The sequence below is a fragment of the uncultured Parasphingorhabdus sp. genome (assembly GCF_963677535.2).
Lineage (GTDB): Bacteria > Pseudomonadota > Alphaproteobacteria > Sphingomonadales > Sphingomonadaceae > Parasphingorhabdus.
On the sequence record NZ_CAXXUT010000003.1, the window covers coordinates 626455 to 1522018 of the forward strand.

Annotated in this window: 878 protein-coding genes, 8 tRNA genes, 8 pseudogenes and 1 riboswitch (2 of these 895 running past the window's edge); of the genes and pseudogenes, 445 read left to right on the plus strand and 449 right to left on the minus strand. The window is 58.0% G+C overall.

The genetic code is table 11. From position 1 onward, the window contains the following. From ACHZCJ_RS09940 to ACHZCJ_RS10010, 15 genes are all read right to left on the minus strand, one after another. Window positions 1-1035, minus strand: the 5' portion of a protein-coding gene (locus tag ACHZCJ_RS09940; protein WP_321326024.1) for an ABC transporter permease. The gene continues 33 nt to the left of window position 1, outside the view; only the first 1035 of its 1068 coding nucleotides appear in the window; it begins with the start codon at window positions 1033-1035; its stop codon lies off the left edge, out of view. A 28-nt stretch (window positions 1036-1063) separates the two neighbouring features. Continuing rightward, complete coding sequence (locus ACHZCJ_RS09945; RefSeq protein ID WP_321326026.1) at window positions 1064-2476, minus strand: CmpA/NrtA family ABC transporter substrate-binding protein; 1413 nt, start codon at window positions 2474-2476, stop codon at window positions 1064-1066. 253 nt (window positions 2477-2729) lie between these two features. Then, window positions 2730-3947, minus strand: coding sequence for a CmpA/NrtA family ABC transporter substrate-binding protein (locus ACHZCJ_RS09950; protein WP_159646285.1), 1218 nt, complete (start codon window positions 3945-3947; stop codon window positions 2730-2732). Then, on the minus strand, window positions 3944-4525 hold the full coding sequence (locus ACHZCJ_RS09955) for an ANTAR domain-containing protein (protein ID WP_321327777.1): 582 nt from the start codon (window positions 4523-4525) through the stop codon (window positions 3944-3946). The genes ACHZCJ_RS09950 and ACHZCJ_RS09955 overlap by 4 nt, the downstream gene beginning before the upstream one ends. A gap of 362 nt (window positions 4526-4887) precedes the next feature. Next, window positions 4888-5241 (minus strand): hypothetical protein, encoded by a 354-nt coding sequence (locus tag ACHZCJ_RS09960; protein ID WP_394700093.1) that lies wholly within the window; start codon window positions 5239-5241, stop codon window positions 4888-4890. A gap of 255 nt (window positions 5242-5496) precedes the next feature. After that, the gene (locus ACHZCJ_RS09965; protein ID WP_321326034.1) at window positions 5497-6171 is read right to left on the minus strand and encodes a hypothetical protein; all 675 of its coding nucleotides are present in this window, start codon (window positions 6169-6171) and stop codon (window positions 5497-5499) included. Window positions 6172-6286: 115 nt separating this feature from the next. After that, a complete protein-coding gene (locus ACHZCJ_RS09970; protein ID WP_321326036.1) occupies window positions 6287-7279 on the minus strand; it encodes a sterol desaturase family protein in 993 nt (330 codons plus the stop codon). Between the two features lie 208 nt (window positions 7280-7487). Beyond that, window positions 7488-9254 (minus strand): allophanate hydrolase, encoded by a 1767-nt coding sequence (atzF, locus tag ACHZCJ_RS09975; protein ID WP_321326038.1) that lies wholly within the window; start codon window positions 9252-9254, stop codon window positions 7488-7490. After that, window positions 9254-12850: an urea carboxylase gene (gene uca, locus ACHZCJ_RS09980; RefSeq protein WP_321326041.1), complete on the minus strand. Its 3597-nt coding sequence runs from the start codon at window positions 12848-12850 to the stop codon at window positions 9254-9256. Before uca ends, atzF begins: the two co-directional genes overlap by 1 nt. Next, window positions 12847-13482: an urea amidolyase associated protein UAAP2 gene (locus tag ACHZCJ_RS09985; RefSeq protein ID WP_321326044.1), complete on the minus strand. Its 636-nt coding sequence runs from the start codon at window positions 13480-13482 to the stop codon at window positions 12847-12849. The genes uca and ACHZCJ_RS09985 overlap by 4 nt, the downstream gene beginning before the upstream one ends. A 20-nt stretch (window positions 13483-13502) precedes the next feature. Continuing rightward, window positions 13503-14327 carry an urea amidolyase associated protein UAAP1 gene (locus ACHZCJ_RS09990; RefSeq protein ID WP_321326046.1) on the minus strand — a complete coding sequence of 275 codons (825 nt, stop codon included), beginning with the start codon at window positions 14325-14327 and terminating at the stop codon, window positions 13503-13505. Continuing rightward, window positions 14324-14776 carry a CopG family ribbon-helix-helix protein gene (locus tag ACHZCJ_RS09995; RefSeq protein ID WP_394700094.1) on the minus strand — a complete coding sequence of 151 codons (453 nt, stop codon included), beginning with the start codon at window positions 14774-14776 and terminating at the stop codon, window positions 14324-14326. Before ACHZCJ_RS09995 ends, ACHZCJ_RS09990 begins: the two co-directional genes overlap by 4 nt. A gap of 49 nt (window positions 14777-14825) precedes the next feature. Beyond that, window positions 14826-15644 carry an ABC transporter ATP-binding protein gene (locus ACHZCJ_RS10000; RefSeq protein WP_321326047.1) on the minus strand — a complete coding sequence of 273 codons (819 nt, stop codon included), beginning with the start codon at window positions 15642-15644 and terminating at the stop codon, window positions 14826-14828. After that, entirely contained in the window at window positions 15641-16456 is an 816-nt protein-coding gene (locus tag ACHZCJ_RS10005) for an ABC transporter permease (protein WP_159646315.1), read from the minus strand. The genes ACHZCJ_RS10000 and ACHZCJ_RS10005 overlap by 4 nt, the downstream gene beginning before the upstream one ends. Before the next feature lie 42 nt (window positions 16457-16498). Next, entirely contained in the window at window positions 16499-17584 is a 1086-nt protein-coding gene (locus ACHZCJ_RS10010; protein ID WP_321326050.1) for a putative urea ABC transporter substrate-binding protein, read from the minus strand. Between the two features lie 212 nt (window positions 17585-17796). Between ACHZCJ_RS10010 and ACHZCJ_RS10015 the strand changes: the two genes are divergently transcribed. From ACHZCJ_RS10015 to ACHZCJ_RS10035, 5 genes are all read left to right on the plus strand, one after another. After that, window positions 17797-18858, plus strand: a complete 1062-nt coding sequence (locus ACHZCJ_RS10015) for an MBL fold metallo-hydrolase (protein ID WP_321326051.1) — start codon at window positions 17797-17799, stop codon at window positions 18856-18858. Between the two features lie 17 nt (window positions 18859-18875). After that, on the plus strand, window positions 18876-19883 hold the full coding sequence (locus ACHZCJ_RS10020; RefSeq protein ID WP_321326052.1) for an MBL fold metallo-hydrolase: 1008 nt from the start codon (window positions 18876-18878) through the stop codon (window positions 19881-19883). A 34-nt stretch (window positions 19884-19917) separates the two neighbouring features. After that, complete coding sequence (locus ACHZCJ_RS10025; RefSeq protein ID WP_159646328.1) at window positions 19918-20880, plus strand: YncE family protein; 963 nt, start codon at window positions 19918-19920, stop codon at window positions 20878-20880. A 298-nt stretch (window positions 20881-21178) separates the two neighbouring features. Next, window positions 21179-22192 (plus strand): sterol desaturase family protein, encoded by a 1014-nt coding sequence (locus ACHZCJ_RS10030; RefSeq protein ID WP_321326053.1) that lies wholly within the window; start codon window positions 21179-21181, stop codon window positions 22190-22192. A 167-nt stretch (window positions 22193-22359) separates the two neighbouring features. After that, a complete protein-coding gene (locus ACHZCJ_RS10035) occupies window positions 22360-24774 on the plus strand; it encodes a TonB-dependent receptor (protein ID WP_321326054.1) in 2415 nt (804 codons plus the stop codon). 107 nt (window positions 24775-24881) lie between these two features. On the opposite strand, the gene ACHZCJ_RS10040 is transcribed toward ACHZCJ_RS10035, so the two are convergent. Then, window positions 24882-26465, minus strand: coding sequence for a sulfotransferase (locus tag ACHZCJ_RS10040; RefSeq protein WP_321326057.1), 1584 nt, complete (start codon window positions 26463-26465; stop codon window positions 24882-24884). 245 nt (window positions 26466-26710) lie between these two features. Between ACHZCJ_RS10040 and ACHZCJ_RS10045 the strand changes: the two genes are divergently transcribed. Both ACHZCJ_RS10045 and ACHZCJ_RS10050 read left to right on the plus strand, forming a co-directional pair. Beyond that, on the plus strand, window positions 26711-29092 hold the full coding sequence (locus ACHZCJ_RS10045; RefSeq protein ID WP_321326059.1) for a molybdopterin cofactor-binding domain-containing protein: 2382 nt from the start codon (window positions 26711-26713) through the stop codon (window positions 29090-29092). Window positions 29093-29106: 14 nt separating this feature from the next. Next, entirely contained in the window at window positions 29107-29562 is a 456-nt protein-coding gene (locus ACHZCJ_RS10050) for a (2Fe-2S)-binding protein (protein ID WP_321326061.1), read from the plus strand. A gap of 141 nt (window positions 29563-29703) precedes the next feature. On the opposite strand, the gene ACHZCJ_RS10055 is transcribed toward ACHZCJ_RS10050, so the two are convergent. Both ACHZCJ_RS10055 and ACHZCJ_RS10060 read right to left on the minus strand, forming a co-directional pair. Next, complete coding sequence (locus tag ACHZCJ_RS10055; RefSeq protein WP_321326063.1) at window positions 29704-30546, minus strand: hypothetical protein; 843 nt, start codon at window positions 30544-30546, stop codon at window positions 29704-29706. A 124-nt stretch (window positions 30547-30670) separates the two neighbouring features. Further along, entirely contained in the window at window positions 30671-33460 is a 2790-nt protein-coding gene (locus tag ACHZCJ_RS10060; protein ID WP_321326068.1) for a TonB-dependent receptor, read from the minus strand. Window positions 33461-33625: 165 nt separating this feature from the next. Between ACHZCJ_RS10060 and ACHZCJ_RS10065 the strand changes: the two genes are divergently transcribed. The 5 genes from ACHZCJ_RS10065 (at window position 33626) to ACHZCJ_RS10085 (ending at window position 41520) form a co-directional block, all read left to right on the plus strand. Then, entirely contained in the window at window positions 33626-35296 is a 1671-nt protein-coding gene (locus ACHZCJ_RS10065) for an alkaline phosphatase D family protein (protein WP_321326069.1), read from the plus strand. Between the two features lie 142 nt (window positions 35297-35438). After that, window positions 35439-36365 (plus strand): hydroxymethylglutaryl-CoA lyase, encoded by a 927-nt coding sequence (locus ACHZCJ_RS10070; RefSeq protein WP_321326071.1) that lies wholly within the window; start codon window positions 35439-35441, stop codon window positions 36363-36365. A 13-nt stretch (window positions 36366-36378) separates the two neighbouring features. Then, complete coding sequence (locus ACHZCJ_RS10075; RefSeq protein WP_321326073.1) at window positions 36379-38436, plus strand: hydantoinase/oxoprolinase family protein; 2058 nt, start codon at window positions 36379-36381, stop codon at window positions 38434-38436. Between the two features lies 1 nt (window position 38437). Next, window positions 38438-40312: a hydantoinase B/oxoprolinase family protein gene (locus tag ACHZCJ_RS10080; RefSeq protein ID WP_159646358.1), complete on the plus strand. Its 1875-nt coding sequence runs from the start codon at window positions 38438-38440 to the stop codon at window positions 40310-40312. Next, window positions 40309-41520 (plus strand): CoA transferase, encoded by a 1212-nt coding sequence (locus tag ACHZCJ_RS10085; protein ID WP_321326077.1) that lies wholly within the window; start codon window positions 40309-40311, stop codon window positions 41518-41520. The genes ACHZCJ_RS10080 and ACHZCJ_RS10085 overlap by 4 nt, the downstream gene beginning before the upstream one ends. A 225-nt stretch (window positions 41521-41745) precedes the next feature. Here ACHZCJ_RS10085 and ACHZCJ_RS10090 read toward each other — a convergent pair whose 3' ends face one another. The 3 genes from ACHZCJ_RS10090 to ACHZCJ_RS10100 all read right to left on the minus strand — a co-directional run bounded on the left by ACHZCJ_RS10090 (window position 41746) and on the right by ACHZCJ_RS10100 (window position 45631). Next, complete coding sequence (locus ACHZCJ_RS10090; RefSeq protein WP_321326079.1) at window positions 41746-43260, minus strand: aldehyde dehydrogenase family protein; 1515 nt, start codon at window positions 43258-43260, stop codon at window positions 41746-41748. Then, window positions 43260-44192, minus strand: a complete 933-nt coding sequence (locus tag ACHZCJ_RS10095) for a polysaccharide deacetylase family protein (RefSeq protein ID WP_321326081.1) — start codon at window positions 44190-44192, stop codon at window positions 43260-43262. The genes ACHZCJ_RS10090 and ACHZCJ_RS10095 overlap by 1 nt, the downstream gene beginning before the upstream one ends. Window positions 44193-44437: 245 nt before the next feature. Beyond that, entirely contained in the window at window positions 44438-45631 is a 1194-nt protein-coding gene (locus ACHZCJ_RS10100) for an FAD-dependent oxidoreductase (RefSeq protein WP_321326083.1), read from the minus strand. 421 nt (window positions 45632-46052) lie between these two features. Here ACHZCJ_RS10100 and ACHZCJ_RS10105 point away from each other — a divergent pair, with 421 nt between their 5' ends. The 3 genes from ACHZCJ_RS10105 (at window position 46053) to ACHZCJ_RS10115 (ending at window position 48303) form a co-directional block, all read left to right on the plus strand. Continuing rightward, window positions 46053-46733 carry an isochorismatase family protein gene (locus ACHZCJ_RS10105; RefSeq protein WP_321326084.1) on the plus strand — a complete coding sequence of 227 codons (681 nt, stop codon included), beginning with the start codon at window positions 46053-46055 and terminating at the stop codon, window positions 46731-46733. A 54-nt stretch (window positions 46734-46787) separates the two neighbouring features. Further along, entirely contained in the window at window positions 46788-47555 is a 768-nt protein-coding gene (locus ACHZCJ_RS10110; RefSeq protein WP_321326086.1) for an arylmalonate decarboxylase, read from the plus strand. A gap of 124 nt (window positions 47556-47679) precedes the next feature. Then, window positions 47680-48303 (plus strand): isochorismatase family protein, encoded by a 624-nt coding sequence (locus ACHZCJ_RS10115; protein ID WP_321326088.1) that lies wholly within the window; start codon window positions 47680-47682, stop codon window positions 48301-48303. On the opposite strand, the gene ACHZCJ_RS10120 is transcribed toward ACHZCJ_RS10115, so the two are convergent. Then, window positions 48285-49091 (minus strand): IclR family transcriptional regulator C-terminal domain-containing protein, encoded by an 807-nt coding sequence (locus ACHZCJ_RS10120; RefSeq protein ID WP_321326090.1) that lies wholly within the window; start codon window positions 49089-49091, stop codon window positions 48285-48287. The genes ACHZCJ_RS10115 and ACHZCJ_RS10120 overlap by 19 nt on opposite strands. 298 nt (window positions 49092-49389) lie before the next feature. Between ACHZCJ_RS10120 and ACHZCJ_RS10125 the strand changes: the two genes are divergently transcribed. Further along, entirely contained in the window at window positions 49390-50187 is a 798-nt protein-coding gene (locus ACHZCJ_RS10125) for a crotonase/enoyl-CoA hydratase family protein (protein WP_321326092.1), read from the plus strand. Window positions 50188-50360: 173 nt separating this feature from the next. Beyond that, a complete protein-coding gene (locus tag ACHZCJ_RS10130) occupies window positions 50361-52010 on the plus strand; it encodes a GMC family oxidoreductase N-terminal domain-containing protein (protein ID WP_321326093.1) in 1650 nt (549 codons plus the stop codon). A gap of 39 nt (window positions 52011-52049) precedes the next feature. Here ACHZCJ_RS10130 and ACHZCJ_RS10135 read toward each other — a convergent pair whose 3' ends face one another. Continuing rightward, window positions 52050-52991, minus strand: coding sequence for an alpha/beta hydrolase (locus ACHZCJ_RS10135; protein ID WP_321326095.1), 942 nt, complete (start codon window positions 52989-52991; stop codon window positions 52050-52052). A gap of 338 nt (window positions 52992-53329) precedes the next feature. Here ACHZCJ_RS10135 and ACHZCJ_RS10140 point away from each other — a divergent pair, with 338 nt between their 5' ends. Both ACHZCJ_RS10140 and ACHZCJ_RS10145 read left to right on the plus strand, forming a co-directional pair. Continuing rightward, on the plus strand, window positions 53330-54460 hold the full coding sequence (locus ACHZCJ_RS10140) for a class I SAM-dependent methyltransferase (RefSeq protein WP_321326097.1): 1131 nt from the start codon (window positions 53330-53332) through the stop codon (window positions 54458-54460). Between the two features lie 146 nt (window positions 54461-54606). Then, window positions 54607-55806: a DUF1330 domain-containing protein gene (locus ACHZCJ_RS10145; protein ID WP_321326099.1), complete on the plus strand. Its 1200-nt coding sequence runs from the start codon at window positions 54607-54609 to the stop codon at window positions 55804-55806. A 212-nt stretch (window positions 55807-56018) separates the two neighbouring features. Here ACHZCJ_RS10145 and ACHZCJ_RS10150 read toward each other — a convergent pair whose 3' ends face one another. Continuing rightward, entirely contained in the window at window positions 56019-57173 is a 1155-nt protein-coding gene (locus tag ACHZCJ_RS10150; RefSeq protein WP_321326101.1) for a class I SAM-dependent methyltransferase, read from the minus strand. 243 nt (window positions 57174-57416) lie between these two features. Here ACHZCJ_RS10150 and ACHZCJ_RS10155 point away from each other — a divergent pair, with 243 nt between their 5' ends. Then, a complete protein-coding gene (locus ACHZCJ_RS10155) occupies window positions 57417-59027 on the plus strand; it encodes a GMC family oxidoreductase N-terminal domain-containing protein (RefSeq protein WP_321326103.1) in 1611 nt (536 codons plus the stop codon). A 109-nt stretch (window positions 59028-59136) separates the two neighbouring features. Here the strand turns inward: ACHZCJ_RS10155 and ACHZCJ_RS10160 are convergent, their stop codons facing one another. The 3 genes from ACHZCJ_RS10160 to ACHZCJ_RS10170 form a co-directional block, all read right to left on the minus strand. Then, window positions 59137-59985: a hypothetical protein gene (locus ACHZCJ_RS10160; RefSeq protein ID WP_321326105.1), complete on the minus strand. Its 849-nt coding sequence runs from the start codon at window positions 59983-59985 to the stop codon at window positions 59137-59139. A 39-nt stretch (window positions 59986-60024) separates the two neighbouring features. Beyond that, window positions 60025-61494 carry an NAD(P)/FAD-dependent oxidoreductase gene (locus tag ACHZCJ_RS10165; RefSeq protein WP_159646407.1) on the minus strand — a complete coding sequence of 490 codons (1470 nt, stop codon included), beginning with the start codon at window positions 61492-61494 and terminating at the stop codon, window positions 60025-60027. A gap of 93 nt (window positions 61495-61587) precedes the next feature. Further along, window positions 61588-64059 (minus strand): TonB-dependent receptor domain-containing protein, encoded by a 2472-nt coding sequence (locus ACHZCJ_RS10170; protein WP_321326108.1) that lies wholly within the window; start codon window positions 64057-64059, stop codon window positions 61588-61590. Between the two features lie 365 nt (window positions 64060-64424). On the opposite strand from ACHZCJ_RS10170, the gene ACHZCJ_RS10175 reads away from it, so the two are divergent. Next, window positions 64425-64850 (plus strand): cytochrome c family protein, encoded by a 426-nt coding sequence (locus ACHZCJ_RS10175; RefSeq protein ID WP_321326110.1) that lies wholly within the window; start codon window positions 64425-64427, stop codon window positions 64848-64850. 237 nt (window positions 64851-65087) lie between these two features. Here ACHZCJ_RS10175 and ACHZCJ_RS10180 read toward each other — a convergent pair whose 3' ends face one another. From ACHZCJ_RS10180 to ACHZCJ_RS10195, 4 genes are all read right to left on the minus strand, one after another. Then, window positions 65088-66536 carry a flavin monoamine oxidase family protein gene (locus tag ACHZCJ_RS10180; RefSeq protein ID WP_394700095.1) on the minus strand — a complete coding sequence of 483 codons (1449 nt, stop codon included), beginning with the start codon at window positions 66534-66536 and terminating at the stop codon, window positions 65088-65090. Between the two features lie 81 nt (window positions 66537-66617). Further along, the gene (locus ACHZCJ_RS10185) at window positions 66618-67658 is read right to left on the minus strand and encodes an alpha/beta hydrolase (RefSeq protein ID WP_321326114.1); all 1041 of its coding nucleotides are present in this window, start codon (window positions 67656-67658) and stop codon (window positions 66618-66620) included. A 31-nt stretch (window positions 67659-67689) separates the two neighbouring features. Next, window positions 67690-68256: a hypothetical protein gene (locus tag ACHZCJ_RS10190; RefSeq protein WP_321326117.1), complete on the minus strand. Its 567-nt coding sequence runs from the start codon at window positions 68254-68256 to the stop codon at window positions 67690-67692. Window positions 68257-68344: 88 nt separating this feature from the next. Continuing rightward, window positions 68345-69544, minus strand: coding sequence for a CaiB/BaiF CoA-transferase family protein (locus ACHZCJ_RS10195; RefSeq protein ID WP_321326119.1), 1200 nt, complete (start codon window positions 69542-69544; stop codon window positions 68345-68347). Window positions 69545-69771: 227 nt separating this feature from the next. Here ACHZCJ_RS10195 and ACHZCJ_RS10200 point away from each other — a divergent pair, with 227 nt between their 5' ends. The 5 genes from ACHZCJ_RS10200 to ACHZCJ_RS10220 are packed head-to-tail and all read left to right on the plus strand — an operon-like array spanning window position 69772 to window position 74249. After that, complete coding sequence (locus tag ACHZCJ_RS10200; RefSeq protein ID WP_159646429.1) at window positions 69772-71052, plus strand: 3-isopropylmalate dehydratase large subunit; 1281 nt, start codon at window positions 69772-69774, stop codon at window positions 71050-71052. After that, on the plus strand, window positions 71049-71537 hold the full coding sequence (locus ACHZCJ_RS10205) for a 3-isopropylmalate dehydratase (protein ID WP_321326121.1): 489 nt from the start codon (window positions 71049-71051) through the stop codon (window positions 71535-71537). Before ACHZCJ_RS10200 ends, ACHZCJ_RS10205 begins: the two co-directional genes overlap by 4 nt. Beyond that, window positions 71538-72428, plus strand: coding sequence for an isocitrate lyase/PEP mutase family protein (locus ACHZCJ_RS10210; RefSeq protein ID WP_321326123.1), 891 nt, complete (start codon window positions 71538-71540; stop codon window positions 72426-72428). It abuts the gene before it with no gap. Beyond that, entirely contained in the window at window positions 72425-73345 is a 921-nt protein-coding gene (locus ACHZCJ_RS10215) for a polysaccharide deacetylase family protein (protein WP_321326125.1), read from the plus strand. Before ACHZCJ_RS10210 ends, ACHZCJ_RS10215 begins: the two co-directional genes overlap by 4 nt. Then, window positions 73335-74249: a polysaccharide deacetylase family protein gene (locus ACHZCJ_RS10220; protein ID WP_321326127.1), complete on the plus strand. Its 915-nt coding sequence runs from the start codon at window positions 73335-73337 to the stop codon at window positions 74247-74249. Before ACHZCJ_RS10215 ends, ACHZCJ_RS10220 begins: the two co-directional genes overlap by 11 nt. 174 nt (window positions 74250-74423) lie before the next feature. Here the strand turns inward: ACHZCJ_RS10220 and ACHZCJ_RS10225 are convergent, their stop codons facing one another. From ACHZCJ_RS10225 to ACHZCJ_RS10265, 9 genes are all read right to left on the minus strand, one after another. After that, a complete protein-coding gene (locus ACHZCJ_RS10225) occupies window positions 74424-75917 on the minus strand; it encodes an aldehyde dehydrogenase (RefSeq protein ID WP_321326130.1) in 1494 nt (497 codons plus the stop codon). Between the two features lie 213 nt (window positions 75918-76130). Then, window positions 76131-76919, minus strand: a complete 789-nt coding sequence (locus tag ACHZCJ_RS10230) for a GntR family transcriptional regulator (RefSeq protein WP_159646444.1) — start codon at window positions 76917-76919, stop codon at window positions 76131-76133. A gap of 114 nt (window positions 76920-77033) precedes the next feature. Next, window positions 77034-78461 carry an MFS transporter gene (locus tag ACHZCJ_RS10235; RefSeq protein WP_321327778.1) on the minus strand — a complete coding sequence of 476 codons (1428 nt, stop codon included), beginning with the start codon at window positions 78459-78461 and terminating at the stop codon, window positions 77034-77036. A 121-nt stretch (window positions 78462-78582) separates the two neighbouring features. After that, on the minus strand, window positions 78583-79782 hold the full coding sequence (locus ACHZCJ_RS10240; RefSeq protein ID WP_321326133.1) for a methyltransferase domain-containing protein: 1200 nt from the start codon (window positions 79780-79782) through the stop codon (window positions 78583-78585). A 3-nt stretch (window positions 79783-79785) separates the two neighbouring features. Then, on the minus strand, window positions 79786-80142 hold the full coding sequence (locus tag ACHZCJ_RS10245) for a hypothetical protein (RefSeq protein ID WP_321326135.1): 357 nt from the start codon (window positions 80140-80142) through the stop codon (window positions 79786-79788). A 198-nt stretch (window positions 80143-80340) separates the two neighbouring features. Beyond that, the gene (locus ACHZCJ_RS10250) at window positions 80341-81282 is read right to left on the minus strand and encodes a LysR family transcriptional regulator (protein ID WP_159646451.1); all 942 of its coding nucleotides are present in this window, start codon (window positions 81280-81282) and stop codon (window positions 80341-80343) included. A 246-nt stretch (window positions 81283-81528) separates the two neighbouring features. Continuing rightward, window positions 81529-81852 (minus strand): hypothetical protein, encoded by a 324-nt coding sequence (locus ACHZCJ_RS10255; RefSeq protein WP_201295672.1) that lies wholly within the window; start codon window positions 81850-81852, stop codon window positions 81529-81531. A 270-nt stretch (window positions 81853-82122) separates the two neighbouring features. After that, complete coding sequence (locus tag ACHZCJ_RS10260) at window positions 82123-82983, minus strand: oxaloacetate decarboxylase (protein ID WP_159646453.1); 861 nt, start codon at window positions 82981-82983, stop codon at window positions 82123-82125. Further along, window positions 82980-84902: an AMP-binding protein gene (locus ACHZCJ_RS10265; RefSeq protein ID WP_321326140.1), complete on the minus strand. Its 1923-nt coding sequence runs from the start codon at window positions 84900-84902 to the stop codon at window positions 82980-82982. Before ACHZCJ_RS10265 ends, ACHZCJ_RS10260 begins: the two co-directional genes overlap by 4 nt. A gap of 128 nt (window positions 84903-85030) precedes the next feature. Here ACHZCJ_RS10265 and ACHZCJ_RS10270 point away from each other — a divergent pair, with 128 nt between their 5' ends. Genes ACHZCJ_RS10270 through ACHZCJ_RS10280 form a run of 3 tightly spaced genes read left to right on the plus strand, consistent with a single transcriptional unit; the run spans window position 85031 to window position 87330 of the window. Then, window positions 85031-85837, plus strand: a complete 807-nt coding sequence (locus ACHZCJ_RS10270; protein ID WP_321326141.1) for an alpha/beta fold hydrolase — start codon at window positions 85031-85033, stop codon at window positions 85835-85837. A 9-nt stretch (window positions 85838-85846) separates the two neighbouring features. After that, window positions 85847-86347: a cupin domain-containing protein gene (locus ACHZCJ_RS10275; RefSeq protein ID WP_321326142.1), complete on the plus strand. Its 501-nt coding sequence runs from the start codon at window positions 85847-85849 to the stop codon at window positions 86345-86347. After that, window positions 86347-87330, plus strand: coding sequence for an ornithine cyclodeaminase family protein (locus ACHZCJ_RS10280; RefSeq protein WP_321326144.1), 984 nt, complete (start codon window positions 86347-86349; stop codon window positions 87328-87330). The genes ACHZCJ_RS10275 and ACHZCJ_RS10280 overlap by 1 nt, the downstream gene beginning before the upstream one ends. Before the next feature lie 126 nt (window positions 87331-87456). Here the strand turns inward: ACHZCJ_RS10280 and ACHZCJ_RS10285 are convergent, their stop codons facing one another. From ACHZCJ_RS10285 to ACHZCJ_RS10305, 5 genes are all read right to left on the minus strand, one after another. Then, entirely contained in the window at window positions 87457-88143 is a 687-nt protein-coding gene (locus tag ACHZCJ_RS10285) for a glutathione S-transferase N-terminal domain-containing protein (protein ID WP_321326146.1), read from the minus strand. Next, window positions 88140-88877 carry a glutathione S-transferase family protein gene (locus ACHZCJ_RS10290; RefSeq protein ID WP_321326148.1) on the minus strand — a complete coding sequence of 246 codons (738 nt, stop codon included), beginning with the start codon at window positions 88875-88877 and terminating at the stop codon, window positions 88140-88142. Before ACHZCJ_RS10290 ends, ACHZCJ_RS10285 begins: the two co-directional genes overlap by 4 nt. Before the next feature lie 21 nt (window positions 88878-88898). Continuing rightward, window positions 88899-89723 carry an isocitrate lyase/PEP mutase family protein gene (locus tag ACHZCJ_RS10295; RefSeq protein ID WP_321326150.1) on the minus strand — a complete coding sequence of 275 codons (825 nt, stop codon included), beginning with the start codon at window positions 89721-89723 and terminating at the stop codon, window positions 88899-88901. 232 nt (window positions 89724-89955) lie between these two features. Continuing rightward, window positions 89956-91245 carry a dihydrolipoamide acetyltransferase family protein gene (locus ACHZCJ_RS10300; RefSeq protein ID WP_321326152.1) on the minus strand — a complete coding sequence of 430 codons (1290 nt, stop codon included), beginning with the start codon at window positions 91243-91245 and terminating at the stop codon, window positions 89956-89958. Between the two features lies 1 nt (window position 91246). Then, window positions 91247-93595 carry a transketolase gene (locus ACHZCJ_RS10305; RefSeq protein WP_321326154.1) on the minus strand — a complete coding sequence of 783 codons (2349 nt, stop codon included), beginning with the start codon at window positions 93593-93595 and terminating at the stop codon, window positions 91247-91249. 126 nt (window positions 93596-93721) lie between these two features. Here ACHZCJ_RS10305 and ACHZCJ_RS10310 point away from each other — a divergent pair, with 126 nt between their 5' ends. Beyond that, window positions 93722-94195, plus strand: a complete 474-nt coding sequence (locus ACHZCJ_RS10310) for an Lrp/AsnC family transcriptional regulator (RefSeq protein ID WP_321326156.1) — start codon at window positions 93722-93724, stop codon at window positions 94193-94195. A 68-nt stretch (window positions 94196-94263) separates the two neighbouring features. On the opposite strand, the gene ACHZCJ_RS10315 is transcribed toward ACHZCJ_RS10310, so the two are convergent. Next, window positions 94264-94536: a hypothetical protein gene (locus ACHZCJ_RS10315; protein ID WP_321326158.1), complete on the minus strand. Its 273-nt coding sequence runs from the start codon at window positions 94534-94536 to the stop codon at window positions 94264-94266. Between the two features lie 367 nt (window positions 94537-94903). Between ACHZCJ_RS10315 and ACHZCJ_RS10320 the strand changes: the two genes are divergently transcribed. Continuing rightward, complete coding sequence (locus ACHZCJ_RS10320; protein WP_321326160.1) at window positions 94904-96013, plus strand: glycosyltransferase family 4 protein; 1110 nt, start codon at window positions 94904-94906, stop codon at window positions 96011-96013. 84 nt (window positions 96014-96097) lie between these two features. On the opposite strand, the gene ACHZCJ_RS10325 is transcribed toward ACHZCJ_RS10320, so the two are convergent. Genes ACHZCJ_RS10325 through ACHZCJ_RS10340 form a run of 4 tightly spaced genes read right to left on the minus strand, consistent with a single transcriptional unit; the run spans window position 96098 to window position 100308 of the window. After that, entirely contained in the window at window positions 96098-98623 is a 2526-nt protein-coding gene (locus ACHZCJ_RS10325; RefSeq protein ID WP_159646475.1) for a TonB-dependent receptor, read from the minus strand. Between the two features lie 55 nt (window positions 98624-98678). After that, complete coding sequence (locus tag ACHZCJ_RS10330) at window positions 98679-99077, minus strand: nuclear transport factor 2 family protein (RefSeq protein ID WP_321326163.1); 399 nt, start codon at window positions 99075-99077, stop codon at window positions 98679-98681. Beyond that, entirely contained in the window at window positions 99077-99508 is a 432-nt protein-coding gene (locus tag ACHZCJ_RS10335; protein ID WP_159646479.1) for a nuclear transport factor 2 family protein, read from the minus strand. Before ACHZCJ_RS10335 ends, ACHZCJ_RS10330 begins: the two co-directional genes overlap by 1 nt. After that, on the minus strand, window positions 99508-100308 hold the full coding sequence (locus tag ACHZCJ_RS10340) for an aspartate/glutamate racemase family protein (RefSeq protein ID WP_394700096.1): 801 nt from the start codon (window positions 100306-100308) through the stop codon (window positions 99508-99510). The genes ACHZCJ_RS10335 and ACHZCJ_RS10340 overlap by 1 nt, the downstream gene beginning before the upstream one ends. Window positions 100309-100374: 66 nt before the next feature. On the opposite strand from ACHZCJ_RS10340, the gene ACHZCJ_RS10345 reads away from it, so the two are divergent. Further along, window positions 100375-101028 (plus strand): GntR family transcriptional regulator, encoded by a 654-nt coding sequence (locus ACHZCJ_RS10345; RefSeq protein WP_321326168.1) that lies wholly within the window; start codon window positions 100375-100377, stop codon window positions 101026-101028. 13 nt (window positions 101029-101041) lie between these two features. On the opposite strand, the gene ACHZCJ_RS10350 is transcribed toward ACHZCJ_RS10345, so the two are convergent. Beyond that, on the minus strand, window positions 101042-102223 hold the full coding sequence (locus ACHZCJ_RS10350; protein WP_159646483.1) for a CaiB/BaiF CoA-transferase family protein: 1182 nt from the start codon (window positions 102221-102223) through the stop codon (window positions 101042-101044). Window positions 102224-102287: 64 nt separating this feature from the next. Here ACHZCJ_RS10350 and ACHZCJ_RS10355 point away from each other — a divergent pair, with 64 nt between their 5' ends. The 5 genes from ACHZCJ_RS10355 to ACHZCJ_RS10375 all read left to right on the plus strand — a co-directional run bounded on the left by ACHZCJ_RS10355 (window position 102288) and on the right by ACHZCJ_RS10375 (window position 109670). Continuing rightward, the gene (locus ACHZCJ_RS10355; RefSeq protein WP_321326170.1) at window positions 102288-103208 is read left to right on the plus strand and encodes a hydroxymethylglutaryl-CoA lyase; all 921 of its coding nucleotides are present in this window, start codon (window positions 102288-102290) and stop codon (window positions 103206-103208) included. Window positions 103209-103238: 30 nt separating this feature from the next. Continuing rightward, entirely contained in the window at window positions 103239-105293 is a 2055-nt protein-coding gene (locus ACHZCJ_RS10360; RefSeq protein WP_321326172.1) for a hydantoinase/oxoprolinase family protein, read from the plus strand. Window position 105294: 1 nt separating this feature from the next. Beyond that, window positions 105295-107160 (plus strand): hydantoinase B/oxoprolinase family protein, encoded by a 1866-nt coding sequence (locus ACHZCJ_RS10365; protein ID WP_321326174.1) that lies wholly within the window; start codon window positions 105295-105297, stop codon window positions 107158-107160. Between the two features lie 109 nt (window positions 107161-107269). Further along, entirely contained in the window at window positions 107270-108871 is a 1602-nt protein-coding gene (locus ACHZCJ_RS10370; protein ID WP_321327779.1) for an FAD-dependent oxidoreductase, read from the plus strand. A 25-nt stretch (window positions 108872-108896) separates the two neighbouring features. Beyond that, the gene (locus tag ACHZCJ_RS10375; RefSeq protein WP_159646491.1) at window positions 108897-109670 is read left to right on the plus strand and encodes an SDR family NAD(P)-dependent oxidoreductase; all 774 of its coding nucleotides are present in this window, start codon (window positions 108897-108899) and stop codon (window positions 109668-109670) included. 4 nt (window positions 109671-109674) lie between these two features. On the opposite strand, the gene ACHZCJ_RS10380 is transcribed toward ACHZCJ_RS10375, so the two are convergent. Together ACHZCJ_RS10380 and ACHZCJ_RS10385 are read right to left on the minus strand one after the other, a co-directional pair. Then, window positions 109675-110991 carry an MFS transporter gene (locus tag ACHZCJ_RS10380; protein WP_321326177.1) on the minus strand — a complete coding sequence of 439 codons (1317 nt, stop codon included), beginning with the start codon at window positions 110989-110991 and terminating at the stop codon, window positions 109675-109677. 69 nt (window positions 110992-111060) lie between these two features. Then, entirely contained in the window at window positions 111061-111831 is a 771-nt protein-coding gene (locus tag ACHZCJ_RS10385; protein WP_321326179.1) for an SDR family NAD(P)-dependent oxidoreductase, read from the minus strand. An 87-nt stretch (window positions 111832-111918) separates the two neighbouring features. Here ACHZCJ_RS10385 and ACHZCJ_RS10390 point away from each other — a divergent pair, with 87 nt between their 5' ends. Then, entirely contained in the window at window positions 111919-112659 is a 741-nt protein-coding gene (locus ACHZCJ_RS10390; RefSeq protein ID WP_321326181.1) for an SDR family oxidoreductase, read from the plus strand. Here ACHZCJ_RS10390 and ACHZCJ_RS10395 read toward each other — a convergent pair. From ACHZCJ_RS10395 to ACHZCJ_RS10435, 9 genes are all read right to left on the minus strand, one after another. Continuing rightward, entirely contained in the window at window positions 112648-113949 is a 1302-nt protein-coding gene (locus tag ACHZCJ_RS10395; RefSeq protein ID WP_321326184.1) for an MFS transporter, read from the minus strand. The genes ACHZCJ_RS10390 and ACHZCJ_RS10395 overlap by 12 nt on opposite strands. 149 nt (window positions 113950-114098) lie before the next feature. After that, window positions 114099-115232: an acyl-CoA dehydrogenase gene (locus ACHZCJ_RS10400; protein WP_321326186.1), complete on the minus strand. Its 1134-nt coding sequence runs from the start codon at window positions 115230-115232 to the stop codon at window positions 114099-114101. Between the two features lie 24 nt (window positions 115233-115256). Next, complete coding sequence (locus ACHZCJ_RS10405) at window positions 115257-116453, minus strand: acyl-CoA dehydrogenase family protein (protein ID WP_159646503.1); 1197 nt, start codon at window positions 116451-116453, stop codon at window positions 115257-115259. Window positions 116454-116538: 85 nt separating this feature from the next. Then, window positions 116539-117510 (minus strand): RDD family protein, encoded by a 972-nt coding sequence (locus tag ACHZCJ_RS10410; protein ID WP_321326189.1) that lies wholly within the window; start codon window positions 117508-117510, stop codon window positions 116539-116541. Then, window positions 117507-118529 carry a stage II sporulation protein M gene (locus tag ACHZCJ_RS10415; protein ID WP_321326191.1) on the minus strand — a complete coding sequence of 341 codons (1023 nt, stop codon included), beginning with the start codon at window positions 118527-118529 and terminating at the stop codon, window positions 117507-117509. Before ACHZCJ_RS10415 ends, ACHZCJ_RS10410 begins: the two co-directional genes overlap by 4 nt. After that, window positions 118526-119848 (minus strand): DUF58 domain-containing protein, encoded by a 1323-nt coding sequence (locus ACHZCJ_RS10420; protein WP_321326193.1) that lies wholly within the window; start codon window positions 119846-119848, stop codon window positions 118526-118528. The genes ACHZCJ_RS10415 and ACHZCJ_RS10420 overlap by 4 nt, the downstream gene beginning before the upstream one ends. Continuing rightward, on the minus strand, window positions 119845-120801 hold the full coding sequence (locus ACHZCJ_RS10425) for a MoxR family ATPase (protein WP_321326195.1): 957 nt from the start codon (window positions 120799-120801) through the stop codon (window positions 119845-119847). The genes ACHZCJ_RS10420 and ACHZCJ_RS10425 overlap by 4 nt, the downstream gene beginning before the upstream one ends. After that, window positions 120798-122078 (minus strand): DUF4350 domain-containing protein, encoded by a 1281-nt coding sequence (locus ACHZCJ_RS10430; protein ID WP_321326197.1) that lies wholly within the window; start codon window positions 122076-122078, stop codon window positions 120798-120800. The genes ACHZCJ_RS10425 and ACHZCJ_RS10430 overlap by 4 nt, the downstream gene beginning before the upstream one ends. Continuing rightward, window positions 122075-122710, minus strand: a complete 636-nt coding sequence (locus ACHZCJ_RS10435; RefSeq protein WP_321326199.1) for a hypothetical protein — start codon at window positions 122708-122710, stop codon at window positions 122075-122077. Before ACHZCJ_RS10435 ends, ACHZCJ_RS10430 begins: the two co-directional genes overlap by 4 nt. 187 nt (window positions 122711-122897) lie before the next feature. On the opposite strand from ACHZCJ_RS10435, the gene ACHZCJ_RS10440 reads away from it, so the two are divergent. The 5 genes from ACHZCJ_RS10440 to ACHZCJ_RS10460 all read left to right on the plus strand — a co-directional run bounded on the left by ACHZCJ_RS10440 (window position 122898) and on the right by ACHZCJ_RS10460 (window position 127517). Further along, window positions 122898-123638 (plus strand): hypothetical protein, encoded by a 741-nt coding sequence (locus ACHZCJ_RS10440; protein ID WP_159646514.1) that lies wholly within the window; start codon window positions 122898-122900, stop codon window positions 123636-123638. Window positions 123639-123758: 120 nt separating this feature from the next. After that, window positions 123759-124238 carry a (2Fe-2S)-binding protein gene (locus ACHZCJ_RS10445; RefSeq protein WP_321326203.1) on the plus strand — a complete coding sequence of 160 codons (480 nt, stop codon included), beginning with the start codon at window positions 123759-123761 and terminating at the stop codon, window positions 124236-124238. Window positions 124239-124241: 3 nt separating this feature from the next. Then, window positions 124242-126449, plus strand: coding sequence for a molybdopterin cofactor-binding domain-containing protein (locus ACHZCJ_RS10450; RefSeq protein WP_321326205.1), 2208 nt, complete (start codon window positions 124242-124244; stop codon window positions 126447-126449). A gap of 13 nt (window positions 126450-126462) precedes the next feature. Then, window positions 126463-126918, plus strand: coding sequence for a c-type cytochrome (locus ACHZCJ_RS10455; protein ID WP_321326207.1), 456 nt, complete (start codon window positions 126463-126465; stop codon window positions 126916-126918). Then, on the plus strand, window positions 126915-127517 hold the full coding sequence (locus ACHZCJ_RS10460; RefSeq protein ID WP_321326209.1) for a nucleotidyltransferase family protein: 603 nt from the start codon (window positions 126915-126917) through the stop codon (window positions 127515-127517). The genes ACHZCJ_RS10455 and ACHZCJ_RS10460 overlap by 4 nt, the downstream gene beginning before the upstream one ends. Window positions 127518-127535: 18 nt before the next feature. Here the strand turns inward: ACHZCJ_RS10460 and ACHZCJ_RS10465 are convergent, their stop codons facing one another. Continuing rightward, on the minus strand, window positions 127536-128177 hold the full coding sequence (locus ACHZCJ_RS10465; protein ID WP_159646522.1) for a queuosine precursor transporter: 642 nt from the start codon (window positions 128175-128177) through the stop codon (window positions 127536-127538). A 126-nt stretch (window positions 128178-128303) separates the two neighbouring features. Here ACHZCJ_RS10465 and ACHZCJ_RS10470 point away from each other — a divergent pair, with 126 nt between their 5' ends. The 4 genes from ACHZCJ_RS10470 to udk are packed head-to-tail and all read left to right on the plus strand — an operon-like array spanning window position 128304 to window position 131752. Then, window positions 128304-128873: a TIGR00730 family Rossman fold protein gene (locus ACHZCJ_RS10470; protein WP_321326213.1), complete on the plus strand. Its 570-nt coding sequence runs from the start codon at window positions 128304-128306 to the stop codon at window positions 128871-128873. A gap of 40 nt (window positions 128874-128913) precedes the next feature. After that, a complete protein-coding gene (locus tag ACHZCJ_RS10475; protein WP_321327780.1) occupies window positions 128914-130146 on the plus strand; it encodes a NupC/NupG family nucleoside CNT transporter in 1233 nt (410 codons plus the stop codon). Between the two features lie 44 nt (window positions 130147-130190). Further along, window positions 130191-131135, plus strand: coding sequence for a 2-oxoglutarate and iron-dependent oxygenase domain-containing protein (locus ACHZCJ_RS10480; RefSeq protein WP_321326215.1), 945 nt, complete (start codon window positions 130191-130193; stop codon window positions 131133-131135). Beyond that, the gene (gene udk / locus ACHZCJ_RS10485; RefSeq protein ID WP_159646528.1) at window positions 131132-131752 is read left to right on the plus strand and encodes a uridine kinase; all 621 of its coding nucleotides are present in this window, start codon (window positions 131132-131134) and stop codon (window positions 131750-131752) included. Before ACHZCJ_RS10480 ends, udk begins: the two co-directional genes overlap by 4 nt. On the opposite strand, the gene ACHZCJ_RS10490 is transcribed toward udk, so the two are convergent. Then, complete coding sequence (locus ACHZCJ_RS10490) at window positions 131746-131970, minus strand: hypothetical protein (protein ID WP_321326218.1); 225 nt, start codon at window positions 131968-131970, stop codon at window positions 131746-131748. The genes udk and ACHZCJ_RS10490 overlap by 7 nt on opposite strands. Window positions 131971-131988: 18 nt before the next feature. On the opposite strand from ACHZCJ_RS10490, the gene ACHZCJ_RS10495 reads away from it, so the two are divergent. Continuing rightward, window positions 131989-134505: a TonB-dependent receptor gene (locus tag ACHZCJ_RS10495; RefSeq protein ID WP_159646532.1), complete on the plus strand. Its 2517-nt coding sequence runs from the start codon at window positions 131989-131991 to the stop codon at window positions 134503-134505. 232 nt (window positions 134506-134737) lie between these two features. Here the strand turns inward: ACHZCJ_RS10495 and ACHZCJ_RS10500 are convergent, their stop codons facing one another. Then, window positions 134738-135304: an NAD(P)H-dependent oxidoreductase gene (locus ACHZCJ_RS10500; RefSeq protein WP_321326221.1), complete on the minus strand. Its 567-nt coding sequence runs from the start codon at window positions 135302-135304 to the stop codon at window positions 134738-134740. 151 nt (window positions 135305-135455) lie between these two features. On the opposite strand from ACHZCJ_RS10500, the gene ACHZCJ_RS10505 reads away from it, so the two are divergent. The 3 genes from ACHZCJ_RS10505 (at window position 135456) to ACHZCJ_RS10515 (ending at window position 140273) form a co-directional block, all read left to right on the plus strand. Further along, window positions 135456-136616 (plus strand): acyl-CoA dehydrogenase family protein, encoded by a 1161-nt coding sequence (locus ACHZCJ_RS10505; RefSeq protein WP_321326223.1) that lies wholly within the window; start codon window positions 135456-135458, stop codon window positions 136614-136616. A 139-nt stretch (window positions 136617-136755) separates the two neighbouring features. Continuing rightward, window positions 136756-137970 carry an acetyl-CoA C-acetyltransferase gene (locus tag ACHZCJ_RS10510; protein WP_159646538.1) on the plus strand — a complete coding sequence of 405 codons (1215 nt, stop codon included), beginning with the start codon at window positions 136756-136758 and terminating at the stop codon, window positions 137968-137970. Window positions 137971-138083: 113 nt separating this feature from the next. Beyond that, window positions 138084-140273 carry a 3-hydroxyacyl-CoA dehydrogenase NAD-binding domain-containing protein gene (locus ACHZCJ_RS10515; RefSeq protein ID WP_321326227.1) on the plus strand — a complete coding sequence of 730 codons (2190 nt, stop codon included), beginning with the start codon at window positions 138084-138086 and terminating at the stop codon, window positions 140271-140273. A gap of 55 nt (window positions 140274-140328) precedes the next feature. Here ACHZCJ_RS10515 and ACHZCJ_RS10520 read toward each other — a convergent pair whose 3' ends face one another. Next, the gene (locus ACHZCJ_RS10520) at window positions 140329-141057 is read right to left on the minus strand and encodes a TetR/AcrR family transcriptional regulator (protein WP_321326230.1); all 729 of its coding nucleotides are present in this window, start codon (window positions 141055-141057) and stop codon (window positions 140329-140331) included. Window positions 141058-141178: 121 nt separating this feature from the next. Here ACHZCJ_RS10520 and ACHZCJ_RS10525 point away from each other — a divergent pair, with 121 nt between their 5' ends. The 7 genes from ACHZCJ_RS10525 (at window position 141179) to ACHZCJ_RS10555 (ending at window position 151040) form a co-directional block, all read left to right on the plus strand. Further along, window positions 141179-142801 carry a carboxyl transferase domain-containing protein gene (locus ACHZCJ_RS10525; RefSeq protein ID WP_321326231.1) on the plus strand — a complete coding sequence of 541 codons (1623 nt, stop codon included), beginning with the start codon at window positions 141179-141181 and terminating at the stop codon, window positions 142799-142801. Between the two features lie 115 nt (window positions 142802-142916). Continuing rightward, window positions 142917-143726: an enoyl-CoA hydratase-related protein gene (locus ACHZCJ_RS10530; protein WP_321326233.1), complete on the plus strand. Its 810-nt coding sequence runs from the start codon at window positions 142917-142919 to the stop codon at window positions 143724-143726. Between the two features lie 109 nt (window positions 143727-143835). Continuing rightward, window positions 143836-145830, plus strand: coding sequence for an acetyl-CoA carboxylase biotin carboxylase subunit (locus tag ACHZCJ_RS10535; protein WP_321326235.1), 1995 nt, complete (start codon window positions 143836-143838; stop codon window positions 145828-145830). Between the two features lie 87 nt (window positions 145831-145917). Next, window positions 145918-147072 (plus strand): nitronate monooxygenase family protein, encoded by a 1155-nt coding sequence (locus tag ACHZCJ_RS10540; protein WP_321326237.1) that lies wholly within the window; start codon window positions 145918-145920, stop codon window positions 147070-147072. A gap of 92 nt (window positions 147073-147164) precedes the next feature. Next, a complete protein-coding gene (locus tag ACHZCJ_RS10545; RefSeq protein ID WP_321326239.1) occupies window positions 147165-148322 on the plus strand; it encodes a CoA transferase in 1158 nt (385 codons plus the stop codon). An 88-nt stretch (window positions 148323-148410) separates the two neighbouring features. Continuing rightward, on the plus strand, window positions 148411-150051 hold the full coding sequence (locus tag ACHZCJ_RS10550) for an acyl-CoA synthetase (RefSeq protein WP_321326241.1): 1641 nt from the start codon (window positions 148411-148413) through the stop codon (window positions 150049-150051). An 80-nt stretch (window positions 150052-150131) separates the two neighbouring features. Continuing rightward, entirely contained in the window at window positions 150132-151040 is a 909-nt protein-coding gene (locus ACHZCJ_RS10555) for a diacylglycerol kinase family protein (RefSeq protein ID WP_159646556.1), read from the plus strand. Window positions 151041-151050: 10 nt separating this feature from the next. Here the strand turns inward: ACHZCJ_RS10555 and ACHZCJ_RS10560 are convergent, their stop codons facing one another. From ACHZCJ_RS10560 to ACHZCJ_RS10605, 10 genes are all read right to left on the minus strand, one after another. Beyond that, window positions 151051-151941: an alpha/beta hydrolase gene (locus ACHZCJ_RS10560; protein ID WP_321326244.1), complete on the minus strand. Its 891-nt coding sequence runs from the start codon at window positions 151939-151941 to the stop codon at window positions 151051-151053. Window positions 151942-152018: 77 nt separating this feature from the next. Continuing rightward, on the minus strand, window positions 152019-154748 hold the full coding sequence (locus ACHZCJ_RS10565; RefSeq protein ID WP_321326246.1) for a carboxypeptidase-like regulatory domain-containing protein: 2730 nt from the start codon (window positions 154746-154748) through the stop codon (window positions 152019-152021). Between the two features lie 59 nt (window positions 154749-154807). Then, a complete protein-coding gene (locus tag ACHZCJ_RS10570; protein ID WP_394700097.1) occupies window positions 154808-155674 on the minus strand; it encodes a molecular chaperone in 867 nt (288 codons plus the stop codon). Between the two features lie 203 nt (window positions 155675-155877). Continuing rightward, window positions 155878-156315, minus strand: a complete 438-nt coding sequence (locus ACHZCJ_RS10575) for a DUF4402 domain-containing protein (protein ID WP_321326250.1) — start codon at window positions 156313-156315, stop codon at window positions 155878-155880. Between the two features lie 321 nt (window positions 156316-156636). Further along, entirely contained in the window at window positions 156637-157581 is a 945-nt protein-coding gene (locus ACHZCJ_RS10580; protein ID WP_321326252.1) for a ParB/RepB/Spo0J family partition protein, read from the minus strand. Beyond that, the gene (locus ACHZCJ_RS10585; protein ID WP_159646565.1) at window positions 157581-158363 is read right to left on the minus strand and encodes a ParA family protein; all 783 of its coding nucleotides are present in this window, start codon (window positions 158361-158363) and stop codon (window positions 157581-157583) included. Before ACHZCJ_RS10585 ends, ACHZCJ_RS10580 begins: the two co-directional genes overlap by 1 nt. A gap of 28 nt (window positions 158364-158391) precedes the next feature. Beyond that, on the minus strand, window positions 158392-159009 hold the full coding sequence (rsmG, locus tag ACHZCJ_RS10590) for a 16S rRNA (guanine(527)-N(7))-methyltransferase RsmG (RefSeq protein WP_321326255.1): 618 nt from the start codon (window positions 159007-159009) through the stop codon (window positions 158392-158394). Further along, a complete protein-coding gene (gene mnmG, locus ACHZCJ_RS10595) occupies window positions 159006-160871 on the minus strand; it encodes a tRNA uridine-5-carboxymethylaminomethyl(34) synthesis enzyme MnmG (protein ID WP_321326257.1) in 1866 nt (621 codons plus the stop codon). The genes rsmG and mnmG overlap by 4 nt, the downstream gene beginning before the upstream one ends. Before the next feature lie 74 nt (window positions 160872-160945). After that, a complete protein-coding gene (mnmE, locus tag ACHZCJ_RS10600; RefSeq protein ID WP_321326259.1) occupies window positions 160946-162241 on the minus strand; it encodes a tRNA uridine-5-carboxymethylaminomethyl(34) synthesis GTPase MnmE in 1296 nt (431 codons plus the stop codon). An 18-nt stretch (window positions 162242-162259) separates the two neighbouring features. Next, complete coding sequence (locus ACHZCJ_RS10605) at window positions 162260-162535, minus strand: DUF6489 family protein (RefSeq protein ID WP_159646573.1); 276 nt, start codon at window positions 162533-162535, stop codon at window positions 162260-162262. Window positions 162536-162667: 132 nt separating this feature from the next. On the opposite strand from ACHZCJ_RS10605, the gene ACHZCJ_RS10610 reads away from it, so the two are divergent. Together ACHZCJ_RS10610 and ACHZCJ_RS10615 are read left to right on the plus strand one after the other, a co-directional pair. Continuing rightward, entirely contained in the window at window positions 162668-163366 is a 699-nt protein-coding gene (locus ACHZCJ_RS10610; RefSeq protein WP_321326262.1) for a dienelactone hydrolase family protein, read from the plus strand. Beyond that, window positions 163363-163764: a nuclear transport factor 2 family protein gene (locus ACHZCJ_RS10615; protein WP_321326264.1), complete on the plus strand. Its 402-nt coding sequence runs from the start codon at window positions 163363-163365 to the stop codon at window positions 163762-163764. Before ACHZCJ_RS10610 ends, ACHZCJ_RS10615 begins: the two co-directional genes overlap by 4 nt. A gap of 470 nt (window positions 163765-164234) precedes the next feature. Here the strand turns inward: ACHZCJ_RS10615 and ACHZCJ_RS10620 are convergent, their stop codons facing one another. From ACHZCJ_RS10620 to hemE, 5 genes are all read right to left on the minus strand, one after another. Continuing rightward, window positions 164235-164963 (minus strand): YjbE family putative metal transport protein, encoded by a 729-nt coding sequence (locus tag ACHZCJ_RS10620; protein ID WP_321326267.1) that lies wholly within the window; start codon window positions 164961-164963, stop codon window positions 164235-164237. Continuing rightward, window positions 164956-165255 carry an antibiotic biosynthesis monooxygenase family protein gene (locus ACHZCJ_RS10625; protein WP_321326269.1) on the minus strand — a complete coding sequence of 100 codons (300 nt, stop codon included), beginning with the start codon at window positions 165253-165255 and terminating at the stop codon, window positions 164956-164958. The genes ACHZCJ_RS10620 and ACHZCJ_RS10625 overlap by 8 nt, the downstream gene beginning before the upstream one ends. An 18-nt stretch (window positions 165256-165273) precedes the next feature. After that, window positions 165274-166530 carry a transcription termination factor Rho gene (rho, locus tag ACHZCJ_RS10630; RefSeq protein WP_159646583.1) on the minus strand — a complete coding sequence of 419 codons (1257 nt, stop codon included), beginning with the start codon at window positions 166528-166530 and terminating at the stop codon, window positions 165274-165276. A 147-nt stretch (window positions 166531-166677) separates the two neighbouring features. Next, entirely contained in the window at window positions 166678-167121 is a 444-nt protein-coding gene (locus ACHZCJ_RS10635) for a CopD family protein (RefSeq protein WP_321326271.1), read from the minus strand. Next, window positions 167118-168152 carry a uroporphyrinogen decarboxylase gene (hemE, locus tag ACHZCJ_RS10640; protein ID WP_268893905.1) on the minus strand — a complete coding sequence of 345 codons (1035 nt, stop codon included), beginning with the start codon at window positions 168150-168152 and terminating at the stop codon, window positions 167118-167120. Before hemE ends, ACHZCJ_RS10635 begins: the two co-directional genes overlap by 4 nt. 300 nt (window positions 168153-168452) lie before the next feature. On the opposite strand from hemE, the gene ACHZCJ_RS10645 reads away from it, so the two are divergent. The 11 genes from ACHZCJ_RS10645 to ACHZCJ_RS10695 all read left to right on the plus strand — a co-directional run bounded on the left by ACHZCJ_RS10645 (window position 168453) and on the right by ACHZCJ_RS10695 (window position 175586). Beyond that, complete coding sequence (locus ACHZCJ_RS10645) at window positions 168453-169298, plus strand: pyruvate, water dikinase regulatory protein (RefSeq protein WP_321326275.1); 846 nt, start codon at window positions 168453-168455, stop codon at window positions 169296-169298. Further along, the gene (locus ACHZCJ_RS10650; RefSeq protein WP_321326277.1) at window positions 169291-169896 is read left to right on the plus strand and encodes a nucleoside triphosphate pyrophosphatase; all 606 of its coding nucleotides are present in this window, start codon (window positions 169291-169293) and stop codon (window positions 169894-169896) included. Before ACHZCJ_RS10645 ends, ACHZCJ_RS10650 begins: the two co-directional genes overlap by 8 nt. Then, window positions 169893-170711: a shikimate dehydrogenase gene (gene aroE / locus ACHZCJ_RS10655; RefSeq protein ID WP_321326279.1), complete on the plus strand. Its 819-nt coding sequence runs from the start codon at window positions 169893-169895 to the stop codon at window positions 170709-170711. Before ACHZCJ_RS10650 ends, aroE begins: the two co-directional genes overlap by 4 nt. Continuing rightward, window positions 170708-171316 carry a dephospho-CoA kinase gene (gene coaE, locus ACHZCJ_RS10660; protein WP_159646595.1) on the plus strand — a complete coding sequence of 203 codons (609 nt, stop codon included), beginning with the start codon at window positions 170708-170710 and terminating at the stop codon, window positions 171314-171316. Before aroE ends, coaE begins: the two co-directional genes overlap by 4 nt. A gap of 27 nt (window positions 171317-171343) precedes the next feature. Next, window positions 171344-172042 carry a DNA polymerase III subunit epsilon gene (dnaQ, locus tag ACHZCJ_RS10665; RefSeq protein WP_321326281.1) on the plus strand — a complete coding sequence of 233 codons (699 nt, stop codon included), beginning with the start codon at window positions 171344-171346 and terminating at the stop codon, window positions 172040-172042. Between the two features lie 46 nt (window positions 172043-172088). Beyond that, window positions 172089-172661: a ribosome hibernation-promoting factor, HPF/YfiA family gene (gene hpf / locus ACHZCJ_RS10670; RefSeq protein ID WP_159646599.1), complete on the plus strand. Its 573-nt coding sequence runs from the start codon at window positions 172089-172091 to the stop codon at window positions 172659-172661. Window positions 172662-172790: 129 nt separating this feature from the next. Continuing rightward, window positions 172791-173258, plus strand: a complete 468-nt coding sequence (locus ACHZCJ_RS10675; RefSeq protein WP_321326284.1) for a PTS sugar transporter subunit IIA — start codon at window positions 172791-172793, stop codon at window positions 173256-173258. A gap of 3 nt (window positions 173259-173261) precedes the next feature. Beyond that, window positions 173262-173744: a PaaI family thioesterase gene (locus ACHZCJ_RS10680; protein WP_321326285.1), complete on the plus strand. Its 483-nt coding sequence runs from the start codon at window positions 173262-173264 to the stop codon at window positions 173742-173744. Window positions 173745-173763: 19 nt separating this feature from the next. Beyond that, window positions 173764-174075 (plus strand): DUF1491 family protein, encoded by a 312-nt coding sequence (locus ACHZCJ_RS10685; protein ID WP_321326287.1) that lies wholly within the window; start codon window positions 173764-173766, stop codon window positions 174073-174075. A gap of 270 nt (window positions 174076-174345) precedes the next feature. Next, complete coding sequence (locus tag ACHZCJ_RS10690; protein WP_394700098.1) at window positions 174346-174987, plus strand: cell wall hydrolase; 642 nt, start codon at window positions 174346-174348, stop codon at window positions 174985-174987. Window positions 174988-175076: 89 nt separating this feature from the next. Next, window positions 175077-175586, plus strand: coding sequence for an MmcB family DNA repair protein (locus tag ACHZCJ_RS10695; protein WP_321326291.1), 510 nt, complete (start codon window positions 175077-175079; stop codon window positions 175584-175586). Between the two features lie 7 nt (window positions 175587-175593). Here ACHZCJ_RS10695 and ACHZCJ_RS10700 read toward each other — a convergent pair whose 3' ends face one another. Further along, window positions 175594-176247 carry an ankyrin repeat domain-containing protein gene (locus tag ACHZCJ_RS10700; protein ID WP_159646611.1) on the minus strand — a complete coding sequence of 218 codons (654 nt, stop codon included), beginning with the start codon at window positions 176245-176247 and terminating at the stop codon, window positions 175594-175596. Between the two features lie 95 nt (window positions 176248-176342). On the opposite strand from ACHZCJ_RS10700, the gene ACHZCJ_RS10705 reads away from it, so the two are divergent. From ACHZCJ_RS10705 to ACHZCJ_RS10715, 3 genes are read left to right on the plus strand one after another with little or no spacing between them, the layout of a single operon-like run. Further along, entirely contained in the window at window positions 176343-176975 is a 633-nt protein-coding gene (locus tag ACHZCJ_RS10705; protein ID WP_159646612.1) for an SCO family protein, read from the plus strand. Next, window positions 176963-177409 (plus strand): YcgN family cysteine cluster protein, encoded by a 447-nt coding sequence (locus tag ACHZCJ_RS10710; RefSeq protein WP_159646614.1) that lies wholly within the window; start codon window positions 176963-176965, stop codon window positions 177407-177409. The genes ACHZCJ_RS10705 and ACHZCJ_RS10710 overlap by 13 nt, the downstream gene beginning before the upstream one ends. Beyond that, the gene (locus tag ACHZCJ_RS10715; protein ID WP_321326294.1) at window positions 177396-178142 is read left to right on the plus strand and encodes a SprT family zinc-dependent metalloprotease; all 747 of its coding nucleotides are present in this window, start codon (window positions 177396-177398) and stop codon (window positions 178140-178142) included. The genes ACHZCJ_RS10710 and ACHZCJ_RS10715 overlap by 14 nt, the downstream gene beginning before the upstream one ends. A gap of 9 nt (window positions 178143-178151) precedes the next feature. On the opposite strand, the gene ACHZCJ_RS10720 is transcribed toward ACHZCJ_RS10715, so the two are convergent. After that, window positions 178152-180266, minus strand: coding sequence for a PBP1A family penicillin-binding protein (locus ACHZCJ_RS10720; RefSeq protein WP_321326296.1), 2115 nt, complete (start codon window positions 180264-180266; stop codon window positions 178152-178154). An 87-nt stretch (window positions 180267-180353) separates the two neighbouring features. Continuing rightward, entirely contained in the window at window positions 180354-180752 is a 399-nt protein-coding gene (gene msrB, locus ACHZCJ_RS10725) for a peptide-methionine (R)-S-oxide reductase MsrB (RefSeq protein ID WP_321326297.1), read from the minus strand. Between the two features lie 113 nt (window positions 180753-180865). On the opposite strand from msrB, the gene ACHZCJ_RS10730 reads away from it, so the two are divergent. Continuing rightward, on the plus strand, window positions 180866-181411 hold the full coding sequence (locus tag ACHZCJ_RS10730; protein WP_321326298.1) for a DUF4402 domain-containing protein: 546 nt from the start codon (window positions 180866-180868) through the stop codon (window positions 181409-181411). A gap of 15 nt (window positions 181412-181426) precedes the next feature. Here ACHZCJ_RS10730 and holA read toward each other — a convergent pair whose 3' ends face one another. The 4 genes from holA to ACHZCJ_RS10750 are packed head-to-tail and all read right to left on the minus strand — an operon-like array spanning window position 181427 to window position 185912. Then, window positions 181427-182455, minus strand: a complete 1029-nt coding sequence (gene holA, locus ACHZCJ_RS10735) for a DNA polymerase III subunit delta (protein WP_159646623.1) — start codon at window positions 182453-182455, stop codon at window positions 181427-181429. Beyond that, entirely contained in the window at window positions 182452-182973 is a 522-nt protein-coding gene (gene lptE, locus ACHZCJ_RS10740; protein WP_321326300.1) for an LPS assembly lipoprotein LptE, read from the minus strand. Before lptE ends, holA begins: the two co-directional genes overlap by 4 nt. Continuing rightward, on the minus strand, window positions 182970-185498 hold the full coding sequence (leuS, locus tag ACHZCJ_RS10745; protein ID WP_321326301.1) for a leucine--tRNA ligase: 2529 nt from the start codon (window positions 185496-185498) through the stop codon (window positions 182970-182972). Before leuS ends, lptE begins: the two co-directional genes overlap by 4 nt. Before the next feature lie 27 nt (window positions 185499-185525). Continuing rightward, window positions 185526-185912 (minus strand): DUF3576 domain-containing protein, encoded by a 387-nt coding sequence (locus tag ACHZCJ_RS10750; protein WP_236554190.1) that lies wholly within the window; start codon window positions 185910-185912, stop codon window positions 185526-185528. Window positions 185913-186324: 412 nt separating this feature from the next. Between ACHZCJ_RS10750 and ACHZCJ_RS10755 the strand changes: the two genes are divergently transcribed. Further along, complete coding sequence (locus ACHZCJ_RS10755) at window positions 186325-187062, plus strand: hypothetical protein (RefSeq protein ID WP_321326302.1); 738 nt, start codon at window positions 186325-186327, stop codon at window positions 187060-187062. Window positions 187063-187084: 22 nt separating this feature from the next. On the opposite strand, the gene ACHZCJ_RS10760 is transcribed toward ACHZCJ_RS10755, so the two are convergent. Further along, a complete protein-coding gene (locus tag ACHZCJ_RS10760) occupies window positions 187085-187660 on the minus strand; it encodes a thiamine phosphate synthase (protein WP_159646630.1) in 576 nt (191 codons plus the stop codon). A gap of 55 nt (window positions 187661-187715) precedes the next feature. Between ACHZCJ_RS10760 and ACHZCJ_RS10765 the strand changes: the two genes are divergently transcribed. Continuing rightward, window positions 187716-188384 carry a YggS family pyridoxal phosphate-dependent enzyme gene (locus ACHZCJ_RS10765; protein ID WP_321326305.1) on the plus strand — a complete coding sequence of 223 codons (669 nt, stop codon included), beginning with the start codon at window positions 187716-187718 and terminating at the stop codon, window positions 188382-188384. Here ACHZCJ_RS10765 and ACHZCJ_RS10770 read toward each other — a convergent pair whose 3' ends face one another. The 5 genes from ACHZCJ_RS10770 to pdeM are packed head-to-tail and all read right to left on the minus strand — an operon-like array spanning window position 188385 to window position 194081. Then, window positions 188385-190247: a sodium:proton antiporter gene (locus ACHZCJ_RS10770; RefSeq protein WP_201295677.1), complete on the minus strand. Its 1863-nt coding sequence runs from the start codon at window positions 190245-190247 to the stop codon at window positions 188385-188387. Window positions 190248-190304: 57 nt separating this feature from the next. Then, entirely contained in the window at window positions 190305-191570 is a 1266-nt protein-coding gene (locus tag ACHZCJ_RS10775; protein ID WP_321326307.1) for an adenosylmethionine--8-amino-7-oxononanoate transaminase, read from the minus strand. Further along, entirely contained in the window at window positions 191567-192196 is a 630-nt protein-coding gene (gene bioD / locus ACHZCJ_RS10780) for a dethiobiotin synthase (RefSeq protein ID WP_321326309.1), read from the minus strand. Before bioD ends, ACHZCJ_RS10775 begins: the two co-directional genes overlap by 4 nt. Further along, the gene (locus ACHZCJ_RS10785) at window positions 192193-193335 is read right to left on the minus strand and encodes an 8-amino-7-oxononanoate synthase (protein ID WP_321326311.1); all 1143 of its coding nucleotides are present in this window, start codon (window positions 193333-193335) and stop codon (window positions 192193-192195) included. Before ACHZCJ_RS10785 ends, bioD begins: the two co-directional genes overlap by 4 nt. Before the next feature lie 17 nt (window positions 193336-193352). Beyond that, window positions 193353-194081 (minus strand): ligase-associated DNA damage response endonuclease PdeM, encoded by a 729-nt coding sequence (gene pdeM / locus ACHZCJ_RS10790; protein WP_321326312.1) that lies wholly within the window; start codon window positions 194079-194081, stop codon window positions 193353-193355. Window positions 194082-194162: 81 nt separating this feature from the next. Between pdeM and ACHZCJ_RS10795 the strand changes: the two genes are divergently transcribed. Next, window positions 194163-195101: a rhodanese-related sulfurtransferase gene (locus ACHZCJ_RS10795; RefSeq protein ID WP_321326313.1), complete on the plus strand. Its 939-nt coding sequence runs from the start codon at window positions 194163-194165 to the stop codon at window positions 195099-195101. Continuing rightward, the gene (locus ACHZCJ_RS10800; protein WP_321326315.1) at window positions 195098-195748 is read left to right on the plus strand and encodes a glutathione S-transferase; all 651 of its coding nucleotides are present in this window, start codon (window positions 195098-195100) and stop codon (window positions 195746-195748) included. The genes ACHZCJ_RS10795 and ACHZCJ_RS10800 overlap by 4 nt, the downstream gene beginning before the upstream one ends. Window positions 195749-195797: 49 nt before the next feature. Here ACHZCJ_RS10800 and ACHZCJ_RS10805 read toward each other — a convergent pair whose 3' ends face one another. From ACHZCJ_RS10805 to ACHZCJ_RS10825, 5 genes are all read right to left on the minus strand, one after another. After that, window positions 195798-196622 carry a hypothetical protein gene (locus ACHZCJ_RS10805; protein WP_321326317.1) on the minus strand — a complete coding sequence of 275 codons (825 nt, stop codon included), beginning with the start codon at window positions 196620-196622 and terminating at the stop codon, window positions 195798-195800. A 164-nt stretch (window positions 196623-196786) separates the two neighbouring features. Further along, a complete protein-coding gene (locus tag ACHZCJ_RS10810) occupies window positions 196787-197761 on the minus strand; it encodes a retropepsin-like aspartic protease (RefSeq protein WP_321326319.1) in 975 nt (324 codons plus the stop codon). A gap of 104 nt (window positions 197762-197865) precedes the next feature. Next, window positions 197866-198816, minus strand: a complete 951-nt coding sequence (locus tag ACHZCJ_RS10815) for a retroviral-like aspartic protease family protein (protein ID WP_159646670.1) — start codon at window positions 198814-198816, stop codon at window positions 197866-197868. Window positions 198817-198875: 59 nt separating this feature from the next. Then, the gene (locus tag ACHZCJ_RS10820; RefSeq protein ID WP_321327781.1) at window positions 198876-201386 is read right to left on the minus strand and encodes a ligase-associated DNA damage response DEXH box helicase; all 2511 of its coding nucleotides are present in this window, start codon (window positions 201384-201386) and stop codon (window positions 198876-198878) included. A 17-nt stretch (window positions 201387-201403) separates the two neighbouring features. Further along, entirely contained in the window at window positions 201404-202513 is a 1110-nt protein-coding gene (locus ACHZCJ_RS10825; protein ID WP_236554009.1) for an MBL fold metallo-hydrolase, read from the minus strand. Between the two features lie 37 nt (window positions 202514-202550). Here ACHZCJ_RS10825 and ACHZCJ_RS10830 point away from each other — a divergent pair, with 37 nt between their 5' ends. After that, window positions 202551-203642: an AI-2E family transporter gene (locus tag ACHZCJ_RS10830; RefSeq protein ID WP_321326322.1), complete on the plus strand. Its 1092-nt coding sequence runs from the start codon at window positions 202551-202553 to the stop codon at window positions 203640-203642. Here ACHZCJ_RS10830 and ACHZCJ_RS10835 read toward each other — a convergent pair. From ACHZCJ_RS10835 to ACHZCJ_RS10850, 4 genes are read right to left on the minus strand one after another with little or no spacing between them, the layout of a single operon-like run. Further along, window positions 203632-204546, minus strand: coding sequence for a histone deacetylase (locus ACHZCJ_RS10835; RefSeq protein WP_321326326.1), 915 nt, complete (start codon window positions 204544-204546; stop codon window positions 203632-203634). The two genes, ACHZCJ_RS10830 and ACHZCJ_RS10835, sit on opposite strands and share 11 nt — an antisense overlap. Window positions 204547-204553: 7 nt before the next feature. Further along, window positions 204554-204967, minus strand: a complete 414-nt coding sequence (locus ACHZCJ_RS10840; protein WP_321326328.1) for a DUF1801 domain-containing protein — start codon at window positions 204965-204967, stop codon at window positions 204554-204556. Between the two features lie 32 nt (window positions 204968-204999). Continuing rightward, window positions 205000-206706 carry an amidohydrolase family protein gene (locus ACHZCJ_RS10845; protein WP_321326330.1) on the minus strand — a complete coding sequence of 569 codons (1707 nt, stop codon included), beginning with the start codon at window positions 206704-206706 and terminating at the stop codon, window positions 205000-205002. An 8-nt stretch (window positions 206707-206714) separates the two neighbouring features. Beyond that, on the minus strand, window positions 206715-207113 hold the full coding sequence (locus tag ACHZCJ_RS10850) for an MAPEG family protein (protein WP_321326332.1): 399 nt from the start codon (window positions 207111-207113) through the stop codon (window positions 206715-206717). Between the two features lie 357 nt (window positions 207114-207470). Between ACHZCJ_RS10850 and ACHZCJ_RS10855 the strand changes: the two genes are divergently transcribed. After that, window positions 207471-207593, plus strand: a complete 123-nt coding sequence (locus tag ACHZCJ_RS10855; RefSeq protein ID WP_268893906.1) for a hypothetical protein — start codon at window positions 207471-207473, stop codon at window positions 207591-207593. Between the two features lie 26 nt (window positions 207594-207619). After that, window positions 207620-207742: a hypothetical protein gene (locus ACHZCJ_RS10860; RefSeq protein ID WP_268893907.1), complete on the plus strand. Its 123-nt coding sequence runs from the start codon at window positions 207620-207622 to the stop codon at window positions 207740-207742. A 43-nt stretch (window positions 207743-207785) separates the two neighbouring features. Here the strand turns inward: ACHZCJ_RS10860 and pgmG are convergent, their stop codons facing one another. The 3 genes from pgmG to ACHZCJ_RS10875 form a co-directional block, all read right to left on the minus strand. Beyond that, entirely contained in the window at window positions 207786-209195 is a 1410-nt protein-coding gene (pgmG, locus tag ACHZCJ_RS10865) for a phosphoglucomutase/phosphomannomutase PgmG (protein WP_321326337.1), read from the minus strand. A 90-nt stretch (window positions 209196-209285) separates the two neighbouring features. Continuing rightward, a complete protein-coding gene (locus ACHZCJ_RS10870; protein WP_321326339.1) occupies window positions 209286-209720 on the minus strand; it encodes a hypothetical protein in 435 nt (144 codons plus the stop codon). A gap of 3 nt (window positions 209721-209723) precedes the next feature. After that, window positions 209724-210560, minus strand: coding sequence for a division plane positioning ATPase MipZ (locus ACHZCJ_RS10875; protein WP_394700099.1), 837 nt, complete (start codon window positions 210558-210560; stop codon window positions 209724-209726). A gap of 90 nt (window positions 210561-210650) precedes the next feature. Here ACHZCJ_RS10875 and panC point away from each other — a divergent pair, with 90 nt between their 5' ends. Both panC and ACHZCJ_RS10885 read left to right on the plus strand, forming a co-directional pair. Then, the gene (gene panC / locus ACHZCJ_RS10880) at window positions 210651-211490 is read left to right on the plus strand and encodes a pantoate--beta-alanine ligase (RefSeq protein WP_321326343.1); all 840 of its coding nucleotides are present in this window, start codon (window positions 210651-210653) and stop codon (window positions 211488-211490) included. A gap of 173 nt (window positions 211491-211663) precedes the next feature. Then, the gene (locus tag ACHZCJ_RS10885) at window positions 211664-211960 is read left to right on the plus strand and encodes an SEL1-like repeat protein (protein ID WP_159646690.1); all 297 of its coding nucleotides are present in this window, start codon (window positions 211664-211666) and stop codon (window positions 211958-211960) included. A gap of 2 nt (window positions 211961-211962) precedes the next feature. On the opposite strand, the gene ACHZCJ_RS10890 is transcribed toward ACHZCJ_RS10885, so the two are convergent. From ACHZCJ_RS10890 to ACHZCJ_RS10910, 5 genes are read right to left on the minus strand one after another with little or no spacing between them, the layout of a single operon-like run. Further along, the gene (locus tag ACHZCJ_RS10890; RefSeq protein ID WP_321326346.1) at window positions 211963-213117 is read right to left on the minus strand and encodes a GNAT family N-acetyltransferase; all 1155 of its coding nucleotides are present in this window, start codon (window positions 213115-213117) and stop codon (window positions 211963-211965) included. Between the two features lie 5 nt (window positions 213118-213122). Next, the gene (locus tag ACHZCJ_RS10895; protein WP_321326349.1) at window positions 213123-213881 is read right to left on the minus strand and encodes a glycerophosphodiester phosphodiesterase family protein; all 759 of its coding nucleotides are present in this window, start codon (window positions 213879-213881) and stop codon (window positions 213123-213125) included. Beyond that, the gene (locus tag ACHZCJ_RS10900) at window positions 213878-214345 is read right to left on the minus strand and encodes a RidA family protein (RefSeq protein WP_321326351.1); all 468 of its coding nucleotides are present in this window, start codon (window positions 214343-214345) and stop codon (window positions 213878-213880) included. The genes ACHZCJ_RS10895 and ACHZCJ_RS10900 overlap by 4 nt, the downstream gene beginning before the upstream one ends. A 12-nt stretch (window positions 214346-214357) precedes the next feature. Then, window positions 214358-215035, minus strand: coding sequence for an HAD family hydrolase (locus tag ACHZCJ_RS10905; RefSeq protein ID WP_321326352.1), 678 nt, complete (start codon window positions 215033-215035; stop codon window positions 214358-214360). Then, window positions 215028-215318 carry a DUF3572 domain-containing protein gene (locus tag ACHZCJ_RS10910; RefSeq protein ID WP_321326354.1) on the minus strand — a complete coding sequence of 97 codons (291 nt, stop codon included), beginning with the start codon at window positions 215316-215318 and terminating at the stop codon, window positions 215028-215030. The genes ACHZCJ_RS10905 and ACHZCJ_RS10910 overlap by 8 nt, the downstream gene beginning before the upstream one ends. A gap of 52 nt (window positions 215319-215370) precedes the next feature. Between ACHZCJ_RS10910 and ACHZCJ_RS10915 the strand changes: the two genes are divergently transcribed. After that, window positions 215371-215739 carry a response regulator gene (locus ACHZCJ_RS10915; RefSeq protein ID WP_089133587.1) on the plus strand — a complete coding sequence of 123 codons (369 nt, stop codon included), beginning with the start codon at window positions 215371-215373 and terminating at the stop codon, window positions 215737-215739. 18 nt (window positions 215740-215757) lie between these two features. Here ACHZCJ_RS10915 and rpmG read toward each other — a convergent pair whose 3' ends face one another. Next, window positions 215758-215925 carry a 50S ribosomal protein L33 gene (gene rpmG, locus ACHZCJ_RS10920; RefSeq protein WP_108811670.1) on the minus strand — a complete coding sequence of 56 codons (168 nt, stop codon included), beginning with the start codon at window positions 215923-215925 and terminating at the stop codon, window positions 215758-215760. Window positions 215926-216120: 195 nt separating this feature from the next. Here rpmG and ACHZCJ_RS10925 point away from each other — a divergent pair, with 195 nt between their 5' ends. The 4 genes from ACHZCJ_RS10925 to ACHZCJ_RS10940 all read left to right on the plus strand — a co-directional run bounded on the left by ACHZCJ_RS10925 (window position 216121) and on the right by ACHZCJ_RS10940 (window position 221471). Continuing rightward, window positions 216121-216456, plus strand: coding sequence for a hypothetical protein (locus ACHZCJ_RS10925; protein ID WP_159646701.1), 336 nt, complete (start codon window positions 216121-216123; stop codon window positions 216454-216456). A 10-nt stretch (window positions 216457-216466) separates the two neighbouring features. Further along, window positions 216467-217033: a TMEM165/GDT1 family protein gene (locus ACHZCJ_RS10930; RefSeq protein WP_394700101.1), complete on the plus strand. Its 567-nt coding sequence runs from the start codon at window positions 216467-216469 to the stop codon at window positions 217031-217033. A 115-nt stretch (window positions 217034-217148) separates the two neighbouring features. Next, complete coding sequence (locus ACHZCJ_RS10935) at window positions 217149-217613, plus strand: DNA starvation/stationary phase protection protein (RefSeq protein ID WP_321326363.1); 465 nt, start codon at window positions 217149-217151, stop codon at window positions 217611-217613. 342 nt (window positions 217614-217955) lie between these two features. After that, a complete protein-coding gene (locus tag ACHZCJ_RS10940) occupies window positions 217956-221471 on the plus strand; it encodes an autotransporter domain-containing protein (RefSeq protein ID WP_321326365.1) in 3516 nt (1171 codons plus the stop codon). Window positions 221472-221620: 149 nt separating this feature from the next. On the opposite strand, the gene ACHZCJ_RS10945 is transcribed toward ACHZCJ_RS10940, so the two are convergent. Both ACHZCJ_RS10945 and ACHZCJ_RS10950 read right to left on the minus strand, forming a co-directional pair. Beyond that, window positions 221621-222289 (minus strand): cold-shock protein, encoded by a 669-nt coding sequence (locus tag ACHZCJ_RS10945; RefSeq protein ID WP_159646708.1) that lies wholly within the window; start codon window positions 222287-222289, stop codon window positions 221621-221623. A gap of 188 nt (window positions 222290-222477) precedes the next feature. Continuing rightward, window positions 222478-222840: a DUF4870 domain-containing protein gene (locus ACHZCJ_RS10950; RefSeq protein WP_321326367.1), complete on the minus strand. Its 363-nt coding sequence runs from the start codon at window positions 222838-222840 to the stop codon at window positions 222478-222480. A gap of 229 nt (window positions 222841-223069) precedes the next feature. On the opposite strand from ACHZCJ_RS10950, the gene ACHZCJ_RS10955 reads away from it, so the two are divergent. The 5 genes from ACHZCJ_RS10955 to rpoN all read left to right on the plus strand — a co-directional run bounded on the left by ACHZCJ_RS10955 (window position 223070) and on the right by rpoN (window position 227440). Continuing rightward, complete coding sequence (locus ACHZCJ_RS10955) at window positions 223070-223687, plus strand: ribonuclease H-like domain-containing protein (protein ID WP_321326369.1); 618 nt, start codon at window positions 223070-223072, stop codon at window positions 223685-223687. A gap of 57 nt (window positions 223688-223744) precedes the next feature. Beyond that, window positions 223745-224389, plus strand: coding sequence for an LPS export ABC transporter periplasmic protein LptC (gene lptC / locus ACHZCJ_RS10960; protein ID WP_159646714.1), 645 nt, complete (start codon window positions 223745-223747; stop codon window positions 224387-224389). Further along, window positions 224390-224938: an LptA/OstA family protein gene (locus tag ACHZCJ_RS10965; RefSeq protein WP_321326372.1), complete on the plus strand. Its 549-nt coding sequence runs from the start codon at window positions 224390-224392 to the stop codon at window positions 224936-224938. It begins immediately after the preceding gene. Window positions 224939-225170: 232 nt separating this feature from the next. Continuing rightward, window positions 225171-225932 (plus strand): LPS export ABC transporter ATP-binding protein, encoded by a 762-nt coding sequence (gene lptB / locus ACHZCJ_RS10970; protein WP_159648037.1) that lies wholly within the window; start codon window positions 225171-225173, stop codon window positions 225930-225932. Window positions 225933-225934: 2 nt separating this feature from the next. Further along, entirely contained in the window at window positions 225935-227440 is a 1506-nt protein-coding gene (gene rpoN, locus ACHZCJ_RS10975) for an RNA polymerase factor sigma-54 (protein ID WP_321326375.1), read from the plus strand. Here rpoN and ACHZCJ_RS10980 read toward each other — a convergent pair. The 7 genes from ACHZCJ_RS10980 to ACHZCJ_RS11010 form a co-directional block, all read right to left on the minus strand. Next, window positions 227437-227955 (minus strand): GNAT family N-acetyltransferase, encoded by a 519-nt coding sequence (locus tag ACHZCJ_RS10980; RefSeq protein ID WP_321326377.1) that lies wholly within the window; start codon window positions 227953-227955, stop codon window positions 227437-227439. The genes rpoN and ACHZCJ_RS10980 overlap by 4 nt on opposite strands. Beyond that, on the minus strand, window positions 227952-228161 hold the full coding sequence (locus tag ACHZCJ_RS10985; RefSeq protein ID WP_321326379.1) for a DUF5818 domain-containing protein: 210 nt from the start codon (window positions 228159-228161) through the stop codon (window positions 227952-227954). Before ACHZCJ_RS10985 ends, ACHZCJ_RS10980 begins: the two co-directional genes overlap by 4 nt. Beyond that, window positions 228158-228517 (minus strand): hypothetical protein, encoded by a 360-nt coding sequence (locus tag ACHZCJ_RS10990; RefSeq protein ID WP_321326381.1) that lies wholly within the window; start codon window positions 228515-228517, stop codon window positions 228158-228160. Before ACHZCJ_RS10990 ends, ACHZCJ_RS10985 begins: the two co-directional genes overlap by 4 nt. A gap of 8 nt (window positions 228518-228525) precedes the next feature. Further along, entirely contained in the window at window positions 228526-229128 is a 603-nt protein-coding gene (locus tag ACHZCJ_RS10995) for an SDR family NAD(P)-dependent oxidoreductase (RefSeq protein ID WP_321326384.1), read from the minus strand. A 129-nt stretch (window positions 229129-229257) separates the two neighbouring features. Further along, window positions 229258-230379 (minus strand): alanine dehydrogenase, encoded by a 1122-nt coding sequence (ald, locus tag ACHZCJ_RS11000; protein WP_321326386.1) that lies wholly within the window; start codon window positions 230377-230379, stop codon window positions 229258-229260. Window positions 230380-230465: 86 nt separating this feature from the next. Next, on the minus strand, window positions 230466-231455 hold the full coding sequence (locus ACHZCJ_RS11005; protein WP_321326388.1) for a peptidylprolyl isomerase: 990 nt from the start codon (window positions 231453-231455) through the stop codon (window positions 230466-230468). 493 nt (window positions 231456-231948) lie between these two features. Further along, window positions 231949-232911 (minus strand): peptidylprolyl isomerase, encoded by a 963-nt coding sequence (locus tag ACHZCJ_RS11010; RefSeq protein ID WP_321326390.1) that lies wholly within the window; start codon window positions 232909-232911, stop codon window positions 231949-231951. Between the two features lie 207 nt (window positions 232912-233118). On the opposite strand from ACHZCJ_RS11010, the gene ACHZCJ_RS11015 reads away from it, so the two are divergent. The 6 genes from ACHZCJ_RS11015 (at window position 233119) to ACHZCJ_RS11040 (ending at window position 238704) form a co-directional block, all read left to right on the plus strand. After that, window positions 233119-233206 (plus strand) — tRNA-Ser (locus tag ACHZCJ_RS11015). A 204-nt stretch (window positions 233207-233410) separates the two neighbouring features. Then, the gene (locus ACHZCJ_RS11020; protein ID WP_159646739.1) at window positions 233411-233854 is read left to right on the plus strand and encodes a hypothetical protein; all 444 of its coding nucleotides are present in this window, start codon (window positions 233411-233413) and stop codon (window positions 233852-233854) included. 159 nt (window positions 233855-234013) lie between these two features. Beyond that, window positions 234014-234745: a molecular chaperone gene (locus tag ACHZCJ_RS11025; RefSeq protein WP_159646741.1), complete on the plus strand. Its 732-nt coding sequence runs from the start codon at window positions 234014-234016 to the stop codon at window positions 234743-234745. Between the two features lie 215 nt (window positions 234746-234960). Then, entirely contained in the window at window positions 234961-235557 is a 597-nt protein-coding gene (locus tag ACHZCJ_RS11030) for a hypothetical protein (protein WP_159646743.1), read from the plus strand. Between the two features lie 73 nt (window positions 235558-235630). After that, the gene (locus tag ACHZCJ_RS11035) at window positions 235631-236101 is read left to right on the plus strand and encodes a hypothetical protein (protein ID WP_159646745.1); all 471 of its coding nucleotides are present in this window, start codon (window positions 235631-235633) and stop codon (window positions 236099-236101) included. Window positions 236102-236121: 20 nt separating this feature from the next. Then, on the plus strand, window positions 236122-238704 hold the full coding sequence (locus tag ACHZCJ_RS11040) for a TcfC E-set like domain-containing protein (RefSeq protein ID WP_321326394.1): 2583 nt from the start codon (window positions 236122-236124) through the stop codon (window positions 238702-238704). A gap of 36 nt (window positions 238705-238740) precedes the next feature. On the opposite strand, the gene ACHZCJ_RS11045 is transcribed toward ACHZCJ_RS11040, so the two are convergent. Next, window positions 238741-239865 carry a M14-type cytosolic carboxypeptidase gene (locus ACHZCJ_RS11045; protein WP_321326395.1) on the minus strand — a complete coding sequence of 375 codons (1125 nt, stop codon included), beginning with the start codon at window positions 239863-239865 and terminating at the stop codon, window positions 238741-238743. Further along, a complete protein-coding gene (locus tag ACHZCJ_RS11050; RefSeq protein ID WP_321326397.1) occupies window positions 239862-240464 on the minus strand; it encodes a DUF4136 domain-containing protein in 603 nt (200 codons plus the stop codon). The genes ACHZCJ_RS11045 and ACHZCJ_RS11050 overlap by 4 nt, the downstream gene beginning before the upstream one ends. Window positions 240465-240616: 152 nt before the next feature. On the opposite strand from ACHZCJ_RS11050, the gene galE reads away from it, so the two are divergent. The 3 genes from galE (at window position 240617) to ACHZCJ_RS11065 (ending at window position 242484) form a co-directional block, all read left to right on the plus strand. Further along, entirely contained in the window at window positions 240617-241621 is a 1005-nt protein-coding gene (galE, locus tag ACHZCJ_RS11055) for a UDP-glucose 4-epimerase GalE (protein ID WP_321326399.1), read from the plus strand. A gap of 101 nt (window positions 241622-241722) precedes the next feature. Next, window positions 241723-241848: a type B 50S ribosomal protein L36 gene (gene ykgO / locus ACHZCJ_RS11060; RefSeq protein ID WP_011415100.1), complete on the plus strand. Its 126-nt coding sequence runs from the start codon at window positions 241723-241725 to the stop codon at window positions 241846-241848. A gap of 48 nt (window positions 241849-241896) precedes the next feature. Further along, window positions 241897-242484, plus strand: a complete 588-nt coding sequence (locus ACHZCJ_RS11065) for an HAD family phosphatase (protein WP_324292269.1) — start codon at window positions 241897-241899, stop codon at window positions 242482-242484. Here the strand turns inward: ACHZCJ_RS11065 and pyk are convergent. After that, entirely contained in the window at window positions 242481-243932 is a 1452-nt protein-coding gene (gene pyk, locus ACHZCJ_RS11070) for a pyruvate kinase (RefSeq protein ID WP_321326412.1), read from the minus strand. The genes ACHZCJ_RS11065 and pyk overlap by 4 nt on opposite strands. 86 nt (window positions 243933-244018) lie before the next feature. Between pyk and ACHZCJ_RS11075 the strand changes: the two genes are divergently transcribed. The 7 genes from ACHZCJ_RS11075 to ruvA all read left to right on the plus strand — a co-directional run bounded on the left by ACHZCJ_RS11075 (window position 244019) and on the right by ruvA (window position 247377). Further along, complete coding sequence (locus tag ACHZCJ_RS11075) at window positions 244019-244327, plus strand: DUF1244 domain-containing protein (RefSeq protein WP_159646757.1); 309 nt, start codon at window positions 244019-244021, stop codon at window positions 244325-244327. Window positions 244328-244370: 43 nt separating this feature from the next. Continuing rightward, on the plus strand, window positions 244371-244613 hold the full coding sequence (locus ACHZCJ_RS11080; protein WP_100093000.1) for a DUF2312 domain-containing protein: 243 nt from the start codon (window positions 244371-244373) through the stop codon (window positions 244611-244613). 42 nt (window positions 244614-244655) lie between these two features. Next, window positions 244656-244976, plus strand: coding sequence for a heavy metal-binding domain-containing protein (locus tag ACHZCJ_RS11085; protein ID WP_159646759.1), 321 nt, complete (start codon window positions 244656-244658; stop codon window positions 244974-244976). 22 nt (window positions 244977-244998) lie between these two features. Next, window positions 244999-245748, plus strand: coding sequence for a YebC/PmpR family DNA-binding transcriptional regulator (locus ACHZCJ_RS11090; RefSeq protein ID WP_159646761.1), 750 nt, complete (start codon window positions 244999-245001; stop codon window positions 245746-245748). Next, the gene (locus tag ACHZCJ_RS11095; protein WP_321326418.1) at window positions 245748-246098 is read left to right on the plus strand and encodes a DUF3147 family protein; all 351 of its coding nucleotides are present in this window, start codon (window positions 245748-245750) and stop codon (window positions 246096-246098) included. Before ACHZCJ_RS11090 ends, ACHZCJ_RS11095 begins: the two co-directional genes overlap by 1 nt. Window position 246099: 1 nt before the next feature. After that, entirely contained in the window at window positions 246100-246570 is a 471-nt protein-coding gene (gene ruvC, locus ACHZCJ_RS11100; RefSeq protein WP_100092996.1) for a crossover junction endodeoxyribonuclease RuvC, read from the plus strand. 204 nt (window positions 246571-246774) lie between these two features. Then, window positions 246775-247377, plus strand: a complete 603-nt coding sequence (gene ruvA, locus ACHZCJ_RS11105) for a Holliday junction branch migration protein RuvA (protein WP_321326421.1) — start codon at window positions 246775-246777, stop codon at window positions 247375-247377. A 143-nt stretch (window positions 247378-247520) separates the two neighbouring features. Here ruvA and ACHZCJ_RS11110 read toward each other — a convergent pair whose 3' ends face one another. Further along, the gene (locus ACHZCJ_RS11110) at window positions 247521-247835 is read right to left on the minus strand and encodes a GIY-YIG nuclease family protein (RefSeq protein WP_321326424.1); all 315 of its coding nucleotides are present in this window, start codon (window positions 247833-247835) and stop codon (window positions 247521-247523) included. A gap of 61 nt (window positions 247836-247896) precedes the next feature. On the opposite strand from ACHZCJ_RS11110, the gene ruvB reads away from it, so the two are divergent. Continuing rightward, window positions 247897-248928: a Holliday junction branch migration DNA helicase RuvB gene (gene ruvB / locus ACHZCJ_RS11115; protein WP_321326426.1), complete on the plus strand. Its 1032-nt coding sequence runs from the start codon at window positions 247897-247899 to the stop codon at window positions 248926-248928. Window positions 248929-249009: 81 nt separating this feature from the next. On the opposite strand, the gene ACHZCJ_RS11120 is transcribed toward ruvB, so the two are convergent. From ACHZCJ_RS11120 to ACHZCJ_RS11145, 6 genes are all read right to left on the minus strand, one after another. Next, a complete protein-coding gene (locus ACHZCJ_RS11120) occupies window positions 249010-250470 on the minus strand; it encodes a carotenoid oxygenase family protein (protein WP_321326428.1) in 1461 nt (486 codons plus the stop codon). Next, a complete protein-coding gene (dapD, locus tag ACHZCJ_RS11125) occupies window positions 250470-251306 on the minus strand; it encodes a 2,3,4,5-tetrahydropyridine-2,6-dicarboxylate N-succinyltransferase (protein ID WP_159646775.1) in 837 nt (278 codons plus the stop codon). Before dapD ends, ACHZCJ_RS11120 begins: the two co-directional genes overlap by 1 nt. Continuing rightward, complete coding sequence (locus ACHZCJ_RS11130; RefSeq protein ID WP_159646777.1) at window positions 251303-251986, minus strand: pyrimidine 5'-nucleotidase; 684 nt, start codon at window positions 251984-251986, stop codon at window positions 251303-251305. Before ACHZCJ_RS11130 ends, dapD begins: the two co-directional genes overlap by 4 nt. Window positions 251987-252035: 49 nt before the next feature. Then, a complete protein-coding gene (gene dxs / locus ACHZCJ_RS11135) occupies window positions 252036-253964 on the minus strand; it encodes a 1-deoxy-D-xylulose-5-phosphate synthase (protein ID WP_159646779.1) in 1929 nt (642 codons plus the stop codon). A 97-nt stretch (window positions 253965-254061) separates the two neighbouring features. Continuing rightward, window positions 254062-254520, minus strand: coding sequence for a Fur family transcriptional regulator (locus ACHZCJ_RS11140; RefSeq protein ID WP_159646781.1), 459 nt, complete (start codon window positions 254518-254520; stop codon window positions 254062-254064). A 46-nt stretch (window positions 254521-254566) separates the two neighbouring features. Continuing rightward, window positions 254567-254974 carry a MerC domain-containing protein gene (locus tag ACHZCJ_RS11145; RefSeq protein ID WP_394700102.1) on the minus strand — a complete coding sequence of 136 codons (408 nt, stop codon included), beginning with the start codon at window positions 254972-254974 and terminating at the stop codon, window positions 254567-254569. Window positions 254975-255124: 150 nt separating this feature from the next. Between ACHZCJ_RS11145 and ACHZCJ_RS11150 the strand changes: the two genes are divergently transcribed. The 3 genes from ACHZCJ_RS11150 to rpsI all read left to right on the plus strand — a co-directional run bounded on the left by ACHZCJ_RS11150 (window position 255125) and on the right by rpsI (window position 257352). Beyond that, entirely contained in the window at window positions 255125-256174 is a 1050-nt protein-coding gene (locus ACHZCJ_RS11150; RefSeq protein WP_321326433.1) for a COX15/CtaA family protein, read from the plus strand. A gap of 159 nt (window positions 256175-256333) precedes the next feature. After that, a complete protein-coding gene (gene rplM, locus ACHZCJ_RS11155; RefSeq protein WP_321326435.1) occupies window positions 256334-256813 on the plus strand; it encodes a 50S ribosomal protein L13 in 480 nt (159 codons plus the stop codon). After that, window positions 256813-257352, plus strand: coding sequence for a 30S ribosomal protein S9 (gene rpsI / locus ACHZCJ_RS11160; RefSeq protein ID WP_100092983.1), 540 nt, complete (start codon window positions 256813-256815; stop codon window positions 257350-257352). Before rplM ends, rpsI begins: the two co-directional genes overlap by 1 nt. 48 nt (window positions 257353-257400) lie before the next feature. On the opposite strand, the gene ACHZCJ_RS11165 is transcribed toward rpsI, so the two are convergent. After that, entirely contained in the window at window positions 257401-258750 is a 1350-nt protein-coding gene (locus ACHZCJ_RS11165) for a lipopolysaccharide biosynthesis protein (protein ID WP_321326438.1), read from the minus strand. Window positions 258751-258879: 129 nt separating this feature from the next. On the opposite strand from ACHZCJ_RS11165, the gene ACHZCJ_RS11170 reads away from it, so the two are divergent. Further along, complete coding sequence (locus tag ACHZCJ_RS11170; protein WP_159646789.1) at window positions 258880-259683, plus strand: NTP transferase domain-containing protein; 804 nt, start codon at window positions 258880-258882, stop codon at window positions 259681-259683. A 5-nt stretch (window positions 259684-259688) separates the two neighbouring features. Here ACHZCJ_RS11170 and ACHZCJ_RS11175 read toward each other — a convergent pair whose 3' ends face one another. Then, the gene (locus ACHZCJ_RS11175) at window positions 259689-261119 is read right to left on the minus strand and encodes a hypothetical protein (protein ID WP_394700103.1); all 1431 of its coding nucleotides are present in this window, start codon (window positions 261117-261119) and stop codon (window positions 259689-259691) included. 194 nt (window positions 261120-261313) lie between these two features. On the opposite strand from ACHZCJ_RS11175, the gene ACHZCJ_RS11180 reads away from it, so the two are divergent. The 5 genes from ACHZCJ_RS11180 (at window position 261314) to zapE (ending at window position 265851) form a co-directional block, all read left to right on the plus strand. After that, entirely contained in the window at window positions 261314-262321 is a 1008-nt protein-coding gene (locus tag ACHZCJ_RS11180; protein WP_236554019.1) for a phosphoribosylglycinamide synthetase, read from the plus strand. Window positions 262322-262451: 130 nt separating this feature from the next. Continuing rightward, window positions 262452-263336, plus strand: coding sequence for an alpha/beta hydrolase (locus ACHZCJ_RS11185; RefSeq protein ID WP_321326445.1), 885 nt, complete (start codon window positions 262452-262454; stop codon window positions 263334-263336). A gap of 104 nt (window positions 263337-263440) precedes the next feature. After that, entirely contained in the window at window positions 263441-264223 is a 783-nt protein-coding gene (locus ACHZCJ_RS11190) for a succinate dehydrogenase iron-sulfur subunit (RefSeq protein WP_159646797.1), read from the plus strand. Between the two features lie 21 nt (window positions 264224-264244). Further along, the gene (locus ACHZCJ_RS11195) at window positions 264245-264739 is read left to right on the plus strand and encodes a PaaI family thioesterase (protein WP_321326449.1); all 495 of its coding nucleotides are present in this window, start codon (window positions 264245-264247) and stop codon (window positions 264737-264739) included. Next, window positions 264736-265851, plus strand: coding sequence for a cell division protein ZapE (gene zapE, locus ACHZCJ_RS11200; protein ID WP_321326451.1), 1116 nt, complete (start codon window positions 264736-264738; stop codon window positions 265849-265851). Before ACHZCJ_RS11195 ends, zapE begins: the two co-directional genes overlap by 4 nt. On the opposite strand, the gene ACHZCJ_RS11205 is transcribed toward zapE, so the two are convergent. Next, on the minus strand, window positions 265848-266888 hold the full coding sequence (locus ACHZCJ_RS11205) for a phosphotransferase (protein WP_321326453.1): 1041 nt from the start codon (window positions 266886-266888) through the stop codon (window positions 265848-265850). The genes zapE and ACHZCJ_RS11205 overlap by 4 nt on opposite strands. Then, window positions 266885-267979, minus strand: coding sequence for a hypothetical protein (locus tag ACHZCJ_RS11210; RefSeq protein ID WP_321326455.1), 1095 nt, complete (start codon window positions 267977-267979; stop codon window positions 266885-266887). Before ACHZCJ_RS11210 ends, ACHZCJ_RS11205 begins: the two co-directional genes overlap by 4 nt. Window positions 267980-268290: 311 nt before the next feature. Between ACHZCJ_RS11210 and mdh the strand changes: the two genes are divergently transcribed. From mdh to ACHZCJ_RS11260, 10 genes are all read left to right on the plus strand, one after another. Next, window positions 268291-269253, plus strand: coding sequence for a malate dehydrogenase (gene mdh, locus ACHZCJ_RS11215; protein ID WP_159646806.1), 963 nt, complete (start codon window positions 268291-268293; stop codon window positions 269251-269253). A 5-nt stretch (window positions 269254-269258) separates the two neighbouring features. Then, on the plus strand, window positions 269259-269822 hold the full coding sequence (locus tag ACHZCJ_RS11220; RefSeq protein ID WP_159646808.1) for a hypothetical protein: 564 nt from the start codon (window positions 269259-269261) through the stop codon (window positions 269820-269822). Window positions 269823-269865: 43 nt separating this feature from the next. Then, on the plus strand, window positions 269866-270756 hold the full coding sequence (sucD, locus tag ACHZCJ_RS11225) for a succinate--CoA ligase subunit alpha (RefSeq protein ID WP_100092973.1): 891 nt from the start codon (window positions 269866-269868) through the stop codon (window positions 270754-270756). A 117-nt stretch (window positions 270757-270873) separates the two neighbouring features. Further along, window positions 270874-271167 carry a GIY-YIG nuclease family protein gene (locus ACHZCJ_RS11230; RefSeq protein WP_321326459.1) on the plus strand — a complete coding sequence of 98 codons (294 nt, stop codon included), beginning with the start codon at window positions 270874-270876 and terminating at the stop codon, window positions 271165-271167. Between the two features lie 230 nt (window positions 271168-271397). Next, on the plus strand, window positions 271398-274184 hold the full coding sequence (locus ACHZCJ_RS11235; RefSeq protein WP_321326460.1) for a 2-oxoglutarate dehydrogenase E1 component: 2787 nt from the start codon (window positions 271398-271400) through the stop codon (window positions 274182-274184). A gap of 102 nt (window positions 274185-274286) precedes the next feature. Further along, window positions 274287-275507 (plus strand): 2-oxoglutarate dehydrogenase complex dihydrolipoyllysine-residue succinyltransferase, encoded by a 1221-nt coding sequence (gene odhB, locus ACHZCJ_RS11240; protein ID WP_321326462.1) that lies wholly within the window; start codon window positions 274287-274289, stop codon window positions 275505-275507. A 62-nt stretch (window positions 275508-275569) separates the two neighbouring features. Further along, a complete protein-coding gene (gene lpdA, locus ACHZCJ_RS11245; RefSeq protein WP_321326464.1) occupies window positions 275570-276976 on the plus strand; it encodes a dihydrolipoyl dehydrogenase in 1407 nt (468 codons plus the stop codon). A 96-nt stretch (window positions 276977-277072) separates the two neighbouring features. Beyond that, window positions 277073-278398 (plus strand): amidase family protein, encoded by a 1326-nt coding sequence (locus ACHZCJ_RS11250; RefSeq protein WP_321326470.1) that lies wholly within the window; start codon window positions 277073-277075, stop codon window positions 278396-278398. Between the two features lie 30 nt (window positions 278399-278428). Next, window positions 278429-279103, plus strand: coding sequence for a PepSY domain-containing protein (locus tag ACHZCJ_RS11255; RefSeq protein ID WP_321326473.1), 675 nt, complete (start codon window positions 278429-278431; stop codon window positions 279101-279103). Beyond that, a complete protein-coding gene (locus ACHZCJ_RS11260; protein WP_159646822.1) occupies window positions 279100-279732 on the plus strand; it encodes a trimeric intracellular cation channel family protein in 633 nt (210 codons plus the stop codon). The genes ACHZCJ_RS11255 and ACHZCJ_RS11260 overlap by 4 nt, the downstream gene beginning before the upstream one ends. On the opposite strand, the gene sppA is transcribed toward ACHZCJ_RS11260, so the two are convergent. The 7 genes from sppA to ACHZCJ_RS11295 are packed head-to-tail and all read right to left on the minus strand — an operon-like array spanning window position 279705 to window position 285216. After that, complete coding sequence (gene sppA, locus ACHZCJ_RS11265; protein ID WP_321326475.1) at window positions 279705-281591, minus strand: signal peptide peptidase SppA; 1887 nt, start codon at window positions 281589-281591, stop codon at window positions 279705-279707. The two genes, ACHZCJ_RS11260 and sppA, sit on opposite strands and share 28 nt — an antisense overlap. Window positions 281592-281648: 57 nt before the next feature. Then, window positions 281649-282275: an NrsF family protein gene (locus tag ACHZCJ_RS11270; RefSeq protein WP_159646826.1), complete on the minus strand. Its 627-nt coding sequence runs from the start codon at window positions 282273-282275 to the stop codon at window positions 281649-281651. A 28-nt stretch (window positions 282276-282303) separates the two neighbouring features. Next, on the minus strand, window positions 282304-282828 hold the full coding sequence (locus ACHZCJ_RS11275) for a sigma-70 family RNA polymerase sigma factor (protein WP_321326480.1): 525 nt from the start codon (window positions 282826-282828) through the stop codon (window positions 282304-282306). Window positions 282829-282832: 4 nt separating this feature from the next. Then, complete coding sequence (locus ACHZCJ_RS11280; RefSeq protein WP_321326482.1) at window positions 282833-283273, minus strand: DoxX family protein; 441 nt, start codon at window positions 283271-283273, stop codon at window positions 282833-282835. Window position 283274: 1 nt separating this feature from the next. Beyond that, window positions 283275-284006, minus strand: a complete 732-nt coding sequence (locus ACHZCJ_RS11285) for a DNA-binding domain-containing protein (RefSeq protein ID WP_321326484.1) — start codon at window positions 284004-284006, stop codon at window positions 283275-283277. Next, on the minus strand, window positions 283990-284862 hold the full coding sequence (locus ACHZCJ_RS11290) for a DUF692 family multinuclear iron-containing protein (RefSeq protein ID WP_394700104.1): 873 nt from the start codon (window positions 284860-284862) through the stop codon (window positions 283990-283992). The genes ACHZCJ_RS11285 and ACHZCJ_RS11290 overlap by 17 nt, the downstream gene beginning before the upstream one ends. Before the next feature lie 60 nt (window positions 284863-284922). Further along, the gene (locus tag ACHZCJ_RS11295; protein WP_159646836.1) at window positions 284923-285216 is read right to left on the minus strand and encodes a DUF2282 domain-containing protein; all 294 of its coding nucleotides are present in this window, start codon (window positions 285214-285216) and stop codon (window positions 284923-284925) included. A gap of 325 nt (window positions 285217-285541) precedes the next feature. On the opposite strand from ACHZCJ_RS11295, the gene groES reads away from it, so the two are divergent. The 5 genes from groES to ACHZCJ_RS11320 all read left to right on the plus strand — a co-directional run bounded on the left by groES (window position 285542) and on the right by ACHZCJ_RS11320 (window position 291334). Continuing rightward, the gene (gene groES / locus ACHZCJ_RS11300; RefSeq protein ID WP_089133529.1) at window positions 285542-285832 is read left to right on the plus strand and encodes a co-chaperone GroES; all 291 of its coding nucleotides are present in this window, start codon (window positions 285542-285544) and stop codon (window positions 285830-285832) included. A 47-nt stretch (window positions 285833-285879) separates the two neighbouring features. Continuing rightward, window positions 285880-287532 carry a chaperonin GroEL gene (gene groL, locus ACHZCJ_RS11305; RefSeq protein ID WP_159646838.1) on the plus strand — a complete coding sequence of 551 codons (1653 nt, stop codon included), beginning with the start codon at window positions 285880-285882 and terminating at the stop codon, window positions 287530-287532. A 221-nt stretch (window positions 287533-287753) separates the two neighbouring features. Further along, window positions 287754-289130 (plus strand): L-serine ammonia-lyase, encoded by a 1377-nt coding sequence (locus ACHZCJ_RS11310; RefSeq protein ID WP_321326490.1) that lies wholly within the window; start codon window positions 287754-287756, stop codon window positions 289128-289130. A 20-nt stretch (window positions 289131-289150) separates the two neighbouring features. After that, window positions 289151-290224 (plus strand): MBL fold metallo-hydrolase, encoded by a 1074-nt coding sequence (locus tag ACHZCJ_RS11315; RefSeq protein ID WP_321326491.1) that lies wholly within the window; start codon window positions 289151-289153, stop codon window positions 290222-290224. A gap of 105 nt (window positions 290225-290329) precedes the next feature. Then, entirely contained in the window at window positions 290330-291334 is a 1005-nt protein-coding gene (locus tag ACHZCJ_RS11320) for an NADP-dependent oxidoreductase (protein WP_159646844.1), read from the plus strand. Here the strand turns inward: ACHZCJ_RS11320 and ACHZCJ_RS11325 are convergent. Both ACHZCJ_RS11325 and ACHZCJ_RS11330 read right to left on the minus strand, forming a co-directional pair. After that, entirely contained in the window at window positions 291331-292545 is a 1215-nt protein-coding gene (locus ACHZCJ_RS11325; RefSeq protein ID WP_321326493.1) for an MFS transporter, read from the minus strand. The two genes, ACHZCJ_RS11320 and ACHZCJ_RS11325, sit on opposite strands and share 4 nt — an antisense overlap. A gap of 52 nt (window positions 292546-292597) precedes the next feature. Then, window positions 292598-293281 (minus strand): DJ-1/PfpI family protein, encoded by a 684-nt coding sequence (locus tag ACHZCJ_RS11330; RefSeq protein ID WP_321326495.1) that lies wholly within the window; start codon window positions 293279-293281, stop codon window positions 292598-292600. 18 nt (window positions 293282-293299) lie between these two features. Continuing rightward, window positions 293300-293385: riboswitch (ZMP/ZTP riboswitch) on the minus strand. A gap of 84 nt (window positions 293386-293469) precedes the next feature. Here ACHZCJ_RS11330 and ACHZCJ_RS11335 point away from each other — a divergent pair. After that, window positions 293470-294189: a TonB family protein gene (locus tag ACHZCJ_RS11335; protein ID WP_321326497.1), complete on the plus strand. Its 720-nt coding sequence runs from the start codon at window positions 293470-293472 to the stop codon at window positions 294187-294189. A gap of 27 nt (window positions 294190-294216) precedes the next feature. Here ACHZCJ_RS11335 and ACHZCJ_RS11340 read toward each other — a convergent pair whose 3' ends face one another. Continuing rightward, complete coding sequence (locus ACHZCJ_RS11340; protein ID WP_159646852.1) at window positions 294217-294633, minus strand: MAPEG family protein; 417 nt, start codon at window positions 294631-294633, stop codon at window positions 294217-294219. 334 nt (window positions 294634-294967) lie between these two features. On the opposite strand from ACHZCJ_RS11340, the gene ACHZCJ_RS11345 reads away from it, so the two are divergent. Continuing rightward, the gene (locus ACHZCJ_RS11345) at window positions 294968-295804 is read left to right on the plus strand and encodes a GGDEF domain-containing protein (RefSeq protein ID WP_321326499.1); all 837 of its coding nucleotides are present in this window, start codon (window positions 294968-294970) and stop codon (window positions 295802-295804) included. A gap of 50 nt (window positions 295805-295854) precedes the next feature. Continuing rightward, entirely contained in the window at window positions 295855-298659 is a 2805-nt protein-coding gene (gene polA, locus ACHZCJ_RS11350) for a DNA polymerase I (RefSeq protein ID WP_321326501.1), read from the plus strand. Between the two features lie 26 nt (window positions 298660-298685). On the opposite strand, the gene ACHZCJ_RS11355 is transcribed toward polA, so the two are convergent. From ACHZCJ_RS11355 to ACHZCJ_RS11390, 8 genes are read right to left on the minus strand one after another with little or no spacing between them, the layout of a single operon-like run. Beyond that, window positions 298686-298835 (minus strand): DUF2474 family protein, encoded by a 150-nt coding sequence (locus ACHZCJ_RS11355; protein WP_321326503.1) that lies wholly within the window; start codon window positions 298833-298835, stop codon window positions 298686-298688. Continuing rightward, window positions 298835-299839, minus strand: a complete 1005-nt coding sequence (cydB, locus tag ACHZCJ_RS11360) for a cytochrome d ubiquinol oxidase subunit II (protein ID WP_321326506.1) — start codon at window positions 299837-299839, stop codon at window positions 298835-298837. The genes ACHZCJ_RS11355 and cydB overlap by 1 nt, the downstream gene beginning before the upstream one ends. Next, window positions 299836-301257 carry a cytochrome ubiquinol oxidase subunit I gene (locus ACHZCJ_RS11365; RefSeq protein WP_321326508.1) on the minus strand — a complete coding sequence of 474 codons (1422 nt, stop codon included), beginning with the start codon at window positions 301255-301257 and terminating at the stop codon, window positions 299836-299838. The genes cydB and ACHZCJ_RS11365 overlap by 4 nt, the downstream gene beginning before the upstream one ends. Then, complete coding sequence (locus tag ACHZCJ_RS11370) at window positions 301254-303023, minus strand: sulfate permease (RefSeq protein WP_321326510.1); 1770 nt, start codon at window positions 303021-303023, stop codon at window positions 301254-301256. The genes ACHZCJ_RS11365 and ACHZCJ_RS11370 overlap by 4 nt, the downstream gene beginning before the upstream one ends. Window positions 303024-303032: 9 nt before the next feature. Continuing rightward, window positions 303033-304628: a TIGR01244 family sulfur transferase gene (locus tag ACHZCJ_RS11375; RefSeq protein ID WP_321326512.1), complete on the minus strand. Its 1596-nt coding sequence runs from the start codon at window positions 304626-304628 to the stop codon at window positions 303033-303035. Between the two features lie 28 nt (window positions 304629-304656). Then, on the minus strand, window positions 304657-305064 hold the full coding sequence (locus tag ACHZCJ_RS11380; RefSeq protein ID WP_321326514.1) for a DUF6691 family protein: 408 nt from the start codon (window positions 305062-305064) through the stop codon (window positions 304657-304659). Beyond that, complete coding sequence (locus ACHZCJ_RS11385; RefSeq protein ID WP_321326516.1) at window positions 305061-305501, minus strand: YeeE/YedE thiosulfate transporter family protein; 441 nt, start codon at window positions 305499-305501, stop codon at window positions 305061-305063. The genes ACHZCJ_RS11380 and ACHZCJ_RS11385 overlap by 4 nt, the downstream gene beginning before the upstream one ends. Continuing rightward, the gene (locus ACHZCJ_RS11390) at window positions 305501-306418 is read right to left on the minus strand and encodes an MBL fold metallo-hydrolase (RefSeq protein WP_321326518.1); all 918 of its coding nucleotides are present in this window, start codon (window positions 306416-306418) and stop codon (window positions 305501-305503) included. The genes ACHZCJ_RS11385 and ACHZCJ_RS11390 overlap by 1 nt, the downstream gene beginning before the upstream one ends. A gap of 99 nt (window positions 306419-306517) precedes the next feature. Here ACHZCJ_RS11390 and ACHZCJ_RS11395 point away from each other — a divergent pair, with 99 nt between their 5' ends. The 3 genes from ACHZCJ_RS11395 to ACHZCJ_RS11405 are packed head-to-tail and all read left to right on the plus strand — an operon-like array spanning window position 306518 to window position 308438. Continuing rightward, window positions 306518-307150: a peroxiredoxin gene (locus ACHZCJ_RS11395; RefSeq protein WP_159646873.1), complete on the plus strand. Its 633-nt coding sequence runs from the start codon at window positions 306518-306520 to the stop codon at window positions 307148-307150. Beyond that, window positions 307147-307545 (plus strand): metalloregulator ArsR/SmtB family transcription factor, encoded by a 399-nt coding sequence (locus ACHZCJ_RS11400; RefSeq protein WP_321326520.1) that lies wholly within the window; start codon window positions 307147-307149, stop codon window positions 307543-307545. Before ACHZCJ_RS11395 ends, ACHZCJ_RS11400 begins: the two co-directional genes overlap by 4 nt. A 17-nt stretch (window positions 307546-307562) precedes the next feature. Further along, window positions 307563-308438 carry a methyltransferase domain-containing protein gene (locus tag ACHZCJ_RS11405; RefSeq protein ID WP_321326522.1) on the plus strand — a complete coding sequence of 292 codons (876 nt, stop codon included), beginning with the start codon at window positions 307563-307565 and terminating at the stop codon, window positions 308436-308438. Between the two features lie 61 nt (window positions 308439-308499). Here ACHZCJ_RS11405 and ACHZCJ_RS11410 read toward each other — a convergent pair whose 3' ends face one another. From ACHZCJ_RS11410 to ACHZCJ_RS11420, 3 genes are all read right to left on the minus strand, one after another. Continuing rightward, window positions 308500-309402 (minus strand): hypothetical protein, encoded by a 903-nt coding sequence (locus tag ACHZCJ_RS11410; protein ID WP_321326524.1) that lies wholly within the window; start codon window positions 309400-309402, stop codon window positions 308500-308502. Window positions 309403-309655: 253 nt separating this feature from the next. Next, window positions 309656-310450: an SDR family NAD(P)-dependent oxidoreductase gene (locus tag ACHZCJ_RS11415; protein ID WP_321326526.1), complete on the minus strand. Its 795-nt coding sequence runs from the start codon at window positions 310448-310450 to the stop codon at window positions 309656-309658. Window positions 310451-310452: 2 nt separating this feature from the next. After that, on the minus strand, window positions 310453-310758 hold the full coding sequence (locus ACHZCJ_RS11420; RefSeq protein WP_321326528.1) for an REDY-like protein HapK: 306 nt from the start codon (window positions 310756-310758) through the stop codon (window positions 310453-310455). 231 nt (window positions 310759-310989) lie between these two features. Here ACHZCJ_RS11420 and ACHZCJ_RS11425 point away from each other — a divergent pair, with 231 nt between their 5' ends. Then, the gene (locus ACHZCJ_RS11425) at window positions 310990-311352 is read left to right on the plus strand and encodes a hypothetical protein (protein ID WP_159646883.1); all 363 of its coding nucleotides are present in this window, start codon (window positions 310990-310992) and stop codon (window positions 311350-311352) included. Window positions 311353-311515: 163 nt separating this feature from the next. Here the strand turns inward: ACHZCJ_RS11425 and ACHZCJ_RS11430 are convergent, their stop codons facing one another. The 6 genes from ACHZCJ_RS11430 to ACHZCJ_RS11455 all read right to left on the minus strand — a co-directional run bounded on the left by ACHZCJ_RS11430 (window position 311516) and on the right by ACHZCJ_RS11455 (window position 316805). Then, entirely contained in the window at window positions 311516-312040 is a 525-nt protein-coding gene (locus ACHZCJ_RS11430) for a DUF3598 domain-containing protein (protein ID WP_159646885.1), read from the minus strand. A gap of 24 nt (window positions 312041-312064) precedes the next feature. Further along, window positions 312065-312475 (minus strand): nuclear transport factor 2 family protein, encoded by a 411-nt coding sequence (locus tag ACHZCJ_RS11435; RefSeq protein ID WP_159646887.1) that lies wholly within the window; start codon window positions 312473-312475, stop codon window positions 312065-312067. Between the two features lie 12 nt (window positions 312476-312487). Next, window positions 312488-313924 (minus strand): MmgE/PrpD family protein, encoded by a 1437-nt coding sequence (locus ACHZCJ_RS11440; protein ID WP_321326531.1) that lies wholly within the window; start codon window positions 313922-313924, stop codon window positions 312488-312490. Window positions 313925-313990: 66 nt separating this feature from the next. Beyond that, the gene (locus ACHZCJ_RS11445; RefSeq protein WP_394700106.1) at window positions 313991-315073 is read right to left on the minus strand and encodes a serine hydrolase domain-containing protein; all 1083 of its coding nucleotides are present in this window, start codon (window positions 315071-315073) and stop codon (window positions 313991-313993) included. Window positions 315074-315234: 161 nt separating this feature from the next. After that, complete coding sequence (locus tag ACHZCJ_RS11450; RefSeq protein ID WP_159646893.1) at window positions 315235-315609, minus strand: hypothetical protein; 375 nt, start codon at window positions 315607-315609, stop codon at window positions 315235-315237. After that, window positions 315606-316805: a class I SAM-dependent methyltransferase gene (locus ACHZCJ_RS11455; RefSeq protein ID WP_321326535.1), complete on the minus strand. Its 1200-nt coding sequence runs from the start codon at window positions 316803-316805 to the stop codon at window positions 315606-315608. Before ACHZCJ_RS11455 ends, ACHZCJ_RS11450 begins: the two co-directional genes overlap by 4 nt. A 248-nt stretch (window positions 316806-317053) precedes the next feature. Here ACHZCJ_RS11455 and ACHZCJ_RS11460 point away from each other — a divergent pair, with 248 nt between their 5' ends. The 6 genes from ACHZCJ_RS11460 (at window position 317054) to ACHZCJ_RS11485 (ending at window position 325450) form a co-directional block, all read left to right on the plus strand. Further along, on the plus strand, window positions 317054-318346 hold the full coding sequence (locus ACHZCJ_RS11460; RefSeq protein ID WP_321326537.1) for a hypothetical protein: 1293 nt from the start codon (window positions 317054-317056) through the stop codon (window positions 318344-318346). After that, the gene (locus ACHZCJ_RS11465) at window positions 318343-319572 is read left to right on the plus strand and encodes an MFS transporter (protein ID WP_321326539.1); all 1230 of its coding nucleotides are present in this window, start codon (window positions 318343-318345) and stop codon (window positions 319570-319572) included. The genes ACHZCJ_RS11460 and ACHZCJ_RS11465 overlap by 4 nt, the downstream gene beginning before the upstream one ends. A gap of 1 nt (window position 319573) precedes the next feature. After that, window positions 319574-320782: a class I SAM-dependent methyltransferase gene (locus ACHZCJ_RS11470; RefSeq protein ID WP_321326541.1), complete on the plus strand. Its 1209-nt coding sequence runs from the start codon at window positions 319574-319576 to the stop codon at window positions 320780-320782. A 135-nt stretch (window positions 320783-320917) separates the two neighbouring features. After that, window positions 320918-321793 carry a hypothetical protein gene (locus ACHZCJ_RS11475; protein ID WP_321327784.1) on the plus strand — a complete coding sequence of 292 codons (876 nt, stop codon included), beginning with the start codon at window positions 320918-320920 and terminating at the stop codon, window positions 321791-321793. Between the two features lie 245 nt (window positions 321794-322038). Next, window positions 322039-324381, plus strand: a complete 2343-nt coding sequence (locus ACHZCJ_RS11480; protein WP_321326542.1) for a TonB-dependent receptor domain-containing protein — start codon at window positions 322039-322041, stop codon at window positions 324379-324381. A gap of 25 nt (window positions 324382-324406) precedes the next feature. Then, window positions 324407-325450 (plus strand): DUF1838 family protein, encoded by a 1044-nt coding sequence (locus tag ACHZCJ_RS11485; RefSeq protein ID WP_321326543.1) that lies wholly within the window; start codon window positions 324407-324409, stop codon window positions 325448-325450. A 147-nt stretch (window positions 325451-325597) separates the two neighbouring features. Here ACHZCJ_RS11485 and ACHZCJ_RS11490 read toward each other — a convergent pair whose 3' ends face one another. Together ACHZCJ_RS11490 and trpS (ACHZCJ_RS11495) are read right to left on the minus strand one after the other, a co-directional pair. Continuing rightward, window positions 325598-326821, minus strand: a complete 1224-nt coding sequence (locus ACHZCJ_RS11490; protein ID WP_321326544.1) for a serine hydrolase — start codon at window positions 326819-326821, stop codon at window positions 325598-325600. A 334-nt stretch (window positions 326822-327155) separates the two neighbouring features. Beyond that, window positions 327156-328157 (minus strand): tryptophan--tRNA ligase, encoded by a 1002-nt coding sequence (trpS, locus tag ACHZCJ_RS11495; protein WP_321326546.1) that lies wholly within the window; start codon window positions 328155-328157, stop codon window positions 327156-327158. A 215-nt stretch (window positions 328158-328372) separates the two neighbouring features. Between trpS (ACHZCJ_RS11495) and ACHZCJ_RS11500 the strand changes: the two genes are divergently transcribed. The 3 genes from ACHZCJ_RS11500 to ACHZCJ_RS11510 all read left to right on the plus strand — a co-directional run bounded on the left by ACHZCJ_RS11500 (window position 328373) and on the right by ACHZCJ_RS11510 (window position 330860). Beyond that, entirely contained in the window at window positions 328373-328717 is a 345-nt protein-coding gene (locus ACHZCJ_RS11500; protein ID WP_321326547.1) for a hypothetical protein, read from the plus strand. A gap of 176 nt (window positions 328718-328893) precedes the next feature. After that, a complete protein-coding gene (locus ACHZCJ_RS11505; RefSeq protein WP_394700107.1) occupies window positions 328894-329862 on the plus strand; it encodes an RICIN domain-containing protein in 969 nt (322 codons plus the stop codon). Continuing rightward, window positions 329862-330860 carry an SH3 domain-containing protein gene (locus ACHZCJ_RS11510; RefSeq protein ID WP_321326549.1) on the plus strand — a complete coding sequence of 333 codons (999 nt, stop codon included), beginning with the start codon at window positions 329862-329864 and terminating at the stop codon, window positions 330858-330860. Before ACHZCJ_RS11505 ends, ACHZCJ_RS11510 begins: the two co-directional genes overlap by 1 nt. A 34-nt stretch (window positions 330861-330894) precedes the next feature. Here ACHZCJ_RS11510 and ACHZCJ_RS11515 read toward each other — a convergent pair whose 3' ends face one another. Then, entirely contained in the window at window positions 330895-331665 is a 771-nt protein-coding gene (locus tag ACHZCJ_RS11515) for a response regulator transcription factor (protein ID WP_321326551.1), read from the minus strand. Window positions 331666-331733: 68 nt separating this feature from the next. On the opposite strand from ACHZCJ_RS11515, the gene ACHZCJ_RS11520 reads away from it, so the two are divergent. The 3 genes from ACHZCJ_RS11520 to ACHZCJ_RS11530 all read left to right on the plus strand — a co-directional run bounded on the left by ACHZCJ_RS11520 (window position 331734) and on the right by ACHZCJ_RS11530 (window position 335805). Beyond that, complete coding sequence (locus ACHZCJ_RS11520; protein ID WP_321326553.1) at window positions 331734-333581, plus strand: HAMP domain-containing sensor histidine kinase; 1848 nt, start codon at window positions 331734-331736, stop codon at window positions 333579-333581. 135 nt (window positions 333582-333716) lie between these two features. Next, entirely contained in the window at window positions 333717-335621 is a 1905-nt protein-coding gene (locus ACHZCJ_RS11525; RefSeq protein ID WP_321326555.1) for a hypothetical protein, read from the plus strand. 7 nt (window positions 335622-335628) lie between these two features. Beyond that, entirely contained in the window at window positions 335629-335805 is a 177-nt protein-coding gene (locus ACHZCJ_RS11530) for a hypothetical protein (protein ID WP_321326557.1), read from the plus strand. Between the two features lie 170 nt (window positions 335806-335975). Here the strand turns inward: ACHZCJ_RS11530 and ACHZCJ_RS11535 are convergent. Then, window positions 335976-336309, minus strand: a pseudogene (locus ACHZCJ_RS11535) (integrase core domain-containing protein); the annotation flags it as partial. Between the two features lie 574 nt (window positions 336310-336883). Here ACHZCJ_RS11535 and ACHZCJ_RS11540 point away from each other — a divergent pair. The 3 genes from ACHZCJ_RS11540 to ACHZCJ_RS11550 are packed head-to-tail and all read left to right on the plus strand — an operon-like array spanning window position 336884 to window position 339236. Beyond that, window positions 336884-338188, plus strand: coding sequence for a DNA methyltransferase (locus ACHZCJ_RS11540; RefSeq protein WP_159646925.1), 1305 nt, complete (start codon window positions 336884-336886; stop codon window positions 338186-338188). Next, the gene (locus ACHZCJ_RS11545; protein ID WP_159646927.1) at window positions 338185-338700 is read left to right on the plus strand and encodes a DUF5681 domain-containing protein; all 516 of its coding nucleotides are present in this window, start codon (window positions 338185-338187) and stop codon (window positions 338698-338700) included. Before ACHZCJ_RS11540 ends, ACHZCJ_RS11545 begins: the two co-directional genes overlap by 4 nt. Continuing rightward, window positions 338697-339236, plus strand: coding sequence for a DUF5681 domain-containing protein (locus ACHZCJ_RS11550; RefSeq protein WP_201295680.1), 540 nt, complete (start codon window positions 338697-338699; stop codon window positions 339234-339236). Before ACHZCJ_RS11545 ends, ACHZCJ_RS11550 begins: the two co-directional genes overlap by 4 nt. 699 nt (window positions 339237-339935) lie before the next feature. On the opposite strand, the gene ACHZCJ_RS11555 is transcribed toward ACHZCJ_RS11550, so the two are convergent. Continuing rightward, entirely contained in the window at window positions 339936-341423 is a 1488-nt protein-coding gene (locus ACHZCJ_RS11555; RefSeq protein WP_236554021.1) for an RHS repeat-associated core domain-containing protein, read from the minus strand. An 88-nt stretch (window positions 341424-341511) separates the two neighbouring features. On the opposite strand from ACHZCJ_RS11555, the gene ACHZCJ_RS11560 reads away from it, so the two are divergent. After that, window positions 341512-342863, plus strand: a protein-coding gene (locus tag ACHZCJ_RS11560; RefSeq protein ID WP_159646928.1) for an IS3 family transposase whose coding sequence is annotated in 2 segments (ribosomal slippage) — window positions 341512-341848 and window positions 341848-342863 — 1353 coding nt in all. Because the reading frame shifts where the segments join, the coding sequence is not laid out codon by codon here. A 775-nt stretch (window positions 342864-343638) separates the two neighbouring features. Here the strand turns inward: ACHZCJ_RS11560 and ACHZCJ_RS11565 are convergent. The 7 genes and pseudogenes from ACHZCJ_RS11565 to ACHZCJ_RS11595 all read right to left on the minus strand — a co-directional run bounded on the left by ACHZCJ_RS11565 (window position 343639) and on the right by ACHZCJ_RS11595 (window position 349270). Then, window positions 343639-345023 (minus strand): annotated as a pseudogene (locus ACHZCJ_RS11565) (IS3 family transposase). A 176-nt stretch (window positions 345024-345199) separates the two neighbouring features. Beyond that, entirely contained in the window at window positions 345200-345580 is a 381-nt protein-coding gene (locus ACHZCJ_RS11570) for a hypothetical protein (protein ID WP_159646930.1), read from the minus strand. Then, on the minus strand, window positions 345564-346010 hold the full coding sequence (locus tag ACHZCJ_RS11575) for a hypothetical protein (protein WP_321326562.1): 447 nt from the start codon (window positions 346008-346010) through the stop codon (window positions 345564-345566). Before ACHZCJ_RS11575 ends, ACHZCJ_RS11570 begins: the two co-directional genes overlap by 17 nt. 35 nt (window positions 346011-346045) lie before the next feature. Next, complete coding sequence (locus ACHZCJ_RS11580) at window positions 346046-346399, minus strand: hypothetical protein (RefSeq protein ID WP_159646934.1); 354 nt, start codon at window positions 346397-346399, stop codon at window positions 346046-346048. Window positions 346400-346408: 9 nt separating this feature from the next. Further along, on the minus strand, window positions 346409-347296 hold the full coding sequence (locus ACHZCJ_RS11585; protein ID WP_236554022.1) for an RHS repeat-associated core domain-containing protein: 888 nt from the start codon (window positions 347294-347296) through the stop codon (window positions 346409-346411). 105 nt (window positions 347297-347401) lie between these two features. Beyond that, a pseudogene (locus tag ACHZCJ_RS11590) lies at window positions 347402-348786 on the minus strand (IS3 family transposase). A gap of 115 nt (window positions 348787-348901) precedes the next feature. Beyond that, entirely contained in the window at window positions 348902-349270 is a 369-nt protein-coding gene (locus ACHZCJ_RS11595; RefSeq protein WP_268893908.1) for a DDE-type integrase/transposase/recombinase, read from the minus strand. A gap of 957 nt (window positions 349271-350227) precedes the next feature. Between ACHZCJ_RS11595 and ACHZCJ_RS11600 the strand changes: the two genes are divergently transcribed. From ACHZCJ_RS11600 to ACHZCJ_RS11615, 4 genes are all read left to right on the plus strand, one after another. Beyond that, complete coding sequence (locus ACHZCJ_RS11600) at window positions 350228-350989, plus strand: hypothetical protein (protein WP_159646938.1); 762 nt, start codon at window positions 350228-350230, stop codon at window positions 350987-350989. 438 nt (window positions 350990-351427) lie between these two features. After that, window positions 351428-351736: a DUF3489 domain-containing protein gene (locus ACHZCJ_RS11605; RefSeq protein ID WP_236554023.1), complete on the plus strand. Its 309-nt coding sequence runs from the start codon at window positions 351428-351430 to the stop codon at window positions 351734-351736. Next, window positions 351736-352173 carry a DUF2924 domain-containing protein gene (locus ACHZCJ_RS11610; RefSeq protein WP_159646942.1) on the plus strand — a complete coding sequence of 146 codons (438 nt, stop codon included), beginning with the start codon at window positions 351736-351738 and terminating at the stop codon, window positions 352171-352173. Before ACHZCJ_RS11605 ends, ACHZCJ_RS11610 begins: the two co-directional genes overlap by 1 nt. Beyond that, entirely contained in the window at window positions 352170-353831 is a 1662-nt protein-coding gene (locus ACHZCJ_RS11615) for a recombinase family protein (protein ID WP_159646944.1), read from the plus strand. Before ACHZCJ_RS11610 ends, ACHZCJ_RS11615 begins: the two co-directional genes overlap by 4 nt. A 412-nt stretch (window positions 353832-354243) precedes the next feature. Here ACHZCJ_RS11615 and ACHZCJ_RS11620 read toward each other — a convergent pair. Beyond that, window positions 354244-354332: transfer RNA gene (locus ACHZCJ_RS11620), tRNA-Leu, on the minus strand. Between the two features lie 188 nt (window positions 354333-354520). Here ACHZCJ_RS11620 and ACHZCJ_RS11625 point away from each other — a divergent pair. Continuing rightward, window positions 354521-354838, plus strand: a complete 318-nt coding sequence (locus ACHZCJ_RS11625) for a hypothetical protein (RefSeq protein WP_321326573.1) — start codon at window positions 354521-354523, stop codon at window positions 354836-354838. A gap of 18 nt (window positions 354839-354856) precedes the next feature. Here the strand turns inward: ACHZCJ_RS11625 and ACHZCJ_RS11630 are convergent, their stop codons facing one another. Beyond that, the gene (locus tag ACHZCJ_RS11630; RefSeq protein WP_321326575.1) at window positions 354857-355630 is read right to left on the minus strand and encodes an MJ0042-type zinc finger domain-containing protein; all 774 of its coding nucleotides are present in this window, start codon (window positions 355628-355630) and stop codon (window positions 354857-354859) included. Between the two features lie 197 nt (window positions 355631-355827). On the opposite strand from ACHZCJ_RS11630, the gene ftsE reads away from it, so the two are divergent. The 5 genes from ftsE to ACHZCJ_RS11655 all read left to right on the plus strand — a co-directional run bounded on the left by ftsE (window position 355828) and on the right by ACHZCJ_RS11655 (window position 359831). Next, window positions 355828-356538, plus strand: coding sequence for a cell division ATP-binding protein FtsE (gene ftsE, locus ACHZCJ_RS11635; RefSeq protein WP_159648045.1), 711 nt, complete (start codon window positions 355828-355830; stop codon window positions 356536-356538). A 15-nt stretch (window positions 356539-356553) separates the two neighbouring features. Then, window positions 356554-357450: an ABC transporter permease gene (locus tag ACHZCJ_RS11640; protein WP_159646950.1), complete on the plus strand. Its 897-nt coding sequence runs from the start codon at window positions 356554-356556 to the stop codon at window positions 357448-357450. An 8-nt stretch (window positions 357451-357458) separates the two neighbouring features. After that, window positions 357459-357992: a YdcF family protein gene (locus ACHZCJ_RS11645; protein ID WP_159646952.1), complete on the plus strand. Its 534-nt coding sequence runs from the start codon at window positions 357459-357461 to the stop codon at window positions 357990-357992. Between the two features lies 1 nt (window position 357993). Continuing rightward, the gene (locus ACHZCJ_RS11650; RefSeq protein ID WP_159646954.1) at window positions 357994-358683 is read left to right on the plus strand and encodes a 1-acyl-sn-glycerol-3-phosphate acyltransferase; all 690 of its coding nucleotides are present in this window, start codon (window positions 357994-357996) and stop codon (window positions 358681-358683) included. Window positions 358684-358859: 176 nt separating this feature from the next. Then, window positions 358860-359831: a hypothetical protein gene (locus ACHZCJ_RS11655; protein WP_321326579.1), complete on the plus strand. Its 972-nt coding sequence runs from the start codon at window positions 358860-358862 to the stop codon at window positions 359829-359831. A 199-nt stretch (window positions 359832-360030) separates the two neighbouring features. On the opposite strand, the gene ACHZCJ_RS11660 is transcribed toward ACHZCJ_RS11655, so the two are convergent. Both ACHZCJ_RS11660 and ACHZCJ_RS11665 read right to left on the minus strand, forming a co-directional pair. Then, the gene (locus ACHZCJ_RS11660) at window positions 360031-360630 is read right to left on the minus strand and encodes a hypothetical protein (protein ID WP_321326581.1); all 600 of its coding nucleotides are present in this window, start codon (window positions 360628-360630) and stop codon (window positions 360031-360033) included. Between the two features lie 80 nt (window positions 360631-360710). Beyond that, a complete protein-coding gene (locus tag ACHZCJ_RS11665) occupies window positions 360711-361304 on the minus strand; it encodes an HdeD family acid-resistance protein (RefSeq protein ID WP_321326583.1) in 594 nt (197 codons plus the stop codon). Between the two features lie 349 nt (window positions 361305-361653). On the opposite strand from ACHZCJ_RS11665, the gene ACHZCJ_RS11670 reads away from it, so the two are divergent. Continuing rightward, window positions 361654-362259, plus strand: coding sequence for a hypothetical protein (locus ACHZCJ_RS11670; RefSeq protein WP_159646960.1), 606 nt, complete (start codon window positions 361654-361656; stop codon window positions 362257-362259). Window positions 362260-362304: 45 nt separating this feature from the next. Continuing rightward, window positions 362305-362700, plus strand: coding sequence for a cupin domain-containing protein (locus ACHZCJ_RS11675; RefSeq protein ID WP_159646962.1), 396 nt, complete (start codon window positions 362305-362307; stop codon window positions 362698-362700). 89 nt (window positions 362701-362789) lie between these two features. On the opposite strand, the gene ACHZCJ_RS11680 is transcribed toward ACHZCJ_RS11675, so the two are convergent. From ACHZCJ_RS11680 to hisC, 3 genes are all read right to left on the minus strand, one after another. After that, complete coding sequence (locus tag ACHZCJ_RS11680) at window positions 362790-364286, minus strand: MFS transporter (RefSeq protein ID WP_201295682.1); 1497 nt, start codon at window positions 364284-364286, stop codon at window positions 362790-362792. Window positions 364287-364818: 532 nt separating this feature from the next. Further along, complete coding sequence (locus tag ACHZCJ_RS11685) at window positions 364819-365727, minus strand: prephenate/arogenate dehydrogenase family protein (RefSeq protein WP_321326588.1); 909 nt, start codon at window positions 365725-365727, stop codon at window positions 364819-364821. Further along, a complete protein-coding gene (gene hisC / locus ACHZCJ_RS11690) occupies window positions 365727-366827 on the minus strand; it encodes a histidinol-phosphate transaminase (protein ID WP_321326590.1) in 1101 nt (366 codons plus the stop codon). The genes ACHZCJ_RS11685 and hisC overlap by 1 nt, the downstream gene beginning before the upstream one ends. A 115-nt stretch (window positions 366828-366942) precedes the next feature. On the opposite strand from hisC, the gene ACHZCJ_RS11695 reads away from it, so the two are divergent. Next, entirely contained in the window at window positions 366943-368067 is a 1125-nt protein-coding gene (locus ACHZCJ_RS11695; RefSeq protein ID WP_321326592.1) for a homoserine O-acetyltransferase, read from the plus strand. A gap of 124 nt (window positions 368068-368191) precedes the next feature. Then, the gene (gene metW / locus ACHZCJ_RS11700; RefSeq protein ID WP_321326596.1) at window positions 368192-368782 is read left to right on the plus strand and encodes a methionine biosynthesis protein MetW; all 591 of its coding nucleotides are present in this window, start codon (window positions 368192-368194) and stop codon (window positions 368780-368782) included. A gap of 310 nt (window positions 368783-369092) precedes the next feature. On the opposite strand, the gene ACHZCJ_RS11705 is transcribed toward metW, so the two are convergent. The 12 genes from ACHZCJ_RS11705 to ACHZCJ_RS11760 form a co-directional block, all read right to left on the minus strand. Then, window positions 369093-370394: an MFS transporter gene (locus ACHZCJ_RS11705; protein ID WP_321326598.1), complete on the minus strand. Its 1302-nt coding sequence runs from the start codon at window positions 370392-370394 to the stop codon at window positions 369093-369095. A gap of 17 nt (window positions 370395-370411) precedes the next feature. Next, window positions 370412-371980: a peptide chain release factor 3 gene (locus ACHZCJ_RS11710; protein WP_321326600.1), complete on the minus strand. Its 1569-nt coding sequence runs from the start codon at window positions 371978-371980 to the stop codon at window positions 370412-370414. 117 nt (window positions 371981-372097) lie between these two features. Then, complete coding sequence (gene pheT / locus ACHZCJ_RS11715) at window positions 372098-374542, minus strand: phenylalanine--tRNA ligase subunit beta (protein WP_321326602.1); 2445 nt, start codon at window positions 374540-374542, stop codon at window positions 372098-372100. Beyond that, complete coding sequence (gene pheS / locus ACHZCJ_RS11720; RefSeq protein WP_321326604.1) at window positions 374539-375654, minus strand: phenylalanine--tRNA ligase subunit alpha; 1116 nt, start codon at window positions 375652-375654, stop codon at window positions 374539-374541. The genes pheT and pheS overlap by 4 nt, the downstream gene beginning before the upstream one ends. A 109-nt stretch (window positions 375655-375763) precedes the next feature. After that, the gene (rplT, locus tag ACHZCJ_RS11725; protein ID WP_089133726.1) at window positions 375764-376126 is read right to left on the minus strand and encodes a 50S ribosomal protein L20; all 363 of its coding nucleotides are present in this window, start codon (window positions 376124-376126) and stop codon (window positions 375764-375766) included. 39 nt (window positions 376127-376165) lie between these two features. Continuing rightward, complete coding sequence (rpmI, locus tag ACHZCJ_RS11730) at window positions 376166-376369, minus strand: 50S ribosomal protein L35 (protein WP_159646979.1); 204 nt, start codon at window positions 376367-376369, stop codon at window positions 376166-376168. Between the two features lie 129 nt (window positions 376370-376498). Then, window positions 376499-377278, minus strand: a complete 780-nt coding sequence (gene hisN / locus ACHZCJ_RS11735; protein ID WP_321326608.1) for a histidinol-phosphatase — start codon at window positions 377276-377278, stop codon at window positions 376499-376501. A 15-nt stretch (window positions 377279-377293) separates the two neighbouring features. Continuing rightward, window positions 377294-377767: a DUF2269 domain-containing protein gene (locus ACHZCJ_RS11740; protein WP_321326611.1), complete on the minus strand. Its 474-nt coding sequence runs from the start codon at window positions 377765-377767 to the stop codon at window positions 377294-377296. Then, a complete protein-coding gene (locus ACHZCJ_RS11745) occupies window positions 377764-379077 on the minus strand; it encodes an SDR family oxidoreductase (RefSeq protein WP_321326612.1) in 1314 nt (437 codons plus the stop codon). The genes ACHZCJ_RS11740 and ACHZCJ_RS11745 overlap by 4 nt, the downstream gene beginning before the upstream one ends. A 75-nt stretch (window positions 379078-379152) precedes the next feature. Further along, on the minus strand, window positions 379153-379560 hold the full coding sequence (locus ACHZCJ_RS11750) for a hypothetical protein (protein WP_321326614.1): 408 nt from the start codon (window positions 379558-379560) through the stop codon (window positions 379153-379155). Window positions 379561-379595: 35 nt separating this feature from the next. Next, the gene (locus tag ACHZCJ_RS11755; protein ID WP_159646989.1) at window positions 379596-380531 is read right to left on the minus strand and encodes a ribose-phosphate pyrophosphokinase; all 936 of its coding nucleotides are present in this window, start codon (window positions 380529-380531) and stop codon (window positions 379596-379598) included. A gap of 103 nt (window positions 380532-380634) precedes the next feature. Next, window positions 380635-381399, minus strand: a complete 765-nt coding sequence (locus ACHZCJ_RS11760) for a LytTR family DNA-binding domain-containing protein (protein ID WP_321326617.1) — start codon at window positions 381397-381399, stop codon at window positions 380635-380637. A gap of 164 nt (window positions 381400-381563) precedes the next feature. Between ACHZCJ_RS11760 and ACHZCJ_RS11765 the strand changes: the two genes are divergently transcribed. The 7 genes and pseudogenes from ACHZCJ_RS11765 to ACHZCJ_RS11795 all read left to right on the plus strand — a co-directional run bounded on the left by ACHZCJ_RS11765 (window position 381564) and on the right by ACHZCJ_RS11795 (window position 388062). Further along, entirely contained in the window at window positions 381564-382094 is a 531-nt protein-coding gene (locus ACHZCJ_RS11765; RefSeq protein ID WP_321326618.1) for a DUF2306 domain-containing protein, read from the plus strand. A gap of 40 nt (window positions 382095-382134) precedes the next feature. Next, on the plus strand, window positions 382135-383790 hold the full coding sequence (locus ACHZCJ_RS11770; RefSeq protein WP_321326620.1) for an NAD+ synthase: 1656 nt from the start codon (window positions 382135-382137) through the stop codon (window positions 383788-383790). Next, a complete protein-coding gene (gene gltX, locus ACHZCJ_RS11775; RefSeq protein ID WP_321326622.1) occupies window positions 383787-385124 on the plus strand; it encodes a glutamate--tRNA ligase in 1338 nt (445 codons plus the stop codon). The genes ACHZCJ_RS11770 and gltX overlap by 4 nt, the downstream gene beginning before the upstream one ends. Window positions 385125-385276: 152 nt before the next feature. Continuing rightward, on the plus strand, window positions 385277-385930 hold the full coding sequence (locus ACHZCJ_RS11780; protein ID WP_321326624.1) for a TonB family protein: 654 nt from the start codon (window positions 385277-385279) through the stop codon (window positions 385928-385930). A 96-nt stretch (window positions 385931-386026) separates the two neighbouring features. Next, window positions 386027-386434 carry a hypothetical protein gene (locus ACHZCJ_RS11785; protein ID WP_159646998.1) on the plus strand — a complete coding sequence of 136 codons (408 nt, stop codon included), beginning with the start codon at window positions 386027-386029 and terminating at the stop codon, window positions 386432-386434. 23 nt (window positions 386435-386457) lie between these two features. After that, a pseudogene (gene ribD / locus ACHZCJ_RS11790) lies at window positions 386458-387407 on the plus strand (bifunctional diaminohydroxyphosphoribosylaminopyrimidine deaminase/5-amino-6-(5-phosphoribosylamino)uracil reductase RibD). A gap of 46 nt (window positions 387408-387453) precedes the next feature. After that, window positions 387454-388062 (plus strand): riboflavin synthase, encoded by a 609-nt coding sequence (locus ACHZCJ_RS11795; protein WP_321326628.1) that lies wholly within the window; start codon window positions 387454-387456, stop codon window positions 388060-388062. Between the two features lie 92 nt (window positions 388063-388154). On the opposite strand, the gene ACHZCJ_RS11800 is transcribed toward ACHZCJ_RS11795, so the two are convergent. After that, window positions 388155-388937, minus strand: a complete 783-nt coding sequence (locus ACHZCJ_RS11800; protein ID WP_159647004.1) for a DUF1134 domain-containing protein — start codon at window positions 388935-388937, stop codon at window positions 388155-388157. A gap of 224 nt (window positions 388938-389161) precedes the next feature. Between ACHZCJ_RS11800 and ACHZCJ_RS11805 the strand changes: the two genes are divergently transcribed. Next, window positions 389162-389251 (plus strand) — tRNA-Ser (locus ACHZCJ_RS11805). Window positions 389252-389655: 404 nt separating this feature from the next. Here the strand turns inward: ACHZCJ_RS11805 and ACHZCJ_RS11810 are convergent. Further along, window positions 389656-389808, minus strand: coding sequence for a hypothetical protein (locus ACHZCJ_RS11810; RefSeq protein ID WP_321326630.1), 153 nt, complete (start codon window positions 389806-389808; stop codon window positions 389656-389658). A gap of 340 nt (window positions 389809-390148) precedes the next feature. On the opposite strand from ACHZCJ_RS11810, the gene ACHZCJ_RS11815 reads away from it, so the two are divergent. The 5 genes from ACHZCJ_RS11815 to ACHZCJ_RS11835 all read left to right on the plus strand — a co-directional run bounded on the left by ACHZCJ_RS11815 (window position 390149) and on the right by ACHZCJ_RS11835 (window position 396994). Next, a complete protein-coding gene (locus ACHZCJ_RS11815; RefSeq protein ID WP_159648049.1) occupies window positions 390149-390991 on the plus strand; it encodes a hypothetical protein in 843 nt (280 codons plus the stop codon). 351 nt (window positions 390992-391342) lie between these two features. After that, the gene (locus ACHZCJ_RS11820) at window positions 391343-392782 is read left to right on the plus strand and encodes an O-antigen ligase family protein (RefSeq protein ID WP_394700111.1); all 1440 of its coding nucleotides are present in this window, start codon (window positions 391343-391345) and stop codon (window positions 392780-392782) included. A 163-nt stretch (window positions 392783-392945) separates the two neighbouring features. After that, on the plus strand, window positions 392946-393650 hold the full coding sequence (locus ACHZCJ_RS11825; protein ID WP_321326634.1) for a polysaccharide biosynthesis/export family protein: 705 nt from the start codon (window positions 392946-392948) through the stop codon (window positions 393648-393650). A 15-nt stretch (window positions 393651-393665) separates the two neighbouring features. Continuing rightward, window positions 393666-395807: a polysaccharide biosynthesis tyrosine autokinase gene (locus tag ACHZCJ_RS11830; RefSeq protein ID WP_159647012.1), complete on the plus strand. Its 2142-nt coding sequence runs from the start codon at window positions 393666-393668 to the stop codon at window positions 395805-395807. 38 nt (window positions 395808-395845) lie between these two features. Then, window positions 395846-396994: a hypothetical protein gene (locus ACHZCJ_RS11835; RefSeq protein WP_321326637.1), complete on the plus strand. Its 1149-nt coding sequence runs from the start codon at window positions 395846-395848 to the stop codon at window positions 396992-396994. A gap of 77 nt (window positions 396995-397071) precedes the next feature. On the opposite strand, the gene ACHZCJ_RS11840 is transcribed toward ACHZCJ_RS11835, so the two are convergent. The 29 genes from ACHZCJ_RS11840 to ACHZCJ_RS11980 form a co-directional block, all read right to left on the minus strand. After that, window positions 397072-398205 (minus strand): aminotransferase class I/II-fold pyridoxal phosphate-dependent enzyme, encoded by a 1134-nt coding sequence (locus ACHZCJ_RS11840; protein ID WP_321326639.1) that lies wholly within the window; start codon window positions 398203-398205, stop codon window positions 397072-397074. A 2-nt stretch (window positions 398206-398207) separates the two neighbouring features. Beyond that, window positions 398208-398834, minus strand: coding sequence for an acetyltransferase (locus ACHZCJ_RS11845; RefSeq protein ID WP_159647016.1), 627 nt, complete (start codon window positions 398832-398834; stop codon window positions 398208-398210). Beyond that, window positions 398831-399415 carry a sugar transferase gene (locus ACHZCJ_RS11850; RefSeq protein ID WP_321326641.1) on the minus strand — a complete coding sequence of 195 codons (585 nt, stop codon included), beginning with the start codon at window positions 399413-399415 and terminating at the stop codon, window positions 398831-398833. Before ACHZCJ_RS11850 ends, ACHZCJ_RS11845 begins: the two co-directional genes overlap by 4 nt. 186 nt (window positions 399416-399601) lie before the next feature. Further along, the gene (locus ACHZCJ_RS11855; RefSeq protein WP_321326643.1) at window positions 399602-400744 is read right to left on the minus strand and encodes a glycosyltransferase family 4 protein; all 1143 of its coding nucleotides are present in this window, start codon (window positions 400742-400744) and stop codon (window positions 399602-399604) included. 69 nt (window positions 400745-400813) lie between these two features. Continuing rightward, complete coding sequence (gene wecB / locus ACHZCJ_RS11860) at window positions 400814-401947, minus strand: non-hydrolyzing UDP-N-acetylglucosamine 2-epimerase (RefSeq protein WP_321326645.1); 1134 nt, start codon at window positions 401945-401947, stop codon at window positions 400814-400816. Continuing rightward, a complete protein-coding gene (locus tag ACHZCJ_RS11865; RefSeq protein WP_321326647.1) occupies window positions 401944-402633 on the minus strand; it encodes a hypothetical protein in 690 nt (229 codons plus the stop codon). Before ACHZCJ_RS11865 ends, wecB begins: the two co-directional genes overlap by 4 nt. A gap of 22 nt (window positions 402634-402655) precedes the next feature. Continuing rightward, complete coding sequence (locus tag ACHZCJ_RS11870) at window positions 402656-403765, minus strand: NAD-dependent epimerase/dehydratase family protein (RefSeq protein ID WP_321326649.1); 1110 nt, start codon at window positions 403763-403765, stop codon at window positions 402656-402658. 1 nt (window position 403766) lies between these two features. After that, the gene (locus ACHZCJ_RS11875; RefSeq protein ID WP_321326651.1) at window positions 403767-404801 is read right to left on the minus strand and encodes a polysaccharide biosynthesis protein; all 1035 of its coding nucleotides are present in this window, start codon (window positions 404799-404801) and stop codon (window positions 403767-403769) included. After that, window positions 404791-406029: a glycosyltransferase gene (locus ACHZCJ_RS11880; RefSeq protein WP_321326653.1), complete on the minus strand. Its 1239-nt coding sequence runs from the start codon at window positions 406027-406029 to the stop codon at window positions 404791-404793. The genes ACHZCJ_RS11875 and ACHZCJ_RS11880 overlap by 11 nt, the downstream gene beginning before the upstream one ends. Beyond that, the gene (locus tag ACHZCJ_RS11885) at window positions 406026-407912 is read right to left on the minus strand and encodes an acyltransferase family protein (RefSeq protein WP_321327787.1); all 1887 of its coding nucleotides are present in this window, start codon (window positions 407910-407912) and stop codon (window positions 406026-406028) included. Before ACHZCJ_RS11885 ends, ACHZCJ_RS11880 begins: the two co-directional genes overlap by 4 nt. 123 nt (window positions 407913-408035) lie before the next feature. Further along, window positions 408036-408938, minus strand: a complete 903-nt coding sequence (locus tag ACHZCJ_RS11890; protein ID WP_159647032.1) for a sulfotransferase domain-containing protein — start codon at window positions 408936-408938, stop codon at window positions 408036-408038. Beyond that, entirely contained in the window at window positions 408935-410050 is a 1116-nt protein-coding gene (locus ACHZCJ_RS11895; RefSeq protein WP_321326656.1) for a glycosyltransferase, read from the minus strand. Before ACHZCJ_RS11895 ends, ACHZCJ_RS11890 begins: the two co-directional genes overlap by 4 nt. Window positions 410051-410056: 6 nt before the next feature. Next, on the minus strand, window positions 410057-410737 hold the full coding sequence (locus ACHZCJ_RS11900; protein ID WP_321326658.1) for a class I SAM-dependent methyltransferase: 681 nt from the start codon (window positions 410735-410737) through the stop codon (window positions 410057-410059). Further along, entirely contained in the window at window positions 410727-411686 is a 960-nt protein-coding gene (locus tag ACHZCJ_RS11905; RefSeq protein ID WP_321326661.1) for a glycosyltransferase, read from the minus strand. The genes ACHZCJ_RS11900 and ACHZCJ_RS11905 overlap by 11 nt, the downstream gene beginning before the upstream one ends. Then, window positions 411683-412957: a glycosyltransferase family 4 protein gene (locus ACHZCJ_RS11910; RefSeq protein WP_321326662.1), complete on the minus strand. Its 1275-nt coding sequence runs from the start codon at window positions 412955-412957 to the stop codon at window positions 411683-411685. Before ACHZCJ_RS11910 ends, ACHZCJ_RS11905 begins: the two co-directional genes overlap by 4 nt. Then, window positions 412954-414237: a hypothetical protein gene (locus tag ACHZCJ_RS11915; RefSeq protein ID WP_321326664.1), complete on the minus strand. Its 1284-nt coding sequence runs from the start codon at window positions 414235-414237 to the stop codon at window positions 412954-412956. Before ACHZCJ_RS11915 ends, ACHZCJ_RS11910 begins: the two co-directional genes overlap by 4 nt. A 37-nt stretch (window positions 414238-414274) precedes the next feature. After that, window positions 414275-416143: an ABC transporter ATP-binding protein gene (locus tag ACHZCJ_RS11920; RefSeq protein ID WP_321326667.1), complete on the minus strand. Its 1869-nt coding sequence runs from the start codon at window positions 416141-416143 to the stop codon at window positions 414275-414277. Then, complete coding sequence (locus tag ACHZCJ_RS11925; RefSeq protein ID WP_321326669.1) at window positions 416140-417138, minus strand: hypothetical protein; 999 nt, start codon at window positions 417136-417138, stop codon at window positions 416140-416142. The genes ACHZCJ_RS11920 and ACHZCJ_RS11925 overlap by 4 nt, the downstream gene beginning before the upstream one ends. A gap of 49 nt (window positions 417139-417187) precedes the next feature. Then, window positions 417188-418291, minus strand: coding sequence for a hypothetical protein (locus tag ACHZCJ_RS11930; RefSeq protein WP_321326670.1), 1104 nt, complete (start codon window positions 418289-418291; stop codon window positions 417188-417190). After that, on the minus strand, window positions 418282-419046 hold the full coding sequence (locus ACHZCJ_RS11935; protein ID WP_321326673.1) for a glycosyltransferase family 2 protein: 765 nt from the start codon (window positions 419044-419046) through the stop codon (window positions 418282-418284). Before ACHZCJ_RS11935 ends, ACHZCJ_RS11930 begins: the two co-directional genes overlap by 10 nt. 64 nt (window positions 419047-419110) lie before the next feature. After that, window positions 419111-419875 carry a sulfotransferase family 2 domain-containing protein gene (locus ACHZCJ_RS11940; RefSeq protein WP_321326675.1) on the minus strand — a complete coding sequence of 255 codons (765 nt, stop codon included), beginning with the start codon at window positions 419873-419875 and terminating at the stop codon, window positions 419111-419113. An 85-nt stretch (window positions 419876-419960) separates the two neighbouring features. Next, entirely contained in the window at window positions 419961-420671 is a 711-nt protein-coding gene (locus ACHZCJ_RS11945) for a sulfotransferase (RefSeq protein WP_321326677.1), read from the minus strand. Window positions 420672-420673: 2 nt separating this feature from the next. Next, entirely contained in the window at window positions 420674-421678 is a 1005-nt protein-coding gene (locus ACHZCJ_RS11950; protein ID WP_321326679.1) for an SDR family NAD(P)-dependent oxidoreductase, read from the minus strand. After that, window positions 421675-422979, minus strand: a complete 1305-nt coding sequence (locus ACHZCJ_RS11955; protein ID WP_321326681.1) for a UDP-glucose/GDP-mannose dehydrogenase family protein — start codon at window positions 422977-422979, stop codon at window positions 421675-421677. The genes ACHZCJ_RS11950 and ACHZCJ_RS11955 overlap by 4 nt, the downstream gene beginning before the upstream one ends. A 181-nt stretch (window positions 422980-423160) precedes the next feature. Next, on the minus strand, window positions 423161-423538 hold the full coding sequence (locus ACHZCJ_RS11960; protein ID WP_159647060.1) for a MarR family EPS-associated transcriptional regulator: 378 nt from the start codon (window positions 423536-423538) through the stop codon (window positions 423161-423163). Window positions 423539-423827: 289 nt separating this feature from the next. Next, window positions 423828-424001: a hypothetical protein gene (locus ACHZCJ_RS11965; protein ID WP_321326684.1), complete on the minus strand. Its 174-nt coding sequence runs from the start codon at window positions 423999-424001 to the stop codon at window positions 423828-423830. 12 nt (window positions 424002-424013) lie between these two features. Further along, entirely contained in the window at window positions 424014-424829 is an 816-nt protein-coding gene (locus ACHZCJ_RS11970) for a TIGR03084 family metal-binding protein (RefSeq protein WP_321326686.1), read from the minus strand. Between the two features lie 14 nt (window positions 424830-424843). Then, the gene (locus tag ACHZCJ_RS11975; RefSeq protein WP_321326688.1) at window positions 424844-426652 is read right to left on the minus strand and encodes an acyclic terpene utilization AtuA family protein; all 1809 of its coding nucleotides are present in this window, start codon (window positions 426650-426652) and stop codon (window positions 424844-424846) included. Between the two features lie 5 nt (window positions 426653-426657). Next, window positions 426658-427038 carry a VOC family protein gene (locus tag ACHZCJ_RS11980; protein WP_321326690.1) on the minus strand — a complete coding sequence of 127 codons (381 nt, stop codon included), beginning with the start codon at window positions 427036-427038 and terminating at the stop codon, window positions 426658-426660. Window positions 427039-427164: 126 nt separating this feature from the next. On the opposite strand from ACHZCJ_RS11980, the gene ACHZCJ_RS11985 reads away from it, so the two are divergent. Together ACHZCJ_RS11985 and ACHZCJ_RS11990 are read left to right on the plus strand one after the other, a co-directional pair. Then, entirely contained in the window at window positions 427165-427938 is a 774-nt protein-coding gene (locus ACHZCJ_RS11985; RefSeq protein WP_321326692.1) for an SDR family oxidoreductase, read from the plus strand. A gap of 106 nt (window positions 427939-428044) precedes the next feature. Continuing rightward, window positions 428045-428977 (plus strand): SDR family oxidoreductase, encoded by a 933-nt coding sequence (locus tag ACHZCJ_RS11990; RefSeq protein ID WP_159647068.1) that lies wholly within the window; start codon window positions 428045-428047, stop codon window positions 428975-428977. A 102-nt stretch (window positions 428978-429079) separates the two neighbouring features. Here the strand turns inward: ACHZCJ_RS11990 and ACHZCJ_RS11995 are convergent, their stop codons facing one another. The 4 genes from ACHZCJ_RS11995 to ACHZCJ_RS12010 all read right to left on the minus strand — a co-directional run bounded on the left by ACHZCJ_RS11995 (window position 429080) and on the right by ACHZCJ_RS12010 (window position 434557). Further along, complete coding sequence (locus ACHZCJ_RS11995) at window positions 429080-430069, minus strand: HupE/UreJ family protein (protein WP_321326695.1); 990 nt, start codon at window positions 430067-430069, stop codon at window positions 429080-429082. Continuing rightward, window positions 430066-430881, minus strand: a complete 816-nt coding sequence (locus ACHZCJ_RS12000; protein ID WP_321326697.1) for a peptidylprolyl isomerase — start codon at window positions 430879-430881, stop codon at window positions 430066-430068. Before ACHZCJ_RS12000 ends, ACHZCJ_RS11995 begins: the two co-directional genes overlap by 4 nt. Window positions 430882-430971: 90 nt before the next feature. Then, window positions 430972-432861 (minus strand): DUF3604 domain-containing protein, encoded by a 1890-nt coding sequence (locus ACHZCJ_RS12005; protein WP_321326699.1) that lies wholly within the window; start codon window positions 432859-432861, stop codon window positions 430972-430974. Window positions 432862-432949: 88 nt separating this feature from the next. Then, complete coding sequence (locus tag ACHZCJ_RS12010; protein WP_321326701.1) at window positions 432950-434557, minus strand: NAD(P)/FAD-dependent oxidoreductase; 1608 nt, start codon at window positions 434555-434557, stop codon at window positions 432950-432952. Between the two features lie 157 nt (window positions 434558-434714). On the opposite strand from ACHZCJ_RS12010, the gene ACHZCJ_RS12015 reads away from it, so the two are divergent. From ACHZCJ_RS12015 to ACHZCJ_RS12075, 13 genes are all read left to right on the plus strand, one after another. Beyond that, window positions 434715-436532 carry a DUF885 domain-containing protein gene (locus tag ACHZCJ_RS12015; protein WP_321326703.1) on the plus strand — a complete coding sequence of 606 codons (1818 nt, stop codon included), beginning with the start codon at window positions 434715-434717 and terminating at the stop codon, window positions 436530-436532. 275 nt (window positions 436533-436807) lie between these two features. Then, the gene (locus tag ACHZCJ_RS12020; RefSeq protein ID WP_159647080.1) at window positions 436808-437650 is read left to right on the plus strand and encodes a DUF6597 domain-containing transcriptional factor; all 843 of its coding nucleotides are present in this window, start codon (window positions 436808-436810) and stop codon (window positions 437648-437650) included. Window positions 437651-437777: 127 nt separating this feature from the next. Then, the gene (locus ACHZCJ_RS12025; RefSeq protein ID WP_159647082.1) at window positions 437778-438233 is read left to right on the plus strand and encodes an SUF system Fe-S cluster assembly regulator; all 456 of its coding nucleotides are present in this window, start codon (window positions 437778-437780) and stop codon (window positions 438231-438233) included. 47 nt (window positions 438234-438280) lie between these two features. Continuing rightward, a complete protein-coding gene (gene sufB, locus ACHZCJ_RS12030) occupies window positions 438281-439741 on the plus strand; it encodes a Fe-S cluster assembly protein SufB (protein ID WP_321327789.1) in 1461 nt (486 codons plus the stop codon). Further along, window positions 439738-440106: a hypothetical protein gene (locus tag ACHZCJ_RS12035; protein ID WP_321326707.1), complete on the plus strand. Its 369-nt coding sequence runs from the start codon at window positions 439738-439740 to the stop codon at window positions 440104-440106. The genes sufB and ACHZCJ_RS12035 overlap by 4 nt, the downstream gene beginning before the upstream one ends. Further along, the gene (gene sufC / locus ACHZCJ_RS12040; protein ID WP_321326709.1) at window positions 440093-440929 is read left to right on the plus strand and encodes a Fe-S cluster assembly ATPase SufC; all 837 of its coding nucleotides are present in this window, start codon (window positions 440093-440095) and stop codon (window positions 440927-440929) included. Before ACHZCJ_RS12035 ends, sufC begins: the two co-directional genes overlap by 14 nt. 133 nt (window positions 440930-441062) lie before the next feature. Beyond that, entirely contained in the window at window positions 441063-441815 is a 753-nt protein-coding gene (locus ACHZCJ_RS12045) for a SufD family Fe-S cluster assembly protein (RefSeq protein ID WP_321326711.1), read from the plus strand. A 118-nt stretch (window positions 441816-441933) separates the two neighbouring features. Further along, window positions 441934-443145, plus strand: a complete 1212-nt coding sequence (locus tag ACHZCJ_RS12050; protein ID WP_321326713.1) for a SufS family cysteine desulfurase — start codon at window positions 441934-441936, stop codon at window positions 443143-443145. Between the two features lie 9 nt (window positions 443146-443154). Then, the gene (locus ACHZCJ_RS12055) at window positions 443155-443685 is read left to right on the plus strand and encodes an SUF system Fe-S cluster assembly protein (RefSeq protein WP_321326715.1); all 531 of its coding nucleotides are present in this window, start codon (window positions 443155-443157) and stop codon (window positions 443683-443685) included. 115 nt (window positions 443686-443800) lie between these two features. Next, complete coding sequence (locus ACHZCJ_RS12060; protein ID WP_173207749.1) at window positions 443801-444163, plus strand: iron-sulfur cluster assembly accessory protein; 363 nt, start codon at window positions 443801-443803, stop codon at window positions 444161-444163. Between the two features lie 249 nt (window positions 444164-444412). After that, on the plus strand, window positions 444413-444640 hold the full coding sequence (locus tag ACHZCJ_RS12065; RefSeq protein WP_321326720.1) for a colicin E3/pyocin S6 family cytotoxin: 228 nt from the start codon (window positions 444413-444415) through the stop codon (window positions 444638-444640). Between the two features lie 31 nt (window positions 444641-444671). Further along, window positions 444672-444950, plus strand: coding sequence for a hypothetical protein (locus ACHZCJ_RS12070; RefSeq protein ID WP_321326722.1), 279 nt, complete (start codon window positions 444672-444674; stop codon window positions 444948-444950). Continuing rightward, complete coding sequence (locus ACHZCJ_RS12075) at window positions 444937-445911, plus strand: ImmA/IrrE family metallo-endopeptidase (protein WP_321326723.1); 975 nt, start codon at window positions 444937-444939, stop codon at window positions 445909-445911. Before ACHZCJ_RS12070 ends, ACHZCJ_RS12075 begins: the two co-directional genes overlap by 14 nt. Before the next feature lie 72 nt (window positions 445912-445983). Here the strand turns inward: ACHZCJ_RS12075 and ACHZCJ_RS12080 are convergent, their stop codons facing one another. The 7 genes from ACHZCJ_RS12080 to ACHZCJ_RS12110 form a co-directional block, all read right to left on the minus strand. After that, window positions 445984-446913: an electron transfer flavoprotein subunit alpha/FixB family protein gene (locus tag ACHZCJ_RS12080; RefSeq protein ID WP_321326724.1), complete on the minus strand. Its 930-nt coding sequence runs from the start codon at window positions 446911-446913 to the stop codon at window positions 445984-445986. Further along, window positions 446913-447659: an electron transfer flavoprotein subunit beta/FixA family protein gene (locus ACHZCJ_RS12085; RefSeq protein ID WP_321326725.1), complete on the minus strand. Its 747-nt coding sequence runs from the start codon at window positions 447657-447659 to the stop codon at window positions 446913-446915. Before ACHZCJ_RS12085 ends, ACHZCJ_RS12080 begins: the two co-directional genes overlap by 1 nt. A 261-nt stretch (window positions 447660-447920) precedes the next feature. Next, window positions 447921-449120, minus strand: coding sequence for an ADP-forming succinate--CoA ligase subunit beta (gene sucC / locus ACHZCJ_RS12090; protein WP_159647103.1), 1200 nt, complete (start codon window positions 449118-449120; stop codon window positions 447921-447923). Between the two features lie 159 nt (window positions 449121-449279). Continuing rightward, complete coding sequence (locus ACHZCJ_RS12095) at window positions 449280-449795, minus strand: GNAT family N-acetyltransferase (RefSeq protein ID WP_321326727.1); 516 nt, start codon at window positions 449793-449795, stop codon at window positions 449280-449282. A 13-nt stretch (window positions 449796-449808) separates the two neighbouring features. Then, complete coding sequence (locus tag ACHZCJ_RS12100) at window positions 449809-450123, minus strand: hypothetical protein (RefSeq protein WP_321326729.1); 315 nt, start codon at window positions 450121-450123, stop codon at window positions 449809-449811. Beyond that, entirely contained in the window at window positions 450120-450653 is a 534-nt protein-coding gene (gene ppa, locus ACHZCJ_RS12105) for an inorganic diphosphatase (protein ID WP_159647109.1), read from the minus strand. Before ppa ends, ACHZCJ_RS12100 begins: the two co-directional genes overlap by 4 nt. Before the next feature lie 14 nt (window positions 450654-450667). After that, on the minus strand, window positions 450668-452608 hold the full coding sequence (locus ACHZCJ_RS12110; RefSeq protein WP_321326732.1) for a peptidase M61: 1941 nt from the start codon (window positions 452606-452608) through the stop codon (window positions 450668-450670). Between the two features lie 119 nt (window positions 452609-452727). Between ACHZCJ_RS12110 and hisS the strand changes: the two genes are divergently transcribed. From hisS to ACHZCJ_RS12130, 4 genes are all read left to right on the plus strand, one after another. Then, entirely contained in the window at window positions 452728-454059 is a 1332-nt protein-coding gene (hisS, locus tag ACHZCJ_RS12115) for a histidine--tRNA ligase (protein ID WP_321326734.1), read from the plus strand. After that, entirely contained in the window at window positions 454056-455132 is a 1077-nt protein-coding gene (gene prfA / locus ACHZCJ_RS12120) for a peptide chain release factor 1 (RefSeq protein ID WP_321326736.1), read from the plus strand. Before hisS ends, prfA begins: the two co-directional genes overlap by 4 nt. Further along, window positions 455125-455961: a peptide chain release factor N(5)-glutamine methyltransferase gene (gene prmC / locus ACHZCJ_RS12125; RefSeq protein ID WP_321326738.1), complete on the plus strand. Its 837-nt coding sequence runs from the start codon at window positions 455125-455127 to the stop codon at window positions 455959-455961. Before prfA ends, prmC begins: the two co-directional genes overlap by 8 nt. A gap of 237 nt (window positions 455962-456198) precedes the next feature. Continuing rightward, on the plus strand, window positions 456199-456873 hold the full coding sequence (locus ACHZCJ_RS12130; protein ID WP_321326740.1) for a DUF4167 domain-containing protein: 675 nt from the start codon (window positions 456199-456201) through the stop codon (window positions 456871-456873). Window positions 456874-456938: 65 nt separating this feature from the next. Here ACHZCJ_RS12130 and ACHZCJ_RS12135 read toward each other — a convergent pair whose 3' ends face one another. Continuing rightward, window positions 456939-457673, minus strand: a complete 735-nt coding sequence (locus ACHZCJ_RS12135) for a folate-binding protein (RefSeq protein WP_321326742.1) — start codon at window positions 457671-457673, stop codon at window positions 456939-456941. A gap of 53 nt (window positions 457674-457726) precedes the next feature. On the opposite strand from ACHZCJ_RS12135, the gene pyrC reads away from it, so the two are divergent. Continuing rightward, window positions 457727-458761, plus strand: coding sequence for a dihydroorotase (gene pyrC, locus ACHZCJ_RS12140; RefSeq protein WP_321326744.1), 1035 nt, complete (start codon window positions 457727-457729; stop codon window positions 458759-458761). Between the two features lie 19 nt (window positions 458762-458780). Here the strand turns inward: pyrC and rarD are convergent, their stop codons facing one another. Both rarD and ACHZCJ_RS12150 read right to left on the minus strand, forming a co-directional pair. Next, a complete protein-coding gene (gene rarD, locus ACHZCJ_RS12145; protein WP_321326746.1) occupies window positions 458781-459701 on the minus strand; it encodes an EamA family transporter RarD in 921 nt (306 codons plus the stop codon). A 74-nt stretch (window positions 459702-459775) separates the two neighbouring features. Continuing rightward, window positions 459776-459997, minus strand: coding sequence for a hypothetical protein (locus tag ACHZCJ_RS12150; protein WP_321326748.1), 222 nt, complete (start codon window positions 459995-459997; stop codon window positions 459776-459778). A gap of 91 nt (window positions 459998-460088) precedes the next feature. On the opposite strand from ACHZCJ_RS12150, the gene ACHZCJ_RS12155 reads away from it, so the two are divergent. The 3 genes from ACHZCJ_RS12155 (at window position 460089) to ACHZCJ_RS12165 (ending at window position 461933) form a co-directional block, all read left to right on the plus strand. Further along, on the plus strand, window positions 460089-460640 hold the full coding sequence (locus ACHZCJ_RS12155; RefSeq protein ID WP_321326751.1) for a GNAT family N-acetyltransferase: 552 nt from the start codon (window positions 460089-460091) through the stop codon (window positions 460638-460640). Window positions 460641-460650: 10 nt separating this feature from the next. Further along, complete coding sequence (locus ACHZCJ_RS12160; RefSeq protein WP_159647131.1) at window positions 460651-461088, plus strand: DUF1330 domain-containing protein; 438 nt, start codon at window positions 460651-460653, stop codon at window positions 461086-461088. Between the two features lie 113 nt (window positions 461089-461201). Continuing rightward, a complete protein-coding gene (locus tag ACHZCJ_RS12165; protein WP_321326754.1) occupies window positions 461202-461933 on the plus strand; it encodes a hypothetical protein in 732 nt (243 codons plus the stop codon). A 91-nt stretch (window positions 461934-462024) separates the two neighbouring features. On the opposite strand, the gene ACHZCJ_RS12170 is transcribed toward ACHZCJ_RS12165, so the two are convergent. From ACHZCJ_RS12170 to secB, 8 genes are all read right to left on the minus strand, one after another. Next, window positions 462025-462789 (minus strand): SDR family oxidoreductase, encoded by a 765-nt coding sequence (locus ACHZCJ_RS12170; RefSeq protein WP_236554029.1) that lies wholly within the window; start codon window positions 462787-462789, stop codon window positions 462025-462027. Between the two features lie 41 nt (window positions 462790-462830). Continuing rightward, complete coding sequence (locus tag ACHZCJ_RS12175; RefSeq protein ID WP_321326757.1) at window positions 462831-464078, minus strand: cytochrome P450; 1248 nt, start codon at window positions 464076-464078, stop codon at window positions 462831-462833. A gap of 18 nt (window positions 464079-464096) precedes the next feature. Next, complete coding sequence (locus ACHZCJ_RS12180; RefSeq protein WP_321326759.1) at window positions 464097-464438, minus strand: putative quinol monooxygenase; 342 nt, start codon at window positions 464436-464438, stop codon at window positions 464097-464099. Between the two features lie 12 nt (window positions 464439-464450). After that, window positions 464451-464834 (minus strand): nuclear transport factor 2 family protein, encoded by a 384-nt coding sequence (locus ACHZCJ_RS12185; protein WP_321326761.1) that lies wholly within the window; start codon window positions 464832-464834, stop codon window positions 464451-464453. 111 nt (window positions 464835-464945) lie between these two features. Further along, window positions 464946-466229, minus strand: a complete 1284-nt coding sequence (gene murA, locus ACHZCJ_RS12190) for a UDP-N-acetylglucosamine 1-carboxyvinyltransferase (protein ID WP_321326763.1) — start codon at window positions 466227-466229, stop codon at window positions 464946-464948. Window positions 466230-466306: 77 nt separating this feature from the next. Then, window positions 466307-467302 (minus strand): tryptophan--tRNA ligase, encoded by a 996-nt coding sequence (gene trpS / locus ACHZCJ_RS12195; RefSeq protein ID WP_321326765.1) that lies wholly within the window; start codon window positions 467300-467302, stop codon window positions 466307-466309. A gap of 4 nt (window positions 467303-467306) precedes the next feature. Then, on the minus strand, window positions 467307-468896 hold the full coding sequence (gene murJ / locus ACHZCJ_RS12200; RefSeq protein WP_321326767.1) for a murein biosynthesis integral membrane protein MurJ: 1590 nt from the start codon (window positions 468894-468896) through the stop codon (window positions 467307-467309). A gap of 23 nt (window positions 468897-468919) precedes the next feature. Further along, complete coding sequence (gene secB / locus ACHZCJ_RS12205; RefSeq protein WP_236554196.1) at window positions 468920-469429, minus strand: protein-export chaperone SecB; 510 nt, start codon at window positions 469427-469429, stop codon at window positions 468920-468922. Window positions 469430-469739: 310 nt separating this feature from the next. Between secB and ACHZCJ_RS12210 the strand changes: the two genes are divergently transcribed. The 3 genes from ACHZCJ_RS12210 to ACHZCJ_RS12220 are packed head-to-tail and all read left to right on the plus strand — an operon-like array spanning window position 469740 to window position 472302. After that, window positions 469740-470411: a Tim44/TimA family putative adaptor protein gene (locus ACHZCJ_RS12210; protein WP_159647147.1), complete on the plus strand. Its 672-nt coding sequence runs from the start codon at window positions 469740-469742 to the stop codon at window positions 470409-470411. Window positions 470412-470436: 25 nt separating this feature from the next. Next, window positions 470437-471738: a murein transglycosylase A gene (locus ACHZCJ_RS12215; RefSeq protein ID WP_321326769.1), complete on the plus strand. Its 1302-nt coding sequence runs from the start codon at window positions 470437-470439 to the stop codon at window positions 471736-471738. A gap of 3 nt (window positions 471739-471741) precedes the next feature. After that, window positions 471742-472302 (plus strand): Smr/MutS family protein, encoded by a 561-nt coding sequence (locus ACHZCJ_RS12220; RefSeq protein WP_321326771.1) that lies wholly within the window; start codon window positions 471742-471744, stop codon window positions 472300-472302. A 31-nt stretch (window positions 472303-472333) separates the two neighbouring features. On the opposite strand, the gene dapE is transcribed toward ACHZCJ_RS12220, so the two are convergent. The 9 genes from dapE to ACHZCJ_RS12265 form a co-directional block, all read right to left on the minus strand. After that, a complete protein-coding gene (gene dapE / locus ACHZCJ_RS12225) occupies window positions 472334-473461 on the minus strand; it encodes a succinyl-diaminopimelate desuccinylase (protein ID WP_394700112.1) in 1128 nt (375 codons plus the stop codon). Between the two features lie 10 nt (window positions 473462-473471). Further along, window positions 473472-474143, minus strand: a complete 672-nt coding sequence (locus ACHZCJ_RS12230) for a glutathione S-transferase family protein (protein WP_159647153.1) — start codon at window positions 474141-474143, stop codon at window positions 473472-473474. Between the two features lie 62 nt (window positions 474144-474205). Then, window positions 474206-474826 carry a ribosome biogenesis GTP-binding protein YihA/YsxC gene (gene yihA / locus ACHZCJ_RS12235; RefSeq protein WP_159647155.1) on the minus strand — a complete coding sequence of 207 codons (621 nt, stop codon included), beginning with the start codon at window positions 474824-474826 and terminating at the stop codon, window positions 474206-474208. Further along, on the minus strand, window positions 474823-476670 hold the full coding sequence (gene yidC, locus ACHZCJ_RS12240; RefSeq protein WP_321326776.1) for a membrane protein insertase YidC: 1848 nt from the start codon (window positions 476668-476670) through the stop codon (window positions 474823-474825). The genes yihA and yidC overlap by 4 nt, the downstream gene beginning before the upstream one ends. 53 nt (window positions 476671-476723) lie before the next feature. Next, the gene (yidD, locus tag ACHZCJ_RS12245) at window positions 476724-476933 is read right to left on the minus strand and encodes a membrane protein insertion efficiency factor YidD (protein WP_321326778.1); all 210 of its coding nucleotides are present in this window, start codon (window positions 476931-476933) and stop codon (window positions 476724-476726) included. Further along, entirely contained in the window at window positions 476930-477388 is a 459-nt protein-coding gene (gene rnpA, locus ACHZCJ_RS12250; protein WP_321326780.1) for a ribonuclease P protein component, read from the minus strand. Before rnpA ends, yidD begins: the two co-directional genes overlap by 4 nt. 6 nt (window positions 477389-477394) lie before the next feature. Then, window positions 477395-477529: a 50S ribosomal protein L34 gene (gene rpmH / locus ACHZCJ_RS12255; RefSeq protein WP_082788408.1), complete on the minus strand. Its 135-nt coding sequence runs from the start codon at window positions 477527-477529 to the stop codon at window positions 477395-477397. A 107-nt stretch (window positions 477530-477636) separates the two neighbouring features. Then, window positions 477637-477972 (minus strand): PGPGW domain-containing protein, encoded by a 336-nt coding sequence (locus ACHZCJ_RS12260; protein ID WP_321326784.1) that lies wholly within the window; start codon window positions 477970-477972, stop codon window positions 477637-477639. 158 nt (window positions 477973-478130) lie between these two features. Further along, entirely contained in the window at window positions 478131-478862 is a 732-nt protein-coding gene (locus ACHZCJ_RS12265; protein WP_321326786.1) for a hypothetical protein, read from the minus strand. A gap of 174 nt (window positions 478863-479036) precedes the next feature. Here ACHZCJ_RS12265 and ACHZCJ_RS12270 point away from each other — a divergent pair. Continuing rightward, a pseudogene (locus ACHZCJ_RS12270) lies at window positions 479037-479681 on the plus strand (magnesium chelatase domain-containing protein); the annotation flags it as partial. Between the two features lie 12 nt (window positions 479682-479693). On the opposite strand, the gene ACHZCJ_RS12275 reads toward ACHZCJ_RS12270, so the two are convergent. The 4 genes from ACHZCJ_RS12275 to ACHZCJ_RS12290 form a co-directional block, all read right to left on the minus strand. Then, the gene (locus tag ACHZCJ_RS12275) at window positions 479694-480491 is read right to left on the minus strand and encodes a hypothetical protein (protein ID WP_321326788.1); all 798 of its coding nucleotides are present in this window, start codon (window positions 480489-480491) and stop codon (window positions 479694-479696) included. Window positions 480492-480530: 39 nt separating this feature from the next. After that, complete coding sequence (locus tag ACHZCJ_RS12280) at window positions 480531-481112, minus strand: site-specific integrase (protein WP_321326790.1); 582 nt, start codon at window positions 481110-481112, stop codon at window positions 480531-480533. 381 nt (window positions 481113-481493) lie between these two features. Beyond that, window positions 481494-482129 (minus strand): TrkA family potassium uptake protein, encoded by a 636-nt coding sequence (locus ACHZCJ_RS12285; RefSeq protein ID WP_321327792.1) that lies wholly within the window; start codon window positions 482127-482129, stop codon window positions 481494-481496. 13 nt (window positions 482130-482142) lie between these two features. Continuing rightward, window positions 482143-483468 carry a potassium transporter TrkG gene (locus ACHZCJ_RS12290; protein ID WP_321326792.1) on the minus strand — a complete coding sequence of 442 codons (1326 nt, stop codon included), beginning with the start codon at window positions 483466-483468 and terminating at the stop codon, window positions 482143-482145. Between the two features lie 927 nt (window positions 483469-484395). Here ACHZCJ_RS12290 and ACHZCJ_RS12295 point away from each other — a divergent pair. Continuing rightward, window positions 484396-485295, plus strand: coding sequence for a hypothetical protein (locus ACHZCJ_RS12295; protein ID WP_321326793.1), 900 nt, complete (start codon window positions 484396-484398; stop codon window positions 485293-485295). A gap of 1466 nt (window positions 485296-486761) precedes the next feature. Here ACHZCJ_RS12295 and ACHZCJ_RS12300 read toward each other — a convergent pair. The 4 genes from ACHZCJ_RS12300 to ACHZCJ_RS12315 form a co-directional block, all read right to left on the minus strand. Beyond that, on the minus strand, window positions 486762-487931 hold the full coding sequence (locus ACHZCJ_RS12300; RefSeq protein ID WP_321326794.1) for a patatin-like phospholipase family protein: 1170 nt from the start codon (window positions 487929-487931) through the stop codon (window positions 486762-486764). Then, the gene (locus tag ACHZCJ_RS12305; RefSeq protein WP_321326795.1) at window positions 487924-490212 is read right to left on the minus strand and encodes a ThiF family adenylyltransferase; all 2289 of its coding nucleotides are present in this window, start codon (window positions 490210-490212) and stop codon (window positions 487924-487926) included. The genes ACHZCJ_RS12300 and ACHZCJ_RS12305 overlap by 8 nt, the downstream gene beginning before the upstream one ends. Further along, window positions 490212-491384, minus strand: a complete 1173-nt coding sequence (locus ACHZCJ_RS12310; protein ID WP_321326797.1) for a hypothetical protein — start codon at window positions 491382-491384, stop codon at window positions 490212-490214. Before ACHZCJ_RS12310 ends, ACHZCJ_RS12305 begins: the two co-directional genes overlap by 1 nt. A 246-nt stretch (window positions 491385-491630) precedes the next feature. Next, the gene (locus tag ACHZCJ_RS12315) at window positions 491631-493355 is read right to left on the minus strand and encodes a recombinase family protein (RefSeq protein ID WP_321326799.1); all 1725 of its coding nucleotides are present in this window, start codon (window positions 493353-493355) and stop codon (window positions 491631-491633) included. A 30-nt stretch (window positions 493356-493385) separates the two neighbouring features. On the opposite strand from ACHZCJ_RS12315, the pseudogene ACHZCJ_RS12320 reads away from it, so the two are divergent. Continuing rightward, a pseudogene (locus ACHZCJ_RS12320) lies at window positions 493386-494267 on the plus strand (YifB family Mg chelatase-like AAA ATPase); the annotation flags it as partial. Between the two features lie 54 nt (window positions 494268-494321). Here the strand turns inward: ACHZCJ_RS12320 and ACHZCJ_RS12325 are convergent. Further along, on the minus strand, window positions 494322-494744 hold the full coding sequence (locus tag ACHZCJ_RS12325) for a polymer-forming cytoskeletal protein (protein ID WP_236554039.1): 423 nt from the start codon (window positions 494742-494744) through the stop codon (window positions 494322-494324). Continuing rightward, on the minus strand, window positions 494737-495930 hold the full coding sequence (locus ACHZCJ_RS12330) for a peptidoglycan DD-metalloendopeptidase family protein (RefSeq protein WP_321326802.1): 1194 nt from the start codon (window positions 495928-495930) through the stop codon (window positions 494737-494739). The genes ACHZCJ_RS12325 and ACHZCJ_RS12330 overlap by 8 nt, the downstream gene beginning before the upstream one ends. A 247-nt stretch (window positions 495931-496177) precedes the next feature. Between ACHZCJ_RS12330 and ACHZCJ_RS12335 the strand changes: the two genes are divergently transcribed. The 9 genes from ACHZCJ_RS12335 (at window position 496178) to ACHZCJ_RS12375 (ending at window position 503332) form a co-directional block, all read left to right on the plus strand. Then, entirely contained in the window at window positions 496178-497431 is a 1254-nt protein-coding gene (locus ACHZCJ_RS12335) for a glutamate-5-semialdehyde dehydrogenase (protein WP_159647169.1), read from the plus strand. Between the two features lie 10 nt (window positions 497432-497441). After that, on the plus strand, window positions 497442-498083 hold the full coding sequence (locus tag ACHZCJ_RS12340) for a nicotinate-nucleotide adenylyltransferase (protein WP_159647171.1): 642 nt from the start codon (window positions 497442-497444) through the stop codon (window positions 498081-498083). 92 nt (window positions 498084-498175) lie between these two features. Then, on the plus strand, window positions 498176-498499 hold the full coding sequence (gene rsfS / locus ACHZCJ_RS12345) for a ribosome silencing factor (RefSeq protein ID WP_159648058.1): 324 nt from the start codon (window positions 498176-498178) through the stop codon (window positions 498497-498499). Window positions 498500-498511: 12 nt separating this feature from the next. After that, the gene (locus ACHZCJ_RS12350; protein WP_159647173.1) at window positions 498512-498934 is read left to right on the plus strand and encodes a 23S rRNA (pseudouridine(1915)-N(3))-methyltransferase RlmH; all 423 of its coding nucleotides are present in this window, start codon (window positions 498512-498514) and stop codon (window positions 498932-498934) included. A gap of 5 nt (window positions 498935-498939) precedes the next feature. Further along, complete coding sequence (locus ACHZCJ_RS12355; protein WP_321326806.1) at window positions 498940-500136, plus strand: peptidoglycan DD-metalloendopeptidase family protein; 1197 nt, start codon at window positions 498940-498942, stop codon at window positions 500134-500136. A 127-nt stretch (window positions 500137-500263) separates the two neighbouring features. After that, entirely contained in the window at window positions 500264-501628 is a 1365-nt protein-coding gene (locus tag ACHZCJ_RS12360; protein WP_159647177.1) for a S41 family peptidase, read from the plus strand. A 9-nt stretch (window positions 501629-501637) separates the two neighbouring features. Continuing rightward, window positions 501638-502123, plus strand: a complete 486-nt coding sequence (locus ACHZCJ_RS12365) for a disulfide bond formation protein B (protein WP_321326808.1) — start codon at window positions 501638-501640, stop codon at window positions 502121-502123. Beyond that, window positions 502116-502655, plus strand: coding sequence for a demethoxyubiquinone hydroxylase family protein (locus ACHZCJ_RS12370; protein ID WP_321326810.1), 540 nt, complete (start codon window positions 502116-502118; stop codon window positions 502653-502655). Before ACHZCJ_RS12365 ends, ACHZCJ_RS12370 begins: the two co-directional genes overlap by 8 nt. Window positions 502656-502708: 53 nt before the next feature. Next, window positions 502709-503332, plus strand: a complete 624-nt coding sequence (locus tag ACHZCJ_RS12375) for a hypothetical protein (RefSeq protein WP_394700113.1) — start codon at window positions 502709-502711, stop codon at window positions 503330-503332. Here ACHZCJ_RS12375 and ACHZCJ_RS12380 read toward each other — a convergent pair whose 3' ends face one another. The 5 genes from ACHZCJ_RS12380 to ACHZCJ_RS12400 form a co-directional block, all read right to left on the minus strand. Beyond that, window positions 503333-505105, minus strand: coding sequence for a DUF885 domain-containing protein (locus ACHZCJ_RS12380; protein WP_394700114.1), 1773 nt, complete (start codon window positions 505103-505105; stop codon window positions 503333-503335). It abuts the gene before it with no gap. Window positions 505106-505415: 310 nt separating this feature from the next. Continuing rightward, complete coding sequence (locus ACHZCJ_RS12385) at window positions 505416-506942, minus strand: PH domain-containing protein (RefSeq protein WP_321326816.1); 1527 nt, start codon at window positions 506940-506942, stop codon at window positions 505416-505418. After that, a complete protein-coding gene (locus ACHZCJ_RS12390) occupies window positions 506939-507484 on the minus strand; it encodes a PH domain-containing protein (RefSeq protein ID WP_321326819.1) in 546 nt (181 codons plus the stop codon). The genes ACHZCJ_RS12385 and ACHZCJ_RS12390 overlap by 4 nt, the downstream gene beginning before the upstream one ends. A gap of 68 nt (window positions 507485-507552) precedes the next feature. Then, window positions 507553-508530: a nitronate monooxygenase gene (locus tag ACHZCJ_RS12395; RefSeq protein ID WP_321327795.1), complete on the minus strand. Its 978-nt coding sequence runs from the start codon at window positions 508528-508530 to the stop codon at window positions 507553-507555. Between the two features lie 90 nt (window positions 508531-508620). Beyond that, window positions 508621-509889 (minus strand): aspartate kinase, encoded by a 1269-nt coding sequence (locus ACHZCJ_RS12400; RefSeq protein ID WP_100093282.1) that lies wholly within the window; start codon window positions 509887-509889, stop codon window positions 508621-508623. A gap of 68 nt (window positions 509890-509957) precedes the next feature. On the opposite strand from ACHZCJ_RS12400, the gene ubiG reads away from it, so the two are divergent. Together ubiG and ACHZCJ_RS12410 are read left to right on the plus strand one after the other, a co-directional pair. After that, a complete protein-coding gene (ubiG, locus tag ACHZCJ_RS12405; protein ID WP_321326822.1) occupies window positions 509958-510686 on the plus strand; it encodes a bifunctional 2-polyprenyl-6-hydroxyphenol methylase/3-demethylubiquinol 3-O-methyltransferase UbiG in 729 nt (242 codons plus the stop codon). Then, entirely contained in the window at window positions 510686-511126 is a 441-nt protein-coding gene (locus ACHZCJ_RS12410) for a GNAT family N-acetyltransferase (RefSeq protein ID WP_321326824.1), read from the plus strand. Before ubiG ends, ACHZCJ_RS12410 begins: the two co-directional genes overlap by 1 nt. 71 nt (window positions 511127-511197) lie before the next feature. Here the strand turns inward: ACHZCJ_RS12410 and ACHZCJ_RS12415 are convergent, their stop codons facing one another. The 5 genes from ACHZCJ_RS12415 to ACHZCJ_RS12435 form a co-directional block, all read right to left on the minus strand. Next, window positions 511198-511869: a glutathione S-transferase family protein gene (locus ACHZCJ_RS12415; RefSeq protein ID WP_321326826.1), complete on the minus strand. Its 672-nt coding sequence runs from the start codon at window positions 511867-511869 to the stop codon at window positions 511198-511200. Window positions 511870-512205: 336 nt separating this feature from the next. Beyond that, the gene (gene gltB / locus ACHZCJ_RS12420; protein ID WP_321326828.1) at window positions 512206-516732 is read right to left on the minus strand and encodes a glutamate synthase large subunit; all 4527 of its coding nucleotides are present in this window, start codon (window positions 516730-516732) and stop codon (window positions 512206-512208) included. After that, the gene (locus tag ACHZCJ_RS12425) at window positions 516729-517427 is read right to left on the minus strand and encodes a DUF2059 domain-containing protein (protein ID WP_321326830.1); all 699 of its coding nucleotides are present in this window, start codon (window positions 517425-517427) and stop codon (window positions 516729-516731) included. Before ACHZCJ_RS12425 ends, gltB begins: the two co-directional genes overlap by 4 nt. A gap of 1 nt (window position 517428) precedes the next feature. Beyond that, window positions 517429-517992, minus strand: a complete 564-nt coding sequence (locus ACHZCJ_RS12430) for a DUF2059 domain-containing protein (RefSeq protein WP_159647195.1) — start codon at window positions 517990-517992, stop codon at window positions 517429-517431. Beyond that, window positions 517989-519443, minus strand: coding sequence for an NAD(P)-dependent oxidoreductase (locus tag ACHZCJ_RS12435; protein WP_321326834.1), 1455 nt, complete (start codon window positions 519441-519443; stop codon window positions 517989-517991). Before ACHZCJ_RS12435 ends, ACHZCJ_RS12430 begins: the two co-directional genes overlap by 4 nt. Before the next feature lie 268 nt (window positions 519444-519711). Here ACHZCJ_RS12435 and ACHZCJ_RS12440 point away from each other — a divergent pair, with 268 nt between their 5' ends. Further along, entirely contained in the window at window positions 519712-520506 is a 795-nt protein-coding gene (locus ACHZCJ_RS12440; RefSeq protein WP_159647199.1) for an undecaprenyl-diphosphate phosphatase, read from the plus strand. A gap of 22 nt (window positions 520507-520528) precedes the next feature. Here ACHZCJ_RS12440 and ACHZCJ_RS12445 read toward each other — a convergent pair whose 3' ends face one another. Continuing rightward, window positions 520529-521470: a complex I NDUFA9 subunit family protein gene (locus ACHZCJ_RS12445; RefSeq protein WP_394700116.1), complete on the minus strand. Its 942-nt coding sequence runs from the start codon at window positions 521468-521470 to the stop codon at window positions 520529-520531. Between the two features lie 250 nt (window positions 521471-521720). Between ACHZCJ_RS12445 and ACHZCJ_RS12450 the strand changes: the two genes are divergently transcribed. Next, window positions 521721-521807: transfer RNA gene (locus ACHZCJ_RS12450), tRNA-Leu, on the plus strand. A gap of 169 nt (window positions 521808-521976) precedes the next feature. On the opposite strand, the gene ACHZCJ_RS12455 is transcribed toward ACHZCJ_RS12450, so the two are convergent. Together ACHZCJ_RS12455 and ACHZCJ_RS12460 are read right to left on the minus strand one after the other, a co-directional pair. Beyond that, entirely contained in the window at window positions 521977-523164 is a 1188-nt protein-coding gene (locus tag ACHZCJ_RS12455; RefSeq protein WP_321326837.1) for an integrase arm-type DNA-binding domain-containing protein, read from the minus strand. A 13-nt stretch (window positions 523165-523177) separates the two neighbouring features. Continuing rightward, entirely contained in the window at window positions 523178-523348 is a 171-nt protein-coding gene (locus ACHZCJ_RS12460; protein ID WP_321326839.1) for a helix-turn-helix domain-containing protein, read from the minus strand. A 146-nt stretch (window positions 523349-523494) separates the two neighbouring features. Here ACHZCJ_RS12460 and ACHZCJ_RS12465 point away from each other — a divergent pair, with 146 nt between their 5' ends. Together ACHZCJ_RS12465 and ACHZCJ_RS12470 are read left to right on the plus strand one after the other, a co-directional pair. Continuing rightward, window positions 523495-524037, plus strand: a complete 543-nt coding sequence (locus tag ACHZCJ_RS12465; RefSeq protein WP_321326841.1) for a hypothetical protein — start codon at window positions 523495-523497, stop codon at window positions 524035-524037. A 1144-nt stretch (window positions 524038-525181) separates the two neighbouring features. Then, window positions 525182-525712: a hypothetical protein gene (locus tag ACHZCJ_RS12470; RefSeq protein WP_321326843.1), complete on the plus strand. Its 531-nt coding sequence runs from the start codon at window positions 525182-525184 to the stop codon at window positions 525710-525712. 135 nt (window positions 525713-525847) lie between these two features. Here ACHZCJ_RS12470 and ACHZCJ_RS12475 read toward each other — a convergent pair whose 3' ends face one another. The 5 genes from ACHZCJ_RS12475 to ACHZCJ_RS12495 form a co-directional block, all read right to left on the minus strand. Then, window positions 525848-528979, minus strand: coding sequence for a DEAD/DEAH box helicase family protein (locus ACHZCJ_RS12475; protein ID WP_321326845.1), 3132 nt, complete (start codon window positions 528977-528979; stop codon window positions 525848-525850). 4 nt (window positions 528980-528983) lie between these two features. Beyond that, window positions 528984-531047 (minus strand): site-specific DNA-methyltransferase, encoded by a 2064-nt coding sequence (locus tag ACHZCJ_RS12480; protein WP_321326847.1) that lies wholly within the window; start codon window positions 531045-531047, stop codon window positions 528984-528986. Window positions 531048-531086: 39 nt separating this feature from the next. Beyond that, a complete protein-coding gene (locus ACHZCJ_RS12485; RefSeq protein ID WP_321326849.1) occupies window positions 531087-531761 on the minus strand; it encodes a DUF4391 domain-containing protein in 675 nt (224 codons plus the stop codon). Next, entirely contained in the window at window positions 531758-534994 is a 3237-nt protein-coding gene (locus ACHZCJ_RS12490) for a helicase-related protein (RefSeq protein WP_321326851.1), read from the minus strand. Before ACHZCJ_RS12490 ends, ACHZCJ_RS12485 begins: the two co-directional genes overlap by 4 nt. 400 nt (window positions 534995-535394) lie before the next feature. Beyond that, window positions 535395-536000, minus strand: coding sequence for a TetR/AcrR family transcriptional regulator (locus ACHZCJ_RS12495; RefSeq protein ID WP_321326853.1), 606 nt, complete (start codon window positions 535998-536000; stop codon window positions 535395-535397). 263 nt (window positions 536001-536263) lie between these two features. Here ACHZCJ_RS12495 and ACHZCJ_RS12500 point away from each other — a divergent pair, with 263 nt between their 5' ends. From ACHZCJ_RS12500 to ACHZCJ_RS12545, 10 genes are all read left to right on the plus strand, one after another. After that, window positions 536264-538405, plus strand: a complete 2142-nt coding sequence (locus tag ACHZCJ_RS12500) for a TonB-dependent receptor (RefSeq protein ID WP_321326855.1) — start codon at window positions 536264-536266, stop codon at window positions 538403-538405. Window positions 538406-538425: 20 nt separating this feature from the next. Continuing rightward, on the plus strand, window positions 538426-539793 hold the full coding sequence (locus tag ACHZCJ_RS12505) for an aromatic ring-hydroxylating dioxygenase subunit alpha (protein ID WP_321326857.1): 1368 nt from the start codon (window positions 538426-538428) through the stop codon (window positions 539791-539793). Between the two features lie 7 nt (window positions 539794-539800). After that, window positions 539801-540598, plus strand: coding sequence for a ThuA domain-containing protein (locus ACHZCJ_RS12510; protein WP_321326859.1), 798 nt, complete (start codon window positions 539801-539803; stop codon window positions 540596-540598). Window positions 540599-540638: 40 nt separating this feature from the next. Beyond that, the gene (locus ACHZCJ_RS12515) at window positions 540639-541160 is read left to right on the plus strand and encodes a VOC family protein (RefSeq protein WP_321326860.1); all 522 of its coding nucleotides are present in this window, start codon (window positions 540639-540641) and stop codon (window positions 541158-541160) included. Continuing rightward, on the plus strand, window positions 541160-541915 hold the full coding sequence (locus ACHZCJ_RS12520; protein WP_321326862.1) for an SDR family oxidoreductase: 756 nt from the start codon (window positions 541160-541162) through the stop codon (window positions 541913-541915). The genes ACHZCJ_RS12515 and ACHZCJ_RS12520 overlap by 1 nt, the downstream gene beginning before the upstream one ends. Then, the gene (locus ACHZCJ_RS12525; protein WP_321326864.1) at window positions 541912-542703 is read left to right on the plus strand and encodes an SDR family oxidoreductase; all 792 of its coding nucleotides are present in this window, start codon (window positions 541912-541914) and stop codon (window positions 542701-542703) included. The genes ACHZCJ_RS12520 and ACHZCJ_RS12525 overlap by 4 nt, the downstream gene beginning before the upstream one ends. A gap of 15 nt (window positions 542704-542718) precedes the next feature. Further along, a complete protein-coding gene (locus ACHZCJ_RS12530) occupies window positions 542719-543387 on the plus strand; it encodes a glutathione S-transferase family protein (RefSeq protein ID WP_321326866.1) in 669 nt (222 codons plus the stop codon). A gap of 49 nt (window positions 543388-543436) precedes the next feature. Then, the gene (locus ACHZCJ_RS12535) at window positions 543437-544399 is read left to right on the plus strand and encodes a zinc-binding alcohol dehydrogenase family protein (RefSeq protein WP_321326868.1); all 963 of its coding nucleotides are present in this window, start codon (window positions 543437-543439) and stop codon (window positions 544397-544399) included. 72 nt (window positions 544400-544471) lie between these two features. Further along, complete coding sequence (locus tag ACHZCJ_RS12540; RefSeq protein ID WP_321326870.1) at window positions 544472-544822, plus strand: Rieske (2Fe-2S) protein; 351 nt, start codon at window positions 544472-544474, stop codon at window positions 544820-544822. 613 nt (window positions 544823-545435) lie between these two features. Next, entirely contained in the window at window positions 545436-545942 is a 507-nt protein-coding gene (locus ACHZCJ_RS12545) for a DUF3299 domain-containing protein (protein ID WP_321326872.1), read from the plus strand. 230 nt (window positions 545943-546172) lie between these two features. Here the strand turns inward: ACHZCJ_RS12545 and ACHZCJ_RS12550 are convergent, their stop codons facing one another. Genes ACHZCJ_RS12550 through ACHZCJ_RS12560 form a run of 3 tightly spaced genes read right to left on the minus strand, consistent with a single transcriptional unit; the run spans window position 546173 to window position 549099 of the window. Continuing rightward, window positions 546173-546988, minus strand: coding sequence for a class I SAM-dependent methyltransferase (locus ACHZCJ_RS12550; protein WP_321326874.1), 816 nt, complete (start codon window positions 546986-546988; stop codon window positions 546173-546175). A gap of 3 nt (window positions 546989-546991) precedes the next feature. Further along, window positions 546992-548302, minus strand: coding sequence for an FAD-dependent oxidoreductase (locus tag ACHZCJ_RS12555; RefSeq protein ID WP_321326875.1), 1311 nt, complete (start codon window positions 548300-548302; stop codon window positions 546992-546994). After that, window positions 548302-549099: a thioesterase family protein gene (locus tag ACHZCJ_RS12560; protein WP_321326878.1), complete on the minus strand. Its 798-nt coding sequence runs from the start codon at window positions 549097-549099 to the stop codon at window positions 548302-548304. The genes ACHZCJ_RS12555 and ACHZCJ_RS12560 overlap by 1 nt, the downstream gene beginning before the upstream one ends. Before the next feature lie 123 nt (window positions 549100-549222). Between ACHZCJ_RS12560 and ACHZCJ_RS12565 the strand changes: the two genes are divergently transcribed. Both ACHZCJ_RS12565 and ACHZCJ_RS12570 read left to right on the plus strand, forming a co-directional pair. Next, on the plus strand, window positions 549223-549522 hold the full coding sequence (locus tag ACHZCJ_RS12565; RefSeq protein WP_159647221.1) for an integration host factor subunit alpha: 300 nt from the start codon (window positions 549223-549225) through the stop codon (window positions 549520-549522). 29 nt (window positions 549523-549551) lie between these two features. Beyond that, a complete protein-coding gene (locus tag ACHZCJ_RS12570; protein ID WP_321326881.1) occupies window positions 549552-549938 on the plus strand; it encodes a MerR family transcriptional regulator in 387 nt (128 codons plus the stop codon). A gap of 25 nt (window positions 549939-549963) precedes the next feature. Here ACHZCJ_RS12570 and ACHZCJ_RS12575 read toward each other — a convergent pair whose 3' ends face one another. The 3 genes from ACHZCJ_RS12575 to ACHZCJ_RS12585 are packed head-to-tail and all read right to left on the minus strand — an operon-like array spanning window position 549964 to window position 553808. Next, on the minus strand, window positions 549964-550506 hold the full coding sequence (locus tag ACHZCJ_RS12575; protein WP_159647225.1) for a histidine phosphatase family protein: 543 nt from the start codon (window positions 550504-550506) through the stop codon (window positions 549964-549966). After that, window positions 550503-553238 (minus strand): ATP-dependent DNA helicase, encoded by a 2736-nt coding sequence (locus tag ACHZCJ_RS12580; RefSeq protein ID WP_321326883.1) that lies wholly within the window; start codon window positions 553236-553238, stop codon window positions 550503-550505. The genes ACHZCJ_RS12575 and ACHZCJ_RS12580 overlap by 4 nt, the downstream gene beginning before the upstream one ends. Continuing rightward, on the minus strand, window positions 553239-553808 hold the full coding sequence (locus tag ACHZCJ_RS12585; protein WP_321326886.1) for an NnrU family protein: 570 nt from the start codon (window positions 553806-553808) through the stop codon (window positions 553239-553241). An 86-nt stretch (window positions 553809-553894) separates the two neighbouring features. Between ACHZCJ_RS12585 and ACHZCJ_RS12590 the strand changes: the two genes are divergently transcribed. From ACHZCJ_RS12590 to ACHZCJ_RS12600, 3 genes are read left to right on the plus strand one after another with little or no spacing between them, the layout of a single operon-like run. Further along, window positions 553895-555481 (plus strand): lysine--tRNA ligase, encoded by a 1587-nt coding sequence (locus ACHZCJ_RS12590; protein ID WP_321326888.1) that lies wholly within the window; start codon window positions 553895-553897, stop codon window positions 555479-555481. Beyond that, the gene (locus ACHZCJ_RS12595) at window positions 555478-555957 is read left to right on the plus strand and encodes an asparaginase domain-containing protein (protein ID WP_321326890.1); all 480 of its coding nucleotides are present in this window, start codon (window positions 555478-555480) and stop codon (window positions 555955-555957) included. The genes ACHZCJ_RS12590 and ACHZCJ_RS12595 overlap by 4 nt, the downstream gene beginning before the upstream one ends. 41 nt (window positions 555958-555998) lie before the next feature. Then, entirely contained in the window at window positions 555999-556538 is a 540-nt protein-coding gene (locus ACHZCJ_RS12600; protein ID WP_159647235.1) for a DUF1003 domain-containing protein, read from the plus strand. On the opposite strand, the gene ACHZCJ_RS12605 is transcribed toward ACHZCJ_RS12600, so the two are convergent. From ACHZCJ_RS12605 to aroQ, 11 genes are all read right to left on the minus strand, one after another. Next, window positions 556535-557596, minus strand: a complete 1062-nt coding sequence (locus ACHZCJ_RS12605) for a fatty acid desaturase family protein (RefSeq protein ID WP_321326893.1) — start codon at window positions 557594-557596, stop codon at window positions 556535-556537. The genes ACHZCJ_RS12600 and ACHZCJ_RS12605 overlap by 4 nt on opposite strands. 178 nt (window positions 557597-557774) lie before the next feature. After that, window positions 557775-558932 (minus strand): acetylornithine deacetylase, encoded by a 1158-nt coding sequence (argE, locus tag ACHZCJ_RS12610; RefSeq protein WP_321326895.1) that lies wholly within the window; start codon window positions 558930-558932, stop codon window positions 557775-557777. Between the two features lie 286 nt (window positions 558933-559218). Further along, the gene (locus ACHZCJ_RS12615; protein WP_321326897.1) at window positions 559219-559740 is read right to left on the minus strand and encodes a rhodanese-like domain-containing protein; all 522 of its coding nucleotides are present in this window, start codon (window positions 559738-559740) and stop codon (window positions 559219-559221) included. Window positions 559741-559819: 79 nt separating this feature from the next. Further along, window positions 559820-560785: a hypothetical protein gene (locus ACHZCJ_RS12620; RefSeq protein ID WP_321326900.1), complete on the minus strand. Its 966-nt coding sequence runs from the start codon at window positions 560783-560785 to the stop codon at window positions 559820-559822. Between the two features lie 144 nt (window positions 560786-560929). Next, entirely contained in the window at window positions 560930-562762 is a 1833-nt protein-coding gene (locus tag ACHZCJ_RS12625; protein ID WP_321326902.1) for a DUF885 domain-containing protein, read from the minus strand. Window positions 562763-562895: 133 nt separating this feature from the next. Then, window positions 562896-563588, minus strand: a complete 693-nt coding sequence (locus tag ACHZCJ_RS12630; RefSeq protein WP_321326904.1) for a 2OG-Fe(II) oxygenase — start codon at window positions 563586-563588, stop codon at window positions 562896-562898. A 9-nt stretch (window positions 563589-563597) separates the two neighbouring features. After that, window positions 563598-564878: an amidohydrolase family protein gene (locus ACHZCJ_RS12635; protein ID WP_321326905.1), complete on the minus strand. Its 1281-nt coding sequence runs from the start codon at window positions 564876-564878 to the stop codon at window positions 563598-563600. A 110-nt stretch (window positions 564879-564988) separates the two neighbouring features. Further along, window positions 564989-565936 carry an RcnB family protein gene (locus tag ACHZCJ_RS12640; protein ID WP_321326906.1) on the minus strand — a complete coding sequence of 316 codons (948 nt, stop codon included), beginning with the start codon at window positions 565934-565936 and terminating at the stop codon, window positions 564989-564991. A gap of 298 nt (window positions 565937-566234) precedes the next feature. Further along, a complete protein-coding gene (accC, locus tag ACHZCJ_RS12645; RefSeq protein ID WP_159647249.1) occupies window positions 566235-567590 on the minus strand; it encodes an acetyl-CoA carboxylase biotin carboxylase subunit in 1356 nt (451 codons plus the stop codon). A gap of 10 nt (window positions 567591-567600) precedes the next feature. Then, entirely contained in the window at window positions 567601-568080 is a 480-nt protein-coding gene (gene accB / locus ACHZCJ_RS12650; protein WP_321326907.1) for an acetyl-CoA carboxylase biotin carboxyl carrier protein, read from the minus strand. 21 nt (window positions 568081-568101) lie between these two features. Then, window positions 568102-568539 carry a type II 3-dehydroquinate dehydratase gene (gene aroQ, locus ACHZCJ_RS12655; protein WP_159647251.1) on the minus strand — a complete coding sequence of 146 codons (438 nt, stop codon included), beginning with the start codon at window positions 568537-568539 and terminating at the stop codon, window positions 568102-568104. Window positions 568540-568623: 84 nt separating this feature from the next. Here aroQ and thiS point away from each other — a divergent pair, with 84 nt between their 5' ends. The 7 genes from thiS (at window position 568624) to ACHZCJ_RS12690 (ending at window position 575313) form a co-directional block, all read left to right on the plus strand. Beyond that, the gene (thiS, locus tag ACHZCJ_RS12660) at window positions 568624-569619 is read left to right on the plus strand and encodes a sulfur carrier protein ThiS (RefSeq protein ID WP_321326908.1); all 996 of its coding nucleotides are present in this window, start codon (window positions 568624-568626) and stop codon (window positions 569617-569619) included. Between the two features lie 325 nt (window positions 569620-569944). After that, window positions 569945-570298: a UrcA family protein gene (locus tag ACHZCJ_RS12665; RefSeq protein ID WP_159647255.1), complete on the plus strand. Its 354-nt coding sequence runs from the start codon at window positions 569945-569947 to the stop codon at window positions 570296-570298. A 368-nt stretch (window positions 570299-570666) separates the two neighbouring features. Then, window positions 570667-571017, plus strand: a complete 351-nt coding sequence (locus ACHZCJ_RS12670) for a DUF1153 domain-containing protein (RefSeq protein ID WP_159647256.1) — start codon at window positions 570667-570669, stop codon at window positions 571015-571017. Between the two features lie 16 nt (window positions 571018-571033). Next, on the plus strand, window positions 571034-572164 hold the full coding sequence (locus ACHZCJ_RS12675; RefSeq protein ID WP_321326909.1) for an EAL domain-containing protein: 1131 nt from the start codon (window positions 571034-571036) through the stop codon (window positions 572162-572164). Between the two features lie 133 nt (window positions 572165-572297). After that, window positions 572298-573839 carry a wax ester/triacylglycerol synthase family O-acyltransferase gene (locus tag ACHZCJ_RS12680; protein WP_236554048.1) on the plus strand — a complete coding sequence of 514 codons (1542 nt, stop codon included), beginning with the start codon at window positions 572298-572300 and terminating at the stop codon, window positions 573837-573839. 75 nt (window positions 573840-573914) lie between these two features. Continuing rightward, window positions 573915-574829, plus strand: a complete 915-nt coding sequence (locus ACHZCJ_RS12685; RefSeq protein WP_100093505.1) for an SDR family NAD(P)-dependent oxidoreductase — start codon at window positions 573915-573917, stop codon at window positions 574827-574829. A gap of 25 nt (window positions 574830-574854) precedes the next feature. Beyond that, complete coding sequence (locus tag ACHZCJ_RS12690) at window positions 574855-575313, plus strand: MaoC family dehydratase (protein WP_159647260.1); 459 nt, start codon at window positions 574855-574857, stop codon at window positions 575311-575313. A gap of 82 nt (window positions 575314-575395) precedes the next feature. On the opposite strand, the gene ACHZCJ_RS12695 is transcribed toward ACHZCJ_RS12690, so the two are convergent. Then, window positions 575396-576430 carry a rod shape-determining protein gene (locus ACHZCJ_RS12695; protein WP_159647262.1) on the minus strand — a complete coding sequence of 345 codons (1035 nt, stop codon included), beginning with the start codon at window positions 576428-576430 and terminating at the stop codon, window positions 575396-575398. Here ACHZCJ_RS12695 and ACHZCJ_RS12700 point away from each other — a divergent pair. After that, window positions 576414-576743, plus strand: coding sequence for a hypothetical protein (locus ACHZCJ_RS12700; protein WP_321326910.1), 330 nt, complete (start codon window positions 576414-576416; stop codon window positions 576741-576743). The two genes, ACHZCJ_RS12695 and ACHZCJ_RS12700, sit on opposite strands and share 17 nt — an antisense overlap. A gap of 27 nt (window positions 576744-576770) precedes the next feature. Further along, window positions 576771-577589: a universal stress protein gene (locus tag ACHZCJ_RS12705; protein WP_321326911.1), complete on the plus strand. Its 819-nt coding sequence runs from the start codon at window positions 576771-576773 to the stop codon at window positions 577587-577589. A 9-nt stretch (window positions 577590-577598) separates the two neighbouring features. Here ACHZCJ_RS12705 and ACHZCJ_RS12710 read toward each other — a convergent pair whose 3' ends face one another. The 3 genes from ACHZCJ_RS12710 to ACHZCJ_RS12720 all read right to left on the minus strand — a co-directional run bounded on the left by ACHZCJ_RS12710 (window position 577599) and on the right by ACHZCJ_RS12720 (window position 581634). Then, complete coding sequence (locus tag ACHZCJ_RS12710) at window positions 577599-578414, minus strand: DUF2189 domain-containing protein (RefSeq protein ID WP_321326912.1); 816 nt, start codon at window positions 578412-578414, stop codon at window positions 577599-577601. Between the two features lie 110 nt (window positions 578415-578524). Beyond that, a complete protein-coding gene (locus tag ACHZCJ_RS12715; protein ID WP_159647268.1) occupies window positions 578525-579289 on the minus strand; it encodes an SDR family NAD(P)-dependent oxidoreductase in 765 nt (254 codons plus the stop codon). Window positions 579290-579399: 110 nt separating this feature from the next. Further along, complete coding sequence (locus ACHZCJ_RS12720) at window positions 579400-581634, minus strand: molybdopterin-dependent oxidoreductase (protein ID WP_321326913.1); 2235 nt, start codon at window positions 581632-581634, stop codon at window positions 579400-579402. 146 nt (window positions 581635-581780) lie between these two features. Between ACHZCJ_RS12720 and ACHZCJ_RS12725 the strand changes: the two genes are divergently transcribed. From ACHZCJ_RS12725 to ACHZCJ_RS12745, 5 genes are all read left to right on the plus strand, one after another. After that, entirely contained in the window at window positions 581781-582995 is a 1215-nt protein-coding gene (locus ACHZCJ_RS12725; protein ID WP_321326914.1) for an acyl-CoA dehydrogenase family protein, read from the plus strand. A gap of 15 nt (window positions 582996-583010) precedes the next feature. Continuing rightward, window positions 583011-584135, plus strand: a complete 1125-nt coding sequence (locus ACHZCJ_RS12730; protein ID WP_321326915.1) for an acyl-CoA dehydrogenase family protein — start codon at window positions 583011-583013, stop codon at window positions 584133-584135. Window positions 584136-584263: 128 nt separating this feature from the next. Next, window positions 584264-585022 (plus strand): crotonase/enoyl-CoA hydratase family protein, encoded by a 759-nt coding sequence (locus tag ACHZCJ_RS12735; RefSeq protein WP_321326916.1) that lies wholly within the window; start codon window positions 584264-584266, stop codon window positions 585020-585022. 9 nt (window positions 585023-585031) lie between these two features. Next, the gene (locus tag ACHZCJ_RS12740) at window positions 585032-585991 is read left to right on the plus strand and encodes an alpha/beta hydrolase (protein WP_321326917.1); all 960 of its coding nucleotides are present in this window, start codon (window positions 585032-585034) and stop codon (window positions 585989-585991) included. A 151-nt stretch (window positions 585992-586142) separates the two neighbouring features. Beyond that, window positions 586143-586577: an RcnB family protein gene (locus tag ACHZCJ_RS12745; RefSeq protein WP_321326918.1), complete on the plus strand. Its 435-nt coding sequence runs from the start codon at window positions 586143-586145 to the stop codon at window positions 586575-586577. 123 nt (window positions 586578-586700) lie between these two features. Here ACHZCJ_RS12745 and ACHZCJ_RS12750 read toward each other — a convergent pair whose 3' ends face one another. The 6 genes from ACHZCJ_RS12750 to ACHZCJ_RS12775 form a co-directional block, all read right to left on the minus strand. Further along, window positions 586701-587381, minus strand: a complete 681-nt coding sequence (locus tag ACHZCJ_RS12750) for a PspA/IM30 family protein (protein ID WP_321326919.1) — start codon at window positions 587379-587381, stop codon at window positions 586701-586703. Window positions 587382-587461: 80 nt separating this feature from the next. After that, on the minus strand, window positions 587462-588439 hold the full coding sequence (locus ACHZCJ_RS12755) for a nitronate monooxygenase family protein (RefSeq protein ID WP_321326920.1): 978 nt from the start codon (window positions 588437-588439) through the stop codon (window positions 587462-587464). Between the two features lie 70 nt (window positions 588440-588509). After that, on the minus strand, window positions 588510-589553 hold the full coding sequence (locus ACHZCJ_RS12760) for an acyl-CoA dehydrogenase family protein (RefSeq protein ID WP_321326921.1): 1044 nt from the start codon (window positions 589551-589553) through the stop codon (window positions 588510-588512). A 109-nt stretch (window positions 589554-589662) separates the two neighbouring features. Further along, on the minus strand, window positions 589663-590817 hold the full coding sequence (locus ACHZCJ_RS12765) for an acyl-CoA dehydrogenase family protein (protein WP_321326922.1): 1155 nt from the start codon (window positions 590815-590817) through the stop codon (window positions 589663-589665). 45 nt (window positions 590818-590862) lie between these two features. Next, on the minus strand, window positions 590863-592824 hold the full coding sequence (locus tag ACHZCJ_RS12770) for an alkyl sulfatase dimerization domain-containing protein (protein ID WP_321326923.1): 1962 nt from the start codon (window positions 592822-592824) through the stop codon (window positions 590863-590865). A 90-nt stretch (window positions 592825-592914) separates the two neighbouring features. Next, a complete protein-coding gene (locus ACHZCJ_RS12775) occupies window positions 592915-593712 on the minus strand; it encodes an enoyl-CoA hydratase-related protein (protein WP_159647290.1) in 798 nt (265 codons plus the stop codon). A 124-nt stretch (window positions 593713-593836) separates the two neighbouring features. Between ACHZCJ_RS12775 and gspH the strand changes: the two genes are divergently transcribed. From gspH to ACHZCJ_RS12830, 11 genes are all read left to right on the plus strand, one after another. Further along, window positions 593837-594295, plus strand: a complete 459-nt coding sequence (gene gspH, locus ACHZCJ_RS12780) for a type II secretion system minor pseudopilin GspH (protein ID WP_321326924.1) — start codon at window positions 593837-593839, stop codon at window positions 594293-594295. Further along, window positions 594292-594696 (plus strand): type II secretion system minor pseudopilin GspI, encoded by a 405-nt coding sequence (gspI, locus tag ACHZCJ_RS12785; protein WP_321326925.1) that lies wholly within the window; start codon window positions 594292-594294, stop codon window positions 594694-594696. The genes gspH and gspI overlap by 4 nt, the downstream gene beginning before the upstream one ends. A 90-nt stretch (window positions 594697-594786) precedes the next feature. Beyond that, entirely contained in the window at window positions 594787-595536 is a 750-nt protein-coding gene (locus ACHZCJ_RS12790; protein WP_321326926.1) for a 6-phosphogluconolactonase, read from the plus strand. A gap of 126 nt (window positions 595537-595662) precedes the next feature. Then, entirely contained in the window at window positions 595663-597198 is a 1536-nt protein-coding gene (locus ACHZCJ_RS12795; protein ID WP_321326927.1) for an acyl-CoA synthetase, read from the plus strand. Window positions 597199-597210: 12 nt separating this feature from the next. Continuing rightward, window positions 597211-598509, plus strand: coding sequence for a cytochrome P450 (locus ACHZCJ_RS12800; protein WP_321326928.1), 1299 nt, complete (start codon window positions 597211-597213; stop codon window positions 598507-598509). A 74-nt stretch (window positions 598510-598583) separates the two neighbouring features. Beyond that, a complete protein-coding gene (locus tag ACHZCJ_RS12805; protein WP_321326929.1) occupies window positions 598584-600014 on the plus strand; it encodes an aldehyde dehydrogenase family protein in 1431 nt (476 codons plus the stop codon). Between the two features lie 134 nt (window positions 600015-600148). Then, a complete protein-coding gene (locus ACHZCJ_RS12810) occupies window positions 600149-601321 on the plus strand; it encodes an acetyl-CoA C-acetyltransferase (protein WP_321326930.1) in 1173 nt (390 codons plus the stop codon). 62 nt (window positions 601322-601383) lie between these two features. Next, entirely contained in the window at window positions 601384-602166 is a 783-nt protein-coding gene (locus ACHZCJ_RS12815; RefSeq protein WP_159647304.1) for an SDR family NAD(P)-dependent oxidoreductase, read from the plus strand. Between the two features lie 63 nt (window positions 602167-602229). Beyond that, window positions 602230-603102, plus strand: coding sequence for a crotonase/enoyl-CoA hydratase family protein (locus tag ACHZCJ_RS12820; protein ID WP_321326931.1), 873 nt, complete (start codon window positions 602230-602232; stop codon window positions 603100-603102). Window positions 603103-603138: 36 nt separating this feature from the next. Continuing rightward, window positions 603139-603771, plus strand: coding sequence for a TetR family transcriptional regulator (locus tag ACHZCJ_RS12825; RefSeq protein ID WP_159647308.1), 633 nt, complete (start codon window positions 603139-603141; stop codon window positions 603769-603771). Window positions 603772-603792: 21 nt separating this feature from the next. Then, entirely contained in the window at window positions 603793-604773 is a 981-nt protein-coding gene (locus ACHZCJ_RS12830; RefSeq protein WP_321326932.1) for an MBL fold metallo-hydrolase, read from the plus strand. 3 nt (window positions 604774-604776) lie between these two features. Here ACHZCJ_RS12830 and yghU read toward each other — a convergent pair whose 3' ends face one another. From yghU to ACHZCJ_RS12855, 5 genes are all read right to left on the minus strand, one after another. Continuing rightward, window positions 604777-605667, minus strand: a complete 891-nt coding sequence (gene yghU / locus ACHZCJ_RS12835; RefSeq protein WP_321326933.1) for a glutathione-dependent disulfide-bond oxidoreductase — start codon at window positions 605665-605667, stop codon at window positions 604777-604779. A 114-nt stretch (window positions 605668-605781) separates the two neighbouring features. Beyond that, a complete protein-coding gene (locus tag ACHZCJ_RS12840; RefSeq protein ID WP_321326934.1) occupies window positions 605782-606096 on the minus strand; it encodes a DUF1330 domain-containing protein in 315 nt (104 codons plus the stop codon). 10 nt (window positions 606097-606106) lie between these two features. Then, window positions 606107-607303: an acyl-CoA dehydrogenase family protein gene (locus tag ACHZCJ_RS12845; protein WP_321326935.1), complete on the minus strand. Its 1197-nt coding sequence runs from the start codon at window positions 607301-607303 to the stop codon at window positions 606107-606109. 12 nt (window positions 607304-607315) lie between these two features. Beyond that, complete coding sequence (locus tag ACHZCJ_RS12850; RefSeq protein WP_321326936.1) at window positions 607316-608428, minus strand: acyl-CoA dehydrogenase family protein; 1113 nt, start codon at window positions 608426-608428, stop codon at window positions 607316-607318. A gap of 35 nt (window positions 608429-608463) precedes the next feature. After that, complete coding sequence (locus tag ACHZCJ_RS12855) at window positions 608464-609675, minus strand: CaiB/BaiF CoA-transferase family protein (protein ID WP_159647322.1); 1212 nt, start codon at window positions 609673-609675, stop codon at window positions 608464-608466. 91 nt (window positions 609676-609766) lie between these two features. Between ACHZCJ_RS12855 and ACHZCJ_RS12860 the strand changes: the two genes are divergently transcribed. After that, window positions 609767-611290 carry a hypothetical protein gene (locus ACHZCJ_RS12860; protein WP_321326937.1) on the plus strand — a complete coding sequence of 508 codons (1524 nt, stop codon included), beginning with the start codon at window positions 609767-609769 and terminating at the stop codon, window positions 611288-611290. Here ACHZCJ_RS12860 and ACHZCJ_RS12865 read toward each other — a convergent pair. Continuing rightward, window positions 611280-612314 carry a PLP-dependent cysteine synthase family protein gene (locus tag ACHZCJ_RS12865; protein WP_321326938.1) on the minus strand — a complete coding sequence of 345 codons (1035 nt, stop codon included), beginning with the start codon at window positions 612312-612314 and terminating at the stop codon, window positions 611280-611282. The two genes, ACHZCJ_RS12860 and ACHZCJ_RS12865, sit on opposite strands and share 11 nt — an antisense overlap. A gap of 106 nt (window positions 612315-612420) precedes the next feature. On the opposite strand from ACHZCJ_RS12865, the gene ACHZCJ_RS12870 reads away from it, so the two are divergent. The 5 genes from ACHZCJ_RS12870 to ACHZCJ_RS12890 all read left to right on the plus strand — a co-directional run bounded on the left by ACHZCJ_RS12870 (window position 612421) and on the right by ACHZCJ_RS12890 (window position 615844). Further along, window positions 612421-612891: an Lrp/AsnC family transcriptional regulator gene (locus ACHZCJ_RS12870; protein ID WP_321326939.1), complete on the plus strand. Its 471-nt coding sequence runs from the start codon at window positions 612421-612423 to the stop codon at window positions 612889-612891. A gap of 155 nt (window positions 612892-613046) precedes the next feature. Continuing rightward, window positions 613047-613709 (plus strand): glutathione S-transferase family protein, encoded by a 663-nt coding sequence (locus ACHZCJ_RS12875; protein WP_321327796.1) that lies wholly within the window; start codon window positions 613047-613049, stop codon window positions 613707-613709. A gap of 151 nt (window positions 613710-613860) precedes the next feature. Beyond that, window positions 613861-615153 (plus strand): amino acid permease, encoded by a 1293-nt coding sequence (locus ACHZCJ_RS12880; RefSeq protein WP_321326940.1) that lies wholly within the window; start codon window positions 613861-613863, stop codon window positions 615151-615153. Further along, window positions 615154-615312 (plus strand): Lrp/AsnC ligand binding domain-containing protein, encoded by a 159-nt coding sequence (locus ACHZCJ_RS12885; RefSeq protein ID WP_321326941.1) that lies wholly within the window; start codon window positions 615154-615156, stop codon window positions 615310-615312. 73 nt (window positions 615313-615385) lie between these two features. Next, on the plus strand, window positions 615386-615844 hold the full coding sequence (locus ACHZCJ_RS12890) for a hypothetical protein (protein WP_321326942.1): 459 nt from the start codon (window positions 615386-615388) through the stop codon (window positions 615842-615844). 52 nt (window positions 615845-615896) lie between these two features. Here ACHZCJ_RS12890 and ACHZCJ_RS12895 read toward each other — a convergent pair whose 3' ends face one another. The 3 genes from ACHZCJ_RS12895 to hppD form a co-directional block, all read right to left on the minus strand. After that, window positions 615897-616907, minus strand: coding sequence for a fumarylacetoacetate hydrolase family protein (locus tag ACHZCJ_RS12895; protein ID WP_321326943.1), 1011 nt, complete (start codon window positions 616905-616907; stop codon window positions 615897-615899). 130 nt (window positions 616908-617037) lie between these two features. After that, window positions 617038-617586 carry a VOC family protein gene (locus ACHZCJ_RS12900; protein WP_321326944.1) on the minus strand — a complete coding sequence of 183 codons (549 nt, stop codon included), beginning with the start codon at window positions 617584-617586 and terminating at the stop codon, window positions 617038-617040. Then, complete coding sequence (gene hppD, locus ACHZCJ_RS12905; protein ID WP_321326945.1) at window positions 617586-618686, minus strand: 4-hydroxyphenylpyruvate dioxygenase; 1101 nt, start codon at window positions 618684-618686, stop codon at window positions 617586-617588. The genes ACHZCJ_RS12900 and hppD overlap by 1 nt, the downstream gene beginning before the upstream one ends. A 304-nt stretch (window positions 618687-618990) precedes the next feature. Between hppD and ACHZCJ_RS12910 the strand changes: the two genes are divergently transcribed. Next, a complete protein-coding gene (locus ACHZCJ_RS12910; protein ID WP_321326946.1) occupies window positions 618991-620907 on the plus strand; it encodes an EAL domain-containing protein in 1917 nt (638 codons plus the stop codon). Window positions 620908-620941: 34 nt separating this feature from the next. Here ACHZCJ_RS12910 and ACHZCJ_RS12915 read toward each other — a convergent pair whose 3' ends face one another. From ACHZCJ_RS12915 to ACHZCJ_RS12935, 5 genes are all read right to left on the minus strand, one after another. After that, on the minus strand, window positions 620942-624628 hold the full coding sequence (locus ACHZCJ_RS12915) for an error-prone DNA polymerase (RefSeq protein ID WP_321326947.1): 3687 nt from the start codon (window positions 624626-624628) through the stop codon (window positions 620942-620944). A gap of 129 nt (window positions 624629-624757) precedes the next feature. Continuing rightward, entirely contained in the window at window positions 624758-626314 is a 1557-nt protein-coding gene (locus ACHZCJ_RS12920; RefSeq protein ID WP_321326948.1) for a DNA polymerase Y family protein, read from the minus strand. Next, complete coding sequence (locus tag ACHZCJ_RS12925) at window positions 626202-627116, minus strand: hypothetical protein (RefSeq protein WP_321326949.1); 915 nt, start codon at window positions 627114-627116, stop codon at window positions 626202-626204. Before ACHZCJ_RS12925 ends, ACHZCJ_RS12920 begins: the two co-directional genes overlap by 113 nt. A 203-nt stretch (window positions 627117-627319) precedes the next feature. Next, entirely contained in the window at window positions 627320-627442 is a 123-nt protein-coding gene (locus tag ACHZCJ_RS12930; protein ID WP_268893912.1) for a hypothetical protein, read from the minus strand. A 36-nt stretch (window positions 627443-627478) separates the two neighbouring features. Continuing rightward, window positions 627479-627973, minus strand: a complete 495-nt coding sequence (locus tag ACHZCJ_RS12935) for a Dps family protein (protein WP_159647344.1) — start codon at window positions 627971-627973, stop codon at window positions 627479-627481. Between the two features lie 186 nt (window positions 627974-628159). Between ACHZCJ_RS12935 and ACHZCJ_RS12940 the strand changes: the two genes are divergently transcribed. Together ACHZCJ_RS12940 and ACHZCJ_RS12945 are read left to right on the plus strand one after the other, a co-directional pair. Next, the gene (locus ACHZCJ_RS12940; RefSeq protein WP_321326950.1) at window positions 628160-628726 is read left to right on the plus strand and encodes a type 1 glutamine amidotransferase domain-containing protein; all 567 of its coding nucleotides are present in this window, start codon (window positions 628160-628162) and stop codon (window positions 628724-628726) included. Between the two features lie 188 nt (window positions 628727-628914). Continuing rightward, window positions 628915-629433 carry a hypothetical protein gene (locus ACHZCJ_RS12945; RefSeq protein WP_159647348.1) on the plus strand — a complete coding sequence of 173 codons (519 nt, stop codon included), beginning with the start codon at window positions 628915-628917 and terminating at the stop codon, window positions 629431-629433. Window positions 629434-629475: 42 nt separating this feature from the next. Here the strand turns inward: ACHZCJ_RS12945 and ribH are convergent, their stop codons facing one another. Together ribH and ribB are read right to left on the minus strand one after the other, a co-directional pair. Then, window positions 629476-629898, minus strand: coding sequence for a 6,7-dimethyl-8-ribityllumazine synthase (ribH, locus tag ACHZCJ_RS12950; RefSeq protein ID WP_321326951.1), 423 nt, complete (start codon window positions 629896-629898; stop codon window positions 629476-629478). 116 nt (window positions 629899-630014) lie between these two features. Further along, the gene (gene ribB, locus ACHZCJ_RS12955) at window positions 630015-631310 is read right to left on the minus strand and encodes a 3,4-dihydroxy-2-butanone-4-phosphate synthase (protein WP_159647352.1); all 1296 of its coding nucleotides are present in this window, start codon (window positions 631308-631310) and stop codon (window positions 630015-630017) included. A 176-nt stretch (window positions 631311-631486) separates the two neighbouring features. Here ribB and ACHZCJ_RS12960 point away from each other — a divergent pair, with 176 nt between their 5' ends. Then, complete coding sequence (locus ACHZCJ_RS12960) at window positions 631487-632488, plus strand: ligase-associated DNA damage response exonuclease (RefSeq protein ID WP_321326952.1); 1002 nt, start codon at window positions 631487-631489, stop codon at window positions 632486-632488. Further along, complete coding sequence (locus ACHZCJ_RS12965; protein WP_321326953.1) at window positions 632488-634059, plus strand: cisplatin damage response ATP-dependent DNA ligase; 1572 nt, start codon at window positions 632488-632490, stop codon at window positions 634057-634059. The genes ACHZCJ_RS12960 and ACHZCJ_RS12965 overlap by 1 nt, the downstream gene beginning before the upstream one ends. Window positions 634060-634090: 31 nt before the next feature. Here the strand turns inward: ACHZCJ_RS12965 and ACHZCJ_RS12970 are convergent, their stop codons facing one another. Both ACHZCJ_RS12970 and ACHZCJ_RS12975 read right to left on the minus strand, forming a co-directional pair. After that, on the minus strand, window positions 634091-634639 hold the full coding sequence (locus ACHZCJ_RS12970) for a cytochrome b (RefSeq protein ID WP_321326954.1): 549 nt from the start codon (window positions 634637-634639) through the stop codon (window positions 634091-634093). A gap of 282 nt (window positions 634640-634921) precedes the next feature. Then, window positions 634922-635794 carry an alpha/beta hydrolase gene (locus ACHZCJ_RS12975; RefSeq protein ID WP_321326955.1) on the minus strand — a complete coding sequence of 291 codons (873 nt, stop codon included), beginning with the start codon at window positions 635792-635794 and terminating at the stop codon, window positions 634922-634924. A 140-nt stretch (window positions 635795-635934) separates the two neighbouring features. Here ACHZCJ_RS12975 and ACHZCJ_RS12980 point away from each other — a divergent pair, with 140 nt between their 5' ends. Genes ACHZCJ_RS12980 through arsB form a run of 4 tightly spaced genes read left to right on the plus strand, consistent with a single transcriptional unit; the run spans window position 635935 to window position 638293 of the window. After that, window positions 635935-636264, plus strand: a complete 330-nt coding sequence (locus ACHZCJ_RS12980; protein WP_100095481.1) for a helix-turn-helix transcriptional regulator — start codon at window positions 635935-635937, stop codon at window positions 636262-636264. Then, complete coding sequence (locus tag ACHZCJ_RS12985) at window positions 636261-636716, plus strand: ArsI/CadI family heavy metal resistance metalloenzyme (protein ID WP_321326956.1); 456 nt, start codon at window positions 636261-636263, stop codon at window positions 636714-636716. The genes ACHZCJ_RS12980 and ACHZCJ_RS12985 overlap by 4 nt, the downstream gene beginning before the upstream one ends. Continuing rightward, window positions 636713-637219 (plus strand): arsenate reductase ArsC, encoded by a 507-nt coding sequence (locus tag ACHZCJ_RS12990; RefSeq protein WP_321326957.1) that lies wholly within the window; start codon window positions 636713-636715, stop codon window positions 637217-637219. The genes ACHZCJ_RS12985 and ACHZCJ_RS12990 overlap by 4 nt, the downstream gene beginning before the upstream one ends. 3 nt (window positions 637220-637222) lie before the next feature. Then, window positions 637223-638293, plus strand: coding sequence for an ACR3 family arsenite efflux transporter (gene arsB, locus ACHZCJ_RS12995; RefSeq protein ID WP_321326958.1), 1071 nt, complete (start codon window positions 637223-637225; stop codon window positions 638291-638293). Window positions 638294-638316: 23 nt separating this feature from the next. Here arsB and ACHZCJ_RS13000 read toward each other — a convergent pair whose 3' ends face one another. From ACHZCJ_RS13000 to ACHZCJ_RS13010, 3 genes are read right to left on the minus strand one after another with little or no spacing between them, the layout of a single operon-like run. Continuing rightward, complete coding sequence (locus ACHZCJ_RS13000) at window positions 638317-639198, minus strand: metal-dependent hydrolase (RefSeq protein WP_159647370.1); 882 nt, start codon at window positions 639196-639198, stop codon at window positions 638317-638319. Beyond that, window positions 639195-639695, minus strand: a complete 501-nt coding sequence (locus tag ACHZCJ_RS13005; RefSeq protein WP_321326959.1) for a hypothetical protein — start codon at window positions 639693-639695, stop codon at window positions 639195-639197. The genes ACHZCJ_RS13000 and ACHZCJ_RS13005 overlap by 4 nt, the downstream gene beginning before the upstream one ends. Next, window positions 639682-640284, minus strand: a complete 603-nt coding sequence (locus ACHZCJ_RS13010) for a PadR family transcriptional regulator (RefSeq protein WP_321326960.1) — start codon at window positions 640282-640284, stop codon at window positions 639682-639684. Before ACHZCJ_RS13010 ends, ACHZCJ_RS13005 begins: the two co-directional genes overlap by 14 nt. A gap of 244 nt (window positions 640285-640528) precedes the next feature. Between ACHZCJ_RS13010 and ACHZCJ_RS13015 the strand changes: the two genes are divergently transcribed. Genes ACHZCJ_RS13015 through ACHZCJ_RS13030 form a run of 4 tightly spaced genes read left to right on the plus strand, consistent with a single transcriptional unit; the run spans window position 640529 to window position 644811 of the window. Further along, entirely contained in the window at window positions 640529-642778 is a 2250-nt protein-coding gene (locus tag ACHZCJ_RS13015) for a TonB-dependent hemoglobin/transferrin/lactoferrin family receptor (protein ID WP_321326961.1), read from the plus strand. A gap of 19 nt (window positions 642779-642797) precedes the next feature. Then, window positions 642798-643829 carry a DUF6607 family protein gene (locus tag ACHZCJ_RS13020; protein ID WP_321326962.1) on the plus strand — a complete coding sequence of 344 codons (1032 nt, stop codon included), beginning with the start codon at window positions 642798-642800 and terminating at the stop codon, window positions 643827-643829. Further along, window positions 643829-644245: a hypothetical protein gene (locus ACHZCJ_RS13025; protein WP_321326963.1), complete on the plus strand. Its 417-nt coding sequence runs from the start codon at window positions 643829-643831 to the stop codon at window positions 644243-644245. The genes ACHZCJ_RS13020 and ACHZCJ_RS13025 overlap by 1 nt, the downstream gene beginning before the upstream one ends. A gap of 11 nt (window positions 644246-644256) precedes the next feature. Further along, window positions 644257-644811: a hypothetical protein gene (locus ACHZCJ_RS13030; RefSeq protein ID WP_159647382.1), complete on the plus strand. Its 555-nt coding sequence runs from the start codon at window positions 644257-644259 to the stop codon at window positions 644809-644811. Window positions 644812-644826: 15 nt separating this feature from the next. Here ACHZCJ_RS13030 and ACHZCJ_RS13035 read toward each other — a convergent pair whose 3' ends face one another. Beyond that, window positions 644827-645651: a TauD/TfdA family dioxygenase gene (locus ACHZCJ_RS13035; RefSeq protein ID WP_321326964.1), complete on the minus strand. Its 825-nt coding sequence runs from the start codon at window positions 645649-645651 to the stop codon at window positions 644827-644829. A gap of 81 nt (window positions 645652-645732) precedes the next feature. Between ACHZCJ_RS13035 and ACHZCJ_RS13040 the strand changes: the two genes are divergently transcribed. Next, entirely contained in the window at window positions 645733-646740 is a 1008-nt protein-coding gene (locus ACHZCJ_RS13040; protein WP_321326965.1) for an SDR family oxidoreductase, read from the plus strand. 105 nt (window positions 646741-646845) lie between these two features. On the opposite strand, the gene ACHZCJ_RS13045 is transcribed toward ACHZCJ_RS13040, so the two are convergent. Continuing rightward, a complete protein-coding gene (locus tag ACHZCJ_RS13045; protein WP_321326966.1) occupies window positions 646846-647268 on the minus strand; it encodes a hypothetical protein in 423 nt (140 codons plus the stop codon). Window positions 647269-647402: 134 nt separating this feature from the next. On the opposite strand from ACHZCJ_RS13045, the gene ACHZCJ_RS13050 reads away from it, so the two are divergent. The 3 genes from ACHZCJ_RS13050 to ACHZCJ_RS13060 are packed head-to-tail and all read left to right on the plus strand — an operon-like array spanning window position 647403 to window position 649549. Beyond that, the gene (locus tag ACHZCJ_RS13050; RefSeq protein WP_321326967.1) at window positions 647403-648164 is read left to right on the plus strand and encodes a helix-turn-helix domain-containing protein; all 762 of its coding nucleotides are present in this window, start codon (window positions 647403-647405) and stop codon (window positions 648162-648164) included. 52 nt (window positions 648165-648216) lie between these two features. After that, a complete protein-coding gene (bla, locus tag ACHZCJ_RS13055) occupies window positions 648217-649191 on the plus strand; it encodes a subclass B3 metallo-beta-lactamase (RefSeq protein ID WP_321326968.1) in 975 nt (324 codons plus the stop codon). Window positions 649192-649201: 10 nt separating this feature from the next. Further along, entirely contained in the window at window positions 649202-649549 is a 348-nt protein-coding gene (locus ACHZCJ_RS13060; RefSeq protein WP_321326969.1) for a nuclear transport factor 2 family protein, read from the plus strand. Here ACHZCJ_RS13060 and ACHZCJ_RS13065 read toward each other — a convergent pair whose 3' ends face one another. Genes ACHZCJ_RS13065 through ACHZCJ_RS13075 form a run of 3 tightly spaced genes read right to left on the minus strand, consistent with a single transcriptional unit; the run spans window position 649550 to window position 654054 of the window. Then, window positions 649550-650806, minus strand: coding sequence for an MFS transporter (locus ACHZCJ_RS13065; protein WP_159647392.1), 1257 nt, complete (start codon window positions 650804-650806; stop codon window positions 649550-649552). An 18-nt stretch (window positions 650807-650824) separates the two neighbouring features. Continuing rightward, window positions 650825-651685 carry an alpha/beta hydrolase gene (locus tag ACHZCJ_RS13070; RefSeq protein WP_321326970.1) on the minus strand — a complete coding sequence of 287 codons (861 nt, stop codon included), beginning with the start codon at window positions 651683-651685 and terminating at the stop codon, window positions 650825-650827. A gap of 20 nt (window positions 651686-651705) precedes the next feature. Then, window positions 651706-654054 (minus strand): TonB-dependent receptor, encoded by a 2349-nt coding sequence (locus ACHZCJ_RS13075; RefSeq protein ID WP_394700118.1) that lies wholly within the window; start codon window positions 654052-654054, stop codon window positions 651706-651708. Window positions 654055-654178: 124 nt separating this feature from the next. Here ACHZCJ_RS13075 and ACHZCJ_RS13080 point away from each other — a divergent pair, with 124 nt between their 5' ends. Continuing rightward, window positions 654179-654802: a TetR/AcrR family transcriptional regulator gene (locus tag ACHZCJ_RS13080; RefSeq protein ID WP_321326971.1), complete on the plus strand. Its 624-nt coding sequence runs from the start codon at window positions 654179-654181 to the stop codon at window positions 654800-654802. A gap of 69 nt (window positions 654803-654871) precedes the next feature. On the opposite strand, the gene ACHZCJ_RS13085 is transcribed toward ACHZCJ_RS13080, so the two are convergent. From ACHZCJ_RS13085 to ACHZCJ_RS13110, 6 genes are all read right to left on the minus strand, one after another. Beyond that, window positions 654872-656221 carry an aromatic ring-hydroxylating dioxygenase subunit alpha gene (locus ACHZCJ_RS13085; RefSeq protein ID WP_159647400.1) on the minus strand — a complete coding sequence of 450 codons (1350 nt, stop codon included), beginning with the start codon at window positions 656219-656221 and terminating at the stop codon, window positions 654872-654874. A gap of 52 nt (window positions 656222-656273) precedes the next feature. Then, a complete protein-coding gene (locus ACHZCJ_RS13090; RefSeq protein ID WP_321326972.1) occupies window positions 656274-656819 on the minus strand; it encodes a nuclear transport factor 2 family protein in 546 nt (181 codons plus the stop codon). Window positions 656820-656886: 67 nt separating this feature from the next. Continuing rightward, the gene (locus ACHZCJ_RS13095) at window positions 656887-659433 is read right to left on the minus strand and encodes a TonB-dependent receptor domain-containing protein (protein ID WP_321326973.1); all 2547 of its coding nucleotides are present in this window, start codon (window positions 659431-659433) and stop codon (window positions 656887-656889) included. A 340-nt stretch (window positions 659434-659773) separates the two neighbouring features. Further along, window positions 659774-660682, minus strand: coding sequence for a glutathione S-transferase family protein (locus ACHZCJ_RS13100; RefSeq protein ID WP_321326974.1), 909 nt, complete (start codon window positions 660680-660682; stop codon window positions 659774-659776). Window positions 660683-660899: 217 nt separating this feature from the next. Next, window positions 660900-661511: a TetR/AcrR family transcriptional regulator gene (locus ACHZCJ_RS13105; RefSeq protein ID WP_159647408.1), complete on the minus strand. Its 612-nt coding sequence runs from the start codon at window positions 661509-661511 to the stop codon at window positions 660900-660902. Window positions 661512-661586: 75 nt separating this feature from the next. Then, a complete protein-coding gene (locus ACHZCJ_RS13110) occupies window positions 661587-663344 on the minus strand; it encodes an amidohydrolase family protein (RefSeq protein WP_321326975.1) in 1758 nt (585 codons plus the stop codon). Between the two features lie 229 nt (window positions 663345-663573). Between ACHZCJ_RS13110 and ACHZCJ_RS13115 the strand changes: the two genes are divergently transcribed. From ACHZCJ_RS13115 to ACHZCJ_RS13140, 6 genes are all read left to right on the plus strand, one after another. Next, window positions 663574-665784, plus strand: coding sequence for a TonB-dependent receptor (locus tag ACHZCJ_RS13115; protein ID WP_321326976.1), 2211 nt, complete (start codon window positions 663574-663576; stop codon window positions 665782-665784). Between the two features lie 136 nt (window positions 665785-665920). Next, window positions 665921-666898: an alpha/beta hydrolase gene (locus tag ACHZCJ_RS13120; RefSeq protein WP_321326977.1), complete on the plus strand. Its 978-nt coding sequence runs from the start codon at window positions 665921-665923 to the stop codon at window positions 666896-666898. Window positions 666899-667560: 662 nt separating this feature from the next. Continuing rightward, window positions 667561-668904: an integrase arm-type DNA-binding domain-containing protein gene (locus ACHZCJ_RS13125; RefSeq protein ID WP_321326978.1), complete on the plus strand. Its 1344-nt coding sequence runs from the start codon at window positions 667561-667563 to the stop codon at window positions 668902-668904. Next, complete coding sequence (locus ACHZCJ_RS13130) at window positions 668895-669443, plus strand: hypothetical protein (protein ID WP_321326979.1); 549 nt, start codon at window positions 668895-668897, stop codon at window positions 669441-669443. The genes ACHZCJ_RS13125 and ACHZCJ_RS13130 overlap by 10 nt, the downstream gene beginning before the upstream one ends. 69 nt (window positions 669444-669512) lie before the next feature. Further along, on the plus strand, window positions 669513-669728 hold the full coding sequence (locus tag ACHZCJ_RS13135; protein WP_321326980.1) for an AlpA family phage regulatory protein: 216 nt from the start codon (window positions 669513-669515) through the stop codon (window positions 669726-669728). Between the two features lie 149 nt (window positions 669729-669877). After that, window positions 669878-672457: a hypothetical protein gene (locus tag ACHZCJ_RS13140; protein ID WP_321326981.1), complete on the plus strand. Its 2580-nt coding sequence runs from the start codon at window positions 669878-669880 to the stop codon at window positions 672455-672457. A gap of 321 nt (window positions 672458-672778) precedes the next feature. Here the strand turns inward: ACHZCJ_RS13140 and ACHZCJ_RS13145 are convergent, their stop codons facing one another. Both ACHZCJ_RS13145 and ACHZCJ_RS13150 read right to left on the minus strand, forming a co-directional pair. Continuing rightward, window positions 672779-673810: a hypothetical protein gene (locus ACHZCJ_RS13145; protein ID WP_321326982.1), complete on the minus strand. Its 1032-nt coding sequence runs from the start codon at window positions 673808-673810 to the stop codon at window positions 672779-672781. Window positions 673811-673864: 54 nt separating this feature from the next. Further along, window positions 673865-674080: a hypothetical protein gene (locus tag ACHZCJ_RS13150; RefSeq protein WP_321326983.1), complete on the minus strand. Its 216-nt coding sequence runs from the start codon at window positions 674078-674080 to the stop codon at window positions 673865-673867. A 132-nt stretch (window positions 674081-674212) separates the two neighbouring features. On the opposite strand from ACHZCJ_RS13150, the gene ACHZCJ_RS13155 reads away from it, so the two are divergent. From ACHZCJ_RS13155 to ACHZCJ_RS13185, 7 genes are all read left to right on the plus strand, one after another. Then, window positions 674213-674536 carry a helix-turn-helix transcriptional regulator gene (locus tag ACHZCJ_RS13155; RefSeq protein WP_321326984.1) on the plus strand — a complete coding sequence of 108 codons (324 nt, stop codon included), beginning with the start codon at window positions 674213-674215 and terminating at the stop codon, window positions 674534-674536. Next, entirely contained in the window at window positions 674523-675371 is an 849-nt protein-coding gene (locus ACHZCJ_RS13160; protein WP_321326985.1) for an ImmA/IrrE family metallo-endopeptidase, read from the plus strand. The genes ACHZCJ_RS13155 and ACHZCJ_RS13160 overlap by 14 nt, the downstream gene beginning before the upstream one ends. Before the next feature lie 71 nt (window positions 675372-675442). Beyond that, window positions 675443-675946, plus strand: a complete 504-nt coding sequence (locus ACHZCJ_RS13165; protein ID WP_321326986.1) for a hypothetical protein — start codon at window positions 675443-675445, stop codon at window positions 675944-675946. Then, on the plus strand, window positions 675933-676343 hold the full coding sequence (locus ACHZCJ_RS13170; protein ID WP_321326987.1) for a hypothetical protein: 411 nt from the start codon (window positions 675933-675935) through the stop codon (window positions 676341-676343). Before ACHZCJ_RS13165 ends, ACHZCJ_RS13170 begins: the two co-directional genes overlap by 14 nt. Further along, a complete protein-coding gene (locus ACHZCJ_RS13175; protein WP_321326988.1) occupies window positions 676315-676698 on the plus strand; it encodes a hypothetical protein in 384 nt (127 codons plus the stop codon). The genes ACHZCJ_RS13170 and ACHZCJ_RS13175 overlap by 29 nt, the downstream gene beginning before the upstream one ends. Beyond that, window positions 676695-677045, plus strand: a complete 351-nt coding sequence (locus tag ACHZCJ_RS13180) for a hypothetical protein (protein WP_321326989.1) — start codon at window positions 676695-676697, stop codon at window positions 677043-677045. The genes ACHZCJ_RS13175 and ACHZCJ_RS13180 overlap by 4 nt, the downstream gene beginning before the upstream one ends. Continuing rightward, window positions 677042-677368: a hypothetical protein gene (locus ACHZCJ_RS13185; protein WP_321326990.1), complete on the plus strand. Its 327-nt coding sequence runs from the start codon at window positions 677042-677044 to the stop codon at window positions 677366-677368. Before ACHZCJ_RS13180 ends, ACHZCJ_RS13185 begins: the two co-directional genes overlap by 4 nt. Before the next feature lie 169 nt (window positions 677369-677537). On the opposite strand, the gene ACHZCJ_RS13190 is transcribed toward ACHZCJ_RS13185, so the two are convergent. Together ACHZCJ_RS13190 and ACHZCJ_RS13195 are read right to left on the minus strand one after the other, a co-directional pair. Further along, window positions 677538-678341, minus strand: coding sequence for a hypothetical protein (locus ACHZCJ_RS13190; protein WP_321326991.1), 804 nt, complete (start codon window positions 678339-678341; stop codon window positions 677538-677540). Beyond that, window positions 678338-678661 (minus strand): hypothetical protein, encoded by a 324-nt coding sequence (locus ACHZCJ_RS13195; protein ID WP_394700119.1) that lies wholly within the window; start codon window positions 678659-678661, stop codon window positions 678338-678340. The genes ACHZCJ_RS13190 and ACHZCJ_RS13195 overlap by 4 nt, the downstream gene beginning before the upstream one ends. A gap of 467 nt (window positions 678662-679128) precedes the next feature. On the opposite strand from ACHZCJ_RS13195, the gene ACHZCJ_RS13200 reads away from it, so the two are divergent. From ACHZCJ_RS13200 to ACHZCJ_RS13240, 9 genes are all read left to right on the plus strand, one after another. Continuing rightward, on the plus strand, window positions 679129-680289 hold the full coding sequence (locus ACHZCJ_RS13200) for a tyrosine-type recombinase/integrase (protein ID WP_321326993.1): 1161 nt from the start codon (window positions 679129-679131) through the stop codon (window positions 680287-680289). Next, on the plus strand, window positions 680286-680966 hold the full coding sequence (locus tag ACHZCJ_RS13205; RefSeq protein ID WP_321326994.1) for a hypothetical protein: 681 nt from the start codon (window positions 680286-680288) through the stop codon (window positions 680964-680966). The genes ACHZCJ_RS13200 and ACHZCJ_RS13205 overlap by 4 nt, the downstream gene beginning before the upstream one ends. A gap of 106 nt (window positions 680967-681072) precedes the next feature. Next, a complete protein-coding gene (locus ACHZCJ_RS13210; protein ID WP_321326995.1) occupies window positions 681073-681261 on the plus strand; it encodes a helix-turn-helix domain-containing protein in 189 nt (62 codons plus the stop codon). Next, window positions 681258-681452: a hypothetical protein gene (locus ACHZCJ_RS13215; RefSeq protein ID WP_321326996.1), complete on the plus strand. Its 195-nt coding sequence runs from the start codon at window positions 681258-681260 to the stop codon at window positions 681450-681452. The genes ACHZCJ_RS13210 and ACHZCJ_RS13215 overlap by 4 nt, the downstream gene beginning before the upstream one ends. Continuing rightward, window positions 681449-681649: a hypothetical protein gene (locus tag ACHZCJ_RS13220; RefSeq protein ID WP_321326997.1), complete on the plus strand. Its 201-nt coding sequence runs from the start codon at window positions 681449-681451 to the stop codon at window positions 681647-681649. Before ACHZCJ_RS13215 ends, ACHZCJ_RS13220 begins: the two co-directional genes overlap by 4 nt. Continuing rightward, window positions 681646-681936: a hypothetical protein gene (locus ACHZCJ_RS13225; RefSeq protein ID WP_321326998.1), complete on the plus strand. Its 291-nt coding sequence runs from the start codon at window positions 681646-681648 to the stop codon at window positions 681934-681936. Before ACHZCJ_RS13220 ends, ACHZCJ_RS13225 begins: the two co-directional genes overlap by 4 nt. Next, complete coding sequence (locus ACHZCJ_RS13230) at window positions 681933-682751, plus strand: hypothetical protein (protein ID WP_321326999.1); 819 nt, start codon at window positions 681933-681935, stop codon at window positions 682749-682751. The genes ACHZCJ_RS13225 and ACHZCJ_RS13230 overlap by 4 nt, the downstream gene beginning before the upstream one ends. A 2-nt stretch (window positions 682752-682753) precedes the next feature. Further along, window positions 682754-683260, plus strand: a complete 507-nt coding sequence (locus ACHZCJ_RS13235) for a hypothetical protein (protein ID WP_321327000.1) — start codon at window positions 682754-682756, stop codon at window positions 683258-683260. A 56-nt stretch (window positions 683261-683316) separates the two neighbouring features. Further along, a complete protein-coding gene (locus tag ACHZCJ_RS13240) occupies window positions 683317-683505 on the plus strand; it encodes an HGGxSTG domain-containing protein (protein WP_394700168.1) in 189 nt (62 codons plus the stop codon). On the opposite strand, the gene ACHZCJ_RS13245 is transcribed toward ACHZCJ_RS13240, so the two are convergent. From ACHZCJ_RS13245 to ACHZCJ_RS13255, 3 genes are all read right to left on the minus strand, one after another. Then, window positions 683491-684084: a hypothetical protein gene (locus tag ACHZCJ_RS13245; RefSeq protein ID WP_321327001.1), complete on the minus strand. Its 594-nt coding sequence runs from the start codon at window positions 684082-684084 to the stop codon at window positions 683491-683493. The two genes, ACHZCJ_RS13240 and ACHZCJ_RS13245, sit on opposite strands and share 15 nt — an antisense overlap. Further along, on the minus strand, window positions 684084-685133 hold the full coding sequence (locus tag ACHZCJ_RS13250) for a M48 family metalloprotease (RefSeq protein ID WP_321327002.1): 1050 nt from the start codon (window positions 685131-685133) through the stop codon (window positions 684084-684086). The genes ACHZCJ_RS13245 and ACHZCJ_RS13250 overlap by 1 nt, the downstream gene beginning before the upstream one ends. Before the next feature lie 137 nt (window positions 685134-685270). After that, the gene (locus ACHZCJ_RS13255; protein WP_321327003.1) at window positions 685271-686080 is read right to left on the minus strand and encodes a hypothetical protein; all 810 of its coding nucleotides are present in this window, start codon (window positions 686078-686080) and stop codon (window positions 685271-685273) included. A 199-nt stretch (window positions 686081-686279) separates the two neighbouring features. On the opposite strand from ACHZCJ_RS13255, the gene ACHZCJ_RS13260 reads away from it, so the two are divergent. Further along, window positions 686280-686702 carry a hypothetical protein gene (locus ACHZCJ_RS13260; RefSeq protein ID WP_321327799.1) on the plus strand — a complete coding sequence of 141 codons (423 nt, stop codon included), beginning with the start codon at window positions 686280-686282 and terminating at the stop codon, window positions 686700-686702. A 126-nt stretch (window positions 686703-686828) separates the two neighbouring features. After that, on the plus strand, window positions 686829-687062 hold the full coding sequence (locus ACHZCJ_RS13265; RefSeq protein ID WP_321327801.1) for an excalibur calcium-binding domain-containing protein: 234 nt from the start codon (window positions 686829-686831) through the stop codon (window positions 687060-687062). Between the two features lie 126 nt (window positions 687063-687188). On the opposite strand, the gene ACHZCJ_RS13270 is transcribed toward ACHZCJ_RS13265, so the two are convergent. The 6 genes from ACHZCJ_RS13270 to ACHZCJ_RS13295 all read right to left on the minus strand — a co-directional run bounded on the left by ACHZCJ_RS13270 (window position 687189) and on the right by ACHZCJ_RS13295 (window position 690320). Next, window positions 687189-687265: transfer RNA gene (locus ACHZCJ_RS13270), tRNA-Arg, on the minus strand. A 94-nt stretch (window positions 687266-687359) separates the two neighbouring features. Continuing rightward, complete coding sequence (locus tag ACHZCJ_RS13275; protein WP_321327004.1) at window positions 687360-687767, minus strand: hypothetical protein; 408 nt, start codon at window positions 687765-687767, stop codon at window positions 687360-687362. Between the two features lie 83 nt (window positions 687768-687850). Then, window positions 687851-688510, minus strand: coding sequence for an endonuclease III (nth, locus tag ACHZCJ_RS13280; protein ID WP_321327005.1), 660 nt, complete (start codon window positions 688508-688510; stop codon window positions 687851-687853). Window positions 688511-688612: 102 nt separating this feature from the next. Then, window positions 688613-689014 (minus strand): hypothetical protein, encoded by a 402-nt coding sequence (locus tag ACHZCJ_RS13285; RefSeq protein WP_159647417.1) that lies wholly within the window; start codon window positions 689012-689014, stop codon window positions 688613-688615. A 149-nt stretch (window positions 689015-689163) separates the two neighbouring features. Beyond that, window positions 689164-689940 carry a glucose 1-dehydrogenase gene (locus tag ACHZCJ_RS13290; protein ID WP_321327006.1) on the minus strand — a complete coding sequence of 259 codons (777 nt, stop codon included), beginning with the start codon at window positions 689938-689940 and terminating at the stop codon, window positions 689164-689166. A 119-nt stretch (window positions 689941-690059) separates the two neighbouring features. Next, window positions 690060-690320 (minus strand): hypothetical protein, encoded by a 261-nt coding sequence (locus tag ACHZCJ_RS13295; protein WP_321327007.1) that lies wholly within the window; start codon window positions 690318-690320, stop codon window positions 690060-690062. A 141-nt stretch (window positions 690321-690461) separates the two neighbouring features. On the opposite strand from ACHZCJ_RS13295, the gene ACHZCJ_RS13300 reads away from it, so the two are divergent. Continuing rightward, entirely contained in the window at window positions 690462-690944 is a 483-nt protein-coding gene (locus ACHZCJ_RS13300; protein WP_321327008.1) for a hypothetical protein, read from the plus strand. Window positions 690945-690982: 38 nt separating this feature from the next. Here the strand turns inward: ACHZCJ_RS13300 and dapB are convergent, their stop codons facing one another. Beyond that, window positions 690983-691711 (minus strand): 4-hydroxy-tetrahydrodipicolinate reductase, encoded by a 729-nt coding sequence (dapB, locus tag ACHZCJ_RS13305; RefSeq protein ID WP_321327009.1) that lies wholly within the window; start codon window positions 691709-691711, stop codon window positions 690983-690985. A 147-nt stretch (window positions 691712-691858) separates the two neighbouring features. Between dapB and ACHZCJ_RS13310 the strand changes: the two genes are divergently transcribed. The 4 genes from ACHZCJ_RS13310 to ACHZCJ_RS13325 all read left to right on the plus strand — a co-directional run bounded on the left by ACHZCJ_RS13310 (window position 691859) and on the right by ACHZCJ_RS13325 (window position 694475). Further along, on the plus strand, window positions 691859-692575 hold the full coding sequence (locus ACHZCJ_RS13310; RefSeq protein WP_159647427.1) for an NAD-dependent deacylase: 717 nt from the start codon (window positions 691859-691861) through the stop codon (window positions 692573-692575). A gap of 1 nt (window position 692576) precedes the next feature. After that, window positions 692577-692924 (plus strand): GFA family protein, encoded by a 348-nt coding sequence (locus tag ACHZCJ_RS13315; RefSeq protein ID WP_159647429.1) that lies wholly within the window; start codon window positions 692577-692579, stop codon window positions 692922-692924. A gap of 124 nt (window positions 692925-693048) precedes the next feature. Then, window positions 693049-693207, plus strand: a complete 159-nt coding sequence (locus ACHZCJ_RS13320; RefSeq protein ID WP_321327010.1) for a hypothetical protein — start codon at window positions 693049-693051, stop codon at window positions 693205-693207. Between the two features lie 44 nt (window positions 693208-693251). After that, window positions 693252-694475 (plus strand): hypothetical protein, encoded by a 1224-nt coding sequence (locus ACHZCJ_RS13325; RefSeq protein ID WP_394700121.1) that lies wholly within the window; start codon window positions 693252-693254, stop codon window positions 694473-694475. A 59-nt stretch (window positions 694476-694534) separates the two neighbouring features. Here the strand turns inward: ACHZCJ_RS13325 and ACHZCJ_RS13330 are convergent, their stop codons facing one another. Then, window positions 694535-695467: an NmrA family NAD(P)-binding protein gene (locus ACHZCJ_RS13330; protein ID WP_321327012.1), complete on the minus strand. Its 933-nt coding sequence runs from the start codon at window positions 695465-695467 to the stop codon at window positions 694535-694537. Window positions 695468-695577: 110 nt separating this feature from the next. After that, window positions 695578-695982 carry an MAPEG family protein gene (locus tag ACHZCJ_RS13335; protein ID WP_321327013.1) on the minus strand — a complete coding sequence of 135 codons (405 nt, stop codon included), beginning with the start codon at window positions 695980-695982 and terminating at the stop codon, window positions 695578-695580. A 193-nt stretch (window positions 695983-696175) separates the two neighbouring features. Between ACHZCJ_RS13335 and ACHZCJ_RS13340 the strand changes: the two genes are divergently transcribed. The 3 genes from ACHZCJ_RS13340 (at window position 696176) to ACHZCJ_RS13350 (ending at window position 698939) form a co-directional block, all read left to right on the plus strand. Beyond that, a complete protein-coding gene (locus ACHZCJ_RS13340; RefSeq protein WP_321327014.1) occupies window positions 696176-697192 on the plus strand; it encodes an NADP-dependent oxidoreductase in 1017 nt (338 codons plus the stop codon). A gap of 26 nt (window positions 697193-697218) precedes the next feature. Then, a complete protein-coding gene (locus ACHZCJ_RS13345) occupies window positions 697219-697962 on the plus strand; it encodes a hypothetical protein (RefSeq protein ID WP_321327015.1) in 744 nt (247 codons plus the stop codon). Between the two features lie 158 nt (window positions 697963-698120). Continuing rightward, a complete protein-coding gene (locus tag ACHZCJ_RS13350; protein WP_321327016.1) occupies window positions 698121-698939 on the plus strand; it encodes a hypothetical protein in 819 nt (272 codons plus the stop codon). A gap of 197 nt (window positions 698940-699136) precedes the next feature. On the opposite strand, the gene ACHZCJ_RS13355 is transcribed toward ACHZCJ_RS13350, so the two are convergent. Genes ACHZCJ_RS13355 through ACHZCJ_RS13370 form a run of 4 tightly spaced genes read right to left on the minus strand, consistent with a single transcriptional unit; the run spans window position 699137 to window position 702025 of the window. Then, window positions 699137-699916 carry a HesA/MoeB/ThiF family protein gene (locus ACHZCJ_RS13355; RefSeq protein WP_321327017.1) on the minus strand — a complete coding sequence of 260 codons (780 nt, stop codon included), beginning with the start codon at window positions 699914-699916 and terminating at the stop codon, window positions 699137-699139. Between the two features lie 4 nt (window positions 699917-699920). Continuing rightward, a complete protein-coding gene (locus ACHZCJ_RS13360) occupies window positions 699921-700319 on the minus strand; it encodes a hypothetical protein (protein ID WP_321327018.1) in 399 nt (132 codons plus the stop codon). Between the two features lie 3 nt (window positions 700320-700322). Further along, window positions 700323-700769 (minus strand): dUTP diphosphatase, encoded by a 447-nt coding sequence (gene dut / locus ACHZCJ_RS13365; RefSeq protein ID WP_159647465.1) that lies wholly within the window; start codon window positions 700767-700769, stop codon window positions 700323-700325. Next, a complete protein-coding gene (locus ACHZCJ_RS13370; RefSeq protein WP_321327019.1) occupies window positions 700769-702025 on the minus strand; it encodes a bifunctional phosphopantothenoylcysteine decarboxylase/phosphopantothenate synthase in 1257 nt (418 codons plus the stop codon). The genes dut and ACHZCJ_RS13370 overlap by 1 nt, the downstream gene beginning before the upstream one ends. A 124-nt stretch (window positions 702026-702149) precedes the next feature. On the opposite strand from ACHZCJ_RS13370, the gene ACHZCJ_RS13375 reads away from it, so the two are divergent. Further along, on the plus strand, window positions 702150-703136 hold the full coding sequence (locus ACHZCJ_RS13375; RefSeq protein ID WP_321327020.1) for a hypothetical protein: 987 nt from the start codon (window positions 702150-702152) through the stop codon (window positions 703134-703136). A gap of 2 nt (window positions 703137-703138) precedes the next feature. Here the strand turns inward: ACHZCJ_RS13375 and ubiB are convergent, their stop codons facing one another. Both ubiB and ACHZCJ_RS13385 read right to left on the minus strand, forming a co-directional pair. Further along, window positions 703139-704698, minus strand: a complete 1560-nt coding sequence (gene ubiB / locus ACHZCJ_RS13380) for a 2-polyprenylphenol 6-hydroxylase (protein WP_159647471.1) — start codon at window positions 704696-704698, stop codon at window positions 703139-703141. 13 nt (window positions 704699-704711) lie between these two features. Continuing rightward, window positions 704712-705452: a class I SAM-dependent methyltransferase gene (locus ACHZCJ_RS13385; protein WP_321327021.1), complete on the minus strand. Its 741-nt coding sequence runs from the start codon at window positions 705450-705452 to the stop codon at window positions 704712-704714. Window positions 705453-705557: 105 nt separating this feature from the next. Here ACHZCJ_RS13385 and mutM point away from each other — a divergent pair, with 105 nt between their 5' ends. From mutM to ACHZCJ_RS13400, 3 genes are all read left to right on the plus strand, one after another. Beyond that, window positions 705558-706370 carry a bifunctional DNA-formamidopyrimidine glycosylase/DNA-(apurinic or apyrimidinic site) lyase gene (gene mutM / locus ACHZCJ_RS13390; RefSeq protein WP_321327022.1) on the plus strand — a complete coding sequence of 271 codons (813 nt, stop codon included), beginning with the start codon at window positions 705558-705560 and terminating at the stop codon, window positions 706368-706370. Window positions 706371-706482: 112 nt separating this feature from the next. Next, on the plus strand, window positions 706483-706743 hold the full coding sequence (gene rpsT / locus ACHZCJ_RS13395; protein ID WP_159647477.1) for a 30S ribosomal protein S20: 261 nt from the start codon (window positions 706483-706485) through the stop codon (window positions 706741-706743). 253 nt (window positions 706744-706996) lie between these two features. Beyond that, entirely contained in the window at window positions 706997-707656 is a 660-nt protein-coding gene (locus ACHZCJ_RS13400; RefSeq protein ID WP_321327023.1) for a DUF4136 domain-containing protein, read from the plus strand. 28 nt (window positions 707657-707684) lie between these two features. Here the strand turns inward: ACHZCJ_RS13400 and dnaA are convergent, their stop codons facing one another. Together dnaA and ACHZCJ_RS13410 are read right to left on the minus strand one after the other, a co-directional pair. Further along, window positions 707685-709121, minus strand: a complete 1437-nt coding sequence (gene dnaA, locus ACHZCJ_RS13405) for a chromosomal replication initiator protein DnaA (RefSeq protein ID WP_394700122.1) — start codon at window positions 709119-709121, stop codon at window positions 707685-707687. Window positions 709122-709185: 64 nt separating this feature from the next. Continuing rightward, window positions 709186-709308, minus strand: coding sequence for a hypothetical protein (locus ACHZCJ_RS13410; RefSeq protein ID WP_268893913.1), 123 nt, complete (start codon window positions 709306-709308; stop codon window positions 709186-709188). A 347-nt stretch (window positions 709309-709655) separates the two neighbouring features. On the opposite strand from ACHZCJ_RS13410, the gene ACHZCJ_RS13415 reads away from it, so the two are divergent. After that, window positions 709656-709731 (plus strand) — tRNA-Val (locus tag ACHZCJ_RS13415). 47 nt (window positions 709732-709778) lie between these two features. Here ACHZCJ_RS13415 and ACHZCJ_RS13420 read toward each other — a convergent pair. The 3 genes from ACHZCJ_RS13420 to ACHZCJ_RS13430 all read right to left on the minus strand — a co-directional run bounded on the left by ACHZCJ_RS13420 (window position 709779) and on the right by ACHZCJ_RS13430 (window position 711519). Further along, on the minus strand, window positions 709779-710438 hold the full coding sequence (locus tag ACHZCJ_RS13420; protein ID WP_394700123.1) for a cytochrome b/b6 domain-containing protein: 660 nt from the start codon (window positions 710436-710438) through the stop codon (window positions 709779-709781). A gap of 18 nt (window positions 710439-710456) precedes the next feature. Next, on the minus strand, window positions 710457-710972 hold the full coding sequence (locus ACHZCJ_RS13425) for a cytochrome c (protein ID WP_321327025.1): 516 nt from the start codon (window positions 710970-710972) through the stop codon (window positions 710457-710459). 130 nt (window positions 710973-711102) lie between these two features. Continuing rightward, window positions 711103-711519: a TlpA disulfide reductase family protein gene (locus ACHZCJ_RS13430; protein ID WP_236554059.1), complete on the minus strand. Its 417-nt coding sequence runs from the start codon at window positions 711517-711519 to the stop codon at window positions 711103-711105. A gap of 199 nt (window positions 711520-711718) precedes the next feature. On the opposite strand from ACHZCJ_RS13430, the gene argH reads away from it, so the two are divergent. Genes argH through ACHZCJ_RS13455 form a run of 5 tightly spaced genes read left to right on the plus strand, consistent with a single transcriptional unit; the run spans window position 711719 to window position 715931 of the window. Beyond that, the gene (argH, locus tag ACHZCJ_RS13435; protein WP_159648073.1) at window positions 711719-713095 is read left to right on the plus strand and encodes an argininosuccinate lyase; all 1377 of its coding nucleotides are present in this window, start codon (window positions 711719-711721) and stop codon (window positions 713093-713095) included. 1 nt (window position 713096) lies between these two features. Next, window positions 713097-713348 (plus strand): lipoprotein, encoded by a 252-nt coding sequence (locus tag ACHZCJ_RS13440; protein WP_159647489.1) that lies wholly within the window; start codon window positions 713097-713099, stop codon window positions 713346-713348. A gap of 31 nt (window positions 713349-713379) precedes the next feature. Then, on the plus strand, window positions 713380-714639 hold the full coding sequence (gene lysA / locus ACHZCJ_RS13445; protein ID WP_321327027.1) for a diaminopimelate decarboxylase: 1260 nt from the start codon (window positions 713380-713382) through the stop codon (window positions 714637-714639). Window positions 714640-714684: 45 nt separating this feature from the next. Further along, the gene (locus ACHZCJ_RS13450) at window positions 714685-715461 is read left to right on the plus strand and encodes an NAD(P)-dependent oxidoreductase (protein WP_321327028.1); all 777 of its coding nucleotides are present in this window, start codon (window positions 714685-714687) and stop codon (window positions 715459-715461) included. Beyond that, the gene (locus ACHZCJ_RS13455; protein WP_321327029.1) at window positions 715458-715931 is read left to right on the plus strand and encodes a DUF2721 domain-containing protein; all 474 of its coding nucleotides are present in this window, start codon (window positions 715458-715460) and stop codon (window positions 715929-715931) included. The genes ACHZCJ_RS13450 and ACHZCJ_RS13455 overlap by 4 nt, the downstream gene beginning before the upstream one ends. Window positions 715932-716235: 304 nt before the next feature. On the opposite strand, the gene ACHZCJ_RS13460 is transcribed toward ACHZCJ_RS13455, so the two are convergent. Further along, entirely contained in the window at window positions 716236-716682 is a 447-nt protein-coding gene (locus ACHZCJ_RS13460) for a hypothetical protein (protein ID WP_394700124.1), read from the minus strand. Between the two features lie 149 nt (window positions 716683-716831). Here ACHZCJ_RS13460 and ACHZCJ_RS13465 point away from each other — a divergent pair, with 149 nt between their 5' ends. The 4 genes from ACHZCJ_RS13465 (at window position 716832) to ACHZCJ_RS13480 (ending at window position 720472) form a co-directional block, all read left to right on the plus strand. After that, the gene (locus tag ACHZCJ_RS13465) at window positions 716832-717584 is read left to right on the plus strand and encodes a TlyA family RNA methyltransferase (RefSeq protein WP_321327031.1); all 753 of its coding nucleotides are present in this window, start codon (window positions 716832-716834) and stop codon (window positions 717582-717584) included. A gap of 76 nt (window positions 717585-717660) precedes the next feature. Next, window positions 717661-718827 carry a mechanosensitive ion channel domain-containing protein gene (locus tag ACHZCJ_RS13470; protein WP_321327032.1) on the plus strand — a complete coding sequence of 389 codons (1167 nt, stop codon included), beginning with the start codon at window positions 717661-717663 and terminating at the stop codon, window positions 718825-718827. Between the two features lie 110 nt (window positions 718828-718937). Continuing rightward, window positions 718938-720116 carry an acetyl-CoA C-acyltransferase gene (locus ACHZCJ_RS13475; RefSeq protein WP_159647503.1) on the plus strand — a complete coding sequence of 393 codons (1179 nt, stop codon included), beginning with the start codon at window positions 718938-718940 and terminating at the stop codon, window positions 720114-720116. 62 nt (window positions 720117-720178) lie between these two features. Next, the gene (locus ACHZCJ_RS13480; protein ID WP_159647505.1) at window positions 720179-720472 is read left to right on the plus strand and encodes a putative quinol monooxygenase; all 294 of its coding nucleotides are present in this window, start codon (window positions 720179-720181) and stop codon (window positions 720470-720472) included. Here ACHZCJ_RS13480 and dgcA read toward each other — a convergent pair. Genes dgcA through ACHZCJ_RS13495 form a run of 3 tightly spaced genes read right to left on the minus strand, consistent with a single transcriptional unit; the run spans window position 720469 to window position 723056 of the window. Further along, a complete protein-coding gene (dgcA, locus tag ACHZCJ_RS13485; protein ID WP_321327033.1) occupies window positions 720469-721446 on the minus strand; it encodes an N-acetyl-D-Glu racemase DgcA in 978 nt (325 codons plus the stop codon). The two genes, ACHZCJ_RS13480 and dgcA, sit on opposite strands and share 4 nt — an antisense overlap. Before the next feature lie 55 nt (window positions 721447-721501). After that, the gene (locus ACHZCJ_RS13490) at window positions 721502-722896 is read right to left on the minus strand and encodes a putative O-glycosylation ligase, exosortase A system-associated (RefSeq protein WP_321327034.1); all 1395 of its coding nucleotides are present in this window, start codon (window positions 722894-722896) and stop codon (window positions 721502-721504) included. Further along, complete coding sequence (locus tag ACHZCJ_RS13495) at window positions 722889-723056, minus strand: hypothetical protein (protein ID WP_321327035.1); 168 nt, start codon at window positions 723054-723056, stop codon at window positions 722889-722891. The genes ACHZCJ_RS13490 and ACHZCJ_RS13495 overlap by 8 nt, the downstream gene beginning before the upstream one ends. Window positions 723057-723164: 108 nt before the next feature. Between ACHZCJ_RS13495 and ACHZCJ_RS13500 the strand changes: the two genes are divergently transcribed. Both ACHZCJ_RS13500 and ACHZCJ_RS13505 read left to right on the plus strand, forming a co-directional pair. After that, window positions 723165-724397, plus strand: coding sequence for a TIGR04063 family PEP-CTERM/XrtA system glycosyltransferase (locus tag ACHZCJ_RS13500; protein WP_321327036.1), 1233 nt, complete (start codon window positions 723165-723167; stop codon window positions 724395-724397). A gap of 61 nt (window positions 724398-724458) precedes the next feature. After that, the gene (locus ACHZCJ_RS13505; RefSeq protein ID WP_394700125.1) at window positions 724459-725448 is read left to right on the plus strand and encodes a hypothetical protein; all 990 of its coding nucleotides are present in this window, start codon (window positions 724459-724461) and stop codon (window positions 725446-725448) included. Between the two features lie 6 nt (window positions 725449-725454). Here the strand turns inward: ACHZCJ_RS13505 and ACHZCJ_RS13510 are convergent, their stop codons facing one another. Both ACHZCJ_RS13510 and ACHZCJ_RS13515 read right to left on the minus strand, forming a co-directional pair. Then, window positions 725455-725790, minus strand: coding sequence for a hypothetical protein (locus ACHZCJ_RS13510; protein WP_321327038.1), 336 nt, complete (start codon window positions 725788-725790; stop codon window positions 725455-725457). Then, complete coding sequence (locus tag ACHZCJ_RS13515) at window positions 725780-726013, minus strand: hypothetical protein (protein WP_321327039.1); 234 nt, start codon at window positions 726011-726013, stop codon at window positions 725780-725782. Before ACHZCJ_RS13515 ends, ACHZCJ_RS13510 begins: the two co-directional genes overlap by 11 nt. A 38-nt stretch (window positions 726014-726051) precedes the next feature. Between ACHZCJ_RS13515 and ACHZCJ_RS13520 the strand changes: the two genes are divergently transcribed. Then, window positions 726052-726762, plus strand: coding sequence for a helix-turn-helix transcriptional regulator (locus tag ACHZCJ_RS13520; RefSeq protein ID WP_394700126.1), 711 nt, complete (start codon window positions 726052-726054; stop codon window positions 726760-726762). A 56-nt stretch (window positions 726763-726818) separates the two neighbouring features. Then, window positions 726819-727481 (plus strand): MBL fold metallo-hydrolase, encoded by a 663-nt coding sequence (locus tag ACHZCJ_RS13525; protein ID WP_159647516.1) that lies wholly within the window; start codon window positions 726819-726821, stop codon window positions 727479-727481. Here ACHZCJ_RS13525 and ACHZCJ_RS13530 read toward each other — a convergent pair. Together ACHZCJ_RS13530 and ACHZCJ_RS13535 are read right to left on the minus strand one after the other, a co-directional pair. Beyond that, window positions 727478-728296 (minus strand): hypothetical protein, encoded by an 819-nt coding sequence (locus ACHZCJ_RS13530; protein WP_321327040.1) that lies wholly within the window; start codon window positions 728294-728296, stop codon window positions 727478-727480. The genes ACHZCJ_RS13525 and ACHZCJ_RS13530 overlap by 4 nt on opposite strands. 18 nt (window positions 728297-728314) lie before the next feature. Continuing rightward, the gene (locus tag ACHZCJ_RS13535; RefSeq protein WP_159647520.1) at window positions 728315-728710 is read right to left on the minus strand and encodes an MAPEG family protein; all 396 of its coding nucleotides are present in this window, start codon (window positions 728708-728710) and stop codon (window positions 728315-728317) included. Window positions 728711-728922: 212 nt separating this feature from the next. On the opposite strand from ACHZCJ_RS13535, the gene rpmF reads away from it, so the two are divergent. From rpmF to ACHZCJ_RS13555, 4 genes are all read left to right on the plus strand, one after another. Beyond that, entirely contained in the window at window positions 728923-729102 is a 180-nt protein-coding gene (gene rpmF / locus ACHZCJ_RS13540) for a 50S ribosomal protein L32 (protein ID WP_082896673.1), read from the plus strand. Window positions 729103-729154: 52 nt separating this feature from the next. Next, window positions 729155-730198, plus strand: coding sequence for a phosphate acyltransferase PlsX (gene plsX / locus ACHZCJ_RS13545; RefSeq protein ID WP_321327807.1), 1044 nt, complete (start codon window positions 729155-729157; stop codon window positions 730196-730198). After that, window positions 730195-731163, plus strand: coding sequence for a beta-ketoacyl-ACP synthase III (locus ACHZCJ_RS13550; RefSeq protein ID WP_321327041.1), 969 nt, complete (start codon window positions 730195-730197; stop codon window positions 731161-731163). The genes plsX and ACHZCJ_RS13550 overlap by 4 nt, the downstream gene beginning before the upstream one ends. Before the next feature lie 111 nt (window positions 731164-731274). Next, window positions 731275-732315, plus strand: a complete 1041-nt coding sequence (locus tag ACHZCJ_RS13555; RefSeq protein ID WP_321327042.1) for a helix-turn-helix transcriptional regulator — start codon at window positions 731275-731277, stop codon at window positions 732313-732315. 13 nt (window positions 732316-732328) lie between these two features. Here ACHZCJ_RS13555 and ACHZCJ_RS13560 read toward each other — a convergent pair. Together ACHZCJ_RS13560 and ACHZCJ_RS13565 are read right to left on the minus strand one after the other, a co-directional pair. After that, a tRNA-Val gene (locus tag ACHZCJ_RS13560) sits at window positions 732329-732403 on the minus strand. A gap of 43 nt (window positions 732404-732446) precedes the next feature. Continuing rightward, window positions 732447-732824 carry a response regulator gene (locus ACHZCJ_RS13565; RefSeq protein WP_159647528.1) on the minus strand — a complete coding sequence of 126 codons (378 nt, stop codon included), beginning with the start codon at window positions 732822-732824 and terminating at the stop codon, window positions 732447-732449. Window positions 732825-732962: 138 nt separating this feature from the next. Between ACHZCJ_RS13565 and ACHZCJ_RS13570 the strand changes: the two genes are divergently transcribed. Further along, complete coding sequence (locus tag ACHZCJ_RS13570; protein ID WP_321327043.1) at window positions 732963-733850, plus strand: N-formylglutamate amidohydrolase; 888 nt, start codon at window positions 732963-732965, stop codon at window positions 733848-733850. A 224-nt stretch (window positions 733851-734074) separates the two neighbouring features. On the opposite strand, the gene ACHZCJ_RS13575 is transcribed toward ACHZCJ_RS13570, so the two are convergent. Beyond that, window positions 734075-734860 carry a SapC family protein gene (locus ACHZCJ_RS13575; RefSeq protein ID WP_321327044.1) on the minus strand — a complete coding sequence of 262 codons (786 nt, stop codon included), beginning with the start codon at window positions 734858-734860 and terminating at the stop codon, window positions 734075-734077. A 50-nt stretch (window positions 734861-734910) separates the two neighbouring features. Next, window positions 734911-736359 (minus strand): FAD-binding oxidoreductase, encoded by a 1449-nt coding sequence (locus ACHZCJ_RS13580; RefSeq protein ID WP_321327045.1) that lies wholly within the window; start codon window positions 736357-736359, stop codon window positions 734911-734913. Window positions 736360-736512: 153 nt separating this feature from the next. On the opposite strand from ACHZCJ_RS13580, the gene ACHZCJ_RS13585 reads away from it, so the two are divergent. Both ACHZCJ_RS13585 and ACHZCJ_RS13590 read left to right on the plus strand, forming a co-directional pair. Continuing rightward, on the plus strand, window positions 736513-737013 hold the full coding sequence (locus ACHZCJ_RS13585) for a hypothetical protein (protein WP_321327046.1): 501 nt from the start codon (window positions 736513-736515) through the stop codon (window positions 737011-737013). Window positions 737014-737121: 108 nt separating this feature from the next. Next, window positions 737122-738486: a DEAD/DEAH box helicase gene (locus ACHZCJ_RS13590; protein ID WP_321327047.1), complete on the plus strand. Its 1365-nt coding sequence runs from the start codon at window positions 737122-737124 to the stop codon at window positions 738484-738486. Window positions 738487-738519: 33 nt separating this feature from the next. Here ACHZCJ_RS13590 and ACHZCJ_RS13595 read toward each other — a convergent pair whose 3' ends face one another. Together ACHZCJ_RS13595 and ACHZCJ_RS13600 are read right to left on the minus strand one after the other, a co-directional pair. Continuing rightward, entirely contained in the window at window positions 738520-739116 is a 597-nt protein-coding gene (locus ACHZCJ_RS13595) for a hypothetical protein (RefSeq protein ID WP_321327048.1), read from the minus strand. Between the two features lie 136 nt (window positions 739117-739252). After that, entirely contained in the window at window positions 739253-740680 is a 1428-nt protein-coding gene (locus ACHZCJ_RS13600) for a sigma-54 dependent transcriptional regulator (protein WP_159647534.1), read from the minus strand. Between the two features lie 167 nt (window positions 740681-740847). Here ACHZCJ_RS13600 and ACHZCJ_RS13605 point away from each other — a divergent pair, with 167 nt between their 5' ends. The 7 genes from ACHZCJ_RS13605 to ACHZCJ_RS13635 all read left to right on the plus strand — a co-directional run bounded on the left by ACHZCJ_RS13605 (window position 740848) and on the right by ACHZCJ_RS13635 (window position 746925). Beyond that, window positions 740848-740970: an aa3-type cytochrome c oxidase subunit IV gene (locus ACHZCJ_RS13605; RefSeq protein ID WP_159647535.1), complete on the plus strand. Its 123-nt coding sequence runs from the start codon at window positions 740848-740850 to the stop codon at window positions 740968-740970. A gap of 16 nt (window positions 740971-740986) precedes the next feature. Beyond that, entirely contained in the window at window positions 740987-742117 is a 1131-nt protein-coding gene (locus ACHZCJ_RS13610) for a Re/Si-specific NAD(P)(+) transhydrogenase subunit alpha (RefSeq protein ID WP_159647536.1), read from the plus strand. Window positions 742118-742127: 10 nt separating this feature from the next. Then, entirely contained in the window at window positions 742128-742424 is a 297-nt protein-coding gene (locus ACHZCJ_RS13615) for an NAD(P) transhydrogenase subunit alpha (protein ID WP_066743604.1), read from the plus strand. After that, window positions 742424-743896: an NAD(P)(+) transhydrogenase (Re/Si-specific) subunit beta gene (locus tag ACHZCJ_RS13620; protein ID WP_159647537.1), complete on the plus strand. Its 1473-nt coding sequence runs from the start codon at window positions 742424-742426 to the stop codon at window positions 743894-743896. The genes ACHZCJ_RS13615 and ACHZCJ_RS13620 overlap by 1 nt, the downstream gene beginning before the upstream one ends. 36 nt (window positions 743897-743932) lie before the next feature. Next, on the plus strand, window positions 743933-744628 hold the full coding sequence (locus ACHZCJ_RS13625) for an aspartate/glutamate racemase family protein (protein WP_159647538.1): 696 nt from the start codon (window positions 743933-743935) through the stop codon (window positions 744626-744628). Window positions 744629-744721: 93 nt separating this feature from the next. Then, entirely contained in the window at window positions 744722-745915 is a 1194-nt protein-coding gene (locus tag ACHZCJ_RS13630; RefSeq protein WP_321327049.1) for a parallel beta-helix domain-containing protein, read from the plus strand. Continuing rightward, window positions 745915-746925 (plus strand): SO2930 family diheme c-type cytochrome, encoded by a 1011-nt coding sequence (locus ACHZCJ_RS13635; protein WP_321327050.1) that lies wholly within the window; start codon window positions 745915-745917, stop codon window positions 746923-746925. Before ACHZCJ_RS13630 ends, ACHZCJ_RS13635 begins: the two co-directional genes overlap by 1 nt. Before the next feature lie 31 nt (window positions 746926-746956). On the opposite strand, the gene ACHZCJ_RS13640 is transcribed toward ACHZCJ_RS13635, so the two are convergent. Further along, window positions 746957-747391: a DUF2147 domain-containing protein gene (locus tag ACHZCJ_RS13640; RefSeq protein ID WP_321327051.1), complete on the minus strand. Its 435-nt coding sequence runs from the start codon at window positions 747389-747391 to the stop codon at window positions 746957-746959. Window positions 747392-747425: 34 nt separating this feature from the next. Beyond that, window positions 747426-748628, minus strand: a complete 1203-nt coding sequence (locus ACHZCJ_RS13645) for a multidrug effflux MFS transporter (protein ID WP_159647542.1) — start codon at window positions 748626-748628, stop codon at window positions 747426-747428. 337 nt (window positions 748629-748965) lie between these two features. Here ACHZCJ_RS13645 and ACHZCJ_RS13650 point away from each other — a divergent pair, with 337 nt between their 5' ends. Then, the gene (locus tag ACHZCJ_RS13650; protein WP_321327053.1) at window positions 748966-750339 is read left to right on the plus strand and encodes a pentapeptide repeat-containing protein; all 1374 of its coding nucleotides are present in this window, start codon (window positions 748966-748968) and stop codon (window positions 750337-750339) included. A 39-nt stretch (window positions 750340-750378) separates the two neighbouring features. Next, the gene (gene dinB, locus ACHZCJ_RS13655; protein ID WP_321327054.1) at window positions 750379-751488 is read left to right on the plus strand and encodes a DNA polymerase IV; all 1110 of its coding nucleotides are present in this window, start codon (window positions 750379-750381) and stop codon (window positions 751486-751488) included. Between the two features lie 150 nt (window positions 751489-751638). Here dinB and ACHZCJ_RS13660 read toward each other — a convergent pair whose 3' ends face one another. The 3 genes from ACHZCJ_RS13660 to ACHZCJ_RS13670 form a co-directional block, all read right to left on the minus strand. After that, a complete protein-coding gene (locus ACHZCJ_RS13660; protein WP_321327055.1) occupies window positions 751639-753012 on the minus strand; it encodes a glutamate--cysteine ligase in 1374 nt (457 codons plus the stop codon). Between the two features lie 75 nt (window positions 753013-753087). Beyond that, complete coding sequence (locus ACHZCJ_RS13665) at window positions 753088-753669, minus strand: YqaA family protein (RefSeq protein ID WP_321327056.1); 582 nt, start codon at window positions 753667-753669, stop codon at window positions 753088-753090. Window positions 753670-753850: 181 nt separating this feature from the next. Continuing rightward, complete coding sequence (locus ACHZCJ_RS13670) at window positions 753851-755407, minus strand: alanine/glycine:cation symporter family protein (RefSeq protein ID WP_321327057.1); 1557 nt, start codon at window positions 755405-755407, stop codon at window positions 753851-753853. Window positions 755408-755555: 148 nt separating this feature from the next. Between ACHZCJ_RS13670 and ACHZCJ_RS13675 the strand changes: the two genes are divergently transcribed. The 22 genes and pseudogenes from ACHZCJ_RS13675 (at window position 755556) to ACHZCJ_RS13780 (ending at window position 775120) form a co-directional block, all read left to right on the plus strand. Continuing rightward, window positions 755556-756623 carry a DUF2855 family protein gene (locus ACHZCJ_RS13675; RefSeq protein ID WP_321327058.1) on the plus strand — a complete coding sequence of 356 codons (1068 nt, stop codon included), beginning with the start codon at window positions 755556-755558 and terminating at the stop codon, window positions 756621-756623. Between the two features lie 77 nt (window positions 756624-756700). After that, entirely contained in the window at window positions 756701-758494 is a 1794-nt protein-coding gene (locus tag ACHZCJ_RS13680) for a cyclic nucleotide-binding and patatin-like phospholipase domain-containing protein (protein ID WP_321327059.1), read from the plus strand. 172 nt (window positions 758495-758666) lie between these two features. Continuing rightward, window positions 758667-759155, plus strand: coding sequence for a hypothetical protein (locus ACHZCJ_RS13685; protein WP_321327060.1), 489 nt, complete (start codon window positions 758667-758669; stop codon window positions 759153-759155). Continuing rightward, window positions 759148-760575, plus strand: a pseudogene (locus ACHZCJ_RS13690) (DNA-packaging protein). Before ACHZCJ_RS13685 ends, ACHZCJ_RS13690 begins: the two are co-directional and overlap by 8 nt. A gap of 160 nt (window positions 760576-760735) precedes the next feature. Further along, entirely contained in the window at window positions 760736-761872 is a 1137-nt protein-coding gene (locus tag ACHZCJ_RS13695) for a phage portal protein (RefSeq protein WP_321327061.1), read from the plus strand. 271 nt (window positions 761873-762143) lie between these two features. Then, on the plus strand, window positions 762144-762452 hold the full coding sequence (locus ACHZCJ_RS13700) for a DUF6127 family protein (protein WP_100093673.1): 309 nt from the start codon (window positions 762144-762146) through the stop codon (window positions 762450-762452). Then, window positions 762449-762892 (plus strand): HK97 family phage prohead protease, encoded by a 444-nt coding sequence (locus ACHZCJ_RS13705; protein ID WP_321327062.1) that lies wholly within the window; start codon window positions 762449-762451, stop codon window positions 762890-762892. The genes ACHZCJ_RS13700 and ACHZCJ_RS13705 overlap by 4 nt, the downstream gene beginning before the upstream one ends. A 113-nt stretch (window positions 762893-763005) precedes the next feature. Further along, a complete protein-coding gene (locus ACHZCJ_RS13710) occupies window positions 763006-764184 on the plus strand; it encodes a phage major capsid protein (protein WP_321327063.1) in 1179 nt (392 codons plus the stop codon). A 117-nt stretch (window positions 764185-764301) separates the two neighbouring features. After that, window positions 764302-764847, plus strand: a complete 546-nt coding sequence (locus ACHZCJ_RS13715) for a hypothetical protein (RefSeq protein WP_321327064.1) — start codon at window positions 764302-764304, stop codon at window positions 764845-764847. Further along, on the plus strand, window positions 764844-765173 hold the full coding sequence (locus tag ACHZCJ_RS13720) for a head-tail adaptor protein (protein WP_394700127.1): 330 nt from the start codon (window positions 764844-764846) through the stop codon (window positions 765171-765173). The genes ACHZCJ_RS13715 and ACHZCJ_RS13720 overlap by 4 nt, the downstream gene beginning before the upstream one ends. Further along, a complete protein-coding gene (locus ACHZCJ_RS13725) occupies window positions 765170-765391 on the plus strand; it encodes a hypothetical protein (RefSeq protein ID WP_394700128.1) in 222 nt (73 codons plus the stop codon). Before ACHZCJ_RS13720 ends, ACHZCJ_RS13725 begins: the two co-directional genes overlap by 4 nt. Continuing rightward, window positions 765388-765786 (plus strand): DUF3168 domain-containing protein, encoded by a 399-nt coding sequence (locus ACHZCJ_RS13730; RefSeq protein WP_321327067.1) that lies wholly within the window; start codon window positions 765388-765390, stop codon window positions 765784-765786. The genes ACHZCJ_RS13725 and ACHZCJ_RS13730 overlap by 4 nt, the downstream gene beginning before the upstream one ends. A gap of 135 nt (window positions 765787-765921) precedes the next feature. After that, window positions 765922-766329 (plus strand): phage tail protein, encoded by a 408-nt coding sequence (locus ACHZCJ_RS13735; RefSeq protein WP_321327068.1) that lies wholly within the window; start codon window positions 765922-765924, stop codon window positions 766327-766329. Continuing rightward, window positions 766322-766642, plus strand: coding sequence for a gene transfer agent family protein (locus ACHZCJ_RS13740; RefSeq protein ID WP_321327069.1), 321 nt, complete (start codon window positions 766322-766324; stop codon window positions 766640-766642). Before ACHZCJ_RS13735 ends, ACHZCJ_RS13740 begins: the two co-directional genes overlap by 8 nt. Beyond that, window positions 766635-766931: a phage tail assembly chaperone gene (locus ACHZCJ_RS13745; protein WP_321327070.1), complete on the plus strand. Its 297-nt coding sequence runs from the start codon at window positions 766635-766637 to the stop codon at window positions 766929-766931. The genes ACHZCJ_RS13740 and ACHZCJ_RS13745 overlap by 8 nt, the downstream gene beginning before the upstream one ends. Next, window positions 766924-767502 carry a tail tape measure protein gene (locus tag ACHZCJ_RS13750; RefSeq protein ID WP_321327071.1) on the plus strand — a complete coding sequence of 193 codons (579 nt, stop codon included), beginning with the start codon at window positions 766924-766926 and terminating at the stop codon, window positions 767500-767502. Before ACHZCJ_RS13745 ends, ACHZCJ_RS13750 begins: the two co-directional genes overlap by 8 nt. 1 nt (window position 767503) lies before the next feature. After that, the gene (locus ACHZCJ_RS13755; protein ID WP_321327072.1) at window positions 767504-769852 is read left to right on the plus strand and encodes a DUF2460 domain-containing protein; all 2349 of its coding nucleotides are present in this window, start codon (window positions 767504-767506) and stop codon (window positions 769850-769852) included. Beyond that, the gene (locus tag ACHZCJ_RS13760; RefSeq protein ID WP_321327073.1) at window positions 769849-770667 is read left to right on the plus strand and encodes a DUF2163 domain-containing protein; all 819 of its coding nucleotides are present in this window, start codon (window positions 769849-769851) and stop codon (window positions 770665-770667) included. The genes ACHZCJ_RS13755 and ACHZCJ_RS13760 overlap by 4 nt, the downstream gene beginning before the upstream one ends. A 26-nt stretch (window positions 770668-770693) precedes the next feature. After that, window positions 770694-771086: a peptidoglycan endopeptidase gene (locus ACHZCJ_RS13765; RefSeq protein ID WP_321327074.1), complete on the plus strand. Its 393-nt coding sequence runs from the start codon at window positions 770694-770696 to the stop codon at window positions 771084-771086. Next, a complete protein-coding gene (locus tag ACHZCJ_RS13770; protein ID WP_321327075.1) occupies window positions 771087-773312 on the plus strand; it encodes a phage tail protein in 2226 nt (741 codons plus the stop codon). It abuts the gene before it with no gap. Between the two features lie 46 nt (window positions 773313-773358). Next, complete coding sequence (locus ACHZCJ_RS13775) at window positions 773359-773808, plus strand: DUF2793 domain-containing protein (protein ID WP_321327076.1); 450 nt, start codon at window positions 773359-773361, stop codon at window positions 773806-773808. Between the two features lie 190 nt (window positions 773809-773998). Beyond that, window positions 773999-775120 carry an OmpA family protein gene (locus ACHZCJ_RS13780; protein ID WP_321327077.1) on the plus strand — a complete coding sequence of 374 codons (1122 nt, stop codon included), beginning with the start codon at window positions 773999-774001 and terminating at the stop codon, window positions 775118-775120. Between the two features lie 311 nt (window positions 775121-775431). Here ACHZCJ_RS13780 and purQ read toward each other — a convergent pair whose 3' ends face one another. From purQ to ACHZCJ_RS13810, 6 genes are all read right to left on the minus strand, one after another. Then, complete coding sequence (purQ, locus tag ACHZCJ_RS13785; protein ID WP_321327078.1) at window positions 775432-776088, minus strand: phosphoribosylformylglycinamidine synthase subunit PurQ; 657 nt, start codon at window positions 776086-776088, stop codon at window positions 775432-775434. Further along, window positions 776088-776342, minus strand: coding sequence for a phosphoribosylformylglycinamidine synthase subunit PurS (gene purS, locus ACHZCJ_RS13790; RefSeq protein ID WP_321327079.1), 255 nt, complete (start codon window positions 776340-776342; stop codon window positions 776088-776090). The genes purQ and purS overlap by 1 nt, the downstream gene beginning before the upstream one ends. Window positions 776343-776460: 118 nt before the next feature. Further along, window positions 776461-777879 carry a surface lipoprotein assembly modifier gene (locus ACHZCJ_RS13795; RefSeq protein ID WP_321327080.1) on the minus strand — a complete coding sequence of 473 codons (1419 nt, stop codon included), beginning with the start codon at window positions 777877-777879 and terminating at the stop codon, window positions 776461-776463. 8 nt (window positions 777880-777887) lie between these two features. Next, window positions 777888-779141, minus strand: coding sequence for a transferrin-binding protein-like solute binding protein (locus ACHZCJ_RS13800; protein WP_321327081.1), 1254 nt, complete (start codon window positions 779139-779141; stop codon window positions 777888-777890). 143 nt (window positions 779142-779284) lie between these two features. Continuing rightward, window positions 779285-780061: a phosphoribosylaminoimidazolesuccinocarboxamide synthase gene (gene purC / locus ACHZCJ_RS13805; protein ID WP_159645923.1), complete on the minus strand. Its 777-nt coding sequence runs from the start codon at window positions 780059-780061 to the stop codon at window positions 779285-779287. A gap of 121 nt (window positions 780062-780182) precedes the next feature. Further along, entirely contained in the window at window positions 780183-781187 is a 1005-nt protein-coding gene (locus tag ACHZCJ_RS13810) for a DUF4349 domain-containing protein (protein WP_321327082.1), read from the minus strand. 221 nt (window positions 781188-781408) lie between these two features. Between ACHZCJ_RS13810 and ACHZCJ_RS13815 the strand changes: the two genes are divergently transcribed. The 5 genes from ACHZCJ_RS13815 (at window position 781409) to ACHZCJ_RS13835 (ending at window position 785530) form a co-directional block, all read left to right on the plus strand. Further along, window positions 781409-781645, plus strand: coding sequence for a hypothetical protein (locus ACHZCJ_RS13815; protein WP_321327083.1), 237 nt, complete (start codon window positions 781409-781411; stop codon window positions 781643-781645). A 51-nt stretch (window positions 781646-781696) separates the two neighbouring features. After that, window positions 781697-781825: a hypothetical protein gene (locus ACHZCJ_RS13820; RefSeq protein ID WP_321327084.1), complete on the plus strand. Its 129-nt coding sequence runs from the start codon at window positions 781697-781699 to the stop codon at window positions 781823-781825. Further along, entirely contained in the window at window positions 781822-782604 is a 783-nt protein-coding gene (locus tag ACHZCJ_RS13825) for a ceramidase domain-containing protein (RefSeq protein ID WP_321327085.1), read from the plus strand. Before ACHZCJ_RS13820 ends, ACHZCJ_RS13825 begins: the two co-directional genes overlap by 4 nt. A 223-nt stretch (window positions 782605-782827) precedes the next feature. Then, entirely contained in the window at window positions 782828-785101 is a 2274-nt protein-coding gene (parC, locus tag ACHZCJ_RS13830; protein ID WP_321327086.1) for a DNA topoisomerase IV subunit A, read from the plus strand. A gap of 255 nt (window positions 785102-785356) precedes the next feature. After that, window positions 785357-785530 (plus strand): hypothetical protein, encoded by a 174-nt coding sequence (locus tag ACHZCJ_RS13835; protein ID WP_159645913.1) that lies wholly within the window; start codon window positions 785357-785359, stop codon window positions 785528-785530. A 19-nt stretch (window positions 785531-785549) separates the two neighbouring features. On the opposite strand, the gene ACHZCJ_RS13840 is transcribed toward ACHZCJ_RS13835, so the two are convergent. Continuing rightward, entirely contained in the window at window positions 785550-786017 is a 468-nt protein-coding gene (locus ACHZCJ_RS13840; protein WP_321327087.1) for a helix-turn-helix domain-containing protein, read from the minus strand. 164 nt (window positions 786018-786181) lie between these two features. Here ACHZCJ_RS13840 and ACHZCJ_RS13845 point away from each other — a divergent pair, with 164 nt between their 5' ends. The 4 genes from ACHZCJ_RS13845 (at window position 786182) to ACHZCJ_RS13860 (ending at window position 789596) form a co-directional block, all read left to right on the plus strand. Continuing rightward, window positions 786182-786769 (plus strand): TetR/AcrR family transcriptional regulator, encoded by a 588-nt coding sequence (locus tag ACHZCJ_RS13845; protein WP_321327088.1) that lies wholly within the window; start codon window positions 786182-786184, stop codon window positions 786767-786769. A gap of 111 nt (window positions 786770-786880) precedes the next feature. Beyond that, window positions 786881-787174 (plus strand): DUF4212 domain-containing protein, encoded by a 294-nt coding sequence (locus ACHZCJ_RS13850; protein WP_159645904.1) that lies wholly within the window; start codon window positions 786881-786883, stop codon window positions 787172-787174. Between the two features lie 9 nt (window positions 787175-787183). Then, a complete protein-coding gene (locus ACHZCJ_RS13855) occupies window positions 787184-788938 on the plus strand; it encodes a sodium:solute symporter family protein (protein WP_321327089.1) in 1755 nt (584 codons plus the stop codon). A gap of 139 nt (window positions 788939-789077) precedes the next feature. Then, on the plus strand, window positions 789078-789596 hold the full coding sequence (locus ACHZCJ_RS13860) for a zinc ribbon domain-containing protein (RefSeq protein ID WP_394700129.1): 519 nt from the start codon (window positions 789078-789080) through the stop codon (window positions 789594-789596). Window positions 789597-789680: 84 nt separating this feature from the next. Here ACHZCJ_RS13860 and ACHZCJ_RS13865 read toward each other — a convergent pair whose 3' ends face one another. Next, window positions 789681-789860, minus strand: coding sequence for a hypothetical protein (locus tag ACHZCJ_RS13865; RefSeq protein ID WP_089134097.1), 180 nt, complete (start codon window positions 789858-789860; stop codon window positions 789681-789683). 145 nt (window positions 789861-790005) lie between these two features. On the opposite strand from ACHZCJ_RS13865, the gene ACHZCJ_RS13870 reads away from it, so the two are divergent. After that, entirely contained in the window at window positions 790006-790683 is a 678-nt protein-coding gene (locus ACHZCJ_RS13870) for a nitroreductase (protein ID WP_159645892.1), read from the plus strand. Between the two features lie 178 nt (window positions 790684-790861). Here ACHZCJ_RS13870 and acs read toward each other — a convergent pair whose 3' ends face one another. The 5 genes from acs to ACHZCJ_RS13895 all read right to left on the minus strand — a co-directional run bounded on the left by acs (window position 790862) and on the right by ACHZCJ_RS13895 (window position 795834). Next, window positions 790862-792817: an acetate--CoA ligase gene (acs, locus tag ACHZCJ_RS13875; RefSeq protein WP_321327091.1), complete on the minus strand. Its 1956-nt coding sequence runs from the start codon at window positions 792815-792817 to the stop codon at window positions 790862-790864. Window positions 792818-792900: 83 nt separating this feature from the next. Beyond that, complete coding sequence (locus ACHZCJ_RS13880) at window positions 792901-794127, minus strand: CCA tRNA nucleotidyltransferase (protein WP_321327092.1); 1227 nt, start codon at window positions 794125-794127, stop codon at window positions 792901-792903. Then, the gene (locus ACHZCJ_RS13885; protein WP_159645884.1) at window positions 794124-794717 is read right to left on the minus strand and encodes a CoA pyrophosphatase; all 594 of its coding nucleotides are present in this window, start codon (window positions 794715-794717) and stop codon (window positions 794124-794126) included. The genes ACHZCJ_RS13880 and ACHZCJ_RS13885 overlap by 4 nt, the downstream gene beginning before the upstream one ends. Beyond that, window positions 794714-795274 (minus strand): DUF1285 domain-containing protein, encoded by a 561-nt coding sequence (locus ACHZCJ_RS13890; protein WP_321327093.1) that lies wholly within the window; start codon window positions 795272-795274, stop codon window positions 794714-794716. The genes ACHZCJ_RS13885 and ACHZCJ_RS13890 overlap by 4 nt, the downstream gene beginning before the upstream one ends. A 47-nt stretch (window positions 795275-795321) precedes the next feature. Continuing rightward, entirely contained in the window at window positions 795322-795834 is a 513-nt protein-coding gene (locus tag ACHZCJ_RS13895) for a GNAT family N-acetyltransferase (protein WP_159645878.1), read from the minus strand. 130 nt (window positions 795835-795964) lie between these two features. On the opposite strand from ACHZCJ_RS13895, the gene ACHZCJ_RS13900 reads away from it, so the two are divergent. Beyond that, window positions 795965-796831 carry a DUF1499 domain-containing protein gene (locus tag ACHZCJ_RS13900; protein WP_321327094.1) on the plus strand — a complete coding sequence of 289 codons (867 nt, stop codon included), beginning with the start codon at window positions 795965-795967 and terminating at the stop codon, window positions 796829-796831. Window positions 796832-796848: 17 nt separating this feature from the next. Here ACHZCJ_RS13900 and ACHZCJ_RS13905 read toward each other — a convergent pair whose 3' ends face one another. Further along, window positions 796849-798015, minus strand: coding sequence for a PQQ-dependent sugar dehydrogenase (locus ACHZCJ_RS13905; protein ID WP_321327095.1), 1167 nt, complete (start codon window positions 798013-798015; stop codon window positions 796849-796851). A 154-nt stretch (window positions 798016-798169) separates the two neighbouring features. Here ACHZCJ_RS13905 and ACHZCJ_RS13910 point away from each other — a divergent pair, with 154 nt between their 5' ends. Together ACHZCJ_RS13910 and ACHZCJ_RS13915 are read left to right on the plus strand one after the other, a co-directional pair. Continuing rightward, entirely contained in the window at window positions 798170-799495 is a 1326-nt protein-coding gene (locus ACHZCJ_RS13910; protein ID WP_321327096.1) for an isoprenylcysteine carboxylmethyltransferase family protein, read from the plus strand. Between the two features lie 57 nt (window positions 799496-799552). Continuing rightward, entirely contained in the window at window positions 799553-800125 is a 573-nt protein-coding gene (locus tag ACHZCJ_RS13915; protein WP_321327097.1) for a DNA-3-methyladenine glycosylase I, read from the plus strand. Here the strand turns inward: ACHZCJ_RS13915 and ACHZCJ_RS13920 are convergent, their stop codons facing one another. Next, a complete protein-coding gene (locus tag ACHZCJ_RS13920; protein WP_321327098.1) occupies window positions 800126-800617 on the minus strand; it encodes a c-type cytochrome in 492 nt (163 codons plus the stop codon). Window positions 800618-800901: 284 nt separating this feature from the next. On the opposite strand from ACHZCJ_RS13920, the gene ACHZCJ_RS13925 reads away from it, so the two are divergent. After that, complete coding sequence (locus tag ACHZCJ_RS13925) at window positions 800902-802161, plus strand: DUF2254 domain-containing protein (RefSeq protein ID WP_321327099.1); 1260 nt, start codon at window positions 800902-800904, stop codon at window positions 802159-802161. 210 nt (window positions 802162-802371) lie between these two features. On the opposite strand, the gene ACHZCJ_RS13930 is transcribed toward ACHZCJ_RS13925, so the two are convergent. Continuing rightward, window positions 802372-802986 (minus strand): GNAT family N-acetyltransferase, encoded by a 615-nt coding sequence (locus ACHZCJ_RS13930; RefSeq protein WP_321327100.1) that lies wholly within the window; start codon window positions 802984-802986, stop codon window positions 802372-802374. 80 nt (window positions 802987-803066) lie between these two features. After that, complete coding sequence (locus ACHZCJ_RS13935) at window positions 803067-803951, minus strand: mechanosensitive ion channel (protein WP_321327101.1); 885 nt, start codon at window positions 803949-803951, stop codon at window positions 803067-803069. A gap of 94 nt (window positions 803952-804045) precedes the next feature. Between ACHZCJ_RS13935 and ACHZCJ_RS13940 the strand changes: the two genes are divergently transcribed. Continuing rightward, window positions 804046-805458 carry a phospholipase D-like domain-containing protein gene (locus ACHZCJ_RS13940; protein WP_321327102.1) on the plus strand — a complete coding sequence of 471 codons (1413 nt, stop codon included), beginning with the start codon at window positions 804046-804048 and terminating at the stop codon, window positions 805456-805458. 223 nt (window positions 805459-805681) lie between these two features. Here ACHZCJ_RS13940 and ACHZCJ_RS13945 read toward each other — a convergent pair whose 3' ends face one another. From ACHZCJ_RS13945 to ACHZCJ_RS13955, 3 genes are all read right to left on the minus strand, one after another. After that, entirely contained in the window at window positions 805682-806086 is a 405-nt protein-coding gene (locus tag ACHZCJ_RS13945) for a YidH family protein (protein WP_159645848.1), read from the minus strand. Between the two features lie 130 nt (window positions 806087-806216). Beyond that, a complete protein-coding gene (locus ACHZCJ_RS13950; protein ID WP_159645845.1) occupies window positions 806217-806402 on the minus strand; it encodes a PLDc N-terminal domain-containing protein in 186 nt (61 codons plus the stop codon). Between the two features lie 52 nt (window positions 806403-806454). After that, on the minus strand, window positions 806455-806898 hold the full coding sequence (locus ACHZCJ_RS13955; protein WP_321327103.1) for a PA2169 family four-helix-bundle protein: 444 nt from the start codon (window positions 806896-806898) through the stop codon (window positions 806455-806457). A gap of 131 nt (window positions 806899-807029) precedes the next feature. Here ACHZCJ_RS13955 and ACHZCJ_RS13960 point away from each other — a divergent pair, with 131 nt between their 5' ends. The 4 genes from ACHZCJ_RS13960 to ACHZCJ_RS13975 all read left to right on the plus strand — a co-directional run bounded on the left by ACHZCJ_RS13960 (window position 807030) and on the right by ACHZCJ_RS13975 (window position 810024). After that, complete coding sequence (locus ACHZCJ_RS13960; RefSeq protein ID WP_321327104.1) at window positions 807030-808418, plus strand: mechanosensitive ion channel domain-containing protein; 1389 nt, start codon at window positions 807030-807032, stop codon at window positions 808416-808418. 107 nt (window positions 808419-808525) lie between these two features. Then, on the plus strand, window positions 808526-808951 hold the full coding sequence (locus ACHZCJ_RS13965) for a BLUF domain-containing protein (protein ID WP_159645836.1): 426 nt from the start codon (window positions 808526-808528) through the stop codon (window positions 808949-808951). Between the two features lie 178 nt (window positions 808952-809129). Next, window positions 809130-809441, plus strand: coding sequence for a NepR family anti-sigma factor (locus tag ACHZCJ_RS13970; RefSeq protein ID WP_321327106.1), 312 nt, complete (start codon window positions 809130-809132; stop codon window positions 809439-809441). Continuing rightward, window positions 809434-810024 carry a sigma-70 family RNA polymerase sigma factor gene (locus tag ACHZCJ_RS13975; RefSeq protein WP_159645830.1) on the plus strand — a complete coding sequence of 197 codons (591 nt, stop codon included), beginning with the start codon at window positions 809434-809436 and terminating at the stop codon, window positions 810022-810024. The genes ACHZCJ_RS13970 and ACHZCJ_RS13975 overlap by 8 nt, the downstream gene beginning before the upstream one ends. 162 nt (window positions 810025-810186) lie before the next feature. On the opposite strand, the gene ACHZCJ_RS13980 is transcribed toward ACHZCJ_RS13975, so the two are convergent. Further along, complete coding sequence (locus ACHZCJ_RS13980) at window positions 810187-810966, minus strand: response regulator (protein WP_159645827.1); 780 nt, start codon at window positions 810964-810966, stop codon at window positions 810187-810189. A 174-nt stretch (window positions 810967-811140) separates the two neighbouring features. Here ACHZCJ_RS13980 and ACHZCJ_RS13985 point away from each other — a divergent pair, with 174 nt between their 5' ends. The 6 genes from ACHZCJ_RS13985 to ACHZCJ_RS14010 all read left to right on the plus strand — a co-directional run bounded on the left by ACHZCJ_RS13985 (window position 811141) and on the right by ACHZCJ_RS14010 (window position 815852). Further along, window positions 811141-811431, plus strand: coding sequence for a YqjD family protein (locus ACHZCJ_RS13985; RefSeq protein ID WP_159645824.1), 291 nt, complete (start codon window positions 811141-811143; stop codon window positions 811429-811431). 366 nt (window positions 811432-811797) lie between these two features. Beyond that, window positions 811798-813309 carry a PAS domain-containing protein gene (locus tag ACHZCJ_RS13990; RefSeq protein WP_321327108.1) on the plus strand — a complete coding sequence of 504 codons (1512 nt, stop codon included), beginning with the start codon at window positions 811798-811800 and terminating at the stop codon, window positions 813307-813309. Then, window positions 813309-814046 carry a Crp/Fnr family transcriptional regulator gene (locus ACHZCJ_RS13995; RefSeq protein ID WP_159645818.1) on the plus strand — a complete coding sequence of 246 codons (738 nt, stop codon included), beginning with the start codon at window positions 813309-813311 and terminating at the stop codon, window positions 814044-814046. The genes ACHZCJ_RS13990 and ACHZCJ_RS13995 overlap by 1 nt, the downstream gene beginning before the upstream one ends. A 70-nt stretch (window positions 814047-814116) precedes the next feature. Next, entirely contained in the window at window positions 814117-814344 is a 228-nt protein-coding gene (locus tag ACHZCJ_RS14000; protein WP_321327109.1) for a hypothetical protein, read from the plus strand. A 472-nt stretch (window positions 814345-814816) separates the two neighbouring features. Next, entirely contained in the window at window positions 814817-815266 is a 450-nt protein-coding gene (locus ACHZCJ_RS14005) for a hemerythrin domain-containing protein (RefSeq protein ID WP_321327111.1), read from the plus strand. A gap of 28 nt (window positions 815267-815294) precedes the next feature. Next, a complete protein-coding gene (locus tag ACHZCJ_RS14010; RefSeq protein ID WP_159648009.1) occupies window positions 815295-815852 on the plus strand; it encodes a YetF domain-containing protein in 558 nt (185 codons plus the stop codon). Window positions 815853-815920: 68 nt separating this feature from the next. Here ACHZCJ_RS14010 and ACHZCJ_RS14015 read toward each other — a convergent pair whose 3' ends face one another. Continuing rightward, a complete protein-coding gene (locus tag ACHZCJ_RS14015) occupies window positions 815921-816682 on the minus strand; it encodes an NRDE family protein (protein WP_159645809.1) in 762 nt (253 codons plus the stop codon). Window positions 816683-816925: 243 nt separating this feature from the next. Between ACHZCJ_RS14015 and ACHZCJ_RS14020 the strand changes: the two genes are divergently transcribed. Then, window positions 816926-818116 (plus strand): acyl-CoA dehydrogenase family protein, encoded by a 1191-nt coding sequence (locus ACHZCJ_RS14020; RefSeq protein ID WP_321327113.1) that lies wholly within the window; start codon window positions 816926-816928, stop codon window positions 818114-818116. 16 nt (window positions 818117-818132) lie between these two features. Here the strand turns inward: ACHZCJ_RS14020 and eda are convergent, their stop codons facing one another. The 11 genes and pseudogenes from eda to ACHZCJ_RS14075 form a co-directional block, all read right to left on the minus strand. Then, window positions 818133-818702, minus strand: coding sequence for a bifunctional 4-hydroxy-2-oxoglutarate aldolase/2-dehydro-3-deoxy-phosphogluconate aldolase (gene eda, locus ACHZCJ_RS14025; protein WP_201295659.1), 570 nt, complete (start codon window positions 818700-818702; stop codon window positions 818133-818135). Further along, window positions 818699-819670, minus strand: a pseudogene (gene glk, locus ACHZCJ_RS14030) (glucokinase). Before glk ends, eda begins: the two are co-directional and overlap by 4 nt. A 2-nt stretch (window positions 819671-819672) precedes the next feature. After that, window positions 819673-821493 (minus strand): phosphogluconate dehydratase, encoded by a 1821-nt coding sequence (edd, locus tag ACHZCJ_RS14035; RefSeq protein WP_321327116.1) that lies wholly within the window; start codon window positions 821491-821493, stop codon window positions 819673-819675. Then, complete coding sequence (locus tag ACHZCJ_RS14040; protein ID WP_321327118.1) at window positions 821490-822125, minus strand: 6-phosphogluconolactonase; 636 nt, start codon at window positions 822123-822125, stop codon at window positions 821490-821492. Before ACHZCJ_RS14040 ends, edd begins: the two co-directional genes overlap by 4 nt. Beyond that, the gene (gene zwf / locus ACHZCJ_RS14045) at window positions 822118-823581 is read right to left on the minus strand and encodes a glucose-6-phosphate dehydrogenase (protein ID WP_321327120.1); all 1464 of its coding nucleotides are present in this window, start codon (window positions 823579-823581) and stop codon (window positions 822118-822120) included. Before zwf ends, ACHZCJ_RS14040 begins: the two co-directional genes overlap by 8 nt. A gap of 306 nt (window positions 823582-823887) precedes the next feature. Continuing rightward, on the minus strand, window positions 823888-824916 hold the full coding sequence (locus ACHZCJ_RS14050; RefSeq protein ID WP_321327122.1) for a LacI family DNA-binding transcriptional regulator: 1029 nt from the start codon (window positions 824914-824916) through the stop codon (window positions 823888-823890). A gap of 402 nt (window positions 824917-825318) precedes the next feature. Then, a complete protein-coding gene (locus tag ACHZCJ_RS14055; protein WP_321327123.1) occupies window positions 825319-826494 on the minus strand; it encodes a CaiB/BaiF CoA-transferase family protein in 1176 nt (391 codons plus the stop codon). After that, on the minus strand, window positions 826491-827423 hold the full coding sequence (locus ACHZCJ_RS14060) for a hydroxymethylglutaryl-CoA lyase (protein ID WP_321327126.1): 933 nt from the start codon (window positions 827421-827423) through the stop codon (window positions 826491-826493). Before ACHZCJ_RS14060 ends, ACHZCJ_RS14055 begins: the two co-directional genes overlap by 4 nt. Continuing rightward, a complete protein-coding gene (leuD, locus tag ACHZCJ_RS14065) occupies window positions 827420-828037 on the minus strand; it encodes a 3-isopropylmalate dehydratase small subunit (RefSeq protein ID WP_321327128.1) in 618 nt (205 codons plus the stop codon). Before leuD ends, ACHZCJ_RS14060 begins: the two co-directional genes overlap by 4 nt. Further along, complete coding sequence (locus ACHZCJ_RS14070; protein WP_321327130.1) at window positions 828037-829416, minus strand: 3-isopropylmalate dehydratase large subunit; 1380 nt, start codon at window positions 829414-829416, stop codon at window positions 828037-828039. The genes leuD and ACHZCJ_RS14070 overlap by 1 nt, the downstream gene beginning before the upstream one ends. Continuing rightward, entirely contained in the window at window positions 829413-830786 is a 1374-nt protein-coding gene (locus ACHZCJ_RS14075; RefSeq protein ID WP_321327131.1) for an alpha/beta fold hydrolase, read from the minus strand. The genes ACHZCJ_RS14070 and ACHZCJ_RS14075 overlap by 4 nt, the downstream gene beginning before the upstream one ends. Window positions 830787-830872: 86 nt before the next feature. Between ACHZCJ_RS14075 and ACHZCJ_RS14080 the strand changes: the two genes are divergently transcribed. From ACHZCJ_RS14080 to ACHZCJ_RS14100, 5 genes are read left to right on the plus strand one after another with little or no spacing between them, the layout of a single operon-like run. Next, the gene (locus ACHZCJ_RS14080; protein ID WP_321327132.1) at window positions 830873-831553 is read left to right on the plus strand and encodes an isochorismatase family protein; all 681 of its coding nucleotides are present in this window, start codon (window positions 830873-830875) and stop codon (window positions 831551-831553) included. Further along, a complete protein-coding gene (locus ACHZCJ_RS14085; protein WP_321327133.1) occupies window positions 831550-832434 on the plus strand; it encodes a polysaccharide deacetylase family protein in 885 nt (294 codons plus the stop codon). Before ACHZCJ_RS14080 ends, ACHZCJ_RS14085 begins: the two co-directional genes overlap by 4 nt. Then, a complete protein-coding gene (locus tag ACHZCJ_RS14090; protein ID WP_159645770.1) occupies window positions 832431-833354 on the plus strand; it encodes a polysaccharide deacetylase family protein in 924 nt (307 codons plus the stop codon). The genes ACHZCJ_RS14085 and ACHZCJ_RS14090 overlap by 4 nt, the downstream gene beginning before the upstream one ends. Then, window positions 833351-834793, plus strand: a complete 1443-nt coding sequence (locus tag ACHZCJ_RS14095; protein WP_321327134.1) for an aldehyde dehydrogenase family protein — start codon at window positions 833351-833353, stop codon at window positions 834791-834793. Before ACHZCJ_RS14090 ends, ACHZCJ_RS14095 begins: the two co-directional genes overlap by 4 nt. A gap of 3 nt (window positions 834794-834796) precedes the next feature. After that, entirely contained in the window at window positions 834797-835819 is a 1023-nt protein-coding gene (locus ACHZCJ_RS14100) for an NAD(P)-dependent alcohol dehydrogenase (protein WP_321327136.1), read from the plus strand. Window positions 835820-835916: 97 nt separating this feature from the next. Here ACHZCJ_RS14100 and ACHZCJ_RS14105 read toward each other — a convergent pair whose 3' ends face one another. Continuing rightward, window positions 835917-836645, minus strand: a complete 729-nt coding sequence (locus tag ACHZCJ_RS14105) for a hypothetical protein (protein ID WP_321327137.1) — start codon at window positions 836643-836645, stop codon at window positions 835917-835919. 109 nt (window positions 836646-836754) lie between these two features. On the opposite strand from ACHZCJ_RS14105, the gene ACHZCJ_RS14110 reads away from it, so the two are divergent. Next, complete coding sequence (locus tag ACHZCJ_RS14110) at window positions 836755-837447, plus strand: hypothetical protein (protein WP_321327139.1); 693 nt, start codon at window positions 836755-836757, stop codon at window positions 837445-837447. 15 nt (window positions 837448-837462) lie between these two features. On the opposite strand, the gene ACHZCJ_RS14115 is transcribed toward ACHZCJ_RS14110, so the two are convergent. The 5 genes from ACHZCJ_RS14115 to ACHZCJ_RS14135 all read right to left on the minus strand — a co-directional run bounded on the left by ACHZCJ_RS14115 (window position 837463) and on the right by ACHZCJ_RS14135 (window position 843047). Next, window positions 837463-837825 (minus strand): hypothetical protein, encoded by a 363-nt coding sequence (locus ACHZCJ_RS14115; RefSeq protein WP_321327140.1) that lies wholly within the window; start codon window positions 837823-837825, stop codon window positions 837463-837465. Next, window positions 837822-839054, minus strand: coding sequence for a class I SAM-dependent methyltransferase (locus ACHZCJ_RS14120; RefSeq protein ID WP_321327142.1), 1233 nt, complete (start codon window positions 839052-839054; stop codon window positions 837822-837824). The genes ACHZCJ_RS14115 and ACHZCJ_RS14120 overlap by 4 nt, the downstream gene beginning before the upstream one ends. Continuing rightward, a complete protein-coding gene (locus tag ACHZCJ_RS14125; protein WP_321327144.1) occupies window positions 839051-840106 on the minus strand; it encodes a nitrilase-related carbon-nitrogen hydrolase in 1056 nt (351 codons plus the stop codon). The genes ACHZCJ_RS14120 and ACHZCJ_RS14125 overlap by 4 nt, the downstream gene beginning before the upstream one ends. A gap of 104 nt (window positions 840107-840210) precedes the next feature. Continuing rightward, window positions 840211-841761 carry an FAD-binding oxidoreductase gene (locus tag ACHZCJ_RS14130; protein ID WP_321327146.1) on the minus strand — a complete coding sequence of 517 codons (1551 nt, stop codon included), beginning with the start codon at window positions 841759-841761 and terminating at the stop codon, window positions 840211-840213. Next, complete coding sequence (locus ACHZCJ_RS14135; RefSeq protein WP_321327148.1) at window positions 841761-843047, minus strand: MFS transporter; 1287 nt, start codon at window positions 843045-843047, stop codon at window positions 841761-841763. Before ACHZCJ_RS14135 ends, ACHZCJ_RS14130 begins: the two co-directional genes overlap by 1 nt. Window positions 843048-843294: 247 nt before the next feature. On the opposite strand from ACHZCJ_RS14135, the gene ACHZCJ_RS14140 reads away from it, so the two are divergent. Next, window positions 843295-843978, plus strand: a complete 684-nt coding sequence (locus ACHZCJ_RS14140; RefSeq protein WP_321327149.1) for a hypothetical protein — start codon at window positions 843295-843297, stop codon at window positions 843976-843978. Between the two features lie 70 nt (window positions 843979-844048). On the opposite strand, the gene ACHZCJ_RS14145 is transcribed toward ACHZCJ_RS14140, so the two are convergent. Then, a complete protein-coding gene (locus ACHZCJ_RS14145; RefSeq protein WP_321327150.1) occupies window positions 844049-844957 on the minus strand; it encodes a DUF1838 family protein in 909 nt (302 codons plus the stop codon). A gap of 109 nt (window positions 844958-845066) precedes the next feature. On the opposite strand from ACHZCJ_RS14145, the gene ACHZCJ_RS14150 reads away from it, so the two are divergent. The 5 genes from ACHZCJ_RS14150 to ACHZCJ_RS14170 all read left to right on the plus strand — a co-directional run bounded on the left by ACHZCJ_RS14150 (window position 845067) and on the right by ACHZCJ_RS14170 (window position 849990). Next, entirely contained in the window at window positions 845067-845909 is an 843-nt protein-coding gene (locus tag ACHZCJ_RS14150; protein WP_321327152.1) for a CoA ester lyase, read from the plus strand. Between the two features lie 2 nt (window positions 845910-845911). Then, a complete protein-coding gene (locus ACHZCJ_RS14155; RefSeq protein ID WP_159645734.1) occupies window positions 845912-846421 on the plus strand; it encodes a MaoC family dehydratase in 510 nt (169 codons plus the stop codon). Between the two features lie 24 nt (window positions 846422-846445). Then, window positions 846446-847627 (plus strand): acyl-CoA dehydrogenase family protein, encoded by a 1182-nt coding sequence (locus tag ACHZCJ_RS14160; protein WP_321327154.1) that lies wholly within the window; start codon window positions 846446-846448, stop codon window positions 847625-847627. 82 nt (window positions 847628-847709) lie between these two features. After that, window positions 847710-848903 (plus strand): CoA transferase, encoded by a 1194-nt coding sequence (locus tag ACHZCJ_RS14165; RefSeq protein WP_321327155.1) that lies wholly within the window; start codon window positions 847710-847712, stop codon window positions 848901-848903. A 4-nt stretch (window positions 848904-848907) separates the two neighbouring features. Next, window positions 848908-849990, plus strand: a complete 1083-nt coding sequence (locus ACHZCJ_RS14170) for a CoA transferase (RefSeq protein ID WP_321327157.1) — start codon at window positions 848908-848910, stop codon at window positions 849988-849990. Window positions 849991-849995: 5 nt separating this feature from the next. Here ACHZCJ_RS14170 and ACHZCJ_RS14175 read toward each other — a convergent pair whose 3' ends face one another. Then, window positions 849996-850748: a GntR family transcriptional regulator gene (locus ACHZCJ_RS14175; RefSeq protein WP_159645722.1), complete on the minus strand. Its 753-nt coding sequence runs from the start codon at window positions 850746-850748 to the stop codon at window positions 849996-849998. Between the two features lie 26 nt (window positions 850749-850774). Here ACHZCJ_RS14175 and ACHZCJ_RS14180 point away from each other — a divergent pair, with 26 nt between their 5' ends. The 9 genes from ACHZCJ_RS14180 to ACHZCJ_RS14220 are packed head-to-tail and all read left to right on the plus strand — an operon-like array spanning window position 850775 to window position 859561. After that, window positions 850775-852046, plus strand: a complete 1272-nt coding sequence (locus tag ACHZCJ_RS14180) for an MmgE/PrpD family protein (protein ID WP_321327158.1) — start codon at window positions 850775-850777, stop codon at window positions 852044-852046. Next, window positions 852043-853350 (plus strand): MmgE/PrpD family protein, encoded by a 1308-nt coding sequence (locus ACHZCJ_RS14185; protein ID WP_321327159.1) that lies wholly within the window; start codon window positions 852043-852045, stop codon window positions 853348-853350. The genes ACHZCJ_RS14180 and ACHZCJ_RS14185 overlap by 4 nt, the downstream gene beginning before the upstream one ends. Beyond that, window positions 853347-854708: a phenylacetate--CoA ligase family protein gene (locus tag ACHZCJ_RS14190; RefSeq protein ID WP_159645713.1), complete on the plus strand. Its 1362-nt coding sequence runs from the start codon at window positions 853347-853349 to the stop codon at window positions 854706-854708. Before ACHZCJ_RS14185 ends, ACHZCJ_RS14190 begins: the two co-directional genes overlap by 4 nt. After that, window positions 854705-855913 (plus strand): amidase, encoded by a 1209-nt coding sequence (locus tag ACHZCJ_RS14195; RefSeq protein ID WP_321327160.1) that lies wholly within the window; start codon window positions 854705-854707, stop codon window positions 855911-855913. Before ACHZCJ_RS14190 ends, ACHZCJ_RS14195 begins: the two co-directional genes overlap by 4 nt. A gap of 11 nt (window positions 855914-855924) precedes the next feature. Further along, on the plus strand, window positions 855925-856230 hold the full coding sequence (locus ACHZCJ_RS14200; protein WP_321327161.1) for an REDY-like protein HapK: 306 nt from the start codon (window positions 855925-855927) through the stop codon (window positions 856228-856230). Window positions 856231-856232: 2 nt separating this feature from the next. Beyond that, complete coding sequence (locus tag ACHZCJ_RS14205) at window positions 856233-857030, plus strand: SDR family NAD(P)-dependent oxidoreductase (protein WP_321327162.1); 798 nt, start codon at window positions 856233-856235, stop codon at window positions 857028-857030. Further along, on the plus strand, window positions 857030-857896 hold the full coding sequence (locus ACHZCJ_RS14210; RefSeq protein ID WP_321327164.1) for a polysaccharide deacetylase family protein: 867 nt from the start codon (window positions 857030-857032) through the stop codon (window positions 857894-857896). The genes ACHZCJ_RS14205 and ACHZCJ_RS14210 overlap by 1 nt, the downstream gene beginning before the upstream one ends. Then, a complete protein-coding gene (locus ACHZCJ_RS14215; protein WP_321327166.1) occupies window positions 857893-858657 on the plus strand; it encodes an enoyl-CoA hydratase-related protein in 765 nt (254 codons plus the stop codon). Before ACHZCJ_RS14210 ends, ACHZCJ_RS14215 begins: the two co-directional genes overlap by 4 nt. A 1-nt stretch (window position 858658) precedes the next feature. Further along, a complete protein-coding gene (locus ACHZCJ_RS14220; protein WP_321327167.1) occupies window positions 858659-859561 on the plus strand; it encodes a VOC family protein in 903 nt (300 codons plus the stop codon). 5 nt (window positions 859562-859566) lie between these two features. On the opposite strand, the gene ACHZCJ_RS14225 is transcribed toward ACHZCJ_RS14220, so the two are convergent. The 9 genes from ACHZCJ_RS14225 to ACHZCJ_RS14265 all read right to left on the minus strand — a co-directional run bounded on the left by ACHZCJ_RS14225 (window position 859567) and on the right by ACHZCJ_RS14265 (window position 865985). Continuing rightward, complete coding sequence (locus ACHZCJ_RS14225; RefSeq protein ID WP_321327169.1) at window positions 859567-860166, minus strand: carboxymuconolactone decarboxylase family protein; 600 nt, start codon at window positions 860164-860166, stop codon at window positions 859567-859569. 31 nt (window positions 860167-860197) lie between these two features. After that, the gene (locus ACHZCJ_RS14230) at window positions 860198-860500 is read right to left on the minus strand and encodes a YciI family protein (protein WP_159645689.1); all 303 of its coding nucleotides are present in this window, start codon (window positions 860498-860500) and stop codon (window positions 860198-860200) included. Beyond that, a complete protein-coding gene (locus ACHZCJ_RS14235; protein WP_321327170.1) occupies window positions 860497-861303 on the minus strand; it encodes an alpha/beta hydrolase in 807 nt (268 codons plus the stop codon). Before ACHZCJ_RS14235 ends, ACHZCJ_RS14230 begins: the two co-directional genes overlap by 4 nt. Next, window positions 861300-862652: an MFS transporter gene (locus ACHZCJ_RS14240; RefSeq protein WP_321327171.1), complete on the minus strand. Its 1353-nt coding sequence runs from the start codon at window positions 862650-862652 to the stop codon at window positions 861300-861302. The genes ACHZCJ_RS14235 and ACHZCJ_RS14240 overlap by 4 nt, the downstream gene beginning before the upstream one ends. Further along, window positions 862649-863104 (minus strand): VOC family protein, encoded by a 456-nt coding sequence (locus ACHZCJ_RS14245; RefSeq protein WP_159645680.1) that lies wholly within the window; start codon window positions 863102-863104, stop codon window positions 862649-862651. The genes ACHZCJ_RS14240 and ACHZCJ_RS14245 overlap by 4 nt, the downstream gene beginning before the upstream one ends. A 10-nt stretch (window positions 863105-863114) precedes the next feature. Then, complete coding sequence (locus ACHZCJ_RS14250) at window positions 863115-864203, minus strand: NADP-dependent oxidoreductase (protein WP_321327174.1); 1089 nt, start codon at window positions 864201-864203, stop codon at window positions 863115-863117. Further along, on the minus strand, window positions 864204-864677 hold the full coding sequence (locus tag ACHZCJ_RS14255) for a VOC family protein (RefSeq protein WP_321327176.1): 474 nt from the start codon (window positions 864675-864677) through the stop codon (window positions 864204-864206). Next, on the minus strand, window positions 864670-864975 hold the full coding sequence (locus ACHZCJ_RS14260; protein ID WP_159645671.1) for a DUF1330 domain-containing protein: 306 nt from the start codon (window positions 864973-864975) through the stop codon (window positions 864670-864672). Before ACHZCJ_RS14260 ends, ACHZCJ_RS14255 begins: the two co-directional genes overlap by 8 nt. Window positions 864976-865049: 74 nt before the next feature. Next, window positions 865050-865985, minus strand: coding sequence for an alpha/beta hydrolase (locus ACHZCJ_RS14265; RefSeq protein WP_321327178.1), 936 nt, complete (start codon window positions 865983-865985; stop codon window positions 865050-865052). Between the two features lie 161 nt (window positions 865986-866146). On the opposite strand from ACHZCJ_RS14265, the gene ACHZCJ_RS14270 reads away from it, so the two are divergent. The 3 genes from ACHZCJ_RS14270 to ACHZCJ_RS14280 all read left to right on the plus strand — a co-directional run bounded on the left by ACHZCJ_RS14270 (window position 866147) and on the right by ACHZCJ_RS14280 (window position 872400). After that, window positions 866147-868648: a TonB-dependent receptor domain-containing protein gene (locus ACHZCJ_RS14270; RefSeq protein ID WP_321327180.1), complete on the plus strand. Its 2502-nt coding sequence runs from the start codon at window positions 866147-866149 to the stop codon at window positions 868646-868648. Window positions 868649-868709: 61 nt separating this feature from the next. Beyond that, complete coding sequence (locus tag ACHZCJ_RS14275) at window positions 868710-871154, plus strand: TonB-dependent receptor (RefSeq protein WP_321327182.1); 2445 nt, start codon at window positions 868710-868712, stop codon at window positions 871152-871154. Between the two features lie 139 nt (window positions 871155-871293). Next, entirely contained in the window at window positions 871294-872400 is a 1107-nt protein-coding gene (locus tag ACHZCJ_RS14280) for a nitrilase-related carbon-nitrogen hydrolase (protein WP_394700131.1), read from the plus strand. Window positions 872401-872422: 22 nt separating this feature from the next. Here ACHZCJ_RS14280 and ACHZCJ_RS14285 read toward each other — a convergent pair whose 3' ends face one another. After that, on the minus strand, window positions 872423-873856 hold the full coding sequence (locus ACHZCJ_RS14285; RefSeq protein ID WP_321327186.1) for an FAD-dependent oxidoreductase: 1434 nt from the start codon (window positions 873854-873856) through the stop codon (window positions 872423-872425). A gap of 55 nt (window positions 873857-873911) precedes the next feature. On the opposite strand from ACHZCJ_RS14285, the gene ACHZCJ_RS14290 reads away from it, so the two are divergent. Next, window positions 873912-874667 carry a hypothetical protein gene (locus ACHZCJ_RS14290; protein WP_321327187.1) on the plus strand — a complete coding sequence of 252 codons (756 nt, stop codon included), beginning with the start codon at window positions 873912-873914 and terminating at the stop codon, window positions 874665-874667. A gap of 254 nt (window positions 874668-874921) precedes the next feature. Further along, window positions 874922-875959 carry a pyridoxal-phosphate dependent enzyme gene (locus tag ACHZCJ_RS14295; protein WP_321327188.1) on the plus strand — a complete coding sequence of 346 codons (1038 nt, stop codon included), beginning with the start codon at window positions 874922-874924 and terminating at the stop codon, window positions 875957-875959. A gap of 85 nt (window positions 875960-876044) precedes the next feature. Here the strand turns inward: ACHZCJ_RS14295 and ACHZCJ_RS14300 are convergent, their stop codons facing one another. Beyond that, window positions 876045-877256, minus strand: coding sequence for a PLP-dependent aminotransferase family protein (locus ACHZCJ_RS14300; protein WP_321327189.1), 1212 nt, complete (start codon window positions 877254-877256; stop codon window positions 876045-876047). A gap of 212 nt (window positions 877257-877468) precedes the next feature. Here ACHZCJ_RS14300 and ACHZCJ_RS14305 point away from each other — a divergent pair, with 212 nt between their 5' ends. Continuing rightward, window positions 877469-878293, plus strand: a complete 825-nt coding sequence (locus tag ACHZCJ_RS14305; RefSeq protein ID WP_321327191.1) for a hypothetical protein — start codon at window positions 877469-877471, stop codon at window positions 878291-878293. Window positions 878294-878415: 122 nt separating this feature from the next. Here ACHZCJ_RS14305 and ACHZCJ_RS14310 read toward each other — a convergent pair whose 3' ends face one another. Next, complete coding sequence (locus ACHZCJ_RS14310) at window positions 878416-878907, minus strand: DUF3598 domain-containing protein (RefSeq protein WP_321327193.1); 492 nt, start codon at window positions 878905-878907, stop codon at window positions 878416-878418. A gap of 283 nt (window positions 878908-879190) precedes the next feature. On the opposite strand from ACHZCJ_RS14310, the gene ACHZCJ_RS14315 reads away from it, so the two are divergent. After that, window positions 879191-880606 carry an FAD-binding oxidoreductase gene (locus ACHZCJ_RS14315; RefSeq protein WP_321327195.1) on the plus strand — a complete coding sequence of 472 codons (1416 nt, stop codon included), beginning with the start codon at window positions 879191-879193 and terminating at the stop codon, window positions 880604-880606. A 479-nt stretch (window positions 880607-881085) separates the two neighbouring features. After that, window positions 881086-881286, plus strand: a complete 201-nt coding sequence (locus ACHZCJ_RS14320) for a PqqD family protein (RefSeq protein WP_394700132.1) — start codon at window positions 881086-881088, stop codon at window positions 881284-881286. Here the strand turns inward: ACHZCJ_RS14320 and ACHZCJ_RS14325 are convergent. Next, window positions 881281-881355: transfer RNA gene (locus ACHZCJ_RS14325), tRNA-Glu, on the minus strand. The genes ACHZCJ_RS14320 and ACHZCJ_RS14325 overlap by 6 nt on opposite strands. 180 nt (window positions 881356-881535) lie before the next feature. After that, entirely contained in the window at window positions 881536-883302 is a 1767-nt protein-coding gene (recJ, locus tag ACHZCJ_RS14330) for a single-stranded-DNA-specific exonuclease RecJ (protein WP_321327197.1), read from the minus strand. A 65-nt stretch (window positions 883303-883367) separates the two neighbouring features. Between recJ and ACHZCJ_RS14335 the strand changes: the two genes are divergently transcribed. Further along, window positions 883368-883859 carry an NAD(P)H-dependent oxidoreductase gene (locus ACHZCJ_RS14335; RefSeq protein WP_321327199.1) on the plus strand — a complete coding sequence of 164 codons (492 nt, stop codon included), beginning with the start codon at window positions 883368-883370 and terminating at the stop codon, window positions 883857-883859. Here ACHZCJ_RS14335 and ACHZCJ_RS14340 read toward each other — a convergent pair. The 5 genes from ACHZCJ_RS14340 to ACHZCJ_RS14360 all read right to left on the minus strand — a co-directional run bounded on the left by ACHZCJ_RS14340 (window position 883856) and on the right by ACHZCJ_RS14360 (window position 889044). Further along, window positions 883856-884446: a uracil-DNA glycosylase family protein gene (locus tag ACHZCJ_RS14340; protein WP_321327200.1), complete on the minus strand. Its 591-nt coding sequence runs from the start codon at window positions 884444-884446 to the stop codon at window positions 883856-883858. The two genes, ACHZCJ_RS14335 and ACHZCJ_RS14340, sit on opposite strands and share 4 nt — an antisense overlap. After that, complete coding sequence (locus tag ACHZCJ_RS14345) at window positions 884443-885684, minus strand: alpha/beta hydrolase (RefSeq protein WP_159645633.1); 1242 nt, start codon at window positions 885682-885684, stop codon at window positions 884443-884445. The genes ACHZCJ_RS14340 and ACHZCJ_RS14345 overlap by 4 nt, the downstream gene beginning before the upstream one ends. A 2-nt stretch (window positions 885685-885686) precedes the next feature. Beyond that, on the minus strand, window positions 885687-886661 hold the full coding sequence (gene glpX / locus ACHZCJ_RS14350) for a class II fructose-bisphosphatase (RefSeq protein ID WP_159645630.1): 975 nt from the start codon (window positions 886659-886661) through the stop codon (window positions 885687-885689). Between the two features lie 130 nt (window positions 886662-886791). After that, a complete protein-coding gene (locus tag ACHZCJ_RS14355) occupies window positions 886792-888090 on the minus strand; it encodes a homoserine dehydrogenase (RefSeq protein WP_159645628.1) in 1299 nt (432 codons plus the stop codon). Between the two features lie 117 nt (window positions 888091-888207). After that, window positions 888208-889044, minus strand: a complete 837-nt coding sequence (locus ACHZCJ_RS14360; protein ID WP_321327202.1) for a hypothetical protein — start codon at window positions 889042-889044, stop codon at window positions 888208-888210. Between the two features lie 270 nt (window positions 889045-889314). Here ACHZCJ_RS14360 and ACHZCJ_RS14365 point away from each other — a divergent pair, with 270 nt between their 5' ends. From ACHZCJ_RS14365 to ACHZCJ_RS14385, 5 genes are all read left to right on the plus strand, one after another. Further along, on the plus strand, window positions 889315-889971 hold the full coding sequence (locus tag ACHZCJ_RS14365) for an energy transducer TonB (RefSeq protein WP_159645625.1): 657 nt from the start codon (window positions 889315-889317) through the stop codon (window positions 889969-889971). Between the two features lie 81 nt (window positions 889972-890052). Beyond that, a complete protein-coding gene (locus ACHZCJ_RS14370; protein ID WP_159645622.1) occupies window positions 890053-890811 on the plus strand; it encodes a MotA/TolQ/ExbB proton channel family protein in 759 nt (252 codons plus the stop codon). 106 nt (window positions 890812-890917) lie between these two features. Next, complete coding sequence (locus ACHZCJ_RS14375; protein WP_159645619.1) at window positions 890918-891439, plus strand: biopolymer transporter ExbD; 522 nt, start codon at window positions 890918-890920, stop codon at window positions 891437-891439. A gap of 44 nt (window positions 891440-891483) precedes the next feature. Continuing rightward, the gene (locus ACHZCJ_RS14380) at window positions 891484-891936 is read left to right on the plus strand and encodes a biopolymer transporter ExbD (RefSeq protein ID WP_159645616.1); all 453 of its coding nucleotides are present in this window, start codon (window positions 891484-891486) and stop codon (window positions 891934-891936) included. A 178-nt stretch (window positions 891937-892114) separates the two neighbouring features. Next, entirely contained in the window at window positions 892115-892636 is a 522-nt protein-coding gene (locus tag ACHZCJ_RS14385; protein ID WP_321327206.1) for a hypothetical protein, read from the plus strand. A 123-nt stretch (window positions 892637-892759) separates the two neighbouring features. On the opposite strand, the gene ACHZCJ_RS14390 is transcribed toward ACHZCJ_RS14385, so the two are convergent. After that, on the minus strand, window positions 892760-894574 hold the full coding sequence (locus ACHZCJ_RS14390) for an ABC transporter transmembrane domain-containing protein (RefSeq protein WP_321327208.1): 1815 nt from the start codon (window positions 894572-894574) through the stop codon (window positions 892760-892762). Here ACHZCJ_RS14390 and ACHZCJ_RS14395 point away from each other — a divergent pair. The 3 genes in view from ACHZCJ_RS14395 to ACHZCJ_RS14405 are tightly spaced (at most 47 nt apart) and all read left to right on the plus strand, a layout consistent with a single transcriptional unit that may run on beyond the window. Then, window positions 894483-894806 (plus strand): hypothetical protein, encoded by a 324-nt coding sequence (locus tag ACHZCJ_RS14395; protein WP_321327835.1) that lies wholly within the window; start codon window positions 894483-894485, stop codon window positions 894804-894806. The genes ACHZCJ_RS14390 and ACHZCJ_RS14395 overlap by 92 nt on opposite strands. A 26-nt stretch (window positions 894807-894832) precedes the next feature. After that, window positions 894833-895381 carry a TspO/MBR family protein gene (locus ACHZCJ_RS14400; RefSeq protein ID WP_159648002.1) on the plus strand — a complete coding sequence of 183 codons (549 nt, stop codon included), beginning with the start codon at window positions 894833-894835 and terminating at the stop codon, window positions 895379-895381. Window positions 895382-895428: 47 nt separating this feature from the next. Then, on the plus strand, window positions 895429-895564 hold the start of the coding sequence (locus tag ACHZCJ_RS14405; protein WP_321327211.1) for an accessory factor UbiK family protein. Its footprint extends 224 nt past the window's final position; only the first 136 of its 360 coding nucleotides appear in the window; its start codon is at window positions 895429-895431; its stop codon lies off the right edge, out of view.

The window sequence follows — 895564 nt, forward strand, 5'->3', positions numbered from 1 at the left end:
CAGAAGCATCATGATCCGGTCGAGCAGGAAGCCGATCAGGCCGATCACGATGACAGCGAACATGATGCGGGCGAGCGACTGGCTGGATCCGTTCTGGAATTCGTCCCAGACAAATTTGCCAAGTCCGGGGTTTTGCGCGAGCATTTCCGCGGCGATCAGAACCATCCAGCCCACGCCAAGCGACAGGCGCATGCCGGTAAAAATATAGGGGAGCGCAGAGGGCAGAACCAGACGAGTGAGTTTGGCAAACCAGCCAAGCCGAAGCACTTTGCCGACGTTGAGTAAGTCCTTGTCGATCGATGCGGCGCCGATCGCGGTGTTGATAAGCGTCGACCAGAGCGAACAAAGCATCACGACGATCGCAGAAATTACAAAGCTTTTTGGTAAGGTCGGATCCGGATCGGTCATCGTTGCCGAAATCACCATGGTGACAATCGGAAGCCAAGCCAGCGGACTGACTGGTTTCATGATCTGTACGATCGGGTTGATCGCGGCGTTGAATGTTTTGGACAGTCCGCAGACCAGGCCGAGCGGCACGGCGATTATCGTGGCCAGAGCGAAGCCCAGGGCCACCGTCGCCAGGGACGTCCAGATCTGGTCCAGAAAAGTGGGCGGACCACTAAATTCAAAATTCCGTGTTTCGCCACCATTGGCAACTGCAGCTGCATTTCTGGCGTCCTGAGCAGCATAAAATTCCGCTTTCTGTTCCTGGATAGCGGTCCATTCATCAAAAAGCGCTACGCCCTGAGCCGAAACTTCGACCGGTCCCGGCAGACTGCCGAGCGAAGTGTCTACCTGCGGCGCAAGAACCGCCCACAGTGCCAGAAAAGCCAGAATTCCAACGATCGGTGCGGCGAGGCTTTTCGTCCAGGCAACCAACATTTGAGGATCGAGGAAGCTCCGGTTCGGCGCATTGGAACTCGTAGCAACCCGTGTAGCGGGATCGGCCGCGGCAGCGCCATTGAGTTGCCTTGGCTTCACCGTATCTTCAAGACCGGTATCGGGCTCTATTGGGTTCGCAGCGACGGTTGCCATGTCTTTGGTTCCTTTATTCATCAGAAGCTTAGTTGACGCCGGAATTGGTCACTTTCTGACCAGCCTTCAGACCGATGGGGAATTTCGCGAGATAGGCATTGGGAGCCCTGCCATCATAAATGATGCCATCGATAAAGCCCGATTGCTCACCCTTGAAGCCGTCCGACTCCGGAATACTGTCGGCGGGTATGACCCCTTCGTCCGCCAGTTTTTTCGCGGCGGTCAGATAGAGATCAGGCCGGTAGACCGCCTTTGCTGTATCGAAATACCATTGATCGGTCTGGTCTTCGGCAATCTGTCCCCAACGCCGCATCTGGGTGAGATACCAGATTGCATCCGAGTAAAAGGGATAGCCGGCATAATCATTGAAGAAGATGTTGAAATCGGGCGCCGGCCGCGTGTCGCCGGACTGGAAAGTGAACTGGCCGGTCATCGAGGCACCGATCACCGCTTCGTCCGCGCCGACATAATTGGATCGTGCCAGAATTTTCACTGCTTCAGCACGATTCTTGCCGCCATCAACGTCCAACCATTGCTGTGCCTTGATAATCGCGCGGAGCATGGCGGCCGTAGTCGCGGGATATTTCTCGGCAAAATCCTTGCGCAGGCCGAGGACTTTTTCCGGGTTCTTTTTCCAGATTTCGTCATCGGTAATCACCGGAACACCGATTTTCTTTTGCACGGCCGCCTGATTCCAGGGTTCACCCACGCAATAGCCGTCAATCGTGCCGGCTTCCATCGTTGCGGGCATCTGCGGCGGTGGGGTAACCGAAAGCGCTGCTTCGGCACCAACCGTCCCGCCAACATCGCCAGGGGTGTAATATCCGGGGTCAACACCGCCCGCTGCCAGCCAGTAACGCAGCTCGTAATTGTGGGTGGAAACCGGAAAGACCATGCCCATCTTGAATTGCTTGCCCTGCGATTTGTAATTCGCAATCACCGGTTTTAGGACTGAAGCGCTGATCGGGTGTACGGGCTTTCCATCCGAATTTTTTTTAAGACCCGGCTCGATCTGGGCCCAGACCTTGTTCGACAGTGTGATCGCATTGCCGTTGAGGTCGAGCGAAAGCGGAGCGATGAGATCCGCCTTGGTCCCATAGCCGATTGTCGCGGCGAGCGGCTGCCCGGCCAGCATATGTGCGCCATCGAGTTGGCCGCCGATGACACCATCGAGCAACACTTTCCAGTTCGCCTGCGGTTCGAGGGTAACGTTCAAACCTTCTTCCGCGAAAAATCCCTTTTCCTTGGCAATGGCAAGCGGCGCCATATCGGTGAGCTTGATGAACCCAAGTTTCAAAACTGGTTTTTCGATCGCGCCATCCATGGTGGCGGGCTTAACCGTCTCGCCGCTATTGGAAGAACTGTCGCCACCGCTTCCGCATGCAGACAAAGCCACTGCACAGGCAGCCATGAGAAGAAAATTGCGGCGGTTCGATTTCATTGCTCAATCCCTTTTTCATTGCCGGGAAACGCCAGGGTGGAACGAAAAAACACGCAAAAAAACCGCCTCAAGCAGCAGTCTTGCGGACTGGCTTGGGCGGCGACATTGCCTATTCGATTATATTTCGTTCTACCATGCGTTTGCCCGCCATTGGACAAACCGGTAAATATTGTGTCGGGAGTTTTCCCGTCCCGAATCAAATAACATTAGCGGGAAAGAAAAGGCAAGAAAAAATACTGCATCGCAACAAAGATCAGGATTTAGGCAAGGAATCCAAATAGTTCTGTACCGCCATCGGATCAAAAACCCGACCATCGAAAAACGGATTTGCGCCTAGGGTCAATCGCCCCTGAGTCGAACCGACCGGCAGGCTATCGCTCACGCTGCCTTCCAGTTTGGCATTGGCTCCGGGCATCGGTGTATCGAGTCCCTTCAATGCGGTACGATAAACATTGGGCTGAAAGACCTGTTCGGCGCGCAGTTGGTCATTCGCATTATAGGCAAGGTGATCCCAGCGCAACAATTGCGAATAGAGCCACGCCGCCTGACTTTTCCAGGGGAAGTTTGCTGCTTCTCGATATTGGAACATAAAATCTGGCGCATCCAGAGGCGGAGCACCGGCCGTCAACATGATCCGGTCCGATATTGCCCGATTGATCAGCCTCGCCGAGCCGTCGAGATACTCTTTCCGCGCCAGTATCGCGGCATTGGCATCCCAATTTACCGGATCGACAAAATGCTTGGCGGCAAAATGTAGCGCTCGAACCAAGCGTTCAAACTTGTCCCGATTATCATCTAGCTTATCAGCCGGCATGGCCAGCACCTTTTCGACACCGCGCCGCCAGATTTGTGCCGTGACCAGAACGATCCGACCTACGCCGCGCTCGACGGCAACGCTATTCCATGGCTCACCAACACATATTCCGTCTACCTCGTCATTCGCCAGCGCATCAGCAGCGAACGGTGGGGCAATGGTTACGATATCAACATCGGTGTCCGGCGCGATACCGCATTGTGCTAGCCAATAGCGCAACTTGTAATTGTGACCGGAATAGCGGTGAACAACACCAAATCGAACGCGACTTCCGCTCCGTGCACGTTCGGCGATTTCGGCCTTCAATTTTTCGCCAACGGCGACCGGATCACCGAGCCTTCCGACAGGGGCCACTTTGTCCGCCAGGATGTGGGACATGGTAATGGCGTTGCCGTTCAACCCCAGGACAAACGGGACGGACAGGGGCTTGGCCGGTCGCCCGCGACCGAGCGTCGTGGCGATCGCAAGCGGTGCGAGCAAATGCGCAGCGTCGGTATGACCATATAGCAGCCTGTCCAATACCGATGCCCAGCTCACGTCCCGAATGAAGTTTAGATGCAGCCCCTGTTCTTCGGCAAAGCCGTGTTCTTGGGCCAGGATCGGCAAAGCCGCGTCGACCAGCGGCAAAAAACCGATATTGATTTGATCGATGCTCACAACCCGCCTCCCAATAGTTTCTCAGCCGTGACGATGGCCTCTGCGATCTCCGCCATGCGTTTATTGCTGTTCATGGCGTGATCGCGCAGCAGCTTGTGGGCTTCCGGTTCGCTCATGTTCCGTTTCCCGATCAATATTTTCTTGGCACTGTCAATTATCGTGCGATCAGACAGCGCATCACGCGCTTCTTTCAGCTCCGCTTGCAAGCGGGAAAAGGCCTGAAACCGTCTTACGGCCAAATCGAGTATGGGCTTCATTCGGCGCTGCGAAAGCCCATCAACAATATAGGCAGAAACCCCAGCATCAATGGCTGCCGCAATCGTATCTTCATCGGATTGCTCGACAAACATGGCAATCGGGCGGGAAACCGCACGGCTAACGGCAAAATATTCTTCCAGCATATCGCGGGAGGGATTGCCAAGGTCGATCAGGATGACCTCGGGGTCTATCGTTTCAATAGCCCGCGCCATTCCCGAACGCTCCGAAATCACAAAAACATCGCGCTCACCCACTTCGGCGAGCCCGTCTTCAATTATAGCCGCGCGAACGGGGTTTTCATCGATAACAGCGATACGCAATTGCGACTCCGTTTGCGGAAGTGACTGTGGGCAGTCTAACGCCTTTTTGTTCGCAGGTGCAATATGAAGGATCAATCTATCATTGAGCCACCAATCGCAGCGGCCGCTTTTCCTCTTTGCTGCAAGAACCGGACAGACCGCCTCTTACCAAGTCGTCACCATCTGAATGTCGGTAAATTCTGCGCCCTAAAGGGCGGCTTGCAGAATCTGTCATTGACCGTGGCAATGACGAGAATTGGGGCGCAAAACAGACAAGATCATTGCCCGATGGGAGCGACCGCGATTGAGACATTTGCTGAACGACGGCATTAACGTCCCATCTCATAAGTTCGACTGACCGCAAGTCGGGCGAACAAAGCAATTCACCCTTTGACTTCCCCCAGTCGGGCCAATTCACTTTGCCGGGCGTGCGCACCCCGCTCCATATCTTCTGCTGTTCCTGAATAGTAAGCCGTCCCGAACACAAGAAATTGGATCCCGCGGAAGCCGACAATATCACCGACCGAAGCGGTGACCTCATGCATGTGACGCCAGTCGATGCATATGAAATGGACTGTTCCGCTGCTTGATACTGTAACGCAAGCACCCAAAGTTTCAGCAAGGAACATCCTGAACTCGGCTTCGTTCATTTCACCAGGTGCAACGTCGATCTCGCCAGAACTGAAGCCCGTCAGGCCCAGGTCAATGTCTACTTCTGGCAGGAAACGATCGGTCAAATCGGCCTGTTCTGGGCCCAAAATGACTAATTTTCCCTGTTGGTTCCCCGATAACAGGGGAATTCACGATGAGACCCGTACACGACTGTGTGCGTCGCGCACCATTATAGTCCAGGCTATCCCTATATTTATTTGTTCATTCATCGGCCTGAGCGGCCAAAGCGAGCTCCGGACTTGGCTTCGCGCGATCTCGGATTTATCGATCTGCGAACTGACGATGATATGACAGCTATTGATGGTAAGGCAGTTTGACGATCATTCGCGGCTAAGTCGTTCGGCGGGATCCGTGTCATCAATCGGCGGTGTGTCGTACAGTTTCTTGCGGAAGATGGATCGGAGCAACCACGGCTCGAGAATCCGCCCTACCAGATAAAGCGTAGCGAAAATTGCCGCGAGGATATAGGCCGTCTTGGGCGAGTATTTTTCATATTTGTCTTTTTCTTTGTCTTTCTCGTCGGGCTTTTCGGGTGCCGGTGCCCCCATGGCTACGTCCAGCCAGTGCAACTTCACATCCTTGTCCGCTTCGTCATCCTTTTTCGATTCATCGTCGGCTTTTCCGGCCTGTTCCGCCGCTTCGGCTTTGGATTTTTCATACTCGCCAATCGCAACATTAACCTGGCCCAGGGCCACAAAGAGTAACGGCGCGAGAAAGCAGGCCAGCAGGGCCGGGCTGGTGACATTATAGGCAAGGACCGAACGTCCTTCCCGCTCGCCCACCGTCAGCGTGCCACGGGTAAAGGTCGCCAGCCTGTCCTGGGCGGCAGGATTATGCTTCCTGAATGTCAGCGTATCGCCGTCTATCTCGTAGCTTGTACCATTGGTCTGGAACAGCGGATCAAGCCTGTCGAATGCCGTTGCTGGCGACATTGGCGTTTCAAGGGGCAACAAGCCCTTCACACGCCAGATCCGGTCAATGAAAGGCAATTTCACTTACAATTCCTCTGGAATTTTTCAGGAGACGGAATGCCCACCGCATAGCGATGCTCATTTGCAAAGATGACCCATTCTGAAAGAAAGTCGTTTCAGGCAGGGGCAAAATGGCCAACTATTCGGCCGGTATCGCGGTCGGTGGCTCCCGGCGATCCTTGATCCGGGACTTGATCGACTTATAGCCTTCCGTAAACGGGAAGGTCATCGTCTCGTTGATCGGCATGCGGCGCCCGCCTTCCATCCCGAGCAATTCCGCCTCGCCGTCCACACAGGTTCCGAAAAGACGGTCGAATATGATCCAGCTGGCCCCATAATTGCTGCGCGTCGCTTCATAATCTTGCGAGTGGTGCACACTGTGGTGCTCGGTGGTGTTGAACAGGAACCGCCACCAGCGGGGACTATTGAAACGAACGTTGATGTGCTGGTAAACGCCAACCGTGAGGCCGATCGCGCCAGCGAGCAGAAAGGCCCGCGGGATGAAATCGAAGAAGCCGCCGATGCCAAGCCCGATCAGGAACAATTCGATCGGATTGCCAACAGCCCCCTTGTTGATGTTCAACTGGGTGATGTAGTGATGCGGCGCATGGGTCAGCCAGAGCGGATACCAGTTGTGCATTCCGCGGTGCATCCAATATTGGCCGAATTCAAAAATCAGCGAGATCAAAAGCGCCTGGACCAGCAGCGGCAATCCGGTGAACCAAGCAAATTTGTCCCAGTCAAAAGAATTCTGGATGGCTTCGATCATCACACCGTCGCCGATATAATTGTCAACCATGCGAAGAAGCGTGTAACCGAGACCGACATAGAACAGATCGGTAGCAAATTCCTTCCAGGTGAGCCGCCAGCTGTCATAACGCGGATTGACCCATTCGAGCCCCAGCAGGAACAGCTTGAAAGCGATCCCGATCATGATGGCCGTGGATGCTACAGCAATGGAATTGGGCGCATAATACCAGAAGGCGAGCACGGCAAAGAGCACGGTCGGCTGGAAATATGTGAAGAAGATCTGTTTCGCCGGACCGCCTTCAACCCTGCCGATATTTTCCCATCCGACAGTGACTGGCGCGTCAGCTCCGATGATCCTTTTTCCTACCCGAACTCCGTTCATAGCGAGACCTCCTTGGTGAGGCCCCAAGGCCCCAGAATCGCTGCCTACCCGCCGTGCAACCGGCCCGGTAATGCAGTTTCTCTCCTGTGAACGATTCTTATTTTTTGATATAACGGCTATCGTATTGATATTATCAAATACGTCAAGCGTAATATTTTCGTGCGTCGCCGTAGCTCAATTTACCTCCGCTGAACGCGTAATAGACATGCTATTTCGCCGCAATAAAGGCTCGCCAGCCGCCAAATTCGGTAATATCCTGTGCGCCTGTCGTTGCGCGAGACTCAGCGACAAAACCCTTGACGCTGCTGCCGTCGGCCAGAGTGACGGTTCCGATTGCAAGCGGGGCCGGAACTTCTGCTACAAAGCTGCCAAAGGCTGCGACGTCGAGTTCATAAACCTCCACTTTGATGGCAGCTCCATCCTCGCTGTGCACCAGCGCGGGTTTGGGCGGCACGCTGTCGGCGATCGCGTAAAGACGATAGGTGGGAGCCGTTTCGAAAGCACCGACGAACGCGGCATCGCGTGAGGTCAGCTGCCAGTGTAGCGGCATGTCTTTCAAATGGGCTCCGACGACGGCCAGTTTTACGCTTTCCATTTTTCCCTCCAGATCGAGTGCTGGCGGAGCAGGAAAATCTGCTGCCGCGAAATAGGTTTCCGCTGCATCGAGCAGGGCATGATCACTATCGGCGGGTCCGATCAAGGTGATACCGAAACCGGTCCCGTTCGCACGGGTGCCAGCGGGCACAGCGACAGCCGCCATGTCGAGAAGATTCACGAAATTGGTGTAGGCGCCCAGATTGCTGTTCAACACTATTGGCGCCACCAATAGCTCCGCAACGCGATAGGTCGTGCCGGTGGTGGGAAAGGCCAGCATGTCGACCTCGTTCCACAGTCCGTCCGCCTGGCGTTTGAGTTCGGCAAGCCGGTATATCCCCTTGAATACATCCACTGCATTCTTGCTCAAGCCGGCCTCGGTGATCTGGCGGACCGTTTGGTGGATCGCATCCGGATTGCTGGCCAACAGATCGTGCATGGCTGCTGTTCGTTCGGCAACCCATGGCCCATTATACAGAAGACTGGCCGCTTCATTGAGAGGCGATATGTCGAGTTCGACGATCTCAGCATCGCTTCCCAAACGGGCGATCGCCTGATCGTAAAGATATTCGGACTGGCTGTCACCGAACCAGACGCGCTGGTCGCGGCGGGGTACGCCGATCCGCCGGGGTTGCATCGTGCAATCGACCAGCGGCTTCGAATAGGGGTCCTCCGCGTCAAAGCCGGCGAGTACATCGTCTACCAGCCGTGCATCAGACAAATTGTCGGTAAACACCGTGATACAGTCGATCGTCCGGCAGGCTGGCACGAGACCTTTTGTACTCCAGCGTCCCTTGGTCGGTTTGAGACCGACAAGATGGTTGAACGCTGCGGGCACCCGGCCCGAACCGGCGGTATCGGTGCCCAGTGCGAAGGCAACAAGGCCCGCAGCAACCGCCACTGCCGACCCCGAGCTCGACCCCCCGCTGACATAAGCAAGATTATAGGCATTGCGGGGGATGCCATAAGGACTGCGCGTGCCGACCAGACCGGTGGCGAATTGATCGAGATTGGTTTTCCCGACGCATATGGCTCCCGCCTCGAGCAGCTTTGCGGCCACGGTTGCAGAAGCAGCGGGGGAATAGGCGTAGGCAGGACAGCCAGCCGTGGTTTCAAAACCGGCGACATCGATATTGTCCTTTACCGCAAAGGGCACGCCGGCCAGCGGCAGCTTTTCCCCTGCCGCGATGCGACCATCAACTGCGCGAGCTGCGACAAGCATATCGTCGGACGCAGCGCGACTGATCCATATTTGCGGCTGAACCGCATCATAGGCATCAAGACGGGCGAGCGTTTCCTGCGCTACGGCGAGCGCGCTAGTTTTTCCGCCATTTACGGCTGCCGCGATCGCCGCAGGGCTTTGCCGGTCGAGCTTCGTCATTAGTGCTTCCTCAACGCCAGCATCGGCGCGCCTGGTTCGAGCGACTGGCGCTCGTTGATATAGAGAGCTGCAATTGTGCCATTATCCGGGCTTTCGAGCGGGCTTTCCATTTTCATCGCTTCGATAACGGCGATAACATCGCCGGCCTTTACCGTGTCGCCTTCCGCAACCATCAGCTTCCACACGCTTCCGCCAAAGGGCGCCTCGATCAGATCGGTGCCTTCTGGCAGTTCAATCGCCGGGTCAGCGGCGGCCCCAAGAGCGGGGTCTTCTGTCAGTTGTGTCACGCGATCAAATTCGCCATCCTGCTGCCATTGGGCGCGTTCCGCCTCGAAAGCGGACTGACGCGTTGCCTCAAAAGCTTCAATCGACTCCGCATTGTCAGCCAGAAAGGCGCGATGGTCAGCGAGACGAAATTCCGATTCCTCGATCCGGATTGACCGGCGCCCATTGGGAAAATCCCTTCTCCATTCAACCAGTTCCTCAGGGCTCACACTGAAAAAGCGGATCTGGTCGAAGAAGCGCAGCAACCACGGCTTGCCATCAACGAAGGCATCGGTTTGCCGATAGGTATTCCACACCTGGATAGTACGGCCAAAAAGCTGATAGCCTCCGGGCCCTTCCATACCGTATATGCACATATAGGCACCGCCGATTCCGACCACATTGGGCGGTGTCCATGTGCGGGCCGGATTATATTTGGTGGTTACCAGCCGGTGCCGGGGATCGACCGGTGTTGCCACCGGCGCGCCAAGATAGACGTCGCCCAGCCCCATCACGAGATAGCTGGCATCGAAAATGATATCCTCGACAGCATCCGCATCAGGCTGGCCATTGATCCGCCGGATGAACTCGATATTGTCCGGGCACCACGGCGCGTCGTCACGAACTGCGGCCATATATTTCTCGATCGTTTCCAGTGTGGCCGGATCCCGCCAGCTGAGCGGCAGATGCACGATCCGCGAAGGAACCGTGAAATCCTCGAGATCGCCCAGTTGATTGTCGGCTTCCATAAGGGCAGCCAGCGCGCCCGTCTGATCAAGAATATTGTCATCGAAATGGAGTTGCAGCGAACGGATGCCGGGGACGATATCGATCACGCCTGGCAAGGCTTTTTCCTCGAGCAGCGTCATCAGGGCATGAACGCGGATACGCAATTCAATGTCGAGGACGATCTCTCCATATTCGACCAGTATATTGCGGTCACCCTGTTGCCGGTACACCGTCCGGGGGCGTAGTCCCTGAGCCTCTGTGTCAGCGAGGATCGGTGAAAGATCAGCGATCTCGCGCTGCGGGCCGGGGCGTAAGGGATTTGCCGCAAGTTCCATCGGAGCACGGTCGGCAGCCCTGGCATCATCAAGCGTGACCGGCACAAACCGCAGGCGGTCTCCGGGCGCAAGCTGCCCGATTTTCCAGCGATCGGCGGCGATCACCACGAACGGACAGACGAATCCGCCGAGCGATGGGCCATCGGGGCCAAGAATGATCGGCATATCGCCGGTAAAATCGACGGCACCGATCGCGTAAGGATTGTCGTGGATATTGGAGGGGTGCAAGCCCGCCTCCCCGCCATCGGCCCTTGCCCATTGCGGCTTTGGTCCAATCAGACGCACGCCGGTGCGGTTGCTGTTATAGTGGACGCGCCAATCGGCATCGAGGGTTGCACGGATATCGTCCTCGGTGAAAAAATCGGGCGCGCCGTGGGGACCGTATAAAACGCGCAAAGTCCAGTGATTCCCGAAATCCGAAACGTCGGAAACCGGAGCGGGTGCGCTGACCTCGGCTTCTGCCAGATGCAACATATCGCCTGCCACCAGCTTTCGAGCGGCATGGCCACCGAATTGGCCCAGTTCGAAGGTGCTGCGGCTGCCGAGATAGGCGGGAATGTCGAGGCCACCCGCGATCAAAATGTAACCGCGCATGCCGCCGCCACTCACCCGGCCGAGCGCGAGCGTCTGGCCCGCAGTGATGTCGAGCGGAACGCCCCGTTCAACAGGCTCATCGTCGAGCCGGGCACCGAAATCGGCTCCGGTGATGCAAATGCGCGCGGGTGCGTTGAAATAGAGGGTTGGACCGGTAAACGTAATCTCCAGCCCGGCTGTGCCTTCCGGATTGCCAAGCCGCTGGTTGCCGATACGGAAGGAATGATCATCCATCGGCCCCGAGGGCGGCACTCCGACTGACCAGAGACCGATGCGGCCCGGCCAGTCCTGAACCGTGGTTGCGGTGCCACCGGAAACCACCCGGATGCTGCGCGGATTATAGACGATCGTATCCAGCAATCTCGTCGCAACCTGTCCGGACATGAAACGATCATCGCGGACGACGGCGCGCAGCCAGCGAAGGTTGGACTCAAGGCCGTCCACCCGGCTTTCGTCGAGCGCGGCCTGCATTGCGGCAATGGCTTCCTCTCTTGTATCGGCGTGAACAATAAGTTTTGCGATCATCGGATCATACCAGGCGCTGATCGCGCTGCCGGCCGTACACCATGTTTCGGCACGAAGAGATTCAGGAAAATCGATGGCGGTGATGGTGCCGCTGGTCGGCCGATAATCCAGTGCAGGATCTTCGGCATATAGACGGACTTGTATAGAATGGCCCGTTGCCACCGGTGGCTCGCGATCCAGAAATGAAAAGTCTCCTGCCGCCCCGCGGATCATCCACTCGACAAGATCAATGCCCATCACCTCTTCGGTGACGCCGTGTTCGACCTGTAGCCGAGTATTCATTTCCAGGAAGAAGAATTCCTGGCGATCGGCATCAAAGAGGAACTCGACCGTACCGGCGGAGAGATAGCGCGCAGCCGCACCCAGGCGCACCGCTGCGGCGATGAGTTCGCGGCGCACCTCATCGTCAAGATCCGGTGCCGGCGACTCTTCGACAACCTTCTGGTTCCGCCTTTGCAACGAACAGTCCCGTTCGCCGAGCGGCATCACCCGCCCGGTGCCGTCGCCAAATATCTGCACCTCAATATGCCGGGCGCGAGCGATATAGCGCTCCAGAAACACGCCGGCGTCGCCGAAATTGCCGGCCCCGAGACGAGCGACGCTGTCCCAGTTCTTGCGTACGGCCGACTCATCCTCGCAAATCTGCATGCCGATGCCGCCGCCGCCCGCCGTGGCTTTCAGAATGACCGGATAGCCAATTTCGTTGGCTGCGCGTGCGGCGTCATCCTCGTTGTCGAGAAGCCCGGTGCCGGGCGCAAGCGGCAAGCCATGTTCTTCCGCCAGCGCACGGGCGCTGTGCTTCAAGCCGAAGGTTCGCATATCGTCCGGCGTGGGGCCGATAAAGACAATGTCGGCAGCGGCACATGCTTCTGCAAATTCGGCATTCTCGGCCAGGAAGCCGTAGCCGGGATGGATGAAGCGCGCGCCGGTTTCCCGCGCGGCCTCGATGATCGCGGCAATATCGAGATAGCTCTCGGTGGCCGGCGCTGGCCCTATGCATATAGCCATATCCGCCTGCGATACATGCAGGGAGTCGGCATCGGCGTCGGAATAGACCGCAACCGATCGCAAACCCATGCGGCGTATCGTTCGAATAATTCTGGTAGCAATTGCTCCGCGGTTGGCAATAAGAACCGTATCAACGCTCATGCGGTAACGATCATTCGCACCGGAGTGGGATTGAACCCGTTGCAAGGATTGTTGATCTGCGGGCAGTTCGACACAACCACGATCAGGTCCATTTCAGCGCGCAGGTCAACGGTCAGCCCCGGGGCGGAAATACCATCGACAATGCCCAGCGTCCCGTCTTCTTCTACCGGCACGTTCATGAAAAAGTTGATATTGGAAACGATATCGCGCTTGCCGCGCCCTTCGGTCAGATTGGCCGCGAGGAAATTCTCGACACAGGCATGCTGACTCTTGGTGTGATGCCCGTAACGCAGCGTGTTGGACTCGCAGGAACAGGCGCCGCCGATGGTGTCGTGATACTCCACCGACGTCGCCAGGATAGTCATCATCGGGCGCCCCTCGTTCGACCGCAGGACAGTACCAGCGCGAAGGAACAGATTGCCCTGCGCTGCGACGGTATCCTGTGCGCTATAGCGTTCGGAATCATCGGCAGCTGAATAGAGCAGAAAATCAACCGCCTGATTTCCTTCCGTGTCGACGATATGGAGGGTTTGACCGGCGGCGAGATGATGGAGCCAGGGGGCCCTGGCAGGCACGATTTCATCATGAACAACGGCACCGTCAAATTCGGGCATTTCTGGGGGAGTTGTCATTTTGGAGATATTATCCCTTCCTAGCGACGGAAATAATCTTCGACATTCTGAAAGGCCCGCAAGCCCTCCGGCGTGGCATTGCGAATATCGTCATCGTCCGGCGTCACCGCCCCGCGCCAAGCCGAAACACGCAGCGGGGTCACTGTCCATTTCTCGCGCGGGTCGAGAATATGGGGACAATTGGCGATAACGACAATCACATCCATTTCGGCGCGCAGAACCAGTTCCCGCCCTGCATCAAAAGGACCGACAATTGGAGTGATGGTCCCGTCCGCCTCGATCTTCGTTCCTTTGAAAAAATTGACGCAGGGGTGAACATCGGGTCTTTGCAAACCATATTTGGCCGAGCCCAGCAAAAGACGGTCGCGGCCGTTGGGAACGACACTGCTATTATGGCCTTCACCATATTTGGCAGTGTTCGTCGCAGCGTTGGATGTCCCGCAGAATGCATCATGCGTACCCGCATCATCCCGCAAGATGCTCATCATAACCCGGCCCATGTCGGACAACAGCAACTTGCCGGCACCGAGATAGGCATTCCACTGCACCTTTACCGTGTCCGCGACATTGAGTCGCTCGGTCGGCATTTCAGCGTTGAAGATCAACACCGAGGCACAGGCGTCGCCTTCAAGGTCTATGAGGCGCAGGCGCGAACCTCGTGCCAGCTTGCGGGTGGCATAGCCGCCAGCGGCGACTGTCTCTTCCCACAGCAAATCGTCAGCGGCCACACCGGCGGGCAGATCGGCGGCGACCGGAGGCAGGACAGGCATGGCATCGACCTTCGTACCAGCCATCGCACGTGCATGATCGCGTGCCGCCATGGGATCCGCCAATGGCTTGGTCATGCCGCGGCGCTCCTGCTTTTCCCTTTCTTGTCGGTCACCTCGTCCTGTTCATGCAGCTGCGGCAGCAAGGCGGTGGTGGTGACGAGCCGCAGCTGATGTACACCACGAATGCGCCGCAAGGCATCGCACAGCCCCTCCAGCCGCACCGCTGGCCCCTGTACCAGCAACACTTCCAGAGACTGGTCGTCTTCGAGGAAGACATGTTGCGAGGAGATGACTTCTTTCAGATAATGCAGCTGGGTGGTGGCGAGCTGTTGACGCACACCCGCGTGATCTCCGCGATAAACCAGCGTGATGGTCCCTGCGAGCATTTCTTCGGGCCGGGTCAGCGCTTCATGCTCTGCCAGCGCATGACGGATCAGCTCTGACATCAGCTGGGACCGCGACGGCAATCCACGCTCCTCGACCATATTGTCGAGGTGAAGCAACAGGTCTGCAGGTAGGCTCATGCTGAGCCGGGCTAATTTGGTGGGTTCGGATATCATGTCCTTGCTCCTCTCAATTATTATTAGTCTTGTCAACAGTAATACTGGCCATAATTTCGACACTGCAATCGCTCTTCACGCCAAGGTCGATATCTTCCGGCAGAACGTTCTTTTTCTCGATCGGAATATCGTATGCCACTGAGGCACCATAGCGGTGCGGGGCGTGTGGATCGTGGCGCAATTTGTCCAGCGCCAACACCCTGGTCCCCAGCGTGAAAGCTTCGCGGATATCATGGGTAACCATGATTATAGTCAGCGAATATTCCCTCCACAACCGCGTTATCAGCGCGTGCATATCCGACCGGATTCCGGGATCAAGTGCGCCGAAAGGTTCGTCAAGCAACAGGATACGGGGCCGTTTTATGAGCGCCTGTGCGATCGCCAGCCGCTGTTGCATGCCACCTGACATCTGCGCCGGGAAAAGGTGCAGGCTATCGCTCAAACCGACCGCTGCCAGCATCTCTTCCGCTTCCGCAACCGCAGCTTTCCGTTGCGCCCCGAAGAGCCGCGCCGCAAGTGGCGCCTGCACACATTCAAGGCCGAACAACACATTGCCGAGGACCGTCAGATGAGGAAATACCGAGTAGCGCTGGAACACGACTCCCCGGTCTGGTCCGCATTCGGGATTCAGCGGTTTACCGTCAAGCAGGATGGTCCCGGTGGTGGGCGCTTCCTGCCCAAGAACGACCCGGAGCAGGCTGCTCTTGCCGGCCCCCGAAGGCCCGATTATCGAAACAAAAGAACCTTCCTCAATCTCGAGATTGATGCGCTCCAGAACCACCTTGTCGCCATATTCGACCCACAGGTTTTGCAAACTCAGTGCGGCGCTCAATGGCTTGCTCCATGCGCCCAGGGAAAAAGACTGCGACTGGAGCGGGCGAGCAGAAAGTCAATTGCTACAGCGATCAAAGCGATCCAGGCAACATAAGGCAGAATGACATCCATTGCGAGATAGCGGCGGACGAGGAAAATCCGGTATCCGAGGCCGATATCCGACGCGATTGCCTCTGCAGAGATCAGGAACACCCAGGCCGGTCCGAGCGACAATCGCACCGCCTGGATCAACCTTGGCATAGCCTGCGGCAGAGCGACCCGCAAAATCAGTTGCCAGGTGCTTGCCCCCAGAGTCTGGGCCTTGATGATCTGCTCCCGTGGCAAACTTCCGATATGGGCAGCAATGTCACGGATCATGAAGGGCGCGACGCCGATGACGATCAGCGCCACTTTGGCCGCCTCCCCGAGACCGAAGGCGATGAACAAAATCGGCAGCAATGCAATGGGCGGGATCACTGCTATCCCTGTCACCAGCATGCCGAATGTGGCCCGCACTGGCGGTAATATACCGAGCAATAATCCGACCAGTAGCGCCGACAGGGTCGATATACCCAGCCCTAGTCCGAGCCGCTGCAGGCTGGCGAACGTGTCGGCCCAGAAGAGAAGCCGGCCGGTGAGCTGGTCGGGTTCAAACAGCAGCCCCCACATGGCCTGAACCATAGCGCCGGGTAGCGGAAGCAGCTTGTCGCTGGGATTGATCGAGTGACGCTCGGCAGCTGCCAAGAGATAGATTATTACCAGTATCAGGATCGGAATGGAGCCCAAGAGCAGATTATTGCCCCGACTAATGCGACGATTTACCCAGCGCATATTGCTCCTATCCCGATCTTGCCGTTTCCTTGTATCAGCAGACTACAGCGCCCCATCGACGGCCATTTGCATATATGTCTCGTCGAAGCGCAAGGTAATATTGTTCGAATCCCCGAGCGTTTTGCCTCCCGGGAAAGCCATGCCCACAACATCCGCCGACTTTGCGCCTTGACCAAATAGCCCCTGCGAGAAGCTGAAGTCGCGCACCCGGGTCATTGTTTCGATCAAAGCCTCGTCCGACGTGGCCGCAACAGCAGATTGAGGATCCGCATAGAGAAAGGTGGTTGCAAGCTGATCATCGAACATTTCGGGCGTCGTTCCCGCGAGCTCGGCCATTGCCGCCCGCGCCGCCTTGCCTTCGTCATCCTGCTTCTGCATCAATGCGGTCGTCTCGTACCAAATTCCGGCAAGCGCCTTGCCGAGATTGGGATTCGCCTTCAGCGTTGCGGTATCGACGACCAGGAGGTCGAGAATTTCGCCTGGAATATTGGCAGAACTGAACACCATTTTTGCACCCGGCGCCTGCTGCATCGTCGACAGCTGTGGGTTCCAGGCCACCGCGGCAGTCACGTCCTGCGACAGGAAGGCGCCGGCTATGTCCGCGTCCGAAGTATTGACCGTGCTGACGTCGGTCATCGACAGGCCGACCGCATCCAGCGCGCGTGCCAGCAGATAATGTGAAACCGAAAGTTCCACGAGATTGATTTTCTGTCCCTTGATCGCGTGAAGATCGCCGGTACCTTTCAAAAGCACGCCGTCATTGCCGTTCGAATAGTCGCCTACGATGATTGCGCTGGTGTCCTTGCCGCCTGCAGCGGGGATGGTGAGCGCGTCCATATTGGCGACGGTGACGCCGTCAAGTTGACCAGCGGTATACTGGTTCACGGATTCCACATAATCATTTACCTGAACGATATTGATCTTGATGCCGTATTTGTCTTCCCATTTCTTAACGATGCCGGCCTGTTCGGCATATGGCCAAGGCATCCAGCCGGCGTAGATAGACCAGCCGATATTGAATTCAGTGCGTGGCGCTGCCGTTTCCTCGGCCGTTGGCGAACACGATGTTATAATGAATGCACATGCCAGCATTGCCAATGCCCCCGCGCGACGTATCCCTTTGATCATGATTCGATTTCCTTTCGCAGTTGCAGCATTGCGCTAAAACGACTCGTTGTCCATCTAAATTTATTACCATTGATATATTTAGTAATATCCGTATGTTTCCCAGATACACATGCCGAATCAACCGGAAACCGGGAAAAAGGCTGTGCCTCGGGGGAGTATGCATCGAAAGCAGCCGGTTAACGCCGCGCTGGAACCTTGGTCAGGAGTATTCGATGCCGCAAACGTCCGCACCAGCCCTTAATCCCACCGCCTCCGGCAATGGCAATGCCGCGTTGGGGTATAATCCGCCCGGGGTCCGCAATACTGATTCAGCGGTGCCGCTACATCCCTCGGAACCAGTGGTCCATGATTATAACAGCGACGGTCCGGCACCCGGCAGACTTGCCTTTCGCTGGACCTACGGCTCCAATGTCGCTGCCAAGAACCGCGATCCGCGTGTGCAGGTCGTTCAATATAATGAGGACAGTTTTGTCCTGCGGCAAAATGTCTGTGTCCATTGGGAAGCCCCCTTCACCTATCTGCTGTTTGGCAACCAGGGCGCTTTGCTGATCGACAGCGGCGCGACTGCCAACGCAAAACATTATCCGCTGCGCGAGACAGTCGATGCGATTATCACGCGTTGGGGTCAGGCAAGAGGGCGAAGCAAGGTACCACTGACCATTGCTTTGACTTCAGGAGAAGATATCGCGCAAAATCAGGGTCTGGTGCAATTCGCCGGACGGCCCGATACGAATATCGTGCCCACGCCGCTTGATGTGATGAAGCAACATTATGGGTTCCGGAGCAGCTGGCCCTCCGGCACCGGCGCAATCGATCTTGGCGACCGCGTGATCGAGGTCATCCCGACGCCCGGAACCCATAAGGATGGCGTCGCATTTTATGATCCCTATTGCCAGATTCTGTTCACCGGAGACTTTCTGTATCCCGGCAAGATCAATATCAGCAATGACCGCGACTTCGTGACATCGCTCGAACGACTGAAGGCTTTCGCAGCGGACCGTTCGCCAAAATGGATTCTTGGTGGCCATATCGAGATGATGTTCGTTCCCGGCAGATATTACCCCCGCTTCGCCACCTACAAGCCTTACGAGCGGATCCTGCAACTGGCACCGGACGTGATCGATGAAGTGTTGCAATATGCACGCGAAATCCAGGGCAAGGACATGTTGCTCATTCGTCCGGATTTTGTCCTTTTCAACGGAGTCAGCCCGGACCAGCGGACACCGGTTTGGCCCGAGGGCGTGCCCCAGATCAACCCGCCCCGGCCGTTCTAGAATCAGAGAGAATTTTCATGGATCGTCGTACGTTCATTTCCTACAATGCCGCCGCCACCGTTGCGCTCACTGGCAATGCGCTGACTACATTCGGTAACTCGGCAGTGGCTGCCACGCGCCCGGCGCCAATCGATTTCAAAAGCAATCTACCCGCGCCGGGCGGTTTTCCCAAACGCTGGATATGCGGTTCGTCTTCCTGCATGGACAACACCGACCCACCGGTGCAAGTCCACTGGTATAATGCGCACACTGCAATTCTGCGCCAGAACAAGGCCTACAGTTTCGAGGCACCGTTCACGCCGCTGTATTTTGGCAATGATCGGGTTTTGCTGCTTGACGAAGGCTTCACCACGCTACGCAATGACTGGGATCTGCGCGGCGTAATCGACGAGTGTATCGCGGACTGGTGTTCGCGGAACGGTCGCGACCCGGCGAGTCTGGAACTGCTGGTTGCCTTCAGTCATCTTCACTCGGACCATTATGCTGCAGTCAACCAGTTCGCCGACCGACCGAACACCCGCTACATGGGCCTGACTCATGAAGAAATGCTCGGTTTCTGGGGCATGACCAATTATCCGGAAGAAAGCGTGACGCTCGATCTGGGCGGACGCGAGATCGAGATCTGGGGCTCGCCCGGCCACGTGGTGTCAGAATTTGCCTATTATGACAATTACACCCAGATTCTCTACACCGGCGATATGTTCTATCGCGGGCGGTGCTACATCACCTACTGGGAGCCCTGGTTCGCCAGCATGAAGCGGCTGATCGACTTTGTTGACACGCACCCCGTAACCCACGTCATGGGTTGCCATGTCGAGATCAGCAAGGATGGTACGGACTATCCCTATGGGCTGACCCACCAGCCAGACGAAGCCCCGGTGCAGATGACGGTACAGCAACTTCGCGAGACATTCGCTTTTGCAAAAACGATCACCGAGCCCGGGATCTATTTCACCGGCACAGTTTTCCTCTGCAACCAGACGCGCAGCACGACCACCATCGATTCCAATCCTTATCGTTACTGACATGCCGTTACCGGCACTTCGCAGGAGTATTTACATGAAACGTTCGATCGCCCTGATACTATTTGTTACCGCGGCCTGCTCTCCGGCAGATCAGGAGCCAGCTGACTCTCCAAGCCTGATGCAAGCGGTGGATCTGAAAGAACAGATGATCGAAGTGCCTGACTTCGCGGATTTTCTGGCGGTCGATGGTGCCACAGTGTGGGCCACCAATCGAGGCCGGGTCGAACAATGGTCGACCGAAGGCATGCTGGCGTCAGTCGAGATTCCCCGCCCATGCGGCACGATGGCCATATTCGCTGATTCGTTATGGGTAGCCAATTGCGAAGATGCCAACCTCTATCGAATCAACCTCGAAACCGGGGAAGTGGAAGCGATGATCGCCACCGGCATCGCCAACCCGAAAGGCGAAACGAATGTCGTCGCCGGAGCAGGATCGATCTGGGTACCAAGTGATGCGGCAGGCAAAGTCTCTCGCATCGATCCAGAAACCAATGAAGTGGTCGCTACCGTCGATGTCGCGCCGCAGACATTTTTCCTTGCTTATGGTCTGGACGCCTTGTGGGCGGTCTCCAGCGATGAACGGTCCATTCAGCGGATCGACCCGTTGACCAACAAAGTGACCGGTGAAACCGAACTCGGCAAACAACCCGGTTTTCTGGCCGCCGGAGAAGGAAGCGTCTGGGTACAGGAACAGGGTGACGGCACGGTTGCGCGGATCGATCCCGACACCGTCACGGTTACTGGCCGGACCAAAGTCGGCGATAGCTTGCTTTATGGTGATATTGACACCGGTGGCGGCATAGTCTGGCTGCGGACAACCGACGACCAGACCTTCGTTGCCATTGATGCGGCAACTCTGGAGATTCTCGCCCGGCCGGGTGCTGCCGCAGGTAGCGGCGCCATACGCTATACGCCCGATGGCATCTGGACGAGCGCGCATGACGTACACTCAATTTCCTGGTGGAGCAGCGCCGGGGTAGAAGCCGAACAAGAATAACATCCGGCTGTGGCCGCCTGTCCTGATTCGCCATCGTCTTTGCAGCTTCGTGAAAGCCGAAACCAACACAGCCACGAGACATGCCTTGCGTGTCCGAGGGGTCTGTCGAACACCAAAAAAGCAGAGTTTTCGGATGTTTGGCAAATTTATTGTGCACTTGCTAACAAGCCATTGTTATTACTCTTGACGCATTAGGTAATATCTTTATCGTAGGCAGCGTCGCGTTTGAGAACGGCTTTCGTTGGGAGAAGAAAACCTGAGGCATTAGGCCGATTTCCGGTCTGGTAGGAGGTTTTCTATGGGTCGAACATCAGCTCGCGAAACTGCTGCAGAGGCGAAGCCGGTCGGCGTCGCAACTGTTCGCTCCTGCAAAATATCCAGATCTGAACCAACCGAAAGCCCGGTCAGGCAGACACTGATCAATCTCGTTCCTCCTGCAACCTTGGTCGCCGTCGTGCTGTTCTGGATGTTTGCGCCAACGCCGGTCACCGAGAATCCATGGTCGATCGTCGTAGCCGGCCTCGCCGTGAGCTTTTTTGTTCTGGGTCTGGAACAGATTCTCGAACGCCACGAGGGTTGGCGCCTGACTCGCAAGGAGTTCGCCACCGATCTTTTCTATCTGGCACTCCAATATACCGCGATCGGATGGGCAACAGAGACGCTGGCGGACCAACCATTGGCCTCGCTCAAGGAATCGGTCGGAATCAGCACGGAATGGGCCATGCAGATCCCGTTCCTGCTGCAGGTCGCTCTGGTGATCTTTCTATATGAATTCGGCCAATACTGGATGCACAGGCTGATGCATGACTGGTACCCCGCCTGGCTCACCCACGCGCCGCACCATCACATTACGCAGCTCAATGCCATGAAAGGATCTGTCGGCAATCCGATCGAACTGTTCCTGATCAGCCTCAGCGTGATCGCGATCTTTGATCTCGACACGGCTGCGCTGTTCTGCGGCTTCAACGTGCTCACCGTGGTGTCCACCTTCGCCCATGCCAATGTGCGTTCGAACCCGCCCCTCTTCTATTCCTATTTCTTCACCACCATCCGCCATCACAGTCTCCACCACACCGCGTTAAGCTATGAAGATACGCGCTGCAACTATGGGAATTCCTTGATCCTGCTCGACCGGATTTTCGGCACTTTTCGCGAAGGAGAATCCGAAGAGGTAGGACAGGATGACCGCAAACGCCTGTCGATTTACGAGCAGTTTGTCTTCCCGTTTCAACCCTTAATCAACAAATTCGGTACCACGCGCGCCGACGTATCGGCAGCCACCACTCAAGGAGGAGAGCACTTGGAAAAATAAGTTCGGGAACGCAAAAATTGGGCGGAATCATAACCGCAATTTCAGAAGCGCCAGCTTGAAAGCCGAAAAACGGTAAGCCGGCGAACTGAAAAATCCTCAAGACAAAGTCGCAGGATGAACGACGAACGTCTGGCCCACGGGGGCATTTAAAATGAGGGATAAGAAAAATGATAAAGGACGCAAGATTCAAGCTAGGCCTGCTTTCAGCGACAATATTGTCCGGCACTATGGTCGCCACACCTGTTCTGGCTCAAGACATGTCGGAAGACATTGCGGCTGAAGAAGCCGGCAGCGACAATATGATCGTTGTTACCGCAACGCGGCGGGCCACGACACTTATGGAGACGCCAGTCAACATCTCGGTTGCCAGCGCCGAAGACATTGAACGGAACCGCATCGACGACGTGCGCGATCTCGCCGATTTCACGCCAGGACTAACGATTTCGGATACGGGCCCGGGCTCTACCGGTACGATCGTTCTGCGGGGCCTCAATGCCTCGGGAGTAGGTGATGCCGGTGCAACCTATGACGACGCGCTGGGCGTCTATCTCGGAGAGGTTCCCCTTTATTACGATTTCAAACTGATCGATATTGAACGTGTCGAGACCCTGCTCGGGCCACAAGGGACGCTTTATGGCCTCGGTACATTGGCCGGCGCGATCCGCTATATCCCCAACCGGCCCAAAGTGAACGAAGTCGAAGGAGAGGCACACGGCCGCGTCTACGCCAAGTCTCACAGCGACTCCTTCGGTGTCCAGGTCGACGGAATGATCAACATTCCGATCGTAGAGGATCACGTCGCATTCCGTTCTGCCACCGGCTATTATTTTGATCCCGGCTTCATCGATTATACGACATTGGTACAAGAGCCCGGCGTGTCCCTTCCGCAACCGGACGGTCCCGACAGCATTTCTGCCGACGGCTATGCCGAAAATCTCACCAGAGAGAAAGATCTCAACTACGAGCGGACCTTCACCACACGCAACCAGCTGCTGTTGCAGACCAGCGAAGATCTCAAGCTGACTTTGACTTATGCCTATCAGCAGACCAAGACCGGCGGCGCACAATCGAACAGCGCCGGTGTCCTCGGTACGGGCCGTTACGAAAATGCAAGCCGCTTCACGGAACCGGTCAAACGCCATGCTCATCTTGTTAGCGCCGAAGTCAATGCCAATGTCGCGGATATCTTCGATATCGTTGCGACCGGCGCCTATACCGAGGTCAAATATCGGGGCGAGAGCGACGTTACCGACCTGCTGCTCGATCTGGATTATGATTATGAACTCTTCCCCGCTTTCGCAGCCTGGAATGAATCGGATACCACCCGCAAACAGAAAAACGCCGAGATTCGTTTGGTATCACGGCACGGTGGTCCGTTTAGCTGGGTCGTGGGCGGCTTCTACAACGAGATTAAATATCAGAGCGATTATGCGGAGCATATACCGAACCACCCTTGGGTAGATGCGGTGACCAATCCGGAAGCGCTTGAATATGTAAGCTATATCAGTTCGAAGGTAACCGAGAAGGCAATCTTCGGCGAAGGTACATTCGAGATCACGCCTGAATGGCAAGTCACTGCTGGTGCGCGATATTTCGATTATAGCTCCACTATCGCTGGTGCCGCTGCGCTGCCGGTACTTGGCGACCCGCTCAGTCCATACGATCTTCCTGTCAATGGCGGTGATGCGGGAGAGGACGGCTGGGTGTGGAAGTTGAACACTTCCTATAATTTCACCCCCAACCTGATGGCCTATTTTACCTACAGCAAGGGCTATCGTATTGGCGGTCCAAACCGTGTTGCGCCCTGCCCGGACAATATTACACCCGGCCAGCAGATAATCTGTGCCCTGCCTGACGAACTGCAATATGGGCCGGACACGACCAAGAATCTCGAACTTGGTATGCGTGCGCAATTGTTTGAGAATATGTTGTCGTTCAACTTCAATGTCTTCCAGGTCAAATGGAACGGTATTCAGGTCAATTCCTCTACGCTTTATGGTGCGACCGGAATTACCGTAAACGGTGGCTCAGCGGAATCGAAAGGGTTCGAAACCTCGTTCCAGTTCAAGCCGACGCCGGAATTGACGCTACAGGGAACATATTCCTATACGGATGCCAAACTGACAGAGGATGTGCCGGGGATTATCACCATTCGCGAGACACCTGGAGACTATTCCAACCGGTTCGTACAACTCGATGCATTGGCCGGCGATCGCCTTCCGGGTTCGGCCAAGAACACCGCCAGCCTGGGTGTCACTTTTGTCAAGCCGGTCATGGATGGCGATCTGATCGCAAACTGGACCGCGACCTATCGCGGCAATGTCGTGTCGCGGATTGGTTGGGATCGCGCCTATGGCGATAAGATCCCAAGCTATATCCTGAACCGGGCATCCGTCTCCTACAACACCGAACGGTTCACGGTTGGCCTGTTTGTCGACAATATTTTCGACAAATATGCAGTGGTGTCGGTCGCCAATGATCGCTCGCGAATTGGCGTCAATGATGGTGTCACCGTACGCTATTATCGCCAGGCCGTTGTCAACCCGCGGACCGTCGGCATAGAAGGGCGGATCAAGTTCTGATGCTCTAAATTGACGATCGAGGAAGAAGGGGGCATCGGCTGGAGACAGCAGGTGCCCCTGGCCTATTCTCGACATGTTTCCTTGTGGCCGCGCCAGCGCAACATGCCCTATCTGATCGGAATAGCCTGTTTCTCGAAAAAAGCCCGTGCAGGCTGTAGTGCCGCTTCGTGCGTGCGCCATTTGCCCACCGCGTCGGCATTGAGGGGGCGGCGAACCTGCGCGGCGCTCGGTGTTGCCACGGCTGCACTATTTTCGTGAAAAGTCAGGCAGGCTTCGTCCCAGTCAAGAGCGCAATGTTCCAGCAGACGCCGGGTCTGCACTTCCTGGTCCGCGACCAGTTGTTCGTAAGATAGCTGCAGCACCTGACCGGGGTACAGTTTCTCCCACATTGCCATCAACTTATCGAAGCGCGCATAATAGCGCGCCGTGTCCAGCAAATCGTAAGAATAAGCATAATAGGCAGACTGGCTGGCGAAGAGATTTTTATAGTTGCTCCAGACCGTATCCATCGGATTGCGGCGCAGGCAGATGATTTTTGCCTGAGGCAGAGCGCGCGCGATATGGCCTATATAGAGAAAATTGGCTGGTAACTTGTCGGTAAACCGGGCGGCGCCCTCATGCCTATGGTGTTCGGCCTGAGCGAGATAGGCGTCACCGATCCTCGCCGGATCAATATTGCCGCTCGCCAAGATTGTCTCCGGGTCGATGACGGTACGGGACGATGTCTCCGCCAGTCGCTTGACCGCAAGCGGCATCGCCTGCAGTTCCCCCGCCGAGACCACATCGGGGTGGGAAGAAAGAATGCGATCAACCAGCGTGGTCCCCGTGCGGGGCATGCCGACCACGAATATCGGTGATTTGTCGGATCGTCCTGATCCTGCGTGAAGGCTTTGGCTGCGCTCGGAAAACAAAGCTTCGATCGCGTCGAATATAGCCGCGTCCTGCGCGAAATCATATCGAAGGGAACGCTTGTGCTCATCATTGGCCGTCGAAAGATGGCGGAATGATTCCGGGTCGCCAATATCTTCCAGTTCCTTCGCCAGCGCATAACGGATACGCAACCCGTCGCCAGGCTTTTGTGCGGTTGCAAGGGCCGCTTTCAGTCTCGGCACATGGTTGGATTCTGGTGTCTGGCGGGCGGCTATGGCAAGGGCGTAGTGAGCGCGCGCATTGCCCGGGTCTGCAGCGATGATGGCTTCATAATGGGTCAGGGCATCCTCGACCCGGCCGGTGAAGCCGCTCGCCGCCGCGAGATTGTAGCGATAGTCGATATTATCCGGTTCGGCCGCGACCGCCGATTGAAAAGGTTCGACCGCCCCCTCATGATCACCAAGCCGGGTGAAAACGCATCCGATCGTATCGAACGTGCGCGCGTCGCTCGGTGCCAGCGCCATCGCTTCTCGCGCGGCCTCCGCTGCATCGCCATCGCGGCGCAGCAGGATAAGCAGCTTCGCCAGCTGTGCCAGATGTTCCGCTTCGGGCCCGCGCGCGACTGCAGCCTCGACCAGGGGCACGGCTTTACCGATCTGGCCGGCTTCCGCTGCAGCAATACCGAGCAGAAAATATCCTGCAGGCAGGTTCTCGTCTGCCGATATCAGGGATCTGGCGGCAGCCGCCGCGGCCGGTATGTCGCCGCGCTTCAACGCTTCCCTCGCTTGTGCTTCCAGCGTCAAAACGGAATCGCGATCCACCGGATGTCGGCAATCAGCACTGACTCTGAATATCTCGATCGGGAATGCGCTGCGGAATGGTCCATTGGCTTATCTTATTAACCGCTAATCGGGCGCTGTCAAAGCGAACGGGCCGGTCAATCATCAAATCAAAGGTCCATCGTAATATATTTCCTTCTTTTCGTAATAAATTGTGTTAGATTGATTCTGCGTGCCGCACGGATCGTGAAGCACCGGTTTTATTGCCACGATTGAAGAGGTTTGAGATGTTCTTGGAAGATATTGGAATCATTCCCTCTCGTAAGAAAGATCCGGTACCGGCCGATCGGCCCGCTTCCATTGTCAATCTCACGCGTCGCGGATTTGTTGCCGGAACCGGTCTTTTCGTTGTCGCCGTAACGCTCGCAGGATGTTCCAACACGGAACCGACGATCGATGCTTCGACTATGAAGATTCCCAAAGCAGGTCCCAGCCCGCTGACCAAAGTGGAGGGCGGGGATGCGACACCGTCATTGTGGATTGCGATCGAAAAAGACGGGACGGTCAAGATTACCTGCCATCGCTCGGAAATGGGTCAGCAAGTCTGGACCTCTATGGCGCAGATAATTGCCGATGAACTGGAAGCTGACTGGGAAAACGTCGAAATCGTTCAGGCTGAGGGTCATGAGCGTTACGGCGACCAGAACACGGATGGATCGCGTTCGGTTCGCTACAATTTTCACCGGCTGCGCCTTGCTGGCGCGGCGATGCGGCAGATGCTTGTGGCTGCTGCTGCCCTTTATTGGAAAATGGATCCGTCCCGATGTAGCGCCGAGATGGGAAAGGTCTCGAACAGCGAGAATGGCGATACCCTGTCTTACGGCAATCTGGCCGAGCTTGCCGCCAAGCTGCAGGTTCCAGCAGAATCCGAGATTGTTTTGAAGCAGCCAGAGGACTGGCGCTTCATAAACAAGGAAATTCCTTCGCTCACTGTTCCGAAAATCACCAGAGGAGAGGGCACTTACGGCATCGACGTCAATGTGCCCGACATGGTCTATGCCGTCATTGCCCGGCCGCCCCAAGTCTTCGGGCGAACCGGCGCGGTTACCGATGCCAAGGCACTGGCTGTTCCCGGAGTCATGCGAACTGTTAAACTTCCGGATGCAAAACCGCCTGCCCTGTTTCAGCCGCTCGGTGGAGTAGCGGTGGTAGGAGTTGATACCTGGGCTGCGATCCAGGGGCGCAATGCGCTCGAGGTTGAATGGCTTGACGGCCCCAATGCAGGTTATGACTCGGACAATTTTCGCAAGGCAATGGAAGCGAAGGCGAAACAGCCGGGCACTGTTCGCCGCAGCCGCGGCAATGTCGGTACCGCGCTGGCATCTGCTGACAAAACCGTCACTGCCGAATATTATACGCCGCATCTCTCGCAATCGCCGATGGAGCCTCCTGCGGCGACCGCTCGCTGGACCGGTGACCAGCTTGAATGCTGGGCCTGTGTTCAGGACCCGCAGGCAACCCGGCAAACGCTGTCCGACCTGCTCGACGTCGACAAGGAGAATATCACCGTCCACGCTACCTGGCTAGGCGGTGCGTTCGGGCGAAAGTCCAAACCGGATTTCGTTGTCGAGGCGGCTCTTGTGGCACGAGAGGTGGGCAAGCCGGTCAAGGTGACATGGACCAGAGAGGATGAGATACGGCACGGTTTCTATCATTCCACGAGCGCACAGCGGCTCGAAGCGGGGCTGGACAGTGAAGGCAAATGTACCGCTTACCGTCATCGTTCCGTTTTCCCGCCTATCGGCTCGACTTTCAACGCCGCCACGGACGCGCCATCCGACGGTGAAATGGGCATGGGCGCAACCGATGTGCCCTTTGCCATCCCCAATTTGCAGGTGGAATCAGGTACGGCCAAGGGCCATTTGCGTATTGGCTGGCTGCGGTCCGTTGCCAATATCTACCACGCTTTTGCCGTCCAGAGCTTTGCTGCGGAATTAGCGAATGCCGCTGGCCGTGACCAAAAGGACTATCTGCTCGAACTGATCGGCGAACCGAGACTGGTCGACCCCAATGCAGAGCAGGCAAGCTATGGGAATTATGGTGGTTCGGCCGAAGACTATCCAGTCGATACCGCTCGGCTTGCGAATGTGGCCAGGCGAGCAGCCGAAATGGCCGAATGGGGGAGAGAGCTTCCCGATGGCCATGGCCTCGGCATTGCGGTTCACCGTTCATTTTTGACCTATGTAGCGACCGTGATCGAAGTGAAGGTTGCCGCGGATGGAGCTCTGACTATCCCGGGCATATGGCTCGCGGCGGATGCCGGTACGGTGATCAACCCGCGTCATACAAAAGCACAAATGGAAGGCGGGACAATCTTTGGCCTGTCAAACGCCCTTTATGGCGAGATAAGCGCCAGAGACGGTGCAGTCGTGCAGGATAATTTTCCGAGCTGGCGAGTCATGCGGATGAATGAGGCCCCGAAGATTTTCGAAGTAGAAATCATTGCATCGAATAGCCCGCCTGCAGGCGTTGGCGAGCCGCCCACACCGCCTGCAGCGCCAGCACTGGCCAATGCAATTTTCAATGCTACCGGAAAGCGCTTCAGGACTTTGCCGCTGATGGGGGCCAATCGTGACACGCTGGATATACCAGCAATCTCGACACGTTGATTGAGGAGCATTTCATGGCGACGACACTGAACATAAATGGCAAAGACGAAACAGTCGAGGCGGCAGCGGGGACGCCCCTGCTCTGGGTGCTTCGTGACCATCTGAAAATGACCGGCACCAAATTCGGATGCGGTATCGCGCAATGCGGCGCTTGCACCGTGCATGTGGATGGCACGCCAACCCGTGCCTGTATCACGCCTCACGACAGCCTCGACAAGGCCAAGATCACGACGATCGAGGGATTGTCGGGAGCCGCCGCCGATGTGATCCGTGATACATGGGTAGAGAATGATGTGCCCCAATGCGGCTATTGCCAGTCCGGCCAGATACTCGCCGCCACCGCTTTGCTTAGCGAAAACCCCAGTCCCACCGACGGGGATATTGATGCGGCAATGAGCGGCAATATCTGTCGTTGCGCAACCTACATGAGCATCAGGCGTGCGATCAAGCAAGCGGCAGGGAAGCTCTGATCGGGCTACTTTTTGCCGGGCGTATCTTCAAGGCAGCGCCGCATATTTCCACATTTCCTCAATATTCATTCGTTCAGAGCTTGTGACCTCGCGCAGGCTAACGAATGGCGGGCGCCGCCTTGAATTGTTAAATCCACAACATCATGGAATTTTTGGCAGCGCTATGGCTTTCACCAGACCCAGTTTGCGATCAACCGCATAGATTGTCCGGCTATTGTCCGGCGCAAAGGAAAAGGCCTGCCCCTCTATTTCGAGCGAGATGGTCGCAATATGCGCCAGATATGGCCCGCGGGCGGGTGCTTCCAGCACATAGATTTCGGGCCGGTCGTGGCCGGATATATATAGTCTGCCATCGGGACCGATGGCGCCACCGGATGCGGCATAGGGTGCCATGCGACCGGTTACCGCTTCAGGAAACAGCCAGCCGCCCGTGCGCCGCCACTGCTTGTCGAAGGTCACAACGCTGGAGTAGCGATGGTCCTTATAGGGGACTCCACGCCGGTCATAGTGGGCAAAGGACGCTAGAAAGCCGGTTTCGGTCGCTGCAAACCAGGTCAGCGAACCTTCCTCCATCATGCCGAGACTGCGGGTAGTGCGGTGCTCCATGGTTTTGGTATCAAAAATTTCGATGGACGAGCCCATCGGGACGGCGGGATAGTTGGAATTGGCACACCAGAGAAGCGCCGCATCGACATAGCAACTGTTGAGATGTTCGATGGCGGGCGTAGGCAGATCGCTCCACCGGGCGACAGCCGCCCCATCGGCCAACCGATATTTGCCGATCGTGCTGTTGTCGATGGCGTAAAAATGCTCCGCATCTGCAGCCGCCCCCTGGTCGGCTTCAGGGGCTTCATAGACCGCCAGCGTCTTCGCATCGAGCATCAGCGGGACGGGAACAGTGTCACCCTGATGCTGGCGCAGCACCGGCTCGCTGGCCATGGGCGGAGTAGCATCGACGGGAGCAGACAATAAGACAAACAGCATTGAGAATTGCCAGGCCTTGATCACACCATCATCCTTTGCTTAGAGAAACGGAGTTGTCCTCCGGGAAAAGGCAAGCGATCATTTTTGACCGCTCGCCCTGCATATCATGCATGGTCCCGAAGGATCAGAAACTGGCGCTGAAACCGAAATCGACATTGATGCCATAGGCTTCCCGTGCCGATATCTGACTGCTTACCGCCTGATAGGCGATCGAAGGTTCCTCGGTGATATTGGAAACAGAGCCGAAAAGCTCCACGCCCTTCATGAGACGGTAAGAGAGACGCGCATCCAGCACGGTCCGCCCGGCCGAATAGCCATCGCTCGCGCTCGTGGAACCGACAGAAGTGAGATAAGCATCGCGGTAGCTCAAGGCCACCCGCGCCTCGATCGGCCCCTTCTCGTAGAAGAGCGCGCCACCGGCAATCCATTTTGACTGCCGGAAGAAAGGCAGATCATCGGCTCGGCCCGGTACATTCACATTGCTGTCGACAAAGGTCACGTTGGCCGAGATGCCGAGACCGTCGAGCGGCGCGGGCAGGAATGTCAACCTTCTCACCGCGTTGGCTTCTATGCCGAACAATTCTCCATCGCTGGCATTTTGCGGCTGTGAAAGGCCGAGCAGGTCGATCCCCGCAAAGCTCGTGTCAACCAGACGCTGCGTGTAAACCGGATTCTTGATGTTTTTGTAGAACATGGCGAGCGAGAATATGCTCTCGGCATCCGGATAATATTCGGCCGAAACATCAAGTCCCATGGAGGTATAGGGTTCCAGACCCGGATTCCCTGCCTCGCCTTCACCATCCTCTTCCTCGAATGTCGGTACGACATCGCTATAATTGGGACGGCCTATGGTATTGGTCCACGCTGCCCGGATCGCTACATCTGGCCGCGGGCGGTAGTTGAGCGCCAGGCTTGGCAGGACATGGGTATAGTTCTGGTCGAAACTCAATGGTGCGATATCCGAGACCGTTATCGAGCCGTCGCCGTCGGTATCGCGGATGGCAAAGGCATCATAGGTGCCTTCGGTCCGCTCGATCCGCACGCCGCCAATGGCGGTCAGATCGCCCAGCTCCAGACTGGCCATGACATAGCCGGCATATATTTTTTCGCTGACGCGATAGTCGGAGGCGCTGTCATTGAAGCCGGTTGTTTCCTCGTCGAGGACGAGCAATCCCGGGTTCTGGCCGAAAAAATAATCGAGCGTGGCGGCATAATCCATCGCCGGTCCGAAGCGGTAATCGCCGTCATAAAAATTGGCGATTTCTGCAAGCGCTGTTCCGCTATCGGCAAAGGTAACGTCGGTGACCGGTTCCCAAAGCTCCTGATAATTGTCGCGGTCCTTGGTCCGGTCGGTATATTTCGCGCCAAATTTGACGAAACTGTCGCTAACGTCGGCAAAGCTGATTTTTACGTCGGCCTTGATCGCATGAAGATCCTCATCAATCGTCTCCCGCCGCAGACGAATGCGGCGCAGCGGAAAGGATGCCGGATCGAACAGGGCTTCATCGACGTCAACGAACGTGGGCATTTCGCCTTCAACAAGAATGGTCGAGACCGCGACGCTGCCCGAGCGATATTCGATATCGTCACGTACCGGCGTATGCTCCTGCGCATGCGCATAAGTATAGTTCAGCGCGAGTTCGACATTGCCGAAGCTGAAATCCCCACCGGGCGAGATATTGTAGAGCTTCTGGGTCTGTTCGTTCTGACGGAATTCGCGCGACGCCCGGCCGGATGAGTAGGTCACCTGATTGGGGGCCGGGAACGTGATGTCGCCGCGAGCCATGTCATAATCAAACTGGTCGCGCCCCTCTACGTCGGTAAATTCATTGTAGATATTGCGAACATAGAGGTGGACATTATCGCTGGGCCGCCAGTCCAGGTTCAGGATAGCGCCAATGCGTTCCCGCATGATCGAATAATCAAAATAGCGCATGCCGGTAGGGGCAAAAAATCCGTCCGCAACTTCGGTCCAGCCTAGCGGATCGACCAGCTGGCTGTCGATGAACCGTTTGGAATAGCTGATGCCGGCGACGATGCCGAAGCTCTCGTCCGGTCCGATCCTTTGGCCGTGCATCGCGCTACCGGCGAAGCCCAGCTTGTCCGAAGCCCCGTTATAGATACCGCGGCCGGAAATATAAGTGAACGGCTTGTTCTGGTCGAATGCTGTCGGCGTGACGATATTGATCGAACCGCCGATGGCATTGGCGTCATAATCGGGGGTTACGGTTTTCACGACCTCGATGGCGGCGACAAGGTCCGAAGGGATGGTATCAAGAGCCACGCGCCGGCCTTCGGCCTCCGGAATGCCGACAATATTGCCGTCTATGGTCACCTGATTGAGATTGGGGTCGACACCGCGAATGACAACATAGCGCGGTTCGCCCTGATCGATCTCGACCGAGATACCCGGCAGCCGCTGCAGGGCTTCCGCAGTATTATAGTCGGGCAGCTTGCCGATGCCGTCGGATGAGACGATGTCGGAAATGACCGGCAGCGAACGCTTGCGTTCGATCGCCAGCAGACGCGACGTGCGGGCACCGGTTACAACGATCGCACCGTCCGCGGCATTGCCCGCTAGTTCGATGCTGGCATCCGCGGTTACCGAACCTTGCTGCGGCACCGTGACTTCCATCCTCTGCTCCGTGTAGCCCGGCTGCAGAATGACCAGCGTATAGGAGCCAGCCTCGAGGCCGAGCATCGCATAGCGGCCATTTTGATCGGTGCCGACCGACTGGCCGGTTTCCTCAACCATCACGGTCACTCCGCGCGCTGGTCGATCCAGCGATGCGCTACTGATCGTCCCGACAACATCGCCGGCAATTGCCGTACCGGGCATGACCACAGAAGCCAGAATGGCGGCACGAAGCCAGCGCGTGCGGCTCCCTTTACGGTTAAGAAATTCACGACCCATTTTATTATCCCCAATTTTGAGTGAACCATTTACGGGGCGTCAGCTAGCGGTCGTGCATGACGGCCTGATTGCTGCAACATGTAGTAAATGTGAAAGTTATTGGTCGGTTTTTAATAGTTCGGGTCGTTTAATTATTGTGTCACGACAAGACGTTAGCCCGCCACCATGACCGAGAAAAAATGCGCGCCGCCATCCCCGACATTTCCACCGCTGTCACGGCGTTCGCTCCTCCGGGCCTCTGCTATCGGCCCCGCCCTGTTGATGTCCGGTTCGCTAGATGCAGCCCCCCGGGCGGCATTTACCCACTCGGTCGCCAGTGGCGATCCGGAACAGCGAAGTGTTACCTTGTGGACCCGCTATGTATCGCCTGATGCTGCAGCGGTCTGGCTGCAAGTCGAGGTCGCTGAAGACGAGCAGTTCGAACGGATTGTTTTCCGCTCGTCCGCCCTGTCATCGCCGGACCGGGATTTTTGCGTTCATACCCGGCCGGAGAAGCTGAAGCCTGGGACATATTATTACTACCGGTTCCGGGCCGCCAATGGCGACTTGTCACCCACGGGCCGCACCCGCACCTTGCCGGAAGGTCCACTGGAGCGGTTCCGGATCGGTGTCTTTTCCTGCGCCAACGCAACATCGGGCTGGTTCAACGCCTATGCCCATGCTGCGGCCCGCGATGATATCGACCTGCTGGTACACCTCGGCGACTATATCTATGAATCCAAGCTCAGCCGTTCCGATGCGCTCGAGGGGATGGCTGAGCTGCGCGGAATCGAGCCCGCGCACGAGGTGGTTAGCCTTTCCGATTACCGCAAGCGCTATGCCAGCTATCGTGCCGACCCAGCTTTGCAGGAGTTGCACCGGCGTTTTCCGGCTATTGTCATGTGGGACGACCATGAAACCGTGAATAACAGCTGGACAAACGGAGCGGCCAATCATGATCCCGCCAGCGAAGGGCGCTGGACGGACAGGATGGCAGCGGGTGTGCAGGCCTTCTACGAGTGGCTGCCAATGCGGGAAAAGCCATATTCCGAATATCAGCTAGGCGATCTGGCGACGCTCTTTCGCCTGGAAACCCGGCTAACCGGACGCACGGAGCAGCTGGATTTGAAAGAGGCCATCAATGACCATGGTGAAGATATCGCTGCCGCGGCAATGAGTTTCCGCGATGGGCCGCTCAACGATCCGACTCGCTCCATGATGGGGGCGGGACAGGAACAGTGGCTCGCCGAATCGCTCGCTACCTCCACTGCATCGGGGACAAAATGGCAAATACTGGCCCAGCAGGTAATCATGGGACGATCCCGGATGCCGGAAGATTTTGAAGCCTTCTTTGGCCCCGGGGACAGGCCGAGCAACCGGAAGCTTGCAGAGATGGAGCGGGCGGCGCGCCTCGCGGCCATCGGGGTACCGATCCATATGGATCGTTGGGAAGGCTATCCCGCGGCTCGGCGCCGCTTGCTGCAAGCATCACAAAATGCCGAAGCCGATCTCGTCGTACTGAGCGGCGACAGCCATAATGCCTGGGCGTTTAACCTCGACCATGACGATCGGCCGGTCGGTGTCGAACTGGCGGTACAGGGTGTATCATCGCTTGGCATGGACAAGCGCTATCATGGCGATCCGGCTACCATAGCCAAGCGCTTTGTCGACGCCAATCCTGATCTTGTCTGGTGTGATACCAGCCAGCGGGGCTATATGGTGCTGGACATAGAGGCGGACAGGATTGTCAATGAATGGCTCTTCATCCCCTCGCGCTTTGCCCGCACGGCAGAGGTCAGCGCCACCCATCGCATGCAGGTTACCCGGGGAAGCCGCAGGCTTTCGTTTAGCGAATGATTCAATTCGAAACCGAGGCCGCCCCCGGCGGAGGGACGGCGCAATAGAAACCCCAGATATGATTGCCCGGCCACTGTCCGCACAGTGAGCAGATTGACTCAATAGCGTTCTTGGATCAGTCAAGATGTTTCAGTCGTTGGCCATGAGTACAAACATCTCTCCAAATCACCATGCCGTCGAGATCGTTGAAGTCGGACCGCGCGATGGTCTGCAGAATGAGCAGGTTATCGTCAGTACTGCGGACAAGGTTCGGCTGATTGAAAAATCGATCGATGCCGGCAGTCGGCGCATCGAGGTGGCAAGCTTTGTCAATCCCAGACGCGTACCGCAAATGGCTGACGCAGACGAGGTATGCGCCGCTCTGCCCGACCGGGATGATGTCACCTATATCGGTCTGGTCATGAATTTGCGCGGTGCCGAACGGGCCGCGGAGACCGGACGCAATCTGCAACTGGGCGCGGTTGCCGTCTCCACCGACCAATTTGCGATGGCCAACCAGGGACAGACCAGCGACGGTTCGGTCGAATCGGCCAAGGCCATAATCACCTATGCACAATCCCGGGGGCTGAGCGCCCAGTGCACCATTGGTGCCTCGTTCGGCTGTCCGTTTGAAGGCGAAATTGAACAGGATCGTGTCGTGGCGATGGCCAAATCTATTGCCGCAGCCGGACCGGTAGAAATTGCACTGGCGGACACCATCGGCGTTGCCAATCCGGCCCATGTCGAGCAATTGGTCAAGCGGGTGCGCGACGCGATAGACCCGCTTCCGGTGCGAGTGCATTTCCATAATACGCGCGGTACCGGCCTCGCCAATGTCTGGGCGGCAGTCCGGGCGGGCGCACAAACAGTGGACACTGCGCTGGGTGGCCTTGGCGGCTGCCCCTTTGCGAAGGGATCAGCGGGCAATGTTTCCAGCGAAGACGTCATCTACATGCTGGAGCGTGCCGGAATTTCAACAGGAATGAACCTCGACGCGTTAATCGCTGCGAACAGCTGGTTATCCGGGGTCATGAACAAGAAACTGCCTGGGTTGGTGGCAATCGCACCCGCCTTTCCACAGCAAGCATAATAAAGGATAGTATATGGGTTATCGTTTGGGCGTTGATGTAGGCGGAACATTTACCGATCTATTGTTGTTTGATGTCGAAAGTGGCGCGTTCTGGCGACATAAAACGCCGTCCACTCCGCACGACAGTTCCGAAGGTATTCTGACCGGCGTGACCGCGATATGTGCAAAGGCGGAAGTCGATGCCCGGGAAATTGAATATTTCCTGCATGGCACCACGGTCGCCACCAATGCCGTTCTTGAAGGCAAGGGCGCGAAAGTCGGGCTGATCACCTCAGAGGGCTATCGCGACATCATGCAAATTGCCCGCAGTCTGGTGCCGGGCGGCCTGGCCGCATGGATCGTGTGGCCCAAGCCGCAACCGCTGGCCGCACTCGAAAACACGGTCACGGTCGATGGCCGCATGGACGCTCGCGGTCAGGAGCTGCGGCCGCTCAGCGAGACAAGCATCACAAGCGCGATCACGACGCTCAAGCAACAAGGCGTCGAAGCGGTTACGGTGTCGCTGGTCAATGCCTATACCAATGGCTCGCACGAAAAGCGGATCGGAGAAATGGTGCAGGATTTCCTGCCCGGCATTCCGGTGTCGCTCAGCCACGAAGTCCTGCCTGAAATGCAGGAATATGAACGCACCTTGACGACCGTTGCCAACGCGGCGGTACGGCCTGTGGTCAGCCGCTATATCTCGAGTTTGCGTACCAAGCTCGCAGACCAAGGTCTGGACGGAAATCTGTCCTTGTTGCGATCCGACGGTGGCTTGATGTCATCCCAGAAGGCCGAGGAACATCCCGTCGACATTCTGATGTCCGGACCCGCAGGCGGCGTCACCGGAGCGATCTGGGTGGGCCGCAATGCCGGGCTGCAGAATATTCTGACGCTTGATGTCGGAGGCACATCAACCGACGTCGCGCTGATCGAGAATCTCGAACCGCGGCGGGTGCGAACCACCGATGTCGGCCATTTGTCCGTACGGGCATCCTCCCTCGATGTAAAAACCGTCGGGGCCGGCGGTGGCTCCATTGCCTATGTGCCGGAACTGACCAAGGCGCTCCGGGTCGGGCCACAGTCGGCCGGAGCGGTACCTGGCCCCGTGGCTTACGGCAAAGGCGGTGAAGAACCGACCGTGACGGATGCCAATGTGGTATTGGGATATCTTCCGGAAAATCTGCTCGGCGGTAGCTTCAAGCTTGATCGCGAAGGCGCGACCAAATCGGTACAGAAAATTGCCGATGCTCTGGGCATCGGGTTGATGGAAGCGGCCCGCGGCATCATCGATATCGTGAATGAAAATATGTTCGGCGCGTTGCGCATGATCTCGGTCCAGCAAGGATATGATCCACGGCATTTCGCGCTCATGGGCTTTGGCGGCGCAGGACCATTGCACGTCAATGCCGTTGCAAAGCTGACTGGCAGCTGGCCCGCAGTGTCTCCGATGTCGCCCGGCGTGTTGTGCGCCCTCGGCGATGCCACGACCCGGATGCGGACGGAAACCGCGCGATCATTTTCAAAATTTGCGTCTGAAACCGAAACCAGCGAACTCATTGACCTGCTGTCGGAAATGGCGACGCAAACCCGCGCCGAACTGCTCAGTGACGGAGTGGACGACGCCGATATCAGCAGCGAATTCGAGATTGATGTCCGCTATGCCGGACAAGCGTTCGAAGTATCCTTGACCATAACGCCCGAAATGCTCGAACAGGGTGGGATACAGGGCATATTGGATCGCTTTGACGAGGAGCATAACCGCCTTTTCACGTTCAACATGGATTCGCCGCACGAAATTGTGAATTTGCGTGCCGTTGCGCTTGGCCGGTCACTCGACCTGCCTTCCTCCACGCTACCAAAAGGCAATGGCGACCCGTCGGCGGCGAAAATACGCGATCACAAATTGTGGATGGATGGCAAGGAGCAGGATGGTGTGATCTACGACCGCTCCAAACTGGCGCAGGGAGATATAATTCCCGGCCCTGCCATTGTCGTCGAAATGGACTCCACGACGCTCATCGAATCCGATTGCGTAGCAACGGTCGACGCCGTCGGGAATATTCTGATTAATCTGGCGGAAGGGGAATAAAATGCCTGCAACGATCATTGAAACAAACAATACCCCATTTGCCAAAAAAGATATCGATCCGGTCACCCTCGATATCATCGAGAATGCCCTGCGCAACGCCCGTATCGAGATGGACGCAACACTGGTGCGCACGGCAATGTCACCGGGGATACGGGAACAGGGCGATGCGTTCCCGCTGATCGCAGACCATAACGGCAAGATGATCGTCGGCCAGTTCGGCAGCTTTATCGACGGTTTCCTGCGGCAGTTTGATGGCACGCTGGAAGACGGCGACATGGTTCTGCTTTCAGACCCCTATAGTTGTGAAGGCGCGGTCAGCCATAATAATGACTGGCTGGTGCTGCTTCCTGTTTTCAAGGAAGGTCGCCTGATCGCCTATACCGCGATGTTCGGACATCAATCCGATATCGGCGGCAAGGTCGTCGGCTCCATGCCGATCAACGCCAAGTCTGTTTTTGAAGAAGGCGTCCGTATCCCACCCGTCAAAATCTGGCGGAAAGGCGAGTATAATGATGATCTGATGAAACTGGTCATGCACCAGACTCGCATGCCCGATTGGTGCCAGGCGGATCTGAACGCCATCGTGGCCTCTTGCCGCGTGGCAGCCCGGCGCGTCATCGAGATGACGGAACGTTTCGGCGACGATATTTACATCAGCGCCACCCAAGAACTGCTGGCCCGCAATCATCGCGCGATGAAACAGTTGATCGGAATGGCGATTGGCGAGGAGAAGGTCAGCTTCGAAGATTATATCTGCGATGACGGCATGGGCTACGGTCCCTACAAGATCAAATGCACGATGTGGCGCGACGGCGAAAAGGTGATCCTCGATTTCGATGGTACAGACCCGCAAAGCCAGGCCTCGATAAACTTCTTGCTCAATGAAAATATGTTCAAGATGTTCTTCGGCATCTACATGATCATGGTCTTTGATCCGCAAATCCTGTTCAATGACGGATTCTACGACCTGATTGAAGTCCGCATCCCCGAAGGTTCATTGCTGAAACCGAAATTCCCCGCGGCCCTCTCCGGGCGCACGCATGCTCTGGGACGTATTTTTGACATATTGGGTGGTCTCCTGGGCCAGAAGACGCCGGAGTTCCTGAACGGAGCGGGATTCAGCTCTTCTCCCCATCTCTTTTATTCCGGCTATGACAAGGAAGGAGAATGGTTCCAGCTCTTCCAGATCGGCTTTGGCGGCATACCCGGCAGACCGCTGGGCGACGGCCCCGATGGCCACTCCCTCTGGCCCGGATTTACCAACGTTCCGAACGAGTTTCTCGAACGCTATTTCCCGCTTGTGATCGAACGCTATGAAACGGCGGCCGATAGCGGCGGCGCGGGCTTGCACCGTGGCGGCAACGGTATCCACATGACCTACCGTTTCCTGAGTGAGGGAACGATATCGATCCATGACGATCGCTGGTTCGTACCGCCATGGGGTGTCAATGGCGGCCGTCCGGGCAAACGCGCCCGCAAGATATTGGAAAAGGCCGACGGCACCCGGGAAATTGTCGGCAACAAGGTCGAGGAGTTCCACGTAGACGAAAACGACCAGCTGCACTTCATCACCTGGGGCGGAGGCGGCTGGGGCGACCCCCTCGAACGCGATCCGGAACTGATCGGCAAGGAGATTGTTCAGGGGCTGGTGACCGTCAGCGGCGCGCTTGAATATGGTGTGGTCGTCGACGAGCAGGGTATCGTCGATGTAGATGCAACCGAGAAACTCCGCGCATCGATCAGGGCGGAACGTCCGGATCTTCCGACCTTCGATTTCGGACCGGATATCGAAACACTCCGGGCAAATTGTGAAGAGGAAACCGGACTGCCGGCACCGATCCAGCCAGTCTGGCAGACTATGAAAGAAGCGAAATGACTGAGGAAAACACAGGCGCATTGAAAGATATCCGCGTTATCGAAATGGGGCAACTGATCGCCGGACCGTTTTGCGGCCAGCTGTTGGGCGATATGGGTGCGGAAGTCATCAAGGTCGAACCACCCGTGGTTGACGGCAAGGGCGGCGGTGATCCCATGCGCAACTGGGGTCGCGGTGACGACAAGCTCTGGTGGGAAGTAGTCTCACGAAACAAAAAGGCGGTGTCAGCCAATCTTCGCGTTCCGGAAGGACAGGAACTCGTTCGCAAGCTTGCCGCCACCGCTGACATCCTGATCGAAAATTTCAAACCGGGCACCATGGAGAAATGGGGCCTGGGTCCGGATGTCCTGCACGAAATTAACCCGCGCCTGATCATTGTAAGGGTTTCCGGATATGGGCAGACAGGGCCCTATTCCTCCCGCGCAGGCTTTGGCGGAATCGGCGAAGCTATGGGCGGATGGCGCTATATCGTCGGCGATCCGGATCGTGCGCCGAGCCGGATGGGCATCTCCATCGGTGATACGATGGCCGCCAGCTACGGCTGCATGGGCGCGCTTGCAGCGCTGCATTCGCGCGAAACCACCGGCAAGGGCCAGGTCGTGGATAGCGCCCTTTACGAGGCCGTACTGCAGGTCATGGAAAGCGTCGTGCCCGAATACGACTATTCCGGCTATATCCGTGAACGCTCCGGTTCGGTATTGCCCGGCATAGCCCCGTCAAACGTCTATAAATGCGCGGATGGGGAATATCTGATCGGCGCTAATCAGGACGCGGTATTTGCCAGGTTCTGCAAGGCCATGGAACGGCCCGAGCTGGCGTCGGATCCACGATATGTCAACCATGTGGCGCGTGGCACCAACCAGATCGAGCTGGACGAACTCATCGAAGCATGGACCCGAACGCTCACAGTTGACGAACTGGAAGCCCTGATGATCGAACATTCCATTCCCGCGGGGAAAATGTATCGCGCACCGGAAATGATGGACGACCCCCATTTCGCCGCACGGGAAGCGATTATCGAACTGGAAACGCCTCGCTGGGGCCCACTGAAAATGCAGAATGCCTTTCCCAAATTATCAGGCACCCCAAGCGCGGTACGCACCCCGGCTCCCGATCGCATCGGGCAGCATAATACGGAAATCTACGGCCAGTTGCCGGACATCGACGAGCAGGAACTGGACCGGTTGGCGGCGCAAGGCGTAATCTAGCGACGGACAACAACCAAGGGGCGGGTAAATGTCGCGCAGGCGCGCATTACCCGCCAGCTTCAAAAAGCCATGATCCGGGGCGCTTTCGCTTTAACTCGAATGCAATTGATGAGTTCGCAGTCCGCCAGCCAATCCGGATAGCCAGACTGACCCGACGGTGAATTACCTACGAGCCGACATGGTTCTGTTCTGGACTATTTCTAACCACGTCCCGGCGCTATCTGGTCATACCACCGCGCAAACGGTTTTCAGTTCGAGATAATTTGCGAGCGCCGCCTGGCCGCTATCACGGCCGAAACCGGATTGTTTGGTACCGCCGATAGGCAGCGCAGCATCGAACATCAAATGGCTGTTGATCCAGACAGTACCGGCCTGCAGGCGATTGGCGAGCCGCGTCGCATTGGACAAGCCCTCGGTCCAGATGCCGGCAGCCAGCCCGAAGCTGCTGTCATTGGCAGCGGCCAGCACTTCATCGACGTCGTCAAAAGGCGACGCGACCAGAACCGGACCGAATATTTCCTCGCACACCACATTCATGTCGGCCTTGACATCGGTAAGAACCGTTGGCTGCACAAAGCTTTGATTCGGGCCCAGAGTTTCGCCGCCGCATAATCTGGTCGCTCCAGCCTTGATGCCATCTTCGATATAGCCGGCCACGGTCGCCGCATGTTTTCTCGACACCAAGGGGCCTAGCTGTGTGGCCGGATTGAGGCCATGTCCCATCGCCATTTTGCCGGCAGTATCGACAATGCCCTCGATGACCTTGTCAAAAACCGACCTGTGCGCATAAAGGCGCGACCCGGCAACACAGACCTGTCCGCCATTGAAAAAGATCGCATTGGCAGAGCCGGCAGCCGCCGCTGCAATATCTGCGTCCGCCATAACAATGACCGGAGATTTTCCCCCCAGTTCCAAGGTAACCCGTTTGAGATTGCCTTTCGAGGCTTCCAATATGGCCCGCCCGGTGTTTGTCGAACCGGTAAATGCGATTTTGTTAACTTGTGGATGCTCGGCCAAGCGGGCACCTGCTTCACTACCCAGCCCGGTCACCAGATTGATCACACCGTCCGGCAATCCCGCTTCCGCTATCAATTCGCACAATCGGACAGCGGTCAGGGACGTGTCTTCTGCCGGCTTCAGCACGATTGTGCAGCCTGCCGCCAAGGCCGGCGCCAGTTTCATCACCGTCAATACTAGTGGACTGTTCCAGGGGACAATTGCGCCGACCACGCCCACAGGTTCCTTCAAGGTATAAGCAAATATCTCTTTGCCTTCAGGCTGATAATTGATCGAAGTCGGAATGGTCCTTCCTTCAATCGCCAGCGCAAGACCGGCAAAATATCTGAATTGCGCAATGGCACCGGGAATTTCGGCCCAGCGCCCGACATATAATGGTTTTCCCTGGTCGAGGGTCTCCAGTTCCGCCAGCTCGTCTATATTGGATTCCATAAGATCCGCGATCTTGTTCAAGATCCCGGATCGCTCCATTGGCGTCATTGTCCGCCAGGGACCGCTGTCAAAAGCCCTTCGCGCTGCGGAAACGGCCAGGTCGACATCTTCGGCCGCCGCCCGGGCGATCTGACCGATCACCGCACCGGTAGCCGGATCACGAGTATCGAATGTTCCGGACGATTGCGCATCAACCCATTGTCCATCGATGAAAAGCTGATATTTTCCACGATCAACAAAGGCCTGCGCAGCTGAGGATAGCGCGGGAGCGCCAATATCTATCTCGGCCATTATTTCAATCCTCCGCCGGTCAATTGACCCGGGATATGATCCCCCTGATGTTCGGCATAATAGTCAGCGATTTCTTCGCGTGTTGCCCACCAGATGCCATCGAGCCCCTTGGCGAATTCGATAAACTCCCGCACGGCACGAATCGTATGGGCACGACCGGTAACATGGGGATGGAAGCCGACATTCATGATCCGGGCCTGCTGTTCCCCTTCCCGATGCAAGACGGACAGTTCCTCGATCAGGAGGTCGCGATATTCGTCGGTGGTCCGCATGTTCCGCGTCAATATGGTAAAGTCGTTGATCACATTGGAATAAGGGGTGGCAACAATCGGTCCCTGGTCGGTCCGTATCATATAAGGTTGATCGTCGTTCATAATGTCGCAGTAGAATTTGAACCCCTCTTCCGCGAGAATCGACGGCGTGTTCAGCGTCCCGCGCAGAGAGGATGACAACCAGCCGACCGGTCGCTTGCCAACATGTTTCTCGTAAATCTCGATGGAGCGCTGGATAATCTCGCGCTCGGCGGCGGGGTCGTCGTGAAAGTCGGTCAGCAACTCGCCCTGCTCATAATTATGTGCGATCAATTCCCAGCCACGTTCCAGACATGCATCGGTCATCGCCTTGCGTCGTTCGAACGTCACAGCGTTGGTGGTGCAGCTTGCCTTGACGCCCAGCTCATCAAACAGGTCGAACATACGCCAGATGCCCACCCGCTGACCATATTCGCGCCAGCTATAGTTCGGATAGTCGGGGATGCGACCTGCCAGGGCATTGGGTAGCAACGCCGGACCACCGGCATAATATGGGAGATCCGTGTCTTTCGTCAGATCCCAAGTTTCCAGATTGAACGTCAGGATCAATGCGACCTTTGCACCATTGGGCCACTTCAGTTGGCCGCGCTGCGGCATCGGCACATAATCATATTCAAACATCGGGTTGTGCTCCTTGATATTGACGTTCCCAGCTTAGTGCCACCAACGCCAGATCGAATAAACCGTTTGTGGACGTGAACGCGGATCGAGCGTACCCAAGAACCGGCTGCTAATCGACAGGCGAATAACGACGCTGTCGACAGCACCCGGTTGAATGATCCAGCCTCTACCGGGCCTGATCTGCGGCCAGCTTGAGCCCGGGGCGCCGCCTGCTGGCGCATCTCGTCCGTCGGCTGGCTATAGCGCTAGGCTGGTAGCGAGGTACGATCGCTTGGCAACATCGATTGGCGGATCATATAGCTGCGGCGCTTGACCGGATCATCGACCAGTTTGCGCATTGCGTCCTTGCGTAGTCGATGCTGCTCGCTGTCACCCTCTTTCATGAATTCCATATTCTGGATGGTTTGCGCCTGAACCAGTTCTATGGTCGCGCTCAACCGTTCATCATTAAATTGATTCAATAGCGCGTCCGCATCTCCCCGGCCGTGCAGAATTTCGATCATTTTGGGGCACAGGTTGAACGCATCATGGATGCCGCTATTCATCCCCAGCCCGCCAAGCGGATTGTTCAGATGTGCTGCATCGCCGATGATCATCACGCGATTGTCACGCAAATTCTTTGCAACTCGCTGATGCACCCGATAAATTGTCCGGTGCTCGGTCGTCACATCGGGCTTGCCGATCAATCCCGAGAATACCTTTTCTTTTTTGGCATCGGAAACAAGATAGCTGTCCGCCTCGCTCTCGGTCGCCGGAACGAGCACTCGCCACAGCGAGGGAACCCGCAGCAACACAAGCCATTCCATGGGGTCCGACACATAATTCACATAATCAAGGCCGGGGATATGATCTTCCAGCGGTTCGGCACTGGTCAGGCAGAGAAATTTTTCGGGATAGGTAAAGCCTTCAAACTCGGCTCCCATAAGCTTGCGAACAACACTGTTCGCTCCGTCCGCACCAATCACATATTGCGCCTCGATATTCAGAATATCATACGGCGTTTCTATGCTGACTTCGACGCTATTCTCGTTCTGGCGATAACCGAGCATCCGGTGATTGAAAAGCACGGTTGCTTTCGGCTCTGCCTCGATCCGTTCGGCCAGCATGCGCGCCAGATGATATTGCTCGCATTGTATGCGGAACGGGAATCGGGTGATGTCCGCGAGTTCGGATAAATCGAAACGGAAGGCTTCACCACCGCTGCGCTCGCGCCACTGGAAAACAGGGGCTTTCAAACCCATCTCGATCAGTTCGTCTGCGATACCAAGCGTATCCAGCATCTCGAGCGTTGACGGATGGAAAGTCGAAGCTCGCAGATCCTGGGTCCCGGCGTCTCCGGCATCAATCACGGTGACCTCAACACCCCTCCGCGCCAAATAGTAGCCCGCCACACAACCCACAGGTCCAGCGCCAACTATAACGACATCTGTTTTCTTCATTTATCATGTCCGTTTTTCATTGCTTGAACGGCGGTCATGCGCGAGCAGAGAAAAGAGCGCGAGATGTTCCCGATATTTAACCGCCTGTCGGTACAATTAGTGAGTTGGCACGGTCAGTGGCGGGACAACATGGCCCCGCAGGAGGGATCCGCAACGGGAAATCCGCTGCCCGGAAAACCGGGCCGCTCAATCTGTCCATGATTTGCTTGACGGAGGGGACCAAGCTGCTTCCCAGTCGAAGCAACCGCAGCCAGAAACCGCGCGCTACCCGCTCTGCGATTATGTTGGCAGCTTCACTTGCCGCTTTTACCGCTATTGCAGAAACAGTGTTCCATTCCGTTTCATGGCATCTGACGGCAGCCCCGTTGCAGCCCGCAATGAAAACACCAATCCCGCGCAGGGAACAAACAAGGATTTGGCGATGACACTGATTGGCACAAAAATGGTTGAGGACGGCCGGACGGCTCGTGAAATTTTCGAACAGCTTATCAGTAATCCGGCACGTAACAAATTTGGATTCGGCGACAAGCTGGCCATCGTCAACGTAGATGTACAACAGGCCTATACCCGCACCGACATGTTCAAGACCGCTTATGAAACGGATCCGCGTCAAATCGACTATATCAATCGCATATCTTCCCTCGCCCGGTCGCACGAAATGCCGGTAATCTGGAGCCGCGTAGCCTATAAGGAAGATGCTGCTGATGCCGGTGTCTGGGGGACCCGGACCGATACGGAAGATTCCCTTCAGAACATAAAATATGACAGCGAGCGGCATAAACTGGACCCCCGCTGCGAGGTCGCGCCGAATGACCTCCAATATACAAAACGCATGCCCAGCGCCTTCTTCGAAACCTCTTTGGCAAGTTATCTGACCTGGCACAAAGTCGATACAGTCGTGGTCACCGGCGGCTCCACGTCCGGCTGTGTACGCGCGACGGCGGTTGATGCATTAAGCCATGGCTACCGCACCATCGTCCCGATCGAAACCTGCGCTGACAAGCACGAGAGTTATCATTTTGCCAATCTGACGGATCTGCAGATCAAATATGCCGATGTCGAACCGGTGCAGACCGTAATCGACTGGCTGGAAGCGCAATAGATAGTTCTGGGTACTGTAAAGTCCGCTCCCCAGCGATACCAATTGGAGGATATTATGTCTTTGAAACCGCGCCCAAACCCCGACGCCCTCGGCCACAGAAAACTGTTCGGCGTGCTCGGCCCCTCGACCAATACCGTGGTGCAGCCTGACTTCGACGATATGCGCGTATATGGCGTCACCAACCATTATAGCAGGATCGTGGTCGAGGACGCGCAAGCGATCTCCGACGAAACCTTCATGGCAGGGACACTTGAGATATCGAACAACACGCTCGACGCCGTACGCGGCGTTCTGACCTGCAACCCCGACTATCTGGTGATGGGCATGTCCGCCGTCACATTCTATGGTGGTGCAAGGGGCGCGGAACAATGGCGTGAAAATATCGAAGCCGAGGCCGGTCTTCAACTGTGCACGGGTTCGCAGTCGTTGATCGAAGCATTTAACGCCTATGGCGGCGTGAAAAAAATTGCTGTGATTTCACCCTATTATCCGTCGGCCAACCGACAGGTTGCAAATTTCATGTCGGATTACGGTATTGAAACCGTTCGTGATATTTGTCTGCGTTGCCCGAGCTGGACCGCCATTGCCCAGGTTTCGACAGAAATATTGCGCGAAAAGCTAAAGGAACTCGACGGCGATGATGTCGATGCCTTGGTGCAGGTTGGCACCAATCTGTCGATGACCCGGCTTGCCGCGGCTGCAGAGACCTATCTTGGCAAGCCGGTTATCGCTATCAACACCGCCACCTACTGGAACGCCTTGCGGCAGAATGGAATTGATGATCGGGTGGTCGGGTTCGGCAGATTGCTCGAGGAATTTTAGCAGCAGGAAACAAAAGGCCCAGAGGTCTGACATTTTGATCATGTCGGCATATCTGCAAAAAAATGGATGCACGCTGGATGCATCGGGTGCAGATAAGGCCGGGCGCGATTTTCAGGAGGCTTGAATGAGTGAATTGGAAGACAATTATCAAACGGCAGGCTTTTGCGGCAAGCTGGAACTTGGCAACCGTCCGGCCCTGGTGCTGATCGATCTGGCCCGCGCCTACATCGACTCCGCATCACCGCTTTATCTGGGTGACGAAAGCGCGTTTCTTGCCAATATTGAACTGACCAAGGCCGCCCGCGACGCTGGCATTCCTGTTATTTTCACCCGTGTGGAATATATGCCCGGCGGCGGCGATGGCGGTCTGTTCTACAAGAAAGTCGCGGCGCTGTCCCTGTTCCAGAAAGGTGAACCGATGGCAGAATTTGATCCGCGGCTGCAACCCGAAGCAGGGGATGTCATTGTCACCAAGCAATATCCCAGCGCCTTTTTCGGGACATCTCTGGCCGCCACATTGACCGCCATGGGTGTGGACAGTTGCATCGTTTCCGGCTTCTCGACCTCAGGCTGTGTCCGCGCCAGCGCACTGGATGCATTGCAGAATGGCTTCGTTCCGATAGTCGTCAGCGAAGCTTGCGGAGACCGCGATCCTGCTGTTCAAAAAGCCAATCTGTTCGATCTCGGCGCAAAATATGCCGAGATCCTGTCTCTTGATGACGCAAAAGGCTATTTGTCCTCAATCTGAGCGAGATCCCGGGCGATATTGACGGCCGTGGCCTGAAGATCGCTCAGGAACAACTCGGCCGCTTTGCTGGCATTCATCGCGGAGGCAAAATAGATCAGGCCGATTGAACCGGCAATTGTCCCGTTTTCCTGCATGATCGGAACGGCAATAGAGGATGTCTTCCCATCATCGGCCGTATAGGTGTTGCGATTATGGATGGCATAGCCGTTCTGGCGAATCTCGCCGAGAATGGAATCATCGCGAACCAGCAAAAGACCCACTTTGGACGTGTCATTGTCGGTCATTTTCCACCCCTCGATGATCGCGTCCCGCTCCTCGTCATCGCAGTGAGCAATATAGGCCTTGCCCGTCGCGCATTCGGATATCGGCAGCGTATATCCAGGATAATAGTTGGTAAATGTCAGCGAGGTCAGCCCATGGGTCGAATCGCGCACCATCATGCTGGTACCGACGCGCGTCGCTAGCGAAATCGGCCAGTTCAACTTATCCGTCAGCGCGACAATATGTTTGCGGGCCACCGTGACCAGTTCATCTTCCGATTGGAAGCCCGTGGACAGGGTTTGCACGAGCCCCGTCACCCGGTACCGCTTGCGCGCGGGTTCTCGCTCGATAAAGCCTTCGTGGATCAGGGTCTGCACGATCCGGCAGGCCGTCGGATAAGGGATATTCGCGGCTCGCGAAATTTCCATCATAGAAATCGGACCGATGCGGTTCGTGGCCTGAATAACGGCGAGCCCCCTGCTGATCGCCCTAATCGGCACGCCGCGATCAAAAGTCTGTTTTGCCATATCTGCTGTTCCTGTTCTGAATCCATATCTAGCCAAATGCCTGCCAAAAGCAATCCGCTGTGCGGATAGATGAGAGACACTGGGCTTTTCCGGCACGATAGCGCGTGAATAGAGACGCAAGTCCGGAGAACGGAGCCATGACCTTATTAGCCTGAATACAGAACCTCTCAAATCCGGTTTGGCGGCGCTTGTGCGCCATCATCGGCAGGACAGTTGAGGATCGAGAAGAGGTGCACCTCGACGTGAGAACAAGACGTCGCGAGAGCGCGACATTGCTCAACATATGAAGGAAGTTGAAATGCCATTATTGAAAATCGAACGCCGTGACCATATCGCCATTCTCACACTCGATCGAGCTGCGACGATGAATGCTCTCGGCGTGGACGGCGATGGTACCGCGTTCCGCGAAGCCTGCGATTCCATCAATATGGACCAATCGATCCGTTGCGTCATTCTGACCGGCGGGGGAAAGGCGTTTTCCGCGGGTGGCGATGTGAAGGCGATGCTTGCCCGCGAGGGCAATTTTGCCGGCGATGGTACCCAGATCCGACAAGGTTATCGCGGCAATATTCATTTGATCCTGCGGGCGCTCGAAACGCTGGATGTTCCGATCATTGCAGCAGTCAATGGCCCGGCCATCGGTCTGGGCTGCGATCTTGCCTGCCTTGCCGACATCCGGATTGCATCGGAAAAGGCAAAATTCGGCGTCACCTTCCTCAAGATAGGCATCATCCCCGGCGATGGCGGCGCGTGGCTATTGCCCCGCATCATCGGTATGAGCCGTGCCGCCGAGCTTTTCTATACCGGCGATGTCATCGATGCCGGGACGGCGCTGGATTGGGGGCTGGTCAGCCGCATCACGCCGGATGAGGAATTGCTCGATAGCGCGATCGCTCTGGGCCAGAAAATTGCCAGCCAGCCTCCCCATGCGCTGCGCATGACGAGAATGCTGCTTCGACAAGGGTGCAAGGTCGACTATGATACGATGCTGGAAATGAGCGCCGCAACCCAGGCCCTGTCCCACCTGACCGACGATCATATCGAAGGAGTCTCGGCGCTTATCGAAAAGCGGACCGCCAAATTTGCCGGAGCTTAGCCGCTGGAGCACCCGTCGATATTTTCGCGCGTTTCCGGATTGATCGCCAGTCGAAGAGTTGATGGCCTGCGCTTTGCGGACGGTGTCAACCGAATCTAGCCTGACACCGACGAAGACTCTGCGCCATATCCTGCAAGATTCTATCTGTGTGCCCAGCAACGATCGGACTCAATATGCCAACCCACCATAATCGTCGAAACATCCTGCGCGGCATTGCTGTTGGCGGAGGTGTCACTGCGCTGGGCACGTCTCCAAGCTATGCCATGCACACGGACACCGACATATCAGAAAACTGGGACTATATCGTCATCGGTGCCGGCTCGGCAGGATGTGTGCTCGCCAACCGCCTGTCCGCCAATCCGGAGCACCGTGTCCTGCTGCTGGAAGCCGGTCAGAGAGTTTCGGACGCAGAAGTCTCCTTTCCTCCAGCCTGGCCGGGATTGGCCGGCGGAGCTTATGATTGGGATTATCAGTCTACCACCCAGTCCGGCCTGAACGGCCGGTCGGTAGCCCAGCCTCGCGGCAAGGGCCTGGGCGGTTCGACATTGATCAATGCCATGGGATTTCAGCGGGGCCCCGCCCAGGCGTATGATCAATGGGCACAGCAGACAGGCGATCCGCGCTGGGCCTTCGCATCGATGCTCAAATATTTCCGGAAACTGGAAACTGCATCGAGCGGAGCAAGCGAATATCGCGGCGGCGACGGGCCTCTCAGCGTACTCGAACTGGGCCGCGTTGAAAACACAACAGCGCTGGCACAGGCCATTTTTGCGGCCGGGGTTGCAGCCGGACATCCTGCCAATCCCGACTGGAACGGCGCGCGGGCCGACGGAAGCATCTGGTCGCAACTGAGCATCAAGGATGGGATGCGGCACACCGCGTCATCCGCCTATCTCGACCCGGTGTCGGATCGCAGGAACCTCACGGTGGTTACCGGCGCGATGGTGAACAAGCTGCAGGTGGTCAAGGGTTGCTGCGAGGCCGTGGCGGTTACCATTTCCGGCCAGCACAAGATTTTGACGGCAAGGCGGGAAACGATCCTCAGCGCAGGAGCCTTTGATTCACCACGGCTGCTATTGCTCTCTGGCATCGGCGACAAGGGCCAGCTTGCAGAAACCGGCGTTCCGGTCGTCCATCATCTGCCCGGAGTGGGCCAGAATCTTGCGGACCATCTGCTTGCGCCGGGCTTGCTGTTTCAGTCGGACAGGCCACTTCCAGCATCTGCCCACAACCACTGCGAGTCGATGGTGGTCGCACAGAGCCGGCAATCTCCGGGCTGGTCCGATCTGATGATCATGGGCCTCAGCATCCCCTTTGTCAGTCCGGATTTTGGCCCCCCGCCACCCGATAGCTTCGCCTTCGTGCCGGCCATGACCCATCCGAAAAGCAGGGGCAGTATATCCATTACCAGCGCGAACACGAGGGACCCGGCCAGGATTGACCCGGGCTATTTGACCCACGAAGCCGATGTCGAAGCGCTGGTTGACGGATTTGAAATCGCGCGTGAAATCGCTGCTGCAAAGCCATTGTACGGCTGGATTTCGAAAGAATTATACCCCGGCCCCGAGGTTACGGATCGCAAGGGCCTTGCAGCTCATGTCCGCAGGGTTGCGTCTCCATTTTTTCACCCGGTTTCCACTTGTGCGATGGGGCGGGCCAGCGATGAAATGGCGGTGCTTGACAGCGCTTGCAGGGTACATGGTATCGATCGCCTACGGGTGGTCGACGCTTCCGCTTTCCCGTCCATACCGCAGGCAATGACAAATGCTGCCGTGATGGCTCTCGCCGAATGCGCCTCGGATATCATAATGGAGAAAATCTGACCTTTCGCGATTTCTTCGTCTGCCGATCTATTGCCAAGCTTATTGTGCCTGCGCGCTCCAATAGGCGAGGACAAATTTTGCCAGCTCATCATTGAAGGCGTCGGGCTGTTCCGCGAACGGGGAATGACCGGCATTTTTGAAAGCGCGGGACTTTACGGTCGGAGCGATTTGCAAAAGCGCCGCAAGCGCGGCAGGAGAGACGGACGGATCCTCACTGCCGTGCAGTATCAGTGCCGGCATTTCCCCGAGCAGCGGAACGAGGTCGATATTGTCGGATGGATGTTTGCGAAGCGCCCCTTGCGCATAAGCCGGCACCATCATGCCCAGAATTCGGGCTTCTTCAATCCAGTCTGCTGGCGGCTCGTTCGCCGTCAACATCGGCATGAACAGCTCAACTGCGGCAAGCTGGTCTTCGAAGGCATCGCTTTTCCGCAGCTCCTGTAATTTCATCAATTGGGCGAGAAGCTCGGGATCGGGACCACCAGCGGGTGGCGTAAACGGAATGAATCCGCCCAATGCTCCTATCATTACCAGACCCGAGATATTTCCACGCCCATATTCGCGCAGATAGTCGGCAGCGACCAAGGTCCCGTAAGACCATCCCACTATTACGGGTCTGTGAAGCTTCGTGGCTTTGATCACTTTCTCGATATCCGCAGCCCATATCTTGGGATCGGTATAAGCTTCGGCCTGCCACGGTTTACCCGACATACCATGACCACGAAGATCGAAAGCGACCATTCGAAAACGCTCGGCAAGACTGGACTCAAACTGGGGTGTAAAGCTCGCGGTTCCCATGCCAAGCCCGTGCAGGAAAATTATGGCGGGTCCATCCTCCGGCCCTGTGACCGTAACCGCCAGCGGCACGCCCCCTTCGCCCTCAACATAGAGCGTTTCGGCAGATGCGGCCGCGAGCGGAATTTGTATGATAGCGAGCGTACAGGCCATCGCAATAATTCTGAATAGATTTACCAGCTTCATTTCGATCGCTCCTGTCTGCAGGGCCTGTAAACATCAGGCTATATGTCTGTCCACCAGCCTGAAATAGCCGTCGTTCGTGCCTTTATCGGGACCAGAGCCGATGAAAGGGCAAGCACAAGGGACAATCCATAAGTTTCTTTCTATCCGCTGATAGCTATTTTGGATTTGAGCCGGCAGCCCATCCCGTATCTTTATGATCAACGTAATCATGATAATTGTTCTGCCTGCGCCGAACCTATCGTGAAAGTCATCGTCATCGATCAGTCTTGTCTGATCTCCAAATATTGTGGACCCTTATTATGTCAGAAAATACTTTACTGTGCGGCCAGCATGAAATGATGCCTCAGACGACACATGACGAGGCCTCGGCGCTGGGTTACGTTCGCAGCCTGCGGCGGTTGATCACATCGCAACTGACACCGGGCCACAAGCTGGTTTACGATGCGCGGATTTCCAGAGAGATTGAAAAAGATCTCGGACGCCCGGCGGAACATCGCAACGAAGTGAAACCCTATCTGGAAAAGGACGGCTATCACCAGATGTGGTCGGCGATGCTGCGCACGACCCAGGAGTTGATGTGGAACGCCGTATACCGCTGCGTCGATCGTCAGGCAGAGGAACTGAACAGCAAGTTCCAGCAGTTCAGAAAGACCCAGGGACCCGGTTCCCTGGCCATCGATCCCGACTTTGAAATTCCGCCCTATAGCGACCGGGTGGACAATCACACCCAGCCTGGCGGCTATCACACGGAAATAGTCGAGGATGATGTAACGGCCGGTGCTGCCTACGAGCAGAGTATCCATGTCTACATGATGGGCGGTATGGGCCGCTACAATGACGATGTCGGCAAGATGCTCGGCCATTATGTCGAATGGAAATATCCCGATTTCAAACCGCTCAGAATCCTCGATATCGGCTGCTCGGTCGGGCACAGCACATTGCCCTATACTGAACTTTTCCCCGATGCGGAAATCCACGCTATTGACCTTAGTGCTCCGCTGGTCCGCTATGGGCACGCCCGCGCAAAATCCATGGGCAAGGCCGTCCATTTCGCGCAGCAAAATGCCGAACGCACCAATTTTGAAGACGAAAGCTTCGACCTGATTGTTTCCCATATCATGATACACGAAACGTCGACCAAGGCGCTCACCAATATCATGACGGAATGCCGGCGGTTGCTGAAGCCGGGCGGCCTGACCGTCCATCTCGAGATGTTGCCATTTTCGAAGAAAACCCCGCTGCAGCAATATCTGACCGACTGGGACAGCGTGAACAATCACGAACCGTTCATCGGCAAGATGAACGATCTGGACATGAACGAGGTGCTGCGCGACGCCGGCTTCAGCGAAGCGGAACGGTTCGTCGAATTTGTGCCGATCGGATTTGACAAGCCGGAAACCGGCTCGCTCGATTACACCCATCTGATCGGTACTGAGCGCCATATCTTCGGTGCTAAGAAAGCGAGCTAGGCCGGTGAACGGCAGACTCTGTGATTAATCCGGCAAAGCACTGCACGCCCAGGATCGCGACCGCGCACAGATTCCCGCACGATTTTGCGGGAATGTGTGGGACGAACCGCGAAGCATCGGGGCAATTATAGCCAAGGGACAGAAACATGGCCGCTTATTTCATTGCTACCATCGACGTAGAAGATTCAAAGACTTTCGATCTTTACCGGTCGCTCAACCCTTCACTGGTGGAGGCGGCAGGCGGGAAATATTTAGTCAAAGGGCTGCCTCTCACGGCATTGGAAGGCGACGACCTGCGCAGCCGGTTCGTCATGATCGAATTTGCCAGTGAAGCGGCTTTGGAGCGTTTCTACAACTCCCCGGAATATGCAGCCCTGAAACCGCTCAGGCAACGCAGCGCAAAATCATCGATCGGCTATGTAAACACCGACAGCGCGACCAGCCATCGGACAGGCTACCAAATTCCCCGCTTCGGGGACGATGTCGTGCTGGAACCCGTAACTTCGGCGATGCCGGAGCTCGGGCCAGATGATCTGCGAATCCAGCCTACGCTGATTTCGCTTAACCCGGTCGACTGGAAAATCCAGGCTGGCATATTGGCTGCACTTCCTTTCGCCTTCCCCTACACACCCGGTGCCGAAGGCGTTGGTATCATTGAAGCGGTGGGCACTGATGTTGTGGGGTTTCGCCCCGGCCAGCGCGTGATGGCATTTTCCAGTCTGGTACGGGGTGGCTGGTTCGCGAACAAGGTGGATGTTTCTGCCAGCCAATGCGCTCTGGTACCCGATTCAATACCGGACGAGCAGGCTGCAGCGTTCAATGTACCGCTGCTCACCGCCCATCAGGCTATCAAGCTTCATCCTGGCGCTGTTAAACGGGCATTGGTGATCGGCGCCTCCGGTAGCGTCGGATCGATCGCCACCAAGCTTCTGGGCCATATCGCAGAGAGCGTTGATGCCATTTGCTCGCCCGGCAACGCGGATCATGTCGCCGCCTTGGGCGGGAATGTAGTTACTCCGCAAGAGGCAGCAGAAGGCCGGTATGACTTTGTGCTGGATGCGGCCGGCGGCCCGATAATCGAGACCGCTTATCGCAGTCTCGCCAAAGGAGCGACGCTGGTTTCGATCGTCCAGCCAGTTGATGAAGAGCGGGCTAGATCGGCTTCAGCGCAAGCCATTCGCTATTCCGCGCAACCCGATGGCGGTCAGCTATCGGATCTGATGGCTCGACATCCGGATTTACCAGCGCCGCGCGTGGCCGCCACGCTGCCGTTAGCGGAAGTGAACACTGCCTTGCATCTGTTGAAATATGGGCGCGTCCGCGGCAAAATTTTCCTCAAACCCTGAATAGATAGCGCCAGACTCCGTCACAATTGTCGGCGCCGCCTTGCGGCTGCGGGCTACTGCGTCCGTTCACTGACGGGATAATTGTGCATGCCGCCGGCTATCAGATTTCTTGCATCGATCATTCTGCGTCTAGCCAGCGCACCGAAAAACGGCCCGGACATTTCTACCCGGGCCGCTTTTCCAGTCAATGGCCGGATCGTAAAAAGCAGAGTCTATTTCTGTGTGCCGACGATAGTGTAGTAACCGATACCGATAACCACACCCTTGGCTTTTTTGGCCTTCATGATTTCCGGCATCGTCTTGGGCAAGTGAACGCTTTCGATCTGCTCCATGAAGAAATTCTGTTCGGGAAAACCGGCGTCGGCATAAAGCCCGGCCAAATTTTCATCCTGCAGGCCGCCCATATAGGGTTCATTGTTATAATGCGCATTCCATTCGCACAGATACTGGCCGAACGGGTCGGTTGCGCCAACCACATCCATATGGATCATCACACCACCCGGCTTGAGAAGGCGATGGCATTCATCGACAATATTCTTGAGAGCCTTGTGGGATGTCTCGTGCATCAGGATATGCGATACAACGAGATCGAAGGATGCGTCCGGGAAATTGGTCTTTTCCGCATTTTGCTGGGTAAAATGGACCGGCTTTCCGAGCGATTTCGCACGATAATGACCATATTCGAGACAAGGCGCTGCAACATCCAGCGCGTGCATTTCAGCATCGGGAAAAATATCAAGATACGGCACAGAACTGTGGCCGATGGTACAGCCCATATCCAGTATCGATTTGGGATCCAGGTCGGGGAAATTGTCTTTGATCCATGTCGCTAGGGAAAGCCCCATATCATCGGCAAGCGGACCGGTTTTGCCGTGAAAATAGACATTGACGGTCCGATCGAACTCCGCGCCGGCCAGGAAATCGCCGTCTTCCGTCTTTGTATGATAGCCACCGGGCTTGCAGTGAATGTCTGCATGCGTGTGATAATCAGGAATTTCCAGATCCGGATCCAGCGTCAGCGAACCAACCGCATTGTCGAGCCTGGCAGCTTTTTCCTTTAGCGCCGGCATTTGCCGCTCGATGCTTGGCCGGACCGTGTGATACATCATTTCCTGACTGGTCCGCATCAGCGAACTCCACATCTGGTTGAACGGCTGCTCGTTCAGTGCTTCGCGGACTTCCTTACGGGTTTCCGGCGGTCTGCCGAGCTCTTTTTCAAACTGTGGAACGATCTTCTCATGATAAAGAATGTCATTGCCCGGCATCACTTTCTCGTAAAGATGTACCATGAAGCTGCGCAAGAAGGCTTGCTGCGATAGTTCATCATGATTGGCTTCGGGATACATGTCATGCACTGGCTTGTTCATTTCTCACCTTCCGGTTCTGGTATCGCTAATGATCACTCTTACCGTCCAATCTGAACCCGCAGATTCCCGACGAGTAAGCCACACAGCAAATCTGCGTTCTAGTATATTTTATACGTCAGGATAAGGCGCTGGCCTATATGCAAATTACTATTGAGCAATTGAAGGGTTCGATTGGACAATACAGGGTCCCGATCCATAGCCTCGCTTATCTTGCAACCTATCTCGAAACGAGCGGAAGACGTCATGAAAGCAACCGACGAATTTGACTACATCATAGTTGGTGCCGGCTCTGCCGGGTGTGTGCTCGCGGACAGGCTTTCACATAATGGCCGTTATACGGTGGCTGTAGTCGAAGCCGGTGGCCCTGACTCCTCTTTGATCGTGAAAATTCCGGCGGGCGCCATGAAAGCATCCGGCAATCCGGATTTCGACTGGTGCTACATGTCCGAGCCCGATCCGACCCGCGACCAACGCACTGATGCCTGGCCTCGCGGAAAAGTGGTCGGCGGCAGCAGCTCCACCAATGGCCAGCTGTGGGTCAGAGGGCAAGCGGAAGACTATGACGCCTGGGCGGCGCAGGGAAATGCCGGATGGTCTTATAACGACGTGCTGCCCTATTTCCGGGAACTTGAAAGTTACACCGGCGTTTCAGACGATGGTTTGCGGGGCGCGGACGGGCCGTTACACGTAGAAGAGCTGCGCAAGCCGCATATACTGAGCTCCGCTTTTGTTGCCGCTGCTTCCGAAACAGGTATTCCAGCCATAGCGGACTATAATGGCGCGAACCAGGAAGGGGCGTCGATAGTACAGGTCACCCAGAAGCGGGGCTGGCGGCAAAGCGCGTCCAAAGCATTTCTGCGTCGAGCCCTGAAGCGAAAAAATGTCCACCTGATCGTCAATGCGCTGGTCCGCAAGATCGATATCGAAGACAAGATCGCGCGCGGTATAACCTATTCCAGCAACGGGGCTACCAAGTCGCTGCGGGCACGGCAGGAAGTGATCCTGAGTGCGGGAGCGATTGGATCGCCACAGTTGCTGATGTTATCGGGTCTCGGTCCGGGCGACCATCTCCGGGAACGCGGCATCGATGTCGTCGAAAATCTTCCCGGTGTCGGCCAGAACCTGCAGGAGCATTCCGGAATCTGGGTCGTTCAGGAGGTCGTCGACACCGTACGCACCGTGAACCAGGACTATAATCTAATGGGAATCGTCCGGAACGGTCTGAGATTTCTGATCGACGGCACGGGTGCAGCGGCCAGCCCGCCGGCCCAGGCCACGGCGTTCATCCGGTCCGGGCCGCAGGAAGCCACGCCGGATGTGCAGGTGCTGTTTACACCGCTCGGCTATTCCATCGAGGGGCAGGAGGTCGTGCCGATGGCCTCGCCGGCCATGATGTGTGTGCCGACGGTCTGCCATCCGGACAGTCGCGGGGAAATCAGACTGAAAAGCGCTTCAGCCACAGACGCACCTCTGATTTTCCCCAGGCTTTTGAGCGACGACCGGGATTCGGCACGTTTGCAAGCTGCATGCGAATGGGTACGGAAGCTATTCGAGGCACCCTCGATGAAGCCATATGCAAAGGCGGAGCAGTTCCCCGGGCCACAAGTCGATAGCGATGCCGACTGGCGCGCGCTTTTCCGCGCAGCGGCCGGCCCGGTCTTTCACGTAACCAGCACGTGCGCGATGGGTTCCGGACCGGACAGCGTCGTGGACGCTGACCTGCGGGTTCGGGGAGTTGGCCGGCTCCGTGTGGCGGACGCTTCGATCATGCCGCGCATCACCAGTGGTAACACCAACGCACCAGCCATGATGATCGGGGCAAAAGCGGCTGATCTTATCTTGCGGAATGGCTGACATAGTGCCCCGGCATGCCCCGGACGGGATATATTCCAGGCAGAACGTACCTGGATTGCCGGACAAATGCCGGAAATCCATCCCCGGATTTCCGATAGTATAGCGATTGTTATTTTGCTTCGGGTTTCGCTGTCTGAGTCGGGCCAAACGGCGTCACGTTCAACTCTGTCAGCTCATATCTGAGTGCCGGACCGGGACCGAAGCGGACATCGGCGCGGACCACGATCCGGCTGCCTTTGGTTAGCCAGACTTCCGAACCGCTTGCCATCCGGAAATGGTCCGTGGGAATCTCATAGCCCTGCGGCATTGCAATCGATTCCTCGCCGACCAGCGTGTAGGTCGTCGGCCGGAAACTTCCGGCCATGGTGCCGCCGAACGAGCCCCCCATCCAGAAGACTTCACGCGCTTGATCGCCCGCCGCGGCGATGTCATAATTAAGAAAATGAGAGCCATCCGCGACAACCGGCCCTGTGCCGATCGACCGCTCTTTCTGGCTCTTGTCGGAAGACACAGAAGATAGTTCGATACCGTCCGTGGGGGTTTTCAGGGCCTCGGTTGCGTGAACGGCCTGATCCACACCCGCATCGGTCTGCACTACATAGGCAGACCCCAGCGCCCCGCTCATAGACCGATTGTGCATGAAGGCCTCACGGGCAATTCCATCCGCTTCGATGACGATCGTCGCATGCCGAACTTCGCCGGCTCTAGCTGTCTCAGATGCGACCTGAAGGACTCGCGACCCGTCTTTTTGAACGAAAAGATTCCAGTAATCTGTGCCGCAATTCTTGCCGTCAGGCGCGGTACAGACGGTTGTGCCACGGTAAAGCCGCTGCAGATTTGCGCCCGAATCGGTCGCCTCATGCGTCTCTGCGGCCGCAGCAATGCCGCCGCCGAGAGCGGCAAGCAATGCTAGCGGAACATATCGGGTTGTGGCTTTCATGGTCAAAGATTTATGCATATCCTGCTGTCCTTTCAAACGGAAACCGGCCAACCGGTGCTAGCTGCGGTCAAAAATTTCGAGGGCAGCGCGCTCGCCCGATTCCATGGCCGATTCCATGCCTACTTCAAGCCGCTTCGTATGCTCGCCGGCAAAATGAAGCCGGTCATGGGGTTTGACCAGGGCCTGCGCGTATCGCAGCGTATTGCCAGCCGGAAGCGCTCCGCTGCAACCGGCGTTAAAGGGCTGCTCGGCCCAGGAGTGGATACCGCTGACTTCAAGCGCACCGACCGTCGAAGGGCGCAACCGCTCGATTTCGCGGATGACAAACTCGCCACGTTCTTTGTGCGGAAGCTGATCGAGCCGGTTTGCTTTCAGACCGGTCGACAAGGCGACCAGCCTGTCCCGGGTGCCGTCATAGTCGAACGCTTGCCGGACCAGATTGATCGGTCCGTCGGTCCACAAAGAGGCGTCCATGCCGTCATCTTCCCAGAACGGCCGGTTCACGTTCATGTAGATGAATGTGGTGTTGGCATAAGGAGTCATCATCACCGCTTCCCGCTGATCACCAGCGAGATGCGGATAGATCGAGATCCGGCGCAATACAGTCAGAGGGACAGCCGAAACAACAAAGCTCGACTCATAGCGCGTTCCGTCGAGACAGGTGACCTCGGCTTTCGTGCCGTTCATTTCGATCCGCGCGACCGCCTTGTTGCGTTGAACGGAATCGCCAAGATACGCAGCCATGGCTTCTGGCAAACGCTGTGTGCCGCCGACCACGCGGGAGCTGACGACGGCTGCCTGCTCATGGGAGTCGCCCTTTACGCTATCGCTGGTCTGCGCCTTAAATTCTGTAAAGTTGCGGGGAATGCCCTGCAACTGATCGAGTGCGGAGGCGCTCCACAGATCGGGTGCGATCAGTCCTTCACTGATCAACCGGATCGCCGCCGGGGAAGCACCGAAGCGCTGCAACCATTGTCCGAGGGAAATATCGTGAGCGCGGGCAGCCTGTTCCAGCCACTCGCTGCTATTGTGAAACGGATCGTTTTTGACGAGAAAACTGCTCATGAGCTGCGTCGGCAGCAATTCGCGTTCCGCCCCTACCGTCTTGTTCAGTTCGGATTGGGCCCAATCCTGGTTACGGACAAGTTTACCGCCGATGGAAAATGTGAATGGCGCATTCAAGTTCGCGCCATGGCTGAGTTCAACGCCCAAGCGTCGGGCCATATCCCGCACACGGGCATATTGCGGGCCAATCTGATTGGCACCAAGCTCGGGACGGCCTTCGATATGATCGCCGGTAAAGGCACGGCCGCCGATTCTGTCAGAAGCCTCCAGAACAGTGACATTATAGCCCGCATCTTTCAGCATTATAGCGGCGTTGAGACCGGAATAGCCGGCACCGATGACTACGACGTCGGCTTTTTCAGCAACCGATGCCATCGCGCTTTTGGGCAATGATGCAGCCTGTACAGTTGCAGCGGCGACAAATGCGGAGTTGGAAACAAATTGGCGACGGTTCAGTTTCATGGCTTGTTCTCGCTTCTTTCGCTGCCCGCAAGGCAGGCTATGGCAAAAGGACAGGCGGCCAGAAGAACGGGCCGCCTGCCTCTTGGGTCAGGTTTAGAAGTTGGCCATCAGCCTGAATCCAACTTCCCGCTTTTCGGGCAGGGTCGCAAAGGCCTTGCGGCCGGTATTTGCCGCCCCGAAAGCGATGCCGGTGTTGCCGGCCGCGGACAGGGTTTTGTCCTGAAAGAGATTTTCCACAAATGCTTCCACCCGGAAATTTTCCGTTACATCCGCACCGGCGCGCAGGTTCACTCTCCAGCTATCGTCAATCTTGTTATAGGCAAAATTGTCCTGATAGCGTTCTCCAAGGTAGAGGGCATCAGCACGAACGTAGAGATCACCAGTCGGGATCGGGAAAGCATATGAAGCACTGACGGCACCAGTCCATTCCGAGACATTTGCCGGTTGGTTACCGCCACCCGAAATCGAAGAAGTCGTTGCGAAAGCCGTACAGATCGGTCCGTTTGTCAGAGCAGACGTACCAGGGCAGAGCACTTGCGTTGTTACACTGCCAGCGGCACCCAGTTCCTTCAGTTCGGCATCGACCCAGCCAACGCTACCCATGAGCTGGAACCCGTCGAACGGCTTCAGTGTGATTTCGAAATCAATACCCTTATATTCCGAATTGCCATCCAGATTCAGCGTTGTGGCGCTGGTCGTGCTTAGCACAAACGAATTGGCGAAGGGCTGGTTGTCCCATTCCATATAATATGCGGCGATACTGTAGCTGAGCCAGTCAGCGAGACGTTGCTTGACGCCGAATTCATAGCTTGTGAGCCGCTGGATACCGGTGAAATCGCCAATGACAGATGGATCCGGCAGAAGGTCAAGACCGGCATCCTGAGTAATTCTCGAGAAGTCGGTGGCGTTGGTTGCAACCGAATTCAGGGAACTTTCCGACCAGCTGGCATAGATATTGAGATCGGAATGTGGGGAATAAGACAAAATCACCCTGGGCATGAAGTCATTATATGCCTTCTGCGCGTCAATCGTAGCCAGCGCGTTCGGATTGCCGGCTGCGACACCAGGTGCACCGACATAAACCAGAGTCTGTTTGTCATCCACCCAGCGCCCTTCGGCCGAAATTGTCAGTTCCTCGGTTATGTCGAAATCGACAGTACCGAAAATTCCGATGGCTTCATTGTCCTGAAAGTTGGTGCTGAAGGCATTGCCGTTGCGATATTTCTGCTCGTAATAGCTGACACCCAGCTCGTAACGGAGCCTTTTTGCCCGATCAGAGGCAACGCGCGCTTCGAAGAATGTATCCTGCGTCCAGTTGCCGAGAGCCGAGGGGAAAATGAAAGTGGATTCCGCGGTTGGATCACCGGTTTCCCCGTAGAAGAAATCTTGGACGCCAACCAGTTCCGCTTCACCGCGCGACGCGAGGCCTTTGACAATATGGCCCGAGCCCAGTTCCCAGTCAAAGCTCAGATTGGCGCGCCAGGCGCCATATTCGTTGCCGAGACCGTCGGGCATCAGGCTGGTAAAGCCCGCCATATCCGGATTGAGTGAAACATCGCCGGTTTGGCCCGTCGCAGAAGCTTCGAACACGGACGCGTCAGGAATGCTTCCGCAGAAGATCGTTTGCGTACTCTGGCTCAGGTCCGTGGTGAAGGGGGTCAGTTCGCCGGTGAGCCCGTTGATGGAACTGCCGCTGTAAATCAGGTTACAATCACCGGGAGCAACCGTCGCGTTGACGCTCTGTGCGTTGGACGTATCTTCGGAATCGACATAATAGCCTGTGGCTTTCACCCGGAATGTCGGTGTGACTTCGAATACGGCAGTGCCGAAGATGGCAAAATTATTCTCTTCGCCGTTCGGATCGCCGTTCACATACTGATAATCGGCGCCTTTCCGCTCATAGGTGGTGGCCACACGCAAGCCGATCGTATCGGTAACCGGACCGCCAATAGCCGCGACGCCACGATAGCTGACCTGTTCGCCCCTGCCAGTGCCGATACCGATTTCAAGCTCGGTGTTCACTTCCAGTTCGTCGCCCGGTTCCTTTGGCACAAAGTTCACAGCGCCGGAAAAGGTGTTACGCGCAAAATAAGCATTTTGCGGTCCCTTGATGACCTCGACGCGTTCCAGATCAATCATCGGAATGAAGCCGATGCCCTGAGAAACATAGGAGCCGTCATAGAAGACAGCACCGGTTCGGGAAGCGGCGCTATCTACCTGCTGCGAAATACCGCGAAACTGCAGCGCTGAACTCGAACGACCGCCGGCCTGACCGTCAGAATTCTGGAATTTGAAACCTGGCGTATAATCCGACATGTTCTGGATATCGCTCACACCTGCAGCATCCAGCTGATCTTGCGACAGAACCGATATGGCAACCGGCACCTCGATCACGCTTTCTTCTCGACCGCGCGCGGTAACAACGATGACATCGTTAGCGTCCTGAGCTTCCACAGCTGTTTGCGCGAATGCGGGAACAATCGAAGTCACCGCAACCGCGGGGGTCAGCAATGTGATCAATGCAACGCTGTTGAGAAGACTGGAACTCTTGGCTTGTTTTGGCATGTATAATTCCCCGTATTGTCCACACCGAAATTTTTTGCGGTATGGTTATTCCCTGGAGCGTTTTGACTGCCAAAGATGCCAGATTGTGGCAATTCCATTACATCAATGGGTTGATAGGGATTGCCTATTTGCAGTTATTGGCGATTTTTATAACCGTGACCGAAGCATCTATCTGCAGAACACCGGCACCAACCCATCCAGACGGAGAAAGCTGAGCCGACATCATTTACGCGCATTTTCAGCCTGGAAGTTAAAACGTAGGTTTTTCCATACTTTATGGCAGAAAATGCCTGCATTGCGAGGCTGATACCAGCGGACGGATTAAAACCGTGAACGCACATATAGAGCCATAGGAGTTATTACCCATGAAATTGACAAACCGGAAAACAAGGACAGTTGTCCGAGGAACATTGGTCGCCAGCATGGCAATTGCCCTGATCAGTTTTGGCGGTTTGGCCGCAGAGCGGTCAAATGCGGCTGCTCCAAAACTGAGCCAGGGTGACCGGCTCTGGTTTCAATGCCGAGCCTGCCACACGCTGAAAAAAAATGAGCCGCACAAGCTAGGACCAAATCTGCACGGATTCATAAATGCCAAGGCTGCCACCCGCCCGGGATTCAAATATTCAAAAGCCCTGACAACGTCAGGCATTGTCTGGAATGATGCCGAACTGGATCAATGGATCAAAAAACCGAATGACCTGCTCAAGGGGCACCGGATGAACTATGCCGGAATGACAGACGCCAGCAAGCGCGCGCTTCTGATCAAATATCTGAAAGAGAAAACCCGCTAGCTGCCTGTCTGGCATTAGCGCGATCACTAGACACCTGCGATTTTAGATAAAACCCGGACTTTGCTCCTGCCGCTTTTGCCGGATGATCGGAGCGCAATCCATGATATGAAATGAATGAAGGCGGCGCTCCTCCGAGCGCCGCCTTTATCTTGATCACATTCCAGATTCCGCTTGCAACCATTTAGCAACGGTACCGGTCGGGACCGGCCACCGCCAAAAGGCCGCTAGCACCCGCAGCTAGGCGAACAGATCCAGATAGGCCATAGCTTCGCGCAGCCCCGATGTGGCAGCAGCTTCCAGTCCCGCTTCATAATCGCGTGTATGCTCGCCGGCAAAACGCAGACGGTCCATATAGGGTTCGGCCAGCCACGGATACATATCCCGCGCGTCGCCGGGCCGCATGATATATTTATTGCCTTTGACAAATTTGTTCTGGCCCCAGCTATAGGCGCCAACAGGCATGATCGCACCTTTCATCGATGGACGCATCTTTTCCAGACGTGCCTGGGCAAAGGCCATCATTTCCTGTTCGGTCATACTATCCATCGTGGCCGCCGCAGTACCATTCATCCAGACGTCCAGCCAGCTGACCTTGCCGTTTTCGTCATGGTTCGCCATGACCCGTTCGATCACATCATCGCTAACCAGTCCGGCCGGATGGCCATCATCTTCCCAATAGGGCTTGGTTGGAATGAAAAAGACATGGGTCGTGAGCGTATAAAGTGCATTATCGATCGCGGCTTTTTTGGGACCGGTCGGTGCTGGCGTAATCGCAATCGAGCGCAGGACCGAATAAGGCACCGTACAGATGATGCTCTTGGCTCTCATTTTTGTGCCACTGGCCATGGTCACCGTTGCACCGTCTTTCTCGACATCGATAGCAACCACCGGATCACCGAGCATCGGCTGCGTTTTCAATAGGGTAGCGATCCGCTCGATCATGGTGAGCATCCCGCCTTTGACATTATAGAAGCCGGCCGGACCGTTTGCCGCGTCATATACTTCCCGCACCTTGTCTCCCTTTTTGGGCGTGTCAATGCCGGCAAATTCACGCATCTGGAAAAGCGCGGATGTCTGCCCGAGGCCCATGGTGTTGGAAGTGAGATCGATAAGCCGCAGCGCTTCGTCAGACACGCCATTTTCCTTGAGATAGCGGTCCAGCGCGATATCGTAGTTCAGCATCTCTTCCGAGTTCCAGTTGGTCACGTTCTGGATCTTGTTGTTCTTCATCACGACCGGAAACTCGAGCTGTTCAGGCAATATGCCGCGTTCACTGCCGACAAGACGGTTGGCAGTCGATGTCTCCCAGGCATCGGGATGAACAAACTCGCCGTTGATATGGTAGCTGAATTTTTCTTTTCCCGGCGGCGCGATGAAGGGCACATCGGCTTCATGGGCGTAAGACAGGATATTGCCATAGTTCGGCCCGACGGTTGATGCACCGCAGTCAAACGTGCCGTCAGCGGTCCGCAGGGTGAAGCACCGGCCGCCAAGCTGTTTGTCCGCTTCGATCAGCTGGACATTTACACCTTCTGCCTCCAGCCGTAGCGCAGCCGAGATGCCGGCGATACCGCCGCCGATAACCAGGACATCCGTCTCCGTTACCGACCGGGCGTTTCGTGGTGCACAGCCTGCAATCAAGGCTGCTGACAGGCCGCCGATGATTACCTGGCGACGGTTTGTCATGAATGGGGGCTTTGACATTGTCTTGGCTCTTTCGTTTGTGTGATTGGTATAAATGGCAGAATATATAGGGTTTTAGCGAGGTTACGGCGCGACTTTGACTCGCTGGGTCTGGCGCAATTCGTCATCAAGCTTACCATCAAGGAAAGCGAGGATATCGCTCATCACCACATCTTCATTCTCGATATAGGGATAGTGCCCGAGCCCTTCATATTTGCGGATGGTCGTAGGTGCGCCCGTCATCCAGTGTTCAATGACATCAGCCTCGAGGTGCATGACGGTAGGATTGGACTGGCCCCAGAGGATGAGGGTGGGTGCGGTGATAGCGGCAAATATCGGCCGGGGATCGCCGGTTTTGAAATTATAGGCTCCCGGATCAGCATTCTCGGCCCTGCGATTGACATCATAGGCGAGGGTCACAAGCCATTCGGGTGGCATATCGGGCGCGAAGAAATTTCGCGACAGCAGATTGGCCCAGAATTCGGGCGGCTTGATTTTCATTTTCGACCACTTTCGTTCTTCCGGTCGATCACGGTTGGGGTCGCTTTGCACGGTTCGCGGCAAGCCTGCAGAGTTGATCAGAACCAATCGGCTGACGCGGTCGGGAAAATAGGAAGCGTAACGCGATCCCGCGATCGCCCCGCTGGAAGTGGCTACGACATTCACCTTGTCGAGTTGCAGCTTTTCCAGCAATTTCGCGACCACTTCTGCGTTGCGGTTGAAGAAGTCTACACGCCCGCCGTTTAGGCTCTTTCCGTCGATACCGCTCAGCCCCAGGCTGGGAAAATCCGGCCGGATAACGCGATAATTATTCCTGACAAGCTCCGCAGCGACACCATCCCATGCCCGGAAATTCAAAAAAGAAGCATGCAACAGCACAACCGGTTCACCCTGCCCTTCGTCGGCATAATGTAGCGGAACGCCATCGACATCGAGATATCGCGAGGCGCTCGTTTCATATTTGGCCCGCAGATCGGCAAGACTGATCGATCCGGGCTCTGGTTTCGGCAAGGCGTAGGTGGCGGATGACACTAATATCATCATCGCGAAAGCCAGCAACCGGAGTGCGTGCGGCAGCGACCGGGAACAGGGATTGTTTGCAGTCTTCAGTTTCGGGCCTGTCATTTGTCGCTCCTTGGTATTGACGGGAGATGGCTCAAGGTTGCCACTGCATTATAAGCTTGGCCGAGAGCGTCCATTTTGTGGAACTGTGTTGCGGTTTAACCTCCCTGATCATCGTCAGTTCGTTACCGTCACGTATATGGGTATAGCGTGATACAGGTGGGTTTTGGTCCAATCCGTGCGATGTATGCACCGCTTCACGGGCAGCGGTCCAATGCCGGTCATCCACAAATTCCAGACGCGTGGATTTGAAGAAATAGACTTTTTCCATTCCTCCGTAAAAATAGGACATCTGCATCTCGGCGGTCTGGCTGGCCGGGAAGATGACTTTCAGCGTTGAGAAGGCCGTGCCGTCATCCTGAACGAAAAGATTCGTTTCCATGAGAACATCATCATCGGGCTGACACTGAAAGCCCGCGTCGAACCGCGACGAGCGGAGAAGTCCGGTCTCGTTATATTGTTCGAACCGGCCAGTCCAATGGCCGGCCAGTGTACACATAGCGTCGATATATTCGGGTGCAGACTCCCCGGTATCGGCCGCGGAAAGCGGTGCGGCGGTCAGGGCTAGAGCGACAGACAATATGGCTTTCAAAGATTTCATATTTCATTCCCGAAATCGCGAACTGCTCGGCCAGACCGGTCAAACCGGCCTCGGCCTGCTGTGCCAATGGCCGAAATTGCTATTCTGTTCATCCTATCACACCCTGCCTACGCAACGCCCTGACATCCGCTTCACCGTAGCCGAGATATTGCTTCAGGACAGTGTCGGTATGCGCGCCCAGCGAAGGTGGCGGCTCGACAGGTTGTCCGGCAAAGGGCACCGGTTGTCCGACCGTGCGAAGCCCGTGACCATGATCGATGAGCTGCGATCGCGCCTGCGTCTGGGTCGATTGCAGAGCATCACCGACCGAACGAATGGGACTATGGGGGATGCCCGCGCCATCGAACCTGTCTTCCCACTCTTCTGTCGACCGGGTCTTGAGGACCGGAATAATCTCTGCGAGCAGATTGTCGCGATCTTCAACCCGCCCCCGGTTGGTCCGCCACCGAACGGTCTGGCAAAGGTCAGGACGGCCCAGAGCCTGGCAGAAAGAATGAAACTGCTGATCATTGCCTACGGCAACAACGATATGACCGTTTGCCGTGTCAAAAACCTGATAGGGTACGATGCTGGGATGCGCGTTGCCCAACCGTTTTGGGGAGTCACCGGTGGCAATAAAATTCATCGCCTGATTGGCTAGTGTTGCCAGCTGACAGTCATGAAGAGCCACGTCCAGATGGGAACCGCTGCCAGTAGCTTCCGCTTTGCGCAACGCCGCCAGGGTTGCGGTCGCGGCGTAGAGGCCGGTAAAAAGATCGGATACCGCCACCCCTACCTTCATAGGTTCATCGCCGGGACTGCCAGCTGGCTGACCGGTGATCGACATCAGGCCAGTCATCGCCTGTATAAGATAGTCATAGCCGGGCCGGTGACTATTCGGTCCAGTCTGCCCAAAACCGGTGATCGAACAGTAGATTATCCGGGGATGCTCGGCGGAAACCGTCTCGTAGTCCAGTCCATATTTCGCGAGCCCGCCGACCTTGTAATTCTCGACCACGATATCGCACTGGCCAAGCAGCTTGCGGATCAGGCCGGCGCCCTCGGGTGAGGCGATATTTATGGCGACGGATTTCTTGTTGCGATTTGCCGTATGGAAATATGCGGCCTCGCCATCAGCCGCGTATGGCGGCCCCCAGGAACGGGTATCGTCGCCCGAACCTGGCCGCTCCACCTTGATAACGTCTGCGCCATAATCAGCGAGCAATTGTGTCGACCACGGACCCGCGAGAATCCTGGTCAGGTCCAGAACCTTCACACCGGCCAGAGGAAGTGACGCCGAATCATTCATGCGCCTGGTCATCTCTGAAAGTAAAATTCATCACTGATTCAAACCTTACCGAACCCACCATCAATCGCTGACGGCATTGAAATATGTGTGCATTCTCCCCGCAACGCGGATGCAAGGATGTTGCAATCACCTAACATATGGTATATTAGTATACCATTATATTTTATATGGCCAGAAAAAATCGCGAGAGGTTTTGTCGGCCCGGAAATTTCTTTGTGAGGACATTAATGGCACAAACGCTGACACAGAAAATCATCGCCCGCGCATGTGGCCGCCCTTCGGTCAGCCCGGGCGAAATCGTGACGGTGAAAGTTGACCTGCTAATGGGGCAAGACGCATCCGGTCCCCGGCGCTGGCGACCGCGGCTGGAGGAGCTTGGTGCCAAACTCTGGGATCCTTCAAAAGTGGTCGTGGTCTCAGACCATTATGTTCCGGCGGTCGATGCCCAATCGGCCGAAATACTCAGTATTTCCCGGCGCTTTGCACGGGACTATGGCGTGCAGAACTTCTTCGATATGCAGGGCATCTCACACGCCATCATGCCCGAGCGCGGACTGCTGCGCCCTGGCATGTTCGTCGCGGGTGGTGACAGTCATACGCCCACCGCCGGTGCTTACGGCTGCTATGCCGCCGGCTTCGGAGCAACCGACACAACAGCGATCGCGATAACCGGAGAAACCTGGACCACGGTACCCGAAACCATCAAGGTGCAGATAGACGGGGAGCTGGGCCCCGATATCACAGCCAAGGACGTCATGCTGTGGCTTTGCCGTGAAATGGGTATGGAAAACAGCTTCAAGTCGGTCGAATTCACAGGCTCGACGGTACGTGCAATGTCCATGTCGGAGCGGCTTGTCATGTCCAACATGGCTGCGGAGCTGGGTGCAGAAGCAGGTATTATCGCCGTTGACGACATAACCATAGACGCTTTGAAATCGACCGGCGGAGATTATGAAGGTGCGGAAGCCTGGGTTGCAGATCCTGATGCCCGATATTGCGAGACCGTAACACTGGACGCGAGCAGGCTTGGCCCACAGGTAGCAGCTCCCCATGCACCGGAGAACACGGATGACGTCGGAAAATTCGGCACGGTCAAAGTCGATCAATGCTATATCGGAGCCTGTGTCGGCGCCAAACTGGAGGACCTTCAGATGGCTGCCTCGATCTTGCGCGGTCAACGGGTGGCCCCCGATACGCGCCTGCTGGTCGCTCCTGCAACCGTCCGCGTGACGGAAAAAGCGGCGGCAGACGGGACGCTGGCGACGCTGACCGCCGCCGGCGCCATTTTACTACCATCGGGCTGCGGAGCCTGTGCTGGCATGGGGGCCGGAATCATTTCTGAAGGGGAAGTCTGCCTCTCCACCACCAATCGCAATTTCCAGGGGCGGATGGGCCACAAGGATGCCTCGGTATATCTCGCTTCGCCTTATACCGTCGCGGCATCGGCGGTGACCGGGCAGATAACCGATCCACGCGAATTACGCGCCAGCACAAGGAGCGCAGCATGATCATCGCAGGGCGCGCCTGGGTTTTCGGCGACAAGATCGACACGGATGTACTGGCACCTGGCTATGCCATGAAATTGCCCCCCGAGGGACTGGCCCAGCACTGTCTCGAAGCCGTTGATCCCGATTTCGCGAAATCGGTACAGCCGGGAGACATCGTCGTAGCCGGTGCCAATTTCGGCCTCGGATCCAGCCGCGAACAAGCGGCTATTTCACTTGCAACCTTGGGCGTTGGCGCCGTGCTGGCAAAATCCTTTGCGCGGATATTTTACCGCAATGCGATCAATATCGGCCTGCCGGTTGTAACCATCGACCTGACGCAGGAAATTGCTGCGGGAGATCTGCTGAAACTTAACCTGGCGGCGGGCTCCATGACCCGCCTGAAAGATGGCTATCATCGAGATTTACAACCGATGCCACCGCATATCATCGATATTCTCGAAGCTGGCGGCCTGATGGCGCAACTGAAACGGAAGAGAGGCCTCTAGATGGCTCTGATGCAGGCACTGCAAGGACCGGACGGGGTAATCGCCCCGGGTGTCTATGACGCGCTGACGGCGCTTCTGGCCGAGCAGGCCGGGTTCAGCGCCGCTTATATATCGGGTGCGTCAGTGTCCTACACGCTCCTCGGACGACCGGATCTCGGCTTTGTCTCTCTCTCGCAGCTGGCCGAAGCCGTCGAGCGCATGCGCCAGCGGGTCACAATCGACCTGATCGTCGATGCGGACACCGGTTTTGGCAACGCGCTGAATGTCATCCATACAACCCGGATGCTAGAGCGGGCCGGGGCCAGTGCCATCCAGCTCGAAGATCAGAAAATGCCGAAACGATGCGGTCATCTAGGTGGCAAACAGCTGGTGACCGCAGCTGAAATGGTCGGCAAGGTGAAAGCCGCAACGGATGCCCGGACCAGCGAAGACACGCTGATAATCGCCCGCACCGATGGCATCGCTGTCGAGGGACTAAATGCCGCACTGGATCGGGCCATGGCTTACAAGGAGGCTGGCGCGGACATATTGTTTGTCGAGGCCCCGCAATCCGCCGAGGATATGACCCTGATCGTGAATACTTTTGATGGCACCATCCCGCTACTGGCAAATATGGTCGATGGCGGCGACCCCGCCGTGCATAACGCGTCGGCTTTGCACAAGGCAGGTTATTCTCTGGTCATCACGGCCGGCAGCCTGACCCGGGCGATGGCCTTTGCCGCCGACCAGCTGTTACATCAACTACGCAAAGCCGGAACCACCGCTGCCTGCAGCGAGAAGATGTTCAGCTTCGCCGGTCTCAACCAACGCATCGGCCTTCCCGAAATGCTCGCACGCAGCGTATCTTACGCGTCGGACGCAGTCGAAATTCAGGATCAGGAGAACAAATGAAAGACCCTCAAATATACGGCTACTGGCCCTATCGCGATCGCCCCAGAATAAAATGGCCCGGCGATAAAAAATTGGCATTCTGGGTTGCGCCCAATATCGAATATTACGAGCTGCACCCGCCAAAAAATCCGCACCGCAGTCCCTGGGCCAGACCGAACCCGGACATCGTCAACTATGCCTATCGGGATCATGGCAATCGGGTAGGAAACTGGCGTCTGATCGAGGCGATGGAAAAATATAGCATCCCCGGTACGGTGAGCCTGTCGGTGGCGATGTGCGATCATTTCCCCGAAATGATTGATACGGTAAATAACTTGGGATGGGAGTTCTTTTCCCACGGCGTTTACAATACCCGATACGCCTATGGCATGGATCGGGCGCAGGAACGCCAGATGCTCCAGTATACCGTCGACCGGATCAAGGCACAGACCGGCCAGCAGACGCGCGGCTATCTCGCGCCAGCGCTCACGCATACGGTTCACACGATCGAACTGTTGGCGGAACTGGGTTTCACCTATTCCTGCGACCTGTTCCAGGATGACCAGCCACAACCGCTGAATGTACCGGGCAACCCGCTTGTCTCGATGCCCTATTCGCTGGAAGTGAACGACCATTATGCCTTCAACGTATTCGGCCTGTCGCCACAACAATATACCGATGTGCTGAAACGACAGTTTGACACGTTGCTGGAAGAAGGCGGCACGTCTGGCACGGTAATGTGCATCCCGATCCACGCCTATCTGGTTGGCCGGTCACACCGCATCAGCCCGTTTGAAGAAATCCTCCGCTACGCTGACGAACATAAGGATGACATCTGGATAACAAGGGCCGGTGATATCGCCGACCATTATCTGGCCAATCATTATGATGACGCCCGCACCCATATTGCCCAGTTTGGAGGTTCAGATGCCACTTGATCCCGATTTCCTGCGTTACCCCATGCTTCGCAAAGGGATGGACCATGACCTCTATCCGGCAGCCAATATGTTCGAGCAGCCCGGAATCGCATGGCCCGACAGCAAACCGATAGCGCTCATGGTCACCGTAGCTGTCGAATTCTTTCCGCTGACCCCCAATGACGGTCCGTTCAGAGCGGCCGGGCATATGGCGACGCCTTTTCCTGATTTGCGGACGTTCACCGCGCGCGACTACGGTAACCGGGTCGCGATATACCGGATAATGGATGCTCTGGCGGCCGCCGATATCGCCGCGACAGCGTTCGTCAGCAGCGCGCTGATCGACCGCACGCCGCAGCTTGTCCAGGATATCCGGACAGCTGGCTGGGAAATCGCGGCGCATGGCAAAGACATGAACTCCATACATTATGGTGACATGCCGCTGGATCTCGAACAGCACCAGATTGAGTCCTGTCTGGCGGCCTGGTCCGACCATGGTGTCACTCCGAAAGGCTGGATGTCTCCGGGCCGGGGACAGAGCGAAGACACGCTCGGCCTGCTCAAACGTGCCGGCGTTGAATGGACCGCAGACTGGGGCAATGACGATATGCCCTATGCGATGAACGATGGTCCGGTTGCCATGCCCTATACCGATGAGATGGAAGACCGGAAATGCATCACCATACTCGGCCAGAATGAAGATGTGTGGTCCCGGCAGGTTGTGGGAGCGGCTGATCTTCTAGCAAAAGAAGCCCAGTCCTACGGCGGCCGTATTTTGCATCTGGCTCTGACACCCTATATAATCGGACAGCCGTTCCGGATCAAATTCTTGCGGGATCTACTAGCTGAATTGGCTGGGCGTGACGACATCTGGTCGGCGACCGGATCGGAAATCCATGGGTGCTGGCGGGGCCAGACTGCCTGACACGCAAGCATGTTGAGTCGTCTGGTCATTGACGGGAAACCGGCACAGCAGCATAGTGGATTCCCGGGCTGAGAACCACGGCCCGTCGATGGCTTCGAGATAATCGGAAAAACCGGCGGGCCGTCTCCTGGCTATTACCAGCGCTCGGGGCTGCCAGCTCTGGGCAATCGGGGCTCAGCCCACTCGGAGCCCTTCGGGTACGCCATCGAGTAGAACCGTTTTGGGCTCGAGGAAGGCCTTCAGACCCGCAACACCGCCTTCGCGACCGAGGCCTGATTTCTTGAATCCGCCAAAGCCGATGGTGAAGTCGTTTCTGGGGCCATTTTGCCCCATGGTGCCGGTCCGTACACTGCGGGCAACATGATAGGCTTTTTCAAGATCGTTGGTGAAAACGGCACCGGAAAGACCAAAATCGGAATCATTGGCGATCGCGATCGCCTCATCCAGATCATCATAAGGGATCACGCAGATGACCGGGCCAAAAATCTCTTCCTGCGCGATGCGCATGTCATTGCTGACATTGGCAAAGATTGTCGGTTCCATAAAATAGCCCTTGTCGAGATGCGCTGGCCGCTTGCCCCCGCTCACGAGATTTGCTCCTTCGGCCACCCCGGCAGCGATCAGACCTTCGATACGTTCAAGCTGGCGCTTCATAGCGACCGGGCCGATAACCGTATCTTCGTCAAAGGCGTGGCCTATTTTTACCGCTTCGGCGATATCCTTCATCTTGCCGACAAGTTCGTCATGCCGCTTCCGACTGACCAGTACGCGGGACAATAATGCACAATTCTGCCCCGCGATCGAACAGATACCGTCGATCAACATCTTGGCCACCATATCAAGATCATAATCGTCAAGGACAATCGCCGGTGACTTGCCGCCAAGTTCCAGCGAGCATCTTGCGATGCGTTCGCCGCAGACCGAAGCAATCCGCTGCCCTGCGGCAACGCTGCCGGTAAAACTGACCTTGTCGACATCGGACCGGCGGACCAGATAATCGGAAATCTCGCGATGTGCGCAGACCAGATTCAGCACACCGGCCGGCAGCCCGATCTCGTCAGCGCATTGGGCTATGATATAGGCTTCAAGCGGCGTTTCGGGGGCGGGCTTCATGATGACGCTACATCCAGCCACCAACGCGGGACCGACCTTGTTGAGCATGGTGTTTATCGGCACATTCCATGGCGCGATCGCGGCGACCACACCAACGGGTTCATAGACGAGGAAGCCAGTACCTTCGCCCGCGATTTCGCGCTGTTCGACGAAATCCATATTCTCGGCAATTTCGATATACTGATCCATCGCATTGGTCAGAAAGGGGGCGAATATCCTGGCGACATTATAAGGCATGCCAATCTGATAGGTCCAGCAGAGACCCAGTTCTTCGGTCCGCGCAACGATGGCAGCCGAAAGCTTGCGCACCCATTCATTGCGTTCCTCGACGGCCATCTTCGGCCAGGGGCCCTTGTCGAAAGCCTCGCGCGCCGCCGCAACAGCTTTGTCAATATCATATTCAGCAGCTTCGGCGACTTGGGCAATCACTTTTTCGCTATCGGGTGAAATGACGGAGATCATATTGTTCTGGCTAGGGTCGACCCATCTGCCGCCGATATAGAATTTGCCGATGGGAAGCGTTGCGAGATCGAGTTCTGGATGCTGATCACTCATGAATTTATCCTTCTGGAATCTGATCGGTGGGATCGGCGACAAGCGCAGATGAAGCAGGGTTTTCTGCGGGTCAGACCGGTTTTCAGCCTGTCCCAATCACGATATTTCTGAAGACTGGCCGGCGAAGACACAAGCACCATTGACCGCTATTTTCACTCTATCCGCTCGACGGACAGATGGGCCAGAATATCCCGGTACGCGGATCCGGAATGCCTAGTCGTTAGCCTCTGAAGCCGGCAGAACCAGCGTATATTCATAGCGGTCAGGTCTGAAATACATGGTTGTATGCTGCACTGGCAGCAATTCTGCTGTCTTGAACACACGCACCGCTCTCAATACCGGCTGACCTGGCTCAAGGCCGAGATTCGCAGCCACGATCTCATCAGCCGATGCGGCGTTCATTCTCTGATACGCTTCGAGCGGTGGGAAGCCGGCATTGGTCAGGAGCTGCAGCAGCGACGTTTTTTCCGCACCCCTGTCCGGGAACCGTTCTGCCACTTTGGTAGGGATATAGGAGACTGAATAGACATAAGGCTCGCCATCAACCAATCTTCGGCGCAAGATTTGCAGTGCCGGTACGTCCGGTTCCAGATCGAGGTCATCCGCCACCTTTGACGGCGGTACCGCTTCTTCTTCCGACAGCAATTCGACATCGGTCGTGTTCTCGACGTCGTGCAAATTTTTCATCATTTCACCAAAATCGGCGCGCATGATGCCTTTCGATTTCTGGGCTTTCACGATGGTGCCCCGTCCGCGATGGCGGGCAATCAGCCCCTCCGCCGCGAGTTCGGACAATGCCCGCTTGATTGTGATCCGCGAGACGCCCAATTTTTCGCACAAGGCTGTTTCGGTCGGAAACTGGTCACCATGTACGAACTCGCCCGACGCAATCCAGCTTCGCATCACCGTATAGGCCTGATGATACAGCGGGACCGGCAAAGCGGCGTCCAGCTTCTGGTCGCTTTGATTTGCCTTGCCATTCTGGCTGGCGATTGACGACATTCGCGATGACCTCGGGGATCGTGAAACAATGTGGCAGAGCTATAGCTGCTGATGCCGGCAAGTGCTATCGCAAAACCGGATTCTGCTGATGAGCAGGCAACGGTGTCGGGCCCTTTATATCTGCTGGGCCTTGTCTGGAGTCTGGGCAATTTTCTGCTCATTCAGATCATAGAATAATAGTCCTACAAACATCGCCAGACTGCACAATCCGGGAATCCACGCCATACCGAGCGTGATAGCGAACAATGCCGATTCGGGCTGGGCCGCGTCCCTCGGAAGGCTGTTGTCAAATCCATAGACAGATAGCAGGCCACCGATCAGCAGCGGTCCGGCGGCGTACATTGTTTTTTCCAGAAAGCTGAATGCGGCAGAGGCCACGCCTTCCCGGTTCATACCGCTCAATCTCCGGTCATATTCAATCACGTCCAGGACCATGGATTGCCCGCAGATCACGATACCGCTGATCGTTCCGCCAAGGGCTGCCGCGCGCAGATACAGCAAACAGTCGGGTTCAGCGGGTGTCGCCAGCGCCCAGCTTAGAAAGGCCAGGGACTGCAACACAAGTCCAAACATGAAGATTTCTTTTTTGCCAAAGCGATTGATCAACATCACCCATGGCCGGATGCTCAGGAGAGAGGCCGACATATAGGCGATACCGAACGGGAACAGCGCTTGTTCTCCCTTCTGCAGAACCTGCACGAAGAAGAAAAATGTAGAGGTTCCGCCGGCTGCAAGCTGCAGGAATTGGACGATTTTCACGCCACCCAGAACCATGAAGGGTTTGTTGACCAGAAAGAAGCGGACCTGATCTTTCAACGGCACTTTGACCGCTTTCAGATTGTTGACGAAACGCGCCTTGCGGGTCCCGACCACGCAGGTCATCATGGCAAAAAATGCGATGGCCGCCAGAAACCAGCCAACCGTTGAATAGGCAGCTTCATCGCCGCCGAGCCGCCCCGCGATCAGTCCGGCGATAGCCGTTCCGGTAAAAGTTCCGAGAACCAGAAACAGGGCGCGATAGGACATGATCGTAGACCGCTCGGAATAGCTGTCGGTCATTTCCGCCGGCATCGCGAGATAAGGGACGTTGAACGTCGTCAGTGCCAGCGCGAAAAAGAGCAGCAGAAACTCCACATATGCGGCCTGGGCGAAACTGCTTTCAAACGACGGCAGATTGAACAGCATCACCATCGAGGCCGCGCACAGGAAGCTTGATCCGAATAGATAGGGTCGACGGCGTCCCCAGCGGGTATTGGTGCGGTCACTAATCCAGCCCATGACCGGGTCGGAAACAACGTCAAAGATTTTGGACGCAAAGATCAGCGCCCCGGCAAGCGCCGGTGCCATACCGATGATGCCGACGAGAAAAAACAGATACAGGCTGGTGAGACTGTTGATCATCATAACCGTGCCCAATGTGCCGAAGCCCCAGGACAGATGGATCGTATTGGGCAGAAACTTTTTGATCGGGGGTCTCCTTGATATGCCACCAGCTGGTGTTCGACAGCAGAGCTTGGTCAGGACAGCGGGTCGACATGCAATTCTGTGGTGGCATAGTGCAGTGCCGGATCATTCAGAACAAATGATCCGGCATTGTTTCAACATTCTCTCTATCCTTAACTCTTTCGGCCGGGACGCCTGGAGCAATCCTGTCCTGAAAAGGTCAGGCGGGTTTCATGGCCTTGATCGATCCCGTGCCCCAAACCGCTGGAGGAAGGGATTCGTCAACAACAAAGCCGGCCTTGCGGATCAGGTCACCAAAATCGCGGGACTCGAAGTCAGCGCGCCAGACTTCATTGTTGATCGCCCGATCATTGAACGCCCAGAATTTTGTGCTGACGGTTTTCTTGGGTGCCTGTTTCCCGGTCGGGTGATCAATCGGATAGAAAATACCGCCGGGCCGCAAGATGCGGAATGCTTCCTTGATAATCTCGTCGGTGGCTGCAGCATCCACTTCGTGATGCAGAATGTTGGAGGCAATCACGTCGAAATGATTGTCCGGGAACCCCGTTGCTTCGGCGGACCGCTGCGCAAAGAAGCAATCAATTCCCAGATCGACAGCCCGCTTGTGCGAGAAACGCACCATCGGGCCGGCAATGTCAATGCCGGAAACCTTGGCCTCGGGGAAACGGTTTTTCAGACCATAAGCGAGGCGACCGGTGCCACAACCCATATCCAGCGCCCGCTCGACTTTACCGTCATCCGGAAGCGGCACGGCTGCTGCCATCAGGGCTATCCGTTCATCCTGAATGTTACTGCCAAACAAGGCTTCATAGAGAATATTACCATAATGGTAGTTTACATAGCCGGCCAGGGGATTGCCGACGTAACCACCTTTCTGAAGATGAATCTCGTGCTTGGCATATTCAGGCATGTGCATATCGGGGTTGAGTTCGATACGGTTGGGATATTTGGCTTCCGCCGCTTCCATTTCGGCGAAATATTGTTCGGATGCCCGGCCCAGCGATTCCTCAAGCCCCCCCAGCATCAACTCCTGATTGCTGAGCCACGTGCGCATGCGCAAGGCCATCAGGGGGTCGGAGCGAATGTCATCCAGAAGCGGAATCAGATCCACATTCGTATTGGGGTCAATACCTTTCTCGGCGAGAATGGCGTGCAAACGCTTGGTCGACTGTTTTTCGAAATCGTTGAGCGACCAGGCGAGAAAACCGGCGTGAAAGTCCATCTGTCCCGCAACATCGGCGTTTGGCAGCAATTCATCATAGTCCAGCGGCGGTTTGCCTGTCTTGGCCTCTGCAGCGGGCTTTGCCGAAGCGGAAGCAACAGCCCTGCTGCCACCGAAAAGCCATGCAAAAGTAGAGCTGAATGCAGCTCCTGCGAATAAAGTCCGGCGATCAATCATGATTCAGCCTCCCTGCCGCAGGCTGTCCATACCCGCACCATATTGTGTCCTTGCCTCGCCGGTCTTCTCAAGCGATCCGTAAACGCGCTTGATGAACTGGTCGCGCTGCACCCGCCAGGCTTTCTCTTCTTCAGCCGTCGGCTGATATTGATTCACCTTCTCAAGCGAGATACCCTGACTGGTAAGAACGGATTCCAGCACTTTTATCCGCCGCTGCGCACTCCAGACCTCAGAGCCCATGGCGACAATGGATGACACCAGCGCATCGATCGCAGGATGGTCAAAAAATGCCGCCTTTTCGACGTCATAGGACAAAAAGTCCGTTGTATATGTCTCGTGCTTGCCGTTCTTCGATACCATGATGCTGCTCCATTAGACGAAAATAATTCATAAGATCAGTTGCACACACGCTATTCAACGCAGTGCTGCAGTGTCCAATATTTCATGCCTATCAAACCATCGACAAAACCGCTTGCGTGCCGTGGTCGGGCACCGCCAGACGATCATGGATCCATCACAAGGTCCATCGCTTTGACCGGAAAAGATAATCTGCTCCGCCTATGGCATGCCTTCAAAAGCTGTAGATTCCAGCTCGAAATACTCCCTGAACTCGGCGAGGGCGGCGATAACTTTTGCCAGTGCGGGTTCTTCGATAAACGCCTGATCCTCTTCCATCACCGGTCCAGCGAGAATGGCCAGCTCAAGCGGGTCAGCCGGCGCTGGGAGGGGGAAAACTGTCGTACCTGTGGGTATTGCCAAAATGCCGACGACGTGGCTGGGTGCAATACCTATCAGCCCGTTTCTGCGGACAGCCTGAAGCATGGTCAGCCAGCAGTCGGTTTCGAGGGCAACATCATAATCCTTGCAATGCTCTTCGAGACAGGCATCGATAATCGGACGGCTGGGTACATTTTTTGTCGGCAGGCACAATTGTCCCGAAGAAAGCTCCGACCAGGACAGGCGCGACGGCAGCACCGTGTCGCTTTCACCATATTTGAAAGCCACATAGGTTTCGGGGGCCAGGGGGAAGGTACGGATATCCAGATCATCGACAGTCGACAGATAGGTAATGCCCAGATTCAGATTGGCATGGGAAACACCGCGCGCCACTTCGGTGGCGGACAACGTCTGGATTTCAGCCGAAACCGGTACATCCTTGAGGCGCAAGAACGACAATAGCAGAGACGCCAGGGGCGAAGCCGATGGCACGATGCCGACCGAAATAGAACCCTCGCCGGCCTGCCTGATTCTGGAAAAGTCACGCTTCAGGGCATCACAATCTTCCAGCACGCTGGTCGCCCATTCCTCGACCCGGTCGCCAAAGCGCGTCAGCCCGCGAAAGCGATGGTCGCGGACCACCAGCGGCACGCCAAATTCATCTTCAAGTTGCCGGATTCGAGCGGAAAGCGTCGGTTGCGTTACAAAGCAGATGTCCGCCGCGCGGGCAAAATGATGCTCTTTCGCTAAGGTAACGAAATATTTCAGTTGACGCAGATCCAATATGGCTCTCCCGGAATATCAGCAGACACTATCTTTCCTATCAGGATATGCGCCGTTATGCCAGACGATCGCCGGAATATCTCCATCGGAATCGCGCGAACGATCCTGCCCGCGCAGGCCGCGAGCCTATAGCCCTTCGCCCTGCGTGGAATACGGGACGAACGTTGATTGACTGGCAATATGATCACCCGGGTTCAGATCGGTCGAATGGTCGAGATGCATATCCGTCACGGCAGGAGAGACGAGCTAACTGTCAGTCGAGGTGTCGCGCTTCAGACGCTCCAGCTCTTCCGTTACAATTCTCATCACACGGCCGAGATATTCTCCCCGCCGCTGGTCGCGCTCTTGCTCGACCTCTTCGGTAATCTCGAAAGATTCGACATTCTCGGGAGTTGGCCAGATTTTCGCCTTGGCCAGTTTTTCATGGGTATCGAGACGGTCGGACAGAACGGAGACCTCTCCGGTCAGGGCCATCACCATCGCCAAGACTTTATCGACGCTCGGGTCATCAAAGAAATATGGTCGACGCCCCTTGGCAACCTTCGGCCGTTCCATGGATTCTACAGACATTTGTTTATCTCCTTGATAGGCCCAAATCGTAAGCAGGCCGCAACTTGCAATATGGCTATAGTTCTACTTGTATCCCCTGAGTGTAACAACCCGAACATTGCTAGATTGATTCTATGGGTTGATTAGCTATCTCTATCGAACAGCGAAATAATCGGCAGAATATAGGGATTTTCCACAAGACAACGCGTCGCTTGCCACCAGCAGAGCTATCCCTCGACCGACGCGCTTGTCTGACCATCTTTGCAAACCGATGCTGTAACGTGCCTGCACCTAGACACCGCCATGCCTGTCTTGCAGCGCAACAACATCTTCCATTCCGAGTTGCCGGGACATGTCTCCGAAATCATAATGACCGCTTCCTTCGCTATTGGCATTACCAGCTTTCAAATCTGCGTAGAATTTGCGCGCCGCCTGCGCCGCAGCAAGCGGAGCGCCGGCGGGATAAATCACGAACTTGGCACCCAGCTTCTGATATTCTGCCGGCGCCAATATCGGGGTGAAGCCGCCATGCGCAGCGTTGACCAACAAGGGTTTGCTGAGCCTGGCCGCCGCCTCGGCGATTTCCTCAACGCCTTGCGGTGCTTCCAGAAACAGGATGTCCGCCCCGTTTTCTGCATATTGGTTCAATCTGGCAATTGCCGAGTCCAGACCTTCTGTGCGCCGCGCATCGGTACGGGCTATCAACAGAATATCACCTTCGCCCCGGGCTTCCACTGCTACGTGCAAGCGGCGGATCATGTCACCCGCCGGCACCGAGACAGCCTGCCCGACATGCCCGCAGATTTTCGGAAACCCCTGATCTTCTATTTGCATGGCAGCAATGCCGACCCGTTCATAGCCTTTGACGGCGTGGGCAAGATTGGCGAGGCTGCCAAAACCGGTGTCCGCATCCGCTATGACCGGAGCATTGCTCTTTAAGACAAAGCCACTGAATGTCCGAAGAAAATCGCTATAGCCTGCAATCCCGACATCAGGCTCGCCCATGGCTGACGCGGTACCCCAGTAACCGGAAGCATAATGCGCATCAAAGCCAATATCATTGGCCATCAGCAAACTCATATGATCATAAATGCCAGGAGCCGCGATAATGTTATTGCCCGACATTTTTGCCCGGAGTTGCTTTGCACTCATGCGTCTTTTGCCTTTTGTTCAAATAGGTATAGCAGTTCATCCAGCGCCGACCGGTCCTCGATGGTTGCCGGAACGGTCGGCGCCTCCCCATCTGCAATCTGGCGGATATTGCGTCTCAAAATCTTGCCGGACCGGGTTTTCGGCAGTCGACTAACGGCATGAACCCGCTTGAAACTCGCCACCGGGCCGATTTCCCGCCGCACATCCGCTACCAGCCGCTCGGCCAGTTCCGCAGCATCGATTGCCGAGCCGGCCTTCAGTACGACGAAGCCCGCCGGAATCTGGCCTTTCAAGGCATCATGAACGCCGACTACCGCGCACTCCGCCACCGCGGGGTTTGCCGCCAGCACTTCCTCAATCGCGGACGACGACAAACGATGACCCGCCACGTTGATGACATCGTCAATCCGCGTCATCACGAAAACAAAACCATCCTCGTCGACAAACCCTGCGTCACCCGAAAGATAATAGCCCTCGTACCGCTCGAGATAGGCCTCGACATATCGCTGTTCGGCGTTCCACAACGTCGGCGCCGCTCCGGGCGGGAGCGGGAGCTTCGCAACGATGGAACCCGTTTCATTCGGCCCAACGGGAACACCTTCTTCATCCAGACAGCAGATTTGCCAGCCCGGCATGGGAACGCTGGTCGATCCTGCCTTAATCGGCAGTTCTTCAATCCCGAGGGGGTTCCCGCAAATAGCCCAGCCCGTTTCCGTCTGCCACCAATGGTCAACGACCGGCTTGTCCAGCAATTTCTCGATCCAGAATAATGTGCTCGGGTCGGTCCGCTCCCCGGCTAGATAGACAGCCCGCAATTGCGACATATCATGCCCTGCGGCCAGCGCCCCCTCCGGATCGACTTGCTTGATTGCCCGGATCGCCGTCGGAGCGGTAAAAAAGCTGCGCACAGCGTACTTTGCGATGATCTCCCAGAAAATGCCGGCGTCCGGGGTGCCGACCGGCTTGCCTTCAAATATTACCGTCGCGCTGCGGTTCATCAGCGGGCCGTAGACAATATAGCTATGTCCGACCACCCAACCGACGTCGCTGGCAGCCCAGTAGGTTTCGCCCGGTCGGCAATTATACAGACCCTCCATCGTCCATGACAGCGCCACAAGATATCCACCTGTATCGCGCACAACGCCTTTGGGCTGGCCGGTGGTACCCGATGTGTACAGAATATAGAGGGGATCCGTCGCCGCGACCGGCACGCAATCCGCCCATTCGGCCGCCGCCAGTTCCTCGTGCCAATCCAGATCATCGCGGGCAGTAACATCGGCAAGCTGCTGCTCGCGTTGCCAGTATATCGTTGCATCTATTTCATGGTCGGCAAGATCGTAAGCCTCTTCCAGAATCGGCTGATAGGGCAATATCTTGGCACCCTCGATTCCGCAGGAAGCCGCCAGAACCAATTTGGGCGTCGCGTCATCGATCCGCACTGCCAGTTCCTTGGCGGCAAATCCGCCAAAAACAACCGAATGGATCGCGCCGATCCTGGCGCAAGCGAGCATGGCAATCGCCGCCTCGGGCGAATTGGGCATGTAGATCAGGACGCGATTCCCTTTGCCAACGCCGTGCTTTTGCATCGCTCCGCCCAGTCGCGCTGTAGCATCCTGCAGATCCCGAAAGCTCAATTCGCGGGACGTCCGGGTTACCGGACTTTCATAATAGATCGCGGTCTGGTCACCGAAGCCCGCCAGAACATGACGATCGACACAATTATAGCAGGCATTGAGCCGACCGCCGCTAAACCAGCGCGGAATCGGGCCTTCGCCATCGGCGACAACAGAATCCCATTTGGCATCCCAGTCCAGATTCTCGGCTATATTGCCCCAGAATTGTTCCGGGTTCTCAGCCGAGAACCGGCGCAGTTCTGCATAAGTATCAAATTCAAAGATCATCGGTTCCCAATCGCTCAATTCCTCCATCAATCTAACGCAATTATGATTCCTAACCAATGTGCGATCAAATTCATGCTGCAGGTTGATGCTCCAGCCGTCACCGGTCATGAAATTTGGAGAATTATCAAGGCAGCCAATACAGCATTATGTCCATTCCAACCGAACAGCGACGGATCAGTGTCGACGATGCCGAAATCCATGTCGAGATCACCGGTAGCGGGCCAGACCTTTTGCTGGGAGCGGGGCTTGGTGGCCGCGGAATATTCTGGGCCAGGCAAATACAGCAATTTGCCAAATATTTCCGCGTAATTACCCATGATCATCGCGGTTGCGGCAAAAGTACGCCTGGGAAAACCGTCAGCGGGGTCAGTCAGATGGCCGATGATCTGATCGCAGTCATGGATGCCCTGCATATCGACACGGCGCATATGGTCGGCCACTCGACAGGCGGGGCAATTTTCCAGCATATCGCCCTCGAACATCCTGGCCGAATGCACAAGCTGGTGCTTAGCTGCAGCTGGGCCGGACCCGATGAATATTTTGTGCAGCTCTTTGCAATGCGCCGGGAAATTCTGGTCAAATGCGGTCCCGCTGCATATTTTGCTTCCGGCACCTTTCTCGCGATGCCGAGCAGCCATTTACAGCCCCAGATGCAAGATTCGCGAGCTTTTATGGAAGAGCGGATGGCGGCTTTCCCGGGTCTGGAAGTCGAACTGTCCCGTCTCGACGCGGTGGTTGGCCACGACCTGCGCAACGAACTGCATAAAATCCAGCACGAAACATTGTGTATCGGCGCGCGCGACGACCAGATCACGCCACCGGGGTTTACGGAAGAACTTGGCCGGAAAATTCCCGGCGCCACGACCCATCTGCTGGACGAGGGCGGGCATTTTTGTCCCATCGCATCGGCCGAAGCCTATTCGGCCCGCTTACTGCAGTTCCTCGCACCATAGGAGACCAAGATGAGCAATGATATCACCAAAGGCCACTCGGTCATCATCGGCCCGGATGAAGGCCGCTCGCTTTGGCAGCCCCTGCCGTCTCGCGGCTATGTTGACGTCAATCTGACGCCTGACAATATGGTCTACGAGACATTCTCGAGCGGCATCCAGGTCATGCCGCCCGGCTGCACGGTGGGAGAACATGGCCACAAGCAAAACCATGAACTGATTTTCGTTTACGAGGGCACGGGCCAGGTGAAAATCGACGGCAAGCTATCGGAATTCGGTCCCGGTACTACAATATTGTTCGGCCGAAATTGCACCCACTGGATCAAAAACACCGGTGAAACCGATCTGAAAATGTTCTGGGTCTTTCTTCCGCCCGGACTGGAACAGCTGTTCTATGCGATCGGCAAGGAGCGGAAACCCGGCGACCCCATGCCGGAACCCTTTGAACGGCCCGACCATGTCGAGGAGATCAAAGAAAAGTTACACTTCATGTCCCCAGGGAATACAGACTGATGCGTATCATCACCCGATCTGACGTCGAGCGATTGTTGCCGGTCGCTGAATGCGTCGATGTCATGCGAAGCGCCATGCAGGAAACCTCGCGCGGCAACGCAACCCTTCCGATCCGGCAATTCATAACGATTCCCTATGCGCCCGGAAAGCTGGCAGTCATGCCGGGAACACTCGGCGCGCCCGCTTGTTTCGGGATCAAGCTGGTTTGCAAATATGACCGGCCGCATGGCGATCCGCTGGGCACGCATGTCGGCATGGTAATGCTGTTCGACAGCGACAAGGGTATCCCGCTGGCGATGATCGAAGGAAGCTCGCTCACCGCAATCCGTACCTCGGCTGCCAGCGCGCTGGCTACCGATGTTCTGGCGCGGGAAGATGCGTGTCGCGTAGCGATTATCGGCAATGGTGAACAGGCCATGCGCCACAGCCATGCGATGCGCGCGGTCCGCAAGATCGAGCATTTCACCGTCTGGGGTAGGGATGCCGCTCGGACGGAAGCTTTCGCTGCCAGAGTATACCGGGAAACCGGGGTTGAGACTGCAGCCGCCGCTACTGTCGAAGCCGCTGTCGCCGAAGCGGATATCATCTGCACGGCCACATCCGCCAAACAGCCGATCCTGTTTGGCAAGCATCTCAAATCCGGCCAGCATATCAACCTGGTCGGCGCAGCGATTCCGAGCGCTGCAGAAGCCGATGACGAGGCAGTGGCCCGGTCACGCTTCTATGTCGACTATCAGGATGCTGCCATGGCTGCTGCCGGGGAATTGCTGGGTGCGATCAGCCGCGGAGCGGTCCAGGATAACCATATCGTCGGCGAGATCGGCAATGTCATAGATGGGACCGCACCTGGCCGCAGCAACGGTGACGAGATTACGATCTACAAATCACTGGGTGTCGCGTCGCAGGATCTGGCCGCAGCCCACGCAATTTGGACCATGGCGGAAACCGAGAATAGCGGCGCATCCATCGATCTGCTCGATTAGGTTTCCGCCCGGGATCTGGTGCACGTGATTTCGGCTTAGCGACATCGGCCTGCCCGACAGGCCCGACGGATGACGGGGGTTGATAGTTATCAGCACCCCGTTACTTCGTTTTGCTAACTGGAACAATCAGTTGCGACCGAAAAATGCTTCGCGGGCTTCCTCGGTCGGATTGCCAATTTTAAGATCCTTCGCCATTACCTGCAGGCCCCGTTGCGCGCCGGGACGACTGTTGATCGCCGCCAGCCAGCGCTGGACATTGGGAAATTCAGTGACGTCAATGCCGTGAAATTTCTGTTGCTTCTCTATCATCCAGGGAAAGGTCGCCATATCTGCCAGCGAATATTTTTCACCGGCCAGATATTCATGTTCACCCAGCCGCCGGTCGATCAGACCATAGAGCCGCTTTGTTTCGCCGCAGTAGCGGTTGATGCCATGTTCGATCCGTTCCGCAGCATAGCCGTTAAAATAGCCGCACTGGCCGAACATCGGCCCGACATTGGCGCATTGAAAGAACAGCCACTGCGTGACGAGAGACTGCTCCACCGGATCGGCAGGCCAGAACTTGCCGTATTTTTGCGCCAGATAGAGCAGAATCGCACCCGATTCAAAAACTGCATGGGGGTTTCCGTCGGGACCATCATGATCGACAATGGCGGGAACCCGGTTATTGGGGCTGATTGCAATAAATTCGGGCGCGTGCTGCTCCCCGGTCAAAATATTGATCGGCTTGACGGCATATTCCAGCTCCATTTCTTCCAGAGCGATCGAAATCTTGTGCCCGTTGGGCGTCGGCCAGTAATAGAAATCGATCATCCTGCATGTTCCTTCTGTAGGGCGAGTACCTCCTGAATCGCCTGCTGGCAGCGTTCTGCGCTGGTATCACCCTGATAATCCACGTTGTAATGGGCTTTTACCGAGGGTCTTTCGATTGACTCGTCATACCAGTCGGACAAAGCTGGCCGGTTCTCGCGCCAATTGAAATCTGGGTGGATCGGGTCTTTGGCGTCATAAAATTCTACGCGAAATCCGAGGTAGCTGATCGCGTGCAGCATCGATGCATGACCAACGTCAAATGTAGACCAGCCTGCTTTTGCATCCTGTTCCAGCTTATCTAGCGCCGCGATATATTTCGGCCATAGGCGCTCGAACACGCTCATGTTCCACTGCTCTTCCGGCTGCCATTGTTCAGCCACCATCTGTACCGTCGTTTCAAATATCGTATCTCCCGTTGCCAGCCGGGTAATGGCGTCCCACCGGTCGGGGCCGGGTTCGGGATACATGCGCCGGGCAACCGAAGTAGAGTCGAGATATTCGCAGATGGCCTGACTGCCATAAATGACCTGCCCCGTTTCGGTTGCCAGTGTCGGCACCTTGCTGAGGGGATTGATCGGAGTCAGATCATAGGCATCGCCCTGATCTTCTCCGTCCAGATTCTTGAACGGAAACGTAGCGATGAAATCGATATTGTCCCAATGACCACATTCATGCGCGGTCACCAGCACCTTGTGAATGAATGTGTGAAACGGTGAGTAGAATAGCCTGATCATCAGTGCGTTCCTGTTCCTTAGTTACTTCAGATATTCGGCGGCACCGATCCGGTCGGCTTTCAGACCGCTCTCGTTCAGGCGGGGCTTCGTCTTCAGCGCGCCCAGACTGTCGTCCAGAGCCTGACCAACCGCAGACAGCGTCACCGCCGGGAACAAGGCGACAGAATAGCCTATTTCCTCGACCATAGTCGCATCAGTGACTTCGTCATCGCAGCGCAGCAGGTTATGCAGCAAGGGAACATCTCCGCCCAATTGCCGGACCAGTTCCTCCATCTGTTCGCGTCTGGTGAGCGACTCTACGAAAATCATATCTGCTCCCGCTTCCGCATAAGCATGGGCGCGATCCATTGCCGCACCGAAGCCTTCGCTGCTCATCGCGTCGCTTCGCGCGCTGATGATGATATCCTGATCGACAAGGGCATCGCGTGCAGCCTTGATTTTCCCGACCATGGTTTCGGTGCCAACCAGCGGCCGGGACAAAGGTGCATCCGCAGCCTTTACTTCCAGCTGGTCTTCCATCTGCAACGCCGCCACGCCGGCCCGTTCAAACAGCCTCACCGTGCGCGCCACGGTATAGTCATTGCCGAAACCCTGATCGACATCGACCAGCAGCGGGATCGAGATCCGTTCTGTTATCCGGCCGACAATTTCACTGGTCTCGGTTAGCGACAACAGACCGATGTCGGGTCGCGCGAGATGTGTCGCCGCCAGTGAGGAGCCGGACGCGAATACCGCTTCAAATCCGGCCGCTTCGGTTCTGTAGGCGCTCAACGCATCGTAGATACCGGGAACCACGATGATTTCCCGCTGTTGCATCCGCGTCCGCAATTTTCTGGCCAGACTCATCGCCGCCTCAAATCAAAATTGCCTGGTCAGCGCGGCGGCGCCAACCGAAGAAAAATCTGCTGCCTGCATGGCAATCCCTCAAATGGCGTCCATCCCAGGAGGCCCCCCGGCGGGGAAGGGAGAGACAATGAAACCCGTCAATAGAACGCACGTGAAATTTCGTCGCCACCACTCCGGCTTTTGTTCAACTGGCGGTCAGTTGATCGCCAGTTTGGGTTCATGCCGGCGTGTCCTAGCCCATGATCAGCAACGGACTCTCGACCAGCAGTTTGAAAGCCGCCATGAATCTGGCCGCAACCGCTCCATCGATGGCACGATGATCGAAGCTGGCGGTGGCGGACATGATTGTGGCGAGCGCTAATTCTCCGTCCACTTTCCAAGGCTGTTCTATCCCTGCACCGATGCCGAGGATGAGCGCTTGTGGCGGATTGATGACCGGAAACATCTCGTCGATACCAAACATGCCTAAATTGGATATGGATGCTGTCCCGCCCTCATAATCACCGGGCCCCAGCTTGCCTTCGCGCGCCTTTGCGGCCAGCGCCTGGCTCTGCTCTGCAATGGCGGACAGCGAAAGCGACGCGGCGTCCCGGATAACCGGCGTAACCAGACCACCTTCAATGGCGACGGCCATGGCGATATCGGACCGGCTGAACCGATGCAGCATATCCCCGCCAAACTGCACATTCGCGTCCGGCACTTCGGCCAGCGCTCCGGCGAGAGCCTTGATCATGAAATCATTGACCGAAAGCTTTACTCCCCGCGCCGCCAGACTGGCGTTAAGCTCGCGACGCAACGTGAGGAGCGGATCGAGATTGCAACGCACGGTCAGGTAGAAGTGGGGAACCGTCCGCTTGGATTCACCCAGCCGGCGGGCAATGGTCTTGCGCATTGTCGAGAGCTTGACGCTCTCGACCGGCACGCCTGCAGGCGGATCATAGACAAGCGGAGGCCGGGGTTCCGTTATTTGCGCCGCCGCAGTCTGCGGGGGCGACAGCAATGAGGGCAGGCCGAGGTCGGCCTTGACGATTTTGCCGCGCGAACCCGACCCCTTGAGACTGCCAAGCGCAAGCCCTTTCATACTGGCAATACGCCGCGCGAGTGGGGTCGCATTATACGCCTTTCCGTCAGCGCGCCCGTCGGTCGCCGGTATCGGGTCGGCAACCGGAGCCGGCGCCGGTTCCGGAGCGGCTGGCGCTGCCGATCGCTGTGTTTCCACCAAAGCTTCAGCAGCAGCCGGCTGGCGGGTTTCCGGTGCCGGGGCGGCTACTATGTCTTCCCCCTGTTCGGCCATAGTAGCGATCGCCGTACCGACAGGGACATCATCGGTCCCCTCCGCAACCAGAAGCGAGGCTATCCGTCCCTCGTCAACCGCTTCCAATTCCATTGTCGCCTTGTCGGTTTCAATCTCGGCAATCACATCGCCCGATTTGACTTCATCGCCAACGGCGACGAGCCATTTTGCCAATGTCCCTTTTTCCATCGTCGGGGACAATGCCGGCATTTCGACGTCAATCGCCATCTTAATTCTCCAGAAACAGTTCAGCGACAGCGTCAACGATAGCCTCGGCATCGAGGCGATACTCGCGGTAAAGGTCAGGCAAATCGCCGGTCTGACCAAAGCGGTCGGTGCCCAGAGGGCTGACTCGCATGCCTTTCACACCGCCAAGCCAGGATAGCGCTCCCGGCGAACCGTCCAATATTGTCACCAGCCCGGCACCGGGTGCCAGAGCGGACAGCAAATGTTCGGCATGCGAGGGTGGAATATCCGCTCGTCCGTTGGTCCACCGGCCGGCGCGGCACGCTGACCAGCCCCGGTGCAGCAGATCGGGTGACGTCACATTGAGAAGCCCCAGCCCCGGCATGTCTTCCGACAGGCTTTCCCATGCTTCCAGTGCTTCAGGCGCAACAGCACCGGTGAAAATAATCGCAGCTTCGGCCCCGGGACCCGGCGGACGCAGCCAGTAGCCGCCTTTCAAGGCGTCTGCCTCCCAGCTGTCATCACTGCGTTCGATCTGCGGCACCGAGCGTGTACTCAACCGCAAATAGACCGAACTGCCATCCGGCTTCTGCATATGTTCAAAGGCATGGCGCATCATCAGCGCCAATTCGTCGGCCCACGCCGGTTCGAAATAGTCGAGATTGGGCTGGCCCATGCCGATGAGCGGCGTGTTGATCGACTGATGCGCTCCACCTTCGCCGGCAAGCGTCAGACCCGACGGCGTTCCAACCAGCAAAAAGCGGGCGTCCTGATAACAGCCATAGTTGAGCGCATCGAGACCGCGCGCGATGAACGGATCATAGACCGTGCCAACCGGCAGCAGCCGCGTGCCGAAATGCGGCGCAGAAAGGCCCAGCGAGGTCAGCATCAGAAAGAAATTATTCTCAGCAATGCCGAGTTCGATATGCTGGCCTGCCGCATGAGCCGCCCATTTTTGCGCTGACGGAATTTTCGCTTGCCGGAACACATCGGCCACTTCCTGACGGCGAAACAGGCCACGCTGGTTCACGAAAGCACCAAGATTAGTCGTCTGCGTCACATCCGGTGCAGTCGACACGATCCGGTTGCCGATTTCTCCGTCGGACTTGGCGAGATCAAACAATATTTTGCCGAAGACCGCTTGCGTCGACAGTTCATCGCCGTCAGGGACCGCGAAACGAGCAGGAACCGCTATCGCTTCGGCGTCCTGCTCTGGTGGCGTCTTGGCGAAGGCACTGTTTTCCATGAAGGCTTTGAGCTCGGCGGCGATATTATCGCCCAGCCCCGCAAAGGGTTCCCATTCATCCCCTTCGGCAATGCCGAGCCGATCGCGCAGACCGTGAATCTGCGGCGGGTTCATCATACCCGAGTGATTATCCTTATGGCCGGCCAGTGGGAGGCCGAATCCCTTCACCGTATAAGCAATGAACATGGTTGGCAATTCGTCGTCCGCCGCATCGAACGCTTCGGTCAGACTGGCCATGCAATGACCGCCCAGATTGGTCATCAACGCAGCCAGCTGCTCGTCATCATAGCCGGCAAGGAGCTCTCTGACATTTGTCTTGTCACCGATATCGGCAAGCAACCGCTCACGCCACGCTTCTCCGCCCTTGTAGGTCAGAACGGCGAAATCGGCATTCGGGCAATTGTCGATCCATTCCTCCAGCGCCTTGCCGCCCGGTTTCTTGAACGCCGCCTGCTGGAGCTTGCCATATTTCAACGTGACCACTCGCCAGCCACATGTTTCGAATATATCGTCGAAGCGCCGGAACATCCGGTCGGCCGTGGTGCTGTCGAGCGACTGCCTATTATAATCGACGATCCACCAGCAATTGCGGATATTATGCTTATATCCCTCGATCAGGCACTCGTAAATATTGCCTTCGTCCAGCTCGGCATCACCCATCAGCGCGATCATTCTGCCCGCGTGTTCGTTTTTTACCTGACCGTGCGCGATCAGATAGTCCTGCACCAGGCTCGAGAAAGCCGTGACTGCCACGCCGAGACCGACCGAGCCGGTTGAAAAATCGACGGGGATGCTATCCTTGGTGCGCGAAGGGTAGCTCTGAACCCCGCCAAGGCCGCGAAAATTGATCAGATTGTCCCGCGACTGCTGGCCGAGCATATAATGAATCGCGTGGAGCACCGGCCCGGCATGAGGCTTGACCGCCACCTTGTCCTGTGGCCGCAACGCGTGGAAATAGAGCGCCGCCATGATTGCGGTCATCGACGAGCAACTCGCCTGGTGCCCGCCGACCTTCAGGCCGTCGCGCTTTGGCCGGATATGATTGGCATTGTGCACCGTCCAGGACGAAAGCCAGCGCAAGCGCGCTTCCAGCGTTTCCAGCATATTTATGGTTTCCGCATTAGAGCGCTGCACCGTCTTCACCATGTTTGAATCTCCGGATCTATACGTTTGCTTATAAATGTTTCCGGCCAACATGTCCTTGCTATTGGTTGCGCCATATCTTAGTAAATTGGCATAATTTATCGATTTATTGATTCTACAAGGCAGATTATGTCAAATATTGGGATAGATGCCTATGACCGGCGGATATTGGATGCGCTTCAGACCGATGGCCGCATGACCAACAGCGATCTTGCGGAAAAAATCGGACTATCCCCCAGCCCGTGCCTCCGCAGGGTTCGCCAGCTCGAATCCAGAGGCATGATCTCCGGCTATGTCGCTCTGGTCGACCCGCAGGCCATTGGCCTTTCCGTTTCTGCTTTCGTGCGCGTTCGCCTCGATCAGCAGGATGACCAGCACCTGCGCGCCTTCGAAACGGTCATTGCCGATTTCCCGGAAGTGATGGAATGTTATTTGATGAGCGGAGATTCTGATTACCAGTTGCGGGTGATGGTGGAATCGCTGAATGCGTTCGAGGATTTTCTGCGTAACAAGCTCACCATGATAGGTGGCGTTGCTCAGGTCACCACAAGCTTCGCCTTGCGTCCGATCATCTACAAGACTGCATTGCCGCTTGGACAATGAACGGGCACGCCCGCACGCTGGAAGACCTGCCGATTGACCGCTTCATTCCGGTGCGTTGAGGTCTGCGATCAGACGGAATCTGTTGCAGTCACTCCGTCACCACACTCCCGCAGCCATTTCAGGGAACCGGGATTCATGCCCTTGAACTTCGGCGCATCGGATAGCGGCGCCAACAGCAGCGGACTGTCTGGATCGAGCTGCCATTTGATCCGGTGATAGAGCGGGGAGCGGTTCAATTCGCTGCTGATGAGAAACAGGTTATCATCGACCCTGTAGCCATCGCCGTACAGATCAAGCGGTTGCTCCGTGGTTTGCGGACAATATAACAGATAGAGAGCCATGATCGATCGCCACCTTTTTCCAGCCATGGTTTGCGCCAATGTTCCGGAACAGCGATGCGGATTTCCGGATGCCGCTTCGGATGATCAACGATATTGGCCTGTCCATGGTTCCCAATTAAATTCGGAACCGTCTGCTCGACTGGAAGGCCTGACGATCATATCTTACTATGCCGCGTTGCCACTTGCCGGGGTATAGGCCGGAATCCACCGACAGGTGCCGGCCCGTTTTCAAGAAACGATCAATAAAACCGGACTATGATGTCGATCATTTGTCTTAACCGGCCAATGAACCCGATCGCGCTTGAATTTGTTAACCTGCCTGATGCGATATGGCCTACTATTCTGGCTCCAGCAGGGAATGCAGATAGTGAAATCTATATTGGTCGTCGGCGCCCACGGCATCCCGGATGTCGAAGGCGGCGCTGAGAAAAATGCTGAGCGGCTATTTCCTCTGGTTGCAAGCCGGGGCTGGACGGTGTGCCTGGCCGGGATGAAGCCGCATATCCACAGTGACCATTATCGCGGAGTTTCCCTCAGGTCCTCCCCGTCGCTGGGCGTCCCCGCAATAGACCGGATGCTCTATACCATCGCGACGCTGTTCCATGCTGTCCGGATGCGGCCGGACATTGTCCATTTCACCTGCCTGAGGGCAGCGTTGCTGCTATGGGCCTATAAAATGGTCGGCTGCAAGACTGTCGTTAGCTATGGTGCCAATTGTCACTCCAGACCGGCGAGCGGCCCCGCGAAATTGGTCATGGGCTGGGCAAGATATCAGCTGCGCCTGGCCGATGAAATAATCTCCGTCACCCCCGCTCTGGCCAGAAAGATCGACGGCCCCGGCAAGAAGGGTAATATCCATGTGATCGGCAACGCGCTTGACCGGTCCGAACATTATCCGGAAGGTCTGCCCGCGCCGGTCAGCGGCGACTATATGTTGTTCGTCGGCAAGATATCGCGGAAAAAGAATATCCACAGCCTGATTTCCGCTTTTCGCATCTTCGCCGAGGACCATCCGCAGATGCAGCTGGTGATCGTCGGAGACTGGGGGAAACAGAGCGGTCGCAAGCAGATCGAGGATCTGGAAGATGAACGGATCATATTGCTCGGCAGCCTGCCGCGATCAAAATTGGCATCCCTGTACCGCGGCGCACGCTTTTTTGTAAACCCGTCGATCCGGGAGGGCCATTCCAACACCTTGCTCGAAGCGATCAGCCTCGGCTGTCCACTGCTATTGAGTGATCTGCCGGAGAACCGGGATCTGAGGCTCAACGCGAAACATTATTTCAGCCCGGGCAATATCCGCAGCATGGTCAGCGCGCTGATCCGGGCCAATGCCAATCCGGATGCATTTCGCGTCGACCCGGCCCGTTTTCCACATTGGGAAAAGGTCGCCGACCAGACAATCAGCCTTTACGAGTCAATGCTCTCCGATGATGGCGTCCGTCAGCCATCCGGAGCCGAGACTTCACGAGCATAGACGAGAACAGTCGGCGGGCGCTCGATCCGCCAGCGGGCGGTTAAAAAACCCGGCGTCCAGAAGACGCCGGGTGCTGTAACGGGTTCAGAATGTATATCCGACTTCCACACCAAAGCGACGAAGGCTTCCGGGTGACACGAACGAGCCGCCGAATTCGACCGCAGTGATCACCTCGTTGAGATAGCGCTTGTCGAGCAGATTGTCCGCAAAAGCGGTGATGTTCCAGTTGTCCCCTTCCAGTCCGAAACGCAGATCGAGCACGCCAAAGGCATCGCGCTCGGTGATCGACATGTCCGCGTCACCGACAAAGGCGGGCAAAGCCAGAGTAGAGCCGGGCAACAGACCGCTGAAGAGGGTCGGGCCGACATCTTCCTGAACCGTGTGAAACCAGGTGGGACCGGTAATCCGGTAGTCGGCGCGCATCACCAGATCGAAACTGTCGGCAATCGGAGCAACCATCTGGGTGCCCAGATTGATCGTATAGTCCGCAGTGTGCGGCGACTTGTTGCCCACCGTATAGGGACGGGAGGCATTGGCCTTGATCTCGCTTTCGGTAACATTGACCGAACCGAACACATCCCAGCCCTCGACGATTTCTGCATTGGCGTTGAATTCCAGTCCGTAGATATCGACCTTGTCGATATTCGAAACCACCCGCAGCAACCCGAAGGAACCGACAAAAAATTCGAAGAACTGCATGTCATCGACTTTGGTATAATAGCCGGCGAGATCGAAGGTTATCGCGCCATTGACAGCCGAGCCCTTGAAACCGGCCTCGAACGCGCTCGACGTTTCCTTGCGATAGATATCATTGATCAGGATATCGGTACCGAGGAACTGGTTGAAATTCTGGTCGACAATGGCGGCCGATCCCTGGTTGTTGAAACCGCCCGATTTGAAACCGATACCCCAGTTGGCATAAAAGTTCAGATTGTCGGTCAAACCGTAGCGCAGCGAAAGTTTTGGCTGCAACTCCTTGAAGGTTTCCTTCTGGTCCGGAATCGGGCCGAAAGCCTGACCGGGGTTGATCGGACCACCGGTGATCGGATCGGTTACCAGCGGCACCCGGCTGGAGACTTCCCGCTGCTCGATATCGTAGCGCAGGGCGAGGCTGACATCGAAATTGTCGGCGACCTGATAGTCGAGCGAGCCGAAAGCGGCATAGACATTGGTGTTAAAATTGTCGGAAAACAGCTGCGAGGTCGGGTTGCTGCTATCCGCATCATTGTACAATTGGCGGATGATGCCCTGCCCGAGATCGGCACCAAGGCTGATTCCGACATCGCGATCGATGTTCAGATAATAGGCTCCAATCTGCCAGCCCAACGGCCCGTCGCCATTGGACGCCAGCCGCACCTCCGCACTGATGTCGGTCTGTTCGCGAATCTGATATTGAGTGCCGTCGCAGGTCGTCGGGCTATAGGCGCCCAGCGTTGATCCATTGACCGGATCGAAAATGAACGGGATCGGATTATTGCCGATAAACGTCGGCGCGTTGAGCGGAAAGCCCGTCAGTTGCGCCGTGCTGGTGAAACAGGCGTTCGACGCCGCCACCGATGCGGGCGTTGCGCCGGGGAAGGTATAGCGCGCGAAATCTGCCGAGGTGCCGTCTGCCGTCAACGCCTGGTCGACGTCGCTGTAGAGCGCCCATGCGGTCAGCGTCATCGTGTCAAATTCATGGGTCAGCTTGACCGATGTCTCGAACGTGGTCTGGTCGTTGGTCGGACGGATATTGGAATAATAGCCGAATTCGTGATCGTTCACATCTTCGAAAAAGGCCGGATCCACACCCGCAAAATTGGGGAGGTGGAAGGCGGTGTTGAAATTGATCGATGCCCCCGAAAGATCGGCATAGCGCGCCTTGACATCGATTTCGGTTGAATCGCCCAGTTCGGCGATGAACCGGCCGTCAACCGACCAGGTTTCCTGGTCATCGACCACTTTGCGGTTGTCGAGGAAGCTGTTGCGATAAAAGCCGTCGCTGGTGTTGTAGGAAGCCGACAGCACCAGACCGGCGCTGTCACCAATCGGTGTCGAGATATAGCCCGAGGCTTTATATGTATTGTCTTCTGCAGCGCTGAGCTTGACGCCGCCTTCCAGAATGTCACCCGGCTTTAGCGTCTGGATGACAATCGCTCCGGCCGCAGCATTGCGCCCATAGAGCGCGCCTTGCGGGCCTTTCAATATCTCGATCTGGCGGAGCGTGCCCTGGTCCTGGTTGAGCTGCGCGGTGTTGGTCTTGAGAATGCCGTCGACGACAAGAGCGACCGAGCTTTCCGCGTCACGAGCGCCGTTAACGCCGCGAATGTTGATCTGGGTGTCACCCGCTTCTGCGGTACCGCTGACAATCGTCACGCCGGCGGTCAGCTGAACAAATTCGTCTGCCTGCTGGACGCCGGTCCGGTCTAGCATATCGGCGGTGAACACCGTCACCGATGCCGGCACCTCGGCCAGCAATTCGTCCTGGCGACGGGCCGTCACGATGATGACATTGCCATCCTGGGCTTCGCTCGCCGTCTGCTCGCCGCCGCTCTGCGCGAAGGCTGGGTTAACGGCAACAAGCGCGGCGAAGCCGGCCGATAGTGAAAGAGCTCTTCTGATAGGACGCATTTTTCTTCCTTCCCTGAATGGAAAAATTTGCGGGCTTTTTGACCCGTCAAATAAGTTAGACGAGCACATTGGCTCCGCTCATGTAAACATAGACTTCCTGAAACTTGCCGTCGCGAACGCGCCAGAAATTGGTGTTGTTGAGCAATGTGACGTTGCCATCGGCATCGGTCAGTTCGGCCACGAAAGAAGCTGCGATGCGGCCATTGGCTTCATCAACGGTGCAGTTGAAATCGCGATGGATGATGGTTTCATAGGCAGAGAAGAAATCCTCGAACATGCGCCCGATTTCTTCCTTGCCGCTGTGCCGGGTGAAATCGGTCTGGATGCAGAAGAGGGCGCCGTCATGGAAACTGTCGAGCGTGGCTTCCATATTCTTGGCGTCAACATTGCCGAAATAGGTTTTGGTGGCGAGCTCGATCAACTCATCGCGGGACAGTCCGGGTTCATATTGCATCAGACGTCTCCCTCTTTCAGCAGATTGTCGCCGCTCATATAAACGGTAACGTCCTGGAACAGGCGGTCCTTGCAATAGAAGCGGTTGCAATTTTCATAGCGCAGCTGCTCGCCGCCATTGGGCGTGATGAGCACCGTGAACTGCGAACAGATCGCGTTGGATGCCGGGTCGGCGGTGTGGACAAAATTGCCGTGCCAGATCTGCTCGAAATCCGCGAACAGCTTTTCGAACATTGCGCGGATCGCGTCGCGGCCCTTGTGGGTGGTGTCCGAGGTTGCCTCGTAAAGCACTGCGTCGGGCGCGAAACAGTTGAGCACCTGGGTCATATTCTTGTTATCGACGCCGTCGAAATAGCGCTTGGTCACGATGTCTATGTAGAAGGGGTAAGGCAAGGGCACCTGGCCTGCCATCCCGGGTGTCCAGTCCGTCATCAATACCATCCCTTTCGAATATCCTCGTCTTTCGGCACTTCGGGCGCCGGAAAGGCTTTCTTGCTGTGAGTCAGGCCCAGTTCAATCAGCGTTTCCAGAAATTTATAGGCAACCTGCCCGGGGTTGAGCACCGGGATCGGCAGGTTATCGTCGAGAAATTTGGCCGACTGGTGCATGGTGGTCGATCCCAGCACGATAACATCCGCGCCGTCCTCTTCCATCGCAAGCGTCGCTTCTTCCAGGAGCTTGTCGAATATCACCTCTTCCTTGCCAGCCAGCAATTCGGTGACATCGGGCCGGGTTTCGATCGAGCGTAGCGAGGCCACCCGTTCCCACCAGCCATATTCGGTTAGCGTCTTCTCATAGAGCGGGAACCATTCGGGCCACATCGTCAGCACGGTGAATTTCTTGCCCAGCATCATGGCCGCGGCAAAGGCCGCTTCGCCGGGACCGACCACCGGAATATTGAGACGCGAGCGGAGCGCCCGCATGCCGCTGTCGCTGACCGTGTCGATCAGGACGCCGGCATAGCCTGCTTCCTCGGCCTTGATCCCGGCCTGGAAAACGGTCCAGTCCATCAACAGCGTGTCGTGATAACTGTCTCCGAGCGCAGCCCCCCAGGGTACAGCGACAAATTCGGGCTGGAAACCGCTGCGGACAAAGTCGGCGGGCAATTGCTCGGCTCTGGCCGCTACTCCCTCTGCATCCATAGGGATCGGCACGATAACCTTGATCCGTTTCATAGCGATTGCAGCATATTCATAACCTTCATCCCCCTGAACACTTTCTATTGTATACAATTGCGTTCCGTCAAGAGGAAAGGTGAAGGCTTGCCCATCGCCCCTATTTCGGCCAATAGCCGGTCCATGACCCGTGCTTCCGATCGTGCCTATCGAAAAATTCGGAGCTTCATCCTTTCGGATGATGTGCACCCGGGCATGCAATTGACCGAAGAGCGACTCGCCGAGATTTCTGGCGTTTCACGGACGCCGGTGCGCGATGCGGTGCAGAGGCTGGAAAACGAGATGCTGCTGGTTCGCAGCGCCTCGAAGCGGCTTTCGGTGGCGGATTGGTCGCATGATGAAATTGACGAGATTTTCTCTCTCAGGGCGATGCTCGAGTCCCACGCGGCGGAACGGGCCGCACAGCGGATGGATGACGAAAATCTGGCCAGGCTGCGCGCCATCAATGTGACCCTGACCGAAGCAGTCAACCGACCGGAGGCCGATATTGCGACTTTTCTCGAAGCAAACCGGCAGTTTCATGGCCTGATTCTCGATCGCGCCCGGTCCCCGCGCCTGAGCCAATTGCTCCCGTCCCTGGTCGAACAGCCGGTCGTTCGCCGCACCGCCGCCCAATATTCGCGCGACGACCTGATCCAGTCGGGCATTGATCACGAAGAGCTGATCGCCGCTTTTGCAGCCGGGGATTCAAAGTGGGCGCGCGCGGTCATGACCAGTCATATCCGCCGCGCCTTTCACAGCTTCAGCAGCGCAACCTCGAGAATTGCGAAAGACTGAACGCAGGCCTGCCTCAGATAATTCCGCGCTCCTGCAAGTCTTTCATTTTTGCGCTGTCCATACCCAGTAGCTCGCCATAGACAGCTTCGTTATGCGCGCCCAGATCCGGCCCCACGCTATCGATATGGCCGGGAGTCTTGGACAATTTCGGCGCGACATTCTGCATGACGAAATGCTCGTGATGGGGGTGGTCCATCTCGACCAGCGCCTCGCGTGCCTTGAAATGCGGATCTGCCAGCATTTCGGGAGCGCGATAGACATTGCCCGCCGGGACGCCATGCTCTTCGCACATATCGAGCAAATCCTGGCTTTTTATGGTCTTGGTCCATTCCATGATCAGTTCGTCCAGTTCGGTCTGGTTTTCACCGCGCGCAACATGAGTCGCATAGCGGGGATCTTCGGCCAGCTCCGGCCGCCCCATCATCGCCGCCATGCGCTTCCAGACGCTGTCCTGATTGCCGCCGATCAATATGCTGCCATCGCTGGTCGGATAGACATTGGAAGGGGCAATTTTCGGCAGAATCGACCCCGTCCGCTCCCGGATATGGCCCGCCACCGTATATTCGGCGACAGTCGATTCCATATTCGCCAGCACCGCTTCGTAAATAGCCGAATCGACAACCTGCCCTTCGCCGGTCTTGTGCCGGTGCTCCAGCGCCATAAGCCCGCCAAGACAGGCGTAGGTGGCGGCAAGCGAATCGCCTATCGACAAGCCAGCGCGGCTGGGCGGACGGTCCGGTTCACCAATGATATAGCGCATCCCGCCCATTGCCTCGCCTATGCCTCCATAGCCGGCGCGGTGCGAATAGGGACCAGTCTGACCATAGCCCGAGACGCGGATCATGATCAGCCCCTTGTTGATCGCGCTCAGCGTCTCGTAATCCAGACCCCATTTTTCCATCGTGCCGGCGCGGAAATTCTCGAGCAGAAAGTCGGATTTCTCGACCAGCTGCTTGACGATCGCCTGACCTTCCTTTTCCCGTAAATTCAGTGTGATCGACTTTTTGTTGCGGCCGACAACGGAAAACCAGAGCGGAATGCCCTGGCCCCAGCTGCGCATCGCGTCACCAACCTTTGGCGGCTCGATCTTGATTACTTCTGCGCCATGGTCGCCCATCAGCTGGCCACAGAACGGCCCCGCGATCAGCTGACCCATTTCGATCAGCCGCAACCCGGTCAATGCACCTTGCGTCATGAAAAATACTCCCGCATCATCCTTTCTTCTATACAAAGCAGTTACAGGATTGTATACAATTTATATGAGCACAGATAGTCGCACCGCGATCACCATTTTGGAAGTCGGCCCGCGGGACGGGCTGCAAAACGAAGCCGAAGTCATTTCTACGGCGGACAAGCTGGGCCTGATCACCCGCATGCTGGATGCCGGGGCAAAGCGCATGGAAGTGGCCAGTTTTGTCCATCCGGGCCGGGTTCCGCAAATGGCGGATGCGGAAGCGGTTATTGCCGGCCTGCCCGACCGCGATGACGTTTCCTATATCGGCCTTTGCCTGAACAAGCGCGGCGTGCTGCGCGGGCTGGCAACGCGCGAAGGCAACAAGCGCGGGATTGACGAAGCCGGCTGCGTGGTCGTGGCCAGCGATACATTCGGCCAGAAGAACCAGGGCCAGACCATCGAGCAGGGGATCAGAGAGAATCGCGAGATGATCCGCTTCGCCGAAGCCGAGGGACTGAAGGCGCAGGTTACCATATCGGCCGCCTTTGGCTGTCCATTCGAGGGCGCGGTGTCTCCCGAGACGGTTCTCCATATCGCCGAAGAAATGGCCGCCGAAGACCCCACGGAAATCGCACTGGCCGACACGATCGGCGTCGGCGTTCCGGCGCAAGTTACCGACTTGTTCGGACGTCTCCGGGAATTGCTTCCCGGCCATATTAAGATGCGGGCCCATTTCCATGACACGCGCAACACCGGTATAGCCAATGCATGGGCCGCCGTGCAGGCCGGTGTGGAAACGCTGGATTCCAGCCTCGGCGGGCTGGGCGGATGTCCGTTCGCGCCCAATGCCACGGGCAATATCGCGACGGAAGATCTGGTCAACCTGCTCAACCGCTCCGGGATTGATCATGATCTAGATCTGCAGAAAGCCATCGCCACCAATCAGTGGTTCGAAACGATTCTCGGCCGGCCGCTGCCGTCTCTGGTTGCGAGAGCCGAATCCTGAATGACAAGATAATAAGAGAGAGATTGAAATATGGGGTATCGATTGGGTGTCGACGTCGGCGGAACTTTTACCGACCTGCTGCTGATTGACGAGGCTACCGGCCAGACGTTCCGGGACAAGGTCCCGTCGACCCCGAGCGACCCCTCTCAGGCGGTGATCAATGGCGCAAGGGGGTTGTGCGAGCGACAGGATATCGCGCCCGACCAGATCGATCTGTTCCTGCACGGCACCACCGTCGCGACCAACGCGGTGCTGGAGAAGAAAATTGCAAAGGTCGGACTGGTGGTCACCGACGGCTATCGCCACTTGATGCAGATTGCCCGCAGTCTGGTGCCTGGTGGGCTGGCAGCTTGGATCATCTGGCCAAAACCTGAACCCATGGCAGCCCTCGAACGCACGATCGAAGCACCGGAACGAATGGATGCCGAAGGCAATACTGTCCGCGAACTGGACGAGGGAGAAATGCGCGCCCGACTAGAAAAGCTCAAGGCATCGGAAGACATCGAGGCGCTGACCATCTGCCTGATGAACAGCTATGTCGATGGTCGTCACGAAAAGGCCGTCGCGGCCATTTGTGCCGAGGTCTTTCCGGATATTCCGATTTCCATCTCCTCCGACATCCTGCCGGAAATGCAGGAATATGAACGCGCCCTCACGACCATCGCCAATAGCGCGGTGCGCCCGGCTGTCGCCCGCTATGTCGGCAATCTGGAACGGGAACTGGAGGATTGGGGTAGCAAGGCAAAGCTCAACCTGCTGCGCTCCGATGGCGGATTGATGTCGGCGGAAAAAAGCGCCGAGGCGCCGGTCAATCTGCTGATGTCCGGGCCGGCCGGTGGTGTTGCCGGTGCCGTCTGGGTAGCGAAAAGCGCGGGCGTAAAAAATATTCTCACGCTTGATATGGGCGGCACGTCGACCGATGTGGCGCTGATTGAAAATGGCGCGGCGCGGCTGCAGCGGGAAACCTCGGTCGGGGACCTCAATGTCCGTGCGTCGTCGATCGACGTCAAAACCGTGGGCGCCGGCGGCGGCTCGATCGCCTTTGTGCCCGAACTGACCAAGGCGCTGCGGGTCGGCCCGGAGAGCGCCGGCGCGGTCCCCGGCCCGGTGGCTTATGGCAAGGGCGGGGAATTGCCGACCGTGACCGACGCCAATGTCGTGCTCGGCTATTTGCCGGAATCGCTGCTCGGCGGCAGCTTTACTCTCGATCGCGAGGGTGCGAAGAAATCGGTGCAGACGATCGCCGACGCGCTGGGTATCGACCTGATGGATGCCGCTGCTGGGATCATCGATATCGTCAATGAAAATATGTTCGGCGCGCTGCGGCTGGTCTCGGTGCAGCAGGGCTATGATCCGCGCGACTTCGCCCTGATGGGCTTTGGCGGCGCCGGACCGCTGCACGCCAATGCGATGGGCAAGCTGATGAACAGCTGGCCGGTGATCATTCCGCCCTCGCCGGGCGTCCTCTGCGCCTATGGCGATGCAACAACGCGACAACGCGTCGAAACGCAGCGCAGCTTCAATAAGATGGTGCAGAATACCAGCGACGAGGAGCTTACCGCCTATCTCGACAATCTCGGCGCACAGGTCAAACAGGAGCTGGAGGCCGAAGATGTCGCGCCCGGCGATATCGAATTGCTTTATGAAATCGATATCCGCTACGCTGGCCAAGCCTTCGAAATTCCCCTGTCGGTGGAACCCGAAGGCCTTTCGATTGCCAGCCTGATCGCCCGCTTCGATACCGAGCACGAACGATTGTTCACCTTCAATCTCGACGAGACACCGCACGAAATCGTCAACGTCCGCGCCGTGGCGCTCGGTAAATCCGCCGATGTTGCGCCGCCATCGATCAGCAAGGGCGACGCCGACCCGGGCGCCGCAAAAACCCGCGATCATCAACTCTACATGGACGGCAAGATGCAGGACGCGGCAATCTATGACCGCGCCCTGCTGAAAGCTGGCAATCGCGTCCAGGGACCTGCCATCGTCACCGAAATGGACAGCACGACATTGGTGCACAGCGGCTGTGAAGCGCTGGTGGACGACCATGGCAATCTGATCATCAACCTGGTGGAAGGAGCCTGATATGCCCGCACAGATTATTGAAACCAACCAAGCTCCCTTCAACAAGGTCGAGGTTGATCCAGTCACCCTCGACATCATGGAAAACGCCCTGCGCAACGCTCGGATCGAGATGGACGCCACTTTGGTGCGCACCGCCATGTCGCCCGGTATCCGCGAACAAGGCGACGCCTTTCCGCTGATCGCCGACCGCGACGGCAAGATGGTGGTCGGCCAGTTCGGCAGCTTCATCGACGGCTTCCTGCGCTCCTATCCCGGCACGATCGAGGAAGGCGACATGATCTTCCTCAGCGACCCTTACAGCTGCGACGGCGCCGTCAGTCATAATAATGACTGGCTGGTTCTGCTGCCGGTCTATCGCGGCGGCAGGCTGGTCGCCTGGACCGCGATGTTCGGCCACCAGTCCGACATTGGCGGCAAGGTGGCCGGTTCGATTCCGATCGACAGCAAGAGCGTGTTCGAAGAAGGCGTCCGGATACCGCCGGTCAAAATCTACCAGAAGGGCGTCTATAACGAGGAGATGGTCAAGGTCGTCCTGCACCAGAGCCGCAAACCGGACTGGTGCGCCGCCGATCTCAACGCGCTGATCGCTTCCTGCCGGGTGGCGGCCCGCCGGGTCGATGAAATATGTGCGCGCTTTGGCGAGGATGAATTTGCCGGTGCCACCGATCTGCTGCTCGAACGCAATCACCGCGCGATGAAACATCTGATCGAAACCAGCATCGGCGAGGAACCGGTCAGCTTCAGCGACTATATCTGCGACGACGGCGTCGGTTTCGGCCCCTACAAGATCAGCTGCAAAATGTGGCGCGAGGGCGGCAAGGTCATCCTCGATTTCGAAGGCACCGACCCGCAGGCGCCAAGCTCGATCAACTTCTTCCTCAACGAAAATATGTTCAAGATGTTCTTCGGCATCTATATGATCATGGTCTTCGACCCGCAGATCCTGTTCAACGACGGCTTCTACGATCTGGTCGATGTCCGCATTCCGGAAGGGTCGCTGCTCAAGCCGAAATATCCCGCCGCACTAGCCGGCCGGACCCATGCGCTGGGCCGGATTTTCGATATATTGGGCGGCCTGCTCGGCCAGCGCCAGCCAGAATTCCTCAACGGTGCCGGTTTCTCGTCCAGTCCACATCTGATGTATTCGGGCTTCGACAAGGGCGGTGAATGGTTCCAGCTGTTCCAGATCGGCTTTGGCGGTATTCCCGGGCGGCCCTTCGGCGACGGTCCGGACGGCCATTCGCTGTGGCCCGGCTTCACCAATGTGCCGAACGAATTTCTCGAGAAATATTTCCCTCTGCGAATCGAGCGCTACGAGGCCAAGCCCGATAGCGGTGGCGCCGGCAGCTTCCGCGGCGGCAACGGCATCCACATGACTTACCGTTTTCTGGAGCCCGGAACGGTGGCAATCCACGATGACCGCTGGTTCACCTATCCGTGGGGCGTCAATGGCGGCCAGCCCGGTGACCGGGCGACCAAGATACTGGAACGGGCGGACGGATCGAAAGAGGTGGTCGGCAACAAGCAGGACGGTATCGAGGTGCGCGAAGGCGATCTGCTGCACTTCATTACCTGGGGTGGTGGCGGCTGGGGCAACCCGCTCGAGCGCGACCCCGAACTGGTCGCTCTGGAAATCCGCCAGGGACTGGTGACCGTCAAAGGCGCGCGCGATTATGGCGTGGTTATCGCCGATGACGGCAGCGTCGATGGTCCGGCCACCGAAAGCCTGCGCGCGGAAATGGCGGCCGATGTGGTCGAGAGCGACAGTCCTTTCAACTTTGGCCCCGATATCGAGACCTTGCGGGCCAATTGTCTGGAAGAAACCGGACTGCCGGCACCAGTGCAGCCGGGAACGGTCGCCGCCTAGCAATTTGTCGCTATCCAAAGTGCGGTTTGTCGCACCTTGTCCAAGCCCCTAGACTGGTCGCCAATCCGGTTACGGGAGAGGTGCGATAGTCGATAGCGAGACAGATGTTCTGATCATCGGTGCGGGGGCAGCGGGGCTGACCGCCGCATTGGCCGCGCATGAATCCGGCGCCTCGGTCCGGCTGATCGAAAAGCAGAAGCGGCTGGGCGGAACCGCCGCGATCTCCGGCGGCGTGGTCTGGCTCCCCGATCATGACCAGATGGCCGCGCAGGGCATAGAGGATAGCAGCGCCGATGCATTGGCCTATTTTCTCTCCCTCGACCATGGCGAGATGGATGAAGCCGTGCTGTCTGCCTTTGTCACCGAAGCCGGACCGATGCTCTCCTTTCTGACCGGCTTGGATGCGATCAGGTTGACGATGATGCCCGATTATCCGGACTATTATGAGGACCGCCCCGGCGCGAAAACGGGTGGCCGCTCGCTCGACAACGAGCTGTTTGACTTCAAGACGCTCGGCCAGTGGAAAGACTGGGTATTCGCACATGGCCCGGCACCCAGAATGATGTTGCGCGAAACGCCGCTCGGCGGCGGCAGCGGTTTGGTTGATCCAGCAGAAATGCAGCGCCGCGAAACCGAAGATCTGCGCGGCTGGGGCCAGGCGCTGGTCGGGCGGTTGCTTAAGGCCTGTCTCGATCGCGGCATCGAGCCGGTGCTGGGATGCGGCGGCTATCGTCTGCTGGTCGAGAATGGCCGGGTGACCGGCGCGATTGTCGAACGCAATGAGAGGCGGGAAACCATCATGGCGCGCAATGGCGTGATTCTCGCCACTGGCGGATTCGAATGGAATGACGCGCTGAAACATGCCTTTTTGCGCGGACCACTGGAAGCGCCGGCCTCGCCGCCCAGCAATCGCGGCGATGGTCTGAAAATGGCGATTTCCGCGGGGGCGGGTCTTGGCAACATGACCAGCGCCTGGTGGGTGCCCACGCTCGCGATACCCGAAGCACAATGGCAAAGCGGCGAGACCCGCAACATGCCGGTGCTGATCGAAAGGACGCTGCCGCACGGCATCATGGTCAACCGCGAGGGCAAGAGATTCTGCAACGAAGCGGCCAATTATTCCGCGCTCGCGGGGGCCTTTCATGCCTTCGATCCGGCAAGCTATGCCTATCCCAATCTCCCCGCCTATCTGATCTTCGACTCGCACTATCGGGAGCGCTATCCGCTTTCTTCGATCATGCCCGGCACGCCATTGCCGGAATGGGTGGCACAAGCCGGTTCGCTCGAAGAGCTGGCGGCCCAAATCGGCGTCGATGCGAAGAATCTCCCCGCCACCGTCAACCGGTTCAACGAGCTGGCCGAGCAACTGGATGATCAGGATTTCGGCCGCGGCAAGACCGGCTATGACCGCTTTTACGGCGACCGCTCCCGCGACGGTGCTGCAGCCACATTGGGCGGTGTCACCAAGGCCCCCTTTTATGCGGTGGAAATCCGGATGGGGGCGCTTGGTACCAATGGCGGCGCGAAAACCAACGCACAGGCGCAGATCGTCGACGTCGATGGGGAACCGATTGCCGGGCTGTTTGGCGCCGGCAATGTGATCGGCGCGCCCACCGGCAGTGTCTATGCCGGAGCGGGCGGCACATTGGGACCGGCCCTGACATTTGGTTATATCGCCGGTCGCGCAGCGGCCAAACGGGTCAACCAGTGACCAGCAGGATCAAGGGAGCGTAATAATGGGTATTTTGGATCAGTATAAACTCGACGGCGAAGTCGCGGTCGTAACCGGAGCCGGCAAGGGGATCGGGCGGGCGATCGCGCTCGGCCTGGCCGAAGCGGGCGCTGATGTCGCCATCGCCGCGCGCTCCGCCGATGATCTGGAAAAGGTGGCCGGAGAAATCCGCGCACTGGGCCGCCGCGCCATCGCGGTTCCGACCGATGTGACCAGCCGCGCCGCTCTCGAAAATCTCGCCAACCGCGCGGTCGAGGAACTGGGCCGGCTGACGATCTGGGTCAGCAATGCGGGCGGATTGCCCGATGGCACGCCCCGCTATCTGACCCGCACGCCGGAAGACAGCTGGGACGCGCAGATTGAGCTCAATCTGAAGAGCGTCTGGATGGGTGCGGTCGCCGCTGCCAGCCATATGGGCGAAAACGGCGGTGCGATTATCAACATCTCTTCCCGCGCGGCAATCGGCGGGCAAGTGAAAAACGCGCCTTATGGCGCCTCCAAGGCGGCGGTGAACAGCCTGACCGCAAGCCTGTCGCTTGAACTCGCGCCGAAAATTCGCGTCAACGCAGTGGCGCCCGGCCCGATCCCGACAGAGAATTTCGACGAGTCGATGGGCATTGATTCGGAAGAAAAACGCGCAGCGCTGCTCAAGCAGTTCCAGATTCCGCTGGCGCGTTTCGGCCGGGAAGAGGATATTGCCGCCGCCGTGGTTTATATGGCGTCGCCTGCCTCCAGCTGGGTCACGGGCCAATGTCTCTATGTTACTGGCGGCAAGTGATTTTTCAGGCGCGTTGGCGCTTCATCCACGTCCAGACACGCCAATAATGGAAACCCGCCCATAGGTTGAAGAGCGCCAGCACCGCGAGCGCTTGCTGCAAGGCGCTTGCCTCCAGCGCGCGATCACCCCCGGCAAAATAGTCGGATAGGCCACCGACAAAGACCGGACCGATGCCCAATCCGACGAGGCCTGCGATCATCAGATAGATTGCCACCGCCATCGCCCGCGTCCGGTCACTCGCCAGAGTCTGGACGGCGGCGAAACTGGGTCCGAAATAGAAGGTCGCGGCAAAGGTCGGGATACCGAGCAGGGCGATCGCGATATTGGCATTGTCGGCATAGATGGCGGCAATCATGCCGGGCGCGGCGAGCGCCAGCACCAGCCCGCTTGTCAGCAAGGGCAAGGCCGGATCCCGCTTGCCGATCAGATCGCCGGTCTTGCCGCCGAACCAGGCGCCGAATCCGCCAGTCAAACCGACCATCACGCCCAGTTTCCAGCCAAGCTCGCCATAGTTCATGCCGTGCACCCGGACAAACAGGCCGCCGTAGAAACTGGCCAGACCATAAGAAATAAATTGCACCAAAACGCCTGCGGCCACGAGATGCCAGTAGGCGGGTTTGCGCGACAGTTCGAGCAGGGCGGCGCGCAAGGTCATTTCGCCCGCCACCGGTTGAAAGGCCTTGGCCAGACTGACCTTGCCACGCGGATCGGGCACGGTGAACCAGATCACCAGAGCGATTATGATGCCCGGCAGGCCGGCCAGCAGAAACGCCGCCCGCCAGCTGAACATTTCCGTAATATAGCCGCCACCGGCATAGGCAATGAAAGCACCAAGCGGCACCGCCGCCCCCATGATACCGAGCGCGCCGGCCCGGCGCTCCGGTGGGAACAGATCGGCGATCAGACTGTGCGACGCCGGCGCCGATCCCGCTTCACCAATGCCGACACCGACCCGCGCCAGAAACAGCTGCACGAAATTGCCCGCCATGCCGCATAGCACCGTCATCAGCGACCAGATGGCAATGGCAATGGCGATGATTCGGCTACGGTTCCAGCGATCCGCCAGCGCCGCCAGCGGGATCGCCAGCGTGGTATAGAAAATTGCGAAGGACAGGCCGGTCATCAGGCCAAGTTGCGTGTCCGACAGGCCAAGATCGCGCTTGATCGGTTCCGCGACGATCGAGATCACCTGCCGGTCAAGAAAGTTGAGCATCGTGACGATGAACAGGATCGCGAGCGCGTAATTGGCGCGCCGGCGCGAGGCAGACCCATTGTCTGCCGAAATCTCGAAGCCCTCGTTGGGGCGATTGTCCTCTACCATCCGCCAGCTATGACAGGATTATTTTCTTCCCGGCACCCTTTGTTTAGCTAGGGCTGCCCATTCTTCAGATCAGAGCGACTGGCCGTCATCGATGACAATATCCGACCCTGTCACCATCCTCGACGCGTCTGAGGAAAAATAGAGCATCATCGGATCGAGTGATTCGATATCCTGCAAGCGGCGGCGGTGGAAGCCGGCAATCTGCGCTTCGCCGCCTGCGGTCTGGTACCAGTCACCCTGAATCTCGGTTGGGATATAGCCCGGGTGGATCGTATTCACATTCACACCCATCCGCACCCATTCGCGCGCTAGATTACGGCCGAGATGGGTCACGCCGGCCTTGCTCGCGGCATAGGCGCTGTCGCCTTCCCCGGTCAGCCGCGAGGTGATCGATCCGATGATCACGATCCGGCCGTTTTCCTTCTCCCGGCTGCCGCTGGCGATCAGTCGCTTGGCCCCTTCGCGGGCGACCAGATAGACGCCCTTGAAATTGGTATCGAGCAGCATCTGCAACCGGTCGGCGGGCACTTCGGTTGATCGCCCGCTCGCGGCGACACCGGCATTGGCGACAATCGTATCGACCGTTCCAAATTTTGCTTCAGCAGCATCATAAGCAGCGATGATCGACGCTTCGTCGGTAACATCCAGTGGCACCGCCAGCGCCTGACCGCCTTCAGCGATGATTTCCTTCGCCAAGGCGTCGGTCCGGTCCGTCCGCCGCGCACCAAGCACGACATTTGCGCCGGCCGCTGCAAACAGACTGGCAAAGCGCGCGCCAAAACCTGATGATGCACCGGCGATCAGCGCGGTGCGGCCTGCAAGCGAAAAGGGGATGTCCATGGTGTCTCTGCTCCGGGATAGAATGTTCAACAACCCCTAGACGATCCCGAAATAGTCAGCCAATAGTCAATTGCATAGGAGAGAATAATGATAGACATGTCCATCGATTTTACTGGGCAGACCGTTTGCATAATTGGCGGCTCAAGTGGCATTGGCAATGCCAGCGCTCAGGCCTTTCGCGCCGGGGGTGCCGAGGTCCATGTCACCGGCACACGGAGCAGCGAAGCTGACTATCGCCCCGCGGAAGGCTCAGACCTGACCGGTCTGGTCTATCACCAGCTCGATGCCGGTGACGATGCCGCGATCATTGCATTGCGCCAGAAATTCACCAGGCTAGACATATTGGTCTGCGCGCAAGGCATGGTCTTATACAAACGCGCCGAATTCGAACCGGAAAATTTCGCCAAAGTCATGCAGGTCAATCTCAACAGCCTGATGACCTGTGCGGGCCAGTTTTACGACCTGCTGAAAGAAGCAAAGGGCTCGCTGATCATCATCAGTTCAACGGCTGCCTTTCACGCCACCGTCGGTAATCCCGGCTATAATGCTTCCAAGGCCGGTGCGGCCGGACTGACCCGCACATTGGGCAAGGCCTGGGCGCCGGATGGTATCCGGGTCAACGGTGTCGCCCCCGGTCTGATCGCGACCAAGATGACCAAGGTGACGACCGAAAACCCCAAGCGGCGCGAGGCGACCATCCGATCAATCCCGCTTGGTCGTATCGGCGACCCCGATGATATGGCGGGACTGGTGCTGTTCCTCGCCTCGCCCCTGGCCGGCTATATCGTCGGCCAGACGATCATCGCGGACGGGGGACTATTGCTCTAGCGCCAGCCCCGACGGCGTATCGGCCATCGCCCTGCTGGTCCACCAGAACAGGCAGACCGATACCGTCAGGCTGACCACTGCGGTCACCATGACCGCATAGCTTAGTGACATCGCACCATATTGATCCGCCCAGCCGTCGCTCATCACGCCGATCAGCGCCGGCCCAATCGCATAGCCGAGCAGATTGGCCAGCAGGCTGCCGATGGCAGAGGCCGTGCCGCGCTCGGTCGGCTTCACGGCGGACTGTATCATCGAATAGGCCGCACCCTGGGTGGACACGAGCAATATATAGCCGGCAATATAAAGACCCAGCGTCCATTGAAGGCTGTCGGCAAGCAGACAGGAGGCCCAGAAAGGCAGAGTCAGGCCCAGCGCCAGGGCGCAATACCACGGACGCCATTTCGGGGTTCTCTTTGCCAGATGGTCGGCCAGAAATCCGCCGAATATCATGCCGGGGACGCCGCCAATGAACAGAACCGCGCCGAGATAGAGGCCGGCTTCTCCCTGAGTGATCTCAAATTTGCGTATCAGGATCGGCGCCAGCCAGATGGCGAAGGCGAAGGCCGGAACATTGGCGAAGGCATTGGCCGTGATCACACGAGCGAGGACGGAGTTGCGCCATAGTGAGAGCATCGCTGTCCTGAACGGCTCCTGCTTCGCGACACCGGCCGCGCTCGCATCGGCCGGGAAAAAGCGGCCACGCACCGGTTCCTTGACGGTCAGATAAAGTATGATACCCAGCAGTACGCCGGGCAGGCCCAGCAGGATGAAGGCCCAGCGCCAGCCATATTCGGACGCCAGATAACCGCCCGCCGAATAGCCGAGAACCGGACCGAGCACAGCACCGGCGGTAAAGATACCCATGGCACGCGACAGTTCGTGCGGCGCAAAATAGTCGGTGATGATCGATACCGACGGCGGCGCACCACCGGCTTCCCCGACACCGACGCCGAGTCGCGCCAGAAACAGCGTCCAGAAACCGGTGGCCGCGCCGCATAATGCAGCCATGATGCTCCACAGCGAGACCGCCATCGCCACCATCGTCCGGCGATTGGTCCGATCCGCCAGCCGGCCGGCAGGAATGCCGAGCAGCAGATAGAATATGGTGAAAGCGGTACCGGCGAGCAGTCCGATCTGCGTATCGCTCAGCAGGAATTCGGCCTTGATGTCCTCGATCAGGATCGACATCACCAGACGGTCGGTGATGTTGAACGTGAAGGTCAGCATCAACATGATCAGAACATAATATCGATAGACCCCGCCGGAAGTCTGGTCAGATAACTTACTCATAAACATCCTCTCCAACGGATGCCTGTGATCTAGCGCGAAAAAAGGGATAGAACCAGCGTGGCTCTATCCCCTTATTTGATAGGAGCAATATTCATGCAGACCCGCACCGTTCGTCCCGCGCCTGTCGCAGCACGAACGGATATGCCCGCCTAACCTGCGGTTAGTGCAATGTGTCGCCGCATATGATGGTCAACGCTGCCGAATTCGCCCTCGATGATAGACAGGCGCTTGAAATAACTGCCCACCGCGAGTTCGTCGGTCATGCCCATGCCACCATGGGTCTGGATCGCCGACTGGCCGATGAAGCGCGCGGCCTGGCCGATACGGACCTTGGCTGCAGAGATATTCTTCTTGCGCGTTGCGTCATCCTCGTCGAGCTTGATCGTCGCCAGATAGCACATTGACACCGACTGTTCATATTCCATCAGCATGTCGGCCATGCGGTGCTGCAAGACCTGAAAGGAACCGATCGGGGTGCCGAACTGCTTGCGCTGGCGAGAATATTCGACCGTGGTTTCGTTGGTGACCTTCATCGCACCGATCGCTTCGGCGCAGACCGCTGCGGTCGCTTCGTCAACGACCTTCTCGATCAGCGGCAGGCCATTGTCCGCCTCACCGATCAGGGCGTCGCCGGAGACTTTGACATTCTCGAAATAGACTTCCGAAGCGCGGCGGCCATCGACCGTTGCATAGTCGCGGGTGCTGACGCCTTGTGCATCTTTGGCGACGATGAAGAGGGAAACACCATCCTTGTCGCTCTGTCCGCCGGATGTGCGCGCGGTAACGACCAGATGCGTCGCCCAGGGCGCGCCTATGACAACCGCCTTGTGGCCGTTGAGAATATAATCGCTGCCGTCGGCCTTGGCCGTCGTTTCCAGATTGGCCAGGTCATAGCGCCCGCGCGGTTCGGCATAAGCAAAGGCAAAGACCATCTCGCCGGAAATGATACCACCGATATATTCTTCGCGTTGCGTCGCATTTCCACCATGTTTCAAGGCCCCGCCAGCGCAGACCACGGATGGGATAAACGGCTCGACCGCCAGGCCCTTGCCGAATTCTTCCATGATGATCATCGCTTCGGTGGCGCCGCCAAAGCCACCATCTTCTTCCGAAAACGGGGCCGCCAGCATGCCCAGCTCGGCGAGCTGCGCCCAAAGCTCCGGCCGCCAGCCGGATTCGCTTTCGATCACGCCGCGGCGCGTATCGAAATCATATTCCTCGCGGATCAGGCGCGAAATGCCGTCGCGCACCATATTCTGTTCGTCGGTAAAATCGAAATCCATGTTAATTCCCCTCTGTCGGTCCGGTTAAAGGCCGAGGATCATTTTGGTGATGATGTTGCGCTGGATCTCGTTGGACCCGCCGTAGATCGACGTCTTGCGCATGTTGAAATAGGTCGGTGCCGCGTGATGGGCATAATCCGGACCAATCGGAAAGTCGTTCGACCCGTCATCTGGGAAGCTGCGGAAATCGGGCGTGCCATAATGGCCAACCGCTTCCAGGGTCAGCTCGGTGAGCCGCTGCTGGATTTCCGTACCCTTGACCTTCAGCAAAGAGCTTTCCGGTCCCGGCCCCTTGCCCGCCTGTTCGCCGGCCAGCGTCCGCAGTTCAGTGATTTCCAGCGCCGAGAGATCGATTTCCAGCTGGCTGATTTTCTGGGCAAAGCCCATGTCCTCGATCAGCGGCTTGCCGTCGAGCAATTCGGCAGCAGCAATTTCCTTGAGCTGTTCGACGCCGCGCTTCGATCGCGCCACGCCGGCAATGCCGGAGCGTTCATGCGCGAGCAGGAACTTGGCATAGGTCCAGCCCTTATTCTCTTCGCCGATCAGATTGGTTGCCGGTACGCGGACATCGGTCAGCCACACTTCGTTAACCTCGTAGCCACCGTCGATCAGTTTGATCGGGCGCACTTCGATACCCGGCGTATTCATGTCGACGAGGATGAAGCTGATGCCCATTTGCGGCTTCGGTGCATCGGAGTCGGTCCGGCACAGGAAGAAACCCCAGTCGGCATGCTGCGCCAGCGTCGTCCATGTTTTCTGGCCGTTGATGATATAATCATCGCCATCGCGTACCGCAGTGGTTTTCAGCGAAGCCAGATCGGAACCGGCACCAGGCTCCGAATAGCCCTGACACCACCAGACATCACCCGAACGGATCCCGGGCAGATGTTCGGCTTTCTGCTCTTCATTGCCGAATGTGTAGATCACCGGTCCGACCATCGATACGCCGAAAGGCAGCGGCATGACCGTGTTCTTGCGGGCATTTTCCTCACCCCAGATATAGCGCTGCGTCGGGGTCCAGCCGGTGCCGCCATATTCGGTTGGCCAGGCCGGAACCGACCAGCCTTTCTTGCCGAGAATCTTATGCCAGGCGAGCATATCCTCGCGGCTCATTTCATCCTGAACACCACGCGTTCCGATATCTTTCGGATAATTATTGTCAATAAAGTCACGCACTTCGGCGCGAAAGGCCTTTTCTTCTTCTGTGAATTCCAGATTCATGGGAGTGCTCCTTGGTCAGAATTTGCCCGGACTATAGGCTGAAAACCGCGCAAAACAAGCAATTAACCGAGCAATTAAGCTGACGCTACGGCAAGCGTGGATCGCCGCCAGTCCCCGCCTGATGCTCGGTCGAAAACTTGTCCTTGCGGCGCCGGCCGAATCTCATGCTGCGTTCCAGCCGGGCACGCAGCGCGGTATAATAAGCCTCGAGAAAAATACGCTCGTCTCCGCTGCCGGGTTCCCATCCGATTTTCTGACAAATCGAAGCCGCTACTCTTTCCAGCGCATCATCTTGGCCACTACGCAGGACATTTTCCAGCGTCTGCAGCTCATATTCGCCATAGACCGACAGGTCTTCGTCAGAAAATTGATATTGTGCGGTCGGCGCTGCTTCGTCGGATGATGCTGCTGCAGGGGCGACAATATCCCCGAGATCCTTTTTCACATTCTCGATCACCCAGGTCCCTGCAATCACATCGCCGCCGCGCAGCCGGTCCTTGTTGAACAAAGGAAAGAGCAGGAACATCAATACCCAGAGAAAACCGGCCCAGGCGGTCATATCCGTCAGCGAACCACTGGCTTCCCCTGAGGTCAGGAATACCAGCGGCAGAAACAGTTCGATATCCCGGACAATATTGCGGGCAATTACCGCTTCCGCAGTTAAACGGCCACCATTTCTGGCCGCCACCCGGATACCGACCGCCCGCTTTCCCCAAGTCGCAGCACGATCACCCAGTTCGAAATAGAGAAAATAGGCGTTGCGGAACAGAAAAACCGAAATGAGCCAGAGGACCGCCAGCAGTTGCACAGGACCGCTGGCATTTTCCAGACTGTCGGCAGAAGCCAGCCCGAAACCCCAGAACAGCAGCATCCCGCCTATTGTCACTAAAACGATGAGCCCGAGTATGATGATGATATCCAGCGCGAGCGCGCCGGCCCTTGCTCCGGCTGCGGCCACCGTGACATTCAGCGACACGCCTTCGGGCGTCACCATGACCCGGTCGAGCTTGGGATTGGCCGATCGCCGGATCCACGGCTCGGCGGCTTTGCTGCTCATGCCCCCGGCCTCCCCGTTTGACGTCCGAAGCGGAAGAAATAGAGCAGCCAGAACAACAGCATCCCGCCACCAACGGCAAAACGTCCGATACTATTGTTAATCAACTGACGCGCATAGCCTTCGAGCAGACCGGCGCAAATCAGCATGAGAATGACTCCGACCATCACCAGCGCCGCCCGTTTTCCCGCGTCACTCGCGGCATTGAGGTGCGATTTGGCTCCCGGAAAGGCTATCGATCGGCCGACATGAATTCCAGCGGCCCCCGCCAGCAGGATCGCGAACAGTTCGGTCGTCCCGTGAATCGAAAGCCAGCCGATAAAATCAACCGTCAGCCCCCGCTGCGCAAAGACCCAGAGCATGGCCCCGAGCAACGCCATATTGTGAATCAGCAGCAATATACTGGGGATGGCAAAGGCGAAACCCAGAGCAAAAGCGAGCAGCGCAACCTGCGCATTGTTGCTGAACAGAAAAGCCGCAAAAACCGCGAGACCGTCTCCGTCGTGCGCCCCGAACAGTGTTTCACGCAGGGCTTGTTCGCTCGCCCCCGGCACCCGGGCATCGGCGAAATTTCCCGGTACCAGTGCGTAGAACCAGTCGCTGTTGCCGGCGACCAGAATATAGCCGATCACCGCGCCGGCCATCATCACCAGCAGGGCAATCCAGATATCTGGTTGGATCGCCCGTACCGCCCGGCTCCACCCCCCGCCGAAAAAGCTCCCGAGCCAGCGACCGAAACTGGTCTGTGTGCCGTAGACCATGAAATAGGAGCGCAGTGCCAACCCCTCAAGATAGTCTATCAGGCCGGCGTCGAGCGAATTTTCCCGGGCGATCGACAGGCTGGACAGCAGCGTCCGGTAAAGTGTCGGTAGCGCCAGGACATCCTCGTCGGACAGTTGGCGGGCCTTGCCCTTTTCCATTTTGCTTATGATCGATTCCAGCCGGATCCAGTCGGTCTCCCGTTCCAGGCGAAAGCGGTCGCTGCGCAGCACCGCGGCGTTAAGGGCCTGTTCGCTGCTCACAGGCTGCCCCGTCGTTTGATTTTGAGATAGGTATTGATCAGCCTTGTCCCGATGTCCTGATACGCCCCCTCGATCACGTCAATGCCCATATGCCGGAGCTTGGTCAGCACCAGATTTTTCTGCTCAAGCAGATTCTGCGCTGTCACAGCCCGGGCGACATCCTCGGCGCTTTCGGGAGCCTTGTTGATGATTCCGGCCAGCTCCCGGTCCTGCAATATCACGAACAGCACCAGATGCCGGTCAATCAGCCGCGCCGCTGCCTCGAGCATCAGATCAGCCGCGGTGGGATCGGTAAAGTCGGTGAAAATGACGATGAGCGAGCGGCGCTGGAGCCGGCTTTGCAAGGTCGAGAGCGCCAAGGTGTAATTGCTCTCCTGATGCCGGTAATCGATGGTTGCTGCATCCTGCTGCAGGCGGAAGAAATTGCGGCTGCCCGAGAGAAAGGGTGTCGACAATTCCGGTTTCGCTGCAAAACTGAACAGGCTGGTCCGGTCGCCTGCCTTCAACGTGATATAGGCGGTCAGCAATGCAGCCGACACGGCCCGGTCGATGCGCGGCAGTCCATCTATCGGTTCGCACATCGCCGCACCGCAATCCAGCGCAAAGACGATCTGGTTGTTTCGCTCGGTATCATATTCCTTGGCCAGCAATTTGCTGTGCCGCGCCGATCCTTTCCAGTCGATGCTGCGCCGGTCCATACCCGGCTGATATTCGGCAAGAGCTTCGAACTCGCTGCCTTCTCCCCTGAACTTGCGGGCCAGCAACCCGAATATGGAATCGCGCAGGAACATCTGGATCGTCGGACTGCGAATGGCTGATATATTCGGCAGCACGGCCACGTTCTGCTTGCTCTGTTTCTGGATCTGCCGCCAGGCCAGACCCAGCGGCCCGCTCCATCTCAGCCAGAGCCTGCCGATCCGGCCGGTGCCGCGACGGACAGGAACGATGGTGCTTTGGCCCGAGAAGATACCGTTGGCCGCGCCGTTGCCTTCCAGCTCGAAAGTAACCGTTCCCTTCTCAGCCAGGCGTTCGTCCAGCCCGAGATTGCCCGACAGGCTGCGCGGGGCAATCCTGCCGGAGAATTCCGCCGCCAGCGCCAGTTGCAGCGGAACACCAATTTCACCACTGGGGGGCACCGCCAGCCGAACATCTTCGGACTTTGCCGCAACCAGTCCATCGAATAGCAGCAGCAGCAGCAACATCACCGCCCAAGCGGCACCGACGGCCCATAGCGCCGGGGTAATCGCCGCCAGAATCGCGGAAATTGGCGCGCCGAGAGCGATGAGCCAGACGGCTCGCCGGGTCGGATAGAAATTCAACGCGGCGCTTCCGTCCGTTCAACCAGATCGTTGATAATAGTGTCAACCTGCCGGCCCTCGATCTCGGCGGCGGGCGACAATATCGACCGGTGGCGCAAGACGGATGGCGCCAGCGCCTTCACATCATCGGGGATAACATAGTCCCGGCCGGAGATTGCCGCGCGGGCGCGGGCGGCGTGGGCCAGCATGATCGCGGCGCGCGGGCTGGCGCCGTTCTCCAGATCGGCGGTTTCGCGCGTCGCCCGGATCAGCCGCACGACATAATCGACGACATCCTCGACCAGTTTCACCGACTGCACCGCTCCGGTTACCGCAGCCAGGGTTGCACTGTCGACCTGCTGTTCGATCTCAAAATCCTTCGCTGCCGGCGCGCCGATCCGCTCGCCATAACGGCTGACGATTTTCTTTTCTTCCTCGGCATCGGGATATGCAATCAACAGCTTGAACAGGAACCGGTCAAGCTGCGCCTCGGGCAGCGGATAGACACCCTGCTGCTCGATCGGATTCTGGGTGGCAACCACCATGAAGCGCGAGCCGAGCGCATGGGTCTCGCCATCAATGGTGACAGAGCGTTCCTGCATCGCTTCCAGCATCGCCGCCTGGGTTTTCGGCGGGGTACGGTTGATTTCATCAGCGAGCAGCAGATCGCAGAAGATCGGACCGCGAGTCAGCGTGAAACTGCTGGTCTGGAAATTGAACAGATTGGAGCCGATAATGTCCCCGGGCATCAGATCGGGGGTAAACTGGATCCGGCCGAAGTCGAGGCCCAAGGTGGCCGAGAAACATTGCGCCAGAAAAGTCTTAGCCGTGCCCGGCGGCCCTTCGAGCAGGACATGGCCGGACGAAAAGAGCGCGATCAGCAAATGATCGACAATCTCTTCCTGCCCGACTATCGCCTTGGCCACCTGACCGCGGATATTGTCCGCCAGCGTTTTCAGTTCGTCGATCTTCATCCGATAATTTCCTTTTTCCAGGCGTGTAGGGCCGCAGCCCCTTCGGCAATATCTTGTGGCTTGCGGGCACGAACAAGCTGGTGAAACAAGGCCGAGAAACGGTTGCCTTCGCTCTCGCCCAGTTCATCCAGCCGCTCGAGAATTTCCTTGTCATCGGCCTGCGGGCTGATGCCGACCGCTTCGGCCGCTTGCGCACGGATCATCTCGGCATAGGGGTCGGTTACCAGATATCCGCGCTGCATCCGGTTGATGAACGCGCCGCTGTTGTTGACCAGCGCGGTCTTGCCGAAGTCCAGGCTGCGTTGCTCACGAACCGGCGGACCGAACCGGTTGAAGGCCATCCAGGCTGCGGCCAGCGCAGCGGTAATGAGACAGATGGTCGCCGAAAGAAATGGTGGCGTGAACGCCAGCGTGAGCAGATTTTCCGCGCCTCCAAGACCGTTAAAGGTCAGATCGAAGGTTACGCCACCATCGGCCGCGGTGGATACTGCCTTGACCAGCGCAAGCGCGTGGCGGGCCGTCGGCTTGTCGGCCATGCCCGCATTATTGAGCAAGTCGGCGTCGCCGACGATCACCACCGGAAAGAGGGAGGCATCGATCTCCTCTTTCTCGGTGATGTGCGATTCATCAAGCCGGTCGAGCTGCGCATAGACACCGCCATCATCAAGATAGGCAACCAGCGCGCTGCCAGGCGATGGCCCGCGGACCACCGTGCGGAGCAATTCTCCCTTGATGCTGACCGGATGTTCCGGCGTTTTCACGCCCGCGCCGACCGCCGAGACCAGGGATTGGCCGGAGCCGGCCTTGCCATCGACGCTGATGCTGACCTTGGCCACGTCCTGTAACAGTGCCTCGCCCACAGTCCCGTCCCACGGGTCGTTGCGCACCACCCAGCCTTTTTTCAGCCTATCGCTTCTTGCGACCTGCCATTTCGGCAGGATCACCATCGTTGGCCCGATATAGGAGCGCTGCTGGATCACCGCATCAATATCTTCGGGCGGTACAAATGGTCCGGGTGTCAATATCATCAACCCCTCATTGACCATACCCGCAGGTGAGCGCGAATATTGCACCGGCACACCGGTCTTTTCGAGCAGACTGGCCAGCGCCCGGTAGCCGACAATGCTGTTGGACGCGCCATGCGCATCGCCATTCTTGCCCGAAGCCAGACGGTCGCCCATGCCAAGCCCGTAAAGCAAGGCGATGAACGCGGCAAAGCTGACCGCGAACATGATGATGATCGTCGTCCGCTGAAAGGGATTGGCCTGTACGCTCATCCCGCAACTTCCGCCCGCCGGCCCTTGCCGAGGGCAAAGCCGGCATAAGCCTCGCGCGATTCCAGCCAGCCTTGCTCGTCAACCGGCAAGGCCGCAAACAGGCCGCGCTCGACCTGGCCGGCAATTACCGCAAACATCGCGCGCGAGGCATCGGGCAGGCTGTCAAAGCGCCCGATCTCGCGCGACGTGCTTGACGGTCGCAACAGATTCGGACGATGTTTCTCGATATCGGCAATACTGCGATAGAGCAGCAGGTGGACGGCCTCTTCAAACCGCCCTTTTGCAGCCAGTGCCTCCGCCTCGGCCAGCAATTCGCGTGCGTCCTCCGGGGCGGGTTGCCAGACTGTTTCGGCCACGGGCGTGCGGCTGCGCCACTGTTCGACATAGGGTGCCAATATTATCCAGAGCAAGGTCAGCACACCGGCCGCCAGCAACAGCAGCAGCAATATGCGCAATATCGGCCAGGCCGATCCTATGGCTTCAAACAGGGGTGAGAGGAAGGCACCAAGCCAGTCCAGAAAGTCCAGCCACCATTGCGGAAGCTCCGTCGGCGCGGGACTGGCAGCGGGGGTGAACTGGATATCGGAATCGGCACGCATGCCGTTCCACGCATCGTCAAAAGAAGCGCTCACTTCATTCCCCTTGCCTTGCGCTACTTTTACCACCGCTCCGGTGTTGCAGAATCCAAATGATGGGGCAAGAGCGAAGATAAGATTGGCAGTTCAACTTTACCCGCGATAAAAAATATGCCAGCCTGTCGGTCAAGCGACAGTAGGGAGCAAATAATCTGTCGGTTGCTTGATATAGGGGGAAAGAAAAATGGCCGAACCAACAGGTAAAATCGATATCAGCCGGGTGCTGAACAATACATTTGGCGTGATCATGCGCCATCCCCTGATCTATCTTGGCCTTTCATTCCTGATCATCGGCATCCCCAATGCGTTGCTGCAAACCGCACAGGGCAGCTTCACCACCGGCGCAGACGGCTTTGCTGTCGCATCCAGCTATTCGGCACAAGGGGTCGGGTTCATCGTCCTGATGCTGCTTTCCATCCTGTTGCAGGCGACCCTGATCGTGGCCACGCTGAACGACCTCGGCGGCAAGCCGCTCAGCCTGGCCGATTGTTTTGCAAAGGCCCTGAAAAAACTGCTGCCCCTGATCGGTCTCGGCATCGTTGTCGCTCTGGGCGTCGGATTGGGCATGATGCTGCTCGTCGTTCCCGGTGTCATTCTCTACCTGATGTGGATTGTAGCGACTCCGGTGATGATGGCCGAAGACCGCGGAGTAATCGACTCTCTTAAGCGCAGCGCCGAATTGACCTCGGGATCGAAAGGGATGATTTTCGTGCTGCTGATCATCTTCTTTGTGCTGGCGGTTGTCTTCGGGCTGTTTGTTGCCTTCATTGGATCGCTCAGCACTATATTACTGGCGATCATCACATTGGTCAGCAACACTGTTACCGGCGCGATCCAGGGAGCCGGCGTCGCATCGATCTACGTTGATTTGCGCACCGCGAAAGAGGGCACCGATACCAGTACGCTCGCCGAAATTTTTGCCTGATCCGGACCATCGGGCCGGCTTGGCGCGGGATCCGGGCTATAGCCCAAAGACCGCTTGGCTTGAGGCAGACCCTGGGCTATAAGTTGCAAATTGCTATTTAATAGTCCGGGTGAAAATTCCATGATCAAGCTGAATGTCAACGGTCAGCCCCGGGAGGTCGACGCCGACCCGGCGACGCCCTTATTGTGGATTATACGAGAGAATCTGAAGATGCCCGGCACCAAATTCGGTTGCGGCATCGCCCAGTGTGGCGCCTGTACGGTGCATCTCGACGGCAAGCCGGTGCGCAGCTGTTCGACGCCCCTTTCTGCCGCCGAAGGCAAGACGATCGCCACGATCGAAGGCCTCGCCAGCGAAGACGGCACCTTGCACAAGGTGCAGCAGGCGTGGATCGAGGCGCAGGTCCCGCAATGCGGCTATTGCCAGTCCGGCCAGATCATGTCGGCTGTCGCGCTGCTGGAAAAAAATCCCCGGCCGACCGACGCGCAGATCGACGAAGCCATGGCCGGCAATGTCTGCCGTTGCGGCATGTATGGCCGGATACGCAAAGCGATCAAGGCCGCCGCCGATATCGATCAACCCGCACAAGTGGAGGCGTAGATCATGGGCAAATGGTCAAGACGCGCGTTCATCGGAGCCGGCGTCGCAGCCGGTGGTGCTCTGATTGTCGGCGTTGCCGTCCGTCAGGGCAACCCGATCGACGAACTGGGTCCGCTGCTCACAAACGGCGAGAATGAACAGCTGCTCAACGCCTGGGTGAAGGTGGATACCGACAATGTCGTCACCGCTGTCATCCCGCATGTCGAAATGGGGCAGGGCGTCCATACGGCGCTCGCCCAGATGCTGGCGGACGAGATGGATGCCGACTGGAACAAGGTGCAGATTCTCGAAGCGCCCGCTGACATGCAATATGTATCCGATTCGATCGGCCGCGATTTTCTGTTTCCCAATCTGCAGGTGCCAGCGCTGCTGGAACCGACGGTCGCGGGCGGCATATTGGAACTGGCGCAGGCCATGGGTCTGCAGTTCACCGGCGGCAGCTATTCGGTGCGCGCCACCGGCCAGCGCGCGATGCGCACCGCCGGTGCCGCAGCCCGCGAAATGCTGGTGGCGGCAGCGGCGAGCGAATGGCAGGTTCCGGAAAGCGAGATCACCACGGCAGACAGCATGGTCATCCATGCCAAGAGCGGCAAGTCCGAACCCTTTGCCGCATTTGCCCGCGCCGCCGCAGAGCAAAGCCTCCCCGCCAAGCCTAAGCTCAAATCGCCGGACAATTACAAGATCATGGGCCAGCCAATGGCCCGCCACGATATTCCGGCGAAAGTCGATGGCAGCGCGATATTCGGCATTGATGCCGATGTCCCGGAAATGAAATATGCAGCGGTCAAGGCCCCACCGGTCATCGGTGCCACGGTTGAATCGATGGATGCAAGCACCGCCAAAACCATGCCGGGCGTGCTGCAGATCCTCAACATGGGCGATTTTGTCGCCGTGGTGGCCGACGGCTATTGGCTGGCGCAGCAGGCGCTGAACAGTATCGACACCCGCTACAGCAAAACCGAAGGCGATGGCCTTGATCAAGACGCGATCTTTGCCCGCTACGCCGCCGCTCTCGATGAAGCCGGTGAAGACGGCGGCGATATGCAGACCGAAGCGGGCGATGCAGTCCAAAGCTTTGCCGAGGCCGCAACCAAGGTGGAAGCCGAATATACAGTGCCCTTCCTCGCCCATGCGACGATGGAGCCGATGAACTGCACCGCCTGGGTGCGCGATGGCAAATGCGACGTCTGGTCGGGCCATCAGGCGCCGGTCAATGCACGCCAGGCAGCCGCCGATGCCGCCGGTCTGCCATTCGAGGATGTGACCTATCATAACGGCTATCTCGGCGGCGGTTTCGGACGCCGGTCCGACAATGATGCGATCATCATGGCAACGCGGATCGCCAAGGCCACCGGCTATCCGGTGAAGATGATCTGGTCGCGGGAAGAAGACACGGCGCAGGACCATTATCGCCCGTCGGCGACCAGTCGCTTCAAGGGCGGGCTCGACAAGGATGGCAAATTGATCAGCTGGGACAATATCCACACCCATCTCTTTGATCCCGCAGACGCGCCAACCGTGCCTTATTACAACATCGCCAGTCACAAGATCCGCAAGGTCGATGTGCCGATGCATCTGCGCTTTGGCCCCTGGCGCTCCGTCGATCACAGCCAGCACGGCTTCTTCATCGAATCCTTTGTCGATGAAATGGCCCATGCCGCCGGCAAGGACGGCTATGCCTTTCGCAGGGACCTTCTCGCAGAATCGCCGCGCCATCTGAAGGTGCTCGACACCGCCGCGAAAATGTCGGGCTGGGGCGGCGCGTTGCCAGAAAGACATGGCCGGGGGATCGCCTTTGTGCCGTCCTTCGGGTCGATTGTCGCACAGGTTGCCGAAGTCGACATGAGCGGGCCCAAGCCGAAGGTGACGAAAGTCTATGTCGCCGCCGATCCCGGCTTTGTCGTCAATCCCGACGGCTTTACCGCGCAGATGGAAAGCGGGATTGTCTACGGCCTGACCGCTGCGCTTTATGGCGACATCACGCTCAAGGACGGCGCGGTCCAGCAGAGCAATTTCCACGATTATCCGATGCTCCGGATCGACGAGATGCCGGAGGTGGAAGTGGCGCTGATCAACGGCGATCACGAACGTCTGGGCGGCGGTGGAGAGCCGGGCCTTCCACCCATTGCGCCGGCCGTTACCAACGCCATTTTCGCGGCCACCGGTAAACGGATTCGCGCACTGCCTATTGCCAAGCATGATTTTGCCTGACCGGAGACCTGAAATGCTGCTATTGATCCGCGCCGCCGCTCTGTCTTCGCTGCTTGTGCTGACCGCTTGTGGTGCTGATCCCGCACCGGGAGCGGTCGAGCAAATCATCGTCCGCGAACCGGGCGCGGCCGCGGCTCCCGCCGAAGCGCCAGCCGATGCATTGCTGGCCGAAGGAAAAGCGGCTTTTGCCAATTGCGCTACCTGCCATTCACTCGAGGAAGGTGCGCCCAATGGCGTCGGTCCCAATCTCTTCGGGATTGTCGGGGCCGGGGCCGGCGAGGTTGCCGGTTTTGCCTATTCGGACGCTCTGAAAGGCTCGGGCATCACCTGGACCGCCGCAGAACTGGACAGCTTTATCGCCGATCCCGCAGCCAAAATTCCGGGTACGACCATGGTGGCCGGTGCGATTGCGGACGCGGCAAAAAGACAGGCGGTCATCGCCTATATCGATAGCGTAACCGCCAATTGAACGAGAAGTCCGGCATGATGCTGGCGCTGCTGGCGGCCGGGCAGTCGCGCCGGTTCGGCGATCAGGACAAGCTGGGCGCGCTGCTCGGCGACCGGATGCTCGGCCTGCACGCAGCCGCGACCGCCGCGGAAACGGGCTTTGTCGGCAAGCTGGTGATCGGCACCCGGGACCATGTCTGCGCCGCAGGCTGGCGCGACATGGGTTACGAAGTCATGGACAATGGCAAGGCCGCGCAGGGTCAGGCGACCTCTGTCCGGCTGGCCACCGCCCGCGCCATCGACGCCGGAGCGAGCAGTCTTTGCATGATGCTGGCCGACATGCCCTTCGTGACGCGCGACCATATCGAGAAACTGGTCGCGGCCTTCGACCAGACAGGCGGAACCCGGACCGTCGCATCCGCGCGCGACGGTCAGCCGATGCCGCCGGCGATTTTCCCGGCCGACGCGCTGGCCGAACTAATGGAACTGAAAGGCGATACCGGCGCTCGAAAACTGCTGGCTAATGCGGTTCTAGTGTCGGGGAGCGACCGGCTTCTTGCGGATATCGACACGCCGGACGATCTGGCGGAAGCCAACCAATACTTCCGGCAAATCAGGTAACGATGTGCTGCAGCGCGATCAGTCGCGGTCCAGTCTCTGTCCCAGTTTCACGAAAAAGACGATCAGGAAAGGCACCAGCAGGAAGGACAGGACGACCTTCGCCGAACCCTGACCCAGCAGCAATTGCCCGATCGGACGCTCGCCGTAAAAGGCGATGGTGATGAAGATGACCGTATCGACAAGCTGCGACAGGGCGCTGGCAATCGCCGCGCGCAGAGCCAGCATCCGGCCTTTCATCGCCGCCAGCCGGGAGAAGATATAGACGTTGAGAAACTGCGACACGCCATAAGCGATAATCCCGGCGAACATCAGACGTGCGCCCTGCTCCAATATGATCGGAAAGGCTTCTTTCGCCGGTTCGTACATGCCCGGATCGGTCGGCAACGCCAGCACGATCTGGATCAGGACGATCGCGGTGATCAGCGGCACGAAGCCCAGACGCACCAGACGGTTCGCGACATCCCGGCCGTGCAGTTCGGCCACCGAACTGGACAGGACTACCAGCAACAGGAACGGGAAAATACCCGCTTCCACCGCCAGCGGGCCAATTGCGACCTGCTTCGCGCCCAATATTCCGGCGATACAGGTCATGCCGCCATAGAGCACGGCAAAGACAAAAAGGGATCGCGGGATGAGGTTGGTTTTCGATATCTCGGTCATCGCAAATGCCTAGCGCGATCGGCCACGAAAAAAAAGAAATAGTCACAACTGTGATTTTTTCTATAGGGGAAAGAATATCGGAAGCAGCAGATCGCGGCCCCTCGGCTCGCGTCATCGGGGGATGTTTTGCAGAGACTGGCAGTATATTGTGGCGCCAATGCCGGACAGGACCCGGCCTATGCCGAATCGACGGTTCTGCTTGGCCGGGCCATGGCGAAGCGTGATGTCGAACTGGTCTATGGCGGCGGCAGGCTTGGCCTGATGGGCATTATCGCCGATACCGTGCTGGCCGAGGGCGGCCGCGTCCACGGCGTTATTCCCGAAATGCTGAAGGATCTCGAAGTCGCCCATACCGGCGTCACGGAGCTACACATCGTCAAGAATATGCACGAGCGCAAAGCCAGGATGACCGATTTGACCGACGCCTTTGTCGCCTTGCCAGGCGGCGTCGGCACGATGGACGAACTGTTCGAGGCCTGGAGTTGGAACGCGCTCGGCTATCACAACAAGCCCTTCGCCATCCTGAATATCGGCGGCTACTGGGATTCGCTGATCGATTTTCTCGATACGATGTCGCAGCAGGGATTCGTCTCGGCCGAGCGGCGCAAGCATCTGATCATCTCCGACAATATCGACGACTGCCTCGACCGGCTCGCCGCCGCCTGCAACAATGAAACCGGCAGCTTTACCTGGTGAGCCCGATCCGACCTGAAACAGCGACTGGAAGATTCCGATGATCCCGATCCTGACAAGCATCGCCGGCATGGCGCTGATCCTGCTGATTGCCTTTGCCCTGTCAACCGGCCGGAAGAATATCCGATTCCGCGTGGTCGGCGCCGCCTTTGCGCTGCAGGCCGGGATCGCCGTGATTGTACTCTATATTCCGGCCGGCAAGCGAGTGATCGAAGCGATGGCCTTCGGCGTCTCCAATCTGCTGGGCTATGCCTCCGCCGGCACCAATTTCATCTTCGGCCCGCTCGCCGACCCGTCGATTGGCGGCAACAGCTTCGCGATCGCGGCGCTGCCGGTGATCATCTTCTTCTCGGCGCTGATCTCGATCCTCTATTATCTCGGCATCATGCAATTCATCATCAAATGGGTCGGCGGCGGCATCCAGAAGATCACCGGCATCTCCAAAGTCGAATCGCTTTGCGCCGCGGCCAATATCTTCGTCGGCCAGTCCGAATCGCCTTTGGTCATCCGCCCCTATCTCGCCAGCCTGACCCAGTCGCAGCTGTTCACCGTGATGAGCGTCGGCATGGCTGGTGTCGCCGGCACCATTCTGGCGGCTTATGCGGCCATGGGCATCCGGATCGACTATCTGCTCGCCGCCGCCTTCATGTCGGCGCCGGGTGGCATAATGATGGCCAAGATCATCATGCCGGACAATCCGGAGGATCCGGCCCCGGAAGAGCTGGTTGTCGCGGTTGAATATGAAGAGGAAAAGCCGGCCAATATCATCATGGCTGCGGGAATGGGCGCCCAAACCGGCGTCAAGCTGGCGGTTGCCGTGGGCGCAATGGTGCTTGCCTTTGTCGCGCTGGTGGCGCTGGCCAATGGCCTGCTCGGCGGCATCGGCGGCTGGTTCGGCTATCCGGAACTCAGCTTCCAGCAAGTGATCGGCTATGTTTTCGCCCCGATCATGTATCTCATCGGCGTGCCCTGGGAAGAGGCGCTAAACGCCGGCGGCCTGTTCGGCACCAAGGTCGTGCTCAACGAATTTGTCGCCTTCATCGAGCTGGGCAAGATGCAGGCGGGCATTTCCCCGCTGACCAATGCGATCGTCATTTTCGCTTTGTGCGGCTTTGCCAATTTCAGCAGCATCGCCATCCAGCTTGCGGTCACTGGCGGCCTGGCTCCCAACCAGCGTCCGGTGATTGCCCGCCTTGGCCTACGCGCCTTGGCAGCCGGATCGCTCGCCAATCTGATGAGCGCAGCGCTGGCCGGCATATTGCTGTCGCTGGCCTGATTCATCCCGATTGACAAAGAAGCACGAGAGCGCATTTTAAGAGCATGACCCAGAACCCGGATACATTGGCCGCCGTTTCGCTCGCCATGGCGGACGACAACAGCGACGCATTTGCCGAACAGATTGGCCGCAGCTTTTCCGACTGGGGCTTCGCGGTGGTCGCCGATCACGGTATATCGGAGGACCTGATCGAACGCGCCGAAGCCATGTCACGCGCCTTTTTCGCTCTGCCCGAAGCGGTGAAACGCTCCTATCACATCGAGGGCGGCGGTGGCGCCCGCGGTTACACGCCTTTCGGTACCGAAAGCGCCAAGGACAGCAATATCAGCGATCTCAAGGAATTCTGGCATATCGGTCGCGACCTGCCGGCCGGCCACGCGTTCGAACCCTATATGCCGCCCAATATCTGGCCGAAGGAACTCGACGGGTTCCGCGAAACCTATTGCGAAATGTTCGCTGCCTTCGACAAGGCCGGCGCCCGCATTCTCGAGGCGATCGCCCGTTTTCTCGGACTGGCGCCGGATTTCTTCGTCGACACGGTGCGCGACGGCAATTCGGTGATGCGGCTGATCCACTATCCTCCGGTACCCGAAGATTCGCCAGCCGTCCGCGCGGGAGCGCATGAGGATATCAACACGATTACGCTGCTGATCGGTGCCGAAGAAGCCGGCCTGGAACTGCTCGACCGGAATGGCCAGTGGCGGTCGGTAACCCCGAAGCCCGGCGAGCTGGCGGTGAATATCGGCGACATGCTGCAGCGGCTGACCAACAACCGCCTGCCCTCGACCACCCATCGGGTGGTCAACCCGGCACCGGAGCGGCGAGGCTTTTCGCGCTACTCGATGCCTTTCTTTCTTCACTTTCGCCCGGATTATTCGATCGAGACATTGCCGAGCTGCGTCGATGATACCCATCCGGACCTCTATCCGGAACCGATCACCGCGCACGATTATCTAATGCAGCGGCTGCGCGAAATCGGACTGGCATGACCGTTAAAGTGGTCGGCATCAGCGGCGGCAGCTGTTCCGGGAAATCGACCCTGACGCAACTGCTGTTCGAAGCCCTTGGCCCCGATCAATGCGTCATCCTGCCGCAGGACGATTATTTCTTCGGCCTTGGCGATGCCCCGCAGGGCAAGGGCGGGCCCAATTTCGATCATCCCAATGCGGTCGATTTTGACAAGCTGTGCACGCAGCTGACGCAACTGAGAGCCGGACAGGCGATCGACCGGCCGCTCTATGATTTCCCGACGCATATGCCCAAAACGGAAACCCGGCGAACCGAGCCGCGCCCGGTCATTCTGCTCGATGGCATATTGATACTGCAACACGCACCATTGCGAGATCTGATGGATCTCAGCATTTTTGTAGAATGCGATTCAGAAACCCGTTTTGCCCGCAGACTCGAGCGCGACATCCGCGAAAGAGGCCGCAGCGCCCAATCCGTAGAGGATCAATTTGTCAATCAGGTAGGCCCGATGCACGATCTGCATGTCGAACCTTCCAAAATTCATGCGGATATCGTGATAAATTCGCAACAGTCGGAATTGCACTATAAACAGCCAATCCGCCGGATCATGGCGGAAATATTCCCTCAAAATCAGTGACCTAATGAGAGCGGACCGATCGGGTTCGACTGGATTTTCACCCATTTTTTCCCACAGAATCGCATTGTTACAAAAGTAAAATGCTGCACTGCGGCATTTGCCGTTTCAATTGAGACAAAACTGTCATTATTGGCACCTAGAGCAGCTCCTGCTTTGGTCTGGCAGCGCAAAAATTCGCCAGCATTCACCTTAAGTCCGTTTCTCTTAACGCCGTTCATGAACAGGGATTGATTATCATGAAAACAAAATATCTTTTGGCTGTCAGCGTTGTCAGCCTTTCCACCGCAGGCCTCTTGGCCACACCGGCATCGGCACAGTCCACCGGTACGCGCGATTTCGAAAATGATGTCATCATCGTCACCGGCGGCCGGTCCAGTGATGTGGGCGGAGTAGAAATTCCCAACACGCCGAAGGCGAAACAGGTTCTCGAGGAAGAAATCATCCGGCGCCAGCGGCCCGGCCAGACGGTCAATGATATCGTCAACCTTGTTCCCGGCGTCAGCTTCCAGAACAATGATCCCTGGGGTTCTTCCGGCGGTTCGTTCACCATCCGCGGCTTCAGCGACGACCGCATCTCGCAGACGCTTGACGGCCTGCCGCTCAACGATTCGGGCAACTATGCGCTGTACACCAACCAGCAGGTCGATTCGGAAATCATCGAGCAGGTCAACGTCAACCTGGGCGTGACCGACGTCGACAGCCCGACTGCTTCGGCCGTCGGTGGCACGATCAACCTTCGCACCCGCGAGCCGAGCGACGAATTCAAGCTCACCGGCACGCTTTCGACTGGCAGCACCTTTGCAAAAGGCGATAACGGCAACCGCGACCGTCTTTATGTTCGTGGTTTTGGCATGATTGATACCGGTGACATTACCGGTTTCGGTACCAAGGCATTCGTTTCGGCAAGCTACACGCGCTACAACAATCCGTTCAACAATTACGGCATTGTCGAGAAGCAGCAGTATAATGGCCGTATCTGGCAGGATATCGGAAGCAACGGCGACTTCATCGCTGTGGCCGGTCACTATAATGAAAACCGGAACAACTTCTTCGGTTCCTTCTCGCTGGACAGCTTCCCGCAGACGCGTGCGGATCGCTTCTATGACATCAACTATCCTTGTACGGTAGAATTGCCGCAAGCCGGAACCGCCCAGAGCGACAACAATTGCGGCGCCGAATTTGACCGTCGTTACAACCCGTCGAACACCGGCAATATCCGCGGTGCGTCGCGCTTCACTCTGACCGACGGCCTGGTTCTTTCGGTCGATCCAAGCTTCCAATATGTAAAAGCCAATGGCGGCGGTGACGAAGAACTGCTCGAGCAGACGCGCAACGTTGGCGGCGTTGAAATGACCGGTTTCATTAGCGGACGTTACTATTTCGGTCGCGATCTCAACGGTGACGGCGATACGCTTGACGAAGTAACCGGTCACGATCCAAGCCAGACCCGCACCCGGCGTTTTGGTGTTATCTCCAACCTCTCCTACGAGCTTAACCCGGACCACCGTTTCCGTCTTGCCTATACTTATGACGATGCCAACCACCGTCAGACGGGCCAGACCTCAGTCGCTCTGTTCAACGGCGAAATCGCCGATGTTTTCCCGGTCAACGATGGTCTGGTGACGGTTGACGGCTTCGAGCTCAACAAGCGCGACCGTCAGTCTTATGCAACCCTGCACCAGATTTCCGGTGAATATCGCGGTACATTCGGTGATCTCACCGCGGTACTCGGTCTGCGGGCACCATTTTTCAAGCGCGAACTGAACCAGAATTGCTACACCACTTCGGCAAGCGGTTTCCTCGATTGCGTGGGCGGCGTCAGCGCGGCCTACGAAGCAGCCAACCCATATAATTATGATGCAGCAACCAACACTGTCACCGGTTCGGCAGTGCCGCAGTCACGCACATATAAATATGACGATATTTTGCCGAACATTGGTCTGACCTACGCTTTCGGCAGCGCATCGGTGTTTGCAAACTATGCCAAGGGGCTTTCGGTCCCGGCTACCGATCCGCTCTATGACTCGCTCTATTTCCCGGAAGATGCTCCGGGCGTACAGCCGGTACCTGAAACAACCGACAGCCTCGATTTGGGTCTCCGGTATCAGAGCGGAAACATCCAGGCACAATTTGCTGGCTGGTACACGCGCTATAACAACCGACTGGCATCTTCCTATGATCCGATTCTCGATGAATCGGTATTCCGGAACCTCGGCCGTGTCGACAAATATGGTCTCGACGCCTCGGTTGCCTGGTCTCCGACACCGGCAACGATGGTCTATGTCTTCGGCTCGATCAACGAATCGGAAATCAAGGACAATGTACAGACCGACGTCTGCTCAGCGACCGACATAACCAATGGCGTTGCCCAGTGCACCGCGGTTGGCGATCCGATCTTTGCCCTCACGGCCGGCAAGAATGAAAGCGGAGCCCCGCTCTGGACCGTTGGTGCACGCGTGCAGCAGCAATTTGGTGACTTCGAACTGGGTGCCCAGGTCAAGCACACCGGCAAGCGCTGGGTGAATGACACCAATGAACGCTCTGTCGGTGGTTACACGCTGGTCGACCTCGACCTGCGCTGGACGATCACGCAGAACCCGTTCGGTGACGATGTTGCGCTGCAGCTGAACGTGACCAATCTGTTCGACGAACTCTATGTCGGCGGCTTTGGCGGCGACCTCGATGGCAATTCGCCATTCGTTCAGATCGGCGCACCACGCGCGGCGAGCATCTCGCTGATCTTCGGTTACTAAGCCAAGAAACCAATCCACCCGGTGCGTAGCAGTTTCGCACCGGGGATTTGGAAAGCAGGAATTCGGCGGTGCTGCAGAGTGCCGCCGTTTTTCGTTGGGGGTTCGCGCTTCGCAAGACGCAACGTTATTTTACGCAACAGTTGCAGGCCGATCCGCCGGCCAATACTCAAAATGGCTGTGATAGGAGGCCCGGCCCGAGAAAACGGGGGACGACGGCTGACTGCCGGAAAAGTTAGTGCGCTTCGCTGCGCAGCATCACCTGCTGGGCAACCAGTTTCAGCTGTTGATTGACGCTTTCATCGGTGCATATGCCCTCGCTGAACATGCCGCCCGATGCATTGATGCCGACGCCCAGCGGCGTCGGCCAGCCGCGCAGCGAGTGGACGATCGAGCGCAGCGCCGCCAGGGTGCTGCCTACCGCTTGCCAGCCGTAGGCGGTGACGATCAGGCCGACCGGTATCCCGTCGAGATAGACCCGCGCGTCGGTCGATGTCTCTTCGATATAGTCGATCGCATTCTTGACCAGGCCGGAAACGGTACCGTGATAGCCGGGGCTGGAAATCACAATGCCGTCGGCGCGCCGCACCAGTTCGACCAGATCCTTGCCAGTCTGGTTCAGGCCGGCCGGATCCGAACGGTAATGCGGCAGCGCCATCAGCCGGTCGGATCCGAACAATTCGGTTTCGGCGCCGGCATCTTCGGCGGCTTGCAAAGCAATTCCGAGCGCGACTTCGGTCGAGGAAGTCGGGCTGGTCGTACCGCCAAGCCCGAGGATGAAAGGTTTTTCTGTCTGTTGCACAGGATTGCCATAACGAGGGTTGGTGGGCAATTGCAACGGCCTTGTGCCCTGGCTTTGTTTCTTAATTGACCGATTAAATTTGCGGCATTATGACCGTAGCCAACGGGCGGGCTGCGCGCGCTTCTCTTTTCTCAGACCAAAGGAATCTCCCATGCGTAAATTTACCGAAGAACAGCATATGTTCCGCGATGCCTATCGCCGCTTCCTCGCCGACGAGGTTGCTCCGCGGATGGACGAATTCCGCGAAGCCGGCATTGTCGATCGCGAGATATTCAAAAAGGCCGGTGACCAGGGTTTTCTGATGATCTGGCCGGACGAGAAATATGGCGGCATGGGTGACAAGGATTTCCGCTATGAGCAGATCATCATCGAGGAAACCGTGCGGGCGGGTTGTGGCGAATGGTATAATACCCTGCACAGCCGGCTGGTCGGACCCTATTTGCAGAATTTCGGCAATGAAGAACAGCGCGAGCGCTTTTTGCCGAAATGCGTCAGCGGCGAAACGATCCTTGCTGTTGCAATGACCGAACCGGGTGCCGGTAGTGATCTTTCGGGCATGAAGTCCATGGCAAAGGACATGGGCGATCATTGGCTGCTCAACGGATCGAAAACCTATATCTCCAACGGCATCAATGCAGACCTGGTCGTCGTCGCGGCCAAGATCGACGGGGTTGATGACAAGCATGCGATGGTGCTGCTGATCGTCGAGCGCGGCATGGAAGGCTTCGAGCGCGGCCAGAATCTGGAGAAAATCGGGCTGCACGCCCAAGATACAGCCGAGCTGTTTTTCAATAATGTCAAAATCCCCAAGGAAAATACGCTGGGGACGCCGGGCAAGGGCTTCATCCATCTGATGGAAGGGCTGGCCGAGGAACGGCTGATCGGGATGGTCGGCTATGCCGCAACGGCGCGCCGCGCTTTTGACGTGACGCGCGAATTTGTCATGGAACGGGATGTTTTTGGCAAAAAATTGTCGGATATGCAGAATACCCAGTTCAAAATGGCCGAAATGGACGCAAAAATCGACATGTTCCAGGTCTATGTCGACCATTGTATCGACATCCACAACCAGGGCGGGCTGACCGCCAATATCGCCGCCAAGGGCAAGATGCTCGGCAGCGAGATCGAGTGGGAAATGGCCGATCTCGGGCTGCAGCTGCACGGCGGCGCCGGCTATATGAAGGAATATGAAATCAGCCGGATCTTCACCGATGCCCGGATGAGCCGCATCTACGCCGGGTCGAGCGAGATCATGCGCTACATCATCGGCCGTGACGTTTTCAGCCAGAAATATCAATCTATCCTCGAATAGTTTATAGCGGAATAGCGCCGGTCAGGGGGCGAGTCGCCCTCTGACCAGGTTGACGTTTACGTAAACTGCTTGACTGTGTTGCACTGCACCATTAGCATTGCGCAACACTTTTCCAATTCTTCCAGCGAGAGGAACCCAAATGACCGAAGCCTTTATCTATGACGCAGTGCGATCCCCGCGCGGCAAGGGCCGCAATGATGGCGCCCTGCATGAAATCACCGCTCTCGATCTGTCGGCCCAGGTGCTGGCATCGATCAATGACCGCAACGAGCTTGAAGGCCATGAAGTCGAGGATATCGCCTTTGGCTGCGTCTCTCCCGTGGGCGAGCAAGGCGCGGTCATCAGCCGCATGGCGGCGCTGAAAGCCGGCTATGCCGACACCACCTCGGCAATCCAGGTCAACCGCTTCTGCGGGTCCGGTCTGGAAGCGGTGAATATCGCGGCCGGCAAGGTCTGCTCCGGCGAAACCGATCTGGCCGTCGGCGGCGGCATCGAATCCATGTCCCGCATCCCGATGGGCAGTGACGGTCTCGGCGGCATGGCCGATCCCTCTCTCGTCTTTCAGGAATATTTCGTGCCGCAGGGCATTTCCGCCGATCTGATCGCCACCAAATATGGCTATAGCCGCGATGATGTCGACGCCTATGCCGTCGAAAGCCAGAAACGCGCTGCCAAGGCCTGGGACGAGAAGCGCTTTGCCAAATCGATCCTGCCGATCCGTGATGTCATCGGTGAAGTCGTGCTCGACCATGACGAACTGATGCGCCCCGAAACCGACATGCAATCGCTCGGCGCGCTCGGCCCCGCATTCCAGATGATGGGCGAACAGATGCCCGGCTTTGACGATGTCGCGATTCTCAAGCATCCCGAGGTCGAGAAGATCAACCATGTCCATCATGCCGGCAATAGCTCCGGTATCGTCGACGGTTCGGCCGCCGTCCTCATCGGCAATGAAAAAGCCGCCGAAAAATACAGTCTCAAACCGCGCGCCCGGATCATTTCGATGGCTTCCATCGGTTCGGAACCGACAATCATGCTGACCGGACCCGAATTCGCAGCGAAAAAGGCGCTCGAACGCGCCGGCATGACCGCGAAGGACATTGATCTGTGGGAACTGAACGAAGCCTTTGCTGCCGTCGTCCTGCGCTTCATGGACGCAATGAATGTCGACCATAGCGACATCAACGTCAACGGCGGCGCGATCGCCATGGGCCATCCGCTCGGCGCGACCGGCGCGATGATCCTCGGCACCGCGCTCGACGAGCTCGAACGCTCCGGCAAGTCCACCGCTCTTTCGACGCTGTGCATCGGCGGCGGCATGGGTATCGCTACGATTATCGAGCGCGTGAACTAGGAACACAGATTGCAGTGCCCCTGCGCAGGCAGGGGCCCATCTCCCGTTCGTGCCAGGCACAACAATCCGGAGATGGACTCCTGCCTTCGCAGGAGAACAGGAAAGGAAAAAACATGAGCTACGAAACACTGACAGTCGACATCGACAGCGACGGCATCGCCCTCGTCACCATCGACCTGCCCGGCCAGTCGATGAACGTCTGGAACCAGGCGCTGATCGCCGATTTCAAGGGATTCACCGAAGAGCTGATCAGCGATGACGCGATCAAGGGCGCGGTAATCACTTCGGGCAAGAAATCCGGCTTCCTCGCCGGTGCCGATCTCAACATGCTCGGAGCATCCAAGGCCGACAGCATGGCCGAAGCGTTTGAAAGCGCATGGGAACTGAACGGCATGTTGCGCCGCATGGAAACCGGCGGCCATACGGCGAAGGAACTGCTCAAGGGCACCGCCCACGCCAAGCCGGTGGCCTGTGCGCTGAACGGCCTCGCCCTCGGCGGTGGTCTGGAACTGGCACTCGCCTGCCATTATCGTGTGTGCGCCGACTATCCGAAAATCCAGCTCGGCCTGCCCGAAGTGCAGGTTGGCCTGCTGCCAGGCGGCGGCGGCACCCAGCGCCTGCCACGTCTCGCAGGCCTGCAGGCCGCCGGCATGGCGATCATGACCGGTCAGCCGATGAACCCGCAGGCTGCGCTCGCGCAGAAGATCGTGGATGAAGTCGTCCCGGCGGACGAAGTCGTTGCCAAGGCCAAAGCATGGGTCAAGGCCAATCCCAAAGCGTCCGCGCCATGGGACAAAAAGGGCTATAAATTCCCCGGTGGCGCAGGATCGATGGATCCCCGCGCTGTGCCACTTTACCTCGGTTCCTCGGCCATCGCGCTGAAGCAGAGCAAGGGCAATTTCGAAGCGGTCAAGGCGATCCTGTCCTGCCTCTATGAAGGTTCGATGTTGCCGATCGACACCGCCCTCCGCGTCGAGAGCAAATATTTCACCAAGCTGCTTGCCGGCCCGCAAGCCAAAAATATGATCCGCACCCTGTTCATCAACAAGCAGGCAGCGGAAAAAGGCGCGGCCCGTCCAAAGGGCGTTCCACCGTCCGACATCAAGACCGTCGGCGTTCTCGGCGCCGGCCTGATGGGCTCAGGCATCACCCATGTCACGGCCAAGGGCGGGATGAATGTCATCGTCCTCGACCGCAATATGGAGGAAGCGCAAAAGGCCATCGATTACAGCCAGAAGATCGTCGACAAGGGCGTGAAGCGCGGCAAGATGACCCAGGAAAAGGCTGATGCCTTCATGGCCCGGATCACCCCGACCGACAATTATGACGATCTGAAAGATGTCGACCTGATCATCGAGGCAGTGTTCGAACGCCCCGATGTCAAAGCCGATGTTATCAAGAAAACCGAAGCGGTCATCGGCAAGGATGTAGTCTTTGCGTCCAACACCTCGACCCTGCCGATCACCGGCCTCGCCAAGAATAGCGAACGGCCCGACCAGTTTATCGGGATGCACTTCTTCTCGCCGGTCGAGAAAATGCCGTTGCTGGAGATCATCCCTGGCGCCGAAACCGGTGACAAGGCTCTGGCCGTCGCGCTCGACTATAATGCGAAAATCCGCAAGGTTCCGATTGTCGTCAAGGACGTCCGCGGCTTCTACACCAACCGCGTCTTCCCGCCTTATGCCAATGAAGCGATGCTGATGGTTGCCGAAGGCGTGAAGCCGGCGCTGATTGAAAATGCCGCCATCGCCATGGGCATGCCGATCGGTCCGCTCGCCGTGGTCGATGAAACGACACTGCAGCTCGGCTATGACATCATGACCTCGACCAAGGAAGAAATGGGCGACGCCTATGTTCCGAGCGGTACCGAGGATCTGATGGAAATCATGGTCAACAAGATCGACCGGCGTGGCCGACGCTTTGGCGGTGGTTTCTACGAATATGCCGAAGACGGTTCGAAGAAATTGTGGCCCGGCCTTGCCGACCATTTCCCGCTGGCCGAAGAACAGCCGGCTGTCGAAGAGGTCAAGCAGCGTTTGATGTTCATTCAGCTGATCGCCACAGCGCAATGTTTCGACGAAGGCGTCGTCTCCGATCCGCAATCGGCCGATCTCGGCGCGATCTTCGGCTGGGGCTTCGCCCCATGGACCGGTGGTCCGATGAGCCATATCGACACGATGGGCGTCGATAATTTTGTCCGCATCGCTGACAATCTCGCGCAGAAACATGGCGAACGGTTCAAACCACCGATGAGCTTCCGCGAGAAAGCCGATAAGGGCGAGAGCTTCTACAAAGCGGCTTAAAGTCTGATCAGAATAATATAGGAAAGAGCTCCTTCGGGGGCTCTTTTTTTGCCTCTCAGGACAGGCGCTCGGATAGCGCGTCGAATTTGTCGGAAAGCTGGTCGAGCTTTTGCGCCAGCTGGTCGATTGTCGCATTCTCCGCGCCGCCGTTGCCCTCAATAGAGCCGTAATGCGACCGGAACAGCGCCACCATCTGCTCCACGACCGGCGCCTGCTCGCGGACCTTGTGGTCTGAGTCCAGGGTCATTTCGATGGACCGCCCGCTATATTCCAGACTGCCGTAAAATATATCGCGCGCCTGCCAAAGCACGGCATCCTGCCGCAATTCCCCGCGATCCTGCCCGCGCAGGAACAGCCGGTCGAAGACCGCGACATAATGCCGCAGATGATCGCGCGATACGCTGACCTCGCTGTTGTTGCGCCGGAGCGCGAAGCTGAGATTGATGAAGTCGGCGTTCAGGATCAGGATGTTCAGATGATATTGCGCCAGCGCCCGCAGCCGGTCGAAAAAGCCGTCCGCGGTGACTGACGCCATGACCGCCTCGGCTTCCCGGGTCAGCCCGTCCCAGAATTGTTGCAACACCGCGAGCATCAGCTCGGCCTTCGATTCATAATAGCTGTAGATCGTGCCTTCGCCGATCTGCGCCCGGCGCGCTATTTCGGATACCCGCGCCCCGTCGAAGCCATGCTCGACAAAAACGGCGCGGGCGGCATCGAGAATCGCCCGCTCCTTGCGCTCCAGCTTGCTCCGCCGGGTTTCCGGATTGACCGCCTTGGTTGCCAAATTCTGTCCTCTATTGAGCTTGACTCGGATATACCGAGTGCTATTCAATTAGCCTTTGCGGACTCGCCGTGTCAAATAGTCAATGGTCCGCTCGGTAAAATCGGAAAGAGGCGCTGCACCAATGCCCCAGTTCAAATCCAAGATTGTCACCGGTTCGGAGAGCTTTGCCCAGAATCGCAAGGACATGCTGGCACTGATCGATCATTTGCGGTCGCTGGAAAAGCGTGCGGTAGAAGCATCGGAAAAACGGCGGCCGACTTTCGAAAAACGCGGCCAGCTGACCCCGCACGAACGGCTGAAACGCCTGCTCGATCCCGGCATGCCGTGGCTGCAGCTTTACAATATGGCCAATTATCTGGTCGAGGACAGCAATCCTGACACCAGCATTCCAGGCGGCAGCGTGATATTGGGAATCGGTTTTGTCAAAGGCGTGCGCTGCATGATCTGGGTCGATGACAGCGGCATTCGGGCTGGTGCGGCGACGACCGGTGGCTGGGACGCCAGCAAGGGCGCGCAGAAAATTGCGCAAGACCTGAAACTGCCATTCATCCATCTGGTCGAAAGCGCTGGCGCGAACCTGATGGAATATAAAGTCGAGCTATGGGCGCACGGCGGCATGCTGTTCCGCAATCTCGCCTGGCTGAGCGCAGCGGGTATCCCGACGATGGTGGTGCTGCACGGTCCTTCGACCGCGGGCGGCGCTTATATGCCGGGCATGTCCGACTATGTCATCGGCGTCCGTGACAATGGCATGGCGGCGCTGGGCGGTGCGGCGCTGGTCCATGCGGCAACCGGTGAAGTTGCCGATGACCGCGAACTCGGTGGTACCGAAATGCACGCTTCGACCACGGGCAGCGTGGAATATCTCGCCGATAACGATGCCCACGGCATTGCTATCGCGCGCGAGACCATGGCCCGCCTCGACTGGAACAAGAATACCAGGCCGATCCGACGCAATGGTTATGAAGAACCGGTCTATGATATAGACGAGATCGCCGGTATAGTGCCAGTCGACTATACCATTCCCTATGACGTCCGCGAGGTAGCCGCGCGGATCGTCGACGGATCGGATTTCGAGGAATTCAAGCCGCGCTATGGCCCCGGCACCGTCTGCATGCAGGCGAGCATCATGGGCCATGCAGTCGGCCTGATTGGCAACAACGGCCCGTTCGATCCCGAAGCAGCGGCCAAAGCGACGCATTTTTTCCAGCTATGCGACCAGTCCGAACTGCCGATCATCTTCCTCAACAACACCACCGGCTATATTGTCGGTACCGAGTCAGAGCATAAGGGCATGATCAAACTGGGCAGCAAGATGATCCAGGCCGTATCCAATGTCCGGGTCCCGAAACTGGCCCTTTATATTGGCGCCAGCTTTGGTGCCGGCAATTACGGAATGAGCGGCACTGCCTTCGAACCCGACTTTCTGTTCAGCTGGCCCAATGCGAAAACTGGCGTCATGGCGGGTGCTTCGGCGGCCAATACGATGAGCCATGTCGCCCGGGTGCAGGCCAAGCGCAAAGGCATCGAACCCGACGAAGAAGCGATCGCCAAGCAGGAACAGCGTATCAAGGATATTTTCGAAGCGCAGGAAAGCGCCTTCTTTACCTCCGGCCGGATACTCGACAATGGCGTGATCGATCCGCGCGATACGCGCAAGGTGCTGGGCTTTGCGCTGGAGACGATTTTCGAGGCGCAGAACCGGACGCTTCATCCCAATGCTTTCGGGGTGGCGCGGATATGAGAATCGTGGCGACATTCACGCTGTGCTCCGCACTTGATGCGGAGCTCTTGCGGCGCAGCGCTGCCGACGCCAGGGCTCCGGCTCGGGGGCCGGAGCACAGAACGGAATACAGGATATGACCGACCTTCCACAAACCGAGACGCTCGAACTTGAGCTGCGCCAAGGCTGGCTCACCATCTGGTTCAACCAGCCGGAAAATCGCAATGCGTTGAGCGACGCATTGGTAGCGGAACTGGCCGGCGTGTTGAAAAGCGTTCGCGACGATCGCACGGTACGCGGGATCACCTTGCGGGGACGCGGCGGCGTATTTTGCGCCGGAGCGGACCTGAAGAATTTCAAAGAGAATTTCCAGAAAAGCGGCAACCGCGCGGCGATCATCAAGATGTCGAGCGGCGCGGCAGAGATTTTCGATCTGGTGAACACCGCTCCACAGGTTGTGATCGTGCTGATCGAGGGCGCAGCGATGGCGGGCGGCTTTGGTCTGTCCTGCTGCGCGGATGTGGTGATCTGCGAAAGCGGCGCACGCTTTGCAATGACCGAGACCGCCATAGGCGTTTCACCAGCCCAGATTTCGCCCTTCGTGATCCAGAAGCTCGGCTATGCCACCGGCCGCCGCTTGATGCTGACCGCTGCGCGTTTTGATGGGGCGGAAGCCCACAAGCTAGGTTTTGCAGATTTCATTGCCGATGATGCAGATGGCCTCGAGGCGATCGAAATGCAGCTGCGTAAACAGGTGTTGGGCGCTGCGCCCGGCGCTGTCGCTGCCACCAAGGAACTGCTCGGACAGATTGCCGGAAAGCCGCGCGACGAAGTGATCCGCCTGGCGGCCGAGAATTTTGCCGATCGCATGGTCAGCGACGAAGCCAAGGAAGGCGTCGCCAGCTTCTTCGAGAAGCGCAAGCCCAATTGGGTGGTGAAGCCTTAATGAGAAATCAGCGCCTCAGCATAATCGTCATCCTGAACTTGTTTCAGGACCTTTCCCGTTCATCATCTCACGAGATGCTGAAACCAGTTCAGCATGACGAGGTTTACACATGACCCGAATCAACACTCTCCTGGTCGCCAACCGCGGCGAAATCGCCTGCCGGGTGATGCGCACGGCCAAGACGCAGGGCATGCGCACCGTCGCGGTCTATTCCGACGCGGACGCTAATGCACCCCATGTCAAAATGGCGGATGACGCCGTGCGTATCGGCCCGGCTCCGGTCAATGAATCCTATCTGCAGATCGACAGGATCATCCAGGCGGCCAAGGACACCGGCGCGGATGCGATCCATCCGGGCTATGGTTTCCTCTCGGAAAACGCCGCCTTTTCCAAAGCCTGCGCCGACGCGAATATCATCTTCGTCGGCCCGCCGGAAAAGGCGATCGATGTCATGGGCGACAAGGCGCGCTCGAAGCGGGCGATGATCGCTGCCGGCGTGCCCTGCGTGCCCGGCTATCAGGATGACGACCAGTCGGACGAGCGGCTGGTTGCCGAAGCAAAGACGATCGGGGTGCCCTTGATGGTCAAGGCGGCCGCTGGCGGTGGCGGGCGCGGCATGCGGCTGGTCCATGATCTGAAAGACGTGCCCAATGCGATCAAGCTGGCGCGGTCCGAAGCGGAGAATGCCTTCGGCAATGGCGAACTGATTCTCGAGAAAGCGATCATCAAGCCGCGCCATGTCGAGATCCAGGTCTTCGCCGACAGCCACGGCAACACCATCCATCTCGGCGAGCGCGACTGTTCGGTTCAACGTCGCCACCAGAAGGTGATCGAGGAAGCCCCTTGTCCTGTCATGACGCCAGAGCTGCGCGCGAAAATGGGCGCGGCTGCGGTGGAGGCGGCAAAAGCGGTCGATTATGTCGGCGCCGGCACAGTGGAGTTTCTGCTCGACCAGGCGGGTAGTTTCTATTTTCTCGAAATGAACACCCGCCTGCAGGTCGAGCATCCGGTGACCGAGGAGATCACCGGTTTCGATCTGGTGGCGCTGCAGCTCAAAGTTGCGTCAGGCGACTTGCTTGGTCTTGAACAAAATGACATCACGCTCACCGGCCATGCCATGGAAGTGCGGCTCTATGCCGAGGACCCGGCGGATGATTTCCTGCCGAGCACCGGCCCGGTCCATCTGTGGAAACCCTCGACCCTGTCGCGGGTCGACAGCGGCATCGAAAGCGGCGGCGAAGTCTCGCCCTTTTACGATTCGATGGTCGCCAAGATCATCACCCATGGCGCTACCCGCGATGAAGCCCGTCGCCGGATGATCAGGGCGCTCTCGGAAACCACCCTGTTCGGTCCGAAAACCAATCGCGATTTCCTGATCGATGCACTGGACCGGCCCGACTTCGTGAAGGGCGAGGCCACGACCGCCTTTATCGCCGAAAATTACGGCGAAGATGGAGTCGCTCTCGGCGCGCATGATTTTTCGTCTTATGCGATCGCTGCAGTCATCCATCACAAGCTGCGGCAGCAGGCGGCGCACAAGCTCGCGCTCAACGTCAATCCGGAAATGCTCGACTGGTCGAATACGGGCACGCTGGAGACAGTCGCCCAATATACCGATGGCGAGGATGCCCAGACCATCCATGTCCATGTCAAGAAGCCCGGCCATTACCGGGTAAGCTCCGGCGAGGAAACGGCCGCGATCGAGTTGATCAGCCTGACCGCAGACCGTGCGAAATTGCGGGTTGAGGGGCGCACCGTCGAGACGATCTATTATGATGACCATCGCACTCTCTATCTGGCGCTGCCGAGACGCTCGCTGACCGTAACCGACCTGACCGGCCTCAGCGCCATGGAAGATGCCGGCGGCGGCGGCACCGTGGTCGCACCGATGCACGGGCTGTTGCTCGAGATATTGGTGGAAGCCGGCGCGCGGGTGGCCAAGGGCGACAAGCTAGCGGTGCTCGAGGCAATGAAGATGCAGCACGAGATACTCGCCGAGATTGACGGCACGGTGGAAAGCATCGCGGCGACGGCGGGCGTGCAGATTGCCGCCGATGATCTGATTCTCGAGATTGTCGCGGATGAAGAAAACGACGAGGCATGATAGCGACCGTTCGCCCTGAGCCTGTCGAAGGGCAGCCCGCGCGCACTCATGCTTCGACAAGCTCAGCACGAACGGAGAGACCCACCAGTGAACAATAAAATCTGCGACATGCTCGGCATCGAGTTTCCGCTGGTCGCTTTCTCCCATTGCCGCGATGTTGTCGCGGCGGTTTCGAGAGCCGGTGGCATGGGCTTGTTCGGCGGCGTCAATTGTTCCCCGGAGACGCTTGAGGAGGAGCTCAGCTGGATCGATGATCACGTCGATGGCAAGCCTTATGGTTTGGATATCATCGTCCCGAACAAGGTCGAGGGCAAGGGCGAACAGCCGGACCCGGAAGCCGTTCTCGCGTCGATTCCCGACCGGCACAAGCAGTTCACCGATGATATCATGCAGCGTCATGGCGTCGACCCGCAGCGTAGCGCCGAGGATATCGAAGCGGTGCGCCGCGAACAGGTCGCCTTTACCGACAATCTCCGCGGCGGCACCGCAGAAGCGATACTGGAAGTCGCCTTCCGCCATCCAATCAAACTGATTGCCAATGCTCTGGGCATTCCGCCGCAGGTGATGCTGGAAATGGGGCAAAGGCACAATGTTCCGGTCGCCGCTCTGGTCGGGACACGCGACCATGCGATGAGTCAGGTCGCTGCCGGTGTCGATATCATCATTGCCGTTGGCGGCGAAGCGGGCGGCCATACCGGCGATATCTCGACCATGGTGCTGATCCCCGAGGTCTGCAACGCGCTGGCTGGGATCGGCGATGACACGCCGGTGCTGGCCGCCGGCGGCATTGCCACCGGCGCGCAGATGGCCGCCGCCATGGCGATGGGCGCGAGCGGCGTCTGGTGCGGCTCGGTCTGGCTGACCACGGTCGAGGCGGAAACCAATCCGGTAGTGAAAGAAAAAATGCTCGCTGCCACGTCACGCGACACGGTCCGGGCGCGCTCGCGCACCGGCAAACCGTCGCGGCAATTGCGCTCACCCTGGACCGACGCATGGCAAGCGGAAGGCGCGCCCTCGCCACTGCCGATGCCGTTGCAATCGCTGGTCGCCGAACCGCCGCTGCGGGTGCTCGACAAGCTGAGCCAGGGCGACAATCAGGGCGCCAAGGATCTTGCCACCTATTGGGTCGGGCAAGGCGTCGGCCTGATGAACGAACAGATGACCGCGGGTCAGGTGGTGCAGGGCTTCAAGGAAGATTTTCTCACCGCTTACGAGAGGCTTTCCGCCAACCTGGGCGAATGACAATCCCCTATCCATCCTGAGCTTGTCGAAGACCCGGTTGCACCATATGGTCGGGCGCGCTCTGCAGAGACAGGGTGGGGATTGAGGATCGCATGACAGAAGCAACACAGCCCCTGGCCGGGATCAAGGTCGTCGAGTTTTCCACCATGATCACCGCCTCGCTGGCAACGATGATGTTCGCCCAGCAGGGCGCCGATGTGATCAAGGTCGAGCCACCGGGTATTGGCGATCCGATGCGCTGGCTCGGCAGCCAGAAGGGTGGCATCTCCGGTCTGTTCCACAATTGCAATCAGGCCAAGCGCTCGATCACCCTCGATCTGAAATCAGCAGAAGACATCGCCCACGCACGCCAGCTTTGTCTGGAGGCGGATGTGGTGATCCACAATTACCGGCCCGGCGTGATGGACCGGCTCGGTCTGGGAAGCAAGGCGCTGCGCCAGGAGAAGCCGGAGCTCGTCTATTGCGCGATCACCGGCTTTGGCCATGAAGGTCCCCTCTCCGGCCGCCCGGCCTATGACCATGTGATGCAGGCGATGGCCGGCTTCATGACCCTGCAGGGCCATCCCGAAGGCTTTGCCTATGTCAAAACCCTGATCTGCGACAAGATCACCGCCTATACTGCCGCGCAGGCGATCACCGCCGCCCTGTTCGCCCGCGAACGCGGTGCCGGCGGCCAGCATATCGATCTGTCGATGCTGGAAAGCTGCGTCGCTTTTCTCTGGCCGGACGGCGGGATGCATCTGACGCTGCAAGCCGACGACGTGACCCACGGCGCCCCCTTCGCCGACTATTACCAGCTTCCGCTCCGATCCACGGACGGAGCCATCGCCTATGCCGCGATGACCGACGATCACTGGGCGGCGATATTCGATATCGTCGGTCGCCCGGATCTGAAGACGGAAGAAAAATACCAGGGGATGGCCAACCGCAGCGTCCATATGGCGGAGCTTGCCTCGATCATCGCCGCGCAAAAGCCCGACCTGACCAGCGCCGAAATGGTCGCCGCTCTCGCTGAACATGACGTGCCGGCCGCCCCCTGCCTTGCGCTCGAAGACCTGCCCGCCCACCAGCAGGCCGTCGCGATCGGCATATTCGAACAAACAGAACATCCGCTGCTTGGCGCGGTTCAGCATGTTAGTGCACCGGCCCGTTTTGGTGGTACCAAGCTCGCGCCCTGCGGCCCCAGCCCGGCACTGGGCGAGCACAGCGACGCGATTCGCGCCGAGCTTGCCACACACCGGCAACCATAGACCGCTTCAATCGGATCCTGTCGCCGTGATCTGGTTGCACATGGCTGCAATCTGGCTATTCTCTCCCAAAAAATAAGGAGAGAATCGCATGACCTGGCAGATGGCCGATATCTGGGAGAATATTGCTGCGGCAATTCCCGACAAGCCCGCAATCGTCGATGGCGACAAACGCTATAGCTGGTCCGAATATGAAGAACGGGCGGCCCGGGTCGCGCAAATCCTGACCGACCACGGGCTCAGGCCCGGTGCCAAACTCTCGATCTATTCCTATAATGCGGCGGAATATATGGAAACCCAGTTCGGCGCCTTCAAAGCCCGCGTCACACCGGTCAATGTCAACTATCGCTATCTCGAGGCGGAACTGACCCATGTGATCAACAACAGCGACAGCGAGGCGCTGGTTTTCCAGGCCCAGTTCGCACCAAGGATCGCGGCGATCCGTGACCAGCTCGAACGGGTCAGGCTTTTCCTCGAAATCGACGACGGCTCGGGCGAGCATCTTGATGGTGCTCTTGACTATGAAGAGACCTTGCAAAGCACGCAGCCGATGCCGTCGATAGAGCGCTCCAACGATGATATTTACATGCTCTACACCGGCGGCACCACCGGCATGCCCAAAGGGGTGATGTATGATCACAAGAGCTTCGGCACAGCTTTGCTCGCCAAGGGTTTTGAAATGCGCGAAATGGAACCGCCCACCGATGCTTCCGGCTTCGGCCCACTGGTCCAGCAACTCCATGAGGCCGGAGCGACGGGACGTTCGATCCCGGCCTGCCCGCTGATGCACGGCACCGGTATGTGGATCGGTGCGATGGTCCCGCACAGCCTCGGCGGCTGTGTCATATTGTGCAACAACAGCCATTTTGATCCGGCGGCGCTCTGGCAACTGGCGCAGGACGAGAAAGTGACCGATATCACCATCGTCGGTGATGTCTTTGCCAAGCCAATGTTGGCGGCGCTGGAAGCGGCCAAGGCGGCAGGGCAAGCCTTTGATTTATCGTCCCTTCAGTTGATGGGCAGTTCCGGCGTAATGTGGTCAACCGAGGTGAAACGCGGCCTGCTGGGCCATTTGCCGCACATGGCGATCGTCGACAGCATGGGCTCGACCGAAGGCAGCATGGGAACGTCGATCACGACGGTGGAGAATATCGACAGCGACCAGACCGCGAAGTTCGAGATGAACCCGACCACTAGAGTGCTGACCGAAGATGGCAAGCCGGTGGTCCCCGGGTCCGGTGAAATGGGGCTTATCTGCAACGGTGGAATGGTGCCGCTCGGCTATTATAAGGATGAAGCGAAAAGCGCCGCGACCTTCAAGACCTTCGATGGCGTGCGTTACTCGATCCCCGGTGACTTTGCGACGGTCGAGCCCGATGGCTCGATCACCCTGCTCGGTCGCGGGTCCGCCTGCATCAACAGCGGCGGCGAGAAAATCTTTCCCGAAGAAGTCGAAGAAGCGCTCAAGACACATGACAGTGTCTACGACTGCCTCGTTGTCGGCGTGCCGGATGACCGCTTCGGACAGATGGTGACGGCGGTCCTTTCGATAGCGGAAGACGCAAGCTTCGACGAAGCAGAACTGAATGAGCATGTCCGCTCCAAACTTGCGGCTTACAAGGCACCGCGTGCCATAATCCTGGTTGACGAGGTGCCACGCGCGGCCAATGGCAAGGCGGGATACAAAGCGGCCAGGGAAATTGCCCTCGATCGGTTGCAGGTGCCGGCCTAGGCCCGCAGAATCGGTGACCAAATGGTTTGCCGACACCTCAGCCATTGACGGACGACGTATGATCGCCGCAAGGAAGACCCGTGATTGTCGAACTCATCCACAACCCGGCTTCCGGCACTTTTAACGAATTGCGGCTGGACGTTTTGTCGCACGCTTTTCAGGCTTGCGGGGCGCAGGTGCGGCTGGGCCGGACCGAAAAAGACGGGCGGTTCGAAATCTTCCCCGAATGCGATCTTGTCTGCGTATCGGGCGGCGACGGCGCCTTGCGGCTGGTGGTCGCATCGATGGTAAGGACCGGTCTCTCAAAACCGCTTTGCGTTTTCCCCGCCGGTACCGTCAATCTGGTTGCCAGGGAACTGGGCTATTCCGACGATCCCGAAATATTCGCTCGCGAAATCATGGCGGGTTATCTGGATAAGCAAGTGGCGCGGCTGGAAGCCCCTCTGATCACCGCGGATGACCAGCCCTTTGTCGCCTGCATCAGCGCAGGCCCGGACGGACAGGCGGTCGCACGGCACAGTCCGGCACTGAAGAAACGGATCGGCGGAGCCGCCTATGCCTGGTCTCTGGTCAAGCTGTTCGGGGACTGGCCCCAACTGCGTTTCACCCTCACGGTGGAAGCGCCCGACGGATCGGAATCACGACTGACGACCGCTGCTTTTTACCTGCTCAAGGCACATCATTATGCCGGCAGCTGGACGCTGGCGCCGTCTGCCGAATTGGCCGCCGATATTTTCCATGTCGTCGCACTGACGCGCGCTCGCCGTCGCGATTTTTTTCGCTTTTTGCTGGCAGCAGCATTGGGCCGCGATCCGGCGCGGCTGGAATTTATCCAGTCGCTGCCTGCGCGCCACGTCTCGATAACGGCCATAGACGAACCGTCCCGACAGGCAGCTTTCCAAGTGGATGGCGATCTGCTTTCCGGGCAAGCCGGAGAGATCAGGATGACCGGGCAGAATATTATTTATTGCCTGCCGCTTCCGACATAAGAGCGCCGGTCTAGGCGGCGCGGCAATGGTCCGCAATCAGATTGACCATCGCCGGCAATTTGCTCGGCGGTAGGTCATGGCCCATGCCTGCTACCAACTCGAACCGCGCATTTTTGACATGGGCGGCGATATCCTCGCCACATGCGAATGGAATGAGCGGGTCGTCTGCGCCGTGGATAACCATTGTCGGTGCGGTGATCCGTTGCGCCACGGGTCGCAGATTGCCGGTGTCGATAATTGCCGCCATCTGGCGTTTCGGGCCGGGCGGGTAGAATCCGCGCTCTTGTGCCAGCTTCATCATTTCGCGCCGTTCGTCTTTCCGGTTACGGCCTTCTTCTGATGCGATGAGTGACGAAAAGGCTAGCCCCAGTTCCAGAGCCTCGTCCGGTGTCCGCGCTTTCGCCCGCGCGGTCTGCAGCAACACCCTGCGGACTTCGGCATCGGCACCGGGCAGGCCGGGACCATTTGTCGATGACATCACCGGCGTGAAGGACAAGACCCGGTCGGCATGGTCCGCAGCGATCAACTGGCCGATCATCCCGCCCATCGAGGCACCGACAATATGGGCCTTGTCGATTTTCAGCGCGTCGAGCACGCCGATTGCGTCTTTCGCCATGTCACTCAGATCATAAGGCGCCATCCGTCGTTTGGGGAAAAAGCGCTTGGCGATCATCTGCCGGATCGGATGTGGTGGCCGCACACCATCAAACTTATAGGAAAGACCGACATCCCGATTGTCGAATCTGACGACCCGAAAACCCTCAGCCACCAGTCCGTTGACGAAATCCATCGGCCAGTAGATCAGCTGTGCGGTATAGCCCATGACCAGCAATATGGCCGGATCCTCGGGGTTGCCGTGATCTTCCACTTCAATATTGATGCCGTTGGCCAAGACTTGCATGTAAATTTCCCGAGCTGCGCAAAAGCCGATTCAGTAACAGAAAGCGCAGAGGTTACAAGAACGGGAGCGCTGTCCCGTTAGGGCGTACTGATCCGGCCTGACATGCTCTTGCCCGTGTTCGCCAAATGAGCACTCGATCCGACCGTGACGGCACCCAGTCTCGCGATCTGATTGTCATCATCGACCAGCGCGCGCGCAGCCAGTAGCACCGGCACCCGGATTGCCTGTGCCGAGAGTTTGGCGATGCGCACCGTATAGGCACCATAGGGAACGCCGTCGAACAGGAAAAAGCCGTCAAATTCGGTCTGGGTTTCGCGCACCACCCGCCCTTCGCTGTCGACCAGTTCCAGTCCGACACCGGCAATGGCGCCGCCGCCCCGCCGCACCAGCGTGCCCTCGACTTCGCCGGCGCTGACCAGCGGCAGTTCGACCGTGGTCGCGATTCCGGGCCGTGGCGTGATCACCACGCCGGGCAGGGCCGGCTGCACATAGGGGCTGGACAGGCTGCTGCTGTCGATCCCGATCAGCACTGGCCGAAAAGGCTGCAGATTGTCGATCACCGCTCGACCCTGACCGTCGGTCGCCGTCAAGGCGGCCGAATGTCCCGCGGTCAGTTCGACATTTTCGGCCAGCGGTTCGCCGGGCTGGCGCTTGCCATCCCCGTTTTCGTCATGGAAGACGATCGCCAGTGCCTGGCCGTTATTGGCCAGCTTGTTGCTCGAGAATCGGAATTTTCCGGTCCGCGGATCCGGACCCAGGCTGAAAGCCAGATTAAGGCCGGCCGCCAGCGAGCCGTCAGTAGCGACTTCGGCGGTTGCGGTTAGCGAAAAGCGTTCGAAGCGCCGGACAATTCCGATTCCCGCACGTCCGCGATCCAGGCCGGCATCATAGCCCAGTTCCGCGCGCCAGTCGGAACGCTCGCTAGCGCGCCATTCGCCGGTGAAATTGACTTGTTCAAAGCGTTTTTCCGGGGCCACACGATAGATCGCCTCACCACGGAGCCGGACCTTTCCGATCCTGCCATTGGCAAGCAATCGGGCGCTGATACGGTCGGCGCCAGCTGGACCATAATCGCTGAATTGCTGTTCCCAGGCGAGTTCGCCGGTAAGCGACAGACGATTGAGATTGAACGACATGCGCCCGGTTATATCCAGGCTGTCACGACCATCGGAGCGCGTTTCATATTGCGCGTCAACATGCACCGGTATGATCCTGCTGCCCAGCCTGAAACTGTGATCAACCGCCAGACTGTGCCGTGACAGGGCGTTTTTCTCTATCTGGTCGGAGATGAACCCGCCTCGCGCCCAGATCGATTCAGCGGTGATATAGCTGTCACCAAGCTGGCCGAGGAGCTGGCCGCGCAGCGCGACACCCCCGTCGAGATTGGAGGCGGCCGAAAGCTCGACCAGGGTAGGCCCCACGGCCCGGCGCACCGACCCTTCGAGATAGTCATGGCGCTTGCCGTCAATTTGCAGGCTGAACAGGGAGGCGGCGACCGAGGTTTTGGCGTTCAGTCCGCGTTCAAGCCCGATCCCGCCGCGCCAACCCGCCTGCCGCGTCGGCAAGAAATCGCCAAGCCGGATCAGATCCTCGCCCGCTTCGTTTATGCCGGCCCAATAATAGGTTTGTTTCGGCGGAATTGAGTCGATACCCACCGGAATAACCTTCACATCACGCCTGACTTGCCCCTGGGGGCCGTATAACACCACCTCGAAGCGGTTCTGGCCATAAAGGAGCGGCACATCGATAAATTCATAGCGGCCGTCGGAACGGGTTTCGGCAAAGGCCAGCAACTGGCCGTTACGATAGAGTTCCGCATCCCAACCATTAGGCAGTTCGCCGCGAAAACTGGTTCGGTCGAAGCTGTCGGGTCGTTCGACCGGCCGATTGGTTACAAGTGCCCCGCGTCCCGCAACAGACTGCGAAACCAGCGGCGTGGAAAAGGTCGAGACATCGCCGAGGGCAAAATGGGTGGCCTGCAGCGGACCGAGCAGTTCGCCCTCGGGATCGGTCCGATATGCCCTGACCCTAAGGCTTTCCGGCACGCCTTCCATGTCGGAGGAGAGCCGGGCGTCAAAACTTGCCTTGCCCAGTTCTCCGGATGCATAAAGCTCATATTGCAGGTCGTATTTCTGGCCCGATTGCTTGTCCCGCAGCCCACCGGCCGACACCACCGCATCAACCGACGGTGTTCGCCAGAATTTATAGGATTCTGACGACTGGGGCAGCGCCGAAAGATCGAAACTCTTGCGCGGACGGATTTTCGCAGCCTGTTCCTTGCGCTCCAGCGCCCGCTCGAACGGCAATTTGCTGTCGGATTCGACGGTCAGTAACGCATTCGACAGGTCGGGAACAAATTTGACATCAAACCAGTCAGACAGGCTTTTCACATCGACACACCAGCCCTCGGGCACATCGTAAATCTGGCCCGGGCTTATTTTCTGTCGTTCGTTCACCTTTTGTACCGATGCGCTGTCGCGATCGATGGTCAATGTCTGGCTCTCCGAAAAAATCCAGCCAGTTGCGCGGCGCGACTTCTTGTCGAGGCGGAGCGGAACATCCATCGCCATGATCATATCGGCAAGATCAACGCATATGCCCTTGTCGGTCTGATAGCCCCGGACCCCGTCACCAAGGCGAAAATTACCGGCACGCAGGTCAAATAGCAGGGCATCATCGTCACTGGCCGACCAGATGCTGGCCGACGCCGCCGCCGGAAACAGCGAAGCCGCGGAGATCGCAAGGATCCCCGCAGCCTTGACCAGTGCTTTGAAGCCCCGGCCGATTATATCAGATCGCTGTATCATGGCCTACATCATGACTTTGTGACCGCTTGGAGCCACATTAAATCACTGATATAAATATCTTATCGTAGCACCATATCGGTTTTGGCAATCAGGCCTCCGCCAGCATTGGCGGTCTCGTGATATTCCACCGTGATCGGTCCGGTAAGCTGGGCAGCTATTTCCGGCGGCACCGGAAGGGTCACCGTCCGCTTGGCTACTTCCGGATAGACAGCGATGCCGCGGGCGACCATGACCGGCTCATCCAGTCCTGGCTTGGTGACACGGATTTCGCCATAGGTCGAACGATCACCGGTACGGCTCAGATCAAAGGCAAAGGATTGCCCGTCGGAATTCTCGACCATGCGACCGTTGGCGATGGCGGCAGTGGCCTGCAAATTGCCGTAACGGACTATGATCGGGATGGTTACGCCGTAGATCGGCGTGAGCGCGATCGTCATGCCGCCCTCCGACACCGCTTGCTCGGTCACCGAGCGCGCTTTCGGGATCGCCCGAAAAAGCAGATGGACCCGATATTCGCCGTCAGCCAGACCATCGGGTGCCCTGACGCCAAGACGTATGGCTTGAGGCTGGTTCGGTGGTAAAGTTACCCGGCGCGGTGCATAGCGAATCATCGCCTTTGCCGCCGCCTCCATCTCGTTTACCTGCTCGTCCGACACATCTTCCAGACGGCCTTCGGCATTCATGCGTCGCAGCTCGAGGGAAATACGGTAGGTTGCGGTTTCGGAGCCGATATTGTTCAGGATCACTTCGGTGCCGCGCTGCCCGTCCAGCACAACACGCGTGGGAGCGACCAAAAGATCGCCCGCGGCATGGGCCGGTGCAGATGATAATGAAATAACGGACGCCATCGCGCCCATGATGATGCTAAATTTTCGAAACGTTCTGAAACCCTGAATGGTCATGATATTCTCCGCCTTGCTGGTCATACGGACAGGCCGGCTATTACAGGCCGGTTCCCACATGCTCCTTATGCGCAAAGAGGGTTACCAAAGCGCTAACCATGATCGATATTGCCGGCCGCGCGCGGCAGGCGACAGCAGAAGAACGAAAGGCCCGCCTGCAACCTGGGCTGCAGACGGGCCTTTTGCGTCGTAAACTGCGAGCGGGTCTGGGCCCGCTCGATCAGTTTTTACTGATAGTCAACGGATACACTGAAAGTACCGGAATAGGCACCATCGGCCTGGTTTGCCGCAACGCTCAACGTGCCACCGACAGCGAAACTGTCTGTTCCGTCGAGAACGAGCGTGGAATCGCTCGATGTCAGGGAGGCGGTCATGGTGCCGCTAGGGCCGGTCAGGGTTACAGACGGATCGACTGAAATGTCGACGGTCTCGCCGGACGTGCCGTTGATGGTAAAGCCGGCAGCGGTTGTCGTTCCCGAGCAAACCAGTCCGGTACCGCAGGTCGACACACCACCGGTGCTGACGACGACGGTTGAGGCAGTCGCGCCGGTGATGATCGTACCGAAGTTGAGGTCGACATCGTTGGAATCGACGGTTACCTGTTTGAGAATATTTGCCCGTGCATCGGCAGAGGCAGTGGCAGCTTCAGCTGCATTAGCACCCACGACAGACGCCAAGAGCACGGAAGAAGCCAAAGCGGCTTTCATAAATTTCGACATAGTTACTGGTCCCTATAGTTCGTTTCATTGTTGAAAGGACACATGCGGTGTAGTCAGACCAAACCCACTGGACTGCTATCGCCTGTGTCAACATTCAGATGCTCTTATCCTAGGGAAAGAATAAGGCTTTGCTGTAAGACATGGTTAATTTTTCCCTAACCACATAAATCATTGTAAAATATGGATTAATTGGGGTTAACGCAGTCGTTACCCTGTGGTCTGCACAGCGAATCTGGCGACAATTTTACGCGAAAGCGGGAAATTGGCCTAGATATGTTCGCCGGTAAGGCGCTGACAAATCAGATCGAGCTGATCAAGATTGGCATAGTCGATGGCCATCACACCGCCCTGCCCGTCCGGCTGGATCTTGACGTTCAAGCCGAGCAGATCAGCAAGATGCGCTTCCAGCGCCTGGATATCAGCATCGGCCTCCGACATGTTTGCCGATTTCTTTTCCGATTTCGGCTTCTTGACCGCCATGGATTTGCGAACCAGACGTTCGACATCCCGGACAGACATCCCCTGCTTGGCAATCTGCGGCGCCAATTCTTCAGCATTGGGAGCGTTGATCAGCGCCCGCGCATGCCCCATGGTCAGCTTTTCATCGACGACCAGTGTTTTGACGCTAGCCGGTAGTTCCAGCAAGCGCATAAGATTGGCGATATGGCTGCGGGATTTCCCGACGATTTCGGCCAACCTGGTCTGGCTATGGCCATAATCCGAGCTCAGTCTCGCATAGGCCTCCGCCTCTTCAATGACATTCAGATCCTTGCGCTGGACATTCTCGACGATTGCTATTTCATATGTTTCTTCGTCATTGAGACTGCGAACAACTGCGGGAATCTGGTGCAGACGGGCGCGCTGCGCGGCTCTCCACCGGCGCTCACCGGCAACAATCTGGAATGTCTTGCCGTGTGGCCGGACGACAATCGGCTGGATTACACCGCGTTGCCGCATGCTGTTCGCCAGCTCGTCCAGCGCTTCGGTATCGAAATTCTGGCGGGGCTGGTCCGGATTGGGCCGAATATCGGAAACCGCAATAGAGCGCAGGCCATCGGTGACCTCTGTCTGGTCATTGTCGCTAGGCCCGCCGGCTTCGATCGGTTCCTCGCGCTGGATTTCTCCAAACAGACTGTTCAGTCCCCTGCCCAGTCCGGTAGCGCGTTTTGGTATTTTCTTGTTCTTTTCGCTCAGAGCCTGGTCGTCATCCATCAGGCAGCCACCTTCCGGTCGGGCAGACGTGCAATCAACTCGCGGGCAAGGTCGATATAGGCAACCGATCCGCTGCACCGATGATCGTAGATCAATGCGGGAAGACCATGGCTGGGCGCTTCGGAAAGCCTGACATTACGCGGAATCACGGTTTCAAACACGACGTCCCCCAGACAGGCCCTGACATCTTCGGACACCTGTTCGGTCAATTTGTTGCGCCGGTCATACATGGTTAGAACCACACCCATGACCGACAGCTGCCGGTTGAATCGGGCGCGAATGCGCTCCACCGTTTGCAGTAGCTGGCTCAACCCCTCAAGCGCAAAAAACTCGCATTGAAGCGGTACGAGCAAAGATTCCACGGCCACCATAGCGTTGAGCGTCAACAGGCCGAGCGACGGCGGACAGTCAACGAGGATGATATCCCAGCGTCCATTGTCGGCCGCATCCAGAGCTTTTTTCAGACGGTGTGTCCGCTCTTCAAATTCCACCAGCTCAACTTCGGCGCCGGAAAGGTCGACGGTCGCGGGAACAATCTCCAGCCCGGGCACTCTGGTTTCGTTGATGCAGTCGGCCAGATTCACGTCATTGACCAGCAGATCATAGCTGCTGTTGACCCGGTCCCCCTGCGACAGGCCGAGCCCGGTCGAGGCATTGCCCTGCGGGTCAAGATCTATCAGCAGGACCTTCCAGCCGCTGGCGGCAAGGGCCGTAGCCATGTTGATTGCTGTAGTGGTCTTGCCCACTCCGCCTTTTTGATTGGCTATTGCGATACGAACCATTTGCAGTTCTGCCCCGGATAATAGGTTTCTAGCCCTTTCCCACCAATATACCGGCGTCCGGATCGGTCAAACTATGTTCCACGTGAAACATTTTTTGCCGTTTTGGCGACAGGCCCTTCAACTCCCTTACCGCATTTTTGCCCTTAGGTAAGAGCCAAACCGTATTTTTTGTGGAAAAACGGTGTGAAAGTGCGATGAGTCGTTCCAAAGGTGCAAAAGCACGCGCACTTATGACATCGACCGGGAATGTTTCGACATTCTCTAGCCGATCACCGATCACCGTAGCATGATCCGAGATATCGGTTTTAACGATAACCTTGTTCAGAAATTCAACCCGCCGCTTGCGCGATTCCACCATGTGCACCTGATAGGGTGACAGGATTGCAATCACGATACCGGGAAAACCGGCACCCGTGCCCAGATCCAGCCAGACTTTGCCGGCTTTCGACACCGGGGCATAGCGTAACAATTGCGCGCTATCGACAATATGGCGAGACCAGAGACTGTCTGCGCTCGTTTTGGAAATCAGGTTCTGGCGCTGCATTTCTTCGCGCAGCGTTGCAATGAATATTTCAAGCTTTTGCCATGTTTCACGTGAAACATCATATTCACTGCGCAGCCAGGCCTGCGCTTCTTCTTCCGTCATGCCGCGATATTCCGGCCATCCCGGCGTCTCGCATGAACCAAAATCGCCGCGAGCGCCGCCGGGGTAATACCGCGTATACGGGATGCTGCGGCCAGGGTTTCGGGTTTGGCCGTGGTCAACCGCTCGACCATTTCATTGGACAGACCGGCGATAGCTGCATAGTCGAGATCGTCCCCCAAATGGATCTGCTCATTGGCTCGAAGATCACGCAGTTCCGATTCCTGTCGTTCAAGATAGGGCGCATAGCGTGCATCCTCTTCAATCTCGAGCATCAGCGCAGGATCACAACCTGTCAAACATGCTTCCAATTCTTCCAATCCTACAATGCTGATATTGGGGAAACGGAGCCACTGGAAGAGACTTTGACGGGTTCCGTCACGACGGACCTCAACACCCGTTTTCACCAGATCCTCGCTTGAATATATGTTTGACAGCGCGTTCATGATGGTATTGCGCACCTGCTGGCGTTTTCCAAACCAGTCCGAACGCTGGCTGGCAACACAGCCTGCTTCCATTGCGATCGGTGTCAACCGAGTCGATGCATTATCGGCGCGCAACCGCAACCGGTATTCCGCACGCGCAGTCAGCATCCGATAGGGTTCGGTAACGCCTTGCAGCACCAGATCGTCGATCATTACCGCCATATAGCTCGTGCCACGATCCAATACAGGAACATCCTTCCCCAGCACTGCGCATGCTGCGCCCAGTCCTGCGATCAACCCCTGGGCGGCCGCTTCTTCATAGCCGGTGGTGCCATTGATCTGTCCGGCACAATATAGACCGTCGAGGCTACGGACTTTCAGCGAGCGATCGAGCGCCCGCGGATCGACATGATCATATTCAACAGCATAGCCCGGTACCAATATGTCAGCCTTCTCCAGACCCTCCATCGTCCGCACAAACGCCAGCTGGACATCGGCCGGAAGCGAAGTGCTGATGCCATTGGGATAGACGAGATTGCTGTCCAGGCCTTCCGGCTCCAGAAAAACCTGATGCGAATCCCGGTCGGCAAAACGGTGAATCTTGTCCTCAATCGAGGGGCAATAGCGCGGACCCTGCGCATCGATCGCGCCGCTGAACAGGGGCGAACGATCGAGCGACCCGCGAATAATTTCGTGTGTTTCGGCTGTGGTGCGGCTGACGGCGCAAAATGTCTGGGGAACCGTTCGCCCATTCGACAGCGGCGACATGGTCCACTGGTCGTCATCAGACGGCTGTTCCGGCAGGGCAGCCCAGTTGATCGTCCGGCCATCAAGCCGTGGCGGCGTTCCGGTTTTCAGCCGGGCGATTGGCAGACCGGCATCGCGGATTTGCTGTCCGAGAGAAACCGATGCGGCCTCCCCTGTCCGTCCGCCTTCGAGCGTTTCTTCGCCGCGGAACAATTTGCCGTTGAGGAAGGTTCCGGTTGCCAGGATGACGGCTTGAGCGTTGATCGTAGAACCGTCAGCCATGCGGATGCCCGTCACCTGCGATTCCGACATGAGCAGACTGGCGACCTCGCCCTCGATAATCGTCAGATGGTCTTGCGCACCGAGCATGCGGTGAATTGCGGCCTTGTAAAGTTTCCGGTCCGCCTGGATTCTTGGCCCCTGCACCGCCGTGCCCTTGGACAGGTTGAGCATGCGGTAATGGATCGCGGCGGCATCGGCGGCGCGGCCGATCAGCCCGTCAAAGGCATCGACTTCGCGCACAAGATGGCCCTTGCCCAGGCCACCAATCGCCGGATTGCAGGACATGGCGCCAATGCTGTCTCTGGTAAAGCTCACCAGCGCCGTCGATACACCCATGCGCGCGGCCACCGCGGCTGCTTCGCAACCGGCATGGCCACCGCCCACAACAATGATGTCAAATGTCTGCGTCATAGCGCGGCCCATAGCGGAAGCGGGATTGCAGGTCAAAACCTACCGTTCACGCCCTGCTGTTCCACGTGGAACAATCACTTGCCGATACAGAATTTTCCGAACAGTCCGTCGAGCATATGCTCGGTGCTTGCCTTGCCGGTGATTTCGTCGAGCGCCTTGCGAGCCACGCGCAGATGCTCGGCAACAATCAGATAATCCTGTTCGCCTTCCATTGCAGCCAGACTCCGGCAAGCCGCAGACAGGCGATCCGCCTGGCGCGCATTGACACTGACCTGATCGGCATCCGGTAATATATGCCGGGCCCTGTCTACGAGATGGTCGACGAGCAGGTCCATTCCCTGACCGCTGACCGGCGACAGGGTAAATGCCGCAGCAGCCTTCGGCGTATAATCGGGATGATCGCAGCGTGAGCTGATCTCGATCAGATTGTCGCGATCCGGTCCCTCCCCCTCTTCTCCCAGCCACAAGATGATATCCGCCTCGGCAAACTGTTGCCGGGCCCGGTCGATGCCAATCTGCTCGATGGACTCCGCACCGGTTTCGCGAACACCGGCGGTATCAATGAAGAGAAAGGGAATCCCGCCGAGCGCAATCGGCACCTCGATCACATCGCGCGTAGTGCCGGCAATATCCGAAACGATCGCAGCATCCCGCTCAACCAGCGCATTCAGCAAAGTCGACTTACCGCTGTTGGGCGGACCGCCGAGCACGACCCTTATGCCGTCGCGCAATTTCTCGGCCCGCGGACGTTGCAGAAGGATCTGCATCTCCTCGACCAGCAAGCGGGCAGCGTTTTGAATTTGCGCCATTTGCGCCGGAGCAACGTCATCCTCGTCGGAAAAATCCAGCTCGGCTTCGACCCGGGCCGAGAGTTGCAATATCATCTGCTGCCAGCCATCAACCTTTCGCGACAAGGCGCCCCCGGCGCTGCGCACCGCGGCCTTGCGCTGCAATTCGGTTTCGGCGAACAGCAGATCGGACAGACCCTCGGCTTCTGCCAGATCCATTTTTCCCGACGTGAAGGCCCGGCGGGTAAACTCTCCCGGCTCGGCCCGGCGCAGACCGTCCATCTGTTCCAATGCCTGTTCAATCGCCCGAATAACCGCCCGTCCACCATGGCAGTGAATCTCGGCCAGATTCTCGCCGGTTGCGCTATTCGGGCCGGGAAACCAGAGACACAGAGCTGAATCCAGCAGCTCTCCACCAACCGGATCGGTTATATTTGAAAGAAAAGCGACACGCGGTTCTGGTAAAAAGCCGGTCAGCGATTCGAGCGCCTGCCCGGCCTTGGAACCACTGATGCGCAGGATTCCGATCGCCGCCGGCGGTTGTCCGCTGGACAAGGCGAAAATAGTATCGTCAGCAGTCATTATGACGGAAAATCGCGGCTAATCAGACTTTTTCTTGGTCGATGAGGATGACTTTCCACCGCCAGACGAAGCCCCCATCGCGCCGGTCAGGAAAGAGGAAAACATCTTCAGGCCCGCCTCGCCCATTGGCGCAATGATTTTGGTGAAATTCTGCAATTGCTCGACAGAATTGGCGCCTTGGAGAAATTTCGACATTTCCTGGACATAGCTTTCGTTCAGTTTCGCCACATCCGGCAGACCGATCAGGCGACGTGCCTCTTCCGGCGTGCAGTCCAGTTCAACGGTAACTTTCATTATGACTTCCTCTGTTTGACCGTCGCAGCGAGTTCCCCCCTCACTCCACAGGTTGATGTTCCACCTTGTCTGAAGCTGATATGGGGATAATGTAGTCAAAGAATCAAGTGATGATGCAAAGGAGTTGTAACGATGGGCGCGATGGAACAAATCAAGACACTGAGCGGAGACGCTGAATTTCCATGCTATATGGCGCGACCTCAGGGCGAGATCAGCGCTGCAATCATCGTCATTCAGGAAATTTTCGGCGTCAACAAGGGGATCAGGGCGAAATGCGATGACTGGGCCAGCAAAGGCTATCTCGCCATTGCCCCCGATCTGTTCTGGCGGGTCAACAAAGATACCGATCTCGACGCCGATGTACCGGAACAATTCCAGACGGCACTAGATCTGATGAACAAATTTGATCAGGATCAAGGGATACGCGACATCGAAGCGGTAATCCATTTCGCCCAGAACAGCATTGGCAGCCACAAGGTCGGCTGTGTCGGCTATTGCCTCGGCGGCCGCCTCGCCTTCATGACCGCCTGCCGGACCGATATCAGGGCCTCTGTCGGCTATTATGGTGTGGGTATCGACGGTCTGCTTGGCGAAAAGCATGCGATGGCCCATGAAGTCATGCTGCATATTCCCACCGCAGACGGCTTTGTCCCCGCCGATGCGCAGGCCGCGATGCACGCCGGGCTGGATGACCATCCGAAAGTGACGTTGCACGATTATGAAGGCCTTGATCACGGCTTTGCCGCCGAGTTCGGCGCTCGCCGCGACGAAGCAGCCGCCAAATTGGCCGATAGCCGGACCGAAGCCTTTTTCGCCGAGCATCTGGCATGAGCGCACGCGCCAATCTGAAAGTCTGGCACGACCATTTCGAGAAGAAAAACGGTACCGGACTGCGCGACCAGATTGCCGATGATGCAGTGTTCCATTCTCCGGTTGTCCATACGCCGCAAGCGGGCAAACCGTTGGTGGTTGCCTATCTCAGCGCTGCCAATGTAGTGCTGGCCAATGACAGCTTCCGCTACGTCCGCGAAATTGTCGATGATTCGCAGAATATGGCGATGCTGGAATTCGAACTCGAGCTGGACGGGATCCAGGTCAACGGCGTCGATATCATCAGCTGGAATGACGACGGCAAGATTCAGGATTTCAAGGTGATGGTCCGGCCATTGAAAGCGATCAACAAGGTCTGGGAAGAAATGGGCAAGATGCTGGAGAAAATGAAGGGTTAGGATTCTGCAGTCTTGGCCAGAAAATATTCACTGCAGTCTTGCAGATTCACCGGAACACCGAGAACAGAAAGCGGGATGGATCCAAGGCTTGGACTCCAGAATTGCGGATCGAAAATCATTCCGGGAATAACCGGCAAAGCGATGATAGCGATCCACAGCAACAAGAACTTGGCCACCGCACGTCGCAAACCATAGCTGAAACTGAACTCGTCAAATCCGGGAGTAATCGAGAATGACTGCACTGGCCTGAGCATGTTGAAACGCTGGCACCGTCAACCGGAACCCACCCAGCGCGAGCGGACAAATCGACACCGATGCATGATGATATACGCCGATGTGAACCAATATCCCGGCTTAATCCAGCAGCGATGCAATAACCATGGTTTCGCTGCGGGAGTTGATAATGGCGATCGGGATCATCTGGTCTGACACCGATCGATCCTAAGAAAATTTTCCGGCTCGCTCAACAATCACCCGAACAACGTCAAAACACCAATCGTCTGCTCGTCACCGACCAAGCCGGAATAGATCATCTTGCCGGCGACATAGACGATCACCGCCAGTCCCAGATAGGCAATCCATTTGTAGCGTTCGATATATTTGGCGATGACATTGGCCGCGAGACCCATCAGCGCAACGGACAAAATCAGACCGATGACCAGAATTCCGGGATGGTCGCGGGCAGCGCCAGCAACGCCCAGCACATTGTCGAGGCTCATCGAAACGTCGGCGGCCATGACCGCCCAGGCGGCCGCCCAGAAGGTCTTGGTTGATTTGACCCCGCTATGCTCGTCGCCCTCGATTTCCGGCGAACCGGCGGATTCTCCCTCGTGGAAAATCTCGCGGTAAAAATTCCATGCGACCCATAGCAAAAGCAAGCCGCCAGCCAGCACCAGACCAACAATCTGCAGCAACTGCACCACGATCAGCGCGAACAAGATACGCAGCACAAGCGCCGCACCGATACCGATCAAAATGACCTTGCGACGCTGGTCCGCTGGCAGACCGCCAGCCAGAGCGCCCACGACAATCGCGTTGTCGGCTGCAAAAACCAGATCGATCAGGATCACCTGGCCAAATGCTGCCAACGCTTCGGGCGTGCCGATCTTCGAAAAATCGGTGAGAATCGCCTGCCAGATATCTGCCGGCGAACCGAGACCCGAGGTGGCCGCGGAAAAGATGGAAATCAGGTCAATCATCGAAAATACTGGCTCCGTAATAAGCTATTTCGGGCATCGGGCTATAAAAGGCGTGCAGCAGGCCGCGCCACAGCTGATAATCTTCGGACCGGCGAAATCCGTCGCGATGCGATTCTATCCGGTCCCATTTCACCAACAACAAATATCGATCCGGGTTCCCTTGTTCCGGTCGAACCTCGACCGATTGGCACCCCGGCTGGCGCGCGATGATCGGTCTCGCTTTCGCCATCGCACCTTCGAAAGCATCCGATTGCCCGGGGCGAACCTGCAACAGGGCATGTTCCAGAATCACCAGGCGAACCGTTCGCTGCTACTGGTTCATGCTGTCGAAGAAATCGTCGTTCGACTTGCTGTCCTTCATCTTGTCGAGCAGGAATTCCATCGCGTCGATCGTGCCCATCTGCATGAGAATACGGCGCAACACCCACATTTTCTTGAGCTTCTCGTCCTCGACCAGCAGCTCTTCCTTACGCGTACCGGACTTGCCGACATCGAGCGCCGGGAAGATACGCTTGTCTGCCACCTTGCGGTCGAGCACGATTTCCGAGTTGCCGGTGCCCTTGAATTCCTCGAAGATGACTTCGTCCATCCGGCTGCCGGTATCGATCAAAGCGGTCGCGATGATCGACAGCGAACCGCCTTCCTCGATATTCCGCGCCGCACCAAAAAAGCGCTTCGGGCGCTGCAGGGCATTGGCGTCGACACCACCGGTCAGCACCTTGCCGGAACTCGGAACAACGGTGTTATAGGCGCGGCCCAGACGGGTAATGGAGTCGAGCAGGATGACAACATCATGCTTGTGTTCGACCAGGCGCTTGGCTTTCTCGATCACCATTTCGGCCACCTGTACGTGCCGGGTCGCGGGTTCGTCAAAGGTCGAGCTGATCACTTCGCCCTTTACCGAACGCTGCATGTCGGTGACTTCTTCCGGCCGTTCGTCGATCAGCAAAACCAGCAGATAGACTTCCGGATGATTATCGGTGATCGCCTTGGCGATATTCTGAAGCAGCACGGTTTTACCGGTCCGCGGCGGCGCCACGATCAAGGCGCGCTGGCCCTTGCCCTGCGGCGAAATGATATCGATCACCCGGGCGGACTTGTCCTTCTCGGTCGGATCGAGACTGTCGAGCTTGAGCTTCTCGTCCGGATAGAGCGGCGTCAGATTATCGAAATTGACCCGGTGGCGGACGGCGTCGGGATCATCGAAATTGATTGCGGTCAATTTGGTCAGCGCAAAATAGCGTTCGCCATCGCGCGGTGCCCGAATTTCTCCCTCGACGGTATCGCCGGTGCGCAGGCCGAATTTGCGGACCTGATTGGGAGAAACATAAATGTCATCGGGACCGGCCAGATAATTGGCATCCGGCGAACGCAGGAAGCCAAATCCGTCGGTCAATACCTCAATCGTGCCGACACCCATGATCTGTTCGTCATTGTCCGCCAGTTCCTTGAGGATCGCGAACATCAGATCCTGTTTGCGCAGGGTAGAGGCCCCCTCGACGCCCAGCTCCTCAGCCATCGAGACGAGGTCAGCGGGCGATTTTTCTTTTAGTTCTTTTAAATGCATGGAGGTTTATCCAGATATGTCAGGAGGTAATTTCTCAATTCCGCATGTGCGCAGCTGCTTGCTGTCTTCAGATTCACATGAAAATTCGCCCGGACGGGCTTTGGCGTCTAAATACGCCTTTGTCATTTGAGTGTCAACAAGCGCTGGTCAGAAGGGTTTGACAATTACCAATATCACGATGATGGCTGCGGTAATGCCCGGCACTTCGTTGACCAGCCGCAGCGCCTTGTCGCTCATTGTCCGCTCGCCTCTGGCCAGCTTTTTCAGATAGGCCATCATCCAGCCATGATAGCCGGTCAGCGCCAGCACCACGAGCAATTTGGCGTGGAACCAGCCCTGGCTGAACGCGCCGATATTAAAGGCAAGCGCCAGTCCGACCGCCCAGACAATGATCAAAGACGGATTGAGAATGATCTTGCGCAGCTTGCTCTCGCGTTCGATCCATTTGGCATCCTCGTCCGAGCCAACGGCGGATTCCTGATGATAGACGAAAAAACGCGGCATCATGAACAGCCCCGCCATCCAGAATATCACGAAGATAAGATGGGCCGATTTCAACCAGAGATAGAGCATGGACAGAATTTCATTCATTGCCTCACAAGTGTAAGCAGCTTTTCAACATGTTCAATGGGCGTATCCGGTAAAATCCCGTGGCCGAGATTGAAAATATGCGGCCTGTCCTCGAAAACCTGCAGGATATGGCGGACAGAATTTTCCAGCGCTTCGCCACCGGCAATCAGCGCCAACGGATCCAGATTGCCCTGCAGCGGCAGCGACGCAGGCAAATTTTCATGCGCCCAGACGGGGTCCACGGTTTCATCGAGACCAATCGCATCGGCGCCGGTTTCGCGGGCATAAGCGAGCAATTTGGCGCCCGCGCCTTTCGGAAAGCCGATGATCGGCACACCGGGATGCACCGCTTTCAGCCGTGCTATGATTTCGGCATTGGGTGCGATCACCCATTTTTCAAATTGCGCCGGCGACAGGGATCCGGCCCAGCTGTCGAACAATTGCACCGCATCAACGCCGGCCTCGATCTGGCCGAGCAGATAAGTCACCGTATTGTCGACAATGGCGGCGATCAACTCGCCGAAGGCCGCTTCGTCCCGATAGGCAAAACGGCGCGTGGCTGCCTGGTCCTTGCTCCCTTGGCCATTAACCATATAGGTCGCGATCGTCCACGGACTTCCGGCAAAACCCATGAAGGTTGTTTTACCGTCGAGTTGCGATGCGACGGACCGGACGGTGGCATAGATAGCCTCAAAATGCTCCGGAGCAGCCTCCAGAGAGCCCAAAGCAGCATCCAGCAGCTTGGGGGCCAGCCGGGGTCCTTCCCCCGTCTCAAACCAGAGCTTCTGGCCCATCGCATGGGGTACGATCAAAATGTCGGAAAACAGGATCGCTCCGTCAAAACCAAAGCGCCTGATCGGCTGCAAGGTGACCTCGGCTGCAGCCTCGGCATCATAGCACAGTTCGAGAAATCCGCCCTTTTTGGCTCGCAACTCCCGGTATTCCGGCAGATAACGGCCCGCCTGGCGCATCAGCCAGACCGGCGTTTGATCACTTTTCCTGCCGAGCAATGTCTGCAGGAGAATTTTCTGTGATTCATTTCCATTCGGCATAGCGAGACGGTTATCCATTATATTATCTTATATATTATATTAGATTGTTGTTGATGATAGAGCGTGGAAAAGGCGGTAACCCGCGAGCGCCGCAATTACAAACAGATTGACAGGCGCGGGTTAATGAAAATTTGACCGATTCCGAAATCTCATCCCCGTTATCCACAGACTGTTGATTGAATCGATCGATGTTGATCCGCTGTGGATGAAATTGCGGACGTCGGGGAAGAATATTGTGCGACCGGTTATCCACATTTTCATCCCTTGCTTTATCCCCCGTGAAATCACAAAGCTTAGGTCATGAATCGTCTCCATCTCCATCTGTTGTCGGATTCCACCGGCGAAACCCTGGAAAATATCGCCAAAGCGGCGCTGGCCCAGTTTGATGGTGTCGAGATTATCAAGCATTTCTGGCCTATGGTCCGCTCCGAGAAGCATCTCAACCGGATATTGGCCGAGGTTGCCGATAATCCGGGACTTGTGATTTTCACCATCGTCAACCGTGATATCCGCGCCAAGCTGGAACGGGAATGCCGCCATCTGGGTCTGCCCTCGGTGCCCGCGCTTGATGCCGTCACCGATGCCCTGTCCAATATGCTGGGCCAGGAAGCCAAGGCGCGGCCGGGACGGCAGCATATTCTCGATGCCGCCTATTTTGCCCGGGTGGAAGCGATACAGTTCACCATTGCCCATGATGACGGTGTCGGCTGGGAAAATTGGGAAGAGGCCGATATCGTGCTCGCAGGGGTATCGCGGACATCAAAAACCCCGACATCAATCTATCTCGCCAATCGCGGCTACAAGACCGCCAATATTCCGATCGTGCCGGAATCGCCACCGCCCGATTCCCTGTTCCATCTGAAAAACCCGCTGGTCGTGGGCCTGATCACCGGTGCATCGCGGCTGGTGCAGGTCCGCCGCAACCGCCTGCTATCACTGAACCAGGCGCCGGAAACCGATTATGTCAATGAAGAAAAGGTCAAGGCGGAGACCCAATATGCGCGCCGGATGTTTGCCGACAACGGCTGGCCAATGATTGATGTGACGCGTCGTTCCATCGAGGAATCGGCTGCGGCGATCATCAATCTCTACAACGAGCGTCACGTTGCCGCCGGAGAAGATCAGAAGGCCGGTCCGGATGAATGATTTACCGCTGATACTGGCGTCCCGCAGCCAAGCGAGACAAGCCATGCTGGCTGCCGCCGGTGTCACGGTCGAGGCCATTGCGCCGAATGTCGACGAGGAATCGCTCAAGGACGGACTGAAGAGCGAGGGTGTAACTGCACGCAATCTGGCGGACGCGCTGGCCGAGGCCAAAGCGGTCCGGCTGTCACAGCGGATCGGTACGGGTCTGGTGTTGGGCGGCGATCAGGTGCTGGCACTCGACGACGGCAGCATGCTCGACAAGGCTGTCGATCAGGCTGACGCAATAGCCCATCTTCAATTGCTGTCCGGTAGAAAGCACAAGCTTTTCAGCGCCGCCGTGATCGCCGAACAGGGCAAGCCGGTCTGGCGGCATGTCGATATCGCGACGCTAACCGTTCGCCCGTTGAGCGATGCATTCATTGCGCAATATGTGGAAACGGAGTGGGGCAAAATCCGCCATTGTGTCGGCTGCTATGAAATCGAGGGCAGGGGCGCCCAGCTGTTCTCCGCCATCAACGGAAGCCAGTTCACGATCATGGGCCTGCCGCTTCTGCATCTGCTGGACTATCTTCGCATCCGGGGTATCTTACCGTCATGACTAAAGAAATGCCTTATGCCGAGGTGATCGGGGACCCGATCGCCCAGAGCAAGTCGCCGCTTATCCACAAATTCTGGCTCGACCGGCTGGATATCAAGGCGGATTATCGGGCCTGCCATGTCACGGCCGACCAACTGCCCGGCTATATCGAACAGCGTCGCGCCGATCCGGCCTGGCGGGGATGCAATGTGACCTTGCCGCACAAGATCGCCATGCTCGATCTGGTTGCCGATCCGGGTGGTGTGCGGGACAAGATAGGCGCGATGAACACCATAGTCCGGCAGGATGACGGCAGTCTGATGGGGACCAATACCGACGCGGCAGGATTTTTGGCGCCGATTGCCGACACTGACTGGTCGGGCAAACATGCCGTGGTCATCGGTGCCGGCGGTGCGGCGCGGGCCGTGTTGTTCGCGCTGAAACAGGCCGGCATCGGTGAAATAACCATTGTGGCGCGCAACGGTCTGAAAGCCACCGGCTTGCTGATGCAGGCCTCGGCCAAGGGCGGGGTGATACCGATGGACGCGCAATTGCCTGCAGCCGATCTGCTGATCAACGCAAGCCCGCTCGGTATGACCGGCAAGCCGCCGCTCGAACTGGATCTCGGTCCGCTGCCGGCCGATGCGCTGGTCTATGATCTGGTCTACGCGCCGCTGAACACCGGTCTGCTGCGCGCGGCCAGGAAGCGGGACCTGGCGGTGGTCGATGGCCTCGATATGCTGATCGGCCAGGCCGCGCTCGCCTTCGAACTGTTCTTCGGCGCGACGCCGCCAATGGAAGATGACGAAGAATTAAGAAAGCGGCTGATCGCATGACCAACCGGACCCGGCCTTTCATTATCGGACTCACCGGCTCAATCGGCATGGGCAAATCCACGGTGGCTAAAATGTTCGTCGAAGAGGGCGTGCCATTGTTCGACGCCGATGCTGCCGTGCACGAACTGCAAGGCCCGGATGGCGCGCTGGTCGAAGAGATCGAAGCGCTGTTTCCCGGCACCACGAACAGCCAAGGCGTCGACCGGCAGAAACTGGGCGCGGCGGTGCTCGGCGATCCGGGCGCCATGCAAAAGCTAGAAAAGCTGATTCATCCGGCCGTGGGCGAGATGCGTATCGCCTTCCTTGAGGAGAACCGGCACCGGCCGCTGATCCTGTTTGATATTCCGTTGCTGTTTGAGAAATCGGGCGCAGAGGGTGTCGATCATATCGTCGTCGTTTCCGCCGGCGAAGAGCATCAGCGCGATCGCGTTCTGGCCCGGCCCGGCATGACGGAAGAGCGGTTTGCCCATATCAAGGCATTGCAATTGCCGGACGCGGAAAAGCGGGAAAAGGCCGATTCCGTTATCGATACATCGCTGCCGCTGGCAGAAACCCGTGAGCAGGTTGGTAAACTTGTTCAAAAACTGAAAGCGGCTCTTGCGTAACCCGAAGTTCGGTCCGATATTGGCCTTATGCGAGAGATAATTTTCGACACCGAAACTACTGGCTTTGATCCTCAAAATGGTGACCGGATGGTAGAAATCGGTTGTATCGAAATGATCAACCGGGTCGAAACTGGGCAAAGCTTTCATTGCTATTACAATCCCCAGCGACCGATGCCGAAAGCCGCCGAGGAAGTGCACGGGCTTTCGGATATCTTCCTGTCCGACAAGAAGCTGTTCTCCGAAGGCGCCGCGGAATTGCTGGATTTCCTGCAGGATTCGAATCTGGTGGCGCATAATGCGCAGTTCGATTTCAAATTTCTCAACGCCGAGCTGGTCCTGTGCGGCTACAAGCCGATTTCCCAGTTCCGCATGATCGACACATTGGCGATCGCCAAATCCAAGCATCCCGGTGCCAAATTGTCGCTCGATGCCCTGTGTTCGCGCTACGGCATCGATCGAAGCCACCGGGTGAAACACGGCGCCCTGCTCGATGCGGAATTGCTCACCCAGCTCTATATCGAGCTGACCGGCGGGCGGCAGATCGGCCTGGGTCTGGCCGAAGAAGAGAAAAAGCATGATTCCGTACGGGATATGCGACCCGCGTCACAGCGGGGAGAGCGCAAACAGTTCATGGTCGCACGCGAACATCACGCCAGCGATGAAGAACTGGCGCGGCACAAGGTTTTTGTCGAGGGTCTGGAAAACCCTCTTTGGTTAGAGGTCTAGCTGTACCGCTATTGCATAGCGGTTCGGAAGCAAAAGGAGAGTGAATATGGAAGTTCGTGTTTCAGGACATCAGGTCGACACCGGCGATGCGTTGCAAACCCATGGCGAGGACCGGATGAACGCGATTGCCGACAAATATTTCCCCAAGGCCATTTCCGCGAATGTTACTGTAAGCAAAGCCCCCCATTCCCATTTCAAATGCGATATCGTGACTCATGTGATGCAGGGCCTGACCCTGAAGTCGGACGCCGAGGCCGGCGATGCTCACCAGGCATTCGATCAGGCCGCCGACAAGATCGAAAAACAGTTGCGTCGCTATATGCGCCGGCTGAATGATCATCATGTTCAGGCCCAATATGCGGCAAAGCAGGAAGAAGCGGCCTATCGCGTGTTTGAATCGTTCGAGGATGAGGAAGAAAGCGAAGTGAATGGCGAATCGCCCGCGATCATCGCCGAAACCAGCACCGATATTCCGGAAGCCAGCGTATCCAACGCGGTTATGATGATGGATTTGCGCAATACCAGCGCGCTTTTGTTCAAAAACTCTGGCACTGGCGCCCATAATATGGTTTATCGCCGCTCCGATGGCACAATCGGTTGGGTGGAACCACATAGCTGAACGAGCCGAATCGCCTCTGGCCGGCTGAGAGCTGGTCTGTGAGGCGACCGGTCCAGCGCACACCGACCTCGCGATTCATGCGAAGTCTGCCAAATTGGCTGCGTGTTGCCGGGACAGAAGGAAAGATTCATGACTGATTTGCCCGTTAGACTGGAGCTCGCCGCTGTGCGGGATTGTCAGGATATTGGCGACAAGAATGATATCCTCCGCACCATCGCCCGTGTCGGACAGGAATGCTATCGGCTTGATGCGGATGCTATCCTGACCGGTCTGGAGGCGCGCGAGGCCCTCGGATCGACCGGATTCGGTCGGTCGGTCGCGATACCGCATGCGAAATTGCACGGTCTCGATCATTGCATCGGCATTTTTCTCAGACTCGCTGAACCGACGCCGTTCGACGCGCATGATGGCAAGCCGGTCGATCTGGTCTTCGCGCTGCTGTCGCCGGAAAAAAGCGGTGCCGAGCATCTCAAGGCGCTGGCCGCCGCATCCCGTTTTCTCCGCGATGACAATATGGTGGCAAAGCTGCGCGGCGCATCGGGACAGGACGCGCTTTATGCGCTTTTGAGCAAACAGCGCGAGCAGCGGGCGGCCTGATCCTTGGCGAGTAACGATACCCCCGCAGACGACCCACAAGGCGGTGCACAGGAACATTTCCGGGCTCTGGAACGCCTTTATGCGCAAGCGCCGATCAACCAGTTGTTCCAATCCCGTCTGGAAATCCCGGAAGCCGGTACAGCGCGCATATTGTTTGCGGTGGATGAACGCTATTATCATGCGGCCGGGGCGGTCCACGGTACATCCTATTTCAAAATGCTCGATGATGCTGCCTTTTATGCGGCCAACAGCCTTGTGTCCGACCGGTTCATCCTGACGACCGCCTTCAACCTGCTGTTTACCAAGCCGCTCAAGAGCGGCCCTGTTACGGCTGAGGGCCGTTGGGTCAGCGGCAAGCGGCGGGTGTTCGTCGCGGATGCGCGGCTGATCGACAGCGAAGGCGACGAAATTGCCCGCGGTACCGGTACCTTCATGCGCTCGCACATCCCGCTGGCATCTCTGCCCGGGTACAAGAAGGATGATTGAACCGCGGCTTTCCGCGGAAATGAAGGTCCAGACGCTTCTCAGGCTGGCCAGCCAGCAAGGCGGTTTCGGTGCGGTGCTGAAAAAAGGGGACCGGATTTCCGGCGCCATCCTGATTCAATGCGTGGAAAAGGGCGAAAACCCTAGGCTGCTGGAGAACATGCCAAGCCTGGATGGTGCACCGAATTGGCAGCGCATATGGCCGCAAGGTACTGATAATAATAAGGAATTATCGGAATATATTGCACAGAGATTCCGCTTTGATCCCGATATGTGGTTAATTGAACTGGATATCCCGGATGGGGAACGGCTCATCGTCCAACTGGGGCAGTAAACTTGACTTTATCTCTCAAAACCATATTTGGCGCTCAACTTTGATGCGCAGGTTGCCGCTCGTTTGTCGAAATGACAGGCGGTAAACACGCAGACGGGGAGAACAGAAATGGACCGTGGTTTAATGTTTTTGGGTCCATTTTCGGCAGTCCGGACGGGTTTTGTCCTGATTGGCTCTGGTCTCACCGCATAACAAAACAGGTTTATGAAAAAAATTTTTCGTGCCACGAGCGTGTTATCGCTCGCACTTACTGTTGTCGTGGCATTGTCCGTGACAGATGCGTCTTTTGCTCTGGAAGCAAATGACGAAATTCCTGAATCCGAAATATTCGTTGATCCGGCCCTGCTGGAAGAAGATGAATCCGATCAGGCTATTATCTTTGGTGAACAGCAGGAAATTGTCGCCGAAATTCCCCAGGATGTCATAGAGTCGGACAAGATTGCCAATGGCGAAGTGGAAGCTGGTTTTCAGGCGACCAGCGAATTCGTCAATGACGGCGCACAGACGTTGCGCCAGCTCGTCCGCCAGCAATCGGTGGCCGGCACGCTGGATGAGGAAATGCACTGCCTTGCCGGTACCGTCTATTTCGAATCCAAAAGCGAATCGCTGAAAGGACAGCTGGCCGTAGCCCGTGTTGTCTTGGCACGTGTCGCTTCGCCCCGCTTCCCGGATACGATCTGTGGTGTGGTTTATCAGCGCAGCCAGTTTTCCTTTGTTCGCGGTGGCAAGATGCCCCGTATCAACAAGGGACATCGTCAATGGCGCAACGCTGTGGCAATCGCCAAAATCGCTATGAACGACGGCTGGGAGAGCTCGGTCGAAGGCGCTTTGTTCTTTCACGCCCGATATGTTTCGCCGGGTTGGCGCCTCAAGCGGCTGGCCACGATAGATAATCATATTTTCTATCAATAGACATTCTGGCAGACTGCGAATTCATAAAGGCTCCCGCACGGGGCCTTTATTTTGTTCTTTTTATGTTCTAACCAGATCCGATGACGTCCATGGATGATTCTTCCGGCTTGCTGGTGCCGAGTGACCCGTTGACCGGCGCGCAGGCGGTTGCCCGCGGCGTCGCCCGGATGTTCCTGCGGCATGATATCATGGTGCTGCCGGAAGTCAGTCTGCGAAACCGGCGCCGTGCGGACCTGATGGGTATTGATGCCAAGGGACAGATTGTCATTGTCGAGATCAAGGTGGCGAGGAGCGATCTTCTGGGTGATAGCAAATGGACCGAATATCTGGATTATTGTGACCGGTTCTACTGGGCCTTGCCGGCCGGTTTTGATGCCACGCCGGTCGAGGGGCCCGATTTTCTGCCCGACCGCACGGGGTTGATCATTGCCGATGCCTATGATGCGGAAATGGTGCGGCCAGCGGCGACCAAGGCTCTGGCACCGGCGCGCCGCAAGACCGAAACGATGCGGTTGGCCCGCCGCGCGATGCAGCGCTCAGCGGTCGCCGATGGCTGGATCAGTCCGGTCCGCGGTCAGCACGAACCGGGCGGCTATTGAGCGCCGGCTAGCCTTCCGGTCCGAAGAACCGGCCTTCTGTTTCCGGTTTCCTGTTCGCATCCGCTTTTTCAATTTCGGCCAATATGGCGGCGCTGCGGCGATCCTGGCTGGCATAATCGCGAGCCGATTTTCCCGCGAGCGAATCGGTGTGGTCCGGGTCGGCCCCATTGGCGAGCAGTAGACGAACCAGTTCACTATCACGAAGCTGGACCGCCCGGATAAGCGCAGTTTCTCCTTGCCGGTTCGGCTCATCCACTTTCGCCCTCTTGGCCAGCAGGGTCCGGACCCCGTCGACGAAGCGCAACTGGGTGGCCAGCATCAGCGGCGTGACCCCCTCTTTGTCGGCAATATTGGGATTGGCGCCTTTCTGCAGCAGGAAACCCACCCAGACATTGTCGCGACGGGCCACAACGATGTGCAGAGCCGTTTCTCCGGATGAGCGATCGCGGGTATTGACGATAACGGATCCCGGCTGGCTAAGAAATTTTGTCGCTTCCTCGCCATCCCTGTCTTTCACTGCTTTGAGAAAATTATAGCTGTCCGAAAACTGGGCGGCGGCCGGAGCGGCAATCGAGAATGCGGCCACGGTCATCAGTGCCAGTTGCGCAATTCTGACCAAAGCGGCGCACGAGCGAGTGACCAATGATATTTTTCTGAACATGATAAGCCCCGTTTTACTGACCGACGCCTGTTGGTACCGGTCCACTGCAATTGCTGTCGATCAATTATCTGTTGAAATTGCGTCCCTAGCAGACCATGTCTGGCCCCGTAATGAACAATATCAACAATGTCGCAAAAATGATCCTCGCCACAGGATTACTGACACTTCTGGCCGCCTGCAACCCTGCGTCTGACGGAGGCGGGCGCGAGGGCGCAGAGCCGCCGCTTGCCGGAGCCGATATTGGCGGGTCCTTCACGCTGACCAACCAGGACGGCGGTATAACGTCGGAAGAGGAGTTCAAGGGCCAGTATCGGATCATCTATTTCGGCTATAGCTATTGCCCTGACGTCTGCCCGGTCGATCTTGCCAATATCATGCTGGGATTGAAACAGGCCGAAAAGAAGGATCCGGCGCTGGCCGAGAAAATCCAGCCTATTTTCATCTCCGTCGACCCCGGCCGCGATACGCCGGCCGTTCTCAAACAATATGTATCCGCATTTCATCCCCGGCTCATTGGTCTCACCGGCACCCCCGAGGATATTGCGACAGTGGCGAAAAAATATCTGATTCTTTATGATATCCGCGATGACGAGAGTTCCAGTGAATATCTCGTCGATCACAGCCGCCAGGCCTATCTGTTCGGTCCCGATGGAGAGCCGCTGGCGCTGCTGCCCTTTGACGGTACGCCGCAGCAGGTTGCGGACGAAATAGCCCGATGGGTGCGCTAGGCGCCGATCGGCCGTTCTGGGAAGCGCCGCTCGAAAAGCTGGATCGCGGCCAGTGGGAGGCCCTGTGTGACGGCTGCGGCAAATGTTGTTTGCTGAAGGCCGAGGATGAGGATGACGGCCAGATATATATGACCAATATCGCCTGCAAGCTGCTCGATCTCCAGAGCGCCCAGTGCAGCGATTATCGCCATCGCAAGTTTCACGTACCCGATTGTGTCCGGCTGACCCGCAACAAACTGGAAGAATTTGACTGGTTGCCCGACAGCTGTGCCTATAAATTGCGGGCCAAAGGGCTCCCTTTGCCGCAATGGCATTATCTGGTCTCCGGTGATCGAGAAACGATTCACGCGGCGGGACAGTCGATCCGGGGCAAGGTCATCCCCGAGAGCAAGGCCGGGCCGCTCGAGCAACATATTCTCGATGCGCCTTTTTAATCCATCGCCGCCCGAATCGCTCGTCATCAACCTCGGAGGGGTCAGCTATCCGCTCCAGCTGCGGCGGTCAAAGCAGGCCCGGTCGATTATCGTATCGGCCGATACGGTCAAGGGTGTTGTCCGCCTGACCCTGCCGCCCGGTGCATCGGAACGGCTGGCGATTCGCTTTGCACGGTCAAAATCCGACTGGCTCAGCGCCTGCTTTGCTGAAGCCATTCCCGCAGTTCCGGTCGAGAACGGTAGCCAGATCGCGTTTCTGGGCGAACCCCATGTCATCAGATGGTCACCGGATTTTCCCCGGGCTCCGCAGATCGTCGACGCTGAAATCCGGCTGGGCGGACCGGCGGAACATGTCGAGGCCCGAATTTTGCGCTGGCTCAAGGCCCAGGCCCGCATGATATATGCCGACGATCTGCAATTCTATTGTGACCGGGCCGGAACCGAATTGCCGCAACTGGCCGTCGGTGACGCGCGCCGCCGCTGGGGCAGCTGCTCGGCGCGCAAGTCGATTCGCTTGAGCTGGCGGCTGGTCATGGCACCCCCGCATGTCCGCCGGTCGGTGGTGGCGCATGAAGTGGCCCATCTCGTCCATATGGATCACAGCAAGCGATTCTATGCCCTGCTCGACCGGATATTCGAATCAGATCGCCGCAGCGCCGATCGTTGGCTCAAGAACCATGGCCGTGGCCTGCACATGGTGGGCGCGGAAAGGCAGTCCCCGCCGGTCGGCTGAAGCGGATCGCTATTGCTGTTCCTGACGCGCGGCTTCGGGAAGCAGGGATTCGGGCGGATTCTGTGGTGGTTGCGGCTTCGGTTTCCTGACCGGTGCGGGGTCCAGTTTGCGGGGTCCCGGATCCTCGCCGCGACCCAGCACCGAGTCGATCCAGTCCTGGTCCAGACGCGGACTGTCAGCCGCTTCGCCATCTTCCAGATCATATTCGAAGCCGCTGCCGGTCTCGATCGGCATGCCGTTTTCATCGACATAAATGCCATCTTCCGGTGCGCCGAACAATTCATCCTCGTCCGGTTCCAGCTGCCATTCCGGCAGCACCAGTTCGGTATCGAATTTCTCGACCTTGCGGTTGGCGACCGCCATTTTCATGAATTGCGCGAAGACGCTGGCCGGCGCCCGGCCGCCTTGCAATCCGCCTACCGGTTTTGCATCGTCTCGTCCCATCCAGACGCCGGTGGTCAGCCCGCTGGAGAAGCCGAGGAACCAGCCATCCTTGTTGCTGCTGGTGGTTCCGGTCTTGCCGGCAACCGGCCGGCCGATCTGGGCTGCCCGGCCGGTGCCGGTGGCTACCGCGGTCTGCATCAGGTCGGTGATGCCGGCGGCGACCCAGGGGTCGACCAGCACGCGGCTGCCGTCGAATTTGCTCTGGTAGAGAATGTCGCCCTTCATCGTCTGCACCTTGGTGATCCCGAAGGGCGTGATGGCAATGCCCTTGCCGCTGATCGAGGCAAAGGCGCGGGTCATGTCGAGCAGCCGCACATCCGACGTACCGAGCACCATCGACGGGTTGGTGTTGATCGGGGTGGTGATGCCGAAACGCCGTGCCATATTGGCGATCGACGAAGTGCCGATATCATTGCCGATCGCCGCCGCGACGGTATTCTTGGAAAAGGCAAACGCGGTGCGGACATCAATGTCCCCGGCATAGCGGTCACCGCTGTTGCGCGGCGTCCAGTTGCCGATGGTGATCGGCTCGTCGGTCACCGTGTCATTGGGCGTATAGCCCGCTTCCAGCGCCGCCATATAGACGAACACTTTCCAGGCCGAACCGGGCTGGCGAACAGCCTGGGTGGCGCGGTTGTAATTGGAGGTCACATAGTCGGTCCCGCCGACCATCGCGCGCACCGCGCCATCGCGGTCAATCGCCACCAGCGCGCCCTGGGCACCGGCCGGCACACCGGACTGGATGGCCGCGGTGGCGACGCGCTGCATATCAAGATCCAGCGTTGTCCAGACCTCGATCGGCTCCACGCTCTCGTCGATCAGCAGGTCCAGCTGCGGCAACGCCCAGTCGGTGAAATAGCGGACGCTGTTCTGGCGTGGTTCGGGGGCCAGCTTGACCGACGCCGGATTGGTTTGCGCGGCTTCCGATGCGCTAATCGCGCCGGCGTCCTGCATCACCTCCAGCACCACGGTGGCGCGGCTGATCGCCGCCTTGGCATCGGCGGTGGGCGAGTAGCGGGACGGCGCCTTGACCAGACCGGCGATAATCGCCGCTTCGGCCAGGTTGAGCTCTCTGGCGCTATGCGCGAAAAAGCGTCGCGACGCCGCGTCGATGCCATAAGCACCGCCGCCGTAATAGACTTTGTTCAGATAGAGTTCGAGAATCTGTTCCTTGGAAAATTTCCGTTCCATCGCCAGCGCGAGCAATATTTCCCGCCCTTTCCGGCCAAAAGTCCGGTTGTTGTTCAGAAATACATTGCGGGCCAGCTGCTGGGTGATGGTCGAGCCACCCTGCGCCCAATGGCCGCGCTGCATCCTGACCTGCACCGAGCGGGCGATACCGATCGGATCAACGCCGGGGTGATTTTCGTAGCGCCGGTCCTCAACCGCGACCATGGCGGATTTCATGACTTCCGGGATGTCCGCATATTTCAGCCATTCGCCATAGCTCGGACCCATGGAAAAAAGCTCTTTGCCATTCACGTCGAGCACCCGGATCATCTGGCCGTTGGGAGAGGATTTGAGATCCTCGAAGCCGGGGAGCGAGGAACGGACCACCAGCACCGCAACCACAAGGGCAATCGCGGCGAGCAGCCCGACGACCAGACCAGCCTTGGTCAGCCGCCAGAACCATTTGCTTATGGGGCCCTGTTTCTTGCTGCGTTTTTTGGCCCGCGCCATATTGATCCACCCATTTTATACCAAACCAGAATTTTTCTAGCGTTCCGGTGCCTTACCGTAGGCTGAACAGGGAAGCACAGAAAAAAGTCAGTCGTCTTTGGGTTCGAACGCCATGGCCGCGCTATTCATGCAGTAGCGAAGTCCGGTTTCGGTCGGCCCGTCGGGAAAGACATGGCCGAGATGTCCGTCGCAACTGGAACAGCGTATTTCGATCCGCCGCATGCCATGGCTATTGTCCTCGATCTCGGTCACCGCTTCGGCATCGGCCGGCGCGGAAAAGCTGGGCCAGCCGCAACCGCTGTCGAATTTGCTGTCCGATTCAAACAATTTGCTGCCACAGCCGGCGCAGAAAAACTCGCCATCCCGATATTCGGTGTTCAATGCGCCGGTAAAGGGTCGCTCGGTGCCCGCTTCGCGCAACACGTGATATTGCTCCGGAGAAAGCCGTTGCCGCCACTGCTCGTCGCTCATTATTGTTTTTTCCATTGGCGTTAAATGGGCATTTAACCGCAGCCGGTCAAGGGACTGGCGGGGGAAGCCGGCTCGCCCGGTTTCATGCTTAACAGGATGTTAGGCATATTGGGACAGAATGCGGGGTTATGAAGATTGTGGTGAAATTCCTGCTGAGCATGGCATTGTTCTGCGTAACTCTGGCGGTTCCGCCAGCGCAGTTGCAGGCGCAATGCCGTCTCTGCGCCACCAGTGCCGGAACTGACAGCGTCTCTGATACGGCATCGGGGAAGACGGAAATACCCTTGCAGATCGAAATTACCGCCAATCTCGATTTTTCCCGCATGGCCCTGCTGAGCCGGAGCGGCGGCGTGGTCAGTATCGATCCGACGTCTGGTGACAAACATATACAGGGCAGTATCGCCAATCTGGGCGGTATGGCGTTGCACGGCGAAGGGCGTCTGACCGGCGAACCGGGCCGGAGCGTGCGGATATTTTTGCCAGAGCGGATACAGCTGAGCGCGCCCAATGGTTCAACGGCCGAACTGGAGCAACTGGAAACCGATTTGCCGGCGTTGGCGCGGCTCGATCCTTCCGGACGGCTGACCTTCGCCTTTGGCGGGCAGCTGCGGGTCCGCGGTGATGCCAGTGGCCGGTTTCGCGGCCGCATCGCGATTACCGCCGACTATGAGTGAAGCCGCGTTTTTGTCCTAGCGACCGCTGGCCGCTTTCCGGGCGATCAGCAGCAGTTCTTCCTCCAGAAGTACCTGATCGGGCTGGCCGCTGCTTTTCATCGCGATCTCGAGTTGCAATATCCGCTCGATCAACCGCGCGATATGGGCCGAGGACCAGATGCGCAGCTGCCGCTTGAAATGTTTCTGTTCCTTGAAAAAGACGCTGGGATGACCGGCGACGGAATCGACATTGCCGCCCTTGTCCACCTTGCTGCGCAGCTCGGCAAGCTTGGCAAGATGACGGAGCATGATCCGGATCAGGCCGATCTCGCTAATGCCCTGCGCCCGGCTCGCGGCAATTTCCTGCGCCAGTCGGGCCGCATCGCCATTGAGCGCCGCGTGGATCAGCAGGCTGATATCCTCCTCGTCATTCTCGGCGCCCAACAGCAGCAGTATATCCTCGTCCGGCGCAAGCGGATTGTCCGGTGTCGCATCGAGATAAAGCGCAATCTTCTCGACTTCCATTCGCGCCAGGACCAGATCATTGCTGGTCAGGGCAGCAATTTCCTGCGCCATGTCCCGGCCCAGTTTGAGTCCTTCTCTCTGAGCCATGGTCTGGATGGTCGCCGCTGCCTGTTGCGGTGTCGTTTCGTAACAGGTCGCGATCAACGCATCGGGTGCGGCGATGATGGTCTTGGCCAGTGCAGTCTTGTCACCCATGCCGGGGGCGATGACAAATACCGGATCGCCGACGGTATCGCTAGCCAGAAGATTGTCGATTGCCGCTGTCGCGCGGACCGCTTCGCCGCTGTTGAGCCGCAAGACGAGAAAGCGCTTGTCGCCAAACAGCGATGCGGAATTGGCTTCGTCATTGAGACGGGCGGGCCCGTCGGCAATATCGCTGATCGTCAGATCGACCCGCTCCGCGCTTTCTACCAGCGGCTTGACCAGTTCCTCGACGAGCGCCTGACAGCGGGTAACGTTGGGGCCGCACAGCAGGACCAGTCTGAATTGATCGGGAGCGGCATGAAAACGCCTGACAATCTCTTCCGGCTTTGCCTTCATGGCTGCGGCAACGCGCTGGCCTCTTTCCGGGCAAACAGGGACAGCCGGGTGACTATCTGGCTGGCCACACGGGTCGCCAGATTTTCCAGTGCCGTATCTTCTGCGGCTACGGTCGCATATTCCGACGAGACCACATCGATGCCCGCATCGGAACCGGCCGTGGCATCGAGAACAATTACGGAATCGGAGAGGCGAACCAGCTGATAGCGGGCGCGCAGGGTTCTGCGCTCGCGGGTGATCCGGTCATCGCTGCGCACACCAAAACCGGCAATTTTGTCTTCCAGCGCGACGGTCAGCCGATATTTGGTCTGCTGCCCCTCGAACGCGCCGAGCTGGTCCTTCAGTGCGTTGCGGGTCAGCCATCCGGCCTTGCCGGCAATCGGTTCAATCTCGACATTGCCCAGTTCCTGCGCAACGACGCCGTTCGTGCCGCCAGCATAAAGCGGCCGCAGGTTGCAGCCGGCGAGCATCGCCGACAAGGCCACGACCAAGGTGATCCGGGCGATCACGGAACTCATATGACGATATTGACCAGTCGGTCGGGCACGACAATCACCTTCTTTATTTCCGCTCCGTCCAGGCTACGCTGCACCTTCTCGGATGCGAGAGCAAGCTCTTCGAGCTGATCCTTGCTGCTGCCCTTGGCCACGGTGATCGTATCGCGCAATTTCCCGCGTACCTGAATGGCTATCGTGACCTCGTCATCGACCAGCAGGCTTTCGTCCACCTCGGGCCACGGCGCGTCGGCGATCAGGCCGCTTTCGCCGAACAACGCCCAGGCTTCCTCCGCAATGTGCGGGACCATCGGCGCAACGATCCGCGCAAGGGAACGGATGGCCGTGGTCCGGTCTGCGGACGGCTGTGATTTTTCGATCAGATTGACCAGTTCGAATATTTTCGCGACCGCCTTGTTGAAGGAAAGGGCCTCGACGTCGCCAGCGACACCGGCGACGGTCTGGTGGAGCTTGCGGCGGAGTGCCTTGTCTTCGCCTGTATCGACATTGTCGGGCACCGCGATGAACAGACGCCACAGCCGCTGGACAAAGCGCCAGCTGCCTTCGATACCCGCTTCGGACCAGGGCAGGTCGCGCTCGGGCGGGCTGTCGGAGAGCATGAAGAAACGCACCGCGTCGGCGCCATATTGTTCGATGATCGGATCGGGGTCGACGACATTTTTCTTCGACTTCGACATTTTCTCGACCCGGCCGGTGGTGACCGGCGACCCGTCGGCGATCACCGCCCAGTCGCTACCGTTTTTCTCGACCTCGTCAGGCGACAGCCAGCTGCCATCACCATGTTTGTAGGTTTCGTGGGTCACCATGCCCTGGGTGAACAGGCTCTCGAACGGCTCGGCAAAATCCAGCTTGCCGATGCTCGCCAGAGCGCGGGTCCAGAAGCGGGCATAAAGCAGATGCAGGATCGCATGTTCGACGCCGCCGATATATTGCGTCACCGGCAGCCATTTGCTGACCACTTCGGGATCAAAGGGCCGGTCGTCGGGCTGGCTGGCAAAGCGCAGGAAATACCAGCTGCTGTCGACAAAAGTGTCGAGCGTGTCGGTCTCGCGCCGCGCCGCCTTGCCGCATTTCGGGCAGTCGACATGTTTCCACGTCGCGTGGCGTTCCAGCGGATTGCCCGGCGTTTCGAAATCAATATCTTCGGGCAGCACGATCGGCAGCTGGTCCTTGGGCACCGGGACCGGACCGCAAGCATCGCAATGAATGATCGGGATTGGCGTGCCCCAATAGCGCTGGCGCGAAACGCCCCAGTCGCGCAGCCGCCATGTGGTCTGGGCCTTGCCCCAGCCTTCGGACCCCGCGTGATCGATAATCGCCTGCTGCGCCGATTCCACGGTCATGCCGTCGAGGAACGCGCTGTTCACGATCTTGCCGGGACCGGTATAGGCCTCGTCCCCGATATATTCCGCAGCGGTTTCATCGCCGTCCGAGACAACGCGCTTGACCGGCAGGTCATATTTGCGGGCAAAGTCGAGATCGCGCTGATCATGCGCCGGCACGCCGAATACCGCGCCGGTGCCATAATCCATCAGCACAAAATTGGCGACATAGACCGGCAGCTGCCAGTCAGGATCGAGCGGATGGGTGACGGTCAGGCCGGTATCGAAGCCCTTCTTCTCCATCGTCTCGAGCTCGGCAGCGGTCGTGCCGCCAGCCTTGCATTCTTCGGCAAAAGCCGCGAGCGCGGCATTCTGGCCGGCAAGTTTCTGGGTCAGCGGATGGTCGGCCGACAGCGCGACAAAGCTGGCCCCGAAAATCGTGTCGGGCCGGGTCGAGAACACCTCCACGCTGGCGATATCGTCTCGCGCTTCGGCGAGCTGAAAATGGAATTGCAGTCCCTGCGACTTGCCGATCCAGTTCTCCTGCATCAGCCGCACTTTTTCGGGCCAGCCTTTGAGGTCGCCCAGTCCGGTGAGCAGATCTTCAGCAAAATCGGTGATTCTGAGAAACCACTGGCTGAGCTTGCGCTTCTCGACCGGCGCGCCGGACCGCCAGCCCTTGCCATCGATAACCTGCTCGTTGGCGAGCACGGTCATGTCGACCGGATCCCAGTTGACCGCCGATTCCTTGCGATAGACCAGGCCGCCCTCGAACAGATCGATGAAAAGCGCCTGTTCCTGGCCATAATATTCCGGCTCGCAGGTCGCCAGTTCGCGGCTCCAGTCAAAGGCGAAACCCAAAGTCTTCAGCTGGCTGCGCATCGAGGCGATATTGGCCCGGGTCCATTCGCCGGGATGGACTTTCTTTTCCATCGCTGCATTTTCCGCCGGCATGCCGAAGGCGTCCCAGCCCATCGGATGGAGCACTTCAAAGCCCTGCATGCGCCGGAAACGGGCGAGCACGTCGCCCATCGTATAGTTGCGGACATGGCCCATGTGAATGCGCCCCGAGGGATAGGGAAACATCTCGAGCACATAGCTGCGCGGCTTGCTGCTGGCGTCGTCCGCTTCGAAAGTGCCGGCATTCGCCCAGCGCTCTTGCCAGCGTTTGTCCGCCGCCAGTGGATTGAATCGCTGATCGGTCATTGCGGCCCCATGATGTGGCAGGAAGGTTTAGTTGGTGATCGCACCGCGCCGCAAATCGCGGGCCTTGGTGAGGATGATCTGTTCGAGCTTTTGCGTGGTCGCGGCCTTGACCGGGGCGTCTACCCAGGTGCCGTTCTGCGCGACCTGGCGTGACGCTGCAACGCGCAGGGCGTCGGCGCGCAAATCCTGGTCGAGGATCGAGACGTTGATCTTCATCCGCTCACCGGGATTTTGCGGGTTTACATACCAGTCGGTCAGGATCACGCCGCCATTGCTGTCGGTCTGGGTCAGCGGCATGAAGGACAGGGCGTCGAGCGATGCGCGCCACAAATAGCTGTTCACGCCAATGGTGGTGACCTGAGACGCCGCCAGATCGGCCTGGGGCCGTTCCTTGCCGCCGCAAGCGGAGAGCATGGTCAAAGTCAGCAGGCTGGCGGTTGCAGACCGCAGGACTAGGGATGATTTGAGGCGGGACATGAAGCGCTCCTGGTTGCATTTAGCGCCGGCACGAAATCTTTTCGCAGGATTTGTTCCGGACATGATATCATTTCAGCGCTCTCTATAAATGCTTTGCCGCGAGGGGCAAGCATAAGCGCATGATTCGCTCTTGTGCGGCGCGGACTGAACCGCGGTTGAATGGCAGGAATATCATCTCCGGTTCCTGTTTTTCCTGCTAGGCAGTGCGACAATGTCCGGACAAAAGCGTAACCGAACTGCAACAGAAACATGCTAGTTTGGGAAAATCGGACAAAAACAAGACGTTGACTCGTGCAGTCCAGCAGAATTTGTTATACCAAAAGCCATAAGTAAGGGAAGCGGCTTCATCATGACGAAAAAGGTCAGTCATTTCGGTTGGTTAGCGACGGGACTCGCAATCTCTGGCCTTGCCATGACTCCTGCTCTGGCGAAGGTTATTTCCGGTGGCAGCGATATCGTATCGCTGAAAACCCTCGGTTCGATCGGTTCCTTTACCGTCGCCGGTGCCGACCCTGATCTCGTTGCGAAATATAATCTGAACGCCTTGCGCGGCAACGCTAGTTTCAAATTCACTCCCTCCGGCGGTACCCGTGACGGCGAACGTTCGGTTACCGTGGTCGTCCGCCAGAAGTCGGACGCTGTTTCGATTCGTGAAAATATTCTCGCTGCGGCACCCGGATCGGGCGTTGCAAGCGCAGCAAAAATCGCGCCCGTTTCCTATAGTCTCGGCGCTGCAAAGGGCCTGAAGAGCTTCGCGATTCCGGTCAAGAAGCTGAACGGCAATATGCCGGATCTCTCGGAAATCGGTGCTGGCAGAATGCTGGGCGAGGAAGAGGATGGCAAGAAGAGCCGTTTCAACCCGCGCATGTCGATTGATGCTTCGGCCCCGATCAACGCCGCGCCGCGCGCTCTGGATGACAGCCAGAAAGATTATACGCTGGATGTCGGCGGAAGCTATTCGCTGACCCGCAATTTGCAAGTCACCGCCGGTGTCCGGATCAATAACGAGCGTGACCGGATGGCGCCGCTGACCGACAGCCGTCAGGACAGCCAGGCCGTCTATGTCGGAACCCAGTTCCGCTTCTAGACCGAAGAATCCCGCTTAGAGCCTAACGCAAAGCGTCAATTGCAGCCCATCCGTGGGTGAGCCGGCTTTTGTGCGTTCGATAGCGATTCCGGTTCATCCCGCCCAGATAGACCACCGGGCCTAGGCACAATGCGGATAGACGCAACGCCTGCAACGGATTCAGGGGACGCTGGCCGGGGTGCGAGCGGGTCGCGAATATCGGCGACAGGAAATACAGGTCTGCGCCGACCTGATTCGCTTGCGCAATCTCGCGGGCATCATGCACCGGAGCGCTGTGCAGCAGCCCTTGCGGCAGCATCCGCCGCTTGCTGCGGCGATGCACGCCGTCGGCGCCCCACGATCGCGCCAGCGACGGTGATCCGGCTAGAAACAGTATATGACCATGCCGCCGGGCGAGCTTTTTCACGGTATTGAAGCGGACCCGCCGCGCCGCTGTTTCCAGATGATAATGGCGAAAGACGATCCCGCTCCCGCGCGGCAGCCTTCTTACGGCCTGTTCGAGAATTGCGTCATTGCGTTTGTCGGTGAACAGCCACAGCGGCGGCAGGGTCCTACCCGTCTGGTGGGGCAAATGGGCGCGGGGCTGGTCTCGCAACATAAGCAGGCCTATAGACGCTCATCTGGCGAAAGAGAATGATTGAGAGAGATTACCCTTGGCAAACTCCCCCCTTGAAGCGATCCGCAGCAACATCGACAAAGCGGCCGGAATAGCAGACCGCAAGCCGTCGGAAATCGCGCTGATCGCAGTGTCGAAAACCCGCGGCAGCGAAGAGATACGGCCGTTGCTGGAATCCGGCCATCGCCTGTTCGGGGAAAACCGGGTGCAGGAAGCGATGGAGAAATGGCCGGCGCTGAAAGCCGACTTTCCGGATATTGAACTGCATATGATCGGCCAGTTGCAATCGAACAAGGCAGCCGAAGCGGTGGCTCTTTTTGACTATATCCATTCGCTCGACCGGCCTTCGCTGATCAAGGCACTGGCGAAGGAAATGAAGCGGCAGGAGCGTCAGATTCCCTGTTTCCTGCAGGTCAATATTGGTGAGGAACCGCAAAAGGGCGGTTGCGATATCAAGGCCGTCCCCGAATTGCTCGCCCAGGCGACATCGGCCGGAATAGAGATTGTCGGCCTGATGGCTGTTCCGCCCGACCATGAGAATCCGGTCCCCTATTTCGCGCTGCTGGCGAAACTGGCCCGCGAAGCCGGACTCGTCGGGTTGAGCATGGGCATGTCGGGAGATTTCGAACAGGCGGTCAAGCTCGGCTCGACCCATGTCCGGGTCGGCACCGCCCTGTTCGGTCCGCGGCCAACGCCAGCCGGATAATCAGCTCTCGCTGCTCTTGTCCTTGCTCTTTTCGCCGTTTTTCTCGCTGTCTTTCGCAGCCCGGTCAGCCTTGCGCTCCTCTGGCGTGTCTGGCGCGACATAGCTGATCACCACATCGCCATCCTCGATCACCGGCCGGGCGTCGGTGGCGAAGAACAGCAGTCGCCGGTCCGGCTTGAAGACCGCAAGCGGCTCCTCGTCCTTTTCCAGATTCTTACGATAATCCTCGGCGGTAAATTTCTCGGTAATATTGGTCTTGCTGAACCGCCAGCCTGCCAGATCCCGGTCGAGCAACGTACCGAAATCCGCTCCGGATTCGAACAATAAGCGGCCGCGGCCGACCCGGCTCTTGCTGTGGCTGTCATTGGCCAGGCGGCTGATCTGTTCATAACCCATTTCGGGGCCCAGATCGGCGGTGATCAGCTGGTTCTGGCTGTCATTGTCGGTAGCGGCAATGAGATGCTGATATTCGCCCATGTCGATATTGTCATTATGCGCTTCGTCGAGCACATCGCCATGGTGAATCTCCAGACCCTCGCTGCGGGCCCGGCGCAGCGCGAACCGGCTGTCGTCGGTGATCAGGACATGGATATCCAGGGATTTGAGCATTTTGCCCAGCGCGATCGACCAGCGATTGGCACCGGCTATCAATATGCCTTCACCCTTGCCTTCTGAAATCCCCAGACGTTCGGCAACCCATGAGGCAGAGAATCCATGGGCAAAGATTGTCGCAATGACGACGGCGAAGCTGAGCGGGACCAGCGCTTCCGCTCCGGGCATGCCATAATCGACCAGACGGATTGCAAACAGGCCGGTGATAGCGACGGCCACGATCCCGCGGGGCGCGATCCAGGCAATGAACAATCGCTCGCGCCATGGCACCGAACTGAACAGCAGCGCGACCAGCACCGAGACCGGGCGCACGATAAACAGCAGCAATATCAGGAAGATGACAAATTGTGGCCGGAACTGCTGCACCGTTTCCCAGTCCAGCGTTGCCGAGAGAATGATGAAGACGCCGGAGATCAGCAGCACCGCCAGATCTTCCTTGAACCGGTAGAGCGCCTGGCTCGAGTAGATTTGCCGGTTGCCCATCACGATGCCCATGACCGTGACGGTGATCAGACCGGTTTCGTGCTTGATCAGATCGGCGATGACAAAACCAGCGATGACCGTGACCAGCAGAAAGGGCGCTTTCAGATATTCGGGAACCAACCCTCGTGGAAACAGCCATGTCAGCGCAAAGCCGAGACCTGCGCCAATCAGCGCGGCGATGAAACTGGCGGCCAGCACATCCATGCTGATGACCGCGATATTGGCATTGGCGCCCTCATAGGTGATATAGGCATAGATACCGACAGCCAGCAGCGCGCCGATCGGATCGTTCACTATACCTTCCCATTTCAGAATATTGCGAACCCGGGACGGTACCCGCAAGGTCCGGAGCATCGGGCCGATTACGGTAGGACCGGTGACTATCATGATCCCACCGAGCAAGGCGGAAATTTCCCAGGACAGGCCGGCACCATAATGTGCGGCTCCGGTGCCCAGCGCCCAAGCTATCGGACCGGCGACAAGCACCATTGCGGTCACTGCGCCGCCCGCCTGGCGCAATTCGCGGAAGTTCAGGCTGAGACCGCCCTCAAACAGGATGACGGCAACCGCCAGTTTGATGATCGGTTCCTGCAGCGCGCCGAAATCGCGTTCGGGGTCGATAATGCCGAGCACCGGCCCGGCGATAATACCGACAATCAGCATCAGCGCGATGGCGGGACGGCCGGTCCGCCAGGCGATCCACTGTGCGCCGATACCGAGCAGGCCGATCAGCGCAATCTTGACCATCAGTGAATCTATTATTTCCATGAACTATCCTTGGCGGGTTTTTCGCCCATATGCAAAAAACTTTCCGGGACCCGGGGATCAGGTGCTGCCGAAATGGCCAATCGCTTGTTCAATAACGCCATAGACGGAATCCAGTTCCTCGCGGCCGATAGAATAAGGAGGCATGATGTAAACCGTATTGCCCAATGGCCGAAGTAAAATGTTGCGATCCCGGAAATAGCCGAGCAGCTGCGGCCCAAGGCTGGACATATAATCACCCGCCCCATCGTCGATCTCGAACGCCAATATCGTGCCGCTCTGGCGCAGGCCGCTGACGTTGGATTTCTGCGCCAGCCGCTCTGCAAAGGCGCGATGCGAGGCGATAATGCCGTCGATCCGTTCCTGCACCGGCTCGTCACGCCAGATCGCCAGATTGGCATTGGCCGCCGCGCAGGCAATCGGATTGGCGGTGAAGCTGCTCGAATGGAAGAACATCTGCGCCCGGTCTTCGGAATAATGCGCCTGGAAAATGGGATCCCTGGCAGCGGTAACCGCGAGCGGGATGACACCTCCGGTCAGGCCCTTGGCCATGCACAAGATATCCGGCTCGACGCCCGCCTGTTCGCAGGCAAAAACCGTGCCGGTGCGGCCCCAGCCGGTCATCACTTCGTCGGCAATGAACAGCACATCATGCTCGCGGCAGATCGCCGCCATCCGCGCCAATATTGCCGGGCCGTACATCTTCATGCCGCCTGCGCCGAGGACCAGCGGTTCGACGATCAGCGCCGCCGGCGCATTGTCGCTGTCCGTGCACAAGGCTTCCAGTTGGTCGAGTGTCTGCTGTTCGGCTCCGGCTTCCGGGAACGCTATCGTGCCGACATCAAACAGCAAAGGCGCATAGGCCTGGTTGAACACGCCGCGCGCGCCGACCGACATCGCACCAATCGTATCGCCATGATAGCTATGCTCCATGACCAGGATTTTCTGGCGCGCTTCGCCACGATTGTGCCAGTAGCCGAGCGCCATTTTGAGCGCCACCTCGACCGCGGTCGAACCGCTGTCCGAGAAGAAAATATGCTCCAGTGATTCCGGCAGGAAATCGGCGAGACCTTCGGCCAGTTCCCGCGCCGGACCATGCGTCCATCCGGCAAAGATCATCTGGTCGAGCCGGGCGCTCTGCTTCTGGATCGCGCTGACGATGGTCGGATGGCAATGGCCGTGGGTCTGCACCCACCAGCTCGATATCGCGTCAATGATCCGGGTGCCGTCGCTCTTGTACAGGCAGGCGCCTTCCGCCCGGGCGATTTCCGGGATCGGTTCGCGGAGCCCGTGCTGGGTGAAGGGATGCCAGATATTGATGCTCATGATCCGAAGGCCGCCAGATTGAAATGGGTGTTGAACGCGTCTCGCAACATGTCTGGCGTGAGCGAATCAAGCATGGGCAGGCGGCCGAGATGCGACACGGCGCCAATCCGGCAGATGGTCTGCTCGCTGTCGACATTTTCATCGCCGATAAAGGCAATGCCATGGATCGGCACGTTGCGGGCACGCAGGGCCTCGATCGTCAGCAGGCTGTGATTGATGGTGCCGAGACGGGTCGATGCGACGATGATCACCGGCTGGCCCCAATGGGCAAAGACATCGGCGAACAGCAGTTCCGGATTGACCGGTACCAGCGCGCCGCCCGCTCCCTCGATCACCAGCGGCCCGTCGACCGGCGGGATGTCCAGATCGCCCAGACCAATAGTGATGCCTTCCTGCGCCGCTGAATAATGGGGCGATGCCGGAATTTTCAGCCGGTAGCGTTCGGGTAATATCAGGGCGGGATCAACGCCGCCGATCCTGGCGACCGTCTCGCTGTCGGTGCCGTCTTCAAGTCCCGCCTGCACCGGTTTCCAGTAATGCGCGCCCATCGCCGCGGTCAGCGCCGCGGCAAAAATGCTCTTGCCGATATCGGTATCGGTACCGGTGATCACATATTTCCGGCTCATGCCGCCTCTGCTTGTGCCAGCGCCTCGTGCAAAGCGGCTGCGAGATTTCTAATGTCTTCCTGCGTCACGTTGAGGGTCAGCGAGATGCGCAGGCGGGCGCTTCCGGCCGGAACCGTCGGCGGGCGAATGGCGCGGACGTCATATCCCTGGTCCTGCAACCGGGTGGCGACGCTGACAGCGAGCCGGTCGTCGCCGAGAATGACCGGAAATATCTGGCTGTCCTGATGCTCGCCGAGCGACAGGCCGGCAAAGCAGCTCTGGGCGAGCGCGATATGGTCCGCCAGAGCGGTCTGCAGCGCAGGATTGTCTGCAACATGGACGATCGCCTGCTGCGCCAGATGCGCGGTTAGAGGGCTGGGCGCGGTGGAAAAGATGAAGGGCCGGGCGCGGTTGATGAAAAATTCGCGCAGGATCTTCGGCATGGTCAAAATCCCGCCTTCGCCGCCGAGCGCCTTGCCGCAGGTGCGCAACAGGATCGCATTCTCCTGCCGGCCTATGGGGCCGGCCAGACCGCTGCCGCCTTCACCGAAAACGCCCACCGCATGGGCTTCGTCGATCACCAGCATCGCATCATGGGTATTGGCGATCTGTGCGAGATCACTGAGCGGTGCCCGGTCGCCGTCCATGCTGTAGAGGCTCTCCACCGCGATCCACACGGTTCCCGGGCCACCGGATTGGCGCCAGCTCCGGATAGCCTGTTCGAGCGCATTGCAGTCACTATGGGCAAAGGGCTGAAACGCGGCGCGGCCCAGCTTCATCCCGTCATGGACGCTGGCGTGGACCAGCGCGTCGTACAGCACCAGGTCGCCGGTCTGTGGCAGGGTCGCGAACAGTGCGGTATTGGCGGCAAAGCCCGATCCGAAGAACAGGCTGGCCTCCGCACCATAATGGCTGGCGGCAAAGGCTTCGAGCGCTTCATGTTCGGGATGATTGCCGCCGAGCAACCGCGATCCGCCCGATCCGTGCGCCATGCCACCAGCAATCGCCGCCTGCGCCACCTCCTTCAGATAGGGGCTGCGCGACAGGCCGAGATAATCATTGGAAGAAAAGTCCTTGCCGGCGGGAATCAGAAGCCGCCGTTTGCGACCCGCCTTGTCGAGAGCGTCCAGTTGATCGCGATAGGGTTTGAATCGATCCATGAATGCGCCGTTAGCAGTCAGCGACCCGTGGTGGCCAGAGGCAATGCAAGCTGGCTGCCATCGACTGTCTCTATTGTCCTGTCGCGGAACGGTAGCGGGAAGCAGACCGGCTTGTCCTTCAGGCCGATAATCGCTTCCGCCGGTCCGCCGACGCAGGCCTCGATCACCGGATCCTGCGCCGCCATGCCGCCGGTCAGCGCCCCGAACGCGGGCATGATCAGATGCTGGCGCCCCCTGACAAAACAGCGCCGCGACAGATGGCGGCCGCGCGTGGCGATCCGGATTTTCGGGTGATAATGGCCGGATATTTCAGGCAACAGGCTTTCCGGCGTGGCCTCGTGGCGCAGGGCCAGCCCCTCGCCGGTCCATTCGTCGACCACTGTGCCACCCCATAGCCCGGAAACATCGCGGTCATGATTGCCGGTGATCCAGATCCAGTCGAGCGCGGCGGTCATCGCCGAGAGCTGCCGCGCCGCCTCCGGTTCCAGCCGCGCCTCGCCCTCGCCATCATGATAATTGTCACCCAGGCAGAAGACCCGCGTCGCGCCGGTTTTGCTCACCAGAGCGGCCAGTTCGGCCAGCGTCGCCTGGCTGTCATAGGGCGGCAGCATCTGGCCCTGCCGCGCAAAGAAACTCGCCTTTTCCAGATGGAGGTCTGCTACCAGCAGCGCGTTCCGGGCTGGCCAGTATAGCGCGGCCGGCGCCACGATATCAAAGCGGTGTTGGGCGAACAGAAGGGGAACCATGGAGCCGCTATGCGATGAACATGGGCGCTATGCAAGCCACCGGGTTGGAATTTCTGGCTCGACCGCACTATATGCGCCCTCATGACCGAATCTCAAACGCCCGTAAAAGTCGCCGCACTCTATCATTTTGCCGTGGTCGATGATCCTTCAGCTCTGCGTCTGCAAGTGCTGCCGCTGTGCGAGCAGCATGGCCTCAAGGGCACGATCCTGTTGGCGCATGAGGGCATCAACGGCACGATTGCCGGTGCGCCCGAGGCGATTGACGCGGTAATAGAGGGCCTGCGCCAGTTGCCCCGTTTCGCCGATCTCGAGGTCAAATATTCCGAGGCCAGCGCGATGCCTTTCCTGCGGATGAAGGTCCGGCTGAAAAAGGAAATCGTCTCGATGGGGGTCGAGGGCGTCGATGCCGCGACCGAGAAAGGCGCCTATGTCGACCCGGCTGACTGGAACGACCTGATCGCCGACCCCGACACGATCGTGATTGACACGCGCAACGCCTATGAAGTGGCGATCGGCAGCTTTGACGGGGCGATCAACCCGAACACGGAAAGCTTCCGCGACTTCCCGGCCTGGTTCGACGATTTTTCCGAAAAGCTGCGGCAGGATCCGGACAAGGCACCGAGGATCGCGATGTTCTGCACCGGCGGCATCCGCTGCGAAAAGGCGACGGCCTATGTCAAGGCGCAGGGCTTTGACGATGTCCAGCATCTCAAGGGCGGCATATTGAAATATCTCGAACATGTGCCCGAAACCGAAAGCATGTGGCAGGGCGACTGTTTCCTGTTCGACCAGCGTGTCGCCGTCGGCCACGGATTGCAAGAAGCCGATTATGGCCAGTGCTATGCCTGCCGGATGCCGCTGAACGCCGCCGACCGCGCTTCGCCCGACTATATTCCCGGTGAAGCCTGCCCCCATTGCATCGACCAGCGGACCGACGAACAGCGCGCCCGCTATCGCGAACGCCAGCGCCAGGTCGAAAAAGCCGCGGCCGAGGGCCGGCAGCATCTCGGCACCGAATGACCGACCTGCCCGTCCTCTACAGTTTTCGGCGCTGCCCCTATGCGATGCGCGCAAGAATGGCGCTGCTGGTCAGCGAAACTCCGGTCCGCCTGCGCGAAGTGGTGCTGCGTGACAAACCGGAAGAAATGATCGCCGCCTCGCCCAAGGCGACGGTGCCGGTGCTGGTGCTGCCCGACGGACAGGTCATCGACGAAAGCCTGGCGATCATGCGCTGGGCGCTGGACCGCAACGACCCGCAAGACTGGTTGCAGCGCACCGCTGCCGGAACCGAGCTGATTGCGGAAGCCGACGGCCCGTTCAAACACCATCTTGACCGCTACAAATATCCCACCCGCTACGAAAATGTCGACCCGCTCGACCATCGCGCGGGCGGTCTGGTCTTTCTTGAAAAGCTCGATGGTCTGATTCAACCGTCAGGGCAGCTGATGGGCGCTGAGCCCACGCTGGCCGACCACGCGATCTTTCCGTTCGTCCGCCAGTTCGCCAACAACGACCGCGGCTGGTTCGACGCGCTGCCCCTGTCCGCCCTGCAGAAATGGCTCGGCGACCATCTCGCTTCGCCCTTATTTGCCACCACGATGCAGAAATATCCGCAGTGGAAGAGCGGGGACGAGGAACCGGTTTTTGCTTTGGATGTGACGGTTTAAAGCGGCTTGCGAGGCTCGCACAAAAATCCGGAGACGCAATGCGCCCCGATCAGATTCCGACGCGCAACTTGAGGCCGACCCTTGTATCCGGCGCAGCGTCTGACAGGCCGACGGCGCCGTCGACACCGATCCGGACCGAGCGGCTCAAACTGGTTCCGAATCCCATGTTGAGGCTCTGGCTGTCGCCGATGCTGGTGGAGGCGGACTGCTCATAGGAATAGGAAGCGGTCAGGGCGCTGCTCTTGCCGAGCAGCACATGACTCCCCGCCGTGCCCGATAGCCGGTTGCGGGTTTCGAAATCATCCGGCTCGCCGACAATCGTATAGCCAGCACCGACAAATGGCACGACCGCGCCCATTTTTCTGGAGAGCTGGCCGGACACTCCATAGTCGACCTTGCCGGTGCCAAGCCCTTTCTCCCGCGATGCGGTGGGCAGTTTGACCGAAGCGCCGACCGTGGCGTTCACGCCTGAGACGGGCAGTTTATAGGCCGCATTGAGGGACAGGTCGCCGATGCCTTCCCGCTTTACCTGCCCTGTCTGCGAGCCGTCTGACGCCAGTAGCGGCGTGCCGAACAGCCCGCCCTGGTTGACGATAACCTCCTGCGGAGCTGTGGAGGAGATATAGGGTAGCGACGCGGACGCGCTGAACCGGCCTGTGGTCATTGCGATACCGGTGGTGGCGAATGTGGTCTTGTAATCCAGTCCTTGCCCGGCATCGCCCTCGATATGATCCACATCAGCGAGCAGATAGAATCGGGCGTCGTCTCCGGCGCTTCGATTCTCCTGAGCGCTGGCGACCGGAAGATCGGAAGTCTGCGCCGGAGCAGGGCTGGCGGCGGCAAGAAAAATCGGCAGGGTGAGAAAAATACGCATATCGGGTTCGCTCCTTGAAGACGTGGCAAGCCGGGCGGGCGCTTGCCTGTGCAAGGGGAACGAACCGCAGCGGCGGTTTAATCCAAATTATTTTTCGACCATTTCTCTAACCCCGAATTCGCCGCCACGGGACACTGTCGTTCGTGTCCCGGAGAGCCTGTCGGTCAGAAGTGGATCTTGCTGTTCAGCGGCTGATCGACAAATTCTCTCGTACTTCTGGGTGTCAGAAAGTGGATTTTCCGTCTGGGAAAGTCGATTGCGACCTGGTCAAATTTGCGTAGCACATCCATTCCGATCAGCACCGCCGGCTTTTCAGCGAGGCCCAAGCGTTCGAACGGTGGCGAATCCGCGAAGGCCACGGACAGGCGCGGGAAGCGGGCGCGGCCGATGCGAAAATCGCGAACCATGCCAAATTCCGCACCCAGCGTGGCGCCGGTGACCGATATCAGAAGGTCAGCATCGTCGAGTTCCTTGGCGCGTCGCTGCAACCGTTGCCGCAAGGCCAGATTGCCGATCGACATCTGCGCTCCGGTATCGACGATCACGTTGACCTCGATTCCGGCGATCTTGGCATCGGTGAAAATCAGCTGGCCGGAACGGCGCTTGGCGGTCACCACGATTTCCCGGGATCTTGCGCGGCCGCGGGCTTCATCCGCGTCTTCGACAATGATCTGATCGGCGACAAAATCGAACAAAATCCGCTGGTCCTGCAAGCCGTCCAGCCCCAATATGCCATCGGCCCCAATATGCTGGGCCGCCAGAACGGGAGAAATCAGGCCATCATAGTTTTTACGACCCATGGTCAGGCGGGGCACATAGACCATATCAACCGTTGTCGTGCCGGCAATACTCATCAGCTCGGCCGGTTTTTCCCCCTCGAGCGCAAGGCTGTCGGCAATTTTGCGGGAGATCACACTTCGTTCGGCACCGGTGTCGATGACGAAAGAAAAAGGTCCCTTGCCTTCGATACTGACCGGAACGGTCATCCGCTCGGCCCGATCCTGTTCGATATCGACAATTTCGCCTTCCGGACTGCCCAGGCTGCCCGGCTTCACCGACTGACCGAGCGGAAGGGGATAGGCCATCGTCAGCGCCGAAGCCAGAATCGCGGGGGTCATGCTGGTAAATAGGGCTGGCATCGTCTCTCCAATCTGTGTGTGCCGGGCAGTGACAGCTTAGTGCCTGATGACCCGATTGGGGCGGTTATAGCATAATCTATGTTTTGCTTCGACAAAGAAGATTCTCAGCCATCTTTCGGGATCAGGAAATAGATTTTCCGGTTGGCGAAATCGATTGCCACCCGGTCGAATTTGCGCAGCGCGTCCATGCCGAGGAAGAGCGCTGGCTTCTTTTCCAGTTTCAGCGCCTTGAACGGGGCAATATCGGCAAAGGCAATCGGGATGATACCGAAACGCGCGCGCCCGATCAGCAATTCCTCGGCAATGCCGTAATCGGCTTCGATCGAGCGGCCGGTGACATCAACCAGACTGGTTTTGACGAGCGCGGAAGATGGGATGCGCAACCGCCGCTGCAGCGCCTTGTTGCCGATCGAAAGCTCGCCGCCCGTGTCGATGATCACGCTGGTTTTGACCCCGGCTATCGTGGCATTGGTAAAAATCAGCTGGCCGGACCGCCGCCGTGCCGTGACCACGATTTCGCGGAGGGAGCGGCTTTTCAGCTTCTTTGTTGTATCTTCGACCGAAATATTCTTGCCGAGAAAGTCGAATAAGATCCGTTGTCCCTGCAGACTGTCGAGTCCGAGCACACCATCGGCGCCGATATTGGCCTTCCGGAATGTCGGCGAAACCAGACTGTCATAGCTGCGTTTTCCCAGAGTCAGGCTGGGCACATAAACGGTCTCGACGATGGTGGTTCCGGCCAGAGCGATTATCCGGACCTGGTCTTCCACATCGAGGGCCAGCGCGCCGGCGATTTCCTTCGACAATATGGTGCGCTGCGAAGCCGTATCGATGATGAACCGATAGGGGCCGCTGTCAGCGATGCGCACCGCAACCGTCATCCGGTCGAGCCGGTCGCTGGCGATCGCTATCTGTTCCGGATCGGACTGGAGAAATTCCTCCGGCAGCGTGTCGGCGATGCGGGCTTCGGTTTGCGGTTCGCCCTGAAGCGGCACAAGCGGCTGAGCCGCGAGAAGCGACGCACAGACGGGCAACAGCATCGTCGGACAAGCCATTTCGCCACTTTAGGACAAAAACGGCCAAGCGCCAAATCCCGGCCAGTGGCCAGCCCGTTCTAGTCCAGCGTCATCGCCTCGCTGATCAGCGATTCCGCCTCGATCAGCAACGCGTCGTCGGTTGCCCCCTGCGCAACATGTTCGCGCCCGATCATAACCAGCACCGGCACCGCCAGCGGACTGACCCGCTCCAGTTCGACATGGATGATCGACTCCGCCGCCCGGTCGAGCAGGTCGCCCAGTCTCCCGACATCGGTCATCCGCGCCCTCGCGTCTGCCCAGGCCGCCTGCATCAAAAGATGATCCGGCTCATATTTGCGGAGCACGTCGAAAATCAGGTCGGTCGAGAAGGTGACCTGCTTGCCGGTCTTGCGCTTGCCGGGATGCTGACGCTCGACCAGTCCGCTGATCACCGCGACCTCGCGAAAGGCGCGCTTCAGCAGATGCGAATTCTCGACCCAGTCGAAAAATTCCCCTTCCAATATGTCGGCGCTGAAAAGGGGACGGGGATCGGTCACCGGTTCGACGCTATAACAGGCCAGTGCGTAATCATTGGCGACAAAGCCGACCGGCTTGAGGCCGCGATCCTCCATCCGCCGGGTCAGCAGCATGCCGAGTGACTGGTGCGCATTCCAGCCCTCGAAACTGTAGCAGACCATATAATGCAGCTTCTTGTGCGGAAAGGTCTCGACCAGCAATTGCCCCGGCTCGGGCATTACCGAGCGATGGTCCTGCATCTCCAGCCATTCGCGCACATCATCGGGGAAGCGGGCCCAGCCGGCGCGGTCGGTCAGAAAGCCCCGAACCCGGTCGGACAAATGGGTGGTCAGCGGCAGCCGCGCGCCGCCATAGCTGGGGATCATTGCGGCTTTTTTGGCCGCGCGGACAATGACATCGCTGGCATCCATATTGATCAGCTCGAGGCTCAGTCCGGCGAAGAAGAACGTGTCGCCGACCGACAGCATAGCGGCAAAGCCTTCCTCGACCTTGCCGAGATTGCGACCGTTCTTGAAGCGGACATTCATCATCGCCGCGTCGACGATGATCCCCGCATTCAGCCGGTGCTGGGCGGCGAATTTCGGATGGGTAAGGCTCCATACACCTTTTGCGTCACGCCGCAGCCGCTTGAATCTGTCATAGGCCTTGAGCGCATAGCCGCCGTCGCGGGTGAAGTTCAGCACCCGCTCGAACTGTTCTTTCGACAGGGCGCTATAAGGCAATGCGCTTTGCACCTCGTCGAGCAGATCATCCTCCTGAAACGGACCGGCGCAGGCGCAGCTCATAACGTGCTGGGCGAGCACGTCGAGACCGCCGGCGCGAAACGGCTCGCCGTCGCGGCGGCCTTCATTGACGGCATCGAGCGCCGCCTGCGCCTCGAGATATTCAAAGCGGTTGCCCGGTACGAGCAGGGCCTTGGATGAGACATCCAGACGGTGGTTGGCGCGGCCGATCCGCTGCAGCAGGCGCGAGGAGCCCTTGGGCGCGCCCATCTGGATCACGCAATCAATATCGCCCCAGTCGACCCCGAGGTCGAGCGAGGCGGTGCAGACCAGCGCTCGCATCTTCCCTGACGCCATGGCGTTTTCGACCTTGCGCCGGGCTTCCTTCGACAGGCTGCCGTGATGGACGCCGATGGCGAGCGTCTCGTCATTGATGTTCCACAGCTGCTGGAACGTGAACTCGGCGAGAAACCGCGTGTTGCAGAAGATCAGGGTCATTCGGTTCTTGCGTATCTGCTCCATAACCTGCGGTATCGCATAAGTCCCGGCATGACCGGCCCAGGGCACCCGCACCGGATCGCCCTCGGGTGTCTCGGGCAGCATGATCGATACGTCGGCCGGCGCGCCCTCCGCGCCCAGCACATGGGTGACGGTATCGATATCGCCATAAGGCGCGAGCCAGGCGCGGAAATCATCCGGCTCGGCCACCGTCGCGGACAGGGCGACCCGCTGCATCTCCGGGGCGATTTTTTGCAGCCGCGCCAGCGAGAGCGCGAGCAGGTCACCGCGCTTGCCGGTGGCAAAGGCGTGCACCTCGTCGATTACAACACGCCGGAGACCCGCGAACAGGGCAAAGCTTTCCGGCTGGCTGAGCAGCAGGTTGAGCGATTCCGGTGTGGTCAGCAAAATGTGCGGCGGCTTCACCCGTTGCCGCGCCTTGCGATTGGCCGGCGTATCGCCACTGCGCGTCTCGACCGTGATCGGCAGGCCCATTTCCGCGATCGGCGTCAGCAGGTTGCGCTGCACATCGACGGCGAGCGCCTTGAGCGGGGAGATATAGAGCGTGTGGAGGTCGTGCCGTTCGTGTTGAGCCTGTCGAAGCACCGGGCCGGGCGCAATCGATCCTGCGACGGGCTCGGGGCGAATGGATGTCGCTGTCTCGCCTTCAACCAGCTCCACCAGTGTCGGCAAGAAACCCGCCAGAGTCTTGCCCGCACCCGTCGGCGCCGTCAGCAGGGCATGACGTCCCGCCCGGGCCGCCTGGAGCATTGCCAGCTGGTGCGGCCGCACGCGCCAGCCGCGCGTGGCGAACCAGTCGCTCAGGATCGAGGGAATGTTGTCACGGGCCATTGCATCTGAATGGCGCTTCATTCCTGTTGTTTCAACTCCGCCATCAGTCCGAACAGCTGGACGACGTCCGGCGGGGTCATATCGCCGCTATATTCCCGGTAGAGCGTCGCGACATTGACCGCGATCCGCTCGCTGTCTCCCCAACTGGAAAAGTCGCCTAGCCGAATATCATGCGCCGCGTCGCGGACCGACAGGCCGGCGTCAAACCGCTTGCGCGCTTCCTGATCGATATAGCGCAAATAGTCCTGCACCCGCCGCACGCCATGGACATCGGTGATCGGACCGTGGCCGGGCACAATGGTCTCGGCCTTGAGATCGATGATCGTGTCGCAGGCGGCGATCCAGTTGGATACCGGTCCCGCCCACATGATCGGTGTGCCCTCGATGAACAATATATCGCCGGTGAAGACGGTCCTGTCGTCCGGAACATGGACCAATATGTCACCGGCGGTATGCGCCGGGCCGACTTCGATCAGATCGACCGGCTTGTCGCCGACCTTCAGGCTGTGCCGACCGGTGAATGTCTGCGTCGGTGCTTTTTCCGCCACATCGGAGAAATCGAAACGGCCGAAAATATCGACCAGATACTGCCCGGCCGGCCCCATGGCGCGCGCTTGTTCCATGATCGCGGCCAGCGCGCTGGCCGGCAATTCCGCCATTTCGCGTGCGCTGGCTTCCGACGCGATCACTTCGGCTCGGGCGCAGCAGCCATTGCCGTGGGTATGGTCGCCATTGGCATGGGTGTTGACGATCACGCCGATATCGTCGGCGCCAACCCCGGCGGCATCAGCCATGACGCCCAGCATTTCGCGGGTCAGGCTGGCATCGAACAGCGTATCGACGAGCAGGGATTCGCCGCCGTCGCTGATCAGTCCGGCATTGGACCAGCCCCAGCCGCCATCGGGCTGCAGATAAGCGTAAATCCCGTTGCCGGTCTCGACCAGTCCTTTTTGAAAGGGAATTGACGTCATCGTTTCTCCACCCTCTGCACAATCCGGACGTCCACTGTTGCAGCTTTCAGGGGCTTTGAACAGATGTCCGTTTCTGCCGGAGAATATTGCCGGGATCGCGCCCGATCCTTGCCCGGTCTGCAATATTGCCGTATCTGCCGGTTGGAAAAATTTCAACGCGGTCGCCACGCCAGACCCAACAAGAGCGCCTAAGATGGATAACCGGACAATATCGAACAATCGCGTCGAATGGGGTTTCATGATCACGCTGCTGGTCATCATCTCGCTGGCCTTCGCGGTGTTGATCGAGCCTTTTTTCGGCGCTGTCGTCTGGGGCGTGGTCGTCGCGGTCCTGTTCCGGCCGGTCTACGAACGGCTGCTGGGCTACCTGCCCGACCGGACCAATCTGGTTGCCGCGATCACGCTGATTCTGATTCTCCTGCTGGTCATCGTCCCTACTATTCTGCTCGGCATGGCGCTGGCGCAGGAAGCGGCCACCATCTATCTGCGGATCCAGGAAGGGGAAATCGATTTCGGCGCTGTTTTTGCGGCCTTTGAAAATAGTCTGCCGCAATGGGTGCAGAACCAGCTCGCCGCTTATGGCTATGGCGATTTCGCGAGCATCAGGGCGGAAATCGAACAGTCGATATCCGCCATTCTCGAATTTCTGGTGACCCAGCTGCTCAGCGTCGGCCAGGGCGCCTTCCAGTTCATGCTCGCCCTTGGCGTCATGCTCTATCTGACCTTCTTCCTGCTGCGCGACGGCCGCGCGCTGAGCGACCGGATCGAACAGATGGTGCCGCTCGGAGAGGAAAAGCGGCGCATTCTGATGGAAAAATTCCTCGTGGTCATCCGCGCGACGATCAAGGGCAGCCTGATCATCGCGATCATCCAGGGCAGCCTCGGCGGCCTCGTCTTCTGGGCGCTCGATATCCGCGGCGCCTTGTTATGGGCGGTATTGATGGGGATATTCTCGCTGATTCCGGCCATCGGCACGGGCTTTGTCTGGGTCCCGGTCGCCCTTTATCTGTTCATCACCGGTGATGTCTGGCAGGCCGTCGTTCTGGTGCTTTGCGGCGTGTTCGTGATCAGCATGGTCGACAATCTCGTCCGCCCGATCCTTGTCGGCCGCGACACGCGGATGCCCGACTATGTCGTGTTGATCTCGACGCTTGGCGGTCTGCAGCTGTTCGGGATCAACGGCATTGTCATCGGCCCCTTGGTAGCCGCTCTGTTCATCGCGATCTGGAGCATCTTCTCCGACATGCAGCAGGGTCAGGTGGAGCCGGAAAAAGCTAGCGAATAGTCGCGCGGCGCGCCGCTTCGTCCGCCATCGTCATCATCGACCGCGCATGGCGCAGCGCCACCGCATGATGGTCATGGCCATAGCCGCCCCCTAGCGCGCTGGCGACGGCAATGCCGCGGTCACGGGCCTTGCGAATGACCATCCGGTCGCGCTGTTCGAGTCCGGAATCGGTGAGCGCCAGCCGGCCGAGCCGGTCATCGGCATGCGGGTCGACCCCGGCCTGATAGAGCAGCATATCCGGGTTAAAGCACCCGAGAATGTCATCGAGCGCGCCATCCAGTATCGCCAGATAGGCCTCGTCTTCCACCGCATCGGGCAGCGCAATATCGCGGCTGGAGCGGGCCTTTCTGGCCGGGAAATTGCGTTCATTATGGATCGACAGGGTGAACACATCCTCGCGCCCGGCCAGCAATACGGCGGTGCCGTCGCCCTGGTGCACATCAAGATCGACAATCAATATCCGGCGCGCGTCGCCTTCCGCCAGCAGCCGGTTGGCGGCGATCGCCAGATCGTTGAACACGCAATAGCCGGCGCCGGTGTCGGCCAGCGCATGATGGCTGCCCCCGGCGCTGTTCGCTGCATAGCCATGGTGGAGGGCCAGCCGCGCGGCCAGCCAGGTGCCGCCCGACGTATATTGCACACGGCTGGCAATCTCCGCGGACACCGGAAATCCGATCCGCCGTTCTATTTCACGTGGAACAGTCGCGCTCAGCACCTGCTCGACATAGTCCGGATCATGCACTGCCTCGATCCACTTGCGCTCCATCAGCACGGGCTGATGAGCCTGGTGCAGCGGCGCATGCGTCCGGATCGCCTCCATCACCAGCCGATATTTGTCGAAGACAAAGCTGCCGCTTGCCGGGCGCGGTGCGACATAATCGGGATGGTGGACAATGTGGAGCATGGATGAGCTAGCTACGCTTCTGCAGATGGTAGGTCAGCGCCATGGCGATACAATGTTTGACGGCCTCGACGGGCGGTTCTTCTTTGCTGTCAAACAGCACAGCGCGATTGCCGTCAAAAGTCAGTTCCTCGCCATATAGCTGCCGGTAGCGTTCGACCAGATCGGTCTGGCAATGCACATAGAGCGCATATGTGTCCGGCGATTTCTTGTGCCGATGCAGCCGCACGGTGGTGCCCGACCCGCTCGCCGCCGTCAGAAATGCCGGCTCTCCCCATTTGACCGTCTCTTCCAGCGGACCGATAGCCGGATTCTCGCGCGCAACCTCCAGCACCAACTGGCGGAGCTGCACCAGCCTCCCGGCCATTTGCTCCGGCAGGCCTTGCCAGGCGGAGCGCGTGGGTTCGGGAATTGGGTCTGTCATTCCCCACCATTATCAGTCGGCGGGGCTTCTTGTCACGCGCCCCGTATCAACCGCCCCGGCCGCGCGCCTGTCGACTGGTCGAAGCGCCGGATGATCTCGCCGGAGACGATGGTTGCATCATAGCCGGTGGCGCGCTGGTGCAGGCGTTGCCCGCCGGCCGGCAGATCGCGGACGATTTCCGGCAGATGCAATTGCAGCTTGTCGAGGTCGATCACATTGATATCCGCCTTTGCGCCAAGCTTGAGCAGGCCGCGCTCGTCGAGGCCGACCGCTTTGGCGGCCTTGTGCGACAGCATATGGATTGCTTCCGCCAGTTCAAAGCTCTCGGCTCCCGGATTGCGGACATATTGGGTCAGCAAATAGGTCGAGTAGCTGGCGTCGCAAATCGCGCCATAATGGGCGCCGCCATCGCCGAGGCCGGGAATGCAATGCGGGTGGCTGAGCATCTCGTGCGCGCTGGCCAGCGTGCCATTCTCGTAATTGCCCAAAGCGGCGAGGAACAGGCCCTTGCCGTCGGTATCGAGCAGCCGGTCATAGGCGATCTCCTGCGGCGTGCAGCCCCTGGCCGCCGCCTGCCCGGCCATGCTCATCTCTTTTGGCGGCGCATAATCCGGTGGATTGTCGAGCGGGAACAGCCAGTTCCAGTCGCGGGCCAGCGCGTTGAACGGATGGCCGGGCTCGAATTCTTCGCTCAGCAGCGCCTCTCGCAAGTCCGGATCGCGCATCGCGGCAACCTGCTCCTCTATGGGCAGGTCGGCAATCTTCGCCCAGCTCGGGCAGAGAATGAACGGGTGGACGGTCAGTTCCAGCCCGGCGATCAGGCCGATCGGACGCGGCATGATCTGGGCGGTCGCTTTGCCGCCATTCGCGTTGGTGGTATCGATCATATCGAGGACCTTGCGCCAGCGCGGCGGGCCGTCATTGCCCGAGGCGAGCGTGAACGTCGCCGGCCGGCCGGAGCTTTCCACCACCCGCTCGATCACCTGATATTCCTTGTCCCAGCCGACAAAGGCGTCGAGCACGACCTGAAAGGTTCCCGTCCCGGCATCCTTCATGCCGCCGCAGATCGCTTCCAGTTCGGCCACATCCGCTTCAAATGTCGGGATCGACCCGCCGTCGGCGGTCTTGTGAATCGACAGCCGCGACGTCGCGAAGCCGATCGCTCCGGCTTCCATCGCTTCCCGCGCCAATTTGCGCATCATGGCCAGATCATCATCATTCGCCGGTTCGCGGGACGCACCGCGCGCGCCCATGGCGTAAACGCGCAGGGGGGAATGGGGCAGATAGGCCGCAATATCGATATCGCGCTTGCCCTTCTCGACCACGTCGAGATATTCGGGGAACGTCTCCCAGTTCCACGGCAGGCCGTCGGCCATGACCACGCCGGGAATATCCTCGACGCCCTCCATCACATTGATCAGCATGTCGTGATCGTCCTTGCGGCACGGCGCGAAACCGACGCCGCAATTGCCCATGATCGCCGTGGTTACGCCGTGTGAAGACGACGGGCTGAGTTCTTCCGCCCAGATGCACTGGCCGTCATAATGGGTGTGGACATCGATAAAGCCGGGGGTGACGATTTTGCCCGTCGCGTCGATTTCTTCGCGACCGGTTCCGGGCACCTGCCCGATTGCCGCGATCCTGCCGTCGCTGACCGCGATATCGCCGTTAAAGAGATCACCGCCGCTGCCGTCGGCGATGGTGCCGCCGCGAATTACCAGATCATATATTTTGGTCATGTTTAAATTCACCCTCTCACAAGCTGAACGATGCCACCGATCAAGGTGCCAAGTACGAATATATAGATGGGCGGCATGCTGGCGTAGAGCCACAGCAACCGTTTTTCCGGCGCCCTGTGATAGCCCAGCGCATAGCCGACCCGCATGAACGGCCAGATCAATCCGATAGCCGCCGCCCAATAGGGGCTGACGACATAAGCGAACAGCCACAGGCCGGGCAGAAACAGCACCAGATGCTCCAATGTGTTTTGATGTGCGCGGACATGGCGCTCATATTCGGGGGGGCCGCTATGCGATGGCGGCACGATCTGGAAACGGCCGCGCGCCAGGCCGGCCATCAGCAAAGTGAAATAATAAGCGAGCAAAGCCAAGGCGCTGACAGTCGCCACATAAATATACGGGTCCATGATGCCCTAATCCCCATCCCTTTTTCAGACTGTCCTGAACGATCGGGTCGAGCCTGGCCATAGTGCATTTCGATAAGAAACGGCTGCCGGGGAGAGTTCGCGAACCACCTTCTTGCGGCACAGTCTCGTCTGTGGCGGTTGGTGAGCTTGATTCCGGTCGATTGGGCAGCAATGCCAAACCAAATATTGGGAATATTCCCCACTACTCGGTATCTATCAAGTTTTCCTTTCGAGATTCATTGATATAAGATCTTGAAATATTTCAATATTTTGAAACTGGCACGCCCCGTGCAAAGCTGTTGGCATCTTCGCTAACAACCCGTTTCGAAGGCCTGAATTTAAGAAAAGGAATGAAAAATGTTGAACGTAAATATCCAGAACCACGTCGTCGCCGCCGTTGCCGCTCTTTTCTCCGCTGCTGTCCTGGTTTCCGCCAGCGTTGGTCCTGCGGTTCAGAGTAGCGCTGCCCTGATCGCATAAATCCCGCCCACCGGAAGGAACAAAACATGCCCCGCTTCACATTTCGTCAGGAAATCGCCGTCGGTTTCGCCGCTCTTGTCTGTTCGGCCATATCCGTGATCAGTTCCATTGGTCCCGCGACAAATGGCAGCCTTTCGACTTTCATCTGATAGCCGCTGGCCGGTGACAATCACGCGAGGGAGCAAGCGGAAGTCAGTGTCCGACGCTTTCCCCGCGCTCCAGCCCCGACAAGGCCAGCTGTTCGTCAATCTGTGCCATCAACCGGTCGAGCCCGTCCTGTGATTTGGCTTCGGCCCGGGCGACCAGCACATCCTGGGTATTGCTTGCCCGCAGCAGCCACCAGCCGTCCTCGGTATTGACCCGCGCGCCGTCGGTGTCGTTGACATCGGCGCCGCTGGCCGAAAGCCGCTCCAAAATTTCGTCGATCACCGCGAACTTGCGACTCTCGTCGACCTGAAAGCGCATTTCCGGCGTGTTGATCATATCCACCATATCGCTGCGCAGTTGCGTCACGCTCTTGCCGATATTGGTTGCCGCCTGAATCAGCCGGATCGCGGCATAAGGCGCGTCGTCGAAACCGTAATAATCATGCTTGAAAAAAACATGGCCGCTCATTTCGCCGGCTAGAGGCGAACCGGTTTCCTTCATCTTCGACTTGATCAGGCTGTGGCCGGTTTTCCACATCAATGGCTTGCCACCGCATTCCGAGATCCGGTCATAGAGCGCCTGCGAGGCCTTGACGTCCGCAATGATCGTCGCGCCGGGTTCGCTCTTCAGCACATCCTCGGCATAGATTTGCAGCAACTGGTCGCCCCAGATCACCCGACCCTCGCCGTCGATCGCGCCAATGCGGTCGCCGTCGCCGTCAAAGGCCACGCCAAAGTCGAGGCCTTTCTCTGCAACCAGTGCCTTCAGGTCGGCGAGATTCTTTTCCTCGGTCGGATCGGGATGATGGTTGGGGAAGGTCCCGTCGACATCGGTGAAGAGCAGATGATGCTCGCCGGCGCCGCGATCGCTGAGCAGCTTCGTCAGCTTCTCGATCACCGGTCCGGCCGCGCCGTTACCGCAATCCCATCCGACCTTGAACGCACCGCCGGTGAAATTCTTCAGCAGGCGCTCGACATATTCATCCTCGATATCGATCCGCTCCAACGTACCCGTTCCGCTGTCCCAGTCTCCGCTGGCTGCCATCGTGCCCAGTCCCAGAATGTCGGCGCCGAAAAAGGGGCGGCCCTGAAAAACCATTTTGAAGCCGTTATAATTGGCCGGATTGTGACTTCCGGTAATCATTATGCCACCTTGGATCGTTTTCAGTATAGATTCGGCATAATAAAGCATCGGAGTGGGGCCCATTCCGACAGAAATGGCATTGATTCCGGCATCATTGAGGCCGCGGACAAGAGCCTCTTCCAACATCGGCGAACTGTCGCGACCATCAAATCCGGTTGCCACCGCCGTCCCGCCATCGCGCGCGATCAGGGTTCCGAAACCCCGGCCTATCGCATAGGCATCCTCCGCTCCCAGCGTCTCGCCGATAATGCCGCGAATATCATATTCGCGCAGGGAGGTGGGATGGAACTGATGGGAGGTCGGAGCGGTCATGGTCATCGCCTTGCATTATTGGACTGGCCTTTGTTTCTAAGGCGCAGTTTCCTGAAAATCCAGCGATAGTGACAAAATGTGACGGCTGGGCTACCGGCGCGAAGATGCTTCCAATTCTTCCAATAATATGTCGCGCGCCCGGTTGATCATCTTGGCCAGCTGCTCGTCCCCGCCATTGTCGGGATGATGTTCGGCCAGCCGTTCTTTCCAGGCTGCATTGATCTCGACAAAGCCCGCCTCATCGCTGACGCCTAGTAGAGACCGCGCCCGGTCCAGCTCGAAATTGCGCGGCTTGCGCTTGGGCTCTTCCGCATCACGTGCCGGGATCAAGATCCGCCAGCCGCTCAGAAACGCCGCTCCGGCGAGCATCGCGCCGCCCATGATCCAGCTGCCGCCGCGCAGGAAATTCGCGGCCAGTAACGCGACCACGAGCGCCAGCCATTGGTTGGCGGTCATCGTCTTGGCTTTGCCCGAAAGCACCAGCCAGGCCAGAATCGCGCCGCCAAAGATCAGCAACGGCGTCATCCGTCAGGCCACCAGCTTGGGTTTCGAACGGGTTGCCGCTGTGTCGGCGGCGATCTGATCCGCGGTCTGCGGCAGTGCCAGATGCTTGATGAGTTCGCGCAATTCTTGGCGCGCGGCCAGATGACTGGTGGCAAGCCGGCCGAGATATTTCTTGTCGAGCATGGTCAGGCCGGCCGGAAAAAGCTCGCGGTAGATTACCCGCTCGCTGAGGCCGGGAATGATGCGAAAGCCGACTCTCTGCGATAATTCGCCGAGTGCTGCGACGATTCTTTTCATATTATGCGCTTCGACATATTGCGTCCGGTTGCGCAGCAATACCCAGTCGATTGTCGTGCCGTCCGCCTTGGCCCGCGCCTTGCGTGCATCCCAGATCAGTTCCGCATAAAAGCTGAGCTTGCGGACCTTGTAGGTTTCCGGATCGACCTGTCCGATCAGGTCAAAATCGACAAAGCTGTCGTTGATCGGGGTGACCAGCGTATTGGCTCTTGTCGCTACGAAACGGGCGAATTTGTCATCGCGACCCGGCGTGTCGAACAGCAGAAAATCGACATTTTCCGCCATTTGCGCCATCATCTGCTCGAGGCGGGCCAGATTGTCCTCCTCGAACACCTCATAAAAGGGGTGCGGGATATCGATGTTCAGGCGCTGCATCGTCGCGTCCCGATTTTCCAGATAGCGATAGGATGTTCGCTGACGCGGATCGAGATCGATGATCCCGACCTTATGTCCCTGATAGGCCAGGGCAACGGCGACATGGACTGCGGTGGTCGACTTCCCGGTCCCGCCCTTTTCGTTGGCGAAGACAATATGATACGCACTGCTGGTCACGGTCTGATCCATACCCCCTGTTGTTGGCCCTTGCGAACGATGAATTACCGTCCCATAGCCTACACGAGCCTGACTGAAAAATCTAAACGCAAAGAAATTTCCATGCAAATTGTTCGACAGCTTGACCTGCTGCGGGACGCTTTGGCGGCGTTTCGCAAAACCGGAACCAGGATCGGGCTGGTCCCGACCATGGGCGCTCTGCACGCCGGGCATATGCGGCTGGTGGAAACGGCGATGGAGCAATGCGATACGGTGGTCGCGTCAATCTTCGTCAATCCGACCCAGTTCGGCGAGGGCGAAGATCTGGACGCCTATCCGCGTCAGGAAGCCGCCGATGCGGCTCTGCTGGAGGCTGCGGGGGTAAAGCTGCTGTGGGCGCCCACGGCCGATCAGGTCTATCCGGACGGTTATGCCACCCATGTCAGTGTCGGCGGCATCAGCGACGGCTTATGCGGTGCAGCGCGTCCGGGCCATTTTGACGGTGTCGCCACTGTGGTGGCAAAACTGTTCAACCAGGTCCGCCCCGATGCCGCTTATTTCGGAGAGAAAGACTATCAACAGCTTGCCGTGATCCGCCGGATGGCGCGCGATCTGGATTTCACCCATGATATTGTCGGCGTGCCGACCGTCCGTGATCCCGACGGGCTGGCCCTGTCCTCGCGCAACGCCTATCTGACTGAAGAGCAGAGAGCCAATGCGGTGGCCCTGCCCGATGCTATGCGGGAAGCGGCCAATGCGATCGCGGCGGGCGGCAATATCGCCGATATACTCGAGGGTGCGAAGGCCAGAATACGCGCTTCCGGCTTTCACAAAATAGATTATTTCGAGCTTCGCGATGCCAATCGGCTGACAATTCTCGATATTTTTAGCAAACCCGCCCGTCTTTTCGCCGCCGCCCATATCGGCAGAACGCGGTTGATCGACAATATCCCTGTTTCCTAGGCTTGCAGCGCCGTCCGGTTAACCAAATAAACCGGTAAAACTCGCTGATTTCGCGGGCTTTTGACGCAGTAAAACCGGATTGTTGCGATTCGCGTTAACCATTTCTTTAGGACATTGCGGTGAAAGTCGGCCTGTCGCCAGGAAATGCGGCAACAGGAACAGGGACTGACGATATGGGCAACAGCATGAAAAGCGCGGCCTTTCTGATAGAAAGCCGCCTCGCCGAGGCATCGCATGGTAGCAGCAACGCATATTTTGATCTGGGGGTGATCTATTCCACCGGTTCGGATGGCGTCGAGGTCGATTTGATCGAAGCGCACAAATGGTTCAACCTGGCGGCATTGTCCGGCCATGACGAGAGCAAGATCTGTCGCGCAGAAATCTCGCTTGATATGACAGCGCGGGAAATTGCCGAAGCGCAGCGGGAAGCGCGCAGCTGGCTGCAGGAATGCTCGCGCCGCGCAGCCTGACGCTAGCCGGTTTTCTTGAATGGCCCCATTTCGGCCAGAAATTCGATATCGGCAGCAACCGCCTGCCGCTCGCGTTCGAGATATTCTGCAATTGCCGAACGAAATCCCGGATCGACGATATAATGAGCTGACCAGGTCGGCACCGGCTGATAGCCCCGCGCCAGCTTGTGGCTGCCCTGCGCTCCAGCCTCGACCGTTTTCAGTCCGCGTGCGATCGCCGCATCGATTGCCTGATAATAGCAAATCTCGAAATGCAGGAACGGGATGTTGCGCGTGCAGCCCCAATAGCGTCCGTATAGTGTGTCTTCACCAATGACATTGAGAGCCCCCGCCACCGGAACGCCCTCCTGCATTGCAAATATCAGCAGCAGCTTCTCACCCATCTTCTGCTGCAGCAGGTCAAAGGCTTCGCGGGTCAGATAGGGCTGCCCCCATTTGCGCATCCCGGTATCCTGATAAAATTCCCAGAAATAGTCCCAGTGATGCGGCTGGATTTCGTCTCCTGACAGATGGGCTATGTCCACTTCATCCTGGGCCTTGGCCCGTTCCCGGCGGATCGCCTTGCGTTTCCGGGAAGACAATGCGTCTAGAAAGTTATCGAAGCTCTGATAGCCGTCATTGCGCCAGTGGAACTGGCTGTCGGTCCGGATCATCCACCCGGCTTCGCGAAAATAGCCGAGCTGGTCCTCGCTGACAAAAGTCGCATGAACCGAAGAAATTCCGTTATTTTCTGCCAGCTGCTCGGCCGCCCGCAACAGCGGCACCGCGAGGGATTGGTCACGCAACAGCAGGCGCGGGCCTGGCACCGGCGAAAAAGGCGCGGCGATCTGGATCTTGGGATAATATTGGCCGCCGGCATTTTCATAGGCATGGGCCCATTGCTGGTCGAAAATATACTCGCCCTGACTGTGCGACTTGAGATAGCCGGGCAGGCAGGCGGCGATTTCTCCTGCAGCATCCTCGATGACGATGGGCAGCGGTTTCCAGCCGGTACCCGGGCCGACGCTTCCCGATTCTTCCATTGCGGACAGAAATGCGTGCGAGACAAAAGGATTGGCGGATCCTGCGCAGGCATCCCACTGGTCAGCCGGCAGGCTGGCGATATCGCCGGCAGCACGTGCGACAATTTCGCTGGCGGTGGGTGGCGTGACGGGCATGCTGTTCAGGTCTCCGGGATCTCGTATACCGGTTCGTCTGCATAGAGGGCGGCGGTTTGTTCCTGCTGGGCGGATCGCACCGTCCAGCTGACGATGGGCAGGCCCCGCGCCCGCTGGGCCGCGGCAAAATGGGACGGCAGATCGCGAATATCATAAGCCAGAAAATCGGGCTTTGCGGTCCAGAGATTGCGGTGGCGCGCGATCCGGCCCCGCCAGTTTCTGCTACCCTCTTCGGTAACCACCAGACCGCGGACGATATGACCGGCATTTTTGCGAAACCAGACACCGACCAGCGGGTTGAAAGACATGATCGCTGCTTGACCGCCATAGCCTTCCAGCGCCCGGCGTACCGAAAGACATAGTGGTCCGACCCGCCTGTTTCGTGACTTGATTTCTATAAGGACCGGGACCCGTCCGCCGATTTGGGCAAGGGTTTCGCGCAGACGCGGAATCTTGCCATGGCCGTCATTGAGCTGGATCCGGTCAATATCGTCGGCCCGCAAGTTGCCTATCCGGCCGCTCTGGCCCGTCAGCCGGTCCAGTTCATAGTCATGGAAGACAAAGGCGCGGCCATCTTCGGCGGCCTGGACGTCGCATTCAATTCCGTGACCCAACTGGATCGCGGCCTCGAAGGCGGCGGGACTGTTTTCCAGTACGCCCCTTCCGTGCAGACCCCGATGCGCGTAGGGCTGGCCTTTGAGAAATGCCACCCGTCCGGCCGCCGGAGCCGGCGCGAGCATATTGTCTAGCAGCGCCCCGATCACTCGGGTTTCAGAGCAATGATGGCATCAACCTCGACCGCGACACCGAGCGGCAGCGAAGCCACACCCACAGCGCTTCTGGCATGCTGTCCGGCGGCTCCGAAAATTACTTCCATCATATCCGAACAACCGTTGGCGACCTTGGGATGGTCGGTATAGTCCGCGGTGCTGTTGACGAAGACCCCGAGCTTGACGATCCGGTCCACCCGGTCGAGTGATCCGGCCGCTCGCTTGATTTGCGCCGCGATCATCAGCGCGCAGGCCTTGGCGGCCTGTTGCCCGTCTTCGAGCGACATATCGTCACCCAGCCGCCCGGTGATCAGCTTGCCGTCGTGCATCGAGACCTGTCCGCTAATATGGAGCATGCCATTCACTTCGATGGCGGGAACATAAGAGGCAACCGGGGCTGCCGGTGTCGGCAATTCAATGCCCTTGGCGATCAGGGCTTTTTCAATATTGTCAGTCATAAGGCAAAACTCTCACGCATGGTTGGCAGGGTCAAGCTCTTGCGATGGCAAGTCCATCGCTGGAGCCGGTACAGCATTGTCAAATATGTCAGAAATCCAGGCCGTAGCCTCGGCCCACCGATCAATCCGGGCGTGGGCGGCCGGGTTGGTGGTGACATGTCTGGCCATGATCGGTTCACCGACCATTTGCAGGCGCCATACGTCGGGTGCATGTTTGGCGACGCTGCCGTGCTGGTGACCCAGATCATCGACAAAAACAGTCACGCTGGGCTCATATTCCGCGAGAATGCCGGCCAGCAGTTCACCCTTGCCGCCCTGGTTGGTATAGACGGGAAAATCGATGCCGACGGCCTTGAGCTGCTCGGCGCGGGCTTCGCGGCGGTCATCGAGCAGATTGGTCAGGATCACGACATCGGCGATTTCACCGAGCCTGTTGATCGATTCAACCGCGCCCTCGATCGCGCCCTGCCGGTGCATTTCATTGTCGAAAAACTCTTTCAGCATCGGCCAGATCTGTTCCGGCAATACCTGGGTCCCATCATGTTTATGGCGCAGGGCATTGGCGAAATTATTGCCGTTTTCCAGGTCGAAATGGATATGCTTGTCACTGTCCAGCCATTGCTGGAACGGGACCACCATGTGCAGCAGGACTTCGTCGCAATCGCTGATCAGAAGCGGCTTGTTACTCATAAAAGTCTCCGGAAGAGTTTAAATGCTGCGCTGCTGCAGCGAGTTTTGCGGGGGCGACCCCGATAGCGTCGGCGCAGGCGACAAGATCGGGTTCGTGATTGGCGAGAAAACCGAGCAGTGATGACAGCATCGTCGGGTCTTCGAGTCCCGACCGCAGTTCGCGGGGATCGAGGCCGGTCAGGGCGAGCAGTCGCTCGGCGCGATCCTGATCCTGCAGCACCCATCCGAGCGCCTGCAAGGCGATGATTTCGCTGTCCGGCCCGAGATTGGGATTTGTTTCCATTGCCGCTTTCGCCTAATGGTTTGCCAGCAAGTTTGAAAGGGCAAATCCGGCTGTGGCAAAAAGAGTATTGGTGGTTGAGGATAATGAATTGAACCTCAAGCTATTCTGTGATCTGCTACGGGCCCACGGTTTTGTTGTCGAGCCGGTCAGCGATGGCCGTGAAGTGCTCGAAAAGGCGCGAAGCTTCGTGCCGAACCTGATCGTCATGGATATCCAGTTGCCGCATGTCAGCGGTCTGGAGCTGATCGAGCAGATCAAGAAAGACGGGCAGCTCAAGATCATACCGATCATGGCCGTCACCGCTTATGCCGGCAAGGGGGACGAGGACCGGATTTTGAGTGCCGGGGCAGAGGCTTATGTCTCAAAGCCGATATCGGTCGCGAAATTCATCGAATCGGTGCAGAAAGTTCTGCACCGCTAAAGACTGGCCAAAGCCGGATTATTTGATTTTGGCTTCTTTGAATTCGACATGCTTCCGGACGATCGGATCATATTTGCGCTGCACCATCTTTTCGGTAAGATTCCGCGGGTTCTTGCGGGTTACGTAGAAAAAGCCTGTGTCCGCCGTGCTGACGAGTTTGATCTTTACATTGGCTGGTTTCGCCATGGTGCATTCCTTAAGGCAGAAGCTGAAATAAAAACAGCGACGCTATCGAGCGCCGCATTCGTTCCCGCGCTAATGGTGAAAAGCCCGATGAATGTCAAGAAAAAGCCTTCGGGGTTGCGATAGTAGCAAACTCTGCTCCGTTTACGACTATTTAACCATGTTTTTGCATGGTTGGATGCAATCAGGGACAGTGCCATGAATCATGATCAAAACCCATTTGTACAGACGGAAATGCTGAATTTGCTTGATGACTTGCGGCCAGAGCTGGCCATTCGTCATCCAATGCAATTTCTCATGCATCTTGATCATGTGCGGCAGAAAGCGACAGAGCACGAACTGTTGGCGCTTCGCGATCTCAGCTGTGCGCTGGAGAGCGCATTGCAGCCGGCCATCGCAAATGGCGGCGCCGGAACCATCGTTCGTTCCTATCTCGAAGCGATGCGCGCGACACTCGATATGGGCGAGATAAACCCGGCGATGACCGAAGCGCTGCTGGCCAATGTTGCGCTGCGTCTTGGCGGTCAGGCCTGACGCCGGCAAAGTGGATGCGTTTCTAACTTCGCTTTTTGCGCTGGCCGTCGCCGAATTCGGCGACCGGCCACAGATATTATGCGCCGCACTGGCGATACGATACGGCCGGCTTTCGCCGGTCATCTGGGGGCTCGGTCTTGCCACGCTCTGCAATTGCGTGATTTCCGCCATCGCCGGATCGGCGGTTCATCGCTGGATCAGCGAAGACGCCCTGCAGCTCTTCTATGCTCTGTCGCTGCTATTGGCGGGTGTCGGCATGGTGGCCTGGCGGCGGCCGGTCGACTTGTTGGAAGCGTGGCGCTTCGGTCCCTTCTGGACGTCTTTTCTGGGATTGTTCATTCTGCAACTGGGCGACAAGGGCCAATTTGTACTGATGGCCACTGCCGCGCGGACCGACATGGCGGCATTCGCTGCAGTTGGCGGCTGGATCGGGGTGATGATTGCCTGCCTGCCCGCCATATTATTCCACCGGCAGCTTGCAGAGCATGTCCCGATGGTGCCGATCCGATATGCCGGTGGCGTCGGCTTTCTGGTCGTCGGTGCGATTCTGGCGCTCGGTGCGTGGGGCATAATCTGATGTCGCCAAATCGATATTGTCAATCTTAGATAGTAATTCTTCCCGTTTTATCGATCGGTCAATCAGTCGTAAGAGTCATTTCATAACGTGGTGATTCCGACAAAGGAGATTGAAGATGACGACAGGTGACAATGCAAAAAAAGCCGTAGCCGAGGCACTGAATGGAATATTGGCTGACAGCTTTGCCCTTTATCTCAAGACCAAAAACTTTCACTGGCATGTTTCGGGGCCCCATTTCCGCGACTATCATCTGATGTTCGACAAACATGCGGCGCAGATACTCGCTACTACTGATCTAATCGCGGAACGGGTCCGCAAGAACGGGCACCGGACCCTCACCTCGATTGGCGATATCGCCCGGCGCCAAAGTCTTTCCGACAATGATGATACGAAGGTGACAGCACCGGATATGCTCGAAGAGTTGCGCGCCGATAATCTGAAGCTGGTCGAAACGCTGCGCGAAGCAAAGGAACTGGCAGGAGAAGCGGGTGATAATGCTACCGATGGCATGCTCGACGACTGGACCGATCAGGCCGAAGAGCGGGCTTGGTTCCTGTTCGAGATCGCACAGAAAGATTAGGCAGGGCGAATCGCTCGGCGACGGACCGGATTGAACGCGCCCGTCTGACAATATTTTCGCCGCTCGTTTGCTTCGGTAGGCGGGCGGCGCAGTTTTTCTGGCCCGAATCCAGACATTTCTGTTGCCAAATCATCACATATGTAACCAAAATTTCCATGTTTGCCTCCGGAAAGGCCCGTAAATCCGTCGATTTCGTAATCAAAGTTCACGATTTAGTAAATTTCGCTTTGATTCACATCGCAAAAGCAAGCACAGTAACAACAGGGGTCTATTCTAATCTAATATTTCAAGGGGCATTCTTCGATGAACAAGAATTTCGGACATTCCAAAAGATCGGTACTTTTGCGTACAGCCGCGGCTGGAGCAATTGCGACGCTCGCACTGGCAACCCCGGCACAGGCCATTGTGCCGAATGACAATTATACGCCGGAAGATATCAGCGATCCGGAAGATAGCGTAAACGGTATCGGCCAGTTTTTCCGGGATGACGGCTTTGTTTGTACGGGTACCCTGATCAATCCGCGTGCCGTCCTGTTTGCAGCACACTGCGTCAACGACCGCCCGGAAACGGATTATGAAACCAATGGCGTAATCTCGTCCGCATTCTCGTTCAGCGGTAATTCGCTTCCGGGTTTCATCGACTGGATCAATAACGGATTTGCATCCAACCCGGACCTTTTTGTCTATAATATCAGCCAGATCGCTTACAATCCCGATTCCCTTGTTGATCCCAATGCGTTTGGATTTCTTGAGGGCGACATCGCAGTGGCAACACTGTCTGATCCGGCAGCCAATATTCCGACCTGGGCACTGCTGTTTTCCCCGCTTCCCGACCCGGGCGAAATTGATGATGTCGATGGCACCGGCTATCACGTAAAAATTTCCGGTTACGGCCGTAGCGGCAGTGGCACGACAGGTGCTACCGTTGGCATTGACTGGCGTCGGAAATCAGCCGAAAATATGCTCGGTGCGCTAACCACATTTGATGCTAGAAACAACTTCTTGTTCGGTAGTCCTTTCGGGGATCTGCCACAGGTGTTGTACCGGCTTGATTTTGACGATCCGGACAAAACCAATGAATTTGATTTCAACCTTTACAAAGACGAGCCCCTCGAACTCGAAGGCACAACCGCCGGAGGTGACTCCGGTGGCCCGCTGATCCTTGATGCGGCGAACAACAGCCTGTCGACAGAAGATTTGCAGATCGGTGTTCTTTCGGGAGGATCGCGCTTTTTTGGAGCGCAGGTTTTCAGTTCTTACGGTACGGAAAGCTTTTACCAACCGCTGTTCCTGTTTGCTGATTATATCGCGGCTGTGAACCCCTATCGCTATGTCAGCGCAAAAGCGGGTGACGGCGACTGGGAAGATGCCACCCACTGGCAAACCGATCTTGATCCGGCCTATCGCATCATTGATGAAAACGGCAATGTCGTAAACGGTTTCCCTGACACCCAATCCGGTGGCGTCGATCAGTCAACGCCGCAATTTGGTGAAGTCTGTTTCGATCCTGAGGGTGATAATCTCGGAGATGAATGCCTTGATTTGGCGACCGGTACCGGAACACCGCCGGTACGCAATACGCCTACCCCGACGCCATCGCCTACGGCAACGCCAGGCTCTTCCATCGGTGTAGCCCAGATACCGAACGCGCAAGCCGTTTCGCCGACCGGTGAAGCGCAGGCTTCTGCAACCACCGTGCAAGCGGCAGGCTCGCCTCAGTTCCTTGCCAGTGCCGCCATTCGCGGCGAAGGCATGATCGTTGAAAATATTGCTATCAGCAGTGGCGCAACGATCGTCGAGGATATTGCAATCAGTGGCGGCGCGACTCCGGTCGGCGAGATTGCCATTAACGGCGGTGCGACTCCGGTTGCTATTACCGCCAATGGCGGACCGGAGGGTGCGGAAGAAACCCCTCAGGCCGAAGGCGATCCGCTTCCGGATCCGACGCTCGACAACGGACTTGCCGGAGCAACCGATTTTGTACCGGATAATATAGATGCCGACGTCGCAAATGGCGTTAATGCTCGCTATTTCGAAGTGACGCTCAGTCAGACGGGTACCACGTCGTTGAACAGCGATGTCACGATTGACCGACTGAATGTTGGCGGCACCGCTGGACTGATGATCAATAGCGGCGCAAGTCTTTCCGCACTGATCGACGTCAACCAGACCGCCGGTCGTATTGCAGTCGACGGGACGCTGAACAGTGTGGGTGACTATTCGCTGTTCTCCGGTCTGCTTTCAGGGTCCGGCACGATCAATGCGCCGTTCCTGACCAATATTGCGGGTGGCATTGCCCCCGGTACGGTTGGCACGATCGGAACCTTGACGGTGAATGGAAACGCAATCCTGTCATCCGGTTCGACCCTGGTGATCGACATTGGCGCATCCGGGGATTCTGATCTTCTGGCAGTAAGCGAAGAAGCCAATATCGGTGGCACGGTTGTGTTTTCACCGATTGATGGTTTCCAGACGGTAACCCCCAGCACTTACCGCATTGTAACAGCGGCTGGCGGCGTTACCGATGAGTTTGATGGTGCGGCACAGATTTCGGCGATTCTGCTTTCGGAATTCAGCTATAGTGCGAACGCTGTCGACGTGACTATCAGTGCCCAGAGCTATCAGAATGTCGTCGATGCGGGTAATCCGGTTCAGACCAGCTTTGCCGATCTGATGGACAACAACCGCGGCAATGCGGCCGTTGCTGATCTGTTCACCTTCCTCGACTTTACCGATGCCGGTACCATCCAGGCGACCTTTGACAGCTGGGCTCCAACCACGGAGTCTACGGTTCAAGCCATGGGACAGGCTTTTCTCGGCAATGTTTCCGATTTCTACCAGAACAGAATCAGTCTTGCCGACCGTTCCTCGAACGGCGGCACGATCGCTGTAATCGGTCGTCCGATGCAACTGGCGGCCACTTCGCTGGGCGGCCTCGCGGTGAATGGAGCCAGCGCTCTGAGCGACGCTGCTGCCAATGCGGATGACACCGAAATCCGTTCCGGTGATGTCAACGAGAACATGGCGGTCTATCTCGCCGGTGGTTTTGTGAATGGTGATGGCGGTTCCATGCCACTCACCAATCCTGCACAGGGCTCTGACGGCGAAGACGAATTCGACGGCTTCTTCATCTCGGGTGGTCTCGAATATTATTTCGACGAAGCATCGTTCCTCGGTATCTCGGCTTATTATTCGGATGTCGATGCAACGGTTGCTCTAGGCAATTCCGCGCAATCCAAGGCGATCATGGGTTCGATCTATGGCCGGAAGGCAATGTCCGGCGGCCTGGTTCTCGATGGTCGGGCGACGCTGGGTACCTATAATGCGGAAACGTTGCGTACCGTGTCGCTAGGCACCCAATCGTTCAGCCTGACAACCGACGACGACAGCATGGTATATGCAGCCGAGCTTGGATTGTCGAAAGAGATGGAACTGAACGATGTGATCGCGGCACCAGGCATTCGGGCTCGCGCGGCCAAGATCAACTTCAGCAACGTGAGCGAACAGGGCGGCGGACCGGCTTTGACGATCATCCGTCCCGACTATAGCAGCATTCAGGGACTGGCCGGTATCGAGTTCAAGTCCAAGCCGGGTCGCAAGCTGCAGATGCGCGCATCCATGAATTATGTCCATGAATTCGAGAATAATCCGAACAGCTTCGGAGCGAATTTCGTTGGTGGAAATGGTGCTGTGGCTCCGTTTGCGCTGGCCGGACGCGACAAGGACTGGGGCGAGGTCGGCATCGGCTTGCGCTACAATATGGGCAATGTCTCGTTTGATCTTTCCGCCGATTCTACCGTCGGTCGGTCGGATGTTTCCAGCCAGGTCTATTCGGGTGCAATCAGCTTCCGCTTCTAACGGTTTAACATTTAGAAAAGCCCGCCGGAGAAATCCGGCGGGCTTTTCTGTGTTCGGCTGCTTTTGCGGATCCGGTACGGCCTCTCCGGTGCAAAAAAAATGGCGGGACAATGCCCGCCATTTCTGAACTATGGATGTGGTGAAAAGCCTTATCTGGCTACCAGATTGACCGCTGCTGTCTTGCCGCGTTGATCGACTTCCAGTTCGAATTCCAGCTTGTCGCCTTCTTCCAGCCCGCGCATGCCGGCGCGCTCTACAGCTGAAATATGGACAAATGCATCGGGTTGGCCGTCGTCGCGCTGGATGAAGCCAAAGCCTTTGGTGCCATTGAAAAATTTCACGGTACCCGAAGCCTTCTCACCGGTCAGTTCCCTGCGGGGAGGGCCGCCACGATCATCGCGGGAAGAACCTCCGCCAGACGGAACCTCGATAAGGTCGCCTTCAATCTGGATGTCGGAAGCGGAAACCTTGCCGCCACGATCGACCAAGGAAAAGCGCAAGGTCTGACCTTCCGCCAGGCCTTTCAGTCCGGCGCGTTCGACCTGACTGATATGTACAAAAACATCTTCGCCGCCACCGTCTTGCACGATGAAGCCGAATCCCTTTTGCGCATTAAAGAATTTTACGGTGCCGGTGCTTTCGCCGACGACCTGGTCCGGCATTCCACCGCCCCGTCTGCCGCCGCTGAAATCACTGTCCGGCCGCGTATATCGTTCTACGGGTGGACCGCTGTCGCCTTGATATCCATCGAAGTTCTCGTCGCCGAAGCCGTCGCGCTTGTCCCGGCCTCTGCCTCGCCGGTTTCTGTCAAAACCCATTCTTAAAACGTCACTTTCAATTCGCCCTATCTAGTAAATTCAATGACACAGCGGACGAGCTCCGGACCATTGTTTCGCGCGAATCCTATTACCGCACGGTATAACTATATAGGAAAACCGAGGGATAAGCGAATGAATTCGGTGTTTTGTAAACAGACCGGGCAGATTCGATATTCGGGCAATGCCGTTTAGAAAAGCCAGGTTTTCGGATCGGCGAAGGGTTCGTGCTTTTGCGCTTTCAGCAGCGCCACGACCGAACGGACCAATATCCAGACCGCCAGGGCCAGCAGAATCGGTATGCCGATCAATATGATGGTGAGAAGCGTGCCGATAATCCCGACCACCAGCCCGATCACGAAAGTCATGATATGAAATTGCAAATGGCTCTCTTCCCAGGTTCCGGTGACCTCGTCTTTCCATATCAGCGCAAGAACGAAACCCACCAGCCCTGTTATTCCGACAACAAATCCGGCGATATAGAGCAGCGAGATTATGCTTGCCTTGTTCAGATCGAAACCGGGACCGGCTGGTTCGGGTAATTTCTCGGCCATCTTGTCAAACCCCTATCATAGGTTATTCCTATGCTTGGCAAAGCTCAAACTAAACTTGCTGTTTGAACCGGCCTGCGGCACATAGCATATTCAATGACGCGCTGCTGTCAATTTTTGCAGCCGATGATCTGGCCAGGGAACAAACCCCTAAGCCGGACAGGGTGTCTTTGCGACATCTCGGCCACGAAAAGGAAAGTGGCCGAAAGACTAGATAGACAGGCAAATATAGATGGCAGTTTTTTTTCACGAAGAGGATATCCCGGCAGGTCTCCTGGCTAGCGGTCCGGTTGCTGTGGACACGGAAACCATGGGCCTCCAGACCCCGCGGGATCGACTCTGCCTGCTCCAGATATCCGATGGCGGCGATGACGAGCATCTCGTTCGCTTCGGCCCTGACAGTGATTATTCCGCTCCCAACCTCCGGGCGATCCTGTCCGATCCCGACCGGGTGAAGCTTTACCATTTTGCCCGCTTTGATCTGGCTGCGATCGAACATTATATGGGTGTAATGGCGGAGCCGGTCTTCTGTACGAAAATCGCTTCGCGGCTGATCCGGACCTATACCGATCGCCACGGCCTCAAGGAACTGGTGCGCGAACTTCTCGGCCAGGATATTTCAAAGCAGCAGCAATCGAGCGACTGGGGCAATCCCGTGCTGAGCGATGCCCAGCAGGAATATGCCGCATCGGACGTCCGCTTTTTGCACCGGTTGAAAACCGAGCTTGAAATCCGGCTCGAGCGGGAAGGCCGGACAGCTCTTGCCCAGGCTTGTTTCGACTTTTTGCCGGACCGGGCCCGGCTGGACCTTGCCGGCTGGCCGGAAACCGATATTTTTGCCCATGCCTGACGCCGCGACAATCCTGTCTGTTCGTTTCGGTCATAACCTTGGGATCGGGGCCTAGCTATGTCCGCTACCGTCAATCCTCCCCGAACCAAGCGTCAGCAATTTGCCGCTCCCAACAGCGCGCATGACAGAAATATCAAATTGCTGCGCTTCATTCTACCCGTGGGGGTAGGCCTGTTGGGCGCGATGCTCGCTCTGGCGCCCTTCACAACCAGCGGGGAACTGAGTTTCGTGCTGGACAAGAATAGCGTGGACGTTGCCAAGGAACGGATGCGCGTGACCGAGGCGCTGTACCGCGGTGAAGACAGTCAGGGCCGGCCATTCTCCCTGAAGGCCGGTTCCGCCGTGCAGAAAAGCTCCAGCGAAGCAATAGTCGAACTGCAGGATCTTTCTGCCCGGATATTGCTGAAAGAAGGACCGGCGCAGATCCGCGCGAGCGAAGGCCGCTATGATATGGACCAGGAAAATGTCCGGGTACCGGGACCGGTGCAGGTCGAAGCTGCCGGCGGCTATCGCCTCTCGACCAGCAATGTCTCCGTCGACCTCAAACAGCGGACGCTGCAAAGCGCCGGCGCGGTGGAGGGGCGGACCAATATCGGAACATTTGGTGCGGACCGGCTCAAAGCGGATCTGGCCGAGCGCACTGTCAGTCTGGATGGCAATGCGCGTTTGCGGATCGAACAAAACGGACTAAGAAGACCCTAGATGAAAACATATTCTTTTCTTTCCCTGTCGGCTGGTAGCTTCGTCCTTGCGTCCGCTTTTCTGTTGTTCGCTGGTGCGGCTCCGGCGCAGGTGTTCGGAAGCCACGACAGCAATGCACCGGTGAACTTCAACGCTGGACGGATCGAAGTGCAGGATCGGGCCGACCGGGTTGTCCTTTCTGGTGCGGTGCGGGTCGAGCAGGCCGGACTGACGCTCAACGCGGCGCGCATGACGGTGGCCTATCGCAGCACCGGAGGTATCGAAATCGACCGCATCGACGCGTCCGGAGGCGTGACGATTCGCAAGGCCGGCGACACTGCTTCGGGCAATGTCGCCATTTATGATCTCAACCGGCGGCTGATCACCCTGATCGGCAATGTTACGCTCACGCAGGGCACGAATCGCCTGTCCGGCGGACGTGTCATCATCGACCTCGAATCGGGCCGGTCGACGATTGACGGACGCTCCACCGGCGGTGCTTCGGTCGGCTCGCAAGACTCCAGCGGCCGGGTGTCCGGTACCTTCACGGTTCCCCAGCGGAAAGACTGAACTCGCGACCAGTTATCCGGTCATTCCAGTGCAATCGTGACAGTGGGTGAGCCCTGTCGGTCTTGTACTATCGGGCGGTGGATTTCCGACTGTTATGACTGCAATTCAATCTTCCATGCACAAAGCTTGCCAATTCCGTTTAAAATGGGGCATGTTATTTGCCGAGAAACAAGGCAGCCAATGCTGATAAGGACCAGTGATGAATGATATAGCCGCGACCGAAGCGACAACGATGGCCGATCCTGGTGCCGCCATGGCCAGTGATGCAATGGAGCACGGTCTTGCGGTGGTTTCGATTGCCAAAAGCTATGACAAACGCTCGGTTCTGTCAGATGTATCGCTATCGGTTGGCCGCGGCGAGGTTGTCGGATTGCTGGGGCCGAACGGGGCCGGCAAAACCACCTGTTTCTATTCGGTCATGGGTCTTGTCCGTCCGGACGCCGGACGGATCATGCTCGACGGCGAGGATATTACCCCGCTACCCATGTATCGCCGGGCGATTTTGGGAATCGGCTACCTTCCCCAGGAAACCTCGATCTTCCGCGGCATGACCGTCGAACAGAACATTCTGGCTGTGCTCGAGATGGTGGAGTCCGATGCCAGCGTGAGAGCCGAGACGCTCGACCGGTTGTTGGATGAATTCGGACTGATGAATTTGCGCAGTTCCCCGGCGATGGCACTGTCTGGCGGTGAAAGGCGGCGTTGCGAGATTGCCCGCGCCCTCGCGGCCAGCCCGTCGATCGTGTTGCTCGACGAGCCCTTTGCCGGTATTGATCCGCTATCGATCGCGGATATTCGCGATCTGGTCTGCCAGTTACGTGAGCGCGGTATCGGTGTGTTGATCACCGACCATAATGTCCGCGAGACGCTGGATATCGTCGACCGGGCCTGCATCATCTACGACGGACAGGTCCTGTTCGCCGGCAGCCCCGAAGATCTTGTTGCCGATGCCAATGTCCGCAGGCTCTATCTCGGTGAGGGCTTCGCGCTCTAGCCATGGCACTCGCGCCTCGCCTCGATTTGCGGCAGAGCCAGTCGCTGGTGATGACACCGCAGCTGCAGCAGGCGATCAAGCTGCTCACATTGTCGAATCTCGAGCTGGAGACTTTCATCTCCGACGAGATTGAGAAGAACCCGTTGCTCGATACCGGCGAGATTGCGACCGAGAGCGGCGATAGCTCCGATGGCAATGTTGAAAGCGAACCGGCGGCGCAGGGAAGCGACGAGATATTGACGTCGGGACCTTCGGAAGCCGAATCGCCGCTGGATTTGCAGGGCGAGACAGACAGTTTTACCAATAACAGCCTTTCCGAAAGCGATGGGGCGCTGGACGGGCAATTGGGTTTGAACGGGACCAGCACCGGCGCGGCGGCGGGAGGCGAAGCATCCGATTTCGAAAATATGCTGGTTGCGGAAATTACGCTGACCGAACATCTGATGGATCAGGCGGGAGCCGTTTTGTCCGGCATGGACCTGTTCATTGCGCAGCATATTATCGACCAGATTGACGAGTGCGGCTATCTGCAGGCCGAACTGCTGGAACTGGCCCAGCGGCTGAACGTCGGACTGGCAGACGTGAAGCGGATACTGACGATGGTTCAGACGCTTGACCCGGTCGGGGTTGGCGCTCGGAATCTGGCCGAATGTCTGGCGCTGCAAGCGAAGGACGCCGACCGCTATGATCCCGCCATGGCGCGGCTGATCGACAATCTCGATCTGCTGGCCAAAGGGGCACTGCCGCAGCTCAAGCGGATATGCGGTGTCGATGATGAAGACCTGAGGGACATGATCAGCGAGTTGCGCAATTATGATCCGAAGCCTGGCTGCAAGATTGGCGGCGGTTCGGTGCAGGCGGTCGTGCCCGATGTCTTCATCGCCGAGCGGACGAACCGGTGGATCATCGAAGTGAACAGCGCTACCTTGCCGAAAGTGCTGGTCAACCGCAGCTATTATTCCGAACTGAAGGACGGCGCGCAGGACAAGCAGTCGAAGGAATGGCTGAACGAGTGCCTCGCCGACGCCAACTGGCTGGTCAAGGCACTGGACCAGCGGCAGCGGACGATTGTCAAGGTCGCAACCGAAATCGTCAAGCAGCAGGAAGAGTTTTTCCGCAAGGGTGTCGCGCATCTCCGGCCGTTGACGCTCAAGAATGTCGCCGAGCAGATCGAGATGCACGAGTCGACGGTCAGCCGGGTAACATCCAACAAATATCTCTCCTGCTCGCGCGGGACGTTCGAGCTCAAATATTTCTTCACCAGCGGGATTCAGTCCTCGACCGGTGGCGAGGCGGCTTCGGCGGAGGCGGTGAAGAGTCATATCAAGTCCCTGATCGATAACGAGGACCCCAAGAAGATCCTGTCCGATGACAAGCTGGTCGCCCTGCTCAAGGAGCGGGGCTTCGATATTGCCCGGCGCACGGTGGCCAAATATCGCGAGGCGCTCGGTCTGGGCAGCTCGATCCAGCGCCGCCGGCAGAAGGCGCTCGAGGGCAAGGCCGCCTAGACCGGCTTGCGCAGCACCGCGAATTCCAGTTCCTTGGTCTTTGGAAGGCCGAAGCGCCGATCACCATGCGGGAAGGGACGCAGCTCGCCGGTCCGCGCATAACCGCGGCGTTCGTAATAGGCGATCAGATCCTCGCGCTGGCGGATGACGGTCATCTCGATTGCATCGGCCTGCCATTGATCCCGGACATATCGCTCTGATTTCGACAGCAATTGCCTGCCCAGACCGCCTGCCTGCAAGGCGGGATCGACGGTCAGCAGTCCCAGATAGGCAAGCCCTTCACCAACCCGGGAGAGCTGCACGCAACCGGCGATAGCAGCGCTTGTCTTCGCGAGCAGGATCACCTGATTGTCCGCGGCGATAATCTCGCGCAATGCCCTGGCATCGGTGCGCTGGCCGTCGAGCAGATCCGCTTCATGGGTCCAGCCGCGCCGCGCGCTCTCTCCGCGATAGGCGCTTTCGACGAGCGCGCGGAGCGCCGGGATATCGCCATTTTGTGCCGCTACGAAATTCATGCCAGCCTTATCCCGTCCGCTTCCAGGAGCGTGCTGTCGATGACCCGGCCGGTCACCACCACCCGCTTCTCGACCTCGTCAATCGGCGTGCGCAGCAGTTCGAGCCGGTAGCGATGGCCATCATCGCATTGCAACAGAAAGCCGCTCGCATCGCGCTGTAGCAGCCCGCTATATTCACCCGCACCCTGGTTTTCCGTCTGCATCATGCGGCGGCGAGCAATTTCTCGCTGATCTCCCAGAGCCGTTCGGCGTCTGCATCCACCGTGATATGCGGCGCGCAATGCTGATAGGGCAGGCTATCCTCGCCCGTCAGCTGCGCAACGTCGCAATCCTCGCAATAGACGCCGGGCATGTCATTCAGCAGCGGTGAGGTGGCGGCCCACAGGCTGGTGGTGCAGCCCTGTGCCGGCGTCTTGAAGATTGCGGCAACCGCCGGGGGCACGCTGCCGTCCTTGTTCAGCCAGCCCAGTTCGACCTGCTCGTCGACCGGCAGATGACGCTGCAATGGCGTGAAAATCCCGCCCGGATGGACCGAGAAAGCGCGGCCACCAAAGGCCTGCATGCGGCGGCTCAGCGCATTGGCGAACAGGGCGTTGGCGCTCTTTGCCTGGGCATAGGCGACCCATTTCTGATATTCGCTATTCTCGAACTGGATATCGTCCCAGAGGATGCCATTGCGCTTGTGGCGATCGATGACAGCGCGACGACGCGGGGCGCGTTTGCTTTTTCGAGCAAGGGCAAGAGCGCCTTGGTCAGCGCGAAATGACCCATATGATTGACGCCAAACTGGCTTTCCCAGCCCGGACCGACGCGTTCCAGCGGACAGGCCATGATACCGGCATTGTTGATCAGCAAGTCGAGCGCATCGATAGTGTCATAGGCTGAAGAGGCAAAGCCGCGCACCGAATCGAGATCGGCGAGATCCATTTTTGCCGAGGAGACATCGCCCTCGATCGAGGAAAGATTCTCCTCCGCCTTGGCCGGATCGCGAACCGGGATGATCACCGTGGCACCGGCATTCGCCAGCGCCCGGGTGGTTTCCAGACCGATTCCCGAATAGCCGCCGGTGACGATCGCGGTCTTGCCGGTCAGATCGATGCCGGCGAGTATCTCGTGCGGTTCGCTCTTCGCGTGAAAGCCCGATCCGAGGGGATTCTGGTCTGCTGCTGCCATCTGTTGTTCCTTCATTCAGTGGCCGACAAAGGCCGGGGTCCATCTCCAACTATTGCGTCCGGCTCAACCGTCTGGAGATGGGCACCTGCCTGCGCAGGTGCACAATATGGCGATCGCCTTCAACCCGATTTAAGCCTTCAATCCCACAACCTCCGACACCGGCATATAGTCATAGCCCAGATCTTCGGCGACCGCCTTGTAGGTCACATGACCATTCCACACGTTCAGCCCCTCGGCCAGATGCCGGTCATCGCGCAATGCGCTTTCCCATCCCTTGTTGGCAATCGCCAGCGTGTGCGGCAGGGTCACATTGTTGAGCGCATAGGTCGAGGTGCGCGAGACCGCGCCCGGCATATTGGCGACGCAATAATGCACGATATCGTCGACCACGTAGGTCGGGTCCTCGTGGGTGGTCGGCTTCGAGGTTTCGAAACAGCCACCCTGGTCGATCGCCACGTCGCACAATACCGAGCCGGGGCGCATGGTTTTGAGCATTTCGCGGGTGACCAATTTGGGTGCTTCCGCTCCGGGGATCAGCACCGCGCCGATCACCAGATCCGCTTCGGCCACACATTCGGCCAGATTGGCCTTGTTCGAGAAACGCGTCTTGGCGCGCGATTCGAAATGGGTGCCGACCGATTCCAGCACGTCCGGATCGCGGTCGAGGATGGTCACATCCGCGCCGAGACCAGCCGCCATTTGCGCGGCGTTGAAACCGACGACACCGCCGCCGATGATCGTGACCTTGCCGGGAGCCACGCCGGGGACGCCGCCGAGCAAGATGCCGCGGCCGCCATGGGCTTTTTCCAGCGCGGTCGCGCCGGCCTGGATCGACATGCGTCCGGCGACCTGACTCATCGGCTTGAGCAGGGGGAGCCCGCCGGTGCCGGTTACCGTTTCATAGGCAATGCAGGTTGCTCCGGATTTGACCAGATCGGCGGTCTGTTCCGGATCGGGCGCGAGGTGGAGATAGGTGAACAATATCTGGCCTTCGCGCAGCATCGCGCGTTCGATGGCCTGCGGTTCCTTGACCTTGACCACCATCTCGCATTTCTCGAAGACTTCGGCAGCGGTCGCAGCAATGGTTGCACCGGCGGCGACATATTCGGAATCTTCGGCGCCGATGCCAAGGCCGGCACCGGTCTCTACCAGCACATCATGGCCATTGGCGGTCAGTTCACGGACCGATTCAGGGGTCAGGCCGACCCGATATTCGTGATTCTTGATTTCTCTGGGGGTACCAACGCGCATGGAGGAGCTCCTGTTCTGTCGAGTCTAACCCTATTGCATTACCAGCAAATGACGGTCTGCGCGAGATGCTTTGTAATATTATTACCCTATTGTGAAACTTTCCGAATGGGCACCGGGACGGTGCAGATATTGCCATAGCCGCCATGGGCCTCGATAAACTGCAGCAGCGCCGGGCTGTAGCTGGCGAGATATTCATAAGAAGGCTGTTCTGCCAGCGGCAGCTCGCTGGCCAGCCGGATCGACTGTATCCGGATATATTCCGACTTGTCGGCATAGAAGCCTCCCGGATCGGTGCCGAGCGGCAGATTCTGCAAATGCGCCAGTCCGTCGATCACTCGTCCGACCATCCCGAATGTGGTGTCGAGGCTGCGCGCCGCTTCGCCGGTGATCACCGACATTTCCGCGCCGCTGCCGGTGTCCGGCGGGTCATAATGGGCAGGGGACAGCGACCCGCGACAGGTCAGCGGATAATATTTCGTCTCGCCGTCGATGGTCTGGCTGCCGATCGGCCAGCCGCCGCCAAAGCCGACCGTCTGCGCACCCATATTCTCGTAAATCATGGTCATCAGCGGTTCGATTTCCGTGCCCTGATAGTGATTGCTATAATCCACCGCTGCCTTCAGCGCCGCCATATCGGTGTCGCGTTTCGCCCCGAGCGCCTGGTTGAAATATTCGCTTTCCGGCACGGTCTCGAGGCTCTTGGGCGGCGTCTTGGCATCGGGATTGCCGCCGAACTGGGTGACGAAATCTCTGGCGACGCGGTAGATTTTCGTGCCATCCCACCACCGCGTGCGGGCCAAAGTCCGGACATTGCGGACATGGCCGCCGGAGAGATTGGCGGGGAGTAACTGGATCACCGCCTGTCGTTTCGTTCCGTCGGGGGCGTCTGGTAGGGTCAGGATCATCAGGTCGGTGAGGGGGATGGGCAGCCAGTGTTCGGCCGGGGCAGCGGCGAGGATTTCTGCTGGGGTGGCTTGCGGCGATTCTTCTTGCGCGAGCGCGGGAGACACGAGTGAAAAACAGGCTGCCGCAAGCGAACAAAAGGCGATATGCGCGGATCGAAAATAGTTTGTCATGCGGCTCTTTCCTTGCTGAACTTTACAAACTTTACAAACTTTACACTGTTAAGAAAAAGAAAGCTTTCTTCCCCTGTAAAGGCGGTTTCCGTGCCCCGCCCTGCGGCGGGGAACATTCTTTGGGTCACACCCCCTATTCCGGAAGATGATCGCCGCACGGAAATTGCTGGAAACCGAAGGTGGAACGACGAGGCAAGGGGTCGCAACATGGGGCCAGATTAATCCAAATTACCGGATGTAGGAAAGGCAAAATTGTGCCCCGCCGCAGGGCGGGGTCCAGTCGAGTCCTGTCGTTGCGGTTTAACAGGCGAAGGCGGGACTGTTCTGGACCCCGGCCTTCGCCGGGGAACCATTCGTGAATCACATATCATGATGTCGGAAAGCGGAAAGGCGACAATTGTGTCCCCGCGAAGGCGGGGATCCATCTCTCGGGCCAGCGGCTAGACGCCATGACAAGAGATGGGCACCTGCCTCCGCAGATGCACTGCATTCCTCACTCTCCCGTCACCCGTCTCACCGGCACCGGAATATTGCAGATATCCGCGCCGCCAGCCGGCTTGATAAAAAACGGATCGCGGCGATTGGCCCGGGCGTCGGCATATTTCGCGAAAATGGCGCTGTTGGTATCGAGATATTCAAAGGCAGGCGGCGCGTCTTCGGCCAGTGCATCACCCAGCCGTAGGGAGGTGATCGGCACGCGCTTGCTCGCGTCCTCGTAAAATCCCAGCTGCCCCTTGCCGCGCGGCAGGCTGGAGAGATGTTCGATCCCTTCGACGATCCGCCCGACCACCGCAATATTGCGGTCGAGATGGCGCGGCGCATGGCCGATCACGGTGTAGAGTTCCGCGCCGCTGCCGGTATCGGGGGAATAATTGCGGCCCACGCCGACCGCGCCGTAGCAGTGGATGGGCCAAAGACTGTTATTGCCTGAGCCAAGTGGCCAGCCTAGCCCGAATAATGACTTTCCATAAAGATCGTCCCTGTAAGCCTCTGTCGCGTCGGACACTGGATCAGAATTGTATATGTTTGAGCTCTCGCTATCAATCGGCGTCAGTTTCGATAAGTATTCACTCTCCGGCACCGTCTCCAACCCCTCCGGCAAGGCTTTCTTCTCGCTCGCATCGCCCCATTGCACGACATAATTGTCCTGCACCCGGTTGATGCTGGTGCCGTCCCACCAGCGCGCGGCGGCCAGCTTGCGGATATTGCGGATCCAGCCTTGCGAGAAAGGCTCGGGCATCAGCTGGATGATCACACGGCGGGGATTGCCTTGTGCATCGGGCGCAAGGTCCATGACCAGCAGGTCGCTCGGCGCAATTGTCACCCAGTCGCTGGGCGGGGCGGCTTCGACAATCGCATTGGGGCTCGGATATTCGGCTGTTTGGGTGTCCTGCGCGATTGCGGGGGTCGCCATCAACAGGGCGAATGTTGAACTGACGGCGCTGATCTTTCTCATAAACATATCCCCAAAATTCCGTTCGTCCTGAGCCTGTCGAAGGACCGGGTGCGTCTGCTACTGCGTTTCGGCAAGCGCAGCGCGAACGGGTTTAATTGCTTAGCACCACCCTAACTCCACACTATCGCTTGCGAAAGCGCGAATCCCGCATTAGGGAAGCGGCGCTGTCTGACATTCGACCGGATTCACGGGTCAGGCGGTATTTGCGGAGCCGTGGCAGAGTGGTCGATCGCGCACGCTTGGAAAGCGTGTATAGGGCAACCTATCGAGGGTTCGAATCCCTCCGGCTCCGCCACTATATTCCTCCGGCAATTCCTGTCTCCGCCTTCAAGTGAAAAATTTGACCCGGTTCCCGGGCTGCTGCCGGATGCCGGTGGCGATTGCATTCGCGCGCAATCCCGCACCCGCTTTGCGGGAATCACAAGCTCCCGCAGGTTAACCGCATTTTAGTGAAACGGCGATAGAGGGGAATGAACCAGAAGTTTGAGGACGCGATCAGATGAAGTATTATATACTTGCCGCCGCAGCTCTTGCCAGCGCAGCATATTCGACCGGTGCCGCTGCCGAAGCGCCGGGTTTTGAGAATGCCGCTACCATGAATATCACGGTCGTCATTCCGCCGCTTCGTGCGGCGGTGAATGCGCAGGAAGAAGGTGCAACCGGCCTGTGGGCAATCGTGAACGGCAACAGCGGCCTGATGATCAACACGCCAGACCTGGTTTCTGACAGCGGAGTGACCGAATTCAGTATTTTCGGTCAGAATATCTCGGCGATCCAGGTGTCGTCGGCAACGGGCAGTTATTCGGTAGTCCAGAAACCCGATGACGGGGAGGCCGGAGCCCTGCCAAAGGCCACCTATCAGCTTATGGCGAATCGCGCTGCGAGTCGGGTTGCTGCCGTTGGAGGCGATCGCTCCCGGCAGGTTGTTATCGGAATAAAGTAAATTTTTCGTAAATATCGCTGACGGGAAAAGCGCCGAAATACGGCGAGTCGCACAAACGTCATCAGCGTTAACTATTTCATTATCCACCAAAAAATCTTGACTCTAGAGACAAGAAAGCTAATTCCCTCCTCGGGTCGCATCAAATGGGAGGAAATTTGATTGCGAACAATATCGACAGTATTGCTATTTTTCATACTGGTCTGGTCGTCCGGCCCTGCGCTTGCGAATCTCTCGATAAACAAGCTTTGGGTCGATTTTGCCGAAGGGCAGAACGAGCGCGGCGATCTGGTTATCCGCAATGACAGCGAGGACCGCTATTATGTGTCTGTTTCTGTCACGGAAATCGCCAATCCGGGGACTCCGGAAGAAGAAAAGATAACGCAGATCGATCCCGAGAAATCGGGATTGCTGGTGACGCCAAACCGAATGGTCCTGGAACCGGGCGCCATTCGTTCCATTCGTCTCGTGTCGCTCAATGAAAATTTGACCGAGGACCGCATCTATCGGGTGCTTGTTGCGCCACAAGTTGGCAGGATCAAGGCCGAGCAGAGCGGTGAAGACGCGCGTGGAATCGCATTAAAGCTGCTGGCGGCCTATGACGTACTGGTGGTCGTGCGACCGAGCGAGAATAATGCCAGGATTGAGGCGGTTCGCAGCGCTGAACGGGTGACACTGAAAAATACCGGAAATTCCAACATCCTGCTGACCGAGGGTTTTATCTGTCCGCCCGATGCAGTGGAGGATCCGTCCACCGAGCGGTGCAAAACCTTCGAATCCCAGCGCCTCTATGCCGGCAATATATTCGAGATCGATCTTCCGTCGCCGACCGACATGGTGGTTCTGAAAACCAGGGATGGTCCGGCGGGCGAGTTCATCGAGCAAAAGTACTGACATAGAGCAGCACTAATACAGTCGCAAAAAACTGATTGAAAATCGGCATATATTGATATGTCGTGCGACTAACTGCGCCTATCTCATTGTATTAACTAGTTAATCATTTCATTTTTTAAATATAAAATTTGACATGATTTTTCAGAATCGTTAAAAGTTTATTAAGAATTGGTAATATCGCCGATTCGATACTTGAATAAAATGGGGATTTTATTATGAAAAAATCAGTTCTTTTCGCAGCTGCAGCATTGGCTGCTATGGCATCAGGTACAGCTAATGCTGCGCCGACTGATGGCGTACTTTCCGACACCGCGAGCACCGGCACATTGGATGTGAATGTTACCGTTGTACCGATGGTCAGCATTCGTGGTCTGGACGATGTCTCCCTGACAATCGACGCCGCTACGATCGCTTCCAACTTCGGTTCCACCAGCGGAATTTCCCAATTCTGCGTTTTCTCGAATGCCGATGCGGCTGGTTCTTACAAAGTAACGGTCAACGGCAACGCCGGTGACGGACTGGGCAATCCTTATGGCCTGAACGGTGCTGCAACCGGCACCCAGCTGAACCATACGGTTGGCTATTATGATGCCGCAGCCTACAATTCGATTGCTGCAGATTTCATGCGCCCAGGCCTTCAGTTTTCCATGGAAAACACCCGTGACGGTCAGGCACGTGCGACCGACCTCGACTGCACCAACGCTGGCGGCCAGAACAGCTCGCTGCGCGTAACCGTGCGCAACAGCGAAGCCCTTGCGGCGCTGGCCGACACCTACACCGGAACGTTGTCCGTTGTGGTTGCTGTGCCTTAAGCACTGGATATTGCGAGGGCGGGGACAATCCCCGCCCTCCCTATATGGTTTCTTAAAATCGGGGGAAAGCGAGATGCCGAACATCAGACTTATCGGAACAGGGCTGCTGTCATGCGCTCTTCTGAGCATAGCATCGCCCCTGTTTGCCACGCCCAGCGTCGTGCCTGACGCGAGTGTAAAAATTGTCAATGGCGCCAAGGCGCCGCTCCGCTGGATCGGGGTAGGTGACCTGCATTCGACGACCCAATTGTGCGTCGCAAGCAATACCGGTCGCTACCGTCTGCAGCTGGCTCTGGTGCAGGATGCAGCCGATGCCCATGCGCCTGCTTATGAAATCGAGTTTCGCACCGCTGCGGGCGACAGCGAATTCCGTCGGTCCGGAACCGGCAATATCTATGTTTTTGATGGCCGGACGTCCGAGACGGAGGACTGCAACGGCACAACAAACGCTTCACTGAAAATCCGCTTCTCCCGCGATAACCTGACAGCAGCGGTCGCTGGTGAATATGCCGAGCAATTCCAGATTTCCGTCATACCGAATTAAAAGCGGCAGTTGCGTTAGCCATGTCTGTTCATCCGAAAACCCAGGCGGCGTGCATCGGCGTCAGCGCGATAGCCATCATATTCTCTCAGGCCGCATATGCCCAGATCAGTGGCGCCGATCCCCTCCCGATCGATGAAGCCGCAAGCAGCACGATCGTGAACGGTCAAACGCTGGAAACCGAGGCGCCGCCAGGTTTCGAATCTCTTACTGCTCCGCTTGAGACATTTTTCGACATTTTCTATCTTGGCCGCCGGCTGGGCTCATTCCGTGCTGTTCTCAAGGACGGGACGTTCCGCTTGATAAATCCCGAGCAAGTCGTTGCGGCGCTCGAGGGGCAAGTTAGCGAAGAAGCGGCGACAAAACTGCTTTCCGCGCCGCTATCGCTTAACGAGGAATATCGGTGTGTAACGGGACAAACATCGAACTGCGGAATCCTGCCCCGGGGCCAGGAAGGGGTGATCGTCAATCCGGAACGATTCTCTGCCGAACTGTTTTTCTCGCCGGCAAATGTGATTGTCAATCAGGTCGATAATTTTACCCTGGGCCCGGCGGAAACCGGACCATCGCTCATTCAGACCGTGAATTTTGCCGCGGCCAAAACAGATGGTCCCAATTCTTCTATTCGCTTCGGGGCGACCTTCGACACGGCGGCCAGCATTGGCCAGACCGCATTGCTGGCGCGCACGATTGTCGACGATGAGCAGGGTGCGCAACTGCTGGAAGGTACGGTCCAGCATGTATGGAACAACCGGATCGGTCGGGCCGGGTTGTTCGAGGATCTGAGCACCAAACTTCTCACATCCTACAGGATGGTTGGTGCCGAGTTTGCGAGTTTTTATCCGCGCAAGGCCTATGAAGCGAGCATTTCGACGCCAATCCAGATCGTGCTTCCAAGAGAGGCCGACGTCGAACTTCGCCGGCGCGGTGTGCTGATATCCGTTCGCCACTATCAAGCCGGGCTTCAGGTTATCGACACGTCAGGACTGCCCGAAGGATCCTATCAGCTCGGGATTACTGCCCGTGCCGATGGCGCGATCATATTGCAGGAGGAGCGCGCTTTCACCCGTGCGCGGGGATTGCCACTCAAGGGAAAGACCGAATTCAGTCTCCGCGCCGGCATGTATGCTCCGGATCAGTTTCCGTTCGACCAGCCCAACCAGAGCGAGACATTTTTTCCGCGTATCCGCAATGCTCCGGTAGTTGGTGTGCGCGCGAGTCGCAGAATCGGCGAAGCAACCGCGCTGGAGCTGAATCTGCTGCATATCGACGGAGCCAACTATGCGGAATCGTCGATAACGACGGTGCGGGGGAACCTCGAAGGATTTGTTTCGGTCGCTGCCGGTGATGATGGTGCATATGGCGTGCTGGCGACCGGCACATTGAACATCAAGCAGATCAGATTTTCGATTTCAGCCAGAAAAACCAAGTCCGATGCCGACAATTTCAATCTTGCGAATCTCGCGACGGATCAGGAATATCTGCCTTTCTCCCGTTCCGACACCAGTGTCTTCGGTTCCATGCAAATGCCGCTTTCGGGCGGGTCGTTCAGCGTGTCGGCAGGTTATACCAAATTCGACAACGGGCGTGACGATTATAGCGTGGATCTGCGCTACACAAAATCCATCCGGATCGGCAACCGGCGGCCGCTGCTAACCGCATTCGGCCGGGTTTCGAACCGGGATTCAAGGGTTGGTGCGTCAATAAACTTCCTGTTCGGCCTCGACCGGAAAACCAGCGCCTCGGTGCGCGGCGGTGCCGAATATATTGCAAAAACCAGCGGTTCCAGTCGCAAGGGCCTATCGCCGGTTCTCGATGCCTCGATATCGAGACTTGAGAATATCGGCGATGCTGAGCTGCTGAATCAGGTCGGTGTATCGACAAATGCCGACAGCGATCGCGCGTTCGCCTCATCGGATCTGCGTACATCTTACGGGCAAGTGGATTTGACCGCCCAATATCAGCGCACGAGAAGCGGCGGAGACTTTACCTCGATTTTTGCCAATGGTCGCACGGGTTTTGCGGTCGGCGGCGGGAAGTTCAAGCTTGGACTGGCGGATGTGGGCCAAGCCGTGATATTATCCGACATCAAGGTTGACGATAGGAAATACCGGCTGAGCGATGACGCCAGCGAAAGCGGGTACCGGATCCGCGTGAACTCCCAGCCGTTTGACCGGATCAAGCCAGGCCGTACGTCGGCGGTCGGCGTTGCGCCTTATGATGAATACGAAATCGACCTGGAACCGGAAAACGCTCCGCCATTTGAAGTTGATACCGAGATAAAGAGAGTGACCCTCTATCCCGGCAATGTCGCATATTTCCGCTACGAGGCGGTTAACAGTTTTGCGATCTACGGGCAGATGGTTGATCAAGGTGGGAAACCGATCGCGAACGGTCGGGTGAAATCCGACAATGATATTACCCTGACGGACGAACAGGGCTTTTTCCTGATCACCGTTTCTCCTGCAACCCGCCTGGAAATGCGTCTGCCGGACGGACAGATTTGTCGCCCGGTCGCGTTTGAACAGCTGACAAACGGGCGCCAACCCGACCAGCTGCTCAAGGTCGGCGCGATAAAATGCCTGGTTTCCACGGAAGCGGAATAGTTCGACCGGCTATCGGTCTATATTGCAAACGCCGATCTAGATTTCATCGATCATTTCGGCCAGCGTCGCCAGACATTCGCGTGCCAGCAATATGCAACGCTCGGGGGACCAGCCTTGCTCGGCATCTGGCAGATCACGATTGTCCTTGAACGGCATTTCCAGAGTCATTGCCACCGCGCCGAAACGTTCGGCCAGCTGATTGGTTGACATCGACAGGTTGGCCTTGCCTTCGGCCGCCGTCGGATAGCCCAGCTTTGTCTGGAAATCCGGGGTGCGCTGGGCGAGCCGGTTGCGGTAGCCGTGATATTTCTCCAGCTGCGCACCGGTGATCGAGGGGATGCCCTCGAACCCGGCTATGAAAACCGCCGGAATCGCCTCGTCGCCGTGGACATCCATCGCAAAATCTACGCCGCTTTCGTCCATCGCATCGCGGGCGCACAGGACTTCCGGAGATTTCTCGGGCGTTGGTGCATGCCATTCGCGATTGAGATTGGTACCGGTAAAATTGGTTCGCAAATGCCCTCTGCACGAACCATCCGGGTTCATATTGGGAATGATGTGGAAGCGGCATTTTTCCAGCAGCAGCCGGGCGTGCGGATCGGCGGGGTCGGTGAGCATTTCCAGCGCGCCTTCCATCCACCATTCGGCCATGCTTTCGCCGGGATGCTGGCGGGCGTAGAGCCAGACCTGCTTGTCGCCGCTCCCCATCTCGAGACAGTCGATCGGCTGGCCTTCCAGACTGTAGCCGAGCGCGCGGGCGGTCACGCCTTCGACCGCGGCCGTTTCGGCGACCAGATCATGATGGCGCTCGATGCTATAGGGCGCGAAATAGGCAAACCAGACAATATTGCTGCTGGCCGTATAGCGGATCGTCAGGGTGCCGCTTGCCTCGTCATAGCTGCTCGGCGCGCGGCCCCAATAGTCCCGGTCCTCGCTGACACAGGCGTCATAGTCAGGCCAGCCCTGCGGATAGGCCGATTCCCTCAGTCCGGTGATGGCCAGTTCCAGTTCGTCGCCGACCGCGCAGGTCACCCGGAAATGGAACCACTGGAAAAATTCGCTGTCCTTGTCCTTGCGGATCGACAATGTTGCGGTGGTGCCGTCGATGGCTTGGACTTCGATATTGCCGCTATCGAACGCGCTGGTGATTTCTATGGTCATTTCACCCTGATAGTGGTTCCGGACTCGCCGGGGAAGTCCTTGAATAAGGCCTCGGCCAATTTCGATGCTGCCAGACCGGGCTGCGCTGCCGGCGAGCCTTCCTTTGCCTCAACCGACGCGCGGCCTTCCCAGATAACATTGCCATTCAGCCGTTTGGCGATCCGGACAGACAGGTCGGTAACAATCTTGTCTTTCGGCGGACCGCTGAGATCGATGCCAATGCCCAGGCCGACGCCCGAGCCACGACTGCCGGTGCTGCCACCGACTCCGACCGAGACGGGAGAGCGGGCCCCTCCGGCGCTTAACACCGCCCGTTCGAGTGTGTAGCGCACGACATAATCACTTTTTTCACTATCGTCGCGTGCTTCGGTAAAGCCGACACGCTGCAATTCCCGCAGCAGCGCCGCATTGTAGCTGGCATATTCGATGCTGCGGTCGTCATCGGTGACATTGGCCCTGATGCTGACGGTGCCCGGGACAATCGGGGCAAGCCGGGCGTTGTGAAACCGCGTGACATCGACCGGCGGAGTCGCTGTCATGCAGCCCGACAACAGAGACCCTGCCAAGATCAATGTCGCAAATGATTGAAAACCGGCCATAAAATATACTCCTGAACTTGCCCCGCCGCATATTAGCGCATAATCATCCGGACGGTGGTAAAAAAAAATGCCTCCTTGCCCGGGGGGCTTAACCGGATAGAGATATTGCAGCGATATACAGCCGATATTGCGCAACAGGGAATTTGGAAATCATGGCGAAACCCTTCACCATATTGGTAACCGGCGGGGCCGGCTATATCGGCAGTCACGCGGTGCTGGCCCTGCAGGATGCCGGCTGGCCGGTTGCGGTGATCGACAATCTGACCACCGGATTTCGCTGGGCGGTTCCCGAAGGGGTTGCGTTCCACGAGGGCGATATCGAAGATAGCGCCCTGCTTGCGCGGATCATCAAGGATGAGAATATCGGCGCGATCATGCATTTTGCCGGATCGATCATCGTGCCTGAATCGGTCGAAAACCCGCTCAAATATTATCATAACAACAGCGCCAAGAGCCGCAGCCTGATCGAATCGGCGGTCACCGGCGGCGTGCGCCATTTCATTTTTTCCTCGACTGCGGCAACCTACGGCATCCCCGAGGAAAGTCCGGTCAGCGAGACGACGCCGCAACTGCCGATCAATCCCTATGGCATGTCCAAGCTGATGACCGAGCATATGCTCCGTGACGTATCGGCTGCCCATGACCTGAACTTCTGCGCCCTGCGCTACTTCAATGTCGCTGGTGCCGATCCGCAGGCCCGAACCGGGCAATCGACCGCCGGCGCCACCCATCTGATCAAGGTTGCGGTGGAAGCGGCGCTGGGCAAGCGGGACAGCGTCGCGGTCTTCGGCACGGATTATGATACGCCCGACGGCACCGGCGTGCGCGACTATATCCATGTGTCCGATCTGGCCGCTGCCCATGTGCTGGCGCTGGAAGCATTGATCGCGGAACCGGAGGAGAATCATCTGCTCAATTGCGGCTATGGGCGTGGATTTTCCGTGCTCGAGGTGCTCGATGCGGTTGACCGGGTCACCAACCTGCGAATCAAGCGGAATATGGAAGGGCGGCGCGCGGGCGACCCCGATTCGCTGATTTCCGACAATCGGGCGATCATGAACCGCTTTCCGTGGCAGCCGAAACATGCCGATCTCGACGAAATTGTCGCCCATGCGCTGGCGTGGGAACGCAAACTCATCGAAATTCGCGGAGAATAAAGCTGTTCGCTTGACTTTGGCGGCTGTCGACCTTAATTGCCCTGCTTCAACGCAGCTAGGCTGCTTTCAAGAAATTCAGATAATCAAGGCGTGGTACCAAAATGAAAGTCCGCAACTCTTTGAAGTCGCTTAAAAACCGTCACCGGGACTGCCGCGTCATCCGTCGCCGTGGTCGCACCTATGTGATCAACAAGACGAATCGCCGGTTCAAGGCTCGCCAGGGCTAAGCACCTATATTTGGCGGGGGTTCTGCCATCTCGATAATTGACACCGTCATCTTCGATATAGGCAATGTCCTGTATCGCTGGGACTTGCGCTGTCTGTTTGAAAAACTGATTGCCGACCCGGAAGAGCTGGACTGGTTTCTGACCCAAGTTGTCACGCCGGAATGGCATTTCCAGCATGACGCCGGTCGGCCCTTCGCCGACATGGTTGCCGAACGAAGTCGCGAATTTCCCGAATATCGGAAACATATCATTGCCTATTCCGAGCGCTTTCCGGAAACCATTCCGGGACCGGTCGAAGGCATGCTGGAGCTTGTTCGCGCTCTGGCGGACCGGGGCGTGCCGCTCTTCGCGATCAGCAATTTCGGCGCCGAATCCTGGGCCCAGTTCCGGCCCTCGGCTCCGATATTCGAGATATTTTCCGATATTGTCATTTCCGGTGAAGAAAAGCTGATCAAGCCGGATGCAGGGATATTCGAGCTCGCGCTGTACCGCTTCGGCCGTCGCGCCGACCAATGTCTTTTCATCGATGACCGGCTGGACAATATCGAGGCGGGCGAAGCGATGGGTCTTGCCGGCCATCATTTCCGCGATGCCGCCAGACTGGAACAGGAGCTGAAGGCCTTGCGCCTGCTCTAGCTGCGCTTGAGCTCGTCTCCGCTCAGCCTCACGATATGGAGCAGATTGGTTGAGCCGGGCGTACCGAAGGGCACGCCGGCGCAAACGATCAAGCGGGAACCCGCTGCTCCAAGCTTGTGCCGCAACGCCATGCGCTTGGCCTTGGCGATCATTTCCTCGAAATCCTGCACGTCGCGGGTGACCACCGCATAGGCGCCCCACAACAGGCCGACCCGCCGCGCCGTGTGGCGATTGGGGGTGAGCACCAGCAGCGGCACCGAAGGGCGTTCGCGGGCCATCCGCCGGGCGGTCGAGCCGGACGATGTATAACAGACAATGGCCGAGGTCTCGATGGTGCGGGCGATATTATAGCTTGCCGCCGCCAGCGCATCCGCGGTGGTTTCATCGGGCACGGTTTCGGTGAAATGAACCCGATCGGTGTAGGACGGGTCGTTTTCCACCTGAGCGGCGATCCGGTCCATCATCGTCGCCGCCTCGATCGGCCAGTCGCCGACGGCCGATTCGGCGGATAGCATTATCGCATCGGCGCCATCGTAGATCGCGGTGGCGACATCGGACACTTCGGCGCGGGTCGGCGTCGGCGACTTGATCATCGATTCGAGCATCTGCGTGGCGACGACCACCGGACGGCCAAGCTTCCGGGCAGCGGCGACGATCTTCTTCTGCAGCGGCGGCACTTGCTCGGGCAACAGCTCCACCCCGAGATCGCCGCGCGCGACCATCACGGCGTCCGACAGTTCCAGTATCTCGTCGAGCCGGTCGATAGCCGCCGGCTTTTCGATCTTGGCCAGCAAGGCCGCCTTGCCGCGAATCAGCCGTCGTGCCTCTGCGACATCTTCCGGACGCTGGACAAAGCTCAGCGCGATCCAGTCGACATCCTGTTCCAGCGCAAAAGTCAGGTCCTTGCGATCCTTGTCGGTGAGCGAACTGACCGGCAGCACCACTTCCGGCACATTGACGCCCTTGCGATCGGAAATTTCGCCGCCAACGATCACTTTGGTCTCGACGCTCTTGCCATCGGCTTTGGTCACTTCGAGCCGGATCTTGCCGTCATCGAGCAGCAGCGTGTGGCCCGGCTGCAAGGTGCCGAGAATTTCCTTGTGCGGGAGGGTTACGCGCTGTGCATCGCCGGCTTCCTTGCGCATGTCGAGTGTGAAGCGCGCGCCTTCCTTGAGCATCACCGGTGGCTTGGCAAAGGTGCCGATGCGCAGTTTCGGCCCCTGTAAATCGGCCAATATGGTGATCGGGCGTCCGACCTTCTTTTCCAATGCTCGGATCGATTTGACATTGGCGGCGTGCGCCTTGTGTTCACCATGGCTCATGTTCATCCGGAAGGCGTCGACGCCGGCGCGGTACATCTGCTCGATCATGTCGGGGCTGCCGCTGGACGGGCCGAGCGTTGCCAATACTTTCACTTTGCGATTTCGGGAGAAGATCGGCGATGCCATGCAAAAAATCCTTAGTGGCGCTTTACCTGCGCGTTTCCTGTTTCTAATTCATGACAGGATAATAACAAATAACAATGGAAACAAATATGACCGATCAAATAACCGATGCCGCTGCTGCTACAGCCTTTCGCCGTCTGGTCACCCATCTCCAGCATCGCCATGATGCGGAAAATATCGATTTGATGGGCCTCGCCGGGTTCTGCCGCAATTGTCTGGCCGACTGGGTGCTGGAGGCGACCGTCGAGGCCGGTGGTTCAATGACCAAGGAGGAAGCCCGGGCGGCCATTCACGGCATGCCGGCCAGCGAGTGGAAGCAGAAATACCAGACGGAGGCGACGCCGGAACGGCTCAAAAAGATGAAGGAAAGCGTGGCCAAAAACGCCGATGCGTCTTAAAGGCAGGCTCCGAATCCGAATATAGATTTAAAGGAATGAAACTATGAGCGAAGGCAATGTCGCCGCAGACCAGCTGCGTCTTTTTATCGAGCGTATCGAACGGCTGGAAGAAGAGAAAAAAGGCATGGCGGACGATATCCGCGACGTTTATTCCGAAGCGAAATCCCAGGGCTATGACGCCAAGATCATGCGCCAGATCGTCCGTCTCCGTAAAATGGAAACCCACGACCGGCAGGAAATGGAAGCCATTCTCGACACCTATAAGTCGGCGCTTGGTTTGGCCTGAGCAATAGGCTAATAGCCGTTCTTTAGCGATGGAAGAGCAGCCATGATCGTAACTACGACACCCACTATCGAAGGCCGCGCGATCCGCGATTATCGCGGGATCGTCATTGGCGAGGTAATCGTCGGCGCGAACCTGTTTCGCGATCTGTTTGCCAGCATTACCGACATTGTTGGTGGCCGCTCGGGCAAATATGAAAATGTGCTGAAACGCGCGCGCGACGAAGCGCTGGCAGAGATGGAGGCCGAGGCGGCCAAGGCCGGCGGCAATGCCGTGGTCGGTGTCGATCTCGACTATGAGGTCGTTGGCGACAAGGGGTCCATGCTGATGGTGTCGGCATCGGGCACCGCGGTAATCGTGGAATAGAAAATCGGGAATTTGAGGTAAAATGGCAGGCCATAGTAAATTTAACAATATCAAGCATCGCAAGGGCGCTCAGGACAAGAAGCGTGCGGCGCAATTTTCGAAGCTGTCGCGCGAGATCACCGTGGCGGCCAAGTCGGGAATGCCGGACCCGGATTTCAATCCGCGCCTGCGCCTCGCGGTCAACAGCGCCAAGGCTGTGTCGATGCCGAAGGACAATATCCAGCGCGCAATCGAAAAAGCCTCTGCCAACGAAGGCGATGACTATAGCGAGATCCGCTATGAAGGTTTCGGCCCGGGTGGCGTGTCGCTGATCATCGAGACGCTGACCGACAATAATAACCGCACTTTTACCAATGTCCGTACCATCATGTCGCGAAATGGCGGCAATCTGGGTGAAAGCGGTTCGGTTTCGCACGGTTTTGACCGGGTTGGCTATATTCAATATCCGGTCAGCGCCGGTGACGAGGAAACCGTTCTCGAAGCGGCGATGGAAGCGGGCGCGGAAGATATTTCTTCCGATGAGGACGGCCATGAAATCTGGACCGCGATGGAAGACCTTCACGAGGTTTCCGGAGCGCTCGAAAAGGCGCTCGGCGAAGCAGCCAGCGTGAAACTGGCATGGCGTCCGACGGTTCAGGTCGAAGTCGACCAGGAGCAGGCGGAGACCTTGCTCAACCTGATCGATCTTCTGGAAGACGATGACGACGTCCAGACGGTCTGGGGCAATTATGACGTGTCCGACGAAATCATGGAAAAACTGAACGCCGGCTGATGGGGGAATTTGCCGCCAAGGCCGCACTCGCAGGAGTGATCGTGGCTCTGGTGGCAACCATCGCCCAGCGCCAGCCCAGTTTCGGGGCGCTCGTCGCCTCGCTGCCCCTGATCTCCATATTGGGCATGGTCTTCCTCTGGTATGCGCGGCCTGACGCGGAAAATATGGCGCTCCATGCCGAGGCGACCTTCTGGTATGTGCTTCCATCTCTTCCAATGTTCCTGCTGATTCCGGTGATGCTGCGCAATGGTATCGGCTTCTGGTTGTCGCTGGGGGCCGGATGCTTGCTGACGGTAAGCCTTTATATGATCATGGCTTTTGTCGGTCGCCGCATGGGTCTGCCGATTTAATATGATCATTCTCGGCCTCGATCCGGGTCTTGGCACCACCGGCTGGGGGGTGATTGTCGCGGACGGCAATCGCCTGTCCCATATCGCCAATGGCCAGATCAAGACCGACAGCAAAATGGCGATGGCCAGCCGTCTGCTCAAGCTCGATCTCGAGCTGACCGATCTGCTGCTGGAATACAAGCCGGATGCGGCAGCGGTCGAGGAAGTGTTCGTCAACAGCAATCCGCAGAGCACATTGAAGCTGGGGCAGGCGCGCGGCGTCGTACTGCTCGGCGCTTCGCGGACGGGAATCGAAGTCGGCGAATATTCGGCGAAGACGGTCAAGAAATCGGTGGTGGGGGTCGGCAAGGCGGACAAGGACCAGGTGCAGGCGATGATCAAGATCCTGCTGCCCGGCGTGAAGCTGGCCGGTGCCGATGCCGCCGATGCGCTGGCGGTGGCGATCACCCACGCGCATCACCGGAAGCGGTAGAGGGACCACGGCCCGTTCGTCCTGAGCCTGTCGAAGGACCGGATTAATTTTTCGCGCACGAAGACCCAAAGTCACGAAGACAAGTCCTTGGCACCAATCGCTTAGTGCCTTCGTGTCCTTGTGCGAGCTCCTATTTTGTAGCCCGCTTGCGCGGGGTAGAGAAAGAACACTGGATTGCGTGCCAAGTTAGTCTAAAACAACAATATGATCGCAAAACTGACCGGCACTATCGACGAAATCGGCACGGACAATATCGTGCTCGATGTGCAGGGTGTCGGCTATCTGGTTTTCTGTTCGTCGCGCACCATCGGCGCGATTGGCGGCAAGGGCGATGGCGCGACCATCTATACCGAGATGCAGGTCAGCGAGACCGACATGCGGCTGATGGGATTTGCCAGCGGCTCGGAGCGCGACTGGTTCCGCTTGCTGATCTCGGTACAGGGCGTCGGCGGCAAGGTGGCTCTGGCGATCCTGTCTGCACTGGAACCGGGAGAAATTTCGCGGGCCGTGGCGACCGGCGACAAGGCGATGGTTTCGCGGGCGAACGGGGTTGGTCCGAAACTGGCGCTGCGGATCGTCAATGAGCTGAAAGACAAGGTCGGCGGCATTGCGACCGATCCGGTCCTTGGCGGCGGAGCGGTCCATGCGCCCTCGAACAACAGCGCCGATGCGGTCAGTGCGCTGCAGAATCTGGGTTTCAAGCCCGCGGATGCGAGCGCGGCGGTGGCAGCGGCGGATGCTGAGGTTGGCGATGGCGCAACACTGGATGCGCTGGTCCGACTGGCGTTGAAGAAGGCGGTGCGCTGATGGACGGCTTGCACCGGCAAGCTCATGAGCATTCTTTCCGTCGCCCTGAACTCGTTTCAGGGCCCACTTCTCCGCGCTCGCAGGCTGTGATTGAGGCACGATGGATGCTGAATCGAGTTCAGCATGACGGTGATAGTGTGAAATCAGTCTCGTACCGGGGGCACGCCCAGATTGACCGCCAGATCAACCCATTGCGGGTTTTCCGACTCAATCAGATTGATCTTCCATGGACGATGCCAATTTTTCAGTTGTTTCTCTCGCGTGATCGCGCTGTTCATATCGTCGAACATCTCAAATCGGACAAGGTGATACACCGCATATTTAGAGGTATATCCGGGCGTCAGTTTGTCGCGATGCTGGCAAAGGCGCTGGATGAGGTTCGACGTTACGCCGATGTAAAGCGTGCCGTAAGGCTGGCTGGCGAGTATGTAGACGCAAGGTTGTTTCGTTTGTCGCACGTGAGGTATATGGGCGCACCATGGACCCTGAAACAAGTTCAGGGTGACGAGTTCAGGGGTATTGGCCGTTACTGATAATTCGCATCTTTCGCCGCAGCGGCAGCCGGAAGACATCGACGCCGCTTTGCGTCCGAAAACGCTCGACGAATTTATCGGGCAGGAAGCGGCGCGCGGCAATCTTCGGGTGTTTATCGAGGCGGCCAAGGGGCGTAGCGAGGCGCTGGATCATGTGTTGTTCTTTGGCCCTCCCGGATTGGGGAAGACCACGCTGGCGCAGATTATTGCACGGGAACTGGGCGTTGGCTTTCGCGCCACTTCCGGGCCCGTCATCGCCAAGTCCGGCGATCTTGCAGCGCTGCTGACCAATCTCGAAGAAGGCGATGTCCTGTTCATTGACGAAATCCACCGGCTCAATCCGGTGGTCGAGGAAGTGCTCTATCCGGCGATGGAAGATCGCGCGCTCGATCTGATCATCGGCGAAGGCCCCTCGGCGCGCTCGGTACGGATCGACCTGCCGCAATTCACCCTGATCGGCGCGACCACTCGCCAGGGCCTGCTGACCACGCCGCTGCGCGACCGATTCGGCATACCGGTACGGCTCAATTTCTATACCACCGAGGAACTGGAACAGGTCGTTCATCGCGCCGCGCGGCTTCTCGATCTCGATATTGCGCCCGATGGTGCCACCGAAGTGGCGCGCCGCGCACGGGGGACGCCGCGGATCGCCGGGCGCCTGCTCCGCCGGGTGCGGGATTTTGCCAATGTCGCGGGCACGAGACTGGTCGACCGGAAAATCGCTGATGAATCGCTCGTCCGGCTCGAAGTCGACAGCATCGGTCTCGACGCGATGGACCGGCGCTATCTCTACATGATTGCGGACGTCTACAAGGGCGGTCCGGTCGGTGTGGAGACGCTCGCTGCGGGCCTTTCGGAACCGCGGGACACGGTGGAGGAAGTGATCGAGCCCTATCTGATCCAGCTCGGCCTGATCGCCCGGACCGCGCGCGGCCGGACGCTGAATGATCGCGGTTGGAAACATCTCGGATTGACGCCGCCTGCCGGGAAGGAAGTGGACGGAGAGTTGTTTGATTGACGTGCTCCGCACTTGATGCGGAGCTCTGGATATTGAGAGCGCTACTAGCCGTCAGGGCTCCGCATCAAGTGCGGAGCACCGTTATCTCGCTATCTGCTCCGCCGACGCCCAGGTTGCATGGGTGCCGCTGCTAATCCGGTGCGGCAGGATGATCGTGCAGACCGGGCCTGCCGCAATATCCTGTGCGTCAATGATGATACATTCCGACCGGTTCTGCGCCATATCGGTGATGAAGCTGATCAGATAACCGTCATCCTCTGACTGCGGATTTGCGCGCGGGATGAAGGGGGCTTCGGAGCCAAAGCGTTGCTCGCCAAAGGAGATATGCTCTGCTTCGCCGGTCTCGAGGTCATGTTTCGTCAGGCCGTTGAACAGGAACCAGCCCGGCTCGCCGGTGACGCTATAGACATAGCGATAGGGTTTGCCGGCGATCTGCTGGTTGATCATCCCGAATTCGACCGGATAGTCGTCGAACAAGGTCTCTTCTTTGGTCTCGCCGGTTTTCATATTGAAGCGCCAGCGGTGCAATTCGGGTTTGAAACTGTGCAGGTCGATGCTCGCGCCCATGCTTTCATAGCCCTCCGGGAAATCGGTCAGGGGTGGCGGCACCGGCTCATTCTGGAAATAGCCGTCGAGAACCACTTCATCGCCCTCTTCATAGGCGTTGGTCCAGTGGAGGATGTAGGTTGGCTTTGCGTCGAACCATTTGATGTCCTCCGGCTGGCCCATGCGCGGGATGATCCCGAAGCGGGTGGGCTCGTCGGGATGATAAGCGGGAATAAAGAGATTCCGCTCGATCAATTCCGGCTTCCAGTAAAGTGGACAGTCGTTGAAAATGGCGAAATTCCCGGTGAACGCCATATCGTGCGGCAGGCGCGCGCCGGGCAGTTCGATGGGCACAAAATGCTTGAGCGCATTGTCTGACCCGACGACGCCATAATGGCAATAGGGCGCTTTGGTCGAATAGTTGAAGAACAGCAGTTCACCGGTGGCCTCGTCGACCTTCGGGTGAGCGGAAATGCCGTCCTCAGGAACCCAGTCCGCCGTGCCGAGGGTCTCCAGTGTCTCCGGATCGAGCCGATAGCCTTCGCCGCATTGATAGAAGGTCGAGAGGATCGCGCCGGCGTGAACCACGACATCGGTCGAGCTGCTGTCCTTGATGCTGCCATGCGCGCCCCACCCCTTGCGCTTGGAATCATCGGGCTTGCCCATGATGCCGACCCACAAGGGACCGCCTTCTTCCTGTTCGGCCTCGAAGCCCTTGGTGCGGACAAAGCGGTTGCGATAGTGCGCCTTGCCATTGCTAATGCGCAGCGCGTGGATCATCCCGTCACCGTCAAAGGGATGATAGCGGCCGATACTATCGTGCACCGGATTCTCGGTGTTGCGGACATAGAGTCCGTCGATATCGGCCGGAATCGTCCCGATTATCTCGAGTTCATCCGTGTCGACTTCCTCGAAAACCGGAGTCCAGGCACCGTTGCGATAGGGGTGGTCATTCGGTTCCAGCGTTACCTTCACCTGATCCACCCCGGTTGCCATCAGTCGCGCAGCAATTCGTTGATGCCGGTCTTGGACCGGGTCTGCGCGTCGACCGTCTTGACGATCACGGCACAATAGAGCGACGGCTGCGGAGCGCCGTCAACCTTGACCTTTGGCGGCAATGTACCCGGCACGACGACCGAATAAGGTGGAACTTCGCCCATCCAGATCTTGCCGGTGTCGCGGTCGACGATCTTGGTTGACGCGCCGAGATAGACGCCCATCGAAAGCACCGCACCCTCGCCGACGCGGACACCCTCGGCAACTTCCGCCCGGGCACCGATGAAGGCACCATCCTCGATGATCACCGGATCGGCCTGCAGCGGTTCCAGCACGCCGCCGATGCCGGCGCCGCCGGAAATATGGACATTCTTGCCGATCTGCGCGCAGCTGCCGACTGTCGCCCAGCCATCGACCATCGTGCCTTCATCGACAAAGGCACCGATGTTGACGAAGCTCGGCATCAGCACGACGCCGCGGCCGATATGTGCACCCTGGCGGACGACCGAACCGGGAACCGAGCGGAAGCCCGCCTCGCGGAACCGGTTTTCACCCCAGCCGGCAAATTTGCTCGGCACCTTGTCCCAGTGATTGGCGCCGCCAGGCCCTTCGATGACTTTATTGTCGTTCAGGCGGAAGGAGAGCAGCACCGCTTTTTTCAGCCACTGGTTAACCACCCACTGGCCGTCTTTCTTCTCGGCGACCCGGCCGCTGCCATTGTCGAGCATGGCCAGTGCGGAATCGACAGCATCGCGGATCTCGCCCTGAGTAGTCAGGCCAAGGGATTCCCGTTTGTCCCAGGCATTGTCGATAATGGTCTGCAAAGCTGCGGTCATGTCGGTGTTTCTTCCTTTTCTTGGTGGAGGCCGGTGACCCAGCTTTCCAGATCTGTGATTTCGTGGTCAATATAGGCGGGATCATGCTCGCGACCAGCCCATTCTGCGCCGGTATTGATCCACACAGTGGTCATGCCCAAATCTTTTGCCGGACGCAAATTGCGGGCCATATCCTCTACAAACAATGCGCGGGCCGGGTTGATGCCGGTGGCGGCAATCAGGCTCTCGTAAGCAGCTGTCTGAGGTTTTGGCACAAGACCGGTGTCCAGTATGTCGTGCATCTGGTTGAACAGGCCATCCAGTCCGCGTCTTTCCAGCACCTTGAGGGCGTAAGGCCGGTCAGCATTGGTGAAAACCAGCTTCTCGCCCGGCAGCGCGGCAATGGCATCGCGAACCAGCGGCGCCGGCGCCAGACGATCCATGTCAATATCGTGGACGAAATCCAGAAAGTCCGACGGATCGGTCCCGTGATGGTGCATCAGACCCGCCAGCGTGGTGCCGTGATCATGGAAAAAAGCCTTCTGGATTTTGCGCGCCTCCACGAGGTCGCATTCCAGAGTCCGGGCAATATATTCGCCCATCTTGATGTCGATCAGCGCGAACAGGTCGCACTCGACCGGATAGAGCACATTATCGAGATCGAAAATCCAGTGATCGATATGGGAGAGTTCGGGTGGCATGGCGAACCGCCTAAAGACCGTTTCCGGCAATCACAAGCAGCAATATAGGCTAGGCGCGCGCTCCAGCATCCTCGACACTGGTGCTGTTATGCCGGAGGGCCTTGAGCACGGTATCGACAATGCCATCGGCGTCGAGTCCGGCTTCGGCATATTGCAGGTCGGGTTTGTCCTGATCCTGGAATATATCCGGCAAACGCATGGTGCGGATTTTGAGACCCGCATCGGTCAGCCCGTTGTCGGACGCATAGGTCAGGACATGCGCGCCGAGACCCCCGACGGCGGCTTCCTCTATCGTAACCGCCACTTCATGGGTGGTCAGCAATTTGCGAATAAGTTCCTCGTCGAGTGGCTTGGCAAAGCGCAAATCAGCGACAGTGGTGCTGAGGCCGCGCGCTTCCAGCCTTTCTGCGGCCTTTCTGGCTTCTTCCAGTCGGGCGCCGAGCGACAGGATTGCCACCTTGGTGCCTTGCTTGACGATCCGGCCCTTGCCGATTTCCAGCCGTTCGAGCTTTTCCGGAATCGGAACGCCGGTGCCATTGCCGCGCGGATAGCGGAAGGCGATCGGGCCGCTGTCATGCAGGGCGGCGGTATAGGTCATATGCGCCAGTTCGGCTTCGTCTGCTGCCGCCATTACCACCATATTGGGCAGCGTCGCCAGATAGGTGATGTCGAAGCTGCCGGCGTGGGTGCTGCCGTCGGCCCCGACCAGACCGGCGCGGTCAATTGCAAAGCGAACCGGCAGATTCTGGATCGCCACATCATGCACGACCTGATCATAGGCGCGCTGCAGGAATGTGGAATAGATGGCGCAGAACGGTCGCATGCCCTGCGCTGCGAGGCCGGCCGCAAAGGTCACGCCATGCTGTTCGGCAATACCGACATCAAAGGCCTTGTCGGGATGCGCCTTGGCAAATTTGTCAACGCCGGTGCCCGACGGCATGGCAGCGGTAATCGCGCAAATCCGCGAATCGCTGTCGGCCAGCTTGGCAAGGGTTTCGCCAAAGACATTCTGATAGGCCGGGGGGCCACCGCCCGGCCCCTTGTTCTGCTTGCCGGACACCACATCAAACTGGGCGACGCCGTGATATTTGTCAGCGGCTTCCTCGGCGAATTTATAGCCTTTACCCTTTTCCGTGACCACATGCACCAGGCAGGGGCCCTCCGCCGCGTCGCGCACATTTTCCAGTACCGGAATCAGATGCTCCAGATTATGCCCGTCAATCGGACCGACATAATAGAAGCCCAGTTCCTCAAACAACGTACCGCCCATGGTCATGCCGCGGGCAAATTCGTCGGTCTTGCGGGCGGCGTCGTGCAGTGCTTTCGGCAGCTTGCGGGCGATGCGCCGGGCCAGCTGACGCACGCCGAGAAATTCGCGGGAGGACACGATCCGGGCGAGATAGGCTGACAGGCCGCCAACCGGCGGCGCGATCGACATATCATTGTCGTTGAGAATGACGACCAGCCGGTTGCCGGCGGCCTCGGCATTGTTCATCGCTTCATAGGCCATGCCGGCGCTCATGGCGCCGTCGCCGATCACGGCAATGCCGCGCCCCGGCGCGTCGTTGAGCTTGTTGGCAATGGCGAAGCCGAGCGCCGCGCTGATCGAGGTCGAGCTGTGCGCAGCGCCGAAAGGATCATATTCGCTTTCCGACCGCTTGGTAAAGCCGGAAAGACCCCCGCCTTGCCGCAGTGTCCGGATTCGATCGCGACGACCGGTGATAATCTTGTGTGGATAGCATTGGTGGCCGACATCCCAGATCAGCCGGTCTTCAGGCGTATTGAAGACATAATGGATGGCCGTGGTCAGTTCGACAACGCCGAGCCCGGCGCCGAGATGCCCGCCGGTGGTGGACACGGTGTCGATCACTTCGGTGCGCAGTTCGTCGGCAAACTGCCGGAGTTGCGTCGGCTTTAATTTGCGCAGATCGGCCGGCAAGGAGACATTATCCAGCAATGGTGTATTCGAAACTGGCATATTTACTCCCTGTGTGCTTCCAGTTCTAACGGCATTACGATGCTCTGTCGAACTTTCAGCAGACCGCTTGTGAACATTTGCTGAGAATGGAACCGGATCAACTGCATTTCTGGCAGATACCGCGCACTTCGATCACCGGCCGGATGGAGTTGAAGCCCTGGTTATTTGCTACTTTGCGCACTTGCTGCGACAGCGGGTCGTCATCAATATGGGTGGCCTCGCCGCAACTGTCGCAAACCAGAAAAATACAATCATGCTCGCAGCCGGGATGGCTGTTGGCGAGATAGGCATTGGCGCTTTCAATCCGCATCGCGAGATTATTCGCCACGAACAGATCCAATATCCGGTAGACGCTATTCGGTGCGACACGCTTCCCGCGCGCGGCGGAAACCAGTTCGGCAATGTCATAGGCCGATGCCGGGCGCGAGAAACCGGCCAGCGCGTCGAAAATGGCGGCTCTGGTCTCCGTCCATTTTTCCCCGGATTTCTCCAGATTGAGGCGCGCCGCGTCGGCTAAGGATTCGCCGTGATGCTCGTGATGATCATGTTTTCCCATCAGGGCAATTTAGGGATGTTTCACCGCAAGGGCAATGGGCAGAAACTTAATGGGTGGCGCGATAGTTCAGGTCATGGGCCAGTGCCAGAAAGCCGACACCCAGCATGGTATACAGGACTTCGAGGCTGTCATGGCCGTTTTCGTGACCAATCGTGATCGCGCCCATCATCATTCCCAGTCCCAGGCTACCGATCGCTACCGGCATGATATAGCCATGGTCCAGCACGCCGCGTCCCAGCGCAAAAAAACCGAGGGCAATAGCTATGCCAAGCCCGATTTCATGGATCAGCGGGTTGAGAAACATGCCGCCGGCCGACGACAGCAGCGCGACAAAGGCAATGGTCGCAACACAATGTGCGAGGCACAGGCCGGAGACGAGCACGGCGATCCGATCCCAAAGGCCGTCCCTGACCATGGCGCCGTTCTTGTCCCAGAATTTCGCTGTCGTAAACACGACTCACTGTCTCGCTTCATTGTTTGCGTGTGCAACATATAGAAAAGGACCTGTTAAGTTACAACATATCATTTCTCCTCCTTTCCAAATTTTGGCGCGCTTCCGCGATTCTGGTTGTCAGGCGGGCGATTTAATTCCAAATAGCCGCAGATGACCCAGCCGATTACCGCAGAGCAGCCAGACAGCATGGCCAGTTCCCGTCGCCCGATCGCGATCGCCAACTGGCTTTATTCCGTCGCCTTTCTGGTCTTCATCATGGTGGTGGTAGGCGGGATTACCCGGCTGACCGAATCGGGCCTGTCGATCACGGAATGGAAACCGGTGACCGGCGCGCTACCGCCGCTGAGCGAAGCGGACTGGTTGTCAGAATTTGAAAAATACAAGCAGATCCCCGAATATCTGGAAATTAACGGGCCGGCGGGCATGACGCTGGCGGACTTCAAGTTCATTTATTTCTGGGAATGGGTGCACCGCCTGCTCGGGCGTTTGATCGGAGTGGCCTTTGCACTGCCGCTGCTGTGGTTTGCGGTGAAGCGGGCAATTCCGTCCGGCTATGGCTGGCGTCTGGTGGCCTTGCTGGCGCTCGGCGGTCTGCAAGGAGCGATTGGCTGGTGGATGGTCAGTTCCGGCCTGAGCGAACGGACCGATGTCAGTCATTTCCGGCTGGCTGTCCATTTGCTGACGGCGCTTTTCATATTGGGCGGGCTTGTCTGGACGGCACTCGACTTGCGCCAGTGGGCGGCGGGTGACAGAAAGCCGGCACGGCTGACGGGCTTTGGTCTGATGACGATTGTTGTACTGTTCGTACAGCTGCTGTTCGGCGCCTATACCGCCGGTCTGAACGCCGGTTATGTGTCGAGCAGCTGGCCGCTGATGAATGACTATTTCATTCCCGGCGGGATCGACTGGGCTTCGGGTATCTGGAATGCGCTTAATAATGACCCCTATCTGATCCACTTCATCCACCGCTGGTGGGCCTGGGTTGCGGTCGGTTTTCTGGTGGTTCTCGCCCGGAAGGTCCGGAAAATGGACCGCCGCGCTTCGGTTGCTATCCATATAGCCTTTGGCAGCCAGATCTTGCTGGGCATCGCCACGGTGATGACCGGGATCGATATCCATCTGGCGGTGCTGCACCAGGCGGTTGGGGCGCTGGTTGTCGCGTCGACTGTCTGGGGCGTCCATTTAATCGGCCGTCCGTAAGCGGAAAACGGCCCTCGGTAATATTATACCCGCCAGCAAAGCCCCGCTTTCGCTTGACTTGCGGAAAAAACAGGGCCAATAGCGCCGCAGCCGGCCGGAACTTCGTGTCCGGCTTTTATCATTTTTAAATCTATCCATTCTCCAAGAAGGAGTCACCCCATGAAGGGTATCACGAAACAGACACAGTCGGCCAAGCCAGCTAATGTCGAAAAGAAATGGCATATCATTGATGCCGAAGATCTGGTCGTTGGCCGGGTTGCATCGATTATCGCCAATATCCTGCGCGGCAAGCACAAGCCAAGCTACACCCCTCATGTGGATTGCGGCGACCATGTCATCGTGATCAACGCCGAGAAGGTGAAGTTCACCGGCAACAAGACCAAGCAGAAAACCTATTACAAGCACTCCGGCCATCCCGGCGGCATCAGCGGCACGACCGCGGAAAAGGTCCTCGAAGGCCGTTTCCCCGAGCGCGTCATGGAAAAAGCTGTCGAGCGGATGATCCCCAAGGGACCACTTGGCTTCGCCCAGATGCGTGCCTTGCACGTTTTTGCCGGCACCGAGCATCCTTATGCTGGCCAGAACCCGGTGGCGCTCGACGTCGCTTCGATGAACCGTAAGAACAAGGTGGGCGCATAATGTCTGACGTAAAAACCGATCTCGCTGATCTTAAAGATATCGCTGGCCCGGCTGTGGTCGATGCACCGGCTGCTGCTGAAGCGGACGCCGAAACCGTAGCCGCTGAGCCTCCCGTCTCCACCATGCCTTTGCGCGAGCAGGAGCTGGACAAATATGGCCGTGCCTATGCAACCGGTCGCCGTAAAGACGCGGTTGCCCGTGTTTGGCTGAAGCCCGGCAAAGGCAAGATCACGATCAACGGTCGTGACCAGGAAACTTATTTCGCTCGCCCGACCCTGCGTCTGGTGCTCAACCAGGTTTTCGCCATCACCGAGCGCGAAGGTCAATATGACGTGGACGTTACGGTTAAAGGCGGCGGTCTTTCCGGACAGGCCGGCGCGGTCAAGCACGGCATTTCGCAAGCCCTGACCAAATATGAACCGGCTTTGCGGTCGGCAGTGAAAGCCGAAGGCTTTCTTACCCGTGACAGCCGGAAGGTTGAACGTAAGAAATACGGTAAGGCAAAAGCGCGCAAGAGCTTCCAGTTCTCCAAGCGTTAAGCGAAACCACATCGAATTGCGAAAAAGGCGGCCTGCGGGTCGCCTTTTTTATGGTTTGCGAAGTTTCGGAACGGGTCGCCGGGGTTTGCCGATCACGGCCCTGCTCGAGACCAGCAGCATGACGCTCGTCACCATCGCCGAGATCAGCATGGCCCAGGCCACACCAATCGTGCCCGAGGCGGGTAATGCAAAGGCCATCAACAGTCCCAGCGTGAGCAAACCGACCAGTCGGACCAGCAGCGCATTTCTGGTACGGCCCGCAGCCTGAAGCAGGGGTTCGAGGCCCAATCCGGCCAGGCTGATGATGGTTGCGGCGCCCAGCAGCAGCAATAGCGGGAAGGCGGCGAGATATTCGGGTCCGGAAATCAGGTTGATGATATGCTTGCCGAACAGCAGCAGGCCGAGGAAAAGGACGCCGCCGCTCAGCGCCGAAACCCGAAGGGATCGCCAGAACAGGGCTCTGGATTTGCGCGACTGTCCGGTCGCGAACAGGCGGGACAATTCTGCAAAAAGCGGGCGGGCAAACACTTCCGCGAGCCGGTTGAGGCTGTTGGCAAGCTGGTCGGCCAGACGGAACAGGCCTGCGGCAGCCGGGCCAACAAAAAAGCCGACAATGACGACCACCAGCCGTTCGCGGATCACGCTGATCAGATAGGCGAGATTGGTGAACAGCAGAAATGCTGCGAACTCCTTTCGGTCCGGCGCCGGGGCCGCTTGTGTGATCGCGCTTTGCGGTAGAGGGGCTTGTTCCTGCCGCCGCCAGACCATCAGCCACATCACCACGAAACTGACAAATTCGGAAAGCCCCCAGACGATCAGAAAGCCGGTCATCGACGGCCGGGTCAAGAACAGGGCCAAAGCTCCGACGAAGCGCACGATCGGAATGATGGCATCGCCGAAGGCATTGCCGCCGAAGCGGTCCTGCGCCCGCAATATGCCGGTGGGGGTCGACCGGACCGACAGGAAAACAATCACGCCATAACCCAGTATCGCCTGTTCGACCGTGCCGCTCCAGCCAAATTGGGTCGCGCCATGAGGCAGCATCAGCCACAAGGCCGCGCAGGCAACCAGCCCGCCGATCAGTTCGATCGAAAAGCTTCGGGCCGACAGTTTCCGGAACGCCGCATGCTGTCCGGCGATCAGATAGGGGACGCCAAATTGCACCACGGTCTGCCAGGTCTGCAGTTTCAGGATTGCTGACAGAACCTGGATGGCGCCGACGATGACCATGAATTCACCAAAGCCGGCGACCCCCAAGCTGCGGGTCAAGATCGCGAGATAGAAGATGCTCAGGACCGCACCGATACCCTTGGCGGAGAAGAGCCAGCTGCTGTTGCGGAATACGCGAACCAGCGAATCTTCGCTGCTGAACCATCTGGAGAGTCTATTTTGCGACACAGATCTCGACTTTTCCTACTCATCATCAGACGGTTGATCGATCTCTTTATCGCAAAATTCTGCTATTTCCATCATTGTCTTATCAATCCGGCTCTTGAATAAATCCAGCGCCCGCGCCACAGGGACCATATGGATACCAGATTTGATGTAATATTGCTGGCTGCCCAGCGCACGGGTGTGATCAATCCCTTGGCGGAGGCGCATGGCGTCAGCCACAAATGCCTGATCCCCATCGCCGGCGAGCAACTGATTGCCCGGACATTGGAGTCGGTCACCAGCCATCCCGGTTGCCGGTCCGTCCATATATTGATCGAACCCGATGGCGAGGCTGCAGTCCGCCCGGTGGCCGCAAAATTTGCGCGTGACGATCTTCCCATCCATTTCATCGCATCGGATAGCAATATTGCCGAAAGCGTCCTGCTGGGCTGTGCCAATGGAACACCACCTTTCATCATCACCACCGCAGATAATGTTCTGATCAAGCACGACAGTATCGACAGGGCTGTCAAAGCACTCGAAGAGGGAGCGGATGCCGTCGCCGGACTGGCCAACAAGGACGATATCACCGCGATCCATCCCAAGGCGCAGGGCGGGTTCTACGACTTCCGGGACAATGGCTATGCCAATTGCAATCTCTACGGAATCGCCAATAATGATGCGCTGAAAGCTGCCGATATTTTCCGCGAAGGCGGGCAGTTCATGAAAAACCCCAAGCGTCTGGTTAACGCTTTCGGCCTGTTTAACATATTGCTCATGCGGTTCAAGCTGGTTACCATTGATGGCGCTTTCAGACGCATGTCCAAGCGCTTCGGCATCACCATCCGACGGGTGCCGCTGAGCGACGGCACTCAGGCTATCGATGTCGACAATGAGCGGACGTACAAGATTGTCGAAGCCATACTGGAAGATCGGGTGGCCGGCCTGAAATTATAGCCAAATCAGCTGTCTGCAGCGATGAGGGCGGTATCACGCGCTTCCTGATAGGCGCCGGCAATTGTCGCCATGTCTTTGCGCAGTTTCGCGGCAAGTCCTGCGTCATCAAGCGCGGCCAGATTGATCATTTGCGGCATCGACAGGCCGAGCCGCAAGGTCCCGCCAAACCGTCCATTACCCCATTTCACACATCGGACGGGCTGGCCCAGCCGAATATCCCTCGCTACCATCGCCTTGTGGATCCGCGTGGCATCATCGAAATCCAGGCTGGTGCCGTCGCTGATATTGATGGTTACCAAAGTCCGCATTTCGAGCGGATGCAACCGGGCTTCCTCTTTTTCGCCCGGTGGGTAACTGTGGACCTTTTCCGCGCCAATCTGTCCGCACAGCCATTGCGTCGCTTCACGGAACTGGTCGGTGATCCGGCGGATTTCCGCAGTCGGAAGTGCCTGGAAGCGCTCCAGTTCAAACAGTGAAGCCTCGAGTCGCAACAACAGTCCCGGATTGCTGTCCGCACGCAGTCTTTCCTGTCCGGGCCAGGCCCGGGGGAATTCGGCGCGGCGGAATATATTGCAAAGTCCGGCGGGTATCGGACCACAGCTGTGCAGCATGTCTTCGCGCATCAGGGCAAAGCCGCTGAATGGTGGACCGCCCATGAACTTCGAGCCGGTCAGAAATACCATGATGTCGCGCTGCAGATAATCGGCGATCGCGGCCGAGGTGATCCGCGCCTGACAGGCGTCGACAACGAAGGCGATATCCGAACCATATTTGTCACGCAATGCGTCAATCTCAGCCAGATGTGGCAGGATCAATCCGGTCTTGGATCCATGCACGATATGGACCAGTGGTCTTTCCGACCGTTCGAGCGCCGCCCGGATGGCCGGTTCGATCTGGCCGGTAATTTCGATGCTGTTATAGGCCACCCCGGCTTCATCGCGAACCGGAAATTCCTGAAGCGATGTATCGCCCAGTCCGTCGACCGGCATGCCCGGAACCGTTTCTATCGACAATGCGGTTTCACCGCTGAAATAGTGGCCATGTGCGCTATGGATGCAGCCGCTGCCAACTTCGTCCGAACCAAGCAGAATATTGTGCACCGGGCGCTTGTGATCACCTTTCACGGAGAGCAGTGCAATATATTCCAGATCGGTGCCTGAAGGGGCGAATGCGACCTGCACTGTTTGCGGAAGATCATAAGCGGTCCGGATCGTGTGCCGCAAGTGTTCCAGGCGCTCTTGATAGAATTCGGGGTCGGATATCCGCTGGCCATGTTTCGCCAGCACCGACTGGACATGCGCAAATGCCGCTTTGCTTATATCATTGGCCGTTGAACTGGCATAGGCAATGATATCTCGGGGCCAGGGGCTGCTATGATAACGGTTCAGTCCCGTCGCGGGGTCCATGGTGATGCGGGCATCGCCGCCGCTGCTCATGGCCTGAGCCGTCTCGGATTGAAATAAACTCAACTAATTTGCTCGGTCCGTTGCTACAAACCGCATCCATAGAACGATAAGGCAAAAAGGGAAATTGCTTATTCGCAAAAATGTCCTATGTACGCAGCGATTTTTCCAGTTTCCGTAATTTGACACAGGCATATTTCAGTCCTGTGAAGCTGAGGCCTAATCTAGTGACCGCAATTGCTGATCCATTGACAATATCCGATCGTGCCAAGGAAGAGGTTCGTCTTCTTTTCATGGCCAAACATGCTCTGGGCGATGGCAGCCTGCACAAGGAAGACGGCAATCATGCCATCTACCATCATGAGGTTCGCAGCATCCTGGAGTCGCTCGGTCTGAACCTGACGCTTTCCAACACATATGAAATCTTGTTTGGCCAGCCGGAGGCGGATTTCGTTTTCCCCCTGCTCAATCGCGGCGGCTTCCTGAACAGCGAAATGCTGATTCCCCTGCTTTGCGAACGCCTGTCGATTCCCTATCTGGGAGCGACACCGATCCTGCGCGGCCTTGCCGACGACAAGCATCTCGCCAAGCTTTCGGCCCGCGAGCGCGGATTACCCACCGCGCCCTGGACTATCTATCGCTGCGGTGCACCGGTCGAGGAAAAAGACTGTCCGGTGGCCGAAAGAATGGTGGTCAAGCCCAATGCCAGTTCGGCAAGCTGGGGTATTCACGACGCCTCCGACTGGGTCGGTGTGCGGCAGGCTGTGGCCGAGATTCACGAAGAAGGGCATGATGCCATTGTCGAGCCGTTTCTGGAAGGAAGCGACGTCGAAGTGCCGGTGGTCACAATCAACGGCGAACCGCAAATCATGCCGATGATGCTGTTCGAGCAGGCCGATCCCAGCCACTTGCGGACCTATTGGGAAAAGCGCGACCTGGTTGAACGCGGTCATAAATATCAGCTGGTCGATTTTGACCATCCGGAAATGTGCCCGCAGATCGCCGAACTGACGCGCCGGGTCATGACCGATTACCGGCCTTTCGATTATGGCCGGTTTGAATTCCGGGTGAATATGGATACCGGTAATGTCCAGTTTCTCGAGCTCAATCTCAACTGCAACCTGTGGTCGGAAAAGGTGTTCGGCCGGTCTGCGCAGCGGGCGGGTTGGACACAGGCGCAATTGATCGAGACAATATTGGCCGAAGGCTACCGGCGTCACGGCCTGATGGAATAGAACAGCAGAGCTTGCGTCCGGCATAGTCTGTTCCGGAAGCAGCCGAATCTGGCGATATATCGTCAAATCTGCTCGCGGTTCGCAATGCAGCCCCATTGCTACTGTATCAGGCTCTGGTTAGAGGATTGGCATGAAATGGTTGCTGATCATTGGTCTGCTGGTTCTTGTGCTGGTCGGTGCTGGCTGGTGGTTCTTTTCGCAGCCGGGACCCAAACAGCTGAACATGGCGAACAACGCGTTCCCGGGCGACGGCGATGCAAGATTGTTGTTGCCGGACCAGAAATTCGATGACCAGCACGGACTGGCGTTCGATATATGGGCGCCCACCAACATCTCGGCCGAACCGCTACCGGTGATTGTCTTCATTTATGGTGGCGGCTGGCGGGATGGTGCCAAGGAACATTATGCGTTTGCCGGCCGGGCGCTGGCCAATCGAGGCTATATGGTGGTTCTGCCCGACTATCGGCTTTTCCCCGACACCCGCTTTCCCGGTTTTCTCGAAGACAGCGCCAAGGCGCTGGCCTGGGTGCACGATAATATCGGGACATTTGGGGGTGATCCGGAGCGGATCTTCCTGTCGGGTCAGTCCGCCGGAGCCTATAATGTGATGATGCTGGCGCTCGACCGGCAATGGCTGGGACGGGAAGGCAAGTCGCCAGACCTGATTCAGGGCGTTGCCGCGTTGGCTGGTCCCTATGATTTCTATCCGTTTGATTCGGAAACCACGAGGCAGAGTTTCGGCGACTATCCGGCGCCGGCAATGACCCAGCCGGTCAATTTCGTCCGGCCCGACGCCCCGCCATTGTGGCTCTCCAGCGGCAGCAACGACACCCAGGTTAGGCCCCGGAACAGCAGGATTTTGCGCGACAGGATGCTCGATGCCGGCGGGGACGCGGAATATGTCGAATATCCCGGTATCGACCATCTCGAGATCATGATGGCGTTGGCCAAGCCCTTTCGTCACAAGGCTCCGGTGCTCGACGACATGGTTGCTTTTTTTGACCGCCACCGGTGATTGCAGGAATTGGAAGCCCCCTAGTCTTTTTTGCAGTGCAAAACTGTTGAGATAGCTGCACTTCTTGGTTATGCCGATCCGCAGAACAAGGGAATCCGACAGACATGGCTACTTTCACGCTCCCCAAGAATAGCAAGATCCGCAAGACGGGCGAATTGCATCAGGCGCTGACCAACGGGAAGAAGCGACCGTTCAAAGTATATCGCTATGATCCCGACAAGGGCGAGAACCCGCGCTACGACACGTTCGAAATCGACACCGATGACTGCGGGCCGATGGTGCTCGATGCGCTGATCAAGATGAAGTCGGAACAGGATGCCACGCTGACCTTCCGCCGGTCCTGCCGCGAAGGAATCTGCGGTTCCTGCGCGATGAACATCAACGGCAAAAACGGTCTGGCCTGTACCACCGCGATAGAGGATTGCGGCAACAAGGTGACCATTACTCCGCTGCCGCATATGGAAGTTATCAAGGATCTGGTGCCTGATTTTACCCATTTCTACGCCCAATATGCCTCGATTCAGCCCTGGCTGAAAACGGTTACGCCGACGCCTTCGGGCAAGGAGCGGCTGCAATCGCCGGAAGACCGTAACAAGCTGGACGGGCTGTACGAATGTATCCTCTGTGCGTGCTGCCAGACCAGCTGTCCCAGCTACTGGTGGAACAGCGACAAATTCCTTGGCCCCGCTATCCTGCTGCAGGCCTATCGCTGGCTCGCCGACAGCCGCGATGAAATGACCGGTGAACGGCTCGATGAACTGGAAGATCCGTTCCGGCTCTATCGCTGCCACACGATCATGAATTGTGCCAATGCCTGTCCCAAGGGTCTGTCGCCGGCCAAGGCGATTGCCGAAATCAAGAAGATGACCGCCTCGCGCGAAGTCTGATTCGAAAGCCGGCGCCCATTCATGTCTGAAGCAGAGCGCAATTTTGTCATCAGCGAGCCCGATCCGGACTTTCCGGACTGGAAGATATGGCAGCTGAACGATCCCGATTGCTATAACAGCTTTCTGGGAAAGATGATTGTCCGGCGCGGCGGTGACGGGCATGATGACGCTATCGCCCGGGTGCGCATGTTTCCCGAGCGCAAACACCGTAATCTCGGCGATGCGGTCCATGGCGGAACGATGATGGGTTTCATCGACTGTTCGCTGTTTGCCGCGATGCGGGTGCTCGACCTCGGTCCGTCCGGCTATGCGGTCACTCTCGAACTGCAGACCCATTTTCTCGGTTCCGCGCGGCTGGACGAGCTGCTTGAGGCGCAAGTCGAGATCACGCGCGAAACCGGGCGTTTTCTGTTCATGCGCGGGCTGGTCGTGCAGGGCGACAAGGGCCGGGACAATATGGCCTCTTTCACCGCCATCGTGAAAAAGGCACCACGCCAGAAAACAGATTTGCAATGAGCAGCTTCTACCAGCGCTATCTGGATCTGATCGCGCAAGGAGAACTGAAACCCGATCCCGATCAGGAAGCCTGTGCCAAACGGCTTGCCCGTTTGCAGGAAGAACTGGAAGCCGTGCCGCCGCGCGGCAGCATATTGTGGCGGGCCTTCGGCAAGAAACCGCAGGCTCCGCAAGGCATTTACATGTGGGGCGGGGTCGGTCGCGGCAAGTCGATGCTGATGGACCTTTTCTATAACAATCTCGATATCCAGCGGAAGAAACGCGCGCATTTTCACGAGTTCATGCTCGATGTACACGCCCGGCTCAATGAAGAGCGCAAGAAGGAACAGGGCGATCCGGTGATCCCGGTCGCCAAGGCACTGGCCAGCGAAGCACGTTTTCTCGCCTTCGACGAAATGGTGGTCAACAACAGCGCCGATGCGATGATCATGTCGCGCCTGTTCACCGGTCTGGTCGAGGCTGGCGTAACCATTGTCACCACCTCCAACCGGCCGCCCGATGATCTCTATAAGAACGGACTCAACCGCGAGCATTTTTTGCCCTTCATAGAGCTGCTCAAGACCAGGCTGGATGTGATTTCGCTGAACGGCCCAACCGATTACCGGCGGGAAAGACTGGGCGATGTCGATCTATGGCATGTGCCCAATGGCGAGGCTGCAACCAAGGCGTTGAGCGAAGCCTTTTTCCGGCTGACCGACTATCCTCCCGAGGACCGCGCCCATGTTCCTTCGGCCGAAATCGAGGTGCAGGGTGGCCGGATGCTGACCGTTCCGAAATCGCTCAAGGGGGTCGGGGTCTTCTCGTTCAAGCGGTTGTGCGCAGAAGCGCGCGGTGCGCAGGACTATCTCGCGATCGCGCGCCACTATCACAGCGTGATCATCGTCGGGATTCCCGTGCTTTCGAAGGAGAACCGCAATGAGGCGGCGCGCTTTGTCACGCTGATTGATGCGCTCTACGAATATCGGGTCAAGCTATTGGCCAGCGCTGATGCCGAGCCCGACGCGCTCTATCCGGAAGGGGACGGCGCGTTTGAGTTTGAACGCACCGCATCGCGGCTGCTCGAGATGCAATCCGATGATTATCTGGCGCTCGGCCACGGGGCCGCCTCCTAGAGCAGGCTGAGGCTGTCCAGATCGATCGCCATTTGCGCGGGGCGTTCGGCCATGGCGGCGAACATCCTGTCGCCGCGCTCGGTCTGTTCGACATGCAGCGAGGCGTTGATCGCCATCAGGAAGCCGGAAAAGGCGTGGCGGCGATATTCGTCCCAGAAAATCTCGAAGGCCGGTGCATTTGATCGTCTCGACAGATAGTCTCTGACCAGTCTTTGTTCCCGATCCCGCCTCTCTTCCGGATCGGCGAAACTGGTCCCGATCAGATAAGCCACATCATTGGCCGGATTTCCGAGAGAGCAGGTCTGCCAGTCGACCAGAGCGGCGATCTTGCCATCGGCATGGAACAGGATATTGTCGAGCCGCATGTCCCCGTGGGTGACGGTCAATTCCGGCGGTTCATGCGCAATATAAGACCCGATGCGGTCAACCAGCTCCTGTCCCAAGTCCAGTATTTCCGGTGAGAGCAGGGCCGAGAATCGCTCGCGAAAGACGGGATAGCCGGCGGGCAGGCTGGACTCGAGAAACTGGCTGTTGCCGGTGCCGTGATCCAGCCATTCCAGATTGTCGAACCCGCTGGCCGGTTGAAAATCGTGAAGGGCAGCGGCCTCCGCCAATGTTGTCTCCACTTGAACCAAGGACGCGCCAGCCAGCTGGTCGCCTTGGGAGGCGGGGGCCATGTCTTCCAGAAGCAGCACAAATTCCTGCTCGTTTTCCGCGATGTCGGCATGGTAGGATTGGGGACAGAGCGCGGCGCAATCTTTGGCGATATCGCGATACCAGCCCACTTCCATATCATAGAGATGGAAGATCGCGGCGGCGCCCCGGCTGACCGGATCGGCGCTCGGGCATTTGGCGATGAAGGTGTCCGGATGGCCTTCTTCCGACCAGTCGCAGGTGAAGCGATAGCTGTCGCAAACCTGCCCGGTGCCGACTGGTTTGTGCGTGAGCGACCGCAGCGATCCGGAAGTGGCACCAAAAACCTGCTCGATGAAGGCGGTTTCGAACTCTTTGGGACGTACAGGGAAGCGACCGCTCATGCTGCTGGGTCCATGATGCCGGCGAGGCCGCTGGTCGCATGCGGGCCGATGAACAGCTGTTCCACCACGCCAATGCCGCGATACTCTTGGCCATCAACGGTGAGCACAGCATCGCTGAGCGCCTGAATATGGATGGTGGTCATGTCGATCGCCGGTGCGGGGTCGAGGGCGATGACATCATGGTCGACCTCGAGGTCGCCATGGTCCATGCCATGACCCCAGATCGGATGGAGATAGCCGAGGCCCGACATGTAGAATGTCCGCGCCGCATCGCTGGTGCGCGGTGTGATGGAGAGCGACCCGGTGCCCGTTTCGAACTGCACCTGTTTGATACGGCGGGAACCCGAATGATAGCTGAGATCGATGGCATCCGGTTCAAACTCGAGCGCGCTCCGGGCGATCGTATCGACCACGCCGCGCCGATTCCACGGCATCCCGTCGCCGTCGTCATTGCTGTGAAAGAAACAGGCGTGATGGTCGAAATTGAGCGGTGTCCAGAGCCACCAGAATTGCGGGAACGCGCCGGCGGGCGGAGGTTGCGATTCGGAGGCTCCGACCTGGCGGATACCCCAGCTTCTGTCGCGGGTGCCGCGGCAATGGCCGATATCGATATTCTGACCATCGACGCTGATTGTACCCGACCAGTCGCCATTCTGCGTCATTCGGGTGTAATCCATCATCAGCCGGGGCCCCTCGCGGCGGATGAAGCGGGGCTCCTCGATCGGCTGGTGGCGGGCGGAGAACAGGATGTCGGCGGTGACCGGACTGTCGTTTGCAGCGACGGTCAGGCGGAGCTGTTGCAGCGGTTCGACGATGGTGACGGTGATCGGGCCGACCGTCAGGTCGAGTCTTTCGCTTCCCATTCTCTTGGAAGCCCGCAGATTATATTGCTTGCCGTCGATCGACACGCAAAAGGCGGCGTCCATGATATCGAGTTGCGGATAGATTCCGAGCGCGGCGGCGAAGAAGATGCTGCCGTCGGCGCTATAGCCGTTGAAGAAATAGCGGTCGTAGAAATTGCGGTTGCCGCCCGATAAAGCCATTGGTTCCGGCGTCTGGTGCAGCGGATATTCGTCGCCCTTTGTCAGCATGTTGCATCCTCTTTTTCTGTGCATCATGCCATTTGGATTTCACTTTGCAACGCAAAAGAATGGAAGAATTGGAAGCATGTTCGCTGTTCCGTCATCCTGAACTTGTTTTAGGACCTCCAACGGCTGTCCCACTTCCGGAGGTCCTGAAACAAGTTCGGGATGACAAGCTTGTTGCCTCACTATTGCTACTGCGAACCAATTGCAAAGATAGCGGTCAAATTGGTGCTTTCTGCGGTTGAATTTGTCAGAATAGGGGCCTAATCCTGCCTTTAATATCCTTTTTCGACTCTATTCTTAGGAGAATTTCCCACATGGCCCGTAACAAGATTGCGCTGATCGGCGCAGGCATGATCGGCGGCACGCTCGCCCACCTCGCAGCTTCCAAGGAAATGGGCGATGTCGTCCTGTTCGATATTGCCGAGGGCATGCCAGCCGGTAAGGCGCTCGATCTGGCGCAGGCCGCTCCCGTGGACGGATTCGACTCCAATCTCAAGGGCACCAGCGACTATGCCGATATTGCCGGCGCCGATGTGATCATCGTGACCGCAGGCGTCCCGCGCAAGCCCGGCATGAGCCGCGACGATCTGCTCGGCATCAACCTGAAAGTGATGAAGGCCGTTGGCGAAGGCATCAAGGCGAACGCGCCCGACGCCTTTGTCATCTGCATCACCAACCCGCTCGACGCGATGGTCTGGGCCCTGCGCGAATTTTCCGGCCTGCCGCACAACAAGGTGGTCGGCATGGCCGGCGTTCTCGACAGCGCCCGCTTCCGCCATTTCCTGGCTGACGAATTCAACGTCTCAGTTGAAGATGTCACGGCCTTCGTTCTCGGTGGCCACGGCGACACGATGGTTCCGGTTCCGGCTTATTCGACAGTCGCCGGCATCCCGATCCCCGATCTCATCAAAATGGGCTGGACCACGCAGGACAAGATCGACGCGATCGTCCAGCGGACCCGTTCGGGCGGCGGCGAAATTGTCCAGCTGCTCGGCAATGGCTCGGCTTATTATGCGCCGGCAACCAGCGCGATCATGATGGCGGAAAGCTATCTCAAGGACAAACGCCGCGTGCTGCCTGCCGCCGCGCACCTGACCGGCCAATATGGCGTCGACGATCTTTATGTCGGTGTGCCGGTGATCATCGGCAAGGACGGTGTCGAGAAGGTCATCGAAATCGAACTGAGCGAAGAAGCGCAGGGCAATTTCGACGTGTCGGTCGATGCGGTGAAGGAATTGCTGGAAGCCTGCAAGGGGCTGGATCCGAGCCTAGCGTAAATTTGGTGTTCAATTATCTGGCTCTAAATCTGGCGATAAGCGGTGCAGCACCGATAGATGAGCCTCGGCTTCTTGACATCTTTTGGTCAGCTTGTGCGGAAGGTAGCGTTAAATTTAGAGAAGGAGAAGCGCACAAGCGGGAATTTGGTGATTTGCCTTTTTGGGTTCGTCAATATTATCGAGGCGTAAAAAAGTTGGTGTCCGTTTATCAGCTTGGTGAGCAAGAGACCGCTTATCTGGTTTTTTTCGATAATAATGATGCGTGGGGACATGAATATACCAGCGGCTGTTCAGTGGTGGCGCAGCAATTGTCCCTGGATAGAGCCAATAAATTCATTTCTTTGAAATATGCGGGAGAAGTTGTTCCGTTGAAGAAATGTCGGCAGAATGTCAGATGGGAATGCAGTAAAAACAATCTGTATTTCGAGTTTTTTCCCGAAGATATAAGTTTCCAGATTCGAGGTGTCGAACTGAGTACCGACTTCAACGTAATTCAGCTTTCGAAACTAAAAAAGCCCACCCAGCAGTATTTGGAACGTCAGCGATCGCTGAGAGACGGAGATCGCTGATAGTTGTTATTATGGGGCATGGCAGAATTCAGAAAGGAATAGAATGAGCATTTTAATCGACAAGAACACGAAGGTCATCACCCAAGGGATGACCGGCAATACCGGTACGTTCCATACGGAACAGGCCCTGGCTTATGGCACGCAGATGGTTGCGGGCGTTACGCCGGGCAAGGGTGGCACGACCCATATCGGTCTGCCGAATTTTGACACGGTTGCCGAAGCGAAGGAAGCAACCGGCGCGACGGCTTCTGTTGTGTATGTTCCGCCGCCATTTGCAGCGGACTCGATCCTCGAGGCGATTGATGCCGAGATCGAGCTGATCGTCGCGATCACCGAGGGCGTTCCCGTTCTCGACATGGTGCGCGTGAAACGCGCGCTGCAGGGCAGCAAGTCGCGCTTGATCGGCCCGAACTGCCCCGGTGTCCTGACCCCCGACGAATGCAAGATCGGCATCATGCCCGGCAGCATTTTCCAGAAGGGCTCGGTCGGCGTGGTCTCGCGTTCCGGTACGCTCACCTATGAAGCGGTGCACCAGACCACGGCGGTTGGCCTCGGCCAGACCACAGCGGTCGGCATCGGCGGCGACCCGGTCAACGGCACCAATTTCATCGACGTGCTCGAGCTGTTCCTGGCCGACGACGAAACCAAGTCGATCATCATGATCGGCGAAATCGGCGGCAGCGCGGAAGAAGAAGCGGCGCAGTTCATTGCCGACGAAGCCAAGAAGGGCCGCAGCAAGCCGATGGTCGGCTTTATCGCGGGTCTGACGGCACCTCCGGGACGCCGCATGGGCCATGCCGGCGCGATTGTCTCCGGCGGCCAGGGCGGCGCAGAAGACAAGATCGCGGCGATGGAAGCAGCGGGCATCCGCGTCTCGCCGTCGCCGAGCGAACTGGGCATCACGCTGGACGCGATGTTGAAGGAGCTGGTTTGATTGTTTGAAGCGGACCGCAACTTTTTGTTCCCTGCCGCAGGGCAGGGCCCAGACGATAGTGCGCTGCAGTTCTGGGCACCGGCCTTCGCCGGTGAACAATGCGGTCGGTGAACGGAAATGGGCCAGCCGGGATATGTGTATATCATGGCGAGCCAAAAGAATGGGACGATCTATCTGGGTGTGACGAGCAATCTTCCGAAGCGGGTCTACGAGCATCGCCAGGGATTGTTCGAGGGATTTACGAAGAAGCACGGATGCAAATTGCTGGTCTGGTATGAGGGTTTTGACGATATTCAGGAAGCCAGGGCAGCCGAACGCCGGATGAAAAACTGGAAGCGGCAATGGAAGCTCAAGCGGATCGAACGAATGAATCCCGAATGGAATGATTTGTGGGATGATATTGTGAAGTGATTCTGTTCCCTGCCGCAGGGCAGGGTCCAGACGATCGGACGGGACAGTTCTGGACACCGGCCTACGCCGGTGAACAGTTAAGGGCCGGACTGGAGTGGTTTGAGGTTGTGAGGTGACGATGATTTGACGTTCCCTGCCGCAGGGCAGGGTCCAGACGATCGGACAGGACAATTCTGGGCACCGGCCTTCGCCGGTGAACAGCAAGCGACCGGCACATAAGGTAGTATATTATGGGTTTTGAAAATCAGGAATTTATCGGCTCGGAACAGGAGCAAGGCCCCAGCTGGCAGCGCAAGCACTGGCCGATCGATGACGCCGACGAACTGAACAGCGCGCTCGATCCCACGCGGATGGGCATCGAGATCAAGGCTTCTGCGGAAAAATCCGGCAAGGCGATGTCCGATGCCGAAGTTGCCCGGGCGGCGGAAAAGTCGATCCGGGCGATGATGCTGATCCGCACCTATCGGGTGCGCGGACATCTCGGTGCCAATCTTGACCCTCTGGGGCTTTCCAAGCTCGAGGAACCGGCGGACCTGACGCCCGAATTCCACGGCTTCACCGCCGACGATATGGACAAGCCGGTCTATCTGGGCGGCGTGCTTGGCTTCCAGACCGCGACGGTGCGCGAGATCGAAGCGGTGTTGCGTGCCAATTATTGCGGTCCGGTCGGGCTCGAATATATGCATATTGCCGATATCGAGGAACGGCGCTTCCTGCAGGAGCGGATGGAAGGCAAGGACGCCGAGATCCACTTCACGCCGGAAGGCAAGAAGGCGATTCTCAACAAGGTGATCGAGGGCGAGGAATATGAGAATTTCCTCGGCAAGAAATATGTCGGGACCAAGCGTTTTGGCCTTGATGGCGGCGAATCGATGCTGCCGGCGCTGGAAAATATCATCAAATATGGCGGCCAGTCCGGTGTGCGCGACATTGTCTATGGCATGGCCCATCGCGGCCGGCTGAATATTCTCGCCAATGTGATGGCCAAGCCCTACAAGGTCATCTTTCACGAATTCCACGGCGGCTCGGCCAATCCGGAAGAAGTCGGCGGTTCGGGTGATGTGAAATATCACCTCGGCACCAGCACCGACCGCGAATTTGACGGCATCAATGTGCATATGAGCCTTGTGCCCAATCCGTCGCATCTCGAAGCGGTCGATCCGGTGGTGCTCGGCAAGGTCCGCGCGCAGCAAGTGGCGCGCGATGATCTGGAAAAACATGACCAGGTGCTGCCCGTATTGATCCACGGTGACGCGGCCTTCGCCGGTCAGGGTATCGTCTGGGAGTGCCTCGGCTTCTCCGGCATCCGCGGTTATAATACCGGCGGCTGCATCCATTTCGTGATCAACAACCAGATCGGCTTCACCACCAGCCCGCAGTTCGCGCGCTCTTCGCCTTATCCGTCGGATGTCGCCAAGGGCGTGCAGGCGCCGATCTTCCACGTCAACGGCGATGACCCCGAAGCGGTGACCTTCGCCTGCAAGATCGCGATCGAGTTCCGCCAGCGTTTCGGCCGGGATATCGTCATCGACATGTGGTGCTATCGCCGCTTCGGCCATAATGAGGGCGACGAACCGAGCTTCACCCAGCCGATCATGTATGCCGCGATAAAGAAACATCCCAAGGTCAGCAAGCTCTACGAAGCGCGGCTGATCGAGGAAGGGATCATCGATGCCGACTGGGGTGATACAACCCGCAAGGCTTTTGCCGATCAGCTCGAAACGGAATTCCAGGCGGCCGCCAATTACAAGGCCGACAAGGCCGACTGGTTTGGCGGGCGCTGGCAGGGGCTTCATATTCCCGCCGACCCGGAAACCGCGCGGCGCAATGTGGAAACGGCGATCGATCCGAAACTGTTCGACAGTCTCGGCCGCACGCTGACCACGGTGCCCGAAGGGCTGCGGATCCACAAGACTTTGGGCCGGGTGCTCGACGCCAAAGCCAAGATGTTCAAGAGTGGCGAGAATCTCGACTGGGCAACCGGTGAGGCGCTGGCCTACGGCTCGCTGGTATCGGAAGGCTATAATGTTCGCCTGTCCGGTCAGGATAGCGGGCGCGGGACCTTTTCCCAGCGCCATGCCGTCTGGGTCGATCAGGAAACGGAAGAAAAATATGTGCCGCTGAGCACGGTGCGGCACGGCCGCTTCGAGGTGCTCGACAGTCCCTTGAGCGAATATGGCGTGCTCGGCTTCGAATATGGCTATGCCGCTGCTGATCCGAAGACTCTCGTTCTGTGGGAAGCGCAGTTCGGCGATTTCGCCAATGGTGCGCAGATCATGATCGACCAGTTCATTGCCTCGGGCGAAGCCAAATGGCTGCGCGCCAACGGGCTGGTGATGCTGTTGCCGCATGGCTATGAAGGCCAGGGCCCGGAACATAGTTCAGCCCGGCTGGAACGCTTCCTGCAACTGTGCGCGCAGGACAATATCCAGGTCGCGAATATCACCACGCCGGCCAATTATTTCCATGTGTTGCGCCGGCAGATGCTGCGCTCGTTCCGCAAGCCGCTGGTGATCATGACGCCGAAATCACTGCTGCGCCACAAGATGGCCGTGTCGAAGGCGGAAGATTTCCAGGGCGACCATCATTTCATGCGGATATTGTCCGACACCAATCCGCCGGCCGACAAGGATGTGAAACGGCTGGTGCTTTGCTCGGGCAAGGTTGCCTACGATCTGATCGAGGCGCGCGACGCGGCGGGTGACAAGAATACCGCGATCGTCCGTATCGAGCAGCTTTATCCGTTCCCAGGGGAACCGCTGGTGGTCCGGCTGAAACGGATGATCAATCTCGAGACGCTGGTCTGGGCGCAGGAAGAGCCGAAGAATAACGGCAGCTGGCATTTTGTCCGCTCTTATCTGGAAGATTGTCTGGAGCAGGCGGCGGTCGGTCCGGTCGATCCGGTCTATGCCGGTCGCAGCGCGAGTGCATCGCCGGCTACCGGCCTGGCCTCGCGGCACAAGCAGCAGCAGGAGCGGCTGATCGCCGAGGCGCTGGGGCATGCAGTCGAGATGTAAGGCGTTGGGCTCTGCACGTGATGCGGAGCGCGGCGGACGGAAAGTGAAATACGAACCAGGTTCCGCATCAGGAGCGGAACACGGAAGCTGATAGGATAGAACATGGCTACAGAAGTAACAGTCCCGGTATTGGGCGAATCGATCACCGAAGCGACTCTGGGCGAATGGCTCAAGCAGCCGGGCGATGCGGTCGCCGCTGATGAACCGATTGCCAGTCTGGAAACCGACAAGGTGGCGCTGGAAGTGCCGGCGCCGGAAGCCGGTGTGATGGGCGCACACAAGGTCGAGGTTGGCGATACGGTCGAGGTCGGCGCGGTGATTGCGACGATTGAGGCGGGCAGCGGCGCCGCTGCGGCGGCCAAGGCAGCCCCGGCACCGGCGAAAAGCGAAGCGAAGGCGGATGAATCCGATGCTTCGATCACCCTCTCTCCATCGGTCCGGCGGCTGGTTCTCGAACATGGTGTCGACCCCAGCCAGATCACCGGCACCGGCAAGGATGGCCGGCTGACCAAGGCGGATGTCGAGCAATATGTGAAATCCGGCGCGCAGCAGGCACCAAAGGCCGAGACAGGCGCAGCCACCAGCGCGCCAGTACCGGCTGCGCCATCGCAGGGCGGCAACCGCAACGAAGAGCGCGTGCGCATGACCCGTCTGCGCCAGACCGTCGCGCGGCGCCTGAAAGAAGCACAGGATACGGCAGCCTTACTGACCACGTTCAACGATGTCGACATGACCGCGGTGATGGAAACGCGCAGCAAGTACAAGGATCTGTTCGCCAAGAAACATGATGTGAAGCTCGGCTTCATGGGTTTTTTCGTTAAAGCGGCCTGCATGGCGCTGAAGGACGTACCTTCGGTCAATGCGCAAATCGACGGCGAGGAAATCGTCTATCATGACTATGCCGATATTTCGGTCGCGGTCAGCGCACCGAACGGCCTAGTCGTTCCGGTCATCCGCAACGCCGAAGCAATGAGCTTTGCCGATGTCGAGAACACGATCGGCGACTTCGGCAAGCGCGCCAAGGACGGCACGCTGACCATGGCGGACATGCAGGGCGGCACCTTCACCATCTCCAATGGCGGCGTGTTCGGTTCGCTGATGTCGACGCCGATCATCAACCCGCCGCAGTCCGCCGTGCTCGGCCTGCACCGGATCGAACAGCGGCCGGTGGTGATGCCGGACGGTTCGATCGAGGCGCGGCCGATGATGTATCTGGCGCTCAGCTATGACCACCGCCTGATCGACGGCCGCGAAGCGGTGACTTTCCTGGTGCGGATCAAGGAAGCAATCGAGGATCCGGCGCGGCTTTTGATTGATTTATAAGCAGACAACCCAATATCCGTCATGCGGACACGCATTTGCGATGACGGAATGAGAGACAGAATATGACCGACAATTTCGACTATGATCTTCTGATAATCGGCTCCGGCCCCGGCGGCTATGTCGCAGCGATCCGCGCCGCGCAACTCGGTCTGAAGACCGGCTGCATCGAAAGCCGCGAAACGCTGGGCGGCACTTGCCTCAACGTCGGTTGCATTCCGTCCAAGGCGATGCTGCACGCTTCGGAACTCTACCACGAGGCGCATAGCGGCGCGCTGGAGAAATTCGGCGTCAAGCTGACCGGCGCGAAGCTTGACCTCAAGCAGATGCTGGCCGAGAAGCTGAAGGCTGTCTCCGAATTGACCGGCGGCATCGAACTGCTGTTCAAGAAGAACAAGGTCGACTGGATCAAGGGCCGCGGCGCGTTTGAAGATGCGCACACGGTCAAGGTCGGCGACAAGAGCTATACCGCCAAAAATATCCTGATCGCCACCGGCTCTTCGGTCACCCCGTTGCCGGGCGTCGAGATCGACAATGACAAGCATGTCGTGGTCGATTCGACCGGCGCGCTCGAACTGCCCAAGGTTCCCGGCCATATGGTCGTGATCGGCGGCGGCGTGATCGGGCTGGAACTGGGCAGCGTGTGGCTGCGGCTCGGTGCGAAAGTCACGGTGGTGGAATATCTCGACCAGATCCTGCCGGGCATGGACGGCGCTATCCGCAAGGATGCGGCGCGGATGTTCAAGAAACAGGGGTTCGATATCAAGACCGGTACCAAGGTTACCGGCTGCACCGTCAAGGGCAAGAAAGCGACGCTCACCATGGAACCGGCCAAGGGCGGCGACAGCGAGACGCTGGAAGCCGATGTCGTGCTGGTGGCTATTGGCCGCAAGCCAAATATCGACGGGCTCGCGCTGGAAAATAGCGGTGTCGAAACCAACGACCGCGGCCAGATCGAGGTCGGCCAGGATTTCCAGACCAAGGTGCCCGGCGTCTATGCGATCGGTGACGTGACCCCGGGTCCGATGCTGGCGCACAAGGCCGAGGACGAAGGCATTGCCGCGGCGGAATTTATTGCCGGACAGCAGGGCATCGTCAATCACGACCTGATCCCCGGCGTCGTCTATACCTATCCCGAAATTGCCAGCATCGGCAAGACCGAGGAAGAGGTGAAGGACAGCGGCACCGAATATAACGTCGGCAAATTCGTCTTTGCCGCCAACAGCCGCGCCAAGACCAACCGCGACACCGAAGGCTATGTGAAGGTTATCGCCGACGCAAAGACCGACCGCGTGCTTGGCTGCCACATCATCTCGTCGCTCGCCGGCACGATGATCGCGCAGGTCACGCAGGCGATGGAATTCGGCGCGACCAGCGAGGATATCGCTTATACCTGCCACGCCCATCCGACCCATTCGGAAGCGATCAAGGAAGCGGCCATGGCGGTGCAGGGCAAGCCGATCCATATGTAGCGTCCATGCTCCGCACTTGATGTGGAGCCGGGTCAGCACTAGCATCACCCCCCAAAAGGGTCACGGCTTCCCGCCCGGAACCCGGGGGGAGAGACTATGGCGATTGTATCACTGACCACCGAAGCCACCGCGACCGGGATCGCGTCCGATATTGCCGCCGGGAAATTATCGGCCCGGGACGCGACGGAAGCGGCTATCGCCCGGATTGAAGCGCTGGATGGTCCGATCAACGCCGTGGTCGTGCGCGACTTTGATGCTGCCCGTGCTGCAGCCCATCGGCTGGACGATGAAGGACCGCAAGCGGGCCAGCCGCTCTTCGGTGTACCGATGACGGTCAAGGAAAGCTTCAACCTCGCCGGTCATCCCTCGACCTGGGGTCTGGAACATGCGCGCAATAATATTGCGCCGTCCGATGCGGCCGTTGTCAAGCGGCTCAAGCGGGCGGGGGCTGTGATCGTTGGCAAGACCAATGTCCCGCCGGACCTGGCCGACTGGCAGTCAAACAATCCCGTCTATGGCCGGACCAACAATCCGCATGATCTCGACCGCACCCCGGGTGGCTCCTCCGGCGGCGCTGCAGCCGCCGTCAGCGCGGGGATGCTGCCCTGTGAATTCGGATCCGATATCGGCGGATCGATCCGCGTGCCTGCGCATTATTGCGGCATCTGGGGGCACAAGCCGACCTTTGATGTCATCAGCCTCGAGGGCCATGGCTATCCCGGAACCGATTCTGCGCGACCGGCACTGTCCGTCTGCGGTCCGCTGGCGCGTTCGGCGGAGGATCTGGCAATCTTGCTGGAGGTCACGCTCGACCATCCGCTGCAGCGGCGGGATGTTGCGGTCAAAGGCGGCCGGTTTCTGCTGATCGATGAGCAGCCGATGGTCGGATGCTCGCGCGGCTATCGCGCCGAACTGGACCGGGTCGCCGGACAAATCGAGGATGCCGGGGGCCGGGTCGAACGGAGTAGCGAATGGACACCCGATCTCGAAGCATCCCATGACAGCTATCTCAAGATGCTCAATATCGCGATGGCCGGCGGCCTGCCGGCACCCGATGGCGCGCAAGCCACGGTGCGCGACTGGTTTGACCTTTGCGATATACAGGCGCGGGTCTATCGGCAATGGCGGGATCTGTTTGGCACATTTGATTTTGTGCTGGCTCCGGTAAGCGCCACCCCGGCCTTTCGGCATCATGCCGGGCAGATTTTTCAGGGGAATATAGAGATTGACGGCGAAAATCTCCCCGCCAGCCCGCAGCTCGCCTGGGCGGGACTGGTTACCTTCCCCGGTCTTCCTGCAACCGTGCTGCCTGTCGGCACCGTCGACGGCTTGCCCGTCGGCATGCAGGTGATCGGCGACAAGTTTCAGGATTATCAAACAATTGATGGTGCGCGACAGATCGGGGCTCTATTGGCGACTTAGCCGTTTTAGCAGGAAGTCCGGGACGCCAGAATGAAACATCATAAACTCATGCGCTGGCATGTCTGGCTCGGCTGGCTGATCGGGGTGCCAATCATTATCTGGACCGCCAGCGGACTGCTGATGGTGGTGCAGCCAATCGAGACTGTGCGGGGCAATCATTTGCGCAGCGAAACGCCGGTGCTCGATGCTATCCAGCCGGTGCCGCCCCTCCTCGACGGGCGGCAGGCAAAGAGCCTGACCCTGCAGCAGAACAGCAGCGGTCCCTTCTGGGTAATTGCCTATGCCGATGGCGGAAAGCGAAGGGCGGACGCAGAGACCGGCGCCCTGTTGCCGCCGGTGTCGGGTACCGAAGCCAACAGGCTGGCGAGCGCGGCTCGGGCCGGCGAGGCGGCGATCCGCTCCGTTACCCTGTTTGCTGCCGACCAGGCGCCGCTGGAGCAGCGCAGCGGACGACCGTCGTGGCAGGTTATATTTGACGATGACGCGCGCTTCTATATCGATGCGGACACGGGCGAGACGCTGGCCGTAAGGACGCGGTTCTGGCGAGCGTTCGATTTCATGTGGGGCCTGCATATCATGGACCTGCAGACGCGCGAGGATACAAGCCATCCGATATTGATCGGTTCGGCGGCGCTTGCGCTGGTCGGATCGATTCTCGGCTTTGTCCTGCTGTTCACCCGGCGCAGACGAAGGAAAAGGGCATGAATTCCGGTTTTCTCTATAGCGCACTGGGCTGGCTCGATCTGTTCGGGATCGCGGTATTCGCGATTTCCGGGGCGCTGGTCGCGGCGCGCAACCGGCAGACCCTGGTGACCTTCGGCTTTTTTGCGCTGGTTACCGGTGTCGGTGGCGGTACCGTCCGCGATCTGCTGATCGGGGCGCCGGTATTCTGGGTGCAGGATGCCCGCGTACCGATATTATGTCTGGGAATTGCCCTGCTGATTTGGGTTACACCGGTGAAATTCTGGCGACCGGCGGCGGTTGACTGGTTCGACGCGATCGGACTGGCGGCCTATTCGGTGTTCGGGGCCGCCAAGGCAATGCAACTGGGCATTGATCCGGTCCCTGCCGCGATCATGGGTATTATCACCGCCAGCGTCGGCGGGGTGATCCGCGATCTGATTGCCGGAGAACCCTCGATCATCATCAGGCCTGAACTTTATGTGACCGCCGGGGCGCTTGCGGCCTCGGTATTCGTGCTGCTGGTGCAGATCGGCGTTCAGGGTTTCATCGCCGCGCTGATCGCCTTCGCCGCAGGATTTGCCCTGCGCGCGCTGGCTATCGTGAAAGGCCTGTCGCTACCGGCCTATCGCGGAGCGGAAGACAAGGAATAGCCCAGCAGCCTGTCGAACCAGCCGGCGGATGCGCGGGTGTTCCGGTTCACGCCGGTTCCGCATTCAAGGCACAAGGCCTGGACATCCTCGCGCGCCAGCAAGCCCTGCGCGGTGGCCAGCGCTTCGCCGAGGATTGCCTTCTGGCGCTGCGCGGCCCAGCCGATAACTCCGGTGACCGGCGCGCTTTGCTGACGGATAAAGGGAATGGCATCAAAGGACAGCCCGGCAAATCCGGTCTGCGGGTCGAGATATTGCGCATGATAGTCGCCTTCGGCGATGCCCGCGCGCTTGGCCGCTTCGGCCAATGCTTTGGGCATTCCACCAAAGGCATCAACCAGTCCCAGTTGCCGCGCAGTACCGCCATCCCAGACCCGGCCCTGTCCGACCATATCAACTTCTTCCGGCGTCTTGCCGCGCGCGGCCGCAACCAGCTTGATGAAGTCGCCATAGCTGTCTTCGACACCAGCCTGCAGGATCACATCGAGATCGTCGCTGAAGCCGCCGACAAAATCAGGCTCGCCGGACAGTGGTGTGGTCTGGACGCCGTCCGCCGTGATCCCCCATTTGGCAAGCGCCTTTTCAAAACTGGGTAGAACCGCGAACACACCGATAGAACCGGTGATCGTGCCGGGCTCGGCAAAGATATGGTCGCCGGCCGTGGCGATCCAATAACCGCCGCTTGCCGCGACATCGCCCATCGAAATGACAACCGGCAGTTTCTTCTTCTTCGCTTCGAGCAGCGCCAGGCGGATTTCCTCACTGGCAAAGGCCGAGCCGCCGGGCGAATCCACGCGGACCACCAGCGCCTTGAGTTCTTCGTCTTCCAGAGCCGTGTAGATCAGTTCGGCAATCCGTCCGCTGGCCGCCATGCCGGGGCCGGTATGGCCACCGACAATCTCGCCGGCGACGGTAATCACGCCGATCGCGGCGCCGTCTGTCTCGACCGGATGGGCGGCGACAAAGTCATCATAGTCGATCGCGTTGAAACGGTCCGGTGCGGGGGTTTCGTCCGTGCCGACCTGTTCGGCGACAAAGCGGTCGAACGCGGTCTTGTCACCCAGCTTGTCGATCAGCTTCTGCTGTATGGCAACCGCTGCATAATCGCCGCCGGCGTCGGCAACGAAGCTTGCAGGATCGTCGGCAAAGGCCTGGACCATCGCCTGCGGTCGCGATTTTTTGACATCGGCAAGCCAGCCGTCCCAGAGGACATTGTAGAGCGCCTGCGATGCTTCACGCGAGGCCGGCGACTGGTCGGCGCGCATATAAGGTTCGACCGCGCTCTTGTAGGTGCCGACGCGATAGATATTGGCGGTCACGCCAAGCCGGTCGATCAACCCCTTGTAATAGAGTCGGTTGCCGCCGGGTCCGGCAAAGATGATTCCGCCCATCGGATCCATCCAGATTTCCGTGGCATGGGCGGCCAGCTGATAGCTGTCATCGCTGTAGAAATTGGCGAATGCGTAGACTGGTTTGCCGGCCTTTCTGGCGCGGGCGAGCGATTCGCCGATATCGGTCAGGCTGGTCTGGCCGCCGCCGACAAAGCTGCTGAGGTCGAGCACGATGGCTTTGACGCGGTCATCCTCCGCGCTGGCATCGATCGCACGGACGACATCGCGCAGGCGATATTCGCGCGGACTGTTGCCGGCGCCCGCCAGAAAATCCTCGAAGGTCGGGGCCGCCGGCTCTTCGACAATCACCCCGTTCAGGTCGAGCAGCAAGGCGCCGTCGCGGATCGCGCCGCTATTGGGCTGGGCCGATAGCAGGGCATAGAGGGCGCCGAAAAACAGCAGCATCGCGATCAGGACCATGCCGTCCTTTATCGCCACCAGAAACTTCCACGCTGCTCGCGCAAACTGCATATTCATATCCCTGTTTTGACCGGATTCACCCCCACTATATGGGATGACGCACCGATATTACCAGCGGATAAGCCGGGGCACCAGCAAACGACCGGCAATCGCGCATAATGCCACCGCCAGAGAATACCACAGGCCGATGTAGAATATGCTGTTGAACGGGCAATGCAGGCCATAAGCCGCCGCGCCCAGAGCGCCGGACGACATGCCGACGAGCCAGCCGGCCCGTTCCAGCGCCACCGGTGCGCCGCGGCGCAGCCAGAGCACCTGGGCCGCCGCTATGCCGAGACCCGCCAGCATGCTGACAGTCAGACATTCCACGCCATAGCGGGCCACCAATATTGCCATATCATCGGGTCTGGTCATCATCGCCATGACCGCTGCCGTGGCGGGAAAAAGCAGTGCCGCCGCGAGCGCCCATATCCAGCCCTTGAAGCTGTTGCCAACGGCCGGCTGGCTCATCGCGATGACGGCATAGCTGCTGGTCAGACCGAGCAGCAGCAGCGCTCCGCCACGCAGAAAGAACATCGGATGCGGCATGCCCATCAATAGGTCCCCGCGAACCCCGGCAAGCAGCGCAACCAGCACCGCCACGACCGCGGCAACGGCCAGCGTCAGGGCAAAGCCGTTGCGGTTTTTCAGCGGTTTTACCGGGGTCAAATCCTCGACGAGACGATTTATCATCATATCCGACATCATATATACTCTTTTACTGTCATTCTGTTTCGACCATCGAGGAGAGCTTTTTCAGCCCCCGATGGATATTCACTTTGACCAGCGATTCCGACTGGCCGGTTTTGGCCGATGCCTCGAGGATGCTGAGACCCTCGATCTTGACCAGGCTGATAACCTCGGCCTGTTTCGGCGGGATCATGTCGAGCAGACGCTCGAGGCTGACTTTGGCAGCCACCGTTTCGTCCTGTGGATCGGCGGCCATTTCTTCGTAAAGCTGGTCATGCTCGTGCCGGTATATCTTGCGCAGGCTGTCGATCCAGCGATAGCGGCCGATGGCGGCGAGCCATGGCAGAAACGGCCTTGCCGGATCATAGCTGGCCCGTTTGCGATGCAGCGAGATCAGCGTTTCCTGTACCAGATCATCGATCGCCGCCGGGTTGATCTTGTGCGCATAATAGCGCCGCAGCCATTTTTCGCATTCGGTCAGCAGGCTGGAATAGCAGAGCTTGTCACCGGCCTGCGCTTTGGTCATCAGACGCCGGAATGTTTCTTCGCTGGCGATCATCGGTTCAGCCGAACTTGTGACCGGTCAGCCGGTCGAGCGAGAATAGTCCGCCACCCCGCGCGATCAATATGCCGGCTAGCGCCACCCACAGGATATGCACTTGCCACCAGGCTTCGGGATAGACGAAAAACTGGATGACCAGCGTCATCGCCAGCAGGCCGGCGGCGCCGATGCGGGTGAACAGGCCGAGCACCACGAGGATCGGGAGAAAATGTTCCGCGTAGGTCGCCAGCAGGCCGGTGATTTCCGGAAAGGGCATGCCATATTCCTCGCGGAACAGCAGAACCGTGGTGTCGCTCATCTGCAACCAGCTGCCGTCCTCGACCTTGGTGCGGGCGGAGCGCCAGAAAATACCGGCCAGCGCCACGCGGACGAACAGCAGGGCAAGGCCCTCCGGTATTGCGCCGCTCACCAGGCGGACCATTTTCCGGATCATGGATTTCATATCAATTTCCCTCGACTGGTGTCAGCGCCCCGGCCTGGATCAGCTTGATAATGGGCTGCATCGCCGTGGCTTCTTCCTCCAGTTCGAGCGCATGGGCCAAAAGGTTACCCATATTTGTGCAGCCAGGTATTTTTTCTGCGATCGCCCGTTCGGTTGCGCTCAGCGGATGGAGCAGGATCTGCGCTTCCGGCCGGGCGATCATCAGTGCGTCGGACTCCATGCCCGCCAGCTCGGCTAGCGCCGGCGACAGCGGCGCGGTCAGTCCGATCAGCCGCATCGCCGGATGAGGGGCCACCGGGAAGGCGAGCAGGTCGGCTTCGCCGAGCGTGGCGATATCGGTCAGCGCCAGTGGCAGGGCTTCGGCGCTGCGGTAGCTTTCCAGCCAGGCCCATTCGATCCGGGCAAGGTCGATGTCCGCGCCGCCATATCCGCGCTCTTGCAGAAAGGCAGGAAAGCCGGCGCCGATATGGTTGAGATCGCTGGCCATGACGGCCCGCTGCTCGACATAGGCACGCGAGAGGCGGTGAAAATCCTCATGGCCGATATGTTCGTGCAAGCGGGGATAGCAGTCTTCCAGCGCCACCAGCCGGGCATGGGAGATGGTGTTGGCGTGCGCCTTCAGGCCGAGCAGCGCCCGCGCTCTGTCTTCGGCGAACAGATCGTCAGGAAAATGCGCCGGTCCTTGCTGCAGGCAGGCGATGAAGCGCGACTGGCCTTCAGCGAGCGAGGGCATGGCGCGGCTCTTCCGGCAGGGGGGCGGCCAATATGGTTTCCGCCTTCGTGACTTCCGCCATCAGCACATCATATGCGGGAATATCCGTGTCCCATTCGATCAGCGTGGCGATCGGGCCGGCGCGGGTGATGAAGCGGCGATAGAGGTCCCAGGTGACGTCGCTTACGATCGAGCCGTGATCGTCGATCAGCAATGGGCCGCTGTCATGGCTTTCCGTCGCATGGCCGGCGAGATGGATTTCGCCGACGATTGCCGGATCGATCGCATCGATATAGGCGTGCATGTCCAGTCCGACATTGGTCGCGGTCACCTCGACATTGTTGATGTCGAACAGCAGGCCGCAGCCCGTCTGGCGACAGAGAGTATCGATAAAATCGGTCTCGCTCATTGTGTCGTCGCGATAGGAGAGATAGCGGGACGGGTTTTCGATCAGGATCGGGCGTTGCAGCCGGTCCTGCACCTTGCCGATTTCGCCGGCGAAATGGTCGAGCGCTTCTTGCGTATAGGGAATGGGGAGCAGGTCGGGATAGCGGTCATGGGCATTGCCGCTCCAGCTGAGATGGTCAGATACCATCGCCGGCTGATAGCGGTCGCAGAGCGCGGCCAGCTTTTCCAGATCGTCTCTGTTGAGCCCTTCGGCGCTCCCGAGCGACAGGCCGACGCTATGAAAACTCAGGGGATAGACCCCGGCGATGGCGGTGAGCCAGCGGTGCGCCGGTCCGCCATCGCCGAAGTAATTCTGTGGATGTACCTCTACCCAGGAGGGGCGTTTCGCCTGCGCATCATCGTCCAGAACATGACTGTAATGGACCGACTTGAGACCGATGCCACCCGATGGGGGGAGGGAGTGCGGCATGGTGGTCACCGACGAAACATGAGGGTCAGGAATAGCGGCCATCCACGGAATTTAGCGCGATCAGCCCCGTTTGGGAACCGGTTTCGCATTGCCCTTGTGCGCGGTCAGCGTACCGCCCATTTTGACGCAGCTGCCTTTGCTGACATATTTCCAGGCATTGCCCTGATAGTCGGCGGTGGAGGTGCCGGCGCAGGTCGTGCCGGGACCGGCGGCGCAGTCATTTTTTCCGGCCAGCGCGACGCCATAGCATTTTTCCTTGGCTCCGGCGGCCTGGGCGGCGGTGGCGGAAAGGGTCAGGCTGGCAACCGCGGCAAGGGTTGCCGCTGCCGCGGTTGTTTTGGTCAGTGCAGACATAATATTTCCTTTTTCAATTTGGGGGAACCCGTCCGAGCCTGCCGAGGCGGGCTCATAATGTCATTCGACCGGCCTGCTGTTCCGGTTACAGCAGCGATGCGATACAATGAAGATTGCTGACCGAACGAATCGCAATGCCTCGGAAATCCAACAAAAATGCAATGAAATATTTTCCGTCCTTTCCCTTGACGGGGGATGAACAGCCATTACATGGGCCCTGTTAGCACTCGAAAGGAGAGAGTGCTAATTCACACAAATTCTGCTCTGCCGACCGGCCATAGCGACTGGTCTGAAGAGATTTGGATTGGACAAGAAAGGGAAATCTATGAAATTTCGTCCATTACATGACCGTGTACTGGTGCGTCGCGTCGAAGCGGATACCAAGACTGCTGGCGGCATCATCATTCCGGATAGCGCCCAGGAAAAGCCATCTGAAGGCAAGGTTGTCGCTGTCGGCAATGGCCTGAAAGACGACAATGGCAAAGCCACCCCGCTCGACGTCAAGAAAGGCGACAAGATCCTGTTCGGCAAATGGTCCGGCACGGAAGTCACCGTTGACGGCGAAGAACTGATCATCATGAAGGAAAGCGATATTCTCGGCATTCTCGAGAAATAAGCCTTTCTCCCATCATCATTTCAATCAACTAAGCAGAGGAAAATATCATGGCTGCTAAAGACGTAAAATTTGGTCGCGACGCTCGCGAACGCATCCTCAAGGGTGTGAACACGCTGGCTGACGCCGTTAAAGTAACCCTCGGTCCCAAAGGCCGGAACGTTGTGCTCGACAAGAGCTTTGGCGCACCGCGCATCACCAAGGATGGTGTTTCGGTTGCCAAGGAAATCGAACTGAAAGACAAGTTCGAGAATATGGGCGCACAGATGCTTCGTGAAGTCGCATCGAAAACCAACGATGTTGCTGGCGACGGCACCACCACCGCAACCGTTCTTGCCCAGGCGATCGTCAAGGAAGGCATGAAATCCGTTTCGGCCGGCATGAACCCGATGGATCTGAAGCGTGGCATCGACCAGGCTGTCGAAACCGTTGTTGCGGATCTCAAGAAACGCTCGAAAGACGTCAAGGGCAGCGAAGAAATTGCCCAGGTCGGCATCATCTCCGCCAACGGCGACCGTGAAGTTGGCGAGAAAATCGCCGAAGCCATGGAAAAAGTCGGCAAGGAAGGCGTTATCACGGTCGAAGAAGCCAAGGGTCTCGACTTTGAACTCGACGTTGTTGAAGGCATGCAGTTCGACCGCGGTTACCTGTCGCCTTATTTCATCACCAACCCGGACAAGATGATCGCGGACCTCGAAAATCCCTACATCTTGATCCACGAAAAGAAGCTGACCAACCTGCAGCCACTGCTCCCGATTCTGGAAGCTGTTGTCCAGGCCGGCCGTCCGCTCCTGATCATTGCCGAAGATATCGAAGGCGAAGCGCTGGCGACCCTCGTGGTCAACAAGCTGCGCGGCGGCCTGAAGATCGCTGCGGTCAAGGCACCTGGTTTCGGTGATCGCCGCAAAGCGATGCTCGAAGATATCGCGATCCTCACCAAGGGCGAAATGATCTCCGAAGATCTCGGCATCAAGCTGGAAAGCGTTACGCTGAACATGCTCGGTGAAGCCAAGAATGTCACGATCGACAAGGATAACACCACGATCGTCGACGGCGCTGGCAAGAAAGCCGACATCAAGGCCCGTGTTGAAGCGATCCGTTCGCAGATCGAAAACACCACGTCCGACTATGACAAAGAGAAGCTGCAGGAACGTCTGGCGAAACTCGCCGGCGGTGTTGCCGTGATCAAGGTCGGTGGTGCTACCGAAGTCGAAGTGAAAGAGAAGAAAGACCGTGTCGACGATGCGCTGCACGCAACCCGTGCTGCCGTTGAAGAAGGCATTGTCCCTGGCGGCGGTTCCGCTCTGCTCTATGCAACTTCGGCGCTCAAAGGTCTTGAAGGCGTCAACGACGACCAGACCCGCGGTATCGACATCGTTCGCAAGGCGCTGCAGGCTCCGGTTCGCCAGATCGCTGAAAATGCGGGCTTTGACGGCGCGGTTGTTGCCGGCAAGATGCTGGACCAGAAGAGCAAGGAATTCGGCTTCAACGCATCGACCGATGTCTATGAAGACCTTGTCAAAGCTGGCGTCATCGATCCGACCAAGGTTGTCCGTGCAGCACTGCAGGACGCGTCGTCGGTTGCCGGTCTGCTGATCACCACCGAAGCGGCTGTCGCTGAAACACCATCCGAAGACAAAGCCGGTGGCGGCATGCCCGACATGGGCGGCATGGGCGGCGGCATGGGCGGAATGGGCTTCTAAACCCGACCGTCCAGCGCGAGCTGTATCAATCAAGAGGGGCCGGAAGGAAACTTCCGGCCCTTTTTTTGCTTTTTTTATAATGGCCAAGTCCATTCGCGCGACCGGTTGCCCCGACGCAAGCTGGTTACAAAAGCTATCATCTCTCTATCGGCGTTGATATAGGCGTTTTCTCAGGAGACGGATCCCGGCGGGCACCGGGGACAGGGTGAGGGACGGGATATATGGTCGCCAGCACATTTGATCTCTTCAAGATTGGCGTCGGCCCGTCGAGTTCGCACACGATGGGGCCGATGCTGGCGGCTGCCATGTTTGTCGATCGCTTGAGCCAGTCCGGCAGGCTGGGAGAGGTGACAAGGCTGGAGACATTGCTCTTCGGTTCGCTGGCGCTGACCGGCAAGGGGCACGCGACCGACCGGGCCATTCTGCTGGGCCTTTCCGGTCAGAGACCGGACAAAATTGAACCTGATGCTGCGGATCGATTGATTGATCACATCCGTTCCGGCGCCAAGATCAGCCTGAACGGCTCGCGGGAGATTGCCTTTGACGAGATGACGGACGTCATCTTCGACCAGAAAAAGCGGCTCGATTTTCACAGCAATGCGATGCGCTTCAATGCCTATTCCGGCGAGCACGTTATCGATACGCGAGTTTATTATTCGGTCGGCGGCGGCGCGATCCTGGACGAGGACCAGATCGGCAGCAACAATCCGGAAAGCGGTCTCTGGGATGTGCCGCATCCCTTCTGCTCGGGCGCCGATTTGCTCCGGATCGCAGAGGAAAAGGGCCTCTCTATCGCCGATATCATGCGCGATAACGAGCGGACGGAAAAATCCGATGACCAGATAAGCGCCGACATTCGCGCCATCGCCGATGCGATGTCGGCCTGTATCGATCGCGGAATCATGCAGAGCGGCATCTTGCCCGGTGGCCTGCGGGTCAAGCGCCGGGCGCCGCTGATCCACGCGCGTCTTATGGAGCGGCAGGAACGCGCCCTGTCCGATCCGCTGACCATTCTCGACTGGGTGAATCTGTGGGCGCTGGCAGTGAACGAGGAAAATGCCGCCGGCGGCAAGGTGGTGACCGCGCCGACCAACGGCGCCGCCGGGATCATCCCGTCGGTGTTGCGATTCTACGAGAGATTTGCGCCAAAGGCGGATGCAGCGGGCGTGGAGACCTTTCTGCTAACGGCAGCGGCGATCGGCTCCCTGTTCAAGGAAAATGCCTCGATTTCCGGCGCGGAAGTCGGTTGTCAGGGGGAAGTCGGCGTCGCCTGTTCGATGGCCGCAGCCGGCCTGACCGCGGCCTGGGGCGGGACACCTCTGCAGGTCGAGAATGCTGCCGAAATCGGCATGGAGCATAATCTCGGCCTGACCTGCGATCCGGTCGGCGGACTGGTGCAGGTGCCCTGTATCGAGCGCAACGCGGTGGGTGCGGTCAAGGCGATCGAGGCCGCTCGCCTGTCGATACTTGGCGATGGCACGCACCGGGTCAGTCTCGACGAGGTGATCGAGACGATGCGCAAGACCGGTCTCGACATGTCCGAGCGCTACAAGGAAACCTCGCAAGGTGGACTCGCCGTCAATTTGGTGGAATGCTGACCGAAACGGGAGGATTATCGATGAAGAAGCTGGGTCTGGGGCTGATGCTGCTGGTGCTGTTCGGAATCGGCGCTGCGCTGCTGTTTCAGGAGCAGATTGGCGAGCGGCTGTTTGCCGGTGCGGTCGAAACGGCGGTGACGCGCGATGTTATCGGCGATCTGCCGGACGGCTTGCATGTCGCGCTCTGCGGGTCCGGATCGCCGTTGCCCGATCCGACCCGGGCCGGCCCCTGTTCGGCGGTGATCATCGACGGCAAGCTGTTCATTGTCGATATCGGCGGCGGCGCGGTGCGCAATCTGGGGCTGATGGGCCTCAATCCGGGTGCGACCGAAGCCCTGCTGCTCACCCATTTCCACAGCGATCATATCGACGGCATGGGCGAACTGATGCTGCAGCGCTGGGCTGGTGGCGGTCGTGACGCGCCGCTGCCGGTAATCGCGCCGGAGGGCGTCGACGCGATCGTCGACGGTCTGAACGCGGCTTATGCCGCCGACGTGCAATATCGCATCGCCCACCATGGCGAAGCGACGATGCCGGCTTCCGGTGCGGGCGGCGCGGCGCGGCCCTTCACCTTTCCCGAAGGACAGGAACAGATGGTCGTCTACGACAAGCACGGTATCCGGATCACCGCCTTTTCCGTGGCCCATAAACCGATCGTGCCCGCGGTCGGCTATCGCTTCGATTACAAGGGCCGCTCGGTCGTTTTCAGCGGAGATACAGTGAAACTGCCGGTCGTCGCCAATATCTGCAACGGCTGCGATCTGCTGGTCCATGAAGTGCTGAACGCCAAGATGGTCGGCACGCTGGAAACGGCCTTTGAAAAGGCCGGTCGCAAACGGCTGGTGAAGATCATGGCGGACATTCCCGACTATCACACGACACCGGTCGAGGCGGCGGAGACGGCGAAGGACGGGAAGGCGAAGATGCTGGTTTTCTCCCATATCGTTCCGGCACTGCCGCTCGGCTATCTTGACGCCTATTTCATGAAAGGCGCCAACGCTGCCTATGACGGCCCGATTGTGCTCGGCAAGGACGGGAGGCTGTTCAGCCTTCCCGCCAATAAGGATAGTATCGAACAGGGCAGTTTGCTCTAATTTGGCGGCAGTTCCTGTGTTCCGGCGCAGGCAGGAGCCCATCTCCTGAAATTGCGTCTAAACGCACAAGCGGGAGATGGGCCCCGCCTTCGCGAGGGTATGACCATGACCACAAACCGTTTTTGGCAATTGAACAGCCGTCCCGAGGGGCAGGATGTCTCGGGCGCACTGTCGCTGGAAAGCGAATCCATGCCGGAACTCGCCGATGGCGAGGTTCTGGTCAAAGCGGCCTATCTGTCGATGGACGCGGGCACCCGCATGTGGATGACCGAGCGCGAGGACAGTTATCAGCCGCCGCTGGAACTCGGCACGAAGATGGTCGGGCTGGTGCTTGGCCATGTCGCCGCGTCCCGCCATAGCGATTTTGCCGAGGGCGATCTGGTCCGCGGTTTCGGGCAATGGGCCGAATATAGCGTGATGCAGCCGGAACTGGCCGGGCTGGTCAGGGTCGATGACACGATCGAGGATATCAAGCAGCATTTCGGCGTGCTCGGCTTCAACGGCTGGACCGCGCTTTGGGGGATCAAGGAAACGGCGGGCGTGAAGGCCGGCGACAATGTCCTCGTCTCCGCCGCCGCCGGCTCCACCGGCGTTCTGGCTTGCCAGATTGCGAAGATATTGGGCGCCAATGTCTATGGCCTGGCCGGAGGACCCGACAAATGCCGCTGGCTGGAAGACGAGCTCGGCATCACCAAGGCGATCGATTACAAGAATGACGATATCGCCGCCGAACTGGCCAAGGTCGAGGGTGGCATAAACGCCTATTTCGACAATGTCGGCGGGCCGATACTCGACGCGGTGCTGCCCAATATGGCGCTCTACGGACGAATCGCGCTTTGCGGACTGCTCGCCCAATATGAGGGCGACGGGCGCGGGCGCGGGCCGGAACAGTTCGACCAGATTCTCATGAAGCGGCTGCGCATCGAAGGCTTTTTCTCGCCCGATTTTGCCGATCAGGGCGAACGGCTGACGGCGGAACTGAAAGGCTGGCTCGACCAGGGACTGATCGACACGCCGTTCGACGTGACCGGGGGAATCGAGAATGTCCTGACCGCTTATGGAAAATTGTTCAGCGGCGGGAATATCGGCAAGGTGCTGGTGAAAATCTAGCCTCTGGCCTGGCGGAAGCGCAGGCCCCGGAGAGACAGGCCCATGATGGTCAGCGCATAGCAGATTGCCATGACCGAGATCCCGGGCCATCCGGCATATTCATATGTCGCGGTGCCGAGCCAGCTGGATATGCCGCCGCCGATGAACATGATGACGATATAGATGGTCATCAGCCTTGTGCGGATCTCCGGCGCGCGTTGGAACAGGATTGTCCGGCTGCAGATATCCACCGAAGCTCCGCCAATGGTGTTGAAGATGACCGCGATGACCAGAAGGACCAGATTCTGGCCGGCAAAGGGGAGGACACAGACACCGGCCAGCTGTGCCAGCGAGAAATAGATGCGCGCGCGTTCGGCGCCGATACGGTCTGCGAACCGGCCGGCAAACGGCGAGCCCAAGACGTTGATAATGGCAATGATCGCCAGATAGCCTACCGTATCGACGCCATAGCCGTTGCGCGGCAAGTGCAGGCCGATCGCCAGCCAGATTGCCAGAAACAGGCCGAAGGAAAGCGCCTGTATCAGCCCGCCCAGCGGTACTTCCGGCAGGGATTTCATGATCGGCCAGAGCGAGCGAAGCAGCTCGCCATAGCGCGGCGGCTCGACGTCCGAAGGCTTCTCGTCCCGTTTGCGCTCCATGATCAGCGGCAGCAGGATCACCAGCAGGGCCATGCACGCCACTCCCACCCAATAAGCCGATCGCCAGCCGAAATAATGGCCGAGCAAGCCGCCGCCGACCCGGCTGCCCAATATGCCAAGCGTCACGCCCGCGGTCATGATTCCGGTGACATGGCCAATGCGTTCCGGGGCCACGCGCTGCGTGACATAGGCCGGCAGCAGATAGGGTGCGATGGTGACAAAGCCGAGCAGCGAGGAAGCGGCGGCAAATATCACGAAGCTGCCGGACAGGGCCATGGCGAGCATCGCCAGAAACTGTCCGCCGACAAAAATCGTCACCAGCATGCGGTTGTTGATCCGGTCCCCGAGCGGCAACAGCAGCAATATGCCCAGAGCAAGGGCGATCTGGTTGAACGCCGGCGCCAGTCCGACGGTCGCGCCGCTGACTCCGAATTCCTCGGCGACCGGCGTGATCAGGGGATGGAGATAATAGCCGTTGGCGATTACCGCCGCAGACGACAGCGCGAAGAGGAAGAGCCGCAGCTCGCTGATGCGAGCGGGTGCTTGGCTTTCGATCGGTGCGGAACTTTTCATTCCCCATCGCGCTTACGCGATAAGCGGCGCAGCGGAAAAGGAAATTCCGGACCTATGGCCTATCAATAATGTCGGCCAGTTCCCGGGCCGCCTTTTCATAGACGCGGTCCAGCAGGGCAGCGAGCAGATCGGGATCGGCAACGTCGGGGTGGCCGCTGCCGAACGGCGGGTGCGGATCATATTCGAGGCTGAGCTGGATTGATTCGGCCCATTGCTGTCCGGCGATTTCCGCCACCACGGTCAGGGCGAAGTCGATGCCCGAGGTTACCCCGCCGGCGGTGATGAGATTGCCATCCTTGACCACCCGCGCTTTTTCGTGTGTTGCGCCGAATTTCTCCAGCAGACCGGTATAGGCCCAATGGCTGGTCGCGCGCCTGCCCTCCAGCAGCCCTGCCGCGCCGAGCGCCAGCGAACCAGTGCATACCGAGGTGACATATCGGGCTTCGGCACCCTGATCGCGCAAGAATTGCAGCGTGGCTTCGTCCTGAATGACATCCCGGGTGCCGAAACCGCCGGGCACGCACAGCAGGTCGGCTTGCGGGCAGCCGGTGAAATCGGTCGAGGGGACAATGGCGAAACCGCTGTCTGTCTGTATCGGCTTGATTTCTTTCACCGCTGTGTGAACGACGGCGCCGGGAATCCGGCAAAGCACCTGCGCTGGCCCTGTGAAATCAAGCTGGGTGATGCCGTCAAACAGCAGGAAGACGATGTGAAAGGGTTTCGGACCGTCGGTCATGGGGCTGCTCCAAAGTTCGAGAGGCGCCCAGGCGATCGGCTTTTGAAGATTCGTCCGCTCCCCGATGGTAAGCCATCCTGATCTCGCCAGTCACAAACAGGCCCGATATACCAGAAAATACGCTCGGCACCAAACCGGAACCGGCGCCGGCCAGAATGTATTCATGCATCCCATGCTAGATAGGCTGCATGAACTATGTGGCGGAAACCGGCTGGCGGCAGCGCACCAAATCCATGACGGGCGTGATCTTCATTCATGTCGCGATCGGCTATGCGCTAGTCAGCGCTATGGGCATGGACGTCGCAAAGACCGTGAACGCAAGTTTCACGGTCATCAATGTCACACCGCCGCTACCACCGGAGCCAGCCCCCACCGAGAAGCCGGCGGAAGCCGTGCAAGAGGCAAACTCGCCGGAAAATCTGCAGGCTGCGCCGACCCAGATTGTGGCGCCGATACCGGAGATCAAACTCAAGATAGAATCGCCGGTGACTGCCGCGCCGGTTGCCGGACCGGGAGAGGAAGCCAGCGCCGGTGCTTCGGACCGGCCAGGGCCAGGTTCCGGCAACGGCGGGCAGGGTGACGGCTATGGCGGTGGCGGTATTGTTTCCGGACCGCGCTATCTGTCCGGCGCGATCAGCCGCAGGGATATACCGCGATCCGTTTGGCAATCCGGGAATCGGGGCAATGTGGTGGCCCATTTCACCGTCGGCGCCGATGGCCGGGCAAGCGACTGCCGGATTCACGAATCCAGTGGTCACGCCACCCTTGATGCCACCACTTGCAAGCTGATTGAACAGCGTTTTCGCTTTGAACCGGCGCGTGATCGACAGGGCCGGGCAGTGGCGCGCCCCTATGGCTGGTTGCAGGAATGGTGGCAGGACGGGCGAGGACCACAGCGGGCGGACTGAACCCGCCTACATCCTGGACATTCATGGCTAGAATAGGCCGGCGAGGATATAACCGCCCAGCACGAGGAAGCCGCCAAAGGTAGTGAATGCCCCGATCGCTCTGAACGCCTGAAAAATCTTGCCGGTGTCAGCGCCATGCGATCCGGAAACCGTCGACAGGGCAATGGCGTGCAGAATACGGCCGGCGAGGAAGATTATTGCGATATTTCTCACGACATCATTGGGCACCACGGTCATTTCCGCCAGCGCCAGCACGACGATGAACAGCGCGGCATTCTCGGCGAGATTGCCGTGACGCCGGACCTTGCGCTCCAGCACCGGATCGTCGCCCGTGCCCAATGCAATGCGGTTGCGAATGCGGTGCATAGCGACCGGGAGCATCAGGATTGCCTGCAAAATGACAAGCAAGGCACCTGCAAAGGCGGCGATAATCGGTATGGTCATGGGCATTCTCCGGATCGGCGCTTCCTTCTTCAGGGAAGCCGTGCCGGAGCACAAGGCGTGACACGATTTTTATCGGCGAAACGAGCATGATTTAAAGCGGCAGATGGCCTGTCCGGCCGGTGCGCGCAGACGGGTTTCGCCTGGACGCTGATGCGCGACAATGGACTGAAAGCCAAAGGATTCTGCCGGTTTATACACGGTCAGTCAGCTGTCACGGATCGGCCGTGCCCCAGATAGGAACAGTCTTTGCGCCAATGAAGACCATCACGTTAACCATGCATCTGCATAGCGGCTCAATATATGTTGATTATGGGTCCGTTTCATGAACACAAGAATGTCCAGCTTGTCGCCTGTCCGACAAACCGCCATCCTTTCGGCGATCGCTGCATTATTGTCCGTTGCGTTCACCGGGATCATCTATCTGCTGTTCTTTGGCATGGACGACCGGTTCTGGTCGGCGATCAACATGGCGTTTCTGATCCCCTGGGCGATCACCATCCCGCTGGGTCTCTATATGTCAAAACAGCGGTTCAAACTTGTCCAGCTGACCAACCGCCTCAGGGAAGCGCGCACCGATCTGCGGCAGGCAAACAAGGCGCTTGAACAACGTGCCAATTTCGACGGCCTGACCGGCCTGCTCAGCCGGGACAGTTTTTTCAGCCGAATGGAGGCCTTGCGGGTCAGGAACCAGTCCAATGTGCTGATGATTGTCGACGTCGACCATTTCAAGAAAATCAACGACAATTTCGGCCATCCGATCGGCGATGAGGCGTTGATCCTGCTGGGCAGTGTGTTCCGGCGGATCCTGCGCACAAATGATGTGGTCGGCCGCATCGGTGGCGAGGAGTTCGGCATTTTCCTCCCCGACACCAGCGCATCGGAAGGGCAGATCATCGGCGAGATCATCCGGCACGAGATCGAGAATACGATTTTCGAACCCCATCACAAAATGCGCCATGTGATCACCGTCAGCATCGGCGTTACGGACATTGCGCCGCATCAGGACCGTGCAGCGCTGATGGGCAATGCGGATACCGCGCTGTTTACCGCCAAACGGCGTGGGCGCAACCAGGTGGCGCTATTCGAACCGGGTATGATTGCCAAGCCGCGCCCCGTTCATGACCGGGCCCGGGATTTCAAACCATTTGTCGCCCATTCAAATTTCCGCTGATGCAGAATTTGAAATGACGGGGACGGCTGGCGCTGCTAGTGCTTGCAGCCATGACGGACCCTACAGACAGCAAACCCAACCACCTCTATCTTGTTGACGGCTCGGCCTATATTTTCCGCGCCTATCACCGCCTGCCGCCGCTGACCAATGTGCGCGGCGAACCGGTCGGCGCGGTCTATGGCTATACGACGATGTTGTGGAAGCTCGCCGACGAGCTCAACAAGGCCGACGGCCCGACCCATATGGCGGTGGTGCTGGACAAGGCGGGCACCAGCTTTCGCAACGATCTCTACGACCAGTACAAGGCCAATCGTCCGGAAGCTCCGGAGGACCTGAAACCGCAATTTCCGATGATCCGCGACGCCACGCGGGCCTTTTCTCTGCCCCTGATCGAGGAAGAGAATGTCGAGGCCGACGACATGATCGCCTCTTATACAAAAGCGGCGCTGGCGGAGGGCTGGAAGGTCACGATTGTCTCGTCGGACAAGGATCTGATGCAGCTGATCGAGCCGCATGACGACAGCCGGGTGGATATGCTCGACACGATGAAGAACGCCAGGATGAACCGCGCCACGGTCGAGGAGAAATTCGGCGTCGGTCCGGAGAAGCTTGGCGATGTGCTGGGCTTGATGGGCGACAGTTCGGACAATATTCCTGGCGTACCGGGCATCGGACCGAAGACGGCGTCCAGATTGATCAACGAATATGGCGATATCGAAAGCGTTCTCGCCGCCGCGCCGGAAATGAAGAAATCCAAGATGCGCGAGAATCTGCTCGCATTTGCCGATCAGGCGCGACTGTCGCGCGAGCTGGTGACCCTGCGCGACGATTGCCCGCTGCCCGATACGCTCGAAAGCTTCCTGATCCAGGATATTCCCGACGCACCGTTGCGCGAGTTTCTGGCCGATCACGGGTTCAACAGCCTGCTCCGCAAACTGGGTGGCGAGGGCCATGCCGAACCGCAAAATCCCGATGTGGCGGAGGAAGCCGGCACTCCGGTTGCCGCAAAATTGCCGGACGCACCGGCGATAGACCGCAGCACATATGCATGCGTGCAGGACATCGATACGCTGGACCAGTGGATCGCGCGGGCGACGGCGCAAGGTGTCTGCGCGGTGGATCTGGAAACAGACAGTCTGGAGAGCGTGACCGCCCGTATCATCGGCGTCTGTCTGGCTACGGGTCCGAACGAGGCCTGCTATATTCCGCTCGGCCACGGCAGCGGCGACATGTTCGGCGAGACGCCGCAGCAAATCGGGCTGGAGGATGCGCTGGCGCGGCTCAAGCCGCTGCTCGAGGACGATGCGGTGCTGAAAGTCGGGCAGAATCTGAAATATGACATGGGTGTGCTGGCGCAACATGATATCCGGATCGCGCCTTTTGACGACACATTGGTGATGAGCTTCAATCTCGATGCCGGCCTGCACGGCCATGGCATGGACGAGCTCAGCAAGCTGCATCTCGGCCATGAATGTATCAGCTTCAAATCGCTCACCGGCACCGGCAAGAAGGCGATCGGTTTCGCCGAAGTGCCGCTCGACAAGGCTTCCGAATATGGCGCGGAGGACGCCGATGTCACGCTGCGCCTGTGGGAAATATTGCGCCTGCGGATGGTCCCGGAACGGGCGACGCGTGTCTATCAGATGGTCGACCGTCCGCTGGTGCCGGTGATCGCCGGGATGGAGGCCGCCGGCGTGCTGGTCGACCGCGAGGAACTGGCGCGATTGTCCAAGACCTTTGCCGAGGAAATGGAGAAGCTGGAAGCGGATATCCACGAACTGGCGGGCGAATCCTTTTCCATTGGCAGTCCCAAGCAGCTTGGTGAAATCCTGTTCGGCAAGCTTGGCCTGAAGGGCGGCAAGAAGGGCAAGTCGGGGCAATATTCGACCGATGTCACGGTGCTCGAGCGGCTGGCCGGCGACGGCGAACCGATCGCCCAGAAGGTCGTCGACTGGCGCCAGCTGGCGAAGCTGAAATCCACCTATACCGATGCGCTGCAGGAGCAGATCAATCCGGAAACCGGACGGGTGCACACTTCCTACAGCCTGAGCGGCGCGCAGACCGGGCGCCTATCCTCGACCGAACCGAATCTGCAGAATATCCCGATCCGCACCGAGATCGGCCGGCAGATCAGGCAGGCTTTCGTGGCCGCGCCCGGCAATGTCATTCTCGCCGCCGACTATAGCCAGATCGAACTGCGGCTGGCGGCGCATATCGCCGATGTGGAGACGCTGAAGGAAGCCTTTGCCAATGGCGAGGATATCCATAACCGCACGGCGCGCGAGCTGTTTGGCGCCGAAGACCGGGACGCCCGCGCCCGTGCCAAGACGATCAATTTCGCCATACTCTACGGCATTTCGCGCTGGGGTCTGGCCAAGCGGCTTGAGGTCGATCCGGATGAAGCGCAAGCGATGATCGACACCTATTTCGAACGTTTTCCCGGCATCAACCAGTATATCTCGAAGACGCTGCAATCGGTCCGCGAGACCGGCTATACCGAGACGCTATTTGGCCGAAAGACATGGTTCGAGCGGATCAAATCCCCCAATCAGGCCGAACGTCAGGGCAGCGAGCGGGCCGCGATCAACGCGCCGATCCAGGGCACCAGCGCCGACATCATCAAGCGGGCGATGGCGCGGATGCTGCCTGCGCTCGCCGATGCGGGACTGGATAAGGTCCGGATGCTGATGCAGGTCCACGATGAACTGGTCTTCGAATTGTCCGAGGGTGATGTCGAAGCCGCAAGCGCGGTGATCCGCACGGTCATGTCCGGCGCGGCGGAACCGGCGGTGAAACTATCGGTGCCGCTCGACGTGGATATCGGGACGGGCAAAAGCTGGGACGAGGCGCACTAGGCGACTGACTGAACCCCGACGATGCGTCAGGTCTTTATCCAGAAGCGGATGAAATAGCCGACCGTACCGACGGCCAGCACCCCCATTGCCCAATAGGCGAGCATCCAGAGCAGGCGCTTGGGCAAGGGCGCGCCGTCGGCGCTTTTGCCGTCGGTAGAGAGCGGATCAAAAGCCATTAATGGTAACCGTCCGATCCGACCTTGCCGCGGAACACCCAATAGGCCCAAGCGGTGTAGGCGAGAATGACCGGAACCATGATGCCCGCGCCGACCAGCATGAACAGCTGGCTTTCGTAGGGAGCCGCCGCTTCCCAGATGGTGATCCGGCCGGGAATGACGTCGGGCCACATCGACACGCCAAGGCCGACCAGGCTCAGGCCGAACAGACCCAGCGCATAGAAAAAGGGCGCGGCTTCCTGCTTTTTTGACAGGCTGCGGAAATAGAGCACTGAAATGACCAGCGTCGCCAGCGGGATCTGCGCGGTGGCGATAACGCCGGGATAGGCGAGCCAGCGGCTGTAATATTCTTCCTCGAGAAAGGGCGTGGCGGCGCTGACCGCGATGATGGCGATCAACAGCAAGATGCCGAGCCGGCCAGCATAGCTGTAGCACTGGCGCTGCAGCGCGCCTTCGGTCTTCCAGATCAGCCAGCAGCAGCCGAGCAGCGCATAGCCGGCCAGCAGGGCAAAGCCGGTCAATATGCTGAACGGGGTCAGCCATTCCCACCAGCCGCCGGCGTAAGCGCGGCCTTCGACGGTGATGCCCTGCAAGAGGGCGCCGAGGGTGACGCCCTGGGCAAAGGTCGCGATCACCGATCCGGCGGTAAAGGCGAAGTCCCAGCGCGCCCGGTGCGACGGATCGCGCCAGCGGAACTCGAAGGCCACGCCGCGCAGGACCAAACCCAGCAGCATGGCGATCAAAGGCGCGTAGAGCGCTGGCAGGATGATCGCATAGGCGAGCGGGAAAGCCGCCAAAAGTCCGCCTCCTCCAAGCACCAGCCAGGTCTCATTGCCGTCCCAGACCGGCGCGATGCTGTTCATCGCCGTGTCGCGGTCCGTTCCCACCTTGAAATTGGGAAACAAGATGCCGATGCCGAGATCAAAGCCATCCATGATCACATAGACAACCACGGCAAAGGCGATGATGCCCGCCCAGATGACAGTCAGGTCGAACCCGTTCATGACGCTGCTCCTTCCTCATGATCCCCTTCGAGCACTGCCGCCGCCGGGGTGATGCCGGCCGAACGGATCGGCGCGTCGTCGGGCGCCGGTTCGTGTGCCTCGGGCGTTTTCGCCGCCAGCTTGAAGATGTAGACGATGCCGGCGCCGAAGACGATGAAATAGACCACGACAAAGGCGAGCAGGGACATAGCGACGGCCGGTGCGTCCAGAGGCGCGGCGCTCTCGCTGGTCCGCAGCAGGCCATAGATGGTGAACGGCTGGCGACCGACTTCCGTCGTCACCCAGCCGGCGAGCACGGCGATGAAGCCCGACGGCCCCATCACCAGCGCGGCGCGGTGCAGCCAGGTCCAGTCATAGAGCTTCTTGCGCGTCCGGGCGAGCAGGCTCCACAGACCGATGCCGAGCATGGCAAAGCCGAGACCGACCATGATCCGGAACGCCCAGAAGACGATACCGACGGGTGGCTGGTCGGCTTCGGGAATCGTGTCCAGCCCGGCCAGCGGCGCATTGAGATCATGCTTGAGGATCAGCGACGAGGCCTTGGGTATCTCGATAGCATAGTCAACCCGTTTCTCCTCGCTGTTGGGAATGCCGAACAGGATCAGCGGCGCACCATCGGGATGGCTGTCATAATGGCCTTCCATCGCCATGACCTTGGCCGGCTGATGCTCCAGCGTGTTGAGGCCGTGCAGGTCGCCCATGAATATTTGGGTCGGTGCCACCAGCGCCGCCATCCACATCGCCATGGAGAACATTTTGCGCGCGCCAGGGTTGGTCTTGTCTTTCAGCAGATGCCAGGCCCCGACCGCGCCGACCGCAAAGGCGGTGGTCAGATAGGCGGCCAGCACCGTGTGCACCAGGCGGTAGGGGAAGCTGGGGTTCCAGACGATGTCCCACCAGCCTGCCGCGGGCACGAACTGGCCGACATCATTGATCGCATAGCCGACCGGCGTCTGCATCCAGCTGTTCACCGACAGGATCCAGAAGGCGGAGATGAAGGTGCCGATGGCAACGGCCAGCGTCGCGACGAAATGCAGCTTGCGGCCGACCTTGTTGATCCCGAACAGCATGACCCCGAGAAAACCGGCTTCGAGGAAAAAGGCGGTCAGCACTTCATAGGCCATGAGGGGGCCGATGATAGGCCCGGCCTTGTCGGAGAAGACCGACCAGTTGGTGCCGAACTGGTAGGACATGACGATTCCCGAGACCACGCCCATGGCGAAGACGACGGCGAAAATCTTCAGCCAGTAGCGGTAGAGATTGGCGTAGACGCCCTTGTCGGTTTTCAGCCACAATCCTTCCAGCACCGCGAGATAGCTGGCGATGCCGATGGTGAAAGCGGGAAACAGGAAGTGGAAACTGACGGTGAAGGCGAATTGCACACGCGCCAGAAGAATTGCGAGTTCATTGTCGATCATATCAGGCCTCTTGCCTTCCAAATATCAATATCAGTGTCGGCGTTATCTTCGTTTTCCGCAATTGCAATAATCGCAGTATAAGCTTCGTTCTGCGAAAGAAAAACCTGCCCGGAGAGCTGCTCGAGAAAATGCGAGCGCTTCAGCGCGTCCATCACCGGTCCCTTGACCTCCGAGAGATGCAGCGAGATGCCGCCGTCCGCCAGACGGTGGTTGATCGCCTCGATGCTTTCCAGCGCGGAGGCATCGATCGCGTTGACCGCCGAGCACATCAGGATGACGTGGCGGACGCTTTTCTGCTCGGCGACCTGTTCGAGGATGAATTCCTCGAGCCAGCGCGCGTTGAGATAGGTCAGGCTCTCGTCGATCCGGATGGTCAGGATGCGGGGATCGGTGAACACCTTGTGCCGGTTGACGTTGCGGAAATGCTCGGTCTCGGGGACCCGGCCGACGATGGCGGCATGGGGCCGCGAGCTGCGCCACAGGAACAGCGCGAGGCTCAGGCCGACCCCCGCGATGACGCCCGGCTCGACGCCGGCGAGCAGAGTGACAATGATGGTCGCTGCCATGGCGGCAAAATCCATTTTCGAATAGCGCCAGATCGTCCGCGGCGTCTTGAAGTCGACCAGGCTGAGCACAGCCACGATGATGGTTGCGGCCAGCGTGGCGATGGGAAGGGAAGCGAGCAGCGGCGTAAGAAACAGCGCTGCCAATGCGATGCCGACCGCGGTGAAGGCTCCTGCGGCGGGCGTTTCGGCTCCGGCATCAAAATTCACCACCGAGCGGGCAAAGCCGCCGGTGACCGGATAGCCGCCGGAAAAAGCTGCCGAGATATTGGCGGCACCGAGACCGATCAGTTCCTGATCCGGGTCGATGCGCTGGCGGCGCTTGGCGGCCAAGGTCTGGCCGACCGACACGGATTCGACAAAGCCGATGATGCTGAGCAGCAACGCCGGTATCGCCAGCGTTTTCCAAAGCTCCAGATCGAGCAGCGGAACCGAGAAGGGCGGCAGGCTCTGCGGAATATCGCCCACCACGCTGACTCCCTTGGCCTCCAGATCGAACAATATCGTGGCGATGGTCGAAACAGCAACGGCGGCAATCGGCCCGGCCTTGGCCAGCAGCTCCGCCGGACGCGCGGGAATGCCGATCCGCATCAGCAGCGGCTTCAGTCCCTTGCGGACCCAGAAGAGAAAGGCGGTCGCCGAGATGCCGATGATCAAGGTCGGGATATTGGTGGTGCCGATTGTTGCGGCAATGCTGGACAGCAGTTCGGGCATGGCCGCGCCGCTCGCCTTGATCCCGAAAATCGATTTCAGCTGGCTGGTAGCGATGATGATGCCGCTGGCGGTGATGAAACCCGACACCACCGGATGGGAGAGCAGATTGGCGAGAAAGCCGAGCTTGAATATGCCGAGAAGCAGGAGGAACAGGCCCGACAGCAGCGCCAGTACCAGAGCGGCGGCAATGAAGTCGGCGCTGCCGGGAGGCGCAATGGCGCTGGCGGCGGTCAGGGTCATCAGCGACACCACCGCCACCGGTCCGACCGCCAAGGTCCGGCTGGTCCCGAATATCGCATAGGCGATTAGCGGCAGAATCGAGGCATAGAGGCCGATTTCGGGCGGCAGTCCCGCAAGCATGGCATAGGCCAGGCTCTGCGGGATCAGCATGATCGTGACGATGATCGCGGCGACGCCGTCATTGGTCAGCGTTGTGCTGTTATAGCGGCTGCCCCAATCGAGGATCGGCAAATAGCGGGCGATTTTCATGGGACCGTCTTAGTCCGCACCAATCCGGTGCGGCTTGACCATCCATTCGCGGCCCTTGAGCATGCCGTGCCAGTAGACCGGCGGCAGGATCGTGTCCTTGAGCAGCCAGGACAATCGCGAGGGCCTTGTACCGTCGATCAGCCAGTTGGGGAAACTCGGCAGCAATTTGCCGCCATAGCCGAATTCGGCGAGCACCACCTTGCCGCGCTCGACCGTCAGCGGGCAGCTGCCATAGCCATTATAGTCGGCAATCGGCGGCTTGCCCTCCAGTGCGGCAAGCGCGTTGACGGCAACCACCGGGGCCTGTTTGCGCACGGCGGCCATGGTCTTGGCATTGGGCGCGTTACAGGCATCGCCGAGCGAAAATATATTGGTATATTTCGTGTGTCGTAACGTGGCGGGATCAACTTCGACAAAACCGCTGTCGGCGGCCAGCGGGCTGGACCGGACAAAGCCGGGAGCCCGCTGCGGCGGTACCACATGGAGCATATCGAATTTCACTTCGACGCGTTTGGTTGTGTCGCCACGCTTCTGTTCGAAAGTGGCAATCCGTGCCGGTCCGTCGACCGCGACCAGCTGCGATTCGAGGTTGAGATGGGCATTATATCGATCAATATATTCCATCAACGCCGGCACATATTCCTTCACGCCGAACAGCGCCGCGCCGGTGTTGTGGAACTGCACATCGATATCGCCCAGCACGCCCTGTTTTTCCCACTTGCTGCAGGACAGATACATCGCCTTCTGCGGCGCCCCCGCGCATTTGATCGGCATCGGCGGTTGGGTGAACAGAGCGGTCCCGCCGGTCATGTCCTTGACCAGCCGATAGGTATAGGGCGCGAGATCGAAGCGGTAATTGGACGTGACACCGTTTTGGCCGAGTGTCCCGGTCAGGCCGTCAATCGCCTCCCAGTCCAGCTCGATACCCGGACAAACGATCAGCACTTCATAGCCGATTTGCTGTCCGTCGGCGGTGTGGACCGCGTTATTCTCGGGATCGAAGGAACGGACGGCCGACTGGATCCACTGCGCGCGGGCCGGGATCAGGTCCTTTTCCTTGCGATGAGTGAATTCAGCGGAAAAGGCGCCGCCGCCCACCATGGTCCAGCCGGGCTGGTAATAATGGTCGTCGGACGGGTCGATGATCGCGAGCGAGATAGTCTTGTTCCGCTTGAGCATGCTGGCGGCGGTTGCAATCCCAGCCGATCCGCCGCCGACGATGACGACGTTGAAGCGGCTGGATTTTGATGGAGTTTTCTCTGTTTTGGCCTGCGCCATCTCTGTCAGTTTTGTCGACCGGGTACCGGAACGGCAATATGCGAGGACGGGAGCGGGCAGGCCAGCCAGCGCTGCGGCCATTTTCTCGCCGTCCTGATCGGTGATCGCGCCTGACACGGCCGGGACATATGCGAACTGCAGGCCAGCCTTTTTCGCGGCCTCCGCCACGGCGGCAGAACCGGGATGGTCGCCTTCTTCCTCGTCGGGCCGGTTGCAGATGATCGCTTTGAAACCGGCTTTCGCCAATGCCGTGACATCGCTGAGCTCCAATTGCGGCGATACGCTAACGGCGTCGTTCAACTTCGTGACTTCTGGCTTGCTCGTCATTGGACATCCTTCATTATCGTGTCTCTGCTTAACTTGTCGCCCGATGCGCGATCATGCCCGCCAGCAATGCGCCCACGAAGGCCAGGGCGGGCAGGGGGTTGATCGCCAGATCGGCCAGACCCGGTCCCGGGCAAAGGCCGCTGATTCCCCAGCCGGTGCCGAACAGCACCGCGCCGATGGTCAGTTTACGGTCGATCAGCGTGGTGCCGGGCAGCGAGAAATGCGCGTCGGCAAAGGGTTTGTCGAGCCGCCGCTGGAGGATCCAGGCAATCGCCATCGGGATCATCGCGCCACCCATGACAAAGGCGAGGGTCGGGTCCCAGCGACCGAAGAGATCGAGAAAGCCCCGGACCCGCGCCGGATCGGCCATGCCCGAGAAGGCCAGACCCGCACCGAACAGGGCTCCGGCAAAAAGGGCTATCAAAATCTGCTTCATAGCAAGCCTCCTGCGCGCATCAGCGCGACCGTGACAAAGCCGCTGGCCATGAAGATGGCCGTGGCGATCAAGGAGCGCGGGGACAGGCGCGACATGCCGCAGACACCGTGGCCGCTGGTGCACCCCGAACCAAGCCGCGTGCCATAGCCGACCAGCAGGCCGCCGATGACCAGCGGAATGACCGAGGGCGGAAAGCGGGTCTCGATCCCGCCGGTGAGCTGGGCGATTATGAAGGCTCCCAGCGGTAGGCCGATAACAAAGGCGATGGCTATGCCACGCGGCGCACCGCTGTCGGCAATGCCGGTGGCGCGCGCCGCCAGTCCGCTGACCCCGGCGATACGACCGAGGCCAAGCAGCATCACGGCGGCGGCGACACCGATCATCAGTCCGCCGATGAGGCCCTCCAGCGGCATGGCATGGGGAAAGGTTGCGAGCATCAGACGCCGTTCAACGGAACTTTGAGGTAGCGCACGCCATTGTCTTCCTCGGGCGGCAGATGGCCGGCCCGCATGTTGACCTGTACCGAGGGCAGGATCAGCCGCGGCATATTCAGCGTCTTGTCGCGTTCGGTCCGCATTTTGACAAATTCATCCTCGGTCACGCCGTCATGGGCATGGATATTATGCTTCCGCTGTTCCGCCACGGTGGTTTCCCACACATATTCGTCGCGACCCTCCGGCAGATAGTCGTGGCACATGAACAGGCGGGTGGTTTCGGGCAACGACAACAGGCGCCGCATCGACCGGTAAAGCTGGCGAGCGTCACCACCGGGGAAATCGGCCCGGGCGGTCCCGTAGTCCGGCATGAACATCGTGTCGCCGACAAAGACCGCATCGCCGACGACATAAGCAATATCCGCCGGCGTATGGCCGGGCACGTGCATCACCGTTACATCGAGATTGCCGATCTTGAACGTATCGCCATCAGCGAACAGCCGGTCAAAATCCGATCCGTCGCGCTGGAACTCGGTTCCGGCATTGAACAATTTGCCGAAAACGTCCTGTACCGTCACGATATGCTCGCCAATGGCAATCTTGCCGCCGAGCTTCTCCTGCAGATAGGGCGCAGCCGACAGATGGTCGGCATGGGCATGGGTTTCGAGCAGCCACTGGACCGTCAGGCCCTGCTCCTCGACATAGGCAATCACCTCGTCGGCGGACTCGAAGGAAGTCCGGCCGGAAGCCGGGTCGAAATCGAATACGCTGTCGATGATGGCGGCGCATTTCGTCTCCTTGTCGTGCACGACATAGGTCACCGTGAAGGTCGGCTGGTCGAAAAAAGCCTTGATAACGGGGATGTGCCGCTGCGCGCGGGAAATTTGATCTGTTGCATGAATCAGTGCCGAATCAGTCATAGGTAATTCCTCAAATTCATATTTACATAAACTATGTAATACATTATATGTGTTGCGTCAATATGCCAAGGCTGCCAATTCCGGCGAGAGGTGAAATAAATGTCAGACGCGTTGCAGATAAAGTCAGGATCATTGCGTATCGGGGATGTCGCCCCGGACTTTCAGGCGCGCACAACCCATGGTCCGGCAAAATTGTCCGATTATCGCGGCCGGTGGTTGATCTTCTTTTCTCATCCCGCCGATTTCACGCCGGTCTGCACCACAGAATTCGTTGCCCTCGCCCGTCATCAGGACCAGTTTGAAGCGATGGACTGCGCCTTGCTGGGCCTGTCGGTGGACAGCCTCTATTCCCATCTCGCCTGGGTCCGGGCGATCGAGGACAGGTTCGGGGTCAACATCCCTTTTCCGATTGTCGAGGACCCGAGCATGGCGGTCGGCCGCGCTTTCGGGATGATAGATGAAACCGCCGCCGATTCCGCCGCGATGCGCGCGAGCTATTTTATCGATCCGGAGGGCGTGATCCGCGCGTCCACCTGCTATCCGCACAATGTCGGACGTTCGGTTGACGAGATGGTGCGCCTGCTTGCCGCCCTGCAACTTGCCGACAAGGCGGATGTCCTGGTTCCGGAAGGGTGGCAGCCCGGCGATGATGTGCTGCAGATACCGCCGCTGTCGCCGACGGATATCGACCGGGAGGATGACTGGTTCTGCCGAAAAGTGAAAGCCCCGTGACGGCCATTTACGAAAGCCGAGACCGCGCCGATGCCGCGACCGAGAAGCTGAAAATCTTCGCGCAGCCGCAGCGGCTGATGATCCTGTCCTTTCTGCTGCGCGGCGAACGCAGCGTCAGCGAAATCGATGCCGCGACGGGCATCGGCCAGCCGGCACTCAGCCAGCAGCTCGCTGCCTTGCGGCAGGCGGATGTCGTGAAAACCCGCCGCGAGGGCAAGCAGATCTGGTATGATCTTGCCGATGATGCCTCGCGCCTCTGTGTGCGGACGATGGAGGCTCTGCTGACCGATGATCCCGATCCACAGCAGATATTCGAAGCTGTAACGAAGACTGGCACGCCGGTAAAAAAGGCAGAAACCGGCACAGGAACGGCGGGTTTCGCGAAAATATTATAGCATGAAGGGATAGCAGCATGGGCGATGAAGCCACCGCTCCGGGCGATAAGCCGGAAGAACTGAAACCGGAAGACTGGGCCGGTGAAATGGGACTGAAATGGCTGGCCAATCTTTCGCTGTTCGAGCAGATGATCGCACCGATAGGCGAAGCCCTGCTGGCGCGCGCAGACTATCAGGATGGGACGACAGTGATCGATCTGGGATGCGGCGGCGGTGCCACAACGCTGGCGATCGCCGATGCGGTCGCGCCATCCGGCAATGTCATGGGCCTTGATATTTCACCCGATCTCATCGCCGCAGCGCAGGAACGGGCAGACAATTCCGGTGCCGGGAATATCGCCTTTACCTGTGCCGACGCCGCTACGGTTCAACTGGCGGACGCGCCTTACGACCGGCTTTTCTCTCGCTTCGGCAGCATGTTTTTTGACGACCCGGTTTCCGCATTCCGGAATCTCCATGGTCTGCTGCGCGAGGGTGGGCGGATCGATCTGGCGGTCTGGGGCCCGCCGCGTGACAATCTCTGGATGATGGAAATGATGGGCGTTGTCAGGAACCATGTCGAAATTCCGCCAGCGGTGCCGCGCGCGCCGGGGCCGTTTGCCTTTGAAGATCTGGACTATCTCGGCGAGATTCTGGCCGGCAGCGGTTTCACCAATGTCGACGTCGCCAGCTATGAAGCGCTTCAGCCGGTCGGCGGGATCGGCGCAACGCCGGAGAAGGCCGTTGAATTTGCCTTCGCATCCATGGCCGTCGGTCGCGCGCTGGCCGACAAGGGCGCGGCCGTCATCGAAGCCGCCAGCAAGGAACTGGCCGACCTGTTCGCGAAATATCATATAGCCGGCGAAGGCGTGATGATGAAGGGCAAGGTCTGGATGGTCTCGGCCACCGCCTGATTTCTCGCGGATTTGCCTGTGATTGCGCCCGGCCCGGAAGGAGGGCGAATAGACTGTAATTTCAGGTGATTTCAACGAGCTCCAGGAGTTCGCCTGCAGGGCCGATCGTGGTGCCGACACGACGGTCCTGATATATAGGTCCGCTGCGCTGCCGCGGACGTGCGATCCATTCGATATCGAGCGTGTCCAGTTCGTTGATTGCCAGCGTCACCAGACTGTTCCCCGGGGGCAGCATGCCATTCTGTACCGGTCGTTCGGTCGCTGCGGCCGGATAGGCATCGATTTCGACGATTGGCAGACGCCCGGCCTGCACCATCGTCAATCGGTGCTGCGTGCCGTCTTCAAAGCCAAAGGCCTTGTTGATCATGGTATAGTTGATCTCGTGACTGTCACCCAGATCGAGATGCAGGCGTTGCTGATACCATTGCAACGCGGAATCGAGATTTCCGGTTGCCAAAATGACGATGAAGATCTGATCAGTGAGGGATTCCGCCTTGGGCAGATCGCTGGTTGGTGTGTTCTCATGGACTTCGTTCAAATATAGCATTTCGCCGCCACGGCCGGTCACTTGCATCGGCACGAAATAGGGCAGGCTTGGAATCGTTCTGGGAGGGCCGATGATATTGAAGCCGGACTTTTCCAGTCTGGCTGGCCAACCAAAGACGTCCTGCACGCTCAGCTCATATGCTGCCCAGCCGAAGCTGGTTGTCGGTTTGAATTTGGCAGGGACCGGTTGCTCCACCAGTCTAATGAAGCATTCCGCGCCACTTTGCGGCTGCAAGGTTGCGATTCGGCGGCCCAAAATACCGGGCGCTGACCAGCTGACAGATTCCTCTGCCGAGACAATACGGTCTTCAATAAGCTTCAATCCGAGATGGACACAATAGTCGAAAAGAGCGCCATCCATATCGGGCGTGGTGACAATGCCGCCCAGAATGCTGCCGTGGGTGATTATATGTGTCATTGAACATCAGCCTTTATCTGTCAGGCAAAGCGGCATCGCCTGTCTAAACGCAGCGGCTGCTACGATGCTGCGCTGACCGGCGGTGCAACTTCCGATTTTTCGCCCGACCCCGAGCAAATCACGCTGCCGCCCAACAGACTGGTTGTCGCGCGGGACCCTCCATCGCCTGTGTGATGACCGTCCGCAACGGGAGTGTGACATTATTCGCTTCTCTCCGGGGTTTTGCTTCCGCGGGCACGGAAAGTGGCATCAGCTAATGCATCTCTTCACCACCCGAGATATTCAGGGCCTCGCCCGTCATATATTGCGCATCATCGCTCGCCAGCCATGCACAGACCGACGCCGTATCGCTGGGCAGGCCCGGACGGCCGGAAGGGTTTTTTGCAGCCATGTTCGCGAGATAGGCCTCTACCGTCTCGAAACCGAGCAGCTTTGAGAAATATGCATTTTGCTCTGCCCCCAGCGCGGTAGTGACATGATTGGGACAGACAGCGTTCACGGTAATGCCGCTTGATGCGAGTTCGATCGCGCTGGCACGGGTTAGTCCGACCATTCCGTGTTTTGAGCTGACATAGGCGGCAAGATGGGTGAATCCGCTCTTGGCGGCCTGACTGGCTATATTGATGATCCGGCCGCCGCGCCCCTGATCGATCATCGCCCTGGCCGCTGCCTGTGTGCAATAGAATGCACCCGACAAATTGACTCCAATGACTTTGGCCCAGTTCTCGGGTGTAACGTCGAGCAATGGTTCCATCATAAAGCCGATTCCGGCATTGTTGACCATGATGTCGATGCCACCGAACGCATCCACTGTCTCGGATACCAGGCGGTTACAGGCTGTGGCGTCGCTGACATCGCAGGGAACGATGGCGGTCTTCGCCCCCCGCGATTGCAATTCCTCGGCAACCTTATGGGTTTCTTCATCGACCCTGATGTCAGAGACCACACAATTGGCTCCTTCATCGGCGAAGCGTTGCAAAATGCCCTGGCCCAGTCCCTTTTCCTTGCCCGAGCCGGTGACGACGATAGTTTTTCCCGTGAAACGCATGGTCAAAGGCTTTCCGTCAATATGAAAGTGGGGTTGTCGGCATAGTCCTGAAATGGTTTTGCGAGCGCTGCGAATGCCGGATCGGATACGTCATCGACAAATGCGTCCAGGCCCGTGATATCGATAATTTCGAGATATTCATAAGGGGATTGCCCATCGCTGCCGAACAGGCCGGTCGCGCGTAGGACGCTGAAAGACGTTACCGAGTGAAGCGCATTGACTGCCGGGATGTCGCGGTTTTTGGCCCATTGCTCATATTCGGCAATGTCGACGCCTTGCTTCAGGTTGAACAGACAGATGATGCGCATATTGTTTCCTTATCCGGATTCTGACCACGTGAAATTTGTCCTAGGAGGCAAGCCAATAGCGGGCGATCTCGAAATCGCCTTTTGGCCGTCGTGCGAGCATTGAAGGGCAAGGATATTCTGTTTCAACCCGCATCAGACGATAACGGCTGATTAGAAATGGCCGGCTCGGGAAAGATCTTTCGCGCCTCGGACAAATGGTAAACGGCAATCGCAACGGCGGAGCGTGAACAGATGAGTGAATCCCCATTGGACTGGATGGCGCTGGCCAACAGAAAAGCCAAAGGCAAGCGGCCGGACTATTTTGACAATGGCCAGGACGAATTGATGCTTTCGATGTTGATGGCGCTGGTCGGTGAAGTTTCGGTCGTGCGCGAACGGCTGGATACGGTAGAGCGGTTGCTGGACAGCCAGGGCTGTATTGAGCGGTCGGACATAGAGGCTTTCGTTCCCGATCAGGAGCAAGCCCTCGAACGAGGCATGCTGACACGCGAGTTTATTTTTCGCGTGATGCGGGGGCCGCATCAGGCGGCTGAAGCGTTAAAGGAAAATGAACCGGCACTGTCGGAAGTCAGCAAGGAATTGCGCGACATCTGACTTTGGCCTTTGTCCACCGCCGGACGCCAGAACGGGTCCGGACAGGGACCCTTCAGCGCTATGAATTGCTGCTCCGGCGCTGTTGCCATCAAGGGCGGAGAATTGCAGACCGAGTTCCACCGGTTCCGATAGTCTCGATCTGCAGCATCCCGCTGGCTGGATTTTAGAAACTGATATTCTTGGGTTCTTCGAAATCCGTCCAGTTCTGCCAATCGGCGGTAACGAATTTTTCATCGATCAAGGTGCGCATGAAGCAAACGCCATCGCGGAACCACTGCCAGGTCCGGGCCCGGTTTTTGACGGCTTCGTCGACCTGGATCATTTCATAAAGATAGACATTGTCCTGTCCCTTGCGGACCCAGTTCAGACAGGTTGACAGATTATTGTCGTCCGGCTGCATTGCGGCGGCCCAACCCTTGATCAGATCATTGTCCCACCAGATCCGGCCGTCGCGGTAATTGGCCGGAAACTCGCGCGTTTCGGATTTCCCGTCGGCCCAGAAATAATAATTGGTCTGATGATAGTCAGATGGCTTGCCATCCTCGGGAATCCGGCAAATCAATCGTGATTTGTGCGCATCGGTCAGTTCCCCGGTTACCGCGTCATAATAGCGGTAAATGCCCTCCCAGACGCCTTCATTGGCAGCTAGCAAAGGCATATTTTTGCGTAATTCAATAGAATTGGACATGATAATTCCCTTGGTGATCAAATATTAGGTGCTGCTTCCGACATGAAAACCCTTCGAAAGCGGCGCGGATGCAAAAATCAGAATGTCAAAAACCTTGCCCTGGTCGTTGATTTCGAAAAAATTGCAGTTCGACATATGCGTTTCCTCGCCATCATCGTCCCGCAGGGAGATATTGAACCGGGCGGCGACGCGCTGGTTATCGACATCGACCGCGGTGATGAAGTCGCGGAAATGGATGACCGGAAAGCTTTGGATAAAATCGGCGAGATGATCGCGGAGCGCAGCTTTACCAGTATAGGTAAAATTGCTGCTGGGAATCCGCATTTCGCAATCGTCGGCCATGCCTTCCATAACCCCATCCAGATCATGGGCGTTCAGCATTTCGAAGAAATTGGTAATACAGGTTTGATAGAGCTGTTCGCGCGTCAGGGCCATGGAGGGATCTTTCTAGTTGGTGACACAGTCCAGCACATCGCGCATCGATATGTTTTCTGAAACTGCAAATATTGCTTCGAAAAGAGCATGGGCATTGCCCCGGTAGCCGGCTGTCTCAAAGCAAAAGTCCGCTTTGGCAATCTGGTCGGCACGATCCATCGGTCGACCGGGCGAGCCGTAAGGAATGTCGACAAATTGCGTTATGACCTGCCCATCGTTCAGCGCGATCTCGATAGTCTGGGGAGAAAGGGCATTGGGGTCCGGATTTCCGTCGAGCGTGCAACGGACTTTCGCGGCATCTGCTTCAGCCTGAGCGGAAGCCATATGGTCCGATGTGAACAGCCGCGGGTCAATCCTGCCATCCCGGATCATCATGGGAGCAATGAATTGCATGCACAGCCGTGCATAGGCGGCGCTCATATTGGGGTTATATTCTCGCCCGACCAGCAGCATGATGAGCGGCGGGACATGAACCTTGATACTGGAGATATCATCCATGCCGAAGCTGTTTTGCGCCGCAAGATCAATAAGTGCGGTCAATGTTGCTTGGGTAGCCCGTCCGGCAGGAAAGGGCTTGTGCGCCACTTCCTCAATTTTCCACGGAGCAGCCCATTGCGCGAATTGCGCATCCAGATTGCTGGCGGTCTCGATTAGAGAAAAATAGCCGAATTTCCCGTCGATAATGTCATGCGGTGCGCAAATTCCTGCAGCAGCCAGATCGGCGGCCGTGAGAGCCGCGCGGGCGGCAATACCAATCTGTAACGGTAAAACCTCGGAGCCTTCCCAGTGCGCCTGCATGGTTCCCGATACCTGACTATAGGCCAGTCCGAGAAGATCGAACATTTGCGTTCGCGTAAATTTCCGCAGATAGGCCAGGGCAACTGATGCGCCCATCAGGCCTGCAGTGGATGGACGGAAGAAGCGAGGGTGAGTCTGCGATCCGGCACCAAAAAATACCGCGGTCTCGACCCCGAGGACAAGCGCTCGCAGGGTCTCGTCGAGCGAAATATCGCTGGTCTCGGTTTCGCTGATCAGCGCTGCGGTGGTCGTGCACAGAGCGATTACAACTGACGGCTCGTGAAGCGCATCCCATTCGAGACAGTGGATTTGCGTACCGTTGACCACGGCTGCTGCATGTGGGGACAGGCGGACATCGGGACGACCCAATATTCTGACGTCGCCCTCGCCGTTTGCAGACCAGCCTTGCGCTGCCGAAAAGACTTTGTCGCTAACCGCTTCACAGCGTCCGGCGACGCCGACGGCCAATGTGTCTGCCAGAAAGATGCGCGCTTTCTCGAGCGTATCTGCTGATAGCGCGACATCGCGGAATGCCATGATCTTGTCCACCAGACGCTCGGTCGTTGGGCAAGAATCGCGGCTCTCGGCGGATGATGATGGGCTGTTGTTCACCCGACAGCATTGGCAGATTATTGTGTATCTGCGATCCACCGCTGTATGATCTATCCGCAGTTCGGTTAAACTGGCTGGGCCTGCCGATGGAGCCGAGTGGCGGATTCAGTTTTTCAAACCGCTGAGCAACAGGTTCGGAAGCAAGCTATTGTCCCATTCAATCGGCTTGTCGGGAGAATTCCCCATTCGGAGAATGACCATATTCTGGGATGGAATGATGTAAACCGTCTGGTTTCCATTGCCATCGAAAAGAAACAAGTCATCGGCGAGATAAGGCCGGCTGTGCCATATTTTGGCGGCTGGAGAGTCCGGTCCCATAAAGCCTCTCCTTTCGGCATATGGTGTGCCCAGCCAGACACCCAGCCCATAATGGATATTGTGGGCCCCCGGCCGCCGCATTTCACTCACAAACCCTGGTGGTAGAATCGCCCGGCCATCCACGGTTCCGTCATTTGCCAGCAAGATGGCAAGCTGCAACCAACTGCGCGCCGGCAGGTTCATGCAGCATCCCGAATGTGGCGTTCCGTCATTCCGGTTGAACCAGATATTTCCGCCGGCCGCGCCGATAGGTTGGAGGATTTCTTCGCCGACAAAGCGATCGTAGCGCTGACCAGTGGCGCGTTCGATGACAATGGCAACGAGATCGCCTGCGGCGTTGCTGTAGCTATATTTGCTACCGGGTTCCGATGTCAGCGGATATTCGTCAATGATATAGCGTTCGTGATAGGGGTCGAGATAGGCTCGGTTCCAGTGGTTATCTGCCTCCATCGCGAAAGATTGTTCCAGCAGGCCGGTTTCCATCGCCAGCATGTGTCGGATGGTCATGTCGGCTTTGTCGGTGTTTTTCCATTCCTGGACAAAATGGCTGACCGGCTGATCGAGCGAGCGGATTTTCCCCAGTTGAATGGCACGACCGATTGCGATGGCGGTCAGCGGTTTGGACAGTGATTTCGACGGGAGCAAATCGTCGCTCGCGATCCCGCCAAAATAATGTTCGGAGAGCATCGCGCCATTGCGCCAGACAATCAAGGCGCTGCTATTTGTTGCTGCGGCATATTGTCTGGCCGATTCCATTGCCTCGGGCGAGATCTGCTGCTGTCGCGGATTGCTCTGTGGCGTCCGAATTAGCTTGGCTCCGTTGACGGGTGCCAGAATGTCATAATCTGCTCGGCCCCCGCTTGCCATCATGGCCTGATATCGCTGATGAAAGATTTCATCCGAACCGGATGGCCGATCACGCCAGGTCTGACCCGCCGGTTTTTGCGGCAGTTGCGCGCACGAAGTAACGGCAAATATAGCAAGAGCCAGCAATGTTCGTTTGCAGACTGCGCGCGCCAAGTTCACCATGGCTATCCTTTTGCCGTGTCGCGCAGCACATCCTGATAGCGTTCACCGCTATCATCTGTTGCTTGTTCGAGCGCTTTTTTCTGGGTGACGTAAAACAGACGGTCGAAGAACGACTGGCGGCGCTCTTCCCGCTGGTTTAACGATTCCGGGGTAGGGGTATAGCGATCAATTTCTGATTCCAGATCAATACCATTATCCGAGACGATCTTTTCGATTGTGTCCATCCGGTCGCGCATGGTGCAGAATTCGCTGGCCAGAACCATGATCATCGACATGGCCTCGTCCATTCCCTCAGTGGCATAGAAATCCGGTCTCTTGCCTTTTGCGTGACGCGGGGTCTGAGTCTCGGGCGCTGTCTGTTCCGTCGCCATATTCATTCTGTTTTGCCTTTCTGAGCAATCAGGACTTCCCAGCCACCGCCTGGAGCATATTCACCCGCGACAAATTTGCGGTCGGTTAGCGCGGCTTGTTCAGCCTCGGACAGTTCCATGACGGCCATTGGTGCAGTATCGAAACGGATTGTGCCGGGAGCAAATCCTGCATCGCTGGCCAATTTGATCTGGTCGATTTCGCGCATCGCGCCCCAGAAGGGTTCGTTGTTATAATAGGTTTCATTGTCGAGAATGAACTGCATGAATGGACCCATTTTACCGAACGGTGGCAGATCGGCGTGGATCATATAGCCGCCGGGCTTTAGCAGCCGATAGCATTCATCGAAAATTCGCGGCATAGCCTTGCCACTCGTTTCATGCAGCAGGATATGGCTGACAATCAGGTCAAAGCTTTGGTCGGCAAAGCTGGTCTCTTCCGCATTTTCTTGCAGAAAGCCGACATTCAGTTCCTTGGCCGCCGCTCGGGCGTGAGCATAGCGAATGCAAGGACCGGCCACGTCAATTCCGGTGACTTCGGCATCCGGAAACTCTTCCTTGAAGGGCAGTGTCGAATGGCCAATGGTGCAACCCATGTCCAATATGGTTTCGGGCGCAAATTCCGGCAGATTACGCTTGATATAGTTGCAAACCGAGCGACCCATATCGTCGTTGTCGGGACCCATGTAGCCCATTGCGTATAGATAGACACCGCGATCATAGAGCGCGCCCGCAAATATATCCTTGTCCGAGCGGCTGCTTGCATAGCCGCCTGGCATGCAATGGATATCGATTGCACTGACATAACGGGGTACGTCGAAATCCTCGCTGGTTTTCAACATCGAGGGGGACTGGGCCGACAGCGTTTCGGCTTTTTCCGTTAATGGACCGAGATCACGTTCCAGCGGATCGATGACGGAAGACCAGAGCAGTTCCTGAGCAATCCGAGTCGACGAGGCATAAGTCTGAAAATAAGGATCGGTGACCATTGCTTTGCGAATGTCGTGCCGGTCGGCCGGAGGCCGGCCGTGCTCCTTCTGGAATGTGCGCGTTACCCGTCCTTCGAAAACCGGTGTCAGGCCCGGCAGCAACCCATTCTGGATATATTGACGAAAGCTTTTGCTGAACTCCTGCCGCATTCGGTCATCATGGTTGCCCACCGGCAAAAGGTCATGAGGGGCCTGCTGAAAGATGTTTTGATTCATTTCGTTCTGCTTTTTTGAAGTTGCAACACCCAAGGCGACAATTCTACCCGATAAGTCTATACAAGGCTCGGTTCATATTTGCTCACCCGATATCGATTATCCACCATGCGGATAGATACGCTTACCAAGCTGGCTGCGCTGGCGATTTGCTTCGAGGGTGACATCCAAGCCAATGAGTGGATGCGGCAGGGCCGATCAGACTGTCAGATCCTACCTGCCTTTTCACGGCGTGATCGAGAGTATGTCTAATGTCAGAATCAAAATCTGCGAAATTCAGAACCTGGATCGAGGAAAGTGAGTATCTGGGGCCTGTATGGGCCTTTGCCTATATTCTGCTGACGGTGACCACCACTGTCATGCCGCGGACCGACAAGGTATCGATTTTTCGCGAAACCCTGCGCGGATGGCATTATTCCATTGGCATGATCTTGGGATTGCTGAGCATCCTGCTTTTTATCAAATGGTGGATCGGGCGCAAAAAGGTCGTTCATCCCGCCCTATCGCCAATGGCCAATCGCTGGGCGATGGCATTGGCACTGGTGAGCGTCGCCTCCCTGATGCTGAACCCGCTATTGGGCATATTGAGTGCCTGGGCCGAAGGTCATCATATCCATTTTGGTCCATTGCCTGCGATCCCGTCTCTTGTCGGGGAAAGTCGTGCCCTTTGGTTGTTCACCGGCTATTTCCATTCAGGCATCGGTTTTTCCATGTTGGTGCTACATCTCGTAACGCTTCTCACCGCGCTTTACTTCATCTTTCGTTACGGTGTCGGGATATTGGCCGGGTTTCCGAAAGGGTTCGGCTATTTCACGCTGGGAGGTACGGCGGTATCGGTCTATGCGGCCGTGACTTTCTCCAGTCCGGATCCCGGGCCGCGAGCGGTCGCCATCTACATTATTATCCTGCTGCTTATCTGGGGACTGGCAAAGCTCTCGCGGCGATGGCCCGCTACATCGGATGACCGTGGCGCTGGATTTTCCGGTCCGGGCTTGATTGCCCCGGCACTGGCCTTCATCTTCCTCGGCCTCGGCCTCTACGGGCCATATGCGATGTTCCGGGTCAGTCCGGTCGAAACCGGCGTGCGGGTTGATGCGGCCAAAGGTGTGACCTCTCATGACGAGCCTGTCGTCGTTGTGACAGTCACACCCGAAACAGCTCTTGAGCGGGATGTGCGCGCAGAAAATTTCAAATGGTGCGGATTTTGCCATACGATGAACAAAGGCGGCAAGCATCTTGCCGGTCCCAATCTTTACGGCATTTTTGGACGACCGGTCGGCTCGGTCCCCAATTTCACCTATACCAGCAACATGGCGGCGCATGGCCAGAAAGGCGAGAAATGGGACGACGCCTTGATGGACCGGTTGATCGCTGATCCTGACAAATTCGCGCCAGGAACGACGATGGTGGTCTCCTCCGGAAATGTGACCGACCCGGAACGGCGCAAGGCCATGATCAACATTCTTAAAAAGGAGACAATGGGCGATGCGGTGAGACTGGTCGATGACAGCGGGGTTCCGCTGGAGCCGGTTGTGGCCGAATGAGCAGTTCCGAGTTTTCCAGAGGCTGGAAACCATTGTTTTCCGGAGTCATCGGCGTGGCTACCGGCGCGTCACCGATTCCGTTTAACGTTCTGCCGATCGTATTGGGGCCGATCCATCTGGCTATGGGCTGGTCATTTGTACAGATCAGCATCGGTATCACGATCTACGGAATCATCGGAGCCTTTCTGGCCCCGGCTGTCGGAGCGCTTGCCGACAAATATGGTGTCAAGCCTGTAGCGACAGCCTCGTTGACCGGTTTCGGCATTGCGTTCTCGCTCTTGTATTTCACGCCCGACAATATTTTCGGCTTCTACGCCATCTGGGCGCTGATCGGGATATTGGGCATTGGATCGACTCCCGTCACCTGGAGCCGGACCATCAATATGTGGTTCTATAGAAACCGGGGTCTGGCATTGGGGATCCTGCTATTGGGCACCAGCATTGCCGGCCTGATTGTTCCGCAAATCGCAAATCGTGTTCTCGAAGCATTCGACTGGCGCATGGTTTTTCCGGTTCTGGCCCTGCTTCCCCTGCTGATTGGCCTGCCTCTTGCGCTGGCCCTGTTTCGGGACCCGCAACCGGAAGAGAGGCCAGCCGAAATCAGAAGCCAGGATGGCAATCTGACCGGCATAGGCCTGGGACAAGCCATCAGAGGTTATCGTTTCTGGATTCTGTTCCTATCGGTGGTGCTGATCGCCCTCGCATATGGTGGCGCACATATCCACATGGTACAGATGGTTCAGATGCACGGCCTGACGGCCGGTGAAGCTGCGATCGTGATGAGTATTGTCGCCAGCGGTATATTTGCCGGGCGTATCATCGTCGGTCTTCTGTTTGACAAATTCTGGGCTCCCGGCGTCGCCTTCCCGGTACTGGTTATGCCGGTGATCGCTTGCTGGCTGCTGATTGGCACGGACACTTCTCAGGCGTTGATTTTTGGTGCAGCCTTCCTGCTCGGCTTTGCCGCTGGCGCGGAATCCGATGTCATCTCTTACTTGGCTTCCCGCTATTTCGGGATGGTGGCTTATGGCAGAATCTACGGTTTTCTGTACCTGCCATTTGGAGTGTTCTCGTCTGTTTCGCCGGTACTTTATGGGCTGACGCGTGACACTACCGGAAATTATGATCTGATGCTGATGGTCGCTATGGGTCTCTTTGCTCTGGGAGGACTATTGCTGCTGACGCTGGGCCGCTATCCGGACTGGGCCGTACAGAAGGAATCTTAGTATGAAGCGCGAAGATATTGCTCCACCTTATAGCGCGGTCACCCAGCATCAAATCTTTCCCAAACCGCAGCATGACGAAATTGCCCGGTTCAATTTTCTGGCAAATTTCAATCGCTTCATGGCAACCGCACTCGGTCCGGCAAACAAGCGCGCCTATGAAAGCCGGGTCCTGCCGAAATTTATTCAGGAAATGGGCCGCAAACCGGAAAACCGCTTCGAAATTCGCCATGCCATGAATGACGACCCCTGGCATCGGTTCTGGTCCGCATTGAAACGCAACTCGATGGAGATGCGTCAGCAAAACGGGCGTGCACTAGTGCTGCGACAGATTGAACGGCTCAAGGATGCAGCTTCGTCATATAATGATCCGAACAGTGCAAACAGCAGCCATCTTGAGCTGGATGAGAATATCACCATCCCGCGCTATCAGTCGGCGGTCGATATCCATTGCATGCCGGGAAGTTATCATGGTGAAGAAGTGGAGGGCGATATTTCCGCCGGCGCCAATTACGACTGCGGCATTTTCGCCACCACTGCCGGTGGTATTGGTGCCCTGTCGGACGGTGGCGGTCAGGCACTGGTTGAATGGATCCGGAAGGAGCGTCCCGGCTGGGCGCCGCGCCGTATTCTGGACATCGGTGTCACGGTCGGGCACAATATTGTGCCTTTGGCTCTGGCTTTTCCCGAGACCGAAATCATCGCGATTGATGTTGCTGCGCCGGTTCTGCGCTATGGCCACGCCCGCGCCCGCGCACTCGGGGCAGACAATATCCGGTTTGTCCAGGCCAATGCCGAAGATCTTTCGCGTTGGGATGACGGATATTTCGATTGGGTACAGACGACAATGTTTCTGCACGAAACCAGCGGCAGCGCCCTTCCGCGCATCATAAACGAAGGCTATCGGGTCCTGGCGAACGGTGGCTTGATGTTTCATCTCGAGCAACCGGCCTATACCGATGCGATGCCTCTATACGAGCAGTTCATCCGGGACTGGGACGCGTTCAACAATAATGAACCATTCTGGTCGTCTATGCATAGCTTGGATCTGAACAAAGTGATGACCGAGGCCGGATTTGCCCCGGAAAATCTGTTCGAGGCGCATGTCAAAGCGGTAGTCGATCGAGAAATATTTCCGGCAACGGCCGATGAAGGGGAGACTGAAGATCACGGGCGGGCAGCCGCCTGGCACGCATTTGGCGCCTGGAAGTAACCGGTGGCGTTGTGGTAACCCTCGGCAAAATGGTCTAGTAAGATCCGTACCGTTTCATCTTTGCTGCACCGCGTTCCCTTACTGGGATTCACCGGAATCTGTCTGGCGCTGGCCGGCTGCGACCATTCGCAGAATATGGCAATCGACTCCGGCCCGATAATCACCACTTGTGAATCTCTGCTCACGCAGGCGACCACAGTCGAAGCACTGGAGCTTTCGTCTGCCGATGGCCGTACTATTCCGTTCGAGATTATCCGTCCTGACAGACCGGGCCTATATCCGCTTGTCGTATTTTCACATGGCGCATTTGCCGCGCCGGATCGCTATCATGCCCTGCTGAGGCCACTGGCTGCCGCAGGCTATGTTATATTCGCGCCGATGCACCTGGATTCGGAGGAATGGCAGCATGAAAAAGCGCCATCCCGAGACGATGTGTGGAGCACCCGCGGAACCGATCTGGTTCTGGGGCTAAGCGTTCCCTCGGAGCTAAAAATGCTGCTGGCCCGGTCGGCCATCAGGATTGACGCCGGCAAAAAAATTGCAATGGGGCATAGCTATGGGGCTCTGCTGGCACAAATCGCCAGCGGCGCGATCCCGGCGATCCCTTCGCCCCTGGTCAGGGATCCTTCCGTAAGCGCCGTCGTTGCTTTCTCTCCGCCGGGGCCGACAGCAGGATTGATCGATGCGGATGGCTGGGCAGCGATGTCTGTGCCCAGTCTAACTGTAACTGGCACCAGCGACATAATCCCGGGATTTATCGACGATTGGGAAGTTCACAAAGCCAGTTATATCGGTGCACCGGTAGGAAAGCGCTGGCTGTGGGTGGGAGAGGGAGTCGACCATTATTTCGGCGGGATGATCGGACGTGAAAAACCGGCAGACGCGCGATCTGCTCAATTATTAAACCGAGCGACCTCGGCTACGGTTGCCTTTTTACAATCGGCACTAAAGGCTGGGCCCATTTGTTCTCAAGCTGGCGAACTGGATGGCGAAAGCCTGAACAAAGACTGATTTTCGTGTTTTGAAGCCTGTCTGCGAATAGGCCAGTCAAATGCGGCATATTCCCTTCCCGGATTGCTGCAAAACTTCTTTTTCCGCATGGCGGACAGATATTTGCCCGCATGGCGGATAGATCTCGTGATGCCTGTCCTGAATCTGGAATATGACACTAACCTGACTCATCAAACAAAAAATTGTGAGATCGATGGTGACTGAAGTTCAGGCCATTGTGATTAAGTATAATCGGGGAAGACATTATGAAAAAGACCATATTGAAAGCAATGGGTACGAGCTCGATTTTCGCGCTGACCCTTTTTCCAGCCGGACCTGCTTTTGCGCAGTCTGAAGATACTGCCGCCGATGCCGCTGGATCAGGCGTGATCGTGGTGACGGCCCGCAAGATTGAAGAAAATCTGCAAGATATTCCAGGCGCGATTACCGCCTTCAACAAGGAAGAGTTGAACCGGCGCTCGATAAGCGAACTGGAAGATATCGCTATGCAGACACCGGGTCTGGTCTTTGAAGATTTCTCCAACGGCGGCTTCGGATCTCCTACCATTCGTGGTGCGACCCAGTTTTCGATCACCGGTCTTGAGCAGAATGTCTCGGTGTTCCTCGACGGTGTTTACCTGCCGCGGCAATATGCTTTCGATGTCGGATCGATGAATCTGGAGCGTATCGAAGTCGTGAAGGGGCCGCAAAGCGCGCTTTATGGTGCCAATGCTTTTGCCGGTGCGATAAACTATGTGTCGACCAACCGCAGTCTGACCGAAGTATCGGCCAGCGGTGAAGTCGAAGTCTCCGAAAATGGCGGATTTGACATTTCCGGCAAGATCAGCGTGCCGCTGGTGCATGACGTTCTGTCCATGCGTCTGGCATTGGGCCATTCCGAATTTGATGGTGATTATGCCAATAATCATCCCGACGCTGATCTGGATCTCGATCCTGGCACCACCGGAAATCTTGGTGGCTATGACAAGTCGATGGTTCAGGTCGGGGCTAGTCTGAAGCCGGTCGATGCGGTGACGATCGATTTCGACTATTATAACTTCAAGACTGATTCCGAAACGCGCGCGCAATATCGCTTGTCGCGTGGTTCGGGTGATTTCAACTGCAGCAATGGCGGGCAATTTACCAATTTCGGCCTGCAGCTTTACTGCGGCGAATTGCCAACGACTCCGGTACCTGGAGCGAGTGGCACGGAAGGTTTCGTCATTGATCCCCGGACCTTCGGGCTCGATTCCGAATCGAAGATTGTTCGCGTCAATGTGGCGGCGGAACTGACCGATCAGATCAGCTTGAACTACATGTTCGGACATTCGCACGGCGATGTGTTCTCGGCTGGCGGCAGCGACAGGGATGCTTTGGTCCCGACTGTGTTCGCGGGGCAGACCGGCAACGCGTTCACCTTCAATCCCGTGGGTGATTTTAACTATGATTCGCATGAAATTCGACTGCAATATCAGGGTGATAGCGGTATTTACGCGATGATTGGTGGCTTCATTCAGAATGGCGAAGATCTTGAACTGGGCACCGGTGGACTGGTTCCATTCCGCGACCTGACGCCATTGACGTCCGTTCCTGATGATGCGACGCCATTTTCCGCTTATACCGAGACCGAAGTCAGGGCTATTTTCGGACGTATCGCTGTCCCCCTGATGGACGAGCGCCTGACCATCGAACTGGAAGGCCGCTATACGGACGAACGTAAGGATCTCGCCGATCTCAGCGTGAACAGCCCCTATGTCTACAAGGATAATTATTTCACGCCGCGCGCCAGTATCGACTATAAAATTACCGAAGACAATCTGATCTACGCGTCGGTCGCGCGGGGCGTTAAATCGGGTGGTATCAACTCGACCAACACGGATCTGACCGACGAAGAGCGCTTTTATAGTCCCGATACCAACTGGACCTATGAAATCGGTTTGAAAAACACGTTCATGAACGGGCGGGCTACCTTGAATCTCGCCGCTTTCTATATCGACTGGAGCAATTTGCAGCTGCAGGTTTCAGCGGCCGGTGCTTCTTTCTTTAGCGCGAATATCACCCAGGCACTGGGGGGGGCGACGTCGAAAGGTATCGAAGTAGAGGGGACGTTCGAACCATTTGATGGACTCCTGCTCAATGCCGGGCTTGCCTATATTGATGCAAGCTACAATGAAGGCGTTATATCCAGCCGTATTACGCGTTCTCTGCTCTGCGGTACCGAAACAGCGCCCAGCGATGTCTGCAACTATGACGGCGATATCGGTGGCAATGATCTGCAGCGTACATCGAAGTTCCAGTGGAATGTCGGCGCGTCATACAACACCGCCATATCGGATGATATCGACTTCTTCACCCGCCTTGATGTCGCTGGGCAGTCCAAGCAATATGCCTCGGAGATCAACGTAACCGAGATTGAACCCAGAGTGCTGGTAAATGGGCGTATCGGTGTGCGGGCAGATAACTGGTCACTCTCCCTTTGGGGCAAGAACCTGTTTGACAAAGTCTATGTCGCCAATGCATTTTTCATCGCAACGCCGTTTTTCACAGATTATGTTCCAACCCTCGGAAACCGCCGTCGGCTTGGTGCAACATTGACATTCGACTTCTGAAGAAACCAAACTACCGGAGAGATTTATGGATCGCAGAAACTTCCTGGCCGCTGGTGCTGCCGGCGCAGCCGGTGCCGCTGCAATGATGTTGCCGTCTGGCGGCGCGTTGGCAAAGCATAAGAAGGACAGGAATTCCGACGGGGTCGAACGCGATCTCAAAGGCGATTATCTGGATCTTACCACACCCCGCGGCAATCGCGAGGCCCAGGCGCGCTTCCTTGCCAATATCGACATGAAATCTACCAAATACGGCTGGTTCAAAGGTATTGTGCATGGGGTGCGGCCGGGTGAGGCTATCCGTGATCTGGTTGGTTTCACAGGCTTCTCCTGTGCGCGGCTTCTGCCCAATGACGAGGGCGCGGACCCGGGCTACAAGAAAGTGTTGCGGGAAATCGGATTTTATACCGATCTCGAAACCGGCGAAATTCTGGAAGAATGGACCAATCCCTATCTGAACGAAACAGTCAGGGTTGTGCCGATCGCCAATGATCCGTTCAATCATACGATCACGGATTATCTCTACATGCCCCCCAGCTATGGCGGGCTCAACACCGACATGCCCCCCAAGATCCCGCTGATTAAAGATTGGGAAAGGCGCGACAATGATCTGATCCTCGCCGAAAGGATCAACCTGTTCTATCCGGCAGCACTGCAGCCCGATAAATGGCCGCGCGAAGCAACGGCATCGGGATTCAATCAGGTAACCGAACAATTTTTATACCAGTTTAACTGGGACGAGATGCAGAACCCCGAACTGACCGGGCTGCCGGCCAGAGGAACCTGGACACGCACCACCCCTTGGTTGCCATGGATGCTGATGGGGCCATCTGAAGGCCACTGCATGTATTCGTGTTTCTTCGGATCCGAAAACACGATTGATTATGCAGATCAGAAGGCGCTGGAATATGCAGCCAAACATTATCCCAAATTCCTCGAGGCCCCGGAAATATGGGAAGAACCTTCCCTGTCGTCGCTCGAATGGTACGCACGGGAACAAAAACCGGCACCTTTGCCAGCAGATGGTAAGATACCCTTTGCACCCTTGCCGAAACCTTCGTTCAAGCGCTGAGGGCAATGCGGCAAAGGGCGATTATCTGATGTCAGTTGATGCCGGATAGGGTGAATTTCCAGTCCGCAACCGTCGTGAAATAGATGACGGTTGCGGAGGGACATCCTGATTTGGACAAGATTGGTCCAAGGGACAGGCCGGGCATAATCATAATGCAGCTAGCAACAGATTGACTATCATGGCGTCATCATAGTTGAAATTGGCAAATCCGGTACGAACAATGGTGAGTTTACTGGATGGTATGACGTAGACACGCTGGCCGCCGAAGCCGTCAAAAAAGACCACGTCATCGGCAAGATAGCGAGCCGAATGCAACACGCTGACCTGGCTCTCCTGACTATATCTGCGCTGGCGCTGCCAGGCCTTGCCCAGCCAGATGTGCAAACCATAGGCCGCATTTTTTGCGCTGGGACTGGTCATTGCATCGACCCATTCAGGTGAAACAATCCGTTGCCCATTCGCCTTGCCACGATTGCGAAAAAGTTCGCCGATTCTGGCCCAGTCAGCTGCCCGCGCGAAGGCTCCTGCGAAATAATGGGGGGAGCCGCCTTCTCGATCAAGCCAAAGCGCTGCTTCGCCATTGCCCAGCGGGCACCAGACATCATCGTGCAGCATATCGATGAAACCGGGCATACCCTTGGCTTTTGCGGCCCGATCGATAATCGCGCCGACAATTTGACTGTTGACGTTATTATAACGGAACACGGCACCCGGTTCGTCCTGCAAGGGAGTTTTCAGTGCGACACCGTTTATGTCGGAAGCAAACATCAGTTTCATGCTTTCTCCCGCCGGATCGCCAAAGGGATATAGTCTGAGTCCGCTTTGCATTGTTAACAGCTGGCGGATGGATATTTGTCCGCGCGGATCATCCGCCCATTCCGACAGATATTTGCCGCTCGGGTCATCGAGCGAGCCGATCAATCCTTTTTCTATCGCGATGCCCGTCATGAGCCCGGTGACGGATTTCATCATGGAATAGCTATCGGTCCATGTGCTCTCGTCTGCTTCGCCCTCATAGCTTTCGTGTATCACTTTGCCGTCGCGAACGATTAGCAGGCTAACGCCTTTCTGTGCGGCGGAATAGGCTCTGGCCTGCGCGATCGCAGCCTGCAGTTTTGGCGGCAATGTCTCGTCAGAGCGTGGAAGCGCACGGACGTCGCATTCGCCCATTAGGGCGCGCGGCTGAAAGGAATCGAGGGAGAGAACATCGGGGGATTGCGGTGAAGGACGTGCGGCATCGGCGGCATATTCCTGCGCAGCTTCCGGTTCCGCCATGTCCGTAACAGGCATTTGAACTGCTGATGAAACACAGGCCTGGGCTATGGTTGCGGAAGCAAGCGACAGCACCAGTTTTGTTCTGAAAGCCTTCATATTTTCTTCCTCTGCAATTTGCTGTGATGGACACGGATATGCTGCACAGGTGCGTCGATCATAGCTTCAATTTTCCGGGAAGAATGTGGTCTTCTTCGTCGAGACTGGCAAATTGGAGGAGGCCTCTGACCGCAGGGCGATAACGGGCACCTCAATGGCATTGCGATATTCCAACACCGAAGAGTTTCAGATTAACACGAGAACGAAGCGTGGGCAAATATTCGCTCGAAGCCGGCTTTCCCTCACCCGAGCCGGATCTTCGGACACCGGCAGTTCCGGCTGTTCCCGTTGATCCGATGACGTGCCTTTCGCGGGCGGTTATGAAGACACCAAGTCACAGCTTGAACAGCCCGAGGCCCTCGATGACTTCGCGTCTGGTTGCCTCGGTCCGGTTCCGGGCCTTTTCAGTCCCCTTGCGAATCACATCGAGCAGATACGCCGGGTCTTGCGCCAGTTCGGCACGTCTTGTCCGGATCGGTTCGATCAGCGATTGCAAAATGTCTTCCAGACGCCGTTTGATCGTGCTGTCACCAAGCCCCCCTTGACGATATCGAGCCTTCAAGTCGGCCACTTCAATCCGGTCTTCGTCAAAGGCATCAAGATAGGTGAAGACGATATTGCCCTCTACCTGCCCGGGGTCTTCGATCCGCAAATGGTTCGGATCCGTAAACATCGATTTCACCGCTGCGGAAATCGCCTTGGGCTGCGCGGATAGCGGGATAGCATTGCCACCAGATTTCGACATTTTTGCTTTTCCGTCGACGCCGGGCAAACGACCGGAACGCGGGATCACAGCTTTAGCTTCAGGCAGCACTGGTTTCCCGGCGGCGCTATTAATGCGGCGCACTATTTCATTGGTTTGCTCGATTAGCGGAGCCTGATCCTCTCCCACAGGCACAACCGTTGCCTTGAAGGCTGTAATGTCGGCGGCTTGTGCGGCTGGATAACACAGAAATCCCGCCGGAATATTGCGGCCAAAACCGCGCGCACGAATTTCGTCCTTGATCGTCGGGTTTCGTTCAAGCCGCGCAACGGTGACGAAATTCAGATACAGCATCGAAAGTTCGGCCAAGGCAGGCAGATGCGACTGCAGGCAGATGGTGGTTTTCTCCGGGTCGATCCCAACAGCAAGATAGTCGAGCGCGACCTCGATTACATTATCCCGCACCTTGTTCGGGGTATCGGCATTGTCAGTCAGGGCCTGCGTGTCGGCTAGGAGCAGAAATTGCTCGTGGCTGTCCTGAAACAGCAGGCGATTGCGAAGCGATCCGGCGTAATGGCCGAGGTGCAGCGGGCCGGTCGTGCGGTCGCCAGTCAATATGATCGGTTTGGTCATGGAGTCTCCTCTTGAGATGAGGGACGCCGCGTGGGAGATTTCAGAAATGCAAGACCGCCCATACGGCGGCCCCAATGAAGTTAAACGTCAGGCCGCCTTGTCAACAGGCCAGCCACCAAAGTCTGTGAATGATCATCGTGCATTTCATCGCGGTGCCGTTAACTTGGTTCCGGATATGTGTCAACTTCGCCAGCTAGGGCGTAAAGAGCGGACAAATGTCAGTTCCCCTGATTTGCGGCAATGATTTCCATTGTCCGCTTTTCTTCCTGAGCGTCATCATATGCGTTTTTTCAATCATGGGCCCGCAAGCAGTCAGGGTTTCGACTGAACGCTCAGCCTATAATCCCAACTTGCATCTGATCGCCACGAAATCGGTCCTCCGAGACGATGGGCCATATTGGCAGCGTTATACCACCGACAAAGGGTCTCAGGTCGCAGACGTGATAAGGAAACCTTACCGCAGGCTAGGGAAAAACGGCATTGATCATGCCATGTCGGAGCAGGAATATTCGCGTGCGCCGGATCCAGTTGCAGTATTGGCAATGATTGCAACGCTGTAGTGAATGGCACTTGATGAGAATATATTCCAGACTGTCCGAACCCGGGCTGACCGTCCTGATGAACGAAAGTCTGCATTCGATCTGTCCGATCATGACATTGGGCTGTCAATTGGGGCATATACCTCATTCGCACAGCCGCTTTGATGTTCCATAATTGCGCCAAGATAAGGGAGGCTATGCCGGTGGGTACATCTAAGAAAAGTGTCGAAGGCTTTGTCGGTCTAACGAAGCTTGTCGCAGTCTTGGCATTGGCGTTCACTCTGGTCGCGCGCCCCACGCCACTGCATGCGCAGGACTCGCGAGCGCGCGCTGATTTGGCCACTTATGAACAATATGGTCAAGGCACACCACTTCCTATTGATGGTATATGGCGGCTGCGTGAACTCGGCAAACAGGTGATCATTGAGAACGGTATCGTGATCGCGATGGAGGAGTGGACGCATTTTTTCGCGTGGGTGGTTGACCCGGGCATGGTAACTTCATCGAAGCTGCATCAGACTGGCCGACAAAAATTCGTCGCATATGACGAGCTACTCAAGCGGGACATGGAATGGACGGTACGCGCTGATGGTACTATTTTCGCCAGTGGCGGAACCGGACTTCTCGCGCCCAGATTCTCGCTCGAACCGATCGAACTGTCCTATCCCGGCGTTTTCGAAGCGATGGTCAGGGGCGAGGAAGTGGTCCTGACGCCCGAAGGCTTTGGTGTCAAGCCCCGACCTGAGGCGCTGGAAATCGAACTGGATTTTACCACCCCGGTCACCAGCGGAGATGGCATGTGTCTCGATCTAGATACAAAAGATCTTGGGCAGCAGGGCGGCAAGCTGCAAGTTTGGGAATGCCTCGGCGGCAATAATCAGCGTTTCACTTATCTTGAGGATGATGGCGTGATCCTTTCTGCCAGCGGCATGTGTCTGGAGGCGGTCGGGACTGACAACGGGGCGCCGGTGCGTGCCTTTGGCTGCGATGGCAACGAAGCACAGGTCTGGACGATCAAGCCTTTGCCAGGCAAGCAGCGGCAAGCTTTCGTGAATGCCGAAACGGGACGCTGCCTAGATGCGCATCGACCAGAATCCAAGCGCAATGGCGGCCGGATCCAAATCTGGGATTGCGCCGGCGGCAACAACCAGAGCTGGAGCATGTAATGCTGCGGGCACTTCGTCTTGTCACCGCGCTTGCTGTTACGGTTGCCGCCCCTGCATGGGCTGGCTCAAAGCATCGCGCGATTGAGTTGGTCCAGTGCGACACGCCCTTGGGAACAGTTGCCGTCATCGAAGGGGATGCGCGCAGCTGGGTGGACAAGAAGCTCGGCAGCCCGAAGCAAGTCGTCAAGGCGTTGGTCAATCAATCAAGGTGCTTCACATCCTACCAGCCGAGCAGCGGAGAAGCCTCCCAATTCGTGCTGACAATCGTTGCAGGCGACAAAGTAGAGGTCGCCACAGCTACCAACCTTAACAGCGCCAGTGTCGCGAATGCAGCAGCCATGGCTCAAAACAGCGGTTATCGCAGCGGGATGGGAACGGCTGGAGATATCGCGGGGATGATCCCGCTAGCCGGAGCGGTCGTGAATGGCCTCGCCGGAGCGGTGGGAATAGGCAAGGAGAACACGGTGATCACCGGTCTCACGCTGATCGACACGGACGAGGGCGCTGCGGTCGCGTCGGGAACCGGTCTAGTCCAAAAGACCAAGCTGAAATTTCATGACGATGACGATGATGCGATGTCGCGCACGCCGGAGGGCTTTTGGATGCAAGCCGTCGAAGAGGCATCTTCGGATCTACGCTTCACAAGAAAAGAAGATGGTCGGGAAATGATCCAGGGCTTCGTCATCGCTTATAACAACATGGTTACGCAGGCTCAGGCCATGGGAGTCGGTAAACGCTCGGACAAGTCGGATCTTGCTGATGCTGGAGCTATTGCAGATCCGGCCGCTATCGAGCCCGTTGAACCGACCGGCCCGCCACCGGTTATTGTGGCGGTCCAGTCCAACCTCTATATAGAGCCCTCGCGTCAGGCGGAGACTGTCCGCACCATTCGCCCCGGTCAGCAATTGATACCGATCGGTGGCCTTGAGGGAATATTCCTACCCGTCAGCGATGTATATGGGGTTTTGGGATGGGTCAGTGTCGAAGATCTGCAATAGGCAACACTCAGGGACCACCAAAGATGCTTGTCGTCTAGCTAGCGTTAGCGTCAACGAGCCCCTCGCGCAGAGCATAGGCAATCAACTCAGCAGCAGAACGAGCATTTGCCTTACGCATCACGCTGGTACGGTGCCGGTCAACAGTCTTGATACTGATGCCCAGCGTTTTGCCGATTTCGTGATTGGTCTGCCCGCTAACGACGAGGTTCAGGATTTGCCGCTCGCGGCTGGTCAGTGGCTCAAGATCAGCGGCATCTTCCAGCAATTTGGTGAAGCGCTGACAAATGACGCGCCCACCCTCCATGATGCGCGGAATGGCAGCGCCGAGTTCGTTCAGGTCATCGCTTTTGCAAAAGACGCCATCCGCACCGACCTCAACCAACTCCGCGATTTTCCCGCTTGCCTCAACACCGGTAAAAATGATGATTTTGCACTCCCGCGCCCAGCGGCGCGCTTCGATCAAAACCTCTGTCCCGCCAGCATGCGGCATGGTTACGTCCAGCATGAGCAAATCGGGCTGGTGTTTGCGTACCGCGCCGATCGCGCGAATGCCGTCAGCCACCTCTTCAGTTATCGAAAAGCGATAGCCCTCGAGCGCACCGGCATCATTCAGCAATCGGGCCAATGCGCCGCGAATGACGCCGTGATCATCGGCGATCACAGCCTTATATTCCTTGCCAAAGGTCATGGTGTCCACCGCGCCATCATCAAAACCCCCTTCTGCAAACTGGCGAGACGTGTATATTACACATGATGGGGGTAGGAACAATAATCCGGCGTATCTGCCTTCTGGCGGCGGCGGCATTGGCGGTTCCAACGAATTCGTCGGCCCTGTCTGTGCCAGCTGGTACGGCGCCGTTCCAAGCCGCCCCTGTGCTTCTGGGACAAGGTCAGCCGGCTGAGCAGGTCGAAGGCAAGGCTTGGTACTTTGTTTCGTCGGGCATCCACTCGTTTGATATCGACGATGCGCTGGCTGCCTTCAACGCTGGAGAGTTTACAGCGGCCTTCACACCGCAGCTTACAAGCGTCAAGAAACAAAGAGATCTCTGGATTGCATTGCCGATTCGCGCAGATGAGGCGAATGCTAGGTCGATCAGGCGAAGCGTAGGACTGGGCGGCATTTTTTACACTGTGCCTGATATCTATCTTGTCAGCGGCGAAGGTGGCACTACGCAGATTCTTGGCGGACCAGCCACAGCAGATAATGAGCTTCTGCATCAAAAACTAACCTATCTTCATTCTGCAAGTTTTGAATTGCGGCCGGGCCAATCGGAGCTGTTGATCATCAATCTTGCGCTCGATGACCGCCCTTCCATCGGTCTCTTCCGCGAGGGAGAATTAGGCCGCAACCAAATCATCGGCACGCTGCTAAAAGCCGGGGTAATCATTACGTTCTTGGCCGTGGGAATATGCCTGATCGTGCTCGGTATTTTGGCTCGCCGGCCGAACACGATCATCGTGGCGATCGGATTTTCGTTGATCGCAATACAGAGCGATGTCTCGCTTTTCACAACCATTCTGGCCTCTGGCTTTGAGCAGGCGCGTATGGTGTGGCGGAGCAGTATAACGCTTATCTCGTTGACCCTGGCATTCATGATCATGGCTGCTTTCTGGAGCGCGGTTGCTGCCAAAATAAACGCGCTCGCAAAGCTGCTTTTGCTGATTGCTCCTATTGTCATTTTTGGCTCAGCGTTCTTGTTGCAGAAAGATTCTCTGCTGGTTGGCATGTTCTACGTCTTGGTGCTCGGTCTGGTCGCGGTTGTCGCTTTGCGGATTGAGACGGCAAAGGGGCTGCGACGGATCGCTGTCCTGTCGATCGCCGCATGCTCGCTGGCTATTGTGCTGGTAGAGCCGGCGCTTATGGGCACAGTCGTCCCTGAGCTGTTTTCCAACTTCATCAGAGATATGATGCGGCTCGCGGTATCGGCAACATTGCTCGTGATAGTGATCGTCGATATTCAGCGCAGCCTGCTTGAGCGTGATCGTCTCAGCCAAGAACGTATTGCCGCTCTCCAGGCTCAGTCTAAGGCCGACCAACGTTTGCTTCAAACCGAGCGTGACTATGCCCGGGCACGTGAAACGGCAGTCCGGCGCAAGCAGCAGCTTGCCTCTGCCAGTCATGATATTCGCCAACCGCTTGTCGGCCTGCGAGCCTCGATTCGCGAGGAAGCGGATAATCTTTCACGGGATCTACAAGAGCGCCTGAGCGAAGCGATCGACTATCTGGAAGAACTTACTCACGAATATAGTGATCAAGAAAACCGCAGCGCGACGCTCAGCGAGGAAGATGACGAGCTTTACTCGCTCGATCTGATTATCGAGACAGTCGACGAAATGTTCGCCGCGGAGGCTGCCGCATCAGGGGTAAGGCTCTTGACACAGACAGCTCCATGCGAAACCCGCGCTCCGGCGCTCGCACTGATCCGGTCAGTGAGTAATCTGATAGCGAATGCGCTGCGCCATGCCGATGCGAGCGAGATACACCTGGTGGTCCGGCACGATGGTAACTGTCTTATTGAGGTGCGCGACAACGGGTGCGGGATGGACGAGTCAACCTTGCAGAAGGTACAGCATCGCGGGGCGAAGGATCAGGCGTCAGACGGCGATGGGCTGGGACTGGCGATAATTCATGATCTCGCCGCGAGGTACGGATTCGGGTTTGCACTGCAATCTGCCCCGGGCAAGGGAACTGTGGCGACAATCACGCTGCCGCGCCGCTAATTCCCGGCGGTTCCGCAATATAACGAAACAATTGGGGTATTGACCTCATTCTAGACAGGCACCCCCTCTCCTAAACAGGATCCAAGACAGCCCTTCCTATTGGTGAAGAGGCATTGGGATTAGAGGGAGGCCAGCATGCGTATAAGAAAACTAGTTTCAGGATTGAGCGCTTCAAGCATCGCAATCACAATGGCGGCCACGCCGGTATCAGCTCAGGATGCCGGAACTCAGCAGACGCAGTCATCGGCGGATATCGACATTGCTCGGGATGGCGAATTGTCGAATGATGAGAAAACTTTGATTGTCGCAGGCGCGGTTGGCGTCGTCGGCAAACAGTTTATCAAGCCGACCAAACACATCAGCGAAACGGCCAAGATGGTTGGTGAAGCAGGCCGCAAAAAAGCGGCATCGAATGTCCGTCAGCTTCCGACATCTACCAATATTGCAGGGCAAAACCTGCGCCAGACGGCCACTGCAACGCGCCCCACCAGTCTGCGCGAATTACGAACCCGTGCCACGGCAGCACGGACGAACCGCATTGCCGGCAGCGCGGATGCGCTCGCAGAGATGGAGCAGCGCGGCAATGCCGCAAAACATGCCCGCACCAGGCCGGGGGTTACGAATGCTGCCAAACCACGCCCGGCAAATATGGCCAATTCCGAGTTAGGCCGGGTCATCCAGAATGGCGAGAATGCACAGGCAGCGCGCGCTGGTGCCAAGAAGCCGAGCGCGGCTAATCGCGGCGGTGCTCGCAAGGTAACCTTTCGCGATCAAGTGACCGGTAAGCCGAACCCGTCCATCAAGACCCAGCCGAAGCCAGCTGCGGTTCGCCCTGTGAATATCGCGGATTCGGACTTAGGGCGGGTTATCAAAAATGGTGAGAATGCACGGGCCGCTCGTGTTACGAGAGTTGCTGGCTCAGCGAACGAGCTGGCGGACCTCGGCCGGCGCGGCGATGCTGCGCGCAATGCACGCAATGTGGCCAAGGCAGGGCAGGGAAGTCAGCAGCTTGGCCGCCAGATCCTTGCCAATAGCGACGATCTAGGAGGCGCGCTGCGCAGGGGGGATATCGCACAGCAAGCGCGCAGGCTGGCACCAGCCAATGAAGCACAGGTCGTCCGCAACGTCGCGGCTAGCGGCGGCGATATTTCCAAACTCAACAAGGCCGGTCGCACGGCTCAGGTTGCGCGAGGCGCTGGTGGATTGAAAGCGGCCTCGACCACAGCCGATGCCGCCAAAATGGCTCGCGCCGCTAAACTTGCCAAGACAGCAAAAACCGCCGGAACAGTCGGAAAACTCGGCAAAGGCGGGCGCGCATTACTAGCTGGAACCGGCGTTGGCGCAGTGGCCGTAGTGGCGGAAATGGCGGCGGTTGAGGGCATCAAGGCAACGACTGGTGTCGAGGTTCAGGATCCATTGTCGACAGGCTTCCAATACGGAGCGGCGATCTTTGACAAGGACGTGTCTATTGCCGACGTAGCGGCTCAGCGCAGGGAGCATCACCGGGAGAACTTCAGGAACCTGACAGAGACTCTGACAACCGAAGGCAAGTTGATGGATAACATCACCAAATATGCCGACAGCAAGAACCCCGCACTGGGCAATGGCGTTCGCATGCTTGATCGCCTTGACCGGCAACGTCGGGCGCTGTTGGAAGAGCATACCGGGATCAAGACAGAGCGCCGGATGGATGTCGTGGCTCGATATGGTGATAGCCTGAAGAAACATGGCTTGGAAGGTGTTGCAACCGTTGCTGGAGAGCGCGCTAAACATCATGTCGACAATGCGAGAGCGCTTGGAGCCACGAGTCGCTCAATGGTCGGGAATGCGACCGGCGCCGACCTGCGCAGCATTCGCGAAACGCAAAATCGGTACGCAGAAGCGGCGACATCCGACAAACCGATTGCCGCTGTTGCAGAGGTTGCCAAACAGCGTGCCCAGCACCATACAAACAATGTCAAAAAGGTAGGCTCCAAGGTTGCCTGCGGAATTGGGAATATCTTCCGCTCCAAAAGCAAGGACAAGGACTGCAAGAAATAGACCCCGCTTGGCTTTGGGCACAAGGCCTGCGGTGGTTCGGATTGCTGATGGCGCCATGGCTGCGATGCTGATCATTCTCTTCAAGAAGAACTCCATCCGCTTGAACACCACGCTGCGCCGAGATTATTACTACAAGCCGCTCTCCGGCATTTGCAGGATTTGCTTTGCGGTGATGTTGGCCTGAATGGACCACGCCAACAGATGCGCGATATGTTCAGCCGAAGGGTCGATCAATTGGGCCCCGAGGAACCGAGTGCTGCCGTGCTCTGCATCAAGTGTCCGTCGTCAGATAATTTGAGACTTACGGCGGTTTAAAACAGACGAGTATTTGGTTCCATCTGTTGGTTGATATGAGGCGGCGATCTTGCGGTATTGCAGACGCCGATCTTCGTTGGCCGTTCGTTTGATCCTTTCTCGATGTTTGATGATGGCTTCCGCCCTGCCGAAATAGGCATCGGCGGGTGTGACGTTTTTCGGGCTCTCGTGATAACGCTGGTGATTATAGTGCTCGACGAACGCTCGACCTGCGCTTCGAGATCACCGGGCAGATAAAAATTTTGAGCAGGATGCGGTTTTTGAGGGTCTGGTGCCAACGCTCGATCTTGCCCCGGGTTTGCGGATGGAACGGTGCACCGCGAACGTGGAGCATCTTCTTGTCGGCCAGATAATCCGCAAGTTCGCCCGCAACCTAACGTGGCCCGCATCGCATCGATTGCCACCCGTCCTTTGAGGCGGGGTTTTTGAACGCGGAGACTTTGGCCTATTTTAAACTAGATCGACCTGTTCATAGCATATCTCCCGCCACAATCGATAACGATCCATTAGCCAACACCGCCGCAAATGCGGGGTAATGGCGCAGACGCCTGAAATCTGTCGATTCTGGATGACATTCAAAGACTGTCTGGTGCGCGACGCAGTCTGTAGCGAACGGGTCTCACCGTGATTTTCCCTGTTATCAGGGAATTAACAGGGAAAAATGGTCGTTTTGGACCCAAAACAGGCCGATTTGGGTGATTTTGATTGTATATGGTGGGAAACTTATGTGACTTTACAGTAGTATAGCAATGCAAAAAGCCGTTTTCCTGTTAATCGACGGAACAGGGAAATAATTCCCCGTAACAGGGCCCCCAATCGCCAGCAACAGAGGGTTTAATCGTTAGAACAGGAATATTGGCGATCGCTGGGTCCAGTTGAAATCTCACCAACGGTCGCTGTCGGGATTAACTCTTGATGAGAACATATGATCCTGATATGTTCTTCTTATGTACATAAACGAATCGCTCGCAGACGATTCTGCCGATCGCCGCCTTGAGGTAAACTATACCCGGATCGAAAAGCTGATCCCGGATCCGCGCAATGCGCGAACCCATTCAAAAAAGCAGGTCACTCAGATCGCAGAGTCCATCCGGGCATTCGGGTTCACCAATCCTATACTTGCTGATCCGATGGGCAATATTATTGCAGGGCATGGCCGGCTTCGGGCCGCCAGAGAACTGAACCTTGCCGAGGTTCCGGTGATCGTGCTTGCGGGCCTCAGCGAACCCCAGAAGAAGGCATTGCGCCTTGCGGATAACAAGATAGCGCTCAATGCAGGCTGGGACATGGAAATACTCAAGCTGGAGCTGACCGATCTTTCCCTGCCAGAAGTAGACATTGATCTGGGCTTGACGGGCTTCAGTCCTGGCGAGATCGACGTAGCACTCGCTGATAGTGAGGACCCGGACGATGAAGTGATCCCTGCTGTCCCTGAAAACCCGCGTGTGAATTCTGGTGACATATGGCAGCTCGGCGAGCACCGGGTCGCCTGCGGCGATGGGCGTGATGCTGGCTTCTTGCAGAATGTAGTTGGTAAAGGCGCCTTGATCGACTGCGCTTTCCTTGATCCGCCTTACAACGTGAAGATTAACGGCCACGCCAATGCCAAGGGCCGTCACCGCGAGTTTGCGATGGCATCTGGTGAAATGAAGGAAGCCGAGTTCAGGATGTTCCTTGCTGAAACGTTGGGTGCTTGCGCTAAAGTATCACGCAGCGGAGCGGTTCATTTTATATGCATGGACTGGCGTCACATGGATGATGTGACCGCTTCGGTCGATGATATATACGGCGACCTGCTCAACATTTGTGTCTGGAACAAGAGCAATGCCGGGATGGGCTCTCTCTACAGGTCGAAGCACGAGATGGTTTTTGTCTACCGCATCGGCGATGAACCGCACATCAACAATGTCGAGCTTGGCAAGCATGGCCGCAACCGGACCAATGTGTGGGATTATCCCAGCGTCAATTCCATGCGCGGATCACGCCGCGAGGATCTGGCGCTACACCCCACGGTCAAGCCGGTTGCGATGGTAGCGGACGCTTACTGCGATGTCACAAGGCAGAGCGAGCTTGTGCTGGATATTTTCCTCGGCTCGGGCACAAGTCTTGTTGCCGCCGAGCGAGTGGGGCGCGCCTTCCGGGGGCTCGATATCGATCCAGCCTATGTTGATCTTGCAATGCAGCGTTGGAGCGATCTAACGGGCAAGGAGCCGCAACTGGTGTTTCGCGATGGCGAGGATCTGGCGGCATGAGCAGTACGCGCTTTCAGCCCGGTCAGTCCGGCAATCCCAAAGGACGGCCTCGCAAGCATCGGCGGCCCAATGTGTCGGCGTTCGAGATCATTCTCGACAAAACATTGACCATTACCCAGAATGGAAAAACGCGTGAGGCGACGGTTGAAGAGGCGTTGCAGCAGCAGACGCTTAAGGATGCTCTTGCAGGAAAGCGTCTGGCAATTCGTAAACTGCTCAAGATGATCGAGACACGGGAAAAGGCCCTTGAGCAGAAGAACCCTGAACCGCGCCGGAAAATTGAACTCAAGCACCATTACTCGGCTGACAACGCGGATGAGGCTCTTCGCATTCTCGGCATTGCAGAGCCCGAGCCGGCCTTTCCAACAAGATGGAAAGTGCATGCCTGGGCGACGCAGGCAGCATTGAGCCGTCCCGGGCGCAAGAAATTTAACCGCAGGGAAGCCGACAATATCAAGTTCTTCACGTTTGACCCTGATAGCTTGAAGTGGCCGCGGAGTAGAGTTGAGTGAGCGAAGGTTACGGTAAACCCCCAACCGCAATGCGTTTCAGGAAGGGCCAGTCAGGCAATCCGAGGGGACGACCCAAGAACCGCCATAAGTCTGTTCCTTATAATTCCGTGCTTGGTCAGATGGTGACGATCCGCGAGAATGGACGAGAGCGCAGGGTAACGGCAGCTGAGGCGTTCCTTCTCCAATTGACCCAGAAAGGGCTCGCGGGTGACAGCGCGGCTGCACGGGACTCGCTCAATGCTATTGAACAAGCCCGTACGGAGCGCGGCGACGACAGGCAGCACATTGATGCTATTGTTTTATCGGTGGTCAGTTCTGGCGCTGATGCGATTTTGGAACCGCTTGGTTTGGCAAGAAAGAAATACCCCGCCGACAAAAACCGCGTGCGATGGGAATTGAACCCATGGATCGTCGAGGCTGCCCTTGAGCGCCTCGGTGACAGGCGGCTTACTATTCAGGAACAACAGAAGGTATGGAGCGGGGTGCGCACGCCCGACAAGGTCAATTGGCCCGACTGGTGGGAGGTAAAAGGGTGAATTGTGCAGTTCGCCCCAGTTAAAGTCATTTGATCATCTCCTTCCTACGTCAGGAATTTACTGAAGATGTCTCGCGAGTCCCTACATATCTACACGCTGGCATCGGATTATTCCGGGGAGATTTAGGCTGTTCCTTTGTGTAGGTACGCGCTCAATCAGACGAATTTGGGGGGGTGTTGCACCTGTCACCGCAATCGCAATATGACCTACGGTCGCACCGTTTAGGGTGTGCGAGACATAGGGACCGCGGCTGATGTTGCGCGCATTGGTTGCTGGCGGTGCTACAATATGGGCCGGATGCCTGTTGGGGACGGAGCCGACGATAGGCGGAACTTCATCCAATGGCCTACTCTACATCGTCCATTTTTCGGGTTAAGTTAGATGTCCCTCGTTCGTAACAGTAGGTGGGCTCACCTCCCACTCCGGGTGGGATCATCACAAAGCTAACGCAGGTTTCGCCATCGAGATGGCTGACTTCAATCTGTTGGCCCGCTAAAGCTTCATCGGCTGATGGAAGACCTTGTTTGTTTGCCCATGCATCAGTTGCGAGCTGGATATATCTTTGATCCTCACTGCTCGGAGATGACAAGTCCCCGTCAACACGAACGGTTTGGCCACCTGTAGAGTCATCACAAGAGACGGCAGCGGCAGCCAAGGCGAGAACCAAAATCGCTTTGCTCAGCACACGGGGGCCTGCGGTTAGGGGACGGCGCATGTCAAATTCCCCGCATTGTCGATCGCTACTACAGGCCGCCCCTGTGCGGTTGCACTACGCTGATCTCCAGCGCTTACAGACGAAGGTGGCGGATTGTTGGGATGGGTATGGAAGAGTGTCCTGCCTCTCCAGCCCCGAGTAGCTCTTGGCAAGTTCCCCAAAATATCCGTGCCCGTGATCCGGCGTGGCTGACCGGAGGTAAAGCGAGAAAGAGGTTTGAAATTTTCGGGTCCGGTTGTCCTTTGCTGAGCAAAAAACCCGTATTCAACACCATCTCTTACAGATAGTGCCAACGCGTTCAGAGCAGCAGCCTGTACACCAGGGTCGTTAGCCGCAGGGACATCCGCACAACTGATATCGACCGTTACACTTTGCGGTGGCGGTGGACTATCGCCTCCACCCCCGTCTCTTCCTCCGTTGCCGCGAAACCCTGGATTGCTGTGACCAGCTCTTCCGCTGACCCCGGATGGTCCACCATCTTGTGTCATTTTCGGCCCGCAAACATTGATGAACCCTTCTTTTACATCACAACCTTTGAAACCAGTAGGGTCCGTAAAATTGACCGGATCCCCGCTGACATAGGCATATAGATTCATGCCATCACCATAACCAATGGGATCAGTCTGAAGGAACCGGCCCAGCGTCGGAGAGTAGATGCGGGCCTTGTAATGATAAAGCCCAAGATCAGACAGATATTGCTGCCCGGTATATTGGAACCGGCCGATATTGGTCGAGGCGGGAATGCCGTGGTCATCATAAGCATTTATGCCAATAACACCGCCTGACCCATTGGTCAAAGCGATCACACTGCCGCGCTCATCCTTGTGCATATAGCGCTTGTTGATTGTACCGGTTCCTTCATACCAGAGAATCGGGTCGTCGCTGCCGTCGCCATGGACATAACGGCGGAGCAAAGTGCCGGAGGCGTTATATTCCGCAATCAGGTCCTGGCCGTCATAGCCCATGCGGGTGGTTGCGCTGCCCGTGGTCTTATGCAGGCGGCCATATGGATCATAGGTCAGCGCGACGCCCCCAGACCCCGTGATCAGACGGTTTTCCACATCATAGGTATAGCTGTTGGTGCCATCCGAGGTGAGATTGCCACGATTATCATAGGTCAGCGACAATGCGCCCGCAGTAGTCAGCTGGTTGAGGCCATTCACATTATACGCCCGATCCACATTATAATGATCCTGCCAGGCATAGGCGTCATTGGAGCGGGTCAGCTCGCTAATCTGACTGGCCGGGTTATACTGGAACGTCGTGGTTAGATCGTTGGCGGTTCCGCTGAGATTGCTGGTCAGCGAAGACAGGCGAGACAGCGGATCATAAGCGTAATTGGTGACCGCACCATTGCCATAGGTCATCGATGTGCGGCGACCATTGGCGTCATAAGCATAGGTGGCGAGCGCCGCGCTGCCATTTTCCTGTATCTCGTAGAGTGAACCGTCATCCTTATAGCTGTAGGTCACATTGTTCCCCGTCAGCACCTATGTCACCAAATTGATGTTGTGAATTAAGGAGTGTTTTGGTTTCATCGTAGTGACGAAGGAACGAAGCATGAAACCAAAACACTCCACCGCAAAAAAGCCCGCAGAGCGGGTGGTTAAAGATATCCGCCGTGCGACCCGCCGGCATTTCTCAGCAGAAGACAAGATACGGATCGTGATCGACGGCCTGCGCGGTGATGACAGCATTGCCGAGCTGTGCCGAAAGGAGGGCATAGCGCAGAGCCTGTATTACACTTGGTCGAAGGAGTTCATGGAAGCCGGCAAACGTCGGCTGGCCGGTGACACGGCCCGTGCTGCAACCAGCGATGAAGTGAAAGACCTGCGGCGGGAGTCGCGTGATCTGAAGGAATGCGTGGCCGACCTGACCCTCGAGAACCGTCTGCTCAAAAAAAGCATGATCGCGGATGGGGACGACGACGCATGAGATATCCGGCATCGGAGAAGCTTGAGATCATCAGGATCGTCGAGCAATCACATCTGTCAGCGCGCAAGACGCTGGATAAGTTGGGGATCCCGCACCGAACCTTTTACCGCTGGTATGATCGGTATCTGGAAGGGGGGCCTGAAGCGCTGGCTGACCGGCCATCGGCTCCAAGCCGGGTGTGGAACCGGATCCCTGCCGAAGTGCATGACCAGATCATCGATCTGGCGCTGGAACGTTCGGAGCTCAGTCCACGCGAACTGGCGGTGACGTTCACCGATGAACAGCGCTACTTCGTGTCAGAAGCCACGGTTTACAGGCTTCTGAAGGCCCACGACCTGATCACCAGCCCCGCCTATGTCGTGATCAAAGCTGCTGATCGATTCCACACACCGACCGTGCGGCCCAACGAGATGTGGCAGACAGATTTTACCTACTTCAAGATCATTGGCTGGGGGTGGATGTATCTATCGACGGTGCTGGACGATTACTCGCGCTACATCATCGCCTGGAAGCTTTGCAGCACCATGCGGGCCGAGGACGTCACCGACACGCTGGACATGGCGCTGGAAGCTTCAGGCTGCGACCAGGCAGCAGTTATGCACAAGCCACGGCTGCTCTCTGACAATGGCCCGAGTTACATTGCGGGTGAACTGGTAGAATATATCGAAGCACAGAAGATGAGCCATGTACGCGGCGCCCCCTTCCATCCGCAAACACAGGGCAAGATCGAACGCTGGCACCAGACTTTGAAGAACCGCATCCTGCTGGAAAACTACTTCCTACCAGGGGACTTGGAAACGCAGGTCGAGGCGTTCGTCGAACATTATAATCACCAGCGCTATCACGAAAGCCTGGGCAACGTTACGCCTGCCGATGCCTACTTCGGCAGAGCACTCGCCATCATCAAAAAACGAGAAAGGATCAAAAAACAAACCATCGAACATCGGCGCTTGCTACACCGCAAGCTTGCCGCTTAATATCAACCAACCAGATGGAACCAATGCTCCGTTAATTTACGCAGCCTTCAGTGCCAAATGTTCTGACGACGGACACAATTCTTGAGCTTTAGGATAGCGGCACCTTACAGCACAGCTAGCGTATCTCCAAACTCAGTCAAATGATTTCGTTCCACATTTTGGACAGGGGTCTATCACCCAAGGGAAGAAAAATATACGCCATTGGCAAATGAGTCCATGCCTGCATCTACGAAGTCGAAAAACCAAAGTGTAAAAATAAATAGATGAAACAATTGACGTCGAAAGCCAAGCATACTCTAAATAGGTGGAAGGATGACGTGCTCCAATACCCGACGCTGTGACTAGTCCAGCCACGAACATGTGTCGGGAATACGCATTTTTATTTTGTGGCCAAAGTTTAAAGCCTAATTTCTTATGCACTCTTGGCCTCCCCCTGCTCCAGCCAAACCACCATTCCCGTGATGGAAGTTGACCGTCGCGCGTCACGAAAAGCGCGGCCGCCAGCCTGCCTTCGCCATCGCGCACGGCAACCCGGCGCATCCCGCGTTTCATGTCGATGGCTTCGAGATGTTCGCCGACAGGGAGCAGTCTGTCCACGTCCATATTGTCTGCGCCCGCCATTTCGGTAAGCCAACCGCCCGCTATCCTTGCACTCGTCCAATACAGAAGGGCTGGCAATGCCGGTCGCTTGCTGCTGACTGTCCGTCGTCAGATAATTTGAGACTGATACCGGTTTAAAATAGGCGAGTATTTGGTTCCATCTGGTTGGTTGATATTAGGCTGCAAGCTTTCGGTGTTGCAAGCGCCTTTGCTCGATTGTTTTTCGTTTGATCCTTTCTCGCTGTTTGATGATGGATTCCGCTCTGCCAAAGTAGGCATCGGCGGGTGTGACGTTTTTCAGGCTCTCGTGATAACGCTGGTGATTATAGTGCTCGACGAACGCCTCGACCTGCGCTTCTAGATCACCGGGCAGATAATAATTTTCGAGCAGGATGCGGTTTTTGAGGGTCTGGTGCCAGCGTTCGATCTTGCCCTGGCTTTGCGGATGGAACGGTGCACCGCGAACGTGGCGCATCTTTTTGTCGGCCAGATAATCCGCAAGTTCGCCCGCAACATAACTTGGCCCGTTGTCGCTGAGCAGGCGCGGTTTGTGCAGCACATGTGCCGATGCACAGCCTGATGCCTCAAGAGCCAGTTCCAGCGTATCGGTGACATCTTCTGCACGCATGGTCGTGCACAGCTTCCAAGCAATGATGTAGCGCGAGTAATCATCAAGGATGGTCGACAGGTAATAATAGCCCCAGCCAATGATCTTCAGGTAGGTAAAGTCCGTCTGCCACAGCTGGTTGGGTGCAGTGGTCTTGTCTTTGAACTCGCTGGCGGCCTTCATCACGATGAAGTTCGGGCTGGTGATCAGATCATGGCGCTTGAGCAGGCGGTAAACACTGGCCTCCGACACGAAGTAGCGCTGTTCATCGGTAAATGTCACCGCCAGCTCTCGCGGGCTCAGCTCGCAGCGTTCCAGCGCCATCTCCAGTATCTGTGCCTGCACCTTGTCGGGGATCCGGTTCCATGCACGCTTGGGGCCGGGACGCAGATCTTCCAGCGCCTCTTCGCCGAACCGCTGATACAGATCATACCAGCGGTAGAAGGTAGGCCGAGCGATGCCCAGCCTGTCCAGCGTCTGCTTGGCAGGTAGATGTGACCGCTCGACGATGCGGATGATCTCCAGCTTTTCGGATGCGGGATACCTCATTCGTCGTCGCCCCCATCCCCGATCATGCTTTTTTTGAGTAGGCGGTTCTCGAGTATCTGTTCGGCGACCACCTCTTTCAGATCGCGGGCTTCCTTACGAAGATCACGGACCTCGTCGCTATTGGCAGCGCGCGATGTATCGCCGGCAAGCCGGCGCTTGTCCTTCGGTTCTCGCCATGCCCCAGGCATGGCTGCGTTGCCTCAGTCCATAAAATCCTTCGACCATTTGTAATATACGCCCTGCGCGATACCCTCACGGCGGCACAGCTCGGCGATGCTATCCTCGCCGCGCAGGCCTTCCAGCACGATCCGTATCTTTTCCTCTGCGCTATACTGCTTGCGCGTGGCTCTGCGGATATCCTTTACCACCCGCTCCGCGGGGGTTTTTGAGTGTTTTGCTTTCATTTTCGTTCCTTACAGTCACTGCAATGAAACCAAAACACTCACTTATTTTATGCAGCCAGTCTGTCTATTGAATGCTGATGGGGGACACTTGCAGCCTAATATCAACCAACCAGATGGAACCAAATACTCGCCTATTTTAAATCGGCATCAGTCTCAAATTATCTGACGACGGACAGTTAGCCGCAGGCACCATATTCTAACTCATGAACGAATGCATCTTGATCGGCAACAATGATATAGCGATCATTATCATCGTCAATTAGTCTGTAAAAATGTTCACTCGCGTTTCTTGGCTTTATGCCATCACCGTCGTTGACAAAGATTAGAGGCAAGACAATCACCAAACCAATTTTCTCTTCGTGAATTTCAACAGGGTAACGCTGTCCGTCGATTAGAACACCATTCTGTCCGATCGTTATTCGAAATTCGCTCTCTGCATAGCAACCAAAAAACTTCTGTGGGTTCAACGGCTGCGGTTCGTCGAAATCTCCACACGAGGAGAGGAGGGCGGCGAAAGAAATGGGCAGCGTGGCCAGAAGTCTACTGCCCGCGAACATGGCAATTCCGGATGAAGGTTTCTCCAGCAGTTGCTGTGGCCGTAGCACCCAGTCGCCTAGAGCTGAGGATCGAGGGAGAATAGCCGAGCGCCCCACCGCTTGAGACCCAATCGCCTGCAGCGTTCTGAGTGGCAGAGTAGCTTCCTCCAACTGGCCCTATAGAGCCTCCGACATCTAAGGTTTCACCATAGCCTACAAAGGCCGCCAGTGATCTAGCTTTGCCATAATCTTGAGTGAATCCCACCCCAAGCCCAACTCCTCCGCCAATAGTGTGATAATCGCCACTAGCACCGGTTTTAGTGTTGCGCCAGATGCCAATGCTACCCGAGAAACCGCCTAAAAATACTAGACTTCCAGTGTTCCCAGTGAATTCAATTTCACCCGGTTGCTGCAAAGCCAGCGCGCATTGATCCTGCTCTTTTTGCGGCATCTCATCTTCCCTTACTTCAGGCCCCGTGTAATTTCTCAACTTCGATTTTCCAGATGGATATCAATATCACGAGCTGTCAAAAAATTCATAAAGCCAGAATCAAAATATATTGAAATAAAGCTCGGGTCATAAATTTCGATTTTGATCCACAGTTTCTCAAAAATTTTTCTATCCGGCAGATCGGCATCATTAATGCTATCCATGATTTTTTTCTTTACGGCAGAAAAGTTATGCTTTCCACGTTTGATCAATTCCATCGAAATTTTTGTCTCCTCATTTTTTAGCTGCTTAACTTTTGCATTTCCTAGTTTAGTCGATCGCACCCAATTTGATTCGCCTTTTGGAATGAGGATTTCCAAACTCGCAGCTAAATTGATGTCAAATTCCATCTTTTTTTCCTAGAAATCGTCAAGATGCCCTTGATTGACCGCCTGCCCTGTCTCAGGATCAGTGGTATATATATTTCCATCGCCATCTACGCCAACCCAGTCGTCAGGTGCAGCTCCAATACCGTCTTTTATATCATGTAGCTTCCCTCGATCTATTTTGCCTTTATCAATTGGTTTGGTTCCAGCAGGTTTGTCTTTCGGAGCTCCTTTGCGCCTTTTATTTCTTTTTTGCTCTGCCGAACTATCACTTTCTTCTGACCCATCATTATTGTTCAGCGATGTGCCTAACAAAAGGTCCGCCGACGCGGCCAACTTGTCAACAAAACTTGCACTAGAATCGTTGCCAATTGCATTCCAGTCCGTCGCAAAATCTTGACCAAACTCTTCCGCCGCAATCTTCAAGGCCTTTTCAAATGACACACCTTTTGAAGTTAATTTCTGTACTCTTAATGAAAATTTATATCCACCAACGACAGCTTTTCCAGCGTTCCCACTCGGATCAATCCGTCCAACCGAATCATTCCCAACATAGGCATAGAGATTAAACTGGTCCTCATAGCCAATAGGATCGGTCTGCAGGAACCTTCCCAGATATGGCGAATAAGCCCGCGCCTTGTAGTGATAGATGCCGATCTCGGGGATCAGGATCTGGCCGGTATACTGGAACCGGCCAAGGTTGGTGGCATTGGGAATGCCATAGGCGTCATAGGCGTTAACCTGCACCACATTGCCGCTCGCGTCGGTGATCGCGGTGATGCTGCCCTGCCAGTTGGCGAACATATGGCGGCGATTGGTCGCGTTCACCGTGCCGCCGTCATACCAGACGAGCGGATCATCGACGCCGCTGCCGTGCATATAGCGGTGCTTTATCGTGCCCAGCTGGTCATATTCCAGCACCAGCGCATCGCCGTCATAGATAAAGCGGGTGTCCGTCGTCAGATAATTTGAGACTGATACCGGTTTAAAATAGGCGAGTATTTGGTTCCATCTGGTTGGTTGATATTAGGCTGCAAGCTTTCGGTGTTGCAAGCGCCTTTGCTCGATTGTTTTTCGTTTGATCCTTTCTCGCTGTTTGATGATGGATTCCGCTCTGCCAAAGTAGGCATCGGCGGGTGTGACGTTTTTCAGGCTCTCGTGATAACGCTGGTGATTATAGTGCTCGACGAACGCCTCGACCTGCGCTTCTAGATCACCGGGCAGATAATAATTTTCGAGCAGGATGCGGTTTTTGAGGGTCTGGTGCCAGCGTTCGATCTTGCCCTGGCTTTGCGGATGGAACGGTGCACCGCGAACGTGGCGCATCTTTTTGTCGGCCAGATAATCCGCAAGTTCGCCCGCAACATAACTTGGCCCGTTGTCGCTGAGCAGGCGCGGTTTGTGCAGCACATGTGCCGATGCACAGCCTGATGCCTCAAGAGCCAGTTCCAGCGTATCGGTGACATCTTCTGCACGCATGGTCGTGCACAGCTTCCAAGCAATGATGTAGCGCGAGTAATCATCAAGGATGGTCGACAGGTAATAATAGCCCCAGCCAATGATCTTCAGGTAGGTAAAGTCCGTCTGCCACAGCTGGTTGGGTGCAGTGGTCTTGTCTTTGAACTCGCTGGCGGCCTTCATCACGATGAAGTTCGGGCTGGTGATCAGATCATGGCGCTTGAGCAGGCGGTAAACACTGGCCTCCGACACGAAGTAGCGCTGTTCATCGGTAAATGTCACCGCCAGCTCTCGCGGGCTCAGCTCGCAGCGTTCCAGCGCCATCTCCAGTATCTGTGCCTGCACCTTGTCGGGGATCCGGTTCCATGCACGCTTGGGGCCGGGACGCAGATCTTCCAGCGCCTCTTCGCCGAACCGCTGATACAGATCATACCAGCGGTAGAAGGTAGGCCGAGCGATGCCCAGCCTGTCCAGCGTCTGCTTGGCAGGTAGATGTGACCGCTCGACGATGCGGATGATCTCCAGCTTTTCGGATGCGGGATACCTCATTCGTCGTCGCCCCCATCCCCGATCATGCTTTTTTTGAGTAGGCGGTTCTCGAGTATCTGTTCGGCGACCACCTCTTTCAGATCGCGGGCTTCCTTACGAAGATCACGGACCTCGTCGCTATTGGCAGCGCGCGATGTATCGCCGGCAAGCCGGCGCTTGTCCTTCGGTTCTCGCCATGCCCCAGGCATGGCTGCGTTGCCTCAGTCCATAAAATCCTTCGACCATTTGTAATATACGCCCTGCGCGATACCCTCACGGCGGCACAGCTCGGCGATGCTATCCTCGCCGCGCAGGCCTTCCAGCACGATCCGTATCTTTTCCTCTGCGCTATACTGCTTGCGCGTGGCTCTGCGGATATCCTTTACCACCCGCTCCGCGGGGGTTTTTGAGTGTTTTGCTTTCATTTTCGTTCCTTACAGTCACTGCACTGAAACCAAAACACTCACTTATTTTATGCAGCCAGTCTGTCTATTGAATGCTGACGGGGGACAGTCGCGATGTTGTATTGAGTCCAAAGATTCATACTGCGGTTGTCGCAACTTTCCAGTCAGCGAAAGCATCTGCTCTGAGTTTTTTTGAACAGGTTTCGGTTAACAAGATGACGTTGGTGGTTGAAGTGATTGTAGGTAGTGGCGTGGACGTTGAGGAAGCGTTGGGCGGAGCCGGGGGATTTAAAACGCTGCATCTTTCGTTCTCGTCTTCGCACTGGCTGATGGGAATTTCTGCCCGATTGTTCGCACGCTTGTTATCGATATGCTGAGCGGTAATTCGCATTTCACGAAATGCAGTGCGATAAGATCGCAGCTTGTCAGTCACGATAAGTATAGGAACTATTTCCTGCTTCTTAAGCAGGCTGCGCATCAGCTTTCTGGCGGCTTTGGAACCCACATGAAACGGCAACGCATGATGGATCTTTGGAGAAATTAAATTGTCGATGGCTAAAGATTAGCATTGGAAACTTAGTGGGTTAACATACTGGCTAATTATCAACCTTTTTGGCGCGGCACGATGGGTCTGGAAATGGGCCGGTTGCCGACAGTCCGCAATTGGTGATCCAGCACGGAAAGCTGACTTTCAGCTTTCGCCCCAGTTGCGGACGTTCGCGTTGTTCCAATTCGACGTCCACTTGGGGCGTAAAAGCAGACTTGAGGCAATGGAAAAGGACCAGATCAGAAAAAGGATGCTGTCAAGTTAGGTTCGTATTGCATTTGCTACACACTTTCTCAGGCCATGGCGTACTTATCCAACCATGCATGAACAAAGATTTACCGCAATTTGGGCATCTTATAACAAAAGAACCTAAGCCCCCTATGATCAACCACAAACCCATTAGCGGAAACATAAATGCAACCGGGTTTAGCCCGAAGTAGCTCGCAACCATTGGGACACCCCACATAATCAATGGCATACTCAGTATTACAATAATGATATGGCGCTTAGCCTTTGAGTAAACAGACACAGCATTACCTTAAATCGCAATCGACCGGTTTGATCTATGCGAAAAGACTTTTAACAACAATCGCCTTCTTTTTTTGTGTCCGCTGTTGGCTCAAAAGCGGGCGTTTATATCGGGCTGTTCGTATGACCGCTAACCACCCACTTCCTGCCGTTCGACCCGATGATATGGAAAGTAAAAGCAACCAGTCAGCAAGCACGCCATTTGCTGTCGTTTAGCGGAGATCATCTGCTGCCTGAAGCCTTCCATTCAATCGGACAGAGTGTAAAGGCTGATACTGGGCCACAAGCGGTATAGCGGCATTTTGATACCGTCAGCAGGCAGCAGACCTTCGCTCTTGTGACCAATCGGTGAATTCGGGCTGCGACCAGTGCGCGGAGTTCAGGTCTTTGGGCGATCATGGAAGAAACCGCAGGCATGGGCTCGAAATTTCGTATATGCATGCTCGTATGCATATTAGTGATCAGCGCCTTCCCGATCAACCGAGCCTCGAAATCCACCCTGACGTTGTGTTGCAACGGCCTCACCTAGCGGCGTTCTTCGGACTGATCGTTGCGACCTGGGCCGATATTGAGGGCAGATTAGATGCGATCTTCCTCCTGTGCGCGAATGACAGAGGCGCACTTGCCGAGATGCAGGCAATCAAGGGCTGGGACGCGCGCAGCAAGTTCTTCATTCGCCACTTGAAGAGCCAGCAGGGAGACGCGCTTGCAATCGAAGTCCGGTCAATATTGCGCTATGTCGCGCTGCCCGCAAACAAGCGGCATGACATCGCGCACGGCATTTGGGCGGTATGTAAAGAATTGCCCGACGATCTGGTCGTTGCCAACTCGGATATTTACACCGGGGCGATGGAAGAGGCGCTACGTGCCGAGGCCGAAGGCGGTCCGAAGCTTGCCCTCAATAAGGACCGCATGCTAGATACCGCGCGCGTGGTCTCTGCTGAGCATCTCAGCCAGTTGCTTGCCGAACTCCGCGAGGCACGAAGTCTCATGCACAATTTCATGATCCAGAAGATGCCGGCTGTGGTGCATGTTCACAACCGCGAAGCCTTGCCCCGCGCAGCCGATCATCCGGACATAGCCGAGCGAATCCGTAACGCCGAGGCGGGCATCAAGAAGCGGGACAAAGGACAGCCTATCGTCGACTGACGCCGCGCTACAGCAGGTTCATTTGTTGCCGTTCGAGTGTGAGCAAATTCTAGACGCTGAATGGCAGCTTTTAGGAACGAGCGTCTGCCTTCGGAATGACGACAATTGGGCGCGAAGCGGACATAATATTGGACCGCAGCGATTGACTGCTATCGGCTCGGTAGCAGAACGGCAGATTTTGTTTCCATCTAATCAGTTCGAATCACCGCAAGTGGCACGGTTGCTGACTGCTGCTTCTTTTTGCAAATATAGCAGGTTCAAATCACCAAAACTGTTTGGTTGTGCCCGTTATTCGACTGGACTTGCGTTCCAAACAGAGCATTGCTGTTCCTGCCGAACGGGATGACCGGATCGGTCAGGTCGCAGCTAAACAAAAGCATATGCGACCTTGGGTCAGTGGAAGCGCCGGATTATTCGGCGCAAAACCGGAGACCCAAAATGAAAAAATCAGTACCCGCTAAAGACAAGGCCGACCAACCAACCAAAGCCGAGATCGTCAGTAAACTCCTCAGTTCGGCAAAGGGTGCCTCGCTCGGTGAGATTGCCCAAGCCACCGGATGGCAGCCCCATAGTTGCCGCGCGTTCCTTACCGGCCTGCGCAGAAAGGGTCACAACATCATCCGCGCTAAACGCAAGGACGATACCAGCTATTATCGGATAGATAAGACATCGGAGCCAGCGGTCACCGATGCTGCGAAAACGCCGGATGTTAACGGGACGGTGTTCCTGAGGCAGGAAGCAGCCTGATGGCGGGGCGGACTATCTCACTAGCTGCTATAGAGACCATGCCGGTTGCCGACCTGCAAACGGCATGGCATCGCCATTGTGGCAGCGCCGCACCCTCCTTATCACCAGATCTGTTGCGACGAGGTCTGTCCTATCGCCTGCAGGAAAAGAAGCTGGGCAGGCTGGACCGGCGGACCGCTGCCTGTCTGGCGAGATATGGAAGCGAGGATATACCCGCCCTACCAAAGCTGGTGACTGGCTCCAAACTCAGCACAGGCACGAAGCTCATCCGCGACTGGCACGGTGTCGGCCATAGCGTGACCGTGCTCGATGACGGTTTTGAATATGATGGTAAGCGATGGAAATCGCTTACTGCCATCGCACGTCATATTACTGGCACAAAATGGTCGGGACCTCGCTTCTTTGGCCTGACGGTCATCAGGGCGGCAGCAACATGACCACAGTGCCCAATCCTGTCCGCTGCGCCATCTACACGCGCAAATCCACAGAGGACGGGCTGGAACAGGAGTTTAACAGTCTGGATGCCCAGCGGGAGGCTTGTGAGGCATATATATTGAGCCAGCGTCACGAGGGCTGGAAACTGGTTCCCGATGCCTATGATGACGGCGGCTATTCTGGCGGGACGATGGAGCGCCCCGGCTTGAAAGCATTGATGCAGGCCGTCGAGGACGGCCTTGTTGACGTGATCGTTGTCTACAAGGTTGATCGCCTAACGCGAAGTCTGGCAGATTTTGCCAAGATCGTCGAGATCCTCGATGAAAAACAGGCAAGCTTCGTTTCGATTACACAAGCGTTCAACACGACGACCAGTATGGGCAGGCTTACGCTCAATGTGTTGTTGTCCTTCGCACAGTTCGAACGCGAGGTAACCGGCGAGCGTATCCGCGACAAGATTGCCGCTTCCAAGAAAAAAGGCATGTGGATGGGAGGGCCGGTTCCGCTCGGATATATTGTCGTGGATCGCAAACTGGTTGCTGAGCCGGAAGAAGCGCGGCGTGTTCGAACCATTATGCGCCGCTATCTTGCGAGCAAGTCGGCTCCCGCCTTACTGGCCCAGCTTGAAAGCGAAGGCATTTTGACCAAGGTACAGCAGCGTGTGAGTGGGCCACACAGAGGCGGTATCCCGTTTCGGCGAGGCAGTCTGTTCCATCTGCTCAAAAATCCCGTCTATCGCGGTAAGATCGTGCACAAGGGTCAAATCTATGATGGCGAGCATCAGGCAATCGTCGATGCTGAGCTTTGGGACGCGGTTCAAGTCAAGCTCGCCAGCGCAGCCCCGCCCCGGAAAAGGCCAAGCAATGATCCCCAGCAGGCAGTGTTAAGGGGTCTGCTTTCCGACGAACAAGGCAGGCCGATGGTTCCAACTTATGCCACCAAGGGCGCGCGCCGGTATCGCTACTATGAGACCCGCCGCGATCTTACCGGACCAGACAAAGCAGAATCCACACGATATGCCATGGTGCATCTGGAAAGACATGTGGCTGAGCACATTAAGGCATTGCTTAGCGACCAGCATGCACTGCGCCGCATCGCCTGTTTGACAGATGGTGGATCCTTGAAGAGAATGTTCGCCCAAGCTCAGTTGCACGGACAAGAAATGGCAGCCGACTTGGGCTCGACCGTTCAAAAGCTGGTCCGCAAGATCAGCTTTGCTGTTGATCGGATGATCATTGAACTCGACCCAAATCAGTTCGGGATCGACGAACCACTTACCTCCAGTTGGCAATATGAAATACCGCGACCAGCAAAGAAACCGTTTCGGGAAGCCAAGTTGAGGATCGACAGCAATGACGACCGCCCCAAAAACATCGACCCAAAGCTGATGGGACTTCTTGCCGATGCGATGTCAGCACAGAAACTGGTGCTCGCATCATCCGATGTACCGCTTCAAAGAATCGCAACGCGCGAGGGACGCTGCCGCAAGCAACTGACCCAGCTTGTCAAACTCAGCTGGCTCAGCCCGCGCATCGTCGAAGCCATTGTGGAGGGCAGCCAGCCATCCCTGCTCAGCCGGAAGCGAATTATGGAGATTGAGCTACCGCTCGCCTGGAGTGAGCAGGAACAGTTGCTTGGGGTTGGCTCGCTCACGAAATAACGTCCACATCCTCGGATCCATTGCCACCCGCCCATTGAGGCGGGTTTTTTGACGGTGGAGACTTTGGGTAATTTTGACCGAGATTGTCCTGCTCAACGCTGGTCTCCCGCCACAATCGATAACGATCCATCCGCCAATACCGCCGCAAATGCGGGGTTATGGCCCAGACTCCTGCAATCTGTCGATTTTGGATGATATTCAAAGACTGTCTGGTGCTCTCGAGAAGACTCGAAAATGACAAGAAAACCGCAACAAGTGTCATTTCATGATCAGCTTGGCTAATTGAATGACAAATTCGGCAAATCGGTAGGGATCTCCGGCGAATTCTGGGAAAGTCGGCGATACCGCGCAAAGAGGGAACACGCTAAGCTGCATGATAAAATATCGTTCTTTATCAAGCACTTATACTGTCTGGTGCGGTCGAGAAGACTCGAACTTCCACGGGGTATTAACCCCACAGCGACCTCAACGCTGCGCGTCTACCAATTCCGCCACGACCGCACTGTCTCTAGCTTGGGACAGCTATGTCCCGGGTAGGCGCGTGCCCTTAGCAAAGGGGTTTCCCAGCCGCAACAGATATTCGTCGCCATCTCGCCTATTCGTTAACGGCCAGACCGGAATTGTCCCGCAAAAGCACAGGAAACGGCTTTGCCCTTGCCGGACGGGTGAAATGAGGGTCGGGGGCGGCCATGAACCTTCTATTGACCTTGTTCCCTGCGGGGCTGATCGGCTTTATTCGGTGCATGGAAAGCCTGATGCTCCTGCTGCTGCTTGCAGCGCCACCTGACCGTTCCCCGGCACAGCCCGGTTCCGGTCCGACGCGCGTACAGGCGGTCGCCAGCGTGCAGATATTGCGCGCCGACGTGATCGATTTCGATACGGCGGTCGATCGGCGCGGCGTGCAGCACTTGGGCGCAGATGATATATTCCGTCTGCCCCCGACCCGGTCGGCCGGCACGGTTAAAAGCGACGATGGCCGGGTAGTCAGCCTGCAGGAGTTTCACTGAACCGATTTCGGCAGGCGATCATTCGCGGTTTTGATCCGCCCAGCCGACTTCCAGCTGGCTTGCGGCGCGCGGCACGTCCAGCTTGGCTTCGTTGAAATTGATCTTGGCACCCGGTGCGAGCGATGCGGCCGGTGCCTTCATTTTCCAGCTATAGACGATCCGTCCGCCGGCATCGCGCAGGATCACCAGCATCGGCGGGATCGCCTCCTCACTGGTCGTCGGATTGATAATCGTCCCGCTGGCAGCAAAATATTCGGTCCCGTCGGGCAAGGTCCGGCGATCCTGTTTCTCGCTCAGTTCGATGAGCAGCGGGGTTTCTTCGGTCGAGGCAAATTCATAGTCGGAGACCCACCGGGGCGGCCCGAAATAATATAGCGCCGCGCCCGATGCTATTACCAGGATGGTAAAGGCGACGGCGGCCAAGGTCCACAATTTCGCCGGATTGCGGCGCGGTTTGAACGGCGGTTCATGGGCAAAGCTGCTATCCCCCGCGCCATAACCCTGGCTGGCGGAAATGGGAGGCGGTGATGCCGATCGCGTAATCGGAGAGACGGGCGGACTGGGTTCCCAATCCTGCTCAACCGCGGCTTCAGTATCGGTTGCCGGTGCTGACGGCGCGGCAGGTGCCGCAGCGGCCGGTTCCTTTTCCCGGACTGGAATCTCTTCCGGAATGGCCGGCTCCTGAAACCAGCTATGACGGCAGGACGCGCAGCGTACCGAGCGCCCATTGGGTCCAATGGCGCTGTCTGGCACAAGGTAACGGGTTTTACAGGCCGGGCAGTTCAAGATCATGACACCCCTCTAAACACGGCATCACGATAAACTGCAAGTGGCTGCTTGACCGTTTTGAGACCGAAGCAGGTTTTTCCGCGTTTTCCTGCCGATTCGATCGTTGCCGGTTGACAGCGGAGTTGATTTGGAGGCTGTTAAAGGCTTATTGGTCGGCCGACCGGGCAATATTTCGCCGCGATATGGGAATGTAGAGCATGTTGGACGAAATTGTTCGATTTGAAAATGTCGGCCTGCGCTATGGTGCGGGTGCGGAAACTCTTGCCGATCTCAATTTTACCCTGTTTCCGGGCAGTTTCTATTTTCTCACCGGCGCGTCCGGCGCCGGAAAGACGTCATTGCTGAAACTTCTCTATCTCTCGCAACGTCCCAGCCGCGGCGTGATCCGGCTTTTCGGCGAAGATGCGGTGACCATGCCGCGCGAGCGGCTGCCGGGCTTTCGCCGCCGTATCGGTGTGGTCTTTCAGGATTTTCGTCTGGTTCCGCATCTTTCCGCCTTCGACAATATCGCGCTTCCCTTGCGGGTAGCCGGAGTGCGCGAGAAAGATCTCGAGGTTCCTGTCGCGGAGATGCTCGAATGGGTCGGTCTCGGGGACCGGGCTTCGGCCCGGCCGGCGACCCTCTCGGGTGGCGAACAGCAGCGCGTGGCGATCGCCCGCGCGGTGATCGGCAGGCCGGAGATACTGGTGGCGGACGAACCCACCGGCAACGTCGATCCCGAAATGGCGATCCGCCTGCTGCAATTGTTCGAGGCACTGAATACGCTGGGCACGACGATCGTCGTGGCTACCCATGATATCCATCTGCTCAGCAAGATCCCGGGCGCGCAGATGATGCGGCTGGAAAAAGGCATGCTTGCCGATCCGACCGGATCGCTGCGCCATCCGCCACGCCCCAAAGACCAGCTGTAACGGGGCGCCGGACCGATGTTCAAATTTTTCGCGATTCCCGGCCATGACCGCCGCCTGATACCCGAGGGCAGACTGTCCGGTCCGATGCCATGGGTGATTGCGATCATGATCTTTCTCACCGTTCTGGCCGCCGCGGCCGGGCTGGCGATGACCCGGGCGATCGGTGATGTATCGGACGAACTGTCCAGTCGGGCGACGGTGCAGATTGTCGAAGCCAATCCGGAAGTGCGCAGCCGGCAGGCCACCGCCGCCGCCGAACGGTTGCGGGCCTTGCCGCTTATCGACGAGGTCCGGCTGCTGCCGCCCGAAGAGATAGAAGCGCTGATCGAGCCTTGGCTGGGGACCCGGGATCTGGCCGACGATATTCCGCTTCCTGCGTTGATCGACCTGAAACTGGTCCGGGTTGCAACGGACGCAGAATATCGGTCCTTGCGCGAAGCGCTGCTGGAGATTGCACCCGGCGCCCGGGTCGAACCGAGCAGCGGCTATATCGCGCCGGTCATTTCCTTGGTGCGTTCCTTGCAGTGGATTGCTTTTGGTCTGGTTTGCCTGCTTGCCCTGGCGACGGGAGCGGCGGTCATCATCTCGGCGCGATCGGCGCTCAACACCCACGGCGAGACCATCGCGGTCGTGCATCTGCTGGGTGGTACCGATCAGCAGATCAGCCGGTTGTTCCAGCGGCGGATCGCGCTGGACGCCTTGCTTGGCGGCCTGATTGGACTGGTTGGTGGCGCCGCGATCATCTGGCTGATCAGCATCCAGCTGACCGCTCTCGGCTCCGGACTGGTGGAATCGGTCGGCCTTGACTGGTGGAGCTGGTTGATAATTGCCAGCATTCCGATATTGGGTATGTTCCTTGCCATGATAACCGCCAGATTGACGGTTTTAGGCGCCCTGAAAAAGATATTATAGTCACCCGGATGATCTTGCGCCTTTTCTCTTTCCTGATCCTGCTCTGGATCATCGGCTTCGCCTGGTTTGCCATCGATCTGCCGCGTCCAGCGGATGATGATGCCCATACCGGTTCGGTTGTCGTGCTAACCGGCGGTGCCGGACGTATCGATCGCGCGCTGGACATCCTGGAAGCCAGAAGCGCCGGGAGATTGCTGATCTCCGGTGTTGACCGGGATGTGAAACCGGCGGAACTCGCCGCCGAATATGACCGGCCGGATGACCTGTTCGATTGCTGCATCGATCTCGGTTTCCAGGCGGTCGACACGCGTTCCAACGCGCTGGAAATAGCCCGCTGGGCGGCCCGGCGGGGTGACAAGTCGGTGCGCCTGGTGACCTCCGACTGGCATATGCGCCGGGCCCGGCTGGAACTGGAACGAGCGATGCCGGCTGATGTCCGGATCCTTTCCGATGCCGTCCAGACGCGCCCTTCGCTCGGCACCTTGTTTACCGAGTATAATAAATATCTGATGCGCCGGCTCGCTGCTCTGGCGGGGGTCTGAGATGCTGTCCGTCATCCGTTCGCTGATCTTCATGGCCGTTTTCTACATCGGTTCGGTTCCAATCATCATCGCCACCTTTCTCGGCGCCTTTTTCTGGCCCAAGACCATCTATTATATGGCGCAATATTGGAGCCGCTATCACTATCTCTGCGCCCGGCTGATCCTCGGTATCCGGGTCGAGGTACGCGGCGAGATCCGCGACGAGCCGCTACTTTATGTCTTCAAACATGAAAGCATGTTCGAAACCATCGATTTGCTGCGTCTGTTCGACAAGCCGGTGGTGATCGCCAAGAAGGAGCTGCTGGTCATTCCCCTGTGGGGCTGGATCGCCACTAGGCACGGATTGCTCGGCATTGATCGCGATGGTGGTGGCGCGGCGATGCGGCAGATCATCAAGCAGGCCAAGAAAGCCGTTGCAGAAGGCCGCCCGATCGTCATTTTTGCCGAAGGCAGCCGCGCCCATCATGGCGAACGGCCGGAACTGCAGACCGGTTTCGCCGGTATCTACAAACTGCTGGGCATCCCGCTGGTGCCGGTGGCGCTGAACAGCGGTATCGTCTCGCCCCGCGACACATTTGTGCAGAAAAGCGGTGTCATCACCTATGAAGTGCAGCCGGAAATAGAACCGGGCCTCGACCGCGACGAGATTCGCGACCGGGTGCATACGGCGATCAATATGCTGAACGATTGAGCGCAGCCGGCCTGTCGGAGGATTGCTCCATCTCTGCCGTCGGATGCGGCGTCTAAGGAAGATTACGGGGTTATCTGCCGGTGATAGCGGGGTAGGGCATTCAGCCATGATGGGGAATATACGTGCGTCCCGGAATTCTTCCCCCCGTTCCGCAAATTATTACCGGAGAAGATGATTTGGCCAAGCAAGAAACCCCCACCGTCCGCGAAGCGGTTGGTGTCTTTCAATCCGAACGCGCGCTGCAGGCTGCGGTGGACGATTTGCTCTCGCACGGTTTCGACCGTTCGGAACTCAGTTTGCTTGCCCCGCTTTCGTCGGTGCAAAAGGAACTGGGGCACGGCTACACTTCGGTGAAGGAGCTGGAAGATGATGCGGCCGTACCCACCACCGCCTATATTTCTACGGATGCGATCGGCGATGCGGAGGGCGGTGTCTTTGGCGGGTTCATTTATGTCGGCGCGCTGGCGACGCTTACTGCTGTGGTGGCGTCGGGCGGTGCCATCGGTGCAGCGATCATAGCCGCTGCGGCCGGCGGTATCGGAGGCGGGGCGATCGGCGCTGTTCTGGCGAAGCTTATCGGCGAGCATCACGCCGATTATGTCGAAGATCAGCTCGAACGCGGCGGACTGCTGCTGTGGGTCCGGACCTGGAATGCGGCCGATGAAAAGCATGCAGTAGAAATTCTCGCGAATCATAGCGGCTTGGATGTGCACGTTCATGACCTCCCCAAGCATCATGCAGTCTTGGAGGACCGCTACAATGGCGATGCCGTCGCGGGCGAGCTGCAGGCCTATCGCGGCGTGCCTTATTCCTATCTCCCGGACGGGGAATATTATATCGCCGGCGAAGTTCTGCCCACGGAACAGGACGTCAAGGCGAAGATAGACCGGAACCTTGATCTCGAAACATTGCGGTCGAGAGCGAAAACGCAGGGCTGGGATATCGAAGCGCTGCTGGGCAATCCCGCCAGCATATTCCAGACGCCGGCCGATCTGCTGGCAACAGAGCTTCCGGACTGCAACAAGAGAGATATTCTCAAACGCTGGGCCTATGGCGAAAAACAGCTCGAAATCGCATCGGATGACGGCATGAAGCCGGCGAGCGGTGACCGGCTTCAGGAAATCAACCTCGCACTGGAGCAGCTGTAAGCCGCTCGCACCCTCGGGAGTATATCCGGTACCAGCCTTCAGATAATTATACCGCCGGATGAAGGCGCGTCTGCGTCTGCCGGAAAAGATTGGGCCCCGGCTCCTGGATAGGGGAGCCTGGGCCACTCAACATCGGGCATCTGCAAAGCTGCAACGGGGAGGGAGGCGTTCGCCTGTACTGCTATGGATGTCCGGTTGACTATACGGCCTTTTTAAAGGCCTTCTGAGCCTCATCCAGCGCCTTGTCAAAGGCCGTGCGAGATGTCGTTAAGGCCTCGCGTACCGCGGCCCATGATGCACTGCCAGCCTTGTTCAGTTCTTTCAGTTTTTCGTTCGCCCTGTCCGCGCTTTCCTCGAGTTTCGCGACCGCAGCGTCCACTTCCTCCCGGCTGGAAACCTGCAATGTCTTTGCCGCTGCCCTGACGCGTTCCACTGTCTTTTCCCAAGCGTCCTTCAGCGCCGCGATCCGCACCTGGAAATAGGCCTTGTCCTGCTCATACATACCGGCAGCGGCGTCAAAATAGGCCATGATATTGTCTTCGAACGCAGCCCATTCGGCTTCCATCTCCTTGCGAGCCTCGTCCGTGATCCGGTCGCCGATTTCCTGATTCTCCGCAACCCAGGCCCGGTAGGCCTCACGGTTGGCCTTCATCCTGGCAATAGCGGCATCCGCCTTGGTGCGGGCTTCGGACTGCACTTCCTGAGCTCTGGCCTCAAAATGCGCGACGGATGCATCAATCTCGTCGAGACGGTTCTTGGCCCGTTCGATATAGCTGTGCAGATGGCTTTGATCGGTCATTTCATTCTCCTTGGGGGTTGGGCTTGCAAGTCAGTCTCTCGTCGATCCGGCACCGGGCGGATCAACGGCGATGGATAAGATCAGGCGCTGCTTTTCCCGGCTTCGGGAGATTGCGCCGGTTTGCGAATTGCACCGGCGAGCATCACCAATGCCCAGCCGGAGATGAGAATATTGATCCCGGCCAATAGTCCCAGCGTCCAAAGCGCTGAGAAGGGAAGTTGCCACCAGAGCAATATACCGATGGCGGCCGCCACAATTCCGTCGAACAGGATCCAGCCCCAGCCGGTTTCCGGACGGGTCTTGATGGCGAATATGGTTTTCAACAGGCCCTCGGCCAGAAACGCCGCTGCAACCAATATGGTCAGAACGAAAACAGCATCCAGCGGTCGTGCCATCAGCACGATACCGGCCAATAGCCAGAGAATGCCGACCACAACCGCCAGTGTTATTTTGCCCCAAGTCGGATAGCTGAATGCGTGTATGATCTGGGCGAACCCGGCAACGGCAAGCAGAATGGCAACGCAAATCGCTACACCGAAGCTGCTGATCAGCGGAAAGACCAAGGCCCCGGTACCGGCAAGAATCATGATCACGCCGGTTGCGATCATCCAGCCTCGATTGTTAGACATATTTTCTTCAATATCCGGCAAGTCATCCGCAATTGTCGTAGCCATGTCTGTCTCCATCGTTGAAGGGGGCAGAAATCCGTCGCTGGTTCAGGGAATGGGGCAGCATCCGGATTTCTGTTTTCTACCGAATCGAACCTTTGTCTCTATCGGCAGGGATCAAGTTTTCCGTTCCCGTTTACCGGCAGTGGTCCGGCTTCAAAATCCGTAAATTCACTTAGCCGGCGCCCCGTTGTCTTGCTTCGAAATCCTTGTTTTTCTGCGCAAAATTAAAGGCCCGGATGGCTGGCATTTAGTGGAAATTACGTAGTTACAAGGCGCCGCACATATTGTTCTGAGGACCAATTCCAGACGGATAATTCTATCCGATCGTAAATCTCATCAAGGAACCCGAGGCATGAAACAGACATTATCCACCGTCGCCGCCGCATTAGTGCTGACCCTGGCCGTTCAGGGTTGTAGCCAGAAAACCGAAACCGGAGAAAAAGCAGAATGCACCACATCCGAAAATGATGCGATGGACGACGCTCGCGACGCTATGGATGCGGCAAAACATGATGCCAGCAAGGCGGCGCTGGAGGCGCAAGATGCAGCCAGGATGGCTGTGATGGCGGCCAAACTGGCGGTCTGTTCCGAAGCGCAGAAAGACAAGGAGGCCGCCGCCCAGATGGCGATCAACGCGGAGGCCGCGGCGAAACGGGCTCAGGCCAGAATTGCCATGGCCAACAGCCAACTGGATCTGGCAGCGCATGAAAATGCGCGGAAAGCGCAGGATCTGGTGGAAGAGGCTGTAGCCGCCACTGGCTCTGCCGTTCGTGAAACCAATGCATCGCTTATGGCGGGACTGGAATCCGACGCGGCGGCCGCAAAACAGGCGGCCGAATCGGCGCAAAAGGCAGCGATAAAAGCTGCTGCGGCGACCGCCGACGCCAGCAAAGCTGCGCAAGTGGCAGCCAGGGAAACCTGGGAAAAAGAAATGGCAGAGAACGGTGAAACCGAATAGTCATTTGCACGACACCACCGGTTTACCCTCGAAAGGAATATTCGCATGCAAGGATTTGTCGACAATATCGAAGCGCTGACGGAGCAGAATGATGACTTCCGTCGCGTGCTCTACACTGGCCATAATCTGCAACTGGTGCTGATGACGCTTCAACCCGGCGACGAAATCGGTATGGAAGTGCATGACGACCGGGACCAGTTTTTCCGGATCGAAGAGGGCAGCGGCGAAATCTGGATCGATGGAAAAGCCAATAAGGTGAAATCCGATGACGGCATTATCGTACCGCAGGGTGCCAGCCACAATGTCGTGAACACCGGCAAGGAACCGCTTCGGCTATATACGATCTATGGCCCGCCCGAGCATATTGACGGTACTGTCCATGCCACCGCGGCCGATGCTGCGAACGAGCATGAGCATTTCGACGGCAAGACGACGGAATAGCGGCCATTCCGATTGCCACTTTACCAACCGGATGACGGAGACTTTTCGCTCTGGCGGCGAGTCCCAGTCATCCGTTTGGCCCTTTCCCGCTAGCGCCCCATGTCGCGCTGGATCGTACGGCTGGCCATGTAGAAATGAAACACGGCCCAGAGATAGAGGCATTTGAACAGGATCATCGACCATTGCAGTCCGTCCGCATTGGCCGAATCGCAAGCGGCCTGTGCGGCCACCGCAAGATTGCTTGCCTTGCACGCCTCCAGCGTCAGCGTCGGGTCCAGTCCCGACAGGAAGGTCGCGTTCAATATCGTCGACAGGCCGCCGATCAGCGGCGGTCCCAGCCCGTATCCGAGCAGATTGACGATGAACAGGGTCACGGCAACCGCCGTTGCTCTCATCCGGCTGTCGACCACCCCGCTCGGTACGGCATAGAGCGGACAGAGATAGGTGTAGAGCAGCATCTGGCCAACCATCATCAGCGGGATTGCCAGCCATAGGGATTCGGCGAGATAGCCGACGACATGCATGGGGATGACGCCGAGCAGCGCGAACATCGGTATCAGGGCCAGCGCCTTGGGAAATCGCTCGGCATATTTGTCCGCCAGAAACCCCGACATATAGGTGCCGATTGACGCCATGACGGCCAGAGCCAGCGCGACCTTAACTGACGCATCGAAGATCGAGAGTTCATGGGTGCGGATCAGGAAGGACACGAAAAACTGGCCAACGCCATAATTGACGAACGAGGCGATGGTGACGCCCATGGTGACGTGCCAGTAAGCGGGCTTTTGCGACAATATCTTCAAGACTTCGCGAAACCCGACATGCTCTTTATTCTGCATTTCCACGGGGTCGGTGTAGCCGCGGGGCGGCTCCTTGATTGTCATCTTGACGATCATCGCAACGATCAGGCCGGGAACGCCGACCACCACGAAAGCGACGCGCCATCCCTCGATATTCTGCCAGTCGAGCGCGTTGACCGCCCAGGTCCAGTTCCAGCTGCTCAACATCGCAGCGACTGTCGGCCCATCGAGGCTTCCGACAATGAAACCGCCGAACACATAAGCGACCATGCCGCCGAGCGGGATACCCAGCGCGTAGACCGAAACCGCGGTCGAACGCTCCTTGGGAATGAAATAGTCGGCGATGATCGAATTGGCAGGCGGCGAACAACCCGCTTCGCCGATGCTGACGCCGATACGGAATATGAACAGCGCGATAAAGCTGGTGGCAAAGCCGCACAAAACGGTCATCAGACTCCACAGCGCCACCGATCCCGCAATGATCCAGACCCGGTGGTTCTTCTCGGAGAAACGGGCGATCGGGATGCCGACAAATGTATAGAGGATCGCAAAGGCCGGGCCGCCGAGCAGCCCCATCTGCCAATCCTCAACCCCGAAGCTTTCCTTGATCGGCTCGGTCAATATGTTGATGATCGTGCGATCGATGAAATTAAAAATATAGACGGTGAGCAGGATGCCGAGGATATAATTGCGGTAATTCCTGGTTCCATAACCCGTGTCCGGGCTCCCGCCATTGCTGGCACCATGGTTGGAATGCGCGACTTCGGTCGCTGTAGCTTCGGCCAAATCCAGACTCCCCTAGCGGTTCCCAACTGATTGTTGCCGTTGGGTATCCCGGCATCGTACCGAAATTTATGGCATTGTATATCCCGTTGTAAAAAAACGCTTTCGACCAGCACCGTACGAACGCTTTTTTTCTGAAGCTTGTTCGCCGCCGAAAGGCGCCGCCCGGAACAGTCCTGTGTGATCGACTGGACCCCGCCCTGCGGCGGGGAACAGAGACGGAAGGCTTATATGGTACAATAAAACCCCATTCCGTTACTGAAATAGTGCTGTCCTACATCTGGCTCGCCCGTCTATTATCGCCAAAGATCCTGCGTCTTGGGCAGGACGGGCTCTTTGACAATTTGGATGGAATTATCACGCTTGCTGCCGCCGCCGGTTTTTAGCGGACCGGCTCGAGGGCTATCTGGAAGGTTACACTAGACGAGCGGTCGCGGACCAAAAAAGGTTAGAAATTCGGCGTTTCGAGGCAAAGGCCGCAGAAAACAAAAATGGCTGTTGCTGTAAAGCTCGGCTTCGCCGCTACCCGCGGCTGTTAATCGTGCGTCCGGCCGAAATCGGGGGCGGCGTCGTCCTGGCCTTCCTCGATGATCCGGCGCCGGATCGCGCGGGTCTTGGTGAACAGGTCGAACAGTTCGTCGCCCTTGTCCCAGCGGATCGCGCGCTGCAGGGCCGAAAGATCCTCGGAGAAGCGCTGCAGCATTTCCAGCACCGCATCCTTGTTGGACAGGAACACGTCCCGCCACATCGTGGGATCGGAGGCGGCGATCCGGGTGAAGTCGCGGAAACCGCCAGCAGAATATTTGATCACTTCGCCACGCGTGACATCTTCCAGATCGGACGCGGTACCGACGATTGTATAGGCGATGAGATGCGGCAAATGGCTGGTCACCGCGAGCACGAGATCATGATGTTTGGCGTCCATGATCTCGACAGCGGCGCCGAGCTTTTGCCAGAAGGCGCGCACCCGCTCGATGTCGCCTTCTGCGGCGTCTGCCGGCGGGGTGAGGATGCACCAGCGATCCTGGAAAAGCGTGGCAAATCCGGCGTCGGGTCCGCTATTTTCGGTCCCGGCAACGGGATGGGCCGGGATGACCCGTGCACCGGGGAGCGCCTCGGCGAATGCTGCCAGCACGCTTTCTTTCGACGAACCGACATCGCTGATGATGGCGTCAGCGGGCAGATCGCTGGCGATTTCGGCGGCGACATCCGCCATCACGCCGACCGGTACGCAAAGGATCACGAGGTCAGCGTCGGTGACTGCTGCACCGGCGCTGTCGCTGACATCGTGGCAGAAACCCAGTTCGATGACTCGCGCCCGCACCGCCGGATCGGCGTCATAGCCGGTGATCCGCGCTGACGGCATGGCTTCGCGCACGGCATGGGCAATGGACGAGCCGATCAGCCCGATACCGATGATCGCAATATTGGCAAAAGGCAGCATCAGTCGGCGGCTTCCAGTATCTCGCGCAAGGCCTGGGCGACGCCGCGGGTTTCTTCCTCGGTGCCGATGGTGATGCGCAGGCCGTTGACCAGTCCCTGTCCGGGCAGCCAGCGGACCGCATAGCCCTTGTCCATCAACGCCGCATTGGCCTGTTCGGCGGTCACCTTGCCCTCGAACAGGACGAGCAGGAAATTGGTGTGGCTCGGCACCACCCTGAGGCCGTGATTGCCGAGCGCGCCCATTTCGTCGCTCAGCCATTGCCGCCATCTGGCATTATGCTCGCGGCTCATGGTCACGAAATCGTCGGCGGCAAGCGCCGCGACGGCGGCGTCCTGGCCGGCGGTGGTGACATTGAACGGCAGCCGGATCCGGTTCATCGCACCGATAATCTCTGCGTCGGCATAGCCCCAGCCGATCCGTTCGGCGGCGAGACCGTGAATCTTGGAAAAGGTGCGGGTGACCAGAACATTGGGCTGGCTGCTGGCCAGTGCCAGCGCGCCGTCATCCTGCCCTTCGTCCATATATTCGGCATAGGCGGCATCGAGCACCAGCAGGACATGGCCAGGCAGGGCGGCGTGCAGGCGCGCAATCTCGGCGCGCGGGGTGAATGTGCCGGTTGGATTATTGGGGTTGGCTATGAATATGACCTTGGTCCGGTCGGTGACCTTGGCGAGAATGGCGTCGACATCGGTGCCATAATCCTGGTCATCGGCCACCACCGGCGTGCCGCCATAGCGTCGCGCCGCTATATCGTAGACGGCGAAGCCATATTTGACATAGATGATCTCATCGCCCGGCCCGCTGAACGCATTGGCGGCGAGATGCAGGACGTCGTCGGAACCGGTGCCGCAGATGATCCGCGCCGGATCGAGATCATATTTGGCGGCAATCGCTTCGCGTAACCGGGTCGAGCCGGGATCGGGGTAGCGGTCGACAGAGGCCGAGGCGGCATTGAGTGCATCGCTAGCGGCCGGACTGCAGCCGAGCGGATTCTCGTTCGCCGACAGCTTGACGATCCTGCGGCCGTCCGCGCCGGTCGATTTGCCCGGCACATAAGGCGCAATGCCCATGATCCAGTCTTTTGCTTTTGGTCCGCTCATTGCCTTGGTCCGCTTGTCAGAAGAGAATATCTGTCGCCGGACTAACCTTTGCGGCCTGTCAGTCAACAGCATTATCATTTGACGGTGGGGATTTCGCCGCTTAGCTCCGCTGTTGATGACAGAAGATACGCGTTTTGGACTAGACCGAAAGGTTCGCCTGCTCGGGCCGCTGCCGCTGGAGAGCGGGGCAGAGCTCGCGCCTGTCGACATTGCCTATGAAACCTATGGCACACTCAATGCGGGTGCCAGCAATGCAATCCTGATTTGCCATGCATTGACAGGCGACCAATATGTCGCCTCGAAGCACCCGCTGACGGGCAAAGACGGCTGGTGGATCAGAATGGTCGGGCCGGGCAAGCCGATCGACACGGAGCGACATTTCGTCATTTGCGCCAATGTGATCGGCAGCTGTCTGGGCAGTTCCGGACCGGCGACGGTCAATCCTGCGACCGACCGGCCCTGGGGAATGGACTTCCCCGTTCTGACCATCGGCGATATGGTGCGTGCGCAGGCGATGCTCCTCGATCACCTTGGGATCCGGCGCTTGCACGCCGTCGTCGGCGGTTCGATGGGCGGGATGCAGGCGGTTAGCTGGGCGGCGCTCTTTCCTGAGCGTGTCAAGTCGGCGGTGATTATCGCTTCGGCGGCGCGGCATAGCGCCCAGAATATCGCCTTTCACGAAGTCGGGCGACAAGCGATCATGGCCGACCCGCGTTGGCGCGGCGGGGATTATTATGCCGACGATGATCCACCGAGCAGCGGCCTTGCTGTCGCCCGGATGGCGGCCCATATCACCTATCTCTCCGAAGCCGGCCTGACCGAGAAATTCGGCCGCCGGCTACAGGACCGTGACGCCAAGACGTTCGGCTTCGATGCGGATTTCCAGGTGGAATCCTATCTCCGCCATCAGGGGATCAGCTTTGTCGACCGCTTCGATGCCAACAGCTATCTCTATATCACCCGGGCGATGGACTATTTCGATCTCGCCGAAGCCCATGGCGGCGCGTTGGCAAATGCGTTTAGCGGTTCGAAAACGCGCTTCTGTCTGATCAGCTTCGATACCGACTGGCTCTATCCGACCAGCGAAAGCCGGGCGATTGTCCACGCGCTCAACGCGGCCGGAGCAGAGGTCAGCTTCATGGAATTGTCGAGCCCCTTCGGTCATGACAGTTTCCTGCTGGAAAATCCCGAGATGAACCGGATTGTAGACGGCTTCCTGAAGGCAGGGGAAGGACGATGATCAATTTTATATCCATCGTCACCCTGAACTTGTTTCAGGGCCCATCGCGCCTGATCACACAGGCAGCGAGCGCGAACAAAGGGGTGCTGAAACGAGTTCAGCGTGACGAGGTGGGAGTAGCCGCATGACCAAACTCCGTCCCGATCTGCAGATCATCGCCGACAACATCGCTCCCGGCAGCCGGGTGCTCGACATCGGCTGCGGCGACGGCGCGCTGATGGCGGCGCTGCGCGATGAGAAAGGCTGCGATGCGCGCGGGCTGGAGATCAACCCGGCCAATGTCGCCAGCGCGGTCGCCAAGGGACTGTCGGTGGTGCAGGGCGATGCCGACACTGATCTTGCCGCCTATCCCGACGCCAGTTTCGACTATGCGATCCTCAGCCAGACGCTGCAGACCACCCACCGCCCCGACATCATGGTCGACGAGCTGCTGCGTATCGGCAAGCAGGCCTTTGTCAGCTTCCCCAATTTCGCCCATTGGCGGATTCGCACGTCGCTGCTGCTCGGCGGCCGGATGCCGGTGACGCGACTAATCCCGCAGACCTGGTTTGACACGCCCAATATCCATCATGTCACGATCGCCGATTTCCGTGCGCTTGTGCAGGACGGCCAATATGCGCAGGAGGGGCAATGGTTCCTCAGCGGCGACAAGCAGACCGGGCGCAGCTTGGCGAATCTGCTGGCGGAGCATGCAGTGTTCTTGCTTAGGAACTAACCCCGTCATCCCGGTGAAGGCCGGGATCCAACCCAAGGGCAGCGAAATTGGTGGATCAGATGATAGAGAAATCCAGCCATCCTCTCCCATAGGGACAGGCAAGTAAGACTTGGCCGACTGGCCTAGTCGCGCTCGGTGAGGGGGTGGATCTTTCCGGGTTTCAAACCCCCTAACCGACGTTCGCTAATCAGCGAGGCTGATAAGCTTCAATTGCCTCTCCCCATGGCCGAGGATAATGGTCGATAAGACCGTTTTGGAGCGGTCACCCTCGAAATTTTCCTGAAGGTCCACCGTCGATCGACAGCTGCCTTCACCCCCGCTGCACCTCTTTCAACCCCAACGCCGCCAATATCGCCAACCCGCTCATCCCGGCCGTGATCGCCAGTACCACTTCCCCGCCAAACCAGTTGGCGACCAGACTGAACACACCGCCGGCTAGCAACAGCAATCCGATGATCGTATTCGAAAGCGCGGTATAAGCAGCGCGGCTGTCCTTGTCGGCCATGTCGACGAGATGCGTTGACCGGCCGAGGCGGACGCCCTGATAGGCGATCATCAGGCCGAACAACAGCACCGGCAATATATAGCCGCCGCTGAGCGTTCCGGCGAAGGCGAGCCAGCTTGTCACGGCCAATATGATGGCGGCGACCATTGCCGAGAAGATCAGCACCTTGCGGCTGGACCGGTCCGACAGGCGGCCCCAGACGAAGCTGCTGCACAGGCTGGCCAGCGCCGAGGCGAGCACCAGAAAGCCGAGCTTGTCATAGCCTTCCCCGGCCTGGCTGCCGACGGCAATCATGAACGGCGGCGCCAATGCGGTGGCGGTCAACAGTCCGCGGGTGAGGATGAAGCGGACCAGCTGCGGATCATCGCGCAAATAGGCGAAATTTTTATAGGCTTCCTTCAGCGCGGATTTTCCGCCTTCGGTCGCTCCGGCTTCTTCCTTCAAAGTGGCGAACAGCAGCCCGCTCAATATCCATGCCGCCCCCGCCAGAAACAGACCGCCGATAACCAGCGTCATGCGGTCCACCAGATTGGAGGATAGAGCCAGCGCGTAGACAATCACGGTGACCGACGCGATAGAACCCGCCAGACCGGTCGCGGTGCCGCGCCGGGACTTGTCGATCGTCTTGCCCAGCACGTCCTTGTAGCAGACCGAGCAAATGCTGCGCGCCAGCGCCAATATCGCCAGCGCGATCACAATCGCCCAGCCGGCGGCCGCACCGGTCATGGTGATCGCGACCAGCCCGATCGCGGCGGCTCCCAGACCCTGCACCAGCGAGCCGATCGCCCATGCCCATTTGCGGCGCTGCAATTTCCGCAAATATCCGGCGGTCAGAAGCTGCGGTAGCAGAGCGCCTGCTTCCCTGACTGGCACCAGCAACCCGATCAGCGCCACCGGCGCGCCCAGCGACGTCATCAGCCAGCTGAGCACCAGCTTCGGATCAATCAGCCCGTCGGCGCTTTTGGTCAGCGCCAGCGAGCCGACATGTTTGAAGAAATTGCCCGGTTCCTGATTGCAGGCGCTTTCCGGGATATCGGCGCAAACACGGCCTTCATCATCAATCGTGATCGCTTGAAAGGCTTTTTCGGTCGTGGATTTGCTGGCCATGACCGGGATTTACCGGATTAGCGTTCGCGTGTCGCGCTGAACTTTAGATCAGGGTTTCGCTCTTCCTGATAACCGACATCCCAGGCCGATTTGGCCAGGAACACCAGATTGTCGTCGCGATCCCGGGCGAGGCTGGACTGGTTGATATTGGCAAAGGCGTTCAAGGTCGCGTCATCACCGCTGATCCAGCGGGCGGTTTCAAACGGGGCCTGTTCCAGATAGGCGTCGACCTTATATTCGGCCTGCAGGCGGGATACCAGCACCTCGAGCTGCAATTGCCCGACCACGCCAATGATCCAGTTGGCGCCCAGTTCGGGATAGAAAACCTGCACGACGCCTTCTTCGCTGAGATCGTCCAAAGCCTTGCGCAATTGCTTGGTCTTGGTCGGATCGCGCAGGATGACACGGCGGAGGATTTCGGGCGCAAAATTCGGCAGGCCGGTGATCCGCACCTGGTTCTTTTCCGACAAGGTGTCGCCGACCCGCAAGGTGCCGTGATTGGGGATGCCGATGATATCGCCCGGTTCTGCCGTGTCGGCAATTTCGCGGTCCTGCGCGAAAAACAGGATTGGACTGTGAATCGCAATCGGTTTGCCCAGCCCCGAAGGCGTCAGCTTCATGCCGCGTTTGAACTCGCCGGAGCAAAGCCGCATGAAGGCAATCCGGTCGCGGTGCTGCGGGTCCATATTGGCCTGGATCTTGAAAATAAAGCCGGTGACATCACTGCTCTCCGGATCGATCGGAGCCGGTTCGGCCGGTTGCGGGCGCGGCGGCGGTGCATAGTCGGCAATCGCCTCGATCAACTCCTCGACGCCAAACTGCTTGAGTGCCGAACCAAAGAAAACCGGCGTCAGATCGCCGTGCTGATAGGCCTCCAGATCGAAGCTGCTATAACCACCCTGCGCCAGTTCCCCTTCGCCGGTCAGTCGCTCGAGCGCGCCTTCGCTCAGCACTTCGGCGAGCTTGGGGTCATCGAGACCGGAAAATTGTTGGGTCACACCGTCATATTGCTTGCTGTCGCCGGTCGGCTGGTGCAGCTGGTTTTTGACCAGATCATAGACGCCTTCAAACTGCCCGCCCATGCCGGTCGGCCAGCTCATCGGGCAGACGTCGAGCGCCAGCTTGTCGGCGACTTCGTCGAGCAGCTCGAACGGGTCGCGGCCTTCGCGGTCGACCTTGTTGACGAAGGTGATGATCGGCACATTGCGCATCCGGCAGACTTCGAACAGTTTCAGCGTCTGTGCCTCAATACCGGACGCGGCATCGATCACCATGATCGCGCTGTCGACCGCGGTCAGCGTGCGATAGGTATCCTCGGAAAAATCCTCATGGCCCGGCGTGTCGAGCAGGTTGAAGACAATGCCGTTGCGCTCGAAGGTCATGACGCTGGAGGTCACCGAAATCCCGCGCTGCTGCTCGATCTTCATCCAGTCGGACCGCGCCCGCCGGTTATCGCCCCGCGCCTTGACCTCGCCCGCCAGATGGATAGCGCCGCCTTTCAGCAGCAGCTTCTCGGTCAGCGTGGTCTTACCCGCATCGGGGTGGGAGATGATCGCGAATGTTCGGCGGGGTTTGGTTTGGGTCATAAGTTCAGTTTTCTAACACTCGTCATCCTGAACTTGTTTCAGGATCTATCCATCGACTGGACGCAGGTTCTATGGGGAGAAATGGATGCTGAAACAAGTTCAGCATGACGGCAGTAACTAGCCCCTTAATCCCGCTCCCAGCTTGCCGGCGTTCGCGACAACCTTGTCCGAAAGCGCCTTCAGATCCTCTTCGGTCAACGTCGCATCTTGCGGTTGCAAGGTCACTTCCACCGCCAGCGATTTCTTGCCTTCGCCCACACTCGGTCCCTCGAACAGATCGAAAATCCGGGCATCGGTGATCAGCTTCTTGTCCGCGCCCTTGACCGCGCGCACCAGATCGCCCGCCGGCAACTCTGCATCGACGATGAAGGCGAAATCGCGGGTCACCGCCTGCAACGCCGGTGGCGCAAAAGCGTCGCGCATGTGGCCCGACTTCTTCTTCAGCGGTATCGCATCGAGGAATATCTCAGCGGCAACGGCAGAGCCTTTGAAACCCATCGCCTTGGTCGTTGACGGGTGAAGCACACCGTAAGCCGCCAAAATCTTCTTCGGTCCCAGCCGCAAGGTACCGGACTGGCCGGGATGATAATGATCGCCCGCTTCGCCGAAATCCATCAGCTTGTCGGTCGGTGCGCCAGCGGCGTCCAATATCGCAAGCACTTCGGCTTTGGCGTCATAAGCGTCGAATTTCGTCGCGGCGCCGGCCTGCCAGCTGCGGGCGCGGTTTTCGCCGGTCAGCACCAGGCCGATGGTCGGATGTTCGCTGCTTTCCAGATAGCGGCGACCCACTTCGAACAGGCGGATCGACGTTGCGCCGCGCGCGGCGTTGCGCTGGGCGGCTGCGATCAGGCCGGGCAGCAGCGATGGGCGCATGACCTTGAGGTCTTCGCTGATCGGATTGGCCAGTGACCAGCTTCCGCCACCAAAAGGCGCCGCTTCCTTATCGGAAATGAAGCTCCAGTTAACGACTTCGTTGAGACCATTTGCCGCTGCTGCGCGTCGCGCCTTGCGCTCGGCCAGCTGTTCCGGCGAGGCCGTCGGTTTGGCGACACCCGGTTTGCGGGGCAACGGTACCGACGGAACCTTGTCCAGTCCCTCTATCCGGATTACTTCTTCGACCAGATCCTGCCAGCCGGTGACGTCACGACGCCATGTCGGCACGGTGACGGTCCATGTTCCCCGGCGAAGGCCGGGGTCCATCACCCGTTCGTTATTCTTGGTGCCTTCAGGAGATGGATCCCCGCCTTCGCGGGGACACAAGATCTCGAAACCGAGCGATTCGAGAATGGACTTCTGCCGGTCCGCAGACACATCCAGCCCGCCCAGCGAAGCGCATTGACGCGGATCATAGGCAATAGTGCGCTGGTCCGTCGGCGCTTCACCGGCGCGGGTAATTTCACTCGCCGTGCCACCGCACAGTTCCTGCACCAGCGCTGTAGCAATAGCGATCCCCTCTTCAAGGAACGCGGGATCAACGCCGCGCTCGAAGCGTTGCCGGGCATCGCTGGTCAGCATCAGCTTCTGGCCGGTGCGGGCGATATGGGCGGGATCGAAATAGGCGCATTCGATCAGTACATCGGTGGTGTTCCCGTCGGTGCCATTGGCCGCGCCGCCCATGATGCCGCCAATGCCATGCGCGCCCGCCTGGTCGGCGATCACGGTCATGGTCTCGTCGAGAATATATTCCTTGTCGTTGAGCGCGACCAGCTTTTCACCGTCCTGCGCCTTGCGCGCAACCAGTCCGCCGTTGAGCTTGGCAACGTCATAGACGTGCAGCGGGCGGCCCTGGTCGAGCGTGACATAATTGGTGATATCGACCAGCGCCGAAATCGGTTTCTGGCCGGCAGATTTCAGCCGGGCCTGCATCCAGTCCGGAGACGCGCCATTGGTCACGCCGCTGACGGTGCAACCGGAAAAGGCGGGACAACCTTCCGGATCGTCAATCGCGATATCGGGACCTGCGCCATTGCGGGCGATGTTGGCGATGTCCATCGGCTTGAGCGTGCCGAGGCCGGCTGCAGCGAGATCGCGCGCTATGCCGCGCACGCCCATGCAGTCCTGGCGATTGGGCGTGATGGAGACATCGATCACCGGATCGTCCAGCTGTGCATAGTCGGCATAGCTTGTGCCAACCGGCGCATCAGACGGCAGTTCGATAATGCCGTCATGATCCTCGCCCAGTTCCAGCTCGCGCGCGCTGCACATCATGCCAAAGCTCTCGACATCCCGGATTTTTGCGGGTTTCAGCGTAAAATCGCTACCCGGAATATAGGTGCCGGGAGGGCCGAACACACCGACCATGTCCTTGCGCGCATTGGGCGCGCCGCAGACGACCTGCCAAGGCTCGTCGCTGCCGTCGTCCACCTTCAGCAATTGCAGCTTGTCGGCGTTGGGATGCGGTCCGGCTTCGATAACCTTGGCGACGCGAAACGGGCGCAGGGCATCGGCGGGGTTTTCAACGCCTTCCAGCTCCAGACCAATAGCGGTCAGCTTGTCGGTGATCTCGGTCAGGCTTGCGTCGGTATCGAGATGCGACTTGAGCCAGCTTAGGGAAAATTTCATGCGCCGACTCCTCCGCTCAGCGTGGGGACGTCGAGCGCGTCAAAGCCGTAATGGTCGGCCCAGCGCAGATCGCCGTCGAAGAAAGCGCGCAAATCGTCCATGCCATATTTCAGCATCGCCAGCCGGTCGATACCGCAACCAAAGGCAAAACCCTGCCAGATATCGGGATCGAGTCCGCAATTGCGGATGACATTGGGATGGACCATGCCGCTACCGAGTATCTCCATCCAGCCGCCATTTTCACCGCGCGGGTCGCCACCGATTATGCGCCGGCCCCCTTCGACCGAGAAGCCGACATCGACTTCGGCGCTGGGTTCGGTGAACGGAAAGTAGCTCGGGCGCAGGCGTAATTCGATATCATCGCGCTCGAAGAAAGCGCGGACGAAGGTTTCCAGCGTCCATTTCAGATGGCCCATGTGAATGCCCTTGTCGATCACCAGCCCTTCGACCTGATGGAACATCGGCGTATGCGTGGCATCGCTGTCGCTGCGATAGGTGCGGCCGGGAGCGATGAGGTAAATCGGTTCACCCGCTCCGTCGGTCTTCTTCGCAACATCCATCATCGTGCGGATCTGCACTGGCGATGTATGGGTACGCAGCAATTTGGGCATGCCGCTGTCATCCGTCTGCGGGAAATAGAATGTGTCGTGCATCGCCCGGGCCGGATGGGTTTCGGGAATGTTGAGCGCGGTGAAATTATGCCAGTCGTCCTCGATCTCCGGCCCAGTGGCGACGGAAAAGCCTAGATCGGCGAAAATTTCGGCCAGTTCATCCATCACTTGAGAGACCGGATGGATGCTGCCTTTCGGGGCGGCTGGCGGGGGCAATGTCAGATCAAGTGTCTCGGTGGCAAGCTTCGCGTCCAGCGCCGCGGCTTCCATCGCCTCCTTGCGCGCAGCCAGCGCATCGGCAACCGCTTGCCGCGCGCCGTTGATCTTCGGACCCTGTTCCTGGCGCTCTTCCGGCGTCATCTTGCCCAGGGTTTTCAGCAGCAGCGAAATCTCGCCCTTCTTGCCGAGCGCAGCCACGCGGATTGCTTCCAGCGATTCGCCATCGGCCGCCGCGCCAATCTGCTCCAGATATTTGTCCCTGACCGCTTCGATGTCGCTCATCATATTGTCCCGTTCTTGCTCGTTGCCCGTCTAGCAAGCCTCACGAAAAACCCAATAAAAAAGCGCCGCGAGATTGCTCTCCGGCGCTTCTTTGAAATTATGAAAATGCTTAGGCTTTGGCCAGAGCATCCTGCGCCTGTTTGATGATGCCGCCAAAGACTGCCGGTTCATTCATCGCCAGGTCGGCCATCACTTTGCGGTCGAGTTCAATGCCGGCCAGCTTGGTGCCGTGGATGAACGTGCCATAGGTCATGCCTTCGGCGCGAACCGCAGCGTTGATACGCTGGATCCAGAGCGCGCGGAAGGCCCGCTTCTTAACTTTACGATCGCGATAGGCATATTGGCCGGCTTTTTCGACAGCCTGCCGCGCGACGCGGATGGTGTTCTTGCGGCGGCCATAATAGCCCTTCGCCTGAACCAATAATCTTTTATGTTTTGTACGAGTGGTCGTACCCCGTTTTACACGTGCCATATTCTATATCCTGTAAGTTTGAATGTCGCTGCGGCGGGATTAACCCAGACCGTATGGCGCCCATTTCTTGACTGTCCGGGCATCCGCATCACACAATTTCTTGGTGCCGCGCTGCTGACGGATATATTTGCTGTTATGGCTCATCAAACGGTGGCGTTTGCCGGCGACGCCGTGCTTTACCTTGCCGTTCGCAGTGATCTTGAAGCGTTTCTTCACACCACTTTTGGTCTTCAACTTGGGCATTTTGGTCTCCTCTAGATGGTACCGTTACGGACACTTGTGGCAGCCCAACACTGGCCAGAGCGTCACTTCGGAAGGGCGTCTTTAGCGGGATTCGGCAGGAATGCAAGGGATATCAAGAGAGAAAATCCCTCAATGATGGCAGGCAATAGCCTCCAGCACATCATCCACCCGCGCGTGATCACCGATCGCCAGCACGTGACCGTCCGACTCCGCGTGGAGTGGCTCACCGTTCCAGTCGCACATCATCCCGCCGGCGCCATCGACAATCGGGGCGAGCGCCGCGAAATCGTGGAGCATAAGACCGGCTTCGCAGACAACATCGACATGGCCGCTGGCGACCAGGCCGTAATTATAGCAATCGCCGCCATAGATAATCTTGCGCGGCGCAACTTTGCCGGCCAGTCCCATGAAATGATCGGCGTCATGCTCGTCGAAAAGGTGGGCAGAGGTGGTGGCGAGAACGGCGTCCTTGAGTTCCCGGCAGCGCGCCGATCTGGCCGGCTGGCCGTTGAACAATGTCTCGCGGCCGACGACGCCGACCCACCGTTCTCGTGAAATCGGCTGGTCGATTATCCCGATCAGTGGAAAGCCCTCCTGCATCAGTGCGATCAGGGTGCCGAATATCGGCCGCCCCGCGATGAAACTGGTGGTGCCGTCAATCGGATCGAGCACCCATTGTCGCGATGCGCCTTCATTGCGCGTGCCATATTCCTCGCCGATAATGCCGTCATCCGGCCGTTCCGCTTCGATGATCGCCCGCATGGCGGCTTCTGCCGCGCGATCTGCTTCGGTAACAAAGGTCGAGTCGCTTTTTGCTTCCTGGTCAAATTTGGCGCGGAAGAACGGACGGATAGCTTCGCCCGCAGCGTCTGCAAGCTTTTGCGCGAGATCGATGTCTTTGGGTGTCATAGCCTTGTCCTATCTTCAAAAAACAGATTTGGCGAGCATCAGCCAGACAATCAACAAAATTGCTGAAAAGGCGGGAATGCCAAGCGCGAACCAGACCCTGTAGAGCCGGTAATATTCCGGTGGCAAGGCAGAGTGCGTCTCGCAGGACTGCCGCGCCAGGTTTCGCAGGCGCAATTGTATCCAGACGACGGGAAGCCAACAGAGTCCGATAAAAATATAGAGCGCCAACGACCAGATTATCCAGGGTGTCATAATCGGCCATCCGGTCAGAGCGGCCAGCCAGAATCCGGTGATCGGTTGAACGATCACCGCCAGAGCGGTGAACAGGAAATCTGCAACAACCACGGTATGGGCAACATGGGCAATAAGTTTTGGATCATCGGTGCGATGGGCCATCAGCATGAAAAACGCAATTCCCGCGCCGGTACCGATCAATATCGTTGCACCGATTATATGCAGCCACTGAGCGAAGAGCAGCCAGTTGCTCATCTTCTGTCCAGCGCGATCAGGCAGGCGATGGATAGCCCTGTGCAGGCGAGAGCCTTGATTAGCGGCGCCAACGGATCAAGCCACAGCAGCGGTGTCAAAATCGTGCCACCGGCCAGATAGGCGAGCGAGATTGCAATGGTGCCGGCCAATGCTGCCCGCACCGTTTTGCGAAAAAGCAGCCCGGCACCCAGGATCAGATCTGCGACTGCTCCGCCGTAGACCATGATCAACGCGATATTGGACGAAAGATATGAGCCATCCAGCAGCGCAGCGGCTTCGTCAGCCTTCCAGATTCCCAGCAGGCCCGAACCCAGCCAGAGGAGAGCGAGCATTGCCAGAAATAACGGAAGTCCGAGCATCAATTGCGCATGGATGCGGTCCTGCTTTCCTGCCGGGAAGCCCTCCAGAACCTGTCCCAGCGCAATGGCTGGCCGTCCGAGGATGATCACCGTCTGCTCAGACTGGCCCTGCACTCCGTCGATGAGGGATCGGATTGCGTTGCTACGCATCGGAGACCGCCAGCCAAGCCAGCCAAGCGCGTCGGACATCATGGCGGCGATTTTCGTTAGGCGCCGCCCGACGGGAAGCTTCCGGCCGACGGCGCCAAATCCGAGCCATTCCCGGTGCAGTGCAATGATCTGATCGACGGGCCGGGATTCGGTTTCCACAAGATCGTAGGAACCGGCCAGCGCAACAGGCCGGGCGATAGCATTCACGGTCGCTTCCACTACGTCGGCAAGTGCGATGCACTGGATTTTGCCGAAGCCGGTCAATCGCGGCGCGACCAAGGGCAGTGCAGTAATCATGCGGATCAGTTCGGTGCCGCCATAGCTGTTTCTACCGATCACTAGTCCGGGGCGCAGGATTGTCGCCCTGAGCGACGAATTTTCGAGCCGTTGATCGGCACGTGCCTTGCTCGTCATGAAATCATGTGCGGCATCATTTGACGCGCCGCAGGCCGATATCTGGATAAATTGAGAGATATCCGAAATCTCGCATGCTTTGATCAGTGCGAAGATGGCGTCGGCCTGAGTGATATTGACATCGTTCCCCGGGCTGGACTGCAAAACTCCACTCGCATTGATGACGACATCGACTTCGTGCAGCAGAGGCAACCAGCTTTGGGGGTCACAATATTGGCGAAGATCGCCTTTACACCATTGGATATCCGGGAGAATGGCCCGGCCATAGGAAAGATTGCGACCGAAGCCGGTGACTCGATGTCCGGCAGATGAAAGCTCCTTGGCAATGGCGCTGCCAATGAAACCATATGCCCCCAGAACCAATATCGACTTTGGAATTCGATCCAACGGACGGTCAATCCAGTAGAATGGTCGCGGAACTTTCTACGACCGGATGATCTGGAAGTTGAAGAGAGCGAGAGGTCATGGCTGGTCCGTCTCGACAAGGGGTGGCCGCCAGGCCCACAGATACAGGATCAGGCCGGTGATGATGAACATCGCGCAGCCGGAGAGAACCCAGGCATTGGCATACCAATAGTCACCCCAGGTAAATTGGCCAGCCATGATCTTTTTCCAGCCGTTGAAATGCTGCATTCCGGCGACAACCAGCCCAAGTAGTGCCAATGTTGATGCTATCCACCGGTTGAGCCAGTGCATAGGGTTGGCCAGCAGGAGCAGGCCAAGCAGTCCGATGACTGTCCTTTGTGCGCGGCAATAGGGGCAGATGTAAACCCAGTCGGCCCATTCGGTAAACCATGCGAACAGCGAGATAAATATCGCCAGCAATGCGATATGGATGCGATATTTCAACAGAAGTTCAAAGCTGGGCATTGTCCTCTCCCGAAATCGGAAAAATGCTCTCCCGACTAGTCAAAAAGGCTGCTCACCGAGCTTTCGTCCGCAATTCGCTTGATCGCCTCTCCCAACAGCGGGGCGATCGGCAGGATGCGAATCCGGTTCGAATCGAGCGCGGATTGCGGCGCCCGGATGGTATCGGTGATGATCAGCTTGCGCAGCGAGGAGTTGTTGACCCGTTCGACCGCCTTGCCGGAAAGAACGCCGTGCGTGATATAGGCCGCAACATCGGTCGCGCCTGCCGCGATCAGGGCATCGGCGGCGTTGCAGAGAGTGCCGGCGCTGTCTGCAATATCGTCGATCATGACGCAGAAGCGACCTTCTACATCACCGATTATATTCATCACTTCGGACACGCCAGCCCGTTCGCGGCGCTTGTCGACGATGGCGAGAGGGGCGTTGTCGAGCCGTTTCGCCAGCGCCCTGGCGCGCACCACGCCGCCAACGTCGGGGGAAACAACCATGATATCCTTGTCGGCGTGACGCGACTTGATGTCTTCGCTGATCACCGGGGCGCCGTAGAGATTGTCGGTCGGAATATCGAAAAAGCCCTGGATCTGGCCGGCATGAAGGTCGACGGTCAGGACGCGGTCGGCACCGGCTTCGGTGATCAGATTGGCAACCAGCTTGGCCGAAATCGGCGTGCGGGGTCCCGGCTTCCGGTCCTGCCGCGCGTAGCCGAAATAGGGGATGACCGCGGTGATGCGCTTGGCTGACGCGCGGCGCAAGGCATCGATGCTGATCAGCAATTCCATCAGATTGTCATTGGCGGGATGGCTGGTCGACTGGACTACAAACACGTCCTCGCCCCGAACATTTTCATGAATTTCGATAAAGATTTCATCATCGGCAAAGCGCTTGACGCTGGCGTCGGTGAGCGGAATATCGAGATATGCTGCAATTTCCGTTGCAAGGGGCAGATTGCTGTTGCCCGACATGAGTTTCATAATTGTGTTCCCCGATCCAGCGGCCCGCCAGAATCTCCAACGGAACCTCGTGATGATTTTGCGACCCTGTTAAACAGGTGCTAGCTGAATCAAAAGAGGCTTTTCATTTAATCCATCCTATTTGTTTGAGAGCGGCCACCCGGTTGCGGGCAACCGGAATTTCCAGACCATTGGTGAGCAGCAACCGCCAGTTGCGATCCTGCCGCTTTGCCGACGCCACGGCTTCGGCCGCAACCCACCAGCTGCGGTGGACCTGATGGCCCTCGATGTGTTCCATCTCGCGAATTGCGTCGCCCAATCGCATTAACAGCATCTCGCTGCGCTCTGTTGCGTGGACGCGGACATAATGGTCTTCTACGCCGAGCGCGAGTATCGTGTCGGGGAAGCCCTGCGGCAGCCGGTTGTGCAGGGCTGGCAGTGGCAGGGTATGATCAGGCCCTTCTCCGTCCCCCTGATCGCCGGTCGACCGATGCTCTCGCGGAAACAAGTTTCGCATGACCAGAGAAATGCCCAGGCCGATACCGATAACCTGAAGATAGAGCAGGGCAAAATCGTCACTGAACATCAGTCCCTGCCAGCGAAAACCGTTGATCATGAAACCGATCATCATCGATAGCGGCAAGCCCGCGACGAGCAGTGCCATGGTCATGGCACCCCAGTAAGGAACAGTGGTCGCTTCGTGCAGCCAGATAGCGGCGAAGCTGATCGGCCGGAATATCAAATAACCAACGAGGATGAATATTACCCAATAGGCCAATCGTAGCGCAAACGGCATCGCATAAGTGCCGAAAGGACCGAGCAGGCCCATGATCAGGCCGATGCCGCTGATAACGAGCAACTCGATCGCCAGTTGTTTTTGCCAAGTCATGGTCACGAGGGTTTCTTTAGCTACCCGTTCGCGTTTCGCCAACGGGCAAGTTCCGGTTTTCAAGCCATTTCACGAAGAAATATGGCGGTAGCCGTATGGGCAATAGCGACAAGCAGATAAAAGTGCCATGTTCTTGAAATCAAACGATAACAAGGAATGCCTATATGTCAGATAACAGCAGCATCGCTAAAGGATATTCCGTACCGGGGATGATCATGATCGCTGGGGCAACCATATTGCTCACGTTGCTGCTGATGGCATTGACCAATTTCGGATCCGGCAACGCCGCAGCGGCCGCCAGCGTCTCTGACAGGTTGACGCTGCCGGTCATCCTGCATCTGGCCACTGTAATTCCGGCGCTGCCCCTAGGCGCCTACATTCTGCTCAGACGCAAGGGGGATCGTCTGCACAAGATCCTGGGCCGGGCGTGGGGTGGCTTGATGATGACAACTGCGATCACCAGCTTCTGGCTGGGCCGCAGCGATGGTTCGGGCTTGTTCGGAACACATCTCGGGTTCATCCATATATTTGCGGTGGTTACTCTGGTCTCGATTCCGCTCGGCGTCTGGCAGGCGCGGATCGGCAATATCAAGGAACATTATCGAGCCATGCAGGGGCCCTATATCGGCCTGATCATCGCGGGAATTTTTTCGTTCATTCCGGACCGCATTCTCGGCAATCTCGTTTTTGGATAAATCATTTGCCGATCATGCCGCCCCTTTCTATCAGGGCCCGATGACCGACAAGCTTATCATCACCATGGCGCAACTGACTCAGAGTGTCGGCGATCTGCGCGGCAATGCCGATGCGATGATTGCGGCGCACGGCAGCAAGCCGGATAGCGATCTGATTGTCTTTCCCGAATTGCAGCTGATCGGCTATCCGCCGGAAGATCTGGTGCTGAAGCCGGCGGTTTGGGAGCGGGCGGAGGCGGAACTCAACCGGCTGGCCGCGGCGACTGCGGGGCCGGGACCGGCGATGCTGGTCGGATCGGTGTTTCGCGAGGATGACCGGCTTTATAATGGCATTGCCCTGCTCGAAGGCGGGCATGTCAGGGACATCCGCTACAAGGTCGAATTGCCGAATTACGGCACATTTGATGAAAAGCGGCTCTTCACCTCCGGCCCGCTGCCGGAACCTATTCAATTCAAAGGCTGCAGGATCGGATTGCCGATCTGCGAGGATGTCTGGTTTCCGACCGTGTGCGAGCATCTCAAGGCGCAGGGTGCCGAGCTGTTTATTTCCGTGCACGGCAGTCCGTACGAGATCGAGAAGGACGACAAGCGTCTGGGACAGGTGGCGACGAAGCGGGTACGGGAAACGGCTATACCGCTGTTGTTCCTGAACCGGGTCGGCGGACAGGACGAGATTGTCTTCGATGGTGCCAGTTTCGTGCTCAATGGCGATGCGAGCGTGATGCACCAGTTGCCGGACTGGGACGAAGCGATCGTCGATACCCACTGGTCGCGGGAAGACGGCGAATGGACCTGTGCGCCGGGAGATATCCATCAACTGGATGATCATCCGGCCGATATCTACAACGCGATGATTGTCGGCTTGCGCGACTATGTGAACCGGAACCGGTTTCCGGGCGTGTTGCTCGGACTGTCGGGCGGGATCGACAGCGCCCTGTCGGCTGCGGTAGCCGTCGATGCCCTGGGCGCGGACCGGGTCTGGAATGTCATGATGCCCTCGCGCTTCACCTCGCAGGAAAGCCTGGATGACGCGGCGGGTTGTGCCGAAATGCTGGGTACCAGGCTGGACACCATTCCGATCAACCCGGCGGTTGAAGGCTTTGACGCGATGCTCGAGGACAGTTTCGCCGACAGCAATGTCGATATTACCGAAGAGAATATCCAGTCGCGGATCCGCGGCGTGACGCTGATGGCACTGTCGAACAAGTTCGGCCATATGCTGCTGACCACCGGCAACAAGAGCGAGATGAGCGTCGGCTATGCCACCATCTATGGCGATATGGCGGGTGGCTATTCGGTGCTCAAGGACGCTTACAAGCTGACCGTCTTCAAACTGTCCTCCTGGCGCAACCGCAACAAGCCGAGCCTCGGTCTCGGTCCCGACGGGCCGGTGATGCCGGAAACGGTCATCACCAAACCGCCAAGCGCGGAATTGCGGGAAGACCAGAAAGACAGCGACAGTCTGCCGGATTACGAGATTCTCGATCCGCTGCTGCACGGGCTGATCGAGGAAGAATTGTCGGTCAACGACATGGTCGCGCGCGGGTTTGACCGCGAAACGGTGGTGCGGATCGAGCGGCTGCTCTATATCGCCGAATATAAGCGCCGCCAGGCGCCTCCCGGAGTCAAGCTGGGCACCAGAAACTTCGGCCGTGACCGGCGCTATCCGATTACCAACGCATTCAGGACCGTATGACCATAAAGACCCGCTTTGCTCCGTCACCCACGGGCCACCTCCATGTCGGCAATATCCGGACGGCACTGCACAACTGGATGTTCGCGAAGAAACAGGGCGGAACCTTTCTGTTGCGACTCGACGATACCGACGGCGAGCGATCGAAAGAGGAATATGTCGAGGCGATCCGGGCCGATCTGGCATGGCTCGGTCTGACCGCTGACGAAGAGCAGCGTCAGTCTGCCCGCTTTGACCGTTATGAAGAGCATCTGGCGAAGCTGAAGGCCGATGGCCGGGTCTATCCGGCCTATGAGACGGCGCAGGAACTGGACCTGAAGCGCAAGATCCAGCTCGGCCGGGGCAAGCCGCCGATCTATGACCGGGCCGCGCTCGACCTGACGCCAGACCAGATTGCCGCCTTTGAAGCCGAGGGGCGCAAGCCGCACTGGCGCTTCAAGCTGGATCACGAAAATCCGATCGTCTGGCCCGACCTGATAAGGGGTGATCAGAATTTCGATCCGGCCCTGTTGTCCGATCCGGTCATCCTGCGCGAGGATGGCAGCTGGCTCTATATGCTGCCCTCGGCGATAGACGATATCGAGATGGAGATCAGCCACGTTGTGCGTGGCGAGGATCATGTTGCCAACACCGCGGTGCAGATACAGATGTTTGAAGCACTTGGCGCAAAACCCCCGGAATTCGCCCATGAAGCCCTGCTGGTCGGGACCGAAGGCAAGCTGTCCAAGCGGCTCGGCTCGCTCGGCGTCAGCGGCTTTCGCGAGAAGCATATCGAGCCACAAGCGATCGTTGCCTTGCTCGCCCGTATCGGGACCAGCGATCCGGTGGAACCGATTGCCGACGTCGAGCAGCTGATCGCGACCTTCGACTTTGCCCGCTTTGGCCGGGCACCGGCGCGGTTTGACGACGAGGAACTGGCGCAGCTCAACCAGAAGATTGTTCATCTGCTGGACTATGCGGATGTGAAGGACCGGCTGCCGGAGTCCATGGATGCTGACGGCTGGGCGGTGATCCGGCCGAACCTGCATGATATGGGCGATGTCGACAAGTGGTGGCAGGTGGTGACCGGTCCAGTTGCGCCGCCAGAATTTTCGCCGGAAGACCGTGAATTTCTGTCGGTCGCCCATAGAGAGCTGGAAGAACTGGAAGCATCTTCCGGCTTGTGGAAAGAGCTGACCGGCACGCTAAAGGAAGCGACGGGCCGCAAGGGCAAGCCGCTGTTCATGCCGCTGCGGCAAGCTCTGACGGGACTGGATCATGGCCCCGACATGAATGTTTTGCTGCCGCTGATTGGCCGCGAAGAAGCGCTAAAAAGACTATTAATATCAATAAGTTAACATGATTTTCTATAGCTGGATTTGCGGCTGCACCCACCCCTGATTGCTTTGCACGATGTAATAGTATAACATTACAATCGGCGCTGCGGTGTGATAGTCGAAAAGGCACGGAGCCGCTCCGCCATGTTGAGGATGGTTGAGAGGACAGTATCATGAGCTATGTATCTGTATATGAAAATAAAACTCCGCGTTCGAAAGGCCTGATAATGACCGGCGCCGTGCATGCGGCGATCGTCGCGGCGGTGATCGCGATGCCGGCGATCGTGGTGCCGGATAGATTCGAAGGCACGATCCTGGCTATCCCCGTGAGAGTGCAGCCGACTCCAGAACCGGTGGTCGAAGAAGTGAAGCCAGACGTCAGAACAGCGGCGCCTGTACGGAAAACCGCACCAGAACCCCGGATAACCGACTTGCCGCCGATTCCAAAAGATCAATATGCAACGACCAGCCTGGCCAGCGCCTCGGTAGGAGAAGGCATGGCAATACCCCTGGAAACCATCACCCTCAAACCCGATCCGGTGATTGTCGGCGCACGGCTTAACACTCGCTATGCGGACCGGTTCCAGCCTGCCTATCCGCCGGGCCAGTTGCGGCTGGAGCGGGAGGGCGAAGTCAGCGTCCGGGTACTGGTCGGGACGGACGGCCGGGTCAAGCAGATCGAACTGATCGATGCGCCGCATGAGGATTTCTGGGAAGCTACGCGCAGACAGGCGCTGAGCAAATGGCGCTTCACCCCGGAAACCAGAGATGGCAAGCCTTTTGAAAGCTGGATAACCCTGAAAGTCCGCTTTGAAATCAACAGTTGATCTGCGGGCCAGCCGGTCGACCAGCGCTTTCCCGCGGCAAATTTGCGGGAAGGGCTGGTCATCCGGCCGTCGCCGCACTATCTGAACGCCATGGGAATGTTGAAAGATGTATCCGTTACCGGCGGTTTTGGTGATCTAGTCGCCGTTTTTCGCCAGAGTGAACCGGGGGAGCGTCTGCTTCCCGCGGTGATGGCGATTGCCTGCACCTCGTTTATACTGTTCCTTTTCTGGCTCGATCCCAAGGTAAATACCTACACTTATGTACCGCAGGAGGTCGTTTATGTCGAAAACTGGACACATGATCGCACCGACGAGGAAATTCTGCAGGACCGCTGGCAGGTCCAGTGTCTGAAGGACAAGCTGGCAGCCAAACGGCGCGAATCCATGAAGGAGCTGGGCCGGATGTCCGGCATGGATGTCGAGGCGATCGAGGCAGATATCGAAGCCGAACGTCTGGCGCGAGGTGAGGTTGAAGTCGATCGCCCGGCCGGTCTGCAATGCTGACCCCCCCCGGCGACGCACATTTCATGGCTGTTGCACTGGCTCTGTCGGAGCGGGGACGTGGCCGGACCGGTGCCAATCCCAATGTCGGCTGCGTCATCGTCAAAAAGGGCGTCGTCGTAGGTCGCGGCTGGACCCAGCAGGGTGGTCGTCCGCATGCCGAGGCGATGGCGCTGGCCGAAGCCGGAACCGCCGCCCGGGGCGCGGATATCTTTGTCACGATGGAACCCTGTGCGCATGAAAGTACTCGCGGTCCGACCTGCAGCAATGTGATCATCGAGGCCAGACCGAAACGGGTGATCGTCGCCACCCTCGACGCCGATGAGCGGACGAGACGCCGCGGCATTGACCGGCTAGGTGAAGCTGGCATTCCAGTTTCGGTTGGTATTAGAGAACCGGAAGCGCGCCGCGCGATGGCGGGATTCCTGTGCCGGGTCGAGAATGGTCGTCCCTTTGTCACGCTCAAGCTTGCGATGTCACTAGACGGCTGCATCGCGATGGCCGACGGCTCCAGCCAGTGGATCACTGGCGATCGGGCACGGGCGCATGCCCATCTTGAACGAGCGCGCAGCGATGCGATCCTGGTCGGCGCCGGCACCGCCAGAGCGGACCGGCCCGGGCTGGATGTCCGGCTTGACGGGCTGGCCGATCGATCGCCGCAACCGGTCGTTCTTGGCAATGACAAGGATAAGCCGGAGCACTGGCTACAGCTGAACGAGCCGGCCGCGATTGCCGGTCTGGCCGATATCAACTGGCTGCTGGTCGAGGGCGGCGCACAAACCGCCACCTCCTTTCTTGCGGCGGGCTTGTCGACCGGCTGCTGCTCTATCGAGCCCCGATCATCATCGGTGGCGGCCTGCCCTGCATCGGCGATATCGGGCTGGAAAAACTGGGTGAGGCGCATGGCCAGTGGCGGCGTACCGACCGGCGCGAACTCGGGCAGGATATGCTTGAGATATATGATCGCGCCGCCTAGGTTCCGCCGGGTTTGTCGCAAATAGACACAGCAAATAGGATCGCGCATGTTCACAGGCATTGTTTCAGACATCGGTACCATTGAATCGGTCGACCAGCGCGGGGATCTGCGCGTGGTGGTCCGGTGCGGCTATGCTATGGACGATGTCGATATGGGGGCATCAATCGCCTGTTCCGGTGTCTGCCTGACGGTGGTTGACAAGGGGCCGGACTGGTTCGCCGTCGACGTATCGGGCGAGACCCTTTCGTGCACCGCGCAGGGCCAGTTTGTCGCCGGGCGGAGACTCAATCTGGAGCGGGCGCTGAAAGTCGGAGACGAACTGGGCGGGCATATTGTGACCGGCCATGTCGACGGCGTCGGTACCGTCTCCTCGAGCAACGCCGCCGGCGATTCGCGGGAAGTCGTGATCCGGGTGTCGAAAGAACTGGCGCCGTTCGTCGCCGCCAAGGGATCGATCACGGTCGACGGCGTCTCGCTGACCGTTAACGCGGTTGCCGACGATGATGAGGGCGCATTGTTCACGCTCAATATCATTCCCCACACCGCACAGGTGACGACGCTCGGCGAGCTCGAGCCCGGCCGCGCGGTTAATCTGGAGATTGATATATTGGCCCGCTATCTGGCGAGAATGGAAAAGGTCCGGTCGCGGGGTTGAGCAAAATCGCAACCCGCCCGTGACGGTCGCGGCCCCGCGGGAAGGGGATGGCGTGCCGGGCCGTATCGCTCAGGCTGTTGGCGGTGAGCCGGTCAGAACGGCAGCCATTTCTGCTTCTTGCTGAATTTCATATAGCCGACATTGGCGCCAAGCCGCAGGCCCGCGCCGAGTCGCACCGGAATCAGAACCTTGTCACCGCTACGCAAATAGCTGACGTGGAAGCCGCCGATGAAATAGGCCGCGCCTTCGCCCGCCGGGAAGCGCTGATAAAGTTCTTCGGTGTCATAGAGATTATAGACCAGCACGAAGGTGTTTGCGGCATTGCCGCCAACATCAAAGCCGATGGACGGTCCGGTCCAGTAGACCGGGCGTTCGCCCTCGACCTTGTGATAGAGCTTGCCCGAACCGTAGCGCAATCCGACGACAAAAGCGCCGCTGGCTTCCCGTCCCGCAATATAGGCATTGGGCCGGCCCTGCTTCTTGAGAATATCCTCGATCACCTCGGCGAGGCCTTTTGCACCCTTGCCGAACACGCCTTCGGCCGCGCCAATCAGGTCATCGTCCTGATAGGTGTTGCTGTCCTCGATCGCTGCACCGATGCTATCGCCGCCTTGAGCCCCGGTTGCAGCCGAACTGGAGGGGGCGATAATGTCGGCATTGAGGTCGCTATCCAGTGGCGCATCCTCCACGGTGGCCGACCGGGAGCTGTCGGGTTCAAAATTCCCGTCATAATCGGGTGCGGCCAGATCGGCATCGATTACGTCATTCGGATCGACAGTTTCGACCTGGGCAGATGCGGGCGACAGCGCCGGTGCACCGGCGAGAGCCAATATGGCAAATAGACCCAATGATTTCTTCAAGCATAACCGTAACATGGGCAAACTCCTTCCGGTTACCAGCCGAATACAGGCTCTCGGCCGTCGACTATGACCACGCAATGAACGGACGACGAACGGACTCGATTCTGCGGCGATCCGAGTCCCCCCAGCCCTGCTTTCACCGGTTCCGGATTTTTTCCGGCAGGAATCCAAAGGGGCCAATTTTCCCGTTGCAGCCAGTGCTATCCGCCGTTATAGCGCTTTTTCAAGCCAAACTGCGTGGACACGTGGGTGAGCGGCTGAAACCACCTCCTTGCTAAGGAGACAAGCCTTTACGGGCTTCGAGGGTTCGAATCCCTCCGTGTCCTCCACTCCCCTGTTTCTATCATTGCTGAAAATGCCAATTCCTTAGCTTAGGCCTTTGGAAATGGCGACGTTCGTGTCACGCGCCGTCGCTTGCCGTTCCCTGCTAGCCCGACCACTGTGCGGGTAATAATATGTGAAAAAGAAATATGGCCGGGCTGACAGCGACGGCAGCACGTCGAGGATTAATTCCGACATCGCGGGGGCTGCTGGCTCCGGTTGCAGGCCAGATGTGTGGGGGCGGGAGAACCAACCCCACGGCACAGGAGAGGTTTGCCGCAACCAATAGGCGCGCATAGATAGGGGGGAATCTCAATTTTCCAGCTGTCAATCCGCAGCGATAACGTTGTTACAGATTCTTTTTCGCGCGCCTGGCAGTGGTCTCGGGGCAACACATTAACCAGCGGCGGGTTCAGCTCGGCCCATAACTGGAGGTCTCAGACGGGTCGTCGTAATATTTTCCCTCAGTTCCATCGCGCATATCTGAAAAAACAATCAGCGCGGGTTTTTCATAGGTCAGTTTGTTGTCTTTGACGATTTGATCTCTCCTGTCTGAACTTTTCATTTTCGCTTCCTTGTTTTACAATGGCCAGCACGGCGGCAAGTCATGTGATCTGCGTCCATGTACCGAAGGCCGATATTTAATCGGGGCAAGATTGAAAGCAAGCGAACTCCGTGTTCCGCACTCGCCCATTCCGGACCATCGCTGACTTCTTCGCCCGCTTTTTGTCAGTTGGTGTGGAAGCGCTTCGTGCTGCTTGCTTGCCGCTCGGTCAACCGGTGCCGATGAAGCGCAATGGCATCAAGACCGTTTAACGCGTGCAGCGGAACCGCGCATTATTTCTTCTTGCCTCGCCGATAAATTATTATAATGAAACATAAAAAGGGGGAAATATTCAGTGAAAATGAAACTTGTGGTGCCCATTCTGGCGCTCCTAACTGCCGTGCCTGCCATGGCAGAGACCTTGAGCAACGATACGGTGCTGTCGATGATTGGCCTCGGCCTGGGCGATGAAGCCATTGTCGCGAAAATCCGCACTTCGGATTCCGAATATGACCTGTCGATCGATTCCATGGTGAGTCTGAAAAACCAGGGTGTTTCGAGCGCCGTTATCGCGGCGATGATCGAGGCGCAGGAAAGCAACAAGGCGAGTGCGCCGGCGATGGCGCCGGATTCGCCAGATCCCATGGTCCCGCATCCGGCGGGCGTGTACCTGCTGGACGAGACCGGGGAAGCCGCCAGAATGGTGCGGATCGATTCTACCATTTCCAATCAGGCCAAAACCGGTGGTATATTGGGCTACGCAATTACCGGCGGCCTCGCGTCGATGAGCGTTAAGGCGTCCATTCCCAATGAGACGGCTCGTGCGGGAACAGATTCACAGACGCCTGTTTTCTATATGTTTTTTGACGAATCCAATCCGGACACTGTGGTTCAGGCCAGTAGCTGGCAATCCGGTTCGGCCCAGACAATCAACTCTCCCAACGAGTTCACGCTGATCAAGCTCAAACAGAAAAAGGGACGCCGCGAAGCGCGGGTCGGCAGCATGAATATCGGTGGTACGAAAGTCGGTGTGATGGACAAGGATCAGCACCAGTTTGATTATGAGATTGTCCGGCCCGGCGTCTACAAGGTTGTCGCCCAGGAAGTTCTCGAGCAGGGTGAATATGGTTTTATCTACGCCTTGAACGGTGGCGCCGCGGGAGGCGCGCTCACGGCACGTATTTTTGATTTCACCATTTACTAGGCCCGGGGCTGCATGGGTGGATGCTTTTGATCTGGCGGTGGCCATTGGAGCGCCACCGCCGCCTGAGCTAAGGCACGCCGCGCCTGCGCTCGCTTTCAAGGCTGAAGCGGCCAAACCGGCGTGATCGAGCAGCAGGCCGTTCGCATGAATAGTGCCGGTCCCTGCATTCGTCCGGTTCCTTCTTTTGTGGAGCGCTGCCGGAAGTTTGCGCGTCATACCGTGCTGATGGCCTGATGGCTTGGTTTCAAGCGGGCCGGCCACGCGATGCGACATGAATTGCATTGACTATCCGTTCCCGCCCGATCATCAATTCCGCACGCCATCGCGATTGCAGTTCACAATATTTGGGCCATGATGAATAACAGAAAAAGCAGAAATATAGCTCCGAAAGGCGGGATTGCCGACCGCGCTTTGCTGCTGGTGCTGGGGGCTTTTATCACTGCCATCTGCCTGTTGGGTGGCAGCGTTCGCGGCGATGCGGTGCAGCTGATAGTGCTGCGGCCGGCCGCTTGCCTGGTGGCCGGCTATGCTTTGTATCAGCTTGGAGCGAGTCGCGCGGGCGGACAAAAGGTTCAGGGGCTTGCGCCGCTTTACGCGGGGCTGGCGGTGCTGGCCGTCTGGATGATCATCCAGCTCATACCCTTGCCCTATCAAATATGGTCCGAATTGCCGGGCCGGGCGCTGATCGCCAAGCTTGATGCGGCCGGCGGACAGACGGGCCTGTCGCGTCCGCTGTCCTTTTCGCCTTCGCGAACGGCCAATTCGCTGGCCGCGCTGATCGTCCCGCTAGCGGCCCTTCTGTTATTTCATCGCTATCCGAACCGGCGGAAAAAGGACTTCCTCGCGCTGGTCATTGTCATTGCTCTCGGCAATTCGCTGCTGGGTATCCTGCAGATCCTCGGTCCCAGCGGCGGTCCGCTCTATTTCTATGAATTCACCAATGCAACAGAGGCCGTCGGTTTCTTCGCCAATCGCAATCACTCCAGCGTATTCTCGGCAGTGGCGCTGCTGATCATCAGCTATATCTATTCGCAAAACTGGCGCTTTTTCCGCCTCGACAGGAAATATACCAACATGGTCCTGGTCACCATCTATCTGCTGATCTTCCTGTCGTCGATCCTGAACGGGTCGCGTGCCGGATTTCTATGTGGCGGCATAGCGCTTTTCCTCGGTCTGGTCCTGTATAATCTCAGGCCCGCGGGTGCCAAGGGACCCGGCATGAAGCAGAGCCGGAAAGTCGCATCGATCATCGGTTCGGTTGCCATTGTGGCGTTCAGCCTGACGCTGATTCTGCTGTTCTTTGCCTCGGATCGCGTCCCGGCTGTCACCCGTCTGATCGAAGCTGACAATATGTCGAACCTGCGGACGAGCGCGATGCCGACGCTGCTGGAAATGATCGGCACCTATTGGCCGTTCGGCACCGGCTTTGGCACGTTCGACAAGGCCTATTTCATTCATGAACCGAACGAATTGCTGATGCCCAGCTATTTCAATCAGGCGCATAATGACTGGCTGCAGATGATCATCGAGGGGGGCGCGCCGGTAGCGGTGCTGGCGATTGCCGGAATCCTCTTCTATTTTGCTGCTGTTCTGAAACTGTTTGTCCTGACCGCAAGTAATCGCGCGCATCTGTTTTTCTGGTTCGGCATCATGACCATATTGGGGGTCGCCAGTCTGGTCGACTATCCCCTGCGAACGCCTTTATTCAGTGCGGTCGCTGTCTGGATCGTGGCTCTGCTGCTTGCAGCGCGGCGCAATCCGGAAGCTCTCGGCTTCATCAGGGATCCATGATCCACCCTCGTTTCCGGCCCTTGTCTGGCCGAAGAATCCCCCGGTTCATTGGCTCCGGAGAACGCAGGTTCATCACCCGTTCGGAAATAGCGATGGATCGAGGTTGCCTAATCGCAAATTGCTGTTTACGGCTGAATTCCGTTGTGTGGATTAGAGAGTGGAAATGAAAATCCAATTGAAACAATTGTTCATTTTAGCGATATCGGGGGCTCTGCTAAGTGCCTGCGCAACCGCACCGATCGGTATGTCGAGTGATATCGAGCTGACCACATTGGAAGAGCTTCCCGCCAGCACTGCCGGGTCGCCTTATCAGGTCCGCCCGCTTGAAACTCTGGAAATAGCTGTTTTCGGATCGGAGTTGCTGTCCGGAACCTATCTGCCGGATGAACAGGGCCGGCTGAATTTTCCTTTGATCGGCCAGGTCGAAACAGAGGGATTGACACCTTCGGGAGTCGAGGATGTGCTCGAGGATAAATTGCGCGGGCAATATATTCTCAATCCGCAAGTCACCGTTCGACCGACCAAATTGCCGGAGTTGACCGTTTCGATCGGCGGTGAAGTGAAAAAACCGGGAACCTATACATCCTCCAACTCGCCCACTTTGCTGCGCGCGGTCTATAATGCCGGCGGCCTCTCGGACTATGCGAAGTCTCAGGAAGTGCTGGTGTCGCGGACGGTAGACGGTCAGAAATATATCGGTGTCTATAATCTTACCGCGATCCAGCGGGGAAACTACCCGGATCCCGCTATATATCCGAATGACGTAATTGCCGTGGGCGATTCCCCTTCAAAACGTTTCCTGCAGGGTCTGCTGGCATATGTTCCGCTTCTAACAAATACTGCTGTTCTGATCGACAGAGTAAGATGATAGGTTGATTGATTAATGGCAACGAACCTCCAAACTGCGAGATCAGCCGGTGAACGTGACCCATTTGAAGCGGAAGCGCCGGATTCTATAAGCCTCCACGATCTGGAGCGTTTCTGGCAGCAGGCCATCAACCTGCGCTATGTGATTCTCGGCATCATTGTCTTTTCGCTCGTGGTCGGCTTGATCATGACGCTCTTGCAGACGCCTCTGTACCGGTCGACGGCGCGGATCGAGATCAGCCAGATCGAGTCCGATGTGACCAATATCGGCGACGTCGAACTGCAGAATATCTCGAAAGACCGGCAGTATTTTGCCACCCAATATGAGCTTCTCCAGTCCCGCAGCCTCGCCAACCGGGTTGTCAGCGCCGGTAATCTGACTCGCGACAAGAAGTTTCAGGAAGCTTTCGGACTGGGGGAAAAGGGAGTCTCGGACACCGCCGCGGCCAATATTTTGCTCGCGGATATTTCCATTCAGCCAATCGAATTCTCGAACCTGGTCGATATCAGCTTTTCCAGCCCGGATGCGCAACTTTCCGCTCAAATCGCCAATCTCTGGGCGCAAGAATTTCTGGGCATGAATTATGACAAAAGATTCGGCTCCAATGCCCAGGCCCAGAAGTTTCTTGGCGACCAGATTTCGGAAATGCGGGAAAAGCTCGAACGGTCCGAACAGGAACTGATCGACTATGCCAATGCAAACGAGATCGTGAATATCGCGCCAATCACTTCAGAGGATGGATCCGCTGGTGGTGGTCAGACTTTGGCTTCATCGGAACTCTCCGCCTTGAGCGGAGATCTGGCGCGCGCAACCGCGGCGCGGATCGAGGCCGAAAGCGCCTTGCGGGCGAGCGCGGCGGCAGCCGGAACCGGCGGCACATCGGCTGTGCTGAAATCCCGGTTGTCCGAGGTGCAGGCCAAGCTTGCCAGCCTGAAATCACAATTCGGTCCCTCTTATCCGCAGATCGTCGCTCTGGAGGCGGAAGAGGCGTCCCTGAAATCCTCGATGCAGGGGGCATCGCAAGACATATCCAGAGAATTGCAGGCGAACTTGCAGAAAGCTCTGCTCCAGGAGCAGGCCTTGCAAAGAGCATTTGATCGCGCCAAATCCGGTTATCTGGGGCAGCAGGGGCAGGGTGTCCGGTACGGAATATTGAAACGCGAAGTCGATACGAACCGTCAACTTTATGATGCGCTTCTGCAACGGTTCAAGGAAGTCGGTGTTGTCGGCGCGGGCAAGAACAACATGGTCATGGTCGACAAGGCCGAAATAGCGCGGAGTCCCTACGAGCCGTCTCTGACACGCAATCTGCTTCTGGCCTTCCTGTTCGGTGCCTTCGCCAGTGGCGCTCTGGTAATCCTCCGAGAAACCATGGATCAGAGTATCCGCAACCCGGCCGATGTGAAGCGGGTTCTCGATCTGCCTGTTCTGGGCCTCATTCCGCTGATTCCGGAAGACGCTATCAATGAGCAGCTCGAGGACAAGAAATCCGAACTGAACGAAGCCTATCAGGCAACACGGACGAATCTGAATTTCCTGACGGACAAGGGCGCGCCCGGTACGATCATGTTCACCAGTACGCGGCCAGATGAAGGCAAGACCCTCACCGCGGTTGCCGTTGCCGAAAGCTTCGGCCATCTGGGCAAGCGGGTATTGTATATGGATGCCGATTTGCGCAATTCCGGCCTGCACGAAATCTTTGAAAATGTGCCCCAGCCGGGCGTGGGATTGAGCGGCTTTCTGGCCGGGAATGACGATTTCGCGAAAAGCATCGTTTCGCTGGATTCGCACCCGTTCGATATTCTACCCAGTGGCCGGAAACCACCCAATCCGGGGGAATTGCTGGCCGGAACGCGGCTGCAGTCACTGCTCGAACAGCTGGGCACCAGATATGATCATGTCATCATCGATAGCCCGCCCGTCCTGGGACTGGCGGATGCACTCGAGATTGCATCGGTCGCCGATGGCGTCGTTTTCGTGGTCGAGGCCAATAGCGGCAAGATCCGGACGATCCAGCAGGCTCTGAGCAGGCTCGAAACCAGTGGTGCCCGCATATTCGGTGCTATTGTAACCAAGCTGGATGACCGCAATCAGACCTACGGCTATGGTTATGGCTATGGTTACGGGCATAGCTATGGTGAAAAAGACGATAGTTGAACGATGATCAATGCGCTGATCCAAGCAAGATGAACTGGATGAAAGCAGCTGTCCTGTCTGTCGGGGCCGTCGCTTTGAGCGCTGCGCTGGCCATGCAGGCCTTCACCAATGCTCTCGCCAATGATCAGCCTGCCGTTGCCGCAGGGGCCTTTCCCCTGAACGGATTTGCACTGGAGCGCGTCGCCCTCGACCGGCTCAACAGCCAGGCAGAGGAATCCCTTTCTCCCCTGGCCAGAAAGATTTTGGCACAGGAACCATTGTCACCGGTATCCTGGACGATTTTGGCCCTTGATCAACGGGATGAGGGAGCAAAGAACCGGATTTTGCTGGCCGCATCAGAACTCAACCGCCGCACTCTGATGCTGCAGTCCAATCTGTTGTTGCTATATGCCTCACGCGATGATTTCGCCAACAGTATCGCAGTGCTCAACCAGATACTGACCGTTTCGCCCGAGCAACAGAAAACCATGTTTCCGATCCTGATTCAGGCGCTGAAGGACGAACGGTCGGTTCCGGAATTTGCGCAGGCGTTGAGCTTCGAGCCGGACTGGTCCAATCCGTTCTTGCAAGCCGCAGCAGGGGATCGCGACGCGCTCTCCAATCTCGCGCGATTGCGAATGAGCCTGTTTGACAAGCTGGCCGTTGAACCGGACACGGACCGAGCCATAGTGGACGCGCTGGTCAGGGCCGGCGACCTGGATTCGGCATTCGCACTCTATCAGAGAATTTCCGGGCCAGGTTCCGGCAATCTGGCTGGCACGACCAGCCGGCAGGGCAAGCTTGGCTGGAGCAGCGAAATGCCGCCGTTTGACTGGCGGCTCAACAAAGGTTCCGGAGAGCGCGCGCAAATTGTCGATGATCCCGAGCGGCTGGAGTTTTTTGTCAGGCGAGGAAAAGCCGGCATTCTGGCCGAGCGGATCATTTCGGTACCGCAATCTTTCACGCTCAGGGTGACGCATGAAATCTCGCCCGTGGAACAGCTTGAAGACGTCAGGATCGCGCTTCAATGTGAGAATAGCGAAACCGGCTTTTTTGACCAGCCACTGACGAAAAGCCCCAGCATTTTCCCGGTCGGACCGCTGCCGTCCGATTGTGCAGTCGTCCGCCTGTCCCTGCTGGCGCGGGCCTGGTCCGACAAGGATAATCTGAACGGGCAGATCCATTCCATCCAGATCAGTGCACGCTGATTTTAAACGCAGCCGTCCGGCGCATCAGCATAGCGCGCAAGGCCCGCTTATCCACCAGCGGCTTACGGGACTTGCGCTTAGCCTTTTCTATCCAGCAGGATCTGGATCCGCTCGATAACCTCGTCTTGCTGATCATCCGTCATGTCGCTTCCCGAGGGCAGGCACAGGCCGTTTGCAAACAAGCTTTCGTCAATTCCGGCACCATGATAGGGCGTGCCGGTATAAAGGGGCTGCATGTGCATCGGTTTCCATAGCGGCCGCGCTTCGATTTCATGCTCTAGCAGCATCAGGCGGATGTCCTCGCGCGATACGCCGGTCAATGCCGGGTCGATGGTCAGGGCGGTAAGCCAGCAAGTGGAACGCTGCCCTTCGGGTTCCGGCATGAAGGCTATGCCTGGGCGGGACAGGGCCTTGCGGTAGCGTTGACAGATCGTCCGTCTTCTGGCGACGCGTTCGTCCAGCACCTCCATCTGTCCCAGGCCGATCGCGGCGCAGATATTTGACAGCCGGTAATTGTAGCCGAAGGTGGAATGTTCGTAATGCGGGGCAGGGTCGCGCGCCTGGGTCGCGAGAAAACGCGCCTGTTCGGCCCAGTCCTTGTGCCGGGTGACCAGCATGCCGCCGCCTGAGGTGGTTATGATCTTGTTGCCGTTGAACGACAGGATCGCCGCGTCGCCGCCGGTGCCGGCCTTGCGCCCGCCCAGATAGGAGGCGCCGAGGCTTTCGGCGCTGTCGAGAACGAGCCGGATATCATATTGTGCCGCCAGCGTTTCAAGCGCGTCGAGATCGACGGATTGACCATAGAGATCGGTCGGGACAATGGCTTTCGGCAGGCGACCTTCCCGGTCGGCCACGGCCAATTCGTCGGTGAGCCGCGCGATATCGATGGTCCAGCTGGCTGGGTCGAGATCGAAAAAACGGGGCGTCGCGCCGAGATAGTTGACCGGGAAGATGCCACCGGCAAAGGTCATGGACGAAATCCACACCTCGTCACCGGCGCCGACACCGGCGATGCGCAACGCGAGGTGCAGCGCGGCCGAACCGGAAGACAGGCCGACGCAATGCAGGTCGCCGCCGAGATACTCGCTGACGGTGGCCTCGAAAGACTCGAGCTGCGGTCCCAGCGGAGCAACGAAGTTCGAGGCAAAGGCCTCGGCTACATATTCCTGTTCCCTGCCGGACATATGGGGGCGTGAAAGATAGATGCGCATGATCAGTCCTTGATTAGTGGCCGGGCCGGATTGCCGACAACGGTTTGGCCGGCCGCCACATCCCGGATGACAACCGCGCCCATGCCGACGGTGGCGCCGGCACCAATGGTTATTCCCTGCCGCAGAATCGCGCCGGAACCGATATAGGCATGGTCGCCGATTGTGACATTGCCGTTGGCCTTGGCGCCGGGGGCGAAGGTGACATAATCGCCGACAACACAGTCATGTTCGACATAGGAATAGAGATTGGCGTGGAAACAGCATCCGATCGAGATATTGGATGTCAGCGTTACAAAAGGCGAGAGGCAGGCGCCCGGACCAATCGCTACTTCGTCCATCTGCACGACCGATGCCGCCCGCGCTTCAACCAACGGAATATCTGCTGCGGCACATTTATCAGCCAGACGCTGACGAACTTTCGAATCTCCAATGGCAATCGATACCGCCTTGTCGCGATTTTCGCGCTCCAGAAAAGCGGGCCAGTCGACAATATCCTGTCCGTTCACGCGGCCGGGTGCCTGGCCGTCATCGATGAACAGCAGATCGGCTCCGGCATATTGTCCGCGCAACAACGGCAGGATGCCCCGGCCACAACCGGATGCGCCATAGACGCCGATCAGTCGCTTCATGATTGCGGGCCGGTAAATTTTGGCATGGTCGCTTCCCCTGCTGCCGAGATGCCTTCGCGCTTCAGCACCTTGCGGATCGTGAGCCAGATGATCTTCAGATCAAGCCAGATAGTCCGGTTGTCAACATACCAGACATCAAGTGCGAATTTTTCGTCCCAGGAAATCGCGTTGCGGCCATTGATTTGCGCCCAGCCGGTAACGCCGGGACGGACATTATGCCGGCGCGCCTGTTCGGCGGAATAGAGCGGCAGATATTCCATCAGCAACGGACGCGGACCGACAAGGCTCATGTCGCCTTTCAGCACATTCCACAGTTCCGGCAGTTCGTCGAGCGAGCTGGATCTGAGGCTGCGGCCCAGCGGGGTCAGCCGCTCGCTATCGGGCAATAGCTGGCCATTTGCTCCGGTTGAATCCCGCATGGTCCGGAATTTCATCATTTCAAACGGCTTGCCATCGCGCCCGGGGCGTGTTTGGCGGAACAGCACAGGCGACCCCATCCCGCGCCGGATCAGGATCACCAGAATCAGCATCAGCGGCGACAGCAGGATGAGGCCGGTGGCGGCGCCGGCAATGTCAAACATCCGCTTCACCATGACCTGAGAAGCCTCTGGTCCGTGCAAAGCCCATCCAGATGGTGGCTTGTGAGGGGGATGATCCAGCCAATCAGCCAAAGGTTGCGCGCTTCGCCAAGGTGCGCGCCTTCCGGCATATCGGCATCTGCTATCTTCACGCCATTTTCCCTTGTGCGGCCCCGTACATGTCCCGGCTTATATTCCCTGTGTGTCGCCCTCGATCACCGCGATCATGTCGCGGTTCACCCGGTGCACATCGAACCGTTCCCGTGCCAGACGATGGGATGCGTCTGACATCTTTAGCAACTCTCCGCAAGATGCGCTGGCCAGCCTGTCCATGGCCCCGGCCAACGCCGCCGCATCGCGCGGGGGCACCAGCATGCCGTTGCTCCCGCCGTCGAGTGTCTCGCGGCAACCGGGCATGTCGGTGGTGATGATCAGCCGACCCAGCGCCAGCGCCTCGAGCAGCGAGCGCGGCACCCCTTCGCGATAATAGCTCGGCAGAACCACCACATGGGCTGCGCGCATCAGTGGCCGTACATCGGCGACCTGGCCGTGCCATGTCAGCACCTGCTCGGCCTGCCAGCGGTCGATCTCCTCGGCGGTCACGCTGTCCGGGTTGCTGTCGAGCCCGCCGATCAGGTCGAACTGCACCTGTGGATGGCGCGCGCGGGTGCGGCGCGCCGCCTCGGCAAATTCGCGCACGCCCTTCGAGGCGATCATCCGCGCGACCAGCACGAAGCGCATCGGCCCGTCGGGCAGCGGCACCCGGGCGAAACGGTCGAGATCGATGCCCGAGCCATCGACAACCCGTGTCTGCGCACCGGCCCCCACAATGGCGCGTTCGCGGAACAGCGCGAGATCGTCACGATTCTGGAACACCACCATATCCGCGCGGTTGAGCGCGGCGCGATAGAGGCCCGAGACCAGCGCCGTCAGCAACCGTTGCCTGGCGCCCGTTCCCTCGTTGAACGACAGACCCAGCCCAGTTATCAGCGCCACGCGGCGCGGCACCCGCGCCAGCCAGGCCGCCAGCGTGCCCCAGATGACCGGCTTGACCGTATAGCCCATCATCACATCGGGCCGCAGCCGTCGCATTAGCCGCGCGAGCGCGGCGAGCAGGCGCAGATCGGCCAGCGGCGACAGGCCGGTGCGGTCCATCGGCACATCATGCGGGGTGATGCCCATCTCGCGCAACCGCTCCGCCTCGACGCTGCCGGCGCCAAGCCCCGGCGCCGCCGCATGGACCTCATGCCCGCGCGCCACCAGGGCCTGCAGCAGCGGCCCCCGGAAATTCAGCAGCGATCCGGCAAATCCGGCAATGATTATGAAACGCATGGGATTATCTGTTCTGCCGGTGTGCCACAGCGGAAGCGACGTTGACCTCGGGAGGATATTGCACGGTTCTCAGCCTTTCCGCCAAACCACCCGGTTCACAAAATCGGTGTAGCTGTGGATGATCCGGACGATTTTCTCCGACACATTGTCCGGTGCATAATCATCGACCAGATGCAATGCCCGTTCCTCGCCGCGGGGCTGGGTCTGGAGGATTTCCAGACCTTGCAGCACGCGTTCTGGGTTCATGCCGACCATCATCACCGCCGCTTCCTCCATGCCTTCGGGCCGTTCGTGGGTTTCGCGGATATTGAGCGCAGGGAAATTGAGGATCGAGCTTTCCTCGGTGATCGTGCCGCTGTCCGACAGCACAGCGCGGGCGTTCATCTGCAGGGCGTTATAGTCGGAAAAGCCGAAGGGTTTCATCTGCTGCACCCGCGGGTCCAGTTTCGCGCCCGTGGCCTCGATCTTGTTGCGGGTGCGCGGGTGGGTGGAGAGGATCACCGGCAGTCCGAACCGATCGGGCAGCATGTTGAGAATTTCTACCAGCCCCTCGAACTGGCGCGGGTCCTCGATATTTTCCTCGCGGTGCGCGCTGACCACGAAATAGCCGTGCTTTTCCAGACCCAGCTGTTCCTGGACATTCGAGGCGGCAATCCGGTCGCCATAGGCGGACAGGACTTCGCGCATCGGGCTGCCGGTGACGATCACCCGCTGCGGATCCAGCCCCTCGCGCAGCAGATATTCGCGCGCGATCTGGCTGTAGGTCAGGTTTATGTCGGCGGTATGGTCGACGATCCGGCGATTGATCTCCTCGGGCACGCGCATGTCGAAACAGCGGTTTCCGGCTTCCATGTGGAAAGTGGGAATCTTCAGCCGCTTGGCGCTGATCACCGCGAGGCAGCTGTTGGTGTCGCCCAGCACCAGCACCGCGTCGGGCCGGTGTTCGGCGAGTATCTTTGCGGATTTGGCAATGATATTGCCGATTGTCTCGGCGGCGGTGTCGCCCGCCGCTTCCAGGAACACATCGGGCTGGCGCAGGCCGAGATCCTCGTAGAAAATCCCGTTGAGCTCATAATCGTAATTCTGCCCGGTGTGGACGATCAGATGGTCGGAATGCCGGTCGAGCGCATCCATGACCCGGGACAGCCGGATCAGCTCCGGCCGGGTGCCGACGATAGTGGCGATTTTGAGTTTTTTTGTCATTTGTCCTGTTCTTCCTGAACGCGTAGAATGATCGCCGAAATTTTGTAGTTTTTGACGAGGTAGCTCAGGCCCGAAGCGCGCGACCTGGTTCTTTTGATTCCACCACGAAACGTTACCATTCGCGCGATGTCGCCCGCTATTGATTTTAGCGACTGAAATGATGTTCTCGTGCGGCGCAGGTCGGACCATCGTCCGCCATCCACCAGAATCTCGCTGTCCACAATCCGGGTACCAGGAAACAGAGCATGTATTTCCTCCGGGGATGGCCGGAACATCGTGTCAATCGGATCAAGATGATAGGGATAATCGTAGGGCACTGTAACGATGATATATCCGCCCGGTCGAACAAAGCTCTTGCAGGCGTCGGCGAATGCGGCGGGATCAACAAGATGTTCGAGCAGATTGCAAAGCAGAAGCGATTTAGCCTGGACGTCTTGAAGTTTCGCGCAGACATCCGGATCGAAAATATCGCCGACGATCTCGACGCCTTCGGCATCTCGAAGATCGGTAGTGACAATCCGTACGCCTCTTTCCCGCAGCGGAGCATGAACAAACTGCTCGATATGGGGCTTTGCAATTGTTCGGAATGCGAGACTGGAGGAACCGATTTCCAGCAGCGGTGACAATTCCGCAACATCCATTTCGGCCAGATGTTCTTGTAACCATCTTGATTCGATCAGTCTCATATATTCTATCCCGAAAATTGCATCATGAAGTCAGCGGGTGCGCGATCGTATCCGGACGGTCCCGGTCGAACAGCTCGTTGGCCCAGAGCATGCAGATCAGCTCGTCCTCGCCGATATTGGTGATGTCATGGCTCCAGCCCGGCACGGTTTCCACGACCATGGATTCCTCGCCATATGTGTCGAGCGCGTGGGTCTCGCCGCTGTCCATATTGTAGAAACGGAACCTCGCCCGCCCTTTCAGGACGAGGAATTTCTCGGTCTTTGCATGGTGATAATGGCCGCCGCGGGTGACTCCGGGGCCGGCGGTGAAAAAGCTGAACTGGCCCGAATGTTCGGTTCGCAGCATTTCGGCGAAGACACCGCGCTCGTCGCCGTGGCGGGTGACGGGATAGGCGAAATCATCCACCGGCAGATAGCTGATATAGGTGGCATAGAGCGCGCGTCCGAGCCCGGTGCCGGTTTCTCCCACCGTGTGCGTCTCTCGGATAGCCCGGTATTCGCGCAGCTGGTCTGCGAGGTCTTGCAGGGTGATGCGATATTCCGGCGCGATCGCAGTGATCTGGGCGCCGCTGCCCGGCGAGGCCAGCCAGGCCAGCCAGCCGGTGATCACGTCATCGACATGGACCAGCCGAACCTCGGCGTCCGGAGCGCTGATCGTGATCGGCAGATCGCGGGCGATATTGTGGCAGAAGGTGGCGACGACCGAATTGTAATCCGGGCGGCACCATTTGCCGAACACATTGACCAGCCGGCAGATATTGACCGGCGCGCCGCTGTCGCTGGCCAGCGCCTGCAGATGGGTTTCCGCGTTCGCCTTGGTCCGGCCATAAGGCGTGTCGCGATCCACCTGGATGGTGGACGCTGCAATCACCGGAATGGCACCCGACCGGTCGCGCAGCAATGCGCACAGCTGCGCGGTATAATGATCGTTGATTTCCTCGAATTCCGCTTCCGTGTCCGGCCGGTTGGCGCCGGCCAGATGGACCACCGCTTCCGCCTGCTTCACCATGTCGGCCAGATCGGCGTCGCTGGTGGCGCGGGTTGCGCCAAGCACGTCATGGCCTGCTTCGCGCAGGCGCAGCGCCAGATTGCGGCCGATGAAACCATTTGCTCCGGTAATCAGGACCTGCATGTCAAACCTCGGAATCTGCCGGTTCGCCGGCCATCGTGGAACGGATGAAGGGAAGCTGCAGCAGCAGCTCTTTCATGCCCTCGACATCAAGCTGTTGCGTGTTTTCCGACGTATAGTCAAAGGATTCGCTGATCCGGCTTTCCCCGGATTCGACGTAGACGCCGTAATTCAGGTCGCGCATGTCGGCCGGAACGCGATAATATTCTCCCAGATCAACCGATTGGGCGAGTTCCTCGCGCGAGAGCAGGGTCTCGTGCTTTTTCTCGCCGTGGCGGGTGCCGAGTATATGGATTGGATGGTCGGGTTTCCCGAACAGGTCCAGCAGCGCTTCGGCCAGGACCCTGATCGTCGCGGCCGGCGCCTTCTGCACCAGCACATCGCCCGTCGCCCCGTTTTCATAGCCGAACAGGACCAGATCGACGGCGTGGTCCAGCGTCATCATGAAGCGGGTCATGTCGGGATCGGTGATGGTCAGCGGCTCGCCCGCCTGGATCTGGCGCACGAACAGCGGAATGACCGATCCGCGCGAGGCCATGACATTGCCATAGCGGGTACAGCAGATGGTCATGCGGTCGGGATCGATCGCGCGGGCCTTGCCGGTGGCGACCTTTTCCATCATCGCCTTGGACGTGCCCATCGCATTGATCGGATAGACCGCCTTGTCGGTGGACAGGCAGATCATCCGCCTGACGCCGGAGCGATGCGCCGCATCGATCGTGTTGGCGGTGCCCAGGACATTGGTGTTCACAGCCTCGAGCGGAAAGAATTCGCAGGACGGAACCTGTTTCAGCGCCGCCGCGTGAAACACGAAATCGACGCCGTGCATGGCGTCCGAGAGGCTGTCCCGGCTGCGCACGTCGCCGAGGAAGAATTTGAGCTTGTCGTTGCGATACAGCTTGCGCATATCGTCCTGCTTCTTCTCGTCGCGGCTGAAGATACGGATTTCGCGGACATTGCTGTCCAGAAAGCGCCGCACCACGGCATTGCCAAAACTGCCGGTGCCGCCGGTGATCATCAGGCAAACATCATCTAACATGAACATCATTCTCCATAAGGGTCCGGTCGGGGCCGGGCACGTTGCATTGCGCCAGCAGACGGACAAGGGCTTCGCTGTGAACTTTATAATCAAAATCGGCTTCGGCTGTCGCGCGAGCGGCGCGGCGCATCGCCGACAATTGTGCCGGATCGAGCGTCAGCGCCCGCTCGAGAATATTCGCCAGGTCGCCGGGGTCGTGGGATGGGCAGACCAGACCGTTGACACCATCGTCCAGATGCTCTGCAAGGTCCGAAGTCAGGTTGGTGATCACCGGCGTCCCGAGGCTGAGACTCTCGCCGAACTTGGTCGGGAAGCCGGCGGTCGACACCCGGTTGATCCGGCGCAGAAAGATGGTGAAATCGGCAGCGCGCGTGATCGCGACCGATTGCTCGTGCGTGACCCGGCCGTGCAGCGTCAGACCCGGAGGCACGGCATCGTGGCCGTGCAGGCCGGGCAGGCCCAGCACTTCCTCCGCAGTGGGGCCGGCGATATCGAGGCGGATACGCGCCCCGTCCGGGTCGAGCCGCATCAGGGCGGTGACGACCGTGTCGAGCAGATCGTTCGAGGCCGACCCGCAATAGGACAGGCGCAGCCGGCCGTCCGCTGACCGGTTCTCCAGCACCGGTTCCAGCGCGGAGACGTCGAGAGTGGGCGGCACTTGCGCGACCGCGAGCCCGCGCCGCCGGTAATAGTCGGCGAGATAGGAGGAGATCGCGACCACGCCGTCCAGCCGGGGGATCAACACGCGCATCGCCAGTTCGATATTCCACAAATAGGGCGACTTCAGAAAGCCGGCGGTGCTGCTGGCCGTATACCATTCGACGGCGTCGAAGATCAGCGGGATATTGCGCCGCCGGGCCATCCCGGTCAGCTGCAGCAAATAGGGTGAATAGCCGCTGTACAATATGATCGCGGCGGGTGGCGTTGGCGCGCGCGCGATCCAGTCCCGCGTGCGGCTGCCGGTGAAGATATAGCGGGCCCGCTTCAGCGCGCGCGGCAGATGCTCGGCATCGCGCTCGCCGGTCGAGGCGAGGCTGATCCCCGGAGCGAAAGGCCGCGCATCGCCGCCCGAGCGGTCGATCTGGGCCGAGATGATCGTCACCCGATAGCCCGCCGCGACCAGCGACTGGGCGTTGCCCAGCACGCGCCGCGCGCCCGCCCCGCCTTCGGGAAAGTCGAAGGGGACGACATAGGCGATCCAGGGGGAGTGATGAGTCTTTTGGCTCACAATGGATTCAATCCCGAAAATTGAGGTGCGGAGAAAAGGCGATATCCCAAGTATGATGCTCCCGCGGGCGTCAGGTGCCGACCGTCGTAGGTGATTATCCTTCCAGATTCATTGAACGCTGGGCAGCGATTGCCGTCGCAGAGTATAGTCAACGGGTCCACAAACACCTCTTTCCCAAGTGCGTCAGATAACATGCCATTGGCTGCCAAAGCGCCCTTTCGGGGTCGCACACGGAGATCCACCGCGTCAGTCAGGCTATTCTGGATGAGGATTTTTCGATCACGTTCGAAATCCTTCGAACCAATCACTCGCAGCACCGCATCACTGCGCGAACTTAATGCTTTGATAGTGGCAACGGAGGAATCCATCCTACGACTGTTCCAAAAGAACGCCATTAAAATAATGTCGGCTTGATCAATGCGTGAATCCGTGCGGAGCTGCTGCCACGCCTCGCGACAACGAGAGAGATAGCGTGCTGATATCTTGGCTTCAGCTTCTTTCCCGCCCAAACTAGCTCCGCAACGCGCAGGTATATTCAAGGCAGCAATCTGATCATCTGCAAATGCGTGGTTTGCGCGGATCATGTTGAACAAATCTTGAGAAAAGGAATCGCCGATGATCAGCACCCGTCGTCCTGAGGCCTTGCTTTCGAAAGACCGCGCCAAAGCCTTCGCATATTCGGAGCTGTCTGTATAATCCGTGGAATCAGCTGCTGAGATGGCGACAACATCGCGTTGCCATGTTGGATAGCTATCAGCAAAACCGGCCCGAGCGAGAATAATTGTAGCGGCAAGAATGCATATTGCGGCCGTCGATATCACCCATGTCAGTAAAAGCTTGGAGGGCATGCGCTGACGATCCCGGAAGGGCCTTTCTATCCATCGCCAACTAATTGCAGCTAAAATGAAAGTCACAACCGATAGTAGGAGTAGCACCGATAATGGCGCCTCTCCACCGAAGTGTAGACGGGCAAACACGAACAGCGGCTGATGCCACAAATAAGCGCTGTAGCTTACAAGACCAATCGAGACGACAAAAGGTAAGGAAAGCACCTTACCGGAGCCGCTCGTAGGTCGTGAAAATCCAATCACTAGCGCCGTGCCAACCACAGGGATCAGCGCATATCGACCTGGAAAAGGCGTGATTTCAGAAAATAGAGGAACCGAAATTGCGATCATCGCGAGGCCTATCCAGCCAGCCATGGCCGCAGGGCCCGGGAACCGAACAACTGCTGTATCGAGCCGACTGAAATGCATAGACACCAGTGCTCCCATACCCAGTTCCCAAGCCCGGGTCGGCAAAATGAAAAACGCTACATCGGGTTGGCGCGTGGACATCCAGTCAGCGAGTATAAAGCTGATCAAAACAATCGCCCAGAGGAGCCCAAAAACCCATCGGCGACCCAACCGCGCTGCCAGCATCAGCAGAGCGGGCACAACGAAATAGAACTGTTCTTCTACCGCAAGGCTCCAGAAATGAAGTAGCGGTTTTAGTTCAGATGCCGTTTGGAAGTATCCGCTCGACAGCAAGAAGTGTATGTTTGCAGCAAATAGCTGTGTGGCTATCAGGCTTTTTGCATAATCGACCAGTTGATCGGGGTACATGGTCAGCAGAGCCACAGGTATTGTCAGCACCGAAACCAGCAACAATGGGGGGAGTATTCGGCGAATTCGCCTCTCATAGAAATTGCGGTAGGAAAATTTCCCGGCTTCGATATCGCTCAGAATTATCCGTGTAATCAGAAAGCCACTGATGACGAAAAATACATCGACACCCACAAAGCCGCCGGAGAAGCCTGGCATGCCCGCGTGGTAAAATAGCACGACCAGAACGGCGACCGCACGTAGACCATCAATCTCTGGTCGGTAATTGCGCGCATTCATCTTGAGCACCTATCCAGCTCTTTGATCCCCTTGATCAATGCCGAGAGCCCATCCAGCTGGCTAGCGTCGTCAAGCAATACAGCAGAACAGCGACCGTTCGTTAGTGCAGGGCGCTTTAGTTGGCTACCAATAGAGAGCATCTGGGAACTCCCGCTGCAGTTTTTCTCGATCAGCCTTGTAATATTCCTGAAGCAGTGACTTTGATTCAGGCGTCAGAACATCCTTATGCGCGATCGGATTGGTGAAAGGCCATCTTCCGAGCAAAAAGGAGAAGCCGCGACCGGCATTCCGCAACAGTTGCGATGACCGATATTCCTTGCGCGAACGTCCCAGCGAGTAATGATAGGTCAGGGCGTTTGGCAGCTTGCGGAAAAAGGCGCGCCGATAATCATAGCTGCCGACGTTTTTTTCGCGTTTTGCCGGAATTTGATCCGGGTCGAACGGCACTTGCAGAAAGGTGCAGAGCCGCTGCGTAACCGTGCCAAAATCTTGCTGTATCGCCTTCTGGCTGGTGACGAAAATACTGTCAGCGCCATAGACATCCCGGACATGTGTCAGGCTGGAGTGATAAATTCCGTTTCTCAGCAGCGCCGTTCCGACTATGTGTTTTGACAAATAGTCTCCGTGAAACATCGCGTGGACGGCGCGGTTTATTTCCATGACCGGAAGCTTGGCGCTGTTCATCAAATGGAAGTAATGGGACACAAAACGACTGACCGGCTCCCGGCAGACCATGATCATCTTGCAATCGGGGGAATGGTCCTTGAGCCGGTCGATGGCTACTATATCGGTGAATATGGTCGGCCGCTTTATTCCCTTCAGCTGCCCGTCTGCCGCGCCGGACAAATCAAGCTGGCGCGCAACACGACCCTGTTCGAAATCAGGCGACTCAAAACATGCCAGTTCCCCAAGCGGCAAATAAAGCGACGGGTGATTATGCAAAAAATGCTGGACGGCCGTGGAAGCCGATTTTTGCGCGCCGATTATGGCGAAATCTATCCGGGTGTCGGAGCCGCGGGTAGTCATTTGCTGACCTTTCCAGAAAACAGCAGTTCAATCATGTCCAGTTTGTGCGCATCATCGAGCAGGGCGGCGGGCAAGCGGTCATTGGACAGTGTTTCGCGGAGCGCATCATCCGTCATAAGCTTGTGCATCGCATCAAAAATGGAATCGGCATCCTGCTCGGCGATCAAGCCGGTCTCGCCGTGCACCAGTTGCTCGTCGACCCCGGATACGCGGGTGGCCACGATCGGTTTTCCCATGATCTTGGCTTCATTGACGACGCCGCACAGGCCTTCGTAATTCGACAGCATCGCCACCAGGTCACACTCGGCATAAGCAGGAAAGGGGTTTTCGATGCGGCCAAGCAGATGCACATGCCGACCCAGATCCCGTGCGGCTATCTCGGCTTCGATGTGGTCGCGGTTGGGGCCGTCACCCAGCACGAACCAGTCGAAATCCAGGCCCGCATCCAACAGACGGCGCGCCACCTGTGTCATGCGGGTCAGTCCCTTGGCTTTTTCATGCAGGCGACAGACTGAAATAATGCGCAGAGCGCCGTTGCGTCGGGGCGGAAAGGGGGGCGGCTCGGCCCGCGCCCGCGCCCGCATCTCGTCGGGATCGAGGATATTATAGACCACATGGACCTTGTCCGCCACCTCCGGCACTGCTGCCACAAGCGATTGGCGGGCGACATCCGAGACACAGACAAAGCTGGAGAATGCGCGCAGGTTGCGCCGTACCCGATTCACTATGTCCTTGCTCCTGCTCAATTGCGACAGGTCGTTCCGGATAAAATGCAATTTGTTGCGCGCCCGAATAACATGTCGGATAACCCAAGTCGGTGCTCCGGTCATACCAACCGCCGCGCCGTCATAACGTCCCAAAGCCAAGCGCAGAGCTGCGACCGCTCCCAAGCCACCACGGAGCATTCGAACCGCGGGATTTTCTGACCGTAGCCCTGGCCGCAAGTGCACGATCTTTATCGATGGCGCCAGACGGTCTACCAGTGCGCCGCCACGCTCGGTCAGCACCAGCGTTATGCGCGCTCCACGCGCCTCTAGGGCGTTGAGAAGCCGCAGCGTGGACATTTCGGCGCCGCCTATATTGAATTGCGAAAGGTGAAAGAGAATTTTCACGTCGCCTCAGATCTTTGCGCGCGCGATGCACCGGACTTGCGAGGATTTTCTGCTCAGCCGCGCCCAGATGCGGGAAGCCACATGGAATAGCGGCAAGCCTCCATATTGTATGATGAGAGGCCATTTTGGTGGCCAGCGATGTTTCAATTCAGTTGCTTCAACTATATCAAATCCGCAAGTCTTCACCAGATTTCCAAGATTTGCCGCGCTCCAGGAATATAGGTGAAAGTCGCGGTCGGCTTCTCGATAGGGATAACTTGTCTGGTCGCATGGGACCACAATTATCAGAATGCCATCTTCCTTTAACACCCGTCGCATTTCGCGAATTTGTCTCGCCGGGTCTTCGACATGTTCGACGCAGTGGTTGGAAATCACAGCATCGAACGCGTTGTCAGGATATTCGTCGATCAAGGCATGAACCGTTAGCCCCCGCGCCCGCGCCGCTTCAGCAGCGTGCGGATTGATCTCCACACCATTTTTCCCACCCAAGACAGTGAGCAGAGCACCATCACCGCATCCGAAATCGAGAATTTCCATTCCGTCTTTCAAATAGGGTTCGAATTTCCAGGCATTGGCCTGGCCGCGCAACAGACCATGCCGCCCCTGATCAGTGAAATAGGCGCGATCATAATGTTCGCTCGCAGCCTCATATTGAGTTTGCGTTTTGTTCCAGCGATTATTCACCATGGGTATGTCTTTCTTTAATATTTAACGATCTGATGCTGGCCGGCATGCGCCAGTTACGCAGGAAGCGGCGCAGCTGGCCCGGCAGCGATCCTGAATAGATTTTGTGAAATGACGCCAGTACGCGAGGGTCTTCGGGAGGCAAGGCCGGATCCAGCGCCGAGCCGGAAGGCGCCAGCGCCGTGTGCATCCGGTCGTGGGCTCCGGTATGCGTGCCGCTGCCGTCAAAACCGATATTCTGCACCAGATTGCGGACCGGATAGAGGGCCACGCGGTCATTGATGACATGCCACAGGTTGAACATGATCGACCAGGAATCAATCCGCCCTGCGAGCTGTCTGCCCAGCCGGTCCAGCTTGTCCGATCCGGTTGCCATGAACCGCCTGCGCAAAGCCCGGTCCTGCCAGAGGCGCGGAGCGTCCCTGCCAGACCAGTCGACCGTTTCCCAGCGGTCGCGCCAGGTGGCCCAGCTATGACTGCAACTGCGCGGAACGGCGTAGACATCATGCGGGTAATCCGCCGGCGGCTGCGCTATCGGACAATAGCCCGTGACAGACCCGACTTCGGTGGTCTGTTCATGCCGTTCCAGCGCGCTGTTCATGAACCGGAGAAAATCGGGCGCCACCAACAGATCATCCTCGAGCACGATGACGGTTCCGTGCTGATCGATAACCCGGCTGACGCCTTCGACAATGGATCGCGCCAGCCCCTTGTTGTTCTCTGATGCGATGATCGTCACTTGGGCGAAATCCTGTTGCCAGCGCGGCTCGGCCAATATGCTGCGGACGGCTGCAACCTGGCCCTCGGCGGCGGCATTTTTCGGCCCGTCCGAGAAAATCCAGACACTGGTATCGCGCGCGCCTTCTGCGGCAGACAGAGCCGTGAGCGTCTGCTCCAGATGGTCGGGGCGTGCATAGGCGAACAAGGCAACCGGAGCGAGCGAACGGGTCATGCCGGCTGCCTCGCTACCACTGTATGATAGGCGTTCACCAGTGTCTCGATAATGGTCTCGGGATCGTGTGTTGCGCTGGCACGAATTCGCGCAGCCTCCGAGAGTTTCTCTGCCAGATCATCATCTTCGAAAACACGCTGCAGCTGCCAGGCGAGCATCGCCGGATCGCCCGCGCGATAGTAAAGCACCTCTTTTTCATCCTGCGCCATGGACGGTACACCCCCGACATAGGACGGAACCGCCGGGACCCCCATCAGCATCGCTTCGGCGAGCGTATTGGGGCTATTCTCGATCAGCGAAGACAGGACGACGACATGGGACCGGCGCATCCGCTCGGCCATTTGCTCTGCATCCAGCTGACCGGTGAAGACCACGTGATCCCTTAGTCCGAGATCGGATATGAGATCCATCAGGTAGACCGAGTAACCGACCAGTCGCTGCGCCGACAGCCGGGACAAAGACCAGGGGTTGCGGCCGGCGATATAGAGCTTGGCATCGGGGAACTTGTGATGGACCTGGGCCAGCGCCCGGACGGCAAAATGCACGCCCTTCAGCGCCGAGGCTCCATTGCCGACGAAGATCGAAAAGGGTTCGCAATCCGTGCGGGACCAGCGTTTCTCATAAAAGGGATCACGCAATATTCGCGGGCAATGATGATATTGTGCCTCCGGATTCAGCCAGTTGGCCTGGGCCCGGTCCCATATTGTCCGGCCCAGAATATGGTCGGCCATGGCGATCGTCTCGCGCTCGCCGCGCAGGCGAGGCAGAAATTTGACGAGATTATTGGCCAGCAGCGCCAGCCCCACGATCATATGCTGCGGATGGCGGAGATTGAGAAAATCGCCTGCCGAAAGATGGCCGAACTGATAGGGCTTGTACCCGTTGATCACGCCTTGCAGGGAAATCAGCCGGCGGCCGGACCAGCTGGACAGGAAGCGCCGTGTATAGGCCATCTCGGTGCCTTCGACATGCAGGATATCGGGGGCAAAGTCGGAGAGAACCCGATCACAGTCGGCTTGGCCGATATCATAGCTGTTCCCTTTGGACTGGGGGATCGCGTAATAGTCGATGCCGTCCTGACGGACGTGCTGAAGATTTTTGACCGGCGCCCGCATCGCCACCCCCAGCCGCAAGCCTTCGACCTGGGCCAGACGACGGGTGGTCACGGAAAGCCAGCCGCCAAAAGGCGTTTCCGGCACGCCCAGCCGGGCGGCCACAGCCGGCAGGACAATATTGGATGTCCAGAGTACGGATATGGGTTTCCCCGTCATGCCGCGGACATCCGTCTTCCGGGCGAAACGGCGGGACGACGATATCTGGACCTGTTCCCGAATTCACTGGTGATCGAGCATGCTACCGGGAACATGATGAACAGCACCACGCCTATTGCCATTGTCACGCTGTTCAACAGGGGAAACAGGATCATCACCGCCAGTACGCCACCGGTCATGCTCAGCACGCCGGGGAGTTGCCGGAGCATCCTGACCGGAAGATAGAGCATCAGCACCATATAAAGCATGCCAAAGAACAGACCGCGCTGTGCAAAATAGTCCAGATAGGCCGAATGATTGCCCACGCCACGGTCTCCCAGCACCCCGAAGAGGGGGTTCTGCAGGAAGGAATTGATACTGCGAAGATAGCGCTCGGTCCGGTCGGCTACCGTTCCGGTCGAGTCTCCGATTTCCAGCGAAAGCTGGAGATCGCGCAACTTGTAGACGAACGAGGTTCCGTCTGCGACGGGGATCAACAATTCGATAATGTCCTGCAGGAATATCTGTCCCACGACTACCAGAAACAGGGCCACCAGTGGAGCCATCAGCAGAATCCAGGGGCGGGTCCGCAGATACATCAGTGAAACAGCCAGCGTTGCGACCATCACGATGACCGCAATTGTAAAGCCGGCACGCAGGACCAGAATGGTAATCAGTGCCAGCATGACCGGCGGCATCAGGCGAAACGCGCGCGGGAAAGCCCGAAGAAATCGCGGAGCCGATGAAGTGTCGAACTGGCGCCAGCGGAAAGTCATCAGCACCAGCACGGGAATGAGAACGAGCGAGGAATAGATCAGCGAATATCCTCCGACGCCCTGTTGCATCAATTCCATCGCTTCACCAGAAGAACGGACCACGGTTCTTGCGGCATGGTCTCCGAACGTATCGAAGCCGCGAAGGGTGCTGATCCACCAGACGGGCAGTGCCAGCATCATTGTCCAGAAGACCGGTGCCAAGCTTTTTGGGTCGGTCCGGCGGCTTTCGTAGATAACCAGCAAAGCTAGCAGAATATACATCTGAATGTGGGATATCAGTTCCCATTCGCCAAGGGCATACCACAGCACCAGATCATAGGCGATAAACAGGCCTGCGCCCAAGACTGGCCATGTCGGCCGGCGGAAAATTCCGTTAGAACGTATGATTTCCAGCAGGCCCCATGTGACGATCGCGAGCAGCGCCAGCGCTCGTGCGATCGGATTGAGGGTTAGCGGCGGACTTATGATCCACAGGCACAGGATTGCCAGTGCGAAATTCTGCAGGCTGATAATATTTAGCTTCATGGCAGATCAACTCACGTAAATTGGACCGGTATCGGTATCATTCGGACTTCTGGGTAACAAGATCGCGAAAATCCGGGCTGTCGCGAAGATTTTCGTCCCAGTTGCCCGATGCCACGATCCGGCCCTGTTTCATGACAATGATCCGGTCGCAGGATTTCACTGTTGTCAACCGGTGAGCGATTACCAGCAGGGTCTTTTCGCCCGGCAGTGCATCGATTGCCGCAACCAGTTCACCTTCGGTCACCGAATCCAGCGCGCTTGTCGCTTCGTCAAACACGATCAGATCAGCATCGCGGTACAGCGCTCGGGCGATACCGATCCGTTGTCGTTGACCGCCGGACAGGCGCACACCATTTTCGCCGATCGGCGTATCATATCCCTGCGGCATTTCGCTGGCGATGAAATCGTGCAATTGCGCTATCCGGGCCGCTTCCTCGATTTTGCTCTGGTCGGCATGGCCGGTTTTTGCGCCGAGGGCGATATTTTCGGCCACTGTCGCGTCGGACAGAAAGATATGCTGTGGCACATATCCGATGGCTTTTTGCCAGATCCGGATATCCTCGTCTGCAAGCCGGACATCATCGACCATTACGTCCCCTTCGCGGGGGCGCAGCAGGCCAAGAACCAGATCAGCGAGAGTGCTCTTCCCCGCGCCGGTTGTCCCGACTATCCCGATACGCTGACCTTTCAGAATTTTCAGATTGATTCCGTTCAATGCCAGACCTTCTGCAGTGGGATAGGCAAATTGGACATCGCGAAGCTCCAGTGACTTGCCGAGTCTTATCGAACGGGACGACGGTTTGATCTTCATCGCCGGATCGACGGGCATTATCATGTCGGAATGCACGCTGGTTACAGCTGCCGCGCCAAATTTCATCACGCTGATCGAGCGGTAGATTTTTTGTACCTCCGGCATCAGCCTTTGTGCGCCGAGCGCCATGATACCCAATTCCGGCAAAACCCCGGTCAGCAATCCCCCATTGATCAGGGTTTCTTCGTCAAAATATACTAGCGGCAAGAGTATGATCGAAACAAAGATAACCGCTTCCACCATGTAGCGCGGCGCCGAGTTGATCACATTAGCACGGGATTGTGTCAGCGCCGCTTCACTCGAAAAGCGGCTGTAATTGGACAGGTAGAATTTTTCTGTCCCCGCGATCTTGATGTCCTTGATACCGCTCAGCGCTTCCCGCGAAATCCGGTAGCGTTCGCTATTTGCTTTCACGCGACTGACGCCCATTCGGCCCAATATCGTGCGGCTGAACAGATAGACGATTGCGTAGGAAAGAAGGATCACCCCAAGCGCAATAAGGGTGATCATCGGTGCCAGAGCCATCAGTACGACGATAACCGACAAAGTGCCGAGCACGCCGGCCGCCAACTCGGCAGCGGGCCGGAAAAACTGCTGCACCACCTCGCGGGTCTCGTTCAATATGCCTTTCGCCATATCCCCGGTATTACGGCCCAGGAAAAAGGTCATCGGTTGCGACATGAAAACTTCGAGCAATCGCACGCTGATCGTGTGGATCCGCATCTGCGTGAAGCGTTCGATCATGTAGACGCGCAGCACCTGAAGCGCGGCGTTGATCACGAGCAGGGCAACAGTCGCTCCGCCCAGCAGCAATATGAAAGTGAATTCAGAAGGTGATCCGACCAGTCGATAGCCCCACTGCAACCAGGCATTGGTCTGGATTACGTCGGGACGGGTTAAAACCAGCAGAAACGGATAGACCGATGCAACGCTGAGCGCCAGTGTCACGGAAGACACAAGAAATATTGCCAGTACGATGAAGGCATTGCGTTGCTCGCGCGGTGTGAGCAGGGAAAAGGCGAGGCGCAGGGGGCTCCCCTGGTAAGGGGTGCCGTCCGCAGAGGCTGATGCCAGCTGACCAGCAGATTTGTTCATTTGCTATCTCCGGCACGTTGTTGCAGTCGCAGACCCAATTGTTCGATCCCGTGGCCCAGAGTGTAGAGCATTGCCCCTCCGGTACCATGTTTTTGCTGCCTCCGGCGCCACAGGGCCCGTCTGCGTGACGAGGGCGTCAAGCGTGTGGTCCCGTCGAGAGCGATGGCCTCGGGCCCCGAGAAGGGCAGGTAGCGCACGGTCAGATCGTCGGTTTCGGCATATTCCTGCAGAATCTGTTCGACCCTGCCGGGTGTAAATTCATCCATGGTGCATGGCGCCTTTTCTTCAATTCCCTGCGCCTCGAAGCGCTCGCTGAACGGACGGTGATCGATATCGATCCGCACCGCGGCCGTCGCCTTCAATCCCTCCGCCAGACCGGCAATCGCCACCGCGAAATCATGGTCCGTGGCAGCGCGGCGGCGCATTTTGGGCAGAATATCGCCGAGCAAGTGAGCATGTTTCTGGGCATGGGTATAGCATTTGCGAAAAATATCGCGATTGCTTTGCCCGAAATCGTGCAACCCTACGACATAAGGTACTTGTGCCCAGGGGTAACCCCGGGCCTTCATCCCTTCCATTGCCGTGGTTTCTGGCCGAAGCGATTGACCTTCCTCGGGAATCAGTTCGATCACCTGCGGTAACAAGGACGTGCGAAACAGATGGTTCCCGGCTTCGCGGAGCGTTACGAACAGCTTGTCCAGCACCACGCCCTGCAGTTCGAAGACTTCCGGTGGCTGCTGCATGGCTTGCCGCATCATCGCCTGAATCGATCCCGGGCGCATCACGACATCCGCATCGATACAGAAAGTCCATTCTCTACCGGCGGCAATGCCCGCCTCGAAACTGACACGCATTGCTTTGGAGAAGGGCGCTTCGCGCACCGTCACGATCTGGCTATCATCCACCCCCTGCGCGCGAATCGACGCGCGGCACGCCTCTTCGGTGCGCTCGCCAACGGTCCGGATGATCATGGTCACGGCGTCCAGGACGTTCATGGTCGATGCGTGCTCCATATAAGGTTAAGGCGACTGAGGTCGGCGTGGTTCATCGGGCCCCTTTCCGAAGCAGTTTGCGCAATCCGTCCTTCATGCTGCTCAGCGGAAAACCGCCCTGACGTACGGCGCCCTGCTCGGCTGCATGGGCCAGAAGACGCAGCGCTGCTGTCTGGTCATTGGCGAGAAAGCGGGAGAGGGCATCTGTCTCGGCGAGCCCCAAGTCCCGGGCGCCGGTCTCTGCAAGCCCCTTGTCAATTTCCGCCCGGTCGTAAAGCGCGGGTTCGTCAAACTGAAAATCGAATTTTTCGCGCAGGGCGACCGCTTCGTCATGCCATTCGTCCAGTATCAGCCAGCGAACGGCTGGATTTACAGTTACCCGGCGCAGCGAGAGCGACTCACCAAGCGCGGCTTCTGCCTCTGCCAGACGCGCACGCCAGACTCGTGACCGTTCGACATAGTCGGAAGCACTGTCGCTGGTCACGTTCATCATGGCCGCTTGCAGGGCTATGCAACCCTCTCCGGTGAGACTTACATTGGCGTTCCGCCCAGGCATGGACAGCTTTGACGCCAGCCCGGCTTGTACCGCCTCGAGAAAATCCGTTCGTATATCGCCGACTTTGGCCAGGTCCCGCAATTGTACGGGGCCTATATTTTTCCACCGTATGAGCCGCGAATGCCAGGGCAGGTGACCCGGAAGTCGTACTTTCGTGGTTCGTCCAAGCCTCTGGGAAGCCTTGGATTCATGATTGGGCACCGGTGCCCGCAGATAAGCGACAGACGATATCTCCGCATCCGGGGCAATGCGCGCCAGCCATTCCCGCAGCGTGGTAAAGTCATCGATCGACATGAAGTTTTCGGCCGAGAGGAGTAACGTTTCTGGATTGTGACTGGACACCTGATCGGCGAGCGATTGCCACGCGGCTTCGGTCTTGCGTACGACCAAGGCCGGATCATTGCCATTTCGCCGCAGGTCGATGTCACGCATCGCCTCAGGGACGTGAAGGCCGGAGGCAAGGCCCGAATGGTGCGTGGCACGTTCGATCGTGGGATACAATATTCCCTGTTCCATCAACCTGTTGCGGTTAGTGTCGAGTGCAACTTGCAGACTGCTCGATCCGGCTTTGGGTGTACCAATATGAATGATCAGGCGCATTCTGCCCTCCGGATTCTACCTGTCTTGCGGGACATTTTTTTGAGTAACCGCGGGTTCAACAGCCGGAACAGTTCCCGTGAGAGACCCCTATATCCCAGAAGATGGCGATATTTCCAGCTGAAGAGAAGCTTGTAACGCCGGGCCTGATGCGCTCGCACCCCGTCATGCTGACGCATGATTGCGACCGCCTCTGGTGCTATCGAGATCTTCTCGTCCGCTCTTAAAATTTCCAGCACCAGAGCCTTGTCCTCAGATGTTCGAAGCCGCTCGTCGAATCCGCCGACTTCCCAAAACAGCTTTTTCTCGATCAGCAGGTTTGTCCCGGTAGTCCCGGGATTGCGTCGAAGCAATAGCGGGATGGTCAAGGTCTCCGGAGTGGCACATTTGAAACGTTCAATTCGGTTCGTCCGGAAAGTATCCAGCCGGCCACAAGCGCAACGCGATTTCTCGGCATGCAGGACAGACCAAATATTCCGCAGAAAATTGTCATCCCACCAGTCATCATCATCAAGAAAAGCGAAATGGGTCCCACTCGCTCTGGCCGCGCCGAAATTACGAGCGCGCGACGGGCCGATGCGCTGCGGCAGACGATAAACGGTCACATTGCCAGGCAGGGATTCATGGCCGATACTAACGGTGCAATTGTCCACCACGATCACTTCATGCGGCGGAAAACTCTGAACCATTGCCGATTCAATGGCCTTGTTCAGAAATGCAGCCGGTCGGTTGCAGGTCGGGATGATTACGGAAATCATGTCCAGCAAAATCCGCTACTTTGGCTTGTCGGTTCCGGATTAAACTGAAAATAATCTGACATGATCAATCGCCGAACCTGTATCCGAAAGCCGCGATTTCTTTCTCATAGAGTCTTTCCACTATCTCGCGAGTTAAAGAGGTGTGAAACTCGGTATAGTTTTTTGACCGGGCCGAACGTTGTGATGATTTTGCTTTCGTGATGATTCCCTCAAACGGTATTCTGGCTCCCTTAAGCCCTGTTTCCAACGCGTGTGGGAGTTGCTCATAGTGATAGACCGCATCGACTGCTATTTCGTCGTCAATCGTATAAATCGGCCAGTTCGAATGGATGTCGAGTGGTACTATCCCGTCGAGCGAATCGCAACGCTCTAAAGCCTGCATATAGTGCTCGAATGACGGCGGGTTCGATACGCCACTTGTCCGCCAGTAATAATCCGAAACGACCAGATCATAGGGGTTGCGAACCACGCAGAATTTGAAGAATTTGCTCCATTCGACCGGGAAGGTCGTCTGCATGACCTGCGCTGCCACGTGCTGCGGCTTTTTTCCTATCGTCCGGGAGAAACGCTTTTTCGCATGTTTCGAGACAGCGGCCGCATATTGCTTGTTGCCTTTGACCCTGTTTAGGACAAGGTCGACGGGATTTTCCCGGAGCGCAGCCGCGACAACACGGCGTGGCGGGTTAATCCCCAAATCCATGGCTTCCTCGATGCCGCCCACAAAAATGTCTTTTGGGCCCAGATTTCGCGCGAGCGAGACGGCGATCGAACTGCCCGCTGTCTTGCGGCAGTGCATGAAAATATACTGATGTTCGTAGCTCAGGATCACAAGATTACTTTCAGGCTATCGCGAAATTCGGAATTGGCGCACCTGCACCGCACCCGCAATGACGAGCTGCTGGGGTAACCGCCCATCAGCCCTTGCCCTGCGTAGAAGCATTCAACGGGCGCCACAGGCGGCTGTCCAATTTGAAATGCGGTCGCATCATCTCGATCACCGGATCAATGGCGCTACCACTCTGGACGTTCCGGTCGATCGGCACATGAATGAAGCGCGGGTGATCGGCAAAGAAGGCCAGCGCAGCCTCGCGATGCTGCGCAAATTCATTGCGCCACTTGGCTTCCGCTTTCTGCGCCGTTCCCCCGTGCACCGACAGATATCGTGGAAGAAAGTCATCCTTGAAGCTCAGGCGCGATCCAACCCAGCGATCAACATCACGGTCGTTCAGGATGAAATAGGCTTGCGGGAACAGGCGGGCATAGGTTTCGTAAAGATCATGCGCCTCGAAATGTTCGTCATCTGTGAGATAAACAAAATCGGAATAGACCGTCCAGCGGGACAGAAACGCCTTGAGCGACTTGTCGTCTCCGAGCCGGTCACGTATTTCCTTGGCCAGATACATGGATCCGATACGGCAGTGAAGCGCACGCAAGCCGTTGCGATGAAAGAAACGGTGAAAGGACGTGGTCGCGCAGCGGTTCGGACCAATGATGAAAATCTTTATGTCCGGAAACCGGCTTTGGGCTCTCCGGTTGGCTAGAACATTCAGCCAGTTCGCCGTTTTTACATAGTCCCAGGCCCGCTTCAGATGCTTGCGCTCAAGAGTGATGGATCCAAGGCGCATGCTCAGTCTCCGTAAAAGTCGCGGTACCAGTTGACGAATTCGGCCACGCCTTCCCGGAACGGGGTTTGCGGCCGGTAACCGGTCAGCTGCTGCAGCACGCCGGCGTCCGCCCAGGTGGCGGGCACATCGCCGGTCTGCATCGGCATGTAATTGCGCACCGCCTTCTTGCCCACTTCATCCTCGATCGCTTCCACGAAATCCAGCAGGCGGATCTTGTCGGAATTGCCGATATTGACCACCCGGAACGGAGCAGCGGGGGACAGGCTGTCATTCTCAACCGCGGTTTCCGGTCCGCCCGGCACCGCGTCGATCAGCAGCCGGATCCCGCGGACCAGATCGGTGACATAGGTAAAGTCCCGCCACATCTCGCCATTGTTGTAAATGTCGATCGGCGTGCCTTCCAATATGCCCTTGGTAAATTTGAACAGGGCCATGTCCGGCCTGCCCCAGGGGCCATAGACGGTGAAAAAGCGGAACATCGTCGTCGGCATGCCGTGGATATGGGCGTAGGAATGGCCCATCGCCTCGTTAGCCTTCTTGGTTGCGGCATAGATGGTCAGCGGCGTGTCGGCCTTTTGTGTCTCGGCGAAGGGCATTTCGGTATTCGCCCCATAAGCCGAACTGGTCGAGGCCATCAGCAGATGCTGCACCGGCACCGCGCGGGCAGCCTCCATGACGTTGAAGGTGCCGACGATATTGGCGTCGATATAGGCGCGGGGATTTTCCAGACTGTAACGGACGCCTGCCTGCGCGGCGAGGTGAACGATGATATCCGGCGCAGCCGCTGTGACGGCGGCTTGCACGGAATCATTGTCTTCCAGCATGGCGTGGGTGAATGTGAATTTCGGATGCTGGTTGAGCAGCGCGATCCGGCTTTCCTTCAGGCGCACATCATAATAGTCGGTCATGCCGTCATAGCCGGCCACGGTCCAGCCCTCCTGCAGCAGCAGTTCGGCCAGATGAAAACCGATGAACCCGCCGGTTCCGGTGATGAAGGCTGTTTTCACCGGCCCACTCCGACATATTCGGTGAAGCCGGCGGCAAGAACCGAATCGCGATCATAGACATTGCGCAGGTCGGCCATGACCGGGGACTTCATGCCCCCGGCGAGGCGCGCAAGGTCAAGCGCGCGAAATTCGTTCCACTCCGTCAGGATGACCACGATGTCCGCATCGCTGGCTGTCTCGTAGGCGTCGTCAACCCAGGTGACGCCGGGCAACAGCGCCTCGCCTTCGCGCAACCCCTGTGGATCGCACACCCGGACATTGGCGCCACTGCCCACGAGTGCGGGAACGATGGTCAGCGATGGAGCGTCGCGCATGTCGTCGGTTTCCGGTTTGAACGTGACGCCCATGACAGCAACCGTCTTGCCGTTGACCGAGCCGCCGCACAGGTCGAGCAGCTTGTCGATCATTCGCCGCTTGATCGCCTCGTTCACCTCGATCACCGTCTCGGTGATGCGCTGGGGGACACCGTGTTCCTGACCGATCCGAGCCAGCGCGCTGGTGTCCTTGGGAAAGCATGACCCGCCATAGCCCGGTCCGGCGTGCAGGAACTTGTTGCCGATACGGCCATCCAGACCGATGCCCTTGGAAACCGACTTGACGTCGGCGCCGACACGCTCGCACAACGCTGCGATTTCGTTGATGAAGCTGATCTTGGTGGCGAGAAAGGCATTGGCTGCATATTTGATCATTTCTGCCGATTCCAAATCGGTATAGACGATCGGGAATTCGCGCAGGAACAGCGGACGGTAAATGTCCCCCATCACCGTCTTCGCGCGGTCGCTTTCGACGCCCACGACCACGCGGTCGGGTTTCATGAAATCATCGATTGCCGCGCCTTCCCGGAGAAATTCTGGGTTGGAAGCCACGTCAAATTCCGCGTCGGGATTGGCATCACGGATAACCGCTTCGACCTTGCGGTTGGTGCCGACGGGCACTGTCGACTTGGTTACCACCACGGCATATCCGGTCAGCGCCTCGGCAATATCCTTGGCGGCGGCCATGACATAGGTCAGATCGGCATGGCCATCGCCGCGTCTTGTCGGCGTGCCGACGGCGATGAACACCGCGTCGGCGCCGTCGACGGCGGCCGCCAGATCGGTGGTGAAACTCAACCGGCCGGCGGCGACATTGCGTTCCATAACGGCGTCCAGCCCGGGTTCGTAAATCGGAACTTCGCCGCGTTCCAGCAGGGCGATTTTCTCGGGCAGCTTGTCGACGCAGACCACATCATGGCCAAAGTCGGAAAAACATACGCCAGAGACCAGCCCCACATAGCCCGTACCGATCATTGCAATTTTCATCGTCCGATTATTCCCTTAGTTAATAGTCTATTGCTGTCTGAGCGCGCCGGCATTCCTGCCGATACACTGATATTCCTGTTGCCATCTGCCCGAGATAACATGCGATGGAGCGGCTTCAGTGATCGCGGGCATTCTTTCCTGCCCCGATCAACGTTGCTTGTGACAATTTCATGATGGCCGGTCATTTACTTTTCACACCATCGTGGAGGCCGGGCATTTGGGATTCGGGCAGTTCCGCTGCGAGACTTTCGATTTCGGCCTTGAGGGCTTCATGCTCTTCCATTTTTCGCAGCAGAAACCGGCGGGTCATCGCGGCCTTCTCGGATATCCCGTTGAGGGTCAGCTTGTAGGCATAGCGACGCTTGTCTTCTGCTGCGGTAAAATTTCCCAGTTTGACCAGGCCTTTCTCGATCAGCGCATTCAGTACATAATGCATGGACCCGACGCTGACGCCGACGGCTTCCGCCATTTCCCGCTGCGACATCTCCGGATTTTCGGCAAGCAGGCGAAGCACGCGGAAACGCGTATCCTCCTGAAGCTTGCTGCGTTTGCTGGTCATAGATTCAAACCGGTATTTCTCGAGACATGCGGCCGGAATGGCCCGGCGGGTGCGAGGCAATCAAAGGCTATACGGGGGCGCGGAATCGACATCGTTCATTTTTGAGCGATAGCATGATGCTGCGCCCGCGAACAAGCCCTAAAATATGATTGCTGGAACGTCCTGCCGTCCGGTGCCGGTTGTAACAGACACACATCCTAGCCGGTCGCGCGGCTTCCGATATCCGCAATATTATACGAAAGTCAATGGCCGCCTTGGCCGGATAATCCGCGATCGCAAATATCTGACACTAGGCCCGGCATTCGAGCAACATCCACAGTTTGGCCCGGGGACCGCCCTGATGAACGGGAATATCCCTAGGGCGATAATGCACCGGCCGGGTGGTCGCATCCATTCCCGTGGAATCTTCCGGCGGGGAAGCCAAAAATGCGGCGAGCGCGGCGATACGGTCGCTGCTGGTCATTATCTGCTCCATTCAGCCGGTGGCGATACTCCTGGTTCCTTTTGCCGGCGGATTTTCCGGACCACCCGCGAAACATTGGGCGATTTTCATCCACTGGCGGGCGGTGTCGCCGACCGTCTCGAGCGCAGTGTCGTCGATATTGCGGGTCTGGGTCACAACCTGCGAGAATTCCACCGCGCTGCCTTTTACCATATTATCCTCTTGCGGATCATTCCATTCCCAGACGGCGCCTGATGGTGCGGTTAATTGGACGAACGGCTTCGGCGCCGGCGGTTCCTGACGGCGATTGCGGAAGGTCCAGCCATAAGTGGTGACGCCAAGATGGGCAATATTACGGATCCGGTCGCCGTCCTGGCGCTGCTGCCCCAATATGTCGAATATCTCCTGCCCGTGCGACCAGGTTTCCATCTGGCGGGCGATGATCTTCGAGCGCGTGGTCATGTCCGGCCCGGCCCAGCCGACGCGATGCTCGGGATCCGCTTCTCCATAAGCGGTGGCGAGCCTGGGATAATAGTCGCAATAGGCGTCGAACAGGGCCTTGCCGCGAATCCCGCCGGCATGCTGGTCCAGCCACTCATATTGCACATCGACATGGCCCTTGCCGGTTTTGAACGCGCCCATCATGTCGCTGAGAAATTGCTTGAAGGCGTCCGGGTCCTGCAGGGTCATCAGCGCGGCGGCATTCCAGATATGCAGGTGACCAATAACATCCTCGATCGTCCAGCTCTTGAACTGGGTGACCGTGGCAAAGACATCATCACTCGCATCGGCAAGCACGGCTGCCAGCGTGTCGCTTTCCTCATTGAAATCCTTGGCTTCCTGCATCATCGATAAAATCCTTCTCAATCCAGTTTTTCGGCGAGCTCGGCCGGTATCCTGACCGGATGGGCGAGCAATATCTGGCCATAGCCCTTGCCCTGCGCATCATTTCTGATGCTCGCGACACCGCCGCCACCAAGCACCGCGTCGATCAGGAAATTGATCGCGTGGGAGCCGGGCAGATAATATTTGTCGATTTGGGCTGCATCGGCGCCACCTTCGATAAAATGGCCGAAGCGCTTGGCTACGGACTCCGGGGTAAGAGCCGCCCAGATATAGGGCAGATAGGCAGGATCGCGCGCGATCACGCCGATATTGGCCTTGTCGCCCTTGTCTCCCGAGCGGGCCCAGGCCAACCGGACCAGCGGAACGGTGACGGCGCTTTCCGGTTCGCGCGGATTTTGCGGCGGCGCCGGACGGTTTATGGCAGCCGGGTTGAAGCCCTGACCTTGTTCGTCCTGGAATGTGATTTCCTTGCCATCGACATCGATCGTGACAGTTACAGAATCTTTCGGTGTCAGATAGGAAAAAAGCCTCACGACGGGCGATGGTTTGGCCCGCGCGCCGGAAAAACTGCCCAGACCTGGCGGCGTCGCCAGACCCAGCCCGGTCAGCTCGCGCAGCAGGATGCCGATGGCTGCGGCTTCGCTGTGTTTGGCGGCAATTTTCGCGACCACTTCGCGCGGTTCATGATCGGCGGCATAGTCGCCAAACTGGCTTTCCGCGCCGATCAGCTCGACGCTGGTTTCGCTATAGTCGCCCAGATTGTGGCCGCGCAGGATCTTGTTGGCACGGACAAAGATATTGTCGCAGAATTTCTGCGCCTTGCGGGCAGCATCAAAGCCGTAGAAACTGACATAGGTCCCGCCGCGATAGCCCTCGCCATAGGTCAGGCAGGTCTTGTAATGGTCGGGTGCAGGATAGCCTTTCGCCGGGGACACGTGCACTTCGTCCGGGCCAGCCTGGACGATTTCAACCTGTGAAAAATCGCACACGACATCGGGCAGCATATAGGCCTGCGGATCGCCGATTTCATACAGCATCTGTTCGGACACCGTGCCGACCGTGACGCAGCCACCGGTGCCTTCGGGCTTGCCGACGGTGAACGAGCCGTCGGGAGAAACCGTGCCAATCGGATAGCCGATATTCGAAATGTCACCGGCCTCTTCCCAGTCGGTATAATTGCCACCGGTCGCTTGCGGTCCGCATTCCAGCAAATGGCCTGCCAGGCTTCCGCTGGCGAGCAGGTCATGGTCGCCCGCCGACCAGCCGAATTCATGGATACAGGCGCCCAATGTCACCGCGCTGTCGACGCAGCGACCGGTGATCACGATATCCGCGCCCTCGGCGAGAGCCTTGGCTATCGGGAAAGCGCCGAGATAGGCGTTGATGCTGGCGATCCTGTCTTTGTCCGGAAAGGCCGCGCCGGTGAACATTTCCTTGGGCGCAGCCGCAGCGATTTCATCCCGTTCGCCCAGCAGATTATCGCCGGTGATCACCGCTACCTTGAGGTCGAGACCCTGTTCCCTGATGACCGCCCGTGCCGCTTCGCCGCAGGAAGCGGGATTGACCCCGCCGGCGTTGGCAATGACCTTTACGCCTTGCGCGGCAATGGCCTTGGCATGCGGCTTCAGAACCGCGCTGATAAAATCACCGGCAAAGCCAGCCGCCGGGTCCCTGGCATGGGCCCGCGCCATGATCGACATGGTGATCTCGGCGAGATAGTCATAGACCAGATAATCCACGTCCGCATTGAGCAGCTGCGGAGTAGCCATGGCGCTTTCACCCCAATAGCCACTCGCACCGCCGATCCGGATGCTCCTGTCCGGCATATGATTCAACCCATCTGGTGCAGAGCGCAGAGCTTGTTGCCGTCCGGATCCCGCAGATAGGCGAGATAAAGCTCCATGCCGGGATTATCGCGCACGCCAGGAGGGTCTTCAATGGCGGTACCGCCGGCTTCCAGGCCGGCTTTGTGCCAGGCATCGGCCTGATCGGGACTTTCCATCGCAAATCCTACGGTCATGCCATTGCCGCATGTGGCTTCCTTGCCATCGATAGGGGCCGTAACCATGAAGATGCTGCCGTTGTGAACATACATCAGCCGGCCCTTCGGATCGACCATCGCTTCCGGACCGCCAACGCTTTTGAACAACGCGTCATAGAATTTCTTCGAGCGGTCGATATCGTTCGATCCGACCATCATGTGACTGAACATTTTTTCTCTCCTTTGTTCGCGGCTAGTCGGGCAGGAGCGCTCCTGCCCGGATGCAATCTTGCCTTGTTCTAACCGTCTGGCATCTTTAAGCGAGTGATTAATTTATTCAAGCAGGACAAAATCCAAATGCAATTGCAGGACAAGATTATCGTTATCACCGGTGGCGCCAGCGGCATCGGGGCGGCCATGGCCCGCCGCTTCGCTGCGGAAGGGGCCAGAAAGGTCATTTGCGCGGACCGTGATCTTGCCGGGGCGCAGGCCGTCGCGGATGAAATTGGCGGCGTTGCAATCAAAACCGATGTGTCTCTGGCCGAGGATATCAGCCATCTGATCGAAACGGTGGAAGCCGATGTCGGGCCGATCGACCTGTTCGTATCCAACGCCGGTATCATAACCGGGGGTGGTGTCGAAGTGCCAGATGCCGATTGGCAGAATATCTGGGAAATCAACGTTCTGTCTCATATCCAGGCGGCACGGATATTGGTGCCGAAAATGCTGGCCCGTGGCGGCGGCTATCTGCTCAATACCGCGTCGGCGGCCGGCTTGCTGGCGCAAATCGGATCGGCGCCTTATTCGGTGACCAAACATGCTGCGGTCAGCTTTGCCGAATGGCTGGCGATCACCCATGGCGCAGAAGGACTGAAAGTGTCAGTGCTCTGTCCGCAAGGCGTTGATACGCCAATGATTGCCGGTGTCGACACATCCACCGTGGCCAAGGACGGTATCGTGACGCCCGAACATGTCGCGGATATGTGCGTTGAGGCAATCGGCGACGAACGGTTCCTGATTCTGCCACATCCGGTAGTCGGCGACTATATCAAACAGAAGGGGGCCAATCCCGAACGCTGGATTTCCGGCATGCAACGATGGCAGGCGATGCTGGGTGAACAGGATACCTGACGCCGTCCCGACAACGGGCCTAACAATAATGGCCTGACAAAATGGAGCATTGGGACTCTTCCTGTTCGCCTCTAGCGTCGCTGCAGATGCAAGAGGAGAGAAAATCATGGCATTGGTATCAGTCGTGGGCGCTACCGGTCGGCAAGGCCTGGCACAAATACGACAATTGGCAGCTGCAGGTCACAAGGTCCGTGCCCTGTCACGCAGTGAAAATCCGGATCTGGGAGGCACAAATGCAGCGGATGAATGCCGCCAGATTGATCTGACCGACGAATCGACCTGGGTCCCCGCCTTTGAAGGTTCGGATGCGGTTTTCTACACCCATCCGCTACAGGCGCGCGAAGATCGTGCAACCATGGTGGGCAAGGTCGCGGCCGCGGCCAAGGAAGCCGGCACCGAGCGTTTCGTCTGGAACACCTCGAGCTGGATACCCGAGCGTCCCGGCGACCCGTTCACCTATGGCAATAACACTATCGCAGTGAACGAGATTTTCCGCTCCGGCATGCCGGCTACCGTATTCGGTTCGGTGCTGTTCATGGACAATCTGCTGACCAACTGGGCGCGGCCGTTCATTGTTGACGAAAAACGCTATGTCTATCCGCACAATGCCGATCTTCAGGCCAACTGGATCAGTCTTGATGATGTCGGCAAATGTATGGTTGCCGCAATGGACCGCCCGGACTTCGAAGGTTCCTGGCTCAACATCGGCGGACCACAGCGTCTGAGACCACCAGAAGTAGCGGAAACCCTGTCACGGGTATTTGGTCATGAAATCAAATATGACCCGTGCACGCCGAAAGAGTTCGGCGACTATCTGGTCAAGGCATTTGGTGACGATGTGCCGCCGGAAAACCGTGAAACCATGGCTGCGGGAATCACCGCATTCTACGAATATAACAACAATAATGTCACAAGGCCTTTCGAAGTCGACACCGATTTCATGCAGCAGCGTCTGCCGGAAGTCGAATTCGAGACGCTGGAAGAATGGGCAGCACGGCAGGACTGGTCGGAAGACGCCCACCGTCCGCCCGCGGGATAGACTTTTCCCGATATTGCTGAATTGAATGACGATAGCGGCCTTTGCTCCGAACCCCGGAGCGAAGGCCGGATTCTATGCGGGGTCAACCCCCTGGGAAAATGGTCAGGCGACCATGCGCTCGATGAACCAGTAAGTAGAGATGATCCCGATGCCATAGGCCACGGCGGTTTTTGCCGGATGCAGCCAATCGACCCGGAATTTCCTCAGGCCATATAACAAAGCCAGAGCGAGCGCGACAATCGCCAGCTGGCCGATTTCCACGCCGAGATTGAAGGTCAGCAAGGCGAGCGGAACATCGCCTTCCGGCAGGCCGATTTCCGCCAGCGCTCCGGCAAAACCGAAGCCGTGGAGAAGTCCGAACAGAAAAGCGACGATCCACGGGAAACGTTCCGACAGGCGTCGGTCATCAGGCTTGGCTTTCACCACCTCGACAGCGAGGAAGATAATGGAAAGCGCAATAACCGCTTCGACCGGCTGCGATGGCAGCGATAGCCAGCCGAGCGTTGTCCCCACCAATGTGATGCTGTGCGCGACCGTGAAGGCGGTGACGGTCTTGGCTACCAGCCAGCCGCCCTTGAGCAGCAGCACGAGCGCCAGCACGAAAAACAGATGGTCGAAGCCGAGCAGGATATGCTCTATCCCGATGATCGTATATGTCACCGCGACATTGGAAATGATCGAGGGCTTGGCCAGGGTGGTGACCGGCTGGTCTGGTGTCAGGCGCAGAGTCTGCATGGGGCTGCCGATCGGGGCAATGCGGACCAGCGCATCGGTGGTGGAAAGCGCGAGTCCTTTCAGCCCGATCGCCTGCCCCTGGAGCGTGCCGTCGCAGCGCAAATTGAGATGGGTCAGAATATTGCTGCCGGCAAATTCGCGCTGGCGCTCGCCTCGGATTTTGCAATTGGCGGGGATGATGACCTGTCCACTCTGGCCCAGGCGGGAATTGGCGGAGGCTTTCCACAGCAGCGCCCATTGGCCCGGCGCCTGTTCGGTCAGTTCGATATAGGCCGGGCGCAGCTCGTCGGCGCGGGCGCTGCCGGGTGCGAGCCCGCAGGCAAAAGAGACCCAGAGGATAGCCAGCCAGCGAATCATGGCCGACCGGCTACCGTGATGTCATATTCCGCCTGGAGACGGGCGAGGCTTTTGTCTCTCTGTTCGGCCTGTCGCGTGGCGGACCAGTCATTGGCGACCCTTTGCCGGACGTCCGCAAACGTCGCTCTCTGACCGGGGGTTTTCGCGGAAATCCTGACGGCATGGCTGCCGAAACCCGAGACGATCGGGCCGCTCCAGTCGTCAGGCTCCAGCGTCTCGAGCTGTTCCGCAAAACGCTCGCCAAATTGTCGGGCAATGTCCGCTGTCTCCGTCCGCGCGAAAGTCCGCGGCGTGGAAAGGGGTTGCGCGAAGCTGTCGGGGTTCGCACCGGCTTTCAGCTGGTCGATCCGCTGACGCGCCTCGCTTGAATCGATCTGGCCGAGATAGATCTGTTCGAAATCATAGAGCGGGGGAAGGGCGTATTTTTCAGGGTGGTCGTCCATCCATTGCTGCAGGATCGTATCGTCCGCTCCAGAGTCTGCCGTCTCTCCGCTTTCGATAAAGCGCATCTTGGTAAACAGCCGCCGCCGGATGACGGGGTCGTTTTTGTCCAGCCCCAGCCGCAAGGCTTCGCGATAGTAGATTTCCTCGGCAATTTCCTGATCGATCAGGGCGTCCAGTTCAGCCTGCGTAGGCGTCCGCCGGAAATTCTGCACCCAGCCTGTCTTGAGCCTTTCGATATCCGTTTCATCAATATGGATCGCATAGTCAGCCGGATCCCGATTGCTGCCACTAGCCCAGAAGAAGGCAAAGACGAGCAGCGCACCCCCGAGAAAATGAACGAGCGGTTCCCGAATAAGCTTGTGCATCATTTGTCGAAATATCCAATCTGTACAACCGCGGCATGCCAATGCAATCCGGGCCTGTCGGCTGACAGGTCCCGTCAAATCACTGTCCCGGACCTAGGCTGCCGGCGTATACCAGATGGGCGAGCTGTAGGCGCGCTCCTGCTGGATCTTGATGACATCATCGGGCAGGGTCAGGTTGAATTTCAGCGCATCATAGACAGGCCAGGTCGGCGTCGGGATTTCCAGGACGCGCACATAGTAAAAGGCATTTTGCGCGGCATCGAAATCGGGGTCCTGCCAGAAGGTAACCAGTTCGGGCGCGCCGGTGGCATTGTCCCAGGTGCCCTTGGCCAGATCGACGGTATTGGGAACTGCGGGCAGCTTGCCATCGCCCCCGGGCTTGCGGTTATCAGCATCGCTCCAGCTGACATTATAGATTTTTTCCTGACTCTTGCCGGTCGCGTCGACCCAGCCCTTGATTACCTGGATCCGGTCGAGACTGGCGCTTTCCGGGTCCATCAGCGCACTGATCAGGAATTTGGGCGCTTGGCCGCCGCCGCCCTTGAGATCGCCGCCCATCGGAACACCCTTGGTATAGCCGGCCTTGACCAGATCAGCGATGTCATCGGCAGAAAAATCAAAGCCGCCGAAGAAGCGGACCTGCATCCGCGGGCCGGTTGTCGCATAGACTTCGCGGCGCATCATCGCATCGAAAATGGCTTCGCGCGTGTTGCTGGTCGCCCAGACGGCGGCATAGCCGCTGGACAGATAATGCCAGCCGAACCGTCCTTCGCGGGTGCCGAGATTCTGTGGCTCCAGAGCGCGTTGCTTGTTATTCGCTTCGTTCGCGCTGTGCTTGCCGAAGAAATTATCCTCGTCTGCCGTTGCCAGCGAGGTGTGGCTGTCGGTCGATCCGATCATGCCGAATTTGAAAGGATTGGCGCCGACGGACAGGGTCAGTTCCAGCCCGCGTTTGAGCGCTTCGCGGACATAGCTGCCACCATAGCTTTCCGGTGGCATGTCTCTGGTGCAGCTCAGATTGCATTTGTCCCATCCGGTGACGCCGAAACTGGCAAACTCGTCATTGGGCGACAGAAAGGGGTGGGATTCGCTGTCGCCCTTGATCTGCGTGACCTCGACAATCGGTTCGCGCAGCGCACGGGTCCTGATATAGGCTGCGTCAATCGGGCTGCCGTCGAACTTGTTCATCGCGAACATGCGGCCATTCGAGACATTGCTGTTGTGCGGAATGGCGAGTACCTTGCCGCCGGTCTTTTTCTCATAGGCATCCATATAGGTCCAAAGCTTTTCCGGGTCCTGAGATCCCAGCGCCCCATAAGGAATGGTATCACCCATTTCTTCCGGATCGTCGCGAAACATCACGACGCGATGGAGGTTGTCGCCTTGCGGCATCGGCGTATATTCAAAGCCCATGAAGGCGGTAAATTTCCCCGGTTCATTATACCGGTTTATGATCTCGCCGTGCTTTTTCCACAGATCTGCGGTGCGTTCGCGCGTCTCTTCCGGATCCGTGAGCGATTCCGGCAACGTGCCCTTGGCCGCGCCATCGATCAGCTCTGCCGTGACCTGTAACGATCCCTCGTCGCTCTCGTTCATCATGTCGTGCCAGCGCAGCAGGAATTTATTGGTGAGCAAGGCGATACGCGGGGCTTCCATGATCGCCTTGGTTGCGCCCATCGCATCGCTATGGTCGGCGATCACCAGAAAATCGAGGGGCCGGGACAATTTTGCCTTGGCCCCCTTTGTTGCCGTCACTTCTTCGCCGCGGGCAAAACGCAGGGCATTTTCGGCATCGAGCCGGTTGCCGAAACCGAAAGCGTCGATGCTATTGTCGGTATGGAGATGGGTGTCGCCCCAGAACACCTGTTCGGGATATTCCGTGTTCGCAATCTCTGCGCCGCCGCCGTCCTCATTGTTGATTTTTGAACAGGCCGACAAGGCCAGAGCAGCGGTGCATACTGCCAGCATCAGTGTTTTGCGCATAATTGAGTCTCCCATCCCAAGAACAGGAAGCTATCCCTCCCGGCGGCCCGGTGCAATAGGCAGCTGTTCTGGCTAGCCTGACGTAGCGTCAGCCAAGCCATCGCCTGAAAAAGCTGCGCTCCCGCAGAATGATCCGGGCGGCATTGTGACCCGGTGCACCGGTTACACCGCCCCCGGGATGGGTGCCCGATCCGCACATATACAGACCTTCGAAAGGTCCCTTGTAACCGGCCGCACCAACCACCGGGCGCGCGGCCCAAAGCTGGTCCAGGGACATGCGGCCATGGAAAATATCGCCGCCGACCAGTCCGAATTTACGCTCCAGATCGTGCGGAGACAGCGCCATCTGGCCGCGAATCAGCTTGCGAAAGCCCGGTGCGTGGCTTTCTACAACGTTCAAAATGGCTTCCACCGCAGCATCGCGGTCATGCTTCCAGACACGACCTTCCGGCAATTCGGGCGCAAATTGCTGACAGAAGAGGCTTGCGACATGCTGGCCGGCGGGAGCGAGACTGTCGTCGACCAGACTGGGGATCAGCATCTCGACCACCGGTTTGCGCGCCCAGCCATATCGACGGGCGTCCTGATAGGCCCGGTCCATATAATCGAGCGAGGGGGCCATGATGATCCCGGATTTCAGATGATCGCCGGGTCCGGGCAAATCACTGAAGTCGGGTAGACCGTCCAGCGCCAGGTTCATCCGGAAACTGCCGGAACCGCATTGATAGCCGTCCATCATCCGGCGGAATCCGGCTGGCAGATCGGCGTTATCTATCAGCTTGTCATAAAGCAGTTTCGGGCCGACATTGGCGACAATCTTCCGCGCGCGAATCTGCTCGCCGTTCGCGGTTTCCAGTCCGACGGCAGTCCCGTTCTCGACCAGCAGTCTCCGGACCGGTGTTTGCAGACGGATTTCGACGCCGGCCTCTTCGCAGGCCGCCGCCATCAGCTGCGTGATCCGGCCCATACCGCCAATCACATGGCCCCATTGTCCCGCCTTGCCATTGATCTCGCCAAAAACATGGTGGAGCAGGACATAGGCGCTGCCCGGCGTATCGGGGCTGGCATAATTGCCGACGATGCTGTCAAAGCCGAAAGCCGCCTTGACTGGTGTGCTTTCAAACCACTGGTCGAGCAACTCGCGGGCGCTCAGCGTGAACAGCTTGAGGATATCATGTTGTTGCTGCGCCGGAAGCCGCGTGAACCGGCGGGCGGCGGATATCCCCGCCAGCAGGGCCGCTGCTCCACCTCCGGCATTCGGTGGAATTTCCAGCGCCAGCTCGCGTAATATTGCCGCTGCCGATTCCAGCATCTCGTAATAAGCCGGCAGGCGCGCTGCATCGGCTGCGGAGAAACGTGTGATCTCCTTCTGTGTTGCTTCGAGAGAACCGCCCATCAGCAAATATTCGCCACCGCCGAGTGGCAGGAAGTTGCTTTTCGGCCGCTCGATCACCCGGTAGCCGCGCTCCACCAGTCCCATATCGGCGATGATTTTCGGCTGGAGCAGCGAGACCGTGTAGCTAGCCGTGCTGTTGCGGAACCCGGGATGAAATTCCTCGGTCACCGCCGCGCCGCCGATCACGTTGCGCGCTTCCAATATCCGGACCTTCATACCGGCGCGGGCGAGATAATAAGCGCAGACCAGACCATTATGGCCGCCGCCGATAATCAGTGCGTCCGGTGCATGTGCATTCATGATAGCATGAGACCTACCGGTGGATCGTGCAGCCAGCAACCGGCAATTGACGGGACGGTATATCGTCCGGTGCGCGCAGCGCCAAAGGCGCAATTTGTCGAAAAGCAATCTGGGTGATAGGATCGGCAAAACTTTACCCAATAAGGATGATCTGAGGATGAGAATTTTTTTGCTGACCGCCGCGTCTGCCCTAGCCCTTTCTGCGGTCACTGTCGGAACTGCAAGCCACGCGCAGACCAGCGAAAGTGCCAGCGAGGCCAGGGAAGATATCAACGCACGACTGTCCGCTTTTTTCGAGCAATATGACGAGCAGGAACTGGCCCATTCGCCTCTGTCGAAAGCCTATCGCGGCATTCGCGACGACGATTACGGCAAATGGGATGATCCGAGCGAAGCCGCGGCAATCGAGCAATATGAGCGCGGACAGGCTGCGCTGGCGAAAATGAAAGCGGAGTTTGACAAGGACCAGCTGAACGAAGCCGGCCAGTTGAGCTATCGCCTGTTTGAAGCAAGGGCGGAACGTTCCCGCAATGCTTTCCCGTTCCGCCGGAACAGCTATATTTTTGACCAGATGAATGGTGCGCAGAGTCAGATTCCGGCGTTCATGATCAATATTCACCGGGTTGCCAGCAAGGCCGACGCGGGCGCCTATGTCAGCCGCCTCTTCGGCGCAGGGCCGATGATGGAAATGCTGGTCGCGCAATCTGCCGAGCGGGCCGATGACGGGATCATGGTGCCGGACTGGGTGTTTCCCTATGTCATCAACGATGCCCACAACGTCATCGCCGGCGCGCCCTTTACCGAAGGCGATGACTCACCGATATTTGCCGATCTGAAGAAGAAGGTAAATGCGCTCGATATTGCGGAGAGCGAAAAGGCGGATCTGATTGCCCGCGGCGAGGAAGCGCTGCTCGACAGTCTGAAGCCTGCTTACGAGAAGCTTATTGCCGAGATGGAGCGTCAGCAGGCGATGGCCGGGGACGGCGACGGTATCTGGCGGTTCGAGGACGGCGAGGCTTATTATGCCGAACGGTTGCAGAATTACACGACAACAGATCTGAGCGCCGACGAGATCCACCAGATCGGACTCGACAATGTTGCGCGCATTCACGGACTGATGCGCAAGATCATGGCGGATGTCGGCTTTGAAGGCAGCCTGCAGGAATTTTTCGTCCATCTGCGCACCGGCGACCAATATTATCACACCAGCCGCGAAGATTATTTGGCCGAGGCCAATAGCAAGCTAGCGGCGATGGAAAAGAAGCTGCCGGAATTTTTCGACACGCTGCCCAATGCTCCCTTTGTGATCAAGCCGGTGGAAGCGTTTCGTGAGAAATCCGCGGGCAAGGCCTTTTACCAGCGGCCGGCACCCGATGGCTCGCGGCCGGGCACATATTATGTGAATCTCTACGATCTCAAGAGCATGTCGAAAACCGAGCTGGAGGCGCTGGCCTATCACGAAGCTCTGCCCGGCCATCACCTGCAACTGGCTATCCAGACGGAACTCGGTGATCTGCCCGCATTTCGCAAATTCGGTGGTGTGACTGCCTATTCGGAAGGCTGGGGCCTGTATAGCGAAGAACTGGGCAAGGATATGGGCTTCTACACCGATCCTTATTCCGATTTCGGCCGACTCGGGATGGAATTGTGGCGGGCGTGCCGGCTGGTTGTGGATACCGGAATCCATGACAAGCGCTGGAGCCGCGAACAGGCGATTCAATATCTGACCGAAAATACGCCCAATCCCGACGGTGACATTCGCAAGGCGATCGAACGCTATATCGTCTATCCCGGCCAGGCGACCGCCTATATGATCGGCAAGCTGAAGATACTTGAGCTGCGGACACGGGCGCAGGAAGCTCTGGGTGACCGGTTCAAGATGGGCGGTTTTCATGACGTGATCCTGAAAAGCGGCCCGGTACCGCTCGATATCATGGAAGAACGGGTTGACGCCTGGATTGCGGCGAGCCGCTGATCGGCCACCGGGAAAAGAAGCATTTGTCCTTAAATGTCAAAACTATGTGGCGAATATGTCGTATTTGTCCAATCGCGCCGAACCATTAGCGGTGCATAGCGACAGGGCGACCCGAAGGGCTCCTGCCATCGTAATCCGACGGTATCGGAGTTCTTTTCCTTATTGGCCTGACCATTATTTTGGTCAGGCCTTTTTTTTAACTATATTTCTTTGCTATAAAAGCGCATTCCATAGGGAATCTGAACCTGGGGAGGGACAGATCAAGGGGTCGTAAATTGGTAAGCTTGAGATATTTTGCGCCGGCGGAAGATGTGCGGGACCTCGTTTCGGTCTATTATCTTTTCGAAGATGATCAGCCGCGCTTTGCGGATAACGAGAGGGCCGCGATTGCGCAATTGCGCTTTCTGCTGGAGGGCAGCGCGGTCATAAGTTTCGCCGATGGTAGCAGTTTCTCGCATGAGGGGGCGGTGTTGCAGGGGCCGTCGACCGGCGCAATGCATGTGGACGTGACCGGACCGTTCCGGATGTTCGGAATTGGCGTCTTGCCCGCTGGATGGGCGATCTCGACGCGGAAATCGGCGGCAGAATATACCGACAAGGCGGTCAATGCGGCGGAGGTTTTTACCCAGGAAATCGATAAGAATCTCGAATATCTGCGTGGTTGCAAGACCCCTGAAGAAATGGTTGCCTGGGCAGACAAAGTCTATCGCTCGCTGAAACCGCGGCTAAAGCCGGAAACAGCCGCCTTTACCAAGATGGTCGATGAGTGGCTGTCTTCGGAGCCGTCGCCACCGATCAGTGGTTTGATGGAGCGGTCGACGCAAAGCTCGCGGCAGGTGCTGCGGACGGTGAACAAGCTCTATGGCATGCCGCCGAAATATCTCGCGCGCAAATATCGGGCGCTGCGGGCGGCCCGGGCCTATGCCGAGCATAATGAGGAAGAGTTGCTGGAACTGGTCGACGCCTTTTACGACCAGTCGCATATGATCCGGGAAGTGAAATTCTTCGCCGGCGTGACTCCCACCCAACTCCGTGTGGGTGAGGGCGAAATCGCGCGATTGATCGACCAACGCGCCAATCTGAAAGGCAAGATCGCCCCGCTGACGACCGAGACCTGACTGGAAGTACTGGAAGCATGTTTTCCGCTTTTGCCCGACCCGGCAAGGCCCCGCTGGACTTGCAATGTTGGATAAATGAGACTAAATTGGTCTTGTTTAAACTTTCACCCTTGGCGAATCGAGAAAAATGCGTCTTTCCAACCTCGCAGACTATGCTGTTGTCCTGATGTCCGCTGCGGCGCGCCATTGCGGCGCGGCGCTGCTCGCGGAAGGGAAGCTGAACGCAACGAAGCTGTCGCAGGAGACTGGTGTTCCGCTGCCGACAGCGAAGAAACTGGTGAGCAAGCTGACCACCGCCGGACTGTTCGAATCGACGCGCGGTATCGGTGGCGGCATCCGTCTGGCGCGCCCGCCGGCCTCGATCAGCCTCGCCGAGATTGTCGAAGCCGTTGAAGGGCCGCTGGCGATTACCAGTTGTACCATTGACGGCAATCACGATTGTATGCTGGAGGACGGTTGCACGGTGAAGCCCCATTGGGGCGTAGTGAACCGGACAATTCGCAAGGCGCTGGCCGATGTCAGCCTGGCCAGCCTGTCGGATTTGCCAGTCGCCCCCCAAATTCGAACGATGGAAAAAGCATGATGAGCGAAGACGTCAAAACATCCGACTATGATGCCGAGCGCGCGGAAATGAACGCCGAGGCGCAGGAAGCGGTCGACAAGGCGAGCACTTACGAGTTCGGCTGGTCGTCGGACATCGAACAGGATTTCGCGCCCAAGGGTCTGAACGAGGAGACCGTGCGGTTCATCTCCGACAAGAAGGGCGAGCCCGAGTGGATGCTCGACTGGCGTCTCAAGGCTTTCCGCCAGTGGGAAAAGATGGAATCGCCGGACTGGGCAAAGCTCGAAATCCCGATGATCGATTATCAGGATGCCTACTATTACGCCGAGCCCAAGGCGAAGGAAAAGCTTGGCAGCCTCGACGAGGTCGATCCTGAAATATTGCGGGTCTATGAAAAACTGGGCATCCCGATCGAGGAACAAAAAGTGCTCGCCGGCGTCGAGGGCGCGCGCAAGGTTGCCGTAGACGCTGTGTTTGACAGCGTGTCGGTGGCGACCACTTTCCGGCAGGAGCTGGAAGAAGCGGGCGTCATTTTTCGGTCAATTTCCGAAGCAATCAAGGAATATCCTGACCTTGTTCGTAAATATTTGGGCAAAGTTGTGCCAATGCACGACAATTATTTCGCCACGCTCAATTGCGCCGTGTTTAGCGATGGCACCTTTGTCTACATTCCCAAGGGCGTCCGCTGCCCGATGGAGCTGAGCACCTATTTCCGGATCAACGCGGAAAATACCGGTCAGTTCGAGCGCACCCTGATCGTTGCCGACGAAGGCTCTTACGTTTCCTATCTCGAAGGCTGCACCGCGCCGATGCGCGACGAGAACCAGCTGCACGCCGCCGTGGTCGAACTGATCGCGATGGATGATGCGGAAATCAAATATTCGACCGTGCAAAACTGGTATCCCGGCGACGAGAACGGCAAGGGCGGCATTTATAATTTCGTGACCAAGCGCGGCCTGTGCCAGGGTAGGAACAGCAAGATCAGCTGGACCCAGGTCGAGACCGGCAGCGCGGTGACCTGGAAATATCCGAGCTGCGTGCTGAACGGCGAGGGCAGTGTTGGCGAATTTTACTCGGTGGCGCTGACCAACAATTATCAGCAGGCCGATACCGGCACCAAGATGATCCACAATGGCAAGAACACCCGTTCGACGATCATCTCCAAAGGCATCAGCGCCGGGCACAGCGACAACACCTATCGCGGTCTGGTGCGGGTTGGCCCCAATGCGGAAAATGTCCGCAACTTCACCCAGTGCGACAGCTTGCTGCTCGGCGACCAGAGCGGCGCGCATACTGTGCCCTATATCGAGGTCAAGAATCCGACCGCGACGATCGAGCATGAGGCAACGACCAGCAAGATCAGCGACGACCAGATGTTCTACGCGCAGCAACGCGGCCTCGATGAAGAGGCGGCGGTGAGCCTGATCGTCAACGGTTTCGCCAAGGAAGTGCTCAAGGAACTGCCGATGGAATTTGCGGTCGAAGCGCAGAAATTGCTGGCGATCAGCCTTGAGGGGAGTGTGGGGTGAGTTTTGCGTTGATCTTGATGGCACTCGCACAAGGTTGGACTGTTTACGGGCCCATTGAAAGCGAGCCGTTGACAAACGATCAGGCGCAATACGCCTATTTGATGTGTGTTGGATCAAAGATCGAAGGTTTGGCCAAGTCCACTCAAGATAATTTTGACGAGATTTTCTTGTCAGCAAAGGCTCTGTGTGAAGAGAATACAAACATGGTTCTTGAATCTGCAATGGACAAATCTGCCGCAGAATCGAAAATCGTGGAAGCAGATTTACTGATGCAAGGAGTTGGTCAAAAATCCGTTGATCAAATCCGGGCTCGGGATCGCGATTTTATAGAAAATTTGGAAAACGATAATAATGCTGAAAATTGAAAACCTCCACGCCACCGTTGGCGACACAGAAATCCTCAAGGGGCTTTCGCTCACCATCAACGCGGGCGAAATCCATGCGATCATGGGACCCAATGGGGCGGGCAAGTCGACGCTGGCCTATGCGCTGGGCGGACGGCCCGGTTATGAAGTGACCGCAGGCAGTGTTAGCTTTACGCCATCCGTTCGTCCTGAGCCTGTCGAAGGACCGGGTGCGGAGGAGAGAGGTGCTTCGACAAGCTCAGCACGAACGGGAGAAGGCGAAACGGTGGATTTGCTCGCCCTCGACCCGCATGAGCGGGCCGCGGCGGGCATCTTCCTCGGTTTCCAATATCCGGTCGAAATTCCCGGCGTATCCAACCTGCAATTTCTGCGCGAAAGCCTGAATGCCCAGCGCGCGGTTCGCGGCGAAGAGGCGCTGACCGGAGCGGAATTCATCAAGCTCGCCAAGGAAAAAGCGGCGCTGCTGAAGATGGACATGGATATGCTCAAACGCGCGGTCAATGTCGGCTTTTCCGGCGGCGAGAAGAAGCGCAACGAGATGGTCCAGATGGGGATTCTCGATCCCAAGCTGGCGATCCTCGACGAGACCGACAGCGGCCTCGATATCGACGCGCTGCGTACCGTGGGGTCCGGCATCAACGCGATCATGCGCAAGCCCGACAAGGCGGTGTTGCTGATCACCCATTATCAACGCCTGCTCGACGAAGTGAGGCCGGATTTCGTCCATGTTCTCGCGAATGGCCGGATTGTGAAGACTGGTGGACCGGAACTGGCGCTGCAGCTGGAAGAACAAGGCTATGAAGCGATCGCGGAGGCGGCGTGATGTTTTGCTCGTTTGTTGCTTTTGACCGTCATGCTGAACTTGTTTCAGCATCTATCGCGCCGCAAACACAGCCTGTGCGCTTGGAGAAGTGGACCCTGAAACAAGTTCAGGGTGACGAGTCAGGTATGTTGATATGACCGCACCGCTTCCTACGCGCCGCGACGAGGCATGGCGCTATGCCGATCTCAAGGCGCTTGAACCTGTCTGGCCGAAGCTCGCCGGCCCCGAGAAAATCATCGTCCCCGCAGGCGAAACCGTCTCGCGCCAGATTGCCGAACTGCCGATCATCGACGGGGTTGGTATGATCGATCTCGATGTCACCATCGGTGACAAGGCGACATTCAATCTCTATGTCCTCGCGCATAATGCGGACTATGGCCGGATTCAGGTCAAGGCGACCCTCGGCAATGGATCGCATTTTGAACTGGGCGGCGCGATTCTCGGGTCGGGCAAGCAGACGCTAGAAATCGTGACCGAGACGATCCACGCCGAGCCCAATGCGACCTCCAATCAGGTGGTGCGCTCGGTCCTGGCGGATACGGCCACAGGCAGTTTTCTCGGCAGCATCAATGTGGCCCGCCACGCCCAGAAAACCGATGCGGCCCAGTCGGTCAAATCGATGCTGCTCAATCGCGGCGCGACCGCGAATGCCAAGCCCGAGTTGGAAATTTTCGCTGACGACGTGAAATGCGCCCATGGCGCGACCGTTGGCGAACTCGACAAGCAGGCGCTTTTCTATCTCGCCTCGCGCGGCCTGCCGCCGGCGCAGGCGAAGAAGCTAATGCTGCAGGCGTTCATTGCCGATGCTTTTGTATCGGTTGATGATGATGCCGTTAGGGACGCGATCGAGGGCAAGGCGCTTGAGGTGTTGGAGGCTTTGTCGTGAGGAGAATTCGCGCTCGTCACCCTGAACTTGTTTCAGGGTCCACTTCTCCAAGCGCACAGGCTGTGTTTGCGGCGCGATGGATCCTGAAACAGGTTCAGGATGACGAGGAAGTGCGATCATGAACGCTCCCGCTATCATACGGACCAGCCACCGTGCCGATTTCCCCGGCATCGGGCCTGACTGGCACTATCTCGACTCCGCCGCCACCGCGCAGAAACCCAAGGCCGTGCTCGACGCCATAGCCCGCGCCTACGGCCCGGATTACGCCACCGTCCACCGCGGCGTCTATGCGCGCTCCGCCGATATGACGCTCGCCTATGAAGCTGCGCGCAAACGGGTGGCCGGTTTTCTTGGCGCTGCATCCGAAAATGAAATTGTCTTCACCAGCGGCGCGACCGACAGTATCAATCTGGTCGCCGAAAGCTGGGGCAACAAATTTGTCGGGCAGGGCGACCGGATTATGCTGTCGCAGCTGGAGCATCACTCCAACATCGTGCCATGGCAGATGCTGGCCGAGCGGGTCGGGGCGCAAATCGATGTCGCGCCGCTGACCGATGATGGCCAGATCGATCTCGACTGGATCGAAGAGCATCTGACCGAACAGCACAAGTTGGTCGCGCTGGCCCATGTTTCCAACGTGCTCGGGTCCCTGCTCGATGCGAAACGGGCAGCGGCCATCGCGCACAAGGCTGGCGCTAAGCTGCTGCTCGACGGATGTCAGGCCGCGCCGCGTCTGCCCGTCAATGTGCAGGATCTCGGCTGCGACTTTTATGTTTTCTCGGGGCACAAGATTTACGGGCCGACTGGCATTGGTGCCTTGTGGGCACCTTATGAAACACTCGAAGCTATGCCACCCTGGAAAGGGGGCGGGTCGATGATTGACCGCGTGTCTTTTGACGGCACCACTTATGCGCCGCCACCGGGCCGCTTCGAGGCGGGGACGCCGCATATCGCCGGTGTGGTCGGGCTGGATGCCGCGATCCAATATGTCGAGGGCATCGGTCTCGACGTGATTTCGGATCATGAAAATGCTACACTGGCCAAGGCGCGCGAAGCCCTGTCCGGGATCAACTCTGTGCGGGTCTTCGGTCCCGACAAGAGCATGGGTATATTAAGTTTCGCGGTTGGCGACGTGCATCCGCATGATGTCGCCACTATATTGGATGAAGGCGGCGTGGCGATCCGCGCCGGCCATCATTGCGCACAGCCGCTGATGGACACTCTCGGCGTGGCGGCAACGGCGCGGGCGAGTTTCGGGATTTACAGTGATGACGAGGATGTCGCCGCGCTGGTGGACGGCATCAATCGGGTCAGAAAGATTTTCGGGTAAGGTGACAATATGAACGAAGAACGCAAAATATTGGTGGAAGAGGTCGAGTCGGTTGAAAAACCACGGCCGGCAAAGGTTGAGGATGCGGTGGACAGTCCGGAAGAAAAGGCCGCGCCTGTGATGGCGCCTTCGCCCTATGAAGCGGAAAGCGATGCGGCGAAGCTCAATCGCAAGAAGGACTATCTCGAGGGCTTTCTGGCGCAGAAACCGACCGAGGTATCGGCCGGAGAGGCCGGTGGCGATATCTACGAGGCGGTGATCGATACGCTGAAATCTATCTACGATCCGGAAATTCCGGTGAATATCTATGATCTCGGCCTGATCTATGGTGTCGAAATCACGCCGGATAATCACGCGATTGTCACCATGACCCTGACCACGCCGCATTGCCCGGTCGCCGAATCCATGCCCGGCGAGATCGAGCTGCAGGTCGGCAGCGTGCCCGGCGTCGGCCATGCCGAGGTCAATCTCGTCTGGGACCCGCCATGGGATCCGCAGAAGATGAGCGACGAAGCGAAGCTTGAACTGGGGATGTTGTAGGATATCCCCCTCCCGCTTGCGGGAGGGGTTAGGGGTGGGCCCAGAGTGGGCCTAAGGCCATCCACAATCCCACCCCCGACCCCTCCCGTAAACGGGAGGGGAGAAGGAGAATGAAATGACCGACACGAAAACAAAAACCCGCGAAATACCCGCCGCGATCAATCTGACGCCGGCGGCGGAGCAGCGCATTGCCGACCTGATGGCCAAGGCGCCCGACGATGCGATCGGCGTCAAACTCTCCACCCCGCGCCGCGGCTGTTCGGGCCTTGCCTATTCGGTCGACTATGTCACCGAGGAAGTCCCGTTCGACGAGAAGATCGTCACCCCCGGCGGCCTGTTTTACGTCGACGGCGGATCGGTGCTCTACTTGATCGGCAGCACGATGGACTGGGTGGAAGATGATTTTACCGCTGGCTTTGTGTTCGAGAATCCGAACGCCAAAGGCGCCTGCGGGTGCGGGGAGAGTTTTACGGTTTAGGGAATTACCTTTCGTCTTGAGCATATCGATGGATGTTTCCGATTGATAAAGCAGCGTCAGCAGTTGCCTCTATCAGAGGCACCGCCAGCTGACAGGCCATAAGACCGAACTGTTGATCTCTGTCTGTTAATCCGGATGCGGGAGGGTAACACTTACTTTTTGACGCCGATATGCATTTGACGTTTTGACAACATGGGCCGCAAAGTACCTTAGGGTTGAAAGAAAAATCCTGATGAATAGAAACAAGAGATGAAAACCAGACCCGATCCTTGCTTTTTGGACCAGTGCGAAAGCTTGGGCGCAAAAAACGGCGAAAAACGTTGGCGAAGTTTCACTGGGGATAGAATTTACACATGGGATTCCCTTCACGGCGAAATTGAGGTATTCAACAAAAGAGGAAGGCACCTCGGTGCCATTGATGCGGTCAATGGTTTTACGATCAAAGATGCCGTGAAAGGTAGAAAAATCGATGTCTAACTACATGGAACTAGTGTTATCCGGTAAAATAATGACGGATGAAATCGATGACTTTATTGACCAATGGCATGAGGGTGATTCCGAAGACACACTATCAAAGTTCTTGGGAATGACAGATACAGAATACAAAGTGTTTGTTGCGGAGCCTGGTTCTTTGGGTATGATAATCGCTGCCAAGGCGCAGCAAAGGCCGCTAACTGAAGCAGTTAATGATAATTATGCTGACTTCGATAAGATTGCCGCTCGATCAAAGAATTCAGGCGACATGAAACGGCTGAAAGAGTGGATTACAGAGCTTGAGTCGGCGTGAATCTCCAGCTCCAGAAGAGCAGCTTGCAGCGAGGGTTGTTGAACGCTTTTCACTCGAACCGCCCATCGATATTGAAGCCTTAGCTTCACAATATGCTGATGTCGCTTATGCAAAATTTCCTATCGAAGCAGATGGTATAACTATTGGATTAAAGCGGCCCAATAAAAAGCCGAAAATACGAGTCAACGAAAGTATCTCTAAACGACGTAAACGCTTTACGTTAGCTCATGAATTAGGGCATGTCTTGATTCCATGGCACACCGGTACAATCGTAGATTTACTTGGTGGAGATGGCGGGCGCGAAAATTCCAAGTATTGGGAAATGGAAGCCGAAGCCAATCGATTTGCAGCCTCCCTTCTTATGCCAGATCAATGGGTTACAGAATGTTTGGCGGTTGAACCAGAAATAGCAAAAGCGGCTGATTTAGTAGCTCGTAAGGCAAATGTTTCGATAGATTCTGCCGTGCTTAAAGCGCTAACCCTTGGTCCATCAGGGTATCTATTTGCAAAATCTGAGTTTGGTTGCGTTGCTTGGTCATCAGCAACGGCTGGGACAACTGTAAATCGGTTAGATGAAGGCTCGAAAATACCCACAAAACCCGATTTTCCGTTCTCTTATCACGGGATCAACAATTCATACTCCGCAGAATATCATTGGTGGAAAATTGAGGAGAAAGTTTCCGTTCCGATCAAACCCGAAAGAGAATGGAGAGACATCTTGCAAGAAATAATTGATGCTACTTGCCATGGAGACAGTCTCAAAGCGAAACAATCAATCAACGGAATTATTGCCAACGCGAATAGCAAAGTAAGAGAAAATCGGAGCATAGAAGCTTTGTACGCCATGGCGTTGCAAAGGTTTGCAAATAGAAGCGGCTGCGATAGCGACGTCTCAAGAGCAGTTGCGCACCCGTTGTTCAAAGACTTTATTGTCGCAAAGGTATATTCGCTTTTTGAGTAAAGCCCCGACAGTTTCCCGCCGGGGCTTCGAAATTTTTGTAAACTTTAACTGACAAGTAGTTGGTCGAGGCGCTCAAACCTTCGAAGTCAGTTCCGGCACCGCATCAAACAGATCCGCAACCAGTCCGATATCCGCAACCTGGAAAATCGGTGCGTCTTCGTCCTTGTTGATCGCGACGATGATCTTGCTGTCCTTCATGCCGGCGAGATGCTGGATCGCGCCGGAGATGCCGATGGCGATATAGACTTCCGGAGCGACGATCTTGCCGGTCTGGCCGACCTGATAGTCGTTCGGGACATAGCCCGCGTCGACCGCAGCGCGCGAGGCACCGATGCCGGCGCCAAGCTTGTCGGCGAGCGGGGTGATGACTTCCTCGAACTTCTCGCCTGAACCCAGAGCACGACCACCGGAAACGATGATCTTGGCGCTGGTCAGTTCGGGGCGTTCGGACTTGGCGATTTCCTCGCTGACGAAACTCGACAGGCCAGCGTCGCTGGCGCCGCCAACGGCTTCGATGGTGCCGGAGCCGCCCTCGGCTGCTGCCTTGTCAAAGGCGGTGCCGCGGACGGTGATGACCTTCTTGGCATCCGAAGATTTGACCGTTGCGATCGCGTTGCCGGCGTAGATCGGCCGGGTGAACGTGTCTTCGCTTTCGACCGAGAGAATGTCGCTGATCTGCATGACGTCGAGCAACGCTGCGACGCGCGGGGCGATATTCTTGCCGGTGGTGGTGGCGGGCGCGAGGAATGCATCATGCGTTTCCATCAGGCTGGCGATCAGCGGCGCGGCATTTTCCGCGAGCTGGTTGGCGAGCGCGGCGTCGTCGGCGACATGGACGGTGGCGACGCCAGCGACCTTGGCGGCCTGTTCGGCAACGCTGCCACAGCCGGAGCCGATGACCAGTGCATGAACTTCGCCCAGTTGCGACGCGGCGGTGACGACGGCCAGCGTCGCGTCCTTCATGTCGGTGTTGTCATGTTCTACGAGTACAAGAGTTTTCATTAGATCGCTCCCACAGCTTTGAGTTTCGCGACCAGCGCATCGACGTCTTCGACCTTTTCACCGGCCTGGCGAACCGGCGGCTCGCTGACGGTGATGGTGGTCAGACGCGGGCTGATGTCGACGCCGTAATCGGCTGGCGTTTTCTCATCCATCGGCTTTTTCTTCGCCTTCATGATGTTCGGCAGCGACGCATAGCGCGGTTCGTTGAGGCGCAAGTCGGTGGTGACCACGGCGGGCAGGTTCAGCTTGACCGTCTGCAGGCCGCCGTCGATTTCGCGTTTGACGGTGATACTGTCGCTGTCGAGTTCAACGGTGTTGGCGAAGGTACCCTGGCCCCAGCCGAGCAATGCTGCGAGCATCTGGCCGGTCTGGTTCGAATCGTCATCGATCGCCTGCTTGCCGGTGATGACCAGCTGCGGGGATTCTTCCTCGACGATTTTCGCGAGGATCTTGGCAACGCCCAATGGCTCGACTTCTTCGTCGGTGACCACGAGAATCGCCCGGTCCGCACCCATGGCGAGGGCGGTACGCAATGTTTCCTGCGCCTTTTGCGGGCCAACCGAAACCGCGACGATTTCTTCCCCCTTGCCGGCCTCTTTCAGACGGATGGCTTCCTCGACGGAGATTTCGTCAAACGGGTTCATCGACATTTTGACATTGGCAAGATCGACGCCGCTGCCGTCGGACTTGACCCGCGGTTTCACATTATAATCTATCACCCGCTTTACGGGCACCAGGATTTTCATTGCTGTTTCCTTTTCCTAATTTCACTAACCAATTAACTTACGTTCACGTAAACGTCAAGTTTTGCGCTGCGGTGCAGCATTCTGATTCTGTCCCGTCCGTTCGAGGGCGGGGAGTGTGGCGGCTTCTGGCGTCATCCGGTGGATGAATCTGCTACCACATTGGGTGGTTCAGGAGGCCGGCTTTATGCCAGCCTCCGAATTTGGTGAACGGGACATGCCCCGCTCCACACTCTCCTCTGGAGGAGAGGGGGTGCAATCACATCAGGCGGCTTCTTTCACCTGAGCGACGATTTTCTTCGCGGCGTCGCCGAGATCATCGGCCGATACGATCGGCAGACCGCTGTTCGCCAGAATTTCCTTGCCTTTCTCGACATTGGTGCCTTCGAGGCGCACAACCAGAGGCACCGACAGATCGACTTCCTTGGCCGCTGCGACAATGCCTTCGGCGATGATGTCGCATTTCATGATGCCGCCAAAGATATTGACAAGAATGCCTTCGACCGCCGGATCGGCGAGAATGATCTTGAACGCTGCCGTGACCTTTTCCTTGGTCGCGCCGCCGCCCACGTCGAGGAAGTTGGCAGGGAAAGCGCCATTCAGCTTGATGATATCCATCGTCGCCATCGCCAGACCGGCGCCATTGACCATGCAGCCGATATTGCCGTCGAGCTTGATATAGGCGAGATCGGATTTGCTGGCTTCGACTTCCGCCGGATCTTCTTCGGTTTCGTCGCGCAGCGCGGCGAGATCGGGGTGACGCATCAGCGCGTTGCCGTCGAAGCTCATCTTGGTGTCGAGCACGATCAGCTGCTGGTCTTCGGTGACCACGAGCGGGTTGATTTCGACCATTTCGCAATCCATCGCGAGGAAGGCGTCATAGAGTTTCTTGCCCAGCTTCTGCGCTTGCTTGTTGAGGTCGCCTTTCAGCTGCAGGGCAAAAGCGATCGCGCGGCCGTGGTGCGGCATGAAGCCCTGTGCCGGATCGATGGTGATCGTGCGGATCTTTTCGGGAGTCGAATGGGCGACTTCCTCGATGTCCATGCCGCCTTCGGTCGATACGACCATGGCAACGCGGCCACTGGCCCGGTCGACCAGAATCGACAGATAGAATTCTTTCTCGATATCAACGCCGTCGGTGACATAGAGGCGGTTGACCTGCTTGCCGGCGTCACCGGTCTGGATCGTGACCAATGTGTTGCCCAGCATTTCTTCTGCGTTGGTGCGCACTTCGTCGATCGACTGCGCGAGACGAACACCGCCCTTGGCGTCCGGGCCCAGTTCCTTGAACTTGCCCTTGCCGCGGCCGCCTGCGTGAATCTGCGCCTTGACGACATAAAGTGGTCCGGGGAGTTTTTCGGCCGCGGCAACCGCTTCGTCAACGGTGAGCGCAGCATAGCCTGCGGGAACGGCAATGCCGTGTTTGGCAAGTAGTTCCTTGCCCTGATATTCGTGAATGTTCATGGGAAGGGAAAGCACCTTTCAAAATAGAGGCCTTGAAACTTAAGACCGGCGATTATTCGGGTTGGCTAAAGCATAGTCAGCCGCCTATTTCCACCCTGTTTCGTGATAATTATCAGATGTTCTAGTCGGTTTCCCCGGCTCGCCTTGGCGGCGGGCAAACTAAAGCATCAAACGCATGGCACAGCGGCGATTTCCCGGCAGACCATTTTCGCTTTCCGCAGTCAGTATGTCCGCGAGTCGTTTCGGCATTTCGGCCGATTCCAGCGTCTGATAGCCCAGAGTGCGATAAAAATGCTCGTTGAATGGCAGGTCGCGGAAGGTGGTCAGGGTGAGGGCCTGGCTATTCTGTTCAGCGGCAAATTCTCTCGCTGTTTCCATCAGGCGGCGCCCGATCCCCTGGCCCTGATAGCCGTCTGCGACCGACAGTTCGATGATGTGCAAGGCGTCGTCGAATATCGTGCTTGCCAGAAAGCCGACGCAATGCCTGTCGGTCACCGCCACCCATACGCTGCCTTCGGCGATGTAAATCCGGTGCGAGTCGGCCGGCATTGGGGCTTCGCCGGCAATCCATTCCAGGCCCGGAACCGACAGGTAGGCCTTCGCTGCCGAACTTTCTATCTCGGGCAGGCTGGGGGCATCATCGCTGGTTGCTGCCCGTATGGAGATGCCCGCCATTGTCGCGCTGCGCCTATTGAACCGCGCAGATCAGTCCCGACGATGTGACGACGCCGAGAATTTCCGGATCCTGCAACGACCGTGTCTCTTTGACAAATTCCTTGACCGTCACCTCACCGGGATCGCGATTCTTCAGCTTGCCAAGATCGCCGAGCTTCCGGAGTTGGCCCAGAGACAGGCGATCCACCATCCGATCTGCCATGCAGGCCGATACAGGCGCGGACAGTCCAGCGCTCATCAGCCCGTTGCGAACCCGGGTTTCGGGGGTGGCGCAGGCCGACAGGGTCAATAGTCCGGTCATCAGGGCAATGACGTGGAATCTGTTCATTTCTTGCTTTTCGCCAGTTCGATCGCCTCGAGCACTACTCGCCGTGCTTCGTCCGCATCGCCCCATTTGCCGACCCGGACCCATTTTTCGGGTTCGAGATCTTTATAATGGGTGAAGAAATGCTCGATCTGCTGCATCACGATTTCGGGCAGATGGGTGCCTTCATCCACCTTCCGGTAATAAGGGAATGTCGCGTCGATCGGCACGCAGAGCAGCTTTTCATCGCCGCCATGCTCGTCTTCGAGGTTGAGCACCGCGATCGGGCGACAGCGCACAACGCAGCCCGGCATGAAGGGCGAGCGCGCCACAACCAGCGCGTCGAGCGGATCACCGTCGGGCGACAAAGTGTGCGGTATGAAGCCGTAATTGGCAGGATAGCGCATCGGGGTGTGGAGGATACGGTCGACGAACAGCGCGCCGGATTCCTTGTCAAATTCATATTTTACCGGTTCTCCGCCAACGGGCACTTCGATAACAACATTCAGGCTTTCGGGCGGATTATCGCCGATCGGAATCTTGGTAATATCCATGGAAAAGGGAATCCTTATCTGGTTTTTGGTTGCAACAGACGGTCTATGCCGCCTTTTAGATCAACACCCTCTCCGGTGATTTTCTCGAGCGCCGGATAGCGCAGGCCGTCGGAATGGTCGACCATAAAATTGTGATAGGCATCACCATTTTTTGCAAAAATATCGATCATGCCCTCTCGGCCGCGATTCTCCTCGATCGCCTGCTTGAGCGCTTCGTCGCTATAGGCCTTGCCGTTGACCGCCGATATGGTCAGCCCCGGCTTCAGGCCCGCCCGGAATGCCGGACTGTCCCAGATTACCGATTTGATGGCCCCCTTGCTGCCCATTATCAGGCCGATACCATGGCTGAGGTCGAGCTGCTTGCGCCGCCTGTCATTGGCCAGAATATAGGCGCTCGGCTTGTCGACAAAGACGAGCCGGTAGCCGCCGAGGACAAGGCCGTCCTTCGGGGCCTCGCTGCTGGTCCGGTAGACCCGTTCCTCGATAAAGGCGTTCCAATCGTAAGGCTGGATCCTGTTCAGCGCCGCGATCACATCTTGCCGCTCGTAGGTAACGACGCCCCAGTCGCCGTTTTTGCCGCCAAAAAAGGCGCGGGCGAAATCCTCCAGCGACTTTTTGCCGCCCGATTCACGCCGGATGATCTGGTCGGCCTCGAGCCAGATCAGCAGTCCTTCGTTATAATAGTCTTCCGCGCGCTGCCAGCTGGTCCATGGCTTGGGCCGCCGGGCCGCGATAATCGGATCATGGGACGTGTCGATCAAGGGGCGCCAGCTGCGCCCGACCCGCTGGTCCATGCCCGCCGCGATCGCCGCGAGGGCGTCCAGCGTATCCTGTTGGGAATAGAGTCCGGATCGCGCGCCCAGCACATAGCCCCAGAATTGCGTCTGCCCCTCATAGACCCAGAGAAGGTTGTCGCGCATCGGTTGCCGGAAATCGGGCGTCCACATGCCGGCGGGGCGGCGATATTTGCCATTCCAGGCGTGGGTAATCTCGTGCGGCAGCAGATTGCGCCGGCCCGGCCCGCTGTCCCAATTGGTAAAATATTCGCGGTTCACGCCATTTTCAGACGACCGGTGATGCTCCAGACCGATGCCGCCCATTTCTTCGGTCAGCGCCAGCAGGAAATCATAGCGGTCGTAAGGGTGGCTGCCGAACAGAGCTTCTGCTTCCCTGACCAGTTTGATGTGCCGGGCGATATGGTCCTTTTTGGGCTTCAGGAATTTGGCGTCGTCGGCGACGATGTTGAGATGGACGCGGCTGGTCAGCTGATGCGTCTGGAAATGCCGTCCGGCAAAGACCGGGCTGTCCACCAGCGTGTCATAATCGGTCTTCTGATAGATGACGGTGTTGCCGCTGGTCGATTTCGGGCGCAGGGCGCTCGCGGCCTGCCAGCCTTCCGGATAGATGGCCGTCGCCTCGACCGGAATCTGCCGGACATAATAGCCGGCCGGATAGAGCGACACCTGGTGCCAGCGCAGGTTGAGCATCGACGGCGCCATGACAATGCGGCCGTGGCTGCTGGTGGTGGCGGAGACGAACTGGAATTTCGCGCTGATCGTGCCGACATTCTCGGGCACATCGAGATGGAAGGCAAAGACATCGACATCGTCGCGGACCCAGGCCAGCTTTTCGCCATTGGCAGTGATTTCCAGTCCGGTGAGCTTTTCGATCTCGCCGCGCGGCGCGTGATTGCCGGGTAGCCATTCCGGATAGAGCAGGGTGAGAGGACCGGCTTTTGCCACCGGTATGGTCTGGCTGACGCGGAAAATGCCCTGTTCATGATCGCGCGCGTCGACGGTGAGGGTCATGGTGCCGGGATAGGGGATGTCCTGTGGCGCGGGAATGCTATCCTGGGGCGCAACATAGTCCGGCTTGCTGAGGCTTTCCGGCATGGCTGCCGCTGCTGTAGAAATGCCGAGGGTCAGGACCAGACCGAAAATAGCAACCAGGCGCATTCGCACAAATTCCCTTGATGATTGGCGCGTGTAAATGGGGGATTTTGCAACTTTCGTCCAGAGTCCATGTGCAAATAAGCCACTTCCGCTTTGCCGCTTCACTGGCTAAAGCGCTCCCCATGGCAAAGATACAGACACCCCAGCCCGTACGGGGCACCCAGGATATATTCGGCGAAGAGCAGGAGCGTTTCCAGCATGTTGTCGAGACGTTCGAACGCGTGCGGCGGCTGTATGGATTCAGGGGCGTCGAACTGCCGGTGTTCGAACCGACCGCGGTATTCGCCCGCTCGCTCGGCGAGACCACCGACGTGGTGTCCAAGGAAATGTACAGCTTCGAGGACCGCGGCGGGGACAGCCTGACCCTGCGGCCGGAATTTACCGCGGGGATTTCGCGTGCGTTCCTGACCAATGGCTGGCAGCAGCACATGCCGCTCAAGCTGTCCGCCCATGGCCCAATCTTTCGTTATGAGCGCCCGCAGAAGGGCCGCTACAGACAGTTTCACCAGCTGGATGCGGAAATCATCGGCGCAGGCGAAGCGGCTGCGGATGTCGAATTGCTTTGCTTTGCCGACCAGCTTTTGCAGGAACTGGGCATTGCCGATGGCGTGACACTGCAGCTGAATACATTGGGTGACGCGGAAAGCCGGGATGCCTGGCGCGACGCTTTGGTCGAGCATTTTCAGGCGCATCGCAAGGACCTGTCGGAAGACAGCCAGGACCGGCTGGAGCGCAACCCGTTGCGGATTCTTGACAGCAAGGTACGGCAGGACCGTCCGATCGCTGATGCGGCTCCGGATATTGACGCTTATCTGTCGACCGAGGCGAGAGATTTTTTTGCGCAGGTCACCGAGGGCCTGGATGCCTGCGGCGTGGCCTGGACCCGCAACAGCCGGCTGGTGCGTGGTCTGGACTATTATCGCCACACCGCTTTTGAATTTGTCACGGATCGTTTGGGCGCGCAGGGAACCGTGCTGGCCGGCGGACGCTATGATGGCTTGATCGAGACTCTCGGCGGTCCCCCGACGCCTGCTGTCGGTTGGGCCGCCGGTATCGAGCGTTTGGGCATGTTGCTGGCCGAAGCGCCCGAAGCTTCATTGGAGCTGGCGATTGTGCCGATGGGCAATGAAGCCACGGTCAAGGCGCTGTCGGTAGCGAACGAACTGCGCAAGACCGGCTTTTCATCCGATATTTTCGGAAGCGGGAAGTTCAAGAAACGGATGGCGCGCGCCAATCAGGCGGGCGCGCTGGCGGCAATCATCATTGGCGAAGACGAGCTGGCCTCCGGCAAGCTGCAGTTTAAAAATTTGGCGACCGGCGAGCGGACGGGGCTGGATATCGCAGAGATTGCGGAAAAAATGTGGGACCTGAGATTTGCCGACGACCTTGATGAGCTCGACTCCGATATTCAGGCATTGGAACAGGATGTGATGTCTTCGGGAGAGAGTGATTGACCACCATCACTCCCCAGAGACTGGCGCAGATAGAAGCGCGTTTTGCCGAGTTGCAGGCGATGATGGCGTCTGGTGATCTCGACAGCGACAAATTTGTCTCTGTCTCCAAGGAATATGCCGAGATCGAACCGGTGGCCGAGGCCGCGGCAAAGGTCAAGAATCTGCGTGACGAGCAAGCGGGGCTGGCCGAGATGCTCGCCGGTGATGATGCCGAGATGAAGGCCATGGCCGCCGACGAGGTGGACGGCGTAAAAAAGGCGCTGGAACAGGCCGAACATGCGCTGGCGCTGCAATTGCTGCCCAAGGACAGCGCCGATGACCGTCCCGCGATGCTCGAAATCCGCGCCGGTACCGGCGGCGATGAAGCGGCGCTTTTCGCCGGCGATCTGTTCCGCATGTATAGCCGCTATGCCGAGGATCAGGGCTGGAAGGTCGAAATGATTTCCGCCAATGCTTCGGAAGTCGGCGGGTTCAAGGAAGTTGTTGCCAATATTCAGGGCAAGGGGGTGTTCGCCAAGCTGAAGTTCGAGTCCGGTGTTCACAGAGTGCAGCGGGTGCCGGAAACCGAAAGCGGCGGGCGTATTCATACCTCGGCGGCGACCGTTGCCATTTTGCCGGAACCGGAAGAAGTGGATGTGAAAATCCGCACCGAAGATCTGCGCATCGACACCTATCGGGCGAGCGGCGCCGGTGGCCAGCATGTCAACAAGACCGACAGCGCGATCCGCATAACCCATTTGCCGACCGGTCTTGTCGTGCAATGCCAGGACGGCAAGTCGCAGCACAAGAACAAGGCGCAGGCGATGAAGGTCCTGGCGGCGCGGCTCTACGAGCAGGAGCGCGATGCGGTGCAGAGCGAAGAGGCGGAAGCGCGCAAGTCGATGGTCGGTTCCGGCGACCGTTCGGAGCGCATCCGCACCTATAATTATCCGCAGGGGCGGGTCACCGACCACCGGATCAACCTGACGCTGCACAAGCTGCCCGAGATTGTTGAGGGCGGCGCCCTTGGTGAACTGGTAGACGCGCTGATCGCTGAGGATGAAGCCAGCCGGCTCGCCAATCTGGATGGGTGAAGCAGCCGCCGCCTTGCGCGAGGCGGCCCGGAAACTGTCGGATATCTCCGACAGCCCGCGCTTGGACGCGGAATTACTGATGGCCCACGCGCTGCAGATGGAACGGTCCCAACTGTTGCTGAATCTACCCGGACTGGAAGCGCCCTTGGGATTTTCCGCTCTGGTCGAACGGCGCCAGCGCTCGGAACCGGTCGCCCATATCATTGGCAGAAAGGAATTCTGGGGCCTCGATTTCCGGGTTACATCCGATGTCCTGATTCCCCGGCCCGACAGCGAATTGCTGATCGAGGAAGCGGTCCGCCTGTTTGCTTCCGCACATCCGCAGCGCATCGCCGATCTGGGCACGGGCAGCGGCGCGCTTCTGCTCGCGGCGCTGCATGAATTTCCGGAAAGCCGGGGGCTGGCCATGGATGCCAGCGCGGCCGCGCTGCAGGTCGCCCACGAGAATGCGGATGCGCTCGGACTGGCCGATCGTGCCCGTTTCCTGTTGCTCGACTGGACCTCGGCAGACTGGGCGAGCGCGCTCGGTTCCGGCTTCGATCTGGTCCTCGCCAACCCGCCCTATATCTCTACCGGTACCCGCCTCTCTGCGGATGTCGCCGGTTTTGAGCCGCATCGGGCCTTGTTCGCCGGTGCCGAGGGGCTGGACGATTACAGGATCATCATTCCGGCGCTGGGAAAACTGCTCTCGCCAAGGGGAATTGCGATGCTGGAAATTGGTTTTGATCAGGCGAAACCGGTTTCGCAACTGGCCTCGGATAGTGGTTATCATGTTGAATTAAAACAGGATTTAGGTGGAAATGACCGCTTGCTGGTACTCCGCCACTAAAAAGGGCTTGGATTTGACCGAGCGACTCGCTAAGACTTGCTCAGGCCCAGAGGATTTCTGGCTTTTTCCCTAAATCTCTGGCCTGCCCCCAACTCGATAATGTTGCTGGTTTTCGGCGTGCATTTGTCTTGTATGGGCCGCTGTGGACAGGTTGTCCGTAGCGCAATCGCCGCCAGAGTGTGGCTATGACTTGAGAAAGACCAAGTTTATTATCGGTATAAGGATACCTAAAATTTGATGAACAATCGTCAGCCTGGCCGCCGTGGGCGCAGCCGGAACACCAATAACCGCTCGCAGGGTAACCGCGGTGGTGGATCGGATCGCGATAACCGCATCGATAACCGTGCGCGCGGCAACGCTGCGCAGATGCTCGATAAATACAAGAAAATGGCGCAGGACGCGCAGGTCAATGGCGACCGCGTCCAGGCCGAATATTATCATCAATTTGCCGACCATTATTTCCGCGTGAATGCCGATACGATCGCCCGCCGTGAGGAACAGCGGATTGCGCGCGAAGAAGCGCGTGGCGATAACCGGTCGGACAACCGGAATGACAATCGTGGCAATGGCCAGGATGATTCCGCCGACCATGAAGGCAATGGACAGCGCAGCCGTTCCCAGCAGACACAGCAAAGCCGTCCGAAACGGGATGAGCGGACTGACGAAGCCGAAACAGCCACGGATGAAACGCCGGAAAAGAAAAAACCGGTTCGAAGCCGCCGTCCGCGCAAGGTTGAAGCGGCCACGGATCACGCCGACACGGCCGAGAAAAATGGCGAGAGCAACGGTCTTGATGCCAGCGCCCTGCCACCGGCAATTTCACAGTCGGCCGAGGTCGAGGTGGAAAAGAAACCGGCGCGTAAGAAACGGGTGACGAAACCCAAGGCAACCGAAGAAAGCGACGCTGCCTGAGTACGCCCGATCAGATTGAGACATGACGGGCATCGCAGCGAAGGCTGCTGCCTGTCAGCTCTCCGTCAAAGCGCCTTTCGCAGCCAGTCGGGCAGATCGAGCGTCTCCAGATCATCGACACGGCGATGTTCGATTGACAGACCCAGGTCCCGATAGACGATGCGTTGGCGTTTTTCATCCGCCTGCGCGACCGGTACGACGACAATGCGCCGGTTGACCTTCTGCCGGTAATTCATCCGTGCGGTATTCTCCTGACCGACATAACAGCCCTTTGTGAAACTGACGCCGTTTAGTTCGGCTGCGTTGCACTCCAGCCACAAGGTCTTGTCACTGCCCAATTCCGCAACCCCCTCGGTCACGCCGTATGACAGGCGGTGCTTCCGATAGGCTTCGTCGGCCGCTTTACCTTGCCCTGCTTCGGCCAGCCAGCGATGGCCCAGTGCGGCCAGTCGCGGATCAGCTGGCTGGTTGATGGCGTTCAAGGCCCAGTAAACGCCAAGGCTATCGTCCCGGGCGATCTCAATCTTGCGGCGCAGCCGGTAGAGTTTCAGCCGCTTGACCAGCGCATCGGCCTGTTCTTCCTCGCAGTCGATCAGGATCGCGTCGCCGTCGACCCACAGGATAAAATCATACAGGACTTTCCCCTGGGCGGTGAGCAGCGCCGACCATTGCGGCGCACCTTCCAGCACATCGGTCATATCCTGTGTGACCAGCCCCTGCAGGAATGCCCGGATATCTTCTGACCCATCGGTTGCCGAGAGACGGACGATGGCGCGGTCATTAAGTCTGGTTTCGGTCATGGCAATTAGGTAGGGTGTGCGGAGCCAAAAACCAAGCCTTTGCACGGAGCAATATGACCGACACGATTACCATACGCCGTCCGGACGACTGGCACCTCCATCTTCGCGATGGTGCGATGCTGGAAGCGGTTGCCCCGTTTACTGCAAAGCAGTTCGGTCGGGCGATCGTCATGCCCAATCTTTCGCCCCCCGTGACCTGTGCTGCCGATGCCGCAGCCTATCGGGACAGGATCATGGCAGCCTTGCCCGCTGGCTCCGATTTCACACCGCTGATGACCTGCTATCTGACCGATGATGCCGATGCAGACGACATCGCCGTGGGGCACGCTGACGGTATCTTCACCGCCGCGAAGCTCTATCCCGCCAATGCGACGACCAATAGCGCCCACGGGGTTACCGATGTGGCCCATATCATGCCGGTGCTCGAACGGATGCAGGAGATTGGTATGCCGCTGCTGGTCCATGGCGAAGTGACCGACGCGGAGATCGACATTTTTGATCGCGAAGCGGTGTTTATCGAGCAGATCCTGAAACAGCTGATCGCGAAACTGCCGGATCTGAAAATCGTGTTCGAACATATCACCACCGAGGAGGCGGTTCAGTTCGTTGATAGCGCCGGTCCCAATATTGCGGCCACAATCACACCGCATCATCTGCATATCAACCGCAATGCCATGCTGGTGGGCGGCATGCGTCCGCACGCTTATTGTCTACCGGTAGCGAAACGGGAGCGGCACCGGCTGGCGCTGCGCAAGGCAGCAACGTCCGGATCACCGAAATATTTCCTCGGCACCGACAGCGCGCCGCATGAAATTCACGCCAAGGAATCTGCCTGTGGTTGTGCCGGGATTTTCAATGCACCCTATGCGCTGGAAAGCTATGTGGCGGTGTTCGAGGAAGAGGATGCGCTCGACCGGCTGGAGGGTTTCGCATCGATACATGGTCCGGCATTCTATGGCTTGCCGGTCAATGAAGCGACCGTCAGTCTGGAACGGCGCGAGACAATGATACCGGCCGAGATCGAATCGGGCGGCGCGAATCTGGTTCCCTTTCACGCCGGATCCGTGCTGAACTGGCATATTCTCTAGTTTCGCATCCCGCAAAGGATCAGGCAGACTGCAGATTCCGTTCGGCCTTGCTCGTCAGATAGGAATCGGTCGAGAAGATCGCCAGGCTGATCCAGATCAGCACAAAGCAGGCGATGTGCGAGGGTGTCAGCGCTTCCTTGTAGATCAGGACGCCGACCAGAAACTGGATCGTTGGTGCAAGATAGTTGAGCAGGCCGATGGCGCCTAGCGTCATCTTCTTGACCGCCGAAGCGAACAGCAGCAGCGGGATGGCGGTGACGACTGAACCCCCGATCAGCAACAGGTCAATGATAGGGTCATCGCCGAGATGCAGGCCGGTGGCGGAAGAAGGCGCGGCGATGGTCAGCCAGACCAGCAACAGGGTGAATGGCAGAAACAGCATGCCCGTCTCTGCGGTCAGCCCGACAATCGGCCCGATGTCGGCAATCTTACGCACCAGACCGTAGCTACTCCAGCTCATCGCCAGCGCTAGGCTGATCCAGAGCGTATCAAGGGCTTGCAGCGCCAGCACCGATACACCGGCGGTTGCGATGGCAATCGCGATCCATTTTACGCGGGAGAGCTTTTCACCTAGAAACAGCCTGCCCATCAGGACGCTGAGCAACGGGCTGATAAAATAGCCTAGGCTGGCCGCCAGAATATGATCCTGATGGACAGCCCAAACATAGATGAGCCAGTTGGCGGCAATCAGCGAGGCGCTGGCCAACATTGCCCGCCGCAATTTGGCATTCGCCAGCGCGGATGCCAGACTGGCCAGATTCTTGCGAACATAAAGGATGACAAGCAACAGCGGCACCGACCAGACGATACGGTGAGCGACCACTTCCAGCGCGCCGACATTTTGCAGCAGCTTGAAATAGACCGGCATCAGACCCCAGAATATGCAGGCGGTCAGGGCCTGAACAAGACCTATTCGACGGGAGGAGAGCGCGCTGGACATTTTTCAGCGCTTAAGCCTCGCGCCGACACCGGGCAATCAAGAAATCCTATCGGTCGCAAAAACCGACCGCAGGATCAGATGATGCCGCCACCGATCCAAAGCCGGAAGGCGCAGAGGCACATCACGATAATGCAGAAATACATGCCGCTTGCGCGGGATGAAAGCAGCCCGAACAGCGCACCGACGCCGGCAATCGGCAAGATCAGCCAGTTGGTCCATCCGAGCAGGGGAACCAGGCCGATGAAAGAGAGTATCAGGGCAATTATACCGATCAGGATGGAAATAAGATTGAACATTACTGTATTGTAGGAGTAGTGCACCCTGATTTCAAGCATTTCCAATCAAACAGGCTCATAGTAGGCTGACCGTCCGGGAGGAAGACTGGCAATGGCTGTAGAGAATATCAGAATCGAAACCGGGCGTTTGATCCTGCGACCGCCCAATGCCGACGATTTCGAAGCCTGGGCGGACTTCCAGTCGGATGCCACCACCATGACTTTCATTGGCGGCGCGAAAAGCCGGGCGGAAAGCTGGCGCGACCTGTGCGCCATGGTGGGGGCGTGGCATGTACGCGGCTTCGCCATGTTCTCTCTGATCCTGAAGGACAGCGGCCAGTGGATCGGGCGGATCGGACCCTGGTATCCCGACGGCTGGCCGGGAACAGAGATAGGCTGGGGCGTTGCGCCGGACTTTGCTGGCAAGGGCTATGCCCTGGAAGCGGCGGTGGCGAGCATGAACTATGCGGTAGACACGCTGGGCTGGAGCGATATCTGCCATACGATTGATCCGGCCAATCGGGCGTCGATCCGGTTGGCGGAGCGGCTGGGTTCGACAAACCGCGGTGCGACACGGTTGCCCGCACCCTATCAGGATGCACGGGTTGACGACTGGGGGCAATCGCGCGACCAGTGGATGGAAAACAGAAAAATATTCCAGTAGGAGAATGATCATGACGGAAGACCGCTATCTCGACCCGACACGAGAGAGTTTCGACGCATTCAAGGCGCTGCCGCGCGATGTGCCGATCAATATGCTCAATCTGCTTCGCTTCCATGAAGAGGCGCAATATCCTGCGGATCATCCCAATGCCGGCAAGGGATGGAGCGGTGCGCGCGCCTATGAAGAATATGGCAAGACCAGCGGTCCGATATTCCAGCGGGTCGGCGGCACAGTGATTTGGCGGGGTCAGATGGAATGTATGGTGATCGGCCCGGATGACAAGCAATGGGATTCATCTTTCATTGCGCGTTACCCCAATAGCGGTGCTTTCATGGAAATGGTCACCGATGCGGAATATAAAAAGGCTGTGGTCAATCGTCAGGCGGCTGTGATGACCTCGCGGCTGATCCGTTTCGGAGAAATGGACGGGCCGGATACGTTCGGTTGATTATCCCGTTTCAGGACAAAAAGTTAACGGAAAGTCACCCGATTAACCAGATTCCCTAACGGAATATTAACGCTTTTTATCCATGTAATTCCCTAAATTCAGGAGCTAATTGCATGTCTAATCTATCCCGATCCTTGTGGCTGTCCGCTGCGGCGCTCGCACTGCCGCTGACGCTGGCAGCCTGTGGCAGCAACGAGGCGAGTGAAGAAGAGCTGGCAAAGCTGGACGACAATCTGACTTCCGATCCGGCAATGAACGATGCGCTGGAAGATGCAATTCTGGTCGATCCCGAGCTTACCGAACAGGCAAACCGCAACGCCATACGCGGTGCCAATGGCGCGGCAGACGGATCGGTGCCACCGGGGACCGGTGCAGACGGGAGCGCGGCTGCCAAGGCGGCGCTTGGCGGGAAAATGCTGGCGGCGCCAAAACCGCGGCAAATGACATCCGATGATGAAACCCTGACATTGGGAGACAAGGCTGAGTTGCAGGCCGCGCGCGAAAACAAGCCGGTGTGCAAGGACAAGCTGACCTATGACATGGCCTGGGCGAACAAAATGCCGCCGGAATTTGCGGTTTATCCGAAAGCCAATGTACAGGAAGCAGCCGGAAAATGCGATTTGCGGGTGGTCAGTTTCACCACCGCGACACCGATCAAGAATATTGTCGACTTCTATTATACCAAGGCCAAACAGGGCGGCTATGACGCGGAATATCTGTTGCGCGGCAGCGAACATGTTCTCGGCGGCTCGAAGCCGAATGACGATAGCGCCTATGTGATCACCCTGAACAAGCGTTCGGGTGGTGGAACGGTTGTCGACATTGTGGCGAGCAACGGCCGCTAGAAGACGAAGGTGAACTCATAACGCCGGATACCGCATTTCACATCATCCGGTTGAAAAGGTGGCCCCGCTCCGGCCGCCTTTTTTTTGGGTGCTATTCGCGGTAGCTGCCGCCACCGTCGACGGTGATGTCATTGGCCGTGGTAAAGCTGCTCAGGTCGCTGGCCAGCCATAGCATCGCATTCGCAACCTCGACCGCCTCACCGACCCGATTGATCGGATGGTTGCGATTGAACAGTTCCACCGCTTCTTCATGCGGTCCGGGATAGGCGGCGAGATAGCGCTGGTACATCGGTGTATCGATGGCACCGGGGTGAACGGTGTTGACCCGCACCGGATATTTTTCGGCAGCGCAATGAAGAGCAAGCGATTTGCTCAGCGAAGTGACGGCAGCCTTGCTGGCGCAATAGGCGGCGAACTGGGCGCCGGGCCGCATGGCAAGCATCGAGCCGATATTGACAATCGCGCCGTCTTCGCCGCTTTCAAGGATCGCCGGAAGGCCAACGCGGCAGCCGTAGAATGTACCTTGCATATTGATATCGATGGTCCGGTTCCAGCTGTCGAGATCAACCTCGTCAACCGATCCGGGTTCCGAAATGCCGGCGACGTTGAACAAGGTCGTCATTTTGCCAAAGCGCTTCTTCGTGGCATCGACGGCGGCCTGCCACTGGTCCAGATTGCGGACATCCAGTTCGACCGCATCGGCGCGGTCGCCCAGCGAATCCGCCAGCTCCCTGGCCTTGTCGATCTGGATATCGGCCAGCATCACCGAGCCGCCTTCCTCGACAACGCGTTGTCCGGCGGTGCCGCCGATACCTTCTGCGCCGCCCGAGATCAGTGCGACTTTTCCATCCATCATGCCCATCGTACATTCCCGCTTTCTGGTCTGCCGTTTCCAGCCTATTTCTTGTCAAATTCGATCGGCAGATTGGCCAGTCCGCGCAGCATCATGTTGGGCGGATAGTTGAGCTCTGCGCCCTCCTTGATGCGGATATTGTCCATCCGCTTGGCAAATTGCTGGAAGGACACGGTCATTTCCTTGCGCGACAACATATTGCCGACGCACATGTGGATGCCCTTGCCGAAGGCCATATGGGTGCGGGCATTCTTGCGGTCGACCCGGAATTCGTTCGGGTTCTCGAACTGCTTGGGATCGCGATTGGCCGCATGATAGCGCATCATCACCATCGCGCCCTTCGGCAGCATCACCCCGCCCAGTTCGGCATCGCGGTGCATCACCCGCCAGATTCCCGACGACCCGCTCGACATGCGCAGCACTTCCTCGACCGCATTGGGGATCAGCGACGGATCGTCCTGGATCATCTTATACTGATCCGGATTGGTGGCGAAAAGCCGCATGCCTTCGGCCAGCGCCGCCGTCGTGGTTTCATTGCCGGCGACCATCAGCTGCTGGACGATCGACAGGGATTCGGCATCGTCGAGCGGCCGCTCGCCATCGACCTGCGCATTGACCAGGTCGGACAGAATATCGTTTTTCGCTTCCTTGCGCCGTTCATCCATATTGGCTTTGAGCGCGTGCTGATATTCCACCACTTCGCGTTCGGTCTCCAGCTGCCGCTCGCGAGTCATCATGCCGGACAGGCGGTCGACAAAGGCGTTGGTCCAGCGCTTGATCGTATGCTCGTCGGCCACGTCGAGCCCCAGTTGCACGGCAATCGTGCGGACCGGCATCGGGATGGCATATTCCTCGACAAATTCGCACTCGCCCTTGTCGATAAAGCCGTCGATCAATTCGTTCGACATTGCCCGCATACTGTCTTCCAGCTTGTTCACTTTCGGCATCGAGAAAGCGAGATTGACCAGTTTGCGGAACCGCGTGTGAACCGGCTGATCGGCGGTTAGCAGGGTGTTGACCTGCGGCCAGCCCTTGGCCTGGATGGCCTGCAGTTCCTCGTCATTTGCCAGCTCTTCCTCGCTTTTTCCGCCGGAAAGCAGTGCATTGAAATTGTTGGAGAAATCATCCAGCCGACCAACCGCTTCGGAAATCAGGTCATAATCCAGGACAACATAGGTGCCGCTGGCTTCATCGAAAAAGACCGGGCTTTCCGCGCGCTTCTCTTCGTAGAAATCGAATGGATCAACCAGAATCTCGGGTTGAAAAAGGGATTTGGATACGGCTTCGTTCATGACAGATTCCTGTTTATGCTAGTCAAACGACGGGGTGGGCTTGCCATCTGCATTATATACGGGCCCTTCGGCATCGACCCGATATTTGGCGCTGACAGCGTTGATCAGGCCGAAGCTGCCGATATGGGCAAGCATATTGGCATAATGGACATTCTGGAAATGCCGGGCGAGGGCTTCCTCGTCGGTCCATTCCTCGAACACTTCGATGCGCGACGGATTATGCATGTCGGCGGCCCAACTGTAGCAGAGGCAGCCGTCCTGGCTCAGCGCGCCATCGATGAAGGGTTGGGCTTGCTTCAGGCATTCCTTGCGGGTTGCCGGTTCCACGTCGATATGCGCAGCGATCAATATTTTCGCCATGGTGATGCTCCTCTAAAACTTTTTGCCGCTCATCTGCGCGACGACGTTGAATATGCGTTTGCTGTACAGCCACTGGCCGTCGATTTTCACAAATTCATCGTCATAGCGGCCGCCCGCGATCCGGGGTTCGCCCTTTTCGACCAAAATCTCGTGGGTCTGGTAGCGGCCCGAAGCGGTCTCGCCGGTTATCGCGAGGCTTCCGGGGATGCCGAGAAAGCTGACAGCGTCGAACTGGGCCATGGCACCGTTCCAGAGATTGACGATATTCTCGCGACCGACCACCTCGGTGCCCATGAGCGACCAGACAGCATCTTCTGTCCATAATGCGCCCCAGTCTTCGGGATCTTTCCGCAGTACGGCATCGCAATAGGCATCATGCAGTTCGCGAATTGCCAATCGGTCTTCTATCGGCCCTGAAAACATGGACTCGTCCTCTCCTGATTATCGGGAGACTACACGGCAAAAGCGCCGCAAAGACAAGCTGCCATAAGTGCTAGCGAGAGGGGGTTAATCGCCGCCGATACGCTCGATATCCGCTCCTACGGCGGCCAGTTTTTCCTCCAGCCGCTCGTAGCCGCGATCGAGATGGTAAATGCGCTGCAATCGGGTTTCGCCTTCGGCCGCCAGTCCGGCAATGGCAAGACTCATCGAGGCCCGCAGGTCGGTAGCCATGACCGGCGCGCCGGTCAGTTTCTGCACGCCTCTTACCACGGCGGTGCGGCCCTTGGTCTCGATATCGGCGCCCATCCGGTTGAGTTCGGGCACGTGCATATAGCGGTTCTCGAAAATGGTCTCGGTGAGCACGCTGGCGCCATCGGCGAGGCAGAGCATGGCCATCAGCTGCGCCTGCATGTCGGTGGCCAGGCCGGGATAAGGCGCGGTGGACAGGGTGAGGGGTTTCAGCTTGCCGTCGGAGGAAACCCGGATGCCCTTTGCGTGGACATCGATTTGCAGCCCGGCATGGCGCAATGCATCGAGCGTGGCTTCCATTTCGTCGGCCTTGGCGGCGAGCAGATCGACTTCACCGCCGGCAATGCCGACAGCACAGGCATAGCTGCCCGCCTCGATCCGGTCGGACATCACCCGGTAGGTGCAGCCGTGCAACCGGTCGACACCGGTGATGGTCAGGGTCGACGAACCGATCCCTTCAATCTCCGCGCCCATGGCGACCAGCATATTGCAGAGATCGACAATTTCTGGTTCCCGTGCGGCGTTTTTGAGCACGCTGATGCCGTTCGCCAGTACCGCTGCCATCAGGGCATTTTCCGTTGCGCCGACCGAGACGACGGGAAAGGTGAAATCGCCGCCGGGCAAGCCGCCGTCGGGAACGCGCGCGATGACATAGCCGCTGGTGGTCTCGATGGTCGCGCCGAGCGCCTCGATAGCCTTGAGATGCAGATCGATCGGCCGGTTGCCGATGGCGCAGCCGCCGGGCAGGGAGACCCGGCATTCGCCGGCGCGGGCCAGCAAGGGCCCCAGCACCAATATGGAAGCGCGCATCTTGCGGACGATATCATAAGGCGCTTCGGTCGAGGTGATCCGGCCCGCTTTGAGCGTCATCACCCGGCCGAAATCCTCGGGTCGTGCTCCCTCGATTGTGGTCGAGACACCCAGCTGGTTGAGCAGGTGACCGAAACTGTCGACATCGGCCAGTCGCGGCAGGTTGCGCAGGGTCACCGGTTCATCGGTCAGCAGCGCGCAAGGCAGCAAGGTCAGGGCGCTATTCTTGGCTCCGGAAATCGGAATTGTGCCGGACAGGCGGTTTCCGCCGCGTATTGAGATAATATCCATGGTCTAGCATTTACCGGAAATGCTGATGCAGGCAAGTCTATTGCGCCGTCGTGACTCCGGCATTGCCAGCGGGCAGACTAGCCCCGCAGCAAACCGAGCGCGGTATAGGCGGCGTCCACCGTTGGCCGTGCCATAGCCGAAGCCTTTTCCGATCCTTCGCGTAAAATCGCGTCAATCGCATCCGTGTCCTTGCGCAACTCCTCGAACCGCTCGCGGATTGGCGACAATGTGCTGACGGCCAGATCGGCCAGTGCCGGTTTGAAGTCGCCAAAACCCTTGCCGGCATATTCGGCGATGACCGCGTCCTGCGACTGGTCCGCGAGCGCGGCGTATATGCCGATCAGATTTTTCGCTTCCGGGCGACCGGCGAGATCGGCCAAATTGTCGGGTAGCGGTTCCGGGTCGGTCTTTGCCTTTTTCATCTTGCGCGCGATCGTATCGTCATCGTCGCTCATGTTGATCCGGCTGAGATCGGACGGATCCGATTTGCTCATTTTTGCGTTGCCGTCGCGCAGGCTCATGATCCGCGCCGCTGTCTTGCCGATGAAGGCTTCCGGCAGAGTGAAGGTTTCGGTGCCAGTATCACTGTTGAATTTGGACGCAATGTCGCGGGCCAGTTCAAGATGCTGCTTCTGATCGTCGCCCACGGGCACATGGGTCGCCTGATAAAGCAGGACATCCGCCGCCTGCAGCACAGGATAACCGTAAAGGCCGAGCGAGGCGCGCTGTTTATGCTTGCCGGATTTTTCCTTGAACTGGGTCATCCGGTCGAGCCAGCCCATCGGCGTGTTGCAGATCAGCATCCATGCCAGTTCGGGATGCGCCGGCACGCGGGCCTGGTTGAACAGGATGGACTTGTCGGGGTCGACGCCGGCGGCGACCAGTGCCGCGACCATTTCGCGGCAGTTCGAAGCCAGTTCAGCGGGGTCGTTGTGGACGGTGATGGCGTGCAGGTCGGCGAGGAAGAACAGGCATTCGCTGTCGTCCTGCATCTTCACCCAGTTCTTGATCGCGCCCAGATAGTTGCCGAGATGAAGATTTCCCGTCGGCTGGATGCCCGATACCGTCCGCATTGTTTCAAATTCCTTCGCTTGCGGCATCTTCTGCCGCTTTCTTCTTGGTCAGCATGGTGATCTTGTCGCGATCGATCGCACCTGTCAGCCATGCGAGTGCCGCATAAACCAGTCCGCCAACGCTGACCAGAGCGGTGATAGACCCGACCCGTTGCCAGACCGTCCCGTCATAGAGGCCTTCCCCGATCGGCGCGGCATAGACCAGCACGACCGCCATGCCGGCTGCAGACAATGTGATTCGTCCGATCCGGAGCAACAAAGTCCATTCGAGATGGAAGTGACCCCGCCGGTGGAGCATCGTGTACAGCATCGCGCAATTGCACCAGGCGGCGATCGCACCGGCAACGGCGAGTCCCTTGATACCGTAGAGCGGAATCAGCAGAAGATTGAGCACGATATTGATGATCAGCGAAATCGCTGCTGTGTAGACCGGGGTCTTGGTATCCTTGCGGGCGAAAAAGCCCGGGATCAGTACCTTCACCAGCACATAGGCGGGCAATCCAATGACCAGCGCGGCGACAACCGCAGCGGTTGTATGGCCGTCGGCAGCGGTAAAATTGCCGCCGACATAGAAAGAGGTGACCAGCGGTCCGGCGGCGAAAAACAGGGCAATGGCGGCCGGAATAGTGAGCAGCAGGCCCAGTTCGATGGCATTGCTTTGCAGACGCTGGGCACCGCCCTGGTCTTCCTTGGCGATGAAACGCGACAGCGCCGGCAGGATCGCGGTGCCAAGCGCGATGCCGATAATGCCGAGCGGTAGCTGGTTCAGCCGGTCTGCCATCGCCAGATAAACAAAGGACCCTTCCGGCAGCCGCCCGAGGAAGAACAGATCGATGAAACGGCTGATCTGGTAGATGCCGGCACCGAACACGGCGGGCAGGATCAGCACGCCCAGCTCTTTCACATCGGCGTTGAACCGCGGCATTTTGAGCGGAAAGCGGAAGCCGGTCTTGCGCGCCCAATAGTAAAGCCAGAGCATTTGCACCAGGCCGGCGGTCGCGACGGCAACGGCCAGAAAATAGGCGGTTTGCCGCGGGTCATTGCCGTCATTGACGAGATGCGCCGCGAGCAGCGCGCTGATCATGCAGATATTGAGCATGATCGGCGCTGCTGCCGCTGCCGCAAATTTGCTCAGCGAGTTCAATATCGCCGCGAACAGGGTGGTGATGCTGATCAGGCCGAGATAGGGAAAGGTTATCCGCGCCAGTGATATGGAAAAATCGTCGGTCCTGCCGCCTCTGCCAAAATCGTCGATCAGCCAGATGATGCCGGGCATGACGAGCATCATCACCGCGGAAAAAACCAGCAGCAGCGGCACGAATACCGACAGCACGTCAATCGCGAAATTCTGCGCCGCCGTCCGGTTCTCGTCTTCTTCCATCTTGCGGTTGAACAGCGGCACAAAGGCCGCCGAGAAGGCGCCTTCCGCGAACAGGCGGCGGAAAATATTGGGCAGCTGGAAAGCCAGCTGCCAGGCGTCGGCTGCAGCACCGGCACCAAGCATCCGGGCCAGCAGGATATCGCGGACGAAGCCGAAGATTCGGCTGACCAGAGTTAGCCCGGCGATCGTCCCGGTGGATTTCAGCAGGTTCATCCCTGCAACCCTAGCGAGATCGCCTAGGCGTTGCCAACCGGTTGCTCGCCTGTCTGCTGTGCCGCCATCTGTTCGCGCTGCTGCATGTAAAGTGCGGTGAAATCAATCGGCTCGAGCAACAGGGCCTGGAAACCGGCGTCGCGCACGGCGTCCGAGATGATCGCCCGGGCAAAGGGGAAGAGCAGCCGCGGTGCTTCAGCGAACAGAAACGGATGCGCCTGGTCTTCGGGTACATTGCGCAGTCCGAAAAGGCCGCAATAGAGCAGTTCGATCGCGAAGGCGACGCCCTCGTCCGCTTTGGCGGTAACATCGATTTTCAGTTCGACCTCATGAACTTCATCGGAGATCTGGGAAGAGCCGATGTTGAATTGTACATCAATCTGCGGCTGAGCGTTCCACTGGTAGACGTCCGGTGCATTGGGATTCTCGACCGAAAGATCCTTCACATATTGCGAAATCACGCCGATTTGGGGTTGGGTATCGGCGCCATTGGCAAGCGGATCCGGGGTGGTCACATTGCCGCTCGGTTCCATTTTGCTTTCGTCCTTTTCATTCTCATCAGCCATCGGGCCTGTCCTTTCGGAAAATCAGTCAAACATGTCCTCAAGCGCATATTGCCGCGCCGTTCGCTGCGCGCCTAGCAGGGGAAAGAACCGAGAGCAACGAAAGAGTAAACCACCGATCGGACACTCCGCCTCGGGACCCATTTGTAAGCGCAGGTTCACAAATCGGGCACTAGAAAGAGCTGGCCAGCCGGGGCAGATCGGCTTTTTCAGTAATGCTATTTGAAACCGCCCCTGTTTCCCCCTATGTATAGGGTCAAAGACATGATTGGATACTGAAGTGACCATCGAAATTATATTATTGGCAATGGTAGCGGCCTTTCTTGGCCTGCGCCTCTATTCCGTGCTGGGCAAGCGCAGTGGTCATGAGCAGGAACATATGCCGCGCAATATCGAGCCGCGTGCGGGCGATCGCCGCCCACTGGAAGACGCGAAGCCGCATATTCCGGATATCGTTCCGGCCCACGCGGCTGCCGGTGCACCGAATATGGTCTATGACAGCAGCGCCGAAGCCGGAATGCGGGAAATTCTCAGCGCCGATCGCAATTTTGATGTCGGCCGCTTCATCGAGGGCGCGCAAGCCGCCTACAGCATGATTCTGGAAGCTTTCTGGAAAGGCGACAAGGAAGAATTGAAGCTGCTGTGCGACGAAGATGTTTACGAAAGCTTTGCCGAAGTCATCGACGCGCGCGAGAAACGCGGCGAAATACTGGAAAACCAGCTGGTGCGAATCGACAATGCCCGTATTTCGGCAGCGGAATATCGCCGGCCTGTTGCCAGCATCACGGTGCAATTCGATGCCGATATCGTTGCTGTGGTCAAGGACAAGAAAGGCAATCTGATTGGCGGCTCGCTTTCCGATGCTGCCGAAACCCACGATGTCTGGACCTTCAGCCGCGATCTCTCCAGCGCTGATCCCAATTGGCTGCTCGACGAAACCGATGAGGCCTGACCCCCGGTCGGCGAGCAACGGGGTCATGAAATTCGGGACGCTTTTCGGCGCGATGGCTCTGGTCAGTGCCTGTTCCATGACCATCATTCCCCAAGGCGCAGCGCAAAGCCATTCCGCGCAGCAAGATGGCGAATGGGTCATCGAGGACGAGTCCGCGCCGGCCGCCACAGCGCCGGCCTATCAAAATGGCGCGCCGGCGACATTTCGGCCGGTCGATCCGGGTCAGCTCGTGCAGATCGGTGATGATCCGACTCGCGCCACCGGATCCGGCATCGCGCTGGGGCCGGATATCGCGACGCTCCGACTGTCCGACGCCAAGGTCTCATCAGCGCTGCTATCCTATCGGACAAGCTGCTCCTCCCTGGTCCGGCGTGAGGATAATAGCGGACTGACCAGAGGCGGTGACTGGCAGTTGTCGTGCGAAGCTGCCCAGAGCTGGCCGGAGCGGGACGCGAGCGGCTTTTTCACCTCCTATTTCGAAGCGGTGCAGGTCGGTGATGGCCAGGCTTTCGCCACCGGCTATTTCGAGCCGCAGATTGAGGGTTCGCGAGTCCGGAATGCCCGCTATCCGGTGCCGATCTATCGCCGTCCTCCCAATTTGGTCGATGTCGATCTCGGTCTTTTTTCCGAAGCGCTGAAAGACAAGCGCGTCCGTGGCAAGGTCGACGGCAACAAACTGGTGCCTTTCGAGGACCGGGCGGCCATTGATGACGGGGCGCTCGCCGGACAGGGTCTCGAGATAGCATGGGCCCGCGACTATATCGATTTCTTCTTTCTGCAGATCCAGGGCAGCGGCCGGCTGTTGCTGCCCGACGGATCGGTCATGCGAATCGGTTACGCCGGACAGAACGGCCACGATTATACCGGTATCGGACGGGTGATGCGGGAACGCGGTCTGCTGGCTGACGGCAAGACCAATATGCAGGGCATTGTCGAATGGCTGCGCGCCAATCCGCAAGCGGGCATGGAGATCATGCGCGAGAATAAAAGCTATGTTTTTTTCCAGGAGCTGACCGGTCCGGGGCCTCTGGGTGCGATGGGCCATCCGGTGGTCGCGCGGACCTCGGTCGCGGCGGACCGGATGTTCGTGCCGCTGGGCGCGCCGGTGTTCCTCGATATGGAACATGATATCGCCGATGGTCTCTGGGTGGCGCAGGATAGCGGCGGCGCGATCAAGGGGCCCAACCGTTTCGATACATTCTGGGGTGCCGGCGAGGAAGCGGCCCGAATCGCGGGCGGCATGTCGTCTCGCGGTCAGGCGCTGATCTTCCTGCCGAAGGGAACGGTGTCCCGGCTCGTCGCAGCCCGCCGGAACCCGGGCCAGTAATCGATGCCGGACCGGCCTCTTACCGCCGGCGAAAAGGCGCTCTGGCAGAAATTTATCGAGAGCGTCGAGCCGCTGGACCAGGGGCGGGTGAAACGGGTGGAAAACCTTCCGGTAGCCCGACGGCCGCGCGATATTTCCGGGCCGATCACGGCGGAAAGTTTCGGCGGAAAACCCGCCAAAGCCGTCCCGCTGCGCGATCAGAAGCCGGTACCGACCAAACATGGCCTAGACGGCGGCTGGGATCGTCGCCTCGCCAAGGGCATGGTCCATCCCGATGTCACGGTTGATCTGCACGGCTATAGCCTGTCCTCCGCGCATGGCAGGCTCGACAGTGCGCTGGAACTGAGCATCGCGGCCGGGCATCGTGCGATCCTGCTGATTACCGGCAAGGCCCGTAGCGACGAGGAACGGCGTCGGGCGGGCGGGCGCGGCGCAATACGCTCTGCCATTTCCGACTGGCTCGCGGCATCGCGCCATGCCGCGCATATTGCGACCGTGCGCCGGGCCCATCCCCGGCATGGCGGCGCCGGCGCGCTCTACATCATATTGAGGCGTCACCGCTAAGCGGGGGCGAGGAGCTGTGGCTCTCCGGTGGTCAGCGCAAGGCCTGCCTGACGATCAGCGTGAAAATTCTGGAGAGCTGTTCCAGATCCTCAACCGCAACGGCTTCGTCGAGCTTGTGCATCGTCGCATTGCACAGACCGAACTCGACCACTGGCATGATTTTGGCGAGAAACCGCGCGTCCGATGTTCCGCCCGAGGTGGACAGTTCCGGTTCTACGCCGGTGATCTCGCGAATTGCGCCGGACACGATGTCGGAAAATTCGCCCGGCGGAGTTAAAAAGGGTTCGCCGGAAATAATCGGCTTCAGTTCACCGCCGTGACGCTCGACGATTTCCTGCACCATGGCGCTGAGGCTTTCGCCGCTATGCCGGTCGTTGAAGCGGATCGACAGGCGCCCCTCTGCCTTGGCCGGGATTACATTATGCGCCGGATTGCCGACGTGAAGGTCGGTAAATTCGATATTGCTCGGCTGGAACCAGTCGGTGCCTTCATCCAGTTGCAGCGCATCAATCTCGCTCAGGATTTTGCCCAGCTTAGTGATCGGATTATCGGCGTTTTGCGGATAGGCAACATGGCCCTGTGTGCCATTGACCGTGACCCACATGTTGACCGACCCGCGCCGTCCGATCTTCATCATGTCGCCCAGCCGGTTTACCGACGTCGGTTCACCGACGAGGCAGAGATCGGGGATGATATCGCGCTCGGCCATCAGGTCCATCAGCGCCACCGTCCCGAAGCGCGCGGGACCTTCTTCGTCGCCGGTGATAATCAGGCTTATCGTTCCCAGATCATCCGGGACGTCGTGCAGCGCGGCGACAAAGGCGGCGATACTGCCCTTCATGTCGACAGCGCCGCGGCCGTAGAGCAGGTCGCCGCGGATTTCCGGTACAAAGGGATCGGTTTGCCAGCCTTGACCGGGCGGCACGACATCCAGATGCCCTGCATAGGCAAAGTGGCGGGAACCGGCGGGGCCTTTACGAATGGCAAAAAGATTCTCGACCGGCCCGTCCGGCGGATCGCCGGCGATGAAGCGGGTGACCTCGAATCCCAGCGGCTCGAGCATGGCCTCCATTTCATCAAAAACGCCGCCGGTGGCGGGGGTGATGCTGCTGTGGGCGATCAGCCTTTTGGCCAGTTCGAGTGCTGGTGCTGCGGTCATGTTCTGGTCTCTAGCCATTTGCCGCTTCGGGATTTTCCAGCCGCTCGACAACCCATGGCTCCTCTTCGGCTGCCTCCATCCATTGCGCGGTCCATTCATGGTCCAATATCGTTTGCATATAGCTGGTGGCAAACCCCGGCAGCCGGAATCCGTAGGTCTGGAACCGGGAGACGATCGGTGCATACATGATGTCGGCGGCGCCATAGGTCCCGAACAGAAACGGTCCACCGCTGCCAAAACGCGCCCGCGCCTGCGCCCAGAGTTCGATGATCCTGGCAGCGTCGGCCTTGACTTCGTCGCTCAGCGCCAGCCCTTCGTAAATCTTGCGGGTGTTCATCGGGCATTGCCGGCGCAGCGCCATGAAGCTGGAATGCATTTCGGCAGCCATCGAGCGGGCCATGCCGCGTGCGGTTTCGTCCTTGGGCCAGAAACGGTCGCGGTGAGTCTTGTCGGCCAGCCAGTCGATAATCGCCAGACTGTCCCAGACAACGGTCTCGCCGTCCCAGAGGATCGGAACCTTGCCACCCGACGGTGCGAAATTCTCGCTCTCGCGGACATGGTCCCAGTCATCGCCGAACAGGGGCACGGTCAGTTCTTCAAAGGACAAGCCCGACTGTTTGCACGCCAGCCAGCCGCGCATCGACCAGCTGGAATAGGCTTTGTTTCCGATTATCAGTTTCATAGTCTGTTCCATAACCAAATATGGCGCGCTGTGTAGTGAAAAGCGTTAAGGCCGCCGGCAGACTAGTCCTGCACGGCGTCGAGTACGGCTTGCCGCAGTTCGTCAATACCCTGTTTTTTTTCCGATGATGTCAGCAGCAGCTCGGGATGGGCGGCAGGATGTTTCTTGGCGATGGCCGCAACCTGTTCCGCCGTGGCATCCAGTTGCGCCTGCTTCACCTTGTCCGCCTTGGTCAGCACGATCCGGTAGCTGACAGCCGCCTTGTCGAGCATTTCCATCACTTCCTCGTCGACCGGCTTGATGCCGTGGCGGGAATCGATCAGTACGAATGTGCGCTTCAGAACGGCCCGGCCGCGCAGATAGTCGTTGATCAGGAAGCGCCATTTCTGCACCACCTTTGGCGGTGCCTTGGCAAATCCGTAACCCGGCATATCGCAGATCCGGAAGATCAGCGGATCGCCGATGTCGAAGAAATTCAATTCCTGCGTCCGTCCGGGCGTATTTGACGTCCGCGCCAGACCATTGCGGTTGGTCAGCGCGTTGATCAGCGATGACTTGCCCACGTTGGAGCGGCCGGCAAAAGCAATTTCTGGTACCTTCGGATCCGGCAGAAACTGCAGTTGCGGCGCGCTTTTCAGAAAGCTGATAGGCCCCGAAAAGATTTTCGGATGAAGGGGTGTCATGCCCCGGCCTTGTCAGCGGCCGCTTTTTTCGCTTTTTCCTCAGCTTCCTTCGCCATCATTTCCTTCATCTGCGGATGACGGGAATAGAGCCATTTCTGCTGCGCGATGGTGAGGATGTTGGACACGGTCCAGTAAAGCTGCAGGCCGGCGGCAAAGGGCGCCATGATGAATACGAGGATCCACGGCATGATGCTGAAAATCTGCTTCTGCATCGGATCCATCGGTGCCGGGTTCAGCTTGAACTGCAGATGCATGGTGATGCCCATCAGGATCGGCAATATGCCGACCGCCAGGAAGCTCGGCGGATCGAACGGCAGCAGACCGAACAGATTGACCGGTGTCAGCGGATCGGGTGCGCTGAGATCCTGAATCCACAGCACGAACGGCTGGTGACGCATCTCGATCGACAGCATCAGCACCTTATAGAGCGCGAAGAAGATCGGAATCTGCAGGAAAATCGGCAGGCAGCCGGCGAGCGGATTGACCTTCTCGTCTTTGTACAGCTTCATGATCTCCTGCTGCTGCTGCTGCTTGTCGTCCTTGTATTTTTCCTGGATCGCCTTCATTTTCGGCTGCACGGCGCGCATCTGCGCCATCGAGGCAAATTGTTTCTGGGCGATCGGGAACATGAGGCCGCGCACGACGAAAGTCATCAATATGATGGCAACCCCGAAGTTACCAACCAGTTTGAACAGCCAGTTGAGCAAATAGAACAGCGGTTTTTCGAACCAGTAGAACCAGCCCCAGTCAATCGCGCGATCCAGATTCTTGATACCATATTCCGCTTCATATTTTTCCAGCAGCGCGTTTTCCTTGGCGCCGGCGAAAAGCCGGGTCGTGGTGGTCAGCTGTTTGCCGGGGGCGATAATCTGCGCGCTCTTCCTGGCGATTTCCGCCTGGAAAATATCGCCACCGCCAGAACGGAATTTGGCGTCCACATCGTTGATATTTTCCGGGATCAGGGCGCCGAGCCAATATTTGTCGGTAAAGCCGAGCCAGCTGACTTCCTTGTCATAGCTGTTGGTTCCGGCCACCGCGGAGGTCCCGAACAGACCTGCAAAAAAGCCCGGTTCTTCACCGGCCAGATTTTCGTAATCCACGTCATAATTGGCAGCGCCTTCATAGACACCGACCGGACCGGAGTGGATGGTCCAGGTGCTGGCTTCATTGGCCGGAATATTGTCGAGATCCCGCTTCCGGTTGATCAGCCCGTAAGGTCGAAGCGCAATTGCATTCTCGCCGCGATTAACGATGCTCTGTTCGGTAGTGATCAGATAGTCTGGGTCGATCGACAGTTTAATCCTGTAGGTCTGTCCGGTTTCGTTCGACCAGCTTAGCGTCACTGGCGTGTCCGGTGTCAGCCGGCTCTGGTCAGCAGACCAGATCGTATTGTCGTCGGGAACAGCAACGCCGTCGCCGGCCCATCCGACGCGGCTGAAATAGGCGTTTTCGGTGCCGGACGGTGCGAAGAGCCGGACGGGCTTGCTATCCTTGCTCATATCAACCGTATGATCGGTGAGGGTGAGATCATCGATACGACCGCCCTTGAGATTGATCGACCCCTGGAGACGTGGTGTCTCGATCAATACGCGGGGGCTTTCGCGCAGGACAGTGGCCAGAGGCCTGATCGCGGCCGGTGCGGCTGCAGCGCCGATGTCCGTGCTACCGTTACCCGGAACCGAAACGTCGCCGCCAACCTGGTCGTTGGCCGGCGCATCGGCCTGTTCAACGACTTCGTTCTTGTTGGCCATGTCCGGGAAGAATTGCTCCATCAGCAAGGGCCAGCCGAACAGGATGATCCCCGTGAGGAGTATCGCCATGATAATATTACGCTTGTCGTCCACTATCTTGTCCTGCTTTCGGCCATTTGTTGTAACTATGATCGGTGTTCAGGGTGTCACGGCACCGGGTCATAACCCGAGCCCCCCCAAGGATGGCAGCGCAATAGCCGTTTAGCCCCCAGCCAGCTACCCCTAATTGCACCGTGCTTTTCGATCGCCTCGATCGTATAGGCGCTGCAAGTCGGCTGAAAACGGCAAGTCGGGGGCAGAACACGCGACGGGCCCCATTGCCAGCATCGCACGCAAAAGATGAAAACCGCTTTCATCCAGCCTGGCCCAGCTTCTTCGCCAGAAATTTCAGGCCTTTTTCCAGATCGGCCCTCAAGGTGGCAAAATCGCTCTCGTTCCTTGTCTTTCGACCGATCATGATATGATCGACGCCGGCGATGCCATGGTCCGGCAGGCTCTGCGCAAGCAGGGCCCGGAAGCGGCGCTTCATGCGATTGCGGGCGACGGCATTGCCGATCTTCTTGGTCACCGTAATCCCGTAACGGAGGCTGTTCGCCGCAACCGGATGATCAGGGCGACGGCGATGCGCTAGCAGGACAAAATGGGGGGTGACGAATCGCTTGCCACGATTGGCAGCGAGAAAATCCGCGCGTTTGCGAATCACTTCGATGGGCTGGTTTGAATCAGCAAATGCCGAATCGGCTGAAGGATTCTTCAAATCCAGATGATCCGGCGATGGGCGTGCTTCGACGGGCGCAGCACGTGCGGTCATTTGCTTTTAGGCAGAGAGCTTCTTGCGGCCACGGCTACGGCGGGCAGCCAGTACTTTGCGGCCACCGACAGTGGCTTTGCGGGCGCGGAAACCATGGCGCCGTTTACGGACCAGACGGCTTGGTTGAAATGTACGCTTCATCGCGATTATCCTAAGTCAAAATTTCGATAAAAAAGGCCGCCATAAGCTGCGGCCGATACGTTGTCGCTGCGATTAGGCAGGCAGGCGCGGAAAGTCAAGCGTTTGCGCTAGACTTTCTTGTCCCGATCGCCGGTCTTCACCTTGCCGAAAATCGGCAGTTCAAAATCGTCGGGCAATGTCTTGTGGTGCCGCCGTCGCATCGCCCAGTCGGTCCATTTGCCATAATGGGGAAAGCGTCGTTTGAAATCGACATAACGTTTCTTCGCCCAACGCGAGTTTTGCAGGACCAGCGCCAAGCCAATCGGAAAGACGATGATGAAACCGGGGCCGGGGATGGCGCCGATGATCGGTGAAATGATGATCAGCGTGAATCCGATGACCGTGAGCACGAATCGCGATCCTGAAGTATATTTCCAGCGCGTATTGGTCATTTTGTCGGTCATCTCGTTCCACTTGGTGCTTTGCGAGCGGAGTCGCAAGTCCGCTTTGTCATCTAAAGCGCGTGAAAGAGATTATTGTTCCCGGCCCATGCATAAGAGCTGAACGAAAGCCTGTGCCGATGCACTAGGAGAACGGTCTGGCGCGAACGCGCTGTCCGGGGTCAATGAACCATCTGGAAGCGGGCCATGTCATTGCGCGACAAGCGCAGCTGTTCCGAAAAGGGTACGCTGTTGGTCAGCGCATAAAATTCCTGAGCGGTGCCCCTTGGAACGCCCATTTCTGCGTAATAATCCAGATATTCCGAGTGGACCGGATCATTGGCCGGATAGTCATTGGCTTCCCGGCCATCCTCGTCCATCCAGCTGTGCACGACAAATTCGGCATCGCGGTGGGCTGTGCGGCGGATACCGGCGAGAAACAGTTCGACCGCGCCGGATCGCACCGAGCCACCCGCCGGCACGTGGGTACTGATGCCGGCGTTGCGGATCATCCGGGCCAGCCTGAGATTGGCCTCTTCGTCGACAGATCCGTCGCAATCGAGCATTTCGATCCGCTTGATCCCCGGGAAATGTTTCATCATCTGCCGGAACAATGCCGGCGTGTAGCTGTCGACCGTGCCCGTCATTTCAACGGTATCGGCCGCAACGACCCGGAACGGACCATATTGGCCATAGGCAGTGCCGGCCGGTTCAGCCCATATGACCGGCTCTTCCAGACCATATTCGAAAATCTCGACCGTTTCGGTGACCGTATAGCTGCCGGCGCTGATTGCGGGCTGGACCGGGAAGAGGAGCAGCGCAAACAGGAGGAAGGCCCCGACCAGAAAACCGCCCCGCGAACCGGCCGGCTCATCTGCTGTTGCGATTATGTCGAGGTGGTCAGTGCTGCTCATCCCGTTTCTCTGTGGTCTGGCGCTTTCCACAAAGTATCGGAGTCTGGTTAGCCGATATTAACCACCCGCCCCGCCCATCGCCCGGTTTTGACCGTTGCGGACATGGGGCGGTTGCTGCTCGACTCATTTCAGCGGCTTTGCCACTATTCCCGCCATGATATTGGGGCGGCTATAATGGTGGCGCTGGTTCAGACGGTGGCCTATCTCGGACTGGAGGCGCGGGGCGTCGAGGTGCAATGTCAGGTTGCGCCGGGCCTGCCCGCGTTCAACGTGGTTGGCCTGCCCGACAAGGCGGTGGCCGAAAGTCGCGAGCGGGTCCGCGCCGCCATTGCGGCGATGGGCCTTTCGCTGCCGCCCAAACGAATCACCGTCAATCTGTCGCCTGCCGATTTGCCGAAGGCCGGCTCCCATTATGATCTGCCGATCGCGCTGGCGCTGCTCGGGGCGATGGGGATTATCGATGCGGAAACGCTGGCGAGCTATCTGGTCGTCGGAGAATTGTCGCTCGACGGCCGGCTGGCTGCCACACCGGGCGTGCTGCTGGCGGCGCTGCATGCCTCGGGCCGCAATCTGGGGCTGGTCTGTCCGGCAATGCAGGGCCCCGAAGCAGCCTGGGCCGGCGATGTCGAGGTGCTGGCTCCGGAGGACCTGCTGGCCCTGCTCAACCATTTCAAGGGCCAGTCGATATTGTCCCCGCCGGAAACCGGTGATGCGCCCGAACCGGATTACGGTCCGGACCTGAAAGAGGTAAAGGGGCAGGAGACTGCCAAGCGGGCACTCGAAATCGCCGCAGCCGGTGGTCATAATCTGCTCATATTGTAGCTTATTAAATTATCTAAGATTTTGGCAGGAAAGCTGGATAAACAGTCCATCTGGTAAGAATTTCTCAGTTCCGGTTGGGGCGCATTTCTTAAATTGTTGGTTGGCCCTGACGAATGCATCTATGTACGCTTGATCTAATGAACGGTCTAAATGGTTTACCTCCACGGTAACTAACTCGGCTGATGCGGGTAACTGAGAGTTTGATTCACTCTTTTGACGGGAGCTCTGCTGCCGATCAAACGCAGGTCGTTCTATAAAATCAAACGGTTCGGAAGCCACAACTTCCGTTGTCACAGGCTCTTCCGAAACTTCCTCGTTATCCAATAGCGGGGCTTCACTCGCGACTGTTTGAGTATCTTGCAATTCTTCAAAGCATCCTTCCAATTTTACGTCTGCAGCAGGAATGGATATATTTTCCGTTGAAAAGTACATCACTAAATGCCCATCCAATTGTCTCCACTGCCCATCTCCTCGGAAGGTCGAAACGACGTCGCAGCCGTTCCCGATGTATATCTTTTCGTGCCCTTGGGTCAGTATTGCGCCATCGGCATTGAGTGAAACAAGATATCCTTCTTCATTGGCTGGCGCTGAAGATTCATCCGAAGCGGAAGCAGATTGCAAAGATGTGCCTGCGGCAAAAAACACAGAAAATGCGATGGCAGCTACTACATAAAAAATTGTAGAATAGAGAAAATGAACAAAACTGTGGTCCCGTCTACGACCGGAAGCCCACACTTCACCTTTTTTAGGCCACAAGTACCAAAGTTCAGCTAACAGTTTACCGGGAATATTATATATTTTTAGCACCGCATCTCTCCCTCTGAACGCATCACAGCCGATTATTCTTTATGCATCAACAACTTTTCTCATCGCGTTGGAATCGACTTCGATATATCGTTGAGTCATCGCCAACGACCTATGGCGAGCAAGCTCTTGAACGTCTCGTATGCTTCCCCCGAACAGACCAATGTTTCTGGCTGCATTGGTAATGAACGTTCTTCGTCCTGAATGGCTGGAACATCCCAAGAACCCCAATTGTCGATACCAATCAAAAAACAGATTCACGATAAACTGTGGGTCGGTTTCCAATGACCGCTGGGTTCGAATGATCCGGCTATCGAGATCTGTTTGTGGGTCCTGCTCCTTCATCACAGATAGAGCGTCGCGAATGTCTCGGGCCATTGGAATAGCACCCCCGCTGTTTCCTTTGGAAGCGCTGTCAGTTAATCTGATCAGGTCGCTGATTGCTCCATCGGCATCCAACACCATGGACCATTTTAGCTGGGCGATTTCCTTTGCCCGTAGACCGGCTTTAACCGACAGCAAGAATATTAGCTTATTGCGGTCGGCAAACCGGGTATCTGCAATGAATCGTAGGGTGGTTCGAATTTGGGCTGGTGTCAGCGCCTTGGCCTGTTTCTGAAGCATCGCCACCCTTATAATATTATGTCAACACATTGTTTTATAATGACAATATATCCAAGGCTCAAGGCGTCATTGGCTAGGCTGTTGATATCACGGGTAAATCTAGCCGTTCGTTATATTATTAACATTTCCTAACGAAACCGGCCTTCCTAGCCCGGGTTAATGTCCGAAAATCGATGCAGAGCCGTCGTCTCGGAGAAAATGTAGACACTCCGCTGACGACCCAGTTTCTGCCGTTCCGAGGAGGTTTTTGCATGCCAGATACCGGACATTCTGTCATTCACATCTAAACAGTAGAAAGTAAGCAAAGGTGAGCGTACGCGATATCAACCTGAAGCCGTATCTATCATAGGAAGCAGGCTGCTATTGCGATGTATCTGATTATCAAATAGCAGAAAACCGCTCGATATCGGTAATCCGGCCCGAAACAACGAGCTCGTCATTCGGGAAAATGAGGGTGTCGGGCACAGCGTGAATGAAATCCTTTCCTTCGCGTTTCACGCCCACCACAGTCACATTATATTTTTCGCGGCATGCGCTCATCAATAGCGGCAAGCCAACGATCACTTCAGGCGCAGCTAGCTTGGCGATTGCAAATTCGTCATCAAAGGAAATGAAATCGAGCAAGCGCTCATTGAGCAAGTGCGCGACCCGCTCGCCCATCCGCTGCTCTGGAAAGACAACATGGCGCGCCCCAGTGCGTTCCAAGATGCGAGCGTGCTTCTCATTGCTGGCTTTTGCCCAGACATTAGTTTGGCCCAGATCAGACAGCGCAAGGACAGTGAGGACGCTAGCTTCGATATCGCCACCTATGGCCACAACCGATGCTTCAAAGTCCAGCACTCCCAGTTGTTTTAGCGTCGCGGGGTCGGTGCAGTCGGCCTCCAGCACTTTAGTAATCTCGGGTGCAAATTCCTGTACCCGCCGGGCATCGGTATCGGCGCCAAGTACTTCGTGACCCATCCGCTCCAACGTCCTTGAAACGGCGCCTCCAAATCGGCCGAGGCCAATGACCAACACAGGTTTGCGTTTTCTAGCCGACAATGGGATTCTCCTCAGGATAGCGATACGGGCGCCCGCGACTGCCCAAGGCAAGCGCCGTGGCAACGGTAATCGTTCCGACCCGTCCGACAAACATCAACGCTACGATTACCAGCTGCCCAGTCGGAGGCAAATCTGCGGTGATGCCGGTTGACAGGCCAACGGTTGAAAAGGCGGAAATACATTCAAAAAGAATTTCGTCCAGAGGCAGCGAACTAATGGAAGCGATGTAGGTGGTTGACGCAAATATGAGCGTCGCGGCCAAGATAGTGACCGACAAGGCTTGGCGCTCGACCGCATGGCCAAAGCGACGCTGAAATAAACCTGCATCGCGGCGGCCTAAGATTTCAGACAACAGGATTGCGAATAAAACGAAGAAGGTCGAGATCTTTATGCCGCCAGCGGTCCCGGCGCTGCCTCCACCAATGAACATCAGTAGATAGTTGACCATGATTGTCTCGTCTTCGAACGCACCAACGTCGAGACTGTTGAAACCCGCCGTACGCGGCATGGCAGAATGGAAAGCAGCATTTAGCAGCTTCTCACCCAATGTCATCGATCCCAAGGTTGCCAAATTATCCCATTCCATCGACAGAATGGCAAGGAAACCGAATACAAGCAGCACCAAGGTTCCTGCCACGGTGATTTTCGTATGAAGTGACCAGCGGCGCCACTTGAGACGGTTAGAACGAATATCCTGCATCACTGGAAAGCCGAGGGCTGTCAGGATCACCGCAAGCATTATCGGACCCAGAACGAACGGATCTGTCTGATATCCCATCACGCTGTCTGAGTGGGTCGAAAATCCAGCATTGTTGAATGCGCTAACCGAATGAAAGACACCGTGCCAAATCGCCTCGTCGACTGGCATGGCATAGAAAGTCACCATGCGAAGGGACAGAATGACGGCGATGATCGCCTCCACGCTTATGGTAATCAGAAAAATCAGTTTGAGGACAGAAGCGGCATCACCGGTTTCCAATCGACTTCGTTCGATCTGCGTGGCCATCCTATCTCGAAGGCCGAAGCCTCGTCCCGCCATAAGACCGAATAGCGTTGCTGCAGTCATGATGCCCAAACCGCCAATCTGGAACAGCAACAATATCGTAACCTGACCGAAGGTGGACCAGTAGGTCGGGGTGTCAACCACGATCAGGCCGGTCACCGCGACGGCCGATGTTGAAGTAAACAATGCCGTTAATAGAGGAGCGCCGATGCCTTCATTCGTCGCAATGGGGAGGCTTAGAAGAATGGTCCCAAACGCAATCGCGCCTAGAAATAGCAAGGGAATCAATCGGATCGGATCGCGGAGGCCCATATTCCAAGCACTTTGCACAGAATGCTTCAATAAATTACAGTGCTATCCACTGATCGCGAGCTGTATAGCCGCCACAAGTGTTACAATCAAAGCAATTCGATCCATCATCCCGGTGGGATGGACTGCCGCTTTTCAAATTTTCTTGCTGAAAGCCGACTGAGAACTTACCACCCCAGTTTCGGTCATTCGATCGCCTTCCAGCATAGCCTAAAAGCTGACCGCCTGCTCTTTGAAGTTTTCGAGGAAAGCCGCCCGTCAGCAAACAACCCAGCGGTTATCGTTCTTACGTCATCATTCGTTATGAAAAGCGTATTTCCTAACGAAACCGGAAATTAAATTGGCATGCCTGCGCGAAGTCATTAGGCAGCAATCACGGACGATTTTGCGATTTCGCTAAGGAATAACCAAGTTGTAGAGCGCAGCTGCTGCTACCCATAAGCTCCACAGGCTAAAAGCTAACAATAAAAAAAGTTCAAGCGGATACGCATCACGCGTCGCAGGCGCACCCTTTACCCTTTTTGCACACCTTATCGCGAGAAATACAGCTATCGCCGCAGGCTTTACCTTTGCTGCATGTTTTACAGCAGGCGCTAGTTTGGGCTAAAGCAGCTCCCGATGAGCACGGATTGATCGACGCAGGTCCTAATAAGCCAATTACTAGCGCGAAGGACACGAAGATTGATTTCACGACAGATACCCCCTCCTTATGGTTCTCTCACACCCTAGAGCGATTGTCGAATCTAGCGTTTGACAGATGTGGCCAACAAATCCTTCGCCGCTCTTGCTCCGTCTCTATAAACGCGCTTCGCTGCTTAGGAGTAAAGCGGGCAGATACTAATACGTGCGCGGTAGATTCTTGCGTTTGGAACCGTTTTCTGACTATCGACTGGTATCGGCCTGATCCTGATATTGGAAAACGGAGCAGATATGCAGCCACCAAAACCTAATGCCAGAGATTTTTTCGGCCAATCGACGCTCGATGAAGGCCTATCAAGCCTACAAACCCATTTCGCCGACTGGGAAACCGCAGACGATCGAGGAAAACACAGCCTGTGGAAGCTGCTTGGAAAAGCATACGCGCTAGGAAGCGAGATCGCAGAAAACGATCTAATCAGATCTGCCCTGATATCCAAAGTTTCGGATGATCCAGATGTTGCCGCAAGCAATCGGTGGAATGCCGAGACAAAACATCCGTTTGATCTGTTATTGGTATTGCTGCTTGGGCTGACAGAAGAAACCAAGGCCACCAAGAGCCAATGGCTTCGGACGTTAAAAACGGCTCAAACACAGAGTATCGATCCTACGCCAGAATCATTTTTGGCTTGGATAGAAAAGTTGGGGGGTGTTGACGCTGCGCTCAAACTCGGAAGAAAGCCAAGACCACCCAAACTAAAATTAAGCGAAATGGTTACGGCAATACCCGAACCCGACAATTTCGAAAACTTGGCCTTTGATATGCCGCTCAAGTTGAGCGACGATGATCTGCCTGAAGGGTACGGGCTTGTTATCGTCAAAAAGACCAATGACGGAGACCAACTGTTGCCCCTCGGCACCATCGTTAACGAGCGGCAGGTATCTGAAGCAGTGAGGACATTCGTTGCTGAGCTGGCGCGACAACAACGCGAAAATGAACGGCTAGCCTGCCAAGAGGAGGAAGATAGAGAAAAATTGATGCGTAAGAAGGCTAAATCAGCGTATTACGCTATCGAAAAGAGTAAGCGATGGACCACCGAATTCGAGGAATTTTTTGAAGTGTGGAAAGTTGAAAATCCAGACGAGGACCGGCAGCCCCGCAATCCTTACTCTGTTCCCTCATCCAGTCAGTAAAACCACATGTTTCAACGCTCCGCGTTAATCTGCAGTCAGGTACCAGCCTGATCAACGGTTAAGAGTCTTTACCTTCGGGTCGCCGCCGTTGGTTGTGTTTGAGAGACTTTTAGGCCGATAGGCTATCTACACTTCCATAAATGTTCCACTTATGTTCCATTGACAATATGGGCCACTCACCGATTCTACCAAAGGCATATCAGACTGTCGGCAAGATGCACGAGGCGGACATATCGATTAAAGCCTACTGCCAGAAATGCCGGGAGGCGTTCAAGGTTGACCTGGTCGCAATTATTATGACGAAGGGCCCGGACTATTCGCTAATCGGCCGTCATCCGATTTGCAGGATTTATGACTGTGAGGGCCGCTGCAGCTTTCTAGTGTCCGCAGGACGAGGAACCCCCATGGTAACGCTCGATCGGTGGCAAAAGGAAGGTCAGGTATGATTGGTTCGTCGTGAAGCGAGGACAAGAATAGCGTGACCAAATTGTCTATATGGTGCGCCCTAAGCATCGGATCACTTCCATTTTCCTGTGAAAATAATTGCAAGAATCTGCTTTTTCCGTCTCACCCAAGCATAAATACAATTATACCCTGAAGGCGAAAGCCAAGGTTTGGCACCAAATGAAGGCCACTTTGCTGCGGAAGAAGACGTAGCGCTGAAGTCCCCTCGGGTCAGGGCAGGGGCAGAATCGATCTAGTCCGCTGCAGGCGGTAAATTTTGGTCGATGGCAAAGCAAACCAACGCGATATGTTGGAATGCACGATGGCGGCACTGAGAAAAAGCAACCGCCGCGCTCAAGGATTTGTGGCTCTATAGCACCTTGAGCGAACCGCTGGAATGTAGCGGAGCGTAAAAGGAGACCGGCCAGCCGCCCTTACCTCGCCGAGGTTGTTCTTATGGAGTGTGAACGGACGTTTACGGTAAACAAGTCCCGATCACATTGTTCCCCGCGGAGGGAATAGTGTGACCGAAACGTCCCGGTAAATTTAATCATCTAGAACCCTAAAAGATTATCAGAATATCGACAATTACTGGTAGTCATTCAACAATGTAGAAATAATATATCATGAAATATTATATTCTACTGTTGATCGTACAAACATAAAAAATAGACAGGCTGAGCCGTCAGGCTCGATGGACCGAAGGGACAGCAGTAACCGAGTTGAACAACATGGCTTTCAAAAGTTCTTTATTGTTCTTCAATGTGCCTTGTTTAATGCTTAAAAGCGGCTCTCGTTGATCGAATGAATAATTATCGTTCCCCAGAGCATTACCACTCGTTGACGCCTTATAGCCGATTTTATCAGCAATTTAGCGACGGTAAAGGTATGCATCGGGAACGTATGTACGTCAGCTTGTGGGCCGGTAGCGGCCTGGCGACTTTCGGGCGGCCCTGATCCGATAGCTGACATTCAATCGTGTTCGATTGACCCATTGGCTTACGACTAACGTCAGGCCTTCCTCAGCTTTTGGGCACTCCATAATAATCTATCAGTAATTTGGTCAGCTGCTCGCCTCTAGTGCTTAACCGCACGATGTCATCTTCCTTCATCGCGCTGAAATTGGTCGGATAGTCGAAAGTTTGCCCGCGACGTACTAGGTCATGTGGCATTGACGGCAGTTTCTCGTCGATCTGGCCGAGATAGGGGAGTAGGAAGCCTTTGATCTGTCCTGTTTCCCGCATCCTGTGAAGCAGTTCGTAGGAAAGCGAATGCGTTCGCCGGTGGATGGTATTGACCGTCGCAATCATCCGGTCAGCCCAAAGGTAAGAATTGTCTTTTCCGGATGGCATCCCTTGTCCAGCGTCGCAGGCTATAATGAACTCGACATCGTGCACCGCAATGCTGTGTTCCGCAGAACGCCCGGGCAGCAAGCAGGTGATGCCGAGATTGTCGTAGATTCCGCCGTCGGTCAGCAGAACCCGGTGCTTTTTTGTTACCCCTTTCTTCTCGAACGTGAGCGTTTGGTCGAAGGACGGGAGCGCTGCGGGGTAGCAGGCGGACGCGGCAACGGCTTTGGACACTAACGGTACTTCACCCGTCAGCGCTCCGAACCTCCATGCACCGGACTTCTTCGATCCAAACCGGAATGCCGTTCCGGTGGTAAGTTCAGCCGCATTGATCTCGATATCCAGACCGGGCCTCGCGACGTCAGCAATTGTAACGTTTTCGAATACGCGCTTTCTCAGGTGACGTTCGAAAGCAGTGGACCGACTGGCGAACCGTGGCACCGGCGCCTGCAGCCATCTTCGGGCGGCGAGTGGAACTAATCCTCCAATACCGATCTGCGAAAGGCCCATGCCGATCAGACGTATCGCACCGCCGATAGTCGCGAATGAACCCGACAATAACAGCGCGGCGACGATCTTAGGTGTCTCCAGCGAGAATAACGTCTGACGTGCGATCCCGCTCAATAGGCCTCGCTTCAGCAACGAGATTACGCGTTTTTCGAATTCTTCGAAGGGTTCGTCATGGAAGGCGTACAAAGCGGCGATGACACTGCCCCCCGACACCGATGACAATACGGTGACCCGGTTCAGCACGCCACTTTTGTGCAGGGCACGCAGGCATCCGAGATGGAACGCGATGGCCCGTGATCCTCCACCTGACAGTGCAAGGCCAATCTTAGGCATCTACGCTTCCGATCAGCTGCTCGAATTCTTCTGTACTGACGATCATAATGTCCCGGCGTTTAAAAAGGTAATACGAATATGTAGGCCGGGCGGCGCTATGCCCCACAATGAGCATCACCACATGCCGCGGAGGATTGGCTTGGACCCGCAAAAGTTTCGCCATAGCGAGTAGGTCTTCATCGCTTGGCCGGCCTTGTGATACGGGATGTGTATGCCAGAGCCCAATGAAGCGGCTGGACCCACCACTTTGCCTTTTCCGCTTTTCGTTCCATTCACGGGTTTCTTTTGTGCCGCATTCGAACTTTGTCTCATTGGCTACACTGTCCGATGGTGGTCCTGACGCACCATCGACGTAAATCCGACGATGCGCTTCGTCGATCTCGCCGAAGAGCAGTCCGCCCGTCTCCACGTTTGCAGATATCTTCCGCGCGTTCTGCCTGACATGATTGGCCAAATCCTGTTTCGCGATTCTGGTTTCCAGCACTTGGTAGTTGTGATTGATCTCCCGCGTGACGCTGATCCCAGAGAAGACGCTTCCAAGTGCTCCATCGCTTGCATGGTCAGTCCACACTGCCGGAATGAGGTCGCAGCTTGCTGCGTCCCGACGGAGCTCGGCGATGCGTCTGAACGCCAAGTTTAGCAACATACCTGCATGCGCGCTCATATCGGATGCGGACGCCCTGAAGGTGGGACTCGAACAACCTGGTTCGGGCTGGAACGGCACACGATCAGCGGGCTTGGGCCAGAAGGCACGCACTGCAGCGTGGTTTATCTTGTCTTTCATAAACCGGATCTTCGATGATCGGTCGATGCCGATGATTCCGAAGGGGAACTCCGGCATCTTTACTATGACGGAGCCGCACTGCGCCGCGCCACTGACCGATACTGATATAAGCGGAACCGTGAGTGATGAGTTCCGGAGCGTGCTTTCTAGGCTGTGCGCCACGCTGGCAGATGCGGTTGCGTTGATGATGAGATCGAAGGACCCGTCGGCAAGTGCTTCATCAAGTTGTGGTGCTAGATTGTAGGTCTTTGAAGTGATTGCAGTAGATAATCCCAAAGCTATTAGGCTGCGTGCCAACTGCTGGGATTTGGAATAGCCCACATCGCTATCGGCGAATGATTGACGAACGAGAATGCCTGGTGAGACCACCCCGTTGTCGACGATCTCAAGCTCTGTTGCTCCAGCCCTCACGATGTGTTCGGCGATGGGCGAACCAAGGGCCCCACACCCTAGAAGCAGGACGCGCTTACCAGTCAGCATGTTGATGGAGGTGCCGACATCCCTTCGGTTCGTGACCTCGGGTCTCGCCTCGAACTTGCGGCACCACAAAGTTTCAGCCGTCACCATCCATTTTGCAACGGCTTTGATAGCATCGCTTTGGTCGGTGACTTCTTCGATGATATCTTTGAGTGCGTTCACCGCGTCGGTATCTATTTCCCAAGCGGTGAGGTGCTGCCTGATAGGCCCACCCGCTTCCTTGCGGCGCATCGGCGCACCGATTATCAGATGGATGTTCGCATCGCGATCCGCCGGTCCGGCTAGATCCCTTAGGCATGGATAGATGATGTCCATAGTCACACCGGCCGCATCCAATGTTCCAAGCAGGCCATCGACTGTCGATGGGTATTCCATCGGCAGGTCTTGACCGAGCAGGATCGCAGCAGCTATTTTTTCGTTTTCACCGAGCGGTTCACCCGAACCCAATTCCCGCCATTCCTTGACGTCGAACCGGCCTTTCCGCTTCTGCGTCAGTAGGGCCTCACCGATCCACGGCGCACCGCCTTTCGGTACATTGGGCGTATCGACCGGAAAGACGAACGTTGTGTCCGATGTCGAATATGCGACAGGCGGATGAAGCGGTGCGTCGTCTGCGTCGAGTTCGCCCTTTCCAGCAGCGATCATCCATTGATCAACGCGCTCAAAGAAGTCGTAAAGACCGCCTTTTGGCGACCATTCCGTTTCACTGGATTGGTAGAGGCAGATATATCTTCCCCACTGGACATGGGGTTCGCCAATATATCGAGAATGGGCGAAGAATAGGCTCGGTACCTCGAACGGGAAGCGCCTGGGTAAGAGGAGTTGCACCGGTTCACGGTGGCGGAAACGGAACCCGGCATCTGTTCGATATACGCGTGTCGCTAGCGATAAATCGCATCGAAGATGGCTCTGGTCCTTGAACAAGACCGGCTCGGCCCTGAAACTCAATGCTCCGTTACTGGCATCGATGATGTCGTGAAGTTGGGACAGGGCCAAGACCTGTCCATCCGTCAGATCCATCAGTCGGAGCCAAACCCTAGCTTGTCCTGCGGTACATCGTCGCTTCCGCGCGAATCCTTCACGCCGACAAGTAGTGCGCTTTTGGAAGCGGTATCTGACTGCTCCTGCGCGCTGTCGGCATCATGTTGAACCAGATTGGCACCATCGAGTACGAAGAGCAGCGCCTCTGCCGAATCGCCGTCGTCATGCGTGCATACGAAGCCGCCTCCTGCGATCTCCGAATAGCGGTCCTTCGCCTTCGCGTGTGGAGGATTATCGCCACTCTTGTTCGTGGACGGAACACTAAGACTGCTGGCAACGATCACTCCATCGCCCACTTGCAAGCGGTCCAGATCGTCGAGTATGTCTTGCTTCAGAACCTCTTTCTCATCCTCTGTCTGATACATGACAGACTTGCTGCAATGATGTGGCGCCAAGAGGATCTGCCATTTCAGGTTCTCTTCGTTGTTGTTCTTTGTTGTGATATCGAGAATTTCGCGGATGGTCGGATATTTGTGGTCGCCGAACAGCAGCACTCCGCCCTCTTCTGGATCGGCGCCGAGCACCACCTGCATGACCAGGCTGGTATCATTACGGTCCCCAACGATCTCGTCCTTTTTGAACGGGCCGTGGATGAACACACGAAAGTCATCGCTCAGGTCCTCGCCATCCAGTTCGGTGACGGTGTTCCCGGGTATACTGAAAAATTCGGATGGAAAGTCCTTGTATTGGTCTTCCTCTAGCAGCGTGTCGTAGCCGATCAGACGAACCCGGTTCCCGTCACCTGGGTCCCCACCAGCCTTGATGGCTGCCTCGACACGGCGGTGCGCTTCATCGCGGAACGCTTGAGCGTCGTCGCACATCGAGGTGTCGTCATCGTCATGTTCGCGGAATACCCTGGGAGTGAACCACAACTCGCCTATCGTGACCTGTTCAAGCAGGTCGGAGAAACCGAGGATGTGATCCTCGTCTGGATGGGTCAGAGCAAATCCAGAGAGATAAGGCATGTCACCACGCTGCGGAAGGTGCTCGACAAGCCGGTCCACTATAGGTGCTTGATCAGATTCATCATCCTCGGCTTGCGTCGTTGAGCGCAAGTCGACCTGAAACATCACCTCGTCTTCTTTGATAACAAATGTTGTGCTGTCACCAGTGCCAACCGGCCAGAACAATACACCGCGCTCGTTGAACATCGCAAATTCTCCGTAACAGATCGGAATTTCTACCACAGCCCCGAGCAGAATGAAACAAGAACAAAATAATTTTAGGTGGAAAGCAGCGAGCGAGGGCGATCTGTCGAGCCAGTAGCAATACCGCCAACCAATAAAATTAGCACCAAGCTTCAAAATCAGCTGTAAGTCGACCGCTTTTCAGCATGTTGACAGCTTACATTTATGACCGACTCTGGGGCGCGAAGCAGACACCGGTGAATGACCGGTTTACGACTTCGGCAATCCCCATTGCTTCTTGGACAACTCGAATTCCGCCGATGATTCAAATGGCAAAAATTGCCAAATTAATGGATCAAATTTGTGTATCGACCCGTTGTGGTAACGTAGGTTGATTTCAAACGAGAATCGATGACATAGCTTTTCGAAATTTCTATAAGATCGGTTGAAAGATGCGAACCATTCGGGATTGCCATTCATTAGTTCAATCGGCTCGTGGGAAGTCGGGGTGATCGTAATATGATCGATCAACAGACGCATTTCAGCGGCAAGTTTTTTCCGTAGCATAACATTTTCAGAGCTAGATTGGTCTCGTTTCAGCTTTTCAATCAGCTCATCGCGCGCATCGGCAAAACGTTGATCTTGAAATTTCTCCAGTTGATTCAGTTCTGCTTCATTTAGTTTTTTTGCTTGTTCCAGTTCGGCCTGTTGCTTTTCAGATTCCGTCAATTTTTTCACCAGATTAGGTAAGGGGGCGTTTCCCATTCCAATCGCAGAAACGAAATTATTAATCTGTTTGTTAACGGACTCGATTTGTCGATCCAACTCAGCGTTGATTGATTTCAGGTTGCCTGTCTTTGTCACCGATGATGTGTCATTCAAGATCGCTTCAAAATCGATCGATTTGATAGCTTCAATAATGGCTGGCTCTAGGTCCGAGTACCGCCAAGAGGGAGCCTTACATTTCCCCTTCATCAAGCTGACCGAGCATTGGATGTATTGCCCCCCTTTGGGACCCTCACCCTTGTTTATGTATCTCATCCCAGCGCCACATCGACAGCGCAGGAGACCACTGAAGATATTTCTGTTTTCAGTTCCTTTTCGGCCGGAGCCACTTATCTTGCGATTTGCGATAGCCAGTTTGGAAGCTCTGAAAAGCTCATCACTGATTACCCTCGGATAGTAGTTTGGCACCTCGTCGCCGTCTGGGACTTTAATTCGTTTGTCCTTTACGACAGCAAATCTCATAGGCTGAAATTCACCTAGGACAGACCTGTTGGAAAGCAACTTCTTAATATACGATTCGTGCCAAATACGGCCAGAGCCCCAAGGTTTTTCTTGCCGTTCATTTAGCTTGGTAGCGATGGAATAGGCTCCCCAACCATTGCTAGAGAGAGAAAAGATTTCTTGTAGCAATTCTACCCGATCACTGATGGGTTGGATTTTTGTCAGATCAGATGAATATGACAGCCAGCCAGGAATTCGTTGCTTAGTTACTTTCCCAGACTGAATAGCCTTTCGCTTTCCTTCCCATGCGGATCTCATCCGCTTCGATTTTACTTTAGATTCATCGTGTGCTCGCATCATTGAGCCAAGCGCTAAAAATAGCACTTGCGGAAAATTCTCAATTGAATCCTGAGAATACTTTTGACCGTCTGCAAGCGTAACAACTGTGATGCCGCCATCAATGATCTTTTTGAGCAGATCGAACGCTTGCAAAGCATCAGCTCTTGAAAGTCGATCCAAAGACTCAAGTATCAGAAAACTTCCGGTATCAATTTTCCCTTCTTCTATTGCTGTGAGAAAGAGTGACAGTTTGCCATTTTTCGCGTTGGCGCTTCGAAACGCAGAGACCCCGATATCATTAATGATATCCTGAATTTCCAGATTATTGTCTTCGGCGTATTTCACTGTATCGCGATATTGCCGGGCAGCTGAATCTCCCTTGAGCTGCTCTTTTGTCGACATTCTGATGTATGAGTATGCTTTGTTCATCGATTTAACGTATATCATAAATTAATCAGCTATAATAGGCTGATGAACGGCCCTCCGGGATCGGGCAAGTCGCTGCTCGCCTCCTGTCTGCCCGGCATATTACCGCCGCTTTCCCCGTCCGAAGCGCTGGAAGTGTCGATGGTGGCATCGGTGGCCGGCACGCTGGAAGGTGGCCAGATGTCGCGCCAGAGGCCCTTTCGTGCTCCGCATCACAGCGCATCGATGGCGGCGCTGGTCGGTGGCGGGCTGAAGGTGCGACCGGGAGAAGTCAGCATGGCCCATCTCGGCGTTCTGTTTCTCGACGAATTGCCGGAATTCCAGCGAGCGGTGCTTGATTCGCTGCGGCAACCGCTCGAAACCGGGGAGGTCAGCGTTGCCCGGGCCAATGCCCATGTCACCTTTCCGGCCCGCATCCAGATGATCGCGGCGATGAACCCGTGCCGTTGCGGCCATCTCGGCGATGCCGCGCTGGCCTGTTCACGGGCACCACGTTGCGCGGCCGACTATCAGGCCAAGGTCTCCGGACCGTTGCTCGACCGGATCGATCTGCACATCGAAGTGGAAGCCCTGTCTGCCGCTGATCTGACCATGCCTGCACCGGCCGAGGGTTCGGACTGCGTGGCCGTGCGGGTCGCCCGGGCCAGATCGATCCAGAGTCAGCGCTATCTCGATCTGGACGCTCGGACCAACAGCGAGATAGACGGTGAGACGCTGCAAATATATGCGACGCCCGACGAGCCCGGACAGGCGTTGCTAGGGCAGGCGGCGGAAGCGATGCGACTAACCGCGCGCGGTTATACCAGAGTGTTGCGCGTATCCCGCACCATCGCCGATCTAGCCGGCGCAGCGGATATTGGCCGAATTCATGTGGCCGAAGCGCTCAGCTATCGGAGACAGGCGCCGCGCAACTGATGCTGGCCGCGCAATCGCGAGAACGGGCAGAATGGCAATGCGAGGGTATCGCCGTCAGGCCGCCCGATCGTCCGAAGTCAGCTCCAGTGGAATGGCCATTTCTTTCACGTCCACTGTCGACTTGGCAAGATTTGGCGATTTGCTGCTGCGATGCTTGAACTTGCCGTCGACATGGCCACCCTGCTCTATCGTCACATTTTCATAGGTGACGTCACCGCCGATACGGGCGGTGGAGGCAATGGCCAGGTCGCCAGCGTCAATCGACCCCTCGACCGCGCCGGACAGGCTGGCATTCTGGGCAACAATCGCGCCCTTGATCTTGCTTGACGGGCCCTGGACCAGCGACAGGCATTTGACGTCGCCGATGACTTCTCCGTCGATATGCAGATCGACCTTCGATTCGATATTGCCGGTGATGACGATACCGTCGCCGATGATCGAGAAACTCGACCCGCTGCTGCCGCTGCTTCTAGCCACGGTCGGCGCCTGACTCGGTGCGTTTCGGTGAGCTGGCGCGCTGTCGCGCGATGGCTTTGATCTTGAGAACATCACTATTCGCCTCTAAAAATGGTCGGGGGTTGATGGCGCGTCCGTTTAGCCGCACCTCGAAATGCAGATGGGTGCCGGTCGAACGCCCGGTGCTTCCCATAGCCCCCAGTTGAATTCCCTGTTCAATCTTCTGGCCGGTGGTTACGCCGATCTTCGATAAATGCGCATAACGGGTCATGAGGCCGTTGCCATGCGTGATTTCCACCGTCTTGCCATAGCCGGATTTCCATCCGGCATGGGTGACCTTGCCGCCGGCGGCCGCGAGGATCGGAAGGCCGCGAGGCCCCTTGAAATCAATGCCGCTGTGCATCGCGCCGCCGCCGGTAAACGGGTCGCGACGATAGCCATAGCTGCTCGATATCATTCCCGTGCTGGAAGGCTTGCCAGACGGAATCGCGATCAGCGTCCGCTCCAGTGCGTCCATCCGCTGCAGCGCCAGATTGAGCCGTTCGAGCGTCGGGTGCAGTTGCTGGTCCTTGTTGCTGAAAAAGGGAATCAGCGGACCACCCATGGCTGCCATGGAATTCTTGGTCAGTTTCTCGGGATTCAGGCCAAATTTGCGGATCGCTTCCTCGGCTTGCTTGGTGCGCTGGATTGCGGCCATGGTGAGGCGCCGGGCGAATTTTATCTGCCGGGCTTCCAGTTCGGCCAGCCGCGCTGCTTCGGGGAAGGCGGCGCTGATCTTGCGGGTGTTTTCGAATAGTTGCTCATCGGCCTGTTTCTGGGCCGCTGTTTCGGCGGCCTCCGTCTGCTCGCCGACAAACTGCTCGGTCATCTGGTCGAGAACATCCTGCCGTTGCTTGAGATCGGCAGCAACATCTTCAATCGAAGCCTTGTAACTGGCGACCCGGCTTTCGGTGCTGTTGACCTCGGCTTCTTTCTGGGCAAGCGCCATGCGTTCGCTTGTCACCGTCAGTTGATTGACCATCATGGCCAGCGTGACCAGAAGCCAGAATATCAGCGCCGCCGCGACAGTATAGAAGAGACGTTTCTGCAATCTTGCCGAAATCGTCAGAAAACGGACCTGTCCGTGCGATCGCATGAAAAATTCGCGATCCGTAAACATATGGTCCAGCCGGGCTTTTAGCCCTTTTCCGGTATTTTGTTTGTGCATGACCCGCCGTAGCTATTCGTAATCCCCGATGGTTCGCTAGCAGAGGGTAGCCGGGCTGGCGACTCACAGCGGGCCGACTCGTGACGAGTCGAACGAGTCATACGATGAATTGCACGATATCGTCTGATATGTCTGCAGAAAAGGCGATTCGCGGGAACGGACTGTTGCTCCGGGACAAATTTTTCTTGCCGGAATATGTGGCGATTGTGGGTTAAATTGCCGCCGCCGCCATGCTAGCAGCCCCTCTATGACTGAATCTGCAAAACTGATCACCGACATGGGCCGCAAGGCACGGGCTGCATTCTCGAAGCTGACCGGCGTAAGCGATGCCCAGAAATCTGCCGCCCTGAAAGCGGCTGCGCGTCATCTGCGCGCCAATCAACAGACCATATTGGCCGCCAATCAGCGCGATGTGGAAAGCGCCCGGGAACGGGAACTGAGTGCTGCCATGATCGATCGTCTGATGATCGATGAAGGCCGGCTTGAAGCCATTGCGTCTGCAGTGGAGCAGGTTGCGGACCTGCCCGATCCGGTCGGGCAGACCATCGATCGCACCGAGCGACCCAATGGCTTGGTGATGGAACGGATCCGGGTTCCCCTGGGCGTTATCGGCATTATTTACGAAAGCCGCCCCAATGTGACCGCCGATGCGGCAGCGCTGACGCTGCGGTCCGGCAATGCTGTCATCTTGCGCGGCGGGTCAGAGGCGATCAACAGCAATCGGGCGATTTTCGAAGCCATGGCGGCGGGCGTTGTCGAAGCGGGGCTTCCGGCCGATGCGATCCAGCTGGTCCAGACCACCGACCGCGCTGCGGTGGGCGCCATGCTGAAGGCCAGTGGCCTGATCGATATTATTATTCCGCGGGGTGGCAAGTCGCTGGTCAAGCGGGTGCAGGATGAAGCCCGGGTGCCGGTGCTGGCGCATCTTGACGGTATCAACCACAGCTATATCGGCAAGGACGCGGCTCAGGACAAAGCGATTGCCATTGCCGTAAATGCGAAGATGCGGCGCACCGGCATTTGCGGCGCCATGGAAACCTTGCTGATTGATCAGGATTATCCCGCGCCCGGCCCGCTGGTGCGCGCGTTGCTCGACGCTGGCTGCGAACTGCGCGGCGACGACAGCATTCTTGAACTGGACGAGCGGATCGTCTCGGCAGAAGCTCCGGACTGGGACACCGAATATCTCGCGCCGATATTGTCGGTCGCGATGGTCAACGGCGTCGACGAGGCGCTGGCGCATATTGCCGAACATGGTTCGCATCATACCGACGTCATCGTCACCGAAGATGCCGATCTGGCCGAACGGTTCATCCTGCGGGCCGACAGCGCGATCGTGATGCACAATGCCTCTAGCCAGTTTGCCGATGGTGGCGAATTCGGTCTGGGCGCGGAAATCGGCATTTCTACCGGAAGGCTGCACGCGCGTGGTCCGGTGGCTCTGGAGGGACTGACGACTTATAAATGGGTGGTACGCGGTACCGGGCAGATACGGCCTTGAGTGGGATTCGGTGAAGACCACCGGCCTGCTCGGCGGATCATTCAATCCGGCTCATGGCGCGCACCGCTCGATCAGCCTGTTTGCCGTCGAAGAACTGGACCTGGACGAATATTGGTGGCTGGTCTCGCCGGGCAATCCGCTGAAAGAAGGGGCCCGAGACATGGCGCCGCTGCATGCGCGGCTGGCTTCGGCCCGGAAAATGGCGCGCCGCAGCAGGATCAAACCGACGGCCATCGAACAGGACCTGGGCACGCGCTATACTTACGACACGCTGCGCAAACTGGTGCGCCGCTATCCGAAACGGCAGTTTGTCTGGATCATGGGAGCGGACAATCTGGCGCAATTCCATCGCTGGAAGGACTGGCGAAAGATCGCCCGATTATTGCCGATTGCAGTTATTTCGAGACCCGGCTATGATGACGATGCTTTTGCGGCTCCCGCAATGGCCTGGCTGCGGCGCTTCGTCCACCCCGCGCGCCAGCGTCGTAACTGGACCAACTGGAGTACGCCGGCGCTGACATTCCTGCGCTATCGTCCCGACCCACGCTCGGCCACCGCGATCCGGATGGCCCGGCCCCATTGGCATCAGCAATATGATGATCGCCGCGTCCGCGACGCGGTGACACACCGGCTGATTGGCCCAGAAGATTAGGATTTAAGTTGACGAAACCGAAGGTAAAAGCTCTGAAATCTGCCACTTCCAAGGAAGGAAAGGCCGAATCAGACGCGCTCCACGCGCTTGTCATGAAATCGCTCGACGATGATCAGGCGCAGGATGTTGTGTCCATAGCGCTGGCCGGCAAAAGCAATATTGCAGACCATATGGTGATCGCCGAAGGGCGTTCGACCAGGCAGGTCGCAGCGATTGCCCAGAAGCTTGCCGAGCGCGTAAAAAAAGCGGGCGGCACCGCGCGAATCGAAGGCCTTGCCAATGCCGACTGGGTATTGATTGATGCTGGCGACGTGATCGTGCATCTGTTCCGGCCGGAAGTCCGCAGTTTCTACAATCTGGAACGGATGTGGGCTGTCGACGAGGAAGGCGATGCGGCGGAAGTCGCCGAAGCCTGATATAGCCGGGCGATGAGGCTGCATATCGTCGCCCGCGGCAAGATCGGCCGCAGTCCGGAAGCGGAGCTTGTCGACCGCTATGTGAAACGGATCGGCTGGGATGTGAAGATCAGCGAGCTTCCGGATCAGGGCGGCAAGATGCCGAAACTGCAGGGCGTAACCAGAATCATCGCCATGGACGAGACCGGTGAAAACTGGACGTCGAAGAAATTTGCCAACCTGCTGTCCACCTGGCGTGATGATGGCACGCGCGAAGCGCGGTTCCTTATCGGTGCCGCAGACGGCCTGAGCGCGGACGAACGCGCCAGCGCAGACCATTTCTTTTCCTTCGGCAAGGCGACCTGGCCGCATATGATGGCGCGGGCGATGCTGGCAGAGCAACTGTTCCGGGCCACCGCTATCATCGCCGGTCATCCCTATCACCGGGAAGGATGAGCAAGATGATACGTGCTGTCTTTGCCCTGATCGTCTTTCTCGGCCTTGCCACTACCGGTGCCGCGCTGCTTTCTGCGCAGTCCTCCGGGCCCAGCCTTTCCGAACAGCAACGCAGCCTGCTGGCCGCACGCGAACAGTCCGAGCGTGCCCGCCAGCGGGCTGCGGCCCTGCGTCGCCAGGCCGATGCGGCCAGCAATGATGCCGACCGGATCGCCGCTGAAGCCGCTGCTCTCGCTGCCCGCATCCAGTCCGCAGAGGCTGATATCAGAGCCGCCCGTACCCGTATTGCCATTGTCACCAAGCTCCAGCAGCGCCAGCGTACCCGGCTGGCGGAAAAACAGGGGCCAATGATCCGACTGACGGCAGCGTTGCAGATGATGACCCGCAAACCGACCGCACTTGCCTTGGTGGAGCCGCGGTCGCTTGACGAGCTTATCTACATGCGCTCGATCCTTTCTGCGGTGATGCCCGAAATTGAAAGGCGGACCGCCAGCCTGCGCGACGAGGTCAGGCAGGGTGAAGCGCTTCGGCAGCAGGCGGCCCGGGCGCTTGCCTCGCTCGACGAAAGCCAGCGTCGGCTGACCGAAAGGCGGCGGCAACTGGCCAGTCTCGAGGCCAGTGAACGGATAGAAGCCCAGCGATTTTCCGATGATGCCGGGATCGAGCAGGATCAGGCGCTGGCGCTTGGCGAGGAGGCGCGCGACATATTGGACCTGATGGACCGGATACGCGAAAGCGGAGCGGTGCGCGAATCACTGGCTGGTCTGGAAGGCCCCGTGCTGCGGCCCGGCCAGGGTGAGGAGCCACCGGTCGACCAGGCTTCGCCGGAGGGCGACCTTGCCAGTGCTTATCGCTTGCCGGTGATTGGAGATATTGTCACCGGCCTCGGCGAGATATCGGATAGCGGCTATCGCTCGCGTGGGCTTACCATTGCTGTCGATCCCGGCGCGCAGATTGTGGCGCCGGCAGCCGGCCGGGTGGCCTATTCCGGGCGCTACCGGGGCTATGGCAATATATTGATCATCGAACATGACGGCGGCTGGACCAGCCTGATCACCAATATGGTGTCGAGCGGTTTAGCGGTCGGCGACCGGGTGGGGCAGGGCGCTCCGGTCGGGCGGTCGGGTTCCGATGATCCGACAGTCACTATTGAGCTGCGGCGCAATGGCAGACCGATCGATATTGCCGCGCTGATTGGCTGAAAAAGGACTCAAGGACACAAAAAGCGTCGTTGGTCGAACGCTTCCGTCATTATTGGTTAAGCTGCTTTGCTTTACGGACGATTCCAGCCTATATTTGGCGCCGATTTAGACCGACAGGACATTATTGATGAAAAAGCCCGTTTTGCAAGCCGCCGCTCTTGTGCTGACCGTCGCGCTTTTGCCCGCGACAACTTCTGCAATTTCGGCCGTCGACGCAAATACCTATCGCGAAATGGAACAGTTCATGAGCGTCTTTGAGCGGGTGCGGAACGACTATGTCGACCAGGTTGACGATGCCGATCTGATCAAGGGTGCCATCGAAGGCATGCTGGCCAGCCTTGACCCGCACAGCAGTTTTCTCGGCGCCCGGGATTTTGAAAATCTGCGGACCCAGACCGATGGGAATTATGGTGGCCTCGGTCTCTCGGTGACGCTGGAAGACGGTGCGGTGAAGGTCATCGCTCCGTTCAAGGACACGCCTGCCGACAAGGCGGGTGTCAAGGCGGGCGACTATATTACCCATATTGATGGCGAACTGATTTACGGTGGCACGCTGGATGAAGCGGTCGATGAAATGCGCGGCAAGCCCGGCGAACCGATCACCATCACGATTGTCCGCCCCGGCCGCGACAAGCCGTTCGATGTTTCCATGAAGCGCGCGATTATCGATCTCAAGCCGGTTACCTGGGAAGTCCGGGACCAGATCGGCGTGATCAGCATCAACAGTTTCTCCAATGACACCGGTGCCGATGTTGCTGCCGCGATTGCCGGTATCGACCAGTCGCTGGGCAAGAAGCCACTCGGCTATGTGCTGGATCTGCGCTCCAACCCGGGCGGACTGCTTGACGAAGCGGTGTCGGTTTCCGATGTTTTTCTGTCGCGCGGCGAAATCGTGTCGCAACGGGGACGCGAAAAATCCGATATCGAACGCTATTTTGCCAAGAGTGGCGATGCCGCTGGCGGGCTGCCGGTGATTGTACTGATCGACGCCGGTTCCGCGTCGGCTTCCGAAATCGTTGCCGGTGCCTTGCAGGACCATCATCGCGCGCTGGTGATGGGTGAGCGCAGCTTCGGCAAGGGATCGGTGCAGACCTTGCTGCCGCTATCCAATGACAGTGCGCTGCGGCTGACCACGGCGCGCTATTATACGCCATCGGGCAAATCGGTGCAGGAAGGCGGGATCGAACCGGATATCAATGTGCCGCAATTGTCCGACCCGGATTACAAGACCCGTCCGCGGTTCCGCGAATCCGACTTGCGCCGCCATCTGGTCAACGAGATCAAGTTGGAAGACGAAGTGCTTGAGGAAGACAGCAAGGATGATCCCCGCTTCACCCAGACGGCCGAGGAGCTGAAAGAGCAGGGCGTGGAAGATTTCCAGTTGCATTATGCGTTGCAGACCATTGGCCGCCTCGGACCCGACGGACTGAAAATGGCGATCAACAAGGCGGCGAAAAAGCCTGCCAAGAAAACTCTGGTCGCGAAAAACTAGGGCCGAAGGATGGCAAGTTTCCGCAACGCTGCCTTGTTGGCGTTCCTGCTGCCGGCGGCATTGCTCGGCGGCGCACTGATTGGCCAATATGGCTTTGGTCTCTACCCCTGCGAGATGTGCATGTGGCAAAGATGGCCGCATCTCGCTGCCATCATTCTTGCTGTGCTTGCGTTGATATTGCGCGACAGATCGGCAGCGCTTTTTCTCGTGATTGCCGCTGCAATCGCGATATTGGTCAGCGGCCTGATCGGCGGATATCATGCCGGAGTCGAATATGGCTGGTGGGAAGGACTGACCTCCTGCGCGACCAATGTGCCGACCGGTGGCGATATGCTGGATTCGATCATGAATGCGCCGCTGACGCGTTGTGACGTTGCGCCCTGGACGCTGTTCGATATTTCGCTGGCCGGATTCAATTTCCTCTTGTCCGCAAGCGGTGCCGTTCTCATTTTGGTTATGCTAGCCAAGCGGCGAAAGGATGCAGGCCATGTCTGAGACAAAATTGGGACAGACGAGAGCGGATATCGCGTCGATGATCCGGGTCAATCAGGCCGGGGAATATGGCGCGGCGCAAATTTATAGGGGCCAGCTGGCGGTGATGGGCGACCATGCGCCGCAAAGCAGTGAAATCCACCATATGGCGGAACAGGAGCAGCGGCATCTCGATGCTTTTGACCAGATGATTACCGAGCGCGGCGTGAGGCCCACAATTTTGCAGCCCTTCTGGAAAGTGGCCGGCTATGCGCTGGGCGCGACCACCGCCGCCATGGGGCCGCGTGCGGCAATGGCCTGTACGGCGGCGGTCGAAACCGAGATAGACAAACATTATCAGGAACAGCTCGATACGCTCCAGGCCGAAAGCGAACCCGAACTGACCAGTAAGATTGCGGAGTTTCGCGAAGAGGAATTGGAGCATAAGGCAACAGCGATTGCATCGGGGGCGGAAGATACGCCCGGCTATCCGGTGTTGAGCGCGGCTATCCGGCTGGGTTGCCGGGTAGCGATAGGATTGTCGAAACGAATCTAGGGAGCGTAGACCGCTTCAGCACCGGTTCAGGCGGGTGTGAACAAAGGAACGATATGATGAAGAATTTTTTGCTCTCCTGTGCTGTGCTCTCCGCTACCGCTTTGTCCGCCGTACCGGCGCAGGCGCAGGATCAGGCAGGAGACCGGGTCAATCAACTGGTTATCTACGGCGATGACCCCTGTCCCCAGAGCAGCGAAGACGAGATTGTTGTCTGTGCGCGCAAGGACGAGGGAGAACGCTACCGCATCCCTGAAACATTGAGAAGCGGCAGTCTTGGCGATGCCAAGAATCAGGCCTGGTCGGAACGCGTCAGATCCTACGAATATGTCGGCGCTTCCGGCACCAGCAGCTGTTCGCCGACCGGCGCGGGCGGCTTCACCGGATGTACGCAAGAATTATTGCGTCAGGCCTATGCCGAGAAGGGCATTGATGACACGGTCAACTGGGGTCAGTTGATCGAGGAGGAACGTCAGAAGCGCCTGTCGCGAATCGACTCCGAAGCCGAAGCGGTGGAAGAGCGCTTGCTGGAAATCGAAGCCCAGCGGGAAGCGCGTGAAGCCGCCGCCGAGGCCGCCAGAGATCGGCTTGATGCAAGGGATGCGGATGCGCTGGAAGCCACCAATGATCTTGCCGTGCCACCGGGGGCGGATGAAACCCCCGGTCCGGATGATGAATGACTAGCTAGCCTTCCGGGCTTCAATCCAGCGGTTCACCTGCGCTTCGAGCATGTCGAGCGGCACCGCACCCTGTCCCAGTACCACGTCGTGAAATTCCCTCAGGTCAAATTTTGCGCCCAGTTCGCTCGTCGCTTTCGCGCGTAATTCGCGGATTTTCAGTTCGCCCATTTTATAGGCCAGAGCCTGGCCAGGCCAGCTGATATAGCGGTTTACCTCGGCCTCGATATTGGCCTCGCTGAGCGCGGTATTGTCGGTCATGAAATCGATCGCTTGCTGCTTGCTCCAGCCCTTGCTGTGAATGCCGGTATCGACGACCAGCCGGCAGGCCCGCCACATTTCATAGGACAGCCGTCCCATATTCTTGGCGGGCGTGTCGTAAAGGTCCATCTCGATACCAAGCCGCTCCGAATAGAGGCCCCAGCCTTCGACAAAGGCGGTGAAAAAGGCACCATGTTTGCGGAAGTCGGGCATATCGAGTTCCTGCTGCAACGCGATTTGCTGATGGTGACCGGGCACTGCCTCGTGCACGCTCAGCGCTGGAATTTCCCAGAAAGGCCGCTGGTCGAGCTTCGACGTGTTGACATAATAATAGCCGGCAATCCCGACATCGGGCGAACCGGGATTATAGTAAGCGGTGGTTGTGCCTTCAGCGGTTTCGGCAGGGATTTCCTTGATACCGTAGGGCAGGCGCGCCAGCTTGCCGATGATCGAAGGCATTTTGCCATCGATCATCTTGGTCACGCGGGCGACCTTCTCCATCAGCTCTTCCGGCGTCTTGGCGTAATATTGCGGATCAGTGCGGAGATGCTCGATAAAGGCATCGCTGCTATCATAGCCGGCCTCTTTGGCCACCTCGACCATCTCGGCGCGGATTCGCGCCACTTCGCTCAGGCCGATATTGTGGATCTCGTCGGCCGACTTGTCCGTGGTCGTCATTTGGCGGATGCGGAAATCATAATATTCCGCGCCGCCGGGTTGTGCCGAGACGCCCGGTGCCTTGGCGCAATTCGGGGCATAGTCTTCCATATACCAGTCGAGATGCTTCTTTATGGCAGGATTGATCAGCGCGCTGATGGTGACCATGGCGCTTCCCGCCAAGCCTTCAAAAACTTCGGGGTCCATGCCGTCCGGCACTTTGCGTTTAAACGGTTCGAAAAAACGAGATTCGCGCGGATCATCCGTGATCAGACCGGAGATGCTTTTTTCGTAACCGACCATCGACACACAAGGCTGGACATAGCCGCCGGCAAGGGCCTGGTTGGCAACTGCAATCGACTGGTCATTGATCTTGGCATATTGCTTCAGCCGGTTGATATAGGTCTGATAGTCCTGCGCGTTGCGGAATGGCAGATTGTTCTGCATGCTGGCAAAATTCTGGTGCCAGCCGCCACGATTGGTGAAGTTGATGGTGCGCTGGCCATAGCTGTTCGCTTCAATCTGCTCAGCCAGCGAGCGGCGCAATATCCCGTAGTTGGTCTTGTCATCCTCGCTTAATGTCGCCGTGTCGATCGCGTCGAGTTGCGCGAGCCAGGCCTTTGCCTTGGCCACGCGCCTGTCTTCCGCCTCCAGACTGGCATCGCTGACCCGGCCGACAGGATCATCGACCCCGAGCGAGGAGGCAAATTCGGGATATTGTTCCAGCTGATAGGCCCAATAGGCGTCTACAATATCTTTCAATCCGGGATCCTGCTGGGCGATAGCCGGTGTTGCGAACGCCACAGTCGCCGCCGTTCCCATGGCCAATATCAACTTGCGCATCTTCTTCCCCTTCATATAGTCGCCAGAACTGACGGAGATTGTCATTTTCATAAAAGCAGAGACTAATCGGTCGCGTGGGCACAGGCAACTTCTTCTGCCCTATGGATTTGACCGCGTGCTAGGAATATTGGCGATCATTCTGATGCTAGGCGTAATCGCCGCTGTCCTACGAGGACAGGACCAGTGGGCGCAAATTTCCTAGTCGGTCTGGGTCCATATAGTCTCGATCAGTCTTGTCCTGCTGCCTACCCCCGTCATGCTGTGGCGGCCGCGCGGGGACCGGCGGCTGGGATGGGTCTGGTCGGTGGCTTTTTCACCTTTCCCTTCAACCGCATGTTGGGCGGCTGGCTGTTCGGCTGAGCAACTGGCGGCGGAGATCGCTCGCCCGATCCAGGCCAATAGCCCGTATGGTCAACGGTGCAATCGCTGACCCGCCGGCGATACCGATGATGATTGTGGCGAGATCTAGCGGATGATCCCATGGCGTTTGGCCGACATCAACCGTCTGGATCTTGCTGAGCGGTAGCACCGTCAATCTGCGGCGCCACCATCCGGACCGGACGACGAGCTGGCCGTCGCTCAGCGCATATTGATGCTGTCGCCAGTTGAGAAACAGGATGAAGCTGACCGGAATGGCCAGCAGCAGGAGCGTAGAAAAAGCCGGATGAACGGCGGATGCCGTCACGGCGGCAAGGGCGGCGGAAGCAAAGCAGATCAGGATTGCGCGGCGCCACCAGAGGGCAGGGTTGACCGGATGAAATTCCACGTCCTCTGCTGGTGGAGAGATATTGCACTGGCCCAGAATTGCGTCGATCTCTGGGCCGGTCGCGCAAGGGGCGGCGCTATGGTCGGTCTCTCCGCTGGCGTCACCGGCGAGCGACTTGAATTTCAGATGATACCAGCCATAACGCTGGCGCACCGGTCCGGTCTGGATGATCGCTGCCTGGACCCGGTGGATCGGCATGACCATGTCGGTCAGGGTGAAAAGACCGCGCCGCCGCCGGAAGCCGGCTTGCCCGCTGTCGACCCGGTCCAGGCGGAAGCCATATTCGCGGATGAATGTGCGAATGATCCCGCTGACAAATCCGACGATGATCAGCGAGAAAATGGCGCCCAGAACACCCGCGACCCGCATCCAGAAGCTCAGCCCGTCGATGATCTTCTGATTGGACAGAGCATTGAACCAGTTGCGCGGATCGAAAAAGTCGCCGGGGAGCAGGAAGTCGAGATTTTGCGCGAGGGCACCCAGAATGGCGAGCAGCACAAAGGAGAAGTTGAACAGTCCCGCGATGAAAATTCGGCGGTTGTCCATTGCGAACAGCGGGGGGGGTTCTTCGGTGGCATGCTCTTCGATCGAGCGTGGCGAGTCCGCGCTCCGGCCGGCCTTGTAATCTCTGATCGTGTCGCGAAGCTCTTCTGCATCGGACCGTGTCAGGGCTTCCAGCTGGCCATCCTCGCCGCCACCCGAACCGGTTTCCAGCGCGACCGTCGCAAGGCGGAGCAGGCGATGGGGCAGCTTCTGTTCGAGGCTGACATCCTGAATGCGGTCAAAGGGAATCGAGCGGTTGTTGCGGTTGAGCAGGCCGCTCTTGATCCGGATTTCGCGTTCGGTAACCTGATAGGTAAAGCGCGACCAGATCAGCGTGGTCACCCCGGTGACAAGCGCCACCAGTGCCAATGCCGCAAGCATCGTATAGGCGATATTCTGGTCGAACAGGCTGAAGTGGAGCACCGCAATAGCGACAATATTCCGTCCGATCATCGACAACGATTTCAGTATGATGCTGAGCGGGTGCAGGTGCCGGAACGGCGCGCTGTCCTGCGCTGGCGATGTGTCTGCGGCCTCGTTCATATCATGTCTTGGCGGATATGGCCCTTGATCGTGTCGCGCATTTCCTCGGCATCGGCGGTGGCCAGGCCGGGCAAGGTGACGATACTGTTATGCGTTCCGGCGGTGTGCACGATCAGGGTCGAGAGGCCGAAGAAACGCTGCAACGGGCCTTGCGCGACATCGATATGCTGGATCCGGTTGAACGGGACTATCGTGTCGGTGCGCCAGAGATAGCCGCGGAGCACCCGCAATTGGGCGTCACCCATGTCATAGCCCCAGCGGCGGTAGATGCGGTGCGGCAGGATAGCGACCGTCAGTAAGGCAAGGACCGCGGCAGGGATCAGGACCAATCCCGCCGGCATCTCGTGGTGCATATAGATCAACGTTTCGGCGACCGATGCGAGGATCAGCAGGATCAGCGCGCGCAGGATCATCTGGGTCCGGAGCAGATTCTCATGCGGCGGATGGAGCGGCGTCAGACCTTGATTATAGCTGGGCGACAGAACGGAGTCCGGCGCGGTGGCGGGATCGGAACTGGAAGAATTGGAAGCATGTTCGGCCATGGGACTGATATGGCCGAACTGTGTTATCGAAGCAAGACAGATGATGCGTGATGCAGCACCATTCTGACCTAGCGGGCCAGAGCGGTTTCGGCCTGTTCGATCAAAGATTTGATAATTTCGGCCACGGATTCCTCGGTCTTGACCATGCCGACAGATTGCCCGGCCATGACACTTCCATGTTCAATATCGCCATCTATGACCGCTTTTCGGAGCGCTCCTGCCCAAAAATGTTCAATTTGTAGCTGCGCTTCGCCCATTTCTATCTCGCCCGAATCCAACAGTTTGGCGACTTCGATCTGCTTGCGGGTAAATTCTTCGGTGCCCTTGTTTTTCAGCGCGCGGACCGGGATCACCGGCAGCCGTGGATCGACCTGGACGCTGGTAATCGCGTCGCGGGCGTTGCCGCGAATGAAGGCTTTCTTGAAATCCGGATGGGCAATCGATTCATGGGCGCAGACAAAGCGCGTGCCGAGCTGGACGCCGCTGGCCCCCATTTCGAGATAGGCGGCGATCATGTCACCCGTGCCGATGCCGCCGGCAACGAAGACCGGCACCTGATCGGCGATTTCCGGCAATATTTCCTGCGCCAGTACCGAGGTTGATACCGGTCCGATATGGCCACCGGCTTCCATGCCTTCAATAACGATAGCATCGACGCCGGAACGGACGAATTTCTTGGCCAGCGCCATCGCGGGTGCAAAGCAGATAACCTTCGCGCCGGTCTCCTTGATTGCTTCCAGGCTGCCCTTGGGCGGCAGGCCACCGGCCAGCACGACATGGCTGACCTGATGCTTGCCGCAAATGGCAATCAGCTCCATCAGGTCGGGATGCATGGTGATCAGATTGACGCCAAACGGCTTGTCGGTGCGTTTTTTCGTCTCGGCAATCTCGGTGTCGAGCAGATCCGGGGTCATCGCGCCGCAGGCGATCACGCCAAAGCCGCCGGCGTTGGAAATCGCGCTGACCAGATTGCGTTCCGATACCCAGGACATCGCCCCGCACATGATCGCGGTGTCGCAGCCAAGAAAATCGGTGCCGCGCTGCATCAGGCTTTGGAGATCGCTCAAGATAAAAGATCCTTATTCACAAATTTTGGTTTCGCGTGCGATGCCGCGCCGGATTTGGTCCGTTTGGCTTCAGGCCGCATCCTCTGCATCCAGCCCATAAGCCGTGTGCAACACGCGTAGCGCCAGTTCGGTATAATCTTCCTCGATCAGCACGCTGACCTTGATTTCCGAGGTGGTGATCGCCTGGATATTGACGCCGCGCTCGGCCAGTGCCTTGAACATGGTGGCGGCAATGCCGGCATGGCTTTTCATGCCGACGCCGACGACCGAAATCTTGGCGACATTGCTGTCGGGGATCAGGCGGTTGAAACCGATGCCCTCGCGGGCGCCTTCCAGCACCTGCATCGCCTGGTCGAGGTCGGCGCTGGGGACGGTGAAGGTCACGTCGGTCTCGCCTTTCTCGCGGCCGACATTCTGGATGATCATATCGACATTGATCGCGGCATCGGCGAGCGGCGCGAAGATATTGGCGACCGCGCCGGGCTTGTCGGGGACACGGGTCAGGGTAATTTTGGATTCATTCTTGTCGTGGGCGATGCCGGTAATCAATTGGCCTTCCATATCGTCCGTCTCCATTTCGTCTTCGCTGATAATCATTGTTCCGGGCAGGTCGTCGGCGGTCCAGTTGGTATTTTCGTCGGTGAAGGAGGACAGCACCTGGATGCGCACGCCTTCCTTCATCGCCAGTCCGACCGAGCGGGTCTGCAAGACCTTTGCCCCGACGCTCGCCAGTTCGAGCATTTCCTCGAAGGTCACGGTTTTCAGTTTGCGCGCCCGGGTCACGATCCGGGGATCGGACGTATAGACGCCATCGACGTCGGTATAGATGTCGCAGCGGTCAGCCTTGACCGCGGCCGCCATGGCAACCGCGCTGGTATCGGATCCGCCGCGTCCCAGCGTGGTGATCCGGCCATTGTCGCTAACGCCCTGAAAGCCGGGGATAATCGCGATTTCGCCGCTCTGCATGGCCGTGGTCAGCGCCGTTGCGTCGATCGAATCGATCCGCGCCTTGCTGTGCGCTTCGATCGTATGGATCGGCATTTGCCAGCCGAGCCAGCTGCGTGCCTTGGCGCCCAAGGATTGCAAGGCGATGGCGAGCAGGCCCGAAGTCACTTGTTCGCCGGAGGCCACGACCACGTCATATTCGGCCGGATCGTATAGCGAGCTGGCCTCGCGGCAGAAATTGACCAGCCGGTCGGTGTCGCCGGCCATGGCGGAGACCACCACCGCGACTTCGTGACCGGCGTCGGACTGTTGTTTGACGATCTGCGCCACCCGGCGGATACGTTCAATTCCGGCCATCGAGGTGCCGCCGAATTTCATCACTATGCGTGCCATGCTGCTGTCGCTAAAACTTTCGATAAAAAGGGCCTGAACAGGATTGAAAAGCCTGATAAAGAGGCGGCATGACAAAGGCAAGTAGCACGATCAAGCCCGAAGAAGCCGCACATTTCGGGGCGCTGGCCGCAGACTGGTGGGACCCGAAAGGCACTTCGGCCATGTTGCACCGGCTGAATCCTGTCAGACTGTCCTATATCCGTGACGCCATCGACCTGCATTTCCATTGCGACTCCAGCCTGCTGAGACCGCTTGCCGGCAAGGCAGCGCTGGATGTCGGCTGCGGTGCGGGCCTGCTCTGCGAACCGCTGGCGAGACTGGGCGCGCGCGTGACCGGCCTGGATGCTGCAGCGGAGAATATCGCCGTGGCGAAGGCCCATGCCGGTCCGCAGGGGCTGGATATCGATTATCGCAACGAGGCAATCGAGGATTTTGCAGGCAAGGATTTCGATCTGGTGACCTCGCTGGAGGTGATCGAACATGTCGATGACCCGCAGGCTTTCGTCAACGGTCTGGCCGGGTCGCTGGCCGATGACGGGCTGATGATCCTCTCGACTCCCAATCGCACGGCGCTTTCCAACCTGTTGCTGGTCGAGCTGGCCGAACGGACCGGGCAGATTCCGCGCGGGACCCACCATCACGAACAGTTTATCACGCCGGAAGAGCTGGAGACGCTGCTCAACAACGCCGGCCTCGAGGTCGTGGACACCCGCGGCCTGTCCTACAGTCCGTCGAAAGGTTTTGCACTGTCCGACAATCTGGCGCTCAACTATCTGATGACTGTCGTCAAAGCCTGATGGTCGAAGTCCGGCCCTATGCCATTGCCGACAAGAACGCCTGCCTTGCCCTGTTTGACAGCAATGTCCCGGATTTTTTCGATCCGACCGAGCGTCACCTGTTTGTCGAATTTCTCGACCGGCCGAAAGGGCAGTATTTCTGCATCGAAAAGGACGGGCGGATTGTCGGTTGCGGTGGCTTTGCCAGAGAAGGGCGGGGGCAGGCGCGCTTTACCTGGGGCATGGTCGATCAAGCGCTCCACGGCGACGGACTTGGACGACTGCTGACCGAGCACCGGCTGCAGGAAATTGTCAGGTCCGGCGACTTTAGCGCAGCTGACCTATCCACCACGCCACGGATCGCGCCCTTTTTCGCAAAATTCGGATTTGTCGAAACCGGCCGGGAAAAAGACGGCTTTGCGCCGGGCATGGACAAGGTGTTGATGATCAAAACGCTTTAGGGTTGTCGTAACCAGACCCCGGATCAAGTCCGGGGTTGACGCTGCGGAACGCTATCGCATTCCGTGGCGCGTCAAAAATCCACTTTTTCATAATGCGGCGGCGGGGCGATCACTTCCATCCGTTCGGACAACAAGGGTCGAAAGGACGGGCGAGACTTGAACATGCTGTACCAGGCCTTGGTCTGCTCGTGACCGGTCCAGTCAATCGTCCCGAGATAATCCGCAACCGAAATCTGGGCGGCTGCCGCAAGGTCGGCGAGGCTCATCGTAGCCCCGGCCAGCCAGCTGCGATGGTCGATCAGATAGTCGACATAGTCGAGATGCGAATTCGCTCGGCGCATCGCCTCCCGCAGAACCTTGGCGTCGGGCGGCTCGCGCCGGACCAGTCGTTTGTGCATCCGTTCGTGCAGCATCGGCGCGGTGACGTCGCCGTAAAATTGCTCGTCGAACCAGGCGACCAGACGCCGGATCTCGGCCCGGTTGACCGCTGTGCCGTTGATCATCGGGGCCTTCTCGACCGTTTCCTCGATATATTCGCAGATGGCGACGCTATCGACCAGATGGATGTCGCGCTCTCCATGTTTCATCACCGGGGTCCGGCCGGTCGGGTTCATCGACAGAAATTCGTCGCGCTGTTCCCATGGTGATTCGCGGACAAGCTCGTAGCCGACCGACTTCTCGCCCAGCAGCAAGCGGACTTTGCGCGAAAACGGACAAAGAGGGAATTGGTACAACTGCCACATGATATTGGTGTTAGGCCCGAATAGAGTTTTGGGGAAGAGCTTTGATGCAGGTTTCCCACAATGTCCTGCAGTGAAAGCTACGCATGGTTATTCAGTCTGTTCCATCAGATGATTCATTGTCCCGATCATGGCCTGCACTTGCGAAACAAGTACCGCAATCTGCGCGGAGATCGCGTCTTTCGGGCCTTCCCTCATTCGATAAAATCGAAAATATCAGGATCGGTCGTACCGGTCCGAACTCTGCTGGTGCAACGAAAATTGCTTGGTAAACAATTGTAACCTTGGTGCAGGCTAGTCAGGCGGGTAAATGGCGAGACGGTTTCCCGCCGGATCAACTCACTCGGCTGCCTCAATGGCTTCACCATCCGACAGCGGATGCGCGATCCGGCTGACCATTTCCTTCGGGCAGACCTGCCAGAAGCGATCCCGCCAGCGGTCCCAGTCGCGCAATATCGCTTCCGACCAGTTGCTGTCGGTGGTCTGCTGATGCCGCTCGATCAGCGACCGCAGATGCGCTTCCCAATAGCTGCTGTCGAGTCGTTGCCAGATGATGCTCTCGCCATTGGCCTGCTTTTCGAAATCGTCTTGGATATCGAGAACGAAGGCCATGCCGCCGGTCATGCCGGCGCCGAAATTGCTGCCGACCGGGCCCAGGATGACAGCGTTGCCGCCGGTCATATATTCGCAGCCATTGGCGCCGCAGCCCTCGACAACCACGTCCGCGCCACTATTGCGCACGGCGAACCGTTCGCCCGCTTGGCCGGCGGCGTAGAGTTGCCCGGCGGTGGCGCCGTAGAGCACGGTGTTGCCGATGATCGTATTGTCCTGGCTCAACAGCGGCGAGCTCACCATCGGGCGGACGACGATCTTGCCGCCGCACAGGCCCTTGCCGACATAGTCATTGGAATCGCCGAACACTTCCAGCGTGATCCCCTGACAGAGGAAGGCACCGAGCGACTGGCCGGCGGATCCGCGCAGGCGGATATGGACATGATCCTCGTTGAGGCTGCGCATGCCATATTTTGCGGTAATCTCGGCGGAGAAGCGCGTGCCGACCGCGCGATGGGTGTTGCGCACCGTATAGGTGAGCTGCATTTTCTCGCGCCGCTCGAACACCGGCTTCGCGTCGTCGATCATTTCCGCGTCGAGACTGTCCGGGACTTCGTTGCGCGGCGTGTCGATGTTGAAGCTGCGCTGGTCGTCGCGCGCGTCGACCTTGGCGAGGATCGGGTTGAGGTCGAGATCGTCAAGATGCTCCGCGCCACGGCTGACCTGACGCAAGAGTTCGGTGCGGCCGATAATCTCGTTGAGCGAGCGATAGCCGAGGCGCGCCAGGATCTCGCGCACTTCCTCGGCCATATAGGTCATCAGATTGATCACCTTTTCCGGCGTGCCGGTGAATTTCTGGCGCAGCTTTTCATCCTGCACGCAGACGCCGACCGGGCATGTGTTGCTGTGGCACTGGCGGACCATGATGCAGCCCATCGCGACCAGGCTGAGCGTGCCGATGCCGAATTCCTCGGCGCCGAGGATCGCGGCGATGACGATATCGCGGCCGGTCTTCAGCCCGCCATCGGTGCGGAGCTTCACCCGGTGGCGCAGGCCGTTGAGGGTGAGCACCTGATTGGCTTCGGTCAGGCCCATTTCCCACGGCGTGCCGGCGAACTTGATCGAGGTTTGCGGCGACGCGCCGGTGCCGCCGGTATTGCCGGAGATCAGGATGACATCGGCATGGGCCTTGGCCACGCCGGCAGCAATCGTGCCGATACCGGCCGAGGAGACCAGCTTGACGCAGACCTGCGCGCGCGGGTTGATCTGCTTGAGATCGTAGATCAGCTGGGCGAGATCCTCGATCGAGTAGATATCGTGATGCGGCGGCGGCGAGATCAGGGTGACGCCAGGCGTCGAATGGCGCAGCTTGGCGATAAATTCGGTGACCTTGAAGCCGGGCAGCTGGCCACCTTCGCCGGGCTTGGCGCCCTGGGCGACCTTAATCTCGATTTCCTCGCAGGCACCGAGATATTCGGAGGTCACGCCGAAGCGGCCGGAGGCGACCTGCTTGATCGGGCTGGAAGCATTGTCGCCATTTTCAAACGGCGTGTAGCGGCGCATTTCCTCGCCGCCTTCGCCGGAGACGGATTTCGCGCCGATCCGGTTCATTGCGATGGCCAGCGTCTCGTGCGCTTCCGGGCTGAGCGCGCCGAGGCTCATGCCCGGCGTGTTGAACCGCTTGCGGACTTCGGTGATCGCCTCGACCTCGTCGATCGGGACGGGTTCCGGCGCATAGTTGAACTCCATCAGATCGCGCAGATAGATCGGCTCCATTTCGCGCACCGCCTGCGAAAATTGCAGATAGGAAGAATAGCTGTCCTGGGCGACGGCGGTCTGCAGCAGATGCATCATATGCGCGCTATAGGCATGGGCTTCGCCGCCATCGCGCTGCTTATAGAAGCCGCCAACCGGCAGGCGCACGACCGCCGGCTCGAAGGCCGCTTCATGCTTGTCCTGCGCATTGATGAACAGGGAAGCATAGCCTTCGCCGGAAATCTTGGTCGGCATGCCGGGGAAGAGATCGTTGCACAATGCGCGGGACAGGCCCACGGCTTCGAAATTATAGCCGCCGCGATAGCTGGAGATGACCGCGATGCCCATTTTCGACATAATCTTGAGCAGGCCGTCGTCGACCGCTTTCTTGTGCCGCGCGAGACACTCATCCAGCGTCAGCTCGCCAAACAGGCCGCGGGCGTGGCGGTCGGCAATAGCCGCTTCTGCCATATAGGCGTTCACGGTGGTCGCGCCGACACCGATCAGCACCGCGTAGCAATGGGTGTCGAGACATTCGGCCGCGCGGACGTTGACCGAGGCATAGGAGCGCAGACCCTTGCGGACCAGATGCGTGTGCACCGCCGCGGTCGCGATCACCATCGAAATGGCCATCCGGTCCTCGTCAATATCCTCGTCGGTCAGGAAAATCTCGGTCTTGCCGGCCCGCACCGCCTGTTCCGCCTCGGAGCGGATCCGGGCGAGCGCATCGCGCAGCTCGATCGCCCCGCCACTGGTGCTCATGGTGCAGTCGATCTGCGCCACTGCGTCGCCAAAGCCGAGCTTCAGCCGCTCCCACAGGGCGCAGCTGAGTACCGGACTTTCCAGCACCATCACGTCCTCGTTCTGGCTGTCCTGTTCGAGAATATTGGCGAGGTTGGAAAAGCGCGTGCGCAGGCTCATCACATGGCGTTCGCGCAGGCTGTCGATCGGCGGGTTGGTGACCTGTGAGAAATTCTGCTTGAAGAAATGGCTGATCTGGCGCGGCTTCACGCTGATCACCGCGAGCGGCGTATCATCGCCCATCGAGCCGATTGCTTCCTTGGCGTCCTCGACCATCGGCGCGAGGATCATTTCCATGTCCTCCAGCGTATGGCCGGCCGCGGTCTGGCGGCGGATCAGTTCTTCCCTGGAATAGCCCATGCCGGAATTTTCCGGAGCGGGCGGCAGATCGTCGACGGTCAGGAATCCCTTGACCAGATCGGCATAGGGCTCTTCCGCCGCGATCCGGTCCTTGAGCTCGCGGTCCTTGAACAGGGCGCCTTCGTCGAGATCGACGGCGATCATCTGGCCCGGGCCAAGACGGCCTTTTTCTATGACCTGGCTTTCCGGAACCACGACCATGCCGGATTCCGAGCCGATGATCAGCAGATTGTCAGCGGTGACCGAATAGCGCAGCGGACGCAGAGCGTTGCGGTCGACCCCGGCAACGGCCCAGTGGCCGTCGGTCATCGCCAGCGCCGCCGGTCCGTCCCACGGCTCCATGACGCTCGCCATATATTCGTACATCGCCTGATGGGCGGGATCGATATCCGGATTATTCTGCCAGGCTTCGGGGACCAGCATGATCTTCGCGGTCGGTGCATCGCGGCCGGAGCGGCAGATGGTCTCGAACACCGCGTCGAGAGCGGCAGTGTCGGAAGAACCCGCCGGGATCACCGGCTTGATATCCTCGCTGTGATCACCAAAGGCGAGGCTCGCCATCTTGATCTCGTGGCTCTTCATCCAGTTCTTGTTGCCGCGGATAGTATTGATCTCGCCATTATGGGCGAGACAGCGGAACGGCTGGGCCAGCCACCATTGCGGGAATGTATTGGTGGAATAGCGCTGGTGGAAAATCGCCACCCGGCTTTCGAACCGTTCGTCGGTCAGGTCGGGATAGAAGACCGACAGCGATTCGGCGAGGAACAGCCCCTTGTAGATGATCGAGCGGCAGGACAGGCTGCAGATGTAGAAATCCTGAATCTGCGCCGCGATCACCTTCTTCTCGATCCGGCGGCGGATGAGATAGAGATTCTTCTCGAACTCACGCGCGTCCTGCCGGTCCGGCATCGGGCCGGCGATCATGATCTGCTCGATCTCGGGGCGGGTGTTCTGGGCTTTCTGGCCGATCACCGAGACATCCACCGGCACCTGGCGCCAGCCGTAGATCGTATAGCCGGATTCGATGATTTCCGCCTCGACAATGGTGCGGCACATTTCCTGGGCATTGAGGTCGGTGCGCGGCAGGAAGATCATCCCCACGGCGAGCCGGTTGGGGCGGACCTTGTGGCCGCTGTCGGCAATCGCGTCATCAAAAAACCGCTCGGGCAGATCGACGTGCAGGCCGGCCCCGTCGCCGGTCTTGCCATCGGCATCGACCGCGCCCCGGTGCCAGACCGCTTTCAGCGCATCAATCGCCGAGGAGACAACCCGCCGCGACGGCTTGCCGTCGGTCGCCGCAACCAGTCCGACACCGCAGGCGTCGCTCTCGAATTCCGGCCGGTACATGCCGTCGCGGGCGAGCCGTTCATGTTCGGAAGTGGCATATTGGTGGGTCATTCGTCTTCAACCTCCGGGCTTGCCGAGGACACGGCCCCGACCGGCGGGAGATGGGCGGTCGCTTCCTCGACCTTTTTCATGATCGCGGGCATGGCCTGCATCATCTCCGGCACAAAGCTCATCATCGATTGCATCATTTCCGGATCGACAAAGACCATCATATAATCGCGCGCGAAGGCGCCACCGGTTTCGGTGGCGAAAAAGGCATTCATCTCGCCAAGTTGGTCTGCCGTGAATTTCCGGGCGTAGATACTGGCAAGTGTTTCGCGGAGCGCCGGCTCCATGCTGGTCATCAGGTCGACCATCTCGTTGGTCATGACCCGGGTCGATATCTGCATCCGCTCCCGAAAATGCGGGTCTCTTTCCAGCATCATGTCATTGATCGACGCATCACCCAGATCATCAAGCTCCGGATCGTCAACGCCCATGCCTTTCATGGTCTGTGCCATCGGCTGGTCAAAGCTCTGGCTTATGATGCTGTCCATCATCTGGTCCATCGTGCCCTTCATCATCCGCTCGTAGGTGCCGAGCGGAAAAAGATAGTCGACCGTGACCTTGGCAGCGGTGAGACGGGCAGGGTCGACCGGAAGCTCTTGACCGGTTGGCTGTGGAGCCGGGGATTCGTCCTGTGCCAGCAGCGGGCTGGCGATAATGATGGCTGCGCCGGCAGCGGCGGCTTTGAACATTCCTAGCATGTCAAGATGTCTCCGTAGCAAGAAGGTCGGACAGATATTGTTCCATGACCGCCTTCATGCGGTGTTCGATACCTGGCTGGTACTTGCGCATATTGTCCATACCAATCGTCATCAGTTCCGTTTGCAGTTCTGGTCCGATGGTCAGCGATTTCCGCATCACAGGATCACGATATATTTCGGTCAGTCGGTCAAGTTCGCTCGCCGAAAAATAGCGGGCATAGACAAGGCCGGCTTCGATCCTGCTATCCCGGGTAAACTCTTCCACGAGCTGATCCATCTCTTCGGCAAATGCAGCGCGCAGTTTCTGCTTCAGCTCATCGTCCAGTTCGACCCCTTCTCTTTTCATGCTTTGCAAGAGCATTTCGTCGAAGACCATAAGGCTCATCGGGCCTATTGTTGCCTTGAGCTGTTCATCATATCCCGTGCTGTCGAGCAGCCGGTAACTCGCCTCCACGGCGGCTTCGGTAGTGGAATTGTCTGTCGGAAACTGCTGGTCCGGGCTTTGGCCATGGGCGGGCGCAGACAGGATCAAGGCCAGACCGACAAGGAGCGGGCGTGTCATCATGCTGCCTCCTTTTCAGCGAGTTTTTTCGCTTTCAGGTACCGATGCATATGTTCGGTCACATCGCGACCGTCCCTGATACCCCAAACAACCAGGCTGGCGCCGCGGACGATGTCGCCGGCGGCGAAGACGCCTTCGAGATTGGTCATCATTGATTTGTGATCGACCCGCAAAGTGCCCCAGCGGGTAACCGACAGGTCCGGGCAGTCAAACAGGGTCGGTAATTCTTCCGCGTCAAAGCCCAGAGCCTTGATCACCAGATCGGCCTCGACGGTAAAGTCGCTGTCCGGTTCTACTTCAGGCGAGCGACGGCCGCTGGCATCGGGCGCGCCGAGCCGCATGCGGTTCGCCCGGACCGCGGTCACATGATCGGTGCCCTCGACCGCCTTCGGTGCTGACAGCCAGACAAATTCGACGCCCTCTTCCTCGGCATTGCGCACTTCGTTCTGCGAACCCGGCATATTGGCACGGTCGCGGCGGTAGAGACATTTGACCGATGTCGCGCCCTGCCGGATCGAGGTGCGAACGCAGTCCATCGCCGTGTCACCGCCACCGATGACAACGACGTTCTTGCCCTGCGCGTTGAACCGCCCATTATCGAAATCGGGCACATCATCGCCAAAGCTCTTGCGGTTGGAAGCGATCAGGAAATCGAGCGCTTCCTCGACGCCTGGCGCGCCGACGCCCGGCATCTGGATTTCGCGCGCCTTGTAGACACCGGTCGCGATCAGGATCGCGTCATGTTTCTCGCGCAATTCTTCCAGCGTGGCATCGCGGCCAACTTCGAAATTTTCGTGGATATGAATGCCACTGTCTTTCAGTCGCTGCACCCGCCGCATGATCACATGCTTTTCCAGCTTGAAGCCGGGTATGCCGTAGGTCAGCAGCCCACCGGCGCGGTCGTGCCGGTCATAGACATGCACATCATAGCCGGCGACGCGCAGATATTCCGCCGCGGTCAGGCCGGCCGGTCCGGCGCCGATGATGCCGACCGACTGGCCCGTTGGCCGACCGGGTTGTAGCGGCTCGACCCAGCCTTCTTCCCAGGCCGTGTCGGTGATATATTTTTCCACTGATCCGATGGTAACGGCGCCATGACCGGAAAACTCGATCACGCAATTGCCCTCGCACAGGCGGTCCTGCGGACAGATGCGGCCACAGATTTCCGGCATGGTCGAGGTCAGGTTGGACATTTCATAGGCTTCGCGCAGCCGGCCCTCGGCGGTCAGTCGGAGCCAGTCGGGAATATGATTGTGCAGCGGGCAGTGGACCGAACAATAAGGCACGCCGCATTGCGAGCATCGGGCGGCCTGTTCCGCCGCCTTCTCGGGTGCGTAGCGGTCGGCAATCTCGCGGAAATCTTCCGCGCGCAGATCGGCGTTGCGTTTCTCGGGGTAGGCCTGGCCCTCCTCGACAAATTTCAGCATTTCCAGTTTCTGCGGGGCTTTTGCCATGCCAGATACCCGTTTCCCGTAAATTTTGAGTGTCGCAACAGCCCGCTCGCCGGGATGTTGCGGCTGAACTAGCTAAAAAAACGGCGGGAGTCACGCGCAAATTGCAATAAAGGACAGACATCCTGTCTTATAATATGATTAAACCGTTCGCGCCGATAAAGAAAAATATGTCTTTTTCGATAAATGGTATCAATTCGGACCTATATTTTCCTCACGACAAGCAGATATTGAAGAGCTATTGAACGGAAAATAAAAATACAGGCTGTCCATGACCTTCATTCAAATGCTGCTTCTCGCGATCGTGCAGGGCGTTACCGAATTTCTCCCGATATCTTCCTCCGGCCATCTGATCCTGCTGCCGGTCTTTACCGGCTATGCCGATCAGGGGCCGATGATCGACATCGCCGTACACGTCGGCTCGCTGCTCGCAATCATCACTTATTTCTTCAAGGATGTCTGGTCGCTCGGCAAGGGCGGTCTCGCCACCATCGGCATCGGCCAGGCGCCGGCCGAGAAGCGATTGTTCTGGTGGATCATCCTCGGCACCATACCCGCCGTCATAGTCGGCCTGTTTCTGAAGACCGGCGGCTACCTGGACGGGTTCCGCAGCACCACGCTGGTTGCGGTCAATCTGATCGTTTACGGCGTGCTGCTGGGCATCGCCGATCGTTTCGGGCGGCAGGTCAAGTCGTTCGAGCAGTTGACGCTGAAGGACGGCATCATCGTCGGTCTGGCCCAGGCTCTGGCGCTGGTACCGGGCACCAGCCGTTCCGGGGTGACCATGACGGCGGCCCGCTTTCTCGGCTATACCCGGGTCGAAGCGGCGCGCTTTTCCTTTCTGTTGTCGATACCGGCGGTGGCCGGTGCCGGCGTGCTGATCATTCCTGACCTGATGGGAGCGAGCACCGAATTGCTCAAGGAAGCGCTGATCACCGGCGCGCTGACCTTTCTGGCGGCTCTGGCGACCATGACCTTCCTGATGCGCTTTCTGCGCAAGGCCTCGATGATGGTCTTTGTCGTCTACCGGGTGGCGATGGGCATCGCGCTGCTGGCGCTATTCTAGGTCCGCCCTTTTCATACAATAGCTAGCTGGCCTTGGCGCGGGCGCCGAAGCGGCCGTGCGCGGTATATTTTTCCATCCAGCCATTGGCTAACGCTGCAATCGGCGTCGGTGCCACGCCGAAACGGTCGAGCCCGTTGGCGCCTTCCGCTACGACATTGTCTTTCTGCAGCATCTTGTACTGGTCGGTGGTGATCGGCGAGGCGGGCAGCATGGCCAATATTTTCACAGCGGCATCGGGCACGTCGACAAAGGTCCGCTCGCGTCCGGTCATTCTGGCGATCCGGCGGTTGAGATCGCCCATGCTGACCACTTCCGGTCCGCCCAGCTCGAACGTCTCGCCGGCAAAAGCTTCCGGATGGCTTATCGCCTCGGCTGCCGCGTCAGCAACATCGCCGGCGAAGATGGGCTGGAATTTTGTATTACTCCCGATAACCGGCACGACGGGCAGCATCTGGATCATCGCAGCAAAGCGGTTGATGAACTGGTCTTCCCGTCCGAAGATAATGGACGGCCGGAAAATGATCGCCTCGGGAAAGGCTTTCAACACTGCCTGTTCGCCGTCGCCTTTGCTTTTGCCATAGCGCGAAGGTGATTGAGTGTCGGCGCCGATGGCCGACAGGTGCAGCAGCGTCCGGCATCCTGCGCGGGCTGCGGCTTCGGCAACATTGCGCGCGCCCGCGACATGGACCGCCTCGAAATTGCCGTTCAATATGCCGACCAGATTGACCACCCCGTCGCAGCCGTGCACCGCGCGGGCGACGCTGTCCGGCTTGGTGACGTCGGCGCTGACCAGCTGCGTCTGGCCGAGATTGCCGAGCGGCTTGATGTGCACCGCATTTTTGACATTGCGCTCGGCCACACGCAGCCGCGCACCACGTTCCAGCAGCGCCTGCGCCACATAGCGGCCGAGAAATCCGCCGCCGCCAAATATGCAAATCAATTGTCCGTCGAGATCCATGTCCATCTTCCACTCGTGCTCTGGTTTCCAAATGCCTCTGCCCCAGCCGGGCGAGCGACGCAACAGGCGATTCCGGTCCGGCAATAGCATATTTCCCGCTGCCGCACCGCCCGCAAATGTCCCGCAGCACCCGGCCGGCACAGCGGCGGACGGCGTGTTTGCATTTTTGCCGATATGAATCATTGACAGCAGAACCATCCAGCGGCTAATCGCCCGCCTCTATCAGGTGGTATCGAGACGATCACCGCCTGCATGGGCCCAGATGGCGGAATTGGTAGACGCGCATGCTTCAGGTGCATGTATTCGCAAGGATGTGGAGGTTCGAGTCCTCTTCTGGGCACCAGTAGACTATTCGCCTAGGCGTACAGAAGGTCTATAAGTGTTTATAAACATTGGTAAAAAATTCTTGCGATGTTTGCAGATGGCCGCAGCAGATTGTCCAAATTCGCCGCTGATGGGGGCCTTTTTGGGGGCCAATAATTCCCGCGTAAATTGAACCGTGGCATCCCGTTCTAGCGCTTCATCCTTTCGATCTCGTCGGACCACCACTGCATCATCTGGACGCGTTCGTCCCAATATGCTGTACGGTTATATACCGCTCTTATAGCGTTGCTGTCTTGGTGGGCGAGCGCGCGTTCGATTGCGTCTGGATTCCAGAGATTGCTTTCATTCAGAAGAGAACTAGCTGAAGTCCGAAAGCCGTGTGCCGTCATAACACCGCCGTAGCCAAGCGTTTTTAACGCGCCATTGATGGCATTTTCCGAAAGCGGTTTCTTCGGGTTAAAGCTGGGAAATACATATTCGCTATGTCCTGAAATGTCTTTCAACGACTCAATTGTCGAAACGACTTGGTTCGAGAGCGGCACTCGATGTTCTCTACGCATCTTGGTTTCTCCCGCCGGGATTGTCCATATCGCCTCTTCTAGATTTAGATCTGCCCATTTCATGGCTCTGATCTCTCCGGGTCGTTGGAAAAGATGCGGTGATATTCGTAACGCAGCATTCGTTGACGTGTGCCCGTTGTAGGTATCGATAGATTTCAATAATTTACCAAATTCTGATCTATCTATGATAGCGGGATGATGGCGGACGGAGGGGGTAGAAAGAGCTCGCCGAAGGGCTGGTGCAGGGTTGTTATCAGCCCGACCGGTCGCGATGGCATAATCCAACACACGACCAGCAAATGACCTTAATCGTCGTGCAGTTTCCTTGCGTCCGGATCCTTCCACATCCTGTAGAACGGAGAGCAACGTTGGCGCGGTGATCTCTCCGATAGGGATCTTTCCGAGTTTCGGTTCTAGCAAAGACAGCAGCCATTCGGTTTTTGCACGTGTAGTGTCGCAAATGGCTTTGTCACCATCGGACGCACGTTTTGCTATGAACTCCCGCGCGATGGTTCCAAATGTATTGGCTCTGGATATTCGCTCTTGAAACCGGCTAGTTTGTCTTTCTCGGGAGGGGTCCTTGCCCTCTGCCAGAAGCGCTCGTGCCTCGTCTCGTTTTGCACGAGCAACTTTCAGACCGACTTCAGGATAGGGACCGAAGCTGATCTTCTTCTCCTTTCTATCAAATCGATATTTCAGATACCATCGTTTGGAGCCGGTTTTCGATATAAGGAGATACAGGCCCTTCTCGTCAGATAGTTTCCAGTTTTTTGCGCCTGGAGATGCATGTTCGATCGCTTTGACCGTTAGAGGCATACCAGGGGCCGTCCTAAATAGCGTTACGCCGCAACAGGGCATCGACAGAATCTGCGGAGATCAAGGTGCTTGCGCCGATCTTGATGCGCTGCAATTCTCCTTGTCCGATAAGTTTATAGATCGTGGTTCGGCCGATCCCCAAAATCCGAACGACTTCGTTTACCTTGTAAGTTTTTCTCTGCATTTAATGTTCCTTTGGTTTGGCGCGTAAGACCGTCCAGATTGCGGAAGGCTTCCCAACGCTGTTTAGCTATGTGTTCTGTATAACACGCAATGTGTAGCGAGTCTATAGCTATTTGACACGCGTGCGTTCCATGTTACACGCTAGTGGTGAGCAATGATTTTCCATACGCAGATTCAACCGCAGCTCGTATGCTCTCTGCTGGGTTGGCGCGTGCGAGCAGCGACGAAGGTCGGAGTGTTCGACAGATCGGACGAGATCTCAACTACAAGCAAGCGGTGGTCCTCAGTCATATGGCAAACGGGAGGGTGCCAATTCCAATCGATCGCGCCGAAGATATTGCGGCGACCCTGCATCTCAATCCTAGGGATTTTCTGCAGGCTGTCGTGAAGCAACGACATCCCGGCGTGTCTTGGGATCTTCTTTCAGCTATGAACGACAAATTGACAGAAGATACTTTGTCATTCGAGCTTGAGGCTATTCTCGGCAAACCTCTCAAGGAATTGTCGATGGAACACCGATCCGTTGTTCGAGAGGTGGTGGCTGAGCCGCACCCACGGCCAAGATGGCTTACGGTTCACGAATTGTACCTGGTCAGCCAGCTCCGCGAATGGTTCCCACATCTGGCTTCGGAAGGCATGCCGAAGGCTGACATCGACAAGATGCGGGACGCATTTTTGGCGTCGCTTTGAACTCGTCAATCTGATTGGGCGTTTTACCAGTCCATCGATTGGAAAGTGAACGAGCAATCGATGCGGACCTTTGAGAAAGTCCTGTTTGTTTTTGAAAACACCGCGATGATCGAGAGCTTATTGGGGGTTTGTCGAAAGTTGTTACCCCCTAGCGCGGGCGCGCGCGTGCGCGCGTAGCGCATGCGTGCGCGTGTATGTATATATATTATATATTATATTATATAATTATATATATAACTATTCTTCTTCGAAGAATGGAACGGGGTTCCTTTTTTTTGTCATAGTATCTTTTGTTACTAGATTCCCAAAAGCAGCCCCCCGGTGTGCAAGCTTCTTCTCAAAACTTGCCCTGCCCCTCCCCATCCGGTGTCGATTTAAAGCTGCTTGAGCGAATGGCTTCTTGGGTATGGAAATCATCGAATTCTTCTCGTCGGAGGCTTGGTGGGTTAGAATGCGTCCCCAAACACCCTCTAAAATGCCCGAGGATTGAATCTCAGGGCAATTTCAAGGCATCTTGGGCATAACCACCGGAGGAGGGCTTCTCTGCTCTCAGAGGCGCTGTGTGTCGACCGGAACACGTGGCGATATTTCTTTCTACTTTCAGCGAGTGCTTTTTATCAGTACAATGTCGGGGATGAAGTGCAATTATTGTCATCCCTGATCGATGATATTTTTAAGTGTCAGCCGGCGAGCGCCGAATATGCGTCGCCTGCTTTGATTTTGGCTTGCACACCAACCATTCTATACAGCCTGTCAGAGCTGAGCGATGTTGATCCGGCGTTCATGATAGTGGTGCCAAAGACGCTCGCGGGGATAAAATTCTAGTAGTTTTTCTGACACAATAAATGTTCCTGCTTCGGTACAAAGGAGTGGCGTCTGACCACAGCCAGCTCTGCATGCGGAATTTATGAGTTGATGAAAGTTGTACGGAAATTGATCGATTTTGGATCCGTTTTTCTGCCCTTCACCGGGGATGCCAATTTTTACCGGAAAACAGACATTTTTTGCCGATACGCGAACTTGACCGCCGTTGACTGGTCAACTTGACCATCAGACTTGTCGAACCCATCACGAAGCCACCCGCTTCCACCGCGGGATGCACCTATGCTGCACACATCTTAAACAGCAAAGGAGATGCAAGAGCATGAGAATGAAACTTTACCAACTGGAGATCAAACGCGTCAGCGGCACGGTGAAGGGCTATATTGTCGCCCCTTCCGAAGAGCGCGCAGCAGAACTGGTTTTCGAGCTCTTCAAGCCGGATCATCCGGAAGGCAACGATTTCACGCTGGCAAGAGTTGATGAAACCATCACCGATGACAAGCCCGACGGTCTCGACAACCTGCTCGAATACGCACCGGCGGGCATAGCCAGCTACAGCAATGTCATCGGATGGGTCAGTCATGTGGCGAAGCTTCCAGCACTACATCTGTTCAGGATTGAGGAAGTGAAAGGCCCCCAGACGTACATTATCGCGCCCGATGCCGACGTCGCGAATGCGATCTACATGAACACCGTCACATTGGTCGACGGGGAGCCCAAGCTGTTCCGAATATGGAATGGTCTAGCTGACTTGCCCGCCGAGCGTATGAGAAACCTGAAGAGCTTGCTGGAGTTCGGACCTGTCGGTGTTGTGACATTTGACGAAAAACACGGCTGGTCACTGGAGGATTAGCGGACTTTGTCTTGAAACTGCTTGCCCTGAATTGGTGTACCGGTTCGGGGCAAGTCGTTCTTATGGTTTTTTGGAGCATCGGAATTCCATTTATGGGGCGCGCTTATGCTGCAGAAAACTATACTGCGCCCTTTGTCACGTTATCGCATTTAACAACTCCTCAAAACATTCAATCTTTTTGAAAGTCACGTCGGGTGATACATCCCGAAAATAGCGATCAGCGCTTCCGATGGCCTGCGTTTCCGATAATCGGAGTTGCTCGATCATCGTATCTGCCTTCGTTTCAGCGACGAAATAGATTTGCCGGTGTCCTTTGGCCTCCAATGCAATGGCCCAGTCCGGATTATAGCTCCCTCCCGGCGTGGGTATGGTGAAGCCGCGCGGCATCTTGGCATACACGATTACTTCCTCGGCGGCTTCCAGCTCTTGGGCAAAACCGCGTTCATTCTTCGAGTCTACCCCGACATGATTGTAAACGTGCTTCGTCGTCGCCAGAGCATCCTCAGATGGGATTTCATAGCGATCCGTTTCGAAGATCGAGACATCATAGGTCTGCCCAGTTTTCTCGTAACGCAGTGTTTCAATGGCCAGCGCAACCTTCTCCCGGCGTATATAATCGGCAGCTTTGCGTAGAAACATTTCCGGATTTTGCCCGAACATCGCAAAGGTGCTCGCCTTGATACCCGAGAGAATACGGCCAGTGGTTTGACGGGTGAGACGCGTCAATGACGCTAGTTGCCCGATCAAGTCGAAGCGAACTTCACTTTCGACCGCCTCTTCCTGGTATTCTGATCGCGACCGTTCATTGCGAAATGCCGAGCGACTACGAACGTTCTCCACGCCGATGCCGGTGCCGAGCTCCGCGCCTGTTACGATGATCCTCTGACGGTCTACGGAGAGGTCGCTGTCGAGCCTCGCTAAGGCGCTTGCGATAAGTCTCTCGGTATCGAAGTCGGTGAAATAAACGGCTTTCTTGTTGATCCGATTCCAAAGCTCCAGAAAGGCTTGCTTCTCCAGATTCTTGCGCCGCACCTCGGGCATTACCATCTTGCGACCGTTGCCGGTCATTCGATGCAGCGCGGTCTCGTCGAACACAGTGTCAACCAACGCGACAAATTCGGCGGCATTGCTTTGCAAGCTGTAGGGGAACCGCGCCCAGATGTCCTGCGCCTCTCCAGACGCCTCCTCGATGGTACCGGATGCGCCGGCGGCAACAGCTTCAGCGATGATCTCGCGGCTCTCATGCCACTTTGCGGTAATATGTCGTGCGGGGTCGATATAACGTTCGCCGATTAGCCAATATTCCAGCTCTCCCGCTTCGGCCTGAGTGACCTCCTGCGAACCCGCTGCGGTCGTGATTGACAGGGTTTGGAAATAGGCGGCCGTAGCTTCGCGCTGGCGCCCCTTGAGAGCATCGGCCATTTCGTCCTGGAGCGCTTTGGCGAAGTCATCATAGCTTTCCGAGGCGATGACGGTCAGTACATTAATTTGATGGACCACGCTCTTGTCGTCGGTACGGTGACCATTGGCGTCGACACTGATCCGGAGCCCCCGGCCAACCTCCTGTCGCTTTCCGATTTCATGGTCGGATTGCTTCAGCGTGCAGATCGTGAAGACGTTCGGGTTGTCCCAGCCTTCACGAAGCGCCGAGTGGGAGAATATGAATCGCTTGGGTTCCTCGAGCGAAAGCAAACGCCCCTTGTTTTTCAGGATCAGATCATAGGATGACTCATCTTTCGCTTCACCTTTTTCGTCGCCGGTCTTGCTGACCGATGGATCGACCATCTTGCCCTTCTTGTCGATCGAGAAGTAACCGTCATGTACCTCGTGCGGCTGGTCGCGTTTCACGTAGCTCAGCCAAGCCTGGTCGGTCGTATCGAGCTCTTTCAACTCGTCGAGCGCGCGCTGATATTCTTCTTCGAACATCTGCGCATAGAGGCCGTTTTCTTTCTCGCCCGCTTCATCATAAAGGCGGTACTTCGCCACCTCGTCGATAAAGAACAGCGAGAGCACCTTGATGCCGCGCGCATGCAGCAGTCGCTCGCGTTCGAAATGGGCGCGGATCGTTTCGCGAATTTGCACACGGCGCACGGCATTCTCACTGGTGTCGCCGGTAACGCGACCTTCCTCGAGCACCTCTCTATTGGTGAATTCGACCGTCCGCTGGGTCACGTCGATGTTGGAAACGGTATAGCCCGCATATTCAGCCAGCCCGCCGGACTTTTCCTCCAGCTTGTCTCCATCGCGCAACCATACTGGCTTGCGCTTCACTTGCCCGCCCTTGAGCCCATGCTCGATCATCACCCGCGCTTCCGGCTTGCGGCCATCTGTGAAGGTGCGAAAGTTCGACAGGTAGAGATAACCATCGAGCCCCGGCAGCCCCTTCGTCGTCACCCCCTTCACCTGAATCTTCTTCACCAGTTTGCGGTTATAGGCGTCGAGAGCGTCGAGCCGGTGAACCATATTGTGACATTCGGCGTGCGTAGCTGAGTAGCGGAGTGCGATAGACGCATTGAAATAGGAAAGCGCTTGCCGCGTCTTGTTGCTGGCTTTTTGGCCTTCAACCCGTTGTGGTTCATCGATAATCAAAATGGGATTGTTGGCGGCGATGACATCGATCGGCCGGCGTGACTGGAAGCTGTCAGGAGTGCCAAAAATTATTCGACTAGCTTTGTTCGACTGAGTTTCTTTGAAATCCCCCACGAAAGCCTGACTATTTATCACCATACAGTGCAAGCCTGCATCCTCAGAGAAAGTGTTAATTTTTGGCAGGTCGCCGCTGTTATAGACGAAGTGCCGGATCTTGTGGCCGTAGAGCGAGTGGAACCAGCCCTCGGTATCCTTCAGCGTCTTCTTCACGCCCTCCCTAATGGCAATACTCGGCACGATGATGATGAACTTTGACCAGCCATATTCGGCATAGAGCCGGTACATGGTATCGATATAGACATAGGTCTTGCCGGTTCCGGTCTCCATCTCGACATCGAGATTGACCGGCGCGGCCTTGCTGGTCGCCAGTTCTTCGGAAGGCGGCAGGTGCTGCGCCATTTGCACCTTACGGATATTCTCTAGCAGCCTGGCGTCAGACAGCTTGAGCGGCGCGTTGCGCAGCCCTTCCTCGAACATGCTCGATTGCGCGGCGGCATCTTTCCCCGGATCGATCTGGTACTGAACGCCCTCGATGCGCGGCTGACCAGCAAAGCAATCGACCACGGCCTGCGCGGCCTTGGCTTGGTAATCGAGCGGCTTGAATATCTGCTTGGTCATTCGCTCAGAGCACCCGGACCTGAGTATCGGGCGCGCGCTGCTGGAAGCGGCTGTGGACGTTTTCCTTGGTTGCGTCGTCGGCAAAGCCATCGTCGCGGAACAGGACGCGCAAAGGGGCGAGCTCGGCCATGGCATCGGCCAGTTCGGTATCGATCCCGCCCTTGCCGCTGCTGCCGGGTTTGGCGAAGCAGGCGATCAGCGCCGCACCTTTCCCGCTTCCATCTTCCGGCGCATCGACCAGCCAGACTGTGCGCCCGGCCAACTCGCGCTGCTCGACTGGCAAGGTAATATCGACGCCCCAGCGCAGCAGCGCACCGAACAGCAAATCCTCTTCGCTGCGGTCGTCCTTGATATGGCTGATCATGCCGGCGAGCGCTTCCTGCGTCGCTTCCTTTGGAGTGACGCTGGTGTCGACGAAATTGCCGCTGTCGATGCGGAATGCGCGGAAGCCTGTGTCGAGCTTCCCTTGGAGGCCAGGACTCCCTTCTAGGATTTTGCGTCCGGCACGCTTCACACGTTCCATAGATAACGCTGAAATCGTCTTGTCGATCTGTTCAGCTTCACAGAATTCCCATGCGACAGGTGATTTATCCTTGTCGATCGGCTCTGGAAGTTGGACGGCGATGAACTTCCGACGACCAGAATCCAGCGCATTTACTTGCATGACCGCGTGGGATGACGTCCCGGAGCCAGCATAGAAATCCATAACCAGTGCGGCTGGGTCATTACGAGTTATGTAGTAAATCCAACGCGTTAACGTATCCACGTCCTTCGGGCTATCAAACACTCGTGGATCGCTAAATAGCTCGGCCATCATATTCGAGGCTTGAAGCGCACTTCGATAAAAATAGGTTCCCGCGACCTGCAATGAAACATCGTCTGAGTCCCTGTCTTCGCTGATTAGATAGGTCTTGCGGATCGGGGGTTCAGTATGGTCTTTCCTGAACTCGACCTTCCCGGCAGCAATCATCTCGTTCATTTTTGCTAAGGTCGAGTACCGCCACCCACCATCTGGCACCTCGCAAGGTAAGTCCGTTGTAGGATGAATGACGTCGTACCTGGGGCCACCACCCCCCGGCCAAGACATGTTATCATCACGCCATACTCCTTTCGCATCCACCCGCTTGTAACGGCTAAGCCGCTTTGCTGGGTGGTCGTTAGGAAGGCCCTCGTAGAACGCCCGTATGCCCGCTTCGACGGCAGCATCGTCTGCACCGTGCTCACGTCTCAGATGATTATACTCGACTTGGATTTCAGCGGCTCCGGGCTTCGGCTCACGCCATTTGATCCCGGAATCTTTCAAATAGACCTTCGATTTCGCATAAATTACTATGTAATCATGGCCTTTTGAAATGAATTTCGCGTCATTTTTTCGCGTCTTCTCCCACACAAGCGTAGCAATATAGTTATCTTTCCCAAAAACTTCGTCAGATATTTCTTTCAGGTTGTACAGTTCATTGTCATCGATACTGATGAATATCGCCCCATCGTCTGCCAGCATGCTCTTTGCCAGCTTTAGTCTGGGATACAGCATGCTCAACCAGTCGGAATGAAACCGGCCATTGCTTTCCGGATTGGCAACCAGCCTGCCTCGAGATTCATCTCTTTGACCACTTTCTTGCTCGTAGCCTTGTTGGCTGCTTGAGAAAGAATCATTATAGATGAAATCGTTACCCGTATTGTAGGGTGGGTCGATGTAGACCATCTTGACCTTGCCGAGATAGGTCTCCTGCAGCAGCTTGAGCGCGTCGAGATTGTCGCCTTCGATAAACAAGTTGCGCGTGGTGTCGAAGTCTACGCTATCCTCCCGCATCGGGCGCAGCGTCTTGTCGATTGGCGTGTTGGCGGTGAGCAGCGCTTGGCGCTTGCCGGGCCAGTCGAGCCGGTAACGCTCCGCCGGGCCTTCGACCAGATAATCGGACAACGCCTGCCGCAACAGATCGAAATCGACCATCGGCGCATCCTCGCGCGATCCTTCCGTCCGGCATTCGGGAAACAGTTCGAGTAGCCTGTCAATATTCTGACGCGTCAAATCCGGGCTGCTGTCCCCGAGTTTTTCCATTGTCATTCTATTTTCCTTGTTAAACCCGTTTCCGTTCCGCGTGACCTATTGGGTCAATTGCTTCAGCTGAGTCTCTGCTGCCCGCAATTCCCGGTTTACTTCGGTCTTTCTTGCAAAATCCTTTTCGCGGCGCAGAGCCTGTTGGAGCCGCTCGACCGCCTTGCCCTGCATGGCGATGGCATTCAAGCGTTCTGCGTGATCGCGCAACGATTCCCCTTCCCGCGCCGCATGGCGCCAGAGTGATCGGAGCAGGCCGGCATAGAGCCCCGCCATATTTGTGGCTTGCGGTAACGACGCTCGGATTTTGTCGACTGGCATCCATTCCCCGCGCCAATGCTGGTGCTTTACGGTCTGGCTGCTGTCCGCCTCGCTGGGCCTGCTATAGGCCGCCGCCATCTGCACTTCATCGCCATCGGGCGCGCTGCGGATCAATTCGAATATGATCGGATGTGGTACCGCCTTGTCGATATGCGCCAGGACCCGGTCGTCGATCCGGTCGGTTCGGAGCGTCACGCTGAATATTTCAATTTCTTCGACATCGGCCGCAGGCGGCAGGTTCACGCTGCGCTCGAACAGTTTATAGGACCAGTCGATCCGCTCGACCTGCGCTTCGTACAACCCGCGAATGGCCTTGCCACCGCCCACCGTTTTGAACAGCCTATCGCGAGGCACGCGGGTCCCCACTTTCGCCGCGTCGGGCCAGGCAAACCAGGCGGTCATGCCGTCGTGCCGCGAACCACGAGAAAAGCCACCAGCTCAAAGTCATCGAGCCCAGCGACCTGGCCGATCAGGGCGGTTGTCGGCCCACTGGCAAACAGGCTGTCGATGTCGCGGCCTTCCTTCTCTTCGATCATAGAACGGATCGCATCACTCAGGAGATCTGAATATTTCTCCATCCGGCGACCGTCTTCGGTCTCTCGGTTAAACGGTTCATATAGCGCCGGATCGGCTTCGGAGCGGCCGCGTGCTGCCGCGCGCAGCATATCCAGCGCATGTTTGGGATCGGTATGGCGGACCAGCGCCTCTCCATCCTCGCGCACGTAGACGAGGTAGAATGGATGCAGCCGGTTATGCTGCTGCAGCTCCGCGGCCGCATCGAGATTGCGGAGGCAGAAAATAACCCCCGGAGGTAGCTTGTCGTTCGCGGGGACAATCGCATGCATGCCGAGCGGCGCATCATCGAGGCTACCATTTTCCCGCACCCAGCTCACCAGATCCATACGGAAATCGTTGAGCCCCAGATCGGTAATGCCAACGCCTTGGCGCAGGTCATCGAGATCCACCACCTCCTCCTGCAGGCGGCGCAACTGTTCACGGCGATATTCCATGTCGTTTTCGCGCGCGGTCAGCGGATTGTCATCGCCCGTCGCCGTCAGATCGGCAATCACCATCCGTCCTTCGACGCGGTCCTTGAGGTTGATATAATCATCGAGCTCGATATCTGGCCAATAGCTGACCAGCTGTATTCGTTCATTCTGGCTGCCAATCCGGTCGACCCGGCCAAATCGCTGGATGATCCGCACCGGATTCCAGTGGATATCGTAGTTCACCACCATGTCGCAATCCTGCAAGTTCTGACCTTCGGAAATACAATCGGTAGCAATCAATATGTCAATTTCCCGGAGTTCGTCTTTTAGCCGGTCGATCTGTGCCTTCTTCTTGGACACCGGTGAGAATAAAGTCAGCACAGCGTTAAAGTCGAAGCCGTGACCGAGGGTGGACTTAGGTCCGCCGCTGCCGGTGACTATTGCAGAGTGACGATCATCGGATTTGGCAATCAAAGGCGCGATTTCGCGATATAAATATTCCGCAGTGTCTGAAAAAGCCGTGAAGATCAGGAGCTTGCCATTAGCCTTATTAATGGGGTTTTTCTGTTTGTTTCTGATGAATTCGATCAAATGCTGGAGCTTGCTGTCATTCTGCGGTCCAACGCGGTCCATTTCGGCAAGCAGTCCGTCGATCAAGGCGACATCACCTTGAAGATCGCGCCGGTAGGAAACCAGATCCATATCTTCGAGAGCCACACGCACTTGCCCGCGCTCGAGCTCGGTTGGTACATCGTCTTCGTCATCGGACCGCTCAATTTCAAACGCATATTCGCTGCCGCCGCCACGCTCGAACCGTTCAATTGCTTCAAGTGTTGCGTGATGGGTTTGCGAGAGGCGCGAGAGCGTCAGCCGGAAAGCCTCAACCGAGCTCTCCAGACGTTTGAGCAAATTGACCCGCATCAAGGCTTTGATTGAGGTTTCGCGGTCCGTTTGCCGGAGTACGTTCGTCTCTGTCGCGGTATCATATTGGCTGTAATTGCCGATCCGGCTGGGTTGCACATAAGTGAGCGGCGCATAGACAGCGAGCGTGAGCTTGGTGAGCTCGGCGTAAATATTGTTGAAAGTCGGAACGTCGTCGCGGTCCGTCAGTGCCGGACGGAATGTCAACGGCTTCAATCGCTCCGGGAAACCACCGATTTCCTCGGTATCATAGTAAGTTGTGATATGACGCCTCGACCGGGCAATGGTTACGCTATCAAGCAGATCAAAAAAGGCGAAGTCGAGCCGATCGAGGATCGCCTGCGGCGTTCGTTCTTCAAGCGGCAGCTCTTCCCACTCATTGAACGCGCGCTGCGCCTGGCGGAAAATTTCGTCAATGCTTTGGTTAACCCCAAGCTTTTCCGCAAAAGCCTCACTGTCGCCTTCGTAGGCGAGCGCAAGCTGATTTTTCAAATCCGCGAAACGGTTGTTAACGGGCGTAGCCGAAAGCATCAGCACTTTCGTCTGGACACCCGATCGTATGACGCGGTTCAACAGCGCGCGATAACGTGTTTCACTTTCGCCTTGAGCCAGCGTGGCATCATCATTCCGGAAATTGTGGGACTCGTCGATAACGATGAGATCGTAATTCCCCCAGTTCACCTGATCTAGCGGCATACCCATGGAATAACCACCAGTACGAAGAAGGTCAGTATGAGCGAGCACGTCGTAATTAAGGCGATCCTCGGCAAGAATATTGGTCGTTAGATTCTTGTTGTACGTATGCCAGTTGTCGGCAAGCTTTTTGGGGCAAAGCACCAAGACCGACTTGTTGCGTAATTCGTAATATTTGATGACGGCTAGCGCCGTAAATGTCTTGCCGAGACCAACGCTGTCGGCCAGAATACACCCGTTATATGTATCGAGCTTGTTGATCAGACCCAGCGCGGCGTCCTGCTGAAATTTGTAAAGAGTATTCCAGACTTTCGTGTCCCGGAAGCCTGTGCGATCGTTAGGTAGTAGATCCTCATTTATATCCTCGAGAAAGGTTCGAAATATCGCGGAGAGCATGAGATGATAGATGTGAGCGGGTGAGTTTTCGGCATAGACCTGCTCAAGCTGACGACACAATGCGTCGGTGACATCCTCGAGGCGGCCGGGGTCTTGCCACAACTGATCAAAGAGCTGGCCGTATCTCTCGACTGCGGAGGCATCATCAATCTTGTTAATCATGGTGAGATTACCGGGCTGATACCCCAAGTCTGCCGACGTGAAGCCTTGAAGTCCGGTATACATTGTCTGGCTGTCTGCACCGCGGGTACAAAAAAACGAGGGTATAGGGGCTCCGGGATTTGACTTGAATTCGGCTGTTTTTCTAATCCAGTCTGCGCATTCTCGAGCAAGTGCACGCGTCGTCATCTTGTTTCGCAACCGGATCTCGAACGGTGTTCCAGCAATATCGCGGCGGTTCATTGCAGGTGGAATGATAAATTCGCGGTGCTGTGTCCGTGTTGTTCCGTGATCTGTAGCAAAGGAGGGGCCGGTGAATATAAATCTGAATTCGTCGAGCTTATTCAATTCCGCTGCAAGCGCTGCAAAAGCGTGAATCGAAAATGTCGCTGCTGCAACATCTACCTGTCGTTTATTGCCCAGTTCGCCTTTAAGGTCATCTCCGAAAAGTATCGAAACATTGTCGAGAATTTCCATGCCCTTAAAACCCCCAATTTGACCCAATTGATGTTGACCGACCGGTACTAGAAAAAAATTCGCGCTTCAAATACGCTGGTATTTGGCCCCATCTGGTTGGGTAGTAGTAAGCGGGTATATTAGCGTGTTGCAAGCCTCTATTTTCTAAGGGGTTTCTCCCCGATTGAGCCACGGCTGGGTTTGCATATAGGCCGCAAAATGGAAGTCCTAGAGATTATCGCCACCTGCCACCCGGATGCTGCCTATCAGGCGCGCGCCCGGTCGACCGTGCCATCCACCGGCTTCACAATGATTGGTGTAGGAAATATTAAAATGTCGGCGAATGCATGACAGCATGAAACGGCGATATGAGAGCTAGTCCGAACTGCCTGATGGAGAATTAAGCCCGGCCGCGCTGGTCTCATTTTTTCATCTGGCTGCGCATGATATGTTTGGTGTAATCCAGAATCTCCTGAATTTCGGCTTCTGAAATCTGACCGCCGATCTGGCCGTACGCCATTCCTTCAAGAAGATAATGGGCGATATTGCCGCTGCGGGCGGTCTCTGGATCCTCTACCTGCCACCCGATCAGTTCTTGCGCGATATCGTGCCATTTTCTGATAAAGGCCGAGTAGCTAGCGGCCAGAAGTTTGGCCAGTTGCGGTTCGGAACGCGCGACTAGAATCAATTCCTGATAGGCGCGAAATTCCCGCTCGTTCAGATGCCGCCAATGCGATTCGACGATATGGTCGACCGCATCCGTATCGGGATTGATGCTGGTAAGGTCTTTCCGGAATATCTCCAGCCGCTTGTGGTGGAGATGTTCTACCGTTGCGCCGAACACGTCCAGCCTCGTGGGAAAATGATATTGCATTCCGCCGCGGGAGACGCCGGCCCGCTCGGCGATAACCCCCATGGAAATTTCAGAATAGGGCATTTCCGCCAGACAATCGATTGCCGCGTCCAGCACCTGGGCCCTTAATATCGCGCCCTTTTCCGCCTGCCTCTGACCGCTGCCGCGCTTCATTTTTTGCCCAGCCGGTTTCGTTTCCGGAGTTTGTTCCGATTTTTCTCGCGGTGCTTTCACATGTTCCGATTTGTACAAAAAAACTCTCTTTCGCGGTCAGGTATCAGGAGCATGCGTATAACAGTAAGTTATCAAAAATGATAAGAGCAAAATAAAGCAGAGCTGCTTGACAATTGGCTCAAATAATCTCAACCCTCAAAAAAAAGCAGAGCTGCTGGAATTATCATGCGGCGAAATTTGGGAGAGCGATAGTGATTATGAAAATGAGACGTGATTTGGCATTGGCAACTGCAATGGGCCTCGCGCTCGCTGCAAATGCACCTGCTGTTGCGCAGGATCAAGCTTCCGATAGCAGCTCGACCCAAGATGGTTATGCTTCTGACCCCATCATCGTTACGGCCCAGCGCAGGGACCAGGTTCTGGCTGATGTTCCGCAAGCCGTTCAGGCGATCGGCGGAGAGGCTCTCCAGAGCATGGGCGTCGAACAGCTGCAGGATGTAATCGCTCTGGTTCCCAGTGCGACCGTTGGCTCGACCATTTCGGTAGGCTCCAACACCTTCCAGATTCGCGGCGTCGCGGCATCCGAAACCGACGGCGATGCAACAGTTGGCTTCTATCTCGACAATTTCGCCTTTTCCATGCCAGGGCGACCCTATGCCCCGACGACCGATTTCTATGATCTGGACCGGGTAGAAATATTGCGCGGACCTTCGGGAACATTGTACGGTCTGGGTTCACTGGGCGGAACGATCAAGGTCCTGACCAACGATCCCGATCTGTACGACGCAGAGCTTTCCACCCGAATGACAGCGAATGTGACGAGCGGTGGCGAACCCGGGGGCGGCGCAGACGCGATGTTCAATGTCCCCATTTCGGACGGTAAACTGGCCTTGCGCGGTGTGGTTTCCTATAAGACTGTCGGCGGATTTGCAGACAATATTGCCACCGGCAAGGACGATGCGAACGATGCGAACAGTTTCTCGGCCCGTGTCAAATTGCGCGCAGAACCCACCGAACGGCTAATGATCCAGCTGGCAGCCTGGCACAATCGTTCCAATCAGGACTTTTCCAACCGCATTACAACCACCGAGCCTCCGGTTCTCGACCAGACTTTCGGCATCGCCAATTCCCGCTACACGCTGTTCACTGGCGACATCAGCTATGATCTGGATTTCGCGACGCTGCTCTCGACAACTGGTTATATCAAGAACAAGGTCATCGTGAACAACGGGGGCTTTATACCGGGTATCGGCGACTTCGCCAGCTTCTGGCCCCTTGAAACGAAGAATTTCAACCAGGATCTAAGACTGGCTTCCAACAGCAATGGTCCGCTTTCCTGGATCGTCGGATTTTTCTACCAAGATGGCGAAACCAAGGGTGGACAAAGTGTCCAGTTGCCAGACTTTCCCGTGGGCGGTCAGCTTGGCCTCGCAACCTTCAACGACAATACGATAAATTCCAAAGCCTGGGCCGTGTATGGTGATGCCACATATAGTTTGATGGACGGCTTAGTCGATTTTACCTTAGGCGGCCGCTATTATGAAGAAAAACGCACCTTTGATGAAAACAGCTCGATTACGCTGATTGAGGCTGGCGTGGTCGTTCCCACGGTCGGAGTAGATCGGGCGAAAAACAATACCTTCAACCCGCGCGTTAATATCTCCATCCATCCTGCCGATGATGGAATGATCTACGGTGAGGTTGCCAAAGGCTTCCGTTCCGGCGCCATCACTTCGACTTCAATCATCGCGGGCGCCAATGGCGCATTGGGCACCAACTTCGATAATAGCTCTCCTCCTGACAGTTTGTGGAACTATGAAGCCGGCATAAAATGGTCGTTCGGTCAGATGGATGTGGCACTTTCGGCCTATTATTTCGACTGGGCGGACGCGCAGATTGAATTATCTCCGACTTTGCAAAGCATCGTGGTGCCGATCGGAGATGTGAAGGGCAAGGGCCTAGATGCTGAAATTACCTGGCGCACACCGTTGCAGGGTCTGACCCTGCAAGCCGCCGGTAACATCAACGAAACCGAAATTGAGAATGTCATTCCCGAGGTGGCGGCTGCATTGCCCTGGCTGTCGAATGGCAGTCAACTGCCTGGCACAGCTGAAAAAACCGCTTCGGTTAGCGCAAGCTATGTGGGTGATGTCGGTAATGGTTGGGATCTGAAGATCAACGGCCGCTATTCCTACCGCTCGCGGCAACAGAGCGTTTTTGATGGTGCCTATGCGCCTTGGAACGGCATCGGTTCAGCCCGTATCGGACTGGCCAAAGACGATTTCGAATTTTCGATCTTTTCCAACAATATCGGCAATTCGGATCGCCCCATTTCCCGTCCTGGTGGGCAGAATCAGGTGCCTTATCCGCGCACCATCGGGATCTCGGTCGAAAAACGCTTCTAGTATCAACCCAAGGACGGAATATGGCAAAAGTAGAAGGCGAGTTTCTGAAAGCGCAGAGGACGGAGGGTGATTTTGAAACGCCATCTTTCCTCCCGCGCAAGCCAATTCCCGATATCGGGAAGCAGAAAATCGACGGCGAGCGTTTCCATTCGCAGGAATTTATGGACCGTGAATGGGAAATGATCTGGACCCGGACATGGAACATTGGCTGCCATGTGACCGAGCTGGAAGAACCCGGAGATTTCCGGGTGCATTCGCTTGGCAAGGAATCGCTACTTTTTGTCCGCGGCGCCGACGATGTCGTTCGGGGTTTCTTCAACATATGCCAGCATCGTGGCAACATATTGTGCCAAGTTCGCGAAGGTATGGTAAACCATTTCAAATGCCCTTTCCACGGCTGGGAATGGAATCTTGACGGCAGTCTGAAGCAAGTCATGCATCCGCATCTGTTTCCGCAGTTCAAAGACGGCGTCCCGGATGGCGATCTGGATCTGCCGGTCCTGAAGGTCGAGCTATGGGGTGGCTGGGTTTGGTTCAACATGGATCCGGATGCCGGTCCGTTGCGCGAATTTCTCGGCGAAGCCGGTGCGCATCTGGAAACCTACGAACATGAGAAATTTAATCTTATCGATTACAAGAGCTTCGAATGGCAGGGCAACTGGAAACATGCCCATGATGCTTTCAATGAAAGCTATCATTTCGAGGCGCTGCATCCGGAATTTCTCGATTTCGCCGAAGGTTTCGACGTGCCGATTGAGTTGCTGGGCGTCCACAGTCGAATGCTGAACTTCAATCATACGGTTAGCGAAATTCTCGAAGACCGCGAGAGCATGACTCCAATCCGCGAAAAGATGCTGGGCCTACCGGAGGGATATCAGGGATCTGCAAAAGATGTGCATTTGGCGGTTGTTGCCCACAAACGCTCGATCCAGGACGAGAGCCATATTCCCTACAAGAGAATGAACGATGAGCAACTTGCCCATCAATATCATTACACGTTTTTCCCGGGAACGACGATCACAACAACGCCGGAAATGTCGATCGTATTTCGCTATCGGCCGCACGAGACAGACCCCAATTATTGCTATTATGATTTCCTGATCACCCGTCACGACCCGCCGGGAGAGCCGCGCCCCGACTTCGAATATCGTCTGTACCGCCATGCGGAACTGCCCAGCTATGTCGATGCGTTTGAAGGCACGTTTGATCCGGTTCTTGCCAATGTGTTGCAACAGGACGGTACGAATATGCCAACGATGCAGCAAGGCACGGCGTCACGAGGCTTCAAGGGCATGATCTTGGGAGAGCAGGAAGTCCGAATCCGTAATTTCCACCAGACAATAGATCGTTATCTCAGGGGCGACTTTCCTCTGCACGGCGACCGCTGAGGTTCTCATGACAAATGCCAAACATATTCACATTGTCACCGGCGGCAAATATCATGATTTCGACCTCGCCCGTCTGAAGATACTTCAAGCGATGGCTGGGGATGAACGCATTCGAGCCAGTTGTGCGATGGATTTTTCCGGTCTGGATGTCCTTGAGCATTCCGCCGGTCTGATCCTCTACACGTGCGACATGATGCCGACCGATGAGCAAGCGGAGCAGATGGACAGCTTCGTCCGCAATGGTGGTCGGATCATGGCGCTGCACGCGGTCAACGCGCATCTCGAGTTTACTGACGGCCCCGAAATTGTGACCAGCGGTGTTCGGATACCGGGTCTGGTAAAATCAACGGCGGCGAGCGTTTCTCCTCTCTATATGGAATTGCTCGGGAGCCGCTTTGTCACGCATCTCGCTGCACAGGAGGTCCATGTTCATATCGAAGACCAAGATCATCCTGTGACGCGTGGCATGACAGATTTTACGCTGGTCGACGAACCCTATGTCGCGACGCCGCTCGGCGAATTGCGTACCCTAATGTCGGCTCGCTACAAGGGGCCGACGCCGGGCTATGAGACTGGCGAGGTTACCGATGACCCACCGCGTCCTCAGCTATACGTGAAGGATCACGGAAAGGGAGCGGTGCTCTATTCTCCCCTAGGCCATGCATGCGGCAAATATGACATGCGTCCGCTTATGGACGAGGCCCCCGTTGTTCGGGGACCGTGGGATGATGAAAATTATCTCGAGATCGTCAGACGTGGCATCGCCTGGATCACCGAAGCGCCTATAATCAAGGATGCGGCCTGATGCGCCGGAACAGCAGCCTCTACAGATCGGAAGTTCAAAGATGAAGCCGCTAGAAATAAAGCAGATGGGCTATGTTACTGACGATATCGAGGCATCCGCGCTGGCTTGGGTAGAAACAATGGGAGCCGGGCCGTTTTTCATCCTGCCGGCTATGAGCTTCCAAAGCTGGACCTATCACGGCGAGCCGCAACGAATGACACTTGATATCGCCTTTGGCCAAGTCGGTGACATGATGATCGAGCTCATTCGGCCCAACGGTTCGTGGCCCAATGTATATGGTAATTCCATGCCAAAGGGATGCGTGCCGCATCACCACGGCATCCTTGTGGCAGACGTCGAAGCAGGCGCCCGATCGTTAGGTCGCGAGGCGGTGACGCGCGCCGAACTTTCAGCTGAAACCGAATTGCGTTATTTCGACTGCCGCGATCAGACCGGCCTTTTCCTCGAATTGATCACCGACAATGAAGAAAGCCGAGGATTTTTTGCCACCGCAATCGAAGCAACAGAAAATTGGGACGGCAAGTCATCGCCTGTCCGTCAAATTTCTGCAGGAGAAAGTTGATGTCCGAACCAGAAGCAAACTCCGGCTTAGCCGATACGGTGATCATCGTGACGGGCGCCGCATCAGGTATCGGCGCAGCGACGGTTGACCGTTTGCAAGCGGCGGGCGCAAAAGTGGTGGCGATCGATCGCATGCCGCTCTCCATCCCGGCGGCACTGACAATCCAGATGGATGTCACCAGCGAACAGGAATGGCTGTCAGCTGTGTCACAGTCGGTTGAGAAACTGGGTAGGATCGATGGCTTGGTCAATTGCGCGGGAATCATCCGCATGGGCGCCGTTACCGACCTTTCTGCAGAAGATTTTCGACAGAGCATGCAGGTGAATGTCGAGGGGCCGTTTCTGGCCATGAAACATGTCCTGCCCGTCATGTATGAGCAAGCGAGTGGCAGCATCGTCAATATTTCTTCGACCGCGGGTATCGCGGGAGCCCCTGGCGCGGCTGGTTACTGCGCCAGCAAGGGTGCGATCCGAATGATGTCCAAAGCGGTCGCGCTGGAGGCGATAGCAAGCAGTTCTAACGTGCGGGTCAATTCAGTTCACCCTGCAATGACGGAAACCCCGATGGTTAAGGATATCGTTGGCCAACTTGGCGGTGATGAGAGCATCGAGGATCAGATGCGTGCTCTCCAGCCCTCGGGAAATTTTATCCCGGTTAGGGCGGTGGTCGATGCCATCCTATTCCTGCTTTCGGATGCGTCACAATTTGTCAACGGAACCGAGATGGTCGTCGATAATGGATTTACAGCTCAATGAGCCGTCTAAGCCAGCCCTTGCGCTTGGAAGGTTGCCAGGCTCTGGTAACCGGAGCGCTCGGGGGGATCGGCATGGCAATCTGCGACTTGTTTGTCGCGCATGGCGCACGCGTCTGGCTCGCCGACCTTGAACCCGCAGATAGCGATAAAGCGCGGCTGGCGCTGGAGCAATTGGGTGGTGCTGATTATCTTCGTCTCGATGTGACTGATCGCCGGGACTGGGATAGGGCGGCGGACAGGATCGGCGATCGGCTTGACATTCTGGTCAATAACGCCGGCATAGCGCCGACGGGTGAATTGGAAAATCTGCCGCTTGAGCAATGGCAACAGGTGATGGCGGTCAACTGCCAAGGCGCCTTTCTGGCGCTCGCAACATTGGCCAGTCGGCTCGAGCGAGCGGGAAAGTCAAACGATCGGTGGGCGAGCGTCATCAATATCTCTTCGATTCTTGCGATGGTCGGGATGCCGCAGGCCACGGCCTACGCTGCCAGCAAGGGGGCCTTGCGCAGCCTGACAAAGTCGGCCGCAGTGGAATTTGCGCAGGGGAAGCGGTCAATCCGTGTCAATTCTATCCATCCCGGCTTTGTTGAGACGGATATGACAAAGGCCGGCAGCGACGCAATGAGCGAAGCGGGAGATTTGCTGGAGACGCTGGGCCGCGAAACCCCGATGGGGCGTGTCGGAACACCCGAGGAGATTGCTTACGCAGCGCTGTTTCTGGCGTCCGACGAGAGCCGCTTCATGACTGGCAGCGAGTTGACCGTCGACGGCGGTTGGACCGCCCAATAAAGCAGAGGGAATGCCATGATATTCTATGATTTCGATTTATTTGCCCCCAGTCCCTACGTCGTCAGGATGTTTGCCGCGGAGAAGGGCCTGAAGCTGGAACGAAAAATCATCGATTTGCTGACAAGAGAGAACCGGCGTGCCCCTTTTGCTACCGCAATCAGTCCGCTTGGCGAGTTACCAGCCGTGCTGCTCGATGACGGTACCGCGCTGACCGAAATCACAGCGATTTGCGAGTATCTGGAAGAGATGCACCCCAATCCGCCATTGATTGGATCCACGCCATTGGAACGGGCCGAGACTCGAATGTGGGTGCGTCGGATCGATCAGAAGATTGCCGAACCAATGGGCGAGGGTTTCTCTGCGGTCGAAGGACGCGAGTTTTTTGAAACCGACTACAAAGATCCTGACCTTGTCACAAAAACAATTTTGCCCCCCGAAGCTGGGCCGGCGCTTAAGGCAAAGGCGAAGGAAAAGATCATCTGGATGGATGGCCAGCTCAGGGGTAAACAGTTTGTCTGTGGGGACCGCTTCACACTGGCGGACATATATCTCTATTGTTATCTGCAGTTCGGCGAGCATCAGGGCCAACCAATCCCGAATGAGGCTTCTTGGATGCGCGATTTCTTCGACCGTATGATGGACCGGCCGACGGCTTGGCATGGCGAAGGCGGCAGCCTCGAATAAACAGCCATTTCTTCCGTGGTTACGCGCCAACAGACAGCAGGGATTCATTATGAAAGCAGTATTTTACAGCGAAAATGGCGGCCCGGAGGTCATGCAATATGGGGAACGGCCGGATCCGACTTTGCAGGACGACGGCGTTCTGATCAGATCGGAAGCGATTTCGATTGAGGGGGGTGACCTGCTGAACCGGCTGATTTCTCCGCCAGACCCAGTGCCTTTCATCCCCGGCTATCAGGCCGCGGGAATCGTCGAGGCCGTCGGACCATCGGTTACGCTCTTCCAGCCCGGCGATCGCGTGGTGGCGTTCAACTGGTTCGGCAGTCATGCGGAACTATTCGCCGCACCGGAAAGCTTCACTTATGCAATTCCAGATTCGCTTGACATTGCGCTGGCGTCCGTGGCCCCGATCGCATTCGGTACCGCTTACGATGCGCTCATCGAATATGGCAATCTGCAGTCCGATGAGTTTGTATTGATTCAAGGAGCCGGAGGCGGCGTCGGACTAGCCGCCGTGCAGATCGCCAAGGCTGCAGGCGCAACAGTGATCGGCACTGCTTCCAGCAACGCACGACTGGAGCACACCCGTCCTTTCGGACTGGATTACGGCATCAACTATCGAGACGAAGACATTACCGAGCATTGCCTGTCAATTACTGGCGGCTCCGGAGTGGATATTGTGGTTGATCTGGCCGGCGGCAAAGGCAAGGAGTTGCTCGTCAAAGCGTTGCGGCCGCACGGTCGCTACGCAGCCGTAGGCGCAGCTACCGGAGAGATACCCTCGTTCAGTTTCTTTGAACTGATCGGTGGAATGCTGCATGTGTTCGGCGTCTCCCTCGGCCAGGAAATGCACACTGAGCGGGTTCGTGCGCTGGTCGCTGATATCTTCGCAAAGCTGGAGGATGGCTCTTACCGGATGCCGATCGACAAGACATTCGCCTTGTCTGACGCGGTCGCTGCGCATCGTCATGTTGCGGAATCGCATCCATTCGGCCGGGTAATCATGAAGCCTTGAACAGACAATCGCTGATTGGGTCGAACAAACCATGGGGCGAACCGACTCATACAGAGAAAGGTAAAAGTCCGAATGAGTATCACTTGGCAATCGCTCCTTACTTTGGAGGAATTTCCTGCAGATGGAAAATATGCAGCCTGCGTCGGGGGCTGGTTCGTGTTGGTGGTGAAAGAAGGAGACGATTTTCTTGCGGTCAATGACCGCTGTACCCATCAGGCTTCCCGCCTGTCTGACGGACGAATCCGGCGCGGCGCCATCATGTGCCCGGTCCATGGTGCCCGTTTCGAGGCTGCTACCGGCAAGTGTCTTGGCGGCGCCTATCCCGACCTGCGCACCTTTGAAACCCGCATCATCGATAACAGGATCGAAGTGGCAGTGCCGGACGAGCCACCAGGCGTCCACGAACGACCGACCGGCGTTTGAGCCTTTCTCTAAGGCTGCCGATCATTGATCGACGTGTTCGGCAGGACATCGGAATCAAGGCGGAGGGAAGGCAAGGCAATGGCGGCGGCTAGTCTTATCGCTGAAAAGATCCATGGTTTGCTGATACCGGAGACCATCGGGATTGCCCCATAATGGAAATCCCTGTGCGCTAACGGTGAACGTGTTGTTGTCGGCATGAATTGTTGAACTATTCCTGCAACCCTTGGTTCCGTGGCTACCTTATATGCCCTCAAACTTATTCCTCGCACGAGGCCCTGGCCAACATGGTCATCTCTATCATTGGTCAATGGGGGCCGTTCTGGGGGCTAAGAATATTCTACCATTCAATAAATCAATCAGTATCAGAAAGTTAAAGCAGACCTGTTAGTCCTCTTCTGGGCATCATTGGCGCACATCTGGCGCTCTTGCTGGCCGGCCGCAATTTCCAGACATTGAGTGATCTCGGAATCAGTGCAACGCGATTCGACCCTGCCGAACTTGCGATCTTCGCAACGGTCCTCCTGATTGGCGCTATCGCCGCGCTTATTCCCGCTGCGCGCATTTTCCGCATCAACCTGGCGCTTACACTCGCCCGATCATCATGAGGCCCCCGATGAAAATTCTTTATGCCCTCATCCTTGCATCAGCAACGTTCCTGCCCGCTGCATCCGCATCCTCGGCGATGCAAAACGGCGGCAAGGTGCCGGCAGATGATGTATGGAAGCCTGCCAGGACTCCCAAGGGCGGGGTGTCCTGGGCTGTGCTGGAATCGACGAAGGAAAAAACGCGTACCGGGAAGGATGGCTATATCTATTCGAAACCGCTGTTCTCACCGGCGGTAAAATCCCTCGCCGGCAAGCGGATAAAGGTCGCCGGCTGGATGACCCCGCTGGAGCAAGGTGCCCGGCAGAAAAGATTCGTGTTGCTGGCCTACCCGCCCGGCTGCCCTTTCCATTTTCACGCAATGCCAAACCAGTTCATCGAGGTGCTCGCCGACATTCCCTTTCCCACCGATGAAAGAAAAATACATGTCGTCAGCGGCATATTGGAACTGACCGGCCAGGATGAAAGCGGAATATTCTACCGGTTGAAAACGGCAAGTCCTGCCGGTTCCAAATGATCCACTACCGATCTCGTGGCCACGATGGAACAGGCGGATATCAGGCTGAAAAATAAAGCTTGGAGCGCCACCCATGCACTGACGATCCAATGCGCGCTGGCTGCCCATCGAACCAGCAGCAACGGTGATAATGGCCTATTGAATAGCTGTCGGCCACGCCAGCCTTGGTTATGGTTTTGCCGGTGCTTGCGAGCCCTTGTTGGAAAAAGGTTCCCGGCGGCCCGAGAATATCATCGACCGGATCTTGTCGCGCTGATCACGAAATAGCGCAAGACGGACCGGCGATAGGCCCATTGTAGAAATCGGCCGGTCACCGCATGTTTGAGACGCGCTGGCCAATCCGCTTTTGCGCTTGCCGGGGATGTCCGGACGAAACTGGCAAAACCGGGCATCACATGCTGGCTGATATCGGTAATTCGCACCTCTTCAAATCCGGCCGTCCGCAACTGGTCCAGATAGCGGGCGCGGTGCACGATATTTGTCTCGGCAATATGCGAGCGTTTCAGCATCCGGACCAATAGCCGGTGGGTGAAGGACCCGGTCCGGTGCCGATCGGACAGCATGAAATCGGTTAGCGCAATGCGGCCTGCCGGTGCGAGTTGTCGGTGTGCCTGGGCGATAAAAGCCTGCCGGCTGGGAAAATGATAGGCGCAGTCCAGCGCCAGCACATGGCTGGGCCGGTTTCCCCCGAGCGCAACATGCCACGTCTCGCTGTTGCTGATGTCGCCCTGCACAATAGCAGCCGCCTTGAAACCGGCTGCTGCGAGCTTTGTTCTGGCAAAAGCGGTCTGACTGCGGGATAGGTTGACGCCGCGGACTTCAGCCACGCGAAAATCGGTCAGCCAGAGCAACAACTGGTCGCCGCACCCGAAGCCCGCGTCGAAAACTTCCGACTGGCTATCCAGCCCGGCCTGTTCGCCGAGCAATAGCGCCAGGGCGCGGCAAGCGTCCGAATATTCCGTCGCGCTTTTCCAATATCCCAGATTTCCCCAGGACTGGTTATCACGATTGAGTGCCAGTTCTGCCAGATCGTGAAATTCGGTCATCGCTCAAACCGCAGAGGGCGTATCGGTTTTCCACGGTATGGCGGCGCCGAGATGTCCGGCAACAGCGACCGAGGAATCAACCGCAGCCTCGAGCAGGGGAATTTTTTCGGTCATATAGGAGCCACAGAGCCAGAGCCTGTTGCCCGGCTGGCAGTGCTGTTCGCGCAAGGCGATGACCGCCTTGCGGCTGTCCCTTGTTACCGTGGGCCGGGTGAATTCGACTCTCGCCAGTTCGCGATTGGGAGCGATCCTGCGTAGCGGGTTCCAGGTCTGAAATATGGTCTCCTGATCCGACAGGCGCGCAATGGCCTTGGTCAGATCCACGGATACTTCGGCACGCTCGGCGTCACGCGGGACATGGTAGCTGACCGGGGAGAGGCCTTTGACCGGAGCGGGCAGAATTTCCTGATCGCTGTGTACGCTCATGCTTGACCGCTCGAAGGGTATACGGCCGAGCAGGACCCGACGCTCTTCAAAACCGGCTAGCATCGCTGCGGCCTGATGCGCCTGCGCGGCAATCACAACCTGGTCAAAATGCCGGGTCGAACCCGCTTTCGTGACCACGCGGAGCTGTTTTCCGTCCGGTTCGATCAGGGCAATCGGGCTGTTGGTCTGTAACTCGACATCGACCAGCATGCGCGGTACGATATCGTCGACGCCTTTTGCCGCGGTCATGATCCCCAGCTCGTGCACGCCGCAGGTCAGATATTCCAGCATCAGATCGGCCGGATAGTCGCGCACCGCCTGATAGCTGCACGTGCAGGTCACTGACATCATCGGCAGCAGAACGGTCGCGACAAATTCCCGGCCCGCGCCCGATTGCTGCAGATATTCGCCGAAGGACAGCTCGGCCAGGCCGGACCGGCTGACATCCCGCTTTGCCCGGGCGAAGAAGCGCCTGCTCTGCAGGCCGATGGTCCAGGCTGCGGGATTCAGCCAGCTGTTCCCTTTCAAATGGGACAAATGGACCGAACCCAGCCGGAAATTGCCGTAATGCAGAAGGACCCGGCCGGTCTCGTCCGAAAATATGCCGCTATGGTCGCTGGTCAGTATCTCCACGCCAATATGGTCATAGAGGGCCAGCAGGTTGTCATAATAGCCGTGGCAGAATATCCGCAGCGGGATATCTATCCGGCTGGTGATGCCATTGCTGGCATAATCGACGCTATTCGCACCCATGCCGGCGCGCGCCTGGCTTTCAAAAACTGTGACCTGATGACCGTCTTTCAGCAAGTAGGCCGCGGACAGGCCAGCAATCCCGGTGCCGATAACGGCGAGACGGGGTTTGCCCTGCGAGTCCGCGCCGGAATCCATCAGGCGTAATAGGCCACGCTTTGCATCGCGGTTGCGATCAGTTCACGATGACTGTTCCAGATGCTCATATACTGGCTGCTTGCACCGTGATCGGCATGATGGGTGTGGGAGTCGATCAGCCACCAGCCGTCCTGCGTTGCGGGCGATTCGGCGATGAGATTGACCTGCCAGTTCATCGAGCTGACCATCGCATTCTTGTCCAGCAGACCCATGACCGAAGGCGGAAGGCTATCGCACATGCAGAGAATTTCGGCCACCGGATCGAGGCCGGCGCGCTGCTTCAGCCGCATCCAGCGGGTCAGGCGGTTGGTCTTGGTGCTGGTGTCGATCCGTTTGCCGACATATTCCATATTGGATGTGAAAAATTGCGGCGGGCCGCTGTGCAGGTCGCTGTCTCCGGGCAGCGGCGGAAAGTCCGGCGCCGCAATATCATATGTTCTCACTTCGGTCGGCCGAGGGGCGGCAAAAATGAAGTTGCAGTGCAGGCCGAGACCCTTGTCGCCAAAGATCTCGGACTGGACAAAGGCACTGTTCTTGCCACGGCGCAACATGGCGGTTTCCGCGATCAAGGCACCGAACAAAGGCCCCGTAAACGCGATCTGCGCCGACCGCAGCGGCGGCAGGTCCGCCTCGATAAGGCTGGCTGCATGATAAGCGATCGCTCCGGACAGGCCGCCAAAGGCTGTCCGTCCCTGCGTCCAGCTTTGCGGTAGCGTGACCGGATTTTCGGGACCGCCGGCTCCGCATTGGCTGAGCAGGTCGGCAAGGGCTATGGGTTCAGGATGTTTGTCTGTCATCCATTCCGCTTATCGGGCTAATCGGCTGAAATCCACTGGTAAGTTTGCTGGCAACATTTACAAAAGCCGAGATTTGATTTATAGCTTTGGTGAATTTTCAGACTCTTACTGAAAGATTTTTTGATGAACTACACCAACACCCTGACCCGCGCCGATCTGGCCGATACCATGAACCGGCAGGTCGGCCTTTCGCGTGCCGATAGCGCGGTCATGGTGGAATCTATTCTCGATCATATGATCGAGGCGCTGGTCGACGGTGAGAATGTCAAGATTTCAGGATTTGGTACCTTTGTCCTGCGCGACAAGGGGGAACGCACGGGGCGCAATCCCAAGACCGGAGTCGAAGTGCCGATTGCGCCGCGCCGGGTTCTGACCTTTCGTGCAAGCCAGACGATGCGTGACAGGATTATCGCCGCAGGTTAATGGACCCGGCGAAACCGGGGGAGTAGAGTATGACCAAGGAACTAGGGGCTTTCCGGACCATCGGCGAGCTGTCCAAAGAGCTGAACATAAAGCCCCATATCCTGCGTTACTGGGAAGATCAGTTTGCGGTTCTGGCTCCGCTGAAACGGGCGGGATCACGCCGCCATTATCGCCCGGAAGATGTCGAGATCGTCAAGACGATCAATCGTCTGCTCAATGAAGAAGGCTATACGATCAAGGGCGCCCGCAAATTTCTCGCGTCACGGCGGCGGAGGCCGGAAATGGTCGAGGATGCACCGCAGCCCGGTTCCGTACCGGTGTCTTCAGCTGAACCGGAGCCGGACTATCGCGGTCCGATCATCGCCGAACTGAAATCGATCCGCGACCGGTTATCACACGCGCTCGATCACGCCTGAAATCCAGCCGTTTAACCAACGGTTTCTAGTCGTAATTGGGGCCCAGTTCGGGATCCAGATCGCGCGGGCGGGTGAACCGGTCCAGCGAGCCGCATTTTTCGGTAATATCCGCCCAGCTGTCAATGGCGAGCGTCATCTCGGCCAGCGTGGCGGTCGGATATTTGGTTTCGACCTCGTCGCGGGCCGGCGAACTGCCGTCGTCGGGAACCAGATCAAAGACCAGATCTTCAAGACCGGGATTATGGCCCACCATCAGAACATGATCGGCATCGTCGCTGGCACCGCGCAAGACATCCAGCAAAGTCGCCGAAGAGGCGAGATAGATTTTGCGATCCCAGGTCGGTTCCATCGCCTGTCCGCTGGCTTCCTCGACATGTTCCAGCGTCTCGATCACCCGGACGGCAGGAGAGGCAAGAATCTGGTCAAAGCGGAGTCGATTGCGCTGGATGAAGCGGCCCATCACCGCTGCAGCGCGCTTGCCCTTCTTGTTGAGCGGGCGGTCGAAGTCGCGGTCAACCGGATCATCCCAGCTGGATTTGGCGTGGCGCAGGAGTGTCAGCTTTTTCATTGCAGCTTGTCATGCATCAAACTTGTTTCAGTTGAAAGACCGGATTGCGGCATATCCGATTTTGCCTTGCGGATCTCCGCCAGCGCCTGATCGAGGGGCATGCGTTCGACCGGCGTGCCTTCGGGAAAGGCCGAAAGCAACCGCGAAGGGAAGGCGGAGGACAGGATCACAAAATGACCATGGTCGTCGGCCCGCCGGATGATCCGGCCAAAGGCCTGAGCCAACCGGGCGCGGATGATCCTGTCATCATAGGCGCTACCGCCGCCGGCCATTTTGCGCGCGCGGTGGAGAATATCGGGACGCGGCCAGGGGACCGATTCCATCACCACCAGCCGGAGGCTCTGGCCGGGCACGTCAACGCCGTCGCGCAGGGCATCGGTGCCGAGCAGGCTGGCTTTCGGATCATCGCGGAAAATATCGACCAGGGTGCCGGTGTCGATCGGATCGACATGCTGGGCGTAGACGGGCAGGCCGCTCTGGGCCATGCGGTCGGCGATCCGGGCGTAGACGGTGCGCAGGCGCCTGATCGCGGTGAACAGGCCGAGCGTTCCGCCGCCCGATGCCTCGATCAGCTGCGCATAGGCGCCTGCCAGTCCCGCCATATCGCCGCGTTTTACATCGGTGACGATGATGACCTTGGCCTGATTGGGATAGTCGAACGGGCTGGCGACCTCGAATTCTCTCGGCGCGTGATCGAGATGGACTGCGCCGCTGCGGGCTCTGGCGGTCTCCCAGCCACCGCCGCCTTTCAGCGTTGCCGACGTGATCATGACGCCATGGGCGGGCTTGGTGACGACCTCGGTGACCGGGATGGTCGGATCGAGCCAGTGACGGCATATCCCGATATCATATTCGCGGCCCTCGAACCGGTCGATCATCAGCCAGTCGACAAAGTCGGGGTCGGCCGGCCCGCCGATGCGCGACAATAAGGAGAGCCAGCTCGTCAACGTGTCGCGGCGCCAGCCGAGGCTCGACAGCGCGCCTTCCATCCGGGCGCGGGCCTGCGCGTCCATCCAGTCGGGGCCCTCCTCGATCAGATGTTCGATCCGCTGGCCCAGCCGGACAAGAGGCTTGAGCAGCGCGTCCATCGCAGTCGCGGCATTGGCGACGGCGTCGATCATCGGGCCCTTGATGTCGGTCAGCTCGGTTTCCAGACTATAGCCGGCGTCGGCGCTCTGGCTTTCGTCGCGGGCAAAGACCATGGCGCGCACTTCCTGCAGCAAGGTTTCGATCGGCCCATAGGGCTCGCCCTCGGCCACCCGTTGCAGCCAGCCGTCACCGGGCAACGCTTCGGCGGCCTGGCGCGCGCTTTCAATCGCGCGCCCGCCTTCCTCGTCATAGGAAGCGAGATCGGCGAGCCGCGCGGCAAGTCCGCGCCGGCGACCGCGGTTTTTGGATTCCGGGCCGATGACCCAGCGGCGGATTTCGATGGTTTCCTGTCCGGACAGGCGCGCGGCAAACATCGAATCGGCGGCGTCGAACAGATGATGGCCTTCGTCGAAGATCAGCCTTGTCGGCCGGTTCTGCTGTTCGCGTCCCCGCGCCGCATTGACCATGACCAGCGCGTGATTGGCGATGACAATGTCGGCCTGCTGGCTGGCGCGGGCGGCTTTCTCGATGAAACATTTGCGATAATGCGGGCAGCCGGCATAGACACATTCGCCGCGCCGGTCGGTTAGCGCGGTGGCGCCGTTGCGGCGGAACAATGTCGTCAGCCAGCCGGGCAGATCGCCGCCGACCATGTCGCCATCTTTACTATAGGCGGCCCAGCGCGCGACCAAATGGGCAAGGATCGCCGCTCGTCCGGCAAAACCGCCTTGCAGCGCGTCCTCCAGATTGAGCAGGCAGAGATAATTTTCCCTTCCCTTGCGCACCACGACCTTCCGGCGGAATGTCTCTTCGTCGGGGTATATGCGCCTTGTCTCCCGGTCGAGCTGGCGTTGCAGCGCCTTGGTGAAAGTGGAAATCCATACCGCGCCACCGGCCTGGCGGGACCAGAGCGAAGCGGGCGCAAGATAGCCGAGCGTCTTGCCGATCCCGGTGCCCGCTTCGGCGAGCAGCATATTGGGCGCGCCCCTGATCTTGCGCGGATTGAATATCTCGCTGACCGCGGCGGCGTAGCTTTTCTGGCCTTCCCGCTCTTCCGATCCTTCACCGGTCAGAGCGTCGAGCGTGGCCAGCGTTTCCTGCTTGTCGACGGTGATCGAACGGGGCGCGGGGCGCGGGGCCTCTTCTTCCCATTCGTCGAGTTTCGAAAATAGCCAGCGTTCGGTCCCCACCGGTTTGGTCAGCCTTTTGCCGACCTCCTGCGCCCAGGGCCAGCGCAGCCGGTAGAGTGCCTGCGCGCTGCTCCACGCGCCTTCCCGCTCTTTCCAGAAAGGCGCTTCCAGCCCGTCCAGCAGCAGGCTCGCCGCTTGCCGATAGAAAGCCGCGATATCGGCTTCCTGATCCGGCGGCGCCAGACCCAGCGTCTTGGCCAAGCCAGAGGGAGTCGGAACTACAAATTGCGCCGGGTGGATGAAAGCGTAAAGCTCGAGCAGGTCCAGCCCTGAGAGATCGGGATAGCCCAGCCGCTGCCCCAGAAGCGGCGCATTGAGCAGAATATGCGGTGTTTCCGCCACCCGGCCAATAGCCTCGCCCTTGCCGATCGCACGGGTTTCGCCCTTGCTCGAGCAAATCCAGATGCCGCTATGGCTGGCATGCAGCGCAGGGTAGGGGAGTGATGCGACCATTTAGCCGCCGACGACCGGTACGCCAGCGATCCACGGATGGACCAACATCAGAATGGCATAGAGTATTGTCGCGATGACGAGGCTTAATAATTCGCGAGCCACGCTCGCGACCTTGGCCGGCTTTACCCACGCGCCTTCATTGCGCGAAACGGTGATGATCGAGACCAGTGCCCACAGGCCGAGCCCGCCGAACAGCATCAGCGACTTGTTGTCGCCGTTGGCGAGCAGATGGCCGACCGCCCAGATCAGAACACCGGTCAGCATCGGATGGCGGATCCATTGTCTGATCCGGGACGAACCCTGCGCAGCGCCCAGCAGCAGGATCGCGACAAACATCAGCGTCATATTGGCATGACGGCCCCACGCCGGTGGATCATAGACGAATTCGGCCGGAGTTGAGCGCCAGCCGAAGATTATCAGGGCGAGCGAAACCAGCAACAACAGGGCGACCAGACCCTTGTGCGGGCCTTCACCGATAGCGTCCTGAATCGAGGCGCGCAGGCCCGGCGTTACCGACTTCATCAAATGGACCAGGCTCCACAGCAGAACCCCCGTAATCAGCATTGCCATGTTCAATCTCCCGCTTTTGTTGCGTTCTACCTTGCCATATAGGCTAAGGCTACTATTTGCGCAGAATTGACTGAAAAGGACAAATTGTGACCGATTATCGCGAAGCAGCTGAAAATTCCAAAGCGTGGCCGTTCGAGGAAGCCCGCAAGCTGCTCAAACGCTATCGTGGAGAGCGTGGCGCACCGGCACCCAAACCGGGTGGGGAGCCGATGCTGTTCGAGACCGGCTATGGTCCCTCGGGGCTGCCGCATATCGGCACGTTCAACGAAGTGCTGCGGACTACGATGGTCCGCCATGCCTATGAAACGCTGACCGGCAATCCGACGCGGCTGATCGCGTTCAGCGATGACATGGACGGTTTTCGCAAGGTGCCGACCAACGTCCCCAATCAGGAGATGCTGGCCGAACATCTGCACAAGCCGCTGACCCAGGTGCCGGATCCGTTCGGGAAGTTCGAGAGTTTCGCCGCGCATAACAATGCGATGCTGCGCGACTTTCTCGACCAGTTTGGCTTCGATTACGAATTCATGTCCTCGACCGAGCAATATCGCAGCGGCGCCTTTGACGAGACGCTGAAGCTCGTTCTTGCCCGCAACCAGCAGATTCTCGATATCATGCTGCCAACCTTGGGCAAGGAGCGGCAGGCGACCTACTCGCCGATCCTGCCGATCAGCCCCAAGACCGGCCATGTCCTGCAGGTGCCTGTCGAGATCGTCGACGCCGAAGCCGGGATTGTCCGGTTCGAGGATGACGGCGAGATGATCGAGCATAATGCTTTGACTGGCGGCGCCAAGCTGCAGTGGAAGGTCGACTGGGCGATGCGCTGGACCGCGCTCGGCGTCGACTATGAAATGTACGGCAAGGACCTGACCGACAGCGGCGTACAGTCGGGCAAGATCGCCAAGGTACTGGGCGCGCGCAAGCCCGAGGGTCTGATCTACGAGATGTTCCTCGACGAAAAGGGCGAGAAAATCTCCAAGTCCAAGGGCAATGGTCTCAGCCTCGAGGAATGGCTGCGCTATGGTTCCGAGAACAGCCTCGCTTTCTATATCTTCCGCGAGCCCAAGTCGGCGAAGCAATTGCACATGGGCGTGATCCCCAAGGCGGTGGACGAATATTTCCAGTTCCGCGCCAATTGGCACGACCAGGCGCCAGACAAGCGGCTCGGCAATCCGGTGCACCATGTTCACAATGGCGACGTGCCAACCGATACGATCCCGGTCACCTTCGGACTGCTGCTTAACCTCGTCGGCGTGATGGGCGATGCGGATCGCGAGCAGATCTGGGCCTATCTGCGCCAATACGCGCCGGACGCGACGCCAGAGCGCTATCCCGATCTCGACGAACTGATCGGCAATGCGATGGCCTATCACAAGGACTTCATCGCTCCGACGCTGCACCGGCGCAAGCCGGAAGGCATTGAAGTGGCGGCGCTGCAGCGGCTCGACAGCGAGCTGGCGGAACTGCCAGAGGATGCGCCGGCCGAGGACATCCAGAATATCGTCTATGCCATTGGCAAGGAAGGCGGCTTCGACAATCTGCGCGACTGGTTCAAGGCGCTGTACGAGACTCTGCTCGGCTCTTCGCAGGGCCCGCGCATGGGTAGCTTCATTGCGCTCTATGGCCTGTCCAATAGCCGCAAGCTGATTGCCGAAGCACTGGCGTCGTCATGATCGATATTTTCACCACCGGCGGGACGATCGACAAGGTCTATTTCGACGCCTTGTCGGAATATCAGATCGGTGCGACGGCGCTGCCCGACATGTTGCAGGAGAATAACGTCTTTGTCGCCCACCGGGTAACGCAGCTGATGCGCAAGGACAGTCTCGAGCTGACCGATGCGGACCGGGCGGCGATCCATGACGCGGTGGTGGCCAGCGATGCCGACAAGATACTGGTGACCCATGGCACCGACACGATGGTCGACACGGCGCGCGTGCTATCCGACATCACGGGCAAGACGATCGTGCTGACGGGTTCGATGCAGCCCGCGTCCTTGCGCGTGAGCGATGCCCAGTTCAACGTCGGCTTTGCCCTCGCCGCGACCCAGACCCTGCCGCACGGCGTCTATATCGCGATGAACGGCGAGGTCTTTGACCCGGCGAAGACGCACAAGGACCGCTCGGCGCACCGGTTTGTCCGGGACTAGGATCATGTCCGGCACATAGGGACGGCAACGGGGAGTTTGGGATGGCAAAGCGCACGGTCGAGCAACTCAGCGAGCAGCTGCTCAACAAGCCGCTGGCGGCGCTGTCTCCCGAAGAGCGGGGCGTTCTCGAAGCGATCGTATCGCGGGAGATCGTTGCGGATGATGCCGGAATATTGGCCGACGAGCAGACCAGTTTCGGTGAACGTCTGTCCGACAAGGTGGCGGCGGTTGGCGGTTCCTGGGGCTTCATCATCACCTTCGCGCTGGTCCTGTTCGGATGGATGCTGCTGAACTCGGAGATATTGACCCGGTTCGATGCCGCCTTCGACCCCTATCCCTTCATCTTCCTCAATCTCATGCTCTCGACGCTGGCCGCCGTTCAGGCCCCGATCATCATGATGAGCCAGAACCGCGCCTCCAACAAGGACCGGATCGCCGCCGCGCACGACTATGAAGTCAATCTGCGGGCCGAGCTCGACATCATCCGCCTGCACGAGAAAATCGACCTGCTGATGCTCGAGAAGATCGCGAAGCTCGAGGCTGATCTTGGCGAGATCAAGACGGCGGTGCAGTCGGCCTAGGCAGCAACCGGCCGTGTCACTGTCCGCAAGACCTCGGCATAGCTGTTCGCGATCGTCATCCGTGGGCCATAGCCCTTGGCGATCAGCAGTTCGTGCGCCCTGGGCAGATTATAGCAGGGCACACCCATGAACAGATGATGCTCGCTGTGATAATTGACCCAATAGGGCGCCAGCGTCATCCGCATCAGCATATTGGCCTTTGTCGTGCGCGCATGGCTGAACGGGTCATCGCCGCCGGTGGTGGTGCAGGCATGTTCGGCGATATTGCGGATCCGCAGGATCAGCTGGAACGTGGTCGCCAGCGCGGCCAGCCAGATCAGGAAGGGAATGATGCCTAGCGTCGCCAGACTGACCAGCAGCACCGCCAGCTGGATCAGCAGGAAGCGGCCGACCGTCCGCGTGGTCCGCTTTGCACCGTCAATATCGACTACCGGCGCGGCGACACCGGCGGCACCGTTGCGGTTGAGCGGCGTACCGGCAGATGTATCGCGCTTGGCCGGAGGAGTGGTATCGCTCGCACCCGACAGCATCGTCTTGAGGCCCTTCCACGCCACCGCGAACTGGTTGCTGCGCTGCTTGAAGAAGGTCTGCCCGGTGAGGTCGCGGATGACCTTGCGTTTCATGCTGGCGGGGGTCGTCGGGAAAGCCGCGGACAGGCCAAGGTCCGGATCTTCGCTCTGCTGGGTGAAGCGGTGATGGGTCAGATGATAGGCGCGATAGCTGTGCAGGTCGCTGCCGGTCGCCGAACCGGTGATCCACTGGCCGAGGAAATTGTTGATCTTGCGTTTCGGATGGAGCAGCCCGTGCGCGCCTTCGTGCATCAGGATCGACAGGCCGAGCTGCCGGCCGCCGACCAGCACCAGCGCCAGCGGCGTGGCGATCAGGCCGGCCAGCCAGTGCCATTGCCAGAGCAAGGCCGTGCCGCCCGCGACCAATGCCACCATCAGCCAGGCGTGAATCGACAGCCAGAGACCGTGCCAGCGTGACACGCGGGTCAGTGCTTTCCACTCTTCGGACGTGAAAATCTCGTTGGGTCTGGCGGCTTTTACAGCGGGCATATTGCTATCCTTTTCTCATCCCAATATAGCTGTTTTCCGCCGATTTTACAAATTTCGGCAATGCCGTAGCGTTACGCTGAAGTGGCGGCGATTCGCTTCTTCGACGCCAATCCTAGGACGGGCCTCCGCGCAACCGCCCTTCGACCGGCTCAGGCCGAACGGCAATTCAGGTGTGCCTTCACACCAGTGCCTCTGCCAACCTCTCCATGAAATCCGCGCCGCGTGCAAACTGGTCGACCGCCAGATATTCATTCGGCTGGTGTGCTTGCTCGATTGATCCTGGGCCACAGATCACGGTGGGAAAACCGGCCTGCTGGAACTGGCCGGCCTCGGCGGCATAGGAGACAACGCCCGAGGGACTATTGTCGCCGGTCAGGCGGCGGACAAAGGCCTCGGCTTCCGCGGATCCGGCCGGAGTCATCGGCGGCGCGTTGGACAGGCGCGTTATGGTGACGCCGGCCTCGGGAAAGGCTCCGCGCATCTCGCTATCGAGCGCCGCAACCTTCGCTTTGAACGGCGCCAGTACGGCTTCCGGATCAACCTCCGGGGGGCAACGCAGATCAAAGACAAAATGGGCCCGGCGCGCGAGAATATTGGCCGCGGTCCCGCCTTCCATCCTGCCGATGGTCAGTGTTGCGTGTGGTGGAATGAAGGGCGAGGCCGGATCGGCTTCCTCCCACAATTTGCGCGCCAGTTCGGCCAGATCGTGCATTAACTCCACAGCCACCATATTGGCGGACAGGCCGAGATGGGTGAGGCTCGAATGGGCTTCGTGGCCCAGCACCTCGACCTCGTGCACGGTGATCCCCTTGTGACCGCTGATCACCTTCATCATCGTCGGTTCGCCGATGATTGCCAGCGCCGGGCTCGGCAGTTTTGCCGCCATCTCTTCGATCATCGCCGGTGCACCAAGGCAGCCGACTTCCTCGTCATAGCTGAAAGCGAGATGAACCGGCTTCGCGCAGTCTTTGAACAGCGGCACAGCGGCCAGCGCCAGCGCGATAAAACCCTTCATATCGCAAGTCCCGCGCCCGTGCAGTAGCCCGTCCCGTTCGGTGACGGTCCACGGATCGCTATCCCAGTCCTGTCCGTCGATCGGTACGACATCGCTATGGCCGGAGAGAATGACGCCGCCTTTCGCATCGGGACCGACGCTGGCGTAAAGATTGGCCTTGCTGGCATCCGCACTAACGACCCGCGTCGATGAAACGCCATGGTGACCAAGATAATCCTCGACCCATCCGATCAGTTCGAGATTGCTGTTTCGCGACGTGGTGTCGAAGGCAATCAATGTGGCGAGAATTTCGCGAGCGGCGGGGAGCAGAGCGCTGGTCATGGGGCAATGATCTTTACAAGGTTTACAGTGTTAAAAGAAAAAATGCGAACGGGCTCGAAAACGGCAAAAAATGGCGGTTTCGGAGACGAAATACTGAATGTGACCATGGGGTGCGGTTATCACAACAAGCGGGATGTAGGACAGCGAATTCTGCATCAAGGCCCTCCTTCCGGGAGCAAGGAGGTATAGCTGTTCCACTGCTTGTGTATACATTGTAGCGAAGGCCTCTGGGACGGTCGGCCATTCTCCCTGACGGGAAACTGTAGCTAGCCCGGCCAGAAACTATTCAGGAGCCAGGCGCATCGCTTACCCACTGCACCATCGGATCATGGAGATCGACGACGGTGCCCAGTTCGTAAATGTTGCGGTAGCCATAGCCGTAGAGATTGATGAAGGTCGGGATGTTCAGCGCCAGCGGTGCCCGTTTGAGCTTGATCGGCCGGATATTGTTGCTGAAATTATTGTTGCAGTAGATCAGGATTTCCCGGCCGAGATCGGCGCCGATCACGGCGCGCAACTTGCTGTCGGTAAAGTCGGAAAAGGGCAGATTGATCGCACCGGCCATATGACCCTCGGCGAAGGCCGCGGCAGAACGGGTGTCGAGAACGAGCGTTTCAGGCCTGGCTGCCCGCCGGCGGAATTCGGCCAGATCGATCAGCCGTTCCTGCCGTTTTGCGGCGACTTCGTGGCTCAGCGCGAGAAACGCGGGATAGTCGATCTGTTGCGTGCTATCGGAAGCGGCCTGCAGCGGCGAGGCTGACAGCATGGTGGCCGCAACACACACCAGCAGCAGTCCGGAATTTCGCATCACGCATTCTCCTCGCAAAGAAGCGGAATATCCTTCCCTTATTTTGAACTGACCCTGAACCCGGCTGGATCCGATCGATCTAATGCCCTGTTCCCGCCAATTCCTCGGCAATGAAGTCGAGAAGGTCGCTCTCGATCGGGTCCAGATTCTGGTCGGCGCGAATTTTGCCATGCAGCCAGCTATTCTCGACGATGGTCAGCTTGCGTGCCTGCTCGACGGCATCGATATGACCGCATTCTGCATTTTTTCCGCCGAATATATCGCTGTCGAACACTTTCCGGAACGTCCCGCCAATGTCGGTATCTTTCATCCGGCCGAAAAAGCCCCTGACGCTCGGCTTGTTGTCGTCCATGAACCGTTCGAGACGCGCGGCTTCTGTTCGGCACAGCATTTCATATTCGCCATAGGCCATCAGATAATTGCCGACCAGCTGGACGAACAGTTTCGGCCAGTGCTTGCTATTGTCTGCACCGAGCGTGGCATCCTTGATCCGGAACAGCATGTCGGCTTCGTTGCGGCTGATCCGCCCGGGACCGTCGGAGCCCGCGGCATAGCAAACGCGGCGGAGTATCTGCACTTCGCTGTCGCTGACCGAACCGGGTTGCAAAGCGCCGCCATCGCGGCTCGGACCCTTGCCGGTCAGGACGGTGTCCTCAATCTGCTTGAGTACATAATCCTGCAGGATTTCCGGCGTACCGGTGGCCTTTTCCATCGTGCGGACGAGCAGTTCCAGCTCCGCGGCGGATTCGACTTTGCCGTCATGGTCGATTTTCTGCATCAGCCAACGGGCATTATCTTCGCTGATATAGCCCTTCGGCTCCGTCTGCTGGACAATATATGCAGTGATTGCGGAGACGAAAAATTCGAGCCACTCTCCGCCCGGCTGGCTGTCCAGATCGTTGATTTCGAAAAGCAGCCCGGCTTCATCCGCGCTAATCACACCGTCGGGCCAGATCTCCTTGCGCAACGACATGACATCTGCCGCGCTAATTGCCTGTCTGGCTTTGATATCCCCGATCAGTCCCGTTACGTCCATTTTCATCATATTCATCCCGCTGGTTCGGGATTGTGACTAGATGAAATTGCTTAAAATGCGGTTAGTGCAAATTTACGGCCGGCCCCCGGAGATCATGCCGGTATGAGGGACGTTCATCCTCCATACCGGCTTCTATTGACGGGAAGGCTCCGGTCAGACCTGCGACTTGATCCAATCGCGGATCTTGCTTTCCAGCACGGTCATCGGCAGCGCGCCGGTGTTGAGCACCTGATCATGGAACTCGCGCGGGTCGAACTTGTCGCCGAGCGCGTCCTGTGCCTCTTTTTTCAGCCGCTGGATGGTCAGCGCGCCGATCTTGTAGGCCAGCGCCTGCGAGGGAATGGCGATATAGCGTTCGACTTCGGCGGTTGCATCGGTTTTGCCCATGCTGCTGTTGTCGAGCATATACTGGATCGCCTTGTCACGGCCCCAGCCCTTGCTGTGCAGACCGGTGTCGACGACCAGCCGCATTGCCCGAAGCATCTCGTCGTCGAGATGGCCGAAGCGCTGGTAGGGATCGTCATAGAGCTCCATCGGGAAACCGAGTTTTTCCGCATAGAGAGCCCAGCCTTCGACAAAGGCGGTGTTGCCGCCAAAGCGCATGAAGTTCGGCAGGTCGGTATTTTCCTGGGCCAGAGAAATCTGGAAATGATGGCCCGGTGCGCCTTCGTGCAGATAAAGCGTGGTGATGCCAGAGGTGTTCCGCGAGGGCAGGTCATAGGCGTTGAAATAGAAGACGCCGGGACGCGAGCCGTCTGGCGTGCCACTCTGGTAGGAGCCGCCAGCCTGGAATTTCTCGATCGATTCATCATAGGGCCGGATTTCCAGCGGAGACTTTGGCAACACCTTGAACTGTTCGCCGATTTTTGCGTCGACCTTCTTGCCCATGTCATAATAGGCCTGGGTCAGCGCTTCGCGGGATTCGGGGTGAAATTGTTCGTCGGTGCGCAGAAATTCGAAAAATTCCGACAATGTGCCGTCAAAACCGACCTCGGCCTTGATCGCTTCCATCTCGGTCTTGATCCGCTTGACTTCGCTGAGGCCCAGATTGTGGATATAGTCGGCTTTCAGCGGCAAGGTGGTCGTGTTCTCGATCATGTTTTCATAAAGAACCGCACCGCCCTTCATGCTCGACAGGCCGACTTCGTCGCGCGCTACGGCGAGATATTCGTCTTTCAGGAAATCATGCATCCGCTGATAGCTGGCGAAAATATCCTTGGTCGCCGCTTCATATTCCTTGGTCAGACGCGCCTTGTCAGCGTCGCTGAAATCCTCGGGGAAATTTTTCGTCGGCGCCATGAAAGGGCTGTTCTCGAGGCCGAGACCGATCTGCGTGGCAAGCTGTTCGATGACATTGGTGATCGTCAGCTTGGTCTCGACAACACCGCTGTCCATGCCTTCGCGGAAACGGTCGATCGAACGGTCGCCAATGGTGATAAACTGCTTGTGCCGCTTCAGATTGTCTTCGTAATTCTTTACCGTCTTGAACGGCGCGCCGCCCTTGCCGGATGCAAAATTGGGATAGAATGTGTGAAAGCCGCTGAAATGGTTGACCGGCCGGACGACAGTCAAAGCCATGATTTCATCGGAATAGCCTTTCAGCGCCTGCTGCTTCGTGCGTTTGAACACATCATAGGCGATTTTGTCGGTGGCGCTCAGCTGGCTGCGGTCGATTTTCATCAGCGCCGCAAGTTCGGCGGTTTCGGCGGCTTTCTCCTTGGCGAAATATTCGTCGGAAATATAATCGCCCAGCTGGTCGGCATAGCGTTCGTCGCCGCGGAACAGCGCGCCGATCGGGTTGCGCCTGAGATTATCCTCGTCGCTTTTGGCGAACAGCGCCTTCAGCTTCTCGCCCTCTGTCATTTCCGCGGCTTCGTGATGCTCCATGGTTGCCGCGCCGGTTGCGGCGAGCGGCTGGGCCATTGCAATGCTGCCGGTTGCGAGCAGGCTGGTGCCGAGCAGAAGCGCGAGAGAATTCTTGGTCATATCTGGTTCCTATCCAAAACTGTTATGTCCAGCTAACACGCTATAGTTTCGCCCGCAACGACTTCGCGCAAAGCGGGATGTCGTTAATCGAAGCCGGTCGGGCGTTGATCGGGAAAGGGCCCCTTGCCGGAGATCAGCTTCCGCCCCACCGGTTGAGTCGGAACCATTTGGTGATGATATATTTGGTGCCCTGCTCGACCGGCGTTCCGGCGTGCAACGTTTGGATATTGGGCGTCCCGTCCGGCTTCATATTGTTCCAGATCAACGCCATCCCGCGGCGCGGTTCAACCTCATATTGCAGTTGCGGGAAGGCCGTGGCGCCGCCCTTTTCCGGCTCGTTGAGATAGACCATCGCGGTCCAGCTGCGCTGGCCGCCGTGCGGACCTTCATATTGCCAGTAGGATTCGCTCTGGTGAAAATAGTCGTGATGGTCCTTGAACTGCTGGCCCTCGCGGTAGCGCTGGCCCTGCAGGATTTCGCTATGCGATTGCGGCAGGCCCAGCAGGTCGCAGATCGACTTGTCGATGCGCTGGATGTCGGGGTTGGCCGGATCGACATTGCAACTGTAGCTGGTGCGGTAGCCGTTGCGCTCGCTGCCCTTGTACAGGGTCGAGGGCTGGCTGTTGCTTTCGATCATGTCGATCAGCAGGTCGCAATCGGCGTCGCTGAGGAAATTCTGGTGGACGTAGAGTTGCACAAAGGGGCTTTCCAGCCACTGCACGCGGGGATGCGCGTTGAGCCTTTCGGTGACCTGCTGGCCGAGCTGCGCCATGCGCTGCGGGCTGGCGAATAATTCCGTCTGCTTTTTGGAAAAGACCTTGGCCATGGTCGCCGCCTAGTCGATGACGCGGCCGCGGACCATCACCCAGTCGACCGTTTCCAGCGTCCGGACATCGTCCAGCGGATTGCCGTCGAAGGCGATCAGGTCGGCGGAATAGCCGACGGCGATCCGCCCGATTTCCTGATCCATGTCCAGCGTTTTGGCAGCAATGGTGGTGGCGCTGGCAATGGCTTCGCGCGGAGTGAGGCCGGCATCGACCATCAGCTGCAGCTCCTCGGCATTGCGGCCGTGGTTAAAGACGCCGGCGTCGGTGCCAAAGGCGATCGGCACGCCCAGTTTCTTCGCCAGCGTCACCGCTTTGCCGACACGGCCCATGGTCATCCGGATCTTCTCCTCGACCACCGGCGTGTAAATGCCCTTGTCCAGCCTTTCGCTGACACCCTTGAACGCCATCAGCGTCGGTATCAGGACCGTCCCCTTGTCCTTCATCACCCTGAGCGCGGCCTCGTCGGCAAATGTGCCATGGTCGATCGTGTCGATACCCGCCCGCGCCGCCGCCTCGATGCCGCGCGCACCATGGGCATGGGCCATGACTTTCAGGCCGAGCGAGTGGGCGGTGTCGGCGATCGATTGCATTTCTTCGCTGGTAAACTGTGTGTCCAGCCCTCGGCCCTGTTGCGACAATACGCCACCGGTAGCGGTGATCTTGATAATGTCCGAACCCGCGCGCGATGCCTTGCGAACCTTTGCAGCGCATTCGACCGCGCCGGTGCAGCTATAGCCTCCGGTCAGCAGATCGTTCACCTCCTCGGTAAAGCCCGACACATCGCCATGGCCACCGACAATCGCCAGGGAGGGGCCGGCGGCGATGATGCGCGGACCCGGAATGATCCCCTCGGCGGTACCCCGGCGCAACGAGAAGGCGCTATATTGCGAAGAACCAGCCTCGCGAACCGTGGTGAAACCGGCCTTGGCGGTCACCAGCGCATTTTTCGCGCCGACGACCACGCCCCATTCGGCCGGTTCTGTGGTGGCTTTCCAGAAATCGCCACCCGGATCGCCGGTCAGATGCACATGAAGGTCGATCATGCCGGGCATGACGGTCTTTGTGGAGAGATCGATGATGGTGGCTCCGGCATCATATGCTGCGTCCGGCCCGCGCCGGATCTCGGCGATCCTGCCATCCCGAACGATGATCGTTGCCGGTCCGCTCGGCTGCGCGTCAGCATCGGTCAGCAGATTGCCGACGCGAATGATCTGCTCCTGGGCAATGGCACCGGCGGGTAACATTGCCAGCGCCAGGGTTGAAATGGTCAGGCCGAGCGCGCGTATCATCTTCAGTCTCCTCTTGTCCTGACGCACTTCTGCTTGGCGGCCCCGCATGATGCAACAAAAAACCCGCCGCCCTTCCGGGCAGCGGGTCTCGTGGCAGCGTTTTTCCAGTCCTACCAGAAAAAGTCGTAGATCACGTCGATGACTTCGCCGCTATAGGTATCGACGAGCAGAACATCGTCATAATAGCGGATCCAGCGGGTACCCGCATAGGCCGTGGGCAGACGGTAGCGCCAGGGATCGTTGATCCAGTAACGCGATCCGTAAAAAGATGCGCCCAGAAAGACCCCGATGTTCCAGCGGCGGTAGCTGTGCGACCGATAGGGCGAATAATAGCGTCCCAGCCGGTAATAGCTGCGGTTGGCCTGGCGGTAACGTCGCCAGTCATAGCGCCGGTCCTGGCGCCAGCTGCGGTTCCAGTTGCGATTGTTGCGGTTATAATTGCGGTCATTTCTGACCTGACGGTTGTCGCGGTAGCGGCGATCAATGCGGCCATCCCGATTACGGTCTACCCGCCGGTCGACGCGATTATTGTTGTTGCGGTCATAGCGCCGATCAATCTGTCCGTCGCGATTGCGGTCGTAACGCCGGTCGACCCGGCCATCGCGGTTGGTATCGCCCCGTCTGGCTGCGCGCCGGTCTGCGGTGCGTCGATTCTGGGTGGCCGACCTGGTGGCCGCGCGCTGCCTGTCGACGCGCCGTTCCCGCTGGGTTGCCAGATTGACATTGCGGCTGGCGGACTGTTCCGCGCGGGTGGCCCGACGGGTCTCGCGCGTTTCGTTGCGGTCGCTCCGGGCTGAGGACCGGCTTTGCCGACTCACATCAGCCTGTCCCCGATTATTTCGGGTCTGCGACCGGGCCTGTCCGCGGTTGCCCTGACGATTGGATCGATTGGCGCGACGCTCGCTGCGGCCTTCGCGCTGCAGGGCGACGTTGCCGGTCAGATCGACTTTGACCAGTCCGGGTGTTTTGTTGAGATTGGGCGCAATTTCCGCGGCAGAAGCGGCGGCTGGCGTCAACATCGTGGCCGCCATCAGGCCGGGGACTAAAAATATACGCATGGCTTTCTCCTGTTGCTGGCGACTCCATTTGCCGCATCTGTGAAACAGGTGATAGTTTATTAACCCTGTCGGACTCCTGAACTGACTTGTTATGTTCAGGAAAGGTGGAAGTTATCTGAACATTGCTGTTCAGATAACTTCCACCCCGGACTTGGTCCGGGGTCCATCACGGGTCCTCTAATCGATTTGTTTTTCTGATTGGTTTGCTGACGAACGAGCGGTGAGAACCAACGCTTTCCCGTTTGATGCAAGTTCAGGAGATTGACCCCCGCCTGCGCGGGGGCACAGTTCCACCAATCTAATCCTTCAAATTATCCTTCTCGAGCCATTCTTCCAGCCACTTGATCGTATATTCGCCCGACTGGAATTCCTCGTCATAGACCAGCTTCTGGTGAAGCGGGATGGTGGTCTGGACGCCTTCGATCACCATCTCGTCGAGCGCGCGGGCCAGCCGCATCATGCAGCCGTCGCGGGTGCGACCGTAGACGATCAGCTTGGCGATCATGCTGTCATAATAAGGCGGGATCGAATAGCCGGCATAGAGACCGCTATCGACCCGGACGTGCATGCCGCCGGGGGCGTGATAGCTGGTAACCTTGCCGGGCGATGGTGCCCAGGTTTTCGGATTTTCGGCATTGATCCGGCATTCGATGGCATGGCCGCTGAACACGAGATCTTCCTGCTTGACCGAAAGATCGCGGCCGTCGGCGATGCGGATCTGTTCGCGCACCAGATCGAAGCCGGTGATCATTTCGGTGACCGGATGTTCAACCTGCAGTCGGGTGTTCATTTCGATGAAGTAGAATTCGTCATTCTCGTAAAGAAATTCGATGGTGCCGGCACCGCGATATTGCATGCCTTTCATCGCATCGACGCAGACCTTGCCCATTTTTTCGCGCTGTTCGGCGCTGATCACTGGCGAAGGCGCTTCTTCGAGCACCTTCTGGTGCCGGCGCTGCAGCGAGCAGTCGCGTTCGCCGAGATGGATGGCATTGCCGCGGCCATCGCCGAACACCTGAAATTCGATATGGCGCGGATCGCCGAGATATTTTTCGATATAGACGGTGGCGTCGCCAAAGGCGGCTTTCGCCTCGGTGCCCGCCTGTTTCATCTGGGTTTCCAGCTCGGTCTCGCTGTTGACCACCTTCATGCCGCGACCACCGCCGCCGGAAGCGGCCTTGATGATCACCGGATAGCCGACCTGCTTGGCGACCTTCTTGGCCTCGGCAATTTCGCTGACCGCACCATCGGAGCCGGGAACAAGCGGGATGCCCAGATCGCCGGCGGTTTTCTTGGCGGCGACCTTGTCACCCATCACCTTGATATGTTCCGGCTTGGGACCGATCCACTTGATACCATGCGCCTCGACAACTTCGGCGAAATGCGCGTTTTCGGAAAGAAAGCCATAGCCGGGATGGATCGCGTCCGCGCCGCTGATCTCGGCGGCCGAAATGATCGCCGGGATCGACAGATAGCTGTCGGCGGCGGCGGGCGGTCCGATGCAGACCGCCTGGTCAGCGAGCCGCACGTGCATGGCGTCCGCGTCCGCGGTGCTGTGAACGGCGACGGTTTCGATGCCCAGCTCTTTGGCCGCGCGCAAAATCCGGAGAGCAATTTCTCCGCGATTGGCGATCAGGATTTTCTCAATGGTCACGCGGCAAACCTCAAGTGATCACGACGAGGGGCTGGTCGAATTCGATCGGCTGGCCATTTTCAACCAGCACAGCTTTGACCGTGCCGGCGGTTTCCGCCGTGATCGGGTTCATCACCTTCATCGCTTCCACGATCAGCAACGTGTCGCCAACGGCAACCTTGTCACCGACACTGATGAAATTAGCGGCACCGGGTTCCGGCGCCAGATAGGCGGTGCCGACCATCGGCGATTTCTGTGCGCCGGCATGGTCGTCTGCCGGTACGGCAGGGGCTTCTGCGGCCGGAGCCGGCGCTGCGGGGGCAGCGGGTGCCGGGGCAGCTGCCACCGGTGCAGAGACAAACTGACCGCCACCGCGCGCAACCTTGATCTTGCGGTCGCCATCTTCAACCTCGATCTCGGTCAGACCGGCCTTGTCGAGAATGGCCGCAAGATCGCGGACCAGTTTGATGTCCACGTTCATGCCTTCACCCGTTTCTTTCTTTGCAGACATTTTTTGTCCTTATGCTTGTCGTTAAAATTTGCTCGCTGCATCCAGCGCCAGCTGGTAGCCCAAAGCACCAAAGCCGCAAATGCTTCCTTTTGCAACCGGTGCAATGAAACTCTTGTGACGATATTCCTCGCGCGCCGCCGGATTTGAAATATGCACTTCGATGACCGGCGTGTTAATCGCCTTGATCGCATCGAACAGGGCGAGCGATGTATGAGTCAATGCTCCGGCATTGAGAATTACCGCATGGGCGTCTTCCGCCGCCGCTTCGTGCAGCCAGTCGATCAGATGGCCTTCATGGTTGCTCTGGCGAATGTCGACATCGAAACCAAGCGTCTGGGCATGGTCTTCAATCTGGCCGGCAATCTCGTCGAGCGTTTCCGAACCGTAGATTTCCGGTTCGCGCATGCCGAGCAGGTTGAGATTGGGCCCGTTCAATACGAAGATGGTCTTGGCCGCCAAGATATTGGTCCTTCCCAAAGGCTTTTGGTTGCGACTGGAGCGCCCTCTTTATATGGCTCGTTTTTGAAAAGCGAGATTAAAGACATGAAAGTTACCGAAATGGCTGAAATTCAGATCCGGTTGAACGGCGATGATCACAAATTTGCAGCTGGTGGATCGATCGCCGATCTGGTGCGCTCGCTCGAGCTGGACCCGGCGAAGGTGGCCGTGGAGCGCAACCGCGAGATCGTTACCCGGTCGACGCTGGAAGATGTCATGGTCGAGCAGGGTGACGAGCTGGAAATCGTGCATTTTGTCGGTGGCGGTTCTGGTGACGACAGCTGGACTGTCGCTGGCCGGACCTTTCAGTCGCGGCTGATCGTCGGTACCGGCAAATATAAGGATTTTGCCGAAAATGCCGCGGCGGTAGAAGCCTCCGGCGCGGAGATTGTCACCGTGGCGGTGCGCCGGGTCAATGTCATGGACCGGAACCAGCCGGTCCTGATGGATTTTATCGATCCGAAGAAGACCACCTATCTTCCCAACACCGCCGGCTGTTTCAACGCGGACGAGGCGATCCGGACCCTGCGGCTGGCGCGCGAGGCTGGCGGCTGGGATCTGGTCAAGCTGGAAGTGCTCGGCGAGGCAAAGACATTATATCCCAATATGCGCGAGACGCTCGAGGCGACCGAGGTGCTGGCCAAGGAGGGCTTCAAGCCGATGGTCTATTGTGTCGATGACCCGATCGCCGCGAAGCAGCTCGAAGACGCAGGGGCCGTGGCGATCATGCCGCTGGGCGCGCCGATTGGCTCCGGGCTCGGTATCCAGAACCGGGTAACGATCCGGCTCATCGTCGAGGGTGCCAATGTACCGGTATTGGTTGATGCCGGGGTCGGGACCGCCAGTGATGCAGCGGTGGCGATGGAACTGGGCTGTGACGGCGTGCTGATGAATACGGCCATTGCCGAGGCGAAGGAGCCGGTGCGGATGGCGCGGGCGATGAAGCTCGCGGTCGAGGCGGGGCGCGAGGCCTATCTCTCCGGTCGTATGGGCCGCCGCATGTATGCCGACCCGTCGAGTCCGCTTTCCGGCCTGATTTAGTGTCCTAATACACTGCGATTCGGTCTAATCTGTAACTGATTGATTCGTAACAAAAGTTACATGATGTTGCATTGGTCGACCGGCGATTGTCGTTGGTCGAAGCGGTTTGCCGTTTGCCGATCAAAATGGCGGTTTATCGAAGTCCGGGTGCTCGCCCGGTCATGCTCCCCTATCCAAGATGGTGAGGCGGGAGCATAACCAGTCTCTCCAGACAGCCCATCCCCGGCACGACGGAAAAACCGCTCCCGACCTCAGCCCCTAACGGGCGGCGCCGGCCCCCCTTGTTCTTCCGGCAACGCCCAGAAAATTATTGAGGAGTGAGAGAATGTCGAACATTAACTTTACCAAATCCCTTGGTGCCGCCGCAGCGATCGCTGTTGCCGCAGCCGGCTTCGCCACCAGTGCCAGTGCCCAGAACCGGGTTACCCGTACCGCTACGGTTGAATATGCCGATCTGGATCTGACCAGCGAAGATGGCCAATCGACCTTGCAGGGTCGTCTGAAGGGCGCAGTACGCAAGGTTTGCGGCAGCGTCGACACGAAAAATCTGGCCGATATGCAGGACCATCAAACCTGTATGCAGGAAGCAAACGCATCGGCCCAGCGCGCCAGCGTGACGATCATGGCTGCGGCCAAATCGAACAAGCCTGTCGAAACCGCTGTCGTGATCAGCAAATAAAGTAGAACTCCAAGAGCCGCAAAGCCCCAAAAAGCGGCCGCAATTTGGCCAAAACAGCCTGCAAAAGCTCCGGTGTCCCTTACACCGGGGCTTCTTTTATGGGGTGTTTCTTTATAGGCATAATGAAATCGAGCAGTGAAAGCATATTTTCATCAGTAATACTTTGTTTTAAATATATGATACATATCAATATTAGAGAAATGCCCGGCAGATTTTGAATCTGCAAGTATTTTTAGCCTATTAACCACGGTTGGTAACCCTATGGCAACGGCTTGGCTCATATGTAAATGATTGTAACGGAGCGCGTCATAAAGTCTGCTGCTTCAAGATGCTGGAGCCGCAGAAAGCGCTAGCCTCCGGGAGGATTTATGGAAGTTGATCGGCAGAAAAAACCGGAGAAAGTCATAGGTCCGTTCGGCGAAGCCCTGAGCCTCGATGATCTGCCGAAAAGCAATACCACCAGATGGGTGATCCGACGCAAAGCCGAAGTGGTCTCTGCCGTTACCGGTGGTTTGCTCAGTCTTGAAGAGGCTTGTGAACGTTATGATCTCTCGCTCGAGGAGTTTCTGTCTTGGCAGGAATCCATCGACAAGTCCGGTCTGCCCGGCCTGCGGATCAGCTATCTATCCAAATATCGCACAGAATATCGGGCCAGACAGGAAAAGCCAGCACAGACAGGGTCGCAATCACCCCGGGATCCGGTGACGGATCTTCACTAACTGAAAGACCCTTATCATGTCCCACAAGCGAGTTCTCGTCATCGACGAAGAGAGCGCGTTCACGCGCTTTCTGCAGGATGATCTGGAGCGGCGCGAAATATCCGTAGCATGCGTCTATTCCCCCGGTGATGAGAATAGCGCCACGGCCTTTGCCCCCAATGTCATCCTCGCCGACCGGAAAATGCTTTCCTGGCGAAACGCCGGCCTGTTGCACAAATTGCCGCTTGTTCTGATGACCGGCACGGACAGGCAATGGCTTGAGGATGGCAATGAGCCGATAACGGCCGCCAATTCACAAATTGTCGCGACGATACCGAAGCCATTCGAACCCAATATGCTTGCCGAGCTGATTGATCGTTATGCAACCGACAGCCAGAAGATCAATCTGGACGCGGAATATATCGAGGCGCTGATTGCCAGCAACAGGCTGCTCGACAATCTCGTGGTGGAGTTCCAGTCGAAACATGCTCTGGAGGATGGACATGTCACGGGTTACGAGGCGCTGTCCCGGCTGAAGACCAGACGGGCGATCAGCCCGGCGACGATTTTCTCCGCCGCTACGGAAATATCGCTGGAGATCGAGGCGACGATGAACGTCATCGACCAGGTGATAAAACTAGCGGCTGCGTTGCGTCAGTCGCGGAAGAAATTGCCGGTATCCTTTAATTGCAGTGCGATATTGCTCACACGGTCCGACTTCGTCGACGCGCTTTTTGCCCGGTTGCAGCAGTCGCCGCATATCGGCGGTTCGGTGATCATGGAGATTACCGAGGAGAACCGGGTCGCCAATATCCAGATCGTGTCCGAAATCTGCCAGATGCTCGGCCAATATGGGCTGAAAGTGTCGATCGACGATTATGGCACCGGTCACAGCAATCTCGACCGTATCGCCGAAATCCCCTTTGCCGAACTGAAACTGGACAAGCAGATTTTCTGGGCCTTCTGCAACGACCGCGTGCCGATGACGGTTCTCGGATCGATCATAGATTTCTGTCGTTCACGCGGCGCCAGAACCGTGATCGAGGGGATCGAAACCGCGTTCCATCTCGAAAAAGCGCGGCTGCTCGGCGCCGATCAGGGACAGGGTTTCTACTGGGGACGCGCGGTTCCGCCGCAATTTCTGGTCAGGGACTGGCACGGACCCTGATCATTTCGTCGAGGGATCTTTCAGTCGCAATATCCGGGGCTCGCGGTCATAATCAGACTGTGGTTTATGGATTCGCATATACGGCATATTTACACTATGCTGACAGAAATATCAGCGGCTTGAGGGGATTGTCATGAAACAGCTTAGCGCACTGGATGCGATGTTTGCTTATACGGAGACGGCAAACACGCCGATGCATATCGGGCAGCTGCTGATCTATGATCCCGCGACCGCGCCGGGCGGCAAGGTCGGGTTCAAGGACATATTGCGCTATATCGAAGGGCGTCTCGATGGCGCGCGGATTTTCCGGCAGAAACTGGTGCGGGTGCCGCTGGACCTCGATCATCCTTATTGGGTCGATGATGCCAATTTCGATCTCGAATTTCACGTCCGCCATATCGCTTTGCCGAAGCCGGGCGACTGGCGCCAATTGTGCATCCAGGCGGCGCGCATCTACGCCCGGCCGATGGATATGAACAAGCCGCTGTGGGAATATACGGTGATCGAGGGGCTGGACAATGTCGAGGGCGTGCCGAAAGGCAGCTTTGCGGTGCTGCATAAGATGCACCATGCCGCGATCGACGGCCAGTCGGGATTGCAGATGACATTGGCTTTGCACGATCTCGACGCCGAGATGAAGCCGCGCAAGTTCGACATGCAGTTCCAGCCGGAGCAGGATCCCAATCCGGTTGCCCTGCTCGCCAAGGCGCAGTTTAACAATATCGCCAATCCTGTGCGCGGGCTGCAGAATCTGCAGAAGTTGCTTCCGATGCCAAAGCGGCTATTCGATGTGCAGCGCGAATTTCGCCAGCGCGATGACGCCAAGGGCAGTATCCCGAAGACGCGCTTCAACAAGAAGCTGAGCCCGCACCGCGTGTTTGACGGGCGGGAGTTTGCGCTCTCCGATATCAAGAAAATCCGTGAGGCTTTTCCCGGAGCGACGGTGAACGATGTGATGATCGCGGTGGTTAGCGGATCGATGCGCTGCTATCTGGAAGCGAAAGATGATCTGCCCGAAAAAACATTGAAGATCGGAGCGCCGGTATCGGTCCGGACCGACGATGACAAGGATAGCGCCGGCAATCAGGTGACGATGATGCAGGTGGGCGTCGGTACTCATCTCGCCGATGCGGGCGAACGGCTGAAATTCATCATGGCGGAAACCCGGCGATCCAAGGCGATGACCCAGGCACTTGGCGCAAAGACGCTGATGGAACTGTCCGGCGCAATGCCGGCCGGATTGACCGCAGCAGGCACCAAGATGATGGTGCGCGCCGGTCTGGTCGAGCGGCTCAATCCCGCCGTCAATACCGTGGTGACCAATGTTCCCGGACCGATGACGCCGATGTATTTTGCCGGGGCGGAGCTGGTCAAGAGCTTCGGCATGGGTATTCTTGCCGAAGGGCAGGGACTATTCCATGTGGTGACCAGCTATAACGGCAAAGTCATCCTGACCTTTCTGGCGGATCGCAATATCATGCCCGATCCGGAATTTTATGCGGCCTGTATTTCCGATAGTTTTGCCGATCTTCTGGCGGCAGCGGAAAAACAGGCGGCGTCGGATTCCAAAAAGGCCAAGGCCAAGAAGTCCAAGCAACCGAAAAAGCCGAAAAAGCGCGTTTCGTCTTCTGCCGCTACGGCGGGCAGGCAACGGACAAAAACGACGGTAAAATAGCGTCCTTCCGGCTTGACTTGACGGGTCTGATTGCGCATCGGTGCCGTTAATCATTCAATTAAAGAGGGACTCGCCATGAGCACTGTAGAATTTAACGACCGCGTTGCCATTGTTACCGGCGCTGGCGCCGGATTGGGCCGCGAACATGCCAAGGAACTGGCGCGTCGCGGCGTGAAGGTTGTCGTCAACGATTTCGGCGGCGCACGTGATGGCACCGGCGGGTCCGCCACGGTCGCCGAACAGGTTGTAGCCGAAATCGAAGCCGAGGGCGGCGAAGCCATGGCAGCCGGCTGCAGCGTCACCGACATGCCTGCGGTAGAAAAAATGGTCGCCGACGCGATCGCCAAATGGGGCCATGTCGACATTCTGGTCAACAATGCCGGCGTGCTGCGCGACAAGAGCTTCCACAAGATGAGCATGGAAGATTTCCAGTTCGTCATGGACGTGCATCTGACCGGCAGCGCCAATTGCACGAAGGCCGTCTGGGATCATATGCGCGAACGCCAATATGGGCGGATCGTGATGACCACATCCTCGACCGGTCTCTACGGCAATTTCGGACAGGTCAATTATGGCGCGGCGAAACTGGCCTTGGTCGGCATGATGAACAGCCTGCACCAGGAAGGCGCAGGCAAGGGCATCCACACCAACTGCATTTCGCCTGTGGCCGCCACCCGCATGACCGAAGATATCATGCCGGAAGAAGCGCTGAAAGCGCTGGTTCCTGAAGCGGTGACACCTGCGGTTGTCTATCTGTGCAGCGACGGCGCGCCATCGAAAACCATCCTCACGGCGGGAGCCGGCGGCTACGCAGCGGCGAAAATTTTCGAAACAGAAGGCATCTGGTTGCCGGAAGACAAGCGCAGCGCCGAATCCATTGCCGAAAATATCGACCAGATTTTGGACGAAACCGGCATGCAGGAATATGCCAATGGCGGCGGCCAGGGCGGCAAGTTCTTCCGCCGGATGCAGGAAGTCATGAAGGGCTAAAAGACCCGCGAACAGGAGAAATAATATGCCAACGATCAAAGCAAGCGAACTGGAATCCTGGAAGGGCAAGGAGGTCGGTGTATCCGACTGGGTCCTGGTTGATCAGGACCGGATCAACACATTCGCTGACTGCACCGAAGATCACCAGTTCATCCATATTGATGAAGAGGCCGCAGCAAAAACGCCATTCGGCGGCACCATCGCCCATGGCTTGCTGACGCTCTCACTGCTGCCGAAACTGTCTTACGGCACAACGCTGGGCCTCGAGGGGACAGTGATGGGGATCAACTACGGTTTTGACAAGGTCCGCTTCCTCAACCCGGTACGCGCCGGTTCCAAGGTTCGCGGCCGTCACACATTGGTGGATGCCGTAGAAAAACAGCCAGGCCGCTGGTTGCTGACCTATAATGTCGTTGTCGAGATTGAAGGTATCGACACACCCGCGCTGATCGCGACATCGTTGGTGATGATCGTCGTCGGCTAGGCTGTATGCAGAGCGAATGAGAAAAAGGGCTCTGGACCACTTCCGGGGCCCTTTTTCATGGGTACTGTTTTTGCTTCCGGTCTCAGGCCGCTATCAGCACGTTGCGCAGTAACGGATCTTCCATCGCCCCGCCTGCGCCATTGGCGACGCAGGTTAGCGGATCATCGGCAATGGTGACCGCCAACCCGGTTTTCTCCGAGATAAATTCGTCAATTCGCCCCAGCAAGGCACCGCCACCGGTCAGGACTATCCCCTGTTCCATGATATCCGCTGCCAGTTCCGGCTTGCTGTGTTCGAGTGCGTTGAGCACTGACTCGGCAATCTGGCCGACCGGTTCCGCGATCGCCCGGGCAATTTCGGCTTCGGTGATGGCAATTTTCTTCGGCATGCCGCTGACCAGATCGCGGCCCTTGATATGCATTGTCCGGCCCTCGCCTGACGGCGTCATCGCGCTGGCTATACCGTGTTTGATCAGTTCGGTGGTGGATTCACCGATGGCCAGATTATGCTTGCGGCGGATATGTGAAGTGATGGTGTCGTCAATCTTGTCACCGCCCATCCGGCCCGATGTGCTGTAGGCCAGGCCTTGCAACGACAATATCGCAACCTCGGTAGTTCCGCCGCCGATATCGACCACCATTGCGCCAGTCGGCTCGGTTACCGCCAGCCCGGCACCGATCGCCGCAGCCATCGGTTCCTCGACCAGAAATATGCCAGACGCACCGGCATTGGAGGCCGCGTCCCGCAAGGCGCGGATCTGAACATTGGTGGAACCGGACGGAATGCAGACGATGATGTCGAAGCGACTGAATATCCCGGTTTTCTTCTTGTGGACCTTCTGGATAAGATGGGTGATCATCTGTTCCGCGACGTCGAGATCGGCGATAACACCGTCCTTGAGCGGGCGAATGACCCGGATATTGACCGGTGTCTTGCCCATCATCAGCTTGGCATCGCTGCCCACCGCACGGACCTTGGTTACGCCGTCAATCGTCTCGAGCGCAACCACGGATGGTTCGTCGAGTACGATCCCGCGATCCCGCGCGTAAATCAATGTGTTGGCCGTACCGAGGTCGATCGCCAGGTCATGCGACCGGAGCTTGAAAAAATTGTTCATAAAAAAAGGGAGTGTTTCAAATAGAGCGGCCATATTGCCAATGTCATTGGGGTTATGGTCGGAGTGGCAGCATGGTAATGAACCTGCGCTGTATAGCCATTTGGTGCGAGCGGCCTGCCTATTCGTCACAGGGGTGGATAATTCGGTCGAACCGTTGGACGGTTCGCGGCAATGGCTGCAGAAATTCCTTAATCTTGCTGCCCGCTTCTGGCCTGGCCTCTCCGTAGAGATACTGATGTCGATCGGCCGGCAAAAGGCTATTGTCAGTGATCAAGGCCTGTCGCCGTCGGTTTCGACGGAACCGGTGGCCTGACAATTGAAGAGAGAGGAGCAATATTCCATGCCCGTACCCACAAAAATTCTGGTCGCCACCGATCTGACGGCGCGGGCGGACCGGCCATTTGCCCGGGCCAAGCTGCTCGCCGATATCTGGAACGCCACGCGCACCCTGCTGTTCGTGAGCAGTCCCAAGAAAGAGGTCGACATCGCGAAGGTCGAGGCGGAACTGTTGCGCAATTATGGTAGCGATGCCGAAGGCTGCAACCTCGCCATCAACTATGGCAAGCCACCCCAAGTGATTGCCCATACTGCCGAGCAGCTGGACAGCGACCTGATCATTGTGGGGGCGGCGCGCCACAATAATATTTCCGATTTTTTCCTCGGCACGGCGGTCGACCATCTGGTTCACCACGCCAAATCTCCCGTGCTGATTGTGAAGGAACGCCCCCGCGCGCAATATGGCCGCATTCTCGTGGCGACGGACTTTTCCGACTTTGCCGCCCATGCGCTGCGCACCGCGCTGGTGTTCTTCCCCGACGCGAAAATCGATCTCGTGCACGCCTATCATGTTGCCTATGAGGCATGGCTGAAATCCGATGGCGTTGCCAACGAGATGCTGTCCGATGCGGAGAAGGAACTGCAGGATTTCATGACTGGTCTCAACCTGTCGGCGAGCGATGCCGCGCGCGTCAGTCCGCATCTTGTCGAAGGCAATCTGCACCAGTCAGTGTACAAGATGCTCGATGATGGTGAATTTGATCTGCTGGTGCTCGGAACGCACGGGCGGGGCGGTTTTGTCATGGCCACCATCGGCAGCCGTGCCAGTGAAATGATGGGCTGGTCGCCGGTAGACGTTCTGATGGTCGGAAAACCCGACTAGGTCCGGCTTTCAGGCCAGCGCCTGTTCAACAGCTTGCCGATGCGCGGCATCGGGCGGGCCGGTCAGTCGCCGGTAGAGGTGCCACGTCGCGTGACCAAGCACCGGCAGTACGACGAGCAGACCGAGGAACAGCGGCAGCATGGCTATAAACAGAGCCATCGCAATCAATGTCGCCCAGATCAGCAGTATGAATTTGTTCGATCGCACCGATGCCAGGCTGACAATGATGGCGGTGATAAAGTCGACGTTGCGATCTACCAGCATTGGCAGGCTGACAACTGTGATCGCATAAAAGGCCAGCGCCATCAGCGCGCCGACGACGCCACCAACCAGCAGCATCATCAATCCCGCGCCAGTGGCCAGCAGCGCGATGGATTCCGACCCGATGCCGGATTCGGCCAGAAAAATCGCGAATATCCCGTGTGCAACCATCAGCCAGAAGCCGAAGGCGACAAACAGAATGACGCCCATGCTCAAAATCTGCTCGTCGCCGCGTCCGCGCAAGGCCCCGAGTATCGCGCGCCAGCTCATCGGCAGGCCGGCTTCCCGGCGCCGGCTCACTTCATACAGGCCGACCGCAACAAAGGGGGCGAGCAGCGGGAAGCCCGCAGCGGCCGGGACCAGCCACGCGATCTCGCCGCGCTCGAACAGGGCAAAATAGATAAACATGCCGGCGCCGACATAGATGGCGGCGAAAAACAGTCCGAAGGCGGGATAGGCCTTGAAATCATTCCAGCCCGCAACGAGTGCGGCCCGCAGATCGCCCGGCGTGAGATCACTGGCAATCGTGGCCGGTAAGATTTGTGCCTGCTCGCCTGCGTTCATGCCATCTCCTCCCCGGGGAAATATTTGGAGAGAATGCAGCAGATTCTGTTTCATATCAAGGTTCGACGGGTTTGAAACCGGTCTGCTGCACCTTGAACCCCGTCTGATGATCAGGGCTTGCCGGCGATGCGGATGCATTGGCCGGTCAGCCATTCCGATGCCGGAGCGCAAAGATAAAGCGTCAGCGCGCCGATATCCTGCGGTGTACCCAGCCGTCCGGCTGGCAGGCCGAGCGTGTCTTCAAAACCGATGAAATCCTCGTCCGTCATATCCAGCGCCTTTTTGACCGTGTCGGTCGGAACAAAGCCCGGAAGGATCGCGTTGACCCGCGTCTTCGGCCCGAGCTCATGGGCGAGCGTCTTGGTCAGCATCAGCACACCGGCCTTGGCGGCGCTATAATGGCCGCTGCCGGGGAACGGTTCCTCAGCGGCCAGGGACGATGTGTTGACGATCCGGCTGCCCTCGCCGAAATGCTTGCAGGCGGCACGCACACCATGGAAGACCGATGTCAGATTGGTCGCCAGTGTCTTGTCCCATTCCGCTTCGTCCAGTTCGGTCAGCGGTGCCGAGACCAGCGAACCGCCGGCGTTATTTACCCAGATATCGAGCCGGCCGAATTCGTCGATCGCGCGCTGAGCGAGCTTGTCCATATCCGCGGCGCTGGTAACATCGGTCGCATGGGCAATCGCCCGGCCGCTGCTGTTGCTGGCATTGATTTCATCGGCAACGCGGCTGATCTCGTCGATGCTGCGCGAGGCGCAGACGATATTGCAGCCGGCATCGGCGAGCGTCCTGGCCATGCCTTCGCCGATGCCCCGGCCGGCGCCGGTAATAACGGCGGTTTCGCCTGTGAGGTCGAACAGCGGATTGGTCATCTTTGTTTCTCCTGAAAATTATTGTCTGCCCTGAGCTTGGCGAAGAGTCGACTGGGTCAAGTCCGGTGCTTTGGCAGGCTCGGCACAAACGGATTTTCTGCCGGGTTCGATTACTCCGCCGCTTCCAGTTCTGTATTGGCCTGCTTGGCTCGTACCCTAATGGGGATCGCACTCATCAGCGGAATGCCGGTGCGCTTGTCATAATCGCGGTCGTTGAAAGAGAGCCGCCCGGTATTGCCGCCGGCGCCGAGCGGGTCTTCCTTTTCGTCCGGGTTGGTGCCCCAGCTGTGCGGCGTGGAGACGCAGCCGGCGCGCACGGTCTTGTCAGCCTTGGCAACACAACTGATGAAGGCGCGGGCTGATTCCAGTTCAACCGGCTGGTCTTCGGATAGTCCCAACGCTTCCATATCGGCCGGGTTCATGAAGGCGGGGTGGTGCGGGACGCGCTTGCGTTGCACCGGATCCTCGTGCCAGTTGCTGTTGTGGATCGCGGTCATCCGCCGCCCGATCATCCGGAAGGGATATTCTCCTGCCTCGACTGGTTCGCCCAGTTTGGCCGCATATTCGGAAAGCTCTTCCATCATCGCTTCATTGCCGACCGACAGCTTGCCTTCCCAGCCGGCCGGCTTGGGTTGAACGAGCAGCGCTTGCGCTTCGACAATCTTGCCCTTCTGCACCTCGTCATCCTCATACAGCTTGCCGATATCGGCGGGGCAGCCGTTGAGCGATGCGCTCCACGCGCTGATCGGATCGGGGGCTTCGCCGGGCGGGAAAGCGGTGGCCTTTTCCTCGCGCTCGTCGGGATGGGCGAGCAAAGCCCAGGACTTGACCTTGATCGTTTTGCCCATTTCCGAGGCGAGCGCGTAGATGAACTGATATTCCTCACACAGGTCCGAGCCTTTCGGCACATCCATGATCGGCGGGCTGGCCTGCGCATAATTATTCTCGAAACCCCAGCCGGCGCCAAAGCCGCCGTAGATTTCGGGCGCCGCCGTATTGCCGTGCACTTCATAATGGAGCTTGGGTGCGATGACATAGTCGGCCAGTTCGGCGGTCTTCGACATGCGCGGGTCGATGCAGACCAGCAGGTCGAGCGCTTTCATCGCCTCGAACGTCTTCAGCTGATCGGGCCAGGCAAGCATCGGATTGCCGCCGAGACAGATCAGTGCCTTCACCTGCTTGTCGCCGGGCGTCAGGATCTCGTCGGGCAGCGCCGAGGTCGGCATGCCGGAAATGCTCTGCTCCAGATCGCGGCTGTGCAGCTTGCGGCCAAAACCCCAGGCCGGGATCGGGCCGGGCGTCGCGGCGATCGGCGGGGCGGGCTTGGTGAACACGCCCGTCCGGCGGTTGAGGCCGCCTTCGCGCAGCCAGTGGCCCATGATCGAAGTCAGCGCGAGGTTGAGATATTCGGTGATATTGCCACCGCCCGACATATTGGTACCGGTGCCACCGCTAATGCTGGCCTTGTTCCAGCTGCCGTACATGCGCGCCGCGCGCTCGATATCCTCTGCCGCCACGCCGGCACGGTCGGCGGCTGGTCCGGCGTCAAAGGGCTGCACGGCCTTTTTCAGTGCCTCGAAACCGTCGACATCGCCGGCGACGAAATCCTTGTCGTACAATTCCTCGTTGATGACGATCTTGGCAATGGCGCCGAGCAGGATCGGGTCCTGACCGGGACGGCATTGCAGGTGGATGTCGGCCTGACGCGCGCTGTCGGTCACCCGCGGGTCGATCACGATCAGCTGCATTCCACGCTTCTTCGCGTCGTGCAGCTTTTTTGCCGGGTTCATACCGAGGCCGCCGTTCATCGATACCACCGGATTGGTGCCGATCAGCATCAGCCCGTCCCAGTCGCCAACGCGTGGCGCGCCGGCGAGCCATGGGCCGATCAGGGCGCGGGCAATGCCCTTGCCGGGCTGGTCGATGGTGACGCTGTCATAGACCGAGGTTGATCCGATCGAGTCCATCAGCGCCAGCATGAAAGCGTGGGCGTTGACGTTATTGTAACCGAAGGTGCCGACATAGGAGGCGACGCTGTCGGGGCCATGTTCGTCGACGATCCGCTCGAGCCGCGCGGCGATATCGCGCGCCGCATCGCGCCAGTGCACCGGCTGCTTCTCGCCGTTTTTCATACCGGTGTAGCTGGTCAGCAGCCGCGTATCGAAACTGTGGTAATTGGCCAGCTGCCGCCCCTTTATGCAGCTATAACCTTCGAATTCAGGATTATCCTTGTCGCCATGGGTCTTCACCGGCACGCCATTTTCGAAATCGACGATCAGGCCGCAATGGGCGTGACAGGCTCGGCACATCACATGCTTCTGTCCAGTGAATGCTTCGCTGACCATATTTCTCTCCACAGTCTAATTTAGCAGGGTGAGGCCATTGCTTTTTGCAATTTAATCGTTCAATTAACCCAGCAGTGATTCAAGCAATATCGCAGACGACGGGGCCGGACCACTGGCCCTATTGATAAGAATTTGGGAGCAAGATGATGCCGGACAAACCGAGTGCAGCCGAACTCAAGGATTATGCCGAACAGGCGGATGCCTGGTTCAAGGAAAATACGGTGCGCGATCCCGGCTTCATGCTGCCATTGACCTTCATGGAAGTGTCGACCGACCAGCAGTTCGATTTTCTTCGCGACTGGCAACGCAAGGTTTACGAGGCAGGCTATCTCGGCGCCAGCTGGCCGAAGGAATATGGCGGCGGCGGGTTGCACAGCGAGTTTCAGCGTGCGGCCACTAGGGCAATGAAAAAATATGACGCGCCGATCATGCTCAACGCGATCGGCAATGGCTGGGCCGGGCCGCTGATCCTCGATCTCGGCACCGAAGAGCAGAAGCAGAAATATATCAAGCCGATGCTCAGCGCCGAGGATATCTGGTGCCAGGGCTTTTCCGAACCGGAAAATGGCTCCGATCTCGGCAACGCACAATTGAAGGCGGTCCGCGACGGCGATGAATATGTCCTCAACGGCTCGAAAATCTGGACCTCGCTGGGAGACCGCGCGAAATATATGATCCTGCTCGCGCGCACCGATTTCGATGCGCCGAACAAATATGCCGGCCTCAGCTTCTTTCTCAATCCGATGAAGATCGACGGCATCACCACCAGCCGGATCAAGAAGCTGACCGGCGAATATGGCTTCGTCCAGACCTTCTTCACCGATGCACGCATTTCCGCAGACTGCCTGTTCGGCGGCGAGGGCAATGGCTGGTCGATGGCGATGAAAACGCTCGAATATGAGCGCGGCGCCAAGGTCAAGCCGGTGGGCGGTTTCTTCGTCAAAGAGCTGGACGTGATGGAAATTGTCGAACTGGCGAAAAACTCGGTCCGCAATGGCAAGCCTTTGCTCGACGATCCGGTGATGCGCGAAAAGATGACTCAATATATGATCGATATCCAGGCGCTGAATCTCAACAACACCCGCCGCCGGATGCCGCAATTGATGCAGGATCGGCCGATGGGATTGCCGCTGATGAACAAGCTGGCGCGGACCGAACTGATCCGCGAGCTGACCGAATTTTCGCTGGCCTTCCAGGGCACCAAGGCGGGATATTATGTCGGCGACGAAAACGCGATCGACGACGGTTACTGGCATCGCAGCTATCTCAACAGCTTCTCGGCCACGATTGGCGGAGGTACCTCGGAAATTCAGCGCAACATTGTCGCAGAGCATGCGCTCGGTCTCCCAAAAACTCGCTGATCGGAAAGCAATATCATGGATAATTTAGGCACAATCGGAACAACCGAAGAGCAGATTGAACTGATGGACGTGGCGACCAATTTCTGTCGCGACAAAAGCCCGGTCGACAAGGTGCGGGCGCTGATCGACGATGATCTCGGCTATGATCCCGGCATCTGGAAAGAAATTGGCGAGCTGGGCTGGCTGGCGATTGCGATTCCCGAAGCGCATGACGGGGTTGGCCTGTCGATGGCCGAAGTCGTTCCGATTGCCGAGCAGATGGGCCGCAATCTGATGAGCACGCCTTTTGGGTCGACGACGCTGGCGGCACAGGCTTTGCTGGCCGGTGGCAGCGAAGCGCAGCAAGCAGCATGGTTGCCAAAAATCGCGGCGGGTGCTGCGGCGACGCTGGCCTTGCGCGAAGACAATGGTGATTGGGACCTGTCCAACATAGACGCGACTGGCGATGTGAGCGGCGACGATGTGAGCCTGTCCGGCAAGAAGCAGCTGGTGCTCTGGGCCGATAGGGCGGAACTGATCATCGCGTCCGTCAAGGTCGACGGCGCGGTGCGCTTCGTGTTGATCGAACGCTCGGCCCTGCCGGAAGGATCGTTGCGCCGGGAGACGGTGATCGACGAAACCGCGCGCAGCTATGAGGTGTCTCTCGACGGCGTGACCGTCTCGGCCGATGCCCTGTTTGATGCCAGCCGGACCCGTGAGACGCTGGAGAAGATCGAACTGGCGGCGGGCCTGCTCCATGCTGCGGAAATGACCGGCGGCGCGCAGGCGGTGATTGACTATACGCTGGAATATCTCAAGACCCGCAAGCAGTTCGGCAAGATCATCGGCAGCTATCAGGCGCTGAAACATCCGACGGTGAACAATTATGTCGAATATGAAAAAGCGCGGACGCATCTCTACAGCGCAGCCCATTGCTGGGGCGAGCAGGGGCGCGGCGAGGTTGCTGTCCGTATGGCAGCAGCGCAATCGCATTCGAGCTATTCCACGGCCGCGGACCGGGCGATCCAGTTCCACGGCGGCTTTGGCTTCACCCATGATTGCGACGCCCAGCTGCATCGGCGCAAGGCGATTTTGTCAGGTGCCCTGATCGGCGACGCGGCCTACCAGCGGTCGAAATTGGCGGGATTGTTGTTTGACTAGGAATTGCATGAGCAGTGCTCCCGCGGAGGCAGGAGCTCATCTCTTGTCATAGCCTCTATACGCAATTTCAGGAGAGGAACTCCGACCTTCGCCGGGGCATGATCTTAAAGATACAAAGGAGAAATAATATGTCAGAAGTACTTACCGAGATCCAGGACGGTTTCATCATCGTCACCATCAACCGGCCCGATGCCAAAAATGCGATGACCAAGGCGGCAGCCGAAGGCATTCGCGCGGCGATGGAGCAGCTCGACAATGACAATAGTCTCAACGCGGGTATCATCACCGGTGCTGGCGGGACATTCTGTTCCGGCATGGATCTCAAGGGCTTTTTGCGCGGCGAAACGCCATCGGTCAAAGGCTATGGCTTTGGCGGGATCACGGAACAGGGTCCGGAAAAGCCGCTGATCGCTGCGGTCGAAGGCTATGCGCTCGCGGGCGGTCTCGAACTGGCTTTGGCCTGTGACCTGTGCGTCGCGAACGTCAACGCGAAATTCGGTATTCCCGAAGTCAAGCGCAGCCTTGTCGCCGGTGCAGGCGGTGTCCTGAAGCTGCAGCAATTGGTGGGCAAGCGCATTGCCATGGAATGGGCCCTGACCGGCGATTTCGTCTCGGCGCAGCGCGCTTATGAAGTGGGATTCGTCAACCGTGTGACCGAAGGCGCCGCAATCGATGCGGCGATCGAGCTCGCATCTACGGTTGCAGCGAACGGCCCGCTGGCGCTGAAAGCGACCAAGAAAATCATCAATGAAAGCTATGACTGGACCAGCGAGGAAGCCTGGAAGAAACAGGGTGAAATCATGGCGCCGGTCTTCACCTCAAAGGATGCGCAGGAAGGCTCGCGCGCCTTTGCTGAGAAGCGCAAGCCCGAATGGAAGGGTGAATAAGTCCGATATATGGCAAGCGCAGATATTGTAGACCAGTGGGCAGCGTCGCAAGACCTGCCCGCATGGTTCGTGCAGGCGATGGCCGTGCCGCGCGAGGAAGCCTTTGTCGAAGTCGATGGTACAAGGGTTCATTATTTCCGCTGGGGTAAACGCGGCAAACCGCCGCTGCTGATGACCCACGGCTTTCTGGCGCACGCCCGCTGCTTTGCCTTCATCGCGCCGTTTCTCGCTGAGAATTATGATATTGTCGCCTATGACCTTGCCGGGATGGGCGACAGTGAAATTCCGGCCGATTGCGATGGTGACAAGCGCGCTGCAGCGATGGTCACCCTAGCCGAAGCGCTCGATCTGTTCTCGAGCCCGGTGAAGCCGAAGATCATCGCGCACAGCTTTGGGTCCGGCGTCGCCCTGACCGCCATGGAAATGGCGGGAGAACGCTTTGGCGGCCTGATCATCTGTGACCTGATGGTTATGCGCCCCGAGAGGCTGCTAGCCCATTTTGAAAATGGCGGTGGTCCACCGGGTTCCGGCCGGTCCGACCGGCCCAATAAAGTCTATCCCGATTACGACAGCGCGCGTGGCCGCTTTGTCCTGTCGCCGCCGCAGCCGGTGCAGGAACCGTTTCTGCTGGAATATATGGCCTATCATTCCCTCCGTGCCGTGCAGGACGGCGAGCAAAAGGGCTGGTCGTGGAAATTTGACCCGATGGTTTTCCATCGCAATGAAAATGATATGGCGAAATGGGCGCAGACGGGACAGCGGATCGTCGATCTGCCACACCGGCTGGCGATCGTCTATGGCGAGAACAGCAAGCTTTTTGATGATGACAGTGCGGCCTATCTGCGCGAACTGGGCGGTGACCATATACCGATGATCGCGATTCCCGAGGCAGAACATCATCTGATGCTGGATCAGCCGTTGGCTCTGGTTACGGCTTTGCGGTCGATCCTGGCTCTCTGGAGGGATTAGCGGCCCGCTAGCTGATTGCCAGATGAACGAATGCGGGGTTCTGCGACAATCTAGTACAAAATAGCGCGAATCTGACAAATGTCTGGGACAGGTCTTTCCTATTTCTACCTGTGACGCCGCAGTTGGCGCCGGATAGAAAAAGGAATTGAAGATGAAAAAGTTTCTGATGGCTTTGGCAGTGACAACAATGGCGGTGTCCCCGGTGGTTACCGCCCAGGCAGAAGCTGCCCCGCACCAGTCTTCCAAGAAGAATAAAACGACGACAAAAACGACGGTGAAGAAAACGACCGCTAACCAGCAGGGCAAGCGTACCGTTACCAAGACAGTTACCCGGCAGCAAGCGGCCCCCGCGCGCTATAGCAGAACATCAACGGTGGTGCGGCAGAACCATCGCAACTGGTCCAAGGGCCAGAAGTTTGACCGGCGCTACGCGACCAACTACCGGGTGATCGACAATCCGCGGGCCTATCGGCTCTCCAATGCGCCGCGCGGATACCAGTGGGTCCGGTCCGGCAATGACACGGTGCTGATCGCTGTGACCAGCGGCATTATCGGAGCGGTCATCGGCAACGCGATTTCCCGTTAAACCGAACGATCAACCACTAAACAAAAGCCCCCGGAAGCATTTCCGGGGGCTTTTTTGTGCGGACTGGAGGCCGGTATGAATGAAGCGTCTCCGGTCTGGAAATACCGAAATCCCTTGGCCGGCCTATTTGCTTTTCTCGCCCTTGCCGCTTTTGGCCTTCATCGCTTTTTTCATAGCAGCCAACCGTTGTTCGACCTCCGAATTGCGCTGCAACTCGCCGATTTCAGAAGCTTGTCTTGAAGCACCATTCACACCGCCGGCCATTTCCATGGTCCGGTCGAAAGTTGCTGCCGCGCGTTCAACCTTCCGATCGACGGTCCGGTCGGATTCTGACCGGTCGTCCGCTGCGGCGCTGTTCTCGCTCATCATTTTTTCAAAACCGGCGAGCTCATCCTCCATCCCAGACTTGCGGGCAGCGAGGTCCTCCAGCAAGCTGTCGAGGCGCCCGGCATCCGCTCTGGCCGATGCTTCGAGATTTTTGAAATGCTTGACCTTCGCCTCAAATTCCATCTGCTGCACAATCGCGGCTTCCGCCAGATCCTCGCGGCCTTTCTCGAGGGTGAACTGCACTTTACCCAACCATTCTTCCGCGCGCCGGGCCGACAGTTTCTGCTGGCCAACGGCCTGGCTCTGGCGATCGAGGGCCTCCTCATGTTCGCCACGAACCTTTTCCATCGCCCGGTCAACCTCCCGAATGGCTTCGCGCATCAGGCTGGTCCCGCTGGCGCGTTCGGCGTGATCGAGAGCGGACTCGATCCCCGCCGAAACAACCCGCTTCGCTCGCAAGTAAAAAGGTTCTGCCATGTTCGGATGCTCCGGATATGATTAAAGTCCAATGGGTAACCGAAACTGGCTATTAGTCAATCCGGAGCAAATGGGAACGATCAGCCCGCTACAAAGCCCTTGAGCCGCTCGTTGATGATCTGGTCCGCTTCGGCCATGATCCGGTCTATCAGTTCCTGACAGGTCGGGATGTCATTGATCAGGCCCGCGACCATGCCGCAGCTCCAGGCACCGGCATCCATCGTGCCTTCCATCATGATCTTGGGATAGACGCCCGCGACCTGCTCGATGACATCCTTGAATTCAAGGTCTGCGCCTTTTTCCTTCTCGATTTCGAGCAGCCGTTCGACCGCCGCATTGGTCAGCACGCGTTCGGTGTTACGCAGGGGCCGCATGACGAGGCGGGTGTCGAGTTCGCTGGCCGCGACAATCGCATCTTTCACATTCTGGTGCACCGGTGCTTCTTTGGTAGCGATGAAGCGAGTGCCCATGTTCATGCCTTCGGCGCCCATCGCGAGCGAGGCGACGAGGCTGCGGCCGTCGGCCTGGCCACCGGAGGAGACAAAAGGAATATCCAGTTCGTCGGCGGCGCGGGGCAGCAGGATCATGTTCGGAATATCGTCTTCGCCGGGATGGCCGCCGCATTCGAAGCCATCGACCGAGACCGCATCACAGCCAATACTCTGGGCTTTCAGCGCGTGGCGGACGGCGGTGCATTTGTGGATCACCTTGATGCCGGCATCGTGCAGCGCGGGAAGCACCTGGACCGGGTTGTTGCCGGCGGTTTCGACGACCTTGACGCCGCCTTCGATGATCGCCTTGACCATGCCTTCATAATCGGGCGCGTTGACGACCGGCAGGAAGGTCAGGTTCACGCCAAACGGCTTGTCGGTCATGTCGCGGCATTTGGCGATTTCATCGGCCAGTGCAGCGGCGGACGGCTGGGTCAGCGCGGTGATGATGCCAAGTCCGCCGGCGTTGGAGACGGCTGCAGCCAGTTCCGCGAATCCCACATAATGCATGCCGCCCTGGATGATCGGATGTTCGATGCCGAATAGCTCTGTAATACGTGTTTTCATGGACTTAGCTCCTGTTTCTGGAAGGATTGGAAGCATGTTTGCTCCATCCGGGAATCATTTAATCGAGCGATTAACTAGCAACCGATTTGCGGTCCGTCCAGTCGCCTGTGGTCACGCCTTTCCAGACTTGATCGGGTGACGTTACGGCGAGCGCTTCTCCGAGCCGTTTCGACCAGAGATGTTCGTTGCCCAGCGCGTCGCGCCAGGCCCAAAGGCGGCGGGTATAATGGTGCAGATCATATTCCTGCGTATAGCCCATTGCGCCGTGCACCTGATGGAAAGGCACGGTAACCGTCTCGACGCTGTGGCCGATCTGGACCTTGGAAACCACCGCCTCGTGCCAAGCCTGTTCCGGATCGTTGCTGTGCCGGGCAATGGCGCTGGCCGCCTGCGTCGCCGCCATGGTCGCGGCAGCGCATTCGGACGCGGCGACCGCCAGTTGCTGCTGAATCGCCTGGAACTTCGACAGCGGCCGACCAAATTGCTCGCGCTGGGTGACATAGTCGATCGACAGGTTCAGGGCGCTCTCCATCGCCGCCGCCATCTGCACGGCCCGGACGGTCAGAATCAGCGCTTCAAACGCCTGGCGCGACAGATCGGTTTTGGCCGATTGCTCGGCGACATGGCCGGAAAAGACAAATTGCGTCATGCCGTCGGGCGACAGCGATTCTTCCGGCGAGCGGACGGCGACACGGTTGTCGAACAGCGAAATTTCGTGATGCGCCTCGTCGAACAGCACGATCTTGTCGGCGTGCATGCCGAAAGGAATGTCGGCGCTCGGCGTGTGGCCGCTGAGGGCGAAGCTGGCGCTGCCGTCGGCGGGGGCAAGGCCCGCCTGGTCGAGCATCCAGTTGGCGATCAACGTTTCGGCAAAGGGCACGGGAGAGGCGGCCTGCGCCGAAGCCCAGATCGCGCCAAAAACTTCATCATGGTCCGCGCCAAAGCCGCCATTGGCTTCGCTGACCCAGGCCAGCGGCAGTCCGTTTTCGGTCAGCGCATCCCAGAGCGCCTGCGGATAGCGACCCGCTTCGGCTTCGTGCGGGACTTCCCGTGCGCACAGGTCGGTGTAGATTTTCGTGGCCGTTTCGGCGACCATGCCTTGCGTGTTTATCATAAGATGGTTTCCACCTGTGCTCCGCATTTGATGCGGAGTTTTGCAATAGAAAGAAGGCTCCTGCCTCCGGGGCTTCGCATCAGGTGCGGTGCACAATGCTCTGATATCATCATCTCAGCCCCAATTGCCGCGCGGTGATCCCGCGCATCACTTCGGTCGTGCCGCCGCGCAATGTATTGGGCGGAGAGCGCAGCACGCCGATGTTCATGATCCGCCGCATGTCCGGGCTCCAGTCCTCGGACGACAGATCGTTGAGCATCGCCCGCACCTGCTGGGTCAGGTCGTTTTCCAGCCGGTTGCCGAGATCCTTGACCAGCGCCGCTTCGGTCTCCGGCGACACGCCCTGATCGAGCAGATTGGCAATGCCCCAAGACATGCCCTTCAGCGTGCGCAGACCGGCGATCAGCTTGCCAAGCCGGGCGTGGCTGTCCGAACCCATTTTCCCGCTGAGTTGGTATAGCGCGGTTTCCAGCGTGATATAGCTGGACAGGAAGCGTTCCGGTCCGGAGCGTTCCATCGCCAGTTCGCCGGTCACCTGTTTCCAGCCGCCGCCTTCCTCGCCGAGCAGGCAGTCATCGGGCACGATGACATCCTCGAAATAGACTTCGTTGAAATGGGCGTCGCCCGACAGGTCGACAATCGGCTTGATGGTGACGCCGGGCAGGCTGAGATCGATCATGATCTGCGACAGGCCGACATGGCGGTTGCGGCCGTCGGCCGGCGAAGTGCGCAGCAGGGCGACCATATAATGGCACATATGCGCGCCGGAGGACCAGATTTTCTGGCCGTTGATTTTCCAGCCTTCTGGCACCTTCTCGGCCTTGGTTTTGACATTGGCGAGATCGGAGCCGGCGCCGGGTTCGCTGAGACCGATGGCGAAATAACATTCGCCCGCGGCGATGCGCGGCAGGATATCGAGCTTCTGTTCCTCGGTGCCGTGGGCGAGCAGCATCGGCGCGTGCTGCCGGTCGGCGATCCAGTGGGCGGCGACGGGCGCGCCCGATCGCAGGGTTTCCTCGGTGACAATATAGCGTTCCAGCGCGCTCTTGTCGTGCCCGCCATATTGGCTCGACCAGGTCAGGCCGATCCAGCCGCGCTCGCCCATTTTTTTCGAGAATTTCGGGTCGGCGGAGGCCATCCAGCATTCCGGCTCGGGCCGGAAATTGCCGGCCTCGCGCTCTTCCTTCAGAAAGGCCTGCAATTCGCCGCGCAACTCTTCGAGCGCCGGGTCGGGCTGGACAACGGGAAAGTTAAATCTTTGCATGGGCAATCCTTATTACAGCACGAACGGTGATTGGCGCAGATCCGGTCATGGCGTCACGATATCAAATTGCGGGTCTACCTCGTCAAGCGCGCCGAACATAGATGCCATTAAGGCCGCATTGCCGCTGATGACCATTTCCTTGTTCTGGATCAGTTCCAGCGGATTGGCCTGACGCATCAGCAATTTCGTGAAAAGCGCACGACTGATCGTGATCTGCGTATCCGATCCGTCCGCGGTGATGTCATAATCCTCGCCGCGCGGGAACATCACGCTCTTGCCGAGATCGATGCTGACGGCCTCTTTCCGGTCCGGAAACCAGAAGCGGATGATGCCACCATCGCCCTGCATCTTGGCCGGGTTGAAGCGGGTCGCCATGGCGTCGAACAGGTCAACCGCCGGGATGCCGCTCAACACTTTTTCATTGGCTGTGCTGATCGAGTCCTTGACAGTATTGCCCTCGCGCAGCTCCTTCGCGCCGACCAGATAGATATTGCGCCAAGTCCCGGCCTCGGCCTGGAAGCCAAGCTGTTCGTAAGTCGCAGCCAGCCAGCTCCTCGCACCCTGGTCGGCGGGATCGGCAAAGACCAGATGGTTGAAGACGGTCGCCGCCCAGCGATAGTCGCCTGCAGCGAAAGCTTTCTCCCCGACGGCCAGCGCTTTGTCCGCGCCGCCCATCGCCGCGACATATTTCTGCGAGGCCTCGACCGGCGGCAATTGGTGATAATGGGCCGGAACCGCGTCCCACCAGCCGAAATAGCGCTGGTAGACCGCCTTGCTGTTGTGGTTGAGCGTGCCGTAATAGTCGCGCACGCCAAAGTCGCTCTCGGCAAAGTGCGGCTCGCCAATATTTTCGGCAATCTCGTGCATCGTGGCGCCCTGATTCGCCTTCCGCATGGTCTGGTCATGGACATAACGATAGATACCGCGCTGGTTTTTCAGCGCCGCCTGCACATTGTCGCTGCCCCAGGTCGGCCAGTGGTGCGAGGCCAGCATCAGCTCCGATTTCATCCCATAGCGGGCGAGCATCTCGTCGATCACCTTGCTCCATTTCAGCGTATCGCGGACCAGCGCGCCGCGCGGCGTCAGCACATTGTGGAAAGTGCGGGTCACAACCTCGGCGGTATGCAGCGCCTTATATTGCGGCAGATAGAAGACCAGCTCGGCCGGAGCCTCGGTCTCTCCGGCATCCATGAAGTCGAAGCTGATGCCGTCGATCATCAGCGTCTCGCCCCTCTTGCTGATCGACCGGGTCGGTGGCACGAGCGCGACATCGCCGCTTGAGAGTTTCTGACCGAGGCCACCGCCGACATGACCGGTCTTGCCCACGGGCAGGGCGGTGCCGAACTGGAATTGCACCCGCCGGTTCATCGCGGTGCCGGCAATCACGCTCTCGCCGATCGACTCGGCCAGCCAGCCATGCGGCGCGATTACCTGTATCTTGCCCGACCGGATACCGTCGGCCGAAGCGACGCCGGCGACGCCGCCGAAATGGTCGCCATGGCTGTGGGTGAAAATAACCGCGACGACGGGACGTCCGCCGAGCGTCTTGTTGGCGAGCGCAAGACCGGCTTTCGCCGGCGCGGGCGTGGTCAGCGGGTCGATGACGATCCAGCCGGTCTTGCCGGCGATCAGGGTCATCTGCGCCAGATCATAGCCCCGGATCTGGTAGATGCCGGGCACGACCTCGAACAGGCCGTGGATGCTGTTGAGCTTGCCCTGCCGCCAGAGCGAGGGATTGACCGTGTCGGGTGCATCGCCCTGCAGAAATTCGAACTGGCGCGAATCCCAGGCGACCGTTCCGTCCTCGTTGAGGATCTGGTCTTCTTCAATCCGGGCGAGAAATCCGCGATTGGCATTTTCGAAATCTGTCTGGTCGGCAATCGGCAGGCTGGCTGCGACCCTGGCGTTGGCGGCTCTGGTGGCTTCGGTTGCGACACCTTTCGGAGGAGCAGCCTGGGTCGGGACCGCCATGATCAGGGCAATCAGTGAAACAGCGGTCTTTTTCATTTTCTCTCTCCTTCAGATGCCTCTGTATATCAGAGGTCTATCTCCCGAAATTCCCGTCAGGTAAAATGGGGAGAAATGTCTCCCCGTCGATCACGCCCCCTTGAACACCGGCTTCCGTTTTTCGAGGATCGCGTCAATCGCCTCGCGGTGATCGTCGAGCTGCTGCAAAACGCCCTGGAACAAGGCCGCCTGATCGAGATTTTCCTTCAGCGTCACGCTCTGCGCGGTGCGCACCAGTTCCTTGGTCTTGCGGATCGCCAGTGGTGGCAGGCCGACGACCATTTCGGCCAGTTCATAGGCCCGTTCAAGCAGCTTGTCGTTCGCCACAACTTCCGACACCAGGCCATAATCCAGCGCCTTGGCGGCATCGATAAATTCGCCGGTGAACAGCATCTGGTTGGCTCGCGCCTGACCGATGATCCGCGGCAGCAGCCAGGCGCCGCCGTCGCCGGGAATGATGCCGACGCGCAGGAAGCTCTCGGCAAAGATTGCGTCCTCACCGGCGATGCGGATATCGCACATGGTGGTCAGATCATTGCCCGCGCCAATCGCGTGACCGTTGACCGCTGCAATCACCGGTACCGAGATTTGTGAAAAAGCAAGCGGGATGCGCTGGATACCGGTCTTGTACCAATTCTCTATTTCCAGCGGCGTCATATTCTGTTCGGCGGTCATCGCCTTGATCTCGTGCAGATTGCCGCCGGAGGAAAAGCTCTTGCCGTTGGCCGCCAGCACGACGCAGCTGACACCCGGGTCTGCATCGGCCTTGTTGATCGCATCGACCAGCGCCTCGCACAGATCCTTTGACAGTGCGTTGCGTGTCTCCGGCTTGTTCAATGTGATTGTAACGATGCGGTCATTTTTCTCGTAGAGAGCGACGTCAGACATCAAGATTTCCTTTTCCCACCTTATTCGTTTCTATGCCGCCGTCATTGCAGGGGATAATGGATTCTGCAAGACTCGCTCCGGCCAACTCGCTAAATGAACGATAATGATGAGACAGGACATCCCGATGGCAAAGCAGAAAAGCGCCGGGTTCACGCTTGTGGAAATGATGGTCGTGTTGCTGATCGTCGGCTTGATGGCATCGATTGTTGTCTTTTCCTTTCCGAGCGGCAGCAGCGCTCTGGAGGAGGATGCCCAGAGGTTTGCCGCGCGCACCGCGGCGTTGCGCGACAATGCGATATTGCAGTCGCGGCCGATGGCGGTGCAGGTCACGCCCTCCGGCTACAGCTTTCTCGAGCGGCGCAAGGGCAGCTGGTCGGTGATCGAGGACAAGCCCTTTGTCTCGACCGACTGGTCCAGCGGCGTCCGCGCCGCAACCGGCGAGACCGGACCGATGATGATCAGTTTTGAAAGCACCGGCCTGCCCGGCGAGCAGGCCGAGCTGGTCTTGCAGGGCAAGGAGCAGAGCCGCCGCGTACTGATCGCCCCGATGGGCGACGTGACGCTTGCCGGAGCGAGGCCATGAAGCCTCCCGGCGAGCGCGGCTTCACGCTGATCGAAATGCTGGTCGCGCTGTCGGTCTTCAGCCTCGCCGCGCTGGCGCTGATCAGGCTGCAGGCCTTCACGACCCACAATGCGGCAGAACTGGAGCTGCGCGTGGTCGCGCAATCGGTGGTCCGCAACCGTGCGGTCGAGATTCTCACCGACCCGCGGCCGCCGGCGCTGGGGAAACAGGAAGGTGCGGTTGAGAACGGTGGCTGGCAATGGCAATGGACGCAGGACGCGAAGCTGACCGAGGACCAGAACTTCATCCAGGTCGATATCAGCGCGCGCGAAGAACAAAGCGGCGCTCCGGCGTCACTAACCATCTTGCGGCCGTCCGGGCTGGTGCTTGACGAACCGCCGGCCACAGCACCTGCCGACTAGCGGAGCGTCGGGAAAATTATCATGTTTGACCTTTGTTTCGACCGGTACACAGGTTAGAAGCGCGAGAAAATTTGGCTGACGGACAGAAAAATGAGCAAACTCGAAGATGCATTGGAAGATTTCGACATGGACGATATTCCGGAAGAGGAAGAGTCGATGCTGGAATGGTGGGATTTTGACGACCGCGACGAGATGGTTGAAGCGGTCGCTGGCGATATCCAGTTCATCATCGAGAGCGCCCTCGACGCGCGCGGTGACGCGCTTCTGGCGCTGCCCGCCAGCGATGAAGCCATGCCGGTGCTCGAGGCGCTGGCGGAAAAGCCGATCAAATGGAAATATGTCACCATCGTGCCGACCGACGATCTGCTGGTGCCGCTCGACGATCCGCGCAGCAATGTAAAAAAGCTGGCGCAACTGTTCCTGACGCGCGGCGCCCGCGTCTTGCCGCTGGCACCGGAGCATGAGGATTATCATATGGCCGGTGCCGCTGCCGATGCCCGGCTGCGCGACACGAAATGGCCGCCGGATCTGGTCCTGCTCGGCATGGGCCCCGACGGCAGCACCGCCGGCATCCGGGAAAGCGCGGATATGGAAGAAGCGCTTGACGGTCCGCCGGAGAAAATCGCCGTTGGCCTGCTGCCCGACGACGGGGATACGCCACTGGTTACAATTACCAAGGCGGCGATTTGCGAAGCGCGGACGGTGGCCGTGTTGCTGCAGGGTGCAAGCAGCCAGACGATGCTCGAATCGGAAATCGAACTGGGTGCTACCAGCATGGCGCCGATCGGCCGGATATTTGCCGATTTGACGGTGCCTGTGGATATCTATGTGGAAAACTAGGCGGTAATATTCTCCTTTGTCGACGGTTGATGTCACTATATATTGATTTAACCACGCGATTAAACCATGGTGCCGGGAAAGCGAGTCGTCGAGTCAGGCGACCGGTATCTTGGAGAACGCCAGACTATGCATCCTTCCGTCCACGCAAGGGAAAATCTTGACAGGCCAGCCGTGATCATGGCGACGTCCGGGCAAATTATCACCTATGGGGAGCTGGACAGGCTTTCGAACCAGATTGCACAGCTTTATCGCAGGCGCGATGTACAGATCGGTGATACGGTCGCCATCTGCATGGAAAATCACCCGCAATTTTTTCCGGTCACCTGGGGATCGCAGCGCTCCGGCCTGTTCCAGGTCGCCATTTCCAGCCGGCTCACAGCAGAAGAAGTCAGCTATATCCTGAAGGATTCAGGCGCCAAGCTGTTGATCGGCTCGCAAAAAATGTTGCCGGTTCTGGATCAGTTGCGCACGCTGAACCCGGATGTCGATCAGCTGGTGTACGGCGCGGATGACGAACGGAATATGGAAGCGGCGCTGGAATCGATTCCCGACACGCCGATTGCCGACGAACGTGCCGGCGTCGACATGCTTTATTCTTCCGGCACCACAGGCCAGCCCAAGGGCGTCAAGCTGCCTTTGCCCGAAGACGAGGATATCGCCGGACCCAATGGCATCGCCGGGTTGGCACAGATGATTTTCGGTTTTCACAAGGACTGCGTCTATCTGTCCCCGGCGCCGCTCTATCATGCCGCCCCATTGCGCTGGAATATTGCGGTCCAGTCGCTCGGCGGGACCAGTGTCATCATGGAGAAATTCGATCCGGAGCAGGCGCTGCAGTTGATCGAGAAATATAAATGCGACGTCGGCCAGTGGGTGCCAACCCATTTCATCCGGATGCTGAAATTGCCCGAAGAAGTGCGCAATAAATATGACGTGTCCTCGATCAAGAGCGCGGTTCATGCTGCGGCTCCCGTGCCCATTCCGATCAAGGAAGCAATGATTGACTGGTGGGGGCCGGTGCTCAACGAATATTATGCCGGGACCGAGGGCAATGGCTTTGTCTTCTGCAACAGCGAAGGCTGGCTCGGTCATAAGGGATCGGTCGGGCAGCCGATCAATTGCGTGGTGCATATCTGCGATGAAAACGGGGAAGAAGTGCCGGTCGGCGAAGAAGGCCAGATCTTTTTCGAGAGCGGCTCCAAGTTCGAATATCATAATGATCCGGAGAAAACCAAGGCGGCGACGCATGAAAAGGGCTGGACCTCGCTCGGCGATGTCGGAAAGCTGGACGAGGACGGCTTTCTCTATCTGACCGATCGCAAAAGTTTCATGATCATTTCCGGCGGGGTGAATATCTATCCGCAGGAAATCGAAAATCTGCTGGTCACCCATGACAAGGTGGCCGATGCCGCGGTCATCGGTGCGCCGGACGAGGATATGGGCGAGAAAGTGGTGGCCGTCGTGCAGCCGATGGATATGGCGGAGGCGGGCGAGGAACTGGCGCAGGAACTGGAAGCCTATCTCCGGCAGTCGCTTTCGGGCGTCAAAGTGCCCCGGCAGATTGATTTTCGTCCCGACCTGCCGCGTCATCCGACCGGCAAGCTCTATAAGCGGCTGCTCCGCGACGAATATTGGAACAAGAAAAATGGCCAATCCAGCTAAAGGATCGAGATGATGGTAACAGAAGCGTATCCAACCTTGTCAGCGGAAATGGGGACAAAGATTATCGACCCGCAAAGCTATGCCGAATGGGATGGCCTGCTCGACACATTCGACTGGCTCCGCGAGAATATGCCGGTCGCACGGGTTGTCGCGGAGGATGACAGCTTCGATCCGTTCTGGCTGGTCACTCGTTATGAAGACGCCATGCATGTGTCCAAGAACAACAAGACTTTCCTCAACCGTCCCCGGTCAACCGTGTTCTCGACGAAAGAGGCAATCGCCTTTTCGGAGCGCGTGACCGGTAGCAAGATGCTCGTGGATTCTCTGGTGACATTTGATGCGCCCATCCACCCCAAATATCGCCGACTGACCCAGGAATGGTTCATGCCGAAAAATCTGAAAACCATGGAAGCGGAAATCGAGGCTCTGGCCAGAACCACCGTCGACCGGCTGGTGAATGCGGGCACCGAGGCCGACTTTGTCCCGCTGGTCTCCGCGCCTTATCCGCTGCACGTCGTGATGCAGATTCTGGGCGTGCCGGAAGAAGACGAGCAGCGCATGCTCTTTCTCACCCAGCAGATGTTCGGCGGACAGGACGAGGACCTGTCGGGTACCGGCATGAAAGACATGACACCGGAACAGATCACCCAGGTGGTCGCGGGCGCGGTAGCCGAATTTGAGCGCTATTTTGCGGCTCTGGCGGCCGACCGGCGGGCAAATCCGACTGATGATGTGGCGAGCGTCATCGCCAATGCCACGGTCGATGGCGAGCCGCTGAATGACCGGGATATGGCCGGCTATTATATCATCGTCGCCAGCGCCGGCCACGACACGACATCGGCATCCACGGCCGGTGCGATGATGGCGCTGGCACAGGACCCGGAACAGTTCGCGCGGGTCAAGGCGGACCGCAGCCTGCTGCCCGGCATCGTCGAGGAAGCGATCCGCTGGACCAGCCCTGTGCAGCATTTCATGCGTACCGCGGCCGAAGATACCGAGGTTGGTGGCCAGAAGATCGCCAAGGACGACTGGCTGATGATTAATTATGTTGCGGCCAATCATGATCCGGACCAGTTTGATGATCCGCGCAAATTCGACGCGGCGCGCTCGCCCAACCGGCATCTCGCGTTCGGCGCGGGCGCCCATCAGTGTCTCGGCCTGCACATGGCGAGGCTGGAGATGAAGATATTGTTCAACGAGTTGCTGGACCGGATCGAGACGCTGGAACTGGCGGGCGAACCGGCGCGCGCCAAATCCACATTTGTCGGCGGCCTCAAAACCCTGCCGATCCGTTATACTCTATCAAAATGAAGGACGCATGCGCCCTTGTAATACAGTATAGACGACTCAATTAGAATGCATGGCACAGCCCAAAGGAGAGCAAGATGGTTACTCAATATAAAAATTTGATCAATGGCGAGATGGTCGGCACGGCGGAAATGCTGGATGTCGTCAATCCGGCCAATGAAGAAGTGATCGGCCAGGTTCCCGCTTGCGGCGAAGCCGAGCTCAACCAGGCGGTTGCCGCGGCCCGAGCGGCGTTCAAGAGCTGGTCAAAGACCCCGATTGATGATCGCCGCAAGGTGGTCCAGGCGATTGCCGGCGTGATCAACGACAATAATGACGAGCTGTTCCGTCTGCTGACCGCAGAACAGGGCAAGCCGCACGCGCAGGCACAGGGCGAGATCATGGGCGCTGCCTATATGGCCGGCTCGCAGGCTACGCTGGAACTGGAAGACGAGATCAACGAGGATAGCGACGAACGGCTGAGCCGTACCCGCCGCGTGCCCGTCGGCGTCGTCGGCGGTATTGTGCCCTGGAACTTCCCGATCATGATGGCGGTGCAGAAAATTGCCCCCGCTTTGCTGTCCGGTTGCACGATCGTGCTCAAGCCGTCTCCGTTTACGCCGCTGACCACCTTGCGTCTGGCCGAGCTGATCAAGGACGTGGCTCCGGCTGGCGTCGTCAACATCATCACCGGCGAAGACAGCCTTGGTCCGTTGATCACGTCGCATCCCGATATCGACAAGATTACCTTCACCGGCTCCACCGCTACGGGCAAGAAGATCATGGAAGGCGCGTCCAAGGATCTCAAGCGGATCACGCTCGAACTGGGCGGCAATGACGCCTCGATTGTCCTCCCCGATGCCAATGTCGAAAAGGTTGCCGAACAATTGTTCTGGTCCAGCTTCACCAATGCCGGCCAGATCTGTGTGGCCGCCAAACGCATCTATATCCACGAGGATATTTATGATGAACTGAGCGCTGCCATCGCGGAATTTGCCAAGAATGTGAAAGTCGGTGACGGTTCGCAGCAGGGCACGGCAGTCGGTCCGATCCAGAACAAGAAACAATATGAGCGGGTGCTGGAGCTGATCCAGGACGCGAAGGACAATGATTATAAATTCCTGGTCGGTGGCGATATGCCCGACGACAGCATCCCGGGCTATTATGTGCCGATCACGATCCTCGACAACCCGCCGGAAGATGCGCGGATTGTGGCCGAGGAGCAATTCGGTCCGGTGATGCCGCTGATGAAATTCAGCACCACCGACGAAGCCATCGCCCGCGCCAATGACAGCGAATATGGTCTGGCCGGTGCGGTCTGGACGGCCAATCCCGACGAAGGCGTTCGCGTTGCCGAGCAGCTGGAAACCGGCACGGTATGGGTCAATGAATTCCTGCACCTGTCTCCCTTTGCACCCTTCGGCGGACATAAACAGTCCGGCTTCGGTGCCGAATATGGCAAGGAAGGCTTGCTCGAATTTACCTATCCGCAGGTAATCACGGTCAAGAAAGACAATGTGCCGGCCTAAGCGGCATTGATGCATCCGGAACAAAGCCGATTATCACTATTGTGATGATCGGCTTTTTTATTTGACGCTAGCGCTTGCGCGGTTTAACCGGTCAGTTAAATTTTCGACTCTCAACCAACCAAAGGAAAAAGATTATGGCAGAAGCCTATATTGTTGACGCGGTACGTACCGCTGGTGGTCGTCGCGGCGGACGTTTGGCCGGTGTGCATCCGGTGGACTTGGGTGCTGCCACGCTTGACGCGATTGCCGACCGCAATGATTTCGATGCGAGCGCAATTGAAGACGTGATTACCGGCTGCGTCATGCAGGGCGGCGAACAGAGCGGCGATGTTGGCCGCAATGCTGTTCTCGCTTCCAAGCTTCCGGACAGCATTCCGTCGGTCTCCATCGACCGGCAGTGTGGTTCCTCGCAGCAGGCAATCCAGTTTGCCGCCCAGGGGGTCATGTCCGGCACGCAGGATATGGTGCTGGCCCACGGCATCGAAAGCATGACCCGTGTACCCATGGGTTCGACCTTCAAACTGTTCAAGGATGCCGGTCTCGGCACCAACAAGTCGGAGCGTCTCGAAGAAGCCTATCCCGGCGTTCAGTTCAGCCAGTTCATGGGCGCGGAAATGATCGTCAAGAAATATGGTTTCTCGCGCGAGCAGCTCGACGAGTTCGCTCTGGAAAGCCACCAGAAGGCGATCAAGGCTGTTGAATCGGGTGCTTTTGACAATGAAATCGTGCCGATCGAAATCGAAACCGCCGAGGGCAAGGAATTGCACAAGGTTGACGAGGGCATCCGCTTTGACGCCAGCATGGAAAGCATCGGCGGCGTTAAGGTTTTGCAGGAAGGAGGCGCGATCACCGCCGCCAATGCCAGCCAGATTTGCGACGGATCGAGTGCGGTTCTGGTCTGTTCCGAACAGGCGCTGAAAGACCATGGTCTGACCCCGCGCGCACGGATCGTCAATCTGACCGTGACCGCCGGTGACCCGGTGATCATGCTCGAAGAACCCTTGTTCGCGACCGATCGCGCACTGGAGCGGGCCGGCATGAAGATCGGTGATATCGATCTCTATGAAGTGAACGAAGCCTTTGCGCCTGTGCCTCTCGCATGGCTCAAGCATGTCGGCGCGGAACGGGCCAAGCTCAACGTCCGCGGCGGCGCGATCGCTCTGGGCCACCCGCTCGGCGCTTCGGGTAGCAAATTGATGGCTACCCTGCTCAACGCGCTGGAGCAGAGCGGTGGCAAATATGGCCTGCAGACGATGTGTGAAGGCGGCGGCCAGGCCAATGTCACGATTATCGAACGCCTCGGTTAATGGAAAATATCGTCATCCTGAACCCGGTTCAGGATGACGACCGATAGAAGAAAGAGAAGATCATGGAACTCAGCAGTAATATTTCAGCCGTTATCACCGGCGGTGCTTCCGGCCTCGGTGCGGCAACCGCCCGTCGCTTGGCTGCCAAGGGCGTCAAGGTTGCCCTGTTCGACCTAAACGAGGAAAAGGGCGAAGCACTGGCATCCGAACTCGGCGGTGTTTTCTGCAAGGTCAATGTGACCGAAGACGAGAGCGTCGACGCCGGCTTTGAAAAGGCCCGCGCCGCCAATGGCCAGGAACGCATCCTGGTGAACTGCGCCGGCATCGGCAATGCAATCAAGACCGTCAGCCGCTCCAAGGAAGACGGATCGATCAAACATTTCCCGCTCGACGCTTTCAATTTTGTCATCCAGGTCAATCTCGTCGGCACGTTCCGCTGCATTGCCAAATCGGCGGCCGGCATGCTGACGCTGGATCCGATGGAAGACGGTGATCGCGGCGCAATGGTCAACACCGCATCGGTGGCGGCTGAAGATGGCCAGATTGGTCAGGCGGCTTACTCCGCTTCCAAGGGCGGCGTTGTCGGCATGACCTTGCCGATCGCGCGTGACCTGTCCCGCGAGGGCATCCGTCTCAACACCATCCTGCCCGGTATTTTCGATACGCCGCTGCTCGCTGGTGCACCACAGAATGTGCGCGACGCTCTGGGCGCCATGGTCCCGCATCCGCCGCGCCTTGGCCAGCCAGACGAATATGCCGCGCTCGCGATGTGCATGATCGAAACGCAATATTTCAACGGCGAAGACGTCCGTCTGGATGGCGCCATCCGGATGGCACCCCGCTAAAAAACCGAACCATCAAGGGCTGCGAGAAACTCGCAGCCCTTTTTGTATCTGATGGAGAAGCCTGTGACCGAATATACGCAGATCCTTTACGACGTCGCCGACAATATCGCGACGATCACGATCAACCGCCCTGAAAAGATGAACGCTTTTACCGGCACAATGATGAAGGAAATGATCGACGCTTTCGACCGGATTGATGCCGATGATGATGTCCGTGCGGTCGTGGTTACCGGTGCCGGGGATCGCGCCTTTTGCGCCGGGGCCGATCTGACCCCCGAACATGGTGGTGGACCCTTTGCCAGCGCCGATCCGGTGGAGGATTATTCCGATCCGCGCGTGCGTGACGGTGGCGGGTTGCTGGTGCTGCGTATCTATCAATGTCTCAAGCCGGTGATCGGCGCGATCAACGGTGTCGCCGTCGGCGTCGGCGCCACGATGTTGTTGCCGATGGATATGCGGCTTGCGAGCGAGGGCGCGCGCTTCGGTTTTGTCTTTGCCCGTCGCGGCATTGCACCGGATGGCGCGGCCAGCTGGTTCCTGCCCAATCTGGTCGGCCGGGCACAGGCGCTGGAATGGTGTATGACCGGACGTGTGTTCGACTCGGCCGAAGCGATCAAAGGCGGTCTCGTCCGTTCGCTGCACAAGCCGGAAGATGTGTTGCCCGCCGCATATGCTCTGGCGCGCGAGATTGTCGACAACACGGCGCCGGTATCGATCGCCGTCACCCGGCAGATGCTGTGGCAATTACCGGCCGCGGGACATCCGATGGAGGCGCATAAGGTCGACAGTCGGATTATCTACAATCGGGCCAAATCTGCCGACGCAAAAGAGGGTATCACAAGCTTTCTGGAGAAGCGCAGTCCGGACTATCCGGATAAAGTGTCGAGCGACTTGCCAGACAGCTTCCCATGGTGGGAAGAACCTGTCTATAAGTGACAGATTAGTGACATAGTGCGTCAAAGGGGAAGACGAATGCCAACCAATAAAATGGGGGCCAAGGAGAGTGAAGCAGGGGCGCGGGACAAGCTGATCGAAACCGCGAGCCAGATCATGCGCAAGGGTGACACGATCGATATTTCCTTCAGCGAACTGTCCGTTCTGTCGGGCCTCAACAGCGCGCTCGTCAAATATTATTTCGGCAACAAGGATGGCTTGCTCGAAGCGATCCTCGAGCGCGACATGGACAATATTCTGGAGCAGGTGGGTCTGCTGATCAAGAAGGACTGGCCGCCGGAGGACAAGCTGCGTCACCATATCGGCGCGGTAATCGATACCTATTATGAATTTCCCTATCTGAACCGGCTGACCATGCGGCTGATTCGCGAACTGCCACCGGAAGGGGCGCGCAAAATTGCCGACAAATATCTGAAGCCGCTCTCTGAGGCCTATAATATTTTTGTTGGAGAAGGCATCAAGTCGGGGGTGTTTCGCGAAGTCGACCCCGACCTGTTCTATTCCGCTGTAACCGGTTCGGCTGATCGGTTCTTCACCGGCAAGCTGGTGTGGAAATATTGCTATGGCCGGGAGGATTTTGACGAGCGGATGCGCGATGCCTATCGCGAGCAGACGGTCGACCTGATCATGTCGGGGATTCTCAAACAATAACCAGCGCTGGGGGGCGATCACATGAGCAAGGCTGCGGAACTATTCGGACTGGCTTTATCACTGGCAATCGCTCCGCCGGCGCTCGCCCATGGCAGCAAGGCGGCAGAGGCCCCGTCCCACGGCCCGGTGATGAGCGCCGATCAGATCTATTCGGCCTTCGGCTGGGATTTTGATACGGTCGAGATCAAAACCCAGAAAGTAGCCGACGGACTCTATGTCCTGTTCGGGCTCGGCGGCAATATCGCGGTGTCGGTCGGCAGGGACGGCACATTGATCGTCGATGACCAGTTCCCGCAGCTGATGCCGAAGATCAAGGAGGCGTTGAAGGAAATCGGCAGTGAAGGCGTCGATTTCGTCGTCAACACCCACTGGCATTTTGACCATGCCGACGGAAATATGACGCTGGGTAAGGACGGTAGCTGGATCGTCAGCCAGTCCAACAGCCGGGCGATGATGCTGGACGACCAGGTCGTCAATTTCGGCCCCTTTGCCGGCGAGCAGAAAGCCTATCCCGAACATGCCCTGTCCGACATCACCTTTGACCGGACCATGCAGTTTCATATCAACGGCCAGAAGATCGACCTGCTGCACGTCGGCCCGGCGCACACCAACGGCGATACGGCGGTTCTCTTTCGCGGGACGAATGCCGTCCATCTCGGCGATGTTTTCAACAATAGCGGCTATCCCTTCATCGACGCCGACAATGGCGGCGACCTCGCGGGCATGATCGCTTTCTGTCAGGCGGTCCATGATACGATCGACGATGATACGATCGTCATCCCGGGGCACGGTCCGGTCACCGACCGCGCCAAGCTGGCCCGCTATATCGAGGTGCTGACCATCATCCAGGGCCGCGTGCAGGCGCTGATCGACGATGGCAAAAGCCTGGCGGAAATCATGGCCGCAAAACCGACGGCGGACTTCGATGAGGAATTCCAAGCCAACGAGATGATGCTGCCAAGCTTCCTCAGCCGTGTCTATGCGAGCCTGACGCGGGAGTAGCTTTTACTCCGCCGCTTCGCCTTCCGGTTCCAGCTTGTCCTGTGTGCGCAATTCGAAATCGCTGGCGTCATGCCTCTCGCGCAGCTGGCCTTCGAGATCACCCCAGGCACGGTTGACCATCTTGCCGCGCTGCACGGCGGGCCGCTCGCCGATCATGTCGGTCCAGCGGTTCATATGCTTGTAGGAAGCGGTGTCGAGAAATTCGGCGGCTTCGTAGACGACATTCTTGACCAGCGCGCCATACCAGGGCCAGATCGCGATATCGGCGATGCTATATTCGTCGCCGGCCATATATTCATTGTCGGCGAGATGGCGGTCGAGTACGTCGAGCTGGCGTTTGACCTCCATCGCGAAGCGGTCGATGCAATATTCGATCTTTACTGGTGCATAGGCATAGAAATGGCCAAAGCCGCCGCCGAGATAGGGGGCGCTGCCCATTTGCCAGAACAGCCAGTTGAGCGCTTCGGTGCGCTTGTTGTGATCGCTGGGGAGGAATGCACCGAATTTCTCGGCAAGATAGAGCAGCATCGAGCCGGATTCGAAAAGCCGCGTCGGTGTGTCGGTGCTATGATCCATCAGCGCCGGGATCTTGCTGTTCGGGTTGATGTCGACAAAACCGCTGCCGAACTGGTCGCCTTCGCTGATATTGATGAAATAGGCGTCATATTCCGCGCCCTTGTGGCCCAGCGCCAGCAGTTCCTCGAGCATGACGGTGACCTTCACGCCATTCGGCGTTGCCATCGAATAGAGCTGCAGCGGGTGCTCGCCGACTGGCAGCTCGACGTCTTTGGTCGGGCCGGCGATCGGGCGGTTGATATTGGCGAAGCGGCCGCCATTGGCCTTGTCCCATTTCCAGACTTTCGGGGGCGTGTAATCGGGCAGATTGTCGGTCATGGATCATTCCTTTTTGGATTGGCCGTTGTTGCTCTGGACAAGCGGTAGCATTTGCAACCGAACCGATCACGCAAGTTTTTCTGCGTCCGCTCCAAGCGGACTTTTGGTCGCAGCCTAGTCGCGCGGCGGAATGCTGTGCACCATGGTCAGGAACTGCAGCGTCGTGCCGGCGCGGCGATGCTCGGACAGAGTCTGATAATCGGGATCCTTATACCAGGCCGTGGCCGCCGTTTCGTTGGGGAAGCGGAACATCACCACCCGGCCTTCGGGCGGAGCTGCGCCTTCGAAGGTGACACTGCCGTCATCATAAGTAATGAACTCCCCGCCATGCCGTTTGAGGATCGGGAAAAATCCCTTTTCATATTCGCGATATTTCGCCGCGTCCTGGACGGTGAAATTGGCGACGACATGGACGGGTTGTTCGGTCATCATCTGTTTCCTAGTTCATTTCCGCGAAGGTCTTGTCTTTGTCTACCCGCACATCCTGTGGCAGGCCCAGCACCCGTTCGGCGATGATATTTTTCAGGATCTCGTCGGTACCGCCGGCGATTCTCAGGCCCGGCGCCCACATGAAGCTTTCCTGGAATATTGCATCGGACGGCGCTTCGTCCTTGTCGACGATCAGGCCGAAATGGTCCTGCATCTCGATCGCGCTGTTGCAGATATCCTGCAGATGGTTGGCGTTGATGATCTTGCCGATGGCATTTTCCGGACCTGGTGTTTCACCGCGCGACAGAGCGGTCTGGGTGCGGAATTTGGTCAGCTTGTAACCCTGCGCCGCGACATACCAGTCGGCCAGTTTGGCGCGGAAGGCCTGGTCGGACAATGTGCCGGCGGAGCGCGCATAATCCATGATTTCCTTCCAGTCGGGACCCGGCGAACCGCCAACCGCGAGTCGCTCGTTCATCAATGTCACCAGCGCAACTTTCCAGCCCATGCCGGGCTCACCGAGCCGGTCGCTGTCGGGAATGCGGACGTCGGTGAAATAGACTTCGTTGAATTCCTTGCCGCCGGACGCCTGATGGATCGGCCGCACATCGACGCCCTTCTGCTTCATGTCGACGATGAACATGGTCAGGCCCTTGTGCTTGGGCACATTGGGGTCGGTACGGACCAGAAGGATACCATAATCGGAATAATGGGCACCGGAAGTCCACACTTTCTGACCATTTATGACCCATTCGTCGCCATCTTTGACCGCTTTTGTCTTGAGACCGGCAACATCCGACCCGGCTGCCGGCTCGGAAAAGAGCTGGCACCAGATTTCCTCGCCCATCAGGGCTTTCTGGACATAGCGCTTCTTATGCTCGTCCGATCCGAAGGCAATCACCGTCGGCACGCACATCCCGAGGCCGATCGCGAACGGGCCGGTCGGCGCATCGAATTTGGCTTCTTCCTGGCCCCAGATGACCTGCTGCATCACGGTGCCGCCGCGGCCGCCCATTTCCTTGGGCCAGGTGATCTGCGCAAAGCCGCCTTCCGCCTTGGTCTTCTGCCAGGCCTTGGCGCGCTCAAGAAAATCCTCGCGGCCACCCGAACGCAAGGCGCCCGGCGTCTTGGGCTTGAGATGCTGCGAGAGAAAGGCGTTCGCTTCGGCGCGAAATTCTGCTTCTTCTGGTGTATCGTTGAAATCCATGTCTAATTCCTTCTAACCATTTTTCGCTTCGAGCGCGCTGACCAGCTTCTCTTTCCAGACCGCCGGGCTGCCCGCCTGCACGGCCAGCAATTTGGCGCGGCGGTAGAAGAGGTGGCAATCCACTTCCCAGGTGAAGCCCATGCCGCCGTGGGTCTGGATATTCTCTTTCGAGGCAAACCAGTAGGCCTCCGAGGCCGCGACCCGGGCGGCCGCTGCCGCCTCGGGCAGCTCGGCGGCGTCGCTCGACAGCGCCCATGCGCCATAATAAGCGTTGGAGCGGGCGACTTCATTCTTCACATACATGTCGGCCAGCTTGTGCTTGATTGCCTGGTTGCCGCCAATGGCGCGGCCGAATGCGACGCGTTCCTTGGCATAGTCATTGGCCATTTCCAGACAGCGCGACGCGCCGCCCAGTTGTTCGAAAGCGAGCAAGACCGCTGCCCGGTCGTTGATCTGGTCGAGCAGCGCCATGCCATTGCCCGCTTCGCCGAGAAGCTCGGCTGATGCGCCGTCGAAACTGATCGTCGCATGGCTGCGCGTCGGTTCGAGCGTCTTGACCGGTTCGCGCGATACGCCGCTCTGGTTGAGGTCAACAATGACGAGGCTCTCGCTGCTGCCGTCCTTCACCAGCACGATGGCGTGCGTGGCGATATCGCCATCGGTGACAGGGATTTTCTTGCCGGAGATCACGCCGTCCTTCAGCCGCGTGGCAATAGTGCCGGCCTTGATCTCGCCCGGCCCTTCGCTGACCGCAATGCAGCCGATCAGGCTGCCGTCGGCCACTTTTGGTAGCAATTGCGATTTCTGCTCGTCGCTGCCCGCCAGTTTTAGCGCCTCGGCAAAGAAATAGGCCGATGACCCGAACGGAACCGGCGCCAGCACGCGACCGAGTTCCTCGGCAATTACGCAAAGCTCGAGCATGCCGAGACCAAGCCCGCCATATTCTTCGGGGATCGCTGCTCCGAGCCAGCCCATTTCGACAATCTGCTTCCAGACGCCTTCATTGTGGCTCTTGCTGTCATCGTCCAGCACTTCGCGGACATGCGCGGTGGTGCATTGGGCTTCCAGAAACTTGCGCGCTTCGTCTCGAAGAAACTTTTGATCGTCGGAAAAATCAAAATTCATGGTCTAGGCCTCATCCCGTTGTTTATATTATTATGTCAGTCGTCGTTGGCGGGCATGTTCAGTGCGCCGCGTATTTCGTCATTGTCCGCACCCAGAGTCGGAGGATCGGCGTAGATATTGGCCGGGCTGGCGGAATAGTGCACCGGATGTTTGATCGTCCTATATTTGCCGATCTTCTCGCCTTCGCGTTCCTGCCAGAAACCGACCTGCTGGAGATGCGGATCGGTCAGTACATCTTCCATCTTGTTATAGCGCATCGCCGGAATATTATGTTCGTCGAGCAGCGGCAGCCATTCCTCCGTAGTCTTGGTCGCGGCAATCTCCTCGATCAGGGCATAAAGCGCGGTGATATTCTTGGTTCGCTGCGAATAGTCGGAAAAGCGGGGTTCGTCAAAGACCCCGGGCTTGCCGCCCAGCTCGAAAAATTTCCGCCATTGCGCATCATTATAGGGCACCAGACCGATGTAGCCGTCCTTGGTCGGATAGGGTTTGCGGTTGGCGTTGATCGAACGTGTATAGGCCAGCTTGCCATTGCCCGGAATGAAGGTCTCGCCCCACAGGTTCTCGACCATGTTGAACCAGGTGAAGGCTTCGTACATCGGTACCTGGACAAATTGTCCCTCGCCGGTCTTCTCCTTGTGATACATCGCCGCGAGCGTGGCATTGACCGCGAACAGGCCGATCGTCTTGTCGGCGACCAGTGACGGCATGTAGAGCGGCCGCCCGCTGTCGCCGCGCATCTCGAACAGGCTGGCGAAGCCGGAGGCGCACTGGATCAGATCGTCATAGGCCTGGCGCTTTTCATATTCGCCGCCCTTGCCGAAGCCGGCGCAATGGACATAGACGATGCCGGGGTTGATCGCCTTGACGCTTTCATAGTCGAGGCCGAGCCGTTCCATGCCGGCTAGCCGGACATTGTGGAAAAACACATCGGCATGTTTCAGCAGCTCGAGGATGACGGCCTTATCGTCTTCATTCTTGCCGTTGAGCGTGACCGATTTCTTGTTGCGATTGAGCGAGGTGAAGATCGGGCCGAGGTCACCGGTCGGATTGTCACCGGCATGGCGCATCATGTCGCCGCCGAATTTGCCTTCGCCATTTTCAATCTTGATGACGTCGGCGCCCATGTCGGCAAAATTGAGAGTGGCAAAAGGACCAAGGACGACGGTAGACATGTCGACGATTTTCAAACCCTTCAGGGGGCCTGTCGGTTCCGTGTCCCATTTAAGTTCCGGCCAGCCGCTCATTCAATATTCTCCATTTTAGCTAGTGCATGATTACAGCATGCTGTTATCATGTTTAATCGATTGATGAACTGTTTATTTTGAGGGAATTAGGATGGAATTGGCAGATCCCAAGGCGCCGGTACTAATCGGTGTCGGCGAGGCAAGCGGCGCAAAACTGAAGCAATCGCAAGGGCTTGAATGGCCCTCGACGGTTGACCTTGCCTCGGCGGCGGTGAAGCAGGCGCTGGCCGACAGCGGTGCCGGAGAAAAACTGGCGGCGTCGATTGACTGCCTGCTCTCGATTCGCCTGTTCCACGACAGCGGTCTGCCGCATGATTGCGGCTCGCCGGAAAATCTCCCCGAAGCGGTGGCCACGGCCTCTGGCCTCGATCCCGAACATCTGCTCTATGGCGATGTCGGGGGGCAGAGTCCGCAGAAGCATCTCAACAAGCTAGCGGCCCAAGTCCATGCCGGCGAATATAAGGCGGTGGTCCTGTCCAGCGCCGAAAATATGGGTACCGTCAAACGGGCGCGGCGCAGCGGTCACAAACTGGACTGGAACCGGCCGGCGACCCGCGACATGACCGATCTGATCACCCAGGAAGACAAGATGCTCACCGCCTATGAATGGCGGCAGGGCATTATCAACATGCCGATGGCCTATGGCATTGTCGAAAATGCCCGGCGTGCGCGGATTGGCATGGATCGCGACAGCTATGCGAAAGACATGGCCAAATTGTGGGCAGCTTTTGCTGGCGTATCGCTGACCCGCGAGCATGCGCAATTTTCCCGCGACTGGACGGCGGAAGAACTGCTCGCCGACGATCATGGCAATTATCGACTCAACGACCCCTATCGCCGCTGGATGGTGGCGCAGGATGCGGTCGAACTGGGCGCGGCGGTGATCCTGACCACGGCGGGCCATGCCGCGGAACTGGGCATATCCGGAGACAAGATGATCTATCTGCACAGTGGCGCCGACGCGAGCGTGCCGCTGATGAGCCTGCAGGATGATCTGTCGGTGTCCCCGGCGATGCAGGTGGCTTTCCCGAAAGCGCTGGAACTGGCGGAAGTGGATGCTGCGGATCTCGGCCCGATTGACATATATAGCTGTTTCCCGGTGGCGGTTTCGCTGGCGATGGACGCGCTGGGATCACCCGACCGGTCGCTGTCTTCCTACACCCTGACTGGCGGGCTCAGTTTCTTTGGCGGACCGGGCAACAGCTACAGCGCCCATGGCATTGTCGCGCTGGTCCAGGCGCTGCGCAAGGACGGCAGCAAGCCGGGCATGATCTCCGCCAATGGCGGCGTGATCAACAAGGAATCGGTGGGCATCTACGCCGCTCAGCCGGTGGCTGGCGGCTGGTCGCCCGACCGGATCGCCGAACCCGTGCGCATCCCGAAGCCGGATCATGTCAAGCCGGACCATTTCTTCAGCGGCAAGGCGGTGATCAAAAGCTACGTCATGCCTTATGGCAAGGCCAGCCGCGGCGCGGCGAGCCTGTGGCTGGAGGACGAGCTGGGCCTACCCGCCATCGGCGTCCTGCCCGATGCACCGGAAGACACTGACCTGATCGGCCTGGCGGTCGATGTGGTTACCGCTGACGAACGCAATATCGCCAAGCTCAGCGGATAGTCTCGATATCCAACAGTTCCATCTGCGGCGTCCAATAGCCGTCCCGGCAGGGTTCGTCCTTCGCCAGATCGGTTGACAGATATTTGCTGTTGCTGTCGGCGAAAATGGTCGCCACCGCCTTGCGCGTGCCGTCGGCGGCGGCCGGCTGCTCCAGTGCGAGGCGGATGGCGGCGACCAGATTGATGCCGCTGGAAATGCCGACGCCGAGACCGAACTGGCGGAGCAGCTGCTGCGCCATCAGGATCGCGTCGCCGTCGTGCACGCCGATCACGCCGTCCAGTTCGGACAGGTCGAGAAGGGCGGGGATGAATTCGTCCGACAGGCCCTGCACCCGGTGCTGGCCGCATTTGTGACCGACCGACAGGGTGGGGGATTCCAGCGGTTCGACCGGGTGCACGCGGATGCCGGCATCGCGGTCCTTGAGATAGCGGCCGATGCCCATCACCGTGCCGCCGGTGCCGACGCCGGCGACAAAGCCACCCAGAGCGGCGCCGTCGGTCGCAACCTGTCGCCATATTTCGGGACCGGTGCCCTGCGCATGTTCGTCGGCATTGACCGGGTTGGAAAACTGGCGGGGCAGATAGGCACCCTGCCGTGCGCAATGTTCGGCGGCGGCCATGCAGCCAAGAAAGCCGCCGTCCGCGCGCGAGACCAGCCGGACGTCGGCGCCATATACGGCGAGCAGGGCGCGCCGCTCGGCGCTGACCCAGTCGGGCATGAAGATGGTAACCGGGTGGCCGAGCGCGCTGCCAATAGCGGCAAAGGATATCCCGCTATTGCCGCTGGTTGCCTCGACAATTGTCTGGCCGGGTTGCAGATCGCCGCGCCGGATCGCATCCTGCAGGATCGCCAGTGCCATGCGGTCCTTGATGCTGCCTGAGAGATTGTACATTTCCGCCTTGGCATAGACGGTGACCTCCTGTCCCTGATATCGCGCCAGGATCTTGATCATCGGCGTATTGCCGATCAGCGCCGATAGCGACTGCAACTTGTCTCCGCGTTCCCGGTCTACAATATCCAGCATGGCCAACTCCTCTCTGTTGATCTGCATGGATCATGGTGATGCTGATGCGGAAAATCCTTGTCATTATTTGATGGCCTTGCGGTAATAATGTGATAATATTCCGGATATGAGACATAAGATAAAAAATATTGATGATAATGACCGGAATATCCTGAAAGCCTTGCAGCGGGACGCCAGCCTGTCGCTGGAAAATCTCGCGGCGCAGCTCAGCCTCTCGACCAATGCCTGCTGGCGGCGGATCAAGCGCATGGAGGCGGACGGTATAATCGCCCGCCGGGTGGCGATCGTCGATCCGGAAGCGGTCGGCCTGAACATGACCGTGTTTGTCGCCGTGCGGACCAGCGACCATAGCGACCAATGGCTGACAAAATTCGCCGCGGCCGCCTCTTCAATCGAGGAAGTGGTCGAATTCTACCGGATGGCCGGAGAGGTCGACTATATGCTCAAACTGCTGGTCCGCGATGTTGCCGACTATGACCGGGTCTACAAGAAACTGATCAAGGCGGTGCCGCTGTCCGATGTGTCGGCGAGCTTCGCGATGGAGCGGATCAAATACGAGACGGCGGTGCCGGTTTGAGGGGGTTTTACCACGTCGTTAGTATGTTTTCCGGTTTCTGTTTTCCCTTCTTCGGCGTGGTCATATTTTTGGGGGTGGCCGGCATCCTAACCCATGCGTAATGTAGAGCAGACAGGGAGGCGGATATTTCAAGCATCACCATCATCGGTCCGTCCATTTCCCCTTTTGTAACAAAAGTGAAGGCCGCGACGGCCTACAAGCGACTGCCGTTCACGCATCGGGAATATGTCGGTATTGCCGAACTCAGGAAACTGAACCCGCAAACCGGCAAAGTCCCTATCGCCCTGTTTGGAACGGATGTCCTGTTCGATTCCAGTCTGATCTTGCGCCGGCTGGACGCAGAGCAGCCATCACCGCCCTTGATCGCAGAGGATCCCGCGACCGCAGCCCGGCAATATCTGCTGGAAGATTGGAGCGATGAATCGCTTTACTGGTATGTTCAGGCGCTGCGCTGGAGCGACAAGAACGAGCCGCGTACGCTTGCGGAAAACCGCAAATTCGTGCCCGCCCCGCTTCGCCTGTTCGCGAAACCCATATTGCGGCGTCTGGTCGGCAGACAGCCTCAGGCGCAAGGGCTGGGGCGACTGCCAGAGGAAATGCTGATTGCCGAGCTCGCGCTGCGGCTGGACAATCTTGTAACATTGCTCGCGCGAGATCCGTTTTTCCATGCAGATAGGCCCAGCGTCGCGGATTTTGCGATTTACGGCGTCAGCACCACCGGGTTTTCCGGCGCGACTCCCGAATTTGCCGAGGCCTTTGCAAGCCGGCCCGCCCTGGTGGAGTGGCGCTCGAGAATGGACGCGGCAATCAGCGGCTAGACCCGGGTTGTGATCGTCCGTTTCGGGACTTAGCGGTCGGCAAAACCAACCCCGTCAAACCGCCACAACATCCTGCCGGAACCCCTCGATCCAATAAATTTCTTTGAAAAAAGCAAGTTACATGCAAGTCTCCGTCCGGGGGACAAGTTACATGGCCAAATTGGAAAGACCATTCGGTGTCTGGACGGCGACCGCGATGGTCGTGGGGACGATGATTGGTGCGGGTATTTTTGTTCTGCCCGGGCAGCTCGCACCGCTTGGCTGGACCGGTGCGGTCAGCTGGATCGTCGGCGGCATGGGCGTATTGGCAATTGCCCGCATCATCGCCGATCTCACGATCCAGCGATCCCATGAGCCCAGCATATTGACGATCTGTGGTGACATTCTCGGGCTGCTTCCGGGGCGGGTGATCGCCTGGAGCTACTGGGTTTCCCTGATCGGCAGCGCCGCGGTGGTCGCCATGGCCGGTGCCGCCTATCTGCTGCATCTGTTCCCGTCGCTTCCCCACGGCCCTCTGGAGCAAGCGATTGGCGGAACAGTGATTGTTGCCGCATTGACCACGATCAATATCCGCGGCGTGCGCAGCGCCGGCAATTTTCAGGTGACCGCCACGTTGCTCAAGCTCGTACCGCTCGTCGTTGTCATTGCAATCGTCGCGTGGCTCGCCGTGAGCGCGCCGGCGACCTATAGCCAGGCGCCGCTGGCTCCCTTTTCGGCGGCGTCGCTGACGCCGGCGCTGGCGATAACATTTTTCGCCCTGCTCGGCTTCGAATCCGCGGGCCTGGTGGCGGAACGGGTGCGCGACCCGGCTCGCAACGTCGTGCGGGGAACATTGCTGGGTCTCGCGCTGGTGCTTGTCATCTATATGATCGTGAGCACCGGTATCATGATGGCAAGCCCGGCGGACGAACTGTCTGCCAGCTCCGCCCCGATCGCCTATTTTGTCACGCGTTTTCTGGGACCGTGGGCGGGAAATGCCGTTGCATTATTCGCCGCGATCTCCGCGATCGGTTGTATCAACGGCATCATCCTGTTCATGGGCGAGCTCCCGCTGGGCATGGTCCGCGATGGCCAGCTGCCCGACTATATGGCGCCGGCCAACCGCCACGACGTGGCGGCGCGACCCTTGCTGCTGGGTAGCCTGCTGGCGATTATACTGATGCTCGGGAGCGCGACAGGCATCGGCGAGAGAGTGCTGGACTTCCTGCTGCGGCTCACGACCGCTTCGGCGATCTGGTTCTATGCCGCCATTTGCATCGCCGCTCTGGTGGCGCATGTTCAGCGAACCCTGGCGGTGGTTGGCCTCGGCTTCTGCTGTTGGGTGCTCTACGGAACCGGTTTGGAAGCGGGCGGTCTCGGCATCCTGCTGATTCTGGTCGCGGTGCCGCTGCATTTCCTGATCGGCGGACGGACGCGTGCCCGCGGGACGGCTCCTGCGGGCTGAATGCCGGGGGAGGTCGACTATCCGCTCAAGCTGCTGGTCCGCGATGTTGCCGATTATGACCGGGTCTACAAGAAACTGATCAAGGCGGTGCCCTTGTCCGATGTGTCGGCGAGCTTTGCGATGGAGCGGATTAAATATGAGACGGCGGTGCCGGTTTGAGAGCCCCTGCATGATGTTGAGACCCTTCTTCCATTTGCAAATGACTTAGTGGTCGTTATTCTTCTGCATTATGATGGATGAAAAGCTGCGTGGTGGAGCACTATGGGTTGCTATTATGGCAGCTACGCTTGCGCTTGTTTCTGTTTTTTCGTCAGTCGCGCGTGAAATATTTATTCAGCCAGTGCTATATACCACTATTGCAGCTGTATTTGTGCTCTTCATGCGAATAATTTCCTGCAAGGCATACCGTAGCGGCATTGCTAACATTAATTTGGCAATGCAGGGGACTGATCCATGGCCGGGTCGCGGGAAAAAACTGTCTGATCCCGAATGGGGGCTTTTTGGAAGAAATTTTGGCACGCCCTTGATCCTGAAGGTCAGAGCTATCTTGTTTTTGGGAACTATTCCTGCCGCCTTGATGCAAAACTGGCTAGGCCCAGAGATATTCTATCTCTGGTTTGCAGCTACGTTTCTAAGCCTGGAACTCAGTTTGATGTACGGCGCGCTGCATGGAACAAGCGAAGAAATCTAAGGTCCGCTTTCGAGATATTGCGGCCGCCAAAATCACCCCACAACCAACCCCATCAAACCGCCACAACATCCTGCCGGATCGCGCCAAATATCGAGTGACCATCCGCATCCAGCATCTGGATCTTCACCGTATCGCCGGCGCTCATGAACGGCGTCTTGGGCGCGCCGGTGTTGATGGTTTCGATCATCCGGATTTCGGCGATGCAGCTGTAGCCGAGGCCGCCTTCGCTGACCGGCTTGCCGGGATCGCCGTCGGGGCCCTGGTTGGAGACGGTGCCGGAACCGATGATCGTGCCGGCGCACAGGGGGCGGGTCTTGGCGGCATGGGCGACCAGATCGGCGAGGCTGAAGGTCGCGTCCTTGCCGGCATTGGCGCGGCCGAAGGGCTCGCGGTTATAGTCGACCTGCAGCGGCAGGTGGATGACCGAGCCCTTCCAAGCGTCGCCCAGTTCGTCTGGGGTCACGCAGACCGGGGAGAAAGCCGATGGCGGTTTCGACTGGAAAAAGCCGAAGCCCTTGGCCAATTCGCCGGGGATCAGGCCGCGCAGGCTGACGTCATTGCACAGCATGACCAGCTTGATATGGTCGGCGGCTTCCTCGCTGCTGACGCCCGGTGGCACATCATCGGTGATGACCGCGACTTCGCCTTCCATGTCACAGCCCCATTTGGGGTCGCCGAGCGGGATATCGTCGCGCGGGCCGAGGAAGGCGTCGCTGCCGCCCTGATACATCAGGGGATCTGTATAGAAGCTCTCCGGCACTTCGGCGCCGCGGGCTTTGCGGACCAGTTCAACATGGTTGATATAGGCGCTGCCGTCGGCCCATTGATAGGCGCGGGGCAGGGGGGATTCGGCGAGCCGCTCGTGAAAGCGTTCGCAGGGCACGGTTTCATGTTCGACATCGCGGTAGAGCGCTTCCAGCTTGGGCGCGCATTGTTCCCAGTCGTCCAGCGCCGCCTGCAGAGTCGGGGCAATATTGCTCGCTTCGCAGCAGCGAGTGAGGTCCTTGGAAACCACGACCAGGCGGCCGTCGCGGGTGTCATTTTTCAGGGTAGCGAGTTTCATGTGCGTTCCTTCATCCTGCTCCGTTCCCCCCGCGAATGCGAGGGCCCATCTCTCACCATTGCCTCTAGCGGAAACTTCGGGAGATGGACTCCTGCCTACGCAGGAGCACGGCATTGTTCAATGCGAAAACCTAATGCACGTCGCGCGCCTTTGCGTGCAGCCAGGCGGCATGTTGCGGGGCCTTCTTGGTCCGGCTCCATTCCTCGAGCATCGCGGGAGCGACGCGGCGCAATTCGGTCATTTCCTCTTCGGTGCCGATATCGCAGGCCAGTTCCAGCCTATGGCCGTTGGGATCGAAGAAATAGATCGACTTGAAAATGCCGTGATGGGTCGGGCCGATCACTTCGAGACCCTCGGCTTCGGCATTGGCCTTGGCGGCCATCAGATCGTCGAGCGAATTCACCTTGAAGGCGATATGCTGGACCCAGGCCGGGGTATTCTGGTCGCGGTCCATGTCCGGCTGCTCGGGCAGTTCGAAAAAGGCGAGGACATTGCCGCCGCCGGCATCGAGGAAGATGTGCATATAGGGGTCATGTTCGCCGGTCGACGGCACTTCATTCTCGGCAAAGGCGAGCTGGAACTCCATGCCCATGACGCGCTGGTAGAAATCGACCGTCTCCTTCGCGTCCTTGCAGCGATAGGCGACATGGTGGATGCCATCGATCTTGGGTGCGGCCATTATACCGGCTCCTCTACATTCAGCACCCCGCGCGATACCTGATCGCGTTCGATGCTCTCGAACAGGGCCTTGAAATTGCCCTCGCCGAAACCGTCATCGCCCTTTCTCTGGATGAATTCAAAGAAAACCGGTCCGACCTGTGCTTCGGCGAAAATCTGCAAGAGCAAGCGCGGCTCGCCACCCTCCGTGGTGCCGTCGAGCAATATACCACGCGTCTGCAGCGCGTTTACGTCTTCGCCATGGCCGGGCAGGCGACCGTCGAGCATCTCGTAATAGGTTGCTGGCGGCGCCGTCATGAACGGAACGCCGAGTTTCTTGAGCCGGTCCCAGCAGGCGACCAGATCGTCACAGATCAGCGCGATATGCTGGATGCCTTCGCCGTTGAATTCGCGCAGGAATTCCTCGATCTGGCCCTTGCCGCCTTCACCCTCTTCGTTGAGCGGGATGCGGATCTTGCCGTCCGGCGCGGTCAGCGCCTTGGAGGTCAGGCCGGTATATTCGCCCTTGATGTCAAAGAAGCGGATTTCGCGGAAATTGAACAATGTCTCGTAATAGTCGGCCCAATATTTCATCCGGCCGCCGTAGACATTGTGGGTCAGGTGATCGATCGTATGGAAACCGGCGCCAACGGGATTGCGGTCCACGCCCGGCAGATATTCAAAATCAATATCGTAGATCGACAGATTCTCGCCGCGCTCGCCGCCGTCATAGCGGTCGACCAGATAGAGGATTGCGCCGCCGATGCCGCGGATCGCGGGGATATGCAATTCCATCGGTCCGGTCTCGACATGCACCGGCTCGGCGCCTTTTTCGAGCAGCCAGGCATAGGCCTTGCGCGCGTCTTTCACCCGGAAAGCCATGCCGCAGGCCGAAGGGCCGTGCTCGCGGGCAAAATACCAGGCGGCCGACTTCGGCTCGTAATTGATGATCAGGTTGATGCCACCCTGCCGCCACAGATGGACATCCTTGCTGCGGTGCTGGGCGATGCGGGTGAAGCCCATGACTTCGAACACCGGCTCGAGCACGCCGCGCTCGGGCGCGCAAAATTCGACAAATTCAAAACCGTCGAGACCAACGGGATTTTCAAACAGATCAGCCACAATATTTCCTCGGGACAACAGGCGCCGTGGCGCGTTATAGTTACAAATGATACTATAGGGAGTTCGGGCGGGATATGCAAGGCATTAGCCGGTGGTTCTTGCACGTATAGGCACCGCAGATGGCGCATATATCAAAAGACTTTCGGCTGGCTCACAGACGATTTCCGCGCACCGGCTCGACCGCTGTCGTTGCTGCGGGTGCGGACAATGGGTCTGGCGCAGAGCAGCATGCCATTAAGTGAGGAAAAAAATACCGTAAATACAGATTATTAACTTTATCCGAATAGGCGCGCAGGCGGAACATATGACCATAGCACCCCCTTCGCACCGTCCGGATATCACCCCGATTGTCGCCACCATTTATCGCCCGATGATCCGGGGATATTTCGGGGTAGCGGCGGTCTATTATGCTGTGCTGACGCTGATGCATTTCGGGGTCCACAGCGGGTCGGCGCTGCTGGCCATCGTCACTGCCTCCTCCATCGCCAGTGCGGTTCTCGCCTTTTTCTGGTACGGATTGCGCAAGCCTGACACATTCGCTGATCTGCACATTATCACGACGATCGCCAATATGTTCATGCTGGCAAATGTGATGATCGCGATGGAGATCAAATTTGCCCAGACCGATCTGGTCTATTTCGTCATCATGGTCATGGTCTTTGCGCTCGCCTGCACCAGCATCAAGCAGGCGCTGGTTTCGATCGCCGCGGTGATCGCCGGGCTGTTCTACACATTGGTGCACAATGCGCCCGAGCTGCTGTTCAACTATGCCTTTGTCACATCGGCCGCAGCAATGACGGCGATCGCCATCACGATCTTCCTCCGCCGGACCATTGCCCGCACCGCCCTCGCCCGGCATGAGGTGGAAAACCGGCTGGAACGGGCGGAGATGCTCAGCGAGGAAATGCGCTATCTGTCGCTTTCCGACAGCCTGACTGGCCTGCCCAACCGCCGTGCCTTTTTCGAGGCCTTCCAGCTGAGCAAGCGCGAGGAAGGGGCGGGTTTTGCCAACTGGCTGGTGTTGCTGGATCTCGACGGGTTCAAGGCGGTGAACGACGGTTATGGCCATTTGATCGGCGACGAACTGCTGAAAGAAGTTGCCGTTCGCATGCAGGATTATTGCGGCAGCAAGGCCCATCTCAGCCGCATGGGGGGTGATGAATTCAATATAATCCTGTCCAACAGCGCGGAACCGTGCGTCGTCGAAGCCTGGTGCCGCGGGCTGCTGGAATATATCGGACGGGTCTATCTGATCGAGGATCGTCTGGTGCAGATTTCCGCATCCATCGGCTGTCACCGGATCGACCCGGCGGTTAGCGACGCCCAGCTTGTCCGGGATGCCGATTTTGCTTTGCTGCACGCGAAAAAGCACGGCAAGAACCGGGTCGTCGTGTTCTGTGAGGAACATGCCGCGGTGGCGGCCGAACGGTTCAGGATCGAGCAGGCCCTGCGCGTTGCCGATTTCGACACCGAAATCGAATTGCTCTTCCAGCCGCAGTTCGACCTTGGGGAAAACCGGATTGTCCGGGCCGAGGCGCTCGCCCGGTGGAACAGTCCCGTGATTGGAGAAATCCTGCCCGCGCGGTTCATCGCGGTTGCCGAGGAAAGCGGCCTGATTGCCAATATCACCCTCGCGGTGCTGAAGCAGGCCATTGCTGCACTGAAACGCTGGCATGAGCCGGTCCCGCTGTCGATCAACCTGTCGGGCCAAGATTTGCTGTCCGACCAGATCATCAGCCAGATTATCGCACAGGTGAAAGCCAGCGGTCTGGATCCGGCGCTGCTGGAATTCGAGGTTACCGAAACCGCGATGATGGCGGATACGCACAAGGCCAGCAGCAATATGTTGCGGCTGGCGGCGCTAGGGCACCCGCTGGCGCTTGATGATTTCGGCACCGGCTATTCCAATTTCAGCTATTTGCGGTCGCTTCCGATCAGCAAGCTGAAAGTGGACCGCTCCTTCCTCAATGATGTAGCGGATCCGATGACGGAAAAATTTCTGCAGTCGCTGGTCGGAATGGCGAAAACGCTTGGCGTGGATTGCCTGCTCGAAGGAGTGGAAGACGAGCTCCAGCTGATCATTGCCAAGCGGGTCGGCGCGCATATGGTCCAGGGATATCTGTTCGGAATACCAATGACCGCGGCAGAATTGCCCGCCTATCTCGTGCAGCGGGACGGGCGTGTCGAAGAATCGGTCGAACGGGACGCGATCAACCGATGAACATTGCGCGGGGTCAATTCCGCTTTCCCACCGTTTAGTGAAAATCGCGGGATTTCGGTAGAATCCGAACATTGCGCGGATGGCCGTAGCGGGGATAGGCCGGTCGCGGTCCCGGCGGTTTGTTCTCTGCAGCCCGTGCCGCCCGCCGATCTTCGTTGCGATAAATCGGTCGCTTGATCTCGTCGGCGCGGGCCATGGGGATATCCGGCCGGTCGTGGTCGGTAATCTCGTCGAGCATGAACGTATAATCCTCGACGCGCGTGGTCATTAGATGGGTCACGCCCTCGACGCTGCGCTGAACCTCTCCGGTGGCGAGCATAAGCCGTGCCGCCATCACCGGACGGCGCATCTTCTCAAAGCGGCTGGCCCAGAGCAGCAGGTTGGCGACTCCGCTTTCATCCTCCAGCGTGATGAACACCGCATTGCCCTTGCCGGGTCGCTGGCGGATCAGGACAACGCCGGCGACTTTCGCCTGCGAGCCGTTCTTGGCCTGGGCAAGTTCCGCGCAGCTGAGCACGCCGACTTCCCGCAAGCGTTCGCGCAGAAATTCCATCGGATGGCCTTTCAGCGACAGGCGGACGCTTTGATAGTCTGCAACGACATGCTCACCCTTGGTCATCGCGGGCAGACGGGCGTCTTGCTCCTGCCCCAGTTCCTTGGCTTGTGCGGCCTCGAACAGCGGCAAGGTGTTGACCGGAGTCCGGCGCACTTCCCACAAGGCCTGCCGCCGGTCGAGCCCCAGCGACCGGCAGGCATCGGCGTCGGCGAGCAGACGCAGGGCGCGGGCGGGGAGGTTGGCTTTATGCGCGAGTTCCTCGATGGTCCGGAAGGGGCGGGCGGCGAGGATTTGTTCCGCCCAGGCTTCACGGAAACCGTCGATCTGGCGCAGCCCGATGCGGAGGAAGATATCCTCCCCGCGCGAAGCGTGGGGAGGGGGGCCATCCGAAGGATGGTGGAGGGGCACCCCCGCTGCAACCCCTCCACCATCAGCCGCCGCTTTGCTCTGGCTGACGGTCCCCCTCCCCGAAGCTGGGGCTTCAGGGAGGATATTTTTCTCCACCCGGTTATCCCACTCGCTGAAATTCACATCCGGTTCCCGCACCTCCACCCCGTGTTCGCGCGCGTCGCGGACAATCTGCGCCGGCGCGTAAAATCCCATCGGTTGTGAATTGAGCAAGGCCGCCGCGAACACCGCCGGATGGTGGCACTTGATCCAGCTCGACACATAGACCAGCCGGGCAAAGCTGATCGCGTGGCTTTCGGGAAAGCCGTAGCTGCCGAAGCCCTGGATCTGCTTGTAGCAGCGCTCGGCAAATTCCCGCTCATAGCCCTTGGCGGTCATACCCTCGATCATCTTCGCCTCGAAATGGTGGATCGTGCCGACATTGCGAAAGGTCGCCATCGCCCGGCGCAGCTTGTTGGCATCGGCTGGCGAAAAATCGGCGGCAACAATCGCCAGCTTCATTGCCTGTTCCTGGAACAGCGGCACGCCGAAGGTTCGGCCGAGCACGGATTTCAGCTCGTCCGGATCATGCGGTGGAGCCGGCGAGGGCAGGGTGACCTTTTCCACGCCCGACCGCCGCCGCAAATAGGGATGGACCATTTCGCCCTCGATCGGCCCCGGCCGGACAATCGCCACCTGGATCACCAGATCATAGAATTCGCGCGGTTTCAGCCGTGGCAGCATGTTGATCTGGGCGCGGCTTTCGACCTGGAACACGCCGATACTGTCGCCCTTGCACAGCATGTCATAGGTCGCCGGATCCTCGTGCGGGACGTTCTGGAGGGTCCATTTTTCCTCCCCGAAGCGCAGCTTAGGGGAGGTGGCGCGCCGAAGGCGTGACGGAGGGGCATCTGGTTGAAACCGGGACCCCTCCACCACGCTTCGCGTGGTCCCCCTCCCCGAAGTTGGCGCTTCAGGGAGGATGTTGATCCGCTCCAGCATATCGAACGCCTTGCGGATACAGGTCAGCATCCCCAGCGCCAATATATCCACCTTCATCAGGCCGAGCGTGTCGATATCATTCTTGTCCCACTCGATGAAGGTGCGGTCGTCCATCGCCGCATTGTGGATCGGCACGGTTTCGTCGAGCCGGTCCTGAGTCAGCACGAAACCGCCGACATGCTGCGACAGATGGCGGGGAAATTGCAGGATCTGCTGCACCAGATCGCCGAGCCGCCGGATTTCCGGATTGTCCGGGTCGAGGCCGGTCTCGGCAAAGCGCTTGTCAGGCTGTTTGCCGCCGTGACTGCCCCAGACGGTGCTCGACAGACGGCTGGTAATATCCTCCGACAGGCCGAGCGCCTTGCCAACCTCGCGGATCGCGCTGCGCGAGCGATAATGGGTCACCGTCGCGGCAATCCCGGCGCGGTGGCGGCCATAGCGGGCATAGATATACTGGATCACCTCCTCGCGTCGCTCATGTTCGAAGTCGACGTCGATATCCGGCGGCTCGCGCCGTTCCTCGGAGATGAAGCGCGAGAAGAGCAGGTCATGTTCCATCGGATCGGCCGAGGTGATGCCGAGCAGATAGCAGACGGCGCTGTTCGCCGCCGATCCGCGCCCCTGGCAGAGAATATTCTGGGTCTGGGCAAATTTGACAATGTCGTGGACGGTCAGGAAATAGGGCGCATAATCCATTTTTTCGATCAGCCGCAATTCCTCTTCCACCTTGGACCGCAACCGCTCCGGCAGGTTGTCCCCATGCCGCTCATGGGCGGCGGTCCAGGTCAGATGGGCGAGCCAGCCTTGCGGCGTCCAGCCATCGGGCACCGGTTCCTCGGGATAATGGTAGCTCAGTTCGTCGAGCGTGAAATCGACGAGTTGGAGCAGCTCCTGCGTCTCGGCCAGCGCCTCCGGATGGTCGCGGAACAGGCGCGCCATTTCGGCCGGGGCTTTGAGAAAACGCTCGGCATTGGCGGCGAGCAGGCGGCCCGCTTTGGGAATCGTGGTCTTCTCGGCGATGCAGGTCAGGATGTCGTGGAGCGGACGCTGTTCGGGCGTTGCATAGAGCGGGTTGTTGGTTGCCAGGAGCGGGATGCCGGTCGCTTCGGAGAGGCGGTGCAGCCTGGCAAGATGACGCTTGTCCGGTCCGGAACGCGGCATGACTGCGCCCAGCCAGATATGGGGCGTGAGAGAGCGGAGTCGCCCCAATATTTCCTCCCCGCGCGCAGCGTGGGGAGGGGGACCATGCGCAGGATGGTGGAGGGGTGCCTTCAGTGTAGTGCCCCCGCCGCTAACCCCTCCACCATCAGCCGCCGTTTCGCTCTGGCTGACGGTCCCCCTCCCCGAAGCTGACGCTTCAGGGAGGATGATTAAAGCCCAGTCCTCGTCACACCATTCCAGCAAATCCGCCGCATAGAGAAAACAATCCCCCTTCTCCGCCCGCAAATTGCCGGTCGAGAGCAGCCGGGTCAGCCGCCCCCAGCCGCGCCGGTTGCGGGGATAGACAATCACTTCCGGTGTCTCGTCGGCAAAGGCCAGCCGTGACCCGACGATCAGCTTGCAATCCGGCAGCACCAGCCCTTCTTCCGCCGCATCCTCGCGCGCCCGGCGCAGCGCCGCATGCGCCCGCACGACACCGGCAACGCTGTTGCGGTCGGCAATGCCGATCCCGGTCATGCCCAGCGCCATTGCCTGCAGCACCATGTCGGCGGGGGATGAGGCGCCGCGCAGGAAACTGTAATGGGTGGAAGCCGCCAGTTCGGCGAATTCAGACATATCCGTTCGCCTCGAGCGAAGTCGAGAGGCTGCTAGAGGTGTCTCGACTTCGGCAGGAACTGCCGAAGTTTACCCTGAACCTGTCGAAAGGCTCGACACGAACGGATTTTGGGCAACAGATATTCTCCATCACGCAAACAGCCCATGCACATACCAGTCCGGGTTTGCTTTTTCCTCGCCATAGAGACCGTGGCGGAACAACCAGTAGCGGCGACCGCGGGCGTCTTCGACGCGATAATAGTCGCGGGTCAGGCCGCCCTTGCCGGGTTGCTGTCCGTCCTTGCGCTGCCACCATTCCGAGGCGATCCGCTCGGGCCCTTCATAGCGCATCACCTGGTGACTCTTGCGCCGCCAGGTGAAGCGATAGGGCGGGCCGTCGGGGACTTCGGCGATCACCTGCACGCGCTGCGGCGGGTCGAACATGTGCAAAGGCCGCATCGGCGGATTGTCGGGAGACTGCCGCTGCCACGGCACCGGCGGCGGAGCGTTGAGCGCGGGCAGGGCGAGCAGGCCCTGTTCGGGAATATGGCTGTCGGCGGCGGCAAATTTCTGTACCCGGTCGCGGCCCATTCTGGTGCTGAGTTGGCTGACGAGAGAGACCGCATCGCCGCGCCGGTCCTCGCCGCCCTCGAGCCGCAACTGCTGCGGCGCGAGCGCTTCGGAAGCGACAATGCTCAGCCGGATCAGATCATAGCCGAAACCGGGGTTGAGTTCGTCGTTGAGCGCCTCGATCCGTTCGCGTAGCAGGCGTTTGAAAAGGGCTGCATCGCGGGTCGGCGCGCCGGTCTCCAGCCCGAGCCGCGCGACATCGCCATCGCAGCGGAACAGCATCATCCGGATCATCCGCGCGCCCTGACCGCGCTCGTTGAGTCGTTCGGAGGCTTCGGCAAATAATTCCGACAGGCAGGTCAGCGCGCCGTCGATATGGGTCAGCGGTTCGGCAAAGCGTCGCTCGGTGACGACATTGCCGATCCGGCGCAGCGGATCGATCGGCCGGTCCTCGAGCCCCAATATCCGGTCCAGCCGCACCGTCAGCTCCATCCCGAAGCGCGCCGCCAGATTGGCGCGGGGCCGTTCGGCCAGATCGCCGATATGATAGAGCCCGGCCCGTTCCAGCGACTGGTGGGTCTTTGCGTCCATGGCCAGCGCCGACACCGGCAGCTGGGCCTCCGCGCCTTCCTTCAGACCATGTCGTGCCAGCGCCAGCGCGGCATCTGCCGTTCCGGCCAAGGCCCAGCAGGCGCTATAGCCCGCAGCGTCGAGCCGGTCCTCGGCATCCTGCGCCAGCTTTTCCTCATTGCCGTGCAGATGCGCCGCGCCGGTGATATCGAGGATCAGCGCATGAGGCGGCTCGACCGCGACCATCGGCGTATAGCGCTCGCAGGCTTCGGCCAGTCGCGACAGCAGGTCGGCGTCGGCCAGCGGCTGATGATCAAAGGCATGCAGGTCCGGCACCCGCGCCCGCGCGTCGGCAAGCTTCATCCCCGGGCCGAGTCCCAGCGATACGGCCTGCCGGTCCGCCGCCATGATCACCATCGCGCCGCGGATTTTCTCGGTTAGCGCGAAGGGATGGTCAGGCGGCCCGTGTGCCCTGATGATCCGTTCGGACGGCAGCCAGGGCAGGGACAGCGCCAGTATCCGGCGCGCTCTGCTCGCTGTGTTGCTCGCGGAAGACTTGATCGTCACGGTTCCACTCCAGTCGGGCGCTCAGCCCGTAAAGCCCGCTGCGATGGCGCAGCAATTTGATATCGAAAGCAGGATGGCCCGGAGCATTGGCCTCCAGCGCGAGCGAAGGCGCCGCAGCCACCAACCAGCGGCTGAAGGCAGCGGTCGGCAGGGGGTTGTCCGGATCGCTGTTGGAGCGCAGCATCAGGCTGAGAACTCCGGATTTCTGCGCCGACAGCGACAGGCGGCGAGTGGCGGTCAGGTCGAGACCCCTGGGCTTCTTTCCGGCCAGTTCGATGATCACCGCCGCCATCGCCGGTGATCGCACCCCGTCGGCGGCCGCGCGCAGCGCCGCGATACTGTCGGGCGCATCGACATGGAGGATGCTGTCGGGATCAATTCCCAGTTCCGCCAGTCCCGGCGGGTAGAGCCGGCCCTGCCGTCTCGTCTCGCCGCTTTCGCTGACCCACAGGACGGGGCGCGCCTCCTGATCCAGGTTCCGGCAACGCTGCGCCAGCAACAGCGCCATTGCCGCGGCGCTGGTCCGGTCATCCTTGCTCTCCGCATGCAGTTCGTGCAGCGCCGCCCGCGGCAGGCCGTCGGCTTTCGCATTGCCGCGCAAGGCGCTATCAATCGCCTCGACTCCGAAGCCGAAATGCGACGGCGCGTCTTCTTCCGATGTTCTCACACCGGAAGCCGCCAATATTCTGGCGAGCTTGGTCCGCAAGGCAGAGGCTTTTGCCGGGCTTGCCGGAGGTACAGCAGAGGGGTTGTCCGGTGAAGGCTCGACAGCCTGTCCCGAATCCGAATCGATAGTGTTCATGATATGTTCTAAAATATAGAAGAACGTTTGAGGGTCAAGTCATTCCACGGCTCGGGGCAAGGCCGGGCAGGCACGGATCGCTGCCCGGAACGGTGATACCGGAAAAAGAATGGAGATATCCGGGCAGGCCGGCCCGCAAAAAAAGCCCGCTTCTGCAGAGGCAGAAGCGGGCAAGGTGGAAGTGGCAATCTTTGAAAATTGGCTCAGAAGAAACCCGTCACAGCGGCTAGCGCCACGACCGCCAACAGGGTCGATATGCCCAGCACCATGATCATATGGCGGGTGGTGAAGCCCTGACGGGCACGGGTTTTATCCAATTTTTTCATATGTCATTCCTGCTTTTTCTATTTATCGAGGATGGGTTACAAGCTGGATGAGAGCATCCATGATGCTTCTTCCAGAGCGCCGATTCGCGCGGTCAGCAGGTCGGCGGTGAAGACGTCATCGGCTTCCTCTGCGGTTTTTACAAATTCGCGCATCTGGTCGGCGACGGCGAGATTGTCGTTTGAAAGCTGCTTCAGCATGGCTTCGACATCACCCCAGTCGGTCTGGTCGTCGATCACGCTATTATTGACATAGGTCGACAGGCCAACCGGCGTTTTTGCGCCGAGCGCCCGGATCCTTTCGGCAATTTCGTCAATCGAGGCAGCCAGATCTTCATACTGGCCTTCGGTCAGCATATGGACGCCGTGAAACTGGGGGCCGGTCACATTCCAGTGGACCGACTGGGTCTTGTGATAAAGCACAACCGTCGACGCCAGGGCATCACCGAGCTTTGCTGCCATTTCGGCACGGTCGGTTTTCTTGATGTCGCTTTTCATTTCTCGAAGTTCTGCGGATTTGATGGTCGTTGTCATAAAATTATCTTCCTTTCGTTTTGGCGCGCTCGACGAACGGGCGGAGCGCGGGACCTGCCTGACTTACGCATCCCTCACGGATTGGTTCCCCGACCCGAGCAGAAATCCGGCGGCGGGAATTGGCTGGAACCAATCCGCTTTCCGCTGCGTAGATTCCTCATAACCCCCAACGAAAGGACGACAGAAATGACCAACATTTCAAATGCAAAAATAGCCATATTGGCAACGGACGGTTTTGAGAAATCGGAACTTTTCGAACCCAGAAAACAGCTCGCCGAAGCCGGGGCGGACATCACCATCGTGTCGCTGGAGAGCGGTTCGATCAAAAGCTGGGATGAAAAGGACTGGGGCGAAAGCATCGCGGTCGACATCACATTGGACGAAGCCAGAGAAGGCGATTTTGACGCGCTGGTCCTGCCGGGCGGACAGATGAACCCCGACCTGTTGCGGGTAGAAAATAAGGCCGTCGATTTCGTGACCGCTTTTTTCGATGCCGGCAAACCGCTTGCCGCCATCTGCCATGCGCCGTGGCTGCTGATCGAGGCGGATCTGGTGCAGGGTCGCAAGGTTACCGGCTATCCTTCGATCAAGACCGACCTGATCAACGCGGGCGCGCAATTCGAGGATAGCGAAGTGGTCGTCGACAACGGCCTGATCACCTCGCGCGATCCGGGCGACCTTGACGCATTCTGTGGCAAGATCATCGAGGAGGTCAGGGAAGGCATTCACAAGCGGACGCAAAAAGCGGCCTGAATCAGGGCGCCGGCGGCGCGAGGACCGGCTCTTCCGGAGCCGGTCCCCTGCGGCAGGTCATCGCTGATTTGTCTTTTGTCCTGCCTCTGCGTCGACTCGCCTCAATAGCCTTAACAAAGGCAGCCGTCGCTTTTTAGCGAGCGGATTGTATGGAAAAATGCCATTTTTGTAACCCCAAGGAGTAAAATATGAAGAATTTTCTGACCCTCGTGACCGGCGCTGCGCTGCTTGCGGCTACCCCGGCCCTGGCGCAAGATGCTGCCACGGCAGTCAAAGTGGAAGCCGGTATGAAGGTGTTCGGACCCAATGGCGGTCCCGTGGGTACGGTTGAATCCGTCGCTGGTGGCGCCGTGGTAATCGATACCGGCAACAACAAGGCCGCACTGTCGCCAGACGCCTTTGCCAAGGCAGAAAACGGCTTGTCGATCACGATGACCAAGGTTGATCTGGACGCTGCTGTTGAAAAAGCGGCGGCCGATGCCAGAGCCAAGCTGCTGGCTGCCCTGACCCCCGGCACCGAAGTGAAAACCGTAACTGGCGCCGCAGTCATCGGCACCATCAAGGAAAATGATACCGAATTCGTGACGGTCGAGCATGAAGGCGTACCGGTTCAGCTGCCGGTCGAAGCGTTCATGGCCCAGCCGGACGGTGTTTCGATCACGATGACCGAAGACCAGTTCAAAGCCGCGCTTGCCGGTACCCAGTAAGCCGTTTGCCCTGACGGCGGCAGGACAATGATCCTGCCGCTGCTAGGCGCTGAATTTCAACCCCAGTTCATACATCGCTATCGCCGCCTGGGCCGCTTCGCCGCCCTTGTTCTTGCGCGTCTTGTCCGCGCGGGCCAGCGCCTGCTCCTCATTTTCCGTCGTGATGATGCCGTTGCCGACCGCCGCGCCGTCCATCGACAAGGCCATGATACCGCGCGCGCTTTCACCGGCAACAATCTCAAAATGATAGGTCTCGCCGCGGATCACCACGCCGATCGCGACAAAGCCGTCATATTGATTGGCGTCGATCGCCATCGAGATCGCACCGGGAATTTCCAGCGCGCCGGGCACGGTGATGATCTCGTGCTCGTGCCCCGCCGCCTTCAGCGCATCGGTCGCGCCCTCGATCAGCATGTCGTTGAGATGGTCGTAAAAACGCGCTTCGACGATCAGGAATTTTGCCATTTTCTGTCTCTTTCAATCGGGTCATCCTGACTATTTTGTCAGGATCGGGTGAATGTTCGTTGCAGGCCCTGGATTAGATCAGGACGACGGGCCGGTCAGGCCCATTCCGCTTATTTCTATGCCGGGTCGCTGTCGCTGGCCTGCACTTCGCGCTGGGCGACAATCCGCAGGCCATAAGCGTCGAGCCCGACCAGATCATGGCTGGTATTGGTCAGCAATTCCATATCATGGACACCGAGCTCGCTCAGAATCTGCGCGCCGACGCCATAGTCGCGCTGCTGATCCATCGGCGGCGGCTTTCCGCCTCCGAGGCTGCGGACCTGAGCCGAATAGAAATCGGGCAGGCGCGGGCTGATGAATACAATGATCCCCGAGCCTTCTTCGCCGATGATCTTCATCGATTCCTGCAACATGTTGGGGCGTCCGGTCTCGAGCCCGAACAGGTCTGGGAACATCGCCGTCGCGTGCATCCGCACCAGAGTCGGCTGGTCGGGGTCGACATGGCCTTTCTGCAACACGATCTGTTCGCTTTCGGTGGCCATATTATAATAGGTAATGGCCGTCCATTCCCCGCCCCAGCGGCTGGTGAAACGCGCTTCTTCCCGCCGTTCGGTCAGATGGTCGTGGCGCAGGCGATAAGCGATCAGGTCGCGGATCGTGCCGATTTTCATGCCGTGATGCTGGGCAAATTCGATCAGATCGTCGAGCCGCGCCATCTCGCCGTCATCCTTCATGATCTCGCAGATTACACCGGACGGGTTGAGGCCGGCCAGCCGCGAGACATCGACCGCCGCTTCGGTATGGCCGGCGCGGACCAGCACCCCGCCATTGCGTGCCTGCAGCGGAAAGACATGGCCGGGAGTGACAATCTCTTCCTTGCCCTTGGTCCGGTCGATCGCCACGGCCACGGTGCGCGCCCGGTCAGCAGCGCTGATCCCGGTGGTGACGCCGTCGCGCGCCTCGATCGAAATGGTGAAGGCGGTCTCATAGGCGCCGCGATTGTTCTGGCTCATCATGTCAAGGCCCAGTTCCTCGACCCGGTCGCGGGTCATCGCCAGGCAGATCAGACCGCGGCCATATTTGGCCATGAAATTGATCGCATCGGGGGTCGCCATCTGCGCTGGGATGATCAGATCGCCCTCGTTCTCGCGGTCCTCGTCATCGACCAGGATATACATGCGCCCGTTGCGCGCCTCGTTGATAATCTCTTCCGCGCTCGCCATTACCCCGCTGCCGCCGCGCGCCAGATAAGTTTCCAGCTTGCCGAGCGTTTCGGCGGTCGGGTTCCAGTCCTCCTGCCCCAGGCTGCGCAGGCTGTTGGCGTGCAGCCCGGCGGCCCGAGCCAGCCCGGCGCGGGTTTCCTCACCGGATTCGATCAGGGCGACCAGTTTTTCGATCAGGATCTTGCTCATAGACTCGGCCTTTCTATGTGATGTTGGAGACCGGGTATCACATTGGGGTGTGATCGGTCTAGGGTGATTATCACATTGGGTTCACATAATGTGTTGCGCTCTCGTCATCCGGAACGTGTTTCAGGTCCCGCTCGCTCTTGACCGGAACCTTTCCTACACCAATACGCTATTAGGCCATGGCAAAAGCGAAACACTGGATCGAGCCGCATCCGCAGGGCATCTACGTCCGGCCTGCCGATGTCTGGATCGATCCGTCCGTGCCGAAGGAAAATGCCGTCGTCACCCATGGCCATGCCGATCATGCGCGCGGCGGGCATAGGGATGTCTGGGCGACGCCGGAGACGCTGGCGATCATGGGTCTGCGCTATGGGACCGAGGCGGGCACACCCACCGCTTATGGCGAGGGGTTCGAGCGTGGCGGGGTCCGGTTCAGCCTGCATTCGGCGGGCCATGTGCTGGGTTCGGCCCAGGTGCTGATGGAATATCAGGGCGAGCGGGTGGTCGTTACCGGCGATTACAAGCGCCGCCCCGATCCGACCTGCGCGCCGTTCGAGCTGGTGCCTTGCGATATTTTTATCACCGAGGCGACCTTTGGCTTGCCGGTGTTCCAGCATCCGCCGATCGCGGGCGAGATTGCCAAGATTTTTGCGCGGCTGGAAGCCGAGCCGGACAGCAGCATATTGCTCGGCGCCTATGCTCTGGGCAAGGCGCAGCGGGTGATTGCCGAGCTGCGCCGGGCGGGCTGGGACAAGCCGATCTATCTGCACGGCGCGCAGGTCCGGATGTGCGAACTCTACGAGGAACTCGGCGTGTCGCTGGGCGAATTGCGGCTGGTGATGGATACGCCGAAGGACGAGATGCGCGGCCAGATCATCATCGCGCCGCCCTCGGCGCTGACCGACAAATGGAGCCGGCGGCTGCCCAATCCGGTGACCGCCATGGCGTCCGGCTGGATGCGGGTGCGCGGGCGGGCGCGGCAGCGCGGGGTCGAGATCCCCTTGGTCATTTCCGACCATGCCGACTGGGACGAACTGACCGAGACGATCCGCGAACTGGCGCCGAAGGAAACCTGGATCACCCATGGCAGCGAGGACGGCCTGCTGCGCTGGTGCGAGCTGCATCAGATCAAGGCGCGGGCGCTGGCGATGGTCGGGCGCGAAGAAGGGGATGACGGCTGATGCGCCGCTTTGCCGCCCTGATCGACAGTCTGGTCTACACCCGGTCGCGCAACGCCAAGCTGGCGGCGATTTCTACCTATTTGCGCGAAACGCCCGACCCGGATCGCGGCTGGGCGCTGGCGGCGCTGACCGACAGCCTCGACTTCCCGGCGGTCAAGTCGGCCACCATCCGCAATCTGGCAGGAACGCGGATTGATCCCGAACTGTTCCGCCTGTCGCGTCACCATGTCGGCGACACCGCCGAGACCGTGGCTTTGGTCTGGCCCGAAGCGGACGGGCGGGAACAGAGCGATCCGAGCATCGACGAAGTGGTGCACGCGCTGTCTGCTGCCAATCGTGCGACGGCTCCCGATATTGTCGCCTCCCTGCTCGACAGTCTGGATAGCAACAGCCGTTATGCGCTGCTCAAGCTGGCGGTCGGCGGGATGCGGGTCGGGGTGTCGGCGCGGCTGGCGAAAACCGCTTTCGCGCAGGCCTTTGATGTGGCGCTCGACGATGTCGAGGAGCTCTGGCACGCGCTCGATCCGCCTTATGAAGCTCTGTTTCAATGGGCGGAGCAGGGCGGTGACCGTCCTGATCTGTCCGCGACGCCTTTCTTCCGGCCATTCATGCTGTCGCACCCGTTCGAGGGCGATAGCCTCGATCTCGGCCAATATGCGGTCGAGTGGAAATGGGACGGCATTCGCGTGCAGGCGGTCCATCTCGGCGGTGAAACCCGGCTCTACAGCCGCGGCGGCGATGATATCAGCGCATCCTTCCCCGATATTGTCGAGGCGTTCGACCGTGACGGCGTGATTGATGGCGAATTACTGGTGCGCGGCACCGATCAGGGCGGCGAAGCGGCCAGTTTCAACGCGCTGCAAAAGCGTCTGGGGCGCAAGACGGTCTCGAAAAAGATGCGGCAGGAATTTCCCGCCTTTGTCCGGGTCTATGATCTGCTGATGGACGGGGAAGACGATCTGCGCCTGTCGCCCTGGCACGAGCGGCGTCAGCGGCTCGAGCGCTTTGTCCCCACACTCAATGCGGATCATTTCGATCTGTCCGCCGTGGTCGATGTCGATAATTTTGCCGCGCTGGAGGCGATGCGCGCCGGCGCGCGCGATGCGGCGATCGAGGGCGTGATGCTGAAACGCCGCGAAAGCCCCTATCTGGCGGGCCGGGTCACCGGTCACTGGTACAAGTGGAAGCGGGATCCGCTGAACGCCGACTGTGTGATGATGTATGCCCAGCGCGGCAACGGGCGGCGCGCGTCCTTCTATTCTGACTATACATTCGGCTGCTGGACCGAGGATGGCGAACTGCTGCCGGTCGGCAAGGCCTATTCGGGCTTCACCGACGAGGAGCTGAAATGGCTCGACCGTTTCGTCCGGCAGAATACGCTGAACCGGTTCGGGCCGGTCCGCGAGGTCAAGAAATCGCTGGTGCTGGAAGTCGCGTTCGATTCGATCCACGAAAGCGGCCGCCACAAATCCGGCCTCGCCATGCGCTTCCCGCGTATCCACCGCATCCGCAAGGACAAGCCGGCGGAGGAAGCCGACCGGATTGTGACGTTGCAGACAATGATTTCCTGAGCGTTGGCCGTTCAGCTAGCAGCTGCAACCCCTAGCGCTTGCCGGGGAGCATCCGCCGGAGTGTATTGTCCTTGACGACATAATGATGGAACAACGCCGCCAAGGCATGCAGGCCGATCAAAAAATACCCGACCGTGCCAAATGTTTCGTGCCATTCCTTCACTTGCCCCGCCAGAGCCTTGTCCGGCGCAACCAGCGCGGGAAGCTCCAAGCCGAAGAACGGAATGCTCTTGTCAGCGGCGCTGAGGATCAGCCATCCGGCAACCGGCATTGCCAGCATGAAAGTATATAGCGCCAGATGCGTGACCTTGGCGAACAGCATTTGCCAGACGGGCGGCTCGGGTTTGATCGGCGGTTTTGCAGTGACAAGCCGGGTGACTATCCGGATGATAACGAGGAGCAGCACGCACAGGCCGAGCATGAAATGCCAGCTCTTCAATCCTTCGCGGAAATCGCTGCCTTTGGGAAAATTCTCGCGCAGCAGGATGGCGCTATAGACAGCGGTTATCAGCAGCAGCATTGCCCAGTGGAGGAAAATTGAAAGGGACGAATAGCGTGCGGGGGGTGCGGTTGCTTTCATATGAGGCCTCTTTTTGTGCGTAGTTAAACAAGAAGCGAATCATTTGATGCTGTCACACCTCCGACCGGTCAATCATCCGCAAGCTTCTTGTCGCTGGAATGCTGTGGAACCGGCGGCGATGATATGGCTCGGTCGCAAGAAATGCCAATGCGCTTGATCCATGAGCTTCCTATAGTGAGTGCTTGTAACATCGGTCACAGGCCTACTAAACGCAGGGAATATACCTAAGCGGCGATCCGGCTGAGGGTTTCTATTTATCAGAGCAGGGCCATCTGCTTAGATTTAAAGGAACTCCCGAAGCGTCTCCACAAACAGCTTGAACTGGTCATGGTGCAACCAGTGGCCGGCGTCGGCAAATTCCTTCACTGTCACATTGTCGCCGAAATATTGCATGCGGCCGTCTTTCTCCGGATTGCTGGCCCAGCTGTCGGCGCCGTAATGGAGCTGGGTCGGGCAGCTGATATTGCCCCACAATTCGTGAATGCTGTCCTGAGACAGGTCGATGCTGTCCCAGTGCTGCACATAGGGATCGAATTTCCAGCTATAGCTGCCATCCTCGTTGCGGATCACCGCGTGGGTGGTCAGATGGCGAGCCTGTTCGTCGGACAGATGCTGGTTGGCGTCCTGCATCCGGCCCAGCGCGTCCTCGAATGTCGGATAGCGTTTGACCTGCCGCCCGGCGGCCTTGCGCTTTTCCTCGATCGAGTTGCGCACCCGCTGCAGCTGGCCGATTTTCTCGCGCTCGGCGAGCATCTCGGGGCTGGGGCCGAGCCCCTCGATCGCCACCAGCTTGCGCACCGTGTCGGGATAAAGACCGGTATAGCGCAGCGCGATATTGCCGCCCATGCTGTGCGCGACGATGGTCACCGGCGACAGGTCGAGCTGGTGGATCAATTGCGCCAGATCGGTGACCATCGCCATATTGGCGTAATTGCCGTCGGTGCTCCACTGGCTGTCGCCATGGCCGCGGACGTCGGGGCAGATGATATGCCAGTCGTCGCGCAAAGCCTGTGCCGTCCAGTCCCAGTTGCGGCAATGGTCCTTGCCGCCGTGGAGCAGGATCAGCGGCGGTTTGTCCTCATTGCCCCAGTCCGCATAATGCAGTTTGAGCCGTTGCGAGAAATAGCTGTGCGAGGCGGGGCCGATCAGGGTCATGCGGGGTTCCATCCGGAAAGGAAAATCTGAACCCGTCTCTACTGGGCGCGACGGGGTTCGACAAGCATCTGTCAGACAAAGAACCGTCCTGCGTGCATTTGATGCTTTACAATCATCCATATATCGACATATATAGAAATATGGATTCGATTAAGGCAATAGAGGCGCTCGGTGCGCTCGCGCAAAATACCCGGCTCGATGTTTTCCGGTTGCTGGTCCGTCATGAACCGGCCGGCCTGCCGGCGGGAGAGATCGCCAGGCGGCTGGACGTTCCGCAAAATACCATGTCCTCGCATCTGGCCACCCTGTCGCGCGCCGATCTTGTCTCGTCAAAGCGCGACAGCCGCCTGATCATCTATCGCGCCAATCTCGCCGCGATGAACGGCCTCGTCGCCTTCCTGCTGGAAAATTGCTGTTCCGGCGAGGATTGCGCGCCCCTTACCAACCAACTCGAAAGGCTCTGCCCATGAAACGGATGCACATCCATGTCGGCGTGGATAATCTCGCCGCCTCGATCCAATTTTATTCGACGCTGTTTGACGCCGAGCCGACCGTGGCCAAAGATGATTATGCCAAATGGATGCTCGACGATCCGCGTGTGAATTTTGCCATCTCGTCGGAAGATCATGCGGCCAAGGGCATCGAGCATCTCGGTATCCAGACCGAAAATCCGGAAGAACTTCAACAGGTCTTCACCCGCCTGCGCAAGGCCGACGCGCCCGTTCTGGAAGAGGGGCAGACCACCTGCTGCTATGCCCAGTCGGAAAAAAGCTGGATTGCCGACCCCGACGGCGTCGTCTGGGAAGCCTTTTACACCGACGGTGAATCCGTCGTCTATGGCGATTCGCCCGAACTGTCCGCCGTGTCGCGCAATGCCGCCGAAACCAGCTGCTGCGCGCCTTCGAAAGCTGCCCTGTCATGAGCGACAAAATCTATAACGCGCTGTTTCTCTGTACCGGCAATTCCGCCCGCTCGATATTGGCAGAATCGATTTTGCAACGCGAAGGCAAGGGGCGGTTCAATGCCCTGAGTGCGGGCAGCAATCCGGCCGGACGGGTTCATCCCTATGCGCTTGATCTGCTCGAAACCATGGGGCATCCGGTTGCGGGACTGCGCTCCAAGAACTGGGACGAATTTGCGGGACCCGACGCACCCGCGCTAGACTTTGTCTTCACCGTTTGTGACAATGCCGCCGGCGAGACCTGTCCGGTCTGGCCGGGTCAGCCGATGACCGCTCATTGGGGCATAGCCGATCCCGCCGCAGCAACCGGCGGCGAGGCCGAGAAGCGGGCGGCCTTTACCGAAGCCTATCGGATGATGTTCAACCGGATCAGCCTGTTTCTGGCCTTGCCGCTGGAAAGCATTGACAAGATGAGCCTGCAGAACCGGCTCCGGGAAATTGGCGCAGAGAAAATCGGAGCTTGATACATGGCAACGCAACCCCTTGAGAGCCCGGCGGACGCCGGGCTCGGCCTGTTCGAAAAATGGCTGTCGCTCTGGGTCGGAGCCGCGATATTACTGGGACTCCTGATCGGCAATATGGCGCCCGACGCGGTCGCGATCCTCGCCCGGCTGGAATATGCCTCGGTCAATCTCGTGGTTGCGGTGCTGATCTGGGCGATGATCTACCCGATGATGGTCGGCGTCGATTTTGCCAGCCTCAGGCATATCGGCGAAAAGCCGAAGGGCCTGTTCATCACCATCATTGTCAACTGGCTGATCAAGCCCTTCACCATGGCGGCGCTGGCGGTATTATTCTTCCAATATATATTTGCCGGGCTGATGTCCGCCGATGAAGCGCAGCAATATATCGCCGGGCTAATCCTGCTCGGCGCTGCGCCCTGCACGGCGATGGTCTTCGTCTGGTCGCAGATGACCAGGGGCGATCCCGCCTATACCCTGGTGCAGGTGTCGGTGAACGATATCATCATGATCTTCGCCTTCGCGCCGATTGTTGCGCTGCTGCTCGGCGTTGCCGATATCGCCGTGCCGTGGGAGACTTTGCTGCTGTCGGTCCTACTCTATGTCGTCATTCCGCTGGTCGCCGGTGCGCTGACTCGCCGCACATTGCTGGCCCGGTCCAGCAGCGGGGAAACGGCCGTCACCGCTTTTACCGACCGGGTCAAGCCTTTGTCCGTCTTGGGGCTGTTGCTGACGGTGGTGCTGCTGTTCGCCTTTCAGGCGCAGACCATCGTGACCCAGCCGCTGCTGATCGCGCTGATCGCGGTACCGATCATCATCCAGAGCTATGGCATATTCTTCGTCAGCTATGCCGCCGCCTGGGCGTGGAAAGTGCCGCATAATGTCGCCGCACCCTGCGCGCTGATCGGGACGTCCAATTTCTTCGAACTGGCCGTAGCCGTGGCCATCGGTGTGTTCGGACTGGGCAGCGGCGCGGCGCTCGCCACCGTGGTCGGCGTGCTGGTCGAAGTGCCGGTGATGCTGTCGCTGGTCGCCATAGCCAACCGGACCCGGAGCAAATTCGCGCCGGACGGATAAAGAGGCAAGCGTCCGGTCTGCTGTTACGCAAATTGTGCCGGGATCTCCGGATCGCTTGTATCGAGCAGAGGGATCGCGTCCTCCGGGAGACCGGCATAGGCGCTGGTCCAGCGGGCCACCCACTCGGGGTCCGTCACCTTGCCGGGATGATAGCCGGGCACCAGTGAGCGCAACATGGCGGGTGAGGCCTTCATCAGAAAGCGTATCACCATGGCCCAGAGCCGCAACCGGCTGGCCGGGCGGTTCCATAATCGGTCGCGTTTCAGCATGCGCCGATATCCCTTGCGGCTCGACCGGGCGACATGCCAGCTCGCGTAAACCAAACCCCAGGCGCGGGGCCAATATTGGCCATAGAGATGCTGATAGAGATCATAAGCGACATTTTTATGCTCGGTTTCCTCCACCATGTGCCACAGGATCAGCGATGAAACCGAGGGATCGGCATCGTTGAACAGGTTGCGCCGGTCCCCGATCAGCCATTCGGTTATGCCCATGGTCATCGTTTCAAAACCGGCGGTATAGGCAAGACGCCACCGCAGGCTCTTGGTCTGGAACCGCTTGTAGTCCGCCGCCATTTCGCTTTCGACATCGGCCAGTTCCGGATAATTGCGTTTCAATATTTCATTATAGCGGCGGTGGTTCTGGAAGTGATTGCCTTCCTGCGCAATGAATCCGTGAACGTCCTGCTTCAGCTGCGGGTTGCTCGCTTTTTTCAGAGCCTCGCGGACCGTCTTGATCAGAAAAGGCTCAAGATAGGGCATGGTCAGAGACGCGCCGTTCGCCATATGGCTCCATTCCCGTCGATCCGGATGCCATGCCGGATCAATATTCTCGGCAAAGGCAAAGGGAATGGCGCGAACGATGATCTCGCCGGACTGCGGCGGCTGTCTGGTCGGTGCGTTCACGCGCCGGACTCCAGCGATCTATATTTTTGCCAAGCGCCCCAGGCAAACAGGCCGAAGCCGATATGAACAGCAATGATTGGCGGCCAGCCGAACAGATAAATGACATTGTTGACCGTCACATCGCCGCCAAAGGGGCCGCCGCCAAATTCCAGTCCTCTGGTGCTGAACAGGGCATTGGCTATGGCGGGCAGAGTGAACAGCCACGCATAGGTCAGGGAGGACCAGAACAGCCAGGTCTGGCCTTTCGGCCCGAGCCGGACAAAAGGCGCCGCAGCGGCCAGCGCGATGAGGATCAGGCCATTGGTGATGCCTTCGAGATGCGCCATGTTCCAAGCGCGGCGATCGCCGCCTATTTCCACCGGAATGTCGGTAAACAGGGGCCACAGGTCAAGCGCTCCCAGCAGGAAGAAAAAATAGAGCCAGCCGCTCAGCGCCGCAGACAGCAACAGCCCGACCCCGTTCAAAACCAGCAAGGTCCGGCGTTTATCGCTCAGCATTTCTCGTCTCCCCCATGTCCATCGGGATGATATTCGTTGTTCTGGCCCGCGCGTCAGCCAGCGCGTCGGGATGCAGCTTTTCCAGCGCCTTGGTACACCAGTCCATCCATTCATGTTCCCATCGGATACCGACATCGAGCGCGAGTTGCCGCCCGAGATCTCCAAGCGAATTGCCATTTTCCAGCAGTTTCTGTTTCACCAGATACTCGGCGTGGCGGTCCTGATGCCGTTCTAGCCGCAACAGCAGATTGCGGCGCAGCGCATCCAGATCGATCGATTCAATGCCGTAGAGCTGCACCAGAAAATCATCCTTCAGAACCTGTGGTTCGGAGGGTTCGCGGGACCATTGCAGCAAGGCCGTTCGGCCTGCTTCAGTGATGGTGAAGACGATTCGGTTGGGTTTGCCGGACTGCTCGACTTCCTCGGCCCGGGCCAGGTCATTGTCCTTCATCTTTCCCAGTTCACGATAAATTTGCGAATGGCGTGCGCGCCAGAAAAAGCCGGTCTTCTCGTCAAACTGCTTGGCAATGTCATAGCCCGATTTTGGTCCGTCCGACAGGCAGACCAGAATTGCATGTTTCAGGGACATCCCGTCTCTCCAATATTCTACTAGTGGAATATTAATATGACACAAGTTGCATATAAGTCAAGCCAGTCTGGTGCAAGAATTCCGCGCGCCTGTATCTGCCAGCTCGGCTGCTCACGCCTCATGTTGAAGTCTTGGAAATCCGGCATTTTTCCAAATTTCTCAATTATGATTTGACAGCTTGAGTGACAGCTGATTATTTAAGAATGAGAATCATTCGCATTATCATTAATCAGGGGCACAATTCATGAAACCGAACTTTCGTCATCGGGGGACTGCATTTACATGCAGTTTTCTGGCACTAGGCTTTTCCCAAGCGGCGATGGCCGCCGGTGACGATGCTGCCGGTTTCGCGGATGACAACACGATCACGGTCACGGCGACCCGTGCGCCCGTGGATGTCGCGGATGCACCGGCCACGGTCACGGTCATCGACCAGGAGCAGATCGCCGATGAAATGGCGACCGATGTCCGCGATATCGTTCGCTTTGAACCGGGTGTAACGGTGCGCCGTGCTCCCGCGCGCTTCGGCGCGGCGCTCGGCACGACTGGCCGGGCCGGCAACGAGGATTTCAATATCCGCGGTATTGGTGGCAACCGGGTGCTCATTCAGGTCGACGGCATTCGTTCTCCCCAGGGCTATACTTTCGGCGCGCAGGAAGTCGGGCGCGGCAATGCGACCGACGTCGGCCTGATCAAGTCGGTCGAGATCCTGCGCGGTCCGGCCTCGGCGCTCTATGGCAGCGACGGGCTGTCCGGTGCGGTCAGCTTCATCACCTCCGACCCCGTGGACTTCATCAGCGACGGCAACAGCTTTGGCGGCTTTGCCCGGGCGCAATATAGTTCCGAGGATCAGGAATTTTCCGAGACCATAGCGCTGGCTGGCCGAACGGGCGATTTTTCGGCCATGCTGGCCTATTCGCGGCGGGATTTCGAAGAGCTGGACAACAAGGGCACGATCGACACGGAAGACGCGACCCGCACCACCCCCAATCCGCAGGAGGGCGAGTCCAACGCCTTTCTCGGCAAGCTGGTCTGGGACAATGGCACCCACAAGCTTCGCCTGACCGGCGAATATCTCGAACGCGAGATTTCCTCGGACATATTGTCGGGCCGTGGTCCGGTCTTTCTGTTCGGCCCCACGCCGAGTTGGATCGTCGACAATCTGACGGCACTGGATGAAACCAAGCGCAGCCGCGTGTCGCTCGACTATACCTATGATGCCGGTGAAGAAGGGTCCGGCTTTATCGACTATGCCCATCTCGCCGCTTATTGGCAGGACGGGACCGACCGGCAATTTGCGCTGGAAGAGCGAACGCCGACCTCTTCTACGCCGCGCCCGGACCGGGAACGGCTGAACACATTTGACAATGAAGTTATCGGTGCGGTTGCCGAATTCCGCTCGACCTTCAGCACCGGCGCGGTCAAGCATACGATCACCTTTGGTGGCGATATCAGCAAGACCGAGCAGGATGGTCTGCGCGACGGCACCGAGCCGCCGTTCGGAGAGGTCTTTCCGAGCCGGGCCTTTCCGAAGACGGATTTCACACTCGGCGGCTTCTATATCGGCGACGCGATCGAATTTGCCGATGGTATGGTGACGCTTTATCCGGCGCTACGCTACGATTTTTACGATCTGAACCCGACCGACGATCCGCTGCTGCCGAGCTTTACGCCGAGCGCGCAGGACGGATCGAAACTGTCGCCCAAGCTTGGCGCGGTGGTCAAACTCGGCGATATTCGCCTGTTCGGCAACTATGCTCGCGGTTTCCGCGCGCCGACGCCCAGCCAGGTCAATAATTTCTTTGAAAATCTCGCCTTCGGCTACACATCGGCGGCCAATCCCGATCTCGGACCGGAAACCAGCGACAGTTTCGAGGCCGGTATCCGCTATGCAACCGACAAGGTCGGATTGTCGCTGACCGCCTTCACCGCCGACTATTCCGACTTCATCAGCCAGGAAGTTGTCGGCGGCAGCTTCACGCCAACCGATCCGGCAATCTACCAGTTCATCAATCTCGATGATGTGACGGTCAAGGGTGTCGAGGCCAAGGCCAGCTATGAAGCCGACAACGGCTTCCGCGCCCGCTTCGCCGTTGCTTTTGCCGACGGCACGGTGAAGTCACCGAACAATCCGCCGGCATCGCTGGGTACGGTTGATCCGATCAACGCTATATTGGGCCTGGGTTATCGCGAACCGACCGGTGCCTTCGGGGGCGAGCTGATCTTCAGCTATAATGCGCAGAAGGAATTTAACGAAACCACCGGCGTATGCAGCGCAGCCTGCTTCCGACCGGATGAATCGCTGATCGTTGACGCCACGGCCTATGTCCGGATCGCCGAGAATTTCAAATTGCGGGCCGGCATTTTCAACATCACCGACAAGAAATACTGGGTCTGGAGCAGCGTCCGGGGGCTGGAGGCAACATCACCGATCATCGACGCTTTCACGCAGCCGGGCCGCAACGCCAGCGTTTCGCTCAGCATATCATTCTAATTCCAGGGGGAGAATAAAGATGAAGACGAAATTGACGACACTTTGGGGAACAGCCCTGTTTGCGCTGGCCATGGCGACATCACCGGCGCTGGCCGCAGGCGACCAGCCGCACCTGGTGGCGACGACTGCGCAGGTGTCCTTCGAACAGGACCGCGCCGACATTTTGGCGATGGCGGGAGACTATAAGGTCAAATTCGATATGGCGGAAACCACATCATGGCGGGACGATTACGAACCGATCAAGGCGAAAATTTCCGGCGGACATGAAAGTGTCCGCGTGATCAAGGATACCGGCCGGGAAATCGTTTTGCAGCATCTTCTGGTCGCCGAACATGAGGGCAATACGTTTATCATCAAGCACTGGCGTCAGGACTGGGTCTATGAACCGGCCAAGGTGCTGGTCTATGCCGGGGCCGGAAAATGGGTGAACAGGGATGTTCCGGAATCCGAACGTCAGGGCAGTTGGTCCCAAACCGTCTGGCAGGTCGACGACAGCCCCCGCTATGGCGGTGTCGGCCAATGGCAGACAGTCAACGGCGTCCGCAGCTGGACCAGCGACTGGACCGCCCGCCCTCTGGCCCGCCGCGACGCGGTGCGCGATCCGGTCTATGACCATTATCAGGCGATCAACCGGCACCAGCCGATGCCCGGTGGCTGGATCCACTGGCAGGACAATACAAAGATGAAGACGGTCGACGGCAAGGCCGTTCCCTATGTCCAGGAATCGGTGCTCAACACATACACGAAATTCGACGGCTATAGCGTCAGCGCGGCGGATGACTATTGGGCGAAAACCAGAGGCTATTGGGAGCAGGTGCGGGCAGAGTGGGATGCCGCGATCGCTGTTCATGGCAGCGTGACCGTCGAGGAGGAAGCGCAGACCGGAACCGTCATAAGTGCGCGCCTTTTGTCCATGGGTACGGAAATTGCCGATGGAACGTTGACCGAAACTGCAGCGGTCGACGAAGCGCGGGCGCTGATACGGGACGCAACCAGTAAGCAACCGTCCCAGGCCGCTGCACAGACAGCTCCAGCATCAGCAGACTATTGATGCCGGGGCCGATATCCGCATTTGCGCAATCGCTGGCCGCGACCCCCAAGATCGCCGCCTTGCCCGCTGCGCAAATGCGGATAATTGTCTCGATGCGGATTGCTTTGCTCGCGTGGCGCAAGCATCAGGACCCGAAACCCTATCTGGTCAAGCAACTGGGGGATGAAATCGCGGCCCGCCATTTCGCCCATATCATCGAATTGATGAGCGATTGCTGGCCCGAGCCGGTGGCCGTGCACCGGCCCTGCTGCCAGCAGACAAGCTATGACGAGATGCTGATGCTTGATCTGACAACGGCGGCGGTTCAGCGGGAACCGGAACATTTCCATGGGCTGCTCGGGGAGATGATTGGCCGGTCGGACCGGCAGAAGCTGCATCTCGCCTTCACCAAATTTGCCGGCCGGTTCCAGCGCTAAGGAAATATTGCGTGAATAAAGTCAAAACCCGGAACCTGCTGATACTGGTTCACCTGTTCCTCGCCGCCTTTCTGGCGCCCTCCTTTCTGCTGGTCGGCATTACCGGCGCACTCAAGCTTGCCGGGGTGGAAGCGTCGATCGAGGATATTCCGATTGAACTGCCCGCCGATACGCAGATCGATCCGGACAGCCCGACGCTGACACAGGATATCGGCGCTGTTCTCGCGGCGCAGGGCATTGATCTGGACATCGAAAGCGTTCGCAGCCGGGACGGAAAGATGACCACCCGGCCGACCTCGCGGACCTTTGCGCGGATCAACGAGACGCCTGATGGTCTGGAGGCATCGCTGCACAAGCCCGGCTTTCAATATGCGATGATGGAATTGCACAAGGGCCACGGCCCCGCGCTGTTCAAATCCTATCAGCTGATCGCGGGTATCGCCCTGTTTCTGGTCATTGTCGGCGGTCTGGTCGTCGGGTTGATGGCGCGCGCCTATCGCCGCAAGACGCTTGTTTCGCTGGCGATCGGTACCATGGCCTTCTGGGCGCTCGGATTCGCGATCTGATCCGCCCGGCGCAATTTACGCCAGCGCGACACCCTCGATTGTGATCCGGTTGAGATAGCGGCGGTGGCCCTGATAGTCGTTCAGGGCATAATGCCAGGTCGACCGATTGTCCCACATCGCCAGATCGCCTTCGCGCCATTTGTGCCGATAGTGGAAGCGGTCCTGCATGATATGGTCATAGAGCTGCTGCAGCAGCGCCTGGCTCTCGTCCGGATCCATGTCGACAATCTCCAGCGTGAAACCGGGATTGACATAGAGGCCCTTCACTCCGGTTTCGGGATGGGCGAGCACCACCGGGTGGATCGCCCTCTGCCCCGCCTGATCGGCATTGGTGTAGCGGTCGCCGATCGCCTTGCGATAGGCGCTCTCCTCGCCGAACACATGCGCATTGCCATGCCGCGCTTTCAAGTCCTTGATCCGGTCTTTCATCTCGTCATCGAGCGCGTCATAGGCCGCCGCCATGCCGGCGAACAAGGTATCGCCACCGCTCGGCGGGATTTCCAGCGCGTATAGGATAGACCCCATGGCCGGCGCTTGGTCATAGCTGTGATCGGTGTGCCAGCCCCCGCCGATATTGAGCTGCTGGTCCGGTTCCTTCAGCACTTCGGCAATTTCCGGATAGCCGTCGCGCCGCTTGAAAAAGCGGTTGAGGTCGATCGCGCCCCAGCGTCTGGCAAAGGCGATATGGTCTTCGGGGGTCAGCTTCTGGTCGCGGAAGAACAAGCTGCCATGTTCGAGAAAGGCGCGCCGGATATCGGCAAATTGCTGATCGCTCAGGCTGGTGACATCGACATGTTCGACAATCGCGCCGACCGCCTCGCCGGCTTTTTCTATCCGCATGCTGCTCTCCCTTTATCCCGTTCTCTCTGGAACGGATTTCATGCTAGTGTAGCAGCAGATAGAGATTTTAGGAGTCCTTCAATGCCGGAAACAAGCAAAATGCCATCCCTCAACCGCCGCCAGCTGCTCGCGGCCAGTGCTGCCACCGGGGCTGTGATGTCCGCCGGTCCGGCGACCGCGACCGACGTTGCAGGCAAGCCGGACCTCAGCGGCAAGTCGATCCTGATCACCGGCTGTTCCTCCGGTTTCGGCTATCTCGGCGCGATCCTCTATGCCGAACAGGGCGCGAAAGTCTTTGCCACCATGCGCAATCTGCCGCGCGCGGAAGGTGATGCGCTGGCCAAGGCGGCCAAGGACAAGAATCTGGATATCACCATCCTCGAGCTCGATGTGCTGTCGAACGAATCGGTGAACAAGGCTGTCGCCGAAGCCGAGCGTTTGAATGGCGGTGCGCTGGATGTTGTCATCAACAATGCCGGTATCGGTACCGGCGCTCCGGTGGAGCTGCAGGATCTCGAGACCATGCAGCTTCTGTTCGACACCAATGTGATGGGTTACCAGCGGGTCGCCCGCGCGGCCCTGCCCAAGATGCGCGCGCAGAAATCCGGTCTGGTCGTCAATGTCTCGTCACAGCTCGGACGGGTGATGGTGCCGGGCATGGGCTTCTACAGTTCAACCAAATTCGCGGTGGAATCGATGAGCGAGCAAATGGCCTATGAGCTCGTTCCGCACGGTGTCGACGTGACCATCGTGCAGCCCGGTGGCTTCCCGACGAAAATCTGGGAAAACGGCAATCAATATACCGCGCCGATGCTGGAACGGGCCGATGACGAGCGCAAGGCGGCCTATCAGGCGCTGGTCGACGGTGCGCTGCGCAATGGCGGCGGGTCGACCGATCCGATCGACGTGCCGCGCGCCATTGCCGACGTGATTGCCAAGGCACCTGGCAAGAGGCCGCTGCGGCTTCCCGTCCATCCCGGCGGCAAACCGCAACTGGCGATCAACCAGGTGAGCGCGCAGACGCAGCTTGCTATGCTCGGCAATTCACCCTTCGGTCCCTGGGTCAAGGATGTGAACGAACGGACCTGACGTCGGGATGTGCTCTGCACTTGATGCGGAGCTCTGCCGGGCAAACGGTGTCCAGCCTCCGGAACTCCGCATCAAGTGCGGCGTTCCCTGTTTCCAGCGGGCGGTTCAGGCCGCCCGTTTGACCAGCAGCAGCGGCGTCAGATAGACGATCAGGAAGACGCTATTGGGGATGACATTGGGCGCATTGCCCGATGCCATCGATGCGCCGCTGTCGACCGCGAACCAGACCAGGAAAGTATAGATTGATCCCCTGCGGATCAGGTCGCTGCCCTGTTCGATACCGGGCGCGGTGATAAAGACATACATGGCCATCAGTCCAGCGAAGACGCCGCCGGCGATCGCCATCGCCATTTTGGCTTCCGGTGTGTCGAGCCCGGCCACGCCATTGCCGCCGGAAGAGGCGAACTGGAAGAAAATCTCGTTGGCGCCGGTAAAGTCATTCACCCCTGAAAAAGCGAATATGATGGCAACGATGATCGAAAAACTGCCGACGATACGGATATAACGGCCAGCGGCTTGTGGTGACATGATCTGCTCCTCCTTCGGTTTCATTGCCTTTAGACCACGCGGCGGTCATCAAAACAATTACCTGCGGGGTAAGTGCATGCGGGGTATTTCATGCTATCGGGTTATGAGCCGGGAACTGGATGCGGGAGACGATCATGCCGTCGGAATTTGGTGCGATATTGAAGGACTGGCGCAAGACGCGGCGGTTCAGCCAGCTTGACCTCAGCCTCGAGGCGGAAATGTCGGCCCGGCATCTGAGTTTTCTTGAATCGGGCCGCGCTAACCCGAGTCGCGAGATGGTGCTGCGTCTTTCCGAAGCCCTGCACCTTCCCCGGTCGGCCGCCAATCAGGCGCTCCATGCCGCGGGCTTTGCGCCGGTCTATCCCAGTCTGTCCGACGACGCGCCCGAACTGGCTCCGGTCAACCAGGCGATCCGCACGATGCTCGACCATCATGATCCCTTTCCCGGCTATGCCATCGACCGCCACTGGAATATCGCCAGCAGCAATCAGGGCGCGCAGATGATCCTGGCGCTGGCCAGCCCGGGCGGTCCGGCCAATCTGATCGACATATTGATCAACTGCGCGGGACTCGACCTGATCGAGAATTGGGACGAGGTGGCGGTCCTGTCCCTTTCGCGCCTGCGCACCGAGATACTGGAACTGGGCGGGGACAATCAGCTCTCTGCGCTGGCCGCCCGGCTGGCCGAGCACGAGCGGGTCCGCAAGGCCGATATGGGATCGATCAATCTCAACCAGGCTGTGATTCCGACAATCTTTCGTGTCGGGGAGAACCGCCTGTCGCTCTTCTCCGTCATCGCCCAGTTCGGATCGGTGCAGGATATCAGGGCCGGAGAGACACGGATCGAACTGATGTTCCCGATGGATGCGGAAACGGTTCAGTTTTTCGAAAGATAGCGGCGGGCAAAGTCGGTTTACGGTAGATAGGACAGGGAGAGGGAGAAATAATATGCGAGCGATGAAATCGGCTTTGTTGCTGGGGCTTTCGGGTCTCGCGGCTTGCGCACCAGTCGTCCCGGAGGAAAGCGGTGGGACGCCGGACAGCCTGGCGGTTACTGGCGATCAGACCGCTGTCCAGAGTGCTGCGCTGTCTGCCATGAAAAAACAATTCCCTTCCTGGTTTGCCAATATCCAACCGTTCCGGATGATCGGTAACGCGGGGCAAAGCGTATATTTCGTCGGTACCGAAGGGCTGGGCATGTATTTCATCCCCACCAGCGCAGGCCATATCGTAATCGATGGCGGCATGCCGGGCCAGGGCCAGCTGGTCTGGGACAATATCAGGCAGCTTGGCTATGATCCAGCCGACGTGAAAATCCTGCTCAACAGCCACGCCCATTTCGACCATAGCGGCGGCCTGGCCGAGCTGAAGCAGCTCACCGGCGCGAAACTGCTCGCCAGCGAAGGCGACCGGTCGGCGCTGGAGGGCGGCTTTTATCTCGGTTCGGAGGACGACGCCTCGATGGGCGCGGCGCCGGTCAAGGTCGACCGGATCATCGCCGATGGCGAAGTCGTGAAGCTTGGCGATGTGGCGCTCACCGCGCGCCTGACGCCGGGCCACACCCGTGGTTGCACCTCATGGACCATGGATGTCGAACAGGACGGCAGGAGCTACAAGACGCTGTTCTTCTGCTCCGCCTCGGTCGCCGCCAACCGGCTGATCGGACCGCCTCAATATGAAGGTATCGTCGAGGATTATCGCAAGACGTTCGCGCTGACCAGAGACTGGAAACCCGACGTCTTTCTGTCCAACCATCCGCAGTTTTTCGGCATGGCGGCCAAGCAAGAGAAACTCGCGGCTGGCGATCCTCTGGCTTTTGTCAATGACAGCGAGTTTTCCGTCTTTATCGCGAAAATGGAACAGGCGTTCGAAGCGGCGCTGGAAAAGCAGACGCTGAAACATAATGCGATCATGGGCGAGTGAGGGAATAGGCATGGCACAGGCAAAAGCGCTGATTGAAACGTTCTGGGAGCTTCAGGATGGCCATGACTACAGCAAGCTGATCCCCTTGTTCGCCGACGATGCGGTGTTCGAAGACCCCGCGTACGGCCGGGTGGAAGGGATAGAAGCAATCTCCGCCTTGCTGCACCGGCTGACCCAGGAACTGGCCGACAAGAAGATGCATTTCGAAGTGCTGGAAATTGCCGGCGACGAACAGGTCGCCTGGTCGCGCTGGCTGTGGAAGCGTCCCGATGGCGATATCGAGGGCGTCGGTCTCTACCGGGTCGCCGATGGTAAGCTCACCTCCTACCGCGACTGTTACGCGGTGCCGGAGAGCTGATCAGCCTTCGTTGACCCATTCGCTGCGCAGCGGCCGCGCGGCGAGCGCCATCAGCAGGGCGGCAATCACGTAGAAGGTCAGCGAGTAGAGCATCGAATAGCGCAAGCCTTCCTCGCCGTAGATCGGCATCAGCGCGTCGGACAGGGCGCCGAGGAAGAATATGCCGCCGCCGATACCGATCAGATTGTTGATCAGCAGGAACAGGGCCGAAGCCGTCGCGCGCGCGTCGGCCGGAACCAGATGCTGGACCGCCGAGAGGACGGGGCCAAGCCAGAAATAGGCCAGCGCCTGCGGGATCAGGAACAGGATGAAGGCGACGGTCGCCGAACCGCTCATGATACCGGCGGCAAACAGTGGCACGGCCAGCAGGAAGGCCGCTGCCGGAACCAGCCCGTAGGCCGCCTTGTCTTTCTTGCCCAGCCAGTCGCCGATCATGCCGCCGCCGAGCACACCGGCGACCCCGCCGATCAGCAGGATTGCGCCGAAAAAAAGCGACGTGTCGATCAGGCTCAGGCCAAAGCTGCGCTGCAGCAGGCTGGGCAGCCAGAAGGCAATGCCATAGCCGAGCATCGAACTGGAGGCCGCACCAAAGGCGAAAAACCAGAAGGCCTTCTTCTTTGCCAGCAGGACCACGGTACCCTTGAAGCTGTATGGCGCGACCGTCTGGTCTGCCGGTGCGGGAGCTTTGCTCTTGTCGCGCACAAAATATTTGAAAAAGGGCGCGATCAATACGCCCGCTAGCCCGACAACAAAAAAGGCTAGTCGCCAGTCTACAGTCGCCGCGATATAGCCGCCCGCGATCACCCCGGTGGCTGAACCCAGCGGAATGCCGAGCGAATAGATCGCCAAGGCCCGGGCCCGTTTCTCGCTCGGGAAATGGTCGGCGATCAACGCATAGGACGGCGCAACGCCGCCCGCTTCGCCGATACCGACGCCCAGCCGGCTCAGGAAGATCGACCAGAAGCCCTGCGCCAGTCCGGTCAGCGCGGTAAATCCGCTCCAGATCGCCAGCGAGATGGTGATCACCCAGCTGCGGCTGGTCTTGTCCGCCACCCAGGCCAATGGCACGGCCAGCGTCGAATAGAGCAGGGCAAAGGCAATGCCGCCGAGCAGCCCCATCTGGGTATCGCTCAAGCCGAGATCGGCCTGGATCGGCCCGGCGAGGATCGCCAATATCTGGCGGTCGACGAAATTGAAAATATAGACGAGCAGCAACATGCCGAGCGCGATATTGGGTGAGGTCGTCCGGCTTTTCATGCTTAGCTGCTCCGGGATCTATTTGCCTAGGTCCGCATAGAAGCGGTCAATCGCTTCCAGCGCACCGGGTTCGTCCAGCATTGGCGTGTGGCCGCGGTCTTCGATATTCACGGCGCGAAAATGGTCCGGATGCCGGCGTTCCATCTCGGTGACGGTAGCGGGGGACAATATGTCTGACAATGCACCGCGAATGACCAGCACGGGCAGGGCGGCCAGCGTGTCCCACATGGGCCAGAGATCCGGCGGCACCACGGTCTGTTCACTGCCCGACAGACCATCGGAGATCGCGGGATCGTAGGCAAAGCGGATGGTACCGTCCGGTGTTTCTTCGCAGGTGTTGCGGGCGAAAGCCATCCAGTCCCGGGCGCCGAAACCGATCATATTGTCGCTCTGCACCGCCTGACAATGGTCAGCCGCCTGCTGCCAGCTGTCAAAGACCGCGGGCTGGCCGACATAGGACTGGATCCGGGCGAGGCCGCTTGCTTCCACCGCCGGGCCGATATCGTTTAATATCAGGCTGTTGAATCGGTCGGGCGTTCTGGCCGCCATCATCATGGCCATCAGCCCGCCCATCGACGTGCCGATCATGCCCATGGTGCCGAGCTTCAGCCCGTCGACCAGCGCGAACATGTCCTCGACATAGACGGCGGGCGTGTAATTTTCCGGATCCGGATCATAGCCCGACCGACCCCGACCGCGCTGGTCGGGGACAATCAGTTGATATTTTCCGGCGAGATGCCCGGCCAGCGCCTCGAAATCGCCGCTGTTCCGGGTCAAGCCGTGCATCAGCAGCAGCGGCGGACCATCCCCGTCATAGATGCGGGCATAAAGGTCCAGCCGGTTGTCTGCGCTCCGGTAGCTATGGTCGGCATATGTCATTGGATTTGCCCGGGCGTCGGTCAGAATTTCACCCCGGCCGTGACAAAGACCTGACGCGGATTGCCGTAGAAGGCGGTCAGGGTGCCTTCGGGCCCAAGCGTGCCAATCGGCTGCCCGTTGGCACCGGTCACGATTTCGCCGGTAACCGGATCGGCTGCGACAAAGGTATAGCCGGATGTCTTGTAGCGCTTGTTGGTCAGGTTCTTGCCGTGCAGGCCGATGCTCCAGCGCTTGTCCGGTGCGTTATAGACAAGATTGGCATCGAGCAGGGCGAAGCCGTTCTGATCGATATAGGGATTGGCAATCTCGAACTGGTTGGTCTTGCTGCGATAGGACAGGGTGGTGCCGAAATAGATATCACCGTCTCCCGCCGGCGTCGAATAGGACAATGTCCCGCTGGCGGTCCATTTCGGCGTATTCTGGACCGAACGGAATTCCGCAACATCGGTCGGAACACCGCCGATGTTGGTGATATATTCGTCATATTCGGCATCAATATAACCCAGCGCACCGGAGAACATTAGCCGGTCGCCGCCGGTCATCAGATCCTCGCCGAGCCGGGCAGAAGCCTCGAGTTCAACACCCTTTAGCGTCGCCTTGCCGGCGTTGTTAATCACACCGCAGAAGGATGGCAAACCGGCGACTGTACATGCCACCGATCCGGGGATCTGCACGTCGGTATAATCGGTGTAGAAACCGGCGAGCGCGATAGTGAGCGCACCATCGAGCAGGCTGCCCTTGTAACCGATTTCATAGCTGTCGACCGATTCCGGCGCGAAGCTGAGGAAGGAGGCGACTTCGGCGTCGCTCGGAACGCCGTTGGCATTGGTCGTCGGTGCATTGACGCCGACACCGCGCGGATCAAAACCGCCGCCCTTGAAGCCCTGCGAGAAGCTGGCGTAGATATTGTGATCCGGTGTCGGCTTGAAGCTCAGAGAGGCGCGGGGCGTGAATTTCTTGAATTTCGAGCTGCCTTCAAAATCGGTGCCCGGCGCGCCGAATGGAATACCGGCGCCGCCAAAGGTCGGTGAACCGCCGCCCAGGTAATTTTGCCGCAATATGTCGGCCGACCGTTCATCCCATGTGTATCGACCACCAAGAGACAGGCTCAGTTGCTCGGTAAAATCATAGGTGAAATCGGCGAAAACCGCATAGGTTTCGGTGTCGACATTGGCCTGAGTAAAGGCGGTGAGGCCGGCAAAGGTCGTGAACAGGCGGACATCAAACAATGTATCGGCCTTGGCATCGAGATAGTAGAAGCCGACCAGACCATTGAGCTTGTCGCCTTCGTAGAGCAGCTGGAATTCCTGGCTGATCTGTTCGTTGCGGTAAAAGCCCGGTACATCCAGATCCACCGCCGGCAGCGCGTCAAAATCGATCGGCGTGGCCGTGTCATCCTTGCGCCAGGCGCTGATCGAACGGAAAGTCACGGTATCGCTGAGATTGGCGGTGATATTCATGGCCAGGCCATAAGCTTCAATTTCCTGGACCGGATCATTGAGGCCGCCGCGCGTGTCGAACACATCGTCGAGAACCGGCGCACCGGATACGGCTCCCGGGATCAGGCGATGGCCGCCGCGCGGATTGCTCTTGTCCTTGGTATAGTCGCCGGAAATCCGGACAAGAACGGGTTCGCCATAGCCACCCACTTCCAGGGTGCCGCGACCGGCCCAGATGTCCTTGTTATAATTTTCCAGACCATTGGTCAGATTGTCGCCGAAGCCGCCACGCGAAAGCCGGGCGCCGGAAGCGCCGACGCGCACAATGTCGCCAAGCGGCATGCTGGCCGTGACCACGGCCTCGGCCTGATCATAGGTGCCATAGCTGACCCGCGCCTTGAACGATGGATCCTGTGGCAGACGTTTGGTCACATATTTGACCGCGCCGCCGATGGTATTGCGGCCATAGAGCGTGCCCTGCGGTCCGCGCAGCACTTCGATGCGCTCGACATCATAAATATCCAGCACCGCAGCTTGCGGCCTGTTGAGATAGACATCGTCGAGATAGATTCCGACACCTTGCTCGAAACCGGAAACCGGATCCTGCTGGCCGATGCCGCGGATGAAGGCGGAGAGGGTCGAGTTGGTGCCGCGCGATGATTCAAGCGTCGTGTTGGGCGTGGTCAGGCCGATATCGGTAATGTCGACCGCGCCTTGCTGTTCCAGTCTCTCCGCGGAATAAGCCGTGATCGCGATCGGCACATCGGTCAGCCGTTCTTCACGGCGCCGGGCGGTGACGACGATCGCACCGTCATCATTGTCTTCCGAAGCCATTTCCGATGACTGAGCCTGAACTGCGGCCGGGGCGACAAGACCACCTGCGAGGCCGGTGATGATCGCTGCATAACTAACGCTGTGCTGAAATTTCATGAAAGCATCCTCCTTGAATATCTGCCTGGCATTTCCAGGTCGTTGGCCGGCCTATATTGAAAGTTGAACCAATATTCAACTTAGAAATTTGCTTATCCGGTTAAATGCGGTTAGCCGTGACATTATGGCCACTGAATATAGCGAACATATTGAGTCTAAGGACAAACAGCCGCGCACCGCGCGCGGGCTGAGGACCAAGCGCAAGCTGCTAGACGCGGCGGCGCTGGAATTTGGCGAGAAGGGTTTCCACGAAGCCTCGATCACCGGAATCACCCAGCGGGCGGGCACCGCGCTGGGCAGTTTCTACACTTATTTCGATTCGAAGGACGAGCTGTTCAGCGCCCTGGTCAGGGATATGAGCGCGCGGGTGAAGAGCCATGCGGCGGGTGCGATGACCGAGTGGCAGAATGCGCTGGAGCGGGAGAAGCAGGCGCTCGAAGCCTTCATGACCTTCGCGCGCGAGCATAAGGAAATCTATCGAATCATCGATGAGGCCGAGTTTGTCGATCCGGCCAGCTATCGCGCGCATTATGAAGAAACGGCGGCACGGATTTACGAACGGCTGCAGGAAGGCAGCAGCGCCGGAGACTTGCGGGGCGGACTGGAAGAGGCACACGCCTGGGCGATCATGGGGATGAACGTTTTTCTCGGCTTGCGCTATGGGATTTGGTCGGAAGAAAAATCGCCCGGCGAAATTGCCGAGCTGGCCAACAGTCTGCTGGCAGAAGGTATCGCGAAAAAAGGCTAGTCCCTCATATCGGGATGTCCGCACCGGCGAGGGCCTTGCCGCCGCCGGTGCGTTGCTGTTCCATTCGGCCTATTTCGCCATCCAGGCTTCGAGATTCTCGTGGAAGTAGCGAACCCGGCGCTCCTGCCAGGCGAGATAGTCACGCTCGTAGCCGCGGGAGCGCAGACCGCGCTGCTGGACTTCCCAGACCTCGACATCCTGATCGATGCCCGGCCCCATCGAGACCTCTTCCACGGTGCCCTGTACATGGGGCGCCGGCACGGACGTGTCGACCCACTCGGCCATGCTCTGTGAATAATAGCGGTCGGTGCCTTCGGGGAAGAGCGTCATATACCACATGTCGAAATAGCATTTTTGCGGATCGCTCTCGTGCGGCCGCGCGCGCAGCCAGATATTGCCGTCCGGCTTCAGGCTGAACGACAGGTTCGGGAAGATCGTATAATGCCAGTGATCGGTCAGCTGTGAGTCCTGATAGGCGGAGAAGTCGAAACCTTTCTCCGCGCCCAGTTCGCGCTTGGCCTTTTGCAGGGCCAAGCGGATCTCGCCGGTCTTGCCCTGGCGGTAGTCATCCGGATTGAGGCCCCAGAATTCCAGTTCCTCGGCCAGTTGCTCCAATGTTTCCTTTTCGCCGCCGCGAAGGGTCTTGGTCGGTCCGGCACCGGGCATGATCATATGCGCATGGCCTTCCGGATAGAGATCAAATTTGCAGTGATGATGCGAATATTCCATCACGAACTTGGTCTGCGGATGGACGAAGGGCACATGATAGCTTTCGTTGAAATTGTCCTGGATCAGCTTCCAGTTGAAATTGCCCTCGACCGTGACCCAGTGGGTCCGCTTCATCTTGTCCATCGGATAGGTTTCGATCTGCTCGGCAATCGGTCCGAGATATTCGCGCAGCGGCACAGCATTTTCGTCCATGTTGATCCAGATGAACCCGGCCCAGACCGTGCACTGCACGGGCTTGAGATTGAGCTTGCCGCAGGGCGAGCCCTGCAAAAAGTCGGCCTCGTCGGGGACCGCCTTGAGATTGCCGGTAAATTCATAGGCCCAGCCGTGATAGGGGCAGGTCAGTCTCTTGCCCCGGGCATTGCCCTGCTCGCCGGTGACCAGCGGCATGCCGCGGTGCTGGCAGACATTGTAAAAGGCCCGGGTCTCGCCATCCTCGCCGAGGATGCAGACAATGGTTTCCGGCCCGAAATCGGCGGTGATCCAGTCCCCGGCCTTTTGCAGCTGGTCGGCAACCCCGGCAATTTGCCAGGTCTTGGTCCAGATCGTGTCCCATTCCTTGTCGGCCCATTCCTGCGAATAATAGCGGTCAGGCGTAATCGGCGTGTTGCGGAATTCGGGATCGCGCAGCTTCTCGGTCGCGGCCTTCAGCGAGGCGGCGGAGCGGTCTGCAGTGACGACGTCGGACATGGTGCTATCTCCTAAAATATTCCTGTTCTGGGCTTATAATATCATATGCGGGCTATCGGGCGAAATGGGCGTAGGACGGATCCTCTTCGCCGCGGACGCCAAAACTGTAATCGGGCATGTTGGCACGGTCCCAGATGTCGGTCGACGGGCTGATGCTGCTCCAGTCGTAGACTGCCCCGCGATGGGCGAAACGCCACGCCCCGTCGCGGCGCTCGAACCGGTCGAGATAGCGGCCGGCGGCAATCATGAAATTGTCGCTGCCGTCCTCTGCGGGTATTGCGTGATGGGCGATGAAATAGCTTTCGCCATAAGCGGTGTCGCCGTCCAGCCGAATCAGGACATTGCCGATCATATGCTGGGTACGGTGCATGCCTGACAGGACTTCCATCACCCAGGGGGTGAAATCTTTCGCGCTGCCCTTGTAGCTGCCGTGGTCATCGGTCGCATCGGGATGGAACAGCTGGTCGACCAGCCCGGCGTCGCAGCGGTCGATCGCCCGCGCCATGCGATGCACCAGTTCGGCACAGTCCTGCTTGTCGAGCATATCGGAGATGCGTTGTTCGCGCGACGGTGCAAATCGCGGTTCGGATGTGGTCATGGTCCAGTCTCCTTGTCTGTCGGCATGGCGATCCGTCTGCATCGCCATGCCCTTGTTCAAACGCGCGCTAGAAGCGCACAGTGGCCTGCAGGGTTACTGTGCGCGGGAAGGCACCATAGCCGATATTGTCGCTCGGTACCGCCGTCGCAGTGCCAGTGCCCGACCCGGTTGATGGCGCTGAGCCGCCACCGGTGAAGTAGAATTTGTTGGTCAAATTCTTGCCGATCAGGGCGAGCTGCCAGCGGTCGTCCGCAGCGCCAATACGCAGGCCGGCGTCGAGGATGGCGTAAGAGGATTGTCTGGTGCCCGGATCGCCGAAGCTCGAGGAGATATAAGAATCGCTGTAGCGCATATCGACATTGGTGCCGAACTTCAGACCGGCGGATATTTCAGTCTCGTAGGCGACGCCGAGCGTGCCGGTCCAGTCCGGTGCCGCCGATGTTGCAACGCCGCTGAGATCCTGGGAGGGAACACCGCCGACCACCAGCGAACAGCCAGCGGCGATCGACTGGCCGCTGTAACAAGGCGCGATAAAATCCTCATAGCGCGCTTGATTATAGTTCAGATTGCCGCGGACCCGGAGGCCGGGGATTGCATAAGGTGCATATTCCAGCTCCAGCTCGACCCCCTCGCTGCGGGCACTGCCCGCATTATAGGTGATATAGGCAAAGATCGCGCTGTTGAAAAAGTCGACCTGCAGATCGGTATATTTATAATTATAATAGGTCAGATTGGCCTGCAGCTGGTTGTCGGCCAGGTTTGACTTGATGCCAACTTCATAGCCTTTGCCCTTTTCCGGATTGAAGGTGAGGTCGCCGGCCGGATCGGGCGACAGGGCCGAATTGATCGCGCTATTCGAGAAACCGCCCGATTTATAGGCCACGCGATAGGCGCCATAGAGCATGATATCGTCGGTCGGCTTCCAGCGCAGGGTGAAATCGGGGGACCAGTCGTTGAAGGTCTGGTCGCCAAAAATTGTGCCGTTTACCGCTGCGCTTTCGGGCAGGAAGAGCCCCTGCAAGCCGCTATTGACATAAGGCTGGCTGAAGCGGCTTTCCTTGGTTTCGTGGATATAGCGGACACCGCCGGTCGCTTCGAGTGTCGGCGTGATCTGCCACATGACCTGACCATAAGCGGAAAGAGTCTCGCCCTCGGTTTCTGAATCCTTGGAATAAGCGACATAGCGGTTCTGTGCCGATGCGCTGGAATCCTCCAGATTGGCGAACATCACCGCCTGGTAGAAATCGCGCTTGGTGCTTTGGTACAGGCCGCCGATCATCAGGTTCACCGGTGCATCGAAATCGGTCAGCGCGCGTAGTTCCTGGCTGAAGGCGTGATAGGTGGCATTTTCCGTTGCCCAGACGCCGGCGCTCAGAAAGTCGCAGTCGCAGGCGAATTTGTTGTTGTTCCAGTTATAGTTGGTGATCGAGCTGATCGTCACATAATCGAGCGCATATTCGAGCGATCCGGTCGCTGCCCAGCTTTTATATTTATTGTACAGTGCGCCGTCGTCGCGCGCGAACGGATAATCCTGGGCGATATCGACCGGGAAATCATTCTGGTGGGTGATGAAACCGCCGTCACACGGATAATTGGGGGCATTGGTGGTCTGGCCCGTGACGCAATTGGTGGCGACATAGTTCCAGCCATTGCCGACCGTGCGATTATAGCTGCCGGAAACCTTGAGTTTGGCGGTCAGCCGGTCGTCCGGTTCATATTTCAGGGTCACCCGGCCGATCAGCTCGCGTTCCTGCGGGGCTTCCGTTGCTGCCGGCGCGGCAGTGTGCGGATTGGTCGTGCCGGTGGCGACATCGAGCGTCGGATAGTCGATCGTCTGCTGCTGGTTGGTATAATAGCCGCCCCACATGCGCGATCCGCGCACCGCGACCCGGACACCGAGACTGTCGGTCAGGGGCTGCGAAACAATCGCTTCGGCGAACGCCCGTTCGGCAGCGAACTCATAGCCGACCCGGCCGATATATTCCGGATCATAGCCGGGATCCGCAGTGGTCAGCGAAATCACGCCAGCGGTCGCATTTTTGCCGAAGAACAGCGACTGGGGGCCTTTCAGAACCTCGACGCGGGCGAGATCGAAAAAGCCCTCGTTGATGATCCGGCCCTGACCGTAATAGACGCTGTCGACGACGATCGCGACCGACTGTTCGATCCCGATGGAAGTGGCGGACGAACCGATGCCGCGCAGGGTCAGCTGCGCCCCGGCCCCGTTGGAGGCGCGGGCGATGGTGAAATTCGGAGTCGCTGCGGCGATTTTCTCCAGGCTCGACAGGTCGCGCTGCTGGATTTCCTCGCTGGTGATTGCTTGGACCGACACCGGAATCGACTGGACCGTTTCCTCGCGGCGGCGGGCGGTCACGACGATCGCCTGCAGCCCGCCGGACTGGTCCCTGATGTCCGCTTCGGACGAATCGGCCGAGTCGACAGCGGCCTGGCTTGAAATAGACGGAGCGAGACCATGACCCGGTTCGATCGCGACGGAGCCGCCCTGCGGCCGGGCACCGGAGGTCTGTCCATGGACCGCCGTCGGCGCCACCAGCATGGCCGCCACAATCGATGTTCCGTAAAGTAAATCTGCACGCAAAGCGGTCTTTGCCATTCCGTTATCCCTCCTAGAAATTTTGTGCGCTTTTGCGCTTTCCGGAAAGCTATCGAACTGCGGATATTTTGCGCCTAGCAAAAATGCCCTAACAAAATAAGGAGCGAGTAAGCATGCAATAAAGAGGCGCTATTATTTGGAGAAATAGTTGTAGCTATTAAAGTTGATAGGAGAGGGGCTGGCTGGCTGCAAGTTGACTGCGGATGTTCCGGCGTCTCCAGGCACCATGGTTGCCCGTCGCGCCGGTGGTTCACCATGTCACAAATGTTTCCCGAACTGACCTCCCGCTCCGGATGCGTCCATTCGCTCGAATTCCCGACTGACCATGCTCCGGCGTGCGTCAATCCTGCACGGAAAATCCTATGCGCGGGAAATGGACAACGACCGCCCCGGTCAACGGATCTTCGCGTCTGATCGCGACATGATGTTCGGACGAGCCGACGAGGATGCCGGTGACCGGGTCGCGTCCGTAATCGTCGGCGGCAACGGTTACTGCCTTGCCTTCGAGCTGCGCGTCGCGAGGCTCGACTGTGCCCGGCAGCGGTTCGGAAGTCCGCGCCAGATGGAGCGAGTCTTCGCGGCTCATGGACGATCGGTCGCCATGGCCAACCGCCTTCACCCGCTGCAGCCAGTGAGGCACATGCGCCACATCCTCGAACAGGCTTGCCGCTGGCGGGAAAGCGGACCGGACGAACCACAGGTTATAATAGCTGTTCGCATCGACCAGTCCCGGGCGATCGCCGGTCAGAAATCTGCGCCCGTCCGCGAGCTGATCGGATAGCAGGGCCATATGTGCCCGGAACTGCGCTTCCATATGGGGAATGGCGGCCTGCATCGCCACCGGATCAAACGGACGTCCGGAAAGCGCGATGCGATCTTTGACAAAGGCATCCGGGACTTTGTCGCCGAGTCCTCCGAAGATGATCGCGACCGCGGCCTGAAACAGCACGCGGTCCGACCATAATGCGTTGGCATAAGCCAGGCCAGAATCGCCCTGCGGAAACAAGGTCGGATCGGGAAAGCGTCGTTCCAGTTCGCGCACGATCAACTGACTGTCGCAATATATGTCTGCGCCGATCTGCATTACCGGAATACGTCGGTATCCGCCGGTCAGCGCCACCAGCTCCGGCTTGGGCATGATGACCGGCTGATCGACTGCTGCCCAGGCCAGCTTCTTGATGCCTAGGCAAACCCGTATCTTTTCGGAAAATGGCGAGCTGTCATACTGATGAAAAAGAATGGCGGTCATTGCGGCTCCTCCGGCGACGTTTCCAGTCGATGACGGAATTGGCAGAAGCGGTCAACGTGATATGGCGTCATTCCATACCCCGTCTCGCCTGATCCGTGAAGGGCATTCCCGCGGACGCATGGAGGTCTTCGGACGAAACGGTACAAGCGAATTGCTTGGCATGCCGGCTATTGGGTCAATGGGGGTTCGGCTTTGCAAGCCGTCGATCTGACCGCGCTCACGGGTTCCTGACCTTGAGGATTGCGGGTAGCAGAAAGTCTTTGAGAAAGGCCCGCTGATCATTGTCTCCATAATCATCGCGAATAAAGAGCAGTGCATGGACATTCTGGATCAGGTCAACGATGCGTTCGTTGGTGAGATCGTTACGCACTAGATCATGTTTTCGGCCTTCCTCCAGCACGGGCGACCAGATCTTCATCATGTTCTTGCGAACGGTATCGGTTCCCCGAAACATGAACTGTTCGACACGATGATTGGTATCTTCTCTCACAATTTCGCTAAACAATTTGTCCTGCCGTCCGGCCGCAACGGATTCGATTGATCCTTCGATCAGGGCGTCTTCAATGGTTTTGAACTGACGAAGCCGCGATTTCACGCCGGCTCCCATCTCGTTCAGACGTTGATTGAGTATATGTTCAATCAGCGTCGGCCGGTCGTCGAACAAACGGTAGAGGGTTTTGCGCGAAATACCCGCTTCATCGGCAATGTCCGCCATGGACGTGCGCTGCGGGCCATATTGCTGGAAGCATCGTATGGCCGCATCGCAAACGGTCTGTTTGGCGGCATTGGTGGTACTGGATTCGGTTTCCGCTTCTGCATCCTTTTCCAACACACTTCCCCTTGTTTCTTCCCGTCTATAGGCCAGCCGGTAAGGATACGTCCAGATCGAGAAATCGCGGTCCGATTACTCGGCGGCTACCGCAAATAGAGGGGACGATACCGATGTCACGCGATCAAAGATGCCGGGAGTGGCCCCCGTTGGCTTGTCTTGTTCATGGGTAATCTGTCCGTTCACCAGCACATAGTCATAACCCCCGGCTCTTGCCTGACGCCGCCAGTCGCCGCCGGGCATGTCATGGACGAGTTCATATTGGCTCATGTCAAAATGAAGCTTGTCGAGGTCATAGACGAGCAGGTCAGCCTTGAACCCTGGCAGCAATGCGCCTCGGTTGCGGATTTTCAGCGACTTTGCACATTTCAGGCTCAGCTGGAAATGCATGTCCTCTAGCGTCATCCGCTTTTCCTCGCGCACCAGCCAGATCAGCAGATCGGTTGCATAATGTGCCAGTCCGAACGCCTTCGTATGGGCTCCTCCGTCGGAACCGCCGCCAACGACACCGGCGTGGGAAAGATATTGCAGTGCCTGTTCCGGTGATGTTGCGGAGATTGGCGGCGACTTCATTTGCAAATCCAGTCGCGAACGCACGCCCAGATCCAGCATGGCAGCAATCACACTCATGTCCATCTGTTCCGCCACCTCGGCAAGTGTTTTGCCGAGAAACGGTTTCAGCGCGGGTTCGTCACCCACCGCTATGACAGTTTGCCCTGCCAGGCCTGCCGCACCGCTCGAGGGGCCGGCTTCGGCATATTGTTGCTCGAACCGCTGGACAAATTCCGAATTGTCGATCAGCCTGAGCACCTGTTCATCGGAATTGCAGGCAACAATTTCGCGGATTGCCGGCAACTGGCCACCCGCAGTGTCCAGTTCCCGTATCCCGCATTCCACCCAGCCGCGATTCAACATGCAGCCCGCGGTGATGTCACAGCCTCCAGCCCGCATTGCATCCAGCCAGTCCAGATCGTGGGACACGATGTCTTCAAGCATGTCATGGGTAAGGAACGTATTGTGGATCACCCTGACCCCGGTGCCTTTCACCATTTCGGCGACCCGCTCAGTGATCGAACGGTCGCCATAATAGACGATTTGCGGGAGCATCTGGATGATGCCTTCTCCACGGTCCGCAAGCGCGCGGCAAATCTCGACTATGGCATCATGATCCATGGAATCCGTCGGCATGCAGGTTCCGTCGATGTCGAGGTGCGAATTTCCCTCGGCACCCATGACCGACATGGAAATACCAATCGCACCGGCATCCATCGCCTCGTTGATCAGCCGATGGATTTCGGACATTTCTTCCGCATTCGGGCTGCGCGTCTTGGCCGCTTCGATGCCCATGACATAAATGAGCAACGGGTTGAGAGGCAAATAAGTCAGGACGTTCACGCCCTTGGCCAGCTTGCGAACATTTTCCAGATATTCCGGAAAAGATTCCCAGTTCCAGGGCAGCGCCGCTTGCTGATGGGCCACGGGTATTTGTTCGGTTGTTTCGAGCATGCCCATCAGTCGCTCGCGATCCTTTTCGCGGACAGGAGCGATGCCGAACCCGCAATTGGCGTTGGCGACCGTCGTCACGCCATTGTGAGCAGCGTCGAGGCAATAAGGATCCCAGAACAGGGCCGCGTCATAATGGGTGTGCTGCGTGATATGCCCGGGAGCGACAATCCGGCCTGATGCGTCGATGCGCTTGTTCGCCTCTCTTCGCTTCAGATTTCCGACTTCGATGATCGTGTCACCGACGATCCCCACATCAGCATATGTGCCCGCACCACCAGTGCCATCGACGACAAAACCATTTTCGATGATAGTATCAAATATCTGCATCGCTCTCTCCTTCAGGTCGACCTTTCGACTCACAAACTTGATAAATATGTTGAAATTCCGCCGAATTCTTCAGCGAGGCGGGTATCCAAACATATGATCCAGTTTTGGCACATGACACATATGTCGTAATATGTCACTTGATTATTGACACAAAAAACAAACTATGTATCAAGAGACAGGAAAGGCAGGATCGGGCATAGACCCGACTGCGAAAACAAGGGAGGATGTTATGTCGCGTGCCAATGGCTCGAATTTTCACGCTCGTGGTCGCTTTTTGAAATCTGTGCTGATGGTTAGCAGCGCGTTTATCTTGCCGGGCACAGTGCTGGCGCAGGCCGGTCCGGCCGACAATGCCGACGAGGCTTCCGATATCATCGTGGTGACGGCTACGAAACGCGCCGCCGATATTCAGGATATTGCAGCATCAATTTCACAAATCGGTGGTGATGACCTCGAAATGCGGGGCATTGGCGACATTGAAAACCTGTCCGCGCAAATTCCAAATCTGACCTTCGGGAAATTTGGCGTCAATTCCTTCATCACCTTGCGGGGTATCGGGACGACTGTTGATTCCGGCGTGGCCGAGCCATCGGTCGCCACCTATGTCGACGGTATCTTCCTGCCGCGTTCCACGATGGGGGTCTTGCGCCAGATCGATCTTGAGCGGGTGGAGGTATTGCGGGGGCCGCAAGGAACGCTTTATGGCCGAAACGCAACCGGCGGCGCGATCAATTTCGTGCCGCGTGCGCCGAGCAGAAGTTTCGAAGGCGGGTTTCGTGTTTTTGGTGAAAGCCGCAACGGCTACGGCGGAAGCGCTTATCTCTCGGGACCGCTCGGCGAAAATGTGGCGGTCAGGGTCAGCGGCGGTTTCGAAAAACAGGATGGCTATGTGGAAGTCCTCAACACCGGGCAAGACCTGGGCGAGACCGATATCCACTTCGGACGCCTTGCCGTCCGTATCGAACCATCGAGCAACCTGACGGTGGATATGGCCGTGCAGTTTGAAAAAAGCGATGGTGATGTCGGCTGGCAATCCATATCGACCGCTCCAGTGAATGTTCTGGGCTTGGTTCAGTTGCTGAATGCGCCCCCGACCAGCGCCGGTCTGCCGGTCCCCAATTTTTCCACCGTTCCCAATACCGTGTTCAACGATGGCCGGAACAGCGCTTCGAACCGGACCACCATCGCTTCGATGAAGCTGAACTGGGATATTTCAGACGAGGTGTCGATTCGCAGCACAACGGGTTATGTCGATCATGATGTGAGCACGTATTTCGATGCGGACGGAACCGATTTCTTTTTCGCCGATCTGGTCGATTCCACTCGACCATCGGAATCCTTCAGCCAGGAACTTATGTTCTATGGCGAGAACCAGTGGTTGAGCTGGCTTGTGGGCGGTTTTTATTACGAGGAAGATTTCGGGCTGACTCTGCCTGTCGATTTCAATGCCGCAGCTCTGGGCATCGGGCCTCCCAATGTACGGGTCCCCGTCTTGGCTGGCGACCTGCGAGAGGAAACGACGTCCTATGCCTTGTTCACCGATCTCGAGGTTTCCATTACCGAATCGCTCAAGCTGCTCGCCGGGGCGCGTCTGAACTGGGAGGAAAAGAACTTCACCTTTTTTGGAGCGCCTTCACCGGCTGGCAAGATCGACACCAGCGATTTCCTGCCTAAGCTGGGCCTCCAGTATGAGATCGATAATGACGTGAATTTCTACGTCCAGTGGCAGAAGGGCGTCAAGTCGGGTGGACATCAACTGGCGGCGCCGGACCTGTTCGCTCCCGAGGAACTCAATTCGTTTGAAGGTGGCATAAAGTCGCGGTGGCTGGATGGAATGGTCACCTTCAACGCATCGGCCTTTTTCTATGACTATAAGGACTTGCAGGCGACCATCACCATTCCGCCGACGACAACGCAGATCGAAAGCGGCGATGCCGAAATATTCGGGCTGGAAGCCGAACTGTTCGTCGTGCCTGCCGAAAATATCAAGCTGAACTTCGGTGCATCGTTTCTGGACAGTGAATATACCGATCTGACCTCGGCCGATCAGACCGTGCCGGGATCACCCAATGTCGACCTTTCCGGGGCCGAGCTTATCAGGGCGCCCAAAGTGACATTCAACGCCGGAGCCGAGTGGAATATTCCGGTGCAATCGGAACTTCTCGGAAATATCACCTTTAGGGGCGACCTGTTCTATTCGGACAGCTTCAAGCTTACCTTTTTCGCTTATCCGGAAACGACGCAAAGCGCTTATGCCACGGCAAATCTGTCGGTTACATTGACCGACAGTTCCGACCGGTTCCAGTTGCGCGCCTATGTAAACAACGTCACCGACAAGATTATCCTCAACAATGCCAGCTTCCTGGCAACGAGCGGTTCGTTCATCGCCATTCACAGTGAACCGCGTCATGGCGGCGTTTCGTTTTCCGCCCGTTTCTGACCTCCCGTGCCGATACTGACGGTCGGCAAACCTGAGCGTGGTGGTTGTCCGGCCACCACGCAATTTGCAAAACTCGGACATCGCAGGCATCGTTCCGGAGGGATGCACACCTGTGCAATTGTGGGACTGAAAATTCATGCATCATGAACTGGGCGATATTGATCCGCAATTGAGACGGACGGCCATCATGGCGAAGATTCTCTTTCGCCCCGCGCTATGGCATTTCAGATTGATGCACTGGCTGATGTCCCGGCTGGAGGGAAAAGTGTCGGCGGGTCTCTCGCTGGAGCAACGATGGATCGACCGGTCAGATGGAAGGGGGCGCATCCGGCTATGCGTTTACCGACCGGATACAGCCGCCTCCCAATCCGAACTTCCGGTCATCCTCTACCTGCACGGTGGCGGCTTTGCGATGGGAAATCCTGAAGCGACCGGTTCGGTGATCGCCAGAATGATCGAAACCCGGCCGTGTATTGTGGTGGCGCCGGACTATCGGAAATCGATAGTGGCTCCCTATCCTGCCGCCATCGACGACTGTTTTGACGCTCTATTGTGGATCGACAGCCATCGGAAGCAGCTGCGCGCCGCCGATAATCGGATTGCTGTCGTCGGGCACAGTGCCGGAGGTGGTCTGACGGCAGCCGTCACCTTGCGCGCAAGAGATCGAAAAACGGTCGATATCGCGTTCCAGATGCCGATTTATCCGATGATTGACGACCGGATGAACAATCCGTCGGTCGTCGACAATAATGCGCCGGCATGGAACGAGAAAAGCAACCGCCTGGCCTGGGACATTTATCTGCGGGATCTGCACGATCGACGATGCGCCATTCCCTATGATGCGGCTCCCGCACGGGCGACTGATTTTTCGGGCCTGCCCCCGACCGTCACCTATGTTTCTGAACTCGATCCGTTCAAGGATGAAACATTTGCCTATGTCGACCGGTTGCGCGCCGCCGGCGTGCCGGTAAAATTCCAATATTATCCCGGCGCCTTCCATGGCTCCGAAGTGCTTGCTCCGAAGGCTTCGGTCAGCAAGGCGATGGTAGCGTTTTTTCTCACCGCCTTTGCCGAGGCCATGGACGGGCGGTTTGAAACCTGGGCAACGGAATAGGGCCATTTGTCGGCGAAACCAGCGGTCGTGTGGCGATGACAGGAGAAAGGCCGCGACGAGTGGCATCCGCAACAGCGTCGAACCGGATATCTGGTGCGGCCTGCCGACCCTCTGTAACGCCATTCCCTCCCGGCCCGCCGCCACAGCGAAGGCACCCCTGGTCGCGACGAGTGCCTTGGCCGACGACCCGGGAGGCAGGCATGGTTTCGGAGTATCGGGTTTGCAAAGAGATGTGTGGCTCGGCTGCATTGGCAGATGCACTACGGAAACATCGAACTGGAACGGACGCCGATCACTTTTGAATCAAGCATAGGCGGCGTACGCACGAGCATGAATCGCCTCGATCTGCCGGCAAGCCTTCAGCGCTTAGTGTAAATCCTACGTTTGCTGTCTGATGATCAATGGGAAAACGCTTCCAAGTCGTCTCGCATAACCCATTGAAATATGGTGCACCCGAGAGGATTCGAACCTCTGGCCTCTGCCTTCAGAGGTCTAAGCTACCCAGTATAGCGGGGTTTCCCCGAGTTTGAGCCGGTTAAGAAAAGCTAGACTTTCTGAAGGTTTACACTAGAAATCGGTCTCGCCGGGTATCGGCGGGGATTAGCGCAGCGCGCCTAATAGAGTTCCCCGCCGTTTCCCCGAAACGAGAATGGAGATCGGAAATGGCATCAGTAGCGGACGCTGTCGAACACGAAGCGAAGCGGGACACAATTACGGACAAGGCTATAGCCAAGCTGAAAGCGGAGCCGGGGAAACGGCTCGAGTGGGCCGACACTGTCGTCCCCCAGCTCCGGCTCCGGGTAAGCCAGAAGGGCGCGAAACATTGGTCGGTGGTCTATCGCGTGTCCGGTGCTGGCGAGGGAGGTAAGAAAGGCAAAATGCGCCGTATGTCGCTGGGCGACTATCCGCGCGTGACCATCGCCAAGGCCCGTGATGGAGCGCGCGATGCGCTTGACCAAGCAGAGAAGGGCATCGATCCCGCCCACCAGCGCCAAGTCGATGCCGTCGCTCGGAACGAGCGTACCTTCGAGATAATCGCGGAGCGGTTTGTCGAGGAGTACGCCAAGGAGGAGCAGAAGGAATGGAAGTCCACGAAGGCGTATCTCGACAATTATGTCGTGCCGCACTGGCGCGGCCGACAGGTTGAGGAAATAAAGCGATCTGACGTAAATGCTCTGCTGGTGAAGGTTCGTGCACAGGGTATTAAGCGCGCCCGGGAACGGGCAGAAAAGGCGAAGAAGCCGAGGACCGAAGAACGGTATGCGCTCAGCGGCTTGTCTGCTGCGAGGGAGGTCCGAAAGCGTCTGCGGACGCTATTTAATTGGGCTGGCGAAGAAGATTTGGTGATATTTAATCCTGCGGCGGTGATGCCTTCGAAGAAAAAGAAAAAGTCCCTCGCTTACACATCACGCAAGCGGGCGCTATCGCTTGAGGAGCTGCGGCGGGTTTGGGACGCGGCCGAGGAGATCGGCTATCGGTACGGCAGAGTTATCCAGCTCCTGATCCTGACCGGTCAGCGGCGCTCCGAGATAGCCAAGCTTAATACTGACTGGCTCAATAGAGACAAGTGGACGGTCACTGTGCCGCCGCTCCACTATAAAACGAATATCGAGCACACCTATCCGCTCTCGGCCCCGGCCATTGCAATTATCGAGGCGCTACCAAGCTATCAGGCGCTCCCTAAAAAGCTCGACAAGACATATTACCTCTTTCCCACCAACAACGGCGACAGGCCGATTAACGGTTTTTCCAAAGGTCGCGATCAGCTGCATGCGAAGATTGCCGAGTTGGGCGAAAAGGAAGGACTGCCTCCCCTCGATGAATGGCAGGTGCGAGACATTCGCCGTTCTGTTAAGACCGAGATGTCGCGGTTGGGCGTTCCGCATCTGCATTCCGAGCAGGTCCTCGGACACGTCCTGCCGGGTATCGAGAGCGTATACGATGTGCACGACTATCTGGGCGAAAAGAGAGCAGCCCTTGATCTATGGGGCGAACAATGGACCTAGAGCCAGACGCTGCGACACGTTCCCGGGCAACCAAAGCCTATTGGGCATCTGAGGCTCCCTTTGAGGCCAGCCGAAACTCGGCAGATGCGCGGGAACGCATCCGCAATATCAAGTCGCAGGCAGGCATCGAAGGCCTCGAGCCCCGGCTCCGAGAATTGTGGGACTGGCACATTAAGTTTCAGGGCGGTTTTGCCGAGCTACCCTTTGAATTACAGAAGGCCGAGTTCCTGTTTCTGCAAGCGGAAGAAGCAGTGCAGGAGCTGGAGATACCGGCCCCCCATGGTCGCCGGGGATACGACGCCTATCATGCCGCCGGGGTCCCTTTATTAGCGTGGTGGGAAGGGACCGGAAAGCGCGTTACGGCCAATCGCGGCAGGGGAGTGGCGAAGGTGGGCAAAGCGCAACCCCAGCCCAGCGCAGCCGTCGCTTTTTTGGCAGCGGAGTTCGTCCGCATCACGCCAGCGCTAGGCGAGCGGGCGCTCGACGTGGCGTTTAAGGTAGCTCAGCGACACATTCGTAATCGCACGACATTACGGTAATTTCTTCTGGTATCCGCATCGTCGAAAACCCCCCTCAGACGAGATTAAACGTCGATAGAGGAGTTAGAGATGACCCAGCGACAAATACTGTTGACGCTCCCCGAAGTTGCGGAGCGCACCCGGCTGAGCAAGCCGACCATCTACAAATATATTGGTGACGATAATCACGACTTCCCGAAGCAGGTCCGCCTCGGCCCGAACCGAGTTGTTTGGGTGAAGAGCGAGATTGATCGCTGGATCAGGCAGCAGATGAAGAAGCGTCAGACCGAGCAACAAGCCGCCTAATCGGAAATTCCCTTGCCACTTTAAGGGAAAGCCGCCCGCTCCAAGGTCAGGAAGCGAGCGGCGGGTCCAATCGGCAAGGACCAGGAGATTATCCCTGTGACTTATATAGACGCCCCGCAAACCGGGGAAAAGGCCGGAGGGTTGCGCACATGAGTGGCCTGCCCGAAGCAAAGCTCGAAGATTCAATTGCGTTCCTGCGCCGGGTCCGCCCCGAGGGTCCGTGGACGTTGACCGGCATAATCCCGAACGGCCCAACCGACACGGACACATTCGGCCCTAATAGTGCTGACAAGGCGCTGGATTGGCTTGAGGATCGGTCCGGCCGGATGAACCTCTATTGGATGGTGAACCCTGCTCGCACCCATTTGACCTCGAAGGCGAGGAAGGAGGATGTCGAGGCGCTTGCCGTCCTTACCGCAGACATTGACCCGAAAAAGGACGAGGATGCGGCGGACGCTCGCGCCGCTGCAATAGCAAAGCTCGAGGCATACACGCCCCCGCCTTCCATCGTAATCGACAGCGGTGGCGGGGTGCAGGCGTTCTGGTTGCTGGACGAGCCGCTCTATATCGGCGGGAATATCTCAGCGGCTGAGGAGGCTGAATGCTACTCTCGACAGATCGAAACGGACCTCGAAGCCGATAGCTGCCATAATGTTGACCGGATTATGCGATTGCCCGGGACGATTAACCTACCGGACGAGGGCAAGCGCGCGAAGGGCCGAGAACCCCGGCTTGCCGAATTGCTCCAGTTCCACGCTGACCGGGTCTATTCGCTGGGGGAATTCACCCCAGCGCCTGCTAGGAATGCCGAACCGACAGCCGGACAGGCCGAGGTACATCTCGAGGGCGTACCACTCCCTATCAGCCTCGACGATTTGCCGGACGCCGTGACCCCGAGGACGCGAATGCTGATCGTGCAGGGCGATGACCCGGACGACCAGCTGCGCTATTCGAGCCGGTCTGAAGTGACCTTTGCCGTTGTGTGTGAGATGGTCCGGGCGGGCTGCTCCGATGAACAGATCGCCGCTGTCCTGCTGGATCCAGACTTTGGCATCTCGGCCCATACATTGGCTCAAAGGCGGTCCTTGGATTATGCTGGCAGGCAGATCGAGCGAGCGCGTTTTGAGGTTGGGACAATCCGTCCTCGAATCATCTTCATTGATGGCGAGCTCGGCCGCGTGCTGGACGAGGCAGAGGCGGCTTTGATCGCTTCGAACACGCCGATATATCAGCAAAGCGGACGGTTGGTACAGCCGGTGTCCATCGGCGCTACCGGCATGGACGGGGATGAGGTTCGCCGGGCCGCCGGGTCACTAGTGATTCACGACCTCAACGAATATCGTCTGCTCGAATATTTCACCGACGCGGCGATGTTCGTTCGGCAGACTATCGACACGAAGGGGAAGCTAAAAGAGAAGGAGATCGGGCCACCGCTCCGGCTGGCAAAGCATTACGCGGCCCGCATCGGCGCTTGGCAATTACCCGAACTCGCAGGAATTAGCACCATCCCTGCAATGCGGGAGGATGGCAGCATCGCCTCCGAAGATGGATATGATCCAGCTAGCCGCCTGATAATCGATAAGCAGGGGGTTGTTTTTCCACCTATCCCCGACCAGCCAACCCGCAACGATGCCTTGAAAGCGCTCGAGCTTTTGATTGACCCAATTAACCAGTTTCCATTCGTGTTGGATGATGAGGATGCAAAGCCTTGCGGCGATGTGTCGAGCGCCTCCCGATCCGCCGCGCTGTCCATGATGCTGACAGCCGTTGCTCGCCATGCCATCGGGGCTGCACCAATATTTGGCTTGTCCGCACCGTCTATGGAAACAGGAAAATCGCTCCTCGCTGACATTCCAGCAATGATGGTTACGGGCCGCCGGGCCGCGATGATTTCGCAGGGTGACAGTGAAGAGGAGGATGCGAAGCGATTGCTTTCTATCCTCATGCGCGGTGACCCCGTGAACGTCATCGACAATATCAACCGTGAAGTCAGCGGTGACGCGCTGGCTACGATCATTACCGAAGAAAAATGGAGTCAGCGTTGGCTTGGCCAAAATAAGATGATCGACGTTTCGACGAAGGCGTTGTTCATCGCAAACGGCAACAATCTCGTTTTTCGGGAGGATATGGCCGTGCGCGCGCTTATGGTGAGCCTTGATGCTCAGATGGAACGCCCGGGCGAGCGCCTTTTTGAACGGGACCTTCGCAAGTGGGTGCCGGAGAACAGGGCTCAGCTTGTTGTCGCAGCGCTGACCATCCTCCGCGCATATGTTGTCGCCGGACGGCCGAAAAGCGGCTTGAAGGCATCGCGTTTCGCGGAATGGTCGCACCTGATTCGCGGCGCAATTGTATGGCTGGGCGAGCCCGATCCGCTCGACACGCAGGAGCGGGTGACAGCCTGTGACAGCGCGCGGGCCACTTTGGTCTCGCTGATGATGGCCATGGTCGATAAGTTCGGCGCGGGTGCTTTCGTTTCTTGCGGTGAGATAATCGCGTTAGCCGAAGCCGACGACAAGCCGGGAAGCCCTCCGGGGGATTTGGCACTGGCGCTTAGCGCTGCCTGTCCCGGCAGAACCGTCAACACCCGTGGGCTTGGCAAATACCTAAAAAGTAAGGCCAACCGCAGGCACGAAGGAATGTGGATCAGCGCCAAGATCGACGACAAGCACGGCAACCAATATGCGGTGATGGTGCAGTCCGATGAACCCATACAGGGGGCGCTGATTTGAGGGGGGACAAAGGGGGTCTAGGGGGGTGTTTCTCCCTCGCCCAAAAAGAGATAGTATTCTTTATCCCCAGTGTGTGATTTTTTTGACCGGCCGGAATAAACCCCCTCTGTCCCCCCTTAACCCCCTTGGGCTGTTGTGGCAGATGCCGCCGCCCGCCGTTTGGTGCATTGCTCCACGCGCGCGCGGGCGCGAGATCCTGAGGCGAAATATCGGAGCTCTTCCTCCTTAAGTCCCAGCTCTACCCGGCGGTCTTTTAGCGTTTCTTGGGTTTTATCTTCCGGTGCCGTTTCCCGGGGCGTCCGAGGGGAAACCGGGCAACAGTTATCGGCTGAATAGACCGCGTCCCTGCCGACCTAGCCCACGCTCCCTAAGCTTTCGATTCAGCAATTTTGCAAGCCTTTCCTTCCAGTCATCGGAATGAATAATCCGATCGAAGTCGGCATCTTGATCGCGGAGGAGTTCGTAGCGGGAACGCTGTGTAATAGTGTCCCAATCTTGGTAGAGAACATAAACGGCATTTCCGTACTTAAGGTTTTCGAACACAACTAGATCGTCCGCAAATTGAGCGCCAAAATAGGACCCAAACCCGCCTTGTCCGCGAATATACGCTGTGGGGTTGAGCTGCGCGAAAAGCTGCACTCGGTCGCGAACATGCTCATCAAAATCTGGAGCATTACTCGGGTTTGCCGGCCTCTGGGTGAGTCGCTCGATTACCTCGTCAACCGTGCCCGGTGGGAAGATTTGCCAATCGAGCATGATCGTGCTGACATAATCGTCGCGAGTTGCATCCGCTTTGAACACGCCAATGGTGCCGGTGTTCTCTTGCAGCACGTTTAGCGACCACAGTAGCATGAGTTCGAATTCCGGCTGGCCCCTCTCAAGAAACGGAGTCAGCGTGAATTTGATAGCCACGTCGTCACCGCCGTTGTCTTGGAGCACTTCGGACTCAACCATCATCCCCTGTGGTTCGAAAACTTGGTGCTGATAGACCTCGCGTTCCCAAACATGCATGTGCGTACCGTACGTTGCGGCATCACCGAAGTTAGGTGTCTCAAACACATAAGTCTTCGTCACCTTGGGCCAGTCCGTGCGCTTGCGATCCCAGCCGAAAGCATTCCGCTCCGACCACTTCCCATAGTCAGCCGGGGGCAACACGGGGCCAGCGGTTGTTATCGCGCCGTCCGCAGCGCGGAGGCCTACGTGGGCGTATATGCCGCGCTCAATGTCGGCCCGAGCTATCCTCTTGGTGGCGGCGATGACGACCAGCTCACCGTCTATTTCTGCGAGCCCAGCTTCGATATGCGCCGGAACTTTTTGGAAATTCCTCTTCCACGGAAGTTTGTGGTAAGCCATTCTTGTCGTCTCCTTTAATGAGACGCGCCGCCCGCGTTGGCGGACGGTGCGCGATCACTTTTCATGGGTGGTAGTGTTCGGGCTGCGTTTTCCGTGAGCCGACGTTACGAATCGGCCGGATATGGCGCTGCGATAAGCACCTCCCGTGCTGCCGCTTTTGCCGCTTGATTCGCGCACCGTGGTGCTAGGGCTGCGCTTACCGTGGGCGGACGTGACGTACTTACCGCTAATGGCGCTGCGATAATGCCCACCGCTTTTTCCTTTACTCATAATTTTAACTCCTGTTGCTGTTCGGCAGCGTGTTCGGTACTGCCATATGTAATATATGGCTATTACGAGTTCGCTTGTCAAGCACAACAAGTCAGGTTATTAACGAACTTTACCAACAACTCTGGAGGACAGATGCCATCCCTACTCGGCACCAAGATAAATGAAATTCGCCGCGAACGCGGACTCACCCTCGATCAGCTGGCGCAGATGGCCGGGAGCTCAAAGAGCTATATGTGGGAAATTGAGAATAAGGACGTTGCTCGACCATCTGCCGTAAAGCTCGAAAAAATTGCCGCTGCGCTTGGCGTGACTGCAACATTCCTTATGGATGCTTCCCAAACGCAGCCCAATGAAGATGTTCAGGACAAGGCCTTCTACCGAAAATATCAACAGGCCCATCCGAGCGTGAAGGGGAAGCTTAAGCAGATACTGGAAATTCTGGATGGCGAGAACTGATCCCACCACGCCGCGCGCGTGGGCCAACACCCTCGTCCGGATGTGGGGGCCTCGCTTTCCCGTGGATGTCCGGCAAATCGCTCTCGAATATTCAACACGATTTGCCGATCCGGTCCTAACTATTACTGAGGCACCAGTCCCCAGTTTCGAGGGTGCCCTTGCTCCACTAAGAAAGCGGGGAGGATGGGTTATTCTCTATAACCCCGATATCCGTTCGGCTGGGAGAATCAATTACACCCTCGGCCATGAGTGGGGCCATTATCTCTGCCACCGCCATCAGGTACCAGGAGGTTTTGAATGTGGTGAATCAGACGTGTTGGGCGGTTCGCGCGAACAAGAGCGGGAAGCAGATCAATTTGCGTCTTATCTTTTAATGCCGCTTGACGACTACCGAGACCAAGTTGGCAATGAGCGCATGAACCTAGACCTATTGAAGCATTGTGCTGACCGTTATGATGTGTCGCTGACGGCGGCAGCATTAAAGTGGTTGGAAAGTACCAGCCTTTGTGCCGCCGTGGTGGTAGCTACCAACGGCTTTGTGCTCTGGTGCAGGCGAAGCGCGGGGGCAGCACAAGCGGGCATCTTTTTCGCGCGTGGAATGGAACTGCCTCAAGGTTCGCTCGCTGCTGATGGCAATCGTCGAGCCTCGGCTGATGGCCTAGACCTCGCGCCGGGAGTTTGGTGGAGCCGCCCGGTGCGAGAGGTCGCAATTTTTGCGGATAACTATGAGATGACGATTTCTCTTCTCATTTTCGAAGATCACGGTGTCCTGCCGGATGGTTGGGAGGACGAAATAGTCGAGGATACCTTCGACCGCTTTTCCATGCGCGGATAGGCACCGCACGCACATCGATTATCAATCCTTCGCCGTTCGTTTTCTAACGCAACCCAGCTAGCGTTTCGGTTATGAAGTTGACCGACCGCCGCAAGAAGATGTTCCTCGCAGAGCTTGCCCGCCACGGCATTCTGGTCCGGGCGGCCCGGGCTGCCAGCCCGCGCGCTTCGAGCCAGTACGGTGCGGTGCAGACGTTTAAGGACGAGCGCACCCGGGACGAGGAATTTGCCGCGCAGTGGGATGAAGCGATGCAGGCGGCGGAGGCATCGGTTGAGGCCGAGATATTCCGGCGCGCGCAGGAAGGATGGGAGGAGCCCATCTTCGGCGGTCGCCATAAGGAAAAGATTGTCGGCACCGTCCGCAAATATTCGGACCGACTCCTTGAGCTCCGGGCTAAGGCCCTGCTGCCAGCATATCGGGAAACAGCCAGCGTGGCGGTCCGTGGCCGCGTGACGCACGACCTCGATGTCGGTGTATTGGGCGATGCTGTTGCGAAGGTTGCGTTGCAGATGGCCCAGAGCTTCCGGCCGCAGTTGCCCGCACCGGCTGAGGTGATCGACCATGAACCACGATAGCGCCCTCGACCAGCTCGCCTTCGCGGTGGGCTATCGCATTATGGGGCCGGACGCGCGCCGTGCGCTTCGGATATCGCTGTTGATGGAGATGGGCGAGAAGGCCCCTTCCACCCCCGACCTCGCCACGCTGTGGGACGAGGACCGCCTGATTCGCGGCGAACGTGAACCGGCCTCTCTCTACGACCACTGGACGCTGTTGCGCGCCCGGGAGGAGGCCCACCGGCCGCTGTTCGATGAACAATTCTGGCGACTGCGACGCGCTGACCTCGAGGGCGCGGGCTTCGACCCAAAGGAGGCGAGGGACATAATCGCCTCGCTGCGCGCTTCCCTCGATGGCACTGGATCCACCGACAACCAAGGAGACGATAATGGGACTGTTGAACAGGAAGCCGCCTGAATCGATTGATCCGGTACGGGCAGCCGCTGCTGAAAAGAAGGCGGCGGCGGAACGGCTGAGCGCCGCGCTGGCTGAGGCTGGCGTTGCCTTGGAAGCGCTCTTCGCGGCTGATCGCGCGTATCTCTCTACATACCGGCAAGAATATGGGTCAGAGGCCTTTAGCGGGGCGCTCTTGATGATCCGCTTCCGGGGGATGCTCCTATGCGACCTCGAGCTGAACGCACCGGAGTTGTTGAAATATCTAAACCAGCCCCGGCAATCGCGCGCGCGCTGTTCGCGTATCTCCGACCAGATTTCTCGACAGGTCGATAATGATCTGTCCTCCCTGCCCCAACCAAAGGAACCAGTGACATGAAGAAGATGATTATCCGGGATATGACGGTGAATGAGATTTCCTCGGTCGATAACCCGGCCGTGAAGGGCGCAACCGCCGTGATTATGAAGAGCGCTGGCATACCAATCCGCAAGAACGCTGCCGAGATCGCCATTGGGCAAGCGGAGCCCTTGTTCAAGGCAGCGGAATATGGAGACGCCATAATCGAGCGGGCTGGAGAGATCGCCGCCCAGACCGGAACAACACCGGAGAAGGCCCTCCTCGACCATAGCGGCACAGACGCGGTGCTGATCGAGCTGGCCTACGGTGAACGCGCAGCCGAGATGGCGATTATGAAGGTGCGGTCTGACCGCCTGTTCCCTGCATGACGTTCTCTCGGGAAGCCATAGCCAATGGCTATGCGGCGCGCTTCGATGACCGGACCCGCGCCGCCCACCTGGCCACATTGATTCACGCCCGCGCTATCGAGCAGAGCGGATGGCCTACCGTGCCTATGATCCGCAAGTTCGCACGCCTGTTCGAAATTCCGATGGCCGAACTCGGGGCGTTCTTTGGGCAGATATGCCGCATGGAGCAGGGCAGGGAGCTCTGGGTGGACGTGCTTCGCAACGCCCCCGGGACAGCGGACGCGCAGCGGTTTATGACGCGGAGACAGTCGGAGGCCTTTGGTTTTATGCTGTTGGCGAATTGAACGAGTCGCCCCGGACATACCGCAAGCGCCCAGACGTATTTGACGAGCCGGTCGAGACCGTGACCCGGCCCTGCCTCCGGTGCCGCAAACCCTTCGAGAGCGAAGGGCCACACAATCGGCTTTGCCATCCCTGTGCCAACTGGCGCGTGAGCCCGTTTGCTGTTTAGCCCTATTCCTCTACTTCGAGGGGATGCTCGTCGGCCGCAACCTCCGTTCGTTCCTGTTGGAGTTTGGCATCGACGCCAGTGATGAACGCAGCTGCAATCGCAAGCATACTTTCTGACCAATGTTTGATAGTTTGATAATCGCGATTTCGTCGGGTGCTACCCTCGGCGAGGAGCACATCCATTTCGTGGACAATCTGATTTCGGGCGCTAAATGCATCTTTCACAGCATCCGGATTCGCCATAACGTCTTGCATCGTTAGCGCAAAATGCGCGGCCACTTTAAGCAATTGATCTCGCGACTGCAGACTATCGTCAGTCAATGACCGGACCAACATTTCGATTAAGGTCCCCCGGGGATTCTGGTTGGTCAAAATTTTGGAAAAGAGGCGCGCGTCTAGCACCTGTACTCGCGGGTTATCTGAATCTATTGAAGCGATCTTCTTGAGCCGACGCTCGGTGAATTTCTCAAATTCTCGGTGCGCGCCCAGATCGCTATCCACAACATCCGGTAAAGCATCTTTGATTAGCTGCTTTACGACTGCATCGAGTCCCGAGCAGGCAAAAAGAAAAGCTGCTCGCAAGAGATCGTGTTCGACCGGGAAAGCATCCGCATCTCCCTGAGATTCCTGTCGGGAAGCCGCGTAAAGCTGGTCGAAATTTAGGACCACCGAAACAGCTTGATTGTGAATGATCACGGCCCGGTGGACTTGCTCGCAGATACCATCCGTGTCGATTGGCGAGCACACAATATCCGCCTCGAACAGGTCGCCAGTTGCGAGTAAATCACCATCGAAAGCGTCGGTCATCTTGATACCTTCTTGAGATTCACGTCAGACATCCCCAACGGGAGCGGTGAGTATCCTGCGTATCCGGGATAGCCGGGATAGCCCGGATATCCCGGATAGCCCGGGTAACCGGGATAGCCCCGATACGGGGCATAGTGCCTTTTGAAAAACCTATTCCGGGAAACAATTTCTCCGAGATAGCTGCCGTTGGTATCAACCGCTTGATTGTCTCCCCAAGGAAACCATCCAACCCATTCGCCAGAATCATCAAAGAGGAACTTGCCCTTCTTGAAGCCTATCCACTCACCAGATGAATTAAAGAGGTATTGAACTGCCAACAATCGATCTCCCTACACAGCATAAGCCGTGCTGCTGCTTACTGACAACCTATTCTTCGCCGACGCGCGCAGAGAGAGCATGTGGTAGCCTAATGACTCCGAAAACATACCACGACAAATGCGATGCAATCTGCGACCGTTGAACTGACAAATTTCTTGGAGGAAACTATAAGCGCAGCAAGAACTGCACTTGCCGTCCCACCCTTGTGAGGAGCGAGATAGAGTTCCCCGTTCGTTTCCCTAAGAGTCGAATTGAAAAAAGGAGAGCAGCTAAGTAATTGAATTTATGGTGCACCCGACTGGATTCGAACCAGTGACCTCTGCCTTCGGAGTGCAGGGATTGGCGACTTTTCTGGACATGGATGGACATAACAATCCCAGAAAACTAAGGGTTATCGTCTCACATTGACCTAGCTTGTCCGGCATTGTATTCCATACGCATTACATACTTTTGAAAAGGCGGCTGGTGGATGGCAACTGATCTAAGCAAGGTAGGCGAGCGCGAACGGCTTAAAGCGCAGCGAGAGCCTCACTGGCAGAGATTGCGTGCGGGTTGCTTTTTGGGCTTTCGCCCTTCGAAGCGCGGCGGGGCAGGAAGTTGGATTGCCCGGGTCTATGATGAGGATTCCGGTAAGTATCGCGTCAAGTCGCTAGGTGACTTTGGAGCATTGGCAGGCAACGCAAGATTTTCAGCAGCAAAGAAAGAGGCCGAGGCGGTTGCGGAGCTGGTTGAAGCAGGCGGCGAAATTCGGGCCAAAATAGAAACTGTGGCGGATGCTTGTCGCGCCTATGCTGCCAGCCGACCGGAAGCCGAGGCCCGATTTGTGCGGTATATCTATTCCGATTCGCTCGCCAAGGTGAAGCTAGACAGATTGCGCCGACGGCATTTAGCCGAGTGGCGTAAGCAATTAGAAAAGAAACCGTCACTGGTAAGCCGTCGCAAAGAAGGCGAGCCGAAAGTGCGAGCGCGTGCGCCTTCAACCGTAAATCGCGATATGGCGGTGTTGCGGGCCGCGCTTGCCAAGGTGCTTTCGCCCGGCGCTCCAAATAGTGAGGCGGCGTGGCAGGAAGCCTTAAAATCCATTCCCAACGCCAACGGACGGCGCACACTGTACCTTGATCGAGGCCAGCGGCGGACACTGTTGGAGCAAGTCGATGCGGAGGCCGCGCCGTTTGTTCGCGCGCTCTGCCTGTTGCCGTTGCGCCCCGGCGCGATGGCAGCGCTTACCGCTGGCGACTTCGATAAACGCACCCAGGAATTGACCATCGGTAAGGATAAGACGGGCAAGCCTCGGCGTATCCGATTGCCAAGTGATGGTGCAAAATTGCTTTCAAAACAGGCAGCAGGCAAACTGCCCAGCGCTCCGCTATTTATGCGCTCCAATGGCAAAGCATGGAATAAGGAAAGCTGGAAGCTACCGATTGCAGAAGCCGTTGCAGCGGCTGGATTGCCACGCGAGGCGACGGCATATACTCTGCGGCATAGCACAATCACCGACCTTGTAAGCGCCGGTCTACCGTTGCTTACCATTGCCCAAATTTCGGGAACCAGTGCGGAAATGATAGAGCGTCATTACGGCCATCTTGCGAGTGATGCGGCGGTTAAAGCGTTGGCCAAGTTGGCTTTGTGACCAAGGTTCCGAAATTGCGTGCGCCTACTAAGAAAGAGCGTGAAGAGGCCGACAGGATTTTGGAAGCCACTCGATATGATCGCGACCCAGCCACGGGGCCGGTCCATTGGGGATTGCACCTGTTGCATAACGACCTTGCCTCGTTTGCGAAGCTTTATCGAGATGGAGATTTACAAGCCCAACGAGACGCTGTTTGTGCGTCTGCAATATCGATTCAAAAGTATCTCAATTCGCAAGGATTCAATTTGCAAACTGTTGCACCGCTTATGCGAGTGGTTAGCGCGCTTTGCGAAAGAGAGGATAACCGACTTGACCCAATGTTTTGCGAGAGGGTGCGAGATGGTGCACCTGCACGCTCAAACAAGGACTACGATCGGATCGGCGCTATAGCGACACTTGCAAACATCTTTCTAGAATTGCGTAAGAATGATGACGGTAATACAAAAGACAAGCTTCAGAGATTTGCTCGGAAAGCGTCTTGTGAATGGCTCGGAAACTTAACTTACAGTCGCGTGAAAGCGGCTCGTGAAATGGTTGCGCAAGAGGGAAAAGAACACCCTGCTGTTTCGTGGGCAAACTTGTATCGGAGCCATTTTGAAGAGGTCGAAAAGCTAAGCGACGAGCGTGTTGCTTATGATATGCTTTTGCGGTTCATCCAGAACCAAAAAATTGGATAGCTTTGCAAACTAAAAAACCCCCGGTGTTTTCTGGAGCAATGCCGGGGCAAAAAAATCCTGCGACGTCCGGACAATCAAGTCTGTGTGTGACGTCGCTGGAAAACAAATGACCAATCCAATTACACTCTCCATACCGGATGCCGTGCGCGTCTCCGGCCTTTCGCGCTCGCGCGTTTATGAAGCTTTGAAAGCTCGAGAACTAAAAGCAGTTAAAGCCGGGCGGCGCACACTGATTCCAGTTGCTGATTTAGAGGCCTATCTGGCGAAACTTCCGCAATATCAAGCGGGGGCATGAGCGATGAAAGCACAAAAGCAAAACGCCGGGTGCAAACCCGGCGTCTCTCGCAATCAACTTGGCGGCTGTTTGCAAAAACCTCTTACAACATCGCAATGGCAAGCGCAAATGCTTGCTTGCCGTTTCTGCCTGTCGCCTTCGATAGCGCGGGACGTATCGCGACTCTGCTTTGGGGAGGCAGTGCAAAATGACTGAACACACCTTCCCAAATCATCGCACGGCGGCGCTGGCCCTGCTCTCGCAATTTCCGGACCTTCCGCACAAGACGGCGGGCTTTCTCGGCCATGTATGCGTAGCGCTTGAATTGAGCGCAAAGCAACGTGACTGGCTGGTTAAACTTCTGGATCGCAACGGTTTACCATCATTAGCAAAGGGAGGTGGACTATGAGCACCTATCCCGATGCACCGGGGCACCGGAACGTGGAAACATCCGTTGCCGCTGCCGCTGCACTTGCTCCAAAACTGGGGCGACTTCAGCGCATGGCACAAGATGCTATTTGCGATGCTGGCTGGCTGGGCCTTACCGCCGATGAACTTGCGTCACGGCTGGACATGGATCGCTGGTCAATCCAGCCCCGCACTACGGAACTGAAGCGTAAAGGGTTGATCCGTGACAGCGGACAGCGCAGGCCGAATAGCACCGGCAAGCAGGCCATTGTCTGGATCGCTGCATGATGCCCGTCGCCATGCCCAAGCAACTTGCCTGCGACCGGCATGGCGGCACTTTTGAAACTTCACCGTTTCGCGGATTCGGTGAAGTTTCAATTGACCCGGTAGCTGTTAAAACAGCCGGAAAACAGCCATCTTTGGAAAATGGCATGCCTCGTGCAATTAACTATATAAGACTAGGTGTGGCAGCCAATTTGCCTAGTAGCACTGGTAGAGGCGGAGCGCGCAACCGTGCCGACCGAGTAAGTTATGCACTGACGACCGCTCATATAGCCAATTTAAGAGCCGCTGAGGGCCACGCGGCGGCAGTAGGGCTTCCCTTCACCCGGATGATTACAATCCACTGGCAAGCGGCTGGAGTGCCCTTGGAAAGCATGGCACAGGCAACCGGCCGCTTTACGGATTTGATGACCAAGATGTTGGCGCGAAATGGAAGTGCCACTACTTGGCTTTGGGTGCACGAAAATGGAGACGGGAAAGGTTGGCACTGCCACTTGCTAGCTCATGTTCCAGCCGAACACGTTAAGCGATTGACTGCGCTACAAAAGGGCTGGTTGCGCCTTATTACTGGCTACAAGTATCGGAAAGGCGTGATCCATAGCAAGCCGATTGGCGGGCGGCTGGGATTGGAAGTAGGCAACACTGAATTGCATTTCATCAATCTGGAGGCGGCGTTTGGCTACTGCTGCAAAGGTGCGCCGCAAACCGTGCTGGATTCCTTTGGTATCGACCGTGCGCATGAACCAGGCGGTCGCGTGATCGGCAAGCGTTGCGCAACATCTCAAAATATTGGCGCAAAGGCGCGAAAAATAAAGGGCTAGAAATGAGTAAACTTAAAGCAAATGATAGAGCGGATAGTTTGAAGATCGAACGGCAGCCGGGCAAAACGGACAGCCGACTATTAACTGAAGTCGCCATGCGACCGATGATCCGCAATGGGTTTATTGTTGGGAATTTGGGCGGGAAGCACTTTAGCGGAAAACAACCTGATTTGACTGACACAGTGGAAATTATGGCCCAAGCTTGTGAGAAGGTCCGTGCAAATGATTTGAGCGACCAACGGGACATTCTAACATCACAAGCGATGGCACTAGATGCCGTTTTTACCATTATGGTATCGCGTGCAGAAAATAACTTGAAAGATCATTTTAGCGCGGCTGAACGGTTCATGCGGCTGGGATTGAAGGCTCAAGCACAATGCCGCACGACTATTGAAACCTTGGATCGATTGGCACGGGACGGGGTGCAAACCGTAAAGCACGTTCATGTCGACAATCGCGGTGGGCAGGCCGTTATCACCGAATCCGTTCAAACAGGGGGGGCAAAATGAAGAAAACGGCGAACAATCCCATGCAAAGCGCGCAGATGGCTCCTCGATGTTTGGCGATGACCCGCAAGGGAACGGCCTGTCAATCCCCGGCCGTGAAGGGAAAAAGGCGATGCAGAATGCACGGGGGGACTAATGCTGGCGCTCCCAAGGGTAATCGCAATGCTTGGAAGCATGGAGCAAGGTCGGCAAAGGCAAGGGAAGCAGCTAGCTATCTAAAGGCCATAGCGAAGCTAGTCTCTTATTGAAACTGTGCCCACTAACTCGCGGAATAGGTGAATATCCCGTTCGAAGAAATGCAATGTGGGCGCTTCGAATGCTATCAGATAAAGCTTGCCTTCGTGCATAGCAGCGTAAGCCTCGCCATTTTTCTCAACTTCGTATTCTCCATCGACGTATCGATACTCGAAAAAAATTGCGGGTAGACCGGCGAGCTCAGCAGGCTTTTGTTGTCCAATCTCCATGATCGCCGTGCCATATTTTGTGCGATAAGTTCGTTCCAACAGGATCGGAATATCTGGGAGTAGCATATTCTCCTTCACCTTCGGCAACGGATCTCTTTTCTTGTGTGTTTCTTTGAGAAGGGGTTCTCCAATTGGAACACCTCCAAAAAATATGATGCGGTTCAAGTCGTCGCCATCAATCGTCCAAACCTCTTGGAATTTTCCTTCCTTTTGTTGAAGTCGGTTCCAAGTGGATGTTGGAACGGCTGAAAATACTCCCCGTGCAATTTTTTCACGAGGGCCGGGGTCTATCAATTTGTGGGCAACAAGCGGAGAAGTAATTAGAGCTGCAGATGCGAAGCTCAAAATAATTTTTTTGAACATTAATTCTTTCCTATATCCGGTGCGTACATTCTAATGATGGAAGCGTCAGGTGCATCTGGAACCTCCGCGATGTACTCACGGAGATATTTTGCGCCCTCGGTTTGCTTGCCACTTTTTACCAAGCTTAAACCAAGCCCGCGCACCGTTTCTGGGGTCCGATAGCCAGCCTCAATTGCGCGTAAATAGAGGGTGGTTGAGGTAATTAGATCTCTTGGATTGCCTCGAGTTGCAAACAACTCGGCTCGGGCATGGAGCAATTCGCCTGTCCAACCTATTGTTCCAGCGATGCCGTTCAAAATATATTCTGTGCCATTGAAGTCATTCAGTCTCACCTGATCGGCGAGAAATTTGGGAAGGTGAGGCTTGATTGCTTCGTAGTGTTCATCGCTTCGTAGATCCCCGGAGTCTTCGTATTCCAATGCTTGATCGAGTAGGTATTGAGCGCGATTTAGGGATGTTGGATGAGTATCGAAGAAGCCCGCACGATAACGGTTCCGTTTTTTTATCTTGCGGCCGAACGCAGTGGCATCAGCCTCCTCCATGAGCTGCTGCCAGACCTCAGAGGCTGCTCGGCTCGAATAGCGCGATTGTGCTAAATACTGCAGACCTAGAAGATCCGCTTCAGTTTCCTGTGAGCGATTAAATTGGAAGATGGAGCCAACTAGCGAGACTTGTAGGTCACGTGTGCTAGTCTGTCCAATTCCACCAAGCACTGCTGCCCATGCCATGACATCTGATGCGCCTCGCCTTTGTTCGAAGCCTTTCAAACTGTGCCGTTGCTCGAAATGAGCAAACTCATGCCCGAGCACTGCACCTAACTGAGCTTCGTTTCTTACTCTCAATAGAAGGCCAGACCACACCGTCATTGCGCCATTGGGGCTCATTGTAGCATTAAACGCAGGAACGTTCAAAATATACACACGGACACCGGAACATCGATCATCTCCAACGGTTTCGCAGAGTACCCGTTCTACATAACTATTGAGGGCTTCATCCTCTATTCGCAACTCCGACGCAGCCAAAAGTTGTTCGTACTCATCGGCCATCATCCACATTCCCCGCTCATCAACCGATTGGGGCTCGTATGCTGGTGTGAACGGAGGCAAGAGATTGGCGGTATCCGTTGCGTGCGCCCCTACCGCCCAGATTGACGCAGCAAGAAATGCCGAAATAGCAGCGCAACTCCTCATTCTTGTTCGCCTTCACGTCCAGGGAATCCCTCAAGCAACTGCTTTACTCGCTTTTCAGCACCCTCAGCCGTGCGCGGATCGCCGCCCATTTGAAGATCCGCGTTTAGCCAAACCAAATCTCCAGTTTCTACTTCGATTAAACCCGCCATGCCGGTGTGTTCACCTGATGTGACACCAATGCCTCCTAATAAGCCGACCACTTGAAGCATTTTTCTGCCTGTAGAACCGTAGGCATCACTTGTTCGGATGAGAAGTATGTAATCAAAGCCTTCCAACGCGGGAATGTCCTTTAAGCCTGTTCCGACACTCCACGAAAATGTTTCCTCTTTCTTTTTGCTGGGTAGTCTATTCCCATGAAAGAACTGAAATTCGACTACAGAACCAGCAACTGCGCCAAAAAGATGGTTATAACGCCTAAGGCTATCAGCATCAGGCGTGACATTTAGATCCAATCGGATAACTTCATTTCCAACATTCTGGAGAGATTTGCTTAGTTCCGCCTCGATGTTTTCGCGAGCCTGCTCGGTCCAATCCGCGTTGGGTTCGAACATTCCACCTGTCGATTGTTCACCGACACGTACTCGCGGATCAAGTAACGCTATGCGAACTGAGTCGGGGTTGAGAAAGAAGCCTTCCTTAGCGCCGGTTTTTTCTTGGGCAAGCGCAAGTGGAGTTGAAATGAGCAAGGCCAATAATGTAAACACTCCGAAGACTATTCTAATCATGCTTTTAAATTCCCCTTTTCCCCTCGCATAATCAACAACAGGCGTACGAAATTTGTTTCGCCACCGGTCACGAAGGTTCATTCTCTATCAGACTATAATGAATTGATTCAAGAGTGTCCTATCTGGTTCTGCTGTGTAAAATTACGTTCAGAAAAATCTAGTTCAATTGATTTAGATTACTTGATCGGGCTCAACATTTTTGAGTGGTAGCGTGCGGATTCCGTGTGCGTTTCTGGATTCTATCTTCTCAAAAATTGATAGCTCAATTATCATTGATTCTATGATCCTGCCGATTCTTATCGCCATCGTTCCCGTTGGCCAATCTTTTCAATGCACGCCCGTACGCGTTTGGGATGGAGATGGTCCTATTTGGTGCTCGGAAGGCCCAAGGGTTCGGTTATCCGGCATAGCGGCGCGCGAAATGGATGGGACGTGCATTAAGAACCACCCTTGTCCAGAGGCTTCTGCAGAGGAAGCTAGGGATACTTTGGTTGATTTGGTGGGAACGCCAACAGGTAGGTCAAGGGAAGGGCATGTCGAGGTTTCGGGACCTGAACTCCGTTGTCAGTCCCTTGGTTCTGCAGGAGGTAATCGTACGGCAGCTTGGTGCGTATCGCCGGTATTCGGAGATTTGTCGTGTGCAATGATTCAGTCAGGCACTGTTTTGAAGTGGTCTCGGTATTGGGGGTCACATCGATGCTAAATGACTGATTTGACTCAACAGGCTTTCCTTGTCAGGCTCTTCGCAAGTAGGGGATTGGCTATGCGGTGGATGTTTGTTGCAGTCATATTTGAGATCATGGCGCTCGCGATGCCAGTTTCGCCCACGATGGCGCATGGAGGCAGGCTAGCTGCCGACGGCTGCCACAACGACCGGCAAAATGGCGGACGCCATTGCCACCGAGGAAATTCTCAGTCGCCCGTTAGTACGACGCCAAGCGGAAATGTATATTATCCGAATTGCTCAGCAGCGCGCTCGGCTGGTGCTGCGCCGATCAGACGCGGGCAACCGGGTTATGGAACGCATCTGGACCGGGATAGAGATGGGATAGGGTGCGAGTAAATTCCGATACTGGTGCTTGGTAATTTGAATCGGCTACCTGAGGTTATGCGCAGGGTAAATTTCACCTGTATTTTCCATACTCGTTCCATACGGGTGATTATTTTAGGACCTAAGTCATTGAAATATTGGTGCACCCGAGAGGATTCGAACCTCTGGCCTCTGCCTTCGGAGGGCAGCGCTCTATCCAGCTGAGCTACGGGTGCCGGGGCGTTGTTTCGCCGGATGCGCATGTAGCAGCGGATTTGCCGCTTTGCCAACAGATTATTCCATGTCCGGAAAATCCCGCCGGCTGCAGCGCTAGTCCTGGCTTTTCTCTTTCGGAATTTTCTCGATTTTCTGGAATTTTCCGAGACCGCAGGCACCGCGCGTGTCGAGGCGGCCGCCGGTCTGGCTGAGCACATGAATGATGTCGACATTGCACAGCCGGTTGGTCGAGGTCTTGTAGGAGAAGGCTTCTTCAAAGCCGAGGCCGCTGCATTTGTTGGGCAGCCTGTTGCGATAGATGTCGCCGTTGCGCATCTTGAAATCGATGGTCTGGTCGTCGATCACATCGGTCGATCGGATGCTGGAGCGCATGATACAGCTTTCCGGCTCGCCAATTTCGCGAATTTCATATTTGTCATCGTCCGAAGCTCTGTCGGCGGCAAAGGCGGCGCTGCCGGCGGCGAGGACCGAGGCGAGGATGAGAGGGGTCTGAAAGCGCATAGTCGTCTCCTGCGGATGGTTTCCATCTTGGGCTTCAGTTTACATTGAATCACATTTCGCGAAGCTGAATATCATCCGCAATATTACGGGGTTCCCGTCCAGCCTTCCGGTGCCGGTGTCTTCTTTTTGAAGCGGCACAGATCGGCAACCGTACAGCGCCAGCATTCCGGCTTGCGCGCCTTGCAGATATAGCGGCCATGCAGGATCAGCCAGTGATGGGCGTGGACGCGAAAGGGCGCAGGGGTCTGCTTCTCCAGCTTTTTCTCCACCGCCAGTACCGTCTTGCCGGGCGCCAGGCCGGTGCGGTTGCCGACGCGGAAGATATGCGTGTCGACCGCGAAGGTCTCGGCACCGAAGGCGCAGTTCATCACCACATTGGCCGTCTTGCGCCCGACACCGGGCAGCTTGACCAGCGCGTCGCGGTCCGCCGGAACCTCGCCGGCATAGTCGGCGATCAGCATTTCCGACAGCGCGATTACATTTTTCGCCTTGGTGTTATAGAGCCCGATTGTCTTGATATGTTCCTTCAGCCCGTCGAGTCCGAGGTCGACCATCTGCTGCGGCGTCTTGACCTCGGCGAACAATCGCCGGGTCGCCTTGTTGACGCCGATGTCGGTCGACTGCGCCGATAGCGCCACGGCGACCACCAGCTGATAGACATTGCCATAGTTGAGCTCGGTTTCGGGCGCGGGATTGTCGGCGGCGAGGCGGGAATAGAATTCGAAGATATCGGCTTTTTTCATGCGCGCCGTCATGGCCGTTCGGCGATCAAAATACAATCGCCTGGCGGCTGGTGCCGTGGGAGCCGGCGGCGGATGGCAACCGGGATCGCCGGCGAACTGGCCTTATTGGGAGGTTCGGCGCTCGTCGAACCATTGCCGCATGATCGCCGATTGGCAGCCGGTAAAGCCGAACGTGCCAACCACCGAGCAGCTGTCCGGGCGACCGGGGCGGGCGGCTTCGTCATGCGAGGCAACGGTGGAGGACCAGCTCTGTTCGCCTGCCTGCTCCTCTTTGCTTTCGCGCAATTCGGGGGGAATGCGATAGCGTTCCGATTCGGGGCGCTGGGCGCAAACGACAATCTCGTCACCTTCCGCCTCGGGACATTCGTCGTCGCCGAAGGTTACGAGAATGTTGATCCGCTCCGGCGTGTCGAGCTCGGGGGTCGGGTCGGCAACCGCGCCGACCGACCAGAGCAGGGCCGTGATGGCGATCAGGCCGGTGGTTGCGAAGTTTCTGGAGGACATGATTTCCGGCCTTTTTCCTTGTCCCGCCCCGTCGACGGTGACCCCCCGGTCCTTCCGGCCATAACTAGAAATATGTTGCGCTTTACTGAATGAATTGTGGGCAAATGTGAGGATGGCACAGCAGTTTTGGCGAGCAGAAGGCGCCTGGATCAGGGCCGCGCAATCATCCCGCCGTCGAGCGCCAGCGTCTGGCCGATCATCCAGGAGGATGCGCGCGAGCAGAGATAGAGAGCGGTGCCGGCGATATCCTCCGGCGCGCCCATGCGGCCACGCGGGATCTGCGAGAGCGCCATTTTCGTCATGCCGTCATTCTCGACAATCTGCTTGGTCATATTGCTCGGGAACAAGCCGGGCGCGATCGCGTTGACGTTGATATTATATTGGGCGAGATCGGTGGCCAGATGTTCGGTCAGCTTGATCACGCCGGATTTGCTGGCGGTATAGGCATAGGTCGGCATGCCCGAATTGCGGATGCCGTTGATCGACGCGATATTGACCACCCGCGCCGGTTCGTCGGCGCTGCCGGAGGCTTTCAGGAGCGGCAGGAATTTCTGGGTGGCGAAGAAGATCGACTTGATATTGATGTCCATCACCTTGTCCCAGCCCGATTCCGGGAAATCCTCGATCGAGGCGCTCCAGTTCGCACCGGCATTGTTGATCAAGATATCGATCTTCTCTTCGCGTTCGCCGATCGCCGCGACCAGCGCCTCAATACCCTCGACCTTCGACAGGTCGGCCGGGATCGCGATACATTCGCCCATTTCGGAGAGTTCGGCGGCCATCGCCATCAGCCGCTCTTCCTTGCGGGCGGTGATATAGACCCTCGCGCCATTTTCGATCAGGCCGCGCGCCATCATCGCGCCGATGCCGCTGGAGCCACCGGTGACCACAGCCACTTTACCCTGGACATCAAATAAGCTCTTCATCGACACGCCCGTTCTCCCGTTAATTCACAAGCTGCCACCCCTTTCACATTGCCCCGGAAAAGTCCACGCGTGACTGGTGCGGCGGGTGGCGAACGATATCGTTGCTGCGGGTGGTGCGCTCAGTCGCCCTGAACCCGGTCGATCATGTCCATGAAATCCCGCGCCGAATTGCGATCGGCCTCGTCCTCGAAGGCTTTGTCGAGATCCAGATGGGTGCCGAGCATATAAAGCACTGCCCATAGAGCAAAGCGCCGTCCCCGATCCTTTTCCAGACCGAAGTCGACGCGCATATGTTCGATACCCGCGTCCATCGCTTCCGGCTGGATGGCGGCAAGGTCGGCGGTGCCGAAATAGCGTTGCAACTGGTCATTAAAATCCATCGGGCGGGCTTATGCTGTCCGGTGGATATTGGCAAGCCGGGTGACCGAGACGGCGCCCGGATCTGCGGATGGCGCGCAGGGAACAGGGACGGCTTCCCCCCTCCACCGGGAACGGATCGCCACCTCGCGCGTATTCTGGGCATGGGGACAAGAAAGACAGCGACAGAGATTTTTTCCTGGACGACAATTGGCCTCTCGCTGGCGCTGCTGGCGGGCATGGCGCTTGGTGACCTGACCCGCCAAGCGATGCACGCCCGTCTCTACGCCCCGCTCGCAGCCGATCCGGTCGAGCGCTATGCGCTCGGGCAAAATGCCTACAAGATGCCCCATGTGCCGGCCAGAACAACCCCGGTGCAGCCTGCGCACCATACCGGCGCGGGCTATGAGATCGGCCGTTATCAGAAGGGCGTCCGCATTCTGGCGCCGCAGGAACCGGCCCGCAAGGCCGACCGGCTAAGGGTGCAGCGGCTGCAGGCCTGGAGCGAGGGGGCTTCCGGCTCGGATACCGGCTATCCGGAGGTTGCGGGCGAGGGGAAGGAGCCTAGGGACGTCTATGCCCCTATCAATGTCGGCGCTGTCAGGGATGCGCCAGAAATGGCGGCCATGTCGGCTAGCGGAGCTTAGCGGGACCGGAGCAACCGGTTCTATTCGCAAGCGGTGCTCTACAGTCCAAGAACCCCGTCCATTCCGTAGCGCCCGGTGCTCTGTTCAAGCAGCCAGCCAGCCGCCTTCACGGCCCCCCGCGCGAAGATCATCCGGTTTTCCGCCCGGTGGGTTAGTTCGATCCGTTCCTCGTCGCTCGCCAATATGACCGTATGATCGCCGGCGACCGATCCGCCGCGCAATGCCGCAAAACCGATCGCGCCCTTACTGCGCGCGCCGGTGATGCCGTCGCGGCCGCTTTCGCTGTTGTTGGTCAGATCAATGGCGCGCCCCCGCGCCGCTGCTTCGCCCAGTAATTTCGCGGTGCCGCTGGGGGCGTCGACCTTGTGGCGGTGGTGCATTTCGACGATTTCGATATCCCAGTCGTCGCCCAGCCGGCTCGCCGCCTGCTCCACCAGCGCCGCCAGCATATTGACTCCGAGCGAGGTGTTGCCGGTCTGCAGCACGGGGATTTGGATCGCGGCCTCGTCGATGGCGGCATGATGCGCTTCTTCCAGACCGGTGGTGCCGATGACGATCGGCTTGCCGGCAGCCACGCAGGCATCGAGCGTTGCCTGCAGCGCTTTCGGTGAGGAGAAGTCGACCAGCACGTCGCTTGCCGCCACCAGCGCCGTCACATCATCGCCCTGATCCGCGCCGCCGGCGTGGCTGTGGCCCGCTTCCTCTATCGCCGCGAACAGCGCCTGTCCCATGCGGCCCTTGCTGCCGATAATTCCGATGGCTGTCATGTTGGGGTCCCTGTCTTTGGTCCTGTTGTGCGACACTCTCTAGCCGCTCGTGTCGAGCGAAGTCGAGACACGTTGGAATGAAATTTCTCGCGCCTGCGCCCCACATGCTTCTCGACTTCGCTCGAAGCGAACGGTTATGGGGGCCGAATGCTGCAAAGATTCAACAATATCGTCATCCTCACCGGCGCCGGCGTTAGCGCCGAGAGCGGGGTCGCCACCTTTCGCGGGCCGGATGGCCTGTGGGAGGGGCACCGGGTCGAGGATGTCGCGACGCCCGAGGCCTTTGTCCGCGATCCCGATCTGGTGCAGAAATTCTACGACGAGCGCCGCGCCAAGCTGAAGACGGTGGAGCCCAATGCCGCGCATCAGGCGCTGGCAAGGCTCGACCAGACCTGGGCGGGCGAACTGCTGCTGGTGACGCAAAATGTCGATGACCTGCACGACCGCGCCGGTTCGCAGCGCCTGTTGCATATGCACGGCGAGCTGAACCGCGCCTGGTGTCTGGCCTGCGATGCGCGCTCGCCGTTCGACGGGGATATGGCTTCCGGCCCGCCCTGTCCTGCCTGTGGTCAGACCGGAAGCCTGCGGCCCGACATCGTCTGGTTCGGTGAAATGCCCTATCAGATGGAACGGATCGAGCAGGCGCTGCGTTCATGCGATCTGTTCGTGTCGATAGGCACATCGGGCGCGGTCTATCCGGCCGCCGGCTTCGTCCAGACCGCGCGCTATCACGGCGCTCGCACGCTGGAGATGAACCTCGATCCGTCGGAGGGCAGTTTTCATTTCCACGAAAGCCGGATGGGCAGGGCAGGCGAGCTGGTGCCCGACTGGGTCGAACAGGTCCTGTCGCACGGGCTGTGTTGAGATGGCGTCAATGCGAGGCAGCTGCCACTGCGGCGCGGTGCTAATCACCGTCCCGTCCCCGCCCGAACAGGTGACGCGCTGCAACTGCTCGCTGTGCCGCATGACCGGCTGGATCGGCGGCTACTGGCATCCCGATGAGGTGACGATAGAAGCGCAGCCCGATGCGCTGAACCCTTATGTCCAGGGCGACAGGATGATCACCACATGGAATTGCGCCCGCTGCGGCACGCCTGGCCACTGGACCCCGCGGACCGCGCCGCCCGAACGCATGGGCGTGAATATGCGGATATTCGATAGCCAGGAGTGGCGCCATCTGCCGGTTCTGGACGTTGACGGCGCGCGCTTCTAGCCACGCGCGGCGTAAAGACTCTTCTTTTCAATATGATAATGGTTCGTTAAGCCAATTGCAGCTTCGCCGTTGATTACAGTTGTCGCGGCAACCGGACATCGAACTAGCGACAGGGAGTAAAATTATGAACGAGAATGAGCAAAAGCCTGCTGGCCGGATCGGGAAAAGAAGATATGAAAAGCCGACCCTTGTCCTGTTGAGCGATCCGACGAGGGTTGAAGGAAAGACTTTCTCGCGCACCTACGAGGGCACGTCTGCGGGTCGCGGTTTCGGAGTCAGCTAGCTGATAGCGCCCGTGGCGCCATTTGTACGGCCCGAGCGCGTTGTATGCAACTCGGTCTGTCGAGCGGACAAGACCGGTCGGTCGACCTCCGGGTGATGGAGAATTTCGCTGTCTTTCAACCGCACCAGATACGGAGCCTGACATTGCGAAAGTTTTCCATCTGCCTGCTCTCGACAATCTGCGCCTTGGTGCTGGCTCCCGCTGCTGTTGGACAGCAGCCTGGCAGTAGCGGCGATCAGGCGACGGCCAATAGACTGGCGGGCCGCTACAGCCTCGCCGGGGTGATGGAAACCGCGGCGCAACTGCAGCTGGCGGCAGATGGCAGCTATAAATGGGTGCTGATGGTCGGCAATCTCGACCTCTATAGCGAAGGCCGCTGGACCCAGGCGGACGGGCAGGTTGTTCTCGGCCCGCACCGATTCGGCAAGGACCGGCCGGTTTTTGCGCTGGGGGCATCCTATCCCTGGGGTGACGAAGAAAGAGAGTCCGCTCATGGCCGCGATATGATCCGTCTGCAGAATCGCGCGAAGTGGCAATGCGCCTTCCTCGACAATGGCGGCTATTATGCGTCTTCCGGCGCTGATAATTCGCAGGAAGATATGACCCCGGCGCAGCGCTATAAAGTCGCTGTCGCCAGCGAACAGGAATTGCGGGCCGCTTATGAGCGGGCAATCGACGCCTATTTCGCCCGTGACCGGTCCGATCCCGATGACAGTCTGGAGGTTTCCGCGCGCACGGCGAGACGAAACTGGGGCCATGCGGTCGCAGTGCTAGCCAAGAGCGCGCGGGCGGCGGGCAAGACCGCCCGCTATCAACCGCCATCGCTGCCCGCCGACTGTTTCTTCCTGTCCGACTACCGGCCCGAATATGCCGGCGATCAAACGGGGCCCTGGATCGACTGGCGCGACGGTGTCGGCATTTGGGTCAACCGGCGCGAGCGGCCCGACGCTCGGCTGGATATCGATGCCGCCTTCACTTTCGCCGACGGTGGTGTCGAGACGGCCAGCAGCCATGAACTGGGTTTCGCCTTTGTCCCCGCGACCGCCAATCGCCAGCTGAAGGCGATCAGCCTGACCCTGCGGCACGACGGTGGCGAATATTCTTCCCGCTTTGAGCTTGCGCCGGACCCCGATGCGCGGGTTCATGAAGTGAAGCTGGACCGCAGGGTTTTGATAAAGCCGCCGTTCGAGCAGCTCCGGCTGAATATTAGCGGCGACCGGCTGGTGCCGGCGGATGGCAGCGGCGGCGCCTATATCAGGCGTGACTGAATATGCGACGGGCCCCGCCCGCTACAGAGGCGGAACGGGGCCCGTGAATGGTTCTGGCTCTAGCCCGCCGACGGCCGGTGCGCGTCATCGGACCAGTCCTGCCGTGCTGCCCATTGCTCGAGCGTTTCAAATTCGACCTCCGGCAGGCGCCGGTGCATGTAATCGGTGTTGACCAGAAACGGCTGGGTCGGGGAATCATTATTATAATGATAGAAGGACGCGATAAAGTCGCGCATCGGCTGTTTCTCTTCTTCCGCCATCGAATCGCCCAGAGCGTCGACCAGCAGCGCACCGAATTCTTCCGGTGTGCAGGGATCATATCTTATTTCCCGGCCGAACACGCGCGACAGGGCCTCGGTCACCTCGGTCGGTTTCAGCGCCTGCGGGCCGCCGATATTCATCCAGGCGCCTTCCAGATCGGGACGGGCCAGCGCCGCCGTCATGCATTTTCCGACATCGTCGAGGCTGATCCAGTTGGCCGTCAGATGGGGCTTGTGCGCATAGACATAGCGATCTTCATGGACAATGAAGGGGCGCGCCCAATTGGTCAGCAGATTGTCCATGAACAGCACCGATCCAAAGACCGTCGCCGGTATGCCGGTGCGGAACAGGGCGTTGATCGCCGGGGTGTTCTCGCCGTAGCTATGGGCTTCACCGGGCTGATCGGGAATCCAGCCCGACGTGTTCCAGACAAACCGGTCAAGGCCGGCCTCGAGTGCCGCCGAACCCAACTTGGCGACCAGCTCCGCGCGATTGCCGGGCGATTGCAGGGGATGGGTGTAGAACACCGCGTCCGAGCCTTCCAGTGCCGGCACAAATGTGGATTCGTCGGACAGATCAATGATCCGGGTCTCATCGGCGACATTGCTGCCGCCAAGGTCGGGGTTTTCGCTGCGCGAAAGGGCCCGGACCTTGTGCCCGGCCGCGGCCAGCTGTCTCATTTGCGCGAGACCCTGTCGTCCGGTTGCGCCCACTACGGATACCAATGCCATCAATCTCTCTCCTGTTTTATTTTCTAGGAGGAAAATCTAGGCGCGCGGCTGTGCTCTCTCAATGCATCAATTAGTCAGGGGGCTGGCACTGCCCTTTTGCGGAGCGCCCTCTACAGATGCTTGGTCACGAACAGAAAGATGATCCACAGCGCCAGCGCCACCATCGTCAGCCAGGTCGCCACCACGCCCAGCTGGCGAAAGCGCGGCGAGCCGCCCCTGTGATGCTGGGCCATGCCGACAATATGGGCAACCCGGCCGATCAGGAAGACCGCGGCGATAATCGTGATGCCGATATGATGGGCATTGGCGAGTTCGAGGATCGCGAGCATGATCAGGAAGATCGGCGCATGTTCGGACAGATTGGCATGGGTGCGCCGGGCGGCGAGAAGATCGGGATTGTCGCCATCACCAAAGCCGATCTGATTGGCGAAGCGCACCTTGACCGTGGCATAGGCGCAATAGATCAGCAGCAGCGCACAAATCGCGGCGGCGAGGCCGGTTACCGGTAATGTCATGATATTCCTCCCTGTGTTTTTTCCGTCCTAGCCGATTTTCGGCAAAGCGCAAATTGCGGGGAGGGGAGCTTGTGCGTCAGTCCGTTTTTTCCCGGCGCGATTGGCTGGAGTGAAATGGAACGCGCGAAAAGTTCGTGCATTTCGTCAATAGACGCTACACCAACGAACAAACGAACCGAAAAAGGAAATTGATATGCGCGCATGGGCCCTGAAGAGTCGTCCCGCCGGTACCCCGGTGGCTGATAATTTCCAGATGGTAGAGTCAGCGGATGCTCCGCTTGCCGAAGGCGAATTTCGCATCACAAATAGCTGGCTGTCGGTTGATCCCTATATGCGCGGACGGATGAATGACGTGAAAAGCTATGCGCCCCCGTTCGGTATCGGCGAGCCGATGACCGGCGGCGCGGTTGGCACGGTGACCGAAAGCAACAACGCCGATTATCCGGTCGGATGCAAAGTGCTGCATATGGCGGGTTGGCGCGACACCGCTGTCGCTGGCGGCAGCAATCCTCCAGCAGGCGGAATGCCACCGGTGAAGCTTCCCGATCTCGGTGTTCCCGATCAACATTGGCTGTCCGTCATCGGCATGCCCGGAGGCACAGCCTGGTTCGGCCTGCTGAAAGTCGGCGCGGCCAAGGAAGGGGAAACTGTCTTTGTATCGGCGGCGGCTGGTGCGGTTGGCTCAACCGTGACCCAGATAGCAAAGGCCAAAGGCATGACCGTCATCGGGTCAGCCGGTGGCGCAGGAAAATGCGCATGGGTCAAAGAAATCGGCGCGGATGCCTGCATCGACTACAAGGCCGGTCCGGTATTGCCGCAATTGCGCGCAGCCTTGAAGGAACTCGGAAAATCCGGCGTTGATGTCTATTTTGACAATGTCGGCGGCGAACATCTCGATGCGGCGCTTGCCTGCTCCAACGAACGCGCCCGTGTGGCGATTTGCGGGATGATTGACGTTTACAACGATCAAAAGCCGCAATCGATGCAATATCTGACCATGATCATTGGCCTGCGCATAAAGATCGAGGGCTTTCTCTATCCCGATTTCGCCGCGCAAGTGCCCGAGTTCAATGCCGATATGGCGCAACTGATTGCATCGGGTGCCGTCAAGGGCCGCGAGACAGTGATGGAGGGACTGGAGAAAACACCGGACGCGTTCATCGGGCTGTTTACCGGCGCGAATACGGGCAAAATGCTGGTCAAGATTTAGGGCTCCGGTGAAAGGGGGTAGCTGAGATGACACCTAAGCCGCTGCGCAAAATATATTGTCGCATGGTGGCTGGCAGTTCCGCCCTTGCGGCGATAACCCTCGTCCAGGCTACTCCCGCCCTTGCTACCGAAGCGCCAGACATCTCGATTTGCGATGACCTGCCCATTGATGCAGAAATCACGGCAGCGCGCGTAGATCCCGTCGCGCTGCCAGCCGACTGGGAGGGTTTCGCCACGTCTTCGCGCAACTGGATCGCGATATGGACCGAGCATAGCAGGACCTATTGCGTGGAAACCGCATGGATGTTCGAAGCCACCAATTTCGAGCGATTTGGCGAACGCTTCCTCGGTTTTGACTGGATCGGTCTTGAGGCTTTTGGCTATGTACTGATCGACCGGGCCCGTCAGGGCCGCGAGATCGATACAGGCTCCAGACCGCTTTTTTCACCCGACGGTAGCAAATTTGCCACGTTGCAAAGGTCCGATGCAAACTATGGCGGTTTTGAAGGCTTTGCGATCTGGCAAACCCACGGAAACAGGCTTGAACCCTATATTGTCAATGCCGGGCCGCCGCTCTATCCGATGTACGATTGGCGGATAGACCGCTGGGAAGGGGAGCATTGCCTCCATATTTCAGCCGTCCCCTATGACCGTTTTGAAGGCAAGTGGGAAATCCTTCCAGGCGTCCCACGAGACCATTATGTGTCCAGCGCTTCCAATGACTGGCGAATTTTGGAAGGTGTGGAATGCGAAATGGGGGATCGCCCTTGAACGCTTCGCTGACGTTTTGCGGTTGGTTCATCGCCAGTGCCACATCCGCAGCGCTATCCGCCGGGGGCGTGTCGGCCAGCGAGCCTGCGGCAATTGACTGGAAAACGGCCACAGCCGGTTTCGCGGAAGGAGAGCAGATGTCTCCGATGGTCTTCAACATGAAGGACGCCGCCCGCTGCAGCGGGCGCTGGATGGTCCACGCCGGAGCGATCCATTACGGCACCTTCCCGGAAACGGTTGTGGACGCCTTCATTGACCAATTGCAGCTCCCCGCTGCCGTAAACGCGGTCGATTTTTTCATCACGGAGGATCGCGACCATCCCGCCGCTCGTGATGCCTCCGACGAGGCCGATCGCCTGATGGGGCTTGCATTGGCGGGCGATGCAACGGCAGCGCACATCTATTTCAACAATCTCGGCCTGTGTTCGACCCAGCCTGAAATGGTGCAAGACGGGAAACCCGTGGCGATAGATGCGGCAGCGACGACCCAACAACAGGCAGAAGCATCGCCAATCGAAATTCCATCCGGCGATTTCGATGAACCTGTAAACCAGCGGAGGCTGGCCTTTATCGAATTATTCGTTAAGCGATTGCGCGACGGCGCGCCGGTTGCCGATCTGCTTAAGCCACAGATATCCTACGTTTATACGGTGAAGCACGACTGTGGAGCTGCAACGACCGGCTATGTTGACTTGCTGCCCGCCGCCGATGTCGACAACGGGTTTCCCTTTGAAGCCACATACACCTGGGAAAACCCGGATTGCACGGTGCCGACTGAGCTTGATTCAGTAGAAGCCTTCAACCTGACGGAAACCATGTCAGACTGGAACCGGATAGAAGCCGCCGCCGATGATCACAATTTCGACGTATTCTTCTTATCGGACAGAGCGAGAAACGACTATCTGCTCATAAGCATCGAACCTTATGGCAAAGGTTATGCCGTCTCGAAAATCGAATATCGGGGCGAGATTCCCTGACAATCAACGGCGATCGCTTTGTTGATCCCGCCATGTGGCGGATAACGTAACAATAATATCCGACATACGCGTACGACAGCAAGGGGGGGGGCGGAAGTCGCTATTTCAGCCATCCCATATGGCAACAGCTTTTGAATTCAGCAGGACCGGCAAGTCTGTGGCCGATCAGGTCGAGGACCTGACTATGCCAGCGCTGATCAGGCTTTAGGGGGCGTGCCACAGCTTTTGCAATGCGGGTCCTTGGGCAGGTTGATGCTGCGCATCGCGGGGGCAAGGCCATCGAATAGCTGGAGTTTTCCGGCGGGGTCCCGGCCGAATCCGGTGATCACGCGGATCGCTTCCATCGCCGCGAAGCTGCCCATCAGGCCGACCATTGCGCCGAGAACGCCAACTTCACTGCAATTGTCGCAATCATCGGGGTCGAGCGCGTCGCCGACGAAACAGCGGTAGCAGGGCTTGTCCTCTTCCCAGCCGCGGAACGTGCCAAGCTGTCCCTGGAACTGCCCGATTGCCGCGGAAACCAGCGGAATATGGTGCCGGAGCGAAATGTCGGAAACCAGCAGGCGGGTCTGGTAATTGTCCGATCCGTCGATGATCGCGTCGAAGGGTGCAAAAAATGCTGCGCTGTCCTCTTTCAAATGCTGCGCGGTAAGTCTTTGATTTATAGGATTTACTTCAATGTCGGGGTTGATCCGCTGTGCAGCAACTTTGGCAACATCGACTTTTGCGCTTCCGACATCATTTTCGGTAAACAAAACCTGCCGCTGCAGATTCGAGAGGGAAACGATATCATCGTCAAAAATGGTCAGCGCGCCAATTCCCGCAGCCGCCAGATATTGAATCGCCGGACAACCGATGCCGCCCGCTCCGACAATCAGAATATGCGCGCCGAGTATCTTTTTCTGCCCCGCCCCGCCAATATCGCGCAACACAATATGGCGCGCGTAGCGGTCGAGCTGTTCGTCAGAAAGGTCCAATAGCCTACCAGTAGAATTTCAAGACGCTGCGTCGCCAAGCGGGTTTCTTGTCGGGTGTCGATTGCATGTTATTCTTGCCGATCCGGGCAAAATAGCGGGCGACATATTCTTCCAAGGCCGGACATTGGATGGAAATCGGCGTCACCTGGCGGAGACTCCTCTTGCCATCCACCAACAGCAGGACCTGGACAAAATAATTTTCCCCATCGAACAGCTTTTCTGTAGGTGTGCAACCGTCGGTCAGCTTTTTCGCTTCCAGCGATTCCTTGTAGCTATACTCCGGCTTTCGTCTGAATTCCGCTGCCGGCACGGCGCGTAGATCGTCGGGTACCGGCGGGATTGCGGAACTGGCGACCGAACCGGTCTGCAGTGCTGCCGCGAGTATTAGAGTCGAAATACTCATTTTCTACACTCCCGTTGATCCAAAGCCACCTTCTCCTCGCGCAGTCTCGTCGAGTCGGTCAACCTCTTTGAGAATGCCGCGCTGGACAGGTGCGACGACTATCTGGGCGATGCGGTCGCCGCGCTGGACAACGAAGTCCTTCTCGCCGTGGTTGATCAGGATGACTTTCAGCTCGCCGCGATAGTCGCTGTCGATGGTGCCCGGGGTGTTGGGAATGCTGACCCCTTTTTTCAGCGCCAGTCCCGAGCGGGGCCGGACCTGGATTTCATAGCCGTGAGGAATGGCAAAGGCGAAGCCAGACCCGATCAGGCCCCGCCCGGCCGGTGCGATCGTGAGATCTTCCGCTGCCCGTATATCCATTCCGGCCGAACCGCTGGTTTCATAGGAAGGCAAAGGAAGGTCGCCGGCGTGGTCCAGCCGCTTGACGGCAATATCGACGGGTTCGAACATCAGGATATTTCCTCGCTGATTTTGGTGACTATACGCCGGGCCACTTCCGGTTTCGGAAGGCGATCCCATATCTCGCTGCCCGACTGGGTGACGATGTGAACGCTATTGTCAGCGCCGCCCATCACGTCTCCGGACACATCATTGGCGACAATCCAGTCGCACCCCTTCTTTGCCAGTTTTGCCTTGGCATGTTCTGCTATATTCTCGGTCTCGGCGGCGAAGCCGACAAGCAGGCTGGGCCGCTGCCGGTGGCGCGCCAGGCCGGCCAATATGTCGGGATTTTCTGTCAGCCTGAGCGGTGCAGGTGCGGCTCCCTTTTTCTTGATTTTCTGCTCGGACTGGCTGTCTGCGCGCCAGTCGGCGACGGCCGCAACCATGATAGCAACATCGGCGGGTAGGGCGTCGTGCACCGCCTTTTCCATCTCGACCGCAGTCTCGACATCAATTCGCGTGACGCCAGCAGGCGTTGTCAGATGTACGGGGCCAGCGACCAAGGTCACCTGTGCGCCGGCTTCTGCGGCAGCGGCGGCAATGGCAAATCCCTGACGGCCAGAAGAGCGGTTGGCGATATAACGGACCGGATCGATCGGTTCATGGGTCGGGCCGGCCGTGATCAGCACATGCTTGCCGCGCAATGGACGATGCCGGTCGGGAGCAAAGGCAGGCTGTCCGTCGAGCGGGTTTTGACCCGGATCGGGCGCTGTCGGAGTTTGTGATCCCAGTATCGCACCGATTTCCGCCATGATTGCTGCAGGTTCCGGCAAGCGTCCGGGACCATATTCGCCACAAGCCATATCGCCTTCATCCGGATGCATCACGAGAATCCCGTCGGAACGGAGCTGTTCGATATTCCGCTGGGTCGCGGCGTGCTGCCACATCCGTACATTCATAGCCGGGACCGCCATGACCGGTGTATCGGTTGCCAACAACAAGGTCGTCGCCAGATCGTCGGCAACGCCGCCCGCCATTTTGGCCAGCAAATTTGCGGTAGCGGGACAGACGACCACCAGATCGGCTTCGCGGCTAAGCTGGATATGACCCATTTCCGCTTCATCTTTCAGCGACCAGAGCGTGGTGTGCACTTCGTTTTCCGACAAAGCTGCCAGCGTCATCGGCGTGACAAATTGTGCTCCGGACTCCGTCAGCACGCATCGGACGGTCATCCCTGCCTTTCGGATTAGGCGAATAAGCTCCGCTGCCTTGTAGGCGGCAATTCCACCACCGATTATCAACAGTATATGTTTGGGCTTTTGCATAGCGCTGCCTTCTGCATTTTGGTTGATCGCCATGCAACACATTTGATTATCGCGGCAGCCTTTGATATCTGACCGACAACGAAAACAGCGGGTCGCATTCCAAATTGCCATCGGGAGGCGGGACATGGATTCCAGATCACTGATAACGACGATCGCTATCGCCCCGATGCTGGTTTTTGCGGCATGTTCCGGCGCTGCCGACAGGACGGATCGGCAAGACGATGTCACGGTCAGTGAATCGGTGGAAGACTCTCTGGATGCCGGGGATGCTGTTGTAGATGCAATGGATGAGGCAAGCGACGAGGCTGCCGCTGACGCTTTCGAAGATGCGGCTGAGGCTGCTGCAGATGCCGTAGCCGAAGAGAGGACCGGCGTTAGTGAAGCGGCGGAAGAAGATCCGATCCGCAATGCTGCCGGGCAGTCGGTCGATGTTTCGCCTGTGCAGACCATCTGGTGCGGTGATGTTCGTAAACGCGTTCCGGCCGGACTCTGCGAGGATTATCGCGATCAGATTGCGGATCTTGATCAGGGGATTGCGGCATTTGATCCGCCGCGCGACATGGTGAAAGGACAAGCTAGCGAAGTCCGTCTGGCGATCGGGCCGGAGGAAGAAGAGTTGCGCATCAAATCGCTGGCGGGTGACCAGGGCATGGCGGCAACTGCAGGCATCGAAATTGGCGCGAAGATGCGCGCGAGATTGACCGGACGCGCGTTCGACATAGATCCGGATATTCCGGTCGATCTCGAGATGGGCCGTTCACGGCGCAAAGTGTGGGCTTGGGATGTCACTCCGAAAAGGGAAGGCACTCATCCCTTGTCCGCCGAAATCACTGTTCTTGCAACCGACGGAACGATTCTTAACCGCTATCCGAGCGATCTGATCAGGGTCAATGTTACCGTCTCGCAAAGTGAGGCCCGGGAGATTGCCAGAGCTGAACGGGCCAAAAAGCGGGCAGAGGCTGAACAAGAGGTGGGTTTCTGGACTAGAATGGCCAAGCTGCTGCTCGAATTCTGGTGGGCCGCGCTTGCCCTGCTGAGCGGTATAATCGGCGGCTGTTTTTATCTGAGAGACAAGCTGCGGAACGCCAAGGCCACACCGCCACCGGCGTGAAATCAGACGTTAGTGTAAAGCCAAACTGCACCGGCTCCGGCAGCGGCAGCAACAACCGTCGTCAGGGCATAACGCCAGAATTCTCCGCTTCCGCCTCTTTTCCGTTTTTCCCAGATCAATTCGACATCAGCCACAGGCGGTGGTGGTGGCGCACCGCCCTGGCGGGGGAGTTGGGCATCTAACCGACGAACGATATCGGGAAGCATCAACAGCGTGTCGACATCCGCATTAATCCGGTCGGCGATCGCGGCCTCAGGTCCCAGTTCGCCGCGGATCCATTCCTTCACGTAGGGGCCGCTGGCATCCCACATGTTGATCGTCGGATTGAGGTCGGTGGCGATGCCCTCGACCATCACCATCGTCTTTTGCAGCAGCAACAGATGCGGCTGGGTTTCCATATCGAAATCGCGGGTGATGGCGAACAGCCCGTCCAGCATATCGCCGACCGACAGTTCGCTGACCGGTTTGCCGCGCATCGGCTCGCCGACCGCGCGCAGGGCTGTGGCGAAATCCTCCATGCTGTGATGATCCGGAACATATTGCGCTTCGAAATGGATTTCCGCAACGCGTTTGTAATTGCCGGTGGTCAGGCCGTAGAGGATTTCCGCCAGCCAGAAACGGGCTTTTTTGTTGATACGTCCCATGATGCCGAAATCGATGGCAACAATCGTGCCGTCTGCCTTCACGAACAGATTGCCCTGATGCATGTCGGCATGAAAATAGCCGGCCTCGATTGCCTGCTTCAGGAATGTGTGGACAAGACGGCTGGCGATTGCATCCAGATCATGGCCCGCCGCTACCAGAGCTTCGCGGTTCGAGATTTTAACCCCGTCAACCCAGTCCAGCGTCAATACCCGGCCCGAAGTCCGGTCCCAGTCGATAGCCGGAATCTCAAATTGATCCACCTGAGCCATATGTTCGGCCAGTTCCGAGGCGCTGGCGGCTTCGCGGCGCAGGTCCAGTTCGCGCATGGTCCAGCGCCTGAAATTGGCGATAACCAGCTGCGGACGCAGGCGGGCGGCCTCCCCGCCCAGAGCCTCGAGATGTGCCGCAGCCCATTCGTAGGTTTCGATATCCCGGGAAAATTTCTTGATGATGCCGGGGCGCAATACTTTGACGGCAACATCCTTGCCATCAAGCGTGGTTGCGCGGTGCACTTGGGCGATTGATGCGGCGCCCACCGGATCGGGATCGATGTGACTGTATAGTTCGTCCAGCGGCTTGCCGAGGCTGAACTCGATCTCGTCGCGAATCGAGTCGAAGGGAACCGGCGGCAGACTGTCCTGCAGTTGCAGCAAATCGCGGGCCGCCGCTTCGCCGATTATGTCAGGCCGGGTCGCCAGCGTCTGGCCGAGCTTGATCGCGGCCGGGCCAATGGCTTGCAGGGCTGCTGAATAATTGGGCTCCTTCGGCTGAATCGTACCGATCCGGGCGATGCGAAACAGGCGCCGGACCTGCGGCGGCGTTGCCTTGTGCTTTTCAAGATCGCGGAGTGCGCCATGTTTGGCGAGCGTGCGGCCCCATTTGAGGAGACGGAATATATGGGTGCGGGAACTGGTCATTGCTGCTGTGCGCTCAGACTTTCCAGCCGCTATGAATGGCGACCAGCCCGCCCATCATCGGCTCTACTTTGGTCTGGCTGAATCCGGCTGCATGGATCATGGCGCGGAATTCTTCCATCGGCGGGAATTTGGCGATCGATTCGGCAAGATAGCGATAGCTGGCTTCATCATTTGCCAAAAGCTTCCCGACTTTCGGCAGAATATGGTGGGAATAGCTATGGTAGACCTTGTCAAAGCCGGGCCATCTGGTCTGCGAAAATTCCATGCAATAGAAACGCCCGCCATATTTGAGCACGCGATGGGCTTCTGCCAAAGCCTTGTCGATATGGGTGACGTTCCGGATGCCGAAGACGATCGTATAGGCATCGAAATGGGCATCGGGGAAGTTCAGGTCTTCGGCATTCTGCTGACTCCAGACCAGGCGCGTCTCGTCCTTGTCGAGCGCTCGTTCGATCCCCTCGGCCAGCATTTCCGCATTGATATCGGCAACCGTGATGTCGGCGCCGCTATCAACCATACGAAAGGCAATATCGCCGGTGCCGCCGGCCATGTCGAGAATCGTTTCGCCTGCCCGCGGCTTGACGCGGCGAACGAAGCGGTCTTTCCACAGGCGATGGGTTCCCGCGCTCATAGCGTCGTTCATCACATCATATTTGGATGCAACGCTGGAGAAAACGGCGCCAACCTTGGCGACTTTCTCGCTCTCTTCGACCTCTTCATAGCCGAATGAGACGGTTTTGCTTTCGATGGCCATTTTTTATCCGTGCTGATTATTCTATGAAATCCCGAGTAGACGAGCCTTGGCAGCACTGCAATCACTCTATAGCTGCCCTTTGGACCGTAACAGAAAAGGAATGCCATGCCCGAGTTGCCGGAAGTGGAAACGACCGTCGCCGGTTTGCGGCCGGTGCTAGAGGGGCAGCGCCTGACGATGGTCGAGCCGCGCCGCGCGGATCTGCGCTGGCCGATCCCGGTGGATTTACGGCAGAGGATGACCGGTGCGGTGGTAACCTCGCTCGGCCGGCGGGCGAAATACGGGTTGATCGAAACCGATCGCGGTGATGTGATGATCTTTCATCTCGGCATGTCAGGCCGCTGGCGGATTGATCCCGAAGACATAGAAAAACACGACCATCTACTGGTCGAAACACAATCGGGGCGCCGGTTGACGCTCAACGATCCGCGCCGATTCGGTTCGTTGGATATAGTTCGCCGTGAGGATCTAGGCCATTACAGGCCATTTGTCGCGATGGGGCCGGAGCCTCTGGGTGACGATTTCACAGGTGGCTATCTGAAAGCGGCAACCAAGGATCGCAAAGCCCCGATCAAACAGATATTGCTGGACCAGCGCACCGTTGCGGGACTCGGCAATATTTATGTGTGCGAGGCTCTGCATATGGCGGGCATATCTCCAGGCCGAAAGGGCGCCGCGATATCAAAGCCGCGTTACGAACGGCTGGTTGCCGCGATCAAGCAGGTTCTGATCGCGGCCATAGCGGCCGGCGGATCATCCCTGCGGGATTTCGTGCAACCGGACGGAGAACTGGGATATTTTGCCAAAGATTGGCGGGTCTACGGCCGCGAAGGCGAAGCCTGTGAATGTGGTGCGCCAGTGTTGCGGCGAGTCGATAGCGGACGGTCTACCTTTTACTGTTCGCATTGTCAGAAATAAGCCATTCACTAAGCTATTGACGAGAATCAGCTGTCACGCTATTGGCCGCGCTCTTGAGCCGGAAGCTGTCCGACAAGTACCGGCATTTAATTTCAGATTTTGAGGGTTTTTCATGGCTAATACGCCGCAAGCAAAAAAACGTATCCGTCGCAACACGCGCCGCACCGCGATCAACAAGAATCGCCTGAGCCAGATCCGCACCAAGATCAAGGCCGTAGACGTTGCGGTCGAGGCCGGCGACAAGGACGTGGCAGCAGCAGCCCTTAAAGCCGTACAGCCGGAACTGGCACGCGGTGTTTCCAAAGGCCTGTATCACAAGAACACGGCTTCGCGGAAATTCAGCCGGCTGACAAAGCGGGTCGCGGCGCTCTAAATAGCCCGATCAGTCTAGACAGAATAACCCGCCCGATTGTGGCGGGTTTTCTTTTGGGCGATCACTACACTTCGAATCGCACATAGTCGGTATGTCGATCTCGTGATCGACTAAAAATCCTGTTTTCTCTTGTGCTGTTGGTCCCAAAGGGGCCAAGTCGGTGCAGGGCGTCAATCTGTCGCTGTTCAAAGCCGGTTCAGCCCGGCCTCTCTATCTTGCGCACCATGATGGTGGGTAATTTGAAGGAAAAAACATGACTAATTTCACGAAACATGTCTGCAATCGCAGGCGCTTCTCTACGCTGGCGCCGGTCGCACTATTGTCGCTGGCCGCTTGCGCAACGCCGTTTCGTGCGGATGTCCAGCGTTTTGTCGCGCTTCCCGACACGACGGGCCAGAGTTTCGCCGTGGTTGCCGCTGATCCCGATCTGTCGGGTGGCCTGGAGTTTGGCCAATATGCGATGCTGGTCGAGCAGAAGATGCTCGAACTCGGATACCAGCGCAGCGATGATCCTGCTGCGGCAGAGCTGATCGTCAGCATGGATTATGAAATTGACAAGGGGCGCGAGAAAGTCGTTGCCGATCCCGACCCGTTCTATCCTTCTGCCCGTTTCGGCGGATATTACAGACGTCCTGGCTATCGCTATGGATTCCACGATCCGTTCCTTTACGGCGGCTACGGTTTTTCCGGCTATAATGGCGTCCGCAGTTTCACCGTCTATACCAGCGAGCTGGACATGAAAATCGACCGTGCTGCCGATGGCGAACGTCTGTTCGAAGGCAAGGCCGAGGCCTTGTCGCGGTCAAAAAATCTGACCTATCTGGTGCCCAATCTGGTCGAAGCCATGTTTACCGATTTCCCGGGCAACAGCGGCGAGCGGGTCCGGATATCCATCGCCCCCGAAAAAGAATAGACCGGCTTCCGGCTGGCTTGAAAGCCGTTCAGCTTTCAAGCTGGCGGAGCAGCATCCGGACATCATTGTCCATTTCGCTGTCTTCGCCGCGCAATTGCTCGACCAGCTTCACAGCATGGATGACCGTGCTGTGGTCGCGGCCGCCGAATTTGCGTCCGATTTCCGGATAGCTGCGCGGTGTCATCACCTTGGCCAGATACATTGCAACCTGGCGCGGCCGGGCCACCGCGCGGGCGCGGCGCTTGGATGACATTTCGTTGCGGTCAAGCCGGTAATATTCGCAAACCGTGCGCTGAATTTCGTCAATCGTGATCCGGCGGCGGCAGGCGCTCAATATGTCCGACAATTGCTCTTCGGCCAGTTCGCGAGTGATCTCGCGTCCGGTCAGCTGAGCATAAGCGAGCAACTTGTTGAGTCCGCCTTCCAGCTCGCGCAGATTGCGGCTGATTGTACGGGCAAGAAAATCGACGACCTCTTCCGATACATTCTGGTGCGGCATGCTCGCCAGACGATGCTCGAGAATGTCGCGCCGCAGTTCGAGGCCGGCAGACTGGATGTCCGCGACCAACCCCATGGACAGCCGCGACAAGAGGCGCTGGTCGACGCCATCGAGCGCCTGTGGCGGACGGTCTGCGGCAACCACCACCCGCTTGCCCTGGCTGATAAGCGAATCGACCGTGTGGAGAAATTCTTCCTGCGTCGAATTCTTGCCGACGATAAACTGGATGTCATCGATCATCAGCAGATCCGCTTCGCGCAGCGATGCCTTGAATTCCATGCCCTCGTTGCGGCGCATCGCGGAAACAAATTCGATCATGAACCGTTCGGCGGACATATAGATGATCGTCGAAGAGGGGAATTCTTCGCGAAATGCATGGCCGATGGCGTGCATCAGATGCGTCTTGCCCTGACCGGTGGAGGACTGGAGATAGAGCGGACTGAACAGCGGTTTTTCGGCAGCGGCTGTGCGTTGCGCGGCGTTAAGCGCGAGAATATTCGAGTGACCGGCGATAAACTGGTCGAAGGTCATCCGCGGGTCGAGGTCCAACCGGAACTTGCTTTCGGAAACAGCCTCGCGGCTCGCCGGTGCCGCAGTGCCATTGAGCGGGGAGACGCGGGCGATTTTTGCAGAGCCTGACTGTGCCTGGAACACCAGATCGGTGACCGCCGGATGATGGGCTTTCCATGCCAGCAGCAACCGCTCGGCATAGCGGTCCCGCACCCAGGTGGCCGCAAATTCCGAAGGGAGTTCCAAATGCAACGATCCGTTACCCGAATCAAACAGAGCGAGCGTGATCGGCTTGATCCACTGGCCGAAAATCTGCGCGCCCAGATCGCGGCGCAAACCGCTGCATATCTTGCGCCAGCTGGCTTCCAGATCACCAGAAATCACAGTCTCATCCGCAACAGCGGCGTCAACCGACAGTCCGCTATCCCGGCCTTCTATATTCTTACTCACTAGCATCCCCCGACAACATCCCCGTTTGGCGCGCGATCCCGACGCCGATACTTGACCGCAGATCCAGAATTCAGCAGCCTTCAATTTCCCCAGCCATGGGAATCAATCGGGCACAAATGTGCGTTGCTGAAAACGCGTTTTCAACGATGATCTCTATTTTCCAATTAGGCTTTGATATGGCGATTGCAGCCATCAGCCGAGCCTTCTTAGTAAGCCCCTCTGCATGAGTCGATCAAGGGCGCTCCTGTAAAAAAAATGAAATATAACGATTGACAGCGGCAAGCCGTGGATTTTGCTAAAAATCTTTTTAACACACTGATATATATAAGTTATATGCTGTGGATAAGGATGTATAACTTGCGAATCGCGGAGTCAGCTAGGGTTCTGGTTAATGACGAAATGATCATGGCAAGCCGGCATGGAAAATCTGTTCCGGAGCATCTTGTTTGCCAAGCCCTGCAATTGGGCTTGCCAAAGGCGTCGGGATTTGGCAATGGCGCTCGCCTGACCTCGACGATGCTGATAGGCATCCTGTCATGGGGGCGATTAGCTCAGTTGGTAGAGCGCTTCGTTTACACCGAAGATGTCGGCGGTTCGAGCCCGTCATCGCCCACCATCATCCCGATAGAAGCCGGTGATGGTTCGCTCGTGCGATTCACGTTATCAAAAGTTCAATATTGCGACAACGAAGCCTAGCGTCAGCGCAACTGCAACGATCGCTGGCACAAGCCGCGGCCGGTTTTCCGGTAACGTCTGCTCTGGAAAGTCAGCGCGCAACCGGTAGCCGGTGATCATCGGTCCAACGAGAGTTGCTTTGAAAAGAAAATGATAGACCGCAACCGCAGAGATATGAAGTCCGATCAGAATCGCCAGCAGATTGAAATTGAACTCGTGGATTTCCGCCAGCTGCCTTCCGGTATCGAAGGATATCAGAATGGCGAGGGGCCCCGATTCAAGTCCATCGACATCTACGGCGAACAATCCGGTCGCGATCTGGGTGGCGAGGGCCGTCAGCAGCGCAAAGACGCCGAGCACAGCAAGCGGGCTGTGGCCAAAGCTTGGGCTATATTTCCGGGTCCGCAAATGCGCGAGATAAGATTTTAGCGACCCCAGCCTGCGAATCATAGGCAGGAAGCGTGCTGTCCAAGTTCCGACCAGCCCCCAAATCAGACGAAAGAGGACCAGAGCGAACATGGTCAGGCCCAGACTTCTGTGCCAGTCCATATGGCCCTCTTCCGCGGTCCACCAGAGCAGGGGCACGAGAATCACCATCAGCCAGTGGACAAGCCGGACGGCCACATCCCAGACCAGAATGCGCGGCATATCCACTGTCATCGCGGGCTAGTCGTCCAACCGATATTTGTCGTGGCAGGCTTTACACGTGCCACCCGTTGTCTTGAAAGCGGCGGCCACTGCCTCGACATCGCCACCCTGTGCGGCTGTTTCCAGTTTCGCGGCTGCGTCCTGCATCGCCACTACCTTGCTGTCGAAATCATCCTTATCTTCCCAGATGATCGGAAGCGCTTCCGTTTCCACGCCCGAGTCGGGGCCGGTTCCTTGGGGAAACCAATCAATCATGTTCGCCGCTTCCGTCGGTACGGCTGCAGCGGCGGCCTGAATCTGTGCAAGATCAGGGCTGCTCGCCCGCAACTGATCGCTGATGGTTTTGAAGGCCTTGCCTATTTTCTTGAGTTGCGCTTGTCGCGTCTCGATCTGTTCCTTCACGGTAAGGCCATTGGCAAGCTCAACGTCGGAAGTGTCGGACACCGGACCCGTGTCCGCATTCTGGCTACAGGCTGACAGTAGCGCCAGTCCAGCGATTGCGGGCAGTATCATATGAGTTTTGCGAGGCTTCATTACGTTCTCCTTTAGGCAGTGGTGTCGAAGAATAACGGCGTTCGGTGTAAATACAATCAGTTCTACGTTGCAGGTGCCGCCAACGCCTTGATTCGCTTGTTCACCAAGTAGCGCTTGCGGGGGCGAGCAATCAGTTTTCCGCCAGAGTTTCTTCCAGCAAGGCGGCGGCCTTGGCGCCATCCCAATCCATTGCCCCAATGACTCGCCAGACTTCCTTGCCTTGCGCGTCGTAGAGAACGGTGGTCGGCATGACGCCAGAGCCAAAACCGAAACTCAGGCCATTTTCCGGATCGATATAGGGTTCAAGCTCCGTAAAATTCCGGTCTTCGAAAAACGGGAGGACCTTTTCCCTGCCCTGAATGTCTTGCGACACCACCAGTAGCTTGAGCCGCGATTTTTCGCGAGCCGCCAGATTGTCCAGCATGGGCATCTCCACTATGCACGGTCCGCACCAGGTCGCCCAGATGTTTACCAGCAACGGTTGGCCGATGAAGTCGCTTAGTTGCACGGTGCTTCCGTCGGGAGCCTGAAAAGGGGTGTCGATCATGGCTGTACCCCGCCGGGAGATATCCAGCTTCCCGACCATTGTCTTGCCGCTTTCGCCAGGCTCGCCTGATTCCCCGCTTTTGCTGTCAGCAAATTCTTGCCCCGGTCCGTTCGATTCTCTATCGCAGGCCGCTAAGTTAATCAGCAAAAGCATGAACAGGACGGTTCGCATCACAAAAGGCACAAAAAATTCCAATATCATGTGGGGTGGCAGGTTTGCCGATGGCCCTTCCTCAATCATGCGCGAGATAAACGCGTCCATCCCGTTCGACAAGAAATTATGGCGGCACGATATCCGCGCAAGTCTGGCGCATGTTGCGATGCTGGCGGAACAAGGCATCGTGGAAGCCGATGACGCGACCCAGATCATCAACGGCCTGAACCAGATTGCTCAGGAATATGAAAAAGACGGGGTGCCCGAGAATCTCGATCTCGAAGATATTCATATGCACGTGGAAGCGCGGCTGGCTGAAATTATCGGTCCGGTGGCGGGCCGGCTGCACACGGCGCGTTCCCGCAACGATCAGGTCGCGACCGATTTCCGCCTTTGGGTCCGCGAAGCCATGGATATGGTCGATGACGCGCTGGGAAGTCTGCAAAAGGCTCTGGTGGATCGCGCCGAAGAACATGCGGACATGATCATGCCCGGCTTCACCCATTTGCAATCGGCCCAGCCGGTCAGTCTTGGCCATCATATGATGGCCTATTACGAAATGATCCGGCGGGACCGTTCCCGGTTTGCCGATGCGCGGAAGCGGATGAATGAATCGCCGCTTGGGGCGGCAGCGCTGGCGGGAACCGGCTTCCCGATTGATCGCGAGAAAACGGCGGCGATGCTGGCTTTCGATCATCCGACCGGCAACAGCCTCGATTCGGTGTCCGACCGGGATTTCGCACTCGATTATCTGATGGCGGCAACCCAGTGCAGCCTGCACCTTTCTCGGCTGGCGGAAGAATTCGTCATCTGGGCGAGCCAGCCGTTCGGTTTCGTCAAACTGCCGGACAGTTTTTCGACCGGCTCCTCGATCATGCCGCAGAAACGCAATCCCGATGCGGCCGAACTGGTTCGCGGCCATTGTGGACGGATTGCCGGTGCGATGAATGCGCTAGTGATCACGATGAAGGGTCTGCCGCTTGCTTATTCGAAAGATATGCAGGACGACAAGCCACCGGTGTTTGAAGCGCATGATTTGCTCGGCCTGTCGATCGCCGCGATGACGGGAATGGTCGCCGAAGTGGAATTCAGCGGGAGCCGGATGCGCGCTCTGGCCGAATCCGGCTTCTCGACTGCAACCGATTTTGCCGACTGGCTGGTCCGCGAAGCCAAATTGCCGTTTCGCGAAGCGCATCATGTTACCGGTGCCGTGGTTTCGCTGGCAGAAGAGCAAGGCTGCGGCCTCGCCGATCTTTCGCTCGAGCAATTTCAGGCCATCGACGACCGGATCCATGCAGGCGTTTTCAACGTGCTGAGCGTTGATGCTTCCGTGGCCAGCCGATCCAGCTATGGTGGCACGGCGCCGGATCAAGTAAGGCTGCAGGTTGCAAAGGCCAGAGAAACACTGGGCCCGGAGAGCTGAAATGAGCAAAATTCGTTCGATTCTGTTGCTGGCGGGAGCGGCCGTGATTCTGACTGCCTGCGGTAATCGCGGCGCATTGCAACCGGCCAAGGGCGAAACCCTGCCTCCTCCGGTCTATGGTGAAATGGAAACGCCCAGCGGCGAGGACTTGCTGGTACCATCGAGTCAGGCAATGCCGGAACGGAGCGACGAATTGTTACGGCGGTCGGAAAAACGGCAGGATGACGAATTCGATCTTCCGCCACCTGGCTAACTTTCCCCCCAATATTTGAAAGTATTATCAATTGGACCATTTTCAGCTCAAGAATGGCGTTGTGCACGCGGAAGATATTCCGTTGCCGAAAATTGCCGAGGAAGTCGGCACGCCGGTCTATGTCTACTCGCGCGCGACACTTGAACGTCACGCGCGAGTGTTCCGCGAGGGGCTGAAAGACGCGGGCAGAATCCATCTGGCCTTTGCCGTGAAAGCAAATCCCAATCTCGCGGTGCTTCGGATCCTGGCCAATCAGGGCTATGGCGCGGATGTGGTGTCTGGCGGTGAAATGCAGAGGGCTTTGGCGGCTGGCATGAAGGCGAAAGACATTGTTTTCTCCGGTGTTGGCAAAAGCCGTGAAGAGCTGACACTGGGTCTCGAAAAGGGCATCGGCCAGTTCAATCTCGAATCGGAAGAAGAAGGCGTGATGCTCGCAGAAATCGCGGCTGCCCGTGGAGAGAAAGCCTCGGCAACGCTGCGGGTGAACCCCGATGTCGATGCCGGCACCCATGCGAAAATCTCGACCGGCAAGAAAGAGAATAAATTCGGGGTCGGGATCGACGTCGCGCCGGATATCTACGCGCGTCTGTCCAGGCTCGAAGGGCTGAACCTGCGCGGTGTTGCCGTGCATATCGGCAGCCAGTTGCAGAGCCTCGACCCGCTTGAAAAATGCTATGCCAGAATAGGCGAACTGGTTGAGCAGTTGCGGGCTGCCGGTCACATCATCTCCCATGTCGACTTAGGCGGTGGCTTGGGCGTGCCTTACAAGCCGGAAGACAATCCGCCGAGCCCGGCGGAATATGGCGCCATGGTCGCGCGGGTTACCCGGCATTGGGATGTCACCCTGATGTTCGAGCCGGGCCGGGTGATTGCCGGGAACAGCGGCATCATGATCACCAGGGTCATCCGGATAAAACCGGGTGTGGATAGCGATTTTGTCATTGTCGACGCAGCGATGAATGATCTGATGCGGCCTGCGATCTATGACGCCTGGCATGATTTTGCAGCGGTGGAGCCCCGCGGTGAAACGATGGTGGCATCGATCGTTGGGCCGATTTGCGAAAGCAGCGATATTTTTGCCAAGGAACGCACGGTAGATCGCGTCGAAACCGGCGATCTCGGAATATTCCGGACGGCTGGTGCTTATGGTGCAACCATGGCCAATACCTATAACAGCCGGCCGCTGGTGCCGGAAGTTTTGGTTGATGGCGACCGCTATGCCGTGGTCGCCGAGCGGATCGAACCGGCGACCATCATGGCAGCGGAGCACGTGCCCGACTGGCTGAAATGAACCCCGCATCCGCTAACGGCGGATCGGCTTACATAGGTGAATGCGATGAACCAGTTGCCTATTTTCGTCAATTTAAAGGGTCGCAAGATCCTTCTCCTCGGTAGCGGGGAAATGGCCGATGCGAAACGGCGTCTCTATCAACGCGCCGGCGCGACGATCACCGACGATGAAAATGCCGAAGGGCTGGTGCTCGCGGTGGTTGCACTGGAAGATGATGACGAAGCGATCGCAGCAGTAGCGCGTCTGAAAGCCAGAGGTTTGCTGGTCAACGCGGTCGACCGGTCGGCGCTTTGCGATTATACCACGCCAGCGATCATCGATCGTGATCCGGTGCTGTTGGCGCTAGGCACGGGCGGTGCATCGGCGGGACTGGCCAAGGCGTTGCGGCAACGGCTGGAGCAGCTGCTACCGGCCAGTCTGGGGACTCTGGCAAATGGCTTGCTGGCGCAGCGGGAACGGATCCAGCAAAGGTGGCCGGAGGCCAGCGCGCGACGCAAGGCGATAGACGCTGTTCTCGATCCGGGCGGTCGACTTGACGCGCTGGTCGAGCATGATCTGGAAGAATTGGAAGCATGGCTGGACCAGCCGCATGGCGAGGCGCGCTCGCAAGTCATCGATCTGGAACTGGCAAGCATCGATCCCGATGATCTGACCCTGCGCCAGGCGCGCTGGCTGGGGCAGGCCGACCAGATTTTTGCAAGTGCGGATGTGCCGGAGGCTGTACTCGACCGTGCACGGGCAGATGCCGGGCGTTTCGCCCTGACATTGTGGGATGAAACGCCTATAGGGGGGCTGACCTTGCGGATACGGATGAAAAGATGAACGGAATTTCCGAAATCGCCAATGCCAATATCGTAACGGTGCTTCAAACCGCTCTGGCTCCTGCATTCTTGCTGGTTGGTATCGGAGCCATGCTGAACCTGTTTGCCGGCCGTCTGGCGCGGATCATCGACCGGTCGCGCGATCTGCAGGAACTGTTCAAGTCGACAGCCGGGAAAGAGCACGAGCTTGTCGTTGCCGAACTGGGCGATCTGCAGGTGCGGCTCAGGGTCGTCAACAGCGCCATTTTCCTGAGCGTTGTCAGCGCGATCACGGCCTGCGCGCTGATCGGCATATTGTTTGTCATGGAGCTAACCGGGATTGATCTGTCGCTGGCGATCGCGAGTGCCTTTGTCGTTGCGATCAGTCTGCTTTCCATGGCTCTCGTCCAGTTTCTGCGGGAAGTGCGGATCGGGGTCCGCGACTTCATGATCCGCGAGGAATATCTCGAGAGAGCGGATAACGGGCAATGAAAAGAGGCTGCCGATCCCTTCGGACCAACAGCCTCTGAACATGGGTCAGCGGTAGGAAGTGCCGCTGCCGGGTTGCCTGACCGCTAGATCAGATTGGCCCCCCGAACGGATTTTTCCGACCCCTGTGCTGAACCATGAGACATCGGACCACCTCCTTTCGCTTGTGAATGAAATACGAACTGTTGCATTGATACTTCTCCGCTGTTCGACGCTGTAAATGTGAATCAACGCCGGTTTCCGAACAAGTCTTGAATTAATTTATTTTGCTGTCACAATTGCGCGTTCCGGCCTGACGCCGAGCCGTTCAGCGGCGACAATCCTCGACAACACGACTGAATTGCGGCCATGCCGGGACTGCGATAGACTTGAGACCCGTGGTTTCTATGGCAAAGCGCCCACGGCTATAGGCGATGCGGTCCAGCATGATATCGCCGGGCGATATCGATATTGCAGCATAAGGCGGCGTTCCCCCGCTACTCTTGGCGGGATAGGATTGCAGGCCGGCGCTCGCGCGCAACACCATTTTGGCACCATTGCCCACTGCTCCAGCACGGGACAGGAATATTTGCCCGCGCGGTCGATCGCAACGGATCATCACGGTCGCAGGCTCGTCGGTTGCCCCGAATAATGCCAGTGATCCGCGCTCGTCTTTCCGATAGACCCAGTCGCCCGTGGTGATTGGCCAGTCTGTCCAGTTGCCCTGAGGCTGCGCCGGAGGCTGGGGCGCCGCAGGGTTTGAGACAGGCTTCACCGGCTCTGGCGCCGGTGCTGGTTCCGGCGGTGCGGAAGAACAGGCCGCCAGTGTCAGCACAGCGATTGAAAAACTAAGCGGGGATGAAATGATTCTCATGACAAAGGAATATGGCCAAAAGCATGACGCTAGGCTAGTCCTGATTTCCCATGAGCCAGTCCAATCCCAAAGCCGCCAAGCAGCGCGTCGACCAGATATTGACGGATCGCGGCCTCGCCGAAAGCCGGGCCAGGGCGCAAGCTTATATCATGGCCGGTCTGGTGACGGTGAATGGCAAGAAAATCGACAAGCCGGGACAAAAGATAGCCGGTGATGCGGCGATTATAGTCAAAGGCAAGGACCATCCGTGGGTTTCGCGGGGCGGCATCAAGCTGGATCACGCACTGCGGCATTTTGACATTGATGTGTCCGGGATGACCGCGATGGATGTCGGCAGCAGCACCGGTGGTTTTACCGACGTTCTGCTCACCGGTGGAGCGGCAAAGGTCTATGCTGTGGACAGCGGCACCAACCAGCTGGCCTGGAAGCTGCGGCAGGATGACCGGGTCGTGGTCCACGAGCAAACCAGCGCCCGCGTTCTCACCGATCAGCATATTCCGGAAACAGTCGATATCATCGTGTGCGATGCGAGTTTTATTTCACTGGTTAAAGTGCTCGAGCGACCGCTCGAATTTGCCGGCGATAAGGCGATTCTGATGGCGTTGATAAAACCGCAATTCGAGGCAGAGCGTCAGGATGTCGGCAAGGGTGGCGTCGTTCGGGACGAAGCGGTCCGGCTGGCGACCTGCGATAAAGTGAGGGACTGGCTGATTGCGTCGGGCTGGGACATTCTCGGAATTACCGAAAGCCCGATCACTGGTCCTAAGGGCAATGTAGAGTTTCTTATCGGGGCAACAAAATAGGAAGCGGGCCGTTTTTGCCGACCTTTTGGAACCGCACCGCTTGTCATTGGTACTGTTTCTTCCTAGCTGAAAGATTATGGCCATTACAACAGAACCCGCTCTACTCCCGACCGTCCCGCATATCGGGGCTGCTTTTCAACGCTTGATCACCGATTCTTCCAACTGGCTGGCCGACAATTATGTGGAACTTATCATCGCGCTTGCCATAGGCACCGCGATTTTCTTTCTGCTCGGGGCGATCAAGCGTTTCGCCGCCCGTTACGTGCGTAACAATGACGGCCTGACCGGATATCGCACCATCATCGTCAAGGCGATCGCCCGGACCAGCAAGATATTCATGCTGATGGTTTCCGCCCAGCTCGTTGTCAGCTTTGCCAATGCACCGACCAGCGTCGACCGCATCGTGCAGGGGCTATTCACCATTGCCATAGTGATCCAGGCAGCAATCTGGCTCCGTGAAATCATCCTGGGCCTGATCATCCGCCGGACCTCGCAGGATCCTGACCAGCACGAGACGCTGCACAGCGCCATGACCCTGATCCGCATATTGGTGACGTTCGTGCTGTTTGCGATCGCAGCGATCATGATCCTCGACAATCTCGGGATCAATGTCACAGGCCTGATTGCCGGTCTCGGGGTCGGCGGTATCGCCATCGGTCTTGCGGCGCAGGGGATTTTCTCCGATCTCTTCGCCGCGCTGTCGATCATCTTCGACAAGCCGTTCCGCGCCGGTGATACGATCACCTATGGCACGACGACGGGAACGATCGAAAAAATCGGTCTGAAAAGCACGCGCTTGCGCTCGATCATGGGGGAAGAGGTGATTATATCGAACACCAATCTTCTCGACATGGAAATAACCAATCTGACCCGTCTGGCACGGCGGCGCACCCGGTTCGGCATCGGGGTCATTTACCAGACGAAGCCCGACGACGCCCGTCGTATTCCCGGTTTGTTGAAAGAAATTGTCGAAGCCCACGATGCGAATTTCATCCGCTCGGGTTTCATCGGATTTGGCGACAGCTCGATCGATTTCCAGCTCGATTTCGATATTATGAGCAGCGAATATGAAGTGGTATTTGAAGGACGGCATCGCATTGGCCTGGCCATCCTGCAACGCTTCAACGAAGAGGGGCTTGAATTTGCCTATCCAACACAAACCACCTTTACCGCTGCGCCCGATGGAGAGATGATTCTGCCCTACCCCGAGGGGGGCTTCCCCGTGACGGTCACCAACGACTAGCGTTCCGTAACGGCAGCGCCGGGCTGAAGAAATCCCTTGTTAATTGGCCGATTAACGGGGACAATGCGCTCAAAATTCGACTCCGATCTAAACTATAAAGGAATTGCCAAATGCGTGACGCAGTCATCGTTTCCACCGCCCGTACCCCTATCGGGCGCGCTTATAAAGGCGCTTTCAACACCACCACAGGCGCCACCCTCGGCCATTATTCTGCCAAGGCCGCCGTCGAAAGAGCAGGCATTGACCCCGCGACTATCGACGATGTCGTCTGGGGCAGCGCGTTGCAACAAGGTTCGCAGGGCGGCAATCTGGCCCGTCAGGTTGCCCTGCGCGCCGGTTTCCCGATCGAAGTGCCCGGCATGACGATCGACCGGCAATGTTCATCCGGTCTGATGGCGATTGCCACTGCATCCAAACAGGTAACGCTGGATATGATGGACATCGTTGTCGGCGGCGGACAGGATTCTATCTCGACCGTCCAGACCCCGGAAATGCGAGTTCAGCCAGATCGCGAATTGCTGAAGATGCATGATGATATCTATATGCCGATGCTGCAGACGGCTGAAGTGGTTGGCGAGCGCTATGGTATCAGTCGCGAAGCCTGCGATGAATATGCCCTGCAGTCGCAGATGCGCACCGCAGCGGCTCAGGAAGCCGGTCGTTTCGACGACGAAATCATCGAAGTGACCACCACAATGGGTGTCCAGGACAAGGAAACCAAAGAGATTTCCCATGTCGAGGTCACGATCAACAAGGATGAAGGCAATCGTCCGTCAACCACGCTCGAAGGTCTGCAGAAGCTGCAGCCCGTTCTCGGACCGGACAAGATCGTCACCGCCGGCAACGCTTCGCAGCTTTCCGACGGCTCGGCAGCCAGCGTTGTTATGGAAGCAAAGGCAGCCGAAAAAGCCGGTCTCAATCCGCTGGGCCGCTATGTCGGCATGGCGGTTGCCGGTACCAAGCCTGATGAAATGGGCATCGGTCCGGTGTTCGCAATTCCCAAATTGCTCGAACGCTTTGGTCTGAAAATGGACGATATCGGCCTCTGGGAACTCAATGAAGCCTTTGCTGTGCAAGTGCTTTATTGCCAGCAGAAGCTCGGCATTCCCGACGAACTTCTCAACGTCAATGGCGGCTCGATCTCGATCGGCCACCCCTATGGCATGACCGGCGCGCGTTGTACCGGTCACGCTTTGATCGAAGGCAAGCGTCGCGGCGCGAAATATGCCGTGGTAACCATGTGCATCGGCGGCGGACAGGGCGCAGCCGGCCTTTTCGAAATTTTCTAGAAATCAGAACACAACGGGCCGGCGGGAAATCGCCGGCCCATTCTTATCAGGGAGAGACTATCATGGCAGCAGTAGGCATTATCGCGACATTGACCGTGGCCGAGGGCAAGAATGCCGATTTCGAAGCCGCTTTTTCCGAACTCATGGCGGCAGTTCGCGCCAACGAGCCGGGCAATGAATTCTATTCGGTCTTCCAGAGCAAGGAAAACCCGCAGCAATATAAAGTGCTTGAGCGCTATGTTGATCAGGCCGCTCTCGATGCGCACGGAAAATCGGACCATTTCCGCGCTAGTGGTCCCAAGCTTGCGCCGTGCATGGCGGCTGCTCCGGTGATCGAACAGCTCGACGCTATCTAGCCCGTCCAGCCGGCGGGAGATATGATCCCGTTGTCGAAGCGAAATCCACCGGGCCGGTCCCTGGCGAGCAGTAGCGGGCCATCGAGATCGACCCAGTGCGCAAGCTGTGCCAGCGCGAAGGCTGGTCTTATCCCCAGTGATGTGGACAGCATGCAGCCGACCATGATTTTCAGGCCCGTCGCCTGCGCCGCATGGGCGATCGCCATCGCTTCGGTCAATCCGCCCGCCTTGTCGAGCTTGATGTTCACCGCATCATAAAAGGGAGCAATCCGTTCTATGTCGGCGCTGCTATGGCAGCTTTCGTCGGCGCAAAGCGGGACGGGTGACCGTATCCCGCCGAGCAAATGATCCCGTCCGGCACTGACCGGCTGTTCGATCAATTCTACGGCATATTGCGCCAGCCGTGCGGCTTCGGCTGCAATGTCGAGATCGTTCCAGCTTTCATTGGCATCCACGATCAAACGGGCCGCGGGTGCTCCGCGGTGGACGGCGGCAACGCGCGCATGGTCGTCCCGACCGGACAATTTCAGTTTCAGCAGCCCATGACCCTTTGCGGCGGCTTTCCGGGCCTCTGCTTCCATGATGGCCGGTTCGCCAAGCGAAATCGTGAAGGCGGTGGTCAGCGGAGCCGGTTTAGGCAAGCCAGCGAGCTGCCAGAGGGGCTTGTCCGTTTGCCGGCATTCCAGGTCCCAGAGCGCGCAATCGATGGCATTGCGGGCGGCACCGCGAGCCATATTCTGTAGCAGGACTGCCCGATCGAGATTCGGATGCTCTAAGACAAATTGTGAAATTTTAGCTGCACATTTGTCGGCGCTTTCGCCTTCATAATAGATCGGAGTTGCTTCGGATCTGCCGGTGAACCGACCATCCGACAGTTCGCAGTGCACGACGTCAACATGGGTCTTTGCACCCCGGCTGATGACGAAGGCACCAGCGACCGGCCAGGTTTCTATGGAAACGGATGCGTGTATCATCATTTGCTGCTTCTATTGCGCGGCTCGGGTGGGGTCACTCATTTTGTAGGTTGTCTTAAGGGTTTGGCAGAATCTTGGGCCGGACATTGCCGTTCACGCGTTTTGCGACCGGTAGCCATTTCGCTTCATTCGACCGGCGTGTCATATAAGTGTCGAGACCGATTTGCAGTGCTACCAGCATATAGACAAAGGGCTGATAGGCGATGCCGACAAACAATGCACCCACGAGGTAGATTATATGGCCGTGCTGCAATGCGGTGGCGAGGGGAGCGACCCATTGCTCGCCTTCTTTTTTCGATCGCGTAAATTTCCGACGCAATATTTCCATGCGCCACAAACCGCCAACATGGATGACCAGCCACAGGATCAGGCCCGGATAGCCCTGTTCGCCCAGCATCTCGAAATAACTGCTGTGAAAGGCGCGGGCTTCGTCCTCGACCAGTCTGGCTTCGACATCGTCCGGATCGATGTCCCACTGCTCATATTGCTCGACGTCCACTTCCGATAATTCGTAGGTCAGTTTGTTGATCCGGTAGACGTCGAAACCGCCACCGAAGGGGTGCTGTTTGACATAATCGAGGGTCCATCGCCAGACCGCGAGGCGAGTGGAGGCAGACTGGTCGGCTTCGTAATTTTCTATGGTCGCCATCCGCTCCGTGAAACTTTGCGGAAGAAACGGAATCGACATGAGGCCAATAGCCGTCGCCAGGCCGGCGTAGAGCAGCCTGTAGCGGACGAAGCGCAGCTGTAGTACGGCGAGCACTCCGATGCACACCAGCCCCGTCCGGGCCTGTGTCCCGATAGGAATGAGAAGCGCGGCAAAGACCAGCGCATAGGCAAATAGCTTCACCCGCCAGTCGGGCGGGAAAATCGTGCCGTAATGAGCGAGCCAGAGAATCAGCGGGATGATGCAAATGGCTACTGTCGAGATAATCGACCCTTCGTAAAGGCCGCTGTTGTTATCGACCAGCAGAACGAGCACGCCGTAGCCGCCGCCGGACAGCAATGTTTTTATCCCTCCGGTAATGATCAGGGTTCCGGCGCATAATACCATGAACAGGGCCAGTGCTTCCAGACGCAACCGGGTCTTGAGGGTGAGCGGCAGGAAGATCGCGAAGACCAGCGCCTTCCACACCCAGTCCCATTTTTCCAGAGCGGCCTCGGGGACTTCGGCCTGCACCGTGGTATAGCCGCAATAGGCCAGCAGCAGGATCATCATCGCCTGCCGGACGGAAAATCGACTGTCCTGCTTGCTGTCTGCGAACATATAGCCGAACAGCGCAAGGGCAAAGAGGATCAGCGAAAGGGGCACGGAGTTGAGCATGAAATAGCTCAGCCGCTGCGGAGCCACGATATCGACATAGGCGTAAATCAGGGTGAACAGGAACGGGCGCTTGAAGGCAATGAAGAGCAGCGCCACAATATATCCGACGAAAAACAGATCACGCATCGGGCTGCGATCCGTTCGGTCTTAACTGCTTCGCAAAACCGACGGGTTCCTTGTCGCGTTCCGGCGGCGGTTCGACGTCGAGATCGTCCCGGTGCATCAGGCGCCAGGCGGCAATGAGCAACAGTCCATGCGTCAAAGCGATAGAAAGATTGTCTACCATTTCACTCTTCATCCTGGCCTGAGCGGTGAAAACACGCCCTTCTAGGCTTGCGCGATACAGGCATTGGGTTGACGGGACGTTAATCCTTTTTTGGCAGGGCTCGAGGCCATGACGCGAATATTACATATTTTGGACCACAGCCTGCCGCTGCACAGCGGCTATTGTTTTCGCACGCGGGCGATCATGAAGGCACAGATTGCCAGCGGCCTGACCGTGGCCGGTGTAACCGGTGTCCGGCAGAACCAGCATGGCTATGTAGCGGAGCAGTTGCTGGAAGAATTTGACGGACTGCAGTTTTTCCGGACATTGGCTCAGGTTCAGGGTCCTTCCCCCTTGCGGGAATGGCGTGAAGTTGCGGTTCTGGCAGAGCGGATCGAACAGGCGGTCCGGGAATGGCAACCGGATGTTCTCCATGCCCATTCTCCCGCCCTCAACGGGCTGGCCGCTTTACGGGCCGCCGAGAAGACGGGGTTGCCGCTGGTATATGAAATTCGTGCTTTCTGGGAGGATGCCGCAGTCGGCAATGGCACCGGCCGCGAAAACAGCCCGCGCTACTGGCTGACCCGGCAACTGGAAAACCATGTGGTCAATGGCGCTGATGCGGTTGCGGTGATCTGTGAAGGTCTGCGATCCGACTTGATCGGACGCGGGGTAAGGCCTGAAAAGATCACCGTATCCCCGAATGGCGTTGATCTGGACCTGTTCGGCGAGCCGCCGGCACGCGACGAATCGCTGCGGAAGGAAATGGGCCTTGCCGGTAAGCCGGTGCTGGGTTTTATCGGCAGTTTCTATGATTATGAGGGGCTCGACGATCTGGTCGCGGCTCTGCCAATTCTTCAGGCCTCCCATCCGGACGTGCACCTGCTGCTTGTCGGTGGCGGTCCGATGGAAGAAGCGCTCAAATCGCAGGTCGATCATCTGGGGATACAATCAGCCGTAACCTTCACCGGCAGGGTGCCCCATGAACAGGTGGAGCGCTTCTATGGCCTGATGGATATCATGGTCTACCCGCGCAAGGCGATGCGGCTGACCGAACTGGTAACACCGCTCAAACCGCTTGAGGCTATGGCGCAGGGACGGCTGGTAGCGGCATCGGATGTCGGTGGCCACCAGGAACTGATTAAAGATGGCGTTACCGGTACGCTTTTCCCTGCGGGCGATCCGGAAAAAATCGCCGAAAAACTGGGCGCTTTGCTCGATAACAGCACTTCCTGGGCGCAAGTCATTGAAGCCGCAAAGAAATTTGTCGAGGCGGATCGTAACTGGTCGTCAAACATTTTGCGTTACACCCCTGTTTACCAAGGGTTGATAGAGCGCAAATCGTTCGAGCGCGCGGCCTGAGATGGTGGAGAATGACGTGGAGCAGATACAGCAGGACTTTATTCGGTTCAAGCAGCCCGCAATGGCGGTCGCAGGCGGTATTGCCGCAGCACTGGTGATAGCAACCCTGCCGCATGTCTATCTTGAAAATATTGTCGGCATGACCGGACTGTCGGAAATCGTCCCTGCTGCGGCACCGCCGCTCGGGAATACCGCGCGCGGCCTGATCGCGATCGCCGCTGGTATGGTTTCCGCTTCCGCATTGTATCTTTTTTTAAATCACAAGACGAACTCACATGAAGGAGGCTCCGATATGAGCTTGGCACTACGCAAAAATCTGACGACGGAGCCGGTGGCCGAGGAACGGGACGGAAAATCACGATTTTCGATGCCCAAGCTGAACCTTTCGGCCAAATCATTGACCAAATTTCTGAAAAAGCCCAAAAAAGCTCCGGGCCAGGTGACCGAACTGAAGGACCTGCCGGATGTCCGGGCCGCCGACCGGCATCCCGATGCTCCGGTGCGCCAGCCGATTTTTGCTGCATCCGATCTGGGCACGCCACTGGCCGAATCGATCAAGCGGTTTGATCCGGCCGAGCCTGAGCAAAAGCGCGCTGAGCCAGTGATGCAGGCGGAGTCACCGGTCGCGATGGCCGAGCCTGCAGCCAAAAAAGTCACGGCTCCGGAAGCCGGAGAAAAACAAGCGTCTGACCGTATTGAAGATGCCGCTCCGCTCAAAACATCGAGCGCCGAGCGCGAAAATCTTTCCACCCTGTCTCTGGCGCAGCTTGCCGACCGCCTGGAAGCCGGACTTCGGCGTCTCGAAGTTCTGGAAAGGTGCGAGTCAATCGCGCCGCCTGCGGTGCCTGCACAATCCGCACCCAGTCCAAGTGAGAAGGCTACGACGGTAGAGGCGGCCAATGAGCCCGCTCCGGTTGCAATTCCACCTCTGCGGTCGGTCGAGGCGGTCGAAACGGCTGACATTGACACCGAATCGAGACGGCAGGCCGACATGGATGCGGCTTTGAAGGCGGCGCTTGGCACTTTGGAGAAAATGACGGCTCATCGCTGATCCTATTCAGGTCTCGACCGGATCGACGATTAGCATGGCGTCCACCCGCAATTGCTGCTCCGACTGTTGCGTGACCAGCATATCCGCGACAAAATGACCGGGAATTGCAAATTCATGGCTCGGAAGGATGTCGGCCAGTTCCCGCAACGTCTCCGGACGGGATATATCCTTCCGGTCAACCCGGACGGTGTATCGGGTTCCGGCGAAGGTTATGCTCGCCCACGCGCGTTCGCGCTTTAATGTGACCCGCAGGTGACTGCCTGCCAGCGTTGCCATCTGCCGGATCAGCAACGAGCCGGGATCGCGCGGACAGGCTTTCCCTTGCGCTCGCTCAGCCGGCATGTTCTGTCCGCCACATCTGCATGAAATCTTCCGCCCGCTCCGAAATGTCCCGACCGGGCTGGCGCCCGTTGCGCAAATCCTGGACAAAACGGGGATCTCGAACCGAAAGCCGGCCGAATTTGGTCCACGACATGTCGGTTTCGCGCAGAAATATCTCGATTTTTCGCAATAATGGCACCGTTATTCTCCTTCTCGCCGCCAGTCGCTCGATCGGGCGACTCATTAAATAGGGAAAATCCTATTTGAAATGCGATTTCCTACATGTCTAGGAAAAATCCTATTGCCAATTTCGGCCAGTGCCATTATGTTGTGGTGGCTATGTCCGATGATCCCCGTGCCCATCTCGAACATCTGATCCGCAAGAACGGGCATGGCTTTGCCGCGATCTCGAAGATGCTCGGCAAGAACGCCGCCTATATCCAGCAATATATCCGCCGCGGTGTCCCTAAAAAACTGGACGAGGAAGACCGCCGCAGACTGGCCGAATTTTATGATGTCGAGGAACGGCTGCTCGGCGCTCCCGCTCAGCGCGAATCGCACCGGTCTGCCCCGGTTACTCCGGATGGGTTGTTGCGTATCAGACAATTGCAGGTGGGTGCATCGGCTGGATCAGGTGCGCTGGCGGATGACGAATATGCGGAATCCATGGGTTTTGGACGCAAATGGCTCCGGCGGCTGAGCGCTGATCCTGCCCATTTGTCGTTGATTGCGGTCGACGGTGATTCGATGGTTCCGACTCTCGGCGATGGCGACGACATCATGGTGGATCACAGCGCTGCGTCTCGGCCCTTGCGCGACGGCATCTATGTGCTGCGCATGGATGACGTGCTGCTGGTCAAACGGATTGCGATGGGGCCGTCGGGAAAGCTTTCGATCCGCAGCGATAATCCGCAATATCCGGATTGGGAGGATGTCAGTGCGGAAAGCGTAAACATCATCGGCCGGGTCGTCTGGACCGGACGGCAGCTGTAACGACTCTCCATTTTGGGACCTTGCAACTTGCGTATTGCACAGCCAAATAGTCTTTCATGACAGATGCACCTTTAAAGGCCGTGGTTATTCCGGTCACGCCGCTCCAGCAGAATTGCACACTCCTCTGGTGCACCAAGACCAACAAGGCCGCTCTGAGCGATCCGGGCGGCGATCTAAATCGCCTGAAAGCGGCGGTCGAAGAGCATGGTGTCGATCTGGAGAAGATCATCATTACCCATGGCCATCTTGATCATTGCGGCCAGGCGGGGATGCTGGCGGAAGAACTGGGGATACCAATCGAAGGGCCGCACAAGGATGATCTCTTCTGGATTGACCAGCTCGACGGCGATGGCGCCCGCTATGGCATGGAAGCGAGGAGCTTCGTTCCCGATCGCTGGCTGGAGGACGGCGACCAGGTCACCGTCGGCGATCTGACGCTCGATGTAATCCACTGCCCGGGTCATACGCCGGGTCATGTAATTTTCTATCATCAGCCATCGCGGCTGGCGGTGGTCGGCGATGTTATATTCCAGGGGTCAATCGGCCGAACCGATTTCCCGCGCGGCAATCATCAGGATCTGATCAACGCCATCACCCAGAAGCTCTGGCCGCTCGGCGACGATGTGACTTTCATCCCCGGCCACGGCCCGACCAGCCAGTTCGGCTATGAACGCAAGACCAATGCGTTTGTCGCAGACGATGTGCTGGCGGCGCGCTAGACAGCGCCGCTATCCTCGGCTGTTGTTTCGCCGCCGGCGAAGAGTGACAGGTCGGTGGCCATGACTTCATCGAGCAGATCGCGTTTCTGAACGAATCTGTTGGCCATCCGTGTGTCGTTGGCGAGATGGGGCTTCAGATAGGGTAGTGCCTCGAGAGGATTTCGCTTCGCCAGAGTTTCCCAGATAACCATTGCGGTGATCAGCATCCGTTCGTTCAGATAGCCCTGCCGCTCATATTGCCAGCCTTCGTTGCTGCCTGCGAAATTCCAAGCGCTGGTAGCCATGAAAATTCCGAAACCCAGATAGACCGAACAGAGATCGGTTGTCAGTTCATGCACTTCCCAGCCACCCGATGGCGCTGTTTTCGCCGTGCTCATAAGATAATGGGACAGCTCATGGGCAAAGGTCGCGATCAGTTTGGCTGGATCGCCGAGCTGGCTGGGGTTATAGCTGATCTGTGCATGATATTGACCGTCGGCTGCTTTCAGAAGCCGATATTCCCCCGCCGGTGCATGGCTGTCGTGTGTGAGCATTTGGCCTGACTCCAAAGCCATCTCGCGCGTCTGATCGCCTTGCACCAGCTTTGTCGGCCAGTCGCCCATGCCAGCCAAAAGTTTGACCTGTTCAAAAATCTGCTGGGCTTTCCGGGACGGGTCTGCGCTCGTTCCAGGAAAAAAGGTTTCGTTAGGCAGGACCAGCCGGTCGGCCGGATGTTTCTCTATCCCGCCAAACTCCGTTATCAGCCATTTGAAACTGGCAAGCTGCCAATACCACTCGTCTGTATCAAGCGGCCTTTTCGGTCGGAACAGTCTCAATGGCCGGAAACCAGTTCCTTAAATCGACAGATAGGGGATGCTGATCGCATATATACCAAGCCCGAGCAGGACCAGCATGGTTACAACCGTGCCGATCATCCGGCCCTTGCCAAATTTCCCATCGTCCATGCCGACGCCATGGGCGACGCGACCGAGCAGATAAAGGCCGCTTACGACCCAGAGCCATGTCGGGGATGTGGCGCTGGCTAACTCGATAGCCGCGACCAGCAACAGGACAAACGGCGCGCTTTCGATATAGTTGCTGTGCGCGCGCATGCGGCGCAGGACTTTTTCGTTGCCGCCGTCACCGACGCTGACTTTTTCGCTACCCCTGACCTGGCCGACTCGGACCATGAGCCAGATGTTGATCAGCGCTGCTGCGCCGGCCACGGTCAATGTTATCGGTAAAATCATCTTGTCCCCCAGATATATGAAAATTATAGGGCTGCTATAGAAGCACAATGCTTGCAACGCACAGGAAAATCATTATACGCGCCATTTCGCGTGCAATCTGTTGAACCAAGACCAAGCGATTCTCTGCAATATCAGAGACAGTTTGTCAGGCTTGGCCGATCAGCAAATTGAGCATGCTATGGATTTTTAAATTTTAAAGAACAGGCTTAGCAATGGCTGTACCTAAAAGAAAAACGACGCCCTCCAAACGCGGTATGCGCCGGTCACATGATGCTTTGAAAGTCGAAGCCTATCAGGAATGCCCGAACTGCGGTGAATTGAAGCGTCCGCACCATATGTGCGGAAGCTGCGGTCATTATAATGGCCGGGAAGTCTTGGCCGTCGATCTTTAATCGGCTAGTCTCTCGGCTTCTGACGCGCAATCAAGGGGAATAGCTGGTGGGAATGAGGCCGCGAATCGCGATTGATGCGATGGGCGGAGATGAAGGCCCGCGTGTCATGGTTGCAGGCGCCGCGCTTGCGCGTCACCGTCATGCTGGCTTTCAGTTTCTTTTCGTTGGTGATGAAACGCAGATTCGCGAAGCGCTGAAGGATCATCCCAATCTGAGCGCGGACTCGGAAATCCTGCACGCGCCGGATATCGTGTCCGGTGACGACAAACCGGCGCAGGCGCTGCGCGGGTCCAAGACCACATCCATGGGCATGGCAGTCAATGCCGTCAAAAACGGCGAAGTCAGTGCCGCTGTCAGCGCCGGCAATACCGGTGCCCTGATGGCTATCGCCAAGCTGGCGTTGCGCACCATGCCGGGTATCGACCGGCCGGCATTGTCGGCGCTGTTGCCGACGATGAAAGACACGGACGTGGTGATGCTCGATCTGGGCGCCAACACGGAATGCAATAGCCGGAACCTCGTTCAGTTTGCCGTTATGGGCGCCGCATATAGCCGTATCATGCACGGTTTTGACCGGCCCAAGGTGAAATTGCTGAATATCGGCACCGAAGAGGCCAAGGGCACTGGCACGATCCAGGAAGCCGCCGCGACGCTGAAAGGCGCCGGTAGCCTGCATATGGATTTTCTGGGTTTCACCGAGGCGGACAAGATTTCCACCGGTGAAGTCGACGTTATTGTCACCGATGGCTTTTCCGGCAATGTCGCGCTCAAGGCCCTCGAGGGCACAGCGCGCTTTGTCACCGATCTGCTGAAACAGAGTTTTCTGAGCAGCCTGCGATCGAAAATCGGCTTTCTGATATCCCGTCCGGCAACCGAAATGTTGCGAGGGCATCTTGATCCCAATAATCACAACGGTGCTGTGTTTCTTGGCCTGAATGGCGTGGTGGTAAAAAGCCACGGCAGCGCGGATGCCAAAGGGGTTGCCAATGCGGTCGAAGTGGCTGCCCGTCTGGTCGAGGACAGTATTCTCGAGCGGATTAGTGAGGATCTGACCAAGATCAGCGAAGCAGCGCCGATAGCAGAGGTAGCAAAATGAACGATGCCGCTAGACGGTCTGTTATCAAGGGAACCGGGTCGGCTCTGCCGCGCACGCGTGTTTCCAATGCCGATCTGGCCAAGCGCGTCGACACTACGGACGAGTGGATTGTCGAGCGGACAGGCATAAAATTCCGGCATATTGCCGAAGATGACGAGACGACCTCTACGCTCGCGATAGAGGCTGCGGACAAGGCGATGAAGGCGGCTGGCTTTGGCGCTGCGGACATCGATCTGATCATCGTTGCCACCGCCACCCCCGACCAGACATTTCCGGCAACCGCCACGATCGTTCAGGATGCACTGGGATGCAACGGCTGCGTTGCCTTTGATGTCGCAGCGGTCTGCTCCGGTTTCCTTTATGCGCTGTCTGTTGCGGACAGCATGATTCGGGCCGGCAGCGCGCAGAATGCGCTGGTTATCGGCGCAGAAACCTTCAGCCGGATCCTCGACTGGGAAGACCGCGGGACCTGTGTCCTGTTTGGCGATGGCGCCGGGGCGATTGTGTTGGCAGCGGAGCAGGGTGAAAAAGGCGTTCTTGCCACCCGTTTGCACGCCGATGGCGCACACAACCAGCTTCTTTACGTTGATGGCGGCGCCGGTACCACCGGGACTGTCGGCAAGCTGCGCATGAAAGGCCCCGAAGTGTTTCGCCACGCGGTGGTCAACCTGTCCTCCGTCCTGAAAGAGGTGCTGGAAGAATCCGGTGAATCGGTCGACAATGTCGACTGGGTTGTGCCGCATCAGGCCAATGCCCGGATTTTGGATGCAACGGCCCGGAAGCTCAGCCTCCCGCCGGAAAAGGTGATCAAGACGGTCGATCTGCATGCCAATACTTCGGCGGCATCGGTGCCGCTGGCCCTGGATACCGCTGTACGCGATGGTCGAATCAAGGCCGGAGATCTGCTGGTTCTGGAAGCAATGGGTGGTGGATTTACCTGGGGAGCGTCGGTCATTCGCTACTGAATGGGCTGCCGCGGGGCATGAATTAACCATAATCGACATATTCGTCGCCGATTTTGCATCCTTGTCGAAAGCCAGTTGAGTAAAATGCATTTCGGCTTCTAGCTTGGAGCCATGGAATATACGGCATCCACAGGTCTGAAGATTGCGGCTCCGTTTCTGTACCGTGCCTATCTCAGCTGCCATGCCCTTCAGGCCCGAAAGCCACAGCTTTTGAAGGCGCTGGACTGTTCCGAAGCGGCATTGCGTGACCCCGGTTATCAACTGGATGACATTGCAATTGCCCGCCTTTGCGCGGCGGCGCGCGATGAACTCAACTGTACCGATATTCACGCCGAGATTGGCGGCAAGATGGTGCCGCAGGGCTTTTCCGATCGCGGGTTTACTGCCTTTTTCCAGCCCAGTTTTGGTGAAGCGCTGCTTGACCTTGTCGCTGAACAGCGACTGGGGGGCGAGGAGCCGGTGGCAAAAATTCTGTCGCTTTCCTCCGGTGACCGGCTGGTCTGGAACCCGGGTGAGGCGACCGAACCGGATCTTGTCCACATCCTATTTTCTCTGGTCCATCAATGCGGGGAATTGCTGGCCGCAGGGCGCTTCAAGACCGTGAAAGCGGCGCATTTTGCCCACCGCCGGCCTGATGGCTTCCGAGGCTTCCCGAGCGCAGATTCCGGACGGGATCCGATACCTTGCCATTTCAACCGGCCATCCACCTATCTGGAATATCATCATATGGCGATGACCATGCCGATCCAGCGTCATAATCCGGCGATTATCACGGCGGTCCGGAAGCAGGAGACCTCATTCGCCCGGGCCAGATTCGAACGACAAAATATCGCGAAGCTGACCTATGAATATTTATTATATCTGCTCGACAAATCCGGCCTCAGCCTCGATGCGGCAGCCCGGACCTTCGGCATGGCCGAACGCACGTTGCGCCGCAAACTAGTGTCCGAGGGCATGTCCTATCGCCAGTTGCTGGAGCAGGTGCGGCGGGACACTTGCCATCTCTATTTTCTCGAAGGCACGCGGAATCTGTCCGAAATATCTGCCAAGTTGGGATATAGCGAACTGAGCGCTTTCACCCGCGCCTATACCAGCTGGTACGGGCATCCGCCGAGCCAGGATACCGGCAACGCGATTGCTCTGGCTGCCTGAATTGTGTGGAAAATGGTGGGCGTAGAGAGAGTTGAACTCCCGACCCCTTCGATGTCAACGAAGTGCTCTACCACTGAGCTATACGCCCACACTGGAGGCCCTCTAGCCAGCCGTTCCGGCTGGCGCAAGGCTTAATTCAGGTCGCTGATACTGTCTGGCTCAAACAGCCGGTCGACCTCCATGACCAGATCGCGCAAATGGAAGGGTTTGGACAGGATTTTGGCCTTCGGAACAGACTCCCCGGCGCGCAATGTCACGCCGGAAAAACCGGTGATAAACATGACCTGGGTCTTCGGGCATACAGACGCGCAATGCTGGGCGAGTTCGATTCCGTCCATTTCCGGCATCACGATATCGGTCAATAGCAGATCAAATTCCTGTTCGGCGAGCAGTGGCACCGCAGCCGTCCCGCGGTCTACGGCGATAACTTCATAGTTGGCTTTCTCCAGTGCCCGTGTAAGATGCTCACGCATCGCCCGTTCATCTTCCGCGAGGAGAATCCTAATCATTTTGTCGCGCCTTCCCGAATATGCCTGATTTCAAGCCTGCCTATATGCCGAGGCCGGTATATAAGTGCAAATCGGTTAATTTTTTTCCGAAAAAGGCGACTATTTTGGCGAGGGAACCCGATTATGGAAGGCAGCAATATGACTAATCCGGTTCCTGGGCGCAACCCGGCGCCGCTGCCGACCTATTCCCTGTCCAATGTCGACGGGTTGCGCTTTCCGTTGCTGGTCAGTGTCCCCCATTCCGGCCGCGAATATCCGCCAGAGCTGCTCGATAACCTGAATGTGCCTGCTTCCCATCTTTTGCGGCTGGAAGACCGCTATTCGGATCGGCTAGCGGCATCGGCTATTGCCAGCGGCTTCCCTGCGATCATTGCCCGCAAGCCGCGGGCCTGGATAGATCTCAATCGCAGCCGAAGCGAGATTGATCCGGCGATGGTGGTTGGTATGGATCCGTCGCAGACAGGCCAGATGAGCAGAAAGGTGAGGGGCGGTCTGGGCTTGCTGCCGCGGAGACTGCACGGGGCAGGCAATTTGTGGCGGAACAAATGGTCACTGCAGCATGTCATTGACCGCATCGAGCAGGATCACGAACCCTATCATGCGCAGGTTGCGCATCTGCTGGACAGGATCCATTCCGTTTTCGGATGCGCGCTGCTGCTTGACCTGCACAGCATGCCGTCAACCGTCGACGAGAATCACAACAAGATCGGTTTTGTGCTGGGCGACCGTTTCGGGCGAAGCTGCGAATCGCGCTATGTCGAACTGGCCGCCGGTCATTTCCGCAGGCACGGTCATCTGGTCCAGACGAATCACCCCTATTCGGGCAGCTATATTCTGGAGCGGCATGGTAATCCGTCACGCAATATCCATGCTTTCCAGCTGGAAGTGGACCGTTCGTTATATCTCGACCGGAATATGCGCGAACCGATAGCTGCCGCCAGCTCTGTTGCGGAATTGATCCGTCATTGCTGCATGATGCTGGCCGAGCAACTGTCAGGCCAGGATCAGCTGGAAGCGGCCGAATGAAGCCTTTTCAATAAAAAAACCACCTCGTCGGTTCGACGAGGTGGCCAAGGTTCAGGGAGGTGGCATCCCAGAGGAATGCCGGTAATGATTCGATCGGGGGATGCGAACCATTACAACGCCCATGTGGGCCTAGTTGCTCCAGGTTGCAAGACCCGGAAGTAGAAAATTTTCGAAGGCCATGGCCTGCTTCGGCCAAATCGGACGAAGCAGGCCGCTTTGTGCGGTTAAACCGGAACGGAGGGAGCTTCGGTCACTTGCGGCATCTTGCCGGCAGCAACCTGTTTCGCAAACACATCACGCATCACCTGCAGCGAAAAGAGATGGGCGTAGATCAGCGGCAACATCCCGTTTTGGTTCATCTTGCGGAGCTCGTCGCCGCGCAGTTCGCGCAACTTTTCCTCGTTGACCATCTTGAATCCGCGATAGACAAATGGCTTTTCAACGCCGGTTTGCTGAATGGAAACCTCTCCGTCCATCAACAATCCCATCTTGTCCAGCTCCTGCACGAACTGGCCGGTTCGCTGGCCAGCCTGTTCAAACTGTTCGCAGAAATTCAGGATGTTCTTGGTGGTTTCGCTGGGCTGGCTATTTTCGAAAAGCGCGTCACCTTCCTTATAGTCACCAATTGCGTCGGTGGTTGGGTCGAAGCATAGCGACAGTTCTTCGGCTTCCGGGCGCAATTTTGCGAGCATGAACGGGTACCGGCGGACATAAGCCGGGACGTAGGCGGGTTCGCTGAACTGGCCTTCATCATTCATGAACGTGTTCACACCTTCGTTCAAACCCATGAGAATCAGCGGTACGCTATTATCACCGACCGAAAAGACAATCGGATAGTTGCGCGCTGCATTGATGAATTCATCGGTGGTGATCGGAATGGCGTGCTGCGACTGCATGAAGGATGCGTTGTCGAGCCCCTTGACTTTCCATGTACCATGTTCATTGGAATTCAGCGGAATCAGATCCTTGTAGAACATCGGTAGGGCTTGTGCTTGTGGCGTGCTCGCCATAGTTATATTCTCCGAAAATTACTGTTGAAACCGAATAGTTGTCTTGCGCTTTAAGAGCCTGACTGACCGGACGCAAGAGGAACGAGTTTCCCCGGGTTCATAATATTCTTCGGATCGATCGCCGTTTTAATTGCGCGCAGCATAGCGAGGCGGGCGTCGGAAGACAGTCGCTCCAGCTCTGCGCGCTTGATCTGCCCGATTCCATGTTCTGCCGAAATGGATCCGCCTGCCGCGATGACGAGGTCATGGACAAGCGGTGTTATCCGCGTCGCATAGTCCCGTATCCACTGCTCAGGAACCACGCCCGCCGGCGCTTTGACGTGCAGGTGGACATTGCCATCTCCCATATGGCCGAACGCGATGACTTTCGTACCGGGAAAGCTCGCCTCTATGACCGGCGATGCTTCCTTGATGAACCGGGCCATAGCGGGAACCGGTACGCTGATATCATGTTGCAGGGCCGGGCCACTAGCGCGCTCTGCCTCGGAGATCGAATCGCGGATTTTCCAGAAATCCTCTGCCTGCTGTTCGCTGGCCGCTATCGTTGCATCTTCAACCAGCCCCAGTTCCAACGCCTCTGCCAACAGTTTTTCGGTGACCGACCTAGGATCCTGCGCGTCCGGCTGATCGCGCACGATTTCAATGAGGATATGCCAGCGATGCTCTTCCTGAAGCGGCGCGCGGGTACCGGGAATGTGTCGCAATACCGACTGCAGGCAGGTTTCGGGGATGATCTCGAAACCTTCCAACGACTGTGGTGTCCTCTGATTGAGAAAGCGGAACATCTGATAGGCAGCACCGGTGCTGTCGACTGCGGCCCAAGAGACACAACGATCGACGAGGGCGGGTACGGTTTTAAGCGTTGCGGCGGTGACAATGCCCAGCGTGCCTTCTCCGCCAATGAACAAATGTTTCAGATCATAGCCGCGATTGTCTTTCTTCAGCGCCGAGAGGCCGTCAAAAATACTACCGTCGGGCAGAACCGCTTCAATACCGCTAACCAGTGCGCGCATGGTCCCGTGGCGAAGCACCTGGGTCCCGCCGGCATTTGTCGAAATCAGACCGCCGACTGTGGCCGAACCTTTGCCGCCGAGGGTCAGCGGAAACCGCTGGCCTTCGTTTGCCAGTGCTTCGTGCAGATTCTGGAGAATGACTCCGGCCTCGCACAAGATCATTTGGTCCTGTGGTGCGATCGAGCGGATCCGGTTCATGCGGCGCGTTGACAACAGAACCGACAGGCCATCGCGATCCGGCGTTGCCCCTCCGACCATACCGCTATTGCCTCCCTGCGGCACGATCGCAACGGTGTTTTTATTGGCAATTTTCAGGATTTCTGCCGTCTCTTGCGTGTTTGCCGGAGAGATCATCGCGAGCGAAGCACCAGTATACCGGCCACGCCAGTCGGTGAGCCAGGGTGCCATCTCATCACCTGCGCGAGTGAAGCCTTTGGGGCCGACAACCGCCCGCATTTCTTTCAGCCAATCGGCCTTTTCTGACATATTCCAGTCCCTCTGCGGTGGTGCCATCGGTTCGCTGTTGCGGATCAGCCTTGCCGAAGAATATCAAGACGCTAACAGATAGAAAATCCTCAGTTCATGCAATATTCAATCACTGCTGATATAGGCAAGGCAAGGGTTAGTTAAAGGATTATGGTGAGCCTGTCACTTACAGCGATATTGCTGCTCTCTGTGCCGGATGCACGCGAGATGCGGCCGCTCGAGATGCCGTCGGCAGACGCAGCCATGGTCCATGTGGCGGAGCGTCCGCTGCTCTTTGCGCAGGTCCGAATCGAGAAGCGGGTGATTATTCGCGTTCCTCGTCGGCGTCCGACACCACTCGCACCGATGGCGGATTTTTCGCGCGAATCCGTGAAAAAAACCTATCGGGAAAAGAAAATGGGCAAATGCGTGCCGATGAACAATATTCTTGGCGTGCAGATGTTTGCGGACCGCTATCTCGATCTGATTACCAAGGACCGCAAGAGAATCCGGGCACAACTGGAGGACAAATGCCAGGCGCGCAGCTTCTATTCGGGCTTCTATGTCGAGAAAACGGATGACGGGAAAATATGCACCGGCCGCGATATTCTTCACTCGCGAACCGGAGCGAAATGCGAGATCGACCGCTTCCGTGAACTGGTCCCGGAACGCTAGGCCCAGCGAGAAAACTTGACAAATCCCGGATATGCGATCATTGCCCGGCACAGCCCGAGAGGCTAAGACAGGGTGCAAGGTTGCATCCTATATTTTTCCGGAACCACTATGAAATTTGCCGATATCGGCCTGTCTGAAGAACTGCTGAAATCTGTAGCCGAAGCCGGCTATGACGAACCGACGCCAATTCAGGCGCAAGCCATCCCCTCCGTCCTGATGATGAAAGATATCATCGGCATCGCCCAGACGGGCACTGGCAAAACAGCAAGCTTCGTGCTGCCGATGATCGACATATTGGCGCATGGCCGCTCGCGTGCGCGGATGCCACGGTCGCTGATCCTCGAACCGACCCGCGAACTGGCGGCGCAGGTTGCCGAGAATTTCGAGAAATATGGCAAGAACCATAATCTCAGCATGGCCTTGCTTATCGGCGGTGTTTCAATGGGGGACCAGATCAAGGCGCTGGAAAAGGGTGTCGACGTACTGATCGCGACTCCCGGACGTCTGATGGATCTTTTTGATCGCGGACGGATATTGATGTCGGGCTGCGAATTGCTGGTCATCGACGAAGCCGACCGGATGCTCGACATGGGCTTCATCCCGGATATCGAATCCATCTGCTCGAAACTTCCCTCAACCCGGCAGACGATGCTGTTTTCGGCCACCATGCCGCCGCCGATCAAACGCCTGTCCGACCAGTTTCTGAGCAATCCGAAATATATCGAGGTTTCGCGCCCGGCGACGGCAAATACCTCGATCGACCAGTCGCTGATCGAAGTCGCACCCAAGGCGAAACGCAAGCTGCTCGTCGACATTCTCGACAATGAAGGCGTCGAGACCGCGATCATATTCTGCAATCGCAAGACCGAAGTGCGCGATTTGTGCCAGAGTCTGCGCAAGGATGGCTTCGATGCCGGACAGATCCATGGCGACATGGACCAGAGTTCGCGTCTCGCCGAGCTGGACCGGTTCAAGTCGGGTGAAATCAATATATTATGCGCGTCCGACGTTGCCGCTCGCGGACTGGATATCAAGGGCGTCAGCCATGTCATCAATTATGATATTCCCTGGCATCCGGATGACTATATCCACCGTATTGGCCGCACCGGTCGCGCTGGCGCTACCGGTGTTGCGATAACCTTCATCACCCGCAGCGATGCCGAACATGTCGACAGCATTGAAAAGCTGACTGGCATGAAGATCCCGGTCCGCAAGGAACGCACGGTCAGAACTGGTGGAAAGCCGGCTGATCAGGCCGACGGAGACCATGTTCAGGCAAAGCCGGCGAAGGCGAAAGCCCCGCGCCGGAAAGATGCGCCGAAGAAATCGCGACGGGAAGACGCTCCGAAGAAACCGGCGCCAGACCGCAGGGTCGAAGAGGAAAAGCCGCCGGTGGCTGATGACAGCAACGACATTGACGAGGGTTGGAACGGCCCGATGCCAAGCTTTCTGGAAGCCCGGCTCAACCGCTAGCATCCCGGCCGATGGCCGGTTGCCAGTCCGGCGCTATTTCAGCGTCAGACTGTCCAGAATAGCCGCCGCCAGCGGGTCGGTCGACTTGGCTTGGTCGGCGGCATAGCTGACCTCCGCCTGGACCATTGTGCCATCGGGTTTGCGGAGCAGCCGCTGATTGGATTTCAGGCCATTGGTCAATATGCCGGAAGCGCGATATTCATTGTTGCCAACGGCGCTGCCTTCCATGGCCGCATTGCCATCCTCGATATTTTCGACCGCTTTGCTCCAGGCAGCATCCTCGCGATTTTCGACCCAGCTAACCGCCAGTTTTGCGCCGCTTTCGGTTTCGGTAAACACCCGGCCATTGTCGTCGCTGGCGGATTCATCGACTGTCCAGTCACCGGGCACCATGATCGTATAGCCGCGCAGCGCGTTGGTATAGCTTTCCATGCTGGTAAGATCGACCGGCGCCGCTGCGGTATCGTCTTCCACGGCAGCCGCTTCGTCACGGATCGCTTGGCTGGCGGCGTCCGCCTGTCGCGCCAGTTCCTCGCTGGAGGGCACATCGCCCACCGCTTCCTGTTTTCCGCAGGCCGAAAGAAGCAGTGCCAGCGTCAGGGCGGCACCAAATGGAAGAATTGGAAGCATGTTTTTCATATCCGCCAGACTTAAGACCAGCAGGGCGAAACATCAATGGCGATGTTGGACTGGTCCGGCAATCGGGCCGCCCCGCAATTGTTGGAAAATGGCCGAAAATGTCAAATTCCGGCAAAATGCGAAAAAATTATGCCGCGTTATCAATGCCCAGATCCGCCAGCTTGCGGTAAAGGGTCGATCGTCCGATGCCCAGACGCCGGGCCACTTCGGTCATCCGGCCGCGATAATGGCCGATGGCGAGGCGGATCACGTCGGCTTCTATTTCTTCCAGCGGCCGCAAATTGCCATCTTCGGCATATAGAGTGATGCCAATGCCTTCGGGGCTGTTCGACAGATGCGGTTCGGTCTCTCCGGATTCGGCAACAAAAGAGGCGATCTGCGGAAATTCCTCGCAGCTCAGGGCGTTATGGTCGCACATGACCGCGGCGCGGAACAGCACGCTTTGTAGCTGGCGGACATTGCCGGGCCAGCGATAGCTGCGCAAAAGGTTCAGCGCCTCGTCGGTGATGCCCAGACTGCGCAGGCCCGGCTGGTGCGCGAGGCGGGCAAGAAAATGCCGTGCCAGCGCCGGAATGTCGCCGGTGCGGTCGCGCAACGGCGGAATGGTCAGCTGGACAACATTCATCTGATAATAAAGGTCTTCCCGGAAATTGTCCTTTTCGACTTCCCGCTCCAGCTTGCGGTTGGTTGCGGCGATAACCCGCACGTCGAGCTGGAAGCTGTTCGGGCTGCCGAGCGGCTGGATATCGGAATGTTTCAGGAAACGCAGCAGGCGGACCTGGGTTTCCGGAGGTATCCGGTCGACTTCATCGAGGAAAATCGTACCGCCTTCGGCTTGCTGGAGCAGCCCGATCTTGCGGTCAAAAGCGCCGGTAAAAGCACCCTTTTCATGACCAAACAGGATCGAATCGAGCAGATTTCCGGTAATTGCACCACAATTCAGCTTCAACATCGGCATTTTTGCGCGCGGGCTGGCGGCGTGAATGGCATCGGCTATGACTTCCTTGCCAACCCCGCCTTCGCCCTCGATCAGGACCGGAACACGGGCCCTTGCGGCTTTTGCGGCAATCGCCAGCGCGGCGCGAAAAGCCGGTGCGGCTCCGACGATTTCTTCAAATTCGAGCGGCACCGAGATCTTTTCACTGAGCGGGCGCAATTCGCCATCATCGCGCGACGATCTGACCGCGGCGTCGAGCGCCTTGAGCATCAGTTCGGGGGCGACCGGCTTGATCAGATAGTCGGTGGCGCCGGCGCGGACGGCGTCGACCGCCTCGGCGATCGACCCGACTGCGGTCAGCATCAGGATCGGCAGGGCAGGGCGGCGCGCCTTCAGTTCGGTGATCAGTTCGGTGGCTTCGGAACCCGGCACCCAATGGTCGAGAATGATTGCATCCAGCATCATCCCGTCCTGCGTGCCGAGCGTCGCTATCGCGGTTTCCGCGTCGCGGGCAAAGATAGTGCGGAAGCCCGCGCGCGACGCCAGTGCCGAAATTAACCGGCATTGCGCCGGCTCATCATCGATAAGCAGCAGTAACTTTGTGCCGTTTTGTGCCATTTTTTTCCCGATTGTCCCACAATGAAGCATTTTCATAGCGGCAACCGGTAAAGAGCCGATTAAAGGGCCAGCAAATATTCTATCCAAAATGACGGTGGGTAGGACTTGAGCAGGCGCTAATATAGGGTTACACCTCGCGCCAGTTTAGTACGAGAAATGGGGAAATCATGACATCTGATAATAATCTGGGACCGGCCGAGGAAACATATTCCGGCTTTTTGTCACTGCTGAAGATTGGCACGATCGCATCAATCATAGTGGTAACATTGGTGGTAATTCTTATATCCTAACTGATTGGAAATTTTAGTGAAAATTGCGGTTTTAAAGGAACTCGCCGACGGCGAGACGCGGGTTAGCGCGTCGCCTGAAACGGTAAAGAAATTCATCGCTTTGGGCGCCTCTATGACCGTGGAAAAGGGCGCAGGAGAATCTGCGTCGGTTTCCGATGCCGACTATGAAGCCATGGGGGCCAGCATTGCCACCCGGGCCGCAACGCTGAAGGATGCCGACATTGTTCTGGCCGTGCAGGGCCCCGATCCCCAATCGCTCAAGGGAATGAAGAAAGGGGCCTGGCTGGTGGCCAGTCTCAATCCATTCGGCGAGCGCGAGCGGGTTGACGCTTATGCCAAGCTGGGCATCGATGCGCTGGCGATGGAATTCATGCCGCGGATCACCCGCGCGCAGTCGATGGATATCCTGTCGTCGCAGTCCAATCTTTCCGGTTATAAAGCCGTCATTCTGGCCGCCAATGAATATGGCCGCGCCTTTCCGATGATGATGACCGCAGCGGGCACGGTGTCCGCCGCGCGCTGCTTCGTCATGGGGGTCGGCGTTGCCGGATTGCAGGCGATAGCCACGGCCCGGCGTCTCGGCGCACAGGTTAGCGCGACCGACGTGCGCAGCGCCACCAAGGAACAGATCCAGTCGCTCGGCGCGAAACCGATTTTTGTCGAATCGGTCGAAGGCATCGAGGGCGAAGGTTCCGGCGGCTATGCCACCGAAATGAGCGAGGAATATCAGAAGGCCCAGGCCGAACTGGTGTCCAGTCATATCGCCAAACAGGATATCGTGATCACCACCGCCCTGATCCCCGGCCGCGCCGCGCCGCGTTTGATTTCGGACGCGCAGATCGCGACGATGCGCAATGGCAGCGTGATCGTCGATCTGGCCGCCGAACAGGGCGGCAATGTCGAAGGCGCTGTTGCCGGCAAGACCGTGGAGAAACACGGTGTCAAAATCGTCGGCGCGCAGAATATTCCGGCGATGATGGCGGCGGACAGTTCGGCGCTGTTTGCCCGCAATCTCTATAATTTCCTCAGCGCTTATTGGGACGAAGAGGCCAAAAGGCCGGTTCTGCCCGATGACGACGAGGTGACAATTGGCATACGGCTGACCAAGGATGGCAAAGTCGTGAACGAGCGCCTTCTGGCGAACTAGGGGGTTAGCAATGGACTTTATCTCAATCTTATCAATTTTCGTGATGGCCTGTTTTGTCGGCTATTATGTGGTCTGGTCGGTGACCCCGGCCTTGCACACGCCGCTGATGGCGGTGACCAACGCGATTTCCTCGGTGATTATCGTCGGCGCACTGATTGCGGCGGCGGCGGGATCGCAGGCTGATGGCGGGCAAACCGCCAAATGGCTGGGTCTGGTCGGCGTTGTCTTGGCAAGCGTGAATATTTTCGGCGGCTTTGCCGTAACCGAGCGCATGCTCGCAATGTACAAGAAAAAGGAGCGCAAATAATGCGGAACGCATTGGTTGGCGCATCCGCGCTTCTCTTCTCGACACCGGCGCTCGCTGCGTCTGGCGAAGCGGTAAACCCCTGGGTTGCCGCCGCCTATCTGGTCGCCGGCGTGCTTTTCATTCTCGCGCTGCGTGGTCTGTCCTCGCCGGAATCAAGCCGGGCGGGTAACCGCTTCGGCATGGTCGGCATGCTGATTGCCGTGGTCACCACCCTGTGGACCCACAGCATTGCCAGCCTGCCGGAAATTGCCGGTGCGATCGCCATTGGTGGCGTGATCGGCTTTGTGATCGCCCGCCGCATCGCGATGACCGATATGCCGCAGCTGGTTGCCGCGTTTCACAGCCTCGTCGGTCTGGCCGCCGTGCTGGTCGGTATCGCCGCCTATCTCAATCCCGGCGCCTTTGGCATTCTTGATGCGACAGGTGAAATCCTGACCGTCAGCCGTGTCGAACTGGGCCTTGGTGTTGCCATTGGTGCGATCACCTTCTCCGGTTCGGTCATCGCTTTTTTGAAACTCAACGGCAATATGTCGGGTGCACCGATCATGCTGCCGCTGCGCCATGTCATCAATCTCGGCGTATTGGCGGCGATAATCGGCCTGACCGCCTATTTCGCCATTGCTCCGACCGTCGGCACGGGGGCGATATTCTGGACCATCGTGGGCTTGAGCTTCCTGATCGGCTTCCTGCTGATCATCCCGATCGGCGGCGCGGACATGCCGGTCGTAGTGTCGATGCTGAACAGCTATTCCGGCTGGGCGGCTGCAGCGATGGGCTTCACCCTCGGCAATACGGCGATGATCATTACCGGCGCGCTGGTCGGTTCGTCCGGTGCGATTCTCTCCTATATCATGTGCAAGGCGATGAACCGCAGCTTCATCAGCGTGATTGCCGGCGGCTTTGGTGCCGACAGCGGTCCGAGTGAAGGCGCGGCCAAGATCGACCGTCCGTGGAAGCGCGGATCGGCCGAAGATGCTGCCTATATGATGAAACAGGCCGAGAATGTGATCATCATTCCGGGCTATGGCATGGCCGTGGCGCAGGCCCAGCATGCCTTGCGCGAAATGGGCGACATGCTGAAGGAGCAGGGCGTCGGCGTCAAATATGCGATCCACCCCGTGGCCGGCCGTATGCCGGGCCATATGAACGTGCTGCTGGCCGAAGCCAATGTGCCTTATGACGAGGTGTTCGAGCTGGAAGATATCAACAGCGAATTTGCCCAGGCCGATGTGGCCTTCATCATCGGCGCCAATGACGTGGTCAATCCGGCGGCGAAAACCGACAAGGGATCGCCGATTTACGGCATGCCGGTGTTCGATGTCGACAAGGCCAAGACGATCTTTTTCGTCAAGCGCTCGATGGGCGGTGTCGGCTATGCCGGGGTCGACAACGAGGTCTTTTATATGGACCAGACCATGATGTTACTTTCCGACGCGAAGAAAATGTGCGAGGAAATCGTAAAGGCGCTCTAGACGCCAATTTCGATTTTTTCAGGGAATGTAACATCAATGCGTAAAATTGGCCTGATTGGCGGGATGAGCTGGGTGTCGACAGCCAGCTACTACACGCGGATCAACCGGATCGTGCAAAACCGCCTCGGCGGCTTTACCAGTCCGCATCTGTTGATCGAAAGCGTCAATTTCAGCGATTACGCCCGGCTGCAATCGGACGACGACTGGGATGCGGCCGCCGGTCTGATGACCCGGTCGGCGAAGCGTCTGGAAAAAAGCGGCGCCACGGCGGTGCTGATCTGTTCCAACGCGATGCACAAGATCTACGATCAGGTGCAGCCGGAAGTTGGCGTTCCGATCCTGCATATCGCCGATTGCGTCGGCGACAAGATGGTCGCCGATGGCGTAAAGACGGCAACTTTGATCGGCTCGCGCAACGTGATGACCGAGGGTTTCTATCGCAAGCGTCTGGTCGGCAAGGGCATCACCCTGTCGCCGCCCGACGAGCAGCGGGTCGAGGAGATTGACCGGATCATCTACGAAGAGTTGATGTTCAATCAGGCCAAGCGCGAGTCCGAACGGACGATGAAAACCTATATCACCAATATCGCCAAGCAGGATATCGAAGCGATCGTATTGGGATCCACCGAACTGGATCTGATCATCGATACCAAGGCGAATATCCTGCCGATTTACGATAGCACCGAAATCCACGCCGATGCGGCGATCGAATGGATTCTTGCCGACGGCTAGGCCGGTTTTTCGCTGATTACTGACATTGATGTCAATGCTCTTGGCATGGCCGCTTTTTTGCGGCATTATCTCTGCTTCGTGGAGGAGAGAGATATGATACGCAGTCTATTGGTGGCTACCGCGCTTTGCCTGAGCGCCCCGGCCCTGGCCAAAACCATCACCGTTGCACCCGGAGACGATGCGCAGGAACGGCTGCAGGAAGCGCTGATCCTGGCCGAGCCGGGTGATGTCGTGGAACTGGGCGCCGGCCGGTTCGATCTGGTCGACGGCCTGTCGCTGGATGTCGACAATGTCACCGTTCGTGGCGCCGGCATGGACCAGACGGTGCTCAATTTCGCCGGACAACTGGGCGCGGGCGAAGGCCTGCTGGTGACGTCCGATCATGTCGTGCTGCGCGATTTCGCGATCGAGGACAGCAAGGGCGACGGCATCAAGTCGAAGGGCGCGGACAATATTGTCTACTACCGGCTGCGGGTGGAGTGGACCCGCGGGCCGCACGCGGAAAATGGCGCCTATGCCATTTATCCGGTGGAAAGCAGCAATGTGCTGGTCGACAGCGTGACCACCATCGGTTCGTCCGATGCCGGGATTTACGTCGGACAGTCGGAGAATATCATCGTCCGCAACAGCGTGGCAAAGTTCAACGTCGCGGGCATCGAGATCGAGAACAGCGTCGGCGCGGATGTTTATAATAATGTCGCGGTCAACAATACCGGCGGCATCCTGGTCTTCGATCTGCCCAATATCCCGAAACAGGGCGGCCGCAACGTCCGCGTGTTCGACAATATCGTGGTCGACAACAACACCCCGAATTTTGCGCCAGAGGGCAATATCGTCGCGGACGTCCCGGCCGGCATGGGCGTCATGGTGATGTCGCATTATGAAGTGGAAGTGTTCGAAAACCGCTTCGCCGAGAACGGCACCGGCAATGTCCTGATCGTGTCCTATAGCAAGGGGCAGGATGATCCGAATTATAACCCGAAGCCGATCGGCGTGCGGGTGTTTGAAAATGACCATGGCCGGGCTGGCTATAATCCGGCCTTTCCCGGGGGTGATATGCTGAAGGCCGCCTTTGGCGGTGCTATTCCGCCGATTATCGAAGATGGCACGGGCGAGAATATCCTGATCGATGATGATGTCGCGATCCTGTCGCTGGGGCTGACCGCGCCGGGCCAGTCGCTGGCCGAAGCCAGGCCCTCGCTGGTCGAGGGCGCGAGCGAGCCGTTTGACGGCCGGCGGCTGAAACCGGTCACCCTGCCGCAGGCCATGGAAGACGCTATCCGATAATGCGGTTGCTGGCTTCTGCGTGCGCTGTTCTGGCGCTTGCCCTTACAGCGGGCGCGCGCGAGCCGGAAGGTGTGGCCGACGGGGTGATAATGGCCGACGGCCTGCCGCGGCTGCTTTCGGACTATGGGTTTTTCAAGGATGCAGCGGGCTGGCAGCCGAACGAGCGGGTCGTGCCCTATCAGTTGAACATGCCGCTCTTTTCGGACTATGCGGAGAAATACCGGTTCATCTATGTGCCCGAGGGACAGCAGGCGAAGGCAAACGGCGACGGGCTGCTCGAGTTTCCGGTGGGGTCGGCCTTGATCAAGAGCTTTGGTTACGAGCTTGACGGCAAGCCGATGCTGCTCGAGACAAGGGTGCTGCTCCACCGGGCCGACGGCTGGCTGGCGCTGCCCTACGTCTGGAACGAGGCGCAGACCGAGGCGAGGCTGAAGGTTGCGGGCGCGCGTATCCCCGTCACTTTTACCGACCCGTCCGGGCGGGAACGGTCGATCAGCTATGCTGTACCGAACAAGAACCAGTGCAAGGAATGCCATGGACTGTCGGATGCGGTGACACCAATCGGTCCCAAGGCGCGCAACCTGACCCACGGCGGGCAGCTTGCGCAATTCGCGCGGCTTGGCCTGGTCGACCGGGTACCGGCGGTCGATTATCGCGTCCCGGTCTGGGGGGAGAGCAGCGCGCCGCTCAATGACCGTGCGCGCGGCTATCTCGACGTCAATTGCGCTCATTGCCACAACGTCAATGGTTCGGCGAGCAACTCGGGCCTGTTTCTGACCTATGAGGAAGACACGCCGGTCCGTATCGGTATCCACAAGCGTCCGGTGGCGGCGGGGCGGGGCAGCGGCAGTCATGATTTCGACATCGCGCCGGGCGATCCGGACGGCAGCATCATGATCTATCGGCTGAACAGCCTCGATCCGGGTATCAGCATGCCGGAAGTCGGCCGCTCGATCGTTCATGACGAAGGGGTCGCACTGCTCCGCGAGTGGATTGCGGAGATGGAATAGAGGGCGTGGTCCGGCGGAAGCCGGGGGATGATTATCGCGCGCGGGTCCAGATCTGGCTCTGGCAGATAAAGGCGACACAGCCTTTCATCTTCAGTCTGTTGGTCGCGTCGAGACTGATTTCGGATCGATAGGTCCGGCCGCTCTTCGGATCATAGACCTTGCCGCGCCAGATATCGCCGTCGGGCCTCAAGCCGGTCAGGATCGCGATGCCCAGCACCTTGCGGTTGCGCAGCTTCCTGTCGGGATTGTAGATATCCTTCTGGCCCGCACCATCCGGCGGGGTCACCAGATATTTGTGAATCCGGCCGCAGACGGTCGCGCCGCATCGGGAAATACGGATAATGGCGTCGCGGTCCTCGGTGATCCAGTCACCGGTGATCGGCTCCGCGGCCAGCGCAGGGCTCGCGAAGATCATGGCGGCTGAGATCAGGCCGATGGCCGGTCTGCCCGAAGTGAAAATGAACATTGCCTTGTTCCCTTGCCGCTCGTCTATGGGTGGATCAGGATCGGGGCAATAGATCCTTGGCGGTGACCCCAGTCTGAACGCGACGGAACAATCTGCCTTTTTCGGCCCAGAAGATGAGCGTCAGGGAAGCAATGCCACAGACCAGGAAGCCGGTGGCAAGTGGCAGGATCGTGCCGTCAAACTGCAGGCCGATAACGGATCCGATGACCGAAGACAGGCCGGATCGGGCAAAGTTCTGGAACGAGGAAGCGACACCCGCGGTCTTGCCGAACGGCTGCATCGCGATCGAGCTGAAATTGGCACCGGTGAAGCCGATCATGCCCATTGTGGGCACGAGCAGGGCCATGAAGATCCAGAGATTGACCATACCGGCCTCGGCCAGAACCAGATGGATCGCCGACACCAGTATGAAAAAGATCAGCGCCGACTGGGACACTCGCCGCGCACCAAAGCGCATGACGATCCGCGAATTGGTAAAGCTGGCGACCGACATCGCGCCGGCGTTCAGGGCAAAAATATAGACAAAAATATCACCGGCACCGAATATGTCGAAAAATATCTGCTGGGCCGATGCAATATAGGCAAAGAGCGGCGCCATCATCAGGCCACTGGCCATGACATGGCCAAAGCTGTTGCGGTTGAAGATAACGCCATACCATGCGGCGCCGATCGACCGGGCCTTGATCGGCGTCTTGTCGTCCGGATGCAGAGTCTCGGGAAGGCGGGTACTCACCCATAGGAAGGCTATCAGGCCTGCGGTGGACAGAACCAGGAATATTGCCTTCCACGGCGCAACGTGGAGTACCAACTGGCCGATCAGGGGTGCCGTGATCGGAACGATCATGAACACCATCATGATCGTGGACATCGCACGGGCCATCGCATCGCCGTCGTAGCGATCGCGGATGATGCTGTTCGCCAGCACACCCATCGCCGACGCCGCCAGTCCCTGGATGAAGCGGCCGATCAGCAGCAACTGATAGTCCCATGCCAGGGCACAGAGTATACCGAAGCCGGTATAAATGCCGATAGTCACCAGCAGCACCGGCTTGCGGCCATAGCGATCCGCCAGCGATCCATAGAGGATCGACCCGACCGCCATGCCGTAAATATAGGAAGTGATCGTCCACTGCCGGTCGTTGACGTTGGGCAGGGCAAAATCGTCCGAGATCAGCCCCAGCGCTGGCAACATGATGTCGATCGCGAGCGCGTTGAGCGACATCAGGCTTGCCATCATGAAGATGAGTTCAATACGGCCTATGGGAAAGGGAAGAGCTTTGCGTTGCACCGGTGGCCTATGGCAAGCTCGGGCGCTTGTGGCTATAGTGTAAATAGACAGCTTGCCTTTGCCGGGCAGCGCGACCGGGGATAACGGGATGACGAAGCAAAGCTTTCCGCTGCTTGTTCTGATGATTGGGATGCTGGCAGGGCCAGCGGGCGCACGGCCGGAATCCGCCCCTGAGCAAGCCGGTTGCATGTCTGTCTCGGGTGATATCTGGGGAGAAGGCCGACCGGATAAGCCCCCTCGGAGGATTGATGGCAAACAGATAAAATCGCTTACGGATTTTTTGCGGATGACCGGAGATCGGACATCAAATGTAACGGTGGTCAGGGACGGCGCGTTTGCCGGCTGGGATTTCGGTGGCATGTCGCTACACGGAATCTGTTTTGAAGAAAGCGATCTTTCGGGTGCTAATTTCGCCGGCGCGCTGGCCGCCGGCGCGGGCTTCATCAAGACCGACCTGAGCGGCGCCAATATGGACGGCGTTCACATGCCCGGCGTGCTTTTCCGCAACGCCGGTCTGCGGGCCGTGTCGGCCAGGGGCGCGGATTTTTCGCATGGGCATTTCGACGGCGGCTGGTTCGAGGGCAGCGTCGAGGGCTGGAATCTGGATGGTGCCAGTTTGACCGGCTTTGTTTTTGCGTGTGGTATAACCGTGCCGGATGGTTGTCCGGTTTATCAGGGCGGCGCCAACACAAGCGCCAAAGGCGCTGATTTCACCGACGCCATATTGCACAGCTTCGGGTTGCACGCCGTCGATCTGGCCGGTGCCCGGATCGACCGGACAATAATTGGCCCCCGCCAATTGCCGAATCTGGCGAAGAGCGATTTTCGCGGCCCTGTCATCCTGCGCGGTGGTGACAGGGATGTCAGTCTGACCAGCGAGGAGGCCCGACGGTTGCTGGCCGCCCATATCGAACAGCGCGCGGTGGAATCGCAGCCGTCTTTCAACTGTGGCAAGGCGGCGAGCCGGGTCGAGAAGGAAATCTGCGGAGACTATGCCAGCGATCTGCGTGCTGACGACCGCTCTATGGCCGTCCTGTACCAACGCGCGAAGGCAGCGAACGCCAGTGTCAGAACCAGCCAGCGTGCCTGGCTGAAGCAGCGCAACCGATGCGCAATGGCCGAATATCCCGCTGACTGTATCCGGCAAAGCTACAGCGCGCGCAAGGGCGAGCTGCTCGGCATGCTGGGCGAGCAGAACTGGCTGGCGCGCGGACAGGCGGCGCTTTTTGTCGATGATGTGCTGCCGCTACCGGCGGCCATGGCCGGATCGGATCTCATGGCCAGAATCGCGCCGGTTCTGGTCGGTGCCTCGATGACCGAAATATTGGTCGAACGCGGGGATGACGGGCTCTATGCGATCAAAGGCAGCGCAGTCGGAGCCAATGCGCATTTGTGCAGCATCTATGCCACGCATCTCTATTTCGACGCGCAATCGGGCTGGTATATTCCGGTGTCGGAGGGAGGCGCTGTTCCGGTCTTCCGGATTTTTGACAACCGACTGGAAATTTTTGCCGCCGGCAAGCCGGACTATGAAAAATATCCCGTAGCGGCGGATATTATGAGCTGCGGAATGCGCGCGAGTTTTACCCAGACGGTCCGGGCCAGAGCAGGAGAGGCAACGATCGAACGCTATCGGCAGGTTTTGAGCGAGGCAATGTAGCCGCTCCCCAAGCCGGAAAACAGACGCTAGACTGAACTCATGTCCGACTCCGCTCCCGATCTTTTGCAGCGCAAGATCATCCATATCGATATGGATGCCTTTTTCGCCAGTGTCGAACAGCGCGACTTTCCCGAATTGCGCGGCAAGCCGGTTGCGGTCGGCGGCTCGTCAAAGCGCGGGGTGGTCGCGGCGGCTTCTTATGAAGCGCGGACATTTGGCGTACGGTCGGCCATGGCCTCGGTGACCGCCAAACGCCGCTGTCCCGACCTGATTTTCGTCAAGCACCGGTTCGAGGTCTATCGCGAGGTGTCGCAGCAAATCCGCGCGATCTTCCGCACGCATAGCGATCTGGTCGAGCCGCTGTCGCTGGATGAAGCCTATATCGATGTCACCGAAGACAAGATGGGGATCGGCAATGCGACAAGGATTGCCGAGATGATCCGCGCCGAGATCAAGAAGCAGACGGGTCTGACCGCCAGCGCCGGGGTCAGCTATAACAAGTTCATCGCCAAGATTGCCTCGGACCAGAACAAGCCTGACGGGATTTGCGTGATCAAGCCGCACCAGGGGGCGGATTTTGTCGCGCAGTTGCCGGTGCGGCGTTTCTACGGCGTCGGCCCGAAGACGGCAGAGCGGATGGCGAAGCTCGGCATCCACACCGGCGCTGACCTGCGCGCGCAATCGCAGGCCTTTCTGAACCAGCATTTCGGTAAGTCGGCAGGCTATCTGTTTCGCGCCTCGCGCGGGGTCGATCATCGCGAGGTGCGCGCGCACCGGATTCGCAAATCGGTCGGCGGCGAGCGGACCTACGGCGACGATCTGGTCAGCGATGATGATATGCACGACGCGTTCGAACATATTATCGACATCGTCTGGAACAGCATCGAGAAATGCGAGGCGCGCGGGCGGACGGTGACGCTCAAGGCGAAATATGCCGATTTCCGGCAGGTGACGCGTTCCCATTCGGTGGACCATTATGTCGCGGACAAGAATGAATTTGCCGCCATCGGCCGGGACTTGCTGAGTAGCATCATGCCCGTGGAAAATGGCGTGCGGCTGCTCGGACTGACGCTGGCCAACCTGGAGGGCGCGGAGGCGAAGGCGGACGAGCCATCCGATGACATGGAGCAGAAGGCGTTTGAATTTTAGCGTCGGGGAGGGCCGGTGCTCCGAACTTGATGCGGAGCCGTGCGTTAGAAAGCCGGCTTTTGCCGTCAGGGCTCCGCGTCGAGCGCGGAGCACAAATCAAGGCGCTCTCTTGCCTCCCAGGGCTCCGCGTCGAGCGCGGAGCACAAGGGGTTAGAAGCTCATCTCGTCATAGATCCGGCTGACATCGCCATTCCATTCGTCGTGATAGCGGTCGAGCAATTGCGCGGCTGGTGATTTGCCCTTGGCGACCACTTCGCGAAGCGGGTCGAGAAAGCCGCTTTCATTGTCGCCGCTGCTGTTGAGGCGGTTGCGCGCGGTGAGGCCGGCGGAGGATATGTCGAGGATTTCTGCTGCCAGGTCTTTCAGCGTCTGGCCGTTGGGAATAGGTGTGTCGAGGCCCAGCTTCGGGACGCCGTTGCGCAGCGCCTCGCGTTCTTCCATGGTCCAGCCCTTGACCCGGTCCCATGCGGCATCGAGCGCGGTCTGGTCGTAGAGCAGGCCGACCCAGAAGGCAGGCAGGGCGCAGATACGGTTCCATGGGCCACCGTCGGCGCCGCGCATCTCGAGAAAGCTTTTCAGGCGCACTTCGGGGAAGGCGGTCGAGAGATGGTCGTTCCAGTCGGACATGGTCGGCTTCTCGCCGGGGAGGACCGACAGCTCGCCCTTCAGGAAATCGCGAAAGCTGAGGCCGGCAGCATCGATATATTTGCCGTCGCGGAAGACGAAATACATCGGCACGTCGAGCATATATTCGGCGTAGCGTTGGTAGCCGAAGCCTTCTTCGAACACGAAGGGCAGCATGCCGGTGCGGTGCGGGTCGGTGTCCGACCAGATATGGCTGCGGAAGCTCTGGTAGCCGTTGGGCTTGCCCTCGGTGAAGGGCGAATTGGCGAATAAGGCGGTAGCCAGCGGCTGCAGCGCCAGCCCGACGCGGAATTTCTGCGCCATATCGGCCTCGCTGGCATAGTCGAGATTGACCTGAATTGTACAGGTGCGCAGCATCATGTCGAGGCCGAGATTGCCGACGCGCGGCATATGGTCGAGCATGATCTGGTAACGGCCCTTGGGCATGATCGGAAGTTCGGCGCGGGTCTTGTCCGGCCACATGCCCATGCCGAGAAAACCCTTGCCGGTCTTCTCGCCAATCGCCTTCACCTGTTGCAGATGGCGGCCGGTTTCGTTGCAGGTCTCGTGAAGATTTTCCAGCGGCGCGCCGGACAGTTCCAGCTGGCCGGCCGGCTCGAGGCTGATCGCGCCATCGCTGCCGGACATGGCTATCACCTTGCCGCCTTCTTCGACTGGTTGCCAGCCGAATTCCTGCATTGCCAGCAGCAGATCCTTTATCCCGCCGGGCTCGTCATAGCCGGGGGCGTGATGGTCATTGGTACAATAGACGAATTTCTCGTGCTCGGTGCCGATCCGCCAGCGATCCTTGGGCTTTTCGCCCTTGACCATGGGTTCGACCAGCTGGCCGATATTCTCGATCACAGGATCGTTGCTGTCTGAAACCTGTCTAGTGCTCATCATCCAGCCTTAGAAAATCATCGGTGGCTAGGCCACTGAAAAAAATACTGTCGCGCTAAAAGCTATTGTTGCTTGTCAGAGGAACCAGCTGACCGCGGCAAAGCCGCCGACGAACAAAATCCCGACCAGCGTGGTGGCCAGCGCGAAATTCTTGTCAATCCAGTCTTTCATTGGTGGCCCGAAAAAGCGGAGCAGGGCGGCGACGAGAAAGAAGCGCGCCGAACGCGCGATAATCGCGGCCCCGATCAGGACATGCAGCGGCATCGCGGTGCTGCCGGCGGCGATGGTGATCACCTTGAAGGGCAGCGGCGTGAAGCCGGCGAGCAGGACCACGATCCAGCCCTGTTCGTTGAAATTCTGCGCGAAAATGTCGAATTTCTCGGTGACACCGTAGAATTCAAGGATCGGCAGGCCGACGGTTTCAAAAACGAAAAAGCCGATGGCATAGCCGAGCAAGGCACCGAGCACCGAGGCGACGGTGCAGACAAAGGCGTACCAATACGCCCGCTCCGGGCGCGCAAGACACATCGGTGCGAGCATGGCGTCCGGCGGGATCGGGAAGAAGCTGGATTCGGCAAAGCTGATTCCGGCAAGCCATTTGGGAGCCTGTGGATGGCCCGCTTTTTCGAGCATCCACTCATAGAGTTTTTTTAACATTGTTTATTAGACCTCAATTGCCGGGCGGGCGCATCCGCGCCCCTTGGCTTCCTTCCCCCGGATTAAACCCGGGGCTCAGGCGCGCGGTCGCGCTTGCCTTGCTACGCTCGGTTTTCCGGTCATGATACGGAGCGTAGCGAGGCAAGGCCGCCTGGCGCTTGAGGTGCAAAGAAGAGTCCATCTAGTGCCCTGGCGCGCCGGTTATTTCCTCGAGCAGTTCCTTCGGCGGCTCGCGGCCATGGTCGGTGCCGGCGGTGCGATCGCCTTTGGCGAGGGCGAAGACGACGCCGGACAGGGCGAGCAGGCCGATGATGTTCGGCAGGGTCATCGCGGCGTTGGAAATGTCGCCGAGACGCCAGACCAGCTGAAGCGGCGCGAACGAGCCGATGAGAATGACCACACACCACAGCACGCGCCAGATGATATGCAGGGTTTTCTCGCCCCTGAGGCTGGCACCCGGCAACTGGTCATAGAGAAAGGTGATCGCTCGTTCGCCATAATAGCTCCAGGTGAGCAGGGTGGTGAAGACGAACAGGATCAGCGCGACCGACACGACCAGTGTGCCGATCGGAATGCCGAACACCAGCAGCGGGAAAGCTGCGGCATAAGCGCCGGAGGTCATGGCAAAGCCGTTGAGATCGGACTGCCATGCGTGCTCCACCGCCTGTTTGACGCCGTCGGCATCGGTATAGGTGAAGTCGCCGGCCACCGTCAGCATGACCAGAGCGGTCATCGTGCAGATGACGACCGTGTCGATGAACGTGCCCATCATGGCGAAACGGCCCTGTGCTGCGGGATCGTTGGTCTGGGCAACCGCGTGAGCAATCGGGGTCGAACCCTGTCCGGCCTCGTTCGAGAACAGGCCGCGCGCGACACCGGCGCGGATCGCCATGATGATCGCCGCGCCGAGGAAGCCGCCGGTTGCCGACTGGGTATTGAAGGCGCCGTCGAAAATCCGGCCGAAGGTTTCCGGCAGATAGGGCAGGTTGATGCCGAGAGCGATCAGCGCCATGATCAGATAGGCACCGGCCATCCACGGCACGATGGTTTCGGCAACCTTGCCGATCGACTTGATGCCGCCGATGATCACGGCAAAAACCGCTACCGCCGCCACCGCGCCGCCAATCCATTCCGGTACGCCGAACAGTTCGTTGGCGCTGTCGCCGAGGCTGTTGGCCTGGATGCCATTGCCGGTGACCAGCGCCGAAAACAGGGTGCCGAGGCAGAAGAGAATGGCGAGCCATTTCCACTTCGGTCCGAGACCGATGGCGATATAGGTCATCGGGCCACCGCGATAGGTGCCGTCAGCGGCCTGCGAACGGAAGCGAACGGCGAGAGACCCTTCGGCAAAGGCGAGGGCCATGCCGAACAGGGCGGTCACCCACATCCAGAAGATTGCGCCGGGCCCGCCGAGCGTGATCGCGGTGGCGACGCCGGCGAGATTGCCGGTACCGACCTGGCCCGAGAGCGCGGTCGACAGCGCCGCGAACGGCGAGATTTCACCCGCTCCCTTCTTCTCCGACTTCTTGAACAGACCGGCCAGCGAGGGGAAAAGACGGCGCACCGGATAGCCGCGCAGGCCGATCATGAAATAGATGCCGGCGCCCAGCAGAATGACGACCATCGGCGGGATCGGCAGAATTTCCACCCCGGCCCAGCTGCCACCCCAGATGAAATCCGAAACATTGGTGATCGGCTCTATTGCCGCTTCGAGACCTGAAACAGGTGCTGTACTCACAAAACTTCTCCCCGATGGCGCATATGGGCGCATATTCTATCCCGTGAGACAGGATTAGCAGGCGCATGATTTTTGGCAAATGCTTTTGCCATCTCGGCGCCACGGCCTATGCTGGATCAAAACCGGAAAACAGCATGGAGACGATAAGATGCACAGCCTGTGGGTGAAGAAAGATGAACTCGCGCAGTCCAAATGGCAGGACAGCGAGACACCGTCGCTGGCCGACGGACAGATATTGCTGGAAATCGAGAAATATGCGCTGACCGCCAACAATATAACCTATGCGACGGTTGGTGACGGCTTTGGCTACTGGAATTTCTTCCCGACCGGTGAGGATCAATGGGGTATTGTTCCGGTCTGGGGCTTTGCCCGGGTTGTGGCGTCGCACAATGGCGATATCGCGGTGGGCGAACGGGTCTATGGCTATCTGCCGATGGCCAGCCATTTGCTGGTTACGCCCGCCAATGTGACCGATGGTGCTTTTGTCGACGGCGCTGCCCATCGGCAGGGGCTGGCGATCATCTATAATCAATATCAGCGGCTGGGCACGGACGAGACTCCGCTGGAGGCGGAGCGCGCGATTTTCCAGCCCCTGTTCACCACCAGTTTCCTGATCGAACATTTCATGCGGTCGAATGACTGGTTCGGCGCGCAGGCCCTGCTGATGACCAGCGCCTCGTCGAAAACCGCGCTGGGTCTGGCGATGGTCGCGAAAAGCCGGAGTCCGGAGATCCGGCGCATTGGTCTGACATCGGCGGCGAACAAGGCCTTTGTCGAGAGTTCGGGCCTTTACGACGCGGTCCTGACCTATGACAATCTGGCCGCTGCGGACGCCGCAACCCCGACAGTCTCGGTCGATTTTGCCGGTAACGGGCCGTTGCTGGGCGCGATCCACAGCCACTGGGCCAATGCGCTGAAATTCAGCTCGCTGGTCGGCGTAACGCATATTTCCGAGCGGGGAAGTGCCGATGATTTGCCCGGGCCGAAGCCGGAGCTCTTTTTCGCTCCGACCGCCGCGGAAACCCTGATCAAGCAGGTCGGGGCGGTTACATTTCGCGCGCAGGTTGACGAACAATTTGCGGCCTTTGTCGCCAGTGCCAGCGACTATCTGACGATCGAAGATATGCAAGGGGGCGAAGCTCTGCAGTCCGCCTATCTGGCGATGCTGGCGAATGAAGTCGCCCCGAGCCGCGGGTTGATATGTCACATGACGTAACGCCGCAAATGCTTGATTGTGCACGCATATAGGAGGATAATGACACAAGGCGGGTCGCACCGACCGGGGGAAACAGCGTGACTGAGCCAACAGGACAACCGGATTTGGGAAGCCATGCACTATTCCGGGGCGTGGCACCCGAAGCGCTGAACGCGCTGCAATCGGTTTCCGAGACGAAACGGGTTGCCGGCGGCGAGGCGCTGGTCCGCCAGGGGGACCTGGCCGATGCGCTCTATTTTGTCGAATCCGGTCGCTTTCGTGTGGTGGTAAACAAGACCCGCATCGTCGCTCATATCGAAAGCGGGGAAGCGGTCGGGGAGCTGGCCTTTTTTGCCGGTGGCCAGCGCACCGCCGACGTTGTGGCGATGCGCGATTCACGCGTTCGGGAAGTGTCCCGCAGTGCCTTTGACGCGATCGCTGTGCAGCATCCCGAATTATATGCCGCCATGCTCAAACTGGTGTCCGAGCGTCTGGCGGTCGCGACTGCGCGAACCTCGTCGATCATAGCGAAAAACCCGCGGGTGATCGCCATGCTTCCGGCCGGAACCAGTCAGCTGCCGGACGGCTTTCTGGCGCGCCTGGCTGAGGCTTTTCAAACCGTGGTCCGGCCGCAGACGCCCGTGGTGCCGTTGGACCGGGCTACCAGCGAAGCGGCGGACGCGGAAGAATATCAGTCCTGGCTGGCAGAGCAGGAATCAAAAGGTGCCTATGTCCTGATCGACGGCAGCGGACCGGAGGACTGGGGGCAGATGGTTTGCCGCAACGCCGATGCGCTGGTGATGGTGGCGCGGCCCGGACAGACGGAGCCGGAGCCTAATGCTATGGAAAGAGCCGCGATGGGCTGGATCGCGGAACCGCAGCGCACCCTGCTGCTGCTCCGCTCAAACAGTGGCAAGACGATCAGCCACAGCGGCGACTGGATCGATCCGCGTGCGCCCAAGCTGCACCATCATGTTGCGCTCGACCATGACAGTGATTTCGCCAAGGTCGCGCGGTTCCTGACGGGCCGGGCGGTCGGCGTGGTGCTGGCCGGCGGCGGGGCGCTGGGTTGCGCCCATCTGGGCGTGATCAAGGCATTGCGGCAGGCGGATATCCCGATCGACTTTATCGGCGGTACCAGCGCCGGAGCGGCTATGGGCGGCGCGATTGCGCGCGGCATGAGCGTCGAGGAAACGCTCGACCAGATGGAGGCGATGTTCATCCAGGCCAAGGCGATGAAGCGGCTGACGCTGCCGATCAATTCGCTGCTCGATCCGACGGTATTCGATAGTGAGTTGAAGAACCGCTACGGCACAAAAGATATCGCCGACCAGCCGATCAATTTTTTCGGAGTCTCGACCAACCTGTCGACCAACGGCCTGCACATCCATCGGCGTGGGCCGCTGTGGGAATGCGTTCGCGCATCGGGTTCGCTGCCAACCATATTGCCACCGTTCATCGACGGCGAAGGCAATATTCTGGTCGATGGCGGCGTGCTCGACAATGTTCCGGTCAAGGTGATGCACGGGCTGAAGGCCGGGCCGAATATCGTGGTGTCGCTGGGCGATCCGAACGAGGTCTGGCGCACAGATGCGCTATATGATGATATTCGCGGGCGCTGGAGCCTGCTGCGCGATCTGGTCCTGCGCCGCAAACAGGCAGCGGAATTCCCTTCGATTGTCGAGATCATGTCCCGCTCGATGGTGGTCGCCAGCCGGATGGCGTCGAAGGAAATGCTCGGAGATCAGGACATATTGGTCAATCCGCCAATCATTCCCGGCATGCAGATACTGGACTGGCATCTCGGCCGGGAACTGGCGGAGATGGCGGCGGACTATATCGGCGAGCAGGTCATTCCGACGATGGATTTTGGTGATCAATTTACCAGATAGGTAAAAAATTGTTGACATCGTCACGCTGTTCAGGTACATATCAGGAACATCGCGAAATTGTGATTCGGGCCAACCGGCTCTGAATGACGCCGCTGGACAGGCGGGGCCGTTCCGACCGGAGGGCCCTTTTTTATGTCCGGACGGTTCGCGTCCGTCCGGCACGGAGTAGGCCATGGCAAAATCGGAAATCCGGGGAATATATGACGACAGGCGGAAGCTGAAATTCCTGAAAGAGCTCGCGATCGGTTCGCACGTGAAGAATTCTGCCAAAGCAGCCGGTGTTTCGGTGTCGACCGTCTATTTGTGGCGCGAGCGCGATCCGGAATTTTATCAGCAATGGATGCGCTCGCTGGCGGCCGGCTATGAGTTGCTGGAAGTCGATTTGCTCGAACGCGCGCGTCACGGCGTCGAGAAGCCGGTTTTTCACGAAGGGAAAGAAGTGGCGAGAGTCCGGCACTATAATGACGGCATCGGTGTCAAACTATTGCTCGCGCACCGACATATGGTGGCGATGACCCGCGCAGCGGAGGAGGATATCAACCCGGAACAGGTGCGCGCGAGCCTGGATCGTAAGCTGGCGGATATGCACCAAAAGCTGCTCAAGCGGGAGGCGCTGGCCGAGGGGCGGGCAGGGTCGACGGCTTTTGACAATGATGAATGATGCCAATGCGACGGAGATTTTAGCCCGACTGAAACCGCGCGATCGCAACCTGTTTGTCTCGCGGCTGAGCACGATAGAGCAGCAGGAATTTTTGTATCGCTGGCCCTTCTGGGCGCGGCCCGAACAAATGCCGCCCGACGGCGACTGGTCGATCTGGCTGATCATGGCGGGCCGCGGTTTTGGCAAGACACGGGCAGGAGCCGAATGGGTGCGACAGATTGCCGAAGGCGATGGCAGTGCCCGCTTCGCGCTGGTCGGCGCGAACTATGCCGAAACCCGTACCGTGATGGTCGAAGGGGAAAGCGGCCTGTTGTCAATCGCGCCACCGAAGCTGCGGCCGGTCTGGGAGCCGTCGCTGAAGCGGCTGACATGGCAGAATGGCGCGCAAGCGCACCTCTATTCGGCTGCCGAACCCGAGGGCCTGCGCGGGCCCCAGCACAGCCATGGCTGGTGCTAGGGCCTGCGCGGGCCCCAGCACAGCCATGGCTGGTGCGACGAGATCGCCAAATGGATGAACAATGCCGGGCAGGCGGAAGCGGCCTGGGACAATCTGAGAATGGGCCTGCGTCTCGGTATCCGGCCGCAACTGGTTGCTACCACGACGCCACGGCCGGTGCCGCTGGTGCGGGCTCTGGCTGGCGGCGAGGCAGCGATCACGAGAGGCCGGACGCAGGATAATGATCTGCATCTGCCGGTGGCTTTTCTCACCGCGATGACGGCGGATTATGGTGGCACAAAGCTGGGGCGGCAGGAACTGGATGGCGAACTGATCGAGGATGTCGAGGGCGCGCTGTGGACGAGGGCGATGATCGAGGCGTGTCGGGTTGGCCGGGATGCCGTTCGTGTCGAGCGAAGTCGAGACACATTGGCACCATCTAACCGGTCTCCCGACTGCGCTCGAGACGAACGGGAGATCGGCTTCGCCAGAATAGTTATCGGCGTCGATCCCCCGGCCTCGGCAAGGGGCGACGCCTGCGGTATCATTGTCGCCGGACTGGGCGCTGATGGCAAAGCCTATGTGCTGGCCGACTGCAGCGTGGAAAAGGCCAGTCCCGAAACATGGGCGCGCAAAGTGGCGGATGCGGCGGATCGCTTTGACGCGGATCGCGTCGTGGCCGAAGCCAATCAGGGCGGCGCGATGGTCAAATCGGTGCTGCAGGCGGCGAAAATCTCGCTGCCGGTGAAGCTGGTGCATGCCGCGCGCGGCAAGGTTGCACGGGCCGAGCCGGTGGCGGCGTTATATGAGAATGGACGGGTGCATCATGTTGGCGCATTTCCGGAGCTCGAAGACGAGATGTGCGGGCTGCTGGTCGGCGGCGGCTATGAAGGACCGGGGCGGTCACCGGACCGGGCGGATGCTCTGGTCTGGGCGCTGACGGAACTGATGCTGGGGCGGAGGCGGGAGCCGAGAGTTTGGTGATGTTCCCCTGCGCCGGCAGGGGGCCATCTCCGGAAGCCTCGACCTTCACGATGGGGCTGGTTTGCGCCAAGATTTGCCCAAGCGCTCATCAATTCCTGAGCGCAACTGAAACGATGCAGGAGATGGGCCCCTGCCTTCGCAGGGGTACAAAGGAACACATATGACATTCTGGGAAAATATCGCTCTCGCCTTCAAGGGTGGCGGTGGACCATCGCGGCCGCCCTTGGGGCGCAGTTATATCGGCACTTATGGTGGCGCGGCTCTTTCGGGGGACGCGCCTTTTTCTTATGAAGGAAGGGTGCGCGAGGCCTATGTCGAGAATGCCATTGCCCAGCGGGCGGTGCGCATTGTCGCCGAGGGGGTTGGCGGCGCGCCGCTGCTGCCGGTGGCGGAGAAGGTCGCCATTCTGGTCCAGGGATCCGGCGGCGGGCAGTCATTGCTTGAAACGATGGCCGCGCATTTATTGCTGCACGGCAATGCCTATGTTCAGGTCATCCATGGTGATGGCGAGCAGCCGGCCGAGCTTTTCGCGCTGCGGCCGGACCGGATTACCGTCGAACCCGATGCCAAGGGCTGGCCGGTGGCTTATGCCTATCGCGCCGGCGAACATCGCACCCGCTTTGCTGCGAAAGACGCGATGGGCCGGCCGGCGATCATCCACCTCAAGGGCTTTCACCCGACCGATGACCATTATGGTCTCGGCTGCCTGGGCGCTGCGGCGAAAGCGGTGGCGGTGCATAATGCGGCAGCGAAATGGAACAAGGCGATTCTGGACAATGCGGCGCGGCCATCGGGGGCGCTGGTCTATGATCCGGGTGCCGACGGATCGGCGCTGACCGGTGAGCAGTTCGACCGGCTGAAAGCCGAGATGGATGCGAGCTTTGCGGGGGCGGGCAATGCCGGGCGCCCGATGCTGCTCGAGGGCGGTCTGAAATGGCAGTCGATGAGCATGACTCCGGCGGACATGGATTTTGTCGCGCTGAAAGAGGCGGCGGCGCGGGAGATCGCGCTGGCCTTTGGCGTGCCGCCGATGCTGCTCGGCCTGCCCGGTGATAATAGTTACGCCAACTATCGCGAGGCCAACCGGGCGCTCTGGCGGCTGACCATCCTTCCGCTGGCCGGGAAGATACTGGACGGCCTGTCAGGTGCGCTGGGTGCGTGGTGGCCGGACGCGAAGCTGGCGGTGGATCGCGACCAGATCCCGGCATTGTCGGAAGATCGGGAGCGGTTGTGGAAGCAGGTTTGCGACGCGGAATTTCTGTCGCCGCAAGAGAAACGGGCGATGCTGGGGATATAATTGTGTCTCGCGGCAGTTCGCTTTGCGGGATTTTTTTGAACCTCATGCGCCGGTCGGGCGCATCCGCGCCCTTGGCTTTCGCGCCATAAGGCGCGGCGGCCGGTCGGCCTTGCCTCGGCTGCGCCTCGGTTAGAAACCAATCAGGATTGGGAGCGCCGAACCGACGCGAAGCGGAGGCAAGCGCGACCGCGCGTCCGCAGCGTAGCGAGGATAGCCAAGCGGGCGGATGCCCGCGCCCGGCGCTTGAGGTTAAAACGGAGTTTTATAAAAAATGCAAAACAACGAAATGCTCGCCCGCCTGATGGCGCAGGCGGAAGGCGATGGCGCTGATCTGGTGACCTTGCGCGCGATTGTCGAGGAAGCGACGGACAGCGGCGCGGTCCGGGTTCTGGACCGGCTTGGGCTTTCCGATCCCGGTGCCGAGGATGATATCGACGAATTGCGCGAGCTGCTCCGCGCCTGGCGCGACGCCAAGGCGAGCGCGTGGAAAGCAGCGATCCGCTGGATAATTCGCGGAGCGCTGGCACTGCTGCTGGTCGGCATCGCGATGCGCTTGGGTCTGGGACACCTGATATCGTGAAGAAACTGGATCAAATAGGTCCCTTCCCTGAAGGGGATGGGCCAAGAGATATTCGCTTCGCCGGCTATGCCGCCATCTTCAACCGGATCGACAAGGGCGGCGATATCATTCGCCCCGGTGCCTTTGGTGATCTGGCGGACGGAGAATCGCTGCCGTTGCTCTGGCAACATGATCCGCGCCAGCCGATCGGCCGCGTCGACCATGCGCGCGAGGACCGGCGCGGATTGCGGGTGATCGGGACCATATCGACCGCGACGCGAGCGGGGCGAGAGGCGGTAGCCTTACTGTCTGGCGCATCGGGCAAGGGGCTGAGCTTCGGTTACCGGGTGAGACGGGCGACGGGCCAACATCCCCGCCAACTGCTCGATCTGGATGTCGCGGAAATTTCACTGGTGACCCGTCCGATGCAGCCACGGGCGCGCGTTCATCTGGTTCAATAGCCGGTTTTTTCCACGAAACAGCAAAGGCACGAAGATCATCTCAGCCTTAGGCGTCTTGTATCTCCGGGCGATCCCGAAACTCTAGGCAAACTTAACGACAGGAAAGGAAAGACATGACAGATTCCCCCAAATTCGAAACCAAGGCCGACCCGCTTGAAGCGTCATTCGACGCGGTGCTGATGGCTGAAGATGTCGCCCGCCAGGGCGACGAGATCAAATCATTGCGCACGGACGTGGATGGCCTGAAGGTGCAGATGTCGGACATTTCCAAAGCTTCGGCCCGGCCCGCGCTGACCGGAAATATCGATGGCGCAAAGGGGATGCCGCCTTCGGCTGCCGCTCAGGATTTTGTCGCGAACTATCTCCGGCGCGGGGATCAGGCCGGGGTCGAACTGAAGAGCTTTTCCGGTGCGTCCGGTCCGGAGGGCGGCTTTGCCGTGCCGCAGGAAATTGACGCGCTGATCGGCGCAACGCTCAAGGATATCTCGCCGATCCGTTCGATTGCGACGGTGGTGCAGACCGGCACGGCAGGCTATCGCAAGCTGGTGACCACCGGCGGGACGCCCTCCGGCTGGGTTAGCGAGACCGCGGGCCGTCCGGAAACCGATACGCCGGATTTCAACGAAATCGCGCCGCCGAGCGGTGAGCTTTACGCCAATCCGGCGGCCTCCCAGGCGATGCTCGACGATGCGGCCTTTGACGTAGAGTCCTGGCTGGCGGACGAAATTGCCCGCGAATTTGCCCAGGCGGAGGGGGCAGCCTTTGTCGGCGGCTCCGGCGTCAACCAGCCGCGCGGGTTCCTCAACGCGACGGTGACCGACGAGAGCGATGATGTCCGCGCCTTTGGTTCGCTGCAATATGTGCCGTCCGGCGCGTCGGGCAGTTTCGACAGCGAAGATGTGCTGGTCGATCTGGTCCACACGCTGCGTCCCGCTTACCGGCAGGGCGCAAGCTTTGTGATGAACAGCTCTACACTCGCGCATATTCGCAAGTTCAAGACGGCAGATGGCGCCTTTCTGTGGCAGCCTTCGCTCGCCAATGGACAGCCCGCGACCCTGCTCGGCTATCCGGTGGTCGAGGCCGAGGACATGCCCGATATCGCCGCCGACAGCCTGTCGATCGCCTTCGGCAATTTCCGCGCCGGCTATCTGATCGCCGAACGCAGCGCGACCAGCATCCTGCGCGATCCGTTCACCAACAAGCCGTTTGTCCATTTTTATGCGACCAAGCGGGTTGGCGGGCAGATCATGAATTCGGAAGCGATCAAGCTGATGCAGTTCAGCGCTTCCTGAAGCCTTCTGACTGAAGCCCTTGCTGCGCTTCGGCGCAGCGCGCCCGTGCCGGTTGCTCCTCCCCTCGATCCGGCGCGGGCGCATTTCTTGAACCATGAATGAAAGGATGCCGCGACCGTGAGCTTCCCCATTGCAGACTGGCCGGATTTGCCGGCAGCGCTGATCGCAGAGGTCAGGGAATTTGTCCGGATTGACCATCAGGCCGATGATGACGCTATCGATGCGTTTCTGCGCGGCGCGGCATCCTTGTGCGAGGATTTTACCGGCCAGATGCTGATCGTCCGGTCGGTGACCGACATGTTACCGGCACCGCACGTCTGGCAGAAGCTGAAGCGGCTGCCGGTGCAGTCGATAACGTCTGTTGAATATGTTGCGGCAAACGGAACGGCAGCGGCGCTGGCCGTGGAAGACTATGCCCTCGACATCGACAGCGACGGAATCGGCTGGATCAGGCTGCACCAGAGCGACGGCGGTTCGCGGATCCGCGTGACCTATAGCGCCGGTCTGGCGATGGACTGGGACGAACTGCCTGCGGGCCTGCGCCAGGGGATCGTGCGGATGGCGGGCTATCTCTACGCCAATCGCGACGGGGTTGATGCGGGCGGTCCACCAAGCGCGGTAACCGCTTTGTGGCGACCCCATCGGCGGATGAGGATAGCATGATGGGACAGGAGTTTTCCGGAATCTTGCGCGAACGCATATCAATCGAGCGGCAGGCCCCCGGGCGCGATGCGCTGGGCTCGGCCGAACCGGAATATCTTACTGTTGGTGTCTTCTGGGCAGCGGCCGAAGCGATGCAGACGGGCGCCGTCAGCGAGGCGGAAAGCCGTTCGGCCCTGCCACGCTGGCGGTTCACCCTGCGTGAAACCCGGGTGATCAAGCCGGGCGACCGGCTGGTCTGGGGGGACCGGGTAATGACGATATCGAGCGTGATATTGGAGCACCGACGGACCCGGAAGACCATCCTGCAGGCGGAAGAAAAAAGATGATGGAAAAATTGCAGAAGCGCGGGGAGGCGATTGCCGAACAGCGGCTGACCCGCGCCCGAACCGAGATCAAATCGGCGCTGGCGGAAGAACTGCCCGACGATGTGCAGCTTAGTGAAACTGGCGAAGGAATCGGGGTGGAAGCCCGGCGGTTGAAACAGCGGCTGATCGAGAATAGCAGCTTGCGCGATGTCGCTTTTCTGATGCGGGCCGTGCGATGAGCAGCGCGCTGGAGGCGGTCCAGCAGCAGCTGGTGGCACAGCTGGACGGGAATGGGGCGTTGATGGATCTGGTCAGCGGCATATTTGACGGTCCACCGCCACGAGCTGCGTTTCCGTATATCGCGCTGGCGACCGGAGCCTCGCTTGATTGGAGCCACAAGAGCGGGACCGGACGCGAGTTGAGCCTTGCGCTGACGATCCATGATGACGGCGAGACGGCGGCGCGTCTGCACCGGGTGATGGCGCTGGTGGAACAGGCTCTGGAGCCCGGACTGGATGATCCGGCTGGCTGGCAGATCGTCACTTTCGATTTCCGCCGTACGCGCATTTTGCGCAGCGCGGTCAGCCCGTGGAATGGGTTGATCGAATATCGCACAAGGGTTTTGAGGGCTTAGTGCCCCTGCGAAGGCAGGGGCACATCTCCTGACCCTGGCTCCACGAACAATCGATATTTTGTGCCCGGATCAAGCGGCACGAGATGGGCCCCCACCTGCGCGGGGGCACAACAACCAACATGAAGGAACCGGAATATGACAGCAGAAAAAGGCAGCGCCTTTCTCCTGAAAATCGGCGATGGCGGGAGTCCCGTCAGCTATACGACCATCGCGGGTCTGCGGACCACGCAAATGTCGATCAACGGCGAACCGGTGGCGATCACCAGCAAGGATAGCGGCGGCTGGCGGCAATTGCTGTCGGGTGCGGGGGTGCGGTCTGTGTCCGTGTCCGGCGCGGGCGTGTTTACCGGCTCGGACGCGGAGATGCGGATCAAGAATCATGCGCTGGGCGGTATCATCGACGCCTACGAACTCAGCTTCGAAGGCGGCGAACAGATGCGGGGCGATTTTCTGGTCGCCCGGCTGGATTATAGCGGCGATTATAACGGCGAGCGCAGTTACACGTTGAGCCTGGAAAGCTCCGGAGCAGTCGCCAGTGACTGACCGGCCTGCAAATGCCCTCCGCGGCGAGGCAGAGATCACGATCAACGGCACGCGCCTGATCCTGCGGCCCAGTTTTGCGGCGCTGGTCACGGCGGAAGAGGAGCTGGGCTCGCTGTTGGATCTGGTTGAACGGGCGGCAAGCGGGCGGCTTTTGCTGTCGGAAATCGTGGCGCTGTTCTGGCATGTCGCCAGGGATCGACCGGAGCATTTGACCCGTGATCAGCTGGGCGAGGGCATGATGAAACTGGGTCTCGCCGGGGTTACGCCGGCGCTGAAGATCTTGCTGAAGCAGATATTGTCGGGTCGTGGTTAGTGAAGCGTGTCCCCGCGAAGGCGGGGATCCATCTCCCGTTGGCTCGACAGACGACCTGTCTCGAGATGGACCCCGGCCTTCGCCGGGAGACAATGATTTTTCATCTTCGATAGAAAAATTATGCGGCACCGTCTCCGCTGTCCTCGGCTGGACGCCGGACCAGTTCTGGCACGCAACGCCTGCTGAACTGGCAACCATATTTGCGGTCTTCGCCGGCCGCGGGCCCGGCCAGGCCCCGCTCGGCACCGAACAACTCGAAAAACTGAAAGAGACTTTCCCCGATGGATGAAGATATCGAACGGCTGGTGGTCAGCGTCCGCGCCGATACCGCCGGTTTTGCCAAGGATGTGGCCGATATGAAAAGCCAGCTTGATGGCCCTTTTGGCTCGGGCCTGGAGCGCGCAGGGGCGGCGCTCGAGAATACCCTCAGCCGCGCCATCCGTCGTGGTTCACTGGATTTTGAAGATCTGCGCCGGGTGGCGCTGTCGGTGATGAACGATATCGCCGGTGCAGCAGTCCAGAGCGGTTTGCACAATCTTTTCGGTGGCGGTTCGGGCGGCGGGCTGCTCGATATCGGAACATCCTTGCTGGGCGCCTTTCTCGGCGCGCCAGGGCGGGCAACCGGTGGTCCGGTCAGCGGTGGCCGTGCCTATATGGTCGGTGAACGCGGGCCAGAATTGTTCGTGCCGACCGCGGCAGGGCGGATCGAGCCGCCGGTGCCGGTCAACACAGCGGCCAATATCCGTTTGACAATCAATATTTCCGACAATGGCCGGGGCAGCGCGCCGGAGCAGATGCGTCGGTCAAGCCGGCAAATCGCGCGAGCGGTGAGCAACGCGCTGTCGGCAAAGGCGGGCTGATATGGGATTCTGGCTAACCGACAAAAGAACCGGGCAGCAAAACGGCTTCATCCAGCGCTTTGATCCCCGCTTCTGGACGATCAATTTCCCGCGTCCGATGATGGCCTCGGTGGTGACCACTGCAGCCGATGCGCTGCGGGTGGATGCAGTCTTCTATAATAGCGACGACCTGGCCGGTCTGATCTGGGAGAGCGAGGATGTGCTCGACCATCCGTTGCTCGCGTACGAAACGGAGCGCGACTATGCCCGACTCAAATGGACGTTTCACTGGCGGTCCTCGGGCATCATGCCGCTCGATGCGATCAACGGGCCAACGCTGACAATCGAAGGGCGGGATGCGGCAGGAGATCCGAAATCCTGGTATGTGCGATTGTGGAACTATGCCAGCGGCACGCCGACCGATGCAGATATCGCGATAGAATTTTCCAATGTCGATGGTGGTTTCCTGTTGCCGGGAGAGGCCGATCCGGTTCATCCGGGGGATATCGACCGGCTGTTCATTTCGATCGTACCGCCAGAATATGCCGAGCAAGGCACGCGTTTTCCCACGCCAAAAATCGGCTGGGTCGAGATGAGCGCAATCGGTACCCATGGCCAGGGCGCGGTGCTGGACACCGGTGATGTCATGTTGCCGGAAAACAGCCTGTCTATGGCTACTGCCTATGATGACAGTTTCAACCAGACGCCGGAACGCTTGCTGCGGATGATCCGCGCTCTGGGCTATCGCGGAGCGGTCAACCACTATCTCGGGATGAGCCATTATTTCCGGCTGGAGACGGTCGGGGAGGGGCGGTATGTCAGCCTTTCCGCGCCGCAACCGGGCGAGCAATTTGCCGCGATCAACGAGCCGGCGGCCGTGTGGCACCGTGATCTGATGGTCCGTGCCGAAGCGATGGGTTTTTCCGTGATCCTGTCGCTATCCTACGAAATGTTCGACGAGCATTGCTGGAGCGACTGGAAACAGCGGGCGGAGAACGGCGATCCGGCCTTGACCGGCTGGGAACCGCCGTCGACCTTGCTCTCGCCGGCCAATGGCGATGCGATGGCCTATCTGCAAGCCGTGGCACGGGCCTTTACCGCGATTGCCCGGGACGCCGGCGTGGCGATCCGCTTTCAGGTGGGTGAGCCGTGGTGGTGGATCATGCCGGACAAGCGAATTTGTCTTTATGACGCGGCTGCATTGGCGGTTTTCGGTGAAAACGCGGTCAGCATCGGCGGCATCGACGGCCCCAAGACGGCGGGACAAAAGGCCATGCTCGACCAGGCCGGGGAGATATTGGCCGCATCGACCGCCGATCTGCTGGATGCGGTGAAGGATGAAGCAGGCGAAACGCCGGTCGAGACCCTGTTGCTGGCCTATTTGCCGACGATTCTGGACGAGCAGGCCCCGGAAACCAAGCGGGCCAACCTGCCTGTCGGCTGGGCCGCTCCCGCTTTCGACATATTGCAACTCGAGGATTATGACTGGGTGATCGCCGGCAATCGGTCGGCCACGGCGGCCGGGGTTGCCCTCGCGACGCAGAGGCTGGGCTATCCGGTTGAACAGCAGCAATATTTTTCCGGCTTTGTGCTGCGATCGGCGGACAGCTTTATCTGGAGCCATATGGTCGATGCCATTGCCGGTGCGCGCAAACGGGGCACTGCGGATATTTTTGTCTGGGCGCTACCGCAGGTGGCGCGGGACGGTTTTACCTATTTTCAGGAAGAGGAAGAAGATGTGAACGCCTTCGACGACGTGCGCTTTCCGATAGCAATCGGTCAGGGGGCCAGCGTGTCGCCCGGATTTTCCACCAATGTCGTGACGACCCTTTCCGGTCACGAGAAACGCAACAGCGACTGGGCCGATGCGCGGCTGGAGTTCGATGTCGGGCCGGGCGTCCGGAGCGAGGACGAATTGCGGGCCCTGATTGCCTTTTTTCGTGCGCGGCGGGGCGCGGCCAAGGCTTTTCGCTTCCGCGATCCTTATGATCACAGCTCGCACGAGATGGTCGGTGCGCCGTGGTTGACCGACCAGTATCTCGGCAAAGGCGACGGCCAGAGGACCGAATATCAGTTGGTAAAAAATTATGGTGATCCGGCCGATGAACCGCAACAAAGGCTGATCACGCGGCCCGATCCGGAAACCGTGCTGGTCGCCGTCAACGGTGAGCCTGCCGCCGGCTGGTCGCTGGGTCCGGCGGGCATCATAATCTTCGACAGTCCGCCCGCCGAAGAGAGCGATATCACCGCCGGTTTCCTGTTCGATGTGCCGGTGCGTTTCGAAAGCGACCGGCTGTCCGTCAGTCATGCGACCTTTCTGGCCGGTGATATTCCCGAAGTCCTTCTGGTCGAAGTCTGGGAACCGTCATGAGCCTCGACTGGCTGGACCGGACGGTCACGACCAGCGCCTATCTCTGGCGGCTCGAGCGCGCAGATGGCGTGGCTCTCGGCTTTACCTCGCATGATCGCGATCTTGTCATCGATGGATTTCGGTATCGCGCGGCTCCAGGCATGGTGCCATCCTCGATCGCGCTGTCCGACAGTCTGGAGGTCGACAATGTCGAAATTGCCGGCGTGATGACCAGTGCGGCGATTGCGGTGGCGGATCTCGAGGCCGGGCGCTGGGACGGCGCGCTGCTCTATATTTCGCTGGCCGACTGGCAGCAGCCCGAGGCCGAGCCTCTGCCGCTGATTTGCGGTGAATTCGGAGAGATCGTGCGGTCGGGCGACAGTTTCACGGTTGAAATGCTGGGCGCGACATCCTTTCTCGACGAGCCGGTTGCGCCGCTGACATCACCCACCTGTCGCGCCGAGTTTGGCGATTACCAGTGCAAGCTCAGCCTGCGCCGCTATCAGCGGGAAGGCCAGGTCCTGTCAGTTGACGGCGATACGATCGCCATCGAGGCGCTGGGTGATGCCGCGCCCGATTTTGCATTCGGTTCCCTGCGCTTTCTCGACGGTCCCAACTGCGGACTTAGCTATGCGATTGTCGACGGGGAAGCGGATGTTATCAGGCTGGCCGACCCGCCCGCAGAAACCGTTGCTGCGGGCGCGAGAGTGTTGCTCACCGAGGGTTGCAACAAGAATTTCGCATCCTGCCGAGACCGCTTTTCCAACAGCATCAACTTTCGCGGCGAACCCTATTTGCCCGGTAATGATCTGCTGACGCGATATCCCGGCGCATGACACGAACGAGAGAAGGATCACGGAAGATGGCTGACAAGGCTATGTCGCTTTGCGGTGCGCGCTTTTGCCTGCACGGCCGCGATGAAGAGATCGGGCTGGATTGCATAGGGTTGGCCCAGCAATGCCTGTTGGCCGGCGAATTCGAATGCGACGTGCCCAATGGCTATTCGATCCGCGGCGGGTCCGAACATTCGATCAGCACCTTCATGGCGGAGACCGGATTTACCCGCTTCCCGCCGGAATCGGAACTGTGCGAAGGTGATATTGTCCTGGTCCGGCCCAGTGCCGTGCAGTGGCACTTCCTGATCCGTGCCGGTGACGGCTTCGTGCACGCCCATGCCGGTCTCGGCAAGGTGGTCTTTTGCCCCGGCAAAGCGCCATGGCCGATTGTCGCGATATTCAGGCTGACGGAGGATTGAATGGCGACGCTGGTCTTGAGCGCCGTCGGCACCGCGATCGGCGGACCGATTGGCGGGACAATCGGAGCGATTATCGGCCAGCAGGTCGATCAGAATATCCTGTTCAAACCGAAGGGTCGCGAGGGGCCGCGGCTGCTGGAACTGGCCGTGCAGACGTCGAGCTATGGCTCGCAAATACCCCGGATATTCGGCCGGATGCGGGTTGCCGGAACGGTGATCTGGGCAACCGATCTGAAGGAAACGCGATCCCGCGAGGGCGGCGGCAAGGGACGGCCCAGCACCACAATCTACAGCTATTCCGCCTGTTTCGCGGTGGCCCTGTCCAGTCGCCGGATCCAGTCCATCGGCCGCATTTGGGCGGACGGGAAAATCTTCCGCGGGGCGGCCGGGGATTTCAAGACCGAAACCGGCTTTGCCTTTTATCCCGGTGGCGAGGACCAGTCCGTCGACGGCCTGATGGCTAGCGCTGAAGCCGATGGCGGGACGCCCGCCTATCGCGGGCTGGCGCTGGCGGTATTTGAAGATATGGACCTGACCGAATATGGCAATCGTATCCCGTCGCTGACCTTCGAGGTGATCGCCGATAACGGTCCGGTTGCGATTGCCGATATCATCACGGATATTTCCGCACAGCGGATTATTCTGCCCGCGTCAGAGACGCTGTCAGGCTTTGCCGCCGGTGGCGAAAACCGGCACATGGCTTTGCGGGCGCTCACCGATACCGTTCCTCTATCCTTTTCGACCGCGCCCCATGCAATCGGCCGGATCGAGGCATGCCCGCGCGCAGCGGATGACGCCGAACCGGTTTACGCCATTGCAGATGATTCTGTCCGGACGGCCGGACAACAGGACATTGCAAGGCCCGCCAGCCGCACTACTGCCATTTCAGCGACGCCGAGACAATTGTCGCTACGCTACTACGATCCGGCGCGTGATTATCAGTCCGGCATCCAGATGGCATTCCGCCCGGGAAGCGGCAGGATCGCAGTGGCGGCGGATTTTCCGGCGGCGATATCGGCAGAGCGGGCGAAAGAACTCGCTGCCACCAGCCTCTGGTCAGATTATGACGAACGCTTCGGCCTGCATGTTTCCGTGCCGCTCGGCAGTCACCCTTTGCGGCCCGCGACATTGGTCGAAATGGCCGGTTTCAATGGATTATGGCGGATAAGAGAATGCGAAATTGGTGCGTCGTGCGCGCAATTGTCGCTGCGGCGTGTGCGATCGGATCAGATGGCGGGGGAGATCGCAACGGATCACGGCAGAAATATTCCCGATCCTGATCTGCGCGCCGGCCCGACCCGACTGGTGCTGGTCGATTTGCCTTTCGCTTTGGATGCGCCGACCGCCGCGTCGGATTCGGCAAGGCTCTATGCTGCTGCAGCCGGTGATGCCGGATGGCGCAACGCGCGGTTGTTTGCGGCCGGCCCGGACGGCGCGCCAGGTGATTATATCGGCCAGATACCCGCGCCGACGATACTCGGGACTGTGGCCGGAACGCTTGGCCCGGCAAACCCGGCCCTGATCGACCAAGTCAACCGGATCGATGTGGATTTGCACAACCCGGGGATGCATCTGGCCCATGCCGACGAGGCGCGTCTGCTGGCCGGTAGCAATATTGCCCATATCGGCGGTGAATTCATCCAGTTCGCGGTGGCCAATCCGCTGGGAGCAGGGCGCTTTCGCTTGTCCCGGTTCATCCGCGGTCTTGGTGGCACCGAAGACAAAATTGCCAATCATGGTGCGAACGAGGATTTTGTCCTGCTCGATGGCGCGTCAATGCTGGAAATCGCTTCCGCCTTCTACACCCCCTTTGCTCCGGCGGTTTTCCTTGCTGCGGGACGAGAGGATCCTGTTCCCGCCCTCTCGACCATCGAGATGCCGGGACGGGCGTTGAAACCCTGGTCACCGGTCCATCCGGAATGGGCGTTTATGGCCGGGGGAGCGCTTCAGATCGAATGGACCCGCCGATCCCGCGCCGGAACAGTCTGGTCCGACCACGTCGGCGTGCCGCTGGCCGAGGCGGGCGAGAAATACAGGGTTGAGCTAGTCGCCGACGGCGGGTCGGTAGCGGTGGTGGCACTGGAAACAACGGAGCCATTTGCCATCGTTTCGACCGCCCAGATCGAACCCTTCATGACCGGCAATGCGAGCAGCATGGATGTTAGCATCTTCCAGATTGGCGATGCCGGCCGGTCCGAGCCGCTCGCTTTTTCGATCCCGCTTTGAGAACCGCTGATGTTCACCTTTATCCATTTTCGAAAGGAGAAATGTCATGGCAATTTTGGAAACCGCACGATTCGACATTCCGCTGTTGGCGACCGGGCAGGCACATAAGGAATTGTTCCACAATGAAGCGCTCGCCCGAATCGATTTCCTTCTGCATCCGGTCGTGCAGGCGGTCGAGAGCGATCCCGCGAATATCGTGCCGTCGCTCGGCCAGTCCTGGCTGGTCGCACCGGGTGCCGTGAATGACTGGCTAGGCCGTGATGATCATATCGCCGGCTGGACGGAAAATGGCTGGCTATTCATCGTCCCGCAGCCGGTGATGCGGATCTATGTCAAATCCAGCGAAAGCTATGCGGTTTATCGGGGATCCTGGCAATCGGCGGAAACCGTCACAAATCCGGCAGGGGGCGCTGTCGTTGACAGCGAGGCGCGCTTGGCAATCGATTCGATTCTGTCGGTCCTGGTGGCACAGGGGATTCTGCTGTCTACTAGCTGAAAGTGACTCATCTGCGCTGTTGGCGGGCGGAATTCGGCTATCTCACCGAGATTATGATCTATTTTTTGGCCTAATTATTGAAAATGGCGACATTTTCGCAACAGTTATGCAATTTGGTTGCTTGCACTGGAATGATCAAGCGGGTAGAAAGCGGCGTGAATTTAGAACCTAATTGAGAAGGGGAATATAAATGCGGAAGCTTGCCTTAGGAATGGCACTTGCCTCCACAGCGCTCGCTACACCTGCTCTGGCCCGTGACGGCCAGTGGTATGTCGGTGTCGAGGGCGGTGCGATGATTGTCGAGGACGTTGATCTTGATATTGGTGGTATCGCAGATACTGCTAGCATCGATCACGACACAGGATATGATTTCGACGGAATAGTTGGTTATGATTTCGGATCATTCCGTCTGGAAGCCGAAGTCGGTTACAAGCAGGCTAGCTCTGGCGACCTTATCGGTACGACCCCGGTTCTCGGCGGTGCGTTTATTCCTGGCCTTGGAAATTCCGGAAGTGCTGGATATTTCATCGATACAAACGGCGATGTCAACGCGCTCAGCTTCATGCTGAACGGTCTGGTCGACTTCGGCGCTGATGATGGAATTCAGGGTTTTGTCGGCGGCGGCGTCGGTGTTGCCCGTACTGAGCTCACCAATGTGATTGCTACGCCTTGGCTGGACGACTCCGATACCGGTTTCGCATGGCAGGCTATTGCCGGTGTTCGCGCTCCACTCAGCGACAGCTGGGACGTGGGCCTGAAATATCGCTATTTCAACACAACCGGAGTTGATCTCGTTGATTCGCTCGGTCGTGATGTTTCCACCGATATTTCGACCCACTCGATCCTCGGTAGCTTGATCTACAACTTCGGCGGCGAACCGGATGCACCTCCACCACCACCGCCTCCACCACCTCCGCCACCACCGCCACCACCGCCACCACCGCCACCACCAGCGGCTGTATGTGCGCCTGGCCCTTACATTGTGTTCTTTGACTGGGATCAGTCGGATATCACTCCGGAAGCGGCTTCGGTTCTCGACAATGCGGTTACCGCATATGGCGATTGTGGTTCGGCTCAGGTCATGCTGGCTGGTCACGCTGACAAATCTGGTTCTGCCAGCTACAACGTCGGTCTGTCCCAGCGTCGTAACGCAGCTGTTCGTGCGTATCTTGAATCGCGCGGCATCGGCAGCGGCGTTATCTCGAGCGAAGCCTTCGGTGAATCGCGTCCTCGCGTCGAAACCGCAGACGGCGTTCGTGAGCCTCAGAACCGTCGTGTTGAAGTTATGTACGGACCTGGTTCCGGCAACTAATAGCAACACTGCTACCAATATCGGAAAGGGCTGGTCTTCGGACCGGCCCTTTTTCGTTTCCGCTCTATAAAATTACGGGGCAGGGAGCCGAGTCACACAATGGGACACAAGCGCGCTCATCCGGATACGCATTGCGGTCTTGAACCGAGTCTGTCGGCGATGATGAATCATGGTGCTATTGCCGAATGCGTGCCGCTTCAATCTTCGCGATAGGAAATTGCGGACGTTTTCGGGATACGCATCGGATCGTCGTTGCGCTGCAGGTTCTCGAAACGGGGGGCTAGTGATCCCACCCGGGTCGCTGCGGCGGGCTAGCTGAGCAGGCTTTCAAACAGGGCCAGTCCGTCGGTGCCACCATGTTTCTCGTCAATGGCCCGCTCCGGATGCGGCATCATACCCAGAACATTGCCCACTTCGTTGACAATGCCCGCAATGTTGCGCGAGGATCCGTTGATATTGTCGCGATAGCGGAAGACCACCTGATTTTGCCCTTCCAGCCGGTTCAGCACTTCATCATCGGCAAAGAAATTACCGTCATGATGGGCTACCGGGATCGACACGGGCGTCTTTTCATCATAGCCCGACGTAAAAATAGTATTGCTGTTGACCACGTCGAGCGCGGCATCCTTGCAGACGAAATGGATGTTGCTGTTGCGCATCAGCGCGCCGGGCAACAGCCCCGTCTCGGTGAGGATTTGAAAGCCGTTGCACACGCCCAGAATTTTTACGCCGCGCGTGGCGGCTTCGATTACCGGCTTGATGATATTGGATCGCGAAGCCATAGCGCCGGATCGCAGATAATCACCATAGGAAAAGCCACCGGGCACCGCGATGACATCCAGTCCCGCCGGCAGTTCGCTGTCGCCATGCCAGACCATGTGGGGCTTTTTCCCCGACACCGTTTCCAGCGCGACGGCCATGTCGCGATCACAGTTTGAACCGGGAAAGACGATCACCGCAGATTGCATCAGGAAACGGTCTCCAGTGCGGATTCCGGCATCTCGATATCATAATTTTCAATGACGGTATTGGCGAGCAGCTTGTCGCACATTTTCTCGATCTCTTCGCGGCCGACGGACGGGTCCAGGTCGAGCTCGATCAGCTTGCCGGCGCGCACATCGTTGACGCCGGAAAAGTCCAGGCTCTCCAGAGCGTGATGGATGGCCTTGCCCTGCGGGTCCAATACGCCCTGTCTCAGCGTAACGAATATTCTGACTTTCATCCTGCGCCCTCGCGTTTTGCGGTCATCATCAACGCCATGCTATAGCGCCAAGTTTAGCCGGGGCAAGAGTTAGAACGGCAATTGGCATGGCCACATGCGTGATTGCCGCATTATCGCGTCAGAAATAGCGGGCAAATTTGAAGTTCACACGGTGCCGGCTCATTTCATATAGATCATAATTGCTGTCCACCCGTGAGTAGACATAGTCGACCGAGGGTGAAAAGCCGAGAAACCGGATCTTGCGGCTGCCCATATAGGCACGGGCGAATCCACGCCAATCCTGTCTTTTTTCTGTAGAATAAAGCAGCAGCGGCGCATCGAATTCAGACCGGCTGACGCTGGCAGAAACCCCGGCATTCAGGCCCAGCGGTAATTCTCCGCCCAGCCCCAGATTGACACCATAGTTGACGCTGGAAAATCCGTCAGCGTTGAGCAGGTCGCGGCGCGCGAAAAGGCTGGCCGAGGCAATCAGTGATTTGCCGACTAGATGTTCATAGGTAGCGTTCGCGCCCAGTTGCCAGCCGCTATAGGAATTGCTGAGCTGGGATTCCGTGCGCCGCGCGTCCAGTTCCACGCCCACTCTCTGGCCCTCGCTGAGCGCCTGTTGATATCCGACGCGGCCGCCATATTCGCGGGTAGCGAGCCGGCCGCCATACCAGCGCTGCAGTCCAACCGCTTGCAGCGAGACGCTGCTGTAGCGGGCAATCCGCAGTTCCGGACCGGCGGCAACCTGGATGACGATGTCGTCGGACGCCTTGCCCTTGTAGTTGACGATTTTGCTGTCAGCATCGAACAATAGCGCCAGCCGGTCGCTAGCCTTTACGCGGACGCCACCGGAAAAGCCTGCAGTCTGACCGATACCGGATCGTTCGCGGGCGCTGTCGTCAAGCTGCAACGGCAATTTGATCGGGCCGAAGTTTATGTCGATCGACTCGGCGTCGGTTGCGCCGTTGATATTGCTATCCGGCGCGAAACCGAAATCGAAACTGAATCGCCAGATACGCTTGTCGCGCAAAATGCTGCGCGTGTTGCGGATGGTTCTGGCAATTTCGTCCGGAAGATTTTCATCATTTTGGGCAAGCCGGAAATGATAGTCCGCGCTCGCTTCCTTGCCGGTTAGCAAATAGGCTCTCGCCAGTTCCAGTCGCACCCGGGTCTGTCCCGGATTTTCGTCCAGAATCGACCGGAATTTCCGAATTGCGCCTTTGAGATCACCGGTTTCGATGGCGATATAGCCGGCGAGGAACTGCTGCTGCATCTGTAGCTCGGGAACCTGACCCAGAGCATCGACCAGCGGCAGGGCCGCCTGATAGTTTCTTTGCTGAACAAGCGCTTCCGCCTGGGCCAGAAGCTGTTGTGGCGTAATCCGGAGGTTGCATTGTCCGTCGGTGTTGCAGGTCCGCTCGATACTGGATGCAATCTCGGTGGCGCCGTCAGACAGAAGTGCCACAGGTGCTGCGGCCCGGGCCTCAACGGGCCCCGCGATTGTTACGCAGGTGAGCGCTGCGGCTTTGACCAGAGTGGCGGCATTACGCATGTTGGCCTCTAGGGCTGCTTGCCAACAAAGGTTCCCAGAATATCGATCCGCTCGTCAGGCGTTCCGCCGACGATACGATAGCCACCCCCCAGTTCTGCAGCATCCGGTCCGTAAAAAGCGCCGTTGATGCTGGACCCTGCGATCACAAGATCAAGTCTCGAGCTGTCCGGATTGATGAACCAAGCCTCGTTAAACTGGCCAAAAAAGCCGCCTGCGGACACCAGATTGATGTCGCCGCCGCCATTGGCGAAAAAGCCTGCTCCCTCCAGCACACTATGCTGACCGCTCGTGCCGTCAAACGTCGGCGCACCAACCAGTCCGTCCAGTGACAGCGAGAAAGTATTCGCCCCGAAATCAACGCTGGTCGATGCGTTGCCCGCGATCCACTGCATATAAGTGTCGCTGTTGCCGGTAATATCCGGCTGGTCGTTGAAGACCATGGTCGCCAGCATGGTGCCGTCGAATGTGCCGGTACCGCTGGTCGGTACATCATCATTGGCTGTCACTTCGCCATAGGCAAAAGCGCCTCTTTCGAGCGTGCTGGTCTGCGTTGTCAGGCCGGTGTCGCCATCATAGCTTACCGATGCGGTGTTTCTCAGGTAACCGGCAAAGGTTACATATTGCGTGTCGGTGCCGGGAAGCTGGTAAAAGAATGTCGTTGCGTCGTAGCTTCCGGCCTGGGTCTGGTCGATCAGATCGAAAAGAAACTCCGCGGGTTCACCAACCACCGGTCGTGCCTGAGTCACATTATTGGAAGAGCCGGACTCCAGATACTGGACGCCCTGAATATTCCACATCGTCGATCCCAGATCCGGTGTGCCGACCTGTGGTTCGATAGCGCCGCCGAAATCCGTGCGGTGCAGCGGATCCTGAAAGCGGCTGGCGCCCGATGTTCCGGCCAGTCCGTTGGTAAAGCTGACATTGAAGATCGCGTCGCGGGGATCATAGGCGATGGTCAGGTTCGAATTGCGAACCGTCGTGGCATCGCCCTGATATAATTGGCTGTTCTGGCGGGTTTGGCGCACTGTCCGTTGCTGGCCGGCGCTGCCCGGATCCTCCACGCTGGACTGGTAACTGTGCGACGAGCCCACTGCCGTATAGGTTTTTGCTTCGGTCGGATCGACAAATGTATGTGCGGTCCCGTTGTCGGTGCCACCGCCCGTGCCGCCCGTCGGGGTGGCGCTGCTTCCGGCAGATTGTGGGCCGGCGCCGCCGCAGGCGGCAAGCATCGTTGTACTGGCGAGCAAAATCAAAAGGCGCATCGGAATAATTCCTCACATGGGTTCCACATGAGGGTCGTGCTATCAGCACAATGGTTAATTTGGCGTAAACCATCGCCGGTTTCACTTCGACGCACCCGACCGGGAAACGCCCGGGACATCGCATGCTGAAGCGGCAGTAGCAGCTATTTGCCGCGCTTTTTCCGTTCGCTATTAAGGTCGGTCACTTCGCTGCTGCCTTCCGGAAACAGTCCAAGCCGTCGGGCAACTTCCTGATAAGCCTCGGCTTCTCCGCCCAAATCGCGACGGAACCGGTCCTTGTCCAGCTTTTCGTTGGTCTTGATGTCCCACAGTCGGCATCCGTCCGGACTGATCTCGTCAGCCAGTATGATCCGTGAAAAATCACCTTCGAAAACACGTCCGAATTCCAGTTTGAAATCAACCAGCTTCACACCGATCCCGGCAAACATGCCGGCCATGAAATCGTTGATCCGGATCGCCATCGCGGAGATATCCTGCATTTCCTCCTGGCTCGCCCAGCCGAAACAGGCGATATGCTCTTCCGCGACCAGCGGATCGCCAAGCGCATCATCCTTGTAGCAATATTCAAGCAGGGTGTGCGGCAGGGGTGTCCCTTCTTCGATGCCGAGGCGCTTGGAAAGGGAGCCGGCCGCGACATTGCGAACAATCACTTCGATCGGTACAATCTCGACCTGCTTGACCAGCTGTTCGCGCATATTGAGGCGGCGGATGAAATGGCTGGGGATACCGATATGGCCGAGCAATGTGAAAATATGCTCGCTGATCCGGTTGTTGATCACGCCCTTGCCGTTGATCGTGCCCTTTTTCTCGGCGTTGAAGGCGGTGGCATCATCCTTGAAATACTGGATGATCGTGCCGGGCTCGGGACCTTCGTAAAGAATCTTGGCCTTACCTTCGTAAATCTGGCGACGACGGGACATTGCTTGGTTCCACTTCGCAAAGAGAGCGACAAAAATCATGCCCCGGAGAACCGAATCGTGCGATTTCGATTGAACCGGGGCGTTGAACCTGACCTATATGCCAAAGTGAATGGCGGCGCAATCAATCGTCCGATGATGCGGCGACTTCAATCCGCCGCCCCCAGAATGTGCGGTCCGGTGCCTTGAATCTGCGACGCAGGTAAATCCCCAAGCACAAAACCAATATCCAGGGCAGAGTGACGGTCAAAACTCTCATCAGCGCACCGATTGATGATCCCAGCATGCTCGATATATTATTCCATGCATTGCGAATGGGAGCGGTGAAGCTGCCTGCGCCGGGAGCATTTGATTCATAGTTGACGATGACCTTGCTGAACGCGATCCGACCCCGCATTTCCGCAAGCCAGCTGCGCGCCTTGTCAATTTCCTCGTTGACTTCAGTGACGGCCCGCTCGGCCTTCACAAGCTCTTCAACACTGCCGTTGCGCGTGCGGAGCAATTCGGTCAGACGTTTCGATAGCAATTCCCGGCTGCGCAATCGCGCTTCCGTATCGATGATCTGCTTCGACAGATCTTCGCCTTCTATCGCGGTGGAAGCTTCATATCCTCCCGCTTGCTCGACGATATCTGTCAGGCCGGTGCCAAAACTTTTCGCCTTGGGCGCGGCGACCTCGAGATGCAGCATGGCAAAGGCATAATTGGCCTCGTCACCGCTGCGCCGCAGATTGATGACGCGGCAGACAGACGGGCCTTGTTTCTCGCAATAGCTGGAATGCTGTTTCTGGACTGTTGGAATCTGTCCCGCCGAAATGCGATAGCCGAATTCATAGCTATAGGCGATTTGCGGATTGGAAACGGGAATGTCATTCTCGCTCGCCGTGGCGTCCACTGCTTCGGTCGGCCCATCGAGGCCAGACTGCACATGCAGCTTCGCCATATCGCGCGCAATTTCACCGTCTGAACGCGCATCCATTGCTTCCATGAAACCAAATTCGTTCACTGGAGCCGCTGCACCCGTTTCAGCGGTGGCATATTCGGCGGCCTCATATTCTGCCGAATATTCATTGCCGTCGCTGCACGCGCCCAGGGCGCATATGGTCGCGATACTATATATTGAATGCCGCATTTTTTCTGCTCCTCTTTCCGGAGGGAAGTGCGGAAGCTAATGTGATGTTATTACAGCGTCAACGACCAAACATATTTCGTGAAAGATGAATTGAGCAGTCCTTGAGTTTTTGCTGACAAGAGACTCGAGCTTTGGTCACACCTGTGTCAAACTCGGAAATAGCGGAGCGGTATAATGACCCAATATACGACCATAGATGAAGTCCTGGACACGCTCTACGATTGCATATCGGGACCGCCGGGTGGCAGGACTGGGAGCGTGACCGCGAGATCTATCATCCGCGTTGCGTGCTGGTCCGGACGCGGATCGAGGAGGGTAAGCCGGTCGCCTATCCGTTCAGCTTTGACGAATTTGTCGAGGCGACGATCCCCCCGCTGGAAGGTAAATCCTTTTACGAGATCGAAATTGGCCGCGAGATCGATATTTTCGGTCAGGTCGCCCATGTCTATTCGGCCTAAGAGGCGCGCGAGACACCGGACCATCCCGACATCCAGTTCCGCGGCGTGAACATGATCCATCTCTGGAATGACGATATGGGAGGTGACGGAAAGCCCTGCGGACGCTGGTGGATCATGGGGATCATCTGGGACAATGAACGCGAAGGTCTGGATTTGCCACGAGAGTGGCTGACTGGATGACCAATATTTCGGGAAAGCTGTTTGCTGCTTTGGCGCTAACAGTATTGGCGGCGACGATAACCATCGGCTTGCTGAGTTTGTTTGGCCCCGACTGGTCGCGCTTCGCTTCGGCAACCTGCACCGAAACCAGATGCTTTTGCGAAATGCCGAGGACTGGTGCGTTGTTGTTACAGCCTGCCAACAGCCTGTCGTCACTTGGCTTCGTTTTCATCGGTTCTCTGATGATCCTGATGGCCCGGTCAGGTGACTGGATGTCAGCTTTTCCGCCGCTAGCCGCCAGCATATTGGGGGTGGCTGCGATCATCGTCGGGATCGGATCTGTCCTGCTCCACGCGACGCTCACATTATGGGGGCAGTTTTTCGATGTGCTCGGCATGTATCTGGTTAGCGGGTTCTTTCTGGTCAGCGCGCTGGCGAAATGGCGGAGCATCCCGGAACGCCGTGCAATGATCTATTACGGACTTGTTTGTATCGTTCTTGTCCTTATCCTCTATGCGCTCCCCGAAGTCCGCCGCTGGCTTTTTGCCGTCATACTGCTCGCCGCGATTGGCTTTGAACTGGTCTTTGCAAGACCGCTGCGCCCGCAGGTCCGGACCTGCTATTATGTGGCGGGGCTTGTCGCCAATATCGTTGCCTTCACGATCTGGAATCTCGACCAGCGCGGCCAGCTTTGCGCGCCTGAAAGTCTGTTGCAGGGTCATGCCATCTGGCACCTGCTGGGTGCGGCCGCCCTGTGGTTCGCCTTTCTTTATTATCGCAGCGAGCGGGTTGTGAGCTGAAGCGGGTTGCAGTGCCCCGGCGAAGGCCGGGGTCCATCTCCCGATCGATGGATAAGTCGAGCAGATAGTTGGTTGCGTCACCTCGAGTACACGCTCCCAATTTCCTTTGCGTCTTGCCGAAAGTCTGCGAGATGGACCCCGGCCTTCGCCGGGGAGCAGATCAATCATCAATCTGCCAATTTCCCACTACCAAGCATGAATCCACCCTGCTATCGCTCAAGCCATGAGTGATCTAACCGAAGCCCCGCCCGAAGAACCCGAAGATGAATTTGACGCGATAGTCGAAGCGCCCTTTGATGCGGCGCTTTCCGAACGCTATCTGATTTACGCGATGTCGACAATTACCGCGCGATCGCTGCCGGATTTGCGCGACGGGCTGAAGCCGGTGCACCGGCGGCTGTTGTGGGCGATGCGGCTGCTCAAGCTTGATCCGTCGCAGGGTTACAAGAAATGCGCCCGCGTCGTCGGCGATGTGATCGGTAAATATCACCCGCACGGTGACCAGTCGGTCTATGACGCGATGGTCCGTCTCGCCCAGACTTTCTCTCTGCGCTATCCATTGGTCGACGGGCAGGGGAATTTCGGCAATATCGACGGCGACAATGCGGCGGCTTACCGCTATACCGAAGCCCGGCTGACGCGCACGGCAATCGAGCTGATGCATGGCCTTGACGAAGGCACGGTTGACTTCAAGCCTACCTATAATGGCGAAGACGAAGAGCCCGAGGTCATGCCCGGGCTGTTCCCCAATCTGCTCGCCAATGGCGCGAGCGGGATTGCCGTCGGCATGGCGACGAGCATTCCATCGCATAATGTGCACGAAATTATCGATGCGGTCACATTGCTGATCGAGAATCCCAAGGCTGAACATGCCGAGATCATGGAGATTATCAAGGGACCCGATCTCGCTACCGGCGGGACGCTGGTTGATCCGAAATCGGTGATCGACGCAGCCTATGAAAGCGGCCGTGGCGCGATGCGGGTGCGCTGCAAGTGGGAGAAGGAAGACGCCGAGGGGCGCGGCGCATGGCAGATTGTCGTCACCGAAATTCCCTATCAGGTGCAGAAGGGCAAGCTGATAGAGCAGATTGCCCAGATCATTGCCGACAAGAAACTGCCGATCCTTACCGATATCCGCGATGAATCCGATGAAGAGGTGCGGATCGTTCTGGAACCGAAGAGCCGGACGGTCGATCCCGAGGATCTGATGAACGCGCTGTTCCGCATGTCGGATCTGGAAAACCGCTTCTCGCTCAACATGAATGTGCTCGACAAGGACCGTGTGCCCAAGGTGATGGGCATCAGCGAAGTGTTGAAACAATGGATCGTTCATCAGATCGAGGTGCTGGTCCGCCGTTCGCAGCACAGGCTCGAAAAAATCGATGCCCGGCTGGAGCTGCTTGAAGGCTATATCATTGCCTATCTCAACCTCGACCGCGTGATCGAGATCATTCGCAATCATGATGAACCCAAGCCGATGCTGATGGACGAGTTCAATCTGACCGATCGTCAGGCCGAAGCGATCCTCAATATGCGCCTGCGGTCCTTGCGCAAGCTGGAAGAAATGGAATTGCGCAACGAGCGGGACAAGCTGCTCGAGGAACGCGACGGGCTGGAAAAGCTGATCGACAGCCCGGCGCGACAGAAGACAAGGCTGAAGAAGGATTTGGCCGAATTGCGCAAGCTCTATGCCGAGGATACCGAACTCGGCAAGCGGCGGACAATGCTGATCGAGGCTGCGCCGGCGCGGGAAATCTCGCTCGAGGCCTTTATCGAAAAAGAACCGGTCACGGTCATCATGTCGCAGCGCGGCTGGATCAAGGCGATGAAGGGTCATGCCGATCTGTCGCAACCGGACAGCTTCAAGTTCAAGGAAGGCGATGGCCCGAAATTTGCCTTCCACGCGCAGACCACCGACAAGCTGCTGATGTGCTGTGACAACGGGCGTTTCTATACTATCGGTGCAGACAAGCTGCCCGGTGCGCGCGGCTTTGGCGAGCCGGTAGGATCGATGGTCGATCTGGAACCGGGCGCCGAACCGATTGCGCTGATGGTGGCGGACATGAAGGCGAAGTTGTTGCTCGCCTCGACCTGGGGGCGCGGCTTTGTCGCCAATATCGCCGATGTCGTCGCCGAGACAAAGAAAGGTCGCCAGGTCGCCAACCTGAAGGGCGACGCACGTCTGCTCGTGGTCCGCCCGGTTCCGGAAAATGCCGATCATGTCGCGGCAATCGGCGAAAACCGCAAGCTGGTGGTCTTCTCGCTGTCCGAAATGCCGGAAATGGCCAGGGGACAGGGCGTCATGCTGCAACGCTACAAGGATGGCGGGCTGTCTGATGCAATCGTGTTCAGACTGGAAGAGGGCCTGAGCTGGACGATGGGCGGAGAAACCGGCCGGACGCGAACCGAGAATGATCTAACCATGTGGCGGGTTGCGCGCGGTGCTGCTGGCCGCTTGCCGCCAACGGGCTTTCCCAAAAGCGGGAAATTCGATTGAGACGAACATCTGTTTCGGCGGTAACGGATGATCGCGAGGCCTTTATGACGTGGGAATAATTATATTTTACATTTAAATACAATTAATTGCGTATAATTACATAGTCCAGAATGTTCCGTCATGTAATAAACGTTCCAAATCCGGCCACAATGGGACGTGAATGGGAAATGGTTGACTTGGTAGAGCAAAACAAGGCAAGTGATTGCCGGTCTGATTTTGGTATCACAATATTAGCAGGAAAAATTGTTTAAAACGATGAGCAGTGAAACCGAAGACTTGCGGGAGTGGATCGACCAGCTCGAACAGATTTTGTCGCAGCTGGACACAATCCAGGCGAGCATTGCTGCCATCCACGTCGATATAGCGATCAGCGAACTCTGCCAGATCGCGGATGTCGAACGGGCCAACGGAACGATCAAGGCCGCCTAGCGAGCTGCAACCGGCATCGTCAGATGGCGATAAACTGCTGCCCGATTTTCTGTAATATATCGCGGCTCATGGCATTGCCCGCCGCAGATGCTCGTAATCGCTCCGGCGCGGAGTCTCCGGCACCGGAACATCTCTCGATCAGGCCGGCACCGATCATATGATGCACATATCTCGACATGACCGAGGCCTTCACATCGAGCCGGCTTGCGATATCCGCCACGGTCATCGGCATTTCGGTCTTCTCTGCGACAATCAGTTCCAGCAATATGTGCCAGCAAATATCGTCGACAGGAATTCCGCTATCGCGCAATTGATCTACAGCGACGGCACGACTTCCGAGCAAAATCGCAGCCGTTCTGACGGGGTCGATAGTGCGATCCTGTCCCGTTGCGCTATCCGCGACCGGCGCATGGACATATTTGAATGAGTGGTCTTCCGGACTGCTAGGACTGGGCTTCATGGAAATGATGTTTTCGTACTCACGCATGTTTACTCCTGTCGCTTACTCGACCTGCGAGCGCGTATCGACCGAACGGTTGGTAGTCAATCGGCAATCGCGGCTTATCGTTAATCATAAAGTCGGATATGCGCGTGTTTTATGACAGCCATTGTATATTTTACATCAGCTGATCCTGCTGTTATGGGCGCCGGATGAGTACCAGAATGGCGATCATGGACATAGCCGCCGAAGCCGTCCGCAAGAGAGGATATAACGGCGTCAGTCTGGATCAGATCGCCCGCGACGTCGGTATCCAGAAATCGAGCATATATTATCATTTCTCCTCCAAGTCAGAGCTGATAGCTGCGATATTCCGGCGGTTTTCCGGCCAGATATATTCTTTTCTGGAAGATACAATCAGCGCTGAAAGCCGTGCGGGTGATCGTTTGCTGGCCTATATTGTCGAGACGGGAACCTTCACCCAAGAGGGGGAATCGATTTGTATGTCGATTGCGCTCAACATCGACCGCGACAGCCTGCAGGCTGAAGTCGTCAATGATCTTGTGACCTTTCATGCAGCCAATATAGCGTGGCTGACAGATACATTTGCCCTTGGCCTGAAGGATGGCAGCATCAGCGATGTCGGGGATCCAGCAGAAGAGGCAAACGCCTGCCTGGCGCTGGTTGACGGTGCCCAGTTGATGGCCCGTGCCCATCAGGACCCCGGATTATACGAACAGGCGACGATGTTGCTGCGATCCAGGATCTCCGCATCCGGCGCTGATGATAGCGCGCGCTAGTCAATATCGCCGAACCGGCTCGGTGGGCGGTGCGCCGGTAAAGCAAAAGCTGTTTGCGCAATTCTCCCCGAAGCCTTAGCCTGTCCGGCAAAGTTAGAGGGGGAGGCCCATATGTCCGACAAAGATCCGGATAAGTCCGCGGAAGGCGGGGCGACCAGTGGAGCCGAAAAAGCCTATTGGGCACAAAATCTCCGGCTGCTCTGGACGCTGATGAGTATCTGGTTCGTCGTTTCCTTTGGAGCGGGTATTCTGTTCCGCGATTTTCTCGATCAATTTGCGCTCGGGGGCTATCCTCTCGGCTTCTGGTTCGCGCAACAGGGGGCGATCTATTTCTTCATTCTGCTGATCCTGTTCTACAGCATCCGGATGAAGCAGATCGAACGCCAATATGATCTCGATGACTGAGCGCGACTGATGGCAACCCAGACACTCATCTATATTTTCGTCGGCCTGTCCTTTGCGCTCTATATCGGCATCGCGATCGCTTCGCGCGCCGGCTCTACCAGCGAATTCTATGTTGCCGGCGGCGGCGTCAATCCGGTGGTCAACGGCATGGCGACAGCGGCCGACTGGATGTCGGCAGCGAGTTTCATCTCGATGGCCGGGATCATTGCCTTTTCCGGCTATGACGGCTCGGTCTATCTGATGGGCTGGACCGGCGGCTACGTCATGCTGGCGCTGCTGCTGGCGCCCTATCTCCGAAAATTCGGCCAGTTTACGGTGCCGGACTTTATCGGCACGCGCTACTATTCGAAAGCGGCCCGGGTGGTGGCGGTGATCTGTCTGATCTTTATCAGCTTCACCTATATCGCCGGGCAGATGCGCGGGGTCGGCATCGTCTTCTCCCGCTTTCTCGATGTACCGATCACACTCGGCGTGATTATCGGTATGGGCATAGTGTTCATCTATGCCGTGCTCGGCGGGATGAAGGGCATTACCTATACGCAGGTCGCGCAATATTGCGTGTTGATCTTTGCCTATATGGTCCCGGCTTTTTTCATCAGCTTCCTGATCACCGGCAATCCGGTACCACAACTGGGCCTGGGTTCGACGGTCAATGACGGGTCGGGACTCTATGTGCTGCAAAAGCTGGATCTGGTGCTGCAGGACATGGGCTTTGCCGCCTATACCGACGGCAGCAAGTCGATGATCGACGTTTTCTGCATCGCCGCTGCCCTGATGATCGGAACCGCCGGCCTGCCGCATGTCATTGTCCGCTTCTTCACCGTGCCCAAGGCGTCGGACGCGCGCAAGTCGGCGGGCTGGGCTCTGGTTTTCATTGCCCTGCTCTATACCACAGCACCAGCGGTGGGGGCCTTTGCCCGGCTCAACTTCATCGATAGCGTGCAGGATACTGACTATGCTGAGGCACCGGCATGGTTCAAAAATTGGGAGAGCAACGACCTGATCGCCTGGCGGGACAAAAATGGCGACGGCAAGATGCAGCTGGGCAAGGGCGATCCTTTTCAGGGCGCGCCGCAGTTCACGACAAGCACCGGCCGCAGTGGTGAACGTGTTGTAGAAAATGCCGCGGCGAACGATAACCCCAACGAAGTCTATGTCGATCGCGATATCATGGTGCTGGCCAATCCGGAGATTGCCAATCTGCCGGGCTGGGTGATTGCACTGGTCGCGGCGGGCGGTCTGGCGGCGGCGCTGTCGACGGCGGCGGGGCTGCTGCTGGTGATCAGTTCATCAATCAGTCACGATCTTCTGAAAAGCACCTTCCGACCGCAGATTACCGAAAAGGGCGAATTGCTCGCCGCCCGGCTGGCCGCGACCGCAGCGATCGTTGTGGCCGGCTATCTCGGCATCTATCCGCCCGGATGGGTGGCGCAGGTGGTCGCCTTTGCCTTCGGCCTGGCCGCCGCCTCGCTATTTCCGGCGATCTTCATGGGGATTTTTTCCAAACGGATGAATCGCGAGGGCGCGATTGCCGGAATGGTAACGGGCCTGACCTTCACCTTCCTCTATATCGGCTGGTTCAAGCTCTGGTCGCCGGAAAGCAATGTCGCGGCCAACTGGCTGTTCGGAATCTCGCCCGAGGGTATTGGCGTGATCGGAATGCTGCTGAATTTCGCGGTGGCGATTGCGGTCGCGCGGTTCACCAGCGCGCCGCCAAAGGAGATCGGCTGGCTGGTCGACAAGATTCGGGTGCCGCGGGGCTAGTGTTGTTGCCCGCTGCAAATGTTCCCGCAGGTGCCCGGTAGTCGATAGGCCGATTTGGCAGAACCCGGAGGAAGCGGCTTGTGGAAAGGGGCAAATTTTGTGATAAGCCAGCCCAAGGGGCGCTATACGGGGGTAATCGATGGTCTGCACATCTTGCGGCACTGAAGTTCGAGCGGGAGATAGCTTTTGCGCCAATTGTGGCGCAGCGTTCCAAGCCGACGCGGAAACCGGACCGTCAGGGAAAAGCGGCAAAGCCCGCGGACCGGGTCTTGCGTCGGGTGGCCTGATCCTCATCCGTTCAATATTCACGATGCCGATCAAGACCGCAAACCTGGCAGCGCACGAACTCCGCAAGATCGCGAAAACGGGTGCAATCGATTCCGATCGAGACTTTCCGCACCTGTTCTGGTGCAAGGCGATGCTGCCGGTCGTCGCAACTTTCCTGTCGGCGCTGGTATTGCTCGGCACGCTTGGACTGGCTGTCGCCCAGGCAGGAATCGCAGGTTTTTTCATCGGCATCTTTGCCGCAATCTTCGCCGCGATCGCAGCCGACTGGTTCATCATGATTGTCGGAGAATATCTGATGATAAAAGTCGTCAGCGCTCGCTATTACTTGCAGCATATCGAGGAAAATGAAGGGGAAAATGAGCGGCACTGACCGCTTCAATGCCGTTTCTGACCGATTGCTTTGAATCAGTCCGGCATTCCCGTTGCTGTCGAGCCAGTGGTTTGCAGCGGCGTTTTACCGCTTCTTGGCGATTTTCAGCTTGTCCTGCTTGGCCCTCGTCTTGATTGACTCCTCGCTGCGGGTCAGCGCCTTGGATATGGCCTTGAGCGTCATGCCCTTTTTGGCAAAGGCGTGCAGCTTCTGCACTTCTTCGCTGGTCCAGGGCTGTTTGTGGCGTTCGAAACGGTCTTTCATGACGTGTGGTTTAGCAGATAACGGGGATCATGCACTCTATTAGCACGCTGGCCGTCGTTTGCGGTCAAGCCGCTGGCGACAGCGGGCTTTGCACAGCGCCATTTGTCCGCTAGCCAGCAGCCCATATTTACACACGGAGACTTCCATGCAGTTTGACGACGTAATCCTCGGCCGGCGCAGTATACGCGGCTACAAGCCGGACCCTGTTCCGCAGGAACTCATCGAGGAAATATTGGGACTGGCGATGCGCGCACCCTCTTCGATGAACACCCAGCCCTATAATTTTTACGTCATCACCGGCAAGCCGCTGGAGAAAATCCGCGCCGGCAACACCGAGCGGATGCTTGCCGGGGTGCCGCAGTCGCGCGAGTTCCGGACCGGAGAGGCCTTTGCCGGTGCGCATCGCGAGCGGCAGATCGGCGTAGCCAAACAGCTATTTGGCGCGATGGGAATTGAACGCGATGACAAGGAAGCGCGTCAGGACTGGGTGATGCGCGGTTTCCGCCAGTTTGATGCGCCGGTGTGTGTGATCATTACCTATGACAAGGTGCTCGACGGCAGCGACGATACGCCTTTTGATTGTGGCGCAGTGGCGACGGCGCTGGTCAACGCGGCCTGGTCGCGCGGGCTGGGCACGGTGATCAACAGCCAGGGCATCATGCAGTCGCCGGTGGTCCGCGAACATGCCGGCATTGCCGATGACCAGGTGATCATGAAAAGTATTGCACTCGGCTGGCCGGACGAAAGCTTTCCCGCCAATGCCGTGGTGTCGGAGCGGAAGCCGGTGGATGAGGCCGCAGTGTTTGTCGGCTTTGAGGAGTAGCTGAAGCGGATGTGCCCCTGCGCAGGCAGGGGCCCATCTCCCGGAAGCGCCAAGCGAAACCGACAGGAGATGGATAGCTGCCTTCGCAGGCACAGGTGTGCTCCGCACTTGATGCGGAGCCCTCCGCTACAGGGAGCAGGTCTGGCCTCCAGAGCCCCGCACCAAGTGCGGAGCACGGTTACTTGTTCAATCGTCCCTCGACCAGCGCATCGACCACGCTCGGATCGGCGAGCGTCGACGTATCGCCCAGCGCACCATGTTCATTCTCGGCAATCTTGCGCAGGATACGTCGCATGATCTTGCCGCTGCGCGTTTTTGGCAGGGCCGGGGTCAGATGCAGATGGTCGGGTGTGGCAATCGGACCGATTTCCTTCCGCACATGGAGCCGCAGTTCGGCAACCAGCTCGTCGGAGGAAGGCTCGCCCGCATTGAGCGTGACATAGCAATAGATGCCCTGTCCCTTGATATCATGGGGATAGCCGACCACGGCTGCTTCTGCGACTTTGGGATGCGAGACCAAGGCGCTTTCAACTTCCGCCGTGCCCATGCGATGGCCCGAGACATTGATGACATCATCGACCCGGCCAGTGATCCAGTAGTAATCATCGCCGTCCCGCTTGCAGCCGTCACCGGTGAAATATTTGCCCTTATAGGTGCTGAAATAGGTCTGGATGAAGCGCTCATGGTCGCCATAAACGCTGCGCGCCTGGCCCGGCCAGCTGGCGGTGATGCACAGATTGCCATCGGTTGCACCGTCGAGAACGTTGCCATCGCCGTCGACCAGTTGGGGCTGAACGCCGAAAAACGGCTTACCGGCGCTGCCCGGTTTCATGCCATGAGCGCCGGGGAGGGTGGTGATCATGATGCCGCCGGTTTCGGTCTGCCACCAGGTGTCGACGATCGGCGACTTGCCTTCGCCGACCGCGTCATAATACCAGCGCCAGGCCTCCGGATTGATCGGCTCGCCGACGGTGCCGAGCAGGCGGAGGGAGGAGCGGTCGTGGGCCTTCACCGGTCCGTCGCCTTCGCGCATCAATGCGCGGATCGCGGTCGGTGCGGTGTAGAAGATATTGACCTTGTGCTTTTCGACCACTTCCCAGAAGCGACCATGGTCGGGATAGTTGGGAATGCCCTCGAACATGATCTCGGTGGCACCATTGATCAGCGGTCCATAGACAATATAGCTGTGGCCGGTGACCCAGCCGATATCGGCCGAGCACCAGAAGACCTCGCCCGGTTGATAGTCGAAGACATAGTGGAACGTGGTCGCCACCCAGACCGCGTAGCCACCGGTGGTGTGCAATACGCCTTTGGGTTTGCCGGTCGAGCCGGACGTATAGAGAATGAAGAGCGGGTCCTCGGCATTCATTGGCTCGCAGGGGCAATCGGCAGGCACGTCGGCCGAAATATCATGATACCAGTGATCGCGGTCTTCGGTCATGGCGACATCGCTGTCCGTATGGTTGATCACCAATACGGCGTCGACCGACACTTTCTCGAGCGCCGCGTCGACATTGGCCTTCAGTGGTACTGGTTTGCCGCCGCGCAACCCGGCATCGGCGCAAATCACGAACTTGCTATCACAATCTTCGATCCGTCCGGCCAGGGCATCGGGGGAGAAGCCGCCAAAGACTACGCTGTGAATCGCGCCGATACGGGCGCAGGACAGCATGGCTATCGCGCCTTCGGGGATCATCGGCATATAGATAGTGACCCGGTCGCCTTTCTGGACGCCCAGTTTTTTCAGGCTGCTGGCCATTTTGATCACTTCTGCCTGTAGCTCGGCATAGCTGATCGTGCGGCCGGGCGACTTGGGGTCATCGGGTTCGAAAACCAGCGCGGTGACATCGCCTTTGCCGACCGCGACATGGCGGTCGACCGCATTGTGGCAGATGTTCAAAATGCCGTCTTCATACCATTTTATCGCTACCGGATCGAAGGACCAGTTGGCTATCGTGCCGGGAGCTGTCTGCCAGTCGAGACGCTCTGCCTGGCGTGACCAGAAACTGTCGGGATCGCTGATGCTTTCCTGATAGAGACGGTCATAATCCGCTGCCGTGCAATGGGTGGGCGCATCGCTGCGCGGAGAGGGGATCAACTCGACCAAGTCCTTATTTTCCGCATTATCCGTCATGGTTCGTCTCTCCTTATAGGCATCTGTTCTAGATAGTTTTTTCCGCCGCAAATATCAATTTTGTCCCTGCCGGTTTTTCCGGTTCAGGGCTGGCGCGTCAAGGCCTGTTCCTTGATGAATTTCCGGATCCATTCTTCGTCCGGAAAGCCCTGCGCGATCCAGGCTGTCTCGATTTTGGCGAGGGTTTTCGCGACGAGCGGTCCCGGCTTCAGCCCCCGTTCGATCAGGTCACCACCGGTCAGCGGAAAGACCGGCGGTTGCCACCCGTCGAGGGCATTCAGGAGTTCCGGCAAATCGGTGTCGTCGGCGAAGAGGAGCGCGGCATCGCGGGCGCTATCTACACTGGTGCGATAAGCGAAGCCGCGGATATCGGCCAGGCCTGTTGCTGCTTCACTGACATGGAACTCTTGCGCACCCAAAAGCCGTTCGCCGATCGCCCTCTGCTGTTTCCGGGACAGTTTCAGGCTCTTGGCAATAAGGTTCGCTTTTTCCGAATCCTTTGGTAGCAGGGCTACCAGCCGCCGGATCGCAACGGGCTTGAGCTGATACCGTTGCTCGCGTTCGACCAGTCGATCAACCATTTTCCCGGCGTTTGGATCGAGGGACTCGACAATATGCCGGAAAATCCCGCCGTCCAGCATCTGGCTGACGGCAAATCGCGGGTCTTCGGTGGCGAGCAGTTTCAACAGCTCGTCCGCCACCCGCTCGCGCGAAAGCGTCTCAAGCTTCGCTGCCGCAGCGGTGCAGGCTGCAAAGGCCTCGCCATCGACCTGATGCTGGCCGAAGCGCGCGAGAAAGCGGAAATAGCGCATGATCCGCAAATGGTCCTCCGCGATCCGTTCCGCGGCCGCGCCGATGAAGCGAATGCGCAGATTATCCAGATCATCCAGACCGCCGAAATAATCGAATATCTGCAGCGTGCCGGGATCGGCGGATAGCGCGTTGATCGTGAAATCCCGGCGCGCCGCGTCCTCTTTCCAGTCGTCGCTGAAGGCAACGGTCGCCCGTCGTCCGTCGGTGGAAACATCGCGCCGCAGCGTGGTGATTTCGACGGGGCCTTCCGGCAGAACCGCGGTGACCGTGCCATGGGCTATGCCGGTGGGAACGGTTTTTATGGACACGGCTGCGAGCCGGTCCATGACATCCTCCGGCAGCAAGGGCGTGGCGACATCTATGTCCTTGACCGCAAGGCCCAGCAACGTGTCGCGCACGGCGCCGCCGACAAAGCGCGCCTTGCCATCCAGCGCGGCGATCAGTTCCGCAAGGCCGGGCCTTTTCGCCCATTCTGCCGACGCTATTGACTTCGTCACCAGTCCAGCCTCTTTCCAAGATTGTTCAAAATGCCCGCGGTAATCCCCCAGATGCGATAATTCTGCCAGTAAATCTCGTAATAATGCCGCTTGCGCCCGTTCCACGTGCCTTCGTGCGTGGTCCGGTTCTTCGGGTCGAGCAGAAATTCGAGCGGGGCTTCGAACCAGCTTTCCACTTCAACCGGATCGGCGACAAAGGGCAGGTCGGGCGGGATGACACTGAGCACCGGCTGGATATTATAGCCGCTGCCCGACTGGAAACTGTCGGTCATGCCGATGATATCGACATGGCTGCGGTCGAGCGAAACTTCCTCGTGCGCTTCCCGCAATGCTGCATCAATGGGATCCCGGTCTTCCGGATCAATCTTGCCACCCGGGAAGGCGACCTGCCCGGGGTGGTTGCGCATATGCTGCGGGCGCTGCACGAAGATCACGCCCGGATCGGGGCGGTCAGTGACCGCGATCAGCACGGCCGCGTCACGCAGAATCTTCAGATCGTCGATATGGTCCCGTTCGCTGTAGAGCAGATGATCGAGATCATTCTCGTGTCCCTTCACCAGGGCCTGTTCCAGCCGGTCGCGCAAGGTCATGAATCGGTCGCCATCGGAAAAAAAGCACCGGCCGACCAGATGCCAAGCGGATCTTTGTTTTCTGCCAGCGCCAGTTCCACCAGTTCATAATAGACTGGTCGCGCCAGCACCGCTTCCAGCCCGCCCCGGACATGAAGATAGGGTTGAGGCTTGTCGGCGCCAAAGCGGAGCGGATGATCCGGTCCCGCGACCACAAGATGATCGGTGTTGAGCCGGAAGGCGAGCGTCCGGTCTTCGCCGCTGCTCTGGCTTTCCAGCTGGACGGCGACAAACGGCGCATCCTCTACCTTAATGCTCAGCTTCTGATAGGGCGTGACCAGCGCAAAACTGCCGTCCGCTTCCCGCCGCAGAATAGTGGAAAAGGCGCGCACCATGGCCGGGCGCTGGATAGGGTCACCCTGATGATACCAACTGCCATCTGCGGCGATTCGCATCTCGCTGTCGCCGCTCTCCTTCGGCTCCCACTGTTCGACGGGCGGCAATTTCTGTGCTTCGGCCAATCCCGCGATTCCCGCGATGGATAGCGAGGCCAGTTCGGGTGGGGGCGTATAGGGCATGCAACCGGACTATTGCCCGGCGGCATTTCTGTAAAGGCTTAGACTCGCTATCGGGTCCAGGGACCAAGCGTGCCGGTAGTGGGCAATGTCTGTGCCGGGTTGCAGCGCACCAGCAGGCGCGAAGGTTCCCACGGGCCCGGCAGCGTCCATCCGGCGGTTTTCTCGGCTGAAAATCCGAAGAAACGCTCATAATATTCCGGGTCGCCGATCATCACCAGCGGCAGCGGGTCATTGGGCTGGATCTCCTGCAGCAGCGCCGTCATCATCGCCCGGCCAATGCCTTCGCGCTGGAAATCCGGATAAACCGCCACCGGTCCGACCATGATCATCGGATATTTCTTGCCCTCTTCATCCGTGAGGGCGATGGGCCAGCACTGGATAGAACCCAGCAGTTCGTGCTTTTCCTGATCCACGGCGGCCAGCGACAGGCCTTCGAGCATATCCATGCCTTCGCGCAGCCGATAGGCGGTGCGGTTGTGTCGGTCCGCGCCAAAGGCAGCGTCGAGCAGCGCTTCGACAAGTTGCGGATCGATTTCGGCGAGAGGAATGATGCTGGTCAAGTTTGTGGTCTCATATAGCGGGAAAAGCGCGCGCTACCCCGCTTTGCAGCAAAAGTCGAGCCGTATAGGTTGCAATTGCATGATTGGATTGCGCCAGCTAAAAGATTGATCTGATAAGGGGAGTTTGTGCGTGTCGGACCAGAATGAGCCAGTAAAACCGTCGAAGGGCGAAACGCGAGCGGCCACCGCGTCGGCAATGCCGGGCAAGCTTGGCTCGCTACGGCGGGATCCCAAGGGCTGGCTGATTCTTGTTCTCGGTCTGGGCGCGCCTCTGGCCTTTCTGATTGCCGCCGCTGGCAGCGGCTTCGGGCTCTGGGGATGGCAGGCCGGTCTGGGGGCGATACCGTGGATCATTCTGGTCGCCGTACTCACGCTGCTACTGGCAGTCATCTTCATCGTGCTGAACCGGCGCAAGGGACGCAAGACCCGCTGGCCTTTGCTGGGGCTGGGAATGGTAGCCACGCTTGGCTTTCTGGCTTTCTGGATACCCTATGTTATTGCGGTTGCCACGCTGCCCGCCATTCATGACATTACCACCGATCTTGCCGATCCGCCGCAATTTACCGCGATCCCGCTGCGCGATGACAATTGGGACAATATTCCAGGAGCGGATGACAGCGACATGCGTGGCATGAACCCGCGGCAGCGCTGGGCGACCGTGCATCAGGATGCCTATCCCGATATCCGCTCGGTCCGTATTGACCAGCCGGTTGCAGTGGTGATTGAAAAGGCAAAAAGGCTGGCGGAAGATCGCGGCTGGGAGATTGTCAGCGTCGATCCGGCCTCCGGCAATCTGGAAGCGACCGATACGATCTCGCTGTTCCGGTTCAAGGATGACGTCGTCATTCGGGCGCGCTCGGCCGAAAATGGCGCCGCCAGCATTATTGACATGCGCTCGGTCAGCCGCGTCGGGGTCCATGATATCGGCGCAAATGCCAAGCGTGTCCGCCGTTTTCTGAGCGATCTGTCGGGAACGACCACCGCCGCGTCGCAATAGGTTCCGGCTAGCGGGCGCTATTTGGTCGGGGTGAGTTTCAGCAACCGGCCATTTTCGCCATCTTCCAGCACATAGAGCGCGCCGTCGGGGCCCTGTTCCACCTCGCGAATGCGGCTGTCCATCAGAAAACGCTCGGCCTCCTTGGCGCTATCACCGTCAAACGAAACGCGGATCAGCGCCTGGCTGGCGAGCCCGCCAAGGAACGCGCTGCCTTTCCACGCCGGGAACAGATCACCAGAATAGAAGATCAGACCGCTGGGCGCGATGGTCGGCACCCATGCCACTTTCGGGGCCTCGAATTCCGGATGAGTGTCATGATTGGGGATTATCTCGCCATCATAATGATCGCCTTCCGACACGACCGGATAGCCATAGTTGGCGGCCCTTTGCACCAGATTAAGCTCGTCACCGTCTTTCGGACCCATTTCCTGATTCCAGAGACGTCCTTCACTATCGAAGGCAAGCCCTAGAATATTGCGGTGGCCCAGCGACCAGATTTCCGGCAGCGCATCTTCCTGATCGACAAAGGGATTGTCCTTGGGAATGCTGCCGTCGGGATAAAGCCGGACAATCTTGCCCAGATTGGCTTTCATATCCTGCGCCGGATCAAATTTCTGCCGGTCGCCGGATCCGATAAAAAGATATTTGCCGTCGGGGGAAAAGGCGATGCGATGCGAATAATGGCCTTTTCCGGTGACTTTCGGTGTCTGGGTCCAGACAGTCTGAAGATTTCGCAGGGCGGGCTTCTGGCCGGACAGAACCAGCTTGGCGCGCCCTACGACGGCTCCTCTGGTGTCGTCCTCGCCTTCTTCAACCCAGCTCAGATAGACCATATTGCTGGTCGCATAATCGGGTGCGAGCACGATATCGCCAAAACCGCCCTGACCGCCATATGCGACCTTCGGCACGCCGCTGATTTCGGTTTTCTGCCCCTTGGCATCAACCAGCTGCAACTTGCCCGCTTTTTCGCTGATCAGCATCCGGCCGTCCGGCAGGAAGGTCATGGCCCATGGTTCGTCAAAACTGGCAATTGCGGTTGTTTCAAAAGGCTTGCGATCCACCGGTGAAATTTCGGCCAGAGCCTGCGTCTCTGTTGAAGCGCCGGCATTGGTCTGGGCGTTTTCTCCATTGGTGCAGGAAACCATGAAGATAGCGATCGATAGCGAAAGTCCTATGTTTTTCATGAAGTTCCCGTTTTATGTCCATCAAGTTCAGAGCACTTGTCTTTACATTCCAGTATAGGGGAGGCGAGGCAATTTTCCTAGGCCAATCCAAGGTTTTTTACTCGTGAATCGCGCTGTTCACGGCTTGCTTACCATTATTGGTTAAGGCGGGCGCATGTTTGGACAAAAATCGAAAGGCGATGATCCACGCCCGCAGTCCGCGGTTTCCCATGGTGTGGGCATTGCCGGCCTGATCGGCCTGGCGTGCTGGATCCTGATCGCCCGCCAATATGGTCTGGACGGCCCCTATTCCGCGCTTGCCGCCTGTCTGGCCTGTGCGGTGCCGATGGTGATCTGGTCATTGCTGATGGACAAGGTGCATTTGCGGCCATCCACGGGCATGGACTGGAACCGTCCCAAGCCGCTGAAAGAAACATTCGACGTCAGTCTGGTAAAGCTCGCCGGCCTTTGGGCGACCTGGGGTATGATCGCCACAATATACTGTGTCGGCCGCTGGTACTGGACCGGGCAATATCAGTTTTCGATGGAGATCATGGAAGCGGTGGCGCCATGGCTGTTCCTGCTGTCTATTCCCTATGTGCTGTTCATGGATCGCTTTGCCGTCGAACCGCGCGATGGTGCCTGGCATTTTGGCCAGCTGCTAACCGGCAGGAAAAGCGAATTTGACCGACAGCAGATCCGTCACCATCTCCGCGCATGGGCCGTAAAGGGCTTTTTCCTAGCGTTCATGCTCTCGATCGTGCCCGGCGGTTTTGCCGATCTGGTCCGCCTCGACCTGGATGTGCTGGCCGGTAATCCGGTAGAAATTGCTCATTGGCTGATCATCGCGATGTTTGTCGTCGACGTCCAGTTTGCGACGGTGGGCTATCTGCTGACGATGAAGCCACTCGATGCGCATATCCGCACGGCGAACCCCTATCTGGCCGGCTGGGTCGCGGCGCTGATCTGCTATCCGCCATTCATCCTGATGGGCGATGACGGTCCGCTCAACTATCACGTCAACACCGCCGACTGGGCCTATTGGTTCGCAGGCCAGCCGGTCGTCCTCTGGATCTGGGGCGGCTTGTTGGTTTTTCTCACAGCGATCTATGCGTGGGCGACAATTGCCTTTGGTCTGCGCTTCTCCAATCTCACCCATCGCGGCATCCTGACCCATGGTCCCTATAGCTGGACCAAACACCCCGCCTATGTTGCGAAAAACGCCTATTGGTGGCTGGCCACCATGCCGTTTCTGGTTACTTCGGGAAGCATCACCGATCTCGTCCGCAATACTGTCCTGATCGCGGCGGTCAGCCTTGTCTATTACTGGCGCGCCAAGACCGAGGAAAAGCACCTGCTCAGCGACCCGGCCTACAAGGAATATGCCGAGTGGATGGATCGTAATGCGCCGGTTCCCCTACTGCTAAACCGGATCAAGCGCCGTATCGGCTGGTGGCCGCCGGAGCGCGGAGACCGACCGGAATTCCAGCCGGCCGAATAGCCCGACCGATTCAAATTGTCGGTTCCAGCGGGAATCGCTATTCCCGCATTCATGACAGTGACAGGAACAGACGGAAAGCAGCGTTGCTTCGGCGGACAGGCGGGCAAAGAATTTTACGGCGACTATCACGACCGGGAATGGGGCGTGCCGGTTCATGATGACCGGCTGCTGTTCGAAAATCTGATTCTGGAAGGGGCGCAGGCTGGCCTGAGCTGGGAAACGGTTCTGCGCAAACGCGACGGCTATCGTCGCGCCTTTCAAGGTTTTGATATCCAGCGTTGCGCGGCGATGGAAGATGATGAACTGGAAGCCTTGCGCGAGGATAGCGGGATCGTACGCAACCGGCTCAAAATTTACTCGGTCCGCAAGAACGCACAGGCTTTCCTCGCGATCCAGGCCGAATCCGGCAGCTTCGATTCATGGCTCTGGGGCCATCTGGACGGTGCGTCACCTCCGGTAAACCGGCCCGGGCATTTTTCCGAAATGGCGAGCAGCTCACCGGTCAGTGACGCGATTTCCAAAGCCCTCAAAAAACGCGGCATGAGCTTTGTCGGCAGCACTATCATCTACGCCTATATGCAGGCGATCGGGATGACCGACGACCATCTCGCCGGCTGCTGGAAGGCCTGATCAGCCGGGGTTTTTGAGATAGGCAATCAGGTTAGCACGTGTCTGTGCATCCGGTGTGCCGGCGTAGAACATCTTGGTCTTCGGGATTACCCTTGCCGGCTTTTCGAGAAACTGGTTCAATTTCTCTTCTGTCCAGACGATGCCGCTATTGGCCGTGGCTTCGGAATATTTGAAACCTGCGACTCCACCGGCTTTCCGGTCAATAATATCTGCCAGCGTGGGGCCAAGCCGGTTCATTCCCGGTTCGATCACATGGCAGGTGCGACACTGGGCGAAACTCGCCTTTCCCGCGGCGGCATCACCGGTCAGGCTGGCATAGGCAACGCCGTCCAATGTGGTGACATCGTCAACCGCTGGCGGTCCGGTGTCGACCGGTGCTTCCGCTTTCGCTGACTCTGCTGCCGGTTCGCCGGTTTCCGGTCCACCATCTGAACAGCCAGAAACCACAACTGCCAAAGCCACAACAGCCGATACCGTCTTCATGCGAACCATATTCATTTTTTCCTATCGTGTAATATTGTCAGGCAACTCGAAGATAAGATGACCTAGAGCGGAATCCTGCAAAATTAAAGTACTGATCTGCGCTGCCGGGCCCGTCGAAGATATTCTCGCCGCCTGATTGCAATAATGGGAGAATGTCTTCACTCCCTCGTCGGCCGGATAGCGAAAGCGGTGCTGGTCGGGCCGGTCAAATGCGGCTATCCTCGCAGTATGAACATATCTCGAGAGGAACCGCCGGTGGGAAGCCCGGTCAAGCGGACAGGACAAGCGGGCGCATGATTCTGGCCTTGAAAAAATATATGGCGCGGTTGCCTGAAAAAATCTGGTTTCGGGCGATGCTGTTCAGCCTGGGAGCGATTGCCGCAGCGGCGGCAGCGGAGTGGGTCGGCCCGCTGATTCCCTATGAAGCGGATCTCGAGATCGCCAGCGGGTCGGTTGGCGATATATTGACTATTTTGGCATCCAGCATGCTGGCGGTCATTGCCTTTTCCGTGTCGATCATGGTGTCGGCTTACGGTTCGGCCACCAGTACCGCTACGCCGCGAACCATCGCTCTCATGCTTGCAGACGACCGGTCGCAGAACGCCTTGTCGACTTTTCTCGGTACATTTTTGTTCAGCATCGTCGGAATTATCGGATTATCTGCCGGCTATTATGACGACAAGGGTCGCATCATCCTGTTCTTTGCCACGATAGCCGTGATCGTGATTATTTCCGGCACGCTGATCAACTGGATCCAGCAGCTGTCCACGTTCGGGCGGATGAATGATCTTATCGACCGCGTCGAGCAGGCCACCTCGAAAGCGCTTCGCTGGCATGGCCAGCATCCCTATTTGCACGCGCAGCCGCCTGTCGACATCCCGAAGGATGCGCTTCCGGTCAGCTGCGATATTGTCAGCGGTGTGGTGACCTCGATCGACTTGAGCCAGCTGCAGGAAGCTGCCGAGCAACAGGATGTCACCGTCTATCTGACCATTCACCCGGGCAAGCTTATCTACCCGGCCCGACCGTTGCTTTACCTGTCCGGGGCAGGAGCCGAAGAAGCCGATCTGCAGCCGTTCCGTGACAGTATATTGGTCGAGCATGATCGCAGCTTTGATCAGGACCCCCGGTTTGGCCTGGTGGTTCTATCGGAAATAGCCTCCCGGGCTTTGTCGCCGGCGGTGAACGATCCGGGCACGGCTATTTCGGTGCTGGACAGCGGTTTGCGCTGTTTCGAGGTTCTGGCGGCCGCCAGCGCCGAGCCGGAAAAGGCGAAATATGCGAACGTTCATGGCCCGGTGATAGAGATGGATGACCTGTTCACCGATTTCTTCATCAAGATCGCGCGGGACGGGGCCGGACTGGTGGAAGTGCAGCAGCGCATTCAGCTCTGCCTGCTGGCGCTGGCCCAGTCATGGCCAGATCTATTCGCCGCAGCCGCTGCGCAGGCGTCCCGGGACGCTCTGGCAAGGGCGCTCGACACGATAGTCCATGAGGCCGATGTGGAAGATTTGAAGGCAAGATCACAGAAGGTAACCGGCTGCTGCGCGTAGCTGTGCTGACGGTCGCGTCGGCTGGAAAATGGAAGGCCGGATAACGCGATCCACAACCTACTCTACTCGTTGTGATCGCGGTATCCGGCGCAAACCTCTGGGTCGAAGGTGAATTCGGACATCGCCCATCGATTGCAAGATATAACCCGGCAAGGCCCAATCGGTTCCGTGTCGGGGAAATTTTACTGGTACGGCGTGCGAGATTGCGGTTCAGTTGGCGGAAAAAGCGGCGAATATATTCGGAATGGCCGTCGGGATTTCCATCTTTAGCAATGCCGAAATTGCGTCTTCGATGACCAGATCATATTGGGCGACCGATCCTTCCATTGCGCCGGGCGTTGCGCCGATTGACCGGATCAGCCGATAGGCTTTCTTGTTGTCGCGCAGAATGTCGATTCGCAAATAACGCAATCCTTCACAATAGCAGTCGAGAAACAGCGCCGTCATCAAAATCCGGGCGACGCCGAGCCCGTGATAGGGATCGAGGACTGCTATCGCGAATTCGCCGGTGTCGCTGCTGCTCTCGTCCCGGAAGACATGCGCAGCCGCTATTGCGGGATTTCCCTTCTCGTCCCGGTCGATCACCCCCCAGGCAAGATGATTGATGCCATCCGCATTCGCCAACCGTTCGACAACCGTCGGCGACATGGATTTTGATCCGGAAAAGAAACGCAGATAGCGGCTCTGGTCGGACATTTGCCTGATGCCTCTCTCGAGTTCCTCCATATCCGAATGACGGACGCGGCGCAGACAAATCCGGACACCATTGTCGAGTCGGGCATCGACCGATTCTAGCTGATTCTGAAAAGACCAGGATCCGGACATCAAGCTTCTCCCCGACGCATTGCCAATATTCGCCGCCGACGGTGTCCGTCCCGGTTGCTGTGACAGGCCGGAGCCTAGCATCAATCTGCCTGCGAGGCCATCGGGACGGCTTCCTTGAACGTATGGGTGACGTAAGGGAACGGAATTTCGATATTGGCGTCGTCCAGTGCCCGCTTGACCGAGCGGATCACCTGGTCGCGGCTGTCATGCATATCACGCTGGGCCGAACCCGACCACCAGCGAAGTCGGAAATCGACCGAACTGGAGTTGAACTCGCAGGCAAAGATATCAACGGGCTTTTCCCGGTCGGTGGCATCGGAGGACTCAACGGCTGTGCGAATGACATCGCGCGCTTCCTCGAGATCGGTATCATAGGAAACGCCGACCACGACTTCGTGGCGCCGGCTATCATGGTCGGTCAGTATTTCTACCGGGTTCTTGAACAATATGGAATTCGGCACGATCGTAAGCTCGTTTGACAGCTTCCGGATATGGGTTTCCCGCAACAGGATCTGCTCTACCTTGCCTTCGATTCCTTCACAGGAGATATAGTCGCCGATCCGCATTTTCTCCCGCACCATGATCAATATGCCGGCGAGAAAATTCTCGAAAATGTCCTGAAAGGCAAAGCCGATGGCCACCGTCCCGACACCCAGCCCGGCAATCAGGCTGCCTGGGGTCAAATCCGGCAACAGGATCGTCAGGGCGATCATCAAGCCGACTGTCCAGATCGCAATTCTCACTAGCGTATCGACCAGCTCGCGCAGGGACGGCCGCATTTTCGTTCTTGCGGTCAGGCGATCGGCTATTTTTGTCGCAAAGCGAGCGACAATCCAGGTCGCGATTAGGATGATGATGGCGAAAACCAGATTGGGCAGGAGGCTGACAATACCTTCCCACATGGAACGCAATTGTGCCGCTAGAATCTGGAGAGTATCAAGGGGCTGATCTGTTGTATTATTCATGCGCTATATACGCGCGGGTCATAAAATGGTTGCATAAATTGCGTATAAGCGCAGGCCATAGGGAACTCTATCCTGCGGAAAAGGTTAACCGCCTATGTCGAATTTATTCAAGCCCGGGGAAAATTGTTGGCGGGTCGAGCATGCAGACCGGGCGGCTGTTCTTATCGATGGCGAGAATTATTTCCGTGCGGTGCGAAAGTCGCTTGCCCAGGCCAGACAACGTATCATGCTGCTCGGGTGGGATTTCGACGAACGGGTGGAGATGCGTGATACCGCGGAGGAACCGGAAGGCCCGTTGAAGATTGGCGCCTATTTTGACTGGCTGCTCAAGAAGAATCGCGATCTCGACATCTATGTGCTGCGATGGGATACCGGGGCTCTCAAGTCTTTTCTCCGGGTGAATGGTCTGTTGACGCTGATCCGATGGTATTTTCACCCGCGCGTGCATTTCAAGCTGGATTCCCACCATCCCGTGGGGGCTGCGCATCATCAGAAAGTCATCGTGATTGACGAAGACACCGCTTTTTGCAGCGGCATTGATGTGACCAACAACCGCTGGGACACGCGCGCGCACGAGGATAGTCAGGAGCATCGCCTGCAGCCGGACGGCAATGATGCCGGGCCCTGGCACGACGCGGCAATGGTGGTACAGGGTGCAGTCGCGGGCGCGCTGGCGCAATATGCGGTCCAACACTGGCGCAGTGCGGGCGGCAAGAAAAACAAGATGGTAACCGCGAAAGGCGATTGCTGGCCCGAGGGTTTGCAGTCAGATTTCACGAATTGCCCCGTCGCTATCGCGCGGACATTGCCCGAAATGGATGACCAGCGGGATGCGCGCGAAATTGAGAGCCTGTGTCTGGGTCTGATTGCTGCTGCCAGGCGTTTTATCTATGCGGAAAGCCAGTATTTTGCTTCCGCCCGGATCGCTTCTGCCATTGCCGCGCGTCTTTCGGAACCGGATGGCCCGGAAGTCATAATTGTAAACCCGCAAAGCGCGGAAGGATGGCTGGAATCCGAGATTATGGATTCTACCCGGGCGCGTCTGCATGAAGCGATAAAGGTGCAGGACCAATATGACCGGTTCCGCATCTTCCATCCCTTCAACGCGGCCGGCACGCCGATCTACGTGCATGCAAAGATCATGATAATCGACGATCGCTATATTCGGGTCGGATCTTCCAATTTCAATAATCGTTCGCTGGGCTTTGACAGTGAATGCGACGTTGCGATTGATGCTTCGGATGTTGAGGGGGGGCAAGTGTCCAGCCAGATCGCCCGTGTCCGGAACGATCTGCTGGCAGAGCATCTGGGGGTTGGAGAGCAGGATGTCGCAAGGCTGTTGAAAGAAACCGGATCCCTGATCGCGACGATCGACGCGCTTCAGACGCCGGGTCGCGAACTCAGGGTCTATGAGACTCCCGATATTGACGCCGTGGAATCGTGGCTGGCGGAGAATGACATCCTCGACCCGCAGCGGGCCGATGACACCTTTGCGGGTATCGTATAAGTCCGCCGCGCCCGTGTGCTATGGCTTGATGCTATGCCGCGGTTTCAGGTGACTTGGTTTCATTCTTTTGCTGGATTTTCTTGATGATGATCCGGGCGGCAACGGAAATGGCACCGGCAGCAATCGTTCTGATGATATAACGCATGTCTTTCTCCTGGGTTCGTTGTGTGATGTTCACTCTACTTACCGACGAACCGGGATTAGGTTGCAACAATGGGTGAGATTAGCGGCCGAATTTCATGGTCCAGATTGCGACGATCAAGGCGATCGCTCCGGTCGCCATCAAGCCGGAGATGATCCGCATGTTAAATGGTTTGACCGGGGTCGCCTGGTGCGAATTAAGCCTGTCCTGCACGGCGCAACCGTTGCGCTGGGCGACCCAGAAAATGAAGATTCCGATGATCATGAACAGGGTGGCGATGGCCTTGGGCAGCCACGGCGGTTCCAGTTTGCCGAACAGGGCGTTGAAGCCGAGACCGATCCCGACTGCCGCCAGGCCAGTGCGCATCCAGCCGGCAAAGGTTCGTTCATTAGCCATGATCGTCCGGTCTTCTGCCCATTCGGTGCGATCTTCGGCGAGATCCGTACGCTCGTTGGCAAGGTCCGTGCTGGATATATTTTTTGTCATGACAGTCTCCCCCGATAGCGCTCTGGTGCCGCGCGCGGAAATCATAGCAAAAGCCCCGCCATTCATCCACTGGAGGTGAATGATGCCGGGGCGTGTTGCGTTGCTCAGCTAAATGTGACGGCTAGGACCGTTAGATCGCCCGTGCGCTGCCCTTCGGCCCGACGAAAAACCACAATATCAGGCCGATAACTGGCAGGATCAAGATGATCAGCGACCAGATAATTTTCGCACCGGTCGATGAACCGCTGCCCCAAACGCTCAGCAGCGCCCAGATATCCAGAGCCAAAATCAGTAGTCCAACAATTCCATATTCCATGATAAATTCCCTTGTTTAGATACTATTGCCAAATATTAGCGAATGCTGAGCATCACGCCGTTGCTTCTTCGAGATGGTCGATCAAACGGCCGTCCGCCCGCAGCTCGCCCTGGTAGTTGCGCAACAATGTTTTGGCCGACACCGACAGCTCGTCCCGGGTCAATGCCTTCTCGAACTTCTTGCGCAGATAATCCTCGCCCGTTTCGACAGCCTCGATCGCGGCTTCGTCATTGTCCTGCAAGGCAGCGCTCAGGTTCATGAAAACCCGATGGGCCGACGCCAAGATCGTGCCGTCGCTTTCCGGTGTTCCACCGGATTTCGCGATTTCCTCGCGAACCGCGGTGGCCATTGCCCGGCGGGAAGCCGCGCGGCGGGAGAAGAAATTCTTGAAGGTGGTGCGTTCCGCGATCTCGGCTGCTTTTTCGTAGCCATGCGTGGAATCGATCAGTGTTTCCAGAATGTCATTCAATATCTCTGTGGAAGCGTTATTTGTCATATCATCCTCGTGTTGCGTTATTTATGAACAACCAACATCGGGCACGCCGGTCGGTTCCAAAGTAAATTTTCCCCGCCGGCGGGAACCTTTGCTATGTTGCGGCGTATGCCAACGTTGCTGATTGGAATATTATGTCCCTTTATCGCTGGATCCTGACGGGCCTGTTTCTGGCCGCGGCCTTGGCCCCGCTTTCAACTGGTCTTTCCCCGCATTTTTCTGCGCGTGCGCAGATTCAGCAGACGGAAGCGGTAGATGATCCCGAGCCGGCTATCGATCCAGAGGCAGACGGAAGCGACGATCTTGTCATTGCGGACCGGCTGCGGGGCATCTTTCGGGAAATAGAGGGGCTGCAGGAAGTGGTGGTTGCCGTTGACTCCGGTGTTGTGCGTCTGTCGGGACCCATAGCGGACAATGCCTCGGCCGACCGGGCCGAAGCCATTGCCGAGCGAGTCTCTGGTGTCGTTACCGTTGAAACCCGTTTCGAACGCGACCTGTCGGTCGGCAAGAATGTCGAACCCGTGGTCGACAGATTCGGGTCCAGCTTGCAGAATTTCCTGTCGGCGCTTCCGCTCATCGGGGTCGCCTTGCTGTCCGCCTTATGCATCGGTCTGCTGGGGCATTTCCTTGCTTCGCGCATGCGCTTCTGGAAACGGGTGACGCCGAATATTTTTCTGGCCGAACTGATCGCGGGGTTTGTCCGCATATTGTTCATCATGGTCGGAATTTTTGTCGGCCTGGATATTCTCAATGCGACGGCTTTGATCGGCGCGGTGCTTGGCGGTGCCGGTGTCATCGGTCTGGCGGTTGGCTTTGCCCTGCGCGACACGGTCGATAATTATATGTCAAGCATCATGCTGAGTGTTCGGCAGCCGTTTCGCGCCAATGATCATGTGCGGATCGGGGAGCAGGAGGGGCGGGTCGTAAGGCTAACCTCGCGGGCAACAATTCTGATGACCCTTGACGGTAATCATTTGCGGATTCCGAATGCGACGGTGTTCAAGGCGGAAATATTGAATTTTACGCGCAATCCGCAGCGCCGGTTCAGCTTCATACTGGGCGTCGATGCCGACGACGATCCGGCCGCTGCCATCGAAACCGGTCTGCGGGCGATCAACGGCCAGACGTTCGTTCTGGACGACCCCGAGGCAACGGCCGAAATCAGGGAAGTCGGGGACTCCAACATCCTGATCGCCTTTCACGGCTGGATTGATCAGCGCGACAGCGACTTCAACAAGGCGAGAGGTGCGGCGATCCGCGTGACCAAAAACGCGCTGGAAGAGACCGGTTTCGCTTTGCCGGAACCGATATATCGCCTGCGCTTCGACAATGGCCCACCGCAGTTGCAGGGTCTGACCGGGGCGCTGGCAACAACCGGGGGACGTGAAGAAAAGCCGGTCAGGGCGCCCGCCAAAGAGGCGTTTGACGTCTCGCCCGAGGACCATGTCGAGAAACTGGTGGATTCAGAACGATCCGGCGAGGGGGCTTCCGATCTGCTCGATGACCAGCAGCCGGTGGAATAAGAGACCGGCCCGCTAACCTATGTTAGCGCAAAACGGAAAAGATGCGGCTATTCTGCGAAGCAATCGTCGTCTTGGCTGTGAACACAGCCGTTTTGAGAAAGTTTTGCGTGTCGTCTCGTTCGATCACCTCGCTCATTTTTGTCAGCACCGCAAAGCCCGGCATGAATCAGGACGATTTTCTTGCCATCATGAGCGTTACGCTGCGCAACAGCGAGCGTTTCGGATTGACCGGACTGCTTGTCTGCAACGGATTCAATTTCATGCAATATATTGAAGGAGAGCGCTCGTCGGTCAGGGACCGGATGTATTATATCGGCCAGGATGACCGGCATAGCGGGGTTACGATCCTGTATCAGCAGGAATCAGAGAGCAGGCAGTTTGCGAACATCTATTTTGCCGGCCGGCATTTTCCATCTATCCAAGGCTGCGCGCAATCCGATCTCCCGAAAATACTGGCCGATGTGTCCATGCCCGAAATGGCCCGGACGCTGTTCCGAAGTTTCGGTTCGCTTGGATTGCAACCGTCAGGGTGATAGCGGGTCCCTGCCGGATTGGGTCGGCTGAAAAGCAGCAGAAGAAGGCGGCACCTGTTCGGCACCTCGGCTCCAAACGCAACATTTGCCATCCTGTCCAACTCCGGAGCTCGATCCCCATTCGCGCCTGCGTGCGAGGATTGTCGCGGGCCATTGGACATTTTCAGGAAAAATTTATATGCAACCTTTAGGAACATCGGGTGTTCTGTCTTCAAGCAAGGAAAAAACGAGGCATGTTTTGACGGGCCCGAACGAAAATAAATCTGAAACATCAGGTTCTTCCGAACCGGATGATGCAGGGCAATGGTCAAAGGAAATGCCGGTGAAAAGCAAGGAAGACATGCAGGAAAGATTAGGCCTTGGATTGAAGGACATGTATTCGAGTGTCCTGGACGAGCCGCTACCCGACGATATGCTGGCGCTTCTCGACCAGCTGGAAGAAAACGACACGAGTGACGTAAAATCCAGCCGGCCGGACGATAATGAGTAAGCCCCAGGCGTTACCGCCGGCGGAGTTCAAGCAGCAGCTGACGGAAGCGATTCCACATCTGCGCGCGTTCGGCCGGAGTCTGTCTGGGGATCGTGATCTGGCCGATGATCTCGTGCAGGATACCCTTTTGAAAGCCTGGGCCGCACGAGACCGGTTCATAGCCGGCACGTCAATGCGGGCCTGGACCTTCGTCATTTTGCGCAACACATTTTTTTCGGGCATGCGCCGTAAAAAATTCAGTGCCAATTATGACGAGCTGGTTGCGGAAAGAGTATTGTCCGCGCCTGCGCCGCAGCAGGAACCTCTGCATCTCGCCGACTTGCAGCGCGGGCTGATGGAATTGTCGGACGACCAGCGTGAAGCGATCATTCTGGTCGGCGCAGGCGGCTATTCCTACGAGGAAGCGGCGGAAATCGCCAATTGCGCTGTCGGCACCATGAAAAGCAGGGTGTCTCGCGCCCGGAAAACGCTGGAAGCCATTCTGGAGGAAGGGCGTTTCACCTCCGCGTCAGATAATCATGATGATATGACTACAACCGCGCTTGAAAATATCATTGGCGCGGTCGAGAAAATAGCGCCCTAGGCGGCAATTTCCAGAACCCATTCTGTTCTACAATAATCTGTTTCTAGCCCAGAACCGGCCCGGAAACAGCCAGCTCCTCGTCGCCGGTCCGGATTTCCGAACCGACAACGATGGGCTCGCCTTTGTCAACTGGGGTTGAGGCCATCAGGTCCGGACCAGCAATCAGGCGTCCTGCTTTGCGGTCGAAAAGAACAGTGCCTGACTGATCGCGGCACGAATGGCGTTTGGCTGAAACGGTTTGGTGATCAGGAAAGTCGGCTCGGGCCGTTCCCCCGTCAGCAAGCGCTCGGGGAATGCGGTGATGAAAATCACCGGAACCGAAATCTGCTCCAATATATCCTTCACGGCGTCGATACCGGAACTGCCGTCTGCCAGTTGAATATCGGCGAGGACCAGACTCGGTTTGGCATTGGTTACCGCCTCGAGTGCGCCCTTGTGGGTTGTTGCCGTTCCGCAAACACGATGTCCCAGGCCGGATACGATCTGCTGCAATTCCATTGAAATCAGGGCTTCGTCTTCGATGATCAGGACATCCGACCGGATCTCCTTGTCGATCTCGGCAATCGCATCGTCCAGCAGGTCGTTGATTGAATTTTCGCCGACATCGGCGATTTTGGCGACTTCGCTAACCGAAAAGCCTTCCAGTGCGGTTAGCAGCAGCACCTGACGGCTGATGGGCGGGATCGCGTTCAGCCGGTTTTGCGCGTTGTTCTGATCCGGATCGTCCGAAACCCTGACATGTGCGCTTTCCCAGATGCTCGCAAAAACGCGATAGAGATGAACCCGTACATCATTGTCATCCGGGACAGGTTCCGGATCGGCGATAATCGCTTCAAGCGTGGCTTTGACAAATGCGTCGCCGCTCTTTTGGCTGCCGGTCAAGGCCCGTGCATAGCGCCGTAAGTAGGGAAGATGCGGTTTCAGATTTTGAGCTAGTGACATATTTTATATCTCCGTGATGGGTCCCCTACGTATGACCGGAAAAAGGGTTCCATCATTATTTTGTCACGCCGGTGTCGCGTGCATTGCTTGATCTGCAGATCTGGTCCGGAACCAATTCGGTCGCCGTTCGTTGACCTGTTATTAGATCACTAGACCGAATATGGAGAAAAAGAAATGACAGGCAATTATTCCGAAGAAATGGGTGCGGTGAAGTCGGATCTGCAGACGTTGAAAGAGGATCTGGCAAGCTTGACCAGATCCGTAAAGGCCGACGCCAAAGCCAATGCGTCGGAACTGCGGGCCAATGCCAAGACCAAATTTGATGCGGCACGTGCCAATGCGGTGGAAGCCGGAACGAAAGGGCGAGCGAAGGCGCAGACGACATTCCAGGAAAACCCGATCGTGAGCATCGCGGCAACCGCTGGAGTCGGCCTGTTGATCGGCGCCCTGATGGCTCGGCGCTAGAACGTCCGCACCAGAATTTGAAAGGGCTGCAGAGCGCAAATCTGGCAGCCCTTTTTCTGGCCTCGTGAAGAAAAATGTTGCGTGATGGAAAATGTTGCGGAAATCGCCGATCGGCTGGTTCCGATGTTTGTCCGCAATGCCGAGATATGCCTAGGCGCAGGTGACCAGACAGGCTGTGGGCCAATCGTCAATGATTTGATATGAAACTGTACCGGCATCGTTATACAGGCAATAGCTCCGGCTTCGGCCTTTCTGATCGTTTGCCGCATCGTGTTTTGCGCGGTTTGTACGACGAGGCAACAGAAACGCTACTTATTCGTTTATGAGGGATCGGCTTCAGGGTCAGTGACAAAAAAGGGGTTAGACATGAAGGCGGTTGATCAGCGGACCGGGGAGTTGGAGCCGAAGATGGAAGTCGAGCGGCTATCAACACTGGGCAACTATCAACTTCTCGATGATGCGCGGAAGAACGCTTTTGACCGGGTCACGCGGCTGGTCGCTGATATTTTCGCGGCTCCTATAGCATCCATCTCTCTTGTCGCTAAAGATCGGGAGTTCTTCAAATCACCGGTCGGGCTTGATGATCGGCAGACCGACCGCGAGGCATCGCTATGCGGGCAAATGATCGAAAGCCGTGAGCCGTTGATATTAGAAGATGTGCTGGCGGAGTCGAGATTTGCCGGCAATCGGCTGGTCAGCGGGAATTCGTCCATCCGGTTTTTTGCCGGAGCGCCGCTGATCGCGCCGAACGGTATGGTTCTTGGCGGTCTGTGGTTTGCTGATACCGTTCCCCGGTCGGGGCTGACGGATAGCCAGCTCAATCAGCTGACAAGCATGGCTGATATTGTGATGAGCGAGCTGGAGCTGAACCGCGAAATCCATTTGCGCGAACAGGCCCAGAAAAGCGCGGCTATAGACCGTTCCAACCTCGACCTCACCCTGGCTCTCAGCGACATCGCCAGCTTCCGAACCGATCTTGAGACGGGAATGATCGAATGGGGTGGTGCCTATATGAAAATATGGGGAGAGGATGCAGGTGAAGCGCTAACCCAGGTGGAAGACGCATTGTCCCGTATTCATCCTGAAGACCGTGATAGTGTTACCGAGGCTATGGGTGCTGCCGCAGCGCCCGGTGAGAAATTTGAGGCGCGATTCCGGATCATACTGCCTTCCGGGGAGATCCGTTGGGTAGAGGGATATGGCGACTATCTCGAATCAAATGGTCGTCCGACCCTGACTGGCATCAACAAGGATATCACCCATTCTGTCGACCAGCAGGAACAGCTGCGGCTCCACACGCGCGAGCTTCATCACCGCCTCCGTAATCTTTTCGCGACCCTGCAATCGATCATGATGCTGACCAGAAATTCAGCAACATCGATCGATGATTATATCGAGCGGATCAAGAACCGGCTGAGCGCGCTGAACCGCGCGCAACACATCCTGCTCGACACCAATTTCGTTACGGGATCATTTGCCGCACTTGTGCGTGACCTCTGCAAGACTTACCCGAGAGTGCGCTGGTTTGGTCCCGATATCATTCTGGAAGAAAACGCGATGGTGTCGATGTCGCTCGTGCTAAATGAACTGGCCACAAACGCGGCCAAATATGGTGCGCTGACCACCGATACCGGTCTGGTAAAAATCAAGTGGACTATCCTTCCAGATGAAGACGGACAGGATGTTGTCGAATTGCGCTGGTTGGAGAGCGGCGGACCGCAGTCAGGGCCTGCTCCGGCGGCGTCCGGTTTCGGGTCCTCGCTGATCGATCACAGCATAACCCGCAACTTGCGCGGAGAAATTGATCGGGACTGGACACCCGACGGCCTGATTTGCACGATTAGATTTCCTGCACCCGACGAAAAAGAGTACCGATAGTGGCACAAAAAGCCCTCCTCCGGCGCATTTCCTTCTACGCCGATCTGGACGAGATGGACCAACAGGTCATCATGAATATCGAGGGGCGGGAACAGCGTTTCGACAAGAATAGCGAAATCATTGATGCCGGTCAGGAGATGGATAGTGTCCTGATCGTCAAGGAAGGCTGGGCGATCCGTTACAAGACATTGGAAGACGGCCGCCGCCAGATATTGAACATATTGCTGCCAGGAGATTTTTTCGACCTACAGGTGCTGGTGGCAGCGGAGGCTGACCATTCGGTGAAAACGGTTACGGCACTGACCGGTCTTTCGGTAAGGCCCGCGGTCTTTCGGCGCCTGTTGACCGAGTCCGGAAAACTGACGCTCGCGTTCTGGTGGATGCAGGTTCAGGAAGAGGCATTTTTGCGGGAACAAATCGTGCGAAATGGCAAGCAGACCGCGCGCGAAAGAATAGGGCATTTCCTGCTCGAACTCTACCGGCGGGTGCTGATCACCGGCGCAGGAACCAGCGAAGGTTTCCGTGTGCCGCTGACCCAGACTGTCATTGCCGACGCATTGGGTCTGACTCCGATCCACACCAACCGGGTGCTCCGGCAGCTGGAGCGGGATGGTCTGCTGGTGCGGGAAAACGGATGGATACTCTTCACCGATGAAGCCCGCCTCGCCGAAATCAGCCAGTTCGATTCCAGCTATTTCCACCTTGATGCTTTCCGCATGCGGCTGGGACGCGAATAAATTTCGCGCGCGGGGGAACTCTCCACGCATCCTGGCGTTGATTATACCGAACCATAAAAGGGAGTTCATAATGAAGAAGATTGCAATAGCGTCAATATTGACCGCCGGACTGGTACTTTCCGCCTGTGAAGCCAATGTGACCGAAGAGGGTGAAATGCCTTCCATGGATGTCGACGTATCCGGTGATGCGGGCCAGTTGCCTGAAATCGACGTTGATACAGCCGACGTTGAAGTTGGTACCGAAGAAGTCACCGTCGACGTTCCCGATATCGACGTGGAAATGCCTTCCGAACAATAGACACTTCACCTAGAAAAAGAGAATAATGGCCAGGCATCATGCCCTGGCCATTTTTTATGTGCGAATGCCGGATACAGCCAGGTGCCGACTGATCCGGGGGCAGCCTTTCGAGGATCTGATTTCGGGACAAAGGTGGCTGGAAAATTTCCCCGTTGGTAATCGGGGGGCTACGAAGGGAAAATTTCCCAGCCGGTTTTTGAGGAATGAAGGCAATGCCGGGTCAGGGCTCAACGTCCATTCAACCTTTATAACGGCTGGCGCCCGCATTGGTTCCCGAGAAAGCATATTTTTTTTCGTCGCGATATTTTATCTACAATCCGGGGTTTTTCTCATCTGTTCGGCCTCCGAGCGAGCGCAGGTCAACAGGATGGCTCAACTGCCGAAGCGGCGCGCGTCACCGCCATGCGAACGGACATGCAACCAAATGCCGAGGCGTGCGTCTTTTCATCAGTACGATACGGATGGAGCTATTATGACCGATATTTTTACTCGCCTCAAACAGGATCATGATCGTCATCGCGAAATGCTAGAGCGCGTAGCCGACACGAATGGCGATACCGAGGAGCGCCGCAAGTCTTTCGAACAGCTGCGGATCGACGTATCCGCCCATGCCAATGCCGAGGAACAGTCGCTATATGCAGAAATGCTCTCCCGGCCCGATCTGCAGGACAAGGGTCGCCACTCGGTTGCCGAGCACAAGGAGGCCGACGACTATTTCGAGGACTTGGTCGATATGGATTTTTCCAGCAGCGGCTGGCTCACCCGGTTCAAGACGCTGAAGGAGCGGCTCGAGCATCATATGGATGAAGAAGAAAACGAGATATTTGCCGCTGCCAGGCAGGACCTGAGCGACGAGCGTGCCGCTGAACTGGCCGATATTTTTAATGAGCGTAAACCGGAAGAGAAGCAGGAAGTCGCTTGAATCCTGAAGCGGAACCGGGGGAATGAAGATGTTGAGTGAATGGACGGCAACGGGTTGGGAGCAGATCACGCTGATCGCGCTTTCCGCCTCCGCAATGTATATTACGGTGATATTGCTGACCCGTTTGGCCGGCGTCCGCAGTTTTTCGAAAATGAGCGGCTTCGACTTTGCGGTGACGGTGGCGATCGGGTCCGTACTGGGCTCCGTCATCTTGTCGAAAAATCCGCCACTTGCGCACGGGATCGCCGCTCTGGTGTTTCTGTTCGGGCTGCAGATTGGCATGGCGGTGCTGAGAAGCCGCTTCCCCCGTCTGCAATTACTGGCGGACAATGAGCCGCGCCTCGTCATGATCGGCGACCAGATCCAGCATGATCAGCTCAGGAAAGCGAAGATGACCGAGGATGATCTCTGGGCAAAGCTACGTGAGGCCAATGCCTTCCATTTTTCACAAGTGCTAGCCGTGATCGCCGAGACGACAGGCGATGTGTCCGTCCTCCATGCTACTGACCACAAGCATGATATCCAACCCGAACTTCTGAAGGGGGTTATCGGTGCCGACCGGTACCGCACCAATCGGTCCTCCTGACGGCTGCTGAAACCCCGGGCGGTTTCAAAATCCGGACGGGCCTTTTTGCTGTCAGCCCCGAACCGGTTCTAGTTCGGCCACGAAAAGGTAAGCCGGTCTTCCCCAATGACGTTGGCGGCGGCGTCAAAGCGGCGCTCCAGCATCGATCCGTTGCCCGCATGGTCAATGGCAACAATCGTGCTGCAGCGCGTTCCGTAGACCGGATTTTCGATGAAAATCCCGGAACTGGACGGCTCCAGCTGTACCGGTCTGCTGCCCTTTCTGTCTGACGTCGGCGGATATGTCGACCGGTCGGTCAACAGGCCGAGCAGCGCGGCGGGGTCCTCTGGCCGGTTTTGCAACCAGTCTTGCAGGGCCGCGTCGAGATGCCGGGCCTTCGCCCATGGATTTGCGAGCGAGCCGTTGGAAAGGCCGTGGATACCGGGCTCGAGTCGCCTGCTGAGGTTGTCGGGCCGGTTGGAATGGACCAGCGCTTGATCATGCGCGACGGTGATCAGGTTGAACGGATTGAAATCCGTTAGAGACACCGATTCCAGATCGGCATAGTGCCCGTCGCCAAGCAGAAAGTCTTTCAACAGATCGCCGCGGGAGGCGCGGCTGCGATCCGGTGCGCCATAGCCGCTGAGATTTGTAACCACGGCGAAGCGACCCTTTTCCGACACACCGAGCCAGGTCCCGCCAGCCTGTACATCCTTCCCTGCCAGCAAATGCTCGTGACCCGGCCAGCGGGCCAGCGGTTGCGCGGGACGATCGTGCAGTTCGTCCCGATTGCCGATCGCGACAAGTTTCCAGTGGGGATGGGCCTGCCACGCGAGGGAAATGATGCACATCAGGCGGCCATAGCAAAGCCGTGCTTTTTTGCGAATATATTGTCCGGGCTTATGTCCTTTTTCTCCAGAGATCGAGAAACTGGGGCACACCGCTCAAAGCTGCTAAAACAATGGCGCGGCAGCAGAAGCCGGCGAAATTGATTTGCCCATTCGACACGCGGCAACTGTTCCCTTTTCGTGAGATTAGTGCACAGTCATCGCCAACAGGATCCGGAACTGGGCAACAGAGGAAAGAGCGCGTTCATGAAACTCAGTCACAGCCCCGCATTGCAGGCCTTTCGCAACAAGATCCGCTCCTATTTCGAAAATGACTATCCGCAGGATATATTGGCGAAGGTTGCCTCCGGCGCGAGCCTGAACACTGCCGAGGTTCGTCGCGCGGAGATGGCGCTGGGGGAGCGCGGCTGGTTGGCCAGTGCCTGGCCGGAGGAACATGGCGGGCCGGGCTGGTCGATCGAGCAGCAATATATTTTCGATGAAGAGCTGGAACGGGCCGGAGCGCCGACGGTGACCCCCATGGGCGTGATCTATGTCGGTCCCGTCATCTACACATTCGGGAACGAGCAACGAAAGGCGCAGTGGCTGCCCGGTCTGCGGGATGGTTCGGTCGGCTGGGCGCAGGGCTATAGCGAACCGGAAGCGGGATCGGATCTCGCCTCCCTGCAATTTTCCGCGGTGCGCGACGGCGACGAATATGTCCTCAACGGCACGAAAATCTGGACCTCGGCGGCCCAGCATGCGGACTGGATATTCCTCCTGACCCGTACCTCGCGGGAAGCGAAGAAACAGATGGGCATCACTTTCATCTGCTGCAAGCTTGACCAGCCGGGCGTGACGGTGAAGCCGATCATCACCATCGACGGCAAATATTATCTCAGCCAGTGCGATTTCGTCGATGTCCGGGTGCCGGTGGGCAACCGCATTGGCGAGGAAGGCAAAGGCTGGTCCTATTCGCAATATCTGCTTGGCAACGAGCGGACCTCTTATGCGCGGATCGGCGGCAAACGGAAGCAAATGGCCGATATTCGCGCCATTGCTTCGCAAATCCCGACCGGCGGCAATCAGCGGCTGATTGACGACCGTTTCTTCGCAGGCCGGTTGAGCGAGGCGGAAACGCGGCTGGACGCGCTGGAGATAACCGTACTCAGAGTGTTGACCACGGTTAGGGATGGCGGTTCCCCGGGCGACGAGGCCTCGATCCTGAAGATCATGGCGACCGATCTTGCGCAGGAGATTACCACTCTGTTTCTGGAAGCCGCCGCCGAACAGGGCAATCGCAAATTTGTCGACAGTATCAGTCCGGAATGGACGGGTGATGCGGCTTTTGCGGCGCCCGGCGTCGCCACTTATTTCGGCACACGTGCGCAAAGCATTTACGGTGGCACCAATGAAATCCAGCGGAACATCATCGCCAAAAGGGTCTTGGGCCTCTAGCCGCTATTGTGCTGCCTTAAAGGGGCGGGACCACCCAGCTGCCGCCCACGCACAGGACATTGTCCAGTGCCAGCCACTGCGCGGCACTGCTTTCGTCAATGCCGCCGGTCGGGCAAAAGAGGCACTGGCCAAATGGTCCGGTCAGCGCCTTCAGTGCGGGAATGCCACCTGATGCCTCGGCCGGGAAAAATTTGAAATGGGCGAGGCCAAGATCCAGTCCGTGCATGATATCACCCGCAGTGGCAACGCCGGGGAGAAAAGGGATGTCGGCGGCAATCGCGGCTTGGCCGAGACGGTCGGTCAGACCAGGGGAAACGATGAATTCGGCACCCGCGTCAATGGTAGCGGCCATTTCGTCCGGATTGGTGACGGTACCGGCGCCAACGATAGCACCGTCTACCTGCTTCATTTCCGCAATAGCCTGTAGAGCGCAATCGGTTCGCAAGGTCACTTCCAGAACCGGACAGCCGCTGCTGACCAGCGCTCTTGCGAGCGGTTTTGCCTGTGCGAGATCGTCGATGACCAGCACTGGAATGACCTTTGCGCGACGCATCAGCTGTTCGATCGGTTTTATTTGGTCCGTCATGCACCATGTTCCTGTATGAAGGCCGCAGCCGCGCCGAGCAGGCCTGGTTCGGGATGGGTGATCAGTTTGACCGGCAGGCTCTCCATCAACCCGCGATAGCGGCCCTTGGAGGTGAATCGGTCGGCAAAGCCCGACGAACCTATGTGATCCGTCAGCCTCAGACCGAGACTACCGGCCATTACCGCCGCGCCGGCGCCATGGGCCAGTGCTATATCACCGGCGACGGACCCGAGTGTCAGGAAGAACCGGTCGAGCGCAGCGATGGCAATGCTGTCTTTCCCTTCCAGTGCGAGTTTCCAAAGGGCCTTGTCGTCACCGATCGGCATTGGCCGATTTTCCATGTCCGACAACACTTCGAATATGGCGCGAAGGCCAGGGCCCGAGACGATGCGTTCGACCGAGACGCGGCCGTGCACGGCGCGCAGTGTTTGCAAGATGCGGTCTTCCACGGCATCGCGCGGAGCGAAGTCGCAATGGCCCGCTTCGGTTGCCAGGACCTGGAATTTGCCGTTTTCGCAGACCAGCGCCGCCACGCCTAGGCCTGTCCCGGGACCAATCACGCTGATCACCCCGAATTGCGGCAGCGGTGTCTCGGGTCCGGTTATATGTCTGAACCGGTCCGGGCCCACCATCGCGACCGCATGGGCGACCGCCGCGAAATCGTTGACCAGCGTATAGCGGTCTACCACCAGTTTCTCGCAGATTTGCGGCGGCCTGATGATCCACGGGTTGTTGGTGAGATTGATCAGCTCGTCGTTGATCGGAGCGGCAACGGCGATGGCTGCGGCGCGGGGTAGCGGGCGGTCGAGTTGTGCGCCGTATATCTCTCAGGCGATCTGGAAGCTCGGATGGTCAGCGGTTGCCAGCGTTGTCGGTTCCGAGAGCGATGCGACGTCGCCGTTCGCTATGTCCACGATGGCAAAGCGGGCATGCGTGCCGCCGATATCGGCAACGACTATTTCGGCCATGTCTAGAGTCCTGCCTCGGCCAGCATGGCCGAGCCGCCTTTTTCCGCCGGATCGCTGTGGTGGCGCATCATCGCGAACAGTTCGCGGCCGGTGCCCATGGCCGGCGGCGGTGGCGCGGCCTGTTCGCGGGCCTCCCATTCTGCCGGATCGACCAGCGCGACAAGCTCGCCATTCGCCGCACAGACCCGGACCCTGTCGCCGTTCCGCAGCTTGCCCAGCGGACCGCCGTGATAGGCTTCCGGCGAAATATGGATGGCCGCCGGTATCTTGCCGCTTGCCCCGGACATCCGGCCATCGGTGACAAAGGCGATTTTAAAGCCCTTGTCCTGCAACACGCCGAGCGGCGAGGTGAGCTTGTGCAATTCCGGCATGCCATTGGCTGCCGGTCCCTGAAAGCGGACCACGACGATGACATCGCGATCCAGCTTTCCGGCCTTGAAGGCGGCGACGACATCATTCTGGTCGTGGAAAATGGCCGCCGGTGCCTCGATCGTCCAGCGGACGGGGTCGACGGCGCTCACCTTCATCGTCGCGCGGCCGAGATTGCCCTGCAGCAGCTTCATGCCGCCATCGGGCTGAAACGGGCTGATGACCGGGCGCAGGATTGTTTCATCGGCTGTTTCTTGCTGTGCGTCGGCAAAGGTCAGTTCTGTACCATCCATCACCGGTTGCTTGGCACCGTCGGATAGCGAGCCTCCATAAACGGTCATGATATCGTCATGGGCGAGGCCGGCAGCAATCAGTTCGCGAATGATATAAGGCATGCCGCCCGCGGCGCTAAAATGGTTTACGTCGCCCGCGCCATTGGGATAGACGCTGGCGATCAGCGGCACGGCTGCGGAGAGTTCATCCATATCGTCCCAGTCGATCAATATACCGGCGGAGCGGGCGATGGCGGGAAGGTGAATTACATGATTGGTCGAGCCGCCGGTGGCGAGCAGGCCGACCACGGCGTTGACAATGGCTTTTGCGTCGATGCAGCGGCCCAGCGGGCGGTAATCGTCACCCGCCCAGCCATTGCGGGTCAACTGATGCGTGGCGGCACGGGTCAGTTCCTGGCGCAGCTTGGTGCCCGGATTGACGAAGGAGCTGCCAGGCATATGCAGGCCCATCATCTCCATCATCATCTGGTTGCTGTTGGCAGTGCCGAAGAAGGTGCAGGTCCCTGCGCCATGATAGCTGGCGCTTTCGGCTTCGAGCAATTCTTCCTCGCCCACCTTGCCCTGCGCGTAGAGCTGCCGCACGCGGACCTTTTCCTTGTTGGCTAGACCCGACGGCATCGGCCCGGCGGGGATCAATATGGTCGGCAAATGGCCGAAGCGCAGCGCGCCGATCAGCAGGCCGGGCACAATTTTGTCGCAGATGCCGAGCAACAGCGCGCCTTCGAACATCCCGTGGGACAAGGCGACCGCCGTACCCATCGCGATCACGTCGCGGCTGAATAACGAGAGTTCCATACTGTCCTGTCCCTGGGTAACGCCGTCGCACATCGCCGGCACGCCGCCGGCGACCTGCGCGGTTGCACCGGCTTCGCGGGCGAAAATCTTGATCTGCTCGGGATAGCGACCGTAGGGCTGATGGGCGGAAAGCATGTCATTATAGGCGGTGACAATGCCGATATTCATCGCTTTGCCCGAGCGGATGACGGGCTTGTCCTCACCGCTGGCGGCAAAGCCGTGGGCAAGATTGCCGCAGGACAGGGTGGGCCGGTGAACGCCGGCGTCGCGCGCGCGGTCGATCAGGTCGAGATAAGCCTTCCGGCTTTCCGCCGACCGCGCGATGATCCGTTCGGTGACTTTCTCCACGACAGGATGAAGGCTCATGTGCGACTCCAGAAAATGGTGATCGGGCAGCGGGCGGCGGCAAACAGTCTGGCGACCGGCAGATCATTCTCTCCGGCAATGGCTGCATCGAGCACCCGCTTTTTGTCGCAACCCCGGACCACCAGCATGATTTCTTTAGCCTGGGTCAGTGCCGCAAGGTTGAGCGACAGGCGCTCGAACGGTGCTTCTTGGGGCAGCGGTTCCGGCACCGTGTGGATGACAGCGGCTTTGCCTTGAGCCGTAGGGTCCATGTTTGGAAAGAGCGACGCGATATGGCCGTCCGCGCCCATCCCCAGCCAGACCAGATCGAACAGGGGCAGGGGCATGCCCTCCACCAGTTTAGCGACATGGGCGGGCGTCGCATCAAAGGCTGCATCCAGCTTGTCCTGATTGCTGGCAGGATCTTTGGGCGGGACAATCCGGTCATCGGTCAGCATCAGTGACACTGTGCCCCATGGCAGGGTGCGTCGGGACAATATGTCAAAAATGGGCAGCGGCGTTTTGCCGCCGGGGACCGCGAGCCAGTGACTGCCCGACCGCTGGATGATCTCGCTTATATGGTCAGCAACCGACCCGGCATCGGCGTTGGCAGCCCAGCAGACCGGAGCGGCGATATTCTCGGTCTCACTCATGCCAACTCACCCCGTCGCGTTCGGTCAGAGCAATTGCCGCAGACGGTCCCCAGCTTCCCGCGCCGTAAGATTTGGGTGTTATTGCATCTTTGTTCCATGTCTTGCGGATGGCATCCACCCAGCGCCACTGCGCCTCCACTTCATCGCGGCGCACGAACAGGGTCGGATCGCCGTCGATCAGGTCGAGCAGCAGGCGTTCATAGGCGATACGCTTGCGCGCCTTGGAAAAGGCCTGCGAGAGGGACAGGTCGAGCGGCACTTCGCGCAATATCATGCCGTCGCGGTCGAGACCGGGTTCCTTGGCCATCACCTGCAGGCGGACATATTCCTCGGGCTGCAGGCGGATGACCAGGCGGTTGGCATTGAGCCGACCACCACGTTCGGCAAAAATATTATGCGGGACCGATTTGAACTGGATGACGATTTCGCTGCGGCGCTCGGACAGGCGTTTGCCGGTGCGCAGGTAAAAGGGCACGCCCTGCCAGCGCCAGTTATCAACATGCGCCTTGATCGCGACAAATGTCTCGGTGTCGGAATCTGCACCAAAATCATCGGCATAGCTGCCGACCGCTTTGCCATGGACCGCTCCGGCGCCATATTGTCCGCGTACCATTTCTTCGGCGCTGACCGGCCGCAGGCTGCGCAGTACTTTCACCTTTTCGTCGCGGATGGATGTCGCATCCAGACTGGCCGGCGCTTCCATGGCGGTAAGTGCCAGCAGCTGCAGCATATGGTTCTGGACCATGTCGCGTAGAGCTCCGGTATCGTCGTAGAAGCCGTGACGGCCTTCCAGCCCGACCGTTTCCGATACGGTAATCTCGATATGGTCGATACCGTTGGCGTTCCACAACGGTTCAAACATCATATTGGCAAAGCGCAGGGCCATCAGGTTTTGGACCGTTTCCTTGCCAAGATAATGATCAATGCGGAAGGTTTGGTCTTCGGTGAAAGCCGCGGCGACCGCATCATTGATCAGGCCCGATGTTTCCAGATCATGGCCGAGCGGCTTTTCCAGGCCGATTCGGACAAGGTCGCCTGTCAGTCCGGCAGACTTCAGCCCGGCAATCGTCGCTTCGAACAGTGATGGCGCAGTGGACAGAAATATTGCGAGACCACCGGTTATATCGCCAAGCTTGGCGGAAAGCGCGGAGAAGCCATCGCTCTGTGTTGCATCCAGCGGCTGGTAGGATAATCGTTCCAGAAAGGATTGCAGTTCGCCATTGCCCTTGCGGTCTTCCGGCAGATATTCCGACAGGGCCTGGGCCGCCAGCTGCCGAAACTGTTCGTCCGACATATCGCTGCGTGCGGTCCCGACGATTCGCAGATCAGAGGCGATCAGGCCATCTTCGTGCAAGGCAAAGAGCGATGGCAGGAGCATGCGTTTCGCCAGATCTCCGGTTGCTCCGAACAGCAGCAATCGGGATGAAATGCCGCTATTGTCTGACGTTTTGGTCACAATATTTCCCCGTCTATCAAATAGCACCTGTACCAGCAGGAGTGGCAGGCGACAACGGCCCTCATCCTCCTGCCGGAAATCTATCGGCGGGCCGCATAGAGGCCATAGCTTGCGATAACGGCGTAACAGCCTATCGGTACGATCAGTGATGCCGCCAGGCCGCCGGCATCCGCGACCACGCCGGTCAGCAGCGGAATGATCGCAAAAACTGGATATAGAAGAAGAGCAGATAAATCTCGATGGATTGCCAGACGAGATTGAATCCCAATTCGCCGGCGGTGTAGCTCAGACGTTCGCGGCGTTTGATCACGGACGGCTGGCAGGCGGTGCCGTGGATTGCCGGATGATCAATTCGCAGGCGTGGGTTTCGAGATTATCATAAGTCTTGTTCTCTAGCTTCGCGATCAGCGCGTCGGTTGCGCTGCGGGCCATGTCATAGACTGGCTGGTGCACGGTAGTGATACGCGGCCAGACGATCTGCGCGATGGCGCTGTCATCAAATCCGGCGATTGAGACATCATCGGGTACGTTAAGGCCAAGGTCTCTTGCCGCCATGATAGCTGCGGCCGCCATGTCGTCGTTCTGGGCGAAAATCGCGGTTGGTCGGTCGGGCCGATCGAGCAATTTATGCGCCGCAGCAAGACCGGATTCATATGTATAATATCCCTGTTCCACGAGATCGGGCGAATGGGAGACACCCGCTGCCTTCAGTGCATCGAGAAATCCGTTCAGCCTAGCGCTACTGGAAGGATGGGCCGGGTCGCCTTTTATCACGCCAATACGGCGATGGCCGAGCTCTAGCAGATAGGCGGTCATCTTTCGCGACGCCTCGACACCATCGGTTGTCCGGCTAGGTCCAACTTCGAGAGATCCAGTAGGGGCAACGCGGGAAAAAGGGAAATTGTGACGGGTCAGTGCATCAAGCACCTCAGGATGATCGGAAGCGGGCGGGGTCAGGATCACTCCGTCCAGAGCGGCGGCTCGCAAGATGTTCATTATCTTGTCCGAGACCTTTGCCACCGATTCCACCGGCAGCACCAGCAGACGGTATTTTTCTCCATGCAGACGATCGAGAGCGCCGCGTTGCAGTTCCACCACATAGTCGGGGCTGGGATTCTCGTAGATCAGGCCGAGCAGGTAGGACCGGCGACCGACCAGTCCGCGTGCCATGATATTGGGATGATAGTCGAGTTCTTCCGCGGCTTTCAGAACCTTGTCGCGCAAGACTTTCCGGACATGGGGCTCGTCGTTAAAGACTCTGGAAACGGTCTTGATCGAGACATTTGCAGCCGTTGCGACATCAACAATCGTGGCCCGCTTTTTGGAGGCTGGCATTATTCGGATACACTCGTATTCATGCTAAGCACTAGTTCCATCACGCGGTGCCGATAGGGCATTTGGTTTTAGGCGGATTGTCGCAGATTTACAACAATATTGGCCTTGTTACACCTCCGGAAACAGAGCACGCCTTGCGGCGTGAAATAAGGAAGTGCGATCAAGCCGGACGAAGGAGGCGGGCAAGCCTTTTGCTTATATGGAGGGACGGCCTGAAATTATTTGTCTTTCCGATATGCGCCCTGACCGACTTCAGGGCCCGGCTAAAGCCAACGGTACCCGTTTAAAAAGCTGCAATTACCAGGAACGAATTGCTGTGTCAGGTTATGGGATTGGTCCATTTTGCAATGAACCGTTAAATGGCCATTTCAGATGCTCCAAATCAGCATGTCACTCGCAGCATCATTGGACCGCACCATTCGAGCGCAAGGTGGCGATCTGGTCGTCGGCAAAACCGAGGTCGAGCAGAATCGACGCGGTATCGGCACCCTCTTCCTTCAGTTTCGCCGGTGCCGAAGGGCGGCTGCCATTCATTTCGATCGGCAGGGCCGGGAGTTTTGTTTCGGTACCATTGGCTAGGGTCACGGCTTCCAGTCCGCCGCTTGCATTGAGATGCGGATCCTCAAACATGTCCTCTGGCCGGGCGATCTGCGCAAATGGCAGGCCGGTGCCATCGAGCAGGGCGATCAGATCGTCGCGTTTGTAGGTTGCAATTAGTTCGCGGATTTGCGGCATGATACGGTCGCGCGCCGCAACACGATTGTTATTTTCACGGATACTCTCGTCCGCCCAGAGTTCGTCGAGCGAGAAAAGCTTGCAGAATTTTTCCCACAGCGCATCGGTCACGACACCGATGAAAATGGGATCATCTTTTGTCTGGAATACATCATAGATCGCCCAGGCGGAAATACGCGCGGGCATCGGATCGGCGGCTTTGCCGGTTACCGCTTTCTGCGCCATATGCTGGCCGATCAAATAGACCGTGGTTTCGAACAACGAGCTTTGCACCTTCTGTCCTTTGCCGGTGCGATGCCGTTCCTCGACGGCGGAGAGAATTGCGATGACACCGAACATGCCTCCGGTGACGTCGATCACGCTGGAGCCGGCGCGCAGGGGCTGGCCCGGAGGGCCGGTCATATAGGCAAGACCGCCCATCATCTGGGCAACCTCGTCCAGCGCAGTGCGGTTTTCATAGGGACCCGGCAGGAAGCCCTTTTCCGAACAATAGATCAGACGATCATTGTCTTCGGACAGGCTATCATAGCCCAGTCCTAGCCGGTCCATCGCGCCCGGCCGGTAATTTTCAATCAAGATATCAGCCTCAGCGACCAGTTTTCTGGCGATATCCAGTCCCGCACTATCCTTGAGATTAAGCGCGATGCTCTGCTTGTGGCGGTTATACATCGGAAAATAGCCGGAGCCGGAACCGACGAGATTGCGCGTGCGATCGCCGCCGATCGGTTCGACGCGGACCACTTCCGCTCCCAGCGAAGCGAGAATCGCTCCGACCGTGGGGCCCATGACCATATGAGTGAATTCGATAACTTTCAGGCCTGCCAGAGGTGTCGGTTGGGTCATGCTGCTGCTTTCGTAAATCCAAGAGGGAGGCCGGCGTCGGGTGTGAAGCCGTATAAGGGTTCGCCGGGAAGGGCTTCGGCGACGATGTCGCGGACCTTCAGAAGTTTTTTCAGATCGATGCCGGTATCAATGCCCATGGCTTCCAGCATGAAGACCAGGTCTTCCGTCACGATATTGCCAGATGCGCCCGGGGCGAACGGACAGCCGCCGAGTCCGCCAAGCGAGCTGTCAAACGTGGTGATCCCTTCTGCCAGACCCGCCATGACATTTGCGAGACCGAGGCCACGGGTATTGTGGAGATGCAGCGTATTGAGCTTATCGTCTCCAATCGCCGCCTTTACCTTGCGCACCAGTCTTGTCACCTGCGCGGGATTGGCATAGCCGGTGGTGTCCGACAGGCCGCATTCGGCAACACCGGCCTCCATGGCGGCGACTGCGAGGCGGACGATCTGGTCATCGGGAAGGGGCCCCTCCAGCGTGCAGCCGAAAGCGGTAGACAGGCCAACTTCAAAATGCGGCCGCGCGCCTTCCGGCTGTTGCGCCACCAGACCGGCAATCGCCTTGATCTCGGCTAGCATCGCGGCATGATCCTTGCGGACATTCTTGATCGAGTGGGTCTCCGACATGGAAAAAGGGATGGAAATCTTGTCAGCGCCACAAGCGATGGCGCGTTCGGCTCCTTTAAGGTTCGGAACCAGAGCGACAACATCAAGATCGGGAATTGTCTTCGCGAAGGCGACAATTTCCGCCGTATCGGCCATTTGTGGAAGCAAGGCGGGCGGGACGAAGCTGCCAACCTCGATTTCCGAAACGCCGGCTTCGGCTTCGGCCTTGATCCACGCTTTTTTCGCATCCGTCGCCATTACGCAGTCCACGCTTTGCAAGCCGTCGCGCGGACCCACTTCGCTGATTGTCACGGATTGGGTCATGTATTTGCTCCTAAATATATCCACGGGCGGGCGCTGCGGTCCGCATCCTGCCATGTGCTAATATCGTCAGCCAGTTTCAGACTGAGATCGATCGCGTCCAGCCCTTCCAGCAACATAGCCTTGGCTTCTTCCTCGATCGGGAAGGTCCAGCTCTGGCCACTGGCAATGCTGATGGTCCGGGCTTGCAGATCGATGGTGACCGGCGCACCTGACCGTTCAACGGCTGTTATAGCAGCGGAATCCAGCACCGCCGGCAATATGCCGTTGCGCACGCAGTTTCCGGCGAAAATAGGGGCGAAACTTTGCGCAATCACCGCGCGGAAGCCATATTCGGCGAGCGCCCAGACGGCGTGTTCGCGGCTCGATCCAGAACCGAAATTGGCGCCGCCCAATATGATTGTGCTATCGGCATAGACCGGATCATTCATGACGAATTCGGGATCGGGCTCGCGCCCGCCGATCTCCTTGTAGCGCCAGCCGGCAAATAGTCCGTCGGCCAGACCGGTCTTGCCGGTGCTTTTCATCTCGCGGGAGGGAATGATCTGATCGGTGTCGATATTGTCGCGGATCAGCGGCATCGGCAGGGAAGTCAGGATAGTGAAAGGTTCGGCCATCAGATCAGTTCCCCCGGATCCGCAATCATGCCGGCGATAGCGCTCGCAACCACCGTTTCGGGACTGGCGATATGGGTTCTGACATTCGGCCCCTGCCGGCTTTCGAAATTGCGGTTGGTCGTCGAGATCACCCGCGATCCCGCGGCAAAACTTTCGCCGCCCGCATAAAAGCACATGGAACAGCCGCTTTCGCGCCATTCAAATCCGGCATTCTCGAATATCAGGTCCAAGCCTTCCGCTTCCGCTTCGCGTTTGACCCGGGAAGATCCCGGAACGCAAATCGCTTTAACCCCATCGGCAATTTCCCGTCCCTGCAATAGGGCTGCAGCGCGGCGCAAGTCGGACAGGCGGCTGTTGGTGCAACTGCCGATAAAAGCAGCGTCGATGGGCACGCCCTTGATTGCCTGGCCTCTGGCAAGACCGATATAGTCGAGCGGCGCTGCTTCGGCATCATCGGGAACCACAGCATCTATGCCAATGGTTTGGCCTGGATTGGTTCCCCAGCTGACCATCGGCGTGATAGAGCTCGCGTCAATTTCGATCTCCTGATCGAAGACTGCGCCGGCATCGCTGCCCAGCTCCTGCCAGCTTGCCAAGGCCTGTCGCCATTGTGTGCCTTCGGGGGCGTAGCGGCGGCCTTCGAGATAATCGAACGTTTGCTTGTCTGGCGCGATGAAGCCGGACATCGCAGAAAATTCGGTTGCCATATTGCAGAGAGTCATCCGCCCTTCCATATCGAGCGCCAAAACCGCTTCGCCGGCAAACTCCACAGCATGGCCCTTGCCGCCCGCAGCGCCATATTGCGCCAGCAGCGTCAATATCATGTCTTTGGGCGTGATGCCTTTGTTCAACCGCCCGGTAAATCTGACCCGCATTGCCTTTGGCTTGCTCAACCGCAAAGTGCCGGTTGCCATGGCATGTTCCGCCTCCGACGACCCGATGCCCCACGCCAGTGCGCCAAAGGCCCCTTGCGTGCAGGTATGGCTGTCCGGTGCGATCAGGGTGCAGCCCGGTAGAACAATACCGAGCTCCGGCGAGATCACATGGACAATCCCCTGATCGGGATCATTCACGTCAAACAGCGTGATCCCCGCAGCCTTGGCCGCCGCTCTTGTCTCTGTGATAAAGGCCTGCCCCCCGGGCATAAGCGTCTGGTCTGTCCGCCCCGGCCGGGTATCAACGATATGATCGGTGACAGCGAAAACCCGGGATGGATCGGCCACCTTGCGTCCCGCCTCAGCCAAGGAATTCAGTGCAGCGGCACCTGTCCGCTCATGCAAAAACACCCGGTCGATCGCGACAAGCGCGCTCCCTCCGGGCAATTCGGCGACCACATGGCTGTCCCACAGCTTGTCAAACAGGGTTCGTTCGCCGGTCATGATCGACTCTCCAGCGCCAGATGATAGGCTTTGGCCGAGCGAGCGTTCAGCAGCGCCAGATGGTCTAGCGCCAGTTGATCCGGTGCCAGACTTTCCGGAGCAAAGGAAAGCGCATGAGCGGCATTGGCTTCATACCAGGGTTCAAACAGCCTGCGCGCGCGCGCAATCTGCCAGGCGATGGTCAGATAATTGCCAAATCGATCTGGCGACAGGTCCGGGTAAAGTTTCTCGGGATCGCCTTTCGGCAATGCCGGAAAAATGCTTTCCGACGCATCGAAATGGTACAAGCAGGCATTGACAACGGCCTGCCACGATTGCCAGTCCGTTGGTGCATCATCCATCCAGTCATCCGACAGCCCGTGCCCCGGCAGGTCGATATGGATGGCTCGGCCATCCTCGTTATTGCAGCCACTATCCTGACCGGGAGCGTGCAACTGGAGCCGATCTGCACCGCGGTCACCGTGCCAATGCAACAGCCCGTTGAACAATTTTGTCTCGATATGAATGAAGCCTTCGTCCTGCGTCTCGTTCAGATGCGCGGCTTCCGGTGTTTCGCTTTGCCGCAAATGCGCCAGACTGGCCGTCTGATGTTCCTCCGGCGTGGCAAACTTGCGGGTGGACCATGACGAAGGCATAGTGCCGAGGCGGTCGAGATGTGCTTGTAGCGGGTCGCCGTCATAGGCGCTGATCAGGCATGGCGGCACATCCGCATTGACCGCGGGTATGTCGTTTGCTGCGCGCAGGACGGCACCATAGCCAGCCTGATAGGCGTTGCCCGCGTAGAGCATTTCCCGAACGATCAGATCGATTCGCTGTGGGTCGTCATTGGCAACCGAAAGGCGGTGATTGTCGTCCGCGGCAAACCACGGGAAAAACCAGGTCTGTTCCAAAATCCGGTTCCACAGCCAGATCAGATGTTCGCCATATTTTGATGGATGAAACTCCGGTAGATATTTCTCGCCGAACAGTTTCTGCTCTTCAGGCGTCCAGATCGCATAGCCGCCAATTGCCAGTGTCGTGAAGCGATTCGCATGACGTTTCAGGGCCGATACGAGGATGATCCCGCCGCTGTGGAAGCCGTATGCGGCACATTTTTTTACGCCCAGCGTGTCGAGAAATTCCACCAGCGCATCCGCATATTCATCGATTTCAGGACGGCCATGCAGAGAATCGGATTGCCCGAATCCCGGCGTATCAGGCGCGATACAGGTGAAATGACTTGCCCATTTTTGCATCAGGGGCTCATATTCTTTCGAGCTGCGGGGGCTCTGATGTACCATGAGCAATGGTGGCCCAACACCTGCCACGCGATAATGAACGCGACGTTTGGTGCCGTTGGTTACGATGTCTATAAAATGGCGTGTGATCATAAATCCTAATTTGTCCGGACAAATATGTCTCGACAAGCTTTTTCTTCTGATTAAGATGCTTTTTCCGATCCTGGAGTAGAAAGACAATGACGCTTATTGGTACAAAAATGGTCGAAGATGGTCGCACAGCGAGAGAAATTTTCGAGGAACTTATCGCCAACCCGGCACGCAAGAAATTTGGTTTCGGCGAAAAGCTCGCAATCGTGAATGTCGATGTGCAACAGGCTTATACCCGCACTGACATGTTCAAGACTGCCTACGAAACCGATCCGAAGCAGATCGATTATATCAATCAGATCTCGGCTGGCGCGCGGGCGAAGGGCATGCCGGTGATCTGGAGTCGGGTGGCCTATAAGGATGATGCTGCAGATGCCGGTATTTGGGGAACGCGCACCGATACCGAAGACTCGCTGCAAAATATCAAATATGACAGCGAGCGGCACAAGCTGGATCCGCGTTGCGACGTCGGTGCCGATGATCTGCAATATACCAAGCGGATGCCAAGCGCCTTTTTCGAAACGCCGCTGGCGAGCTATCTTGTCTGGCACAAGGTCGATACGGTTGTGGTCACTGGCGGTTCCACGTCGGGGTGCGTCCGGGCAACGGCGGTGGACGCGCTTAGCCATGGCTACCGCACAATCGTGCCGATCGAAACCTGCGCGGACAAACACGAAAGCTACCATTTCGCCAATCTCACCGATTTGCAGCTCAAATATGCCGATGTCGAGCCGGTGCAGACGGTGATCGACTGGCTGGAGGGACGATGAGCAACGCACAAAAAGCCGATCCCGGCCTCTACGATTATCTGCCCTACCGGAACCGGCCGGCGATTGAATGGCCGGATGGCAAAACCTGTGCGGTATGGGTGGCGCCCAATCTGGAATTTTACGAGCTGGATCCGGCGGTCAACCCGCACCGCAAAAGCTGGGCCAAGCCACATCCCGATGTGGTTGGCTACGCCCACCGCGACCATGCGAACCGCGTGTCGCACTGGCGTATGGCCGAGATGATGACAAAACACGGGTTTCCCGGATCGGTCAGTCTTTCGGTGGCGCTTTGCGATCATATCCCGGAAGTCGTCGAGGATGCCCGCCAGCGCGGCTGGGAGTTTTTCAGCCATGGCATTTACAACACCCGTTACAGCTACGGTATGGACGAAGCGCAGGAACGCGCAATTATCGAGGACAGTATAGCAACGGTAGAACGCGCAACCGGTCAGCGGATCAGGGGCTGGCTGGCGCCGGCGCTGACCCATACCCCGCGCACGCTCGACCTGATCGCCGAATATGGACTCGACTATACCTGCGATCTCTATCACGACGATCAGCCGACCGATGTGAAGGTGAAGTCGGGCAACCTGACCGCCATTCCCTATAGTCTGGAGGTCAATGACCATTATGGCTTCTTCATTTATAATATGTCACCGCGCGAATATGCTGATACGCTGATCCGTCAATATGACCGGCTGGCCGATGACGGCGCGCAGTCGGGAACGGTCATGTGCATTCCGCTGCACAGCTATCTGATCGGGCAGCCCCACCGCATAGGGGCGTTTGAATCCGTGCTCGAACATATTGCCGCGGATGGCCGGGCCTGGATCACGAGAGCAGGCGATATCGTTGACCGTTTCCGGGAGCAGATAGCATGAGCCTCGATCCAGCATATCTGGAATATCCCAAACGCCGTCGCGGGATGGACCATGACTATTATCCCTATTCAAATTTTTTCGAGCGCAAACCGCTGCAATGGCCGGATGCCAAGAAACTGCTGGTCTGGCCGGTCATCAGTCTTGAATATTTTCCGATGGTTCCGAGTGACGATCCGTTCCGGGCGCCGGGGCATATGCAGACCGCCTATCCCGACTATCGGCACTATACCGCGCGGGAATATGGTACGCGCATCGGCATCTACCGGCTGCTCGGAGCATTTGAAAAGGTCGGGGCGCGGATATCCGTTGCAATCAACAGTGTCATTGCCGAACGCTATCCCGAGCTCATCAGGGATATCGTGGCCGGCGGGCATGAGATTATCGCGCACAGTACCGATATGAACGGTACCATCGCCAGCGGCATGGACGTGGCAGAAGAACGTATCCTGATCATTCGCTCGCTCGACGCACTGGAAAAAGCAACCGGAACGCGTCCGCGTGGCTGGCTTTCGATTGCACGGTCACAGAGTTTCCATACCGCGAGGCTGCTGGTAGAAGCGGGCGTCGATTACATGTGCGACTGGGTGAATGATGAATTGCCTTACGCTTTCCAAACCGAAGCGGGCCCGATTACCAATCTGCCGCTCAACCATGAACTGTCCGATCGCCAGATCATCAACGTCCAGCAACAGTCCGTCGACAGCTATACACAACAGATGACCGACGCGGCCAACTGGCTGATCGGCGAAGCGGAGACGTCTGGCGGACGGATGATGCCGATGCATCTGACCCCCTATATCATGGGATTGCCCTACCGCATTGCCGCGTTCGAAAGATTGATTGCAGACTTTGCCGAACGCCCGGACATCGGGTTTTCCCGCGGCGACACGATAATTGACAATTGGGACGCACAACAATGAAGATACGTAACCCCCGCACCGGTGAGCTGGACTATCAAATCCAGCCGATGGATGCTCAGGACGTGGCTGCCGCAGCAGCTCGCCTCCGCACTAATCAGCCTGCATGGGCCGCTATGCCGATTGCCGAACGCAGCGCGATCATGCTGCGCTGGGCCGATGCGATCGAGAAACATGCAGGCGCAATCATTGAGCAGCTGACAATCGATACCGGCAGGGCCGGAATATCTGCGATGGAGGTCGGCGGTGTGCCGGGCACCATCCGGCGCTGGGCGGCACAAGCTCCCGATATAATCGCTAATCATTCTCCGATGGATGTTCCATCATCCAATCCGACAATCGTCAACAGCACGCGGCTGGTTCCTTTTCCGCTGTTCGGGGCAATCGCACCCTGGAACTTCCCGATGACGCTCAGCACCATCGATGCCATCCCGGCGCTCTTTGCCGGCTGTGCAGCGCTTATAAAGCCGTCTGAAATCACTCCGCGATTCGTCGAACCGCTCAAGGCAAGCATTGCCGAGGTGCCCGAACTGGAGAAGATACTGGAAATCATCGTTGGCGACGCCGCAACGGGACAGGCGCTGGTCGCCAACGTCGATTATGTGTGCTTTACCGGTTCTGTAGCAACTGGCCGGAAAGTCGCCGTGGCGGCGGCCGAAGCTTTTATCCCGGCCAATCTCGAACTGGGCGGCAAGGATCCGATGCTCATTCTGGCCAGTGCAGATCCTGTCGAGGCAGCGAAAACCGCATTGCGGGCAAGCATATTGGCGACGGGGCAGGCCTGCCAGTCGATCGAACGGCTCTATGTGGCTCGGCCGATCTATGACAAGTTTCTCGCAACGCTGGTCGCGGAAGCAGAGAAGGTGCGGCTCAACTATCCCGATATAAATCAGGGTGAAATCGGACCGTTCATATTTGCGCCGCAAGGGCAGAAGATTGCCGAACAACTCGCCGAAGCGGAATCAAAAGGCGCGCGGATATTGACCGGCGGAACAGTCGAAATACTGGGCGGCGGGACCTATTTGCGTCCGACCGTGCTCGCGGATGTCACGCCAGACATGGCCGTTGTCCGTGAAGAGAGTTTCGGACCCGTGCTACCGGTGATCCCGTTTGATGACGTCGGCAACGCGATCGCGCAGGCCAATGATTCCATCTATGGACTGTCCGCCGCTGTGCTGGCGGGAACAGCCGAAGAGGCCGAAAAAGTCGGCGCACGGCTGGAAGCGGGCGCCATTTCGATTAACGACGGTTCCATGACCGCGATGGTCTGGGATGCCGAGAATTCGAGTTTCAAGATGTCGGGTATGGGCCCCTCGCGCATGGGGGAAAGCGGGATCACCCGCTTTTTCCGTAAACAGGCGTTCATGCGCCAGACGGCGGAGCCGGCGCGAATTCAGGATTTTTCCGAGAATAAGTTTGCGGCTTTGCGCAAAGGAGCATGATCTATGAAGGTTTGGGAAATTGGCGGGCGCACCGGGATTGAAGGATTGCGTATGGCGGAGCGGACCGACCCGGTAGCCGGCCTTGGCGAAATATGTCTCCGGGTGACAGCAACGGGTCTCAATCACCGCGATCTCATGGTGTTACGTGGCGACTATGGCAGCGATCTGCCTCCGCATCGCATTCCCCTGTCCGACGGTGTGGGCGTGGTCGAAGCCGTTGGGGAAGATGTTTCACAATTCCAGGTCGGTGATAGGGTGATTGCGCCGCATTTCGTCAACTGGATCGACGGTCCCTACAATTATGCTATTTTTGCGGCCGATCTGGGCGTCACTGCCGATGGCTGGCTGGCCGAGAAAATAACCCTGCCAGCCAGTGCGGCGATAAGATTGCCCACGGAGGTCGACGAGCAGACGGCCGCGTCACTGGCGGTTGTCGCGGGCACGGTGTGGCACGCGATGGTGGCATTCGGTGCGGTCGAACCGGGAGAGCTGGTGCTCGCCCAGGGGACGGGCGGCGTGTCGATTTTTGCACTGCAGCTGGCAAAGGCTCTCGGTGCCGAATTCGCGATCACATCATCCAGTGAGGAAAAACTGGCGCGGGCGAAGGAAATGGGGGCCGACTATGTCATCAACTATCGCGATCGACCGGACTGGGCAGCCGCAATGCTCGAACAGACCGAAGGCCGTGGTGCCGACGTCGTCGTCGACACGCTGGGCTTTCCGGCCCTGGGCGAGACGGTGGCAGCTACGGCGGTCAATGGTCGTATTGGCACGTTGGGCGCCCTGTCTGGTACACCGCAGGCTACCGCCAGCGCCAGTCAGGGCGCAATGATCGGCAAGAATATAACGATCAAGGGACTCGCTTCTGGCAGCCGGGCGATGACGGCCGCAGCGGTGGCCGTTGTCGCGAAACATGGCATTCGCAATCCCGTGGACCGGGAATTCTCCTTCGGTGATGCGCCGGACGCATTCCATCATCTGGAAAGCGGTTCGCATTTCGGCAAAATTCTGATCCGCATGGACTGATCGCCCGGTTGCGGTGGCGGGACGGGAGCAAAGGCATCAGGTCTTGTCCGGTGATGATGAGGAACCGGCAGAATATAATCTCTCGCGAGGTCGCTGTTCAGCGCTTCAGATCCACCAGTTCATACCAGGTCATCATATAGCCGCCGACCCCGCCCTGGACAAAGATGCCATCCTCGTCGTCGGTGATCCAGACGTCGTAGGGCGGGTGTTCGCCGGCCATGCCGCCCGTTCCCGGAATGATACTGGCATCATCGACAAATTGCAGATGCTTGCAGGCAAAGGTTCCGGCTGCCACCGTCACTTCTTCCTTGCCCAGATAGACGGCGCCGATCTTCACCTGCGCGATTTGCGGCGGCGTTGCGCCGCGATGATCGGGGGAGGGTAAATAACAATTGAGCAGTCGCTTATCCTGCGTCTCCCAGTCCTGAAGGGCAAGCATATAGCCGTCGGAAACGATGGGATGGGTGCCAAAGCCGGTTAGCGGCAGCTGCGCTTCCACCCGCTGCGAGAGGCGACCGATCGAGGGGCCGTAACTTTCCATCTCGATATGGCTGCCATCAAAACGCATCCAGCCGGACCCCATGAAAGCATCGCCGACCGTCAGCCGGACATGCAGGTCCATCGGCTGGCCCTTTTCATCGAGCGCATAGATGATGTCGCGCATGACCGTCGGCTCCGGTTCGTAAATTTCGCAATGTGCGCGCATCGTCACCTTGCCGTCCCCATGGCGCGTGAACATGAATGTCTCAAAGCCACGGTTCTGGCCCTGCATTTCCGGTTTGCGTGAGGTATATTCGAGGCGCCCTTCGATGATGCGATGCTTCATAACAATTTCTCCTTGTTTTTGTCATGCCAGCCGATTATTCGCTTGCCAAGAGGAATTTGTCCGGACAAATTGCCAAATCCTTTTGAGCGACAGATTGGGGGCGCAGGCTATGGAATTTCTGACCGTGAATGAACTGAGCATTTTACGCTGGGTACATATTCTGGCGATGGTATATTGGCTCGGCGGGGAATGGGGTGTGTTCCAGACCAGCTATAACGTCACAAACCGCAATCTTTCTCTCGAAGAGCGCAAGCGGCACATGGAAACCGCCTACCGCATCGACATATTGGCGCGCACCGGCATTGTTCTGTTGCTTCCGCTGGGTCTTCACATGGGCAAGCTTTATGGCTTTGTACCCCTGCTTGAAGGTGCCGGTATCTGGTGGATGTGGTTGTTCTTTGCGATCTGGCTGGCGATGACCTGGACGGCATTTATCAAACGCGAGACCGATATCGGGATCACCGTTACCATGCTCGAGGAAAAATTGCGCTATCCCTTGATTCTCGGGTTGTTCGTCGTTTCGTTCATGGCCTTCCAAGGCGCTGGACCGATTGAATCGGGTGAAGGAAACCACTGGTATCCGGCCAAAATGGCACTTTATGCCTTCGCACTCTGTATAGGTCTGTTCCTGCGGCTCGTCATGCGGCGCTGGACAGAACGGTTCCGGATATTGGCCCAGGGCCCGGATGCGGTGCAGGAAGCTGCACTCGAAAGAGAAATCGCCCAGGCGCGTATTTCCGCCTATATCTACTGGATTACAATTTCCGGTGTATGCTTCCTCGGAGCCGTAAAGCCCTTCTAGAAGATCGCCGGGCGCTCAGATTTTCCTGAGTTCCCGGCTGATGTCTTCCACCGGCGGCTCGGCCTGCCGCAGCTCATCTACCATCTGGTGCGGGCCGCGCATGACACGGTAGATATATTCGCGGATCATCGCGCCGCGCTCATAGGCGGCCTGCTTGTCCGGGACATAGTTTTCGATATCGTCCCGCGAAATCGCGCCCTTGGTTTCCAGCAACCGTTCGACCGTGTCCATCCGTTCGCGCAGCACCGAAACCTCACCGACCACCGCCATCAGGATTGACAGCATTCTGTCGTCTTCGGGGTTCGCAAAATATTCAGGTCGCTTGCCCTTGGCCTTTTTGTTGGCTGCCGCCATCCAGTCAAATGCTGCGTCGCTCACTCTGCTGCCTCCTGCATTTCGTTTGAATTTTTCCAGGCCCCATAGGCATGCCAGTAGGCAGCACGGCCGTGGTCCTCGTCTTCACCGGTAGGTGCTTCAGGAAAAATGTCCCGGTCAACAACGGCGCGCACACCGGTTTCGAATAGTTCCCCGGCACTGAAACCTGCAGCAACCATTTCCTCCTTCATGTCGAGCGAATGCATCGATGACCAAAAGGGTTCGTTATTGTTGAACGCATCCCAGTCGCGCAGAAATTGCTCGAACAAAGGCATACCTTCATGATATTCCGGCTGTTCGAGATGCAGCATCAACCCGTCGTCGGCGAGCACACGATAGCCTTCGGAGAGTATTCTCGGGAGTGATTTGCCGCTGGTTTCGTGCAGGAACATCGTTGTCTGTACCCAATCGAACGTTCCATCGTCCCAGCGCGACAGATCTTCGGCGTTTGCCTGGATGAATCTGATGTTGGTCGCGCCCAGAGATTGGGCCCGTGCATGCGCGTAGCGCAGAATCGGTGCGGCGGTATCGATCGCAATAAATTCGCAGTTCGGGAATGCCAGCGCTAGCGGCACGATATTATGACCGACGGTGCAGCCGATATCGAGCATGCGGCGTGGCTCCCAGCCCGGACGGGTCTTCCTGATCCACTCGACCAATGCCTGCCCGCCGCCATCGGAGAGCGCCCCGAGGCCACCCGCGGTGGTGGCAAAAATTCCGCAATCATAGTTTGCACCCGCGGAAATATCTCCGGGATGCTCTTCGCCATGATAGCTGCCGGGCATGCAATGGATGTCGACCGCACTCTGATAGCGGGGAACCTCGATTTCGGGATGTAGCTCCAGCGTCTCGCGGCCTTCGTTATACTGCCGCGCCTTTGCGTTGAGCTCGTCGATCTGGCGCAAAACCATTGCCCGCCCGTTTTGCTGACGCATCTCCATGGAATTCCGTTTCAGGGCAGACCAGAATTGATGGAACGGGTCTTCATTCATCGCACGCCGGATCTCAAACCGGTCTTTCGGCTCGCGGCCATGCTCTTTCTCGAACTTTGGCAACACGCGGAGGTCATAAGCGAGCTTGTTGCCGGGCGAGAGCGCACCGGACATGAATTTGTTGAAATTGGCGAGAAAATCAAAACGCGCACTTTCATCATGTGATGCTATCGGCGACACGCCATGTCGCGCGACAGCGTTATAGGGAGGGGCTACATCGAGCTTGCTGTTATCACTCATATCAGGTCATCCTTGATCATGCGTTCAATCACCTCTTCCTGGGCCCGCAGAAAATAGTCGCGGTCAGGAATTTGCGCATTTCCGTCTTTCATCAGACCATTTGCGCCTTGTATCCGTATTTCTCCATAAGTTGCAGCAAAGAGCTCCAGCCTCTGGCGAGCGAGAAAATTGGTCATTGCCGGCTTGCGGCGTGCGGCGCGCAGGGCGCCGAGATCAATGTCGGCGAAGGCGGTAAAGGTTTCGCCGCTGTTGGATTCGGAGAGTATTCTGCCTTTATAGTCCACGACCATGCTATTGCCGTCGGCCGACGCGAGGGGAAGCGTGGTATTTTCTATCCCGGCGGTATTGGCCGAAATCACATAGGCCATATTCTCCTGCGCTCTTGCCCGCTTGCCGATATCCTTGGGCGTGTCGAGCGGCGAGCCGATTTCCGAGCTGCTGTGGACGAAGATTTCCGCTCCGCGCAACGCGTGCGCACGGGCAATTTCCGGATAGAGAATTTCCTCAGAGGCGATGGCGGCCAGATTGCCGATTTCGGTTCTGGCGACCGGGAATACGCCGTCCAGTCCATAAATATCGAGATATTTCGACCACACATCATGCGGGGTAGGAGCGAACATGGAATTCAGGCGGCGGTAGCGCAATACCACATCTCCGGATGGCGCTATTATGAAGCTGGCCTGAAAGTAGATACCGGGAAAATTCCTGTCCACTTCATAGGCATTTCCTGCAATGAACATTTGCAATCGCTGGGCCATCGCACCGAGCGCTTCATATTCCGGCCCGTCTACTTCCAGCGCTGCTTTGTCGGCAAAATCGGGAATGGAAATGCGCCCGGGATAGCTGGTCAGCAAATATTCCGGCAATACGGCGAGTTTGACCGGGCTGCCGGCATATTGCTGGATGAAAATCGTCGCGGAACGGATCTTGCTTTCAATTTCCGTTATCATCGCCATCATCTGTGCGCGCGCTGCTGTCTTGTCGGGTGCCTTTTCCACGGATCGTGCAGCAAGCTGCATGGCGACGGCGGCATAGGTTTTCATATCTGTCATATCTTTTTCACTGTCATTCTTTCGTTCACTCGCCAACAGTCTGGCTGGAGCGGACGCCCATATCCCCGCGGCCAGAACCAGTCTGCGGTCTAAATCCATCGCCCCTAGAGACCCAGCGATCCCGGGTTCATCAGACCGCGGGGATCGAGGGATTTCTTGAGATCGACGAGCAAGGCATCGGCAGCCGGATCAAGACTGTCCCGATAGCGGTAGGTCCGGCCGATCTGGAAGTGAACCGCGCCGTGATCGTAGAAAAGATCGACCAATGCCTGCTTCATCCGCTGGGTGAATGCCCAGGCATCTGGATTGGCTTCCAGTTCCGGCAATTTCGCTAAATGGTTGTCTTCCACCGTATCGCGGTGCAGCGGATTTGGAGCATCGGGCCAGTACAGGCAAGGTTCGATGATCGTTCCCGATCCGCCCACTGCCGAAATCAGGGTGCCGGGGAAAATACCAAGTCCGTCCATTTCTTTCTTGTGACGGGCAAAAAGCGCATTGATTGCATCATAGCAGGCAATTGCCCCGGAGTGCGGCAGCAAACCGTGGATCGGAGCCCATCTCTGTCCTTCGGGGCCGAGCATCGAATTGAGCGGTCCGAATGGGTTTGCGCGGATGATCTTGGGAATTGTGTTTTCGGTTTCGGTTGCGCCATGGGCCAAAGCTATCGTGCGAGCGCGCTCAAGATCATCATCGGCCGCTGCTTGCAAACGCGCTTCGGTCAATACGTGCAACGAGAATTTGGCTTCGTCCATGAAGTCTCGTCCTGCCGCGACAACCTTTGCGCCTTCCTTGATCGCGCCCCAGACCGAACCCTGCTTCTTCATCATCTTGCCCAGTGCCTTGGCATCGCTGGCCAGACTGTCGCGTTTCATGCGAATGGCGTTGAGGCTGGGATCGAATCCGAAACATTCGGTAGAGACGCCGGCACGCTCGATTTCGGCCATGGCAGCGAGCGTATGGGCGTGATTTTCAAAACTGAAGCTTGCGTAGCCATGGGTTTCCGCTTCCGGGATCAGACGTAACGTGATTGTCGCTTTCATTCCCAGAGCGCCTGTGTCAGCCAGAAAAATGCCCGTCAGATCGGGGCCATAAGGCCGGCTGAATTTTGCGCCGGTACACATGATCGTTCCGTCGGCCAGCACCATTTCCATCGCAACACAGCTTTGTGCCGCAGTGCCGTAGCGGCCCGATCCCCAGAATATGCCATTCTGACTCATTCCGCCGCCAATGCTGGCCTTGAGGCCGGACAAAGTTCCCCAGAAAGGAGTGCGCAATCCCTTTGGTTGCAAAGCTTTGTATAATTCCGCCCAGGTGCAGCCCGCTTCGACGGTCACCGTCCGGTCGGTCTCGTCAATCTCGAGAACCCGGTTCATCTCGGCAAAATCGAACAGTACGGCTCCCGGCTGGCTGGATATGTAACCGCCGGTGTAGCTCATCCCGCCCCCACGCGGAATGACCGCGATGCCCTGCGAAGTGGTCGCCGCTACAGCTGCTGCCAGTTCATCCTTGTTTCTGGGCCTGACCACCGCGAGCAGATCTGCGCCACGTTCGTAGATATCATGGGCGTAAAAATCGAGCGATGCGGAGTCAGTCAATATTGTTACGCCAGTGTCGGCAATCTGATCGATTGCATCAGAATGGATTTTGGTTGCCATCAACTTGCCTCCGTCGCGAGTTTGTTAGAAACGGATGCTTCCGGCAGGTTGTCGGGGTAGCGACCCAGCAACAACAGCAAGCTGCCGCCGGCGACGAAAGCAAACACAGCCACAGAAAGGACCGGATCGTAGCTTCCGGCCGTATCCCTCACATTGGCGTATATGATCGGCGAAAGCGCCGAGAAAAATCCGAACGGCATATAGAGCATGCCGTAAATCTTGCCATAATGGGCCATGCCAAAATACCGTCCGGTGAGATAGGCGATCAGATCGCTCTCGGCGCCTGCCGCGAAGCCCAACAGAAAGCCGGCTAGCGCAGCCATCGGAAAAGTGATGCTCCCGCCCAGCAATATATAGCAGGAAATCGCCGGCAGGCAGAGCAGCGGAAAGGCGACAAACCCTGCCCAAAAACGGTCGAGCAGCGCTCCGGTGATGATTCGTCCCGTCAGAATTCCTATTCCGAGCACGCCCATCACCGATGCTGCGGTTTGCGCTTCCAGTCCGCGGTCCGACAACATCGCCGGCATGTTGATAAAAGCTCCGCCAAATGCAGTCGCGATGATCGCGATCGACACCCAAATCAGCCAGAAGCGATAATCCTTCAGCGCGCTGCCGAGCGTTACGCCGGTCAGATGTCCGGTCGCGCTGGTAATGGCTAGCGGGCGTTCGTCTGTGCGCGGTTCGCGAAACAGAAAATATCCCAGCGGCAGGGCGATGAACAATGGCAGGATAGCGATAATCGCAAACATCGACCGCCAGCCATAATTTTCGATTCCCCAGACCGCTAACTTGGGCACAACAATCGCCGCGAGGCTCGTTCCCATCAACAGAATTCCCAGAGCAAGACCGCGATGCCTGTAAAACCACAGATTGATCGCACGACTCCAGCTCACGGGCGTCGAACCGATACCGACCAGGCCAACCAATACCCACAAGGCATAATAGATATATAGCGTGGAGGTTACTTGTGCCGCGGGGGTGAGCGCAATCATTCCGAAGGATATGCCGAAGGCCAGAAGTGAATAAAGCGCGACTTTTCGGACCCCATATTTGTCTGCCAGAGAGCCGAAAAATGGTGCCAGAAGCGATGCGATGATACCGAAAATCGTGATCGGCATGAGAATCTGGGTGCGAGTCCAGCCGAACTCGCTGATCAATGGTTCTACCGTGAAACCGATGACGTTGAAGGGAATCGGGGAAGCGCCGCAAGCAACGCCCAGCATGCTGGCGAACAGCACCTTCCAGCCCAGAGCAAATTCACCGCGTTCTTCTGTGGTTGCTACCATTGAAATTCACTACCCATAATTTGTCCGGACAACTATACCGTTGTCAGTCTATTATACCAGCAGAAAAAAGGCGAACCGAAACGCGCGTCTTTGGTTCGAGCGGCGCTGGCGGGTCCGGTTACCAGACTATGGGCGCGATATTTGTCCGGACAATATTGTCGGGTGAGGCTAGATTGCCAAGGTGCTGATTCGAAAACGGGGCATCCGCCTGCCGGTTTGAGGTAAAAAGGATTGGGGAAATAGTAATATGGATTTCATGATCATCAGTTTTTACCAGCTTCTGGTGTTTCTGCACATGATCCTGTTTGTTCTTTGGCTGGGGGCAGATGTCGGTGTCTTCATGCTGGGGCAGCACTTCCGCAAGCGGGAACAATATGACCTGCCGCAGCGGCTGGTGTTGCTGCGATTGCTCGTTAGTCTCGACATGGTACCGCGCTCTGCCTGGGCGCTCATGGTGCCGTTAACCCTGACCATGGTCGATGCCGGTGGCTGGTGGGACCTCCCCGTCTGGGCGTTGGTTGTGGCATGGGCTGTTGGCGGCGGCTGGCTATGGCTGGTCTGGGACGCGCATCGTCATGACCAGACCGATCGGGCTGCTCGCGATCGCAAGATCGAATCGCTCCTGACCATCGGTCTTACCATCTTCTATCTCGGACTGGGGCTGGTCTCCCTTGCGCTGGGCAGCCCCCTGGCTCCCGCATGGCTGGCGACCAAGGCCTTGATGTTCGGCCTGATCTTTGCCGCCGCAATCATGATCGACCTGGCCTTCAGGCCGGTGGGGCCGCAGCTTGGCAAGCTGATTGCGGAAGGCTCTTCGGACGAGACAGAAATTCCCTTGCTGGCGACCATGAACCGGACCCGTATCTGGGTCTGGATCGTTTATCTGCTGCTCTTGGCAACAGCATTTCTCGGCAATATCAAACCGTATTAGTCGCAAGGCGGAGGCAAAGAAAAGGCCGGTCTGCCGACCGGCCTTCCAGGGAGAAGAAAGTTTCTGCCGACTATTTTTCGTCAGCCGCTGCGGCCCGTTCGGCGTCGATCATTTTCTTGAATACGGTCCAGGTCGTTTCATTGGGACGCGGATCGTCGCCGGGCGGCGGTGCGGTATATTCAGGATGATTCAGTGCAATCTCGTCCTTGATCACCTTTGGCAGGTCATCATATTTCTTCAGCTTCGCGCCCATCGCATTGAACACCATTTGACCCTGACGCCCGCGCATTTTCATCCAGGGCATCCAGTCGGAAATACGGACCCAGCTTATGGTCGGGTAGGCCGTCGGATATTTGGTGTCGAGCATTTCGTCGGCCAGCATCGCGAAGTCAAAAATCTCCATCGCGTGATATTTATTGCCGACATAATCCTGATAGTCACCGGCCAGAACATTGTGATAGAAAAGCGGCACTTCCATGGGAAGGAAAAGCCATTTTCCCTGTTTCCGCAACGTCGAGATCGTAAAGGGCTTTCCGTCGGCGGAATAAGGAAAGCTCGGGCGGCCATTTACGGGATCGTTGGCGATCTGCATGACATCAACTGTTTCGCCACTCCAAGGATTTTTCCAGGTTCGCAGGACTTCGTTGGTTTCCGGATCGAGATAGAACATGACTTCGCGGCTGACCTGACGATAGCCAACCCCGCGCTTGGGATCCTCGACGCGTACACACTGGCGGATATTCATGCCTTCGCCATTGAACAAATGTCGGTCGGGTTCGCCGCTGATGCGCGAATAGACCTTGCCCGACCAATAATAGACCGCTGGCACACCATCGGCCTCGCCACATTGTGTGCGCTTCATGATTTCAAGCGCATCTTCCGGCTTGGCGGGATCCAGCGTACGCGCCCCGGCGGGCGCTGCCAAAGTGGTTGCGGCACCGATTGCCAGTGTGATTGCGAGTTTAAAATTTGCTTTCATGGACTGTTCTCCGGAAGTGAATTGGGTGATTTAATTTCACTTACAGGTTGACTTTAGATTTGTCCGGACAAATTGTGAAGGGGCAATATCGAAATTTCAAACATTGGACATGATTATCACATTCACCAACTTTCTTTTCGTCCCGGCAAACCGCCCCGAGCGTTTTGAAAAGGCGGTCGCGAGCGGCGCAGATTTGATCTGTATCGACCTAGAAGACTCGGTTCCGTCCGATCAAAAGGACATAGCAAGGGAGGCTGTGCTGACCGCTCTTGCCGGTCTCGAGCGGAAAAAAACGGCGGTCCGAATCAACGGATTAAGAACCGAGGCGGGTCTCGCCGACCTTTTGGCATTGGCCCATACCGATCATCCGCCATCGCTTGTTTTCCTGCCAATGGTCGAAAGTCCGACCGAGGTCGAAATCGTATGGAATATTATCGGCCACCGGGTCGAAGGACTGATTCCGCTGATTGAAACGGTCAAAGGATTGCGTGCCGGCGATGCCATAGCGGCGTCCAAAGGGGTGACCGCAATGATGTTTGGCGGGGGTGATTTCTCTGCAGAGCTGGGGACGAAGCTTGAATGGGAGCCGTTGTTCTCCGCGAGAGGAGCGTTCATCATGTGCTGCGCTTCGGCACGGGTAGTAGCGATTGATGTCCCCTATATCGACATGGCAAACGAATCGGGTCTCGCCGAGGAATGCGCCCGGGCGAAGGCCATGGGCTTCCATGCCAAAGCCGCGATACATCCAAGGCAGCTGGCCGCGATCGATTCGGCCATGCGTCCAAGTGAAGCAGAAATTGCCGAAGCGCGCGAAGCGTTGGCCGCCTTCGAACAGGCCGGTGCCAGGGCAATCAGCCATAATGGGCGAATGCTGGAAGCGCCCGTCATGGAAAGATATCGGCGGATCGTGGCATCCGTCTCCTCAGAACAACTTGAAAATAAGGAACCATAATTATGCGTGATGGAGTTATTGAAGTCAGTCCCGGACGTTTCCGCGAGACATTTGGCCGCTATTTCGAGGATTTCGAAGTTGGTCACATTTACGAGCATCGCCCCGGCCGGACGATTACCGACACCGACAATGTGCATTTCACCTTGTTGACGATGAACACCCATCCGGCCCATTTTGACTATGAATTCGCGAAGAAGACGGAATTCAAGAAGCCGCTGGTCTGTTCGCCGTTGACCGTTGCGCTGATGGTCGGAATGAGCGTTTCGGACACCAGCCAAAAGGCGGTTGCCAATCTTGGTTGGGACAAGATCCGCCTTACCCATCCGCTATTTCCCGGCGATACGCTTTATGCAGAGAGCGAAGTGCTCGACAAGCGCGAGTCGTCTTCCCGGCCCGAGCAGGGCATCGTCACGGTAAAGACCATCGGCAAAAACCAGGATGACAAGATCGTGTGCACATTCGAGCGCACCATGTTGATCTGGAAACGTGGCTTCGGCGGCGCTGACGACTAGATTTCGCGAACAAGGAATATGAAAATGGCCAATGCCGCAAAGATGAATCAAATCCGCACGATCGACCCCGACGACGAACGCGCCTTCATGGACGCGATCGAGAAATGGGTCGAAGGCGAAGTCAAACCCGTGGTGATGGAGCATGACCACGGCGATATCTGGCCCGAGAAGCTCGTTGCACAAATGGCAGAAATGGGTCTTTTCGGTGCGACCATCGGGGAGGAATATGGCGGCCTTGGCCTGCCCGCGACCACCTATGCCAAGATTATCGCCTATATTTCCTCCTACTGGATGGCGATCACCGGGATCGTCAATTCACATCTGATCATGGCGGCGGCGGTCGAGCGTTTCGGAACCGAGGAGCAAAAAGCAAAATGGTTGCCCAAATTTGCCAGCGGCGAAATTCGCGGCGGACTGGCGCTGACGGAACCCAATGCCGGCACTGACTTGCAGGCGATCCGCACCGTGGCAACCCGCGATGGCGATGATTATGTGATCAACGGCACCAAGACCTGGATTTCCAACGGCATCAAAGGCGAGTGTTTCGCCTTGCTGGTGAAGACCGATCCCAAGGCCGATCCGCGCTACAAGGGAATGAGCCTGATGATCGCGCCCAAGGGGCAAGGATTTGGTGTCGGCAAGAAATTCGACAAGCTGGGCTACAAGTCGATCGACAGCGCGGAGCTGACATTCGATAATTATCGTATCCCCGCAGAAAATCTAATCGGCGGTGTTGAAGGCCATGGTTTTTTCCAGGCCACCGGTGGTCTCGAGCTTGGCCGGATCAACGTGGCTGCGCGGGGCGTCGGACTGGCCGATGGTGCATTGCGGCTGGCAACAGAATATGCACAGTTGCGCGAAACCATGGGCAAGCCGATCTGCGAGCATCAGGCGATCCAGCTGAAACTGGGCGAGATGGTCACCCGGGCACGCGCCGCCCGGTTGCTGACTCTGGATGCCGCAGAAATTTATGATCGTGGCGAGCGCTGCGACATGGAAGCCGGCATGGCCAAATATTTCGCTTCCGAAGCAGCCGTGCGCAATTCGGAGGAAGGGCTGCGGATCCATGGTGGCTATGGCTATTCGAAAGAATATGACATTGAGCGTTATTATCGGGATTCCATCCTGATGTGTATTGGCGAGGGAACCAATGAAATGCAGCGCATGATCATCTCGAAACAATGGGTGAAAAGGAATCCGGCCTGATGGGATCGGGAAAGCCGGAATTTGATTACCTGTCTTTGCAAACTTCAGGAGATCCGGGCGGTCGCCGGGATATCACTTCATCATGAGCGTAAAACAACCTCTCAAGGGCTTCCGCATTCTGTCTGCCGAACAATATGGGGCTGGACCTTATGGCACGATGTTCCTCGCCCAGCTGGGTGCCGATGTCATCAAGATCGAACCACCGAAGGGTGGCGATACGGCGCGGCATGTCGGACCGCACTGGCTGCGCGAACAGGAGAGTCTTTATTTCCAGAGCTTCAATCTCAACAAGCGCTCCTTAACTCTGGACCTTCGCACCGATGAAGGTATCGAAATCCTGCACCGGCTGGTCAAGGATGCGCATGTCGTCGCGAATAATTTGCGCGGCGACGTACCAGGCAAAATCGGGCTCGATTATGATTCCCTGAAAGCGGTCAATCCGGCCATCGTTTGCGCCCATGTTTCGGCCTATGGTCGCGACAATGAACGAGCGAAATGGCCGGGCTATGATTATCTGATGCAGGCGGAAGCCGGCTTCTGTTCCCTGACGGGCGATCCCGACGGACCGCCGGTGCGCTTCGGTCTTTCGATGGTCGATTTCATGTCGGGAACGCAAATGGCGGTCGGCCTGCTTGCCGCCCTGCTCGACGCCCAGCGGTCGGGAGAAGGTTGCGATGTCGATGTAGATCTGCTGTCGGCGGCGGTGCACCAGACCAGCTATCCGGCGCTCTGGTATATGAACGAAGGCGATATCACCGCGCGCGCGCCGCGCGGGGCTCATCCCTCGGCGACACCGAGCCAGATGTTCAAGGCAGCCGACGGCTGGATGTTCGTAATGGCGCAGATTCCGAAATTCTGGCCCATCCTGTGCGAACGCATCGGGCAAAGCGAACTGATCGCTGATCCGCGTTTTGATACACCGGCCAATCGCCTCGCCAATCGCGCCGAGCTTGCAGGGCTGCTGGATGCGGTATTCACCGAGAAACCCGTTGCCTACTGGCTTGAGCAACTGCAGGGGCATATGCCGATTGCGCCGGTCTACGAGCTCGATCAGGCACTCGACAATCCGTGGCTCAAATCCATCGGCATGCGCGACACCATCAATCATCCCGACAACCCGGCGATGGATGTCCTGTCCAGCCCAATCAAGGTGAACGGGAAACGCCTGCCGAACAAGGCCGGCCCTCTGCTAGGAGCCGACAGCGATGCCATATTGGGCGAAATCGGTTTCGATGGTGACGCCATTGCAAAACTTCGTGCCGGCGGGGTGATTTGATCAGATGGGTAAATTATCGGGCATAAAAGTTATCGACCTTTCGCTGTTTTTGCCGGGTCCGATGCTCACCATGATGATGGCAGACCATGGCGCAGAAGTGATCAAGGTCGAGCCGCCGACCGGAGACCCTGCCCGGGCCATGGAACCGGTCGAGGCTGGCCAGTCGGTCTGGTTCCGCAATCTTAATCGTGGCAAACAGGCTTTGGCACTGGACCTGAAGTCGGATGAGGGTCGCGAGCGGCTCTGGCAGTTGCTGGCGGATGCCGACGTAATGATCGAGGGGTTCCGGCCCGGTGTGATGAAGCGCCTGGGGTTCGATTATGATGCGGTCGCGGCGAAGAACCCGCGCATTGTCTATTGTTCCGTTTCGGCATTCGGCCAGGAAGGCGAGATGGCCCACCACCCGGCGCATGACCTGGCGGTGCAAGCGCTTTCGGGCTTCCTCTCGGTCAATGACGGTCCGGACGGCATGCCGGTCGTACCGGGCGTTCCGTCCGCTGACATGGCGGCAGGACTGAACGGCTTGTCGGCGGTGCTGATGGCGCTGATCGGCCGCGAGAAGAGCGGCAAGGGCGACTATGTCGACATTGCTATGTTCGATGCGATGCTGCCATGGTGCGCCCATATAGCCGGCGAGGCAATCCAAGGTGGAAACTCTCCGACATCCCGGACGCAGCGGTCGCTCGGGGGTGCTGCATTTTACAATGTCTACCGGACTGCTGATGGCCTCCACGTCGTGCTGGGTGGCCGCGAAGTGAAATTTGCGAAGAGCCTGCTGACCGCGCTCGACCGGACGGACCTGCTGCCGCTGGCCGAGCTGGACGCGGGAGAAATGCAACAGGCGCTGACGGACTTTCTCCGTGAAACATTTGCGACAAAGAGCCGTGATCAATGGGTGGCGTGGTTTGCCGACAAGGATGTTGCCTTCTCGCCCGTTCTCGATTTTCGCGAAGCGCTGGACCAGGATTTCGTGCGGGAAAAAGGACTGCTGGTCGAAGCCGGTGGTTCGCACCAGATCGCGCCCGCTTTCCGGTTTAGATCGGATGAGAAATGGCAGCCATCCGATGCTCCGGAACTGTCCGAATGAGCGGTTCAGTCCACCTCTATGTGCATCGAATAGGCAAAGCGTTCGCCAGGATGGTAGCTGGCCGAAATTTCAAGCAGCCGGTCATTTTCGTCAAAAAAGCAGCGCAGGATTCTCAGGATCGGATCGCCCTCCTCAAGCCCGAGATCGCCCGCGAAATTTTTCGGTGCGGCAATCGCCTGAATATCCTGGGTCACCCGGCTGACGGTGACGCCGGCATGTTCCTCGATCTGGCCAAAAAGCGTGGCGCCATTGATGTCAATCTTGTCGATGATACCCGCAAGCTCCGGATTCAGCCAGACGACGGTTACGGCAATCGGGCGTTTCCGGCCCGGCTTCAGTCTTTTGCCGTGATATACAAACCATTTCTTCTTCGAGCCCACTCCGATCTGTTCGGCAATCTTGAGCGGAATTTCCTGCGCAGGCAGTTTCTCGAAACTGATCGCCGTATCATGCGCATATTGCAAAATCTCGCCGACGTTGCTGAGCGGCTGGTGCAAGGCACCGGCGCGGGCTGTCGCAGGCTGGACGATGGTACCCGATCCGCGCTTGCGAGCGATCAGGCCTTCAACGGTGAGTTTGCGCAGCGCTTCACGAACCGTAAACCGGCTAACGTCGAATTTCTTGCACAGCACCGACTCGGTCGGAAAGTCTCCGGGGTCGGAATAGTCGCCGCGCAATACTTCTTCGCGCAATTCATCCGCCAGTTCGAGATAGCGCGGTTTCTTTTTCTTGGATTTTATATTTTTTTGTCCGGACATGGTAACGCTTTAAGACGGGTAGCGGGATGACGCAAGAGAGCCTGACCGAGAAACTCGCAACCCATTTGATGCGACCTGTCGACAAAGCGACAAGACAGCGGGCAAGATTGCATCTGCTCGACTGGCTGGGATGCGTCGCGGGCGCGCGGCGGAGCGAGATCGCTGGCACGATAGTGCACAAAGTTGATGTTGAACAAGACCCGCTGGACATGAGCCGTTGGTTCGGAAATTTACTCGAGATGGATGATGTCCATCGCATGTCGATACTGCATCCGGGTCCGATTGTCTGGCCAGCGGCATTGTCGGCATTCCCGGAGAGCATGGACGATGCTCTGGATCGCGCGGTAAAGGGGTACGAAGCCACTATCGCGGTAGGATCAACCTTTGATGCCGCACATTATGGACATTTTCACAACACGGCCACCGCCGGTGTGTTTGGAGCGGTTGCAGCCTTTTGGGCTTATGATGATAACTCACCTGGCAACTTTCCTCAGGAAATCGAAACAATGACCGCCGCGTTCGGCTTGGCCGGATCTGTTACCGGTGGTCTATGGCAAATGCGAAACGAAGTTAGCGATACCAAACAATGGCATATCGTTGCTGCGCATAACACAGGGAATAATGCCTGTTGTTATGCCTGGGACGGCATAAAAGGTCCGCGCTTCATTCTGGAGGGGCCGCAAGGGCTTTATGCCGCTACCTGCGAAAACCCCAAGCCGATGACTTTCCCGGAGCAATGGCGGATTCACGAGGTCAGCTTCAAGCCCTGGGGTGCCTGTCGCCATGCCCATCCGGCGATTGATGCGGCGCTGGAACTCAAGACTAAGCTCGGCGCGCTGGAGGGAGATATTCTGGTTGAGACCTATGCCGATGCGATCGCCTTTTGTGACCGGCCGGATCCACAATCCGTGATCGACGCAAAATTCTCGATCCAGCATGCGGTTGCACTGGTTGCCCGCAAGGGCACGCCGCGGCTCGCCGATTTTGAGACTGGTGCCATTGCGGAGCTGGCTGATGCGCGTAGCCTCGTGACGGTTTCGGAGGCGTCGGATATCACCGGACGCTATCCCGGACATTATGGCGCGCGGATCACCTGTGCCGGCGAGACGGTGGAGATTGCCGACACGCTGGGGGACCCCGAGCGGCCGCTTTCGGAAACGGGCATAGTCGAGAAAGCGCGGTCGCTCATCGCATGGGGCGGCCTGCCGGAAGCGGAAGCGGACCGTGCTGTCTATCTTGCGCTAAAAGGTCAGGATCCTGGGGCTATCCGGAAGATGCTGTCGGATTGGCTGTCATGACCGCGACCCGGAAAATTATCGATTTTGCCGTTGCGGATCATGTTCTTCCGCAAAATACCCGGGCAAATAGTCTGCGTTTGCTGGGCGATACATTGGCAGGCGGTGCAGCCGGCGCGACCTCTGAGGAGGCTTTGAACATGCTCGGCGCCGTGCGCGGGTGGGGCAATGGCGAGCAGGCGCGATTGCTGGGATCGGATGAAAGACTCCCCGCGCCATCGGCGGCCTGGTTCAACGGATTTTCTATCCATTGCCTGGAATGGGATGCGGTGCACGAGCCGGCCGTCGTCCACGCGATGTCGGTGGTGACCGCGGCTTTGCTAGCTTCCGTGGATCGGGCCGGCGGTTGTGATCCGGACGATTTTCTGACTGCGCTAGCTGTCGGTGTCGATATTGCCAGCGGGCTTGGTATTGCAGCGACCGGTGGCATGCGGTTTTTTCGCCCGGCGACCACGGGAGTCATCGGTGCCGCGCTGGCCGTGGCGCGACTGGAAAGCATTGCGGCGAACAAGTTTCCCGATATTCTCGGACTTGCCTATTCGCAGGCTTCGGGAACGATGCAGGCGCATGTAGAGGCCTCGATCGCCCTGCCATTGCAAATTGCCAATGCATCCCGTGCGGCCATTTGCGCGGTCGATCTGGTCAAATCGGGAATGGACGGTCCGCATGACGCGCTGGAAGGGCCATTCGGCTATTTCAGTCTGCTCGAACCGGGCGAACTTTCCCGCTATGGCGAAATCATCGGATCCAGATGGTTGATCGATGAAGTCAGCATCAAGCCCTTTCCATCCGGTCGCGCAAGTCACGGTATTCTCGGTGCGATCGATGAATTGCTCCGCGACGGTTCGCTCGATCCGGACAAGGTGACATCGGTTGATATCACCGCCCCGCCACTGATTCACCGGCTGGTGGGACGGCCTCATAAGGCGGACATTTCTCCCCGCTACGCGCGGCTGTGCCTGCCGTTTCTGATTCCCTTGATGCTGCGGGACCGGATCATTGATCCGCGCTGCTTCACCCCGCTGGAGTTTGCCAATCCGGATTTGCTGGCCCTTGGCCGGAAAATAACGGTGCGGATCGACGACAACCCGGACCAGAACGCCCTGGCACCGCAGTCTCTCGCCATCAACATGAGCGATGGCAGCAGAATTGAACGCATAATCTCTGACAATCTTGGCAGCCCCTCCGCGCCGATGTCCGAAGCACAGGCCAGATCCAAGCGCGACCTCGCGCGCAGCCTGGCCAATAGCGATTGCGACCCCCGCATATTTAACCATCCTCTAGCTTATGCCACGGAGCCCCAATGACTTTTCCAACCTATTTCGAAACTTTCGACGCCAAGCAGATGCTGGACCAATATCCTGTCGGTGATGCGTTCGTCCGCCGTTACACTGCCATGTCCCGTGACGAGCTTTACGCGATGCAGGACAGGCAGTTTCTGAAGCTGATGAAACGCGGGTGGGAGATTCCCTTTTACCAGCGGCTTTGGGGGGCGCAGGGGCTGGAACCCGGTGACATCACAGGTCTGGCCGACATCACGAAATTGCCGGTCTATGACAAGAGCGATCTGATGGCTTCGGTCAGCGAGCATCCGCCCTATGGCGACTTTGACGGACGCGGCGATACCCCGGTGGTTTTCCATACGACCAGCGGGACAACGGGCCGTCCGCAACCGCTGATGTTCGGCCCGAAAGGACGCGAGATCACCAATTTGTTGGTCGGGCGGATGTACCGCTGGATGGGGCTGGGCCGGGATGATGTGGTCCAGTCGGTCTACGGGCACGGGATGATCAATGGCGGCCATTATATTCGCGAATCGGTTACCCATTTCACCAACTCATTGTTTCTGAGTGCGGGCACGGGAATCGAGACCCGCTCGATCAACCAGGTCAATCTGATGGCCGATTTCGGCGTGACCTGTATGGTCGGTTTCGTCGATTATGTCCGAAAGCTGGCTGATGTTGCCGAGGCGGAAAAACTGTTCGACCGGATCAACCTGAAAATGATCATCGGCCATCTTGGTACCGAAGACCGGGCCTCGACCGAAGCCGCATGGCACGGGGCCAAAGCCTATGACTGGTACGGGGTTGGCGATACCGGCAGCATCGCCGGCGAAGGCCCGGACCGTGATGGCCTCTATGTATGGGAAGATGCCCAGTATCTCGAGTTGCTGGATGTGGACAGCGGTCAGCCGGTAACACCGGGAGAAACCGGGGATATGGTGGTAACCTGTCTCTTCAAGGATGATATCGCGCCCTGCATCCGGTTCAACACCCACGACATTACAGAAGAGCGGACCGATACCAATGCCACCGGCATGGTGTTCAAGCGGATTGCCGGCTTCAAGGGGCGCAGCGACAATATGGTGAAATTGCGCGGGATCAATATCTTCCCGCATGCAATCGGTTCGATTATCGAGAACCGGCCAGACCTGACCGGTGAATATATCTGCTATGTTAGCCGGGACGAAAGCGGCCGGGACGAGATGAAAGTGGTGCTCGAAAGCCGCGGCGGGTCGGACACGGCCCAGCTTGCCGACTTGCTGCGCAAGGGCCTGGGCATCGAGATCGGGATCGAACTGGTCGGCGTTGGCGGCACCGCTGCCGCCAGCCAGATCGATGTGCGCCAAAAGCCGATACGGCTGATCGACGAACGGGGGTTGTGAACAATTTGATGATCCGGTGGAACGATCTCAAAGCGGCAGATGCCGAACTGAACGCCTTTGTCGACTTTGACGAAAGCGCGCGCCCTGGCGAGGGGCCGTTGCATGGCATGACCATAGGTATCAAGGCCAATATTGCGGTCGAAGGGCTGCCGTGGACTGGCGGGATCGGCGGCTTTCGCGAGCGTATTGCAACGAGGGATGCCGACGCGGTGGCGAGACTTCGGGCGGCGGGTGCGGCGATCATCGGAACGCTCAACATGGAAGAGGCGGCGCTGGGCGCAAAGACCGACAATCCCTTTTTCGGTGCGACGCAGAATCCGCACCGGATTGGTTATACGCCGGGCGGCTCTTCCGGTGGCAGCGCGGCGGCGGTTGCGGCCGGCCTCTGCGATGTGGCGCTGGGCACCGATACGATGGGATCGGTGCGGATTCCGGCTGCCTATTGCGGCATCTATGGTCTCAAGCCGACCCGTGGCGCGATCAGTCAGGACGGCCTGGAGATTGCCGAAGCGACGCTCGACAGCATCGGTCCGATGGCGCGTTCATTGGAAGAGCTGGAAGCATGTTCGCAAGTCCTGATGGATTGGGGAGACGCACAAGCCATTGAAAATATTGCATTGTTGGAAAATCTTGGCGGCGTGGAATGCGAACCCCCGGTGTTGGAAAATTATCGCAAAGTCAGCGCACTTCTGAACGCCACGGACAGTTTTTCGTTGCCCTATCCGCTCACCCGCATCCGCTATGCGGGCTTTATCGCAACCTCTCTCGCCCTGTCCGAATCGCTCACGGAATTGCTGGCGACAGATCCGAGCGGAATATCCGACCATCTCAAATTTCTGCTGAGCTTTGGCCCCGAACGCAGTCCGTCCGATCTCGCCGAGGACCGGATAATTCTGGCCGAGGTCAGCGAGGCGGTAAACGCGGTGGTGGATCAGCACGGCGCGATCCTGCTGCCGACCGCGCCACAGGCGGCATTCAGTCACACCGACCGGGCGCCCGCCAATCAGGCGGACTTCACCTGTCTTGCCAATATCGCCGGTCTGCCGGCGATCAGCATTCCGGCCGGCTGGAATGATTCGGGCCTGCCGGTAGCGGTGCAGCTGATCGGTGCGGCGGGCAATGAAGCGGGCCTGCTGCAGCTTGCGACCAGGTTGGACAAAAGCCTGTCCGCTTATCGCCAACCATCCCCATTTTATCGACAATGAAGGAAACAAACATGCGAATCGTGGTCATTTTCAACCTGAAGGCGGGCGTCATTGCGGCCGACTATGAAAACTGGGCAAAGACCGCTGACATTCCGGGCGTGAACAAGCTTGGTTCGGTCGACGGCTTTTCGGTGCACAAGGCTACCGGCTTGTTCGGTTCGGACGAGGCTTCCCCGTACCAATATATCGAAATACTCGACATTAATGGCATGGACGAATTTGTCGCCGACATATCGACCGAAGAATTTCAGGCAATGGCTGCTCCGTTTCAGGAATTTGCCGACAACCCGCAATTCATTCTGACCGAGGATCTCTGAGCATGGGCCGCTTTGCAGGAAAGACCATTGTTGTCACCGGTTCCGGAAAACAGAAGGGGCTTGGACAGGGCATATTGCAGCGCTTTGCCGATGAGGGCGCAAATTGTGTCGTATCGGACCTGACCATTGGCGAAGAAGAACAGGCGGTGGCCGAGGAATTGCGCGGACGCGGGGCCAGTGTCGCGACGATTGCCTGCGATGTCAGCGATGCGGCGCAGTGTCAGGCGCTGGTCGATCAGACGGTCGAAGCCTTTGGCGCGGTCGATATTTTTGTCAATAATGCCGGCATCGGTTTCATGATGAAGCCGCTTCTCGACGTCGATCCGGCAGACTGGGCGACGGTGATCGGTGTGAATCTCTCCGGGGCCTTCTATTGCACGCAGGCGGCGGCCAAGGCGATGGTGAAAGCCGGCAAGGGCGGGCGCATCATCAATATCGCCAGCCAGGCGGCCAAGACCGGCTTTCCCCATCTTCCTGCCTATGTCAGTTCGAAACATGGCATGGTCGGTTTGACCCGGGCCAGCGCTCTGGAGCTTGGAACCCATGCGATAACGGTAAATGCCGTTTGCCCCAATCACGTGACCACCGGTCTGGGCGCTCAGCAGAATGAATATTTCTCCAAGCTTCTGGGGTTCAAAACGGTAGAGGATTATATTGCCAATATGAGTACGAAAAACCCGATGGGCCGTCCGGGCCTGCCGAGCGACACGGCGGCTGCCTGCGCATGGCTGGCGAGCGATGACGCTTTTTATGTGACCGGCGAGGCGATCAACGTCTCCGGCGGGGAGGAAATGCACTGATGCAGGAAGAACGCATGGACTGGCCGGATGGCGCGAAAATGGCGCTGAGCATTGTCGTCAATGTCGAGGAAGGCAGCGAGATGACCATCGCGCGCGGCGATCGCGGGATGGAACCGGTCGATGAACTGGGTATCCATATCAAGTCGCCGATCCGCAACTATGGCAACGAGAGCAATTATCTCTACGGCATCAAGGCCGGGGCGCCGCGGATTGTCAAACTGCTCCGTGACTATGAGATCATGGCAAGCTGGACAGTGGCGGCGATGAGCCTGGAAAATCATCCCGAAATCGCCCAGGCGATTGCTGATCTGGGGCACGAACCGGTCAGCCATGGCTATCGCTGGGTCCACCAGTTCAAGATGGACGAAGACAAGGAGCGCGAGTTTATCCGCAAGGCTGTCACGTCAATCGAGAAAAGTGTCGGCGTGCGCCCCTATGGCTGGCTGTCGCGCTATTTCCACACCGACAATACGCGGCGCCTGTTGATCGAGGAGGGTTTTGCCTATCATATGGATGACTATTCCGGTGATATTCCCTTCTGGGACAAGCAGACCGTACCCGCCAAGCCGCTGGCCATCGTGCCCTATCAGCTTGACAGCAATGACATGAAAATGTGGACCGATCCGGCGATGACGCCGCAGCAATGGCTGGAATATGCGAAGCATAATTTCGACCAGATCTATCGCGAGGGCGAAGCAGGCAATCCGAAGATGATGTCGCTTGGCCTGCATTTGCGGATCATCGGTCGGCCTGGCCGGATATGGGCGTTCGAGGAATTTCTCAAACATGTCCGATCGAGAAAGGATGTCTGGGTGACCAGCCGGCACCAGATTGCCCGGCATCTGGCAAAGGTGGATCCGGCATGAGCCTGCGACTGGAAAAAAACGGCAAGATTGCACATCTGCTGATCGATCGTCCGGAAAAGCGCAATGCCTTCACGCAGGATATGTGGGAACTGTTTCCCGAGCTGCTTGCGGACGCAATGGCCGACGATTCCATCCGGGTCCTGACAGTCAATGCCAGCGCCAAGAACAGCGCCTTTTGCGCTGGCGCGGATATCGGGGAATTTGGCACAGGATCGAGCGACCCAGTCTGGCGCGCCAAAAACCAGGCCGCGATCGGCAAGGTCCAGCATGATCTGGCGCAGGCGCCCAAGCCGACGATCGCGGTGATTGACGGAGACTGTATCGGTGGCGGTTGCGGCATCGCCCTGGCCTGCGATATCCGCATCGCCGGGCCGGCGGCCCGTTTTGGCATCACACCGGCGAAACTTGGCCTCGTCTACCCATTGCATGACACGAAATTGCTGGTCGACGCGGTCGGACCGTCACAGGCCAAACGGATATTGTTCACCGGGCAGATCATGTCGGCCGATGAAGCGCTGCGCATCGGGCTGATCACCCTGCTCGCGGACGAACCTTATGAAGACGCGATGGCAATGGCGAAAACCATGGCCTCGGTATCCTCGCACAGCCAGCGGATGAGCAAACAGGTCATCCGGCGCATCCTGGAAGGGCAGGCGGATGATGACGAGGCATCCCGAGCCTTGTTCAACGCCGCTTTCGATGGCGATGATTTCAAGGAAGGCGTGCGCGCGTTTCTGGAGAAGAGAAAGCCGGAATTCTGATATGACTCATGAACTGCACCACGGGGCAATACTGGGCGGGGTCGCCGTGGTTCCGGATCTGGAGGCTGCGTTGCGCGACTATCGCGATATACTCGGCATGACCCTTGTCGAACAGGGAGCGCTCTCCGCCAGTCTCGCAGCCAGCTGGGGATGCCCGAAAAGCTCCGGCGCGCCGATGGCGGTCCTGCAACCGGCCAGCGGCGCCGATTGCCATATCCGGCTGGTGGAGCAGCCGGATCATCCCGGATTCAAGCCGACGACGACCTACGGCTGGGCGGCCTATGAGCTGACGGTACAGGATGTATTCGGCTGGCCGGACCGTCTGACCGGCAGCGGTTTCGACATTGTCGGCCCGCCCAAGGAACTGGCCGGGCTGCCCTATTTCGTGCCGATGCAGGTGCTGGGGACCGGCCGGGAAATGGTCTATCTCAACGAGGTCCGTGACAATACCCCAACCTCTGATTTACCCAAAGCGCAGTCGTCCACCGATCATATCTTCATTGTCATTCTGGCCACGCCGGATCGTACCGCCACGGTGAAATGGTATTGCGAGCGGATTCGATTGACCGAGGCTGACACCTACACGCTGGCCTACAGCATGATCAATAATGCCTTTGTCCTGCCCGCCGATACTTTGTCCGACCTGACCATGGTGCAAAACGGCCGGCTGCCGATTATCGAAGTGGATGATTATCCTGAAGAAGCCACGGATCGCGGGCACCATGAGGGTATGCTGCCACCCGGCAATGCGCTGGTCAGCCTGGCGGTCAATGATCTGGACCAGCTCGCCGTCGACTGGATAACGCCGCCGCTGGCCCGCCAGGCAGCGCCTTATTGCGGGCGTCGGACAGGCACCACCACAGGGCCGGCCGGGGAATTGCTGGAACTGATTGAAATCGGCTAGCCGTATTAGGACGTCCTGCGGTGCTGCCCCGGCTGCCACTGGTCGGGAGTGAACAGCGCACTGGCCGATTCAAACGGCTTGTCCTCGAGTGCGGTGGCCAGGCTGTCGTTCCAGCGATTGAGAAAGCCGAACATGCTGATCACGGCGATAATTTCGGTCTTCTGTCGCTCGTCATAATGCGGATCGAGCGCCGCAAAATGGTCGTCGTTGGCAGCATTGGGAATTTGCCCGGCGGCAAAGGCGAGATCGAGCGCGGCGCGCTCCGCAGCGCTGAACAATTCGCTGGTCTGATATTCCCAGACGGCGGCAATCTTGTCCTTCTCGACACCCGTATCCCGCGCGCCGAGCGTTGTATGCGCCATGCAATACTGGCATCCGGCCGCCGCGCTGACCACGGCGCCAATCAGTCGCTTGAGGCCATTGTCGATCGCGCTGTCACCGTAAATTACCGACACCAGACCGCGGAATGCCGACAGCAGCTCGGGCCAGCGCGCCATGGTCATGACCGAATTGGGGACATAGCCCATCAGGTTTTCCGAAAATTTCAGCGATGCCCGCGTTTCGTCAGGAAGCTCTTCCAGTGACAGGGGTTTGATACGTGTCATTAGCGTAGGCCTTTCTCGCTAGCGAGGGATGTCACCAGATTTTTCCGCCGATCCAGTCGCCGGCTGCGGGAATGAATTCCGTGATCCGGATATCGGCCCAGATCGCGGCATCAAAATAGGGGTCGGCTTCCAGATATTTCCGTGCTTCATCTGCGTCCTGCGCCTTGACGATGAGAAGGGATCCGGTCGTGGCACCCTTCTCATCCCGAAGCGGGCCGGCGATGCAAAAATTTGCGAGCGTTGCCTCGATATGGGCGAAATGAGCATCACGGGTTTCCTGCCGTTTCTGCGCGCTGTCCGGTTTGTCGGTGCAATAGATTGCAAATATTTTCAACGGTCGGCCTCATCCAGAAATCTCACGATTTCCGCGGCTGTCTGTTCTGCCGCCTCGTCCAGTACCGCCCGCTTGATATCTAGTCGTTCGACCAGCCGGGCCGTCGGGACAAGTCCGGCCGCGCGTCGGGTTGCTTCGAGCAAGCCGGATTGCGAAGCCAAAATCAGGGAGGGGCAGGTCACGGCTGGCAAACGGTCTTCCACATCATAGGAGAAGGCAGCGTGGAAAGCGGCGTTCATACCGGTGCCGTGACGCAGCTGTTCGACAAACATCTCGAAACTGCGGTCGGGCCCCTGGCTTTCCAGACGCTTGGTCATGCCCATGTCCCAGGCCTTTTCGAGGCACGAAAGGTCAGGGGTGATATTCAGCGGCTTGCCGGCAGTGGGCAGGAATTTGGCGCGGGTTTCCGGATCGAATGCCGGGACATCGACCAGTGCCATCTTCCGGATATGGCCGACATTTTCGAGCGCCATCTCCACCGCGACCAGATTGCCGGTATGAAATCCGGTCACGTCGACCGGCGCCTCGAGCGACAGATCTTCCACGACGGCCATCATCGCCCGGGCATATTCGCCGATTGACGGTTCCGGTTTGAAGCTGTCCGATCCTCCGTGGCCCGGGAAATCCGGTGCGATCACCCGGCGATCGCGAGCGAGAAAGGGCATGATCGAACGATAGGCCAGACCGCTGAACGGCGCCGGATGCAGGCAATAGAGATCCGGCTGCGTCGGTGTCTGTTCCGGTTCCAGCATCCGCCAGTGGATCTGGCCAAACGGACCGTCGGAATAGCCTTTGATAATCATTCGGTTGAATCCTTCAGGCGCGCCATCTGTTCACGATAGAGGCGACGGGTGAGGGGCATCATCAGAAAGGGGATGATGCCGAAAATGACCGGCACTGCCGCGACAGCATAGCGGATATTGTCTTCGCCAAAAACGCTGCTCGACAACTCGCCGACAACAATCGGGCCGAGCGAACCGAACCAACTGATCGACAGATAATATATGGCGACGATCTGGCCGCGGATCTGGGCCGGCGTAATCACCAGCAGGGCGGTGACCCCGATCGCGGAGACGATACCGATGCCGACGGTGTTGATGCACAGGATGAAAAAGGCCAGTTCGGCGCTGGGCATGAACAGCGGAATTGACGCGGTCGGCACCATGATCAGGAAGCCGATATACATCAGGCGCAGGGATGCGTCCTTCACTCCCTTGTTTGTCCACCAGTCGGAAATCGTGCCCATCAGCAGCATGTTGGCCGGACCGATGATCAGTAGCGCGACACCGTTGACAAAGGCATATTTTTGCGGCGACCAGCCCCAGGTCCGCTCGAAGGTCGGGGCGAGAAAACCCTGGCTATAGGCGATGGCCGTCATGGTGCCGACCAGCAGCAGAAAACCGAGATAGAGCAGACGGTTGCGCCAGATATAGGTCAGGGCATCGGTGAATCCGCTGCCGCTGATCACGTCGGCGGATGCCACAGCCGGACGCCGCGCCGGTTCTTTCATCAACAGGAAGAACAGGGCGAAGACCAGGCCCGGCAAACCGACCAGGATCAGCGAGAAGCGCCATGGCGACAGTTCCCCGAAAAGCAGCAGCGACTGTGTGCCGCCGGAGGCCGTCCAGGCAATGATCGCACCGCTAAGCAGCGAGGCAAGCCCCGCCCCTACGGGCAGGGCAGAAGAGTAGAAAGCAATCGGCTTGCCGCGTTTCTCGGTCGGGAAGCTGTCGCCGATCATGGAGAAGGTCGCCGGACTGAGCGTCGCTTCTCCGATACCGACGCCCATGCGGGCGGCAAACAGCTGCATGAAATTCTTGGCGGTGCCGGTGGCGATGGTGGCGAGAGACCACAAGGCGACCCCGATCGACACGATCCAGATGCGCTTGCCGCGATCGATCAGCCAGCCCATGAAAATACCGACGAAGCCGTAGACGAGGGTGAAAGCGCTGAGCAGCCAGCCGATGGAACGATCGGTCAGGCCGAATTCGGCCTTGATCGGTTCGATCAGCAATCCGAGAATATAGCGGTCAACAAAGCTGAAAATATAGGCGATGGTCAGCATGACCACGAGAAACCAGCCGGCGGCCGCGCTGGGATAGGGTTTGCGCGGCGGAGACGCCATTGCATCCGCCGCCGCGTCACCGCTCACGATTGGGCATCCGGAATCTGGTAGATAACCACAAGATTGTCATCGAAATCGACAATACCGATCTCGCGCCCGATCCGGCCGTCATGCGTTTGCAACCGGCCTTCTTCATATACTTTCAGACCCAGGGCAGCGCTGGCGGCCATGACCTTGTCGGGGTCGGCAACATCGAGGACGATCGCGCTCCGGCGGGGATGGGGGACCGGCGCCAGCGGAACATTCTTGATTTCCGAAAGCGCCATCACCCTCGGCTGGCCGGGCAGCGAAAGAATAGCAAAACCCAGTTCCGCACCGTCGGCAATCTCGAATACCGGGATGGAATAGCTGTCCGGATTGTGGCCCTTGCGGAAGGTGACTTCAAAATCGAGTATATCGCGATAGAAAGTCAGCGCTTTATCAATATCTTCAACAACAAAATTGGCGCGTTGAAAGCGCACTGACTGTTTGGTCGTCATAATATTATCCTTAGTTCCATTCCGCCGGTTCACCACGAACCGAGCAACATTGCACGCCGACATTGCGGCCATAATAGAGATTCGCCAGCGCGCGTGGCATATTCTGGAAACCGTCCTCGATATCCTGCACGGGTTTCAGCTTTCCATCCTGTATCCAGCCGGCCAGATCATCCATCACTTTCTCCCAGTTCTGGAGATGATTGTAGACGAAAAAGCCCTGCATCCGGGATTCAGTGGCGCGCAATCTTGTGTAGTTGGGCAGCGAAAAAGGCTCCTTGCGGGTATATTCGCTGATCGATCCGCAGAGGACGATGCGGCTGTGCATCCGCAGCCGTTCAAGGCAGGCCGCGAGAGTCTCTCCGCCGACATTGTCAAAATAGAGGTCCATGCCCTCGGGCAGCAGTTCATCGAGGCGCTGTTCGATATTCTCCGCCTTATAGTCGATCGCATGCGAACAGCCGTGTTCAAGGATGAAGGCGCATTTGTCTGGCCCACCAGCCATGCCGACGACTTCGCAGCCCGCGACATTGGCCGCCATCTGGCTGACCATAGATCCGACGCCACCGGCTGCTCCGGAAAGTACCATCCGGTCACCCTCTCGCGGATCGCCGCAGGCGAACAGGCCGGCATGGGCAGAGAGGCCGGTCATGCCGAGAACGCCGGAGCCGAGCGCAGCGGGCAGGCCGTTGTTCGGCATCGCGAAGAATTTCTCCTGTGCCGTCATTTTCGAAGTCTTGTAGGTCTGCCAGCCGATCTGGCCCTGAACCATATCGCCTTCGCGCCAGTCGGGATGGCGCGACTTCACAACCTGTGCCACGCCCCGGCCGTGGATCACGTCGCCCGGTTCGAGAACCCGCTCGCCGGCGGCGCCGGTTCCCTGCATATAGAAACGCATGACCGGTGCGAGGCCGAGATAATGCGTTTTCAGCAGAACCTCTCCCTCGGCCGGTTCGGGAATGTCGGTAACTGTCCATTCGAAATCGGATGGCACCACATTGCCGACCGGTCGTGAAGCGACGCGCCACTGATAGTTGGCGCTGTCGTCAATCCGCTTGTCGGCAGCCAGCTGATCGAAAGCGTCCATACCGCCTGCGGTCACTTAATCGTGCACCTTTACGATCTGGTTCACCTCGAAGAAATAGCCGTCAAGATCCCAGAAGGAACAGCCGATCATATCTTTCTTCTTGCCGTCAGCGCCGGTGACGGTCCACTCGCGCGGTTCGCAGTGAATCAGCGATCCAAGCTCGCGCGCTCTTTCCAGGGCGCCTTTCGCGTCTTCCGAAGCAACCACAAAGACAGGGGTTCCGAACTTGATCTCGGTGGGCAATTCATCCGGCGCATCCATTTTCGGATCCAGCCATTCCAGCAGGCCGATCATTCCGACCAGATCGTCCTGACATTTGAGAATGATCAGCCGGGTCTGGTCGCCTTTTTTGCCGGCGGCCAGTTGCGTACCCGACAGGGTGAACGGCGTGTCCATCCATTTGGTCATGCCGAGCACGGTTTCATACCAGTGCGATGCACGGTCGCCATCGCGGACCATCAGGGTAGTACGTTTTATAATATCAGTCATTGATTTTCGGGCTTTCGATTAAAAGAACTTGGACATCCGCGATGTCTTCGCGGAGTTTTTTGGCTTCTGCATATTCGGGGCTGTTCCAGAACGCGATTGCGGCGTCTTTGTCTGGCCATTCGGAAATCACCATGGACGCGCCGTCGCCAAAGTCACCCTCGAGCAACTGGGCGCCGGGGCCGCGCAGCACATATTTTCCGCCGAATTTTTCAACCAGCGCGCCGGCGGCGGCGCCATAGCCGGAGATGAACGCGTCCCGGTCCTTAATCTTGGCCGTTACGATCATATAGGCTGGCATGAACGATTCTCCTCAAAGTTGTCCGGACAAATTACCGATGCGCTGTCACAATGCAATCGCTATTTGTGACTATTTTATTTTGAGCCGTCGTCCAGAAACCCGCGGACCGCGTCAGCCAATGCCTCCGTGTGCAGGTCAAAACCGCCCAGAGTGATTTCCGGAAAATCGACCAGCTCCGCTCTTCTGAGATATTTTTGCGCCGCTTCGGTTTCTTCCTTGAGGCTGCCCGCATTGGTCATCAGCAAAACCGGCTGGGTAATTTTGACGAGCTGCTTGTCCGATTCATAGGTGAACACGGCATGATAGGCTTTCCAGCAATCCGGATAGCATTGGACAGCATCATTGAAATGCTCTTGTCCGCGTGCGAGCGAGAGACCGACGCTGGTCGCTCCGGTAGAGAATTTCCATTTTTCAATCAGATGCGAGCCATCTTGGGCGATCTCGTCCGGTTTGGCATTGCGGTCATAAGCTGCCTTTCGTCTGTCACCGGTAAAGAAGGGCAGTCCGGGAAGGACAATCCGGCGCACCAGTTGCGGGCGGATCAAGGCAAGTTCGGCTGCTATCAGGCTGCCTGTATGATAGCCCAGAACGTCGATTTGGAGATCGTCTCCGGGGCGGAAGCCAAGGCTATCCAGCACTGCGGCAGCGGACTCGGCGTAATCGCGAATCGTCGGCAGGGAGTCCGGTGCATCCGAATCGCCATAGCCGGGCGTGTCGATGGCGATCACCTGGCGGTCGTTGCTCATATTCTTCATGAATGCAGTAAAATAGTCACCGGAATAAGGCGTCGGATGAAACAGCACGAGAGGCGTTCGTGCGCTCTCGCCTGCCGGATTCGCAACCCGGATATGGACCTGGCCAAAGGGACCCTGGACAAATTTCCGCTCGATTTCGATGACGGGGACAGTGGCGGTGCGAGAAGCCTGGCCGTTCGGATTTGCTGCTGACTGGGCTGTCGATGAAAAGCAGAAAGCCAGCATAATCGCGGCATAGCGAGGAAATCCATTCATATAAATCACCCTTATCTAGTTCCGGTTCGTGATATTTTTGCGACACTATCTGGCACGAATTTTCGGAATGTCAAAATTTGTCTGGACAAATTTCCCGAGCACTGGGATTTAGCAATTGGGAGATTTAGCGTGCGATCCGTTCGCCAAGGGAGATTGTTTTTATGAAGACCGTGCTGAAAATTTCATTGCTGGCTGCCACCACTCTGGCTGGAACCCCTCTATATGCCCAGAGCCAGGCGGATGCCGGATATGAAGCTGCTGCTGACGAAAATGTCATCATCGTCACTGCCCGCAAGAAAGAGGAAACATTGCTGGATGCACCGCTGGCTGTTTCCGTGGTCGGCGAACAGGAGCTCGACCAGGCCGGTTTTACAGACATTACCGAAATTACCAAAGTGACGCCGGGCGCGTTTGTCGAGGCCGGCGGCCAGAATACCAATGGCTTTGCCCGGATTAACAGCACGCCGCGCTTTCGCGGCATTTCTGTCTTGAGCGGCAATCCGCTGCAGCAAACGGCAAGTGTCTTCCTCGACGGTGTCTATCTCAGCGGCGGGGTGGAAACCATCGGCGTCAACGAACTGCAGCGAGTAGAAGTCATCAAGGGACCGCAGTCCGCGCTCTTCGGTCGTAATACATTTGCCGGTGCGATCAATTATGTCACCAAGGACCCCAGCAAGGAATTCCGCGTCGATCTTAACGCGACCGCCGCTACCCGTGATGAGTATAGCATCGCCGCTGGTGTCGAAGGTCCGATCATGGATGGCCTGTCTTTCCGCGTGGGCGGCAGCTACAGCGACAAGCAGGGCCATTATGACAATGTGGCTGTGGCCGGACAACGGCTGGGCGACGAGCAGCAATGGTCGATAAACGGCACTCTCCTGATCGAGCCGAGCGATCGCTTTCGTTTGAAACTGCGCGCTTCTTATCAGGAAATCGACGACGGACCGGCGGCTGCTGTGGCCTCTTATGGTACCGCCTATCATAATTATGGCGGCTTTCTGCTCAATCCCGATGGAACGGTTGACCTGAATGACAGTGTCCAGCCGGCGCCGCTGGACGGCACCCGTACGGAATCGGTATATCGCGGCCAGATCAGAATGCCCACGGCAGCCGAAATCGGGCTCAACTCGTCCTTTGCCGATATTCAGGCATTCCGCGGTTTCCTGAACGATGCCCGTTACGATCCGACCGATGCCATTTTCGACTTCAAATATAATCCGACCAATGTCGACGAGTTCGGACTGAATCTGGACGCATTGCGCCTGAGCGCCGCCGGTAGTGTCGATCTCACCGACAATATCGAGTTCAGTTTCCTTGGCGGGTATAACAAGGAAAATTTCGGCTTTTTCGCCGATTTTGATACGTCACCCGATGCATCCTTCACCGGATTTACCGCCCGCGAGACCGAAGATTATACCATCGAAGGCCGGCTTTCCGGCTCGTTCCTCGATGACAGTCTGAATATCTCCGCCGGTGCCAGCTATGTGGACATCGATATTGCGGAACTGGGCGGCGTGGCGAATTTCTTTGCCTTCCCGATTTTCTTCGACGATATTTTCCGTTCCACGCCGTTCACGTCCGGCGCAAAGACGCTCGGTATTTTCGGGTCGATAGACTATGAATTTAACGATCAGTTCTCGATCACGCTCGAAGGGCGCTATCAGGAAGATGAAATCCGTGCTGGCGACGTCAACGCAGGTCTCGCCACCCCGATTTCCCCCGCAAAAATAACGGCCTTTTTGCCGCGAGCAACTTTGCGCTACCAGCCGACGAACTACACCACATTGTACGCCACCTACAGCCGAGGCAATCTGCCTGGTGGCTTCAACCCTGAAGTGGCAGAACTGGATGCGGCGCAACTTGCCGAACTGACATCCAAGGCTCCCGGTGCCAGCCCTGTTTTTGGTGAAGAGAAGCTCACCAACTATGAGATCGGCTGGAAGCAGCAGCATCCCGATGGTATTTTCGCATTCAACATGGCGGCATTCTACATGCAGCGGAGCGACGAAATCTATACGTCTATCGTGACGATTACCGACACGCTTCCCAATGCACCCAATCCGCTGAGAACGGTCAATTTCGTCTCGAATGGCGCTACCAGCGATATTTACGGGATCGAGTTTGATGCCGCCCTGAACATCAGCGAGAATTTCTCGATGCAGGGTTCATTTGCCTATATCCATTCAACCATCGCATCCTTCCCGGAAATTGGCGGCACGGGCGACTTTGGCGATATCTTTGGCCCGGCGGCCGATGTTGCAGGTCAGGAAGCTCCACGCTTTCCGCCTATAACGATATCGCTCGGCACGACCTATGAGGATAATATCGACGCATTTGGCGATATGTTCGACCGCTGGTTCTTCCGCACCGACCTCTTCTTTACCGGTGAATATTATGTGAGCAACGCGAACGTGGCGCGGGTCCAGCCGGCCACCGATGTCAATCTGCGGCTTGGCCTGCGGGGTGAAAGCTATGGCCTCGAATTGTTCGCTACCAATCTGTTCAACGAAACAGCACCGACAACGGCGCAGAATTTTGCCGATACCAGCTTTGGTACACGCACGCTGCCCGGTGGTTTCTTTGATTTCAGCCGGGAAGGGTCACGTGTCGGCCTGCGCGACAAGCGGCAGTTCGGCATCCGTCTGAGCGCGACATTCAAATAGGGCAAATCGATCAGGGTGAAAAATCCGGTTTTATGCCCGCCGGAAACAGGGAGACCATATAATGAAACGTTCCATAATCAGCTGCCTGATGACAGCTTCGGCATTCATACCTGCCGCGGCCTTTGCCCAGGCAGCGCCTGCTGCGGGTGCCGAAGACCCGAATACCATCATTGTGACGGCCCGCAAGGTTTCTGAAAATCTGCAGGAAGTCCCGACCGCGGTTGCTGTCGTGACCTCGGAATCGATTGACAGGCTTGCGCTCAACAATGTTGCCGATATTTCGAAAACCACCGCCGGCCTGACGTTTGACGACAGCCTTGGCCGCGACGCCAACCGCCCGGTCATTCGTGGCCAGGCGAATGTTCTCGGCACGTCGGGTGTCGCGATCTTTATCGACGGCATCTATTTCAGCGGTTCGGTCGGCGACTATGATGTCGACAACATCGAGCGGATCGAAGTTGTCAAGGGCCCGCAGAGCGCGCTTTACGGACGGAATACCTATGCCGGCGCGATCAATATCATTTCGAAAACCTCGGCCGACCGTCTGACCGGGAGCGTGTCGGTCGATATCTCCGAGCATGACCGTTACGATGTGACGGCCAATATCCGCGGTCCCGTGACCGATTCAATCACCGCATTTGCCTCCGGTCGTTATTTCACCAATGATGGCGAATATACGAACCAGTATGACGGAAGCAATATCGGCGAGCAGAAGTCCTATTCCTTTTCCGGCGGCTTTGCTTTTGACGACGGGGGGCCGTTTACCGCTCAGTTCCGTACATATTATAATCGCACAGAAGACGGCCAGCCGGCGATTTTCTCGACCAGCGCCAGCGACAATAATTGCTATTTCGATAACGGAAGCTTTTATGGCGGCGGTGGGCGCTATTTCTGCGGCACGATCAAGCCGGCCGAAATCAACACCGACTATACGCGACAGTTTGCCAATAATGGCGAAGATGTCGGTCTCGATGTCAAAACGTTCAACGCCAGTCTGAAAATGGAATATGAACTGTCGGATCAACTGACGCTGACCTCGCTGACCGGGTACAACAAGGTCAACGACAGTCTGGTTACCGACGGTGACTATAGCCCGGGCAGCTTCCAGGCTTCGACCTTTGCCACATTCGCCGCCGGCCCTGGTGTTCTCGGCATTGTGAACGGGGGGCCGACCGACTTCTCGTTCGCCAGTGCAGGCGACACCGAAGACTGGTCGCAGGAACTGCGTCTCGCCTATGACGGCGATCGCTTCGATATCATGGTTGGTGGCTATTATTTCGACCAGTCGCAGGACAGCAGGGATATCCGCGAGCTGCCGGACAATGCCAACGCGCTGGCTCTGGCCAATTCGCAGGCGCGCCAGGCGGAACTTTGCTCCCCTGCTGAGGGCTGTTTCTTCAGCTTCCTGACCGATCCGGCCGGGGCTGGCGTTGTTGTGGTGCCGCGTAACCAGAATAATTACGACATTCGCAACTGGGCATTATTCGGTGCGGCCAGCTTCGATCTCAGCGAGACCCTGACATTGAGTGTGGAAGGGCGCTATGCCGAAGAGAAGGTCGAACAGACGACCATCGCCCGCAATGCCGGTGATCCGCCGGCTACCCCGGTAAGCGTCGGAACCACCTTCAAGAAATTCTCGCCGCGCGTTCTGCTTGGCTGGCAGGCGACACCGGACAATCTGCTTTATGCCTCTTTCGCACAGGGCCAGAAACCCGGTGGCTTCAACGGCGTGACCGCGATTCAAGCCGGCGTTCCGTCTTATGAAGCAGAGGATGTCGACGCGTTTGAAATCGGCTCGAAGAACCAGTTTCTCAACCGCGCGCTGACGGTCAATTTCGCGGCCTTTCACAACACGATCAGCGGCTATCAGCTGACCCAGAATGTCCAGTCGCCGACCAGCGTTGTTTCCGCAGTGGTCAATGCGGGCAAGGCACGGGTTATCGGCATGGAACTGGAAGTCGTGGCCCGGCCCAGCGACAATCTGACATTCACCGCCAATTACGCGCTGGCGGACAGCAAGTTCAAGTCCGGCTTTGACGAGAACCAGGGCGTGTTGAATGACGTGCTGGATGACGGATTGGTCAATTGCTCCACCGGAGACGAGTTCCCGGACGAAGCCGGTTGCCAGTCTTTGTTCGGTTCTATCGAGGGCAAGAAAATCCCGCGCGCGCCGGTCCATCAGATTTTCGCTGACATCGACTATCGGATGCCGATAGGAGCGGGTGACTGGACTTTCTTCACCGGCGCCAATGTCAGCGTGGTTTCTTCCAGCTTTGCCCAGGTTCATAATCTGGCAAAGACCGGCGGATCCGCCGTTGCCGACTTCCGCATCGGTGTCGAGAACGAGAATTTCAAGATTCAGGGCTATGTCAAAAACCTGACCGACGAGGATGCCGTGGCGCAGATCTTGCGCTACGCCGACGGCAATGATTCCTTCAAGCGGAATTTCACCGCCGGCCTGCGGCCCGGTCGCCGTTTCGGTGTGGTATTTTCGGCCAAATATTAGATCTGGATAATGCGCCAGAAATGAACGTTAGAATCAGAGGTTCCGGGATTTCCGGAGCCTCTTTTTTTGCGCCTGCAGAATACCGGAACCTGGCTGTCGGGAGCATCTGCACAAAAAATTATAGGAGACGGAAATGAATATGAGACAGATGATGATGGCGCTGGCCGTGCCGGTATCGCTGGCCGCTTCGGCCGGATTTGCAGACCGGGTGGACGCCGCTGAACCGCTGCTGGTGCAGCCGGACGGCAGCTATCCGACGGTGCCGCTGGCGAAAGACAAGGTCGTGGTGAAAGTGCTCCAGACAACCGTCGACTCGCTGTCCGATTTCCCGACGGTAGCCGACGGGCTCGAACATAATCTGGCGCATATGGAAGCGATCGCCAAAAAGGCCTGCTCGACCGGCAAAAAGCCCGACTTCCTGCTCTATCACGAATTCCCGCTGACCGGCTATTCCGCCGGCAGCCGCACCGACAAGCTGAAATATACCGTGAAGGTTCCGGGACCGGAAACCGAGCGGCTGGGCAAGATCGCCAGGTATTGCGATACCTATCTGATCTTCGGCACCTATGCGACCGACGACGACTGGCCGGGCCATATATTGAGCATAAACGCGGTGATCGGACGCGACGGGAAGCTTGTGAAAGCATTCTGGAAATCACGCAATATCAAGCGCATCTATCCGGATCGCGAGATTACCACGACCACGATCGAAGCGGTGCGCGACAAATATCGGGCGCTATACGGACCGGAAGAGGAATTCCCCGTGCTGCAAACCGAATATGGCAATATCGCGGTCAGCACGGTGCAGATGGACCCGTTCATCTTTGCCGCCTTTGCGATGCGCGGCACCGAGATCATGATCCGTACGGCCACTCTGTTCGCTGAGGACGATGTTCTTGCGATGGCGCGGATCAACAATTTCTATTCGACCATGACGAATATCGCATTCCCGTCCACCGACCAGTATCGCGCCGGTGAGTCGATCATCGTCGATCCCAAGGGCAATATTCTCGCCAAGGATCCGAGTCTCGACGAGGACGGGGTCATCGAAGCCGAAATTCCGATCGCGGCATTTCGCAAAGGGCGGAAAATCCCCAATTACGCGCTGGATATGGTGCAGCCTGTCTTCCGGCAATATGTACAGGAATTCCCCCTGAACCACATGGATTTGCCGCGGGAAAAACTGCCCGAAACCGGACCGGAGATGAAGGCGATGATGGAAGGCGTCAGTCGCTGGACGGAATAGGGCGGGCGAACGCGCTGTTGCCTTACGATAATCCGGCGAGCGCCCGCAGTGCGGCGCGTTCGCCGCTTTCCAGAGCCCCTTCCATGCCCGATGCTACACGCGCCATATGCTCGCCGGCAAGGTGGATGCGGTCCCCTTGAAACGCGACTGTTTCCGCAAGAGCAGCACCCTGGCCGGTTCCTATATGGTGATAGACGCCCCGGGCAAATCGGTTATGCTGCCAGCTGACGAAGCGGAGAAATTTCAGTTTGCCCGTCGCGGACGGACGCGCGTTTTCGATTTTGGCGATCATCGCAGCGCCGACCGTTTCCGGATCCATCGCGTCAACAAGATCGGCGCCTGACCCGTTGGTCCAGACCTTCAACATCGGCGGGTCTTCCCCCAGTACGAACACCCGGCCCAATATCGGATCATCGCTCCAGATGGTCTCGGGCAATCCGTCCTGTTTCCAGAAAGGGGTGTCGGCGAGCAGATAAGCGAAGCTGGCGCGGGTATAGGCGAGCTGCGCGATACTGTTCTGAACGGCGGTCGGCAGCGGGGCATTGATCCGGATCGTACGCAGCACCGAAAAGGGTATCGTGCTGATTGCCTGGCGCGCGCCAAATTTGCGACCATCGGCCAGCGTCACTTCCACGCCATTGCCATCTCCGGCGATCGCAACGACGTTGCTGTCGAGGATGATGTCGCTGCGGAGCGCGCTGGTCATCGCATCGGTCATCCGCTGCGACCCGCCCCGGACATAGCGGGTTTTTCCAACGCCGCCTGCCCGGAATAACGCCAGGCTGCGCGCCATATGGAGCGTGGACTGCTCGTCAAGACTGTTGCCGTTCAAGTTCGCCCCAATCAGTCGCAACGCTTCGGCAGATGCGCCCTGCGCCACCAGATAATTGCGTAAACTGATGTCCAGCTTCAGGGCCGCTGCTGTCATCCAGTCTCCTGTATTTTCAAATCCGGGCAGAGCCGCCAGATAGGAGAAAAGGAGGCTGTCGGGATGGATCGACTTTTCGGTTGCAGCCAGATTATTCGCGGGCGACACGGGCCAGTCGGCGGCGGTCAAGCTTTGACCGCCGATATTATACAGCGACCCGCGCGGAGAAGGGGGCGGGACATAACGTTCGACGCCCAGTCGGTCAGCGATAGCATGGAAGCGGTCATAGCCGGCACCAACCTGAATGCCGCCGGCATCCGGCCGTCCGGGCAAGTCATCCAATGTATGCAGCCGCCCGCCGGTCCGGTTGTTCGCTTCGAGAAGGATGGCCTTATATCCGGCATTTTCGATCAAATGGGCGGCGTGCAGCCCCGCAAGGCCGGCGCCGATGATGATGACGTCGGCGGTCGTTGTGGTCCACGAACCGCGGGGCGCGGCGCATGAGATGAGCGACGCGCTCAGGCCGCCGACAAAGGCGCGGCGGGTCATGGCGAATCGATGTTCGGTTTCCATAGCGGGAATTGACAATATCAGCCTCCGCAGGGCAAGGATAATTTGTCCGGACAAAAAAGGAAAAGCTTGAATGTATCGATTACTGATAATGATGTGGATGGTCCTGATCTGGTCACCGGTTGACCTGCAGGCGCAAAGCGATTTGTCCGGCAGCGGGATATTGGCGCTGGCACGGGAAGCCGCGGGCGGAGATGGCTGGGCCAATGTGAAAAGCCTGAGCCTTTCAGGTCGTGCGATATTCTATGGTCCCGAGGGGCATGAACCCCGCTCGATCGCCGACGATTACCGGATGTGGCGGGTGTTTGATCCCGATCGGACGATTTCCCATGGTGCCGATGGCAAGGTGCGGATCATCGCCAGATCGGGCGCGAAGACACTGTTCGAGGTCGGCTTTGACGGGCAGACGACCTGGACCGAGCGGGGCATCGTTCCGAAGGCAGAGGCGGATAAATTCTGGGCGAGCAATTTCGGCTTCGGGATCATCCGTCAGGCCGGAAAGCCCGGCTTCACGGCAACCCGACTGGCCGATGATGCGATCGCGGGCCACGCGCTCTACATGGTTCAACTCACCGATCCCGAAGGAGGCGAGACATTGTTCGGTATCGACCAGCAAAGCCACGCCATCCGCATGATGGGATTCCGCACACCCAAGGGCTGGCACCACCGGACCTATGATGATTTCGTCACTCTGGAAAATCCCCGCTGGCTGCAGGCTCGGCATGTCACGCTTTATTATGACGGACGCAAGTCGAACGAGGTGTTCTGGACGGATACGCGGGTCAATGGCGAAATCGATGCCGGACTGTTCGAACCTCCGGCAGAATAGCCTGAGAACGGTCCGTGCCGGCCCCGGGATCGGATCCGTCTCCGGCACGGGCGCGCTGTGTCTTCATCCCGCGCAGCGCAGATATCCGGTTACCAAGGCTGATGAGCAACCATGGTCAATTCCATCAAAAAATTTGAATAATATCGATTTTACTAAAATAATATCCCGGTCTTGTACGAAAAACAGCCACTTTTTATAATGATACCGCGAAAGCCAGCGCCGATATTAGCCGCTCAACCTTGAGGGAGATATTTGTGCTGGATCAAGTCGGGCGTCAGACAGAAGACAGGTTTTGTGCGTTAAGGGGCCTCATCGGCCATACGCCATTGGCTCGGATAGACGTTCGTGTCGAAGATCGTGACATAACGGTTTATGCTAAAGCGGAAATGTATAATTTCTCCGGCAGTATCAAGGACCGGATGGCACTGAATATATTGGAGAAGGCGACGCTGAGCGGTGCCCTGAAGCCCGGGCAGCGCATCGCCGAGGCAACCAGCGGCAATGCCGGTATTGCCCTGGCCGCCATCGGGGCCGCGCTGGGCCATCCCGTGACAATCTTCATGCCCGACTGGATGAGCGTGGAACGGCGTGCCATTCTGACCAGTCACGGCGTCGATCTGGTCCTTGTGTCCAAGGAACAGGGCGGCTTTCTCGGCTCGATCGAGATGGCTGAAGAACTGGGGCGCAGGGAAGGGGCTTTCCTGCCGCGCCAGTTCTCGAATGAAGACAATTGCGATGCACACTATGCAGCCACTGCCCCCGAACTTTGGACGCAGCTTGCGAGCGATGGCGCGTGTCTGGGCGGTTTTGTGGCAGGGGTGGGAACCGGCGGAACGGTCATGGGAGTCGGCCGCTATCTGAAGGAGCAGGACGCCAGTATTTCCGTGCATCCGGTCGAGCCGACCGAATCCCCGACATTGTCGACCGGCTATAAAGTCGGACATCACCGGATCCAGGGCGTGTCGGATGAATTCATCCCGGAAATTATCAAGCTGGACGATCTCGATCCGGTGGTTGCCATATGCGACGGTGATGCCATTCTCATGGCCCGGAAATTGAGCCGCGTGCTCGGTTTCGGAGTTGGTATATCCAGTGGATGCAATCTTCTGGCGGCGATCAAGGTCGCGCTGCAGCAACAACCGGACGCCACCGGCAAAAGCCGCGCTGTGGCCACGGTATTTGCCGATAATAATGCCAAATATCTCTCGACCGATCTGTCAAAAGCCGAGCCTTGCCGTGACGGATATCTAACCCCGCACGTCGAGCTGATAAATTTGACTACGATTAGATAGGCGGTCGGTCGGCGGGGTCAGGTTGCCGGTGCGCCGGTCGGTCTCCCGGCCACCTCGTTCACGCCCTGATTGGTATAGCGCTGTTTCAGGATGCAAGCGCCTGTCGGATCACTCTGCCCAGTCGCGCAATCCCCTGTTCGATATTTTCTTCGGAACTGTTGGAGAAACTCAGCCTCAGGCTGTTCGCGCCCGATCGGTCAGCGAAGAAGGCGCTGCCCGGAATGAAGGCGACCTTCTCTGATTTGAGCGAATCTGCCAAGAGGCCCACGCTATCCATAAAGTCTGGCAGGGTCAGCCAGATGAACATGCCACCTTCTGGCCGGGTCCAGTTGATACCGGCCGGCATTTCCCGGGACAGGGCTTGCAGCATGCTATCGCGCCGCTGGCGATAGACGGGCCGGATCTTTTCGATTTGCTTGTCGAAAGCTCTGGTTGCAACATCCGCCACCGCCATCTGGTTGACGACACCGGAATGCAGATCTGATGCCTGTTTCATCAACACAAGGCGTGAGATCACGGATTTTGCGCCGCATACCCAGCCGACCCGCAATCCCGGCGAGAGTGTCTTGGAAAAGCTGCCGCAATAGAGCGTTCGGGTGGCTTCGATGCTGCCTTCGCGTTCTATGTCCAGCGCGAGGATCGGCGGGATGACTTCGCCATCATAGCGTAGCGACTGATAGGCCGCGTCCTCGATGATGGCGATATCCAGATCACGGGCCAGATTGAGCAGCCGTACTCTTTCCTTGCTGTCGATGCTTTCGCCAGTCGGGTTGCAAAATTCGGAGGACAGATAAGCGAATTTCACGCGGCCGCCACTGGCTGCCTGCCGGTAGCTTTCTGCCGGGCGCAAGGCACCGGTTTCGAGGCGGTCATAGACTGGCTCATAGGCGTTGAAAGCGCTCAACGCGCCGAGATAGGTCGGCCACTGGACCAGCGCGGTGTCACCGGGCGACAGTAACAGCTTGCCGAGATAATCAAGGGCTTGCTGGGAGCCGGAGGTGATGATGATATTGCCGCTATCGCAAGGAATCCCCAGCTTTGCCATCTCCCCGACGATCCATTGCCGCAAGGGAAGATGCCCCTCGCTTGTCGCATATTGCAAGGCGGCCGAGGCATTTTCGCCTTCGCACAAAGCGGCAAAGGCCTGCTGGAATTCTGTCACCGGAAATAATGCGTCATCCGGAATGCCGCCTGCAAAGGAGATGACACCCGGCTGCCCTATCAGCTTCAGCAATTCCCGTATCTCGGAGGCCTTGAGCCGCGATGCGCGCGTTGCCAGAATATTTTCCCAATGCATAGGTCGCCGCTCTCATGATCTTTGAAATATCATTTTGTCCGGACAAATGCCTCGCGCAATTTCCGTCTCAATGCAATCGCATTTCCGCTTCCGGCAGTTATGGTGCACGAAAAAGTTCGCCGTCCATCAAATCCATGATTGGCCGGGCTCGGGCGAAAAACATCCCGGTTGCGATTATTTGATCCCGTGATAGAGTTGTCCGGACAAATATTATGGAGAATCTGACCATGTTCTTGCTTGCCACCCTGTCCGCCGTCGCCATCGATAGCGGTGCTGCAGAACCGGAGAATCTGGAAAATCTGCTCGCCGGAACCTTCACGAACGAAGAGCACGCCTATTTCGAAGCGGATGCCGACCGCACACCACCGCCCTGGATGGCCTTGCGCATTTCCAGCACCGAGGACGGGATGAAACTGCAAAGCATCGATGCCTATGGAACGGAAAAGGGCGTAGCACAGCCGATCACAGTCGCACATGGCGGGGATCGGGATATCCTGTCTGTCGGCGATTGCGAACGCTTTTTTGAGCGGGGCGAAAAAGGCTGGAAACTGGCCGCGGTACAGAACAGGAAACTCTGCCGTCAGGACTACCAGATTTCCCGTGTCACACAAAATGGCATTACATTGCGGCTGGCCAATGGCGAGGAGACGATTCTCAAGCGGGCGCGTCCGGTCCAATGCTGGGCGGCGGTGAAGAAGGTTGCGCCCAAGGCTGATGGTAGCGCCGATTGGCTGTTTGCCCAGAAGCTCGAACTGCACGACCAGGGCGGCCGGGTCCTTGTTGGCGGCGGTGATACGGGAACGGATCCGCTGATCTTGCGGATGCGGGCGGTGTATTGGCCAAAACCGAGCACCAACCGGCCGAGCATGGTGCTCTATGTGCACAAGCCGGAAAATCCGGACAAGGCGGTCAGCTACAGCTGGGCCGATATCGATGCCAGTCGTGTGGGAATGAACCTGCGGTGGATGCAGGCCAGTTGCACAATCGTCGGAGCGGAGCGCTCCTCGGAAGTGACTCCGGACAATTTCAGAGGCTAGGGCAACGGTATAAACGCGGCTCTGGACCCTAAACCGGAAAATGGTGGCCCGGCGGTGACGTTCATATGTCGCTGCCGGGCGCCCATCGATATTTTCCGACGGTCAGGACAGGTTCTGCCGCTCTAGTCGCCCATCTCCGCATCGATTTTGCGCCAGTCTCTGGTGACAAATTTTTCCTGGATGGCGGTGCGCGTTTCCAGCACGCCATCGCGAATCCAGTGCCATGTCCGGCAACGGTTCTGGCCGTCATCGGAAATCTGAATCTGTTCATAGAGATAGAGCGAGGGATCGCCCTGCCGCTGCCAATATAGCATCACGGTCCGGTTATATTCATCGAGCGGCACTTCCGCAGCCCAACCCTTGATCAGTTCATTGTCCCACCAAACCCGCTTGTCTCGATATTCTGCAGGAAATTCGCGGTTCTCGGTCTTGCCGTCCGACCATGTGTAATAGTTGGTCTGGTGATAGGGGACCGGACCGTCGTCGGGAAAACGGCACAACAGGCGGGAGGCATGTTCGTCGATCTTTTCGTTCTGCGCATTGAAATATGTATAAGTGCCATCCCAGACGCCCTCATGACGCGCCAGCAGAGGCATATCTTGTTTAATTCCCATGATCATTTCCTTCATATGGTTCACATAGCGATGCATTTTCGCATCCGGCGGGAGCCGCAATTCGCCGGCGCTCCAGTATCCTGGGCGACGCGGGCAATATTATCTCTCCATTTTCTCACCGGCTCTTCCTGTTGCAACGACTTGCGGTTGGAGGGAGGGTGAGAATCGGCGGATTATCACAACATGACTATATTTGTCCGGACAAATTAATCTCGACAAGTTTTTTCTGGTGCTTATTGTGTTTTTATCGATTGCGGAGAAATTCTATATGGACGCGGATGACATGAAAATTGCGGGAAACGGAGAGTCTGCGGCGAAGGACGCCCTGATTGCAAAAATCGCCGGGGTCGTTGACGCTGGCGGGCTCATTACCGGTTCCGATGTCGCGCTGCGCCCGGAAGACTGGCAAGGCCAGGGCAGCTGTCAGGCGCTGGCCGTCATACGACCGCAAAATACCGGGCAGCTGTCTGCCGTAATGAAGCTTTGCCATGATGCGGGACAGTCCGTTGTCGCAGAGGGAGGCCTGACCGGCCTGGTCCAGGGCGTGCGCCCGACATCCGGTGACATTGTGATCTCGTTCGAGCGGATGGCCGATATCGAGTCGATCGACGCGGTCGGCAGGACGATGGTGGTTCAGGCCGGGGTTCCCTTGCAAAAGGCGCAGGAAGCAGCAGAGGCGGCCGATCTGCTCTATGCCGTGGACCTGGGCGCGCGCGGTTCCGCGACGATTGGCGGCACGATCTCGACCAACGCGGGCGGCAATCAGGTGCTGCGCTATGGTATGACTCGCGAGAATATCCTCGGGCTTGAAGCTGTGCTGGCCGACGGCACGATCGTCTCCTCGATGAACAGTCTGCTCAAGAACAACAGTGGCTATGATCTGAAACAATTGTTCATTGGCGCCGAGGGGACGCTCGGTCTGGTGACCCGTGCAGTGCTGCGGCTGCGTCCCCGTCCGGTGAGCGAGAATACAGCGCTTCTTGCGGTCGGCGATTTTGCATCCGTGGTGACCCTGTTCGGCTCGATGGGGCAGAAACTGGCCGGCAGCCTGACCGCCTTTGAAGTGATGTGGGGAGACCATTTTGCATTGCTGACAACCGAAACGGGGCGCCACGTTCCGCCGGTGCCGGCGGGGCAACCCTATTATGTGATCGTCGAGGCGACCGGCGCGGACCACCGGCGCGACAACGAGCATTTTGTCGAGATACTCGGCGAGGCGCTGGAAGACGGACTGATCGTGGATGCGGCGATATCAACGTCAAAAAGCCAGCGCCAGGCGATATGGGACATACGGGAAGATATCGAGGGGCTGGCAGGGGTGCTGAAGCCACTGGTGATGTTCGACGTCAGCATGCCGATACGGGAAATGGAACAATATATATCGGTTCTGCGCAAAAATATTGCCGACCAATGGGGAGATACGGCGAGGATCATTGTCTTTGGCCATCTCGGTGACGGCAATCTGCATATTTTTATATCTCCCCCTGCGGATGATCAGGCCACCCATCATTTGCTCGAAGAAATTGTTTATGCTCCGCTCCAGTCGATCGGCGGTTCAATATCGGCCGAACATGGTATCGGACTGGAAAAACGCGCATGGCTGCATCTGTGCCGGTCAGAGGACGAACTGGCACTCATGCATGGATTGAAGAAAACCCTCGATCCAAAGGGGCTGCTGAACCCCGGGAAAATATTCTGAATGATACGCCGGCAAGGCCGGGGGCGTGAGTGTCCAAGGCCAAGCCACGGGGTGTCAGTGCCCTGATGCACAATCGCCTTTCCGTCGGAAACCGGATGCAGAATAGGCCCTCGTCACTGGTACAGGCCCAGGCCGCACTTGGCTTGGACCGGTCAGCTATGGCTTTGTCCGGCATGGCAGAAAGTCACGCAGCGGTGATGACTTCATCAAATGGGCACTCATATGGAAAAATCCCTGCTCCCTTGCTTGCGGCTGTCTGCGTGACCAGGAACCATATCTCGCCAGTCACGATGTACCCGCTTAAAAGTAGCCCCCCTCATTGCATATATATTCCGCCTACGGATTTTAATTCGAGAGCGATATCGTCCTGCCCGAACGGCGTGCCGACGCGCGCAGGGGCGATGGTCTGGTAGCCATATCTGCCGGAGATGTAGCGAAATCCGTCTCTTGTAGAAGCGGAAACGGATGGCCAGATTTTCATGCTGGATGTGGAGAACAGCCGCTATATTGCGTTGAACGCCGTTGGTGCGCATGTCTGGCGCCAGCTGGACCGGCATAGAACACAAGGCAAGCCTTCCGTAACCGTTTCATATATTGCAGCGGATGGCACCGGTCGAGCGCGCGACAATCGCCACAAGTCCCGGGCGTCTGCCATATTCAGAATTTCTGGGAAATGGTGACCCCTACGGGAATCGAACCCGTGTTTCAGCCGTGAAAGGGCCGCGTCCTAACCGCTAGACGAAGGGGCCATACCGTTTGCCGGTCGGCGAGCCACGGCCATTAGGGGGGTGCTCGGCTTTGGTCAACCCTCTTTTCACCGGAAATACCGGGCTTTTTTTTCCCTTCGCGCCGGACCGCCCGTAACTCTTTGTCTTCAGGCCCGGGAACAGCCGCCTCGATCCGGAGCGGCGTCTGGTCTCAACGCGTGCTCAATCCGCCCAGGCGGCATCTTCCAGATGGATTTCTGCCGACGGACGGCTGCCCCAGTCATCGATCTTGGCGCGTCCGGCGATCCATAATTTGCGTCCTCTGGGTGCGCTGAGCAAAGTCTGGCCGAGATCGCTCTCTGCCGCCCGGAAGGCTATGGTCTTGATCGACGCTCCGTCATCGCCGCTGACGATCATCCGGACATGGTTGGTGCCGACAATATCGCATTTGACGATTCGCACTGGTCCGGTGGCGATCCGCGGCGCGGGCCAGCCCATGCCATAGGGACCGGCACCGTCCATGGCCTCGACCATGGTCGGATTGACGCCCTTGGGCGACAGCACCGCATCGAGCAGCAGCGCCTTGCCGTCCTGCGCCTGGCCGACGCTGCCGGCGAGCCGGTCGTTGAGAAATTCGGAGAAGGCATCGACCTTGTCCGCGGCGACCGTGACGCCCGCAGCCATGGCATGGCCGCCGCCGGCGATCAGCAGGCCGCTGTCCTTGGCCGCGATGATCGCGGCACCCAGATCGACGCCGCTGATCGAACGGCCCGAGCCCTTGCCGACGCCCTCTTCGTCCAGCGCGATGATGATCGCCGGCCGGTTCAATTTCTCCTTGATCCGTCCGGCGACAATACCGATAACGCCGGGGTGCCATCCCTTGGCGGCAAGCACCGCCACCGCCTGGTTTTGCTGGGCCGAGCACATGGCTTCTGCCTCTTCCAGCACATGGGCCTCGATCGCGCGCCGTTCCTGGTTGAGATGATCCAGCTCGGCGGCGATTGCCTGCGCTTCTTCCGGGTCCCGGGTGATCAGCAGCCGCACGCCAAGATCCGATTTGCCGACGCGTCCGCCGGCATTGATTCGCGGCCCCAGCGCGAAGCCGAGATCGGAGCAGATTGGAGCGCGTTTGAGCCGGCTGGCGTCGATCAGCGCGGAGAGGCCGATATTCTGGCGCCCTGCCAGAACCTTGATCCCTTGCGCGACGAAGGCGCGGTTTAGGCCGCGCAACTGGGCGACATCGGCAACCGTGCCGAGGGCGACAATATCCAGTAATTCCAATAATCTGGGTTCGGCGCGGTCCGTGAAAAAGCCTTGGTTGCGCAACGTGCGAACCAGCGCCGCGCCAAGCAGGAACGCCATGCCGACGGCGGCGAGATGGCCATGTTCGGCGCCGGCGTCGCTCTCGTCCAGCCGGTTGGGATTGACCAGCGCAATCGCCTTGGGCAATTCCACCGCGCATTTGTGATGGTCGACGACGATCACTTCGACCCCGGCCCGGTGCGCCATGTCGAGCGCATCGAAAGCCATCGCGCCGCAGTCTACGGTGACCACCAGATTGCTACCCTGTTCACCCAGCTTGACCAAGGCCTCGCCGGAGGGGCCATAGCCCTCCATCAGCCGGTCGGGAATATAATAGCCCGCGTCCAGCCCCAGGTCGCGCAGCAGCCGGATCAGCAGCGCCGCACTGGTTGCGCCATCGACGTCATAATCGCCGAATATCGTGACCTTTTCCTGATTCTTGATGGCGAGGGCCAGGCGCTCCGCCGCCTTGTCCATATCCTGAAAAACCGAGGGATCGGGCATGAAACCGCGGATTGTCGGCTCGCGGTTGACCGCGAGCGTTTCCCGGCTGGCGCCGCGGGCGAGCAGCAGCTGGGTGACCAGGTCATCGGGCTGAAAACCCGGATCGCGCGCGTCGGCGCTGGTGCTGCGCCAGCGCCAGCTCTGGCCGGACAGGGATTTTTCTACATTCAATACTGCACTCATGGCCGGTGCTATGCGTCAAAGCAGCGGCGCTGACAATCGGTCTGTTGCTTGCTAGGGAGAAGGCGATGAAAAAGCTTCTGATCATCTATTACAGCTATACCGGCGGCACCGCGCAGATGGTCGAGGCCGCTGCCCGGGCAGGGCAGGTTGAGGATGGCATCGAAATAGACATCCTGCGCGCGGAAGACTGCCAGCCGGAGCATATGCTGTCCGCCGACGGCTATATTTTTGCGACGCCGGAAAATCTGGCGGCGATTGCCGGGGTGATGAAAGCCTTTTTCGATCGCTGCTATTATCCCTTGCTTGGGAAGATCGAAGGCCGCTCCTATGCGGCAATGATCTGCGCCGGATCGGATGGCGAGAATGCGCAGAAACAGCTGGAGCGGATCGCCACCGGCTGGCGGCTCAAGAAAGTCATCGACAGCCTCATAGTCTGCACCCATGCGCAGACTGAAAAGCAGATATTGGCACCGAAAACGATTTCCGAAACCGACCGCCAGCGATGTGCCGAGACGGGTGCCACGATATCGGCGGGCCTCGCTATGGGTATATTCTAGATCAGCTCGCGCACACGGTCCTGCAGGACCGGTATCACATCCGCTTCGAACCAGGGATTGGCCTTGAACCAGCGGATATTGCGCGGGCTGGGGTGGGGCAGGGGCAATAGCTCCGGCCAGAACTCCCGCCAGCGTTTCACCGTTTCGGTAAGCGTGCGGGATTTGCGCTCTCCCAGATGCCAGTTCATCGCATGCTGGCCCAGAACCAGCGTCAGCCGGATATTGGGCAGGGCCTCGAGCAGCGGCTTGCGCCAGGCCGGCGCGCATTCCGGTCGTGGCGGCATGTCTCCGCCTTTGCCGCTGCCGGGAAAGCAGAATCCCATCGGCACGATCGCGAACAGGCGCGGATCGTAGAATTGCGCCTCGGTCACGCCCAGCCAGTCGCGCAGCCGCTTGCCGCTGACATCGTCGAACGGACGGCCTTTCTCGTGGGTCTTGCTGCCCGGCGCCTGGCCGACCAGCAGGATCCGCGCGGCGCTGTCCGCCTGTACCAGGGGTTTGGGGCCGAGCGGCAGACCGGTGCAGATCGTGCAGGCCCGGATTTCGTTCAGCAGGCCGGCCAGCGCGTCGGGTGGGCGGCTCGTCATTCCTTGCGGCGGCAGATCGCCAGATGATCGGGCTTCTCGTCCGAGGCGATCGGTGGCAGGACGAAGACATGCCCGAGATGGGTTGGTTCGCGTCCTTCCGGCATTCTTTCGCCGCTGACGACCGCGGCGAAATCGCTGCAGGCCGGTGCGCTTTGCAGATAGTTGCTGTGGCCGGTGCGGCCCCGGCTGACGGCGGTCGTGTCGATGATGGTCAGCGCCGCCTTGCCGATCGCTTCGGCATATTTCGGATGCGCCGCATAGCAACGCTCGGGAAGGCCGCGGGCCTCGAGTTCCGCAGCCTCGAACGGACTGAAACAGCGTGGGTAGCCGAGCCGGGGATAGCCGTGAATGTCATCGGACAGCGACAGGGCGCGATCCTTGATCGATGCGTATACGGTGATCCGCCGGTCGTTGCGCACCCGCCGCTCAGACAATATTTCCTCGGCGATATCGCGTTCGAAATCCTGGGTGTCGACATCCGGCGAGACCAGAATGATGTTCGAAATGACACTCGAATCGCCATTGGGTACGTTGCGGTCGACATATTCCACCGACGGCAGTACCAGCCGCGCGCCGAGCGAATGGGAAATCAGCACAATTTCCTTGGTCGTTTCGAGCTGAGCCAGCTGCATCAGGAACTTGCGGAAATTGCGCTCGTCCCAGTACATATTGGTCTCATCGACGGGATATTTCAGCAAGGCGCCCTGCGAGGGCCAGCTATACTGGATCGCCGGGCCGGCAAAGCCGGTCAGTCGCATGATCTGGTCGGTGTCGCGCGAACTGGTGAAAAAGGTCTCCCGATAGCCGTGGACATAGAGCAGCACGCGACCATCCGCATTTTGCATTCCAGCGGCAAGATTGGCCCACCATTGCTGCGAATCGGAGAATGCGAGGGGGATGGTACGGGTGGTTTTTCCCGGTTCGCGTTCCACCTCCTGCGGCCCGGCAAAACGGCCGTAGCGGACCTTGTCGCCTCGATGATGCAGCAGCCGGATATTCTCGGTCAGGCAGTCCGGCAGCCGGCTCGTGACAAAGAAAAACGGCCTTTCAGCGGCATCTGGTGCCAACGCGGCGTCCGGCTCGGGATTGCACCGTTCGGCGGCGACATAGTCGGAATGGCGGATCTTGCCATAGTCAACCGGTGTCACGCATCCGGCTATCAGCCAGGGCAAAGCCAGAATCGCCCATCTGGCTCGGGATGCGAGATGGTTGGGCGACAGCAGGCTGGCGATGGCCATTGTCAGCTTTCGCGATGCTCGCTCTTGACCCAGCGTACGGTGCCGGAAGAAGCGCGCATGACAACGCTTTCCGTGGTCATTTTGCCACCGCGCAATTTCTTGACGCCTTCCAGCAGCGAACCGTGGGTCACGCCGGTAGCGGCAAAGATAACATCGCCCTTGGCCAGTTCTTTCAGGTCATAGACCTTGTCCAGATCCTCGATACCCCATTTATAGGCGCGCTGGCGCTCGTCGTCATTGCGGAACAGCAGGCGGCCCTTGAACTGCCCGCCGACGCAGCGCAGCGCGGCCGCTGCAAGCACGCCTTCGGGCGCGCCGCCGCTGCCCATATACATGTCGACCGTTGTGTCTTCGTCGGTGGTAGCGATCACACCGGCAACATCTCCGTCCGGGATCAGCATGATGCCGCATCCGATTTCGCGCAATTCGGCAATGATCTTGTCGTGCCGTGGACGATCCAGAACACAGACGATAATTTCGGCCGGCTCGACCCCTTTTTCCTTGGCAACTGCGGCGACATTTTCGGTGACCGACTTGTTGAGATCGATAATGTCGGGCGAATAGCCCGGACCAACCGCAAGCTTGTCCATATAGACGTCAGGCGCGTTCAGCAGATTGCCCTGTTCCGCAATGGCCAGCACGGCCAGAGCATTGGCACCGGCCTTGGCGGTGATGGTTGTGCCTTCCAGAGGGTCAAGCGCAATATCGATTGCCGGGGCTTTGCCTTCGCAGCCGCGGCCGACCTTTTCTCCGATAAACAGCATCGGCGCTTCGTCGCGTTCGCCTTCGCCGATCACGACCGTACCGCAAATGTCCAGTTCGTTAAGCGCGGCGCGCATCGCTTCGACGGCAGCCGCATCGGCGGCTTTTTCGTCGCCGCGGCCAATCAGATTGGCTGCCGATATGGCGGCTGCTTCGGTAACGCGTACCATTTCCATGACCAGTACGCGGTCCAATATGTCGCTTGCTTGTGGCATATTATCGATCAGTCCTTCTGTAAGGGGCAATTTCGAATTCTCGATAGGGGAGCGATATTGCAATGTCGAGACAGCTTTTCCCGATCCACCCGGTTGATAACTCCGGCTGCGGCTGCAACCGGAGGCGGAATCAGTCCTGATCGCTCAGCAGATGCATCACCACGGGAACAGCCTGCAAGCTGGTGGAGGTGGACAGGGCTTCCAGGCTTTCCGAGACATTGCGCTCACGGCTGTCATGGGTAACCATGGAGATCAGCACTGACCCTTCATCGGTTTTCGCGGTCTGGATGAGGCTTTCGATCGAAACATTTGCATCGCGCATGGCGGCGGTGATTTCGGCGAGCACACCGGGTTTGTCGGCGACGATGAAGCGAACATAGCTTTTGCCGGTCCGGTTGCCGCTTTCGGCCCGTTCGCAAGGCTCCATGGCGCTGGCAGGGGCGGCAAAGACCGTCCCGGCATCGCCGCGCGCGATATCGATCAGGTCGGCCATGACGGCCGAAGCCGTCGGCCCTTCGCCGGCACCGGCGCCCTGAAACATCAGGCGGCCGGAAAAATTGCCCTCGGCAACCACGGCATTGGTCGAACCCTCGATATGGGCCAGCGGATGATTTTCCGGTACCAGATAGGGATTGACCCGCTGGAACAGTTTCCCATTGTCGATCCGGGCCATGCCGAGCAGGCGGATGCGATAGCCCAAGGCCTTGGCCTGACCGATATCCGCCGCCATGATATGGCGGATGCCGTCGATCTCGACACCGTCGAAGTCGAGCGCCTTGCCGAATGACAGTGCCGCCAGGATGGCGAGCTTGTGCGCCGCATCGACACCGTCAATGTCGAAACTGGGATCGGCTTCGGCATAGCCGATCTCCTGCGCTTCCTGCAGCACTTCGTCAAAGTCGCGGCCGTGTTTTTCCATGGCCGTGAGGATATAATTGCAGGTGCCATTAAGAATGCCATAGACCCGCTCGATCCGGTTGGCCGAGGCACCGTCGCGCAATCCCTTGATCACCGGTATCCCGCCGGCGACTGCGGCTTCATAGCGAAGCGAGAGATTCGCATTTTCCGCAGCCTGTGCCAATTCCATCCCGTGATGGGCGATCATGGCCTTGTTGGCAGTAACGAATGACTTGCCGGCCGCCAGACTCTGCCGCGCCAGTTCCAGCGCGGTCCCGTCGGAACCGCCGATCAGCTCGACAACGCAGTCGACATCATCATGGGTCGCCAGATCTGCGGTCCTGTCGCACCAGGAATAAGGTGTCAGGTCGATGCCGCGGTCTCGGTTGCGGTCACGGGCCGAGACAGCGGTTACCACGATCGGACGACCGGCCCGTTGCGTGATCATGGCACCATTTTCTTCTATCAGCCGGATAACGCCGGTGCCGACGGTACCCAGTCCGGCGAGCGCGATGCGTAGCGGAGCAGTCATGGTGAATAAGCCTTTTTGCGATTCAGGTGGGATGGTTGGCGCCTTATTAGCGCCGCCCTGATCGAATGCCAGTATAAGTTGGCCGTTATCGGCTGGACAATATAGGTAGGTAGAGTCTCAGGGCTGGCGTGAGCGCGGGCAGTCGCCGAGATCGTTGAGCACCATCTGGTAGTCGCTGCTGGCTTGTCGTGCATCGGCCGGTGCATTGCCGGCCAATGCGCTGGTTGGCAACTGACGGGGGAGGAAACAGGCCAGCCGGTACCAGAGCAGGCTGTTTCTCATCGGAGCACGGGCGGCTTCATCGACAATCTCTCCCAGCGAGACGGCCCAGAACCGCTGCTGGCCAGCCCGTTTCAATATGGTAATCGAGATCGGTGAACCGCTTTCGGTTTCCAGAAAAATCTGCGTCTCCCCTTCACCGATGATTGTACCCGGCACGTGAAACGCGCTGGCGATCCGGGAAATCGCGGGCGGTGCGTCATGGGCAACCAATTCGCGGACCAGCGAACGGATGCGCTGTTCCCGACTGGTTGTCCAGGCGATCTGGCCGTCCTTTGCGGTCAACTGCACATTGTCACCGCTGCCGGGCGCGCGGCGGGCGAATATGATGAAGGGCTTCTTTTTGATTTTCGGAGCGCGCCCGCGATTGTCCAGCGGCAAATCTGTTACATAACGAATCGTTTCACCGATGCCTCCGTCGCCGCGAATCAGGGCATTGGTCGATGCAATTATATAAAAACGCCGGGTGTTCGGTGGCGCATTCGGCGCGCGTTCGGGGTCTACTTCAATCGCTTTTTTAACCGTTACATGGGCGATGATAGGAGCGTTCTCGCTAAGGTCTGCAATGTCGGCATATTGCAGGCTGTCACCATCGCCCGAAACCTGTGAAAAAGCCGGAATGCCAGCAATTTGAGAGAAAAACAGCGTGACCGCAAATATCGTGAAAAAGCGCATGATTTTCCCTTGTTTTAACATTTATGATAGGCAGTTTTTAGCCCGTATTTTAGGCCTTTAACAGCTTAATCGCTGCTGAACCAACAAAGCGATTGCCTGCGTGGAACTAGCACGTTAAAACAAATTTAAGATGGCTTTCAAGCGAACGAAAAGTTGTCACGGGGATAAAAAGGGTCGCGACGGTTTGTTCCAAGCCTCTCGCTCTTTGTCTGGAACTTCAGCAATGGAGAATAATACCTTGTGATGGGGAAAAAGGAGTTACATTTCTGAATGGCTTATGCTGACCAAGAGATGAGTTCGAACAAGATCATATCGATCGTTCTTGTCGTAATCATTCACCTGTTACTTGGCTATGCGCTGGTCACTGGGCTAGCCTATACTGCCGTCAAGAAGGTTGCCACGCAGCTGGACATGATCGACATTGAAGAGGAAGAACCACCGGAAGAACCTGAGGAGCCACCTCCACCTCCGCCAGACCAGCCGATCGAGCCGCCACCCGTAGTGTCGCCTCCGCCAATCGTGGCTCCCGTGGTTGCACCGCGGCCGGTAATCCGGACCGTACCGACTGCGCCGCCACCTCCGGCACCGGTTGTTGCCGCTCCACCGGCACCACCGCCTCCGCCACCGCCACAGCGCGCAAATCCGGAGCCTCGCGGTAATCCGGGGAACTGGGCCAACGCGAATGACTATCCTTCGCGGGCTCTGCGTGAAGAACGCGAAGGGACCACACGTTTCCGGCTAACCGTCGGAGCAAATGGTCGGGTAACTGATTGTCAGATCACAGGTTCTAGCGGCCATGCTGATCTTGACCAGGCTGCCTGCAAAAACCTGACGCGGCGTGCGCGCTTCAGACCTTCTCTGGACGCGAACGGTGAACCTACCACCGGTTATTACGCCAACGCCGTACGTTGGCAGATACCGGAATAATGTAATCGGGAAGGGCTCCTCCAACTAACCCTTCCCAACAACAGTTTATTGCAATTAGTTTATCCTGAGGGGAATGTTAAAATGTTGATTGAAATTTTGGCCGCTGCACCGGCGGCTCCACAAAATGCTTTCGGTTTTTGGGAAGCAATGGAACAGGGCGGCGTTATCGCATGGTCTGTTCTCGCAATTCTGACCATCATGTCGGTATCGTCTTTCTACATCCTGTTCTCGAAATTGTTCGAGCAGAACAAAGTCATGAAGCAGGGGGCTGCAATGCGCTCGACTTTCTGGCGCGCAGGCAGCCTCAAGGAAGGCGCTGCCAAGCTCGACAAGAATTCCGCCTACCGCCAGATCGTCGACGACGCGATCAAGGCAGACGCTGATCACGCCAAATTGACCGACCCGGTTGAAGCGCACGACTGGCTGCACGGTTCGATCGAACGGTCGCAGGATCTGATCAAGTCGAAGCTCGCTACCGGTCTTCCATGGTTGGCTACCGTTGGTGCAACGTCGCCGTTCATCGGCCTGTTCGGTACGGTTATCGGCATCTATCGCGCCCTGATCAAGATCGGCATCGCCGGCCAGGCATCGATCGACGCTGTTGCTGGTCCTGTTGGTGAAGCTCTGATCATGACCGCGCTGGGTCTTGGTGTGGCTGTTCCTGCCGTTCTCGCCTACAACTGGCTGCAGGGACGCAACAAGCGCATCTCCGAGCAGCTGGCTGCATTCTCCAATGACGTTCTGGGCTACATGGCTTCGGACGGTGGCGTTAAGCCAGTTGCGAACGCTGCTGCTGCCAAGCCTGCTGCGAAACCAGCTGCGCCTGCCGCGAAGAAGTAAGCCGTAGGCCGGGTTGCCCGCCGTGTATCACGCAGCAACCCGGCCAACGCACGACAAGGAGGCCTTCGCTTCCTTCAGATGTTTAGTTTTGAGAGGATAAAATCCTATGGCGATGAATGTTGGGGGCGATAGCGGCGAGGAAACTCCTCTATCCGATATTAATACCACCCCACTCGTGGACGTTATGCTGGTGCTGCTGATCATTTTTCTGATCGCTGTTCCCGTGGTTATCCAGACCGTGGAACTCGAGCTGCCGGTGCTTCCTTTTGAAGTTACCACGACGAAGAAAGAGAATGTGCTGCTGTCGATCACCACGACGGACGCCGCAGGACGTGATCCGGGCGAAGAAGGATATTCAGGAGCCACGCCGGGCGGAAACTGCCGTGTATACTGGGGTACCAGCCCGGTTGATTCCAACGAGCTGGTCAGCAAAGCGGTCAAGCAGCTGGAGGACCAGATTGAATCCTTTGGAGGCGTCGAGAATATGACACCGGAAGATATGCCGGAGGTTCACATCCGCGGTGACATCAATACGCCTTATAAGTGCATCGGCGGTGCAATCTATTCGATGCAGCGTGCCGGCTTTGCAAAAGTAGGCTTTATTTCCACACCGATCGCAGTCGAATAGTTCGACCGGCGACTAGAGTTATTGAAGGTTAAGGAGACTCCCGAATGGCAATGAGTGGCGGAAAAGATGATGGCGAGCCAATGATGGAGATGAACACGACGCCGCTCATCGACGTCCTGTTGGTTCTTCTCATCATGTTCATCATCACGATCCCCGTGCAGACCCACGCAGTCAAAATCGACTTGCCGGTGTCTGATAACGATCCATCCAATCCACCTCCCATAGATCCGGTCAAAAACCGCCTTGGGATCACGGCGACAAACCAGATTACCTGGAATGACAGCGAAGTTTCGCTGAATCAGGTCAAACAATATCTGGCGCAGACCAAATCGATGGTGCCGGAGCCGGAACTGCAGTTCCAGCCCGATCCTCTGAGCGCCTACCTGACCACCGACCGGACATTGGCGGTGATCAAGGATAGCGGTGTCTCCAAATTCGGTTTTGTCGGCAACGAGCAATATGGCAGCTTCAACAAGGCTAGCCGCCCGCCGAACTAGGTTCGACGCAATGCATTTACAGGGGTCGCGGTAGCAATATCGCGGCCCTTTTTTTTGTGGTGCAGACCCGATTCCAGCCGGGCTTTCGTCCTGCACGAAAGGGGGCGCGGAAATTGCAACTCACCAGGCATTTGCGGGCAGGATATAACCCATGCAGCCGTAGCGGGGAGGACCAGCGATGACAAAGACCACATCAGCGAAGATAGACGTGGTTCTGCTCTGGATAATCGGGGTGATCCTGGTTTATTCCGCCATCATCTTCACATCCGCCTTTTTCTGCGGAGCGGATATGGGCGCATGGGTCTGGGATCGGCATCAGAATCTCTTTTCCTGGTATTCGCGGCCCTTGTTCGTCATCCCCGCTGCTTATTATGCCTATCGCCAGAAAATCTGGCATGTGCTCGGTTTCGTGCTGCTGCTCGCGACCAGTCTTTTCTGGTTTGCCGCTCCTGAATCGACTGATCCGGCGATCCGAGAATATCTGCAATGGAAGGCAGACCTCTTTTTCTCGAACGAAAGCAAGTTGCCGCTCCTCGGGTTGATCGTCGCGGTCCTGATATTTCTGTTCTTGCTGTTTTACGCCTTCTGGCAGCGCAATCACTGGCTTGGTCTGCTGGTGATCAACGCCGGAACCGTTCTGAAAATCATCGTCAGCCTGGCATTGGGGGAAGGGACCGGAGCAGCCGCCGTCCTCCCGTAGCTTTCCAGCCTGCTGGTAATCAATCCGTTCGCCTATTTTCTCTGGCGCCGTCTCCGAAAGTCGCGGCGGGCGGATTGAGCACGGCTGACCCTTTCAGGCCTGCTGTCATAGCGGCGAATCGGATCAGGACGTGATGGTGGACCGGCTCGTTTCCGCGCTGCTGAATTGCAGGTCAGCAAGCCGGGCATAGAGGCCATTTTTCGCGATCAGGCTGTCGTGGTCGCCCTGCTCGACGATCTTGCCCTCGTCCATCACAATGATGCGATCCGCCGACCGGACAGTTGCGAGACGATGGGCGATGACGATCGTGGTGCGGTCTTCCATCAGGTGATCAAGTGCATCCTGCACCAGCTTTTCGCTTTCCGCGTCCAGTGCGGATGTGGCTTCATCGAGTAGCAGGATTGGAGTGTTCCGCAGCAGGGCACGGGCGATCGAGATACGCTGCCGCTGGCCTCCGGACAGCCGCGTGCCCGCCTCGCCCATGAAGCTGTCCAGCCCGTCGGGGAGGGCGCGAAGAAATGTTTCGGCATTGGCCGCCCGCGCCGCTGCCCATATTTCCTCGTCGGTTGCGTCCCATTGGCCATAGCGCAGATTATCGCGGGCGGACGCTGCAAATAATACGGTTTCTTGCGGTACCAGTGCCATGCGCTGCCTGATTGCCGCTGGTTCGGCTGAGGGCAGGGCGACCCCGTCGATGCGGACAGACCCGCTCTGAGGGTCGTAGAATCGCTGGGCAAGCTGGAACAAGGTGGATTTGCCGGCTCCGGAGGGGCCGACCACGGCAACCGTTTCGCCGGGTGATACGGTTAGGGAAAAATTGCTCAGCGCCTGTGTGTCCGGGCGTGTCGGATAGGCGAAGGAAACATTGTCGAAGGCGATTTTCCCACGCGATGGTTCGGGCAGGGCGATAGGATTTTCTGGCGCTGCAATGCCGGGTTTTTCCGACAGCAATTCCGCCAGCCGGCCTGCTGCGCCGGCGCCGCGCAAAAGATCGCCATAAACTTCGGTAAGCGCGCCAAAGGCTCCGGCAACCAGGCCGCCGGTGATAACGAAGGCAGCAATGGTACCACCGGAAATGCTGCCCTCTGCCACGCCGATGGCGCCGCGCCACATCAGCATCGTGATACCGGTGAAGATCAGCCCGATAACGATGGCGGTCATCGCCGCGCGCAGCCGGATCCGCCGTTTGGCGGTTTCGAAGGTTGATTCGACCGCGCCACCAAAACGTTCATGCTCGCGCTTCTCCTGTCCGAAGGCCTGAACAATCTTCATGGCACCCAGGGTTTCGGCTATCATTGCGCCGACATCGGCAACCCGGTCCTGGCTGGAGCGGGAGACATTGGTCAGCTTGCGGCCGATGAACACGATCGGCAGGATGATCACCGGGATGGCAATCAGCAGACCCGCGGTCAGCGCCGGAGCCAGTGTGAACAGATAAACAATCCCGCCAATCCCGATCACGATATTGCGCAGGGCGACGGACACTGTGGTTCCCACCACCTGCTCGATAATCGCGGTATCGGATGTCATCCGCGAGGCAATCTCCGATGGCCGGTTTTCCTCGAAAAAGCCGGGAGCCAAGCGCAACAGATTGGCTTGCACTGCCAGTCGGAGGTCGGCGACCACCCGCTCGCCGAGCCAGCTGACGAAATAGAAGCGAAAGGCTGTGGCTACCGCCAGAATTGCGACGATACCCAGCAGGCCCTGAAAATAGGGTGCGATGTCCCCGTTGCCAGCCATGAAGCCCTTGTCGATGATCGTCTTGAAGCCGGCGGGAATGGCCAGCGTGGCCATGGCGGACACGAACAGGGCCAGCAGCGCAAAGGCAATCTGCTTGGGATAAGCGATGGCGCGATCGAACACCATCCGCAGATTTCCAATTTTTTTGAGCGGTGCCGGAGGGGTGTCTTTTTCGACGGGATTGGTTTTATCGTTCATGAGAAAGCGCTTAGCAGTCCGTCCTATTTCTAACAATCAAAGCTTTGGCCCGCTTGCAGGTGAAACCGGCCGTCCGCTGAACATGGCGATCATGGACCGGAATACCAAGAGCAAGACCAGCAAATCGGCGGATTCGCGGCTCCGGGAAACCGGCGGCTTAGCGCTGGCCAAATGGCAGGAAATTGTTAGAACAAAAGGGCTTCGGGTAGAAAGCGGCCCGGACGATTCGTGAAATTTTCGATCAAGGGTGATGCGCGCATGAATCAGATTGCTTCAAAAGGCCAGTTGCGAATGTCTTTGCTGCGCTGGATATTGTTCGTCGTGCCGATCACCGTGCTGCTCGGCTTTGCCTTTAGCCAATTCGCAAATTCCGGTGAGGAAAACCGGTGGTTCCAGGCTTTGACCAAGCCGGACGCGCAACCGCCTGGAGCGGTGTTCGGCGGCGCGTGGGCCTTGCTCTATGCGATGATGGGCACTGCCTTTGCGATGGTGCTGCACGCTCGCGGCGCGCCCCTGCGCGGTACGGCAATCGTCCTTTATCTTTTACAATATGCGTTGAACCTGTTCTGGCCGGTGCTGTTTTTCGGCATGCATCAGGTCGGTGCCGCCTTCTGGCTGCTGGTCATCATCTTCCTGCTGGCTCTGGGCACAACGCTGGTATTCGGCCGCGTCCGCAAGGCCGCCGCGTGGCTGATGGTGCCCTATCTGGCATGGCTATGTTTTGCCGCGGTTCTCAACAAGCAGATAGAATGGTTGAATCCGGGTGCGGAAACCCTTGTGGTTCCGGCCGCGAGAACCCAGATATAGAGAATATTTTTTCCGGGCCGGACCAGGCCCTCACGGAGTGAAGAGACATGCAGAGCCAAAACCGCTTTTTCGATGATATTTCCAAAGTCCTGAATGGCCTTGCCGGAACCGTGGCGGGAGTGGGCCGTGAAGCGGAATCAAGTGCCCGGGAGCGGGCCAAGGAATGGGTCGGCGGAATGGATT

What these genes read in the sequence shown, in the direction of transcription:
- ACHZCJ_RS09945 (WP_321326026.1), bottom strand. Translation starts at nt 2,476, where the DNA reads ATGAAATCGAACCGCCGCAATTTTCTTCTCATGGCTGCCTGTGCAGTG.
- ACHZCJ_RS09970 (WP_321326036.1), bottom strand. Translation starts at nt 7,279, where the DNA reads ATGAACGGAGTTCGGGTAGGAAAAAGGATCATCGGAGCTGACGCGCCA.
- atzF (WP_321326038.1), bottom strand. Translation starts at nt 9,254, where the DNA reads ATGACGAAGCTCGACCGGCAAAGCCCTGCGGCGATCGCGGCAGCCGTA.
- uca (WP_321326041.1), bottom strand. Translation starts at nt 12,850, where the DNA reads ATGAGCGTTGATACGGTTCTTATTGCCAACCGCGGAGCAATTGCTACC.
- ACHZCJ_RS09985 (WP_321326044.1), bottom strand. Translation starts at nt 13,482, where the DNA reads ATGACAACTCCCCCAGAAATGCCCGAATTTGACGGTGCCGTTGTTCAT.
- ACHZCJ_RS09990 (WP_321326046.1), bottom strand. Translation starts at nt 14,327, where the DNA reads ATGACCAAGCCATTGGCGGATCCCATGGCGGCACGCGATCATGCACGT.
- ACHZCJ_RS09995 (WP_394700094.1), bottom strand. Translation starts at nt 14,776, where the DNA reads ATGAGCCTACCTGCAGACCTGTTGCTTCACCTCGACAATATGGTCGAG.
- ACHZCJ_RS10005 (WP_159646315.1), bottom strand. Translation starts at nt 16,456, where the DNA reads ATGCGCTGGGTAAATCGTCGCATTAGTCGGGGCAATAATCTGCTCTTG.
- ACHZCJ_RS10010 (WP_321326050.1), bottom strand. Translation starts at nt 17,584, where the DNA reads ATGATCAAAGGGATACGTCGCGCGGGGGCATTGGCAATGCTGGCATGT.
- ACHZCJ_RS10015 (WP_321326051.1), top strand. Translation starts at nt 17,797, where the DNA reads ATGCCGCAAACGTCCGCACCAGCCCTTAATCCCACCGCCTCCGGCAAT.
- ACHZCJ_RS10020 (WP_321326052.1), top strand. Translation starts at nt 18,876, where the DNA reads ATGGATCGTCGTACGTTCATTTCCTACAATGCCGCCGCCACCGTTGCG.
- ACHZCJ_RS10025 (WP_159646328.1), top strand. Translation starts at nt 19,918, where the DNA reads ATGAAACGTTCGATCGCCCTGATACTATTTGTTACCGCGGCCTGCTCT.
- ACHZCJ_RS10030 (WP_321326053.1), top strand. Translation starts at nt 21,179, where the DNA reads ATGGGTCGAACATCAGCTCGCGAAACTGCTGCAGAGGCGAAGCCGGTC.
- ACHZCJ_RS10035 (WP_321326054.1), top strand. Translation starts at nt 22,360, where the DNA reads ATGATAAAGGACGCAAGATTCAAGCTAGGCCTGCTTTCAGCGACAATA.
- ACHZCJ_RS10045 (WP_321326059.1), top strand. Translation starts at nt 26,711, where the DNA reads ATGTTCTTGGAAGATATTGGAATCATTCCCTCTCGTAAGAAAGATCCG.
- ACHZCJ_RS10050 (WP_321326061.1), top strand. Translation starts at nt 29,107, where the DNA reads ATGGCGACGACACTGAACATAAATGGCAAAGACGAAACAGTCGAGGCG.
- ACHZCJ_RS10055 (WP_321326063.1), bottom strand. Translation starts at nt 30,546, where the DNA reads ATGCTGTTTGTCTTATTGTCTGCTCCCGTCGATGCTACTCCGCCCATG.
- ACHZCJ_RS10060 (WP_321326068.1), bottom strand. Translation starts at nt 33,460, where the DNA reads ATGGGTCGTGAATTTCTTAACCGTAAAGGGAGCCGCACGCGCTGGCTT.
- ACHZCJ_RS10065 (WP_321326069.1), top strand. Translation starts at nt 33,626, where the DNA reads ATGACCGAGAAAAAATGCGCGCCGCCATCCCCGACATTTCCACCGCTG.
- ACHZCJ_RS10070 (WP_321326071.1), top strand. Translation starts at nt 35,439, where the DNA reads ATGAGTACAAACATCTCTCCAAATCACCATGCCGTCGAGATCGTTGAA.
- ACHZCJ_RS10075 (WP_321326073.1), top strand. Translation starts at nt 36,379, where the DNA reads ATGGGTTATCGTTTGGGCGTTGATGTAGGCGGAACATTTACCGATCTA.
- ACHZCJ_RS10080 (WP_159646358.1), top strand. Translation starts at nt 38,438, where the DNA reads ATGCCTGCAACGATCATTGAAACAAACAATACCCCATTTGCCAAAAAA.
- ACHZCJ_RS10085 (WP_321326077.1), top strand. Translation starts at nt 40,309, where the DNA reads ATGACTGAGGAAAACACAGGCGCATTGAAAGATATCCGCGTTATCGAA.
- ACHZCJ_RS10090 (WP_321326079.1), bottom strand. Translation starts at nt 43,260, where the DNA reads ATGGCCGAGATAGATATTGGCGCTCCCGCGCTATCCTCAGCTGCGCAG.
- ACHZCJ_RS10095 (WP_321326081.1), bottom strand. Translation starts at nt 44,192, where the DNA reads ATGTTTGAATATGATTATGTGCCGATGCCGCAGCGCGGCCAACTGAAG.
- ACHZCJ_RS10100 (WP_321326083.1), bottom strand. Translation starts at nt 45,631, where the DNA reads ATGAAGAAAACAGATGTCGTTATAGTTGGCGCTGGACCTGTGGGTTGT.
- ACHZCJ_RS10105 (WP_321326084.1), top strand. Translation starts at nt 46,053, where the DNA reads ATGACACTGATTGGCACAAAAATGGTTGAGGACGGCCGGACGGCTCGT.
- ACHZCJ_RS10110 (WP_321326086.1), top strand. Translation starts at nt 46,788, where the DNA reads ATGTCTTTGAAACCGCGCCCAAACCCCGACGCCCTCGGCCACAGAAAA.
- ACHZCJ_RS10115 (WP_321326088.1), top strand. Translation starts at nt 47,680, where the DNA reads ATGAGTGAATTGGAAGACAATTATCAAACGGCAGGCTTTTGCGGCAAG.
- ACHZCJ_RS10120 (WP_321326090.1), bottom strand. Translation starts at nt 49,091, where the DNA reads ATGGCAAAACAGACTTTTGATCGCGGCGTGCCGATTAGGGCGATCAGC.
- ACHZCJ_RS10125 (WP_321326092.1), top strand. Translation starts at nt 49,390, where the DNA reads ATGCCATTATTGAAAATCGAACGCCGTGACCATATCGCCATTCTCACA.
- ACHZCJ_RS10130 (WP_321326093.1), top strand. Translation starts at nt 50,361, where the DNA reads ATGCCAACCCACCATAATCGTCGAAACATCCTGCGCGGCATTGCTGTT.
- ACHZCJ_RS10135 (WP_321326095.1), bottom strand. Translation starts at nt 52,991, where the DNA reads ATGAAGCTGGTAAATCTATTCAGAATTATTGCGATGGCCTGTACGCTC.
- ACHZCJ_RS10140 (WP_321326097.1), top strand. Translation starts at nt 53,330, where the DNA reads ATGCCTCAGACGACACATGACGAGGCCTCGGCGCTGGGTTACGTTCGC.
- ACHZCJ_RS10145 (WP_321326099.1), top strand. Translation starts at nt 54,607, where the DNA reads ATGGCCGCTTATTTCATTGCTACCATCGACGTAGAAGATTCAAAGACT.
- ACHZCJ_RS10150 (WP_321326101.1), bottom strand. Translation starts at nt 57,173, where the DNA reads ATGAACAAGCCAGTGCATGACATGTATCCCGAAGCCAATCATGATGAA.
- ACHZCJ_RS10155 (WP_321326103.1), top strand. Translation starts at nt 57,417, where the DNA reads ATGAAAGCAACCGACGAATTTGACTACATCATAGTTGGTGCCGGCTCT.
- ACHZCJ_RS10160 (WP_321326105.1), bottom strand. Translation starts at nt 59,985, where the DNA reads ATGCATAAATCTTTGACCATGAAAGCCACAACCCGATATGTTCCGCTA.
- ACHZCJ_RS10165 (WP_159646407.1), bottom strand. Translation starts at nt 61,494, where the DNA reads ATGAAACTGAACCGTCGCCAATTTGTTTCCAACTCCGCATTTGTCGCC.
- ACHZCJ_RS10170 (WP_321326108.1), bottom strand. Translation starts at nt 64,059, where the DNA reads ATGCCAAAACAAGCCAAGAGTTCCAGTCTTCTCAACAGCGTTGCATTG.
- ACHZCJ_RS10175 (WP_321326110.1), top strand. Translation starts at nt 64,425, where the DNA reads ATGAAATTGACAAACCGGAAAACAAGGACAGTTGTCCGAGGAACATTG.
- ACHZCJ_RS10180 (WP_394700095.1), bottom strand. Translation starts at nt 66,536, where the DNA reads ATGACAAACCGTCGCCAGGTAATCATCGGCGGCCTGTCAGCAGCCTTG.
- ACHZCJ_RS10185 (WP_321326114.1), bottom strand. Translation starts at nt 67,658, where the DNA reads ATGACAGGCCCGAAACTGAAGACTGCAAACAATCCCTGTTCCCGGTCG.
- ACHZCJ_RS10190 (WP_321326117.1), bottom strand. Translation starts at nt 68,256, where the DNA reads ATGAAATCTTTGAAAGCCATATTGTCTGTCGCTCTAGCCCTGACCGCC.
- ACHZCJ_RS10195 (WP_321326119.1), bottom strand. Translation starts at nt 69,544, where the DNA reads ATGAATGATTCGGCGTCACTTCCTCTGGCCGGTGTGAAGGTTCTGGAC.
- ACHZCJ_RS10200 (WP_159646429.1), top strand. Translation starts at nt 69,772, where the DNA reads ATGGCACAAACGCTGACACAGAAAATCATCGCCCGCGCATGTGGCCGC.
- ACHZCJ_RS10205 (WP_321326121.1), top strand. Translation starts at nt 71,049, where the DNA reads ATGATCATCGCAGGGCGCGCCTGGGTTTTCGGCGACAAGATCGACACG.
- ACHZCJ_RS10210 (WP_321326123.1), top strand. Translation starts at nt 71,538, where the DNA reads ATGGCTCTGATGCAGGCACTGCAAGGACCGGACGGGGTAATCGCCCCG.
- ACHZCJ_RS10215 (WP_321326125.1), top strand. Translation starts at nt 72,425, where the DNA reads ATGAAAGACCCTCAAATATACGGCTACTGGCCCTATCGCGATCGCCCC.
- ACHZCJ_RS10220 (WP_321326127.1), top strand. Translation starts at nt 73,335, where the DNA reads ATGCCACTTGATCCCGATTTCCTGCGTTACCCCATGCTTCGCAAAGGG.
- ACHZCJ_RS10225 (WP_321326130.1), bottom strand. Translation starts at nt 75,917, where the DNA reads ATGAGTGATCAGCATCCAGAACTCGATCTCGCAACGCTTCCCATCGGC.
- ACHZCJ_RS10230 (WP_159646444.1), bottom strand. Translation starts at nt 76,919, where the DNA reads ATGTCGTCAATCGCCAGCCAGAATGGCAAGGCAAATCAAAGCGACCAG.
- ACHZCJ_RS10240 (WP_321326133.1), bottom strand. Translation starts at nt 79,782, where the DNA reads ATGATTGATCGCCGGACTTTATTCGCAGGAGCTGCATTCAGCTCTACT.
- ACHZCJ_RS10245 (WP_321326135.1), bottom strand. Translation starts at nt 80,142, where the DNA reads ATGGTATCGAAGAACGGCAAGCACGAGACATATACAACGGACTTTTTG.
- ACHZCJ_RS10255 (WP_201295672.1), bottom strand. Translation starts at nt 81,852, where the DNA reads ATGTCTGTAGAATCCATGGAACGGCCGAAGGTTGCCAAGGGGCGTCGA.
- ACHZCJ_RS10260 (WP_159646453.1), bottom strand. Translation starts at nt 82,983, where the DNA reads ATGAGTGCAAAGCAACTCCGGGCAAAAATGTCGGGCAATAACATTATC.
- ACHZCJ_RS10270 (WP_321326141.1), top strand. Translation starts at nt 85,031, where the DNA reads ATGTCCATTCCAACCGAACAGCGACGGATCAGTGTCGACGATGCCGAA.
- ACHZCJ_RS10275 (WP_321326142.1), top strand. Translation starts at nt 85,847, where the DNA reads ATGAGCAATGATATCACCAAAGGCCACTCGGTCATCATCGGCCCGGAT.
- ACHZCJ_RS10280 (WP_321326144.1), top strand. Translation starts at nt 86,347, where the DNA reads ATGCGTATCATCACCCGATCTGACGTCGAGCGATTGTTGCCGGTCGCT.
- ACHZCJ_RS10285 (WP_321326146.1), bottom strand. Translation starts at nt 88,143, where the DNA reads ATGATCGATTTCTATTACTGGCCGACGCCCAACGGGCACAAGATTTCG.
- ACHZCJ_RS10290 (WP_321326148.1), bottom strand. Translation starts at nt 88,877, where the DNA reads ATGATCAGGCTATTCTACTCACCGTTTCACACATTCATTCACAAGGTG.
- ACHZCJ_RS10295 (WP_321326150.1), bottom strand. Translation starts at nt 89,723, where the DNA reads ATGAGTCTGGCCAGAAAATTGCGGACGCGGATGCAACAGCGGGAAATC.
- ACHZCJ_RS10300 (WP_321326152.1), bottom strand. Translation starts at nt 91,245, where the DNA reads ATGGCGATTGACGTCGAAATGCCGGCATTGTCCCCGACGATGGAAAAA.
- ACHZCJ_RS10305 (WP_321326154.1), bottom strand. Translation starts at nt 93,595, where the DNA reads ATGGTGAAGACGGTGCAGCGCTCTAATGCGGAAACCATAAATATGCTG.
- ACHZCJ_RS10310 (WP_321326156.1), top strand. Translation starts at nt 93,722, where the DNA reads ATGTCAAATATTGGGATAGATGCCTATGACCGGCGGATATTGGATGCG.
- ACHZCJ_RS10315 (WP_321326158.1), bottom strand. Translation starts at nt 94,536, where the DNA reads ATGGCTCTCTATCTGTTATATTGTCCGCAAACCACGGAGCAACCGCTT.
- ACHZCJ_RS10325 (WP_159646475.1), bottom strand. Translation starts at nt 98,623, where the DNA reads ATGCGTCCTATCAGAAGAGCTCTTTCACTATCGGCCGGCTTCGCCGCG.
- ACHZCJ_RS10330 (WP_321326163.1), bottom strand. Translation starts at nt 99,077, where the DNA reads ATGCAATATGAACCCGGACTGTCCCGCGATGAGTTGATCGAGCTCGCC.
- ACHZCJ_RS10335 (WP_159646479.1), bottom strand. Translation starts at nt 99,508, where the DNA reads ATGACGGACTGGACACCCGGGATGGCAGGCCAGGTGCCCTTGCCTTAC.
- ACHZCJ_RS10345 (WP_321326168.1), top strand. Translation starts at nt 100,375, where the DNA reads ATGACCCGTGCTTCCGATCGTGCCTATCGAAAAATTCGGAGCTTCATC.
- ACHZCJ_RS10350 (WP_159646483.1), bottom strand. Translation starts at nt 102,223, where the DNA reads ATGACGCAAGGTGCATTGACCGGGTTGCGGCTGATCGAAATGGGTCAG.
- ACHZCJ_RS10355 (WP_321326170.1), top strand. Translation starts at nt 102,288, where the DNA reads ATGAGCACAGATAGTCGCACCGCGATCACCATTTTGGAAGTCGGCCCG.
- ACHZCJ_RS10360 (WP_321326172.1), top strand. Translation starts at nt 103,239, where the DNA reads ATGGGGTATCGATTGGGTGTCGACGTCGGCGGAACTTTTACCGACCTG.
- ACHZCJ_RS10365 (WP_321326174.1), top strand. Translation starts at nt 105,295, where the DNA reads ATGCCCGCACAGATTATTGAAACCAACCAAGCTCCCTTCAACAAGGTC.
- ACHZCJ_RS10375 (WP_159646491.1), top strand. Translation starts at nt 108,897, where the DNA reads ATGGGTATTTTGGATCAGTATAAACTCGACGGCGAAGTCGCGGTCGTA.
- ACHZCJ_RS10380 (WP_321326177.1), bottom strand. Translation starts at nt 110,991, where the DNA reads ATGGTAGAGGACAATCGCCCCAACGAGGGCTTCGAGATTTCGGCAGAC.
- ACHZCJ_RS10385 (WP_321326179.1), bottom strand. Translation starts at nt 111,831, where the DNA reads ATGGACATCCCCTTTTCGCTTGCAGGCCGCACCGCGCTGATCGCCGGT.
- ACHZCJ_RS10390 (WP_321326181.1), top strand. Translation starts at nt 111,919, where the DNA reads ATGATAGACATGTCCATCGATTTTACTGGGCAGACCGTTTGCATAATT.
- ACHZCJ_RS10395 (WP_321326184.1), bottom strand. Translation starts at nt 113,949, where the DNA reads ATGAGTAAGTTATCTGACCAGACTTCCGGCGGGGTCTATCGATATTAT.
- ACHZCJ_RS10400 (WP_321326186.1), bottom strand. Translation starts at nt 115,232, where the DNA reads ATGGATTTCGATTTTACCGACGAACAGAATATGGTGCGCGACGGCATT.
- ACHZCJ_RS10405 (WP_159646503.1), bottom strand. Translation starts at nt 116,453, where the DNA reads ATGAATCTGGAATTCACAGAAGAAGAAAAGGCCTTTCGCGCCGAAGTG.
- ACHZCJ_RS10410 (WP_321326189.1), bottom strand. Translation starts at nt 117,510, where the DNA reads ATGAGCAGCAAAGCCGCCGAGCCGTGGATCCGGCGATCGGCCAATCCC.
- ACHZCJ_RS10425 (WP_321326195.1), bottom strand. Translation starts at nt 120,801, where the DNA reads ATGAAGATCGACGAACTGAAAACGCTGGCGGACAATATCCGCGGTCAG.
- ACHZCJ_RS10430 (WP_321326197.1), bottom strand. Translation starts at nt 122,078, where the DNA reads ATGAGCGTACAGGCCAATCCCTTTCAGCGGACGACGATCATCATCATG.
- ACHZCJ_RS10440 (WP_159646514.1), top strand. Translation starts at nt 122,898, where the DNA reads ATGGCCGAACCAACAGGTAAAATCGATATCAGCCGGGTGCTGAACAAT.
- ACHZCJ_RS10445 (WP_321326203.1), top strand. Translation starts at nt 123,759, where the DNA reads ATGATCAAGCTGAATGTCAACGGTCAGCCCCGGGAGGTCGACGCCGAC.
- ACHZCJ_RS10450 (WP_321326205.1), top strand. Translation starts at nt 124,242, where the DNA reads ATGGGCAAATGGTCAAGACGCGCGTTCATCGGAGCCGGCGTCGCAGCC.
- ACHZCJ_RS10455 (WP_321326207.1), top strand. Translation starts at nt 126,463, where the DNA reads ATGCTGCTATTGATCCGCGCCGCCGCTCTGTCTTCGCTGCTTGTGCTG.
- ACHZCJ_RS10465 (WP_159646522.1), bottom strand. Translation starts at nt 128,177, where the DNA reads ATGACCGAGATATCGAAAACCAACCTCATCCCGCGATCCCTTTTTGTC.
- ACHZCJ_RS10480 (WP_321326215.1), top strand. Translation starts at nt 130,191, where the DNA reads ATGACCCAGAACCCGGATACATTGGCCGCCGTTTCGCTCGCCATGGCG.
- udk (WP_159646528.1), top strand. Translation starts at nt 131,132, where the DNA reads ATGACCGTTAAAGTGGTCGGCATCAGCGGCGGCAGCTGTTCCGGGAAA.
- ACHZCJ_RS10490 (WP_321326218.1), bottom strand. Translation starts at nt 131,970, where the DNA reads ATGAACGGCGTTAAGAGAAACGGACTTAAGGTGAATGCTGGCGAATTT.
- ACHZCJ_RS10495 (WP_159646532.1), top strand. Translation starts at nt 131,989, where the DNA reads ATGAAAACAAAATATCTTTTGGCTGTCAGCGTTGTCAGCCTTTCCACC.
- ACHZCJ_RS10505 (WP_321326223.1), top strand. Translation starts at nt 135,456, where the DNA reads ATGCGTAAATTTACCGAAGAACAGCATATGTTCCGCGATGCCTATCGC.
- ACHZCJ_RS10510 (WP_159646538.1), top strand. Translation starts at nt 136,756, where the DNA reads ATGACCGAAGCCTTTATCTATGACGCAGTGCGATCCCCGCGCGGCAAG.
- ACHZCJ_RS10515 (WP_321326227.1), top strand. Translation starts at nt 138,084, where the DNA reads ATGAGCTACGAAACACTGACAGTCGACATCGACAGCGACGGCATCGCC.
- ACHZCJ_RS10525 (WP_321326231.1), top strand. Translation starts at nt 141,179, where the DNA reads ATGCCCCAGTTCAAATCCAAGATTGTCACCGGTTCGGAGAGCTTTGCC.
- ACHZCJ_RS10530 (WP_321326233.1), top strand. Translation starts at nt 142,917, where the DNA reads ATGACCGACCTTCCACAAACCGAGACGCTCGAACTTGAGCTGCGCCAA.
- ACHZCJ_RS10535 (WP_321326235.1), top strand. Translation starts at nt 143,836, where the DNA reads ATGACCCGAATCAACACTCTCCTGGTCGCCAACCGCGGCGAAATCGCC.
- ACHZCJ_RS10545 (WP_321326239.1), top strand. Translation starts at nt 147,165, where the DNA reads ATGACAGAAGCAACACAGCCCCTGGCCGGGATCAAGGTCGTCGAGTTT.
- ACHZCJ_RS10550 (WP_321326241.1), top strand. Translation starts at nt 148,411, where the DNA reads ATGACCTGGCAGATGGCCGATATCTGGGAGAATATTGCTGCGGCAATT.
- ACHZCJ_RS10560 (WP_321326244.1), bottom strand. Translation starts at nt 151,941, where the DNA reads ATGCAAGTCTTGGCCAACGGCATCAATATTGAAGTGGAAGATCACGGC.
- ACHZCJ_RS10565 (WP_321326246.1), bottom strand. Translation starts at nt 154,748, where the DNA reads ATGATACAGCGATCTGATATAATCGGCCGGGGCTTCAAAGCACTGGTC.
- ACHZCJ_RS10570 (WP_394700097.1), bottom strand. Translation starts at nt 155,674, where the DNA reads ATGACCAGCAAGGCGGAGAATATCATGACCATTCAGGGTTTCAGAACG.
- ACHZCJ_RS10580 (WP_321326252.1), bottom strand. Translation starts at nt 157,581, where the DNA reads ATGGATGACGACCAGGCTCTGAGCGAAAAGAACAAGAAAATACCAAAA.
- ACHZCJ_RS10585 (WP_159646565.1), bottom strand. Translation starts at nt 158,363, where the DNA reads ATGGTTCGTATCGCAATAGCCAATCAAAAAGGCGGAGTGGGCAAGACC.
- rsmG (WP_321326255.1), bottom strand. Translation starts at nt 159,009, where the DNA reads ATGACGGAAGAAGAAGCGCAGGCCTGGCTGCGCAGTGAATATGATGTT.
- mnmG (WP_321326257.1), bottom strand. Translation starts at nt 160,871, where the DNA reads ATGACGCAGACATTTGACATCATTGTTGTGGGCGGTGGCCATGCCGGT.
- mnmE (WP_321326259.1), bottom strand. Translation starts at nt 162,241, where the DNA reads ATGACTGCTGACGATACTATTTTCGCCTTGTCCAGCGGACAACCGCCG.
- ACHZCJ_RS10605 (WP_159646573.1), bottom strand. Translation starts at nt 162,535, where the DNA reads ATGAAAGTTACCGTTGAACTGGACTGCACGCCGGAAGAGGCACGTCGC.
- ACHZCJ_RS10610 (WP_321326262.1), top strand. Translation starts at nt 162,668, where the DNA reads ATGGGCGCGATGGAACAAATCAAGACACTGAGCGGAGACGCTGAATTT.
- ACHZCJ_RS10615 (WP_321326264.1), top strand. Translation starts at nt 163,363, where the DNA reads ATGAGCGCACGCGCCAATCTGAAAGTCTGGCACGACCATTTCGAGAAG.
- ACHZCJ_RS10620 (WP_321326267.1), bottom strand. Translation starts at nt 164,963, where the DNA reads ATGATTGACCTGATTTCCATCTTTTCCGCGGCCACCTCGGGTCTCGGT.
- rho (WP_159646583.1), bottom strand. Translation starts at nt 166,530, where the DNA reads ATGCATTTAAAAGAACTAAAAGAAAAATCGCCCGCTGACCTCGTCTCG.
- ACHZCJ_RS10635 (WP_321326271.1), bottom strand. Translation starts at nt 167,121, where the DNA reads ATGAATGAAATTCTGTCCATGCTCTATCTCTGGTTGAAATCGGCCCAT.
- hemE (WP_268893905.1), bottom strand. Translation starts at nt 168,152, where the DNA reads ATGCCGAATGGAAATGAATCACAGAAAATTCTCCTGCAGACATTGCTC.
- ACHZCJ_RS10645 (WP_321326275.1), top strand. Translation starts at nt 168,453, where the DNA reads ATGAATCGTCTCCATCTCCATCTGTTGTCGGATTCCACCGGCGAAACC.
- ACHZCJ_RS10650 (WP_321326277.1), top strand. Translation starts at nt 169,291, where the DNA reads ATGAATGATTTACCGCTGATACTGGCGTCCCGCAGCCAAGCGAGACAA.
- aroE (WP_321326279.1), top strand. Translation starts at nt 169,893, where the DNA reads ATGACTAAAGAAATGCCTTATGCCGAGGTGATCGGGGACCCGATCGCC.
- coaE (WP_159646595.1), top strand. Translation starts at nt 170,708, where the DNA reads ATGACCAACCGGACCCGGCCTTTCATTATCGGACTCACCGGCTCAATC.
- dnaQ (WP_321326281.1), top strand. Translation starts at nt 171,344, where the DNA reads ATGCGAGAGATAATTTTCGACACCGAAACTACTGGCTTTGATCCTCAA.
- hpf (WP_159646599.1), top strand. Translation starts at nt 172,089, where the DNA reads ATGGAAGTTCGTGTTTCAGGACATCAGGTCGACACCGGCGATGCGTTG.
- ACHZCJ_RS10675 (WP_321326284.1), top strand. Translation starts at nt 172,791, where the DNA reads ATGACTGATTTGCCCGTTAGACTGGAGCTCGCCGCTGTGCGGGATTGT.
- ACHZCJ_RS10685 (WP_321326287.1), top strand. Translation starts at nt 173,764, where the DNA reads ATGAAGGTCCAGACGCTTCTCAGGCTGGCCAGCCAGCAAGGCGGTTTC.
- ACHZCJ_RS10695 (WP_321326291.1), top strand. Translation starts at nt 175,077, where the DNA reads ATGGATGATTCTTCCGGCTTGCTGGTGCCGAGTGACCCGTTGACCGGC.
- ACHZCJ_RS10700 (WP_159646611.1), bottom strand. Translation starts at nt 176,247, where the DNA reads ATGTTCAGAAAAATATCATTGGTCACTCGCTCGTGCGCCGCTTTGGTC.
- ACHZCJ_RS10705 (WP_159646612.1), top strand. Translation starts at nt 176,343, where the DNA reads ATGTCTGGCCCCGTAATGAACAATATCAACAATGTCGCAAAAATGATC.
- ACHZCJ_RS10710 (WP_159646614.1), top strand. Translation starts at nt 176,963, where the DNA reads ATGGGTGCGCTAGGCGCCGATCGGCCGTTCTGGGAAGCGCCGCTCGAA.
- ACHZCJ_RS10715 (WP_321326294.1), top strand. Translation starts at nt 177,396, where the DNA reads ATGCGCCTTTTTAATCCATCGCCGCCCGAATCGCTCGTCATCAACCTC.
- ACHZCJ_RS10720 (WP_321326296.1), bottom strand. Translation starts at nt 180,266, where the DNA reads ATGGCGCGGGCCAAAAAACGCAGCAAGAAACAGGGCCCCATAAGCAAA.
- msrB (WP_321326297.1), bottom strand. Translation starts at nt 180,752, where the DNA reads ATGGAAAAAACAATAATGAGCGACGAGCAGTGGCGGCAACGGCTTTCT.
- ACHZCJ_RS10730 (WP_321326298.1), top strand. Translation starts at nt 180,866, where the DNA reads ATGAAGATTGTGGTGAAATTCCTGCTGAGCATGGCATTGTTCTGCGTA.
- holA (WP_159646623.1), bottom strand. Translation starts at nt 182,455, where the DNA reads ATGAAGGCAAAGCCGGAAGAGATTGTCAGGCGTTTTCATGCCGCTCCC.
- lptE (WP_321326300.1), bottom strand. Translation starts at nt 182,973, where the DNA reads ATGAGTTCCGTGATCGCCCGGATCACCTTGGTCGTGGCCTTGTCGGCG.
- leuS (WP_321326301.1), bottom strand. Translation starts at nt 185,498, where the DNA reads ATGACCGATCAGCGATTCAATCCACTGGCGGCGGACAAACGCTGGCAA.
- ACHZCJ_RS10750 (WP_236554190.1), bottom strand. Translation starts at nt 185,912, where the DNA reads ATGCTCTCCGCTTGCGGCGGCAAGGAACGGCCCCAGGCCGATCTGGCG.
- ACHZCJ_RS10755 (WP_321326302.1), top strand. Translation starts at nt 186,325, where the DNA reads ATGACGAAAAAGGTCAGTCATTTCGGTTGGTTAGCGACGGGACTCGCA.
- ACHZCJ_RS10760 (WP_159646630.1), bottom strand. Translation starts at nt 187,660, where the DNA reads ATGTTGCGAGACCAGCCCCGCGCCCATTTGCCCCACCAGACGGGTAGG.
- ACHZCJ_RS10770 (WP_201295677.1), bottom strand. Translation starts at nt 190,247, where the DNA reads ATGGAAATAATAGATTCACTGATGGTCAAGATTGCGCTGATCGGCCTG.
- ACHZCJ_RS10775 (WP_321326307.1), bottom strand. Translation starts at nt 191,570, where the DNA reads ATGAGCATCAATATCTGGCATCCCTTCACCCAGCACGGGCTCCGCGAA.
- bioD (WP_321326309.1), bottom strand. Translation starts at nt 192,196, where the DNA reads ATGAGCCGGAAATATGTGATCACCGGTACCGATACCGATATCGGCAAG.
- ACHZCJ_RS10785 (WP_321326311.1), bottom strand. Translation starts at nt 193,335, where the DNA reads ATGGATCGATTCAAACCCTATCGCGATCAACTGGACGCTCTCGACAAG.
- pdeM (WP_321326312.1), bottom strand. Translation starts at nt 194,081, where the DNA reads ATGGTTCCCCTTCTGTTCGCCCAACACCGCTTTGATATCGTGGCGCCG.
- ACHZCJ_RS10795 (WP_321326313.1), top strand. Translation starts at nt 194,163, where the DNA reads ATGACCGAATCTCAAACGCCCGTAAAAGTCGCCGCACTCTATCATTTT.
- ACHZCJ_RS10800 (WP_321326315.1), top strand. Translation starts at nt 195,098, where the DNA reads ATGACCGACCTGCCCGTCCTCTACAGTTTTCGGCGCTGCCCCTATGCG.
- ACHZCJ_RS10805 (WP_321326317.1), bottom strand. Translation starts at nt 196,622, where the DNA reads ATGCGTATTTTTCTCACCCTGCCGATTTTTCTTGCCGCCGCCAGCCCT.
- ACHZCJ_RS10810 (WP_321326319.1), bottom strand. Translation starts at nt 197,761, where the DNA reads ATGCCAGCCCTATTTACCAGCATGACCCCCGCGATTCTGGCTTCGGCG.
- ACHZCJ_RS10815 (WP_159646670.1), bottom strand. Translation starts at nt 198,816, where the DNA reads ATGGCTTGTCCGACGATGCTGTTGCCCGTCTGTGCGTCGCTTCTCGCG.
- ACHZCJ_RS10820 (WP_321327781.1), bottom strand. Translation starts at nt 201,386, where the DNA reads ATGGCCCGTGACAACATTCCCTCGATCCTGAGCGACTGGTTCGCCACG.
- ACHZCJ_RS10830 (WP_321326322.1), top strand. Translation starts at nt 202,551, where the DNA reads ATGGATAACCGGACAATATCGAACAATCGCGTCGAATGGGGTTTCATG.
- ACHZCJ_RS10835 (WP_321326326.1), bottom strand. Translation starts at nt 204,546, where the DNA reads ATGCTCCACATTGTCCACCATCCCGATTATGTCGCACCGCGCCCGGCA.
- ACHZCJ_RS10840 (WP_321326328.1), bottom strand. Translation starts at nt 204,967, where the DNA reads ATGACAGACCCAATTCCCGAACCCACGCGCTCCGCCTGGCAAGGCCTG.
- ACHZCJ_RS10845 (WP_321326330.1), bottom strand. Translation starts at nt 206,706, where the DNA reads ATGACCAAAATATATGATCTGGTAATTCGCGGCGGCACCATCGCCGAC.
- ACHZCJ_RS10850 (WP_321326332.1), bottom strand. Translation starts at nt 207,113, where the DNA reads ATGGACCCGTATATTTATGTGGCGACTGTCAGCGCCTTGGCTTTGCTC.
- ACHZCJ_RS10855 (WP_268893906.1), top strand. Translation starts at nt 207,471, where the DNA reads ATGTTGAACGTAAATATCCAGAACCACGTCGTCGCCGCCGTTGCCGCT.
- ACHZCJ_RS10860 (WP_268893907.1), top strand. Translation starts at nt 207,620, where the DNA reads ATGCCCCGCTTCACATTTCGTCAGGAAATCGCCGTCGGTTTCGCCGCT.
- pgmG (WP_321326337.1), bottom strand. Translation starts at nt 209,195, where the DNA reads ATGACCGCTCCGACCTCCCATCAGTTCCATCCCACCTCCCTGCGCGAA.
- ACHZCJ_RS10870 (WP_321326339.1), bottom strand. Translation starts at nt 209,720, where the DNA reads ATGACGCCGTTGCTGATCTTTGGCGGCGCGATTCTGGCCTGGCTGGTG.
- ACHZCJ_RS10875 (WP_394700099.1), bottom strand. Translation starts at nt 210,560, where the DNA reads ATGGATCAGACCGTGACCAGCAGTGCGTATCATATTGTCTTCGCCAAC.
- panC (WP_321326343.1), top strand. Translation starts at nt 210,651, where the DNA reads ATGCAAATTGTTCGACAGCTTGACCTGCTGCGGGACGCTTTGGCGGCG.
- ACHZCJ_RS10885 (WP_159646690.1), top strand. Translation starts at nt 211,664, where the DNA reads ATGGGCAACAGCATGAAAAGCGCGGCCTTTCTGATAGAAAGCCGCCTC.
- ACHZCJ_RS10890 (WP_321326346.1), bottom strand. Translation starts at nt 213,117, where the DNA reads ATGCCCGTCACGCCACCCACCGCCAGCGAAATTGTCGCACGTGCTGCC.
- ACHZCJ_RS10900 (WP_321326351.1), bottom strand. Translation starts at nt 214,345, where the DNA reads ATGACTGACAATATTGAAAAAGCCCTGATCGCCAAGGGCATTGAATTG.
- ACHZCJ_RS10905 (WP_321326352.1), bottom strand. Translation starts at nt 215,035, where the DNA reads ATGAGTAACAAGCCGCTTCTGATCAGCGATTGCGACGAAGTCCTGCTG.
- ACHZCJ_RS10910 (WP_321326354.1), bottom strand. Translation starts at nt 215,318, where the DNA reads ATGGAAACAAATCCCAATCTCGGGCCGGACAGCGAAATCATCGCCTTG.
- rpmG (WP_108811670.1), bottom strand. Translation starts at nt 215,925, where the DNA reads ATGGCGAAACCAGCCAATGTAAAGATCAAACTCGTCAGCACGGCGGAC.
- ACHZCJ_RS10925 (WP_159646701.1), top strand. Translation starts at nt 216,121, where the DNA reads ATGAATCATGATCAAAACCCATTTGTACAGACGGAAATGCTGAATTTG.
- ACHZCJ_RS10935 (WP_321326363.1), top strand. Translation starts at nt 217,149, where the DNA reads ATGACGACAGGTGACAATGCAAAAAAAGCCGTAGCCGAGGCACTGAAT.
- ACHZCJ_RS10945 (WP_159646708.1), bottom strand. Translation starts at nt 222,289, where the DNA reads ATGGGTTTTGACAGAAACCGGCGAGGCAGAGGCCGGGACAAGCGCGAC.
- ACHZCJ_RS10950 (WP_321326367.1), bottom strand. Translation starts at nt 222,840, where the DNA reads ATGGCCGAGAAATTACCCGAACCAGCCGGTCCCGGTTTCGATCTGAAC.
- ACHZCJ_RS10955 (WP_321326369.1), top strand. Translation starts at nt 223,070, where the DNA reads ATGGCAGTTTTTTTTCACGAAGAGGATATCCCGGCAGGTCTCCTGGCT.
- lptC (WP_159646714.1), top strand. Translation starts at nt 223,745, where the DNA reads ATGTCCGCTACCGTCAATCCTCCCCGAACCAAGCGTCAGCAATTTGCC.
- ACHZCJ_RS10965 (WP_321326372.1), top strand. Translation starts at nt 224,390, where the DNA reads ATGAAAACATATTCTTTTCTTTCCCTGTCGGCTGGTAGCTTCGTCCTT.
- lptB (WP_159648037.1), top strand. Translation starts at nt 225,171, where the DNA reads ATGGCCGATCCTGGTGCCGCCATGGCCAGTGATGCAATGGAGCACGGT.
- rpoN (WP_321326375.1), top strand. Translation starts at nt 225,935, where the DNA reads ATGGCACTCGCGCCTCGCCTCGATTTGCGGCAGAGCCAGTCGCTGGTG.
- ACHZCJ_RS10980 (WP_321326377.1), bottom strand. Translation starts at nt 227,955, where the DNA reads ATGAATTTCGTAGCGGCACAAAATGGCGATATCCCGGCGCTCCGCGCG.
- ACHZCJ_RS10985 (WP_321326379.1), bottom strand. Translation starts at nt 228,161, where the DNA reads ATGATGCAGACGGAAAACCAGGGTGCGGGTGAATATAGCGGGCTGCTA.
- ACHZCJ_RS10990 (WP_321326381.1), bottom strand. Translation starts at nt 228,517, where the DNA reads ATGCAGGCCTTTGGTGGCCGCGCTTTCTCGGTCCATCCGGGCGGGATT.
- ACHZCJ_RS10995 (WP_321326384.1), bottom strand. Translation starts at nt 229,128, where the DNA reads ATGGCAGCAGCAGACCAGAATCCCCTCGGATCGGGCTTTCACGCGAAG.
- ald (WP_321326386.1), bottom strand. Translation starts at nt 230,379, where the DNA reads ATGCGCGTTGGTACCCCCAGAGAAATCAAGAATCACGAATATCGGGTC.
- ACHZCJ_RS11005 (WP_321326388.1), bottom strand. Translation starts at nt 231,455, where the DNA reads ATGACAAACTATTTTCGATCCGCGCATATCGCCTTTTGTTCGCTTGCG.
- ACHZCJ_RS11010 (WP_321326390.1), bottom strand. Translation starts at nt 232,911, where the DNA reads ATGAGAAAGATCAGCGCCGTCAGTTCAACATTCGCCCTGTTGATGGCG.
- ACHZCJ_RS11020 (WP_159646739.1), top strand. Translation starts at nt 233,411, where the DNA reads ATGAAGTATTATATACTTGCCGCCGCAGCTCTTGCCAGCGCAGCATAT.
- ACHZCJ_RS11030 (WP_159646743.1), top strand. Translation starts at nt 234,961, where the DNA reads ATGAAAAAATCAGTTCTTTTCGCAGCTGCAGCATTGGCTGCTATGGCA.
- ACHZCJ_RS11035 (WP_159646745.1), top strand. Translation starts at nt 235,631, where the DNA reads ATGCCGAACATCAGACTTATCGGAACAGGGCTGCTGTCATGCGCTCTT.
- ACHZCJ_RS11040 (WP_321326394.1), top strand. Translation starts at nt 236,122, where the DNA reads ATGTCTGTTCATCCGAAAACCCAGGCGGCGTGCATCGGCGTCAGCGCG.
- ACHZCJ_RS11045 (WP_321326395.1), bottom strand. Translation starts at nt 239,865, where the DNA reads ATGACCATAGAAATCACCAGCGCGTTCGATAGCGGCAATATCGAAGTC.
- ACHZCJ_RS11050 (WP_321326397.1), bottom strand. Translation starts at nt 240,464, where the DNA reads ATGGCCGGTTTTCAATCATTTGCGACATTGATCTTGGCAGGGTCTCTG.
- galE (WP_321326399.1), top strand. Translation starts at nt 240,617, where the DNA reads ATGGCGAAACCCTTCACCATATTGGTAACCGGCGGGGCCGGCTATATC.
- ykgO (WP_011415100.1), top strand. Translation starts at nt 241,723, where the DNA reads ATGAAAGTCCGCAACTCTTTGAAGTCGCTTAAAAACCGTCACCGGGAC.
- pyk (WP_321326412.1), bottom strand. Translation starts at nt 243,932, where the DNA reads ATGGCATCGCCGATCTTCTCCCGAAATCGCAAAGTGAAAGTATTGGCA.
- ACHZCJ_RS11075 (WP_159646757.1), top strand. Translation starts at nt 244,019, where the DNA reads ATGACCGATCAAATAACCGATGCCGCTGCTGCTACAGCCTTTCGCCGT.
- ACHZCJ_RS11080 (WP_100093000.1), top strand. Translation starts at nt 244,371, where the DNA reads ATGAGCGAAGGCAATGTCGCCGCAGACCAGCTGCGTCTTTTTATCGAG.
- ACHZCJ_RS11085 (WP_159646759.1), top strand. Translation starts at nt 244,656, where the DNA reads ATGATCGTAACTACGACACCCACTATCGAAGGCCGCGCGATCCGCGAT.
- ACHZCJ_RS11090 (WP_159646761.1), top strand. Translation starts at nt 244,999, where the DNA reads ATGGCAGGCCATAGTAAATTTAACAATATCAAGCATCGCAAGGGCGCT.
- ACHZCJ_RS11095 (WP_321326418.1), top strand. Translation starts at nt 245,748, where the DNA reads ATGGGGGAATTTGCCGCCAAGGCCGCACTCGCAGGAGTGATCGTGGCT.
- ruvC (WP_100092996.1), top strand. Translation starts at nt 246,100, where the DNA reads ATGATCATTCTCGGCCTCGATCCGGGTCTTGGCACCACCGGCTGGGGG.
- ruvA (WP_321326421.1), top strand. Translation starts at nt 246,775, where the DNA reads ATGATCGCAAAACTGACCGGCACTATCGACGAAATCGGCACGGACAAT.
- ACHZCJ_RS11120 (WP_321326428.1), bottom strand. Translation starts at nt 250,470, where the DNA reads ATGGCAACCGGGGTGGATCAGGTGAAGGTAACGCTGGAACCGAATGAC.
- dapD (WP_159646775.1), bottom strand. Translation starts at nt 251,306, where the DNA reads ATGACCGCAGCTTTGCAGACCATTATCGACAATGCCTGGGACAAACGG.
- ACHZCJ_RS11130 (WP_159646777.1), bottom strand. Translation starts at nt 251,986, where the DNA reads ATGCCACCCGAACTCTCCCATATCGATCACTGGATTTTCGATCTCGAT.
- dxs (WP_159646779.1), bottom strand. Translation starts at nt 253,964, where the DNA reads ATGCCAGTTTCGAATACACCATTGCTGGATAATGTCTCCTTGCCGGCC.
- ACHZCJ_RS11140 (WP_159646781.1), bottom strand. Translation starts at nt 254,520, where the DNA reads ATGGGAAAACATGATCATCACGAGCATCACGGCGAATCCTTAGCCGAC.
- ACHZCJ_RS11150 (WP_321326433.1), top strand. Translation starts at nt 255,125, where the DNA reads ATGACCCAGCCGATTACCGCAGAGCAGCCAGACAGCATGGCCAGTTCC.
- rplM (WP_321326435.1), top strand. Translation starts at nt 256,334, where the DNA reads ATGAAGGGTATCACGAAACAGACACAGTCGGCCAAGCCAGCTAATGTC.
- rpsI (WP_100092983.1), top strand. Translation starts at nt 256,813, where the DNA reads ATGTCTGACGTAAAAACCGATCTCGCTGATCTTAAAGATATCGCTGGC.
- ACHZCJ_RS11170 (WP_159646789.1), top strand. Translation starts at nt 258,880, where the DNA reads ATGGATACCAGATTTGATGTAATATTGCTGGCTGCCCAGCGCACGGGT.
- ACHZCJ_RS11175 (WP_394700103.1), bottom strand. Translation starts at nt 261,119, where the DNA reads ATGAGCAGCGGCGGCGATGCCCGCATCACCATGGACCCCGCGACGGGA.
- ACHZCJ_RS11185 (WP_321326445.1), top strand. Translation starts at nt 262,452, where the DNA reads ATGAAATGGTTGCTGATCATTGGTCTGCTGGTTCTTGTGCTGGTCGGT.
- ACHZCJ_RS11190 (WP_159646797.1), top strand. Translation starts at nt 263,441, where the DNA reads ATGGCTACTTTCACGCTCCCCAAGAATAGCAAGATCCGCAAGACGGGC.
- ACHZCJ_RS11195 (WP_321326449.1), top strand. Translation starts at nt 264,245, where the DNA reads ATGTCTGAAGCAGAGCGCAATTTTGTCATCAGCGAGCCCGATCCGGAC.
- zapE (WP_321326451.1), top strand. Translation starts at nt 264,736, where the DNA reads ATGAGCAGCTTCTACCAGCGCTATCTGGATCTGATCGCGCAAGGAGAA.
- ACHZCJ_RS11205 (WP_321326453.1), bottom strand. Translation starts at nt 266,888, where the DNA reads ATGAGCGGTCGCTTCCCTGTACGTCCCAAAGAGTTCGAAACCGCCTTC.
- ACHZCJ_RS11210 (WP_321326455.1), bottom strand. Translation starts at nt 267,979, where the DNA reads ATGCTGACAAAGGGCGACGAATATCCGCTGCACCAGACGCCGGAACCA.
- mdh (WP_159646806.1), top strand. Translation starts at nt 268,291, where the DNA reads ATGGCCCGTAACAAGATTGCGCTGATCGGCGCAGGCATGATCGGCGGC.
- sucD (WP_100092973.1), top strand. Translation starts at nt 269,866, where the DNA reads ATGAGCATTTTAATCGACAAGAACACGAAGGTCATCACCCAAGGGATG.
- ACHZCJ_RS11230 (WP_321326459.1), top strand. Translation starts at nt 270,874, where the DNA reads ATGGGCCAGCCGGGATATGTGTATATCATGGCGAGCCAAAAGAATGGG.
- ACHZCJ_RS11235 (WP_321326460.1), top strand. Translation starts at nt 271,398, where the DNA reads ATGGGTTTTGAAAATCAGGAATTTATCGGCTCGGAACAGGAGCAAGGC.
- odhB (WP_321326462.1), top strand. Translation starts at nt 274,287, where the DNA reads ATGGCTACAGAAGTAACAGTCCCGGTATTGGGCGAATCGATCACCGAA.
- lpdA (WP_321326464.1), top strand. Translation starts at nt 275,570, where the DNA reads ATGACCGACAATTTCGACTATGATCTTCTGATAATCGGCTCCGGCCCC.
- ACHZCJ_RS11250 (WP_321326470.1), top strand. Translation starts at nt 277,073, where the DNA reads ATGGCGATTGTATCACTGACCACCGAAGCCACCGCGACCGGGATCGCG.
- ACHZCJ_RS11255 (WP_321326473.1), top strand. Translation starts at nt 278,429, where the DNA reads ATGAAACATCATAAACTCATGCGCTGGCATGTCTGGCTCGGCTGGCTG.
- ACHZCJ_RS11260 (WP_159646822.1), top strand. Translation starts at nt 279,100, where the DNA reads ATGAATTCCGGTTTTCTCTATAGCGCACTGGGCTGGCTCGATCTGTTC.
- sppA (WP_321326475.1), bottom strand. Translation starts at nt 281,591, where the DNA reads ATGCAGTTTGCGCGAGCAGCGTGGAAGTTTCTGGTGGCGATAAAGGAC.
- ACHZCJ_RS11270 (WP_159646826.1), bottom strand. Translation starts at nt 282,275, where the DNA reads ATGATGATAAATCGTCTCGTCGAGGATTTGACCCCGGTAAAACCGCTG.
- ACHZCJ_RS11275 (WP_321326480.1), bottom strand. Translation starts at nt 282,828, where the DNA reads ATGATCGCCAGCGAAGAAACATTCCGGCGTCTGATGACCAAAGCGCAG.
- ACHZCJ_RS11280 (WP_321326482.1), bottom strand. Translation starts at nt 283,273, where the DNA reads ATGAAATCCATGATCCGGAAAATGGTCCGCCTGGTGAGCGGCGCAATA.
- ACHZCJ_RS11285 (WP_321326484.1), bottom strand. Translation starts at nt 284,006, where the DNA reads ATGCCCTCGCTCGCTGAAGGCCAGTCGCGCTTCATCGCCTGCCTGCAG.
- ACHZCJ_RS11290 (WP_394700104.1), bottom strand. Translation starts at nt 284,862, where the DNA reads ATGCCGCACTCCCTCCCCCCATCGGGTGGCATCGGTCTCAAGTCGGTC.
- ACHZCJ_RS11295 (WP_159646836.1), bottom strand. Translation starts at nt 285,216, where the DNA reads ATGTCTGCACTGACCAAAACAACCGCGGCAGCGGCAACCCTTGCCGCG.
- groES (WP_089133529.1), top strand. Translation starts at nt 285,542, where the DNA reads ATGAAATTTCGTCCATTACATGACCGTGTACTGGTGCGTCGCGTCGAA.
- groL (WP_159646838.1), top strand. Translation starts at nt 285,880, where the DNA reads ATGGCTGCTAAAGACGTAAAATTTGGTCGCGACGCTCGCGAACGCATC.
- ACHZCJ_RS11310 (WP_321326490.1), top strand. Translation starts at nt 287,754, where the DNA reads ATGGTCGCCAGCACATTTGATCTCTTCAAGATTGGCGTCGGCCCGTCG.
- ACHZCJ_RS11315 (WP_321326491.1), top strand. Translation starts at nt 289,151, where the DNA reads ATGAAGAAGCTGGGTCTGGGGCTGATGCTGCTGGTGCTGTTCGGAATC.
- ACHZCJ_RS11320 (WP_159646844.1), top strand. Translation starts at nt 290,330, where the DNA reads ATGACCACAAACCGTTTTTGGCAATTGAACAGCCGTCCCGAGGGGCAG.
- ACHZCJ_RS11325 (WP_321326493.1), bottom strand. Translation starts at nt 292,545, where the DNA reads ATGAAAAGTTCCGCACCGATCGAAAGCCAAGCACCCGCTCGCATCAGC.
- ACHZCJ_RS11330 (WP_321326495.1), bottom strand. Translation starts at nt 293,281, where the DNA reads ATGACCGACGGTCCGAAACCCTTTCACATCGTCTTCCTGCTGTTTGAC.
- ACHZCJ_RS11335 (WP_321326497.1), top strand. Translation starts at nt 293,470, where the DNA reads ATGAACTATGTGGCGGAAACCGGCTGGCGGCAGCGCACCAAATCCATG.
- ACHZCJ_RS11340 (WP_159646852.1), bottom strand. Translation starts at nt 294,633, where the DNA reads ATGACCATACCGATTATCGCCGCCTTTGCAGGTGCCTTGCTTGTCATT.
- ACHZCJ_RS11345 (WP_321326499.1), top strand. Translation starts at nt 294,968, where the DNA reads ATGTCCAGCTTGTCGCCTGTCCGACAAACCGCCATCCTTTCGGCGATC.
- polA (WP_321326501.1), top strand. Translation starts at nt 295,855, where the DNA reads ATGACGGACCCTACAGACAGCAAACCCAACCACCTCTATCTTGTTGAC.
- ACHZCJ_RS11355 (WP_321326503.1), bottom strand. Translation starts at nt 298,835, where the DNA reads ATGGCTTTTGATCCGCTCTCTACCGACGGCAAAAGCGCCGACGGCGCG.
- cydB (WP_321326506.1), bottom strand. Translation starts at nt 299,839, where the DNA reads ATGAACGGGTTCGACCTGACTGTCATCTGGGCGGGCATCATCGCCTTT.
- ACHZCJ_RS11365 (WP_321326508.1), bottom strand. Translation starts at nt 301,257, where the DNA reads ATGATCGACAATGAACTCGCAATTCTTCTGGCGCGTGTGCAATTCGCC.
- ACHZCJ_RS11370 (WP_321326510.1), bottom strand. Translation starts at nt 303,023, where the DNA reads ATGAAAATCGCCCGCTATTTGCCGATCCTCGATTGGGGCAGCCGCTAT.
- ACHZCJ_RS11375 (WP_321326512.1), bottom strand. Translation starts at nt 304,628, where the DNA reads ATGACGAGCAAGCCAGAAGTCACGAAGTTGAACGACGCCGTTAGCGTA.
- ACHZCJ_RS11380 (WP_321326514.1), bottom strand. Translation starts at nt 305,064, where the DNA reads ATGAAGCAGATTTTGATAGCCCTTTTTGCCGGAGCCCTGTTCGGTGCG.
- ACHZCJ_RS11385 (WP_321326516.1), bottom strand. Translation starts at nt 305,501, where the DNA reads ATGCTCGCAACCTTTCCCCATGCCATGCCGCTGGAGGGCCTCATCGGC.
- ACHZCJ_RS11390 (WP_321326518.1), bottom strand. Translation starts at nt 306,418, where the DNA reads ATGACTGATTCGGCACTGATTCATGCAACAGATCAAATTTCCCGCGCG.
- ACHZCJ_RS11395 (WP_159646873.1), top strand. Translation starts at nt 306,518, where the DNA reads ATGTCAGACGCGTTGCAGATAAAGTCAGGATCATTGCGTATCGGGGAT.
- ACHZCJ_RS11405 (WP_321326522.1), top strand. Translation starts at nt 307,563, where the DNA reads ATGGGCGATGAAGCCACCGCTCCGGGCGATAAGCCGGAAGAACTGAAA.
- ACHZCJ_RS11410 (WP_321326524.1), bottom strand. Translation starts at nt 309,402, where the DNA reads ATGACACATATAATCACCCACGGCAGCATTCTGGGCGGCATTGTCACC.
- ACHZCJ_RS11415 (WP_321326526.1), bottom strand. Translation starts at nt 310,450, where the DNA reads ATGCGTTTCACGGGAAAAACTATCGTCGTCACCGGCTCGGGCAAGGAA.
- ACHZCJ_RS11420 (WP_321326528.1), bottom strand. Translation starts at nt 310,758, where the DNA reads ATGCGCATCATCTGTCTGTTCAACCTGAAGCAAGGCGTCGACATTGCC.
- ACHZCJ_RS11425 (WP_159646883.1), top strand. Translation starts at nt 310,990, where the DNA reads ATGAGTGAATCCCCATTGGACTGGATGGCGCTGGCCAACAGAAAAGCC.
- ACHZCJ_RS11430 (WP_159646885.1), bottom strand. Translation starts at nt 312,040, where the DNA reads ATGTCCAATTCTATTGAATTACGCAAAAATATGCCTTTGCTAGCTGCC.
- ACHZCJ_RS11435 (WP_159646887.1), bottom strand. Translation starts at nt 312,475, where the DNA reads ATGGCCCTGACGCGCGAACAGCTCTATCAAACCTGTATTACCAATTTC.
- ACHZCJ_RS11445 (WP_394700106.1), bottom strand. Translation starts at nt 315,073, where the DNA reads ATGATGGCAAGCGGGGGCCGAGCAGATTATGACATTCTGGCACCCGTC.
- ACHZCJ_RS11450 (WP_159646893.1), bottom strand. Translation starts at nt 315,609, where the DNA reads ATGAATATGGCGACGGAACAGACAGCGCCCGAGACTCAGACCCCGCGT.
- ACHZCJ_RS11455 (WP_321326535.1), bottom strand. Translation starts at nt 316,805, where the DNA reads ATGAATCAAAACATCTTTCAGCAGGCCCCTCATGACCTTTTGCCGGTG.
- ACHZCJ_RS11460 (WP_321326537.1), top strand. Translation starts at nt 317,054, where the DNA reads ATGTCAGAATCAAAATCTGCGAAATTCAGAACCTGGATCGAGGAAAGT.
- ACHZCJ_RS11465 (WP_321326539.1), top strand. Translation starts at nt 318,343, where the DNA reads ATGAGCAGTTCCGAGTTTTCCAGAGGCTGGAAACCATTGTTTTCCGGA.
- ACHZCJ_RS11470 (WP_321326541.1), top strand. Translation starts at nt 319,574, where the DNA reads ATGAAGCGCGAAGATATTGCTCCACCTTATAGCGCGGTCACCCAGCAT.
- ACHZCJ_RS11475 (WP_321327784.1), top strand. Translation starts at nt 320,918, where the DNA reads ATGGCAATCGACTCCGGCCCGATAATCACCACTTGTGAATCTCTGCTC.
- ACHZCJ_RS11480 (WP_321326542.1), top strand. Translation starts at nt 322,039, where the DNA reads ATGAAAAAGACCATATTGAAAGCAATGGGTACGAGCTCGATTTTCGCG.
- ACHZCJ_RS11485 (WP_321326543.1), top strand. Translation starts at nt 324,407, where the DNA reads ATGGATCGCAGAAACTTCCTGGCCGCTGGTGCTGCCGGCGCAGCCGGT.
- ACHZCJ_RS11490 (WP_321326544.1), bottom strand. Translation starts at nt 326,821, where the DNA reads ATGAAGGCTTTCAGAACAAAACTGGTGCTGTCGCTTGCTTCCGCAACC.
- trpS (WP_321326546.1), bottom strand. Translation starts at nt 328,157, where the DNA reads ATGACCAAACCGATCATATTGACTGGCGACCGCACGACCGGCCCGCTG.
- ACHZCJ_RS11500 (WP_321326547.1), top strand. Translation starts at nt 328,373, where the DNA reads ATGTCAGTTCCCCTGATTTGCGGCAATGATTTCCATTGTCCGCTTTTC.
- ACHZCJ_RS11505 (WP_394700107.1), top strand. Translation starts at nt 328,894, where the DNA reads ATGCCGGTGGGTACATCTAAGAAAAGTGTCGAAGGCTTTGTCGGTCTA.
- ACHZCJ_RS11510 (WP_321326549.1), top strand. Translation starts at nt 329,862, where the DNA reads ATGCTGCGGGCACTTCGTCTTGTCACCGCGCTTGCTGTTACGGTTGCC.
- ACHZCJ_RS11515 (WP_321326551.1), bottom strand. Translation starts at nt 331,665, where the DNA reads ATGCCGCCGCCGCCAGAAGGCAGATACGCCGGATTATTGTTCCTACCC.
- ACHZCJ_RS11525 (WP_321326555.1), top strand. Translation starts at nt 333,717, where the DNA reads ATGCGTATAAGAAAACTAGTTTCAGGATTGAGCGCTTCAAGCATCGCA.
- ACHZCJ_RS11540 (WP_159646925.1), top strand. Translation starts at nt 336,884, where the DNA reads ATGTACATAAACGAATCGCTCGCAGACGATTCTGCCGATCGCCGCCTT.
- ACHZCJ_RS11545 (WP_159646927.1), top strand. Translation starts at nt 338,185, where the DNA reads ATGAGCAGTACGCGCTTTCAGCCCGGTCAGTCCGGCAATCCCAAAGGA.
- ACHZCJ_RS11570 (WP_159646930.1), bottom strand. Translation starts at nt 345,580, where the DNA reads ATGTTCGCGGGCAGTAGACTTCTGGCCACGCTGCCCATTTCTTTCGCC.
- ACHZCJ_RS11575 (WP_321326562.1), bottom strand. Translation starts at nt 346,010, where the DNA reads ATGCCGCAAAAAGAGCAGGATCAATGCGCGCTGGCTTTGCAGCAACCG.
- ACHZCJ_RS11580 (WP_159646934.1), bottom strand. Translation starts at nt 346,399, where the DNA reads ATGGAATTTGACATCAATTTAGCTGCGAGTTTGGAAATCCTCATTCCA.
- ACHZCJ_RS11605 (WP_236554023.1), top strand. Translation starts at nt 351,428, where the DNA reads ATGAAAAAATCAGTACCCGCTAAAGACAAGGCCGACCAACCAACCAAA.
- ACHZCJ_RS11610 (WP_159646942.1), top strand. Translation starts at nt 351,736, where the DNA reads ATGGCGGGGCGGACTATCTCACTAGCTGCTATAGAGACCATGCCGGTT.
- ACHZCJ_RS11615 (WP_159646944.1), top strand. Translation starts at nt 352,170, where the DNA reads ATGACCACAGTGCCCAATCCTGTCCGCTGCGCCATCTACACGCGCAAA.
- ACHZCJ_RS11625 (WP_321326573.1), top strand. Translation starts at nt 354,521, where the DNA reads ATGAACCTTCTATTGACCTTGTTCCCTGCGGGGCTGATCGGCTTTATT.
- ACHZCJ_RS11630 (WP_321326575.1), bottom strand. Translation starts at nt 355,630, where the DNA reads ATGATCTTGAACTGCCCGGCCTGTAAAACCCGTTACCTTGTGCCAGAC.
- ACHZCJ_RS11640 (WP_159646950.1), top strand. Translation starts at nt 356,554, where the DNA reads ATGTTCAAATTTTTCGCGATTCCCGGCCATGACCGCCGCCTGATACCC.
- ACHZCJ_RS11645 (WP_159646952.1), top strand. Translation starts at nt 357,459, where the DNA reads ATGATCTTGCGCCTTTTCTCTTTCCTGATCCTGCTCTGGATCATCGGC.
- ACHZCJ_RS11650 (WP_159646954.1), top strand. Translation starts at nt 357,994, where the DNA reads ATGCTGTCCGTCATCCGTTCGCTGATCTTCATGGCCGTTTTCTACATC.
- ACHZCJ_RS11660 (WP_321326581.1), bottom strand. Translation starts at nt 360,630, where the DNA reads ATGACCGATCAAAGCCATCTGCACAGCTATATCGAACGGGCCAAGAAC.
- ACHZCJ_RS11665 (WP_321326583.1), bottom strand. Translation starts at nt 361,304, where the DNA reads ATGGCTACGACAATTGCGGATGACTTGCCGGATATTGAAGAAAATATG.
- ACHZCJ_RS11670 (WP_159646960.1), top strand. Translation starts at nt 361,654, where the DNA reads ATGAAACAGACATTATCCACCGTCGCCGCCGCATTAGTGCTGACCCTG.
- ACHZCJ_RS11675 (WP_159646962.1), top strand. Translation starts at nt 362,305, where the DNA reads ATGCAAGGATTTGTCGACAATATCGAAGCGCTGACGGAGCAGAATGAT.
- ACHZCJ_RS11685 (WP_321326588.1), bottom strand. Translation starts at nt 365,727, where the DNA reads ATGCTGCCTTTTGCCAATATTGCGATCATCGGTATCGGGCTGATCGGC.
- hisC (WP_321326590.1), bottom strand. Translation starts at nt 366,827, where the DNA reads ATGAGCGGACCAAAAGCAAAAGACTGGATCATGGGCATTGCGCCTTAT.
- ACHZCJ_RS11695 (WP_321326592.1), top strand. Translation starts at nt 366,943, where the DNA reads ATGACAGAAGATACGCGTTTTGGACTAGACCGAAAGGTTCGCCTGCTC.
- metW (WP_321326596.1), top strand. Translation starts at nt 368,192, where the DNA reads ATGACCAAACTCCGTCCCGATCTGCAGATCATCGCCGACAACATCGCT.
- ACHZCJ_RS11705 (WP_321326598.1), bottom strand. Translation starts at nt 370,394, where the DNA reads ATGGCCAGCAAATCCACGACCGAAAAAGCCTTTCAAGCGATCACGATT.
- ACHZCJ_RS11710 (WP_321326600.1), bottom strand. Translation starts at nt 371,980, where the DNA reads ATGACCCAAACCAAACCCCGCCGAACATTCGCGATCATCTCCCACCCC.
- pheT (WP_321326602.1), bottom strand. Translation starts at nt 374,542, where the DNA reads ATGAAATTTTCCCTAAGCTGGCTCAAGTCGCATCTCGATACCGACGCA.
- pheS (WP_321326604.1), bottom strand. Translation starts at nt 375,654, where the DNA reads ATGAGCGACATCGAAGCGGTCAGGGACAAATATCTGGAGCAGATTGGC.
- rplT (WP_089133726.1), bottom strand. Translation starts at nt 376,126, where the DNA reads ATGGCACGTGTAAAACGGGGTACGACCACTCGTACAAAACATAAAAGA.
- rpmI (WP_159646979.1), bottom strand. Translation starts at nt 376,369, where the DNA reads ATGCCCAAGTTGAAGACCAAAAGTGGTGTGAAGAAACGCTTCAAGATC.
- hisN (WP_321326608.1), bottom strand. Translation starts at nt 377,278, where the DNA reads ATGACACCCAAAGACATCGATCTCGCGCAAAAGCTTGCAGACGCTGCG.
- ACHZCJ_RS11740 (WP_321326611.1), bottom strand. Translation starts at nt 377,767, where the DNA reads ATGAGCAACTGGCTGCTCTTCGCTCAGTGGCTGCATATAATCGGTGCA.
- ACHZCJ_RS11750 (WP_321326614.1), bottom strand. Translation starts at nt 379,560, where the DNA reads ATGCCCAGCTTTGAACTTCTGTTGAAATATCGCATCCATATCGCATTG.
- ACHZCJ_RS11755 (WP_159646989.1), bottom strand. Translation starts at nt 380,531, where the DNA reads ATGAAACTCATGTCGGGCAACAGCAATCTGCCCCTTGCAACGGAAATT.
- ACHZCJ_RS11760 (WP_321326617.1), bottom strand. Translation starts at nt 381,399, where the DNA reads ATGACTTGGCAAAAACAACTGGCGATCGAGTTGCTCGTTATCAGCGGC.
- ACHZCJ_RS11765 (WP_321326618.1), top strand. Translation starts at nt 381,564, where the DNA reads ATGTCAGATAACAGCAGCATCGCTAAAGGATATTCCGTACCGGGGATG.
- ACHZCJ_RS11770 (WP_321326620.1), top strand. Translation starts at nt 382,135, where the DNA reads ATGACCGACAAGCTTATCATCACCATGGCGCAACTGACTCAGAGTGTC.
- gltX (WP_321326622.1), top strand. Translation starts at nt 383,787, where the DNA reads ATGACCATAAAGACCCGCTTTGCTCCGTCACCCACGGGCCACCTCCAT.
- ACHZCJ_RS11780 (WP_321326624.1), top strand. Translation starts at nt 385,277, where the DNA reads ATGAGCTATGTATCTGTATATGAAAATAAAACTCCGCGTTCGAAAGGC.
- ACHZCJ_RS11785 (WP_159646998.1), top strand. Translation starts at nt 386,027, where the DNA reads ATGTTGAAAGATGTATCCGTTACCGGCGGTTTTGGTGATCTAGTCGCC.
- ACHZCJ_RS11795 (WP_321326628.1), top strand. Translation starts at nt 387,454, where the DNA reads ATGTTCACAGGCATTGTTTCAGACATCGGTACCATTGAATCGGTCGAC.
- ACHZCJ_RS11800 (WP_159647004.1), bottom strand. Translation starts at nt 388,937, where the DNA reads ATGTTACGGTTATGCTTGAAGAAATCATTGGGTCTATTTGCCATATTG.
- ACHZCJ_RS11810 (WP_321326630.1), bottom strand. Translation starts at nt 389,808, where the DNA reads ATGAAAAGTTCAGACAGGAGAGATCAAATCGTCAAAGACAACAAACTG.
- ACHZCJ_RS11815 (WP_159648049.1), top strand. Translation starts at nt 390,149, where the DNA reads ATGAAACTTGTGGTGCCCATTCTGGCGCTCCTAACTGCCGTGCCTGCC.
- ACHZCJ_RS11820 (WP_394700111.1), top strand. Translation starts at nt 391,343, where the DNA reads ATGATGAATAACAGAAAAAGCAGAAATATAGCTCCGAAAGGCGGGATT.
- ACHZCJ_RS11825 (WP_321326634.1), top strand. Translation starts at nt 392,946, where the DNA reads ATGAAAATCCAATTGAAACAATTGTTCATTTTAGCGATATCGGGGGCT.
- ACHZCJ_RS11830 (WP_159647012.1), top strand. Translation starts at nt 393,666, where the DNA reads ATGGCAACGAACCTCCAAACTGCGAGATCAGCCGGTGAACGTGACCCA.
- ACHZCJ_RS11835 (WP_321326637.1), top strand. Translation starts at nt 395,846, where the DNA reads ATGAAAGCAGCTGTCCTGTCTGTCGGGGCCGTCGCTTTGAGCGCTGCG.
- ACHZCJ_RS11840 (WP_321326639.1), bottom strand. Translation starts at nt 398,205, where the DNA reads ATGCGCATCTATCTTTCACGCCCCCATATGTCCGGCAGGGAACAGGAA.
- ACHZCJ_RS11845 (WP_159647016.1), bottom strand. Translation starts at nt 398,834, where the DNA reads ATGAAGCGACTGATCGGCGTCTATGGCGCATCCGGTTGTGGCCGGGGC.
- ACHZCJ_RS11850 (WP_321326641.1), bottom strand. Translation starts at nt 399,415, where the DNA reads ATGTTTGACATTGCCGGCGCCGCCACCGGCCTCATCCTGCTGTCGCCG.
- ACHZCJ_RS11855 (WP_321326643.1), bottom strand. Translation starts at nt 400,744, where the DNA reads ATGCGTTTCATAATCATTGCCGGATTTGCCGGATCGCTGCTGAATTTC.
- wecB (WP_321326645.1), bottom strand. Translation starts at nt 401,947, where the DNA reads ATGACAAAAAAACTCAAAATCGCCACTATCGTCGGCACCCGGCCGGAG.
- ACHZCJ_RS11865 (WP_321326647.1), bottom strand. Translation starts at nt 402,633, where the DNA reads ATGAGACTGATCGAATCAAGATGGTTACAAGAACATCTGGCCGAAATG.
- ACHZCJ_RS11870 (WP_321326649.1), bottom strand. Translation starts at nt 403,765, where the DNA reads ATGCAGGTCCTGATTACCGGAGCAAATGGTTTCATCGGCCGCAATCTG.
- ACHZCJ_RS11875 (WP_321326651.1), bottom strand. Translation starts at nt 404,801, where the DNA reads ATGTTAGATGATGTTTGCCTGATGATCACCGGCGGCACCGGCAGTTTT.
- ACHZCJ_RS11885 (WP_321327787.1), bottom strand. Translation starts at nt 407,912, where the DNA reads ATGAATGCGCGCAATTACCGACCAGAGATTGATGGTCTACGTGCGGTC.
- ACHZCJ_RS11890 (WP_159647032.1), bottom strand. Translation starts at nt 408,938, where the DNA reads ATGACTACCCGCGGCTCCGACACCCGGATAGATTTCGCCATAATCGGC.
- ACHZCJ_RS11900 (WP_321326658.1), bottom strand. Translation starts at nt 410,737, where the DNA reads ATGGTGAATAATCGCTGGAACAAAACGCAAACTCAATATGAGGCTGCG.
- ACHZCJ_RS11905 (WP_321326661.1), bottom strand. Translation starts at nt 411,686, where the DNA reads ATGACCCGTTCGCTCGCTCCGGTTGCCTTGTTCGCCTATGCACGCCCC.
- ACHZCJ_RS11910 (WP_321326662.1), bottom strand. Translation starts at nt 412,957, where the DNA reads ATGACGGGGAAACCCATATCCGTACTCTGGACATCCAATATTGTCCTG.
- ACHZCJ_RS11915 (WP_321326664.1), bottom strand. Translation starts at nt 414,237, where the DNA reads ATGAAGCTAAATATTATCAGCCTGCAGAATTTCGCACTGGCAATCCTG.
- ACHZCJ_RS11920 (WP_321326667.1), bottom strand. Translation starts at nt 416,143, where the DNA reads ATGAACAAATCTGCTGGTCAGCTGGCATCAGCCTCTGCGGACGGCACC.
- ACHZCJ_RS11925 (WP_321326669.1), bottom strand. Translation starts at nt 417,138, where the DNA reads ATGAACGTCCTGGACGCCGTGACCATGATCATCCGGACCGTTGGCGAG.
- ACHZCJ_RS11930 (WP_321326670.1), bottom strand. Translation starts at nt 418,291, where the DNA reads ATGCGCCTGATCATTCATATTGGTACACCCAAAGCCGGATCGAGCAGT.
- ACHZCJ_RS11935 (WP_321326673.1), bottom strand. Translation starts at nt 419,046, where the DNA reads ATGATTTCCGTAATCATCCCGACCTGCAACCGACCGGCTGCATTTCTG.
- ACHZCJ_RS11945 (WP_321326677.1), bottom strand. Translation starts at nt 420,671, where the DNA reads ATGCGCCTTGGATCCATCACTCTTGAGCGCAAGCATCTGAAGCGGGCC.
- ACHZCJ_RS11955 (WP_321326681.1), bottom strand. Translation starts at nt 422,979, where the DNA reads ATGAAAATTGCAATGATCGGTACGGGCTATGTGGGGCTGGTCTCTGGC.
- ACHZCJ_RS11960 (WP_159647060.1), bottom strand. Translation starts at nt 423,538, where the DNA reads ATGACCAGCAAACGCAGCAAGCTTCAGGAGGATACGCGTTTCCGCGTG.
- ACHZCJ_RS11965 (WP_321326684.1), bottom strand. Translation starts at nt 424,001, where the DNA reads ATGACCAGCAGCGACCGTATCGCCGCGCTCGCCGCATTTTTGGCTTCC.
- ACHZCJ_RS11970 (WP_321326686.1), bottom strand. Translation starts at nt 424,829, where the DNA reads ATGATGCAGGAAGCCAAGGATTTCAATGAGGAAAGCGACACGCTGGCA.
- ACHZCJ_RS11975 (WP_321326688.1), bottom strand. Translation starts at nt 426,652, where the DNA reads ATGCCGGACAGGAGCATCCGGATCGGCGGTGCGAGTGGCTATTGGGGT.
- ACHZCJ_RS11980 (WP_321326690.1), bottom strand. Translation starts at nt 427,038, where the DNA reads ATGTTCAGTCACATGATGGTCGGATCGAACGATATCGACCGCTCGAAG.
- ACHZCJ_RS11985 (WP_321326692.1), top strand. Translation starts at nt 427,165, where the DNA reads ATGCAATTGCAGGACAAGATTATCGTTATCACCGGTGGCGCCAGCGGC.
- ACHZCJ_RS11990 (WP_159647068.1), top strand. Translation starts at nt 428,045, where the DNA reads ATGGCATTGGTATCAGTCGTGGGCGCTACCGGTCGGCAAGGCCTGGCA.
- ACHZCJ_RS11995 (WP_321326695.1), bottom strand. Translation starts at nt 430,069, where the DNA reads ATGATTCGCTGGCTGGCTATCCTCTGGGTCTCTTTTGCCTGCGGGCTC.
- ACHZCJ_RS12000 (WP_321326697.1), bottom strand. Translation starts at nt 430,881, where the DNA reads ATGATGCACAAGCTTATTCGGGAACCGCTCGTTCATTTTCTCGGGGGT.
- ACHZCJ_RS12005 (WP_321326699.1), bottom strand. Translation starts at nt 432,861, where the DNA reads ATGCGCAAAACACTGATGCTGGCAGTATGCACCGCTGCTCTGGCCTTG.
- ACHZCJ_RS12010 (WP_321326701.1), bottom strand. Translation starts at nt 434,557, where the DNA reads ATGAATGCACATGCACCGGACGCACTGATTATCGGCGGCGGCCATAAT.
- ACHZCJ_RS12015 (WP_321326703.1), top strand. Translation starts at nt 434,715, where the DNA reads ATGAGAATTTTTTTGCTGACCGCCGCGTCTGCCCTAGCCCTTTCTGCG.
- ACHZCJ_RS12025 (WP_159647082.1), top strand. Translation starts at nt 437,778, where the DNA reads ATGCGTCTTTCCAACCTCGCAGACTATGCTGTTGTCCTGATGTCCGCT.
- sufB (WP_321327789.1), top strand. Translation starts at nt 438,281, where the DNA reads ATGAACGCCGAGGCGCAGGAAGCGGTCGACAAGGCGAGCACTTACGAG.
- sufC (WP_321326709.1), top strand. Translation starts at nt 440,093, where the DNA reads ATGCTGAAAATTGAAAACCTCCACGCCACCGTTGGCGACACAGAAATC.
- ACHZCJ_RS12045 (WP_321326711.1), top strand. Translation starts at nt 441,063, where the DNA reads ATGACCGCACCGCTTCCTACGCGCCGCGACGAGGCATGGCGCTATGCC.
- ACHZCJ_RS12050 (WP_321326713.1), top strand. Translation starts at nt 441,934, where the DNA reads ATGAACGCTCCCGCTATCATACGGACCAGCCACCGTGCCGATTTCCCC.
- ACHZCJ_RS12055 (WP_321326715.1), top strand. Translation starts at nt 443,155, where the DNA reads ATGAACGAAGAACGCAAAATATTGGTGGAAGAGGTCGAGTCGGTTGAA.
- ACHZCJ_RS12060 (WP_173207749.1), top strand. Translation starts at nt 443,801, where the DNA reads ATGACCGACACGAAAACAAAAACCCGCGAAATACCCGCCGCGATCAAT.
- ACHZCJ_RS12065 (WP_321326720.1), top strand. Translation starts at nt 444,413, where the DNA reads ATGAAAACCAGACCCGATCCTTGCTTTTTGGACCAGTGCGAAAGCTTG.
- ACHZCJ_RS12070 (WP_321326722.1), top strand. Translation starts at nt 444,672, where the DNA reads ATGACGGATGAAATCGATGACTTTATTGACCAATGGCATGAGGGTGAT.
- ACHZCJ_RS12080 (WP_321326724.1), bottom strand. Translation starts at nt 446,913, where the DNA reads ATGAAAACTCTTGTACTCGTAGAACATGACAACACCGACATGAAGGAC.
- ACHZCJ_RS12085 (WP_321326725.1), bottom strand. Translation starts at nt 447,659, where the DNA reads ATGAAAATCCTGGTGCCCGTAAAGCGGGTGATAGATTATAATGTGAAA.
- sucC (WP_159647103.1), bottom strand. Translation starts at nt 449,120, where the DNA reads ATGAACATTCACGAATATCAGGGCAAGGAACTACTTGCCAAACACGGC.
- ACHZCJ_RS12095 (WP_321326727.1), bottom strand. Translation starts at nt 449,795, where the DNA reads ATGGCGGGCATCTCCATACGGGCAGCAACCAGCGATGATGCCCCCAGC.
- ACHZCJ_RS12100 (WP_321326729.1), bottom strand. Translation starts at nt 450,123, where the DNA reads ATGAACAGATTCCACGTCATTGCCCTGATGACCGGACTATTGACCCTG.
- ppa (WP_159647109.1), bottom strand. Translation starts at nt 450,653, where the DNA reads ATGGATATTACCAAGATTCCGATCGGCGATAATCCGCCCGAAAGCCTG.
- ACHZCJ_RS12110 (WP_321326732.1), bottom strand. Translation starts at nt 452,608, where the DNA reads ATGCGCCTGGTTGCTATTTTCGGTCTGGTCCTGACCCTCGGCATTTCT.
- hisS (WP_321326734.1), top strand. Translation starts at nt 452,728, where the DNA reads ATGGCAAAGATACAGACACCCCAGCCCGTACGGGGCACCCAGGATATA.
- prmC (WP_321326738.1), top strand. Translation starts at nt 455,125, where the DNA reads ATGGGTGAAGCAGCCGCCGCCTTGCGCGAGGCGGCCCGGAAACTGTCG.
- ACHZCJ_RS12130 (WP_321326740.1), top strand. Translation starts at nt 456,199, where the DNA reads ATGAACAATCGTCAGCCTGGCCGCCGTGGGCGCAGCCGGAACACCAAT.
- ACHZCJ_RS12135 (WP_321326742.1), bottom strand. Translation starts at nt 457,673, where the DNA reads ATGACCGAAACCAGACTTAATGACCGCGCCATCGTCCGTCTCTCGGCA.
- pyrC (WP_321326744.1), top strand. Translation starts at nt 457,727, where the DNA reads ATGACCGACACGATTACCATACGCCGTCCGGACGACTGGCACCTCCAT.
- rarD (WP_321326746.1), bottom strand. Translation starts at nt 459,701, where the DNA reads ATGTCCAGCGCGCTCTCCTCCCGTCGAATAGGTCTTGTTCAGGCCCTG.
- ACHZCJ_RS12150 (WP_321326748.1), bottom strand. Translation starts at nt 459,997, where the DNA reads ATGTTCAATCTTATTTCCATCCTGATCGGTATAATTGCCCTGATACTC.
- ACHZCJ_RS12155 (WP_321326751.1), top strand. Translation starts at nt 460,089, where the DNA reads ATGGCTGTAGAGAATATCAGAATCGAAACCGGGCGTTTGATCCTGCGA.
- ACHZCJ_RS12160 (WP_159647131.1), top strand. Translation starts at nt 460,651, where the DNA reads ATGACGGAAGACCGCTATCTCGACCCGACACGAGAGAGTTTCGACGCA.
- ACHZCJ_RS12165 (WP_321326754.1), top strand. Translation starts at nt 461,202, where the DNA reads ATGTCTAATCTATCCCGATCCTTGTGGCTGTCCGCTGCGGCGCTCGCA.
- ACHZCJ_RS12170 (WP_236554029.1), bottom strand. Translation starts at nt 462,789, where the DNA reads ATGATGGATGGAAAAGTCGCACTGATCTCGGGCGGCGCAGAAGGTATC.
- ACHZCJ_RS12175 (WP_321326757.1), bottom strand. Translation starts at nt 464,078, where the DNA reads ATGAACGAAGCCGTATCCAAATCCCTTTTTCAACCCGAGATTCTGGTT.
- ACHZCJ_RS12180 (WP_321326759.1), bottom strand. Translation starts at nt 464,438, where the DNA reads ATGGCGAAAATATTGATCGCTGCGCATATCGACGTGGAACCGGCAACC.
- murA (WP_321326763.1), bottom strand. Translation starts at nt 466,229, where the DNA reads ATGGATATTATCTCAATACGCGGCGGAAACCGCCTGTCCGGCACAATT.
- trpS (WP_321326765.1), bottom strand. Translation starts at nt 467,302, where the DNA reads ATGCGGACGGTATCGGGCATCCAGCCGACGGGAAATCTTCATCTCGGC.
- murJ (WP_321326767.1), bottom strand. Translation starts at nt 468,896, where the DNA reads ATGAACCTGCTGAAATCCACCGGGACGATCGCCGGGCTAACTCTGGTC.
- secB (WP_236554196.1), bottom strand. Translation starts at nt 469,429, where the DNA reads ATGGAACCGAGCGGCAATGTGACCACCCCGGATCCGCTTGCCAATGGC.
- ACHZCJ_RS12215 (WP_321326769.1), top strand. Translation starts at nt 470,437, where the DNA reads ATGAAATTCGGGACGCTTTTCGGCGCGATGGCTCTGGTCAGTGCCTGT.
- ACHZCJ_RS12220 (WP_321326771.1), top strand. Translation starts at nt 471,742, where the DNA reads ATGCCGGACCGGCCTCTTACCGCCGGCGAAAAGGCGCTCTGGCAGAAA.
- dapE (WP_394700112.1), bottom strand. Translation starts at nt 473,461, where the DNA reads ATGACCGCAGCACCAGCACTCGAACTGGCCAAAAGGCTGATCGCCCAC.
- ACHZCJ_RS12230 (WP_159647153.1), bottom strand. Translation starts at nt 474,143, where the DNA reads ATGAAACTGATAATCGGAAACAAAGCCTATTCCAGCTGGTCGATGCGC.
- yihA (WP_159647155.1), bottom strand. Translation starts at nt 474,826, where the DNA reads ATGACACCCCTTCATCCGAAAATCTTTTCGGGGCCTATCAGCTTTCTG.
- yidD (WP_321326778.1), bottom strand. Translation starts at nt 476,933, where the DNA reads ATGAAAGCGGTTTTCATCTTTTGCGTGCGATGCTGGCAATGGGGCCCG.
- rnpA (WP_321326780.1), bottom strand. Translation starts at nt 477,388, where the DNA reads ATGACCGCACGTGCTGCGCCCGTCGAAGCACGCCCATCGCCGGATCAT.
- rpmH (WP_082788408.1), bottom strand. Translation starts at nt 477,529, where the DNA reads ATGAAGCGTACATTTCAACCAAGCCGTCTGGTCCGTAAACGGCGCCAT.
- ACHZCJ_RS12260 (WP_321326784.1), bottom strand. Translation starts at nt 477,972, where the DNA reads ATGACCGACAAAATGACCAATACGCGCTGGAAATATACTTCAGGATCG.
- ACHZCJ_RS12265 (WP_321326786.1), bottom strand. Translation starts at nt 478,862, where the DNA reads ATGAGCAGCACTGACCACCTCGACATAATCGCAACAGCAGATGAGCCG.
- ACHZCJ_RS12280 (WP_321326790.1), bottom strand. Translation starts at nt 481,112, where the DNA reads ATGCTTCAGAAACAGGCCAAGGCGCTGACACCAGCCCAAATTCGAACC.
- ACHZCJ_RS12290 (WP_321326792.1), bottom strand. Translation starts at nt 483,468, where the DNA reads ATGGGCCTCCGCGATCCGATCCGATTGATTCCCTTGCTATTTCTAGGC.
- ACHZCJ_RS12295 (WP_321326793.1), top strand. Translation starts at nt 484,396, where the DNA reads ATGCAGCCACCAAAACCTAATGCCAGAGATTTTTTCGGCCAATCGACG.
- ACHZCJ_RS12300 (WP_321326794.1), bottom strand. Translation starts at nt 487,931, where the DNA reads ATGCCTAAGATTGGCCTTGCACTGTCAGGTGGAGGATCACGGGCCATC.
- ACHZCJ_RS12305 (WP_321326795.1), bottom strand. Translation starts at nt 490,212, where the DNA reads ATGGATCTGACGGATGGACAGGTCTTGGCCCTGTCCCAACTTCACGAC.
- ACHZCJ_RS12310 (WP_321326797.1), bottom strand. Translation starts at nt 491,384, where the DNA reads ATGTTCAACGAGCGCGGTGTATTGTTCTGGCCGGTTGGCACTGGTGAC.
- ACHZCJ_RS12315 (WP_321326799.1), bottom strand. Translation starts at nt 493,355, where the DNA reads ATGAACAAAGCATACTCATACATCAGAATGTCGACAAAAGAGCAGCTC.
- ACHZCJ_RS12330 (WP_321326802.1), bottom strand. Translation starts at nt 495,930, where the DNA reads ATGCACAAACAAAATACCGGAAAAGGGCTAAAAGCCCGGCTGGACCAT.
- ACHZCJ_RS12335 (WP_159647169.1), top strand. Translation starts at nt 496,178, where the DNA reads ATGACTGAATCTGCAAAACTGATCACCGACATGGGCCGCAAGGCACGG.
- rsfS (WP_159648058.1), top strand. Translation starts at nt 498,176, where the DNA reads ATGAAATCGCTCGACGATGATCAGGCGCAGGATGTTGTGTCCATAGCG.
- ACHZCJ_RS12350 (WP_159647173.1), top strand. Translation starts at nt 498,512, where the DNA reads ATGAGGCTGCATATCGTCGCCCGCGGCAAGATCGGCCGCAGTCCGGAA.
- ACHZCJ_RS12355 (WP_321326806.1), top strand. Translation starts at nt 498,940, where the DNA reads ATGATACGTGCTGTCTTTGCCCTGATCGTCTTTCTCGGCCTTGCCACT.
- ACHZCJ_RS12360 (WP_159647177.1), top strand. Translation starts at nt 500,264, where the DNA reads ATGAAAAAGCCCGTTTTGCAAGCCGCCGCTCTTGTGCTGACCGTCGCG.
- ACHZCJ_RS12365 (WP_321326808.1), top strand. Translation starts at nt 501,638, where the DNA reads ATGGCAAGTTTCCGCAACGCTGCCTTGTTGGCGTTCCTGCTGCCGGCG.
- ACHZCJ_RS12370 (WP_321326810.1), top strand. Translation starts at nt 502,116, where the DNA reads ATGTCTGAGACAAAATTGGGACAGACGAGAGCGGATATCGCGTCGATG.
- ACHZCJ_RS12375 (WP_394700113.1), top strand. Translation starts at nt 502,709, where the DNA reads ATGATGAAGAATTTTTTGCTCTCCTGTGCTGTGCTCTCCGCTACCGCT.
- ACHZCJ_RS12380 (WP_394700114.1), bottom strand. Translation starts at nt 505,105, where the DNA reads ATGAAGGGGAAGAAGATGCGCAAGTTGATATTGGCCATGGGAACGGCG.
- ACHZCJ_RS12385 (WP_321326816.1), bottom strand. Translation starts at nt 506,942, where the DNA reads ATGAACGAGGCCGCAGACACATCGCCAGCGCAGGACAGCGCGCCGTTC.
- ACHZCJ_RS12390 (WP_321326819.1), bottom strand. Translation starts at nt 507,484, where the DNA reads ATGGCCGAACATGCTTCCAATTCTTCCAGTTCCGATCCCGCCACCGCG.
- ACHZCJ_RS12395 (WP_321327795.1), bottom strand. Translation starts at nt 508,530, where the DNA reads ATGCAGCGCGGCACCGATTTTCTTGGCTGCGACACCGCGATCATGTGC.
- ACHZCJ_RS12400 (WP_100093282.1), bottom strand. Translation starts at nt 509,889, where the DNA reads ATGGCACGCATAGTGATGAAATTCGGCGGCACCTCGATGGCCGGAATT.
- ubiG (WP_321326822.1), top strand. Translation starts at nt 509,958, where the DNA reads ATGACAAAGGCAAGTAGCACGATCAAGCCCGAAGAAGCCGCACATTTC.
- ACHZCJ_RS12410 (WP_321326824.1), top strand. Translation starts at nt 510,686, where the DNA reads ATGGTCGAAGTCCGGCCCTATGCCATTGCCGACAAGAACGCCTGCCTT.
- ACHZCJ_RS12415 (WP_321326826.1), bottom strand. Translation starts at nt 511,869, where the DNA reads ATGTGGCAGTTGTACCAATTCCCTCTTTGTCCGTTTTCGCGCAAAGTC.
- gltB (WP_321326828.1), bottom strand. Translation starts at nt 516,732, where the DNA reads ATGACCCACCAATATGCCACTTCCGAACATGAACGGCTCGCCCGCGAC.
- ACHZCJ_RS12425 (WP_321326830.1), bottom strand. Translation starts at nt 517,427, where the DNA reads ATGCTAGGAATGTTCAAAGCCGCCGCTGCCGGCGCAGCCATCATTATC.
- ACHZCJ_RS12430 (WP_159647195.1), bottom strand. Translation starts at nt 517,992, where the DNA reads ATGATGACACGCCCGCTCCTTGTCGGTCTGGCCTTGATCCTGTCTGCG.
- ACHZCJ_RS12435 (WP_321326834.1), bottom strand. Translation starts at nt 519,443, where the DNA reads ATGGCAAAAGCCCCGCAGAAACTGGAAATGCTGAAATTTGTCGAGGAG.
- ACHZCJ_RS12440 (WP_159647199.1), top strand. Translation starts at nt 519,712, where the DNA reads ATGACCTTCATTCAAATGCTGCTTCTCGCGATCGTGCAGGGCGTTACC.
- ACHZCJ_RS12445 (WP_394700116.1), bottom strand. Translation starts at nt 521,470, where the DNA reads ATGGACATGGATCTCGACGGACAATTGATTTGCATATTTGGCGGCGGC.
- ACHZCJ_RS12455 (WP_321326837.1), bottom strand. Translation starts at nt 523,164, where the DNA reads ATGCCTCTAACGGTCAAAGCGATCGAACATGCATCTCCAGGCGCAAAA.
- ACHZCJ_RS12460 (WP_321326839.1), bottom strand. Translation starts at nt 523,348, where the DNA reads ATGCAGAGAAAAACTTACAAGGTAAACGAAGTCGTTCGGATTTTGGGG.
- ACHZCJ_RS12470 (WP_321326843.1), top strand. Translation starts at nt 525,182, where the DNA reads ATGAGAATGAAACTTTACCAACTGGAGATCAAACGCGTCAGCGGCACG.
- ACHZCJ_RS12475 (WP_321326845.1), bottom strand. Translation starts at nt 528,979, where the DNA reads ATGACCAAGCAGATATTCAAGCCGCTCGATTACCAAGCCAAGGCCGCG.
- ACHZCJ_RS12480 (WP_321326847.1), bottom strand. Translation starts at nt 531,047, where the DNA reads ATGACAATGGAAAAACTCGGGGACAGCAGCCCGGATTTGACGCGTCAG.
- ACHZCJ_RS12485 (WP_321326849.1), bottom strand. Translation starts at nt 531,761, where the DNA reads ATGACCGCCTGGTTTGCCTGGCCCGACGCGGCGAAAGTGGGGACCCGC.
- ACHZCJ_RS12490 (WP_321326851.1), bottom strand. Translation starts at nt 534,994, where the DNA reads ATGGAAATTCTCGACAATGTTTCGATACTTTTCGGAGATGACCTTAAA.
- ACHZCJ_RS12495 (WP_321326853.1), bottom strand. Translation starts at nt 536,000, where the DNA reads ATGAAGCGCGGCAGCGGTCAGAGGCAGGCGGAAAAGGGCGCGATATTA.
- ACHZCJ_RS12500 (WP_321326855.1), top strand. Translation starts at nt 536,264, where the DNA reads ATGAGACGTGATTTGGCATTGGCAACTGCAATGGGCCTCGCGCTCGCT.
- ACHZCJ_RS12505 (WP_321326857.1), top strand. Translation starts at nt 538,426, where the DNA reads ATGGCAAAAGTAGAAGGCGAGTTTCTGAAAGCGCAGAGGACGGAGGGT.
- ACHZCJ_RS12510 (WP_321326859.1), top strand. Translation starts at nt 539,801, where the DNA reads ATGACAAATGCCAAACATATTCACATTGTCACCGGCGGCAAATATCAT.
- ACHZCJ_RS12515 (WP_321326860.1), top strand. Translation starts at nt 540,639, where the DNA reads ATGAAGCCGCTAGAAATAAAGCAGATGGGCTATGTTACTGACGATATC.
- ACHZCJ_RS12520 (WP_321326862.1), top strand. Translation starts at nt 541,160, where the DNA reads ATGTCCGAACCAGAAGCAAACTCCGGCTTAGCCGATACGGTGATCATC.
- ACHZCJ_RS12525 (WP_321326864.1), top strand. Translation starts at nt 541,912, where the DNA reads ATGAGCCGTCTAAGCCAGCCCTTGCGCTTGGAAGGTTGCCAGGCTCTG.
- ACHZCJ_RS12530 (WP_321326866.1), top strand. Translation starts at nt 542,719, where the DNA reads ATGATATTCTATGATTTCGATTTATTTGCCCCCAGTCCCTACGTCGTC.
- ACHZCJ_RS12535 (WP_321326868.1), top strand. Translation starts at nt 543,437, where the DNA reads ATGAAAGCAGTATTTTACAGCGAAAATGGCGGCCCGGAGGTCATGCAA.
- ACHZCJ_RS12540 (WP_321326870.1), top strand. Translation starts at nt 544,472, where the DNA reads ATGAGTATCACTTGGCAATCGCTCCTTACTTTGGAGGAATTTCCTGCA.
- ACHZCJ_RS12545 (WP_321326872.1), top strand. Translation starts at nt 545,436, where the DNA reads ATGAAAATTCTTTATGCCCTCATCCTTGCATCAGCAACGTTCCTGCCC.
- ACHZCJ_RS12550 (WP_321326874.1), bottom strand. Translation starts at nt 546,988, where the DNA reads ATGACCGAATTTCACGATCTGGCAGAACTGGCACTCAATCGTGATAAC.
- ACHZCJ_RS12555 (WP_321326875.1), bottom strand. Translation starts at nt 548,302, where the DNA reads ATGGATTCCGGCGCGGACTCGCAGGGCAAACCCCGTCTCGCCGTTATC.
- ACHZCJ_RS12560 (WP_321326878.1), bottom strand. Translation starts at nt 549,099, where the DNA reads ATGACAGACAAACATCCTGAACCCATAGCCCTTGCCGACCTGCTCAGC.
- ACHZCJ_RS12565 (WP_159647221.1), top strand. Translation starts at nt 549,223, where the DNA reads ATGAACTACACCAACACCCTGACCCGCGCCGATCTGGCCGATACCATG.
- ACHZCJ_RS12570 (WP_321326881.1), top strand. Translation starts at nt 549,552, where the DNA reads ATGACCAAGGAACTAGGGGCTTTCCGGACCATCGGCGAGCTGTCCAAA.
- ACHZCJ_RS12575 (WP_159647225.1), bottom strand. Translation starts at nt 550,506, where the DNA reads ATGAAAAAGCTGACACTCCTGCGCCACGCCAAATCCAGCTGGGATGAT.
- ACHZCJ_RS12580 (WP_321326883.1), bottom strand. Translation starts at nt 553,238, where the DNA reads ATGGTCGCATCACTCCCCTACCCTGCGCTGCATGCCAGCCATAGCGGC.
- ACHZCJ_RS12585 (WP_321326886.1), bottom strand. Translation starts at nt 553,808, where the DNA reads ATGGCAATGCTGATTACGGGGGTTCTGCTGTGGAGCCTGGTCCATTTG.
- ACHZCJ_RS12595 (WP_321326890.1), top strand. Translation starts at nt 555,478, where the DNA reads ATGATCGATATTTTCACCACCGGCGGGACGATCGACAAGGTCTATTTC.
- ACHZCJ_RS12600 (WP_159647235.1), top strand. Translation starts at nt 555,999, where the DNA reads ATGGCAAAGCGCACGGTCGAGCAACTCAGCGAGCAGCTGCTCAACAAG.
- ACHZCJ_RS12605 (WP_321326893.1), bottom strand. Translation starts at nt 557,596, where the DNA reads ATGCCCGCTGTAAAAGCCGCCAGACCCAACGAGATTTTCACGTCCGAA.
- argE (WP_321326895.1), bottom strand. Translation starts at nt 558,932, where the DNA reads ATGACCAGCGCTCTGCTCCCCGCCGCTCGCGAAATTCTCGCCACATTG.
- ACHZCJ_RS12615 (WP_321326897.1), bottom strand. Translation starts at nt 559,740, where the DNA reads ATGCGAAATTCCGGACTGCTGCTGGTGTGTGTTGCGGCCACCATGCTG.
- ACHZCJ_RS12620 (WP_321326900.1), bottom strand. Translation starts at nt 560,785, where the DNA reads ATGATGAAAATGGACGTAACGGGACTGATCGGGGATATCAAAGCCAGA.
- ACHZCJ_RS12625 (WP_321326902.1), bottom strand. Translation starts at nt 562,762, where the DNA reads ATGACCAAGAATTCTCTCGCGCTTCTGCTCGGCACCAGCCTGCTCGCA.
- ACHZCJ_RS12630 (WP_321326904.1), bottom strand. Translation starts at nt 563,588, where the DNA reads ATGGCCAAGGTCTTTTCCAAAAAGCAGACGGAATTATTCGCCAGCCCG.
- ACHZCJ_RS12635 (WP_321326905.1), bottom strand. Translation starts at nt 564,878, where the DNA reads ATGATACGCGCGCTCGGCCTGACCATTTCAACCCTGGCGCTGGCAATG.
- ACHZCJ_RS12640 (WP_321326906.1), bottom strand. Translation starts at nt 565,936, where the DNA reads ATGCGTATATTTTTAGTCCCCGGCCTGATGGCGGCCACGATGTTGACG.
- accB (WP_321326907.1), bottom strand. Translation starts at nt 568,080, where the DNA reads ATGTCTGCAAAGAAAGAAACGGGTGAAGGCATGAACGTGGACATCAAA.
- thiS (WP_321326908.1), top strand. Translation starts at nt 568,624, where the DNA reads ATGAAAGTTACCGAAATGGCTGAAATTCAGATCCGGTTGAACGGCGAT.
- ACHZCJ_RS12665 (WP_159647255.1), top strand. Translation starts at nt 569,945, where the DNA reads ATGTCGAACATTAACTTTACCAAATCCCTTGGTGCCGCCGCAGCGATC.
- ACHZCJ_RS12670 (WP_159647256.1), top strand. Translation starts at nt 570,667, where the DNA reads ATGGAAGTTGATCGGCAGAAAAAACCGGAGAAAGTCATAGGTCCGTTC.
- ACHZCJ_RS12675 (WP_321326909.1), top strand. Translation starts at nt 571,034, where the DNA reads ATGTCCCACAAGCGAGTTCTCGTCATCGACGAAGAGAGCGCGTTCACG.
- ACHZCJ_RS12680 (WP_236554048.1), top strand. Translation starts at nt 572,298, where the DNA reads ATGAAACAGCTTAGCGCACTGGATGCGATGTTTGCTTATACGGAGACG.
- ACHZCJ_RS12685 (WP_100093505.1), top strand. Translation starts at nt 573,915, where the DNA reads ATGAGCACTGTAGAATTTAACGACCGCGTTGCCATTGTTACCGGCGCT.
- ACHZCJ_RS12690 (WP_159647260.1), top strand. Translation starts at nt 574,855, where the DNA reads ATGCCAACGATCAAAGCAAGCGAACTGGAATCCTGGAAGGGCAAGGAG.
- ACHZCJ_RS12695 (WP_159647262.1), bottom strand. Translation starts at nt 576,430, where the DNA reads ATGAACAATTTTTTCAAGCTCCGGTCGCATGACCTGGCGATCGACCTC.
- ACHZCJ_RS12705 (WP_321326911.1), top strand. Translation starts at nt 576,771, where the DNA reads ATGCCCGTACCCACAAAAATTCTGGTCGCCACCGATCTGACGGCGCGG.
- ACHZCJ_RS12710 (WP_321326912.1), bottom strand. Translation starts at nt 578,414, where the DNA reads ATGAACGCAGGCGAGCAGGCACAAATCTTACCGGCCACGATTGCCAGT.
- ACHZCJ_RS12715 (WP_159647268.1), bottom strand. Translation starts at nt 579,289, where the DNA reads ATGACCAATCCGCTGTTCGACCTCACAGGCGAAACCGCCGTTATTACC.
- ACHZCJ_RS12720 (WP_321326913.1), bottom strand. Translation starts at nt 581,634, where the DNA reads ATGGTCAGCGAAGCATTCACTGGACAGAAGCATGTGATGTGCCGAGCC.
- ACHZCJ_RS12725 (WP_321326914.1), top strand. Translation starts at nt 581,781, where the DNA reads ATGCCGGACAAACCGAGTGCAGCCGAACTCAAGGATTATGCCGAACAG.
- ACHZCJ_RS12730 (WP_321326915.1), top strand. Translation starts at nt 583,011, where the DNA reads ATGGATAATTTAGGCACAATCGGAACAACCGAAGAGCAGATTGAACTG.
- ACHZCJ_RS12735 (WP_321326916.1), top strand. Translation starts at nt 584,264, where the DNA reads ATGTCAGAAGTACTTACCGAGATCCAGGACGGTTTCATCATCGTCACC.
- ACHZCJ_RS12740 (WP_321326917.1), top strand. Translation starts at nt 585,032, where the DNA reads ATGGCAAGCGCAGATATTGTAGACCAGTGGGCAGCGTCGCAAGACCTG.
- ACHZCJ_RS12745 (WP_321326918.1), top strand. Translation starts at nt 586,143, where the DNA reads ATGAAAAAGTTTCTGATGGCTTTGGCAGTGACAACAATGGCGGTGTCC.
- ACHZCJ_RS12750 (WP_321326919.1), bottom strand. Translation starts at nt 587,381, where the DNA reads ATGGCAGAACCTTTTTACTTGCGAGCGAAGCGGGTTGTTTCGGCGGGG.
- ACHZCJ_RS12755 (WP_321326920.1), bottom strand. Translation starts at nt 588,439, where the DNA reads ATGAAAACACGTATTACAGAGCTATTCGGCATCGAACATCCGATCATC.
- ACHZCJ_RS12760 (WP_321326921.1), bottom strand. Translation starts at nt 589,553, where the DNA reads ATGATAAACACGCAAGGCATGGTCGCCGAAACGGCCACGAAAATCTAC.
- ACHZCJ_RS12765 (WP_321326922.1), bottom strand. Translation starts at nt 590,817, where the DNA reads ATGCAAAGATTTAACTTTCCCGTTGTCCAGCCCGACCCGGCGCTCGAA.
- ACHZCJ_RS12770 (WP_321326923.1), bottom strand. Translation starts at nt 592,824, where the DNA reads ATGAAAAAGACCGCTGTTTCACTGATTGCCCTGATCATGGCGGTCCCG.
- ACHZCJ_RS12775 (WP_159647290.1), bottom strand. Translation starts at nt 593,712, where the DNA reads ATGTCTGACGTCGCTCTCTACGAGAAAAATGACCGCATCGTTACAATC.
- gspH (WP_321326924.1), top strand. Translation starts at nt 593,837, where the DNA reads ATGGCAAAGCAGAAAAGCGCCGGGTTCACGCTTGTGGAAATGATGGTC.
- gspI (WP_321326925.1), top strand. Translation starts at nt 594,292, where the DNA reads ATGAAGCCTCCCGGCGAGCGCGGCTTCACGCTGATCGAAATGCTGGTC.
- ACHZCJ_RS12790 (WP_321326926.1), top strand. Translation starts at nt 594,787, where the DNA reads ATGAGCAAACTCGAAGATGCATTGGAAGATTTCGACATGGACGATATT.
- ACHZCJ_RS12795 (WP_321326927.1), top strand. Translation starts at nt 595,663, where the DNA reads ATGCATCCTTCCGTCCACGCAAGGGAAAATCTTGACAGGCCAGCCGTG.
- ACHZCJ_RS12800 (WP_321326928.1), top strand. Translation starts at nt 597,211, where the DNA reads ATGGTAACAGAAGCGTATCCAACCTTGTCAGCGGAAATGGGGACAAAG.
- ACHZCJ_RS12805 (WP_321326929.1), top strand. Translation starts at nt 598,584, where the DNA reads ATGGTTACTCAATATAAAAATTTGATCAATGGCGAGATGGTCGGCACG.
- ACHZCJ_RS12810 (WP_321326930.1), top strand. Translation starts at nt 600,149, where the DNA reads ATGGCAGAAGCCTATATTGTTGACGCGGTACGTACCGCTGGTGGTCGT.
- ACHZCJ_RS12815 (WP_159647304.1), top strand. Translation starts at nt 601,384, where the DNA reads ATGGAACTCAGCAGTAATATTTCAGCCGTTATCACCGGCGGTGCTTCC.
- ACHZCJ_RS12825 (WP_159647308.1), top strand. Translation starts at nt 603,139, where the DNA reads ATGCCAACCAATAAAATGGGGGCCAAGGAGAGTGAAGCAGGGGCGCGG.
- ACHZCJ_RS12830 (WP_321326932.1), top strand. Translation starts at nt 603,793, where the DNA reads ATGAGCAAGGCTGCGGAACTATTCGGACTGGCTTTATCACTGGCAATC.
- yghU (WP_321326933.1), bottom strand. Translation starts at nt 605,667, where the DNA reads ATGACCGACAATCTGCCCGATTACACGCCCCCGAAAGTCTGGAAATGG.
- ACHZCJ_RS12840 (WP_321326934.1), bottom strand. Translation starts at nt 606,096, where the DNA reads ATGACCGAACAACCCGTCCATGTCGTCGCCAATTTCACCGTCCAGGAC.
- ACHZCJ_RS12845 (WP_321326935.1), bottom strand. Translation starts at nt 607,303, where the DNA reads ATGGATTTCAACGATACACCAGAAGAAGCAGAATTTCGCGCCGAAGCG.
- ACHZCJ_RS12850 (WP_321326936.1), bottom strand. Translation starts at nt 608,428, where the DNA reads ATGAATTTTGATTTTTCCGACGATCAAAAGTTTCTTCGAGACGAAGCG.
- ACHZCJ_RS12855 (WP_159647322.1), bottom strand. Translation starts at nt 609,675, where the DNA reads ATGAGCGGCTGGCCGGAACTTAAATGGGACACGGAACCGACAGGCCCC.
- ACHZCJ_RS12860 (WP_321326937.1), top strand. Translation starts at nt 609,767, where the DNA reads ATGGAATTGGCAGATCCCAAGGCGCCGGTACTAATCGGTGTCGGCGAG.
- ACHZCJ_RS12865 (WP_321326938.1), bottom strand. Translation starts at nt 612,314, where the DNA reads ATGCTGGATATTGTAGACCGGGAACGCGGAGACAAGTTGCAGTCGCTA.
- ACHZCJ_RS12870 (WP_321326939.1), top strand. Translation starts at nt 612,421, where the DNA reads ATGAGACATAAGATAAAAAATATTGATGATAATGACCGGAATATCCTG.
- ACHZCJ_RS12880 (WP_321326940.1), top strand. Translation starts at nt 613,861, where the DNA reads ATGGCCAAATTGGAAAGACCATTCGGTGTCTGGACGGCGACCGCGATG.
- ACHZCJ_RS12885 (WP_321326941.1), top strand. Translation starts at nt 615,154, where the DNA reads ATGCCGGGGGAGGTCGACTATCCGCTCAAGCTGCTGGTCCGCGATGTT.
- ACHZCJ_RS12890 (WP_321326942.1), top strand. Translation starts at nt 615,386, where the DNA reads ATGGATGAAAAGCTGCGTGGTGGAGCACTATGGGTTGCTATTATGGCA.
- ACHZCJ_RS12895 (WP_321326943.1), bottom strand. Translation starts at nt 616,907, where the DNA reads ATGAAACTCGCTACCCTGAAAAATGACACCCGCGACGGCCGCCTGGTC.
- ACHZCJ_RS12900 (WP_321326944.1), bottom strand. Translation starts at nt 617,586, where the DNA reads ATGGCCGCACCCAAGATCGATGGCATCCACCATGTCGCCTATCGCTGC.
- ACHZCJ_RS12910 (WP_321326946.1), top strand. Translation starts at nt 618,991, where the DNA reads ATGACCATAGCACCCCCTTCGCACCGTCCGGATATCACCCCGATTGTC.
- ACHZCJ_RS12915 (WP_321326947.1), bottom strand. Translation starts at nt 624,628, where the DNA reads ATGTCTGAATTCGCCGAACTGGCGGCTTCCACCCATTACAGTTTCCTG.
- ACHZCJ_RS12925 (WP_321326949.1), bottom strand. Translation starts at nt 627,116, where the DNA reads ATGAACACTATCGATTCGGATTCGGGACAGGCTGTCGAGCCTTCACCG.
- ACHZCJ_RS12930 (WP_268893912.1), bottom strand. Translation starts at nt 627,442, where the DNA reads ATGAAAAAATTGGATAAAACCCGTGCCCGTCAGGGCTTCACCACCCGC.
- ACHZCJ_RS12935 (WP_159647344.1), bottom strand. Translation starts at nt 627,973, where the DNA reads ATGACAACGACCATCAAATCCGCAGAACTTCGAGAAATGAAAAGCGAC.
- ACHZCJ_RS12940 (WP_321326950.1), top strand. Translation starts at nt 628,160, where the DNA reads ATGACCAACATTTCAAATGCAAAAATAGCCATATTGGCAACGGACGGT.
- ACHZCJ_RS12945 (WP_159647348.1), top strand. Translation starts at nt 628,915, where the DNA reads ATGAAGAATTTTCTGACCCTCGTGACCGGCGCTGCGCTGCTTGCGGCT.
- ribH (WP_321326951.1), bottom strand. Translation starts at nt 629,898, where the DNA reads ATGGCAAAATTCCTGATCGTCGAAGCGCGTTTTTACGACCATCTCAAC.
- ribB (WP_159647352.1), bottom strand. Translation starts at nt 631,310, where the DNA reads ATGAGCAAGATCCTGATCGAAAAACTGGTCGCCCTGATCGAATCCGGT.
- ACHZCJ_RS12960 (WP_321326952.1), top strand. Translation starts at nt 631,487, where the DNA reads ATGGCAAAAGCGAAACACTGGATCGAGCCGCATCCGCAGGGCATCTAC.
- ACHZCJ_RS12965 (WP_321326953.1), top strand. Translation starts at nt 632,488, where the DNA reads ATGCGCCGCTTTGCCGCCCTGATCGACAGTCTGGTCTACACCCGGTCG.
- ACHZCJ_RS12970 (WP_321326954.1), bottom strand. Translation starts at nt 634,639, where the DNA reads ATGAAAGCAACCGCACCCCCCGCACGCTATTCGTCCCTTTCAATTTTC.
- ACHZCJ_RS12975 (WP_321326955.1), bottom strand. Translation starts at nt 635,794, where the DNA reads ATGACCCTGATCGGCCCCGCCTCGCACAGCTATTTCTCGCAACGGCTC.
- ACHZCJ_RS12980 (WP_100095481.1), top strand. Translation starts at nt 635,935, where the DNA reads ATGGATTCGATTAAGGCAATAGAGGCGCTCGGTGCGCTCGCGCAAAAT.
- ACHZCJ_RS12985 (WP_321326956.1), top strand. Translation starts at nt 636,261, where the DNA reads ATGAAACGGATGCACATCCATGTCGGCGTGGATAATCTCGCCGCCTCG.
- ACHZCJ_RS12990 (WP_321326957.1), top strand. Translation starts at nt 636,713, where the DNA reads ATGAGCGACAAAATCTATAACGCGCTGTTTCTCTGTACCGGCAATTCC.
- arsB (WP_321326958.1), top strand. Translation starts at nt 637,223, where the DNA reads ATGGCAACGCAACCCCTTGAGAGCCCGGCGGACGCCGGGCTCGGCCTG.
- ACHZCJ_RS13005 (WP_321326959.1), bottom strand. Translation starts at nt 639,695, where the DNA reads ATGCTGAGCGATAAACGCCGGACCTTGCTGGTTTTGAACGGGGTCGGG.
- ACHZCJ_RS13010 (WP_321326960.1), bottom strand. Translation starts at nt 640,284, where the DNA reads ATGTCCCTGAAACATGCAATTCTGGTCTGCCTGTCGGACGGACCAAAA.
- ACHZCJ_RS13015 (WP_321326961.1), top strand. Translation starts at nt 640,529, where the DNA reads ATGAAACCGAACTTTCGTCATCGGGGGACTGCATTTACATGCAGTTTT.
- ACHZCJ_RS13020 (WP_321326962.1), top strand. Translation starts at nt 642,798, where the DNA reads ATGAAGACGAAATTGACGACACTTTGGGGAACAGCCCTGTTTGCGCTG.
- ACHZCJ_RS13025 (WP_321326963.1), top strand. Translation starts at nt 643,829, where the DNA reads ATGCCGGGGCCGATATCCGCATTTGCGCAATCGCTGGCCGCGACCCCC.
- ACHZCJ_RS13035 (WP_321326964.1), bottom strand. Translation starts at nt 645,651, where the DNA reads ATGCGGATAGAAAAAGCCGGCGAGGCGGTCGGCGCGATTGTCGAACAT.
- ACHZCJ_RS13040 (WP_321326965.1), top strand. Translation starts at nt 645,733, where the DNA reads ATGCCGGAAACAAGCAAAATGCCATCCCTCAACCGCCGCCAGCTGCTC.
- ACHZCJ_RS13045 (WP_321326966.1), bottom strand. Translation starts at nt 647,268, where the DNA reads ATGTCACCACAAGCCGCTGGCCGTTATATCCGTATCGTCGGCAGTTTT.
- ACHZCJ_RS13050 (WP_321326967.1), top strand. Translation starts at nt 647,403, where the DNA reads ATGCCGTCGGAATTTGGTGCGATATTGAAGGACTGGCGCAAGACGCGG.
- bla (WP_321326968.1), top strand. Translation starts at nt 648,217, where the DNA reads ATGCGAGCGATGAAATCGGCTTTGTTGCTGGGGCTTTCGGGTCTCGCG.
- ACHZCJ_RS13060 (WP_321326969.1), top strand. Translation starts at nt 649,202, where the DNA reads ATGGCACAGGCAAAAGCGCTGATTGAAACGTTCTGGGAGCTTCAGGAT.
- ACHZCJ_RS13065 (WP_159647392.1), bottom strand. Translation starts at nt 650,806, where the DNA reads ATGAAAAGCCGGACGACCTCACCCAATATCGCGCTCGGCATGTTGCTG.
- ACHZCJ_RS13070 (WP_321326970.1), bottom strand. Translation starts at nt 651,685, where the DNA reads ATGACATATGCCGACCATAGCTACCGGAGCGCAGACAACCGGCTGGAC.
- ACHZCJ_RS13075 (WP_394700118.1), bottom strand. Translation starts at nt 654,054, where the DNA reads ATGAAATTTCAGCACAGCGTTAGTTATGCAGCGATCATCACCGGCCTC.
- ACHZCJ_RS13080 (WP_321326971.1), top strand. Translation starts at nt 654,179, where the DNA reads ATGGCCACTGAATATAGCGAACATATTGAGTCTAAGGACAAACAGCCG.
- ACHZCJ_RS13085 (WP_159647400.1), bottom strand. Translation starts at nt 656,221, where the DNA reads ATGTCCGACGTCGTCACTGCAGACCGCTCCGCCGCCTCGCTGAAGGCC.
- ACHZCJ_RS13090 (WP_321326972.1), bottom strand. Translation starts at nt 656,819, where the DNA reads ATGACCACATCCGAACCGCGATTTGCACCGTCGCGCGAACAACGCATC.
- ACHZCJ_RS13095 (WP_321326973.1), bottom strand. Translation starts at nt 659,433, where the DNA reads ATGGCAAAGACCGCTTTGCGTGCAGATTTACTTTACGGAACATCGATT.
- ACHZCJ_RS13100 (WP_321326974.1), bottom strand. Translation starts at nt 660,682, where the DNA reads ATGACCGCCATTCTTTTTCATCAGTATGACAGCTCGCCATTTTCCGAA.
- ACHZCJ_RS13110 (WP_321326975.1), bottom strand. Translation starts at nt 663,344, where the DNA reads ATGCAGATATTTGATACTATCATCGAAAATGGTTTTGTCGTCGATGGC.
- ACHZCJ_RS13115 (WP_321326976.1), top strand. Translation starts at nt 663,574, where the DNA reads ATGTCGCGTGCCAATGGCTCGAATTTTCACGCTCGTGGTCGCTTTTTG.
- ACHZCJ_RS13120 (WP_321326977.1), top strand. Translation starts at nt 665,921, where the DNA reads ATGCATCATGAACTGGGCGATATTGATCCGCAATTGAGACGGACGGCC.
- ACHZCJ_RS13125 (WP_321326978.1), top strand. Translation starts at nt 667,561, where the DNA reads ATGGCATCAGTAGCGGACGCTGTCGAACACGAAGCGAAGCGGGACACA.
- ACHZCJ_RS13130 (WP_321326979.1), top strand. Translation starts at nt 668,895, where the DNA reads ATGGACCTAGAGCCAGACGCTGCGACACGTTCCCGGGCAACCAAAGCC.
- ACHZCJ_RS13135 (WP_321326980.1), top strand. Translation starts at nt 669,513, where the DNA reads ATGACCCAGCGACAAATACTGTTGACGCTCCCCGAAGTTGCGGAGCGC.
- ACHZCJ_RS13140 (WP_321326981.1), top strand. Translation starts at nt 669,878, where the DNA reads ATGAGTGGCCTGCCCGAAGCAAAGCTCGAAGATTCAATTGCGTTCCTG.
- ACHZCJ_RS13145 (WP_321326982.1), bottom strand. Translation starts at nt 673,810, where the DNA reads ATGGCTTACCACAAACTTCCGTGGAAGAGGAATTTCCAAAAAGTTCCG.
- ACHZCJ_RS13150 (WP_321326983.1), bottom strand. Translation starts at nt 674,080, where the DNA reads ATGAGTAAAGGAAAAAGCGGTGGGCATTATCGCAGCGCCATTAGCGGT.
- ACHZCJ_RS13155 (WP_321326984.1), top strand. Translation starts at nt 674,213, where the DNA reads ATGCCATCCCTACTCGGCACCAAGATAAATGAAATTCGCCGCGAACGC.
- ACHZCJ_RS13160 (WP_321326985.1), top strand. Translation starts at nt 674,523, where the DNA reads ATGGCGAGAACTGATCCCACCACGCCGCGCGCGTGGGCCAACACCCTC.
- ACHZCJ_RS13165 (WP_321326986.1), top strand. Translation starts at nt 675,443, where the DNA reads ATGAAGTTGACCGACCGCCGCAAGAAGATGTTCCTCGCAGAGCTTGCC.
- ACHZCJ_RS13170 (WP_321326987.1), top strand. Translation starts at nt 675,933, where the DNA reads ATGAACCACGATAGCGCCCTCGACCAGCTCGCCTTCGCGGTGGGCTAT.
- ACHZCJ_RS13175 (WP_321326988.1), top strand. Translation starts at nt 676,315, where the DNA reads ATGGGACTGTTGAACAGGAAGCCGCCTGAATCGATTGATCCGGTACGG.
- ACHZCJ_RS13180 (WP_321326989.1), top strand. Translation starts at nt 676,695, where the DNA reads ATGAAGAAGATGATTATCCGGGATATGACGGTGAATGAGATTTCCTCG.
- ACHZCJ_RS13185 (WP_321326990.1), top strand. Translation starts at nt 677,042, where the DNA reads ATGACGTTCTCTCGGGAAGCCATAGCCAATGGCTATGCGGCGCGCTTC.
- ACHZCJ_RS13190 (WP_321326991.1), bottom strand. Translation starts at nt 678,341, where the DNA reads ATGACCGACGCTTTCGATGGTGATTTACTCGCAACTGGCGACCTGTTC.
- ACHZCJ_RS13200 (WP_321326993.1), top strand. Translation starts at nt 679,129, where the DNA reads ATGGCAACTGATCTAAGCAAGGTAGGCGAGCGCGAACGGCTTAAAGCG.
- ACHZCJ_RS13210 (WP_321326995.1), top strand. Translation starts at nt 681,073, where the DNA reads ATGACCAATCCAATTACACTCTCCATACCGGATGCCGTGCGCGTCTCC.
- ACHZCJ_RS13215 (WP_321326996.1), top strand. Translation starts at nt 681,258, where the DNA reads ATGAGCGATGAAAGCACAAAAGCAAAACGCCGGGTGCAAACCCGGCGT.
- ACHZCJ_RS13220 (WP_321326997.1), top strand. Translation starts at nt 681,449, where the DNA reads ATGACTGAACACACCTTCCCAAATCATCGCACGGCGGCGCTGGCCCTG.
- ACHZCJ_RS13225 (WP_321326998.1), top strand. Translation starts at nt 681,646, where the DNA reads ATGAGCACCTATCCCGATGCACCGGGGCACCGGAACGTGGAAACATCC.
- ACHZCJ_RS13230 (WP_321326999.1), top strand. Translation starts at nt 681,933, where the DNA reads ATGATGCCCGTCGCCATGCCCAAGCAACTTGCCTGCGACCGGCATGGC.
- ACHZCJ_RS13235 (WP_321327000.1), top strand. Translation starts at nt 682,754, where the DNA reads ATGAGTAAACTTAAAGCAAATGATAGAGCGGATAGTTTGAAGATCGAA.
- ACHZCJ_RS13240 (WP_394700168.1), top strand. Translation starts at nt 683,317, where the DNA reads ATGACCCGCAAGGGAACGGCCTGTCAATCCCCGGCCGTGAAGGGAAAA.
- ACHZCJ_RS13245 (WP_321327001.1), bottom strand. Translation starts at nt 684,084, where the DNA reads ATGTTCAAAAAAATTATTTTGAGCTTCGCATCTGCAGCTCTAATTACT.
- ACHZCJ_RS13250 (WP_321327002.1), bottom strand. Translation starts at nt 685,133, where the DNA reads ATGATGGCCGATGAGTACGAACAACTTTTGGCTGCGTCGGAGTTGCGA.
- ACHZCJ_RS13255 (WP_321327003.1), bottom strand. Translation starts at nt 686,080, where the DNA reads ATGAACCTTCGTGACCGGTGGCGAAACAAATTTCGTACGCCTGTTGTT.
- ACHZCJ_RS13260 (WP_321327799.1), top strand. Translation starts at nt 686,280, where the DNA reads ATGATCCTGCCGATTCTTATCGCCATCGTTCCCGTTGGCCAATCTTTT.
- ACHZCJ_RS13265 (WP_321327801.1), top strand. Translation starts at nt 686,829, where the DNA reads ATGGCGCATGGAGGCAGGCTAGCTGCCGACGGCTGCCACAACGACCGG.
- ACHZCJ_RS13275 (WP_321327004.1), bottom strand. Translation starts at nt 687,767, where the DNA reads ATGCGCTTTCAGACCCCTCTCATCCTCGCCTCGGTCCTCGCCGCCGGC.
- nth (WP_321327005.1), bottom strand. Translation starts at nt 688,510, where the DNA reads ATGAAAAAAGCCGATATCTTCGAATTCTATTCCCGCCTCGCCGCCGAC.
- ACHZCJ_RS13285 (WP_159647417.1), bottom strand. Translation starts at nt 689,014, where the DNA reads ATGTCCTCCAGAAACTTCGCAACCACCGGCCTGATCGCCATCACGGCC.
- ACHZCJ_RS13290 (WP_321327006.1), bottom strand. Translation starts at nt 689,940, where the DNA reads ATGAAGAGCTTATTTGATGTCCAGGGTAAAGTGGCTGTGGTCACCGGT.
- ACHZCJ_RS13295 (WP_321327007.1), bottom strand. Translation starts at nt 690,320, where the DNA reads ATGGATTTTAATGACCAGTTGCAACGCTATTTCGGCACCGCCGACCTT.
- ACHZCJ_RS13300 (WP_321327008.1), top strand. Translation starts at nt 690,462, where the DNA reads ATGGGGACAAGAAAGACAGCGACAGAGATTTTTTCCTGGACGACAATT.
- dapB (WP_321327009.1), bottom strand. Translation starts at nt 691,711, where the DNA reads ATGACAGCCATCGGAATTATCGGCAGCAAGGGCCGCATGGGACAGGCG.
- ACHZCJ_RS13310 (WP_159647427.1), top strand. Translation starts at nt 691,859, where the DNA reads ATGCTGCAAAGATTCAACAATATCGTCATCCTCACCGGCGCCGGCGTT.
- ACHZCJ_RS13315 (WP_159647429.1), top strand. Translation starts at nt 692,577, where the DNA reads ATGGCGTCAATGCGAGGCAGCTGCCACTGCGGCGCGGTGCTAATCACC.
- ACHZCJ_RS13320 (WP_321327010.1), top strand. Translation starts at nt 693,049, where the DNA reads ATGAACGAGAATGAGCAAAAGCCTGCTGGCCGGATCGGGAAAAGAAGA.
- ACHZCJ_RS13325 (WP_394700121.1), top strand. Translation starts at nt 693,252, where the DNA reads ATGCAACTCGGTCTGTCGAGCGGACAAGACCGGTCGGTCGACCTCCGG.
- ACHZCJ_RS13330 (WP_321327012.1), bottom strand. Translation starts at nt 695,467, where the DNA reads ATGGCATTGGTATCCGTAGTGGGCGCAACCGGACGACAGGGTCTCGCG.
- ACHZCJ_RS13335 (WP_321327013.1), bottom strand. Translation starts at nt 695,982, where the DNA reads ATGACATTACCGGTAACCGGCCTCGCCGCCGCGATTTGTGCGCTGCTG.
- ACHZCJ_RS13340 (WP_321327014.1), top strand. Translation starts at nt 696,176, where the DNA reads ATGCGCGCATGGGCCCTGAAGAGTCGTCCCGCCGGTACCCCGGTGGCT.
- ACHZCJ_RS13345 (WP_321327015.1), top strand. Translation starts at nt 697,219, where the DNA reads ATGACACCTAAGCCGCTGCGCAAAATATATTGTCGCATGGTGGCTGGC.
- ACHZCJ_RS13350 (WP_321327016.1), top strand. Translation starts at nt 698,121, where the DNA reads ATGAAGGACGCCGCCCGCTGCAGCGGGCGCTGGATGGTCCACGCCGGA.
- ACHZCJ_RS13360 (WP_321327018.1), bottom strand. Translation starts at nt 700,319, where the DNA reads ATGAGTATTTCGACTCTAATACTCGCGGCAGCACTGCAGACCGGTTCG.
- dut (WP_159647465.1), bottom strand. Translation starts at nt 700,769, where the DNA reads ATGTTCGAACCCGTCGATATTGCCGTCAAGCGGCTGGACCACGCCGGC.
- ACHZCJ_RS13370 (WP_321327019.1), bottom strand. Translation starts at nt 702,025, where the DNA reads ATGCAAAAGCCCAAACATATACTGTTGATAATCGGTGGTGGAATTGCC.
- ACHZCJ_RS13375 (WP_321327020.1), top strand. Translation starts at nt 702,150, where the DNA reads ATGGATTCCAGATCACTGATAACGACGATCGCTATCGCCCCGATGCTG.
- ubiB (WP_159647471.1), bottom strand. Translation starts at nt 704,698, where the DNA reads ATGACCAGTTCCCGCACCCATATATTCCGTCTCCTCAAATGGGGCCGC.
- ACHZCJ_RS13385 (WP_321327021.1), bottom strand. Translation starts at nt 705,452, where the DNA reads ATGGCCATCGAAAGCAAAACCGTCTCATTCGGCTATGAAGAGGTCGAA.
- mutM (WP_321327022.1), top strand. Translation starts at nt 705,558, where the DNA reads ATGCCCGAGTTGCCGGAAGTGGAAACGACCGTCGCCGGTTTGCGGCCG.
- rpsT (WP_159647477.1), top strand. Translation starts at nt 706,483, where the DNA reads ATGGCTAATACGCCGCAAGCAAAAAAACGTATCCGTCGCAACACGCGC.
- ACHZCJ_RS13400 (WP_321327023.1), top strand. Translation starts at nt 706,997, where the DNA reads ATGACTAATTTCACGAAACATGTCTGCAATCGCAGGCGCTTCTCTACG.
- dnaA (WP_394700122.1), bottom strand. Translation starts at nt 709,121, where the DNA reads ATGCTAGTGAGTAAGAATATAGAAGGCCGGGATAGCGGACTGTCGGTT.
- ACHZCJ_RS13410 (WP_268893913.1), bottom strand. Translation starts at nt 709,308, where the DNA reads ATGGCTGCAATCGCCATATCAAAGCCTAATTGGAAAATAGAGATCATC.
- ACHZCJ_RS13420 (WP_394700123.1), bottom strand. Translation starts at nt 710,438, where the DNA reads ATGCCGCGCATTCTGGTCTGGGATGTGGCCGTCCGGCTTGTCCACTGG.
- ACHZCJ_RS13425 (WP_321327025.1), bottom strand. Translation starts at nt 710,972, where the DNA reads ATGAAGCCTCGCAAAACTCATATGATACTGCCCGCAATCGCTGGACTG.
- ACHZCJ_RS13430 (WP_236554059.1), bottom strand. Translation starts at nt 711,519, where the DNA reads ATGATCGACACCCCTTTTCAGGCTCCCGACGGAAGCACCGTGCAACTA.
- argH (WP_159648073.1), top strand. Translation starts at nt 711,719, where the DNA reads ATGTGGGGTGGCAGGTTTGCCGATGGCCCTTCCTCAATCATGCGCGAG.
- ACHZCJ_RS13440 (WP_159647489.1), top strand. Translation starts at nt 713,097, where the DNA reads ATGAGCAAAATTCGTTCGATTCTGTTGCTGGCGGGAGCGGCCGTGATT.
- ACHZCJ_RS13450 (WP_321327028.1), top strand. Translation starts at nt 714,685, where the DNA reads ATGAACCAGTTGCCTATTTTCGTCAATTTAAAGGGTCGCAAGATCCTT.
- ACHZCJ_RS13455 (WP_321327029.1), top strand. Translation starts at nt 715,458, where the DNA reads ATGAACGGAATTTCCGAAATCGCCAATGCCAATATCGTAACGGTGCTT.
- ACHZCJ_RS13465 (WP_321327031.1), top strand. Translation starts at nt 716,832, where the DNA reads ATGAGCCAGTCCAATCCCAAAGCCGCCAAGCAGCGCGTCGACCAGATA.
- ACHZCJ_RS13470 (WP_321327032.1), top strand. Translation starts at nt 717,661, where the DNA reads ATGGCCATTACAACAGAACCCGCTCTACTCCCGACCGTCCCGCATATC.
- ACHZCJ_RS13475 (WP_159647503.1), top strand. Translation starts at nt 718,938, where the DNA reads ATGCGTGACGCAGTCATCGTTTCCACCGCCCGTACCCCTATCGGGCGC.
- ACHZCJ_RS13480 (WP_159647505.1), top strand. Translation starts at nt 720,179, where the DNA reads ATGGCAGCAGTAGGCATTATCGCGACATTGACCGTGGCCGAGGGCAAG.
- dgcA (WP_321327033.1), bottom strand. Translation starts at nt 721,446, where the DNA reads ATGATACACGCATCCGTTTCCATAGAAACCTGGCCGGTCGCTGGTGCC.
- ACHZCJ_RS13490 (WP_321327034.1), bottom strand. Translation starts at nt 722,896, where the DNA reads ATGCGTGATCTGTTTTTCGTCGGATATATTGTGGCGCTGCTCTTCATT.
- ACHZCJ_RS13495 (WP_321327035.1), bottom strand. Translation starts at nt 723,056, where the DNA reads ATGGTAGACAATCTTTCTATCGCTTTGACGCATGGACTGTTGCTCATT.
- ACHZCJ_RS13500 (WP_321327036.1), top strand. Translation starts at nt 723,165, where the DNA reads ATGACGCGAATATTACATATTTTGGACCACAGCCTGCCGCTGCACAGC.
- ACHZCJ_RS13505 (WP_394700125.1), top strand. Translation starts at nt 724,459, where the DNA reads ATGGCGGTCGCAGGCGGTATTGCCGCAGCACTGGTGATAGCAACCCTG.
- ACHZCJ_RS13510 (WP_321327038.1), bottom strand. Translation starts at nt 725,790, where the DNA reads ATGCCGGCTGAGCGAGCGCAAGGGAAAGCCTGTCCGCGCGATCCCGGC.
- ACHZCJ_RS13515 (WP_321327039.1), bottom strand. Translation starts at nt 726,013, where the DNA reads ATGAGTCGCCCGATCGAGCGACTGGCGGCGAGAAGGAGAATAACGGTG.
- ACHZCJ_RS13520 (WP_394700126.1), top strand. Translation starts at nt 726,052, where the DNA reads ATGTCTAGGAAAAATCCTATTGCCAATTTCGGCCAGTGCCATTATGTT.
- ACHZCJ_RS13525 (WP_159647516.1), top strand. Translation starts at nt 726,819, where the DNA reads ATGACAGATGCACCTTTAAAGGCCGTGGTTATTCCGGTCACGCCGCTC.
- ACHZCJ_RS13535 (WP_159647520.1), bottom strand. Translation starts at nt 728,710, where the DNA reads ATGATTTTACCGATAACATTGACCGTGGCCGGCGCAGCAGCGCTGATC.
- rpmF (WP_082896673.1), top strand. Translation starts at nt 728,923, where the DNA reads ATGGCTGTACCTAAAAGAAAAACGACGCCCTCCAAACGCGGTATGCGC.
- plsX (WP_321327807.1), top strand. Translation starts at nt 729,155, where the DNA reads ATGAGGCCGCGAATCGCGATTGATGCGATGGGCGGAGATGAAGGCCCG.
- ACHZCJ_RS13550 (WP_321327041.1), top strand. Translation starts at nt 730,195, where the DNA reads ATGAACGATGCCGCTAGACGGTCTGTTATCAAGGGAACCGGGTCGGCT.
- ACHZCJ_RS13555 (WP_321327042.1), top strand. Translation starts at nt 731,275, where the DNA reads ATGGAATATACGGCATCCACAGGTCTGAAGATTGCGGCTCCGTTTCTG.
- ACHZCJ_RS13565 (WP_159647528.1), bottom strand. Translation starts at nt 732,824, where the DNA reads ATGATTAGGATTCTCCTCGCGGAAGATGAACGGGCGATGCGTGAGCAT.
- ACHZCJ_RS13570 (WP_321327043.1), top strand. Translation starts at nt 732,963, where the DNA reads ATGACTAATCCGGTTCCTGGGCGCAACCCGGCGCCGCTGCCGACCTAT.
- ACHZCJ_RS13575 (WP_321327044.1), bottom strand. Translation starts at nt 734,860, where the DNA reads ATGGCGAGCACGCCACAAGCACAAGCCCTACCGATGTTCTACAAGGAT.
- ACHZCJ_RS13580 (WP_321327045.1), bottom strand. Translation starts at nt 736,359, where the DNA reads ATGTCAGAAAAGGCCGATTGGCTGAAAGAAATGCGGGCGGTTGTCGGC.
- ACHZCJ_RS13590 (WP_321327047.1), top strand. Translation starts at nt 737,122, where the DNA reads ATGAAATTTGCCGATATCGGCCTGTCTGAAGAACTGCTGAAATCTGTA.
- ACHZCJ_RS13595 (WP_321327048.1), bottom strand. Translation starts at nt 739,116, where the DNA reads ATGCTTCCAATTCTTCCATTTGGTGCCGCCCTGACGCTGGCACTGCTT.
- ACHZCJ_RS13600 (WP_159647534.1), bottom strand. Translation starts at nt 740,680, where the DNA reads ATGGCACAAAACGGCACAAAGTTACTGCTGCTTATCGATGATGAGCCG.
- ACHZCJ_RS13605 (WP_159647535.1), top strand. Translation starts at nt 740,848, where the DNA reads ATGACATCTGATAATAATCTGGGACCGGCCGAGGAAACATATTCCGGC.
- ACHZCJ_RS13615 (WP_066743604.1), top strand. Translation starts at nt 742,128, where the DNA reads ATGGACTTTATCTCAATCTTATCAATTTTCGTGATGGCCTGTTTTGTC.
- ACHZCJ_RS13620 (WP_159647537.1), top strand. Translation starts at nt 742,424, where the DNA reads ATGCGGAACGCATTGGTTGGCGCATCCGCGCTTCTCTTCTCGACACCG.
- ACHZCJ_RS13625 (WP_159647538.1), top strand. Translation starts at nt 743,933, where the DNA reads ATGCGTAAAATTGGCCTGATTGGCGGGATGAGCTGGGTGTCGACAGCC.
- ACHZCJ_RS13630 (WP_321327049.1), top strand. Translation starts at nt 744,722, where the DNA reads ATGATACGCAGTCTATTGGTGGCTACCGCGCTTTGCCTGAGCGCCCCG.
- ACHZCJ_RS13635 (WP_321327050.1), top strand. Translation starts at nt 745,915, where the DNA reads ATGCGGTTGCTGGCTTCTGCGTGCGCTGTTCTGGCGCTTGCCCTTACA.
- ACHZCJ_RS13640 (WP_321327051.1), bottom strand. Translation starts at nt 747,391, where the DNA reads ATGTTCATTTTCACTTCGGGCAGACCGGCCATCGGCCTGATCTCAGCC.
- ACHZCJ_RS13645 (WP_159647542.1), bottom strand. Translation starts at nt 748,628, where the DNA reads ATGATGGCAAGCCTGATGTCGCTCAACGCGCTCGCGATCGACATCATG.
- ACHZCJ_RS13650 (WP_321327053.1), top strand. Translation starts at nt 748,966, where the DNA reads ATGACCGGAGATCGGACATCAAATGTAACGGTGGTCAGGGACGGCGCG.
- dinB (WP_321327054.1), top strand. Translation starts at nt 750,379, where the DNA reads ATGTCCGACTCCGCTCCCGATCTTTTGCAGCGCAAGATCATCCATATC.
- ACHZCJ_RS13660 (WP_321327055.1), bottom strand. Translation starts at nt 753,012, where the DNA reads ATGAGCACTAGACAGGTTTCAGACAGCAACGATCCTGTGATCGAGAAT.
- ACHZCJ_RS13665 (WP_321327056.1), bottom strand. Translation starts at nt 753,669, where the DNA reads ATGTTAAAAAAACTCTATGAGTGGATGCTCGAAAAAGCGGGCCATCCA.
- ACHZCJ_RS13675 (WP_321327058.1), top strand. Translation starts at nt 755,556, where the DNA reads ATGCACAGCCTGTGGGTGAAGAAAGATGAACTCGCGCAGTCCAAATGG.
- ACHZCJ_RS13685 (WP_321327060.1), top strand. Translation starts at nt 758,667, where the DNA reads ATGGCAAAATCGGAAATCCGGGGAATATATGACGACAGGCGGAAGCTG.
- ACHZCJ_RS13695 (WP_321327061.1), top strand. Translation starts at nt 760,736, where the DNA reads ATGACATTCTGGGAAAATATCGCTCTCGCCTTCAAGGGTGGCGGTGGA.
- ACHZCJ_RS13700 (WP_100093673.1), top strand. Translation starts at nt 762,144, where the DNA reads ATGCAAAACAACGAAATGCTCGCCCGCCTGATGGCGCAGGCGGAAGGC.
- ACHZCJ_RS13710 (WP_321327063.1), top strand. Translation starts at nt 763,006, where the DNA reads ATGACAGATTCCCCCAAATTCGAAACCAAGGCCGACCCGCTTGAAGCG.
- ACHZCJ_RS13720 (WP_394700127.1), top strand. Translation starts at nt 764,844, where the DNA reads ATGATGGGACAGGAGTTTTCCGGAATCTTGCGCGAACGCATATCAATC.
- ACHZCJ_RS13725 (WP_394700128.1), top strand. Translation starts at nt 765,170, where the DNA reads ATGATGGAAAAATTGCAGAAGCGCGGGGAGGCGATTGCCGAACAGCGG.
- ACHZCJ_RS13730 (WP_321327067.1), top strand. Translation starts at nt 765,388, where the DNA reads ATGAGCAGCGCGCTGGAGGCGGTCCAGCAGCAGCTGGTGGCACAGCTG.
- ACHZCJ_RS13735 (WP_321327068.1), top strand. Translation starts at nt 765,922, where the DNA reads ATGACAGCAGAAAAAGGCAGCGCCTTTCTCCTGAAAATCGGCGATGGC.
- ACHZCJ_RS13750 (WP_321327071.1), top strand. Translation starts at nt 766,924, where the DNA reads ATGGATGAAGATATCGAACGGCTGGTGGTCAGCGTCCGCGCCGATACC.
- ACHZCJ_RS13755 (WP_321327072.1), top strand. Translation starts at nt 767,504, where the DNA reads ATGGGATTCTGGCTAACCGACAAAAGAACCGGGCAGCAAAACGGCTTC.
- ACHZCJ_RS13760 (WP_321327073.1), top strand. Translation starts at nt 769,849, where the DNA reads ATGAGCCTCGACTGGCTGGACCGGACGGTCACGACCAGCGCCTATCTC.
- ACHZCJ_RS13765 (WP_321327074.1), top strand. Translation starts at nt 770,694, where the DNA reads ATGGCTGACAAGGCTATGTCGCTTTGCGGTGCGCGCTTTTGCCTGCAC.
- ACHZCJ_RS13770 (WP_321327075.1), top strand. Translation starts at nt 771,087, where the DNA reads ATGGCGACGCTGGTCTTGAGCGCCGTCGGCACCGCGATCGGCGGACCG.
- ACHZCJ_RS13775 (WP_321327076.1), top strand. Translation starts at nt 773,359, where the DNA reads ATGGCAATTTTGGAAACCGCACGATTCGACATTCCGCTGTTGGCGACC.
- ACHZCJ_RS13780 (WP_321327077.1), top strand. Translation starts at nt 773,999, where the DNA reads ATGCGGAAGCTTGCCTTAGGAATGGCACTTGCCTCCACAGCGCTCGCT.
- purQ (WP_321327078.1), bottom strand. Translation starts at nt 776,088, where the DNA reads ATGCAATCTGCGGTGATCGTCTTTCCCGGTTCAAACTGTGATCGCGAC.
- purS (WP_321327079.1), bottom strand. Translation starts at nt 776,342, where the DNA reads ATGAAAGTCAGAATATTCGTTACGCTGAGACAGGGCGTATTGGACCCG.
- ACHZCJ_RS13795 (WP_321327080.1), bottom strand. Translation starts at nt 777,879, where the DNA reads ATGCGTAATGCCGCCACTCTGGTCAAAGCCGCAGCGCTCACCTGCGTA.
- ACHZCJ_RS13800 (WP_321327081.1), bottom strand. Translation starts at nt 779,141, where the DNA reads ATGCGCCTTTTGATTTTGCTCGCCAGTACAACGATGCTTGCCGCCTGC.
- purC (WP_159645923.1), bottom strand. Translation starts at nt 780,061, where the DNA reads ATGTCCCGTCGTCGCCAGATTTACGAAGGTAAGGCCAAGATTCTTTAC.
- ACHZCJ_RS13810 (WP_321327082.1), bottom strand. Translation starts at nt 781,187, where the DNA reads ATGCGGCATTCAATATATAGTATCGCGACCATATGCGCCCTGGGCGCG.
- ACHZCJ_RS13820 (WP_321327084.1), top strand. Translation starts at nt 781,697, where the DNA reads ATGATCCATCTCTGGAATGACGATATGGGAGGTGACGGAAAGCCCTGC.
- ACHZCJ_RS13825 (WP_321327085.1), top strand. Translation starts at nt 781,822, where the DNA reads ATGACCAATATTTCGGGAAAGCTGTTTGCTGCTTTGGCGCTAACAGTA.
- parC (WP_321327086.1), top strand. Translation starts at nt 782,828, where the DNA reads ATGAGTGATCTAACCGAAGCCCCGCCCGAAGAACCCGAAGATGAATTT.
- ACHZCJ_RS13835 (WP_159645913.1), top strand. Translation starts at nt 785,357, where the DNA reads ATGAGCAGTGAAACCGAAGACTTGCGGGAGTGGATCGACCAGCTCGAA.
- ACHZCJ_RS13840 (WP_321327087.1), bottom strand. Translation starts at nt 786,017, where the DNA reads ATGCGTGAGTACGAAAACATCATTTCCATGAAGCCCAGTCCTAGCAGT.
- ACHZCJ_RS13845 (WP_321327088.1), top strand. Translation starts at nt 786,182, where the DNA reads ATGAGTACCAGAATGGCGATCATGGACATAGCCGCCGAAGCCGTCCGC.
- ACHZCJ_RS13850 (WP_159645904.1), top strand. Translation starts at nt 786,881, where the DNA reads ATGTCCGACAAAGATCCGGATAAGTCCGCGGAAGGCGGGGCGACCAGT.
- ACHZCJ_RS13855 (WP_321327089.1), top strand. Translation starts at nt 787,184, where the DNA reads ATGGCAACCCAGACACTCATCTATATTTTCGTCGGCCTGTCCTTTGCG.
- ACHZCJ_RS13860 (WP_394700129.1), top strand. Translation starts at nt 789,078, where the DNA reads ATGGTCTGCACATCTTGCGGCACTGAAGTTCGAGCGGGAGATAGCTTT.
- ACHZCJ_RS13865 (WP_089134097.1), bottom strand. Translation starts at nt 789,860, where the DNA reads ATGAAAGACCGTTTCGAACGCCACAAACAGCCCTGGACCAGCGAAGAA.
- ACHZCJ_RS13870 (WP_159645892.1), top strand. Translation starts at nt 790,006, where the DNA reads ATGCAGTTTGACGACGTAATCCTCGGCCGGCGCAGTATACGCGGCTAC.
- acs (WP_321327091.1), bottom strand. Translation starts at nt 792,817, where the DNA reads ATGACGGATAATGCGGAAAATAAGGACTTGGTCGAGTTGATCCCCTCT.
- ACHZCJ_RS13885 (WP_159645884.1), bottom strand. Translation starts at nt 794,717, where the DNA reads ATGACCTTGCGCGACCGGCTGGAACAGGCCCTGGTGAAGGGACACGAG.
- ACHZCJ_RS13890 (WP_321327093.1), bottom strand. Translation starts at nt 795,274, where the DNA reads ATGCCCTATACGCCCCCACCCGAACTGGCCTCGCTATCCATCGCGGGA.
- ACHZCJ_RS13905 (WP_321327095.1), bottom strand. Translation starts at nt 798,015, where the DNA reads ATGAAAAACATAGGACTTTCGCTATCGATCGCTATCTTCATGGTTTCC.
- ACHZCJ_RS13910 (WP_321327096.1), top strand. Translation starts at nt 798,170, where the DNA reads ATGTTTGGACAAAAATCGAAAGGCGATGATCCACGCCCGCAGTCCGCG.
- ACHZCJ_RS13920 (WP_321327098.1), bottom strand. Translation starts at nt 800,617, where the DNA reads ATGGTTCGCATGAAGACGGTATCGGCTGTTGTGGCTTTGGCAGTTGTG.
- ACHZCJ_RS13925 (WP_321327099.1), top strand. Translation starts at nt 800,902, where the DNA reads ATGATTCTGGCCTTGAAAAAATATATGGCGCGGTTGCCTGAAAAAATC.
- ACHZCJ_RS13930 (WP_321327100.1), bottom strand. Translation starts at nt 802,986, where the DNA reads ATGTCCGGATCCTGGTCTTTTCAGAATCAGCTAGAATCGGTCGATGCC.
- ACHZCJ_RS13935 (WP_321327101.1), bottom strand. Translation starts at nt 803,951, where the DNA reads ATGAATAATACAACAGATCAGCCCCTTGATACTCTCCAGATTCTAGCG.
- ACHZCJ_RS13940 (WP_321327102.1), top strand. Translation starts at nt 804,046, where the DNA reads ATGTCGAATTTATTCAAGCCCGGGGAAAATTGTTGGCGGGTCGAGCAT.
- ACHZCJ_RS13945 (WP_159645848.1), bottom strand. Translation starts at nt 806,086, where the DNA reads ATGACAAAAAATATATCCAGCACGGACCTTGCCAACGAGCGTACGGAT.
- ACHZCJ_RS13950 (WP_159645845.1), bottom strand. Translation starts at nt 806,402, where the DNA reads ATGGAATATGGAATTGTTGGACTACTGATTTTGGCTCTGGATATCTGG.
- ACHZCJ_RS13955 (WP_321327103.1), bottom strand. Translation starts at nt 806,898, where the DNA reads ATGACAAATAACGCTTCCACAGAGATATTGAATGACATTCTGGAAACA.
- ACHZCJ_RS13960 (WP_321327104.1), top strand. Translation starts at nt 807,030, where the DNA reads ATGTCCCTTTATCGCTGGATCCTGACGGGCCTGTTTCTGGCCGCGGCC.
- ACHZCJ_RS13970 (WP_321327106.1), top strand. Translation starts at nt 809,130, where the DNA reads ATGCAACCTTTAGGAACATCGGGTGTTCTGTCTTCAAGCAAGGAAAAA.
- ACHZCJ_RS13975 (WP_159645830.1), top strand. Translation starts at nt 809,434, where the DNA reads ATGAGTAAGCCCCAGGCGTTACCGCCGGCGGAGTTCAAGCAGCAGCTG.
- ACHZCJ_RS13980 (WP_159645827.1), bottom strand. Translation starts at nt 810,966, where the DNA reads ATGTCACTAGCTCAAAATCTGAAACCGCATCTTCCCTACTTACGGCGC.
- ACHZCJ_RS13985 (WP_159645824.1), top strand. Translation starts at nt 811,141, where the DNA reads ATGACAGGCAATTATTCCGAAGAAATGGGTGCGGTGAAGTCGGATCTG.
- ACHZCJ_RS13990 (WP_321327108.1), top strand. Translation starts at nt 811,798, where the DNA reads ATGAAGGCGGTTGATCAGCGGACCGGGGAGTTGGAGCCGAAGATGGAA.
- ACHZCJ_RS14000 (WP_321327109.1), top strand. Translation starts at nt 814,117, where the DNA reads ATGAAGAAGATTGCAATAGCGTCAATATTGACCGCCGGACTGGTACTT.
- ACHZCJ_RS14005 (WP_321327111.1), top strand. Translation starts at nt 814,817, where the DNA reads ATGACCGATATTTTTACTCGCCTCAAACAGGATCATGATCGTCATCGC.
- ACHZCJ_RS14010 (WP_159648009.1), top strand. Translation starts at nt 815,295, where the DNA reads ATGTTGAGTGAATGGACGGCAACGGGTTGGGAGCAGATCACGCTGATC.
- ACHZCJ_RS14015 (WP_159645809.1), bottom strand. Translation starts at nt 816,682, where the DNA reads ATGTGCATCATTTCCCTCGCGTGGCAGGCCCATCCCCACTGGAAACTT.
- ACHZCJ_RS14020 (WP_321327113.1), top strand. Translation starts at nt 816,926, where the DNA reads ATGAAACTCAGTCACAGCCCCGCATTGCAGGCCTTTCGCAACAAGATC.
- eda (WP_201295659.1), bottom strand. Translation starts at nt 818,702, where the DNA reads ATGACGGACCAAATAAAACCGATCGAACAGCTGATGCGTCGCGCAAAG.
- edd (WP_321327116.1), bottom strand. Translation starts at nt 821,493, where the DNA reads ATGAGCCTTCATCCTGTCGTGGAGAAAGTCACCGAACGGATCATCGCG.
- ACHZCJ_RS14040 (WP_321327118.1), bottom strand. Translation starts at nt 822,125, where the DNA reads ATGAGTGAGACCGAGAATATCGCCGCTCCGGTCTGCTGGGCTGCCAAC.
- ACHZCJ_RS14050 (WP_321327122.1), bottom strand. Translation starts at nt 824,916, where the DNA reads ATGCCAGCCTCCAAAAAGCGGGCCACGATTGTTGATGTCGCAACGGCT.
- ACHZCJ_RS14055 (WP_321327123.1), bottom strand. Translation starts at nt 826,494, where the DNA reads ATGACCCAACCGACACCTCTGGCAGGCCTGAAAGTTATCGAATTCACT.
- ACHZCJ_RS14060 (WP_321327126.1), bottom strand. Translation starts at nt 827,423, where the DNA reads ATGACCCAATCCGTGACAATCAGCGAAGTGGGTCCGCGCGACGGCTTG.
- leuD (WP_321327128.1), bottom strand. Translation starts at nt 828,037, where the DNA reads ATGGCCGAACCTTTCACTATCCTGACTTCCCTGCCGATGCCGCTGATC.
- ACHZCJ_RS14070 (WP_321327130.1), bottom strand. Translation starts at nt 829,416, where the DNA reads ATGACCGGCGAACGAACCCTGTTTGACAAGCTGTGGGACAGCCATGTG.
- ACHZCJ_RS14075 (WP_321327131.1), bottom strand. Translation starts at nt 830,786, where the DNA reads ATGATCACACGCCATTTTATAGACATCGTAACCAACGGCACCAAACGT.
- ACHZCJ_RS14080 (WP_321327132.1), top strand. Translation starts at nt 830,873, where the DNA reads ATGACGCTTATTGGTACAAAAATGGTCGAAGATGGTCGCACAGCGAGA.
- ACHZCJ_RS14085 (WP_321327133.1), top strand. Translation starts at nt 831,550, where the DNA reads ATGAGCAACGCACAAAAAGCCGATCCCGGCCTCTACGATTATCTGCCC.
- ACHZCJ_RS14090 (WP_159645770.1), top strand. Translation starts at nt 832,431, where the DNA reads ATGAGCCTCGATCCAGCATATCTGGAATATCCCAAACGCCGTCGCGGG.
- ACHZCJ_RS14095 (WP_321327134.1), top strand. Translation starts at nt 833,351, where the DNA reads ATGAAGATACGTAACCCCCGCACCGGTGAGCTGGACTATCAAATCCAG.
- ACHZCJ_RS14100 (WP_321327136.1), top strand. Translation starts at nt 834,797, where the DNA reads ATGAAGGTTTGGGAAATTGGCGGGCGCACCGGGATTGAAGGATTGCGT.
- ACHZCJ_RS14105 (WP_321327137.1), bottom strand. Translation starts at nt 836,645, where the DNA reads ATGAAGCATCGCATCATCGAAGGGCGCCTCGAATATACCTCACGCAAA.
- ACHZCJ_RS14110 (WP_321327139.1), top strand. Translation starts at nt 836,755, where the DNA reads ATGGAATTTCTGACCGTGAATGAACTGAGCATTTTACGCTGGGTACAT.
- ACHZCJ_RS14120 (WP_321327142.1), bottom strand. Translation starts at nt 839,054, where the DNA reads ATGAGTGATAACAGCAAGCTCGATGTAGCCCCTCCCTATAACGCTGTC.
- ACHZCJ_RS14125 (WP_321327144.1), bottom strand. Translation starts at nt 840,106, where the DNA reads ATGACAGATATGAAAACCTATGCCGCCGTCGCCATGCAGCTTGCTGCA.
- ACHZCJ_RS14130 (WP_321327146.1), bottom strand. Translation starts at nt 841,761, where the DNA reads ATGGCAACCAAAATCCATTCTGATGCAATCGATCAGATTGCCGACACT.
- ACHZCJ_RS14135 (WP_321327148.1), bottom strand. Translation starts at nt 843,047, where the DNA reads ATGGTAGCAACCACAGAAGAACGCGGTGAATTTGCTCTGGGCTGGAAG.
- ACHZCJ_RS14140 (WP_321327149.1), top strand. Translation starts at nt 843,295, where the DNA reads ATGGATTTCATGATCATCAGTTTTTACCAGCTTCTGGTGTTTCTGCAC.
- ACHZCJ_RS14145 (WP_321327150.1), bottom strand. Translation starts at nt 844,957, where the DNA reads ATGAAAGCAAATTTTAAACTCGCAATCACACTGGCAATCGGTGCCGCA.
- ACHZCJ_RS14150 (WP_321327152.1), top strand. Translation starts at nt 845,067, where the DNA reads ATGATTATCACATTCACCAACTTTCTTTTCGTCCCGGCAAACCGCCCC.
- ACHZCJ_RS14155 (WP_159645734.1), top strand. Translation starts at nt 845,912, where the DNA reads ATGCGTGATGGAGTTATTGAAGTCAGTCCCGGACGTTTCCGCGAGACA.
- ACHZCJ_RS14160 (WP_321327154.1), top strand. Translation starts at nt 846,446, where the DNA reads ATGGCCAATGCCGCAAAGATGAATCAAATCCGCACGATCGACCCCGAC.
- ACHZCJ_RS14165 (WP_321327155.1), top strand. Translation starts at nt 847,710, where the DNA reads ATGAGCGTAAAACAACCTCTCAAGGGCTTCCGCATTCTGTCTGCCGAA.
- ACHZCJ_RS14170 (WP_321327157.1), top strand. Translation starts at nt 848,908, where the DNA reads ATGGGTAAATTATCGGGCATAAAAGTTATCGACCTTTCGCTGTTTTTG.
- ACHZCJ_RS14175 (WP_159645722.1), bottom strand. Translation starts at nt 850,748, where the DNA reads ATGTCCGGACAAAAAAATATAAAATCCAAGAAAAAGAAACCGCGCTAT.
- ACHZCJ_RS14180 (WP_321327158.1), top strand. Translation starts at nt 850,775, where the DNA reads ATGACGCAAGAGAGCCTGACCGAGAAACTCGCAACCCATTTGATGCGA.
- ACHZCJ_RS14185 (WP_321327159.1), top strand. Translation starts at nt 852,043, where the DNA reads ATGACCGCGACCCGGAAAATTATCGATTTTGCCGTTGCGGATCATGTT.
- ACHZCJ_RS14190 (WP_159645713.1), top strand. Translation starts at nt 853,347, where the DNA reads ATGACTTTTCCAACCTATTTCGAAACTTTCGACGCCAAGCAGATGCTG.
- ACHZCJ_RS14200 (WP_321327161.1), top strand. Translation starts at nt 855,925, where the DNA reads ATGCGAATCGTGGTCATTTTCAACCTGAAGGCGGGCGTCATTGCGGCC.
- ACHZCJ_RS14205 (WP_321327162.1), top strand. Translation starts at nt 856,233, where the DNA reads ATGGGCCGCTTTGCAGGAAAGACCATTGTTGTCACCGGTTCCGGAAAA.
- ACHZCJ_RS14210 (WP_321327164.1), top strand. Translation starts at nt 857,030, where the DNA reads ATGCAGGAAGAACGCATGGACTGGCCGGATGGCGCGAAAATGGCGCTG.
- ACHZCJ_RS14215 (WP_321327166.1), top strand. Translation starts at nt 857,893, where the DNA reads ATGAGCCTGCGACTGGAAAAAAACGGCAAGATTGCACATCTGCTGATC.
- ACHZCJ_RS14220 (WP_321327167.1), top strand. Translation starts at nt 858,659, where the DNA reads ATGACTCATGAACTGCACCACGGGGCAATACTGGGCGGGGTCGCCGTG.
- ACHZCJ_RS14225 (WP_321327169.1), bottom strand. Translation starts at nt 860,166, where the DNA reads ATGACACGTATCAAACCCCTGTCACTGGAAGAGCTTCCTGACGAAACG.
- ACHZCJ_RS14235 (WP_321327170.1), bottom strand. Translation starts at nt 861,303, where the DNA reads ATGATTATCAAAGGCTATTCCGACGGTCCGTTTGGCCAGATCCACTGG.
- ACHZCJ_RS14245 (WP_159645680.1), bottom strand. Translation starts at nt 863,104, where the DNA reads ATGACGACCAAACAGTCAGTGCGCTTTCAACGCGCCAATTTTGTTGTT.
- ACHZCJ_RS14255 (WP_321327176.1), bottom strand. Translation starts at nt 864,677, where the DNA reads ATGACTGATATTATAAAACGTACTACCCTGATGGTCCGCGATGGCGAC.
- ACHZCJ_RS14260 (WP_159645671.1), bottom strand. Translation starts at nt 864,975, where the DNA reads ATGCCAGCCTATATGATCGTAACGGCCAAGATTAAGGACCGGGACGCG.
- ACHZCJ_RS14265 (WP_321327178.1), bottom strand. Translation starts at nt 865,985, where the DNA reads ATGAATGGATTTCCTCGCTATGCCGCGATTATGCTGGCTTTCTGCTTT.
- ACHZCJ_RS14270 (WP_321327180.1), top strand. Translation starts at nt 866,147, where the DNA reads ATGAAGACCGTGCTGAAAATTTCATTGCTGGCTGCCACCACTCTGGCT.
- ACHZCJ_RS14275 (WP_321327182.1), top strand. Translation starts at nt 868,710, where the DNA reads ATGAAACGTTCCATAATCAGCTGCCTGATGACAGCTTCGGCATTCATA.
- ACHZCJ_RS14280 (WP_394700131.1), top strand. Translation starts at nt 871,294, where the DNA reads ATGAGACAGATGATGATGGCGCTGGCCGTGCCGGTATCGCTGGCCGCT.
- ACHZCJ_RS14290 (WP_321327187.1), top strand. Translation starts at nt 873,912, where the DNA reads ATGTATCGATTACTGATAATGATGTGGATGGTCCTGATCTGGTCACCG.
- ACHZCJ_RS14300 (WP_321327189.1), bottom strand. Translation starts at nt 877,256, where the DNA reads ATGCATTGGGAAAATATTCTGGCAACGCGCGCATCGCGGCTCAAGGCC.
- ACHZCJ_RS14305 (WP_321327191.1), top strand. Translation starts at nt 877,469, where the DNA reads ATGGAGAATCTGACCATGTTCTTGCTTGCCACCCTGTCCGCCGTCGCC.
- ACHZCJ_RS14310 (WP_321327193.1), bottom strand. Translation starts at nt 878,907, where the DNA reads ATGGGAATTAAACAAGATATGCCTCTGCTGGCGCGTCATGAGGGCGTC.
- ACHZCJ_RS14315 (WP_321327195.1), top strand. Translation starts at nt 879,191, where the DNA reads ATGAAAATTGCGGGAAACGGAGAGTCTGCGGCGAAGGACGCCCTGATT.
- ACHZCJ_RS14320 (WP_394700132.1), top strand. Translation starts at nt 881,086, where the DNA reads ATGCTGGATGTGGAGAACAGCCGCTATATTGCGTTGAACGCCGTTGGT.
- recJ (WP_321327197.1), bottom strand. Translation starts at nt 883,302, where the DNA reads ATGAGTGCAGTATTGAATGTAGAAAAATCCCTGTCCGGCCAGAGCTGG.
- ACHZCJ_RS14335 (WP_321327199.1), top strand. Translation starts at nt 883,368, where the DNA reads ATGAAAAAGCTTCTGATCATCTATTACAGCTATACCGGCGGCACCGCG.
- ACHZCJ_RS14340 (WP_321327200.1), bottom strand. Translation starts at nt 884,446, where the DNA reads ATGACGAGCCGCCCACCCGACGCGCTGGCCGGCCTGCTGAACGAAATC.
- ACHZCJ_RS14345 (WP_159645633.1), bottom strand. Translation starts at nt 885,684, where the DNA reads ATGGCCATCGCCAGCCTGCTGTCGCCCAACCATCTCGCATCCCGAGCC.
- glpX (WP_159645630.1), bottom strand. Translation starts at nt 886,661, where the DNA reads ATGCCACAAGCAAGCGACATATTGGACCGCGTACTGGTCATGGAAATG.
- ACHZCJ_RS14355 (WP_159645628.1), bottom strand. Translation starts at nt 888,090, where the DNA reads ATGACTGCTCCGCTACGCATCGCGCTCGCCGGACTGGGTACCGTCGGC.
- ACHZCJ_RS14360 (WP_321327202.1), bottom strand. Translation starts at nt 889,044, where the DNA reads ATGCGCTTTTTCACGATATTTGCGGTCACGCTGTTTTTCTCTCAAATT.
- ACHZCJ_RS14365 (WP_159645625.1), top strand. Translation starts at nt 889,315, where the DNA reads ATGGCTTATGCTGACCAAGAGATGAGTTCGAACAAGATCATATCGATC.
- ACHZCJ_RS14370 (WP_159645622.1), top strand. Translation starts at nt 890,053, where the DNA reads ATGTTGATTGAAATTTTGGCCGCTGCACCGGCGGCTCCACAAAATGCT.
- ACHZCJ_RS14375 (WP_159645619.1), top strand. Translation starts at nt 890,918, where the DNA reads ATGGCGATGAATGTTGGGGGCGATAGCGGCGAGGAAACTCCTCTATCC.
- ACHZCJ_RS14380 (WP_159645616.1), top strand. Translation starts at nt 891,484, where the DNA reads ATGGCAATGAGTGGCGGAAAAGATGATGGCGAGCCAATGATGGAGATG.
- ACHZCJ_RS14385 (WP_321327206.1), top strand. Translation starts at nt 892,115, where the DNA reads ATGACAAAGACCACATCAGCGAAGATAGACGTGGTTCTGCTCTGGATA.
- ACHZCJ_RS14395 (WP_321327835.1), top strand. Translation starts at nt 894,483, where the DNA reads ATGGCGCGATCGAACACCATCCGCAGATTTCCAATTTTTTTGAGCGGT.
- ACHZCJ_RS14390 (WP_321327208.1), bottom strand. Translation starts at nt 894,574, where the DNA reads ATGAACGATAAAACCAATCCCGTCGAAAAAGACACCCCTCCGGCACCG.
- ACHZCJ_RS14400 (WP_159648002.1), top strand. Translation starts at nt 894,833, where the DNA reads ATGAATCAGATTGCTTCAAAAGGCCAGTTGCGAATGTCTTTGCTGCGC.